At 45.2% G+C, this 922746-nt stretch carries 756 protein-coding genes, 4 tRNA genes and 1 riboswitch (1 of these 761 cut by a window edge); of the genes, 431 read left to right on the top strand and 329 right to left on the bottom strand.

The window, feature by feature from the left end:
- Positions 1 to 567, bottom strand: a complete 567-nt coding sequence (gene purN, locus AAHN97_RS23700) for a phosphoribosylglycinamide formyltransferase (protein ID WP_343304588.1) — start codon at positions 565 to 567, stop codon at positions 1 to 3.
- 538 nt (positions 568 to 1105) lie between these two features.
- Here purN and AAHN97_RS23695 point away from each other — a divergent pair.
- The 15 genes from AAHN97_RS23695 (at position 1106) to AAHN97_RS23625 (ending at position 17010) form a co-directional block, all read left to right on the top strand.
- On the top strand, positions 1106 to 2341 hold the full coding sequence (locus AAHN97_RS23695; protein WP_343304587.1) for a c-type cytochrome: 1236 nt from the start codon (positions 1106 to 1108) through the stop codon (positions 2339 to 2341).
- 81 nt (positions 2342 to 2422) lie between these two features.
- The gene (locus AAHN97_RS23690; RefSeq protein ID WP_343304586.1) at positions 2423 to 5524 is read left to right on the top strand and encodes a TAT-variant-translocated molybdopterin oxidoreductase; all 3102 of its coding nucleotides are present in this window, start codon (positions 2423 to 2425) and stop codon (positions 5522 to 5524) included.
- A gap of 121 nt (positions 5525 to 5645) precedes the next feature.
- Complete coding sequence (gene nrfD / locus AAHN97_RS23685; RefSeq protein ID WP_343304585.1) at positions 5646 to 7079, top strand: NrfD/PsrC family molybdoenzyme membrane anchor subunit; 1434 nt, start codon at positions 5646 to 5648, stop codon at positions 7077 to 7079.
- Positions 7080 to 7119: 40 nt separating this feature from the next.
- Positions 7120 to 7713, top strand: a complete 594-nt coding sequence (locus tag AAHN97_RS23680; protein ID WP_343304584.1) for a DUF3341 domain-containing protein — start codon at positions 7120 to 7122, stop codon at positions 7711 to 7713.
- Positions 7714 to 7748: 35 nt separating this feature from the next.
- The gene (locus AAHN97_RS23675) at positions 7749 to 8384 is read left to right on the top strand and encodes a c-type cytochrome (RefSeq protein WP_343304583.1); all 636 of its coding nucleotides are present in this window, start codon (positions 7749 to 7751) and stop codon (positions 8382 to 8384) included.
- Positions 8385 to 8430: 46 nt separating this feature from the next.
- Complete coding sequence (locus tag AAHN97_RS23670) at positions 8431 to 9630, top strand: quinol:cytochrome C oxidoreductase (protein ID WP_343304582.1); 1200 nt, start codon at positions 8431 to 8433, stop codon at positions 9628 to 9630.
- Positions 9631 to 9694: 64 nt separating this feature from the next.
- On the top strand, positions 9695 to 10741 hold the full coding sequence (locus AAHN97_RS23665) for a cytochrome c oxidase subunit II (RefSeq protein WP_343304581.1): 1047 nt from the start codon (positions 9695 to 9697) through the stop codon (positions 10739 to 10741).
- Between the two features lie 98 nt (positions 10742 to 10839).
- Positions 10840 to 12666: a cytochrome c oxidase subunit I gene (locus AAHN97_RS23660; protein ID WP_343304580.1), complete on the top strand. Its 1827-nt coding sequence runs from the start codon at positions 10840 to 10842 to the stop codon at positions 12664 to 12666.
- Positions 12667 to 12734: 68 nt separating this feature from the next.
- Positions 12735 to 13616, top strand: a complete 882-nt coding sequence (cyoE, locus tag AAHN97_RS23655; protein WP_343304579.1) for a heme o synthase — start codon at positions 12735 to 12737, stop codon at positions 13614 to 13616.
- 14 nt (positions 13617 to 13630) lie between these two features.
- Positions 13631 to 14185: a cytochrome c oxidase subunit 3 gene (locus AAHN97_RS23650; protein ID WP_343304578.1), complete on the top strand. Its 555-nt coding sequence runs from the start codon at positions 13631 to 13633 to the stop codon at positions 14183 to 14185.
- A gap of 42 nt (positions 14186 to 14227) precedes the next feature.
- Positions 14228 to 14905, top strand: a complete 678-nt coding sequence (locus AAHN97_RS23645) for a cytochrome c oxidase subunit 3 (protein WP_343304577.1) — start codon at positions 14228 to 14230, stop codon at positions 14903 to 14905.
- A 54-nt stretch (positions 14906 to 14959) separates the two neighbouring features.
- On the top strand, positions 14960 to 15352 hold the full coding sequence (locus tag AAHN97_RS23640) for a cytochrome C oxidase subunit IV family protein (RefSeq protein ID WP_343304576.1): 393 nt from the start codon (positions 14960 to 14962) through the stop codon (positions 15350 to 15352).
- 132 nt (positions 15353 to 15484) lie between these two features.
- On the top strand, positions 15485 to 16168 hold the full coding sequence (locus AAHN97_RS23635; protein ID WP_343304575.1) for an SCO family protein: 684 nt from the start codon (positions 15485 to 15487) through the stop codon (positions 16166 to 16168).
- 9 nt (positions 16169 to 16177) lie between these two features.
- Positions 16178 to 16750 (top strand): DUF420 domain-containing protein, encoded by a 573-nt coding sequence (locus tag AAHN97_RS23630; protein WP_343304574.1) that lies wholly within the window; start codon positions 16178 to 16180, stop codon positions 16748 to 16750.
- Between the two features lie 44 nt (positions 16751 to 16794).
- Complete coding sequence (locus AAHN97_RS23625) at positions 16795 to 17010, top strand: hypothetical protein (RefSeq protein ID WP_343304573.1); 216 nt, start codon at positions 16795 to 16797, stop codon at positions 17008 to 17010.
- Positions 17011 to 17056: 46 nt separating this feature from the next.
- On the opposite strand, the gene AAHN97_RS23620 is transcribed toward AAHN97_RS23625, so the two are convergent.
- A complete protein-coding gene (locus tag AAHN97_RS23620; protein WP_343304572.1) occupies positions 17057 to 17674 on the bottom strand; it encodes a MarR family winged helix-turn-helix transcriptional regulator in 618 nt (205 codons plus the stop codon).
- 284 nt (positions 17675 to 17958) lie between these two features.
- On the opposite strand from AAHN97_RS23620, the gene AAHN97_RS23615 reads away from it, so the two are divergent.
- Positions 17959 to 19158 (top strand): chloride channel protein, encoded by a 1200-nt coding sequence (locus AAHN97_RS23615; protein WP_343304571.1) that lies wholly within the window; start codon positions 17959 to 17961, stop codon positions 19156 to 19158.
- On the opposite strand, the gene meaB is transcribed toward AAHN97_RS23615, so the two are convergent.
- A complete protein-coding gene (gene meaB, locus AAHN97_RS23610) occupies positions 19159 to 20061 on the bottom strand; it encodes a methylmalonyl Co-A mutase-associated GTPase MeaB (protein ID WP_343304570.1) in 903 nt (300 codons plus the stop codon). It lies immediately after the preceding gene.
- A gap of 39 nt (positions 20062 to 20100) precedes the next feature.
- Between meaB and AAHN97_RS23605 the strand changes: the two genes are divergently transcribed.
- Complete coding sequence (locus AAHN97_RS23605) at positions 20101 to 20982, top strand: glycosyltransferase family 2 protein (protein ID WP_343304569.1); 882 nt, start codon at positions 20101 to 20103, stop codon at positions 20980 to 20982.
- Here the strand turns inward: AAHN97_RS23605 and AAHN97_RS23600 are convergent.
- From AAHN97_RS23600 to AAHN97_RS23590, 3 genes are read right to left on the bottom strand one after another with little or no spacing between them, the layout of a single operon-like run.
- Positions 20974 to 22017: a glycosyltransferase family 4 protein gene (locus AAHN97_RS23600; protein ID WP_343304568.1), complete on the bottom strand. Its 1044-nt coding sequence runs from the start codon at positions 22015 to 22017 to the stop codon at positions 20974 to 20976. The two genes, AAHN97_RS23605 and AAHN97_RS23600, sit on opposite strands and share 9 nt — an antisense overlap.
- The gene (locus AAHN97_RS23595) at positions 22018 to 22821 is read right to left on the bottom strand and encodes an FkbM family methyltransferase (RefSeq protein WP_343304567.1); all 804 of its coding nucleotides are present in this window, start codon (positions 22819 to 22821) and stop codon (positions 22018 to 22020) included. It lies immediately after the preceding gene.
- 3 nt (positions 22822 to 22824) lie between these two features.
- The gene (locus tag AAHN97_RS23590; RefSeq protein ID WP_343304566.1) at positions 22825 to 23565 is read right to left on the bottom strand and encodes a class I SAM-dependent methyltransferase; all 741 of its coding nucleotides are present in this window, start codon (positions 23563 to 23565) and stop codon (positions 22825 to 22827) included.
- Between the two features lie 85 nt (positions 23566 to 23650).
- Between AAHN97_RS23590 and AAHN97_RS23585 the strand changes: the two genes are divergently transcribed.
- The 6 genes from AAHN97_RS23585 (at position 23651) to AAHN97_RS23560 (ending at position 28647) form a co-directional block, all read left to right on the top strand.
- Entirely contained in the window at positions 23651 to 24286 is a 636-nt protein-coding gene (locus tag AAHN97_RS23585; protein ID WP_343304565.1) for an LON peptidase substrate-binding domain-containing protein, read from the top strand.
- A gap of 9 nt (positions 24287 to 24295) precedes the next feature.
- Positions 24296 to 25039, top strand: coding sequence for a type III pantothenate kinase (locus tag AAHN97_RS23580; RefSeq protein ID WP_343304564.1), 744 nt, complete (start codon positions 24296 to 24298; stop codon positions 25037 to 25039).
- Positions 25020 to 26327 carry a hypothetical protein gene (locus tag AAHN97_RS23575; RefSeq protein ID WP_343304563.1) on the top strand — a complete coding sequence of 436 codons (1308 nt, stop codon included), beginning with the start codon at positions 25020 to 25022 and terminating at the stop codon, positions 26325 to 26327. Before AAHN97_RS23580 ends, AAHN97_RS23575 begins: the two co-directional genes overlap by 20 nt.
- 9 nt (positions 26328 to 26336) lie before the next feature.
- Positions 26337 to 26888, top strand: coding sequence for an LPS export ABC transporter periplasmic protein LptC (gene lptC, locus AAHN97_RS23570; protein WP_343304562.1), 552 nt, complete (start codon positions 26337 to 26339; stop codon positions 26886 to 26888).
- Positions 26889 to 27068: 180 nt separating this feature from the next.
- Positions 27069 to 28058 carry a potassium channel beta subunit family protein gene (locus AAHN97_RS23565; RefSeq protein WP_343304561.1) on the top strand — a complete coding sequence of 330 codons (990 nt, stop codon included), beginning with the start codon at positions 27069 to 27071 and terminating at the stop codon, positions 28056 to 28058.
- A 250-nt stretch (positions 28059 to 28308) separates the two neighbouring features.
- Entirely contained in the window at positions 28309 to 28647 is a 339-nt protein-coding gene (locus tag AAHN97_RS23560; RefSeq protein WP_343304560.1) for a tRNA-binding protein, read from the top strand.
- 83 nt (positions 28648 to 28730) lie between these two features.
- On the opposite strand, the gene AAHN97_RS23555 is transcribed toward AAHN97_RS23560, so the two are convergent.
- The 4 genes from AAHN97_RS23555 to lysS form a co-directional block, all read right to left on the bottom strand.
- Entirely contained in the window at positions 28731 to 29117 is a 387-nt protein-coding gene (locus tag AAHN97_RS23555) for a hypothetical protein (protein WP_343304559.1), read from the bottom strand.
- A gap of 32 nt (positions 29118 to 29149) precedes the next feature.
- A complete protein-coding gene (locus tag AAHN97_RS23550) occupies positions 29150 to 31288 on the bottom strand; it encodes a S9 family peptidase (protein ID WP_343304558.1) in 2139 nt (712 codons plus the stop codon).
- A 269-nt stretch (positions 31289 to 31557) separates the two neighbouring features.
- Positions 31558 to 31932 (bottom strand): hypothetical protein, encoded by a 375-nt coding sequence (locus tag AAHN97_RS23545; RefSeq protein ID WP_343304557.1) that lies wholly within the window; start codon positions 31930 to 31932, stop codon positions 31558 to 31560.
- A 139-nt stretch (positions 31933 to 32071) separates the two neighbouring features.
- Positions 32072 to 33601, bottom strand: a complete 1530-nt coding sequence (lysS, locus tag AAHN97_RS23540) for a lysine--tRNA ligase (RefSeq protein ID WP_343304556.1) — start codon at positions 33599 to 33601, stop codon at positions 32072 to 32074.
- A gap of 200 nt (positions 33602 to 33801) precedes the next feature.
- Here lysS and AAHN97_RS23535 point away from each other — a divergent pair, with 200 nt between their 5' ends.
- Complete coding sequence (locus tag AAHN97_RS23535) at positions 33802 to 34629, top strand: universal stress protein (protein ID WP_343304555.1); 828 nt, start codon at positions 33802 to 33804, stop codon at positions 34627 to 34629.
- A gap of 10 nt (positions 34630 to 34639) precedes the next feature.
- Positions 34640 to 35383, top strand: a complete 744-nt coding sequence (locus AAHN97_RS23530) for a DUF4197 domain-containing protein (RefSeq protein ID WP_343304554.1) — start codon at positions 34640 to 34642, stop codon at positions 35381 to 35383.
- 130 nt (positions 35384 to 35513) lie between these two features.
- On the opposite strand, the gene AAHN97_RS23525 is transcribed toward AAHN97_RS23530, so the two are convergent.
- Entirely contained in the window at positions 35514 to 36395 is an 882-nt protein-coding gene (locus AAHN97_RS23525) for a flavin reductase family protein (RefSeq protein WP_343304553.1), read from the bottom strand.
- Complete coding sequence (locus tag AAHN97_RS23520; protein ID WP_343304552.1) at positions 36392 to 37408, bottom strand: fumarylacetoacetate hydrolase family protein; 1017 nt, start codon at positions 37406 to 37408, stop codon at positions 36392 to 36394. The genes AAHN97_RS23525 and AAHN97_RS23520 overlap by 4 nt, the downstream gene beginning before the upstream one ends.
- Before the next feature lie 45 nt (positions 37409 to 37453).
- On the opposite strand from AAHN97_RS23520, the gene AAHN97_RS23515 reads away from it, so the two are divergent.
- The 3 genes from AAHN97_RS23515 (at position 37454) to AAHN97_RS23505 (ending at position 41708) form a co-directional block, all read left to right on the top strand.
- Positions 37454 to 39391, top strand: coding sequence for a polysaccharide deacetylase family protein (locus AAHN97_RS23515; protein WP_343304551.1), 1938 nt, complete (start codon positions 37454 to 37456; stop codon positions 39389 to 39391).
- Between the two features lie 77 nt (positions 39392 to 39468).
- On the top strand, positions 39469 to 40128 hold the full coding sequence (locus AAHN97_RS23510) for a sterol desaturase family protein (RefSeq protein WP_343304550.1): 660 nt from the start codon (positions 39469 to 39471) through the stop codon (positions 40126 to 40128).
- Between the two features lie 131 nt (positions 40129 to 40259).
- Positions 40260 to 41708: a hypothetical protein gene (locus AAHN97_RS23505; protein WP_343304549.1), complete on the top strand. Its 1449-nt coding sequence runs from the start codon at positions 40260 to 40262 to the stop codon at positions 41706 to 41708.
- A 16-nt stretch (positions 41709 to 41724) separates the two neighbouring features.
- On the opposite strand, the gene AAHN97_RS23500 is transcribed toward AAHN97_RS23505, so the two are convergent.
- The 6 genes from AAHN97_RS23500 to AAHN97_RS23475 form a co-directional block, all read right to left on the bottom strand.
- Positions 41725 to 42060 carry a hypothetical protein gene (locus AAHN97_RS23500; RefSeq protein ID WP_343304548.1) on the bottom strand — a complete coding sequence of 112 codons (336 nt, stop codon included), beginning with the start codon at positions 42058 to 42060 and terminating at the stop codon, positions 41725 to 41727.
- The gene (locus AAHN97_RS23495; protein WP_343304547.1) at positions 42060 to 42998 is read right to left on the bottom strand and encodes a DUF6263 family protein; all 939 of its coding nucleotides are present in this window, start codon (positions 42996 to 42998) and stop codon (positions 42060 to 42062) included. The genes AAHN97_RS23500 and AAHN97_RS23495 overlap by 1 nt, the downstream gene beginning before the upstream one ends.
- A gap of 15 nt (positions 42999 to 43013) precedes the next feature.
- Entirely contained in the window at positions 43014 to 43787 is a 774-nt protein-coding gene (locus AAHN97_RS23490; RefSeq protein WP_343304546.1) for a TIGR02757 family protein, read from the bottom strand.
- 110 nt (positions 43788 to 43897) lie between these two features.
- The gene (locus AAHN97_RS23485) at positions 43898 to 45037 is read right to left on the bottom strand and encodes a cystathionine gamma-synthase (protein WP_343304545.1); all 1140 of its coding nucleotides are present in this window, start codon (positions 45035 to 45037) and stop codon (positions 43898 to 43900) included.
- 353 nt (positions 45038 to 45390) lie between these two features.
- Positions 45391 to 46005 carry a DUF2911 domain-containing protein gene (locus AAHN97_RS23480; RefSeq protein WP_343304544.1) on the bottom strand — a complete coding sequence of 205 codons (615 nt, stop codon included), beginning with the start codon at positions 46003 to 46005 and terminating at the stop codon, positions 45391 to 45393.
- Between the two features lie 115 nt (positions 46006 to 46120).
- Entirely contained in the window at positions 46121 to 46852 is a 732-nt protein-coding gene (locus AAHN97_RS23475) for an ACP phosphodiesterase (protein WP_343304543.1), read from the bottom strand.
- Positions 46853 to 47127: 275 nt separating this feature from the next.
- Between AAHN97_RS23475 and AAHN97_RS23470 the strand changes: the two genes are divergently transcribed.
- The 5 genes from AAHN97_RS23470 (at position 47128) to AAHN97_RS23450 (ending at position 51071) form a co-directional block, all read left to right on the top strand.
- Positions 47128 to 47574, top strand: coding sequence for a PepSY-like domain-containing protein (locus AAHN97_RS23470; protein ID WP_343304542.1), 447 nt, complete (start codon positions 47128 to 47130; stop codon positions 47572 to 47574).
- A 144-nt stretch (positions 47575 to 47718) separates the two neighbouring features.
- Positions 47719 to 48693 (top strand): deoxyhypusine synthase family protein, encoded by a 975-nt coding sequence (locus AAHN97_RS23465; protein WP_343304541.1) that lies wholly within the window; start codon positions 47719 to 47721, stop codon positions 48691 to 48693.
- A 525-nt stretch (positions 48694 to 49218) separates the two neighbouring features.
- Positions 49219 to 49827 carry a TetR/AcrR family transcriptional regulator gene (locus AAHN97_RS23460; protein ID WP_343304540.1) on the top strand — a complete coding sequence of 203 codons (609 nt, stop codon included), beginning with the start codon at positions 49219 to 49221 and terminating at the stop codon, positions 49825 to 49827.
- A gap of 123 nt (positions 49828 to 49950) precedes the next feature.
- Positions 49951 to 50565, top strand: a complete 615-nt coding sequence (locus tag AAHN97_RS23455; protein ID WP_343304539.1) for an outer membrane beta-barrel protein — start codon at positions 49951 to 49953, stop codon at positions 50563 to 50565.
- A gap of 272 nt (positions 50566 to 50837) precedes the next feature.
- The gene (locus tag AAHN97_RS23450) at positions 50838 to 51071 is read left to right on the top strand and encodes a hypothetical protein (protein WP_343304538.1); all 234 of its coding nucleotides are present in this window, start codon (positions 50838 to 50840) and stop codon (positions 51069 to 51071) included.
- 89 nt (positions 51072 to 51160) lie between these two features.
- Here the strand turns inward: AAHN97_RS23450 and rho are convergent, their stop codons facing one another.
- Positions 51161 to 52876, bottom strand: coding sequence for a transcription termination factor Rho (rho, locus tag AAHN97_RS23445; RefSeq protein ID WP_343308283.1), 1716 nt, complete (start codon positions 52874 to 52876; stop codon positions 51161 to 51163).
- A 467-nt stretch (positions 52877 to 53343) separates the two neighbouring features.
- Between rho and asnS the strand changes: the two genes are divergently transcribed.
- The 3 genes from asnS (at position 53344) to AAHN97_RS23430 (ending at position 56767) form a co-directional block, all read left to right on the top strand.
- Entirely contained in the window at positions 53344 to 54780 is a 1437-nt protein-coding gene (gene asnS, locus AAHN97_RS23440) for an asparagine--tRNA ligase (protein ID WP_343304537.1), read from the top strand.
- Positions 54781 to 55236: 456 nt separating this feature from the next.
- Positions 55237 to 55776 carry an ExbD/TolR family protein gene (locus AAHN97_RS23435; protein WP_343304536.1) on the top strand — a complete coding sequence of 180 codons (540 nt, stop codon included), beginning with the start codon at positions 55237 to 55239 and terminating at the stop codon, positions 55774 to 55776.
- Between the two features lie 34 nt (positions 55777 to 55810).
- The gene (locus AAHN97_RS23430) at positions 55811 to 56767 is read left to right on the top strand and encodes an isopenicillin N synthase family dioxygenase (RefSeq protein ID WP_343304535.1); all 957 of its coding nucleotides are present in this window, start codon (positions 55811 to 55813) and stop codon (positions 56765 to 56767) included.
- Here the strand turns inward: AAHN97_RS23430 and AAHN97_RS23425 are convergent.
- Complete coding sequence (locus AAHN97_RS23425; protein ID WP_343304534.1) at positions 56712 to 57782, bottom strand: alpha/beta hydrolase; 1071 nt, start codon at positions 57780 to 57782, stop codon at positions 56712 to 56714. The two genes, AAHN97_RS23430 and AAHN97_RS23425, sit on opposite strands and share 56 nt — an antisense overlap.
- A 197-nt stretch (positions 57783 to 57979) precedes the next feature.
- Between AAHN97_RS23425 and chrA the strand changes: the two genes are divergently transcribed.
- Positions 57980 to 59176 (top strand): chromate efflux transporter, encoded by a 1197-nt coding sequence (gene chrA / locus AAHN97_RS23420; RefSeq protein ID WP_343304533.1) that lies wholly within the window; start codon positions 57980 to 57982, stop codon positions 59174 to 59176.
- A 15-nt stretch (positions 59177 to 59191) separates the two neighbouring features.
- Here the strand turns inward: chrA and AAHN97_RS23415 are convergent, their stop codons facing one another.
- From AAHN97_RS23415 to trmB, 7 genes are all read right to left on the bottom strand, one after another.
- Positions 59192 to 59941 carry a LytR/AlgR family response regulator transcription factor gene (locus AAHN97_RS23415; RefSeq protein WP_343304532.1) on the bottom strand — a complete coding sequence of 250 codons (750 nt, stop codon included), beginning with the start codon at positions 59939 to 59941 and terminating at the stop codon, positions 59192 to 59194.
- Positions 59942 to 59967: 26 nt separating this feature from the next.
- Positions 59968 to 62043 carry a histidine kinase gene (locus AAHN97_RS23410; protein ID WP_343304531.1) on the bottom strand — a complete coding sequence of 692 codons (2076 nt, stop codon included), beginning with the start codon at positions 62041 to 62043 and terminating at the stop codon, positions 59968 to 59970.
- A 9-nt stretch (positions 62044 to 62052) separates the two neighbouring features.
- Positions 62053 to 62289, bottom strand: coding sequence for a 4a-hydroxytetrahydrobiopterin dehydratase (locus AAHN97_RS23405; RefSeq protein ID WP_343304530.1), 237 nt, complete (start codon positions 62287 to 62289; stop codon positions 62053 to 62055).
- Between the two features lie 74 nt (positions 62290 to 62363).
- Positions 62364 to 62807 (bottom strand): IPExxxVDY family protein, encoded by a 444-nt coding sequence (locus tag AAHN97_RS23400; protein WP_074241875.1) that lies wholly within the window; start codon positions 62805 to 62807, stop codon positions 62364 to 62366.
- Between the two features lie 31 nt (positions 62808 to 62838).
- On the bottom strand, positions 62839 to 63171 hold the full coding sequence (locus AAHN97_RS23395; protein ID WP_343304529.1) for an MGMT family protein: 333 nt from the start codon (positions 63169 to 63171) through the stop codon (positions 62839 to 62841).
- A gap of 25 nt (positions 63172 to 63196) precedes the next feature.
- Complete coding sequence (locus AAHN97_RS23390; protein ID WP_343304528.1) at positions 63197 to 63394, bottom strand: DUF5522 domain-containing protein; 198 nt, start codon at positions 63392 to 63394, stop codon at positions 63197 to 63199.
- Positions 63369 to 64076, bottom strand: a complete 708-nt coding sequence (gene trmB / locus AAHN97_RS23385) for a tRNA (guanosine(46)-N7)-methyltransferase TrmB (RefSeq protein WP_343304527.1) — start codon at positions 64074 to 64076, stop codon at positions 63369 to 63371. The genes AAHN97_RS23390 and trmB overlap by 26 nt, the downstream gene beginning before the upstream one ends.
- Positions 64077 to 64524: 448 nt before the next feature.
- Here trmB and AAHN97_RS23380 point away from each other — a divergent pair, with 448 nt between their 5' ends.
- Entirely contained in the window at positions 64525 to 64992 is a 468-nt protein-coding gene (locus tag AAHN97_RS23380; RefSeq protein ID WP_074241879.1) for an Lrp/AsnC ligand binding domain-containing protein, read from the top strand.
- A 42-nt stretch (positions 64993 to 65034) separates the two neighbouring features.
- Here AAHN97_RS23380 and AAHN97_RS23375 read toward each other — a convergent pair whose 3' ends face one another.
- Positions 65035 to 66078 (bottom strand): tryptophan 2,3-dioxygenase, encoded by a 1044-nt coding sequence (locus AAHN97_RS23375; protein WP_343304526.1) that lies wholly within the window; start codon positions 66076 to 66078, stop codon positions 65035 to 65037.
- 110 nt (positions 66079 to 66188) lie between these two features.
- Entirely contained in the window at positions 66189 to 66974 is a 786-nt protein-coding gene (locus AAHN97_RS23370) for an SDR family oxidoreductase (protein ID WP_343304525.1), read from the bottom strand.
- Between the two features lie 147 nt (positions 66975 to 67121).
- On the opposite strand from AAHN97_RS23370, the gene AAHN97_RS23365 reads away from it, so the two are divergent.
- The 11 genes from AAHN97_RS23365 (at position 67122) to AAHN97_RS23315 (ending at position 80254) form a co-directional block, all read left to right on the top strand.
- The gene (locus tag AAHN97_RS23365) at positions 67122 to 67856 is read left to right on the top strand and encodes a DUF4290 domain-containing protein (RefSeq protein ID WP_343304524.1); all 735 of its coding nucleotides are present in this window, start codon (positions 67122 to 67124) and stop codon (positions 67854 to 67856) included.
- A gap of 5 nt (positions 67857 to 67861) precedes the next feature.
- Positions 67862 to 69163 (top strand): UDP-N-acetylglucosamine 1-carboxyvinyltransferase, encoded by a 1302-nt coding sequence (gene murA, locus AAHN97_RS23360; protein WP_343304523.1) that lies wholly within the window; start codon positions 67862 to 67864, stop codon positions 69161 to 69163.
- Between the two features lie 3 nt (positions 69164 to 69166).
- Positions 69167 to 69736 carry a guanylate kinase gene (gmk, locus tag AAHN97_RS23355; protein ID WP_343304522.1) on the top strand — a complete coding sequence of 190 codons (570 nt, stop codon included), beginning with the start codon at positions 69167 to 69169 and terminating at the stop codon, positions 69734 to 69736.
- A gap of 55 nt (positions 69737 to 69791) precedes the next feature.
- Entirely contained in the window at positions 69792 to 71063 is a 1272-nt protein-coding gene (locus AAHN97_RS23350; protein ID WP_343304521.1) for a hemolysin family protein, read from the top strand.
- 615 nt (positions 71064 to 71678) lie between these two features.
- Positions 71679 to 72524 carry a twin-arginine translocase subunit TatC gene (gene tatC, locus AAHN97_RS23345; protein WP_343304520.1) on the top strand — a complete coding sequence of 282 codons (846 nt, stop codon included), beginning with the start codon at positions 71679 to 71681 and terminating at the stop codon, positions 72522 to 72524.
- 30 nt (positions 72525 to 72554) lie between these two features.
- Positions 72555 to 73010 (top strand): ribose 5-phosphate isomerase B, encoded by a 456-nt coding sequence (gene rpiB, locus AAHN97_RS23340; protein WP_343304519.1) that lies wholly within the window; start codon positions 72555 to 72557, stop codon positions 73008 to 73010.
- A gap of 138 nt (positions 73011 to 73148) precedes the next feature.
- Complete coding sequence (locus tag AAHN97_RS23335; RefSeq protein WP_343304518.1) at positions 73149 to 74690, top strand: M28 family peptidase; 1542 nt, start codon at positions 73149 to 73151, stop codon at positions 74688 to 74690.
- 204 nt (positions 74691 to 74894) lie between these two features.
- Positions 74895 to 77237 (top strand): ATP-dependent helicase, encoded by a 2343-nt coding sequence (locus AAHN97_RS23330; protein ID WP_343304517.1) that lies wholly within the window; start codon positions 74895 to 74897, stop codon positions 77235 to 77237.
- Positions 77227 to 77685 carry a regulatory protein RecX gene (locus AAHN97_RS23325; protein WP_343304516.1) on the top strand — a complete coding sequence of 153 codons (459 nt, stop codon included), beginning with the start codon at positions 77227 to 77229 and terminating at the stop codon, positions 77683 to 77685. Before AAHN97_RS23330 ends, AAHN97_RS23325 begins: the two co-directional genes overlap by 11 nt.
- Before the next feature lie 73 nt (positions 77686 to 77758).
- On the top strand, positions 77759 to 78550 hold the full coding sequence (locus AAHN97_RS23320; RefSeq protein ID WP_343304515.1) for an amidohydrolase: 792 nt from the start codon (positions 77759 to 77761) through the stop codon (positions 78548 to 78550).
- A 33-nt stretch (positions 78551 to 78583) separates the two neighbouring features.
- Positions 78584 to 80254, top strand: coding sequence for an ArnT family glycosyltransferase (locus AAHN97_RS23315; protein WP_343304514.1), 1671 nt, complete (start codon positions 78584 to 78586; stop codon positions 80252 to 80254).
- Between the two features lie 45 nt (positions 80255 to 80299).
- Here AAHN97_RS23315 and thiL read toward each other — a convergent pair whose 3' ends face one another.
- Together thiL and AAHN97_RS23305 are read right to left on the bottom strand one after the other, a co-directional pair.
- The gene (thiL, locus tag AAHN97_RS23310; protein ID WP_343304513.1) at positions 80300 to 81328 is read right to left on the bottom strand and encodes a thiamine-phosphate kinase; all 1029 of its coding nucleotides are present in this window, start codon (positions 81326 to 81328) and stop codon (positions 80300 to 80302) included.
- A 3-nt stretch (positions 81329 to 81331) separates the two neighbouring features.
- The gene (locus AAHN97_RS23305) at positions 81332 to 82105 is read right to left on the bottom strand and encodes an inositol monophosphatase family protein (RefSeq protein ID WP_343304512.1); all 774 of its coding nucleotides are present in this window, start codon (positions 82103 to 82105) and stop codon (positions 81332 to 81334) included.
- Between the two features lie 86 nt (positions 82106 to 82191).
- On the opposite strand from AAHN97_RS23305, the gene AAHN97_RS23300 reads away from it, so the two are divergent.
- Complete coding sequence (locus AAHN97_RS23300; RefSeq protein ID WP_074241895.1) at positions 82192 to 83733, top strand: GH3 family domain-containing protein; 1542 nt, start codon at positions 82192 to 82194, stop codon at positions 83731 to 83733.
- A gap of 14 nt (positions 83734 to 83747) precedes the next feature.
- Entirely contained in the window at positions 83748 to 84386 is a 639-nt protein-coding gene (locus AAHN97_RS23295) for a LysE family translocator (RefSeq protein ID WP_343304511.1), read from the top strand.
- Positions 84387 to 84507: 121 nt separating this feature from the next.
- Here the strand turns inward: AAHN97_RS23295 and AAHN97_RS23290 are convergent, their stop codons facing one another.
- The 4 genes from AAHN97_RS23290 to AAHN97_RS23275 form a co-directional block, all read right to left on the bottom strand.
- A complete protein-coding gene (locus AAHN97_RS23290; protein ID WP_343304510.1) occupies positions 84508 to 85551 on the bottom strand; it encodes a 2-oxoacid:ferredoxin oxidoreductase subunit beta in 1044 nt (347 codons plus the stop codon).
- Positions 85552 to 85579: 28 nt separating this feature from the next.
- The gene (locus tag AAHN97_RS23285; protein ID WP_074243154.1) at positions 85580 to 85924 is read right to left on the bottom strand and encodes a carboxymuconolactone decarboxylase family protein; all 345 of its coding nucleotides are present in this window, start codon (positions 85922 to 85924) and stop codon (positions 85580 to 85582) included.
- A gap of 62 nt (positions 85925 to 85986) precedes the next feature.
- On the bottom strand, positions 85987 to 87756 hold the full coding sequence (locus AAHN97_RS23280; RefSeq protein ID WP_343304509.1) for an N-acetylmuramoyl-L-alanine amidase: 1770 nt from the start codon (positions 87754 to 87756) through the stop codon (positions 85987 to 85989).
- A 125-nt stretch (positions 87757 to 87881) separates the two neighbouring features.
- Positions 87882 to 89675, bottom strand: coding sequence for an acyl-CoA dehydrogenase family protein (locus AAHN97_RS23275; protein ID WP_343304508.1), 1794 nt, complete (start codon positions 89673 to 89675; stop codon positions 87882 to 87884).
- A gap of 132 nt (positions 89676 to 89807) precedes the next feature.
- Between AAHN97_RS23275 and AAHN97_RS23270 the strand changes: the two genes are divergently transcribed.
- Positions 89808 to 90614: an alpha/beta fold hydrolase gene (locus AAHN97_RS23270; protein WP_343304507.1), complete on the top strand. Its 807-nt coding sequence runs from the start codon at positions 89808 to 89810 to the stop codon at positions 90612 to 90614.
- A gap of 56 nt (positions 90615 to 90670) precedes the next feature.
- On the top strand, positions 90671 to 91762 hold the full coding sequence (locus tag AAHN97_RS23265) for a glycosyltransferase (protein WP_343304506.1): 1092 nt from the start codon (positions 90671 to 90673) through the stop codon (positions 91760 to 91762).
- 14 nt (positions 91763 to 91776) lie between these two features.
- On the opposite strand, the gene AAHN97_RS23260 is transcribed toward AAHN97_RS23265, so the two are convergent.
- Positions 91777 to 92769: a terpene synthase family protein gene (locus tag AAHN97_RS23260; RefSeq protein ID WP_343304505.1), complete on the bottom strand. Its 993-nt coding sequence runs from the start codon at positions 92767 to 92769 to the stop codon at positions 91777 to 91779.
- Between the two features lie 286 nt (positions 92770 to 93055).
- On the opposite strand from AAHN97_RS23260, the gene AAHN97_RS23255 reads away from it, so the two are divergent.
- The 23 genes from AAHN97_RS23255 to AAHN97_RS23145 all read left to right on the top strand — a co-directional run bounded on the left by AAHN97_RS23255 (position 93056) and on the right by AAHN97_RS23145 (position 113358).
- Positions 93056 to 94186, top strand: coding sequence for an ABC transporter permease (locus AAHN97_RS23255; RefSeq protein WP_343304504.1), 1131 nt, complete (start codon positions 93056 to 93058; stop codon positions 94184 to 94186).
- A 78-nt stretch (positions 94187 to 94264) separates the two neighbouring features.
- On the top strand, positions 94265 to 94699 hold the full coding sequence (locus AAHN97_RS23250; RefSeq protein ID WP_343304503.1) for a hypothetical protein: 435 nt from the start codon (positions 94265 to 94267) through the stop codon (positions 94697 to 94699).
- A 116-nt stretch (positions 94700 to 94815) separates the two neighbouring features.
- Positions 94816 to 95886 (top strand): glycosyltransferase, encoded by a 1071-nt coding sequence (locus AAHN97_RS23245; RefSeq protein ID WP_343304502.1) that lies wholly within the window; start codon positions 94816 to 94818, stop codon positions 95884 to 95886.
- Positions 95887 to 95936: 50 nt separating this feature from the next.
- Entirely contained in the window at positions 95937 to 96284 is a 348-nt protein-coding gene (gene gldC / locus AAHN97_RS23240; RefSeq protein ID WP_074241907.1) for a gliding motility protein GldC, read from the top strand.
- 16 nt (positions 96285 to 96300) lie between these two features.
- Entirely contained in the window at positions 96301 to 96750 is a 450-nt protein-coding gene (locus AAHN97_RS23235) for a GatB/YqeY domain-containing protein (RefSeq protein WP_343304501.1), read from the top strand.
- A gap of 8 nt (positions 96751 to 96758) precedes the next feature.
- Entirely contained in the window at positions 96759 to 97301 is a 543-nt protein-coding gene (locus tag AAHN97_RS23230; protein WP_343304500.1) for a CvpA family protein, read from the top strand.
- Positions 97302 to 97369: 68 nt separating this feature from the next.
- The gene (locus AAHN97_RS23225) at positions 97370 to 98155 is read left to right on the top strand and encodes an alpha/beta fold hydrolase (protein ID WP_343304499.1); all 786 of its coding nucleotides are present in this window, start codon (positions 97370 to 97372) and stop codon (positions 98153 to 98155) included.
- A 112-nt stretch (positions 98156 to 98267) separates the two neighbouring features.
- Complete coding sequence (locus tag AAHN97_RS23220) at positions 98268 to 98930, top strand: CBS domain-containing protein (protein WP_343304498.1); 663 nt, start codon at positions 98268 to 98270, stop codon at positions 98928 to 98930.
- A gap of 38 nt (positions 98931 to 98968) precedes the next feature.
- Positions 98969 to 100450: a POTRA domain-containing protein gene (locus AAHN97_RS23215; protein WP_343304497.1), complete on the top strand. Its 1482-nt coding sequence runs from the start codon at positions 98969 to 98971 to the stop codon at positions 100448 to 100450.
- 21 nt (positions 100451 to 100471) lie between these two features.
- Positions 100472 to 101362 carry an NAD kinase gene (locus tag AAHN97_RS23210; RefSeq protein ID WP_343304496.1) on the top strand — a complete coding sequence of 297 codons (891 nt, stop codon included), beginning with the start codon at positions 100472 to 100474 and terminating at the stop codon, positions 101360 to 101362.
- Between the two features lie 60 nt (positions 101363 to 101422).
- Positions 101423 to 102286 (top strand): DUF6089 family protein, encoded by an 864-nt coding sequence (locus tag AAHN97_RS23205; RefSeq protein WP_343304495.1) that lies wholly within the window; start codon positions 101423 to 101425, stop codon positions 102284 to 102286.
- 133 nt (positions 102287 to 102419) lie between these two features.
- Entirely contained in the window at positions 102420 to 103181 is a 762-nt protein-coding gene (locus tag AAHN97_RS23200; protein WP_343304494.1) for an isoprenyl transferase, read from the top strand.
- On the top strand, positions 103162 to 105909 hold the full coding sequence (locus AAHN97_RS23195; protein WP_343304492.1) for a BamA/OMP85 family outer membrane protein: 2748 nt from the start codon (positions 103162 to 103164) through the stop codon (positions 105907 to 105909). The genes AAHN97_RS23200 and AAHN97_RS23195 overlap by 20 nt, the downstream gene beginning before the upstream one ends.
- A 77-nt stretch (positions 105910 to 105986) precedes the next feature.
- Positions 105987 to 106502: an OmpH family outer membrane protein gene (locus tag AAHN97_RS23190; protein WP_074241917.1), complete on the top strand. Its 516-nt coding sequence runs from the start codon at positions 105987 to 105989 to the stop codon at positions 106500 to 106502.
- Positions 106503 to 106562: 60 nt separating this feature from the next.
- Positions 106563 to 107099: an OmpH family outer membrane protein gene (locus AAHN97_RS23185; RefSeq protein WP_343304491.1), complete on the top strand. Its 537-nt coding sequence runs from the start codon at positions 106563 to 106565 to the stop codon at positions 107097 to 107099.
- Positions 107100 to 107418: 319 nt separating this feature from the next.
- Positions 107419 to 107574 (top strand): 50S ribosomal protein L34, encoded by a 156-nt coding sequence (rpmH, locus tag AAHN97_RS23180; protein WP_012788729.1) that lies wholly within the window; start codon positions 107419 to 107421, stop codon positions 107572 to 107574.
- Positions 107575 to 107590: 16 nt separating this feature from the next.
- The gene (locus AAHN97_RS23175; protein WP_343308282.1) at positions 107591 to 107980 is read left to right on the top strand and encodes a ribonuclease P protein component; all 390 of its coding nucleotides are present in this window, start codon (positions 107591 to 107593) and stop codon (positions 107978 to 107980) included.
- Positions 107981 to 107991: 11 nt separating this feature from the next.
- Entirely contained in the window at positions 107992 to 108222 is a 231-nt protein-coding gene (yidD, locus tag AAHN97_RS23170) for a membrane protein insertion efficiency factor YidD (RefSeq protein WP_200798352.1), read from the top strand.
- Between the two features lie 54 nt (positions 108223 to 108276).
- Positions 108277 to 109935 (top strand): S41 family peptidase, encoded by a 1659-nt coding sequence (locus AAHN97_RS23165; protein WP_343304489.1) that lies wholly within the window; start codon positions 108277 to 108279, stop codon positions 109933 to 109935.
- 1 nt (position 109936) lies between these two features.
- Entirely contained in the window at positions 109937 to 110200 is a 264-nt protein-coding gene (locus AAHN97_RS23160) for a hypothetical protein (protein WP_343304488.1), read from the top strand.
- A gap of 180 nt (positions 110201 to 110380) precedes the next feature.
- Positions 110381 to 111154: an endonuclease/exonuclease/phosphatase family protein gene (locus AAHN97_RS23155; RefSeq protein ID WP_343304487.1), complete on the top strand. Its 774-nt coding sequence runs from the start codon at positions 110381 to 110383 to the stop codon at positions 111152 to 111154.
- A gap of 38 nt (positions 111155 to 111192) precedes the next feature.
- Positions 111193 to 112578, top strand: coding sequence for a Gfo/Idh/MocA family protein (locus AAHN97_RS23150; RefSeq protein WP_343304486.1), 1386 nt, complete (start codon positions 111193 to 111195; stop codon positions 112576 to 112578).
- A 3-nt stretch (positions 112579 to 112581) separates the two neighbouring features.
- A complete protein-coding gene (locus AAHN97_RS23145; RefSeq protein WP_343304485.1) occupies positions 112582 to 113358 on the top strand; it encodes a 3-keto-disaccharide hydrolase in 777 nt (258 codons plus the stop codon).
- A gap of 167 nt (positions 113359 to 113525) precedes the next feature.
- On the opposite strand, the gene AAHN97_RS23140 is transcribed toward AAHN97_RS23145, so the two are convergent.
- Positions 113526 to 114119 carry a superoxide dismutase gene (locus AAHN97_RS23140; RefSeq protein WP_074241924.1) on the bottom strand — a complete coding sequence of 198 codons (594 nt, stop codon included), beginning with the start codon at positions 114117 to 114119 and terminating at the stop codon, positions 113526 to 113528.
- Positions 114120 to 114380: 261 nt separating this feature from the next.
- Between AAHN97_RS23140 and AAHN97_RS23135 the strand changes: the two genes are divergently transcribed.
- From AAHN97_RS23135 to AAHN97_RS23125, 3 genes are all read left to right on the top strand, one after another.
- Positions 114381 to 115073, top strand: coding sequence for a LuxR C-terminal-related transcriptional regulator (locus AAHN97_RS23135; protein ID WP_343304484.1), 693 nt, complete (start codon positions 114381 to 114383; stop codon positions 115071 to 115073).
- A 214-nt stretch (positions 115074 to 115287) separates the two neighbouring features.
- Positions 115288 to 115497 carry a hypothetical protein gene (locus tag AAHN97_RS23130; RefSeq protein ID WP_074241926.1) on the top strand — a complete coding sequence of 70 codons (210 nt, stop codon included), beginning with the start codon at positions 115288 to 115290 and terminating at the stop codon, positions 115495 to 115497.
- A gap of 191 nt (positions 115498 to 115688) precedes the next feature.
- Positions 115689 to 116639 (top strand): SPFH domain-containing protein, encoded by a 951-nt coding sequence (locus tag AAHN97_RS23125; protein WP_343304483.1) that lies wholly within the window; start codon positions 115689 to 115691, stop codon positions 116637 to 116639.
- Between the two features lie 353 nt (positions 116640 to 116992).
- On the opposite strand, the gene AAHN97_RS23120 is transcribed toward AAHN97_RS23125, so the two are convergent.
- Together AAHN97_RS23120 and ligA are read right to left on the bottom strand one after the other, a co-directional pair.
- Positions 116993 to 117433, bottom strand: a complete 441-nt coding sequence (locus tag AAHN97_RS23120) for a nucleoside deaminase (RefSeq protein ID WP_343304482.1) — start codon at positions 117431 to 117433, stop codon at positions 116993 to 116995.
- Entirely contained in the window at positions 117430 to 119523 is a 2094-nt protein-coding gene (gene ligA, locus AAHN97_RS23115) for an NAD-dependent DNA ligase LigA (protein ID WP_343304481.1), read from the bottom strand. Before ligA ends, AAHN97_RS23120 begins: the two co-directional genes overlap by 4 nt.
- A gap of 72 nt (positions 119524 to 119595) precedes the next feature.
- Here ligA and AAHN97_RS23110 point away from each other — a divergent pair, with 72 nt between their 5' ends.
- The 6 genes from AAHN97_RS23110 (at position 119596) to AAHN97_RS23085 (ending at position 130423) form a co-directional block, all read left to right on the top strand.
- Complete coding sequence (locus tag AAHN97_RS23110) at positions 119596 to 121230, top strand: amidohydrolase (protein WP_343304480.1); 1635 nt, start codon at positions 119596 to 119598, stop codon at positions 121228 to 121230.
- A gap of 36 nt (positions 121231 to 121266) precedes the next feature.
- The gene (locus AAHN97_RS23105; protein ID WP_343304479.1) at positions 121267 to 121971 is read left to right on the top strand and encodes an NrtR DNA-binding winged helix domain-containing protein; all 705 of its coding nucleotides are present in this window, start codon (positions 121267 to 121269) and stop codon (positions 121969 to 121971) included.
- A gap of 545 nt (positions 121972 to 122516) precedes the next feature.
- Entirely contained in the window at positions 122517 to 125852 is a 3336-nt protein-coding gene (locus AAHN97_RS23100) for a methylmalonyl-CoA mutase family protein (protein ID WP_343304478.1), read from the top strand.
- Positions 125853 to 126058: 206 nt separating this feature from the next.
- Positions 126059 to 127837 carry a MutS-related protein gene (locus AAHN97_RS23095; RefSeq protein ID WP_343304477.1) on the top strand — a complete coding sequence of 593 codons (1779 nt, stop codon included), beginning with the start codon at positions 126059 to 126061 and terminating at the stop codon, positions 127835 to 127837.
- A 49-nt stretch (positions 127838 to 127886) separates the two neighbouring features.
- Positions 127887 to 128969 (top strand): PA0069 family radical SAM protein, encoded by a 1083-nt coding sequence (locus tag AAHN97_RS23090; RefSeq protein WP_343304476.1) that lies wholly within the window; start codon positions 127887 to 127889, stop codon positions 128967 to 128969.
- A 113-nt stretch (positions 128970 to 129082) separates the two neighbouring features.
- Positions 129083 to 130423, top strand: coding sequence for an ATP-binding protein (locus AAHN97_RS23085; protein WP_343304475.1), 1341 nt, complete (start codon positions 129083 to 129085; stop codon positions 130421 to 130423).
- A gap of 155 nt (positions 130424 to 130578) precedes the next feature.
- Here AAHN97_RS23085 and AAHN97_RS23080 read toward each other — a convergent pair whose 3' ends face one another.
- On the bottom strand, positions 130579 to 131412 hold the full coding sequence (locus AAHN97_RS23080; RefSeq protein WP_343304474.1) for an ion transporter: 834 nt from the start codon (positions 131410 to 131412) through the stop codon (positions 130579 to 130581).
- A gap of 21 nt (positions 131413 to 131433) precedes the next feature.
- Positions 131434 to 133047 (bottom strand): WG repeat-containing protein, encoded by a 1614-nt coding sequence (locus AAHN97_RS23075; protein WP_343304473.1) that lies wholly within the window; start codon positions 133045 to 133047, stop codon positions 131434 to 131436.
- Positions 133048 to 133164: 117 nt separating this feature from the next.
- On the opposite strand from AAHN97_RS23075, the gene AAHN97_RS23070 reads away from it, so the two are divergent.
- The 10 genes from AAHN97_RS23070 to AAHN97_RS23025 all read left to right on the top strand — a co-directional run bounded on the left by AAHN97_RS23070 (position 133165) and on the right by AAHN97_RS23025 (position 147441).
- Positions 133165 to 133854, top strand: a complete 690-nt coding sequence (locus tag AAHN97_RS23070) for a DUF3575 domain-containing protein (RefSeq protein ID WP_343304472.1) — start codon at positions 133165 to 133167, stop codon at positions 133852 to 133854.
- Between the two features lie 118 nt (positions 133855 to 133972).
- Positions 133973 to 134542, top strand: coding sequence for an RNA polymerase sigma-70 factor (locus AAHN97_RS23065; protein ID WP_343304471.1), 570 nt, complete (start codon positions 133973 to 133975; stop codon positions 134540 to 134542).
- 60 nt (positions 134543 to 134602) lie between these two features.
- Complete coding sequence (locus tag AAHN97_RS23060; protein WP_343304470.1) at positions 134603 to 135682, top strand: FecR family protein; 1080 nt, start codon at positions 134603 to 134605, stop codon at positions 135680 to 135682.
- 200 nt (positions 135683 to 135882) lie between these two features.
- Complete coding sequence (locus AAHN97_RS23055) at positions 135883 to 139173, top strand: SusC/RagA family TonB-linked outer membrane protein (RefSeq protein ID WP_343304469.1); 3291 nt, start codon at positions 135883 to 135885, stop codon at positions 139171 to 139173.
- Between the two features lie 4 nt (positions 139174 to 139177).
- Positions 139178 to 140818 (top strand): RagB/SusD family nutrient uptake outer membrane protein, encoded by a 1641-nt coding sequence (locus AAHN97_RS23050; RefSeq protein ID WP_343304468.1) that lies wholly within the window; start codon positions 139178 to 139180, stop codon positions 140816 to 140818.
- Positions 140819 to 140865: 47 nt separating this feature from the next.
- The gene (locus AAHN97_RS23045) at positions 140866 to 142974 is read left to right on the top strand and encodes a WD40/YVTN/BNR-like repeat-containing protein (protein WP_343304467.1); all 2109 of its coding nucleotides are present in this window, start codon (positions 140866 to 140868) and stop codon (positions 142972 to 142974) included.
- Between the two features lie 8 nt (positions 142975 to 142982).
- Complete coding sequence (locus tag AAHN97_RS23040; protein ID WP_343304465.1) at positions 142983 to 144365, top strand: arylsulfatase; 1383 nt, start codon at positions 142983 to 142985, stop codon at positions 144363 to 144365.
- A 12-nt stretch (positions 144366 to 144377) separates the two neighbouring features.
- Positions 144378 to 145316, top strand: a complete 939-nt coding sequence (locus tag AAHN97_RS23035) for a glycerophosphodiester phosphodiesterase family protein (RefSeq protein WP_343304464.1) — start codon at positions 144378 to 144380, stop codon at positions 145314 to 145316.
- Positions 145313 to 146200 (top strand): sugar phosphate isomerase/epimerase family protein, encoded by an 888-nt coding sequence (locus AAHN97_RS23030; RefSeq protein ID WP_343304463.1) that lies wholly within the window; start codon positions 145313 to 145315, stop codon positions 146198 to 146200. The genes AAHN97_RS23035 and AAHN97_RS23030 overlap by 4 nt, the downstream gene beginning before the upstream one ends.
- Entirely contained in the window at positions 146197 to 147441 is a 1245-nt protein-coding gene (locus tag AAHN97_RS23025) for a Gfo/Idh/MocA family protein (protein ID WP_343304462.1), read from the top strand. The genes AAHN97_RS23030 and AAHN97_RS23025 overlap by 4 nt, the downstream gene beginning before the upstream one ends.
- Before the next feature lie 343 nt (positions 147442 to 147784).
- On the opposite strand, the gene AAHN97_RS23020 is transcribed toward AAHN97_RS23025, so the two are convergent.
- A complete protein-coding gene (locus AAHN97_RS23020) occupies positions 147785 to 148699 on the bottom strand; it encodes a WD40/YVTN/BNR-like repeat-containing protein (RefSeq protein WP_343304461.1) in 915 nt (304 codons plus the stop codon).
- 160 nt (positions 148700 to 148859) lie between these two features.
- On the opposite strand from AAHN97_RS23020, the gene AAHN97_RS23015 reads away from it, so the two are divergent.
- From AAHN97_RS23015 to AAHN97_RS22990, 6 genes are all read left to right on the top strand, one after another.
- Positions 148860 to 150737, top strand: coding sequence for a transglutaminase domain-containing protein (locus AAHN97_RS23015; RefSeq protein ID WP_343304460.1), 1878 nt, complete (start codon positions 148860 to 148862; stop codon positions 150735 to 150737).
- Between the two features lie 6 nt (positions 150738 to 150743).
- Positions 150744 to 152948, top strand: coding sequence for a DUF3857 domain-containing protein (locus AAHN97_RS23010; RefSeq protein WP_343304459.1), 2205 nt, complete (start codon positions 150744 to 150746; stop codon positions 152946 to 152948).
- 518 nt (positions 152949 to 153466) lie between these two features.
- Positions 153467 to 154033, top strand: coding sequence for a DinB family protein (locus AAHN97_RS23005; RefSeq protein WP_343304458.1), 567 nt, complete (start codon positions 153467 to 153469; stop codon positions 154031 to 154033).
- A gap of 97 nt (positions 154034 to 154130) precedes the next feature.
- A complete protein-coding gene (locus AAHN97_RS23000) occupies positions 154131 to 154310 on the top strand; it encodes a hypothetical protein (protein WP_343304457.1) in 180 nt (59 codons plus the stop codon).
- 96 nt (positions 154311 to 154406) lie between these two features.
- Positions 154407 to 155474 (top strand): AAA family ATPase, encoded by a 1068-nt coding sequence (locus tag AAHN97_RS22995; protein WP_343304456.1) that lies wholly within the window; start codon positions 154407 to 154409, stop codon positions 155472 to 155474.
- Between the two features lie 106 nt (positions 155475 to 155580).
- Positions 155581 to 156984, top strand: coding sequence for an RtcB family protein (locus tag AAHN97_RS22990; RefSeq protein ID WP_343304455.1), 1404 nt, complete (start codon positions 155581 to 155583; stop codon positions 156982 to 156984).
- Positions 156985 to 157259: 275 nt separating this feature from the next.
- Here AAHN97_RS22990 and AAHN97_RS22985 read toward each other — a convergent pair whose 3' ends face one another.
- The 3 genes from AAHN97_RS22985 to AAHN97_RS22975 form a co-directional block, all read right to left on the bottom strand.
- On the bottom strand, positions 157260 to 158381 hold the full coding sequence (locus AAHN97_RS22985; RefSeq protein ID WP_343304453.1) for an acyltransferase family protein: 1122 nt from the start codon (positions 158379 to 158381) through the stop codon (positions 157260 to 157262).
- Positions 158382 to 158653: 272 nt separating this feature from the next.
- Positions 158654 to 160543: an ABC-F family ATP-binding cassette domain-containing protein gene (locus AAHN97_RS22980; protein ID WP_343304452.1), complete on the bottom strand. Its 1890-nt coding sequence runs from the start codon at positions 160541 to 160543 to the stop codon at positions 158654 to 158656.
- 759 nt (positions 160544 to 161302) lie between these two features.
- Positions 161303 to 162892, bottom strand: coding sequence for a hypothetical protein (locus tag AAHN97_RS22975; protein WP_343304451.1), 1590 nt, complete (start codon positions 162890 to 162892; stop codon positions 161303 to 161305).
- 189 nt (positions 162893 to 163081) lie between these two features.
- On the opposite strand from AAHN97_RS22975, the gene AAHN97_RS22970 reads away from it, so the two are divergent.
- On the top strand, positions 163082 to 164047 hold the full coding sequence (locus tag AAHN97_RS22970) for a class I SAM-dependent methyltransferase (RefSeq protein ID WP_343304450.1): 966 nt from the start codon (positions 163082 to 163084) through the stop codon (positions 164045 to 164047).
- 57 nt (positions 164048 to 164104) lie between these two features.
- On the opposite strand, the gene AAHN97_RS22965 is transcribed toward AAHN97_RS22970, so the two are convergent.
- The 18 genes from AAHN97_RS22965 to AAHN97_RS22880 form a co-directional block, all read right to left on the bottom strand.
- Positions 164105 to 165400, bottom strand: coding sequence for a hypothetical protein (locus AAHN97_RS22965; protein WP_343304449.1), 1296 nt, complete (start codon positions 165398 to 165400; stop codon positions 164105 to 164107).
- 4 nt (positions 165401 to 165404) lie between these two features.
- Positions 165405 to 166229 (bottom strand): glycosyltransferase family 2 protein, encoded by an 825-nt coding sequence (locus AAHN97_RS22960; protein ID WP_343304448.1) that lies wholly within the window; start codon positions 166227 to 166229, stop codon positions 165405 to 165407.
- 42 nt (positions 166230 to 166271) lie between these two features.
- Positions 166272 to 167213 carry a GDP-L-fucose synthase gene (fcl, locus tag AAHN97_RS22955; RefSeq protein ID WP_343304447.1) on the bottom strand — a complete coding sequence of 314 codons (942 nt, stop codon included), beginning with the start codon at positions 167211 to 167213 and terminating at the stop codon, positions 166272 to 166274.
- A 2-nt stretch (positions 167214 to 167215) separates the two neighbouring features.
- A complete protein-coding gene (gene gmd, locus AAHN97_RS22950; RefSeq protein ID WP_343304446.1) occupies positions 167216 to 168328 on the bottom strand; it encodes a GDP-mannose 4,6-dehydratase in 1113 nt (370 codons plus the stop codon).
- A 132-nt stretch (positions 168329 to 168460) separates the two neighbouring features.
- Positions 168461 to 169390: a hypothetical protein gene (locus AAHN97_RS22945; protein WP_343304445.1), complete on the bottom strand. Its 930-nt coding sequence runs from the start codon at positions 169388 to 169390 to the stop codon at positions 168461 to 168463.
- A gap of 14 nt (positions 169391 to 169404) precedes the next feature.
- Positions 169405 to 170523 (bottom strand): hypothetical protein, encoded by a 1119-nt coding sequence (locus AAHN97_RS22940; RefSeq protein WP_343304444.1) that lies wholly within the window; start codon positions 170521 to 170523, stop codon positions 169405 to 169407.
- An 85-nt stretch (positions 170524 to 170608) separates the two neighbouring features.
- Complete coding sequence (locus tag AAHN97_RS22935) at positions 170609 to 171337, bottom strand: glycosyltransferase family 2 protein (RefSeq protein ID WP_343304443.1); 729 nt, start codon at positions 171335 to 171337, stop codon at positions 170609 to 170611.
- 41 nt (positions 171338 to 171378) lie between these two features.
- Positions 171379 to 172158 carry a glycosyltransferase family 2 protein gene (locus AAHN97_RS22930; protein WP_343304442.1) on the bottom strand — a complete coding sequence of 260 codons (780 nt, stop codon included), beginning with the start codon at positions 172156 to 172158 and terminating at the stop codon, positions 171379 to 171381.
- 7 nt (positions 172159 to 172165) lie between these two features.
- The gene (locus tag AAHN97_RS22925) at positions 172166 to 173023 is read right to left on the bottom strand and encodes a hypothetical protein (protein WP_343304441.1); all 858 of its coding nucleotides are present in this window, start codon (positions 173021 to 173023) and stop codon (positions 172166 to 172168) included.
- Positions 173020 to 173847, bottom strand: a complete 828-nt coding sequence (locus AAHN97_RS22920; protein WP_343304440.1) for a glycosyltransferase family 2 protein — start codon at positions 173845 to 173847, stop codon at positions 173020 to 173022. Before AAHN97_RS22920 ends, AAHN97_RS22925 begins: the two co-directional genes overlap by 4 nt.
- Before the next feature lie 35 nt (positions 173848 to 173882).
- Positions 173883 to 175202, bottom strand: coding sequence for a lipopolysaccharide biosynthesis protein RfbH (rfbH, locus tag AAHN97_RS22915; protein WP_343304439.1), 1320 nt, complete (start codon positions 175200 to 175202; stop codon positions 173883 to 173885).
- Between the two features lie 32 nt (positions 175203 to 175234).
- Complete coding sequence (locus AAHN97_RS22910; protein ID WP_343304437.1) at positions 175235 to 176965, bottom strand: thiamine pyrophosphate-binding protein; 1731 nt, start codon at positions 176963 to 176965, stop codon at positions 175235 to 175237.
- On the bottom strand, positions 176962 to 177885 hold the full coding sequence (locus AAHN97_RS22905; RefSeq protein ID WP_343304436.1) for an NAD-dependent epimerase/dehydratase family protein: 924 nt from the start codon (positions 177883 to 177885) through the stop codon (positions 176962 to 176964). The genes AAHN97_RS22910 and AAHN97_RS22905 overlap by 4 nt, the downstream gene beginning before the upstream one ends.
- Positions 177878 to 178960 (bottom strand): CDP-glucose 4,6-dehydratase, encoded by a 1083-nt coding sequence (gene rfbG, locus AAHN97_RS22900; protein ID WP_343304435.1) that lies wholly within the window; start codon positions 178958 to 178960, stop codon positions 177878 to 177880. The genes AAHN97_RS22905 and rfbG overlap by 8 nt, the downstream gene beginning before the upstream one ends.
- Before the next feature lies 1 nt (position 178961).
- The gene (gene rfbF / locus AAHN97_RS22895) at positions 178962 to 179729 is read right to left on the bottom strand and encodes a glucose-1-phosphate cytidylyltransferase (RefSeq protein WP_343304434.1); all 768 of its coding nucleotides are present in this window, start codon (positions 179727 to 179729) and stop codon (positions 178962 to 178964) included.
- Positions 179730 to 179743: 14 nt separating this feature from the next.
- A complete protein-coding gene (locus AAHN97_RS22890; protein ID WP_343304433.1) occupies positions 179744 to 181036 on the bottom strand; it encodes a nucleotide sugar dehydrogenase in 1293 nt (430 codons plus the stop codon).
- 17 nt (positions 181037 to 181053) lie between these two features.
- Positions 181054 to 182130, bottom strand: coding sequence for a lipopolysaccharide biosynthesis protein (locus AAHN97_RS22885; RefSeq protein ID WP_343304432.1), 1077 nt, complete (start codon positions 182128 to 182130; stop codon positions 181054 to 181056).
- A gap of 25 nt (positions 182131 to 182155) precedes the next feature.
- Positions 182156 to 184600 (bottom strand): SLBB domain-containing protein, encoded by a 2445-nt coding sequence (locus AAHN97_RS22880; RefSeq protein WP_343304431.1) that lies wholly within the window; start codon positions 184598 to 184600, stop codon positions 182156 to 182158.
- Between the two features lie 448 nt (positions 184601 to 185048).
- Between AAHN97_RS22880 and AAHN97_RS22875 the strand changes: the two genes are divergently transcribed.
- The 3 genes from AAHN97_RS22875 to AAHN97_RS22865 all read left to right on the top strand — a co-directional run bounded on the left by AAHN97_RS22875 (position 185049) and on the right by AAHN97_RS22865 (position 187524).
- On the top strand, positions 185049 to 185549 hold the full coding sequence (locus AAHN97_RS22875; RefSeq protein ID WP_343304430.1) for an RNA polymerase sigma factor: 501 nt from the start codon (positions 185049 to 185051) through the stop codon (positions 185547 to 185549).
- A 176-nt stretch (positions 185550 to 185725) separates the two neighbouring features.
- A complete protein-coding gene (idi, locus tag AAHN97_RS22870; RefSeq protein WP_343304429.1) occupies positions 185726 to 186262 on the top strand; it encodes an isopentenyl-diphosphate Delta-isomerase in 537 nt (178 codons plus the stop codon).
- 101 nt (positions 186263 to 186363) lie between these two features.
- Positions 186364 to 187524 carry an acyltransferase family protein gene (locus AAHN97_RS22865; protein WP_343304428.1) on the top strand — a complete coding sequence of 387 codons (1161 nt, stop codon included), beginning with the start codon at positions 186364 to 186366 and terminating at the stop codon, positions 187522 to 187524.
- Positions 187525 to 187570: 46 nt separating this feature from the next.
- Here the strand turns inward: AAHN97_RS22865 and AAHN97_RS22860 are convergent, their stop codons facing one another.
- The 4 genes from AAHN97_RS22860 to AAHN97_RS22845 all read right to left on the bottom strand — a co-directional run bounded on the left by AAHN97_RS22860 (position 187571) and on the right by AAHN97_RS22845 (position 191849).
- Entirely contained in the window at positions 187571 to 188263 is a 693-nt protein-coding gene (locus AAHN97_RS22860; RefSeq protein WP_343304427.1) for a carboxypeptidase-like regulatory domain-containing protein, read from the bottom strand.
- Positions 188264 to 188303: 40 nt separating this feature from the next.
- Complete coding sequence (locus AAHN97_RS22855; RefSeq protein ID WP_343304426.1) at positions 188304 to 188819, bottom strand: YdeI/OmpD-associated family protein; 516 nt, start codon at positions 188817 to 188819, stop codon at positions 188304 to 188306.
- 7 nt (positions 188820 to 188826) lie between these two features.
- Positions 188827 to 189315 carry a hypothetical protein gene (locus tag AAHN97_RS22850; protein ID WP_343304424.1) on the bottom strand — a complete coding sequence of 163 codons (489 nt, stop codon included), beginning with the start codon at positions 189313 to 189315 and terminating at the stop codon, positions 188827 to 188829.
- 965 nt (positions 189316 to 190280) lie between these two features.
- A complete protein-coding gene (locus tag AAHN97_RS22845; RefSeq protein ID WP_343304423.1) occupies positions 190281 to 191849 on the bottom strand; it encodes a glycoside hydrolase family 28 protein in 1569 nt (522 codons plus the stop codon).
- A gap of 143 nt (positions 191850 to 191992) precedes the next feature.
- Between AAHN97_RS22845 and AAHN97_RS22840 the strand changes: the two genes are divergently transcribed.
- Entirely contained in the window at positions 191993 to 194680 is a 2688-nt protein-coding gene (locus AAHN97_RS22840) for a GH116 family glycosyl-hydrolase (RefSeq protein WP_343304422.1), read from the top strand.
- Positions 194681 to 194794: 114 nt separating this feature from the next.
- Here the strand turns inward: AAHN97_RS22840 and AAHN97_RS22835 are convergent, their stop codons facing one another.
- A complete protein-coding gene (locus AAHN97_RS22835; protein WP_343304421.1) occupies positions 194795 to 195367 on the bottom strand; it encodes a hypothetical protein in 573 nt (190 codons plus the stop codon).
- Between the two features lie 382 nt (positions 195368 to 195749).
- Here AAHN97_RS22835 and AAHN97_RS22830 point away from each other — a divergent pair, with 382 nt between their 5' ends.
- The 11 genes from AAHN97_RS22830 (at position 195750) to AAHN97_RS22780 (ending at position 209317) form a co-directional block, all read left to right on the top strand.
- Positions 195750 to 196325 (top strand): DUF4468 domain-containing protein, encoded by a 576-nt coding sequence (locus AAHN97_RS22830; RefSeq protein WP_343304419.1) that lies wholly within the window; start codon positions 195750 to 195752, stop codon positions 196323 to 196325.
- Positions 196326 to 196380: 55 nt separating this feature from the next.
- The gene (locus AAHN97_RS22825) at positions 196381 to 196551 is read left to right on the top strand and encodes a hypothetical protein (protein WP_343304418.1); all 171 of its coding nucleotides are present in this window, start codon (positions 196381 to 196383) and stop codon (positions 196549 to 196551) included.
- A gap of 223 nt (positions 196552 to 196774) precedes the next feature.
- Complete coding sequence (locus AAHN97_RS22820) at positions 196775 to 197383, top strand: hypothetical protein (RefSeq protein WP_343304417.1); 609 nt, start codon at positions 196775 to 196777, stop codon at positions 197381 to 197383.
- 18 nt (positions 197384 to 197401) lie between these two features.
- On the top strand, positions 197402 to 198019 hold the full coding sequence (locus AAHN97_RS22815; RefSeq protein WP_343304416.1) for a Crp/Fnr family transcriptional regulator: 618 nt from the start codon (positions 197402 to 197404) through the stop codon (positions 198017 to 198019).
- A 17-nt stretch (positions 198020 to 198036) separates the two neighbouring features.
- On the top strand, positions 198037 to 198561 hold the full coding sequence (locus tag AAHN97_RS22810; RefSeq protein ID WP_343304415.1) for a Crp/Fnr family transcriptional regulator: 525 nt from the start codon (positions 198037 to 198039) through the stop codon (positions 198559 to 198561).
- 804 nt (positions 198562 to 199365) lie between these two features.
- Positions 199366 to 201540 carry an AAA family ATPase gene (locus tag AAHN97_RS22805; RefSeq protein WP_343304413.1) on the top strand — a complete coding sequence of 725 codons (2175 nt, stop codon included), beginning with the start codon at positions 199366 to 199368 and terminating at the stop codon, positions 201538 to 201540.
- Positions 201541 to 201940: 400 nt separating this feature from the next.
- On the top strand, positions 201941 to 202279 hold the full coding sequence (locus AAHN97_RS22800; protein WP_343304412.1) for a hypothetical protein: 339 nt from the start codon (positions 201941 to 201943) through the stop codon (positions 202277 to 202279).
- A gap of 105 nt (positions 202280 to 202384) precedes the next feature.
- Positions 202385 to 204784, top strand: coding sequence for a hypothetical protein (locus AAHN97_RS22795; protein ID WP_343304411.1), 2400 nt, complete (start codon positions 202385 to 202387; stop codon positions 204782 to 204784).
- 307 nt (positions 204785 to 205091) lie between these two features.
- Positions 205092 to 205649 (top strand): hypothetical protein, encoded by a 558-nt coding sequence (locus AAHN97_RS22790; RefSeq protein ID WP_343304410.1) that lies wholly within the window; start codon positions 205092 to 205094, stop codon positions 205647 to 205649.
- A gap of 2 nt (positions 205650 to 205651) precedes the next feature.
- Positions 205652 to 206839: a hypothetical protein gene (locus AAHN97_RS22785; RefSeq protein WP_343304409.1), complete on the top strand. Its 1188-nt coding sequence runs from the start codon at positions 205652 to 205654 to the stop codon at positions 206837 to 206839.
- A gap of 63 nt (positions 206840 to 206902) precedes the next feature.
- Complete coding sequence (locus tag AAHN97_RS22780) at positions 206903 to 209317, top strand: hypothetical protein (RefSeq protein WP_343304408.1); 2415 nt, start codon at positions 206903 to 206905, stop codon at positions 209315 to 209317.
- Positions 209318 to 209471: 154 nt separating this feature from the next.
- On the opposite strand, the gene AAHN97_RS22775 is transcribed toward AAHN97_RS22780, so the two are convergent.
- From AAHN97_RS22775 to AAHN97_RS22765, 3 genes are all read right to left on the bottom strand, one after another.
- Positions 209472 to 210542: a DUF6932 family protein gene (locus tag AAHN97_RS22775; RefSeq protein WP_343304407.1), complete on the bottom strand. Its 1071-nt coding sequence runs from the start codon at positions 210540 to 210542 to the stop codon at positions 209472 to 209474.
- An 89-nt stretch (positions 210543 to 210631) separates the two neighbouring features.
- Positions 210632 to 212131, bottom strand: coding sequence for a TlpA family protein disulfide reductase (locus AAHN97_RS22770; protein ID WP_343304406.1), 1500 nt, complete (start codon positions 212129 to 212131; stop codon positions 210632 to 210634).
- A 243-nt stretch (positions 212132 to 212374) separates the two neighbouring features.
- Complete coding sequence (locus AAHN97_RS22765; RefSeq protein ID WP_343304405.1) at positions 212375 to 213520, bottom strand: FecR family protein; 1146 nt, start codon at positions 213518 to 213520, stop codon at positions 212375 to 212377.
- 666 nt (positions 213521 to 214186) lie between these two features.
- On the opposite strand from AAHN97_RS22765, the gene AAHN97_RS22760 reads away from it, so the two are divergent.
- The 3 genes from AAHN97_RS22760 to AAHN97_RS22750 all read left to right on the top strand — a co-directional run bounded on the left by AAHN97_RS22760 (position 214187) and on the right by AAHN97_RS22750 (position 219931).
- On the top strand, positions 214187 to 214768 hold the full coding sequence (locus AAHN97_RS22760; RefSeq protein ID WP_343304404.1) for an RNA polymerase sigma factor: 582 nt from the start codon (positions 214187 to 214189) through the stop codon (positions 214766 to 214768).
- A gap of 198 nt (positions 214769 to 214966) precedes the next feature.
- Complete coding sequence (locus AAHN97_RS22755; RefSeq protein ID WP_343304403.1) at positions 214967 to 218467, top strand: SusC/RagA family TonB-linked outer membrane protein; 3501 nt, start codon at positions 214967 to 214969, stop codon at positions 218465 to 218467.
- 78 nt (positions 218468 to 218545) lie between these two features.
- Complete coding sequence (locus AAHN97_RS22750; protein ID WP_343304402.1) at positions 218546 to 219931, top strand: RagB/SusD family nutrient uptake outer membrane protein; 1386 nt, start codon at positions 218546 to 218548, stop codon at positions 219929 to 219931.
- Positions 219932 to 220015: 84 nt separating this feature from the next.
- On the opposite strand, the gene AAHN97_RS22745 is transcribed toward AAHN97_RS22750, so the two are convergent.
- The 7 genes from AAHN97_RS22745 to AAHN97_RS22715 all read right to left on the bottom strand — a co-directional run bounded on the left by AAHN97_RS22745 (position 220016) and on the right by AAHN97_RS22715 (position 225997).
- On the bottom strand, positions 220016 to 221083 hold the full coding sequence (locus AAHN97_RS22745) for a hypothetical protein (RefSeq protein WP_343304401.1): 1068 nt from the start codon (positions 221081 to 221083) through the stop codon (positions 220016 to 220018).
- A 65-nt stretch (positions 221084 to 221148) separates the two neighbouring features.
- Positions 221149 to 221460: a hypothetical protein gene (locus tag AAHN97_RS22740; protein ID WP_343304400.1), complete on the bottom strand. Its 312-nt coding sequence runs from the start codon at positions 221458 to 221460 to the stop codon at positions 221149 to 221151.
- Positions 221461 to 221557: 97 nt separating this feature from the next.
- A complete protein-coding gene (locus AAHN97_RS22735; protein ID WP_343304399.1) occupies positions 221558 to 222055 on the bottom strand; it encodes a MauE/DoxX family redox-associated membrane protein in 498 nt (165 codons plus the stop codon).
- 213 nt (positions 222056 to 222268) lie between these two features.
- Complete coding sequence (locus AAHN97_RS22730) at positions 222269 to 223240, bottom strand: helix-turn-helix domain-containing protein (RefSeq protein WP_343304398.1); 972 nt, start codon at positions 223238 to 223240, stop codon at positions 222269 to 222271.
- A gap of 38 nt (positions 223241 to 223278) precedes the next feature.
- Positions 223279 to 223749 (bottom strand): hypothetical protein, encoded by a 471-nt coding sequence (locus tag AAHN97_RS22725; protein WP_343304397.1) that lies wholly within the window; start codon positions 223747 to 223749, stop codon positions 223279 to 223281.
- 547 nt (positions 223750 to 224296) lie between these two features.
- On the bottom strand, positions 224297 to 225388 hold the full coding sequence (locus tag AAHN97_RS22720) for a FecR family protein (protein ID WP_343304396.1): 1092 nt from the start codon (positions 225386 to 225388) through the stop codon (positions 224297 to 224299).
- A 48-nt stretch (positions 225389 to 225436) separates the two neighbouring features.
- On the bottom strand, positions 225437 to 225997 hold the full coding sequence (locus tag AAHN97_RS22715) for an RNA polymerase sigma factor (RefSeq protein ID WP_343304395.1): 561 nt from the start codon (positions 225995 to 225997) through the stop codon (positions 225437 to 225439).
- 316 nt (positions 225998 to 226313) lie between these two features.
- On the opposite strand from AAHN97_RS22715, the gene AAHN97_RS22710 reads away from it, so the two are divergent.
- From AAHN97_RS22710 to AAHN97_RS22700, 3 genes are read left to right on the top strand one after another with little or no spacing between them, the layout of a single operon-like run.
- Entirely contained in the window at positions 226314 to 229835 is a 3522-nt protein-coding gene (locus tag AAHN97_RS22710) for a SusC/RagA family TonB-linked outer membrane protein (protein ID WP_343304394.1), read from the top strand.
- 18 nt (positions 229836 to 229853) lie between these two features.
- Positions 229854 to 231212, top strand: coding sequence for a RagB/SusD family nutrient uptake outer membrane protein (locus tag AAHN97_RS22705; protein ID WP_343304393.1), 1359 nt, complete (start codon positions 229854 to 229856; stop codon positions 231210 to 231212).
- Between the two features lie 28 nt (positions 231213 to 231240).
- Positions 231241 to 232506 (top strand): prenyltransferase/squalene oxidase repeat-containing protein, encoded by a 1266-nt coding sequence (locus AAHN97_RS22700; protein ID WP_343304392.1) that lies wholly within the window; start codon positions 231241 to 231243, stop codon positions 232504 to 232506.
- A 41-nt stretch (positions 232507 to 232547) separates the two neighbouring features.
- Here the strand turns inward: AAHN97_RS22700 and AAHN97_RS22695 are convergent, their stop codons facing one another.
- The 13 genes from AAHN97_RS22695 to AAHN97_RS22635 form a co-directional block, all read right to left on the bottom strand.
- Positions 232548 to 232895 (bottom strand): hypothetical protein, encoded by a 348-nt coding sequence (locus tag AAHN97_RS22695; protein WP_343304391.1) that lies wholly within the window; start codon positions 232893 to 232895, stop codon positions 232548 to 232550.
- A gap of 17 nt (positions 232896 to 232912) precedes the next feature.
- On the bottom strand, positions 232913 to 233332 hold the full coding sequence (locus AAHN97_RS22690) for a MauE/DoxX family redox-associated membrane protein (protein WP_343304390.1): 420 nt from the start codon (positions 233330 to 233332) through the stop codon (positions 232913 to 232915).
- Positions 233333 to 233348: 16 nt separating this feature from the next.
- Positions 233349 to 233516, bottom strand: coding sequence for a hypothetical protein (locus AAHN97_RS22685; protein ID WP_343304389.1), 168 nt, complete (start codon positions 233514 to 233516; stop codon positions 233349 to 233351).
- Between the two features lie 645 nt (positions 233517 to 234161).
- Positions 234162 to 234914, bottom strand: a complete 753-nt coding sequence (locus AAHN97_RS22680; RefSeq protein ID WP_343304388.1) for a hypothetical protein — start codon at positions 234912 to 234914, stop codon at positions 234162 to 234164.
- Positions 234915 to 235003: 89 nt separating this feature from the next.
- Positions 235004 to 235366 carry a DoxX family protein gene (locus AAHN97_RS22675; protein ID WP_343304387.1) on the bottom strand — a complete coding sequence of 121 codons (363 nt, stop codon included), beginning with the start codon at positions 235364 to 235366 and terminating at the stop codon, positions 235004 to 235006.
- 1 nt (position 235367) lies between these two features.
- Positions 235368 to 235820, bottom strand: coding sequence for a hypothetical protein (locus AAHN97_RS22670; protein ID WP_343304386.1), 453 nt, complete (start codon positions 235818 to 235820; stop codon positions 235368 to 235370).
- Between the two features lie 58 nt (positions 235821 to 235878).
- On the bottom strand, positions 235879 to 236766 hold the full coding sequence (locus tag AAHN97_RS22665) for a sigma-70 family RNA polymerase sigma factor (RefSeq protein WP_343304385.1): 888 nt from the start codon (positions 236764 to 236766) through the stop codon (positions 235879 to 235881).
- A gap of 44 nt (positions 236767 to 236810) precedes the next feature.
- Positions 236811 to 237542, bottom strand: a complete 732-nt coding sequence (locus AAHN97_RS22660) for a hypothetical protein (RefSeq protein ID WP_343304383.1) — start codon at positions 237540 to 237542, stop codon at positions 236811 to 236813.
- A 213-nt stretch (positions 237543 to 237755) separates the two neighbouring features.
- On the bottom strand, positions 237756 to 238289 hold the full coding sequence (locus AAHN97_RS22655; RefSeq protein ID WP_343304382.1) for a hypothetical protein: 534 nt from the start codon (positions 238287 to 238289) through the stop codon (positions 237756 to 237758).
- 479 nt (positions 238290 to 238768) lie between these two features.
- A complete protein-coding gene (locus AAHN97_RS22650) occupies positions 238769 to 240559 on the bottom strand; it encodes a hypothetical protein (RefSeq protein ID WP_343304381.1) in 1791 nt (596 codons plus the stop codon).
- A complete protein-coding gene (locus AAHN97_RS22645) occupies positions 240547 to 241920 on the bottom strand; it encodes an SMEK domain-containing protein (RefSeq protein ID WP_343304380.1) in 1374 nt (457 codons plus the stop codon). Before AAHN97_RS22645 ends, AAHN97_RS22650 begins: the two co-directional genes overlap by 13 nt.
- Positions 241921 to 242003: 83 nt before the next feature.
- A tRNA-Arg gene (locus AAHN97_RS22640) sits at positions 242004 to 242075 on the bottom strand.
- A gap of 43 nt (positions 242076 to 242118) precedes the next feature.
- On the bottom strand, positions 242119 to 242688 hold the full coding sequence (locus tag AAHN97_RS22635) for a MarC family protein (RefSeq protein WP_343304379.1): 570 nt from the start codon (positions 242686 to 242688) through the stop codon (positions 242119 to 242121).
- 111 nt (positions 242689 to 242799) lie between these two features.
- Here AAHN97_RS22635 and AAHN97_RS22630 point away from each other — a divergent pair, with 111 nt between their 5' ends.
- From AAHN97_RS22630 to phnY, 3 genes are all read left to right on the top strand, one after another.
- A complete protein-coding gene (locus AAHN97_RS22630; RefSeq protein ID WP_343304378.1) occupies positions 242800 to 243384 on the top strand; it encodes a helix-turn-helix domain-containing protein in 585 nt (194 codons plus the stop codon).
- A 119-nt stretch (positions 243385 to 243503) separates the two neighbouring features.
- Positions 243504 to 244748, top strand: a complete 1245-nt coding sequence (gene phnA, locus AAHN97_RS22625; RefSeq protein ID WP_343304377.1) for a phosphonoacetate hydrolase — start codon at positions 243504 to 243506, stop codon at positions 244746 to 244748.
- Positions 244749 to 244753: 5 nt separating this feature from the next.
- A complete protein-coding gene (gene phnY, locus AAHN97_RS22620) occupies positions 244754 to 246187 on the top strand; it encodes a phosphonoacetaldehyde dehydrogenase (RefSeq protein WP_343304376.1) in 1434 nt (477 codons plus the stop codon).
- 208 nt (positions 246188 to 246395) lie between these two features.
- Here phnY and AAHN97_RS22615 read toward each other — a convergent pair whose 3' ends face one another.
- From AAHN97_RS22615 to AAHN97_RS22605, 3 genes are all read right to left on the bottom strand, one after another.
- Complete coding sequence (locus tag AAHN97_RS22615; protein ID WP_343304374.1) at positions 246396 to 246530, bottom strand: hypothetical protein; 135 nt, start codon at positions 246528 to 246530, stop codon at positions 246396 to 246398.
- Between the two features lie 119 nt (positions 246531 to 246649).
- Entirely contained in the window at positions 246650 to 246964 is a 315-nt protein-coding gene (locus tag AAHN97_RS22610) for a hypothetical protein (protein WP_343304373.1), read from the bottom strand.
- Between the two features lie 5 nt (positions 246965 to 246969).
- Positions 246970 to 248307, bottom strand: a complete 1338-nt coding sequence (locus AAHN97_RS22605; RefSeq protein WP_343304372.1) for a DUF5690 family protein — start codon at positions 248305 to 248307, stop codon at positions 246970 to 246972.
- A 309-nt stretch (positions 248308 to 248616) separates the two neighbouring features.
- On the opposite strand from AAHN97_RS22605, the gene AAHN97_RS22600 reads away from it, so the two are divergent.
- A complete protein-coding gene (locus tag AAHN97_RS22600) occupies positions 248617 to 251820 on the top strand; it encodes a SusC/RagA family TonB-linked outer membrane protein (protein ID WP_343304371.1) in 3204 nt (1067 codons plus the stop codon).
- 11 nt (positions 251821 to 251831) lie between these two features.
- Positions 251832 to 253415: a SusD/RagB family nutrient-binding outer membrane lipoprotein gene (locus AAHN97_RS22595; protein WP_343304370.1), complete on the top strand. Its 1584-nt coding sequence runs from the start codon at positions 251832 to 251834 to the stop codon at positions 253413 to 253415.
- A 35-nt stretch (positions 253416 to 253450) separates the two neighbouring features.
- Here the strand turns inward: AAHN97_RS22595 and AAHN97_RS22590 are convergent, their stop codons facing one another.
- From AAHN97_RS22590 to AAHN97_RS22570, 5 genes are all read right to left on the bottom strand, one after another.
- On the bottom strand, positions 253451 to 254551 hold the full coding sequence (locus AAHN97_RS22590) for a Fic family protein (RefSeq protein WP_343304369.1): 1101 nt from the start codon (positions 254549 to 254551) through the stop codon (positions 253451 to 253453).
- An 84-nt stretch (positions 254552 to 254635) separates the two neighbouring features.
- The gene (gene cobC, locus AAHN97_RS22585) at positions 254636 to 255196 is read right to left on the bottom strand and encodes an alpha-ribazole phosphatase family protein (protein WP_343304368.1); all 561 of its coding nucleotides are present in this window, start codon (positions 255194 to 255196) and stop codon (positions 254636 to 254638) included.
- Between the two features lie 26 nt (positions 255197 to 255222).
- A complete protein-coding gene (locus tag AAHN97_RS22580) occupies positions 255223 to 256152 on the bottom strand; it encodes an ABC transporter substrate-binding protein (RefSeq protein WP_343304367.1) in 930 nt (309 codons plus the stop codon).
- Between the two features lie 51 nt (positions 256153 to 256203).
- The gene (locus AAHN97_RS22575) at positions 256204 to 256803 is read right to left on the bottom strand and encodes a DUF6580 family putative transport protein (RefSeq protein WP_343304365.1); all 600 of its coding nucleotides are present in this window, start codon (positions 256801 to 256803) and stop codon (positions 256204 to 256206) included.
- A gap of 21 nt (positions 256804 to 256824) precedes the next feature.
- On the bottom strand, positions 256825 to 258735 hold the full coding sequence (locus tag AAHN97_RS22570; RefSeq protein ID WP_343304364.1) for a TonB-dependent receptor plug domain-containing protein: 1911 nt from the start codon (positions 258733 to 258735) through the stop codon (positions 256825 to 256827).
- A 99-nt stretch (positions 258736 to 258834) separates the two neighbouring features.
- Positions 258835 to 259061, bottom strand: a riboswitch (cobalamin riboswitch).
- A 27-nt stretch (positions 259062 to 259088) separates the two neighbouring features.
- Between AAHN97_RS22570 and AAHN97_RS22565 the strand changes: the two genes are divergently transcribed.
- Entirely contained in the window at positions 259089 to 260420 is a 1332-nt protein-coding gene (locus AAHN97_RS22565; RefSeq protein WP_343304363.1) for an APC family permease, read from the top strand.
- A 53-nt stretch (positions 260421 to 260473) separates the two neighbouring features.
- Positions 260474 to 261634, top strand: coding sequence for a trans-sulfuration enzyme family protein (locus AAHN97_RS22560; protein WP_343304362.1), 1161 nt, complete (start codon positions 260474 to 260476; stop codon positions 261632 to 261634).
- Between the two features lie 88 nt (positions 261635 to 261722).
- Here AAHN97_RS22560 and AAHN97_RS22555 read toward each other — a convergent pair whose 3' ends face one another.
- The 5 genes from AAHN97_RS22555 to AAHN97_RS22535 form a co-directional block, all read right to left on the bottom strand.
- Positions 261723 to 262373, bottom strand: a complete 651-nt coding sequence (locus tag AAHN97_RS22555; RefSeq protein WP_343304361.1) for a tetratricopeptide repeat protein — start codon at positions 262371 to 262373, stop codon at positions 261723 to 261725.
- Between the two features lie 97 nt (positions 262374 to 262470).
- Entirely contained in the window at positions 262471 to 262971 is a 501-nt protein-coding gene (locus tag AAHN97_RS22550) for a hypothetical protein (RefSeq protein WP_343304360.1), read from the bottom strand.
- Between the two features lie 153 nt (positions 262972 to 263124).
- Positions 263125 to 263880: a hypothetical protein gene (locus AAHN97_RS22545; RefSeq protein WP_343304359.1), complete on the bottom strand. Its 756-nt coding sequence runs from the start codon at positions 263878 to 263880 to the stop codon at positions 263125 to 263127.
- A 169-nt stretch (positions 263881 to 264049) separates the two neighbouring features.
- Positions 264050 to 264682 carry a response regulator transcription factor gene (locus AAHN97_RS22540; protein WP_343304358.1) on the bottom strand — a complete coding sequence of 211 codons (633 nt, stop codon included), beginning with the start codon at positions 264680 to 264682 and terminating at the stop codon, positions 264050 to 264052.
- Between the two features lie 56 nt (positions 264683 to 264738).
- Positions 264739 to 267795, bottom strand: coding sequence for a sensor histidine kinase (locus AAHN97_RS22535; protein WP_343304357.1), 3057 nt, complete (start codon positions 267793 to 267795; stop codon positions 264739 to 264741).
- Between the two features lie 491 nt (positions 267796 to 268286).
- On the opposite strand from AAHN97_RS22535, the gene AAHN97_RS22530 reads away from it, so the two are divergent.
- The 4 genes from AAHN97_RS22530 (at position 268287) to AAHN97_RS22515 (ending at position 274996) form a co-directional block, all read left to right on the top strand.
- Positions 268287 to 268874 (top strand): RNA polymerase sigma factor, encoded by a 588-nt coding sequence (locus AAHN97_RS22530; RefSeq protein ID WP_343304356.1) that lies wholly within the window; start codon positions 268287 to 268289, stop codon positions 268872 to 268874.
- A gap of 62 nt (positions 268875 to 268936) precedes the next feature.
- Positions 268937 to 269812: a FecR family protein gene (locus AAHN97_RS22525; RefSeq protein WP_343304355.1), complete on the top strand. Its 876-nt coding sequence runs from the start codon at positions 268937 to 268939 to the stop codon at positions 269810 to 269812.
- Between the two features lie 115 nt (positions 269813 to 269927).
- On the top strand, positions 269928 to 273443 hold the full coding sequence (locus tag AAHN97_RS22520; RefSeq protein WP_343304354.1) for a SusC/RagA family TonB-linked outer membrane protein: 3516 nt from the start codon (positions 269928 to 269930) through the stop codon (positions 273441 to 273443).
- A gap of 17 nt (positions 273444 to 273460) precedes the next feature.
- Positions 273461 to 274996: a RagB/SusD family nutrient uptake outer membrane protein gene (locus AAHN97_RS22515; RefSeq protein WP_343304353.1), complete on the top strand. Its 1536-nt coding sequence runs from the start codon at positions 273461 to 273463 to the stop codon at positions 274994 to 274996.
- Positions 274997 to 275104: 108 nt separating this feature from the next.
- Here AAHN97_RS22515 and AAHN97_RS22510 read toward each other — a convergent pair whose 3' ends face one another.
- The gene (locus tag AAHN97_RS22510; RefSeq protein ID WP_343304352.1) at positions 275105 to 275503 is read right to left on the bottom strand and encodes a hypothetical protein; all 399 of its coding nucleotides are present in this window, start codon (positions 275501 to 275503) and stop codon (positions 275105 to 275107) included.
- 832 nt (positions 275504 to 276335) lie between these two features.
- Between AAHN97_RS22510 and AAHN97_RS22505 the strand changes: the two genes are divergently transcribed.
- From AAHN97_RS22505 to AAHN97_RS22490, 4 genes are read left to right on the top strand one after another with little or no spacing between them, the layout of a single operon-like run.
- Positions 276336 to 279044 (top strand): DUF1553 domain-containing protein, encoded by a 2709-nt coding sequence (locus tag AAHN97_RS22505; RefSeq protein WP_343304351.1) that lies wholly within the window; start codon positions 276336 to 276338, stop codon positions 279042 to 279044.
- A gap of 10 nt (positions 279045 to 279054) precedes the next feature.
- The gene (locus AAHN97_RS22500; RefSeq protein ID WP_343304350.1) at positions 279055 to 280554 is read left to right on the top strand and encodes a DUF1501 domain-containing protein; all 1500 of its coding nucleotides are present in this window, start codon (positions 279055 to 279057) and stop codon (positions 280552 to 280554) included.
- Between the two features lie 44 nt (positions 280555 to 280598).
- Positions 280599 to 281474 (top strand): sugar phosphate isomerase/epimerase family protein, encoded by an 876-nt coding sequence (locus AAHN97_RS22495; protein ID WP_343304349.1) that lies wholly within the window; start codon positions 280599 to 280601, stop codon positions 281472 to 281474.
- Positions 281471 to 282880, top strand: coding sequence for a c-type cytochrome domain-containing protein (locus tag AAHN97_RS22490; RefSeq protein ID WP_343304348.1), 1410 nt, complete (start codon positions 281471 to 281473; stop codon positions 282878 to 282880). Before AAHN97_RS22495 ends, AAHN97_RS22490 begins: the two co-directional genes overlap by 4 nt.
- A gap of 97 nt (positions 282881 to 282977) precedes the next feature.
- On the opposite strand, the gene AAHN97_RS22485 is transcribed toward AAHN97_RS22490, so the two are convergent.
- From AAHN97_RS22485 to AAHN97_RS22470, 4 genes are all read right to left on the bottom strand, one after another.
- Positions 282978 to 283745, bottom strand: a complete 768-nt coding sequence (locus AAHN97_RS22485) for a nucleotidyltransferase domain-containing protein (protein WP_343304347.1) — start codon at positions 283743 to 283745, stop codon at positions 282978 to 282980.
- 50 nt (positions 283746 to 283795) lie between these two features.
- Positions 283796 to 285073, bottom strand: a complete 1278-nt coding sequence (locus tag AAHN97_RS22480; RefSeq protein WP_343304346.1) for a DEAD/DEAH box helicase — start codon at positions 285071 to 285073, stop codon at positions 283796 to 283798.
- A 232-nt stretch (positions 285074 to 285305) separates the two neighbouring features.
- Positions 285306 to 286145: an SDR family oxidoreductase gene (locus AAHN97_RS22475; RefSeq protein WP_343304345.1), complete on the bottom strand. Its 840-nt coding sequence runs from the start codon at positions 286143 to 286145 to the stop codon at positions 285306 to 285308.
- A gap of 94 nt (positions 286146 to 286239) precedes the next feature.
- On the bottom strand, positions 286240 to 287142 hold the full coding sequence (locus AAHN97_RS22470; protein WP_343304344.1) for a helix-turn-helix domain-containing protein: 903 nt from the start codon (positions 287140 to 287142) through the stop codon (positions 286240 to 286242).
- 108 nt (positions 287143 to 287250) lie between these two features.
- On the opposite strand from AAHN97_RS22470, the gene AAHN97_RS22465 reads away from it, so the two are divergent.
- From AAHN97_RS22465 to AAHN97_RS22455, 3 genes are read left to right on the top strand one after another with little or no spacing between them, the layout of a single operon-like run.
- Positions 287251 to 287724, top strand: a complete 474-nt coding sequence (locus AAHN97_RS22465; RefSeq protein WP_343304343.1) for an RNA polymerase sigma factor — start codon at positions 287251 to 287253, stop codon at positions 287722 to 287724.
- Positions 287705 to 287947 carry a hypothetical protein gene (locus AAHN97_RS22460; RefSeq protein WP_343304342.1) on the top strand — a complete coding sequence of 81 codons (243 nt, stop codon included), beginning with the start codon at positions 287705 to 287707 and terminating at the stop codon, positions 287945 to 287947. Before AAHN97_RS22465 ends, AAHN97_RS22460 begins: the two co-directional genes overlap by 20 nt.
- A gap of 1 nt (position 287948) precedes the next feature.
- Positions 287949 to 288563, top strand: a complete 615-nt coding sequence (locus AAHN97_RS22455; protein WP_343304341.1) for a ClpP family protease — start codon at positions 287949 to 287951, stop codon at positions 288561 to 288563.
- A 96-nt stretch (positions 288564 to 288659) separates the two neighbouring features.
- Here the strand turns inward: AAHN97_RS22455 and AAHN97_RS22450 are convergent, their stop codons facing one another.
- The 3 genes from AAHN97_RS22450 to AAHN97_RS22440 are packed head-to-tail and all read right to left on the bottom strand — an operon-like array spanning position 288660 to position 291598.
- Positions 288660 to 289625 carry a YheT family hydrolase gene (locus tag AAHN97_RS22450; RefSeq protein WP_343304340.1) on the bottom strand — a complete coding sequence of 322 codons (966 nt, stop codon included), beginning with the start codon at positions 289623 to 289625 and terminating at the stop codon, positions 288660 to 288662.
- 33 nt (positions 289626 to 289658) lie between these two features.
- On the bottom strand, positions 289659 to 290882 hold the full coding sequence (locus AAHN97_RS22445) for an MFS transporter (RefSeq protein WP_343304339.1): 1224 nt from the start codon (positions 290880 to 290882) through the stop codon (positions 289659 to 289661).
- 41 nt (positions 290883 to 290923) lie between these two features.
- Positions 290924 to 291598 carry a FadR/GntR family transcriptional regulator gene (locus AAHN97_RS22440; RefSeq protein WP_343304338.1) on the bottom strand — a complete coding sequence of 225 codons (675 nt, stop codon included), beginning with the start codon at positions 291596 to 291598 and terminating at the stop codon, positions 290924 to 290926.
- A 133-nt stretch (positions 291599 to 291731) separates the two neighbouring features.
- Here AAHN97_RS22440 and AAHN97_RS22435 point away from each other — a divergent pair, with 133 nt between their 5' ends.
- Positions 291732 to 292013 (top strand): hypothetical protein, encoded by a 282-nt coding sequence (locus AAHN97_RS22435; RefSeq protein ID WP_343304337.1) that lies wholly within the window; start codon positions 291732 to 291734, stop codon positions 292011 to 292013.
- 42 nt (positions 292014 to 292055) lie between these two features.
- On the opposite strand, the gene AAHN97_RS22430 is transcribed toward AAHN97_RS22435, so the two are convergent.
- The 4 genes from AAHN97_RS22430 to AAHN97_RS22415 all read right to left on the bottom strand — a co-directional run bounded on the left by AAHN97_RS22430 (position 292056) and on the right by AAHN97_RS22415 (position 296536).
- Positions 292056 to 292937: an alpha/beta fold hydrolase gene (locus AAHN97_RS22430; protein WP_343304336.1), complete on the bottom strand. Its 882-nt coding sequence runs from the start codon at positions 292935 to 292937 to the stop codon at positions 292056 to 292058.
- 102 nt (positions 292938 to 293039) lie between these two features.
- Positions 293040 to 293570 (bottom strand): DUF6496 domain-containing protein, encoded by a 531-nt coding sequence (locus AAHN97_RS22425; RefSeq protein ID WP_343304335.1) that lies wholly within the window; start codon positions 293568 to 293570, stop codon positions 293040 to 293042.
- A 27-nt stretch (positions 293571 to 293597) separates the two neighbouring features.
- Positions 293598 to 294077 (bottom strand): CinA family protein, encoded by a 480-nt coding sequence (locus AAHN97_RS22420; protein WP_343304334.1) that lies wholly within the window; start codon positions 294075 to 294077, stop codon positions 293598 to 293600.
- Positions 294078 to 294265: 188 nt separating this feature from the next.
- A complete protein-coding gene (locus AAHN97_RS22415; protein WP_343304332.1) occupies positions 294266 to 296536 on the bottom strand; it encodes a TonB-dependent receptor plug domain-containing protein in 2271 nt (756 codons plus the stop codon).
- 29 nt (positions 296537 to 296565) lie between these two features.
- Between AAHN97_RS22415 and AAHN97_RS22410 the strand changes: the two genes are divergently transcribed.
- On the top strand, positions 296566 to 297537 hold the full coding sequence (locus AAHN97_RS22410; RefSeq protein WP_343304331.1) for a helix-turn-helix transcriptional regulator: 972 nt from the start codon (positions 296566 to 296568) through the stop codon (positions 297535 to 297537).
- A 152-nt stretch (positions 297538 to 297689) separates the two neighbouring features.
- Here the strand turns inward: AAHN97_RS22410 and AAHN97_RS22405 are convergent, their stop codons facing one another.
- Positions 297690 to 298019, bottom strand: coding sequence for an antibiotic biosynthesis monooxygenase family protein (locus AAHN97_RS22405; RefSeq protein WP_074242069.1), 330 nt, complete (start codon positions 298017 to 298019; stop codon positions 297690 to 297692).
- Positions 298020 to 298177: 158 nt separating this feature from the next.
- Between AAHN97_RS22405 and AAHN97_RS22400 the strand changes: the two genes are divergently transcribed.
- From AAHN97_RS22400 to AAHN97_RS22380, 5 genes are read left to right on the top strand one after another with little or no spacing between them, the layout of a single operon-like run.
- Positions 298178 to 298861, top strand: coding sequence for an HmuY family protein (locus AAHN97_RS22400; protein ID WP_343304330.1), 684 nt, complete (start codon positions 298178 to 298180; stop codon positions 298859 to 298861).
- An 11-nt stretch (positions 298862 to 298872) separates the two neighbouring features.
- Positions 298873 to 299622: an HmuY family protein gene (locus AAHN97_RS22395; protein WP_343304329.1), complete on the top strand. Its 750-nt coding sequence runs from the start codon at positions 298873 to 298875 to the stop codon at positions 299620 to 299622.
- Between the two features lies 1 nt (position 299623).
- The gene (locus AAHN97_RS22390) at positions 299624 to 300358 is read left to right on the top strand and encodes a hypothetical protein (RefSeq protein ID WP_343304328.1); all 735 of its coding nucleotides are present in this window, start codon (positions 299624 to 299626) and stop codon (positions 300356 to 300358) included.
- Between the two features lie 3 nt (positions 300359 to 300361).
- Positions 300362 to 301378, top strand: a complete 1017-nt coding sequence (locus AAHN97_RS22385; RefSeq protein WP_343304327.1) for a hypothetical protein — start codon at positions 300362 to 300364, stop codon at positions 301376 to 301378.
- Positions 301379 to 301432: 54 nt separating this feature from the next.
- On the top strand, positions 301433 to 302140 hold the full coding sequence (locus AAHN97_RS22380; RefSeq protein WP_343304326.1) for a hypothetical protein: 708 nt from the start codon (positions 301433 to 301435) through the stop codon (positions 302138 to 302140).
- Between the two features lie 62 nt (positions 302141 to 302202).
- Here the strand turns inward: AAHN97_RS22380 and ygiD are convergent, their stop codons facing one another.
- The 7 genes from ygiD to AAHN97_RS22345 form a co-directional block, all read right to left on the bottom strand.
- A complete protein-coding gene (gene ygiD / locus AAHN97_RS22375) occupies positions 302203 to 303069 on the bottom strand; it encodes a 4,5-DOPA dioxygenase extradiol (RefSeq protein WP_343304324.1) in 867 nt (288 codons plus the stop codon).
- Positions 303069 to 303890, bottom strand: a complete 822-nt coding sequence (locus AAHN97_RS22370) for an SDR family oxidoreductase (protein WP_343304323.1) — start codon at positions 303888 to 303890, stop codon at positions 303069 to 303071. The genes ygiD and AAHN97_RS22370 overlap by 1 nt, the downstream gene beginning before the upstream one ends.
- Positions 303887 to 304303, bottom strand: coding sequence for a hypothetical protein (locus AAHN97_RS22365; RefSeq protein WP_343304322.1), 417 nt, complete (start codon positions 304301 to 304303; stop codon positions 303887 to 303889). Before AAHN97_RS22365 ends, AAHN97_RS22370 begins: the two co-directional genes overlap by 4 nt.
- 56 nt (positions 304304 to 304359) lie before the next feature.
- Complete coding sequence (locus AAHN97_RS22360; protein WP_343304321.1) at positions 304360 to 304941, bottom strand: Crp/Fnr family transcriptional regulator; 582 nt, start codon at positions 304939 to 304941, stop codon at positions 304360 to 304362.
- 54 nt (positions 304942 to 304995) lie between these two features.
- Positions 304996 to 306690 (bottom strand): RagB/SusD family nutrient uptake outer membrane protein, encoded by a 1695-nt coding sequence (locus tag AAHN97_RS22355; RefSeq protein WP_343304320.1) that lies wholly within the window; start codon positions 306688 to 306690, stop codon positions 304996 to 304998.
- A gap of 18 nt (positions 306691 to 306708) precedes the next feature.
- Complete coding sequence (locus AAHN97_RS22350; protein ID WP_343304319.1) at positions 306709 to 309804, bottom strand: SusC/RagA family TonB-linked outer membrane protein; 3096 nt, start codon at positions 309802 to 309804, stop codon at positions 306709 to 306711.
- A gap of 307 nt (positions 309805 to 310111) precedes the next feature.
- On the bottom strand, positions 310112 to 310762 hold the full coding sequence (locus tag AAHN97_RS22345; RefSeq protein WP_343304318.1) for a DUF6766 family protein: 651 nt from the start codon (positions 310760 to 310762) through the stop codon (positions 310112 to 310114).
- A gap of 84 nt (positions 310763 to 310846) precedes the next feature.
- On the opposite strand from AAHN97_RS22345, the gene AAHN97_RS22340 reads away from it, so the two are divergent.
- A complete protein-coding gene (locus AAHN97_RS22340) occupies positions 310847 to 312355 on the top strand; it encodes an FAD-dependent oxidoreductase (protein ID WP_343304317.1) in 1509 nt (502 codons plus the stop codon).
- Between the two features lie 2 nt (positions 312356 to 312357).
- Positions 312358 to 312552 carry a KTSC domain-containing protein gene (locus AAHN97_RS22335; protein ID WP_343304316.1) on the top strand — a complete coding sequence of 65 codons (195 nt, stop codon included), beginning with the start codon at positions 312358 to 312360 and terminating at the stop codon, positions 312550 to 312552.
- Here the strand turns inward: AAHN97_RS22335 and AAHN97_RS22330 are convergent.
- The gene (locus tag AAHN97_RS22330; protein ID WP_343304315.1) at positions 312549 to 312911 is read right to left on the bottom strand and encodes a winged helix-turn-helix transcriptional regulator; all 363 of its coding nucleotides are present in this window, start codon (positions 312909 to 312911) and stop codon (positions 312549 to 312551) included. The two genes, AAHN97_RS22335 and AAHN97_RS22330, sit on opposite strands and share 4 nt — an antisense overlap.
- 127 nt (positions 312912 to 313038) lie before the next feature.
- Here AAHN97_RS22330 and AAHN97_RS22325 point away from each other — a divergent pair, with 127 nt between their 5' ends.
- The 4 genes from AAHN97_RS22325 to AAHN97_RS22310 all read left to right on the top strand — a co-directional run bounded on the left by AAHN97_RS22325 (position 313039) and on the right by AAHN97_RS22310 (position 318664).
- Complete coding sequence (locus AAHN97_RS22325; protein WP_343304314.1) at positions 313039 to 314025, top strand: alpha/beta hydrolase; 987 nt, start codon at positions 313039 to 313041, stop codon at positions 314023 to 314025.
- A 314-nt stretch (positions 314026 to 314339) separates the two neighbouring features.
- On the top strand, positions 314340 to 315581 hold the full coding sequence (locus tag AAHN97_RS22320) for a hypothetical protein (RefSeq protein WP_343304313.1): 1242 nt from the start codon (positions 314340 to 314342) through the stop codon (positions 315579 to 315581).
- 9 nt (positions 315582 to 315590) lie between these two features.
- A complete protein-coding gene (locus tag AAHN97_RS22315) occupies positions 315591 to 317078 on the top strand; it encodes a hypothetical protein (protein WP_343304312.1) in 1488 nt (495 codons plus the stop codon).
- A 23-nt stretch (positions 317079 to 317101) separates the two neighbouring features.
- A complete protein-coding gene (locus tag AAHN97_RS22310) occupies positions 317102 to 318664 on the top strand; it encodes a T9SS type A sorting domain-containing protein (protein WP_343304311.1) in 1563 nt (520 codons plus the stop codon).
- Positions 318665 to 318707: 43 nt separating this feature from the next.
- Here AAHN97_RS22310 and AAHN97_RS22305 read toward each other — a convergent pair whose 3' ends face one another.
- The 4 genes from AAHN97_RS22305 to AAHN97_RS22290 form a co-directional block, all read right to left on the bottom strand.
- The gene (locus AAHN97_RS22305; protein WP_343304310.1) at positions 318708 to 319331 is read right to left on the bottom strand and encodes a hypothetical protein; all 624 of its coding nucleotides are present in this window, start codon (positions 319329 to 319331) and stop codon (positions 318708 to 318710) included.
- A 9-nt stretch (positions 319332 to 319340) separates the two neighbouring features.
- Positions 319341 to 320204 carry a hypothetical protein gene (locus AAHN97_RS22300; protein ID WP_343304309.1) on the bottom strand — a complete coding sequence of 288 codons (864 nt, stop codon included), beginning with the start codon at positions 320202 to 320204 and terminating at the stop codon, positions 319341 to 319343.
- 70 nt (positions 320205 to 320274) lie between these two features.
- Positions 320275 to 320988, bottom strand: coding sequence for a DUF2589 domain-containing protein (locus AAHN97_RS22295; RefSeq protein WP_343304308.1), 714 nt, complete (start codon positions 320986 to 320988; stop codon positions 320275 to 320277).
- Between the two features lie 39 nt (positions 320989 to 321027).
- Complete coding sequence (locus AAHN97_RS22290) at positions 321028 to 321510, bottom strand: DUF2589 domain-containing protein (RefSeq protein ID WP_343304307.1); 483 nt, start codon at positions 321508 to 321510, stop codon at positions 321028 to 321030.
- A 362-nt stretch (positions 321511 to 321872) separates the two neighbouring features.
- Between AAHN97_RS22290 and AAHN97_RS22285 the strand changes: the two genes are divergently transcribed.
- Positions 321873 to 323159, top strand: a complete 1287-nt coding sequence (locus AAHN97_RS22285; protein WP_343304306.1) for an MFS transporter — start codon at positions 321873 to 321875, stop codon at positions 323157 to 323159.
- Position 323160: 1 nt separating this feature from the next.
- On the opposite strand, the gene AAHN97_RS22280 is transcribed toward AAHN97_RS22285, so the two are convergent.
- Complete coding sequence (locus tag AAHN97_RS22280; RefSeq protein WP_343304305.1) at positions 323161 to 325524, bottom strand: ABC transporter permease; 2364 nt, start codon at positions 325522 to 325524, stop codon at positions 323161 to 323163.
- A gap of 216 nt (positions 325525 to 325740) precedes the next feature.
- Here AAHN97_RS22280 and AAHN97_RS22275 point away from each other — a divergent pair, with 216 nt between their 5' ends.
- From AAHN97_RS22275 to AAHN97_RS22255, 5 genes are all read left to right on the top strand, one after another.
- Complete coding sequence (locus AAHN97_RS22275) at positions 325741 to 326241, top strand: DinB family protein (protein WP_343304304.1); 501 nt, start codon at positions 325741 to 325743, stop codon at positions 326239 to 326241.
- Between the two features lie 5 nt (positions 326242 to 326246).
- Positions 326247 to 326603 carry a DUF1801 domain-containing protein gene (locus AAHN97_RS22270; RefSeq protein ID WP_343304303.1) on the top strand — a complete coding sequence of 119 codons (357 nt, stop codon included), beginning with the start codon at positions 326247 to 326249 and terminating at the stop codon, positions 326601 to 326603.
- A 97-nt stretch (positions 326604 to 326700) separates the two neighbouring features.
- Entirely contained in the window at positions 326701 to 327183 is a 483-nt protein-coding gene (locus AAHN97_RS22265) for an RNA polymerase sigma factor (RefSeq protein ID WP_343304302.1), read from the top strand.
- A 47-nt stretch (positions 327184 to 327230) separates the two neighbouring features.
- On the top strand, positions 327231 to 327506 hold the full coding sequence (locus AAHN97_RS22260; RefSeq protein ID WP_343304301.1) for a hypothetical protein: 276 nt from the start codon (positions 327231 to 327233) through the stop codon (positions 327504 to 327506).
- Positions 327507 to 327615: 109 nt separating this feature from the next.
- Positions 327616 to 327990, top strand: coding sequence for a hypothetical protein (locus tag AAHN97_RS22255; protein ID WP_343304300.1), 375 nt, complete (start codon positions 327616 to 327618; stop codon positions 327988 to 327990).
- Positions 327991 to 328124: 134 nt separating this feature from the next.
- Here AAHN97_RS22255 and AAHN97_RS22250 read toward each other — a convergent pair whose 3' ends face one another.
- Positions 328125 to 328655 (bottom strand): DinB family protein, encoded by a 531-nt coding sequence (locus tag AAHN97_RS22250; protein ID WP_343304299.1) that lies wholly within the window; start codon positions 328653 to 328655, stop codon positions 328125 to 328127.
- Positions 328656 to 328781: 126 nt separating this feature from the next.
- Here AAHN97_RS22250 and AAHN97_RS22245 point away from each other — a divergent pair, with 126 nt between their 5' ends.
- The 7 genes from AAHN97_RS22245 to AAHN97_RS22215 all read left to right on the top strand — a co-directional run bounded on the left by AAHN97_RS22245 (position 328782) and on the right by AAHN97_RS22215 (position 337958).
- Positions 328782 to 329348 carry an RNA polymerase sigma factor gene (locus AAHN97_RS22245; protein ID WP_343304298.1) on the top strand — a complete coding sequence of 189 codons (567 nt, stop codon included), beginning with the start codon at positions 328782 to 328784 and terminating at the stop codon, positions 329346 to 329348.
- A gap of 55 nt (positions 329349 to 329403) precedes the next feature.
- Positions 329404 to 330537 carry a FecR family protein gene (locus AAHN97_RS22240; RefSeq protein WP_343304297.1) on the top strand — a complete coding sequence of 378 codons (1134 nt, stop codon included), beginning with the start codon at positions 329404 to 329406 and terminating at the stop codon, positions 330535 to 330537.
- A gap of 200 nt (positions 330538 to 330737) precedes the next feature.
- The gene (locus tag AAHN97_RS22235) at positions 330738 to 334007 is read left to right on the top strand and encodes a TonB-dependent receptor (RefSeq protein ID WP_343304296.1); all 3270 of its coding nucleotides are present in this window, start codon (positions 330738 to 330740) and stop codon (positions 334005 to 334007) included.
- A gap of 17 nt (positions 334008 to 334024) precedes the next feature.
- Complete coding sequence (locus AAHN97_RS22230) at positions 334025 to 335536, top strand: RagB/SusD family nutrient uptake outer membrane protein (protein WP_343304295.1); 1512 nt, start codon at positions 334025 to 334027, stop codon at positions 335534 to 335536.
- A gap of 25 nt (positions 335537 to 335561) precedes the next feature.
- On the top strand, positions 335562 to 336407 hold the full coding sequence (locus AAHN97_RS22225) for a PKD domain-containing protein (protein ID WP_343304294.1): 846 nt from the start codon (positions 335562 to 335564) through the stop codon (positions 336405 to 336407).
- 54 nt (positions 336408 to 336461) lie between these two features.
- Positions 336462 to 337559, top strand: coding sequence for an acyltransferase family protein (locus tag AAHN97_RS22220; RefSeq protein WP_343304293.1), 1098 nt, complete (start codon positions 336462 to 336464; stop codon positions 337557 to 337559).
- Positions 337560 to 337589: 30 nt separating this feature from the next.
- Positions 337590 to 337958, top strand: coding sequence for a RidA family protein (locus AAHN97_RS22215; protein WP_343304292.1), 369 nt, complete (start codon positions 337590 to 337592; stop codon positions 337956 to 337958).
- A 199-nt stretch (positions 337959 to 338157) separates the two neighbouring features.
- On the opposite strand, the gene AAHN97_RS22210 is transcribed toward AAHN97_RS22215, so the two are convergent.
- From AAHN97_RS22210 to AAHN97_RS22180, 7 genes are all read right to left on the bottom strand, one after another.
- Entirely contained in the window at positions 338158 to 339261 is a 1104-nt protein-coding gene (locus tag AAHN97_RS22210; protein WP_343304291.1) for a DNA alkylation repair protein, read from the bottom strand.
- 8 nt (positions 339262 to 339269) lie between these two features.
- On the bottom strand, positions 339270 to 341174 hold the full coding sequence (locus AAHN97_RS22205) for a glycoside hydrolase family 2 protein (protein ID WP_343304290.1): 1905 nt from the start codon (positions 341172 to 341174) through the stop codon (positions 339270 to 339272).
- 125 nt (positions 341175 to 341299) lie between these two features.
- Positions 341300 to 343864, bottom strand: a complete 2565-nt coding sequence (locus tag AAHN97_RS22200; RefSeq protein ID WP_343304289.1) for a glycoside hydrolase family 16 protein — start codon at positions 343862 to 343864, stop codon at positions 341300 to 341302.
- Between the two features lie 109 nt (positions 343865 to 343973).
- Positions 343974 to 345758: a histidine kinase gene (locus tag AAHN97_RS22195; protein ID WP_343304288.1), complete on the bottom strand. Its 1785-nt coding sequence runs from the start codon at positions 345756 to 345758 to the stop codon at positions 343974 to 343976.
- A gap of 95 nt (positions 345759 to 345853) precedes the next feature.
- Positions 345854 to 346657 (bottom strand): AraC family transcriptional regulator, encoded by an 804-nt coding sequence (locus AAHN97_RS22190; protein ID WP_343304287.1) that lies wholly within the window; start codon positions 346655 to 346657, stop codon positions 345854 to 345856.
- Between the two features lie 12 nt (positions 346658 to 346669).
- Positions 346670 to 347557, bottom strand: coding sequence for an oxidoreductase (locus tag AAHN97_RS22185; protein WP_343304286.1), 888 nt, complete (start codon positions 347555 to 347557; stop codon positions 346670 to 346672).
- 249 nt (positions 347558 to 347806) lie between these two features.
- A complete protein-coding gene (locus AAHN97_RS22180; RefSeq protein WP_343304285.1) occupies positions 347807 to 348199 on the bottom strand; it encodes a hypothetical protein in 393 nt (130 codons plus the stop codon).
- A gap of 168 nt (positions 348200 to 348367) precedes the next feature.
- On the opposite strand from AAHN97_RS22180, the gene AAHN97_RS22175 reads away from it, so the two are divergent.
- Positions 348368 to 350329: a tetratricopeptide repeat-containing sensor histidine kinase gene (locus tag AAHN97_RS22175; protein ID WP_343304284.1), complete on the top strand. Its 1962-nt coding sequence runs from the start codon at positions 348368 to 348370 to the stop codon at positions 350327 to 350329.
- Complete coding sequence (locus AAHN97_RS22170; RefSeq protein ID WP_343304283.1) at positions 350316 to 350948, top strand: response regulator transcription factor; 633 nt, start codon at positions 350316 to 350318, stop codon at positions 350946 to 350948. The genes AAHN97_RS22175 and AAHN97_RS22170 overlap by 14 nt, the downstream gene beginning before the upstream one ends.
- A gap of 3 nt (positions 350949 to 350951) precedes the next feature.
- Here the strand turns inward: AAHN97_RS22170 and AAHN97_RS22165 are convergent, their stop codons facing one another.
- Positions 350952 to 354665 (bottom strand): glycosyltransferase family 2 protein, encoded by a 3714-nt coding sequence (locus tag AAHN97_RS22165; RefSeq protein ID WP_343304282.1) that lies wholly within the window; start codon positions 354663 to 354665, stop codon positions 350952 to 350954.
- Entirely contained in the window at positions 354662 to 355783 is a 1122-nt protein-coding gene (locus AAHN97_RS22160) for a glycoside hydrolase family 2 TIM barrel-domain containing protein (protein ID WP_343304281.1), read from the bottom strand. Before AAHN97_RS22160 ends, AAHN97_RS22165 begins: the two co-directional genes overlap by 4 nt.
- Positions 355784 to 356135: 352 nt before the next feature.
- Here AAHN97_RS22160 and AAHN97_RS22155 point away from each other — a divergent pair, with 352 nt between their 5' ends.
- The 8 genes from AAHN97_RS22155 (at position 356136) to AAHN97_RS22120 (ending at position 363380) form a co-directional block, all read left to right on the top strand.
- Complete coding sequence (locus tag AAHN97_RS22155; RefSeq protein ID WP_343304280.1) at positions 356136 to 357206, top strand: WG repeat-containing protein; 1071 nt, start codon at positions 356136 to 356138, stop codon at positions 357204 to 357206.
- 6 nt (positions 357207 to 357212) lie between these two features.
- On the top strand, positions 357213 to 357383 hold the full coding sequence (locus tag AAHN97_RS22150; RefSeq protein ID WP_343304279.1) for a WG repeat-containing protein: 171 nt from the start codon (positions 357213 to 357215) through the stop codon (positions 357381 to 357383).
- Positions 357384 to 357623: 240 nt separating this feature from the next.
- Entirely contained in the window at positions 357624 to 358073 is a 450-nt protein-coding gene (locus AAHN97_RS22145; protein WP_343304278.1) for a hypothetical protein, read from the top strand.
- A 61-nt stretch (positions 358074 to 358134) separates the two neighbouring features.
- Positions 358135 to 358422, top strand: a complete 288-nt coding sequence (locus tag AAHN97_RS22140; RefSeq protein WP_343304277.1) for a hypothetical protein — start codon at positions 358135 to 358137, stop codon at positions 358420 to 358422.
- 10 nt (positions 358423 to 358432) lie between these two features.
- Positions 358433 to 359281: a hypothetical protein gene (locus tag AAHN97_RS22135; protein ID WP_343304276.1), complete on the top strand. Its 849-nt coding sequence runs from the start codon at positions 358433 to 358435 to the stop codon at positions 359279 to 359281.
- 4 nt (positions 359282 to 359285) lie between these two features.
- Positions 359286 to 359963 carry a response regulator transcription factor gene (locus tag AAHN97_RS22130; protein WP_343304275.1) on the top strand — a complete coding sequence of 226 codons (678 nt, stop codon included), beginning with the start codon at positions 359286 to 359288 and terminating at the stop codon, positions 359961 to 359963.
- Positions 359960 to 361306 carry a sensor histidine kinase gene (locus AAHN97_RS22125; protein ID WP_343304274.1) on the top strand — a complete coding sequence of 449 codons (1347 nt, stop codon included), beginning with the start codon at positions 359960 to 359962 and terminating at the stop codon, positions 361304 to 361306. Before AAHN97_RS22130 ends, AAHN97_RS22125 begins: the two co-directional genes overlap by 4 nt.
- Before the next feature lie 52 nt (positions 361307 to 361358).
- Positions 361359 to 363380 carry a family 10 glycosylhydrolase gene (locus AAHN97_RS22120; protein WP_343304273.1) on the top strand — a complete coding sequence of 674 codons (2022 nt, stop codon included), beginning with the start codon at positions 361359 to 361361 and terminating at the stop codon, positions 363378 to 363380.
- A gap of 64 nt (positions 363381 to 363444) precedes the next feature.
- Here AAHN97_RS22120 and AAHN97_RS22115 read toward each other — a convergent pair whose 3' ends face one another.
- Both AAHN97_RS22115 and AAHN97_RS22110 read right to left on the bottom strand, forming a co-directional pair.
- Positions 363445 to 364551 carry an AAA family ATPase gene (locus tag AAHN97_RS22115; protein ID WP_343304272.1) on the bottom strand — a complete coding sequence of 369 codons (1107 nt, stop codon included), beginning with the start codon at positions 364549 to 364551 and terminating at the stop codon, positions 363445 to 363447.
- Positions 364535 to 365245: an RNA ligase family protein gene (locus AAHN97_RS22110; RefSeq protein WP_343304271.1), complete on the bottom strand. Its 711-nt coding sequence runs from the start codon at positions 365243 to 365245 to the stop codon at positions 364535 to 364537. The genes AAHN97_RS22115 and AAHN97_RS22110 overlap by 17 nt, the downstream gene beginning before the upstream one ends.
- A gap of 158 nt (positions 365246 to 365403) precedes the next feature.
- On the opposite strand from AAHN97_RS22110, the gene AAHN97_RS22105 reads away from it, so the two are divergent.
- Entirely contained in the window at positions 365404 to 366183 is a 780-nt protein-coding gene (locus AAHN97_RS22105; protein WP_343304270.1) for a glycoside hydrolase family 16 protein, read from the top strand.
- A gap of 93 nt (positions 366184 to 366276) precedes the next feature.
- Here AAHN97_RS22105 and AAHN97_RS22100 read toward each other — a convergent pair whose 3' ends face one another.
- The 14 genes from AAHN97_RS22100 to AAHN97_RS22040 all read right to left on the bottom strand — a co-directional run bounded on the left by AAHN97_RS22100 (position 366277) and on the right by AAHN97_RS22040 (position 379535).
- Positions 366277 to 367146, bottom strand: coding sequence for a hypothetical protein (locus AAHN97_RS22100; protein ID WP_343304269.1), 870 nt, complete (start codon positions 367144 to 367146; stop codon positions 366277 to 366279).
- Between the two features lie 345 nt (positions 367147 to 367491).
- Positions 367492 to 368148, bottom strand: coding sequence for an alpha/beta hydrolase family protein (locus AAHN97_RS22095; protein ID WP_343304268.1), 657 nt, complete (start codon positions 368146 to 368148; stop codon positions 367492 to 367494).
- Complete coding sequence (locus AAHN97_RS28995; RefSeq protein ID WP_430516969.1) at positions 368145 to 368285, bottom strand: DUF6194 family protein; 141 nt, start codon at positions 368283 to 368285, stop codon at positions 368145 to 368147. The genes AAHN97_RS22095 and AAHN97_RS28995 overlap by 4 nt, the downstream gene beginning before the upstream one ends.
- Positions 368286 to 368376: 91 nt before the next feature.
- Positions 368377 to 369348: a hypothetical protein gene (locus AAHN97_RS22090; protein WP_343304267.1), complete on the bottom strand. Its 972-nt coding sequence runs from the start codon at positions 369346 to 369348 to the stop codon at positions 368377 to 368379.
- Positions 369349 to 369417: 69 nt separating this feature from the next.
- Positions 369418 to 369489: transfer RNA gene (locus AAHN97_RS22085), tRNA-Arg, on the bottom strand.
- Positions 369490 to 369544: 55 nt separating this feature from the next.
- A complete protein-coding gene (locus AAHN97_RS22080) occupies positions 369545 to 371326 on the bottom strand; it encodes an AMP-dependent synthetase/ligase (protein ID WP_343304266.1) in 1782 nt (593 codons plus the stop codon).
- Between the two features lie 18 nt (positions 371327 to 371344).
- A complete protein-coding gene (locus tag AAHN97_RS22075) occupies positions 371345 to 371623 on the bottom strand; it encodes a 2TM domain-containing protein (protein WP_343304265.1) in 279 nt (92 codons plus the stop codon).
- A gap of 65 nt (positions 371624 to 371688) precedes the next feature.
- Positions 371689 to 372351: a YceI family protein gene (locus AAHN97_RS22070; RefSeq protein ID WP_343304264.1), complete on the bottom strand. Its 663-nt coding sequence runs from the start codon at positions 372349 to 372351 to the stop codon at positions 371689 to 371691.
- 15 nt (positions 372352 to 372366) lie between these two features.
- A complete protein-coding gene (paaN, locus tag AAHN97_RS22065; RefSeq protein WP_343304263.1) occupies positions 372367 to 374022 on the bottom strand; it encodes a phenylacetic acid degradation protein PaaN in 1656 nt (551 codons plus the stop codon).
- A gap of 97 nt (positions 374023 to 374119) precedes the next feature.
- Positions 374120 to 375205, bottom strand: a complete 1086-nt coding sequence (locus tag AAHN97_RS22060; RefSeq protein ID WP_343304262.1) for a tetratricopeptide repeat protein — start codon at positions 375203 to 375205, stop codon at positions 374120 to 374122.
- A 78-nt stretch (positions 375206 to 375283) separates the two neighbouring features.
- Positions 375284 to 376519: a DUF1015 domain-containing protein gene (locus AAHN97_RS22055; RefSeq protein WP_343304261.1), complete on the bottom strand. Its 1236-nt coding sequence runs from the start codon at positions 376517 to 376519 to the stop codon at positions 375284 to 375286.
- Positions 376520 to 376640: 121 nt separating this feature from the next.
- On the bottom strand, positions 376641 to 377711 hold the full coding sequence (gene serC, locus AAHN97_RS22050) for a 3-phosphoserine/phosphohydroxythreonine transaminase (protein ID WP_343304260.1): 1071 nt from the start codon (positions 377709 to 377711) through the stop codon (positions 376641 to 376643).
- A 148-nt stretch (positions 377712 to 377859) separates the two neighbouring features.
- Positions 377860 to 378834, bottom strand: a complete 975-nt coding sequence (locus AAHN97_RS22045) for a zinc dependent phospholipase C family protein (protein WP_343304258.1) — start codon at positions 378832 to 378834, stop codon at positions 377860 to 377862.
- A gap of 56 nt (positions 378835 to 378890) precedes the next feature.
- Positions 378891 to 379535 (bottom strand): DUF502 domain-containing protein, encoded by a 645-nt coding sequence (locus AAHN97_RS22040; protein WP_343304257.1) that lies wholly within the window; start codon positions 379533 to 379535, stop codon positions 378891 to 378893.
- Positions 379536 to 379698: 163 nt separating this feature from the next.
- Between AAHN97_RS22040 and AAHN97_RS22035 the strand changes: the two genes are divergently transcribed.
- The 7 genes from AAHN97_RS22035 to AAHN97_RS22005 all read left to right on the top strand — a co-directional run bounded on the left by AAHN97_RS22035 (position 379699) and on the right by AAHN97_RS22005 (position 390577).
- Positions 379699 to 380313 carry a TetR/AcrR family transcriptional regulator gene (locus tag AAHN97_RS22035; protein WP_343304256.1) on the top strand — a complete coding sequence of 205 codons (615 nt, stop codon included), beginning with the start codon at positions 379699 to 379701 and terminating at the stop codon, positions 380311 to 380313.
- A 12-nt stretch (positions 380314 to 380325) separates the two neighbouring features.
- Entirely contained in the window at positions 380326 to 381690 is a 1365-nt protein-coding gene (locus tag AAHN97_RS22030; RefSeq protein ID WP_343304255.1) for a TolC family protein, read from the top strand.
- A 33-nt stretch (positions 381691 to 381723) separates the two neighbouring features.
- Positions 381724 to 382833 carry an efflux RND transporter periplasmic adaptor subunit gene (locus tag AAHN97_RS22025; protein ID WP_343304254.1) on the top strand — a complete coding sequence of 370 codons (1110 nt, stop codon included), beginning with the start codon at positions 381724 to 381726 and terminating at the stop codon, positions 382831 to 382833.
- Positions 382834 to 382868: 35 nt separating this feature from the next.
- Positions 382869 to 386423, top strand: a complete 3555-nt coding sequence (locus AAHN97_RS22020) for an efflux RND transporter permease subunit (protein ID WP_343304253.1) — start codon at positions 382869 to 382871, stop codon at positions 386421 to 386423.
- A gap of 123 nt (positions 386424 to 386546) precedes the next feature.
- Positions 386547 to 387638 carry an SGNH/GDSL hydrolase family protein gene (locus AAHN97_RS22015; protein WP_343304252.1) on the top strand — a complete coding sequence of 364 codons (1092 nt, stop codon included), beginning with the start codon at positions 386547 to 386549 and terminating at the stop codon, positions 387636 to 387638.
- A 41-nt stretch (positions 387639 to 387679) separates the two neighbouring features.
- The gene (locus AAHN97_RS22010; RefSeq protein WP_343304250.1) at positions 387680 to 388471 is read left to right on the top strand and encodes a TIGR00266 family protein; all 792 of its coding nucleotides are present in this window, start codon (positions 387680 to 387682) and stop codon (positions 388469 to 388471) included.
- Positions 388472 to 389203: 732 nt separating this feature from the next.
- Complete coding sequence (locus tag AAHN97_RS22005) at positions 389204 to 390577, top strand: 2'-5' RNA ligase family protein (RefSeq protein WP_343304249.1); 1374 nt, start codon at positions 389204 to 389206, stop codon at positions 390575 to 390577.
- Positions 390578 to 390672: 95 nt separating this feature from the next.
- On the opposite strand, the gene AAHN97_RS22000 is transcribed toward AAHN97_RS22005, so the two are convergent.
- The 5 genes from AAHN97_RS22000 to AAHN97_RS21980 form a co-directional block, all read right to left on the bottom strand.
- Positions 390673 to 393282, bottom strand: coding sequence for a carboxypeptidase-like regulatory domain-containing protein (locus AAHN97_RS22000; protein ID WP_343304248.1), 2610 nt, complete (start codon positions 393280 to 393282; stop codon positions 390673 to 390675).
- 21 nt (positions 393283 to 393303) lie between these two features.
- A complete protein-coding gene (locus AAHN97_RS21995; RefSeq protein ID WP_343304247.1) occupies positions 393304 to 394290 on the bottom strand; it encodes a FecR family protein in 987 nt (328 codons plus the stop codon).
- 66 nt (positions 394291 to 394356) lie between these two features.
- On the bottom strand, positions 394357 to 394977 hold the full coding sequence (locus AAHN97_RS21990; RefSeq protein WP_343304246.1) for an RNA polymerase sigma factor: 621 nt from the start codon (positions 394975 to 394977) through the stop codon (positions 394357 to 394359).
- Positions 394978 to 394992: 15 nt separating this feature from the next.
- Positions 394993 to 395754 carry a head GIN domain-containing protein gene (locus tag AAHN97_RS21985; protein WP_343304245.1) on the bottom strand — a complete coding sequence of 254 codons (762 nt, stop codon included), beginning with the start codon at positions 395752 to 395754 and terminating at the stop codon, positions 394993 to 394995.
- A 146-nt stretch (positions 395755 to 395900) separates the two neighbouring features.
- Entirely contained in the window at positions 395901 to 396218 is a 318-nt protein-coding gene (locus tag AAHN97_RS21980; protein WP_343304243.1) for a carboxypeptidase-like regulatory domain-containing protein, read from the bottom strand.
- A gap of 505 nt (positions 396219 to 396723) precedes the next feature.
- Between AAHN97_RS21980 and AAHN97_RS21975 the strand changes: the two genes are divergently transcribed.
- A complete protein-coding gene (locus AAHN97_RS21975) occupies positions 396724 to 398571 on the top strand; it encodes a 2-oxoacid:acceptor oxidoreductase subunit alpha (protein ID WP_343304242.1) in 1848 nt (615 codons plus the stop codon).
- A 97-nt stretch (positions 398572 to 398668) separates the two neighbouring features.
- Positions 398669 to 399289: a DUF6134 family protein gene (locus AAHN97_RS21970; protein ID WP_343304241.1), complete on the top strand. Its 621-nt coding sequence runs from the start codon at positions 398669 to 398671 to the stop codon at positions 399287 to 399289.
- A 61-nt stretch (positions 399290 to 399350) separates the two neighbouring features.
- On the opposite strand, the gene AAHN97_RS21965 is transcribed toward AAHN97_RS21970, so the two are convergent.
- The 7 genes from AAHN97_RS21965 to gldA all read right to left on the bottom strand — a co-directional run bounded on the left by AAHN97_RS21965 (position 399351) and on the right by gldA (position 405558).
- On the bottom strand, positions 399351 to 400541 hold the full coding sequence (locus AAHN97_RS21965) for a Gfo/Idh/MocA family protein (protein ID WP_343304240.1): 1191 nt from the start codon (positions 400539 to 400541) through the stop codon (positions 399351 to 399353).
- An 18-nt stretch (positions 400542 to 400559) separates the two neighbouring features.
- Positions 400560 to 401741, bottom strand: coding sequence for a nucleoside permease (locus AAHN97_RS21960; protein WP_343304239.1), 1182 nt, complete (start codon positions 401739 to 401741; stop codon positions 400560 to 400562).
- Between the two features lie 84 nt (positions 401742 to 401825).
- Positions 401826 to 402467, bottom strand: coding sequence for an endonuclease III (gene nth, locus AAHN97_RS21955; RefSeq protein WP_343304238.1), 642 nt, complete (start codon positions 402465 to 402467; stop codon positions 401826 to 401828).
- 18 nt (positions 402468 to 402485) lie between these two features.
- On the bottom strand, positions 402486 to 402698 hold the full coding sequence (locus AAHN97_RS21950) for a hypothetical protein (RefSeq protein ID WP_074242159.1): 213 nt from the start codon (positions 402696 to 402698) through the stop codon (positions 402486 to 402488).
- Between the two features lie 172 nt (positions 402699 to 402870).
- Entirely contained in the window at positions 402871 to 403191 is a 321-nt protein-coding gene (locus tag AAHN97_RS21945; RefSeq protein WP_343304237.1) for an FtsB family cell division protein, read from the bottom strand.
- A gap of 95 nt (positions 403192 to 403286) precedes the next feature.
- Complete coding sequence (gene eno, locus AAHN97_RS21940) at positions 403287 to 404579, bottom strand: phosphopyruvate hydratase (RefSeq protein WP_343304236.1); 1293 nt, start codon at positions 404577 to 404579, stop codon at positions 403287 to 403289.
- A gap of 76 nt (positions 404580 to 404655) precedes the next feature.
- A complete protein-coding gene (gldA, locus tag AAHN97_RS21935) occupies positions 404656 to 405558 on the bottom strand; it encodes a gliding motility-associated ABC transporter ATP-binding subunit GldA (RefSeq protein ID WP_343304235.1) in 903 nt (300 codons plus the stop codon).
- A gap of 340 nt (positions 405559 to 405898) precedes the next feature.
- On the opposite strand from gldA, the gene AAHN97_RS21930 reads away from it, so the two are divergent.
- From AAHN97_RS21930 to AAHN97_RS21910, 5 genes are all read left to right on the top strand, one after another.
- Positions 405899 to 406555, top strand: a complete 657-nt coding sequence (locus AAHN97_RS21930) for a hypothetical protein (RefSeq protein ID WP_343304234.1) — start codon at positions 405899 to 405901, stop codon at positions 406553 to 406555.
- Between the two features lie 2 nt (positions 406556 to 406557).
- The gene (locus AAHN97_RS21925) at positions 406558 to 407544 is read left to right on the top strand and encodes a hypothetical protein (RefSeq protein ID WP_343304233.1); all 987 of its coding nucleotides are present in this window, start codon (positions 406558 to 406560) and stop codon (positions 407542 to 407544) included.
- A gap of 100 nt (positions 407545 to 407644) precedes the next feature.
- Entirely contained in the window at positions 407645 to 409411 is a 1767-nt protein-coding gene (locus AAHN97_RS21920) for an OmpA family protein (protein ID WP_343304232.1), read from the top strand.
- Positions 409412 to 409469: 58 nt separating this feature from the next.
- Positions 409470 to 410252 (top strand): ABC transporter permease, encoded by a 783-nt coding sequence (locus tag AAHN97_RS21915; protein ID WP_343304231.1) that lies wholly within the window; start codon positions 409470 to 409472, stop codon positions 410250 to 410252.
- A complete protein-coding gene (locus AAHN97_RS21910; protein ID WP_343304230.1) occupies positions 410252 to 411055 on the top strand; it encodes an ABC transporter ATP-binding protein in 804 nt (267 codons plus the stop codon). The genes AAHN97_RS21915 and AAHN97_RS21910 overlap by 1 nt, the downstream gene beginning before the upstream one ends.
- A 788-nt stretch (positions 411056 to 411843) precedes the next feature.
- Here the strand turns inward: AAHN97_RS21910 and AAHN97_RS21905 are convergent.
- The gene (locus tag AAHN97_RS21905; RefSeq protein ID WP_343304229.1) at positions 411844 to 412251 is read right to left on the bottom strand and encodes a DUF4332 domain-containing protein; all 408 of its coding nucleotides are present in this window, start codon (positions 412249 to 412251) and stop codon (positions 411844 to 411846) included.
- Positions 412252 to 412379: 128 nt separating this feature from the next.
- On the opposite strand from AAHN97_RS21905, the gene AAHN97_RS21900 reads away from it, so the two are divergent.
- Together AAHN97_RS21900 and bcp are read left to right on the top strand one after the other, a co-directional pair.
- Positions 412380 to 414068: a peptidoglycan DD-metalloendopeptidase family protein gene (locus AAHN97_RS21900; protein ID WP_343304228.1), complete on the top strand. Its 1689-nt coding sequence runs from the start codon at positions 412380 to 412382 to the stop codon at positions 414066 to 414068.
- Between the two features lie 5 nt (positions 414069 to 414073).
- Positions 414074 to 415378 carry a thioredoxin-dependent thiol peroxidase gene (gene bcp, locus AAHN97_RS21895; protein ID WP_343304227.1) on the top strand — a complete coding sequence of 435 codons (1305 nt, stop codon included), beginning with the start codon at positions 414074 to 414076 and terminating at the stop codon, positions 415376 to 415378.
- 96 nt (positions 415379 to 415474) lie between these two features.
- Here the strand turns inward: bcp and AAHN97_RS21890 are convergent, their stop codons facing one another.
- Positions 415475 to 415654 carry a hypothetical protein gene (locus AAHN97_RS21890; protein WP_343304226.1) on the bottom strand — a complete coding sequence of 60 codons (180 nt, stop codon included), beginning with the start codon at positions 415652 to 415654 and terminating at the stop codon, positions 415475 to 415477.
- A 184-nt stretch (positions 415655 to 415838) separates the two neighbouring features.
- Here AAHN97_RS21890 and AAHN97_RS21885 point away from each other — a divergent pair, with 184 nt between their 5' ends.
- Positions 415839 to 416345 carry a hypothetical protein gene (locus AAHN97_RS21885; protein WP_343304225.1) on the top strand — a complete coding sequence of 169 codons (507 nt, stop codon included), beginning with the start codon at positions 415839 to 415841 and terminating at the stop codon, positions 416343 to 416345.
- A gap of 454 nt (positions 416346 to 416799) precedes the next feature.
- On the opposite strand, the gene AAHN97_RS21880 is transcribed toward AAHN97_RS21885, so the two are convergent.
- A complete protein-coding gene (locus AAHN97_RS21880) occupies positions 416800 to 418344 on the bottom strand; it encodes an SUMF1/EgtB/PvdO family nonheme iron enzyme (protein WP_343304224.1) in 1545 nt (514 codons plus the stop codon).
- Positions 418345 to 418548: 204 nt separating this feature from the next.
- On the opposite strand from AAHN97_RS21880, the gene porU reads away from it, so the two are divergent.
- The 7 genes from porU to AAHN97_RS21845 all read left to right on the top strand — a co-directional run bounded on the left by porU (position 418549) and on the right by AAHN97_RS21845 (position 428269).
- Entirely contained in the window at positions 418549 to 421875 is a 3327-nt protein-coding gene (porU, locus tag AAHN97_RS21875; protein ID WP_343304223.1) for a type IX secretion system sortase PorU, read from the top strand.
- Positions 421876 to 421993: 118 nt separating this feature from the next.
- A complete protein-coding gene (porV, locus tag AAHN97_RS21870) occupies positions 421994 to 423160 on the top strand; it encodes a type IX secretion system outer membrane channel protein PorV (protein ID WP_343304222.1) in 1167 nt (388 codons plus the stop codon).
- Positions 423161 to 423269: 109 nt separating this feature from the next.
- Positions 423270 to 423752 (top strand): 2-C-methyl-D-erythritol 2,4-cyclodiphosphate synthase, encoded by a 483-nt coding sequence (gene ispF / locus AAHN97_RS21865; RefSeq protein ID WP_074242174.1) that lies wholly within the window; start codon positions 423270 to 423272, stop codon positions 423750 to 423752.
- Between the two features lie 17 nt (positions 423753 to 423769).
- A complete protein-coding gene (gene dut, locus AAHN97_RS21860; protein ID WP_343304221.1) occupies positions 423770 to 424213 on the top strand; it encodes a dUTP diphosphatase in 444 nt (147 codons plus the stop codon).
- 2 nt (positions 424214 to 424215) lie between these two features.
- Positions 424216 to 425970 carry a tetratricopeptide repeat protein gene (locus AAHN97_RS21855; protein ID WP_343304220.1) on the top strand — a complete coding sequence of 585 codons (1755 nt, stop codon included), beginning with the start codon at positions 424216 to 424218 and terminating at the stop codon, positions 425968 to 425970.
- Between the two features lie 23 nt (positions 425971 to 425993).
- Positions 425994 to 426809: a DUF4292 domain-containing protein gene (locus AAHN97_RS21850; protein WP_343304219.1), complete on the top strand. Its 816-nt coding sequence runs from the start codon at positions 425994 to 425996 to the stop codon at positions 426807 to 426809.
- Positions 426810 to 426862: 53 nt separating this feature from the next.
- A complete protein-coding gene (locus AAHN97_RS21845) occupies positions 426863 to 428269 on the top strand; it encodes a murein hydrolase activator EnvC family protein (protein ID WP_343304217.1) in 1407 nt (468 codons plus the stop codon).
- A gap of 125 nt (positions 428270 to 428394) precedes the next feature.
- On the opposite strand, the gene AAHN97_RS21840 is transcribed toward AAHN97_RS21845, so the two are convergent.
- From AAHN97_RS21840 to bshA, 3 genes are all read right to left on the bottom strand, one after another.
- Entirely contained in the window at positions 428395 to 429246 is an 852-nt protein-coding gene (locus AAHN97_RS21840; RefSeq protein ID WP_343304216.1) for a nucleotidyl transferase AbiEii/AbiGii toxin family protein, read from the bottom strand.
- The gene (locus AAHN97_RS21835) at positions 429243 to 429884 is read right to left on the bottom strand and encodes a type IV toxin-antitoxin system AbiEi family antitoxin domain-containing protein (protein WP_343304215.1); all 642 of its coding nucleotides are present in this window, start codon (positions 429882 to 429884) and stop codon (positions 429243 to 429245) included. The genes AAHN97_RS21840 and AAHN97_RS21835 overlap by 4 nt, the downstream gene beginning before the upstream one ends.
- A gap of 144 nt (positions 429885 to 430028) precedes the next feature.
- Entirely contained in the window at positions 430029 to 431237 is a 1209-nt protein-coding gene (gene bshA, locus AAHN97_RS21830; RefSeq protein WP_343304213.1) for an N-acetyl-alpha-D-glucosaminyl L-malate synthase BshA, read from the bottom strand.
- A 62-nt stretch (positions 431238 to 431299) separates the two neighbouring features.
- On the opposite strand from bshA, the gene AAHN97_RS21825 reads away from it, so the two are divergent.
- Both AAHN97_RS21825 and AAHN97_RS21820 read left to right on the top strand, forming a co-directional pair.
- Positions 431300 to 432673 carry a M20/M25/M40 family metallo-hydrolase gene (locus AAHN97_RS21825; RefSeq protein ID WP_343304212.1) on the top strand — a complete coding sequence of 458 codons (1374 nt, stop codon included), beginning with the start codon at positions 431300 to 431302 and terminating at the stop codon, positions 432671 to 432673.
- An 8-nt stretch (positions 432674 to 432681) separates the two neighbouring features.
- Positions 432682 to 433077, top strand: a complete 396-nt coding sequence (locus AAHN97_RS21820; protein WP_074242183.1) for a hypothetical protein — start codon at positions 432682 to 432684, stop codon at positions 433075 to 433077.
- A gap of 37 nt (positions 433078 to 433114) precedes the next feature.
- On the opposite strand, the gene AAHN97_RS21815 is transcribed toward AAHN97_RS21820, so the two are convergent.
- Both AAHN97_RS21815 and AAHN97_RS21810 read right to left on the bottom strand, forming a co-directional pair.
- Positions 433115 to 433825, bottom strand: coding sequence for an SAM-dependent methyltransferase (locus AAHN97_RS21815; protein WP_343304211.1), 711 nt, complete (start codon positions 433823 to 433825; stop codon positions 433115 to 433117).
- Positions 433809 to 434588, bottom strand: a complete 780-nt coding sequence (locus AAHN97_RS21810) for an EI24 domain-containing protein (RefSeq protein ID WP_343304209.1) — start codon at positions 434586 to 434588, stop codon at positions 433809 to 433811. The genes AAHN97_RS21815 and AAHN97_RS21810 overlap by 17 nt, the downstream gene beginning before the upstream one ends.
- Before the next feature lie 91 nt (positions 434589 to 434679).
- Between AAHN97_RS21810 and AAHN97_RS21805 the strand changes: the two genes are divergently transcribed.
- Positions 434680 to 435291 (top strand): DNA-3-methyladenine glycosylase, encoded by a 612-nt coding sequence (locus AAHN97_RS21805; RefSeq protein ID WP_343304208.1) that lies wholly within the window; start codon positions 434680 to 434682, stop codon positions 435289 to 435291.
- A gap of 48 nt (positions 435292 to 435339) precedes the next feature.
- On the opposite strand, the gene AAHN97_RS21800 is transcribed toward AAHN97_RS21805, so the two are convergent.
- The 3 genes from AAHN97_RS21800 to AAHN97_RS21790 form a co-directional block, all read right to left on the bottom strand.
- Positions 435340 to 436356, bottom strand: coding sequence for a PorP/SprF family type IX secretion system membrane protein (locus AAHN97_RS21800; protein ID WP_343304207.1), 1017 nt, complete (start codon positions 436354 to 436356; stop codon positions 435340 to 435342).
- 229 nt (positions 436357 to 436585) lie between these two features.
- Positions 436586 to 437239: a uracil phosphoribosyltransferase gene (upp, locus tag AAHN97_RS21795; protein ID WP_343304206.1), complete on the bottom strand. Its 654-nt coding sequence runs from the start codon at positions 437237 to 437239 to the stop codon at positions 436586 to 436588.
- 163 nt (positions 437240 to 437402) lie between these two features.
- Entirely contained in the window at positions 437403 to 439223 is a 1821-nt protein-coding gene (locus AAHN97_RS21790) for a vWA domain-containing protein (RefSeq protein ID WP_343304205.1), read from the bottom strand.
- 81 nt (positions 439224 to 439304) lie between these two features.
- On the opposite strand from AAHN97_RS21790, the gene AAHN97_RS21785 reads away from it, so the two are divergent.
- A complete protein-coding gene (locus AAHN97_RS21785; RefSeq protein ID WP_343304204.1) occupies positions 439305 to 440396 on the top strand; it encodes an anhydro-N-acetylmuramic acid kinase in 1092 nt (363 codons plus the stop codon).
- On the opposite strand, the gene ade is transcribed toward AAHN97_RS21785, so the two are convergent.
- Positions 440393 to 442033, bottom strand: coding sequence for an adenine deaminase (gene ade, locus AAHN97_RS21780; RefSeq protein ID WP_343304203.1), 1641 nt, complete (start codon positions 442031 to 442033; stop codon positions 440393 to 440395). The two genes, AAHN97_RS21785 and ade, sit on opposite strands and share 4 nt — an antisense overlap.
- Positions 442034 to 442128: 95 nt before the next feature.
- Between ade and AAHN97_RS21775 the strand changes: the two genes are divergently transcribed.
- Positions 442129 to 442851, top strand: a complete 723-nt coding sequence (locus tag AAHN97_RS21775) for a hypothetical protein (RefSeq protein WP_343304202.1) — start codon at positions 442129 to 442131, stop codon at positions 442849 to 442851.
- Between the two features lie 47 nt (positions 442852 to 442898).
- Here the strand turns inward: AAHN97_RS21775 and AAHN97_RS21770 are convergent, their stop codons facing one another.
- The gene (locus AAHN97_RS21770; protein WP_074242191.1) at positions 442899 to 443903 is read right to left on the bottom strand and encodes a helix-turn-helix transcriptional regulator; all 1005 of its coding nucleotides are present in this window, start codon (positions 443901 to 443903) and stop codon (positions 442899 to 442901) included.
- Positions 443904 to 444014: 111 nt separating this feature from the next.
- Here AAHN97_RS21770 and AAHN97_RS21765 point away from each other — a divergent pair, with 111 nt between their 5' ends.
- Positions 444015 to 444605 carry a hypothetical protein gene (locus tag AAHN97_RS21765; protein ID WP_343304201.1) on the top strand — a complete coding sequence of 197 codons (591 nt, stop codon included), beginning with the start codon at positions 444015 to 444017 and terminating at the stop codon, positions 444603 to 444605.
- A 163-nt stretch (positions 444606 to 444768) separates the two neighbouring features.
- A complete protein-coding gene (locus AAHN97_RS21760) occupies positions 444769 to 445404 on the top strand; it encodes a peroxiredoxin (protein WP_343304200.1) in 636 nt (211 codons plus the stop codon).
- Between the two features lie 268 nt (positions 445405 to 445672).
- On the opposite strand, the gene AAHN97_RS21755 is transcribed toward AAHN97_RS21760, so the two are convergent.
- The 4 genes from AAHN97_RS21755 to rlmN form a co-directional block, all read right to left on the bottom strand.
- Positions 445673 to 447235 carry a S41 family peptidase gene (locus AAHN97_RS21755; protein ID WP_343304199.1) on the bottom strand — a complete coding sequence of 521 codons (1563 nt, stop codon included), beginning with the start codon at positions 447233 to 447235 and terminating at the stop codon, positions 445673 to 445675.
- A 216-nt stretch (positions 447236 to 447451) separates the two neighbouring features.
- Positions 447452 to 448174: an RluA family pseudouridine synthase gene (locus AAHN97_RS21750; RefSeq protein WP_343304198.1), complete on the bottom strand. Its 723-nt coding sequence runs from the start codon at positions 448172 to 448174 to the stop codon at positions 447452 to 447454.
- A gap of 48 nt (positions 448175 to 448222) precedes the next feature.
- Entirely contained in the window at positions 448223 to 449872 is a 1650-nt protein-coding gene (locus AAHN97_RS21745; RefSeq protein WP_343304197.1) for a pseudouridine synthase, read from the bottom strand.
- Positions 449873 to 449914: 42 nt separating this feature from the next.
- Positions 449915 to 450952, bottom strand: a complete 1038-nt coding sequence (gene rlmN, locus AAHN97_RS21740) for a 23S rRNA (adenine(2503)-C(2))-methyltransferase RlmN (RefSeq protein ID WP_343304196.1) — start codon at positions 450950 to 450952, stop codon at positions 449915 to 449917.
- 101 nt (positions 450953 to 451053) lie between these two features.
- On the opposite strand from rlmN, the gene AAHN97_RS21735 reads away from it, so the two are divergent.
- Together AAHN97_RS21735 and AAHN97_RS21730 are read left to right on the top strand one after the other, a co-directional pair.
- Positions 451054 to 452253 carry a thiolase family protein gene (locus tag AAHN97_RS21735; protein WP_343304195.1) on the top strand — a complete coding sequence of 400 codons (1200 nt, stop codon included), beginning with the start codon at positions 451054 to 451056 and terminating at the stop codon, positions 452251 to 452253.
- 1 nt (position 452254) lies between these two features.
- A complete protein-coding gene (locus tag AAHN97_RS21730) occupies positions 452255 to 453157 on the top strand; it encodes a DMT family transporter (RefSeq protein WP_343304194.1) in 903 nt (300 codons plus the stop codon).
- A 41-nt stretch (positions 453158 to 453198) separates the two neighbouring features.
- Here AAHN97_RS21730 and AAHN97_RS21725 read toward each other — a convergent pair whose 3' ends face one another.
- Positions 453199 to 453780, bottom strand: a complete 582-nt coding sequence (locus AAHN97_RS21725; protein WP_074243196.1) for an RNA polymerase sigma factor — start codon at positions 453778 to 453780, stop codon at positions 453199 to 453201.
- Positions 453781 to 454049: 269 nt separating this feature from the next.
- Here AAHN97_RS21725 and uvrA (AAHN97_RS21720) point away from each other — a divergent pair, with 269 nt between their 5' ends.
- The 4 genes from uvrA (AAHN97_RS21720) to AAHN97_RS21705 all read left to right on the top strand — a co-directional run bounded on the left by uvrA (AAHN97_RS21720) (position 454050) and on the right by AAHN97_RS21705 (position 465397).
- Positions 454050 to 456854, top strand: a complete 2805-nt coding sequence (gene uvrA / locus AAHN97_RS21720) for an excinuclease ABC subunit UvrA (RefSeq protein WP_343304193.1) — start codon at positions 454050 to 454052, stop codon at positions 456852 to 456854.
- Between the two features lie 141 nt (positions 456855 to 456995).
- Positions 456996 to 460499 carry a hypothetical protein gene (locus AAHN97_RS21715; protein ID WP_343304192.1) on the top strand — a complete coding sequence of 1168 codons (3504 nt, stop codon included), beginning with the start codon at positions 456996 to 456998 and terminating at the stop codon, positions 460497 to 460499.
- A gap of 5 nt (positions 460500 to 460504) precedes the next feature.
- The gene (locus AAHN97_RS21710; RefSeq protein ID WP_343304191.1) at positions 460505 to 464923 is read left to right on the top strand and encodes a DUF6443 domain-containing protein; all 4419 of its coding nucleotides are present in this window, start codon (positions 460505 to 460507) and stop codon (positions 464921 to 464923) included.
- Between the two features lie 6 nt (positions 464924 to 464929).
- Entirely contained in the window at positions 464930 to 465397 is a 468-nt protein-coding gene (locus AAHN97_RS21705; RefSeq protein WP_343304190.1) for a hypothetical protein, read from the top strand.
- 56 nt (positions 465398 to 465453) lie between these two features.
- Here AAHN97_RS21705 and AAHN97_RS21700 read toward each other — a convergent pair whose 3' ends face one another.
- Both AAHN97_RS21700 and AAHN97_RS21695 read right to left on the bottom strand, forming a co-directional pair.
- On the bottom strand, positions 465454 to 465588 hold the full coding sequence (locus AAHN97_RS21700; RefSeq protein WP_343304189.1) for a hypothetical protein: 135 nt from the start codon (positions 465586 to 465588) through the stop codon (positions 465454 to 465456).
- A 633-nt stretch (positions 465589 to 466221) separates the two neighbouring features.
- Entirely contained in the window at positions 466222 to 468027 is a 1806-nt protein-coding gene (locus tag AAHN97_RS21695) for a M20/M25/M40 family metallo-hydrolase (RefSeq protein WP_343304188.1), read from the bottom strand.
- A gap of 326 nt (positions 468028 to 468353) precedes the next feature.
- Here AAHN97_RS21695 and AAHN97_RS21690 point away from each other — a divergent pair, with 326 nt between their 5' ends.
- On the top strand, positions 468354 to 469226 hold the full coding sequence (locus AAHN97_RS21690; protein ID WP_343304187.1) for an aminoglycoside 6-adenylyltransferase: 873 nt from the start codon (positions 468354 to 468356) through the stop codon (positions 469224 to 469226).
- A 1-nt stretch (position 469227) separates the two neighbouring features.
- Positions 469228 to 469749, top strand: a complete 522-nt coding sequence (locus AAHN97_RS21685) for an AAA family ATPase (protein ID WP_343304186.1) — start codon at positions 469228 to 469230, stop codon at positions 469747 to 469749.
- Between the two features lie 319 nt (positions 469750 to 470068).
- Here AAHN97_RS21685 and AAHN97_RS21680 read toward each other — a convergent pair whose 3' ends face one another.
- The 3 genes from AAHN97_RS21680 to AAHN97_RS21670 form a co-directional block, all read right to left on the bottom strand.
- Complete coding sequence (locus tag AAHN97_RS21680; protein WP_343304185.1) at positions 470069 to 470845, bottom strand: hypothetical protein; 777 nt, start codon at positions 470843 to 470845, stop codon at positions 470069 to 470071.
- 30 nt (positions 470846 to 470875) lie between these two features.
- Entirely contained in the window at positions 470876 to 471655 is a 780-nt protein-coding gene (locus tag AAHN97_RS21675; protein ID WP_343304184.1) for a hypothetical protein, read from the bottom strand.
- Positions 471656 to 471882: 227 nt separating this feature from the next.
- Entirely contained in the window at positions 471883 to 472743 is an 861-nt protein-coding gene (locus tag AAHN97_RS21670) for an AraC family transcriptional regulator (protein ID WP_343304183.1), read from the bottom strand.
- Between the two features lie 271 nt (positions 472744 to 473014).
- Between AAHN97_RS21670 and AAHN97_RS21665 the strand changes: the two genes are divergently transcribed.
- Genes AAHN97_RS21665 through AAHN97_RS21610 form a run of 12 tightly spaced genes read left to right on the top strand, consistent with a single transcriptional unit; the run spans position 473015 to position 489442 of the window.
- Positions 473015 to 476110 (top strand): SusC/RagA family TonB-linked outer membrane protein, encoded by a 3096-nt coding sequence (locus AAHN97_RS21665; protein ID WP_343304182.1) that lies wholly within the window; start codon positions 473015 to 473017, stop codon positions 476108 to 476110.
- 19 nt (positions 476111 to 476129) lie between these two features.
- Positions 476130 to 477752, top strand: coding sequence for a RagB/SusD family nutrient uptake outer membrane protein (locus tag AAHN97_RS21660; protein WP_343304181.1), 1623 nt, complete (start codon positions 476130 to 476132; stop codon positions 477750 to 477752).
- 53 nt (positions 477753 to 477805) lie between these two features.
- Positions 477806 to 480541: a hypothetical protein gene (locus AAHN97_RS21655; protein WP_343304180.1), complete on the top strand. Its 2736-nt coding sequence runs from the start codon at positions 477806 to 477808 to the stop codon at positions 480539 to 480541.
- A gap of 9 nt (positions 480542 to 480550) precedes the next feature.
- Positions 480551 to 481930, top strand: a complete 1380-nt coding sequence (locus AAHN97_RS21650; RefSeq protein WP_343304179.1) for a GH39 family glycosyl hydrolase — start codon at positions 480551 to 480553, stop codon at positions 481928 to 481930.
- A 9-nt stretch (positions 481931 to 481939) separates the two neighbouring features.
- Entirely contained in the window at positions 481940 to 482794 is an 855-nt protein-coding gene (locus tag AAHN97_RS21645) for an amidohydrolase family protein (RefSeq protein ID WP_343304178.1), read from the top strand.
- Positions 482791 to 483777: a zinc-dependent alcohol dehydrogenase gene (locus AAHN97_RS21640; RefSeq protein WP_343304177.1), complete on the top strand. Its 987-nt coding sequence runs from the start codon at positions 482791 to 482793 to the stop codon at positions 483775 to 483777. The genes AAHN97_RS21645 and AAHN97_RS21640 overlap by 4 nt, the downstream gene beginning before the upstream one ends.
- A gap of 6 nt (positions 483778 to 483783) precedes the next feature.
- Positions 483784 to 484935, top strand: coding sequence for a mandelate racemase/muconate lactonizing enzyme family protein (locus AAHN97_RS21635; RefSeq protein WP_343304176.1), 1152 nt, complete (start codon positions 483784 to 483786; stop codon positions 484933 to 484935).
- Between the two features lie 9 nt (positions 484936 to 484944).
- On the top strand, positions 484945 to 485703 hold the full coding sequence (locus AAHN97_RS21630; RefSeq protein WP_343304175.1) for an MBL fold metallo-hydrolase: 759 nt from the start codon (positions 484945 to 484947) through the stop codon (positions 485701 to 485703).
- A 20-nt stretch (positions 485704 to 485723) separates the two neighbouring features.
- The gene (locus tag AAHN97_RS21625; RefSeq protein WP_343304174.1) at positions 485724 to 486392 is read left to right on the top strand and encodes an RraA family protein; all 669 of its coding nucleotides are present in this window, start codon (positions 485724 to 485726) and stop codon (positions 486390 to 486392) included.
- Entirely contained in the window at positions 486389 to 487099 is a 711-nt protein-coding gene (locus AAHN97_RS21620) for a PIG-L deacetylase family protein (RefSeq protein ID WP_343304173.1), read from the top strand. The genes AAHN97_RS21625 and AAHN97_RS21620 overlap by 4 nt, the downstream gene beginning before the upstream one ends.
- A complete protein-coding gene (locus AAHN97_RS21615; RefSeq protein ID WP_343304172.1) occupies positions 487096 to 487833 on the top strand; it encodes a hypothetical protein in 738 nt (245 codons plus the stop codon). The genes AAHN97_RS21620 and AAHN97_RS21615 overlap by 4 nt, the downstream gene beginning before the upstream one ends.
- A gap of 4 nt (positions 487834 to 487837) precedes the next feature.
- Positions 487838 to 489442 carry an SLC5 family protein gene (locus tag AAHN97_RS21610; RefSeq protein ID WP_343304171.1) on the top strand — a complete coding sequence of 535 codons (1605 nt, stop codon included), beginning with the start codon at positions 487838 to 487840 and terminating at the stop codon, positions 489440 to 489442.
- A gap of 4 nt (positions 489443 to 489446) precedes the next feature.
- Here AAHN97_RS21610 and AAHN97_RS21605 read toward each other — a convergent pair whose 3' ends face one another.
- Positions 489447 to 489896, bottom strand: a complete 450-nt coding sequence (locus tag AAHN97_RS21605) for a DUF4293 domain-containing protein (protein ID WP_074242214.1) — start codon at positions 489894 to 489896, stop codon at positions 489447 to 489449.
- Between the two features lie 115 nt (positions 489897 to 490011).
- On the opposite strand from AAHN97_RS21605, the gene AAHN97_RS21600 reads away from it, so the two are divergent.
- The 17 genes from AAHN97_RS21600 to AAHN97_RS21520 all read left to right on the top strand — a co-directional run bounded on the left by AAHN97_RS21600 (position 490012) and on the right by AAHN97_RS21520 (position 512356).
- Positions 490012 to 492324, top strand: coding sequence for an NADP-dependent malic enzyme (locus AAHN97_RS21600; protein WP_343304170.1), 2313 nt, complete (start codon positions 490012 to 490014; stop codon positions 492322 to 492324).
- A 48-nt stretch (positions 492325 to 492372) separates the two neighbouring features.
- The gene (locus AAHN97_RS21595; protein ID WP_343304169.1) at positions 492373 to 493404 is read left to right on the top strand and encodes a hypothetical protein; all 1032 of its coding nucleotides are present in this window, start codon (positions 492373 to 492375) and stop codon (positions 493402 to 493404) included.
- 30 nt (positions 493405 to 493434) lie between these two features.
- On the top strand, positions 493435 to 494178 hold the full coding sequence (locus tag AAHN97_RS21590) for an MlaE family ABC transporter permease (RefSeq protein WP_343304168.1): 744 nt from the start codon (positions 493435 to 493437) through the stop codon (positions 494176 to 494178).
- Positions 494179 to 494202: 24 nt separating this feature from the next.
- Positions 494203 to 495021 (top strand): ABC transporter ATP-binding protein, encoded by an 819-nt coding sequence (locus tag AAHN97_RS21585; protein ID WP_343304167.1) that lies wholly within the window; start codon positions 494203 to 494205, stop codon positions 495019 to 495021.
- Positions 495022 to 495105: 84 nt separating this feature from the next.
- Positions 495106 to 495978, top strand: coding sequence for a succinate--CoA ligase subunit alpha (gene sucD, locus AAHN97_RS21580; RefSeq protein WP_343304166.1), 873 nt, complete (start codon positions 495106 to 495108; stop codon positions 495976 to 495978).
- A gap of 72 nt (positions 495979 to 496050) precedes the next feature.
- Complete coding sequence (locus tag AAHN97_RS21575; RefSeq protein ID WP_343304165.1) at positions 496051 to 497031, top strand: NAD(P)/FAD-dependent oxidoreductase; 981 nt, start codon at positions 496051 to 496053, stop codon at positions 497029 to 497031.
- A gap of 54 nt (positions 497032 to 497085) precedes the next feature.
- Positions 497086 to 498834: an aspartate--tRNA ligase gene (gene aspS / locus AAHN97_RS21570; RefSeq protein WP_343304164.1), complete on the top strand. Its 1749-nt coding sequence runs from the start codon at positions 497086 to 497088 to the stop codon at positions 498832 to 498834.
- A gap of 181 nt (positions 498835 to 499015) precedes the next feature.
- Positions 499016 to 499519, top strand: coding sequence for a glucosaminidase domain-containing protein (locus AAHN97_RS21565; RefSeq protein WP_343304163.1), 504 nt, complete (start codon positions 499016 to 499018; stop codon positions 499517 to 499519).
- 48 nt (positions 499520 to 499567) lie between these two features.
- Complete coding sequence (locus AAHN97_RS21560; RefSeq protein WP_343304162.1) at positions 499568 to 500911, top strand: hypothetical protein; 1344 nt, start codon at positions 499568 to 499570, stop codon at positions 500909 to 500911.
- Entirely contained in the window at positions 500886 to 502022 is a 1137-nt protein-coding gene (locus tag AAHN97_RS21555; RefSeq protein WP_343304161.1) for a GDSL-type esterase/lipase family protein, read from the top strand. Before AAHN97_RS21560 ends, AAHN97_RS21555 begins: the two co-directional genes overlap by 26 nt.
- Positions 502023 to 502027: 5 nt before the next feature.
- Complete coding sequence (locus tag AAHN97_RS21550; protein ID WP_343304160.1) at positions 502028 to 503515, top strand: MBOAT family O-acyltransferase; 1488 nt, start codon at positions 502028 to 502030, stop codon at positions 503513 to 503515.
- A gap of 93 nt (positions 503516 to 503608) precedes the next feature.
- Positions 503609 to 504871: a beta-ketoacyl-ACP synthase II gene (gene fabF, locus AAHN97_RS21545; protein ID WP_343304159.1), complete on the top strand. Its 1263-nt coding sequence runs from the start codon at positions 503609 to 503611 to the stop codon at positions 504869 to 504871.
- 192 nt (positions 504872 to 505063) lie between these two features.
- Entirely contained in the window at positions 505064 to 506191 is a 1128-nt protein-coding gene (locus tag AAHN97_RS21540; RefSeq protein WP_343304158.1) for an ATP-binding protein, read from the top strand.
- Positions 506192 to 506388: 197 nt separating this feature from the next.
- The gene (gene uvrA, locus AAHN97_RS21535) at positions 506389 to 509268 is read left to right on the top strand and encodes an excinuclease ABC subunit UvrA (protein ID WP_430516952.1); all 2880 of its coding nucleotides are present in this window, start codon (positions 506389 to 506391) and stop codon (positions 509266 to 509268) included.
- Positions 509269 to 509328: 60 nt separating this feature from the next.
- Positions 509329 to 509808 (top strand): DUF6452 family protein, encoded by a 480-nt coding sequence (locus AAHN97_RS21530; RefSeq protein ID WP_343304157.1) that lies wholly within the window; start codon positions 509329 to 509331, stop codon positions 509806 to 509808.
- Positions 509780 to 510484 carry a DUF6048 family protein gene (locus tag AAHN97_RS21525; protein ID WP_343304156.1) on the top strand — a complete coding sequence of 235 codons (705 nt, stop codon included), beginning with the start codon at positions 509780 to 509782 and terminating at the stop codon, positions 510482 to 510484. The genes AAHN97_RS21530 and AAHN97_RS21525 overlap by 29 nt, the downstream gene beginning before the upstream one ends.
- A gap of 135 nt (positions 510485 to 510619) precedes the next feature.
- On the top strand, positions 510620 to 512356 hold the full coding sequence (locus AAHN97_RS21520) for a hybrid sensor histidine kinase/response regulator (RefSeq protein ID WP_343304155.1): 1737 nt from the start codon (positions 510620 to 510622) through the stop codon (positions 512354 to 512356).
- 126 nt (positions 512357 to 512482) lie between these two features.
- Here the strand turns inward: AAHN97_RS21520 and AAHN97_RS21515 are convergent, their stop codons facing one another.
- The 3 genes from AAHN97_RS21515 to AAHN97_RS21505 form a co-directional block, all read right to left on the bottom strand.
- The gene (locus AAHN97_RS21515; RefSeq protein ID WP_343304154.1) at positions 512483 to 513598 is read right to left on the bottom strand and encodes a terpene synthase family protein; all 1116 of its coding nucleotides are present in this window, start codon (positions 513596 to 513598) and stop codon (positions 512483 to 512485) included.
- A gap of 323 nt (positions 513599 to 513921) precedes the next feature.
- On the bottom strand, positions 513922 to 514992 hold the full coding sequence (locus AAHN97_RS21510) for an SMI1/KNR4 family protein (protein WP_343304153.1): 1071 nt from the start codon (positions 514990 to 514992) through the stop codon (positions 513922 to 513924).
- A gap of 13 nt (positions 514993 to 515005) precedes the next feature.
- A complete protein-coding gene (locus AAHN97_RS21505) occupies positions 515006 to 515458 on the bottom strand; it encodes a GNAT family N-acetyltransferase (RefSeq protein WP_343304152.1) in 453 nt (150 codons plus the stop codon).
- Positions 515459 to 515572: 114 nt separating this feature from the next.
- Between AAHN97_RS21505 and AAHN97_RS21500 the strand changes: the two genes are divergently transcribed.
- The 3 genes from AAHN97_RS21500 to pbpC are packed head-to-tail and all read left to right on the top strand — an operon-like array spanning position 515573 to position 525096.
- Positions 515573 to 517045 carry an ATP-binding cassette domain-containing protein gene (locus AAHN97_RS21500; protein ID WP_343304151.1) on the top strand — a complete coding sequence of 491 codons (1473 nt, stop codon included), beginning with the start codon at positions 515573 to 515575 and terminating at the stop codon, positions 517043 to 517045.
- 35 nt (positions 517046 to 517080) lie between these two features.
- Positions 517081 to 522651, top strand: a complete 5571-nt coding sequence (locus AAHN97_RS21495) for an alpha-2-macroglobulin family protein (RefSeq protein WP_343304150.1) — start codon at positions 517081 to 517083, stop codon at positions 522649 to 522651.
- Positions 522652 to 522657: 6 nt separating this feature from the next.
- Positions 522658 to 525096, top strand: coding sequence for a penicillin-binding protein 1C (pbpC, locus tag AAHN97_RS21490; protein ID WP_343304149.1), 2439 nt, complete (start codon positions 522658 to 522660; stop codon positions 525094 to 525096).
- A 253-nt stretch (positions 525097 to 525349) separates the two neighbouring features.
- Here pbpC and AAHN97_RS21485 read toward each other — a convergent pair whose 3' ends face one another.
- Positions 525350 to 526609 carry a replication-associated recombination protein A gene (locus AAHN97_RS21485; protein WP_343304148.1) on the bottom strand — a complete coding sequence of 420 codons (1260 nt, stop codon included), beginning with the start codon at positions 526607 to 526609 and terminating at the stop codon, positions 525350 to 525352.
- A 3-nt stretch (positions 526610 to 526612) separates the two neighbouring features.
- Positions 526613 to 527140 (bottom strand): hypothetical protein, encoded by a 528-nt coding sequence (locus AAHN97_RS21480; protein ID WP_343304147.1) that lies wholly within the window; start codon positions 527138 to 527140, stop codon positions 526613 to 526615.
- A gap of 100 nt (positions 527141 to 527240) precedes the next feature.
- Here AAHN97_RS21480 and AAHN97_RS21475 point away from each other — a divergent pair, with 100 nt between their 5' ends.
- Together AAHN97_RS21475 and AAHN97_RS21470 are read left to right on the top strand one after the other, a co-directional pair.
- Positions 527241 to 529295, top strand: a complete 2055-nt coding sequence (locus AAHN97_RS21475; protein WP_343304146.1) for a M13 family metallopeptidase — start codon at positions 527241 to 527243, stop codon at positions 529293 to 529295.
- Positions 529296 to 529436: 141 nt separating this feature from the next.
- Positions 529437 to 531248 (top strand): alpha-L-fucosidase, encoded by a 1812-nt coding sequence (locus AAHN97_RS21470; protein ID WP_343304145.1) that lies wholly within the window; start codon positions 529437 to 529439, stop codon positions 531246 to 531248.
- Here the strand turns inward: AAHN97_RS21470 and AAHN97_RS21465 are convergent, their stop codons facing one another.
- Positions 531249 to 531893: a LysE family translocator gene (locus AAHN97_RS21465; RefSeq protein ID WP_343304143.1), complete on the bottom strand. Its 645-nt coding sequence runs from the start codon at positions 531891 to 531893 to the stop codon at positions 531249 to 531251. It abuts the gene before it with no gap.
- Between the two features lie 149 nt (positions 531894 to 532042).
- On the opposite strand from AAHN97_RS21465, the gene AAHN97_RS21460 reads away from it, so the two are divergent.
- The 3 genes from AAHN97_RS21460 to AAHN97_RS21450 all read left to right on the top strand — a co-directional run bounded on the left by AAHN97_RS21460 (position 532043) and on the right by AAHN97_RS21450 (position 533633).
- A tRNA-Ser gene (locus AAHN97_RS21460) sits at positions 532043 to 532131 on the top strand.
- 42 nt (positions 532132 to 532173) lie between these two features.
- Positions 532174 to 532247: transfer RNA gene (locus AAHN97_RS21455), tRNA-Pro, on the top strand.
- Positions 532248 to 532724: 477 nt separating this feature from the next.
- Positions 532725 to 533633: an alpha/beta hydrolase gene (locus tag AAHN97_RS21450; RefSeq protein ID WP_343304141.1), complete on the top strand. Its 909-nt coding sequence runs from the start codon at positions 532725 to 532727 to the stop codon at positions 533631 to 533633.
- A 127-nt stretch (positions 533634 to 533760) separates the two neighbouring features.
- Here AAHN97_RS21450 and AAHN97_RS21445 read toward each other — a convergent pair whose 3' ends face one another.
- The 7 genes from AAHN97_RS21445 to AAHN97_RS21415 all read right to left on the bottom strand — a co-directional run bounded on the left by AAHN97_RS21445 (position 533761) and on the right by AAHN97_RS21415 (position 538455).
- Positions 533761 to 534207 carry a hypothetical protein gene (locus AAHN97_RS21445; protein WP_343304140.1) on the bottom strand — a complete coding sequence of 149 codons (447 nt, stop codon included), beginning with the start codon at positions 534205 to 534207 and terminating at the stop codon, positions 533761 to 533763.
- A gap of 72 nt (positions 534208 to 534279) precedes the next feature.
- The gene (locus tag AAHN97_RS21440) at positions 534280 to 535026 is read right to left on the bottom strand and encodes an alpha/beta fold hydrolase (protein ID WP_343304139.1); all 747 of its coding nucleotides are present in this window, start codon (positions 535024 to 535026) and stop codon (positions 534280 to 534282) included.
- Between the two features lie 14 nt (positions 535027 to 535040).
- Complete coding sequence (locus tag AAHN97_RS21435; RefSeq protein WP_343304138.1) at positions 535041 to 535934, bottom strand: helix-turn-helix domain-containing protein; 894 nt, start codon at positions 535932 to 535934, stop codon at positions 535041 to 535043.
- A gap of 43 nt (positions 535935 to 535977) precedes the next feature.
- On the bottom strand, positions 535978 to 536733 hold the full coding sequence (locus AAHN97_RS21430) for an SDR family NAD(P)-dependent oxidoreductase (protein ID WP_343304137.1): 756 nt from the start codon (positions 536731 to 536733) through the stop codon (positions 535978 to 535980).
- 87 nt (positions 536734 to 536820) lie between these two features.
- Positions 536821 to 537705, bottom strand: coding sequence for a YybH family protein (locus AAHN97_RS21425; RefSeq protein WP_343304135.1), 885 nt, complete (start codon positions 537703 to 537705; stop codon positions 536821 to 536823).
- Between the two features lie 144 nt (positions 537706 to 537849).
- Entirely contained in the window at positions 537850 to 538152 is a 303-nt protein-coding gene (locus tag AAHN97_RS21420) for a hypothetical protein (protein ID WP_343304134.1), read from the bottom strand.
- A gap of 6 nt (positions 538153 to 538158) precedes the next feature.
- Positions 538159 to 538455, bottom strand: a complete 297-nt coding sequence (locus AAHN97_RS21415) for a hypothetical protein (RefSeq protein ID WP_343304133.1) — start codon at positions 538453 to 538455, stop codon at positions 538159 to 538161.
- A 75-nt stretch (positions 538456 to 538530) separates the two neighbouring features.
- Between AAHN97_RS21415 and AAHN97_RS21410 the strand changes: the two genes are divergently transcribed.
- From AAHN97_RS21410 to AAHN97_RS21400, 3 genes are read left to right on the top strand one after another with little or no spacing between them, the layout of a single operon-like run.
- Positions 538531 to 538920 (top strand): hypothetical protein, encoded by a 390-nt coding sequence (locus AAHN97_RS21410; RefSeq protein ID WP_343304132.1) that lies wholly within the window; start codon positions 538531 to 538533, stop codon positions 538918 to 538920.
- A gap of 56 nt (positions 538921 to 538976) precedes the next feature.
- Positions 538977 to 539444, top strand: coding sequence for a DUF3347 domain-containing protein (locus AAHN97_RS21405; RefSeq protein ID WP_343304131.1), 468 nt, complete (start codon positions 538977 to 538979; stop codon positions 539442 to 539444).
- A gap of 55 nt (positions 539445 to 539499) precedes the next feature.
- The gene (locus AAHN97_RS21400; RefSeq protein ID WP_343304130.1) at positions 539500 to 541665 is read left to right on the top strand and encodes a multicopper oxidase family protein; all 2166 of its coding nucleotides are present in this window, start codon (positions 539500 to 539502) and stop codon (positions 541663 to 541665) included.
- Between the two features lie 52 nt (positions 541666 to 541717).
- On the opposite strand, the gene AAHN97_RS21395 is transcribed toward AAHN97_RS21400, so the two are convergent.
- The 4 genes from AAHN97_RS21395 to AAHN97_RS21380 all read right to left on the bottom strand — a co-directional run bounded on the left by AAHN97_RS21395 (position 541718) and on the right by AAHN97_RS21380 (position 544622).
- Positions 541718 to 542284 carry a dihydrofolate reductase family protein gene (locus AAHN97_RS21395; RefSeq protein ID WP_343304129.1) on the bottom strand — a complete coding sequence of 189 codons (567 nt, stop codon included), beginning with the start codon at positions 542282 to 542284 and terminating at the stop codon, positions 541718 to 541720.
- Between the two features lie 69 nt (positions 542285 to 542353).
- Positions 542354 to 543115: a LytR/AlgR family response regulator transcription factor gene (locus AAHN97_RS21390; RefSeq protein ID WP_343304127.1), complete on the bottom strand. Its 762-nt coding sequence runs from the start codon at positions 543113 to 543115 to the stop codon at positions 542354 to 542356.
- A complete protein-coding gene (locus AAHN97_RS21385) occupies positions 543096 to 544115 on the bottom strand; it encodes a sensor histidine kinase (RefSeq protein WP_343304126.1) in 1020 nt (339 codons plus the stop codon). The genes AAHN97_RS21390 and AAHN97_RS21385 overlap by 20 nt, the downstream gene beginning before the upstream one ends.
- A 75-nt stretch (positions 544116 to 544190) precedes the next feature.
- Positions 544191 to 544622, bottom strand: coding sequence for an organic hydroperoxide resistance protein (locus AAHN97_RS21380; RefSeq protein ID WP_343304125.1), 432 nt, complete (start codon positions 544620 to 544622; stop codon positions 544191 to 544193).
- A gap of 224 nt (positions 544623 to 544846) precedes the next feature.
- Between AAHN97_RS21380 and AAHN97_RS21375 the strand changes: the two genes are divergently transcribed.
- Positions 544847 to 545602 carry a DUF1223 domain-containing protein gene (locus AAHN97_RS21375; RefSeq protein ID WP_343304124.1) on the top strand — a complete coding sequence of 252 codons (756 nt, stop codon included), beginning with the start codon at positions 544847 to 544849 and terminating at the stop codon, positions 545600 to 545602.
- Between the two features lie 25 nt (positions 545603 to 545627).
- On the opposite strand, the gene AAHN97_RS21370 is transcribed toward AAHN97_RS21375, so the two are convergent.
- From AAHN97_RS21370 to AAHN97_RS21345, 6 genes are all read right to left on the bottom strand, one after another.
- Positions 545628 to 546377, bottom strand: coding sequence for a CHAP domain-containing protein (locus AAHN97_RS21370; RefSeq protein ID WP_343304123.1), 750 nt, complete (start codon positions 546375 to 546377; stop codon positions 545628 to 545630).
- Positions 546378 to 546499: 122 nt separating this feature from the next.
- A complete protein-coding gene (locus AAHN97_RS21365) occupies positions 546500 to 547180 on the bottom strand; it encodes a phosphodiester glycosidase family protein (protein WP_343304122.1) in 681 nt (226 codons plus the stop codon).
- A 52-nt stretch (positions 547181 to 547232) separates the two neighbouring features.
- A complete protein-coding gene (locus AAHN97_RS21360; RefSeq protein WP_343304121.1) occupies positions 547233 to 548165 on the bottom strand; it encodes a cytochrome-c peroxidase in 933 nt (310 codons plus the stop codon).
- 5 nt (positions 548166 to 548170) lie between these two features.
- Positions 548171 to 548518 carry a hypothetical protein gene (locus tag AAHN97_RS21355; RefSeq protein WP_343304120.1) on the bottom strand — a complete coding sequence of 116 codons (348 nt, stop codon included), beginning with the start codon at positions 548516 to 548518 and terminating at the stop codon, positions 548171 to 548173.
- 4 nt (positions 548519 to 548522) lie between these two features.
- A complete protein-coding gene (locus AAHN97_RS21350) occupies positions 548523 to 549002 on the bottom strand; it encodes a DUF1772 domain-containing protein (protein ID WP_343304119.1) in 480 nt (159 codons plus the stop codon).
- 12 nt (positions 549003 to 549014) lie between these two features.
- Complete coding sequence (locus AAHN97_RS21345) at positions 549015 to 549554, bottom strand: cupin domain-containing protein (RefSeq protein ID WP_343304118.1); 540 nt, start codon at positions 549552 to 549554, stop codon at positions 549015 to 549017.
- Positions 549555 to 549817: 263 nt separating this feature from the next.
- On the opposite strand from AAHN97_RS21345, the gene AAHN97_RS21340 reads away from it, so the two are divergent.
- Complete coding sequence (locus tag AAHN97_RS21340) at positions 549818 to 550597, top strand: helix-turn-helix transcriptional regulator (RefSeq protein WP_343304117.1); 780 nt, start codon at positions 549818 to 549820, stop codon at positions 550595 to 550597.
- Here the strand turns inward: AAHN97_RS21340 and AAHN97_RS21335 are convergent.
- From AAHN97_RS21335 to AAHN97_RS21325, 3 genes are read right to left on the bottom strand one after another with little or no spacing between them, the layout of a single operon-like run.
- The gene (locus AAHN97_RS21335) at positions 550566 to 552737 is read right to left on the bottom strand and encodes a prolyl oligopeptidase family serine peptidase (RefSeq protein ID WP_343304116.1); all 2172 of its coding nucleotides are present in this window, start codon (positions 552735 to 552737) and stop codon (positions 550566 to 550568) included. The two genes, AAHN97_RS21340 and AAHN97_RS21335, sit on opposite strands and share 32 nt — an antisense overlap.
- Before the next feature lie 50 nt (positions 552738 to 552787).
- Positions 552788 to 554593: an ABC transporter ATP-binding protein gene (locus AAHN97_RS21330; protein ID WP_343304115.1), complete on the bottom strand. Its 1806-nt coding sequence runs from the start codon at positions 554591 to 554593 to the stop codon at positions 552788 to 552790.
- The gene (locus AAHN97_RS21325) at positions 554535 to 556289 is read right to left on the bottom strand and encodes an ABC transporter ATP-binding protein (protein WP_343304114.1); all 1755 of its coding nucleotides are present in this window, start codon (positions 556287 to 556289) and stop codon (positions 554535 to 554537) included. Before AAHN97_RS21325 ends, AAHN97_RS21330 begins: the two co-directional genes overlap by 59 nt.
- Positions 556290 to 556427: 138 nt before the next feature.
- On the opposite strand from AAHN97_RS21325, the gene AAHN97_RS21320 reads away from it, so the two are divergent.
- The 3 genes from AAHN97_RS21320 to AAHN97_RS21310 all read left to right on the top strand — a co-directional run bounded on the left by AAHN97_RS21320 (position 556428) and on the right by AAHN97_RS21310 (position 559202).
- Positions 556428 to 557279 carry a helix-turn-helix domain-containing protein gene (locus AAHN97_RS21320; protein ID WP_343304113.1) on the top strand — a complete coding sequence of 284 codons (852 nt, stop codon included), beginning with the start codon at positions 556428 to 556430 and terminating at the stop codon, positions 557277 to 557279.
- A gap of 96 nt (positions 557280 to 557375) precedes the next feature.
- Positions 557376 to 558143 carry an alpha/beta hydrolase gene (locus AAHN97_RS21315; protein WP_343304112.1) on the top strand — a complete coding sequence of 256 codons (768 nt, stop codon included), beginning with the start codon at positions 557376 to 557378 and terminating at the stop codon, positions 558141 to 558143.
- Positions 558144 to 558227: 84 nt separating this feature from the next.
- Complete coding sequence (locus tag AAHN97_RS21310; RefSeq protein ID WP_343304111.1) at positions 558228 to 559202, top strand: 3-keto-disaccharide hydrolase; 975 nt, start codon at positions 558228 to 558230, stop codon at positions 559200 to 559202.
- A 43-nt stretch (positions 559203 to 559245) separates the two neighbouring features.
- Here the strand turns inward: AAHN97_RS21310 and AAHN97_RS21305 are convergent, their stop codons facing one another.
- A complete protein-coding gene (locus tag AAHN97_RS21305; RefSeq protein ID WP_343304110.1) occupies positions 559246 to 560064 on the bottom strand; it encodes an SDR family oxidoreductase in 819 nt (272 codons plus the stop codon).
- Positions 560065 to 560129: 65 nt separating this feature from the next.
- On the opposite strand from AAHN97_RS21305, the gene AAHN97_RS21300 reads away from it, so the two are divergent.
- Positions 560130 to 560468: a winged helix-turn-helix transcriptional regulator gene (locus AAHN97_RS21300; RefSeq protein ID WP_343304109.1), complete on the top strand. Its 339-nt coding sequence runs from the start codon at positions 560130 to 560132 to the stop codon at positions 560466 to 560468.
- A 5-nt stretch (positions 560469 to 560473) separates the two neighbouring features.
- On the opposite strand, the gene AAHN97_RS21295 is transcribed toward AAHN97_RS21300, so the two are convergent.
- A complete protein-coding gene (locus tag AAHN97_RS21295; RefSeq protein ID WP_343304108.1) occupies positions 560474 to 561457 on the bottom strand; it encodes an NAD-dependent epimerase/dehydratase family protein in 984 nt (327 codons plus the stop codon).
- A gap of 55 nt (positions 561458 to 561512) precedes the next feature.
- Here AAHN97_RS21295 and AAHN97_RS21290 point away from each other — a divergent pair, with 55 nt between their 5' ends.
- Entirely contained in the window at positions 561513 to 562058 is a 546-nt protein-coding gene (locus AAHN97_RS21290) for a Crp/Fnr family transcriptional regulator (protein WP_343304107.1), read from the top strand.
- Here the strand turns inward: AAHN97_RS21290 and AAHN97_RS21285 are convergent.
- Positions 562041 to 562397: a DUF488 domain-containing protein gene (locus AAHN97_RS21285; RefSeq protein ID WP_343304106.1), complete on the bottom strand. Its 357-nt coding sequence runs from the start codon at positions 562395 to 562397 to the stop codon at positions 562041 to 562043. The genes AAHN97_RS21290 and AAHN97_RS21285 overlap by 18 nt on opposite strands.
- Positions 562398 to 562452: 55 nt before the next feature.
- Here AAHN97_RS21285 and AAHN97_RS21280 point away from each other — a divergent pair, with 55 nt between their 5' ends.
- The 6 genes from AAHN97_RS21280 (at position 562453) to AAHN97_RS21255 (ending at position 571408) form a co-directional block, all read left to right on the top strand.
- On the top strand, positions 562453 to 563046 hold the full coding sequence (locus AAHN97_RS21280) for an RNA polymerase sigma factor (RefSeq protein WP_343304105.1): 594 nt from the start codon (positions 562453 to 562455) through the stop codon (positions 563044 to 563046).
- Between the two features lie 68 nt (positions 563047 to 563114).
- A complete protein-coding gene (locus AAHN97_RS21275) occupies positions 563115 to 564236 on the top strand; it encodes a FecR family protein (protein WP_343304104.1) in 1122 nt (373 codons plus the stop codon).
- Positions 564237 to 564475: 239 nt separating this feature from the next.
- The gene (locus tag AAHN97_RS21270) at positions 564476 to 567775 is read left to right on the top strand and encodes a SusC/RagA family TonB-linked outer membrane protein (RefSeq protein WP_343304103.1); all 3300 of its coding nucleotides are present in this window, start codon (positions 564476 to 564478) and stop codon (positions 567773 to 567775) included.
- Positions 567776 to 567793: 18 nt separating this feature from the next.
- The gene (locus AAHN97_RS21265; protein WP_343304102.1) at positions 567794 to 569185 is read left to right on the top strand and encodes a RagB/SusD family nutrient uptake outer membrane protein; all 1392 of its coding nucleotides are present in this window, start codon (positions 567794 to 567796) and stop codon (positions 569183 to 569185) included.
- A 15-nt stretch (positions 569186 to 569200) separates the two neighbouring features.
- Positions 569201 to 570319, top strand: coding sequence for a TlpA disulfide reductase family protein (locus AAHN97_RS21260; RefSeq protein WP_343304101.1), 1119 nt, complete (start codon positions 569201 to 569203; stop codon positions 570317 to 570319).
- Between the two features lie 114 nt (positions 570320 to 570433).
- The gene (locus AAHN97_RS21255) at positions 570434 to 571408 is read left to right on the top strand and encodes a pyocin knob domain-containing protein (RefSeq protein WP_343304100.1); all 975 of its coding nucleotides are present in this window, start codon (positions 570434 to 570436) and stop codon (positions 571406 to 571408) included.
- Positions 571409 to 571465: 57 nt separating this feature from the next.
- Here AAHN97_RS21255 and AAHN97_RS21250 read toward each other — a convergent pair whose 3' ends face one another.
- The 5 genes from AAHN97_RS21250 to AAHN97_RS21230 all read right to left on the bottom strand — a co-directional run bounded on the left by AAHN97_RS21250 (position 571466) and on the right by AAHN97_RS21230 (position 577523).
- Positions 571466 to 572017, bottom strand: coding sequence for a PhnA domain-containing protein (locus tag AAHN97_RS21250; RefSeq protein WP_343304099.1), 552 nt, complete (start codon positions 572015 to 572017; stop codon positions 571466 to 571468).
- 125 nt (positions 572018 to 572142) lie between these two features.
- The gene (locus tag AAHN97_RS21245; protein WP_343304098.1) at positions 572143 to 574503 is read right to left on the bottom strand and encodes an ABC transporter permease; all 2361 of its coding nucleotides are present in this window, start codon (positions 574501 to 574503) and stop codon (positions 572143 to 572145) included.
- A 193-nt stretch (positions 574504 to 574696) separates the two neighbouring features.
- Complete coding sequence (selD, locus tag AAHN97_RS21240; protein ID WP_343304097.1) at positions 574697 to 575734, bottom strand: selenide, water dikinase SelD; 1038 nt, start codon at positions 575732 to 575734, stop codon at positions 574697 to 574699.
- On the bottom strand, positions 575731 to 576768 hold the full coding sequence (gene mnmH / locus AAHN97_RS21235; RefSeq protein WP_343304096.1) for a tRNA 2-selenouridine(34) synthase MnmH: 1038 nt from the start codon (positions 576766 to 576768) through the stop codon (positions 575731 to 575733). The genes selD and mnmH overlap by 4 nt, the downstream gene beginning before the upstream one ends.
- Before the next feature lie 20 nt (positions 576769 to 576788).
- Positions 576789 to 577523, bottom strand: coding sequence for a GNAT family N-acetyltransferase (locus AAHN97_RS21230; protein ID WP_343304095.1), 735 nt, complete (start codon positions 577521 to 577523; stop codon positions 576789 to 576791).
- 35 nt (positions 577524 to 577558) lie between these two features.
- Between AAHN97_RS21230 and AAHN97_RS21225 the strand changes: the two genes are divergently transcribed.
- A complete protein-coding gene (locus AAHN97_RS21225) occupies positions 577559 to 577987 on the top strand; it encodes a nuclear transport factor 2 family protein (protein WP_343304094.1) in 429 nt (142 codons plus the stop codon).
- Positions 577988 to 578064: 77 nt separating this feature from the next.
- Here AAHN97_RS21225 and AAHN97_RS21220 read toward each other — a convergent pair whose 3' ends face one another.
- Complete coding sequence (locus AAHN97_RS21220; RefSeq protein ID WP_343304093.1) at positions 578065 to 578961, bottom strand: LysR family transcriptional regulator; 897 nt, start codon at positions 578959 to 578961, stop codon at positions 578065 to 578067.
- A 92-nt stretch (positions 578962 to 579053) separates the two neighbouring features.
- Here AAHN97_RS21220 and AAHN97_RS21215 point away from each other — a divergent pair, with 92 nt between their 5' ends.
- The 3 genes from AAHN97_RS21215 to AAHN97_RS21205 are packed head-to-tail and all read left to right on the top strand — an operon-like array spanning position 579054 to position 581440.
- Positions 579054 to 580268: an MFS transporter gene (locus AAHN97_RS21215; RefSeq protein WP_430516951.1), complete on the top strand. Its 1215-nt coding sequence runs from the start codon at positions 579054 to 579056 to the stop codon at positions 580266 to 580268.
- A gap of 13 nt (positions 580269 to 580281) precedes the next feature.
- Positions 580282 to 581079 carry a HipA family kinase gene (locus AAHN97_RS21210; protein ID WP_343304092.1) on the top strand — a complete coding sequence of 266 codons (798 nt, stop codon included), beginning with the start codon at positions 580282 to 580284 and terminating at the stop codon, positions 581077 to 581079.
- Positions 581057 to 581440 (top strand): DUF3037 domain-containing protein, encoded by a 384-nt coding sequence (locus tag AAHN97_RS21205; protein ID WP_343304091.1) that lies wholly within the window; start codon positions 581057 to 581059, stop codon positions 581438 to 581440. The genes AAHN97_RS21210 and AAHN97_RS21205 overlap by 23 nt, the downstream gene beginning before the upstream one ends.
- Here AAHN97_RS21205 and AAHN97_RS21200 read toward each other — a convergent pair.
- Positions 581425 to 583677, bottom strand: a complete 2253-nt coding sequence (locus tag AAHN97_RS21200; RefSeq protein ID WP_343304090.1) for an excinuclease ABC subunit UvrA — start codon at positions 583675 to 583677, stop codon at positions 581425 to 581427. The two genes, AAHN97_RS21205 and AAHN97_RS21200, sit on opposite strands and share 16 nt — an antisense overlap.
- A 75-nt stretch (positions 583678 to 583752) precedes the next feature.
- On the bottom strand, positions 583753 to 584619 hold the full coding sequence (locus AAHN97_RS21195) for an alpha/beta hydrolase (protein WP_343304089.1): 867 nt from the start codon (positions 584617 to 584619) through the stop codon (positions 583753 to 583755).
- 64 nt (positions 584620 to 584683) lie between these two features.
- Here AAHN97_RS21195 and AAHN97_RS21190 point away from each other — a divergent pair, with 64 nt between their 5' ends.
- From AAHN97_RS21190 to AAHN97_RS21170, 5 genes are all read left to right on the top strand, one after another.
- A complete protein-coding gene (locus AAHN97_RS21190; protein WP_343304088.1) occupies positions 584684 to 585481 on the top strand; it encodes a dienelactone hydrolase family protein in 798 nt (265 codons plus the stop codon).
- A 183-nt stretch (positions 585482 to 585664) separates the two neighbouring features.
- Positions 585665 to 587305, top strand: a complete 1641-nt coding sequence (locus AAHN97_RS21185) for a glycoside hydrolase family 28 protein (protein WP_343304087.1) — start codon at positions 585665 to 585667, stop codon at positions 587303 to 587305.
- Between the two features lie 11 nt (positions 587306 to 587316).
- Entirely contained in the window at positions 587317 to 587661 is a 345-nt protein-coding gene (locus AAHN97_RS21180) for a TfoX/Sxy family protein (RefSeq protein ID WP_343304086.1), read from the top strand.
- Between the two features lie 3 nt (positions 587662 to 587664).
- Entirely contained in the window at positions 587665 to 588354 is a 690-nt protein-coding gene (locus tag AAHN97_RS21175) for a hypothetical protein (RefSeq protein WP_343304085.1), read from the top strand.
- Positions 588348 to 589286 (top strand): alpha/beta hydrolase, encoded by a 939-nt coding sequence (locus AAHN97_RS21170; RefSeq protein WP_343304084.1) that lies wholly within the window; start codon positions 588348 to 588350, stop codon positions 589284 to 589286. Before AAHN97_RS21175 ends, AAHN97_RS21170 begins: the two co-directional genes overlap by 7 nt.
- 268 nt (positions 589287 to 589554) lie before the next feature.
- On the opposite strand, the gene AAHN97_RS21165 is transcribed toward AAHN97_RS21170, so the two are convergent.
- The 4 genes from AAHN97_RS21165 to AAHN97_RS21150 form a co-directional block, all read right to left on the bottom strand.
- Positions 589555 to 590586, bottom strand: a complete 1032-nt coding sequence (locus tag AAHN97_RS21165; protein WP_343304083.1) for a helix-turn-helix transcriptional regulator — start codon at positions 590584 to 590586, stop codon at positions 589555 to 589557.
- A 111-nt stretch (positions 590587 to 590697) separates the two neighbouring features.
- Complete coding sequence (locus AAHN97_RS21160) at positions 590698 to 591318, bottom strand: hypothetical protein (protein ID WP_343304082.1); 621 nt, start codon at positions 591316 to 591318, stop codon at positions 590698 to 590700.
- On the bottom strand, positions 591315 to 591962 hold the full coding sequence (locus AAHN97_RS21155; RefSeq protein WP_343304081.1) for a hypothetical protein: 648 nt from the start codon (positions 591960 to 591962) through the stop codon (positions 591315 to 591317). Before AAHN97_RS21155 ends, AAHN97_RS21160 begins: the two co-directional genes overlap by 4 nt.
- A gap of 11 nt (positions 591963 to 591973) precedes the next feature.
- Positions 591974 to 592468, bottom strand: coding sequence for an RNA polymerase sigma factor (locus AAHN97_RS21150; protein WP_343304080.1), 495 nt, complete (start codon positions 592466 to 592468; stop codon positions 591974 to 591976).
- A gap of 97 nt (positions 592469 to 592565) precedes the next feature.
- Here AAHN97_RS21150 and AAHN97_RS21145 point away from each other — a divergent pair, with 97 nt between their 5' ends.
- A complete protein-coding gene (locus AAHN97_RS21145; protein ID WP_343304079.1) occupies positions 592566 to 593141 on the top strand; it encodes a Crp/Fnr family transcriptional regulator in 576 nt (191 codons plus the stop codon).
- Between the two features lie 64 nt (positions 593142 to 593205).
- Entirely contained in the window at positions 593206 to 593643 is a 438-nt protein-coding gene (locus tag AAHN97_RS21140) for a carboxymuconolactone decarboxylase family protein (protein ID WP_343304078.1), read from the top strand.
- Between the two features lie 15 nt (positions 593644 to 593658).
- Here the strand turns inward: AAHN97_RS21140 and AAHN97_RS21135 are convergent, their stop codons facing one another.
- Positions 593659 to 594135, bottom strand: a complete 477-nt coding sequence (locus AAHN97_RS21135) for a hypothetical protein (RefSeq protein ID WP_343304077.1) — start codon at positions 594133 to 594135, stop codon at positions 593659 to 593661.
- A gap of 133 nt (positions 594136 to 594268) precedes the next feature.
- Between AAHN97_RS21135 and AAHN97_RS21130 the strand changes: the two genes are divergently transcribed.
- Genes AAHN97_RS21130 through AAHN97_RS21120 form a run of 3 tightly spaced genes read left to right on the top strand, consistent with a single transcriptional unit; the run spans position 594269 to position 596066 of the window.
- A complete protein-coding gene (locus tag AAHN97_RS21130; protein WP_343304076.1) occupies positions 594269 to 594868 on the top strand; it encodes a helix-turn-helix domain-containing protein in 600 nt (199 codons plus the stop codon).
- Complete coding sequence (locus AAHN97_RS21125) at positions 594855 to 595628, top strand: SRPBCC family protein (protein WP_343304075.1); 774 nt, start codon at positions 594855 to 594857, stop codon at positions 595626 to 595628. Before AAHN97_RS21130 ends, AAHN97_RS21125 begins: the two co-directional genes overlap by 14 nt.
- Positions 595629 to 595631: 3 nt before the next feature.
- Positions 595632 to 596066 carry an SRPBCC family protein gene (locus AAHN97_RS21120; RefSeq protein WP_343304074.1) on the top strand — a complete coding sequence of 145 codons (435 nt, stop codon included), beginning with the start codon at positions 595632 to 595634 and terminating at the stop codon, positions 596064 to 596066.
- Here AAHN97_RS21120 and AAHN97_RS21115 read toward each other — a convergent pair.
- Both AAHN97_RS21115 and dnaA read right to left on the bottom strand, forming a co-directional pair.
- The gene (locus tag AAHN97_RS21115) at positions 596053 to 597870 is read right to left on the bottom strand and encodes an alkaline phosphatase (protein ID WP_343304073.1); all 1818 of its coding nucleotides are present in this window, start codon (positions 597868 to 597870) and stop codon (positions 596053 to 596055) included. The genes AAHN97_RS21120 and AAHN97_RS21115 overlap by 14 nt on opposite strands.
- A gap of 141 nt (positions 597871 to 598011) precedes the next feature.
- On the bottom strand, positions 598012 to 599445 hold the full coding sequence (dnaA, locus tag AAHN97_RS21110) for a chromosomal replication initiator protein DnaA (RefSeq protein ID WP_074242301.1): 1434 nt from the start codon (positions 599443 to 599445) through the stop codon (positions 598012 to 598014).
- Positions 599446 to 599986: 541 nt separating this feature from the next.
- Between dnaA and AAHN97_RS21105 the strand changes: the two genes are divergently transcribed.
- From AAHN97_RS21105 to AAHN97_RS21090, 4 genes are all read left to right on the top strand, one after another.
- Positions 599987 to 600379 (top strand): DUF3127 domain-containing protein, encoded by a 393-nt coding sequence (locus AAHN97_RS21105; RefSeq protein ID WP_343304072.1) that lies wholly within the window; start codon positions 599987 to 599989, stop codon positions 600377 to 600379.
- A 105-nt stretch (positions 600380 to 600484) separates the two neighbouring features.
- A complete protein-coding gene (locus AAHN97_RS21100; RefSeq protein ID WP_343304071.1) occupies positions 600485 to 602041 on the top strand; it encodes an NAD(P)/FAD-dependent oxidoreductase in 1557 nt (518 codons plus the stop codon).
- Positions 602042 to 602156: 115 nt separating this feature from the next.
- Positions 602157 to 603071 (top strand): ABC transporter ATP-binding protein, encoded by a 915-nt coding sequence (locus tag AAHN97_RS21095; RefSeq protein ID WP_343304069.1) that lies wholly within the window; start codon positions 602157 to 602159, stop codon positions 603069 to 603071.
- Positions 603072 to 603084: 13 nt separating this feature from the next.
- A complete protein-coding gene (locus tag AAHN97_RS21090; RefSeq protein WP_343304068.1) occupies positions 603085 to 604386 on the top strand; it encodes an ABC transporter permease in 1302 nt (433 codons plus the stop codon).
- A gap of 386 nt (positions 604387 to 604772) precedes the next feature.
- Here AAHN97_RS21090 and AAHN97_RS21085 read toward each other — a convergent pair whose 3' ends face one another.
- Positions 604773 to 605717, bottom strand: a complete 945-nt coding sequence (locus tag AAHN97_RS21085; protein WP_343304067.1) for an NAD(P)H-dependent flavin oxidoreductase — start codon at positions 605715 to 605717, stop codon at positions 604773 to 604775.
- A 249-nt stretch (positions 605718 to 605966) separates the two neighbouring features.
- Positions 605967 to 606959, bottom strand: a complete 993-nt coding sequence (locus AAHN97_RS21080; RefSeq protein WP_074242307.1) for a sugar phosphate nucleotidyltransferase — start codon at positions 606957 to 606959, stop codon at positions 605967 to 605969.
- 219 nt (positions 606960 to 607178) lie between these two features.
- Here AAHN97_RS21080 and glyA point away from each other — a divergent pair, with 219 nt between their 5' ends.
- Positions 607179 to 608459, top strand: a complete 1281-nt coding sequence (glyA, locus tag AAHN97_RS21075) for a serine hydroxymethyltransferase (RefSeq protein WP_343304065.1) — start codon at positions 607179 to 607181, stop codon at positions 608457 to 608459.
- A gap of 191 nt (positions 608460 to 608650) precedes the next feature.
- Here glyA and AAHN97_RS21070 read toward each other — a convergent pair whose 3' ends face one another.
- A complete protein-coding gene (locus AAHN97_RS21070) occupies positions 608651 to 608998 on the bottom strand; it encodes a hypothetical protein (RefSeq protein ID WP_343304064.1) in 348 nt (115 codons plus the stop codon).
- 253 nt (positions 608999 to 609251) lie between these two features.
- On the opposite strand from AAHN97_RS21070, the gene AAHN97_RS21065 reads away from it, so the two are divergent.
- The gene (locus AAHN97_RS21065) at positions 609252 to 611174 is read left to right on the top strand and encodes a tetratricopeptide repeat-containing sensor histidine kinase (RefSeq protein ID WP_343304063.1); all 1923 of its coding nucleotides are present in this window, start codon (positions 609252 to 609254) and stop codon (positions 611172 to 611174) included.
- Positions 611161 to 611796, top strand: a complete 636-nt coding sequence (locus AAHN97_RS21060; RefSeq protein WP_343304062.1) for a response regulator transcription factor — start codon at positions 611161 to 611163, stop codon at positions 611794 to 611796. Before AAHN97_RS21065 ends, AAHN97_RS21060 begins: the two co-directional genes overlap by 14 nt.
- A 100-nt stretch (positions 611797 to 611896) precedes the next feature.
- Here AAHN97_RS21060 and AAHN97_RS21055 read toward each other — a convergent pair whose 3' ends face one another.
- The gene (locus AAHN97_RS21055; RefSeq protein ID WP_343304061.1) at positions 611897 to 614257 is read right to left on the bottom strand and encodes a PDZ domain-containing protein; all 2361 of its coding nucleotides are present in this window, start codon (positions 614255 to 614257) and stop codon (positions 611897 to 611899) included.
- A gap of 147 nt (positions 614258 to 614404) precedes the next feature.
- Between AAHN97_RS21055 and AAHN97_RS21050 the strand changes: the two genes are divergently transcribed.
- The 4 genes from AAHN97_RS21050 to AAHN97_RS21035 are packed head-to-tail and all read left to right on the top strand — an operon-like array spanning position 614405 to position 617290.
- The gene (locus tag AAHN97_RS21050; protein ID WP_343304060.1) at positions 614405 to 615241 is read left to right on the top strand and encodes an ABC transporter ATP-binding protein; all 837 of its coding nucleotides are present in this window, start codon (positions 614405 to 614407) and stop codon (positions 615239 to 615241) included.
- 43 nt (positions 615242 to 615284) lie between these two features.
- Positions 615285 to 616139: a hypothetical protein gene (locus AAHN97_RS21045; protein ID WP_343304059.1), complete on the top strand. Its 855-nt coding sequence runs from the start codon at positions 615285 to 615287 to the stop codon at positions 616137 to 616139.
- Between the two features lie 12 nt (positions 616140 to 616151).
- A complete protein-coding gene (locus AAHN97_RS21040) occupies positions 616152 to 616526 on the top strand; it encodes a GntR family transcriptional regulator (protein WP_153665370.1) in 375 nt (124 codons plus the stop codon).
- Between the two features lie 23 nt (positions 616527 to 616549).
- A complete protein-coding gene (locus tag AAHN97_RS21035) occupies positions 616550 to 617290 on the top strand; it encodes a hypothetical protein (RefSeq protein ID WP_343304058.1) in 741 nt (246 codons plus the stop codon).
- A gap of 58 nt (positions 617291 to 617348) precedes the next feature.
- Here the strand turns inward: AAHN97_RS21035 and AAHN97_RS21030 are convergent, their stop codons facing one another.
- From AAHN97_RS21030 to AAHN97_RS20975, 12 genes are all read right to left on the bottom strand, one after another.
- On the bottom strand, positions 617349 to 618524 hold the full coding sequence (locus AAHN97_RS21030) for a M20 metallopeptidase family protein (protein WP_343304057.1): 1176 nt from the start codon (positions 618522 to 618524) through the stop codon (positions 617349 to 617351).
- On the bottom strand, positions 618521 to 618943 hold the full coding sequence (locus tag AAHN97_RS21025) for an SPOR domain-containing protein (RefSeq protein WP_343304056.1): 423 nt from the start codon (positions 618941 to 618943) through the stop codon (positions 618521 to 618523). Before AAHN97_RS21025 ends, AAHN97_RS21030 begins: the two co-directional genes overlap by 4 nt.
- Before the next feature lie 26 nt (positions 618944 to 618969).
- On the bottom strand, positions 618970 to 619623 hold the full coding sequence (gene deoC / locus AAHN97_RS21020; protein WP_343304055.1) for a deoxyribose-phosphate aldolase: 654 nt from the start codon (positions 619621 to 619623) through the stop codon (positions 618970 to 618972).
- 96 nt (positions 619624 to 619719) lie between these two features.
- Complete coding sequence (gene secA / locus AAHN97_RS21015) at positions 619720 to 623040, bottom strand: preprotein translocase subunit SecA (protein ID WP_343304054.1); 3321 nt, start codon at positions 623038 to 623040, stop codon at positions 619720 to 619722.
- Positions 623041 to 623320: 280 nt separating this feature from the next.
- Positions 623321 to 623587, bottom strand: coding sequence for a carbohydrate-binding module family 14 protein (locus AAHN97_RS21010; RefSeq protein ID WP_343304053.1), 267 nt, complete (start codon positions 623585 to 623587; stop codon positions 623321 to 623323).
- Between the two features lie 30 nt (positions 623588 to 623617).
- Positions 623618 to 624688, bottom strand: a complete 1071-nt coding sequence (locus AAHN97_RS21005; protein ID WP_343304052.1) for a DUF1573 domain-containing protein — start codon at positions 624686 to 624688, stop codon at positions 623618 to 623620.
- 325 nt (positions 624689 to 625013) lie between these two features.
- The gene (locus tag AAHN97_RS21000) at positions 625014 to 626519 is read right to left on the bottom strand and encodes a PKD-like family lipoprotein (protein ID WP_343304051.1); all 1506 of its coding nucleotides are present in this window, start codon (positions 626517 to 626519) and stop codon (positions 625014 to 625016) included.
- 19 nt (positions 626520 to 626538) lie between these two features.
- Positions 626539 to 627291 carry a DUF4843 domain-containing protein gene (locus AAHN97_RS20995; protein WP_343304050.1) on the bottom strand — a complete coding sequence of 251 codons (753 nt, stop codon included), beginning with the start codon at positions 627289 to 627291 and terminating at the stop codon, positions 626539 to 626541.
- Positions 627292 to 627310: 19 nt separating this feature from the next.
- Positions 627311 to 628759, bottom strand: a complete 1449-nt coding sequence (locus AAHN97_RS20990; RefSeq protein ID WP_343304049.1) for a RagB/SusD family nutrient uptake outer membrane protein — start codon at positions 628757 to 628759, stop codon at positions 627311 to 627313.
- Between the two features lie 17 nt (positions 628760 to 628776).
- A complete protein-coding gene (locus AAHN97_RS20985; RefSeq protein ID WP_343304048.1) occupies positions 628777 to 632133 on the bottom strand; it encodes a SusC/RagA family TonB-linked outer membrane protein in 3357 nt (1118 codons plus the stop codon).
- A gap of 94 nt (positions 632134 to 632227) precedes the next feature.
- Positions 632228 to 633157, bottom strand: coding sequence for a FecR family protein (locus AAHN97_RS20980; RefSeq protein ID WP_343304047.1), 930 nt, complete (start codon positions 633155 to 633157; stop codon positions 632228 to 632230).
- Positions 633158 to 633279: 122 nt separating this feature from the next.
- Positions 633280 to 633873 (bottom strand): RNA polymerase sigma-70 factor, encoded by a 594-nt coding sequence (locus AAHN97_RS20975; RefSeq protein WP_343304046.1) that lies wholly within the window; start codon positions 633871 to 633873, stop codon positions 633280 to 633282.
- 157 nt (positions 633874 to 634030) lie between these two features.
- Here AAHN97_RS20975 and AAHN97_RS20970 point away from each other — a divergent pair, with 157 nt between their 5' ends.
- The 7 genes from AAHN97_RS20970 to AAHN97_RS20940 all read left to right on the top strand — a co-directional run bounded on the left by AAHN97_RS20970 (position 634031) and on the right by AAHN97_RS20940 (position 643084).
- Positions 634031 to 635314 carry an MFS transporter gene (locus tag AAHN97_RS20970; protein WP_343304045.1) on the top strand — a complete coding sequence of 428 codons (1284 nt, stop codon included), beginning with the start codon at positions 634031 to 634033 and terminating at the stop codon, positions 635312 to 635314.
- 14 nt (positions 635315 to 635328) lie between these two features.
- A complete protein-coding gene (locus tag AAHN97_RS20965) occupies positions 635329 to 636492 on the top strand; it encodes a Gfo/Idh/MocA family protein (protein WP_343304044.1) in 1164 nt (387 codons plus the stop codon).
- 97 nt (positions 636493 to 636589) lie between these two features.
- The gene (locus AAHN97_RS20960) at positions 636590 to 637642 is read left to right on the top strand and encodes a sugar phosphate isomerase/epimerase family protein (RefSeq protein WP_343304043.1); all 1053 of its coding nucleotides are present in this window, start codon (positions 636590 to 636592) and stop codon (positions 637640 to 637642) included.
- Between the two features lie 48 nt (positions 637643 to 637690).
- Positions 637691 to 638095, top strand: a complete 405-nt coding sequence (locus AAHN97_RS20955; protein WP_343304042.1) for a c-type cytochrome — start codon at positions 637691 to 637693, stop codon at positions 638093 to 638095.
- 34 nt (positions 638096 to 638129) lie between these two features.
- Positions 638130 to 638852, top strand: coding sequence for a 3-keto-disaccharide hydrolase (locus tag AAHN97_RS20950; protein ID WP_343304041.1), 723 nt, complete (start codon positions 638130 to 638132; stop codon positions 638850 to 638852).
- A 3-nt stretch (positions 638853 to 638855) separates the two neighbouring features.
- Entirely contained in the window at positions 638856 to 639584 is a 729-nt protein-coding gene (locus tag AAHN97_RS20945; RefSeq protein ID WP_343304040.1) for a ThuA domain-containing protein, read from the top strand.
- Positions 639585 to 639676: 92 nt separating this feature from the next.
- Positions 639677 to 643084, top strand: a complete 3408-nt coding sequence (locus AAHN97_RS20940) for a ThuA domain-containing protein (protein ID WP_343304039.1) — start codon at positions 639677 to 639679, stop codon at positions 643082 to 643084.
- 292 nt (positions 643085 to 643376) lie between these two features.
- Here the strand turns inward: AAHN97_RS20940 and AAHN97_RS20935 are convergent, their stop codons facing one another.
- A complete protein-coding gene (locus AAHN97_RS20935; RefSeq protein WP_074242334.1) occupies positions 643377 to 643784 on the bottom strand; it encodes a transmembrane 220 family protein in 408 nt (135 codons plus the stop codon).
- A gap of 563 nt (positions 643785 to 644347) precedes the next feature.
- Here AAHN97_RS20935 and AAHN97_RS20930 point away from each other — a divergent pair.
- From AAHN97_RS20930 to AAHN97_RS20905, 6 genes are all read left to right on the top strand, one after another.
- Positions 644348 to 645202, top strand: coding sequence for an EboA domain-containing protein (locus AAHN97_RS20930; RefSeq protein ID WP_343304037.1), 855 nt, complete (start codon positions 644348 to 644350; stop codon positions 645200 to 645202).
- A 63-nt stretch (positions 645203 to 645265) separates the two neighbouring features.
- Positions 645266 to 646252, top strand: coding sequence for a TatD family hydrolase (locus AAHN97_RS20925; RefSeq protein WP_074242336.1), 987 nt, complete (start codon positions 645266 to 645268; stop codon positions 646250 to 646252).
- 51 nt (positions 646253 to 646303) lie between these two features.
- The gene (eboC, locus tag AAHN97_RS20920; RefSeq protein ID WP_343304036.1) at positions 646304 to 647206 is read left to right on the top strand and encodes a UbiA-like protein EboC; all 903 of its coding nucleotides are present in this window, start codon (positions 646304 to 646306) and stop codon (positions 647204 to 647206) included.
- A gap of 92 nt (positions 647207 to 647298) precedes the next feature.
- A complete protein-coding gene (locus tag AAHN97_RS20915; RefSeq protein ID WP_343304035.1) occupies positions 647299 to 648450 on the top strand; it encodes a 3-dehydroquinate synthase in 1152 nt (383 codons plus the stop codon).
- Positions 648451 to 648488: 38 nt separating this feature from the next.
- Entirely contained in the window at positions 648489 to 649700 is a 1212-nt protein-coding gene (eboE, locus tag AAHN97_RS20910) for a metabolite traffic protein EboE (RefSeq protein WP_343304034.1), read from the top strand.
- 16 nt (positions 649701 to 649716) lie between these two features.
- Positions 649717 to 651084: an alkaline phosphatase family protein gene (locus AAHN97_RS20905; RefSeq protein ID WP_343304033.1), complete on the top strand. Its 1368-nt coding sequence runs from the start codon at positions 649717 to 649719 to the stop codon at positions 651082 to 651084.
- A 65-nt stretch (positions 651085 to 651149) separates the two neighbouring features.
- On the opposite strand, the gene AAHN97_RS20900 is transcribed toward AAHN97_RS20905, so the two are convergent.
- Complete coding sequence (locus AAHN97_RS20900; protein WP_343304032.1) at positions 651150 to 652511, bottom strand: 3-keto-disaccharide hydrolase; 1362 nt, start codon at positions 652509 to 652511, stop codon at positions 651150 to 651152.
- Positions 652512 to 652949: 438 nt separating this feature from the next.
- Between AAHN97_RS20900 and atpG the strand changes: the two genes are divergently transcribed.
- Positions 652950 to 653837, top strand: a complete 888-nt coding sequence (gene atpG, locus AAHN97_RS20895) for an ATP synthase F1 subunit gamma (protein ID WP_343304031.1) — start codon at positions 652950 to 652952, stop codon at positions 653835 to 653837.
- Between the two features lie 100 nt (positions 653838 to 653937).
- Positions 653938 to 655251, top strand: a complete 1314-nt coding sequence (gene scpB, locus AAHN97_RS20890) for an SMC-Scp complex subunit ScpB (RefSeq protein WP_343304030.1) — start codon at positions 653938 to 653940, stop codon at positions 655249 to 655251.
- A 138-nt stretch (positions 655252 to 655389) separates the two neighbouring features.
- On the opposite strand, the gene AAHN97_RS20885 is transcribed toward scpB, so the two are convergent.
- The 8 genes from AAHN97_RS20885 to AAHN97_RS20850 all read right to left on the bottom strand — a co-directional run bounded on the left by AAHN97_RS20885 (position 655390) and on the right by AAHN97_RS20850 (position 673721).
- Positions 655390 to 657666 (bottom strand): FAD-dependent oxidoreductase, encoded by a 2277-nt coding sequence (locus AAHN97_RS20885; RefSeq protein WP_343304029.1) that lies wholly within the window; start codon positions 657664 to 657666, stop codon positions 655390 to 655392.
- A 24-nt stretch (positions 657667 to 657690) separates the two neighbouring features.
- Positions 657691 to 660438 carry a hypothetical protein gene (locus AAHN97_RS20880; protein WP_343304028.1) on the bottom strand — a complete coding sequence of 916 codons (2748 nt, stop codon included), beginning with the start codon at positions 660436 to 660438 and terminating at the stop codon, positions 657691 to 657693.
- Positions 660439 to 660554: 116 nt separating this feature from the next.
- Positions 660555 to 663914 (bottom strand): hypothetical protein, encoded by a 3360-nt coding sequence (locus AAHN97_RS20875; protein ID WP_343304027.1) that lies wholly within the window; start codon positions 663912 to 663914, stop codon positions 660555 to 660557.
- Positions 663915 to 663918: 4 nt separating this feature from the next.
- The gene (locus AAHN97_RS20870) at positions 663919 to 666396 is read right to left on the bottom strand and encodes a glycerophosphoryl diester phosphodiesterase (protein WP_343304026.1); all 2478 of its coding nucleotides are present in this window, start codon (positions 666394 to 666396) and stop codon (positions 663919 to 663921) included.
- Complete coding sequence (locus AAHN97_RS20865) at positions 666393 to 668078, bottom strand: sodium:solute symporter family protein (RefSeq protein WP_343304025.1); 1686 nt, start codon at positions 668076 to 668078, stop codon at positions 666393 to 666395. The genes AAHN97_RS20870 and AAHN97_RS20865 overlap by 4 nt, the downstream gene beginning before the upstream one ends.
- On the bottom strand, positions 668075 to 668965 hold the full coding sequence (locus AAHN97_RS20860; protein ID WP_343304024.1) for a DUF5017 domain-containing protein: 891 nt from the start codon (positions 668963 to 668965) through the stop codon (positions 668075 to 668077). Before AAHN97_RS20860 ends, AAHN97_RS20865 begins: the two co-directional genes overlap by 4 nt.
- Before the next feature lie 4 nt (positions 668966 to 668969).
- Entirely contained in the window at positions 668970 to 670547 is a 1578-nt protein-coding gene (locus AAHN97_RS20855; protein WP_343304023.1) for a RagB/SusD family nutrient uptake outer membrane protein, read from the bottom strand.
- A gap of 18 nt (positions 670548 to 670565) precedes the next feature.
- On the bottom strand, positions 670566 to 673721 hold the full coding sequence (locus AAHN97_RS20850; protein WP_343304022.1) for a SusC/RagA family TonB-linked outer membrane protein: 3156 nt from the start codon (positions 673719 to 673721) through the stop codon (positions 670566 to 670568).
- 280 nt (positions 673722 to 674001) lie between these two features.
- Between AAHN97_RS20850 and AAHN97_RS20845 the strand changes: the two genes are divergently transcribed.
- The gene (locus AAHN97_RS20845; protein WP_343304021.1) at positions 674002 to 675015 is read left to right on the top strand and encodes a LacI family DNA-binding transcriptional regulator; all 1014 of its coding nucleotides are present in this window, start codon (positions 674002 to 674004) and stop codon (positions 675013 to 675015) included.
- Here AAHN97_RS20845 and AAHN97_RS20840 read toward each other — a convergent pair whose 3' ends face one another.
- From AAHN97_RS20840 to AAHN97_RS20805, 8 genes are all read right to left on the bottom strand, one after another.
- The gene (locus AAHN97_RS20840) at positions 675016 to 675825 is read right to left on the bottom strand and encodes a purine-nucleoside phosphorylase (RefSeq protein ID WP_343304020.1); all 810 of its coding nucleotides are present in this window, start codon (positions 675823 to 675825) and stop codon (positions 675016 to 675018) included.
- Positions 675826 to 675894: 69 nt separating this feature from the next.
- Entirely contained in the window at positions 675895 to 676974 is a 1080-nt protein-coding gene (locus AAHN97_RS20835) for a PKD domain-containing protein (protein WP_343304019.1), read from the bottom strand.
- 14 nt (positions 676975 to 676988) lie between these two features.
- Complete coding sequence (locus AAHN97_RS20830; protein WP_343304018.1) at positions 676989 to 677693, bottom strand: fasciclin domain-containing protein; 705 nt, start codon at positions 677691 to 677693, stop codon at positions 676989 to 676991.
- A 38-nt stretch (positions 677694 to 677731) separates the two neighbouring features.
- Positions 677732 to 679306, bottom strand: coding sequence for a RagB/SusD family nutrient uptake outer membrane protein (locus AAHN97_RS20825; RefSeq protein WP_343304017.1), 1575 nt, complete (start codon positions 679304 to 679306; stop codon positions 677732 to 677734).
- Positions 679307 to 679316: 10 nt separating this feature from the next.
- Positions 679317 to 682484 (bottom strand): SusC/RagA family TonB-linked outer membrane protein, encoded by a 3168-nt coding sequence (locus tag AAHN97_RS20820; RefSeq protein ID WP_343304016.1) that lies wholly within the window; start codon positions 682482 to 682484, stop codon positions 679317 to 679319.
- A gap of 718 nt (positions 682485 to 683202) precedes the next feature.
- Complete coding sequence (locus AAHN97_RS20815) at positions 683203 to 683808, bottom strand: 3-keto-disaccharide hydrolase (protein WP_343304015.1); 606 nt, start codon at positions 683806 to 683808, stop codon at positions 683203 to 683205.
- A gap of 90 nt (positions 683809 to 683898) precedes the next feature.
- Positions 683899 to 685458, bottom strand: a complete 1560-nt coding sequence (gene rny / locus AAHN97_RS20810) for a ribonuclease Y (RefSeq protein WP_343304014.1) — start codon at positions 685456 to 685458, stop codon at positions 683899 to 683901.
- A 159-nt stretch (positions 685459 to 685617) separates the two neighbouring features.
- Positions 685618 to 685911: a cell division protein ZapA gene (locus tag AAHN97_RS20805; protein WP_343304013.1), complete on the bottom strand. Its 294-nt coding sequence runs from the start codon at positions 685909 to 685911 to the stop codon at positions 685618 to 685620.
- A 151-nt stretch (positions 685912 to 686062) separates the two neighbouring features.
- Between AAHN97_RS20805 and parS the strand changes: the two genes are divergently transcribed.
- Positions 686063 to 686533, top strand: a complete 471-nt coding sequence (gene parS / locus AAHN97_RS20800; RefSeq protein WP_343304012.1) for a type II RES/Xre toxin-antitoxin system antitoxin — start codon at positions 686063 to 686065, stop codon at positions 686531 to 686533.
- Between the two features lie 18 nt (positions 686534 to 686551).
- On the top strand, positions 686552 to 686989 hold the full coding sequence (locus tag AAHN97_RS20795; protein WP_343304011.1) for an RES family NAD+ phosphorylase: 438 nt from the start codon (positions 686552 to 686554) through the stop codon (positions 686987 to 686989).
- On the opposite strand, the gene AAHN97_RS20790 is transcribed toward AAHN97_RS20795, so the two are convergent.
- Both AAHN97_RS20790 and pheT read right to left on the bottom strand, forming a co-directional pair.
- The gene (locus AAHN97_RS20790) at positions 686986 to 687291 is read right to left on the bottom strand and encodes a hypothetical protein (RefSeq protein WP_343304010.1); all 306 of its coding nucleotides are present in this window, start codon (positions 687289 to 687291) and stop codon (positions 686986 to 686988) included. The two genes, AAHN97_RS20795 and AAHN97_RS20790, sit on opposite strands and share 4 nt — an antisense overlap.
- Entirely contained in the window at positions 687291 to 689723 is a 2433-nt protein-coding gene (pheT, locus tag AAHN97_RS20785) for a phenylalanine--tRNA ligase subunit beta (protein ID WP_343304009.1), read from the bottom strand. Before pheT ends, AAHN97_RS20790 begins: the two co-directional genes overlap by 1 nt.
- A gap of 484 nt (positions 689724 to 690207) precedes the next feature.
- Between pheT and dnaB the strand changes: the two genes are divergently transcribed.
- The 3 genes from dnaB (at position 690208) to AAHN97_RS20770 (ending at position 693980) form a co-directional block, all read left to right on the top strand.
- Positions 690208 to 691785 (top strand): replicative DNA helicase, encoded by a 1578-nt coding sequence (dnaB, locus tag AAHN97_RS20780; protein ID WP_343304008.1) that lies wholly within the window; start codon positions 690208 to 690210, stop codon positions 691783 to 691785.
- 113 nt (positions 691786 to 691898) lie between these two features.
- On the top strand, positions 691899 to 693248 hold the full coding sequence (locus AAHN97_RS20775; RefSeq protein WP_343304007.1) for an MATE family efflux transporter: 1350 nt from the start codon (positions 691899 to 691901) through the stop codon (positions 693246 to 693248).
- Between the two features lie 9 nt (positions 693249 to 693257).
- The gene (locus AAHN97_RS20770; protein WP_343304006.1) at positions 693258 to 693980 is read left to right on the top strand and encodes an RsmE family RNA methyltransferase; all 723 of its coding nucleotides are present in this window, start codon (positions 693258 to 693260) and stop codon (positions 693978 to 693980) included.
- A 264-nt stretch (positions 693981 to 694244) separates the two neighbouring features.
- Here AAHN97_RS20770 and AAHN97_RS20765 read toward each other — a convergent pair whose 3' ends face one another.
- Both AAHN97_RS20765 and AAHN97_RS20760 read right to left on the bottom strand, forming a co-directional pair.
- A complete protein-coding gene (locus tag AAHN97_RS20765) occupies positions 694245 to 695021 on the bottom strand; it encodes a TerC family protein (protein WP_343304005.1) in 777 nt (258 codons plus the stop codon).
- Positions 695022 to 695030: 9 nt separating this feature from the next.
- Positions 695031 to 696059 carry a quinone-dependent dihydroorotate dehydrogenase gene (locus AAHN97_RS20760; protein WP_343304004.1) on the bottom strand — a complete coding sequence of 343 codons (1029 nt, stop codon included), beginning with the start codon at positions 696057 to 696059 and terminating at the stop codon, positions 695031 to 695033.
- 80 nt (positions 696060 to 696139) lie between these two features.
- Here AAHN97_RS20760 and AAHN97_RS20755 point away from each other — a divergent pair, with 80 nt between their 5' ends.
- The 11 genes from AAHN97_RS20755 to AAHN97_RS20705 all read left to right on the top strand — a co-directional run bounded on the left by AAHN97_RS20755 (position 696140) and on the right by AAHN97_RS20705 (position 709645).
- Complete coding sequence (locus AAHN97_RS20755; RefSeq protein ID WP_343304003.1) at positions 696140 to 696646, top strand: RNA polymerase sigma-70 factor; 507 nt, start codon at positions 696140 to 696142, stop codon at positions 696644 to 696646.
- 61 nt (positions 696647 to 696707) lie between these two features.
- Entirely contained in the window at positions 696708 to 697652 is a 945-nt protein-coding gene (locus AAHN97_RS20750) for a FecR domain-containing protein (protein WP_343304002.1), read from the top strand.
- 85 nt (positions 697653 to 697737) lie between these two features.
- Positions 697738 to 698037, top strand: coding sequence for an STN domain-containing protein (locus AAHN97_RS20745; protein ID WP_343304001.1), 300 nt, complete (start codon positions 697738 to 697740; stop codon positions 698035 to 698037).
- Between the two features lie 3 nt (positions 698038 to 698040).
- Entirely contained in the window at positions 698041 to 700326 is a 2286-nt protein-coding gene (locus AAHN97_RS20740; protein ID WP_343308279.1) for a TonB-dependent receptor, read from the top strand.
- Between the two features lies 1 nt (position 700327).
- Positions 700328 to 701170 (top strand): DUF4249 domain-containing protein, encoded by an 843-nt coding sequence (locus tag AAHN97_RS20735; RefSeq protein ID WP_343304000.1) that lies wholly within the window; start codon positions 700328 to 700330, stop codon positions 701168 to 701170.
- 86 nt (positions 701171 to 701256) lie between these two features.
- The gene (locus tag AAHN97_RS20730) at positions 701257 to 702435 is read left to right on the top strand and encodes a thiolase family protein (protein WP_343303999.1); all 1179 of its coding nucleotides are present in this window, start codon (positions 701257 to 701259) and stop codon (positions 702433 to 702435) included.
- Positions 702436 to 702925: 490 nt separating this feature from the next.
- Positions 702926 to 704569, top strand: a complete 1644-nt coding sequence (locus AAHN97_RS20725; protein WP_343303997.1) for a DUF1800 domain-containing protein — start codon at positions 702926 to 702928, stop codon at positions 704567 to 704569.
- A gap of 19 nt (positions 704570 to 704588) precedes the next feature.
- Positions 704589 to 706169 (top strand): DUF1501 domain-containing protein, encoded by a 1581-nt coding sequence (locus AAHN97_RS20720; protein WP_343303996.1) that lies wholly within the window; start codon positions 704589 to 704591, stop codon positions 706167 to 706169.
- Between the two features lie 91 nt (positions 706170 to 706260).
- The gene (locus AAHN97_RS20715; protein ID WP_343303995.1) at positions 706261 to 706596 is read left to right on the top strand and encodes a hypothetical protein; all 336 of its coding nucleotides are present in this window, start codon (positions 706261 to 706263) and stop codon (positions 706594 to 706596) included.
- Between the two features lie 80 nt (positions 706597 to 706676).
- Complete coding sequence (locus AAHN97_RS20710; RefSeq protein ID WP_343303994.1) at positions 706677 to 709028, top strand: TonB-dependent receptor; 2352 nt, start codon at positions 706677 to 706679, stop codon at positions 709026 to 709028.
- A gap of 32 nt (positions 709029 to 709060) precedes the next feature.
- Entirely contained in the window at positions 709061 to 709645 is a 585-nt protein-coding gene (locus tag AAHN97_RS20705; protein ID WP_343303993.1) for a hypothetical protein, read from the top strand.
- A gap of 328 nt (positions 709646 to 709973) precedes the next feature.
- Here the strand turns inward: AAHN97_RS20705 and AAHN97_RS20700 are convergent, their stop codons facing one another.
- The 3 genes from AAHN97_RS20700 to AAHN97_RS20690 form a co-directional block, all read right to left on the bottom strand.
- The gene (locus AAHN97_RS20700) at positions 709974 to 711179 is read right to left on the bottom strand and encodes a YncE family protein (RefSeq protein WP_343303991.1); all 1206 of its coding nucleotides are present in this window, start codon (positions 711177 to 711179) and stop codon (positions 709974 to 709976) included.
- 321 nt (positions 711180 to 711500) lie between these two features.
- A complete protein-coding gene (locus tag AAHN97_RS20695; RefSeq protein ID WP_343303990.1) occupies positions 711501 to 711968 on the bottom strand; it encodes a DUF983 domain-containing protein in 468 nt (155 codons plus the stop codon).
- An 18-nt stretch (positions 711969 to 711986) separates the two neighbouring features.
- Positions 711987 to 713759: an ABC transporter ATP-binding protein gene (locus tag AAHN97_RS20690; protein ID WP_343303989.1), complete on the bottom strand. Its 1773-nt coding sequence runs from the start codon at positions 713757 to 713759 to the stop codon at positions 711987 to 711989.
- A gap of 217 nt (positions 713760 to 713976) precedes the next feature.
- Between AAHN97_RS20690 and AAHN97_RS20685 the strand changes: the two genes are divergently transcribed.
- On the top strand, positions 713977 to 716115 hold the full coding sequence (locus tag AAHN97_RS20685) for an elongation factor G (RefSeq protein ID WP_343303988.1): 2139 nt from the start codon (positions 713977 to 713979) through the stop codon (positions 716113 to 716115).
- Positions 716116 to 716247: 132 nt separating this feature from the next.
- Here AAHN97_RS20685 and AAHN97_RS20680 read toward each other — a convergent pair whose 3' ends face one another.
- Positions 716248 to 717783: a YifB family Mg chelatase-like AAA ATPase gene (locus tag AAHN97_RS20680; RefSeq protein WP_343303987.1), complete on the bottom strand. Its 1536-nt coding sequence runs from the start codon at positions 717781 to 717783 to the stop codon at positions 716248 to 716250.
- Between the two features lie 153 nt (positions 717784 to 717936).
- Here AAHN97_RS20680 and AAHN97_RS20675 point away from each other — a divergent pair, with 153 nt between their 5' ends.
- The gene (locus AAHN97_RS20675; protein ID WP_343303986.1) at positions 717937 to 718146 is read left to right on the top strand and encodes a hypothetical protein; all 210 of its coding nucleotides are present in this window, start codon (positions 717937 to 717939) and stop codon (positions 718144 to 718146) included.
- A 3-nt stretch (positions 718147 to 718149) separates the two neighbouring features.
- Here AAHN97_RS20675 and AAHN97_RS20670 read toward each other — a convergent pair whose 3' ends face one another.
- From AAHN97_RS20670 to ubiE, 4 genes are all read right to left on the bottom strand, one after another.
- Positions 718150 to 719478: a MutS-related protein gene (locus tag AAHN97_RS20670; protein WP_343303985.1), complete on the bottom strand. Its 1329-nt coding sequence runs from the start codon at positions 719476 to 719478 to the stop codon at positions 718150 to 718152.
- A 162-nt stretch (positions 719479 to 719640) separates the two neighbouring features.
- Complete coding sequence (locus AAHN97_RS20665; protein WP_343303984.1) at positions 719641 to 720981, bottom strand: dihydroorotase; 1341 nt, start codon at positions 720979 to 720981, stop codon at positions 719641 to 719643.
- Between the two features lie 23 nt (positions 720982 to 721004).
- The gene (locus AAHN97_RS20660; RefSeq protein WP_343303983.1) at positions 721005 to 721709 is read right to left on the bottom strand and encodes an outer membrane beta-barrel protein; all 705 of its coding nucleotides are present in this window, start codon (positions 721707 to 721709) and stop codon (positions 721005 to 721007) included.
- Positions 721682 to 722425 carry a bifunctional demethylmenaquinone methyltransferase/2-methoxy-6-polyprenyl-1,4-benzoquinol methylase UbiE gene (gene ubiE / locus AAHN97_RS20655; protein ID WP_343303982.1) on the bottom strand — a complete coding sequence of 248 codons (744 nt, stop codon included), beginning with the start codon at positions 722423 to 722425 and terminating at the stop codon, positions 721682 to 721684. Before ubiE ends, AAHN97_RS20660 begins: the two co-directional genes overlap by 28 nt.
- Before the next feature lie 51 nt (positions 722426 to 722476).
- On the opposite strand from ubiE, the gene yihA reads away from it, so the two are divergent.
- The gene (yihA, locus tag AAHN97_RS20650) at positions 722477 to 723085 is read left to right on the top strand and encodes a ribosome biogenesis GTP-binding protein YihA/YsxC (protein ID WP_343303981.1); all 609 of its coding nucleotides are present in this window, start codon (positions 722477 to 722479) and stop codon (positions 723083 to 723085) included.
- 42 nt (positions 723086 to 723127) lie between these two features.
- Here the strand turns inward: yihA and AAHN97_RS20645 are convergent, their stop codons facing one another.
- Together AAHN97_RS20645 and AAHN97_RS20640 are read right to left on the bottom strand one after the other, a co-directional pair.
- Complete coding sequence (locus AAHN97_RS20645) at positions 723128 to 723601, bottom strand: ribonuclease H-like YkuK family protein (protein WP_074242395.1); 474 nt, start codon at positions 723599 to 723601, stop codon at positions 723128 to 723130.
- Between the two features lie 165 nt (positions 723602 to 723766).
- Complete coding sequence (locus AAHN97_RS20640) at positions 723767 to 724135, bottom strand: CoA-binding protein (protein WP_343303980.1); 369 nt, start codon at positions 724133 to 724135, stop codon at positions 723767 to 723769.
- Between the two features lie 38 nt (positions 724136 to 724173).
- Between AAHN97_RS20640 and AAHN97_RS20635 the strand changes: the two genes are divergently transcribed.
- Positions 724174 to 725076, top strand: coding sequence for a glycoside hydrolase family 43 protein (locus AAHN97_RS20635; RefSeq protein WP_343303979.1), 903 nt, complete (start codon positions 724174 to 724176; stop codon positions 725074 to 725076).
- Here AAHN97_RS20635 and AAHN97_RS20630 read toward each other — a convergent pair.
- The 6 genes from AAHN97_RS20630 to AAHN97_RS20605 form a co-directional block, all read right to left on the bottom strand.
- A complete protein-coding gene (locus AAHN97_RS20630; RefSeq protein WP_074242398.1) occupies positions 725059 to 725565 on the bottom strand; it encodes a GbsR/MarR family transcriptional regulator in 507 nt (168 codons plus the stop codon). The genes AAHN97_RS20635 and AAHN97_RS20630 overlap by 18 nt on opposite strands.
- Before the next feature lie 48 nt (positions 725566 to 725613).
- The gene (locus tag AAHN97_RS20625; protein WP_343303978.1) at positions 725614 to 726003 is read right to left on the bottom strand and encodes a VOC family protein; all 390 of its coding nucleotides are present in this window, start codon (positions 726001 to 726003) and stop codon (positions 725614 to 725616) included.
- Between the two features lie 445 nt (positions 726004 to 726448).
- Positions 726449 to 728107: a pyruvate dehydrogenase complex dihydrolipoamide acetyltransferase gene (locus AAHN97_RS20620; RefSeq protein WP_343303977.1), complete on the bottom strand. Its 1659-nt coding sequence runs from the start codon at positions 728105 to 728107 to the stop codon at positions 726449 to 726451.
- A gap of 108 nt (positions 728108 to 728215) precedes the next feature.
- Entirely contained in the window at positions 728216 to 730177 is a 1962-nt protein-coding gene (locus tag AAHN97_RS20615) for a DNA polymerase III subunit gamma/tau (protein ID WP_343303976.1), read from the bottom strand.
- A 93-nt stretch (positions 730178 to 730270) separates the two neighbouring features.
- Positions 730271 to 732406, bottom strand: a complete 2136-nt coding sequence (locus tag AAHN97_RS20610) for a M48 family metallopeptidase (RefSeq protein WP_343303975.1) — start codon at positions 732404 to 732406, stop codon at positions 730271 to 730273.
- Positions 732407 to 732647: 241 nt separating this feature from the next.
- Entirely contained in the window at positions 732648 to 733811 is a 1164-nt protein-coding gene (locus tag AAHN97_RS20605) for a hypothetical protein (RefSeq protein ID WP_343303974.1), read from the bottom strand.
- Positions 733812 to 734068: 257 nt separating this feature from the next.
- Here AAHN97_RS20605 and AAHN97_RS20600 point away from each other — a divergent pair, with 257 nt between their 5' ends.
- From AAHN97_RS20600 to AAHN97_RS20585, 4 genes are all read left to right on the top strand, one after another.
- Positions 734069 to 735331: an efflux RND transporter periplasmic adaptor subunit gene (locus AAHN97_RS20600; RefSeq protein ID WP_343303973.1), complete on the top strand. Its 1263-nt coding sequence runs from the start codon at positions 734069 to 734071 to the stop codon at positions 735329 to 735331.
- A 16-nt stretch (positions 735332 to 735347) separates the two neighbouring features.
- Entirely contained in the window at positions 735348 to 736703 is a 1356-nt protein-coding gene (locus AAHN97_RS20595; RefSeq protein ID WP_343303972.1) for an ABC transporter permease, read from the top strand.
- Positions 736696 to 738168, top strand: coding sequence for a TolC family protein (locus AAHN97_RS20590; RefSeq protein ID WP_343303971.1), 1473 nt, complete (start codon positions 736696 to 736698; stop codon positions 738166 to 738168). Before AAHN97_RS20595 ends, AAHN97_RS20590 begins: the two co-directional genes overlap by 8 nt.
- A gap of 68 nt (positions 738169 to 738236) precedes the next feature.
- Positions 738237 to 738842, top strand: a complete 606-nt coding sequence (locus AAHN97_RS20585) for a hypothetical protein (protein WP_343303970.1) — start codon at positions 738237 to 738239, stop codon at positions 738840 to 738842.
- A gap of 154 nt (positions 738843 to 738996) precedes the next feature.
- On the opposite strand, the gene AAHN97_RS20580 is transcribed toward AAHN97_RS20585, so the two are convergent.
- From AAHN97_RS20580 to AAHN97_RS20570, 3 genes are all read right to left on the bottom strand, one after another.
- Positions 738997 to 739605, bottom strand: coding sequence for a zeta toxin family protein (locus AAHN97_RS20580; RefSeq protein ID WP_343303969.1), 609 nt, complete (start codon positions 739603 to 739605; stop codon positions 738997 to 738999).
- 3 nt (positions 739606 to 739608) lie between these two features.
- Positions 739609 to 739848 carry a hypothetical protein gene (locus tag AAHN97_RS20575; RefSeq protein ID WP_343303968.1) on the bottom strand — a complete coding sequence of 80 codons (240 nt, stop codon included), beginning with the start codon at positions 739846 to 739848 and terminating at the stop codon, positions 739609 to 739611.
- A 117-nt stretch (positions 739849 to 739965) separates the two neighbouring features.
- On the bottom strand, positions 739966 to 741183 hold the full coding sequence (locus AAHN97_RS20570; protein WP_343303967.1) for a metallophosphoesterase family protein: 1218 nt from the start codon (positions 741181 to 741183) through the stop codon (positions 739966 to 739968).
- A 204-nt stretch (positions 741184 to 741387) separates the two neighbouring features.
- Between AAHN97_RS20570 and atpD the strand changes: the two genes are divergently transcribed.
- Complete coding sequence (gene atpD, locus AAHN97_RS20565; protein WP_074242410.1) at positions 741388 to 742890, top strand: F0F1 ATP synthase subunit beta; 1503 nt, start codon at positions 741388 to 741390, stop codon at positions 742888 to 742890.
- 22 nt (positions 742891 to 742912) lie between these two features.
- Positions 742913 to 743164 (top strand): ATP synthase F1 subunit epsilon, encoded by a 252-nt coding sequence (gene atpC, locus AAHN97_RS20560; protein ID WP_343303966.1) that lies wholly within the window; start codon positions 742913 to 742915, stop codon positions 743162 to 743164.
- 366 nt (positions 743165 to 743530) lie between these two features.
- Here the strand turns inward: atpC and AAHN97_RS20555 are convergent, their stop codons facing one another.
- The gene (locus AAHN97_RS20555) at positions 743531 to 744082 is read right to left on the bottom strand and encodes a YqgE/AlgH family protein (protein ID WP_343303965.1); all 552 of its coding nucleotides are present in this window, start codon (positions 744080 to 744082) and stop codon (positions 743531 to 743533) included.
- A gap of 348 nt (positions 744083 to 744430) precedes the next feature.
- Here AAHN97_RS20555 and AAHN97_RS20550 point away from each other — a divergent pair, with 348 nt between their 5' ends.
- From AAHN97_RS20550 to AAHN97_RS20535, 4 genes are read left to right on the top strand one after another with little or no spacing between them, the layout of a single operon-like run.
- Positions 744431 to 745861: a sensor histidine kinase gene (locus tag AAHN97_RS20550; protein WP_343303964.1), complete on the top strand. Its 1431-nt coding sequence runs from the start codon at positions 744431 to 744433 to the stop codon at positions 745859 to 745861.
- Between the two features lie 34 nt (positions 745862 to 745895).
- Positions 745896 to 746702, top strand: a complete 807-nt coding sequence (locus AAHN97_RS20545) for a HesA/MoeB/ThiF family protein (protein ID WP_343303963.1) — start codon at positions 745896 to 745898, stop codon at positions 746700 to 746702.
- A 2-nt stretch (positions 746703 to 746704) separates the two neighbouring features.
- Entirely contained in the window at positions 746705 to 747493 is a 789-nt protein-coding gene (locus AAHN97_RS20540; RefSeq protein ID WP_343303962.1) for an alpha/beta hydrolase, read from the top strand.
- Between the two features lie 11 nt (positions 747494 to 747504).
- Positions 747505 to 748323, top strand: a complete 819-nt coding sequence (locus AAHN97_RS20535) for an alpha/beta hydrolase (RefSeq protein ID WP_343303961.1) — start codon at positions 747505 to 747507, stop codon at positions 748321 to 748323.
- A gap of 93 nt (positions 748324 to 748416) precedes the next feature.
- Here the strand turns inward: AAHN97_RS20535 and AAHN97_RS20530 are convergent, their stop codons facing one another.
- Positions 748417 to 749328, bottom strand: coding sequence for a S66 peptidase family protein (locus tag AAHN97_RS20530; protein ID WP_343303959.1), 912 nt, complete (start codon positions 749326 to 749328; stop codon positions 748417 to 748419).
- 102 nt (positions 749329 to 749430) lie between these two features.
- On the opposite strand from AAHN97_RS20530, the gene metG reads away from it, so the two are divergent.
- The 7 genes from metG to lpxB all read left to right on the top strand — a co-directional run bounded on the left by metG (position 749431) and on the right by lpxB (position 757989).
- A complete protein-coding gene (gene metG / locus AAHN97_RS20525; RefSeq protein WP_430516950.1) occupies positions 749431 to 751518 on the top strand; it encodes a methionine--tRNA ligase in 2088 nt (695 codons plus the stop codon).
- Positions 751519 to 751673: 155 nt separating this feature from the next.
- Positions 751674 to 754046: a 3-hydroxyacyl-CoA dehydrogenase/enoyl-CoA hydratase family protein gene (locus AAHN97_RS20520; protein ID WP_430516968.1), complete on the top strand. Its 2373-nt coding sequence runs from the start codon at positions 751674 to 751676 to the stop codon at positions 754044 to 754046.
- A gap of 33 nt (positions 754047 to 754079) precedes the next feature.
- On the top strand, positions 754080 to 754976 hold the full coding sequence (locus AAHN97_RS20515) for an ABC transporter ATP-binding protein (RefSeq protein ID WP_343303956.1): 897 nt from the start codon (positions 754080 to 754082) through the stop codon (positions 754974 to 754976).
- A gap of 8 nt (positions 754977 to 754984) precedes the next feature.
- Entirely contained in the window at positions 754985 to 755767 is a 783-nt protein-coding gene (locus AAHN97_RS20510; protein ID WP_343303955.1) for an ABC transporter permease subunit, read from the top strand.
- 36 nt (positions 755768 to 755803) lie between these two features.
- Positions 755804 to 756574, top strand: a complete 771-nt coding sequence (gene surE, locus AAHN97_RS20505; protein WP_343303954.1) for a 5'/3'-nucleotidase SurE — start codon at positions 755804 to 755806, stop codon at positions 756572 to 756574.
- A gap of 18 nt (positions 756575 to 756592) precedes the next feature.
- Complete coding sequence (locus AAHN97_RS20500; RefSeq protein ID WP_143197578.1) at positions 756593 to 756889, top strand: hypothetical protein; 297 nt, start codon at positions 756593 to 756595, stop codon at positions 756887 to 756889.
- Complete coding sequence (gene lpxB / locus AAHN97_RS20495) at positions 756889 to 757989, top strand: lipid-A-disaccharide synthase (protein WP_343303953.1); 1101 nt, start codon at positions 756889 to 756891, stop codon at positions 757987 to 757989. Before AAHN97_RS20500 ends, lpxB begins: the two co-directional genes overlap by 1 nt.
- A gap of 60 nt (positions 757990 to 758049) precedes the next feature.
- On the opposite strand, the gene AAHN97_RS20490 is transcribed toward lpxB, so the two are convergent.
- The gene (locus AAHN97_RS20490) at positions 758050 to 758217 is read right to left on the bottom strand and encodes a DUF6728 family protein (RefSeq protein WP_343303952.1); all 168 of its coding nucleotides are present in this window, start codon (positions 758215 to 758217) and stop codon (positions 758050 to 758052) included.
- A gap of 28 nt (positions 758218 to 758245) precedes the next feature.
- Here AAHN97_RS20490 and AAHN97_RS20485 point away from each other — a divergent pair, with 28 nt between their 5' ends.
- Together AAHN97_RS20485 and AAHN97_RS20480 are read left to right on the top strand one after the other, a co-directional pair.
- Positions 758246 to 760777, top strand: coding sequence for a beta-mannosidase (locus AAHN97_RS20485; protein WP_343303951.1), 2532 nt, complete (start codon positions 758246 to 758248; stop codon positions 760775 to 760777).
- A gap of 11 nt (positions 760778 to 760788) precedes the next feature.
- Complete coding sequence (locus AAHN97_RS20480; RefSeq protein WP_343303950.1) at positions 760789 to 762195, top strand: alpha-L-fucosidase; 1407 nt, start codon at positions 760789 to 760791, stop codon at positions 762193 to 762195.
- Between the two features lie 120 nt (positions 762196 to 762315).
- Here AAHN97_RS20480 and AAHN97_RS20475 read toward each other — a convergent pair whose 3' ends face one another.
- Both AAHN97_RS20475 and AAHN97_RS20470 read right to left on the bottom strand, forming a co-directional pair.
- A complete protein-coding gene (locus AAHN97_RS20475) occupies positions 762316 to 763134 on the bottom strand; it encodes a hypothetical protein (RefSeq protein ID WP_343303949.1) in 819 nt (272 codons plus the stop codon).
- Between the two features lie 23 nt (positions 763135 to 763157).
- Positions 763158 to 764189, bottom strand: a complete 1032-nt coding sequence (locus tag AAHN97_RS20470) for a LacI family DNA-binding transcriptional regulator (protein WP_343303948.1) — start codon at positions 764187 to 764189, stop codon at positions 763158 to 763160.
- Positions 764190 to 764254: 65 nt separating this feature from the next.
- Here AAHN97_RS20470 and AAHN97_RS20465 point away from each other — a divergent pair, with 65 nt between their 5' ends.
- Positions 764255 to 764818 (top strand): HPP family protein, encoded by a 564-nt coding sequence (locus tag AAHN97_RS20465; RefSeq protein ID WP_343303946.1) that lies wholly within the window; start codon positions 764255 to 764257, stop codon positions 764816 to 764818.
- Positions 764819 to 765090: 272 nt separating this feature from the next.
- Here AAHN97_RS20465 and AAHN97_RS20460 read toward each other — a convergent pair whose 3' ends face one another.
- Positions 765091 to 767634 carry a zinc-dependent metalloprotease gene (locus tag AAHN97_RS20460; RefSeq protein WP_343303945.1) on the bottom strand — a complete coding sequence of 848 codons (2544 nt, stop codon included), beginning with the start codon at positions 767632 to 767634 and terminating at the stop codon, positions 765091 to 765093.
- 557 nt (positions 767635 to 768191) lie between these two features.
- Here AAHN97_RS20460 and AAHN97_RS20455 point away from each other — a divergent pair.
- The 7 genes from AAHN97_RS20455 (at position 768192) to AAHN97_RS20425 (ending at position 774121) form a co-directional block, all read left to right on the top strand.
- Positions 768192 to 769043, top strand: coding sequence for a MotA/TolQ/ExbB proton channel family protein (locus tag AAHN97_RS20455; RefSeq protein WP_074242428.1), 852 nt, complete (start codon positions 768192 to 768194; stop codon positions 769041 to 769043).
- Positions 769044 to 769112: 69 nt separating this feature from the next.
- Complete coding sequence (locus AAHN97_RS20450) at positions 769113 to 769781, top strand: ExbD/TolR family protein (RefSeq protein WP_343303944.1); 669 nt, start codon at positions 769113 to 769115, stop codon at positions 769779 to 769781.
- Positions 769782 to 769815: 34 nt separating this feature from the next.
- Positions 769816 to 770403 (top strand): ExbD/TolR family protein, encoded by a 588-nt coding sequence (locus AAHN97_RS20445; RefSeq protein ID WP_074242430.1) that lies wholly within the window; start codon positions 769816 to 769818, stop codon positions 770401 to 770403.
- A 46-nt stretch (positions 770404 to 770449) separates the two neighbouring features.
- Complete coding sequence (locus AAHN97_RS20440) at positions 770450 to 771289, top strand: energy transducer TonB (RefSeq protein WP_343303942.1); 840 nt, start codon at positions 770450 to 770452, stop codon at positions 771287 to 771289.
- A gap of 488 nt (positions 771290 to 771777) precedes the next feature.
- On the top strand, positions 771778 to 773154 hold the full coding sequence (mnmE, locus tag AAHN97_RS20435; protein WP_343303941.1) for a tRNA uridine-5-carboxymethylaminomethyl(34) synthesis GTPase MnmE: 1377 nt from the start codon (positions 771778 to 771780) through the stop codon (positions 773152 to 773154).
- Positions 773155 to 773402: 248 nt separating this feature from the next.
- Complete coding sequence (locus AAHN97_RS20430; protein WP_343303940.1) at positions 773403 to 773774, top strand: helix-turn-helix domain-containing protein; 372 nt, start codon at positions 773403 to 773405, stop codon at positions 773772 to 773774.
- Positions 773775 to 773827: 53 nt separating this feature from the next.
- On the top strand, positions 773828 to 774121 hold the full coding sequence (locus AAHN97_RS20425) for a hypothetical protein (protein ID WP_343303939.1): 294 nt from the start codon (positions 773828 to 773830) through the stop codon (positions 774119 to 774121).
- Between the two features lie 133 nt (positions 774122 to 774254).
- On the opposite strand, the gene AAHN97_RS20420 is transcribed toward AAHN97_RS20425, so the two are convergent.
- On the bottom strand, positions 774255 to 774986 hold the full coding sequence (locus AAHN97_RS20420; RefSeq protein ID WP_343303938.1) for a hypothetical protein: 732 nt from the start codon (positions 774984 to 774986) through the stop codon (positions 774255 to 774257).
- A gap of 969 nt (positions 774987 to 775955) precedes the next feature.
- Here AAHN97_RS20420 and AAHN97_RS20415 point away from each other — a divergent pair.
- From AAHN97_RS20415 to AAHN97_RS20380, 8 genes are all read left to right on the top strand, one after another.
- The gene (locus AAHN97_RS20415) at positions 775956 to 777104 is read left to right on the top strand and encodes a site-specific integrase (RefSeq protein ID WP_343303937.1); all 1149 of its coding nucleotides are present in this window, start codon (positions 775956 to 775958) and stop codon (positions 777102 to 777104) included.
- A gap of 661 nt (positions 777105 to 777765) precedes the next feature.
- Complete coding sequence (locus AAHN97_RS20410) at positions 777766 to 778191, top strand: hypothetical protein (RefSeq protein WP_343303936.1); 426 nt, start codon at positions 777766 to 777768, stop codon at positions 778189 to 778191.
- 279 nt (positions 778192 to 778470) lie between these two features.
- Entirely contained in the window at positions 778471 to 778839 is a 369-nt protein-coding gene (locus AAHN97_RS20405; RefSeq protein WP_343303935.1) for a helix-turn-helix domain-containing protein, read from the top strand.
- 4 nt (positions 778840 to 778843) lie between these two features.
- On the top strand, positions 778844 to 779095 hold the full coding sequence (locus AAHN97_RS20400; protein WP_343303934.1) for a hypothetical protein: 252 nt from the start codon (positions 778844 to 778846) through the stop codon (positions 779093 to 779095).
- A 3-nt stretch (positions 779096 to 779098) separates the two neighbouring features.
- Entirely contained in the window at positions 779099 to 779338 is a 240-nt protein-coding gene (locus tag AAHN97_RS20395) for a hypothetical protein (protein ID WP_343303933.1), read from the top strand.
- 114 nt (positions 779339 to 779452) lie between these two features.
- Positions 779453 to 779821, top strand: coding sequence for a hypothetical protein (locus tag AAHN97_RS20390; RefSeq protein WP_343303932.1), 369 nt, complete (start codon positions 779453 to 779455; stop codon positions 779819 to 779821).
- A gap of 170 nt (positions 779822 to 779991) precedes the next feature.
- Complete coding sequence (locus tag AAHN97_RS20385) at positions 779992 to 780816, top strand: DNA adenine methylase (RefSeq protein WP_343303931.1); 825 nt, start codon at positions 779992 to 779994, stop codon at positions 780814 to 780816.
- Entirely contained in the window at positions 780816 to 783092 is a 2277-nt protein-coding gene (locus AAHN97_RS20380) for a DGQHR domain-containing protein (protein ID WP_343303930.1), read from the top strand. The genes AAHN97_RS20385 and AAHN97_RS20380 overlap by 1 nt, the downstream gene beginning before the upstream one ends.
- Positions 783093 to 783465: 373 nt before the next feature.
- Here the strand turns inward: AAHN97_RS20380 and AAHN97_RS20375 are convergent, their stop codons facing one another.
- From AAHN97_RS20375 to AAHN97_RS20365, 3 genes are all read right to left on the bottom strand, one after another.
- Complete coding sequence (locus AAHN97_RS20375; RefSeq protein ID WP_343303929.1) at positions 783466 to 784272, bottom strand: NAD-dependent epimerase/dehydratase family protein; 807 nt, start codon at positions 784270 to 784272, stop codon at positions 783466 to 783468.
- A gap of 88 nt (positions 784273 to 784360) precedes the next feature.
- A complete protein-coding gene (locus tag AAHN97_RS20370) occupies positions 784361 to 785221 on the bottom strand; it encodes an AraC family transcriptional regulator (protein WP_343303928.1) in 861 nt (286 codons plus the stop codon).
- 97 nt (positions 785222 to 785318) lie between these two features.
- Positions 785319 to 786281 (bottom strand): MBL fold metallo-hydrolase, encoded by a 963-nt coding sequence (locus AAHN97_RS20365; RefSeq protein WP_343303927.1) that lies wholly within the window; start codon positions 786279 to 786281, stop codon positions 785319 to 785321.
- 610 nt (positions 786282 to 786891) lie between these two features.
- On the opposite strand from AAHN97_RS20365, the gene AAHN97_RS20360 reads away from it, so the two are divergent.
- From AAHN97_RS20360 to AAHN97_RS20295, 14 genes are all read left to right on the top strand, one after another.
- A complete protein-coding gene (locus tag AAHN97_RS20360) occupies positions 786892 to 788253 on the top strand; it encodes a MutS-related protein (RefSeq protein ID WP_343303926.1) in 1362 nt (453 codons plus the stop codon).
- Complete coding sequence (locus AAHN97_RS20355) at positions 788234 to 789547, top strand: MutS-related protein (protein WP_343303925.1); 1314 nt, start codon at positions 788234 to 788236, stop codon at positions 789545 to 789547. The genes AAHN97_RS20360 and AAHN97_RS20355 overlap by 20 nt, the downstream gene beginning before the upstream one ends.
- A gap of 108 nt (positions 789548 to 789655) precedes the next feature.
- Positions 789656 to 790243: an RNA polymerase sigma factor gene (locus AAHN97_RS20350; RefSeq protein WP_343303923.1), complete on the top strand. Its 588-nt coding sequence runs from the start codon at positions 789656 to 789658 to the stop codon at positions 790241 to 790243.
- 108 nt (positions 790244 to 790351) lie between these two features.
- Complete coding sequence (locus tag AAHN97_RS20345) at positions 790352 to 791572, top strand: FecR family protein (protein WP_343303922.1); 1221 nt, start codon at positions 790352 to 790354, stop codon at positions 791570 to 791572.
- A 53-nt stretch (positions 791573 to 791625) separates the two neighbouring features.
- On the top strand, positions 791626 to 795012 hold the full coding sequence (locus AAHN97_RS20340; protein ID WP_343303921.1) for a SusC/RagA family TonB-linked outer membrane protein: 3387 nt from the start codon (positions 791626 to 791628) through the stop codon (positions 795010 to 795012).
- A complete protein-coding gene (locus tag AAHN97_RS20335) occupies positions 795013 to 796431 on the top strand; it encodes a RagB/SusD family nutrient uptake outer membrane protein (protein ID WP_343303920.1) in 1419 nt (472 codons plus the stop codon).
- Between the two features lie 23 nt (positions 796432 to 796454).
- Entirely contained in the window at positions 796455 to 797159 is a 705-nt protein-coding gene (locus AAHN97_RS20330; RefSeq protein ID WP_343303919.1) for a DUF4843 domain-containing protein, read from the top strand.
- 4 nt (positions 797160 to 797163) lie between these two features.
- Complete coding sequence (locus AAHN97_RS20325) at positions 797164 to 798687, top strand: PKD-like family lipoprotein (protein WP_343303918.1); 1524 nt, start codon at positions 797164 to 797166, stop codon at positions 798685 to 798687.
- 7 nt (positions 798688 to 798694) lie between these two features.
- Positions 798695 to 799627 (top strand): ABC transporter ATP-binding protein, encoded by a 933-nt coding sequence (locus tag AAHN97_RS20320; RefSeq protein WP_343303917.1) that lies wholly within the window; start codon positions 798695 to 798697, stop codon positions 799625 to 799627.
- A 17-nt stretch (positions 799628 to 799644) separates the two neighbouring features.
- Complete coding sequence (locus AAHN97_RS20315; protein ID WP_343303916.1) at positions 799645 to 801963, top strand: Gldg family protein; 2319 nt, start codon at positions 799645 to 799647, stop codon at positions 801961 to 801963.
- 268 nt (positions 801964 to 802231) lie between these two features.
- A complete protein-coding gene (locus AAHN97_RS20310) occupies positions 802232 to 802783 on the top strand; it encodes an RNA polymerase sigma-70 factor (protein ID WP_343303915.1) in 552 nt (183 codons plus the stop codon).
- A 94-nt stretch (positions 802784 to 802877) separates the two neighbouring features.
- Positions 802878 to 804050, top strand: a complete 1173-nt coding sequence (locus AAHN97_RS20305; protein WP_343303914.1) for a FecR family protein — start codon at positions 802878 to 802880, stop codon at positions 804048 to 804050.
- 95 nt (positions 804051 to 804145) lie between these two features.
- Positions 804146 to 807676: a TonB-dependent receptor gene (locus AAHN97_RS20300; protein ID WP_343303913.1), complete on the top strand. Its 3531-nt coding sequence runs from the start codon at positions 804146 to 804148 to the stop codon at positions 807674 to 807676.
- Between the two features lie 10 nt (positions 807677 to 807686).
- The gene (locus AAHN97_RS20295) at positions 807687 to 809537 is read left to right on the top strand and encodes a RagB/SusD family nutrient uptake outer membrane protein (RefSeq protein ID WP_343303912.1); all 1851 of its coding nucleotides are present in this window, start codon (positions 807687 to 807689) and stop codon (positions 809535 to 809537) included.
- A 60-nt stretch (positions 809538 to 809597) separates the two neighbouring features.
- On the opposite strand, the gene AAHN97_RS20290 is transcribed toward AAHN97_RS20295, so the two are convergent.
- The gene (locus AAHN97_RS20290) at positions 809598 to 810785 is read right to left on the bottom strand and encodes a metallophosphoesterase (RefSeq protein WP_343303911.1); all 1188 of its coding nucleotides are present in this window, start codon (positions 810783 to 810785) and stop codon (positions 809598 to 809600) included.
- 569 nt (positions 810786 to 811354) lie between these two features.
- Here AAHN97_RS20290 and AAHN97_RS20285 point away from each other — a divergent pair.
- On the top strand, positions 811355 to 812134 hold the full coding sequence (locus AAHN97_RS20285; RefSeq protein ID WP_343303910.1) for an NIPSNAP family protein: 780 nt from the start codon (positions 811355 to 811357) through the stop codon (positions 812132 to 812134).
- Between the two features lie 11 nt (positions 812135 to 812145).
- Here AAHN97_RS20285 and AAHN97_RS20280 read toward each other — a convergent pair whose 3' ends face one another.
- From AAHN97_RS20280 to AAHN97_RS20260, 5 genes are read right to left on the bottom strand one after another with little or no spacing between them, the layout of a single operon-like run.
- Positions 812146 to 812925 carry a hypothetical protein gene (locus AAHN97_RS20280; RefSeq protein WP_343303909.1) on the bottom strand — a complete coding sequence of 260 codons (780 nt, stop codon included), beginning with the start codon at positions 812923 to 812925 and terminating at the stop codon, positions 812146 to 812148.
- Complete coding sequence (locus AAHN97_RS20275; protein ID WP_343303908.1) at positions 812922 to 813893, bottom strand: hypothetical protein; 972 nt, start codon at positions 813891 to 813893, stop codon at positions 812922 to 812924. Before AAHN97_RS20275 ends, AAHN97_RS20280 begins: the two co-directional genes overlap by 4 nt.
- 1 nt (position 813894) lies before the next feature.
- Complete coding sequence (locus AAHN97_RS20270; protein ID WP_343303907.1) at positions 813895 to 814401, bottom strand: hypothetical protein; 507 nt, start codon at positions 814399 to 814401, stop codon at positions 813895 to 813897.
- Between the two features lie 6 nt (positions 814402 to 814407).
- The gene (locus AAHN97_RS20265; protein WP_343303906.1) at positions 814408 to 814890 is read right to left on the bottom strand and encodes a hypothetical protein; all 483 of its coding nucleotides are present in this window, start codon (positions 814888 to 814890) and stop codon (positions 814408 to 814410) included.
- Entirely contained in the window at positions 814891 to 815370 is a 480-nt protein-coding gene (locus AAHN97_RS20260) for a hypothetical protein (protein WP_343303905.1), read from the bottom strand.
- A gap of 181 nt (positions 815371 to 815551) precedes the next feature.
- Between AAHN97_RS20260 and AAHN97_RS20255 the strand changes: the two genes are divergently transcribed.
- From AAHN97_RS20255 to AAHN97_RS20220, 8 genes are all read left to right on the top strand, one after another.
- The gene (locus tag AAHN97_RS20255; protein WP_343303904.1) at positions 815552 to 817300 is read left to right on the top strand and encodes a helix-turn-helix transcriptional regulator; all 1749 of its coding nucleotides are present in this window, start codon (positions 815552 to 815554) and stop codon (positions 817298 to 817300) included.
- A gap of 65 nt (positions 817301 to 817365) precedes the next feature.
- Positions 817366 to 817515 carry a hypothetical protein gene (locus AAHN97_RS20250; protein WP_343303903.1) on the top strand — a complete coding sequence of 50 codons (150 nt, stop codon included), beginning with the start codon at positions 817366 to 817368 and terminating at the stop codon, positions 817513 to 817515.
- A 44-nt stretch (positions 817516 to 817559) separates the two neighbouring features.
- Positions 817560 to 820667 (top strand): SusC/RagA family TonB-linked outer membrane protein, encoded by a 3108-nt coding sequence (locus tag AAHN97_RS20245; protein ID WP_343303901.1) that lies wholly within the window; start codon positions 817560 to 817562, stop codon positions 820665 to 820667.
- 17 nt (positions 820668 to 820684) lie between these two features.
- The gene (locus AAHN97_RS20240; protein WP_343303900.1) at positions 820685 to 822325 is read left to right on the top strand and encodes a RagB/SusD family nutrient uptake outer membrane protein; all 1641 of its coding nucleotides are present in this window, start codon (positions 820685 to 820687) and stop codon (positions 822323 to 822325) included.
- 47 nt (positions 822326 to 822372) lie between these two features.
- On the top strand, positions 822373 to 823794 hold the full coding sequence (locus AAHN97_RS20235; protein WP_343303899.1) for a hypothetical protein: 1422 nt from the start codon (positions 822373 to 822375) through the stop codon (positions 823792 to 823794).
- Positions 823795 to 823804: 10 nt separating this feature from the next.
- Positions 823805 to 824815, top strand: coding sequence for a GntR family transcriptional regulator (locus tag AAHN97_RS20230; protein WP_343303898.1), 1011 nt, complete (start codon positions 823805 to 823807; stop codon positions 824813 to 824815).
- Between the two features lie 10 nt (positions 824816 to 824825).
- The gene (locus tag AAHN97_RS20225) at positions 824826 to 826763 is read left to right on the top strand and encodes a hypothetical protein (RefSeq protein ID WP_343303897.1); all 1938 of its coding nucleotides are present in this window, start codon (positions 824826 to 824828) and stop codon (positions 826761 to 826763) included.
- Positions 826764 to 826780: 17 nt separating this feature from the next.
- Positions 826781 to 828352: a solute:sodium symporter family transporter gene (locus tag AAHN97_RS20220; RefSeq protein ID WP_343303896.1), complete on the top strand. Its 1572-nt coding sequence runs from the start codon at positions 826781 to 826783 to the stop codon at positions 828350 to 828352.
- Here the strand turns inward: AAHN97_RS20220 and AAHN97_RS20215 are convergent.
- Complete coding sequence (locus tag AAHN97_RS20215; RefSeq protein WP_343303895.1) at positions 828336 to 829706, bottom strand: Gfo/Idh/MocA family protein; 1371 nt, start codon at positions 829704 to 829706, stop codon at positions 828336 to 828338. The genes AAHN97_RS20220 and AAHN97_RS20215 overlap by 17 nt on opposite strands.
- A gap of 53 nt (positions 829707 to 829759) precedes the next feature.
- On the opposite strand from AAHN97_RS20215, the gene gloA2 reads away from it, so the two are divergent.
- From gloA2 to AAHN97_RS20195, 4 genes are all read left to right on the top strand, one after another.
- Positions 829760 to 830149 (top strand): SMU1112c/YaeR family gloxylase I-like metalloprotein, encoded by a 390-nt coding sequence (gene gloA2, locus AAHN97_RS20210; protein ID WP_343303894.1) that lies wholly within the window; start codon positions 829760 to 829762, stop codon positions 830147 to 830149.
- A 44-nt stretch (positions 830150 to 830193) separates the two neighbouring features.
- Positions 830194 to 832320 (top strand): PQQ-binding-like beta-propeller repeat protein, encoded by a 2127-nt coding sequence (locus AAHN97_RS20205; protein ID WP_343303893.1) that lies wholly within the window; start codon positions 830194 to 830196, stop codon positions 832318 to 832320.
- Between the two features lie 76 nt (positions 832321 to 832396).
- Positions 832397 to 833833 carry a hypothetical protein gene (locus tag AAHN97_RS20200; protein WP_343303892.1) on the top strand — a complete coding sequence of 479 codons (1437 nt, stop codon included), beginning with the start codon at positions 832397 to 832399 and terminating at the stop codon, positions 833831 to 833833.
- A 132-nt stretch (positions 833834 to 833965) separates the two neighbouring features.
- Positions 833966 to 837541 carry an Ig-like domain-containing protein gene (locus AAHN97_RS20195; protein ID WP_343303891.1) on the top strand — a complete coding sequence of 1192 codons (3576 nt, stop codon included), beginning with the start codon at positions 833966 to 833968 and terminating at the stop codon, positions 837539 to 837541.
- A 44-nt stretch (positions 837542 to 837585) separates the two neighbouring features.
- On the opposite strand, the gene AAHN97_RS20190 is transcribed toward AAHN97_RS20195, so the two are convergent.
- The 8 genes from AAHN97_RS20190 to AAHN97_RS20155 all read right to left on the bottom strand — a co-directional run bounded on the left by AAHN97_RS20190 (position 837586) and on the right by AAHN97_RS20155 (position 851751).
- A complete protein-coding gene (locus tag AAHN97_RS20190; RefSeq protein WP_343303890.1) occupies positions 837586 to 837921 on the bottom strand; it encodes a c-type cytochrome in 336 nt (111 codons plus the stop codon).
- A gap of 5 nt (positions 837922 to 837926) precedes the next feature.
- Complete coding sequence (locus tag AAHN97_RS20185; protein WP_343303889.1) at positions 837927 to 839360, bottom strand: PQQ-dependent sugar dehydrogenase; 1434 nt, start codon at positions 839358 to 839360, stop codon at positions 837927 to 837929.
- Between the two features lie 55 nt (positions 839361 to 839415).
- Complete coding sequence (locus tag AAHN97_RS20180; RefSeq protein ID WP_343303888.1) at positions 839416 to 840387, bottom strand: phosphotriesterase family protein; 972 nt, start codon at positions 840385 to 840387, stop codon at positions 839416 to 839418.
- Between the two features lie 72 nt (positions 840388 to 840459).
- Entirely contained in the window at positions 840460 to 841863 is a 1404-nt protein-coding gene (locus tag AAHN97_RS20175; RefSeq protein WP_343303886.1) for a RagB/SusD family nutrient uptake outer membrane protein, read from the bottom strand.
- Between the two features lie 28 nt (positions 841864 to 841891).
- Positions 841892 to 844975 (bottom strand): SusC/RagA family TonB-linked outer membrane protein, encoded by a 3084-nt coding sequence (locus AAHN97_RS20170; RefSeq protein ID WP_343303885.1) that lies wholly within the window; start codon positions 844973 to 844975, stop codon positions 841892 to 841894.
- Positions 844976 to 845222: 247 nt separating this feature from the next.
- On the bottom strand, positions 845223 to 848108 hold the full coding sequence (locus AAHN97_RS20165) for a ligand-binding sensor domain-containing protein (protein WP_343303884.1): 2886 nt from the start codon (positions 848106 to 848108) through the stop codon (positions 845223 to 845225).
- A gap of 118 nt (positions 848109 to 848226) precedes the next feature.
- Entirely contained in the window at positions 848227 to 849405 is a 1179-nt protein-coding gene (locus AAHN97_RS20160; protein ID WP_343303883.1) for a PepSY-associated TM helix domain-containing protein, read from the bottom strand.
- 3 nt (positions 849406 to 849408) lie between these two features.
- Positions 849409 to 851751 (bottom strand): TonB-dependent receptor, encoded by a 2343-nt coding sequence (locus AAHN97_RS20155; RefSeq protein WP_343303882.1) that lies wholly within the window; start codon positions 851749 to 851751, stop codon positions 849409 to 849411.
- A 169-nt stretch (positions 851752 to 851920) separates the two neighbouring features.
- Between AAHN97_RS20155 and AAHN97_RS20150 the strand changes: the two genes are divergently transcribed.
- The 9 genes from AAHN97_RS20150 (at position 851921) to AAHN97_RS20110 (ending at position 864737) form a co-directional block, all read left to right on the top strand.
- Entirely contained in the window at positions 851921 to 853768 is a 1848-nt protein-coding gene (locus tag AAHN97_RS20150) for a glycoside hydrolase family 127 protein (protein ID WP_343303881.1), read from the top strand.
- A gap of 169 nt (positions 853769 to 853937) precedes the next feature.
- Positions 853938 to 856283 carry a TonB-dependent receptor gene (locus tag AAHN97_RS20145; protein ID WP_343303880.1) on the top strand — a complete coding sequence of 782 codons (2346 nt, stop codon included), beginning with the start codon at positions 853938 to 853940 and terminating at the stop codon, positions 856281 to 856283.
- 220 nt (positions 856284 to 856503) lie between these two features.
- Positions 856504 to 857346, top strand: coding sequence for a hypothetical protein (locus AAHN97_RS20140; RefSeq protein WP_343303879.1), 843 nt, complete (start codon positions 856504 to 856506; stop codon positions 857344 to 857346).
- Between the two features lie 159 nt (positions 857347 to 857505).
- Positions 857506 to 857748, top strand: a complete 243-nt coding sequence (locus tag AAHN97_RS20135; RefSeq protein ID WP_343303878.1) for a hypothetical protein — start codon at positions 857506 to 857508, stop codon at positions 857746 to 857748.
- 300 nt (positions 857749 to 858048) lie between these two features.
- Positions 858049 to 859101 (top strand): sensor histidine kinase, encoded by a 1053-nt coding sequence (locus AAHN97_RS20130; RefSeq protein ID WP_343303877.1) that lies wholly within the window; start codon positions 858049 to 858051, stop codon positions 859099 to 859101.
- Positions 859098 to 860138 carry a sensor histidine kinase gene (locus tag AAHN97_RS20125; protein ID WP_343303876.1) on the top strand — a complete coding sequence of 347 codons (1041 nt, stop codon included), beginning with the start codon at positions 859098 to 859100 and terminating at the stop codon, positions 860136 to 860138. The genes AAHN97_RS20130 and AAHN97_RS20125 overlap by 4 nt, the downstream gene beginning before the upstream one ends.
- 17 nt (positions 860139 to 860155) lie before the next feature.
- Positions 860156 to 860935, top strand: a complete 780-nt coding sequence (locus AAHN97_RS20120) for a LytR/AlgR family response regulator transcription factor (RefSeq protein ID WP_343303875.1) — start codon at positions 860156 to 860158, stop codon at positions 860933 to 860935.
- Positions 860936 to 860990: 55 nt separating this feature from the next.
- Positions 860991 to 862460 carry a calcineurin-like phosphoesterase C-terminal domain-containing protein gene (locus tag AAHN97_RS20115; RefSeq protein WP_343303874.1) on the top strand — a complete coding sequence of 490 codons (1470 nt, stop codon included), beginning with the start codon at positions 860991 to 860993 and terminating at the stop codon, positions 862458 to 862460.
- A 102-nt stretch (positions 862461 to 862562) separates the two neighbouring features.
- Positions 862563 to 864737 carry a GH92 family glycosyl hydrolase gene (locus tag AAHN97_RS20110; RefSeq protein ID WP_343303873.1) on the top strand — a complete coding sequence of 725 codons (2175 nt, stop codon included), beginning with the start codon at positions 862563 to 862565 and terminating at the stop codon, positions 864735 to 864737.
- A gap of 94 nt (positions 864738 to 864831) precedes the next feature.
- Here AAHN97_RS20110 and AAHN97_RS20105 read toward each other — a convergent pair whose 3' ends face one another.
- The 5 genes from AAHN97_RS20105 to rhaT are packed head-to-tail and all read right to left on the bottom strand — an operon-like array spanning position 864832 to position 870990.
- Entirely contained in the window at positions 864832 to 866175 is a 1344-nt protein-coding gene (locus tag AAHN97_RS20105) for an FGGY-family carbohydrate kinase (RefSeq protein WP_343303872.1), read from the bottom strand.
- Between the two features lie 12 nt (positions 866176 to 866187).
- The gene (locus tag AAHN97_RS20100) at positions 866188 to 867447 is read right to left on the bottom strand and encodes a TIM barrel protein (RefSeq protein ID WP_343303871.1); all 1260 of its coding nucleotides are present in this window, start codon (positions 867445 to 867447) and stop codon (positions 866188 to 866190) included.
- A 12-nt stretch (positions 867448 to 867459) separates the two neighbouring features.
- Entirely contained in the window at positions 867460 to 867774 is a 315-nt protein-coding gene (gene rhaM / locus AAHN97_RS20095) for an L-rhamnose mutarotase (protein ID WP_343303870.1), read from the bottom strand.
- Between the two features lie 18 nt (positions 867775 to 867792).
- Positions 867793 to 869913: a bifunctional aldolase/short-chain dehydrogenase gene (locus tag AAHN97_RS20090; RefSeq protein ID WP_343303869.1), complete on the bottom strand. Its 2121-nt coding sequence runs from the start codon at positions 869911 to 869913 to the stop codon at positions 867793 to 867795.
- Between the two features lie 21 nt (positions 869914 to 869934).
- Positions 869935 to 870990: an L-rhamnose/proton symporter RhaT gene (gene rhaT, locus AAHN97_RS20085; RefSeq protein ID WP_343303868.1), complete on the bottom strand. Its 1056-nt coding sequence runs from the start codon at positions 870988 to 870990 to the stop codon at positions 869935 to 869937.
- Positions 870991 to 871329: 339 nt separating this feature from the next.
- Here rhaT and AAHN97_RS20080 point away from each other — a divergent pair, with 339 nt between their 5' ends.
- From AAHN97_RS20080 to AAHN97_RS19995, 18 genes are all read left to right on the top strand, one after another.
- The gene (locus AAHN97_RS20080; protein WP_343303867.1) at positions 871330 to 872361 is read left to right on the top strand and encodes a GntR family transcriptional regulator; all 1032 of its coding nucleotides are present in this window, start codon (positions 871330 to 871332) and stop codon (positions 872359 to 872361) included.
- Positions 872358 to 873677 (top strand): rhamnogalacturonan acetylesterase, encoded by a 1320-nt coding sequence (locus tag AAHN97_RS20075; RefSeq protein WP_343303866.1) that lies wholly within the window; start codon positions 872358 to 872360, stop codon positions 873675 to 873677. Before AAHN97_RS20080 ends, AAHN97_RS20075 begins: the two co-directional genes overlap by 4 nt.
- Positions 873678 to 873988: 311 nt before the next feature.
- The gene (locus tag AAHN97_RS20070) at positions 873989 to 876217 is read left to right on the top strand and encodes a fasciclin domain-containing protein (protein WP_343303865.1); all 2229 of its coding nucleotides are present in this window, start codon (positions 873989 to 873991) and stop codon (positions 876215 to 876217) included.
- Between the two features lie 11 nt (positions 876218 to 876228).
- Complete coding sequence (locus AAHN97_RS20065) at positions 876229 to 879498, top strand: SusC/RagA family TonB-linked outer membrane protein (RefSeq protein ID WP_343303864.1); 3270 nt, start codon at positions 876229 to 876231, stop codon at positions 879496 to 879498.
- 19 nt (positions 879499 to 879517) lie between these two features.
- Complete coding sequence (locus AAHN97_RS20060; RefSeq protein ID WP_343303863.1) at positions 879518 to 881020, top strand: RagB/SusD family nutrient uptake outer membrane protein; 1503 nt, start codon at positions 879518 to 879520, stop codon at positions 881018 to 881020.
- Between the two features lie 104 nt (positions 881021 to 881124).
- Positions 881125 to 882735 (top strand): fasciclin domain-containing protein, encoded by a 1611-nt coding sequence (locus AAHN97_RS20055; protein WP_343303862.1) that lies wholly within the window; start codon positions 881125 to 881127, stop codon positions 882733 to 882735.
- 17 nt (positions 882736 to 882752) lie between these two features.
- Positions 882753 to 884174, top strand: coding sequence for a fasciclin domain-containing protein (locus AAHN97_RS20050; RefSeq protein ID WP_343303861.1), 1422 nt, complete (start codon positions 882753 to 882755; stop codon positions 884172 to 884174).
- A gap of 17 nt (positions 884175 to 884191) precedes the next feature.
- Positions 884192 to 887302: a SusC/RagA family TonB-linked outer membrane protein gene (locus tag AAHN97_RS20045; RefSeq protein ID WP_343303860.1), complete on the top strand. Its 3111-nt coding sequence runs from the start codon at positions 884192 to 884194 to the stop codon at positions 887300 to 887302.
- A gap of 25 nt (positions 887303 to 887327) precedes the next feature.
- Positions 887328 to 889070, top strand: coding sequence for a RagB/SusD family nutrient uptake outer membrane protein (locus AAHN97_RS20040; RefSeq protein ID WP_343303859.1), 1743 nt, complete (start codon positions 887328 to 887330; stop codon positions 889068 to 889070).
- A 201-nt stretch (positions 889071 to 889271) separates the two neighbouring features.
- The gene (locus AAHN97_RS20035) at positions 889272 to 892031 is read left to right on the top strand and encodes a glycosyl hydrolase (protein WP_343303858.1); all 2760 of its coding nucleotides are present in this window, start codon (positions 889272 to 889274) and stop codon (positions 892029 to 892031) included.
- A complete protein-coding gene (locus tag AAHN97_RS20030; protein ID WP_343303857.1) occupies positions 892028 to 894097 on the top strand; it encodes a hypothetical protein in 2070 nt (689 codons plus the stop codon). The genes AAHN97_RS20035 and AAHN97_RS20030 overlap by 4 nt, the downstream gene beginning before the upstream one ends.
- A gap of 84 nt (positions 894098 to 894181) precedes the next feature.
- Positions 894182 to 895105 carry a glycoside hydrolase family 43 protein gene (locus tag AAHN97_RS20025; protein ID WP_343303856.1) on the top strand — a complete coding sequence of 308 codons (924 nt, stop codon included), beginning with the start codon at positions 894182 to 894184 and terminating at the stop codon, positions 895103 to 895105.
- Between the two features lies 1 nt (position 895106).
- Complete coding sequence (locus AAHN97_RS20020) at positions 895107 to 896603, top strand: sialate O-acetylesterase (RefSeq protein WP_343303855.1); 1497 nt, start codon at positions 895107 to 895109, stop codon at positions 896601 to 896603.
- Positions 896604 to 896605: 2 nt separating this feature from the next.
- Complete coding sequence (locus AAHN97_RS20015) at positions 896606 to 898015, top strand: glycoside hydrolase family 28 protein (protein WP_343303854.1); 1410 nt, start codon at positions 896606 to 896608, stop codon at positions 898013 to 898015.
- Entirely contained in the window at positions 898015 to 899853 is a 1839-nt protein-coding gene (locus AAHN97_RS20010) for a rhamnogalacturonan lyase (RefSeq protein ID WP_343303853.1), read from the top strand. Before AAHN97_RS20015 ends, AAHN97_RS20010 begins: the two co-directional genes overlap by 1 nt.
- 53 nt (positions 899854 to 899906) lie before the next feature.
- Positions 899907 to 900569, top strand: a complete 663-nt coding sequence (locus tag AAHN97_RS20005) for a rhamnogalacturonan acetylesterase (protein ID WP_343303852.1) — start codon at positions 899907 to 899909, stop codon at positions 900567 to 900569.
- Positions 900566 to 901663: a glycoside hydrolase family 88/105 protein gene (locus AAHN97_RS20000; protein ID WP_343303851.1), complete on the top strand. Its 1098-nt coding sequence runs from the start codon at positions 900566 to 900568 to the stop codon at positions 901661 to 901663. The genes AAHN97_RS20005 and AAHN97_RS20000 overlap by 4 nt, the downstream gene beginning before the upstream one ends.
- Before the next feature lie 95 nt (positions 901664 to 901758).
- Positions 901759 to 903276: a choice-of-anchor I family protein gene (locus AAHN97_RS19995; protein WP_343303850.1), complete on the top strand. Its 1518-nt coding sequence runs from the start codon at positions 901759 to 901761 to the stop codon at positions 903274 to 903276.
- A 141-nt stretch (positions 903277 to 903417) separates the two neighbouring features.
- Here the strand turns inward: AAHN97_RS19995 and AAHN97_RS19990 are convergent, their stop codons facing one another.
- Positions 903418 to 904278, bottom strand: coding sequence for an AraC family transcriptional regulator (locus AAHN97_RS19990; RefSeq protein WP_343303849.1), 861 nt, complete (start codon positions 904276 to 904278; stop codon positions 903418 to 903420).
- Between the two features lie 160 nt (positions 904279 to 904438).
- Between AAHN97_RS19990 and AAHN97_RS19985 the strand changes: the two genes are divergently transcribed.
- Entirely contained in the window at positions 904439 to 905398 is a 960-nt protein-coding gene (locus AAHN97_RS19985) for a zinc-binding alcohol dehydrogenase family protein (protein ID WP_343303848.1), read from the top strand.
- On the opposite strand, the gene AAHN97_RS19980 is transcribed toward AAHN97_RS19985, so the two are convergent.
- A complete protein-coding gene (locus AAHN97_RS19980; protein ID WP_343303847.1) occupies positions 905392 to 906486 on the bottom strand; it encodes a hypothetical protein in 1095 nt (364 codons plus the stop codon). The two genes, AAHN97_RS19985 and AAHN97_RS19980, sit on opposite strands and share 7 nt — an antisense overlap.
- A gap of 348 nt (positions 906487 to 906834) precedes the next feature.
- On the opposite strand from AAHN97_RS19980, the gene AAHN97_RS19975 reads away from it, so the two are divergent.
- On the top strand, positions 906835 to 907554 hold the full coding sequence (locus tag AAHN97_RS19975; RefSeq protein WP_343303846.1) for a DUF4198 domain-containing protein: 720 nt from the start codon (positions 906835 to 906837) through the stop codon (positions 907552 to 907554).
- Between the two features lie 301 nt (positions 907555 to 907855).
- On the opposite strand, the gene AAHN97_RS19970 is transcribed toward AAHN97_RS19975, so the two are convergent.
- Positions 907856 to 908992, bottom strand: a complete 1137-nt coding sequence (locus tag AAHN97_RS19970; protein WP_343303845.1) for a glycoside hydrolase family 88/105 protein — start codon at positions 908990 to 908992, stop codon at positions 907856 to 907858.
- 266 nt (positions 908993 to 909258) lie between these two features.
- On the opposite strand from AAHN97_RS19970, the gene AAHN97_RS19965 reads away from it, so the two are divergent.
- From AAHN97_RS19965 to AAHN97_RS19950, 4 genes are all read left to right on the top strand, one after another.
- Positions 909259 to 909846 carry a TetR/AcrR family transcriptional regulator gene (locus tag AAHN97_RS19965; protein ID WP_343303844.1) on the top strand — a complete coding sequence of 196 codons (588 nt, stop codon included), beginning with the start codon at positions 909259 to 909261 and terminating at the stop codon, positions 909844 to 909846.
- Positions 909847 to 909904: 58 nt separating this feature from the next.
- A complete protein-coding gene (locus AAHN97_RS19960; protein WP_343303843.1) occupies positions 909905 to 910756 on the top strand; it encodes an alpha/beta fold hydrolase in 852 nt (283 codons plus the stop codon).
- Between the two features lie 23 nt (positions 910757 to 910779).
- On the top strand, positions 910780 to 911274 hold the full coding sequence (locus AAHN97_RS19955) for a YybH family protein (RefSeq protein WP_343303842.1): 495 nt from the start codon (positions 910780 to 910782) through the stop codon (positions 911272 to 911274).
- Between the two features lie 81 nt (positions 911275 to 911355).
- Positions 911356 to 912711, top strand: coding sequence for an SGNH/GDSL hydrolase family protein (locus tag AAHN97_RS19950; RefSeq protein ID WP_343303841.1), 1356 nt, complete (start codon positions 911356 to 911358; stop codon positions 912709 to 912711).
- A gap of 230 nt (positions 912712 to 912941) precedes the next feature.
- Here the strand turns inward: AAHN97_RS19950 and AAHN97_RS19945 are convergent, their stop codons facing one another.
- Together AAHN97_RS19945 and AAHN97_RS19940 are read right to left on the bottom strand one after the other, a co-directional pair.
- A complete protein-coding gene (locus AAHN97_RS19945; protein ID WP_074242489.1) occupies positions 912942 to 913391 on the bottom strand; it encodes a VOC family protein in 450 nt (149 codons plus the stop codon).
- Positions 913392 to 913408: 17 nt separating this feature from the next.
- Positions 913409 to 913777, bottom strand: a complete 369-nt coding sequence (locus AAHN97_RS19940; protein ID WP_343303840.1) for a hypothetical protein — start codon at positions 913775 to 913777, stop codon at positions 913409 to 913411.
- A gap of 122 nt (positions 913778 to 913899) precedes the next feature.
- Here AAHN97_RS19940 and gndA point away from each other — a divergent pair, with 122 nt between their 5' ends.
- The 5 genes from gndA to AAHN97_RS19915 all read left to right on the top strand — a co-directional run bounded on the left by gndA (position 913900) and on the right by AAHN97_RS19915 (position 920129).
- Positions 913900 to 915315 carry an NADP-dependent phosphogluconate dehydrogenase gene (gene gndA, locus AAHN97_RS19935; RefSeq protein ID WP_343303839.1) on the top strand — a complete coding sequence of 472 codons (1416 nt, stop codon included), beginning with the start codon at positions 913900 to 913902 and terminating at the stop codon, positions 915313 to 915315.
- A 17-nt stretch (positions 915316 to 915332) separates the two neighbouring features.
- Entirely contained in the window at positions 915333 to 916844 is a 1512-nt protein-coding gene (gene zwf, locus AAHN97_RS19930; RefSeq protein ID WP_343303838.1) for a glucose-6-phosphate dehydrogenase, read from the top strand.
- A 5-nt stretch (positions 916845 to 916849) separates the two neighbouring features.
- Positions 916850 to 917575 carry a 6-phosphogluconolactonase gene (gene pgl / locus AAHN97_RS19925; RefSeq protein WP_343303837.1) on the top strand — a complete coding sequence of 242 codons (726 nt, stop codon included), beginning with the start codon at positions 916850 to 916852 and terminating at the stop codon, positions 917573 to 917575.
- A gap of 70 nt (positions 917576 to 917645) precedes the next feature.
- On the top strand, positions 917646 to 918251 hold the full coding sequence (locus tag AAHN97_RS19920; RefSeq protein ID WP_343303836.1) for an NAD(P)H-dependent oxidoreductase: 606 nt from the start codon (positions 917646 to 917648) through the stop codon (positions 918249 to 918251).
- Between the two features lie 12 nt (positions 918252 to 918263).
- A complete protein-coding gene (locus AAHN97_RS19915; RefSeq protein WP_343303835.1) occupies positions 918264 to 920129 on the top strand; it encodes a monovalent cation:proton antiporter-2 (CPA2) family protein in 1866 nt (621 codons plus the stop codon).
- A gap of 231 nt (positions 920130 to 920360) precedes the next feature.
- On the opposite strand, the gene AAHN97_RS19910 is transcribed toward AAHN97_RS19915, so the two are convergent.
- Positions 920361 to 922746: the 3' portion of an efflux RND transporter permease subunit gene (locus AAHN97_RS19910; protein WP_343303834.1), read on the bottom strand. The gene runs 809 nt beyond the window's last position; 2386 of the gene's 3195 nt are visible here — the last part of the coding sequence; its start codon lies beyond the right edge, outside the window; the stop codon is at positions 920361 to 920363.

Below are 922746 nucleotides of genomic sequence, written 5' to 3'. Positions count from 1 at the left end.
TTATTGTGTCAATAATCGTTCCACAATTAGGGGAAACCACTTGTGTTCCAGCACCTGTACTTTACGTGCAAGGCTTTCCGGGGTATCCTCTTCTGTAATGATACATTTTTCCTGGAGGATCACACCACCATCGTCATATTTTTCATTCACATAGTGGATGGTGATACCACTTTCTTTTTCTCCTGCGGCCAATACTGCTTCATGTACAAAATGACCATACATCCCTTTTCCTCCGAATTTGGGTAAGAGGGCGGGATGTATATTAATGATACGGTTGGGGAAAGCGGTTACCAGGTTAGCGGGTATCTTCCATAAAAAACCGGCCAATACCACGAGGTCTGTTTGGGCCTCCTCCAGTAACTTAATGTAAGTGTCTCCCCGGAAGAACTGTTCTTTATCTATTAATATAGCGGGGATCTGTTCCTTTTCCGCTATCTTAAAGATACCGGCTTCTGCCTTGTTAGACAGGATGAGCGTGACTTTAGCCAGGCTGGAACCCCTGAAATGGTCTATGATCTTTTGTGCATTACTGCCTGCCCCTGATGCGAATATGGCGATATTTTTCAAGCCCGGTTGTTTAATAAGCTGCAAAAATAGGCAGATAAGACTTTATGAATCAGGTCTTTTTTATTAAATTTAGGGAGTGTGGCCTCCAAATGATCGCAAGTTGATGATTATCATTTAATGGGAATGACTAAAATCATGCGATCACAACCTTTATTATTATAACTTGTTTAAGGGTTATAACGTGAGTAAGGCAATTATTCATTTCATGAGGCATTTCTCCTAATGCAAAAATAGTATCATAGTTACCACGTGGACCTCTTCATTTTGGAAATATGATTTTTATCAGGAATTTATAACGTGATGTGAGGGCAGGCAGGGTATGGTACTACTACAATCAGCTACAGCAAAGCATTTTCGCGGGCGAAGGTCTCGCGGATAATATATAAAAAGTGTTTTCAAAACAAGGGCAACTTTTTTTTAATTGTTGGTAAATTGTCAACATTCTGTCTTATTTTTGCGAGCACTTTTAAAGAAACCTTAGGTCAAATCTAAATAATAGGCTGTGTATCGTGTTTCCATTCGTTTGCGTAAGCAATTTGTGAGTGTTCTTATCCTATGCGTGGGACTTGTTAGTTCATTTTCCGCAGCTGGGGCAGCAGATCCTGGTGCAGGTAAGACGCTATTTCAGCAGAATTGTGCTTCTTGTCACGCCGTTCACAAGAAAGTAACTGGTCCTGCGCTGGCAGGGGTTGAAGATCGGTGGGCTGATAAAAAGCTCCTTCACAACTGGATCCGTAACTCTTCAGCAGTTATTGCCAGTGGCGACAAGTACGCCAATGATCTCTTCAATCAGTACAATAAACTTCCGATGACGCCATTCCCGGCGCTGAAGGATGAAGACATTGATAACATTCTCGCTTATATCAATTCAGTTCCTGTTCCTGGAAAAGGTAACAATAATGGAGGCCCTGAAACAGGCGCAGCTCCTAAAGAAGATGGCGGTAACAGCCTTCTTTTTGGCATTATTACCCTGATCCTTGCTATTGTTGCGGTGATATTGATGCAGATCAACAGCAACCTGAACAAACTGGCTTCAGAGAAAGAAGGTCATGAAAATCCTGAACCTGTTCCTTTCTATAAGAATAAAGCATACATCGCGCTTTGCATTGTATTGTTGTTCGTGGTCGGCGGTTACTTTACTATCCAGGGCGCTATCGGCCTGGGCCGTCAGCAGGACTACATGCCGGAACAACCTATCTTCTACTCCCACAAAGTACACGCAGGTATCAACCAGATCAACTGTTTGTACTGCCACTCTTCCGCAGAAAAGAGCAAACATGCGATGATTCCATCTGAGAATGTTTGTATGAACTGTCACAAGGCTATCAGTGAGTATACTGGTCCGGACCTGTTCACTGCAGAAGGAAAGAAAGTAAATGGTACAGCAGAAATTCAGAAATTATACGACCACGTTGGTTGGGATCCCGCTGCCGGCAAATACACCAAACCTGGCCAGCCTATCGAATGGACTAAGATCCACAACCTGCCTGACCACGTTTACTTCAACCACTCTCAACACGTAAAAGCCGGTCAGGTACAATGTCAGACCTGCCACGGTGAGATCCAGAACATGGACGAAGTACATCAGTTCGCTGATCTTTCCATGGGATGGTGCGTTAACTGTCACCGTACTACTAAGGTGCAGTTCGTGGAAAACAACTACTACAGCATTTTCGAAAAATTACATAACGATATCAGGGACAAGAAGCTGAGCGGTGATGATGTAACTGTAGAAATGCTGGGCGGTACAGAATGTCAAAAGTGCCACTATTAATATATAAGGAAGCTTATGGGGCTTGGCCCACTAGGCAAAGACGTAACTCAACTTTTTTAAATCGTAACTCGATATAATCACATGGAGCAAAAAAAGTATTGGAAAGGCTTGGAGGAGTTGCACAATACAGCTGGGCATCAGGAAACTGTGAAGAACGAATTCAGGGAAGACCTGCCGTTTGAAGAGAGTGAGAGCATGCTGAACGCTACTACCCCCCGCCGGGATTTCTTGAAATACCTCGGGTTTACCACGGCTGCTGCTACAATCGCGGCAAGTTGTGATATCCCTGTGAAGAAGGCCATCCCTTACGTGAATAAACCGCAGGATATTACGCCCGGTGTACCGAACTATTATGCTTCTGCCTATACTACTGACGGTGAATACGTTCCCTTAGTAGTTAAGACCCGCGAAGGCCGTCCGATCAAAATAGAAGGAAACGAAATGTCATCTGTAACCGGTGGTGCTTCCACTGCCAGAGTGCAGGGAACAGTACTGGGCCTGTATGATGTTGCCCGTCTCCGTTATCCCGGTATCAATAAAGGACCTAAAGTTGAGGAACTGGAGAAAAGGATTGCGGAGCTCACCTATGCTGAGCTGGACAAACAGGTGAGCGCAGCGATTGCCGGCAAACCAGTTGTTTTACTGTCTACCACTATCATCAGCCCTACTACTAAAAAACTGATCGGTGAGTTCCTGGCTAAATACCCCGGCTCCCGCCACGTTACCTACGATGCAGTTTCTTACTCCGGTATGTTGCAAGCCAATGAAGCTTCTTACGGAAAGAGAACACTGCCTTCTTACCATTTCGAAAATGCAAAAGTGATTGTAAGCCTGAATGCCGATTTCCTCGGTACCTGGCTGAATCCTTCTGAATACTCCCGTCAGTACGGTACTAACCGTAAGATCAATGCAAAGAATCCGGAAATGAGCAAACATTTCCATTTCGAAAGCATGATGAGCCTTACCGGTGCAAATGCTGATGAAAGGTTCACACACCGTCCTTCTGAAACAGGTGCTGTAGCATTAAACCTGCTAGCTGCATTGGGTGGAGCTGTTTCTGCTCCTGCACTGGCTGATGCTAAACTGAAAGACGGGATCGCCAAAGCTGCCAAAGCTATCCAGGCGAACCCCGGTAAATCCCTTGTGGTATCCGGTTCCAACGATGTGAATGTACAGCTCATTGTAAACGCTATCAATAACCTCGCAGGTTCTAACGGTACTACCATCGACTGGGCAGTGACCAGCAACTACCGCCAGGGTATTGACAGTGAGTTCACCCAACTGGTGAATGACATGAATGCAGGTAGTGTTGGCGCATTGCTGATCTACGGTGCAAACCCTGCTTACAGCTACTATGATGCAAAGAAATTTGCAGAAGGTTTGGCTAAAGTTCCGGTGTCTGTTTCCTTCAACGAACGTTACGACGAAACAACAGAACTCTGTAAATATATTGTTCCTGATCATCACTTCCTTGAAAGCTGGGGAGATGCAGAAGGCCGCACTGGTTACTATGGCTTTATTCAGCCAACCATTGCCCCGCTGTTCAAAACCCGCGCTTTCCAGTCATCTCTCCTGAACTGGAGTGGCAACACTACCGCATGGGAAGATTATCTGAAAACAGAGTGGATCGGTAAACTCGGTTCACAGGAAGCATGGGATAAAGCCCTGCAGGACGGTATCATTGAACCACAAGCTGGTGCTGCTTTAGCTGGCGCCACTTTTGCCGGTGATATTGCTGCTGCCGCTGCTAAGATCTCAAGTGCCAAGAAAGGCGGTAAGCTGGAACTGGTACTGTATGAAAAAGTAGCAATTGGTAACGGTAGGGAAGCCAACAACCCATGGTTGCAGGAAATGCCCGATCCGATCACCCGTTCTACCTGGGATAACTACGCTTGTGTTTCCAACACCCTTGCAAAAACATTCTCTACTGAACTGGGCGATGATTATGAGATCAACGCAGAGAAACAGGTATTGAAGATCAAAGCGAACGGCGTAGAAAAAGAATTGCCTTTGCTGATCGTTCCGGGTATCCATCCTGATGTGATTGCGATTGCAGTTGGTTACGGCCGTGGAAAGAAAGAATTCATTGGTAAAGCTGCCGGCGAAGTAGGCCAGAATGCTTATCCTTTCGTTTCTTCCAACGGACAAACTTTTGATTACTATTCCACAGAAGCAACAGCCGTTGCTGCTGGCAGAAAATATCCGATCGGTCTTACTCAAACGCATAACAGCTACGAAGGCCGTCCGATCGTTAAAGAAACTACCCTCGAAGAATTCATTAAGAATCCTAAAGAGGTGAACGAAGACCGCCACGAGCTGGATCATTATGGAAAAGACTTCCGTAAAGATGCTACGCTGTATCCTGAGCATAGTTATCCTGGTATCAAATGGGGTATGTCCATAGACCTGAACACCTGTTTTGGTTGCGGCGCCTGTGTGGTAGCTTGTACTGCTGAGAATAACGTGGGTGTGGTTGGTAAAGAACAAGTGGTACTGGCACACGAAATGCACTGGCTGCGTATCGACCGTTACTTCAGTGGTGATGAAAACAATCCTGAAGTAGTGTTCCAACCCATGCTTTGCCAACACTGTGATAACGCTCCATGTGAGAACGTTTGCCCGGTAGCTGCTACCAACCACAGTTCTGAAGGTATTAACCAAATGGCTTACAATCGTTGCATCGGTACCCGTTACTGCGCTAACAACTGTCCTTATAAAGTTCGCCGCTTCAACTGGAGAGACTGGAATGGTGCGGACAGCATGGAAGGCAACCTGCACGATACCGGCGATATGAATGATGCACTCACCCGTATGGTATTGAACCCGGATGTAGTTGTTCGTAGCCGTGGTACCATGGAAAAATGTTCTTTCTGCGTTCAGCGTTTACAGGATGCGAAACTGACTGCTAAGAAAGCAGGCCGTCCGATGAAAGATGGAGAAGCGCGTACTGCTTGTCAACAAGCCTGTGCTGCTGATGCGATTGTATTCGGTAACATTAACGATAAAGAAAGCCGTATCTATAAAGTTCGTAATGAAGAGCAGGCAGACCGTTTGTACTATGTTCTGGAAGAAACGCACGTACTGCCATCTATTAACTACCTCGCCAAGATCCGTAACAAGGATGCAGCACCGGTAGCTAAAGCAGGACATGCAGAACATAAAGAAGAAAAAGCTCATCATTAAGTAACAGTTCCGGTAACGGAGCTGAGGCGAAAAAATAGAATTGGTAAAGAATCAGTTTTAAGTTTTGAAACAACGTAGCTCCATCTGAAAGGGTGGGGTGAGCAAAGCTCAAAATACTACTATGCATTTGAAGTACGAATCCACACTGAGAGAACCTTTAGTAGATGGGGTTAAGGATTATCACCAGGTAACGGAGGATATTATCGGGCCTATTGAAGCCAAGCCTGGCAAGCTGTGGTATGTCGGTTTAACTATTTCCGTTTTGCTGCTGCTGTTTGGGGTTTTCTCTGTAACCTGGGAAGTATACTGGGGAACAGGGGTTTGGAACCTGAACAAAACAATTGGCTGGGGTTGGGATATCACCAACTTCGTTTGGTGGGTAGGTATCGGTCACGCCGGTACGCTGATCTCTGCGATCCTTTTGCTGTTCCGCCAGGGATGGCGTACAGGGGTTAACCGCGCAGCGGAAGCAATGACCATCTTTGCGGTAATGTGTGCGGGACAGTTCCCGATCTGGCACATGGGTCGTGTTTGGATGGCATTCTTTGTACTCCCTTACCCTAACACCCGTGGTCCTTTATGGGTGAACTTTAACTCACCACTCTTGTGGGACGTGTTTGCGATCTCTACGTACTTCACCGTTTCCCTGTTGTTCTGGTACTCAGGTCTTTTGCCGGACTTTGCAACTGTACGGGACAGAGCTAAAACTAAACTGCGTAAATATTTATATGGTATTGCTTCTTTTGGCTGGACGGGTTCCACCAAACACTGGCAACGCCACGAAGCATTATCACTGGTGTTAGCCGGTTTGTCCACTCCGCTGGTACTTTCCGTACACACCATTGTATCCTTCGACTTTGCTACTTCTGTAATTCCGGGATGGCACACCACCATCTTCCCTCCTTACTTCGTAGCGGGTGCGATCTTCTCAGGATTTGCGATGGTACAGACACTGCTGATCATCACACGTAAGATCCTGGGCCTGGAAGAATACATCACATTAGGCCACATTGAGGCGATGAACAAAGTGATTGTACTGACAGGTTCTATTGTGGGTGTTGCTTACCTCACAGAATTATTCATGGCCTGGTACTCAGGCAGCAGATATGAATTTGATACCTTCTACAAGTTCCGCGCCGCAGGTCCCCTGGGCTGGAGCTACTGGATCATGATGACCTGTAACGTACTGTCTCCGCAGGTGTTCTGGTTCAGGAAAATGAGAAGGAACATCATGGTTACCTTTATCATGTCTATCATTGTGAACATCGGTATGTGGTTTGAGCGTTTTGTGATCATTTGTACTTCACTGTACCGCGATTATCTTCCATCCAGCTGGGGCTACTATCGTCCGTCCTGGCCTGAGGTTGGTTTCTACCTTGGAACATTCGGCCTGTTCTTTACCTGTTACTTCCTCTTTGCTAAATACTTCCCGGTTATTGCAGTTGCTGAGATCAAGCACGTGCTGAAAACTTCCGGTCAGAACTACAAAGAGAAGATGGTGAAATACGAATTGGAAGACAATGATAAGTTTGCGCACGATCAGGCGCATCACTAATGAACTGAATTAGATTAACGGATTATAGAATATTATCCATATGGCTGTTAAAAAATTTGTTGTAGGCAGTTTTGATGATGAGGCGGTATTGTTTCCGGCGGTAAAGAAAGTTCGTTCTGCCGGGTACAAGATTCATGATGTATATACGCCGTTCCCGGTGCATGGCCTGGACCATGCCATGGGCCTGAGAGAAACAAGCCTGCATACTGCCGGTTTCATTTATGGTATTACCGGTACAACTACCGCGTTATCATTCATGAGTTGGGTATTCACAACAGATTGGCCGATGAACATCGGTGGTAAACCTCACTTTCCTTTACCCGCATTCATACCCATCACTTTTGAGTTAACGGTATTGTTTGCAGCGGTAGGTATGGTGATGACCTTTATGTATCTCTGCCAGCTGGCACCTTTTGTAAAGAAACATGTGTTCCATCCCCGTCAGAGCGATGACCTGTTTGTGATGGTGATAGAGCTGACAGAAAAAACACGTGCAGAGGAAGTGAAAGCTTACCTGGACAGTGTTGGTGCGAAAGAGATCAACGAGCAAGAAGTAGAAGCCGGCTGGTGGCTGGGCCGTTTCGATAAAGAAGACAAGTTATTCAGTCAGCGTACTACACCAGTGAACGCGTAATCAAAAAGAAAGATCAGTTAGAAATAAATATTTTGATGAAAAGGACTTCCAACATACTGATTGTAGCTGCCTTAGCCGGTGGAGCCTTACTGGCCGCCTGTAATAAGGGAGCACATAATAGAAAGCCCGGTAAGATCTATGTGCCAGATATGTACGAATCCCGTGCATACGAGTTTTACAATGGTCGCCTGACCAGTCTGAAACCCGTTGATGGTACTGTAAAGAGAGGGTCGCTGCTTCCTTATCACCTGAAAGCAGAGGATACGGCACAGGCGAACCTGGTTAAGAATCCGTTGGCGTTGGACGAAGCCGGTATCAAAGAAGGTAAACGCCTGTATGATATCTACTGCGGTGTTTGCCATGGTCAGAAACTGGATGGTAACGGACCACTTTACAAAGGTGGTGACGGTCCATACCCAGCAGCCCCTGCTAACATGCTTACCGGTAAAGTACTGGGTTACACAGAGGGACGTATCTTCCATGTGATCACTTTCGGTTACAATGTGATGGGTAGTTATGCCAGCCAGCTGGATATGGAGCAACGCTGGAAAGTGGTAGGTTATATCAAGCAGATGCAGAACGGTGGAAAAGCTCCGGCAGCAACACCTGCAGCAGCGCCTGCTGATTCAACAGCACCTGCAACTGCAGCAACCGTAGTGGCAGCGAAATAATTTGTTTTAAACGCATTTCAACTTAGTATTTTAATATACAACAGTAATGAAGGACCAATTTGTAGTACCAGCAAGATTAAAAACGACCAGCTTTGTGCTTTTGGGCATTGGCTTGCTGACTTTTTTGATCGGATTATTTGTGTTCAATGATGAACATGGAGCTACCCGCTTCTGGGCTGGCATTTTGCAGAACAGCACTTACTTTTTGCTGATCGCACTGGCCAGTACTTTCTTCATTGGCGTAACCACCCTGGCACATGGCGGCTGGCAGCTTGGTTTCAGGAGAGTTCCTGAAGCTATCTCTATGGCTGTTCCTGTATTAGGAGGTATCCTGCTTGTGGTGTTGGGTTTTCTGATCTTCGGTCACAAAGGTCATATCTACCATTGGCTGAACCCACATGGCGATAAGATCCTGGAGAATAAATCTCCTTTCCTGAACGCTTCTTTCGTATCCATTGCCTCCGTGATCACTATTGGTTTATGGTCTGCATTGACGATCAAGCTGCGTAAGATGTCTCTGGAAGAAGATACCTGGACGATGGATGCAGAAGCCGGTAAACGTCTTCTCTGGAGGAACACAGTTTGGTGTGCAGGTTTCATTGTTGTATTTGCATTGTCTGTTGGTTCTACCACCCCCTGGATCTGGTTAATGAGCATTGATGCGCATTGGTTCTCTACTATGTACAGCTGGTATACATTTGCCAGTACTTTTGTATCCGGTATGTCCCTGATCGCATTGTTCGTAATATATCTTAAGTCTAAAGGTCATCTGGTTTATGTAACAGATGAGCATTTACATGACCTGGGTAAATTCATGTTTGCGTTCAGCATTTTCTGGACTTACCTCTGGTTCTCTCAGTACATGCTGATCTGGTATGCGAACATGCCGGAGGAAACAGTATACTTCCAGCCACGCGTATGGGGTCCGTTCAGGCCTATTTTCTTCCTGAACCTGATCATCAACTTTATTGCACCGCTGCTGGTATTTATGAAGCGCTCTACAAAACGTAACAATACTACGGTAGCTTTCATGGCTGGTGTGATCATCTTTGGTCACTGGCTGGATTTCTTCCAGATGGTAATGCCAGGTACAGTACACGAACTTAATTTCCCTTGGTATGAATTGGGTCTTGGCCTTGGTTTTGTGGGCCTGATCATCTGGATCACCGGTAACCAGCTGGCTAAAGCACCACTGGCTCCCAAGAACCATCCTTACCTGAAAGAAAGTATCGTACACCACACCTGATGCGTGGCGTAGCACAAGAAGAATGAACGTATAGCATTAGATAACTTAATTATTATTCATAGCAATGTCAGGATTTTTAGCAGTTTTAGTAGTTGTTCTCATATTCGTCGTGATCTTCCAGATTGCGAAGGCTAGCGAATATGTGTCCATTCTGAAAGGTGAAAAGAAATCGCGCGAGCAATCCAACCGCATTAACGGTTTCCTGATGATCGTATTCCTGGTATTGGGATTGATTGGGGTGTGGTGGTGTCATGATCTTTTCGAAGGCAGGATGTTGGGTGAATCTGCTTCCGTTCAGGGAGATGGGATTGATAGCCTGATCAGGGTAACTTTCATCATCACCATGATCGTGTTTGTGATCACACAGATATTACTGTTCTGGTTCGCATTCAAATTCCAGGAGAAAGATGGCCGTAAAGCGTTCTATTTCCCGCATAATAATAAACTGGAATTGATCTGGACGGTGATCCCTGCGATTGTACTGACCATCCTGGTAGCTTTTGGTATCCGCCACTGGTTGCGCATCACTTCAGAAGCACCGAAAGATTCCATGATCGTGGAAGTAACCGGTAAACAGTTTAACTGGGTGGTTCGCTATCCTGGTAAAGACGGACAGTTGGGCCGCAGGAACTTCAAACTGATTGACAATGCAATAAACCCATTGGGTCAGGATTGGGCGGATAGCCTGAATACGGATGATGTGATTGCTCCGGACCTGCACGTAGTGGTAAATAAGAATGTAAAACTGATCATTGGTTCCCGTGATGTGGTGCATGACGTTGGTTTGCCTCACTTCCGTCTGAAAATGGACGCAGTACCCGGTATCCCAACCACACTCTGGTTAACGCCAAAGTATACTACTGCGGAAATGAGGAAGAAAACAGGGAATCCTGATTTCGTATATGAACTGTCCTGCGACCAGATGTGTGGTGCCGGTCACTATTCAATGAAGGCTAATATCATCGTGGAAACACAGGCAGAATATGATGCCTGGGTTGCATCGCAGCCTACACAGTTTGCACAGGCGCATCCGGCTCCGGCTGCTCCTGCCGCACCAGCTGGTACACCTGCGGTTGCAGATACAGCAAAAACGGTAGCACAGGCGCATTAATTTGTGAGGACTTTAGATTGATTTTTGAAGGAGTAAAAAATTAAAGAAATGGCCGGGAGCCTGCCCCGTTTACCGGCTGATCATAAACAGAACTTATTATGAGTAACGAAGCAACATTGCACAATCAGGATTTAATGCATCACGGTGTGGAGCATGGGCATGGTAATGGCCATGATGGTCACGACCATCATCATGAGGAAACATTCATCTCGAAGTATGTTTTCAGCATGGACCATAAGATGATTGCAAAGCAATTCCTCATTACGGGTATTATCTGGGCCATCATTGGTGCATTTTTCTCTGTATTGTTCCGTTTGCAACTGGGTTATCCTGATGCTACTTTCCCCTGGCTGGAAAGCATCCTGGGTCATTGGGCCGAAGGTGGCAGGATCACGCCTGAAGCGTATTATGCGCTGGTGACCATGCACGGTACCATTCTTGTATTCTTTGTATTAACAGCGGGCCTTAGCGGTACCTTCTCCAACCTGCTTATTCCTTTGCAGGTAGGTGCACGCGATATGGCTTCTCCGTTTATGAACATGCTCAGCTACTGGTTCTTCTTCCTGGCCAGCTGCCTGATGATGGCTTCTCTGTTTGTGCAAACAGGCCCTGCTTCCGGTGGATGGACATCTTATCCTCCATTGAGTGCATTGGGCGATGCTTCTATTGGTTCTAAAATTGGTATGGACCTCTGGCTGATGAGTATGGCGATCTTCGTTGTATCATCCCTGTTAGGTTCCCTTAACTATATTTCCACCATCCTGAACATGCGTACGAAAGGCATGAGCATGACCAAGATGCCGCTCACTATCTGGGCGTTCTTCTTCACAGCTGTGCTTGGTGTATTGTCTTTCCCCGTGTTGCTGAGTGGTTTCGTACTGTTGCTGTTCGACCGTCATGGTGGTACCAGCTTCTACCTGAGCGAGATCTTTATAGCGGGTAAAGTATTACCTAACGAAGGTGGTTCTGCTATCCTCTATCAGCACTTGTTCTGGTTCCTTGGTCACCCTGAGGTGTATATCATCATCCTCCCTGCGATGGGTATGGTATCTGAGATCCTGGCGGTGAACTCCCGGAAACCGATCTTCGGTTACCTGGCAATGGTGGGTTCTATCTTTGCGATCACTTTGCTGGCCTTCCTCGTATGGGCGCACCACATGTTCGTAACAGGATTGAATCCGTTCTTAGGAGCCTTCTTCGTACTCTTAACATTACTGATTGCGGTACCTTCCGCCATCAAGGTGTTCAACTGGATCACTACCATCTGGCGCGGAAATATCAGGTTCACACCTGCTTCCCTGTTCTCTATCGGTTTTGTGAGCACGTTCATCTCTGGTGGTTTAACAGGTATCTGGTTAGGTAACTCTGCAATAGATATTCACCTGCATGATACCATGTTTGTAATTGCACACTTCCACATTGTAATGGGTGTGTCTGCATTCTTCGGTATGTTTGCCGGTATCTACCACTGGTTCCCTAAAATGTACGGCCGCTATATGAACCAAACACTGGGCTTCATCCACTTCTGGATCACGCTCGTAGGTGCTTACCTCATCTTCTGGCCAATGCACTACATGGGTATGGCTGGTATGCCACGCCGTTACTTCGATTACTCTAACTGGACGTCTTTCAACATGTTCGGCGGGCTGAATGAATTCATCAGCTTTGTGGTGATCATTGTGTTTGCTACACAACTGTTATTCGTTTTCAACTTCTTCTATAGCATATTCAAAGGCCGTAAGCTCACCACACCAAATCCGTGGCAGGCTACTACCCTTGAGTGGACCACTCCGATCAATCCCGGTCACGGTAACTGGCCTGGTGAAATTCCGGAAGTACACCGTTGGGCTTATGATTACAGTAAGGATGGTAAGGACTTCATTCCTCAAACCGTTCCTGTATCGCCTGACGAATCCAAGCACTAGTTGAAGGAATTTGCGAAGGAGATAAGAAATTGTGAAGAAATAAAATGTTGCAAGAAAATTCCATAAAGTTGTCGGTATCATACGCCATTGCGAGTAGAGTAAGGGATTACTTCATGATGATGAAATTCACACTCACATTCATGGTGGTATTCTCCTGTGTGGTTGCGTATTTACTGGCACCCGGTGTGAAATTTGAATTGCTGAAAGTTCTTTTATTATTTGCGGGTGGTATACTGGTATCCGGTTCTGCCAACACTATCAACCAGATACTTGAAAAAGACACAGATAAGCTGATGGCCCGTACGGCCACAAGGCCTATTCCGGCCGGCAGATTGTCTGTATCAGAGGCAAGTATTGTGGCACTGGTAACAGGCCTGGCAGGAATTGCCATCCTGGGTTTTGGTTTTAACTGGCTCGCGGCAGGTGTTAGTCTTGCTTCCCTGGTGTTGTATGGTTTTGTATATACCCCCTGGAAGAAATGGAATTCACTGGCAGTGCTGGTAGGTGCTATCCCCGGAGCTTTACCTCCATTGATCGGCTGGGTGGCAGGTGCCAACAGTTTCTCTGAAGGAGGATGGGCTTTGTTTGCGATACAGTTCCTGTGGCAGTTTCCGCACTTCTGGGCAATAGCCTGGGTAGCGCATACTGACTATACAAGAGCTGGTTTCAAACTGATGCCAACAGACAGAGGGCCGGGTAAAGTGATTGCATTGCAATCCGCGATGTATGCCATGTTACTGATCCCTGCGGGTGTAGCACCTTACCTGTTGAAGATAACAGGGCCTATTTCCGCAATAGTAGCCATCCTGATCGGCGGTTTTTATTTATATCGCGCGATTGAGCTGTACCGGAAATGTGACGTGCCGTCTGCCCGCAAACTGATGTTTGGATCATACATTTACCTGGCAGTGATATTGCTGGGGTTGTTGTTTGATAAAGTAAATTTGTGAGGGAAATGATTACAATGAGCGCATCAAGAAATAAGATACATCCGCACAAGTATTCCATGTGGATCGCCATGGCCAGCATCACGATGATGTTCATAGGATTCACCAGCGCTTATGTTGTGAAACGGGCACAGGCTAACTGGCAGAGCTTTAGCCTGCCTACTATCTTCTGGGTATCTACCGCATTGATCCTCACCAGTAGTCTGACCATTCACTTAGCCCTGCGCCAGTTCAAAGCGCGTAACATGAGCAGTTATAAACAACTGATCACGTTAACGGCCTTACTGGGAATTGCATTTGCTGTTTGCCAGGTGATCGGTTTTTCAGACATGAAGAACCATGGCCTCACATTGGATAGTACGGTTTCCGCCTCTTTCATTTATGTGATCGTTGGCGCACACATCCTGCACGTACTGGGTGGTGTGATTGTACTGCTGATACTTTTTGCAAGGGCTTACAGAACAAGGATCAGAACTTACAGCGCTGTGCCGATTGAAGTAGCTTCTACCTATTGGCATTTTGTGGATGGCCTGTGGATCTATCTGTTGATCTTTTTCAGCCTTGCGAGATAATTAAGATACTGTTTAGAAAAATAAAATTCATAATTCGTACAAATGGATAACGCAGTAACAGCGAAGAAAAAATGGTGGAGCGGTGGGCATTCGCCCTTCAGTGTGAGCTATGGCAAGTTGATGATGTGGTATTTCCTGATCTCGGATGCCTTTACGTTCGGCGCATTGCTGATCGCATATGGTACCCAAAGATTCATGGCTCAAGCCTGGCCTGATCCGAACGAAGTGTTCAAATCGTTCCCTTTAATGGGGCATGCCAATTTGCCGCTGGTATTTGTGAGCTTGATGACCTTCATCCTGATCATGAGTTCCGTTACCATGGTATTAGCCGTACACGCAGGTCATCACATGGATAAGAAAGCCGTTGCAAGATGGCTGATCCTCACCATCATTGGAGGTATCATGTTCCTGAGCTGCCAGGCCTGGGAGTGGACGCACTTACATCATGAAGGTGCATGGTGGGGCAGGAATCCTTTCCTGAATCACGATGGTTCTGCAGCACTTTCCACTAACTTTACTGACTTCTTCTTTACCATTACCGGGTTCCACGGTTTGCACGTAACTTCCGGTGTGGTGCTGAATATCATTGTACTGATCAATGTATTGAAAGGTACTTATGAGCACCGCGGCCATTATGAAATGGTGGAGAAGGTAGGGCTGTACTGGCACTTTGTAGACCTGGTTTGGGTATTTGTATTCACCTGTTTCTACCTGCTGTAAGAACAGGGCTCGTAAAAAGAATTGAACTAATTAATATAAAAGAATTTACAGATCATGGCGCATACACATTCTGCAACCACAAACGGGAAAGATCCAGCCGTAAAGAAAATCTGGAAAGTGTTCTGGATCCTGTTAGTTATTACTTCTGTGGAAGTAGGTCTGGCATTTTTACACCTGGAAACAGGTTTTCCCAGTAAGCTGTGGCTGAACTCCATTTTCATTCTCCTGACGCTGCTGAAAGCATTCTATATCGTTGCGGAGTTCATGCACTTACGCCACGAAGTAAAGAACCTGATCATGACGATCCTGTTCCCTTTGCTGCTGTTCGTATGGTTCATTATTGCATTCCTGATGGACGGTGATTCCTGGAAGAAGATGAGAACAAACCTTTCTCCCGGTACACCGGCAGTAAAAGAAGCTCCGGCGCCTAAGCCAGCTCATCATTAACAAGAATAGTTCAAAATATCGCAAATGTAAAAGTGATTCCATCCACGTTGATAGAGCTCACTTTTACATTTTGCATTTATAAACCTTTTTAAATCTACCGTCATCTCAAAGAAAGCATTACTCGGTGTAGCGTTGGCCATTTTAGTGCCACTGGCAGGATACCTGATCGTAGATCATTATGGTAAGAATATCGTGCATGTTCCGCCTTTCCTGATCGCGGAGAGAGTGGATACCATTGTAAAGGATGGTAAAACCACTTATGATACGGTATATCACCAGATCAAGGATTTTACCCTTACCAACCAGTTGGGTGAACAGGTGCATATGAAAGACAGTGAAGGTAAGATCAGGATCGTGAGCTTCTTTTTTACGAGCTGCCCGCAGATCTGCCCTACCCTTACCACGCATCTGAAAATGGTACAGGAAGCTTTTAAGAAGAATGAGGAACTGGTGCAGATCCTTTCTTTAAGTGTGGACCCGGAAAGAGATACGGTGAAATCCCTGAAGAAGTATGCAGACAAGTATACCATCGATCCCAAGAACTGGTGGTTACTGACCGGGGATAAAAAAGAGATCTATGACCTAGCGCGGCATGAGTTTTTTGTGAATGCCTTAGAAGGGAATGGCGGGCCGGATGATTTTATCCATACAGAGAAATTTGTTGTGATAGACAAGGACCGCTATATCCGTGGATACTACAATGGGCTGGATACAAATGATGTGCGCCGGATGGTGAACGATATTGCTGTTTTACATATTGCTAAAGACAAGAAGAAGCCTGGCCTTATAAAGCGGCTTTTCTCCTCTGGCGATTAAATAAGGATTATGAGTTTAAAGAATAAGAACCTGAATATACCCATTGCGATCATATCCATTGTGATACCTCTGCTGGTAGCTATTTTGTTTATTATACCAAAGCCGGATATTGAGGCTGGTTTTGATGTGAAGCTGATGCCGTTCTTTCATGCCGTATTGAATTCCGGAACTGCGGTATTATTGGTGGCGAGCCTCGTTTTCATCAAGAACGGGCGGCGGAGAGCCCATAAGTGGACGAACCTTACAGCGGTGGGGCTTTCTGTTCTTTTCCTGCTGTCCTACGTTACTTATCACTTCCTCACGGAAAGCACAAAGTTTGGCGATGTTGATCATAATGGTATTGTGGATGCTGCTGAGCTGGGGATGATAGGAGGTATACGTTATCTATATTACTTCCTGCTGCTGACACATATCCTGCTGGCCGTGATCATTGTGCCACTAGTGCTTTTTACCCTGCTCCGCGCTTTCCAGGATGACAATGTACGTCACCGCAGGATTGCACGGATCACCTGGCCCATTTGGTTCTATGTGGCTGTTACAGGCGTGATCGTATACATTATGATCTCTCCTTACTATTCCTGACGGATATCAGTTCCTGTAGTAAGGAAATACCTTAATTTAGTATTGTGAAAAAGCTGTTATTCCTTATAATGATCATTGCCTTATTGCTGCCTTGCAGTGATCTGCTGGCGCAATGTTCCCTCTGCACCAAAACGGCGCAGCAATTGGGAGAAGGTCCTGCAAAGGGATTGAACAACGGCATCCTGATGCTGGCATTCACACCTTTGGCATTGATGGCCTTCCTGGGCTGGCGCTGGTGGCGTAGCCAAAGGGCAGACTGATGCAGCTTGCTCTGAATAGCAAACTGATACTTCCCATCGAAAGAACTTACTCTTCTTCTTTACTTTCAAATTCCTGGCAATCTAACCGGAGGTCTCCTGCTTTTAACGGAGCATGGATGAGGTGGCAATAGTGCTGTGTTTTGCCTTTCTGTTCATAGAACTGGCAATTAAAGCACATGCGTTGTGGTGTGATAATGAGTTGTTGGTTCAGGTCATGGATAAGGCCCATTAGTTGCTCAAGCAGCCCGGCTTGTTTTTCAGGAGGAATGGCATTCACTGATCCCTGCATGGGGTGTGCGAACTTTTCTACTTTCTTTGCAATCACCTTACCTGCTTTTGTTAATAGGAGCGTATGACTGCGATTATCATAAACGTCTGCTTTCCTTTTTAAGAGGTCCTTTGCTTCCAATGTTTTAATAGCATCACTGATCGTTGCCTTCGTCATGTTAAAATGCGATGCAAGGTGCGTAACTGTCTTAAGCTTTTCTGGATAATGCAGCAGGAAAGTTAATATCTGAACCTGTATGGGGCTGAGGCCATGTTGTTTAGCTTCAAGCCAGAGCAACACCCGAAAGGCTTCAGAAAGTCTTTCCAGTGCCGCTACTACCTTGCTCGCAGTATTGTCTGCCTGATGTTCAGGATTAAAGGTAGATTCCTTTGTCATGTTTTTTTTCCGTATCTTTTTTTATGGTTTCTGTCTTAAAAATTGGTGGGCTTTCGATGGAAGGGGTCGAAATTACGAAAGATTTATCCTGCCCTTTATAGCACATTCATGCTGTTTTCTTAACGATAATAAAACACACAAAATTGTTTGTGAGCTTGGAATTGCGGGGATTTTATCTAAGTTAAAATACGGCTAACAATCTGATCTTTGACTTGTTACCTATTATCAAGTATTATATTTACAGTATTTGAAAACCATTCTGCTTAACGGTAAAAACTCCGCAAATGAAATACTTTGCTTCTTTATTCCATCGAAAAGGCTTGCCTGTAGCGGATTGTACGCCACCCTTGCAGTACATGCATGTGCCTATAGAACGAGTGTTGTATATGGTGATGCGTGTATTTATTTTGGCTGTAAGCTGCAGTATTGTTGCAGTTGGCGGCTTGCTGCTTGTTCGTTTGATCAGTAATGTGTTGTATTTCAACGACTGGTCTGTTGCAGCGGTATCTCCCATCTATCATAATCTTGACATAACTGCGATAGTATTGCCGGTGGCGGGTGTTGCAATAGGTGTGCTGTTAATGCGTAAGTGGAAATTCCTTTCACCGTTAAGTGGTGTGTTGAACATTGGCACTGGTATTCCTTTAGGGCCGGAAGGTATTGCGATGAACTATAGTATGTATACCGGTGAGCATCATGAACTACTGTTGTCTGCAGGTGTTGCGGCAGGCTTTGCTGCGATGTTTGGAACACCATTGGCAGCTATCATATTAGTGAGTGAACTGTTGTATAGGAAATTTATTTCAAAGCGGATCGGTTATATAAGTCTTGCTGCATTTGTTGGCGCTGCTATCCATATGTTATGGTTTGGCCTGGAACCGTTCTTTATACTTCCTTCCTTCGCTATCCCATCTATAGCAGCTATTGGCTTGTATACACTGATAGGTGTAGTAACGGGATTACATTCAGCTATCCTTGTATTTGTTGTACAACAGATCAGGTCTTTTGCAAATGGTTGGGTATGGCCAATTATAAGTGCCGCAGCAGTGGGGTATGCAGGATATCATGCACCGGAGATATTAGGTAACGGTATAGAATACACTGCGATGATGTTGCAGGGTAAAGTAACACTCTCCCTGCTTATCTCGCTGAGTATGATCAAATTTTTACTGATCATCTTTGTATTGGGTACACGTACGTTTGGCGGAATTATATTACCACTGCTTTCTATCGGCAGTGCATTAGGAATATTAAGTGCATTACTATTACAAATGGCATTTCCGGGCACACCTTTGAATCCATCACTGGCGGCGTTTGTGGGCATGGCTGCATTGTTTGCAGGGGTGACGCGGGGATGGATAACTGCTATTGTTTTTGCACTGGAATGTACATGGCAGGGAGAAGGTATTATTCCGCTGCTGTTTGCCTGCACCATCTCCTGGTGCATCTCCGGATGGATGATGAAAAAGGCTGAAACAAAATGATCAGGTATATTGCTGCACTATCTTATATAGGTTAAACCCGGGTCCTTCCATGAGTTGCTGCACTTCTTTATAAAGCGCTTGTTTGTCTACATCCTGCATGCGGCGATGCTGGATCAACTGATATGCTTTTTCTGCCAGTAAGAGGGCTTTGCGTTGTTTATTTCCATGCACCTGCTCCCTGTGTTCATCCAGTGCTTTAATAAGCTCAGCAATCCCCTGCTGCTGGGTGGCAATAGTTTTGATCACGGGTGTTTCCCATTCATCTGTTCTTTTGGTATGGGCGAGGAGGCGGAGGTTTTTTACGAATTCATCTGCTTGGGGGCGGTCTGCTTTATTAACGGCAAAGATGTTCGCTATCTCCATGAGTCCGGCCTTCATGGTTTGTATCTCATCACCTGCTTCCGGTACTACCACTACTACGGTGGTATCTGCAATGCCGGCAATCTCTACTTCACTCTGCCCAACACCTACTGTTTCAATAAAGAGATAGTCGAAACCTGCCGCTTTCACGAGGTCGCTCACTTCCAGGATCTTTGGGCTAAGACCACCAAGGGCACCACGACTGGCCATAGAGCGGATAAATACATCCGGGCTGGAAAAGTGTTCACTCATCCTGATCCTGTCTCCCAGCAAGGCGCCGAAATTGAAGGGAGAAGAAGGGTCTACCGCAATAATGGCTATACGTTTTTGTTGTTGAAGCAGGGCTGTAATGAGGGCATTCACCAGGGTGCTTTTGCCGGCACCGGGAGGACCGGTAATGCCCACTACGCGTGTATGCCCTTCTGCAGGAAGTTCTTCCAGCAAACGGGCATATCCCGGCGCTTCATTCTCTACAAGTGAGATGCAGCGCGCCAATGTTTTGATATCGCCTTGTATGAGACGGCTGAGTAATTGCGCGTACATGAAACAAATGTATCGATGATTTTCCACATCTTTGCAACTATGAAAGTAACAGGTTTCACCTTTGTGAGGAATGCCATCAGGTACGATTATCCGGTAACAGAATCCATCCGCTCCATCCTGCCCCTATGTGATGAAGTGGTAGTAAGCGTGGGTAACTCCGACGATGGAACGCTGGAACTCATTCAGTCCATCGGCTCTCCCAAGATCCGCATCTTTCATTCTGTATGGGACGATAGTCTGAAAGAAGGCGGGCTCATTTTATCTGTAGAAACAAACAAGGCCCTGGACCATGTATCTCCTGATACAACCTGGGCTTTTTATATCCAGGCGGATGAGGTAGTGCATGAAGATGATTATCCTGCCATTCGCGCTGCTATGGAGCAATATAAAGATGATAAAAGAGTAGAGGGGCTGTTATTCAACTACCGCCATTTTTACGGTAGCTATGATTATGTAGGTGATTCCCGTACCTGGTATAACAAAGAGATCCGCATTATCCGCAACGATAAACGTATCCGTTCTTATAAAGATGCACAGGGCTTCCGGCTGGAAGGCCGCAAGCTGAATGTGAAACCGGTGAAGGCCTGGATGCATCACTATGGCTGGGTGAAGAATCCGGAAGAACAGATCGCAAAGATCACGAACTCGGCAGGGTATTATCATGGCAATAAACAGGAGCACATGGACAAAGTGAAGAAGATATTGTCCGAGTTTAATTACGCAGAAATGGTGGATTCCCTGGAACGTTTTGCCGGTAAACATCCTGCATTAATGGAAGAACGTATCCGGCAGCGGAACTGGCAGTTTGATCACGATATCAGCCAGAAGAATTTCAAGAATTTAAAAGGAAGGGTATTGTACTACGTGGAGAAGATCTTTGGTGTGCGTTTGTTTGATTATAAAAATTACAGGTCAATATAATTCCCGGTAGATCTTCATATAGGCTGCGGCTGCTGTATCCCAGGAAAACTGCGCCGCATGTTCGCGTACCGACTGCTCTTTTTGTGTGTTGGTGAAATGGGCCAGCCCTTCTTTCAACACTTCCTGCATATACCCCGGATCAAAATCATGGAAATAATAGGCCGCTTCACCGCCTACTTCCGGCAGGCTTGTTCTGTCCGACAGGAAAACCGGTTTGCCGAAATGCATGGCTTCTATGGCAGGTAGACCAAAACCTTCTGCCAGTGAGGGAAAAACAAAGGCAGTACAATTCTTCAGGTACCAGTATTTTTCTTCTGCTGTGATGGGCCCTATGATCTTCACTTTATCCAGCACCCGGTGTTGTTGTGCTTCCGCTAAGATCTTATCGCGATAGGCTTCATTGATATTACCAGCAATGATCAGTTCCATGTTCTGGTCTTTAACAAGACAGGGCAATACATGAAAGTTCTTTTTCGGCAATACGGTACCCATGGCAAATAAGAATTGCCTGGAAGGTCTTTCCCGGGGCGCATCAAAACCAGGGAATTCCTGTACGGTAGCTCCGTTATAGATCACGTGAAAGGGTTTGTTCCGGGTGTTCACGTGGCGCAGTGTTTCTGCCATGGCAAACTGGGAGATGGCCACCAACTGATCTGCTTCATCCACATTGCGTTGTACTGTGGCCAGGTATTTCTTTTCTTTCTCTTTGGATTTATGCTCGTGTAAAAAATTGAGGTCGTGGACCGTTAAGATACTAGGCGTTCCTTTTTTAGGTTTATAAGGAGAAGATTGATATGTGGTATGCCATACATTGATCTGCTCTTTATAGCGGAAATAGAATTTATGTAAAGACCGTTGCCAGATGTATCCTGCATTCGTTCCGAAGTGCTGACCCAGTTTGGGCGGCATGTAATACACCAGCCGTTCGTTGGGCTGTGCCTGCTGCAGGATAGCTGCTCCCAGTTCCCGGCAGAAAGTATACAGGCCCGTGTTCGGGTATTTCATTCTTTCGCAATCGAAGAGGATGTTTGGCATTTAGTTTTTCTTTTCAGCAAAGAGCATGAAACAGTCGTTCTCCAGTTTAAAGGAGCTAAAGGTAAAGCCGAAAGTAGAAAGGTATTGTTGCAGGTGATCCATATTACGCTGGTCCTTATCCAGGTTATGGATCTCCATAGCCATACGGTCTACCTGTTGCCAGATCTCTTTCGGTGTTTCGTAAATGATGGGGTATTCACTGCCTTCACAATCCACTTTGATCAGGTCTGCTTTTTTAAGCTGATTGGTATCAAAGATCTCTTTGAGTGAAATGCAGGGAACTTCTTCCGAGTAAGTATTCTCCTGTACAAAATCGTTGTATACGGAAGCCGTAACGGAGTTGCCGTGATCAGATTCCATGTACAAGGTAATATGTGATTGCGGCGTACCTGTTACTGCTCTGTGATGAGCCTGCACATTGGATTTGAGCGCGGGGTTCATTTCCAGGTGTTTGGCAAATAACTTTTGATTGGCAGACACGGCATCGTAAGCATAGATAGTGGCACCGGGTTTTTGTGATAAGAGGAAGAGGCTGAAATAACCAGCGTTACTGCCAATATCTATCACCACCGGTTTTTCCGGTAACTGGCTGGCCAGGCGGTCCATCACATATACATCATTGAGGAATATTTCTTTAAAAACGAGGTATAAAGATTTAGCGGGCGTGGTAAAAAGGATACTTCTCCTGCGGATGGTGAATTGCAGTTCTGCATATCCATTTTTGAATTTACGGAGGAAATAAAGCGGCCAGTTACGGATATATTTTACCAGGTTGCTATACCTGGCGAGAGAACTATTTGCCATTTATCAGGATTGTTTAATTGTAACGAGATAGCTGCGCATTACGGCAGGCACCATTTTTTTCTTTACGGGATCATCTTCCCGGTATTCCATCAACACGGAAACGCCGGGTAATGAAAAAGGCGGCTGATCTATAAACACACCGGAATTCATGCGCATGCGGATATGCGGCCCCGTTACTTTATCCAGGTTGTATTCTACATCTTCCGTAATGGGAAGGTGTTCTGTAATGACGGCGTATTTAAAATTGTCCAGCTTCTCTAAGATCTGGGAGATCTGGTTGTTTTTCAGATGTTGTAATACCTGGCGGATGATCAGGAGGTCTGCTTTTGGAAGCGGTTCGCTGATGGCATCTTTTACCAGGAATTGTGTTTTGGCATTGGCGTTCTTTTCCAGGTGGTGGGCAATCAGGTCCGGCACTACGTCCATACCAGTATATTGAACATCTACCTGCTGCAAAACCTGGCGCATAATGGAGAAGTCGCCACAGCCGATCTCTGCCACGGAGCGGATGTTATGGCTGTTGATGAACCCGGTCATCATATTGATGTATTCAGCCGTTTTAGGATTGGCGGTACCAGAACCGGAATAGAATGTACCTTTTTCCCCTCCCCATACGTTTTCTTTATAGATGGATGAAAATACTTCCTGTACGCTCATACCCCGGTAGCGTCTGAAATGCCGTTCCCGGTATTTGCGGTACAATTTTTTTAAGAAACTGCCGAGCTTACTTTTTTTGCGATCCATGCCGGCAAAGATATATTTTTTAAACCATCATACTATAGGGCTTATAGCAGTAAAGGATTTTAACCAAAAAATGTATTTTAGCATTATGACCAATTTTATTCCCATATTTCCATTAGGCATTGTAGTATACCCGGAAGAACAGTTGAACCTGCACATATTTGAACCCCGTTATAAGCAATTGATCAGGGAATGTATCGCAGAAAAAAAGCCCTTTGGCATTCCTGCGGTGATAGATAAGAAAGTAAGTGAATTTGGCACTTTGGTGGAGGTGATCAGTGTGGAGAAGGAATATAATAATGGAGAATTAGACATCAAAACCCAGGGGATCCGTGTTTTCCGCATCCTGGAAGTGATCCGGGAATTGCCCAATAAACTATATGCCGGGGCGATTGTGAACTATCCTGATAATGAGGAGCGTAGCAATGTCCTGCTCCGCAAACAGGTATTGCTGGCGGTGCGGGAATTGCACCAGATCCTGCAGGTGAACAAATCCTTTTCCCGTTCGGACGAACAATTGAGGGCTTATGACCTGGCGCATCATGCCGGGCTTTCTTTGCAGGAGGAGTATGAAGTGTTGCATCTTTTCAAGGAACTGCAAAGGCTGGAGTACCTGAAACGCCATCTGCTGAAGGTGATCCCTTTGATGACAGAGATGGAAAGACTGAAAGACCGCGTGAAACTGAACGGCCACTTCCGGGATTTATCCGTAGATAATTTCTAACTTGGCGCCATGAATGGATGCGTTTTTTGCCTGGACCTGGGTAATTCCCGCCTGAAATGTGGTGTGATGTTAAATGGGGAATTGCAGCAGGAACTCTTTTTTTCAGAAGCCAACCTGGTGCAGGATGTGCGGAAAGCACTGGACCAATATCATCCCAAAGCGGCCATACTTTCTTCCGTGGTAGACCATCCGGAGGAGCTGGAGACCCTGCTGGCGGGGCAAACTTTCTTTCTCAGACTGAGCCATTCCACCCCATTACCCATCAAACTGGTCTATGAAAAGCCGGAAACGCTGGGGGTAGACAGGATTGCACTGGCTTGTGGTGCATGGGTCCTTTTTCCGGGCCAGCATAACCTTATTATCGGCACAGGCTCTGCCATTACCTATAATTTTCTGAGCAGGTCAGGAGAGTTCCTGGGAGGGGGGATCAGCCCGGGAATAGACATGCGGTTCCGCGCCCTGCATACATTTACGGACAAATTGCCGCTCATTAAGGCCAGTACGCAATACGCTTTTGTGGGTTTTAACACCCGGCAAAGTATTTTAAGCGGAGTTCAAGAGGGTGCATTGGCCGAAGTGGCCGGTATGATTGCATCTTACGGGAACAGGTACCGGAACTTTAACGTGCTTTTAACAGGGGGTAATTTGGATTTTTTTGCTTCCCGCCTTAAAAAGAAGATATTTGCAAGCCCGTATTTAATGTATAAAGGTTTAAATTCAATCGTAGAACTCAATGTATTGGACAAAAGCTAGCTTCTTTTGCCTGTTTGGCGTATGTGTACTTTCCGCAAGGAATGCCGCCGCTCAGGATAATTCCCCCTACTCGCGCTTTGGTTTGGGAGAGCTTTCGCGCTCTCAAAATGCCGTCAATCTTGGTATGGGAGGTGTTGCGCAGGCTTATGCCGATGCCCAATCAGTCAACTTTCTCAATCCGGCCAGTTATGCCCATCTGCAGCTCGTTACATTTGATGTAGGGCTAAATGGTGGCGTACGCAGACTGAACAACGGAGAAAATAACTCCCGCGCCGGTTTTGGTACCCTGAGTTATCTTCAGTTGGGTTTACCGCTGGGTAAAAAATGGGGCATGAACATTGGACTACGTCCCATGAGCCGCGTGAGTTACAATATTGCAGAAGGAGAACAGAAGATATTTTTCCCTGATGCCACTCCTGACACGGTGAACGTTGTTCATCAATATGAAGGAAGTGGTGGCGTGTACCAGGCCTATATTGGTTCCGGTATTGGTTTCGGAGGTTTCAGCGTAGGGGTGAACTTTGGTTATCTCTTTGGGAATGTGAATAACAGCACCAAGGAATTGTACCCGGTCACTTCCACCATCCTGCCTTCAAGGCATAACCGCCGTACCAGCTATGGCAGCTTCTTTTATAGCCTGGGTGTGCAACAGACCATTGATCTGAGCAAAGACCTGGAGCTGTCCATCGGAGCCAGCGGAAGCTTTGAGCAAAAACTCACTGCCCGCCGCGAAACCATGAGGGAAACATTATTCTACGATCCATCTTCTGATGAATATGATACGCAGGATACCGTTGAGTACAAGAAAGGAGTGAATGGCGATATCATTTATCCGCAGCAGCTGGGTGGTGGTATCATGCTCACAAAAGCAGACAAATTTGCCATTGGTGCTGATTTCAACACTTCACAATGGAGCAAATACAGGAACTACGGCGCACCCGATTCTACCCAGAATAGCTGGAAACTGAGTGTAGGTGGCCAATTTATTCCCAATGCCCAGTCTTTTACCGGTTATTGGAATAAAGTAACTTACCGCCTGGGTGGATTCTATGGCAAGGATTATATCAAACTCGGTAATAAAAGCATGAGCGAGATGGGCTTTTCCGTTGGCGCAGGTTTCCCGATCAGAAGGATCATGCCGGCATTCAACCAGTTCTCCATGATCAACGCTGCTTTTGAAGTAGGTACCCGTGGAGATGTGAACGTAGCACTGAAAGAGACTTATTATAAACTTACGCTCGGCTTTACTTTGAGCGATCGTTGGTTTATTAAGACCAAATATGACTAATAGATAGACATGAAGCTGTTACTTTCCTACCTGGCTATTGTACTTGTTTTCTGCAGTTGTGAAAACGACATGAGTGCTGTTAGGGCATTCGACAAGAGCAAACTGGGTGTGGAGCAGGCTTATGATATTGAAACGATTATGAGCCAAACGGCCCATGTAAAGGGGATCCTTACTGCTCCCTACATGGAAAGGCATATGGCCACTCCTCCTTACACAGAGTTCCCGCAGGGCCTGAAAGTTGTATTTTACAGCGATTCCCTCACTATTACGAGTGTACTTACCTCCAAATACGGTAAACTGATGGACGGGGAGAATGATGTTTACCTGCGCGACAGTGTGGTATTCCTTGACCTGCAGAAATTCCAGCGCCTGGATTGCAAAGACCTGAGATGGGATTCCAAGAAGGCCAAATTTGTGACGGAAAGGTTTTGCCGGGTGTCTACTCCCCTGGATACTATTTACAGCATAGGGTTGGATGCAAACCAGGACATGTCCGAGATCAATTTCCATAATGTGAACGGGATCATCTCTCCAAGGGATAGCATGATGGGCTTAGAATAAATACCAGAACTTACTATAACAAAAGAACCCGGTCATTTGACCGGGTTCTTTTGCTTTAACCTATTTTTTTAACCTAAAATTTCCTGCCCAAAAGTTTCAACAACCATGCCAAAGTATTATTTTTCAGGGCTTCCAAATGGCTCAATGAATATTTATTTTTGATACCTACAAAAACACATCATGGAATATAGAAGACTTGGTAAATCCGGATTACAGCTCAGCGTATTGTCTTTTGGCAGCTGGGTAACCTTTCATGGGCAGGTAGATGATTCATTGTCTGACCAGCTGATGGGTGTTGCTTATGACAATGGGATCAACTTTTTTGACAATGCAGAGATCTATGCCCTTGGCGAGTCTGAAAAGATGATGGGCCGTGTGTTGAAGAAAAAGAACTGGGACCGTAGTTCCTATATCATTTCCAGCAAGGCTTATTTTGGCTGGAGGGGAGAAAAGAACAAACCCAATCAAACAGGCCTGAGCCGCAAGCACTTAGTAGAAGCCTGCCATGAAGCGCTGGAGCGTTTGCAACTGAGCTACCTGGATATTTTCTATTGCCACAGGCCGGACAGGAATGTGCCGATGGAAGAAGTGGTATGGACCATGAACATCCTGATCCAGCAGGGAAAGATCCTTTACTGGGGTACCTCAGAATGGGCTGCCTCCGAGATCATGGAAGCGCATATGATTGCTAAGCAAAACAACCTCATTGGGCCTGTTGTGGAGCAACCGGAGTATAATTTGTTCAGAAGGGAGAAAGTAGAGCTGGAATACGCCCGTATTTATGAAACCGTGGGTTTGGGTAATACCATTTTCAGTCCGCTGGCTTCCGGTATCCTCACCGGTAAGTATAATAATGGTATCCCTGAGGGTTCCCGTTTAGGTTTGCAAGGGTATGAGTGGTTGAAAAACAGGAACTTACTGGACGCTAACCTGGCCAGGGTGGCAAAATTGCAAAGCGTATCAGATAAACTGGGTACCAGCCTTGCTACACTTTCCATTGCCTGGGTCATTAAAAACCCGCATGTTACATCCGCTATCCTGGGAGCTACCAAAGAGGCGCAACTGACGGAAAACCTGAAAGCACTGGAGATTTATGCGCAATTGACACCGGAATTGATGAAGGAGATTGATGCTATTATGGGTACTGCCCCTAATGCACCAACCCACTAGAGTGAGCAGGGGGAATTGCACTGGTTAAATCTATGTTAACAGCACAATTTTCAAGACGTTTACGAGATAAAACCTGTCTTTTACGGAAAGCTATAACCGGATATGGAACGCCTGCCTATCTTTGTTCAGGTTTTTCATAGGATATGGTTAAAAATACTGAGGGCGGTTTTCTAACTGCCCTATTTTTTTGTCCTAAACCCCCGAATTCTCCCCCGTAAGTGCTATTTTCCCTTTATTAAACATTTATTGCATGGAAACAATTACATGGAACGACTTTGAAAAAGTGCGCATGCATGTAGGCACTATCGTAAAAGCGCAGGTATTTGAGAAAGCGCGCAACCCGGCTTATCAATTGGAAGTGGATTTTGGTGCAGAGATAGGCCTGAAGCGTTCTTCCGCGCAGATCACTAAATTATATCAGCCTGAGGAACTTATTGGCCGGCAGGTAGTTGCGGTGATCAACTTCCCTGTGAAGCAGATCGCCAACTTTTTCTCCGAATGCCTGGTATTGGGCGTGGTAGGGGATGAGAAAGAAATAGTGCTACTACAGCCGGATAGACCGGTTAAAAACGGCCATAGGATTGCGTAGGGAATAATAATTTAATTTAAAATTAATAATAATGTGTCTGCAAAAAGCCCTTTTTCCATGCTTCACGAACAATTATGCTACGTTCACGGAAACAGGGTTGCAAGGCATAAAAACCACCCTATCTTTGGTTCAGGTTTTTCATAGGATATGGTTAAAATTATTACAACGGCGGTATTCTTACCGCCGTTTTGCATTTCTACAACCCCATAAGTCTCCTCTACAAACTTATCTTGCGGCCCATTTTGGGGTAAATAATGACTTCTTACAGAATCGTTTAAGGGTGTTTTTGGAACGTTTACCAGATAAAATATAGCGTTCGCTAGTTTGTAGATTAGGGTTATCTCTAAATTATGGAAATTCGTAACAGGTTTTTCAATAAAGATATGGTTAAAATTTTTCGGGGCTGTATTCTTGCAGCCCTGTTTTTTTGCCCCTATATCATTGAATAAACGACAAAGGCCACCGATCATTCGGTGGCCTTTGTCGTTTTACGAAGCGTTTATCAGTTCGTTCCCTGGAATAAACGGGGTAATGGCTTACCTAACAGGTTCTCATATACGAAACGGTAGGATTCATTCCGTGAATGGGTTCCTTTGGCCCCTCCCCATCCATGACGTTCACCGGGATAAAGCATGAGTTCAAAGTGTTTGCCGAGGTCCTGGAACTTGTTTACCAGCTGAATGGTGTTCTGGAGGTGTACGTTGTCATCCATGGTGCCATGTACAATGCGCAGCAGTCCTTTATATTTGGCGGCATGGGTCATCACATTGGTGAGTTTGTAACCTTCCGGATTGTCTTTGGGCGTATCCATGAAACGTTCGGTATAATGACTATCGTACAGCGCCCAGTCAGTTACAGAGAAGTTGGCCATTCCATGGGTGAACACTTCTGCGCCATAGGTGAGTGCCATACAGGTCATATAACCACCATAACTGCCACCAGTCATGCAAACTTTTGAAGCATCCACGCCGGGTTGGCTGATGAGCCATTTAGTGGCATCCATGTAATCTTCTATCTCATATTTACCAAGCTGGCGGTGAATGTAGTTCATGCCTACTTTGCCCAAATGCCCTGCGGCACGGTTATCTATTGCCACCTGTATGATACCTTCTTTTGCATACCATTGTGATTGTGCGAGGTTAGGCCTCCAGGAATCATACACTGTTCCTGCATCCGGACCACCATAGATACTGATCAGCACAGGATATTTTTTACCGGATTCCATGTTCAGCGGCCAGATGATGGTGAGTGGTAACTCAAGGCCATCGCGGGTTTTGTAGGTTTTTAATTCCGGCATGGCCAGTTTGTAGGTATCATAAGCAGCGCCATGTGCATTGCCCAGTTCACGAACCACTTTTCCCTTATCGTTTAGTAAGGTCATTTTAGGCGGTGTGGTGAGGTTGCTGTAGGTGGTAATGAAATAGTCTCCGCCGTTTGGTGATAAACGCACATCGTGGGAGAATTCGCCGAAAGTGAGGCGTTGTGGTTCTCCTCCGTTGATACCTACTTTATAAAGATCAAAACGGGTGCTGGCTTCTTTGCGGGCAGTGAAGAAAACCGTTTGTTTTTTTTCATCTACCTGCAGCACATCTCTTACGCGCCAGTTGCCATTGGTGAGTTGTTTTTTAAAGCTGCCATCCATATTATGGAGATAGAGATGATCCCAGCCGGATTTGTCGCTTTTTACAATGAAACCTTTGTTGTTGGCCAGGAAATAGATATCCGTAAACCAATCTACCCAGGTCTTTTGTTTTTCTTCATACACTATTTTCTTGCTGCCATTCTGCGTGTCGATCGCATAAATGATCAGGTCGTTTTGCTCACGGGGCATCCATTGTGCCCATAATGCAGAACCGTCAGGTGACCAGAAGGGTGTGCCGAAATACTGATCGTCTTTTGCATTAAAATCAGCCCAGGTGATATTACCGCCGGTTACAGGAACGATGGCCAGTTTCACTTCAGGATTGGTATCTCCTGCTTTCGGATAACGGGTATTTTCCAGGAAACCGTGCTGGCCAACTTCGCTATAGATGGGGAATACGGGTACTTTGCTGTCATCAAAACGCATAAAAGCAATTTTGCGGCTATCCGGGCTCCACCAGAAAGCGCGGTAGCGGGAACTGCGGCCCAGGATCTCTTCATAATATACCCAGGAGGCCCAACCGTTATAGATCACATCGGAACCATCAGTGGTATACCGGATCTCTTTTTTAGTGGCTACTTCAATCGCAAAGAGGTTGTTATTACGGGTGAACGCTACATATTTTTCATCAGGGGAAAGGGTAGGGTTCTTTTCCAGCTCGTCATTGCTGGTGAGCCTGATCTCTTCTCCCCCGTTGGGTCTTTGTATATAGATATCGTTGTTCTTCACGCTTACCGTGTTACCGGTAGCGGGAGGTTGCACGTAAGGAGTTGTTTTGCCGGTTTTGGCATCTACTGAAAGCTGCTGCCCTGAGCGGGATTCGATATAATGATCTTTGTCTGCCCAGCCGCGGATGAAAGGAAGGGTTTCCGTAATGCTCACCGGACGGGTAAAGATCTGGTCGAAAGTGAGTTCTTTTTTTTCCTGTGCCAGCACTGGTTGTGCGGAAACTGTCAGTAAAGAAAGGCCGGTAAGCCATACCGGCAGCGATTTGTACATGCTTCTCATAATTTAAACAGGTTGATGAGGTACGGGGGATTTCGCCCCGGGGTGACGAAAATAAAGATCAAATATCAATTTGAGCAATGAAATGTACCAGCGGTAGGAAGGTTTGGGCTGAAACTACCGGCTATGGCGGCAAAACCTCCAGCTATGAACCCAAAGAAGGCAATCAGGAACTTCTGCGAACGCAGTCGCGCAAATCAAAGTAAATTCGAGTTGGTTTTTCATAGGATATGGTCCGAAAACGAATAGGGCAGCGAGTTTATCTACTGCCCTATTTGTTTGATATGATTGATCACATTGCCGATAACAATGGCTCCTGCCATTAACCCGATATCTTTTAACAGGTTGGCCGGGGCCATGGGACTGTTCTTCATCAGGCCGGGTACATGAATGGCGAAGATGAAGATCAGCAGCATAAGGGCCAGCAGGTAACAGGCCAGTTTTGCTTTCTTATTCAGAATAATGGCGATGCAGGCCAGCAACATTCCAACTCCGGTAATAAAAACCCAGAAAGCGCCACCAGGGATGGGAACCATGCCGGCCATGTCTTTTGCATGTACCATATGGTTGACGCCAAAATAAGCCCATATTAATGCGTAGAGAACAGTTGCCGCGCGGGTACGGATATGAAATTTCATACGGGAAGTTTTAAGGTTTCAGCAATAAAAAAACCGGATCCTGGTGAAGGACCCGGTTATTAATATAACGCATACAGGCGATTAAGGTTTACGGCTGAAACATCAGGGATTATTCTCCGGCCTGCGCCTGCGAGAGAAATCATGGATTGTTCTCAGGCCGCATTTGCGGGAAGAACAGTACATCCTGGATAGAAGGCTGATTCGTCATCAGCATCGTTAACCTGTCTATCCCAATCCCGATACCGGAAGTAGGCGGCATGCCATATTCCAGGGCGCGGAGGAAATCATAATCGATGTACATGGCTTCATCATCTCCTCTTTCCATCAATTGCACCTGCTCTTCAAAACGCTGACGCTGATCGATAGGATCATTCAGCTCAGAGTAGGCGTTGGCAATTTCCTTTCCGTTGCAGATCAGCTCAAAACGTTCCACCACGCCTGTTTTGCTGCGGTGTTTTTTGGTAAGCGGACTCATTTCAACAGGATAATCTATGATGAAAGTAGGTTGCACATAATGATGTTCACACTTCTCACCGAAGATCTCATCAATGAGTTTTCCTTTACCGGAACTGGCTTCTACCTGGATGTGCAATTGCTTGCAAACATCACGGAGTTGCGCTTCGTCCATATCCGTAATATCTATGCCGGTATGTTCTTTAATAGCATCGAACATGGTTACGCGGCGATAGGGCGCTTTGAAATCTATCTCCTTATCTCCTACTGTTACTTTGGAGCTGCCGTTCACATTGATGGCTACTTTTTCAAGCAGTGTTTCTGTGGTGCGCATCATCCATTCATAATCTTTGTAGGCGGCGTACATTTCCATTACCGTGAATTCCGGGTTGTGCGTACGGTCCATTCCTTCGTTGCGGAAATCTTTCGCAAACTCATACACCCCTTCAAATCCGCCAACGATCAGTCTTTTCAGGTATAGTTCATTTGCGATGCGGAGGTATAATGGAATATCCAGCGCATTATGATGGGTGATAAAAGGACGGGCGGTAGCACCACCGGGGATAGCCTGCAGGATAGGTGTTTCTACTTCCAGGTAGCCCATTTCATTGTAGAAATCGCGCATGGTTTGCACCAGGCGGGTACGTTTAATAAAGGCTTCCTTGATCTGGGGATTGATCACCAGGTCCGCATACCGCTGGCGGTATTTGAATTCAGGATCTGTTACACTGTCAAAGGACTCTCCTTCTTTTTCTTTTACCACCGGCAATGGGCGTAATGCTTTTGCCAGGATGGTGAGTTCTTTTACGTGAACGGAGGTTTCGCCGGTTTTGGTGATAAAGGCATATCCTTTCACGCCAATGAAATCTCCCAGGTCTGTGAGTTTCTTCCAAACCTGGTCGTAGAGGGATTTATCTTCACCGGGGCAGATATCGTCCCGTTTTATATATAATTGAATACGGCCTTTGCTATCCTGCAATACGGCAAAGTTTGCCTTTCCCATGTCGCGGGTGCTCATGATGCGGCCGGCGAGGCAAACATCCTGGTATTGCGCTTTGGTTTCTTCAGAATAACCGGCTTTGATGTCCACGGAATAAGCATTCACGGGATATTCCGGGGCCGGATAAGGGTCGATGCCCAAGTTTACAAGTTCCTGCAGCTTTTCGCGGCGAATGATCTCCTGTTCTGAAAGCTGTTGTTGGCTAATTACGCTCATTTTCGTGTGTGATACTGGTTTTTAACGGGTTGCTGACAGCTGCCCGCTCCGAAATGGAGAGCAAAAATAATTTATTTCAGTGGTTTTGTACGAATTGGGTTGGAAGCCTCTCTTCGGCCGCTATATTTTAACAATTTTCTTTTATATATAACTGGGTTGATTGGTGCGGTTATTGCTAACTTTATGTAAAACCACCCGGCATGAAAACGATTATTGTACCGACTGATTTTTCCGAAACAGCTTATAATGCTGCGCGATATGCGATTGGTTTAGCCCAGCAGCTTGGGGTTTCTAAGATTATCCTCTATCACGCATATGAATTGATCGTTCCTATTCCAGACCTCCCTACGGCGGTGCCTATGGTAAATATGGAAGATCTGAGGGATGCCAGCATAGAGGGATTGCATAAAATGAAAAATGAACTGGCAGGGGAATTACCAGCTTCCATCAGCCTGCTGGTAAGGGCAGATAATCATTTACTCGCGGCTAATATAGACCAGGTTTGTAAAGAAGAAGAGGTAGACCTTATTGTGATGGGTATCACAGGTGGCAGCCAGCTGGAAGAAATACTGGTGGGTTCCAATACGGTGGATGTGGTGAAAAATTCCAGTTACCCTGTTATTGTAGTACCTACTTCCGCATCCTTTTCTCCCGTCAGAAAGATCGTGTTTGCCTGTGATCTGCGCAAAGTAGCAAAGACCACCCGCAAGGAACCCCTGCATAAATTACTGGATGCCTTTACACCGGAATTGCTCGTACTGAACATACAGAAAGAAGGGAAGGAACATATGCATCCTGCAGAGAACCAGGAACTGGACAATATGCTGCACAACTATAATCCGCAGTATCATTTTGTGGATCATCCAAATGTGGCAGAAGGTATTACAGCGTTTGCCGAAAAACAATCGGCTGACCTGTTGCTGATCATTCCTAAAAAACATGGGTTGTTCGACAGCATCTTTAAACGCAGTAATACATCCCGTATCGCATTTCATACAAACGTCCCTTTACTATCCATACATGAATAATTTAAAATCTATGCTAAGAAAAACACTTTTATTACTGGCAGGTGTATTAGTCCTGCACACTGCAACACAGGCACAAATACTGAAGAAAGCATCGGGCCTTTTGAAATCAGGTGGTACTTCTACCGGTAGTACTGGTTCTGTTACGGAGAATGAGGCTGGAATGGGTATTAAGGAAGCTTTGGAGAAAGGCGTGCAGGCAGGTATTGCAGCCCTGAATAAGCAAAATGGTTTCTTTGGAAATGAAGCGTATAAAATTTTGTTACCGCCGGATGCATTGAAAGCGGAGAAAACGTTGCGTGGTATTGGTTTAGGTGGTGAAGTGGATAAAGCGATCCTGCAGATCAACCGTGCGGCTGAGCAGGCAGTGGGTTTTGCTTCTCCCATCTTTGTGAATGCTATCAAATCTATGACCATTACAGATGCGTTGAACCTGTTGAAAGGCGGGCAGCGTTCTGCTACTGATTTCTTCCAAAGCAAAACTACAGAGTCGCTGAAGTCTGCATTCTCTCCTGTTGTTGACAGTGCCTTGAACAATACGGCAGCTACGAGGTACTACAGCACATTGGTGACGAAGTATAATGGCTTGCCTACTACCTTCAATAAGATCAATCCTGATCTGAAAGGATATGTGACAGAGAAAGCGGTGAAAGCTTTGTTTGATCAGATTGCAAAGGAAGAGCTGGCGATCCGTCAGAATCCTGCAGCGAGGTCTACAGAGTTGTTGAAGAAGGTTTTTGGGAATGTGAAGATCTAAGGAGATTATTATAAAAGAAACGGGCGTTCCATTGGGACGCCCGTTTTTATTTGGAGGTAATGTGAAAGCTGTGTTTACAAGGTCGGTGTTTTTTTAAGCCAGGGAATTAAAAGAAGCCATAAAAACTCCCTCACCCTCCGGCCAGCAAAACCTGCCAGGCCTCATTCACTTTATTTTCAGCCAGCAATTGCTTAGCGTAAGTATGCAATTCCTTTTCCATTTCATCCGGATTGATACTATAATACTGGATAATATTCTTCAGATGATCATCATGGAAAGTAGCATCTATCACAGGGAATTCATGTACGTTCCCCAGCTGCCCAAGGTTATTGCCGGTAAGAATAGCACTGTTCCGGATGCCCCATGGCAATGCATCTACGCCAATACCTAATTTTAAATTTGGCTTGGCTACTTCAAATACAGCATTGCCGGAAGCACGGCAATAATAGTCTGCACCCATTCTTGCAACGAGGTCAATAAGCTGCGGATCTATTTTTCCATTTGCATCCAGCACATCATCATTGATATGGATCATGACCGGCTCACAGATCACGAGGTTGCCGGCGCCGCCATGGTTACCGGTTTCGATCACTTGTTTCACAACACATTCCAGTTGCACAGGACTTTCTTTCACACGGAAAGGCCTTATGATCTCTGAAGCGAGTGGGGTGAAACCTGCTTTCTCAAATTCGCTGGTACCTTTCGGATATTCACAACTGGAGAGCGAAGCTTGCTGAACCATGGCATAATTCACCACATTGATCACCACTTCTTTTGTAGCATAGATATTTTCCAGTGTATGTTTCACCGTGTTATCACGCACACGGCGGGAAGGCGAAAATATCAGCGTAGGAGGATTAGAGCCGAATACATTGAAGAAACTAAAGGGAGAAAGATTGGGCTGCCCTTCTTCATCAACCGTACTGGCAAAACAAATAGGCCGCGGGGCTATGGCACCCAGCAGATAAGCGTGCAGCTCACTGGTTTTTATCTCACCTGGTACTACTTTCATACATTCTTTTTCTGAGAGAGGATAGAGAAGTCGGACTCTTCTGCTACAATAGTATTTATAAGACGGCCTAATCCTTCAATTTCCATTTCCACTACATCTCCTGCCTGCAGCCATTGTTCCTTATAATTGGGATCGTTCAGTTTACCGGTGCCGTTGAGTTCTAAGAAACAACCTGTACCAACGGTACCGCTGCCGATAATATCTCCGGGCAGGATGTCTGCACCATAAGCACAACGTTCTACTATCTCTGCAAAGGTCCAGTCCATATCCCCCATATTGCCCTCACTAACCTGTACACCATTCACCCAGCATTTCATTTTGAGATTGTAGCTATTACCTACGTGGCCTTCTTTTGCAGGGACCAGGTAAGGTTCCAGTTCATCAGGTGTTACCAGCATGGGGCCTATCACAGTAGAAAAATCTTTGCCTTTGGCGGGGCCAAGGTTCAGTTTCATTTCTTCCATTTGCAGGAGGCGTGCGCTCATATCGTTCATGATCATATAGCCGCCGATGTATTCATCTGCTTCGGCAGCAGGGATATTGCGGCCGCGTTTACAGATCACGATGGCTGCTTCCAGCTCAAAGTCCAGGTTGCGGAAATGATCAGGCATGCAGAGGATATCTCCGGGGCCTTGTATGGCATTATGATTGGTGAAATAGAAGATCGGGTATTGATCAAACTCGGGGATCATATCTACTTTACGGTTGCGGCGGGCGGCAGCCACGTGCTGGCGGAAAGCATAACCATCTCTGCAGGAGGTTGGAAAGGGTACCGGGGCCAGCAATTGCGCGGATTCATAAGGAACGCCCCAGCTGGTGGCTCTTGGCATTTTGCCTGCTTTGAGCTGTGCATCCAGCTGAATAGCAAGGTCTATCACTTCTTCCCACATCTGCAGGAACATATGCATGGTGGTGGGCAGGTCGGGATGTAACTCCTGTACATTATATAATTGACCATTCACCAGCATGGCCAGCTGGTCTACTTCTTCCCGTAAATAGGTAACGAGTTTCATGTGTTGGTTTTGGTGTTTTAGTGCCCAAATATATAACTTTAAGGTATGCCTCGTTTACTATTCACGTTTATGCTGCTATTATGCGGCAGCGCGACAGATGCCCAGCCCCGTACAGATAAGTTCCTGGAGGACCTGTTGTTACAACATGCTTCGCCTGCTTTAAAGCATATCCTGCAACATCCGGATTCCTTCCGGGTACAATTGATCTATACAGAGATCAACCGGGATGCGCAGAACCGGCCCACGTTTAAACATTACTACTATCATGTGGATGCCGATACCTATTTCAATCCGGCTTCCACGGTTAAAATGCCATTGGCTTTCCTGGCGCTGGAAAAGCTGAACAGGCTGGGCATCAGCCGAAATACGCCCATGTTAACAGATAGTGTTTATGGCGGGCAGTCTGCCGTAAACAGCGATACCTCTGCTGAAAATGGCTTGCCTTCTATTGAACAGTATATAAAGAAGGTGTTCCTGGTCAGTGATAATGATGCGTATAACCGCTTGTATGAATTCATCGGGCAGCAGGCCATCAATGAGGGTTTGTGGGTAAAGGGATATCCCCGCATGCGCATCACAAGAAGGTTTGTGCCTATGACGGAAGAGGAGAACAGGCATACAAACCCGGTACATTTTATCAGGGATGGCAAACATATCTATGATCAACCGGAAGCAGTGAGTACGGTGCAGTTCGACTTCTCCAAACCTTTACTGATGGGGCGTGCGCATTATAATAAAGACGAAGAGCTGGTGAACCGGCCTATGGATTTTACGCGGCATAATAATGCGCCATTGGAGGACTTACAACAGATCCTGCAATCTGTATTATTCCCTTCTTCCGTACCCCCTTCTAAAAGGTTCAAGCTCACCGCGGATGATTATCGTTTCCTTTACCGGTATATGGGGGCTTTACCTTTTGAGTCAAAACACCCGGCCTATGATACGAGTGAATTCTTTGACAGCTATACAAAGTTTTTCCGCTTCAAAGCCAGCCAGGGCAAGATACCACCCTATATCCGGGTATTCAATAAAACAGGCTGGTCTTATGGTTTTTTAACGGATATCGCCTATTTCGCAGATTTTAAACACAAGACGGAATTCATGCTCAGTGGGAACATTTATGTGAACCGGGATGGTACATTGAACGATGATAAGTACGAATATAAAGAAGAAGGTTATCCTTTCTTCAAAGAAGTGGGAGATATCGTTTACAATTATGAGCTAAAACGTAAACGTGCCTACGCGCCTGACCTTCAAATATTTGAGGATGCTACGGCGGGGCTGGGAAAGCCAGCAGTGGCCATTACAAGGGGGGATACTACAAAACGGCGCATCGCCTTGGTTTTCACGGGACATGAATTTGCAGACGGGGGAAAACATATAGCAGATGTGTTGAAGAAACACAAAGTAAAAGCTTCTTTCTTCCTTACCGGCACGTTTTATGAGACTACTAAGTTTGGGCCGCTGATCCAACGGTTAAAGAAAGAGGGGCATTACCTGGGGCCTCATTCAGGGCGGCATCTTTTGTATTGCGACTGGGCCAAAAGGGACAGTTTGCTTGTAACCCGCCACCAGTTTGAGGAAGACCTGGCCCTGAATTACCGGGCCATGGAAAAACAGGGTATTCCGGCACCACATTATTTCCTGCCGCCATATGAATGGTATAATGATTCCATAGTGCAGTGGACGGGTAATATGGGCCTTCAATTGGTGAATTTTTCCCCGGGTACACGTAGTACGGCAGATTATACTTATCCAGAAATGGGCAAAAGTTACAGGGATAGTAAAACCATCCTTCAATCTGTGTTAGATTATGAGGATCAGCGCCCAGCGGGGCTTAACGGCTTCATTTTATTGCTTCATATAGGCACAGATCCACGCCGTATAGATAAATTTTATTTTCAATTGGATAAATTGATACGATATTTGCAGAGAAATGAGTACGAACTAGTTACCATATCCCGGTTGCTGTCGGACCAATAAAAATAATACCAACTTTTTGTTCCCTACTCCTGTTACTTATAATTAGATGCAATGGTTTAATTTAAAAATTGGGAGTCATGAAATTTGACAAGATTAAAAACAAAGGACAGGCAAGATTATTTGAGAGCCAATATCTGGAAATACTCACCAAAACACATCCTCTTTTTATTTGGGGCATGTATCTGCCTGTGCTCGGCTATATGCTTTATTATAGCTACAACACATTAGGTTACGGGGTCGGCAAAGTAACATTGATCTTTTTAGGCGCTTTATTTACCTGGTCTTTATTTGAATATGCGATACACCGTTACCTCTTTCATTATGTAACAGAGAATCCTAAGTGGAAAAGGATCGTGTATGTGTTGCATGGCAATCACCATGAGTATCCGAGAGATAAGCAGCGGTTGTTCATGCCACCGGTACCCAGCCTGATCATCGCTTCCATCCTCTTTTCTATTATGTACCTGGCGATGGGGGAAATGGTGTTTATGTTCTTCCCGGGTTTCCTGATCGGTTATCTCACTTATGGCAGCATGCACTATGCTATCCATGCATGGCATCCGCCGTTCAAGTTCCTGAAACCTTTATGGCGTAATCATCACCTGCACCATTATAAGAGTGATGATAAGGGCTTTGGCGTAAGTTCTTCTTTCTGGGACAGGGTGTTTGGTACTTACTTTGACGTGAGTGAGAAAGAAGATAAAGAAAAGGCAAGAGCTTTAATGTTCGATAAGTAGATCGATCTGATCATAAGAAAGAGGCTGTTCCGGAGAAGAACAGCCTCTTTATTTATAACCTGCTTGTCCGAAAAGTACAATTTTACAGCTGCAAGCTTTGGTTTCTTTGCATTGGTTTAAAACTAAGAGCAATGAAGTGCCGGCTTGTGTTCCTTTTCAGCATCCTGTTTTCCATATCTGCTTTTGCACAGCATGAGATCAGGGAAAAATTATATTCCCGTATTCTCCGGGATACGGTCTATTACCATGTTATGGTACCTGAAAACCGGGATACGGCAGAGCGGTTACCTGTGTTATATGCCATGAAATACGGAATGATAGATGGTCCCTACATAGCATCACAATTACGTTATTTCAGGAGTGCGGGATACCCGGTGCTGAATATGCTGGTAGTAACAGTGGTGGCTGATATGGACAGGATCGGGTTTGTGTACAACACAGGCTTGCTTACGGCCCCGGGATTGCAATTCCTGGACTGTCTGAAAAATGAGATTTTTGCAGATGTGCAACGGAAATACAATGCTTCTGATTTCAGGGCATATGTAGGGCATTCTTATGCCGCGAGTTATGCTAATTATATTTTCCAGCATGAACCCGATATGTTTAACGGGTACATTTTACTGGCTCCGGAAAAGGCGGGCATGGATGCCGCACTGGATGAAAAGGCTATCCGCAACAACCGTGAAACCTTTTACTATGCTGCTGTTGGTGAATTTGATATGGAAAGGCGCCATGCCTACGCGAAAGAGAATTGCAACAAGTTAACCGCATTTAATAAAGGCAGGTTCTTTATAAAATATGACAGTATCCCGCGTGGGGATCACAGCAATATTTTAACAATGGCTATTCAGCCGGGGCTGGAATTTATTTCACAGCGTTATGATCCCCACGCTGATATTGATCCGGGAAAAAATGCCTGGGAAGGGTTCCTGCGAGTAGCTGCCCGTGTGGAAACTGCCTATGGGATCAGGGTGGAAAAGAACTATAGATGGTATAGCAGGTTTGCACAATTAGCGATTCAACAGAAAGATTCTGTAAGCCTGGTAAAACTTCTTGACTATTTCAATTCAGATAAGCTGAAGGGGTACGACACCAGGAATTTTGGTGATTATTGCGTGCAACTGGGCCTGCTCAAAAGGGCAGAACAATATTACCGGTCAACGATACAAAAAACGCTGGCCATCAAGGAAAGAGAAGGCTGGGAAGCGTTTACGCTGATTGATTGTTACCGGGCGCTGGCGGTGAATATTGAAAAGAATGATCATGAAAAAGCATGGGAATACCTGCAAAAGGCTTTGCAATATGGGGGGAAGAACGTAGATATATATTTCCTTGTGGGAACTTATGCAGTGGATAATGCGTATAACGTGCAGAAGGGGGTTGAATATTTACTGCAATACCTCCGGCTAAGGAAAGATATCATTGATGATATTCACTGGAGCTATGAAAAGATCTATACCAAACTTGGCAAAGGATATTATTTATTAAAGGATGCTGTAAATGCAAGGCTTTACCTGCAAAAATCATTGGTGATCAATCCGGAAAACCGCGAGGCGAAAGAACTACTGGTTAAGTTGTAAGCGTGCGGCGCTGCCTTTACCATTTCTCTTCTTCATCCGTTAAACTCTCCGGCGGCTGTTTATAGAATTCCCTGCTCTTGATCTTTTCCATCTGCCGGTCTATGATCAGTCTTGCTACAGAGTGATATACATCTGGATAACCTTCGGATGCGAGAATGGCTTTTACTTTCTTTTCTGATACATCCACCTGGTAGAGCAGGAGTACAAACTGCTGAAAATCCTTTTCCACCAGTACTTCCAGTCTTTCTGAAAGCAACTGCTCCAGTTCTTCCATACTAACGGATTCCGGAACACGGATGCCGGTGTTTTCGCGGATCCATATGCCGGTTTCCTGTAAATAACGGTCTTCCATTATTTTACCTGCTTGATCTTATAAGATGCGTTGGTAATGATCCTCACCGGCACTTTCAGGTCTTTTTTAAGTTGTTTCTTACGATTGGCCATGTAGATGTATTCTCCTTTCATTTCTGTGTTCTGTACGCAGATGCTGGGGAGCCCGCTTTCGCGGTTGATGAGGTAATTGCTGGTTTGGGTGCCTTCAATGGCAGCGGTAGCCTGGATCCCTTCTTCTACCATAAAGCTTTCCAGCTTATCGGTTTTGATATTGCCGGTACCATTGATCTTGGCGGTCTGGCTATCGAAGTGGATCAGGTTCCAGTAGAGGTCTATGCGGCCTTTGAGACCAGTGCGCAGGGGCACACTTTCTTCCCATTGCGTACCGTTCTTGATACCGTGAACAGGGTATACTACCAGTAGCTGTTCCAGCCAGGAGCGGAAAGCATCTGTGCCGAACTGATCTTTCAAGAGCTTTTTATAGGCAGCCTGTTCATCTGATTTGAGTTTGGAAAAAGCGGCGGAGGCTTTGTCCAGCGCAGCATCCAAGTCTTCTACTTTATTGATGAAACCGGTGGATTGCAGCTCTACAGTGAAGGGCTGGTTGAGCATGAGTTTCAATGCACCTTGCAGGGGTTCTGCATCGTTGGCTACCTTGGCATCTACAAAGATGTTCTGGTTTTTGGCGTTGAAATTGAACTTGATATCTGTATAAGTGAAGCTGAGAATGAAAACACCGGGAGTGGCTTCCCTGATCACGAATTCCATTTTGTTATTGTAATCACGGGTAGTGCGCTGCACCACTTCGTTTACCGTAATATAGGTTTCACTGCGGCTTTGCTGCTCAAACGCAAAAGCATCTCCTTTTTTAAATTTGTAGTTCAGTTCCACATAGTCCTGCGCGGAGAGTGAAAATGCGTAGCATAACAGTGCTACCAGTCCGGTAAGTTTCTTCATTTCCAGTTAAATTGATCAAACATATTTTTCAACCACACCTAAACCGAACAGTGCAAAATCATACTTAACAGGATCTTCCGGGTCCAGCTCTCTAAGCCTTTCCGTTAGCTCGATAGCAGTGCTCCAGGAAGGATCTGCATTTCTGATCAAGCCCAGTCGGGTGGCCACCCTGCTCACATGTATGTCCATAGGGCATACGAGTTGTGATGGCGATATATGGTGCCACATCCCAAAATCCACGCCACTTGTATCTTTCCTTACCATCCAGCGTAAGTACATATTCAGCCTTTTGCAGGCGGAATTGCGTGCCGGAGTGGAAATGTGTTTGCGGGTGCGTTCAGGATGTTCCAGCGCAAAAAAGATCTTATGAAAACCCGCGATTGCTTTTTCAACGTCTGTGTCTGATTGGTCCAGATGGCCGCTGAAAGCAAATTCCAGGGAGGTTACGTTACTGTAATAATGTTGCAGGAACTCTACGAAATAGAGGAGGTCCAGCCCATTGAACGTGCGGTGTTTGAAGTTCATGAACCTCATACGGTCCCGCGCCTCGTGGTTGCGGATAAAATCATAAGGTGAATTATCAAAGAGCTCCATGAGTTCCGTGCACTTATTAATAATGGTAGTGCGGTTTCCCCATGCTAATATGGCGGCAAACAATCCGGAGATCTCTATGTCCTGCAGCTGGCTGTATCGGTGAGGAATACTGATAGGATCCTCTCCTATAAAGGCCGGCTGATTGTAATAAGCCGCTTTGGCGTCTAAATAATCTTTCAGTTGTTGGGACTTCATGGTTATGGTTATGGTATATGGACCCTCCCTTACCCAAGGGGGCGGGAGGCTATAGGTGTAATCCGCTAAAAATAAGGAGTTTATCCCAGCTTTTCTAATATCCGCGGTAATCAGCCGATGGCCTGCTTCAGATCTTCTATCAGATCCTCCACATCTTCAATGCCTACGCTCAGGCGGATCAGGGAATCAACCAGCCCATTTTTCACTCTTTCTTCCTTTGGAATAGAGGCATGTGTCATGCTGGCCGGATGGCCTATCAGTGATTCCACCCCTCCCAGCGATTCCGCCAGGGAAAAGAGTTTGGTGCCACTGAGCACTTTTAATGCCACTTCCATGCTATCATCTTTGAGGGTGAAGGAGATCATACCGCCAAAACCACGCATCTGCTTTTTAGCCACTGCATGATTGGGATGATCTTCAAACCCGCACCAGTACACTTTCCCTACTTTGGGATGCTGGCGCAAATATTTGGCTACCGCCTCCCCATTTTCACAATGCCTTTGCATACGGATATGCAGTGTTTTTAGTCCACGGAGCACCAGGAAGCAATCCTGTGGCCCGGGAACGGCTCCACAACTGTTCTGGATGAAAGCGAGTTGTTGTGCCAATGCATCGTCTTTTACGATCACGGCCCCATGTACCACATCACTGTGACCTCCCAGGTATTTAGTAGCAGAGTGTACTACAATATCCGCACCAAGGTCTAGCGGGTTCTGCAAATAAGGGGAAGCGAAGGTGTTGTCTACCGCCAAAAGTATCTTTCTTTCTTTGGCAATCACCGCACAAGCTGCAATATCTATAATATTTAATAAAGGATTGGTAGGCGTTTCAATCCATATCATTTTCGTTTGGCTGTTTACGATAGGCAGCAGGTTCGCAGCGTTCTGCATATCAATGAAATGGAACTTAATTCCATAGCGGGCAAAAACTTTAGTGAAAATGCGATAGGTACCGCCATACAGGTCGTTGGAAGCAATTACTTCATCTCCCGGGGTCAGTAGCTTTAAAACCGCGTCTGTGGCTGCAAGGCCGCTGCCAAAAGACAGTCCGTGTGTGCCGTTCTCTATGGCAGCCAATGCGTTCTGTAATGCGTTGCGGGTAGGGTTTTGGGTACGGGCATATTCATATCCCTTATGATCTCCCGGTGCTGCCTGCACGTAAGTGGAGGTTTGGAAGATGGGGGTCATAATGGCCCCGGTGGAAGGGTCCGGTTCAACTCCTGCATGTATAAGTTTGGTGCCTAACTTCATGGTTTGCTATATTTTATGAGCGTATCAAAGATAATGAATTTGGAAATGGGGCCGTTTTTGAAGGCTTGCGTAGTTATACTATAACACGTACGTAGTAGTACTACATCCGCTGTAACCCAAATTCTACGCGGGTTTCGGACGATACAGCTGTTATCTGTTCGTTCACGAGGAATTTCGATGCGTTCACCAGAAACGGATATTACCTTATTATTAATTCCCCTAATTTTACCGTAGGTTTTTCATAGGATATGGTTAAAAATTACTGAAGGCGGTATTCTTACCGCTTTTTTTATTTGGTTAAACTGAAAAGGCAACGATCACTCGTTGCCTTTTCTTTATAATAAGATATTTACTTATTTCTTTGCTATGGGTTTCTTTGCGGGTACCGTTGCAGCTTCCGTCCAGCGGATAGGTAAACTTACCTGTGTTTTATCCCAACCCATTAAGAGATTAGCACCATAGGCTGCTTTTTCGAATACCATGCTGAATGCCTCCAGTTCTTCATCAGCTGGAGCAACCGGCACGTCTGTACGAACAATGTCCAGACTGGGCTCATATTTATAAGAACCCCAGATATCTGTTTGTTTATTCAATATAACGGTCCACTTTGTTTCCGTGGGAATGGCATAAAGGGTATACCGGCCTTTAGGAATGAGTTTGCCGCCGATCGTTACAGGGCGGAAGAATTCAATCTCTGTGGCTTCGTTAGCACCTAAGCGCCATACTTTACCATATTCTACCAGGTTGCCGAAGATAGGGCGGCCTTTTTTCTGGGGACGGCTGAAAACAGTACGGGCCACCAGGGTGCCGGGTTCTCCTTTTACTTTACATACATAAGGAAACATAACGGGGTAGTAGGCCATGTCCATGGGGCTGGGATCTACCGGGGGCATTTTTTTCTCCTGTGCAAAGCCTAATTGGCTGAGAGCCAGGCATGCCACTACAACAGCTGCTTTTAACTTATTCATAAACTGCGGTTCTTTTATAGTTACTGATTGATCTGAATCTGAGAGCAAACCTACGCGATTTTGGGAAAATTCCCTTACTGAATGGACGCGTGGCAAAGGGGATCCCCCTATTATCCTATTGTAAACCAGGTAGTCTTTCTTTCATAAAAGCCAGGGCATCCGGGAAAAAGGCCTGGTAACATTCCTCCAGTATATTATAATTATCATCAAACACCCCAAAAGGCACAGCTACCGGCTGGTCGAAATACTTAGCCCTCCTCACGATCCCTGAAAAGCTCTGATAAATACCATCCCTTTGATGATATTGGTAGAGCCAGTTATGGTGGCGCATATGGGTAAATACCTGCTGGAAAAAGGGCGGTAATAAATAATTGTGGGCCTGCAGCACCTGGTAGGTGGATTCTGCAAAGGCGCCCAGGGTCAATAAATTAAAGTGCTGAGGGTCGTTGGCCAGGTAGTGATCGTAGACCACATCCATGAATACAGCACCATAGGGGCCGCAGGTAGGTTTAAAAATATCTTTGGCCCGGCGGGTGGCCTCATGTTTATCCGTAAACTCATCCAGCTCCCGGTGGGCACGGATACCATTTTGAATGTCCGCAGGGAAAGTGAGCACTTGTTTGCCCTTTACAAAATCGGCGATCATCTGGCCAACAGTAATGGCCGGATCATGAAAAGATAAGTAAGCGTGGGCAAGATAATTCATGGGCTGTTGAACGGTAATAGAAAACGAATGAACGGTAAAAACCTGATAAACAGGCGCTTTGAGCTCACCGAAGATAGGATAATTACTGATGGTGTTCGCTAATGAAACAAGGTGTCCGCTTTTGAAAAACGCGTTTTTCATCCTACCGATTGTCACCAGTATTCCGTTTTAACATACTCTTAACTCCTGCAAATGCAACATTTGCCTTTTCCGCTCAACACCTCTGTGGGATTGAATTTCAGACGAATGGAAATGTGTGTTTTGCGTATGCGTTATAACATGCATAACATTGGGTTAATCTAGTGCTGCCACTCTTAACTATTCCCTTGTCCGCCTATCAACCGCGTACTACTTTTACATCGTAATCAATTATTACAAATCACAATTAAACAAACCCAGATAAAAATTTTTCCGCCATGAAAAAAATTATCGCCATTCTAACCTTAGCCCTGGTAGTAACCAGCGCAACCTTTGCCAGAGATGGCAGAACCATCGACAACAAAAAAGTGATGGAATCATTTAACAATCAATTTGCCGGTGCGGCAGATGTTTCCTGGTACAGCACGCCTGATAAGTATGTGGCTAAATTTACCATGAAGTCTTCTAAAGTAACTGCGCATTTTGACAGAGAAGGAAACCTGCTGGCTACTTCCCGTTACATTACAGACACTGAGTTACCTTTAAAAGTGATCAGCCGTTTGATGAAGAAGTTCCCTGATCAAAAGATCCAGAACATTGTGGAGTATGATGCAGAAGGCAACACTACTTATGTGATCACGCTGGAAAGCGAAACACACTGGACCGTGTTGAAAGCTGAGCAATCAGGTAGCCTCACAACGCTTAAGAAACTTACCAAAGCATAGCGATTAATCGCAGCCCGATCTAGTTTTAGTTTTAGTGTTAATCAGTATGACCGTTCCGTATCCTACGGAACGGTTTTTTTATGGGGAAAACCCCGGCTCTTTGTCTTACATTTGCGGCCTGAACAGGTAAAAACAAATTTAGTTATGAATAAAGGGCCAATCTCTCAATTTATCCAGCATCACTACCGCCACTTCAATGCGGCGGCACTGGTAGATGCGGCCAAGGGATACGAAACGCATTTACTGGAAGGTGGTAAAATGATGGTGACCCTCGCAGGTGCCATGAGTACTGCTGAACTGGGTATTTCTTTCGCAGAAATGATCCGCGCAGGTAAGGTGGATATTATCTCCTGTACAGGTGCTAACCTGGAAGAGGATATCATGAACCTGGTAGCGCATACGCACTACAAACGCGTGCCTAATTACCGTGACCTGAGCCCCCAGGATGAATGGGAATTACTGGAAGGCGGTTTTAACCGTGTTACAGATACCTGTATCCCTGAGGAAGAGGCTTTCCGCCGTATCCAGCAGCACATTGTGAAGATCTGGAAAGATGCGGAAGCGAAAGGTGAACGTTATTTCCCACATGAGTTTATGTACAAACTGCTGTTGAGCGGCGTAATGAAAGAACATTACGAGATAGATCCTAAAAACAGCTGGATGATCGCGGCAGCGGAAATGAATATCCCTATTGTTGTGCCGGGTTGGGAAGACAGTACCATGGGTAACATCTTTGCTTCTTACTGCATCAAAGGAGAGCTGAAAGCATCTACTATGAAGAGCGGTATTGAGTACATGGTGGAACTGAGCGACTGGTACCGCAAGAATTCTTCCGGTAAGGGCGTTGGTTTCTTCCAGATCGGTGGGGGTATTGCGGGTGATTTTCCGATCTGCGTGGTGCCGATGATGTACCAGGACCTGGAATGGCATGATGTGCCTTTCTGGGGCTATTTCTGCCAGATCTCTGATTCTACAACCTCTTATGGTTCTTATTCCGGGGCTGTGCCTAATGAGAAGATCACCTGGGGTAAACTGGATATTAATACACCTAAATTCATCGTGGAGTCTGATGCGACTATTGTGGCGCCGCTGATCTTTGCGTATATCCTGGGCTGGTAAGCTGCGGGATGGATATATAACTGGCCGCTCCGGGTTTTCCGGGCGGCTTTTTTGTGGGGTGTAAAGATGATGGGGCCAGCATTTATCCGCTGACCCGGCCGCCGTTGTGTCACTCCCTTCGGCTTTTTCTTTTCTATTGGGCAGGTATAGGATTCCTATACACTGAGCCTATGTCGAGCCTATGTCAAGAGATGGAATACCCTATGTCAAGTATTGGAGTGTTATACATTGAGCTACCATTTCACCTTAAAAACCACTTAAAAAAGAGAAAAATTTCGGCCTTGGAAACATTAAATCAAGGTTAAATCTTCGAAAAACGGCTGCTATGCTCGTTTTAACAAATCTTTAGACGATTACATATTATTTAATTAAATATTTCTTTATATTTGCATTACCATTGATTTATGCATAACAATTAATGAAGTTCTTACAAAACCGGGCTTAAATTCTTTTGGCCATATCAAAAAACGATGTACATTTGACCCGCGAAGTCAAAAAGTCAAAGGCTTCTTTTGTAATTCAGAAATGGGCGAACAGGATCAGAAAAGGGAAGTGATACTGGAAGCTGCACTGAAGCGTTTCAAACGCTTTGGACTGGCTAAGACCACCATGGAAGAAATTGCGAAAGATCTGGAGATCTCTAAAGGTTCTTTGTATTATTATTTTCCTGACAAAGATAGCATCTATGTGGGAGTGGTGGAAAGAATTGTTTCACAATGTTTTACAGACGTAAGCGGTTTTTTGGAAACAGCCGTTTCGGTGCAGGAGGTGATGGAACGATATCTTTCAGTAAAGGAGAGAATATTACTGGATTATCATTTTCTGTTTGGCATTCATGAATGGGTGAGCGATAAACCCAGCAGCCTGATGCGTCAGGTTGGGGAATTGGTTCACCAGTCGGAAATGCGGTTCTTATCCGCCTGGATCCGGAAAGGGATCACAGATGGGGAGATAGCAGCAAAACATGATCCGGAAAGAACGGCTGATCTGTTAGTGCATGTGTTGTTTGGTTTGTGGGTTGTTTGGTGCAAGTGGCAGGCCGCAGGATACGAACTACAAAGTACTGATAATATCAAAGAATTTATGAGCCGTGAAGGTATGGTGCTTACCATCTTTTTCAACGGTTTAAAATAGCCCATAAATCACAAAAAATCTTCTTCCCCCCAATTGCTTAATGCATAACATGTATGTAGAAACATGATTTAGCGAAATCGATTATTGACATATTTTATTTTAAAACTAAAAATTGTACGACAGATGAAAAAAATGATCGTTGTGGCTGTATTGGGCCTTATCGGAACTCAGTTTGCGAATGCACAGGTTAAAAAAGGTAACATTCTTTTAGGTGGTAATGTAGCAGTTAGTACTTCTTCTGAAAAAGTAGATGGCGTTGATGGTAAAGAAACTTCAACCAGCTTCGGTATCAGCCCTAAGGTTGGTTATGCTGTTAGCGACAAATGGGTAGTGGGTGTTTTTGCAAACACTGAATTCACTACTGATAAAGACAGAGTAGGTGCTGTTGATGTGAAAACTAAAAACACAAGCATCGCTCCTGGTATCTTTGTGCGTAACTACCACAACATAGGTGAATCTAAATTTGCATTCTTCGGTGAAGCAAATGTTTCTTATGCTTTTGGTCAAACTAAAGTAGAAGATACTAAAACCAATAAATTCAACACTATTGATGCTAACATCGTTCCGGGTATCACTTACTTCGTAACTAAACGTTTCAATGTTGAAGGTGTATTTGGCGGTATCAATTTCAACAACAGAAAAGACACTGCTGAGCCATCAGGTGTTGAGACAACTAACACTTCTTTCGGCCTGCAATTCACTAAACAATTTGGTTTAGGTGTTAACTGGTTGTTCTAATCTTAGCAATAAGTAACGACTTTACAAGGGGCTGGCCGCGAGGCTGGCCCCTTTTTTGTTTAAGGAGCGGGGATTTATTAAGGGGCTAAAAGCGATGGTTTTTTATGAAGAAATGAAGCTTGTGCAGAATAAAAAAAGCGTTTCGCGGTAGCTTTTATATGATCTATGGAATTCTTTTTATTTGAAACAAGCAGAGGTATCAGGAATAAACCTAATGCTGTTGCGTTTTTGGCAAAGTTTTAGCATAACTAAGGTGAATTAAATAGTGTGTTATGAAACAAGCATGGAAAATAAGTGGTGTGATGGGAGCGATATTAATTGTTGCTGTTAGTTGTGCCGCGCCGCGGATGCCGCCACGCCCTCCAAAACCACCAACACCACCTAGGCCTCCTCATGGTCCTTCTGCGCTCATACCGCAGCAGCAGAAAACTTTTGCCACCTTGCCTTCAACTGCAAAACAACCGCAAGAGATCACGGATCTAAGCATTGCTTATCCGCAAAAATAGCATCCTGACCATAGCATAGAATAGTGAAAATGGAAAAGGGCAGTTACACCATCGCGTAACTGCCCTTTTGTATTCAAATCGTGGTATAATTACCTGCTCATGGAGATCAGGAACTCTTCGTTGTTCCTGGTGCCTCTCATATGTTGCAGCATAAAGTTCATGGTTTCTTCCGTGTTCATATCTGCCAGGTGATTGCGGAGGATGTAAATGCGTGACAGCATTTCTTTTTCCAGCAGCAGATCATCACGGCGGGTAGAAGATGCGGTAACATCAATAGCCGGGAAGATACGACGGTTAGCAAGCCTGCGATCCAGCGCCAATTCCATGTTACCGGTACCTTTAAACTCTTCAAAGATCACCTCGTCCATTTTAGAACCGGTATCGATCAAGGCAGTTGCCAGGATGGTAAGGGAACCACCGTTTTCAATTTTACGTGCAGCACCAAAGAATTGTTTTGGTTTCTGCATAGCGTTTGCTTCCACACCACCACTCAATACTTTACCGGAAGCAGGTGCTACGGTATTATGTGCACGGGCCAGACGGGTAATGGAATCCAGCAGTATCACCACATCGTGGCCGCATTCTACCAGTCGTTTTGCTTTTTGCAATGCGATAGCAGAAACTTTCACGTGTTTTTCAGCAGGTTCATCGAAAGTAGAAGCGATCACTTCAGCTTTCACGCTACGTTCCATATCTGTAACCTCTTCCGGGCGCTCATCGATGAGCACTACCATCAGATAAATATCAGGGTGGTTAGTAGCGATAGCGTTGGCCACTTCTTTCAGCAACATGGTTTTACCTACCTTGGGTTGCGCCACGATCAGGCCACGCTGGCCTTTACCGATGGGCGTAAACATATCCATGATACGGGTAGAATAGTTGTTGGAAGTTGTAGTGAGCGTGAGCTTTTCGAAAGGGAACAGCGGTGTGAGGTAATCGAAGGGAACGCGGTCGCGCACTTCTTCAGGAGATTTACCATTGATACTTTCCACTTTCAGCAGTGCAAAGTATTTCTCGCCTTCTTTCGGAGGACGAACTGCACCACGTACGGTATCGCCGGTTTTCAGACCAAACAATTTGATCTGGGAAGGAGATACGTAAATATCATCAGGAGAACTGAGGTAGTTATAATCAGAAGAACGAAGGAAACCATAACCATCGGGCATCATTTCCAATACACCTTCGCTGATGATCACACCATCGAATTCAATATTGAAAACTTCCTGTTTCTTAGGATACTTGTGACCACCGCCGCCACCGCTCTGTTGTTGTTTTGGAGCTGGCATGGTTGCTTCCTGTACGGTCACAAAATCATCTTCATTTTCTTCTTCCGGCAATACTATTTCTTCTTCCACTTCATCAGATAGAGCAGGCAACACGATATCATCATCATCATCAAATGTGAGTGAAGGTATATCCAAATCTAAATCGAGCTTACGCTTTGGTGGAGTTGTGGGCTGTTCTTCTGATTTGGAAACTTTTTTCGGGGCTGCTGCTGGAGCTGGTGCTGGTTCGGCGTTTTTGCGTCCTCTTTTTGCTGCGGGTTTTTCTTCTGAGGCTGCTGGTTCTGCGGGAGCTGGGGTCGATGCTGGTTCTTCTTTTTTCGATGCAGCAGCTTTTCGCTTTCGTCCCTTTTTCTCATCTCCGTTTCCCTGATCCTCTGATGCTATCACCGCCTGCTTATCAAGAATTTTATAAATTAATGACTGCTTGTCCAGTTTCTTCGAGTTCGGAATGTCCAGTTTTTCTGCAATATCAAGCAGCTCAGGAACGAGCATGTCGTTCAGTTGTAAGATGTCGTACATCATCTGCGTTTGTCAAATTTTAGAAGTGTCGAAAGGTGGGTACCACTGCATACCAACATACACCAATTAACAAATAATTGTTTTGAGTCAATAATAAAGTCTTGATCATTAAATTGATAGGGATCACTTGAGTTAAGGACTGCTGATGAAGATGGCAAAAACAGGACTTAATCAGACAGATTGTAAGTACAAGATTAAAACAAGTTTTACTATTATCCAAATAAATATTGATGACCGGCCTTTAATGTATAGCAATTTTCAAAATACTTGTATCGCTGTACCAACAACTGTTTACCCTGATCATATAGCAAATGTGAGACCAGATAAATGCCGGTGTTTTGTAGTCAGATGTCCACAATTTTTGCTGTCAGAAGCCCTGTTCTTTTGTTAATAGCACCCCGATTTGCCCCTCTGACGATCAGAATAAAACACTATTTTTGCAACTCATTTTAAAATTTGTTATTTATATGAGCCAACGCGTGAAGATCAAGCAGATCCTGCTTAGCGACAAAACAGACTATGAAGTAACGGTTAAAGGATGGGTACGTACCTTCCGTAATAACCAATTTATAGCTTTGAATGATGGCTCTACTAATAATAATCTCCAGATCGTAATTGAGCTGGACACAGATCCTGCTTTGCAAAGAAGACTCACTACCGGCGCTGCTATCAGCGTAACCGGACAAGTTGTGGCATCTTTGGGTAAAGGTCAGAAAGTGGAAGTGAAAGCACGTGAACTGGAGATCCTGGGAGATTGCGATGGTGAAAAGTATCCTTTGCAATTAAAGAACAGGCCCAGCCTGGAGTACTTAAGGGAGATTGCGCATTTGCGTTTCCGTACCAACACTTTCGGGGCTATTTTCCGTCTCCGTCATTCCCTGGCTTTTGCGGTGCATAAATTCTTCAATGAAAAAGGATTCGTTTATCTGCATACGCCTATTATCACTGCATCTGATGCAGAAGGTGCGGGTGAAATGTTCCGCGTAACCACGCTGGACCTGAAAAAGCCGCCACTAACCAGTGATGGGGACATTGACTTTAAAGAAGATTTCTTTGGCCGTTCTACTAACCTTACTGTATCCGGACAACTGGAAGGTGAGCTGGGTGCGATGGCTTTTGGTGATATCTATACTTTCGGGCCTACCTTCCGTGCGGAGAATTCCAACACTGCCCGCCACCTTGCTGAGTTCTGGATGATAGAGCCTGAGATGGCGTTCTATGATCTCAAAGATAACATGGACCTCGCAGAGGAGTTCATCAAATATGTGATCCGTTATGCTTTGGAGAACAACCGGGAAGATCTTGAATTCCTGGCTAGCCGCCTGGTGGAAGAAGAGAAATCCAAACCTCAGCAGGACCGTAGTGAAATGGGATTGATCGAAAAGCTGGAATTTGTGCTGAACAATGAATTCATGCGGATCACTTATACTGAAGCGATCGATATTCTGAAGAACAGCAAACCTAATAAGAATAAGAAATTCCAGTATCTCGTGGAGGAGTGGGGAACTGATCTGCAGAGTGAACATGAGCGTTACCTCGTTGAGAAACATTTTAAGAAACCAGTGATCCTTACTGATTATCCTGCCGCGATCAAATCGTTCTACATGAAACAGAATGAGGATGGGAAAACTGTTCGTGCGATGGATATCCTGTTCCCTGGGATTGGGGAGATTGTGGGTGGTTCTCAGCGTGAAGAGAATTATGATAAGCTGGTGAAGCGCATGGAGGAATTGCATATTCCTGTGGAAGAGCTGAGCTGGTACCTGGATACGCGCAGGTTTGGAACAGCGCCGCATGCTGGTTTTGGGCTTGGGTTTGAGCGATTGGTATTGTTTGTGAGCGGGATGACTAACATCCGGGATGTGATTCCTTTTCCGCGTACGCCGAAGAATGCTGAGTTTTAGTTTATTCTTTTTATAGTAAGAGAGAGGTTGTCTTTTTAAGGCAACCTCTTTTTTTATTCCGCCGCTCCCAATAAGCATAAAAAAAATTCGACCGAAAAAACTAGCCCAATGGTTATATGAGGCAATAGGGAACAGTTTTCGGACGAATTTTTTTTATGTTATTTCCGCTGGTGGTTTTTTTGAGGGGGGAGTTTTTTTGGAGTTGTTTTTAATAATAATTCTCCTGCCTGGTTATGTACAAATGATGAAGTGAGTGACACAACGGCGGCTGAGTAGAGAGCGGTATGCTGGCTACAAAATCATCTTTGTGCAAATTCCTTCATCTCTTTATGGAAACCTTTTCCTCCTGCATCTCTTCTTTGAGCAAAACACAAGTGTGTGTTTCTTATCTGATCCGGAGCGGCGGGTTTCGCTCCCGTTGCTGTTTTTATCCTATCAACGTTTAAAACTTTTGTTATGGCTGAAATGAACACTGGCAACGATCAAGGCCGCAACCATGGTGGCCATCGCAGCAAAAAATTATCTACCCGTGTGGATATGACGCCTATGGTAGATCTGGGGTTTCTTTTGATCACTTTCTTTATGTTAACTACTACAATGGCTAAACCTAAGGTGTTGAACCTTATTATGCCGGCGGACGGAGAGGGTGTGCCTGTTGGGGAAAGTAAGGCATTGACCTTGTTGGTGAGTGAAAACAATGTTATATCATGGTATGATGGGCAGGGGGATGATCCTTTGCATCCGCCGGTGATCCATCAAAGTAGTTTCTCTCCTGCCAACGGCATTGGGGAGGTGATCCGTGCCAAGCAGAAAAAGGTGGCGGCGGCATTCGGGGATCCGGATGACCTGGTGATCATGATCAAGGCTACTAAAGAGTCCAGCTATCGTAATATGGTAGACGCTTTGGATGAAATGAAGATCAATAGGGTGGCGCGTTATGCTTTGGTAGATATCACAGAGCAGGAAGTTAATATGTTGGATGCGCTGCATCCCTGATTTCCTTATCTTTATTGCTCCAAAACAATAAGATATGGCTACTGTTAATTCCATCCCTTCTGTTGATCTGTCTGACTTCACCTCCGGCGATCCTGCACGCAAAGCTGCGTTTGTTGAAAAACTCGGGAAAGCTTATGAAGAGGTAGGTTTTGTGGCGGTAAAGAACCACGGTATTTCCGATGCGTTGATCGCGGATCTGTACAAGTATGTACAGGAGTTCTTTAAACTTCCTTCCGAAACAAAACACAGTTACGAAATACCGCAACTGGCCGGCCAGCGCGGGTATACTTCTTTCGGAAAGGAACACGCCAAAGGGTTTGATGCACCGGACCTGAAAGAGTTCTTCCAGTTCGGGCAGTCTGTGGAAGACAATGATCCCATTGCTGCGGAGTATCCTGATAATGTACAGGTGAAAGAAGTACCTGCTTTCACACCTACTTTTTTCCAGGCCTACCGCGGTTTTGAAGGTTCGGGCAAAGCATTGTTACAGGCTATTGCGTTGTACCTTGGATTGGATGAACATTACTTTGACGACAAGATCCATAATGGTAATTCCATTCTCCGCGCCATACATTATCCGCCTATCACACAGGAGCCCAAATCTGCCATCCGTGCAGAACAACATGAGGACATTAACCTGATCACTTTGCTGGTGGGTGCTTCCGCAGATGGTTTGCAGATACTGGACAAACAGGGCAACTGGGTACCGGTAACTTCTTTGCCGGAACAGATTGTGGTGAATGTGGGTGATATGCTGCAAAGGTTAACCAACAACCGGCTTAAATCTACTACGCATCGTGTGGTGAACCCGCCACGTGAAATGTGGAACACTTCGCGTTTTTCCATTCCTTTCTTCCTGCATCCAAAATCCAATATGGACCTCAGCTGCCTGAGCAGTTGCGTGGATGCAGAACATCCCCTGGAGTATGAACCGATCACTGCCGGCGAATATCTTGATGAGCGCTTGCGGGAGATTGGTTTGAAGAAGTAGTGAACAGGCTCAGCGCTTCATTGGATGAAATGCCCTGCCCGTTGAATAAACGGGAGAAGTAATCCGTCATGGCTGGTGTGAGCCTGAACTTTACGTTATAAGGGAAGTTCATAAAATAGCTGTGCTGCCAGCCCACCATATCATGGAAGTTAATATAGATGGCATTATCTGCACGCTGGCGGCGGCTCGCTTTTTCTCCTAACTGTTTTTTCAAAGTGAGCACGTGTGCGCCTTTGAGCTGAAGGTCTGTTTGATTATAGTGTACATAGATCTGTTTCGCAAAACGGATCTGCTCCACCCATTCCGCATGGCCACGTTGGGGAACACAGGCAGCATTGATCACGAGGTTATCTACAAAGGGTGCTGAATTGATGCTGCTGATGTCGTGCTGCTGTACCATTTGTTCGAGGATAATATTTCCCATACTGTGGTAGAAGGTGGTCAGCTTTACGCCGCTGATCCAGGGCTGGTCTTCCTGCCTGGCCTTTTGGAATTGCTGCAGCATCTGCAAATACTGGCCGGCTGAAAGGCGTGCATTCAAACGTGCTATGCGAAAGTTCTTGGAGGGCTTGTAAGTAGTATTGATACTGGAATAATCGAACATCACTACGTTCACATCATACTGCCTGCTCATTAACTGTGCCCTGTACACGTTGCTGGTAAAGATCTTGCCCATCCCTTCCGCATACACTACAATGTCTTTTTTATGGGGCAGCAGTTCCATGGCTTCGTCCAGCGAGGGGGCCTGGTAAACTTTCCATTTACCTTCCAGCTTTTCCAGGAAGAAATATTTAAGGGAAGTGGTATCGAGGTATTCGTCTACAAAGCGGAGACTGTCCGGATGGATAAAGCGGTTGCTTACAAAGACCAGGCAGGTATCTCCTGTTATAACGGGTTTCATGGCGGATCGTTCCAGTACAAACTGCGACCAGTATTCAGTGGTATTGTAATTGGCCAATTGTGCCTGGGCTTTTACTTGCAGAAGGAGCAGGAGTGCTATTAAAAACCGCTTCATAAGCTTCAGATTATACTATTATCATTAACGCCTAAACGAAGGGCTTTGTTCTTCGTTTTTGTGGTTTCCTGTTGTACATATGCAAGTTCTGTGCCCCAAAAAACGTCAAATGGCTTGTAAATCAATTGAATTACCGATAACAGCTGAAAATTCCTTTATTTTACTTTAAATTCAGTTTTCCAATCATTGTACCTATAGTGTTTTTACGCCACATCTCTTTTCTGAAGGCTGTTTTGTTACACAGCGTCACTGCATTCGGGGGCCCGCAGGGTCACCTTGCTATGATGATGAAAACCTTTGTGCAACAGCGGAAGGATGTAACGGAGAAGGAACTGATGGAATACAATGCTTTCTGCCAGTTGCTGCCGGGAGCATCTTCTTCCCAGACGCTTACACTGATCGGTTATAAAAGAGGGGGTGTGCCGCTGGCGGTGCTCACTTTGCTGATCTGGATCACCCCGGCCTGTTTATTAATGGGCTCCCTCAGCTTCCTGCTGCAGTACATGGATAAAAGGGCGCTGGAGGTAGATATCTTTCAATACGTACAACCCATGGCGGTTGGATTTCTGGCGTATGGGAGTATCAAAGCTTACCAGATCAGTATTCGCAGCTGGGCTACGGTGGGGATCATGGTGGTGGCCATGCTCACGAGTTATTTCATTAAATCTCCCTGGACCTTTCCGGCCCTGATCATCCTGGGCGGGATCATTTCCAACTTCAGTGATAAACGTATCCCGGGTATCCCGGAGAAGCCTAAAAAGATCCAGTGGATGAACCTCTGGCTTTTTGCGCTGATCTTTTTGCTGGCGGGTTTCTTTTCAGAGCTGGCGCGGTCAGAGAACTGGATCACCAGGAGGCCCTTTAACCTTTTTGAGAACTTCTACCGGTTCGGCAGTCTCGTTTTCGGTGGCGGGGACATTCTCATTGCAATGATGCTGGAACAATATGTAACCCGTGCAAAGTCCAAATTCATGTCTGCCGAGGAGTTACTGACGGGAGCAGGCATTATGCGTGCCATGCCGGGGCCTACTTTTTCCGTATCTGCTTATGTGGGAGGAATGGCCATGCGGAGCCAGGGACCGTTTGCACAGTTCCTGGGTGCAACTTTAGCACCTATCGCTATTTTTCTGCCGAGTATGCTGTTGGTGCTTTTCTTTTTTCCTATTTGGAATAACCTGAAGAAACATGTGATGATCTACCGTGCGCTGGAAGGGATCAATGCAGTGGTGGTGGGTATTATGTGGGCGGCTACTTTTATACTTTTCTTTGCGGTGAACTTTACCTGGTATAATATCCTCATTATGCTGGGTACACTGAGCTTATTGTATTTCACCAGGTTCCCGGCGCCTATCATTGTACTGGTGTGTATACTGATGGGATGGTGGTTCTCTTAGCGCTTAAAGCTTAGCTCAGCGGCTCTTCCAGATAACGATCAATTCTTTTCTTCTGCGATCTGTTACTTCCAGTACCACTTTATTCCGCAGAACGATCTTGGTATCATCCGGGTCTACTTTCTGCAGATGAGATACTTGTACCATCTGGTGGTTATTGATCTGGTAGAAACGCATATTGGTGAACAGCTCTGTATAATAACGGAAAGAACGCGGGGAATTGAGCACGCGGCCATCTTCCAGGTAAAACACGGTTTTTTCGCTGAAACCTTCAAAGTAACTCACTTCTTCTACAGCGAGGGTGACTTCTTTTCCCTGGGAGCAGGGGATCACCATCTGGCGTACTTCGCCGGCAGATCTGTTGAAATTGGCCAGCAGCACTTCGTAGCGGGGATGCGGGTTTTGATTTTCGATGCGTTTGATAACGGTGCCTACCGCCTGCAGCAAACTTTCTTTATCGATGGGTTTTAAGATAAGTTCTACTTCGCTTAAGCGGATGGTGTGCAGGAAACGTTTTTCAAAAGCGGTAACAAAGATGGCTTCAAAGGAAGCATCGTAGGCGCCGGCCAGTACATCGAAGCCGGTGCCATCGGGCATTTCAAGATCAAGGAAAACCAGCTGGGGTTTGTGAAGCCTGATCTGTTCAATGCCTTCGCGGCAATTGGCGGCTGTACCCACAGCTTCTATCTGTGGGCAATACTTGCCCAGCATGAGGGAAATAATATCCCTGCTATTCCTTTCATCGTCTATTATTACGGCGCGGATCATATACTACTAAGTTGGCGCGGAAAAACCTATAACTGAGGGATCAGTATCCTGATAATGGTTCCGCTGTCATTGGCCTGTTTAAGTGATTTATCGATGATCTCTATCTGGATGCCGGTGTTGTACATTTTATTGAGTAACTCGGCCCTGTTAAGACTTATCTCCATACCGGAGGACTGGTGGTGTGAAGGCAGGGAACGTAATGCCCTGGAGCGTTCTATTCCTATTCCATTATCTTCTATTACACATTCCAACATGTCTGATGCTACCTGGTTAAAATGAATGGCGAGCAGGCCGGAGGCATGATCTTCATTGGTCATACCGTGTTTCACGGCATTTTCCACATAAGGTTGTAACAGCATGGCGGGCACTTCCAGTTCTGCGGTGGCGATCACGGGGTCTACCACAATCTCATAGCTCATCTTATTCTCAAACCGCATCTTTTCGAGACCAAGATAGGTATTTAAATAAGTTATTTCATCGGAGAGTGTGATAAAGTTCCGGCGGGAGAAGTCCAGTGTTTTGCGAATGAGGTAAGAGAAGTCCGACAGGTATTTCTGTGCATGTTCATAATCCCGCTGCATTACAAAAAGCTGAATGGAGTTGAGGCAGTTGAATATAAAGTGCGGGTTGATCTGTGCGCGGATGGCTTTCAGTTCTATTTCTGCGAGCTTTTTACTGTATTCTACTTCCAGTTGCAGTTTGCGCTGCTCTTCCAGTTCCAGTTTCTTTCTTAATATTTCTGTGGTCTGTTCTTTTACGAGTTCTTCCAGTTGCTCATTCAGTTTGCGTTGCAGCTCTTTATTCTTATTGAGCTGTTTGATGAGCATCTCCTGTGTTTTTGTTTTTTCCTGGTGTGCTAATTTGTTACGGTAGCTGAGGCCGGCTGCAAAAAAGAGGGCTTGTAACAATACGCCCAGCACCATGATGTTATAGGGAGATACTAACTCAGGAATAGGCGTGAAACCTACGGGTTGTGTATTGTTCACGTAAGCCCATACAGATAATACCAGCAGGCTGATGGAACCGAACAGGAAAAAACGGATCAATGGATGATGGCGTGTTCTGCGGGCCAGCGCTACAAAAGAAATAGCGATGGGGATGATGGTGATGAAATACAGCCAGGTATAGATGGTAGCAGAGGTCTGATAATCCCCGGAGGCAATGAGTGTAATGCATACGAGGATGAGAATGCCTGATGCGATGGCACCATAACGGTAACATTTCTCCATCAGCGGAAAACGTTCCCGCAGGCTGAGGAACATGTTGCCAAAGAGCATGTACATGAAATAGAAACAGAACAGCATGGCCGGAATGTCCCAGTAATATTTGAACATGGGGCAGAAGTAGAAGAAGGACAGCTGGTAGGGTTTCGATTCCAGGCGTAATGCAAAGAAGATGATGAGGCCGAGAATGTATCCTGCAAAGTAAAGCGAGGAACGGTCCGGCAACTGGGTGTAATTGATAACGGTTATGCAGAGGAACACTAACAACATACCCAGCAATACCTGTATCACCAGTACTTCGCTTTTATAACGATCTGCTTCCACATGCCGGAAACCTGCATAGTGAATGGGATCATAGATCACGGGCATGAAAGCATTTTCCCGGTAGAAGCGGTTGATGATATGGAAGTAATATGTTTTTGTTTCGCCGGCTCCAACATGCAGGGGGAAGGAGTAATGCCCCCACCTGTCCACATTCCCACGGTCTATCATCATGCCGGTATGCATGGCCAGTTGTTGCCTGCCTTCATGATCGGGTGCATACCATTCAATGTCGTCATGAAAACCGGTGAAGAAATAAACGAGGGAATCAATTTCGCTGATGTTCCTGATGGTGAGTTTCAGCCAGATATTATTGACCTTATGCAGTACTTTTTTATGGGGATGAAAAAGGGACGTATCTTTTTTGAATGTCATGTTCTGCAGGTCCTTCACTTTATACTTTCCTGCGGGATCGTGAAACACGGAGACATACGAACGCACATCCTGTCCATTTACAGGTGTGTTGAACTTAATGGCAAGGGTATCTTGTGCAACTGCGGGTTGGGAAGGGTGCAGGGAGCAACAAAACAACAGGCATGTTAATAGTATCCGATTCACAACTGTTGGTTAGGGTTTATATAAAGTGTCTATAAGCCGGGCCAGTTCACGGTCTTTATCAGTAACTATGTTTCCTGCACTGTGTGTGGACAGGAATATGTCCACTTTATTATACTCATTTATCCAATGCGGATGATGATCTAATTTCTCTGCAACAAGCGCTACTTTAGTCATGAAAGCAAATGCCTCTTTGAAATCGGAGAACTGAAATGAGCGATTGAGCCGGTTTTCTTTTTCCTGCCACATAGAATTCATTTAAATGGATCATAACAGGGTTTGTGTGTGTTCAGGGTTACGTCCACATGATTATTAATAAAAGATCAAAATATCAGGTTGATCTTATTTTTTATATCCTTCATATCCAGCAGCGACACCAGTTGCACGAGTTCCACCTTTCTGCATTCTTCTATCAGGTTCTTGACGTCTGCTGCCTGGTAGTAGTTTCCTTTGATAAGCCAGATGTAATCCACGTGTTTCAGTTCCGGCAGCAGGAATTCTGCTTTGCAGTGATTATTATAAAAATAATGCGCTGCTGATTTGGTGGGTTCTTCGTACTCCAGTACTGTAAAGTAATAGGCACGTTGCTGTTTATTGAGTTTGATCTCCAGGGAATTATTAACGCGGAAATCGTACCCGAGCTGTTGATTGATCTGCCAGCAAAGCTGATAGTCCCTTGCGGGGGACATGATCCCGGCCAGCCAGGTGTCCTCAAAAAAGTCCTCCACCAACTGTTCCTGGTCTAATTTGAGTTTTAGTACAGACATTCCTGTAAAGATATTTAAGTTTGCCCTGTTCTCAGGGTTTTTTCTTTTTCCTTTTAGGTTCACCCGCCGGGTCCCAGAAAACGGTCTTAAAGTCCTGGATCTGGTTATCCACTACTTTGATGCCTTCGTTTTCCAGTAATTCCTGCATGAGGGTGGGTGTGGCAAAATGGTGTGCGCCGGTGAGCAGTCCTTTACTATTCACTACGCGGTGAGCGGGAATAGGAGGGTTTGCACTATCTGCTGCATTCATGGCCCAGCCTACCATTCTTGCAGAGAGCCTGATGCCTGCCGATTCTGCGATAGCGCCATAACTGGTGGCGCGGCCGCGGGGGATCTTACGCACAATGGCATACACTGTATCCATGAAATTAGGCTCCTCCTTTGCTTTTTTAGCTTTCGTCGTTTTTTTGACGGCGGGCGGCAAGGAGATGGGCTTTTTTGTCATCGGGGACTTTTTCATAATCATACGGGCAATGCAGGCAACCGTTTCCGCAGCAATAACCACGCTCTCTGTGGTACTTTTCCGTGAATACGAAGTATCCCTGCTCGTTATAATAAAAATCAATGTTCTCCTGCAGCTGTTTCATCTTCCAGGTCCAGTTTTACCGCTTTCCATTCAATGGGAGCGGCGGGCAATACAAATTTAAGGAACCTGATAATTCTGCCGTCTGCCAGGTGCATTCCTTCATAAAAGGTCTGGATACGCAATAATGGTGATACTTCTTCCTGTGCGTAAACGTTTGGAATATCTTCCAGCAGGGTGCAGCCGGTGGCTTCAATCACCATGCGGGTGAAATGATATAACTCGGGAGAATCTGTTTTTAAGTTGATGGTGCCGCCTGGTTGGATGATCTGCTGGTAATGTGCCAGGAATCTTGGATGGGTCAGGCGGTGGCGGGCCCGGGATTTTCTGAGGAAGGGGTCCGGAAAGGTGATCCAGATCTCTTCTACTTCTCCGGGGAGGAAGTAATCTTCTATTTTATCTATTTGTGTGCGGAGGAAGGCTACATTGCCGAGTTGCTCTTCCAGGGCTATTTTGGCACCTTTCCAGATGCGGTTTCCTTTGAGGTCTACCCCCATGAAATTCCTTTCAGGGAATAAGCGGGCCAGGCCCAGTGTATAATCTCCTTTCCCACAAGCCAGTTCCAGCGTAAGGGGCTGGTTGTTTCCGAAATGGTCTTTCCATTTACCGGGCATTCCTTCCGGATAGATAAGCACATTCGGGAAAGTTTCTATCTCTGCGAATCGTTGAAGTTTCTTTTGTCCCATAGAAGGGGCAAAATTCGCTCATTTTTTCGCCTGATTCTAAAAAAATCCCCTTTTTTTAAAATTTATGCATAAAAAAAGCTCATAAGTGATTAACTTATGAGCTTATTAAGCTGTAGGGGTAGGAGTTGAACCTACACGAGGCGGTTAGCTATAGCACAAATAAGATTAGTGGTCAACCCATTACGCTACGTTTATCCCGTTATCCCCACCCTCGAGACGAGAGGGCATGTCTGCCAGTTCCATCACCCCACAAAGTTGAGTTCTCGGCTGTGGTGTACTTCTTTTAAGCAACTTCAGCTTATCAGGAACAGTAAAATGTTACTAATTATGATGCAAATCTAAAGAGAAGGGGTATTTTTTGCAAATATTTTAAATAAAATTTTGGAAATTTCGAGATTTTTTAAATATTTGCATGTAAGTTAAAAACATTCAAAAACAATTTGTCAAAATGAGCCACAATTTGAATATTGACAAACTGGATCTCCAGATCATCAGCGAGATGATGTCCAACGCTGAAATCTCCTACGCGGACCTGGGGAAGAAACTCTTCGTTTCAGGGGGTACTATTCACGTACGGATGAAGAAACTACAGGAGCTGGGTATAGTTAAAGGTACAAGATTACATGTAGATTTAAAAATGATCGGGTATGACGTGATCGCTTTCATCGGGATCTTCCTGGAAAAAAGCTCGCTTTATGACACGGTTGCCAAAGAACTCCGCAAAATGCCGGAGATTGTCCGCCTCAATTACACTACCGGCAGTTACAGCATGTTTGCTGAAATTATCTGCAAAGACATTACCAATCTTCGCCGTGTATTACATGACGAGCTTCAAAAGATCAAAGGGATCGAGCGCACCGAAACATTTATCTCATTAGAAGAAAGCTTTACCCGCACCATCAATGTGGTGGAATAAGAAATAAAAAAAGGATGGCGGAACCCCCGCCATCCTCTTATCCTATTTAAAGCCAAGTCTTTTCTCCATTTCAGTGCTCAAAGCCGGCAATTTTCTTCTTTCAATCAAAAAGCTGGTGAGCCGGGCAATATCCGCAAAGATGTAATGTTTGTCCAGTGCGCCTTTCAGGTAATCCCTGCCGGTGCTGCCACCTGTGCCGATCCGTGAACCGATCATGCGGTGCACCATACTCATATGCCTGTATCTCCAGGTGCTGAGTTGTTCATCTATTTCCAGCAAACTGTTCAACAACTGAAACGGTAATTGCAGGATGGGGTATCCTCTGTACAACATAATGAACAAGGCTGCCCTGCAGGCCCTGGGGGAAAGCTGGCGTACAGCTTCGGGGGTATCTTTTGTAAAGATGGTATTGAACTGATCGCGGTTACTTTGTTCTGCGGCCGCAAGGCTGTTAATATAGATCTGCTGGTAATCTTCCCAGAAAATGTGTTCCGTTGGATGGCTGATATCGTTCACCGGTTTGTAATTCGTCCAGTTATCTGCTTCTTCAAAGAAAGGCATCCTTTCCAGCCATTGGTTGAGCAGGTCGATAATGGACTGTTGATTTTCCGCCTGTTTGATCAGGTCTATCTGTGCCTGTTTTAACTGGGAGATGTAATATTCCTGTCCGAAGCGATGCTGGTATTTCAAGCCCAGCCTGGCTTCCAGCGCTTTGAACTGCCAGCTTTGAAAACCGGAAGCGGGGCGCAGCATATCACGGAAATCGAGGAAGTCCATGGGCGTCATGGTTTCCATGATATCGATCTGGTGCACCAGTAGTTTGAGAATGGTGACCATGCGGGAGGTTCTGTGAACAACGGTTTGCAGCTCCGGGGAGTTATCGTTCACCGGTTTTTGCATGATCGCTGCTACTGAATCCACTTCAAAAAGCAACTGTTTAAACCATAGTTCATAGGCCTGGTGGATGATGATGAACAACATCTCATCATGTGCGTGGAGTTGTTGTTTATCGCTTTCCAGTTCCTGGGCATTCAATATTTTTTCTAATTGCAAATAATCGCCGTAATGCACATCCGTTTTTGTCATGTGAAAATTAGTTGGGTGTAAATAATAAGTTGGTTTTCGCTGATGTAAAACGGCGATGGTCAGGTTGGGCTTTTGATGATGTTTTTCCAGATATTCATTGAGCAGGTAATTTATAAGCTGGGGATCCTGCCTCCATCAACAGGTAAGTTAATGCCGGTGATGTAAGCGGCTGCGGGAGAAGCGAGGAAAGCAACGGCGGCACCGAATTCTGCCGGATCGCCAAAACGCTGCATGGGAATTTCTGCTTTCCATTCATCCGCGATGGTTTGTACGGGAACGCCCCTGGATTCGGCGGTTGCTTTAAAAAGACTTTTCAGGCGGTCTGTTGTCATGGCGCCTGGTAATACATTATTGACAGTAATGCCAAAAGGAGCCAGTTCGCCGGCGAGGGTTTTAGCCCAATTGGCCACTGCGGCCCTGATGGTATTAGAAACGCCCAGGTTTTTAATGGGCGCTTTTACAGAAGTAGAGATGATCTGGATAATCCTTCCATATCCGCTGGCTTTCATGCCGGGCACTACAGCCTGGGCAAGGAGCTGGTTGCAGACCACGTGCATTTCAAAGGCTTTCATAAAAGCACCACCTTCCGCAGCAAGGATGGGGCCTCCGGAAGGGCCGCCACTGTTGTTAACGAGGATGTTCACGATCTGCGCATCCGTGATAGCCCGGATGGTGGCCTGCACATTTTCCGGGTTGGAGAAGTCCACCACGTAATAATTGTGCTGCTGGCCCTGGCTGACATCTAAGGATGCCACGGCTGCTGTGAGGGAAGTTTCATTTCGCGCGAGGAGGATGCAGGAAGCCCCGAGTAAGGCTAGTTCCTTTGCTGAGGCGAGTCCCAAACCCTGGGATCCGCCGCTGACCACTGCAATTTTTCCCGCTAACGAAAGTTTCATAGGGTAAAGGTAAGCAATCACCCGCTGACAGACGTTTTGTAAATATTTTTCATTAGGTTTGCAATAAGCTTGAAGCACACACGGGCTCTTCCGCACCCGGAACAGTTGGTAATCAAACACTTTACGGATCTTATTTAAACTACAGCAATGGAATATAATACCGCACGTAACCATCTGATCATGCGCGAGTATGGAAGGAATATCCAGCGGATGATCGAATACATACTCACTATCCCTGACCGGGAAGTTCGCCAGCAGCAAGTGTCTGCTGTGATAGAACTGATGGGAACGCTGCAACCTCACTTACGCAACGTGGAGGATTTCAGGCATAAGCTCTGGGACCATCTTTTCCTCGTTTCCGATTTTAAACTGGATGTTGACTCCCCCTACCCGATCCCTACGAGGGAAACTCTGCACCGCAAGCCGGACAGATTGCCTTATCCTAAAAAGTATCCGCGTAACCGTCACTTCGGCAAAAACCTGGAACTGGTGATGGATAAAGCATTGAAAACAACAGACCCTGAAATGAAAGAAGGGTTTACGCAGGTGATCGGCAATTACATGAAACTGGCTTACAGCAACTGGCACAAAGAAAGTGTGCATGACGATGCGATCAAGTCTGAACTCAGCAATATCACCGGTGGTGTATTACAATATCATCCCGGCGGAGCAGCTCCAAGCTCCAGCAGCAGCAACCTTGCAGGCGGCGGCGCCAACTACAATACACAGGCAGGAGAATATCGTGCCAGTGGTGGTTCCAGCAGCAAACGCAAACAATTCCAGCAGAATAAATTCAAAAGGAATGATGGCGGCGGTAACTCTGGCGGCGGAGGCGGAAAAAGTAACAAGCATAACAAATACAACAAAAATAGGAACAAGTGAGTAGCGTGTTCGAAGTACGAGGCGGAAACCGTCTGAAAGGAGATATTATACCGCAGGGAGCAAAAAACGAGGCATTACAGATCATTAGCGCGGTATTGTTAACAGCCGAAAAAGTAACCATCAACAACATTCCGGACATCCTGGATGTAAACCTACTGATAGAACTTTTAGGAGATATCGGGGTAAAGGTGAACCGCCTTACCCGCGCCAGCTGCGAATTCCAGGCAGACGACATTGATTTTGATTACCTGGAAAGTGCAGAGTTCAAAAAGAAATCCGGCCGCTTGCGCGGTTCCGTGATGATGGCGGGCCCTTTGCTGGCAAGGTTCGGCAAAGCTTACATTCCCAAGCCGGGAGGTGATAAGATCGGCCGTAGAAGGCTGGACACACATGTGATCGGCTTCGAAAAACTCGGTGCAAAATTCCATTACGATACGGACGATAATTACTTCCGCCTGGAAACATCCGGCGGATTGAAAGGTACCTATATGCTGCTGGATGAGCCTTCTGTTACAGGAACGGCCAATATTGTAATGGCAGCTGTACTGGCTCATGGTACTACTACTATTTACAACGCAGCATGTGAACCTTACCTGCAGCAACTCAGCAAAATGCTGAACAGCATGGGTGCAAAGATCAGTGGGGTTGGTTCCAACATGCTGGTGATAGAAGGTGTAACTGTACTGAAAGGATGCACACATGCCATGTTGCCTGATATGATCGAGATCGGCTCGTTCATTGGGCTTGCGGCGATGACGCAAAGTGAGATCACGATCAAAAATGCGGGGGTGCAGCATCTGGGGATCATCCCTGAAAAGTTCCGCCTGCTGGGTATCCAGATGGATATCAAAGGAGATGATATTTACATTCCGCAACAGGATAGCTACGAAATTCAAACTTTTATAGACGGTTCTATTTTAACTATCTCTGATCATCCATGGCCTGGTTTTACACCGGACCTGCTGAGCATTGTGCTGGTAGTTGCCACACAGGCTAAGGGCAGTGTGATGATCCACCAGAAGATGTTTGAGAGCCGTTTGTTCTTTGTAGACAAACTCATTGACATGGGTGCGCAGATCATTCTCTGTGATCCGCATCGTGCGGCAGTGATAGGTTTGGGCCGCCAGCATAAACTGAGAGGCATAACAATGAGCAGTCCTGATATACGTGCAGGTGTTGCATTGCTGATCGCAGCATTGAGTGCAGAGGGAAAAAGTACGATCCATAACATTGATCAGATAGATCGCGGATACCAGTATATTGATGAACGTCTGCGTAATTTGGGCGCGGATATCAAGCGCGTGTAAATCATGGGATCACACAAAATCATCATTGTTACGGCACCTTCCGGAGCTGGTAAAACAACTATTGTGAAAAAGCTGCTCAGCGAAATGCCGGAGCTGGCTTTTTCCATTTCTGCTGCTACCCGCGCGCCGCGTGGAGATGAAACCCATGGAAAAGACTATTATTTTTTAACGCAGGAAGATTTTCATCAGCGCATAGCCGATCATGCTTTTGCGGAATACGAAATGGTATATGCCGGCAAGTATTATGGTACGCTGAAAAGCGAGCTGGAAAGGATCTGGGGAGATGGAAAATATCCCCTGGTGGATATAGATGTAAAAGGCGCGCTTTCCATTCAGGAGAAATACCAGGGAACTGCCCTCACGATATTTATTCAACCCCCTTCCCTGGATGCACTGCGTGTTCGCCTCAGTGAAAGAGGAACCGAAACCCAGGCTTCTTTGGACGAACGCCTTGGAAAAGCCCGGTATGAGTTGTCCTTTGCGCATCAATTTGACCATATTGTGGTCAATGAGCACCTGGATAAGGCATACGGGGAGGTAAAAGTGCTGGTAGAGAACTTTTTGGCCGATTAACCCGTTATAAACCGGTGATGTTGCTCGGCTCACCTAATTTCATATCTTTGTTTAGATGGATATTTATACGATTGCTTTACTGGTTTTAGTGATCCTTGTTGCCGGGTTTTTCGCCGGCATGGAAACTGCTTTTGCCAATGTGAACAGGCTGAGTATAGAACTCAAGAGGAAACAGGGCCGTTCTACCGGGAAGATCCTTTCCGGGTTTAATGAACATCCTGCCCGTTTCCTGGCCACCAGCCTTATAGGGCTTACTATTGCTATTGTGATCTATAGCATGTTAGTAGCAGGCTGGCTGGATTCTTTGTGGGCTTTGGTATGGACGCAGAACGAAATGGCGCAGATGGTGGCACTTTCCCTGTTTGTGGAAATTACGGTAGCTACGCTGCTGGTGCTGTTCTTTGGGTTCTTTATCCCCCGCAGCATTTTCCGTTCCCGTCCGGAAGCTTTACTGGGCTTTTTTGCCCATCCCATTTCCGTATTGTCCAAACCACTGTATATAGTAGGGAATATGCTGGAGTCCATTTCCGAGTGGATCCTGAAATACCTTTTCAATGTGCGGATCACGGAGGGCAAGAGTTCTTTTGCGCGGGTGGACGTGGAATATTTTATCCGCCAGAGCCAGCAGCATACAGGCGGAGATAACCAGGAGCTGAATACGGAGCTTTTTGAAAATGCGCTGAGCCTTGTGCACGTAAAGATCCGCGGTTGCCTGATTCCCCGGAAAGAGATAGAGGCGCTGGACATCAGCAGTACCATAGAACAAGCCAGGCGCAAGTTTATGGATACCAAATTGTCCAAGGTGATCATCTACGAAAATAATATTGACAATATTCTCGGATATGTGCACCAGCTGGATATGTTTAAAAATCCTAAGGATATCCGTTCTGTGATCCATCCGATCCTGGCGGTGCCTGAAACCATGAGTGCAATAGACCTGCTTGGTAAGTTTAATAAAGAGCGCCGCAGCATTGCCTGGGTGGTAGATGAATTTGGCGGAACAGCAGGTATTGTTACAATAGAAGACGTGCTGGAAGAGATTTTCGGCGATATCAAGGATGAACATGACGTGGAAGAATTCGTGGAAAAACAGATCGCGGAAAAGGAGTACATCTTTTCAGGAAGGTTGGAACTGGATTACCTGAATGAGCAGTATGGCTTTGAGTTTCCGGAGGATGAAAGCGAAACGTTATCTGGTTATATCATCTCTCACTACGAAACTATACCAAGGCTGAAAGAGCGCATCATCATTGATGATTATGAGTTCGACATCCTGAATGTTACGGATACGCGGATTGAAATGGTGAAGATGAAAATCCTCAATTAGGCCATTCCGGCGCGAAAATTGCTATACATTTACTGGTCAGGTTGCCGCCTTCCCCCAAAAGGGTGGAAAGCGGCCAAAAACGTGAAAAAACGGTGTGATTTCTTTAGCAGTTGGAAAACAACTCTTTAAAAATATACCGGTGAAGAATTGTTTTTTTGTCTAATATATCGAGTGCTAAATCGTTTTTTATATGAGTAGTACTAATTGGCGCGAATTGAATTCTTTTACTACCTGATACGTAACACAATAATTTGATTTTTGTTAAAAGGTTGTAAAAAACTTTGTTGTAACATTGATAATACGATATTTCTTTCTATTTTTGTTTTAGAAATTTAAAAGCTCTGTATCGGTTATAACTTATATCTAATAGCTTGCCATTATGGATGAAGTTATTACTTAAGCAGTAGCGAAAAAGACATTCTCGAATTCAACTTTTTTGGGGTTAACAAACAATGGATGAAAGGCCGGCTCTTGATTCTTCTCGGGCTGGCTCTTTTTTTTGTCCCAACTCTTTCTTCTTTCCTCCCTCATTATTTTCTTTTACCTTACAGCGTTTTTACTGCGTACTATTCACTTGGCACATGTTATATTTGTGCTCCTGATCCATAATAGTGTATGTTAAAGAAGTTATTCTCGAGTAATGAGGACAAGGCAGAGATGTCGTTTTTTGATCACCTGGAAGAATTGCGCTGGCACCTGGTACGTTCAGCCTTCGCTATAGTGATCGTAAGTATCTTCGGTTTTATTTTTACGGACTGGATCCTCACGAATGTGATCTTCGGGCCTACACAACCTAACTTTCCCACTTACAGCTGGATGTGTAAACTGAGCCATGCTTTGAATATGGGAGATAAGTTGTGCCTGGTGCCACCGGAAATTAAATTCCAGAACACAAAGATGGCGGGTCAGATCACACTGCAATTCAAACTGGCATTTATACTGGGGCTGATAGGTGCATTCCCTTACATCATTTATGAGTTCTGGCGTTTTATCCGTCCCGCGCTGAAAGATAATGAGGCAAAGGGTTCCAAGGGCATCATCTTCTGGATCTCTCTACAGTTCCTCCTGGGTATTGCTTTCAGTTATTTCCTGATCGCTCCTTTCATGATCAACTTCCTGGCCAGCTATACTGTTTCATCTGTGATCAAAAATGACTTCTTCATTGATGATTATTTTGGGCTGATGAGCCAGATCATCCTGGGTATGGGCTGCCTGTTCGAGATGCCTATCCTTGTATTCTTCCTCACTAAACTTGGATTGCTCACACCTGATTTCATGCGTACTTACCGCCGTCATGCGATTGTGGTGATCCTCATACTGGCAGCGATCATTACCCCGCCGGATGTATTAGACCAATTACTGGTTTTCGTACCTTTGTATCTGCTGTATGAAATAAGTATTTTAATTTCAGCGAGAACCTACAAAGCGAAAGAAAAGAAAGAAGCAGAAGAGTGGTCTTAATTTATTTATCATTAACCGAAACTGATTGTTATGGAACTAACTTTTAATCTTGCATTACCGGTGGCTATTGGAGGAGATCATGCGGGCTTTGCATATAAGGAAGAGGTGATCTCCTATCTGGAAGGGAAAGGCGTGCAGGTAAAAGATTTCGGCACGGACTCTCCTGATTCTGTGGATTATCCTGATTTTGCCCATCCGGTTGCGAGTGCAGTAGAAAGTGGTGCCTATGCATATGGCATCCTCATTTGCGGCAGTGCCAACGGTGTAGCTATTACGGCCAATAAACACCAGGGCATCCGCGCAGCTATTTGCTGGGGAGATGAACTGGCGCGCCTGGCCCGCAGTCATAACAACGCAAATATCCTCTGCATCCCCGCAAAGTTTGTAGATACTGCAACCGCAGAAGAAATGGTGGACATTTTTGCAGAAACCGCTTTTGAAGGTGGCCGTCACGAGAACAGGGTGAATAAGATCGCCTGCGCATAAGCATAATAAAGATCCTCATATGAAAAGGGTAATAGTCACCACTATTACCCTTTTTTTTAGATGAGTGGTAAGGGTAACACCATCCACAAACCTTAATTTTAAAGGGCAAACCCCTTTTATGAAAATAAATCTCAATCGATGAAGAAGTTTACAATCATAGCCTGCCTGTTAGCTTCCGGAACTGCCGCCTGTGCACAGATGGCCAAACCTCCGGTGAAGCCGGTTGCTGCGACTCCTTTTGCAAAAGGGATCACGGCGGCTGATCTGAAAAAACACCTTTATATCGTTGCCGGCGATGAAATGGAAGGCCGCGAAACAGGTAAGCCGGGTCAATACAAAGCAGCGAAATACATCAGTGAACAATTCAAACGTGTTGGCCTGTTACCCGCCGGCGTGGATGGTTCCTGGGAGCAGCCTTTCAGTCTTTTCCAGGATACCCTCGTTACCGGAAAGATTGTTGCCAATGGCAGAACGCTTGAGTTTGGTAAGGATTTTTACACCGGCCTGCGGGAAAATAAAAACCAGACTTTGGCCCAGACAGGGGTTGTGTTTGCAGGATATGGCATCAGTAACGAGCAGATGAATAGTTATGATGGTTTGGATGTTACGGATAAGATTGTGTTGCTGGCAGAAGGGGAACCGGTAGATGCAGATGGGAAACCTTTGTTCCCGAAAGCGCAACTGAAAGATAAACTCCGCGCAGCTGGCGGCAAAGGTGCCAAGGCAGTGTTCATTGTTTCTTCCAATGTTTCACAGATCGGGCGCGCAGGTTCCCGGATTCGTAGAACTGGTCTTTATTTCAATGATGAAATAACTACGATGGAGTACATTCCCAACTCCTATTTCATTTCCAGCGATATGGCCACTACATTGCTCAGCACGCCTTATAAAGAGCTGCAGGAAAGTTTGAAGAAACCGAAACCTACTCCGGCCAGCGGCCAGATCACAGAACTGGTGTTTGAAAAAGCAGCAGTAGAAACCAAATCCAGCAATGTGCTGGGCATGCTGCCGGGTACAGATAAAAAGGATGAATACCTTTTCATTACAGCACACTATGATCACATTGGTGTGATCAATGGCAAGATCCATAACGGTGCGGATGATGATGGCTCCGGAACGGTATCTGTGATTGCTATGGCGGAGGCTTTCATGAAAGCTAAAAAAGCAGGTAAAGGCCCGCGCCGCACTATTGTATTCATGACGGTGGCAGGAGAAGAAAAAGGATTACTGGGTTCCCGTTATTATACAGATCATCCCATCTATCCATTAGGTAATACCGTAGCCGATCTGAACATCGACATGATCGGCCGTATTGATCCGGAGCATGCAAAGGATACCAATTACGTGTACATCATAGGGGATGATAAACTGAGCTCAGACCTCCGCCCGATCAGTGAAAAAGCGAATCTGCAAACAGGCCTGAAACTGGACTACAAATACAATGATCCCAATGATCCGAACCGTTTCTATTACCGTTCAGATCATTACATGTTTGCACAGAAAAAGATCCCGATCATTTTCTATTTCAACGGGGTGCATGCAGATTACCATGGTGCAGGGGATACGCCGGATAAGATCCATTATCCCATGCTGGCCAAAAGGGCACAACTGGTGTTCTATACTGCCTGGGAAGTAGCCAATCGTGCAGACCGGATCAAGGTAGACAGGAATGAAAAATAGTTTGAAAAACGCCGCTGTTACAGCGGCGTTTTTTTTTGCCTGCTTTATGGAAAACAGCCGTAATTTGAAGGTGATGGCTGTCGCCCTGGTTGCCAGCTTTTATAGAATTCCGCGCTGGATCCGATTTTCCCGGTTCCGGCATTTATAAGTTTCGCGATCCGCCCCTCAAATCGTATTTTTACGGCCGGCAAATTTTTGATTTTGATGAAGGCAAACTATTTAGACGATTTGAATGTACCCCAGCGGGAAGCGGTAACAACCATTAAAGGACCTTTAATGATCATCGCGGGAGCAGGTTCAGGCAAAACGAAAGTACTGACTACAAGGATCGCTCACCTGATGAACAATGGGGTGGACGCTTTTAATATATTGTCGCTCACCTTTACCAACAAGGCAGCGAAGGAAATGAAGGAAAGGGTGGAAAAGATCCTGGGCGGCAGTGAAGCCCGTAATCTTTACATCGGTACCTTCCACTCTGTTTTTGCGCGCCTTTTGCGAAGCGATGCGCCCAAACTGGGATACCCCAGCGACTTCACTATCTACGATTCAGATGATGCCAAAAGCGTGGTGAAAACCATCGTGAATGAGCTGAACCTGGACGATAAACATTACAAACCCAACATGGTATATAACCGGATCTCCGCTGCCAAGAACAGCCTGGTGAGCCCGGAAGAATACCAGCATGATTATGCGATACAGCAGGAAGACCAACGTTCCAGCCGTCCCCTGATCGGCAAGATCTACGATATGTATGCGAAACGCTGTTTCAAGAACGGCGCGATGGACTTTGATGATCTGTTGTATAAAATGTACGTGCTGCTGAAGGGCTTCCCGGAAGTACTTGCCAAATACCAGCATAAGTTCAAATACATCATGATCGATGAGTACCAGGATACCAACCCGGCTCAGTATGAGATCGTGAAATTACTGGGTGCCGTGCATGAAAATATCTGTGTGGTGGGAGATGATGCGCAAAGTATCTATTCCTTCCGCGGGGCTACCATTCAGAACATCCTGCAGTTTGAAAAGGATTATGATGATGTGAAAGTGGTGAAGCTGGAACAGAATTACCGCAGTACCAAATCTATCCTCAACGTTGCGAACGAAGTGATCGCAAAGAATAAAGGACAGATTGAAAAGAACCTCTGGACGGATAACCATGAAGGAGAAAAGATCAAACTGATCCGCACAAATACAGATAATGATGAAGGAAAGGTAGTAGCAGATACCATTTCTGAACAGAAACTCCGCAATCATTACGATAACAAAGATTTCTGTATCCTCTACCGTACCAATGCTCAGAGCCGTTCCTTTGAGGAAAACCTCCGCCGCAGTGCTATTCCTTACAGGATCTATGGAGGCCTCTCTTTCTACCAAAGAAAAGAGATCAAGGATTTCATCGCTTACCTGCGGGTGATCATGAACAGTCGTGATGAAGAAGCGATCAAACGGATCATCAACTATCCGGTACGTGGTATCGGTAAAACTACCATTGAGAAGGTGAGTGTTTATGCGAATGATCAGAACATGACCTTCTGGGAAGTGCTGGAACGTGCCAGGGAATTTGGTTTCAAAGGTGGTACACTGGAAGCGATAGACGGATTTGTGACCATGATCCAAAGCTTCCGGGTGATGCTGGAAAAACACAACGCTTACGAAGTAGCGGTACAGGTTGGTAAATCCACCAATATCGTAAAAGAACTCTTCAACGATAAAACAACAGAAGGACTTGCCCGTTACGAGAACATCCAGGAGTTGTTGAACTCTATCAAGGAATTCACGGAAACGCCTACGGAAGACGGGGAGTTGCTGGATGATAAAACACTCGGTATCTATCTGCAACAGATCACGCTGTTGACGGATGCAGATAATGGAAAAGATGAAGACAGCAACGTGGTGAAACTGATGACGATCCACGCGGCAAAAGGTCTGGAGTTCCCGATCGTGTTCACTGTAGGATTGGAAGAAAGCCTGTTCCCCAGCGGTATGTCCATCAACTCAAGGGAAGAACTGGAAGAAGAACGCCGTTTGTTCTATGTGGCGGTGACCCGTGCAAAAACACGTTTGTTCCTCACGTATGCTAATAGCCGTTACCGTTTTGGCCAGCTGCAGCAGAATGAGCCCAGCCGTTTCCTGGAAGAGATGCCGGAAGAATTCATTGACCGCAGTTATGCTGGTGGCGGAATGCGTAACACAGGTCCCATTGGTGGCGGTGGCGCTTCCTGGGGAAATATGTTCGATAAAAAGAAAGCACCTGCCGGGCCTGGTGCACCTGCATCTTCCGCTTCTTCTTCAGCAAGGCCAACACCAAGACCTGCTGCACCTGCAGGCTATCATGTGCCCAGTGCTAATTTCACGGCAGATGATCCTGCCACAATGGAAGCAGGTATGGATGTGGAACATCAGAAATTTGGTTTCGGTAAGATCCTCAGCCTGGAGGGTGCTATCAACAACCGCATAGCTACTGTGATGTTCCCGAAAGGCGGTGGTGAAAAGAAGATCATGCTGAACTACGCCAAGCTGATGATTATAAGGAATGGAGGCTGATATTCTGAAACTCCGCTACTACTGTGCTTACCAGGAGCGTTGTCATGTGGAAGTGAGAGAAAAATGCTGGGAACTGGGTTTGCGCGGTGAAGATATAGAGAACGCCATTGCACATCTTGTGGAAGATGGTTTCCTCAATGAAGAGCGATATGCCAAAGCATATGCCGGTGGAAAGTTCAGGATGCAGCAGTGGGGGCGTAAGAAGATCAGTATGATGCTGAAGCAGAAACAGGTCTCCGATTACTGCATCCGCAAAGGTTTAGCGGAGATTGATGAAGAAGAATATATGCAAACGCTGCAGCAACTCGCTGAAAAGAAATACCATCTATTACGATCTGAACAATATTTAAAGCGGCAATACAAAACGCTGCAATACCTCCTGCAAAGAGGTTTTGAACAGGAGCTGGCAAGGGCTGCCATTGAACAAATCGCAAAAAAAGGCGAATAAAGGGGGAATAATTTAAAACTTTCTAACCCTTACCGCCGTAATTTTGGAGTCGTTTTGTAGTAATTAATACTTTATGTCTGATTTAACGGTCTCTCTTATACAAGCTAATTTACACTGGGAAGATGTTGCTGCCAACCTGGCGATGTTTGACCAAAAGATCAATTCCATCCAGGAAAAAACGGAAGTGATCATTCTGCCGGAAATGTTCAGTACAGGTTTCAGTATGCAATCTGAAAGGCTGGCGCAAACAATGGATGGCAGTGCGGTACAGTGGATGAAGCAGAAAGCAAAAGAGAAGAACGTGATCATTACGGGCAGTCTTATTATTGAGGAAGGCGGTCAATATTTTAACCGGCTGATCTGGATGCTGCCCAATGGAACATTTGGTACTTACAACAAACGCCACCTTTTCGGTTTTGCCGGAGAGCATGATCATTACACCGCTGGCGACAAACGCCTGATCGCGCAGGTAAAGGGCTGGAAGCTCAACCTGTCTGTTTGTTACGATCTGCGTTTCCCGGTATGGGCCCGCAACTCCATTCTTGAGAACGGCGAGCCTGCTTACGATGTATTGATCAATGTGGCCAACTGGCCTGAAAGGCGTAATACTCCCTGGCGTGCTTTATTACAAGCCCGTGCTATTGAGAACCAATGTTATGTTATAGGTTTGAACCGGGTGGGCAATGATGGCAACGACATCTATCACAGCGGAGATTCCAGTATTATAGATCCTATCGGCGAGATCATTTACCATAAAGCGCATGATGAGGATGTATTTACCTATACGCTTTCCCGTAGCCATCTGAATGAGCTGCGTGCGCGCTTCCCTTTCCTGAAGGATGCAGACCGGTTTATTATCCCTTAATTTAACCGGGGAACTTAGCTAACTTTGCGGGCTATGATCCGCTTTTTCACCAAGAATCAGTACAAGAACAGCGTACTGGCCCTCTGGGCCCTTCTGGCTATTTTACAGGCCTGCTTTACAGAGTTGATGGACGATGAGGCGTATTATTGGGTGTACTCCAATCACCTGGCCTGGGGCTATTTTGATCATCCCCCCATGGTAGCCCTGCTCATCAAAGGCGGATATCTTTTATTCCATAATGAATTGGGTGTAAGGCTGGGCATGGTGCTTTTGAATCTGCTCACCCTGTTACTGATAGACAGGATGATGCCCCAGAAGAACAACATTGTTTTCTACCTGATCCTTGCCGGCATGGGCGCCATGCAGATCGGAGGGATACTGGCGGTGCCGGATATTCCGCTGATCTTCTTTGCCACTCTGTACTTTTATATCTACCGTAATTTCATAGAATCCCAGAGCTGGAAAAATACTTTCCTGCTGGGGCTGAGCATGGCATTGATGTTCTACAGCAAATACCATGGGGTATTGCTGGTGTTCTTCACCCTGCTTTCCAATCTTTCTTTGCTGAAAGTATACCGTTACTATATTGCCGTGTTCATTACCACGGTGCTTTTCTTCCCGCATATTTACTGGCAGTATTTACATGACTTCCCTTCGCTGCAATATCATCTTGTAGAAAGGAATGCCTCTTCCTACGACATCAGTTACACGCTTGATTATATCGTAGGGCAGATATTGATGTTCGGGCCGCTCGTAGGGTGGTTACTGTTATACAATGCTTTCCGCGCGCAGGTGCGCAATGGTTTTGAACGTGCGTTGAAATTCAGCCTGGTGGGGGTATTGGTGTTCTTTCTGCTGAGTACTTTGAAGGGGCGTGTGGAAGCAAACTGGACGGTGATGATCTTTGCGCCGCTGGTAATACTGACGCATCAGGCCACTGTGCGGCAGGGGCTTTCTTTGCGGATACTGAAGAGTACCTGGGTGATCTCTTTACTGATCGTGTTAGTGGCAAGGGTGTATATGGTCTGGGATTTTGTGCCCAATGTGGAGATCAGGCCGGAGATCCATCATAACAGGGAATGGACGAATGCGGTGGCTGCGAAAGCACAGGGGCGTCCGGTAGTTTTTCTGAACAGTTACCAGGAGCCTTCGAAATATATGTTCTACCAGGGCGGTGTGGCGTTTAGTCTTAATAGTGTGTATGCGCGCAGGAGCCAGTATAATTACTGGCATATGGAAGAGGAATTATGGGGGAAGAATGTATTGCTGGTGTCCAATCACCGACCTTATATTCCTGATCAGGATAGTATGGTGATTGCACAGCGAAAGTTGTATTGCAGAACGGATACGCCGTATTATTCTTATTCACTGATACAGTTTGTGCCCGCTGTTGCAGCCTTTAAGGTGCAGCCGGGAGAGGAGTTCACTTTGAAATTAGGCATGAAGAATGGATATGAGAACAAAGTTCCTTTTGATAAAGATTATACGCCGTTTGTGGGGTATGCGTTGAAGGGAGAAGAAGAATGGCGGGAAACGGTGCAGGGTACTTTGTTGTTGTCTGATGCCTTGCAGCAGGATAGTGTGGAAGTAGTGGTGAAGGCGCCGGATGTAAAGGGAAAGTATGTTTTAAAGATAGCCGTATCTGCCGTGCATGGTATGGATCCTACGCATAATAGCCAGGGGATTAAGCTGGCGGTAGAGTAAAAGATAAAGCCTTCCGGATCAGGAAGGCTTTATCTTTTAAAGGAACTATTTAAAAGCATTCCATCCCTGTGCAGCCAGTTTATGTTTATTCCCGCTGCGGGTAATGATATGCGGTTCTTCAGTCAATTCCGTCATATAACCGATCACGGCAATTTCTTCATTCAGTGTGATCTTGTCATAGTCTTCCTGCTTCATGGTGAACAGCAGTTCATAATCCTCTCCTCCGCTGAGTGCGCAGGCAGTTGGGTCCAGACCTAATTTCATGGCCAGTTCGCGGGCCTGGTCGTGTACCGGGATCTTTTCTTCATACAATACACAGCCCAGTTGGCTTTGTTTGCAGATATGCAGGATCTCAGAACTTAAACCATCGCTTACGTCCATCATGGCAGTAGGCATGATCTCTTTGCCGGCGAGGAAGGAAATGATATCATGGCGGGCTTCCGGTTTCAGCTGGCGGCCAATTACGTAAGTCTGGTCTTCAAGATCAGGCTGGATCTGTGGATTTTCCAGGAAGATCTTCTTTTCTCTTTCAAGTAAGGTAAGACCCAGATAAGCAGCGCCAAGATCTCCGGAAACGCAGAGCAGGTCTCCTTTTTGAGCAGTGGAGCGTTTCACGAACTTATCAGGAGCCACTTCGCCAATGGCGGTAACGCTGATCACAAAACCTTTTTGGGAGGAAGTGGTATCCCCTCCTATCAGGTCTACCCGGTATTTTTCGCAGGCGGCATATACCCCTTCGTAAAATTCGTTGAGGGCTTCCAGGGAGAAGCGGTTGGAAAAAGCCAGGCTCATGGTAATGTGCGTGGGCGTGGCATTCATGGCATAGATGTCTGACAGGTTCACGATCACGGACTTATACCCCAGGTGTTTGAGGGGGGTATACATCAGGTCAAAGTGAATGCCTTCCACCAGCATATCCGTACTGATCACGGTTTGTTTGCCGAACAGGTCAATTACGGCAGCATCGTCCCCTACACCCAGCACAGTACTGGCATTGTACAATTCAATATTGCGGGTCAGGTAATCGATCAGGCCGAATTCCCCGAGGTCTTCTATTTCAGTTCTCTCTTCCATGTGTTATTGAATGCTGTTAATTTCTTTCAACAGGTCTGTATGTATATGGCCATTAGTGGCAAGGATCTGTTTTTGATAAGGTGAATAGGCATTGCCTTTAAAATCCGTCACTTTTCCTCCGGCTTCCTGTACGATCAGGTAACCGGCTGCGGAATCCCAGGCATTGAGTGAATGTTCCCAGAAACCGTCAAAACGGCCACAAGCTACCCAGCAGAGGTCGATTGCGGCAGAACCGAGGCGGCGAACAGGTAAACCCAGCTTCACAAAGCGTTCCAGCACAGTCATGGGATTATTGGCCGAATTTTCCCATTCATAGGGGAAACCTGTCACCAGGCAGGCATTGGCCACGTTCTTTTTCTGGGAAACGTGAATGAGTTTATCGTTCAGCGTAGCCCCAAACCCTTTCTGGGCAAAGAACAATTCGTTCATGATAGGGTTATATACAGCACCAAGGATCATTTCGCCATCCTGTTCCACGCCAATGCTTACGCAGCAAAGGGGAATGCCATGGGCAAAGTTCACCGTCCCGTCTATGGGGTCTATGATCCATTTGATACTGGAGCCTTGTTTCAGCTCTCCGACTTCCTCACTGAGGATATGATGATCCGGGTAATCTTCGTGAATAGCAGCAATGATTGCCGCTTCTGCCTTTTTATCCGCTTCCGTTACGAGATTATTGATCGTATCTTTGTAGGAAATAGTGAAAGTACCGTTAAAATATTCTTTTAAAACTTTAGCACCTGCTTGTGTAGCTTTGAGTAACGTTGATTTTAACATGGCGCAAAGGTACGAAGCTCTGCCAACTTCCCGAGTTTTACATACGAATTAACTATTTTTGCATTTTAAAACTTGAATCGCGATTAATGGCCATTATTGGTAATCTAATTTCCAGATCCCTGCGTATCAGAAAGCAGTTTACGTTCAAACTAGGGACGCCACGTCAATACCAGTTGCAGGTGTTACGGAGGTTAGTGGAAAAAGCCAAACATACACAGTTCGGTGAACATTACGGTTATGAGCAGATCCTCAACAGCCCTAACTGGGTAAGCCAGTTCCGGCAGAAGGTACCTGTGCATAACTATAACAAGATGCATAGTGAGTGGTGGTACAAATGCCAGGAAGGGGTGGCCAACGTAAGCTGGCCTGAAAAGATCAAGTATTTTGCCCTGAGTTCCGGTACTTCTGAATCTGCCAGCAAGCACATCCCGGTTACAAAGGATATGCTGCGGACAGTGAAAAAGGTGGGCGTGAAGCAATTGTACTCCATGGTGAACTTCAATGTTCCCCCTAAATCCTTCGAAAAAGGGATACTGATGCTGGGCGGTACTACTTCCCTGTTTGAGAAAGGGGATTATTATGAAGGAGATATGAGTGGCATCCAGGCTAAAAATATTCCCAAATGGTTCCGCCGTTTCTATAAGCCTGGCGGGAACATTTCCAAAAAACCTAACTGGGAGCAACGGATAAAACTGATCGTACGCAAAGCCCCGCAGTGGGATGTTGGTACGGTTTGCGGAGTACCTGCCTGGGTACAGATTGTTCTGGAAGAGATCATCCGCTACCATAACGTTAAAAATATTCACGAAATATGGCCTAACCTGGCCATCTATATTCACGGTGGCGTGAGCTTTGAACCTTACCGGGAGAGTTTTCAGAAACTCCTGGGTAAACCTATCAACTTCATTGAGACCTATATGGCCTCTGAAGGTTCTTTCGGTTTCCAGGCCCGCCCGGGTGTTAAGGGAATTAAGCTGGTGCTCAATGCCGGTATTTTCTATGAATTCATTCCCTTTAACGAAGAGAATTTTGATGCGGACGGGGAAGTAAAACCCAATCCGAAATCTTATATGATCCATGAGGTGGTGGAAGACGTGGAATATGCTGTGATGTTATCTACCTGTGCAGGTGCATGGCGTTACCTGATCGGCGATGTGGTGAAATTCACTTCCGTAAAGGAACATGAGATCACCATTGTGGGCCGTACCAAACAGTTCCTCAGCCTGGCCGGAGAGCATATGAGTATCGACAATATGAACAAGGCGATCGATATTGTGCAAAAGAAACTGGGGATCAATATCCGTGAATTCACGGTGGCTGGTCTTCCTTATGAAAACCTCTTTGCACACCGCTGGTATATTGGAACGGATGCCGTAGATGTGGATGCCAATAAAGTGAGAGAGATCATAGACCAAACGATCTGCGAGGTGAATGATGACTATGCTGTGGAAAGGACCTCTGCACTGAAAGAAATATTCGTAGAAATATTACCCACCCAGGTATTTCTTGATTACCTGCGTTGTAAAGGAAAAGAAGGAGCCATGAATAAATTCCCAAGAGTGTTGAAAGGCGAGAAGCTAAAGGACTGGGAGCAATTCCTGACAACTAAAGTTGCTGTAAAAGCATAACCAAGAAAGTATACATGATCGCCTCTATCATTGCCGGATTAGGTTTGGGAATGTTTTTATCTGTATCGGTAGGGCCCGTTATTTTTGCTATCATCAAGTATAGCATCAGTAATGGATTCAGGGCTGGTATCAGTTTTGCGCTGGGCGTGTCCGGGAGTGATATCATGTTTGTACTGCTGGGTAATCTCGCTACTTCTTTCATCAGCAACCTGGGTACCTATACTAAAACCATTGGTGTAAGTGGTGGTATCCTGCTGATCATGATGGGGGTCTACGGATTGCTGTTTAAAAAAGTAAAGATCACTACAGGAGATGAACGGCCTGAAATGTTCAGTACACGTGATTATGCAAAGATCTGGCTGGGAGGTTTTCTGATGAACACCCTCAATCCCGGTGTGATCATTTTCTGGCTGGGGGTTTGTGTGGCGAATGCACCAACCACTGTAGGCCACCGTGTTACCATGTATGCTGTTTGCCTGGCTTTTGTGCTGGCGGCGGATATCCTTAAAGTGTTTGTGTCTGATAAGATCAGGCATAAACTAACCTTAACCAATGTGATCTGGCTGAACCGTTTGGCGGGCGTGTGTATGATCGTTTTTGGTTTGGTGCTGCTGTATAAAGTGCTGTTGGGCACAGGGCAGCTGGGACATTAAAATGCCAATTAGCCAGAACCGTATAATTAATGCAGAAAGAAAAGAGAAGGCGTAATGCCTTCTCTTTTTATTTTAAGACTTAATTAGGTCTCACTAAAATACTGATAGGTGTTGATATTTATTAAGCCTGGATGGTCCAGGTTTCATTACCAGCAATCAGTTTATCCAGGTTACCGGGGCCGCGTTTTGCGGTTGCTTCCTGTAATTGTTGGGCCATGATATCATCATACGTTGGTCTGAAGATCTGGTAGAACACTCCAAAGGGACGAGGTAAATGTCCTTCAATGCGGGGATCATCGAACATGCGTGTGAGGATCTGGGCTTTACCAAAATCATTCTCATCATGGATCCAGAGGTCTGAAGCACTGAATCCGCTTCCTTCTTCCAGGCTTACTACTTCAGGGCGATGACCATTCAGGCGGATACCTTTATTTTTCTGTGCACCGAAGATCAGTGGCTGGCCATGTTCCACGAAGATGGCTTCATCCTGTTTGCTGGATTTTTCCGTGAACACTTCAAAAGCGCCATCGTTAAAGATGTTACAGTTCTGATAGATCTCCAGGAAGGAAGCGCCTTTATGCGCATGACTGCGTTTCAGCATTTCCTGCAGATGTTTGGGATCACGGTCCATACTACGTGCAATAAAGGTGGCATCTGCTCCCATGGCCAGGGCCATTGGATTGAACGGATGGTCGATACTGCCAAAGGGGGTACTTTTGGTGACCTTATTGGTTTCTGAAGTAGGTGAGTATTGTCCTTTTGTAAGCCCGTAGATCTGGTTGTTGAACAGCATGATGTTCACATCAAAATTACGGCGCAGCAGGTGGATGGTGTGGTTACCACCAATGGAAAGACCATCTCCGTCTCCGGTAACGATCCACACGCTCAGTTCAGGGCGGGTAGCTTTCAAACCGGAAGCAATAGCAGTAGCACGGCCATGGATGGAGTGCATGCCATAGGTATTCATATAATAAGGGAAACGGGATGAACACCCGATACCTGAAACGATCACAATATTCTCACGAGGTATACCTAAACCGGGCATGATGGTTTGTACCTGTTTCAATATGGAGTAATCCCCACAACCCGGGCACCAGCGTACTTCCTGGTCCGTTGTAAAATCCTTGGCCGTTAGTGGTTGCGGAGGGATAGTAGTTGTTGACATCTTATTATGGAAATTTTATAATTCAAAGTTACGAATTCACAAGCTCTTCCCAATATTCTGCTGCGCGGCGTGTATGTGGAATAACGATGGTACCGCCAACGATATTGGCTACTGCAAAGATCTCATATATCTCTGTGGTAGAAATGCCCTGCTCATGACATTTCCCAAGGTGATATTTGATACAATCATCGCAACGGAGTACCATAGAGGCTACCAGGCCCAGCATTTCCTTGGTTTTGGTGCTGAGGGCGCCTTCCGCATAGGTATTGGTATCCAGGTTAAAGAGCCGGTTGATCACCAGGTTCTGCTTTCCCAGGATCACCTCATTCATTTTGGCCCTGTACTCGTCAAATTCCTTCACTAGCTCGCTCATAAGTGCATATTTATCAAAGGGTAGCGTTAAAGTTACAAAATAAATGGCTGCAAAGATAGGCATTAATCTACTGATGCAGTAGGATATTCGTTCTCTTGCCCTGCTGTGGCTACAAAATCCTTGATCCCCAGTACGATCTTATCGGCCATTCTTTGGCGGAAAGCGGGGTCCAGGATCATCATTTCGTCTTCCGGGTTGCTGAGGAACACTGTTTCCACGAGTACATTGGGATATTCTGTAGGGCTGTTCAGCGCAAAGTTGAAGCTGCCTACATTCCCGAATTCATTCAGGCCCAGTTCCAGCATGTGTTTATAGATGAACTGGCTGAGGGGGCGGAACCCGATGTGTTTATAATAAGTGCTGGTGCCTTTGATCCGGATCGGGTCTGCTGAAGAGTTCAGGTGGATGCTCACCAGGAGGTCCGGATCTTTATCCCGGTAAGAAAGGATGCGATAGTTGTTTTCCACGTAAGAATCGTTCAGCCTGGTCATGAGCACCCTGGCTCCTTCCGCCCTCAGGGATTGCTGCAAAGCATTGGCCACCGCCAGGGCTATTTCTTTTTCGTACACGCCTGTTGGCCCCTGGGCACCAAGATTGCTGCCGCCATGGCCTGCATCTACAGCAATAGTGAGGTTCCCCAGGCCGGGCTGCGCAGGTGGCCGTTTAACCTTTACCGTTAAGGTACTGCCGTTATAATAGATCTGGTAACCCCAGGATTGTTTGTGTTTCAATTCAATGGTCACGCGCAGGATATCATCTTCCACCTGTTCGTAATAAACATTCTTTATTTCCTTTGATGTTTCCAGCTGTGAGATCCAGTTGGTATTCACGGTGGCGCCAAAAACATCTACCACAATGCGGGAGGGATCTAATTGCTGACTGCTGCGATAAGGTAGTTTCTGTGTAAGGCCAACGGTTACATAATCAAACTTTTCATCTCCCCACACCCGCCAGGAATGGCTTAAAGAAGCAGGTGGGAAAGTACCGGCAGGCTGGAGTCTGACCATTTCCTGCGGTATATATGCAGAGAAGGTTTTGGATAATTTAACCCGGTAATCGCCATCCACTTTACCGGTGATATTGAGATAAATGGCGGTATCCAGGTAACCTACTTTGGCTCCGCCGAGGCGGTCTTCTCCCAATCCGTATTTCAGGAAAGGTGCGTCCCCAATGGTTTTCCCGATAAGGGGCTGCGTTTGCGGATCTATGAAATTAAAAACGTTGCCGGTACTGCGGCGCACTTCTGTTTCTGCTGTTTTTAGCGTAACAGGAATGCTGCGTCCGTTGATCAGGGGATCGTTACACTGTACAGTATAAGTGCCCTGGTAGATGCCGGGCATGGTATTGCCGATCAGTTCTGTCAGCAGAAAATTGTTGCCTACTGTTACTGTTCCGCCGGGTTGTGCTTTCACCTGGAATTTGATGAGATCGCCGGGAGCCACTGTGAGATTACCTTCCGGGTAGGTACGGATGTAAGCAATGTTGGCGGAAGTAACAGGTTGGGGGGCCTGTGGGATATTGTAAGAGAAGTAAACTTTTCTCAGGATGGAATCGCCATTGGGGCCAACAGATTTTATTTCAAATTCATTGCTTCCCTCTTCAAGTTCCACTTCAATGGCAAAGGCGCCGGTGGGGTACACCTTTTGCACTTCATCGTTTACATACACCCTGCATGTTTTACAGGTGCTGCCTACCAGGAACTGGCGTGTGGCGGTTACCGCGTTGTTTTGTTTGCCGGGCTGGGTAAGCCTGATAAAGCTTCTTTCCTGTGCCCATGCCTGTTGCATCAGCATCGTTGCCAATAACAGGCTTCCTCCTATCCGTTTCTTCATACAGTCTAAAATTAATTATTTCATTCGTCTTTTCCATTCTCAAAGCGGCAGAGGTTATTTAAAAGCAAACAGGGAACGAGGGCGAGGCCCCTGTTCCCTGTGGAATTTATGCGTTGTTGAACATCTTAAAAACTATACTTGTTATCGGCGATCAATTTGGCAGCAATCCTTCTGCGGGCTTCTTTGGTGTTGAAGGCTTCTGTTTTGGTGAAGCGTTTCAAGCCCAGCAGCATCATGCGTTGTTCATCTCCTTCTGCAAAACCGTTGATGGCATCTTTACCGGATTTGTTCACACGGTCTGCCGCATCTGTGAGATAAGTGCGTACCATATCTATTTGCAGGGCCACGGCTTCTTCTCCACGAAGTTCCGCGAGTTTGATCACACGGAGTAAGGCACTTTCGCTGATGAAGGTTTCAATGGCCATGTCTGCAATGTTCATGAGTATTTCCTGTTCGGTATCTATCTTCATCATGAGTTTTTGCACGGCGCCGCCGGCAGCCATGAGGATGGCTTTTTTCATGTTGAGGATGATCTTCTTTTCTTTTGCGAAGGCCCCTTCATCTTCATTGCCAAAGTCCGGAATGCTCATGAGTTCTTTCATTACATTCATGGCTGGCGTCATGAGGTCCAGTTTCCCTTTCATGGCACGTTTCAACGTCATGTCCAATGTAAGGAGGCGGTTGATCTCGTTGGTACCTTCAAAAATGCGGTTGATGCGGGAATCCCTGTAGGCTTTGGAGATCACGTATTCATCGCTGAATCCGTTACCGCCATGTACCTGTACGCCTTCATCCACAACATAATCCAGTACTTCGGAGCCGTTCACTTTGAGCATGGCACATTCTACGGCATATTCCTCTGCGGCACCCAGCAGGGCTTCATTGAAAGCTTTGCCTTCTGCCAGCAGTTCCTGTTCTTTCTGATCGATCAGTTGTGCGGTGCGGTAGAGTGCAGATTCACAAACCCACATACGGATGGCTGCTTCAGCGAGTTTATGTTTGATGGCACCAAAGTTTGCAATGGGTTGTTTGAACTGTTCGCGGGTATTGGCGTATTGAATGGTGATGTTCAAACTGCCTTTTGCACCTCCCAATGCAGCTGCGCAGAGTTTAAGGCGGCCAATATTCAAAATGTTGAAAGCGATCAGGTGGCCTTTCCCGATTTCGCCGAGTACATTTTCCACGGGCACCTGCGCGTCCTGGAAATAGATCTGGCGGGTAGAGGAGCCTTTGATGCCCATTTTATGTTCTTCCGCACCCAGTGTGAAACCGGGGGTATCTTTATCTACAATGAAGGCGGTGAATTTATCGCCGTCTATTTTTGCGAATACGGTGAAAACATCTGCAAAACCGGAATTGGTGATCCAGCATTTTTGCCCATTGATGAGATAGAACTTCCCGTCTGCACTCAGTTTAGCGGTTGTTTTGGCGCTTAGTGCATCAGAGCCGGAATTGGGTTCTGTGAGTGCGTAGGCACCTTTCATTTCGCCGGAGCCGAGTTTGGGAATGTATTTGTTCTTCTGGGCATCCGTACCAAAGTAAAGGATGGGTAAGGAACCGATGCCTGTATGTGCAGCCATGGCTACCGAGAAAGAGTGACCGGAACCCAGGGCTTCGTTGATGAGTGTAGCAGTGATGAAGTCTTTCCCTAAACCGCCATAGGATTCCGGGAAGGCGGCTCCAAGGAGACCCTGTTCTCCGGCTTTATCCAGCAGGGAAGGCATGAGGCCTTCTTCCAGTTTATCCAGCCTGTCCAGCACAGGCGTCACTTCTTTGGCCACAAATTGTTCGGCCATTTCCTTGATCATCAACTGTTCTTCAGAAAAATCTTCGGGAATAAAAACCTCGGAGGCCATTAACTCTTTAACGAGGAACTCTGCACCTTTCAGGGCTGCTTTACTGTTAACCACGGTATCCATCTTGCGTATTTTTAGTCTACTCGTAATTTACCGAGTTTATAGCAATTGGCAAATTCAATTACTTCAATTCCGAATTAACAATTACGAATTTCGAGTCGTAGATTTGTTAATTACCAAAAGAGCCATGCAGGATTGAAACTCTCCTTACCATATCTGCAAAGTACATTTTCCGGGATCGTTGCTGGTTCAGGGGAGGAACTCCTGATCTGTTTTCATGGCTTTGGGGAAAGCGCATCGCACTTTAGTTGTATAGAACCTGCGCTGGGCAATAACTTTACAATTGTGGCGTTAGATATGCCCTTCCATGGGAACACGGTGTGGCAGGAGAACAGGAGTTTTGAGAAAAACGACCTGGAGGCGCTGATCGGAAAAATATTGGAAAGGTTTGGCAAACAAAGGTTCTCCCTTCTGGGTTATAGTATGGGTGGCAGACTGGCTATGTGTGCTGTGGAAAGGATGGCTTCCCGGATCGGGCACCTGGTACTGGTGGCACCGGATGGTCTGAAAAATAATCCCTGGCATATGTTTGCCACGCAAACAAGGATAGGCAACCGTGTTTTTGCATACAATACCCGGAATCCGGCTCTCTTCTTCAGACTGCTTACCTTGTGGCGGCGTTGGGGCCTGCTGAATGAAAGTGTGTACAAGTTTGCTTTTTACAGTATGGATAAGCTGGACAAACGCCAGCTGGTATATGACGTTTGGACAAACATGCGGAGAATGATGCCCTCCAAACGAAAATGTAAACGGCTATTGGCACAATATAATATTGACACGGTTTTATTCTTCGGAAGGTTCGACCGTGTGATACCTCCGGCTTTCGGAGCACGTTTTGCAGACGGTTCTTTTCCCTGCAAACTGGTAGTACTTGAAAAGGGCCACCAGCTTTTATCAGAAGAACTGGGATTTATTATCAGTCAAAATATCAGGAGTAAGTAAGCATGAATGCTTTATTGATCGTCACCCTTGGTCTCGCTTTTTTATACGGAATCCTCATGCTGTCCTATTGTTACGGCTGGACCCGTCTGCACACATTTTATCCATCCAGGCATGCTTATACTTTTAACACAAAAGTAACCGTAGTTATTCCGGCACGGGATGAGGAGAACAACCTTCCGCCTTTACTGGAAGCCCTGCAGCAGCAAAGTTATCCGGCGAACCTGTTTGAAGTGATAGTAGTAGATGATTTTTCGGAAGATTCCACTGCAGATGTAGTGCGGTATTTTCCTGCGGAGAATGTACGGCTGGTACGCATGAGCGATCACCTGGATAAAACACAACGGCTCAACTCCTACAAGAAAAAAGCAATAGAACTGGCCATCAAAGAATCTACCGGCCACCTGATCGTAACAACCGATGCGGATTGTGTGATGGGGCCCAAGTGGCTGGAAACCATTGTGAAGTTCTATGAAACTTACCGTCCGCGTTTTATTGCTGCACCGGTGGCTTATCATGAAGATGATAACTTCTTCAAGCGTTTACAGTCGCTGGACTTTATGACCATGCAGGGCATTACCGGATCGGTGGCCTATCTGCAAACAGGTACCATGTGCAATGGCGCCAACCTTGCGTATGAGAAAAGCGCCTTTGAAGAAGTGGGTGGTTTTATGGGAATAGATATGATTGCTTCAGGAGATGATATGCTGCTGATGTACAAGATCTATCATGCCTATCCGGGTGGAGTGCGTTATCTGAAAAGCCGCGATGCCATTGTGCGTACGCTGCCTGTGGCAACCGTGAATGGCTTTATGAATCAGCGGATACGCTGGTCTTCCAAAGCAGATAAGTATGAGGATAAACGGATTACACGCACGCTGGTGCTGGTGTATATCTGGAATGTGATGCTGGTACTGATGGGCGTGGTAACCATTTTTAATCCTGAACTGCTGTATTGGTTTGTAGGTGTGCTGATCTATAAAGTAGTGATAGAAATGATTTTCCTGGTACCGGTGGCTGCTTTCTTTCAAAAGCTTTCCCTGCTGGCCTGGTTTATTCCCGGACAGCCATTTCATATTATCTACGTAGTAGTGGCAGGTTGGTTAGGTAAGTTCGGATCGTATGAATGGAAGGGGCGCCAGGTGAAGTAGCGCCCCTCCGAAAACTATAATCTTGAGATCACCCAGTTTCCGCTAGCCGTTTCCGTTATGTTCATCTTGTAACGGGCGGTATCCTGGAAGCTCCAGTCCAGATTTGCTCTCATCCAGGCTTTCAGCACGCCGATATAACGCCTGAGTTCATCATCCGTTTCTTCACCAAAGGATGGTACTGTTTCAGTTAGTGCAATAAAGCGGCGAACCTCTTCATCATGCATGCGGGCTGTTTCCATTACAGCTTCTTCGAGGTCCAATCCTCTTTCTTCTTTTAATACTACTACCAGGTTGTGCACATCACCCTGGCGGCGTTCCTTTTCAAAAGAGAACAGGTCGTTAGCCCAGCAAACCACATTGTTACAGGCAAGGGCCAGTTGCTGAACGGTGTCGTGTAAACGAACCTCATCCGGCAGATAGATGTTCTCCAGTACTTCTATCAGTTCAATGTCTGCAAAGAGTGCTCCGGTATAGGGTCTCTTTTCAATGTAATCCGCAACAGAGGGCGCGCGGTGCTGAATGCGGTTACCGACTTCCCACAAACATGCATCCAGGTAGTCGATCATACTTTTTACGAAACGTTTCTGCCAGGCGGCATTGCTGGTCCTGCGCATACGTTTCCACAGATCGGCAAAACTGTTAGCCAGCGGCATACCTTCCTCAGGAGCCACTACATGATTGTTTTGGAGGATCTGGGTAACGAATGAATGCACCATCTGGAGATAATCCATTTTCCCGAACATGGATTCATCGTTCTTGTCGTCCAGCAGGAAAAGCCAGGTGTTGAATTCAGAGGCAATGCAGAGTTCATAACGTCCTGCAGTGGGGAATGCCCTGGAAGACAACATGGCAAACCTGGCCCGGCGGAATTTTTCCCGGGCTTTTTCAGATTTTACTAATCCAAAGCGGCTAACCCATTCGGCCGTGTGTTTTTCGGCTTCAGTAGCGAAGGGATTGAGCATAGAAGGGAACGGGCAGTAGATCTGCGGAAATTGGAGCGTTGACATACTTAAATGTTTAATGGTTAATATAAAATGGTTACAATCAATGACTTCTATATCCTGGAATGATGTCTGTGTCTAACTAAAATTTAAGCTATTTTATGAGTATACCGCTATGCATAATGACCGCAGGAGTTGAATTTCGTGTGATATGAATGCATGATTTTCAATGATATATAGTAACGAAAGTGTTATGCATAAATTGCGGATATAAATGAAGGTTATGTTACATATATAACCTATTTAGAATAGGTGTAGGAAATAACCCGGGTTTCATTAACTTGTAGCCCTCATGGCCCGATCTGTTTCTTTTTCCCGCCAAGCATGGAAACGCCTTCAGCGTAACAAGGGTGCTATGGCCGGAATGGTCGTGATCATTCTCGCTTTGTTCACAGGCATTTTTGCTTATTTCCTTTCGCCGGACCATACGCCTTATGCGAATGGAATGGTGTTGGAGATCAGTGGGCAAAAGCCGGGGTTCAGTATTGAGATGTTGCATGTGCAGAAAACACAGCCTGTGGCCAAACGGAGCTGGTTGCATTACCTGGTATACGGGCAGGAATCCAGTGTTACGCTGATACCTGTGCGGAGCTGGCAGTTCAAAGAAGATTCCATCCGGGTGGAAAAATATGTGGATGAGGAAACCACTTTCCCTGAAACGTATTCGCTGCGCGAGGTATTGAATGCGCCGGTGCCATCTGTGCCTGCAGCACAGATCATGGTGGGCCGGCAACATTTGAAGCAGCATCATTACTGGCTGGGCACGGATAAATTCGGACGGGATATCCTCAGCCGTTTATTGGTGGGCACGCGTGTGAGTTTAAGTGTGGGTTGTATTGCAGTATTTATCTCTTTAACCATCGGTATTTTTTTAGGAGCCATTGCAGGATATTTCAGGGGAGCTGTAGATGAAGCCGTGATGTGGCTGATCAATGTGATCTGGAGTGTACCCACGCTGCTGTTGGTTTTTGCTATCTCGCTGGCATTAGGGAAAGGGTTCTGGCAGGTATTCATTGCAGTGGGTTTAACCATGTGGGTGAGTGTGGCGAGGATCATCAGGGGCCAGGTGTTGGGACTGAGGGAATTACAATTCGTAGAAGCTACGCGGGCATTGGGCTACGGGCATGTACGTACGATCGTGAAACATATCCTGCCTAATATTATGGGACCGGTGATGGTAGTGGCGGCCAGTAATTTTGCCACGGCTATTGTGATAGAGGCGGGATTGAGTTTCCTGGGAGTAGGGGTACAACCACCGCAACCTTCCTGGGGTTTAATGATCAAGGAAAACTATAATTTTATCATTACACACAACCCTTTGCTGGCCCTGGCGCCGGGCGTTGCCATTATGTTACTGGTATTGGCTTTCAACCTGTTAGGTAATGGATTACGGGATGCAATGGATGTAAAGGGAAAGATATAGATATAGTGTTAATTTTAAGGATATATTTGAAAAGCAATATTATTTATTTTAATTTTAATTCGTTTTAACCATACTACTATGCCTTACAAACCATATTTATTGATCCTTTGTGCGCTGGCCATCATGTCCGGCAGCTGCAAAAAGAAGAATGGCCCCGGCGGCACTGTTGTACCTCCACCAGTTCCAGAAGCTGAATTAGTAGTTTCCGTTCCCAACATTAATCTGAACAGTGATGTGAATGCTGCACAGGGACCTACCCTGACAGTAACCATGAAGATCACTTCTACGCCGATCCCTACACAAGGGGTGAATGTTGTAGTCACTGTGCTGGATCCTGCAGGGGTACCTATTCCGCAAACTGCGATAGCTACCATCACTGGCGATACGATCACTGTTACCATCATTGGCCTGCCTAGTCTGAAAGTAGCAGATGTTACGATCACGGTGACTTCCAAAGCAAAACCATCGAATACCAAAACGTATAAGTTTGGGGTGATGAACAAAACGCCTTAATTTATTCTTGAAATATTACAAGGGGCTTGTTATATGCAGGGAAAGCATAGTACAAGCCTCTTTTCTTTTCGGCATAATTCCACTAGGTTTGTGCAAGGTTCGAATTAGAAATAGCCATGCGTATAGCCGTTAATGCTGTCCCGATGCTCCAGGATACACCTGCAGATACAGGGAATGTGATCACTGAAATGTTGTACCGGTTGTGCCGCCTGCACCCGGATGTAGAATTCCTGCTAATTACAGACTGTCCCTGGCAACCGGTGGTGATCCTGCCTTCCAATGCACAGCACATTCTGCTGAAACCCTGGGTGGGAGGGCGTTTGGGCCAATATGCCTGGCGCAGATGGCAGTGGAAGAAAGCCATCAAAAAGTATAAGGCAGACAGGGTGTTGTGTATAGATGAAGTGCTTCCTGTACCTGCCAGTATTCCTGCTTATCTAATGCTCACCAGGCATACGGAAGTGCTGGACCGTGCTTCCACTTCTCAATACATCCGCCAGTATACCCGCATTTTACTCTTTTCTGCTTTTATGCGGGAACAGGTGAATAAGCGCTTTGGCGGCCTGGATACGAAGATTGAGGAATTGCAGCCCGGGGTTTCTGAAACCTATATTCCATTGAACTGGGAGGAGCGTGAAGAGGTGAAAAGGGAATATGCAGATGGGATGGAATATTATATTTCTGTTGCCAGTATACATCCGGATAATAATATCAGACCTTTACTGAAGGCTTTTTCCATGTTGAAGAAAAGGTTACGGACCAGTATGAAACTTGTGCTGGCGGGGCGTTTGACGCATGCGGGAGAAGAAATTGCGGAGTCGCTGCAAACCTATAAGTTCAGGGATGATGTGATCTGGGTAGAGGATGCGGAGGAAACAGAGCTGGCGCGATTGATAGCAGGAGCTTATGGATTGGTGCATACAGCAGGTGCGGATGGATTGGCAGTGCCCATTTACATGGCATTGCGGTGCCAGGTTCCGGCAGTTGCTTTATATGCAGGGGCTTCTCCGGAAGCTGGCGGGGATGCAGCATTGAATGCCGTACCCGACGATATTACAGATCTTTCCGAGAAACTGGGGGCTTTATATAAGGATGAGATGCTGCGCAGCAAGCTGCTGGCACATATTACAAGAACAGAGAGCTGGGATGAGGGGGCTTTGCAGCTGGGGAAGATCATTACTACCTGAGCGTCTAAAAAACAAAAGCTTACTTTTGCAATCTCTAATCAAGAAAAGGTATGACAAAAGAATCTACTATACAGATCAAGGTGGCATTGGATGAACAAAAGGTGCCGGAAAAAATAGAATGGACGGCCTCTGACAGTACAGCCGACCGTATGAATAAAGCGAAAGCCATGATGGTGGCTTTTTGGGATGGTGCAGATAAAACCGCTTTACGTATAGATCTCTGGACGAAAGAGATGATGGTGGATGAAATGGCGGACTTCTTTTTTCAGACCATGATGACGATGGCAGATACCTATCAACGTGCCACGCCATGGGCTGATCAGGCCAATGATCTCCGCGCTTTTGCGCATGAATTCTACAAGAAATTCGAGGAAAAGCTGAAAAATCAGAACCAGTAATCTTAAATAACAGAACATGTCATTAGAATTAGATATCAACGGCGCCATCAAAACCGCCATGCTGGCTAAGGCAGAAGCTGAATTGCGTGCCCTGCGTGCTATTAAGGCAGCTATTTTGGTAGCAAAAACAGCAGAAGGTGCCAACGAGCTCACTGAAGAAGATGAGCAGAAACTCCTGCAAAAACTCTCGAAACAACGTAAAGATTCCCTGGAAATATTCCGTCAGCAGAACCGTGAAGACCTGGCGAAGAAAGAAGAAGAAGAACTGGCTGTGATTGCCCGATACCTTCCGCAACAAATGGATGAAGCTGCGCTGCGTACTGCTTTGACTGAGATCATAGCAGCTGTGGGCGCCAGTTCACCGGCAGATATGGGTAAAGTGATGGGTGCTGCCACCAAACAACTGGCTGGCAAAGCTGAAGGCAAAATGATCTCTGCGCTTGTAAAAGAACTCCTGACCAAATAATCCCGCTTTTGGCCATAGACATACTTTTTGCCGTTATCCTGGCATTTGCCGTCTACAAAGGTTTTACCCGTGGCCTGATCGTTGCGGTGTTTTCCCTTGTGGCCTTTATATTGGGCCTGGCTGCTGCGCTTAAATTATCCGCCGTGCTGGCGGAATACCTGGCAGGGCATGGTATGCATGGCCGCTGGTGGCCGGTTTTGTGTTTTATTGGTATCTTTCTGGCAGTAGTGATCCTGGTGCGTATTGGGGCCGCGGCCCTGGAAAAAGTGGTACAATGGTCTATGCTGGGCTGGATCAACCGTTTGGGAGGGATCATTTTATATGTGATCGTGTATACTGTAATATATAGTGTACTATTGTGGCTGGCCAATCAATTGTACTGGTTAAGCCCGGAAATGAAGTTGCAATCAGTCGTATATCCTTATATAGAGCCGATCGGACCAAAGGTGATGGAACAAATGGGCAGGATTATCCCGGTTTTCAGGGATGTATTTGCCGAATTGCAGGGATTCTTTGAAAAAGCCGCTAAAGAAATACCTTCAAATAGATAGGCATTAGGAATTATATGAATTAAGAAAAAGGATTATTTTAGCGCAAATATTGACTTCAAGCATAGGTAATGAATTACGAAATCAAAACACAGGGCAAATTTAAATTCATCGAAGAAGGAGAAGGAGAACCATTGATATTGTTGCATGGATTATTTGGCGCCCTCAGTAATTTCAGCGGCCTCCTGGAGTACTTCAAGCAGTATAACAAGGTGGTGATCCCTTTATTGCCGCTGTTTGACCTGAATATCCTGGAAACCTCCGTTAGCGGGCTGGCTAAATACGTTCACAAGTTCATAGAAACCCGTAACTATACTGATTATCACCTGATGGGCAACTCCCTCGGAGGGCATGTTGCGCTGGTGTATATTCTGAAACACCCTGAAAGAGTGAAATCCCTCATCCTCACCGGCAGCTCCGGTCTTTTTGAGAACGGTATGGGCGAAACCTATCCCAAACGCGGGGATTATGAATATATCCGTAAAAAAACGGAGCTTACTTTCTATGATCCTGCCATGGCTACCAAAGAGCTGGTGGATGAAGTGTTTGAGATCACCAGCAACCGCCTGAAAGTGATCAAGATCATTACCCTGGCCAAATCCGCTATCCGGCATAACCTGGGCGAAGAGCTGACTACCATTACCACACCTACCCTCCTGATCTGGGGAAACAATGATACCGTTACACCACCTGTGGTGGGAGAAGAGTTTCATAAGCTCATCCCCAATTCAGAACTGCATTTTATAGATAAATGCGGCCATGCGCCCATGATGGAAGTGCCCGAAGAGTTTAATGTGATCATGCACGACTTCTTCAAAAGGCTTGCCAGTGGCGCTGTGAAAGTCAATGCCAGCTAACCGTTCATCCTTACTGCCATACCATTGCTCCGGGATTACTTAATTTTTAACAGGTAAGTTTCGCGGTATTGGAATATTCTTTGCTATTATTGTAGCTGAAACACGATCTATTATGTTGGCACAGGAACTAATATCCACCATAGTGCCGGTTTTGAATCCAATGGACACCGGGGCTAAAGCTTTACGCCTGATGAATGAATATCATCTGACGCAATTGCCTATGGTAGTGGATAACAAATACCTGCAGCTGGTGGAGGAAGAGGATATTATAGATTGGGAAGATCCGGACCAGTTGCTGGAAACCACGGAAGCCAACCCTTTCAAACCTGCCATCCCTGAAGGAACCCATTTTTACGAAGCGCTTAAGTTATTCTACGATCATAAATTGTCTGTTTTGCCGGTGATCTCCAAAGAACAGGAGTACCTGGGCAGTATAACAAAAGACAACCTGCTGGCCATCCTTGCCCAATACAATGGTGTAAAGGAACCCGGCGGCCTGCTGGTACTGGAAGTAGACCCCCGGAATTACAGCCTGAGTGAGATTGCCCGTATTGCAGAGAGCAATGAGGTGACCCTGCTCAGCGTTAATACCATCACCAATTCCAATACCGGTAAACTGGAAGTGTTGCTTAAAACCAACCGCCAGGAATTACAGGGTATCCTGGCCACTTTCGAGCGCTTTAACTATACCATCAAGTATATGTTCAGCGAAGAGCTGGAAGAAGACCTGCTCAAAAAGAACTACGACCTGCTCATGAATTACATCAGCATGTGATCATTTTCATTTAAAGGAGAACGAACCTACAAGCCTGCATGCGCACTGTTCTAAACATTTCCGCCACATGGCTATTACTTTTTTTTGCGTTGCCCGCAACAGGGCAGCAGCGGGATTCAAGTATTGTTAAAAGGCTGATCACAGAACCAGATTCAAGTGCACTCAAACCCGCTACCGCTACATTACAGCCGCTTTCGCAGGATACTAATTATATCATCGTTCGCAACATCCTTATTTCCGGCAATAAAAAAACACGTACTTCTATTGTATTGCGGGAGCTGAGCGTAAAACCCGGGGATACCGTGTATCTCAGTACCCTGGCGGAAAAGCTGGAAGCCAGCCGCAAACAATTGCTGAATACTTCCCTCTTCCTCAATGCCACCGCCAATGTAAAAAACTGGGAAGGCAGGAGTGCTGACCTTGCTTTTGAAGTATGGGAACGCTGGTACCTGTTTGCCTTTCCCATCTTTAAACTGGCAGACCGGAATTTTAACCAGTGGTGGGTAGAACAAAAACACAGCCTGAAAAGAGTGAACCTGGGCGTGAAAGCTTTCCAGGATAACCTTACAGGCAGGAACGATGATGTGTATGCAGATATAACGGTGGGGTATACACAGAAATTCCTGCTGGGGTATAACCTTCCTTACATCGATAATAAATTCCGCCATGGTATTGGTTTTGTAGTGTCCTACAGCCGCAACCGGGAGATCAATTATATTTCAGATGGCAACAAGCAGCAGTTCTTCCGGCAGGACGATTTCCTGCGGAAGCAGTTCCTGCTGGGGCTTACCTATACTTACAGAAAAGCTATCAGCACCCGCCACCAGCTGGTGTTGAACTATTATAATGAGTCCGTGAATGATTCCGTGGTACTTAGGAATCCGGACTACCTGGGCAATGGCAGAAAAGATATGAACTACCTGGAACTGGCTTACCGCCTGCATTACATTCAGGCAGACAGCTGGCAGTATCCTTTAAAGGGGTTGCTGGTGAGCGGGGAAGTATCTAAAGTGGGCATAGGGCCTTTGAGCGGGCTGGATTATCTCAAATTCCGTGTAAAAGCCACTAAATACTGGGAACTGGCACGTAAAACCTATGGTGCCCTGGGGATCCTCGGGCAGGCGAAATTCTCTTCAGACCAGCCTTATATTGGCATGCGGGCTATGGGATATAGCGATGATTATCTCCGCGGGCTGGAGTATTACGTGATAGACGGTACCAGTTATTTCATCTTCAAATCCACATTGCGCCGGGAAGTGCTCAACTGGAAAGTAAAACTCCCGATCGTACCTAAAAAATTCAGCAACCTGCCCATCCGCCTGCTCGTGAAAACATATGGGGATATGGGTTATGCATATGCCAGGCTCACGAAGAACGGTATATTGAATAACAAGATGTTATATACTGCCGGAGCGGGTTTGGACCTCGTGTCCTTCTACGATACCTGTATCCGCTTTGAATACAGCATTAACCAATTGGGCGAAAAAGGACTATTTTTACACGCTAAGCTGGATATGTAACCATTCTAATCGATACTTATAATGCATGTAGCCCTTTACAGTCGCGGATTCGTTAAAGAAGACCTGGAAGATATTCGTTTTCTGCTGGAGGAATTGAACCGTCAGGAGATCACACCTGTTATATTTGAACCTTTTTATAGAGAATTGAGGCCACATGTACAGTTCTATCCTGAAACAGAGGTTTTTTCCCAGGCGGAAGACCTAAATCAGCGGATAGAATTTTTGGTAAGCCTCGGCGGCGATGGCACTTTGCTGGACACGGTGAGCTTTATACGGGATAAGAACATACCCGTGATGGGGGTGAATTTCGGAAGGCTGGGTTTCCTGGCCAGTATTGGCAGGAACGAGATCCATGAAGTAGTAGATTCCCTGATCAGCCGCAATTACGTAGTAGATAAAAGGACGCTCATTCACCTGGATACCAGTATTCCCCTTTTCGGGAATGTACCTTATGCCCTGAATGAGTTCACCATACATAAGAAAGATACCTCCGCGATGGTAAAGATCCATACCTATCTGAACGGGGAATTTTTAAATACTTACTGGGCGGACGGGTTGATAGTGGCCACTCCAACCGGATCTACAGGTTATTCGCTGAGTTGTGGCGGCCCCATTGTTTTCCCGGAGGCTGCGAGTTTTGTGATCACCCCTGTGGCCCCCCACAATCTGAATGTGCGCCCTATTATTGTGCCGGACAATAACATCATTTCTTTTGAAGTGGAAGGCCGCAGTGATCAGTTCCTCTGTACCCTGGATTCCAGGATGGAAGTGATAGATAACCGGGTGCAGCTGGCGGTAAAGAAAGAAGATTTTTCTATCAGCCTGTTAAGACTGAACGAAGGAAACTTCCTGCACACCTTAAGGAACAAGCTGTTATGGGGTATTGATACCCGTAATGCCGGAAGAAAATAGCGCTTCATTACCCTTTTTTACCATACGAAAAACGTTTAATTTACGTTCTTACAGATATTTATGCTGCACACGCGTATTCACACAAGGGTTTTACTGGTAGCGGTCTTTATGACGGCTGCCGCTTTCATAAATGGGGCTAAGGCCCAGCAGGAAGAAAGTTATGTTGGGGAGCTGGGCTTCACGGCTGGGGGGGCGCATTATTTTGGCGACCTCAATACCAGGGCTGCCATCAAGGCCACGAAAGCTGCCGTGGGTATTTATTACCGCAAGTATTTCAATGATTATGTAGGCGCCCGCGTGCATTTCCGCGCTATGCAGCTGGGGTTTTCAGATGTGTATAATACCAATGAATTTGAACGCCGCCGGAACCTGAGCTTTAACACCAACGTGTATGAGCTGGCGGTACAGGGAGATTTTAACTTCTTCCGTTTTGAGCCGGGCAGTGATGAATACCGGTTTTCGCCCTACCTCACTTTGGGAGCTTCTGCCTTCCATTTCAATCCTTACGCTTATTACAATAATCAGAAATATTTCCTGCAACCCATGAAAACAGAGGGCCAGGGCAGTTCCCGTTTCCCTGACCGGAAACCTTACCAATTGTTTTCTTATGCCTACCTGATAGGCGGCGGGGTGAAATACAACCTCAATCGTAGGCTGAACCTGGGTTTGGAGGTGCTTTTCCGTTTTGCGCAAACAGATTATATAGACGATGTGAGCACTACTTATGCCGGGATAGATCTTTTTCCTACCAAACCAGATGGCAGCAGTACCCTGGCGGCAATTTTGCAGGACAGGTCAACAGCCACGGGTGCTCCGATCGGAGAAAGGGGGCGCCAGCGGGGTAACAGCCGGGACAAGGATCAGTTCGCTACCCTTGAATTAACATTAGGGATCCTCTTTACCAGTTACCGCTGTAAGTTCTAAAAGGCGCTACCAGCCAACATTCCCGTTAAAACTACGTTAAAACCGCCCCCTTCTCTTTGCAGGAAAGGGCATAAAGTTATTTTTGTATCTTTGCACACTTTTAGTAAAACTGTTTTAACACGCCTGAATAGTCATGAGCTTGAAGGATCAACTAGACCTGCAACGATTGCCGCGTCACATCGCCATCATTATGGATGGTAATGGGAGGTGGGCCAAAGAACGAGGGCAGGATCGACTTTACGGGCATCATCAGGGAGTGGAAAGTGTGCGGGATATTGTGGAGGGTTGTGCTGAATTAGGCATAGAATACCTTACCTTATACGCTTTTTCTACCGAAAACTGGGATCGGCCGGTGTATGAAGTGAACGGCATCATGGAGTTGCTCGTTACCACTATCCGTAAGGAGGTGGAAACACTTAATAAAAATAACATACGCCTGCACGTGATCGGTGATATGTCTATGCTGCCAGCTCACTGTCAAAGGGAGTTAAAGGAAGCTATGGACATCACTGCTCCGAACAGTGGATTGAACCTGGTGATGGCGTTGAGCTATAGCGCAAGGTGGGAGATCCTGCAGGCCGCACGTGCCATTGCGAAGGATGCACAGACGGGGAAGCTAAATCCTGACGAGCTTACCCCTGATGTTTGGGAAAAATACCTATGTACTGCTGGACTACCGGATCCTGAACTGATGATCCGAACCAGTGGCGAACACCGTATAAGCAATTTCTTATTGTATCAACTGGCCTACGCAGAACTGTATTTCACGAATACGCGCTGGCCCGATTTCCGCAAAGAGAATCTGTACGAAGCCATTTTAAATTATCAAACCAGAGAACGTCGATTCGGCAAAACAAGCGAACAAATACAGCAGAATGAAGAAATTGTTTCCTAAAAGCCTACTGGCCGTAGTTTTATGTTGCAGCGCGGGAATGTCTGTGCGCGCCCAGCAAAAGGATACCATCCCCGTACCGGCACAAAAACCAACGGAAGGATTAAATCCCTTTTCACTGGGTAACCCACAGCAATTTGAAATTGCCGACATTGCCGTAACCGGTACTGAATTCCTCGATAAGACCCTGCTGCTCTCTCTCTCCGGCCTTGCCGTTGGAGATAAAGTTGTGCTGCCAGGTGACCATTTTGCTAAAGCCATCCAGAGCCTCTGGGGGCAACGCCTGTTTTCTAACATTGCTATTTACATTACTAAAATAGAAGGCAATAAACTGTGGCTGGAAATAGCCCTGGTGGAAAAAGCCCGTATGTCCAACTTTCAGTTCAAAGGTGTAAAGAAAGGAGATGCTGATGAACTCACTACCAAAGCCGGCCTCCGTAAAGGAAGCGTGGTAACGGAAGCACTTCAGCAAAACACTGTGAATGTTATCCATCGCTTCTATGCGGAAAAAGGTTTCCGTAATGTAACCACCCGCATGGAAGAAAGAAAAGATCCGCCACCAGCCATCAACTCGGCTACGGTGATCTTTCATATCGATAAGGGTAAGAAAGTAAAAGTGAACGACATCAACCTTGTAGGTAACTACAGTTTTGCAGACGCTACACTGAAAAAGAAAATGAAAGGCACAAAGGAAACCAGCCGTTTCACTTTGTACCCTGATATGGCCAATCAATGGTCAGACAGTATGGTGAAGTCTTCCAACTACTGGAAAGAAATGGGTTTTCTTTCTGCTACCCGTTCCCTTGCACAACTGGACCCTTACTTCCGTTTCAAACTTTTCTCTTCTGCCAAGTTCAACGAAACGAAGTATGCAGACGACAAAGAAAAACTGATCGCTTTCTATAACTCCAAAGGTCACCGCGATGCGCAGATCCTCAGGGATACTACCTATCCTTCCCTGAAAGGCAACCTCAATATCGAAGTGGAACTGGAAGAAGGTAAAAAATATTATTTTGGTAACATCACCTGGAGAGGTAACACTGTTTACAGTGATACCGTGCTTTCCCGTGGTTTAGGGATCCGCAAAGGAGATGTGTACAACCTGGAACTGTTAGGTAAACGTTTGGGAAACCCTCCCGGTCCTGAAGGCGGAGACATCGGAAGTTTGTATATGGACGATGGTTACCTGTTCTTCCAGGCAGATCCGGTAGAGGTGGGTATCCGTGAGGACACTATCGATTACGAGATCCGTTTGCAGGAAGGCCCGCAGGCTACGATCAAAGACATCCGCATTGCAGGTAACGAAAAAACAAATGAGCACGTGGTACGCCGTGAATTGCGTACACTGCCCGGTGATAAATTCAGCCGCCAGAACCTGATCCGTTCTCAACGTGAAATTTCACAGCTCGGCTTCTTCAACCCTGAAACAATTGGTATCAACCCTGTTCCCAACATGCAGGAAGGTACAGTGGACATTGATTATAAAGTGGAAGAAAGAGCCAACGACCAGTTGGAACTTTCCGCGGGCTGGGGTGGTTACATCGGTTTGACCGGTACCCTGGGGGTAACGTTCAACAACTTCTCCTTACGTAACATTTTCAAGAAAGAAACATGGGACCCATTACCAAGTGGTGATGGCCAGAAACTGAGTGTGCGGATCTCTTCCAATGGTAAAGCATACCGTTCTTACAACTTCTCCTTTACAGAACCCTGGCTGGGCGGTAAAAAACGGAATCCATTCTCCGTGAGCTTCTACAGCACTTACCAGAACCCGAATGCCTTCGCAGAATATTACAATCAGCCGGTAAGCAATCCTGGTGCATATTTCAGGGTTGTGGGCGGATCCGTTTCTTTGGGTAAACAATTGAAATGGCCGGATGACTGGTTCTCCCTGATGTACTCTGTGAACTATCAGCGTTATAAACTGAAGGACTTTAACTATTTTGGCCTGGAAGGATTTGATAATGGTGTATCCAATAACTTAAGCTTCCGCCTCACTTTAGCGCGTTCTTCCGTGGATCAGCAGATCTTCCCGCGCAGTGGTTCCAGCTTCATGATCTTTGGCCAGTTCACACCGCCATATTCTTTGTTCAATCCTGATAAGGATTACACCAAAGAACCTATCAAGGACCAGTTCAAATTCATTGAATATCAGAAGTATCGTATGAATGCTGAATGGTATGTTCCATTGAGCCGTCCACGTGGTGCTGACAATAAATCACTGGTACTGAAAGTAGCCGCTAAATTCGGTTACCTGGGTAAGTATAATAACCGTACCACCTTATCTCCGTTCGGCCGCTTTGAGCTGGGTGGCGATGGTTTGAGCAACTTTGCGGTATACGACAGGGACATCATCTCCCAACGTGGTTACCCGGTTTATTATACCTCCAATCCTAAATTAAATCCGGAAAGTACTGCACCACCTGCTGGCTATTCAGGCTTTACCATGTTTAATAAATATGTAGTGGAATTGCGTTATCCCTTCAGTCTGAACCCAAGTTCCACCATTTTCGGTCTCATTTTCATGGAAGCGGCGAATGGTTACCGGGACTTCAAGGAATATGATCCTTTCCGCCTGAGACGCTCTGTGGGCGTGGGTGCAAGGTTCTATCTCCCCATGTTCGGATTGCTTGGATTTGACTATGGCATAGGTTTGGATAGATTAAGGCCCGGAGGCGGTATGAAGGATGCTGCTAAATTTACCTTCATGTTAGGCTTTGAACCGGAATAAAATATTTATTATATATTGCAAAACTTGTGCGTTGAACGTACGTTAGATAGCAATAAGACTAATAAACCTTTTTTCTCATGAAAAGATTATTCATCACTACGGCTTTAGTATTAGGAACTATATTTGGTGCCGCGGCGCAGAAATATTGTGTGATCGATACAAAATACATCCTGGAAAGTATTCCGGATTACAAGGAAGCACAGAAGAAACTGGATGGTGTAGCTGATCAGTGGCAGAAAGAAATAGATGCCAAATTCCAGGAAGTGGATAAGATGTATAAATCGTACCAGGCAGAACAGGTAATGCTTACAGAGGATTTAAAGCGTAAAAGAGAGGATGAGATCATAGCCCGGGAGAAAGATGCTAAAGACTTACAAAAGAAACGTTTCGGCTACGAAGGCGATCTGTTTAAGAAAAGAGAAGAACTCGTAAAACCAATTCAGGATAAGATCTACAATGCTGTACAAAAGCTGGCTGCCAGCAGGATGTACGACTTTGTGCTGGACAAATCAGGCGGTGTTACCGTTATATTTTCCGATCCTAAACTGGATAAAAGCGAGGAGATCCTTCGTGCACTGGGGGTGAAAAAATAATCCTTTACCATCTTTACCTATAACTTTTTAAATTTCTTTTAAACACAAGACAACAACATCATGAAGAAGTATGTAATTATTGCCTTTGTTGCATTCACCGGATTATTCAGTGTGAAGGCCAGCGCACAAGCCAAAATCGCGCATATCAACGCCCAAGCATTGATTGAGAGCATGCCAGAAACTAAAAAAGCACAAGCAGATATTGAAACATTTGCAGCCGGACTGGAGAAAGAAAGCGGTGGTTTGGTGGCTGAATACAATAAAAAAATGGCTGATTTCGACAAATCATCCGCTACCGATAGTGAAACAATGAAACAAGTGAAGGTAAAAGAGATCCAGGACGCACAAAAACGCATCCAGGAGTACGAAACCCTCGCTCGTGAGAAGATCGGCGCAAAACAGAACGAATTACTGAAACCAGTATATGACAAAGCCCGTAAAGCGATCGAAGATGTAGCTAAAGAAAAAGGTTACGCTTATGTAATTGACAGCTCCAGCGGTTCTTTGCTCGTTTCTCCTGCAGGAGACGATATCCTGGCTTCTGTGAAGACTAAACTGGGTGTTCCTAACACACCAGCTGCTCCAGCTGCTAAATAAGGCCGGATCTCAGGTTATTTTGGAAGGCTGACCCGTATGGGTTAGCCTTTCTTTTTATATTATTTTACCTTAGGCGTGCAAGCAAACCTTAGTAAAACACGTGGCGAACACGTGATAAAGGAATGATCAAGGTTTTAGGGTCAGGGTGCTGGTAAAATACTATCAGTAAGCATTTTTCAGAAATCTTGGCTTAGGCTTTTCATTTTAAATATTTTACCCTACCTTTGCCTTCCGTTTTAAACGGGGCTGATCACAGTCGCCCGCCTGAAAGACGGGATGGGTAACAAGTTTTAAGTATAAAGGAAAATTAAAAAACAAGATGAAACGTACTTTTCAACCGCACAACAGACGCAGAAAGAGCGTACACGGTTTCAGAAAGAGAATGGAAACTGCCAACGGCCGTAAAGTATTGGCATCCCGCAGAGCGAAGGGCAGAAAGAAGCTGACCGTTTCTGACGAGCGCAAGCTGAAATAATCCGACATCAACTCATATTGCCATAAAAACTTATTCTTTTAACAAGGAGGAGAAGTTAAAAAGCAGGAAAATGATTGAAACGCTTTTTCGCAAAGGAAAAGCGTTTTCTATTTTCCCCTATCGGGTCATTTTCATGCCGGCTACCCTCACTTCGGATAAATATCCTGTTCAGGCCGGTTTTAGTGTATCGTCCCGCAAATTCCCCCATGCCGTAGACCGTAACCGTATTAAACGGTTGGGCCGTGAATGTTACCGTCTCCAAAAGCAGGGACTCTATGATGCCCTTGCCGGTAAATCCACCCAAATGGCTGTTTTTTTTATTTATACAGACAAAAAAATAGCTGATTTCCCTACCCTTCGCGATAAATTTTCGGTAATTTTAGAGAGATTGAAGAAATCCATCTGAGGTGTTGGCTGATGAAGAAATTACTAATTATATTAAGTTTCCCATTTATATTACTGATCAAAATATACCAGTGGTGCATAAGTCCATTCTTAGGCGCCCGTTGCCGGTATACACCAAGTTGCTCCCATTATGGCCTGGAGGCCTTTAAGAAACATGGGATCTTCAAGGGGGGCTGGCTGACTATCAAACGTATCCTGAGTTGCCATCCCTGGGGAGGCCATGGTTATGATCCCGTGCCCTGAATTTGTTTCGGGTCGCAGCGCCTGTATTTTTAAAAACCTTTTCAAATTTTCCGTATGCGGATATCCAAAAAACTGATACTGTTCTCCTTACTGGGCCTCTGCCTTGTATTAGTAGCTTTCCGTACCAGCGATAAATACTTTCTCATTGCCAAGAACCTGGACATTTTTGCAGCGTTCTACCGTGAGCTGAATACGTACTATGTGGAAGACCTTCCACCTGAAAAGCTCATGCATAAAGGCATTGAAGCCATGCTGGAAGAAACAGACCCCTTCACGGATTTTGTGCCGGAAGAGGAACTGGATGAATTGCGTTTTATGGCTACCGGTAAATACGGCGGGGTGGGTACTTCCATTTATACAGAAGGAGAATGGACCTCCATTACGGATGTATATGAAGGAAGCCCTATGGCCAAAGCCGGCGTGAAAGCAGGAGACATCATTGTTTCCCTCAATGGCAAAAGCGCAAAGAACATGGAACAGGAGGATATCAGCCTCATGCTGAAAGGCAACCCCGGCACTTCTTTGGATATCGTACTCCGCCATCCGCTCACCGGAGTGGAAAAAGCTTATAAGATCATCCGTGATGATATCAATGTGAAACCTGTGAGTTATTCCGGCGTGATCCGTAACGACATTGGCTATATTAAAATGAGCCAGTTCACAGAGAACAGTGGCCTGCAGGTACAACAGGCATTTGAAAAACTGAAACAATCGCAACCACAACTGAAAGGACTGATATTGGACCTCCGCGGAAATCCCGGTGGTTTGCTGGAAGAAGCCGTGACCTTATCCAATATCTTCATCGATAAAAATCAACTGATCGTTAGCACCAAAGGAAAAGTGAAAAGCTGGGACAGGGAATATAAAACCTCCCAGGCTGCCGTGGATGCACAGGTTCCGTTGGTAGTACTGACCAGCCGTACATCTGCATCCGCCGCAGAAATTGTGGCAGGTGCCGTGCAGGACCTGGACCGTGGTGTAGTAGTAGGCCAGCGATCTTATGGAAAAGGACTGGTACAAACTACACGCCCGCTGCCTTATAATGCAAAACTGAAAGTGACCACTGCACGTTATTACACACCCAGTGGCCGTTGCATACAAGCCATCGATTATTCCCACAAAACAGAAGATGGCGAAGCTGTGTATGTAGCAGATTCCCTGCGCCGTTCCTTTGTAACAGCAGGTGGCAGGCCTGTTAAAGATGGCGGTGGAATTGAACCGGATGCAAAAGTAGAAAGCATGGTACTAAGCCAGGTGGCCATTACTTTACTGCGCAAACAGTTCATCTTCGATTATGCTACCCGTTATTATTATTCCCATCCACAGGTGAAACCGGCATCTCAGTTCTCACTCACAGATGCAGAGTTCAGCGATTTTGAAAAGTTCCTGGATGGGAAGGATTACAGCTATAAAACCCGCAGTGAGGAAGCATTAGAAAGTTTCCGCACTACTGCAGAACGCGAGAAATATTATGACGGCTTATCTAAAGAGTTTGATGCCCTGCAGCAGAAAATGAAGCACGATAAAAAGCAGGATATGCTGAAGAATAAAACAGAGATCCGCCAACTGCTGGAAGAAGAGATCATGAACCGTTACTATCCGCAGCTGGGCAGGATAGAAAAGGGTTTGAGCTGGGATAAGGATGTGGATGAGGCAGTGAGTTTGTTGCATGCTCCGGCAAAGTACCAGGCTTTGTTGCAGAAGAAGAATTAGGATGGATTACTTTGAATTAAAGGATAAACTATATTGGAATAATATCCCAGAATATTGGTACTCATTAGACGAGGGCTTAAAACCGGATGCCTGCATTTTATACAAGAACTATTCTAAGTGGGAATTTTTTTATTTGGATGAGAAGGGAGAAAGGCATGACTATAGAACCTTTGATTGTGATGCAGAAGCGTATGAATATTTATGGGGAAAAATGGAGTATCAATTGAAGTTTTATAATATAACCCCCAGGAAAAAGGACGAATAACTTTAACTTGTAGCCTTTAACACTTTTATATTTTTTGAATAAGTGTCAGTACTTATTCATGAATGCAACCCATTGCAGAAAAATATTAACAATTTAGCGGTGCTTACCATTGCACAGCTAAATTGTTTTTCGTTTTTTTAGGGTATGTATGAATTAAGCCGCTTCCATCTTGCATTATTGATGGTCATAATCCTGGGCGCCTGCTCCGCCGGGAAAACTGTAACCAGTGCTAAAACAAGCCCCATCAATGTTCTTTGCTACAACATCCATGTGGCCAATCCGCCTTCTGTAAAAGGCAAGAAAGATATTCCCGCTATTGCAAAGGTGATCAGCGATGTAAACCCGGATATTGTGCTGCTCCAGGAAGTAGATGTACATACAGCCCGTTCCGGTAAAGATATTCACCAGGCGGAAGAGCTGGCCAAAAGCAGTAAGATGGCTTACTTCTTTGCCAAAGGGATTGACCATGACGGAGGGGAATACGGCGTTGCCATCCTTACCCATTATCCCATTATTGAAAAAAAAAGATATCCTTTAACAACCATAGCAGGGACAAATGGTGAGCCGCGCGTATTAGCTACTGTGTTATTACAGCTTCCGGGAAATAAACGTTTACTCGTAGCCTGTACCCACCTGGATGCACAAAGAGGTGATACTAACCGGCTGGTGCAGATCAAAGAGGTAACAGCTATATTAAAAGATCAGCCTTACCCGGTTATTCTGGCAGGAGATTTGAACGCTCCGGAGGGCAGTCCTGTTATTGATATACTGGACCAGTATTTTACCCGTAGCTGTAAGGACTGCGGATTTACCATCCCGGTGGAGAACCCACGCCGGTGTATTGATTTCATATCCTTTACGCCAGGGAAATTTGAAGTGCAAAAACACCAGGTGATCCAGGAGAAATATGCATCGGATCATTTACCCGTGAACGCTGTTTTGCGTTTGAAATAGCCATCGTTTTATCTTTAAATACATAAATTATACTTAGCATGACGGAAAATTCTCAAGGTAACTCACGGCGCGGTTTTATTACCAAACTGGCTAAAACCGTAGTGGGAGCCTCTTTATTGCCAAACATCATTACAGCGGCAGACCGGAAGAGAAGTCTAGAACAACTCTCCCGTCAGAATGATAGATACAGTGCTAACGATCAGATCCAGATAGCATTGATCGGAGCGGGTGGAATGGGAACGGCAGATGCAAATACCGCCATACAAGTACCCGGTGTGAAACTGATTGCCGCCTGCGATCTGTATGATGGCCGCCTGACGGATGCTAAAAAGAAATGGGGCAATGATATTTACACCACGCGTGATTACAAAGAGATCCTGGAGCGTAAGGATATTGATGCTGTGATCATTGCTACGCCGGACAGCTGGCATAAAGATATTTCTGTTGCTGCCATGAATAAAGGCAAGAGTGTATACTGCGAAAAACCAATGGTACATGATGTTTCAGAGGGTGCAGCAGTAGTAGAAGCACAGAACCGCAACAAGGTGATCTATGAAGTAGGCAGCCAGGGCGTTAGCTCACTGGGTAATGAAAAAGCCCGCCAGTTGCTGAAAGATGGTGCTATCGGTCAACTGAACTATGCAGAGGGTTTCTGGGCGCGGATGTCTCCATTCGGCGCATGGCAATACCCTATCCCTGCAGATGCTTCTACGGCAACAGTAGGCTGGGATGCTTACCTTGCCAACAACACCAAACGCGCATTTGATCCATTACGTTTCTTCCGCTGGAGGAATTACCGTGATTACGGTACGGGTGTTTCCGGCGACCTTTTCGTTCACTTATTCTCCAGTCTCCACCTGGTAACGGGTTCCATAGGACCTGAAAAGATCATGGCTACTGGTGGTTTGCGTTACTGGAAAGATGGCAGGGAAGTACCCGATGTAATGCTGGGTATGTTCGATTATCCTGAAACAAAGATCCACCCTGCATTTAACCTGAGCCTCCGTGTGAACTTTGTGGACGGTACAGGCGGAACCAACTACCTCCGCATGGTGGGCAGCGAAGGTTCCATGACGGTTGAGTGGGATAAAGTAACCCTTTACAGGAACAAAGCATATGCTGCTTCTGACGATCCGTTGTTGCAAACAAAGAATCAGAAAGATAACGGCAAACAATATGTATACGAGCGTAAGGATATGCTGGCACCGGAAAAAATGGAATACGTAGCAGAAGAAGGATACAAAGGCGCACATTTTGATCACTTCTACAATCTGTTCAATGCTATGCGTACCAAGGGTAAAGTAAGTGAGGATGCGCTGTTCGGCTTCCGCGCTGCTGCACCTGCCCTGCTGTGTAACGACAGTTATTTCCAGAATAAGATCATGCACTGGAATCCTGAAACTTTGAAAACTGTAAATAAATAATTTATGAAAAGATTAGCGCTCCCTGCATTCTGCTTAGCTATGATAGGCTTTGCCTCTTGTGGAAATGCAGGAAAAACGGAAGAGAAAAAGGATTCACTGGCAATAGGCAGTGAAAATAAAACAGCAACAGAAGCACCTGCCAATGTTTTAACCGAAGCTGAAAAAGCAGAAGGCTGGAAACTCCTGTTCAACGGTACCAACCTGGATGGCTGGAGAATGTACAAGAACAAGGAGAACAAAACCTGGTCTGCCCAGGATGGTACTATTCACTGCACTGGCAGCACTACGGATAAAAGTGATATGCGTGCAGACCTGCTCAGCAATGAGGAGTTTGAGAACTTTGAACTAGTGGCTGACTGGAAAATAGCACCACAAGGGAACAGCGGTATCCTCTACCTGGTAACAGAAGAGTTTGACGCACCTTATATGAGCGGCCCTGAGTATCAACTGATAGACGATGAAAACTTTCCGGAGAAGTTGGAAGACTGGCAGAAATCAGGTGCTAACTACGCTATGAACCCTCCTTCCAAACTGGCTGCAAAACCAGTTGGCGAATGGAACCATACCCGCATTGTGTTAAACAAGGGGCACCTGGAACATTGGCTGAATGGAGAGAAAGTGGTAGATACAGAGATGTGGACGCCGGAGTGGACGAAGAATAAAACTACAGGTAAATGGAAAGACTACAAAGGATATGGCGTTGCTAAGAAAGGCCATATCTGCGTACAGGACCACGGTAGTGAGATCTGGTTTAAGAACGTGAAGATCAAGCAACTGTAGTAGTACAGGTAAAATAGTAAAGGGGCAGCAGGGTTTAGATCCTGCTGCCCCTTTTTTTGTATGCACTGAATAAAGTGAAATGCCGGGTGAATTGGCTTTGGGTAGTGCATAAAAGAAAAGGGGGAAAACTGTTGCTCTCCCCCTTTATAATGAAGTTCATTCACATCCTAGAAGCGTTTGCTCACTGCATCCCAGTTCACCACGTTCCAGAAAGCAGCGAGGTATTCCGCGCGGCGGTTCTGGTATTTGAGGTAGTAGGCATGCTCCCAAACGTCCACACCTAATATAGGCGTGCCCTTTACTTCTGCAACATCCATCAGGGGATTGTCCTGGTTAGGCGTGGAGGAGATCTCCAGTTTGCCATCTTTCACCAGCAGCCATGCCCAGCCGGATCCAAAGCGGGAAACACCGGCAGCATTGAATTTTTCCTTGAATGCATCAAAAGAACCGAAAGTACTGTTGATAGCATCTGCGAGTTTGCCACTGGGTGTACCACCTTTATTAGGTGCCAGGCTTTCCCAGAAAAAGCTGTGGTTCCAGTGACCACCACCGTTGTTGCGCACAGCAGGGCTGATAGCACCAGCTTTGGCAACCAGCTCTTCCAGCGATTTGTTCTCATTCTCTGTGCCGGCAACAGCTTTGTTCAGGTTGTCCACATAAGCCTGGTGGTGTTTGCCGTGATGTATTTCCATCGTTTGCTTGTCGAAATGCGGCTCCAGCGCGTCAGAAGCATACGGCAAAGCAGGAAGTGTAAAAGCCATAATTCAATTTTTTTATGGGTTAAAAAATTATTTTCCCTTGTTAGAAGAACCAAATTTAATGCCTAATACGGTAATTGTCAAACCCTTTCTGGGAAGCCCTGGAATGAAGGGTTGCAGCTTGTTAACGTCAGTTGGATATATGCCTTTTTCTTTTATATTTACATAAAGGTGTTATAACGGTTGTTTAGCATTTAATTATATTCGTATAGCATTCATCGTTAGTTTTCACTATTGTTTGTTTAAAACATAAATATGCAGGACATGGGCACAGAACCACGCGACTCTCTAGATGCGCTGATATCGGAGAATGCGCAATTGCGGAGCCGGCTACAACATTTGGAAAAGATCATAGACAACATGCCGGCTATGCTTTATACGTCCAACAACGCCAAAAAGGCCGTTAACTGGTGTAATAGTAATTTGACAGAAACCCTTGGTTATTCCCTGGAAGAGATCCTTTCCCTTGGTACCCAATTCTTTAAAGAGGTCACTCACCCTGATGATGCCAGCATTCTCACCATGTCACAACAGTCTTTCCAGGAAAAGAAAGGTATGTTCGGAGGGATCATGCGGGTGCGCAAACGTGGGAAAGGAGAATGGTTTTGGGTAGTAGGCCTGGGCATTCCTTTTACTTACGACAAGCTGGGAAATGTGGAAGACGTGATCTGCGTTTTCCTGGATTTCACCCATGCCATAGACACCGGCACCCAGATCAGTGAAGCTTTACGCGCTGTATTAAGACGTAGTAATGAAGACGTACTCAACAAATTGACCGCCCGGGAAAAAGACATTTTCATTTTAGCTGGCCGCGGACACAACAATAAAGAAATAGCCGAAAAGCTCAATTTGAGCAGATACACTGTTGAAACCCACCGGAAGAACATCCGGTTAAAATTAAAGGTTAAAAATACCCCTGAACTTGTTGCCCTTGCAAAACAGATAGGATTGCAATAATGCCACACAAATAAGTGTTTTTTAACATTGATAATCAATTTACATATTTCCAGATGTAATCTGTAATACCCTTCTACAACTGAAGTGTGATGCGGAAATGCGGTCAAAAAATACCCAAGCTTGGGTATTTTCAATCGTGTTAAACTCCACTAATTTAGTAGCCTGAATTATCACGGAGTTCATTTGGATAGTTTTTGAGGTAATACTTATCACTATGATAACCGAAGAAAATGCGTATGATATCCTGGCATTGGATCAAACTGCCACACCCGAAGAAATTGTTACCAGGTATCAAACATTAAAGGACAAGTACAAAAAAATTAAAGAAGAAGCCGATGATCTGAAAACCCAATTAGCCTATCAATTAAAGCAAATTGAGTTGGATGATGTATTTATCTACTTCAAGAAATGCCAAAAGATATAATAGATCTATTAGTATTTCATGCATTGTCGCGTGTTTAACCCACACGGATCATTCGTTGTTTGTTATACTCCAAAAAAATCCACGCAAACCGGCCTTTTAAATCCGCGTGTTTGGAAACCCTGCTTGCCGTTCAATAACGATTACCCATAGTGGAGGATTTTGATTACATTTAGGTTCAAATCCTTTACACTATGGATAACCTTTTTTTGTATATTCTTATTGGGCTGGTCGTTCTCATCCTGTTATCTTCCTTTGTGACTGTGCAACAGGGCACCATTGGTGTGACCACCATCTTTGGCAAGTACAACCGGATATTGATGCCGGGTCTTAACTTCAAAATACCTCTGATCGAAAAGGTATTTAAACGCATCTCTATTCAGAACCGTTCCGTGGAACTGGAATTCCAGGCTATTACGGTGGACCAGGCGAATGTTTATTTCAAAGCCATGTTGCTCTACTCCGTGCTGAACCAGGAGGAGGAGGTCATCAAAAATGTGGCCTTCAAGTTTATGGATGAACGTAGTTTCATGCAGGCGCTGATCCGTACCATCGAAGGTTCCATCCGTGGTTTTGTGGCCACTAAAAAACAGGCGGAAGTACTGGCCCTCCGGAAAGACATTACAGAACATGTAAAAGAACAGATAGACGTTACCCTGGAAACATGGGGATTCCATCTGCAGGATCTTCAATTGAACGATATCACTTTTGATGATGCCATCATGCGCTCTATGGCGCAGGTGGTTGCATCCAATAACCTGAAAGCTGCCGCTGAGAATGAAGGGCAGGCTTTACTGATCACCAAAACCAAAGCAGCAGAAGCAGATGGTAATGCCATTAAGATTGCTGCGGAAGCAGAAAGGCAGGCGGCACAGTTACGTGGCCGTGGTGTGGCGCTGTTCCGGGAAGAGGTGGCCAAAGGTATGAGCATGGCTGCAAAAGAAATGCAACAGGCCAACCTGGATACTTCTGTGATCCTGTTCTCCATGTGGGTGGAAGGGATCAAACATTTCTCTGAGAACTCCCGTGGTAACGTGATCTTCCTGGATGGTTCTTCAGAAGGCATGGATAAAACCATGAAGCAATTGATGAGTTTGAATCAGTTGATGGAAGTGAAAAATGAAACGGCTCCGGCTAAGAAATAATATTTTATGAAAATGGAAAGGCCCGTTCTGAAAAGAGCGGGCCTTTTTTTATGAGATAACATTGTTATGAATCAATTCCGAGATATGCTCTGGCAACACTTTCAGCCTTTGCTCTTGCGATCTCTCCACCTGGAATGATATTTCATAGTTATAAGAGGCATCAATTACATCCTCATCCTTTTTTTTGCATGTCATAAACAGCCCACCACCAGAAATCTTCATCCATCCATTCGGCCCTTAACATTAATCCGGCCCATTCAGCAGTACAATCATCTAAAAGATCTCCCTTCCAGATAATGGGTTCTTTAGCTAACTTTTTTCTTTTATCGTCAGGATTGTCTTAATCTTACCTGTTACTTCCTCCTCGCTGCAAAAAACGCTTTCACCATCTTCAAACTCTCTTCCCCATACAAGCCACTTTCCAGTTTTGTTTTGGGGTGAAAGGGAGAACGTTCTCCCGCTACTCTTCTGTATCCGTTCTTCTCATCTTCCGCACCATATACAATCCTGCCGATCTTGCTCCAGTAGAGGGCACCAGCACACATAAAGCAGGGTTCCAACGTTACATACAAAGTGGCATCCATGAGGTACTTACTGCCTAAATAATTAAACGCAGCGGTGAGTGCAATCATTTCTGCATGTGCCGTACAATCATTCAACATTTCCACCTGGTTGTACCCACGGCCGATAATCTGTTCATTCATCACTACTACTGCGCCAATGGGTACTTCTCCTTTCTCCTGTGCTTTCTGTGCTTCCTTCAAAGCCTGCTGCATGAAATATTCATCACTCATGAAATCATGTTTATAAATTCATCTTCGGAAAGTATTTTGATCGTGTTGATCTTCTTTGCCTTTTCCAGTTTACTTCCCGCATCTTCTCCCACAATGAGGTAATTCAGTTTGCTGCTTACGCCACTTAATAACTTTCCGCCATGTTCTTCTACCATGGCCTCTGCATCACTGCGTTTGAGTTTGCTGAGTGTTCCGGTGAAGAGGAAAGTCTGGCCGCTTAAAGTACCTTCTGCAGAAAGAGAACCTTTCGTACTATGCAGGTTCAGGCCCAGGCGTTCCAGTTCTTTCAATAGGTGGATGTTATCTTCATTGGCGAAGAATTGTTTTACAGAGCCTGCTACTTTGGGGCCAATGTCTTCCAGCGCGAGCAATTGTTCCTCTGTGAAGTTCACCAGGTCCATGAGATGATCTACTGCTTTCGCTAAAGTTTTGGCAGTGGTTTCTCCTACATAACGGATGCCCAGCCCAAAGATCAGGCGATGCAGTGGTTGTGAGCGGGAAGTATCTATAGCAGTTTGCAGGTTTGTGATGGACTTTGGCCCAAAACCATCCAGCTTGGCGATCTCTTCAAAGTTGAGGGTATAAATTCCCTGCACATCTTTTAAGAGGCCCAGTCCATAGAACTTGCGTACCTGGCTTTCTCCCAGGCTGCGGATGTCCATCGCATCTTTGCTTACAAAGTGGATCATACGTTCCACTACCTGTGCTTCACAGCTGAAGTTCACACAACGCCATACACTTTCACCTTCCGGTTTAAAGAGGGCATCATTACATACCGGGCAATTGGTGGGGAATATGATATCCTTTTCACTGCCATCCCGCAGGTCTGCCATGGATTTTACGATGTAGGGAATTACATCTCCTGCTCTTTCTACCAGTACGGTATCTCCTATCTTCAAGTCTTTTTCCCGGATCACATCTTCATTGAACAAACTCATGGAACCTACCATTACACCGCCAATGGGAACGGGATCTATTTTCCCTACAGGAGAAACAGAACCGGTGCGTCCTACCTGGAATTCCACACTGCGGAGTTTACTGGTAGCCTGGCGTGCTTTGAATTTGTAGGCAATGGCCCAGCGGGGGTGATGGGTGGTCATGCCCATTTTATCCTGCAAAGCATAGTCGTTCACTTTGATCACCATGCCGTCTATTTCATAAGGCAGATCATCCCGCTCGGTTTCAAATTTCAGGCAGTGATCTATCACGGCCTGTATGCCGCGTACTATTTTCTTTTCTTTGGCAGGACTGCGGAAACCCAACTGCCACAACATATCCAGCGTGTTGCTGTGTGTGCGTATAGCTTCCGGTTCTTCCTTATCATCCAACATGGTGTGATAGCTCATGTTGTATAAAAAGGCTTCCAGTCCGCGTTTGGCTACTTCATTCGGATCTACGATACGTAAAGAACCGGATGCGGCATTGCGTGGATTGGCCAGTGGCGGCAGGTTTTCTGCAATGCGCTGGTCATTCAGTTTCTTGAAAGTGGTTTTGTTGATCAGCACTTCTCCTCTCAGTTCAATCTGCTGGATACCATATTTAGAGAATCCGGCGGATAAAGGAATAGAGCGGATCTGGCGGATGTTCACGGTTATTTCATCTCCCTGTAATCCATCTCCACGGGTAGCACCACGTACAAGCAGATCATTTTCATAGATGAGTGAAATACTGGCGCCATCGAACTTGGGTTCGATGCAATATTCCAGTTCATCCAGTCCGCTGGCCTCACGGGCTTTGCGGTCCCAGTCGATCAGGTCATCTGCATCGTAGGAGTTCTCCAGGCTGAGCATGGGTACCAGGTGTTGCACGGTAGGGAATACTTTTGTAAGTCCCTGTGCCACACGCTGTGAGGGAGAATCCGGGGTTACCAGTTCAGGATGTGCGGCTTCCAGCTTTTTCAACTGGGAGAACAACTGATCATACTCCTGGTCGCTCAGCACGGGATCGTCCTGAATATAATAGCGCCAGTCGCTATGGCGGATAACATCCCGCAGGGCGGCAATGGTTTCTGTAACATCAGCACCGGGCGCCTGGCTCAGGAGCGTTTTGCCAAGGCGGGCTAATTTGATCTCTGTTTCCTTGTTATACATGATAAGTCAAAAGTCTGCCGTAAATTTAAACTTTAGTTCTATAGTGCGAACGGCCCATCTTAAAATTCTGGTATGAAACAAGTTATCTATACCGTAACCCTTTTCCTCTTTTTTACAGCCTGTGGCCAGCAGAAAGAAAAGGCAGACCTCATTATCCACCACGGCGTTATTTATACAGCAGATTCCCTTTTCAGCGTGGTAGAGGCCATGGCCATTAAAGGAGGAAAGATCCTCGCCCGCGGCAGCAATGAATTTATCCTTCAGCAATATGATACAGATTCCAGCATAGACATAAAAGGAGCAGCCGTGTACCCCGGCTTCAATGATGCCCATGCACATTTTGTGGGATATGGGCAATCACTCCGGCAGGTAGACCTTGTTGGCACAAAGAGCTGGGATGAAGTGATAGAAAGAGTGAGGGCTTTTGGATCGAAGAATGAAACAGCCTGGATAGAAGGAAGGGGCTGGGACCAGAACGACTGGGCTCTCAAAACCTTTCCCAACAAATCCCGGCTGGACAGTTTGTTTCCAACTACACCCGTATTACTGGAACGTATAGATGGCCATGCTGCCATTGCCAACCAGGCTGCATTAGATGCAGCAGGTGTAAAAGCAGGACAAACCCTGACCGGCGGAACCGTAGAAACCATCCAGGGAAAACTAACCGGCATCTTAATAGATAATGCGATCAAGCTGGTGGGTTCAAAAATACCCGCTGCTTCAAAAGAAGAATTCACCATACGCCTGATGGCTGCACAGGAAAAATGCATAGAAGCTGGCCTGACCAGTATTACGGATTGCGGGCTTTCTGTAGCCGATGTTGAAATGATCGGGAAGTTGTATGAAGAAGGTAAACTGCAACTGCGTTTGAATATCATGTTAAGTGACCAGGAAGATAATATCAACTGGCTGCTGAAAAAAGGCCCTTACATCCGGGAGCGCTACCAGGTGAGGAGCATCAAATTCTATGGGGATGGCGCATTAGGTTCCCGTGGCGCCTGCCTGCTGCATGATTATGCAGATAAACCGGGGTGGAAAGGATTTCTGTTGAAAGACGCGAAATACTTTGCAGACAGGGCAACACAACTGGTCAATACAGATATCCAGATGTGTACACATGCCATCGGCGATTCCGCTAACCGCGAGATCCTGAAGATCTATGCAGCAGTATTAAAAGGAAAGAATAACAAACGCTGGCGGATAGAACATGCGCAGGTATTGGATTCCGTGGACTTTCACTGGTTCGGGGACGACAACATTGTACCTTCCGTTCAACCCACACATGCCACTTCAGATATGTACTGGGCGGGAGACCGTTTGGGAGATAAACGGCTGCATTATGCGTATGCGTTTAAGGACCTGTTGAAACAGAATGGCTGGATACCATTGGGAACAGACTTTCCGGTAGAGGATATCAGCCCGCTGCGTACTTTCTATGCCGCCGTTGTACGGAAGGATAGTAAAGGGTTCCCGGCCGGCGGGTTTCAAAAGGAGAATGCACTTACAAGAGAAGAAGCCCTGAAAGGCATGACCATCTGGGCGGCGCGCGCTTCTTTTGAAGAACATCAAAAGGGCAGCCTGGAACCCGGTAAGGTGGCGGATTTTGTGATCACCAACCAGGACCTGATGAAAGTGCCCGAAGAAAAAATACTGAACACACAGATCATTGCCACATATATTTACGGCAAAGCGTTGCATCAGTTATAAATTTGCTATATTTAATACATTCCACGATTAAGTAGTATGTACACCAAAAACATTAACACCCATCTAACCGAGATCAAAGATTATTTTAAAGCAGCTATCTCCATCGATTGTGTAATATTCGGCTTTGACGAGGATGAACTGAAAGTACTGCTCATTGAATCCGATCTCAAAGAGTTCAAAGGAAAATGGTCATTGCTGGGAGACATCGTTCATCCTGATGAAGATCTGGAAACGGCTGCCTACCGGGTATTGCGTGAGCGTACAGGTTTGGAGGATGTGTATATGGAACAGGTGCAGGCTTTTGGTGGTCTTAATCGCCATCCTGCCGGAAGGGTGATCACCATTGCTTACTATTCACTGGTGAACATACAACACGTAGAATTAAAGACCCATTCCAACGAACTCCACTGGCATGCGGTAAAGGATATCAAACAGATGGCTTTTGACCATAAGGACATTCTGGCCACCTGTTACCAACGCCTGCAGCATAAAGTGATTGAGCAGCCCGTGGGCTTCAACCTGCTGCCCAAGAAGTTTTCCCTCCGTGAATTACAGAACCTCTATGAAGCTATCCTGGATGTGAAGCTGGACAGGCGCAACTTCCGCAAGAAATTCTTTGCCATGGATTACCTGATAGACCTGAATGAAGAAGAGCAGGAGGTAAGGCACCGCCCGGCCAAATTGTATGGCTTCAACCAGGATAAGTACAACCAGCAACACAAGAAAAGTCTTGGTTTTTGATAGGATTTTAACCTCTCGCTAAAATAATTTCAAGCATCAGAATGCTTTTCCCTGTGCGTTTTGGAGGGTGGTATGCCCCTGCCATGGCAGATTCCCTATTCCTGCATATTTCAAGGAATTGCCAGGGAAATTTGTTTTTTAACAAAATTTTAATTAAGATTGTGTAAGATATACACAGTGTGTATCCTTATTGATTTCACAGTAGCCAGACAACCAAAAATCTTAAAAAGACCAGAATCATTTTAAAATTCCAGCAAACCCGTTTTCGCTCGTCACAGTAGCCACTAAAGGTGGTTTCAAAAATATTATATATCGCGTTTTATCGATTCCACGTTATGACCTGGCAGAATTGATGCATGTACATTTTTTCTGCTGAAGAGGCTGTTTACGAAGGTTCGTTCCTTTCTATGCAGCCTCTTTCGTTTTTATCCATTCATAACCGATTGCGGTTAAACAATTTCCAAGGATTATCTCTTCTTATTCAATTGATACTAATTCTCTGCTGCAACGTGCTACAGCCGCTATTTTCGTAACTTGCATTCCTTATGTCATATACACCACAACACAAGGTTCGCATTGTTACAGCAGCCGCTCTTTTTGATGGACACGATGCTGCCATCAATATCATGCGCCGGATCATGCAAAGTACAGGAGCAGAAGTGATCCACCTGGGTCATAACCGTTCTGCTGCAGAAATTGTTGACTGTGCCATCCAGGAAGATGCACAGGGTATTGCCGTTACTTCTTACCAGGGAGGGCATATTGAGTTCTTCAAATACATGTACGACCTGTTGAAGGAAAAGAACTGTGGCCATATCCGCATTTTTGGTGGTGGCGGCGGTACTATCCTTCCTTCAGAAATTGAAGAGCTGCATGCTTATGGCATCACCCGGATCTATTCTCCGGATGATGGACGCAAGTTTGGTTTGGGCGGGATGATAGAAGATGTGGTGCGCCAGTGTGATTTTGAAACCGTGCAAAAGGGGGAATGGGACCTTGCTAAGGTAAAACTTACGCAAAACGATGCGCCGGAAATAGCGAAAGCCATTACCTACGCAGAGAACTTTGCGATGAATGGCCAACTGGCAGGACTGAAAGCCCTGGCAGGAAAAACACCTGTTGTGGGTATAACAGGTACCGGTGGTGCCGGTAAAAGCAGTGTAACGGATGAACTCGTCCGCCGCTTCTTACATGAATATGATAATAAAACCATCGCGGTTATTTCAGTAGACCCTTCCAAGAAAAAAACCGGAGGTGCCTTATTGGGAGACCGTATCCGGATGAACAGCATCCACCATCCCCGTGCATACATGCGTTCCCTTGCCACCCGCGAAAGTGATAAGGCTATTAGCCTGCACATCCAGGAAGCAATAGATATCTGTAAAGCGGCCGCCTTTGATTTTATTATCCTGGAAACTTCCGGTATCGGGCAAAGTGATACAGCGATCGTAGATTATTGTGATGTGGCTTTATATATTATGACACCGGAATATGGTGCCGCCTCTCAGTTGGAAAAGATCAACATGCTGGATTACGCTGATCTGATCGCCATTAATAAATTTGATAAAGCCGGCGCACTGGATGCCTTGCATGATGTGCGCAAACAATATAAACGTAACAACGGATTGTGGGATGCCAAAGATGAAGACCTGCCGGTAGTAGGTACCATTGCTTCCCAGTTCAATGATCCCGGTGTGAATCAGTTATTCAGCAGGCTCATGCATCGCATCGTGGAAAAAACGAGCGTGCATTTTGGAGAAGACAAACCGGATAAACCTGTTTATGAAACTTCCACCAAATCCCTCATCATTCCGCCATCGCGCGTACGTTACCTCGCAGAGATCGGGGAAAGTATTGCAGCATATAGTAGTTGGGTAAATGAACAATGTGCTATTGCCACACAATGGTACCAGGTAGAAGGGGTGTTAAAAGTACCGGGGCTTTCGCAGGTAGAAGAACTGGAAGAGATCAGCCGCCATTTGCAATCACAGCTGAATGCAGAATGTAAAGCCCTGATCACCGGCTGGCCTGCATTGCAGGAGAAATATACAGCAGATTATTATGCCTTCCAGGTGAGGGATAAAGAGATCAAACTGCCTTTGTATACAGAAAGCCTATCTCATTCCCGCATCCCTAAAATTTCTTTACCGCAGTATAAAGACTGGGGCGATATCCTCCGCTGGCAACTAATGGAAAACCTGCCGGGAGAATTTCCTTATGCAGCAGGTGTATTCCCGCTGAAACGGGAAGGAGAAGATCCAACAAGGATGTTTGCCGGAGAAGGTGGTCCTGAAAGAACAAACAAACGCTTCCACTATGTGTCTGTAGACCAGCCCGCCAAAAGGCTTTCCACGGCTTTTGACAGCGTAACATTATATGGAGAAGATCCGGCTTATCGTCCGGATATCTATGGAAAGATCGGTAACTCCGGTGTGAGCATTGCCACAGTGGATGATGCCAAGAAATTATACAGCGGTTTTGATCTCTGCGATCCCAAGACCTCTGTGTCCATGACCATCAATGGCCCCGCGCCTATCCTGCTGGCCTTCTTTATGAATGCCGCCATCGATCAGCAGTGTGAGAAATACATTGCGGAGAATGGATTGACGGATAAGGTGAATGCGATCATTAAAAAGAAATTCAAAGATCATCCTGTATATGCCGGTGAACTGCCACATGGCAATAATGGCCTGGGGCTTCAGCTGCTGGGGATTTCAGGGAGTGATGTACTGGAACCTGAAGTATATAAAAAACTGAAGGCATATGCATTGAGCACTGTGCGTGGTACTGTGCAGGCTGATATCCTGAAGGAAGACCAGGCGCAGAACACCTGTATCTTCTCTACGGAATTTGCGCTGAAACTGATGGGGGATGTGCAGGAATATTTCATCACCCGCAAAGTGCGTAATTTCTATTCTGTGAGTATCTCAGGATACCATATTGCAGAGGCAGGTGCTAATCCTATTACACAACTGGCATTTACGCTCGCTAACGGCTTTACGTATGTAGAATATTACCTGAGCCGTGGCATGAACATCGATGATTTTGCACCGAACCTTTCTTTCTTCTTCAGTAATGGCATGGACCCTGAATATGCAGTGATCGGCCGTGTTGCAAGGAGGATCTGGGCAAAAGCTATCAAGTATAAATACAAGGGGAATGACCGTTCACAGAAGCTGAAATATCATATCCAGACCTCAGGCCGTAGCTTGCATGCGCAGGAAATAGATTTCAATGATATCCGTACCACCTTGCAGGCATTGTATGCGATCTACGATAACTGTAACTCACTGCATACAAATGCTTATGATGAAGCCATCACCACACCAACAGAAGAAAGTGTGCGCCGCGCAATGGCTATTCAGCTGATCATCAACAGGGAGTTAGGTACAGCCAATAATGAAAACCCTAACCAGGGAAGTTTCTTTATTGAGGAACTGACGGACCTGGTGGAAGAAGCTGTGCTGGCTGAGTTTGAGCGTATCACAGAAAGAGGTGGTGTATTGGGTGCAATGGAAAGAATGTATCAGCGGAATAAGATACAGGAAGAAAGCCTGTATTATGAATCACTGAAACATACCGGGGAATTCCCGATCATTGGGGTGAATACTTTCCTGAATAAAAATGGTTCACCTACAGTGATCCCGATGGAAGTGATCCGTTCCACAACAGAAGAAAAAGAGTTCCAGATCAATACACTGCTGTCTTTTAAAGAAAGACATTCCTTTGATGCAGGGGAAAAGCTGAAACGCTTGCAGGAAGTAGCCGTACAGAACGGGAACCTTTTTGAGGAGTTGATGGAAACGGTGAAATATTGTTCGCTGGGAGAGATCACGAATGCCTTGTACGAAGTGGGTGGGCAGTATAGAAGGAATATGTAGGCTGTAGTGGGTGGTAAACAACTACCTGATCAAGTAAATAAGGCCGGTCATATAAGTGGCAGATACTTCTGTTCAACAAAGAACAAACCGTTGAAGTGAGTGACACAACGGCGGCTGAGTAAAGCGCAAAAGCAGACCACATCAACATTTATATTATAAAAAGCCCGGGTATTCCAACACCCGGGCTTTTATATTATCTTTCCGGTATGCAACCGGCATCAACTTATCAACAACGCATCGACTTATTTAAGAAACAACTGGCACAGACGGAAGGCCATCTGAAGAACCTGAGCGTGGCGCGCCTTGTATGTTTCATTGGTATATTATTTACAGGCTGGCAGTATTTTAGCACCAGTTTCGAACTGATCTGGATAATTTTTGTAGCCCTGCTGGTGACCGCTTTTATAGCCTCGCTTGTATTCTACCAGAAAGCAAAAGACCGCGAAGCCTTACTGAGAGGCCTGCTGCGGTTGAACCAGAAAGAATTGCGTGTAGTAACAGAACAGATCGCGGAGTTCGAAGACGGAGAAGAATTCATCAACGATCAACATGATTTTTCCGGCGACCTGGATGTTTTTGGGCCTTCTTCTCTTTTTCAATACCTGAACAGAACAGGTACCTATTCCGGAAAACAACACCTGGCTGCTACATTGCAAACGCCTTTAACGGAGCCTTCAAAGATAACAGCCGTGCAGGATGCTGTGAAGGTGTTATCTGCAGAAATAGATTTCCGCCAGCACTTTACGGCACACGCAGAATTAGCGGATGAAGGAAAAGATGATGTGCGCGGTATTCAACAATGGTTGGATGCACCGATGCAATTCATTCAAAAGAAAGCTTTGTACATTGCTAGTTGGGTGATGCCGGTATTGGTGTTGCTGGCCATTGTATACTACGCGGTGACAGGTAATTATGTTTATTTCATTTTGAGTTTGATGGTGAACTGGTGCATCCTGCTGCTGAATGTAGCAAAGGTTACCGCCATGCATAACCTGCTTTCCAATAAAGAAAAGGTACTGAAGAAACTGGCGATGCTGCTGCAAATGATCAAACAGGCAGACTGGAAAGGATCGTCCCTGTTGCAGGAACAGCAGCAAACTGCCGCAGAAGCGGATAAGGCCATGCATCAACTGGCAAAGATCAGTAATCAACTGGACCAGCGCCTCAACTTACTTGTGGGCGTAGTACTTAATTCCGTGATCCTCTATGATCTGCATTGCGCATTTAGATTAGAGCGCTGGAAAGAACGGTATAGAAATAAACTAAGTACATGGACGGGCGTGATCGCACAACTGGAAACGGCGAACAGCCTGGCTACTTTTGCTTACAATCATCCCAACTATACTTATCCGCAGGTCACTGCCACGCAAGGCGTGAAAGGCACTGCTATAGGCCATCCCCTGATCCCCACAGCAGAGAGTGTAACGAATGACTGCAGCATCGGGCATGGGGAACAGTTCTTAATTATCACAGGTTCCAACATGTCCGGCAAAAGTACTTTCCTGCGAAGCGTAGGCGTGAACTGGTTGCTGGCCATGACGGGTGCGCCGGTATGTGCAGCCAGTTTTTCCTGTAGCCCCCTGCGTATTATGACTTCCATGCGGATCAAAGATTCCATTGCGCGGCATACTTCTTACTTCCAGGCAGAATTGCTACGTCTGCAACATATTATTGAAGTATTAAAAACAGGGCAGCCCGTTTTCATCATCCTCGATGAAATACTCAAAGGCACCAACTCAGAAGATAAACTCTCCGGCTCGCAACAGCTGATCCGGCATTTCCTGCGTTACAGTTGTTTGGGTATGATTGCCACACATGACCTGGAACTGGGTGCCCTGGAAGCGGAAAATCCGCAGCATATCCGGAATTATTGTTTTGAAAGTTCCCTGGAAAACGGGCAGCTGCATTTCGATTACCGTATGCGGCCAGGTATTGCCAGGAATAAAAATGCCACCTTCCTCATGAAACAGATGGGAATTATTTAATTTGCCGTTGCTAATAAAATTAGTACATTTACTAAAATTATTAGTGTCTATGACGCTCCCATTTTCCGACACACCATTAGAAAATCCTTACTACAAAGGGAGAGGCGCCCAACTGAACCCTAAGAACAGGTTCCTGGCAGAGGAATACGCCAAAGAACATCCTGAAGCTATCGATGAATGGTGGCAGGCGGATGTGCCTACCCAGATCTTTGAGGAACATTCCAAAACGCTTGTCAATAAGGTGGATAGTCCTGATGTGGGCATGTGGTATTCCATGAACCCCTACCAAGGATGTGAGCACGGCTGTATCTATTGTTACGCCCGGAACTCACATCAATATTGGGGCTTTAGTGCAGGCCTTGATTTTGAAAGGAAGATCGTGGTGAAGAACAATGCCCCGGAACTATTACGTAAATTCCTGAACAACAAGAACTGGGTGCCTAAACCACTTTCGCTGTCCGGCAACACAGACTGTTACCAGCCTATAGAACGCAAAATGTTCATCACGCGGCAGTTGCTGGAAGTGGCTTTGGAATATAAACAGCCCATTGGCATCATCACCAAAAATTCCCTGGTACTGAGAGATAAATATATCCTGCAGCAAATGGCGGAGCAGAAGCTGGTGTGTGTATACATCTCCCTCACTTCTTTACAGGAAGATCTGCGGCAGAAGATGGAACCCCGCACAGCCACTGCGGCGCAGCGTTTGAAGGTGATCAGGGAGTTGTCTGAATTAGGTGTTCCGGTTGGGGTGATGACGGCACCGATCATTCCCGGGTTAACAGATCATGAGATCCCGCGTTTGCTGGAGCAGGCTTCTGCAAATGGAGCTAAGTATGCTGGGTATACGGTGGTGCGTTTGAACGATGCTGTGAAGATCATCTTCAATGATTGGTTGTATAAGAATTTCCCGGACAGGGCCGATAAAGTGTGGCACCTGATTGAAAGTATGCATGGCGGAAAAGTGAATGATAGTGATTTTGGAAGACGGATGCGTGGAGAAGGGAATATTGCAGAGTTGATCAAGCAGCAGTTTAAGGTGCACACAAAAAGGCTGGGGATGAACCAGGAACGGTTTGAGTTTAATACTTCATTGTTTCAAAGGCCTACGAGTCAGTTGAGTTTGTTTTGAGGGTATTATGAATTTCGATGCCTTCAGATTTAATTATCTGAAGGCTTTTTTGTGCATAAGTTTTTATACCTAACTATTCCCCCTGATAGCTTCTTTATCAACTCATACTATGTATGACAGAACAGCAAAACATAGAATATAAACAATCATGGAGGGATGAATATCTTAAATGGATATGTGGTTTTGCAAATGCGCAAGGAGGTAAGATATTTATTGGTGTGGATGATAAGGGTGTGATAACCGGAGTTGATGAATATAAAAAGATGATGGATGATATACCCAACAAAGTTGTTAACCATTTAGGGTTGGTTGTTGATGTTAACCTACATCAGAAGGAAGAGAAATACTATCTTGAAATTGATATTCCGGTAAGTAATGTACCAATATCTTATCATGGTGCTTACCATTATCGTAGTGGAAGCACTAAGCAGGAATTAAAAGGAATATCGCTACAGCATTTGCTATTGAATAAGATTGGAAAGAAATGGGAGGATATACCGGTGGAAAGTGCCTTTTTGAAGGATCTCAATAAAACCACAATTCAAGCATTCATTGTTAAAGCGATTGAGAAGGATCGAATACCTGCAGATACATCTAAAATTAGCACTGAACTTCTTGTAAAGAATCTTGGCCTTATGACAGAGCAAGGGCAGCTAACCAATGCGGCAATACTGCTTTTTGGAAATAATCCCTCAAAGGTTAATGTTACTGCAAGTTTCAAAATAGGGAGATTTGGAGAATCAAGCCACGATCTGTTGTTCCAGGATATCGTTGAGACAAATATTTTCGAAATGCCAGATAAGGTGATGGAGATTCTAAAAGCCAAATATCTCGTTCGTCCTATTTCATATGAAGGACTCGAAAGGATGGAGCCATTGGAATACCCGGAGCAGGCTTTGAGGGAAGCCATATTAAATGCGATTATTCATAAAGACTATTCGAGTACTTATACGTTTCTTCGGGTGTACGATGACCGCCTGCATATATGGAATCCAGGAAGTTTACCAGAAGAATTGAGTGTCGAACAGTTAAAAACGGACCATTCCTCTTATCCTCGCAACCGGAATATTGCGAATGTATTTTTTAAAGCTGGTTACATTGAATCCTGGGGTAGAGGGACAGTTAAAATAATCGATGCATGTTTCGAGGCAGGGTTACCAGAACTATTGATAAAAGAGGAGCAGGGTGGTTTTAGTATTACGTTCTTTAAGGAATTTACAGAGGAATTTTTAAGAAGGCAGAATCTGGAAGAGCGACAGATTGCAGCACTGCTATATATTAAAGAGCATGGGAAAATCAACAATGCTCAATACCAGGAGCTGGCCAATGTTTCTAAGCGAACCGCTTCACGAGATCTACAAGAACTCATTGAAAAAGGGGTTATAAAGAAATCAGGAACTACCGGAAAGGGAACTAATTATACTTTTCAACCAAGGAGAATGTGGGATTCCTAAAGGGGCCAAAAAATGGGTCAAAGGGGCCAAATAGGGGCCAAATGGGGGGTAAAGGGGCCATGGAAAATATTCATATTTATTTAAAATATTTAAAATCAATTAGTAATAAAATTGAGCGTTTGAATGATTATAACACCGACTTTTTGCCTTCTACTTCAAAGCTTCGCAGAACAATACTTACAAAACCTGGCATCATGATCATGCCCTTCCCGCCCACAGGAAGGACAAGCCTGGCTTTCCTGCTTTTGATTTTTAGCGGCAAGCGCCATCTCCGTAGTAACAATCCCGGTAGGTACTGCTATGATGCCATAACCCAGCAACATAATAAAACTGGCGATGATCTTACCAAGCGGAGTAACAGGTGCTATATCCCCATAACCTACCGTTGTAATAGTAACAATAGCCCAGTAAACAGATTGAGGGATGCTGGTGAATCCATTGGTGCGGCCTTCTACCAGGTATATCACAGAACCAAGGATAACAACAGTACTGAGCACAAACAAAATGAAAATGCTGATCTTCCGGACACTGTTTGTTACTGCTACGTATAAAAAGCGCATCTCTGATAAAAAATGCACCAGCCGGAATATCCGGAATACTCTTAATAAACGCAATGCCCGGAGCACCAGTAAAGATTGTGCGCCGATATATAGAAAACTCAGATAGCTGGGAATAATAGCCAGCAGATCTATAATACCCAATACACTGAACACATACCTGAAGGGCCTGCGGATGCAGAGCAGCCTTAGGATGTATTCTGCAGTAAAAGCCAAAGTGAAAAACCATTCCATGATAAAGAAGAACCTGCCATAAGTTTCATGTAGTTCTTCCACACTGTCCAGCATCACTATTATAATACTGATAATAATAAAAGCCAGCAGGGTGACATCGAATATTTTTCCGGCTTTGGTGTGAGATTCGTAAATGACTTCATGCAACCTGGATTGCCATGAGCGAACAGCTGTAGTATCTGGGCTTTCCTGTTTCATGATTGAATTTACTGAAAAATACTAATCCCTCAGATAAGGATATGAGAAGGCCTTCCATATTCCATCTATCCTCATCAAGCCTCCGAGGTTGATCTTTACTTCTTTGTCTCCGGATTTAAATGTTGTTGGCCCTACCACACTTTCCACGGAGAGTTGTTCATTTTGCAGGTAGGTTCTGCCGTTATCTATATACTGTAAATCGTTCAGCTTTGCGATGTGCCGTTTCAACCGCTCAAACCACATGTCCGGAATATTTTCAAGTGTATATGCTTTAGTGCGGAGGTCATATAAAAGCGGCGAATCTTTGAAGCCGCTTCGTTCTAAAAATGCTACGGTGTGTTGGTCTGCCGTTACATTTTTGCAGAATGCGCGGAGCGTGGAGTCATTCTTTGAATTGACGGCAGTTACAAATGCTTCAAGCAGGGTTTTCAGGTTTGAGTAACCTCCGCCATCCAATGGACTGAATCTACCGGGATCTCCCTGGGTATTGATGGTGCTCATTTCTTTTCCCTTAAAAACACTTGCTTCACCATCTACAAAAACGCCAATATGATCATAGGACGCTTTCGTGATCACACGGCCTTGTGCATCTATTGCTTTGCATTGACCATTGTTGCACACCTTGTAGAATCCTCCGGATAAACTTTGAATATCGTCATACTGAAAATCGGCCAGCTTCTTTTTTGACAGATCGATCAGGCCATATTTTCCCTTTAGCATAGCCAATAGGGGCTGTTTACTGTCTTTAAGAGACAAAAACTTCAACAGGTCATATTCGATAAGGAGAAGTGGATGGTTCTGTGTATTGATCACTCCATATTTATTATTGGATGTTACGATGAAGTTGCCATCGCAGGCATCTTCTATTTTGTCGTATGCAGGAGGTATACACAGTGTTTTTGCCTTTGCATCCCACAGGCCCTTTTTTGAATTATCTGTAACAATGTAGTACCGCAAAGGTTTGGAATCGCTATTCCTATAACGATCAATAGATGCGTACCGGTTTGCTAAGAGTACCTTTCCTTCTTTTGATATAATGCCTTTCAGACCTTTCTGTTTTACAACGTATGCATTGTCTATGCCTTCCATTTCTTCATACTGAAAAGGAACTTTTATTTCCCCCTGTAAATTGATGATCCCCCATTTCCCTCCCATGGAGGCCGGGAAGGGCTGGCCTTTTTCATAATAATTGAACTTGTCGTATTGAATAGCGAGCACTTGTTTATGCCGTATATCGATGAAACCGAATAATCCATTTTTCTTTACTTTAAATACAAAATCATTGGAGGAAAGCGCTTCCTCAAAATGATCTTTAGAAGAGATATTATAGAACTCCAGTTGCTGGTATTCGAAAGGGATGATCACTTTTCCCTGTGCATTCAGTACGCCGAAACCTCCCTGCTGTTTAGCAATTACATAGGGGAAAGCATCTGTGATCTTCTCTATCTGATCGTATTCGAATGGGATCAGGAGCTCTATAGTTCTTGTATTAAGCAAACCCATCTTTCCATTTTGTTGTGTAGGTTTTGCGTCTTTAAAGGGAAGCTTTTCCGGTTCTTTGTATATAGGAGTTTCTTCCTGGGAATAGGCAGTGCCGGAGATGAGGCAAAGCAGGATAAAATACAGCGGTTTCATAGCAAGGATATAGGTTTTCATTTCCAATTTACGGCTTTCTTCCTGTAACTTATTATTATTTATGCTCGTTTAAATGATAAGATTAGTGCCCTCGACCAAAATCTAAATAACACCTCCATGTTACGCTTCCTTTGCCTGTTCCTTTTCATAGCCAATTTAGCTATGGCGCAAGACAAAAAGTTCCGCTGGCCAAAACGCCCTAAGCCAAGACCAGCTCCTGTTGTGATCCCGCCGAAGCCCGGCCTGGTTATCAGTACCAATCTCTTTTCTTTGCATGAATTAGAGGGCGGGCCCAGCCTGGCTTTCGAATATCGCGCTTCCCTGCATTGGGCGGTGGTACTGGAAGGAACGGCTTTGTTATACACTTTAGAGGAAGAGGGCAATGGCAAGGGTTTTCGTATCCAGCCTGAATTAAGATATTATTTCCCCGGCAAACACAGGAGCTTTAGAGGATTTTTCAGCCTGCAGGGAACTTATAAGCAGACAACATTCCAGGACAGTACTTTTAGAGAGGTACTCAGTGGCAGCGGTCCTACCGGCATCGATTATGAACCGGTGTATTATGAGGCTAAGAAACAAGTGTTTGCGGGCGCTGCTAATATAGGTTTCCAGGCACGTTTTGGAAGAAAAGATCGCTTCATGGTAGAAATGTATGCAGGACTGGGTTTAAAGTTCAAGGACATTTTCGGGAAACCTGCCGGCACTGTAGAACCAATGGATAAGGTAATAGAGATCATCCCCAGATTCGAGGAGCCCGGAACCTATCTGCATATACCTATGGGCGTACGGATGGGATATTGTTTTTAATTGCATCGCATAAAAACAGTATTTTAGCTATACCGGATTCTTAACACAAAGAAAATGTCGATTTATTTAATAAGCGATATTGGTTCCGGATATTGCAGGACCATACCACGGGGTTCATATGATGGAGTCTGTTACTCAAATCTTTATTGATCTGATTGCTGAAAAGAAGGACGGGGATGCATACAAGTTTTTGTACAAGCAATACCAGCCTGTGCTTTTGCAATTTGCCACGGCTTATCTGAAGGCAAAAGAGCCTGCGGAGGAGATCGTGAACGATGTGCTGTACAAGGTTTGGCAGAAGAAAGAAAACATTGCAGGCATCAGTAATCTCCGGGCTTTTCTCTTTACCGCCGTGAGAAATGCCTGCCTAAACCTGATGGTAAAACTAAAAGAAGAACAGTCCTTTTTATCCGGTATACCTGTACAGGACCTCACTGCCATTGACCCCGAAAGCATTGTTATTTCCACCGAACTCAGCGACTGCATCAGAAATGCCATCCAGTCCCTCCCCCCAAGATGCCGGCAGATCTATGAAATGGTGCGCATAGAAGGACTGCGCAACAAAGATGTGGCCGAACAACTCGATCTTTCCGTTAATACCATTGATGTACAACTGGCCATTGCCCTCAAAAAACTGGTGCAGGCCGTGAGCACTTTCAACCGCCAGGGGCTTTCAAAAAAATATTGACCCGCACTTAGTAGAATCCCCCTTTTTTCTTGTCTTATCAGTAAAAGCAACCTAAATCAAATGAAAGATACCAACAGGATCTGGTTCTTGATGGGTAAAGAATTATCCCATTCCATCACATTAGAGGAGGAAGAAGAACTAAGAGCACTGCTGGCTTCTGAGCCTGAATTATGGTATTCCTACGAACTGATCCAGGCAGTTTACCAGATGGATGATGTTACACAGGAATATGTGCAGGAGATCAAATCATTGTTGGATAACAGGATAGAGCCGGAAAGACTGAACTTAATATTATTAACAAAACTGGAAGAAACAGACCGGCAGGTGCAGCCTGCGGCCCCTTCAAAATACAGGTACCTATACCGCTTTGCTGCTGTTTTTGCAGGTGTTGCAGTATTCTCACTGGCAGCATGGCTGATCTTTAAACCGGCCGTGGTAAAAGAAGCGGCAGTGGTGGCCATGCATGAGATTGTGGCACCTAAAGGAGCCAGGAAACATATTACACTGGCAGATGGTACAACGGTATGGCTGAATGCCGGCAGTAAACTGAGCTATCCCGCTAATTTTAGTCTTACTAAAAGGGAAGTATACCTGAGCGGGGAGGCTTATTTTAAAGTGGTCCATCACGATGAATACAACTTTATTGTTCATACCGCCGAAGCGGATATTAAAGACCTGGGCACCACCTTCAATGTAAAAGCCTATGAAGGAAGTTCGAGAACAGAAACCACATTAATAGAAGGCTCCCTGGAAGTGTCGCTCCGGAAAGACCCGGCAAAGAAAATGCTGATGGTACCCAGGGAAAAGCTGGTGTTGCAGCATAAAGAACCAACGCTATCAAAAGAAGTAAAGGTCTTTGAAGTGTCTACCATTGTACCATTCGAGAAAACAAACGATATCGTGGAAACAGCATGGGTAGAGAATAAACTCATTTTCAGGAATGAACGCTTTGAAAGCCTCGCCCTGATGATGGAAAGAAGATATAATGTTTCGATCATTATTAAAGACAAGGCCATTAAAGAATACCAGCTTACCGGCATCTTCAGGAATGAGAACCTGACGCAAGCGCTGAAACTCCTACAGGTTATCGCACCTTTTAAATTTAAAGTTAATAATGAACAGGTTGTTATTTATAAGTAGAAGTGATTCAGGATAATAACACAGGCCTATAAAAGAAAAAGAGGAATGCGCTAACATCCCTCCTTCTTTCTCCTGAATTTTTATTGGAAGCTACGGTCGAAGGCATCTTCCAAAAAACAGTAAAAACTAAAAGTATGAAAAAAAATCTACTTATCGGATGGTTGTGCCATCTGGTTAATGTTAAGCAAATTGAAAAGACCATGCGACTTACGCTCATTGCTGTTTTTCTATTTTGCATGCAGTTGTCCGCCAAAGTATACTCTCAGAAGGACGTTAAACTCTCATTAGAAGCGAAAGATATCAGATTTTCAAAGGCGCTTGATAAAATTGAGACTGCTACAGGATGCCGTTTTTTCTATAATTCAAAAGAGGTTTCTCTCAATAAGCTGGTGTCCATCAGCACCAACGGTACCCAGAAATTAACGGATGTATTATCCCTCCTGCTGGCTCCCATGAACCTGAACTACCGGTTATTGTCGGACAGTGTGATTGCCATCACAGCTTCCCCTGATACCCGTTTTGCGTTGCTGAAGGGAACAGTAAAAGACAGTAAAGGCGTTGCTTTACCTGGTGTAACGATCGTGGTAAAAGGCACCAATAAAGGAACTTCTACCAATACAGAAGGACAGTTTGCGTTGGATGTGCCAGACAATGCAGTACTGGTGATCACTTATATCGGTTTCCAGAACCAGGAACAAACAGTGAATGGAAGAACTTCAATAGATATTATTTTACAGGATGAGGCGAAGGGGCTGAATGAGATCATTGTAGTAGGTTATGGTACACAGAAAAAAGCATTCACCACGGCCGCGATTTCTACAGTGAAAAGTGAGGACATTGCCAGGAACCCTGTAGCCAATATGAATAACAGCATCGCAGGCCGGGTTTCCGGTGTGCTGGCTTTTCAGAATAGTGGTGAACCGGGAGAAGATGCATCCCTGATCAGGGTGAGAGGTGTTGGAACAACCGGTAGCCGCAATGGGCCATTAACGATTGTGGATGGTATCCCCCGTAATTTTTCCCAGATCTCTCCCAACGAAATTGAAACCATCACGGTATTGAAAGATGCAGCGGCGATTGCACCTTATGGTCTGGCTGGCGCGAATGGTGTGATACTGATCACCTCCAAAAGAGGTAAGCAGGGTAAAAGCCAGCTGAGCTTTGGTACCTGGTACGGGTTGCAAAGTCCTACCCAATACCCGCACTACCTGGATGCTTATGGTTTTGCTTCCACTTTGAATGTGGCAAATAAAAATGCAGGCCTTGCTCCCGCTTATACAGATGCACAGTTGCAGAAGTACAGGGACCATTCCGATCCTGATCATTATCCTGATGTTGACTGGATGAAGGAAGTGATAGACTTTGAAGCACCGATGAATCAACAGAACCTCACTTTTTCCGGTGGCTCTGAAAAGATGCGCTTTTATAGTTCACTGGCCCGCCTTTATCAGCAGGGCTCTGTGGATGTGATCAATTATACCCGGTATAACTTAGCCACTAACCTGGATGTGAACGCTACAAAATCCACCATTGTTTCCTTAGATATTAAAGGCACTTTTGAAGTAACCAAGAACCCCGGTTCACAAAGCGGAACAGGGATCTATACCTCCGTTACTAAAAACTCCCCTTTACTCGCTACCCCGCTGAAATTCTCCAATGGTCTGCCAGGTAATGGCCTGTTGCCTTCCATTTATGAAAGCGGTTATAACAGGAAGAAAGAAAACATTTTCTTCTCCCAACTTTCCATCGAACAATTTGTACCAGAAGTACCCGGCCTTTCATTCAAAGCTGTAGCAGCGTACGACAAGAATTACAACACCAACAAACAGTGGCAGCTTCCCTACACCATTTATTCTCTAAATGCGCAGGACCAGTTCATCCCCACCAAAGCTGGTGTGGTAGCTCCCAGTTTAAGCCAGGGATTTGATGAAGCGATCAATACCACTTTACAGGGTTATATCACTTACAAACGCAGTTTTGGTAAACATGGCCTTAATGCATTGGTGGTAGGTGAACTCCGCCAGGGTAATAACAACTCGTTTGATGCTTCCCGCCTGAACTACCAGGTAGCATTGGATGAACTGTCTCTCGGCAGCTCTTCCAAAAACGACCTTGACAACAGCGGCTCTTCTGCTTCTTATAAACAACTGGGATTTGTATACAGGTTAGGGTATGACTTTAACCAAAAGTATATCGCGGAGTTTTCTGGTCGTTATGACGGGCACTATTACTTTGCGCCCGGCAAAAGGTTCGCTTTCTTCCCGGCCGTTTCTTTGGGATGGAGATTGTCTGAAGAAAAATTCATCAAGGATAATTACAAATGGATCGATAACCTGAAACTTCGTGGTTCTTATGGCGTGTCCGGTAACCTGGCAGGTTCTCCCTTCCAATACCTCAGCAGCTACGGTTTGAACAGCAGCTACGGCTTCGGTGGCACCCAGTTCACACAGGTACAGGGTGTTTTTGAAAGAAGTGAACCCAATCCTAATATCACCTGGGAAACAGCGAAAAAATCAGACATTGGCCTGGAGGCTTTACTGTTCGGTGGTAAACTTGGATTTGAAGTAGACTTCTTTAAAGAAAGGCGTTCAGATATGCTGGTAACACCCAATGCCGTTGTGCCCGTAGAATATGGTATCGGTATTTCACAGGTGAACGCGGGTATCATGGATAACCAGGGTTTTGATTTCTCTATCAACTCTTCCAATACTTTCAAAAACGGGCTGATCCTGAATGCAGGTTTCAATTTCTCCTACGCCAAAAACAAACTGGTACAGACATTTGAAAACGCGTCTACCTTAAACGACCCGAACAGAAGACGTACGGGCAGACCATTGGATACGCAGTTTGGTTTGAAAGCAATTGGCCTTTTCCAATCACAGGCAGAGATCGATGCAGCACCTCCTCAGTTCGGCAAACTGATCCCCGGCGATATCAGGTATGCAGATATCAATGGTGATAAAAAGATTGATGATAATGACCAGGTGGTGATCGGTGATCCTGCATTCCCGCAATTGATCTTTGGCTTAACATACAATCTTGCCTGGAAAGGAATTGACCTGAGCATGATGTGGCAGGGTGCAGCGAAGAGCAGTTTTCAATTGACGAACGAAGCTTCACTGCCTTACTTCAACGGTGCCAAGATCTTTAAAGAACAACTGGATTACTGGACACCTGAGAACAGGGATGCCAAATATCCTGTGATCCTCCCTTCTCCCAATACCAACAGCCAGCAGGTTTCCTCTTTCTGGCAAAGGGATGGTGCTTACCTGAGATTGAAGAGTGCAGAACTGGGATACACTATTCCTGCTCATCTTACCAACAGGTTAAGGATGTCTTCCGTACGGATCTATACTGCGGGTCAGAACCTGCTCACTTTCTCTGCTGAAAAATACCTCGATCCTGAGATCGGTGTGAGCAGTGCCAGTAAAAGGGCGCGCTATTATTTCCAGCAAAAAGTGTTCTCTTTTGGTATCAACGTAAACTTCTAATCTGATGAAAAAATTATCCTTCTTATATATAGTAGCGGGCGCATTGTTGTTCACTGCCTGTGACGAATCGCTTGACATTGAGCCAACAGATCAGCTAACGGATGCTTCTGTTTGGAAAACACCAACCAATGCAGGTTTGTTCCTCAATGATATCTATAACAACCTGAACCCTGGCCCACAATCTACCGTGTTCACAAACGTGCCTTCAGAGATCAGTAACGATCCTTTGGATAACTTCTCCGATAACAGTATCAGTGGCCCTATTGCAGGGATCCCTTCTTATGTGAACTTTGCACAGGGTTCCTACGGACCGTCAACACCTATCTTTACGCCACACTGGAAGAACATGTACACCAATATCCGGAAGTGTAATGTGTTTATTCAGAATGTATCGGCATCCAGCTTTGATGATGCCACCAAGAAAAGCTTCCTGGCACAGGCAAAATTCTTAAGAGCATATTATTATAAATCCCTGATGGACCTGTATGGCGGTGTGCCCATTATTACCGTTCCGCTCAACAGGGAAGAGCAGGGCGATGCCATTTTTAATCCAAGAAATACTTACGAAGAATGTGTGGCTTTCATTCAGAAAGAGTGTGAAGAAGCTGCGGTAGATCTTCCTTTAACTGTTGCTGCAAAAGATGCCGGCCGTGCTACCAAAGGTGCTGCATGGGCATTGAAAGGTGAGCAGGAATTGTATGCAGGTAAATGGCCGGAAGCTGCTGCCACTAACCTGAAGATCATGCAGTCCGGTGCAGGGTACGATCTGTTTGGCGATTATGGCCAGTTGTTCTTACCTGCCAACGAGAATAACAAAGAAGTGATCTTTGATATTCAGTATGCTGCCAACATCAAAGGTGAGATCAAAGAAAAGTACTGGAATCCTGTAAAGGTTTCTGATGGTGGTGGATGGGGTGCTGTGAATCCTACGCAGGACCTGGTAGATGAATATGAATTCCTGGATGGTAAAACAGAAGCCGAGGGATCCACTTTATTCGATCCTGCCAATCCATACAAGAACAGGGATAAACGTTTTGAAGCAACCATCATTTATGATGGCGCTACCTGGAAGAATGGTATCATCTATACCCGCCTGGGTGTTCCTAATAACAGTAATGAGCTGGATGCTTCCGGTGCAGGTGGTAAAGGACGTACCGGTTATTTCCTGAAGAAGATGGTAGACCCTGCTATTGTTCCCGGTGTTAGTGCCGGCGCCAATTCTATCATATGGCGGTATGCAGAGGTATTGCTGAACTATGCGGAAGCACAGAATGAAGCAGTGGGCCCTGATCAATCTGTATACGATGCTATGAAGAAAGTACGTGTCAGAGCCGGCCTGCCTGAATTACCTGCGAACCTTACTCAGGCAGAAATGCGTATGAGGATCAGAAGGGAACGCAGGATAGAAATGGCTTTTGAAGGTAAACGTTTGTTTGATCTCTGGAGGTGGAGAACCGCAGAACAGATCTTCAGCAAATCATTACGTGCCATGAAAATAACTGTAACAGGTGGAAACCTGGTATATGAAAAGGTAAATGCAGGTGGTGGAAAGATCGCATTCGATGCATCCAAGAACTACCTGATGCCTATTCCACAAACAGTTATTGCACAGAACCCTAAAATATTGCAGAACCCTAAATACTAGCAATTATCAACAAACCCTCTTTTTAACCCGTTCAAAAAAACTGAATTATGAAAAATTCTATGACACTACTATTGTCTGTAGGTATTGCATTGTTTGCATGCAAGAAACCTGCTGAGCTTAAAAAGGAAACACTGGATGGTGAAAAATCTGTCGGAGCCTCTATACAATCCGTGCTTCCCTACAATTGGGGCAGTGTGGCGATTGGAGGAGGAGGTTATGTTACGGGAATTGTTATTCATCCTACACAGTCCAACAGAATGTACATCCGTACAGATGTTGGAGGTGCTTACAAATGGGATGGCACAAATCAGAAATGGGTCCAGATGCTGGATGGTCTGAGTACGATCAGGGTGGATGGTATGGCATTAGATGCCAATTCGCCTGACAGGGTTTACCTGGCATTGAATGATGGTGTGTATCGTTCAAATGACCTTGGTGTGAACTGGACGAAGTTATTTTCCACCACTTATGATGGTAATGGTGATCTTCGCTGGATAGGGGAATGCCTGGCAGTGGACCCTGTTACCAGCACCGTGGTGTATGCAGGTACCCGTACAGACGGGTTGTACCGCAGTACCAATACAGGAACCAGCTGGACGAAAATTACTACTGTACCCAATGGTACAAAAGGTGTGCGTACAGTTGTAGTAGACCCTGCTACCACAGTGAGTGGCAGATCTGCGAAAGTGTATGTAGGTATTCCGGGTACAGGTATTTATGTAAGTACAGATGGCGGTACTACTTTCGCAGCCATGGCAGGTGCGCCCACCTCTCCCAACCGCATGCAGGTAGTTGCCGGTAAAGTGTATGTCACCCATTCAACCGGTGTTACTGTTTGGAATGGAACAACGTGGACAGATATTACACCGGCAGGAGGTACGAATAAGAATTACTGTGGTTTGTCTATTGAAGCGTATGATCCGTTGAAAATAGCTGTTTGTCAGCGCTACGGTACTTTCAATAATCCATTGTACCGTTCTTCAGATGGAGGTACTACATGGCAACAGATGAACACCGCTTCCTTGCCTATCACTAAAACCATTGAAGCTCCATGGTGGCCTAACAGCTGGTTTTCCAGTGCTACATCCAGCATTGTATTTGATCCCTTACATCATGGTGATCTTTATTATGCGGATTGGTTTGGCGTATGGTTCACTTCCAATGCCTGGGCTGCGGGATCAGTGGCTTGGGAAACACGTATAAAAGGAGATGAAGAAACTGTGGTATTAACAGTTGCTGCTCCTCCCGGTGGTGTATCCTTGTATTCCGGTGTTGCGGATGTATTTGGTTTCCGCCATGATAACATCGCAACATACCCAACTGCCAGGTTGTACAATATCAACGAAGGATTCAGCATTGCTTATTGCGAATCATCTCCTGCAAATATTGCTATCCTTGGTTCTTCTGCCAATGATGGAACTGGTACCATACTGGCTACTTCTTCCAACAGTGGTACATCCTGGACAACACGTACGCTTCCTTCCGGTGTGAAGTTAGGACGTATTGCTATCTCATCTACAAACCCTGATAAGATGGTGTATATAGCCGGCGGTTCCGCAGGTGCTGTGTATTACAGCACAAACAGGGGAAGTTCCTGGACAGCTGCTACCGGTGCTCCTACCGGTTCGGTGAACGCTATTGATGTTTGGAGTAAGGATTTTTCCATCGCCGCTGATTGCGTGAACGGAGACGATTTTTATATCTATAAAACCGGCTACCTCTATGCATCAACAGATGGTGGCGCTACCTGGACGCAGAAGAACGCTACGGCTATTCCCAACAAAAATTCTTACCTGTTTGTAGCTGCAAGGCCGGGAACAGCTGGTGAAGTTTGGGTGAGCCTGGATGGTAACGGTTTGTACAAAACCACTAATGGCGGTACCACCTTCACGAAGGTGACTGCATTAAGTACTTCCACTGCATTTGCATTTGGTGCGCCTGCCTCTGGATCAAGTACACCTACTGTTTATAGTTATGGCACCTTATCTGGTGTAAAAGGTTTGTACCGCTCTACAGACCTGGGTGCAAACTGGGATCAGATCAATGGTTCACAGACATTCCCTGCCGGGGTAAAAGGACTTGCAGGAGACAGGAATGTGTTTGGACGGATTTATGTTGGTACCGGTGGTCGTGGTGTTTTATATGGACAACCTTAATTAAAAGAATGAAAATACAATCTATCCTGATCGCAACAGCTTTCCTGGGTTCCGCATGGGGCCCGGGAAAGCCCAGCGAAAAAGAGAAGCCGAATATCATCCTCATCATGGCAGATGATATGGGTTATGGTGATCTTGGCTGTTACGGGCAGAAGATGATACAAACGCCCAATATCGATGCATTGGCAAAAGGTGGTTTGCGTTTTACCACTTACTATGCCGGTAATACAGTGTGTGCGCCATCAAGAGAAGCTTTGCTTACAGGGATGCATACCGGGCATACTTCCATCCGGGGGAATTTCTTAACAGATGAAAAGGAAGACCCGGCCATGCCTTCGGAGAAAGTAACAGTTGCAGAACTCTTAAAAGGTGCAGGGTATCATACCGCATTGATCGGAAAATGGGGATTAGGTGGTGAAGGGCATAGCCCGGAAACACAGGGCTTCGATTACTCCTATGGTTACCTGGATCAGATACAGGCGCATAATTATTTTCCGCCTTTTTTATATGAGAACGGGAAGAAGGTGATGCTGGAGCAAAATGCAGATGGTAAAAAAGGAGCTTACAGTCATCATCTTTTTGTAGACAAAACATTGCGGTTTTTAGAAAACAGCGCAAAGGAACCTTTCTTCCTTTACCTGCCTTATACGATTCCACATGGGGAACATGTGATCCCTGATAATTCTGCTTACGCAGGAAAAGACTGGCCCGCACAGTTTAAGAACTATGCGGCTATGATCACGCAGCTGGACAGTGATATCGGGCGGATCATGCAAATGCTGAAAGAGAAAGGATTGGATAAGAATACGTTAGTATTATTTACAAGTGACAATGGTGCCAATCCCGGTTTTGCGAAGTTCTTCCGCAGCAATGGTGTTTTCAGGGGAAATAAAACCAACCTCTATGAAGGCGGTATTCGTGAACCCATGATCGCTTACTGGCCTGGTAAAATTAAAGCCGGCCAGGTAACAGGGCATGTTGCTGCAGGCTGGGATGTGCTGCCTACTATTTGCCAGGCTGCAGGTATCAAAGCACCTGCGGGAATCGATGGTGTTTCCTTTTATCCCGGTTTGCTGGGTACAGGGAAACAGGCTATCCATCCTTATCTCTACTGGGAATATTACACTTACAATTACAACTGGAATAAACCGGATGCTACCATGCCCAGGAACTGGCTGGATAGCAGGGCACTGCGTTTCGATCATTGGAAAGCAATAGTGAAAAGTACACCAACAGACCTGGCAGGGAAGATTGAATTATACGACCTGGCAAAAGATTCCACGGAAACAACAGACCTGGCTGCCACCCATCCTGAAGTAGTGAAACGTGCGAAGGGACTCTTGCAGGCAGCTACTAAAGCGAATGCTCCTTATTTTCCATATAAGCACTAAATAGAAAAAATTATGCAAACAAAATATCTGATTCCTGTATTGGCAGTATTGATGCTGACAGGTATCTACAGCGCAAACCCGGTTAAACTGCATAGCATTAAAACAGGTAATACAGCAGGTTTGAAAGACTTTATGCGGTATACACCAGACCGTCTTCCTTTCATCTGTGCACATCGTGGCGGCCCAAGGAAAGGTTACCCGGAGAACTGTATTGAAACTTTCGAGAATACACTGGCGCAAACGCCTGCCATGCTGGAAATAGATCCACACTATACCAAGGATGGTAAGATTGTGCTGATGCACGATGCAACATTGGATCGTACTTCTAACGGGCACGGAAAAGTAGTGGATTACACATTGGCTGAGCTTAAAAAACTGCGCCTGAAAGATACAGAAGGGAATCTTACTTCATTCCAAATTCCTACACTGGATGAAGCATTGCAATGGGCTAAGGGCAAAACCATCCTGGTGATAGATGCCAAGGATGTACCTATTGAAGTACGTGCGCAGAAAATAGTAGAGAACGGGGCGCAGGCAAATGCGATCGTTATTTCTTATTCCCCGGAGGACACCAAGAAGTGTTACAGCTATAACAAAGATATCCTGATGGAGATCATGATGGGCAAACCAGAGTTTATCACAACGCATGATAACAGCGGTGTGCCTTGGGCTAACGTAATAGGTTTTGTGAGCCATGAATTACCAGCGGATAAAAGCATCTTCGCAGAAGTGCATAAACGGGGTGCTTTGTGCATATTGGGCAGCTCCAGGAACATTGACCGTGAATTTACTTCCGGAAAGATCAATGCAGAGCAATTGAAAAATGGTTATTTAAGCCTGATCGGCCATGGTGCGGATGTAATAGAAGCAGACCTGAGTATTGAAGGAGGGGCTGCTTTGAAAGAACTGCAAACAGTGAAGTCTTCCAAATCAAAATACTTCTCTAAATGACAAGAAGGGAGTGGAGTAAATTAATGCTAACGGGCCTGGCTGGCTTTGCTATGCCTGCGGCGGGTTTTTCCCGTTCAGGGGTTGTGATAGGATTGCAGAGCTATAGCTTGCGGGACCGTTCGCTGGATGAAGCCATCAAGGCCATGGTACAGCTTAACATTAAAAGCTGTGAGCTTTGGGAAGGGCATGTGGAGCCATTGGAATTGCAATGGAAAAGGAATAGTACACCGGAAGAAACATCGCGTAAAAAAGAATTGCTGACTGAATGGCGCAATGGATTACAGATGTCGTATATTGATGGTATCCGGGAGAAATTGAAAAAAGGAGGTATTAAGATCCAGGCTTACAGCGCTACCATTAAAGACAATATCTCCGAACATGATCTTGAACTGGCATTCAGAATAGCGAAGGCTTTAGGCACGGATACCTTAACCACTTCCGGAACGGTGAGTGTGATGAAACGGGTAGATGTATATGCAAAACAATACAAGATCAACGTTGGCATGCATAATCACGCGCATGTTGACAAACCGAATGAGTTTGCCACACCGGATAGTTTTGAACGTGGTGCAAAGGGATTGTCGGAATACATAAAGATCAACCTGGATATCGGTCATTTTACCGCCGCTAACTTTGATGCGGTGGCGTTTATCCGGGAGCATCATGAACGCATTGTGTGTTTGCATCTGAAAGACCGGAAAAAAGACCAGGGAGCCAATTTACCGTTCGGATCAGGGGATACGCCTATCAAAGAGGTATTGCGCCTGATCAGGGATAATAACTGGCCTATCCCCGCGAATATTGAATATGAATATAATGGAGCAGATACCGTGAAAGAACTGGAGAAATGTATCGCTTACTGTCAGCAAATAATTTCAGCATGAAGAAAACTATCAGCCGCAGGAAATTTATCGGTAATGCCGCTACGCTCTCTGCCATTTTAATTCTGCCAAGGCATGTATTGGGAGGGAAAGGTTTTGTTGCCCCGAGTGATCAGATCAACCTGGGCTTTATCGGCACAGGCAGAAGAGGCCTTTCATTGAGAGATTCCTTCTTTCCGATTGAAGGGGTGAAGATCACGGCTGCCTGTGATGTGTATACATCCAAGCTGGATAACTTCTGTAAAAAGATCGGTACCTCCTGTGTGCCCTATCATAATTTTACGGAGCTGCTGCAACAGAAAAGTATTGATGCTGTTGTGATTGCCACACCTGATCACTGGCATGCTACCATGGCTGTGAAAGCTGCGGAGGCAGGGAAGGATATTTATTGTGAAAAACCACTTTCGCTTACAGTTGTAGAGGGAAGGAAAATGGCGGATGCAGCCGCTAAACATAAACGTGTTTTTCAAACAGGCAGTATGCAGCGTTCTGCTCCTGAATTCAGGCAGGCAGTGGAGCTGATCAGGAATGGATACATTGGTGAAGTGAAAACAGTGAAGGTAAGCATTGGCGGACCTCCGGTGCCATATAACCTGCCAGCGGAAACAGTTCCAACGGATCTTGACTGGAACCTGTGGTTAGGGCCCAATGAATTTGTGCATTATAATCATGAGTTAAACCCTGTGATCGGTGATCCTTTGTGGGGCAGATGGAGAAATTTTAAAGGACTGGGCGGCGGAGATATCACAGACTGGGGTGCACATATGTTTGATATTGTACAATGGGCATTAGATATGGACCATAGCGGCCCGGTAGAATTCATTCCTCCCGGTAATGATGTAAAACACCTGACCATGAAATATGCGAATGGTGTGATCATGACGCATGAAGATTTTGGTAAACCGCATGGCATCCAGTTTAATGGTACAGAAGGCACAATAGAGATACAACGTAAGAAACTGGTCACTACGCCTGAGGCATTAAAAGATAAAACAACTTTCGAAAAGCACGTATATCATAGTGATAATCATTACAAAGATTTTCTGAAAGCGATGAGGGATAGAAGTAAACCGGTATCTGATATTGAAGCAGGTCACAGGAGTGCTTCCGTGGGTAACCTGGCCAACATAACCTATGATCTGAAGGTGCCGTTGAAATGGGACCCTGTGAAGGAACGGTTCCTCAATAATAAAACGGCAGATAAACTGCTTTTCAGGAAGATGAAGAAAGAGTGGGCGGTATGATCCTTGAAAAGGAGGTGAGTAATGGTCAGTGAAGGAGAAAGAAATTTTGAACAGTTTGATCCGGACGTTAAAAGGAATAAACAATCTGATCCGGGAGGAAATTTATAAGGGAGCTTTACCGCCAGCATCATCGCTGGCGGTAATTTTTTTTGCTCCCAGGGGTTAACATGGGATAGGGATACGCTAATTCTCTTTGTATTCTGCGAATACAGCGTTTATTTTTATTGCAACAGGCAAAACGGACTGAATATAACAACCGGGGTTATTAGTATGGGTTAACAGCGGCGTCGAATACAAAGGAACTACATAACTGCGCTGTAGATTTGCGTAGTGGAATTAATGATTATGGGCGTGCTGTAATAACGCCAAAAGGGGTGATCAATAATTCTTTGAATGGTTTACCGGGAGATAACCCCTCACTGCTTTTCGTCCAGGTATTGGCGTTATTGTCAGACTTGTAAACACCATCCCATTGGCAGGCTAGCAGCCGCTGGCCAATTTTCTCTACCTGGAAAGTATATTTAGCAGGCAGGCCAGCATCTGATCTTAGCCAGGTGGCACCATCATCATTCGTCTTCAATATTTTGCCGGTCCCTTCATAAGACATGGCGAATACATACATTCCATTGCTGGATATATTATGTACCGAAGCTTTGTGATAGATGATCCGCCAATTTTCTCCCTGTTCTAATGAGAGGAATATACCATCAGCACCGGCTGCATAGATCCTGCCATTCATAGAGGTAATGCCATTGATCTGGCGCCGTTGAAAAATATTCCGCCAGGTTTTGCCTTTATCGGTTGAAACATAGATCCCGTTATTCGTTCCCGCGATGATCCTTGTTTCAAATGTATGAATACAGCGAACAGTGGAATCGGTGAGCCCTTTGTGGGTAGCACGCCAGCTCCTGCCATTATCTTCAGAGATGAACAGCCCGTGTTTGAAACTGCCTAAGAGGATCTTGTTTTCAAAGATCTCCAGGGCATCTACTTTGATATTTTTGGGGAGACCCTGATTGGATGCCTGCCAGGTATTCAGTTCATCACGGCTCACAAATACGCCGTGTGCCTGCGTACCTGCAATCACCACACCTTTCGTATAGGCAAGGTCGTTTACCACCGCTTCCTGCGGGAAGCCCTGGTCCATTCTTTTCCAGATGTTTCCTGAATCTTTGGATAGGAATATTCTACCGTCTTGTGCGCATGCAATGTTGCATATGAGGCTAAAGATGACGGCAACTAAAAGTACTCTCGGCATGCCTAAGCTACATTTTTTACGAAAATATAAACTGTATAGCAAATTAGGTTACCTAACGGGATTTTTTTGTTTCCACGAAGAAGCTGCATATCTATTATGGTAATGAGTCTATAAGATATAATATATTTTGTATCTTTATAACTCTTTATACCTGGAAAATATGCAAATCTCAGTTAAGTGCCTGTACCTCAGCGTACTATTATGCATCGGGCACCAAGTTACCCATGCAGAGGAGGATAAAAATATTGTGATCCGGGAACGGAAGGAGCGTTATGAGTTTGTGAAAGGAGATAACAGGAACCCCGTACTCGTGAAACAAAATTTCTCTACTACTTATCGTTGTGATGAATTCCGCGGAAGCATCCCCTACACTGAATTCTATGATGTGAACAGCACAGTAGGTGAAGTGAAGGTGTATGTGAATGGCGAACGGGTGAAATCCATCAAACCGGAACACCGCTATCATTCCATAGATGGCTTCTTTTTCTCTGATGCCAGGGTTTGCGGATTCATGCTGCCGCTGGAAAAGAAAGGCACGGAAAGCAGGGTGGAACTGGAAAAAACAATCCTCGATCCCCGCTACTTCACGAGTGTTTATTTCAATGAAGACTTCTTCATGGAAGGGAAAGAGGTTACACTCATCGTTCCCCGCTGGATGCACCTGGAGATCAAAGAGCTGAATTTTGATGGGGCAGGCATCATTAAAAACGTAACGTTTGATGAAAAGAGCCAGGCAGATGTGTATACCTATACAATGAAGAACATGCCGGCCGCGGCACATGAATCTTATGCTCCGGGCCCCAGTTATGTGTATCCGCATCTGCTGGTGTGCAGCCATTCTGCGGATGGGAATGATAGTAAGATCACTTATTTCGGTAGTGTGAAAGACCTCTATGCCTGGTATAGCAGCCTGGTGAAAGAGATCGGGAATGAAAAGGAACCGGTGAAAGCAAAGGCGCTGGACATTACAAAGGATGCAAAGGATAACCTGGCGAAGATCAAAGCAGTATATACCTGGATGCAGGAAAACATTCGTTACATCGCCTTTGAAGATGGCATTGCGGGCTTTCGTCCTGCTAAGGCACAGGAGGTTTTAGAAAAGAAGTACGGGGATTGTAAAGGCATGGCCAATCTCACCAAAGAGATGCTGGTGGCTTTAGGTATAGATGCACGTTTATGCTGGATCGGTACACGCCATATCGCGTATGATTATTCTACGCCCACCTTGTCTGTAGACAATCACATGATCTGTGCCGTGATGCTGGATGGTAAACAGTATTTCCTGGATGCCACGGAAACATACATCGGCTTTGACCAATATGCAGAACGGATCCAGGGCAGGCAGGTGCTGATAGAAAACGGAGAACAGTATTCACTCTCCAATATTCCCAAGCGCACGTATGATCAGAATAAGCAGATCGAAAAAAGGACTTTACGCATTGAGGGCAATAACCTGGTAGGCGTAGCCGGTCATCAGATCACAGGAGAAAGTACAGAAAGCATCCTGAGCGCAGCGCATAGCATCAAGAAAGAAAATATGAAGGAGGCGCTGCAGCAATATCTCACAGAAGATAACCGCCTGTATGGCATCTCCAACCTTAAAACTTCTGACCTGCATGACTGGAGCACAGACCTCACCATGAATTATGATGTACTGCATAAAGATGCCGTGAATAGTTTTGGGGATGATATTTATGTGGACCTTGAGTTCCGGAAAGAATTCGATGATTCAGATATTGATACCACCAAACGTAAGAACGACTTCTGGCTGAATTACAAACGGCAGGTGGTACAGGAAACCACACTGGCCATCCCCGCGGGGTTTAAAGTAAAATCATTACCTCCGGCGCTTTCCATCGACAATGCCAAATACACTTTTAAAGCCGGATATGTACAGAAGGCAGATCAGGTGGTTTACCGGAAGGAGATCACGATCAAGGATACGCACATCCGCCGCAGTGAATTCAGTAAATGGAATGACGATATCAAACAATTGAAACAGGCTTACCTGGAACAAATCACACTTACTAAAAAATAATTCCGCATGAAAAGCATGATGACCCTGTGTATGCTGTTATTCGTAACAGGTGTAATGGCACAGGATAATGCTCCCGCCGCATGGGATGCCAAAGGAGAAGTACGCTACAAACGGCGTATCCTTGAAATAAAGGACCAGGTATGGGGCTGGGACCTTCCCGCCTTTAAAAAACGTACGATACCGGATGAATATAAAAATGAATCTGCGGTGGTGCTGGCTAAGCATGTGGACCTCCGTACGTTTGATGATGACCATGAGATACACCGTACAGTGCGTGTGCTGCTGAAGATCAACGACAAGGCAGCATTGGAAGAATATTCCGAATTCACCTTTAACCAGTATGAACTGGAAAGCATGGGTCAGGTGCTGGACCCCTTTGATAAGTTCACAACAATGAACTATGTGGGCGTACGGATCTACAAACCGGATGGCAAAATGCGGGAGATCTATTCAGATGAAGCAGTAGTTACCGAAGTGGACAGGCGCAGCAAAAAAGAGCGGAAACTGGCCATTCCTGATCTGCAGGTGGGAGACCTGGTGGAGTACTTTCTCCGGAGTGAAAGATATGTGAACCATCAGAATGCTTATACGGAAGAGTTGTTTGTATTGGGAGATGAGGAGCCGGTGATGGAATACTCTGTACATGTGGAAGCATGGAAACGGGTATTTGCACTGGAATACCTGGCCATGAACGGAGCGCCTGATTTTAAAGAGAATATAGACGACCGGATGATGCGGCTGGACCTGCTGGTGAAGAACATCCCGCCGCAACCGGTTAAATTATGGATGAACCCCTTCCGCCAGATCCCCATGGTCCGTCTGCATCTTTGCATTGGCATCCGCCGTGAAATGCCAGGACGCCGTAAGGAAGGAACGATCTACAGGAATCCCAATTCCCTCAAGGTAAAAGGAGAAAGCCGGATAGAGCTGGGAAATGCGGTGAATATGGCAGGAAAGGCTACACTGCCTTACCTGGATGAAGTGAACCGGCAGATCAAAGACTACAAAAAAGAACATTCAAACGTATCAGACGATCAACTGGCGGCCTATATATATTACCTGATCCGTTATATAGGATTGTACAGGGTAAAACCGGGTGATCCGATCTTTGTGGACCAGCGCCGTAACTTTTCCCGCCTGAATGAACGGTACTTCCTGATCTATGTGAACTACCTGCTGGAGAAGAACAAGATCCAGGCAGACTTTATTATGGTAACACCCCGTTATGGCCCTTCACAGGAACAAACCTTTGATACAGACGATTATAGTGTGGTGCTGAAGACCAAGGGGAATAAGCCCATGTTCATGAGCGGAGAAGGTATTTTCTCTAACGCCTATTACGTTCCCAATCAATTTGAAGGACAGAAAGCGCCTGTTGTAAAATGGGGAGATGCTTTTGCAGAGGAAGAGATCCCCCTCAGCCCGGCATCGGCCAATAAACAATCAGAGCATTATAAGATCAGTTTTGGCAAGAGCGACCTCCAGCAACTGGAAATTGAACGCAGCAGTGCTGTGACGGGGCATTTTAAAACAGACATCCAGCGGAACCTGCTCTTGTTTGAGGATTATTATGATGAAGAGCGCAAAGCCCTGGGGATCAAAGAATCTTTCATGGAAGAGTTTGCGGACAGTAAAAAGAACCGCTCGCTGGCAGAGGAATATCGCAATGCTTTTGATAAAGCCCGGAAAGATGTGAAAGAGGCCTTCCTTTCTGAGGTAAAGGAACAGTTTGATAAAGCACCGGAATCACTTGATAATTATAAGGTGCTGAAAATGGGGCTGCGCCATACAGATCCTGAGGTAGCTTATATTACCAGCTTTAAAATGAACGGGTTCATGAAGAAGGCAGGTAATAATTATATCCTCGATGCGGGTAAACTGATCGGTTCGCAGATGAGTATCAAACCTTCCCAGCGGGAAAGGAAAGCAGATGTGCATATGCCTTTTGTCCGGATGTTTGAATATCAAATGGAGTTCAATATCCCGGCAGGATATACCGTAGAGGGGGCAGATAAGCTAACGAGGAACGTTGATAATGAATGGGGTAGTTTTATTGTGACCACGGATAGTAAGGATGGCAAACTGATCATCCAGGTGAAGAAGGTGTATAAGAGTGCCATTGTGCCTGCTGCAAAATGGCCGCTGCTGCTGCAAATGATCGACTCGGCTGAGGAATTTCAGCAGCAGAAGATCCTGTTAAAGAAGGCATAAACGAAATTTTTTGCAGAAAACAATTAATTAATAGAAAAAAAATTGTACAAGGAAAAAAATAATTTTATCTTTGTTTCATAAACAAACAAAAAACAGAATGTCCCGCAATTGTACATATCAAATTAAGGTCTCAAAACGCACGCTCAAGCAGGCGATGGGACTATTGCGGACTGGTTTATAACTGGAGTTAACAGATAAAAGTTATCAAAAAGATATAACAAGGGTCCTGCAGAAAAAGCTGGACCCTTTTTTTTGTGCTGATGGATAAAGATTTGAACAACAAGGTACTGTCAGGAGAGCGATGCGCGAAACGTGCATCAACAGGGGGGTGTATGCGATACAATCCCGGCGGAATAGGTATGTTATGATGTAAACGAAAAGTTTAACGTTATATTAAGGCCCGGTCCGCTGAAAAGCGCACCGGGCTTTTTGTTGTGGTATGGAAATTGACAAGAATGAACATCTATATATAAACATGGTAAGCGTCTGAAAAGGCGATTGCCCCAAAAACAAGAGGTATGAGAAACGTTGTACAATTCGTAAGAGAGGCCCTGATAAACAACTTTCGGGAACTGGACCAATGGTTCAAAGAGGACGCAGGTTTACTGCACTATAAACCCTCGGAAGAATCATGGAACATCCGCGAAGTATTGGAACACATTAGTCTTACCAACTATTTCCTGTTACTGACAATTAATAAAAGTACCCGGAGAGCGCTGGATAGGAAGCTTGACGGGCTCATTATAATGCCACCGCATGATTACGAGGAAAAATTCCGCCAAATTGAGATTGTGAGCAGCAAATCCTTTGGCTGGGTGAATCCCGCTCATCTGGAACCTACAGGTAATAAGGATCTGGATGAAGTGAGGGCCGTACTGAAGCAACAGTTTGCACAATGCATGTACAACCTGAGCCTGCTGAAGAACGGAGAAGGCAGACTGGTGAATACCATGATGACAGTAAACAATCTGGGTAAGCTGGATATCTATCAGTATATCTACTTCCTCACCAAACATATAGAAAGACATCAGGCACAAATGCGGGAATTGCGCGAACAATTTGAGGAAAGCGCCGTGATGATCTGAGATATAAATACGCAAAAAGGTAAGAGTCAACCCTTGGCCCTCGCTTTTAGCGAGGGCTTTTTGTTTGCATTCGGTTAAACATTTAAAACTTAAAACAATGAGGTCTAAACATAAAGACGAAAGACTGAGCCGCCTGGCGGCATTATCCCTGAACTACAACGTCAGGTTCGATGGTCAGTATGACGACCAGGGCAGCAGGTTACTGCTTGCGCTGCTGGCGAATACGAGGCCCGTAAGAAAAGACAAGATCAGGAAAAGGAAAAAAGATCAGACGTAGGAGAAATTTGGCAAGGATTCTGCATTTACAAAGATGCAGAAATTCCTTAGCCCGGCAAAACGGACCCTGCGTTTCAAATTTAAACGCATTCCACTAATGGAAAACAAACAATTACAAAATATACTTATCAACGCGAATCTAACGGATAGCTATTACTTTGATAGTAAAACATTCTATTACGATTGCTTTGGTACACTGCCCAATATCAGCGCCATCTACCAGGTAGATTACCTGAAAGCGGCCAACGAGATCAAAACGGCTTTTGCTGATAAGATAGATGAGATCTATACCCATCGCACCTATGACCGTTCCCATAAAAAGTATGAACACTACAGGGTGATCATTGTGATGAAAGAAACCGTTCTGGTTGAACTGGGTAGCGCTTATGCAGAAATACTGCATGGCCCGGACAATATGGAACTGGTGGAAGCACTTACGCAATTCATGCTGCAATTCAAACAAAGGCAGAAACGTAAAAGCCATGAGATCAACCTGGTGGTAAGAGCCGGGGGCGACCTGGCCCTGAAAAGCCTGGAGATCAAAAAGACGAAACTGGACCTGGAATTATTTTATGAGGATGAATTCCAGTATATCGACCAGCTGATCGTTAAACGGTTGAACAAACTCAAGGAAAAGGGATTGGTGTTGCTGCATGGTAAACCGGGAACAGGGAAAACAACCTATCTCCGGCACCTGATCTGCAAACTCCGGAAAAGAGTGATGTTCCTTTCACCTGCTGTGGCGGGTAACATCATGCAACCTGAATTCATTGAGCTGCTCATGGACCACCCGGATAGTGTCCTGGTGATTGAAGATGCAGAGAATGTGTTGATGGACCGGCGGCTTTCGAACAACTCTTCTGTATCCAACCTGCTGAACCTCTCTGATGGTTTGCTGGCGGATTGCCTGAATGTGCAGGTGATCTGTACTTTTAACAGTGCGCTCTCTGAAATAGATAATGCACTGCTACGGAAAGGAAGGTTAATTGCGCAGTATGAGTTCAAAGCGTTATCCGCTTATAAAGCTTCACTGCTTTCGCGGCACCTGGGATTTGATACGATCATCACAAGGCCGATGAGCCTGGCGGAGATCACACATCAACATGATCCCGCATTTGAAAAACAAACAGAACAGATCGGTTTTAGAACGACTGTTCAGGTATAAGAAAGATGAACGCCTCTGTTCAATTGAAAAACGAGCAAGGCGGATCATTATAAAAAACATCAGAGCAGACTGCATTTTAGCAGTCTGCTCATTGTAAGATAACAATATGGCTAAGTTAAAATTAACTGGGAAAGAGCTACGTAAAATAGGATACCCGGAAGGGCCGGTGATCAGTGTTGCGATCACTGTGATGGAACAATATTATAAACATCATTCTTCTGCTGATGCACTGGCATTGCTTTCAGAGATCCTGGAGGAACCGGCTGCATTCATTAATAATGAACAGCTTTCTAAGATTGCTGAGAAATTGATAGTTCCCGTTTCTGATGAGATTGCGCTTTTGCCTGCGCCGACGGATTATGCGGTGTATGGGAGCGAGTTCATTGAGGAAGGTGCGATCCGGCAGATGAATTATGCCATGCGATTGCCGGTTACAGCGGCAGGGGCTTTGATGCCGGATGCGCATCAGGGTTATGGATTGCCGATCGGAGGTGTGCTGGCTGTTCGTGATGCAGTGATCCCTTATGGGGTTGGTGTGGACATTGGATGCCGGATGTGTTTGAGTATCCTGGATATTCCTTCCGCGGAATTGGAGAAAAAGGCTTCTGTGTTTAAAAGGGAGTTAATAGATGGAACTGTGTTTGGCGCCGGAGGTTCGTGGAAACAGATGCTGGAAGATGAGGTGCTGGAAGACCCGGCGTTTTCTGAAATCGGGTTGTTGCGGCATTTGCATGCGAAGGCGGTGGCGCAGTTGAGTACTTCTGGTTCCGGTAACCACTTTGTGGAATGGGGGCTGGTGGATGTTACTGATCTTCCTGGTCTTTCGCCGGGGCGGTATTTGGGATTGTTGTCGCACTCCGGGTCAAGAGGGCTTGGGGCGCAGATTGCAGGGTATTATACTAAGCTGGCGCAGGAGATCTGTACTTTGCCACGGGAGGTGCAGCACCTTGCATGGTTGGGGTTAGATACTGAAGAGGGGCAGGAATACTGGATTGCGATGAACCTTGCGGGGGATTATGCTTCTGCTTGTCATCATCAGATCCATAAACGTTTGATCAAGGCGGTTGGAGGGTCGTTGCTTGCACGGGTGGAGAATCATCACAACTTTGCCTGGAAGGAGACCCATAACGGCGAGGAGTTGATTGTGCATCGGAAAGGAGCTACACCTGCGGGATCCGGGGTGCTGGGAGTTATTCCTGGATCCATGACTGCGCCTGGGTTTATTGTCCGGGGGCGTGGGGAGGCTGCTTCTTTGGATTCTGCTTCTCATGGAGCGGGGCGGCAGATGAGCCGGTCTAAGGCTACGCAGTCTTTTACTGCTTCCGGGTTGGCTAAGTTGCTTTCTGAGCAGAAGGTGAAATTGATTGGTGGAGGGTTGGATGAGGCGCCTGGGGCTTACAAAGATATCGCCCAGGTGATGAAGGCACAGGTTGACCTTGTGGATGTGGTGGGGAAGTTTTATCCTAAGATTGTGCGGATGGCGGATGGTTCCGGGCCTCGTGAAGACTAATCTCCCCTCCGCTGCAACAAACATGTAAAATTTTTAAGCGAAAAAACTGGGACAATAATTACAGGATGCTGTACGGGCAGTTTTCGCTTAAAAATTTTACATGCTTGTTTCCGCTCTGAGGATATAGGTTTTTTGGGGTTTTGGGTATAGTTTGCCTATACAAATAGCCTATCTTGAGCCTATGTCGAGCCTATGTGAGGTATGCTCTTTGTATACTTTGCTCCTATCGCTTTAATCCTTTTAAAAAGGCCTCAGTCAAAAACTGAGGCCTTTTTTTATACTCTGATGTATATTCTCTTTTTGTCCATCCATAGGCCTAAGAGCCAGAATAGCAAAACGTGGAAGATGGCGAAGGCTAGGGAGCCGCCATAATTTCCTAAGGTGGATTGGAAAACGTTGGTGTAGAGCCAGCCGTAGAAGTTCTGGTCGCCGATCCTGATCAGGCCGTAAATCCTTACGAGTACGCCGGACATTACATAAATGAACAAAGGATTTTTGCCGAAGACTTCGAAGAAGTAAGTGCCGCGTTTCCAGCCTTCTAATTCTATTAAATGGATCAATGCGGTGAGTATGATGGTAGCGATGCCTACTGTGTAAAGGGTGTAGGAGCTGGTCCAGATCTTTTTGTTGATGGGGAATACGGTACCCCATAACAGGCCGAGGCTTACTAAGATGACGCCTATGGCCAGGAGCTTGTAGAGCATTTCGTAGTTTTTGCCTTTTTGCTGGATGAAGCGGCCTATCAGGTAACCGAATACCACATTGCCGATGGCGGGGAGGGTGCTTAAGAGTCCTTCTGGTTCAAATGGTACACCTTCTCCTTTATACATATGGTCTTCGCCTATGATCAGTTTATCTATTTGTAATCCTATGTGATCGTTCAGGCTGTAAGGATCCGGGCCTCCGTAATACCACATGATCCACCAATAAAGCAATAATATGATGCTGGTGGCTATCAGGGCGCCTTTGGGTTTGAGGTAATGGATCAATAGTGCGGCTATGCCATAACATAAGGCGATCCTTTGCAGTACGCCAAAGATGCGGAGCTTTTCTATTGTTTTGAATACTACGTTGCCGTCTCCGTCATACCTGATAAAGGGGAACCAGCTGAGTAGTACGCCTATAATGAAGATGAGGAAGGTGCGTTTGAAGATCTTTCCCAGTACGGCTGCGTTGCTCATGGTTTCGAACTTCTTCATGGCAAAGCTCATGGCGTTGCCTACAGCGAAGAGGAAGAAAGGGAATACGAGGTCTGTTGGCGTGCAGCCATGCCACTGGGCATGCGCTAAAGGCGGTAAAACGTAACTCCAGCTGCCGGGATTATTCACCAGGATCATTCCGGCAACGGTGAGGCCGCGGAAGACATCCAGGGATAGGAAACGCTGATTTTGGTTCATATAGTAAGGTCGGGTTTATCTCTAAAGCTAATAAAATTTGAATTAGCTGTTAGGGATAAACCTGATTTACTTCTGTGTGAGGGGCTGTGGTTTTGCCGCGCAGCAGAGGGCGGTGTTTTTTTTCTTTTTGGAGGAAGGTGGCTGTTTTTGCCTTTTTCATCCAGTATGGTAGTGCTTTTTGTTGGAGGAAGAGGCTTTGCTTGCCTTTTCATCCAAGTAAGGCGGTGTTTTTTTTGGAGGAGAGGACTCTTTTTGGGAGTGTTCAATCCTTTCTACTCACTCAGCTCCAGCCAGCGCATGCCTTTTTCATCTAATAACCTGATCACTTCTCCTATACGCAGGGAGGCTTTTTCGATCTCGCTGTAAGGGATGCTGCCGTCTGCGAGTTTGGTATCCAGTTCGGCTTTCTCTTTTTCGAGGGCGGCGATCTCTTTATCTAAAGTTTCCAGTTCATGCTTTTCTTTGAAGGAGAGCTTACGGGCTGGTGCTGCTGTTGTTGCTGGTGGTGGTGGTGCAGCGGCAGCGGCTGGTTTGGGTGGCTCGATGGTTTTAATCTTTTCCTGGTCCCTTTCCCATTCGCGGTATTGGGAATAGTTGCCGGGGAAGTCCCGCACTACACCATCTCCCTCAAATACAAAGAGGTGATCTACGAGTTTGTCCATAAAGTACCTATCATGGCTCACGATGATGATACAGCCCTGGTAGTTTTGCAGGAAATCTTCCAGGATGTTCAGGGTCGGCAGGTCCAGATCGTTGGTGGGTTCATCCAATACCAGGAAGTTGGGATTGCGGAACAATATGGATAATAAATGCAGGCGGCGTTTTTCTCCACCGCTGAGCTTAGAGATATATGTGTATTGTTTTTCCGGGGGGAAGAGGAACAGTTCCAGGAATTTAGCGGCGCTTACTTTTGTGCCATCTGCCAGGGGGAAGTTTTCGGCGATGTTCTTTACGAACTCAATGATGCGCATGTCTTCCTTTATAAGGAGGCCGGACTGGTTGTAATTTCCAAATACAACTGTTTCTCCTACGTTGATCTTTCCGGAATCCGCTTGTTCTGTGCCCAGCAGCATATTCAGAAAGGTGGATTTGCCTACGCCATTCTTTCCTACCACGCCAATGCGTTCTCCTTTTTTGAAGGTATAATCGAAGCCTTTGAGGATCTGGAGATCGCCATAGGCTTTGTTCACTTTCTTGAGTTCTAATATTTTTCCGCCCAGGCGGGTCATTTTTACGTTGAGCTCCAGCTGTTGCTGTTCTATGCGTTTGGCGGCTCTTTCCTGTACTTCGTAAAAAGCGTCCTGGCGGGATTTGGATTTGGTGGTACGGGCTTTGGGCTGTTTGCGCATCCATTCCAGTTCCTTGCGGTAGGTGTTGCGTGCTTTTTCTGTACTGGCTTTGTCCATTTCCTCTCTGGCCGCCTTCTTTTCCAGGTAGTTGGCGTAGTCTCCTTTGTAAGTATAGAGGATGCTATTGTCCAGTTCCAGGATCTCATTACATACATTATCCAGGAAATAGCGGTCGTGCGTTACGAGGAGCAGGGTTACTTTTTCCTGGTCCAGGTAGTTTTCCAGCCATTCTATCATGCTAACATCCAGATGGTTGGTAGGCTCATCCATGATAAGGAGGGTGTGCTGGTGTTCAAATCCTATGTCTATCAGCACTTTGGCGAGAGATACCCTTTTTTGCTGGCCGCCGGAGAGTTTGCCTACGGGTTGTTCCAGGTGGTGGATATTCAGTTTGCCGAGGATCTGTTTCACTTTGGCATCAAAGTGCCAGGCGTTGAGATCGTCCATTTTGGCGATGGCGTCCGTGAGGGCGTCCATATCTGGTTCCGCATCATCGTCTGTAAGGAGCTCATATTCCTTGATAGCGTTGAGGATGGGATGTGAATGATCGAAGATATTTTCAATAATGGATTTGTCCAGGTTGAAGTTATGGGTCTGTTCCAGCATAACAACCGTAACGCCTTTATGGATCCATACTTTACCGTCATCATAGGTTTCTTTACCGGAAAGGATCCTGAGGAGCGTAGATTTGCCTGTGCCATTGAGGGCCACCAGGGCTATTTTATCACCTTCTTCAATATGAAAAGAAATATTCTCAAAAAGGGGGGTGATACCGTAAGATTTGGTCAACCCTTCCACCGTTACATAATGCATGGTGCGAAGTTAACCTGTTTTGTGAAAAATGGGTTTTTTCAATTATTTTTTCGTATATTCATAAAGGAAAATTATCAGAGGACCGTATACTATGAATACTGAAGGATTGAGCTACAAAGACGAACCTTATTTGAATATCCAAAAAATTCTTAATAGATATAAAAGCTGAAACGTAATGCAGATTGCGTGTATGCTTCCTGTGATATTGATAGGCCGGGAATTGGAAGGAGGATGCACTTCATTCCATGAATTTGCCCCCCTTTAGACACGGCCTTTATCCATGTATGGTATCCCCTTATTTCCTGAAGGATAAGACGCCTCCCCTGAGATTGGGAGGCGTTTGTTTTTTTGTATGGGAGGATATTTCTCTGTTTCTGAAAGGGAGATGTATTTGTTTGTATCATGTGCGTTAAGTGCAAAAATAAAACGCCCCTGGTCAGGAGGCGTTTGTTTTGGTTAATAAAGTGCAGCGCCTGGGCGCTTAAGATGGCATAGCGCGCATTGGCGCTAAATAATTAGATCAGTTCACGTTTTCAACTTTTCTCATAACCTTGGAAATAGCCAGACAGGTTACGATCAGAATGATCATGGATGCGAAATGTGGAATTAGCCCCGCCATAGTATATTAATTTAAAATTCCCTCGATGTTACTAATTTACGAAAAATTAGTGTAGGTGTTACACCATACATTCGTGGGATTTTTGGGCAGGGGATTACTGTTGTTTGTCTCCGCTTATGGACTATTTGTATGAGAAGTGATTAAAAATCATAATATAGTTGACGGAAAGAACTTCGGAATCCGAATGAAAAGATGAATTCTCTTTTTGTTTCGAGGCTGTTGCTTTCCTGGCGCCTGGCCGCGGATACTTCCAACCGCAAATTATATTTAGGATTGAGCACATAGGCAATGGATCCCTGGCCGTAGAAGAAATCAGTTTTCAGGCCCTGTCCTATTTTGTTATCATATTCTTTTGCGCGGGTTTCGTAGGATTTAAATATGTCCTGGCCATAATTCGTTTGATTATCCGGGTCCAGGCCGTATTGAGCAAAAGTCAGCTGCCCTCTTACAAACCAGCGTTTATAAGTATAGGATGCGATGCCTAATACTTCTTTGAAGTTGGAACCCATTGGATGTGCGAGTGATTGGTTATAGTGTGCATAATTACCTTGTGTATTCCGGAAGGAATAAGTATATGGCCTTACTATATTCAATTCTCCCTGGAGGTCCAGTTCAGGCACTTTAAATAGGTCGAACGTGCGGAATCCCAGTTGTGTAGACCATTTATTGGCCCACCATCCGTCACCCTTGAATATTTCTTTCAGCTTGAATTCATCCAGCATGAGCTGGCCATAGAGTGTTGTTTTGGGGAGAAGTTTGTATTTAATGTTCATTCCTACCATGGCATTATCTGAAGAACCTGCAGAATATTCAGCAGGGCGTAGGAAGATGATTGGATTCATGTATGTCCAGTCAAAACCTCTTTTACGGCCGGCGGAGTCGGAATCTGGCCAGATAACGGCATCAAATAATCCGATGGTTAATTTTTTAGATGCGTTCCAGTCCAGGAAATGGAATACGCCCCATTTTTTTGCATAACCTACTTCAGCCTGCGCCTGCACAAAGCTTTTACTGGAAAGGTCCATGAATTGCGCCCACATAGAGGTATACTGGAATTGCCCAAGGGTACCTGTTATTTTGAGATATGGATAACTAAATCCGATATCGGATAATAGGAGGGAGCGATATCCATCTCCAATAAAATTATTGTTACCGTAACCCAAAGTAAAGCTCAGATATTTGCTTGGCCTGTATGAAAGCAGTGCATTAACATAGGCGAAATCATAGCTTTTACCGAGCCTGTCACTATATTTTATTTCTCCCTGACCGGGTATTACCCTTCGTTTTGCTACAAAGCTATCGATGTATACAGGAAATACACCCTGGTTCTCATAGAAAGAAGTTTCAAAATAGAAATTCTTTCCAATGTTAGCCTGTACCCTTGCGCCACGGGTATTCAACCATAATGTTTTATCTCTGTTACTTCTGCCGATTTGGAAATCCGGCATAAAATCTACAAACACGTTAAAGTCCGGTTCACGGAATTCAAAAAGATGTTCCTTGAAGAGTTTGCGATGGAACCAGCTGCGTTTAGTTGTATCAGTGTTTGTGTACATGGCGCTGGTATCCTCGTGGAGGATGGTTTTGAAAGCGGTATGATGATTAACTGAATCGAGATATAATTCCCGTATATTCTGGGAATGATACGGAACAATCACTGGAGTTTTTTCCTGTGCAAGTGAGGGGATAGCGAGCAGCAGTGCTGCGGCCATCGGGATGAATTGCTTCATTCAATGGTAGTTTGGTCAATGGAATGGCAAAAATTGTGCCTTTAAGCGGAACAAATATAAGGGAATGAACGAGACAGGGGCTTATGTAGTTTTAAAACAACATATGTTTAATGACAAGATTTTTAGTTAACTTCTATTATTTTTTAAGAATGTTCGAGCACTTTCACCCCATTAAAATCTGTCGCACAAATGAAAAAAATCGCATTTTTCATTCTTCGTATCCTTGAAATATTGCTAGCTCCTTTTTTATGGTTATTTATTCTATGGTGTAAAGTGATCAGGCGTGTTGGTTCTAAACATGCACCGGTGAGTGAAAAACTGTTTATGAAGGAAGGGATCTTTCCTTTAACGGATCACTATTATGAACCACTGATCAATCCGGCCAAATATTTAAATCCGGCATTAAGAGAAAACCGTAACCTGACGGGTATTGATCTAAATGATCAGGGGCAGCTTAATCTGCTTCAGCGTTTCAATTACAATGAAGAATTGTTATCGTTTCCCGAAAAGAAAAGAAATGAGTTGGAATATGCCTATGATAATGATAGTTTCAAGAGTGGAGATGCTGAGTATTTATTTAGCATGGTAAGGCATTTTAAGCCAAACAGGATAATTGAGATCGGAAGTGGTAACTCTACATTGCTGGTTGCCGCTGCTATCAAGCGGAATAGCCAGGAGAGCGGGGATTATAAATGTGCTCATATCTGTATTGAACCTTATGAGCAACCCTGGTTGGAGAAACTGGATGCTGAGATTATAAGGAAGAGGGTGGAGGAAATTGATCTGGATTTTTTTGGCACTTTGAAGGAGAATGATATTTTATTCATTGATTCTTCTCACATCATCCGTCCGCAAGGGGATGTATTGTTTGAATATTTGACGTTATTACCTACTTTAAATAAGGGAGTGATCGTTCATGTGCATGACATCTTTACTCCTAATGATTACCTCCATGAATGGATCTTTACAAGGCATTTATTCTGGAATGAACAATACCTGCTGGAAGCATTCCTTTCTTTTAACAGCAAGTTTGAGGTGATTGGCGCAGTGAATTATCTGAGTCATCATTACAAGGAGGCGTTTTCCGAAAAATGTCCTGCATTTGCGAGAGAGCAAAACAGGGAGCCCGGATCATTCTGGATGCGAAGGGTTTAAACAGAAAGGCCTGTACTACGGGTAATAGTAGTACAGGCCTATTGAAAAATGCTGCAATTAGTAAGAGGAAGTAATAATATTGAATACTTCTTTCAGTTGAATTGGCGGAGCTGTGTTAATATCAACCGGGTTTTGAGTATCAATTAAATAACCAATGCCATCGTGCTCTCCATTTTTTATTGCCACGAAGGCCACATCATCTTTGAATCTTGTGATTTTTTGTCCATCGGTGGAGATAATATTTGTGCTTTCAGTAATTTCAGCCGGGTAAATCAATTCTACAAAAAGGCTATTTCCACGATTATCTATTTTAAATATTTCGTTACCATCCTGTTCTGCTTTGAATGAAGCGAGTTTCTTTTCCGCTATAGCTGCCTGTTCATTATTTTGAAACTGGATCAGAAAATCCCTGGACATCCGGGGTAAAACAGTCTCAAAGGAGATGTTTAACTTTTTAAGGAAGTTAGCATGTTCTTTTAGCCTCCAATAGAAAGTGAGGTGTTTATGTGGTTTTTGATGGAGCCCCGTAGCAATGATCAATCTTGCCTTTGTGGCCAGTAGCTCTCCGATTATATTATCATACTCCTTCAGTATTATTAACAAAGGATCCTGGTCCGCGGGGCAATACCAGTCTGGATTTTTAAACTCTCCATCATAGGAGGAGGAATTAAACATATAATGGTGTTGCAGGTGTGCGCCGGTATTTAAGAACAGGGAGGAAAAATCAGGTTGAGATGCTTTCCAGTTATGGATAAATACGTCTCCCAGCAGCTTATCGAGAATAACGGACTTCGCGCTTTTCAGGCTTTTAATTTTGCTTGCATAAGCGAAGTAGCTGCCATACTTGCTAAAAGGCACATATTTGATGAGACCCAGCGACATGTTAACCAAAGAACTGACAGTAAGTTTGGATTGCGCATTATCATTAACAGCCTGTGAAACCGCGAGGGATAATTTTTTTAGGAGGGAAGGGCCTTCTGCCTTTGTTTTAGTCCAGGGATCAGGAACAAAAAAGACGGCATTCTGTAGGCGGTTATCCGCATTGAAGGGAGAAACTGCTGCTACTTTAGCACCTTTTTTTTCTATTATTTCCCAGATCTGGGTAAGATCCTTTCTATCAACGATATCTCCTAATCTGAATACTTTATGCTCATCATAAGTTTTACCTGTATGAACAGTTACCCATTGTATCCATGGTTCAAGCAATTCATAAGTATTTTCAGACAGCGTTGAAGTATAGCCATACTTTGTGAAAAGTGTTTTGAAATTCCTGAGTTCTCCTTTACTGATATATGTTTGAATAAAATCGAAATTCAATTCATTAAGGCCAAGCAATATAATTTTACTTTTCATATTATTAGGTTCTTTTCTTGTACAGATATATTAAAAGTCCTTTAAATGCATGGATGATGTGGTTGATCTTGCTTTTGGTACCTCTGCCGTACGCGTGCCAGATCGTAACCTCTGGGAAATATACATTTTTGTGATGCACTAATAACCTGCGGGTTAATTCTGCATCTTCAAAGTAGAGGAAGATCCTATCATCAAATCCACCGGCAATGTTTACAGCATTTGTTCTTAAAAACATAAAACAGCCAGACAAAAACGGAATATTTTCCTGCAGGGTATTGTGGTCAAAATCAGGAGATTCATATTTGTTCAGTTTCTTCCTGAATAAGCCATGTAATCTGCCAGGCACTACTCTTTTGATCAGTATGGTACTTAAGGTAGGTGTTCCTCTGCAAAGTAGTTGGGGAGATCCATCAGGATATTCAACTTTGGGCATTAAATGCGCATATTGTTTATTCCTTTCCATGAAATCAAAAATCCTTTCCAGAACATTTTCACCGAAGTAAACATCAGCATTTAGAATCAGGTGATATTTACTTTTTCCTTCGAAGGCCTTAATACCCAGGTTATGGCCTGCCCCAAAACCGGTATTTTCCCTATTGTGAATATACCTAATTTTTTGATTATCTATATAATTCGGAGAATTAGGTATCTCTGAGTTATCTATTAATAATATTTCCATATCAAGCGTACATAAGGAGAGTGACGCAAGACATGCTTTAAGGGTTTCTTCGGGGGTATGATAAAGTACGATGGAGACAGAAAGGTCCAATAGCCGGCCTGTTATCCTTTGCGTATCGATATCTTTTGTATTTAAAGGTTGAAAACCCATTAGTTGTTTGATTTCCAGTAATTTAACAAAAATCCGACTATTTTATGCAGTTTCATACCAATTTTGAGCTGCGGCTTCTTTGTAGACTGCGCTTACCCCATCGGACAGCTCTACCTGGTGCTTCCAGCCGAATCCATGTAATTTAGAAACATCCATTAATTTCCTGGGTGTACCATCCGGTTTACTGCTGTCAAATACAATATCACCGGGGTATTCAGTAACTTTTTTGATAAGGTTGGCCAATTCCAGAATAGAAATATCGCTGCCCGTTCCAATATTGATCAAACCTGCTTCATTATAATGCTGCATTAGATAGAAGCAGGCATCCGCCATATCATTCACGTGCAAAAACTCCCGTTTAGGTGTTCCGGATCCCCAGATACTAACGGAAGGGTTGTTGTTTATTTTGGCATCGTGGAATTTGCGCAATAGTGCGGGAAGAACATGTGAATTTTGAAGATTGTAATTATCATTAGGCCCGTACAGATTAGTAGGCATTACTGAAATGTAATTACAATTATATTGAGCACGGTATGCGTCACAGAGTTTTATGCCTGCTATTTTGGCAATGGCATAGGGTTCGTTGGTTTCCTCGAGAAGTCCTGTAAGCAGATATTCTTCCTTCATGGGTTGTGGGGCCAATTTAGGATAGATACAGGAGGAGCCTAAAAACATTAATTTCTTAACGTTGTTCCTGTATGCCTGATGGATGACATTGTTCTGAATCATGAGGTTGTCGTACAGGAATTCGCCTCTATAGGTGTTGTTGGCTAAGATACCTCCTACTTTAGCTGCTGCGAGAAAAACAAAATCGGGTTTTTCCTGTTCAAAGAAAGCAGTTACGGCAGTTTGATCTCTTAAATCCAATTCCGAAGAGCTCCGGGTAACGATATGCTGAAATCCTTCTTTTTCCAGCCGTCTTTTAATAGCAGAGCCAACCATTCCACGATGACCTGCGATATATATTTTATCCTGATGTTGCATAATTATTCAAACTGATTTAAGACTTTGTACCCGGCATCTTTCAGCAATTTTTCTCTTTGAAACAGTTCCACATCCGCGGCTACCATTTCTTTTACCAAAGCCGGCAGATCATAGGAGGGTACCCATCCCAGTTTGGTTTTTGCTTTTGTGGGATCGCCGATGAGTAATTCCACTTCTGTAGGCCTGAAGTATCTTGGGTCAATGAGTACCACTTCCTCTCCTACTTTAAGAGGACAGCTTTCATTACTTACGCTTTTTACGATACCTTTTTCGTCTATTCCTGTTCCTGTATAAACTATTTCAACGCCTACTTCAGCAAAGGCCATTGTAATAAAGTCGCGAACGGTTGTAGTAACGCCAGTTGCGATAACAAAGTCTTCCGGTTTATCCTGCTGAAGGATCAGCCACATTGCCTCTACATAATCTTTTGCGTGCCCCCAATCCCTTTTTGCATCCAGATTGCCCATGTACAATTTGCTTTGCAGGCCAATTGACATTTTTGCAATTCCGCGGGTTATTTTACGGGTTACAAATGTTTCTCCTCTCAGCGGGCTTTCATGATTGAAAAGTATTCCATTACAAGCGAACATATTATAGGCTTCCCTGTAATTGACGGTGATCCAGTAAGCATACATTTTTGCTACTGCATAGGGAGAGCGGGGATAAAATGGTGTTTTTTCTGATTGGGGCACTTCCTGAACCAGCCCATATAATTCAGAAGTAGAGGCCTGGTAAATCCTTGTTTTCTGCGTTAATCCCAATAATCTCACCGCCTCGAGTAAACGGAGTGTTCCAACACCATCTACATCAGCGGTATATTCAGGTGCTTCAAAACTTACCTGAACATGGCTCATTGCACCAAGATTATAAATTTCATCCGGCTGAACTTCCTGTATGATGCGTATAAGATTGGTAGAGTCAGATAAATCGCCATAATGAAGTTTGAACTTCACGTTTATTTCATGAGGATCCTGGTATAAGTAATCAATCCTATCTGTGTTAAACAAGGAACTCCTCCTTTTTATACCGTGCACTTCATATCCTTTTTTCAATAATAATTCTGCAAGATATGCCCCATCCTGGCCAGTGACACCTGTAATTAAAGCTTTCTTCATTTCACCTCTTTTAGGGTAAGTATATATGTTACTATTTATATGTTTAAATGCGGACGGGTCTAATTTACCATTAATTCATCGGTTCCTAAACCAGTGCTTCATTTTCGGCTGTAAAACTATTTATTTTATTTGTTATATAGGCGGTAAAATTCCAAACATGGTAGTTACCCGGTATATCCGGAAGATAATTAAAACCAGGCCTAAAGAAATAAAAAAGAATAGGTTAAACATATGTAGAAAATTGTTTTTTGATAGAGGTTTTAGCTGCGCGTCAAAAGCGAGGAGCAGAAGCACTACGTAAGTAAAAGTTACGATCCGGGTAGATACCATGGCCATGGGAAGTGTAAGAAAGGCGGCAACCATGAAAATATAATAGACCTTTGTCCAGCTGCCTTTTGTAATCTGGTACACTTTCCGGAAGAAGTAATAGAATGCAGCAAGGGTGACTAATTCTGCGAGAATGCCCAGAAAGCTGAGATCGAAGTTCAGATAGCTATAGTATACCACCAATTTGGCGCTTGCTATTTTATAGAGCACCAATACACCTACAAGGCTGATGAGTATAACAATGTAAGTTGTGAATTTTCCAAACCTGTTTTTCCAGCCTAATAATATGGGGGTAAGCGAGCTATGGAAAAGCGGAAGGAAGAAGATGCCAATGCCCTGCCGGAAGAATGTGAAACATAAGAGGAGGAAAATTCCAAACCCTGTTCTTAAGTTAATGGCATGTGCAAAGGGTAATATGCCTATGGTAAAGAAGGCTAGCCAGAATATAGGCAGTTTGCATTTTTTTATAACGAACCATCCTTCTGTTATGGCTATCAGGAAGCAAAATAGGAATAACAATGTAAAGTGAAAGGAAACGGGGGTTAATCCTATTATAGAGAATATGAGCATGGAGCCGGGTTCGAAAGCATCTCCTTCCTTGATATCTCCATTTATTACGTTAAGATAGGCAACAATGTCTCCGTCTATTTCTATGGATTGCAGGAATAGCGTTCTTAGTAAAAAGAACGCTATCATTATGAAAAGCGCATAGAACAAATAGACGATGTTCCTCATGAGTTAATTTAATTCTAAAGAATAGCTGCTCTTACTTTCCTGGAAAAGAACCAGAATATCACATTCGTTAATAATAAACTGACGGCGGCAGCGATTGCAATGCCCAGAATACCCCAGAAGTGGTTTCCGGCAAAGATGAGCAGTACCATGGTAATAAAACCTATCAGGCTTCTTCTCATCGTAAAGAAACCTCCGTTCAAATAAGTATTGATCTGACCAAAAGCCATACCAACGGAATTTACAACGATTGTTATACCCAGAATAATGCCTTCAATCTTAAGGTTACTCAGGTCTCTTTTAAAGAGGATCTCTCCGATCAGTTCAAATGAAAAAATATAGATAAGATACAAGAGCATTCCTAAAGAACCTATGATGATCAAACATTTCCTTGCTTTCCGCCTGAATTCCTGTTTGGAAAGTGAGGCGGCATCGTGGAGCTGAAACAGGATCTTTTCTGCAAACAAGCTGCTGGGTACAATGAAGAGGGCAACAATGGAGGAGATCAGTGCATATTTACTGAAAATCTCCTTTCCAATGAGCACGGATACGGATAACTGATCAAACCTGGATATGAGAACGAGCAGAATGCCGTTAAAATATAAGCCGGATGAAATTTTACCGATCTTCACTGCTTTTCTGATATTATAAACGATCTGCTGCCATGTTATAGTAAATCCTTTAAAGTAGCGGATAGAAACTATGAGGGACAATACCAGCATTTCAATTATTTCTACAAAGATCTTGGGATAAATAGCTCCCCAAATGTATATAATTATTGATTTGATGATCAGGAAAAGCAGCATTGTATACACCATTACCCAATTACCTTTTGATTCATAGCTCAGGGAATGATGAATAAATTCCAGGGAAAGGACCTGAGTAATGACCATGGGTATGGCGCCACATAAAATAATGGTGATATCCCGGGTTGATGAGTGGCCGATCACCAGATAAAGGCACATGAAGAGGTATATTCCCAAGGTGATAAGGCATCTGAGGATGCTGACATTAAAATACAGGTTCCTCCCCAGGGTATAGTTCTTAAAGCCAAATTTCAGTAAGGCTGCGGGAGATGGAAATGCGATAATTGCACCGATGAGGGTTTGAATGATGGTGATCTGCTGAACGAGCATAAAATCATCATTCACAAAAAAGCGAGAACATAAGAACAGGCTTAGTAGTCCTCCTGCAATTCTAATCGTTCTATCAGCCAGAACACTACTTATACGCATTTCTTAGTTTTGTTTTGAGAACCCTTACGGGGAATTTTGTTATCTCGAACAGTGCAAAAACCGTCATTAATGGTGTTAATTTGGGTTTTTCCATAGAGATCAATGCGCAGGCCCTCAGGAAAGAGGAAGACATTTTAAAAAGTGATTTGGTTAGCCCTGCATGGCCTATTGCAAATTTAAATCCGTAAGAATAAGGAAGGTCAATTTTGACGATCTTAAACCCACCGGCAAGTGCTTCTATTGATAACTTAAAATCGTCGCAGCGCCTTAACCGTTCATCGAATTTGAGTGGCAAGTCCTTTTTCATTAAAAGGGTAACCGGCGAGAGGTTCTTTCTTAAAACATCGCGATAACTAATATGGAGAACCTGATCCGGATTTACGGAAGACGGAACTTCTCCGGGGAAGGATTCACTATATTCTGTATAAAGCAGATCGCATTGCAGGTCTTCTATCATTTTTACCTGTACGGCCAATTTGTTTTTCACCCATGCATCGTCCGCATCCAGGAAAGCTATATACTCATTTGCAGCAATGGACTTTCCCTGGTTCCTTGCGGAGGGAGCGCCTTTATTCATTCCCTGGTCAGCGATAATCACTTTAAATGGAAATTGAGCAGGGTTTATATGCAAAACTGCTTTTTTCAATGGTTCACTTCCATCGTCCACGATGATCACTTCTCCCGGCATATATGTTTGATCGGCAAGCGACTGCATAGCCTTAAGGATTGTATTGTCTGCATTATAATAAGGTATAATTACCGATACCGTATTTTTGCTATTTTCCATTTAAATAATTCAATTTGATGTGCTAAAGAAACCAATAGCTTATTGGAATGATTATTCTTTCTGATACTATTATTTTCAAGAAGAATAGCTTTATTGGAACTAGCTCCGCCCATATAAAAATCAATCATTACCTTATCGGAAAATATGCCGTTATATTTTTTAACGAGCCGCAGGATGAAATCATAATCAGCTGCGTACCGGTATTTTTCATTGAAGCCTCCCAGTTCATCAAACACCGTTTTTTTTACCATCAATCCGGGATGGGGGAGCGGCATTCTCCAAAAGAAGGTATTATGGGCGGGAATAATATTGAACGGGACCCAGTTGATGGTTTTATTGTTGTAGATCATTTTAACGCCACAGCTGAAATAATCTTTATCCTGAATGAGTGAGGTAAAAGTTTGCAGGTAATTCATTTTCATGGTATCATCTGCATTCAGAAAGGTGATATATTTTCCGGAGGCATAGGTGGCGCCTTTGTTCATAGCATTATAAATGCCTTTGTCTTTTTCACTGATCCAATAATCAACAACCTGTTCATATTGCCTGATGATCTTTACTGTATTATCACGGGAAGCGCCATCTACTATGATATATTCAATCTCCGGGGTTTTTTGTTCCGCGACACTTTTTATTGTTCTTTCTATGGAAGCTTCTCCGTTGAATACAACTGTTATAACTGTCACCAAAGGGTTTTTCTGATGCACAGCATTCATTCTTAATCCGCCCTCCAGTTTATTAAGATCCATTGTTTTATTATTTGTTATTTGATAAGCCTATTTTCTTCAGTAATAACCGTGTATTGCGGCGGATGAACCTTTTAGCCCGCAGGATTGTTCCGAATTTCATATCTCTTTTTACCCAGATAGGGAAGTCATTTAATTCTGCCCAATCTCCTGAGGTAAAATATTCATTTGAAAATAATTCAGATACACCAAACTTTTTGCAAAGGATGGAATAGATGCCCTGATCGTGCCGGTGATCAACAAAGCCCGGTAAATTAGGGACTTTGGAGGGGGCGTCACTGATCAGGTCAAAGTTTGTAGTAAAGGCATGGATCCAATCTTCAACAAATTTAACCGTTTCGGGGCTTTTTCTGATAAAAGTTATCCCTGCTTCATACTGAACGGAGTGTGTAAAATCTGGTTTATCCAGCACGTTAAAGTAATTGAATACGTCTCCCTTATTGTATTTGTATTCAAAGTTTTCGTAGAAGGTTTCGTTACCAATGGCAGTGTCTTTACTTTTTGATTTAAAGGCCAGGATGCCATTGGGGGAGTTATGAGCGATATTAAAATATTCTTCTAATCTTTTTTTTCCGTTTTTATTGAGGTGGCAACCGGTGTCTGTATATTGTACCACATCTCCGTCGTTTAATTTTCTTAAGGTCTGAAGTATCACCTGGGGTTTCCAGGACCAGAAGCCATAACCTCTTGAGCCGGGATATAGATGATCACGGAAGCGTTCCCTGAAAGCGGGGTCCAGCTGTGTTTCATCAAATATATTGATGATGTTGTACACTTCCATTTCCTCAGCCTGCTGTTTGATGCGGTTCAGGCTTTTTCGTAATCTGGAATCGCTAAAGGTGCAAAACGCTTTTTTATAATTGTTCATAGCTGTTTATTTTGCTCCCAATCATTTTTAATTTCCTCCCTGATGTTTTGATAGACCTGTGCGGCATTTCCCCGTTTTTTTTCCCATTTATAAACAAAGGACATCATTTGATAGGTAATAAATGCAAATGCCAGCATAATGCCATCCCATCCATACATAAAAGATCTTTTGATGAATGTTAACCTGAAGAATGCATTTAAAACCTGCTTAAACTGAACTTTCAGATCTTCCTTTTCGGCTCCGATGGCTTCTCCTCTCCAATACCTCAGATGCCGTTCCATCATGATATCTACATTCTCATGTGTGAGATGATACATGCAGTATTTGGTGCTTTCCGGCATGGTGTAAGAGCTTCCTTCGAATTTTAAAGCAGCGTGAACATCAGCTTTATCTACTCTCAACCTGGATTTACGGAATACCATTGGGCAAACTTTGCTAAACCAGGGAGATCCTTTTATGTCCAGCCCCAGTACAAACCTTCTATGAGGAATGTTGATGATATCATGCTTAAAATCCGGTTGCCGGATCAGCTTAAGGATATCTTCTGCCAAACCAGGGTGGAGTACATCGCTGGCGGTAAACCTGATCAGCCAATCCCCTTTGCATTGTTCCATCATAACATCCCATTCGCCCGGGTTATATGCGCTGGAATTATCCATGTAGAAGATCCTGACTTTGTCTCCGAATTGTTTAGCGATCTCAACAGTTCTATCGGAGCTTCTTTTATCAAGCAGTACTATTTCATCGCACCATTGCAACGATATGAGTGCATGTTCTATTCGTTTTTCCTCGTTAAAGACAGGAATGAAAGCAGAGATCAGCATAATGAGAATCAGATGTTTCAGGCAGCAACGACTTACTATTTAATACTGCTTAAATATTTTTCTATGATTTGAATGATATAGTCGTAATGAGCTTCATGCAAGCCAGGCCATACTCCTAACCAGAAAGACTGATTCATGATCGTGTCTGTATTGGTCAAAGTATTGTATACCCTGTGAGCCGTATTGCGGTAAGCTGGCTGTTTCAGGAGATTTCCTCCAAAAAGCAACCTTGTTCCGATCTTATTTTCTTCCAGGAATTGAACGAGTTCGTTCCTGTTGACAGGTGAACTGTCTTTGATCGTAATTAAAAAACCGAACCAGCTTGGATTGGAGTCCGGTGTTTTTTCCGGGAGAATGAAATGGTCTTTAAAGCGCTCTAATTTTTTATATAACAGGTCATGGTTTTCCCTTCTTCTCTGCACAAAATGGTCTGCTTTTTTCAACTGGCTTAAACCAATTGCGGCCTGCATGTCTGTAGCTTTCAGATTGAATCCGATATGTGAATAGGTGTATTTATGGTCATAGCCTTCCGGGAGATCACCCAATTGCTGACAAAACCTTTCACCACAGGTATTGTCTTTTCCGGGAGGGCACCAGCAATCTCTTCCCCAATCGCGGAAGCTTTCCACAATTTTTTTAAGTTTGGCATTGTTAACGAGAACGGCACCACCTTCGCCCATTGTTATATGGTGTGCGGGATAAAATGAGAGGGTGGCGAGATCTCCAAAGGTGCCTGTTTTTTTGCCCTGATAGGTTGCACCGAGGGAATCACAATCATCTTCGATCACCCACAGGTTATATTTTTTAGCGACACGCATTACTTCCTCCAGGTTAAATGGATTTCCGAGTGTGTGTGCTATCATGATGGCGGATGTTTTATCTGTGATAGCTCCTTCGATGTCCTCTGCTTTGATGTTGTATGTAGGGATATCAATATCAAGGAATACGGGTACGCATCCAAACTGGATTAATGGATTAACTGTTGTAGGAAAGCCAGCTGCCACGGTAATGATCTCGTCTCCTGGTTTTATGGCATCTTCACCCAGCTTAGGTGATGTTAAAGCATAAAAGGCGAGGAGATTGGCTGAAGAGCCGGAATTTACAAGGAATGAAAATCTGGCACCAAAATATCTTGCAAGCTCTCTTTCAAAACTATCAGCGAACCTGCCGGCTGTTAACCAGCCATCGAGCATGGAATCAACGCCTAGTAAAATATCTTCTTCATCCATTATTTTTCCTGTAACGGGGATGTAATGTTCCCCCGGAATAATTTCTCTTTTTACTTTTGCTCTTGCAATACTGGCGAGTGACTCTTTCAGTTGCGGATCAGAAATGTTTTGAAAATTAAATGACATGATTATTAATTAAATTCTATCTATTATATAAATCAGGTTCCTTCCATATCAATAGGCTTCGAAAACGGTTCCATTTCAGTAATGGGTTTGCCGAAAGCGAGTTTAGGATAAGTGTTGGTATGAGGATCTATCATAACCTGGAGTAATACTGGTTTCCCATTATTTTCTCCTTCCCATAACCACTTTACGGCATCGTTAATTTCGCTTTCTTCTGTTATTGTTTTTGCGCTTATGTTATAAGCCTCAGCCACTTTTGCAAAATCGGGCGCACTGTAGCCCCAGAATGTGGACTGGTATCTTGATTCAAAATAGGAATCCTGGAACTGCCTTATCATTCCAAGGTTCCTGTTATTCATTACAATAATTTTAACAGGTAGTTCATTTCTGAACAGCGTTTGCAGTTCCTGGATGTTGATCTGCAGGCTGCCGTCTCCTGAGATCAGGACAACTGGTGCTTTATTTGCGGCAAAGCTGGCTCCTATTGCTGCGGGCAAGCCAAAACCCATTGCGCCCATGCCTGCTGAGGTAAGGAATGATTGGCCTGCCGATAACTCAAGTGATTGTGCAGCCCACATCTGGTGGCAGCCCACATCTGTGAGGTAGGCGCTGGTTTCCTGTGATAAACCTGACAGAAGGTGCATGAACAGGTTAGGATTGATGCCAGGTGTAGTTACTTCTTTGGTATCAGGCCATTTTTGTTTTAATGCGGCAATATATCCGTTCCATTCAACGGGGGCCTGGAAGGAGGTTGTTTGATTGTGAGAAATGAAGGCGTTGAAGAATTGTTTAACGTCTGCGAGAATGGGTATACAACCTTTTACCCTGTTATTGATCTCTCCCTCTTCACAATCAATATGATATATTAACCTGTTCTCAAAGTATTTTGTATCTGCTCCTGTCTGTCGGATATCCAGCCTGCTACCAGCAACGATGAGCAGATCGCACTCGCCTAATGCAATATTTGCCCATCTGTTGCCATAACTTCCAATAAAACCCACCCTTGCCGGCAGGTTATATGGAACAGCGTCTAAAGCCAGCAAAGAGCTTACCACCGGCAGATTGGTTTTTTCAATGAATTTTAAAAGTTCAACATCTGCAAATGCAGCTTTTACGCCTCTTCCAACGAGTAAAAGCGGCCGTTTGGCTTTTTGAATATCCGCCGTAAGTTTTGAAAGCTGGTTTTTATCTACCGGTGGCAGTTTACCGGTAGACGGTGTTCCGTTTTCAAGGATGATTTCATCAGGAAGGGCAACGCGCTGAAGGTCCATGGGAATATCTATCAAAACGGGACCGGGTCTTCCTTCTGTTGCAATTTTAAATGCACTAATAAGTGTAGCAGGAATATCATCTCCGTTTTCAACTTTGAAGCATGCTTTGGTAATGGGTCTGGCCATTGCGATAATATCTGTTTCCTGGAAACCGAGCTGGCGTATATTCCTGTCGCCTTTTTGTTCATGGCGGTTCACCTGACCAGTAATAAATACGGCCGGAGAGGAATCGAAATAACAACTTCCAATGCCTGTTAAAAGATTTGTAGCACCAGGGCCACTGGTAGCCAGTGCAACTCCGGGAACGCCAGTAATCCTACCATAGGCATCAGCTGCGAAGGACGCAGATTGTTCATGGTGAACAGTGATGATCTTAATGGAGGTTTTCAGACTTATGGAATCCAGGATATGTGTGATCATTCCTCCTGACAGTTCAAAAACGTGTTTTACGTTTTTGGCTTCCAGATATTTTGCTATATAATCAGATGCCTTCATTTCATTTCCGTTTTATATTTCCTGCGATAGAAATCTATGGTTTGAATCAGGGCAGTTTCAAATGCCGTGATATTAAAGCTTCCTATTTTACTTTCGAATTTTTCAATATCTCCCTGTACATGCATTGGTTGCTGATCCCGATATGGAACTGCTCCAAAATTAAGGAGGCAGGGTAATCCCAATTGCATTTTTATTTTTTCAACAAGATCCCGCAACTTTATTGCGTTGTTGGAGGAAATGTTGTAGATCCCTGCATCTCCGTTGTGCTGCAAGATCTTTTCCACCACATTCACAAGGTCCTTTACATATAAATAGGCGTATGCCTGCATGCCTGGTGTAAGGTCTACTTTTCCTGTGGTGATTATTTTTTTAATTACTGATGGGATCAGCCAGTTTTCATTTTCACCTTCTCCGAAGAAAGAAAATAATCTGAGCCAATACCAGTTCACCTGGTGTTGGTTTCCAAATGTCTGCAGGATCTGAGAGCAGGCTGTTTTAACGGCTCCATAGGCTGTTGTGGGAATGGCCGGGTCATCTTCTTTCATGATTCCGGATATATTTCCATATTCTGCCTGTGAGCCTAATGCGATTATTTTTTTTACGTTACCTGCAACGGCCAGTTCCATGACCTCATAAAGGAAACCGATGTTCTGCAATTGTAATTTCCAATCATTCCGTTCTGCTGCTTCCACACCAATCCAGGCGGCATGGATAATAACATCCGGCTGAAAACGGGCTACTTCATTTTGCCAGTTTTCTGCCATGTTCACCCAGTGGACCCTCTGACGAATAGCAGCATTTATTCTGCTGAGATCAGATGTATGTCTTTTTAGTGCGCATATATCATGTTTTTGAGCGATTCCCTGCACAATTGTTGCTCCTAAAAAGCCGGTTGCTCCAGTTACAAAGATCCTACTCATCAAAAAAATCAGTTATTTGTTTAGCTGTCAGGCTGATCAATGCACCCGGATCTGTATAATATGTTTTGTACCAGTTTATTGTTTGGCTTACTGCTTTATGGGCATTCATTACTGGTTTCCATCCCAGTTCAGCGGCGGCTTTATTAATATCCAGTTTTAATAAACCTGCTTCATGTAGTGTGTGAGCAGGCGGTTCATCTAACTGAAAATCTCCATTGCCCCAGCAATCTATGGCAATTTTCACCATTTGCGCAACGGAGAGGGCATCATCTACATGGGGGCCCAGATTATAGGCTGTAGAAAAAAGTTCCGGCTGCTCCGTGAGTTTTTCGCCAATTTTCAAATAACCTGCCAGCGGTTCCAGCACATGCTGCCATGGCCTTACTGAATGAGGGTTTCGAATGATCACCTTTTGGTTATTTCCTAATGCCCTGGCAATGTCTGGCAACAATCGGTCTTTTGCCCAGTCGCCACCTCCGATCACATTTCCGGCTCTTCCTACGGCTATGCCTTTCTGGTGCTGACTATAATTTCTAATATTAAAGAAGGAGTTCCTGTAAGAGTCAATCACCAGTTCTGCGCATGCTTTGCTTGCACTATAGGGGTCATATCCTCCTAAACGGTCATTTTCCCTGTATGGATAGATCCATTCATTGTTATGATAAACTTTATCTGTAGTGATGAGGATTACCTGGCAGGGTTTATTCAATAATCTTACGGCATCCAATACGTTGGCAGTGCCGATGGCATTCACTTCAAAAGTTTCAGCGGGGATATCATAAGATAGCCGCACTAAGGGTTGTGCGGCGAGATGGAAAATAAAATCAGGTTGAAAATCAATAATACTTTGCGTTAATTCCTTTTTGTTACGCAGGTCATTAATTATTGAGTCGCACAATTGGGGACCATTCAATATATTGAATGCATCATTTTCATGAAGAGGGCTTAATGCATATCCTCTGATCTCAGCACCGGCCATGCTTAGTATTTTAAGCAGCCAGGCGCCTTTAAACCCAGTATGGCCTGTTATGAAAACTTTCTTATCCTTATATATACGGGCTATATTTTTCAGCATCTCACCATTTTTTCCATTGTGCTGTATTATTATTCCAGCTTTCTTCTAATTCTATTTTATCTCTGAGGGTATCCATTGGCTTCCAGAAACCATCATGTTTGAAAGCAGCCATTTTCCCTTCGTGCGCTATATTCTCTATGGGTTCTCTTTCCCATATGGTACTATCATCTTTAATGTAGTTAAAAATATCCTGCTCACAAACAAAAAAACCTCCGTTTACCCAGTGGCCATCCCCTTTAGGTTTTTCCATGAATGATATAACTTTATCATTATCAATGTTTAATGCGCCGAATTTTCCAGATGGTTGTACTGCTGTTACCGTCAGGGAAGGTTTGTTCTTTTGGTGGAAATCCACGAGCGCTTTGATATCAATATCTGCAACGCCGTCTCCATACGTTAACATAAATGGCTGGCCATCTGTATATTTTTGAATTCTTTTGACCCTTCCGCCTGTCATAGAATCTTTACCCGTTTCTACCAGGGTAATTTTCCAGGGTTCTGCCTGTGAGTCATGAATCTTTAATGAATTGTCGTTCAGGTCAATCGTAACGTCTGCCTGATGGAGGAAGTAGTTGGCAAAGTATTCTTTGATCACATATCCTTTATAACCCAGGCAGACTATGAAATCATTATACCCATAACTGGAGTATATTTTCATGATATGCCATAATATGGGCATACCGCCAATTTCAACCATTGGTTTTGGTTTAATTGAAGTTTCTTCGGATAAACGTGTTCCCAGACCTCCAGCAAGAATTACAACTTTCATATTTTTTAGTTTTTTTAAAGTCTGCTATCGACAATAGCTCTGTCTAAAATTCCTTTAGAATCAAATATAATGGCATTTTTATTAGCCTTTAACATGTCATAATCAAGGGTTTTGAATTCCTCGTGTGCCACTGCCAAGATAATAGCCTGATATTTTCGAATTAACCGGGGAATTAAATTAATCCCGTATTGAGATTCAATTTCACCGATGTGCGCGTGTGGATCATATACTTCTACATCCAGGCCAAATTGAATGAGTTCTTTATAAATATCAATGACCCTTGAATTGCGGACATCCGGGCAATTTTCTTTAAAGGTCATTCCCAGGATGAGGGCTTTTGCGCCATCAATTTTGTGCCCACTCCTGATCAATAGTTTTACTACTTTATTTGCAACGAACATCCCCATATTATCATTGACCCTTCTTCCGGAGAGGATCACTTGTGGATGGTAGCCCAGTGATTCTGCTTTGTGTGTTAAATAATATGGGTCTACTCCTATACAGTGGCCGCCTACAAGACCGGGTTTGAATTTAAGGAAGTTCCATTTTGTAGACGCTGCTTCTATTACATCATTGGTATCTATCCCCATACGGTCAAAGATAAGCGCGAGTTCATTCACAAAACTGATGTTAATGTCTCTTTGTGCATTTTCAATAGCTTTGGAGGCTTCTGCCACTTTGATATTTGGAGCTTTATGTGTACCGGCGGTTATGATGCTTTTATAGAGTTCATCTATACGATCTGCAATTTCCGGCGTTGATCCGGAAGTAACTTTTATTATTTTGGCGAGGGTATTGATCTTATCTCCGGGATTGATCCGTTCAGGGGAATAACCGCAGAAAAAATCGCTATTGTATTTTAGTCCTGAGTATTTTTCCAGTATGGGTACGCAATCTTCTTCTGTACATCCCGGATAAACGGTTGATTCATAGATCACGATATCTCCTTTTTTAAGGACTTTGCTTATTGTTTCTGATGCATGAAGCAAGGGTTGCAGGTTGGGAGCTTTGAATTGATCAATGGGTGTTGGAACGGTAACGATATAGACGTTATAATTTTTCAGTGTGGTAACATCATCGGAGAATTCCAGACCAATACTTGTATTTTCTTTGTTGGTTTTTTTTATTACATGCCTCATTTCCTTCAGATCCGCCTCTTTGGTATGGTCTTCTCCATTGCATAGCTCTTTTATCCGATCTTTGTTGATATCGAAGCCCAGAACGTCATATTTTTTCCCAAATTCAATGGCCAGGGGTAAGCCTACATAACCAAGGCCGATAATGGCTATTTTAATAGGAGATGGCATTTGTCGAACAAGTTATATTAGGTCATTATTTCTCTGTACAACTTGCGAACAAGCAGTACCAACACAATCAGGAACCCGGCTATAAATCCACCCAGTATCAATCCCTTTAATTTTCCTACCCTTTCTTTCCTTAATGGTAATATAGGCGTATCTACTATCTGTATGATGGGAGTTTCCTGGGACATTGCCATCCGGCTTAGCTCCAGGTTCTTAACTACTTCTGAATACATGGTTAGTAAAACCTGTTGATCTCTCGCGGCGAGCTGTGTACCTACCCTTGCTACATTTCTTGCCGGATTAAGATTTAAATCCTGGCTGGCGGCAACAGAATAAGTTTTTTGGTTGAGCAGCCGTTCAATGGAGTCTGCTTTGAGTTGCAGCAGGTCCACATTGATTTTGGATCTTTTTGTTTTTGTTTGCACATAAAAGTCAGTTGCTTCCCGCACTAATCTTTCAACGAATATTTTGGAGAATTTCTCGTCAGTAGAATTGCACTTAACGGCAATAAAGCTTAGCTTTTTGTCAGGTTTGGCAATACTGAGATTATTTTTGATGATATCCATATAGAGGATATTCAAAACACTGTCCTGCAGCAGTGAAAAGCTACTACGGTTTATGTTAGCGGGGAAGCTGATCTTTTTCAGTTCCGGGCTTTTTGCCCACTTTTCATTGTATTTATTCACCTGTAAATAATAGTCTGCCAGGCTGGTATTTTTTCCACCGATGCCAACAGGAGAAAGCAGGGTTTTTTCTACCATTAAGCGGGACCTGAGGAATTCGAGTATATTATCTCCGGTAAAAACGCCACTACCGGAACCGCCTCCGAGATCGATTCCAAACTGGCTGGCCAACCCTGCATAGCTACTTAACTGACCAGACTTGCTGTCTTCAAGTACAAAGGTCATTTCAGCCACATACTTAACCTTTTGGGTATAGGCATAAGCAAAGCCTAACCCGGCGCCCAGGAGGCCGGATAAGACAATTATTTTCCATTTTGAGAATAAGTAACCTCTCCAGTTTTGAAAAGTTAAGATCAGCCCTTTTAATGAAATTTCTTCATTTTGCTGGCCGGATTGATGTGGAGATGCGTTCATGAGTATGATTTAAGGGCATGCCCTTTTATTTAATTCTATCTAAAATTGTAATAATGATCAACGCGAGCGATGCGAAACCGGTAGTTATCCCAACAGCTTCCTGGCCGGTAAGGCGATGTCCGTCTTTCTTTGCAGGAACATATATTTCAGCTCCCGGCCGTACTTTAGGATAGCGGTTGAAGAACAAAACTTTACTGGTGCTTTTCACTTCGCCATTGGCGTATACGACATAACTTCTTCTTTTCAGGGCACTATTTGTAAATCCGCCGGCACCACGGATATAATCTCTAAATCCAATATTCCTGTCAAAACGGACTTTCTTCGGGAAATAGATCTCTCCAAATAATTGTACTGTTTGCAGTTTCTTAGGGATCTTGATCACATCGCCTTCTTCCAATAGCAGGTCGTATTTAGATCCGGGCTGATCCATGATCTTTTGCAGATTGATACCCAGGAGTTGTTCTTTCCGGGATACAACGTTATGCATTTTGTTTATATCCGTGCTATCTTCCAGTTTATTATAAAATACTTGCAATTTACTATCCAGTAAAGCGCTGTCTGATGCATTAACAAAGGTTTTGCGCAATAATACGGCACCTTCCGCATATGCTTCAGGGCGAAGGCCACCTGCACGTTTTAATACATCTGATATCTTTTCTCTTTTGGAATTGATGGTATAGGCACCGGGATATACTACTTCTCCATCTATTGATACTGAAGCCTGTTCTATATAAGTGGGAGATTTCCGCACTACTACTTCATCAAAGGGTTGTAAAGCATATCCTGCCATGGAGCTGAGATCTGTAGAAAGATCAAACTGTGCAACGATGGAGGTGGCACTATCTCCGGGGTTGTATGTTTTGCCGCGAATCCTGCGGGAAACTTCCACTCTCTGGAGGGAAGCCGCATCTTTAAGCCCGCCCGCCATGAGTATCAGGTCTTCCAGATGTAAGCTATCCACATAATTAAAATAACCTGGTGCATTCACCTGGCCGCTGATTTTTACTTTATAATCTTCCCGAAGGTCCAGTTTGGAATAGATCACTACGCTATCTTCCCGTTGTAAGGCCAGTGTTTGTTTGCCAGACAGTACGTCCTGCACATTAAAGCTGATCCCTGCGGGGGTAAAATCCTCCTTCAGCCTGAAGATGACAGCACGGGGTAATGAGGCTTCTTCTTTTACACCGTCTGCTTTTTTGATCAGATCAACTACTGTCATGTTGTTTTCCAATGCATATTCTCCCGGATGAAACACTGCACCGTTAATAGAAACACGGTTGGTGAAGCGGTTCAAAATAGCATCTATATGAAATTTATCTCCGGACCGTAATTTGAAAGATGGTACCTGGTCCGCAGCAATATTTACTACTTCTCTTTCTTTACTGTTTACACGACTGGCGCGAATTATATCTTTATAGGAATTATCTGTATATCCACCCGCGAAATTCAGGATATCCTGCAGGGTTTCATTGTCTTTTGCTTCGAAAATTGCCGGGCGTTTCACTTCTCCCTCCAATTCCACGCGGGTTTTATAGGGATTTACTTTCACGATATCCTGGTCCTGCAGTACTATATTATTGGTAAGATCTCCGTTGGTGAGAAAGTCATATAGGTCGAAGCGGGCAAGGGGGGCGCCATTGCGGATCACCTGGATATCGCGGAAAGAACCATTTGTATTAGGGCCACCTGATACATAGAGTGCGTTGGCTACAGTAGCCAGGGAAGGCAGGGTATAGGAGCCCGGTCTGTCTATCTCTCCTATTAATAATACCTTAATGCTACGGATGGTACCAAGGGTCATTTGCACGAAAGTGTTACCGGATTTAATGCCTCCATAGATAGTAGCCAGTTGTTTGGTGATACGGGTAGTGGCTTCTTCCATTGTAAGCCCGTTTACGTAAACAGGTCCTACGTAAGGAATGCGGATATATCCTTCGGGGCTCACCTTTAACTTGTGCTGTACTTCAGAGTATCCGTATACATCTATAATCAATTCATCTCCTGCGGCTAAACGATAATTGGGCGGGGTGGCCATCCTGAGATTGGGTTCAAAAGTAAGGTTCTTATTACTAAACAGTTCTGCGCCAAAGACCTTCATTCTGCGTTTATCCTCTACTGACATGGGTTGGATATCACGGGCTGAGAGCGTATTATCATCCACAGTACGTTCCGTATCCCCCTGTCTGGGTGTTTCGGCTGTATTAGCAGCAAATTCTTTTTCCAGATTAAGTGTACGTATTCTGTCTTTCAGTTTCAGTACCTGATCTGCCGGAATGCCTTTTTGCTGTGCATAAGAATCGATCTGATCCAGAGAAACCTTGTTCCGCTTCATTTCCGCCACAATCTGACGAACCTGTTCATCCGTAAGATCTTCTACCTTCATTTGCTGGGCCTTTTGTAAAGAAGGGACCTGGGCAAAGGAACACATACCAATCAACAGGAAAATCTGGAACAATAATATCTTCTTCATGAAAGTTTTAGCTTTTCTCGGAATGTTAGGCCACCATCATAACAAACTCCCTGCCACGCACGGGGTTTGCGTAAAATGATCGGCAAATTTATTAAAAATAACATATAAATGTTAGCGGATTGAAAATCAGGTGCATTATACGCAATAAACTTTTTTCCCAAAAAATAAATCCGGATGGGTGTTTTTCTCGTATATACCCCTACCGTCCAGAGCAAACATATCCGTGAACTAACATTTGTTTAAATTAATATACATTATTACTTAAACGTTATACGCCCCCGGTTAACCAGTTAATGCAAGCCAATAGAAAACTCCCTTTTTGATGCTAGTACCTGATTATGAAATTGTTAATCATGTATAATTTAGCTGTGCAACGAAAAATAATCGTTCAAATTGTTTGGAGTAACGTCTTTTTTTGTTTAAATTAGTATAACAAAACTTAAACAATATGTCATCCGCTGAATTTAACACCCTATTGCTCAGCAATGCTGACTTTCTGAAACCGTTTGCCATTACTTTAACCAAAGATCCCGAATCCGCGAAGGACCTTTACCAGGAAACCATGTTCAGAGCCTTATCCAACCAGGAGAAATACCTTGCCGGCACCAATATCCGGGCCTGGCTGTACACGATCATGCGGAATATCTTTATTAATAATTACCGGCGAAAATCAAAACAACACCTCTGTTTTGATAATTCTTCCAATGACTTTTTGTTGAACACCCAGCAGGTAATTATTGGTAACCAGGCAGAAAGTGGATTACGGGTGAAAGACATTCAGGCCTCCGTACACCATTTACCGGTTATATTTAAGAAACCGTTTGTGTTATACCTGGACGGATTTAAGTACTTTGAAATAGCAGATATCCTGGAAGAGCCATTAGGCACCATTAAAAGCCGTATCCACTTCGCCCGTAAAATGTTGAAGGCCCAAGTTTCCCGTTATTAAAAAATGTTATAAGAGAAATGTAACCCGATCTTCGTTTTAACCCATACTCTCCTTTCCACCATCCCTGACCAACATATGCCTTTTCCGGGTTTTCCGGCAAAAGGGGGAACTGTGTAATTTTTTGAGCGGAATTAAAAAAACGGCTTTACTTTTATGGCCTAACCATTCCTTCCAAAATGTTACCACCCGTTATTTTGGTGAACGAGCAGGACGAACCTGTTGGCACCATGGAGAAGCTTGAGGCGCATCAGAAAGGTTTATTACATCGTGCATTTTCTGTTTTTGTGGTGAACACAAAGGGCGAAATGCTGTTGCAGCAAAGGGCGCAGGATAAATATCATTCCGGCGGGCTTTGGACAAATACCTGTTGCAGTCATCCTTTGCCGGGGGAAGATGACCTGGCTGCTGCGCACAGAAGGTTGATGGAGGAGATGGGATTTGATTGTGCACTCAAAGAGATCTTCAGTTTCACTTACCGGGCAGAGTTTGATAACGGCCTTACCGAGCATGAGTTTGACCATGTGTTCTTTGGTGAATATAATGGGGCTGTATTACCTGATGCGGCAGAAGTACAGGCTACCCGGTATTTATCGCTGGATGTTATCCGGCAGTTACTGGAGGAGGAGCCGGATACTTTTACGCATTGGTTCCACCTGGCGTTTCCGAAGATTGCGGCGTTTATTGAAGAAGAGAAGGGAATTAATACCTTTTGAGGGGGATAGCGATCGTTGATCTGATCACCCTGGAAAACCCCTGCACGTTTTTTGCTATTGTTCCTGTGCCATAACCATATCTACCGATAACCATATTTACTATGTCAATTTCTACACAAAAGGCCGTTCACCTCTCCGGCCTGAACGGTTTCCGGGCCTTAGCGGCCACGGGTGTGGTGATCTCCCACATCATTATCAGCGCTATCACTGAATTTGGATTGAACCCTCACATACTTGGTACTGAACCTAACGGGGAGGCCAAGGGACTGCAATTAGCGGCTTATGGGGTAACTATCTTTTTTGTGCTGAGCGGGTTCCTCATTACTTTCCTGCTGCTGAAGGAAAAGGAACTGCAGCCGGTGAACATCAAACATTTTTATGTGCGGAGGATCCTGCGGATCTGGCCTTTATATTATTTATACCTGGTGATCTGCCTGATCGTGATGTTTGCATTGGCCATGCCCAGGGACTGGACTTCCCTATCGTTCTACATATTTATGGTAGCGAATGTTCCGCTGATCGTGAAAGGAATTAATATTCCCTTGCTGCTGGGGCATTACTGGAGCCTGGGGGTGGAAGAGCAGTTCTATGCTTTCTGGCCCTGGATCGCAAAACAGGAGAATTCCCGCTTGCTGAAATGGGCGGTGGGTTTAACCGTTGGGCTGATCATCCTGAAAATGGTGTTCTGGCAACTGTCTACCCGGCTGGGGATTGATACCCCTTATATTGCTTTGTCTATCACCCGGTTTCAATGTATGATGATCGGGGCGGTGGGGGCTATCTTCTTTTATATGAATAATGGCCGGCTGATCTCCCTGGCCACCAATTTGTTTACGCAGATCATTTGCTGGGGTGTGATCCTTTTTATTATTGCGAACAGGTTCCATATTGCTTCTGTACTGGACCATGAGATAGTGAGTGTGGTGACACTTTTTCTCATTATCGCACAGGTGACCCGTAAAAACAGGATCGTTAACCTGGATAACCCCTTATGTAATTTCCTGGGGAAGATCTCCTTTGGGATCTATGTGTACCATATGCTGGTGATCTTTGCGGTGACGAAGGTGTTGGAGCTGTTGCCGATTGAGAATAACTGGAAGTATGTGTTGCTGACGGTGCTGGTGATGGGCGGGAGTGTTCTGGTGGCGTATGTTTCCTATCAATTCTTTGAAAAACGGTTCCTGGTGCTGAAGCATAATTACAGTGCGGTGAATAGTTCCGATACGGCGGAAAAAACGCCGGAGGTGGTGGTAAGTAAGTGATGAGGGCGTTAAAAGAGAAAGCTTGAGTAATGGGAACGAGGGTTTGCTATCCTCCTTTCCGGAAAGTTGCAGCGGCCTGCTTGATGTAGAGTAGCAGATCATAAGTGGAGGCGTCTTTCATGAACTGGTAGCTGGGCGGGTGGTGCAGCATGAATTGTTTGAGACTGTCTCCTTCCAGACCGGAATACCTGTTCACCAGTTCCGGTGTAAAGAACTGGGTTACGTATTTTTCCTGTTCATATTCCTGTAAGCGCCGTTTGAAGGTCATTTGTTGTTTGTTGTGCTTCAACTTCAAGGCCCTGTAGAATTGATGGATGTTCAGGGCTATTCCCGGGAAGCCCAATATTACTACCTCCTGAAATTTAGGCCTGCGAAAATTAAAGTTCTTCCCGTAGTTCTCACGCAGGGCTATGGAATCTGCCCGGTGTGTTTTTTTTATAATCTCCACACCGGCGAGTTGTACGATCTCTCCGGGTAAATAAATGATGGCCGGCAGAGAGATGGCCCGGAAGGAAATGGGAATATGCCCCGGCGCTTTAAAGAACAGGGTATCCAGGGGGCTTGCGGAAATGCTAAAGTAGCCGTCCCCGTTAGATACGGTGTATATTTTGGATTGAATGTTCTGAATGAATACGCCTGCCAGGGGAAGGGAATCTTTGCCCATGATATTTCCCCGCACGGTTTGTGCGGAGGCGCTGAGCTGAAAGCAGCATAATATTATCAAGAGGAGCCTGTACATAGGGTATGTACAAGATATCCAGTTTAGTTCTAAGAAAAAGTTAATACTTGTCTTTCTCCGCTTTAAGCGCACGGATCATTTCAGAATAACCCATGTTTTTGAGCATGGCGTTGATGGTTTGGGCGATCCGTTTGGCTTTCGTTTCTTCTGTTTTGGCGCTGTCTATCCATTTGGAGAAATAACGCTGGTGCCCGGGAGCGAGGGTTTTGAAGAAAGCCATGGCTTTAGGGTCGTCTTCCATACAGGCCATGAAATCCGCGTTCATCACATAACCTACCTTATCTTCTTCCAACTGCACTTTTACAGATGCGCCCTGGCGTTTACCAATGCCTTTGCGCATGGTGGCGTTTACGGCGATGATAAAATCCCCTTCCCCCATGGGTACAAGTGCTACCTGTTCAATAGGGTAGCTATCCAGGAAACCTTTTACGCGGTAGGACTTCTTTGTGTTGGGTTTGATCTTGTTGGCGATGGCGAAAGGTACTTCGATGATCGTCCAGCCGGTCTTTTCCCCCTGTTGGCCCAGTTTCTTCAGTATGGCGGTGAATTTGATCATATTAACATTAACGGCGGTAATAAGTAGTGGTATCCTGGTGGTAGGCGTAACCTACTTTGCCTTTACGTTTGTCGAACACCCTGTATTCCACAAAACTATCACCTCTTTTGGTATAAATGAGCTGGCCGGCGAGATCTATGCTAAAATCTGAGCGGTTGATCTTTTGGGTATAGATGGGGGTATGGGCGAAGTCTATCACCAGGGAATCCAGGTAGAGGTAGGAGATGCTGAGGTTGGTAAAGCCGAGTTCGCGCATGCTTTGCATGGCGTTGCGGGTATAATCGCTATAATATTCAAATGATTGCATATCCTGGGGGAAGAACCCTCTTTCTTTCCGGTAGCGTTTAATGGCATCGGAAAAATTGATGCTGGGGTGTATTTTTTGCTTTTTCTTCTTTTTGTTGAGGGGCGGTACGGTGATGTAAGTTCCTTCTAATGAGCCACAAGCGCTAAAAAGCATGAGGGTGGCCAGGAGCAGTATGGGGAGCTTTTTCATGGGTACAAATTTAGGGGTTTTAAAACCCGGCGTGTTATTTTTTCGTTAACAAGGCCATTTTCCATACGTTTACCAGCTAAAAACCGCCATTCGCAAAGTTGTGTGTGCGGATGTGAGATGCGTTCCTATCTTTGCATCGGTTTTTCATAGGATATGGTTAAAAATACTTGAGGGCGCTTTTCTAAGCGCTCTTTTTTTATGCCTATACGTTGCCACATTACGCTTGTAAATTTTCAGTTAACATCATCGATATGCATACGTTTACCGGGAAAAAACGACCGTTTACAAAAAGGGTTCTGCAAATGTGATTTGCGCGCCTATCTTTGCATCAGGTTTTTCATAGGATATGGTTAAAAAATACTTGAGGGCGCTTTTCTAAGCGCTCTTTTTTTATGCCCATACATTACTACGCTTGTAAATTTTCAGTTAATAACATCAATACCTATACGTTTACGGAGTAAATCACATCGTTGGCGAAATGCCTTGTGGTATTATGGTTTACGTACCTATCTTTGCATCAGGTTTTTCATAGGATATGGTTAAAAATACTTGAGAGCGCTTTTCTAAGTGCTCTTTTTTTATGCCCATACTTCAGCGACACGTATATGTTAGGTATCCTTCTTACGCTTGTAATTTTTTAGTTAACATCATCGATATCCATACGTTTACCGGATAAAAACGACCGTTTACAAAAACGTTTTAGCAGATATGGTTGGCATGCCTATCTTTGCATCAGGTTTTTCATAGGATATGGTTAAAAATACTTGAGGGCGCTTTTCTAAGCGCTCTTTTTTTATGCCCATACATTAAGCACTTGTAAATTTTCAGTTAACATCATCGATATCCATACGTTTACCGGATAAAAACGATCGTTTACAAAAACGTTTTAGCAGATGTGGTTGGCATGCCTATCTTTGTATCAGGTTTTTCATAGGATATGGTTAAAAATACTTGAGGGCGCTTTTCTAAGCGCCCTTTTCTTTTGACAGATCTCCTCCTTCTACTTTTATATTGCGGCATTGATCTCCAATTGTTTGAAGGAATTTATTTGCAGGTGTTAGTAACCTGGCCGCCGTAATAAGAATGTCTTTAGAATTGATACACCTGATGGCTGCATCTGCTTCAGTACCCTGGATACTTAAACCATTAATGGCTGCATCTTCCACATTATCAAGTATTATGGCCGGCCTTGCTTCCGGCAATTCATGTTCAAAACGTACATTCTGCAAAGTGAGGCCTTTTACATTCCGGGCATATAAACCATAAGCAGGAGGGCCTCCGGGGAGCGGGTCCCAAACCCCGAAATATTCCGCGGCTATTTCCGGTACTACCTTTTTTGCCTGTTCTGCTGTGCCACCGCCGGCATATTTTACATGTACATCTGTAAAGGAGATGTTCTCTAAATAATGCGAACCCATGGCATTCAAGGTGATACAGGAATTCTTCTCTCCTTCTTTAAAGTTCAACTCAAAATGAATATCCGGATGCGGAACGGGTTGTGCTACTACTGTGGCGCGTATGTTGGAAAAAGTCACATTCCTGATAAAAGCCCCTTCCCCTCCGCTGAATCCAATACCAATGGGGCCGGTTACATTCCGCATGGTGATATTGGAGAAATTAAGGTTTTCTATACCTGCCTTTCCTGCGCCGATCTTAATGGCACAGCCATAGGTTTCATAGATCAGGCAGTTGGTGATGGTGATGTTCTGGCTCTGGCCTCCTCCGAAACGGAAAATGGCCCAGCGGGTACTGAAGGAACAATTGGTGATGGTCACAAATTTATTGCTGCCAAAAAGCGCGCAGGCATCATCCTGGCAGAGCACATCACAGTTGATCATGTGTACGTATTCACAACTGTTGAAATGGAAACCATCGTTGTTTTTGTTGACGCGGTTGTAAATGTAGATGCCGTCTATGTGTATATGTTTACACTGGAGTAACCTTACGCAGTGATAAGCACTGGCGAGTAGTTTTGTGTCTCTAAGTGTAAGATCTGTACACTGATAGAATACAGCGAGGTGCGGGCGATCGAAGTTTCCGCCGATGCCTCTTTGCCCAGGGCCGGTATTATCCCCTTTACCATTATAGAAGGCGAGGCCGTTTCCGTCTATGATACCTTTCCCTTCTATGGAAACATTGCTGGCGTTCACGGCATAGAGAAATACAATGTTACCATTGCCTGGCGGTACACCTTTACCTGCGGTGTAATCTTCGCGTTTGGGGCTTCCGAGCAATTTCCCTCCGGCAGTTACATGCAGTGTAACGTTGGATTTCAACTCCAGCGTGGAGCAGATAAACACACCTGCAGGAATAATAACTGTGCCGCCGTTTTGCTGGTGGCAGGCATCGATGGCTTTCTGGATGGCTTTGGTGTTCAGGGTTTTACCGTCCCCGATGGCACCATAATCTTTGATGTTAAAGGTGTCTGTTTTTGCTTTGTCAGCAGCGCTGGCGCTGGAAGTATTCAGTACACCTGCGCCTACGGCAGCAGTAGTGAATACGCCCAACCATTTGCGGCGGGAGATCTCTTTCATAATGTGGAATTGTGTTTACAATTACGCTAAAAGATGTTTCATAAGCCGATAGTATTTTGTCCATTACTTGTATGATCCTGTGCGATTTATGAACTACGGTCCGGAAATAGTATTTTAGGAAAGTTTGTATGTAAATTCTACTTATGGCTCTTCCACGCAGGCATTTTCTCCGGAACATGGGCATCATGGCATCCGGCTTTCTACTCAGTAAATTACCGGCTTCCGGTATCGGCGGTTTTCAATCTGCGCCGCATAATATTCCGGTTTCTAAAAACCTTGATCCCCGTTGGGTGCGTTCTTTGTATCAGCGAGGTAAAGCTACTACTTATACTAAAAGCCGCGATGAGTTAAAATACATCGGCATGCCGGTGGGCGGGATCGGTTGTGGTACTTTGTATCTTGGGGGAGATGGGCGTTTGTGGTTATGGGATATTTTCAATGAAAACCAGGAAGGGGTTGATCCCCGGCAGATCCCATGGCCGGATGCTTTGCATGAAGGGGCGAAAGTGCGTTCCAGGGATGGGGCGAATTATATTGCACCTACTGTGGCTTCTTCGAAATTTATTTTAGATCAGGGGTTTTCTGTGGAGGTATTGGTGAATGGTGTTGCTACTGTTAAACAATTACGTGCGGAAGATTGGAAGGAGGTTACATTTGAAGCTACTTATCCGGTGGCTACGGTTACTTATGCTGATCCTTCCTTTCCGGTGGCTGTGGAGATGAAGGCTTACTCTCCTTTTATTCCGCTGGATGCGGATAATTCAGGGTTGCCGGCTACGGTGTTTTCTTTTTCTGTGCGGAATGTCTCGGGAGCTGCGCTGGAAGTTAAGATACTCGGGTGGCTGGAGAACGGCGTGCGGAAGTTTACGGATAGCGGGGATTTTCGCCGGAATGAAATTGTGCGGAATAGTGTTTCTTCTGGCAATGGCTACCTGCAGCAAAAAGAGTGGGATACTGCTATTACGGCTATCCATTCTTCTTATACTGTTCCTTCTGCGGACAGAGATGCCGGTACAATGTGTTTTGCAGTACTGGATGCTGCTGCTGTTGCTGTTAATGATTTCAGGCATGCTTCTTCTACTGTTGCCTATTCCCATGAGACTGCTACAAGAGCTCAGCTTACGGGGGCATTGCATGTTTACCGGAATATTGCTCCGAAGGCTTCTGCTACTACGACTTTTATTATTGCCTGGCATTTCAAAAACGCCGGTACATTGGAAAAACTGGTAACCGATGCAACTTCCGGTAATTATTATGCTGCCACTTTCAAGGATGCTCTTTCTGTTGCTGAATATATCGCTAAACATTTCAATTACCTCTCTTCTAAAACGCTTGCCTGGCATCGTACCTGGTATGATAGTACACTGCCCTGGTGGTTCATGGAGCGGACGTTTGTGAATATCTCTTGTCTTGCTACTACAACTGCACACCGTTTTGCGACCGGGCGTTTCTGGGCATGGGAAGGTGTGGGAGCTTGTGAGGGTACCTGTACGCATGTTTGGCAATATGCACAAGCCATGGGGCGGATATTCCCTTCCATTGAGAAAGATCTGCGGGAGAGAGTAGATCTCGGGGTTGGCTTTGTTCCTGAAACCGGGATGATCTGGTTCCGGGCAGAGAATGCGAAACATCCTGCTATTGATGGACAGGCGGGTACCGTGCTTCGGTTTTACAGGGAGCATACGATGTCTGCAGACTCTTCTTTCTTAAAACGCAACTGGGCTTCTATTAAAAAAGCGATCACCTTCATTTTTAACCAGGATAAAAATGGGGATGGCATGGAGGATACACCTTTGGAGAATACCCTCGATGCTGTATGGGATGGGGAGATCGCATGGATTGTAGGATTGTGCATTGCTGCTGTACGTGCGGGTGAGGTGATGGCACTTGAAATGAACGATGCTGCATTTGCTGCTCTTTGTGCTAAGTATGTTGCTTTGGGCCGGGGGAATATGGAATCCAGGCTATTCAACGGGAAGTACTTTATTCATCGGCCGGATGCCGTTCTTGGCCGTCAGAAATTAGGTTCTTATAATACCAGTCATATTGATCAGGTATATGGGCAAGCCTGGGCTCACCAGGTTGGGTTGGGGAGAGTGCTGGATAAATCTCAAACTATTTCAGCATTAAAGGCACTCTGGAAGTATAATTTCACGCCGGATGTAGGGCCTTATATCAAAACACATAAAGGTGGCCGGCCTTATGCGCTTGCTGGTGAGGGAGGGATGATCATGAATACGAATCCGGCTAATGAGCCTAAGCCTTATGGGGAAAGTGTTACCTGGCAGCTGGGATACTTCCATGAATGCATGAGTGGCTTTGAGCATCAGGTGGCTGCGCATATGATGGCTGAGGGCATGATTCAGGAAGCATTGGTTCTTACGCGTGCTGTGCATGACAGATACCATGCAGCCAAGCGGAATCCCTTCAATGAGATTGAGTGCAGTGATCACTATGCTCGTGCCATGGCGAGTTATGGGACTTTTATTACGGCTTGTGGGTTTGAGTATCATGGGCCTTCTGGGTTTATCTCTTTTGCTCCGCGAATTTCTGCCTCAGACTTTAAAGCTCCGTTTACGGCTGCTGAGGGTTGGGGGACTTATTCGCAGAAGAGTTCTGCGGTTTCTTTAGCCTCGGAGCTTTCTGTTGGCTATGGGCATTTGGATCTTCAGCGGATTGCGTTAGCTGTTGGGTTTGCTGTGCGCAAGGTATCTGTGACTTTGGATGGGAAGGCGGTAGCCGCTGCTTTTTCGCAGAAGGATGGTAAGATAGATATCGTTTTTTCTGAGAGGTTGCGGGTTGAGGGGGTGTTGGGGGTGAAGGTTTCATAGGAGTATTTGTTGTTTTTGTTGCCATATCTGTTTGTATCATTCCTTTTCTGCTAGTCCCAGGAAGGATGAATCAATAGTTGCTGTGTGTTCGTTTATTGCTTAACGGTCGATTCTCTAAAGTTTGGTCTTAGTGAAATCTGGAAACTTCTGTGTTAATTTTTCATCGCTGGAGGGTGTAGTTATCTTTGTACCTCTGTCTATCAAATCAGCCATTATATTTAAAGAAAGTTTGAGTCTGGCCAATACTTCTGGGTCATTGTGAGAATAATGACTTGATTGAATGGTTTGTGCTTCAGCGGTCAGCATGTTTGATATTTGTTTTTTTTGTGCTTCTATTAGCATCAGCAAGGCGTTATTTTTCAGGTTCAATGTTTTTGCGTGATTTTCCAATATTTTAGCTTCCGCTCTCTTTTTTCTTATAACTGCAACAGTCCAGCTGATTGCGCCAATCAATTTTACCAAGGCAATGCAACTTAAGGATATAATTAGCCAGATAGAACTAGGTTGTGTGGAGGCTATTTGGGTATTTCCGTCAGATCCAAAATCATGAATGGGAATTCCTATGGTTTTTTCTAACTCGTTGGGAATTTTGGTTAACGCCTCAAAGGAAGGCATACCTAATAATCTTATATATCTTATATCATTGGGGCCATTTAGTTCCTTCTGTTTCCTTTTCTTGTTCCTCATAGGGATTTAAATTTGAGAGTAATAGATAAGAAAATTGTGCTACAGCGTTGCAGAGCAAGTGTGTAGCAAACATTTTGTCTGTAGTCATGAACAATCCACTATACAGATAAAATGCATTCGCTAGATGGCGATAAATCTTAGTTGGGATAAATGTTACTCTCGAACACAAAGGAAAAGACGATTGGCAATGTTATTCTATATTCGTTTTCTCTCAAAGGAAAAGCAATGGTATTTTTCTGTCATTAACAAATGGTTAAGAAATTGGAGCTCGCTGCTATAAAGTTAATAAGACAATTTAAACGCATATTTGTAAGCAACTAGTTTTGATAATGCATAAACATGTTTGTCGCCCTTTAATATTATAATATTGTAAATCCATACTATGAAGAATACCATTATTATTTTCTTTTTGGTGATGTCAACAAACTGTTTGTCACAATCAACTACTCAATACCTACTTGATGTTCTTCCGATAATTGAAGGAAGCGTAAAGTATATTGGCATTGAGAAATTAGATAGCCTAAATAGAAACATTATATATGATAGAGGGAAAAGGTGGGTCGTTGATAGTTATAAATCTGCAAATGATGTCATTCAGCTTGATGATAAAGAAAATGGAGAAATAGTACTAAAAGGATATTTCAAGGAAAATTGGGAAGCGACATTTATGACTATAATTGCAGTTGATATATACCAAACTGTTAAGCTTCAATTCAAAGATGGGCGCTATAGATATGAAATAGGAAATATTCGATTTAAGTATAGAACAAGTGGGACAACTATTGGAACAACTTATATTTCTGGAGGATCTTTCGATGTATCTCCTGAAGAGTTCGCTAAGGGGAGGAAAAAGAATGCCCAGAAATTTTTTGTAAAAATTAATAACCATTTGCTTTCTATAATTAACTCTATTACTAATCATATGAAAGAGGATATAAAAGTTAAACAAGATTGGTAACCCCATTTGAATTAATATTAATTTCATACTTTAATTTGTTTGATAACATTTATTTATGAGACAGAAGTTATTACAGGAAATAAATGCTTTGAAAGAGAAGGCAAAATCTAAAGGGAAGAAGGATTTAAAATTTAAAGTGGCTTCTGGAAATGCTTCTTCTTTAACCGAGGTAATCACTACAGAAGAACAGGCCAATACTTTCATGAAATTTCTGAAGGCTTTGTAATCTTGTTCACAAATTCAGCCTGTTCACTGTCAGTGAACAGGTTGAATTTGTGAACAGTGTCTATATAGACTGAAGGTTCTTTATACATACCCAACCGAGCTGAACTTTTTTGCTAAATATCCAATTTTCCCTACATTCGCTCCTTCAGCGAATTGAACCCCTAAGCCCCATAATTCGATACAAACATATTTGTATCCCTGATCTAGCAACCAAAATCCACCGGATGAAAAACTTTGACCCTGAGGATGCATATCCTACATTATTCAAAACCTTTCGTGAAATTCTCCCCGTACTCCTTATGCTTGTCCGGGACTTCATACAACGATCTGTTGCCATTGAATTCAAACAGCATGATGTGATCACTGACGGTGAACAGTTATCTGAATACAGCTATTTCATTATTAGCGGATTGGTGATGTGTTATACTTCGCATGAAAGCAGGAACCTGGTCAGATGGATAAGAGCTGAGAATGATTATGCTTATAGCATGGATATGTTCAGACTCAGGTTTGGCTATGATCCCAGGCTGATCGGTAATATCCTTGTTGCATTGGAGGATACGCTGGTTATCCGGATCAGGCATGAAGATATTAACTGGTTGCAGGATAATAGCGTAGAAATGGGACTCATTGTAAATACCCTTATGACAGCCCATTCGATATTGGATCAGGCGATCCCGCATATTCACATGCTTGCACCTTTGGATAGGTATAAGCAGATGCAAAAGCGGGTATCCTATGATTTAAGCAGGGTGCCTGATATTTATCTGGCGTCCTACCTGGACATTACATTATCTGAATTGAAGACAGTTCGAGAAAGTATACAACAATAATCTAAAAACCCACATTTTATGAAGAAAATCAACCCCGACGAGGCATATTTACAGTTACTTTTTGCGTTCCTGGAAATTGAAATGATACCGGAAGCTATTATGCTGGAGTTGGAGAGACGATCTGAAATTGACCAGTTTAAAAAGAATGAAGTGGTTCATGAAGCAGAGCAGGAGTCCACTCATGCTTATTTCATCGTTAGTGGAATAATGATGTGTTATGTGAAAAAAGAAGCAGGAAATGTTGTTAAATGGTTCAGAAGCACAGGTGACTATGCATATAGCATGGACATGTACAAAACATTTCTGGGTGCTGAATACAAACCGGCCGGTAATACACTGATTGCCCTGGAGGACCTTGTAGTTGTTAAGATCCTCCATGAGGATGTAAAATGGCTGGAGGATAATAGCCCTGCAATGAAATCTTTGCTGCATAAGCATTTAATACATTATAACCAGGTGGGGCTGGTGAGGCGGGCTTTTGAAGACATGGACCCTGATAACAGGTATCAGTTTATGCAACGTCATATGAAGCTAAGTCTTGACCGGATACCGGACGTTTATCTGAGCTCATTTCTGGACCTTACGCTTCCGGAGGTGAAAAAGGCGAAGGAATACTTCAATAACAATAGTAATTAACCCAATAGTATATCTGCATGAAACCTAAAGATATTTCAGACGAAATTTATAACAACCTGTTCGCAGGTATAGGGCGGGCCGGGTATGTATCTCCTAAAGCAAAGCGCATGATCCGGAGCAAAGCGGAAATTGTAAAGTTTCTCAGGAATCAGATCGTTCTTGAGAAAGGGGAAGTATGCCGGTATTGTTATTTTTTGATCAGTGGAGCATTGAGAGCTTATTTCGAAAAGAGAGGGAAAGATGTTACTGCCTGGTTTATGGTTACCGGGGATGTGGCAATTGGCGTTACCAGCTTTTATACGCAAAAGCCCAGCAAGGAATTTATCGTGGCGATGGAAGATACCATTTGTGTGCGGCTTTCTTATGAGGACCTGCAGTTGATCCCGGAGAGTAGCAGTGGCACGGAGAAAAGTTTACATTCCCCCTCAAAGAGACATGGCTCTTGGTTAATGGTTCCTTTTAGCCCAAAGAGGAAAGGAATATATGCGGCATTACCATCCAACACTCTAAATTTCAAATCCTGTTTAATCTGCAGCACATGATAAAGAACAGTGAAATGATCAAATGTTACCTGTTGTGTAAGAATAACTCCAAAATCTCCTTTTATAGTAGTAGCGGAAGCAACTGGTATTTCATATTCCTTCATAGACGGTATTACGCCTGGAAGAATAGAAACATTCAGTAGATCCGGATTTTCAATTAGCATGTTCATGGGCAGCACAATGTTAAAGTATGAACAATGGGGTTATATGATCTTTTGGGTTTGTAAAGGTTTATGGATATCCTATATCCGCCGTATGAGACATGGAATAGTGCATCTTGGCATATCCTTCCTGCACATGGGATCGAATAGCAACAGGACAGATCTGCTGGCTCAGATAAATTAACATGGGCGCATTCAATTTGATGTGAATAGTCAATTGCTGGTTATGGGTTGCCGTCTCCTTGGTAAAGGAGGGATTGTGTCTATAGCTATGCCGTTAATAGTTAGTACCAGTCAATGATTTACAACTAATGGAATAACATGTAAAAATTGCATAATGTAGTAATTAGACTTTCCTCGTTTCTAATTAGGTCTTTTTAACGATAAGGGTCATCGTAGATATTGTCTTAAGCTGTGTCTTCTGCAAAATGCGAAGATAGCAATGAAATGTGGCCGCAGTAGCGGATTTAAATTGTTAAATGTGGATTGGTCGGTGAAGATGAATGATTTCACAGAAGGCAGCATAAGTTAATGAAATGTTTAGAAATCGATTGCATAGTTAGGATAACTATTTTTTATTCACCCTTTTTTCCTTTAACCTACTCTTGTTTAGGTGAGGCTATTGGCCGGAATATTTGAAATTATGATAACAAAGCTAACCATACATAAAACGGCGAGTTATGCCAATCGGATTGAAATTAGTCCAGCTCCGATTAATTATTTTTACGGTAATAATGGAAGCGGGAAAACATCCCTGTCTAAGGTGATAGCAGATGCTGCTTCCTACAGGGATTGTGGTCTACAGTGGAAAGCATCTCCTCTTGAAACACTGGTCTACAACAGGGATTTTGTTAAAGCGAATTTTGGCCAGGGTACTACCTTAAAGGGGATTTTTACCCTTGGAAAGGATGCCACCGAAGCTCGAAAATTCATTGACGACAAAAGGACAGAGATAGAAGTGCTAAATACGGGTATTCTTGGACTAAGCGCTACTCTTGAGAGCAAGAAGGATGAAATGACTGCCAAAGACAAAGAAACTGCGGAAAAAGCCTGGGCTGTTAAAGTGAAGTATGAAGAGTTTTTTAAAGAAGCTTACAAGGGTTTCATGGGAAGTACCAGGGCATTTTTTGATAAATGTCTGGCGGAGGTCTCCAATACCACGAAGCTGTTAGATGAAGAACGCATAAAGGATAAATGTAAAAGGGTATATAGTACATCTTTGCAGGAGTATACCCCTATTAGGCCATTTGATTATTCCAGGTACAGCGCATTGGAGAATGCTGAAATCCTTTCCGCCAAGATAATCGGGAAGGAAGATGTTGAAATCGGGAGATTGATTAAGCAGCTGAATAATAGTGATTGGGTGAAGGAAGGGGTTGGATATATGGAGAAGTCAGAGGGCAAATGTCCGTTTTGCCAGCAGTATATAAGTTCTCAGCTGCAGGTGGAAATAGAGTCTTTTTTCGATGAAACATATAATAGAAAGATAAAAGAACTAAACCAGTTCAAAGGTGCCTATATATCGTACGTGGATGGTTTGATATCGTTTGTGAAGGAAATTGCCGGGAGGGAAATCGGAATAATTGATTTTGGGGATCTTCGTGAAAAGATCAGACTGCTGGAAGAGCAATATAGACACAATGTTAGTATTATAGACAGCAAGATCAAGAGCCCAAGTAACCCGGTGAAACTTGGTTCGCTGGAAGATGTTCTGAAAGACATACATGTACTTATAAACGGACATATTCAATCCATCGAAACCAATAATTCGATGGTGAAAAATATTGGTACGGAGAAAAATACCCTAAAAGCAGAGATCTGGAGATTTATTGTTGCTGAGCTGGAAGTGGATCTGACGCAGTACAGAGATGCAAAAGCCAATAATGTAAAAGCTCAGGAGAAAATATCTACCGGGATCAGGGACAGGTTAATTACTAAGAAAGCCTTCGAAACGGAGATCACAGAAAAGGAAAAACAGGTTACCAGCATTTCACATACTGTAAATGAAATAAACAAAATATTGTCATTATTTGGTTTTACGAACTTCAGGCTTGCAGAAGCTGATGTAAAGGGCTATTACAGGATAATCAGGGAGGACGGCTCTGAAGCAAAGGATACGTTAAGTGAGGGAGAATACACATTTATAACATTCCTTTATTTCTATCAGTTATTGAAAGGTAGTACAGACAGTTCGGGATCAACGAAAGAGAAAGTTGTAGTGATAGATGATCCTGTCTCCAGTCTGGACAGCAGTATTTTGTTTGTTGTAAGTAACCTGATTAAGAGTATTATCAGGTATGCTTCTGAAGGCATTGATGGAATAAAGCAATGCTTCATATTGACGCATAATGTATATTTTTTTAAAGAGGTTACTTTTAAGGGGAGCAGAGATAAGAAATTGAGCGAAGAGAAATACTGGCTAGTGCAAAAACTAAATAATCAGACCAGGATTATCTCGCATGAAAGTAATCCTATTCAGACAACTTATGAATTACTGTGGAGAGAGCTGGATGATCTCGGGAATGTAAACAGGGTTACCATATTTAATACCCTCCGGCGAATCCTGGAATATTACTTCAATATCCTTGGCGGTCTTAAATACGAAGACGTTATTAAAGAGTTTGAAGGAGAAGAACAGATAATCTGCAAATCACTTATTTCATGGATAAATGATGGCTCTCACTTTATTAACGATGATCTGGTAGTGTATACGGAGCCGGAAAGTATTGAAAAGTATTTGCGCGTTTTCCACCTGATCTTTGTTAAGATGAAGCAAGAGGAACACTATAATATGATGAGAAAAGTTCATAAGAATTGATAAGGAAAAGAGTGCATTGTAAGGCCTCTTTTCTTAATCAGATGTTAATGCAGTAATATTTCCCATGAAAATCTTCACCCTATGCTACAATTTATGCCGTCTTAAGAAAGTAGCAGTATAAATAGCGATCACTATTTATGATGAATACCAACCAAATCATCCGTTTCCTGATCTCCGGGAAACTTAACTATTCAAAGCAATGACATCATTACATGCTTATTTTGTTAATGTATTATTTGAATCTTCTTGTTGAGAAAGCTATCCCGTTACTAGTACTCTATGTTCCTATGGATACGCCTTTGCCAGTCAGCTTACCTGCTAACATGTACCCGCTATAGCTACAGTATAACATTCAACCACCCGATCCCTTTGAAATAGGGATTAAAAACTTACAACCCAAATGATCTTAATCCAATCTATGAATGCGCTCAATGAATACCTGAATGGCGTTATGAACAGAGCCAACCATCATGCGAAAAATGTAAATGAAGTAGCCCTAACTATTGCAGGTGCCATTGTTTGGCGTGGCACGGAAGACATCAAAGTCCGCGGAGAGAAAAGCCGCGGAGCTGGTAACAAGTTATGGTTCTATGTGAAGGACCGCAGGTATGTATTATCCTATAATCAGTATACGGAAACAATAGACCTGTTGGATGGATCTATAGATGGTGTAGTGCTTCATTCTTTTGATAACAGCTGGAGTGCGATTGATGTAAAGAACATCTTTGAGAAATTATAAACGAGGCTTAGAAACCATTCCGTATTTATCAGCTGCTTCCAGATCCCGGGTACCTTGAGGACCCTTAAGATTGATGGGAAGAACTGAAAAGTTAAAATTAGTTTAATGGAGGAATCAATTCTGGCACCGGCGATGCCCGAAACTAAACATGAAATAGCGGTTGAAATATTTTCGGAAATTGCAAAAGGGGTTGCTTTTAATCCGTCTGAGTGGTGTTATGGTAAAACTGGAAAAGAACCAAAAGAGGACGGAGTGTTTAATCATCTTCAGCTAAAGGACGAGCAATACTACCTAATATTACAGGAAACGCATTGTGTATCCCAGAACGAAACTGCTTTATTCCTGAATGAATTGAAAGGAATTCATTATAAGCCTGCATTTATTTTCACTGATTGTATCCTTCCTGGTATTTTTCTGACTAGATGTATTACAGATGACTGGATATTTATTCGTACGCTTGTGAATTGTGGTATGGTGGTTGATGATCAGAGCCAGGTTGGATACCTGAGGGCTGAGCAAGGTAGCCAGTGTGAATACTTACATATAAATAGAAGCAGTAAAAGTAAAGGCCTCCTAATAAGAGAAAATTGCCTGGTGAGTAATATTGGGGCTGATCATGAGAGCGAGTACGGCAGCATTCATATTGCCTCCAGCCAATGTGCGTTGATGAAGTTCGATAATAAGAGTAAATGTGGCGTTATTTCGGTTGAACAGAATTGTGAATTTGGGTATCTGGAGGTTTTTAATGAAGGACGGGTTGAAGATTTGATGATTACTGCTAACTGTAAGGTTAAAAATATCAAGGTGGATAGCAGTGGCCAATGTGGAAATGTTAGCATCTATGGAAAGAGCCGATGTGGAGATATAAGCGTTATGAATGGCCGGATAAAATCCATTTTAACAGAAGGAGAAAGCCAATGTGGGAGTATTAATGTGAGCCATAATAGCAGTTGTGAAACGATTAAAATTAGAAGTAATAGTGAGGCCGGGAATATCTGGATTTTTGACAAAAGCCGGGTGGAGGATATTTTAGTTTCTGAGAACAGTAAATGCGGAGATATAAGAATAAGTAATAATAGTCAGGGAGGGGATATTCGGGTGGAGAATGGCAGCGGAAGCGGGGCTATTATGCTGGAGGACGACAGTACTGCAATGTCCATAGGTATTTATCAGAATAGTTATTGCCAGTTAATAAGGCTCATAAGTAATGGTATAAGTAAGCGTATCGATGTTTTTGATAATAGCTTGGCTGAATATATTATGATTTTTTCAGGTAGCCATGTGCAAGACCTTTATATCTCTCATGACGCCCAATGCGGAAATATTCTGATCGATCAGGGGAAAGTCAATAGGATTAGAATTGACGACAATTGCTGCAGCTTTTTTTTCCGGAATGCCGATGTATCTTTTATGCATCTGTTTCGTTGTAACATTGACCGTCTGAGTTGGGAAGCTGGTGCAAAGGTTGAATTATACATAAACAGTTGTACTATTAATTGTTTTCAACTGATTAGCACGTCCTTGTTAAAGGATGCAGTAGTTTCAATTATTAATACTCAAATTTATATTATCCGATTACAAGGATTGATAGTACAGGGGCAGCTTATTTTTCGGAATATTGGGATAGCACAGAATGTTTTTATTTGGCAGCCACAGGTTAGATCCCATATTGAAAAGCATATACCCAATAGAAATGATAGTAAGATCATATGGGATATTTATATTGCCAAGGGGAAATTATTGCAGCGGCAAGAAGAAATATACAACACGCAAACTAAAGCACTTAGTAATGACCCCTCATTGAAAGATCATATCAAACCTCTTTTCAGAATTGTTAACTGTTCTTTAGGTGAAACGGAAATTACCGGCAGTGATCTGACTAAGTTTAATTTTGAGTATAGAGACAGTAAATTGCTGAAGGTGTTTTTTAGCGGAACACAATTGCCCAAGGAAAGGATAGACATATATAATGGAACACCTTTAGGGCGTTTGCCAGACAGAGTTTATTTTGAGCAGAAGATATCTGTATATAACCAGCTGAAACGGATTTTTGAGAACCAGGGTGATGTTGTGGAAGCCACCTGGTACCACGCTAAAGCCATGGCTAATCAGCAGCGTTTGTTGTCGTTGCAGTATCATGAGAAAGCTGATAAATGGTGGAGCGAAGAGGCTTTTGAACTGTTCAACTTCCGGCTCAATAAGATCTCCAATAACCATGGTGAAAGCTGGCGTATGGCACTATGTTTTTCATTTTCAGTACTTCTTGTAATCTATACCTTATACTTTACTGCTATTAATTTTGAAAAACCCTTTGCATTGGACGGAATCGATGATTTTATAGGAAACTTCTTTTCATTCCTGGATATTACCCATAAGATCGATTTTATGGTAGAGAAAGAAGTTTTAAATGGATGGGCGAAGTTCCTGGATTTTTTTGGACGTGTGGCTACTGGTTATTGTATTTATCAGTTTATTGCTGCTTTCAGGCGGCATGGGAAGAAATGAGGATTTTACAATCTTATCAAGCCTAATATAGTAAGGACACCTGTCAAAAAAAATATTGCAAATCAATTGTTAATTCATATTACGTTCTTCTCAATACGGAAACACGAGGAAACATGAATTTACAGTGGATGTATCAGGCCCCTCTTTATTCAGGAACGGACTGCTCATGCTTAAATTATAAATCAATTGTTAACCTAAATAATTCTTCATCTGCGGCATATTTTCTCAAATGGATTGTTCTTCACCCGTTATGCAAATAATTTAATCATATAAGCATTATCAGGAGATACAAATCATATTCTGAATTATGGATACACCAAAAAAATCAAGACGCACTGAGGAGTTAAATATGCTCCAGGAGATAAGATACAGGGCTAAAATAGAAGAGGCTATAGTGAATGACATCCCGGTTTCAGTATTGATCTGGGGGCCTTCTGCCTCAACCATCGATGCCATTTCCTCCTTACGGATAAAAATAAGAACTGTGTTAACGCAAAGGGGGCATCTCGCCAGGTTTAGTGAAGAATTGGTGGACGCAGAAAGCTCCGGTGATGCAGGATCGCAGCAACTAATGCACGGAGAGCTTTTTGATCTGATCGTTTCCCTGCCAAATACATATGCTTCAATTATAGCGATCAATAATTTTATGAGCGACAATAGGCTGAATAAAAAAATGATCATCTTCCTTGACGCAACAATCGACTATGGCCGGGATTTTCAGAATCTGCTGGAAAGCTCAACCCAGCGTACCTATGGTAGTGCCATTACCTATAAGGGCGAAGGTGAATTTGGTATAGTTGAAGCAACAGTATATGAGACTGTCAAAAGGATCGGTGAAATTAAATTCTTAAATGAAAGAATATAGCTATGAAGAATAAGATGCAATTTAACTTAAATGATTATCCTCACAGTGTTTTGGATGAGAATAGCATAGCTGTTCTTACCTGGGTTGAAAAATTGGGGCTGGCGACATGTGCAGAACTGAGTGTTGAGATGGGTATAGAGGAATTGGTGATAGGTAATGTCGTTAGCAAGCTACTGGAGAACCAACTGCTTCAGTTCTATAATGGATTTGTGCAACCTTCGGAGAAAGGGAAACATGTCATTGATAAGTTTGAAACATTTCATAAAATTATTGCACATACCTTTTTATTTGAGGAGATGTTGCCTGCTGAAAATGCGGCCATACGGGATATACTAAAACTTTACAGGCAGGATTACTATACCAATTATTTGTTCACATTAAATTCATTAAAGTTCTGGAGGCGAATGTGTGAAGAAAAGAATATGGTGCTGGATTGCGGGAACAACTGGAAGGAGTTTCTATTAGCAATATTTATCTATGATCTGAAAAGGATTTCCCAGGGAAAAGATGCGCTGAACGAAAAACCACTTTACTTCTCCTTATCGTATAATAGTAGTGCTTTGTCGGAAATGTCTTTAGTTAGTAAAGCCGTATTACATTTAAATTCGTTTAATGCGTTAATGTCATCCAGCGATTTCAGGAAATTTCCTGCTCCCGTGAAGGATTTCTATGAGTATCTCTATTGCAAAGATTATTTTTTTGCAGACAAGATTCAATCCAGGCTTATTGACGCATTGGGAGCACGAAAGAGTATAAATATCAGTCATATATTTTATAGTTATTTCAATATATGGAAGATAGATTTTTTAGGCGGGAGCAATAAGGATGATCGTTTAAACCAGATTACCACTTCTTCTTTACAGAAAGAAACTGATGAGAAGGATAGCATGATAATAGATTCCTCAAGGATGGTGATTAAATTAAATACTTCACTTTCAGAGGCTGAACTAGCGTTGATGGTACGTTTATATATTGATGCTGGGATTATCACTAATACTTCCTTAAAGGATGTGATGGAGTTTATAACGAAGTTCCTTAATACAAAGGATCCGGATTCGATTAACCCTCCTGGTTTTAAAGTCAAATACGATAGAATAGATGTGGCTACCATTGAAAAATGCAGATACTGGTTTAAAAAACTACTGGATAAATTGGAAAAACATAAAAGGGCTGCTGCGCCCCGGTTTTAATACCAACTTAGTGACCCTGCTTACTAGGTATTAAACTATTATATGGTGCCTTAACTCAATAAAATGGATAAGAATTCTGAATTTTTTACGCCTCCTGAGGCCAAATACGAGATTGCTGCCGAAGAAATTATTAAAGCTGCAAAGGGAGAACCATTTATGCAGACTGATTGGTTCTACCGGAAAAAGGGGATGGAAATTAAAGACAGGGTAGCTTTTGGTGATTATAAGCTGGAGAATGATCAGTTTTATATAGTAGTGACAGGGGTGCGTTGTTTGTCTGGCATGAGTGCTGCTTTATTGTTGGATGGATTAAGGGGCAGTAGCTACAGTCCTTCGTTTATTTTCATTAACTGTATACTTCCCGGCATAATTTTAAAAGGAAGTTATACGAATGACTGGATATTTATTTCTACGCATGTAAATGATGGCGTCATGGTTGATGATTCCCAACTGCGAAATATCAGGATTGAAAACAGCCGGTGTGGGTACATCCATATCGATAGAAGTGGCAGGAGCAACGGCGTTGTCATTAGAAAAAATAGCCGGGTAGGAAATCTTAAGATCAATAATAGCAGCGAATGTGGCGGTATCAGTATAAATGCATACAGCCAATGCGGGGATATTGAAATTTATTATAAGGGGGAATGCAAGTATATAGATGTTCATGATGATAGTGAAATGGGGGATCTTAAGATCGGTAACAAAGGGGTGGTTGGGAAAATTAGTATTGGGAAGAAATGCCAGGCTGGAGATCTAAAATTGTGTGATGAGGGAAGATGCGGTAACATTACGATTGTATCTAATGGTAGATGTAAAGACATTAGGGCGGAGATAAATGGGGAGATCGGGTCCATTTGGGTGCATGTCAATAGCCAATGTGGTTACATTAACATAGAGCGTAAGAGCAGGTGTCAGAATATATGGTTGGATAACAGAAGTCAAAGTGAGTACATCCGTATTTGCGAGGAAAGCGAATGCAAGCAAATATTAGTTGAGGAAAACAGCCGATGTGGATATATCCATATCGATCGGAAAAGCCAGAGTGGCCGTATTACTATTACGCAGAATAGCCGAAGCGATTCTATTCTAATAGAGAATAGTAGCGAGGCCAGTCATATTTGCATAAATGACAGCAGCCAGTGTGAATCGGTAACGTTAGACAATATTGGCAAGTGCAGATCAATTGAAATTGACAACCGCAGCTTGAGCGGGCCTGTTACTGTTTGCCGGAACAGTCATCTTGAATCGCTTGAAATTCAAGGCGAAAGCCAGAGCGGAGACATTGTAATTGATGAGGGAGATGTAAAGAAAGTGGATATAAGGGACAATTATTGTAATATCTTATTACGTAATGCTACAGCAAGTATTATGAAATTTTATAATTGTTGTTTGCATCAATTGAGCTGGCAGCCGGGTACAAAAGTTGAATTATACATTGATTCCTGTATGATCAATTATCTCAATCTGCATAAGACTTCTATATTGAAGGATGCGGTAATGTCCATCACCAATAGTAAGATCTATATTGCTCAATTACAGGAACTATTGGTGCAGGGCCAGATTATATTTAGGAACATAAGAACTTCCAGGGAACCTTTTATATGGCAGCCCTCTATCCTGGCATATGTGAATGAAAACATGCTCAAAAAGGAAGATTCTACTTCGGTAGCTGACATTAATGATTTCAAAAGGGAAATGTTGCAGAAGCAAGAAAGTGCATATGAAACGCAATTGGAAAAGATCAAAACTGACTGCATGTTGGCAGGGCATAAAAAACCACTTTTTAGAATTGTTAACAGTTCATTGGGTAGAACAGAAATTACAGGAGGTGATTTGACTGGTTTTAATTTTGAGTATAAGGATAGCAGGCTGCTGGAAGTATTTATCAATGGCGCTAAACTTCCTAAGGATAAAATAGGTATCTATAATAGTAAACCAGGAAATGATCTGCCGGACGAGATTTACTTCGAACAGAAGATCTCTGTTTATAACCAATTGAAAAGAATATTTTCAAATCAGGGAGATGTTGTTACGTCAACATGGTACCATTCAAAAGCCATGGCTAACCAGGAGCGCTTATTGTCTTTAAGAGATGCAGGAAGAACAGGCACGCCTTTTAGTAAATGGTGGAACGAAGATTTTTTCAATCTGCTCAATTTTCGCCTCAATAAAATGTCTAATAACCATGGGGAAAGCTGGAAGAGGGCGTTAGGCTTTTCTTTTTTCGTACTATTCTCTATTTATACCTTATATTTTATCAGTATTAATGCTGATAGACCTTTTTCATGGAGTGGGTTGGATTTTTTTGTGGGAAATTTCTTTTCATTCATCAATATATCGCATAAGATGGATTTTATAGCGGATGAAGAAAAGCTGAATAGCATTGCTATGTTCCTGGATTTCTTTGGCCGTGTTGCTACTGGTTATTGCATTTATCAGTTTGTTTCAGCTTTCAGGCGGCATGGAAGAATGGGGTGAAATGATCCGGACAGGGAACAAAGAAAGTCCTTAGACCTGCTTTGTTACTTTCCCGTATTTTCGTTCAAGAAAATCGCGGTTTTCTTTGCTGAAGGATGCACTGTTAGCATTTAGGAAAGGCATCCATTTCTGTTCAATCACATCTCTCTTAATACTAATTGGTATGATTTAGAATTTCATAATTTCTTTGTGTTAATATAGGAGTGTATTTAGTGAAGCCATTAATACCTGATTGCCCAAAATCGTTACTCATGCCGAGATATTTCTTCAAATTTGATGGCGGCATAAGTTTAACCCATTCATCTTTTGAAGCCATGGTATTATATACGCTCCCAACACTAAGCCCTCTATACTTTTCCCAATCAAAGTTTTCATTGAGAATAGAGCCTGTTAGAATGATGCTATTAAATGTTACAGGAGTGCCTTCCTCTTCAGTTGTAAATCCTTTTAGGTATGAACCAAGGAGAAATGTACCATAAGGGTAGGCGATGACTGAGATCTCTTCCTGATGTCTTTGTTTTAAATCATATATCCACATTCTAAAACGCTCCAGGGTTTCAGCCCTTTTTTCAGGCAGGATTAGTAGCCCAGGGGAATTAGTATCGTAGAAATAAGGGGCCACGATCCAATCCTGGCTACTGGCAATAAGCACAACGTCACTATTCCATTCAGCACGACTTAATAGTCCATGGATCGTTACCAGTATCCCCTTTTTTTCTTTTAGATCCACCACACTTCTATCATTATAGGATCTTTGAATGATTTCAAATTCCTTTGCATCTGGTACATATCTGGGTTCCCATACTTCATTTTGGGAATAGAGATCTACCTGAATGACACCAACATTCTGACCACCACGTTTGGAATTGGAAAACAATTTTATATATGAGTCAATTACCTCAGGGGCTTCTAGAGACGCAAATAAAATATCAAACTTCAATCCTTTTATTAGAAGTTTCTCCGTATTACGGGGGATGTATTTGTCTTCGCGGAAAACAATTATACAATCAAGGTCATCGGGGTTTTGATTATCAGTTATAAATGAGCCGCCGATGAATAATGCTGCCGCCTCTGCTCTTTTTGCATAGCTGAATATTTCATGAATCCGTGTTATGTATTTTTCGCGTGTTTCACCAATGCAAAATCTGGTGATGAACGCTTCGGTTGTACAGATGTGTAGCCCTTCAGGTAGTTTTCCTTCGGCTGTAAATGCTGGTATATCCATTATTATGTTAGTTGTGTCAGCTAAAATTAATAAAAAAGAGGGGCCTGAACCCCTCTTTTATTATGCTGTAAATAGAAATTAGTTCGCGATTAGTTTTCTTTTAATGTCAGGCTTCTGACCATTCTGAGATCTTCTTTAATCCCCAGTCCATACTTACTCAGGTCCTGATCTAGTTTTTCGATTGACCGGTCGCCTACCCCAAAGTCAACGTCTATGGGGCCTTCATATCCCGTCTCATTGATAATGGGATATTCTCCGGAATAAGCCAGGAAATAACCTTCAATTATGGCGGTTAATGTTGAAATTGAATAGTTTCTTATTCGGATAACATTTTTCTCGGTTTTTTCCTGGAGGGGCTCTCCTCCTTTTGCTTTGAAATTTTCCGTTTTATCTCTTCTGTATATAACAAGGCATTTTTCATTGGCATTTCGGATACTGGAGCTAATAGTAAAGTATCTCTCTAAATCCATTATTACCAGAGAGTCCTGAACTCTGGCTCTTTTTGAAGGAGGCAGCTTCATTATGGAAGGTTCAAACACCTTTTCATAACAATAAATATTTTCGTTTAACCAGGCATCGTAACCGGGAGAACTGCGTTTAGGATAAAAGTATTTTGCTCTTGCTTCCGGTGTTTTTGCAATTACAGTTACCTTGACCGGTACCTTATGGGCATATTGGGTGGCTACTTCTTCAATACCAGCATTTAAATAGTTATTTCCATATGCAGCTCTGAAAAGGTCCACAATGGAGAAGTTCAGAATTCTTTTGGAGGCAGTATCTATCAGCATCATAGATCCGGAGTTATAGAGATTGAGTTTTGTGAATAATGTATATGCCTGAATTTGTTGCATCTGATTATAATCAGTGCCTTTTAATTGATTCAGAAGTGAACCGTATTTAATTTCATGGCTGAAAATATCCTGCCGCTTAGTAAAATCAGCCTTACCCTCATTAATGTATTTCTGTATGGTACTTGAGTTTGTATTGTAGTCTGACAAAGTAGCTTTTACAAAGCCTTCTTTATCTATCCAAACGTGATAGGGAACTGCGGTGTGAGGAAACAATTTATTCAGGACCGTATCGGCAGTAATAATAGGTAGTTTGGTGTTCTTAATTATTTCCGAATTCTGAAAAAGGGACTGAAGTTGTTGATCCTTGTCGCTGGTGACCAACAGGATTTGAATATTATCCCCGAATTTGTTTTGTAGTTCTTCCATTTTCGGGAAGGCGGAAATACAGGGAATGCACCACTTATTCCAAAAGTCGATAATCAGGAGTTTTCCTTTGAAATCTGAGAGTTTTATTGTTTTGCCAGGATGATTTTTTACATGCATGAATGTTATATCGGGAACCTTGTCTCCAATATTTAATCTGACGAATGGAGAGGAAGTTTCCTTTGGCTGCTGCGCAATTCCCTTTTGTTCATTCAGATTTCCTGTAAAGGGCTTACCAGGTTCTATTTGTTCTCCATCTTTTGCATTTTCATATGGTTGCGATTTCTGACCAACACTCACGATAGAAGTGGTGGATAGAATTATTGAAACCACAAAAGTTGTCTTGAGAAAAAATAATGAACGTAGCCTTTCCATATTTAATTTATTAAATAATATAATATATTAATGTTTGCACACTCGAACTGCTATATTTTCGCAGTTGATAATCAGATTGAACCGAAGCCTTAGTAAACGATACTATATTATAAGAGCATATTTATGGCCCGAAGGGTTAACGGCATGATAATATTTTATTAATCAAGCTATTAAATGATTGATATTCAATAATATAGAAGTGAAAGAAAATATAAGAGACTATGAAAGAGCAGGTTGGACCTTTTATTTACAATGCAGTTGGCCATCTTTCCAATAAAATAGCACATCCCCGGTCAGATTCATTTGATCGATAAATGTCTGCAGTCCTTTGTAGCGGTATATTCTACCCCGGAATTGCCTTTGAGCAACTTTGGGATTATCAATAATTAATGGGGTATCAAACCAGCGTTCAAGCATTGTTGCTACTGCTGTAATTGGTGCATCATTGAAATAATGAAGCCCCTGTCGCCAGCTAAGTGTAATTGAAGGGTCGAATTTTTGGACGGAGATGTTTTGCTTTGCCTCAATTGTTGCTTCATATCCTGGCTCCAGCTCTTTTCTGTTAGCACCTTCTTTAACTGCTATTTTACCATTTACCAGTGATGCTACTACCTGCTCATTATTGTAGGCATTTATATTAAACTCCGTGCCCAATACCTGGATATCTCCCTGATTTGTATGTACAACAAAAGGTTGGTTGGGCTTAGGGGATATTTTGAAATAGGCTTCGCCGGATAATATAAATACCTCTCTGGTTTTACCCGAGAAGGAAAAGGGGAAACGGAATTTTGTAGTGCTATTTAACCAGACGGTACTGCCATCAGATAGTTCTATCTGATAGTCAAGCCGGGTAGGTACTGTTAATGTATTCCAGCCTTCCATGCCATCAGGCGGCAGGTCAAATTTTAACAGGCGGTTATTATTGTTTACGCTTGCATTGCCTGCCAGGATTTGCTGATACCCTGAATCGTTGAGGTTAATGGTTTGGCCATTTGATAAGGTTAAGGTTGCCTGACCTTTTCCAATGTTATGGGCAAGCTGATCATTCTTTGGCGCGCTGGTCTTGTGGGTCGGACTGATGTAATTAAAGATCGCCCAAAGAAGTGCTGCAGCTGCGGCGGAGGCAGTTATCCATTTTATCAACGGGTTAGACTTTCTGGCAACAAAATCACTTTCTTCTTCCAATACTTTCGTTAAGCCCGCTTCTACATCAAGATCATTTGCCAGACAGGCCAGTTCTTCTCTAGGAATGGCTTGGATCTCCTTCTGGATTTCCTGTGCTTCTTTGCTGCTGGCAAGAAATGCATCCAAAATAGACTTTTCTTCAGGAGTAATATTTCCTAAATGTTCTTTAATTGATAGAATTCGAATGTAGATGTTCTCTTGCATGGGTAATTGTCTATTAATCTATAAGATGCATATTGGTATGGGGCAGGGTTAAGTTATGCAAAAAAAATAATCCAGACTTTACTTTTATGGATGAGGGAAAAGAACGGATATTACGTAAGCATAATTTATAAGGGCGAGGAATGGATGCCCCATGATGGTATTATTCTCCTGTTTTACAAACATGTTTGCGCGTATTTTGATTGCGTTTCCTTCTTATTTAAATTTTTATACTGTATGTTAAGACATTTTTTCATTTTCTGCCACATAAATTTCGGTTTAAAACTCTTTTTTGCCAGATGTCCGAATTAACAAATAAGTGTTAATCATTTTCGGGTTATTTTTGAAAACTCCTTAAAATTCTCATAACAAAATATTGAATCCAAAATTAGCTGATATTATAGTATAACTCTTTACTGGCTTGGCTTGGAAAGATTTCATGAATTATGCGTCTTAACATATAAATAACGATTCTATTATGACAAATTAACAATTAATTTTGCACCTTTAAAGCATCAAGATGAGACCATTAGCACAATAGACAACCATTAAATATGTTTTTCATTGCCGTTTTTTCCTCACTTTTAGCTTCTCGCAATAATCACCTGCCATTATTTGAAAGTTAATTAGTAGTGTACATAAAACTGAGAATTATAGTTAGTAATTGAAATGGAAGAGAAGCAAATATTTAAAGAATTTAGAAAGGGAAATAAAGAGGCCTTCAAGGAATTTTACAGAAGGTACTCTTTAGAGATGACGCAATTTGCTTATTCGTTTCTGAAGGATAAAAAAGATTCGGAGGATGCGGTTCATGACGCCTTCCTTATTGTATTGAAGAATTACAATACCTGGTCTTCTATCAGCGATATACGATACTATACATTTAAAGTGATCCAGAATCTGTGTTTGGCCAAGATCAGGAAAAACGAAACGCTGGCAAAAAAGGAGAATGCATATACTTATTACCAAAAGTCAGCTAACAATGGGCTAAGTACTCCTCCGGATATCATACAGTCCATTAATCACCAGGAGATCAAAAGGAAAGTGGAATGGCTATTCTCTTTTCTCTCCCCTCAGCGGAAAAGAGCCATTGAGTTGGTATATATGGAAGGCAATTCCTACGATGAAGCTGCAAAGATTATGGGAATAGGTACTGAGAGCATAAGAACACACTTACGACTAGCACGAAATATTCTTAAAGATAATTTAGGTTCCTTTATCTACTTCATTGTACTTTATGTAATAAGGTAGCACCGGACTTATTAATACACCAGCACACATCTTATTGCGATTTTGTGAATGTTCTTCCTTTATTCTTAAGGGAATATTACAGGGATCAATTATTTTTTATCAGTTTGAAGCGAATGCATTCACCCATACAGGTGATGGGGTACAGTATTGTCTACTAGACAGAAAATTAAACAGTCTAACTCAAACAAACAATCGATTATGATCAAAATTTACTGCTCGGCGTCATGGCGGTTTAAATGGTTATTTCTTGCCGCTATATTTTTTTCTATTGATAGCAAGGCTTTTATGCAGGATAGTGCAACGATAACTATTCAGTCATCTAATACTTCTATTGAAATGGCGCTCCGGCAGATTGAAAAACAAACTGGATATGCATTTTTCTACTCAAAGGTTACGCTTGATGGAAGTGAGATCATACCTTCTATCAGTCTTTCCCAGGTACGTTTACCGGAAGCGCTTAATATCATTCTTAAAGGAAAGAATGTAGCATGGAGAATAAAAGACGGTGCAGTTATCATCTCTAAGAAATCATCAGGCAATGAAAAGGTAGATCCTGCGGAAGGAACTATAGACAGCATTCCGAAAATGAATGTCTCTGGTATAGTTACCGATAAATCGGGCAATCCAATATCAGGGGCAACAGTTTCTTTTCGCGGGCAATCCAGGGGGCAGGGGACGAATGAACTGGGCCGATTTAGCTTTGTGAATATTCCTGCCAATACAACAATTTTGGTTTCTTCCATAGGGTATAAAACAAAGCAGTTAAAATTATCAGGTCAATCTGAACTACGGATCTCTCTTGACTCACTTATTCAGGAAATACAGGCAGTAGAAATAGTTTCTACGGGATATCAGGACATCCCAAAGGAAAGGGTTACCGGATCTTTCGCTCATATAAATAATGAACTGTACAACAGGCAAATGGGGACTAATGTCCTGGAAAGGGTTTTAAATGTTACCAGTGGATTGAATTTTGAATCCAGAAATCAAAGCTTAGACAAAAGAAGCGCTATCACCATCCGTGGGATAAGTACTATAAATGCCAGTATGCAGCCGTTGATTGTGGTGGATAACTTCCCTTATGAAGGAAATATTAATAACCTTAACCCGAATGACATTGAGTCTGTAACAGTCTTAAAAGATGCATCGGCAGCGTCTATATGGGGTGTGAAAGCCGGCAATGGTGTTATAGTTATTACTACTAAGAGAGGGAAGTATAACCAACGATCAAACATGCAGTTTGTTTCAAATGTAACTATCTCCGAAAAACCGAGATTGTTTACCTCACCAATAATGTCTGTAGGTGAAGTGGTGGATTTTCAGAAAAAACTGTTTGCCTCTGGTTATTATAATGACTATGACGACTCCTATCCATCAAACAATGAATTCCCGGCTATTCCGGAAGTGGCTGAAATATTACTTGCCCAAAGACGGAACGAGATCACCCAACAGGAAGCAGATGCCAGAATTTCAGCTTTACAGGGGAATGATATACGCAGAGATATGAACAGGTATTTAAACCAGAATAGTATTAATCAACAATATGCAGTTAATTTCTCCGGAGGCAGCTCTATTTATAAATATTATGGATCTATTGGGTATGATAGGAATAGGAGCACAGCAGTAGGCGACAATTTTAAGCGCTTAACTGTACGTTTCGACAATACGTATATCCCGATCAGGAATTTGGAGGTAAATGGCTTTGTTGTGTACACCTCATCAATAAATGAGAATAATTCAGTTAGCTTAAATGGCCTTGCAGCTTCACCATATACTAAACTTGCTGATAAAGATGGTAATCATTTAACTGCGATCAGAACAATCAGGCAGGCTTTTATTGACACTGCAAGGTTTCCTGCCTTACTAAACTGGAACTATACGCCGCTGGATGAACTCGAGAATCAGGATAATACATTAAGGAGGCAGGAAGTGAGATTAGGGGCTGGATTGAAGTATACGATATTTTCAGGTTTGACAGTTGAAGCTAAATATCAGTATCAAAATGAAGCTTCTACTTTAAGGAATTTGAATAATTTGAATACCTACTTTACCCGGGACCTGATAAACAGATATATGTCGGGCTCAGCTGCGAATCCTTTTTATGCAATACCATTGGGGAGCATATTGGACTTGCAGAATGGAACGATTAAATCCTGGAATGTTCGCGGGCAGATCAATTATAATAAAAATTGGGAACGCGGTAACCTGGTTGCTTTAGCGGGTGTTGAAATGCGGGAATCAAATACTGATTTCAATCAAACAAGAAGATATGGTTTTGATGAACAAACAAATCAGATCTCAATTGTAGATTACAAAAACCAGTATCCCTATTTTTCGGGCAATGGATTTGGATCAGCCAATGTCCCTTACCTGGATAATATATCCGGCCGGATCAGCCGCTATCGGAGTGTTTATGTGAATGGAGCATATACTTATGACCGTAGGTATACCATTACAGCAAGTGGAAGGATTGATGGTTCAAATTTCTTTGGCGTTAAAGCAAACCAGCGGCAGGTGCCGTTATGGTCAAGCGGCTTGGGATGGAATATTTCAGAAGAGGCATTTTACAAGAGCCGGTGGTTGCCTTATCTGAACCTTAGGGCGACATATGGGTTTAATGGTAATACAAACAATAGCGCTGCTGCATATCCACTTGTTTCATATGCGATTCAGTCGTTAACGGGAGCAAAATCAGCTACGTTGATCAGCCCCCCGAATCCCAACTTAAAATGGGAAAGGGTTAAAATGATAAATTTTGGTGGAGATTTCAGGGCTTTGGATAACAGGCTTTGGGGATCAATAGAGTATTATATCAAGAATGGGGTAGATTTAATCAGCGATGTTCAGATTGATCCTACTACGGGATTTGTGAAATATACTGGTAATAATGCAAGGATAAAAGGGAATGGGATAGATGTGATCCTTAATTCTATGAATGTTCAAACTAATAATTTGAGCTGGCAGAGTAATTTGCTCTTTAGTTATAATAAGGACAGAGTAACAACTTTTAATGTAAAACCTACTACTGTAAGTCAATACTTTACGGAGGGAACCCCCATAGTCGGAGATCCCTTATTTAAGCTCTATAGTTATCGTTGGGCCGGATTAGACCCGGTTTCAGGAACTCCACGTGTATATACAGGCGATACTATCACTTCATACCAAACTGCTGCATCCAAAGCTAAGATAGAGGACCTTGTATATTCTGGACCTACGCTACCTGTATTTTATGGTTCACTTAGAAATACGGTAACTGTAAAGAGTATTTCTTTATCCTTTAATATAACCTATAAATTTGGTCATTACTTCAGAAGGAATTCAGTCAGCTACTATAATTTATATAATGGTCTGGGTGATCATGCTGATTATTCACAAAGATGGCAAAAGCCCGGAGATGAAGCCAGGACAAATATTCCAGCTATACCTAATGCGAATGATGCGAGCCTGACCTATAGCGTTTATTCACAATCAGATATTTTAGTACAAAAGGCAGATCATATAAGGTTTCAGGATATAAGACTGAGTTATGATTTCGGTAAGTATAGTACGAAAAATGTAATGATCAAGAATGCACAGGTATTTATTTATGCCACCAACTTGGGACTTATCTGGAAAGCAAATAAGTATAACATTGATCCGGAAAGTCAGTTTCAAAAGATTTCAAGGTCTATTGCTATTGGTTTAAATGCAAATTTTTAACTGCTCTTTTGGGTTGAAATCGGCTTAGTTCCCTGAGCGTTAGAAATAGCCGTGTTAATAATAAAAATTTTAAGATTTATGGCAAAAGGTATAACATATGTCGCACCAGTATATAAAGTGATTGTAGTATTATCCATGCTTTGTCTATCTACGTCCTGCGATAAAGATTGGCTAGATGAAAAGCCGGATAAGAACTTAACTGTCCCAGAGACATTGAATGATTTTGAAGCAATGTTGGATAATACTGCGATAAATGGAAGAAGCGCTTTAAGCATTGGGGAGGTAGCAAGTGATGGCCATTACGTATTGGAATCAAGATGGGCTTCAGGGTTTGACAATAACCTTGTTAATGCATATACGTGGACAAAAAACAGACCTAACATAGCAATCGTTGATTGGAATTCACCATATAATTTTATTATTGTATCTAATGTAATCCTGGAAGGGGCAGAGAAGATTGAATCAACAGCTAGTATCAGTGAACAGAGAAATAGGATAATAGGAGGAGCTTTATTTAACAGATCTAGGCAGCTCTTCGAATTGGCCCAGGTTTTCATCCCTCCATTTAATACAGCTACCGCCAGTTCCGATATTGGGTTGCCCATAAGGACAGAAGCGGATATTACAATTCCAACAGTGCGGTCAACGGTTAAAGAAACGTATGATAGAATTATAGCCGATCTGTTGATTGCAAAAGATCTATTGCCGACAACTCCCCGATATAAAACCAGGGCTTCAAAACCTGCTGTATTTGCTCAGTTGGCAAGAGTTTATTTGAGCATGAAAGATTATAGTAATGCAGGTAAATATGCAGACTCATGTCTTAAGATCTATAGCACTTTGTTGGATTATAGTAAAATTAACTTAAATGCCAATTTTATAGGAGTATTCAACGATGAAGTTATTTTTCACAGCCTGGGAAGTGCTTATAACATTCTTACATCCTCTGCCAAAATTGATAAATCCCTGTTTGATACCTATGCGGCTAACGATTTGAGAAAAAAGGCTTTCTTCAGGACGGAGAGCGCAGGGACAATTATATTCAAGGGTAATTATAGCAATAATAGTACCTCCTATTTCTTTGGGCTTGCAACTGATGAAGTTTATCTTATCCGCGCGGAAGCTTTAGCCCGATCTGGTGCAAAAGAAGATGCACTAAAGTATTTAAATTTACTTCTTAAAAGGAGATATGATATGACATTTGCGCCCGTAACTGCAGTGGATGCAAATGACGCTTTAGTGAAAATTCTTAAAGAACGAAAGAAGGAGTTATTTCTTAGAGGACAACGATGGACTGATTTAAGGCGCCTTAATACTGAACAACAGTTTTCTGAGATATTAACGAGAACGATCGGAGGAAATACTTATACACTTGAGCCTAATAGTTATAAATATACTTTCCCTATACCAGATGATGTAGTGCAGTTATCCGGTATTCAACAGAATTCTGGATGGGCGAAATGATAACACCTATATACTGACAAGAATTTATAGAAACAGGAATGTCCGGCTTAAACCGGACATTCCTGTTTCTTTTTTTTTAGTTTTTTATTTCAAGTCAGTATAATCTATTTTGTATTTGGATAAATTTCCTTTGCTTAGTGCAACTAAGTATGGGGGAGTGACAACAGCAGACAGTATTCTGCTTTTTCCCTCCCTGGGTAAGTGAAAGCTGCCAACATATTTCCCATTAATAGTTTTGTAAATATCTATGGTGTTATTGTTATTATATAGAGGTGGTGATTCATTATCAGCTTTAAGGTTTGACAACACATAAAACAGACCATTCTCTGAATCTACTATACAATTCCTATTAACTATAAGCCTGGATTCGGACGTGGTTATTTTCTCACTTCCAGCTTTGTTTAGTTTTGTATAGTTAGTATGATTGTACTTTATGGTGTCAATTGTTTTAGATTTATAAACCACATTTAAATTACTATCAAAGCAATAAACCTCATTCCTGTAATATTGAACGTATAAGAGCAGTTTATTTTTTGAATCATAGTTTAGCGTACCATCACTATCAAATCCCATAAAACTGTCATCGTCTTCAATAATTTTTGATTCTTTCAGAACTTCTCCTGTTCGGGTATTAACTTTTTTGAATTTTTGCCTTGTTTGATTTTCTGAAAGGGCTCTGACAATAATTTGTGAATCTGATAATTGAGAGAATCGGGTGTAAATGTCAGATTGGAATTTTGAGGAATCAAATTTATTTTCGGTAAAGGAGCTATATAAGGAAAGTGCTAAGTTTGGCAGGTATATCCTAATATCAGTTGAATCAACATTTAGTATATTAGGAGTATATGATCCGTTAATCTTTGGAAGGTTTAGAAAGATTGTATCCTGCGCTTTAAGGTCAAGTGAAAATGTAGTAATTACATCCGGCTTTAGCGTTGAAAGGAAAAATTTCGAGTTAGATATCCCGCTTATTCTTTGAAATGAAGTGTTGATTTCTTCCGTAGCATCAAGGGCAATAGCTTTGTCAAGCCATTTACGACTGAATCCATTATTCTGTGTATTGGGTAAACTCGCTGCATTTTTTAGATATACTAAAAAAAGAGTTATGAATACTAATATACTTATAATGGCAAAAGAATGTCTGGTGTTCATGGGCGGAAAAATGTATTAAAAAAATAAAAAGCACCAACTGAATTTCAGTTGATGCTTTTATATAATTACGGATTTTGACGATAGATCAATACAACGCCTGATCCAGAAGCTTTGGTAGCGCAGCAGAATTGTTCGGGAGTTCCGAGGCAATCTTCTGTGTCATAAGCAGCACCGCTAAGAACGGCATCAGTTCTACCTTGGTATTGGTTTACATCAGCAAAAGCAGCACCTTGACTGAAAACAACATCAGGGTTAGGATTAGTGATTGTAACAGTTTGAGAACAAGCTTCGAAAATGCTTCTTGCATTTGTAGACAGGGTTAAAGCTACGGCGCCAACAGCAACCAGAATTGCAAAACTCAATTTTAAATTTTTCATAAAAATGTGTTTTTTAATGTTAGAAATAAAGATTAACAAATATCCTGTTTTATGCAGGACAGGATCCTGCTTATTGATCAATAATATTTTTAGATAATTATATTCTAGCGATATCCTTTTGTGAAGGAATTACTTTTTCAAATTTTCGATTTGAAAATTTTGAACGGTTTACCTGTAGGAATATACCAGCTATTCCCAACACTGTAAACAGCGCATTGAAAATAAGATGATCTTCCCATGACAGTTTTTCTAATACTCCTCCGCAACTACATGGCAGATCATAGCTATAAGTAAGCATAATATATACATATCCCGTGAATAGCGCCATTAGTGAGAAGGATAAGTAAAGGCCTATCAGGCGGGTTTTCTTTATAATAAGCAGTATCGCTAATATTATTTCTCCGATAGGGAGGGCGATAGCAATGAATGATGTCCAATGTTGAATGAATGGAGATCTTCCTAATTGAACTTTGAAATTTGCAAAATCTATTATTTTGTTTAAACCCGTATAGATCCATAACAGAATAAATAGACCTATTATTATTTCAAAAGCTATGGTCAATAGTTTACTCCTTCGCAGAACAGGGTTGAACATAATTTGAGTTTTGATATTGAAGTATCGTGGTTCTTTTAAATTGATATCTGAGGATTGTTTGCGTATTAAAACGTTTTGCTAAATTGACTTTTGCTTAATATGGTTATGTTGGGTTTGTTTTTATAGAAATATTATATCTTATTTTCTTACCAGAATTCAAATATCAACAAACTCTTCAACACAATCCTAATCAAATCGGACAAAAAAAATCGATCAAATCGGCCGGGTTATTTTCTCTCTGTAGGTAGCCGGTGTCAGGCCGGTTTGATTCTTAAATACACGTGTAAAGTTTGTGGCCTCGGGGTATCCCACTTTTTCAGCCACCTCGGTTATAGTCTCTCCTTCTTCTAATAGCAACTTTGCCATTTCTATTTTTTTATCTATTATATAGGAGTGTATTGTTTTATCGAAAAGACGCCTGAAGTTCTCTTTAAGAGAGGTTTTCGCAATCCCGAACTGCTTTCCCAACCGTTCAATGGTTAGCTTCCCCTCGAGGTTATTGGTAATATATGACCGTACCGCTTCCAGCTTTTGTTTCTCCTTTAATGGAAGCAAAACTCCGTTTATTCGTTTCCGGGTAAGTTCTTCAATGGTGTAAAGGAGTATCTGCTTAACAGTAGCTTCCATGATCAGTTTTCCTGTCATTTCCTCTGCTTCATTTTTAAGCAGAGAATGAATACGCAACAAGGCCTTTACAGGTATAACCGCTCGATAATCGGACAGCATATTGCTTTTGACCTTTTGAATGTCCTCTTTGAGCTGGGGAAAGATGTCTGTTAACCCAGCAAGATACCCGGTTTTTATATCCACATGAAGGAACTCATATTCACCTGGTTCAATGATAGTTCCTTCGCAGGATTGAAAGGAAGCAATAATACACTGCCCTTCGCTGATATAGCACTTTTCTGCATTCAGCAATGAGGGGATAGACCCTTTTAGCGAAAAAACAAATGGAACTTCCGTATCATGCACATGTGCATAAACTTTCACGGGATTTTGAATATTGAATACGTAATGCCAGACAGTGAATTCATCAAACGCGATATGCTGTGAGAGGATCTGGCCAAAGTTCCCTTTAGTAGTTGTTGCTGCTGCGAGATTGATCTGCTGCAGCCGGAAAGTTTTATCTACACAATCCTGCACAACCACCTGTTCTGATTCCGGATTTTCAATTACTATTTTCATGGACTCCACAAGGTTAAAAAAATGGACAATTGAATTGTCTAGAAAGCGATATCATAATAATGTTCCCGTAACAAGGTTACTACATAGTCCCGGTTATTAAGAATGGATTTATGCTGTTCGTCCACTGTTACATGGAGGGATCTGTATATGCCTTCAGAAAATATACCATAGTGGCGGCAGGGCGCCAGTTCCAGGATGCGAAATTCCTGTGGCGCCACCTCAATTACTTTGTCGTAGCTGAGGAACCTGGCCATATTCTCCATGCTGTAATACAGGGAGTACGTAAGGTCGTCCGGCAGTACATCCAGTATCAGCGGCTTATGAATGAAGAAATTATTGACCCATAGGCTATAGCCATTCTCTTCTACGGATTGATGAATAAGGGTGCAGCAATTGGCGATGGTGACATCTGCAGTGTGATCCGATAGTTTGAGGTTTGCGTATTCCTCCGGGATAACGGACGTGTGGATAGCATCAGGGAAGTTCTGTTGACTTAAATGGAATAACATGTCTAAGTGCCTTTTAATGTAATGGCCTGAGGCCTGCTGAAATATATCTCTACTATTGAAAAAATGGCGTTCAGATGTCAATCTGTAGTGTGAGGGCTTATGTCTTAAGCTGCGCCTTATGCAATTGGTTCAATCTGTGAATTACGCCAAATGGTTTTCCTGGACTAATTAAAACTATAAGTAAATTAATTACATAACTGAATGTTTAAAATTTAGGTCAACATGGTAAATTTTCGGGATTAATTTAAATGTGTAAACGAAATTGAGAAATGCTACTGTAATATGTCCGCAGTTAAAAAATTACCATTGCTGTTCCTGGAATTTTAACATTTCATACGTTTTGGGATACCCGTTAGTTTCATACGTATATTCGATGACGTTTTAAATTTAGATGATTATACTGCATTATTATTGCAGTTGGTATCAATGGCGAGGAGGAATCCTAACGAATGTGAAAAGAGGTAGTTCTACTACTACAAATGGGTAGCTATTCAGGGGGATAAATGTTAACGAAAAATTCGTTTAGGTGATATTCTGCATTGAAATGTTAACGCGCAGGCTCCTCCAGCCGGATGATATGCACCAGGTCATTCTTTACTTCATAACCAATACCATAATACTTTAGCTGCTCCAGGTTCTCCTCCAGGGTCTTATTTCTGTCAAAGTCTCCCGTATAGAGGCCTTTATCTGCTTTCGGCTGATCAATAACGACCTTTCTCGCAAACCAGCGGGGGATCAACTTGCATAGATCTTCCAATGATGCGTCCCGGAATTTGAAAAGGCCTTGCTGCCAGCCAAGCAGGTCCTGTGCATTAAAGTTAGCGGTGTCTATTCCTTTGCCGTTATATGTTCCTGCCTGCCCTGGTCTCAATGCCTGCGATTTCTTTCCTGCATGAAAATTCACGCCTCCGGAAACTAATGCTACTACCGGATGTTTTTTGTCGTAGCTATTTACATTGAATGACGTTCCTACTACTTCCACTTTCGCGTTCTGCATCGAAACCGTAAATGGGCGGTTAGGATCCCTGGTTACCTCAAAATAAGCTTCTCCATGAAGGGTCACGTTTCTGGAAGTAGCACTGAAGGATAAGGGAAAGCTGATGCTACTGGCAGAGTTAAGGCGGACCTTTGTACCATCAGGTAGTGTGATGCTATAATCTTTACCATCCGGTACAGAAAGTGTTGCCTGTTCTGTGCTGGAGGAACTAAAGGTGAGGATGGTATCCTGGATATTTAAAGAAATGAGATCTCCCTCCTCTTTTCGTGCATTGCTCAGATCAAATACTTTTCCGCTTTCCAGTCTGAGTTCAATGGTAGGAGGCGGTAGGAAAACCGTTTCGGGAGTAGGGCGGCTAATAAGATAAGTGACAAAAATAGGTAATATTACAGCTGCTACGAGTAATACACGTTTATACCGTTTCATGACAGGTCTGTTGGAAACTACCGGCGGCATCATTTTCTGTTCGGCCCATTTCTGCACTTCGGCCCTGGTTAAAACGGCATGTTTTGCCTCCCAGAGTTCATTTACCTCGGGAAACACCGCTTTGGCTTCGTCTAATGCAGCCTGGTCCTCTGGGGTAATGATCCCGGCAAGCTCTTCGGCGATGAGCTGGTCGTAACGGGCTAATGATCGTAACATATCTTTTTAGCAATAATTGAGAAAAGGTAACAATAATGGAATGATTTTTTACCAGTACTTCTTGAGAAGTGGCCTGACTATCTTCAGTGCACGGCTGATCATCTGCCTGACATTAGAAGGATCCAGATTCATTAATTCGGCGATCTCTTTAGGCGATTTGTTGTGTATGAACTGCAGTTCAAAGGCTCTTTTGCTTTTGGGATTTGCGATATGTGCAATGGCATCAATGATCTGTTGACCTAGTTCTTTGTTTTCCATAATACCAGGATCGAACCCATGATCAATGTCTGTTTCTATCTCTTTCACATGGTTCATGACGTTTTTATGTGATTTCATACTTCTCTTCCTGCAAACACATTTGTTTTTCACGGACCTGAACAGGTATTGTTTAAATGAAAACTTTATATGGATGTCCAGGCGCATCATCCATACGTTGTAGAACACATCGTTTACCACCTCTTCAGCTAACTCAGTATCCCGAAGCCGGTAATAGGCCTCCAGTTTAAGGAAACGGCTGTATTTATGAAATAGTGCAGCAAAGGCCAGTTTATCGCCTTTTTTAATCTCCTGCAACAGCATGAGATCATTGTATTCCGAATAATCTGTCATTTGAATACTTATTGTTTTGGTGTTTTTTAATAGAATGGTCTTCATCAAAACTGATGAAATTCTTCCAGATAAAAATTGAAATATGGTTAATTGCGAGTTAAGATAAACACGCAAAAAAATAGTTGAAGAATATTGTCACTAAATGAAGTGAAATTCCGTCTTAAGAGTGTAGGATTTCCAATTTAGCCCGTAGATCAGCCAAATAGAATAGGACAAACTAGTTAGTGAGCCTAACATTAATCGATGTCAAATTAGACCCCAAAAGCCCCTTCTGACTATGTTAGGAAGGAAGGGGCCATTTTTAAACAAAAGAACAATGAAACAAATCTATCAATTTTTTATTTTTTCTGTAGTTTTTATTTTTCATGCAAGCGCTGTTGTAAGGGCGCAGGGAATAGTATCTGAAAAGCCGATGATGGAGCGGGAAATTACCATAGAGGCGAAAGGCATACCACTGCGTGTATTGTTCGATAGTATTACAAGCCAAACCGGTGTCCGCTTTTTCTACAAAAGCACTATTATTAATGATAAGAAGCTGATCACCGGAACTTTCCGCAATAAATCTATTGAGCAGGCCCTGCAATGGTTATTTGCCGGCGATACGGTTGGTTGGAAATGCACGGAAAAGAATAAAGTGCAGTTTATACCAAGCAAGGAAGTACAAGGCTGGGAGAATGTACCGGAAGTAGTTTCACCGAAAAAGCCTCCGGAGCCCATTCCGGAAATTACCATCAGGGGGCAGGTATTGGATAAGAAGGGGGAACCCATTGAAAAAGCAACGGTGGTGTTAAAAGACGGGATCCGTGGAGTGATTACGGATAAAGAAGGACGGTTTACCTTTCCCGGTATTTCCGGTAGTATCACTTTAATTGTTTCTTCTGTCAGCTATAGAACAAGAGAAAAAAAGATTGCCGCCGGGCAAACGGAAACCACGATCGTGCTGCAAAATATCATCCAGGAAATGACCGGTGTGGAGATAGTATCTAATGGATACCAGAAGATCAGGAAAGATAGTTCTGCCGGTTCTTTTAGCAGGATTGACCATAAACGGGCAAATGAGCAGGTAAGTACAGACATCTTATCCAGGCTTCCGTTTATTACAAGCGGGATGTCTTCCATACCCAAACATCTTGAACCAACTGGTACCGGCCTGATGATTCGTGGCCCCAGTACTTTTTCTGGAGATAAGGAACCGCTCATTATTCTGAATAACTTCCCCTTCCATGGCAGGCAGGAGAATATAAACCCCAATGATATAGAAAGTATCACCCTGTTAAAGGATGCCGCTGCGGCTTCTATCTGGGGTGTGAAAGCTGGTAATGGCGTAATAGTTATTACTACAAAGAAGGGTACATATGACACTCCCCTCTGTGTAACATTTAATGCAAACGTAACGATTGGCAGGAAACCAGACCTGTTCTCCATAAATACCATGTCCTCTGCTGACCTCATCAATGAGGAAATGAATTTGTTTAGAAAAGGGTACTATGATAGTAAACTACCTCATCTCGCCTATTATTCACCAACACCGGTGGGAAGTATACTTTTGAAAGAGCGGCAGGGCTTGCTCTCAACCCCGGAAACCAATGCGCAACTTGATAAGCTAAGGGCCTCGGATGTCCGAAATGAGTTCCAGCGATATCTCTTAGAAAACAAACTGAATCAGCAATATGCGGTTAGTTTGAATGGCGGCACGCGCAAACATGCATGGCTGTTTTCCCTGGGCTTGGACAGGAATAAAGGCACACTGGGTGAAAGATACGAACGCTATACCAGCCGGTTGTCACATGCTTTCAGGCCAACAAAAAAACTTGAATTCACCACCAATGCATTTTTTACCCATAGCAACAGCAGGAGCGGTAAACCCGCATACAAAGATTTCAAAGGACCGCAGTACACACAGCTCCTGGGTCAAAATGGAGAAGAAAATCCCCTATATACCTACAATAACTACCGCAAAGAATATATTGATACATTCGGTGGAGGACGGCTCCTGGACTGGCGGTACTATCCACTACAGGACTATAAGCATAGTATAGACAGAACAAATGTTCGCGGCCTGAATGTGGAGTGGAACCTTGATTATAAATTCAGCAGCAGCTTTTTTGTTTCATTGAAATATAACTACCAACATCAGAAAATGGAAAGACGTCTTGATCAGGATATGCAGAGCTACTTTACCCGGGACCTGATCAACAGTTTCTCACAGATTGACTATACAAAGGACACAGTAAGGAATTTTATACCGAAAGGCGGAATAAGAGACCGTTATGCGGATGACCAGACGGGACACGATGGTCGTGTACAATTGAATTTTGAACGGAAATACAATAAACATCAGATTGTAGCCATAGCCGGAGGGGCAGTGAGCAGCTTTGCCACAGATGTAAGGTCGTCCAGAACGTATGGAATAGGTAATGATGCCGCTAACATACAGGAGATGGACTTTGAAAAGTATTATCCCCATTTAGCCACTAAAGCACCAACGAAAATTCCGAATACTTCCATATTTGAGAAAAAAGAGATCCATTACATCTCTACCTATGGAAACGCCACTTATACATGGGACGGCAGGTATACATTTTACATTAGTGGAAAGCGTGATGCCACTAATTCGTTTGGGGAAAATACGAAGAACAGATGGAAGCCCCTGTTGGCTTCGGGCGCCGCATGGTTTATTTCAAAGGAACGTTTTTATCGTTCCAAATGGCTGTCCGATCTGAAGCTGAGGTTTTCCTATGGTGAGAGTGGAGGAGTTGACGCGGACAACATAGGAGAAACAACCATCCGGTACATGGGCATGAACGATCCGGCAAATTCAAGGTATGCCGTGATCGATAATAATAATAATCCGGACCTGAAGTGGGAGGTGATCAAAATGTTGAATGCAGGAATTGACTTTCGCATAAAGAACGGAAGGCTTTCAGGGAGTATTGAATTCTATAGCAAACGCATGCAGGACCTATATGGCGGAGGCCCTGTTGATATTACAGCAGGACTCGGGAGGAACACTGTTTTAAGGAATTTTGGGGAGATGAAAGGAAGAGGCATGGATATCGAACTCAATTCAGAGAATAAAATAGGTGCGTTTAACCTGAACTTCAATCTGGTCGCCAATTATTATTCCGACAGGGTTACCAGGCTTATGAGTAAAGATATGCTGGCCGCCCTGACAGCGGCAAGTGGAAAGCCAATGGGCCTGGAGGGATTTACACTGTATCCGTTGTTCTCTTTCCGGTCAGCAAAACTTGATCCTGCTACGGGAGATCCAAGAGGTTATCTGGACCAACAGATCAGTATGGACTATGACAAGATCCTGGGGGGTAGAGTAGAAGACCTTGATTTTGCCGGGAGCACACTGCCTAAATTATCAGGCTCATTTAGTACCGCTATCAAATTTGAAAACCTGACGATCACAACCTGTCTTATATACAAGCTGGGATATTATTTCAGAAGATCGTCCATCAATTATGATGACCTGGCCAATAAACAAACCAGCCATGGGGATTATTATCAGCGTTGGAAGAAAAAGGGAGATGAGCGTTTTACAACTGTTCCTTCTCTTATTATACCTAATGGAAGTAACAGAGGGCTTTTCTACGCCATGTCAAACGATCTGGTGACAAAGGGTGACCATGTAAGGGTCGGGTACGTGAATGTGAACTACGAATTTGTGCGGAAGAAGATCGCCGGAGCGCTCATTGATAACATTCAGATCTATGCTACGTTGACCAATCCGGGAATCATCTGGAAAAAAAATAAGCATGACATTGATCCGGATAGCCAACTAATGCGCGCAGATGCCAGCGTTTCATTTGGTGCCAGGTTTTTCTTCTAGATAAACTAATTCATTTTTATGAGGACTACGATCGCAATACTACTAGCCATGTTTCTTGTTCTTCAATATATGAGCTGCAAGAAATATTTGGACGCAACTACCGACCAGAAAAAGATAATACCTTCCAAAGTGGAGGACCTTCAGGCAATACTCAATAATGAGCAGGTACTTAATCAGAAAAGCCCCAAGGCGATGGACCTGAGTGCAGACGAGTTTTTTCTGACAGATAATGATTGGGCCGCGTTAGAAGAATGCAACAGAAGGATGTATGTATGGGAAAAGGGTCAGATGTTTGAAAAAGGAAGTAATAATGACTGGGGAAATATTTACACCAATGTATATATAGCAAACACTGTACTGGCCTATGCAAATGAAGTAGAGGGCCGGCCTGACGATATAAAGAACGTAAAAGGGCAAGCTTTATTCTTACGTGCGCAGGCGTTTCTTCAGGCAACTTTTATTTGGACCACCATGTATGCTGAACGCACTGCTGGTACAGATCCCGGTATCCCTTTGAGATTAACTCCGGATATGAATGAGAAGACGGTTCGCGCCACGCTCAAACAAACATATGAACGGATCATAGATGATCTGAAACTGGCAGCAGAATTATTGCCTATGCAGCCTGTGCCTTCTTTACGCCCTTCAAAACCTGCCGCCTATGCATTATTGGCCCGCTGTTACATGTCTATGGGTGATTACAGGAATATGGGCTCCTATGCTGATTTATGTTTACAGTTTAGAAATACATTAATCGATTACAATACATTAGACCAGAATCCTACCGTTCAACTTCCCTTTGCTCCCAGATTCAGTAATTCGGAGATTATTACCGGTTCAAGTGTAATGGCAACTCAGGCATTTAACATACATACTGCAAAAGTAAATCCTGAGTTGTATAATTCTTATAGCAATAATGATCTAAGGAAATGGATACTGTTTAAGGATAACCAGAATGGTACGTTTGGCTTTCGTGGAAATTATTCAGGGACCGTTAGTCTTTATAGTGGTATCGCCACAAATGAAGTTTACCTGATGCGTGCTGAATATTATGCCAGGGAAGGAATTACGCATGCTGCAATGGCAGACCTGAACAAGTTGCTTGAAAAACGTTTTGTGGCTGGCACCTTTGTTCAATTGACAGCACGCAATCCGGCAGAGGCATTGGACCTGATATTGAGGGAGCGAAAAAAGGAATTGGTACTGCGTGGGTTAAGATGGATAGATCTTAAGCGTTTAAACAAAGCTGGTGCGAACATTGAATTGAAAAGGTTGGTGAATGGACGTACCTATCTGCTACCTCCTAATGATCGGAGGTATGCATTGCAGATCCCGGAGGATGAAGTTAAAATGTCCGGCATGGTACAGAACCCATAATAATCAATATATTATTTAATAAGGAGACATGAAAAAAAGCATCATAAAATCAGATATCGATCATATCGTAAAAGAAGCGTTACAGAATTTTAAACTTCACTACCGTCAGATCAAAGGAAAAGCAGGCTGGCATCAATACCTGGGAGCAGATAAGATAGGAACTGTAGCCACTGCGCAGGTATTGCTGGCATTCAAATACTTCAAAGAGGACTTTAATGACAAACTAAAAATAGTAGACAGCTTACTGAAAAGCCAGATAAAGAGTGCGGATAGCACCAAAAATGGAGGATGGGAATATGTGACCAACTTCCCAGGTGTAGCTACCCTGGAAGCAACCTGCTGGGCATTGCTGGCTTTACATGAAGAATATGGAGATCATCCGGTTGTAGTGGCTGGTCTGAACTGGCTATTACGAAATGCCATTAAAGGCGAAGCAGATGAAGGATGGGGTATGATGCCCGGAGATATTTCCCGTGTGTATACAACCTGCCTGGCACTTAAAACATTAAAAGTATATGGCAAGGTGAACACCGAGCAATACGAAAGGGGGCTTAACTGGCTGATCAAGGCACAGAATACAGATAAAGGCTGGGGAAGCACTGTCGGCCATCCTTCCAGTATTGTTTATACTTCGCGGGTGATCATTACCCTGGCAGCAAACGGGCACGATATCATTGAGTTGAAATCAGGTACTCAGTGGTTGAGGCAACGTGCACAGAATTTACAATTGGCAAAGATTAATATTGAGTTGGAATACCATGAGACCATAGAGTTTGGGAGCAGGAAATTGAAATTTCATCATATGCCGCTGCAGCTTCTTCTGACAGCGCTGATACTTTCGGGGAATACAAAAAGTATCACGGTGTTTGATGGGGTAAATGACCTGATCACCAATAATAATAACTATTACTGGTGGCATCCCTCCTTTGAAGATGGCAAACGGAAGCCCCTGTGGGCCATCTTTGATACCCTCGTTGTGTGCAAAGCACTGCAGGAAAATACCTATAATTGGCAGTCCATCATCATGATCCAATATCAGGGGAAAGACCTGATCTTGAAGGAACGCTCCAATCCATTTAGCTGGAAGCGGTTTAAGGAGCGGTTCATCTTTGATATATGGGGGAAGGTGTTTATTGTCATCTGCTTATGTTTACTCCTGAACAGTATTATAGGCGCATTTCCGGAATTGGGAACGACTGCTTATTCTACAATGATCATCATTCCCTTACTGATTGAACTGTTGGGATATTATTTAACGGAAACAAGAAAGAGCAAGCGAAGGCTGGATGTTTGATAGAAAAGCGGTTGTATCTTTTGATACAACCGCTTTTGCCTTTAGGGCTTTGTGGAGTAGCTCAGATAAATGACCGCGTGTGTTGCACTGGTGTAGTCCCAGGACCCAAATCCCTGATCGGAAAGATAACCCGCGAGTTGCTGGGTTGGCGACCCTGAATAATAATAAAGTTTGTCTTCCGGTACCCGCAGGATACAACAATCAGTTCCCATATCATCGCATTCGTAGTGGGAAGTGGCCAGCTCCCAATGGGAAGCATTTTCGTAATAGAATTCAGCACCATTTGCCGGAATAAAATGAAAGCTGATCAATTCGGTTTTTGGAGCAGTGTAGGCGCTTAATGCAATGGCCGCTGCTAAGGCACATAGGCCCAGGAGATAATTTTTCATACATGTCTTTTTAAAAGTTAAGAGATGATCTGTTTATAAGGGGTTAGTAAAATAGCAGTTAATGCGAGCAGTGTAAATACCACATTAAAGAGCAGATGCTGTGTCCAGGTCATTTTTTCTATCACCCCGCCGCAGGTACATGGGAGCTGGGGGGTAAAAATGATCATATATCCTATGTATAATGTAAAAACAAACATCAGGACAAAAGTGCTATACAAGCCTGGTCGCCTGGTACGTGGGAGGAATAAAAGCAGCGATATCATTAATTCAATGATGGGAATAGCAATGGCAATATAGTCAGCTATGCCTCCTATTATCGGTGTTTCTTTTAATGTCTGTGCAAAAAGATGAAATGTAAATATTTTACTTAAAGCGGTATAGACAAATAGAAAAATAAATACTGCTGAGATGATCTCAGGTATGGTACTCCTCTTCATATGCAATTTTTAATGGCTACTGAGGCTGATAAGCGCTGGCAAAGTAGTGCTCCCTTAAAAGTGCTGCAATGTATTCCCGGTCCTTTAATATAGACTTGTTGTACTCGTCTACTGTAATATGTAATGATCTGTAAGTGCCTTTCTCAAATTTGCCATAATGAAAGCCGGGTGACAGTTCTAACATACAAAACTCCTTTGGCTCAATTTTCTTTATTTTATCTGCTGTTCCGAATTTTACAACGTTCTCAATACTATAATACAGGGAATACATTTTTTGCATGGATAATACATACAATGAAAGCGGTTTGTTGATGAAAAAATTATTTATCCAAAGACTGTACCCTTGCTCTTGGATGGTTTGATGAATAAGGGTACAGGCGTCATCAATCGTTACATTTCTTATGTGATCCGGCAGGGTAATGTCGGCATATTCACGGGGTATTTCAGTTGTTCGGATAGCGTTCGGAAAATGCTGTGTACTTAAATGGAATAACATAGCTAATGGTCTTTTTAGTTAATAACAAACGTGCGTGTAACATCCGGCATTACTGAAGGATCTCAGTAATGCCGGCTTTGTTGAATTGTATCAGCTTTTTTCAATTCGTGGAATGGCAATTTCTTCTGGTGGTTCGTTACATGCAGGGCATAAGAATCCCCTTCCTATTTTTCATATGGATAATGGCTAGTTGAATGCGTTAAATTGGGAGGGGTAAACGGTACTCTTGTTATTAAGACGCAAAAAAAAGGGGAGCAGGGTGTAATGGGATGGGTTTTTCTTTAAAGCGTATCGGTTTGAGGCTCCTTTACAAGCCCCAAACCGATGAATAACTTATTGATAGATAGGATCTCCCTGTTTCTCAGGGTCTCCCTTCATCTCTACTGCATTAAACTCCGGCAGTCCAAAATGGGCATCCACTTCTACAAACTTCGGCCTTCCCCAGAAAGCCCCCATTTTTATACTGCACTTCACGAAATACACCTTGCCAGGCTGTACATCTATGGTGAGCTCTTCTTTTGTTTCTGTCTTTGCCCAGATAGTAAACGGCCCGGGTTTAAGTATTTTTACGGAATACTTGCTGCCATTCCACATGCGGCAATCTGCAGAATCTCCTACATTCAGGTTGTAGTGTACCAGCATGCCGGTCCCTCCTTTCGGTCTGTAAACACATACTACGGCATAATCCGCATCAGGTGGCACGATGGCACTCAGCGATGAATCAAAAGCACTGCTGGAAACAGGTGTGTAACCTGTGATGTTTTCCGCATAATACACATCGCCTCTCAGGCGGTAACAGGTACTTTTGGAATCGGGGGCTTTGAGCTCTGTGATCAGAACGATGTTAGCCCCTTTCTTACGGGCTTTTTCTTTGGCCTGTTCAATGGTGCGGTCGTAACCACATTTGATCTTGAAACCACCATCCAGAACTTTGACATCCCCCATCGGTTTGGCATCTTCTGGCAATAGTTCGCCGGTTTTGAGGATCAGTACTTCGGCAGTATCATGGAGTGCCTGGGCAAAGGCAGTTGTGCAAAAGCTACATACGCACAATAAGGTAAAAAGCCCCTTAAGTGAGAATTGCATAGGTATTGATATTTACCTGCAATATAAGCGGTATCTGCGTTGCTGCAAAGCGGCCAGGGGAACTAGATAAAATGATGACATTCATTGTTTTAGGCTTTCTGGAGCTCCAGTTTATGCAGGTACGAGGCAAACCAGATCAGCAAAGCCAATACGGTGAGCGGTTCTATCACCCCGATCACAGGATACCCTGTATTCAACTTTGCCAGGAAAGCCGAGAACAAATTAATGCTGAAAGCCACATAGATCCACTCTTTTATCCTCACCGGCACCTGTGGGAAAAGCAATGCCACTGCGCCGATCACTTTGGCTGTGGTGAGTTCTATCCTGAAATAGTTCGGGAAACCCATGTTTGCGAATTCAGTGGCATGGGTGCCGGAATAATAAGCGCTGAACAGCATGAAGAAACTGATGGCACAGGTGAGTGACCAGTAGATAATTCTTTCTCTTTTCATGTTAGTTAAATTTGAAAGTGCTTAACAGGTAAATGATGGCGAAAAACACCAGCTGGGTAATGTGGAAGGTGTTCAGGTTTTTACGAATGCCGGAGAGGGATGGCGTTTCCTGTAACAGCAGCTTGTTAAGTTTTGCATTTTGCCGCCGGCCGAAGATAATAGCATTGAGGATCACCAGCAGTACTACTCCCATTTTGATCCTGAACCACAGGAAAGTATCAAAAACGCCGCGCGTGGCAATCATCATTCCTACGCCGGATAACAGGATGAGTGCAGTGCCGGCAATGATCAGCACTGGCAGCCGGTTGGTGATCCTTCTTACCAGGATCCCTTCCTGTGGGTTATGTGCATATAATGACCAGAATTTCCTGGTGAGTACAAAATCCGCTACCGTAACACCTGCCATCAGGCTGATGCCGATGATATGGAGCCATAAAGAAGTGTTGAAAAGCATGTGGCTGTGATTTATTTATACATAAGACAGGCCACCTGCTTTTTCTGTGACGGTGAGATCAGGTTTTTTTAAAATGCTTTAGTTTATCAGGGTTAATCTGGAGGTAAATGTTCCTGATATGATCTCCTTCCAGCTCAAAGGAAATAAGGCTGAAGGGCATTCCGCCGGAATAAGAGATAATGGAGGGCAATCCGTTAGCCACAATGATCTCCCTGTCCAGGCCATTGATGTAATCCAGTTTGGATACGGCGCTGAGCAATAGTTTGCTGACATTTTCCCTTCCATAGATCGGTTTGGGTGGAGCGGCGAGGCGCTGATTGTTGGTAGAGAACAATCGTCCTCCCCCATCAGCGAACAATACGATATCTTCTTTGAGAGTATGGATCAGTTCTTCCATACTGCCTTCTGAAATGGCCTGTAAAAATTTATGCAGGATCTTTTCATGCACTTTGAGATCTACCTCAAAACGCCGGGTATCTTTGCCCAGGTTATCTTTTGCCCGTTTCAGGATCTGGCGGCAGTTGTCTTCTGTTTTCTCAAACATCTCCGCCAGCTCGTAATAGTCATATGAGAACACCTCTTTTAACAGGAATATAGCTCTCTCCTGGGGAGTTAGCTTTTCCAGCAGGACGAGGAACCCGATAGACAGTGCATGATAAGATTCGATCTTAGGGTTTTCATAGTTCAGCAGAGGCTCCGGGAGCCATAGACCAATATATTCCTCCCTCCGCTGCCGGGCGCTGTGGAGGTAATTAATGGACTTATTGGTGACGATCTTTACCAGGTAGGCCTTTGTATGGCGTACATCGATGGCGTCAATTTCCATCCATTTCAGGTAAGCGTCCTGCACCATGTCTTCTGCCGCGTCTACATTGCCCAGCATGTTGTAGGCAATGGAGAAGAGCAGCGCTTTGTATTCCAGGAAGGTGGCGGTTTTGTCTGTCATATTGTATAAGACAAATTAGCCTTTTTATTTGTGACAGGATGGGACTAAAATATCTCAAATCCTGCTCCCAGCCCGATCCAGGGTTTACCTTTGAATGCCCAATGTTCCCCTTTGCTACTTAGCGGAAAGTCAAATCCGATAGCCGTAAAAAGGGTAAAGCTTTTATAGTGAAAGCCTGGAGAAATACCGGCACTTAATGAAGCAATACTTCCTTTAAATTTCTTACCTGCGTCTTTTGTATTCTTTTCATCAAGATCTAATTTATTCAGGCCAAGTAACACGTTCAATGAATAGGCTGTTTGATAAGTGGTGAATTCTTTCTCATTCGGCAACTTGATATATTGGGTCCTGCTCCATTTCTTACCTACATACAGCCCGGCGCTAACACCAGCCTGTACTGCACTCACAGAGTCCGGGCCACCAATATATATTTTGATGGGAAGGGTCATTGCACCTGCATGCAGGGAGGAGGAAGGAAATGATAGCGTTGTTCTGTCTTCCAGTGCAATAGAAAACATATGATCTTCAAAAAAGGCATTGTTTTGCACTATTTCAGTGGAGGGAGTACCGCTTGTGATGTAGGGCCAGAAGTAAATCAACAACCGGTCTTCATCGGGTTTGATATCCGCATATAAATAGCTTTTTTGGCTTAAGCTACCTGGTAATGTGAGACTGTCTTTATGAAAGGGTAAGGCCTTATTCCAGTTCAGTGTTTTGGTAAGCTGGTAATTTAGTAACTGACCATTGGGTGCAAATACTTCCATAGACCGTTTCATCAGGGTGTCCTTTTTGGGATCAATAAACCTCACCTGGTAAAGAGGATTAGCGGCAGCATTAACCTGTACTTTAAGTTTTTTCTTAAATTCAATTTTTTGTGCGAATACGTGGGTGGATAGCATTAAAAGCATCAAGGTAAAGGGGGAGCGCATAATAAAAGATTTAGGTTAGGGAACAGTATAAATATAGTATAACATTTTCTGATCAAATACTTAAATCCGCTTAAAGGCATCCTCAATGGTGTGGTTGGATCTTTCCTCTACGGTAGGGATACTGGTGATAGGGTACTCCAGGATGCGGCAGATCTCTAAGACAATATCTTCCATCTTTATCAGTACCTCCTCTATTTCACTGCGGCTAATGAAAACCTGGCAGGTTTCTTCATCATTGACGTAGTAGACTTTCCTGTCCCGTAGCAATTTGATCTTTTCAATGGTTTGGTAACTGGTAAGGAGAAGTTCCCGCCAGCGGATAATATCTGAGAGGGTGATCTTGTTCCTCCCGTATTTCCCTCTTTCCAGGCGGTTGAAAACCTGCCAGAAAGTGATCTTGATGTTCTTGGAGAGGCTAAGCATAGTATTCATGTCCACCAGCAACAGGCGGAAGTAGTCATTGGCAATGGTATCAAAATGAACAGAAAGTGTCGCATCCTTCACGTTAAAGAAAGTCCAGTTAGCATAATCCTGCTTGCACTTGGAAGTTACCTCCAGTAAAATCCCAAGGTCCAGGGTGATGGTTGCACTCATAGTGGAATGTTGTGGTGAATGATGGCCCTTTGTCTTAATCTGCACGATGTCCCGCATATTCTAAGACTTATTTTTGAGGTAGGAAGGGGTAATTGGAGGTGAAATTTAAGTAGTAATACGTGCAGCCCTTGCTGGTGGGTCATTTGAGGGGTAAAGGGCCTGTTGTATATGGAGATTTTTCTACCCTGCGGGCGGTTTTTTGGAAATCCTTTAAGGAGGTACGGGGAAATTTGGATGGGAGCTAATGGGTGCTGGGGAGTAGCCCAATTAATGGGTATTTTGCCGGTAGACAAAGTTATCGGAGGTCTGGCCCAGGGGCTTTGCCATCATATTGAAGTAGTTCTCAGTGGCGTTAACCCAGGTTATTTCCAGGATTTCTTTCTCTGAATAGAATTTTTTCAACTGTAAAAAAAACGTTCTCTGCTGGCCTCTTTGGTAAAATTCACTTCTTCCAGGTAGGTCAGATTTCCCTAATGGTATCATTGCGGGATATGAAACTTTAGCCTGATATTCATCCATTGGGAGCTTATCTGGTAGCCATGGGCTTCCATTTTAGAAAAATTGCCATTTACACCAAAAAAGAGAGTACACCATCGAACCGGCTGACTTTCTATCCCGACTGATATTCCCGGCTTCCATTCATTGTATGTGAACCTGTTCAAGGGAACTTCCGATTCCACAGTAAACAGGGTGTAACCTGCGCCAACGACAAGCGCCATTGAGTGATATTTTACCCATTTTTTAAAATACAAATGCCCCTGCAACGTTCTGGACATTGTAACCCTGCGGGGGGTATTTGCGGAAAAACCTACAGTTGCATCTGCCTCTAATGCTATACCTGTCTGTTCTGATCTGTACAGGCTTAAAGCAATACCAAATCGCGCTTCGTGAATAACGGCGTCTATGGTGTCTTCTATGCTTTTATTGAGAGCGCCGAATTCCAGATGGTTATAGTTCAGGATAAATGAATACATTGGATAGGCTCTATGTTCCACCGTTAGGTTCACAGAATTGCTGCTTACATTTAATTCCTGTTCTTCAATAAAATAATTTACATAAAAATCATGGTTGGCATCATTATCAAAATTGATATCATATCCATCTTCTGTTTTTTCCACTTTTAGGTTGATCTGGTCTTCCCGGGGCAACAGGGCCTCTTCCATGGATAAATTTATCCAATCCTTATAAGTGGACCTGCGCTTATACCTCTTCCCACTGTAATATTCCTTTTTTACATTAAAAGTATCTATCCTCCTGTCCCAAACGTATAGTTGCAATTTGCTGACATCACTTCGGGAAAGACTTGAGCTTAATATATGTGCATAAGCTTGTATGCGGTCCTTGCTTTTAAAAAGGGATCTATGGTAGTAGGTGGAAATAACAGTATCCACCAGGTATATTTCTGGTTTTGCTTTGATATGTATATCCACAGAATCAAAATTCGAATAATGTACGCCATCGAATACTTTCAGGAAGAAGCGGTTGTCGCTTAATCTGTCTGAGGGCAATTCCAGTGAAGGCTTTTCGCTTACCAGGATCTTATGGCCACCGGTATCAGGAGAAAGTATTTCGCGATACCAGTAATACTGTAGTTTCCGGGCAGATACTTCATGGTCATTCGATAGAACGGATCCGTCTAAACGAATGGTATCTTTTATACCTATAAATGTTTCCTGTGCTTTTTTTGATCCGCTGGAGATTACGGCTACTGGAGCTTGTTCTGTTTCGGGGAACATTTTGGCAACTTCGCGATCGATGCGCTCACTGTAATCCGGCGAAGAAACATCTATAAAGAAGCTGTTCAGATACCGTGGTTTTAAGAGGTTTTTAGTGGGCCAGTGCGCTGTTGAGTCTTGCTGTGTTTTTTCTTTGGTAGTTGTATCCGTACTATATAAATAGAACTGGTATTCCAGCAGCGCATTGACCTTATTAATATTGACACTCAGCAGGAGTTCATATTGAGAGACGGTTGTTGCCAGTTCTTTCAAGTTCTTTTCCTGTTCCGGGGTCAATTTAAAATTGATGTAAGGGCCACGATCAATAAGAGTTCTGACGATGGTGTCTATCATGGCGGTATTGTAGATCTGATTCAAGTTGGTTACATGTTCAAAACGAAGGGAATCGCCTACCCGTAAACGGCCCAACGATTTTTCGATCAGGGTCACCAACGTTCTGTCGCCATGCGTGTGGATCATGATCGTTCTTTTGGGCGCCTGTTGAGCGTCACCGATAAAAGGGATAAGGAGTAGTAGAAAACTTAATCGAAACATGAGGCAATAGTTTTCGCAATAGATGAGGTATTATTATCTATGATAGAATCAATATCACGCTGTATGTCTGCTTTTACACCTTCCATCCTGTTGCCTATCCTGAACGTTTCCCCGATCCGGAAAGGCAGTTCTTTTTCACAGTGATGTTCTTTTACCCGAACCAGCAGATGGCCACCCGGGTAATAATACAGGCTGCGAGTAACCGCAGGTAATATTTCGCCGGAATAAGTGATCTCTACCAGGCGCGGAGAAGATCTGCGGTATACCAGGTTTTTTGCTTTGCTGATGGCGGCAATTAAACCCTTGTGCTCGTAATTGATGTTAAAGGTTACAGGTTGAGCAGCAGTTACAGGGATCGGGTTTACACGATCTTCCTGTGTAAGATGCACTTCCCCGATATTGACACTGCATTGGGAGCTATCCCATTTAGATGCATTTAATTCAATCCGTTTCTTATACAGGATCTTCCCTTCCCGCTCTATCCTGAGCTGAATGGCAGGGTTATTCCTGCTCAGTTTAACATCCCTTATCAGGAATTCTCCATTCGTGATCATCTCTTCTTTAGTATAAGGGCTGATCTCCGGCAGCACAATGGTAACAGACCGCATTTTTGTTTCCGTACCATCTCTGTTTTCCAATATGATACCGGTTATGCTGTACGCGATGCAGGGTTCTTTATCTGTTGCTGCTTTAACGGAGTCATAGTCCTTGTAGATGTAAAGCGCCCCACCGGTAATGATCAGCATCAGGATCAGCACGGCGAAGAATGCCCTGGTTTTGTGGGGCAAATGTTTCAGTAAGTTATCTATAGTGTTGCCTGACATAACGGATTGCACTTTATCAGAAGGCACGAACCTGATCAGTTCACGCTCCAGGAGATGTTGAATTTTCCGGAACCTTGCCGGATCAGTATGATAGATGTTCTTTATTTCACGGAGAAGGTCTTCAGGATATAAAATATCCTTTTCTGCATGGAAAGAAGGGTGGATGTTAGCAGGATCGTTCTTTTTGCCGAAACTTATTTTGGTTTGCTGGTTGAGGATGAAGAATTTGACAGCGGAAGGAAAATCATCTTTTACCTTCTGTAAGGTTTCAATCACTTTGGCTGCATCAGTACGGGAAGTGATCTGAAAGGCCACTTTTGCTTTGTGGTCTGCAAGATCAAGCCCCGGGAAATTCCGCTTTGTGTAATTGAGGTCTTCCAGCTCATAATTGTAAACGAGGTTCAGCAACTGCATGCATACGCCTTCGGCAGACTTATTGATATCCTGGAAGTCAATAGCATTGTTCAACCGGATGTCAGCTATCCAACATGCAAGTAAGAAAGAAATATTTCCCAGTTTTTGGCGCTCGTTGGACATCGTTTGGTTGACTAAGATTAGGGTTAATAGAAAAAACCGGAACTGCTGAATGGTTTTTCAGAAATTCCGGTTTTATTTTTTCGTAGCCTCGCCAGGAATCGAACCTGGATCATCAGCTTCGGAGACTAATGTACTATCCATTGTACGACGAGGCCAAATCCTCAAAAGGTCTGCAAAGCTAAGTTAATTAATAGGAAATTACAAAGTCCCGATATTGCTTTTAAAGATCCGTACGGCAATGGCCAGCAGGATCACCCCGAAAAACTTCCGTATCACCATCAGTCCAGCTTTTCCCAGTATCCGCTCAATCCTGTTCAGGGACTTTAATACCACAAAAATGATCAGGAGGTTCACCAGGATGCCCGCCAGGATGTTATAATCCCCGAAATCAGCCTTGAGGGACATGATGGTGGTGAGCGTACCGGAACCTGCAATCAGCGGAAAGGCAATAGGAACAAGACTTCCCGTTTTGGTGTCATTATCACTTTTAAAGAATTCAATGCCCAGGATCATTTCCAGCCCGATGATGAAGATCACAATAGAACCCGCCACGGCAAAGGATTGAAGGTCTACACTCATGAGTTTCAGGAAGGCTTCTCCTATCAGCAGGAATGCTACCATCAGTATGCCGGAAGCCAGTGTGGCTTTCCAGGCGCTGATCTCCCCAAGTTTTTCTTTCAGGGAAAGCAGGATGGGAATGGAACCAAGGATATCTATCACAGCAAAGAGTGTGAAGCCTACGGTGATCATCTGGTCGATACTGAACATATCTTGAATTTTTGCAAAAGTAGGGTATTCTTTACCCGGGATGATGGTTAGCTAAGCTAAAATATCTAATTTGTTGCGGATTAGAACGGAACCTCCCAATAAATCAAAGGCATGCAAGAAGATATCATTATCCAGATCAGCACTAAGATCAAGGAAAAGCGCAAGGCCAAAGGCATTACCGTGCAGGAACTGGCAGACAAAGCGGAAGTGAGCAAGGGCCTCATCTCCCAGATAGAAAATAACCGCACCGTACCATCTCTGTTGGTACTGATCAATATTATCCGGGCACTCAACCTGGATATGAATGAGTTCTTTAACGACATCAATCAGCAGACGCAAACCGCCCGGGTATTGATCAAAAGGAAAGATGAATACCAATCCTTTGAAAAGGAGAATGCCAAAGGTTTCCTGTACAAACGGGTGCTTACCCGCAATATCAAGGGAGGCCCCACGGATTTTGTGCTGCTGGAGCTGAAGCAGGGCGCCAAACGTAACCAGATCGTGAAAACGGATGCTTATGAATATAAGTATGTGATCAAAGGCACGGTGGAATACCTCATCAATAATGAAAAGTACATCCTCGAAAGCGGGGATTCCATCTTTTTCGATGGCCGCCTGGGCCACAAACCGGCTAATGTAGGAGCAGATGATGCACTGCTGTTGGTGGTTTACTTCTTCCAGGACGCAGAGAAATAGCGGTTTTTTAGCCCGATCAACCAATTTTTTGCCCCAATTCATAAAAAATTAACAGCTCTGGAACTGAATATTTGTTTACTTTTACTACTCAATCTATTAGTATTTATAAACAAATATACATGTCAATATCCACCCAATCCTTTACTGTAAATGGCAAAACCTATACTCCGCCTGCCTCTCCAGTGGTGGTGATTTGCCTGGATGGCTCTGCCGATGAATATCTAGACGCTACAATGGCACACGACAGGATGCCGAACCTTAAAAAAATGACATTGGCCGGTTACCGGGGTATGGTGAGAGGGGCTTTGCCTTCCTTTACCAATGTAAACAACTCCTCTATTGTAACAGGTGTTACCCCGGCGGTGCATGGCATCTGCGGGAATTTCTTCTATGACACCAACCGCAAGGAAGAGGTGATGATGAACTCTTCAGAATACCTCCGTGCAGAAACGATCCTTGCCGCTGCAGCCAACGCAGGCCGCAAAGTAGCGGTAGTAACAGCGAAAGAAAAACTGCGGGATATCCTCAGCCATAAAATGACAGGCATCGCCTTCTCTGCGGAAAAGGCCAACCAGGCTCAGGAAGCCACGCATGGTATTGGCAATGTGGAAACAACATTGAACCTTAAAACCCCGGCTATATATAGTGCAGATGCCAGTCTTTTTGTATTACGTGCAGGCGTGGCATTGATAGAACAGGGGCTGGGAGATTTCCTGTATCTCTCCCTCACGGATTATATGCAACATACTTACGCTCCTGAAGATGAGCCGTCACTGGCATTCTACGAAGCTATTGATCATGAGCTGGGCCGCTTGCTGGCATTGGGTGCAGTGATCGGGGCTACTGCTGATCATGGTATGAATGCTAAACAGAAAGCAGATGGTTCTCCCAATGTGCTCTTTATAGAAACCATGCTTACAGAACAGTTTGGAAACGGTTTCCGGGTGATCTGCCCTATTACGGACCCATATGTAAAACACCATGGTGCACTGGGTTCTTATGTGGCGGTACATTTACCGGAAGGGGTGGATGAAACGGTTGTCAGCAATTGGTTACAGGGGCAGCCGGGTATTACGGAAGTACATAACAAAGCACGCGCTGTGCATTTGCTGGAACAACCGGAAGACCGTATCGGGGATCTGATCGTTCTCAGTGCAAGGGATGTAGTGGTGGGCCGTACGCCGGCACATCATGATCTCAGTGCATTGGATAGCGGGCTGCGTTCTCATGGCGGCCGTTATGAAGAAATGGTGCCACTGCTGATCTCACATCCGCTGACAGCTGCTTACAAAAGCAAAGCCCTGGGCGATCCGCGCAACTTTGATGTTTTTGATTTCACCGTGAATGGAACTCACCATAATTAGTCTTTATGCTTGTATTAGATGAGGTCACTTCTTTAACCGGCTATATTGCCGGAACACCATTACAATCTGGGGCATTGCTGGAAGTAAAAAGCCCTTACGATGGACGTTTAGTAGGCACCGTTACATTGGGTAATCGCAAAGATACTGAGGCGGCTATTGCAGCAGGTTTGAAAGGCGGCCCCCTATTAACCAGGTATGATCGTTTTGCTGTGCTGGATAAAGCACGCCAACTGCTGGAGGAGCGAAAAGAGGAATTTGCACAGCTGATCATGTCTGAATCGGGGCTTTGTCTCCGTGAAACCCGCTACGAGGTTGGGCGTGCAAGAGATGTATTACATTTTGCGGCTATTGAAGCCCTGAAGGATGACGGGCAGGTTTTTTCCTGTGATATTTCTCCGCAGGGTAAAGCGCGTAAGATCTTTACATTGCGGGAACCTTTGTCCCTTGCAGTGGCTATCACACCATTTAATCATCCGCTGAACCAGGTGGCGCATAAAATTGCACCTGCCATTGCTACCGGTACCCCGGTGATCTTAAAACCTTCAGAGAAAACTCCCCTTACGGCTATACGTTTAGTGGAACTGCTGTATGAAGCGGGACTGCCGCATCATATGCTGAGTGTGTTGTTAGGGCCTACTGCTGAAGTGGCGGAGGTATTGGTGCAGGATCCCCGGGTAGAGTTAGTGTCTTTTACAGGGAGTGTGGCAGTGGGGAAACATATTGCTAAACAGGCAGGGTATAAAAAAGTGATCCTGGAATTGGGGGGCAATGATCCTTTGATCATTCTCGAAGATGCGGATATGGACCTTGCGGTTACATTGGCTGCGGAAGGGGCTTACAGGAATTCCGGACAGCGTTGTACAGCAGTGAAACGGATCCTTGTACAGGAGAGCATCCACGATGAATTTGTAAAACGTTTTGTGGAGAAAACGAAAGAATATATCTGTGGAGATCCTGCAGATGCTGGTACCCGTGTGGGCACTGTTATTGATGAACCTGCTGCTGTTTACCTGGAAGATGTGGTGAAAAAGGCAGTTGCGCAAGGGGCTAAAGTATTGTATGGCGGCCATCGTAAAGGGGCATTGCTGGAACCTACGGTGATCGTGGATGTTCCAAGGGATGCGCAGATGGTGGTGCAGGAGTCTTTTGGGCCACTCGCGCCGATCATGAAAGTGAAGGACCTGGAAGATGCGATTGCATTGGCGAATGGAACGGCTTATGGGCTTTCTTCCGGTATTGTGACGAAGGATATGGAAAAGGCGGTCTATGCCGTGAAGCATTTGCGTATGGGCACAGTGAATATTAATGAAGTGCCTGGTTATAGGATTGAGAATTCTCCTTTTGGTGGTGTGAAGGATTCAGGGTTGGGGATTAAGGAAGGAGTGATTGAAGCGATGAAGTGTTTTACCTATGTGAAGACGTTTTCAATGCCCTGGTAGTTGGTACTCTTTATTGTATAATTACAGTGTGACCTCCCGTTGGAACGGGAGGTTTTTTTATTTTTCTGTGGGAGGGGTTATTTTTTCTTTGAAAAAATATAAAGAAGACTGTGGAGCGTTTTTTTTAAATAAAACAACGGTATTTTTTATCTTCCCTAAAACAAAAAGCTCCCGATAAATATCAGGGGCCTGTTGCTTCAAAGCTATGTTATATGGAAATATTTTCTTCCTGTAAGATCTCTCCGATCGCTTTCACAAGGGCTGTTACATCTTCCGGGAAGATCTGGCCTATGTTGCCTATACGGAAGGCATTGGTTTTGCTGAGCTTGCCGGGATAGATCACAAAATTCCTGTCACTCAGTTTGCGGTAGAATGTTTCGAAGTTGAATGAAGGATGCGCCGGGTATAAAAAGGAGGTGATGATATGGCCTTGTATCTCTGGCTTTAGGTATTGTTTAAAACCTAAGGTAACTTGTGGATCAGCGCCATTTTTACAATCCGTTCGCCATAAGCGCCATTACTCAGGATCAATAAATGATCATCAGGTCCAATGGTACTGCTGATCACACTCTCCACTCCAAAGGTACCGGAGCCTTGTACAATGACGGTTTCATAACCTTCTTCTTTGGTTACATGGCCCAGTTGTAATAATGCATTCCGGATGTATTGGATAGTGGCAATGAATGCTTCGTCCCGGGAGCCCATATCTTCTAAGGCTGCCTCCTTTACTGTGCGGGACGTGGATAATGGCCTGGGTGTAAATAATAATTTCTTCATGTATGCTATTGATGTAAAGTAATATTCTTCATATTCACAGGTGGTTCTGGTTCTGCACCTGGCGACTGAAACAATTTACTGATCCCGTATTTACGGTTGAAGAATATCACGGAGATCAGGAGCAATGTGAGGCAGACGAAACACATCACATAACTGAACTGCATCAACACCCTGCTCCAGCGAAGATCTTTCATGAAAAATTCCCGGTATAATAATAAACCCACGCTGCCCAGGTAACCGGTAGCATCGCAGCCGTATACAAAGAACCCTGCATTTGCCTTCATTTTAAACAAGCCTATCAGTCTTTCAAATAATGCGATCTGTATGGGGATGTAGGCTAAGAACAAACCGGTGCCTAATAATAACATCCACATAAAAGGGCTGATCAACTCCTGGTAAAATAAAAAAGTGCTCAGGCCTGACACGAGTATACCTGCGATGATCAAACCCTGTGTGGCCCAGAATCCGCGGATATTACTGCGGATAAGTGACAGTGGCGCCACACAGCAGACTACGATCAGGGTGCTGAGTAATTCTGTTTGCGAGAATACCGCTTTATTCCAATGTGTACCGGAAATATCGTTCCATATTTCCACGGCAAAGTTATCCCGGAAATCGCGCAGGGTGGTGAGCATGCAATAGCTCAGCAGGATGCACAGCAGGCCGGGGCCGTATTTCCGGAGAACCGTACGTTTGTCTTCAGTATTCATAGGCTGCCGTTCTGCCCTTAATAGTTTATCTGTATCGTTTGGTGCGGGTATTACGGAAAGCATCCATACAAAAAAGCAGAACAGGGGCAGGAATACGAGACCGATGGTGAAGGGCATCCAGAATTCAGAGATAAAAGGAAAGAGATCATGTACCTCCATGTAGGCAGTTTTCAATACTCCGGAAGCTGCTATCATACTGATGCTCAGCCCCATGCCCAATATTTCCGTGAACCGGCGGCCTTCCAGGAAACTGAAGATCACTCCCCAGACCATCCCTAAGGGCAGGCCATTCAGGAAAAGGAAGAAAAAGTTATAGGGATAAGGTACCAGGCCAAAACCCAGCAAGGAGATCTCAGCAAAAAGGATCAGGCCAATGATCAGCCGGATGCGCCGGGAAGGCTGCAATTCGGAGATCACTTTTATACCGATGAACTTGGACAGCATATATCCCATCACCTGTGCAATGATCAGTACGCTCTTGTAGCCAATACCAAATAATTCCAGGTTTGCATACAAACCCGTATTGAAAGGTTTACGGAATGCATACATACAGAAATAGGTGCCGAACGAAGCGAGCAGACACCAAACAATAAAGAAAATCCCGGAGGAATCCTGTAGCCGTTTCTTAAACATGACCGATTTTCAATGTTTAGTATTACAATAGCTGGCCAGTATATTTTGTTTAATATTTGTAAATTATGAAAATTCCTTAACTTACAAGGGATAAGCAGAAGTTTTTTCTTAAAAAATCCCTTAAACCCTTTATTATGGCCGATTTTAAATTCTCCAAACGAAGATCGACAGTTTAGAATTAGTAAAAAACCGCCCCATGTTAAGTTATTATTATTTTAATATTTCTATACTGTTAATTTAGTATTGCTTAACATTTAGGTCATATAGACTGAACAACTTTACATTGCTAAATCGCTTAATCCTACTACTATGCAACACAGTTTTCAACCTAACTTGCGGGCAGCATTCCTCATGCTGGCCCTGCTGCTCACGTGCACGGCTACGTGGGCACAACAAATCTCCGGCAAGATCCAGTCGGAAGATCTGCAACCGGTGCCTGGCGCCTCCGTGAAAGTAAAAGGTACTAATACTGGTACGGTTACAGACGGACAGGGTGCTTTTTCCATCAAAGCTGCCAATGGCGCAGTGCTCCAGGTTTCTTTCATTGGTTTCCTCAGCCAGGAGATCAAAGTGGACGGTCAATCTTCTATTATCATCACCCTGCAAACAGACAAAAAGAATTTAGGCGAAGTAGTAGTAACAGCACTCGGCATTAAAAAAGATAAAAAGGCCCTGGGTTATTCTGTGCAGGAAGTAAAGGGCGCTGACCTGATCAAAGCTCGCGAACCGAATCCTATCAATGGTTTGGTAGGTAAGGTAGCTGGTCTTACTGTAGGTGCTTCCCCTGAATTGCTCGCATCTCCGCAACTCCTGTTACGTGGTAGCAAGATCGGGTTGTTTGTAGTAGATGGTGTACCCATCAACTCAGATACCTGGAACATTTCTCCGGATGATATTGAAAGTTATACTATCCTGAAAGGTGCTACTGCTTCTGCTTTGTACGGTTCGCGCGGTTTGAACGGTGCTATCATGATCACTACTAAAAGAGGCTCTAAAGATAAAAGGGGCTTTTCTGTAGAGTTCAATTCCAGCACTATGTTCGACAAAGGTTTCCTGGCTATTCCTAAAACACAGAATGAGTATGGCCCCGGCGACCATGGTAAATATGCATTCAAAGATGGCCGCGGTGGCGGAACCAATGATGGTGACTATGATGTATGGGGCCCTAAGTTTGAAGGTCAGCCCATTCCGCAGTATGATAGTCCTGTTGACCCTGTTACAGGTGTTCGTACACCTACTCCCTGGCTGGCGCGCGGAAAGGATAACCTGAACCGATTCATGCAAACAGGTGTACTCAGTACCAACAACCTTTCTGTTTCTGCAAGAGGTGATAATTACGATCTGCGTTTCTCTCTCTCGCATTCAGAACAAAAAAGCATTATCCCCAACAACAAATTAAGCATCACCAATTTCAACATCTCTGCTGGTTACAACCTGTCTGACAGGTTACGTTTAGATGGTTACCTGAATTACAACCGCCAGTACACACCCAATTTCCCGGATGTGCAATATGGACCTAACAGTCTTATTTATAACATCACTATCTGGACGGGTGCAGACTGGGATGTGGATGCCATGCGCAATTACTGGCAGCCAGGTAAAGAAGGTATTCAATCCATCTTTGCAGAGTATCAGCGTTATACCAACCCATGGTTCCAGGTGATGGAGTGGAAACGTGGTCACTATAAAACAGATATCAACGGGTACATGAAGCTTTCTTACAAGATCTCTGACAACCTGGATATCCTGGCCCGTTCACAAGTGACTTCTTATGATATGTTGCGGAACGAAAAACTGCCTTATTCTGCACACCCTTATGGAAGAGAAGCCGGTTTGGGTGATTACAGGGAAGATAAACGTTCCATGTTTGAGAACAATACAGATGTGCTGCTCACTTATCATGACGAGATTGCCAAAAACATCAGCCTGAAAGCTTCAGTTGGTGCTAATGCGCGTTCTTTCACCTATAATTCCAGCTTTACCAGTACAGATTACCTGAACGTTCCGGGCTGGTATGCATTTGCAAATACATTAAACCCGCTGAAGGCCAGTAACTTCAAATCTGATATGCTGGTATTGAGCGGATATGGTTATGCAGACCTTTCTTTCTCCAAATACGCTACTTTATCTTTAACCGGCCGTTATGATAAATTATCTACGCTTCCTAAAGGCAATGATGTTTATTTCTATCCATCTGTTTCTCTTAGTACGGTGGTATCTGATTACGTGAAACTGCCCGAGGTGATAGATCTGTTGAAATTCAGAGGTTCTTATGCTAACGTAAAAGGTGGTTTGACCATGGCTACCATTGGTGCAACCCCTCAGGCTACATTCCCGGTTGGTTATGGAACAGAGTATCAATCTTCTTATGATGGCCCTTCTTTTGAAAACTCCGCCGGATACGATGTACGCCCTATATACGATTCCAAAGTAGGCGCTATCTATTCCAGGACTATTGCTAATCCTGATCTGAAACCTTTCTCCAGTACCGCTTATGAAACAGGTATGGACCTGCGTTTGTTCCGTAATCGTTTAGGTTTGGACGTTACTTATTTCGTTACAAAAGATGGCCCACGGATCTATAACTTCCCGATCACAGATGCAACCGGTGCAGAAAGATACCTGGTGAATGGTGTGGTAACCCGCAAGAAAGGCTGGGAAGTATCATTGACTGGTTCTCCGCTGCGCAGCACTACAGGTTTGAACTGGGATGTGATGTTTAACTGGTCTACTTTCAAAGAACGTTATGTGGATTTCTATCCTGGTGTAAATACACTCAATACTTTCTATAAAGCAGGTGACAGGGTAGATGGTATCTACGGTCAGGCTTTTGTGAGAACACCGGATGGTAAACTGATCAACGATGGAAGCGGCAGGCCTATCAAAGCTCCGGTAAATCAGTTCCTGGGTTATGCCAATCCTGATTGGGTATGGGCAGTGAACAATACCTTCCGTTACAAATCTATCTCCTTCAACTTCCAGTTCGATGGCCGTGTAGGTGGAAAGATGAACAACTACATCCAGCAACAGACTTTCCGCGGTGGCCGTCACATCAGTACAGTACAGGGTAAAATGGGAGAAGCCCGTTTCCAGGACTACAAAGGTGTGAAATCATGGGTAGGAGATGGTGTTGTGATCAACAACGGTGCAGCTATTCAGTATGATAACGATGGTAAGGTAACTAACTATAAAGACCTGCAATACGCGCCTAACACTACCAAAACCTTCCTGCAGGACTATATCAGCTTCTACTACAATACCATGGAGGCTAACATGATCAGCAAAACCTTCATGAAACTCAGGGAAGTGGTGATTGGTTATACAGTGCCACAAAGTATCCTCAGCCGGTCTTTCATCCGTCAGGCTAATATTTCCCTGGTGGGCAGGAACCTGTTGTATTTCGCGAAATATAAAGATGTGGATATTGATCAGTATGCCGGTGACCAAAGCGGTTCCGGTCTGCAATCTCCCAGCACCCGCCGTTATGGGGTGAATCTCAATATTACCTTCTAAATCTTACTATCATGAAAGCGATCAAAATATTAACCTTCGTTACAGTACTTGGCCTTGGCACTACAGGTTGCAGCAAGCAGTTCTCGGATTATGAAATGAATAACAACAAGCCGCTGCAAACGCCTCCCGGCCTTGTGTTAACAGGGATCCTCAGTAGCATCAATATCAATTCTCCCTGGAGTGATGTAATGCGCTGGAACCAGTTCGATGCCTGTAACTATAACTATTATGGTAACCAACGTTACGATTGGGGCGGTGCAAAATCCAACGATTACTACTCGCTGGCCAATGTGCTGAAAATGGAATCAGAGGCCAAACGTTTGGGTGGTGCTACGGTGAACCCTTATGCAGCATTGGGTAAATTCTTCAAAGCCTTCCTCTTTTACCGCATGACGGTAATGGTAGGTGATCTGCCGATGACAGAGGCTTTGAAAGGAAAAGATAACCTCTATCCTGTGTATGATGATCAGAAAGCGATCTTCCTCCAGATACTGAAATGGCTGGATGAAGCCAATACAGATCTTACACAGCTCATCGTGAACCCGGATAAAAGTAATACCAGCGTAGGCCAGATCTTATCCAACGATTTCTACTTTGGTAACAATCTTGAAAACTGGCAGCGTACGGTAAACACTTTGCGTTTGCGTGTGCTGATCAGCCTGAGTATGAAAACAGCAGATGCTGAATTGAAGGTAGGGCAGCAGTTTGCGGATGTAGTGAATAATCCTGCCAAGTATCCTTTGATGACGAGTGTGCAGCAGAACATGCAGTATACCTATAACAACATCAATAAATATCCCATCAACCCGGATAACCTGGGGAACGATGCAACCCGTTATAACATGTCTGCCACCTATCTGAACAAGCTGGTGAGCTTGAATGACCCACGTGCTTACATCACTGCGGAGCCTGCCACGCAACAATTGAAGAATGGTAAAACGCCTGCTGATATTACAGCGTATGTGGGTGCGCCTTCCGGTGAAAGCCTGGATGACATGTCCTCTAAAATGGCGGATGTGGTGAATGCGGCTTACTCTCTCAGAAGCAGGAGCCGTTATTATTCAGGGTATTCTCCAGAACCACAGGTGTATATCGGGTATGCTGAAATGTGTTTCAATATTGCCGAAGCGATCAACCGTAGCTGGATCACAGGTAATGCGGAAGACTGGTATAAAAAAGGTATCCGTGCTTCTCTTTCATTTTATGGTGTTCCTGTTGATGCACCGGGCAATGTCACCAAAGCGTATGCAGGTACCAATTATACCATTCCCTTCAATTTTGAAGGTGTGTATTATCAACAGCCGGATGTAAAGTATGCAGGAAATAATGCTACCGGTCTGGCACAGATATTAACGCAAAAGTACCTGGCGTTTTTCCAGGGTTCGGACTTTGAAGCTTACCTGAACTGGAGAAGAACGGGCGTGCCGGTCTTCAGTGTAGGTGCAGGGACTGGGAATAATGGAGTGATACCCATGCGGTTTAAATATCCTGATAGTCATCGTTCTTCTAATGAAAAGAATTGGAAGGATGCGGTGCAGAAACAGTTTGGTTCTGCGGTGGATGATATTAATGCGAAGATGTGGTTGATAAAGTAATGATCTTAAAAAGCCCCGATTGTATCGGGGCTTTTTTATGCTATTTCTTTTAAGGCGTAGTTGGTGCTTCTGCCGCCGGAGTCTTCTTTTTCGAGGATGCCTTTTGTTATGAGGTCCTGTATATCTCTGGTGGCGGTGTCCTGAGAGCATTTATTCATTTTAGCCCATTTGGAGGAAGTGAGCTTTCCTTCGAAATCATCCAATAGTTTACTAAGCATTTTTTTCTGTCGTTCATTGAGCGGCTCGGTTGCAAAATTGTCCCAGAATTTCTTTCTCTTCATTATCATTGCCAGTGTATTATCAGTAGCGGCGATAGAGCGGTCAAAACATTGAAGGAACCAGGCCAGCCATTCGGTGATATCCAGCTCGCTTCTTTGTGTTTCCTGCAGCATATGATAATAGGTATTCCTTTCAGCTCTGATCTGTGCAGACATACTGTAGAACCTGTATGGTGTTTCATCTGCACGAGCCATTGCCATATCTGCAATAGCACGGCCTATGCGGCCATTGCCGTCATCAAATGGATGAATGGTTACAAACCAAAGATGTGCCATGGCTGCTTTTATAACCGGGTCCAACATCGGATCGGTATCATTGAACCAGTCGAGGAACTTTTGCATTTCAGCATCCAGTTTATCTGAGTCCGGTGCCTGAAAGTGAACTTTCTCATAGCCTATGGGGCCTGATACTACTTGCATGGGGGCATCTTTTGCATTTGTCCGCCATGCGCCAATGGTCATTTTGTATTTGTTTGCAGGAAATAATGAGGTATGCCAGCGGAAGAGCCGTTCAGCCGTTAGTGGCTCTTTGTAGTGTTGTGTGGCATCTACCATCATATCCACGATGCCTTCCACGTCCCGGTCTGCCGGAACGAAGCCACCAATATCTATTCCTAATCTTCGTGCAATGGAAGAACGTACCTGTTCTGGGTTAAGGATCTCACCTTCTATTTCGCTGGATTTGATTACATCTAATGTAAGGTTCTGCAATCCGGCTTGTTTTTGCAGATTGAACCCAAGACTTTCCATTCGGCCTAACAGCTTACCCTGATTATGGCGAACGTCTACAAGAGCCCAGTAGGTTTTGGGGAAATCAAAATAGAAGTCAGGCCATTTTGGTAATTGGTGTAAGTACATACTCCGCATTTTATGCGGTAAATATACGGCTTATTCTCCGCAAATAGTGCGTAAAATAGATCATTTATTCTCCGCAAAGCTCCCTTACAAATTCAGTCCCTTCACCTCAAATCCTTCCTCATTTGCCCTCAAATGCGCCACCCGCCCATATTCCACCCTGATCCCATAAGAATCTTCCAGGGCTGTATTGGTTGCGTAGGCTAAAATGGAACGGATCACGCCGCCGTGGGTGACGATAACGGTATCTTCTTTGGTTTTTAGTATTTCCTGGAAAGCGGCTACGCTGCGTTCGTAGAGAGCGGCATAACTTTCGCCGTTGGGCATGGGGTTGTAGAGGTAATCTGCCATCCAGGTTTTGGGAGTGGTGATAGCAATGTCTGTCCAGGTTTGCATTTCCCAGTCGCCGAAATTCACTTCGCGTAAACGTTCATCGGTTACAAAGGGAGCGCCAAACAGGAACTCGGCCAGTTTGCTGCATCGTTGTAGGGGACTGGCGAAAACGGTAAAGTCTTTTGCCGGTAAGATGTTCTGCACGCGGGTAGCTTCTGTATGAAAAGTGCTGGCCAGGTCTAGGTCGGTAAATCCGTAGCAGGTGCCGTAAATTACATCAGGCGTAGTATGCCTTATTAAAAATATATCCCTCATTCCGGCGCAAAGATACTATAATTCTATTACGCAGGTTGAAGGTCCAGTGTTCTGAACTTGTGTTGCAGCTCAATGGGCGTGGGAAATATTTCTGGATGGAAAAGATGGGAAAGCACAGTGATACCATCTACCAATGTGCTGGCACTGGGTTGGGTGAAGAGATCGTAGTCAGCCAGAAATACATGGTTATTGCGTACAGCTTGTAATTGCTCCCAACCGGGCACGCGGGTTACGAGATGTAATTCCTGTGCGGAACGTTCTGTGAGAAAACCGCAGGGTGCAATTACTAATACTTCGGGGTCATAACGTAGTATCTTTTCCCAGGGGGTAACGATGGAATCGCCGGCGGGATTGGATAACATGTCTACCCCACCAGCATAAGCAACCTGGTAAGGGATCCAGTGACCGCAGTTATACACAGGGGCCATCCATTCCATGATCATCACACGGCGTAAGGGAGCACGGTGTGCACGTAGAGTATCTACAGTAAAGTCCAAACGTTCCTGTAAACGGGCGAGGTAACGGTAAGCGGCTTCTTCTTCTCCCAATGCTTTACCTATGGTGATAGCACAATTAAAAACATCCTGGAGGTTATTGGGGCTGAGGCTTACCAGCTCGGGGAGCTTTGGTAATTTATAAACGGCCTGTTGCGTGCAATGGGTATCTATCTGGCATACTTCGCAAACATCCTGTGTAAAGATCACATCCGGTGCAATGGCTCCCAGTACGGCATCATCCACATAATACAAACTCTTGCCCTGTGCTTTGGACGCAGAAAAGATGCGGTCTATTTCCTCACTGCTGTAAGTATTTCCTTCCAATACGTAGCGTACTACCCGTTGTTTTTCAGCAAGTGCAATGGGCGGGCATTCAAATGTAACGCCATGCAACAGGTGTTGCAGGCCCATATCGTAGATCATTTGTGTGGCAGCGGGGAGAAAGGAACAGGCGACCATGTTTGTATTTTTTATAAAGGGGCTGACCATGCAGCCAGCCCCTTTGTGATATTATCTTGGAATAGACAGTGCTGGTATTTTGTTCTGCATCCACTCGAATAAACCGAAGAAGATAGCACTGAACACTAGGTTACTCAGTATGGTATTCTTTACTAACGGCAACCCTTGTATGTAACATTTCACGAGACCTTGTGCATCTTTTGTGAAGGGAAGACCGGTTGTCATGTCAATATTATGTGTGGTGGTCCATGTACCGAAATCGGCCAGCAGCCAGAATACGATGGCAGCGATCATGCTGGCAGCCACCACATTGGTGATCCGCACTTTTTTGATGATGAGCTGTCCGGTTAATACCATAGCGGCAAAGCCCAGGTACGTCCAGATCCATCCTTCATACAGGATGCCGGTGGCATATGCTTTATAGATGGTTTGGCTCATGATCACATCACCGAGGAAAAGGGTGAGCAGCGGGAACACATAACTTTTCCATTTATCTGCAAAGTAAGCGCCGCCAAATAAGGCCATGGCTCCTACAGGAGAAAAATTGGAGAAGGGGGTGATCTCACCTGCTGCGGTGATCCGCAGTACACCTGCTACTACGATGAATAATAACAGCACTAAAAAGCGGGGCTGTAAGTTTTTAATTGACATGACGGGTATAGTATTTAGATATTACAAACTGAAAGATATTCCGGCCTGCATGTTAAAGCCTTGCACGGAGTATCCGTAAATTTCCCAATATTTTTTGTTATTGGTGATATTATTTGCATTAAAAAATAAACGGCCATTGTCAGAGAAGCGGTATTCTGCATACATATCCCAGATGGTGTAGGCTTTCAGCTCAACATTCTGAGAAGGATTTGGCCATGGCGGAAAGTACAGATCGTTCCTGGTACCTACCTGGCGGATATTGGTGCTTACTAATACTTTCGGTAATACCTGGTAAGCAATGTTCAAACCACCACTGTGGTTAGGACGGCGTACGAGGTTATTGTAGGTGGTATCTTTTGTACCGGCCCTGGTAGTTACCTGTCCTTCCACATAAGCGTAGAATACTTTCACATCCAGGCCTTTTGCAGGATGTACAGCCAGTTCCACTTCTATTCCTTTATCGTTCTGCTTGTTAAAGTTCATGTACTTGTTGCCGATGTAGGCGATCACATCTTTAATATCACGTTTGAATCCTACTACGCGGAGATCCAGTTTATCTTTTATGAGGAAGGTCTGGAAGCCGGCTTCGTAGCTGGTGGCTTTTTCTGCTTTCAGGTTCTCATCTCCGTAAGAAGCATAGAGCGCAGTTAAAGTAGGTGCCTTGAATCCGGAAGAGATGTTCACAAACAGTTTCAGCTTATCAGACACCAGGTAAGAAGGGTTGAGGCTGTAAGTGAAGTTGTTGCCGAACTTGGAATGCAGGGTATAACGGCCGCCAGCTTCAAAGCTGAAGCCATGCAGGTTTTTAATGAATACAGACACGTAAGGGCTGGTGTTGAATAGCGAGCGTGCACTGAATTTGTTGACAAGGAAATTAACTGTGTCTATCAGTTCCGCTTTACGATATTCCACTCCTGCCAGTACCTGGAACCAGTCATTGATGCTATAGTGACCATACACATCCGCGAAGTAAGAACGGCCGTCCAGGGGAAGTACTCCCCACTGGCTTTCATCCACGCGTGTTACTTTCTGGTAGCCGAAATTGGCGCGTATTTCTCCTTTACCGTTCAGGTCATAGATACCACGGATACCGGTATGGATGAGATCTGATTTGTTAGTGTTCTTCAGGGCATCCACAAATGGGCCGCCATCGTAAGAGCTTTTGTAATCAGAGTATACGAAGAAGGGTTGCAGTTTCAGCTGTTCTGTAGCCTGGATGCCGAGGTTTACCATCACGGCATTCTGTTTGTAACCATCCTTGTCGAATTGCGGATTGGTCACCGTATCATGCGGTGCGGCTTCAGAGATACCATCTGTTTCAAAGTGGGTGAAGCTCACGTTGTAGTCAACATTCTCCTGGTGGCCGCGCAGACCAACTGTTCCTTTCAGGCTGCGGTTGCTGCCCCAGGTAAGGTTGCCGAAACCACTGATGGGTTTTACGCCGCCTTTTTTAGTGATGATGTTGATCACACCGGCGATGGCATCTGCACCATACAATGTAGATTGTGTGCCGCGCAGGATCTCAATTCTTTCGATGAGGTCTACCGGCATAAAGCGGAGGTCGATGGCATTACCGGTAAGGCCGGTAGCATCTGCAGCGGGGATACCATCTAAGAGGATAGTGGTATATTGAGAAGTGGCACCGCGGAAATACAGTTCTTTGTTTTTACCGGGGTTGGAACCTACGCCATTGATCACGATGCCGGCTTGTTCATTCAGTACATCACTTACAGAGCGGCCGATGTTCCTTTCAATTTGTTCACGGCCAATAACGGTGAGCACCTTACCGGTTTCACTTTGTTTTTTGGCGAATTTGGTAGCAGTAACTACTACGGTGTTGAGTTGCGATACGCGCGAAGAATCCTGCGCGAAGCCAGCGTGGCCCATTGCCAGCATGGCAATTGCGATTGGTGTGTAGATGTTTTTTTTCATGTAATTGTTTTAATTACACGCAAGGGAGATACTGAAAAGTATAGAATGCCGTTTCGAACAGGCAATTACACCCTCCGCTTTTCACCCGAAAGCGCGGACTGATAAAATGGGTATACGGCAGGTCTTCTGGCTTTCCTGCTTTCCGGATTGACCTTCCCTCCCGTTATGAGAAGTGGTTGAAGCGTCCGAAAAACATTCCTTATGGAGAAAGATAAGGAAGCAGGATCACAGCTACGGGGATAGCTCCGGAATTGAACCGGATTCCCTATTAATGCCTGATAGAAGAAGGATATCTTCTAAGGGCAACCGTTTACCGGGGGCAAACCTACGATATTTTGTAATATCTTGTAGATATGAGTATTAAACCTAAGCTGGGGCCCTTTGACCTGACGATGATAGTGGTGGGATTAGTGATTGGTATGGGCATCTTCAAAACCCCTGTGAGCGTGGCCCGGGAAACCGGTACGCCAACATTGTTCTATGCTGTATGGGCATTGGCAGGACTTGTTTCCTTATGCGGGGCGCTTACTTATGCAGAGATCGGTTCCCGTTATCCTGTTGCAGGGGGCTTTTATAAAGTATGCTCCTATGGTTACCATCCTGCTTATTCTTTTATGATCAACTGGACGCTGGTGATCTCTAATGCGGCTTCCATTGCAGCTGTTTGTATTGTTGGGGCGGAATATATAGGGCCAGTGCTTTTACCCGAAACCGTTCAACATGAAGGAGGGCGGAAAGCCATTGCCATCGGGGCTGTGCTATTCCTGTATGTGATCAATATGATGGGCATCCGTATGAGTGCCAACTGGCAGAATATACTTACGGTGGTGAAGATAGGGATGGTATTACTGCTTTGTTTAACCGTATTCAGCAATCATGTGGCCCCGCCCAGTACAGCTACCACCACCAGCAGCCATGGCTGGTTTTATATTTTTGGTGCTGCCCTGGTACCGGTATTCTTTACCTATGGCGGTTATCAGCAGACCATCAACTTTGGAAGTGATGTACGGGAGCCGGCTAAAAATACACCCAGGGCTATTTTCATTGGCATCAGCATTATCCTTTTCTTATACCTGACGGTGAACTATGCTTATGTGAAAGTGATAGGTTTTGAGCAGCTGAAAACAACAGATGCCCTGGCAGCCCGTATGGCAGGCGTATTTTTTGGAGAGAACGGATTTAAGATCACCTCTATTTTATTGTTCTTATCCGTGCTGGGGTATTCTAACGTGAACCTCATTTCCAATCCCCGCATGTATTACGCCATGGCGGAAGACGGGGTATTACCTTCGGTCTTTAAAAGGGTGAACAGCAAAACGCAGGTGCAGGAAGTGGCCCTTACCACCTTTACTGTATTGATCATAGGGCTGCTGTATTTCCTGAGCAATTTTGACAAGATCATCCAGTACGTAATGCTGTTTGATTCCATCGGCCTGGCTTCTGCGGCGGCCACTATATTTATCCTGAGGAAGAAAACGGCGCACCTGGACAATACAGGTATCTATAAAATGCGTTTATACCCCTGGTTACCGGTATTTTTTATTGGAACTTATCTCTTTGTAACAGTCAATATCTTTATAAGTGACTGGCAGCAGGCCCTTAGTGGAATGTTCTGGTTCGTAGCGGGCCTGCCGATCTACTTTTTTATGAAAAGAGCCGTACGCCGGACCGTCACGGAGAAATGAAGTTTATGTACTTTGCGTCTTTTTTGGATAGTGCAAAGGGAATACAACTGACTATGGATCTATCGTTTATTATCAATGAATTGGGGGAAGACAGAGAGCAATATTTTAATGCCATTGCTCCTCCAATTATGCAAAGCAGCAATTTTGCGTTCGAGACAGTCGCAGCTATGAGAGACCTGCTGCTGGATGAGTACAAGGGTTTCCTGTACTCCCGGGGGCATAATCCAACCATTGACATCCTTCGGCAGAAGCTGGCCGCATTGGATGGAGCGGAGGATGCGCTTGTATTTGGAAGCGGCGCCGCAGCTATTTTTACGGGGGTACTTTCTGTTGTGCAACAGGGGGACCATGTGATCTGTGTACGCGACCCTTACAATTGGGCAAGACAACTATTTGAGATCATCCTGCCGAAATTCGGGGTGGAAACCACTTTTGTGGACGGAACGGACACCGCCAATTTTGAAAAGGCGATCCGGCCCAATACCCGTCTCATTTACCTGGAATCTCCCAACTCCTTTACGTTTGAGTTACAGGATATAAAGGCCGTAGCCCAATTAGGTCGCAGCCGGAATATCACCACCATGATCGATAACAGTTACTGTACACCTTTGTACCAGCAACCGCATCTGATGGGGATAGATCTCTGCCTGCAATCTGCTACCAAATTCATCAGTGGTCATAGTGATACCATGGCGGGTGTATTGACCGGTTCCCAGGAAAAGATCCGCCGGATCTTTGTATCTGAATACCTGAATATCGGCAGTGGTATTGCGCCTTTTAATGCATGGCTTTTACTGAGAGGGTTGCGTACCCTGGAGATCAGGCTGCAACGCAGTGCGGATAGTACCCGGCAGGTATTGGCATGGCTGAAAAAACATCCCCTGATCCATAAAGTATTCTTTCCGCTGGACCCGGATTTTCCGCAGTTTGAACTGGCTTCCAGCCAGATGAAGGGAGCAGCGGGGTTGCTGACCATTCAATTAAAAGTGGAACGCCGGGAGCAGGTGGAATTGTTCTGCAATTCCCTGAAACATTTTCTCATGGCTGTTTCCTGGGGTGGGCATGAGTCTTTGGCTTTCCCTGCCTGTGCTTCCCTGGAGGCGGATAGTTTTGATCCTAAGGAGCCGAAACATAAGATGGTGCGGTTGTATATAGGGCTGGAGGACCCGGGATATTTAATTAAAGACCTGGAGCAGGCTTTAAATAAGATCTAGATATAGGCGGCCGGAGTTCCGGCCTGCAAGCATAAAAAATCCCGGTAAGCATGGCCTACCGGGATTTCTTTTATAAAGGAATTTATCATCAACCAGGCATCCGGCTGATGTATTTGTCCATTTCTTTAATCTGACTTTTGATCTGCTCGGTAGTAGGCTTCTGCTCTTTTGCACGGCGGAAATACTCTTTGGCAGCTTTAAAATCCCGGCGACCCATAGAAATAGAGCAGAGCTGCAATAAAGCGGCGGCGGTATTTTCTTTGTCTGGCAGGCCCAGCTTGAGGGCTTTACGCAGGTTTTCGCTGGCTGTTTTGGTATCATTCTTCTGAGAAGCGATGATGCCCAGTTGGAAATACTGCATGCCTTCATGTTCCCTGGTAGGACTGCCGGATTTGATACTGGCCCTTACGGCAGATTCCGCTTTGTCCAGATCTTCATTCTGCATGGCCAGGTTACTTTGCATCAGGTAATACCCGGAACGGATGGGTTTGTACAGCAGTTTCGGGAACTGGATACTATTCAGGATGCGCATGGCTCCATCCACATCTCCAGCCTCCACAGCTTCCTGTACCAGGCGCATAGGCCCAAACAGGAAATGCGTAACGATACAAACAACGGCTATCAGCAATACAATAGCAGCTTCCCACCAGCCAAAAGCAAGGCCCAGCGCAATACCCCCTATCAAAAGCAGGATGCCCAGGGGTAAACGATATTTGATAAATAAATTAAATGCTTTCATAATTCTTTCAACGAGGGGCAAAGATACAATAACTAAAAAGGAAAAAGCAGGACAAAATTGCCCTGCTTTTCCCTTTTTTAAGCCGGTTTCCCGTTAATTATTTCCTTGTAAAAGAATATACGATATAAGCGGTTTTGCCATCATAAGTAACCGGTGCGCGCCATACCATGGAGGTATTGTTAACAGAAGTCAGTTCCACCCGGTACCCGTCTGAGATATTTTTGGCTTTCACCCCTTCCAGCAGTTCCTTGAACTGGATCATCACCACGCCGCCCTGGTTGAGGGTAGACCATACGATGTTCTGGGAAACGGGTGTACAGCCATTAGCAGAAGAAGTGGTAGCGAAACTGCCGTATTTATTGGATGGCAGGTTCCAGTCACTGCCCTCGAGGCATTTGGGTGGAATATTGGAAAAAACAGTGGTCACCTTGGCCGTGGAAGGCAAACCGTCATAACTTACATTGTTCAGCGTCCATTTTCCTTTTGCGTCTTTGCCCATACTGGCGGCAGTTGGGGTACCCTGCTGTGAAGCACAGGCACTCAGCAGCAGGGAGGCTGCTCCAAATACTGTAAAGAGGCGGATCAATTGCTTTGTCATTTTTTGGATGTTTTGATGCATAGGTAACAAAAAACCGGCCAAAAGTGTTGTAAAAAAATATGGGCACACGCGTGGTGTGCCCTTTTTGCTTTTTTGGGGCTACGAACAAATGTTTTTGGGGATAAACATTACAAGGAATAAATGTTTCCGGGGCTAATTAGCATATGAATAAAAAACAGTGTACCTGGCCAATACATTATTATCCGGGTTGCGGGAGATCGTTTCTCTTTTCAGGGGGTATCCTTTTGCATCATATTCATAAGTGTATTCCGTTGTCCATTCAATATTCCCCCATCCATCATAATGAATTTCTTTCTCTACACATCGGGGCAGCCCCTTTGTGTATTTTTGTTGTATGATACCCTCTAACGGATCCGGATGATCACTGTAACGGGCATATTCGATCGTTCCCTGAAGATCCGGCCCGAGGTATGTATCTATCTTATGAACATTTCCTTTTGCATCATAGTCGTACGTTCTTTTCTGCTGCGGTACCCATTGGCCATTTTCCCGGTGATATGTTTGTTCTTCATCCAGCTTGCCGTTCCGGTAGCTGTATGTTACATAGTTTGTTACCCCATCGTTGACATCGCTGATCTCCATTTTTTTCAGGGTATCTCCTGCATAGAAGTATTCAGAGAACTCTGCGTTGTAATGGATTATTTTATGCAGGCGGTTGTTCTTGTATGTATACTCCTGGTGAGCAGTGTCTCCATAACCACGGTAATAGAAAAACCTGATCACCTGGCCTTGCGCGTCATACTGGAATTTATCAACCTTGTTGTTATCCGCTGCTGCCACTCTCAGCAATAACCTATTGTTATTTGGCTGCAAGGGTTTGGGGTCCTTCCTGCAAGAAATGATCATGGCGATGCATAGCACTGCCACAAGGGGGGTGTTAAAAAGCATGTCATTAGGTTTCCGTTGCTGTAAAATTGCAACAGTTGGGGGTAGCATACAATCACATATCGATGTGGTTTACAACGAACGTGTGAGGATGAGTGGTTGTAACTAGATGGGAATGTGAAAACCAGATCGGTGTTTAAAAGCCTTGACTATGGTTTTTGAAGCATGTTGCTTACACCAGCTTGTCCCTGAAGGCCTTGGCTACAGCTTCCGATTTTGAGTTAACATGTAATTTCTCGTAGATCTTTTTAATATGTGAGCGTACGGTATCTATAGAAATGAAGATCTCTCCCGCGATCATTTTATAACTGTAACCATTTACCAGTAATTGCAGCACTTCTTTTTCCCGCTCTGAAAGATGATAGGTATCATTCTTGTCAGAAGGCTGGCGGGCAAAGAGATGTAATACCTGCCGGGCGATAGAAGAGGTCATGGGGGCACCGCCTTCATATACTTCGTGTATGTATTCCAGTAATTTTTCGGGGGATGTTTTTTTCAGGAGGTATCCATCTGCACCCGCTTTGATGGCATCAAAAACATGCTGGTTATCATCAAACACCGTGAGCATGAGAATGGGAAGATCGGGGTATTGTGAACGGATGATCCGTAGGCCCTGAATGCCATTGGTACCCGGCATATCGATGTCCATTAATATTACGTCAGGAAGCAGCTCTTGCGTTTGTTGCAGAATATGGTCGCAGTTCTTGAATGCGCCGCATACTATAAAGTCGTTTGCTCCATCGATCAGTAATGTTAAGTTCTCTCGCAGTTTGGTGTTATCCTCGTATAACACAATTCGAATCATGGTAATGGAATGTTCGGTAAAGGTAACATGCCTGACCGGTTCTGCCAACCACATGGTTATGTGGTTGGGAACATGAGCGTGATCACGGTGCCTTTTCCGGGTTGTGACTGAATATTAAGATGGCCTTTCATGCGGTGTGCCCTGCGTTGCATATTCATCAATCCATCTCCTTCATTTGCATCATTCACATCAAAGCCTACGCCGTTATCCTGTACACGTAGTACCAGTTTGCCTTTGCGTAACTGAATGCGGATGTCTACAAAAGTACATTGGGCATATTTGGCGATATTGGTGATGGTTTCTTTATAGATCATGAAGAAGTCGTGCCGGCTTTCCAGTTGCAGCCTGCGGTTGAAGATCTTATCATCGATGGAAAATGTGAATGCTATCTGCCGGCCTTCCAGTACACCTGTTGTGAATTCACGCATCCTGGCAATCACTCTTTGCAGGTTATCGTTCATGGGGTTGATGCTCCACACAATATCGTCCATGCTTTCCATCATGCGGGTGGTACTGTCGCCGATCTTCACCAGGAATTCCTGTGTTTTACTGAGGTCTGCCAGGGCTGCGTTCCTCCTGGCCATGGCACTCATGATATTAATGGAAGTGAGCGTGGAGCCCATATCATCATGTAAGTCCCGTGCAATGCGACGCCTTACTTTTTCGGTGGACATGATACGATTCACACGGATGCGGTGAATGAGATAAATGATGCCGGCGATGAGTAATATGATCAGCCCGTAAAACCATCCTTTCTGCCAGATAGGCGAAGCCAGTACAATACGGATGGAAGTGATGTGCTGGCTTTGCATGCCTTCTCCGTTCTCGCAATATACCTGGAAGGTATAAGTGCCGGGAGCAAGATTGGTGTAGGTCACATACCTGCGGTTGCCTGCTTTTACCCAGCCATTGTCTATTCCTTCTAAACGGTAAGAATAACTGAGATTATCCTGTTCGAGATAGGCGAGGGAAATATAACCGATGGTGAAATTGCAATCCTGGTACCGCAGGTTTATTTCGGGATCAGCATTCTCCATCATGGGCTGATAAGGCGTCACCAGGTCCCCGTCTGTTTTAAAATAATGGATGCGTACATCAGGAGGCGGAACAGGGTCCTGCAGGCTATCCGGTTCAAAGAAGATAATGTTTTTGGTACTGCCCAACACTACGCGGCCATCCCGCAGTTTGTAACTGGCGGGGGATTCAAAGGTTTCATCTGCAATCCCGTATTTCCTGCCGTAGTGCACTACTTTGCGTTTGGTGAGATTAGCTTTGCCTGCGCTGAAGTTTGTAGTGAACAGGATGTTCTGATCATTGAGGGGCTGCACATTGGTGATGGCGCCAACGGGCAATCCATCTTCCTGCGTAATAGTTGAAAGCACTTTATCCTTTTTCGTATCCAGCAGTACGATGCCGCCTGCTGCGATCAGGAGTTTGTGATCTCCCATGGGGAAGATGTTGCGGATATCGCTGGTGGGTAAGAGGTGAGCGCGTTCATCAGCTGCATAACGTTGCATTACATGGCCGGCGGTATCCATTTTCAACAGGCCATTGTACATGGTACCTACCCAGATGAAATTATCCTCGTCTGCATAAATATCCTGAATATGGTTCCAGAGATAACGGCCCTGCGTATAAAAACTATCTGTGAAAGTGCGGATGTTATTACGTTGGAGGTCCCATTTTGCTACGATACCTCTTTGTGTGCCCAGCCATACCTTCCCCTGTTTGTCCAGCGTCATGCAACGGATGGAGCGGTTATCCAGTTCTTTCAATACACGGTATTCCACTTTCCATGTTTTGGGATCTACGATCCATAGGTTAGCATGCTGTGCGCCGATCAGTACTTTTCCATCCGGCAGGGGCAACATGCAAAAGGCCATGTTGATGGTAGTATTGGAGGGGTGGAACAGGCGTTTTTTTAACCGGGTGATGGAACTGTCGAATACCAGTACCCCATATCCCCAGCTGCTCACCCATACGTCTCCATTAGGATGTTGCCAGATATCAGTGGCTTCCAGTAAAGGGGGCGAGTGTTTGTAACTCTCCGGCCAGTAGATCACTGTATGGAATTGCTGTTTGGCATAATTGAAGATGAACAGGCCATTGCTGGTACCTATCCAGAGGTTCTGCATATTGTCTTCTGCGAGGGCGAACATCTCTGAATAGTCCAGGCCATTGCGGGCGAACTGGTTACGTTCGAATATCTCCAGCTGGTGGCCATCCGGGGTGAATCGAAGTAAGCGGTCTCCTGCAGCCCAAATATTCCCGCGGCTATCTTCTATCAACTGGGACATATGGCCCTGGTCTTTATGCTGTTCTGTGAGCACCCCGGTTTGCAGATCATAATGATAGAAACGGGGCCTTTCTGCATTGCGAAGCCAGGTATTAATGAACAGGCCACGTTTGGAACTGCCGAATAAACGGGTAACGTTTACCTGTAGCTGCGGGGTATTCAGGAGCGGAATGTTACGGGGATTGTTCTGTGGCGTATAACAGATCTTCTGCGCATAGTCCAGCATACAGATCCCGATATTGGTACCCAGCCAGTAATTATGCGTAACAGGGTCCTCTGCTACATTGACGATATTGAAACCGGCGGGGGCGAAGAATTTAGAGAAGGGGATGAATGCCAGTGCTTTTTCTTCATACAAAAAAGTACCGTGGTCTGTAGTGCAGAGCCAGGTGTTACCACGACTGTCTATAAAGAACTGCGTGGCCTGGAAGTTCTTTTCAATATGCTGGTGCAGAACCAGTATTTTGCGTGCTTTGCCTGTTACATAATTATAGGTGACGATGCAGGAGTTATAAGCGATCCAGAGGGTATTGTTCTTTCCTTCCAGGATGCGCTGTACCTTTTCATGATAGATCTCCGGTATGCCCTCAAAGGGGAAGTATTCAAATTGTTTGCCATCGTAGCGTTGGAGCCCTCCTTCCGTACCTATCCACATAAAACCTTTGGTATCCTGGAAAATGGCCGTCACATAATTGCTGCGCAAACCGTCTTCCACATTGAGGCGGGAGAAGAGATAAGATTGGGATTGGGGCTTTGCAGCCAGTTGAAAAAGCAGGAACAACACAGAGAGTAGCAGCTGCTTTTCCTTGCGGATCATGTACATAGATTAATGCTCTCCTCAAAAATAATTGCTTAATTCCATTAATTCAGCAATTGAAGCATTAAAAAAGACATTTCACATCTTTATGTGGTTGGCTTTAGATCAAAGCCTTCTACCTTTGCTGCAAGGAAACTAATTGCGAAGTAAACGACCCCGGAGTAAGCCCCCAATTGCCTGATCCGATAAATAGCAATACCCGTGCATGCTGCCGCCAGCATGGTAATGGCGTACACGCTATGTTTACTGAGAACTGAGATCTTTTAGATTGACAAACCTCCCCGCTACACGCAAGCGGAGGTGCGGATGCAGGGCACTTTTTTTCCGTGTTCTGCTTCCCGCATCATTCAAAAACGCCTTATAGGAATATGCTGCTAATATAACGGGCGCAAGCTTCAGCTTGTGCCTTTTCCTTTTTATTTCGATGAGATTCGTTATTTTACATGAAGTGACAGCGATTCCACATTCCAATAAAAAACCCAAGCTCACCCATGCCGGATGCCTATGAACAGGGTGAAGACCTGACCAGTTCCTGGCAACTTGTGCTCCAGGGAGATGCAAGAGCGTATGCCGGCATTCACGGTCAATTACATCCGGTATTATACCGGTATGCACTCGCCATGCTTGGTAATGAAGATGTTGCGCAGGATGCGGTGCAGGAAGTGTTTATTCGTATATGGTATAAAAAAGAAAACATTGGCCTGCTACAGAATGTGCGGGCTTTTTTCTTCACGGCCCTCCGGCGGCAGGCACTCAACCAGTTACGCGGGTTACGTACCCTCCAGATCTTACCCCCCAGCGAACCCGATATCGCATTTTCGCCGGAGGACATTATTATAGAACAGGAGCAAACCACAGAACGGCAGTCCAGGATCAGCCAGTACCTCAATCAGTTACCCCGGCGGCAGAAAGAAGTGATCTATTTGCGCTTTTATGAAGAGCTTTCTTATACAGAAATAGCGGAGATCATGAAAGTGAATTACCAGTCCGTGATCAATTTAGCCCATAAGGCCCTCACCCAGCTCAGGGGAATGATGGGGCATATCCCTTTATGGTGGCTGTTCCTGCATTTATTTTAAAAAAAGTTCCCTGAAAAGGAGTATCCCGGTGCCTGTTTGCGTGTCTTCTAATAAAACACGCTATGGAAGATCCATCCGTACCGCAAGATCCAGGCAGTTCTCCTATCCGCTTCCGGCGTAAAGCAGTGCCGGAAGAAAAAACAAAAGAAAGCTGGCAGCAGATTGAAACGGCTATTTCCCGGAAAAAGTCCGGGATGGTAAGGCGTATTGTTGTAAGGGCCCTGGCAGCAGCCGTGTTGTTGCCATTACTGGGGTATGCAGCCTATAATATCTATTGTACGATTGTTTCCAATAGCACCAAGAGTTACCATACTGCCTATGGGGAGATCAAACAGGTGGTACTTCCGGACAGTTCGATCGTCTACCTTAATGCGAACTCCACATTGCGTATACCCATGGAGTGGGATCCTGCGGAAAGCCGTAGTGTTTGGCTGGATGGGGAGGCTTACTTTGAGATCACCAAAAAGCCCGGTGCGGGGAATGCACAGTTCATTGTACATACGGATGAAATTGACGTAGCGGTATTGGGTACAAAGTTCAATGTGAATATGTTAGGCGCGCGCACCACCGTTTCCCTGAAAGAGGGAAAGGTACAGCTGACAGCCAGTGATAAGGTGTTTATGATGAAACCGGGAGATGAAGTGCAGGTGGAAAAACATCAATCCAAACTCCGGGAAGCCGTGAATACAGAGTTAATAGCAGACTGGCGGAATCACCGGTATCATTTTGAAAATACTTCTATTGCAGAGATATCATCCATCATCTTAACAAAATTCGGCTATGAAGTGTTGGTCTTAGACGACGAGATCAACCACAAAAAGATCAGCGGGGATCTTTACGCAGAGGATATCACGCAGCTTTCGCGGGCATTGTCCATCACTATGAACATCCAAATTGAAGCAAAGGACGGCCAGCTGGTATTTAAGAATAAAGAATAACCTAACAATAATTTAAAAACAGCGCTAAATCGGGGTTTACTGACAGCTTGTAACAAGACTGAAGGCCCAAAGTGTATCTACCAAAATCGTTTACCCACAATTAACATTCCATATTATGAAAGCTAAACTATTGTTGCGAAGCGCCTTACTGGTTGCGGTATCAACAGCCACTTCGAGCTGGTCTGTAGCAGGCCCCTGGCAGGAACTGGCTGTTATCCGCCAACCAGAATTCTGGCAGCAACCCACGTCTGAAAAAGCCAGGGAGAAAACACTGGTACAGTTGCTAAAAGAGATCCACAAGGAGTACAAAATTGATCTGCTGTATGAAGCAAAAAAGTTACCCAATGTAAAAGTGAATTTTTCTACGGAAGGATTCAACAATGTAGAAGAGATGCTCAAAGCCCTGCTGACGCCGCATGGTTTGCAGGCCCAATCTGTTCAGCCCAATACCTGGGCCATCGTTCCGTTACCAGAAGATAAAGCTCCCCGCCCAAAGTCATCCGGCCCCGCAAAACAGGACACTAACGGCGATGAGTCTACGAACACTATGCCCATGATGAAACTCAATGGCGCTTCTGCCATGATGATCACAGGCGTAGCAGCAGACACGGTACGTAAAGTGAAAGTGACCGGCCGCATTACAGATGGAGAGAATGGAACACCATTACCCGGTGTATCCGTTCAGATCAAAGGGGAAACGCGGGGCGCCCAGGCTGATGGAGAAGGTAAATATTCGCTGGATGTTTCCACGGGTAAAACACTGGTATTTTCCCTGCTGGGGTACGAAGGGAAAGAAGTGGTTGTTGCCGGAGACCGTTCCATTGATGTAACCCTGGATGTAAGCAACCGCGCACTGAATGAAGTAGTGGTAGTGGGTTATGGTACACAACGCAAAAGCCTGGTGACCGGTGCCATTTCTTCTGTAAGAGCAGCAGATATTGCTTCTGTTTCTTCCAGCAGAATTGAACAGGCATTACAGGGACGTACAGCAGGTGTAACCGTATTACCGGTTTCCGGTTCTCCCGGAAGCGGCATGCGGGTACGGATCCGTGGTACAGGTTCCAATGGTTCTTCAGAACCCTTGTATATTATTGATGGTATGCGTGCCGGTGGCATTGAATACCTCGATCCTTCTGAAATAGCTTCCATGGAGGTTTTGAAGGACGCAGCTTCCGCAGCTATCTATGGAGCGGAAGGAGCAAACGGTGTAGTGATCATCACCACAAAATCAGGACCAAAAGACGGGTCCACCAGAGTTGATTACAGCATGCAGTACGGCCGGCAATCCATTAAGAACCCGATGAAGATGATGAATGCGGAGCAATACACCCAGTACGTAAAAGATGCCGGAACGCCCGGCACCATTCCTGATCCGGCAGCCTGGAAAGGGAAAACAGGTACAGAGTGGTTTGAAGAAATTGCACAAACAGCTCCATTACAAAGACATGCACTCACCATCAGCGGAGGTTCTGAAAAATCCTCTTACCTCATTGGCGGAACCTTGTTCCGGCAGGATGGTGTAATTGGTGGTGACCGTGCACGTTTTGATCGTTACACTGTAAGGATCAATACAGATCACAAAGTAAAACCCTGGTTAACAGTGGGCAATCGTCTTTCCTATGCTTACCATAAAAGAAATGGTGTAACGGAAGATGATGAATTTGGTTCGGTGATCAGTAATGCTATTCTGCTGGACCCCCTCATGCCTACTGTATTTACAGGGCCATTGAGCACAAGAGCGCAGAATGCATTGAACGCTGGTTTTAACCTGGTGAAAGATCCCAATGGCCGTTACTATGGTGTGTCTGATTACGTGTTTGGAGAAGCAGGTAACCCATTGGCACAAATGGCTATTACCAGGGACGGTACTGCGCAGCATAAGATAGTAGGTAGTTTGTATGCAGAAGCGGAACTCATGAAAGGATTAAAGCTTACTTCCCGCTTTGGATTGGATGCGGCATTCCTTCGCAACCATGGCTGGCATCCCACTTTCTGGTTCTCTGCTGAAAGAATGAATACAGTGCCCGGTTCTTTTGACAAGAATGAGAACTGGTACAATTGGCAGTGGGAAAACTACCTGACCTATAATAAAAAAGTTGGTCAGCATGATTTCACCGTGATGGCTGGTATGAGTTCCCTGAAGCGTGGTTACGATCGTTTGGAAGGTACTGCTTCCGGTATGTTCAAGGAAAGAGACAACTTCAGTTATCCTGATTTCATGCCGGATGACCAGGACCGTATTGCAGGTACACAAACATCTACTACCATGGTTTCTTACTATGGCCGTTTGCTGTATGATTATAAAGGCAAATATCTTTTCAATGCTACCCTTAGAAGGGATGGCTCTTCTCTTTTACCACCTGAGAATACATGGGGTACTTTCCCTTCCGTATCTGCAGGATGGATTGTTTCCAACGAAGCTTTCTTCCCCAATATCCCGCTGAACTATCTGAAGCTGAGAGCCAGCTGGGGCAGGAATGGTAGTATTGCCAATATCAATATTGGAGACTGGCAGGCATTGATCACTACACAGAATATCAGCTATCCGGATGTGAACGATAATTTCTTTGTAGGTGCAGAACCTGCCAACCTGGAGAACAGGCACCTGAAATGGGAAGCCAGTGAACAGTTTGATGTGGGAGCAGATATGGGCTTCTTCGATAACCGCCTGAGCTTTACTGTCGACTATTATAATAAGATCACAAGAGGTTTGCTTACCCCGGGCAGCGCACCTAACGTTGTAGGGAACGTACTCCGCATTGTGAATGGTGGTACAGTTTCTAACAAGGGTATTGAACTGGAACTAAGTTACCGCAACGATCAGAAAAATGCCTTCACATATGAGATCGGTGCTAACATGACCACGATTAAAAATGAGGTGACCAGCTCCAATGAGTTCGTGGACCGTATTGCAGGATCTGGTGTTGGTGTGGGTTGGACGGCTTCCTGGTTTGAAAAGGGATTACCGATCTGGTACTTCCGCGGGTATAAAACAGCCGGTATTTTCCAGAACCAGAAACAGGTGGATGATTATCTCGCAAAGACAACTATGACGGTGAACCCTAAACCCGGCGATCCTATTATTGTAGATACAGATGGTGACGGCGTGATCTCTAACAGTGATCATACCAATATTGGCAGCCCGCATCCGGATGTGATCTTTGGTGGCCGTGTAAATCTTGCCTTCAAAGGATTTGACCTGCTGGTATTTGTGCAGGGCCAGATCGGAAATGAAGTGCTGATGGGCTTCAACCGGGTAGACAGGCCAACCGGTAACCGTCCTGCTTTCTTCTATACGGACAGGTGGACAGGTGAGGGTAGTACCAATACATGGTTTGCTCCCAATACCAGCAGCGAGTTTGTATATAACAGCGACTTCATGTTATTCGATGGTTCGTATACCCGTATCCGTCAGTTACAGTTAGGGTATACTTTGCCGGCATCCTTACTGAAACGCGCAAAGATCCGCAATGCCAGGATCTATGCTTCGCTGGATAATTACTTCACATTCACCAAATACAAAGGAATGGACCCTGAAGCAGGTAGTGAAGATAATAACAGCTTAGGGATAGACAGAGGAGTATATCCTATTCCCCGTACCGCATTGGTGGGCCTTTCATTTAGTTTCTAACCAGCAAACCCAGTACAATGAAGCATTCAATTATCCGATATACATTCCTTAGCCTCACTGCCTTGTTCTTAGGCAGTGGATGTGCAAAAAGTTTCCTGGACCAGGAAATACCGGGCCGGTCTCCGGACCAGGAATTCTACGCAACAGATGCAGATGCCCAGGCTGCTACATTTGCCGCGTATGATTTCCTGCAAGCAGATTATAACTGGGGATGGGCCAGCATATTGCTGGTGAAAACTTTCCCTTCAGATGAAAGCAATGCCGGGGGCAGCGGTCCTGCTGACCAGCCTTCTTACCAGGCATTGGATAATTTCACCTTTGAATCACAGAACGAAGCTGTGTTATGGACATGGCGGGTTTGTTACTTTGGTGCTTACCGTTGCAACCAGGTGATCAACCGTGTGAAAGGGGAAACCGATCTGCAAAAACGCCTCATTGCAGAGAGTAAAGTGTTACGTGCACATTTCTATTTTGATCTCGTAGGCTTATGGGGAGATGTACCCTTAATCCTCAAGGACCTTACTTCTGCGGAATACAGCAAAATACCCCGTGCTAAAAAAGCAGAGGTGTACGCACAGATGGAAAAAGACCTGAAAGAAGCAATCCCTCTACTGCCAGTTAAATCTGCTTACCCTGCCAGTGAACGTTTCAGGGTGAGCAAAGGAGCTGCGCAGGCTTTATTGGGTAAGGTGTACCTCTATCAGCAAAAATGGCCGGAAGCTGCCGCTGCTTTTAATGATGTGATCACTTCTCATGAATACGACCTGGAAGCAGATTTTGCGAAAGTATTTTCCAATGCCGGAGAGTTTGGTATAGAAAGTGTTTTTGAAGTACCGTTCTCTTCCCGCAAAGGATTTGACTGGGGCAATTTCCCCTGGGCTACTTTCCGCCTGATAGAAAGCAATATCCATGTGCAACTGCAGGGACCCCGCAGTGATTTTTATACCAAAGCACCGAATGATTCCTTACAGGCAGGCTGGGGCTTTAATTTACCCAAACCCAAATTGTACAATGCTTACGTGGCAGCAGGAGATGTGAAAAGAAGGCAGAACACCGTAATGTCTGTTGGTGAACTTGTGGCTAACGGTGGTGCCTGGACGGCTCCAACGGCCTGGGATTATGAAGGGTTCTTCCAGCGTAAATATGGATCTTTTGAAGGGCAGACCAGTTCAGAGGGCGGTGCTGTACCTGATCTGAACTATGGGAATAATATCCGCCTGATCCGTTATGCGGATGTTTTACTCATGGCCGCCGAGGCTTATTACAGAGCTGGTAATGAAGGCCGTGCAAGGGAAGAACTGAAGAAGGTGAGGGTACGTGCAGGGCTGGGTGAGATCACTGCTACCGGCGATGCATTGTTCAATGCGATAGTCAATGAACGTTTCCTGGAACTGGCGTTTGAGGGTTTCCGTTATATGGACCTTGTGCGTTGGGGGAAAGCAGAAGCAGAACTGGGGGCTTTAGGTTATAAGGCTAATAAACATGAATTATTACCTATCCCCAATGAAGATGTGCGTATTGGGAATATTGAACAGAACAAAGGATATAATTAAGCATTTTTTGATAAAAGCGATATATCAAAAGTAGATGTTAGGAAAAAGGGCCGCCTGTTTAGGCAGCCCTTTTGTATTTTTTTTAAGGAAATCACAGTTGGTCTTTGATCAGATCGTATCTATTTCTTCCTGGCCTTTCAGGAGGAAAGCAGGAAAGGGCTGACGATGCACATATTCATCATCCGTATTAGCGGTTTGAAGGAAAAGTAATTGTGGATCATGCGTTTCCATTTTGGTAGCAGGCCTGTCTGTTTCCGGAATTGCAACCGGTTGCTGCAGGTTTCCGCACAGCATTTCACCATGACCGGTGATCAGCCATCGCAGATTCAGCTCTTCAAAATGTTTCCCGATATCTTCCAGTATATCCACACTGGGCTTTGCTCCCGGCACCCGGAACAAGCGGGCTACTTTTTCACAACTATTGTACTCAAGGGTCCTGGTGAAGGCAGTTGTAGTGAGTCCCTTGAACTGTAAAAAACTTTTTAGTCTCTTGGCGATTGGTTCCATAACTCTGTTTGTAGACTTACAAATTGAAGAGTCTAAATCCATCCGGAGAGGGTGAAGCGGAGTTCCATATTTTTTTTCTTTTTTGATTCACCCTTGGAAATCAGAAAAGCACTCTTATGTATATTATAAACATTTTCGCGCAGGCCGGCCTTTCATCGTCCAGCCCCAAAGCACCAAAATCACCTTGCAGCCTTCTATTGGGCCGCATTTGTTAATTTTTCTGAATCATTACTCCGGGAATCATAAATGGATTGTTTTAATTATTGGGTTGATATGTGTTGTAGTACCGGATCCAAATAAGTCTCATGTCTAATGTATGCATATACCGGAGGGTGAATTCTTTCACCCTCTTTTTTATGAAACATAGGCAAAGAGATATAACTCATTGAATACTATATACTTTTTGAGTAACCTAACCCCCGATCTAGAAAACTTGAGTAAACTGAAACCCGGGCCCTCTGATACCAGAGGGCTTTTTTGTGTATACAAGTGTAAAAGGAATAGCCTATGTCGACCCTATGTGAAGCCTATCTAAGATATACAAGTGTAAATAAAAAACCGTTCCAGAACGGATCTGAAACGGCCTCTTTTTATGGTTGATCAAAGGATCTGATTGTTATCTGTTAAATGTATAACAACAATAACAAACACAGACCAGGTGAAAGATATATTTGTTGGGATAAAGTATGAATATTCATTATGTAATTGAAAAGATGTTAAATGTGATGGATAATTTTATGATTTGATGGATGATCTTATCGTGGGGATTGTAAACGTATCGGCTTTTTTGTACTTTGAGAGAAGTATACGATAAGCACGTCTATTTTACTTTATGCATTACTCTACCACGTTCCGAATATTGTCCGGCATCTGTGTTGTGCTGGTTGCTGGAATATTGACCATTGGTTGCGGGAAACGCAAGCCCGTTGACTTTAGCACAGAGGTAAAACCCATCCTTAATAAACATTGTATCAGTTGCCATGGTGGTGTAAAGCAAAATGGTGGCTTTAGTGTGCTATTCCGGGAGGAAGCTTTGGGCAATACTAAAAGCGGGCATCCTGCCATTATCCCCGGCAGTGCCAAACGCAGTGAATTTATTCGCCGCCTGCACAGCAAGGATCCCAAAGAAAGAATGCCTTATAAATCGGCTCCCCTCAAAAAGGAAGAGATTGAGATCCTGACCCGCTGGGTAGAGGAAGGTGCGCAATGGGGAGAACATTGGGCCTATATTCCTCCTGAGAAGCCTAAGGATACTTCCGCGGATATCGACTTCTATATTAATACCAAACTGGAAGAAGAGGGCTTACAACCAGCTCCGCAGGCTGATAAACTCACCCTGTTACGCAGGGTTAGTCTTGATCTTACAGGTTTGCCTCCTACCGCTGCCATGCAGGCATCTTTTATGGCAGACAGCAGTGACAAGGGTTATGAAAAAGTAGTGGACAGTTTGCTGGCTTCTCCTCATTACGGAGAACGCTGGGCAGCCATGTGGCTGGACCTTGCCCGTTTTGCAGATTCCAAAGGATATGAAAAAGATGCACAACGCCAGATCTGGCGGTACAGGGATTGGGTGATCGATGCATTTAATAACGACATGCCTTATGATCAGTTCACGATAGAACAACTCGGGGGCGATCTTTTGCCGGATGCTACAGAATCACAGATAACGGCTACCGCCTTCCACCGTAACACCATGAATAATGATGAAGGCGGAACACAGGATGAAGAATTCCGTACAGCGGCTATTATTGACCGGGTGAATACTACGATGGAAGTTTTCCAGGGTACTACCATTGCCTGTGTGCAATGCCATAGCCATCCTTATGATCCATTCCGTTTTGAGGATTATTATAAACTGATGGCCTTCCTCAATAATACAAGAGATGAAGATACACCGGGAGAATATCCCACACTGCGGTTGTATGACAGTATAGGAAGGAAACAGGTGGACACGGTGATCGGCTGGATCAGCCGGCATGGCAACAAAGCGGAGGAAAAAGAAATGCATGATTTCCTGCGTACACTGGAACCTAAGATCCATGCGCATGATTGTGACGAGTTCATCAATGGTAACCTGGCAGATACCAAATATTTAGGTATCAGGAATGGTGGCAGCTGCCGTTTAAAGAATGTTCCTTTGAATGGCCGTACGCATTTATATATGTATTACTGGACCGGCAATAAAGGTAGTTCCATAGAGATACGGATAGATAGTTTGAACGGGCCTGTTATTGCCAGGCATCCTCTTCCGGACCCCAAAGGTGCCATGGTAGCAGATGTTCCTATTCCTGCTATTGAAGGAAGGCATCACCTGTATTTTATTTTTAAGAACAGTACTATCAAACCTGACCAGACAGTGTGCAGTGTGGAATGGATGGCTTTACGCGGAGACCTTCCGGGAAAAAGTGCTCCGGGTTATAAACAAATGGAAAATGCTTACTGGAGAGTAGTGAATAGTCATCCTGAAAGTGTGCCGGTGATGGTGGAAAATCCGAAAGAGATGTTCCGCGAAACCTATACTTTCGAAAGGGGTAACTGGTTAGTGAAAGGAGTGCTGGTACAACCTGATGTACCTAAAGTATTGAATCCTTTCCCTGCCAATGCACAACGCAACAGGCTGGGGCTGGGTCAGTGGATGGCCAGCAAACAGAATCCGCTTACTGCACGTGTAATGGTGAATCGTTTATGGGAACAATTGTTTGGAACAGGTATCGTGGAAACACAGGAGGATTTTGGCACGCAGGGTTTCCTGCCTTCGCATCCTGCTTTGTTGGATCATCTTGCTTACCAATTTATGAATAAACACCAATGGCGGATGAAGGCAGCTTTAAAAGAAATGGTGATGTCTGCCGCCTACCGCCGTGATTCCCGCAGCTCGCTTGAGTTGCAACAAAAAGATCCGGCCAACAGATGGCTGGCGCATGGCCCGCGTTTCCGTTTAACAGCTGAGCAGGTGCGTGACCAGGTATTGGCTGTAAGCGGATTACTGAGTGAAAAAATGCATGGCCCGAGTGTGATGCCTTATCAGCCGGAAGGGATCTGGCAGGCAGTATATAATGGGCAGCGTTGGAAACTCAGTGAGGATGGTGATCAATACAGGAGAGGTGTGTATACTTATATCCGGAGGACTAGTCCTTATCCTTCCGTTGTTACTTTTGATGGTTCCAGCAGAGAGGTATGTTTACAACGCAGGATCCGTACCAATACGCCATTGCAGGCATTGGTCACCTTAAATGATCCGGTGTTTGTAGAGGCGGCGCGTAATCTTGCGCTCTGGATGAGATCGTCTGGTGGCAAAGACCAGAAGGCATGGATCAGTGAGGGATACAAACTGGCGATGTATAAGGAGATCACACCTGCTAAACTCGCTATTCTATCTAAATTATATACACAGGCTTTCGATAAGTTTAAGGGTGATCCGGCGGCTGCAGCGTCTTTAGCAAATTGCAAAGATGATATGCCGGCGGTGGGAGAACTGGCTGCATTAACTGTAGTGGCCAATGCGATCATGAACCTGGATGAATTTTTATCAAAATCTTAATTGTCTCCATATGTCTGAGAAATTGATCAGGGAAGCAAATGAAAGAGCCGCGAAATATTTTTCACGCCGTCATTTTTTGCAGGACTTTGCTGCTGGTATTGGTGCTACGGCTCTGGGTTCTTTAATTGGAGGATGTAATATCTTTTCTTCTTCCGGGAGCCCTGCCGGTGCAGGCATGCCGCAAAGCCTGAATCCGCTGGCCCCTAAGGCTCCGCAGTTTCCTGCAAGGGCTAAGAATGTGATCTATCTGCATATGGCAGGAGCACCTTCGCAACTGGAAATGTTTGATTACAAACCAGACCTGCAAAAACTGCATAACCAGCTTTGCCCGCAATCTTTATTGCAGGGAAAGAAATTTGCGTTCATCCGTGGCGTACCTAAAATGCTGGGGCCGCAGGCGAAATTTCAGCAGTATGGAGAATCCCGCCAATGGGTATCTGATTACATGCCGCATTTTTCTACCATGGTGGATGAGGTGAGTTTTCTGAAAGGTGTACATACAGACCAGTTCAATCATGGCCCTGCGCAATTATTTATGCATACGGGCAGTGCACGTTTGGGAAGACCGAGTATCGGGGCCTGGGTAACATATGGTTTAGGGTCAGAGAACAGCAACCTGCCAGGTTTTGTGGTATTGACCTCTGGCGGCAAAACACCCGATGCCGGTAAAAGTGTTTGGGGCAGCGGTTTCCTTCCTTCTGTTTACCAGGGGGTACAATGCCGCTCCAAAGGAGATCCGGTATTATATATCACAGATCCGGAAGGGATGGACCGTGATATGCGTTACCAATCCATCCAGGCGATCAATGAAGTGAACAAACTGGAATATGAAACATTTGCGGATGCGGAAACATTGTCCCGCATTTCTCAATATGAATTGGCCTACAAGATGCAGATCTCTGTACCGGGCGTAATGGATATCAGCGATGAGCCGGAATACATTCAACAATTATATGGAACCAAACCTGGCCAGGAATCCTTTGCCAACAACTGTTTGCTGGCACGCAAACTGGTAGAGAAAGGGGTTCGTTTTGTGCAGTTGTTTGACTGGGGATGGGATGCACATGGTACAGGAGAAGATACGGCCATTGATCTGGGCATGCGTAATAAATGCACCGAGATCGACAAACCGATCACAGCTTTATTAATGGACCTGAAACAACGTGGGTTGTTAGATGAAACATTGGTAGTATGGGGTGGAGAATTTGGCCGTACGCCGATGCAGGAAAACCGTGAAGGTAAAGAAATGCCTTTCCTTGGCCGTGATCACCATGCGGAGGCATTTACGATGTGGATGGCAGGAGGTGGTATCCGTAAAGGATATACCTGGGGAGAAACAGATGAGATTGGTTTCAGTGTAGTGAAAGGAAAAGTAGCGGTGCATGATATCCATGCCACTATGCTGCAACAACTGGGGTTTGACCACGAAAAATTAATTTATAATTTCCAGGGCCGTCCATTCAGATTAACGGATGTAGAAGGGCACGTTATACATGAAATACTAGGTTGATCTATATGCATCTTGACAGAAGGAATTTTCTTAAACAATCCGCCATGCTTGGCACCGTTTCTCTTTTACCGGCATTTGCAAAAGCAGCGCATACGGCGCCTGGTTTCAAGTTGCTTATAATGGCTACCAACTGGGGTTTCCCCGGAACTATCGATGAATTCTGCAAAAAGTCAAAGGGTGCAGGATACGATGGTATTGAAGTGTGGTGGCCCAATGATGGGAAAGCGGCGGACGAACTTTTTGCAGCTCTGAAAAAGCATGAACTGGAAGTAGGTTTTTTATGTGGCGGTAACGGATCTGATTATACGAAACATGCCGAGCAGTTTGAAGCAGCTATTAATGCAGCTACCAGCCAGAAAATAAAACGCCCTGTGTATATCAATTGCCATTCCGGCAAGGATTACTTTTCTTTTGAACAGAACTGTAAACTGATAGACATGACCACACGTGTTTCACAGCTCTCCGGCATCCCGGTATACCATGAAACACATCGTTCGCGCATGTTGTTTGCAGCACATGTGGCACGCCGTTTTATAGAAGCCATGCCTGCGTTACGTTTAACGCTGGATATTTCCCACTGGTGTAATGTGCATGAGTCCCTTTTGCAGGACCAGGCAGAAACAGTGGCGATCGCTTTGTCCCGCGCAGGACATATCCATGCGCGCATAGGCCATCCGGAAGGGCCGCAGGTGAATGATCCGCGTGCGCCGGAATGGGAAGGTGTTGTAAAAGCACACTTTGCCTGGTGGGATGAGATTATAAAACATAAACAGGCTACCGGCGAAGTGCTCACTATACTTACTGAATTCGGTCCGCCGGACTACATGCCCACGTTGCCCTATACGCGTCAGCCGGTGGCTAATCAATGGGATATCAATGTGCATATGATGAAACTTTTAAAATCGCGATACGGCAAGTGATCAATTTATTACAGTCTGCTCCACAGGGGAGCTGGAGTTTATTTATAGGCCGCTTTCACCCGCTGCTGGTACATCTTCCAATAGGAATACTGATCGTAGCTTTTATCCTGGAATGGATGAGCCGCCATCGCCGCCTGGCTTTTGTGGGGGCTTCCGTATTACCGGTACTGATCTTTGGTGCAGCGTCTGCCATCGCAGCCTGTATTGCAGGTTACCTCTTATCGCTTTCCGGCGGATATGAAGAACGTGCATTAGACCTGCATATGTGGATGGGGATAGGCGTTGCCGTTATTTCCACTTTGCTTTGCGTTTTAAGAAGATATTCCATTTTCAGGAAAAGCTGGTTGTGGGTTTCCTCTGGTATGATCATCCTGCTTTCAATAGCAGGGCACCTTGGTGGCAATCTTACACATGGAGAAGATTATCTCTCTGCGGCTATGCCATTCGGTCAACGTGCTGCGGTTGCAACTGGTATTGCTAATATTGAAGAGGCGAAAGTATATGATGAACTGATCAAACCGATATTAGAACAGAAATGTATGAGCTGCCATAACGTTGGCAAGCTGAAAGGCGGGCTGCGGTTGGATAGCATGACGCATATCCTGAAAGGCGGAGAGAACGGGCCTGTGCTGAAAGACAGTATGCCGGAACTGAGTGAAATGTATAAGCGCCTGGTGCTTTCTGATAATGATGATAAACGGATGCCGCCGAAAGGCAAGCCACAACTGAGTCCTAACCAGGTAGAATTAATTTACTGGTGGATTGAGCAGGGGGCGTCTGCTACTGCGAAAGTAAAAGAGCTTCGTAAATCTCCGAGGATAGAACTGGTGCTGGAATCCATGCAACCTTCTTCAGGGCCGGGGAATCATCCTTTCCTCCCAAAAGAAGCCATCAGCAAAGCGGCTGCTTCCAAAGATGTAGATACCTTAGAGACCTTGGGCCTGAAAGTGATGCCTGTAGCGGCAGGGAATGGATTTGTGATGGTGAATGCAGTGAATGCATCCGGCTTTGATAATAAACAGGCAGCTTTGTTGCTGCCCCTGAAATCACAGATCGTATGGCTGAAATTATCCAATACGCAGGTGGGTGATTCTGCGATGAAGATCATTGCACAATTGCCTGAACTGACGCGTTTGCAATTGGAGAACACTGCGATTACAGATGCAGGTTTACAGGAACTGGCTAAATGTAAACAGTTGAAGTACCTGAACCTTGTAGGCACAAAGGTGAGTGATAAAGGACTGCTGGCTTTGCAGAAGAACAAAGGCTTGCAGGAATTATTTGTGTATAAGACGGCCGTAACAGCAGCAGTGTTTAAAGCATTCCCGGATACGAAAATAGATACGGGAGGTTATAAGATGCCGGTGTTGGAAACGGATACGATGGTGTTTAGGAAGAAGAAGTGATGTACTTCGGCTGTATGTGCATGAAAAGCCGGCGTCTGGTTTGGTGTTAAATAAACACAGGTATACATGATTCCGGAAAGCAGAGTTTGATACAGCATTAAATAACCACAGGCACATTAATATACTTCTGAAATAATCTGTCCAGCGGTTCGATGCTTTCCTGTGTGGAGGGTATCGCAGCCGCTTTTTCTTTGCAGAACGCAATCGTCTCTTTTAACCATGCATGCAGGAAAGGCACTACAGGAACAATTGTTTTTTCAGAAGCAGATTGTTTGATCTCCAGTAAACGTTCCACTTCATTCTGCCAAACCTGATCACCAACAAGTGTGCGCAGCAAGCGGAATTCCATGGGTGGCAATACTTCGTTCTCTATGATCCAAAGGCAGGCCAGGATGGACCGCAGGGCATAGAAATATCTTTTCAGTTTCACCTCGTTACCGCTGAGATCATTTTCAAAAGTACTGAGTGCTATATTCAGATAATGATGGCAACCCGGGCGGCTGGCAAAATAGACGGGCATCAGGTATTCCATTTCTTTCAGGAAAGCAGGGTCCGCTTTATAGCAGATGGGAGACTGGAGCCATTCGTATAAATGAGGATTGGATTTAAGGAAAAGCTGTAAAGCTTTGCGGATATCCCATCCGCTAACGTCCAGCACTTCATTTACAGGGAGTTCTATCACATCGCGGCGGTCGCGGATACTGAGGTAGTGCTGAATGGGGGCTGCGTAAATAAAACGCACATCATAGTCACTGTCCGTTCCGGGAAATCCCCAGGCCCGGCTGCCGGATTCGCAGGCGTATAAAATCTTTACGCCATGTTCCTGTTCAATCCGGTTTAATTGTTCTTTGATGATCTCTTCCATAGTGAAATTTATAACGCGCCCATACCTGTTACAGTATGAGCGCTATAAATTTAACTATATTGTTTGTTTTGCGGGCGATTATTCCACTTGCGGTTACTATTGTGGTGTTTCTTTTTCGCCTGTACCTGTTGGGAGGAAGACTGACGGAGGTTCACCCCTTGCGCTGATTTTACGGGAGCAGGGGACTGACTCATCGGGAATGGATGGTCTGTGACTACCGGAATGCTTTGTGCAATCAGTTTGGTGATATCCTTCAGGTAAGCCTTTTCCTCATCATCACAGAAAGAAATGGCAATACCACTGGCGCCGGCACGGCCTGTTCGTCCAATACGGTGAACATAAGTTTCCGGTACGTTGGGTATTTCAAAATTGAATACATACGCGAGGTTATCTACATCAATACCTCTTGCTGCAATATCAGTAGCAACGAGGATGCGGATCTTGCCTGCTTTAAAGTCTGTCAGTGCCCGCTGGCGGGAGTTCTGGGACTTATCACCATGAATGGCGTTGGCGGAGATATTCACTTTGTTCAGTTCTTTCGCCACTCTGTCTGCCCCGTGTTTTGTTCTGGTGAATACCAAAGCGCTGGTGATGTCCGGGTTTTTCAGCAGATGGATCAGTAAGGAACGTTTGGAGTTCTTATCTACAAAATACATGCGTTGCTCTACCTTTTCCGCTGTAGAAGAAACCGGCGTTACCGATACTTTTAAAGGGTTGGTGAGGATAGAATTGGCCAGGTGGGCAATTTCTTCCGGCATGGTAGCTGAGAAGAACAGGGTTTGGCGTTTCTCTGGTAATTTGGTGATCACTCTTTTTACATCATGAATAAAACCCATGTCCAGCATACGGTCTGCTTCATCCAGTACAAACTGGTGAATGTAACGGAGATTGATATGCCCCTGCTGCCAGAGGTCCAGTAAACGGCCTGGTGTAGCGATCAGGATGTCTGGTCCATTCCTCAGGGCTTGTACCTGTGGGCCGGCGGAAACACCACCAAAGATCACGAGGTGTTTAAGGCCGGTATGGGCACCATATTCCGAGAAGTTCTCAGCTATCTGGATAGCGAGTTCACGCGTAGGCGTTAAGATCAATGTTTTAATATGCCTGCTGGGCGTTTGCTCCGTTTGCTTTTGTTTGTATAACAATTGCAGAATGGGAATAGCAAATGCTGCGGTTTTACCGGTACCTGTTTGTGAACAGGCCAGGAGGTCTTTCTGCCCTAATACCACCGGAATGGCCTGGGACTGGATAGGCGTAGGCGTAGTATAGCCTTGTGTTTCAAGCGCACGCAAAATAGGTGCGATGAGACCTAAATTCTCGAATGACAATATGTTTTTAGTTTAAGTTTAAAATGATGCTAACAACCCTGACCTTATAAGAAGAGAAGGATGGCTAGATTGTATATCCACACATCATTTTAAGTGAACCAAATTGCGGAGGGAATTACCTTACTGCAAGGAGGGGATATAAAAATATGACGCAAAGGTACGCTTTATTGGTTAAACGAGCAAAACCCACCTTTTCTGGTGGGTTTTGTAACTGTTAAAGTATTTTAACAGATCAGTTGAAGTTGGTGGAAGTAGCCAGTTCCTGCCATGTGTTCATATCCTCTTCCAGTGCGCCTATCTTCAGTTTGGCAAACTCATAGGCATCAGGGCCGAGGAATAAATGCAGGGGAGGATTTTCCGCTTTGCTCACTTCTATCAGTACATCGATTCCTTTTTCCGGATCACCTGCCTGCTGGCCATTGATACCATTTTGGTGTTGTGCCTGTGATTCACGTACATCCTTATAGGCATCTATCGGATGAGCCGGTACTGCCAGGGAAGTGGATGTAAGGAAGTTCGTACGGAAATAACCAGGGCCAACGATCACCACTTTCACACCAAATGCTTTTACTTCTGCTGCCAGTGATTCCGTTAAACCATCCAATGCAAATTTGGTAGCGCAGTAACTGCCGAAGCCGGGGAAGTTACCAGTGAAACCCGCGATGGAAGAGATGTTGAAAATGAAACCACTGTTCTTTTCACGGAAGTGCGGCATCACGTGGCGGATCACATTCAATACACCAAATACATTCACATCAAAGTTGCTGCGCACTTCTTTGTCTGACAATTCTTCCAGGCTGCCGATGAGGCCATACCCGGCATTGTTCACTACCACATCTATACCACCTAATGTTTGGATCGTTTGCTGAATGGATTGCTGCACGCTGGCTTCATTAGCTACGTCAGACTGAATAGGCAGGAAGTTTTCATGCTCACCTACGGCACTTTTGAGGGCATCCAGTTTACGGGAAGTACCTGCTACTTTCTGACCGGCGGCGAGTAATTTTTTTACGAGTATCAGGCCAAAACCTTGTGAGGCGCCTGTAACATACCATACTTTTTGTTGTTCCATTGTAGTGTTTGTTTTGATAGAACAAAGCTACGCCGGGGAGGAACCATGGCTGTTAATGATATCAAATCAAAAATTGCAAAAATCAAACGCTGCATCAAACGCTGCGGAAAGAACGGGGGGTAAGCTGGGTTTTTTTCTTGAAAAAGTTGTTAAAGTGGGCTGGTTCCTGGAATCCCAGGCAGTAACCGATCTCGGATACATTCCAGTCTGTATGCATTAATAAAGCCTTGGCTTCCTGCACGATCCTCTCTGCAATGAGTTCTGAGGTGGATTTGCCGGTAGTGTCTTTCAGGGCCTTGTTTAAATGGTTCACGTGAACGGAGAGCTGGGATGCAAAGTCGGTTGCAGAGCGGAAATTTACCTGTTGCACAGGGGATTCTATCGGGAATTGCCTTTCCAGAAGGTCCGTGAACAGGGAAGAGATCCGGGTGGACGCATTGGAATGGGAAGGAGATACCTCTATCGGTTGCATTTTCAAACCCATGTGGATCAGCTCCATTACATAGTTCCGGCAGAGGTCCAGTTTATATTGGTAATCGGAAGCCATTTCGGCCAGCATCTTTTCAAAGATCTCTCTCACGGGGGCTACCTGTGCATCTGGTAAATACACAATGGGCTGGCCTCCGGGTTTGAAGATCGGGTACTCCTGTAATTTCAGGGTAGTGTACTGATGAAAGAAAGCCTCCGTAAAAATGCAGAATAAGCCGGACTGCTCTTCAGACAGGGGTTCGCATTGATAGGGTACCTGTGGGTTGGCAAAAAAGAGGCCGTGTGTTTCCACGTCCATGGTCTTATCTGCATAATAGTAACGGTTCCGGCCACTGACCAGGGCTATTTTGTAAAAGTCCTTACGGCTGTAAGGTAGCTGCCTGGCATGATGGCCCAGGAATTCTTCGGAATTGAACACATTGAAATGCCCATTCTCCCTTCCAAGATTAGCAGGCATCCTCAACTCCTTGGCACGGTAAAATTCTTCCAGTGACTGTATCTTTTCCATGTAACAAAATTAAGGATTGCCGGGTATTTTGACCTTTTTTCATTAATTTTTAACAGTAGGGGTGATATCCGGGCCGTTTTGGATACTATACTGTAAAACCCAAGTTCAATGGAAAACATTACAGCATTATACAGGGATACCTTTCCGGATGTTGCGCGGGTAATAAAGCAACTGGGAGGAGACCTGGAGATGGCCAAAGACCTGTTCCATGACGCCATGATCATTTACATGGAAAAAGCACCTGCGGAGATCAGGGTATCTGCCAAAGCTTACCTCATTGGCATTACACGGATACTATGGATGAAGCAGCAGAAGTTGCGCATGCGGGAACAAGTGTTTTTTTTTAAAGATTTTCATGTGCCTGAGGAAGAGCAGCCCCTGCTGGAATATTTGCGCACAGCCGGTGAAAAGTGCATGCAATTGTTACAGGCATTCTACTATGAGCAAATGGACCTCCAGGAAATGGCGGATACTTTTCATTACAGTAATGTTCGTTCGGTAACCGTGCAGAAACATAAGTGCCTGCAGAAAGTTCGTGCCACTGTTAAAAATGCAAAGCTTTATGAAGGAGCACTTAACTGAAACAGAAGCATACCTGCTGGGCAATATGCCGGAACCGGAGCGATTGCTTTTTGAAGCAAAGATGCTGGCGGACCCTGCATTACAGGAAGCCGTGCAACAGCAGCGCAGGGCCTTTCAAATGATCCGCTGGTACGGCCGCGATCTGCAAAGGAAAAGATTGTCTGCCATCTATGATGGGCTGGGCGAGGAATTCCATTTTACCATCACTTCCATATTCAAATAACATGACTATTATACCAACAGTAATTGACGGCGCCACGCGTGGTGCGTATGATATTTACAGCCTGCTCCTCAAAGAAAGGATCATTTTCCTGGGTACTGCTATTGATGAACATGTAGCCAATCTTATAGTGGCCCAACTGCTTTACCTGGACAGTGAAAATCATTATCCGATCCGGTTGTATATTAATTGTCCGGGTGGCGGTGTGTATGCCGGATTAGCCATTTACGATACCATGAAGATGTGTAAATCTCCTATCGCTACGGTTTCAGTTGGCTTTACCGGGAGTATGGGTACCTTTTTACTGAGCAGTGGTACAAAAGGACAACGGTATGCACTTTCACATACAACGGTACATATGCATCCTACAGGTGGTGGAGCAAGAGGGTATACGGAAGATGTGCGGATTGCTTACCAGGAGCAGGAGCGCTTGCAGAATCAGATCTTTTACCTCATGGGGCGTAGTTCCAATCATAAACGGGAGGAAATTGAAGAGATGTTCCGCAGGGATAAGTTTTTGAATGCGGTGGAGGCGAAGGAATATGGGTTAGTGGATGAGGTGCTGGGGGATGTGAGTGATCTGGTAACGGTAATGAGACCCTTGTTGCAGCAGGGATAACCTGTTGCTGATTTGCCGCGGTCATGAATGAATCGCGCTGCTATGAAACGATCATTAAGGATGGTTATAGATGATGACGCTGATAGAATATTCTTGCTACGGATGGTCATGTATAAACTGAAAAGCCCTTCTCTCAGACCAGTAATGTTTTCCCGTAAACGTTACAAACCCAACATGCCCGCCGGTTTCCGGTGTTTCCAGGTATAAGTAGGGATTGTTATCTGCTTCCTTGTATGGGAAACTGCCTTTGCCTAAAAAAGGATCGTCCAGTGCATTGATCAGCAAGGTGGGGATGCGGATATTTTCGAGGAATTGTTTGGAGCTGTTCCTTGCCCAGTATTCCTCAGCATCCTTGAATCCATGCATGGGAGCCGTGTACCGGTCATCGAACTGTTTAAAGTTTTTGATGATGCCGAAATTGTCCAGTGATATTTCGTTGGGATATTGTTTGGCTTTGGTTTCCAGTTTCAGGCCGAGCGAGCGGATGAAACGTTTCATGTAGATGAAGTTATGCCTTTTCTCCAGTTCAATGGAACTGTCTTTCAGATCGCAGGGAACGGAGATGGCCACGGCAGATCTTATGATAGCGGGAATAGCTGCGCCTCTTTCTCCCACATACTTGAGTGTTACATTTCCACCCAGGGAAAAGCCTACCAGGTGAATACGTTTGTAATGATGGGAGGCTTCCAGGTGTTCTATGACTGTTTGTAGATCGCCTGTTTCGCCACTGTGATAAAAGCGCAGGGCTTTGTTACTTTCTCCGCTGCAGCCTCTGAAGTTCATAGACACCGTATCATATCCTCCTTCATTAAAGATATGTACCATGCCGGTGATGTATTGCCGTTGGGAATTGCCTTCCAGGCCATGGAGGATCACTACCAGCTGATCGCTGCCTGTTTTGCTGAAATCAAGATCGAGAAAATCGTTATCCTGTGTGGAGATGCGGGTGCGGGTATAATTAGCCGGTTTGATCTTTCTGAAAAGGGAAGGAAAGATCGTTAGCAGATGGCGGTTCCTTAGGAGGATCGGCGCTTTATAATCTGGTGTTTTAATAACCGGCATATTGCAAAGGTAGCCAATATGCCGGTTATTGATTTACTGCTTCTTTCTTTCAATATTGGGCAGGAAACCTGTTAATAATCCTATTAAGGGAAGGTATGCACATACCTGGTATACATAATTAATGCTGGTACGGTCTGCCAGTTCTCCCAGCAGTGCAGATCCCACTCCGGCCATGCCAAAGGCAAATCCAAAGAACAGACCGGCAATCATGCCTACTTTCCCCGGCACCAGTTCCTGCGCATATACAAGGATGGCAGAGAACGCAGAAGAAAGGATCACACCAATGAACACACTCAGGATGGCCGTCCAGAAAAGATTGGCATGTGGCATCAGCAATGCAAAAGGTGCTACACCGAGGATGGAGATCCAGATCACATATTTTCTGCCGATACGGTCTCCCACAGGCCCTCCGATGAAAGTTCCAGCTGCAATGGCAAAGAGGAAGATGAAGAGGTATACCTGTGCACTTTGCACGGATACATTGAATTTATCGATCAGGTAGAAAGTATAATAGCTGGTAAGGCTTGCCATGTAGAAGTACTTGGAGAAGATCAGGATCATGAGGATGAACAGCGCAAAGATCACCCGGCCTCTCGATAATTTGATGGTTTCTACCTGTAGCTTTTGTTTTTTAGGTTTGATGCGATGGGTATTGCTGAGGTACCATTTGCTGATACGGAGCATTACCACAATGGCTATCAGCGCTACGATAGAAAACCAGGCGATGTGCGTTTGGCCCAAGGGCACAATGATAGCAGCAGCCAATAGCGGGCCGAGGGAACTTCCTGTATTACCTCCTACCTGGAATAAAGATTGCGCCATGCCATGCTGGCCGCCGGAAGCCATATAAGCCAGCCGGGATGCTTCAGGATGAAAAACCGCAGAGCCGATCCCGATCAATCCTACGGAAACCAATACCATGGGGAAGGTGTGTACGAAAGCCAGGCATAACAGGCCCATCAGTGTGAAAGACATACCAATGGCCAGTGAATAAGGCTGCGGCCTTTTGTCTGTATACATTCCAACCAGGGGCTGCAGAATAGATGCAGAGAGTTGGAAAGTTAAGGTGATCAATCCCACCTGCGAGAAGCTCAGGTGCAGGGAATCCTTCACCATCGGGTAGATGGCAGGAATGATAGATTGAATTGTGTCGTTCAGCAGGTGTGTAAAGCTGAGGGCCAGCAATACGGAGAATACGGTTTTTTCGGCCAGGTTCTGCGTCGCCTTTTTCTCTTCGCCTTCAAGTACAGTTTCCATTGTTGTCAGATCATCTGATGTTTAGAATTCAAAAAAATATCTCATTTCGCATGGGTGCTGATGCGGGTTGCCCACAGCAGCGCTTGTGCGGAGTCTTTATCTATAATGCTTTGCAGGAGCGACTTGTGCAGGTCCTGCGATTCCAGGAAAGGTTTGGTATCTGCGTACCTTTCACGGAAAGATTGTTTCAGGTGCGTGGCGATGGTTTTATAAAGATCTACCATGATCTCATTCTTGGATGCCATGGCTATGCTGGTATGGAAGTCGATGTCCGCCTGCATACAGGCGTCCACGTTCTGTGCTTTTGCATGTTCGCCTCTCTTTTTAAGGAAGGCCTTCATTTGTGTGATGTCGTCTTTTGTGCGGTGGAGGGCTGCTTTCTCTGCAATCTTAACTTCCAGTAACAGCCGTACTTCGTTGAGGTCCTGGAAGTGAGCGCGGTGAAAACGTTGGGCGAGGGGTTCTCCCATGGTCTGGTGAGAGATGATGAAAGTGCCCAGGCCCTGTTGCACTCTTACCAATCCTGCATTCACCAGCAGTCTTACTGCTTCACGGATAGTGGAGCGGCCTACACCAAACTGGGCCATGAGATCAGGTTCCGTGGGGAGTTGCTGGCCAATGGCATATTTGCCTGAACAGATCTGCTGCTGCAGGTGGCCGGCTACTTCGTCCGCCAGGTTTTTGCGTTTTACGTATGTTACGGGTGTAGTCATCATATCATCAGATGTTTGCAAAGCTACATTTTTTTCTGAAAGTTTATATGTGTTAATTAATTCGAAAAGGGGGGATATCTTAATCAGATATTGCATATTTTTGTAGTCCTTTAGTTATCAATTAAAATTTTGACCAATGGCATTACCTAAATTCATGATTGCAGATGATCCCGTTACAGATCCGGATAATGAATACATCTTCCATACGGAGAAACCGCGGTTCTTTGCCAAACGTGTAGAAGAAGACGAAGAGATGGCTTATATCGATATTGTGGAAGAAATTGATAACGTGGAAGAATACTTTCATGGAGAGCCGGAAAAAAAGCAGGAGTTATTAGACGAATTGGAAGACTGGTATTACTCTTACATGGAGTGGCTGGAAGAAGATGAGGATGATGATGACGATGATGAGGAATAACATTCCCTCTTGATACTTTGATTAAAATACCTGGTGAATGGATTAGTGTTCACCAGGTATTTTAGTGTTGAGGAAATTATCTATAAGCGTTAATACCTCATCGAAGTTTGTTTCCAATGCCCAGTGGCCACCATCGACCATATGGATCTCGGCATCGGGCAGGTCTCTCTTGTAACAGGGAGGTTCATTTATACTAAAGAAAACATCATACTTACCCCATATGATCAGGGCAGGTGGTTGGTGAGTACGGAAGTATTCCTGGAAGACCGGGAACATTTTAATATTATCCCTATAATCACAGTTCAACTCAAACTGCATTTCACGGTTACCGGGCCGTTTAATGAAAGCCCAGTCAAGCATCCACAATTCAGGACTCACGGTGGGTAATAATTCTTCAGGTAAGCCCCAGGTATATTGGCCCTTCACACCTTTTGCACTAATGAATTCGGAGAGTTTTTTCTTCTTTTCAGCTGTGGGGTTTTCCCAGTATTCTTTATACTCATCCCATTCCGGGCCAATCCCTTCCTCATATGCATTGCCGTTTTGGACAATGATCCGCTCTATCTTTTCCGGATGGTTCACGCACATTCGGAGGCCAATAACAGATCCGTAGTCATGGAGAAAGATAGTAAAGCGTTTCAGGTTGATGGCATCCGTGAATTTATCCATGTATGCTGCTATATTCCTGAAGGTATATTCAAAGAATTCCCTGTCCGGGAAGGCACTGAACCCAAATCCGGGGAAATCCGGCGCAACGAGATAAAACCTGTCCGATAGTGCTGTCATCAGATTTTTAAACATGATCGATGTAGTGGGGAATCCAGGGAGCAGTAGTAATGCCGGATTCTTTTTGTCTCCGGCTTCCCGGTAGAAAATATCAATGCCGTCAACTTTAACTGTTTTATTTAAAATTTGCCTTGACATATTTCCGTTATTTGTTGAGCTATATAGTTAGGTGAGATGGCGCAACCACCATTTTTCACAGCGGTTGCGCCCGGGTATTTTCAATTTTCAAGATGGATTTTCTTATTTCTTTTTGGCAGCCCGTTTAGCAGTTGCTCTTTTAGCGGTGGCTTTCTTTGCAGTTGCTTTCTTGCCGGTTGCTCTTTTAGCTGTAGCTTTCTTTGCAGTTGCCCTTTTAGCTGTAGCTCTTTTTCCTGTCGCTTTTTTAGCCGTAGCTTTTTTGCTTGTTGCTTTCTTCGCCGTTGCCTTTTTACCTGTTGCTTTTTTGCCAGTTGCTTTTTTTGCAGTGGCCTTTTTAGCCACCGCTTTTTTACCAGTAGCTTTCTTCGCTGCAGCTTTCTTTGGGACCTTGGCTCCTTCTTCTCTTGCTTCAGACAATCCGATTGCAATAGCCTGTTTACGGCTGGTTACTTTCGGGCCTTTCTTGCTACCACTCCTCAGTTTCCCTTCATGCATTTCGTGCATGGCCCTTTCCACCTTGTCTCCTGCTTTTTTTGAATACTTTGCCATGATACTTTTTTTAATGGGTTTATAAATAAAAACATTTAAAACATCCAGCAAATTATACTCCACTTCATTTTTCTTCGTTTTCATGGTTGTTACTGTTTAAGTGTAGAAATATTACCCCAATAGTTTGAGAAATGCCCCCAATACCGAATTCACATAATACAGCTGCACTTCCTTTGCCGTACCTTTTCCTTCCTGCATTTTTCCGGACGCGATCACTTTGTCTTTCTGCGCGATGGCATAATAGGCAAACAACTGATTGCCTGATTCCGGAACGGGCGTAGCATATCCGGTAATGCTGATACCCCAGTGGCTGGAGAATAATTGCGTAACATTTACGGCCATTTCAGCCGCTACTTTCCCATCTGCACAGTTACAGCGGGCAGCATGGATGGGTTCAATATGTAGTTGTCTTGCTTTCTGGCCAAGGTTATAGGCCGTGAGACCACCCTGGAAGAAATGAAGGGCATCGTCTGCGCTTGAGAGGGCAAACTGCAACAATCCAGAGGTAACACTTTCCGCTACAGCAACGGTTTGTTGATGCTGCAACAGGTAATCTTTGATCAGCCTGATCTTTTCTTCGTTAAATTCCATGGTGGGCACAATTCACCATATAAGGCTAAAATATTGTGCCAAAGGGTTTGCTTAGCCGCAATGGCCCAGCGCGAGATAGATAATAATGAAGACCACCACCGTACCAAGACAACCACCACCTAATTTCTTTGCGCCATATCCGGCAATCAATGCTCTGATAAATTTGTTCATGGGTTACAGTTTGTACCCTAATTTACTGAATTTTTGCGCAGGTTAAAAATAAACCCGCCCATCAGCATCCTGCCTGGTTGTGAAGGCATGAGGTAATCTGTATGATCGGTGATATTATCTACCGTGAAACGGAGGGTTAACATATCGCGGAACAATGTTTTCTGAATGGAGGCATTCAGGAGCGTATATCCGTTCACAAATACATCGTACCGATCGATGTATCCGTTATTGTCGATGTCCAGGAAACCATACTTACCTCTGTATCCGGCACGTACAGAAGCTGAGAGGCCCCAGGGTTTGTATGCGTAATATGCCTGTACATTGAACATGTGTTTACTTCTGTTGGGTAATCCAAAGTAATCACTGCTGCGGGCGGGGCGGATACCTTCAGGGCTTCTTACGGTGGTATGGCCAATGTTATCTTCCATCTCCCTGTTTTTAGCAATGAGGTATTGGTAACCTGCGCTCAGTACTAAATGTTTCAGCGGGCTGTATTTGATACCAGCTTCCACACCGCTGGTATAAATATCTTTCAGGTTGAAATAGGAAAAGATCTGTTGTCCGTTTTTACTGATCCCCACCTGTTCCGTATTTATGAGGTTATCGATCTTGTTGTAGAAACCGTTAACGTCCAGCTCCACTGTTTTAGCGAAAGAGAATTTAGCGCCCAAATTGAATGAGGTGGAAGTTTCCGGTTCCAGGTCACGGATGCCGGCAGCATTGGCCCATACCTGTTGTACGAGCCCTGCCTTTTGCAGTTCTGCTATTTTCTCTTCAAAATTATTGGCGCCGATCACCGTGTATCCCTGTGTGATATTGGTGAACACCTGGTACATCTGCGCATAGGTAGGAGATTTAAAACCTCTGCCCAAAGAAGTTTTGATCTTTACCCAGGCAGCAGGAGACCAGGTGGCACCAAGACTAGGATTCAACTTCCCGCCATATACATTATTCCCATCGTACCGTAATCCGGCAATGAAACTATAGGCGGGTTTGGGATTATAATTCAGTTGCGCATAACCGAAGTAGTTATACATGTTATAGATCATTTGCTGATGGTCTCCTCCCAGGCCCCCGGTGAAAGCGAGTTTCCCAGGGAGCAGGTCTTTTGCTGCCTGTATTTCCAGGCGGTTGATCACCTGCGAGAAAACATTCCGCTGTAGTTCCTTTCCGGTTTCCACAATATGTACCGCCTGTTCTGTTTTATAGTGGGTGATATAGTAACGGCTTAATAAACGCCAGCCGTTTTTTAAATTGGTGTTGAGTGAAAGGGCGGTATTGAAATCTTTTTCATCCAGCAGATCGGAAAAGGGCTGGGCACCATAGGAACGGTCCATTACAGAATGCCGGTCTGCCAGCCTGCTGCTGAGGTAGAGGGAACTTTTATCACTTAGTTTATAATGCGCACGCCCCTGCAGGTTAATGCTGTGATAGGGAGGAGATGTCTGCCCTTCTTTTAGGTATTGGGTGTTGACGTTGAAACCCTCTGTTTTATAATAATTACCGGAGATGTTCACGGAGCCGCGGGTAAAAGGAGCTTCTCCCTGCAGGGTGGCATCCAGTGTATTATAAGTACCATATAGCAGGCTGGCAGTAGCCTGCGGATCTGTAACCGTTTGTTTGGTGATAATATTGATCACGCCCCCCATGGCTTCACTTCCATATAAACTACTGGCGGCGCCTTTGATCACTTCTATCCTTTCAATATCCGATACACTGATGCGGGAGAGATCAAAGTTGCCATTGAAACGGCCTGTCATGGGCTGGCCATTAATGAGTATCAGGATGTATTCAGAACTGAACCCCTGCATTTGTATGCCCAGGCTGCGGTTCCCCGAACCGAGGTCATTTACCATAGCCATGCCCGTTTGTTCACGTAATACTTCATCCAGTCTGCGGCTGCCCATCATCCGGATGGTTTTTTTATCAATGATGGTAATGGGATTCGCTACCTTTTTTATATCGATCACATCATCCTGCTTTTTATATAATTGATGGGTGATGGTAACGGTTTGAAGGGACTTAATGTTGGTATCTTGCGCCTGAGCGGTAACAACAGGGAATAATAGTAGCAGGATGATCCTTTTCATAAAAAGCAAAGTTCCGCTTTCCGCTACACCTGCTACGGAGAAAAGCTTACCTGAGAAGGAGAAGCAAGCCCTCAGATGCGGAAAAGAATTTACCACATCCGGAAACATTTTATGCGCAAACATCCGATGGCAAAGGATTGTATATTCCTGCGCTTTCAATTGTAATCTGCGTGCAATATTTTCCAGCGGGAATGACATAATATTGCCGTATAGTAAAATCAAAGACCTTGTGTGCCCTTGTTTCCAATGATATAAAATGCGCTTTTGACATAAGCGGTTCCGGTAACCTGAGAGAGCGGCGAAAAGCGCTGACAGAGAACGGCCATTCCGGTTCTGTTTATGAAATGCTGAGTCCGGATGGTATTAACCTGGGATATTATAATATTAAGTCCAGCCAGGAAGGAGAAGTAGTGTTTAATAACATGCACCCTTTTCTGCAGATCAGTTATACGCTGAGCGGGAATAAAAGTTATACCACCGGCAGCGACCTTACTAAACTAGCTTCTTTTCAGAAACATCAATATAATTACCTTTTCCTCCCGGAGCAGGAGATCCATCTCAACTGGCAGGCAGATGAACAGCTGGAAATATTTGAATTGGGTGTAACACCGGAACTGGTATTTAATTTCCTGCCGGAAGAACATCCTTTGTTTCCTGTTCTTACAAAAAGCATTGCCAATAATACCCCTGCCAGGCTGAGCGAAGTGAATCTTCCCCTGGTCTCCAATATCAGCGCCATTCTGTACGATATGCTCAATTGTCCGCTGGACGGTCGTTACAAGCAGTTGTACCTCAAAGCCAAAACCACCGAACTGCTGGCCATCCAGTTATCCCAATATGAACAGATCAGCGGAATGGCTAAAAGTGATACGCGTGCATTGAAGAAAGAAGACATAGAGCGGATGCATATGGCGCGGGATATTATTATCAAGAACATCAACAGCCCCTGTACATTAATTGACCTGAGCCACCAGGTGGGTACAAACGATGCTTATCTGAAGAGTCATTTTAAACAGGTATTTGGCACTACCGTATACGGCTATCTGCAAAATATCAAGATGACGCATGCGCGGGAATTACTGTCGCAGGGAAAAGCCGTATCTGAGGTGGCTTATTTATCAGGCTACAAACATACTGCCCATTTCACGAGGGCTTTTAAGAAACATTTTGGTTTTTCTCCGGGTATCATGAAAAGGTAAAGTTGCCGGCCACTCTACCGTTTTCAATTATTTAGCCAACCAGTATATAAATACAAGCCAAAGCAATCCCTTTATTAAAAAGAAGAGAAATCCCCAGAAGCCGATGCGCTTCAGCCATTTCATTAACTTTTGCTTAGTGGTGGTTGTTTCCATTATTCACTAATTACCTGATAAATTTTAAAGTCGCTGGTCATAGGAGCCGGCCTGCCTTCCGCTTTTGCTTTGGCAATTTCTTCAAACCCACGTTTGTGCCCGCTGATAAATGCTTCTGATTTCATCCAGTCTTTAAACGATTGTTCCGTTTCCCAATAGCTCACGATCAGGTAAGCATCTCCCTCTTTGGCAGGACGCAGCACATGCATGTTGATAAAGCCTGGCATGGTGTCTATTGCATGCGCACGGGTAGCAAAAAGTTGTTCAAACCGCTCCTGGAAATCGGTGTTGCATTGGATGTAGTTAATGGCTACGAAATTCTTGTTCATAAAAAAATGTGATTTAATTATGACAAAAGTATGACTGTCACACCAATGTCATGCGCCTATCCGGGAATAACAATTACCTCAAACGGAATAATGGTGAAATTCCGCGGAAGGTTGCTATTTCTCCCAAAGTGGTGAACGCGCCTCTGCAATTTTGCAGCATGAAATACACGGTCGTATTAAGTGCTGTTATCCTTTTGATGACAGCCTGCAGCAAAGATAAGACTTCACCCAATGTCACTGATACCAGGAGTGTGACGGTGCTGGACATGCCGGGAGACCTTGGTGCTTCCATGGGAGATGATGTGGATGGTAAAGAAAAACGTCCTTTCTACAGCATCACTTTCCGCTTTTCCGATAAACAAACCCGCATGATCAAAACCACGGCGGACTCTCTGCAATACCTCAAAAATGCAGATTGGGACCTTGCTTTCACCAAAGAGTATAACTCCTATGTGGTTACCAATAACGGAACAATAGCCGGTACGCCGGGATATGGCGGGCCGGGTGTTGGCAGGATGATGATCATAGAAAAACCATATGACCAGGTATTTGAAGCGCCTTCGGATGCTGAGTTTGCACAGAAAGGTTTAGCCGGTGTTGGCTGGGACAGTGGTAATGGTTATGGCTGGTATTTTTATTCCCTCAGCAATCACATCTGTGTGCCCGTACGCAACAGAACATTTATTGTAAAAACAGCCAGTGGCAAATTCGCCAAACTGGCTTTATTAAATATCTACAAAGGCAATCCGCCTGTTGTAACAGACCTTTTCTGGCCAGCTCCCTACCTCACGTTCAAATACTTCGTGCAGGAAGATGGCAGCCGGAATTTGAGAACCAATTAATTCGCGCATATATGAACTTCAAAGTGTTACTCGTTACCTGCTTTGTATTTACCGCCTGCTCAAAAAGCAAAACGGAAGATAAACCGGATGAAGGTACTTCTTTACGTACAGGTGTTTACAGGATAGAGAACCTGGTAGCGGACACTACTGCCACCTCTGCCGGTAATGCCGTATCCATGTATTATAGTCTTGAAGAAAATAAAGTGATACCTGAATCCCAAAGGCAAACAGGCAGATGGGATATTGTATTCTATGGTATATATAACAGCAGTGTATACCCCAATAACGGGGCATCCATTGGTTCCCCTTCTTTTGGTGGCCCCGGTAATGCGAGGATCTATGTGGTGGTAGACAGAAAGTTTGACGCACAGTTCTACGATACCATCAGCTTTAAACCCAAAACGCTCCCAATCCCCCGCTCACTTTTCAATGCTGCTTTTGATGCAGTGAAAACGGCGGACGACAGTAAGTTAGGCATCCGTGATGTAGGACTGGACCATTTCCAGGGAGAAGCAGACGGCTGGGGGTATTATGATTTCTATGGTGCGCTCTTCCCGGGCAATGCCAAGAAATCGCATATCGTGTACACCATGCCGCGCGTGATGATCGTGAAAACGCATAAAGGGCATTACGCCAAAGTAATGATCGAAAATATTTATAAGGACAATCCTGAAGACCCTACGAGAGACAACAAGCCAGGATTCGTAACATTCAAATACGCTATCCAGATGGATGGCAGCAAAAACTTAGATATCAAGTAACATGAACAGAATTTTAAAGGTATTGATGCTCCTTGCCATAGCAGGGTGCACCAAAACGGATACTATTGCCCCACCGGCAGCATCCGATAGCAGGATCACGGAATACAAGATCGTGAATGTTCAGGGCGATCCCATCTATGGCACTGTGAATGATGCTGATTCCAGCATTACGGTTTACCTGCCTTTTTATAAACAACTGGTGGTACTGGAGCCGGAGATCAAAGTAAGCACCGGCGCTACTGTACAACCGGGTACAGGTACTTTGATAGAAAATCTTCTGGACGTTTTCCAGAAAGGGCGCGACATCAAATATGCCGTTACCGGTAAAAGCGGGAAGAAGAAAACCTATACCCTGAAGATTGTGGTACAACAGCCTCCATTAACCCTGAAGGAAGTAAGTACCAGCGCTACTGATATCAGATCCTTCGATATTAAAATGAGCGTTAATTTTTCTAGTATAAACATCAACCTGTTGGGGACAGGCTTTCATGAGAACCGCGAACTGATGAAAGTAGTACTGGTGGATGAAACCGGGAAAGAATATCCGCCATTCACGATGTCCATCACTAATACGAATGATCTGAATTCGGTGGGCATTTCACTGATTAACTACCAGCAGGATCCCAGTCCATTGCTGACGGCTTTGCCAGCCACAGGTTTATATAAGGTGCGTGTATATTCCTATGCCAAGGTTGTTACCACCACATTTCCCATCCGTATCAATAAACTGCCATAGATCATGTATAGAATTATATCCTGCATTTTAATACTGGCGGCATTTGTTTCCTGCAAAAAGGAAACGGAATATGCGCCTTATCCATATAACAGTATCGAATTACTAAGTGTTTCCACCGGAGGAGATGAAAAGATCAATGCTTCTTTTAATAACGACAGCATTATCATTTACTGGCCTTCTTATCTTCCCAAACCCGCTAAGATCAGCCCTCAGATCAAGGTGTCAGAGCATGCTACTATTACGCCGGCTTCCGGAACAGAAGTAACATTTGCCACCGGAACAAAGTTTACGGTGAAAGCCCAGAACGGTGCAGTGAAGGATTACTTCCTGAAAGTGGTTTACAATCAGCCGGATATCCAGGTGTTTGAAATGACCTATGCCACTACCAAAGGAGGAACGATCACCGTGAACAATGGCCGTGAGATCCGTTACCTGGCCCGCGATGTGAACCTCACCCGTTTTTATATTGTAGATAATGCCAATAAAGAAACACAGATCCCCATTGAGTTTGCCGATCAGGCAGACGGTACGCCCATTATGCGGATAAAGGTGCCTAATACGGATGATGTAAAGATCGGTGCTTACAAAGTAAAGATCGTCAGTGAAGAGCGTACGTTCATTTCTCCCAATGCCATCTTCGGTGTGTTGTACCCTGCGAGTGCAAAACCTGTTGTAAATGAAATCAAAGCACCGGTTACTGTAAAACAGGGTGAAACTATCACTTTCAATGGTACCGGCTTCTTTGATATGAAAGAAGCAAGGGTATATGCCTACGATGCCAACTGGAATGAGATAGAAGTGGCTACACTGGCACTGGTGAGTTCTACTGCTACTTCTGCCACTTACCGCATTCCAACTACGTTCAAAGCAGGTACTTATCAGCTGGGAGGATATGATGCGGACGGCATCGGCATTCAATTGCGGATAACAGACTTCATCGGATTCTGGAACTGGAACAAACAAACGAAAGTATATGTAAATGTGGACGGTGCTACATCGTTTACTGTTACACCATCATAAATGCATTACAGCACATCCCAAACCCTTATTGTTTATTATTAATCCAATATTACTATGACACAAATCAAAACCCTTTCGCGCCTTGCGCTGTTGTTAACCACTGCCAGCACTTTGTTCGTTGCTTCCTGCTCCAAGAACAAAGATGCGGAATCAATAACCCTTCGCGATCAGACATTGTCTGTAAGCATTACTGACGGCACCTGTCAAAGTATAACAGGGCCTGGTGTAACATCAGGAACAATCTGTCGTGCCGGTAGCTTGTATACCGTAACGAATTTCAAACAAGCTTATACAACTGGCCCCGGACAGCCAGCTGATGGTAATCTCTACTGGCGCTTTACTGTGAACGAAGCTGGTACCCCTGCTAACTTTAATATTAAGTTCACTGGCATTGCTACAGGAGATATTACCTCCAACGATTCCATCCGTTTCATCAATAAGGCGTTTGCTTCCGTGGTGTATGCAGACTGGGCAACGGCATCAAACCCAGCCAGCTCACCAGCAGGTTCTAACGTGATCGGTATGGACCAGGTAACAGGTACAGGAATTCCTCCAGCCGTTGCAGCGTATGCAAATGGAGCCGGCTGGTATATTTACAACTGGAGTGGCGGCCATACCGTTACCCCTGTTTCCGGCAGAGTGCTTTTCTGGAAGAGCGGTACTACCATCTACAAATTTGATATTCAGTCTATTTATCTCAATGGTGTGACCGGTGGTTCTTTCCCTTATTACAATTTCAGATACGAGGAGTTGATCCCGTAAACCATTAAAAGATGCTGCTGTAAAAGAGAACGGTTACTCTATGGAGTAACCGTTTTTCTATTTTATCCGAACCTTACTGAAGTCATCGTTAGCGATCCCGCCACGGCCTTATCATTAAAGATCTCCACATCGTCTTTTGTTCCTTTTAATCCAAGCGTATACATTAATGGATAATAATGGTCCGGGGTGGGGATGGCTAGTCTTATATCCTTACTGATGGTTTCATATTTGATCAGGGAAGCATGATCGCCGTTATAGATGAGTTGTTTGAATTTCGAATTGATGTCTAATGCCCAGTCATACCCATACTCTGGTTTATCCATCTTATCCCATGCTATCATGCCCAGGTTGTGTACCATGTTGCCGCTTCCGATGATCAAGATGCCTTTCCTGCGTAGTTCGTGTAATTCTTTTGCCAGGTTGTAGTGATACGCCGGGCCTTTGGAATAATCGATGCTTAATTGTAATACGGGAATGTTGGCTTTGGGGTACATGTGGCGTATGATCGTCCAGGTACCATGGTCCAATCCCCAATCGTGTGCCAGTTCCACTTTGGTGGAATGTATGAGTGATGCTGTTTCTTTTGCAATAGCAGGGCTTCCCGGTGCGGGATATTGTACAGCAAAAAGTTCCGGAGGAAACCCACCAAAGTCGTGGATAGTTTCCGGGAAATCCATGGCGGTGATCTTTGTTCCTTTGCTCAGCCAGTGGGCAGAAACAACCAGTACCGCTGCGGGTGTTGGAATGGTCTCTGCCATTTTTACCCAGTGTTGGGTGAAGCTGTTGTGTTCAATACCATTCATGGGAGAGCCGTGGCCGATGAATAACACCGGCATCAGCACACCATTGTCTGATAAATTAGCAGTGAACTTATTGAAGGCGGTGAGGCCGCTTAGTGCTATCATTTTAAGGAAATCTTTTCGTTCCATTATAATTGCTGGAGGAATGATTTGATGTTTACCGGTTTACGGCCGAGTAGTTTTTCCAGATCATCTCCCGCATAACTTAATGCACCGGTAGAGAAAGTAACCCCGATCCCTGCGATTACAACAATCTGTTCCTGTGGCAGTCCGGCTTTAGCCAGGATCTCTTTGAATTCTTGTACGGTAACGTCCTGGTATTTGATGTCCAGAATGTCTGCCATTTCCGTTAAGGTGAAAGATGGGGAAGAGGTGATCTCGTAGATCTGGTTACGATGTTTTTCCGGTGCGGATAAAACTTTCGCCAGTGCTTCTGCCATTTCACTGCGCAAAGCAAGATTTATTTTGGCACCATTGCTGGGATACGTCCAGGTACCCGTTTCTATTGCATTGCCCAGGAACCAGGGCATGTATTCCATGTAAAAAGTATTCCTGAAAATGGTATAATCTATACCGGACGTGATCAGCAGTTTTTCTGTTTCTGCGTGATCAGGTGCCAGCGGGCCTGGAGAACCTGCTGCCTGAACATGGCTGGTGTAGATAATATGTTGCACACCGGCAGCTTTGGCGGCATCGATCACATTGGCATGTTGTTCTACCCTGTTGCCGAAAGTACTGGTAGATACCAGGAGCAGTACCTCAATTCCTTTTAAGGCAGTTTGCAAAGCCGGTTTATCGTTGTAGTCGCCAATCCTTATTTCAACAGGAAGGTCTTTGCCTTTCTCTGCTGTTCTGACCAGGCCGGCTACTTTAGCCGCCGGGTTTTCTTTCAGTAAGGCATTAATGGTTAATTGCCCTAGATGTCCGTTTGCACCGGTAATAAGTATCATAGTCTATTTCTTTTAAGTTGAATGTCAGGAAAAAAGCCGACTGACCTGAGCAGTTCAGCGGTAGTGTAAAGTGCTTCTCCGTCATCACCGGAGATATTGATAACACGCTGCGCCGGGGAAAGGTTGGAGAACGCCACCACTTTGGAATGAGGCAGCAGGGTTTGCCATGTTTCCAGGGAGCCATTGCTGAGTACGATCTTTTGCACGGCCACTGCCCTGATCTTTTCTGCCATTTCTTCTGGCTGGGCGGCCAGTACAATAATGTCTGCCTCCCAGCTCGCTTCAATGGGGCAATCCATCAATTCCCCTTCTTTACATTCCCCGCCAAACAGCAGTATACGGTACCCGCCTTTGGACAGTGTTTGTGCAAGGGGTGTTTTGCCAATGATCGCTATGGTGGTTGTGGTGGTCATGCTTTGCAAAGGTACGCATGGCCCATGCCCCGATCCATTGATCTCAGATAAGAAATTTACTTTTTATGCAGCAGTTGTTTGCGGATCCGGCTCAGGGTTTCCGGGGTAAGGCCGATGTAAGTGGCAATAATATGCTGGGGTACGCGGTTAACAATATCCGGGTAGGCTTTGGTGAAGCGGGTATATTTTTCTTCCGTGGAATCGCTCAGTACGCCCGTGATCCTTCTTTGCAGGGCTACCAGGTTATTCTGCATGAGGATCCTTAAATAACGTTCCATCTTGGGCACTTTGCTCACCATTTCCTCAAAGGTGGCGTTGCTTAACATCAGGGCTTCCGTATCTTCCAGTGCAGTGATATTATATAGGGAGGGTTCGTTGGTGAGAAAGCTGTACATGTCTGAGATCCACCAGTTCTCCGGGGCAAATTGTACCGTATGTTCGCCACCGTTATCGTCTGTATAATGTGTGCGGAGTAACCCTTTTTCTACAAAGAGGATGTACTTGCATACCTCGCCGGCCTGTAGTACGTATTGTTTTTTGCGGATCTTTTTGGGGACGAAGCAGGTTTTGATCACTTCCTGTTCTTCAGCAGAGAGTGGTACCTTTCTGTTAATGTTATCCAGCAATACTTCGTACATAATTGCTAAGATAGGAATAATATGGCGGGCACCGTTTGATGCCCGCCATAGATTTTACCAGCCTTCGTTCTGAGGATATTTTGGTCCTGTAGTCACTGCATCTATCTGTGCTTGCGGGATCGGGCGTAACAGGTGTTTGGGACTGATGAAATTTGCACGGCTGTCCGGTGTATGCAAATTCAGCCTTTTCTGTAACTGGCCTGTTCTGATCAGGTCCAGCCACCTGGTGTTTTCACCTGCCAGTTCGCGGGAACGTTCATCCAGGATGAAATCGAGGTTCACATCAGCTACTGTAATAGTCATGGCTGCTTTGTTACCTGTAGGGAATGCTGCCCTTTCGCGTACGGCATTCAGGTAAGGTACTGCATCTGCGGGCCGGCCATCCATCAATGCAGCTTCTGCTGCTACCAGGTATGTTTCCGCTAAGCGGTAAGCGATCACTGGCCTGATGGAAGGCGCATTCATGTCCGAACGTTTGGTGTCCACATATTTCGTTAATGCAGGAGAGAGCCGCGGATTATATAAACGGGAAGGGATCAGTGTATAAGGCGCTGCTGCGATCTGGGCTGCTGTTCTGTTTCCCTGTGGCATGTAAATAGCGGTATCGCCCAGTTTGAATTTAGGGCCGTTGGGAACTGCACCAGCCGGAGCCCCGGGAGGTAAGGTAGCAGGCCATTTTGGAATACTCGCCGCGTTGTTGCAATACCAAACTGTTTGGAAGGATTTGTGGAACCGGGTATCATTCACCCTTTCTTTGAACACAGTATCTATCAGCCACAAAGTGGGGATGGTACGGATATAAGGTCGGCCATCACGAATATTACGGGCCATGCCATCTACTTTTTCATACAGGGGAGAAAAAAGATGCACGAGCATATTATCTGGCGTACGGCTATCCTGTTTCGGTGATCCGTTATAAGCCAGGCTGGCGGTATGTTGTACAGACCAGAGTACTTCTATGTTTGCTTCGTTGCCTTCTGCAAAAACATCTCCGAAATTAGGCAGCATAGCCAAACCTAATCCAGGCGCTGTGTTGATCAGGTCTACCGCAGTGGTGTAAGCATCCCTGTAATCAGTGGCTACTTTTGCTTTACCACCTGCACGGGCCAGGTATACTTTTGCCAGCACATGTTTGGCTGCGGCAGCATTGGCTCTTCCCGGGTCCAGTCCTTTTGTGGTGGGAGCAGGTTGCAGATCAGGAATAGCATCTTTCAGATCTTTGATAATAGCATTGAATACATCTGCCTGCGGATGCCTTGTGGCAGAGGTGATCGCTTTGTCCTGGAATTTATCCAGCAACGTTACATCTCCCCAGAATTGCACCAGTACAAAATTGTAGGTGGCGCGTAAAAATTTGGCTTCTGCAATGTAACGTTTCTTTGATTCAGCAGGGATGCCGGCTACTTCCGGTGCAAAGTCTATCACTGCATTGCAGGTATTGATATAGGTATAGCAGTTTTTCCATAACGCTTCCACTTTTCCATCATTGGTCTGATAAGTTGGTGCATAGAGGAAGAGGTTACTGTTGGCATCATTGCCTCTCATCCATTCATCCGTAGCAACGGTGGCCAAAGAAAAATAATCTTCACAACCCCAAACAGTGCGCATACCTGCGTAAGAGGCATCCAGCGCAGCATTAACACCCTGAACAGTTTTGTAGAAATCCGGCGTGAGCACGTAGTTTGGTTTCTCTTCCAGCATCTTGGCACAGCTGGAAAGGAGTAAACATAATATGATGATCTTTTTCATAACAAAGCAATTAAAAGATTATAAAGTAAGGTTAATACCGAATACCATAGACCATGTAGCCGGGGTGTCCGCATTGATATTTCCTGCGGATTCAGGATCTATGCCGTGGTATTTATTACGGTATTCAGAGAAAAGGATGAAAGGGTCCTGCGCGGTAGCATACACACGAACAGAACGGGCCCTCAGCTTTTGTACAAAAGAAGCAGGCAGATTGTAACCCAGGCTCATGCTCCTTATTTTCAGGAAGCTGCCGTCAATATATCCCAGTGTGGAATTGTATTGCGTTTGGGTGGAACTATTATTAGGTTTAGGGAAATAGGTCTCTCCGTTTGTGGGCGTCCAGTAGTTCACATTCAGGTTGTTGTAGTTACCCTGGAAGGTATTGGCAAAACCTCCGCCATATAATTTACTGTTCAGCATGCCGCCCATACGTGCAAATACTACTACGGTAAGGTCCACTCCTTTATAAGAAAAGCGGTTGGTCATACCACCTTCCCATTTAGGCTGGTTGGAACCAATGATCGTTCTGTCTGCTGTAGTGAAAGCCGTATCGCCATTGACATCCCTCACCCGGATGTTACCGATCACAGAAGTAGGGCCTGTTACTTTTTGTTTATGCGCCAATGCGGTAAGGGAATCTTGTTTTGTATTCTGCCAGATGCCGATGCGATCATAGTCGTAATAAACACCAATAGGCTGACCCACGAACCAACCGTTATTGATATCCTGTTTGATACCATCATACAGTTCCGTGATCTTTCCGCGGTTGATGTAGAAGTTCAAATTGGAAGTCCAGGTGAAATCATTGACGCCTTTACCCTGAATATTCACCGTAGATAATTGTACTTCAATACCCTTGTTTTCTGTTTTACCCACATTCACCAGTACATCACTGGGAATACCTGTGGTGAAAGGTAATTTCTGGGGCAGCAACAGGTTGTTGGTATATTGTTTATACACTTCCACGCTACCCGTGATGCGATTATTGAAGAAACCGAAGTCAAGCCCTGCGTTGATAGTAGAAGTATATTCCCAGGTAAGTTTGTTGTTGGATGCGGAGTTGAAATAAACGCCGGTAACGTTAGTTGATCCGTAGTTATAAGTGACCGGAGCCAATGAGCCCAATGTCTGATAAGGATTGATAGCGGTATTACCTACACGCCCGATACTTGCACGGAGTTTAAGGTTTGATACATTGGCAACAGACTTCAGGAAGTTCTCCCTGCTGATATTCCAGCCAACGGCAGCAGAAGGGAAGCCCTGGTATTTGTTACCAGGAGCAAGACGGGAACTACCATCTGTACGCATGGTTAAAGTGAGCAGGTAACGGTCATCGAAATTATAGTTCAACCGGCCCATATAAGAAATGATATTCCATTTACTTTCGGTACCACTACCTGCAAGGTTCAAACCATACTGGGCGTTGAAGTATTGCAGGTTATCAGATAAGAGAGAGTTGTTGTTGTACTTATTGGTCTGGTTGTTTGATTGCTGCACGCTGTACAATCCTGTAAGATTGAAACGGTGTTTACGGATGGTCTTATCATACGTGAGCAGGTGTTCCAGTGTAAAGTTGGAACTCAGCACATAATCATTATTACTGGTGTTCAGGTTGCCCTGGTTGTTGGTGGTTTTTGCGGAATAGAAACTACCATAGGTGTCGTTCTTGATCTCCGCGCCACCATTAAAGCGGTATTTCAGGCCAGGCAGGATGTTCACATCCAGGTAAACGGTTGTGAAGGTACCTGTACGTTTCCTTTTTTCTACTGATGCACCTGGAACAAAGTTGGCGAGTGGGTTCCAGATCTGTTTAGCGCTTCCTGCAACGAAGGCATTGAGGATAGCACCCGTGCTGTCGTAAGCTGCCGCCATAGGGCTGGCTCTTAAAGCCTGGCCCATGGGGTTGGCGCTTTCACCATTGGTAGTAGAGTAGTTGTTCAGAGAACTTACGCCTATTTTAAAGATCTTGTTGATCTCATGATCTACGCTGGCTTTCACGGTGAACCTTTCAAACGACTGGCCAAAGTAAACACCGGTTTCTTTAAAGTATCCGCCGGAGGCACTGAATTGTGTTCTTTCATTACCACCGGAAATGCCGATCTGGTGATTGGTCATCAGCCCGGTACGGTAGATGAGGTCCTGCCAGTCTGTATTTCTACCGGCGGCAAGGCCTGCTCTTTCTTCTGCATCAAAAGCATCCAGCATGATCTGTGGGTCTTCGGGGGTTGGGTATTTAACGTTATCACTATTATGATAAGCCCATTTTTTCAGGCCGGCATATTGCTGTGAATTCATCAGATCATATTTGGCAGAGGGTTTTACAAAACCGCCATAACCGCTGTAAGTGATCTGAGCTTGTCCGCTGCGGCCACGTTTAGTAGAAACAAGGATCACCCCGTTGGCGCCTCTTGATCCGTAAATGGCAGTGGCAGATGCATCTTTTAATACTTCCACGGAGGTAACATCATCCGGGTTCAGGTCATTGATATCACCATTATAGGGAATGCCATCTACTACAAAAAGCGGATCGTTAGTAGCTCTGAGCGATCTGCTGCCACGGATAAGGATAACAGGTTTTGCACCGGGTTTACTATTGCCGCCATTCTTTTGAATGTCGATACCTGCGCCTTGTCCTTTTAAGGCAGAACTCAGGTTGGAAGAAGGTACATCCCTTAAGGCCTGTGAGTTGATGGAAGCAATGGAGCCCGTTACATCCGATCTTTTCTGGGAACCATATCCTACCACCACTACTTCATTCAGTTCCCCTTTATTTGTGGCCAGCAGTATTGTTACATTATTCATGTCTGAAGCGGCCACGTTTAATTCGCGAGTGATAAAACCCGTGTAAGTGATCCTGAGTGTACCATTGGCCGGCGCTTTCAGTTGGAAATTACCATTGGCATCAGTGGCAGTGCCGCTGGTGGTTCCTTTGATGCCAATGTTGGCACCGGGTAAGGGATCGCCGGTTTGTGAAGCTACTTTTCCTTTTACCGTCACCAGTTTCTCCTGCGCAAATACTGCAGTGGAAGAAAACAGCAGGCATAACACAGTTAGTTTAAATAGTAATCTGCCAGGTGGAACGGCCGGCATAACTGAAATGATCCAGTTTCTCATAACGTTGATTTTAATAATGAAGGAGGGAATGTGAATAATGGAGTGGGTTTGCTCAGTACTACCCATGCAGAGTAGCATAAGCAGACAATAGCTTATGTTTTCATAAAAGTGGAATTGAATTAACTGTTTTGTCTTGATGCAAACGTTTGCAAAAACCAGGTTAAAAATGAGTGCCTTCGCACTCTGGTAATTGTAAACGGGCCACCACCGGTATTTATACCCGATGGAAAACTTATTTAAAGTTGCTCATTTTTATTATACCAGAATGGACTGATTTTAACAGATACAGGTGTTTTTTTAACACTTCTTACTTTCCTGTTTCCGCATGAGGTGCATCTACAGGTTTGGATTCAGGCGAGCCCCATTGCCGGAGATAAATGGATAGGAATACAATAGCGGCAACGGAGAGGAACTCGCTTTGCCAGTTCTGAAAGGATTCAAACCAGAACTTTGAATTACCCAGATATTCACTCACCGATGCCAGTGGTTTATGGAGAGCGGTTTGTTCTATATTATAATGTGCCCTGCTGCCTATAAAATGCAATACAAAGGAGAAGAGGAATAAGAGGAAAAAAGCGATCGAGAGGGAATTGCGGTAGATCTTCAGCCACCATCCACCTTTGTTAACAGCCCAGGGAGCGTCCGGCCCTGGTTTTGGTTCCCTGTCCACCTCTTCTTTTTTATCCAGGGCTTTTGATTCAGAGGAGCCTTTTTGTCTTAGCCAGACTGTTAATAAAACATACATGCCCATTTGCAGGAATTCGCTTTCCCAGTTTTCGAAAGTAGCTTCCATGAAATGCGGACTAATGAGGTAAGCAGCGAAGCTTAGGGTTGCCATGCCCTTTTCTTCCAGTTCCGCATTGAATTGCCGGTGCCCGGTAAATGCCTGTGCTCCCCATGTAATAAGCAGCATGGTTACGAAGGCGATGGTTAGCCCGTTTCGATATAAGAATTTCATTTTAAATGAGGTATAAAAACAATGCCATCTTCTACCGCTGTTTAAAAGGCATATGTTTTGACGGGGTATGATTAAAACGGAACTATGATAAAGCGAGACGGACATCTTACCAGCCTTTGGCAGGACACAAAACAGCCATATACAACACAGCCGTTTCCCGAAAGGGATGAATGGGACGTGATTGTTGTTGGCGGAGGTATAACAGGTATCAGCACAGCTTTACGTTTACAGGAAGCCGGAAAGCGCTGCCTTGTTATAGAAGCGGAGAACCTTTGCTTTGGTACAACCGGTGGAACCACGGCACATATCAATACATTGCTGGATACACCGTATACAACCATTGCACAGAATTTTGGGGATGATAATGCCCGATTGGTGGCGAATGCTGCAAAGGAAGCAGTGGAAAGTATCAGCACTAACATCCGTAAATACAACATAAGTTGTGGATTTTCCGAAGCGGATGCGTATTTATTTGCGCAGGATGATTCCCAGGAAAAGGAATTGGAAGAAATCCTGACAGCCACCAAGGCAGCAGGGCTATCTGCTGCATTTACAGAGAATATTCCCGTTCCTATCTCATTTACAAAAGCCATCAGGGTGAAAGCACAGGCTAAATTCCAGCCGCTGGATTATGTAATAGGACTGGCAGAAGCGTATGAAAAATTGGGAGGTGCCATCATGCAGCATTGCAGGGTAACCGGTGTGGAGAATAATGAATTGGTAGAAGTAGAAACCGCACAAGGTATTTTTAAAGCACGCGATCTGATCTATGCTACGCATATCCCTCCCGGCGTGAACCTTGTACATCTCCGTTGTCTTCCTTATCGCAGTTATGCGATGGCTGTTCTGCTGGATGATGGAAAATATCCGGAAGACCTGAGTTACGATATGTACGACCCTTATCATTATTACCGCACACAGGTGGTGGATGGGCAACCTTACCTGATTGCAGGTGGTAAGGATCATAGAACAGGGGATGCGGAGAATACGGAGCAATGTCTTCTGCAACTGGAAGCCACTATCCGCAAACATTTTGCAGTAGCGGAGGTTAAGTATAAATGGTCTTCCCAGTATTATGAATCTTCAGACGGGCTGCCATATATTGGTTCCCTGCCGGGGCAGGCTGAGCATATTTATGTGGCTACAGGTTTTGGTGGTAATGGTATGACCTATAGTCATGTGGCGGCAGCCATCCTGGAGAAACTGATCCTCAATGAAGGCTCTCCTTATATTCCATTATTCGATCCTAATCGTTTGAAACCGGTAGCAGGATTTAAGAATTTCATGAAGCATAATCTTACGGTGGTGAAGGACCTGGTATCAGGACTGTTCCCTGCTGATAAGTTGGAATCTTTATCTGGCATGGCCCACGGAGAAGGGCGCATTGTGGATTATGAAGATGATAAAGTGGCGATCTATAAAGATGAAGAGGGAAATATTCATGCGTTACATTCCCTGTGTACCCACCTGAAGTGTGAAGTGCAATGGAATGGCGCAGAGCGTTCATGGGATTGCCCCTGCCATGGCGCGCGGTATGATATTGATGGGAATGTATTGAATGGGCCGGCAGACAAGGGGCTTGAAAAACGTTGATCATGCCATCTACTGTTATCAAAAATTTTTCCTATGATAACAAAAAATCCAGGCTGTATGTAACCTTCCTGTCGGGCAAGGTGTATGCATACCTCAATGTGCCGGAGCATGTATATGAAGAAATGAAAATGGCGCTTTCTAAAGGGAAGTATTTAAATGAATATATTAAGGGGAAGTATGCATTTAAAGCCGTTTAGGCAACGCCCTGTAATTCTTCGTCAATGCGGGTGATCAGTTCCCGTCTTTCCTCTCCCCATGCATCCATGGCATCAATAATAGGCAGGATGCTCTGGCCCAGGTCCGTGAGATAGTATTCTACTTTAAGTGGTATTTCATCATACACCTTTTTGGAAACCATGCAATATTCTTCCAGTTCCCGCAGCTGCATATTGAGCACACGGGGGCTGGCATGGCTGATATACCTGTGCATTTCACTGGGTCTCCTGTACCCGCGGTTGATGGCATCTAAAATGCAGGGTTTCCATTTGCCACCTAATACCTTGATGGCTATTTCAATACCACATTCCGGGTTCTCCGGGATTTTTTTCACGTACATAATGGAAAGGTTTAGAAGATAAAGGTAAAGATCATCGTTTTATTAACCATATGGCAGGATAGGGAATTATTTGTCCCTACCTTCTGGCATTGATGTTGTGGCAATTAGTTGCAATAAATCTTGTCTTATGAGTAATACAAATCAACCCAAACCCCAGGACTATTTATCCGACCCCCATCTTAGCCCTGCCGTAAAAGAATTCCTAAAACCCTTGAATGCCGGAGGCCCTCCTGTAGAAAGCCTGCCGGTACCGGATGCGCGGAAAGTGCTGGTGGATGCACAGGCAGCTGTGAAAGTGGATGTTTCCGGGATTGATGTGTCCGAAAAGACCATTACGACAGACGGGTTTACCATCAAGCTGCACATTGTGCGGCCGGAAGGAGTTTCTGAAAAGCTGCCGGTGTTTATTTTTATTCACGGTGGCGGATGGGTACTTGGGGATTTTCCTACCCACAAAAGACTGGTGCGTGACCTGGTAGTGGCATCTGGTTATGCTTCCGTATTTGTTAATTATACCCCCTCGCCGGATGCCAAATATCCGCAGGCCGTGAATGAGATCTTTGCGGTTACGAAGTGGGTAGCAGAAAATGGGGACGAAATAAATGTAGATGGTAAGAACCTGGCCGTAGTAGGAAATAGTGTAGGCGGAAATATGACAGCCGTTACCACGCTGAAAGCAAAAGAGCATGGCGGGCCTGCTATCAAATTACAAATACTGTTATGGCCTATCGTAGATGCGGGTTTCGATACAGAATCTTACCGCCTCTTTGGTGAACAGCGTTTTCTGACCACTTCCCTGATGAAATGGCTGTATGATCAGTATACAAAAGATCCAAAGCAGCGGAAGGAAATATATGCCTCTCCGTTACAGGCTACTGTTGAACAATTAAAGGGATTACCACCGGCATTGATACAGGTAGCAGAAAATGATATTTTGCGGGACGAAGGCGAAGCCTATGGCCGTAAACTGGATGAAGCCGGCGTAACGGTAACCACTATCCGTTATAACGGTGTGATCCATGACTGGGGAATGTTGAACGGCATGGCTGAAATTCCCGGTACGCGTTCTTTAATACTACATGCGGCAGCAGAACTAAAGAAGTATTTAGGATAGCAGGTATTTGCGGGACTTTCTACGTTCCGCAAATATTTTTTGCACAAATGTGTTTGCAAGCTATATAGCAGTTTGTTTTTTGCCATATTCGCTAAAATCCGTATTTTCAGGACACTATTTGAATATTACGTAACCATAAATCCGAATTACACAACTGTAACACATTATTTGAACCCCGCCTAAGCAGCAAATTTTAATAACTAAACCAGTGACTTACAAGTAAGCGGATGTGCTATGTAGGCATGTTTAGAAAAGATTATCTCACAATTTGACAGGCTGCTTTTTCCAAACTTGAAATATTCAAATCTAATACCATGAAGAACATTGCATTTGCAGTGCTATTGCTGTTATTCAGCAGTATTGCCTCTGCACAGCTAAAGGTTGGCTCTAACCCGAGCCAGATCAACAAATCATCCATTCTTGAACTTGAATCTGACAGGCAGGGTCTGTTGCTTCCCAGGATACCCGGAGCAAATCTTACCACCTCACCCCTCAACACAGCCCCGGATGGGATGATCATTTATGTAACAGATTCCACCAGTCTGTTTGTCAGAAAGAATAATTTATGGCAGCGCATGTCTGCAGACAGTGTTGGCAATAGTAGTAACTGGAATACAAAAGGCAATGCCGGTCTGGACTCTGCCATTAATTTCCTGGGTACACTCAATCAGCAACCCCTCATCTTCAAAACCAATAATGCAGAACGTTTACGCGTAACCGGTAGTGGTAGTTTAACGGTAGCACCGGGTACTATTGGTACCGGTACTGACCAGGTACAGGTATTGGTGATAGATCCTGCTACAGGTACTTTATTACAAAGGACCATGGCTGCATCTGCTTTCAGCAATGCCATTGTGTCTCTCAACGGGCTGCGGGATTCTGTGCAGACTTTTAGGATAGACAGTGCCGTTACGACAGACGTTGCGATTAACTCAGCAGCGGGTGTACATACTTTTAATGTACCTACACAGAATGGAAACGGTACCACTTCCCGTGGTTTGCTATCGCTGAGTGACTGGACGCGTTTTGATTCTGCTGCACGTTTCCGGATATTGAAAACAGGTTTTGCCACACTCACCAATGCAAATGGTATCAGCATCGCCAGTGATTCCATTAAACTCCATCCTGCCGATGCTACCAATCCCGGCGGCGTATCTGTTGTAACACAAACATTCGGCGGAGCCAAGAATTTCCGGGACTCACTGACGGTAGGGCTTGCTCAGGGAACTGCTGCGAACTCTACTTTCCAGGTGAATGGTTCCATGGCCACCAATATTACCAACACTGCAGCTAACTATACGGCTACAGCAGGAGACAATACCATCCTGGCAAATGCTTCCACCGGCGCCATTACCATTACACTGCCCAGCCCCAGCGGATTGAACGGAAGAATGTATACGATCAAAAAGATCGGTACCGGCGGCATTGATAATGCGGTTACTATCAGTCCTACTTCCGGTAGCATCGATGGCGGAACAAATTATATTATCTATAACGACTGGACCTTTGTAACCCTGCAAACAGACGGCACGAACTGGTATGTGATAAAGAAATAAGTAATGACCATGAATAAAGCACGCTACCTGTTTTTCATGTGGATGCTGCTGTTACTGGCACCAGTTGCGCAAGCCCAATTGAAATTAGGTTCTAACCCTGCTATCATCAATAAATCTTCTGTACTTGAACTGGAAAGCAATGTACAGGGATTGTTGTTGCCCCGTATCCCGGATACGGCTGCTGCCACACTTACCACTGCTCCTAATGGCATGATCATTTTCTTTACACCGGATAATAGTTTGATGGTGCGTAAAAATGGTTTCTGGCGAAGGGTGGCAGATTCCGCCAACTTCACCGGTTTACTGGCAGCCAGTGGTTGGGCTTTAGGCGGAAATTCCGTTTCCAGCATACGGAATTTTGGCACTACCAGCAATTTTGACCTGCCTGTGATCACCAATAACCTTGAAAGGATGCGTGTTACCAATGCAGGAAATGTAGGTATAGGTAATACCGCGCCTTCTACTAAGCTGCATGTGCAGGGAGCAAATCCATTGACACTTACAGGAGTGCAAAATGGCACAAGTACGACTGCGGACAGCTTGTTAACGCTCACCAGCGGCCTGGTGAGAAAGATACCGATGTCTACATTTGCAACCGGCACAGGAATATGGAACACTTCAGGAAACAGCGGATTGAACAGCGGCGTTAATTTCCTGGGAACTACAGATAATGTGAGCCTGCGGTTCCGCACCAATAATGTACAGCGGATGTATATTGATAGTGCACGTGGGCTTGTAGGTATTGGCTCAAGTACTTTTGATGCTACAAATCCGGAGAAAGTATTGATCGATGCAGGAACTACTACTTCTGTGAATGCATTGTATCTCAAAGGGAGCATTGATAGCTACTTCCAGGTGAACATCAGGAACCTGGGCACCGGCAGCCAATCCAGCTCAGATTTTGTAGCTACGGCAGATAATGGTACGGAGACCACCAATTTTATGAACGTGGGGATCAATGGGTCACAATATGTTTACCAGGCTGGTAATCCTATCGAAACAGGTAAGGCGAATGACTGCTATATTATTGGTTCAGGCAATGATCTTTACATGGTGAATAATAATGCGGCAAAAGATATCATCTTCCTGGTAGGGGGAACAGCATCCACTAATGAAGCCATGAGAATGACCCCATCAGAAAGGGTAGGCATTGCCACCACAACTCCTCAGGCCAAATTGGATGTAGGCGGGAATTTTAAAATGGGCGCAACGGGCACCGTGCTGACAGCGATCACTAAAACAAGTTTTAGCCTGACAGATAATACCAATATTACTTATTCGTCCAGTCTCACAAGAACAGTGACCATATCAGGGCTGACCCCAAACTCTTCTGTGATTGTTAATCCAAGGACCAGCCTGGCGAATGGGGTTGCTATTGCCTATGCATATGTAAGCAGTGCAAATACGCTGACCATCAATTTCACAAATTCCGGTGCTGGCTTTTTAGGTAATCAAACATTGGGCACAGTCACGTTCGATCTCACTATTATTAAATGAGACTATTTCTTTTACATATCATTATGCTATTCTTTGCTGTGAATGAATGTTATGCCCAAACCGGTGTGTCCATTCCAGCCAACGCAGATATCATGGCCCATAAAACAGATACCATCGCTATCTTCAGCGATGTACAAAATCACGGCCGCTTCGGTTCTATGAAAGGCGCTGTAGTGATGTTCTTCGGGCAAAAATGGAAGAATGATGAAACAGCACTTTTAACAGATGAGCATGATTATAATGATACGGTAGCCGGTTATGGCGGGATTTTCCGTTTCATGCAGCAGGGTACAACCCCGCAATACATTTATGGTGCCTACAATGCCAGCACCCGCAATGGCCCGAGTTTTCCGAATGTTAGTATCAACAATCCCTTTGGTGTATACCTTGATGATCTCAGCGATCTGAAGATCCGAAATACCTTGAATTTCGAAAACGGGCACCTTCACCTGAATGGCTGGAACCTTGTAGTGGGCAACCTTTCACCGGGTATCATTTCAGGATATTCGGATAAACGTTTTATTGTAACAGGGCAGAATGTGGGCGGCGGCTTTTTATACCGGGAACATATTACCCCGCAGGATAAACAGGTGGTATTCCCGATAGGTACTAAAGAAGGTAGTTACAGCCCGCTTGCATTACAGAACCTGGAATTCGCCTCTGAAAATTTCAGGGCACGTGTGTTCGACAATGTATACAGGAATGCCACATCGGGTAGTATCCTTTCCGGCAACAATGTATTAAAAACATGGAACCTCGCACATGGCGGGAACAGCAGCAATGTATTCGTATGGCTGCAACATGAAGCAAAAGATGAAGGCCCTGCATTTACCCTGCTCCGGGAATTCAGTTATATTTCCCTGTACAGAAACCCCGGCGGCTGGGATACCATTCCTCCCGGCACAGTAGAAAATCCGGGCAGGTTAACCGCTGGTCCGCTTAACTTAAGTTCCTATACCAACACAAGAACTTTCCCCGGCGGCCTGGGGAACAATGTGTACTTTACCAAATCCGCGCTTTTTGTTCCCAGGGCTATCAGCAGCCTTGGCTTTAATGCATTTCGTGTAAGCCTGCGTATGGTGGAAACCAACTGGGCAGCATCCAGGGAAGTGAACATCCTGCAATATGAAGTGCAACGCAGAAAGGAAAATGAAGATAGTTTCTACACCGTAAAGGTACTTCCTCCTAAAACTCCCCGGGGCATAGTGAACACGAGCGTACAATATTACACGGTGCCGGATGATAATTTCTATGATAACTGGACCTATTACCGCCTGAAGGTCCTGGGACTGGATGGCCTGATCACTTATTCGGAGATCAGAAAAGTGCCCTGGTTCTATGAGATCAAAGTATCGCCCAATCCCAACAACGGTCTTTTCTACGTAAGCTTATACGGTTTGCACAAAGCGGTGAGGATGGAAATGTATGATATTGCCGGCAGGCTGCACAATACACGGATATTAACGGAAAGCAATACACGTATACAAATGAGCAGACTCCCGGCAGGTAGTTATGTTTTGGTGTTCTATGATATGGAAGACAGAAGCAAACTGCTGGACAGGAAACAGATCATCATCCTGAAATAGTAAAAAGTATCCATTCTTTCAAACGTAACAGCAACACATTGCCTTACCCCTTCAATTGCAACACCGAAGGTTTTGGTTTCTTCAAGCCCGCTTTCAACATGCCGCCGATCAGTTCTTCCAGCAAGAGCAATGCATCATAAATGCTGACACTCATCAGCACCCGCCTTTGCGCGAGTGCCAGGTTACCATCAGTAGACAATAACTTCCATAACTTTTGCAGTTCTGATTCCGTGTTGGTGGAATCCAGTAAATTATCTGTAAGCAGGCCACCCTGCAAACCTGCCAGTAAGATCTGGGAGATCATATCGCGGGCTTCCTGTAATTTATCCGTACAATAAGTATAATCATTCCGGAGCAACTGCTCCAGTGATTGCAGTACTTTCAGGCATATGCTCGTCCTCATTTCCCCTTTGCGTACCAGCACCTTTTCGTAGGTGAGGGGGTGAATGTTTTTTTCTACAGAGGTCAGTTCCGCCCTCAATACCTGCAACTGGCTTTCCTTATCAGAGAACCCGCCATCCTTGTATATTTTGATGGCATTATCCAGCAACTGCCTCAACGCTTTATCTGTATCGTAATCCTTTTTACTGAATTTTTCAGACACATTGTTGAAGGATACCAGGAGTTGGGCGAACTGTTGTTTATCATTAAAATAAAATCGCTGCATAACGCTGGTTTATTCAAATTCCACCAATAATTCCTCTTTGCCGGTTTCTTCATTTTTCACCGTTTTTACAAAAAGCCCTTCTTCCATGATCTTGGCTTTAATGGTAAATACCGTGGTGTCACTACTGCCGCTCTTCACGAGATTGGTTTCCGGGTTAACGAGTAAGTTTTCCATTTTACTTGCAGAAACCATGGTGTTTTCCTTGATCTTCTGGATCACCTCGGTGAGCATCGTCTGGAACAATTCATTGTTGGGGTAGTGTGATCTGTAAGCACTCTGAAGGCCATATTCATTTATCTTGGCATTGAAGATCTCTGCCAGTGCCAGCAGTGCAATGTTGTCCGGTTTGGCGGGGTCCTGGTTGGAGACCAGTTGCTGATAGAACCTGGGCAGTGCCGGATGGTCCATTACATTTATGGCAGTGGGTTGCGGGGAGCCGCCCGGTAGCCGGGCTACTTTTTTGTTTTTGGAAAGCCTGGAGGTTTGCTGCGGTGGTGTAGACAAAGCTGTTTCGTAATAAACGGGTTTGGTGAAAACTTCATTATTGATTCCGGTATAGTCGGTTTCAACATTGTTGCTTTTGATCAGGAGGGTTTGGATAGCGGCGTTCACTTTACCGGCTACATACTTTTTGAATTCTTCCTCCTGCATGTTGAATAACATAGTGGTGGAGAATTTAGCAGAAGAGATGAGCACGGGAATGGTGAGTTCCATTTCTGGTATTTTGAAACGTGGAACAGCAAAATGCTTCAGCACTTCATCTTTCGAGTAAGCGATGGCGAGGTCTTTGGATACTTTGTCTGCATGGTCTCTTGCCCTTGTGATCTCAGAGAAGATAAAGCCTACATAATCTGCCAGTGTAATATTAGACATATCGGTGATTGTTACAGGAATAATAAAATGGTATCTGAATGCTCCTCAGCATCCAGATACCAGTATGTACTTATGCGGAAAGCATCCCAAGGATCTTTTCCAGTCCGGCAGGCATTTCATCCTGCACAGCTTTTACATTTACGTTGAGTGCAAACTCTTTTTTCACTTCAACGCCGGTAACGGACTTACGTTGATAGGAGGCCGATGCTTTAAAGCTTACAGGGCCCCAGCCAACTGCTAATTCCGCTTTGATGCCCAGCTCGTCAGATACGCTGGAAGTTTCAACGGAGTTCAGTTTTGCGTTGAAATCGATCACTACGTGTTCGATGCGCAGGCTTGGGATAGGCAGCATGGCCAGCAGGGGAACTTTTAAATAGGTCTTCTTGTTGATGGGAGAGCCATCATCTTTTACATCTACCCTTTCATGTGTGAAATCCACCATAACCAGCTCTTTCTTACCCATGTCGCTTGTTACAAAACCAACGGAATTGATGAAGTTAATGGTAGCCAGGGAGCTTTGTACCTGTGCATCCACACAAGCCTGCAAGGGTGCACCGATCATTTTTTTGAAATCGATGTTGTTCAGTTCTGAAACGAGGCCTGCAGGGTTTGGACCAGCTTTGGATACCATCCCTCTGCCTGCGGTTACAGCTTTGGATAATTTTTGGGCTGTGCTGGCTGCAAGTTCTGTAGCAGCTTCAACACTTGGAACGGGAGAAGCAACAGTAGTTCTCCGCGCTACTTTTGGCCGTGGGGTGCGGCTTTTAGGATTAATCTTTGCCATTGTTTGGACATTTAAGTATGAGAAAAAAAAGATAGGTTTTTATGGATTGGGGATCTTGAGTTGTTGTATTAATTCCGGGGGAAGTTCGTCCTGCACTGCTTTCATCTCTAAGGTAAAATGGAAGGATGCCCTGGTTTTTTCTTTGCCGGACTGACGTTGATAGCCTGCGGACATTTTCATGCTGGAACCTGTGGACCTTGCATTGGGGGCGGTTTTTTCAATACCCGTCAGCTTAACATTGAAATTGATATTTACTTCTGCTATGCGTAAACAACTAACAGGCACTAAGGATACCAGCGGCACTTTGAGTTCTATCTTTTTTCCTTCCCGGTAATGAGAAAAGTCTACCGTAGCCACCTGTGCATCACCGGTGAAACTTAACTTTTTAACAAGCTCCACAGCAGCCAGTGCAGAGGCGGTTTGTGCATCCATCATCGCCTGCAGGGGACCTGCTATCATGCGTTGAAGGCTCATCTGGTCCAGCGAAGGCTGTGACACTGATGCTTCTTTCTTTTGGGGCATACATACAAGTTTACTTGCCTAAATGGGAGGCCATTTATGCATGTTGAATCTAATAAGTCTTTTAGGAGTGTGCTGCTATTATATGGTAACGGGGCATCGGGGTATTAAACAGTTCAAAGCAAATTACAATAATATATCGATGCTTTATAAATTGAAAAACAATATTATAAAACAATTGGGAATCAGGCAAATAAATTTTCCGTGTCACAATTCCCCCGAAGATTGCCTTTTTAGCCCCCCATGATTTGAATGGATCAATGTAAGTTTGAATCACGGTAGTCATCGTCCAATACTATACGTCAAACGGTGGCACAGGCTAAACCATATTTTACACTATTTTGCACAGGTCAAGATACACGCTTATGAAGGTCTTTTATGCTGTATTAGCGAACTCGCTCGTTGCTTCCGTTACCAATACATTCGTCTGGTTTGCCGTTACTTTCTGGGTTTTTCTGCAAACGAAATCTGTATTGGCCACTTCCGTGATGGCGGGCATTTATTTTGGAACAGTAGCCCTTTCCGGTTTTTTTCTCGGATCACTGGTAGACAGGTACCGGAAGAAAACAGCCATGCTCATTTCCAGCATCGGCTCACTCTCTTTGTACACCATTGCTTTTATATTATATCTCCTGGCACCGGAGGATGCTTTTACCAAAGATGCCAGTGTATTGTTATGGGTATTTGTTTTGCTGACGTTATTCGGGGCTATCATCGGAAACATCCGGTCGATAGCCCTTTCTACTGCTGTAACGTTCCTCATTCCGGAAGATAGCCGTGATAAAGCAAACGGCCTGGTAGGCAGTACTACGGGTACGGCCTTTCTCATCTCTTCCATCATGAGCGGTATGGCTATTGGTTTCCTGGGCATGTTCTGGACACTTGTAGTAGCTGTAGTGTTAATGTTCCTGGCCATCCTGCATTTATGGACCATTCCCATGAAGGAGAATGAGATTGTTCACACCGTACATGAAGAACCTAAAACAGTAGACGTTAAAGGAACCATCAAAGTTATTAAACTCATTCCCGGTCTTTTCGGACTTATATTTTTCAACTGCTTTAATAATTTCCTCGGTGGCGTATTCATGTCATTGATGGATGCATACGGCCTCTCCATGGTATCCGTGCAGGTATGGGGAGTGCTCTGGGGTGTACTGAGTTTAGGTTTCATTATCGGTGGCCTGGTAGTAGCGAAAAGAGGTTTGGGAAAATCACCCCTGAAAGTACTTTTCCAATGTAACATGCTGATGTGGTTTATCTGCATCTTCTTCACTATTCAGGCCTCCATTGTTCTGCTCTCTGTAGGCATGTTTATATACCTCTGCCTGATCCCCGTAGTGGAGGCAGCAGAGCAAACCATCATTCAAAAGGCCATTCCACCGGAGCGGCAGGGCCGGGTGTTTGGTTTTGCACAAAGTATTGAACAGGCCGCATCTCCTGTAACCGCTTTTATGATAGGCCCCATTGCGCAATACGTTTTCATTCCGTTTATGACTACGGGCGCAGGAGCTGACCTTATCGGGGATTGGTTCGGTACCGGTATGGCCAGAGGGCTTGCACTGCTGTTTACTGTTACAGGATTAATAGGTTTCATTGTCACCATCCTGGCTAAACAAACGCGTTCTTACAAAGAGCTGCTGGCTTTGAAATAAATTATTCTGCTTTTAAACTATGAACAGGATTAGCTACTACTGCCCTGATAGTTTGGTAACTGATCGTGAGCAAAGTGATCAGCAGGGTTATAATACCCGCCGCGAGAAATATGCCTGGCCCTACCGGAGTACGGTAGGCAAAGCCCTGTAACCAATGGCTTATAGCCCACCAGGATACAGGTAACGCTATCACAATAGCAATGAATACCAGTTTCAGGAAATCTTTCGATAACATCAGGTAGAGATTGTTGGCAGTGGCGCCTACTACTTTCCGGATGCCTATTTCCTTCTGTCTTCTGTGTGCTGTAAAAGCCGCCAGCCCAAAAAGCCCGAGGCAGGAAATGAGAATGGCCAGCCCTGCAAAATACCGGGAGAGGATAGATACTCTTTTTTCTGAAGTATACATCCGCTGGAAGGTATCATCCATGAAGGTGTAGTTGAAAGTGAAATCAGGATTGAACTGCTTGTATATTTTTTCGATCCCTGCAATGGCTTCTTTTTCTTTTCCTGTTGTTATCCTCGCAACTATTCTTTTGGAACTTGTGTTCAACCGCAGGAATACTGGCTTAAGGGGCTCATGCAGTGATTCATAATGGAAGTCTTTCACTACACCAATGATCGTTCTGTCCTCTCCCCAGAGTTTTACTTTTTTGCCCAGCGGGTCTTTCATGCCCATGAACTTTATAGCAGTTTCATTAAAGATTATGGCATTACTGTCCGAACCGAATTCCGGGGAATAACTTCGTCCTTCTTTCATCTCAAATCCAAGCGTTTCTATCATATCATAATTCGCACCTACATTTTCAAATTCTGTCCTATCCTCAGGGTCTTTGCCTGTCCAGACCACACCGGAAGTACCACCATCATGACCAGTTAAAGTATGCCCTATGCTGGAAGCCTTCACTACTCCCGGTACTTTCCTGACTTCATCAAGAAAGCTCTGGAGCTGGTCGCTGTTATTCAGCTTCCCTTCCTTATTAAAACTGAGCACGTTCTCTTTATTATATCCCAGTGGCCTGGATTGTACATAAGCGATCTGTTTATACACTACCAATACAGATACGATCAGGATAACAGATAAGGAGAACTGGAATACTACTAATCCTTTCCGCACCAATACTTCTCCCATGGAATTCCGGAGTTTTCCTTTCAGGATAACGGCAGGATTAAAACCCGAAAGATAAAAAGCCGGATAACTGCCTGCAATGAGCCCTGTAAGTAAAGTAATACCTAAACAGGAGAGGATAAGCCTCGCATTGGGAACGAGTGTTAATTGTTTATCTGTAATAGTATTAAAAGATGGCAGGAAAATGAGCACGAGTGCAAAAGCCAGGAGGAACGCCAGAAAGGTCATCAGCATGGACTGCCCCAGGTACTGTATGATCAGTGATCTCCTGTTGGCGCCCATCACTTTTTTAACGCCAACTTCTTTTAACCGCTGGGCTGCTTTAGCTGTTGAAAGGTTCATGAAATTGATACAGGCGATGATGAGGATAAAAATAGCAATCAGAGAAAACATCCGCACATAATCTATCCGTCCGCCTTTTAATACACCGTTTTCATATTCACCATATAAATAGAGCTCTGAGTATCTTTTGAGGAAGGGGGTTCTGTGTTTAGCTTCATTATTGGTTTTGGACATAATGAACGCAGGGAGTTTCTGATCAACACGGGCCGGGTCTGTTCCCGGCTTTAATAATACATAGGTGCGCGGGCCGGTGTTGAACCAGCTGTTATTAGAACTGTTCTGCTCCTTCAGAATATCCGTGGAGAGCACACAATCAAACTGTTCTGATGCATTTACAGGAGGCCTTCTGAAAACAGCAGAGACAGTGTATTTTTTGTCATGCTGGTAGATAAGTGTTTTCCCGATCACACCTTCTGTGGTGTTAAAAAGTTTAAGGGCCAGCTCATCAGAGATGGCGATTGCATTTTTGTCCGGCAATACCTGTTGCGGGTTCCCCTGTAAAATTTCGTAGCTGAACACATGGAAAAAATCCTTGCTCACGTACCTTCGTGCGCTTTGTATTTCGCTGGTCCCATCCACGGAAAGAGAGATGTCATCTGCTTCGCTCGTAGCGGTAGCATATTCTACTTCAGGCATTTCTGCAACCAGTGCTTCAGCAGTAGGCAGGGATGAGCTGTGAGCCGTCCAGATCCCATCTGCTTTTTTGCGATGCTCCATGTATTTATATAACCTGCTGTCATTCTTGTTGAATTTGTCAACACTCAATTCATCACTTACCCACAGGTAGATAAAGAGTACACAGGCTAAACCGGTAGAAAGGCCTACAAGGTTCAGCAAGGTAAACTGGCGGTCCTTCTTTAAACTGCGCCAGGCGATCTTGATGTTGTTTTTCAGCATAAGGGGAAATTAGTGCAAAAGCAACTGCCAATTCAATACCATACTATCGAAGCATTGATAACCAATGTATAATGTTTGCGCGTTATCACCAAATTGTCCGTTTTTGATACATGATGCGTTCGTATGCGAACATGACGCATACGCCCCTTTTTTTGGCGGGATAAGCCCCTGCATGAGCCGGTGAATTGAAGTAAATTGCCTGTAAATAATTTTACCATGGGAACAACAACAACAGAAAGCACCAGGATGATCGGCATATTAGCCATGTATGATCTGCAGACACCTTTCCTGAACAGCGTGCTGGAAGGTATTTCAGATGAAGATGCACACAAGCGTTTGCATCCAAAAGCAAATCACGTTGCGTGGCTGGCCGGCACGCTTGTGCAGCAACGTTACGACATGGCAGGGTTATTAGGAGGCAGTGAACACCGCCAGGCAGCTCATGATCTTTTTAAGGATAACCAGGGCATAAAGGATGGCGTTACCTATCCTTCGCTGGAATCTTTCAAAAAGGACTGGGCATTTATCACACCTATCAGCAGGGAAGTGCTCACAAAGGTTACAGATGAAAAGCTGAACAGTATGTTTGAAGTGCCGGGTATGAGTTTTCCTTTCTTTGACCTGATCACTTTTACCAGCTACAGGGAAGCAAACTGTATCGGACAGATCGCATTACTACGCAGATTGCTGGGTTACGAAGCAATGAAATACATGTAAGCATTATGGATGTGAATGAATTCATGCAAAAGCTGGAGCATCCGCTCAAAGCAGAAGTAGAAGCGCTCCGCAGCATTATCAGAGAAGCAGACCCCAGAATTGCAGAACGGGTTAAATGGAACGCACCCAGTTATTATTATAAATTAGACATGGCGGCCTTTAATCTGCGCCAGACTAAGTTCGTGCAACTCATCCTTATCTTCCCGAAGGGCTTGATCAAAGATGCATCCGGACTCCTTTTAGGAGATTGGAAAGACAGAAGGGAAGCGCGTTTCACCAATATGGAAGAAGTGCGCGCAAAAACACCTGCATTACAGAAGGTAGTACGGGAATGGATAAAACTGGTAGAAAAAGATCAATAGGAGTCCTTATGTAATATATACAACAAAAACCTCTTTTTGTGGGTTGACCCCAGCTTTGACTGCGCCTAACTTTGTAGACATAATAAAACAGTATCCAATGTCTACCGCAGAATTCGACACATTGTTAGTAAACAGTAGTGACTTCCTGTATCCATATGCGCTCAAGCTTACACGGAATCACGATGAAGGAAAAGACCTCTACCAGGAAACTATCTGCAAAGCATTATCCAACCGGGATAAGTACAAGGCTGGTACCAATATCAAAGCCTGGTTGTACATCATCATGCGCAATACCTTCATTAACGGCTATCGCCGGAAGTATAAAATGATGCTGCATATTGAATACGGCCTTGATCATGTGGACCATCATCCCACAGAAAAAGATGTAAGCCTGTTCGTAAAAGATATCCAGCAAGCCATCGGGCAATTACCGATAACACTGAGAAGGCCTTTCATGTTATATTATGAAGGATACAAGTACCAGGAAATAGTTAAGATACTGGCAGAGCCATTGGGCACTATTAAGAGTAAGATCTTCGGAGCGAGGAGAATGCTGAAGGCAAGTGTGAAGCGGTATTAATTATTTTTTTATTCATTCCTGCACCTGGCTCATATAACTATCTCCAATTGGCAGTTCAATATCCGCAAGGGGAGGGTTTGCTGGAAGCTGGGCAGGTGCAATTGCTGAAAGGCGCGGCGGTTATCAGCAATCCCTATGAGCACGAACTGGCGAATTACCTGCAACTCATATTCAGTGATACTAATGAAGAACCGGCATTATATTCCTTCCATCTGCAAAATAAACTCACAGACCTTTTTGTTGCCAGTATGCAGCATGGATTATTGTTTGCATCCATCGGGAAGTTCAAAGGAAGGGAAAAGCTGGTGGAGTTGCCTGCATAAAGGAATATTGTTTGGCGCGAAATGGTAACCCTTTGTCGTAAGATGATAATAATGGCGCAGGGCCATGGGTCTACCTTTACATCATCATCAAACAATAAACCTTAAAAATATGATACAGTTAACAACCACTATGCAGATCAACGCTATTACTTCAGGCGCCACCGGAATAGGCCTTATTGCAGCAGCTTCTCCCATTGCCGGTTTATTCGGCGTAACGCAAACGATGCCTTTTATTGCTACCGGTATCTTCCTGGTTTTATTTGCGATCTATGTTTTTGCTGTAAGTAAGGGGAAGCCCATCAATGCGGCCGGGGTTCGTTTTGTGATAATCATGGATGTTTTGTGGGTATTGGCCAGCGTGATTGCTATTATCGCGCTCTTTCCCCTGATCTCAGGAATTGGCAGTTTTGCCATTGGAGCCGTGGCCGTTTGGGTAGCCGGAATGGCTTACCTGCAATCCGCGGGCCTTAAAGTGATGGCTTAACTACTCGCAGGGGTGTATCCAAAGGGTACACCCCTGTTTAGTCTTTCTAAAATCTCTCCCGTTCTTCACATAGGGTGATCCTCTAAGATTACCGTAAGGATCCTCTAGCCATCCCGGCTTTAGTCCCCCTAAACTCACTTGCCATGGATATTAAAGAAATTATAATCTGTCATGGGGGCATCGGTAAATCCAAGGTTACGGCCTATTGTGGTGATCTGCCCCCTGTGGTAGGTGCCATGGTTCACAACATGCATGATATATTCAAAATTGGCGAAGTCTGATTGGAACCAGGGGCTCACTACCATTGTTTTTTCATCGATCTGGTCTGCGGTCATACTGTCCAGGAAAGCTACAAATTCTTCTGATTGCGCCACGATAGCGGAAAACACTTCTTCCAGGGTTTTGCTTTCTTCCCAATTGATATTTGGGGTTTCGTCCCTTCTGATAATGGATAACCAGTATTGCTGCGCCTGCAGGATATGGAAAAGGGTTTTTCGCACACTGGGAAAGCTGGAAGCTACTTCTTGTTCCAATACGCTTTCCTCTTTGGTCCTGAGCCAGTTAACCAGGGTTGTATTAGCCCAGGCGTTATACCGGATGTAGTTCTTAGCTAAATAAACGATAGATGTTTCAGTTGCTTGGGTGACAGTTGCAGTGTGTTCCATAATGTTGTAGTTTTTAATTGTAATACAAAGTAAATGGGGGTTAGTGACAAGAGTATGTCAGTAGCTTTTAAAGAAATTCAGATTTTTTTTCAGATCGGGGAATAATTTAACTAAAATTGTTCCGGGATGCCGCTGATAACTGACAAACACCTGTTAATAAAACTGAAGGAGGGCGATGAGCAAGCTTTCCGGGAATTATATGTGCGGCATCACCGGCAGGTATTGGCTTTTGCGATCCATTTAACCCATTCCGCCGTAGATGCGGAAGACATTCTGCAGGACACTTTCCTCCGGATCTGGACCAACCGCTCCCAGTTACCTGACATTGAGCGCTTCGACAGCTACATTTTCATGATAGCCCGGAACCGCACCCTGGACCATTTACGCAAAGTGGCCCTCCAGCAAAGACTGATAGACCAGGTTTGGGCCAATATCTCTGATACTTCAGAAGAAAACCCGGCCGTAGAACTGGATGCCCGGGAAAGTAAACACCTCATCCACCAGGCCCTGGAGGCGCTGTCTCCTCAAAAACAGACGGTTTTCCAGCTCAGCCGGCAACAGGGGCTGAGCCATGAAGAGATTGCCCAACAGCTGGGCCTTTCCAAAAGCAGGGTAAAGAACCTGCTGGTGGAAACCCTCAAACATCTGCGAGTATTTTTGGCCAGGCATTCCAGCCTCCTGATATTTTTCTAAAAATTCCGGTCCTTCCCTTCCTCCCGTACGTCTTTATTTAAACACACCCTCCCATATGCCGTACGATCCGTCAAGAATTACATACCTGCTTCAACGCTATACAGCTAAATCCTGTACAAAGGAAGAGCTGGAAGAATTGTTTGCTGTGATCGCGGCGGCAGAAAACGATGATACCCTGCACCAGTTCATGGAAGCTGAATTTCACCGGTTTAACGGGGAGGAGGCATTCCCGCAGATAGATACGGAAAGCGTTTACGCCAGCATCGTTAAAAAGGAACCCAGGCGGATATTTACACTACCAAGAGTGGCAGCGGCGGCTGCGGTTTTATTATTGGCCACATGGTGGTTTACCCAGCAGCCCAAGAAATCAGCCCCTCAAATAGTAGAACAACAAAAACGCCCCATCCTCCCCGGCAGCAACAAAGCCACCCTCACTTTAGCAGATGGTTCCACCGTAACGCTGGACAGTACCGGCAACCAGGTGATCAGCCGCGGCGATACAAAGATCTCCCAGCAGAACGGACAGTTATTATATAGTAGTGCAGGAAAAACAGCAGAAGGTTACAATAAATTATCTACTCCCCGTGGTGGCCAGTTCCGTGTGGTATTGCCGGACGGTACCAAAGTATGGCTGAATTCCGCCTCCTCTCTCCGCTACCCTATGGCCTTTACAGGAAAAGAAAGGATCGTGGAGCTGGAGGGGCAGGGATATTTTGAGGTGGCGCAGAACGCAGAACAGCCCTTTAAAGTAAAAGCGCACGAGATGGAAGTACAGGTACTCGGCACCCATTTCGATATCATGGCCTATGCAGATGAAAACACCGTGAACACCACTTTGCTGGAAGGCGCCGTACAGGTGAAAGAAGGAAATACCGCCCGTTTGCTGAAACCCGGTCAGCAGGCCATTTTAAAAAGCCATGCTTTCACCGTACAGGAAGCGGACGTAAAAAGAGTGATCGCCTGGAAGAACGGGCTGTTTGTGTTTAACGACATGGCCCTGCCGGCTATCTTAAGAGAAGTGGCCCGCTGGTATGATGTAGAGATCGTTTATGAAACAACACCAGGAACAGAACTCTATGGCGGGGGGCTTGCCCGGAACCTGCATTTATCCAATGTGCTCACCCTGCTGGAAGGGAGCGGATTCAACCATTTCAGGGTAGAAGGAAGAAAAGTGATCGTATTACCATAAAACTAAAAACACACGTTATCGTCAACCAAAAATAAAAAACCGGATTCCGATTGCAGTCGGGACCCGGTGTACATCTGGCATTTTAATAAATCTCTGTAGGATCAATCAAAATTATTACCAAACACCACAAAAGTATGCAATTCAGTTGTAATGCAATGGCCCGCCATTCATGCGGGCTGTCAACCAAAATGTTAAGGGTTATGAAACTAACCACATTCCTGATGCTTATTACCTGCCTGCACGTCTCGGCCGCCGGTTACTCCCAAAAAGTAACCATGACGGTGAAAGACATGCCACTACGGAAGGTTTTCGCAGAAGTGATCACGCAAACCGGCGTTTCCATTGTGTATTCGGAAAAAGTATTGTCCAACACCCGCCCGGTTTCCCTCCATGTAAAGGACGTAACCGTTCAACAGTTGCTGGAGCTTTGCCTGAAAGACCAACAGGTGATGTACGCACTGGAAGGCAACAGTTTCGTGATCAAAAAAATACCGGATGCGGGCATTGAAACAACCGCACCGAAAGCAGCAGATACTACCATTACACAAACCGGGAAAATTACGGCTTCAGACAATTCCCCACTCCCAGGTGCTACTATTTTAATAAAAGGAACAGCAAGAGGTACCCAATCAAATGAGCAAGGCCTCTTTATGTTAAAAGATGTCCGTCCCGGTGCAATCCTCACCATCAGCAGTATTGGTTTTGTTACAAGAGAAGTGAGCGCCACGGGCCAGCCACTGAGCCTGGTGTTGCAGGAAGACACCAAGAATTTCAATGAGATCGTAGTGGTTGGCTACAGTGACAAAAGGAAGAGCGAACTCACCAGTTCTGTAACCACCGTTTCTTCAGAAAAACTGAAAGATGTAACCACGAATGATGTGGGTTCCATGTTACAGGGAAAGGTAGCCGGTTTACAGGTAGTAAATAGTTCCGGTGTACCCGGCAGCGTTTCCGAAATAAGACTGAGAGGTGTTTCTTCTGTGAATGCATCTCAAACACCCCTCTATGTGGTAGATGGTATCATCGGCGGCAATTTCGATCCCAATGATGTGGAAAGTATTTCTGTATTGAAGGATGCCGGTGCTACAGCCATGTATGGTTCACAGGCTAACGCCGGTGTGATCATTGTTACCACTAAAAAAGGTCGTGGTGATAAAGTAAGGTTCGAAGCGAGGGCTGTAACAGGTTTCCGCCAACCGGATTTTGGTAAGATAGATATGATGAATGGCGCGCAGTTATACGAACGCCACAAAGAGTTATACCGCGATTACATTCCCGGTACTGCCAATAGCTCGCACAAGATCGACCTGCTCAAATTCTACAGCGAACGCCCAAGGGAACTGAGGAACCAGCATTACAACTGGCTCACTACCATGTTCCCCACAGCACCTGTGCAGAATTACTTCATTTCCGCCAGCGGCGCCAATGAAAAGAATGAATACTATACCAGTATCTCCTATTATAATGAAAAAGGTACTTTCCTGAATACCAATTTCCAGCGGATCAATCTTCGCGGTAATTCCACGCATCACTTCTCTAAAAAGGTAAGCGTTACCAATAACATCAACCTCAGTGCAGCCAGCGGTAAGAGCTTCAATTATGAAGATGTGTTCTATGCTTACCTGAATATGCCCTGGGATAATCCCTATGATGCAAACGGCCAGCCGGTTTATGTAGATGGTAATACTACTGCCAAATGGTGGTCCAGGGATAAAACGAACCCGGTGCATACGATCCGGAATTCCAATCATCCTTATAAGAGCTTCAACGCTAACTATGATCTGAACCTGAACATCCAGATCACAGACTGGCTCTCCTTCTCCAGTACCAACCGCGGCGCTGTGAATTATAACAAGTCAACAGATTTCTATTCTCCTGTGGTAGCGGGTTTATATCACGGCACCGGTTTCCTGAATGAACTGGGTACATTGAATTATGGCGTGATCTCCACAGACCTCCTGAAATTCAATTTCCGCAAAGGAGATCATTCAATCAGCGGTCTTGCAGGTGTGGCTATTGAGAACAGCAAAACAGAGATCGTAGGGGCATCCGGTAAAGGATTACCCACTGGCCTCTCTGTTTTGAATGTAGTATCCAATAATCAATTGGTTACCGGCCGTAACGATCAGGGCATTTTGCAATCCCTTATCTCACAGGTGAACTACGGTTTCCGTGATAAATATTTCCTCACGGCTTCTTACCGCATAGATGGTTCTTCTGCTTTCCCTTCCAGTAAAAGATATGGTTCCTTCCCGGCAGTGTCAGCAGCCTGGATGATGAGCAAGGAATCTTTCCTGCAAGGCGTGGAATGGCTGGATGAATTAAAACTCCGCGGCAGCTATGGCGTAACGGGTACACAGGATATCGGTTCTTCCCGTTACCTGGGATTGTACTCCTTGAGCAGCCAGTATAATGGTGGTACAGCGGCAGTTCCCTTACAATTGCCCAGCCCTGATCTTACCTGGGAAAGTAAACACCAGCTGAATGCCGGTATCGATGTGGGATTATTCAAACGCGTGAACTTTACAGTAGATGTATATAATAACGTAACGAAGAACCTCCTGTTACAGGTATCCCAGCCACTCTCCGTTGGTTTTGAACAACGTTGGGAGAATGCAGGCGAGATCGTAAACAATGGTGTTGAATTCGGCATCAGCAGTGTGAATATTAAAACGAAGGATTTTGAGTGGAGCACAGATTTCAACATCAACTTCAATTCCAATAAATTACAGAAACTGCCCAGCGACATCATCCGCACACAACCTACCTGGAGTATTTCACAGATCTACCGCAACGGTGGTAACCTCTATGAATTCTACATGCCTAAATGGTTAGGTGTAGATAAAGAAACAGGTGCGCCACAATGGGAAGTGCTGGAGAAAGATGCAGACGGAAAAGTAGTGTCCCGCGAAGTAACGAACGATTATGCTGCCGCTACTTACCAGGAAGTGGGATCTGCATTGCCTAAGTTCCAGGGCGGTATCACTTCTCAATGGAAGTATAAAAACTTTACCCTGAGTGTAAATGGTTACTTTATTTCCGGTAACAAGGTATTCTCCAACTCGCTGCGTTTTGTGATGAATGATGGTATGGAACCATACTACAACCAGATCGTATTGCCTTCCGGTTATAAAACCTGGACGAAACCAGGAGACATTGCCACAGAGCCCAGCCCGCAGAATGCGGCCAATGCTACGGAAACATCCACGCGTTACCTGAAGGATGGCAGCTTCTTATCTATCAGAAATATTTCACTGTCCTATACTTTGCCAAAAACATGGATCAGCCCGCTCCGTTTGGATGGGGTTACACTTTCATTAACGGCGGATAATGTTTACACGTTCACGAAATTCCTGGGGCAAGACCCTGCCACCACGATCTCTTCCGGCAGTTATGTGATGCCTGGTCTGTCCGACTTCAAGTATCCCAATAATCGCCAGTACCTGTTTAACGTTAACATCCGGTTTTAGGAAAAAATTATAAGATCATGAAGACAAAATTCATTTTACAACTATTAATTATACCGCTGTTAATGACCGGCTGCCTGAAAGATGTGGATCCCAGCGATTCCATCACCACCGGCACTTTAACAGGAACCAAAGAAGGATTGCAACAGGGATTGAATGGTGCCTACGCTTTGTTCAAAGACCATGTGTCTTTCAATGGAACGGTAGACGGGAACAACATGTACCTGCGCCAGTATTTCCAGATGAGTGATTTTGCAGGAGATGATATCGTATGTGGCCAAACCACTACGGACCCGCTGTTTTATAGTTTCTCCGGCGATCATACTGCTACACAAACTAACAGCCGCTATTTCTGGTATATCTCTTATAAGATCATTAATGATGTGAACACGGTATTGGAGTCCGCAGAGAAGATCGCGAACCCGGATGAAAGCATCAAACAACTGATCGGCGAATGTTATTTCTTAAGGGCCTTCTGTCATTTTAACCTCGTAAGGTTATATGCCAAACCCTATACACACGACCCCGCTGCTGCGGGTATCATCTTACGTACTTCTGTAAGTGACCCCGGACAGAAAGGAAGGGCCACCGTAGCGGAAGTATACAATGCTGTTGTAGCCGATGCAGAAAAAGGTGCCAGCCTGATGGCGCAACCCCGTGGTGTACAGTTTGCTTCCAAAGAAGCTGCATGGGCTTTGCTCTCCAGGGCGTACCTCTATAAAGATGTGAACGACAGTACCATTTATTATGCAGACAAAGTGATCAGCTCCGGCCGTTTTACACTGGAAACCGCTGCCAGTTTTCCTACCCTGTTTGCCAATGCGCTCACCGGAAAAGAAACCATCTTCTGTGTAGCATTCACCGCCGCGGATGATTACGGAAAGGCCGGTTCCATTGCTTCTATGTTGTATTCAGATGGTAACTCCGGATGGGGAGAAGAATATGCTTCCCAATCTTTACGTGATACCATGTCTGCCCATATGGAAGATGTAAGATGGTCTTACATCAAACCCCTGAAAGTGGGTAATGTGATCCAAAAGAAAAATGGCATCGATATCTACTATATCAGCAAATTCTCTTTCCAGGGAGGAAGCCCTACGCTGAGTTCTCCCATTATGTTCCGCCTTGCGGAAATGTACCTTAACAAAGCGGAGGCCATGGCTAAATCCAATAATACTGCCGGCGCGCTGGCGGCTGTGGATATGGTCCGCCAGAACCGTGGTTTGGAAAATTCATTGTACAATGGTGTAGTGCCTGCCGGTAAAACAGTACTGCAAACCGTACTGAAGGAAAGACGGATAGAACTGGCTTTTGAAGGTCACCGTAATTATGATGTATACCGCAATAAACAGGACCTGAATAGAACATACTGGGGTTATCATTTGCCGGGGTTGAAGGAGTCAGATATCAATCTGTCCGTAAATCCTGCCAATTACGCCAATATGATCACGAAATGGGATAATAACCGCATCATCTATTACATTCCGATAGATGAGATACAGACCAATAAACTCTGTGGACAGAATCCCTGATTGCTAACTTTAATGCCGCATTATCATGAAGATCATTAAATATATTCTCCTGCTGCCACTGATAGCCGGTTGTAAAAAGGACGAGGTAAAACCGGAAGCAGATATTTTTTATACTGTGAACATAGAAGATAAAACGGTGACCTTCACCAACGAAACCAGTGGTGCCGTTTCCTACCGCTGGGAATTTGGGGATGGGGCTACTTCCACGGAACAAAGTCCTGTGCACACGTACCCTGAAAAAGGTAAGTACGTGCCCACCTTATATGCCACTACCAAAGATGGCCGTGTATCTGAAGGTTCCACGGTGATCTACATCGCCAAAACATCACCCGTGAAGCTGAATGATAATTCACTGGCAGACTGGGATAACGTATCACAATACGTACTTACTTCCGGCGCCGGAGAAAAATTCTTCCGCAAAGCGAAGTTCGATTACGATGCATCCTATGTATATGTATATATAGAAGTGAACAGCACAGAAGCCAACGGAGATATCTACGACTTTTACCTGGATACAGATAACGATGCCACTACAGGTTTGCTCACCGGTAGTGTTCCAGGTGGCGGATACGATGTGCTGCTGGAAGGAAATATTTTGGGTGACTGGCTGGATGCCTTCAATCATAAAGGTGCACAGAATGCTTTCTCATTTGATCCCAGCGGTGCCACAGAACATTACCAGGTAGGCGCCAAAGTACAAAGCGGCGGCGTACTGAAGTTTGAAATGCGCATCGTTCGTTCCAAGATCAAAAACTTAGCTGCCACCACGGCCTTCCGTGTAGGGATCGTGGCTACAAAAAGCGACTGGTCTGCCGGATTAGGTCAGATACCTGATGCGGGGCAATCTTCTCTACTGATCAACTTTGAGTAATACAAAAACCGGGGCGCTATTGCCCCGGTTATTTTTTTGCTATTTTGTATGGATATGACCACTACCTTAAAACCGGAAGGAAGATTATTATCCCTGGACGTTATGCGGGGCATGATCATGATATTCCTCGCTGCTGAAAGTGCTAATCTCTACCACGCTATAGAAGACTTGCAACCGGGTGTACTGATAGACCAGTTCTTTCACCATCCCTGGCATGGCCTGCGTTTCTGGGACCTCATACAACCAGCCTTTATGTTCATGGCCGGCACCGCGATGTACATTGCCGTAGAACGTAAAAGAAACAAAGGTGTATCCGAACGGGATAATTTTAAACACATTGCCATACGGAGTTTGAAGTTATTTCTGCTGGGTACCGGTTTACATTGCATTTATGCGGGGAAGCTGGTATGGGAACTTTGGAATGTGCTTACCCAATTATCCTTTACCACATTGGTAGCTTATTTCCTGATCAGGAGATCTTTTACCGTACAAATAAGTGCCGCACTGTTCATGATCATCCTCAACGATGTGTTGTACAGAACGATCCTGATGCCGGGTTTTGATCAGCCATTTATACAGGGTCATAACTTCGGTGCCTATATGGATACCCTGTTCATGGGTAAGATCAATAACGGAGGATGGGTAACCATCAACTGCATCCCCACCGCAGCGCATACCATTTTAGGGGTATCCGCAGGAAAACTATTAATGAGTTCCCGGTCTTCCGCCTTTAAAATCAAAACCCTCATTATATCCGGGCTGATTGCTTTGGCGCTGGGTTATGCGGTTGACCTGGGTGGTATTTCTCCTATTATCAAACGCATCAGTACCGGCGGATTTGTATTAACCTCCCTGGGTTATGTAACCCTCATCCTCGCAGCCCTGTACTGGTGGATAGATATAAAAGACCATCAAAAATATACCTGGATCGCTGTGGTAGTGGGCATGAACTCTATCTTCATTTATATCTTCTTTGAAACCGTAGGGTATCAATGGGTAAATGGGGCAGTGGGCATCTTTGTGAAAGGAGGTTTGGGCTTTTTAAGTGTATCCGAAAACTGGCAGGCCCTGGTTTCCGCAGTGGCCGTATTGCTGTTAGAATGGTACGTTTGTTACTGGCTGTATCAGAAAAAGATCTTTTTTAAGTTGTAACTTTACAGGGTAACCAATATCCCTATATTCATGACCTATCAGCCAATAGAGCCAACTGGCGCTGCCTACTCACAGGCTTACGCCGTAAGCGGTCCAAAACGATTTGTATTTGTAAGCGGCCAGGTGCCGGAAGATGAACGGGGCTACATACCCGATACTTTCCGGGAGCAGTGTTTCCTTACCTGGCAGAACATTGAAACCCGCCTGAAAAATGCCGGCATGACGTTGAGGAACATCGTCAAGATCACTATTTTCCTGGCCGGCCGCCAATACAGAAATGAGAATTTTGATGTAAGGAATGAAGTGCTGGGCAATCACCAGCCTGCTATGACCATTGTAATTGCAGGGATCTATGATGATCAGTGGTTGCTGGAGATTGAGGTGGTTGCCGCGGATTGATGCTGCGGCTGCGAAAATAACCCGTGCCTGCTGCGGCTGCGAAAATAACCCGTGCCTGCTGTGGTTGCGAAAATAACCTGCGGCTGCTGCGGTTGCGAAAATAACCCATGCCTGCTGTGTTTTCGAAAATAACCCATGCCTGCTGTGTCCGCAGAAACAGCCTGTAGCTGGGATGAGCCCGCTCCGCGAATAACTGCACCTATTCCACTAATAAAAACTCCCCTGTTATTTTCTCCTGCCCGTTGATGATAACAGACATCTCATGTTTACCCTTATAGAACGTTCGTGTAGTGATCAGGATAAATTTCTGCTTCCTGAGTATTTCCGCCTGCTCACCGGGCCCATACGGTTTCTCGCTGATCTTAAATACTTTTTTAGATAGCTGCCCATTGGCCTTCCTGTAATAGATGGCATATTCCAGCCGCACAGTCTGTGTGGTCGTATTATTATTACGGATCGAAAATGAGAACGCGAGTGCATCACCTATTTTCACTTTCGGCGTGAGGATCTTAAAGTTGCTGAGTTGCATATTACCCCCATCCAGTCCGTAGTACTGCAATATCTCCGCATGCCCTTGTTTCAGTAAAGTACGGCTGCCGTGTTTGATGATCGCATCCGTTTCCTTCCCGATCCCCTTCCACTTTTTAGCAATGTCCAGCACCAGGTGGGGATGATCTTTCGAAATATCATTCAGGTTATTGGCCACACTGCGCCTTACCCATTCTGAAGGATCGTTCTTCAGGTTTTCCAATAAGGCCAATACCGGCAGCGGATCTTTCTTTAATGCAGGCACTGCCATGGCCCAGGGTAATTTCGGCCGCATACCTTCACTGCTTAAGCGCCTTACTTTATGATTCTTGTGTAAAGACCATTTCGTCATCTGCTGCATCATCTTCTCTCCATATTGTAAGAGGAAGGGCCTTACCGCAAATTCACAACTTACAAACTGCGTCACCTGTTCCAGTGCTTTTACGGAATGCTGATAATGTTCCAGGCCATATACCTCTATATAATCCGGCAGGATCATAAATGCCAGGCTGTCTTCCCCGAAATCGTTTTCCCGCAGGGAGCTGATGATCTTTCCTAAAAGCTGGGTGGTAGCAGCATAATCTTCCGGAAAGAAAGAATGAAGCACCGTAGTAGTGTGCCTCATTCTTTCTTTTAATTCCTTTGACTCAAAATCTTTCGTGAAAATGCGTTTCAGAAATTCCTTTTTGGAAAAGGAAGGAATATGTTGTGTGAGTATAGTTGAAAACCCTTCGTAGAATTCTTTGGAGTAAATATCTTTCAGTAAACTGGCCATACGCAAATTTATAACTTCTGCCGCAGGATCACAAAATCACCCGGTTTGATCAACTCCACCGGATCATTTTCTGCATTAAAAGTTAACGTCTGCGTATCACCTGGTTGCATAACCGGAAGGTCCGATGTCTGCCCACCATGTTTCACTTTATATCCCTTTAGGGTATAAGCGGGGAAATCTGCTCTCGATTTAATTTTTACGGTTAGTTTACCTCCCTGATTGCTGACTATTTCTATCAATGCCGGAGAGAATTCTTTCTGTATGATGTAATAGGATTCCCGTGGTTGCCTGTCTGGCGTTACTATTCCCCATGACCTGTATCCATCCGGGTTGGTCTGCGGGTACCGGCTGAGATAATCGTTGAAGGTCCAGATGGAAGCGCCTACCACATAATCTGCTTTGCGGAAAACGGCAATGGCATCCTGCAGATATTTGATCCTGTCCTGTTCCGTTTTATTGCTGGTGGCCATGATGCCAAATTCACTGATGTATACCGGTTTAGAAGGATATAGTTCATGAATGCGCGCCACCCATTCCGCATGTTTGGCATATACATTCGCACTCACGAAATCAACATATTGAGAGGCCTCGTCTTCCGGTTTTTTGATGTAATCCCTGAAAACAATATTGCTCGCAAAGGTGATCAGGCGGGTAGGGTCCAGTTCCCTGGTGAACTGTGCCATATCTTTCACCCATGCCTGTCCCTCTGCACGCTGGGAGTAGAATTCATTCCCTAATGAATACGCGACCACGGAAGGATGATTCCAATCCCTTTCCACCATTTCTTTCATTTGTGATCTGAACTTTTCCCGGATCAGGGGATCTGCCATTTGTTTCGGAGAAAGTTGCCAGTTACCGGCTTCTGTGATGATGAGCATGCCGTGTTTATCTGCCCAGTCCAGCAGGTCTTTGGAAACGGCATGGTGTGCAATGCGCGAAAGTTCCATGCCGGAAGATTTGATCAATGTAAGGTCTTGCTGTAATACATTGTTGGGGTCAAGTGATCCCTGGCCAGGGTAATCAGCTGGCCTGTTGCAACCTCCCATTTTTATGGGCTGCCCGTTCAAGAGCAACTGCGCATTCTTTACTTCAATTTTCCGGATACCGAAATTGCTTCTTACCGTATCTTCTCCGTTTATTACTTCTGCTGTGTACAGGTAGGGATTGTCGTGGCTCCACAGCTGTACATCTTTTGCAGGAAGGATAGTTTGCCATCCTCCGTTTGCCGGTTTAAAACTGGCAGGCAATTTTTTGCCTCCGCTGTAGAGGTTTACCAAAACGCCATCTGTACGAATAAAGATCCGTGCAGTACCTTTTTTCAGATCGGGCTCCGCTTCTATTTTCAGATGATGAATATAGGTGGAAGGCCTTATCTGTAATGCCACTGGTTTAGTGATCCCGCCGTAATTGATCCAGGGATATAACTGTGCACTAATGGCATTATAGTTGGAATCCCTTGTTTTAGAACCGGGGATAGTAGTGCTATCCCATGAATTATCTACTTTAATGGATAAGGTGTTCTTTTGCTGAAGATGTTGTGTTACATCAATAGCGAAAGGAGTATACCCTCCTTCATGACTACCTACTTTATGGCCATTGAGCCAGATATCACATTTATAAAACACCGCATCAAAATTGATGAAGGCTTTATAGCTTGGTTTCAGCGGCTGTGCATCAAACTTCCTGAAATACCATGCATTGCCGGTATAGAAAAAGAACCTTTTATCAACGGAGTAAGAATGGGGTACGGTTACTTTGTCCAGCTTGTTATCCGGAAATGTTGGTGTCGTCCATCCATCCTGTTCTCCTATTTTGAGCGGGTCCAGGGCAAAGGACCAGTCGCCGTTTAACGACTGGGCATAAGTAGAAACAGTCAGCATGAGCACCGTCACCAAAAGAACAATTCTCTTCATTATCATTGCTTAAAGACTTAAATCTTACCGTTAATTCAGTTATCTTCTTAGAAACGTTATTGCTTAAGAAACTTATCATCCAATTTCTCCGCCCCCGTTTGATACGAGGTAATTTCTTAGAAACGTTATTGCTTAAAAAACTTATCATCCAATTTCTCCGCACCCGTTTGATACGAGGCAATGTACAACCCCGCTGTGCGGTCTTTAATTCTTACTGTATAATTAGATCTCCCCTTCTCCGCAGTGATCGCCTGCACATACACAATCTTTCCGCTCCCAATATTAACGATCTGCAGGAAACCCTGCATCTTTTCTTTTGCCTGAATGATCACCTGTAAAGTTTGCCGGTCACCCTGCGGGATTACTTGTAAAGAGGAAGAAGGAGCTGTTCTAACCGGAGCCATAACAGCCAACCCGCTACCCATTAAAACAATACTTGTATCCGGTGCTAACGCAATCCCCCTGATAAGTGTATTAGTAGCCGTAGTAGCTAACAAGGTAACCGGCATACCTGCAAAACTGGTATTATACCCCGTAGTATCTAAAACAGCAACTATCTCACTATTCTTGCGGGTTGCATATAATACAACATCCCCACCGGATTGTTCGCCTGTAAGCCCTCTGTAAGTATCCGCAATACTACCGATCTTTCCATTCAATACCCAACTGCCTGATACCAATGAGTATTTAGATAATGCATTCGTCCCTTCCTCCGCTACATACATTACATCCAAACCCGCCACGGAAGTACTAAGGTCTGCAAAGTAAATGCCATAAGGGCTCCCCGAAGCAGTCGCAAAGCCCGGCAGGTTCGTTAGTGTCTGCCCTGCTGTTTTCGGAAGCCCAGTTCCTATTTTTGCGATGCGGTAATTGGTGGCAGTAGTAGAAGCATATAACTGATTATCGAAGATCTGCAGGCAACGGCCTGTTTGAGCCGCCAGTGCAACAGAAGCAGAGGAACCAAGCGTAGTATATCTGATGCCATTATTTCCGCCGGTTGTCCAGATATCCGTACCATCGCTGGTTACAGCAGACCGGACCACCACACCGCTGAAAGTATTCAAACTGGTGGTAGTGTTAATTGTGCCTGCGGCATTGACAATGCCAATAACCCTGTTCAGTGTGGAAGTGCTTACGCTGGCTAATCCCGGAGCTGCATCATATCCTGCCAGTGCAAGGAAACGGCCATCCGGGGAACGGCTGAGATAGCCTTCTGTATGATCTGTTGTGGATACTGATAAGGTAAGTTTTTTGTTCAGGCCGATAGCCGTAACCGGCATGGGGATACTTCTTACCAACACACCCGCAGGTGTATATTCATCCAGGAAAACAGGATGCGCATTCCCTGTCACTAAAGCCGCTGCACCATCTCCGATCCTTGTTACCACTATGTTACCCGCAGTGAAAGGAGGGAAATCCAGCAAAGGTTCCACATGCAGCACATTGGAATTGCCGCCACTGCCAACAGGTACAAAAGCAGTATCTGTGGTCAGCAATAATTTATCGCAGCGGGCAAAGTTCTGTGAGCTGTCAAATATTTTGATCGTTACATTGCCTTTGGGGAGATAGAAGGTGCCACCGTTCTGCCAGGCATAACCATTGATGCCATGTGTACCAAATTCTCCTGCCACCAATTGTCCGTTTACAAACACTTTGAATTTCCGGGTACCGGGGCCGGTGGTAAAATCTCTTGCTCTTACCCATAACTTATAAGTACCTGCGGAATCTATGCGGATAGTGGTAGTGGCAGTAAGCTCACTGCTATCCCTTCCCACCACGCGGGATGTGAAACCCTTCAGTACGGTGGCATTTTCATCGAACTCTTTTGTCCAGTTCTTTGGATCTTTAAAATCTTCTGCTTCAATCCAGAGATCATGGCCCGCAGATTGTATCGGGAGTTTCAGAGAATCCAGGTAAGCAATGAAAGCAGTTTTGCGGGTGTTGTAATTGGCAGGAGATATTTCATAACAGCGGAGGTAATCAAAGAACACCGCACCGGAATCTGCAGCATTGGTTTTGGTGGCAATGCCAGATAACCATAGATAGAGATCATGTGTGGGTAAAGTTCTCGTGTCTATCGTTTTTACCAGTGTGCCGTTATAAAAGTAATTGAGATAGTCCGGTGTATATTCAAAACCGAAGGTATTGTAGGAGGTGGTAAGATTTTCCGCAACCGTTCTGTAATCCCTGTTGGCATTACCTTGTATGGGATACCACTGAATAGTGCCATAGGTGTAATAATTACCGGCATAATCAGGGTAGTGCTCAAAGCAGTCTATTTCTATCCTGTTCATCGTCTGGCTGCTGCCGGCATTGGGGTCATCGAAACCACTCAGCCAGGAAGTCCAGAAGGCCTCATGCCATCCATAACTGGCATCTAATTTTACACGTACTTCGTAGTACCCATATCGCCGGGGTGTTTTTGTGATGATGCCGCCTCCGGTGAGTTCCTTCCCCATAAAAGGTTCTCTTTTCAGATCGATCCTGATCTTTCCACTATCCGGCACTACATTCTCAGATCGCTGATAACTGGTGCCACTGGACCCGATGCGGTATTTCCACATGGTAGTGTCAAGCGTGGAGGTATTGAATTCATCTGACCAGGTGAGTGTATAACCTGAAGGAGCCTGCGCCTGGCTTTGCAATGCAAAAAGCAGCAACAGCGCGATTGCGTGTACAGTTTTTCTCATGGAAGTTCATAATGTGGTTAATTAAATTTGAACATTTAATTCCTTTAAATACCACATATGCCCACTGAAATGGCCATGGGAGCATTCCCATTCTGTGGGAACATTCCCATTATACAATGTGCAGCGCTTCTTCCGGAGCTTTGGAGATAGCATGCTCCAGTGCAAAACGGATCAGCACCTGGGTGCCATCCACTTCGCCGTTTGTAAGTATATCTTCTTTGGATACGGAGATACTGCCGGGCACATCTTCATTCATGATATGTACCCTTTCTGTTGTGAGGTCGCTATGCGGCGTTGGGCTAACACCTGCTTTCTGGTCCATGATCCGTTTGGCAGCTGTTCTGCCGATACCATTATCCCGGATGCTGCAGATCAGTTGGGTAGCCGTGCAGGAGAATTGAATATGGATCTCTCCATGCCGATCGCTGTTCATGATGCCATGATACAATGAGTTCTCTACGTAATGATATAACAATAAAGGGGGAATCCTGATCTCATTAACGGGCACATCTTCAGCTACCTGGAGATCGTAACTGAACTTACCCGTAAACCGTATCTGTTCCATGCCCAGGTACTGTTCCAGCATCAGTACTTCCTCCGCAACACTCACCGTGCTTACGTTGGCCTGTTGAATGATCAGCCGCATAAAGCGGGAGAACCTTGACACGTATTTCAACGCAATGGATTTGTCTCCCTGGTTGATGTAGTACTGCATGTGATTGAGGGAATTGAAAATGAAGTGCGGGTTCATTTGTGCCTGCAATACTTTCATTTGCAGTTTCCGGTTCATCAGTGCAATTTCTTCATGTTGCCGGGTGATGATACTGTTGCGCTGGATCAGCTGATCGCTCAGCCTTTTCTTTGTTCTGTAACGGTTGTATAACAGGATGGCGATGATCACAATCACCAACGCGCCACCGATGGAAATGTTACGCATCATTTTCTGATGTTCCACCTGTAAAGCCGTTTCAATTAAGCGCTGGGATACGAGCTCCCTTTCCTTTGTTAACAGTTCTATATCTGCGCTCTGCTGTTCTGTTTCATTCGTACCCGGTCCATCCATAATGATCCGGCCTATTTCAGTCCCCAGGTATTTGGCCAGCAGCGAATCCGTTTTCCGCTTACAGGCAAAACTCTGGAAGTATTCATTCACAACGGGTCCCCAGTCGCTGTTCTTAGAAAAGATCCCTGCAAAACCGGGCCGCTCTGTTACCAGGATGTGCTGGCGTTTTACTTTGATCCCCTTCTGCAAAGCCACTACATAAATAGTGAGTGGAATATATCCGAAACCATTCTGCCTGCCGGCTATCTTCCGCAATACTTCATAATCATCATACTCGCTGTAGATGGTAAAATTCCTGCGGGCCTGTAGTTTTTTGAGATCATCTTCCATGGTGGTATGTGCCATGGTATAACCCTGTAACATCTGGAGATGATCAAAAAAAGGCTGGGGAGTAGTGTAGAGCGGTAATTCATTACTGGTAACAAGGATGTTGAGGTCTGGCATGTAAGGAGGGGTGAAATTCACTTCATGCCTGCGTTCCGGGGTAATGGAGAAAAAAGACCAGCCAAACACACCAGGTGCTGTATGGTCTTTTACTTTGCGGTAAATGCTCTCGAAGCTACCTGCATTTTCCCATTGGATACGGAGATCGTAATTGTATTTCTGTTTTACATACTGCACAAAGGACTGCATCAGCTCAAATTCCACGCCCTGTAACTGTCCTTTATTGCCTGTGTAAATGAATGGGTCTATATCATACCAGTAAGCTGTGATAGTACCTTTACCGGCTTTTTGCACCTGCGCCCAACTATCAGCTCCGTTAGTGCTATCCGCAAAAACCGGGGAGCAGGTAAAGAGCAGGATAATTATTGTACGCAGCAGCCTCATCATATACAGTAAAAGTACTGAATAGCAGGAGATTTAGCCTACCCGGTTTAATGTTTTTGGCCCCCGGATTAATGAAATAGGCTTCCGGCTTAACGGATTCAGGCCCTTTTGTCCAGCCTGGAGGGAGCAATCCCATAGGCTTTTTTGAAGGCGAAGGAGAAATGGGAGAGGTCTTTGAACCCTACTTCCAGGTATACATCAGAGGAGCGCCAGCCTTTTTCCTTGATCAGGTGGTAGGCATCGTCCAGCCTTTTTTGCTGTAACCAGCGGTTGGGGGAAGTATGGAAGATCTTCTCAAAATCCCTTTTGAAAGAAGCCAGGCTTCTGCCGGTGAGGTAGGCAAAACGACTGATATCCACATTGAACTTATAGTGTTCGTTCATATAAGCTTCCAGGTCAATTTTGCCGGGAGCACTGAAATCAAACAGTACATCCTGCAATACCGGGTTGGTTTCCAGGAGGATCATGATCGCCTCTTTGACCTTTAAACCCATAAGGATGGGACTACCTTCCATATAAGGTTTGAGAGAATCGATGAAGTTTTTAAAGAGCGGGTTTGGTTTCAGCAGGAGGGCATTTTCTCCTGTGTATGTTTTTTTCATTTTCAGGCCATGTTCTTCGCTGATGGCATGCAGGGTTTCCTGGTCCATGTATACGGAAATAGACCTGAACTCTTCGCCCGGAGGAGGTTTCTTCAGGAACCGCGCCAATTGGTTCTTTCTGAAAAAGAAGTAATCTCCCGGGTTGATATTGTATGTTTTGCCGCTCACCGTTATTTCCAGCGTGCCGGACAATTGGTACCCGAACACATGTCCGGGTACAAACTGTTCGCCTTCCCTGTTCTTCTCTGTATAACAGGAGTATAGAATAGGTGGTCTGTTATCTTTTTCCTGCGTAGGCATATGCCTTCAAAGTTAATTGTTTTTGTTGTTGGTGAGTGTTTTGCCCATCTCTGTTTCCAGGAAGTTAACAGCTTCATCATGGTCTGTAGAAAGGCTCACCGGCAACCAGTTTTCCATTTCTGCGTCCCTGTCTGCATTCGCTTTTTTAAGCAGGCCGATAGCCTCACTGCCCAAAACCAGGTGTACCGGCGGAGCAGGATTATCTGCCAGGTTGATCATGGCTTTTGCTGCTTTTACCGGATCGCCCATTGGCACAAAACCTCCTTTCCTGACGTATTCAATTACCCAGTCCACCGTGGTTTCATATCCTTCTACTTTTTCAGCATAGGTCATGGAATCGCCGGCCCAGTCTGTTCTGAATCCACCGGGTTCTACAGAAGTAACGTAAATACCTAATGGTGCTACTTCTTTTGCCAGTGCTTCGGAAAATCCGCTTACACCGAATTTTGCTGCCTGGTAAATAGAAATTCCCGGATTACCAACACGTCCGCCAATGGAGCTGATCTGTAAAATGCGTCCGGAACGTTGTTTGCGCATGTAAGGTAAAACCGCGCGGGTCACTTCAATGGGAGCGTAGAGATTTGTTTCGAGCTGACTGCGTACCTGCTCATCCGTAAAAGCTTCTGTAGCGCCTGTGATGCCAAAACCTGCATTGTTCACCAGCACATCTATCTTCCCGAAATGGGCAACGGTATCTGCCACTGCCTGGTGTACTTGTTTTTGCTGGGTCACATCCAGTTGGAGCGTGAGGAGTTGTGTAGGATATTTTTCTTTTAAATCGTTTAATTGCTCAGGTTTTCTGGCAGTTGCGGCTACCATGTCGCCTTTTGCCAGTACTGCTTCTGTGAGGCTGCGTCCCAGCCCTCTTGAACTACCTGTGATAAACCAGATCTTTGCCATGTTTTTATGTTTTTATAACACAAAGGTCGGGCGATTATCGGCAGGGGATTTTGCTGTAGAGCTCAGATTTGTTTGTTGAGGGGCTCAGGGTTGTACTGTTTTACCAAAACCCATCGGGGTCATTTGTTCATCATAGGTTCGCCACGTGTTTTACCAGGGTTCACCCGGCCTACAGGCTAAAATAATATCGGCTCCCTTAACTTATAAGTAAAGGGAGCCGAAGAGGGGCTATTAAGTTGTAGGGTAACCTTAGAAATAGAAAGTAGCACTGGCACCAAATGAAGTACCGCCCGTAGCGGTGCTTTCTTTTTTCACCACACCATCCACAATGATCTGCACTTTCATAGTAGCAGATGTATTGGCAGATGTGCCAACTACAGCAAGGGAAACAGCACCTGTACTTGCAGGAAGATTAAACTCCTGGCTTTCCCAGGTGCCTACGTTCAGGTTAGAAAGGGTTGTGTTTTCTCCACTCGCAGCTATATATATTACAGTGTGAATAGTGGAGCCGGAAGAAACCTCTGCTCTGTATTTGATCTTGTGACTGGTTGGTTTAGGATTATCTCCTTTACCTGAACATCCTGCAAATGCCAGCATGCATAACAATGCGGGGAATAACAAAAGTCTCAATGATAATTTCATGATCGATGATTTACGTTAAATGGTGATTCAGTTTAAATCTCTGCGATGTAAAGGTACTCCCACTTATGGCTGCCGGTCAATCCTGATATCAGGGATTTATTTCTACTGGTTTTTCGGTATATTTTTACTTTATTCGCGTAATTATCAATTGTTAAGTACCTTGTTTCCATGACCCGTTTCCTACTGATTATTTGTTTCTTCGTTTGCCTGGCGACGTTATGCTCCGCCCAGCTGCCTTTATTAAAGAAAGGATATGTAGATAGTATTGAACAGGTACTGCAAAAGGAGAAGAACGACAGCCTCAAATCCAAGCTCCACTTTATACTGGTTTACAGCTATCTCGCCAAAGGCGATACCGTCAAAGTATTACACCACCTTATGGAAGGCCGGAAGTTTGGCCGGAAGTACCCGCTCATGTTTGCACAATCCTACGCACATGAAGGATACTATTATATTAATAAAGACATTCCCAGGAGCCAGGCTGCTTACATGAAAGCAGATTCGATCCTCATCGGGCAAACATCAAAAGACGCCTACCGCGTCCGTTCAAATGCATGGCAGAACTACGCCGTAATGCAACAGATCCAGGATGATGATGCAGGGTATGTGGAAATTGTTCTGAACAAAGCTATACCGCTGGCCAAACTGTCGGAAGACAGTTCGCTGCTGGGCTCTGAATACGGAAACGTGGCCGTGGCATTCACCAATACGGAGCAGTATGAGAAAGCAGAAGAATATTTCAACGAAGCCCTCGCTATATTGAAACCATCTGCCAAAGAGCCTACCCGCTTGTTGATGGTATATTACAGAGCAGGAGAGAACTATATCAACTTAGGCAAATACGCCGAAGCCAAAAAAGTACTGGGTGAAATGAAGGTGCTGCTCGAGCCTTACCCGGAACTTGAGCTGAATGCAGGTTATTACCTGGTAGAGGGCCTTTACCGTCACAAGATGAAACAGTATGATTCCGCACTGGTGAGCTATGATAAAGGGATTGCCTCAGCAGGTGGCGTGAATGGAAAATACAGGATAGATGAACTGGAGATCCTTAAAACAGAAACACTCGTAGCACAAAAAAGTTTCGCAAAAGCAAGGGATCTGTTGCTGCGCTTATCGAAAGATGAAGACCTGATGTCAACAGACCTCAACCGCTTGAAGGTCTACGAAGGGCTGGCTGCTTCCTACGAAGGATTGGGCAACTACTCCCAGGCGCATAGTTTATTAAAACAATACAGCGAGCTAAATGATAGCCTGCACAAAGTAAGGATGGCGAGGGATATCAATGCATTGGAAGTAAAATACAAAAACGCAGAAAGCCAGAAAGAGATCATATCACTGAAAGCAAAGAATGAGCAAACTGCGCTCTCTTCCAAAAACGCCTGGCTCCTCACTACTTTGCTGGCTTCTATAAGTATCTTTCTGCTGGTAGTGATCATATTCGCCCTGTTATATTACCGGAGCCAGAAAAAACTGGCCGCCAGGAAACTACAGGAGATCGAGCAACAAAAGGAACTGGAAATAGCCAAAGCCATGCTGGACGGGGAAGAAAGCGAACGCCGCAGATTGGCACGTGACCTGCATGATGGATTAGGCGGCATGCTGGCCGGTGTGAAAATGAACCTCTCTGGTACAGCCAATATCACGCAGGACGAAAAGTTATTCCAGGTCATTCACCAGTTAGATAACTCCGTAAGTGAACTGAGAAGGATCGCCCGTAACATGATGCCGGAATCCCTGCTGAACTTCGGATTGGAAACTGCGCTGAAAGACATGTGTGAACTGAACTTTGCACCCGGGTTAGAAATACATTTTGAATCATTAGGGGTGCAGCCAGACCTGCCGGAAAAAACACAGATCATCATCTATCGCATCGCACAGGAACTGTTAGCCAATGCCATCAAACACTCCGGCGCTAACAGGATCATGCTGCAATGCAGCCAGAATGAAAATATGTTTTACCTCTCTATTGAAGATAACGGAAAAGGTTTCGATCCAAAAGCAGACAGGCGAAAAGGACTGGGCTGGGAAAATATCAGGAACCGCATTGAATTCCTGAAAGGCAAAATTGAAATAGACTCCGTAATAGGAGAAGGCACCACCATTAATATCGAGTTAAATGTCAGCGAATAGACTAGTTATTGTAGATGATCATCCTATTGTGATACAGGGATTATCCGCCTTATTACAGGCGGAAGAAGATCTGCATATCGCAGGAACCTTCACCACCGGCAATGCTTTCCTTACTTTCCTGAAAGAAGCGGAACGGGTGGATATTGTATTACTCGATATCACATTACCGGACATAAACGGCGTAGAGGTATGCAAAGAAATAAAGAAGATCTCACCGGAAACAAAAGTACTGATCATCAGCAACCACAGTGAACGCAGCATTATTATGCAAATGCTGCAACAGGGCGCCAGTGGTTACCTGCTGAAAAACGCCTCATCAGAAGAACTCGTGCGATGTGTGTATGATGTACTCGCCGGAAAGATTGCCCTCAGTGCAGAAGTAACTGCTATCATGACACGCCCTTTGCAGAATGAATTAAAAGACATCCCCCACTTAACCAAAAGAGAGATCCAGGTATTAGGCATGATCGCTGAAGGAAGAACATCCGCCAGTATTGCGGAAGAACTTTGTGTAAGCCAGTTCACGGTAGAAACCCACCGCCGCAATCTGATGCAGAAGTTCGATGCGAGTAATACAGCAGCGCTTATCAAGATGGCAGCAGCGCAAAAGCTTTTGTAATTTTTATAATGGCGTGTTAAGCGGTGATTGTGCTCCTGTTACACTATTGCCCTTTACAGCCTGAAGGTATAACCTGTACAGGGCTGGATCTTCAGGAATGCTTACAGTAACATCAGGCCCGGTCCCCAGGCTTTTTAAGAAAACGAAGCGCCCTTTGCCATCGCCTTTCACGAGATGCCATTCAAATTTCAGGCTGTCCCTTGCATTTGCAAGCACCCATTCATTTTGACGGTAAACAAGTGCGTGATAAGTTAAACGATCGTTTACAAAAGTAGTTTTGGCAGGCCTTAAGATCTTAATCCGGGGGAATTCAGCTGTGGGAGCACCACCACCTAATTCATAAAAAGCAGGTTTAAATCGTCCCCAATGATCTTTAAGGCCATCAAAGGTCACATAATCCCTGCTTTCCTGGTCCTGCCAGTTAGTGATAAAAACAGGCCGCCCGGTATATTGTTCCTTTGCATATTGAGCAGCTGATAACTGGTTGAAAAAATAAGGTTGAGGAAGATCGTGTAGCTGTAGCGAGTCATCATTTGCAATGATACCAAATGCATCGACCCCGGGCAGGGACCTATGGAGGAAGCTCAAAGTAGCTGCAGTATTTTCTGTGAGTCGTACATCTATCGTTAGCGGTTTTCCGGGATCAATCTGTTTGATCGCAGCCACAAGGCCCTGTAGCCATTTGACATAGGCATCCTGTTGGTATAACAGAGCGGGTTTGTAATAACGCTGCGCCAGCTGCTGTAAATTGGAATTTCCTATATTCCAGGCTATTATGTCAGGGTTGTTTTTCAGTTCTCTAATCCTTTGTAGAATACTAACTTCCAACCTTGCCAGTTTTTTACGATCGCGGTTCATATCTGTTATATCAGGTACCCAGAACCCGTATTGTATATGCATGTGCTTTTTTCGCGCAGTGGCCAGGATATTACGGTCATATACACCAGGTCCGTAACGGAGAATAGTATTGATCCCCAGGGATTTCATCTCATCAAAGTCCCTGTTGATCTCCCGCCTGGTAAGCGTATGCAGGTTCCGGAACCATTGTTCTCCTTTATGATAACCAACACCCCTTATAGTATCAGGCATTTTCAGGGAAGAGGAAGAAGCCACTTGTTTTACATCGGGGAGCAATGCATACTGTTCCTCATCTCCCTTCCAATCGGATAATATCTGCGGCTGTTGGATCTTCCAGTTCAATAATGTGTCAATATCGGGCCTGAGAACGTTTTTATCATAACTGCTGTTGAATAATATGGCAGCATGAATTTCCCGGAATTCCTGCCGGATAGTGCTGAAAGCATCCTGCAACCACTGGCCCTGACGGCTGGCATTGGTGAGTGAACCCATCTCGGACACCATAACAGGCAAACCTGATTGGAAGATGGATAATTGATGAAAAGGTGTATACAAGGATTTAAAGGAAAGCCATCTGGTATCTTTTCTTTGTGGACCATAATTGAGCACGTTTACGCTTAACCAGTCAACATACGCATAACCGGGAAAGTAAGCTGCTGCTGCTGAAGGGCTCCAGGGGTTCCATACCCATATAACATTGTTCACATCATTTTTTGCGAAGAATTGATGCACATACTTCCAGGCAGCTTTAAATTCTTCCGGGGTATTGTTCCCTACTGGGGACCATGGGTACGCAGGATTATCAGCCTCATGCGCAAACCGCAGGAATACGGGCCTGTGTAATGCCTTAACCTGGTTAGCAAATTGAAGGAGATATTCATCAAACACCCCTGCACTTATTTGTGAAAAGACCTTCTGTTCCTTTTGTTGTGCAGGCGCTTTGAACAAAGAGGTCCATGGCTCCCAGGTGATCATTGGCAGGGAGCCGTTCTTATAAATGTCCTTTATTAAAACATCCGGCAAATAACAATGCGCGGCATTTCCCCAGGGAATGTATAACGATACGATGCTGAAATGCGCATTGTATTGCTGCTGGTAATGTTTTACATCCCGCATGGAAGTGAGTCCATTGCTGGTATCCGGACTAAATATTCCATTATAGAATACCTGTTTCCCGTTAACCTGATCAGATGCCGGGGAGGAAGGTTCCGTATCTGTGTTCAGAAGGAACAAAGTAAGGCATCCGACAGCGATGAGCAAAGGCAGGCCAAGTTTACGGAAGCCGGCGTAAAGATGAAGATGCCTGAAGAGCCAGAATTTCTTCTTTAATAACAAGGGGTATACAAGTACCACTTTTATCCAGTTGTGCCGTTGCAACCTGCCCGGCTTGTAGCTGGCGATGATATTAAAGAGCATGATCCCGCAATTGATCGCTGCAATGCCCGCCATTATCAGGGTGTAAGGGTTCCAGTCATAATAAAGCCCATATACGATCGCTGAAAGGGATGCGAGCAGTACAAGGATATTTGGGATGTTCAGCTTCCAGTTATCTGGTACTGAATCATCTTTAGGTGTTGGGATATAAGGTACTTTTTTGCGGATGATCGTATAATAGAGGGCCAGGATATAGACCCACCAGGTTCCTATAAATAACAGGCCGCCTACAACATGGAAACCCCTTTCTTCCTCTTCCATTACCCATCGCTGCACGAAATGCCGGATCAGCACAATAGACGTAACTACCGGCAAACCCAATAATGCAAAGTCCAGGATATCCAATTGGAAAGGGATAACACCAAGGAACAAACAGAGGATGGGGATCAGGAAATTAATGAGAAAAATAACACCGGAAAAGTAGTGAAAAGGAATTGTACCGTAATGTAAACGTTGCCGCCATGTAAAGTGCCGAAAGAGCGTGGGATAAGCAGTGACCAGCAATTCAAACGTACCCCTGGCCCATTTCAATTGTTGCGCATAATAAGCAGACATACTGGTTGGAACAAGGCCGCGTGCCAGCACTGCGGGTACATAAACAGACTGCCACTTTTTAGCATGCAACTGCATGGCGGTATGCATATCTTCTGCCAGGCCATTTGCGTGCCCTCCGATAGAATCCAGGGCTGCTCTGCGGAAAGTACAGTTGGCACCTATTGCCATAACAGTACCATAACTATTCATAGTAGCCATGATAGGCCCATAGAACTGAAAGGTCTGTTGCGCTGCACCTTTGGCCACCAGGCTTGCCCCCAGGTTGCTGTATGATTGTACGATCTGTACAAAACCTACAGCAGGATCATTGAAATGAGATATAATAGGATCCAGGAAATCAGGGGAGGGAACATGGTCCGGGTCTAATATTACACAAAGCTCACCGGTAGCATATTGTAAGGCATTATTGATATTGCCTGCCTTGGCATCTTTCCTGTTATCACGTGTAACATGCCGGACACCGAGCCGTTTGCAGACTTCTATAAGATAAGGATCGTTGGCCTCATCACACAGATAGGATGTATGCGGATACCTGATGGCCTGTATAGCTGTAAGGGTCTCCACGATCATGTCATAGGGTTCCCCGGGGCAGAATGTGGTGAAGATATCTACGGTAAAAGGATGTTGCTGTTTTGGAACAGAAGGAATAGCAATGGAAAAGTAATGATACCATTCATGAAGTATGCGTAAACAGGTGAATGTGATGCCGGCCATTAATATCCAGTAGAAGGGCGCATATCCTATCTGCGAACGATTGAACAAACAATAAAGCATATAACCCATGCTGGCAGTGCCAAGCAGGATCATCAGCCGCAATGTAAGCTGCTCTGACAATGATGGTGGAGAAACTGGATCTAATGGTTTCTTCATTGTTCAATTACATAAAAAGGGATGTTAGCGGAAGCAAAATATCCCCTGGTATCAGAAAAAGTGGCAAATATCCTATACGGGCCTTCTTTTTCCGGTGTACGGAAAAACGCTTTGTGTCCTTGTAAACGAACCAACAGGCTATCATGCCCCGAGGGCTTTTTTGTGTTGGGCTCATACCAGTTCCTGGCATACCAGTCTTCTTTCAGTATTTCCCAACGTACACTGGTGGTATCAGCAGGAGTATGCTGCAGGAATACTTCCGCAGTATGCACGGTTTTCGAATTCAGTATGATGTTATCCTTCGCCGCCTTCCCGTCCAGTAAGATATTTTTAATCTGGGGTGCTTTGTGCGCAGGCCATTTGCCCGTCCAGATATATTGCATCACATTCACTGTTTCTGAAGCATCACCGTTGGCGCTGAAGAGATTGAACCATGTGTGCGTCACTTCTTGTTTATAACCCCACAGGAAAACAAAAGCTCCCAGGAAACGCGGGTCTTTTACCGGCATTGAATGTTCATAGAGATGAAGATGTTGTGCGGCCTTTACCGTACTGTTAGATTCTATCGGTGCCCACCATGCTGTGGCATCTGATTCCCATGGCCCTTTCACTCCCCATTCTGTTATCAGGAAAGGGCCATCCCAGAACCAGGAGAATTGGTCGAGGTCCTTTTGCAGGGTATGTAAAGAACCGAAGGTATTGATCGAGATCAGGTCCAGCTCTGGTATCTTCATTCGGATATTATAAATACACCTCCGTTCAAAATTTATCAATGCGGTAGTTACAGGATGATCAGGATCTTCTTCATGGATCATTTTCAGCAGGTTCCTGTAAACCTGGTAAAAATGGGTAAACCTGGGGCTATAAGGAAAATCCACTTCGTTACCCAGGCACCACATCAATAACGCCGGATGCGTACTATACCTTTTTACAATGGAACGAAAGCCATTTAGCTGAGCGCTCACCTTCGACCTGTCATTATAAAAAGAAAATATACCGCTGACAGGCATTGGCAGGCCGGCAATCACTGCAATGTTATTAGCATAGGCCTCATCCAGCACCTGTTTTAAGTTGGAAGTATCCCAGACACGGATCGTATTGCCGCCGGAAAGCTGCAAGCGGTGCAGATTTTCGGAGCCTGCTGCTCCTTTAATTAAATAGGGTTTACTATTACGGTATAGCACATATTTCCCTCCTTCATGACTGATAAAAACTTTTCTGTTATGGCTGTGTTTGTTGTGAGACCGGCAATTTGTAAAAGTACAGGAGGCAGCAATAGCCATTATCCAGATAACATATCTGAAAAGAGTAGATAGTGCCGGATATGGCATGATAAGTTTTTCCCGGGATATGAGCATAGCATTCTATCGGATGGCTAAATATAATCAATTATAGTTTGAATTGTTCTGGTGATGGCGCATCATATTTCCCGGATATGTATCTTTGTTATACAGACCATAAACTACACCTATGAAACAACGTTATATATTCCTATGCCTCCTGCTATTGCTGGCATCCGGAGTTTACGCCCAACCCGCACTTATTCCCTACAGGTTATATACAAAATGGGGTTTTGCTGATATGACGGGGAAACTCGTAATTCCTGCTAAGTATGACCAGGCCACCGAATACCATGGCAATTGTGCGATTGCAAAGCTGAATGGAAAATATGGGCTGATAGACAGTACCGGCAAACAAGTCCTGCCGTTTATCTATAGCGGGATTGAGCATGAGAAATGGAATAACAAAATATGGTTTACCCTGGAAGCCGGTAAAAAAAGCGGCCTGGCAGATCAAACCGGCAAACTGCTCCTTCCTGCAAAATATGATGAACTGAGGCTGATAAGCGAAGGCCCTTATGCTGCTGCATTTACAGGAGGTACTTATGTAAAAGTAAAGCCGGATGGCACAGTGGAGAAAGCTATCCTGGCTGATTGGCAGAAACTGGAAAGTTTGGGTGAAAGAAAGATATCCGTAGAACCTTATACAGCTTTTGCCGGCCCCTACACCCTGAACGGCAAAAAGGGATACCTGGTGAAAAGGTTAAGACCGGGATATGATTCTATACCTGCTATATATGATGCTACGGATGAGATCAATGTTTATGACAATATAATGTGGGTTAAAAAAGACAGCCTCTGGGGAGTGATAGGCCCGAAGAATAATATTATATTTCCCTTGCTGTATGAAGAATTGGGTTCAGTCAGCGTTAAATACAATTTGTATTCAGGTAAGAAGAATGGGAAATTTGGCATACTGAAACCCAATGGAGATGTATTGGTCCCTTTTGAGTGGGATAGATTGTACTTTCCCCTTGACCAATTCTGGTGTATAGCAACCAAAGGCGATAAAGACGGAATTATTATATTGGATGGTAATGAGCCTGTATTTATTCCGGCCAGATATAAAGATGTGTCGCCTTATCCGGTAACAGTGATTGAGCATGAGGGTCGGAAGATCCGGTTCTTTGCTGTGGAAACCCCCAAGGGATATGGATATGTGCGTGAAGATGGCATGGAATATTTTAAAGATGCTAAATAAAAAATCATGCCTGTGAAGAAACATCATTTACTCGCATGCCTCCTGCTGTTACTCACATCCGCGTTCTATGCCCAACCCGCACTTGTGCCCTATAGGTTAAATACAAAATGGGGTTTTGCTGATATGACGGGTAAACTTGTAATTCCTGCTAAGTACCCGCCAGGTACAAAACAGTAGCGGACAATCATGCACTTGTTGTTGAGTATAAAGGCCGGCAGGTGAGATTCTTTAGCGTGGAAACCGAACAGGAAGCCGGATATGTGCGGGAGGATGGCATGGAATATTTTAAGGATGCCAAATAAAGGAAATGGTGCTCAAAAGGCGCCATTTTTTATTTTATGAGCAATTTTCATCTTCGCTTCATCTTCGGGGTCTAGCTTTGTGATGTAATTATTGATAAACCTTAAAATCGAGATTATGAAAACAAGAGGATTAATGCTCATCGCCTTTTTATGCTCTGGTACTGTATTTGCTCAGAAGGCTACTGTGAAAACAGAACAAACCACTAGTGTAACAACCACTAAAGGAAATGCCACGGTGAAATCTGATATTGCCGCAGACCATCAGGATGGAACAGACGCAAATGCAAACAGCCAAAGCGCAATCACACTGGAAAAAGATCTCTCCGGTACTACTTCGGAAGTAAAAGGTACAGCTTCAGAAGTAAAAGGTATAGCAGATGAACACATCAACACTGCTATTGAAGCAGGTAAACAATCAACAGTACAGGTGACACAGGGCATAAAAAATACCCTGAACACCTCAGCCGGGATTGGCGGAAGTTTATTGAAAACAACGAACCTGAAGATCGCACCTGTAAGGATCAATTCTCAAATAATCAGCAGAACAGGGCTGTTTATCAGGTAATTTTAATAGGAATAACCGATTTTTGTGCTGGAAAGCACAAAGATCGGTTACCATTATAACAATGCTGAAACTACTCGCAATATTCTTTACATTGGTTCTGGTAAAGCCACTGGCTGGCCTTGCAAGAGAGCACGTACCTACAGATACAGTACCTGCAGTGAAAAAACCTGTTACAGAGCCGCCGGACGTAAAGAAACCCCTTGAAGAGCTTCCGGATGTAAAAAAGCTTGATCTGATTAAAGAAGTACCAAAGTCGCGCCGGAAAATGAAACCTATTGCTGTTCCTGCGCCGGTACCCATTCAACCGATCAGGATCATCAAACCGAAGATCATCCGGAAGGTAATTTAAAAGCTTCGATATGAGATATGTATTGCTCTTATCCATCACATGGTTATGCAGCCTGCCTGCGTTCGCACAAACGGACAGCACGCAGGATAATGATAAAAGAACAACGCTCACCCTGGGCGCCATGTATGCTAATAACGCTAATTATTACGGACAAAAGGCAGAAGAAAAAATGCCTTATGTTGCTGCCAGCGCTACCTTGAAATTACGCAGCGGCATCTACTTCTCCGGAACAGGCTATAAATTACTGAACGATTCCGGTTCTATTGTTTCTGCCGGCAGTGCGGGGGCAGGCATAGCCTTTAACATGGGCAAAAAATGGACGGCAGATCTGGGTTACAGCCATACCTTCTTTCCTGATAATTCCCCTTTTTTACAGGCAGCCAATCCTGATAACATAAGCGCCTCCCTGAATTATGCATATTGGATGACCACAGGCGTGAATGTAGATTATGCCTTTGGTCAGCAACAGGATGTATTTGTTACGCTAAGCACGGAAAAACTCATTAGCCTGGGTTCCATTTTCAAAGGGAAAGACCTGGTCACCCTAACACCATCAATAGAAGTAACAGGAGGTACGCAACGGTTTTATGAAACGTATATCACAGCCAAGAATCTGAGGGATAGCTTGCTGGGCATACTATTGCCGCCACTGGGGAATGATCCGGAACCCGCTTCCACTACCACAACTACTACGAGTTTCGATCTCCTGTCCTATAACCTGAGAGTTCCGCTGGCTTACAATAGGGCCCACTATATGATAGAAGTGGCTTACCAGCTTTCCATACTGGGTAAAAAGGCCGCATCCGGTGCAGGAACATCCAATTCATTTCTTAATTTTAGTATCTACTACCAGTTCTGATAATATGAAAGTATTGATCGTAGAAGATGAAAGGTCCATGGCTGCTGAAATGGAGAGCTTCCTGAAAAAAGCCTACCTGTGCGACCTTGCTTATACGGCAAAACAGGGACTAGAAAAAATGGAAGAGAACCAGTATGACTTTATCCTGCTGGACCTGGGATTGCCTGATAAAGACGGCTTGCACCTGTTGCAGGAAGCAAAAAAGAATTGCCCGGATGCCTCTTACATCATACTGACCGCCAGGGGGCATTTGGAAGACAGGATCAAAGGGCTGGACCTTGGAGCAGATGATTATCTCCCTAAGCCGTTCTCCCTTCTGGAATTGCAATCCAGGATGCAGGCTATTGCAAGAAGGAAATTTGGATTCAACGATGCCACTGTAGCCATAGGGGACTTCAAAGTAGATCTTAATAAAAGGACAGTAGCTTTCGAAAAAGAAGAAGTTGAATTATCCCGGAAAGAGTTTGACCTGCTGAGTTACCTGTTATTACATAAGAACAGGCCGCTTACCAGGATGCAGCTGAGCGAACACATCTGGGGTAATTTTTCGGATGATGATTATGACTCTAATTACATCGATGTACATATCAAAAACATCCGGAAGAAATTATCTGCCTATTCTTCCGTAGAATGGCTCCAGACGATCAGGAGCGTAGGTTATAAAATAAAAACGGACGGGTGAAGCTATTTACCAAACTAACGTTATTCATCACACTTTCAAAAACGGCGATCGTTTTACTGTTTGTTATGCTGTTACCTTTTCTGGTAGACCGCATTGCTTATCAATACAACGACTATTACCTGAAAGAACAAAAGAAAAAAGTGCTGAACGTTATCAGGAAAAATGGTGTGGAAGCTTATTTCCAGGGAGAAGAGAACTATGGAAGTTATACGATGCTGAAGGAAGAATACATTTCCCTGGAGCCCGCAGGTAAGATCATTCTGCCTGATACGATAGCCACTGTTCGCCGTGTGGTAGAAGAAGATACACTTACTTACCGGGTACTAAGCCACGTTTTCTTGTATGACAGCAGCAGGTACATACTTGAAATTGGAAAAACCACCGCCAGCATCGGGCAGTATAATCGCCCACTGCAAAAAGTGGCGTTGTATGTGCTGGCCGGATTGATCATCGTCACCATATTAATAGACCTTGTATTTACCCGTTTGATCCTCCGTCCGCTGGGAGTGATCATTAAAACAAAGCTGGTAGACAGGAAGTTTCCCTTTAAAGAAGATATTCCACCTATTCAAACATCCACTTCCGATTTTAAATACCTGGACGATTCTCTTATCGAACTGACCGGCCGGGTCAAGGATGCTTTTGAAAAGGAAAGGGAATTCACGTCCAATGCATCTCATGAGTTGATGACCCCGATCAGTATCCTTCAGAATAAAATGGAGAACCTGATGATGGAGCCCGGGATGGATGAAGAATTACATCATAAGATCGCTGGTATGATGAAAACCCTGAACCGGCTTAAAAAGATCGTTAACTCCCTGTTGTTTATTTCACGGATAGAGAATGATCAATTTGCAAAATCGGATGTTTTCTCTATTCACACCATCATAACAGAAATTATGGAGGAGCTGGGGCATCGTTTGGAAGATAAACAGCTTTCTTTCAGCAGCCAGCTTTCAGAAAATATAGAATTGCAGGGACTGAACCATGATCTGATCTTTCAACTCTTCTATAATCTGCTGAATAATGCGATCAGGTATAACAGGCCGGAAGGGCAGATCACTATCACAGAGCAATTAACAACAGGTGATGTTTATAAAGTGATCATCAGGGATACGGGAATAGGCATACCTCCCCAGGAGATCGGCACTATCTTCAACCGCTTTAAGAAAGTGGTCAGAACGGAGAATGAGGGATATGGATTGGGGCTTTCCATTGTAAAAACAATTGCGGATTATCATGATATACAATTAGAAGTACATTCTGAGCTGGGTAAGGGAACAGCCTTTGTTGTGATTTTTTCACCTGCAGTACGTATCAGGGGGCCGCAACACCATAACTAGTTGGGAAAAGTTTCCTTTATAGTGTAAATTCAGGCAGCAATTAATAAATGATATGTTCAATAAATCATCACTGATAGCTGCCCTTTGTGGTATCATCCTCTGTTCCTGTTCCTCAACAAAACCAGTTACCAAACAGCTGGACCCAGCTCCTGCGCTGAAAGCCTCCGCTGAATTCAGAGCTGCCTGGGTAGCCACCGTAGCAAATATCAACTGGCCTAGCAAACCCGGTCTCAGTATTGCAGAACAGCAGGCTGAAGCCATCCGCCTGATAGATTCCCTGAAAGATCTTCATTTCAATGCCATTGTTTTTCAGGTACGCCCGCAGGCAGATGCTTTATACAAAAGCGACCTGGAGCCCTGGTCCTATTATCTCACCGGTACGCAGGGAAAAGCTCCCGAACCTTTCTACGACCCGCTGGATTTCTGGATCACTGCAGCCCATGACCGAGGTCTTGAATTACATGTATGGCTGAATCCATACCGCGCACATCACATAACAGGAGGCCCGGTTACAGAAAGTTCCGTAGTAAAGAAAATGCCTAACCTGGTGATGAAACTAAAAGAAGGTTATTGGTGGATGGATCCTGCACAGAAAGGAACACAGGATCATGGCGTAGCTGTAGTAATGGACCTCGTAAAAAGATATGATATAGACGGCGTGCACTTTGATGATTACTTCTACCCATATCCTTCTTACAACGGCAATGCAGACTTCCCCGACAGCACCAGCTGGAAAGAATATCAACAAAAAGGCGGAACCCTCTCCCGTGGCGATTGGCGCAGAGAAGCCGTGAACGTTTTCATAGAACGTTTATACAAAGAAATTAAAGCGGTAAAACCTTATGTGAAATTCGGCCTCAGTCCCTTTGGCATGTACCGTCCCGGTCATCCTGTGCCCATTCCCACAGGTTTTGATCAGTACGCAGAATTATATGCTGATGCAAAACTATGGTTGAATAAAGGATGGATAGATTACTTCTCCCCGCAATTATACTGGACGATCAGGTCTGCCTACAGCTATCCAGTATTATTAGGCTGGTGGGAACAAGAAAACACCTTACACCGCCATCTTTGGCCCGGCATCAGTTTAGGAACAGATACCAGTGCCAGGAACACAGATGAAACCCTGAACAAGATCATGATATCGCGGGGTATGTTACCACAAAGCCCCGGCGTGGTACATTGGCACATCTCTTCTATTACCCGCAGTCCGAATATGGCCAAAGCATTGATCACCGGCCCTTATAAACAGGATGCACTGGTACCTGCCAGTCCCTGGCTGGATAAAACCCCACCCATTTTGCCCGATGTGCAAACCGCAGTGGAAGCAGACAGTTTGATCCGGATCACCTGGTCGCACACCAATGCAGCAGATGTTTTCAGGTGGGTAGTATATTACCAGCATGGCAACCAGTGGAATTACCAGATCTTCAATCGCCATGATCGTTTTGCAATATTGAAATTGAAGGAAAACGGAAGGAGCCTGAGCCATGTTGCTGTCACTGCAGTAGATCGTACCGGCAATGAAAGTTTACGCAAAGAATTACCGGTACAGCTTACCACTGCAGGTATCGTTCCCCGCTCCGGCTGGAATGCTGTGGAAGCAAAAGCCTACAAGCCACATAAACCCGTAAAGATCACCATCCACCACGAAGGCTCCCGTGCTAACATAAATGATGATGCCGCAAAACATCTCAGGAATGTACAGATCTGGGGCATGGGAAAAGACAGGAACTGGAGTGATATTCCCTATCATTTTCTGATAGCACTGGATGGAACAATCTATGAAGGAAGGAATGTATCCACTGCCGGTGAAACGGCCACGGAGTATGATCCTTCCGGGCATTTGCTGATCTGCTGCATTGGGAACTTTCAGGAACAGGAGGTGCCGCCTGCACAGCTGGATGCCCTGGTTCGCCTGATCGCTTACGTGAGCAAAAAATACCAGATCCCTTATGAAACCATCGCTTCACACAGGGACCATTCCAAACAAACCACCTGCCCCGGTAAAAACTTATATGCCTACCTGGAGAATGGATATATTAAGGAGCAGGTGAAGGCATTGTTGCTTTGATGAAAAAGCCCCGTGAATGAACTCCACGGGGCAATGATAACTGATCTCACATGTTTATATCTGTTTAGCTGACATGGTATACCACCTCATGCGCTTCCCATAATGCAGGCACCTCCATTTTACGTACCAGCTTTTCCAGAGCTGATGCAGGTATCGCCGCTTCCCTGCTTTTATTCTGAGGATGTAGCTTCGCATATGAAACCTCAACATATACGATCTGTACTTCCGCTTTATAGGTAAGGAAGAGATCGATCAACTGACTCCGCATCTGACGGGTGATGTTCGTAGCATTCCACACAAAGCTTTTTTTGTTACGCAGATACTCCTTTGCTTTTTCTTTGGCAGCCTGTATAGCATGCCCGTTCCCGGTTTTGTCTGTCGCTGCCGTTCCCTGTTTCTGCCTGATATCATCCAGTGAGATCACTGGCAGGTCTGAAAAATGCTTTCTGATATAGGTATCCTTGCCGGCACCTGGTAATCCGCTCATCAGTACCACTTTGGGTTCCGGATGATCAAAAGGTACATAGTCCGGATAGGCATCCTCCTTTTGCAGATAATGCAGGCGTGCGTGCCCGGAAGCAAAAGACCGGGGAGTACCCCAGCAGCCATGCTCCTTGCAGAATTCTACAAAGCAGTCTATGCGATAAAGCAAGTCTGCCTTATCATGACAGGTCCTGCCCAGCACATCAGCCCTTGCAAGTAACGCCAGCCATTCCGTATTCACTTCCAGGCTAGCTGTGATAATTGTTTTCAACGGATCACGTTTTTCCAGTAACCACAACGGCAAACTATGATGTTTAACGAGTCCGAAGATCTGTTCCCGGATAGAAAAAGGGGTGGGGATATCACGATAGAGGATCACCCTGGCCGTCTGCGCACCTTTACGTGCATGCCCTTTGGAAGTGATCCTGCCATCTTCTTCCGTAACAGTTGTACTACGCTTCTCTACATCATGCAATAAAGCTGATGCCCAGAGGATCTCTTTATCCTGTGGGGAGAGATGCTGGTAAACTACATCACCTTCCAGCGCTGCCAGTACCATACGCGTATGCACATCTACATTACCTTCCGCATGATGGATACTATCCTGCGGGATTTCCTTCATCACCCGTACCCAATCGAACTGCTCCTCCAGGTAATCCCATGATTTATTATTACTTATGGTCCACATGATCACCTCCTTCGTAATTTAAACGTGCCCGCTTCCAGTTGCGCGTCCAATGCGCATCTGTTTGCACGTGTCCTTTTCTTACATATTTGAATACATTCAGCGCAAAGTCTTCCTGCGCGTAACCATTTGTGTTACGGGTAACAATACCTTCTCTGATAGTAGGCTGCCCGCTTCCTGCGTTATAAGGATCGAAATTACCCCGTTCTGCCGCGATCGCTTTCACTTCTTTTTCAAACAGCCCCTTTTCTGCCGGTGGGCTGAAAACACTGATCTCAGGTACTGCCGGTAACTCAAGCATTGCAGCATAGAATTTAGTTTCCTCCCAGCTTAGCCATCTGCCATTCTCCCTTATACCGAACACAAAAAAGTGATGGTGCAGCTGACGATATTCGATGGAATGAATGGCGTACAAATTCTCCAGGAAAACTTCCATTTCGCCCAGGTCGTTTTTGATACTTTGCCAGAACCGCCGGAGACTTTCCGTCCATGGTGAAACAGTAGGCGCTGCATGAGAACGTGCAAACACACCGTACCTGGACAAACAATTGTTTTCTCCGTCTAGTTTTTCCGTATGCACCAGCTGCGGGATCTTTTTAAGATGATCCCAATAATCATGCTGGATCCGGTCATCACTGGTTGTGCCCGGTGAGAAAGGGTAATGATATGTACGGCCGTATTTTTGAGAAATAGCCATGTAAATAATTATTTAATCAACAATAAGTTTCCACACAGCGGCATGAGATGCCGCTGCAATAAACAGTTTTAATATGTTGATCCGATTACATGACCCAAAGGATTGCAGTTTTTGCGAATTGATGCAAAGGTAAATAATTTATTCACTTATATTGTTGTATGAATAAGCTGCGCTACTTTTTATTAATACTTCCGTTTTTAGCAGAAAGTAGGGGAGACAGTAAGCCCCAAAACTGGAAACTGATCTGGGAAGATCAGTTCAATGGCCCTGAACTGGATACCACCAAATGGACGAAGATCCCGCCCAATAAAGCTGATTGGGGCCGTCATATGTCATCAGACCCGGCCTGTTTCGCATTAAAGAATGGGCATCTGTACCTGAGGGGTATCAATAATCCTGACACCCTCAAAGACCCACGTCCTTTCCTGACAGGAGGGGTTTACACCAAAGGAAAATTCGCTTTTCAATACGGCAGGATCGAGATCCGCGCGAAACTTGAATGTGCCCAGGGAGCCTGGCCTGCCATGTGGATGCTTGCGGAGCATGATAAATACGGAAAGTATCCCCGGAACGGAGAGATAGACATCATGGAACATCTTAACTACGATAGTATCATTTATCAAACCACACATTCCTGGTATACATTGGAGCTCAAGCAAAAGGAGAATCCACCGCATCACGGAACTGCAGCATTGAACATTAAAGACTTCAATACCTTCGGCCTGGAATGGTACCCGGATAAACTCGTGTTCACAGTCAACGGCAAAGAAACCTTTCGCTATCCGCGTGTTAAAAATGTAGACCCATCACAGTGGCCTTATGATCAGCCTTTTTATGTCCTGATAGATCAGCAGCTGGGCGGTAACTGGGTTGGTAAAGTAGATCCCGCACAATTACCCGTTCAGATGATTGTAGATTGGGTGAGGGTGTATCAGTAAGAGCATTTAAGAAGCCCTATACATCACATCACTGCGCAAGGCATATTTATTCCCTGCAATCAATATCTTCCCTTCATGCCGCAGCGGATGCGCTTAGTTTTTCCGCATTTCAGCATTTACAAGCTGTAATAATTGTTCCAGCCGGCCTTTAATGATGAAGGTTTTTAATGCAAGGGTTTTTGTTTGACCGGGTTTAAGATCAACAGCGGGATCTGCGTGTTGGCAGCTACGTTCAGGGTTAGTCCATAAGTTGCCTGTTTCCTTCGTATAGGTAGCTGCGATCCATTGCTTATCATGCGAGAGGGTTGCAATGAATGGCTTATCCGCTTTGCGGGATTTATAATATCGTTGAATGCCATCTTCAACACGATTGGAAGAAATGGGCCAGGTATAGGAAACTAAATACCGGCAAGGTATCCATTTTAATAACGGCATTTTGAGCCGTTGAGGCGTTTCCGAAGCCAGTAGATCAAAACCGTTCGAATGATGAACATATGTTCGCTGTAACAAAGTGTCTGAGAAAAGAGAATATAGTTTAACACAGGTCACGGCCTGCAGGTTCTGATAAGAAAGGTTGGAGTGATTAGAGAGCGTATACGTATACCGCAGTCCATCTGCTTCAAGATGCGCTGTTGCAGTCATCTTTATCTTGTTGTCTAATTCTGTTTCGTAGATAAGTGAATTGTTTTCAACACGCCAGGCTGGCAATGTTCTTTTATTCCTGTTGCCGTTGGTTACAAGATAGAGGTGCTCAATTTTATTGTTTGCTTTATTTAACCCGGTCACATGTTCAGGAAATTCGATCTCAATTCCGCGATCATTAGTTGATTGGCCGGGTAAGAGCATCTTTAACAAGGGGTAGTCTTTCTGAACAACCATTACTTTTAAACCTGTTGGCAGTGTAACAGACTGCGCAGTAGCTGTAAGACTTGTCATCAGGAACAGTATTGTAAAGCACTTCATAGAACAATATTAAATTGATTATCCCTGTATTGCACTTTTGTAATTCCTGTCTTGCTTGTTATATCCCAGTTGTGAAGTAATGAAAATTCGATCACCTTTCTGATGAATCCCGGAGTTATTATGCTGAGTTTCTGCTTAGGTTGTACGTCTGACTTATCATTAATACTTAGCCAGGGATCAAACCATCCAAAATCTACTAATAATTTGTTGTCCTTGCAAGAGGCTGGGCATATTTCTATTTGCGAACTGAGCCGCCAGTTAAACGTTTCCCCATTAACGATTATTTCCCTGAATCCTCTTTTCTTTTTCGGGAGTGACATAGGTAGCGTTTGGATGTAAGATGATCTACTTAATAATTTTCTCCACCCAACTCTTTGTTTCTGCTACTAACAACGACATTACATCTTTTTTACCTGCCTTAAAAGAGTGATCTGCTCCTTCAAATTTCACCAGTGTAGCTTTCTTCAAAGAGCTGCTTACTGCTTCAATCAGTTCCCAGGTGGCCAGGGTATCTTTACTTCCCTGAAGGAAAAGCATAGGTATCTTCAGTTCTTTTAGATGATCTGCACGTTCTATGGACGGCTTGCCGGAAGGATGAAGTGGAAACCCGTAGAAAACTAAACCTTTTGCCGGATTCTCCGGATGTGCCGCCAGGTATTGCGAACTCATTCTCCCGCCAAAAGATTTGCCTGAAGCAAATAACGGCAGTTTGGGATGTAGTTCCTGTGCTTTTGCAATAGCCGCTTCTATTGTCGCATGAGCAACCGCCGGGCTATCAGGCCTGCCTTTTTTGTTTTCAGCAAAGGGGAAATTAAACCGAAGCGTAGCTATGCCCACTTTCGCCAGCGAATCAGCGAGTGTTTCCATAAACACATGGTCCATGCCGGCCCCTGCACCATGCGCCAGCGTAAAGATACACACCGGTTTATCTGGCGTGATATATTTTGCAGAAACTTTACCTATCGAAGGTGAAATGTTTAGTTTGAGGGATTTTGTACTCATGAGATTTTATTATAGGCTATATGCAAATATTCATTCAACGATTCAAAGGTTTTCTCAGATGGCCTCACAACACATATCCAGTACATGGAGCCATATGGAGGATGAGGTAATAATACATCTTCCTGTGTAAAGTGGATCCCCAGGTTCAGATGCGCTTCAATTGAAGAAAGTACAGCTTTAACTAATTGTATTAACCAACCTTAGTAATTGTGCTGATGCTGAAAGCCTTTATTCTCTTCTCTCTGCATTCACTTTTATATGCCGCAATACTCTGCCGTGAATTTCATGTATAATATAATTACTCCACGGCCTCCAATAAATAGCCGGACGAATATTATGATAGTACCATGTTGTACCCTCGAGCAATGTATGTCCATTAGGCAATGCAGTCAATTTGAACTGCCCGCTTTTAGAAACAAAATAATCATGTAAATGTGGTGCATCAATATCCCAAAAGCTAAGTTCTTTCATAGGAACCGGCTGCTCCAGCACATCAAATTTAAGTAACCGGGGAGCATCCCATACCGTAATAGGTTCAACAAAGCTGCCCGTAGTGAAGTTGCAGTGCCTGATGGCGCCTATACCTGACCCTTCTATTTTTGCATTGATGGGATAGGCAATACCTGTTTTGAAAAGTAACTCCGTGGGCTCATTGAGTTGAGGGAACTCAACCACATTCTTCCATACCGTTTGAGGATCAGCATTGATTTCGATGGAGGTTACCACTGCATTCAATTCAGGCGGTGAGTCTTTTTCTATAAATGAAATTAGCGGAATACTACCTATCAGTATTACCATAATAGTGGGAGCTTTACCTGGCAGCCTGGTTACCACCCAATAGCCGAACAAACTTCCGGTTAACGACAACGCGATTCCTATTGGGGCCGACATTAAAACGCATAGTAACCCCTCTACGGCAAAAAGGAGAAGCCCTGTTGTGTAAATTAAAAGTGTTAATAGACCCAGCTTAAGGAAATAACCAAAGCTTATGCTTTTCTTGCTTCCATAACCATATAGTGTTGTTGTGCCGAAACCGATAAAAAGAGGTAGGAAAATAAACAATGCAATGCCATAATCCTGTAACTGGTAAAACACTAATATTGTTAATAACCAGGAAATTACAGTGGTTACACCAACAGCTATCCATTTGCGTTGCCGATGGTTTATAGGTGGGATATTTTCTTCAGGTAACTGTTCCATAAATTAAATATACACAAATCAAACAGCGAAGGCGCCGGTATAACCAGCGCCTTCGCGAAAAATTCTTCGTAGCCCGGACAAGAATCGAACTTGTATCTAAAGTTTAGGAAACTTCTATTCTATCCATTGAACTACCGGGCCAAATCCCCTTCCGGGGAGCGCAAAAATAAGCGTTTTTACCAAATTTCCTTAAATATTATGCATAGATCCGCTCAATCTCGTTCCGGTACTTCTCCTGTATCACTTTCCGCTTTAATTTCAGGGTAGGCGTCATTTCCCCTCCATCCACCGTCCATTCATGCGGCATCAGCTCAAATTTCTTTACCTGTTCAATATGGTTGAAGAACTGGTTATACCGCTCCACCGCCTGCTTAAAAAGCTCCCGGACCTGCGGATTCTTCAACCCTTCTTCATGGCTCGGGAAAGGTATTTTCTGCTTCCTGGCCCAGTCCTCCAGGTTATGGAAATTAGGAACTATCAAAGCCCCCGTGAATTTACGATCAGCGCCCACTACCATGATCTGCTCAATAAATGGGCTTTCCTTGAACTTATTCTCAATAGGCTGGGGGGCCACAAATTTACCCCCTGAGGTCTTGAACAGCTCTTTTTTCCGGTCAGTGATCTTCAGGAATTTGTTCTGCACCAGCACCCCGATATCCCCTGTATGGAACCATCCATCCTGTATGGCATCAGCCGTCAGGTCCGGCCGTTTGTAATACCCGATGGTTACATTGGGTCCTTTGCATAGGATCTCCCCGTCATCCGCCATTTTCACTTCCACATTGCTGATAACAGGTCCCACGGTTCCGAACATCCGGTCTTCCACATTAGCACGGTTCACACTGATCACCGGAGAGGTTTCAGTAAGCCCGTAACCTTCCAGTATGGCTATTTGTGCGGCCGTGAATATTTTAAGCAGGCGTACCTGGCAAGCCGCGGCTCCTGTAACGATACATTTTACATTACCGCCCAGGGCCTCCCGCCATTTGCTGAAAATGAGTTTGTTGGCGATGGAAAGTTTGAAATTATACCAGGCCCCCAGGTTCTTATTGATCTCGTATTGTTTTCCAAGGTCCACCGCCCAGAAGAAAAGCGCACGTTTAATACCTGTCAGTTCCAGCCCTTTGGCCATGATCTTTTCATACACCTTTTCCAACAAACGCGGTACCGTAGTGAAAATACTGGGTTTTACTTCTTTTAAATTATCCGAAATAGCCTCCATGCTTTCTGCATAATATACAGATACCCCCGCCTGCAGGTAGAGATAGGTAACCATCCTTTCAAAGATGTGATTTAAGGGAAGGAAGCTGAGAGCGCGGGCCTGTTCGTTGACCGGCAGGTATGGCATACAGGCACTTACATTGCTCATGATGTTCTCATGGCTGAGCATACAGCCCTTAGGAGTACCTGTGGTGCCGGAAGTATAAATAATGGTAGTGAGGTTTTGCGGAGTGATACTGTCCATGATGGAAGAGATGCGGGCATCGTCTTCCGGTTTGGCCAGGGCTACAATGTCCGTCCAGTGTTTTACACCATGGATGCGGTCAAAAGAAAAGATCTCCCGGAGGGAAGGAAGTTTATCACGAATGGCTTGTACTTTCTCATACATATCCGCATCCTGCACAAAGAGTACCCGCGTTTCCGCATCATTCAGAATATATTCCAGTTCGGGGATGCTGATGGTAGGGTAGATGGGGACCAGCACTGCGCCGATCTGCTGACAAGCCAGGTCCGTAAGGATCCATTCCGGCCGGTTGGCGCTGATGATGGAGATCTTATCCTGTTTTTCCACGGTAAGCTCCTTATCGCCAATACCCAGTTGTAAAAGACCGGAACTGAAACGGCGTGCCGTGTCCGCAACTTCGGAAGTGCTGTATTTTTTCCACTCACCGTTTACTTTTGCGGCGAGCATATCCTGCTTGGAATAATGCTGCATTTGATGTGCCACGACATCAAATAATCGGGTAGGTTGGTGCATGATTGAAGTGTTGAAGTACTAGCCTTTCTGCTGTTTCTGCTGTAATTTTTCGTATTCACTTGTGGCATCGCCCAAAGTGTCTTTATGGAAGGCATTGTAATAAGCGAATGCGAGCCCCAGACCCCAGCCTACCATTGGCCATACCGGCCAGGGAAGTCCATTATGATCGTCCGTGATCAGCCAGATAACCCAGAGGAAACCGTTGATGATCAAATAGGTCATCAGGTGGGTACGGAACCCCGCCCTGGCTTTTGCTATGCGCCAAAGGCGTTGATCTCTTTGTTCGTTTGTTTCCATATGAAGAAAGTTGTTATTAAATATAACCAAAAATCAGGGCAGATGCAAATCCGCCCTGATCCTTCTTACTTAGTAACAATCTCAAAATGGATATTGACTATAGAATTGATAAGTTTATCCTGGAGGGATTTATCGGCCCGGTAGGTCATGCCCCACTGGGTACGGTCTATATTGAAATTAGCTTCCGCTTTTACTTGTCCCTTCTGCATAACAATTTTGGCAGGGAAAGTAATGTTTTTGGTCACATTTTTCATGGTGAGGTTACCCTTGATCATGTGGGTAGCATCTTTCAACAGTACCTCTTTATCATCTTTAGAGGGATGATAAGTACTCACCTCCGTGATCTCAAATTTTGCTGTGGGGAAATTAGCAGCATCAAAGAAGTTCTCCCCTCTCAGTTCATCTTCCAGTTTTCGTTTATTGTCCGGCGTAGCGGCAAGGTCCAGGTTAGCCAGACTGTTGATATTGATGGTGAACTGCCCGCCGGTTAATACACTGTCTTTGGTAAATAACTGCCCTTCCGTAAAACGGAAAGAGCCTTTATGTTCACCGGTAGGTTTGGTGCCTACCCAGTACAATATGCTGGCAGCAGTATCCAGGTGACGGCCATGGCCATCTTCCGGTTTCACGGACTGGGCTTCCGTAACCTCCGCTTTATCTGCTTTCGGTACCTGCTGGCAGGCTCCGAGGATCAATGAAAGAAAAAGAAGACGAGCATTGATGTGCATATTATTGCGATTTGTTTAGTCCACATAAGTTCTGTTCCCTACCCATACAAATCTCTTCACAATGAATTCCGGATTCGTGAAACTGGCGTTCCCTGCGGGGTTTCCTCCTGTTACATGAAAATCTGAGAAAGCAGCATGCTGGTTCACCCAGATGAATCCCGTAAAGTTGAAAGATACCGGTGTGAACGCACTGTTCATGGCATCGGCGATCTTTTCTTTTACTGTATCGTCTGTTGTATAAGCACCGCAGGTAATGGCACCATGAGAAATAGCCATCTGGCGGGCCAGTTGTATGGAATGGTCTGTATCTTTTGTTTTCACCAGTAATACTACCGGGCCAAATAATTCTTTCTCAAAAATACCGGTATCAGCAGAACTTACTTCCAATACGGTAGGTGAGAAAGTTCTGGCACCGGTATATTCTTCATTGGCAACCGGAGCACCACTGAGTAATACTTTACCACCAATGTGTTGTGCATCTTTCACCCTTTGTACGGTGGCATCATTCTGAACCGCGCCCAGTGTGCCCGCGCCCATTTTAGGATTGTTCACCAGGGCTACGATAGCATCTTTGAATTTGGTGGCTACTTCATTAAAGCTCAGTTTCCCGTTAGGTGTATTCACACCGGATTCAGGAATGAAGAAATTCTGCGGGGCTGTACACATCTGGCCGGAGTAAAGGCTCACAGAGAAGGCCAGGTTGTTCAGCACGGCGTCTATATCTTTTACAGAATCCAGGATCACGGAGTTCACACCTGCTTTTTCTGTAAATACAGTTTTGTTCTTCAATGATTCCACATAATTACCAAAGCTGCTGCCACCGGTATAATCGATCAGTGCAATTTCCGGATGTTCACACAGTTCTTTGGTGATCAGGTGTTCACTGCTGTCTGCCGCAAGCTGGCAGGTATAAGGGTCTTGCCCGTTTTCTTCCAGCACCTGCTGTATCGCCGCTACCACAATAGCAATTGGCAATACTGCTTTAGGATGTGGTTTAACGATAACAGCATTACCTGTGATAAGGTCTGCATACATACCGGGCAGGGAATTCCAAACCGGGAAAGTACTGCAGCCGATCACCAGCCCCAGCCCCCTTGGAATAGCTTTGAAGGTTTTCTCCAGTTTGATGCTGATCTTGCCCATGGGTTTTTCCCAGGTCTGTTGTTCCGGGAAATGCTGCAACTGCTGATATCCCATGGCAATTGCTTCCAGTGCACGATCGTTGGCATGCGGGCCACTGGCCTGGAAGCTCATCATAAAGCTCTGGCCTGTAGTATGCATGGTAGCATGTGCAATAGAAAAGAAATGGTCCTTGATCTTTTCCAGCGTTTCGGTGAGGATGCTGGCCCTGTCTGCCACAGACAATTGTGCCCAGCGGGAGCCGGCACGTTTACCTGCTTTTACCAGTTCATCAACAGCAATAACAGGATAAGTGATACCAAGTGGTTCCCTGGTATAAGGAGAAACTTCTTCACCTGCCCATCCTTCTGTTACTTTTTGTTTTAAAAGGGAAAAGGGTTTGTTGAGCATATCTTTAAATGCGGCTTCTCCTTGTGGAGGAGCTTCTTCTCCGTATGCTTTGGGGTGTTCAGGATACTGTGCGTAAAAAGTGCGTTCGTGGTTCGCTTTTACGGCATTGTCAATAATGTTTTGGTGTTTTGCGATCAGCATAATCCTATAGTTTAGATTCGTGTTGTTGTATTGAAACGGCACACTATGCTGGTTCTCCCGGTATAATCGGGGGCTGGTTTACAGGATGGTCATCTGTTTACTTGATGGTAGCCAGTCTGCCGGTATTGTAAAATTCTTCGTTTCTCAGCTTCAATGGATGATTCCGCTGAAAAGCAGAAAAGGAATCATATTCTGCTTTATGGAGATTGGTCCATGCTTTATATTCTGCCTGGTTGGAAACGGGGCCGAAAAGCCATTGATTATACGCCTCGAACATACCCTCCTTTAATAACTTGCGTTGAAAATCAAACAGGGCGTATGGATATCTTACGCCGTAAAAATTATACCAATCCAATAAAAATCTTGTGCGCAACATGATCAGCGATTCCGGCTCAATACCTGTTGCAATCACACTCACCTGTTTTGCCATCACACTTTTAAAGCTATCCATGAAACCGGTCTCTGCTTCCTTGCTGCCTTTTTTACCTTTCTTTTCCGATGTTTCTACCGGTACGCTGTTGAAGATAGCCGGGTCATCGAATAATTTTTTATAACACTCCAGCACAATCTCTCTTACTTCTGCTGTACGGGTAGTGAAGCTTTCCAGGTTGATGAAAGTTTCCCCGTAGAGAATGGCCCAGATGGGTTCTTTCGTCCACAGGTAACTACGGGCGGCATGGTAGTAATTACCGGGGAAGTTAGGATCTGTTTCGATGCCCTTCACCCATTGACGGAGCGCACCGTCAAAATTCTTCATGTTCTGCAGCAGGTCGCCATAGTCATTATACAGTTCTCCGCTTTTGGGGAATTTCTTCAATCCCCTTACATATAATTTCTCTGCACCTTTCCAGTCCTGCTTAGCCTGGTAAATATTACCGGCTATCTGAAAGAGGTGGATGTCTGCATCTTTCTTATCTACCAGGGGAGACACTACGGTATATGCCCTGTTGTAATCACCCTTGAGGTAATAGGCAAAAGCGAGGTCCTGTTTCAGTTGAATATCGTCCGGCGCAGACTGGATTGCCTGGTTAAGTACCAGGATAGCATTGGCATAATCGCCGCTCCGCAGGAAATTGCGGGCAGTGGTTTGCAGTTCACTATTGTCCTGTGCGGTTGCCCACTGAAAGGTAAGCATCCCCGCCAGCACAAGGGTCCATCTTTTAGCAGCCTTTTGCCATTCCATCATTCAACGTGTTTTATGTAAATGTAAGAAAAAAGCGTTGACCCCGGAGCAAGGCGGGGTCAACGTTTCAGATCATTATCAGATCAAATGTGTTAACAGTCCGTCCCGCAGCTTTGGTTCAAACCAGGTGGATTTGGGGGGCATTACATTACCACTGTCTGCAATATCAAAAAGTTGCTGAATGGTTACCGGGTAAAGGGCAAAAGCTACCTGCATCTCGCCACTGTCCACTCTTTTCACCAGTTCACCCAGTCCGCGGATACCGCCTACAAAGTCAATCCTTTTGTCTGTACGGGGATCACGGATACCCAGGTGTTTGTCCAGGATATTGTTCTGGAGGATGGTTACATCCAGGATGCCGATGGGGTCAGCTGAGTAGGTTCCTTCTCTTGCTACGAGATGGTACCAGGTATGGTCCAGGTACATGGTGATCTCATGCAGCATAGCCGGTTTTTGCTCATGGTGGCCAACGGCTTCCACGGTAAAATCATATTCCAGGCGGGAGAGGAAGTCCTCTTTGCTATGCCCGTTCAGGTCTTTCACCAGGCGGTTATAATCCAGGATGGCTAATTCGCTGGCCGGGAAGATAGTGGTCAGGAAATAATTCAGGTTAGCATCGCTGTTAATGTCTTCGCCGGAGGCTTTTTGTACCAATGCGGCTGAAGCTGCACGGTGATGGCCATCTGCGATATAAGTAGCGGGTACTTTTTCTGCAAAAAGACGGGTGATCTCATCTCCCACGGAAGCCTCATTCACTATCCAGATGGTGTGGCTGATGCCATCTTCTGCCGTGAAATCATATACCGGGCGCTGGTTTTGCTGCCAGTGGCTGATCAGGCTGTTCAGTTCCGGAACATCATTATAGGCCAGGAATACATTTCCTGTCTGGGCACGGGTGGTGGTGATATGATTGATACGGTCCAGTTCTTTATCCGGACGGGTAAATTCATGCTTTTTAATGATGCCTTTATTATAATCATCAATAGAGGAAACACATACCAGCCCTGTTTGAGAGCGTCCGTCCATCACCAGTTTATAGATATAGTAACATGGCTGTTCTTCATGGAATAAAGTGCCGGACGTTTGCAGTTTCTGAAGATTTTCAGCTGCTTTGGCATATACCGCCTCACTGTGAATGTCCGTTCCTTCCGGTAGATCTATTTCAGATTTGGAAACATGGTAGAAGGAATTGGGATTTCCTGCTGCTGCTTCCGCTGCTTCTTTAGAATTTAATACATCATAAGGCCTTGCGGCTACCTCTTTTGCCAACGCCGGTTGCGGACGTAATGCCCGGAAAGGTTTGATAATTGCCATGATCTTGAGTTTTCTGTTAAGAGCGGTAAAAATAAGAAAAGCAGGGTAGGAATCAGAGAACGGTATAAAAAAAGGACCGACTTTTAGGTCGGTCCTTCATATATAATATTTTCTTATGCGGTTATGCCTTCTTTAAGGAGAAGAATTTCATGGCTTCCACCATGGCTTCAACACTTTCAAGGGGCAGTGCATTGTAAAGGGATGCGCGGAAACCGCCTGACAGGCGATGACCTTTGATGCCAACGATATCTTCTTTCTTGGCGAATTTGAGGAATTCCTCTTCAAGCTCTGGTTTGTCGATGGTGAAGGTCACATTCATTTTGCTGCGGTCTTCTTTGGCAACATTACCACGGAACAGCGGATTGTGATCTATTTCATCATATAATAATGCGGCCTTTTTGTTATTGATCTTCTCAATAGCAGCCACACCACCCTGGCCTTTCAGCCATCTGAGCGTAAGCATGGAGATATATACGGCAAACACCGGAGGGGTGTTGAGCATAGAGCCGTTTTCAATATGCAATTTATAATCCATGATACTGGGAACCTTGCGTGTGATCTTGCCCAGTATGCTTTTGCGGACAGCTACCATGGTGGCACCTGCTGCACCCATGTTCTTCTGCACGCCGGCATAGATCAATGCATAGCGGTTAAAGTCCATCTGGCGGCTGAGGATATCACTGCTCATATCAGCTATCAGTGGCACATCCGTTTCCGGAGTGGTATGCCATTGCGTACCATAAATGGTATTGTTGGTAGTGATATGCAGGTATTTGGCCTGTGATGGAACCGTATACTGCTTGGGGATGTGATTATAATTACTGTCTTTGGAGCTGGCGATGACATCTACATAACCAAACTGTTTAGCTTCTTTGATGGCTTTATTAGACCATACGCCGGTGTCAATGTAAGCAGCTGTTTCCCCGCTCTCCAGCAAGTTCATCGGAACCTGCAGGAACTGGGTAGTAGCCCCTCCGTGTAAGAACAGCACCTCATAGTCGTCCTCCAGCTGCATAAGCTCTTTGGCAAGACTGCGCGCCTCTTCCATCACGGCTACAAATGGCTCCGTGCGATGTCCTATTTCAAGGATTGACATCCCGCTACCGTCAAAGTCGATCAGCGCTTTGCTGGCTTTGTACAGCACTTCGTTTGGTAATACAGAAGGACCTGCATTAAAATTGTGCACCTTCATGTTGCGATCTAAATTGTATACGTTTTCTTGTTCCACTTGTCTATGGTTTTTCGAAGGAATTGGCAAAAAATCGCGGTTGAAATCAAAACCGGAGGATGGGTAGGAAAAGGTTAAAAAAGATAGAGGCTCAAAGATAATATTTCTTTTGTTAATCTTGATGTTCCCTGTTAAATATTTTACCATGCCGCCAGAGACTGTCCAGCTGATGTATGGCGGCTTTGTCCGGCAATAATATTGTTAATGAATGAAGAGGAGGCTGGCCTGCATCCACCCATGCTGTATACCAGCAGGCAGCAACTGTTGCCACAGCAGCCCGCATTCTGCGTTCCACCATATCTCCCAGTAAACGGTGATAGGCTTTCGTATAGGCGGTTGAGTAATTGCGTACCAATAGCCCTTTCCGTGACTCATAAGCATATCGCTGGTCTGCCGGGAAACGTAAACTCAGCTTTTTTTCCAGCCGCAATACTGTATCTGCTGCCAGTGCACTGGCAGTGATCACCTGCCATATGAGTTCCCGTGGGTCCTTTATATAAGCCGCAGGCCCCGTCCAGAGATCAAAGGACTGGTCCGCCAGCAATTCCGGAATGCGGGATTCCCACAATCCATGGATCCCGTGCTGGCCGGTGAATTGCCCGTTATGATTGGAGCAGGCATGTAATGGTACATGGGCATCTCCCATATAATGCCCCAGTTCCGCTGCCAGCTTAAGTATCCGGCTGCCGTCCCTGGCCTGGAAAGCCGTTGTTAACTGTGCCATCATTTTCTCAAGATGCCAGGGCAGAACACCATACCGCTGCAATGTATCCGCAGTGAATTTTGCCTGGGCCTCCGGCCAGGAGCGGGGAACAGCAGAAAAAGGAGCTTGCCCGTAATGGTCTGCATCCAGGTAATGACGGGGACCTTCTGCCGCCAGCAGATACCTGCGTTTATCAGGAGCCGTGGATTGCTGAACGATGTATTCAATATGTGGCTTGAAAAACACCATCATTTCCGGCGGAAGGGAAAAAACGGCGAGGCGGTTGATGCGCTCATGTGCAAAGAAACCCCATGCCTTAGCAGGATGGGCGGGAACTAACAAACAAGCCACCAGCAAAAGGATGGCGCGGAACAATGGATACATGGGATGAAGATCCGAAGAAAAATGCAGGCAAAGAAAGAACTGAGATATTGTTAGTTCTACTTCACTTCACTTTGCCTGTGACTAACAATTTCCGTAATATGTGTCACCCCTCCCGAAACGGCAAACTTCATGGCCTCACCTGCTGAGATATTCGTCAGGGGCCGTACTTTCTCCTCCTTTACAATAAATACCTTACCTGTAATAGCATAAGCATGGGGTACATATACTGCCATATAACCCTCCAAACCAAGACTGTTCACATTCTCCTGGGTGATGAACCCCATTTCCCACACATCCTCTCCATACACATTCACCAGCACAGGATGGTCAAATTTCTTCTTCTCTCCCACAAAGGCATCAAAAACATCCTTCACGGAAGAATAGATATACTTAATAAATGGAGTACGCTCCAGGATATGGTCAAACATATCTATCAGCCTGCCCACAATGAAGGAAGAACTGATATAACCCACAAAAACAACCATGATCAACACAATGGCAAATCCTACTCCTTTGTATTTCAATATGTTAAGCGGATGGTCCAGTGGAAGCAGGTCACGCGGTAATATATTATCTATGGTTACAAAACCCCAGTATAACGTAAAAGCCGTGACTCCGATAGGCGCCAATATGAGCAAACCCTGGAAAAAATAGCGCAATATCCGGGACAATAACAACCTGAACCTCAATTTTGGAGACATGTGATATGGTGTTGAAAGAGCAAAGGTACAGCATCCGACCCTCAAAAGACCCAAAAAACGCCGAAAAGCTCAAAGGTGAAAAATAACTGATGGAAACTTTGGTAGTTTAAAAAGTTTCCATAGTTTTGTGCGTGTATTTAAGAAATTCAGGGTTTTAACAACAATGGAAGTACAAGAGAGAATATTAGATACTGCATTCAACCTTTTCAGGCAATACGGAACCCGTTCCATTACCATGGACGAAATTGCCCAGAAAATGGGGATCTCCAAGAAAACGCTGTATGCGCACTTTGCGGATAAGAGCGATCTGGTGGTGAATGTAATGAGCCGGCACCTGAAATTGATGGAAGAACAATGCCTGGCCGGTAAGGAACAATCCAAAGATGCCATCGAGGAACTGTTCCTGGTGATGAAAATGCTGGAGGATAAATTACGCAATATGAACCCGGTAGCCATGATGGACCTTCAGAAATTCCATGCAAAAGCCTACCAGATCTTTGAACAGCATAAAGATGTATTCATGTTGCAGATGGTCCGCCAGAACCTGGAAAGAGGTATCCGCGAAGAGCTGTACCGCCCGGACCTTGATCTGGAGATCCTCAGCCGCTTCCGCACAGCTTCAGCCATGTTCTGCTTTCAGCCGGATATGTTTGCAATGAGCGGTTTCGACATGACGCGTGTGCAAAGAGTGCTGCTGGAAAATTTCCTGTTTGGGGTAGTCACGCTCAAAGGGTATAAGCAGATAGAAGAATATAAATCCAAAGATTACCCGAAATAAACACACAGAACTATGCAGTTTAAATGGAAGCTCATCGCTTTAACAGGTATGATGATGCAATTATTAACCTACGCTAATGCCCAGCAACCTGCCGTTATACCGGAAGGAAATGTGAGGTTTACTGTAAAAGAAGCAGTGGACTACGCGCTGGTGAATCAATACGCGGTTCGGAATGCCAAATTGGATGAATTGCGCCAGCTTGCCGTGAACAAAGAAGTCAGTGGCCTCGCATTGCCACAGGTTTCAGGTACCGGTACTTTTCAGGACAATCCGATCATTCAGAAACAATTGATCGATGCATCCAACTTTGACCCCTCTGTACCTAAAGGTACGCTGGTTCCTTTCGCTTTTGGTCTTAAATACAATGCTGTAGGCAATGTAGATCTGAACCAGGTATTATTTGATCCAAGTGTGCTCGTTGCCCTTCAGGCCCGCAAAACATTGGAAGACCTGGCAAGGAAAGGCGTTAAAAAATCAGAGATCGATGTAAAAACAGAGGTCTATAAGGCTTACTATAACGTACTGGCCGCAGACAAAGCGCAGAAGATCCTGGAAGAAAGTGTACTCCGCATGGAAAAAACACTGAACGAAACGAGAGAAACCTATAAGAACGGTCTCGTGGAAAAACTGGATGTGGACAGGCTGGTAGTACAATACAATAACCTTAAGTCTGAAGTGGTTCGTATCCGTAATGTCCGCGAAGTAGGTCTCGCTGCGTTGAAATTCCAGATGGGCATGCCTATGAAACAACAACTGGAATTAACGGATACGCTCAGCACTGAAGCACTTACAGCCGGTATCGATGATCAGCAGGGATTCACTTATAATAGCAGGATCGAATACCAGCTGGCTGAAGTACAAAAGAAAGCCAACGAATATAACCTGAAGAGATATCGCCTGGAAGGGTTACCTTCTTTGAATGCGTTTGGACAGGCAGGTGTTTCCCGCGCCAGCAATACTTTTAACTACTTCCAGCAACAACTCTGGTATGGTTATGTAGCATGGGGGCTCAACCTCAGGATCCCAATCTTTAGCGGATTGCAAAGAAAACGGAAGGTGGACCAGGCCTTTATTGAGGTAAAGCGTTCAGATCTTCAGCTCGAAAATACCCGCCATGCTATAGATCTGGAGCAGACTTCATCTTCTACGAACCTGCGGAACAATATCACCACACTGGAAAACCAGGAGGAGAATATGGCACTGGCTAACGAAGTATATAAAACAACAAACATCAAGTATAAAGAAGGAGTAGGCTCAAGCCTTGAAATGATCACTGCAGAAACAGCTTTGCTCGAATCACAGAACAACTACTTTACGGCATTGTTCAATGTGATCATCTCCAGGGTCGATTACCTGAAAGCATACGGAAAACTCTAATCAAACTACAATCTGCCTAAAATCTATAATACCATGACTAAAAGATATTTTGTACTCCCCCTGATCACAGTGATCCTGGCTGCTTGCGGTGGCGGTGGCGGTAACAAAACTGAAGAGCTGCAAAAGCTGAAGCAAGAGAAGGCTACACTGGACGCAAAGATCTCTGCCCTTGAAAAAGAACTGAAAACAGGCGATTCATCTGTTAAGATGAAAACCGTTACCGTTGCAGCTATTGAGAATACTACTTTTGAACACTATATAGATCTCCAGGGTAGTGTGGACGCTAAAGAAAATGTGGACGCTACAGCCCAGATGCCCGGTATTGTAAAAGCTATTTATGTGAAAGAAGGCCAGGCCGTTTCAAAAGGTCAGGCACTTGCACAGATAGATGATCAGGTACTTCGTTCAAGTCTGGCTGAATTGCAAACCCGGCTGGACCTCGCTAATGTACTGTTCGAAAAACAAGCTAACCTTTGGAAACAACAGATCGGTTCCGAAGTACAATACCTTACTGCTAAGAACCAGAAAGAAGCACTGGAAAGGAATCTGGCTGTAATGAAAGATCAACTCGCACAGTCACGCATCGTTGCTCCTATCAGTGGTACTGTAGATCAGGTGATCGCTAAAGTGGGTGATAACGCCGCACCAGGTGTACCTGCCTTCCGTATTGTGAATAGCAACAACCTGAGGGTAATAGCCAACGTAGCAGAATCATTTGCCGGTAAAGTGAAAACAGGAGCAGAAGTACTGCTTACTTTCCCTGATATCAACAAAGAACAACGCACCCGCATCGGTTTTGCAAGCAAAACAATTGATCCCGTAAGCCGTACCATCAGGGTGGAAGTTCCTTTAAAAAGTACTGCTGATCTGAATCCTAACATGATCGCACAACTGCGCATTATTGATTACAAAGCAGGTAATGCTATTGTTGTGCCCGTGAGCGTGATCCAGTATTCTTTGGGTAAACCTTATGTGCTGACCGTAAAAGGCAGTGGGAATAAATTACAGGCAGTACGTAATAATGTAGAGATAGGCCGTACTTATAACGACAAAGCAGAGATCAAATCTGGTCTGCAGGCTGGAGACAGGATCATTACTTCCGGCTTCCAGGGCGTGAACGATAATGACTTCGTGAAACTGTAATTGTGTAGTGCTATCCACCTAAAAAAAATTACCCGATGAAGGACTTAGAAAAAGAATTTAAACCCACCAGTTGGGCCATTGATAATAAGGTGAGCATTTATGTGGCCACCATTATTATCGCGCTGGCGGGTATATTATCCTATAACGCACTACCAAAGGAACAATTTCCCGAAGTAGTATTCCCGCAGTTCTATATCAGCACCACTTATCCAGGTACTTCTCCGGAGGATATGGAAACGCTCGTGACCAAACCACTTGAGAAAAAGCTGAAAGCGATATCCGGTGTAAAGAAGATCTCAAGCTCTTCTGTACAGGATTACTCTGCCATCAATATTGAATTTGATGCGGGAGAAGATATTGAAGCTGCTCGTCAGGAAGTGAGAGAAAAGGTAGATGAAGCTAAGCCGGACCTGCCTACCGATCTTTCCACAGTTGGGCAGGAGCCGCAGATCATCAAAATAGATGTGAGCCAGATCCCCATCATGAACGTAAACATGAGTGGTGACTTTGATCTGCAGACCCTTAAAAAGTATGCAGATGAAATGCAGGACCGGATCGAATCTCTCAATGAGATCACCCGTGTGGATATTGTGGGGGCATTGGAAAGGGAGATCCAGATCAACCTGGATAAATTTAAAATGGACGCCGCCAGAGTGAACTTTGACGATGTGATGTTTGCAGTGAATGCTGAAAATAAAACAATGTCAGGCGGTGTAGTTTCAATGGACGGTCAAAAACGTTCATTGAGTGTGAAAGGGGAGTATAAAGATCCTACCAAGATCAGAGACATTATTATCCGTAGCCAGTCGGGATCAGTGGTGTATCTCCGCGATATCGCAGAAGTAAAGGATGGATTTGAGGAACAGGAAAGTTATGCGCGTTTGGATGGCAAAAGCGTAATCACGCTGAACGTTATTAAAAGAAGTGGGCAGAACCTGATCAATGCTTCCGATAAGATCTCTGCTATCGTAAAAGATATGGAGGCCAACTACCTGCCGAAAGGGCTGGAAGTAACCATCACGGCAGACCAGTCTGAATCCACCCGTGTAACTTTGCACGATCTGATCAACACCATTATCATTGGTTTTATACTGGTAACGGTTGTACTCATGTTCTTCATGGGGGCAGTGAACGCGCTCTTCGTGGCATTGTCTGTTCCGATCTCCATGTTCATCGCCTTTATCATCATGCCTTCAATGGGCTTTACGCTCAACATGATGGTGCTTTTCTCCTTCCTGCTGGCACTGGGTATTGTGGTAGATGACGCCATTGTGGTGATCGAGAACGTGCACAGGATCTTCTATGAACGAAAGGACCTTGGTATTGTGCACGCCGCTAAAATAGCGGCAGGTGAAGTGTTCCTCCCTGTATTCTCAGGTACGCTCACAGTACTTGCACCATTCTTCCCGCTGTTATTCTGGCCTGGTATCATTGGTAAGTTCATGTTCTTCCTGCCGGTTACCCTCATCGTAACACTGATCGCGTCCCTGGTAGTGGCTTATATCATCAACCCGGTATTTGCGGTGGACTTCATGGATCGTCACGAAGGAGAGAATCATCCTAAACCAACTTTCAATAAGAAGTTCCTTATCCTCTCCATTTCATTTGGTGTGGCCGCATTATTGGGCTATTCCGGAAGCATGGGTGCAGGTAACCTGATCGTTTTCCTTTACTTACTGATTGTGATTGAACGTTTCTGGTTGGGTGGTGTGGCACGCAAATTCCAGACCAGGCTCTGGCCACGTGTGCAGAACAGTTACAAACGTTTATTACAATGGTGTATTATCGGATGGCGCCCTGTATGGATATTGGTAGCCACTTTTGGTCTGCTGGTGTTCAGTATCATCGTCACCGGTATCCGTAACCCTAAAGTTGTGTTCTTCCCGCAATCAGACCCTAACTTTATTTTTGCTTATATAGAGTTACCGATCGGTACTGACCAGATCGTAACGGATTCTATTACTAATATTGTTGAGCAACGCATTACAAAAGTTGTAGGAGCTGAAAACCCACTGGTGAAGTCCATTATCTCCAACGTAGCAGTAGGAGCCGGAGACCCAAGCCAAATGGATCTCTCAATAAGTCCTAATAAGGGTAAGGTAACAGTAGCCTTCGTGGAGTTCGCTAAACGTAACGGCCTCTCTACTGTAGACTATCTGGATAAGATCCGCGGTGCTGTGAAAGGTATTCCCGGAGCAGATATTACTGTTGAACAGGAACAAGGCGGCCCCCCAACAGGTAAGCCTATCAACATCGAGATCACTGGTGATGAGTTCGAACTGCTGGCAAATACCTCAGACCGTTTGAAACGTTATCTGGATAGCTTGCAGATTGGTGGTGTGGAAGAGCTGAAAAGCGATTTCCAGAGCAATAAGCCGGAGATCATTGTTTCTATTGATCGTGAAAGAGCAAACAGGGAAGGGATCTCTACTAAACAGATTGGTGACGCATTGCGTATCGCTCTCTTTGGTCAGGAGGTTTCAAAATTCCGTGATCCGGAAGATGATTATCCCATTACGATACGTCTTAAAGAAGATCAGCGTAACAATATTAATACACTGATGAACCTGAACCTCACTTACCGTGATATGAACATGGGCGGTCAGATACGTCAGGTTCCTTTGAGTGCCGTTGCTAATATCCGTTATTCCAATACATATGCCGGTATCAAACATATCGACGAGAAAAGGGTGGTGACGCTGTATTCCAACATTCTAACCGGTTTCAATGCCAATGAAGTGGTAGCTGCGATCAATAGCGCGGTGCTGGATTTCAGCCCGCCGGATGGCATCACCGTTAAAATGACCGGTGAGCAGGAAGATCAGCTTGAAACCATGAACTTCCTTATGTTGGCTATGTTAGGTGCCTTCGGCCTGATCCTTATGATCATGGTAACACAGTTCAATTCTGTGGGCCGCCCATTGGTCATCCTCTCCGAGATTGTATTCAGTATCATCGGTGTGTTCTTAGGTTTTGCGGTGTTCGGTATGGATATCTCCATCGTAATGACTGGTGTAGGTATCATGGCACTGGCTGGTATCGTGGTACGGAATGGTATCGTACTGGTTGAGTTCATCGACCTCCTGGTACAACAAGGTGTACCGGTTCCTGAAGCTGTAGTAGAAGGTGGTAAAACACGGATGACCCCCGTTATCCTTACTGCCATCGCTGCGATCTTAGGTCTGATCCCTCTGGCAGTTGGTCTGAACATCGACTTCTGGACCCTCTTCGATGAAGGTAAAGCACACCTGTTCTTTGGAGGTGATAACGTTGCCTTCTGGGGCCCGCTGGCCTGGACAATGGTGTTCGGCCTCATCTTCGCCACCTTCCTTACATTGATCCTCGTGCCTGTAATGTATTTCATGAACAAGCGCAGTATCGATATACTGGATCATTACGGATGGCCACGTGGTCTGAAATACGTACCATTCCTGGTGCTGATCCTGAAAATGCTTTCCAAAAAGGAAACTATCAGGAAGATGCACAACCTGGAGTACCAATCTCCACGTCCTTACAATTTCTTCAACGGCCATGCCGATGAAAAAGATAAAGAGCAAGCTAGATCCGCCAAAGGAGTAGTAATGCATTAAGAGACTGTTTTTCTAATAGTAATAATCAGAGCAAACAGTGTAACAGTTGTAGGTTAACAAATGCCGTCCCGATTCATCGGGACGGTTTTCTTTTTAGGATTATTTCTATTAAATTTCGAAATGATGAAAAAGACACTCCTCCCACTCGCCCTTTCATTTTGCGCTATCAGCGCAACGTATGCACAGGACACTACTTATACGAATGCCACCAGCTTTATGCTCATTGGTAAAGGCCTGCCCACCAACAAACCTTATGTGAGGCTGGACAGTATTCAAACCCGTGAACTCACGCCAGCTGTGAAATACCTCAGCACCAACAGTGCCGGTATTGCCGTTCTGTTTGAAACCAATTCCAAATTCATTAAAGTGAAATGGAATGTGAACCGCGTGGCGTATCATTCCAATATGACACCTATTGTACATAGCGGTCTGGACCTCTACGGAAAGAAAGATGGCAAATGGGTATGGGCTGGGGTAGGCCGCCCGGTGAACAGAGTAGATGCGGAATCTGTGATCGTTAATAACATGGATTCCACTACCAAGCAATTCATGCTCTACGCACCCACTTATAACGAACTTACCTCCCTGGAAATAGGAGTAGCATCAGGAGCAACGATACGCGTACCTTCCAAACCGGGTATCGATACCACAAAAAGAGTGGTGATGTACGGCTCCAGCATTATGCAGGGTGCATCTGCTTCCAGGCCGGGGATGGCATATCCTGCCATCATTGCACGCCACAGTGGTTGGGATGTAGTGAACCTGGGTTTCAGCGGAGCAGGCAAAATGGAATTCCCCGTAGCGGAAATACTCGTTACCATGAAAGCATCCGTTTTTGTGCTGGACTGTATGCCTAATCCTTCATTGGATGAAATAAAGGAACGGGGTTACCCCTTCATCAAACACCTGTTGACCAAACGTCCGGAAGTGCCCGTGCTGCTGGTGGAATCTGCTATTTATGAAAGCGGCAACTTTGATCAGCGCATAGCAGAAGTAGTGAGGAAAAAGAATGCATTGCTCACAGAGATCTATACCAAATTAAAGCAGGAAGGATTCAAACAGTTGCATTATTTATCTGCTAAAGGCCTCATTGGTGAAGATCATGAAGGGGCTACAGATGGCGTGCATCTCAACGACATCGGTTTTCAGCGCCAGGCAGAAAAAGTATGGCCGGTTGTACAGCAACTGGTGAAAAAATCCAGCGGAACCAAGTGAGCAATTTCGTAACTTGCTCATTATAAAAAGCACAATAACCTATGCTTAAAAATCATGAGATCGACTACCGCATTCACGGCGAAGAAATGCAGATAGTAGAAATAGAACTGGACCCTCAGGAAAGCTGTGTAGCAGAAAGCGGCAGCTTTATGATGATGAACCAGGAGATAAAAATGGAAACATTGTTTGGCGATGGCTCCGGCCAGCAGCAAGGCTTTCTGGGTAAACTGATGTCTGCCGGCAAACGCCTCATCACCGGTGAAAGCCTGTTCATCACTGCTTTTACCAATATGGGACAGGGCAAAAAAAGCGTGAGCTTTGCCGCTCCATATCCAGGTAAGATCATCCCCATGAACCTAAGCCTGCTCGGCGGAAAGGTGATCTGCCAGAAAGATGCGTTCCTCTGCGCAGCCCGCGGCGTGAATGTAGGCATCGAATTCCAACGCAGACTGGGTACCGGTATCTTTGGCGGAGAAGGTTTCATTATGCAGAAACTGGAAGGAGATGGTTTGGCGTTTGTACACGCAGGTGGTCTTGTGATCGAGCGGGAATTGCAACCAGGTGAAGTGTTGAAAGTGGACACAGGTTGTGTAGTAGCTTACACACAACAAGTAGATTTTGATATAGAATTTATTCGTGGTATTAGAAATATGGTGTTCGGCGGAGAAGGTTTATTCTTTGCCGTACTGAGAGGTCCGGGTAAAGTATGGCTGCAAAGTTTGCCGATCAGCCGGTTGGCAAGCAGGGTTTTGGCCTATGGAACCGGGGCAAGGAAGGAAGAAGGCAGTATCCTGGGCGGATTAGGCAACCTGCTCGATGGAGATGGTCGTTAATTAAAAGGTATTGATAACCAATAATTTATTAAAGAGCCGCGGAGGATATACATTGTTCTCCGCGGTTTGTTTTTTGAGTGGTCTGAACAATTTTATAAAAAAAGCGCTCCATTTATCCTTTTTTTGCAAATTATTAACGAACAGAATGGTAGTATTGTCTTAATATTGCGCGGAGGCTTAACCAATACACCAGATTTTTAGTATATTAGAGTTCTAAACGGCGGCTGGCACTGTGTGGGTGCTACAACAGTATAAAACTGGCGCATGTTTTGATCGATTATCCTGGTGCTATGAATATGAAGTATGAATAAGAAGAGTTACTTACTCATGTAAAGTTCAGGTGAATCCAAAGCAAGTTTAAACTTTTTCCCAGGTCTAATTAACGGTAGCCCTGAAAGCATTCCACAAACGAGTTGTGAATGGTTAACCAAACTACCTAAAATTCCTGTCGAGATGGCTGAAAGGAATAATTTTGAAAAATCCCGCTAAAAAATTGTAATGCAAGCGGCACTCAATTATCTTTGCTATTCCGAGAAATGTAATTAGAGTAACAACACAGTATTAAAACGGAAGCCGGTATTTATTGAAAAAGGAAGACAAACCCGACGTTATGTAATGCGGGAACAAAAACCACCGGCACCTTGTAATAGTAATAAAAAACCTAAACAAGTAGGTGAATTTCATTTTTATGAAATCATTGAAAATTGCTTCAAACACGCTTAATTAAGTAAGATGAATTTTGAGAGAAACGAACGCCCCCGAAAGTATTCTCCTGGCTACAACAGAGATCCACAAGAACCCAACCAAGACCAGGAAGGCGGTGATTCCAAAAAACCCGAATTTGGCAAAGACGGAGACAGACCTTATACTCCTCGTAGTGAAGGCGGTTACACACCTCGTGAAGGTGGCTACACTCCCCGAAGGGAAGGTGGTTACACTCCTCGCGGAGAAGGTGGATACACCCCTCGTCCTCCAGCCGGTGATGGCGCCAACTTTAACCGTGAAGGAACATTTAACCGTGAAGGCGGCGGCAGCTACGGACCTCGTAATGAAGGTGGTGGCTATCGTGATCGCGATGGTGGCGGCTATAATCGCGACCAGGGTGGTGGAGGCTACAACCGTGATGGTGGTGGCGGATACGACCGTGGTGGTGGATATGATCGTGGTGGTGGTGGTGGTTACGACCGCGGTGGCGGTGGTGGCTATGATCGCGGCGGCGGTGGCGGAGGCTACAACCGTGGCGGTGGCGGCGGAGGTTATGATCGCGGTGGTGGCGGCGGTTATGATCGTGGCGGTGGTGGCGGTGGCTACAATCGCGGCGGTGGCGGCGGAGGTTATGATCGCGGCGGCGGTGGCGGAGGCTACAACCGTGGCGGTGGTGGTGGAGGCTATGATCGCGGCGGTGGCGGCGGTGGTTACAATCGCGGCGGTGGCGGCGGTGGTTACAACCGTGGCGGTGGCGGCGGTGGTTTCAACCGTGGCGGTGGTGGCGGTGGCTACCAGGGCCGTAGCTCAGGAGGTCCAAGGAACTTCAACAAACCCCCTCGTCCAGATAATAAAATATACTTTATCGCACTCCTGCCAACAGCTGAAGTAGGTAAAGAAATTATAAAGATCAAACAGGACTATGCTGAACAGTATGGACCAATGTATGCACTGAAAGTATTACCGCACATCACACTGCAGGTGCCTTTCACAGCAGATCCAAGCCTGGAAAGATCTTTCTGCGAAGAACTTACGGAATTTGCCAAAACACAAGCGCCTTTTGAAGTAACGCTCAACGGCTTTGGTACCTTCCCTAACAAACAAAACCGCGTACTCTTCATCAACGTTGAGAAAAGCGAAACCATGAGCGCCATGCATCGTCAACTGATCAACTTCCTGCGTAAGGAATTTGGTTTCAGTACCATGCTTGCACGCACAGGCTTCACTCCTCATGTAACAGTTGCCTTCAAAGACCTGGAAGACGCACAGTTCGAAAAGTCATGGCCTGAGTACGAAAACAAAGAATACAAAGCTTCCTTTAAAGTAAATAACCTTTACTTCCTGCGCCACAACGGCAAATCATGGGAAGTACTGCAGAAATGCAAGCTCGGAGGAGCATAAGAAGGAACCAGTAAAATATAAGATTCCGGATCGCTGCAAAGTGGTCCGGAATTTTTTTTAATAGGAACGTATAAGCCCCATAAATACTGCAATAGTTAAAACTCAATCTTATACCCCGCATAAGGAAATCTCCCCAACTGATACATCGTGTTCACCCGTTGCTCATAATAGTAATAATCCTTACTCAGCACATTCTTTCTGTTCAACACGTTATCCACCGCAACAAAGAATGAATGGGTAGACCGTAGCCGGTTCAGGCGGTAACTTACCTTCATATCAACACGACTATAATCTTTCAACTGCTCTTCATAATAACCGTCAGATGCTATCACCACCTTCCCGTTCTTACGGGAAGCTTCCTCATCCACAGGTAACACTCTTTTATTTCCGGCTTGTATGATCCGCCCATCCACCGCAAGAACATTTTCCTTTTTACCTACACGGAATTCCGTGCCCACAGCCAGGTTCACAATGTAGTTACCATTGAAGGTAGTGTTGTACCATTTACCATTGGATGCCTTGTATTTGGAATCATACAATGTTGTAGTGAGCAGGAAATAATAGTTTTTATGAAGGAATCTTTCCAATGTTAACTCCACACCATAATTGCGACCCCTGCCTTTACTTACCAAAGTATCCGGCACAAAATCATTATAGGATAACCCCTGATTTAACCCTGAATAAAAATCAGGACTGATCGGGATCGGCGCATGAAAGATAGACTGATAATACGTTTCAGCTTTGAAGCGGAACCAGGAGGAGAAATTGTTTTCATATCCCGCTACATAATGATGACTGCCTGTAAAAGCAATGTGTTTATTTGCGGGTGTATATGTTTGAGAACTGCGGTTGTAGTTACGGTTGATGTACATGTTCACCGGCTGCATTTGATGATGCAATCCATAACCCGCCGTGATGCGTTGTTTGGGCGCCAAACGCCATTCCACTGAAAGCCTTGGCTCCAGGGCCTGCTGACTGTTATAGAACAGGTGCTGATAATGCAGGCCAGTATGGAAAGTTAAGGATGGTACAGGGCTGAACTGCCAATGCGCAAAGCCCTGCAACAGGTTCATGGGTACATGATCATCCAGTCTGAGAACGTGTATCCTTGAAGTATCATTCCATAATATTTGCAGGAAATAGTGGTATTGCCGGGAGCTAAAGTTGATGCCGGTTTTTAAGAGATGTTTTGTGTTGAACTTATGTGTGAGATGATAGCCGAGAGAAACACCTTTCTCCTTAAACCTGCCATCTGAATCTTTCACAATGCTTTTGTCTTCAAAGTGAATATTCCTGTCTGAAACAATATGACTGCCGGAAATAGCACTCAGTAGCTGCCCGAATGTTTTTGTGGAATAGTAATGATCATACCGCATGCCCAGTACCCCCACGTCTGAACCGAAATAACTGCTTCCACTTATAACATGGTTAGCGATCTGCCGGTTATCTGTAAAAGCATCCCGGAAGCGGATCTTGCTTTTACCACCAAGGCCAAAGAACACAAATGCACCATTGTTCCCATCCGGAACATTTACTTTAAAAGTAAGGTCCTGGAATTGTGGTATACCATCTATAGTGATGTCCAACCCAAGTTTTTGCAGGAAGTTGAAACTCAGGAAACGGTAACCTGCTATGTAAGTAGCGCCTTTTTTTTTATCCAGTGGGCCTTCTGCATTGAACTCCAGTCCGCTTAAACCCAGTTGTGCATTGAACTCATTTTTTTCACTGTTCCCTTTGCGCAGGCGGATGTCAAATACCGAAGCATTTTTGTTGCCATACTCTGCGGGGAAGGCGCTGGTCATAAAATCAGAGTTGGCCAGCAAGTTATTATTCAATACACTGAAAATGCCTCCGGAAGTATTGATGTACGTGTAGTGGTTCGGGTTAGGTATATCGATACCTTCCAGCCGCCATAACACACCGAAAGGATTATTACCTCTTACAATGACATCGTTGTTCTGATCGCTGAGGTTCACCACGCCGGCATAATTTGCAGCCATACGGCTAGGATCTGTACGTGTACCGGCAAAGCGGTTTGCTTCTTCTACAGATAAGATGCGGGTGCTTACTACCGCCAGAGGATTAATACTTCTTGTTTTATCCGTTTTGCGTGATGCGGTTACCTGCACCTCTTTGGATTCATAGATGTTTTCTTCCAGTAATACAGGCAATACCGTTTGCCGCCCTGAAATAACCAGCACCTGGTTGATGCGTACAGGTTTGTAACCGATGGAACTCGCTACCAGGTCATATCTGCCGAGTGGCACCTGTGGTATCAGAAAGCGGCCCTGTTCATCTGTTACACTGCCTTTGCCGGATAAGTTGGAGAGTTGAACTGTAACACCAGGCACTGGTGTGCGGATGTTTTTATCCAGTACCACACCATGCACCGTTTGCGTGAGTGCGTGATCAGCCGTGCTTAAAACAATCTGGGAGGAGATCTCTTTGTAATCCATACCGCTTCCCAGCAGGGCTTCATCCAGCACCACGGAAAGCGGTTGTTCTGTTATATTTATGCTGAGTGTGGCAGTAGGGAGGTATTGCCGTACATAAGAGAACGGCACCTGGTAACGTTGATGCAGCTGCACCAGGATCTCTTCGATGGTAACATTATGCTCCTGGATGCTCACGCGCTTTTTTAACCATTGCGCGTGTCCGCAAAAAGGAATGATCAGCAGCAGGATGAAACAAAGCCTTTGCAGCATGGGGTTGCTGGTATATAGATTTTATCGGCTGACCTTATACACGCCTTTCGATTCTTCTTTGATAGTGATATGCATTGTTTCAGACAGTACTTCCAGCACACGGGGCAGGGAAGGATTATCATTTCCGGTCAAAGAGTATTTGATGTTCAGCAGGCTGGAATCCGTTACGATGAACTTCACATCAAAATATTCTTCCAGCGTACTGAGTGTTTGAAACAGGGGTACATTATCGAAAACCAGCCGGTTCTCTTTCCAGGCCATAAAATTAGGATCGGAATTCTGTATCTGTTTAGGTTCTTTGTTAGACTGCAAAATAGCGGTATGGCCTGCTGTGAGCACCAATGCTTCCTGAGTGCTTTGTTTGCCGGAGAAGGCAACTTTACCGGTTACCACATTCAGCTGAATGGTTTTGTTCTCGTAAGCTTTTATCACGAAGGAAGTTCCCAGCACCTGTGTTTGCGAAGCGCCTGCTGTAACAATGAAAGGGTTGGAGGCATCCGGTTTTACATCAAAGAAGGCTTCCCCTTCCAGTTCCACAAGGCGGTGATTAGCTGCAAATCCTTTTTTATAGCTGATCTGGCTGTTGCGGTTCAGGAATACTTTACTGCCATCCGGAAGTGTAACTTCTTTTTTACCGGCCTCCGCAGTGATAACAGTAGTACTACCCTGGTTCACCATGGTGAAAACAAGGCTGGCGGCAGCTACGATAATAATGGCTGCTGCGGCTAGTTTCCACCAGTTATTTTGTTTGGAGGATCTCACCACTTTAAGCGGAGCAGGGGCATCCATCTGGTGGCTGAACCTTTGCCAGTTAGATTCAAGATCTGGTTCCGGGGCATCGTCAAATGCATCGGCTGTGAGGTCCCAGGTTTGCTTCATGGCGGTATAGTATTCCCGGTTGGCAACATCTTCCTGTAACCAGGCCTGTAGCTCTGCCTGCTCCTTTGTGGAGATGTCGCCGGCTATTTCACGGGCAATCAGTGCGTCTATGTGATCGTTGTTGATCATGCTGATATTCAATTACGAATTTCGAATGTTGTTTGCTGCTCTGTTGGTTGATAAAAAAAGGCGTAATCATTCCAGGTATTCCTTCAATGAAACGCGCAGCTTTTTCAATGCCGTCATCATCTGGTTCTCCACCGTTTTGACGGAGATCTGCAATGTTTCGGCAATTTCTCTATAGCTCATTTCTTCATAGCGGCTCAGCACAAATATCTCCCTGCACTTTTCAGGTAACAGATCGATCGCCTGCTGTATCCGCAGTTTTGTTTCTTTCAGATGTATCACCGGCGCCTGCACTTGTGCTTCTTCATGAGTTGGACTGATCTCCTGGTGAGCACCGCCGCGCCGTTTGTTCTTATCTATGTGATCAAGTGCCATATTCACCGCTGCACGATGCAGGTACGCTTTAAAATAAACATCCTTCAACTGTTCCCGGCGATTCCATATTTTGATAAATACTTCCTGCGCCAGATCTTCCGCCGTAGCCATATCAGGCACTAAGCGGTATATTGCTTTGCAGACCAATGGAAAATAGGTCTTGAAGAGCGCCTCCATGAACTGGCGCTCGTCTTCCTGCAAAAGGTTTTGTAACCGGGCATTTTCGGGCATGGTGCAAAAATAACCATTACTCTGATTTACAGCGTGGCCATTCATGCCTAATGCAACGGGTGACAGTATTCCAATAGCTTCCATGTAAAAATGTTATTCCTATAACTTGCTAACCCTTCCTGATCCTGAAACCTTTACGTTAAAATCTGCCGGTGATCCTTTGTATTTTACATTCCCGCTGCCTCTGATATGGCCCCATAATTTATCTACTGCCCAGATCCGCTGCTCGCCGGAGCCATTGGTTTCCACATTGGCGCTGTTGGCTTTCAGTAATTCAGCCCTCACATCTCCACTACCATTGATCTCCGAATAATAATCCCTGGACAGGCCCTCCAGGTCAATATTCCCGGAGCCGTTCACTAATACCCTCACCTCATTGGCATCCACTTTCAGGTGTGCATCATTGCTACCGTTCACTTCATAGAGGAATTGGGGAGTTCTGATAGTGTCTGTTCCTGTAAGAGAACCGGAGCCGGAAAAGATGATCCTGCGGTATTTTTCACTTTGCACATATATATGGATCGGTCTGAAACTCTTCAGGTTCACGCCGTTACGGATCCTCACGCGAAGATTGGTGCCGCTTACGGAAGTTTCAATCACCCGCATTACATTATCTTCTGCTTCAATGCGGAGCGGTAAGGGACTGCCTTGTTTTACATGTATTTCAAGCGGCCCGTCAACGGTCAGGTCTTCAAACCTGTCCACCGGCCTTTCTTCTGTGATCACGCGGCCGGAGCCATGAACATTTTCACGGGCACAGCCGGAAAGGATCAATCCAAAAATTGCCAGGAGGCAGAGTAAAAGGCTCACACTGAGCCCGCTGTAAGTGATCAGGTATTCCTGTTTGCCTGTCATTTTCATATTGGTATTCATTTTAGGGGGATAAGTCACAATGATGACTTCCTTAATATAACGGCCAATGGAAACCCTACCCCTAGAATACCTGCAAAAAAATAAGCCGGCCTTACTTAAGTAAGACCGGCTTGTTTAACCCCTATGAAAACCAATTATTGTGCTAATTTGATTTCGCCGAGATCGGTAGCTTTACCATCTTCCACTTTCACATCTGTAATAGTTGCGTCCTTAAATGGTTCTTTTGCGTCAACAACTACAGTGTAAGTACCGGCTTTTGCACTCGTAAAGGAGAATGCACCCTGTGCTACAGCTGTTTTCAAAGTATCTGTTCCGGAAATAGCCCATGCTTCAGTAGCTCCTTCAGCTGGAACAACTTTACCGGAAATAGAACCGCCTTCAAATGAAGTAAAGGCGAATGCGCCGAATGTTACGGCCGCAAGTGCTAACAGGCTTAATTTAGTCCTTTTCATAGCATACAATTTTTAAAAGGTTTAAATAATAAAGAAATGGTTCAAGTAAAGGTTGTTCTCGATAGTATTCTCTTTTTAGATGAATGATTGTATGTGAATCGGTTTCGTGTGAAATTTTGCAATTACCATGCCATAACCCTCAAATTCCTTTCTTTAACATTTCTTTAAAGAACCTTTAACATCGAGGGTTTGCGGGCATTACTCATTTAAGTAATTTCGTGTGTGCATTCCTGTTACTATGCTCAAATGCAGGCTGGTAAAGCTTGGCGACCGCAGGACTTTTTCCTGCGAAGCATTACTGTACACAAATATTTTGCCAAACATAACAGCAGTAAGGCTTTGAGACCCCTCAAAGCTACAAGGGGCAAAGCTTTCAGGATATTTTATTAAAAGTCTACAGGGTTTGTGTACTTTTGTGGCAGGGATAGAACTCTAAAGTTAGCAGCCGATTCCCTAAATTTACGGTCTTATAGACTCATATATATCTAATATAAAGAATACGTCAATGTCCAATAAAGCGATTCAACAGGTTGAAGATGTAGTGATCAAGTTTGCTGGTGATAGTGGAGACGGGATGCAACTAACTGGTACTCAGTTCTCTAACAATACCGCCCTTATCGGGAACGATCTTAGTACTTTCCCGGATTTCCCGGCGGAAATACGTGCTCCGCAAGGTACCCTGCCTGGTGTGAGTGGTTTCCAACTTCACTTTTCCTCTAACCGTATATTTACTCCCGGAGATACCTGCGATGTACTGGTGGCCATGAACGCCGCCGCATTGAAAGCCAATCTCAAAGGGCTCAAAAAAGGCGGTATCATTATCGCCAATACAGATGGTTTCGACTCTAAGAACCTCCGCCTGGCTAACTTCCCGGATGGTGTGAACCCATTGGAAGATGGCTCCCTCGTGAATTACCAGTTACATACCATGGATGTTACCAAAATGACCCGCGAGGCATTGAAGGACATCAACATGGGTATGAAGGAAAAAGACCGCGCCAAGAACATGTTCGTGCTCGGATTCCTTTACTGGCTCTATGATCGCGATATGCAAAGCACCGTCAACTTCCTCACAGAGAAGTTTGGTAAAAAGCCCGAGATCCTCGAAAGTAACATCCGCTCCCTGCAAGCCGGATACAACTTCGCCGATACTGTGGAAGCCTTCTCCACCCGCTATAAAGTGGAAAAAGCCAGGATGGACCCCGGTACCTACAGGAGCATTACAGGAAATACTGCTTTGTCTTACGGACTGATCGCAGCTTCCCAGAAAGCGAACCTGCCTATTTTCCTGGGTACTTATCCTATTACACCAGCCTCAGACATCCTGCATGAACTGAGCCGTTATAAGAATTTCGGTATCCGTACTTTCCAGGCGGAAGATGAAATTGCCGGTATCTCTTCTGCTATTGGTGCATCCTATGGTGGCCATATGGGCGTAACTACTACTTCAGGCCCCGGCATGGCATTAAAAGGAGAGGCCATGGGGCTTGCCGTAATGCTTGAAATTCCGTTGCTGATCATTGATATTCAACGTGGAGGCCCTTCTACCGGTCTGCCTACCAAAACAGAACAATCAGATCTGCTGCAGGCTTATTATGGTCGTAATGGCGAATGCCCCATGCCCATCATTTCCGCATCCACACCCTCAGATTGCTTTGATGGTATCTACGAAGCCTTCCGCATTGCGGTAAATCATATGACGCCTGTGATCTTCCTCAGCGATGGGTATATTGCCAACGGCGCAGAGCCTTGGAAATTCCCGAAGAGTGATGATCTGCAGCCCATTACCGTGAAATACAAGAAAGGCCTGGAAGAAGGAGAAGACCAATTCTTCCCCTACCAGCGGGATGAAAACCTCGTACGCCCCTGGGCTGTTCCCGGAACCCCTGGTCTGGAACACCGGATCGGTGGATTGGAAAAGCAGAATATCACCGGTAACGTGAGTTATGATCCTGAAAATCACCAGCTCATGGTGAAGATCCGTCAGGAGAAAGTAGATAAGATCGCAGACCACATTCCATTACAGAAAATAGAAGTAGGGCCTGAAAAAGGAAAAGTACTGGTGCTCGGATGGGGTTCTACTTTTGGTACTATCAAGAGTGCCGTGTTGGAATTACTGGCAGAAGGCCATCAGGTGGCACATGCGCACCTCCGCCACATGCGTCCTTTCCCAAAAAATCTCGAAGAAATACTGCATAGCTATGATCATGTATTGATCCCTGAGATCAATAATGGCCAGCTTATAAAGATCATCCGCGATCAATTCCTGATCCCTGCCCAGGGTTATAATAAGATAATGGGCGTTCCCATCACAAAAGGTGAGCTGGTAACAAGGATCCGCGAAATGCTCTAGCATTCACAATGAATCAGTTACGAAACGCGTTATAGATATAATGCGTTTCGTAATAGATTTTCGTATATTGCTATACGTATTATACTGATCCAAGGCCATGTACAAGACCCTCAAGCAATACAGGCTAAAAAGGATTTTCCTTGTATTGATATGCGGGATAATTCCTTACCTGGCAGCCCTCAAGGCAGCAGGACAATCCCATACTTACGAGATAAGGTATGCCAATAACACGATCGGCCTCCTCGATGTGAAACAGGAAACCAACGGCCCCACCCGCAAGATCCATATCAAAAGCCGCATTCAAATGAAGCTCTTATCGCGGATGGAAACAGACATTACCGCTGAATATCACAATAATATACTGATCAGGGCCAAAGCCTCCCGCGTAAGCAAAGGGGCAGACAGCAAAGAAACTTCCACGGAAAAAACGGAGAAAGGATATAATGTGGTCCGCAAAGGACAGCCCGCTACCATTAACAGGGAGATCACCTATTCCGTGAGTGAATTATATTTTTCAGAACCGAAAGAGCTCAAGGAAGTATACTCAGAAACACATGGAGCGTTCCTCCCGATCAAACAACTGGCTGATAAACGGTATGAAGTAGTGATGCCTGATGATAAGCGTATTTATTATCGCTATGAGAAAGGGAAGTTAATGGAGGTGGAAGTGAATCATCAGTTTGGCAAGGCGTACTTCCGTTTATTACAGGGAAAATAAAACCGGCGCAGGCAAAATACTCACGCCGGCAAAAAGCTCAGCCTGCAAAACGCCTCCAGGCCTATATCACCTTCTCAATGATCTGCCCCGTTTTCTTATCCTTCAGTATCAGCTTCGCCGTCCCAAAGTGCGTCATCTCTTCCTTGATCAGGTAATATTGCTCATTATAATCTGTCAGTGTTTTCTCTTTCTCCAAACCTTCCTTCCCGCGCCATACATCCAGCTTCACCGGTTCCCATAATTTGGATTTTGCAGACCTGTAAGCAGCATCCAGCACTGCATTCACCACATACCCGTCATAGAAAGTTTCGCGTGGTGCTTTCCCGGCTTCTACTGCATTGAACATATCTGCGAACATATGATTATACCCCAGTTCATTCAGTTCATCACCTACAGGGAACAACCAGCCTGTATTGCTTTCTGCTTTTTCTGCAACGTAATCAGCTCCCTTGCCGGTAGTGAACATATCAAACCCTGTACGTAAAAAGCTATTCAGCCATATTGTACCTTCAGAGCCCATTACTTCATCACGGAGATCAAGCCCGCCGCGGAAGGTCCAGCTCACTTCAAACTGACCGATAGCACCGTTCTCATATTTCACAAGGCCGATCGCATGATCTTCTGCATCAATTGGTTTCACCTGTGTATCCGCCCAGCACATCACTTCAACGGGTTTAATGTCCTTCCCGATGAAGTTGCGTGCAATCTCAACGCAATGGCAACCCAGGTCCAGGATACAACCGCCGCCTGCCTGCTCTTTATCCCAGAACCATTCGCTGTGCGGGCCAGGATGTGTTTCGCGGGATTTAGCCCAGAGTATTCTGCCCAGTGCTCCTTCCTGTACACTCTTTAAAGCCTTCAGGAATTTGGGGGTATAACAGAGGTCTTCCAGGTAACCGTTGAAGATGCCTGCTTTTTCTACCGCTTCCATCATACGTTTTGCTTCTTCCGCATTACGTCCTAATGGCTTGGTACACATCACCGCTTTTTTTGCTTTGCAGCAAGCCATTACAGCAGCTTCGTGGAGATTGTTGGGCAGGGAGATGCAAACCATATCCACATCAGGATGATTGATTGCTTCTTCCATGTTGGTGGTCCAGTGGGTACAGTTATAGTCCACTGCAAATTTCTTAGCGCTTTCTTCGCGGCGGGAGTAGATGCTCACGATCGTATCCCTGCTTCTTTGTCCAATTAAAGAATCCGCATAGAATCTCCCGATGAATCCGGACCCAAGCATTGCAATTTTCGCCATAATTAATTTTTATATAAGTTAAACTGGTTTTTTATCGTGGAATGCCAACGCAAAATAGATGATCACGGCTGCTGCGATATATACAGGCACCATCCAGATGCTCTGCCATTCGCGTACGCCGTTCGCTACATAATAATCTGCCACGATCCCTGAGAACCAGGTACCGATCACCATACCAAGACCATAAGTAGCAAAAGTGAATAACCCCTGTGCCGCACTTTTGATCTTTTCGCCTGCCCTGTTATCTGTATACATATAACCGGTCACAAAGAAGAAATCATAACAAACGCCGTGTAAGATAATGCCGGTGTATAACATCCATAAGTTCGAACCACTGTTGCCATAAGCAAAGAGGATATAACGAAGCACCCAGGCGGCCATACCTACCAGCAACATTTTCTTCACGCCAAGCCGGCGGAGTAATAAAGGAATGGCAAGGATGAAGATAGCTTCGGAAGCCTGGCCATAGATCATTTTCCCGGCAGCATTTTCCATGCCTGCCTCATGCAGGTAGAGATTGGTAAATCCGTAGTAGAAGCTTAAAGGAATGCAGATCAGGATAGCGGAGATAAAGAATACGAGGTAAGACCTGTTTTTGAACAACACAAAAGCCTCTGTTCCCAATACCTGCGAAGCAGAAACATCTCCTTTAGCTTTAGGTGGAACATTGGGCAGTGTAAAGCTGAAAAGTCCCAGTAGCAAAGAAGCCCCGGCCGCTATATAAAACGTGTTCATGGTTTTTTCGATAGCCATATAGCCGATTAGTAAGCCGGCACAGATCCATCCGATAGTACCGAACATCCTTACGGCAGGGAATTCTTTCCCCGGATCCTTCATCTGGCTAAAGGCCACACTGTTGCTGAGTGCAATGGTGGGCATGTACAACAGGGAATAGAATAATACAACGCCAATAAAAACATAAGTATTAGTAGTAAGCGTCATGGAGTATAACGCCAGCGCACCAACGATATGCAGTACACCCATGATCTTTTGTGCAGCAAAATACCGGTCTGCCACCATTCCTACCAAAAAAGGAGAAACCATGGTGGCAATAGCCAATGCTGTATAAGCATAACTGGCCTCGCTGCCACTGGCCTGAAGATTGGCTACCATGTAAGTAGCCATGGTTACATACCATGCTCCCCAAATAAAGTATTCGAGGAACATCATGAAGGATAGCTGTATTTTTGTATTATTCACGTGGGAGGGTTTTAGCTCTCTCCAAGATAATAAAAAACCCAGCAAAACTATACTCGCAAAAACACTGCGGGCAAAGTCACCTGGCTAGGAAACTAACTGTTTGTAATACTTACAGATAGGCCGCAACCCACACTCCCCGCATTTCGGGCTCCTCGCCAAACAAATATACCGCCCATGCAGGATCAGCCAGTGATGCGCAATATGCACCTTCTCCCGGGGTATATACTGAAGAAGTTGCTGCTCTGTTTGTAAAGGAGTTTTAGCATTGGTCGTCAACCCCAACCTTGCGGATACACGAAATACATGGGTATCCACTGCCATATTGGGTTGATGATGCACAACGCTGGTGATCACATTCGCCGTTTTACGGCCAACGCCGGGTAATTTAACCAGTTCAGGCACCGTTTCCGGTATCTCACCGTTAAAATCATCCATCACCATATTGGCCATGCCAATGAGGTGTTTCGTTTTATTGTTGGGATAGCTGATACTTTTGATCAGTGGGAACAGATCATCAAAAGTAGCTTTGCTGAGGGAAGGAATATCCGGGTACTGCTCAAAGATAGCAGGGGTGGTCATATTCACCCGCTTATCTGTACATTGGGCAGACAGGATAACCGCTACCAGTAATTGGTAGGTATTGTCGTACAGCAGTTCAGTTTCTGCATCCGGGGCATGTTTCTCAAAATAGTCGATTACAAACTGGAATCGTTCTTTCTTCGTCATGCCTGCAAAATACAAAAACTATACCTCGCGTTTTTGTGCGTGGTCAAAAATTGCGATGAGGGTAGACTGACGAGGGGCGAGCTTCACAGTATTCAACGCCTGTAAGGTCAAAAGATGCAATTTCTTTTCTTCACGTAATAATTCTTGATTCACTTGCATAGGTGCAGTTTGCCCTTCCGGGTCGGTTACAACATAGTTAGGAGTAGAAAAAGGGAGTGTAAAATTGCTCATGCGATAGATTGTTATTTTAAATAGAATACTATCAATACAGAAGGCTGTATAAGATATAACAGTTACATAACGGATAATGACGGGTTAGTATTGTTAATTTAGCCCATTTTTTTAGAAAATGCAAGTTTTTAACAAAGCCTTAAGAGGATAATGGGGCTTGGGAACCAATAAATTAGTCGATTTTGGGCTTTGGCTCGGGGATAATGAACAGATCCTCATCTTCTTTTTTCATCCGGTACTGCTCCCGGGCAAATTTCTCCAGTTTTTCGGGGCTGGACAGTAATTCGAACTGGTCCTGGCGTGCTCTGTCTATTTCCTGCTTGTAAAACGCCTTCTGACCCTCCAGTTTGTTCTCTTCTGAACTCAGGGTGAATTGGGTGAAAACGTTGTTCCGGTCCACAAAAAGTAACCAGACCACAAAAAGCACCCCGCCTACAATATACTTGTTACGCAGGATGGCAGGTACTTTTTTAAAACGCTTCAACAGGTCCATATTCACAAAGGCTGATTTGGTATCCGGGTACTGGAAGACCAGTACCCGGAAAAATTTGTATTGACCACTAATTAATAACGTAGTGATACTAAAAATTACTTCTTACCAAATTTAATTGAATTTTTCGGATAATAAGCGCTGGTATCCAGCAGTTCTTCAATCCTCAAAAGTTGGTTGTACTTAGCCATACGGTCTGTACGGCTGGCAGAACCGGTTTTGATCTGACCGCAGTTCAGGGCTACTGCCAGGTCTGCGATAGTAGTATCTTCAGTTTCTCCTGAACGGTGGCTCATGATGGAAGTATAACCAGCTTTTTGTGCCATGGAAACCGCATTGATGGTTTCTGTGATGGTACCGATCTGGTTAACTTTTACCAGGATGCTGTTCGCAATGTTCTGGTCAATACCTTGTTTCAGGCGTTTTACATTGGTTACGAACAGATCGTCACCCACCAGCTGTACATTAGCACCGATAGATTCAGTCAGTTTTTTCCAGCCGTTCCAGTCATCTTCAGCCATACCATCTTCAATGGAAACGATGGGGTATTTTTTAGACCACTCTGTCCAGTAAGCTACCAGTTCATCACTGCTGATGATCTTCTGGGTGCTCTTATAGAACTTGTAAGTGTTGTCTTTATCGTTATACATCTCGCTGCTCGCAGCATCCAGGGCGATGCCGATCTGGGAACCTGGTTTGTAACCAGCTGCTTCAATAGCCTGCAGTACAGTTTCGATCGCTTCTTCGTTGCTTTGGATCTCAGGTGCAAAACCTCCTTCATCCCCAACGTTAGTGCTGTAACCTTTCTTTTTCAGTACAGATTTCAGGTGGTGGAAAATTTCCACGCCCCAGCGGAGGCCTTCAGAGAAAGTTTCTGCGCCCACCGGAACGATCATGAATTCCTGGAAGTCGATCTTGTTATCAGCATGCGCACCGCCATTCACGATGTTCATTAAAGGCAAAGGTAAAGTGGTAGCGTTTACGCCACCCAGGTAACGGTACAGGGGTAAGCTAAATGCTTCTGCTGCTGCTTTCGCAACGGCCATACTAACCGCCAAAGTTGCGTTGGCACCCAGTTTGGCTTTATTTTCAGTCCCATCCAGATCAATCAGCACTTTGTCAACACCAGCCTGGTCGCTGATATCCCAGCCGATCAGTTCATCAGCGATCACTTCATTAACATTCGTAACAGCTTTGATCACACCTTTACCTAAGTAGAAGCCTTTATCGTTATCGCGGAGTTCAACAGCTTCGTGTTTGCCGGTAGAAGCTCCGGATGGAACGGCGGCCCTTCCTACATGGCCATCTTCTGTAGTTACATCAACCTCAACCGTTGGATTTCCACGGCTATCTAAAATCTGTCTGGCGTGGATCTCTGAAATGATACTCATGGGTAAAATTTTTATGTTTTATTCTTAAAAAATACCAACTCACGGCAAATGGCGTCTCCCCATTCACACGGCACCACTAATTTGTCAACTCCTTAAACACATCTTCCAGGCTTTGCGAATTGCTCTGCAAAGAAAGGATGTTCCGGTTATTAATCAAAGAGAATTGAAGCAGGTTTTTGCGGACGGTTTCTGCATCTGTCGTGTATAATCGCCAGATATGACCCTCAGCAGCCACTGCGCGGGATACGCCGGGTAATTGTTCCAGCTCTTCCAACGCAACAGCTTCCCCAAAAGTAACCTGAATATAACCCTGCGAACCCTGCTGAAGGGAACTCAGCGGCCCGTCTGCTATAATATTGCCCTTATTGATAATGATCACCCTGCTGCACATCGCCTCCACTTCCTGCATAATATGGGTGGATAACATCACCGTTTTATTTTCTCCCAGGTTCCTGATCAGGTTCCGGATCTCCGCTAACTGATTGGGATCCAGCCCGGAAGTAGGTTCATCCAGGATCAGTATTTCCGGATCATGCAAAAGCGCCTGCGCCAGGCCCACACGTTGTTTGTAGCCTTTACTAAGGGCTCCTATCTTTTTATGCTTTTCCGGTGTAAGTCCCGTCAGGCCTATCATTTCTGTGATGCGGGTACCAGAGATCTTCCCCAGTTGATGCATACCCGCCATGAATTCCAGGAACTCCCGTATATACATATCCGGGTAAAGGGGATTGGCTTCCGGGAGGTAACCCACGCGCTTCCTCACTTCCATCGGCTCCTTCACCACATCAAAACCGCAAACGCTTACCTGTCCCGCACTGGGAGGGAGGTAGCCGGTAATGATCTTCATGGTAGTGGATTTGCCGGCGCCATTAGGACCTAAAAAGCCTGCAATCTCACCTTTCTGCAGCCCGAAAGAGATGCCGTCCACTGCTTTTTGCTGGCCATACAGCTTACTAAGTTCTGTTACAAGGATGGACATGGATAGTTTTTGCGTTGGCTAAAGTAAGCGAAAAAAAATAGTTAACCGTTAATTCCAGTGCCCCCGGAATGCAAATTTTCGAACACGCAGGCTTGCGGAATAATGGATATATGACTAAAAGCCACTGTAGTTAACGGATTTCAATTTAAACGCAGCCCCCACGCAGCCCCAAAAATTGCCATATGTGGAAAAATGTGTAATTTTACGTCTTCAATCAATACCGCAATGTAGTACACACATATTCATTTCTTTTTACTCTGGTTGTTTCACAAACAACTGCACGAGTTCTTAGTGTGCTTCTTTTTTCCAACAATCAATTTACCCTTTACACACACAAGCAATGACAAACTTTCTTAGGAAAGCGTTGGGCATTTTCGTTGAATTTGACCCCGATGCTTCACAGACTGGCAAGCCCGGAGGGGATTCCCTTGCCCAAAAATTTCCGCTGAGCGGCCCAAAAACCGCCACCGCGAATATCACGGCTGAAGAACTCGACAAGTTCGAGCAACACTTCTCCCGGTTATTTGAAAGCAGTAATCTGCCCGGACCCGATTATTTCGAGTTCTGGAAGATGATGGAAACACTGGAAACGCACGTGCCAGACGACAAAGCACGTATAGGGGCAGTTTTTGCCACCCTCAGTATCCAGGGCCTCACAAAGGATAAACTGCTGGAAACCGCTACCCTGTATAAAAGCATGGTGGAAAAAGACCGGGATGAATTCGACAAAGCCGCTGATGATAAAGCGAAACAGGAGATCCAGGGAAGAGTACAGCAAATTGCTGACCTGGAAAAAACCATCGCTGAACATTCGCAGAAGATCCAACAGCTCACACAGGAAATTACCAGTGCCCAAACCAGTATGAAAGAACTGAAAGGCCAGGTATCCGAACAGGAGCAAAAGATTGCCAGCAGCCGGCAGGGGTATGATGTAGCCTGCCAGGCCATGATCACTAAAATTCAGTCAGACATTCAATTCATTCAAACAACCCTTTAATTATGGACACTCAATTCTTCCCTGCAGAATCAGGCCAGAAACTGAAATCCTACTGGAACCGCCCTGGTGGCAAATTCGGTATCGTTATCGGACTCGGTTTATTGGTGCTGATCGGTTACTATGTGATCCCCATCCTCACAAATGTGGTATGGAACACACTCAACTTCGGCATCGCATTGGTATGCCTTGGTTTATTCCTCTATACAGTAACACACCGCAAACTGCGCCTGAGCTTATTCTACCTGTATGAATGGCTCATGAAAAAACTCGTAGGTGTGGTGATCGAACTGGACCCCTTCCTCATTGCCGAAGATTATATCGGCGATATGGAAGAACAACGCGAAAAACTCTACAAGCAATCCATCGAAGTGGATGCCCAGAAAGAGAAGATCGACCTGAAGATCGATGAAAAGGAAAAAGACATGGCACAACTGATGAGCCGCGCAAAAGCCGCACAGAGCAATAACATGCTGCCTGAGCTGGGAAATGCTACGCGCCACATTGCCCGGATCAAAGAATACATCATGCAACTCACACCCATCCGCGATAACCTTGCCCGTATCGGTGACTACCTCACCAAAGTACACAAGAACAGCGGATACATGATTGAAGACGCACGTAATGAACTGGAACTGAAAAAAGATCTCTACAAATCTGTTTCTTCCGGTAACAAAGCCCTCAGCTCTGCATTGAAGATCTTTAACGGTGATCCCGAAAAGAAACTGATGGTGGAACAATCTATGGAGTTCCTCAAAGAAGATATTGCCACCAAGTTGAGCAGTATGAAAAAAGCCATCAGCTACTCTACAGACTTCATGCGCTCTATCGACCTCGATAACGCAACTTATGAGCTGCAAGGACTCACTATGCTGGAATCCTTCAATCCCGATACGGAATTCAAACTGGACGTGAAAAAGTGGGAACCCAATACCACACCACGTAAGCCCGGACAATTACCAAAAGATAATTATAACGATCTCCTGAGCTGATAACCATCAACATAAATGCATGGATAGCCATACGTATGCACCGTATACTAACGTGTATGAATAAACGAAGTGTATTCTTAAACCTATAAATATTTATAACATGGCAATTAAAGTAAAACCAGGGGGTAAAGTCCTGGGTATCGTTCTCCTCCTCGGAGCAATCTATGCTGGTAAAGTATTATGGTGGGACAAGCGCCCCCAGGAAGCAAAAGCGGCTGCCGAAATCGGTAAAGTTGCACTGCCGGATGCGCCCGAAGCATCTTTAAGCAGCAATGCTGCAAAACTGCCACTCCCCGGCGCAGAAGAATCTGCAAACGGCGGAACCAGGATCAGCTGGAAGATCATGGCCTGGAACTCCCAGTTTCCATTGATGTATGCCAATGGTGGCCCGAAAACTACCAAAGGCTCCCTGGTCGATAAAGCGAACCTGGAGATCGAAATAGTTCGCCAGGACGATTGTAACAAATCCATTGCAGACGTGGTGAAGTTTGCACAGGACTATAAATCAAATCCCAACACCCCCGGCGTGTTCGCTTCCTTCATGGGAGATGGTATGCCCATGTTCTTTGCCGCACTGGCAAAAGAACTGGAGCCACTGGGCCCTGAATACCAGCCCGTTGCTTTTTACACCATGGGTAAAAGTTATGGTGAAGACAAACTGATGGGCCCCGCAGAATGGAAAGTAGATCCTAAAAACGCACTGGGTAAAACAGTATCCTGCGTAATGAGGGACGGTGACATGAACATCCTCGTGAAATGGGCTGGCGACAATGGCCTGCGCGTAAACCCGGATGAAACCACTTACGATCGTAACGCCATCAACCTGATCGCTGCGAACGACTTCCTGGATGCCGCCAATAAATACATTGCCGGTTACACAGAAGGCCGCAAGCTCGTAGTAAATGGTAAGAAGATTGCAAAAGACACCACTGTTGGTGTAGACGGTGTTGCCACCTGGACGCCGGGTGACGTAAACATCGCCCAGAAAAAAGGTGGTCTGATCAACATCGCCACTACAAGAGAGTACGCATCCCAGATGCCGAACATCTCTATCACCATCAGGAAGTTCGCCAATGACCACCGCACGGACATTGAGAACCTGATCATGGCACTCGCACAAGCCGGAGATCAGGTACGTTCTTTCACAGATGCCAAGCAATTTGCGGCAGACATTTCCGCCAAAGTATACAACGAACAGAACGGTGCATACTGGCTGAAATATTACAACGGTGTGGAAGAAAAAGACGCGCAGGGCATCAACCTGGCATTGGGCGGTTCCATGGCCTTCAACTTAGCAGACGCTGCTAACATGTTCGGCCTCGGAGATGATAAACTGGACCGTTACAAGATCGTATACGGCACCTTCGGCGACATCCTCGTAAAGATGTATCCTGAACTGGTACCCACATACCCTGTGTACAACAAGGTAGTAGATAAATCCTTCCTGGCTTCCGTAGTGAGCAATCACCCGGAACTACTCACTGGTACTGCTATCAAAGAGCAGTACGCTGCAGAGATCACCAAAGAAGTGTCTTCCAGATCTGTACAGGTACAGTTTGAAACCGGCAGCGCCGTGATCAGACCTGAATCTTACAGCACACTGGACGATATCCTGAAAAGCGCCGTGGTGGCAGAAGGGCTGAAACTTGGTATCTATGGTCACACAGACAATGTTGGTAACGAAACCGCCAACCTCAAACTCTCCAACGACCGTGCAGAGTCTGTAAAAGCTTACCTCTTAAGCAAAGGTTTAGCTGCTGCAAGGCTGGAATCCAAAGGTTTTGGTGCAGCCAAACCAATAGCAGAAAATGCAACTGCGGAAGGCCGTGCACAAAACCGCCGCGTACAGATCGTATTGGGTAACTAATGTTCATATCAAAGGTCAGCGCTTGCAAAAGTGCTGGCCTTTGCAATCACCAAATGGCATGGATAAAATAAAAGCATTTTTTGAACCGCTCCGTATACTGGATAAACGAGCCATGATGCTGCTCGTGATCGCAGAAGTGATCATGGCAGTATTGCTCTGGCAGTTGAGTGGAGGAGGCCTGATACCAACGCCTGCAAAGGTGTTTTCAGCTATCGGCACCATTTTCAGCTATCCGGATTTTATAGATAACCTCTTTGCAAGTTTAACGCTCACCATCAAAGGAATGTTCTTTTCGATAGTGATCGCCCTGTTCATCAGTTATCTGTCCATCGTGCCCGTGTTTCAGCCTATAGCACGTTTTATCGTAAAGTGCCGGTATCTCACATTAACCGGTCTCATCTTCCTGTTCACACTACTCACCAGCAACGGTCATCAATTAAAGCTGAGCCTGCTGATCTTTGGTATTGTGCCCTTCTTTGTTACCTCCCTGCTGTCTGTGATAGAGAACATCAACAAACAGGAGTTTGAATTATGTACCACTTTAAGGATGAACAAATGGCAGCAATTATGGGAGGTGATCATCATCGGCCGTCTCGACCAGGTGTTTGAGGTAATGCGCCAGAACTTTGCTATCGCATGGCTGATGATCACATCTGTAGAAGGTTTGAGCATGAGCGAAGGTGGGTTGGGCGTAATGCTCATCAAAGCAAACAAATACGTGCAATTGGATATCGTATTCGCCACACTCCTGATCATCTTTGCATTGGGGATCTTTTTTGATTTCATACTGGGCCTCTTCCGGCACTGGTTATTTCCTTACACTAAACTGGAAACCCGCTGATGAACAACTATTCAAAGAACAAAGTATTGCTGAGTGCCGAGAACATTCATCTGCAATACGGAGAGAAAAAGATCCTCCGCGATATCAATTTCAGCATCAAGGATATTCACCGCGAAGGCCTGGAACAAGGCCAGGTAGTGGCTTTGATCGGAAGGAGTGGTATTGGTAAAACACAGCTGTTTAAAACCCTGTCGGGTCTGATCAAACCAACCGAAGGAATAGTAAGGATCGGCGAAGACCAGCATCCCGTAAAAGCAGGCGAGGTAGGTATCGTGCCGCAGAATTACATTCTTTTCAATCACCGCACCATATATCAGAACCTCAGGATAGGCCTGGACAATGGAGAAGTGAAACTCACCGAAGATGAAAAACGCCGGATCATAGAAGATTACGCAAATACCTTTGAACTCACGGAGCATCTGAAAAAATACCCCGCACAGCTCAGTGGTGGCCAGCGCCAGCGCGTAAGTATTATCCAGCAGGTACTCACCGGCAACAAGTTCATTTTATTGGATGAACCCTTCTCCGGTCTGGACATCCTGATGGTGGACCGTGTGATCAGACTGCTGTTGAAAGTGTCTACGCTGAGTGAGCATAATACCCTTATCATTGTGAGCCACGATATAGAAAACGCTACAGCTGTTGCAGACACCGTTTGGGTACTGGGTAATGAGGAAGGCAAACCCGGGGCTACCATTAAAAAAGAATACGACCTGTGCGAGATGGCTCTGGCCTGGAAGCCGGAGATCCGCACAGATCGTAAGTTTGTCGAACTGATCGACGAAATTAAGGAACAGTTGTAGGTCAAAAAAAACTTGAAGAATGGCCACAGGTGACCTATTTAGCCTGTGGTCATTTTATCTTTAAGGAAATAAATGCAATTTGGTAACCAGCTCTTGTTCAATGCTCAGCCGCCGTTGTGTCACTCACTTCAGCGTTTGGTTCTTTGATCGTAGCCGTTGTGTGATTGAAATTTGAAAGCAAATCACAACTGGGCAGCGCCTTTTTTTCTCAACATTCTACGGTATAGGATCCTAAAATTAATGCGTTTAATACAAAAGACTTCATTACTAGCTTTTCCTGCGGCATGGGATTCATTCATTCTTCTTACACGATCAAAACCCTGCTTCTTCTAACCGCAAAATGCCTTTTTATTTTCTTATTACAAAAAAACTCTTTCTTGTGGAAATCCCCCGGCAGCCATCTCTTTAAAAACAAACATCCTCCATAAACATCCTTAAAAAAGCACCTCTCCCTTAAAAAGAAAACCCTCATCCTAAAATAAAAACACCCTCCTCCTCAAAAAGAAAAAACCTCCGCCTTCTGCTGCGCGGCAAGGTCTCCGCAAAAACTCTTCTCCTAAAACAAAAACACCCACCAACCTCACGCTCCTCAAAACCCAAAATAAAAACACCCTCCTCCTCAAAAAGAAAAAACCTCCGCCCTCTGCTGCGCGGCAAGATCTCCGCAAAAACTCTTCTCCTAAAACAAAAACACCCACCAACCTCACGCTCCTCAAAACTCAAAATAAAAACACCCGCCTCCTCAAAAAGAAAAAACCTCCGCCCTCTGCTGCGCGGCAAGGTCTCTGCTAGTGCGTCACAACCGGCTCAAGATCCTTCGCCTGTTCAATCATCTGCGTCAACTCGTTCAAAGTAGGCACCCTGCCACTCAAATTCTTCAAAGCATTCACCTCCGTCACCTTCGCATGCAAATTCTCCGGCACCCTTGTCCTCAACTCCTTCACTGTATCAACTCCAGCTGCCTCCAGCAACTCAGCAAACTGATCCCCGATCCCATTGATCCGCATCAGATCAGCATGATTCACCCAGGTAAGTATCAAAGATTCAGGAATCCCCGTTGTCTCCGTCAGTTTCAACCTGCCGGTACGGGTAGCCCCATCTTCTAATAATTTCTCCACGGTATTAATACCAACACCTAACAGCTTACTCGCATAATTAGGCCCAATGCCCTGGATCTCATGTATCGGATAACTCATCGTTGTTTCAGTTTGTTTGAAGATCGGAAATTAAGGAAAACCCGGAACCTTTGGTTTAAAAATATGTTAATTCACTGATTGACATCGTATTTTTAACGCTGAAGACACATAACTATTACATTTGTAGGATGAAAAGAACGATCGCATTCTTGCTCTTGCTGCCCCAACTCCTGCAGGCACAAGGGTTAGCGGAAAAGCATTATCCCAAAGGATATTTCAGGAATCCGCTGAACGTACCAATAGAACTGGCCGGTAATTTCGGGGAACTCCGACCCAACCACTTCCACTCCGGATTAGACCTCAAAACACAACAACGGGAAAACCTCCCCGTACACGCAGCCGCAGATGGCTACGTAAGCAGAGTAGGCGTATCCCATCTTGGCTTCGGGAATGTATTATACATCACTCACCCCAATGGCTACACTACCGTCTACGCACATCTTAACAGATTTTACCCCCTGGTGGAAGAATACGTAAAAAGAAAGCAATATGAACAGGAAAGCTGGGCATCAGACATTGTGCTGCCACCGGGCCTTTTCCCCGTTAAAAAAGGCGAATTCGTAGCCTGGAGCGGAAACACAGGAGGCTCTGCCGGTCCGCACCTGCACTTTGAGATCCGCGATACTCAAACCGAAAAACCCCTCAACCCCATGCTTTTCGGGTTCAGCATTCCGGATACCCGTGCCCCCGAGATCCAAAGGATAGTGATATATGATCGTAACAAAAGCCTCTACGAACAATCCCCCATAGTTGTTCCCGTAAAGAACACAAAAGCAGGATACGTTGCCACCCGCCCCCTCGTGAAAGTAGCCACAGACAAAGTAGGGCTGGGCCTCAGTGCGCTGGACAGGCAAAGCAATTCCGCCAATCCCAACGGCATCTACGAAGCCATGATCATTCAGAATGGCCAGGTAGACTGCGGTTTCCAACTCGATAATATTGGCTACGATGAAACCCGCTACCTCAATGCCCATATTGATTATAAGATGAAAAAAGGCGGCGGCCCCTACGTACAGCTGTTGTTTGCACTCCCCGGAAATGATCTCGATATTTACCAGGATGTGTCCGGTAATGGTATCATTAATCTGTCCGATAAACAACCCCATCCCTTAACCATCCGTGTAACAGACGCTTACGGAAATACCAGTAATGTGCAGATCACTTTACAGCAGGAGGGGAATGGCGCTGCAGAATCCGTTTGTGCCAATAAGATGTACGCAGATTCAAGGAATATATTTGAAAATAATCAGGTAGAATTTTATCTTGAGGAAGGATCTTTATATGATGAAATTTGTTTCCGGTATCTCGAAATCCCTAACGCCACAGCCTATTCCAGCACTTACCGCCTGCACACGGCACTGGTGCCCGTTCACTATAGCTTTGGACTAAGGATCAAACCAAACCGCCCGGTTTCCGCAGCGTTGCAAAATAAAATGATAATCGTGCGTAAAGGTTTGGGAGAAAGCGTTTCAGCTACTACCTTTGAGGACGGATGGTATAAAGGAACGTTCCGCGATCTCGGAGATTTTTATCTGACCACAGACACGGACGCACCAAGGATCGCAGTCCTCGGCGGTATCAAACAGGGCGCGAACCTATCCAAAGCCGGCAGGATTGCGTTCTCCATGAACGATGCCAGCGGCATTAAATCCTACCGCGCAGAATTAGATGGCAAGTGGATAATGTTTTCCCGCCGCAGCAATGTTTTATCGTATACCTTTGATGAACATTGCCAGCCCGGAAATCATACTTTGACCCTGACGGTAACGGATATCGCCAACAACGAATCGACTTACACATTGACCTTTAAACGATAATTAAAATGACACATCTTAAAGAAGGGGATATAGCACCTTCATTCACAGCCATTGATCAGCACGGTCAAAGCGTATCGCTTGCTGATTTTAAAGGAAAGAAAGTGATCCTGTACTTCTATCCGCACGATATGACCCCAGGCTGCACTACCCAGGCCTGTAATCTGCGGGATCACCACAGCCGTCTACTGAGCAAAGGCTATGTAGTTCTGGGCGTGAGCGAAGATGACGAAAAAAGCCACAGGAAATTCGCAGACGAATACAATCTGCCTTTCTCATTGTTAGTGGACGAAAGCCACGCCATCCTCAACGATTATGGCGTGTGGGGCGAAAAAGAATTCATGGGCCGCACCTTTGACGGTACCCACCGCACCACTTTCCTCATCGATGAAGAAGGAGTGATCGCACACATCATCCACAAACCAAACAACGGCGACCACGCCGCAGAAATAATCGAACTCTGGGAAGGCGATGGCGCTGAATTCAAAACAGAACCCGCTGAAGAAGAAGCTGACGCCCCTGCCGAAGCTGCAGACCAGATGTCTCCCATAGAAAAAGCCGTTCGCGCCTTTACGCCCAAACCACACCCGGTTCCGAAAGTAGAAGAGGAAGCCGCAGAACCAACTGCAGAAGCAGCTCCGGCACCAAAGCCCAAAGCTAAACGTGTGGCCAAACCTAAAGTCAAACCAGCTGCTCCTGCTAAAGTAGAAGAAGCAAAACCAGCCGCTGCCCCTAAAGCAAAAGCGAAAGCCAAACCAGCAGCAAAACCCGCTGCCCAAAAAGCCGCCGCAAAATCTGCAGCCAAAAAGGCCACTGCCAAACCAGCTGCTAAGAAAGCTGCTGCAAAACCTGCAGCAAAGAAAGCCGCCGCTAAAACTGCTCCCAAAGCAAAAGCTAAAACAGCCGCTAAAAAAGCAGCCCCTAAAGCAAAAGCGAAAGCAGCACCAAAGAAAGCCGCTCCTAAAAAAGCAGTAGCTAAAAAAGCCGCACCAAAAGCAAAAGCTAAAGTAGCGCCAAAGAAAGCAGCCCCTAAAAAGGCAGTAGCTAAAAAAGCTGCACCTAAAAAAGCAGTTGCCAAAAAAGCAGCCCCTAAAGCAAAAGCCAAAGCAGCTCCAAAAAAAGCCGCTCCAAAAAAGGCAGTAGCTAAAAAAGCTGCACCTAAAAAAGCAGTTGCCAAAAAAGCAGCCCCTAAAGCAAAAGCGAAAGCAGCACCAAAGAAAGCCGCTCCTAAAAAAGCAGCAGCTAAAAAGGCCGCACCAAAAGCAAAAGCAGCTCCAAAAAAAGCCGCCGCTAAAAAAGGGAAAAAGAGATAATCCTGACCCTTCTTAATATTAAAAGGCCGTATCACCCGATACGGCCTTTTTCATGCCATTTAAGGCCCAGGATCAACAAATGGAATAGCTAAATCATCACTGCTGCCTAATAAGCTGCTTAAGGCACAAAACATCCCCCTCATATCTCTCTGCAGCAATGGCCATGACAAATAACTGCTCCAACTCTTCCGGAGTCAGATCCTCTTTAGTCATCAGCTTAACAATAGCAGCCCTTATTTCATCATAATCAGCAGAAGAACTAATCTCATATTCCATATACGTGCCGTTTAGTTAACCCGCTGCTAATTAATGACTTTAACAGCCACCCCTCCGTTAAAACCTTGTTATCCCCAGGAAGGATATACCGGCTCTTTCCTATAAGTATCCCATATCTTAGATTCGCTTGACATAGGCTTAAGATACGTATTGCTATGTGCAATCTTTGTCTTATCTTAGCGATATGGCAGTATCTGAACATAACGTCATCACAAAAGGCGCCACCGGCACCTTCGGCAAACAGATCGTCTTCCGCCAGCGGAACGGCAAAACCGTGATGTGCAAACCTCCCTGCAAGTATCCTCCCAAAACCGCCACCCAGGTAGCCAACCAGGAGCGCTTCAAAAGGGCCAATGATTTCGCGAAAGCAGCCATCAAAGACCCCGAAAAGAAGGCCTATTATCAATCCATCGCCAAGCCCACCCAAACAGCCTTCAACGCAGCTTTCCAGGATGCTTATAATAAACCTGAAGTAGAAGTAAGTGTAGAAAAAGAAACAGTGATCGTAAAAACAAAAGCTAAACATCGCATTGAAAAAGTAAAGATCATTACCCCAAAAGCAACAGGGTTTGCAGTTTTTAAAAACAACCGCTGGGAATATAAACCTGTAGAACTCCCCTTTACAGTGATCGTATATGACATCGCAGGTAATATCTGCACACAGGAAATAAGTCAGGAAATAAGACCATAGCCCCCATCAGTAATAAATTCCCTTCTGCGTAAATCTAATTCCTGATCATTAAGATCAGCGATAAGGATTCCCTGTACCTTGTGCATACTATTCACACCACATGTGAATTCCCCTTAAGCATCGGCATAAAAGCCAACAACCCCGGCAACAAACAATACCGGGATGGGATGGCTACCCCGGAGTCCAAAAACCGCGCAACCTGATGTTTAAATTCCAATAAAAAAGAGCGCCTCTGATAACAGCAGCGCTCTTCCCATATTATGCCCGGCAAACCCCTACACCAGCGGAAATAAGCATAAAAAAAATTCGTCCGAAAACTGTTCCCTATTGCCTCTTATAACCAATGGGCTAGTTTTTTCGGTCGAATTTTTTTTATGCTTATTGGGAGCGGCGGAATAAAAAAAAGGCCGCCTCAAAACGAGACGGCCAATAAGTAAGTATGGAGAGAATGTAATTATCTCTTCTGACGTTGCTTCTTGAAAGTATTACCAGTCTTGAACTTATTACCCTCAGGAGACCCCACACGGTCCATCGCACAACGGAAACCAACAGTATTAGTCGCCATATCCTCCTGCATAAACCTACGCGAACCAGGAGACAACCAATAAGCCCTGTCATTCCAGCTACCCCCCTTGACCACCCGGGATTTATCATTCACCAGCGAAGTAATACCATAACCATATTCAACAAGAGAAAGAGAGTCACCATCCAGGTAGTTGATCACATCCCCTTTCTGATAGTTCAACCGGCTTGCACTTTCCTCATCAGTAACATCCCGCATCTTCAGCATACCCAGGCTATCCTTCTCAAACTCCTTCTCAGCATTTTGATAAACAGTCTGGAATTTGTTACCCCGGAAGTAGTTGAAGTCATCACCATCAATGGTAGTCAATGGTCTGTAAACGTCATTCACCCACTCACTCACGTTACCGGACATATTGTAGATACCAAAAGTATTAGGGAAGTAAGAAAGAACAGGAGCAGGAATCGAGGCTTTATCGTTCAGCCCGCCAGCCATACCCATGTTATCACCGGAACCGCGTTTGAAGTTCGCCAGGAACTGACCTTGCCAGTTACCGCGGCGGATATCCCTCAAACCACTGTTATTAGTACCCCAGGAATAGATCTGTTTGTTCATGATCAGCTCTTCCCCACGTTTTCCTTCTTTCTTGGAGGGATTCGGGTTCTGACCAATATAGCCAAGCGCTGCATATTCCCACTCAGCTTCTGTTGGGAGCCGGTAGTTAGGCAACATGATACCATCTTCGAATTGAGCACCACGTGGAGAACCATCCGGATTAGCAAATTGCTTCTTAGCGGATTTGGTCATTTTACCGGGCGTACCTTCATACAGACCAGCCATGTAAGCCTTACTGTCGAATGTATTGTCATCTGCCTGGTTCATGATATCTGCTTTGGAGAGGAGACCTGCATCCATCAGCAGTTTTTCATTCACACGGTTGGAGCGCCATTTGGCATAGTCAGTAGCTTGTTTCCAGCTAACACCTACAACCGGGTAGTTATTATAAGCAGGGTGGCGGAAATAGTACTCCACCAGCGGCTCATTATAGGCCAACTCGCTACGCCATACCAGGGTATCCGGTAAAGCATTGCGGTAAACGTCAGGGAAGGATTCGTAGTACATGCGGTTTAACCAATACAGGTACTCACGATAGTTGATGTTGGAAACTTCATTCTCATCAATATAGAAGGAAGAAACCGTGATACGGCGGGGAATGTTGTTCCAGTCACCCATTACGTCCTGCTCAGTAGCGCCCATGGCGAATGTACCGCCCTGAACAAACACTAAACCAGGGCCAGTGAACTGGTCCTTTGCTTTAGCAACGGAAAAACCACCCATTTTTGGGTCGTTATAAGCCCAGCCGGTGGCGGAAGATGATTCTTTTTTCTTACCAAAAAGACCACCATTCTTACAGGCCGACATCGACATTAATACGCCGGTGCCGAGGATCAAGGATAAGGAGGTTAATCTGCGCATGCAAAAACAGCTTTTATTAATTCAATTTAGGTATTCAAATATAGTAAACGCAAATGTAATCTTTTTTATTTTATGGCAAAAAAAATTAATCTATAACATTATGCGTTTAATAGCTATCCGGGGAACCTCGCCATAATCTGCTGGTTGTGAAATATCCCGGGATAATATTAGGTTTGTGATAAATATAAAACCCTGCCATATTTTATGTTCTTCCGCCGCTCCGTTCTTTGTGCTTTTATTTGCCTGCTTTGCTGGCAGGGCAAGGTTTTCAGCCAAAGGACCTATGCTTCCCGCTCCGTTCTGGCAGATGGCAACTGGTATAAATTAGCGGTAAAAGAACCCGGCGTTTATAAAATAGACATCCCGCTGCTCAATACCATGGGCATTTCCACCACTAATCTCGCTTCCTCCCAGATCCGGTTATTTGGCAACGGTGGCCGGATGCTTCCGGAAGATAATGCCCAACCCCGGCCTGACGATCTCCTCCAGAATGCGCTTGCCGTAATAGATGGGGGTGACGGTTTATTAAACGGTAGCGACTACGTTTTATTTTACGCGCCCGGCCCGCATTCCTGGCAAAATAACCAGCATGTACAGAATCTGTACGCGGATTCTGCCTGTTATTTCCTGAACATCGCACCTGGCGGGCTTCGCATGACAACAGATAATGCCAGCCCCGTCCCAAATATGCAAATTAATTCTTTTGATTTTCGGGCTTTTTATGAAAAAGACCTGGTGAACCTGCTCTCCAGCGGAAAAAACTGGCTGGGCGAAGAGTTTAACAACGTTACACCGGAAAGGAATTTCACTATTCCATTGCCCGCCAGTGGTTTAACGGATATAAATGTACATTTTCGCGGCGCCGCCAGAACTACCAGTGGTTCCCGCTTTGAAATATCGATGAATAGTGCGCAGCTCGGCAGTCTTTCTGTTACCCCGGTTTCAGGAAATATCTTCGACACCTATGCTACTATTGCCGATGGTACCTTCAATGCCAACGGCCCCGCTAATTTTAATATCAAATACGTTGGCAATGCCGGTGCAAAAGGCTGGTTGGATTATATAGAGATCTTTGGAAGAACTGCACTCAGCTTACCAACTGAAGGCCTGCTCCATTTCCGCGATTCCCGCAGCCTGGGAAGGATAGGAGAGTTCCTGATCAGCCAGGCCAACGCACAAACACAGGTATGGGATATCACAGATCCCATCAAACCCATCTCCATCGCAACTACTTTGAATGGCAGCACTTTACGTTTCACAAGAGATGCTGCAACACTGAAAGAATACATCGCATTTTCCACCACCGCCAAACCAGTTTATGTTGGTCCGGTACCCAATCAAAACCTCCACGGCGGCGGCCCCACAGAAATGCTGATCATTACCGCCGGCAGTTTGCGTTCGGAAGCTGTACGTTTAGCTGCTTATCACCAGGCCAGGGTGGTGAATGTGGAAGAGATCTATAACGAATTCAGTTCCGGTATCGCAGATCCCACTGCCATCAGGGATTTCGTGAAGATGCAGTATGACCGTCATGGTATAAAGTACCTGTTGCTTTTTGGCCGTGCCTCTTTTGATTACAAGAACCGTATGGCTAATAATACCAATATCGTACCCACCTGGCAAAGCCTGGCCTCCTTTCACGGCATCAATTCCTACATGTCAGACGATTACTTCGGTTTCCTTGACAATACAGACGATATTGCCGGAAACCCCTTGCTGGACGTAGCGATCGGCCGATTGCCGGTTAAGAATATCACCGAAGCAGCCAATGTAGTGGATAAGATCTTAGGGTATCATTCTCCCAAAGGTTTCGGCGCATGGCGTAATGAAATGACCTTTGTGGCAGATGATGAAGATGATAACCTCCACCTGGAAGACGCAGAAAAAGTAAGCAATATCATTGCGCAGGAACAACCGCAATACAACATCAGCAAGATCTACCTGGATGCCTTTCCGCAAGTTGCTGATGCTGGCGGAAGCCGCTACCCTGCTGCAAATGAAGCCGTCAATAATAAAATGTTCAACGGCACCCTCGTTTGGAATTACACCGGTCACGGAAGTTTTTCCCGCCTCGCGGAAGAAGCCATTCTCGAAGAATCTTCTCCCAACAACTGGAACAATGCCAACCGCCTGCCCCTGATGGTCACTGCCACCTGCGATTTCGCCTCCTTCGACAATCCCAATTTCAATTCATTGGGAGAGCAATTATTGAACAGGAAAGAAGGAGGTGCCATTGCCCTGATGACCACCACCCGCGCAGTGTTTGCATTCTCCAACCTGGTGATGAACTCCAATTATTTCCGCCTGGCATTTCAACCCGGTGCTGGTAATAAAATGCCCACACTGGGAGAAGGCGCTATGCTGGCCAAAAATGAAACCTACGCCAACTTCGGCGATATCATTAATAACAGGAAGTTCCAGCTGCTGGGCGATCCTGCACTCAGCCTCGCTTTCCCTAAATGGAAAGTATACACGGATTCCATTAATGCACAACCCGTTAGCAGTACAGATACCCTCAAAGCACTGGGGAGATATACTATAAAAGGAAGTGTAAGAGATGCCGCAGGCCTTATCAGAACAGGATATAACGGCAGCATTGTGATCACCGTTTTTGATAAACCCGCCGGTAGAAGTACCAGGGGCAACGACCCTACCAGTCGTGCTGTAGTATATGAGCAGCGGGACCGGATCCTCTATAAAGGCACCCAGCAAGTCAGCAATGGCAGGTTCAGCTTCACTTTCGTTGTACCTAAAGATATTGCACAAACCGGCGGGGATGGAAAGATCAGCTATTACACCTCCAACGAAACCGAAGATGGTAGCGGATTTTACAGTGGTATAGCCGTAAACGGTACCGCCACGGAAATACCCCCAGATAATAAAGGCCCTGTGATCAAAGCCTGGATGGACAGTGAAGCTTTCAGAGATGGAGGTATCACCAGCGAAAATCCTCTGCTACTCCTGCATTTACAGGATGAAAACGGTATCAATGCCACAGGGAATGGCATCGGCCATGATATCATTGCCATTTTAGACGACAGCACCCGTTATTACGTGATGAACGACTTTTATGAAGCCATCCCGGGAGATTTCAGGGAAGGGAAAGTGCGTTTTCCGCTGGCAGGACTATCTCCCGGAAAACATACCCTCACCATCCGTGCCTGGGATACATATAATAATTCTTCTACCATTAACATCCATTTTACGGTTGTGCCCAAAGCCACGTTGGCAGTGGAAAATGTAAGTAATTACCCCAATCCTTTCCGCCAGCAGACCCGGTTTGTGTTTTCCCATAATCAACAAGAGGCTGATCTTGATGTGGTTATCCGTATATTTGCTGCCACTGGCCAAATCGTACGCACAATCAGGAGCACAATAAATGGACAAACTGCCCGTTATGATGGCGTTCCATGGAACGGAACCACGGATTCTGGAGTAAAAGTAACCCCTGGCATCTACTTTTATCAAATCGCAGTGAAGAACAGATCGGGTAATGAAAAAGTGTTTGGTGGAAAGCTAATATTGTTATAATTTACACATTATTAAAACAGTATATTTGATGTGTAGATATAATGCGTTGCGCTCCCTTTACTTGAATATTATAAATTAGACATTATTTTTACATTTAGCTAACTAAACTAAGTATTGCATGTTTTCTAGGATAACAACTGCTGTGGTTTGCATTTCTTCCCTATTCCTTGTTCAGAGCGCCTCCGCTCAGATCAATACTGACGACAGGGATGGGAGAGTAAATGCCATCAATACGGCCGTTCCTTTTTTACGCATTTCCCCCGATGCAAGAAGTGGTGCAATGGGTGATGTGGGGATTGCCCTCTCACCAGACGCCAATTCAGTATACTGGAATCTTTCCAAACTTCCCTTCGCTCCTAAAAAGGCCGCTGTGGCCGTTACATATACCCCCTGGCTGAAAGAGCTGGTTAGTGATGTTTTCCTCGCCCATCTGAGTGGTTACACCCAGGTAGACGAATTCTCTTCCATTGGAGGTTCCTTACGTTATTTCTCTCTTGGTGATATTGAATTCAGAGACCTGGCCGGTACCAACCAGGGAAATTTCCGTCCAAGGGAATTTGCAATAGACGCAGGGTATGCCCGCCGTTTAAGCAATCATTTCTCTTTGGCTGTAGCACTCCGCTATATCCATTCCAGCCTGGCTTCCGGCCTTACGCCTGAAAACCAGCCCATCCGTCCGGGACGTGCAGTAGCTGCTGACCTTTCAGGATTCTACACTAAGGATTTTGAGAAAGACGATGGTCTTAAGAATACTTTCAATTTTGGTTTTGCCCTCACTAATATCGGTACCAAGATCTCCTACACACAATCTGCACAGAAAGATTTCCTCCCCACTAACCTGGGCCTCGGTACTTCTTATACCTGGGGATTGGATGAATACAACAAGATCAGCCTGGCATTGGATATCAACAAACTCATGGTGCCCAGTCCAAAAACAGACAGTACCTATCCTAACAAAGGAGTACTGGAAGGAATGTTCTCCTCTTTTGGCGATGCCCCCGGCGGTTTTAAAGAAGAACTGCATGAGCTGATGTATTCCCTGGGTGCGGAATACTGGTATAACAACCAGTTTGCCGTAAGAGCAGGATACTACAATGAACATAAAACCAAAGGCAACCGCAAATACTTTACGGCCGGCCTCGGTGTGAAATATGATATTTTCGGGCTTAATTTCTCCTACCTCGTACCCTCTGGTACCGGCATACAGAGAAATCCGCTGTCTAACACCCTTCGCTTCACCCTCACGTTCGACCTGTCGCGCGATGATCGGGATGATGCGAATTAGATCAGTATCTTTGCCATAACAGAATATAGATCTTAATAAATCCTCCGTTGCTAAGGAGGATTTATTATTTTAGCCTGTTCCCGCTGAGAAGGGAGCATAAATTAACATTATGACCAAATTAAGGATTGGATTAGGGGTGGATTTTCACCAATTGGTACCGGACCGTGATTTCTGGCTGGGAGGCATCTTAGTGCCGCACCATAAAGGAGCGCTGGGCCACAGCGATGCCGATGTTTTATTACATGCTATCTGCGATGCCCTGCTGGGTGCAGCCAGCCTTGGAGATATCGGCGTACATTTTCCCGATACGGATCAGGCTTATAAGAACATAGACAGTAAAATACTGCTGAGCCGCTGCCGCGAACTGATCGCAGAAAAAGGATATTTTGTGGTGAATGTAGATGCTTCATTATGTTTACAGGCTCCCAAGATCAAACCCTACGTTCCGCAAATGCAGGAAGTGATCGCACAGCTGTTGGGCGTTACCACAGAAGAAATATCCATCAAAGCTACTACCACGGAGAAATTAGGATTCGTAGGAAGGGAAGAAGGTGTGGTGGCTTATGCAACCGTACTGCTGGAAAAACAATAACCGTTAACTTTGTTCAAATGCATAGTATTCAAGTAAAGATCATCAATCGTTCGGAGAATCCGCTTCCTGCATATGCTACGGCTGATGCAGCAGGAATGGACCTGCGCGCAAACCTGGAAGCCCCCATCACCATGCAGCCGCTGGAACGTACACTTGTTCCCACCGGCCTGTACATGGAGCTGCCTTCAGGATATGAAGCACAGATCCGTCCACGCAGCGGCCTCGCCATCAAACAAGGCCTCACACTGCTGAACACTCCCGGCACGATTGATGCAGACTATAGAGGAGAGATCAAGATCATTATGATCAATCTCTCCAATGAACCACAGACCATCCAGCATGGAGACCGTATCGCACAAATGGTAGTAGCACCCTTTTTGCAGGCTAAGCTGGAAGAAGTGAAAGAATTAACCGATACTGAGAGAGGAACGGGTGGTTTCGGCCACACCGGTAAATCCTGATAATGCGCATAGGTGTAATCGCTATAACAGTTGCAGCCGGCCTTTTAGCCGCAGCATGTGGAAGTCAGAAAAAAGTGACGATCACAGTGAATAGTGCTGTGCAACAACAACTGCAACAGGAAGTACTGGCGCAACGGGCAGACAGTCTGTTCTTTGCCGCACAACGCTCTAAAATGCTCGGCGATTATAAAACAGCCATTACGCAGTATTCCGACTACATCCGCTACAACCGCAACAACGCCACCGTATATTATGAGCTCAGCCGCCTCTTTACGGAAGTACGCAATCCCTCCTATGCATTAGGTTTTGCACGCCGTGCCGCAGCCATGGACACTACCAATAAATGGTTCCAGATGTCCCTCGCAGATGCATTCACCATGAATGAGATGTTCGACAGTGCTGCATATATCTACGACCGCCTGGTACGCCAAAGCCCGCTGGACGATGATCTGCTTTACAACAAAGGCATGTCCCTTTCCAAAGCCAAACGTTACTCGGAAGCATTGCAGGTGTTCGATAGCCTGGAAAGCAGAGTAGGTGTAGTGGAAGAACTCGCCTATCAGAAACAACGCATTTTCCTAAGGCTGGATATGGTAGATAATGCCACCAATGAGATCCGCAAACTTATTCATCAGCAACCCGCCGAACTACGTTATTGGGTAATGCTCGCAGATACTTACGAAGCCAGCGAACGCATCCCCGAAGCCAAAGCCGTGTATGATACCATCCTCAAACAGGATCCCTATCATCCCCGCGCATTGATTGCCATGGCTAATTATGAGAAGAAGAACGGTAATGAACCAAAATACCGCGCGCATCTTATCAAAGCATTCAGCAATCCGGATTATAGTATAGACGAAAAAGTATCCTTCGTATATCCTTACCTGCAAATGCTGGAAACAGATACCACCAAAAGAGAAGAAGGTATACTGCTCACACGCCTCATTGTGGAATCACATCCCAATGATCCCAAAGCATATGCCCTCAGGGCAGATATGTTCTCCCAGGCAGACCAGCCGGATAGTGCATTGGTGAACTATAACAGATCCATCCAGCTGGACTCTACCCGATTCAGCGTATGGTACCAGCTGATGTGGTTATATTCCCGCCAGGACCGCTCTGATTCATTGCTGCGTGTAAGCCGCCACGTTATAGAACAGTTCCCGAAAGAATTCATGGGATATTACTTTAACGGCCTGGCCAACTATTTCAAACAACGTTACGATGCTTCTATCACCTCCCTCAATACCGCACTGACTATTGGCGGAGAGAAGCGGTTTGTGGCAGATGTATATGCCCTGCTGGGAGATGCTTATCATGCTATGGGCCTGCATACGCGCAGCGACAGTAGTTATGATGTTGTACTCACCATGCGGCCCAGAGACCATATCGTTATGAATAACTACAGCTTTTACCTCTCTATTCGCGGAGAAAAGCTGGATAAAGCAGAACAGCTCAGCCGCCGTTCCCTGGAACTGAAGCCGGATAGTCCTACTTACATGGACACCTATGCCTGGATCTTATTCAGGCTCGGTAAATACCAGCTGGCAAAAGAATGGATCGAGAAAGCCCTGCAAAATCCGGACGCACAGCAGGATCCGGATGTATTGGAGCATTATGGAGATATCCTTTTCAACCTGAACGAAAAAGATAAAGCCGTACAATACTGGCAGCTGGCCAAAGCAAAAGGTGCTAATTCAATCGGCCTCGCCAGGAAAATTGCAGAAAAGCGTTACATCAAGAGTGTTGATCGTTGAGATCGAAAAAATTATACACGTAAATGAAGCAGAAAGCAGTACTACAGATTGTTGCATGTTTGGTCAGCCTGGCATTGTTCTCCTGCCGATCTACCAAAATAACGCGCGCCACTTTCCCGTCAGACACAACGGCCAGAAGTACTGATTCCCTCACTAAGGAAAAAGAACTGGCACTGGCAAAAACGATCCTGGACAAGATTAAAGCCAACCGCATCCAATACAGATCATTTTCAGCCGAACTGAAAATGGACTATGAAGATGACAAAGGCAAGAAAATGAATAACCTGGGTGTGAACATCCGTATGCAGTACGACAGTGTGATCTGGGTCCGCGTGGCCGGTCCGCTCAATGTAGAAGGCGCCCGCATCCTCATTACGAAAGACAGCATCAAGATCGTCAACAAACTGGAAGGCACCGTTACTTTACGCAGTGCCGCCGAAGGCCAGGAACTCCTCAAACTTAAAATGGATTTCTCCACCCTGCAGGACCTGATCATCGGCAATGCCGTTTTTCTCTCTGATTCCATTTCCAACATTGTTACTACACAATCTGTGATATCATTTGCCTCCTCGCAACCCGGCCTCACCAGTCTCTTCAACATTTTTGCAGACGACTACATCCTGCAGCAATGTAAGATCACCGAACCGGATGCAGGCCGTACAGGCGAACTCACTTATGGTGATTATAAAGTAGTGGATGGCCGGAAGATAGCCTTCCAGCGTAAGATCTATGTGGAAGATAAGAATGTGGTGAAGGTAGCGCTGGACTTTAAGAAGATGGTGTTTGATCAGCAGGAAAGTTTTCCTTTCCCTATCTCACCCCGATATACCCGGCAGTAAACAATTTCGTAGTATATTTATCGTTATAATCACTAATCATCAAAATGGTGCAATTGAAAAAGTTTATCCCTGTTTTATTGTTGGCTTTGGCCCTCATGCCGGCTGTGCTGAAAGCGCAAAGCAACCAACCTACGCGGGAAGAACTGGAGCGGCGGAAAAGGGAGTTGCAGAAAGAGATGGACGATGCCCAAAAATTGCTGAGCGAAACCAAAAAGACCAGCAAGGAAAGTTTGGCGCAATTACGTGCATTACGTAATAAGATAGATGTGCGTACCCGTATGATCCGTAATATCAATGAAGAGATCAACTTCATCAACGGAGATATCAACTCTGCACTGCGTGATGTGAAAACGCTGGAGAAAGACCTGGACACCCTCAAACAACAATACGCCCAGCTGATCGTTGCCGCCTACAAGAACCGCAGCTCCTATGCCATGCTCAACTTCGTTTTCTCGGCAGACAGCTTTAACGAAGCCATTAAAAGATATCAATACCTCAAACAATACCGCGATTTCCGCAGACGCCAGGCAGATAACATCCTGGTAACGCAGGAGCAACTGAAAACAAAAGTGAAGAACCTGGAAGATCAGCGCGTAAAACGTTCCTCCACCCTCAAAACAGAAGAAGAGCAACGGCTCACCCTGGAAAAGGACAGGAAAGAAAAGGATGAGGTGGTATCCAAACTCAAAGGCCGTGAAAAAGAATTGCTGCAGGATATTAATGAAAGGAAGAAAGCCCAGAAAAAAGTACAGGACGCTATCCGCCTGGTGATCCGGAAAGAAATTGAAGATGCCCGCCGTAAAGCAGAAGCAGAAGAACTGGCCCGTAAAAGGGCTGCCGATGCAGAAAGGAAACGCAGGGAAGATGAACGTAAACGTGCTATTGCAGCTGCCAATGAAGCCGCTAAAAATAACGCTGCCAATAATAATCCAACAGTAGCTACGCCACCACCTCCGCCACCTGCAGAAAAACCGGTAGTAGCAGAAAATAAACCATCCCGTGTATTGAATGTGCTGGAAGCTTCTCCGGAAGCTGCCGCGCTATCAGACAACTTCGCCGCCAACAGGGGGAAACTCCCCTGGCCCGTAGAGTCCGGTCTCATTATCGGCTATTTCGGCAAACAGAAAAATGCGGATATGGAACGGATCACGGAAGAAAATGATGGCATGATCTTCGGCACCCGGAAAGGAGGTGCCGTAAAAGCGGTATTTGATGGCGAAGTAAGAAAAGTATTCTCCATTCCCGGCGCCGGCTTTGTAGTAATGATCCTGCACGGTCAGTATTATACCAATTACGTAGGACTGCAAACGCCCGCCGTAAAAATGGGCCAGAAAGTAAGAACTGGCCAATCCATCGGCACTGCGCGTAACAATGAAGATGATTCAATGGGAGTGATAGAAGTGCAGGTGTTCAAAGGCGGGGCCTTACAAAATGCGAATCAGTGGTTTAAACCAAGATAAAATCAAAAAGGGGGTGTCTCAAAAGTAATTTGATGAGCTTGAGAAGCGCGTAAACGAAAATCCTCTCCATCAGGTACCCGAGTAAAATCGAGTTAAAATTACTTTTGAGACACCCTCTTTTTGCTTTATATAATTTTAAGTTTTTTGACGAGTTCGTGGAAGTAAGCGGCGCTCCAGATATCCAGTACTTTGGGGTCAGGAATGAAACGCCGGATATCAGCTTTCACCATATCGAAATTAACTGCATCAATTTTCGTCTTTAATAATTCCCTGAACTCATCTTTCGTAATGGTTTCCTTTTCCCAGCTTCCGCTGTCTTTTGCTCTTAATAGAAAATGCTGAAGATTTAGCGGCTCTCCTTTCTTAATATACCACTCCATATCAAACCAGTCACGCCCCTTTACATTGTTTTTCCATTTGCGGAATAATAAAGCATGCATTTTTCCGGCAAAGAGGTCAGGTATAGTAAAGCATTTTACAAAAAATGAAAAAGGCTTTGTTAGAAGCTTTTCTTCAGTTTGAAAACCCAACGGAGGTTGTGTGTCTACTTCAATCTTAATGATAATATTGGCTTTTTGCCCGAGTTCTATTGGCCCTATAACGTTTTCCAGCACCAATTCTTTCCAGATGGTTTCCGATTTTAAAAATGCAGATTCAATATTATTGGGATTCACTTTTTGTTTTTCTCTCACAGATACTATCATACCTGCTGCTTCAAACTCAATAAGTATAGCCTGTAAGTATTTTTCCAGTGAAAAGTCCGGATCAACTTTCAGGAGTGAAAAATCCAGGTCTTCAGAATAACGGTTGAGATCATAAAGTATCCGTAAGGCCGTGCCACCATAGAAAGCGGCTTTCTCAAAGAATCCGGCACGCTGCAGCCCGGCAAGAGCAATTTCCTGCATGATCTCGCGTAAAGCAGATAATGCTTCGGCCTTATTTGCAGGCTTATAACTATCTAACCATTCCTTTATCATAAGTTGTGAATTGTTCTAATAATGTATGCAAGGCTTTCCTCTTTGGGTGAATCTTTAATCCATTCATCCATCATCGTGAGGTTCATCTCTTTTAAACCAAATTCATTCATTCGCAGGTCATCGAACAGATAATGCATAGCATCTCTTTTGCTTCTTATTTGCAATTTCTTTGTAGTAACAATTTTATCGAATAATGCCTTTTCCGGACAAGCCATCAATACACGTTGATTCGTTGATACTTCAACCTGCCGGATACCAAAACTGTAATAAGGGAATGGTAAGTGGGCATAACTGAACCTGCCAATTAGCGTAAGGAATTCCCGCGAGGTTTTGAGTGTTACAGAAGTTATTTCATATACACGCTCTGGTATCAATTCATAATAGGATAGTGCACTGTCTATTGAAACATAACTGGGGCCTAGTAAATGATTAGCCAATAAGAATGGTTCAGGATTTTTACGGATACCCAATGCACTACCTGTTACATATAATCCCTTCTTTACGGGCGTAAGCACACCCTCTTCCACAAGAGAGTTGATTTTATCATTAGGCCGCTTATATTCCTTTAATATAGACACTAACAATTGGTGTGTTAAAGGCTGATCTGCATATGATCTGATGGCATGCAAAATATCCATATCATACTGTATTTTTATGAATGGATAATCGGAAATAATCGATTATCTCATCACAAAATTACAATTTTATCTTCAGAATTGTATAAAAAAAGCCAGATAATCGGTTATTTCCGATTATCTGGCTGTAAAATTACAGATTTGCGTCTACTTCGTCACCAGCGACTGCTGCAACACATCCTCATACAAGGCCTCATACTGCGGAATGATATTATCTATATGAAACCGCGAAGCCTGTTTAAGGGCACCAGCCCTCAAATGTGCCAGTAACGCCGGGTCTTTTAAAATATTGATAGCATGTGCAGCCATGGTATTTACATCGCCCACCGCACTGCTATATCCTGTTTCCCCTTCAATATTGATCTCCGGTAAACCACCCGCATTGGAAGACAATACCGGCACCTGTGATGCCATCGCCTCCAGCGCAGCCAGACCAAAACTTTCATATTCAGAAGGAAGGATGAACAGGTCACTGATAGACATCACGTCTTCCAGCTGTTCCTGCTTACCAACAAAACGAACATCATCGCAGATCCCGAGCTCGCGGCACATGCATTCGATCATGGGCCTGTCCGGTCCATCACCTACCAGCAATAGTTTAGCAGGCATCACATCCCTCACCTGTTTAAAGACCTTCACTACATCCGGTACCCGCTTCACTTTACGGAAGTTGGAAACATGGAGTAAGATCTTTTCACCGTTAGGGGCAATGGCCTGGCGGAAATGTGGTAATTCCTTACGGGCAAAACGGGCAATATCCACGAAGTTGTAGATCACTGAAATATCCTTTTCAATAGGAAAGAACTTAAAGGTTTCGTCCCGCAGGTTATTGGATACTGCCGTGATGGCATTGGATTCGTTGATAGAGAAGGTCACTACCGGAGCATAGGTTTTATCCTTGCCCACCAGGGTAATGTCCGTACCATGCAAAGTGGTGATGAATGGTATATGGATGCCTTGTTTTGCTACGATCTGCTGCGCCATATACGCAGTAGAGGCGTGTGGAATTGCGTAATGTACATGTAACAGGTCCAGCTTCTGATTCAGGATAACATCCACCATCGTACTGCTTAAAGCACTTTCATAAGGTGGGAAATCAAAAAGCGGATAAGTAGGAACCTGTACTTCGTGGTAATAGATATTGGCATGAAACCCATTCAATCGCACGGGCTGCTGGTAAGTAATAAAATGTACCATGTGCCCTTTGTCTGCGAGTGCTTTTCCTAATTCGGTTGCCAACACACCGCTACCCCCATAAGTAGGGTAGCAAACGATTCCTATGCGCATCCCTGATGTGGATTTTGTGAGTTGCAAAGGTAAGTAAATATAAATTCCCGGCAGAATGAGCTCTGTCATGCCAGCTTCATTTGGGGTTGAGTGGTGAATTAGTTAGTTTTATCGGAAATCTGGATCGCTATATGAAAAAGCCAATTTTAGCCTTATTAACCTGCTGCATAGCGCAGCTTTCCTGGGCACAGCAGGAGGACTCCCTTACCATCCGCCGTTTCGCAGACGAGGTGCTCACAAATGGCACCGCCTACGAAAACCTGCGCGTTTTAACCAAAACCATCGGCGGAAGGCTGGCCGGTTCACCACAGATGGTGAAAGCGGAAAAATGGGGCGAAGCCGCGCTGAAGGCTGCCGGAGCAGATAAGGTCTACTTCCAGGAATGCAAAGTACCACATTGGGTAAGAGGAGAAAAAGAGCAGGCCCGGATCATTAGCATGCGCCGCGATTTTGTTCCGCCACTGAATATCCTGGCCCTGGGTAACTCTGTAGGGACTGGTACAAAAGGGGTTACAGCTCCTGTTATTGAGGTAAGATCATTTGAAGAACTGGAGCAGAAAAAAGACCAGATCAAAGGAAAGATCGTCTTCTATAACTATCCATTTAACAAAAAATTCATCAAAACTTTTTATGCCTATGGCGATGCCGTACGTTTCCGGGGCCAGGGTCCCAGCCGTGCATCCAAATATGGTGCACTGGCAGTGATCGTACGTTCCATGAGCCACAGCACGGATAATAACCCTCATACAGGCAGTACCCGTTATAATGATTCTTTCCCCAAAATAGCAGCAGTAGCAATTGGTCTCAAAGATGCAGAAGTGCTCAGCAAAAGGATCGCCAACGATCCCGGCATGAAAGTCTTTTTACGCACCACCTGCCAGATGCTGCCTGACACCATTGGCCATAACGTAATAGGAGAGCTGCGCGGCAGTGAATTCCCGAATGAATTCATCACCGTAGGCGGCCACCTGGATTCATGGGATGTTTGCGAAGGCGCGCATGATGATGGTACGGGATGTGTACAGTCCATTGAATTATTAAGATCATTCAAAGCAACGGGCATCCGCCCTAAACGTACCATCAGGGTAGTGCTGTTTGCCAATGAAGAGAACGGTTTACGCGGTGGCGCCAAATATGCAGAAGAAGCAAAAGCAAAGAACGAAAAACACATCTTTGCCCTCGAAAGTGATGCCGGTGGCTTTACGCCAAGGGGTTTCACTACTTCCATGGAACCTGAAAAACTCCGTAAGATCCAGGGCTGGTCTGGTTTATTCCTTCCTTATGGCATTTATGATTTTTCAGAACCAGGCGGCGGGGCAGACATTACGCCCATCCATAATCAACTGGGCACGCCCATGGCTGAACTTTCTCCCGACTCCCAACGTTATTTTGATATTCATCACGCCGTTTCTGATAACTTTGAGGCAGTGAATAAAAGAGAATTAGACCTGGGAGCAATAGGAATGGGCGCATTGGTATACCTCATTGATAAATACGGTTTATAAGAATCATTATGAAAAGATTTGTATTCATTACAGTAACGATCATCCTGGTCATCCTGGCCGCTATCTTCTTCTATCGCTACTACTTTGTTTTTGGCCGCGGTACCAAGTCCGGAGAGCTGAACTTTTTTGTACAGAAAGGATATATCTGGAAAACATACGAGGGCAAACTCATTCAGACCGGCTTCAAACCACAGAACCTGGGTGGTGTACAATCCAACGAATTCCAGTTTTCCGTGGCGAATGAAAAAGTAGCACAGCAGCTGATGAGCGCAAGCGGTAAATTGCTGGAACTGCATTACAAAGAATACCTGGGCGCATTACCCTGGAGAGGATACAGTGCGTTTATTGTAGATAGTGTGATCTCTGTTACAGATCCAAACACCATGAAGAAAGTACCCTTCTGATAAAAAAAAAGAGCGTCCCGGTGGGGACGCTCTTTTTTTACTGCGCATACAGCAGAAATATCGCGGGCCGCTTATGGAAATCAACTCCTTCCTGTTTCTTCCACTGCCCTATACTTTGTGTGCGGATATATTCCGTAGGTCCTGTAAGGTCCACCGCCACACAAAAAAGTGTTTCGTTCTTACAGTTTGCCAGCACATCCTTAATGATAGGATTATTCCGGTAGGGCGCTTCTATAAATAATTGTGTCTGTTTATCCCGCGCAGAAACAGCTTCCAGTTCCTTAATAGCTGCTGCACGCTCCGGAGGTTTTACCGGGAGATAACCCACAAACCGGAAGTTCTGCCCATTCATGCCGGAAGCCATCAGGGCCAGCAGCATGGAATTGGGCCCTACCAGGGGAATTACGGCAGCGCCTACACTATGCGCCACCTGTACGATCAGTTGACCGGGATCAGCAATGGCAGGACAACCCGCTTCACTGATCACACCAATGGAATGCCCTTCCTGCAATAATTTCCGGGCAAGCGTAAGATCAGGCGCCTGGTTTTCATTCATCAGGTGCAGTTGCAAAGCATCAATATCTATCGTTCTGTCCAGCGCTTTCATGAACCGGCGGGCAGTACGTTCATTCTCCACAAAGAAGATTTTCAATTGCTGAATAGTGCTGGTGATGTAGGCGGGTAGCGTAAAAAGTGCATCCGCACTCAGTACGGTTGGAATAAGATATACTTTACCGGGTTGGGGCATTAGGTAGTTTTTGTTGTTGTAAATGAATAGTAGCGGCAATCACAGCATAACAGGGTGCTAATACCCAGCCAAGGATGGGGATGAACATCATCAGGTAAAATACCACACCGTTTCCAATGGCCATGCCTTTGTGCTGGCCAATATAGTGGATACTCTGCCCCATTGTCCATTGGCGGCGCTCAAAGCTATAATCCATCATCGAGAAACCGAAATAATAACATTCCACAAATAGTGCGATCAATGGCGTTAACCATCCCAGGATAGGAATGAAAGCCAGTATAGCAATAACAAGCATAAAAACCGTCTGGTACAACAGGTTCCTGAAAGATAAACGGATACCGCGCACAACGTCTTTTAGCAATTGAGGAAAGCTGAAAGGGAAATCCTTCTTTTGGATGATCGACTCTGTTTTTTCAGAGAGGTATGCAAAGATGGGGGATCCAACAATCAGGAAAAGATATTTGAAGAAGGAAAAATACATGAGCAGAAAAACCATCCGCACCGCAAAGCCCACCAGCAGGAACAGGAAGTTCACCCATCCGTTCTGCAATTCTTCTATCCAGGTTTTAAGTGTCAGCAGGTTTAATACATAATCAATGAACACGCCGGAATAATCCCACACGAAATAAATGCCCGTTACAAACAGGATGCAATAGATAATGCCTGGAATGATGATCCACTTCCATAAACGGTGCTGTGTAATAAACTGATGCGCTTTGCCGTATGATTGCACTGCGCCTAGTACTTCTCTTAATGAAAACAACGGTCAGGTTTTAGTATGACAGTAATAAGGTACGCAGGAGTAAACTTGGAACAACGAATGTAACGCATCTAAATTAATAATATTTTGCAGCATGGTTAAACTGAATGCTTCATTTTATGAAGACAATAACGTTTTGAGGGTAGCAAAACGTTTACTGGGAAAGTTGCTGGTAACAGAAATTGATGGTGTGCGCACCTCCGGCAGGATCGTTGAAACCGAAGCCTATGCAGGAGCTACGGACAGAGCCTCCCATGCCTGGAACAACCGCCGCACTGCCAGAACGGAGGTAGCATATGCCCCCGGAGGAGTAGCATATGTTTATTTATGTTATGGGATCCATCACCTGTTCAATGTGGTCACTAATTTGAAGGATGTGCCGCATGTGGTACTGGTACGTGCCCTGGAACCCATTGAAGGAATTGATCATATGCTGGCACGCTGTGGCAAAATAAAACTGGATACCACCCTTACCGCAGGGCCCGGAAGCTTATCCAAAGCATTGGGTATCACCACTGCACTTACAGGAGAAAGTTTGCTGGGTAATAAATTGTGGATAGAAGACGCGCCCGATCTGCCAAAATCCGCTATTGAAGCCGGTACGCGTGTGGGAGTGGCCTATGCTATGGAAGATGCCTACCTGCCCTACAGGTATTTCGTTAAGGGGAATAAATGGGTGAGCAAAGGAAAGGGCCTGAAAAGATAATGGCCGGAATTGCTTCCGGCCACCCATAATCATGTATACACCAGGTTATTAAAACTTGGGACAAAGTGTTCCGTTCTTTTTGTTGTCGTTTTTAGTGCGCACATAGATAACGGAAATCTCTGTACCACCACGATAATTAGAGGCCGGTTTCAAAGTAGAAACGTTCAGGTCATAGCTCAGCCCCACTTTGAAGCTGTTAAATTCCAGCCCGATGTAAGGATTGATCGCATCTTTCAGGCGGAACCAGGCACCGAGGTAAAAAATAGTAGGAGCATCTTCCATATCATTCAGCATAAAGCCGTAAGCTGCTCCCATAGTGGTTTCCACAGCCTGGTTCTGACGCATGTAATGCGCGCTGAAGTGTACACGGTTACTGCCATTCACCGGAAAAGATCCACCACCATGTAAAGTATAACGATAGCTGAGGCGGTTATTATCCTGGTCCAGGAATGTTTCAGTAGGTTGTGTAAAATGGTAATAAGATGCGCCGAGATAAATATTGGAGGACTCTCCTACAAGACCACTGTACAACAAACCAACATTGTAATCCATGTAAGAGATAGAAGGATTGGTGATGGTTTCTCCGCTGGGCAGAGAAGGATCATAACCATTATCATTGATCTGTTGCTCGAAAATTAATTTGCTCTGGTCTACTCTCTTCTGAGAGAAAGCAGCCTGAAGACCAATACCCAGCGTGTGATTCCCTTCCACATCCAAGCCTTTGTGATAAGCAGTGCTCACGGCCACATAGTTGGAATTCAATGCACCGGCACCTGTTTTATCATAAAGTGCAAGGATGCCCACACCCCATGTATCTGTATAAGAGATCGTATTTTTTAAAATCCCGAAATCCGCTGCCAGGGTACCTGTAATGTATGGAGAGGCAATGCTGCGCCATTGTGAACGATAGTTACCTGAGAGACGAAGATCACCTGAAAAGTAGCCGGTGAATGCTGGGTTCAATGTAAGCGGAGACGCGAAAAATTGCGTAAAATGCGGGTCCTGCGCTTTAGCAGAACTGACGGCATAAAAAGCTATGGTTAATAGGAGTACAAATTTCTTCATTTCGCCAACGGTTAAAATATATAGGGACACTATACGATGTGAAGGTAAAGAACATATTTCATATTTCAAATTAAATCTATATAACATAAATTCTTCGTCATAATAGATTTAAAATGAATGCTTAAGGGAAAATGCCGGTCTGCGCTGATTCGGTCGATTATGATATAACGTAGCAGGGCGAATATTATTGGCACTGCTGTTAATTAAAACGTTAGAACGACCCTGTTTGTTACTGTTGCAGCTTGGTTCCGAAAGCAAGGTCCCCTGCATCGCCGAGTCCGGGAACAATGTACCCTTTTGCAGTGAGTTCATCGTCAATGTCTCCCGCCCAGATGCTGATATTGGCATCTGCATTACGTTGCACGTATTCAATTCCAATAGTGCAGGCAATGGCGGTAACAATATGAATGTGACTGGGTTTTCCAAAACTCATCAGGTGATCGATGGTTTTAACGAGAGAGGCCCCTGTTGCCAGCATAGGATCTGAGAGGATGAGTACTTTATCATCCAGGGGAGGGCAGGATACGTATTCCAGGCTGATCTCAAAAGAGCCGTCCCGGTTATGTTTACGGTAAGCGGAAATATAGGCGTGGTCTGCTTTATCGAAATAATTCACCAATCCCTGGTGCATGGCCAGTCCTGCTCGCAGGATGGTGCCCAGTACAGGCTGATGTTTGATAATACCGCAGTTGGCTGTACCCAGCGGAGTTTCTACCTCCTTATCTGTGTACAAGAGTGTTTTGCTGATCTCGTAGGCAGCTACTTCTCCAAGCCTTTCCAGGTTGCGGCGGAAGCGCATCCGGTCTGCCTGTACTACTTCATCCCTGATCTCACTCATCCAGTCGCCTACCAGCGAATTGGTATCACTCAGATTTATTATCATATACCAGCCCTTTTTTACCGGGCCAAAATAGCACTTTTTCGTTTACGATGCTTGAATTAGATAAGTTTCTGGCTGCCGGACGGGCAAGAGATCAGCAGGATTTCTAACCAGTCTGGCAGCCAGTACTTTGGGCATTGCTAAAGTACCCTGTTGCAGCAACAAACTACCTGGTAGCCACAGACTCCTGGAGCAACTGCGCCTTTTTCAGCAGCTGGATATATTCCGCCCTATATCCCTCAGGATCTGTACCCCTCGCACCATTCGCCAGTTTCAATGCGGACTCGTAAGTGGAAGCGCCTTTATAAGGGCTGCTCCTCAATAACATCCCAAATTGCGCCACAGATGCTGCAAGCCTGAAATCCTCCGGCGCATTGTCTATACTCTTAGCACCCGGCAGCAACACTTTCTCCAGTAATTTACTCTTCTCACCATCCGGTTCTTTGTACCGCATTTTAACCGTCAGCAACTCATTACTGGATGATTTATACGTCACAGGAACAGGGTTCTGGTATTTCAGCGGGTCCACGGAACCTTCCCTGGCTCCTACCGGCACTAATTCATACAAGGCAGTCACCGTATGCCCTGAACCCATATCGCCTGCATCTTTTTTGTCATCATTAAAATCCTCATCATTCAGCAAACGGTTCTCATATCCCACTAAACGGTACGACTGCACGAATTTGGGGTTGAATTCTACCTGCAGTTTCACATCCTTCGCAATCGTGAAGAGTGTGCCGCCGAACTCCGTAACAAATGTCCGGCGGGCCTCTTCAAAATTGTCTATATAAGCATAGTTTCCGTTTCCTTTATCTGCAAGGGTTTCAAGGCGGTTGTCTTTATAGTTGCCCATGCCAAACCCAAGCACGGACAATGAAATACCTTTTTCTCTTTCTCTCTCTATCAGGTCCTGCAGATCTTCTTCACTGGAGAGCCCCACATTGAAATCCCCGTCAGTAGCCAGGATCACCCGGTTATTTCCTTTTTTAATGAAATGATCTGCAGCTGTTCTGTAGGCAAGTTTAATACCTGCGCCACCTGCTGTGGATCCTCCTGCGGAAAGATTTTCCAGCGCATCAATGATCTTCGTCTTTTCTTTTCCGGAAGTAGAAGGCAGTACCAGTCCTGCTGCGCCTGCGTATACCACAATCGCTACGCGGTCTTCATCCCTTAACTGCTGCACCAATGCTTTAAACGCTTGTTTCACCAATGGCAGCCTGTTGGGAGGGGACATGGAACCGGAAACATCCAGCAGGAATACCAGGTTGGAAGGAGGTAATTTATCAGTAGGGATCTTCTTCCCCTGTAAGCCAATGCGCGCCAGCTGATGCTCCTTATTCCAGGGGCAGATAGCAAGGTCCGCATATATGGCTACAGGATCAGTATTCACAGGTGCAGGGTAATTATAGTCGAAATAATTGATCAGTTCTTCAATGCGTACAGCATTGGGTTTGAGCAGTTGGCCGCCATTGAGATTGGTTCTCACAAGAGAATAACTGGCCCGGTCTACATCTGCAGAAAACGTGCTCAGCGGGCTTTTGGTCGTATTCAGGAAGCCATTCTCACGGATGCCTTTGAATTCGTTGGTGTTTTCATAATCCATGGTGGGGGCATAGCCATAATTAGCAACAGCTCCGGTTACGGATTTTTTATGCACCGTACCATACCCGGTCACGACTACCTCCTGCAATGCCTGCTGGCTTGGGCTCAGGAATATCACACATGTAGAATCTTTGGCCGTGAATTGCTTCTCAACGAACTGATAACCCACAAATTGCACCATAAGGGTGAAAGGCCCTTTGGGGCGGGCAATAGTAAAACGCCCGTCAGAAGCGGTGGTAGTACCAGTTCTGGTTCCTTTTATAAATACGCTAACACCCGGTATCGGTTGGCTATTTGCTTTGTCCATTACAACCCCTTTAAAGGTTTGCCCAATGGCAGCAACGGAAATAATGGTGCACAGGATCAGAAAACAATACTTTTTCATAATTATGAGGTTTGATTCCGGGATTATGATGCAGAGAGGGGTGGGTATTCCATAAATTTTATCTTTGCAAAAATTTTAAGCATGGTTTATAGCGTTATAGGGTTAATGTCAGGCAGTTCGCTGGACGGGTTGGATATAGCTTTTGTGGAACTGAGCGAGGTTCGCGGCCAATGGTCGTATACCATCCATGTGGCAGAATGCCTGGCTTACAGCCCCCAATGGGTAGCTGACCTGAAAGGAGCCGTAACGTTAAATGCCCGGGATTATCAACTGCTGCACAGCGCCTATGGCCATTATACCGGCCAGCAGGTAAAAGATTTCATTTTCAGGAACAACCTGGAACACAGGGTCCATTTTATAGCCTCTCACGGGCACACCACTTTCCATATGCCGGAACAACGCATGACGGCTCAATTGGGAGATGGCGCAGCCATTGCAGCAGTGACCGGTTTGCCGGTGATCAGCGATCTCAGGGCTATGGACGTAGCTTTGGGAGGCCAAGGCGCTCCCATTGTTCCGATCGGCGAAAAATTATTATTCCCCGGGTACGATTATTGGCTTAACCTGGGCGGCATTGCCAACCTCTCCGCAAAAAATGGCGAAACATTCCATGCCTTTGATGTTTGTCCCGCCAACCGGGTACTGGATGCACTGGCAGCTGCATTGGGTAAAATGTATGATGAAAATGGAACCCTCGCATCCGGCGGGGTGATAGATAAAACATTACTGGATGCATTAAACAGCCAGTCTTATTACAGCCAGGCCTTCCCTAAATCCCTCGCCAATGATTTTGGTACGGATCTACTGTTGCCTTTGATCCATAAACATACTTTATCCGTTCAGGGTAAACTCCGCACCTATGTAGCCCATATTGCCACGCAGATCAGGCAATCGCTGGAAGCTGTTTCCCGGGAGGGCACAAATGATAAGAAATTACTCGTAACAGGTGGTGGTGCTTTTAACCAGTTCCTGATCAGTTGCATCCAGGAAGAATTAACACCACTTGGTGTTGCCGTAATGGTGCCGGATGCACAGACAGCTGCATTCAAAGAAGCATTGGTGATGGCATTGATCGGCGCTTTGCGCTGGCAGCAAAAGACCAATGTGCTCAGCTCTGTTACAGGGGCTTCGCGGGATAGTGTGAATGGTACTTTATGGTTAGGAGAAGGTTAAGCCATCACTTCCGTAAAGGAAAAAGTGTCGCCGTTAAATAATCCTTTATCACTGAGTTTTAAATGAGGGATCACCAGCAGGGCCATGAAAGATAAGGTCATGAAAGGTGCATCCAGTGTACTGCCCAGCTTTTTGGCGGCTGCATCCAGTTCGCTGTAACGTTGGGCGGTACGGTATCCGTCTTCTGCACTCATCAACCCTGCTACAGGCAAAGCCAATACTTCCGTGGTTCCATCAGTAGTTACGCAAACCCCGCCTTCACAACGGATCAGTTCATTCACTGCGGTTGCAATGCTTTGATCATCCACGCCCACTACAATGATATTATGACTGTCGTGCGCCACGGTAGAAGCAATGGCGCCTTTCTTTAATCCGAAGTTTTTGATGAAACCCTTTGCCACGGGTGCATCATAATAGCGGTTGATCACGGCTATTTTCAACACATCCTGCCCTGTATCACTTACCAGTAAACCGTTCTGCGGTGCCAGCACTGCATGAATGCAATTGGTGATCAATTGTCCTTCCAGTGCTTCTATTACCTGCACCCGGGTTTCATTGTTTGCAGGTATATGAAAGTCTGCTGCCGTTTTAGGCTGGCAGCTGAATTGATTCACGCGTGCGATAGGAACTGCAGGGATAAGGGTTTTGCCTTGCTGCGCTACAGCCACACCATCGATATATGTTTCCAGTATATTAAACAGCTGCAGGTTATCCACGATAATAAAATCCGCCGGATCACTGATCTGCAGCAGGCCTACAGGCATGTTATAATGTTTTACAGGATTGATGCAGGCAGCCTGAAGAATGTTATACAGGTCGTAACCCTTTGCGAGTGAACGTTTCACCAGTTCATTGATATGCCCGTCCACCAGGTTGTCCGGATGTTTATCATCACTGCAGAACATGATATTTTGCGGATGGGATTGTATCAGGGAGGAGAGTGCTTCGTAATTCCTGGCGGCACTGCCTTCCCGGATGAGGATGTGCATGCCGTACTGCAGTTTGTCCAATGCTTCTTCCAGCGTAAAACATTCATGGTCTGTGCTGATGCCTGCAGCAATATACTTTGCTGCTTCCTCTCCCCGGAGGCCCGGAGCATGGCCATCTACCGGTTTTCCATGTTTTTGGGCCGCGGCTATTTTTGCCATCACCTCCGGGTCTTTATACAACACACCGGGGTAATTCATCATTTCAGAGAGGTAATAGATATCCGGGCGTTGCAGCAACTGGTCTACATCTTCCGCATTCACAGCCGCACCGGCAGTTTCAAAGATCGTGGCAGGAACACAGGAAGGCGCTCCGAAGCAGAATTTGAAACGTACCTGTTTTGCATTGTCCAGCATATATTCTACGCCTTTTACACCCAATACATTTGCAATCTCATGTGGGTCTGAAATAGTGGCCACCGTACCATGGGGAACCGCCAGCCGCGCAAATTCAGAGGGAACAAGCATGGAACTTTCCACATGTACATGCGCATCAATAAAGCCGGGTAATATATACTGTTGGGGTATAGCCGTATCGGTAGGAGCAATACTATGGATGATACCATCCTCTATAGTAACGATCGCTGGAAAGGTCCTTCTGCCGGGGATATCCACCAAATGGCCGGCTACCTGCATTTGTTTCATGGGCATAAAACTCGGAAAAACCGTTAAATTATCCTTAAAAGCTTTTTGCTATGTTCATTTAAGAATACATTTGTAAGCAATAAATCTAAAACTCCTCTATTATGAAACAGTTCCGGATGTTGACCCTGTCTATGCTTCTGGTAGGTGCTGCCGTTGGCGCAAAAGCACAGACACTGGATGAAGTGGTGAACAAACATATTACCGCCATGGGTGGCGAAGCCAAACTAAAAGCCCTCAATTCACAGATCGCAGAAGGAAGCCTGTCTATCCAGGGAATGGACTTTCCGCTGAAAGTGATCAACCTGAATCAAAAAGCCATGCGTATCGAATTCGAAGCAATGGGTACTAAAAACATACAGGTGATCACACCAAAAAGCGGATGGACGTTCATGCCCGTTCAGCAACAGCAGGCCCCTGTAGATTCAGATCCTGCAGACCTCGCAGATGCACAGCGCGATCTGGACCTTACCGGTGAACTGGTGGATTACAAAGCAAAGGGCCATACCGCAGAACTGATCGGTAAAGAAACAATTGACGGGAAGGAATTATTCAAGATCAAACTCACCCGCAAAGATGCTTCCATCTCCAATTATTTTGTAGATCCAAGCAACTGGTACGTGACTAAAAGAACGACCAATAAATCTATACAAGGGCAGGAAATTGAAATCATTGAAAACTTCTCTGACTTCAAAAAATCCGGCGATGGTTATGTATATGCCGCTGCAGTAGAGCAATTACCAATGGGCATGAAGATCAACTATACGAAAGTAGAGATCAATACCCCGGTCGATGAAAAGGTATTTGAAAAACCAGCTGCCCAATAAGCTGCTGTGCAGATATTAAAAAGCCGCCTCGTAAGAAGCGGCTTTTTTTATTGGTATCGTTCCAGCATTTTCTTTGCTTCCGCTTTTAAAGCATCCGCCAGGTGTTTGGGCTCCAGCACTTTTACTCTTGCCCCGTTACTCAGCAGCAGTATCATCAGCTCCTGGTTCACCACCAGTTTTAAACCTACGCGGCATTCCTTTTCGTCATCTTTGAGGATCGTCTGGGAAGGATGGATGGGTTGTGTTTTCACATATTTACCCTGGTGCGGGGTGTAGGATAGTACAATGTCTTCCGGTTCTCCCTCTGTAACAGTGATACCTATCGCATGCTGGAAGTAACTCGCATCATCAAAGTTCTTTTCATCAAAATGTTTATCAGTAGGCCAGAACTTCACAATGCGGTCGAGGGAAAAGGTGAGCACCGTGCCCCCTTTGGCCTTCTGGCTTTTGCCGATCAGGTAAAAGCGGTGGTTGTATTCCCTTAAGTGATAAGGTTCTACCCAGTGTTCTTTAGGTTCTGTACGGTCAAAACTCTGGTAAGCAATGCGGATCACTTCCAGGTTTTTGATGGCATCTACAATCTCAGGAATATGTTCTGCGCCCTGATACTGGCTGCCACGGCTGAATTTGATCAGGCCCCTGTTTTCCAGTTGCTGCCGGTTCATTTTCAGGCTCGCCGCAATCTTCAGGATCGCATCTTCAAAACGCTGTATCACCGGCAGGCTGCGGAATTGCTCCAGTATACCTATCGCAACTTCCAGCCCCTGCAGATCTGCTTCATCAATAGGGCTATTGCTGATAGAGAAATTTTCATCTTCATATTGATAGACCCTTGAACTGCGGTTGTAGATGATCGGCGCAAAATAATTAAGCTCCGCATCATTGCGCATATCCTCTATATCCTTTTGAATAGTACGCACGGCAATGGACTTATCCATCTTGTCAGACACAAAAGTAACGAGGTCGTCCAGGCTGGGTTTAGGCAGGCGCTTATTGCGTAAACGTTCATCTATCCATCGATAACGGGAAAGGGCATCTTTATTCTTAGGCATGCATTCCGGGTTTTTTCGGAGGTAAAAGTATAACAATTTCGGTACGCACATCCCTTGCGCACAGCCCTAATATTTTTGTATCGTTATTAAACCAGTCAAAAACGATCAATCATGAAAAAGCTATCCTTACATACTACACAGGTCCAGGAAGCAACGGCCATAAAAGTAGGCCAGATCATCCTTGACGACTCTCATTACCTCACCTGCTGGGGTTACCTGGAAACCGAAACCGGCTGGCGCAAATGCGATTTTGTGACCAGCTACGATGTCCTGAATACCATGATCAGGGCTATTGAAGACAAAAGCGAAGCCGTTCAGATGGCCATTGTACAAAAGCTGGAAACCATGCAGCAGGTACCGGAGATCATTGATTTTGAAGCCCAGCTGGGAGAACCCGTATTATTCGACAACCTGCTCTTTCACCTGGCCCGCCCTGAATTTGTACAGGAAGAGGAATGGATGGAATACGCCAATAACAGCTGTTATTTTATCCGCAAAGCAGAACACTGCTCCAAAACGGAAGCCTATAACCGAAGTGTGGACAAATGCATACATGCCCTTGTAAAGAACTACGAGCTCTACCTGGGGTACCTGGAGCTGGAATTTGATGAGCCCAGCGCCCGCCAACAGGCTGATCTTGAGGACGATATGAAGTATAGCCTGGCCTATTATGCCTGGAAACAGGGTGGAAATGCCCATTAAGGTTTTATAGCCCCAAACCGGCCGCATCCATTAAACAATTGTTAACTTATTCTGAATTCCACCCCTTTAGAACCCAACACCACAAAGATTCTAAGAAAAAAATCCTTAAAGTCTATAATATTTGTAGGAAATCAGTATTTTTGAATCTATTAAAAGGTGTATTATGAGTTTAAGGCTAGGGGACATTGCTCCCAATTTTAAGGCGAAATCGACAGTAGGAGAGATAGATCTGTACGAATACCTGGGTGACAGCTGGGGCGTGTTATTTTCACATCCTGCTGATTTTACACCCGTTTGTACAACAGAACTTGGCAAAACAGCCTTATTGAACGGCGAATTTGCCAAACGTAACGTAAAAGTGCTGGCCCTCAGCGTGGATCCACTGGATAAACACAAGAACTGGATCAGCGATATCAACGAAACACAAGGTTGCGAGGTGGCTTTCCCCATCATCGCTGATGAAGATAGAACCGTTTCCAACCTGTATGACATGATCCACCCGAATGCCTCAGAAACATTCACCGTGCGTTCACTGTTCATCATTGGTCCGGATAAGAAAGTGAAACTCATGATCACCTACCCTGCTTCTACCGGAAGAAATTTCACAGAAGTATTACGCGTGATCGATTCGCTGCAGCTGACTGCTAACTACAGTGTGGCTACACCGGCAGACTGGAAAGAAGGAGAAGATGTGATTGTTGTACCCGCCGTGAAAACGGAAGATATTCCGGCCAAATTCCCGAAAGGTCACAAGATCATCAAGCCTTATCTCAGAACAACGCCACAGCCTAACAAGTAAGGAACGTTTGTTTATGAAAAAGCTGGTTCGCATCATATTACAATGGTTACAACCTTCTGCAAAGAAGGTCAACATATTAAAGGAAGAAAAAGACCGGCAACACAAGTGGTTGCAGGGATATTATTCCTGATCGTTTTTTTTAATGGTTGGTTTTTGATTTTACGAAACGGGGATTTTTCCCCGTTTTTATTTTTTATACCAACGTGTAAAAAAAAATGCCGCAAACCCAAGGGCCTGCAGCATTGCATATAGGTTAGATGTAAGGATCTTATTTCAGATTGATGCGTTCTTCCACCATCCCGTTAAACCCGCCATCACCCACATTTTGTATAGTCAATGAACTGGCATTTGTTACTCTTCCATTGATGGTCATCAAGCGGTCGTCTGTTGTGCGGCCACCCGCACCGGTATTGATAAAGGCCAGCGCTTTGAATAACCCGTTTTCTTCTACATCTCCAAAGTCACGCAGCACATCATCTGTAGAAGAGATGTCCACAGGGAAACCTGCATAGTATTCGCCCTCGTCTTTTGCATTCACACTGGTGAACTGGCTCATATATACAGTGAACTTATCAATGCCAATACCAAAGAAGCCAACGGGTTTACCATAAGTAGTGGCGGATCCCACTATTTTCACCGTCATCTGATTTGGATAGGCTTTCAGGCTATTGATCGTTAATTCACTGGCAGAGGCTGTATTGCCACTTACAATGAATACTACGTTCTTGATGGTGCCAAGGTTTCCTTTTTTGCTGAACTTGTAAGTATTGCCGGCAGTGGAATAATCCACGTCTGCATACGTGAGCAATCTGCCGCCGCTGCCTGTTCTTTGTTTGCCATCAGCACCCAGTAAAGGAATGGAAGCCAGTATGGGGGCTTTATTGGTTTGCAGCAGGGTGTTGAATGTTTCTTTATACATCACCTGACCGGTAAGACTGGCAGGTGCGATCAGGTTAGCCAGGTATTCAAAAGTAGCCACATAACCACCTCCGTTATACCGGAGGTCTATCACCAGGTTGTTTACGCCCGCTGCTGAAAAATCCTGGAATGCTTTATCCAGTCCGGGTTGTACGTTCGATAACTGGGAAAAGCGCGCCAGGTTTAAATAGCCGGTAATGTTAGTGCCATTGGCTGGTAATACTTTATAGATAACAGGATCGTTCGTATAAGTGCCTTTGGTAAGGTTGGCAGTGAAAGTGCCAACTGCCGGGGCTGCCCTTTGTAGCGTGAGGCTCATATTGCCTCCTGCATCCAGGGTACTGTTGAGTGTAGAAGCATTTGTGCTTACAGGGGCACCATTCATGGTAATGATCCTGCATCCTCTTGTTATACCGGCTGTTGCTGCAGAAGAACCTTTTTCCACATAACGTACATATACATACCTAAGACTGGTACTGGCGTCTGTAACAATTACCAGCCCTAATCCAAAATCGTTCCCCTGGCCATCCAGGTCTACAGTTCCTTTGATGCCCTGCGCCGCATTACCTTTTTCAATAAAAGAGTATTTTGGACGATTGCTGCCTGTGTACTCGTAAGGCTTTGAGGTCTTAGGATTGACCTTATACTGGGAGATCTGGTACAACTCTGCTTCCAGGCTGCTCTGATCATCTGTACCGGCAAAACCGCGGGGATTGAAGGTATTGTAATCCGGCAGTGCGTCATACCAGAGATACGTTTCCTTTGCGTATAAATATAAAGAATCAAGACTCAATTGAAGACGTGTACCCGTAGGTGGATTGGGAGTAGGGGTATCTTTCTTAGAATCCTTTTTACAGGCTGATGAAGCAGCCGCTACCATCACACAGAGGGCGGCAATCCGGAGCTTTCTCATATATTTTAAACGGTTTACTTTGAAAAGTTACGTTAAATCAATCAAAATTATCATGAAGTCTGGACGAGTGCCTTAAAAGAAACGATGAACCGGCTATAGTATTGTTAGACCGCCTTCGTTTTCAATAGTTTAACACCGGTAATATTTACGTAAAATCAACCGGGGCGGTTGCTTTTGAGGATAATAGTGCGCTGCAGGTCTGCAGCGCCGGGGGTATTATTTCTTATGTTTCCGCAATTGTTGTAAAACTGCGTGCATATCTTTTGGTAATGGGGCTTCCAGGGCTATTAACTCCCCTTTCTCATCCGTGAATTTCAACTGAAAGGCATGTAAAGCAAGCCGGCTCAGCAATGGTCTTTCTTCTTCTGTATTTTTGCCCAGTTTGAACTTCTTCTTAATGTCTGAGAGCAGTACCGGTTTTTTAATGCCATACAGTTCATCAACAACAATAGGATGCCCAAGGTGCTTCATGTGTACCCTGATCTGATGGGTACGGCCGGTATGGATGCGCATCTTCACCAGGCTGAACAATCCGAATGCTTCCTGTACTTCATAATCTGTTAAGGAAGGTCTGCCTTTGGCATTGGTCACCATCTTTCCCTTTTGTACAGGGTGATCCATGATAGGTGCATTCACACTGCCTTTAGGTTCTGGCAGCTCCCCATTCACCAGCCCCAGGTAATACTTCTCCACATCCCTTGATTCAAAAAGTTTAGAGAGGTATTTATGAGCGGCTTCATGTTTGGCAAAAAGGATCAGCCCGCTGGTATCCCTGTCCAGCCGGTGCACGGTAAATATCTGGCCGTAATGTTTTTTGAGAAGGGTAGAAACGGCTTCGAGCTCATTATCATGCCTGTCCGGAATACTTAACAGGCCGGAGGGTTTATTGATCGCTACAATATCCTCATTCTCGAATATAACCAGGGAATCTATGCGCATGAGAGAAAGATCATGAACGGGGAACGCATGCTCCCCGTTCAATATTTTTTATTTAAAGTGTTTGAGTAAGATCACTTCTTTTTCAGACAGGAAGCGCCATTTGCCACGGTTCACATTCTTCTTGGTCAAACCGGCATACATTACTCTGTCCAGCTTTTCCACCTGGTAGCCCAGGTGTTCAAAGATACGGCGCACGATACGGTTTTTACCGCTGTGGATCTCAATGCCGATCTGCTTTTTATCCTTGGTGTCCACAAATGCGAGGGCATCAACAAGCGCCAGCCCATCTTCCAGCGTAACGCCTGCAATGATCTGATCAAAGTCTGCCCGGGTCAGTGGCTTATCCAGTTCTACGTGGTAGATCTTTTTGATGTTGTGTTTGGGATGCGCCAGTTTTTGTGCCAGTTCACCATCATTCGTCAGTAATAAAAGACCAGAAGTATTACGGTCCAGGCGGCCTACGGGGAACAATCTTTCTTCTGCAGCATCTGTTACCAGTTCCATAACAGTCTGACGGCCTTCCGGATCATCTGTAGTGGTGATGTAACCTTTCGGTTTGTTCAGCAACACGTACACGAGGTTCTTTTGAATGAAGATGCGTTTGTCCTTCAGGGTTACCACATCTTTGGCGGTTACCTTGAATGCAGGTTCTTCTATCTTCTGGCCGTTTACGGTTACGAGGCCTTCTTTGATAAAATCAACGGCTTTGCGACGGCTGCAGATACCGCAGTGGGAGATGTATTTGTTCAGGGGCATTTCATTGCCGCCTTCTTCATCTGCCGTATTATTTTCTAAGGCAACACGTTTGCGGGTGCTTTTTTCTTTTTCAGGAGCAGCTGTGCGGGGAGCTCTTTTAGGACTGCTTTCTCCATCGCCTGAATTCCTTTTCGGACGGGATTCACCGTCTTCTTTGGAAAAGCTTCTTTTGGGCCTGTCTTCGTCTTTGTCGAAACTTCTTTTCGGTCGGTCTTCATTATCGCCAAAGCTCCTTTTCGGCCTGTCATCATCTTTGCTGAAACGTCCTTTTGGTTTATCGTCACCAAAGCTCCTTTTCGGTCTGTCGTCATCCTTGCTGAAACGTCCTTTTGGTTTATCGTCACCAAAACTTCTCTTCGGCCTGTCGTCATCTTTGCTGAAACGTCCTTTTGGTTTATCATCACCAAAACTTCTCTTTGGCCTGTCGTCATCTTTGCTGAAACGCCCTTTTGGTTTATCATCACCAAAACTTCTCTTCGGCCTGTCATCATCTTTGCTGAAACGTCCTTTTGGTTTATCGTCACCAAAGCTTCTCTTCGGCCTGTCATCATCTTTGCTGAAACGCCCTTTAGGTTTATCGTCACCGAAACTTCTTTTCGGTCTGTCATCGTCTTTGCTGAAACGTGGTTTATCTCCGAAACTCCTTTTCGGTTTATCATCATCTTTGCTGAAACGTCCTTTGGGTCTGTCGTTGTCAAACCTGTCAGTTCCGCCTGTTCTCTTCGGAGCGTCACTGTCTTTACGGAAACGTCCCTGATCACCATCTCCAAAACTTCTCTTCGGCTTTTCGCTCCTGTCGTTCTCACGGTAGCTTTTAAAGGAACCTTTCTCCTCTCCATCGCGCTTTGGGCGGCGATCTGAAGATGGCCTGTCTGTAGGTTTGCTGCGTGAATTTTCTTTGAAAGGTGTGAACCCTTTTTTAGCGGGTCTGCTTTTTTTCATGCTGTATAATTATAGTTGCTGCATTCCTGCAGTAAAATGTTTCTATGCTTTATTAGCCAGTTGTCCGCATGCCGCATCAATATCTTTCCCGCGGCTCCTGCGCAAACGAGCGTTCACTTTATGTTTGCCGAGATACTCCATAAACGCTTCCGTAGCTTCCTCTGAAGGTTTCTGGAACCTGGCTCCATCGATCGGATTGTATTCAATAATGTTGATCAGGTCCACCGGCACCTGGCGGTAGATCTTGATCAGTTCTTCTGCATCTTTCACGGTATCATTGAAATCCTTGAAAAGGATGTATTCAAAGGAGATCTCGTTCCCTGTGGCTTTATAGAAGTAGTTCAACTCCTCTACCAACACCTTCAGGTTATTGGTTTCATTGATCGGCATGATCTGCGTACGTTTCTGATCATTCGCTGCGTGGAGCGATAATGCCAGGTTAAAACGCACTTTATCTTCCCCTAACTGATGGATCATTTTGGCCACACCTGCCGTGGAAACCGTGATCCGTTTAGGGCTCATAGCCAGGCCTTCCGGAGAAGTGATCCTTTCAATGGAATGGAGCACATTTTTGTAATTCAGCAAAGGCTCGCCCATGCCCATGAACACGATATTGGTCAGCTTTTTACCGGAAGTTTCAATGGCTTGTTTGTTGATCAGGGCCACCTGGTCGAATATTTCATCAAAATCCAGGTTCCTTTTGCGGTCCATAAACCCTGTGGCGCAGAATTTACAGCTAAGACTGCAACCCACCTGGGAAGATACACAGGCAGTCTGCCGGGTAGAGGTAGGGATCAGCACTCCTTCCACAAAATGGCCATCATGCAGTTTGAACCTGCTTTTGATGGTACCGTCCGAGCTATGCTGGGTGGCATCCACCTTGATGGCCGGGAAAGTGAAGTTTTCTTCCAGAGAGGCGCGCAGCGGCTTGCTCAGGTTGGACATTGATTCAAAGTCCCGGGCCTGTTTAAGCCACAGCCATTCGTACACTTGTTTGGCCCGAAAGGGCTTTTCGCCCATGTTCGCAAATACCTCTTGTATCTGTGGCAGGCTCAAATGCCTAATGTTCTGCTTCCTCATCATCCCGCAAAGGTACGTCCATATTTCGGATTTGGGATTGCTGGGTTGAAGGTAATCCCGATTAGTTGCGATAAATTCGCAACTTTAACACTAACCATTACATGCAAGCAGCTTATATAGTAGATGCCGTAAGAACTCCCATAGCCCGCTATGGTGGCGCATTGAGCACTATCCGTCCTGACGATATGCTGGCCCTGATGCTCCGTTCCCTCATGACCCGGAACCCTTCTGTGGACCCTTCTTCCGTAGAAGACGTAATTGCCGGAGCCGCCAACCAGGCCGGAGAGGATAACCGTGATGTGGCCCGTATGGCTGTATTGTTGTCCGGCTTACCCATATCTGTGGCTGGAAACACCGTAAACAGGCTCTGTGCCTCAGGCCTGCAGGCCATTATGGATGCTTCCCGTGCTATAATGTGCGGTGAGGGCGAGGTTTACCTGGCCGGAGGAGTGGAAAGCATGACCCGCGCACCTTTGGTGATGCCTAAACCGGATGCTGCCTTTAGCCGCAAAACGGAAATGTATGATTCCACCATCGGCTGGCGCTTTACCAATAAGAAACTGGCGGACCTCTATTATCCCTTTTCCATGGGCGAAACGGCAGAAAATGTAGCCCGGGAATGGAAGATCAGCCGGGAAGACCAGGACCTGTTTGCCTTTGAAAGCCAGCGGAAATACAAAGAAGCCCACCTGGCGGGCCGCTGGAACGATGAGATCATCCCCGTGGAGATCACGCCCAACAAAGAAGACAAGGTGATCTTCTCCAAAGATGAGCCTCCACGTGAAACATATCTGGAAAAACTGGCCGCCCTGCGCCCTGCTTTTATGAAAGACGGAACCGTTACGGCCGGTAACTCTGCCGGCATTAACGATGGTGCTTCTGCCGTAATGATTGTTTCGGAAAGTGCCCTCAAACGGTTCAATCTGCAACCTATTGCCATGATCAAATCCATGGCCGTTGCCGGAGTAGACCCTGCTTTTATGGGTATCGGCCCTGTGCCTTCTTCCCAAAAAGCCCTCCAGCGTGCTGGGTTAAAAGCCAGCGACCTGGATATCATTGAATTAAACGAAGCCTTTGCTTCCCAGTCATTAGCCTGTATCCGTGACCTTGGTCTGGACCCTCAGAAGATCAACTTCAATGGCGGATCCATTGCCATTGGCCATCCGCTGGGTTGTAGCGGAGCGCGCATCACTACTACGCTCATGCATGAAATGAAACGCCGTTCCGGAGTGAAATACGGATTGGCCACCATGTGTGTGGGTGTTGGCCAGGGAGCCGCGATCGTTTTTGAAAAAATGTAAATTGAAAAAGTCCAACTACATTATAGGCTTCACCCTGGCCATTGCAGGAGCTTTCCTGTTTTCCGCCAAGGCCATATACGTGAAGCTTGTTTACCGTACGGAAGCCATAGACGCCATCTCCATGCTGGCGCTCAGGATGTTATTCTCCATCCCTTTTTACATTATCACGGCATGGGTACTGTCCCGCCGGGAGGGAAATGTAAAACTCACGCCACGCCAGTGGGGCTTTATTGCCTTGCTGGGATTCCTGGGTTATTACATCAGCAGTTTATTGGATTTCATGGGGCTGGCCTACATTTCAGCCGGCCTGGAAAGACTGATCCTTTTCCTTTATCCCACTTTTGCCTTGCTCATCGGGGCAACAGCATTCAGGCAGAAAGTTAGCCGCACACAATGGATGGCGCTGCTATTGGCTTATCTGGGGATGATGGTGGCCTTTGTTGCAGACATACAATTACAAGCAGGGAATGATGTGATCATTGGGAGTCTGCTGATCCTGGGTTGTGCTGTTACCTATGCTTTTTATATTGTAGGCGGGGGGCAGATCATTCCCAAGGTAGGATCCATGAAGTTCACGGCGTATGCCCTGATTTTTGCAACGCTGGGCATTTTTGCCCAATATCTGGTAACACATGGCACAGAAGTGCGGCATTTTTCCAGCCATACTTACTGGCTTTGTTTCCAGATGGCAATCGTTTCCACCGTATTACCCACCTTCATGATGAGTGAAGGTATCCGCAGGATCGGTTCCGGGAATACTGCTATCATTACCAGCATCGGACCGGTATCTACAATTTTGCTCGCTTATATTTTTCTGGATGAACCGGTTACCTGGCTGCAATTGGCAGGTACGGCATTGGTATTGGCAGGAGTGCTGATGATCAGCAAAAAAAACGAGCGGTAGACATTACATCCCACCGCCCGTTCATGGCAAGCAAAAAAAGGTTACAAACAAATCTGCTTCTCCGTCATCATCTTCCGGAGATTGATCAGGCCATAACGCATACGGCCCAATGCAGTATTGATGCTCACTTGCGTGAGGTCAGCAATCTCTTTAAAACTCAGTTCCGCATAGTGGCGAAGGATGATCACTTCCCTTTGCTCTTCCGGTAACAGGTCCAGCATACGCCGAACGCTGTCATGGCTTTGACGGGTCATCATCACTTCTTCCGCACTGGGCTCACTAAATCCAAGTACATTAAAAATGTCCTTGTCGTCACTGGTTTTTATCAGCGGTGTTCGTTTGATTTTTCTGAAGTGGTCCACACACAGGTTATGCGCGATGCGCATGGCCCATGGTAAGAATTTACCTTTCTCCGTATAACGATCGCCGCGAATAGTGTCGATAATTTTTATGAAGGTATCCTGGAAGATATCCTCAGCTAAAAATGCATCTTTAACGAGCAATACGATGGAGGTGTAAAGTTTGTCTTTATGACGGTATACCAGTTCTTCCAGGGCTGTAGAATGCCCTTTCTTAAACAGTGTGATCAGTTGTTCGTCATTCAATTTGTACATTACTTGCATAAACATCTACCAATAGCGGTTAGTAAATAATACGGACTTTTAAGCCAGTAGGTTGTTTGATAGAGTAGAGTTTATGCGATAATGTGCTGTTTTTAGTTATGAATGCTGGCCGGGCGGTTAGGTATAAGTATACCGGTTATTGCAAATATAAAGGAATAGTTCAATAAAACAACCCGCCAGAAAAAATTGGTATTAAAGATGTACGTAAGACGGCCCCTTCCGGATTTGGGTGTCCGTTTCAGCTTCCGAATCCTTAAATTTGTAACCTTATGTGCGCAAAAGTAAAAACGAAGGAAGTAACCGTTGAACGTGAACCAGTTAGCTCTCCGGACCATATCTTTATCAAAGGGGCCCGGGTGCATAATCTTAAGAATGTCAGCGTTTCAATACCCAGAAATAAATTGGTAGTGGTAACCGGGGTCAGCGGCTCCGGAAAATCCAGCCTTACCATGGATACCCTGTATGCCGAGGGCCAAAGAAGGTATGCGGAAAGCCTCAGCGCCTACGCCCGCCAGTTCCTCATGCGGATGAACAAACCGGATGTGGATTACATCAAAGGGATCTGCCCGGCCATCGCCATTGAACAAAAGGTGATCACCAGAACCCCCCGCTCCACAGTAGGTTCCATGACAGAACTGTACGACTACCTCCGCCTGCTCTTTTCCCGTGCAGGCAAAACCTATTCCCCCGTTTCCGGGGAACTGGTGAAAAAACACGAGGTGGCGGACGTGGTGGACTATATCTCCAAACTCAAAACCGGCAGTAAAGTCCAGATCCTGGTCCCCTTCCGCCAGCACGCCAACCGTAAAGTGCCGGAAGAACTGAACATTCTCATGCAGAAAGGTTTTTCCCGCCTGTATACTAATGGGGAGCTGGTACGTATCGAAGAACTCCAGGAGCAGAAAAACCCTAAGATCCCCGCTTCCGCCTACGTGTTGATAGACCGTATTGTGGTAAAGGATTTTGAGGAAGATGATAAACACAGAATCGCGGATTCCATCCAAACCGCTTTCTACGAAGGTGAAGGAGATTGCCACCTGGAAGTGGATGGAAAAATAAAACAACATTTCTCCAACCGCTTTGAGCTGGATGGTATCCAGTTCGAAGAACCCGTTCCGAACTTATTCTCTTTTAATAATCCATTCGGCGCATGCCCCAGCTGTGAAGGCTTTGGGCAGGTGTTAGGAATTGATGCAGACCTGGTAATGCCCGATAAACGTCTCAGTGTTTTTGAAGGTGCCATTGCTCCCTGGCGTGGAGAAAAAATGGGTGAATACAAGGATGCCCTTGTGAAAGCCGCCCGTAAGTTCAGCTTCCCCATACACAAACCTATTTCAGACCTCACGGATGAACAGGTTCAATTGCTGTGGGATGGTAATGAACACTTCTCCGGTATCCATGAGTTCTTCAAAATGGTAGAGCAGAACCTCTACAAAGTGCAATACCGCGTAATGCAGGCCCGTTACCGTGGCCGCACAGTTTGCCCTACCTGCAAAGGTGCCCGCTTACGCAAAGAAGCATTGTACGTAAAAGTAGGAGAAGCCAGCATTGCAGACCTGGTAGATATGCCGGTTGAAAAACTGAAAGTATGGTTTGATAAACTGGAACTGAATGAATACCAGCAACAGGTGTCCAAACGGATCATGATAGAAGTGAACCACCGCCTGAAAACCCTGCTGGATGTTGGGCTTGGTTACCTCACCCTCAACCGTGTGGCCAACACACTGAGTGGTGGAGAAAGCCAGCGTATACAACTCACCCGCACCTTAGGTAGTAACCTCACCAACTCCTTATACATCCTGGATGAACCCAGTATTGGCTTGCATGCCAGGGATACACACCGCCTCATCAAAGTATTACACGAACTCCGCGATCTTGGTAACACGGTTGTGGTTGTGGAACATGATGAGCAACTGATGGAACAGGCGGATTACATTATAGACATGGGCCCGCTGGCCAGCCATCTTGGGGGTGAAGTGATCTTTGAAGGCACTTATCCTGAAATATTAAAAGACGGCAAAAGCCTTACCGGCAAATACCTCAGCGGTCACTACAGGATTGAACCGCCAGCCAATATCCGTAAATGGAAACGTTCCATTACACTGGAAGGATGCCGCCAGCACAACCTCAAAAACATCGATGTGCAATTTCCGTTGGGGATACTGTGTGTTGTAACCGGCGTATCCGGTTCCGGAAAAACCACGCTGGTAAAACAGATACTCTATCCTGCGCTGATGAAACTGAAAGGTGAATTCACAGACCGTGTGGGCAATCACCGGCTGATGAAAGGAGACCTGGAAGCAGTTACGCAGATAGAAATGATCGATCAGAATCCGATCGGTAAATCATCCCGCTCCAACCCTGTTACTTATATCAAAGCATATGATGAGATCCGTGATCTCTTTGCAAAGCAACCGCTGAGCAAGATGCGCGGCTTCCAGCCTAAACATTTTTCTTTCAACGTAGATGGTGGCAGATGTGATACCTGTAAAGGAGAAGGCGAAGTGATCGTGGAAATGCAGTTCCTGGCAGATGTACACCTTACCTGTGAAACCTGCGGAGGCAAACGTTTCAAAGACGAAGTGCTGGAAGTACAATACAAGGGCAAGAGCATTTATGATATCCTGGAACTGGGGGTAGACGAAGCACTGGAATTCTTCAAAGAGGAGAAAGATGTAGTGAACAGGATCCGTCCCTTAAGTGATGTAGGATTAGGTTATGTAAAACTGGGCCAGTCTTCAGACACATTGAGCGGCGGAGAAGCCCAACGGGTAAAACTGGCTTCTTTCCTCGGCAAAGGAAAAGCACAGGGGCATATCCTCTTCATCTTCGATGAGCCCACTACGGGCCTTCATTTCCATGATATCAAAAAATTGCTGAACTCTTTCAATGCGTTGATTGATCAGGGGCATTCTGTATTAGTGATAGAACACAACCTGGATGTGATCCGCTCTGCGGACTGGGCGATAGACCTTGGACCGGAAGGTGGTGAAGGTGGAGGAAGTTTGTTGTATGCTGGGGTACCGGAGGGGTTGAAGAAAGTGAAAGAGAGTTATACCGGGAAGTTTTTATAAAATATATACATATTAGTTAGAAGCCCGCAATTTGTACAAATTGCGGGCTTTTTATTTTATCCTGATTTAACGTACACTATCTTATTAAAAATGATATATTTAACGTCAATTAATAACCCGGTAACCCGTTAATTAATACCTATGATCATGCGTTTTGCCGTTTCTTTGAAGCGATTGTTTTTATCCATGCTGAGCCTGATGGCATTTAATACAGGAATAGCCCAGCAAACCAACACGATTATTCCGCCATCTCCCGATGCCGCAGCTTTAGGTGTATATGGTAGTATTCCAGTCAGCACTTATACAGGGATTCCCAATATCAGTATCCCACTCTATAACCTCGCGTTTAGAGATGTTCAAATACCCATTGCATTGAATTACCATGGAGGTGGTGTAACTGTTGAACAGGATGCTAGTTGGGTAGGTCTTGGCTGGTCTCTCAATATTGGAGGGGTTATTACCCGAACCGTGAAAGGCGGCGATGATATGCAATTCGCCAATGATGGGTTTTCAAATTTAGGAGCTGGCACCATGGGTGGGTATACAGGATATCCTTATGATAATCAGAATGAGACACAAAGTAACTTTTTGGATAGGATCTGCCGACAGGATATTGATGCGGAACCGGATGTGTTTTACTTCAATTTTATGGGTAAGAGTGGAAGTTTTGTGTTGGAAAGCGGTCAGAATAGTGCACTCAATTTTGTTGTAGGCACCCCTTTAAAAGCAGAAAAAATAGATATCAGATATGATAAAGCAAATCGTAGGTGGCAGATAAAAACAGCAGATGGGTTTACTTTTTATTTTGGAACAATAGAAGCTACTGAAACCCTTCATGGGAATGGAGAGTATGGAGCTGGTCCGGAAGAGGTGGAGTTCAGCAACACAAGCTTTGGTTTTTTTTCGTGGGATGATATAGTGGTTTCTTCCTGGTATCTGGATAAGATGGTTACACCACTGGGGGAAGAAGTTACTTATATATATGATACAGTCGATGAAATGGTAAATGGTACACCCAGCGGAAAAAAATTTTCCCAGTACCAATCTGCACGGATGTCTTTAATGGATGTAAAACGGACGTCAGTTGTTCCTGGTTCAGAGATTCAATGTTTTAGCCCATCTCTTCGAAACGCGGCCTTAAAGATCTTTACCAATCATATTTATCTGAAAGAAGTCAGGCATTCATTGGGTAAGATCGTCCTTAATAAATCATTAAGGGAAGACATGATGCTTGCAACAACAAATTCATCTGCCACTCAATATCTATGGCGTACCGCAACCTATTTGACCTGGAGCTTATATGGGCCACAGAAACTGGATAATATAGTGGTATTGGATAATGCAGGTATAACGGTGAAAAAAATTGAACTGGAGTATAATTATTTTAATGCAGGAGCAACAGGAGAGAGCAGGTATAATTTTAAACGATTGAAACTTGAAAAAGTAAGGGAATGCGGTGGCTCCACAGCGTGTAATCCATATTATCAACTATTTTACAACGAAACGTATCCCCTGCCTTCCAAATATTCTAATGCGCAGGATTTTTGGGGATATTACAATGGAGCATATTATAATCCTTCCCGTATCCCATTTGGTACGGCTTACGATCATACCGGAAGTGGTGCTAAGTATTATTCATTAGGTGATGCAAACCGGCAACCTGATGGTATTTATATGACGGCAGGTACTTTAAATAAGATCGTTTACCCTACAGGTGGATCCAGTGAATTTGAATTTGAACCAAATGATTATGATGAGCTGGGAGTCGATGCATTTGCCTTAACGGATTTTGTGAATAATGGTCCTATTGGCCTTGCTTCAATAGTAACTGCTGAGTATGATCCAAATGCATACCAAACTGTGAGCTTTTCCATAACAGGTTTGTATAATCAGGAAGTGACCATTGATGGGACCATGACTTACTATCCATCTGCTACAACATCAGATCCCTGTAATGTTGTTGATCCAGGCACCATCTATGTAGGAAATGAACTTTGGTATAGTTTACAGAATACGTCAACATCTACTTTTGTTATAACACATGGTATGTCTGATTTCCTCACCTTCTTTACAAATAACCACAATAATAATTGTCCCAATAACCCGGGTAATATAGATCCTATATTCAGGAACCAGCAGAAGTTTATGCTGCCTCCTGGAGATTACGAACTTAAAGTTTATAGAAGGCAAAAATTTAATTTAGAAGTGAACGCTGTGAAATATGGTATGCCTTCCAGACAAATCCCGATAAATGGTAATGGAATTGCTGCAAAAACGGGAGGAGGACTAAGGATTAAGAAAATAATTTCAAAAGATAACCTGACCAGTATTCAGCAAGTGAAAGAGTACGATTACACCGTTATGCAAAATGGCCAGAAATCTTCTACTGGCCGGCTACTACTATATCCTGGTTACCATGTTCCATTTTATTGCCAGAATACACTTGAATTTCCATTGGTTGCTTATATGGGGCGTTCCTGGAGTAATTCGCCATTGGGAGCATCGGGTTCTGGAAATATTGTAGGATATGATCAGGTAACAGAATATAGTACTGGAAATGGAAAGACTGAATATCACTATGTTAATCAGGAGGAAGAACAATTGGCAGGGCAAAAGTTGATAGAAGGATTTCCTACTGTAAAAAGAACTAATAATGGTCTGGCAACAGATGTGAAACATTATAATGAAACAGGGAGTTTGGTAAAAACAGAAAACTATGACTATGCTCATCAACTGGTAAAAGATATCAAGGGTATAGCGACCAAACAGTTGACACCACAGGATGAAAGAAATAATTCGCCGATCGTTACCTGTTATGATAGAAACATAGTTCACCAGTCTTACACTGTTATCTCAGACAGATGGGTGACAGCTCAAAAAACGGAACGACTTTATGCGCAAGGATCAACAGACTATGTTCAAACGGTTATTGATTATGATCATGATTCGCAAACACACCTGCAGCTTAAATCAGAACAGACCACTTCCAGTAATGGAGACCTGATTAAAACAGTTTACTCGTATCCTCCTGATGCATCCTGGGTACCCACAGCTATGTGGCAGGATAAATACATATATGGTAAGGTTGTCAAAAAGGAAACATTCAGGAATTTAGATCTTATTAATGCTTACAAAGCCTATTACAGTGCCCAGGCGAATACCTTTTTGTTAGATAAAGAAGAAACTAGTATTGGTGTGGGCCCGCTTGAAGAAATAAATGTTTATACTTATTCTTCAAAAGGCAATATCCTGGAAGTGACCAGCAGAGATGGTGTTAAACAGGTATATCTATGGGGATACAATAATAGCTACCCGATCGCACAAATAAAGCATGCTACGTTGCCTCAGGTATTAGCTGCTTTAGGTAGCATTGGTGAAACAACTTTAAACGCTTTTGCAGCTGAAACCAGTCCTTCCGGTGATTATCTTAGCAGAATAAGTAACCTCAGGGCTAATCTGCCGGATGCTAAAGTAAATACATTTACCTATAAGCCCTTAATTGGCACTGCTTCTCAGGCAGACGAAAATTGCAGGAATATTTATTATGAGTATGACAGCTTTGGCCGCCTTAAGTTAATACGTGATCAGGATAGTAACATTTTGAAGCAGTTTGATTATCAATATCAAAGCCCCTTAACCCAATAATACCTATGAAGATGCAATATTCATTGTTCATAAAACGCAGTGGTTTAATCCTGCTTTATTTTGCGGTGATTAGTATAGATTTGATGGCGCAAAAACCGGGAGGAGCTTCCCGCCCCTCCAAGGTGCCGGATGCTGCCCCAGGGACATATTTGAATAGTACAGTCAACTATATTCGCAGCTGGGAACCGAGTATGCGTACAACGGATCCTTTGGCAGTAACTAACAGTAGTAATACAAACAAAGAAGTAAAGCAAACAACAAAATATGTGGATGGTTTAGGCCGTCCGTTACAAATTGTCTCCAAAGGCACCGGAGGCATGGGGGACAACTATAATGCCTCCACGGGCTACGATATCATTACTCCCATAGTTTATGATGTTTATGGTCGCGAGGTGTATAAATATCTTCCTTATGTATCAAGTGCACAGAATGGTAAATTTAGGACGAACCCTTTTGCGGAACAATACAACATGCTACAAAACCAATATGCAGAGGAGAATGAAAATATATTTTATAGTAAAATAAATTATGAGGCCTCGCCTTTGGAGCGGGTAAGCAAAGCAATGCCACAAGGGAATGGCTGGGCTGGAAGTAATAAAGGGGTCAGTAAAGAATATCTGAGGAATGAAATGGCGGACGGAGTACGTATCTGGGCTATCGGTTCTACCGCAGGAAGTTTTCCTGCCTCGTCTGGATATTATGCTGCCGGGGAATTGACCAAAAATGTCAGTGCAAATGAGTCCGGCAATAAAGTAATTGAATACACAGATAAAGAGGGGCATGTGATCTTAAAGAAAGTACAGATCGCAGATATTCCTGGTGCAGATCATACCGGCTGGTTATGTACATATTATGTGTATGATGGGCTCGGTAACCTTCGTTTTGTATTGCCGCCGAAAGCTGTTGAAAGATTTCCAGGTAATGGGTGGAGCTTAGCCGATACCTCTTTCCGGAATGAACTTTGCTTCAGTTATGAATATGATCACCGCCGTAGGATGATCTATAAAAGAGTACCTGGCGCGCAACCTGTAGAAATGGTATATGATGTGAGAGATCGGTTGGTTTTCATGCAAGACGGTAATATGCGTCCTATACCTGGACTTCCTGGCAAATGGCTTACGACCTTTTATGATGAACAGAATCGTCCGACTATGACAGCTTTCTATACAACAAATCTTCTTCGTAGTCAATTAGAAAGCGGACTATCAGGAGCCACCACTTCTCAGACAATCACGCACAACATTCCAATCACCTCTAACCTGGTAGTGGCAACCCATGATGGCAGACTTATTTACAAAGCCCGTACAAGTATTGAGTTTTTAGCAGGCTTTGATAGCGGAACAGGAGAAACCGAAACAGAGATTAATGAGGAGGAGATTTTGACCACTGAAACCATATATGCCAATAATCCCTTGCCGTCACTTGATGCTAACATGTTGGAACCACTCACGTATAATTATTACGATAAATATACTTATCCTGGTAAAAAGGACCCTTATACTGATGACTTTGTTAAACCGCAAAAAGGAAATAATCCGTATGAAGAACCAGTTTCCGTCAGTCAATTAACAAAAGGATTGTTGACTGGTACAAAGATGCGGCTATTGGGAACAGATGAATGGTTAACTAATTCTACTTACTATGATAAGAAGGGGCGTGTAATACAGGTTCTGGCAGATAATGCCATAGGTGGTGTGGATATTACCACCAATCTGTATGATTTCAATAATAAATTGCTGAGCAGCTATCAGCGCCATCGTAATCCCCGTAGTGAACAAACGCCCGAAACACGCGTACTAGCAATGATCTTGTATGATCATGCAGGAAGGGTGCTTAAGATTACCAAACAACTGAATGATGATATTAATCTTCAACGGGATATTGCCACTAATCAGTACAATGCATTGGGACAGCTTAAAAAGAAATTATTGGAGAAGGCTACAAGGAACCCTTCAGATCCATTGGAAATCCTGAACTATGACTATAATGTAAGAGGATGGCTGAGAGCAATCAATAAAGAATATCTCAGTAGTGCAGCCACTCATTACTTCGGACAGGAATTGAGTTATGATAATGGGTTTCTCAACCAGGAGCTTAGTGGTAATATTGCAGGGATTAAATGGAAAGGGTTCAATGATCCCGTTGCGAGAGCTTACAGCTTCCGTTACGACCCGGCAGATCGTTTATTGAGAGCGGACTTTACGCAGGCTGCAGGGAATAATTGGGACCAGAGTGCGAATGTTATTTATGACTTTAAAATGGGGGACGGTATTACTCCTGCACAAGCTTACGATGCGAATGGAAATATCAAGCGGATGCAGCAGTGGGGATTAAAATCAGGAGGCAGTGTGCAGATTGACGATCTCACCTATACACTGGAAAAATCAGGAACCGCATATACCAATAAGTTATACAAAATTAACGATGCTCTTAATGACCCGGCTTCTACCCTAGGAGATTTTAAAGATCAGCATCCTGATTACTCCATAGACTATGATTATGATCTAAATGGTAATCTGACTATCGACCATAATAAAAATATTTCTGCTATTCACTATAATCACCTGAATCTTCCAATAAAGATAATTATCACAGGCAAAGGTAGGATTGAATATATATATGATGCAGATGGAAATAAGCGAAAGAAGATTGTTACGGATCAAGCCGTCAGCCCTGAAAAGATCACGACCACTGATTATGTTAACGGTTATGTCTATGAGAACAATCAACTTCAATACGTTAGTCATGAAGAAGGAAGGGTCAGGGCCATTTACAAAACCGGTCAGCCGGTGGCATTTGTATATGATTACTTTTTGAAAGACCATCTGGGTAACATACGCACTGTGTTAACGGATGAAACTTTGCAACATACTTATGCGGCTACCCTGGAAACAGCAAAAACTGCTGTAGAGAATGCTCTATTTAATAATATAGATAATACCCGTAAACCTAAACCTTCCGGGTATCCTTCAGACCCCACTACGGATCCTAATGATTTCGTTTCAAAACTGGATGGTGTTAACCAGAAAACTGGTCCCTCACTGGCATTAAGGGTAATGGCTGGAGATAAGATCCAGATTGGGGCTAAGGCGTTCTATCAATCCACTGGAACGCATACCTCTGGTACTCCTGTTAACAGTATGATAAACGCCTTGGTAAGTGCCTTTATAGGTGACGCGTTGCCTGGAGGATCGAAAGGTGTTTCTGTTGATGCTGCTTCCCCGTTTTCAAACAACTTTACCCCGGCAGATTATCAGCGATTAAGAGAACAGGATCCATCTCAAAACCAATCTAATAAGCCACGCGCGTACTTAAATTTTGTGCTTTTTGATGATCAGTTTAAATTAGTGGACGAAAATAGTGGAGCAAGGCAGGTACAAGGAAGTCCGGATCAGTTGCAAACACTTGCTACCAGTGAGATGACAATGACAAAAGCGGGTTATTTGTATGTGTATACAAATAATGAATCGCTTGAAAATGTGTATTTTGACAATGTGGTAGTGCTTCATACGCCCGGTCCGGTACTGGAGGAAACACATTATTATCCGTTTGGGCTCACCATGAGTGGGATCAGTTCCAAAGCAGTTGGTCCCCTGGAAAATCGTTATAAGTATAACGGTATAGAGTTAAACAGTGATCTTGAGTTATACTCTTATGAAGCCCAGTTTAGGAATCTTGATCCCCAGATTGGTAGATGGTGGCAGGTAGATCCGAAGATAGAAAGTATGGAAATGTGGAGTCCTTATGCATCTAATTACAATAACCCAATTAGGTATAATGATCCTCTAGGAGATGTTCCAGGTGACTATTATAATGAAAAGGGTGAACATATAGGTAATGATGGGAAGGATGACAAGAAAGTATACGTTATAAGAACCGCGAAGACGACCACAGATCTATACGGCAAAGAAAATTATGCGGAGAAAGGTAAATCTCTACCTATTACAAGTGAAGCTGCGGAGAAAACAGAGAATGAAATCAAGGCTGGGAATTTTCAGGGAGATCACATGAAGAATGTCGTGCAAATACAATCAGAGAGCAACATGGAGAAGATGGTAAATATAGTGTCTAAAGATGATGGGACAGGAGGCGAAAAACCTGCTAATAATAGAGAATATGGCGGGACACTAAATAATAATGTTGTGAAGGAAGTTTCACCAGGTAAAGTTGCGGACCCTACGAAAACAGGTCAAGTTGCATCGATTACTGGTGCCGATGGTTTTCATAGTCATCCGAGTGGGTATAAGAAATTTAAAATAAATGGTGCGGGCTATACAGCCTCATATGTTCAACCTCCTTCTTTGCAGGACATGAAAACAACAAAAGGTGTTAGTTATGTATTTGGTATGAAAGGAGGTCTTATTTATGTGCATACCAAACAAGGCGTTATTGCAACTATACCTATTAATACATTTAAAAAATAACTTATTATGTTAGTATGTATATTGAGTGCAGTGTTGATGGCATTGACGCAGAGCCCACAGTTTAAGTTACAAGATACCTCAAAGCTTTATTCTTTAGCTTTAAATGAACACTTATCTAGGATAGAGCGTGGTATTAAAGGAGGTACAGAGAGAAGGAAGTTTATAAGCGGGCCTATTTATATTGCGTGTGATGATAGTTCTGCGATATTTAATTTTAGCGGGAAGTATAAAGTTATTTATTGGGATGATAGTCTTAAAGGGGCTCTTCCCAAAAACGAATTGCAACACTTGGTGAAAATAGAGTCTAAAAGTATTAGGGGGAAATTTATAATTGTGCCCGTAATGGATTATATTTTTGAGAATAAAGGTGGCCAACTTGATTTTACCTATGGTGGTGGGCGTCTTTATTTTTATACGATAAAACAGCCAGAAGGTAAAATTACATTAGAGAAAAGTGAAGTAGTATCTTATTGACGAAGTATGTTCTCATAAAACAGCAAAGCCCCCGCGACTGCGGGGCTTTGCTGTTATTACTGGTTATGCACTTTTTTTACTTTAAAGTCCCTGAGTGCCATATCGAGGAGGTTGAGAATAAACTTTCTATTCTCCTCCGGTAGTTGGGATATATCTTCCAGGCGCTTAAGCGCCTGTTTATCCAGTTCCATTTAGTTTTACCGATGAGGTAATCGATAGATACTTCGAGGGCATCGGCTATTTTAGATACGACCTTAATAAAAAATCTATATGATATCGAAGAACACATTTTTGATACTGATACTTATTCTTATTTCATTGTTCCTCTTTTCAATAAGTTATCATAAATATAATTTACGTAGAAATACAATTCGTAAGGAGAATTTAATTTCAGTTACAATAACTCAAGTTGATTGTAATAAATCAAAGAGAAGAAGTTCGTTAGTCTTCATGCATCATGAAGAGGTTCATCATGTGAATTTGACTTATAGTCAACGTGTGAAATACAAGATAGGAGATCAAATCGAATTGTATTATAATCAGAATGATGATTGGTATGCAATGGAAGGTACAGGGAAGGAGGGGGATGATTTTTGGGGGATGATAGGTTCCGCTTTCATGTTCATTGTTGTACTATTATATTGGTTGCGAAATCTGTACTTGAAACAGTGAGCTCCCGGCCGAGCCGCCGGGGTACAAATTCTAGTTCTGGATAAGTATTAAGGGGTACTTTGCTGTACGCAGGAGTACCGGAAGGGTTGAAGAAAGTGAAAGAGAGTTATACAGGGAAATTTTTATAAAAATAAGGCTCGCAATTGCGGGCCTTATTTTACAATTAACTCATTTAGCCCCGTATGGCCCTTGCCGTCTTTCAACAATTTTTCAACGGGTGTTAAAGGATCTGCTGTCCAGCTCCCATCAACAATGTATTTGTATAAATATCTTCCAGGTGGAAGATCCAGTTTACAAGTCCATCCGCCTGCAACTTTAGCCAGAGGGGTACCGAACATATTCCAGTTATTAAAGTCGCTGGCCATGGAAACAGCCCTGGCGTTATCAAATCCTTTCAGGAAAAAAGTAGTGTTCCCTTTCATACTGGGCAGGATGCTGATGAAATCCCTCCGTGGCAGCAGATCTTCCCGCATGGCTACTTTGTAGATCAGGTAAGCTACGATCACCGCATTTTCTTTTAATGCAGTTTGATCAACATATTCCATTACATCCATCGATGTATGGTGAACGGCAGAGATGTAATTTAAAGGGTCCTGGATGAATTGAAATGCCGGGATATTCAACGCATCAAATAATTCGTGATCTGTTTGATTCGCATTTTGCAGTGTAACTGTTGAAGAAAAAGGAGAAAGGTATTCTTCGAATATGGCCTTGACCTTGCTATTCCCTTGTGCATAAATACCACGGATCTTTCCTGTGCCATTATCGAGGTTAAAATAAGCAGATATGGTTGAAAAATCTTTTTGCGGTTGCCCATTATCAAGGTCACCAACATGCTGTGCAATATAAGATCTTGAACCTGCAAAGATTTGCTCTTCACCACCCCATAAACAGATCTTTATACTTCGCTTTGGCTTTATGCCTGCCGCTTTCAAAAGCCTGATGGCTTCCATCATTACGGCGCAGCCGGCGGCATTGTCTACCGCCCCTGTTCCACCATGCCATGAATCCATGTGCGCACCAATGATCACCTGTTGTTGTGATTGACCATTTAATACGCCTATTACATTTACATTGAACGCCGGATCATAGTTGAAGGTAGTGTTAAGATGAAGTCTGATAACAGGTTGGATACCTGTTTTTATTAATCTCGCCAACCTGCCAAAATGCTCATTGGCCATAACAAAGGATGCGATAGGTTGTATGTCGCTTTGTTTTGTATAAGAGGGAATATGGTGATTACCATCTGCATGCAGGATGCCGTAGGGATAATCGCTTGGCTCTACCAGAGCGGCTACTCCCTCAGACGCACAGAATTGAAAGAATGCTGCCAGTGTTGTTCTTCTTAATTCCTGGCTCCGAATAGCCTGACTGGTGGAGCGCCTGCTATGATAACCAATGAGCAGATCATTTGGATCCGGATTATCCGCAGCTTGTTGTAATAATTCCTCCGATATCTTTGTTGTACGGATTTCCTGTGATGATCTTACAGGGATGAAATCCTGCCCCAGTAAAAGTATCTTACCCCTGAGTTTCCCCCGGAAGTATTGTAAGCTGTCTATATTTTCCACATACATTACACCCGCTTCAATTGTTCCCGGTGTACTTTTAGTATAAGCCAGCGGATAAGCAATAATGTGCATGTAGCCGGGGGAGATCATTTCCATATTGAACGATTGAACATTCCAGCCCCGGTACTGCTGATCGAAAGACTCAAAGTAGGCAGTATCTGCTCCGGATAGTTTTATTTGTTCTTTGGCCCATTTGGCAGCATGGTAATAATTTGAGGTACCCAGAAGCCTAGGCCCGTAAACATCGGAAAGTTGTGTTAAAATAGCCGGTATCGATGAGTGTTTGCCTGCCGTATTGATCTTCTCTAAAACTATGCTGTCAGGATGTTGTTGCCCCATGGCCATTGCCGGAAGAAGCAGAAGTAAGAAAAAGGGTTTTGCAGACATAAGATGTTGGAATTAGGGACCAGTTTAAATTAATCGATTTAATCGACACTACAAATTTTCAACATAACTTACCTTTATGGAACGATACAAGGAAAATGAAGCAATAAAAGAGCCTAGTAATGAGCCAGTTGGATAATAATGATAAAGTTGAATAGAATAAGAAAAACAGCATGCTTTATAGCCATATTAGCCCTGTCTGGTTGCGCAGGTGGTATGCAAAAGAGTAGTGAAGGTACTTTGGGTGCAGATCCTGCTGTTCAGTCGCAACATATACCCAGCGGCTTATTTTTTCAGCAGGGGTGTAACTTTTAATTTATAGGCGAAACATGAGAACGGAAACACAGATATTACAAGAAGTAACCACCTGGGCCCAAAACACCCCCGCCATCCGCGTCATCCTCCTCACCAGCTCCCGCGCGAATGGTGTCGCAGACCTCTTATCAGACTATGATATAGAATTCGTAGTGAGTGACCTGCCTGAATTCCTCAAAGATGATACCTGGTTGAAAACTTTCGGCCATCCCGTATCCGTAGTTGTTGAGAACGAAGAAGCCTTTGATGGAGAAAACGCCATGCGCATGGTCTTCTATGACGATTACATAAAGATAGATTTCAAACTCTACGCCATAGATAAATTCATGGAACAGGTCAATAAGCCAGACCTGCAGGAAGATTGGGACGTAGGATACAAAATACTGCTGGATAAAGACGGCCTCACCAAAGGAATGAAACAACCAACCGGCAAATCCGTCACCATCGCAAAACCAACAGAGCAGGAATTCCAGTATTTCATAAATGATGCCTGGTTCTGCATGCCCTATATCGCCAAATGCCTCTGGCGGGATCAACTGTTCTATGCCAAATATGTAGGGGATAGCATTATGCGCTTTGAAGATTTTCAGAAGATCATTGAATGGTACATTGGTATGCAGCACAACTGGCAGCTCAATCCCAACAAGTATGGCCGGCTGTTCAAGCAATACCTCGAACCGGATCTCTGGAAAAGGATAGAAGCTACCTTTACGGGAGCAGATATAGAAGATAACTGGAGGGCTTTGTTTGCTTATGCGGAAGTAGTAAGGGAATTAGGCACAGCCATCGCGGCAGAGCTAAATTATACTTACCCGAAGGAACTGGATGAAACGATAACAGCTTATCTACATAAAATCAAACACCTCGATAAAAACGCACGGATATAGCATGAAAATACTCATCTTCGGCGCATCAGGTGTAGGTTCTACCACACAAGGCAAAGACCTCTCCGCTGCGCTGAACATCTCCTATTTTGATACAGACGATTACTTCTGGGAAACGCCCTTTACAATTAAGCGCCTCCCTGAAAGAAGGAACAACATGCTAAAGGCAGATATAGACAAACTCGAAAATTTCATCATAGGCGGTTCCCTTGTAAGCTGGGGAGAAGAATGGACAACCATTTTCGATTACGCTGTTTTTCTGTATCTCCCTCCGGAGATCAGACTGGAGAGATTAAGAAAGAGAGAATTCGAAAGATATGGAGATGTTATTTACACAAATCCTGAAAGAAAAAAGGAATACGAAGAGTTCATGGACTGGGCAGCCAGTTATGATACGGATACGCCGAGAAGAAGTCTTGCCGTACATGAAGCATGGATGAAGGAACTAACCTGCCCTGTACTTACCATTAAAGAAGATCTCTCTGTAGAAAGCAGGAGAGAAAGGATTCAGGTATTTATACGCTAGCCCCGTCCTCAACTCACGATAATATTCCTCGCCCTCATGGCGGCTGCCTGCCTAGGCAGAAACCCCAAGAGGAAGCACGAGACAGCAGGATCGAAAACAGCAAAGACCTACACCCGCTGGATTACGAAAAGCAATCCTTCAAAACATACGCCCGCTAGTAAAAGGATCTAAAGCTATCTTCCCGCATGTGAAAGATCAGCAGATACGGATCAACCCCAAAGAATTATTAACAACTGAACCAAAGGATACATTGCTACGGAAAGGTAATGATGAATAAAAAAATACCCCGGTGCCCGGAAAGGATACCGGGGTATTCATTTTAATTCACCATATGTAAACTTGCCCAGCTTGGAACTACTACATAGAAAATTACCCTGGTTTTTCCAAGTAGTATAGCGGTATCATAGCCATCAGTGTAATAAATGAGCCTGCGTGATACTGCACTGCCAAAAGACCATAGCAGGTACTGGGTATCAACATTTTGAGCAGCAACATAAAAATAGTAACCGTCGAAGCGATATTCATAATCACAGTCAGTACTTCCGGTAGTACCCATATCCCAGATACCATAGTAGTTTTGGCCACTATATGCTCTGAATGCAGCGGTAGATGGATAGCTGGCAGTGGGGCATGAAGCAATTGTGAAGTCAGATTTCTTTTCCAAAGAATTGAACAGTTCGTTTGTTTCTTCCTGAGACAATTTGTTAAATGGCTTATTGAACTTACTGAGAGAAGCTGCATACACACCTGCGCGAATGTCTTTTGCTCTTCTGAGATCAGCACTGATCTGTGTTTCCTGGGAAGCGCTGATCCGGCCATTGGAGGCCTCTGCTGCTTTCCGTGTTAAAGAAACTGAATCGTTCTTCAGGCGTATCTCTTCGAATTTTTGCAGCTCTTCTGCATTTAGCGACGCATAAGCTGCTTGAAAGGCAGCAAAGTCTGCAGGGTTGTTTGGAGCAGACAGCTTTTGCACCAGTTCCGTTAAAGAAACCTTTTCTTTAGGTGTTTCAACAGCTGCACCTGTTTTTTCTTTCTGGCATGCAGTGGCCAGGACCATCAGCGCTACGCCGGTGGTTAGTTTCAACAAAGTTTTCATAATTGTTTTTTAATTAAACAGTAATATTTTTTAGTTCAATGCGTCTAAATAGACTTGCGCCGGTCCTCCTGCAATAAGAAGTGTTGCCCAGTAACCAAGTAAATACCCGGTATCATAACCATCACTAAAGTAAATGACCCTGCGTGATATTACGCCGCCATAGTTGTCCAACACCGCACGCGCACTCGCGTTCGCTCCATACACATACCAGTAATAACCATCGAATCTGAATTCCCAGTCGCAGTCCGGACCAGGGCTGTTCCCGATAGAATAGTAACCGTATGCTCTTTTCCCGGTTGCCCACTTAACGGAGGTTGTTCCGGGGAAGGATACGAGAGGGCATGACATGGCACTAACATCACCTTCCTTCGCCTGATGCAATGCGATGATCTCCTTGATCTCCGCTTTAGACAACTGATTTATTTGTTTGTTGAACTTGGTAGCTGCTTCTTCCCGCAGCACGGACAGGCCTTCTTTTGTTTTCCGGAGCTGTAAACCAATGTTCACTTCCTGAGCCGCACTCACCCGTCCATTATTGTCAGCAGCTATTTTCTTTGCTAATTGCAAAGAATCCTTTTGCAGGCGGATAGCATTAAATTCTTCCAGCTCTTTCGCAGTCAATGATGCATAAAGGGCAAAAGTAGCAGCATCTCCGGATGGGCTGCTGGGCAGATACATTCTTTCCCAGAGCTCCGTTAAAGAAACCTTTTCTTTAGGGGTTTCAATAGCTGTACCTGCCTTTTCTTTCTGGCATGCAGCGGCCAGGACCACCAGCGCTATGCCGGTTGTTAATTTCAACAAAGTTTTCATAATTGTTTTTTAATAAACTTGAGTAAAAGACATGATCCTGTACTAAGCCTTGCAGGAATGGCTTTGGACAGTCCCCCCACCGGGAGGATACGGCAAATAGCCTCCTGTCCGCGTGTTAGCAGAGATGATTAATAGATAAAAAGGGTTTAAAGGGTTATTGGATTATGGTTTACTGATGCGCATCATTTTTTGCATGTAGGGCTTTGAGTTAGGTTAATAAATTGTGATCAGAATGAGATCTTTTGATAATCCTGCCTGTAATTCTTGGGCTGACAGTTCTTGAACTTTTTAAATTGCCGGTAAAAGAAAGGAAGGCTTTCAAACCCCGAAGCATAACATACCTCACTTACCTGCTTATCTGTTTCGATCAATAACTTACAAGCCCTGTTGATCTTATATTCATTTAGAAATTCAAAGAAGGGTTTCTTCATTGTTTTACTGAAGAAACGCGAAAAGTATTCCTCCGTCATGTTCAGCTTGGACGCAATGTCCGCTAACGATATCTGTTGCTTATAGTTCGTTTGAATATATTTATACACCGCGTTAATGCGTTCCTTATCGTTAAAATTAAGGTCAACCATAAATTCCTGCTCGCAGAGATAACGGAACTCCGTATTGAGAGACAACTCTTGTAATATCTGCAGGAGTATCATCAACCTTTCAAAAGATGAGGCATTCAGCAGATCAATAAACTTTGGCTTTAGCCTGCTGGCAACCTGTGTATCTATCTTAATCCCTTTTCGCATCGCTTCCAATAACTTGCGCACCGTTTCAAACTCAATGCTCTGCATCCAGGTTTTATCAATGAATTCCTCTTTCAGATAAATAACAATTGCAATCACCTGCTGTGATGGATCTGCTGTATGATTCCATGCATGTGGCAGGTTAGAACCCAGCAGTACAAGATCGTCTTCATAGAAGTTCTCTATCGTATTCCCCACATACCGTACCCCCTTCCCATTCAGTATATAAGTGATCTCCAGTTCCGGATGATAATGCCATGGATAGTCGAACACTTCACTCGTATTCTGGAACTCCACTTTGAACAGGTTGGATTCAGATGGAATTGGCTTGTAACGCGGTTTCATGACCTGAATATATACAAAACCGTTCGGATTTTTAATCATACAATGCCGATATCCACGGAATCGGGTACTAATTAGTGCAAATAGGATAGTAGATGCCGTAAGTGGCAAAAAACTCCAAAATAGGATACACATTCAACAAGATGGTACAATCATCCGCAAACACTAACGAATATTTTTGTACAGCAACCAAGGTTTAGCATACGCAATTTTTTCCTCCGGTTTTGGCCCACCCATTTGACTGTAAGTAACTATATCAATCAAAATTATTTTTATGAATTTACGCGCAATTAAATTCGTTATGACCGTCAGATCATTGCTGCTGCCGCTTTTGCTCCTCTTGTTTTCGGCAGGAGGTTTCGCACAAACAAAGCTCACAGTTACGGGAAAGATCACCAGCGGCGGAACTCCCTTACCCAATGTGTCCATATCCATTCAGGGCACAAATCAAGGTACTACCACCAATGAACAGGGCGCATTTTCCCTGAGTGCCCAGATCGGCCAGACACTTGAGATCTCACACATGGGATTTGGCCGGAAAACAGTAAAGATCACCAGCCAGGAGCCATTGAACATTACCCTGGAAGCCTCCTCCCAGGATATCCTGAACGATGTGGTAGTGGTGGGGTATGGCACAAAAAAGAAGACATCTGTTACCGCAGCTATATCTACCCTGAAGGGCTCGGAAATATCTTCCCTGCCTATCTCCAACCTCAGCAATGGTTTAGGTGGAAGAGTAGCTGGTGTTATTGTTAAACAGGGATCGGGAGAGCCTGGGAGAGATGGTTCAAGTATCTTTATCAGGGGCATTTCCTCTACCGGCTCCACGCAGCCACTCGTTATTGTAGATGGTATTCCCCGCAGCTTTCAGCAATTAGACCCTAACTCCATTGAAACCTTTTCCGTACTGAAAGATGCTGCAGCCGTGGCCCCCTATGGAGTGGCCGGAGCAAACGGAGTGATCCTCGTAACCACCAAAAAAGGTAAAACGGGCATCCCCACACTTACCTATAACGGATACGTAGGGTTCCAGAATCCCGTAGTATTACCCGATTATGTCAATTCTTATGAATATGCCACTTTAAGGAACGCCGCAGCTGTCAACGAAGGTTTGCCTAAGCCATATTCTGATGCCGAACTGAAAAAGTTCCAGGATGGCTCAGATCCGGATGCCTATCCTACTTTTAAGAATATCTGGAAAGACCTCACCAACAGAGATGCGATACTCACCAACCACAATATTGAAATATCCGGTGGTGCAGAAAGAGTGAAGTATTATGCGGCCCTCGGATACCAGTTCCAGGAAGGGATGTGGCCGGCTACTAATAACCGCAGGTTTAACATGACGCTTAACCTGGATGCAAAAGTGACCAATACCACCAATGTTTCCTTTAACCTCAATGGCCGCTATCAGAAAGATCAGTATCCTTCCATCGGCACTGGCCGTATATTTGAACTGATCGGTTACCTACACCCCCTGTATGGACCACTTCGGTTCAGCAATGGCATGGCGGGTACTTTTGTTACCGCCAGCCTCTTCAACAGCGGTTATCAAAAGATCAATACCACCGCTATATACTCTCAACTGTCTGTTGAGCAACAATTGCCTTTCATTCCCGGTTTAAAAGCAAAAGGAACAATTGCATATGATCCCACACATGTAATGAATAAAATATGGGCCCTGCCCATACAAAGGGCCAGCCTGGATAGATCACAAACACCTTATGTGATCAAGGATGGTGTTTTTGGTCCAACAAAACCTTCCCTCACACAGAGTTATGTAAACGACTATCAGCTCACCTACCAGTTTGGCCTGAACTACGACAGAACATTCGGCAAACATGGCGTTAGCGTATTAGGATTGTTTGAAGCCAAAAGTAACGACTACATGAGCTTAGGTGCCTCCCGGAGGAATTACAACCTGTCTGTTGATGAGATCAACCTTGGAAGCTCCAGCCAGGCAGATATGAGTACTTCAGGTACTTCCAGTTACGCCAGGCAGATGGGATTGGTATATCGCATAGCATACGATTATAACAGGAAATACCTGCTGGAAGCAAGTGGCAGGTACGATGGAAGTTATTACTTCTCTCCGGAGAACAGGTACGGATTTTTCCCCGCATTCTCAGTAGGCTGGCGTTTGTCTGAAGAGAAATTTATTAAAGATAACTACAACTGGATAGACAATCTGAAGATCAGGGCATCCTATGGTGAAGTAGGTGCACTGGCAGGAAGCCCCTTCCAGTTCATGAGCACTTATAGTGTGCTGGGAACAAATTATGTGCTGGGGAATAACGCCGTGCAGGGTATCCGTGAAAGAGCAGAATCAAACCCTAACATTACCTGGGAACGTGCCAGGAAAACAGATGTTGGGTTGGAAGTGAACCTCTGGAAAGGCCTGCTGAATTTTGAGGTGGATTACTTCTATGAAAAAAGATCTAACATGCTGGTGAACCCGGATGTAAAGGTGCCTGCTGAATATGGTATTGGCCTAAGCCAGGTAAATGCAGGGGTAATGGAGAACCGTGGTTTTGATCTTTCTGCAAGTTCCGTATACGATGTGTCCAGGGACTTACATCTTTCACTCGGAGCTAATTTTACCTATGCTAAGAACAAGGTGTTGCAGGTGTTTGAAACGGCCACCACTTTTAATAATCCTAACCGCCGGATAACAGGCAGACCATTAGGTACGCAGTTTGGTTTCCGTTCACTGGGCTATTTCCAGCAAAGTGATTTCGATGGTTCCGGTGCACTGAAAGCAGGCATTGCCACACAACCATGGGGTGCCGTAAAACCAGGAGACATCAGGTATGAGGATATTAATAATGATGGTAAGATCAATGATAATGACCTTACCGTGATCGGGGATCCCGTTGCAGCACCAAGGATCATATATGGCATCTCTCCCGGCGTGAGGTTTAAAACCTTCTCTCTTGATCTGTTGTTCCAGGGAGCAGCCAAAGTCAACTGGTACTATCATGGATCTTCGATCATGGCATTCTGGGAAACCATGCTGCCTTATAAACATAACTTCGACTACTGGACACCAGAGAACCCCAATGCCTCCAATCCAAGGCTCACCTCTGCTCCTACTGTGAACAATTCACAAAGGTCATCTTTCTGGATGGGCAATGCTGCCTACCTGCGCCTGAAAAATGCCACCCTTTCCTATAACCTGCCTGCTAAAGTATTACAGAGAATAAAAATGCAAAACGTCAGACTTTACTTATCCGGGCAGAACATCCTTACCTGGACGAAGCTGAAAAATTATGATCCGGAAATTGGCAGGAACGATTCCGGGCATCCGGACAGTGCCTGGGGATATCCCAATCAAAAAACTTTTTCTGTAGGCGCAAACATTACTTTTTAATCAAACGAAAAAAGCTGGTATGAAACATCAACTTTTAAGCATAGTATTTATTGCACTCACCTTTTTCTCCTGCGGTAAATTTCTCGGTGTGTCTCCAAAGGACCAGGTGGCAGATGGTACGCTTTGGGCAAGTACGGCAAATGCAGATCTTTTCCTGAATGATGTCTATGCATCTGTACCCAGTATTGATTTCGGAGATCCATGGGAAAACTATTCGGACAATTCTATGAATGGCCAGGCAGGAAGGGTAAGTACCAATATCTACGGTCCTTCTATTTATACACCCAGCAATGCACCCAGCAGATGGGGGCAATACACCAATATCAGAAAAGCAAATCTGTTTATAGCCAAAGCCTCCGCTTCTGCATTACCGGAAGCCTGGAAAAAGTCCAGGATCGCTGAAGCAAGATTCCTGCGTGCATATTTCTATTCTCTTCTGTGGACTTACCATGGCGGAGTACCCATTATCAAAGAGGTGCTGAACCTGAAAGAACAGGGGGATGAAGTTTTCAGGGCACGTAATACAGCTGCAGAAACATTTGCTTTCATTACAAAAGAACTGGAAGAAGCCGCAGCGGATCTGGACATCACGGCAGAAACAGGAAGGGCTACCAGGGGCGCGGCGCTCACCTTAAAAGGTTCCTGCGAATTATTTTACGCAGGCGCATTGCATAACCCCACCAATGATAAAGCCAGGTGGGAATTGGCCGCTGCTACCTTCAAAAAGGTAATAGACCTGAACACCTATAAACTCTTCCCTGATTACAACACCCTCTTTTTCGAAGAGAACAATAACAATGTGGAAGTGATCTTCAGCAGGCAGCATCTGGGTGGTACGGATTTAGCTAATTTAAGGGATGGCAATATCGGCCCCCGTTTTGTGGGTGGCGCATTAACAGGTTATGGGCACTTAAATCCTACACAGGATATCGTGGATGAATATGCTATGGCCAACGGTTTGCCCATTACAGACCCCGCATCCGGGTATAATCCTCAGAAGCCTTACGAGAACAGGGAAAAAAGGTTTTATCAGTCTATCGTATATGATGGTTCCACCTGGTTGGGAGATGTAATGATCATGAAACAGGGTGTTGGAAGTATGAATGCCACAGACCTGAATAACAGCAGCATTTCTACCAGAACAGGTTATTATATCCGTAAAGGTATCAATCCTAAATATGCAAGTGCCAGGAGTAATCTCAATAGTGCCAACTGGATCATCTTCCGCTATGCAGAAGTATTGCTTAGTTACGCAGAAGCCAGGAATGAAGCTACGGGACCTGATCAGTCTGTATACGATGCCATCAATGCCATCAGGAAAAGATCAGAGCTGGCAGACCTTACGCCCGGTATGAATCAAAGCCAGCTGCGCACAGCCATTTACAGAGAAAGAAGGGTAGAGCTGGCCTTTGAGGATAAACGCCTGCCAGACCTCCTGCGTTTAAAACTGGCGGAAGTGATCCTCAACCAGCCGGTACATGCTATCAAAATAGACCTGGTGAATAACGTGCCGGTATACACGATAGTACCTGCTGGCGGAGGAAATAGGAAATTCTACCCTAACAAGAATTATTTCCTGCCCATCCCGCAATCGGCGATGGATAAAAATGCCAAACTTGTACAGAACCCGAATTATTTATAAAGTGTGCGGGCGTGTTTTCTTATATTTAAGAAGCCGGCCCGAAACCATTCAATATGCATAGTAGAAAACATTGGACGAGAATAGCGATGGTAGCAGTCATCATACTGATGGCTGCTGCTAAGCAGAGCCATGGGTTGCAGCGAACGAAATTAAAAATAACTTTTGGGTTGAAAGGTCAAAAGCCCCGGCTGTTCACGGTGCAATTACTGAGTAATTCAGAGGGACTGCAAATAGCAAAAACAGCAGGCAGCCGTATTGAAAAAAATGACCGCATTGCGGCCATCTCACAACTTTTTTGCGGTGCAGGGGATACAGATGAACTGATCACAGAAATAAGCTGGCCGGAGCCTACAGCCCCTTTACGAAAGCTGGCATACTTCAACGACCCGCATTCGATAAAAGGGGATGCAATGTGGGGCTACCTGATGGAACATGGTTCTCCGGGTCAGTCCGCAAGATTGCGAAAAGATCCCTGGTATCATCCTGATGCTCCTTTGCTTACTGTACAATTGAATAAGGAAGGCACAGCCGGCTTTACGATAGGTTTGTTGCAATTGTTGGAGCAGGGCGCTATGTGGCTGCCGGAACAGGATATTTTTATCTCGCTGGCAGAGAACCCGGTTAGTTTTGAAGAACACCTCGCCTCCTTAAAGGGCCGGCGGATCTTGGACCGTGTAAAGGAATCACCGGATGCCAGCCTTTCACAATTTAAAGCACTATGGGAGGATATCGGAGATCCTGTTGCCTGGAATATATCCTGGGCAACAACATGGTTAGGCATAAAGGGGCATCTCACCGTAACTGCTCCCTCACATGGCTCCGTCTATAAATTTGCCGTGGATAGATTTGGTAACGTACGACCGGACTTTGCCTCACCCCATAAATTCCGCTTAGACCTCTCCTATGGGAACAGTACATGGAAAAGTCAGCAGATAGAAAATGGTCTTCCCCTGATCATTACCCGCTTGGAAAAAGACGGGCAGTTATGTGAAATGGAACAGTTCGCAGCACCCTTCGGAAATAAAGAAGCCGTGATGTTCACCAAAGTGCGCATCTCCGGGAAAGCAGGCCCCATAAACTTTGGCATTCGCCTGAAAAGCCAACCGGACAGTGTACAGTTTCAGGTTATAAACAATACAGTCATCGATAAACAAACAGGTAACACCTGGTTAATGCTGGAACCAGGTAAGGGATTAAGCATATCAGGGAACGAAGAAGGCATATCAGTAACAGGTGAACTAACAGCAGGTGCAACAAAAGAGTTAATACTGAAATTGCCATCACCTGCTGCGAATACAACAGGAACATTGGCAGCACTAACCTATACTACTGCCCGTAAAGAAACAGTACAATATTGGGAAGATTGGATGAACAAAGGTGCTTCCTTTAAAGTACCGGAAGAAGCCGTGAATAATTTATACCGTGCTAATTTATGGCATGCACTTTCTCTCCCGCGCCATACAGTGGATAGTACAGGAACTCTGCATATGGACCTCCCTTATACCAATATCGGCTATGGGCAGAAGAATGCCATGTGGCCCATCAACCAGGCGGTGTATGTGGATTACATGATCTATGGTTTACGCGGATATGAAAAAGTAGCGCAGGACGAGATCGCCGCGATGTATAAAACACAACAGCAGCCGGATGGGCGGATGGCCGGGAATGCTAATTGGGGCGTTTATTCTCCCGGTCACCTATATGCGGTGGCACAAAACTATTTACTTACAAGAGACCGGAAAAGTTTTGAAAGCCTGCTGCCACAATCTCTCAAAACATTGGATTGGTGTTTGGCGCAGGTAGCAAAAGCAAATAAATCGGGTCTGATAGCGCAGCCGCTCAATGACCTTACCACCGCAAAAAGAGAATGGGCATTTATACAAGCCTATTTTGGGGGAGGGCTGGAAACCTTTGGGAAAGCGTTAGCCACTTACGGCCATCGGCGCGCAACAGTGGTACAGGCCACTGCGGCAAAAATGAAGAAAGATGTAACACGGGAATTTGCCCGCAGCAGTGTGAAGTCACCTGTTGTGCAACTGGAAGATGGTACCTGGATCAATTACGTACCCACAGATGCTTTAACGCCCCGGCGCATCATGGAAGAATGGTATCCTACAGATGTGGATTGCGGGGCTCTGCATATGTCAAGACTGGGTGTAATAGATCCGCATGGCTGGCTTACCACAGCATTGCTGCATGACCAGGAAGATAATTTGTTGTTTAAGAACCAGGGTGCAGCGAATGAACCGGTATACGTTCAGCAGGGCAATACCTATCTGCTGAGAGATGAACCCAAAGCAGTCATCCGTTCTTTCTATAGTCTGATGGCCTGCGGTTTTTCACATGGTCAATTCACCCCGCTGGAACACAGATGGGCCTGGGGGCAATATTATGGCCCGCCCAGTACAGACGGGGCATGGTTTGAGATCTACAGGAAAATGTTATTGAATGAATTAGGAGGAGATACCCTGATCATCGGCCAGGCTGTTCCAAGAGAATGGTTGCAAAAGGGGAAACAGATCGAAGTGAGAAATGCACCCTCCTACTTCGGCCCCGTTTCATTCACCATGGAAGGAGAGAATGACCTGCATCAGCTCACAGCTACCGTGCAACTGGCAAAGCGTAATCCGCCAAAAGAACTATTGGTAAGGTTCAGGCATCCTGGAGATAAACAGATCCGCAGTGTAACCGTAAATGGAAAAGCCTGGAAGGATTATGATGTAAAAAAGGAACATATAAAGATACCGCTACCGCAAGGTGATAAATTCATCGTTACAGCTACCTACTAAATGACTAAAATGAGTGTAAGGAACCTGATATTTTTTATAACCTGCATCATCAGTGGAACGGCCTTTTCGCAAACAACCGTGCAGGTGAACTTTGCGAAAGAACTGGGTCCCATGAAAATGAACCAGATGGCTTTGGGCCAGGGTGGCCTTTCTGAAGAGCCGATGTTAAGTAAACGTACTACGGAGATCAGGGCACTACATCCCGCAGTTATCCGGCTTTTTGTAAGTGAGTATTATAATGTATTGCCGGAAAAAGGCAAGTATTATTTCACCACACTGGATAGTATGGTAAATAATATCTTGCAAACCGGTGCCAAACCTTTCATGAGCTTTTGCTTAAAACCAAAGGTATTTTTCCCTGTAGTAGATCATGATATTGTTGAACCTAATGATTACAAAGGCTGGGAGCAATTTGTATATGACGTGGTACGGCATTATGTAGATAAAGGAACAGGAATAGAATATTGGGAAGTAGGTAACGAAGTGGATATTGGAGAAGATGGTGGTACACCCTACCGTTTTAAACCGGAAAGTTATGCGCGTTACTACAAACATACAGTAGCCGCCATATTAAGGGCAGACCCAAAAGCAAAGGTAGGCGGCCCGGCATTGGCGAATTATAAATCCCCCATCCTGCCTGAATTGCTCCGTGCCTGCTCAGCAGAGAAAATACCTTTGCACTTTGTATCCTGGCATAATTATGACAACAGCCCCACCTTCATCCGCAGCCAGATCGACTATGTAAAGGAAATGCTGAAAGGTTATCCTGATCTTCATCCGGAAACCATCATGAATGAATGGAACATCCATTTGTTCAACCCTCCTTTGGATCCCCGTTTTCAGCCTTGTTTTGTTACTGAAACCATCTGGCAGATGAAAGATGCGGGATTGGACTGGTCCTGTTATTACCAGATTAAAGACTGGTATGTGAACTATGATACCTTCGCAAAAATATTCTCCGCGCACGGCACCGCTTTTATGAGCCGCTGGTGGAACCGCCAGGCACAATTCAGCGGCCTGATAGACTACCAGGATCATATACGCCCTGCGTATTTTTCCTTCAAGTTATTGTCCCGCATGGCAGGCCAGAAACTGGAACTTAACACAGACAGTAAAACCGTACATGGTTTCGCTACACACGATACCCAGCTGCAAATGCATAACATGCTGTTGTGGAATTTCTCCGCAGACTCCGTAAAAGTAAAAGTGCATTTGAAAACCTTACCAAAAGATATGCAGGTACGCCACATTGTACTGGATGCAGAAGGTGGTAGCAGTGATGAGAATCACCGCCTGCGGCCTGATCCGTTTATAAAAATTAAAAAGGGAGATCAGCTGGTAGAAGTAACGTTAAAACCATGGGCAGTACATTACTGGTCATTTGAATAGATAGAAGATATGATCGTAGACATTCACACGCATGTTTTTCGTCCTGATACAGATTTCGGCCCAAAGTTACTGGCTGATATGAAACGGTGTAAAATAGACCCCACCATCTGGCGGGACCTCGGCGAAAAACATCTGGAAAGTACAAAAGCTGCAGATGTGGCCATTGTATTTGGCCTGCAGGCATCTGCAACAGATTGGAACATCCCGAACGATATGGTAGCAGCACATGTAGCCCTGGCGCCATCCCGTTTGTTATACTTTGCTTCCATAGACCCCGCTTTGCCTGATTTCATGGAGGAACTGGAAAAGTGCCACCAGCAGGATGGTGCGGTAGGTGTAAAGATGTCTCCATTATACCAGGATGTACATCCCGGCGATCCAAGATGTTACCAGATCTACCGGTACTGTGAAAAGCATGGTTTGCCTATACTCTTTCACGCAGGTACTTCATTTGTAAGCGGTACGCCTTTGGATTATTCCCGCCCGGTGCATTTTGATAAAGTAGCGGTGGACTTTCCCGAACTGAGAATGGTACTGGCGCATCTGGGGCATCCATGGGAAGGTGAAACAATAGCCGTTATCCGCAGGCATGCAAATGTATATGCAGATCTGTCTGCATTGTATTACAGGCCCTGGCAGTTTTATAATTCCATGCAGTTGCTGGTGGAATACCGCACGCATGAAAAAGTATTGTTTGGTTCTGACTTTCCATTTACGACCACCGCAGATTCAATAGCCGGTGTGCGTAATATCAATCATATACTGGCAAACAGCGGCCTTCCATCCATCCCCCAAGAAGTAACCGAAGGGATCATACACCGGAACACCCTGGAGTTGCTGGGTTTACCTGATCCTGGAAAATGAAACAGATTATGCAGGCATTGCAAATGCGAGGACTAAATACTCTGGTGAAAACAGAAGTGCCCATCCCGGTTCCGGGTGCCGGAGATGTATTGATACAAACACTGGCCGCAACCATCTGTACTTCAGATCTGCACGATCTGAAAAGCAATCCTTTTGGCATTACTTACCCAAGGATCCTGGGGCATGAAGCTGCCGGAATAGTGGTGGCCACCGGGAGAGAAGTAAGAGGGCTGGCACTCGGCACCCGCGTGGCTGTACATCCTGTTGTGCCATGTGGTAAATGCGAAGAATGCAAACGCGGCCTCGCACATATCTGTTCCGATATGGGGCACCTGGGATACGACAGGGATGGAAGTTTTGCGGAATACTTTACGCAAAGGGCAGACAGGGTTATTCCACTGCCGGAAAATATCTCAAACGCCACCGGTGCATTACTGGAGCCGGTAGCAGTTTGTTTGCAGGCGGTAGCCCGCGCCGGTGATGTGAAAGGCCGTACAGTACTGGTAGCAGGAGATGGCCCTTTTGGAAACATCATCGCCCGTTTGGCAAAAAGAGCAGGAGCTGCACGTGTGATCGTAACAGGCAAAATCCCCTTCCGTTTGCAAAGTATCCCGGATGTTGAAATACCGGATGCAGATCCGGTAAGATGTGCGGACGTGGCCATACTGGCGGTTAGCTCACAGGATGCGCTCTCCACTTGCATAAAAGCACTTCGCCCACGTGGCAGACTGGTTGTTTTCAGTGCCCTGAAAGAACCTGCCCCACTCGATCTCTTTGCACTTCATTTATCTGAATTGGAGATCGTAGGGGCCTGTAATGATGAAGATCGGATGGAAGAAGCATTGGAATGCCTGCAAGACAAAGTATTGAACTTAGCAGAGATCATCACGCACCAGGTGCACTTTGAGAATTGGGAAGAAGCATTTTCACTGGTGCGCTATCAACAGGGTAAAGCATTAAAAGTAGCGATCACTTTCAGCTGATAAAATATGAAAATAACAAACGTAGAAGCATTTATACTGCAATCGCCATTTGAGATCCGCTCTCCGGAAGGCAGTGATGAAGCAAGAGGTGTAAAACATTGCCTGCTGCTGAAAGTAAGTACGGATGAAGGGATCATAGGATGGTCTGATGTGGAAACATCCCCGCATGTGGGAGAAGCAGTTGTGAATGCACCGGAAAGCGGAGCAGGGGTATTTGAAGGATTGCGCTCACTGGTGATAGGAGAAGATCCTTTCGATGTAGAGAGACTATGGGATAAGATCTATCGCGGCACCATTTATTTTGGCAGAAGAGGAGTGGCCATGCAGGTATTGTCCGGCTTTGATATTGCCTGTCATGATATTATCGGGAAAGCAATTGGTCAGCCCATTCATAAGATACTCGGTGGGGCAAGACGGGATCGCGTGAGAGCATATGCCTCCACGCTTTTCCGCCCAACGGTGGAAGCTATTAAAGACGCCTGCGCATTTTACCTGCAACGTGGTTTTACTGCCGTGAAGTTTGGCTGGGGTGTTTTTGGGCAGGACCGTAAACAGGACATTAAACTGGTAGCAGCAGCAAGGGAAGCCCTCGGTCCCGATGTGGAACTGATGGTGGATGCAGGCTGGATGGTGAACCGCAGTGCATACGATGCCATAGAACTTTGCCGTGCATTGGAACCCTATAATATCTTCTGGCTGGAGGATTTCCTGCACCCGGAATGTTATGAAGGATATGCAAAAACAAAAGCGGCAGGCGTAAGAACAAGATTAGCCGCAGGTGAACAGGAAGCTACGGCCTGGGGTTTCAGGGAACTCATTACCAAAGGAGGTATAGATGTGATCCAGCCAGACCTCACGCGCTGTGGTGGTTTCACACAGGCCAGGAAGATCATCTGGGAAGCAGAATATGCAGGCATTGATGTGTGCCCGCATGCATGGCTCACAGACCTGCTCACTGCAGGAAGTCTTCATTTAAATGCAGTGCTTCCAAGATCACTTTTCCTGGAATACAACGTCAGTGAAAATCCCATGCTCACAGAGATCATCAGGAACCCTGTGCAAATGGACAAGGATGGATACATCGCAGTGCCCAATGGGCCTGGTTTGGGAATAGATATAGATGAGAAAGCAGTTAAACGCTTTTGTGTAAACCTCTAAACAGCTAACATGAGATCAATTCTGGAACATACGCTCTCTCCCGCTGAAGCTGCCATATGGTGGCTGGGCCAGGCAGGTTATATCATCCGGTCGCTGGATCTTACCGTTGTGATAGACCCCTATCTCTCGGACTCCGCAGCAAATGGCGCGCAGGAGTTCTCGCGATTATATCCTGCTCCCATCCAACCTGAAGATCTCATGGCCGATATTTACATCATCACACACGATCATCTCGATCATCTTGATCCCGGTACGCTTTCGGAGTATCAATATAAACAGGATACCTGGTTTGTAGCGCCATCGCAGGCAGCAAAAAAACTAATACCCCTTGGTATTCCTGAAAGCAGGATAGTGATCATCAGTGTGGGAGAAAGTAAAACCATCGAGGGTCTTGAGATCAACGGCATCTTTACACTCCCTACCGGCCCGGATGTGTTGGATACCACCGGTTATCACATCAGGTTTGCCAACGGCCGGAATATATATCACACCAGCGATACACAGTTTCATCCGCTTTTAGTGGCCGCTGCGCCTCAGAAACCGGAAGTGATGATGGTACCCGTGAATGGCAAATGGGGAAACCCCGGCCCTGAACAGGCCGCTGAATTATCATACGCCCTGCAGCCAAAATTTGTGATGCCGAACCACTATGATATGATGGCACTCAATGCAGAAAATCCGGAAGTGTTCAAATGGTTCTGCGCCCGGAAAAACATGCAGGAACAATGCATCATTCCTGAACGTATGCAGCCTTTTATATGGAGTTAAAGCAAATAAAAAATATAAAGATGAAGTTACTGAACGATGAAGAAAAATTTGCATGGATAAGAGAGCACCTGTATGTTCCCCTTGTATGTGATGTGCTGGATAGCCTTGGGTACAGGAACCAGGCCATGCACCAGCGTTTAAGGCCCCTGGATGTAAATAACTGCACCATCATCGGAAGGGCCAGGACCCTGCGCTGGATGGAAACAGATTATGTGGAAGACGATGCCTACTCTACGGAAATAGAAGCCGTGGATTCCCTCAGTAAAGGAGATGTAGTAGTACATTCAACGGATTTTGGTTCTACCAATGCACCGTGGGGTGAGTTAATGAGCACGATCGCTAAACGCAACGGCGCAGTGGGTTGTATCTGTGATAGTATGATCAGGGATTGCCGTAAGATCATGGACATGCACTTTCCTGTATTCTATGGTGGCATCCGCCCGCTGGACAGTTTGGGAAGAGGACGGGTAATGGCATATGATGTTCCTGTACGTTGTGGTGATGTGGTAGTACATCCCGGGGAGTTGATCTTCTCAGACTTTGATGGCATTGTAGTGATACCGCGCGAAGTAGAAGATAAAGTACTGGAACTTGCTTTTGAAAAAGGTTCTAAAGAAGATCAATCAAGAAGGGACCTGTTAAACGGAGATTCCTTAAGAACAGTATATAACAGATACGGTGTACTATGATGAATATACTCTGTGTAGCCGCACACCCTGATGATATAGAGATCCTCTGCGCCGGAACATTGATCCGTTACGCCAGGGAAGGTCATAAAGTAACCTTCGCTATTTTCACCAGTGGAAATATGGGCGATACTTCCATACAACCGGAAGAACTCGGAAGAATAAGAGAAAAAGAAGCCCGCGATGCTGCAGCTATCATTGGTGCAAACGTAATATGGGGCGGCGTGATGGACGAACATGTTTTTCCCAACGAAGAACAAAGGCGCCTCATGATAGACATCCTCAGAGAAACTGATCCGGATGTGATCTTTACGCATTCTCCCAATGACTATCATCCCGACCATCGCTATGTAAGCCAGCTGGTATTTGATGCCTATTTTCAAAAGGGTCTGCCATTTATCCCCGGCCAGTCAAAACCTGCCTGCCGTTTCGGCCATGCACAATTGTATTACATGGATAACCTCGGCGGCATTGGATTCCTGCCATCGGAGTATGTGAACATAAGCGATGTAATGGATGTAAAACTGCAAATGCTCGCCTGTCATAAAAGCCAGGTAGAAGCAATGAAAGCACTCGCAGCTACTGATCTGGCAGACATGGTATCCGTACAGGCCCGCTTTAGAGGCTTTGCTGCAGGATGCCAATATGCAGAAGGTTTCACAAGATTGGATGCCTACCAGAGAGGATTAACCAGCAGGATTTTGCCATGACCGATACCATAAAGTATCATGCAGGAGACACCGAAATGATCATTGGTATTTCCGCTGGCCCACGCATCCTTTCACTCCGTCACAATGGAGGAGAGAACCTGCTCTACATAGATCATACGGATTTCAAAGTAGGAGAATGGAAGATGTACGGAGGCCACCGTTTCACCATTGCACCTGAAACAGCAGCCAGTTATTATCCGGACAATACACCCTGCGAAGTAGTGACAACTGCAACAGGTGTATGCATAAAAGCACCACAAAGACCGGACGGGATCAGGCTTTCCTTAATGATCACAGCAGCTGAAACAGATGGGTTTAATATACAGCACATCCTGGAAAACAATGGAACGGAAAACTGGAATGGCGCATTATGGGGCATTACCTGTGTTCCGCGCACAGCTGATATACTGGCTTCCTGTATTACGCCAAAAGTTAATTACTGGCCAGGTACAGATCCTGAAAACTGGGGGCTCACTGCTGATCACATAAGTCCCGCGCCCGGAGATCACAGGAGCAAAGTTGGCTGGTATGAAGAGAGGGGATGGCTTGCCGCGATACAGCCTGCAGGGAAACTGATCATCCGCAACAAAGATCATAGCATAGAAAAGCACAACAACAACCTGGAAATATTCGTCTGCAAAGATTACGCAGAATTGGAAACACTCGGCCCGCAGCAGACAATAACACCAGGCAGCAGTACAGAACATTTACAACACTGGCACATATTCATATAACAGCATGGAAAAATTTCATCTCTCATTAATAGATATTTTGATCATCACCGCGGAAACATTGCTGGTAGTGATCATTGGTTTGCTGGCTGCCAGAAAAGTAAAACGTACCACGCAGGGATATTTCCTTGCATCGGGTAACATGCCCTGGTACCTGATTGGTGCTGCATTTGTATCTACCAGTGTTTCCAGTGAACAGATCGTAGGAACAATAGGGGCTGCCTACAAAGGTGGTATGGGCATTGCCAACTGGGAATGGTGGAGCCTGCCTACTTATTTATTGATGATGATATTTTTTATCCCACTCTATCTGCGCAATAAGATCATGACGGTGCCGGAATTACTGAACCGCAGATTTGGCCCGGCCTGCGGAGGGATCTACAGCATTGTGATCCTCATAGGATATATCTTTGTTTTCCTGCCACCAGTGATCTACGGCGGCAGTATCACCCTCAGTGAATTAACCGGCTGGCCGCAGCATTATGTAATGGCAGGCATTATATTGGTTACTGCCAGTTACACCCTGGCAGGAGGTTTAAGTTCTGTGATGTGGACGGATGCTATTCAATGTGTAATGCTCATTGGCGGCGGGGTGATCTTTTATTTTGTAGCATTAGATAAAATACCCGGTGGCTGGGATGCCATGGTCGCAGCTGCTCCGGACAGGTTTCATCTTTATCAGCCACCATCTGACCCGGAGGCACCTTTTTTAAGTTTGATCCTCGCTTCTTTTGGTGTATTCCTGTTCTATCAATCTTCCAACCAGGTAATGATCCAACGTATACTTTCAGCCCGCAGTAAATGGGATGGAATGATGGGCCTTATTTTTTCCGGGTTTATCAATATCGTACGGCCACTGGTAACCTGTTTGTTGGGATTGATCGTTTACCACTGGCTGGATATCATGCATCAGGGGCCCTCTCTGCTGCCGGATGATCAGGACCGTGCATTCCCGGTTGCATTACAGCTCTTTGCTCCATCAGGACTGAGAGGAATTATATTAGGTGGTTTTTTTGCAGCCGTGATGGCCAGTGTCAGTGCACTTTCAAATAGCGTAGCCACTATTTTTTCATTGGATGTATATCGCCGTTTCTGGAGAAAAAATGCGGGAGACAGAGAGTTGATCATTACAGGTCAGCTCTCAGGAGGTGCTGCTTTATTGATCTCTTGCCTGGTAGCACCATTGGTAGGTACCGTTGGGCTCTTCAAATATTTTCAGACCGGCGTTACCTATATCGCTACACCTTTCATTGCCGTATTGCTGATGGGCATCTTCTGGAAAAGGGCCAGTTATGGTGGCGCCGTTGCCGGATTGGTAGGAGGTGTGATCATTCAGATCTTACTTGCCATCCTCTTATTTGCCATGAACATCAACCTGCACTGGCTGTATGCAGGTGCTATTGCACAGGTACTTACTATGGCGCTGATAGCCATAGTATCTGTTTATACTACTGCCCCGCTGCCGGAACAGGTGAAACCATTTATCTGGAATATAAACTGGCTGCGTACCCTGGGAGACGGAGAAATTAAACGCCCATGGTATCAAAGCCTGAAGCTCTGGCTGGCATTGTATGCACTGGCCTGGTGTTATATCTATTGGAGGTTCTGGTAAAATATTATCTCAGCCTGTCCAGGGACTTGATCAGCTTCTCATCTTTATAGATGCCTCTTGCAGCAAGGAACAGCGCCACCAGCGTAACCACAGGTAAAAATGCTGCCGGTAGGTAAGTGGCAGAAATAATGGTAGAACCATCATTCATCAGCTTGTCCGCCAATTGGCCCACTTTTACATATTGCAGTATGATAGCCCCTATTGCCAGCAGGATATTGATCACGGTCAGGCGGAATTGCAGTTTCCTGTTCTTATACAGGAAAATAGTGATCAGGGAAAGCAGGATGCTCACCATCACAATAATAAATATCAGATAGCTGGAGAGCGCATTGAAATATTCTTCACTGGCGGTAACACCTTTCATCAATTTGGCTTTCCACAGGTTAAAATAACCCATACCTGCGCTTGAAAGAGCGGCGAGTAATAAAAAAAGGCTCTGGATGCGTTGTATCATGATATTTGTGATATGTTAACAGCGTAAAAGTAAATAATTATTGCGAACCTACACGAACGTAATAGAAACCGTTCTTCTTATAGTTCGTATATTGCAGCCCCAACAACAATCTTAAATGGCTAGAAAACTGAATAAGCAGGATGCCCTGGATTATCATGCTATGGGCCGCCCCGGTAAGATAGAAGTCATACCTACGAAGGACACAAAAACCCAATGGGACCTTTCTCTGGCTTACTCCCCCGGAGTGGCGGAGCCATGTAAGGAAATTGCCCGTGATGTGGAGAATGTATATAAGTATACTGCAAAAGGTAACCTCGTGGCCGTGATCAGCAATGGTACGGCTGTTCTGGGTTTAGGCAATATCGGCCCCGAAGCCGGAAAACCAGTGATGGAAGGAAAAGGCGTACTCTTCAAGATCTTTGCAGACATCGATGTATTTGATATTGAATTAAATACAACGGATGTGGATGAATTTGTGCGGGTGGTAAAAGCCATGGAACCTACTTTCGGCGGCATCAACCTGGAGGATATCAAAAGCCCGGAATGTTTTGCTATCGAAGAAAGGCTCCGTAAGGAACTGAAGATCCCCATCATGCATGATGACCAGCATGGTACCGCCATCATTTCCAGCGCCGCATTGCTGAATGCCCTGGAGCTGGTTAAAAAGAAAATAGAGAAAGTAAAGTTCGTGATCAACGGTGCGGGCGCAGCTGCCATGGCCTGTGTGCGTTTATATGTTTCTCTTGGTGCAAAACCGGAGAACTTCATCATGTTTGATAAAGATGGCGTGCTGAACAAACAACGTACAGACCTGGACGAGATGAAACTGGTCTTCGCCACCAGCTCAAAGGCCACCAACCTTACGGAAGCCCTCAAAGGAGCAGATGTTTTTGTGGGCCTGTCTGTAGGTAATGTGGTAACACCTGAAATGGTGAAAAGCATGGCCAAACACCCCATCGTTTTTGCGATGGCAAATCCCGATCCTGAAATCACCTGGGATGCGGCAATTTCTGCCCGTAACGATGTGATCATGGCCACCGGCCGTTCAGATTATCCTAACCAGGTGAACAACGTATTGGGCTTCCCCTATATCTTCCGCGGTGCGCTGGATGTAAGGGCCACCCAGATCAACGAGGAGATGAAACTGGCCGCTGTACATGCTTTGGCCGATCTCGCCAAATCACCCGTACCGGATATTGTGAACATGGCATACAACGAACGGAACCTCGTTTTCGGTCCTAACTATATTATTCCCAAACCACTGGATCCGCGTTTGCTCAGTACCGTAGCGCCCGCAGTAGCAAAAGCTGCAATGGACAGCGGTGTGGCACATGCGCATATTACAGATTGGGATGCTTACAGAGAAGTATTGAATGGCCGCCTTGGCCTGGATAATCAGCTGTTCCGCGTGATCGGGTCCAAAGCCCGTAAAGATCCACGCCGTGTGGTATTTGCAGAAGCAGATAATATCAAGATCCTCAAAGCTGCTCAGGTGGTGAATGACGAAGACATCGCCATTCCCATCCTGCTCGGAAATGAAAAGAAGATCCGCAGCCTGATGCACGAGAACAGCATTGAAATTGATGACGTGGTGATCATTGATCCGAAGAGTGAAGAAATGGCAGATAAACGCCATCACTTTGGAGAACTTTTCTTCGAAAAACGCAAACGCAAAGGCTTTAACCTCTACGAAGCCAAAAAGATCATGCGCGAGCGTAACTACTTTGGTTGCATGATGGTGGAAACAGGAGAAGCCGATGCGCTGATCTCCGGTCTAACACGTAAATACCCTGATACCATTAAACCAGCACTGCAGGTGATTGGTATGGAAGAAGGCGCAAAACGTGTAGCCGGCATGTATATCATCAACACTAAACGCGGCCCGCTTTTCCTTGCGGATACAACCGTAAACCTCAATCCCACAGTGGAAGAACTGGCAGATATCACCTTGCTGGTAGCAAAAGAAGTACGCCAGTTCAATATCACGCCCCGTATAGCCATGGTCTCTTATTCCAACTTCGGTTCCAGCGCCACGCCGGAAGCCCAGTTAATGAGCCAGGCCCGTGAACTCGTGAAAAAGAAAGATCCTGCTTTAATAGTAGATGGCGAGATCCAGGCTGCTATGGCTTTCAACAAAGAGATCTTAAAAGATAACTATCCTTTCTCCGAACTGATAGACCAGGATGTGAACGTACTCATCTTCCCCAACCTGGCCGCAGGTAACGTTGCGTACAACCTATTACAGGAAGTAGCTGGCTTCGATGCTATCGGACCTATCCTGCTGGGAATGAAAAAGCCCGTGCATATCCTGCAGCTGGGTTCCACTGTAAGGCAGATCGTGAATGTAGTGCTGATAGCCGTAGTGGATGCACAAACGAAATGCTGCAAGGCAGAGGAAGAAGGAAAGAACGGAAAGAAAAAGAAATAAATGATAGAAGCCGGTCTGTAAGACCGGCTTTTCTTAACTTCGGGGATCATGCAATCCATCTCCCGCAAAAAAATATTCTTCCCGCTCAACCCGGCTTTCAGGAAATACCTGAGGTTATATGAACGCGAAGTGCCATTGCCCATTTCTTACGAGGAGCTGAAATACTATGATAACGGCATCCCCGTATACGATAAACAGGGCAAGGATACCCTCTGGGAGTCTGTGTTCTATCCACAGAGCATGACGCCTTCCATCCATGCAGGCCTTAAACGTATCTACTCCATCCTCAAAGCAGGAGGGGACCAGACGGCGGAAGAACACCTGCACATCGAAAGGATCGACTATTGCACTTTTGGTAACTCCCACCCTTTCCGCATCAAGATCGTCAACAACTTTAACGAGGTGTACGATTATTTTTATATTAAAATTGCGGATGCCTCCCGTATTTATGGTCTGGAACTGGAACATATCTTGTCCCCTTTCTGGATGAACTTCCTTGTAGATGGCAATACACTGGTGGAAGAACACATCGCCGGTGTACCCGGGGATCAGTTTGCAAAAGATTACATGAACCGCCCGGAATTCAATCCCAAAAGGATCGCCAAGGAATTTGTGAAGTTCAACGAACGTTGTTTTGTGCGGTTACTGGGTGATATGCGTTCCTATAATTTCATCTTCGATATTACGCCAGACTTTGATGATGTGCAGTTCCGCATACGGGCTATCGACTTCGATCAGCAATTCTATGAAGGAAAGAAAACCCTCTATATGCCACAGTTCTTCAAGGAGAACAGGGTGTTTGTAGAGCTGGCCATGAAACACCTCAATGCAGAAGTGGTGAAACAATACCAGCAGGAAGAACGTTCCCTCATTGCCCGCCGTATTAAAGTACAGCGCCACCGGATCAAAGATCTCAGGGATGTGATCATGACAGACAGGGTATCTTTCCCTGAAAAGATCACCCGCCTGGGAGAAGAACTGGCGCAACATTATCATGATCCCGTATTTGCCAAAAGCAAAACCATGGGAGAGATCATAGAAAGAAGCCTGAAACGTTTGCTGGTAGATAGCCTGCGTTAGATATGTTAAATCCGTTATCTTTGAAAAGTTATGGAGTTTAAATTGTTTTACCATTTTGGCAGGTTCCTGCTGATGCTCAAAGGAATGTTCACCCGGCCGGAGAACATGCGGATGTACTGGAAAGAATTGATGCATCAATGTGTAGAGATCGGCGTAGGGTCGGTAGGGATAGTATTTATTATCTCTCTCTTCCTGGGTGCTGTAACCACCGTGCAAACGGCTTACCAGCTGACCAGCGGACTTATTCCCAAATCCACTATTGCACAGATCGTACGGGATACCATGATCATAGAACTGGCCCCCACCATGGTTTGTATTGTATTGGGCGGGGTTGTGGGTTCCAAGATTGCCTCTGAACTGGGAAATATGCGCATCTCTGAACAGATAGATGCACAGGAGATCATGGGCATCAACACAAAGGCCTATTTGATCTTCCCCAAGATCCTGGCATCCCTTATTACCATTCCTGCCCTGGTGATCATTGCAGCCTTTCTGGGTATCTGGGGGGGAATGCAGGCTGGTAAACTCAGCGGTATTATCTCTCATGAAGAATTTATGCAGGGCCTTCGCGCCTCGTTCGATGGATACAATGTGTTCTTTGCCCTGAGTAAATCTTATACCTATGCCTTCATTATATCCAGTATCCCGGCTTATTACGGATATAATGTTACCGGTGGTGCATTGGAAATAGGCCGCGCCAGTACCACATCCGTAGTAGTAAGCTGTATCCTGATCCTGTTCGCCGATTACATCCTGGCAGCTATCCTGCTTTAAAAATTCAAAAGAGAAGACCGAGATATGATAGAAGTGATCAATATTCGCAAAAGCTTCGGAGATAAAACAATCCTTCAGGACGTTTCTGTTAATATGGAACCGGGTAAAACCAACCTGATCATTGGCGCCAGTGGTAGCGGAAAAACAGTATTGATGAAATGTATGGTGGGCCTCATACAGGTGGACAGTGGGAAGATCAAGTATGATGGGCAGGACTTTACCGCCATGGACGACAAAGAAAAGAAACCCATCCGCCAGGAAATAGGCATGCTGTTCCAGGGCTCGGCCCTTTTTGACAGTATGACCGTGGAACAGAATATCATGTTCCCACTGGATATGTTCTCCAAAGAAAAATACAAGGTCAGAAAAAAAAGGGCGCAGGAATGCCTGGACAGGGTAAACCTGAAAGATGCCAATAAAAAGTTCCCCGCCGAAATAAGCGGCGGGATGAAAAAACGCGTAGGGATTGCCCGCGCTATTGTACTGAACCCCAAATACCTCTTTGTGGATGAGCCCAATTCCGGCCTCGACCCCCAGACTTCCCTCGTAATCGACAAGCTCATCAAGGATATTACCGTAGAATACAACATTACCACCGTGGTGAATACCCATGATATGAACACCGTAATGGAAAGCGGTGACCATATTGTATATATGCACGAGGGCCTCAAACAGTGGGAAGGTAGCAATGAAGATATTATCTTCGCGGACGATCAGAAACTGAACGATTTCATATTCGCCTCCGAATTCTTCCAGGATATTAAGGAGATGCGCAAAACAGAAATGTTCAGGGACAAGGGCTGGAGGACTAAAAAGGATGGGGAAAGCCCCTCCCGGACTTAATCCTTTTGTTTTTAACCTTTATCCGTTATTTTTGCCCCACCTTAAATCAAAGGATCAATAACACAATTAAATAAATCAAGCGCGATGAGTGTTTTAGTTAATAAGGATAGTAAAGTGATTGTGCAGGGATTTACCGGTACTGAAGGTACTTTCCATGCCACTCAAATGATTGAGTACGGTACCAATGTAGTAGGTGGCGTAACGCCCGGTAAAGCTGGCAAAAGCCATCTGGACCGCCCTGTATTCAATACAGTGGCCGATGCCGTAAAAGAAACCGGAGCAAATGTATCCATCATTTTCGTTCCTCCGGCATTTGCCGCAGATGCTATCATGGAGGCTGCTGATGCAGGAGTTGCACTGGTAATTTGCATTACCGAAGGCATTCCCGTACAGGACATGGTGAAAGCTAAAAATTACCTCGTAAACCATAATACCCGCCTGATCGGGCCAAACTGCCCTGGTGTGATCACTGCGGATGAAGCAAAAGTGGGTATCATGCCCGGCTTTATCTTCAAAAAAGGCCGTGTAGGTATCGTATCCAAATCCGGTACCCTCACTTACGAAGCTGCTGACCAGGTGGTGAAAGCCGGTCTGGGTGTTTCTACAGCTATCGGTATCGGCGGAGATCCCATCATTGGTACCCCTACCAAAGAAGCCGTGGAACTGCTGATGAACGATCCTGAAACAGATGCCATCATCATGATCGGTGAGATCGGTGGTAGCATGGAAGCAGAAGCTGCTTACTGGATCAAGGAAAACCCCCGCAAACCTGTTGTAGGTTTCATTGCTGGCCAAACTGCTCCTCCGGGCCGCCGTATGGGTCACGCTGGTGCTATCGTTGGTGGTGCTGACGATACTGCTGCCGCAAAAATGAAGATCATGCGCGAATGTGGCGTTCACGTGGTGGACAGTCCTGCGGATATCGGAAAGAAAATGGCAGAAGTACTGAAAAAATAAGGTACTCCTGATAAAATAACGATCCCCGTTACCATTGGTGACGGGGATTTTTTATAGACTACTTTTGTGCCGGTGAATTACGATTATATAATAATAGGACAAGGGATTGCAGGTACCATGCTCAGCTGGTTCCTCCAAAAAGCAGGGCAGCAGGTACTGGTCTATGATGATGCCCTGCCCAACAGTGCTTCCCGTGTAGCCGCAGGGATCATCAATCCCGTTTCCGGCAGAAAATTTGAAACCGCCTGGCTGTACGATACTATCTTCCCCTTTGCTGAAAACACCTACCATGAGATGGAGGCTGCACTGGGCATCACCTGTTTTCATGAACGGCTGATCCAGAATATCTGGCCCTCGGAGCAGATGGAACGGGCATTTAAGGAAGCCATGAAAAACAACCCCTACCTGTTAGAACCAACATTCGTAAAAGGCGCTAACATTCAATTAAATACACTGCTCCCCGCATGGCGTAAAAAAATCAACATAAAAGAAGAGCGCTTCAATGCCACAGAGGTAAACATCAGCACAACAGGCATTGAATATCAAGGCGTCAAAGCCAAAGCTGTTATTTTCTGCGAAGGCGCGCAAAGTCCCGCTAACCCTTATTGGAAAAAGCTCAAATTCCTTCCCAATAAAGGAGAAGCACTGATTATTAGTGCTCCGGAACTCAAAACCAGCCACATTATAAAGAGAGGAAACCTCACTATAGTGCCCATGGGAGAAGATCTTTACTGGGCCGGCGCTACTTTTTCCTGGGATTATACAGATGTTTTGCCCAGTGAAACAGCAAAAGCCACCTTGGAAGCAGGCCTCAAAACCATCCCTCACAAAGTCATAGACCACATTGCAGCCATCCGTCCATCCGGACCAGACAGGCGGCCACTGGTTGGAATACATCCCCATCAGCCACACATTGGTATTTTCAATGGAATGGGCTCCAAAGGTTGCTCCCTGGCTCCCTGGGCTGCCGGTCAATTTGTAAAACACCTCCTGGAAGCTGCCCCATTACAGCAGGAAATAGATATTAAACGGTATTTTAATGCTTTACGGTAGATTTTCAGGCGTTCATATCTTATCTTTGACCTCCTTATTAAATAGAATAGTATAATGTACAGATCGCACACATGTGGTGAATTGCGCATAGAACATGTAAGCCAGCCGGTTAAGCTGGCTGGATGGGTGCAAACCGTTCGCAAGTTTGGAAGTATTACATTCGTAGACTTACGTGACCGTTATGGTATCACGCAATTATTATTCCCTGAAGCACTGAACCCTCAGTTGCAAAACCAACCCCTGGGCCGTGAATTCGTGCTACAGGTAAGTGGCGCTGTTACTGAACGTTCCAGCAAAAATAAAAATATCCCCACCGGCGATATCGAGATCACTGTGTCGGATTTTCAAATACTCAACGGTTCCAAAACCCCGCCCTTCACCATTCAGGATGATACGGACGGAGGTGACGAACTGCGTATGAAATACCGCTACCTGGACCTCAGAAGGAACCTGGTGAAACAAAACCTGACCCTCCGCTACCGCGTAAACCGTTCCGTACGGAACTTCCTGGACAGCCGTGGGTTCATGGATATAGAAACACCTTACCTCATTAAATCCACCCCGGAAGGTGCGCGTGATTTTGTGGTGCCCAGCCGTATGAACGATAACCAGTTCTACGCTTTGCCCCAATCCCCGCAAACTTTCAAACAACTGCTGATGGTGAGCGGTTACGATCGTTACTACCAGATCGTTAAATGTTTCCGGGATGAAGATCTGCGCGCAGACCGCCAGCCGGAGTTCACACAGATCGACTGTGAAATGAGCTTCGTTGACCAGGAGGATATCCTGCAGAACTTCGAGGAAATGACCAAACACGTTTTCCAGGAGATCAAAGGGATCACTTTTAATGAACCCTTCCCCCGCATGACCTGGGACGATGCCATGAAATATTACGGCAACGATAAACCGGATATCCGTTTCGAAATGAAACTGGTAGACCTCGGTGAAACCGCCCGTGGCAATGGTTTCAAGGTGTTTGACGAAGCTGAACTGGTAGTAGGGATCAATGCAGGCGGTTGCAGCGAATACACCCGCAAACAACTGGATGAACTGACGGATTGGGTAAAACGTCCGCAGATAGGCATGACGGGCCTTATCTATATAAGGTATAATACAGATGGTACGCTGAAAAGCTCCGTAGATAAATTCTTTAACGAACAGGCCCTGCAACTGTTTGCAGATCAGTGCCAGGCTAAACCCGGCGACCTGATCCTCATCCTGGCTGGTAAAGAAGAACGCACCCGCAAAGCCATGAGCGAACTTCGCCTGGAAATGGGCGAGCGCCTTGGTTTCCGTGATAAGGATGTGTACAAACCTCTCTGGGTAATAGACTTCCCGCTGTTTGAATATGCAGAAGAAGATAACCGCTGGGTTGCCCGTCACCATCCATTCACAGCTCCGAAACCGGAACACATTCACCTGATGGATGACCTGAGCCAATATGCAAAGATCAAAGCCAACGCTTATGATATTGTATTGAATGGTACGGAGATCGGCGGAGGTTCCATCCGGATCTTCCAGCGGGACCTGCAGGAAAAAATGTTTGCCGCATTAGGCATGACCAAAGAAGAAGCCAGCCATAAATTTGGTTTCCTGCTGGGCGCTTTTGAATATGGTGCACCGCCACATGGTGGTATCGCCTTTGGATTTGACCGTTTCTGCTCTCTCTTAGGTGGCAGCGAAACCATCCGCGACTTCATCGCCTTCCCGAAAAACAACTCCGGAAGGGACGTTATGCTGGATGCACCAAGTGAGATTGACCAGGTGCAACTGGATGAGCTGAAGCTCTCCCTCCTGAAATAATCAGATGATTATCAAATATTTAAGCGCTGTGATGAAGGATCATCACAGCGCTTTTTCATTAAGATCGGTGTTAAATTATGACGGATTAACATATCAAAAACAACCCATGTATGCGAAATGACTTAATTTTACACCGTGTTAGTGAAATCCCTGTGCCGATTGGTCCACTTAAAGAAACAGCATGCTTTTAAGACAAGTGATGCTTTCCGGTCTCCTCGCTTCCAGCCTGGTATCGGTAGCACAAAAAGCCCCCAAAAAGTACCTGAAGCAGTATGAACCCGTGGCAGTTAACCTGATGAAAGAAACCGGTATACCGGCAAGTGTAATTTTAGGCGTTGCCATGCTGGAGTCCGGCGCGGGCACCAGCAGAAACGCCAAACTCCTGCGCAACCATTTTGGGATCGTAGGAAGGAACAACCTCGCAAAACGGGGAGAAACGTATCGTTCAAAATATCGTGAATATCAGACAGACACCGCCTCTTACCGGCATTTTGTGAAACTGATCCAGAAGCGTAAATGGTATCCCGGCATGAAAGGCAATGAAGATTATAACGTTTGGATCGCCAAATTAAATGCCTCCGGTTATTCCACCGCAGAGCATGTTTGGGTAAACCGGGTAACGGCTATGATTAAACGTTATAAATTATATGAGCTGGATGATGAATTAAATCTTGCAAAACAATAGCTTTGCAAAGTTTTACGTACGAGAACGTATACACGCAGCTGTTAAAATATGTCATCCGGAAATAAACATCCCTATCCTTTCGTGATCGTCCTGGGCACTCTATGTTGCTTGGGGGTATTATCATTGATCAATAACTCTTTTTCTTTTGGCCATCATACTACCCGCCCGCTGGACATCCTGGCGGATCTGAAAAAGGAGGAGGAAACCCAGGAACCGGAAACAGCAACCATCCCGGCTGCTGCACAAAAAGATTCAACAACCATCGCCGCTACCATGGCACCACCAATAGACTATGCCACCTATCCCGGTATCATAGAATACGGTGACCGGAACTCCGGCATGCGTTCTTTCGTGAATGCCCTCAAAGCCCTCAGGGCCGGGCAGCGCAAGAAGGTACGCATCGCCTATTTCGGGGATTCCATGATAGAAGGCGACCTCATCACGCAAGACCTGAGAGACAGCCTCCAGCACTATTTCGGAGGAGAGGGTGTTGGTTTTGTACCGGCAACTTCTGTGGTATCAGGCTTCCGTACCTCCATCCGCCACAGCTTTTCCGGTAACTGGATGGATTATCATTTTAAGAACATCCCCCCAAAAGGTACAGAACTGGGTATCTCTGGTCACGTGTTTTTACCCGCTGCACAAAGTTGGGTAAAGTACCAGCCGGCTAACAAGGAAACATTTGAAGAAGTAAGTTTATTATATGGTTCAGGAGGAGGAGAGGTGATGATCAACAATAAACCCCTTCGCCTGGATGGTAAGAACAGCCTCAACGCAAAATCATTTATTTCAGACTCCACCCAAAACTCCCTCACCCTGCAATTCAAAACCAGCACGCTGTTTTATGGTGCCTGTTTTGAAAGTCCCGCCGGCGTGTTCCTCGATAATTATTCCTTCCGCGGCATCAGTGGTATTGAACTCGGAAAGCTGAGCAAAAACATGTGGATGCAGATGCAGTCTGTTCGCCCATATGATCTCATTGTACTGCATTACGGCGCCAATGTGTTATTCCTCCCGGAGAATACAAAATTCGACTGGTACGAAAGGCCCATGGTGAAAGTAGTGGATTCCCTCCGCCAGTTATTTCCCAACACTTCCTTCCTCATCGTAGGTACAGCAGATAAAGCCTACAAAAAGAAAGGTAAGTACGTAACCGCTCCCGGCGTAAAAGCATTGATGAAGATCCAGCATAACTTTGCAGAATCAAGAGGTATGGCCTATTGGAACCTTTTCTCTGCGATGGGTGGAGAAGGGGCCATGGCTCGCTGGGTAGAAGGAGATACCACCTACGCCAATAAAGATTATACCCACTTCAACTTCCGCGGAGCGTCCAAAATAGGCGGTCTGTTATATAAAGCGATCATGGATGAATATAAACAGGAGCAGCTGTAAACTTTTACTAAGCATTATCATAATAATAACCAGCAGTGCAAAAGCACAGCAGAAATTCCTGTATAACGATACATGCCTGTACCCCTTCTTTGAACATCTGAAAAGTAATGAAGCTGCTAAGATCCTGCACTTAGGAGATTCTCATGTGCAGGCAGGTTTCCTCCCCAACGCAGTAGCAAACAAACTGAAGCAAAAATTCGGGGATGCTGGAACAGGCTGGGTTTTCCCTTATAACCTGGCAGGTACCAACGGTCCGGATGGTTACAAATGGAGCAGTAATATGAGATGGAGTGCTGACAGGATCGTAGACCGTAATATCTCAAACTGGCCCGGTCCCGGAGGAATCGTCATCACAGGAAGCGGAACCCTCACTTACACCGGAAAGGATATCTCCGAAGCTGAAGTATTTTTTAGCGAAGGAACAGCAGAAGTAAGCGATGGAGAATTCATACAGGAGATCACCGATTTCGGGCAGCAGGCTACAATCAGATTTCACAACCCGCAACCCACCTTCAGTATAAAATTGCCGGCCCCAAACGTACAATTCTACGGAGCCATCATCTACAGCAGTAATCCCGGAATTTTATACAGCAGCATTGGCATCAATGGTGCACAGTTTATGCATTACAACCAGGATGCACAAACCATCCCTACACAGATGGAGATCCTGAAACCACAGCTGGTAATTATTTCCCTCGGTACTAATGAAGCCTTTGGCGGAATAACTGCATCTCAATTGAGGCAGGAAATGAATAAAACAGTATGGGCCATCAAAGAAGCCGCACCTGAAGCAACTATCCTCTTCACCACCCCGCCATCAGGTATGATGAAGAAAAGACAGGTGCCTTATAAGAAGAAAGGAAAAACACGGTACCGCATATCATACGCCAGGAATCCACAGGTAGCAGTGATCAGGGCAGAGATGATCCAGTTCTGTAAAGACAATGGCATTGCGTATTGGGATTTTCATGAAGTGATGAAAGCAGATAAGAATTTTGTCCGCGGCTGGAGCCAGGACCATGTACATTTTAACGCATTCGGATATACCCGGCAAGGCAACTTATTGTATGATGCCATCATAGCCAGCTGGGAGAAATGGCAGCAAAAATAGAACCTATGTCCTTTTTTGAGAACCTGAAAGCCCAGGTACTTTACAACCCGGAAGAACCCATTCTGTTCAACAGCGCATTCTTCCTCTTTTTCTTCGCCGCTTTCCTATGCTGCTATCAGCTGGTAAGGAAGAACGAAAGGGGCAGGGTATGGGTGTTCACCTTATTCTCTTTATACTTCTTCTATAAAGCCTGCGGCGCATACGTAGGCCTGGTAATACTTTCCGCTATTGTAGACTTCTATCTCAGCAACCGCATTCACGCTGAAAAAGAAGAACGTACCCGCAGGATCTTACTCTGGTTAAGCATCCTTATCAACATCGGTATGCTGTTCTATTTTAAGTACACGGACTTCTTCATCAATATTATTAATGGTGTCAGCAACGGCCACATCAGCCCGCTGAACCTTTTACTCCCCATCGGCATTTCTTTTTACACCTTCGAAAATCTCAGCTACACCATAGATGTATACAGAAAGGAGATAAAACCCGTGGATAATTTCATGGACTATCTCTTCTTCCTGTCCTTCTTCCCCAAACTGATGATGGGCCCCATTGTACGGGCGGCAGATTTCATTCCCCAGATCAAACAGCCTTATAATATTAACCAGGAAGATGTGGGCAAAGGTATGTTTCTCATACTGGGAGGGCTCTTTAAGAAAGTAGTGATCTCGGACCTTATTTACCAGAATTACGTACAATATATCTTTGATGACCCTACCCGCTATACGGGCATAGAATGTTTGTTTGGTGTGTATGCCTATGCATTGGTGATCTATTGTGATTTCTCCGGGTATTCAGATATGGCCATTGGTATCGCCCGCTGGATGGGATTCAAAATTCCGCCTAACTTTGATAAACCTTATAAAAGCAGTTCCATCACTGAATTCTGGCGGCGCTGGCATATCTCTTTGTCTTCCTGGCTGCGGGATTACATCTATATACCCTTAGGTGGTAATCGCAAAGGAAAGGTCCGCCAGTATGTAAACCTGATGCTCACCATGCTGATAGGCGGTTTCTGGCATGGCGCCAGCTGGAACTTTATTTTCTGGGGAGGTGTACATGGTGGCGCATTGGGATTAGACAAACTCTGGGGGCAATGGAACAAAAAGATTGCCTGGTTCAAAGCTACTCCTGCAAGGGCCAGGCTTTGGAAAATAGGCGGTGTGCTGTTCACTTTCCATTTAGTTTGTTTCTGCTGGATCTTCTTTAAAGCAGCCACCTTTGGTAGTGCCTGGGACCTTATCCACCAGGTAACTTTTAACTTCCAGGGACATTTATTCTTCCAGCTGATAGGCGCATATCCACAGGTATTTCTGCTGATGGCCATAGGTTATATACTCCATTTCCTGCCGGATGTGGCAGAGCAAAAACTGGAATTCCGCCTTGGAAAACTGCCAGTATGGGGGAGTGTAGCCGTATTGGTACTCTTTATCTGGTTCCTTGCACAAGTGAAATCCCTGGAGCCCATGATCCCCATCTATTTGCAATTTTAATGTGCATAATAATTTATTATCATGCGTATGCGTAATCCTGATAATAAGTAACTAACTTTGCGTCCTTAACTTTTGTCATTCAAAGTAAATCTTATGCGTACTGTTACACTGAGGAGAGTCGTGATCACCGGAATGGGAGCTATCACACCGATCGGTAATGATGTAAATACGTTCTGGAATAACATGAAAGCCGGAATGAGTGGCTCGGGCCCTATCACAAAGTTCGACCCCACAGAATTCAAGACTAAATTTGCCAATGAGTTAAAGGGACTGGATATTGATGCCTTCATTGAAAAGAAGGAAGCGCGTAAGATGGACACCTTTACACAATACGCTATGGTTGTTGCAAAGGAAGCGATTGAAAATTCAGGAGTAGACCTCAACACAGTAGACCGCACTAAGTTTGGTGTGATCTGGGCTTCCGGTAACGGTGGTATGCAAACCTTCGAGGACCAGATCATTGAGTTTGCGCAAGCCAACTTCGTTCCTAAGTTCAACCCCTTCTTTATTCCCCGCCTTATTTCTGATATCGCTGCAGGGCAGATCGCTATTAAATATGGCCTGATGGGTATTAACTATTGTACCGTATCTGCCTGCGCCTCTTCAAACAGCGCCCTGGTAGATGCCTTCAATTATATTCGTCTTGGTAAAGCCAACATGATCGTTGCCGGAGGTTCCGAAGGACCGATCACCCGTGCAGGCATTGCAGGTTTCAATGCCCTCAAAGCATTGTCTACCCGTAATGAAGATCCCATGCATGCTTCCCGTCCTTTTGACGCAGAGCGTGATGGATTTGTAATGGGCGAAGGCGCAGGAGCATTGATCCTTGAAGATTATGAGCATGCCATGAAACGTGGTGCTACTATCTATGGAGAAATGGTAGGTGGTGCCATGAGCTGTGATGCTTATCACCTCACTGCCACACATCCTGAAGGTTTAGGTGCACAATTGGGAATGAAAGAAGCCCTGGATGATGCAGGTCTTTCTATCACAGATGTAGATTACATCAATGCCCACGCAACTTCCACACCACTGGGTGATGTAAGCGAATTGAAAGCCATCAAAGCTTTATTTGGCGACCATGCAAAGAACATCAATATCAGTGCAACTAAATCCATGACAGGTCACCTGTTGGGAGCAGCTGGTGCTATTGAAGCCATTGCCTGTGTAAAAGCCATCCAGGACGATGTCGTTCCGCCAACAATTAATACCACAACACTAGGAGAAGGTATCCCTGAAGATCTGAACCTCACACTCGGCCAAGCGCAAAAACGCGTGATCAATGTAGCGCTCAGCAATACTTTCGGTTTCGGTGGCCACAACGCCATTGCCGCTTTTGCGAAGTTTAAAGGATAGTTTTTTTGTAGATATTTTAGGCCGGGCTGGAGTTTTTCAGCCCGGTTTTTATTTTTTGTTGATAGTCAACATGTTACGTTTTTATTTTCAAAAAAAAACATAATTATATGGGATTGTAATCCCAGAATATTATTATAATTAGGGATCGTAATCCCATAATATTATGTAATTTTGGGATTGTAATCCAGGAACATGATAAAGCGAACCTTTCAAACCAGCATTCAAAAACGATTATTTAAGGGCAAAGCCGTTCTATTGTTTGGCCCTCGCCAGGCTGGAAAATCTACACTAATAGAAAAGTTACTGGAAGCACAAGATGAAGAATGGCTTTACATGAATGGAGATGATGCAGATGTGCGAGAGGTATTGACCAATACTTCAGCAGCAAAACTCAGAGCTATTATTGGAAATAAAAAGATTGTTTTTATAGACGAAGCACAGCGCGTTCCAAACATAGGACTTACACTCAAACTGATCACTGATCAAATAAAGGATGTTCAGGTAATTGCTACCGGATCATCAGCTTTTGAATTATCCAGCCAGGTAAATGAACCACTGACTGGCCGGAAATATGAGTTCATGCTGTATCCTCTCAGTTTTTCCGAAATGGTGCAACACCACGGTCTGCTGGAGGAAAAAAGATTAATCGAACATCGCATGGTCTATGGTTATTATCCAGAGATTGTTACGAAGCAGGGGGAGGAGGAAGAATTGTTGAAACTCCTTGCAAGTAGTTATTTGTATAAAGACTTACTGATGTTGGAGCAGATCAAGAAACCACTTTTGCTGGAAAAACTACTCAAAGCCCTGGCGCTACAAATTGGGAGTGAAATCAGTTACCAGGAAATTGCTCAGACAATAGGAAGTGATCATAAAACAGTTGATAAATACATTGACCTTTTAGAAAAGACATTTGTTCTTTTCCGTCTTCCAGCGCTTAACCGAAACGTCCGCAACGAAATAAAGAAAGGGAAGAAGGTCTACTTCTATGATTGCGGCATCCGTAATGCAATTATCAACAATTTCAAACCCATGAACGCGCGAACAGATGTAGGTGCCCTGTGGGAAAATTTTCTGATTGCAGAACGGGTGAAGTATCTGCGCTATCATGGAATTGATGCTGATCAGTATTTCTGGCGTACAACGCAGCAGCAGGAAATTGACCTGGTGGAAGAGTATGATGAAAAGTTGACAGCATACGAGTTTAAATGGAGCAAAACGGAAAAGGTACGTTTTCCGCAAACCTTTACCACAAACTACCCTGATGCAACAACACAGGTTATTTCTCCTGAAAATATGGAGGATTTCATAGGTATTTAATAATTTATGTAGCCGGCATCAGCTCTTTATTCAGCCGCCGTTGTGTCACTCCCTTCAACGGCCGTTTTTCAAATGAGCAGGTAACAGATCCCTAACCCCCTGATCCTCAATACCCTCCTTTCATTCCTCCTTCTTTATTTTTCATTCATTCCTGAATTGCGTAGTTTAGTATTTTGAATTTCGTGTTCGGGAACTATATGGCAAAGCAAAAGCAAAAAACGGCAGAAAAACCCGCTCCAGTGGCTAATAACGAGGAAATGATCGAAGTGTACGGCGCAAGGGAGCATAATCTTAAGAACCTGGATATCCAGATCCCCAAGAACAGTCTGGTGGTGATCACGGGTATCAGCGGCAGTGGTAAGTCTTCCCTCGCATTTGATACAATTTATGCAGAAGGACAACGCCGCTACATGGAAAGCTTCTCTGCATATGCCCGCCAGTTCATTGGTGATATGGAGAGGCCGGATGTGGACAAGATCACAGGACTCTCTCCCGTTATTTCTATCGAGCAGAAAACAACAAACAAAAATCCCCGCTCCACAGTAGGGACCATCACAGAGATCTACGATTTCCTCCGCTTGCTCTACGCGCGCGCAGGAGAAGCATTTTCCTATAATACCGGCAAACGCATGACGCGTTTCTCCGAAGAAGAGATCATGGCACACATTTTCTCTAACTTCCCCAAAAAGAAACTCGTGATCCTGGCCCCCATTATCCGCGGCCGTAAAGGGCATTACCGGGAATTGTTTGAGCAGCTCCGCAAACAGGGCTATCTCAAAGTACGGGTAGACGGAGAAATACTGGAACTGAAAGAACGCATGCAGGTGGACCGTTACAAGATCCACGACATAGAACTCGTAGTAGACCGCATACAGGTACAGGACGATGCCCGCGTACGTATCAGCCAGAGCGTGCAAAAAGCACTCACCTTAGGCAAAGGTCTCATGTTCATTATGGAGCATGATTCCAATAAAGTAAAGCAATACAGCCGGCAACTGATGTGTGAGGAAACAGGGATCTCTTACGAAGAACCTTCTCCCAACACCTTTTCCTTCAATTCTCCATACGGCGCATGCCCCCGCTGTAAAGGTCTCGGTACTATTTACCAGATCAATATGGAAGAAGTGCTGCCCGATCGCAGTAAATCCATCAACGATGGTGCACTTGCCCCATTGGGAGAAGCAAGGGATACTTTTACTTTCAAACAGGTACAGCAACTCGCTAAAAAATATAAGTTCGCTTTAACCACACCCATCGAAAAGATCCCCGAAAAAGCATTGAACGTATTGCTCTTCGGAGATGAAAACGGTAAACTGGAAGTGGATGTGGATTTTGATGAGAACGGCAACGGCACAGAAACACTGTCCACCGAATTTGAAGGTGTGGTGAATATGGTGCGCCGTTATTTCAATGATACTTCCTCTGATGCTATACGCAACTGGGCAGAAGGTTTCATGCAACTCAGTACTTGTCCTGAATGCGAAGGCACCCGCCTGAAAAAGGAAAGCCTCATGTTCAAGGTAGATGGTAAGAACATTGCAGAACTGGGCGCCCTCAACCTCAGCCATCTGGCAGAATGGTTTGCCACACTGGAAAAACGCCTCAGCAATAAGCAGAACGTAATTGCAAAAGACGTATTGAAAGAAATCCGTGAACGCCTGGGATTTTTGCTGGATGTGGGTTTAACTTATCTCACACTCAGCCGTCCCACCCGTTCTTTGAGTGGGGGAGAATCTCAGCGTATCCGCCTTGCCACGCAGATCGGTTCCCAACTGATGGGTATCACTTATATCCTGGATGAACCCAGTATCGGTTTGCACCAGAGAGATAACATGCGCCTGATAGATGCCATGCGCAATCTGAAAGCCATGGGCAACACTGTGATAGTGGTAGAACATGATAAAGATATTATGCTGCATGCAGATCACCTGGTGGATATTGGCCCCGGCGCTGGTATTCATGGAGGTCAGATTGTAGCACAGGGCACACCGGCCGAGATCCTGAAACTGGATACCGCCACGGCAGGATACCTGAATGGGATCCGTGAAATCCCTGTTCCCAAAGAGCGCCGCAAAGGAAATGGAAAATTCCTGGAGCTGAAAGGTGCTACCGGCAATAATCTTAAGAACGTCAGCATTAAATTACCCCTGGGTACATTCATTTGTGTAACGGGTGTTTCCGGTAGCGGAAAATCCACCCTCATCAATGAAACATTATATCCCATCCTGTCAAAACATGCCTACGATTCCAAAATGGTACCGATGCCCTACAAAAGCATCAAAGGCCTGGAGGAACTGGATAAAGTGATAGAGATAGATCAAAGCCCTATCGGCCGCACGCCCAGAAGCAACCCGGCTACCTATTGCGGCTTCTTTACAGAGATCCGTCAGTTATTCACCGCCATCCCGGAAGCAAAGATCAGGGGTTACAATGCCGGCCGTTTTTCCTTCAACGTAAAAGGAGGCCGCTGCGATGTTTGTGAAGGAGCAGGTGTAAGGGTGATAGAAATGAACTTCCTGCCGGATGTATATGTACATTGCGAAAAATGTAATGGCCGCCGGTATAACAGGGAAACCCTCGAGATCAGGTACAAAGGCAAATCCATTTCCGATGTATTGGATATGACGGTAGAAGAAGCAGTAGACTTCTTCCAGGCAGTGCCCTATCTTTACCGCAGAATTAAAACCCTGCAGGACGTAGGTTTGGGATATATAACCCTTGGCCAGTCTGCTGTAACCCTCTCCGGTGGTGAGGCGCAACGGGTAAAAGTGGCCACCGAACTGTCTAAGAAAGATACCGGCAAAACCATTTATATACTGGACGAACCCACCACAGGATTACACTTCCAGGATATCCAGCTGCTGCTGAATGTGCTGAATAAACTGGTAGACAGGGGGAATACTGTACTGGTCATAGAGCATAACCTGGATGTAGTGAAAGTAGCGGATTATGTGATAGACCTTGGTCCGGAAGGAGGAGAAGGCGGTGGTACCATCCTGGCTTCAGGAACACCCGAAGAAGTAAGTAAATGCAAAGAAAGCCACACGGCTATATTCTTGAAAAAAGAATTGAAATAAGCCACAGGCGGCCGGATTTTTGCTTAAAAAAATAAATAGGCATAGCCATCAAAGGGATTTATGAAGTATATTTTGCTGACAGCCTGCATCCTCACCCTCCTCATCGCCTGTACCGATGATACCAAACTATGCGATGTGGATACACGCACAGAAGTGCGGGTGCGCTTCCGGACCAAACGTCCCGGATTTGTGGAAAAAGATACCACCGCAACAAATCTTATCCTCTTGGCTGTAGGTAAGGATAAGATTTACGATAGTGCAAAAACCCTCCGTGGTATGCAGTTCTCCCTGGACCGTTTGTCAGACCAGGCCAGTTTTTACTTCCAGCCGGATGCAGATTCAGTAGGCAAAGCAGCTACTATCACCTTCTATTATAAACGTCAACCCAAATTTATCTCCGCAGGATGCGGGGTTATTATGACCTATGCCATTGATTCTGTGAAATATATCAATGATACCAGAGCGGCAATCAAGGTATTGATAGTTAATCAACACATTGTAACAACGGGAAATGAAACGAATATTAGTATCACTCTTTAGTATCATCCTGCTGGCTGCCAGTGCAGTGGCTCAATCCAAAAAGAAGGATTCGCTGCCCGTTGTAACAGTTCCTGTACCTGCCGGTATTCGCGTTGGAGTGGATATTTCCCGTTTTGCCCTGAAATATTTCCAACCCTACCGTACAGATGTAACGGTAAACCTGGACGCGAGGTATAACGACAGGCTCTATATCGCTTCAGACCTTAGCTTTAACAGTGTATACCATCTGGACCAGAATTATAAATATATCAGCAACGGCATGTCCGGTACCATTGGTATCAATTATAACCTCCTGAAAAAGACCATCCCTAAAGAGAACTTCATCGTTTATGGAGGTATACGCTACGGATTGGCAGTATTTACTTACAAGATCCCGGAATACCGTATCTATAATGTCTATTGGGGAAATATCCGGGGCAGCGTGCCCGAAACCACAAAGATGGCCCACTGGGTAGAATTGACCGTAGGTATGAAGGTAGAAGTGCTGAAAAATTTATATCTTGGCTGGAGCCTGCATGAACGTATCCTCGTGAACGGCGCTTTGGCAAAACAGGACTTTCCGCCACTCGTGATACCCGGCTTTGGAAAAGGATACAAAAAAAGTGCATTTGATTTCCAATACAGCATTGCATACCTGGTCCCTATATGGAAGGTGAAACAGGCCGTAAAACTGTAAAGGCTTTATATATTTAATTAGCTTAAGACACACACTTTCCAGGAACCGGCAAATTCCGGAAAGCGATTGATTACCTACAACTGAGCCCCCTGACGTTTGGCTATGAACCTTATCGCTCCAATATCCATGAAGCTTATGGACCTGTTTCCGCGCAGGCTAAAATACCTTTTTTCATTTCTGCAAAACGCCGGTACAGACGGTGTAACGGATGAAGATGAAAAACGGCGCATCATCCTGGTGAATACCATCAGTATGGCTATCTGTGCATTACTGATCATTATCACACCTGTGTTCTACACCTTGTCTGATAAACCGGATATCATCATCTATCCCGTTATATTGGATTTCCTTGTCACCTTTTCCGTAATACTCTTAAATCTTAAGAAGAAATACCTGGCTGCCAGTTTCACCGTGTATGTGATCCAATGTGCCTCCATCATGTACTTTGGTATATTACTGAGTAACGTAGTGGCATTGGAAGCCATGATCATTTTCCTGATCACTATTATTTACCTGATCTTCAAAGAAGAAAAATACCGGCGGGTCTGCCTCGCTATTGCCATTGGCACCCTGGCGATGATGGAGACCAGTTACTACTTTAATCTCTTTCCTCCCATCCCCTTAAGCTACAATACCACTTTCATCATGCATGCCCTGGTGATCAGCGGTATCCTTGTACTGATCATTATCGTCAGCAAACCTTATATAAAAAGCAACGATACCAATAAGGCCCTGAAACTGGCCAACCATTTTAAGAAAGTATTTGTACACCAGGTTACACATGAAATAAGAACACCTTTAAATGCTATCTACGGAGTGGCCCAGTTACTAAAGCGGCAGATCATGCTGAACGATCAGTTCAAAGGCCTGGAAACCCTGGTAGACCAGCAACTGGATGCGATCAATAACACCCGGAGCATCATCAACAACGTGTTGGATATGGCGCAGATAGAATCCGGCGTGATCAGTAAATCAGAGAAAGAACACTTCCTGCTTAAGCCCTTCTTTTATAAAATTGCCGAAGTGAATAAAGTGATGGGAAGAACCAGGAATATCCGTATCAAACTCAGCATAGAACAAATGCCCGATGTATTGTACGATGATATCCTCAACCTTCACCAGATCACCACCAATCTTTTAGCGAATGCATTGAAGTATGCAGACAAAAACTCTGTGGTAGAACTGAAGATCTCCGGTATGAGCAGCAAGTGGAGCCTGCAGGTAATTAACCAGGGCCCTGTGATCACACCGGAAAAACAAGAACTGATCTTTAATCCCTTCGTTACCGATAAAAGCAAATACATAGAAGGTACCGGCCTTGGCTTATACATCGTAAGCGGTAAAGTAAGATCCATGGGTGGGAACATTTCCCTGAGCAGTGATGCCGCAGGAACAATATTCACCGTATCACTGCCGCTTATAGAAGGGAATATGGAACTGATCAAAGAAGAAAAAGAAGAAGAAGAAATGTGGGACGATCTGGGTCATATCAATGTAGTGCTGGCGGAAGATAATGAACTAAGCGCGCAACTCTTATCCCGGATGCTCACACAGATCGGCTGTAACACCACCTGGGTGAAGAACGGACTGGAATTGATCCAGCAGGTGGGAAAACATATTCCTGATATCATCATCATGGATTATCATATGGAGGTGATGGATGGAGAACAAACTTTGTATCACCTTAAACAGGTGCCGGCGTATAAAGATATTCCAGTAATTATCTCCACCGGTGATGCTTATGCAGAAACACGCGATGTATTTTTAAAAGCAGGTGCGGATGCCTTTATTGAAAAGCCTATCAACTATAGCTCCTTAATAAAAGTCCTGAAAATGCATCTGCATCATAACAGTCAAGAGTTACTGGAATAAAGGATGTGTGTCTTTAGCTTACTTTCTCTGCATGATCTTGAATCAGCATGATTGCTTTCACGGCATAGTCACGGATAAACACTGTTGGCATTCTCTGCATGATCGTGAATCAACATGGCAGGACAATTAGCTTACTTTCTCCGCAGTTTGCAGTTGTGTTTCTTCCCAGATAGAATCCATCCGTTTAAAACGTTTGGTGTACACCTGCCACATCCAGCTGGCCTGCACACTCCTATCGAGATCAGATAAGTGGATGCGCAGTTTACTCACCTTCACCGGATCACTGGCAGAAAGCTGCTCACATTTCTTTTCTATCTGCGCAGCCACGTCCATGAACTCCATCAGCAGGTCACGTACGATCGCCGCTGAATTGTAAATAATGTCCTGCAAACTCATGTCAGGATTATTCAGCGCGAAAGACATCAGCAGGTTAGAATCCGAATCGTTGTCAATCACTTCCTTTTCAAAAGAGAACAGGTCATTCATCAAACATCCGATCAGGGCCGCTGCTTTGTGCAATCTTTTCATCCGTTGTACCACTTTGATCCTGGCCAGCCATTGCCAGTCGAGGAACACCCCGGTGCTGTATTCCACCAGCATCACAATATGCGGCATACCGGAGGTATGGTTCCGCATTTCAATGTACTTGTCTACTGTAGGAATAAAACCTAAACCTTCCACATTGCAATCCTTATGTGTTACTGCAATGTGATAGGAGTACAGCTTCAGGAACTGGGAGAACCATTCCGGCGGAGCGGTTTGCTGGATGTCTTTCAGGATCTCCGCATTGGCCAGTTCCAGCGGATGCGCATTGTCTACCGTTTCCAGTGTTTCATCAATACAGGCCATCCGGTAGATGAGGTGTTTGGCATTGAGTTGTTGCCGGGATGTTAAGTTGCGGAAGATCTCACGGCCCATGGTGTCGTTCAGGTAATAGTCAATGGCATTGTTCTTCACCATGGCTGCCATTCTTTCAAAAGTAGCCGTGGGAAAAACATACAATACGCAGCTGATGTAATGTTTGGCATTTTCCATCCAGATGCCGTAGTGTTCCCCGAACTGCCTGGCCTGCTGGGTGAGCTCAGCGCTCTGGGGATGCGGATTGAACTTTTTGCAGTAGGTGTCCAGCCGGAAGTCTCCATAATTGAAAAGGTCCTGGAGAGAGAAAGACGTGGTTTTGAGCAATTGTGCGTACTCGTTCTGCACCCTTGCCAAGGTTGTTTTCACATGATGATTGAACATAACTTTTAATTTGAAATGAGGAAATTGAAGGTTAACGGCTTGTTAACCGCTTAAAAGTTACGTATTGGGTATCAATGTTTAAGCCACTATGAGCAAAGATTATAAGGAGAAGTTTAGATAAGTGTTAGTTTAAATATAAAAGTAGTTTCGTATAGGCGAGTTACAAATAACGCCGGAATTCAGTGGGGATAACTGCTATAGGACTTGTAGTACATTCCTATACCCGACATAGGCTTGACATAGGCTCAGAGAATACCTGACATAGGCTCAAAAAAAAGGGATGCATCCGCTGATACACCCCTATAATTTAAATAGAATTCTTCTTAATAACGGCTGCCGCCACGTTCTTCTCCACCACCGCGGTCAAAACCACCGCCACTGCTTCCACCACGATCGTAACCACCTCCGCCGCTGCTTCCGCGGTCATAACCACCACCTCCGCCGCCACGTTCTCCACCGCGATCATAACCTCCGCCGCCACTGCCGCCACGGTCATAACCACCACCTCCGCCGCCGCGATCTCCACCACGATCATATCCTCCGCCGCTGCCGCCACGATCTCCTCCACGGAAACCGCCACCGCCACCGCCGCCACGGAATCCACCTCCGCCTCCGCCACCGCGGAAACCACCTCCGCCTCCGCCGCCACGGAAACCACCTCCGCCACCACGGCCGCCACCAAATCCACCAGGACGAGGTGCTTTCTTCTCAATTCCCCACAGGTAACCATCGCGGGACCTGATCACACTCCGCACGTTCGGTCCAAACTTACCCCAGGCAAAACCTGAGCCAATTGGCTTATTGCGAAGATCGCCGATGTAATAATTATATGGAAGTTGCGCTGCAAACGCTGCCAACTCTTCGTCATTGGAATATTTGGCCTCATCACGGGTGATCAGCCCATCATCCCTGTTCCAGATATCATTCACTACAATCTCGTGTACCACATCTATACTGGATTTCCGCATATCCGTTCCATATTCATGGAGGTGTTGCAGGAACTCAGCCAGGTTCTCGGATTGTTTTACAATCACGGCAGGGTCTGTACATACATAGAATACACTACCCCAGTTACCGTCTTTATCAACATCCAGTACCCAGTAATTACCATACCCGTCTCCCGCTACACGAACAGGGTTAGGGATCAGGTTCAACATTTCAAAGTCTTTCGTTCCATCAAAAGTGATGGCGTCCAGTCCATAGAACAGGAAGCCACTGCTGAATTGCAGCAATTCCCTCACATCATCTGGTATATGCCTCGTACGGAGGTGTTTTGCAATGGTATCGATCTCTTTATCAGATAATCCCGGCATTAATTCTACACTATACTCTTCTTTCTTATAGGTGTGATACTTTACGTCCAGCATTAATTTTAGCTGTTCAAGTGGCGTCATGTTGACTGGTATTTTATTGTTGTGATCTAACCATTTCTATATGAGGAATATTATCCTCGAGATACATTTCACTAAATTGGGAAAACCCAAGTGACTCGTAAAATTTTTGTAAATATAGTTGTGCCCCGATTTTAATGGGCACCTTCCCCCAATTCTCTTCCACTGCTTTAATGGATTTTTCCATCAGTAACCTCCCGCTGCCGGTACCACGTGCAAATGGCGCTGTCACCACCCTGCCTATGGAAGCCATGTCAAACTTGATCCCTGGCTCAAATAACCTTGTATAGGCAGCCAGCCCCTCGTCCGTAAAGCCCAGCAAATGTAACGCTTTCTGATCCGCATTGTCCATATCCTGGTATGGACAATTTTGTTCCACGATAAAAACCTCGTTCCGCAGCCGCAATATCTGGTATAATTCTTCCAGACTGAGCGCATTAAAGGCTTTAAGATACCACCTGATCTCCATGTCTGTGCTATTTTTATAACAGTCCCTGGAAACTTTATCAAAAATTTACAGGGCGCCTCGTTTGATTTGTGAAAGATGATCCCGACATTGTTCCCCGGAAACCAATTTAAGAGCATGCTTCCTTTTCTGTCACTGGAGCACATTACCGTGCGAAACCTGGACAAAACACTTTTCCGGGACCTTACCTGGCACATCCATACCGGTGAGCAATGGGCTATTACCGGAAATAGCGGTTCAGGGAAAACCAGTCTCTTGCACACAATTCTGGGCAAAAATAACGTCCTGAACGGCACTATTCGTCATTATTTTTACGAAAAGTACCGTGAAACGCATGAAGTGAGTGACCCTTACTTCAATTTTCGCCGCTTAATAGCCATGGTAGGGCATCACCACAACTTCCGCAATTTATCGCATACCACAGATTTTTATTACCAGCAGCGTTTTAACAGCATGGACTCCTCAGATGCCCCCACCGTAGCGGAATACCTGGAAGGAGGGGCTGAAGATCCGTTACTGGAGCCACTGAACATCAAAGGCTTACTAAACAAAGAACTGATTAAACTCTCCAATGGAGAAACCCGCAGGGTAATGATTGCACATGCCCTGCTTCAGAAACCGGCCCTGCTCCTGCTGGACAATCCCTTTATAGGACTCGATGTGCAATCCCGCCAGGCCTTCCACGGGATCGTAGACCATGTGGTGGCCTCCGGAACAACCGTAGTGCTCGTTACCACACCCACTGAAATTCCTGAAAGCATCACACACGTAATGCACCTGGAAGAGGGGCGTATAGCCGGTACGTTTAGTCGGGAAGCGTATTTGGCCCAGCGTAACAGTGTACTGGAAACCCCGGTGCTGAAGATTGATCCTCAATTGTTGGCTAAGCTCACCATGGATGCATTACCCGCATCATTCCAACATATAGTTCAGATGGAAAACGTCCATGTAAAATACGGAGAAAACACGATTCTTGACGGAATAAACTGGACGATCCGCCCAAATGAGAAATGGGCTCTGCTCGGACCCAACGGTTCCGGCAAATCTACCCTGCTCAGTCTCATTAATGCAGACAACCCCCAATCATACGCAAACAAGATTGTACTGTTCGACCGGAAAAGGGGTAGCGGGGAAAGTATCTGGGATATTAAAAGGAAGATCGGTTTTGTGTCCCCCGAGCTGCATCAGTATTTTCTATCGGATGCCACCTGCCTGCAGGTGACCGGCTCCGGTTTTTTTGATACCATTGGCTACCTTCGCTCCTGCACACCGGAACAATTAGAGAAAGCAAAAGGCTGGATGCAGGTACTGGAAATAGACCAGTATGCCGGCAGCTCCTTTAAACAGGTACCGGAAAGTGTGCAGCGCTTAGTATTACTGTCACGTGCATTGGTCAAAAATCCCCCGCTCCTCATCTTTGATGAACCCTGCCAGGGATTGGATGCACATCAGAAAGAACATTTTAAGAAAGTGATAGAGGCGCTTTGTGAGCACATCCCCGTAACCATGATCTACGTGACGCATTACGAGGAAGAGTTACCCGAAAGTGTGAATTGTTTTTTGAGAATACGCAATGGCAAAATGATTTAATTCCGATACCTTTAATCCATTCAAAAACCTACACTATGTACCCGAACACCCGGCATTTAACCCTTGCCTGCCTTTTGTTGTGTGCCGCCATGGCAGCTACCATAACGGCTTGCAGCACCAAAGCAAAAGAAATGAACCCCGCGTTTGCCAAATACATTGAAGCATTCACCACGGGCATTATTTCAAAACAAAGTGCCATCCGCATTCAACTGGCGGGAGATGTAAATGTAACGCATACACAAAATGAACCCCTGGAAGAAGAGATCTTTTCTTTCTCTCCCTCCATTAAAGGAAAGGCATACTGGGTAGATGCTACCACCGTGGAGTTCAGGCCGGACCAGAACCTCACACCGGGTAAAACCTACAAAGGCACTTTCAAACTGGGCAAGGTAATGACCGTTCCCGGTGAGCTGAAAACCTTTGAATTTGATTTCCAGGTGATCAAACCTTCTTTTGATGTGGAAATGTTCGGATTAAGATCTGCCAATAACAGCGCGGAGAAAATGACCTTCTCGGGCGTAGTGCGCACAGCAGACCTGGAAGATGTACAGGCAATCGAAAAACTCATCTCTGTAAAATATGATGGCCCCGGCACCAATATCGCCTGGCAGCATGATGTAGCTAACCGCACTTACAAGTTCACGATCGGAAACATCGTACGCAAGTCTGTTGCCGCCAAAATGGAGATCAGCTGGAATGGTAAACCCATCAACTCAGATGTGGCAGACAGCAAGAGCATTGAAATACCCGCCATCGGGGACTTTAAAGTACTGGACATAAAACCCATGTACGATCCGGAAGAATATGTGTTGGTACAGTTCTCCAGCCCCATTAATATGGGCCAGAGCCTGGATGGCCTTATCGGTATCGGCGGAGTAAGTGATCTGCGCTATACCGTAGAAGGCAGTGAGGTGAAAGTATTTGCGCCGGACAGGCTGGAAGGTAATTATACCGTAGTAGTGAATGAAGGGATCCTCAGCACATTCGATGAAAAATTAAATAAAGGATTCACCGGCAACGTGAACTTCGAAAACCGCCTGCCCTCTGTTTCCATCCCCGGTAAAGGAGTGATCATGCCACAGAGCGGCAAACTGGTAATGCCTTTTGACGCGGTTGGTTTAAAAGCCGTGGACGTGGTAGTGATCAGGATCTACGAAAACAATATCCCGCAATACCTGCAAAGGAACAGCCTGGACGGTGAGCAGGAATTACGGCGTGTAGCCCGCCCCGTTGCAGAGAAAACCATTTACCTCGATCAGGATAAATCCATCAACCTGCACAAACGCACCCGCTTCAACCTCGACCTGGAACAACTGATCAAAACAGAACCGGGAGCTATTTACCGTGTAACCATAGGGTTCAGGAAAGAGTATGCACTGTACTCCTGTAAAGGAATGGAGAAAAAGGATTCGGAAGAAGACGAGGAAAGCGAAGAGGATTATGAATACTATGGCGAACAGCTGGATGAAGACGATTCCTTCTGGCGCCGGTATGAAAGTTATTATCCCTATGGATACAGGTGGTCTGAAAGAGAAAACCCCTGTCACAACTCCTACTACAACAAAGAAAAATGGGCCTCCCGCAATATCATTTCTTCCAACATCGGCCTGATCGCCAAAAGGGGAAATGATAACAGCATGGTAGTAGCCGTAACTAATATCATAGATGCCAAACCATTGTCCGGCGTAGAGCTGGAATTGCTCGATTACCAGCAACAGGTGATCTTCAGCACCAAAAGTGATGGAGACGGTTTCGCGAAATTTGATCTGAAACGTAAACCTTATCTCCTGGTAGCCAAACGTGATAATGAACGCGGTTACCTGAAACTGGATGATGGTAGTTCCTTACCCCTGGGCCGTTTTGATGTGAAAGGAGAAGAAGTACAACAGGGCATAAAAGGTTTCCTCTATGGAGAACGTGGCGTTTGGCGCCCCGGCGATTCCATCTTCCTCACCTTTATGCTGGAAGATAAAGAAGGTAAACTGCCTCCCAATCACCCCGTGATCCTGGAATTGTACAACCCGAAAGGTCAGCTGTACAAACGCATCAATCAACATGAATCCCTCAATGGCTTCTATAATTTCCATACACTCACTGATCCTGAAGCGCCAACAGGCAGCTGGCAGGCAAAAGTGAAAGTGGGTGGTGCTGTGTTCAGCAGGAGCGTACGGATAGAAACGGTAAAACCCAACCGCCTCAAAGTGAAACTGGACTTCGGTCCTAAGCAGGCACTGATCAAAGATGAAAGCCCGAAAGGAACACTCTCCGCAGCATGGCTCTTTGGTGCCACAGCACAAAGTCTGAAAGCGAAAGTAGATGTATCCCTCAGTTCATCTTCCACCGCCTTCCCCAAATTCGAAGATTATCATTTTGATGATCCTACAGAGAAATTCAGTGCAGAGAGTAAAACCATTTTTGATGGGGCTTTAAATGAAGACGGTGTAGCCACTGTGGCAGCAAATATTCCGGTTGGCGAACGCGCACCCGGTGTATTGAAAGCAAATTTCGAAATAAAAGTATTTGAACCGGGAGGCGATTTCAGTATCGATCACTTCTCCATGCCTTACCATGTGTTTGATTCTTATGTGGGTGTAAGCGCACCACAGGGAGATCGGCTTACCGGCATGCTGGTAACAGATAAATCTCACCAGGTGAATATTGTGAATGTTGATGCAAATGGCGCACTCATTAAAGGTACCCGCCAGGTAGAAGTAAAAATGTATAAGATCAGGTGGCGTTGGTGGTGGGATGAAAATTCCAATGAGATCAGCAACTTCACGGAAGATAATTATAATGTGCTTTTACAGGAAAAAACGATCAGCATCGTGAATGGTAAAGGTACCTGGCCTTTCATGGTCCGTTATCCTGAATGGGGCCGTTACCTCATCCGTGTGAAAGACCTGGAAAGCGGCCACATTACCGGGCAGGCTGTTTACGTGGACTGGCCTAACTATGCGGAACGCCTGCAAAAGGAAAATCCCTCTGAAGCAGCGATGCTGGTATTCACTTCCAACAAAACAAAATATACTGTTGGAGAAGATGTAGTGCTCACCATCCCCAGCAGCGAAGGCGGCAGAGGATTGATCAGTATTGAGTCCGGCAGCAAAGTGATTAAAACAGACTGGATAGGAACAGAGAAAGGGCAGACCGTTTACAAATTCAAAGCCGAAAAAGAAATGGCGCCGAACATATACGTGAACGTTAGTCTCCTGCAACCGCATGCCCAAACAGCCAACGACCTTCCCATCAGGATGTACGGTACCGTGCCCATCCTGGTAGAAGATCCCAATACCATCCTCAAACCGGTAATTAATATACCCGCCACTTTACGTCCTGAAGCAGATGCATCTATTACGGTGTCTGAAGCCAGCGGTAAAGCCATGACGTATACCATCGCCATTGTAGATGAAGGATTGCTGGACCTCACCCGTTTCAAAACACCTGATCCACACAGTGCATTTTATGCACGGGAGGCATTGGGTGTAAAAACATGGGACCTGTTCGATTATGTGATAGGAGCCTGGGGTGCTGATCTGGAACGTATCCTGAGCATTGGTGGTGACGAAGGATTGAATAAGGGAGCCAGCGCCGCCAAAGCCAACCGCTTTAAACCGGTGGTGAAATTTATGGGACCGTTCTCTATCGGGAAAGGAGATAAACAAACACATAAATTCAAATTACCACCTTACATAGGATCTGTAAAAGCCATGGTAGTAGCAGGACAGGAAGGTGCTTACGGTTTTGCTGACAAAGCCGTAGCCGTGAAGAAACCATTGATGCTCCTGGCCACAGTGCCCAGGGTATTGGGTCCCGGAGAAACCATCCAGTTGCCGGTAACGGTATTTGGCCTGGAACCGCATGTCCGGCAGGCCAATGTTACACTTGCATCGAATGCTTATTTTGAAGTAGTAGGAGAAACTACCAAACAGGTAAGCTTTCCTAAACCAGGTGAGCAGTTGGTGTATTTTGATGTGAAGATCCGTTCACAGGTAGGCATTGGTAAATTCAAGATCATAGCCACCAGTGGAAAAGAAAGGGCAGAGGAGAATGTAGAACTGGATGTACGTAATCCAAATCCTTACATGACCAATGTGCTGGAACAACAGATAGAACCTGGTGCTTCCTGGAATACGGCTTTCTCTCCTGTAGGGATGGCTGGTACCAATACAGGTGTGCTGGAAGTATCTACCATTCCTGCCATGAACCTCGGCAAACGCCTGGATTACCTGATCCAGTATCCGCACGGATGTGTGGAGCAAACCACCTCTTCTATTTTCCCGCAGCTTTCTTTGGCACAGGTAATGGATGTAAGCGGGCAGCAGGCAGCTGCACTGGACAGGAATATCAAACATGGCATCAACCGCCTGAAAGGATTTCAGGCAACAGACGGTGGATTGAGCTACTGGCCCGGAGGTAATACTTCTGACGAATGGGGTACCAATTACGCCGGTCACTTTATGCTGGAAGCACAGGAGAAAGGATATGCACTGCCGCCGGGTTTCCTGGATCAGTGGAAGAAATACCAACGCAATAAAGCAGTGAGCTGGGCCCCCAGCAGTTATAATTTCTATGGTGGAGATATTGTTCAGGCCTATCGTTTATACTTACTGGCGCTGGCTAAAACACCAGAACTGGGAGCCATGAACAGGCTGAAGGAATTCCAGTATTTATCTATTCCTGCCAAATGGAGGCTGGCCGCCGCATACAAACTGGCCGGACAGGCGGAAGCTGCTGCCGCATTGATAAAAGGACTGAGCACCAATGTACAGCCATACACACAAATGGGCGGAACATTTGGCTCCGATCTGCGCGATAAAGCCATGATCCTGGAAACACTAACGCTCATGGGCCAACGTGCACAGGCCACTGACCTGATGCGCCAGGTAGCGCAACAATTAGGTAAAGAAACATGGTATAGCACGCAAACCACCGCCTATGCATTGATCGCCATATCCAAATATTGTGGCGTGAATAAAGCCGGTGGCAAAATGACCTACAGCTATCGCCTGAATGCTGCGAGCGGTAATATCAGCAGTCCTTCTTATGTTTCACAGGTACCAGTTGCATTCAATGTTGCCAACGGAAATGTGAGCCTGCAGAATAAAGGTTCGAATGTATTGTACGCGCGCCTCATTTTAAGAGGTCAGCCGGAAGCCGGTTCGAACCCTTATGCAGAGAACAATCCGGAAGTACTGAACATGAAAGTGCTTTACACCAACCGCAGTGGTCAGCAACTGAACCCTGATAACCTGAAACAGGGTACTGACTTTGTAGCCACCGTTTCCATGACCAACCCCGGCAAACGTGGTTACTATGAGCAGATGGCATTAACACAGGTATTCCCTTCCGGCTGGGAGATCATCAACACCCGCCTGATGGGTAACGACAGCACCATGCGTTCTTCTCCTTTCACTTATCGTGATGTGCGGGACGACAGGGTATATACTTACTTCAACCTGGAAGAAAACAAAACCGTTACTTACCAGGTATTGCTGAATGCAGCTTACCTCGGAAGATATTATCTCCCGGCTACCGCTGTGGAAGCAATGTATGACAATACCATTCATGCATTTGCACCAGGCAAATGGGTAGAGGTAACAAAATAAAATATCATGGGCGGCAGCGTACATCGCTGCCGCCTTTCTCTCATTACTATGTGGCAACGGATCAAACACTGGGCGGTTAAAAGAAAACTGAGGCTGAGCATCATCGCGGTGTTGTTGGTGTGGTATTATTTCCTTCTTCCTAAAAAACTCTTTACTGCACCTACTTCATTTGTGATCGAAGACAGTAAAGGAGAACTGATGAACGCCGCCATCGCTACAGATGGCCAGTGGCGTTTCCCCGCAGATAAACTGGTGCCGGATAAATTTGCAAAATGCATCGTGGCCTATGAGGATAAACGTTTCTATTATCACTGGGGCCTTGACCCTGTAGCCATGAGCCGCGCTATCAAACAGAACCTCACAGGTGGTAAAGTAGTGAGCGGTGCCAGTACTATCACCATGCAGGTGATCCGTTTGTCCCGCAACAAACCCCGCACTTTCTGGCAGAAATTAGTAGAAACCGTTCTCGCTACCCGTCTTGAATTTGCTTATTCTAAAAAAGAAATACTGGGCCTTTATGCAGGCAATGCCCCTTACGGCGGAAACGTGGTAGGACTGGAAGCAGCGTCCTGGCGTTATTTTGGCCGTAAGCCGGATCAGTTATCCTGGGGAGAAACCGCTACCCTGGCTGTTTTGCCGAACAGCCCTGCATTGATCCATCCCGGCCGCAACCGCCAGGTACTGATGGATAAACGTAACGCCTTGCTGGCAAAACTCTGGCGCAACGGCACGATCGATAGCGCCACCTGTGCATTGTCTTCCATGGAACCTTTACCGGATAAGCCACACACGCTGCCGCAACTAGCGCCGCATTTATTAGACCGCTTCAGATTGGATTACACACGGCAGCACCTAACTGGCACCACCCGTGTGAAAACTTCCCTGGATGGTGATCTGCAAAGGAATGTAAACGAGATCCTCTATCGTCATCATATACAGCTCAAAGCAAATGGCATCAACAATGCGGCCGCATTGGTGCTCGATGTGGAAACAGGCCATGCACTTTCATACGTGGGCAATGTATACAACCCTGATAATCCGGAACTGGAAAGTTATGTGGATATCATCCATGCGCCCCGGAGCCCCGGCAGTACACTGAAACCATTGCTCTATACAGGATTGTTAAGTGATGGATTGCTGTTGCCTAATACCTTATTGCCGGATGTGCCCACACAGATTGCGGGATACACCCCCATGAATTTTGATAGGGAATATGATGGTGCCGTTCCTGCTTCAAAAGCACTGGCACGTTCACTCAATATTCCTGCTGTACGCATGTTACAGCAATACCGTGCAGAACGTTTCCTGGTATTGTTGAAGAACCTGGGTATTTCCACCATGAACAAACCCGCGGGGCATTATGGTCTTTCTATGATCCTGGGTGGAGGTGAAACTACGCTCTGGGAACTGAGTGGCGTATATGCCAGCATGGCACGCACCCTGTTGCACATGGAGCAGTACAATGGAAAATATGATGCGGATGATTATCATGCACCCGGTTACCGTATAGATGAAACCATCAAATCAAAACATACACCTGCCAAACATGGTGTACTGGATGCCGGAGCTATCTGGTATGCATTCCAGGCAATGGAAGAAGTGATGCGTCCCGGGGAAGAATTTATCTGGGAACATTTTTCCTCCTCTAAAAGAATAGCCTGGAAGACCGGTACCAGCTTTGGTTTCAGAGATGGTTGGGCAATTGGTGTTACGCCGCAGCATGTAGTGGCAGTTTGGGTAGGTAATGCTGATGGAGAAGGAAGACCGGGATTAACAGGCGTATCTACAGCGGCACCTATCATGTTCGATATATTCCGTGTACTCACTACCCTGAGCTCCTTTGATGCACCCGCAGGTAAATTGCAAAAGATCGTTGTTTGCCACCTGAGTGGCCACAGGGCAGGAGAGTTCTGCACAGAGAAAGATACATTGGCTGTTCCGGCTGCAGGGCTTCGTTCTGCTGTTTGTCCTTATCATCAGCTGATACATCTTGATGTTACAGGGCAATACCGGGTAACGGCAGATTGTGAATCACCACAGTTGATGCAGCATAAGCCGTGGTTTGTATTACCGCCTGCCATGGAACATTTTTATAAAAGCAGTCATAGTTACATCCCGCTGCCTCCTTATAAACCCGGATGTAATATGGCAGAGCAGGGAAAGTCTATGGAGTTGATCTATCCCCGGCCACAGGCCAGGATCTTTGTTCCCGTAGAAATTGACGGAACATTGGGGCAGGCCATTTTTAAAGCTACGCATCGTAACCAGTCGGCACATATCTTCTGGCATATCGATAATGAGTTTGTAGGAACAACCAGTGATTTTCACCAGATGCAGCTGAGGCCAAAGCCGGGAAAACATACACTTACACTGGTAGATGATGAGGGAGAGCAGATCCAGCAGGAATTTGAGATCTTAGATAAGGAGCGGAAAGAAATAAAGTAATAGATACTTCTGCGCAGGTAATAATTCAGAAAAAATCTTCTTTCTTTTTCCTTTACATACTAGTATCCATATTTCTCCCTCCACAAAGCTTTCAGGTATTTCCGCAATTCATCTTCCCTGGCATTTTTTCCGGGGTCATAGAACTTCATATACATACTAGTATCCATATTTCTCCTTCCACAAAGCTTTCAGGTATTTCCGCAATTCATCTTCCCTTGCATTTTTTCCGGGGTCATAGAACTTCATATACATACTAGTATCCATATTTCTCCTTCCACAAAGCTTTCAGGTATTTCCGCAATTCATCTTCCCTGGCATTTTTTCCGGGGTCATAGAACTTCATACCACTTAAGAGGTCCGGCAGGTATTCCTGTTGAGAGAAGTTGTTCTCGTAACTATGCGAATACTGATATCCTTTTCCGTATCCCTGTTGCTTCATGAGTTTTGTAGGTGCATTCCTTATATGCAATGGAACAGGCAGATCCCCTGTTTGCGAAACAGCAGCCTGTGCCGCACCAATGGCTGCATAAGAAGCATTGCTTTTGGGAGAAGAAGCCAGGTAGGTGGCACATTGGGAAAGGATGATCCTTCCTTCCGGATTACCGATCAGGTTCACAGCCGTAAAACAACTGGTGGCTAATAACAATGCATTCGGATTGGCATTGCCGATATCTTCAGATGCCAGTATCACCATCCTGCGTGCAATGAATTTTACATCCTCCCCACCTTCCAGCATACGTGCCAGCCAATACACAGCAGCATTGGGATCGCTACCGCGGATGGATTTGATGAATGCGGAAATGATGTCGTAATGCTGCTCACCTGCTTTATCATAAATGGCTACCCGTTGCTGGGCAATGTCCATTACTTTTTCATTCGTGATCACAATCGGATGTTCATCCTGCAAAGTATCCACCACCAGTTCAAAGAGGTTCAGCAGTTTCCTGGCATCCCCGCCGGCAATGTTATAGAGCGCTTCCGATTCCTTTATCTCAATGGTTTTGGAAGCCAGCCATTCATCTTTCTGCATGGCCTGCGCCAGTAACTGTTTCAGTTCCGGTTCTCCCAAAGGTTTTAATACATATACCTGGCATCGGGAGAGCAAAGCCGCATTCACTTCAAAGGAAGGATTTTCCGTGGTAGCGCCGATCAGGGTGATGATCCCTTTTTCTACCGCACCCAGCAAAGCATCCTGCTGTGATTTATTGAAACGGTGGATCTCATCAATGAACAGTACCGCATGTTGATGTTTAGCCAGGTCTATCACTTCCCGGATATCTTTTACCCCGGAAGAAATAGCGCTGAGCGTATAAAAAGGTACCTGCAGGGTATGTGCAATAATGTTGGCGATGGTGGTTTTACCAACGCCCGGAGGCCCCCAAAGGATCATGGAAGGTACTTTGCCTTGTGCTATGGCCTTTTGAAGGATGCTGCCTTTCCCGGTAAGATGCTCCTGGCCTACCAGGTCGTCCAGCGATGCAGGCCTCAATCGTTCTGCCAGTGGTGCTCGCATGGTTTATAGATCTAATGTTGTTTCTTCTTCTTCTCTAGCCGCTTGTTCCTTCTTCCATTTTCTGAGGAAAATAAGGGACAACACAGCATTTCCTGCAATTGCCAGGCCATGAATGCCTATCAGTCCGAATACAACTTTACGGATAGCAGATATCATACCCGGAGGTGGTTTTTCTGCTCCCTGCATGCTGTTGGCATCCACCATTTTGATGAAATCCGCCTCAGAAACAGCCATCATAGCACTTACACTGAAAAAGATATAAATGCTGTAAAGGATACTGAGTACGCTCAGTATAATAATAAAGGTGTAAAAGTTACTGCTGATCGTCACCTCCGGGTCCTTCACCGCCTTTTGCAAATGAAGGCAAAGGATGTTATGGATGAATACAATACCAATCGTGAACATGGTAGCCACCATAGCGGACATATTACCTACAACCAGCAACGCCATCAAAGCCATCAGTACAAAAAAGCCCACCACAAACAGGTTGCCATAGGTGAGAAAACGGAAAAAGCCGAATGAAAAGGACATAACAACAAACATTTTATCTCTGCAAACCTACGAATTATCTCCCCTATGATCCGTAAATGCTAAATCTTCAATAAATTTAAGCCTCTAAACCTGATCTTTTATGCATACAAACCATTCCACCGGGAATTGGATGATAGCTGGCATGATAGTGGCCGCCTGTGTCACAGGCTGTAACACAGCGCCAAAATCAACCACCGCTGCTAAAATTCCCGCATTTGATACCGCTTCCCTAGACCTTAGCGTGAAACCCTGCGATGACTTCGATGGTTTCTCTAACGGCAACTGGAAGAAAACCAATGTAATACCCGGCACCGAAAGCCGCTGGGGCGCTTTTAATATCCTTGATAAGGAGAATAAAGAAGTGAGGATCAAGGGGATCATTGCAGATATTTCCAGCCGTACAGGTCTGGCTAAAGGTACCGAAGAGCAGCAGATAGCAGATTATTATGCCTCTTTTATGGATACCGTTACCATTGAAAAAAGAGGTATCAGTCCCCTGAAACCTTACCTTGATAAGATTGAGGGGGTGAAGACCCTGGCAGATTATGCGAAAGTTACCGGGGACCTGCAACAGATTGGCGTAACCACCTGGACCGGTTTTGGAGTAGATGCAGATGCAAGGAACAGTAAAGTGAATGTAGTATATGGTGGCCAGGACGGATTGAGCCTGGGAGAAAGGAGTTATTATGAAAGAAATGACTCCAGCACCAAAAATGTACGTGATGAGTTTGTCGGGCACATCAACAAGATGTTCTCATTAGCCGGCTTCACAGATAAAGACCCGGGTACAACCATCCTGGCTTTCGAAACCGCACTGGCCAAACTGCAACTCACCAATGTGGAATTACGCGATCCCGTTAAAACATATAACAAAGTAGGTTATAACGAACTCGCCAAACTGGCTCCGGATTTCGACTGGGATGCCTTCACAAAGGAGCAGGGCATTACTACCGATTCCGTTGTACTGCAAAACAAGGAATACATCACCAACGGCAACAAACTGCTGAAGGCCACCCCGATTGAAACACTGAAAACTTATAGCCGTTTCCATCTGCTCAGCGCTTTCGCCGGTTTCTTACCGAAAAGTTTTGACGATGAGGACTTCCGTTTTTTCGCTACTGTAATGACAGGCCGTAAAACACAACGCTCTCGTTTGGACAGAGCGAATCGTTCTACAGATAACACACTGGGCATGCCTTTGGGTAAGTTGTTCGTGAAACAATACTTCCCTGAAACCAGCAAGCAGAAAGTATCTGAAATGATCGAGAACGTACGTAAAGTATATGGCGAAAGAATAGATAAACTCACCTGGATGAGCCCTGCCACCAAAGAAATGGCACATAAAAAGCTCGCCGCCTTTACTTATAAGATCGGTTATCCTGATACCTGGAAGGATTATTCTTCCATTGATATCCAAAAAGATAAACTGCTGGAAAACACCGTAAGCGCAGCCTTATACCGCACAGCAGAACGCAATAAAAAGATCGGCAAACCGGTGGACAGAACTGAATGGCTCATGACCCCGCAAACCGTGAATGCTTACTACAATCCGCTGAACAACGAAGTAGTATTCCCCGCAGGTATCCTGCAACCCCCGTTCTTCAATCCTGATGCAGATGATGCTATCAACTACGGTGGTATCATTGCCGTGATCGGCCACGAGTTCACCCATGGTTTCGATGACCAGGGTTCTCAGTTTGATGCAGAAGGGAACCTGAAAAACTGGTGGACTGATGCAGACCGCAAAAACTTCGATTCTTTATCAAAGAAATACATCGATTATTTCAGCACTCTCGAAGCCCTGCCAGGTTTCAATGTAAATGGCGCCTTAACGATCGGAGAGAACATTGCAGACCTGGGTGGATTAACACTTGCCTATTATGCATTGGTGAAATCCCTCGAAGGCAAACCAGAGCCTGCACCAATAGATGGTTATAGCTGGAAACAACGTTTCTTCCTGGGCTGGGCACAGGTTTGGCATGCTAACATCACAGATGCCGCATTGCGCAACCAGATCCAGACAGATCCGCACAGTCCTGCTCATTTCAGGATCAACGGACCTTTACCACATCTGGCGGAATTCTCCGGCGCATGGAGTTGTGGCCCGGATAGTAAAATGGCACTGCCTGCCGATAAGCGGGTAGTGATCTGGTAAATAGATCTTTCAAAACCGGCGCAGATAATCATCTGCGCCGGTTTTTTTATGGGGTATCCCAATCAAATAGTATTAACAACCGGCAATTAACAGGTAATCCGTGTCAGCAGCTTTTGTGATCTTGTACAAAAATTCCACAGTATGAACCTTCCACATTATCGAAAGGCCGCGTTCCTGGCCTGTAGCCTGTTCATCAGCAGTTTGGCCGTACACGCGCAGCAACCAGATCAGCTTTGGGGAAAGAATGCCGAAGCAGGGAAAAGTGAAAAAGCAAAATGGTTCACCGAAGCAAAGTTCGGCATGTTCCTGCACTGGGGGCCTTATGCACATTTTGCAGGAGACATCAGGGGAAAGCGCTACTATGGTATCACAGAATGGATCATGCATCGTGATAAAACCCCCGCTGCCGAATACGCCAAACTCGCCGCCGGTTTCAATCCCACCCAATTCGATGCAGAAGAGTGGGTGGATATTGCAAAAGCATCCGGCGTAAAATACATCGTACTCACTTCCAAACACCACGATGGCTTTGCCATGTTCGATTCCAAAGTGTCGGATTTTGATATCGTGGATGCCACACCATATAAGAAAGATCCTATTAAAGCTTTAGCGGCCGCATGTAAAAAAGCAGGCATCAAACTCGGCTTCTATTATTCACAGTTCCAGGACTGGCACGAACCCAATGGAGGTGGCAATAGCTGGGATTTTGATCCGAAAACAAAAGACTACAGCTCCTACTATAAAAATAAATCCCTGCCGCAGATCACAGAACTGCTCAGCAATTACGGAGAGCTGGGCATCATCTGGTTTGATACACCCGGTAATATGAGCAAAGAAGAATCTTCCGCCTTCCTGGAAAAAGTACATCAGCTGCAACCCAATTGTTTGGTGAGCAGTCGTGTTGGAAATGGCCTGGGTGATTTTAAAGATTTTGGGGATGGAGAAGTACCTGCCGGTATTGTAAAAGGTGCATGGGAAGCTATTTTTACGCACAACGACAGCTGGGGATATTCCGCTTTTGACCAGAACTTCAAAACACCGAAAGAGATGATCCGCTTACTGGCGGAAGTAGCATCCAAAGGAGGGAACCTGATGATGAATGTTGGCCCCATGGGCAATGGAAAACTCCCTGCCATGTCCGAACAATATTTCCGTGCCACAGGTGCATGGTTAAAACGGAATGGCGAAGGCATCTACCAAACCTCTTATGCCCCCATCCCCGCACAGCCCTGGGGTGTGATGACACACAAACCCGGTAAATTATACCTGCATGTATTTGCCCGCCCGCACAATGGAAAGCTCCTGGTGCCCGGTTTTACAGGCACAGCAAAGAAAGCTACTATGCTGGCAAACGGCCAGACAGTGAGCTTGCAACAGAAAGGAAAAGATGTATGGCTGAATTTACCCGCCACCTTACCGGACGAACGTAACACCGTAGTTGCCATTGACTATACAGGTAAACTGGAAGAACAAACAACCGCACCCTTGACTGTAAGCGCCCAATTTGAACGCACGGAATTATTAGCTTCCGGAGCAACCTTAAAAGGCAACGCGCAAACAAAAAGCCTCACACATAGTTATTATTTCGGGGACTGGAAACACGCCAATTGTATTGTGAACCAGAAAGACCCTGCTGATGCAGCCAGCTACCAATTGCGGATCACCGATCCCGGCGATTACAAAGTAGTGTTGCAATACGCGGCAGATACAGCCAGTGAACGCCGCGAAGGAGCACTGGAATTAACACCTGCCGGAAAAACCGGGCAAACCTATCCCTTCCAGGTATTATTCACAGGAAAACATGATACCCATAAACCGCTTTTATTCATCGATCAGGCAGTAGCCGTGATCAATGTACCGGAGCCGGGTGAATGGACTTTGCAGGTACAGCCCGTGAAAGCAGGCAATGAATTATTCCGCCTGCAGAAGATCATTATTGAACCTGTGAATTAATTACTTTTTACTGTGAGAAGGTTGCATCATCAATGTGAGCAGGCCCAGGAAAATGTAAATGATACCCGAGATGTACGCTTCCAGTTTGAGATAATAAGAATTGCCTTTAAGGTATTTACCCATGCGGCCAGCCAGCAGTGCATAGAAGCCGTCCGTCATAAATGCCAGTAAAGTAAACAAGAGGCCAAAGAACAATACCTGCCCCGTCACATTCCCTGTGGCGGGGTTTATAAATTGTGGGAGGAAGGCGAAGAAGAAAAGCGCACATTTCGGATTCAGTACATTCACCACCATACCCTGCCAGAAAATGGCCTTCATGCTTTGTTGTACTTTCAGCTGTTTTTGCTTCTCTGTTTGTTGTTTGCCGAAGATCTTTTTCAGGCCCAGGTAAATAAGGTATCCTGCCCCGGCATATTTCAGCAGGGCAAAAGCCATGGCAGAGGCCATCAGGATGGCGGAAACACCCAGGGAAGCTGCAAAAGCATGTACCAAAGTACCGGCCTGGATACCGCAAACGGAGATCAGTCCTGCTTTGGTACCTTGTTCCGTACTGCGGGTGATGATATAAAGAACAGCAGGTCCCGGAATGATCAGGAGGATCAGGGCGGCTGTGATGAAAGCAAGGATAGTGGAGGCTTCAGGCATATAGCGGTATTTCTTTAAATTTAACGAAAATTGCTGTTTTAGAGAGATATATTGATTTCTGACCATCTCTGTTACGAGAGCGTTATCTTTTTTTAACTTCCTTTTGGTAAATTGTAAATAATTCCTATTTTTGCAACCCCGCAATAGAGGGAGAGATGCCTGAGTGGCCGAAAGGAACGGTTTGCTAAACCGTCGTACGGGTTAAACTGTACCGAGGGTTCGAATCCCTCTCTCTCCGCAGAAACGGGAATAGTTTTATCGGCTATGAACGTTAAAAGTTCGGGAAGTGGCGCAGGCCGGTAGCGCACCTGGTTTGGGACCAGGGGGTCGCAGGTTCGAATCCTGTCTTCCCGACATAAAGAAAGCAACTCGTGAGAGTTGCTTTCTTGTTTTTAGGAAATGCGCTAATCACGTTTTTGCCTGGTAGCGCATCCCGACTTTGGTCGGGAGGGTCGCAGGTTCGAATCCTGTCTTCCCGACATAAAGAAAGCAACTCTCATGAGTTGCTTTCTTGTTTTTAGGAAATGCGCTAATCACGTTATTATCTGGTAGCGCATCCCGACTTTGGTCGGGAGGGTCGCAGGTTCGAATCCTGTCTTCCCGACATAAAGAAGCCACAAAGCATTGCTTACCGTCCGAACTAATTACTTGGTTAATAGATTTACTGTTTTTATCTTATTCAATATAAAAAGGACTAATTAGCCGGGAATGGATGTATCGGGTGGCGTTGCAACATTTTAACCCCTGATCTGCAACAAATGGGTACCTTTTTTATCCCAGGCTCAAAGTAGATTGGCGACTTAATTTTATCAAAGATAAACTGCTGTCAAAATGAAACATTTCTTGATTTCGTTAGTATTTATTATCGCCAATCATATCTGCCTCGCGCAGACAGATTCAGCTTTTTTAAAAGCGGAAACCGTGCCTGCGTTCCCCGATCCTCCAGCCGGATTTGACATTCAGCGTAACGATATACCTAAAGGGAAGTTGACAGTTGTTCAGTATCGTTCAAAAACTCTTGGAGAACTTCGGGAAATGAGCGTATATACGCCTCCTGGATATTCTTCCCATACGAAATATCCTGTGTTGTACCTGTTGCACGGTTTAGGGGCAGACTTTCGCCAGTGGATCGAATGGTGCCAGGCCGATAACATTATAGATAACCTGATTGCAGATGGTATAATTCAGCCTGTAATTATGGTTTTCCCGAACTGCGATTCAAGGCTGACAGTAACAGATACGTCAAAAGCAAACCGTTCAGGGAGAGCAGATGGTTTTGCGGGTTACGGGAAGCCATTTGAAGAGGATTTATTGAAAGATATAATTCCTTATATCGATTCACATTACTCCACACATCGTGATTCTGAGCATCGCGCTATTGCAGGTTTATCTATGGGAGGGGGGCAATCATTAAATATAGGTTTGTATAATCTGGAAACTTTTGCCTACATAGGAGGATTTTCTTCGGCGCCTAATACAAACAAGGCCGGCGGCATGTATACAAATGTGGAATTGGTTCCCGATATTAAAGCTGCCCGGGAAAAGCTGAAACTGCTTTGGATAGCATGCGGTAATAAAGACGGGCTTTTATGGGTTAGTCAAAAAGCACATCAGTTTCTCACAGAAAAAGGTATTCCTCACATTTGGAACGTGGATAACCATGCGCATGACAACATTGAGTGGAATAATAACTTGTATTGGTTTTCCCAGCATATTTTTAAACCCTATAAAAACAAATAGCGATCAACAGACGCTGTTTTTCCGAAATAAAACCTTCACTTGTCCCTAAAAACAAGAAAGCAACTCGTAAGAGTTGCTTGATAAAGCCTAGGTTCGAATCCCATCACCGGGTAACCTAACGACAACTTTATTCATCAAATGTATCCAGTTTCCAATCTTTGTTCCCCCTAACCTTTTTCCATTCCCAATACATTTCAAAAAAGCCATCGTGTAGTGTATCTGCAAATGGTTCTGCATCAGTATCTGGATCTTCATCAATCAATTTAACCCCTGTCCAGTTCTCATAATGAAGTTTGGGTGAACCAGTTCCGTCCAGCAGATTAAGTATGTTAAAAATTATGCCTGCCGCATTGTCTGCCAGAATTTTTCTCAATGCATTTTTTAAATGCTCATTATTATCAAGTTTTTCTAATTCGGATTTTTCTAAGGCCGACAATCCGTTGTTTGGTGGATAATTTAAGTCATAGTCTCTATCCTCAATGATTTTTTGTATGGTTAATGCTGCATATTCTTCAATATCCTGATTAATATCAAGGAGTAAGGCAACGGCATTTTTGTTTGATAGCTTTTCCATGGGTTAATATTTTAAATATTGAATGTATTCCTCAAATTAATACATCCAATTCACTAGTTCTGCAAATTGTTTTTATTTCCCCTTTGCCCCCAAAACTATCAACTCCGCCGTTTCTCTCGGATGGCTCATAAACACACAATGGCTCGCACCTTCCACCTCCACCGTTTTAATGCTCTTAGCCCTTTTAGCATACATCCTCTCTAAATCTGGATTTATAATTTTGTCCGCTTTAGCTACCATATACCAAACAGGCTTCGTTTTCCACGCCGGTTCCTGAATAATAGCATGAAAAGCACTATCCGCAGTAGGTGTTTGCGAAACTGCCATAAATCTGGCCTTTCCTTTCGGAACACCTCCCGCAAAATCAGCTGGGAATTTTTCCGGATCAATATAATCAAATCCATCTTTCCCTTTTATCAGAGACTTATAAACCGGTGGATATATTTTCCCGTTATCAGCTTCTGATTCTCCTGCATCCGGTGCATGGGCCGCAATGTAAACCAGGCCCACAACTTTAGGATTATTCCCTGCAACAGTGATCACTGCCCCACCATAACTATGAGCTACCAGGATACAGGGGCCATCCTGTTGATCAATTATTCTAGTCACCGCAGCCACATCCCCATTAAAGGACAGTAGTGTATGTTGCGTTACAGATACCTTATATCCCTGTTTGGTTAAAATATTATAAACCCCCTCCCACCCGGAGCCATCCACAAATGCTCCGTGTACCAATACAACATTTTTAACTGCCTGCCCATCAGAATGAACGGGCAGAACAAATACTGAAATGATCAGCAGCCATTGAAAGATCTTCATAATGTTTAAATTTTTCAATTAGAATTTCTGTATTCCTTTGGTGAAAAACCCGTTTTAGCTTTGAACAACTTTGAAAAATGAGAGGGATGTTCAAATCCCAGATGATAAGCTATTTCAGTAATGGAGTTCTCAGTACTCCACAACAGGGATTTCGCTTTGTCAATTAACTTCAGATGAATATGCTCCTGCGTTGACTTACCGGTATATTTGCTTAACAGATCGGAAAGATAATTGGCAGAGAGGTTAAGCCGTGAAGCAAGATATTTTACATCCGGTAAACCCGACTCTATTAATGAATCCTGCGCGAAGTAATCGTTCAACACTTTATCGAATTTCGAAACAATATCATTGCTTGCCTTTACCCTCGTAAGAAACTGACGGTCGTAAAATCTTGAACAATAAGACAACATCAATTCAAGATTAGTCAGGATGAGGTTGTGTGAATGGGTATCCAGGTTCATGGAGATTTCCCTTTTGATATTTTGAAGGCATTCTTCCAGTACATTCTTTTCCGCATCTGAAATATGTAGGCACTCGTTGGTATCATAGCCAAAGAAGGAATAATCGGTTAGCTTTTGCCCTCTGCTATCTGCATGTAGGAAATCAGGATGGATATAAACAGCCCAGCCTTCTACCTTATTTTCAATTCCGGGAGATAAAACCTGGTAGGGAGCTGTAAACATCAATGACCCTTCTGAAAAATCATAGGACGTGCGCCCATACTTAAATGAACCTTCTATTTTCTTACAGGCAATGGAGTATAAATTCAACCGGTATGCAACTTCCGGCTTTCTGTGTGACCGGTCAACTTTGGCCAGATCAATAACAGTGATTAACGGATGCAGTGGTTTTTCATAATGAAAAAAATCGTGCAGTTCTGAAATGGATTTGATATCTAGATATTCCATTGTAGCAGGTTGAATGACACTAAAACAAATTTACGGAAAAGCTTTAGATGAAAATACCACCACTTACTTCAATGCGTTGGGCATTCACAAAGCGGCTGTCTTCTGAAAGGAGAGAGGCTACAAATTCTCCCACGTCATCAGCTTCCCCGAGGCGGCCAAGTGCAGTAATATTGGCAATTTGCTGACGGTGACTTTCATCTCCTTTTCCTCCACCAAACTCAGTATCGATTGCTCCGGGAGCTACACTGTTTACGCGGATCTTTCTGTCAGCATACTCTTTAGCGAAATACCTTGTCAATCCCTCTGTCGCAGCTTTAAGTGCACCATACACAGCAACACCAGGGAAAGCAAAACGGGCCAGGCCAGATGAGATATTAATAACCTGACCGCCATCAACGATCAACGGCATCAGTTTTTGTGTAAGGAAAAACATCCCTTTGAAATTCACATTTACCAATTGGTCGAATATTTCTTCGGTAGTGTCTTTAATGAGGGTACGTTGGGCTATACCTGCATTATTCACCAGGTAGTCGAAGTTTTTCCGGTTCCATTCTGTCTTAAGTACCTGAGAGACCTCGATGGCAAAATCGCTGAAGGAACTAATATTGGAAGCCTCCATTTTTAAAGCAACTGCTTTACCGCCATTACTATTTATAGTGTGGACAACCGCTAATGCCTGTTCATGATTACTGTTGTAGGTGAGGATTACACCAATGTTGCGTTTAGCTGCATTTAATGCAATACTTTTCCCTATACCTCTGCTACCGCCGGTTACTAAGAGAATTTTTGTTGTGTTCATAATTGTAAGTTTTATAACACAAAGTTCCCTCAGCCTGAAAGCATTCACTTGAACATTTAACGGTAAGACTTATACATTTCCCTGAATTTAATCATGATTGGTCATTTGCCAGTACAGGCGGAGTTTGCCATCGGGCTCCTTTTTCCAGATATTAATGCTCTTCCCGGTAACTAACCCGGAATTCCCCCCTGCCCGCCAGTTCACACGATAATAACCATTGACCAGAATATAGTCCCCGGCCGGGAGCATCCGGGAGATCTTGATTTGTACCGTGTCAATACCTACGTTGGGGTCTTCATGCACTACGTAATATTGATGAATGCTATTCTTTCCAGTCACCATCGGCATATAATAAGGCATGTAAATGGCATCATCTGTATAATACTCCGAAAAGGCTGCACCATTTCGATCTTTGACTAATTGAGCGATTGCTGCGTTATTATTATTGATGATCCTGGCCAGAGCACTATCTACAGGTTTTATTGGGGTGATCTGTAAAGGAGTAGAAGGTGGTAATTGGGGAAGTGCTGCATGATCAAAACCCGCCGCTGCCCCCCAGATCTCTGAAACGAGCGTTAACTCCTGCTTTTTGCCGATCTGCCAGATATGCACATACTTACCGCTGTATCGGAAGGGTTGTTTACCGGGGTGCGTAAAATCGTGGGTGTAGGTACCAGCTTCCAGCAGATACCCATCAGCAGCCTTAATAGCATAGATAGTTCGCTGGTACCGGTTACCGCTGGTTGCCTTTTGCCATTGTTGGTAATATTGGGTAATAGCTGCCCGATTAAAGAGCGTGGGATGATGTTCCGGCATGCTTACAGCGTCAACAGCATAATAGCGCATCATAGCTGGTACATTTCCTTTTTCCAATGCTGTAGCAAATTGCCGGTTGAGTGTTTCTATCTGTTCCTGCAAACTATCTTTACCGGGAACGAGCAAGATAAGGAACAGCCATTTGAGTAGATACATAGGGAAATCAATAAGGGTTTACAGGCTTAAGGGTCTTATATTCTTCAGTCTGGCTGAAAATACTACATTTCTTTTAAATCTCGGACCGGGAGGTTATTCTTTTTTAACAGTGGTTTTATTAAGCCTTTTGAATAAGTTCATATTCTATCCGATAAGATTTTGTTTAAATGTTTTCATATTAAAAAGCCCTAGCTTTTGACCTCCATACAGATCATAAACTTCGCAGCCAAACTTTATCCTTAATATCTTTAAAACGGGCTTTAATTGTTCCCATGTTGACTCATTGGCATTATTCATTGGAATACATATACCCATTGCATCACCTTTATTAATCCCTAACCCGGGCATAGGTACCAGGTCAAAATTGAGATCGGGGCTGTGAATAGCTGCATGCACTTCTGTATAATTCAGGCTTCGGGTGGTCTCTGCTATTATGTTAAAGGACATGGTAGGTTATTTGATGATTGTTATGAACAGGGCTTCTGGTCTGGAATACTTAGCCTTGATTTCCTGCTCAATCCTCTGATCAGTTGAATCGTCAATTTGTTGACCTCTAGCGTCTATCTTTATTATGTGTATTGGATCCGGTGGTAAGTGAAGGTCATAATGCAGGAGCCTGCCTGTTATAAAACGTATAGTCCTGTCAACTTTTTCTGTTGAAGAAAGGTCGTGATTATAAACGTGGATAAATTCGTTTTTTTTCAGGTTGGCGCCTTCCGGTGTTACAGGACCCCAGTCTAATCTTTCCATTGTCCTAAATTATATAAATTTTCCCCATAATTATATAACGGCATTCCCCCATCCCAAACTACTTTTGGGATAAGAATGAAAACAAGCAGAACCATACAGCTAAAAGCAGTTTTCCTGCTGGCAGTGTTCACCCTGAATACAATGCTCGGTTTTGCCTGTGCGGTTGGCCTGGATATGGGCTTTAATTCAAAGCACCATCATCATAAGGAAGGCACAACCCTTCATCATCACCAGGAAAATGAAAACTGCTGCAATGATGAAGCCATCCAATTCTCGCAATTAGATAAACTACTTGCGCAAGCTGTTAATACAGGGATCGAAACTCCGGTGGTACTGATTCATTTCTTATACCAGCCAGCGATATCTCTTCTCACACAGCCCGGAGAACCGCTAAACCCCTCTAAAAAACCATATGTATCCACCGCTCTTGGGATACGTGTGTCCATTCAGTCCTTCCAGATTTGATTTTTGTTATCAGCTCCTTGCAATTTTATTGATCACAAAAATTAAATCTTATTACAATGAAAACATTCCTTCTCGCCGCACTGTTATTTTCAACAAAAGCAGACGCACAGTTATCCAATCTGCTCACTTCCTATTACAACATCAAAAATGCTTTGGTTAGCAGCAATGGCAACACCGCTGCTGCCCAGGCTGATGAATTTGTAAAGGCCCTCAAGGCAATAGATAAAAAATCCCTCTCAGAAGCGGACAGGAAAGCTTTTGAACCCTTACAGGAGAAACTGACCTTTGATGCGGAACATATCGCTGAAACAAAAGACATCAGTCATCAAAGAGATCATTTTCAATCCTTTTCAGAAAACTTCTATAAACTGGCGAAAGCGGTGAAACTCTCTGATAAGCCCATTTATCAAAGCTATTGCCCCATGAAAAAGGCATATTGGCTGAGCAGTGAAGCCGCTATCAAGAACCCCTATTATGGTAGCCAGATGTTGACCTGTGGCAAAGTAAGTGATACCATAAAGTAATAGAACAGCAGCTATACAGGAAACTGTATAGCTGCTCCCATCAATCCGCTCATCAATGAAGAATGTTATAATTACTGCTATGCTCATTTTAGTAACGAGCATAGTTACCGCGCAGCAAACTGTACGATACGACCTGTACGTGGCAGATACAACCGTGAACTTTTCCGGCAAACCGAAACGCGCCATTGCAGTGAATGGCCAGATCCCCATGCCCACACTTACTTTCACAGAAGGAGATACCGCAGAGATCTATGTGCATAATAACCTGGATGAAGAAACATCCCTGCACTGGCACGGCCTGTTCCTTCCCAACAGGATGGATGGTGTACCAAACCTTACCCAGATGGGCATCAAACCTCATACAACCTATCTCTACAAATTCCCGATCGTGCAAACAGGTACCCATTGGTACCATAGCCATTCAGGTCTCCAGGAGCAAATAGGTATGTATGGCGCTTTTATCATGAAGAAAAAGAAAGAATGGGATATCCCTTCCGTACCTGTTGTACTTAGCGAATGGACGGACATGAAACCGCATGAGGTGCAACGCAGCCTGCATGCAGCTACAGACTGGTTCGCTATAAAGAAGGGAACTACCCAGAGTTATACAGAAGCCATAAGAGAAGGGCACTTTAAAACAAAAGTGACCAACGAGTGGAAACGCATGAACGCCATGGACGTAAGCGATGTGTATTATAATAAGTTCCTGATCAACGGAGAAAACCAACATGAACATGCCCAATTCAAAGCAGGGGATAAAGTAAGACTGCGTATTGCCAATGGAGGAGCGTCTTCTTATTTCTGGCTTACATACGCCGGTGGCAAAATAACGGTAGTAGCTACAGATGGTAATGATGTGGAACCAGTGGAAGTAGACCGGCTGATCATAGCCGTATCAGAAACCTATGATGTAATAGTGACCATTCCGGAGAACAAAAGTTATGAATTCCTGGTAACCCCGGAAGACAGGACCGGATCAGCTTCCCTATGGCTGGGCAGCGGAGAAAAAGTACCCGCAAAGAAACTGCCGAAACTGAAATACTTCGCAGGCATGAAGATGATGAATGATATGATGGACATGAAGGGAGACCTGGTATCTATGGAAGGCATGGAAATGCACAACCAGATCATGGACATGAACACAGTGATGTATCCTGAAATAGCAGAAACACCGGATATCGTAACACTCAACTATACCATGCTGCGCGATCCAAAGAAAACCACCCTGCCTCCGGGACCCGTAAAGGAACTACGCTTCACGCTCACCGGGAACATGAACCGTTATGTTTGGAGCCTCGATAATAAAGTGGTATCTGAAACCGACAGGATCCTCATCAAAAAAGGAGAGAACATCCGCCTGATCTTATACAACAACAGCATGATGCGCCACCCCATGCACTTACATGGTCACGATTTCAGGGTAATAAACGGACAAGGCGATTATGCCCCCATGAAAAACGTGCTGGACATGATGCCCATGGAAAGGGATACCATTGAGTTCGCAGCCACAGAACCGGGAGGCGACTGGTTCTTCCATTGCCATATATTATACCATATGATGAGTGGCATGGGCAGAATTTTCAGGTATGACAACAACCTGCCCAATCCCGAAATCCCTAATCCAAAACTAGCACAGCGAAAACTATTTGCAGACGACCGGATGGTCCATATCATGGGCAGGGTGGGTATAGAAAGCAACGGAAGTGATGGAGAGATCATGCTGGCTAATACCAGGTACCGCCTGCAAACTGAATGGCGTGTAGGTTTCCAGAAACATCACGGTTATGAAAGCGAAAGCCATTTCGGACGGTACTTCGGGAAAATGCAATGGCTATTCCCTTACGTTGGCTGGGATTTCCGCAATCGCACCATAGAAGATCCATTTGAGAAAAATCTCTTCGGGCAGCTATTGACGCCAAAGAAGAACTTATTCGGACAAACGAATACCAAGAACTTCCGCCAGGTAGTACATGCCGGTATTGAATTTACCCTTCCTATGTTAGTGATACTGGACGGCTCTGTTGATAGCGAAGGAAAACTGCGGTTTCAATTGAGAAGGGAGGATATACCCGTCTCCAAACGCCTGCGTTTCAATTTCTCTGCCAATACGGATAAGGAGTATATGTTCGGTTTCCGGTATATCATCAGCAAATACTTCAACCTCTCTACCCACTTTGATAGTGATATGGGGCTGGGAGCTGGCATAACATTAGTGTATTAAAACCAGCCAGGGATATTGGCCGGTGCTGAAAAGTACTGCCAATATCCCATTATTATTTCGGCGTATAGGTCAGTAACACTATACCACTGGGAAATGGAATGCATCTTTCCAGCTTCAGTTGCTGAAACCCTTCCAGGCTGTTGAAAGGAGACGCTCCCTGCCCAATGGCAACAGGGTTCACGAACAGGTGTATTTCATCTATTAATTGCTCCTTGAGCAAAGCTGCTACAAATGAAACACCTCCATACACCACCATATCTTTGCCGGGTTGGCTTTTTAGTTGTTTAATCTCCTCTACCAGGTCTCCTGTCGCTATCTCTGTATTATCCCATTGAGACTTCCTCAGCGTTTTAGTAAATACGATCTTTTTAGAGGTGACAATTTTTACCGCGAACTCATGCATGGGATCATCCGGGTTTTTAAATGTTTCCTGCCAATAGGGGATGTAGTCCATCGCTAATTTTCTACCGATAAGGATGGTATCAGCGGACTCGAATATTCCTGTCACGTACGAATAAATTTCCTCCAGTGCCCAGGTCACCCATTTTTGGTCATCGTTAGGCCCGGCGGAGGCAAAACCGTCCAAAGATACCTGCATTTGCAGCTTCAGCTTTCTCATATGTTAGCGTTTGCTTACAAATATATATGTAAGCATTCACTTTCGCAACTTTTTCTTTAAAAAACAACACTACCTGCTCTCCAGCCAGTTTAAAAACCCACTAGTCTTTTCCTTGCCGATCAATAACTTCTCAGGGCTGGGGATCACCAGCTTCACGAGTAACTTCCGCGCAAAATAATGTTCCACTTCCTTGATCGCTGCAAAGTTGATCAGGTATTGCCTGTTGAGCCGGAAGAATTGTTTGGCAGATAACTGCGCCTGCACCTGGTCCAGTGACTGCACCAGCGGAAACTCCTCCTGCTGAAAGGTCATAATAGTAGGAGCGTCGTATTTGATATGAATGAAGGCAATCTGTTCTGTTTGTACCGTAACGTATTTATTGTTCTTAAACACCAGGAAACTTTTCTTCCCTTCATCCAAACCAATCTTTTTTAACAAGCCATCCAGATCGGGCTGAGTATGCTGCTGGAAGAAGTTCCTGAAGTTTTCCACCTTTTCAAAAGCATCCTGCAGGTCTTCTTTGGAGAATGGCTTCAGCAAATAATCGATCCCATTGGCCTTAATGGCATCCATTGCATACTCTCCATACGCTGTACAGAAAACTACGGGGCAATTTATTTTAACTGACTTGAAGATCTCGAAGCTCAACCCATCAGAAAGCTGAATATCCATGAAGATCAGGTCCGGCGTTTCATTTTGTGAAAGATAACTGATGGCACTTTCAATACTCTGCAGATAGGTCAGCACCTTTGCATCGGGCCTTACTTTAGAGATAAGGGCTGCCAGTGATTTTGCTGCTTTGATCTCGTCTTCAACGATGATGATGTTCATAGATGAGGGGGAGTTTTATCATGAATAATGTTTCACTGGCGTGAATTTCTATCTTTTTGTCTAAAAGATGGATGTACCGCTGGTTGATGTTTTCAAGGCCCATACCCATTGAAGCTTCCGGTGTTCGCTTCAGTTGCAGTTTGTTCTCCACTACAATGAAATCCTTTTCTGAATATACACGGATATGCAGGGGATGTTCCAACGATACGATGTTATGTTTGATGCAGTTCTCCACCAGCAACTGCAAAGTGAACGGAGGCAGCAATGATGGATGATGTGCTTCGTCAATATCAATGGAAAGATCAATGCCCTCTTCAAAACGGGCCTTTAGCAGGAATACATAAGCGTTCAGTATTTCCAGCTCTTCCGAAAGTTTGATGAGGTCCTGCTTGCGGCTTTCCAGTGTGAAGCGGTAAAAGTCAGACAGCTTCAGGATAAATTCTACCGTATGTGCATCTCCGCTTTCCACCATATACTTTAGTGTATTCAGGCTATTAAACAGAAAGTGTGGATTCACCTGCTGTTTAAGCAATTCATATTGCGCACCCAGGTTATCTGCTTTAGTACGTTCCAGTTCTATGCCTACCTGCTGGTTCTGATAACTCTGATACAAAAGATGCAGGAACATATAGAACGTAAGGTTCATCAGTATACCCCTGATCTCTATCATGAGCATAGTTGGTCCAAAACTCAGATGTGACAACAGGAATTGCTGCACACAAGCCAGTATGAACATCACAACAATACCCACTGCCAGGCTTTTGATCAAACGTGTGATGGAAAACCCACTGGCAACATCCTTTGAAGAATAAGCCGGAACGGTAATGATATTGTAGTACCATATAAAGATGGCAAACGCAGAGGTAACAACAGCATTCACAATTGCCTCATAAGGATTGAAATGATGCTCGGCAATTTTCGGGACGGAAGTCAGCGCTCCCAGCAAGATCGAGCTCAGCCATATTATCTTATTGGAGACCTTGAATGGTTTCTTATTCATATGAGCGCTAAATTATTGCATTACAACAACATCTGTGCTGCGGGGTTAAAAACAGGCAGCACAGATAATTGAAACTTAAACGAGCTTAATGGCTACATTGATATTGCCCCTGGTTGCTTTGGAATAAGGGCAGGTTTGATGTGCAGCATCTACCAGCGACTGTGCTACCTCAGGGTCCAAACCGGGAAGACTTACATTCAAACGGGCTTGCAGAAAGTAACCGCCACCTGCACTACCCAGGTCTACTTCTGTATCAACAGCATGATCTACAGGTAATTCCACTCTTGCTTTAGCCGCTGCAATCTTCAGGGCACCAATGAAACAGGCAGACCAACCGGCTGCAAACAACTGCTCAGGATTAGTACCTGTACCACCTGTTCCCGGAGTAGATAATTTAATATCCAGTATACCATCAGAACTACGGGATGATCCATCGCGGCCACCTGTTGTATGTGTCTTAGCGGTATAAATTACTTTTTCGATCTGTGTGATGTTATTGTTTTCCATTTTTATTAGTTTTTTGATTTGTTTACTCAAAAGTATTGCTATCCGGGAGGGCCACCAACCACTAAGTACCCCAAGTGGACAAAGTCACCCCCGAACCAGGCATTTCCAGCCCCGGGGGATTTATGATAAAAATGCCGGACTCAGCCCTCATTTTGCCGGTCTCAGCTGAAAGTCCTTTCCAGGGAAGTTGGCCACCGGTACTTTTATGAAAAAAAGCAATGTATATGAAATCACTAATGCTTGCCGGTAGCCTGATCGGCGTGCTCGTTATAATGGCCGCTTTCAAAAATTTACAGGATAAACAAGCCATGAAAAAAATACAAACAACAGAAAACAGTAAAGGTTTTGCGGTGGTAGAACTCTTTACTTCAGAAGGATGCTCAAGCTGCCCGCCCGCAGATGAACTGGTTGAAAAGATCCAGCAGGATAACAAAAACCGGCAGATCTATATCCTGGCCTTCCATGTTGATTACTGGGATCACCAGGGCTGGAGGGATAAGTTCAGCGACCATCAGTTTTCTGAAAGACAACGTCAGTATGCCAGCTGGTTAGGGCTTCGCACCATCTACACACCACAGATAGTGATCAATGGTACAAGCGAACACGTGGGTTCAGACCAGGGGCCTATTCTGAGAACTATTTCCAGGGAGCTGGATCAGCCTGCAGCAGACACCTTAACCCTGCAAGCCAAAGTAGAAGCCGGTAAACTGAAGGTGCTATACAAAGGAGTGGGAGAAGAACTGGTATTGGCACTCGTACAAAGATCCGCGCATAGTAATGTGAGGGCCGGCGAAAATTCAGGCAGAAGTTTATCGCATGTGCAGATCGTACGCGGATTGCAGCGTGTGAATATGAGCAGCCGGAAAAACATTAGCATGGATCTGCCGAAGGACTTTAATGAAAATGGCTGGGAACTGATCGGTTTTGTGCAGCAAAGAAAAGATGGTCGCATTACAGCGGCCACCAGGGTTGATCTTTAATAAGAAGAGGGCAAGGCCCTCTTTCTTAATATATGATGAATCCTTTTTCGATCGAATTGATCTTCCTGAATTTTAAACGGAACACGCCGATCCCGTTGCTGCTGCCGGCAGGGTTACTATTCCCTTCGATTGTTTCAATGAAACCATCACTCACGGCTGTTACAATGCCGGTATGGCCCAGTCCGCCACCATGGTCTTTAATGAAGATGCTGCCCGGTTTAATTAATGAAGGAGTGCTAAGGGCTTGAGCCTTGGTAACCTTTCTCCCCGGTGTTTTGTTCCAATGTGCCAGGCAACCTGCCGTTTTAAAAACGGGATTGGCTATACCCAGTTGATTGGCTGCCTCTCTGAAACACCAGTACACAAATGCGGCACACCAGAAACTACCCATGGGGGTATTGGTACTTTGCAGGTAGGCATCTACTTCTCTGCCTCTGTTGCTGCCCGGTGGAGTTTCCATTACACCTATCTGGCTTGCTGCTACTTCAATAGCTTTTGCAAGCAGATCGCTGGGAGCCGTTTCCTGTACAGGCGCTACATTGTCAAACAGGATCTCCCAGGTGATAGATCCTATTTTGCCATCTGTTACCAGTGGGTTGCCGAACCTGTCGCGATGTAAGGCCTGGAACTGTTTTACGGCAGCTGTGGTTTTGGGGCCAAATGTGCCGGTGGCTTCAAAATTACCGATACCTAATGCCAGTAAACGTTGCTGAATAGCTTTTACGAGGGCGCGGTCTGTTTCGCCGGCTTTAATAATCCTTTGGGGGAATTCCATAAATGTTTGATTTCGGGGTTGGAAAATATATCAGGTTTGGGACTTAACTTCCTTCCAAAGATAATCATAATTTACATTCATGGATATTGTAAAAGGGGGTGTTCATTGCCGCAAAAAGCATCTCATTTAATAATTCCTATCATCACCCCGAAATCACCATCTGTCTGCATCCAGTTCTTTTCCGGCAGGTATGTTCTGGAAACAACACCATCCAGGTATAAGGCATTTAAGCAACCCATGCTTTTGAAGTATTCCGCAAAATCATAGAAATTAACGGGCTCTTTTGACATAGCAAAGAGTAGTTTGTTACCGGGCAGAATGCCCACGCCATTGCGTACATTCAGGTTAACAGAGCCTTTTTTGAATGCAGGGTGAATAGCGCCATTGATCAATAACATCGGTCCCGATTGTGTAGCAAATTTGATCTGATCGTTATGTTGATAATCGCTTGTTGGGCAGATCACCGCTTTGTTAGCAGTTGTGATATAGAATACGCCGTTAGGCATAAGATAGAAATTACCCCTGCCGGATGAAGTATCCAGGGGAGATACAACCTTCTGATCCTGGATAAAAAGCCCCACCGGCGAATGATCCATTTTATACATGCCGCCGTTTGTGGCGAATATGAGTTTTTGCTGCTTGTGGTCCAGGTGATCTTTGAGGCGTTGAATGCTTCCCAGCACCTGTCCCTTTTTATCTTTCCAATAAAGCCGGATCTCCTGTGTGGCGGGATCTGCGGTATAGCTGATGATATTATCATTCGTAAACCAACAGGCAAGCAGGGTAAATAGAATATGTTTCATTGTTGAACTGTTTTCAGCAACGATGCCGTACGCATCCATTCCCTAAATTACATCAATTAAACCTTTTATCTGTCAATGAACGAAGGAATGCCAGCAGGTCATTTTTCTCCTCCTCGCTTAAGCCCATTGGTTTAGCCAGTATAGTGTCCCGGTCTATTGCCTTCTCCACGAATTTATCCGGCTCATTATAAAAATCAATTACTTCGCGTAATGTTTTAAACATCCCGTTATGCATATAGGGCGCAGTGATCGCAACATTGCGAAGCCCGGGTGTTTTGAATTTCCCGGTTTCAGTTTTATCACCTGATATAACAGCCCGGCCGCTATCATTTAATTCTTTGCCATTGAACAGGCCAATATTCCTGAATTCATTCGCCGTAAAATCTGCTCCAAAATGACATTTAACGCATTGCGCTTTACCATTGAAAAGCAGGAACCCTCTCTTGGCTGCATCGCTTACTGCCATTGAATCATCCGAGAACTTCCAGTTATCAAAAGGGCTATTGCTCGTTTCCAATGTACGCTCAAAAGCTGCGATGGCGATGGCCAGGTTAGTACTGTTGGGGGGAGCATTAAATATATTCCTGAAATATTGCTGGTATGCAGCGTTTTCATTCAGCCTTTGTACTGCTTCTGCAATGGACAGGTCCATTTCATCTGGATTCTCAATGGGAGCCAGCGCCTGTTCTTCCAGGCTTTTAGCCCTTCCATCCCAAAAGAAAGTGCGTTGAGAAGATATGTTCATGGCAGTAGGCGTGTTCCTTATACCGCGTTTGTTTTTTACGCCCAAACTAACCGCAGCGGTATCTGCAAAAGCAAATGCCGGTTTATGGCAACTGGCGCAGCTGATGGTCCTGTCCCTTGAAAGAATGGGGTCTGAAAATAACATTTCACCCAGCGCTGCTTTGTTAGCAGGTTCCTTACTATTAAAAGAAACCTGCGTAACAAAAAGCACTGTGATAATAAAGATGATGGTTGTTTTCATTAGAATTATTTTACCCTTCCCATAACCAGCCTGCTCATGCCTGCTTTTCTTCTGCTGCAGGTATCATCCACAGGCTGGAACCGCAGGGAATCAGTTCCGCTGAAGAAGTTGAGTTTATATACTCCCTTCGCACCATTACAGCCATTATCCGTAAAAGTGAGTACGTCACCTTCCAGCGTATATTTGCCGGTAACGAAAGGTTTCTTGTTGATATAACCTTCAAAAGAGTTGTCTGTTTTAAAGACCACACCGGTTACATTTCCATTTGGAGCGGGAACAGATTCCCATCTTCCTGTTAAATTGTTTTCCCCTATGAACAATAGGGTTACGAGCGCAATCAGTACTGTTTTCATATGTTTATTTTTTTCTTGACCATACAGATAATACCACCAGCACAAAAGTGCCTATCATCAGCAGAAGCCTGATGTTAAAAGCCTGGATCACTTTCATCTTTATCTGCTGCACATTAGCGGGCAGGTTATTCAGATCCCAGCTTTGTATAAGCCTGTTAAGTGGATGATTTACATTGAGGGTGAATACGATGTCTGCTATGGCAACAAAACAGGCAGACAGCATCAGCCAGAAGGAAGGAGAGCGCCATTCCTTAAACAGCAGGATGGTGCTGATCATAAGGGAACTTAAAAGGAGCGGGCCGAATACAGGCATCCTTGCGCCCATGAAATTGTCTATCTGTTGCCAGTATTCCACAAAGCTGCGGGCGCTTAGTTTCACCATAGCCGGATTACCTCCCATGGCCGTAAAAAATCCAATACCGCCGGAAAGACCGGATAAAAAGATGGTGATGCTGAGGCTTAACTCAATCCATTTACTATTCATTATTTGGGGGTTTTATTTACAGTATTTAAGGATCAATGCTTTGTCAACCCCTTTCTGCTTTGCTTTTTTTGCCAGAAAGGAAAGCAGGGGCCTTAGTACAGAAAAGAAACCGGTAGGATAAGAGTTGCCCATATCCATGATCAAAGCAGCTGCTATCAGGCTTTTGGGCATGCCCTTTTTGTCGGTCAGGCCATCTGTTGCCAATCCATAAGCAATGCGTAATGCATGCTCCATTCCTTCATGCCCGGGTGTGAACTTTACATGAAAAGTGATCTCCTCAGTGCCCGGATTAAAAAAGTTGTGTACTTCTCCAATGGGCACCGTGTATTCTTCTCCCGGCTTCAGGTAGATCTCTTCATGGCGCAGGCGCAATCCCAGGATGCCTTTTACGGCAGTGAACGTTTCTGTAAATGCCGAATGATAATGTGGCGGATTGCCACCTCCGGGCAATAGTGTCAGTTCTCCCAGTGAGAATTTATGGCCGGTTTCTGCAGATGTTTTAAGGAACGTGACGGTGTCCTTATAAATGGGGTTAATGATCGTTCGTTGCATAGTTTTCGTTTATTTTTTGGGGTGAACCAAACCCGCGGGCAGACAGCGCCCTGTTAAACCTTTACGCCGTCTGCCGTGCAGGAATGGTTTTCTATACCTAACCTTCCATGCACAAAATTACCAGTGGAACAAGCCCCGGGCAATGGTATATTTATACCATCCCCATATCCCCAGGTTTGGGGATTGCGGGGGAAAAACAATGGGAATAGCTTTGTTTTTACCGGAAAGGACCTACTTGTTTATAAATTTCAACCGCGAACCCCATGCACACCCCCATTTCTCTCGCAAGGAGAACAAACAACATTATTGCATACGTAACAAGCCCTGCCCGTTTGGAGCAGGAAGATATTCATGAAGAGATCATGCATACCCTTCAGAATCTACAGAAGATCTTTCCCAGCTGGGTGATCTGTACCTGCAGATTTATGCACCAGGGCTTTTTCTATGTAAGTGATAATGCCAGCGAACTGCTTGGCGTTGACACCGCATCGCTGGCAAACGCTTTGCAGGTAGAGGCTTATTTCGGCCGCATGCACCACGCAGATATCGAAGATTATAGCAAAGGACTCCAGGTGGTAAGTGAAATATACCAGGAGGAAGACCCGGAAGAACGCCATAAACTTCGTTTCGTATTTAACTACCGGATGCGGCACACGGATGGCAGATATATCCATCTGCACGATGAAAAAGCCATGCTTCGCATCAGGGATAATTTGAACCTTTATTATATGCTGCTCCGTGATATCAGCCATGAAACACCTTTTACAGGCGTTAAAATGACCTGTTATAAAGAAGGAAAAAGGATGAGCGGATACAGTGCATCTGCAGAAGCAACCAGCCAGCTTTCTCCAAGAGAGCATGAACTGTTGCCGCTGATGAAACAGGGATTTTCTACCAAAGAGATCGCAGGTATACTGGGCATCAGCCACAACACCGTGCGCAATATGCGGCAGAAACTGTTTCAGAAATTCCAGGTGAACAATGCCATTGAGCTCCTCAACAGATCTGCTGTTATGGATGCCCAGGGCTTCCCTTCAACTTGAAATCCGGATGCCCGCATTGCCACAAGGCAAATGCAATGACATCCGTATATCTTTCCGCAGCAATCACTTTATCATCCGTACGATGTCCGGCTCTGTAATTAACAGACAGCAACACTGGTTTACCGGATGTGGATGATTGTTGCAACGCTGCAGCAAACTTAGCCGTTTCCCAGGCTGCCACCCGTGGATCATTCATACCCACTGTAGTAAGGATAGCTGGATAAGCTACTCCTTTTTTTACATGATGGTAGCTGTCCATCTCCAGGAGCCCCAGGTATTCCGTACTGTCTTTAACGGTGCCAAATTCCCGTGCATTGTTAGGTCCATTGGGAGCCAGTTCCGCACGCAACATATTATTCAATCCTACTTCACTGATACCAGCTGCAAAAAGGTCCGGCCGCTCTGTAATTGCACGCCCGACTGTAATGCCGCCGGCACTTGCCCCATGTGCAGCCATTCTTTTGGGAGACGTATATTTATTGGTAACAAGATATTCTGCGCAGGAAATAAGGTCTTTCCAGGTATTGGGTTTGGTCTTTTTATATCCTCCCTGCCGCCAGGCATTCCCTTTTTCTCCGCCACCCCGCACATGCGCGATCGCTACAACCATACCTTTATTTACCATGGCCACAAAACCGGGATGAAAGAAAGGATGTGTGCTGATGCCATAACTTCCATATCCGCTGATCAGGCAGGGAGCCCTACCATCTTTCTTTACATCCTTCCTGTAAAATATGGAGAGTGGTATCATCACGCCATCATGCCCTTTAGCGTTTACTTCTTCCACTATAATATCTTCACTGCCGGGAATAACAGCACCTGTTTCAAAACGGCTCCTGCTCAAATGGCCCGATGCATCCATGTCAAATTTGGTGGGAGGCATAACCCAGGAAGATATCTCTATGATACCATCGTTCTTAAATGAATTGGTCAATGTTACATTGATGGTGCCTTTTAAAGGAAGTGGGATAGCGGATAGTTTTCCACTGGATATATCATATCGCTGTAAAGTATTGCTTACACCATCCGAATAAGTGAGCAGCAGATGATCTTTACTCATACTTACCCTTTCCAGCAGTTGCGTACTTTCCGGTATGATCACTTTTGCATGATGCACGTCAGGTGCTGTAACACTTGTTTGTAATACCCTGAAATTACCTGCGTTCTGATGAGATAGGAAAAAGATCTGATCTCCTTTGAGGTGAATACTTTTAATGCCGTCTTCAATTTTTGTAACAGGTTTCCATGGGATCCGGGATGTAAACATCTCGGATACAGGTGCAATGAATGATTTGAATTCATTCAGCACAGAGGCTGCGTAAGCGATCATATATTTGTTGTCATCCGAGATATCTACCCATAATATATCCCGTGGCTCAAGGTCTATACCCGGAGCTGTGGTTTTTGAGAAGATCTCCCGGTCCCTGCTTTCATCTGTTCCTACTGTATGATAGAACACTTTTGTGTGGAGCAGCATATTACTGTCATTCACATTGTCGTTCATATTCCTGGTGTAGAGGAACCCCTTATTATCATCCGTCCAGCGGGATATGCCGAACCAGGATGGATACAGTACTTCGGGAAAGAGTTGTTGCGTTTCCACTTCAATGATGCGGATCGCGGATAGCTCTTTTCCATTCTCACATAAACCGAAGGCCAGTTTCTTACCATCATCCGATGGAAGGAAAAACGTCACCTCTATACTTTTACCCATAGAGAAGGTGCTCGGATTAACCAGGAGTTTTTCAGTTCCATTTCGTCCCTCGCGATAGCAGATCACAGGTACGGGTGACTCCGGACTTTCCTTTTTGTAAAAGAAGCGGTTGCCCCTTTCATAGATCTCTACATTGCTGCTTAACCTGCCGGGTCTGGACAGGTTGTACAATTGCAGTATCTCTTCCCGCAGCGCAGCTCTTCCTGTTATACTGTCCAGCCATTGATGCGTGAGCGCACCTTGTGCTTTAAACCATTGCTGTGTTTCCGCATGGTCCATGTCTTCTATCCAGCGATAAGGATCTGCGATCTTTGTACCGAAATAATTATCAGTTACTGCTACCTGTTTGGTAGGGGGGTATTTGTATTGGGCACTAACAACAATGCAGGGAAGTACCCAGGCTATTACAATAAAAAACTTTTTCATACCCAAAACTACTATGGGTACAAAGCGTGATCAATAGTAGATTAGTACCATCAGCTTTCCCGCTTTTCATGCAGCAGCATATTCACGGCATGATCAAGAGACCCTGCCCGTTGTACTTCACCGGCATTCACAAAATAGATCTCATCTGCATTTTCGATTGTATTTAACCGGTGAGCAATGATCACACGGGTAGTTTCGGCAGGCAGGTTCTTTAGGATGCTTTCCAGTAGTTGTTCCGTTACGGTATCAATATTGGCAGTGGCTTCGTCCAGTATCAGTAACTCTGGTTTCCGTAAGATGGCACGGATAAAAACAATCAGTTGTTTCTGCCCAAGACTGATGGCATCGCCACTGGCCAGTACAGGTGTTTCCAGTCCATTTTCAAAACGGGACAACAGGCTGTCCAGGTTGGCTTCTCCTAATACAGCAATCAATTGTTCATTGGAATGATCTTTATACTGTTCATTACCATAAAGGATATTATCGCGGATGGTGCCACTGAAGAGAAAAGGCTCCTGCAGAATGAAACCTATTTTGGCGCTTCGTTCTGAAGGTTCATAGGTACGGAGGTCTTTCCCATGAAGTAATACAGTGCCCTTTGTTGGATCATATAACCTGGCCATTAAGGAGGCTGTAGTAGTTTTACCACCACCGGTAGGCCCTACGAATGCATAAGTTTTACCGCGTTCCAGTTGAAGATTTACATGATGCAGTACGGCCTTCCCATCCGGGTAAGCAAAATATACATCCTGGAAAGTTAGTACAGCACCGTTGCCGGAAATGCTCTTCGAAGCAGGCAGTGTTTCCAGGTTGGATTCCATAGAGAGTATTTCTGCTATCCTGTCCCAGCCCGCTAATGCTACCTGGAAGTTTGCCCATAAAGCCGCCAGCTGCCGGATAGGGTTGTAGAAATTGGTCACGTAAGCGAGGAAGCTGATCAGTAAACCCACGGTGAAATCACCTGCTGATATCATATAAATACCATAGCCCAGTACCGTCATTTGCGCGATATGGGCAGACAAGCCAAACACCGGCATAAAGATATTGTTAGCCAAACCTGCACCGATGGCTGTCTTATAGTTCTTAGTATTCGCTTCCTCAAATCGTTTCCTGAAATAATCCCGGCGGTTGAAAGCAATGATCACTTTAAAGTTATTCAGGCTTTCCTGGATCTCGGAACTCAGGCCGCCGGTGCTTTTCATGTTATCCGCGTTCCTGCGTCTTACCCAGGGAGAGATCAGCCGGGTAAAAACCAACAGCAGCAATGCCGGCACTAAAGAGGCCGCACCTAAACGGAAGTTGATGGTCAACAGGAAGATACCTGCACCTACCATCATAAAAATGCTGCTGGAAAACTGGATCAATGACTGTGAGAAGAATTGGTTCACTTTTTCCGTGTCGTTATTGATGCGGGAAATGAGATCACCTGTTTTATTCTGGTTAAAGAAAGCCACCGGTAATTCCTGTAATTTCCCAAAAACGGCATTGCGCAGGTTGTATAACATACGCTGACCAATACTACCCATCAACCTCCCTTGCAGATAATTGGCACCAAACGCGATGAGATACATTACCAGTAAAATGCCACAGATCATCAATACCCCGGAGTATTGTTTGTGCTGAATGTAATGGTCTATCGTATAACCTGCCAGTATTGGCCCCGCAAGGTTTAGGGCGGTACTCAGCATCACAGCCAGGAATGCACGCAACAGGTTTTTCTGCTCCGCACCCAGGAACTGGTAAAGTTTTTTCAACGCTGCCCAGGACTTGGTTTTCTTCGAAGGGTCGTTCCCCGGTTTATTCAGGTTGTAATTCATAATGGCTTGTACTGCGTTGTGATTGATAGATCTGCACATATTCAGGGCAGGTTTGCATCAGTTCGGGATGTGTGCCTTTAGCCACCAGCTCTCCTTCCATCAGTAATATGATCTGATCATATTGCTCTACATCCGCGATCTTTTGTGTAACAGAGAGCAGCGTGATCCCCGGATAATTACGTGTTACGTTTTCCAGGATCTGCTGTTCTGTGTTTTTATCTACCCTGGCCGTGAAATCGTCCAGCAATAATATTTTCGGTTGGATGGCCAGTGCACGTGCCAGCATAATACGTTGCTTCTGTCCACCGGAAAGACTCGTGCCCCGTTCAGAAACAATTGCGTTCAATTGTTCCGGAAGGGATAACACAAAGTTTTTCAGTGCAGCTGTTTCAATGGCCTTATCCATCGCTTCTTCCGTAACGTTTTCATTAAACGCGATATTCTCCCGCAGGCTGATATTGAAAATGATGCTGTCCTGGAACACCAGTCCTACCTGCTGATGTAATGTTTCTTTCTGGTATTCGTTGATATCCCTGCCATCATAAGTGATCCTGCCGGAACCGGGTTTCACCAGGTTGGTGAGCAGGTAGAGCAATTGCGTTTTACCGGCAGCGGTAGGACCAATGATCGCTGTCCTGGATCCGGCCTTGATGGAAAAGGAAACATCTTTCAGTACAAACTTTTGCCCATATTGAAGAGAAATGTTCTCCAGTGCAATATCTCCTTTGAGTGTATCTGTAAGTGTACCCGGTTCAACAGGGTCTGGTGTAGATAGTATACTTTGTATGCGTTGATAAGAAGCACCGGCCTGCGCAATCACATTGCTCATGAAACCAATTAAGATGATCGGGAAAATGAGCATGGATAAATAACCATTAAATGCAGCCAGGTCACCCAGGCTCATAGTGCCCGTGATCACAAAATGACCACCCAGCGCCAGGATGGACAGCGTAGCCATACTCGCCGAAAACCAGATCACCGGTATTAGCAGAGAAAACAGGCGCATAATGGAAAGCCCTATGTTTCGGGCATCCTTGCTTGCTACCATGAATTTGTCGTATTCCGGCTGTTGCGCATTCAGCACTCTTATAAGTGCTGCACCCAGTATACTTTCTGTGATCACCTTGTTCAGCCAGTCTATTGCTTCGCGGCCTTTCATATACAGGCCCCTTACTTTTTTCAGGATCAGGTAAAAAGCCGTGCCGATCATGGGAATGATCATCAGTACAACCAATGCCAGTGGCCAGTCTATTGTAAACAGCAATATAGCGGCACCAATGATAATGAACAAGGAAGAAGCGATGGACACAATGGCCATCGATACAAACATCTTGATGGAATCTATATCTGCCGTGAAGTTCGTGAGCAAACGGGAAGGATTGGTTTCCTGTATGTAGGCATAACTCTGACGGGAGATCCGTTCACTCAGTCTCGCACGCAGATCCCTGGCCACCTTCTCTGAAGCATAGGTTTGCACCAGGCTTTGCAGCCAGGCAAAGATGAAAACGGAGATCCCCGTCAGGGAGAATTGAATGATGATCGTTTTCAGCGTGAGCTGCCCTTTTTCTATGGCATCTATACCATGAGAAATGATCTTTGGGATCACGAGGTTCAAACCATTGCTGAGGATGGCCAATACAATAAGGAGGGTGATCAGCTTTTTATATGGCTTCACAAGCCCCATCAGCCCGGGAGGCTTTTTGCGGGCATGGTCTTTTCCGTTAGCTTTTTTCATTTGATTGGACGGTTGCATGGACGAAGGGGAGAAAAAATGGGTCTAAAGTTCGTGAATTTTTACGGAAAAAGGCGGCAAAATGACGTACAGGACTGGTCATTTTACCAGTCCCGTTAGTAATTCTTATCTTTAACCCCCATGAAACTAGCCATTACTGACCCAAAAACCGGTGGTGACCTCCTGTTGCTGACAGATGAACAGGATTTTGACCGCCTTTTTTATACGCGCGACCGGCCGAAGAAGTATTTCACCATAGCCTGGAATTGCGGCGAAAAACAAACCGTTACCATCGATGGGGAAGCACACGATTTTAGGTCCCACACCATCATGCCGCTGATGTTCGATCAGTCGTTTTACTTTGAACGGGCGGCAGATGTTGTAGCCTGGCAGTTTAACCGCGAATTCTATTGCATCGTTGACCATGACGCAGAGGTCAGCTGCGTAGGGTTTTTATTCGGCATGGCCAATCCGCTGTTTATACACCTGGATGAAGAGGCGCAGTATAAAATGCAGTTGTTGCTGGATATTTTCAAAGAAGAATTAAGAACGAAAGATAATATACAGGGTGAAATGCTGATGGTGCTGCTAAAAAGACTGATCATCATGATCACCAAATGGGCAAGATCAGAACATATCCCGGACCCCAGGTTACATGACGAGCGGCTGGACCTGTTCCGGAAGTTTAACTTACTGGTGGAGGGGAGTTTCCGTTCAGAACACTCCGTGAATTACTACGCCCAATGTTTGAATAAGTCTCCCAAAACATTAGCTAATGTTTTTGCCCTGTACAATCAGCAGACCCCCTTGCAGGTGATCCAGGGCAGGATCATCATAGAAGCTAAACGCTTATTATACTATACCAAAAAATCCGTGAAGCAGATCACCTACGAGCTGGGATTTGAAGATCCGGCCTATTTCAGCAACTTTTTCAGGAAACATACTTCTTTATCCCCCCTTGAATTCAGGAATAAAGACGGGGACGGGAAATAATTACAATACTCCGGGAAGTATCCACATTTTTCGGGACCCTTTCCCGATGCACCTTTGTACTGTTGATGCAGCATAAAAACATCAGCTACCAAAGAAATGAAAAAGTTAAAAAACGGCATCTTCGCCACCCTGGCTATCTTATTCTCTATTCTTGCTTCTGCAACTATCACTAAAGCACAAGCCGTAAAAAATGTAGTATTGGTTCATGGAGCCTTTGCAGACGGCTCCGGTTGGAAACCCCTCTATAACATACTCACCAAAAAAGGGTACAACGTAACCATCGTACAGAATCCATTGAGTTCCCTCGAAGATGATGTGGCCGCAACACACCTGGCCTTGGATAAGCAGGACGGACCTGCAATCCTGGTTGGCCATTCATGGGGCGGTACGGTAATTACCCAGGCCGGCAACCATCCAAAAGTAGCAGCCCTTGTTTACGTAGCCGCTGTTCAACCTGATAGTGGAGAAACAACCGTACAATGGTTGCAGACAGCTCCACCCGCTCCTGAAAATGGTGTACTGCCTCCGGATGATAAAGGCATCGTTTACTACGACAAAGCTAAATACCATGCAGGTTTTTGTGCAGACATTCCTAAAGCAGACGCTGATTTTATGTATGCCTCCCAGGGTGCTTTTCATGCAAAAGGTTTTATCACCCCTGTTACCAAAGCTGCCTGGAAAGACAAACCCAGCTATGGTATAGTGGCTACAGAAGATAAAAGCATCGTCCCTGAGATCCAGCGGAACATGTACAAAAGGTCCAATACAAAAATAACAGAGGTAAAGGGCAGCCATGTGGTATTCCTCTCCCAACCAGCCGCAGTGGCGAAAGTAGTGATAGAAGCCGCCACCAATAGCAAGTAAATTCATTGCCACATTCTTCCCGCAAAAATATTATCTTGTTGCTCCTTGCCAAAGGGGCAACATTGATAATTAAATAGAGTTCATATGCGTAAAGAAATCCTTGTATTGAGCATGAGTTGCTTCACCCTCCTGGGTTCAGCAGCGTCAGTACTGGCAGAGGGCAGATCGGTATCTGTTACAGCACAAAACCCGGCAGATTCCAAAGACCTCATCGGACGTTGGGATATTACAATTGATCAGGATGGAAAACCAGCTCCCTCCTGGCTGGAAGTAAAACTTTCCGGCAACCGTACCCTGGTGGGTTATTTTGTAGGCGTTTCCGGAAGTGCCCGTCCGGTAGCGAAAGTGAATTTTGATAATGGTAAGTTCAGTTTCTCCATCCCGCCACAATGGGAAGGCGGTAACCAGGATTTTGTGATCGAAGGCGCATTGACCGGCGCAGGCATCGAAGGTACCCTTACTACCAGCGAAGGAAAGAAATACAACTGGAAAGGCGTGAAGGCACCCTATCTGAAAAGAACGGCCGCACCGGTTTGGGGCAAAGCCATCAACTTATTCAATGGAAAAGACCTCGCAGGCTGGAAGGCATTAGGTAAGAATCAGTGGGAAGTAAAGAACGGTGTGCTGACCAGTCCTCGTTCAGGCGCTAACCTGATCTCTGAGCAAACCTTTACCGACTTTAAATTGCATGTGGAGTTCAGGTATCAGAAGGGAAGCAACAGTGGTGTTTATTTAAGAGGTCGTTACGAGGTGCAGATAGAAGACAGTCCTGCTGATGCACATCCTGCCAGCGTATTGTTCAGTGGCGTATACGGTTTCCTGGCACCCAGTGAAATTGCAGCACTTGGTCCTGACAAATGGCAAAGTTATGATATCACCCTCATTGGCCGGATGGTAACGATTGTGGTGAATGGCAAAACCGTTATCAGCAACCAGGAGATCCCCGGTATTACAGGTGGAGCATTGGATAGCAACGAAGGAGAACCAGGCCCGATCTACATACAGGGGGACCATGGCCCTATTGAATTCAGAAAGATAGTGATCACACCTGCTAAATAATTATAGCAAAAGGGCATTCAGCATACTGAATGCCCTTTTTGTTTTAACCCCAGTTGACCGCCATCTTCTCAAGATATGCTTCAATGGGCAGGGAATTCCGCAAAGCCATTAGTCCATTACCCGTAGCACCTATCACCGTTCTGAACTGATCACTTTCCCGGTTAGCCAAACCCGCGATCACTTTTACAATGTCCAGCGTGTTATCTTTCAAACTGTCATCCGCGTGGGCAAACAGGTCTTTTAGTTTCGCCGTCTGCTGATCATAAACAGTTATATCCGGGTTAGTATTCCATCTCACACTATCTCCGAAATTAGTTTCCGTCATACCACCCTGTTCAATCAGCCGGAGGTCAATGTTTAAGGGCTTCAGTTCATAGTACAACCCTTCCGTTAAGCCTTCCAGTGCAAATTTGGACATATTATACAATGAGCCTAAGGGAACTGCGGTAGTGATGCCCATAAATGAACTTACGTTGATGAACATGCCGCCGCCGTTATTACGGAAGTGAGGTAAGAAAGAACGGATGATATTTATTGGGCCGCGGGTATTCACAGCAAATTGCCAGTCGATATCCTCCTCCCTGGCCAGTTCCAATGCACCATAAGTTCCCATGCCTGCATTGTTCAATACCACATCGATCCGCCCAAACGCTGCAATGGCCTGTTCTGTAGCTGTTTTTACCTGTGCCAGGTCTGTAACGTCCAGCTTGAAGATCCTGATATTGGCGTATTGGGTGAGTGCTGTTTCTTTTTCCGGTGTGCGCATAGTGGCTGCCACATTCCAGCCTGCTTCAGCAAAGTATTTTGCGCTCGCTTTCCCCAGCCCGGAGCTGGTTCCTGTGATAAAAATTGTCTTATTCATGCAGCAAAGTTATGAGCGGAATGGTATAACTTTGTTACCGGTATAACAGAGTATACCAGGTTATTATGAAGAGAGATCAGCAGGAAGAAGTGCAGGCATTGCAGGACACCATGCATGTATTAGGTGGCAAATGGAGATTGCTTATCATCAATTCCATCTGCAATGGTAATCATCGTTTCAGGGAAATTGAAAGGAGCATTCCGGGCATCAGTACCCGTATGTTATCCCGTGAGCTGAAAGAAATGGAGTTGAATAATCTCGTGAAGCGTACGGAAGACAGGGATGCGGATATCCCCGTAAAGTATGAATCCACCGATTATTGCCGCTCATTCGGGTCCATCATCCTCGAAATGATCAGCTGGGGAAAGCAACACAGGAAACATATTATGGCCAGGGGGAAATAATATTGCTATCGCACTGGATAAGGCCCCTCGGAAAACCCTTCCGCATGGTATCCTTTTGCCCCGATGATCTTTGCCAGGGGGCTTCTTACTCCTTCACCTGCTTTTAACTGTTCCAGTATTTGCCTGAAATCATACTTCGGCTGCCAGCCCAGTTCATTCCTCGCTTTGTCATTCACATATACCCTGTCGATTCCCGGGAAAAACTTCCAGCCATATTGAGCATATACTGCTGCATAATCAGGGAACAAACGGGCCAATACTTCCGGGGCATCTGTTCGTAATGCTGCCAGGTGTTCCGGTAAAAAAGGTGTTGTGGCACTGATGATATATTTTCCGAAACCGATCTGCTGCGCACATTCTGCTGCCACCAGGTGTGCACTCACTGCATCTTCAACATCCACACGGCGGGAGAGGTATTCATTGGCTTTGAGGTTTTCATCCGCGTAAGTATCCCGTGCATCTTTATGATCATCTTCTTCCGGAAAGAACCGCGATGTTCTCAGCACAATACAGGCCAGCCCCTGGTTCCTGTGGAATAACTGGCAAAGGTCTTCTGCCGCTGCTTTCGTTACACCATAGATATTTTTGGGAACAGGTGTAACCGCTTCCGTTATCCATGCTGCAGGATCTCCGGCAGGAGGCACAAGTGCATCACCAAAAACGCTGGTGGTGCTGGTAAAGATAAAACGTTGTACGCCTGCTGTAACGGATGCTTCCAGCAGGTTGAGTGTACCTGTTATATTCGTATCGATGAAATCCTGTCTGCTATGGGTACCAACATGGGGTTTATGTAAAGTAGCTGCATGAAATACGGTTTGTACACCTTTCATGCAATGTTTTACAAAAGCAGGATCAACAATGGAACCAACATGTGTGGTGAATGGAGAAGGCAATATATCCATACTCACTACTTCGTATTGCAGATCTCTTAATGTGCGGACGAGGGCTTCGCCCAAATGTCCCGCACTTCCGGTGACTAAAACTTTCATAGGGCAAAATTAACCACGTTTCAGGGGAATTTTAGGACATTTGTCCCATTTACGTATGATCAGGAAAAATCTGCAGCTACTTCAGCTAACAGAAGCGATGGAAGGTAAAACCACCTTGCGTAATATCAATGCGGGGCAGCGGTTCATTCACCAGGATGAACAGTTAACCCAGGTGTACATCATCAGGACAGGCATCGCCAAATGCTTTATTACAGAGGAGAACGATAAAGATTATATCCTTGAATTTTTAGGTGAAGGAGAAGTACTGGGTGAAATAGAAGCCATCAGAAAGCAGAAAACCATCTGTTCAGTAGAAGCCGTTACACCACTCACTGTTCATATCATGAGCCATGCGGAGTTCATGCATTGTATTCAAAGCATGCCTGATTTTAACAAAGCTATACTGGAACTCCTGGCCACCCGCGTAGCCAATTCATCTATTAAGAGTGCGCGGCAGCAATTGTATGCTTTGTCTGAAATACTCCCTCAGTTATTGGCTATGCTGGATGCACAAAAGATCACTTTCACAAAACAGGACCTGGCGGGGTATATGGGCATTTCGGTTAGAAGTCTGAACAGGTTGTTAAAAGAGCCCGGTTAAATACTGCTGCAAAACCAGGGCATGGTTATGTTCAAGATCCTTCGTGGCAAAGATCAAAGTGATCTTCTTTTTATCCTTATGCCGTTCGAGGAAATCCCCCACTACTGTATTCTGCTTCAACTCCGCCAGGTACTTTTTCTCAAAATCCGTCCAGGAGCCGGCACTGTGATGGAACCATGTTCTTAAAGGGTTAGAAGGTGCGAGGTCTTTTGCCCATTCGTCTATAGCCGCTTTTTCTTTTGTAAAACCGCGGGGCCATAGCCTGTCCACCAATATCCTGAAGCCATCTGTTTTTGACGGTTCTTCATAGATGCGTTTTATTTTAATGTCTGGCTGCATAAGTACTGTTTAAGTTACGATATTTAGTTATTACTTTTAGCCCCGGGTACCAAGCATGCATGAACAAACGGACATAGAGCGGGAATGGCTGATAAAACTCTCCAGGGGTGATGGATCAGTTTTTCGTGAGCTGTTTGACCATTATCACCCATTCGTGTACTCCTTCGCATTACGCATGACCGAATCAGATTCCATTGCCAAAGATGTGGTACAGGATGTATTTGTAAAGATCTGGGTCAACCGGGAATCCCTTCACGCTATAGAAAACCTCCCTGCTTACCTCAACCGCATGACCCGCAACCTCGTATTGAACGGCATGAAACGCAAAGCCCATGAGGAAAGCCTGCTCCGTGATCTGTTCCCCGCCGGCAACGAACGCAATTCTACGGAAGAAGCTGCTCTGGCGAAAGAGTTGGAAATCTTGCTGCATCGTGCCATTGACCATCTCCCCGGCCAGCAGCAAAAGGTTTACAGGCTGGGCCGCATGAAAGGTCTTAAACATGAGGATATCGCTGAACAGCTGCAGATCTCCAGGGAAACCGTGAAAAAACACATGATGGCAGCCGTTCGCGGTGTAAAAGACTATTTACAGGAACATGGCGGCCCTATCGGCTTGCTGGCCATTTGCCTCCTGAAATTTTACCGCTGAATTTTTTTCTTCCCCACTACCCCTTCTTTCCTTTCCGTTTGTCAATACAGTAAACAGGCCTGAATAATATGCAAAACGAAAGATGGGATTATCTGCTCGGACGTTTTTATGATAAAACCTGCACGCCGCAAGAGCGGGAGGAATTAATGGAGGCCCTAAGGAACGCCATTCCCGGCGAACCAAATGATACCCTGCTGGATGACCTGATGGCCAAACATACTGTGGACGTTACACTGGAGCCGGCAGACGCAGAAGAGATCTATCAACAGATCAAACCAACTGTTCCCGTTAAAAGATTTATGCGCTGGTGGACTGCCGCCGCTGCTATTTTGCTGATAGCCGGCAGTGCTGTGTATTTCCTGTTACCCGAAAAACAGCAACCTGTGCAAACGGCAAAGATGGATGTGGCACCGGGCACCAATAAAGCCATCCTTACATTGGCCGATGGTTCCCAGGTAGCGCTGGATAGTACAGGCAGCCAGGTACTGCTACAGGGAAAAACCGCTATCAGCCAACAGGGAGGGGAGTTGGTATACAATGCAAAAGAAGAACTGGAACCAATATACAATACACTCTCCACACCAAAAGGAGGGCAGTTTAAGATCACACTGCCGGATAATTCTGTTGTATGGCTGAATGCCGCTTCTTCCATCCGTTTCCCCACTGTTTTTACAGGAAACGAAAGAAGCGTGGAAGTAACCGGCGAGGCCTATTTCGAAGTGAGTAAAGATGCCGCTAAACCTTTTAAGGTAAGGCTCTACAACAATACAGAAGTGAAAGTACTGGGCACACACTTCAATGTGAATGCCTACCAGGATGAGGAATATATCCAAACCAGCCTGCTGGAGGGTAAAGTGGAAGTAACGCAGGGCATGGAAAAAGTAATACTGAAGCCAGGTCAGCAGGCAAGCGGTATCACCGTGAGAGACCTCAGCACAATGGAAAGAACACAGGTGATCGCCTGGAAGAACGGGGTTTTCCATTTTGAAGGGAAAGACCTGGCGGAAGTAATGCGCCAGCTTTCGCGCTGGTACAATGTAGACGTAGTATATAAAGGAGCCATACCACGCAGGATCTTTGGAGGGGAGCTGTCACGCAGCCTATACCTCTCTGATATCGTGGAAGTAATGCAGGTAATGAAAGTAAACGTGAAGATTGAAGAAGGAAACAAGCTGGTCGTAATGCGATAACAACCAAAGGAATTTACCAGAAAAAGAACCGCCCCGGGTGCAACCGGAGCGGCAGGTCGTCTGGTCAATAGAATAGAAAAAGTCTGGGTAAGACTGTTTATTAATCAACCATTCAACAGTACGAAAGTATGCAAATTAATGTGCTTTGTAAAGGCCATCCTATGCCGCGGCGTGTAGGACCAAAATCAACCATGGAAACGAGTGATAGCCATAGTTTCCTGATTAAAACACTGCGAATAATGCGTTTGACCGCTTTCTTCCTTATCGTTTTCTGCCTGCAGGTGTCTGCTAATAAAGGCACAGCGCAGACCATTACTTTGTCTGGCCAGGACCTGCCGCTGGCGCAGGTTTTCTCAGAAATAAAAAGACAAACAGGTTACCTGGTGTTTTACGATATGGAAGCTGTGAAAGCAGTAGCACCAATTTCCGTATCTGCTAAGAACCTTCCCCTGAAGCTCTTCCTGATAGAGGCACTTAAGAACAGTAAACTCGCATGGTCCATCAAAAACGGAAATGTGATCATCAGCGAGTTGGACCAACCTGCAGTAAAAGAAGTAGCTCCTGCTCCGGTAGAAGTGACAGGGATTGTGATGGGTACAGATGGGATCTACCTGCCGGGAGCCTTTATTAAAGTAAAAGGAACAAATAACGGAACTGCCAGTGATGGCAGTGGAAAATTCACGATCACAGCCAATGTAGGAGAAACTCTCGTGATCACTTTCATCGGATTTCAATCGAAAGAAGTGATTGTTCCAACCTCCAGAACGCTGCGGATCGTGCTGGAAAAATACGTTAGCAAATTGGATGAAGCTGTGGTACAGGCTTATGGTACTACCTCCAAAAGATTGAACACAGGTAATATTGATAAAGTATCTGGTAAAGACCTGAATGAAGCACCTGTGTCTGATCCGCTGGCTGCATTGGCAGGACGGGTACCAGGTCTGGTGATCACACAAAACACCGGTGTGGCAGGTTCTGCTTTCAAAGTACAGATCCGTGGCCGTACGCAGATTGATCAAAACAATGGTGCTTCGGATGAACCATTGTTTATTATTGATGGTGTGCCTATGGCCACTGGTAATAATAAAATAAGCCTGTTGAGCTCAGCCATTAATGGCAGCAGCGCCACTGTAGGTCTCAGTCCTTTTTATAGCATAAACATGGCTGACATAGAAAGTATTGAAGTGCTGAAAGATGCAGACGCTACCGCGATCTATGGCAGCCGTGGTGCAAATGGAGTGATCATGATCACCACCAGGAGGGCCAAAGCAGGGGCTACCCGTTTTAATCTCAGAGCAGAAACAGGTGGCAGCCGTGTGAAATTGCCGGACCTGCTGAGTACAAAAGATTATGTAGCTATGCGGAAAGAAGCCTTCAGGAATGATAACAAGGCCATGACCACTGCTAATGCATATGATCTGTTGCTCTGGGATACCACGCGTGATAATAACCTGGCGAAACAATTGATCGGCGGCACGGCAACCATGACAAATATCCAGGGAACATTATCCGGAGGGAATAATCTTGTTCAATTCCTAGTGGGTGGAGGATATTTCAGGGAAACAGATGTCTATCCCGGAACATTCCCCAATTCCAGGGCCTCCGCTAATTTCAATATCACCTCCCGCTCTGCAGATCAGAAATTCACAGCTGTTGTCAGTGGTAATTTCACGTCTGCACTTAATACTTCTACTTCTACAGACTTGGCAAGCAAACTGGTGCTTCCGCCGAATTTTCAGATCTATGATTCACTGGGTGGTTTGATGTGGAATGAAAAAGGTGTTGCCTCAGATAACCCGCTTGCCTATATGTTATCAAAATACACAGCGAAAACAGATAACCTGAATGCCAACGTCAACCTGTCCTATAATATCCTGAAAGGATTGTACATCCGAAGTAACATTGGTTATAACCAGGTAAAAGTGGATGAACTGGCTATCACGCCTAAGACGGCGATAAATCCTAATTCGGCGGACTTGGGCAGGGCCAGGTTCGGTAACAATAATTTTAAAAGCTGGATCGTAGAACCGCAGATCGATTATAATACATACATCGGTAAAGGTTCATTGAATGTATTGGGTGGTGCAACTTTTCAAAGCCAGCGTAATAATGGATACAGCTTCGGGATCAACGGATATACAAGCGATGAATTCCTGGGCTCATTGATAGGGATCCCTGCTACGGCGTTTGTCAATCCAAGCAGTGTGCTGAATGAATATAAATACCAGGCATTCTTTGGACGGCTTACGTATAATTACAGTAATAAGTACTTAGTGAATTTTTCCGGAAGAAGAGATGGTTCCAGTCGTTTTGGACCGGATTTCCGTTTCTCTAACTTTGGTGCAGTAGGGGCCGCATGGCTCTTTAGTAATGAAGATTTCATGAAAACATTTCCTGCGATCAGCTATGGTAAATTGAGAGGTAGTTATGGCATAACAGGGAATGACAAGATCGGCGAATATAAATACATCGATTCTTATACCGCTAATGCATTCTATCCTACTTACAAGGATTCTGCCGCCTTTACGCCTACCAGCCTGTTTAAACCGGACCTTCACTGGGAAAAGAACCTGAAGCTGGAATTTGCACTGGAATTGGGTTTCCTGCAAGATCGTATCTTATTCACAGGAGCATGGTACCGTAACCATTCCAGTGATCCGTTGGTAGATTATCCTTTGCCCCTCACTACTGGTTTTACCAGCATCACCGCTAACCTTGCAGGTGTGTTACTGGAAAACAAGGGATGGGAGTTTTCACTGAATACTACCAACATTCGCAGCAAAGATTTCAACTGGACCACCAACTTTAATTTCTCTGTTCCTAAGAATAAATTACTGCGTTTCCCTAACCTGAGCCAAACCAGTTATGCCTCCAAATATATTATAGGGCAACCACTAAACCTGGTTTTTGTTAGCAAGAACCTTGGCGTAGATCCCCAAACAGGGTTGTATGTGGTGGAAGACCTGAATAAAAACGGTACCTACCAGGTATCGGCGGTAGGTGGTGATCTGCAACCACTCTTTAATACAGATCCGAAGTTTTACGGCGGCATGCAGAATAATTTCAGCTATAAAGGTTTTCAACTGGGTGTTTTCCTGCAATTCAGCAGCCAGAAGGGCAGGAACTGGCTGGCTTCTCTTGCTTCATCCGGCTTCATTCCTATACCGGTCGGTGGTTTACAAAATGTGCCCTATATCGCACTGAACCGCTGGCAGAAACCTGGTGATATAACACCTTACCAGAAGTTTACAACAAACGTTACAACCCCTACGAATGGATTGACGGGATCGACTGCTGTCAGTACCTCCGATGCTACCTATTCGGATGCTTCCTATCTGAGATTAAAGACATTATCCCTATCCTATGATCTTCCCGGCAGTTGGTTGAAGAAGATCAAAATGAACAGCGTGCGGGTATATGTACATGCACAGAACCTGTTCACTTTCACCAGGAACAAGGACAGCGATCCGGAAACGGCCTTCATGTTCAAGCTGCCGCCATTACGTACCATCACGGCAGGTATACAAGTGAATATTTAAACTGATCAATTGAAAAAAATGAAACGATATAAAATATTAATGGCAGGAGCGCTTATGCTAACCGCTGCTGCTGCCTGCAACAAATTTGTGGAGGTACCTTTACCCATCACCCAACTGAACACATCTGCAGTGTTTGCAGATGATGGGAAAGCAAACTCAGCTATACGGGGTATCTATGCCAGCACGCAGGACGGTTGGGCAACAGGGCCTTTTTCAGGAGGGTTGGCTACTAATCTTGGGGTGGCATCTGATGAATTTGTCCGGCTTACGTATTCCGTGGAGCAACAGCAATTCTTTGAATTCAAACTGACCAACACTAACAGCACTGTAAGTGGTTCATTCTGGGGGCCGTTATACAACATGATCTACCAGTCAAATATTTTGTTGGAAAATGTTGCAAAGTCATCCGGCGTTACACCAAAAACAAAGGATCAGTTATTGGGTGAAGGCCGTTTCCTCAGAGCATTGAGCTATTTCTACCTCGTAAATTGTTTTGACTCAGTTCCCTTGTTGCTTACATCAGATTACCGTACCAATGCATTGGCATCAAGATCGGCCCCGGAAAAAGTATGGGCGCAGATAGCAGAAGATCTTTTATTTGCACAGGAAAAAACCGGGGAAGCCTATACTAAGGAGGGTGTTAGGATCCGCGCCAATAAATGGACGGCAACCGCATTGCTGGCAAGGATGTATCTGTACAGAAAGAACTGGGCAGAAGCAGAAAAACAAGCCAGCGCAGTGATCTCTGCTGGTCCGTATAAACTGGATTCCCTGAATGGCATTTCTTTGCTCACTTCTCCGGAAGCGATCTTCCAGTTTGCTGGTGGCGGTGCAAACATCTATACGGTAGAGGCAGGTAGGTTATCCAGTAATATTAATCCCACTACCAATGCTCCGTTTCGTTTAAGTACATGGTTGCTGGCTTCTTTTGAACCGGGTGATCAGCGGAGGATAAAGTGGACAAGGACAGGTCCTGATGGGTTCCCCGGATTTCTTAAATATAAGGTATTTAGCAATATACAGGCAGGTGCAAAAGCAGAAGGTACCATCATGTTCCGCCTCGCAGAACAGTATCTCATTCGCGCAGAAGCAAGAGCACAACAGAACAAACTCGCAGATGCCATTGCAGATATTGATTCAATCCGTTTCCGCGCAGGTTTGCCATTGATCAAAAATACCAATCCTGATATCAGCCAGGTAGATCTGCTGCAAGCCATCTACAAAGAGCGATTTACAGAATTATTCGGTGAACTCGGCCATCGCTGGTTTGATATCAAACGTACCGGCCAGGCAGATGCTATTTATAATGCGCATAAAACAGGCTGGAATACCACCAATCTGAACCTGCCCATTCCGTTTGCAGAAAGACAAAAGAATCCAAATCTCAGTCAAAATCCCGGCTACGAATAAGCAAAAAATAAAATAATGAAACAACTCATCATCATCATATCTCTCCTGACGCCATTCACGAGTTTCGGACAACAAAAGGAATACCGCCTGAAAGGCCATATCAGTAACTGGAAAGGCCAGGATTCCATCGCCCTGATCTATACAAAAGATAATCAGATTGCGATCGACACGATCATTGTAACAGATGGCCGTTTTGAGATCAAAAAGGATTTCAAAGAGCCAACGTTGATCGGCCTCCGTTCCATGCGCCCGATGAAAAAGAACGAGATCGCTGATAACAAGCGGTTCTATTTAGAACCGGGTTTAATTTTGCTGGAAGGAACAGACTCTGTTAAAACCAGCGTGCTTAAAGCTCATCAGGTGAATGCAGATAATCAGGAACTGGAAAACGCTACTTCACCGATCCTGAAAAGACTGGGCGTATTGAGAACAACCGCTATAGCCACTCCAAAAGAGAAACGAGAGGAACCAGCGTTCAAAGAACTGGAAAAAGAATACGCCGCCTTGCAGGATTCTTTTAAACAGGTAAACATCCGTTTCGTAAAAGAACATCCGAAGTCGTTCATTTCCCTGGTAGCTATTAATCAACTCGCAGGCGCAACAATGAATTATCCGGTAACCGCACCTTTGTTCGAAAAACTGGATGCATCCCTGAAACAATTGCCTACAGGAAAAGAATTGGGAGGAAGACTGGAAGTAGCAAAGAAAACAAAAATAGGCACCATAATGCCTTCCTTTACCTCACTGGATACAGCCCGGAATGAACTTCATTTGAATGATGTAGTTAGCAAAGGAAAAGTAACACTGGTAGATTTCTGGGCCAGCTGGTGTGCTCCCTGCCGTGCAGAAAATCCCAATGTGGTGAAAGCCTTCAACTCCTTTCATGGAAAAGGTTTTGAGATCATCAGTGTATCACTGGATGACAATGCACAACGCTGGAAAGATGCGATCGTGAAAGATGGCATGCCCTGGTACCATGTGTCCGGATTAAAGAAATGGGAGGAACCGGTAGCTGTATTTTTTGGAATCAATGCAGTGCCGGATAATTTCCTGCTGGATGCAAAAGGAAGGGTAGTGGCTCGTGGCCTCAAAGGAGAAGCCCTGTATAAAAAGATAGAAGAGATGACCCGCTAAGCAATAATATCCGAATGGAAACCGCTGGTTCTAAGGGGCCGGCGGTTTTTTTATAGTAGAAAGTTATTTATATTGGGATTATATCTCTTAACCCATTCCCTTAATTAAATAACTATGAAAGCAATTAAAAAAGCATGTTTCGCAATAGGCGCATTGTTTGTTGGACTTCAAGCCTATGGCCAAGTAACTGAAGCTGAAGTTACAAAAGCCGGTACATATTCAGATAGTGAAGGTGATTTTAATACAGCAGGATTAATGAGCCGGTCCTTCTTAGGAACGCTGGGTAGGAGTGCAGGAGTGTTTAATGCCCCCTTGACCACTGACTGGTGGAGTGTAATTAATGTCAGGCATCGGAATGGAGGAGGCGATGGAAATATCTGGGGCTCTCAAATAGCGATCGGTATGAGTGCATTTACGGACCGGATGTTTTTCAGAGGACAGTATAATGGTAACTGGAGCGGTTGGAGGGAAGCATTTACCGCTGCGAGTCCTGTCGTTTTAATTAATAATGCAGTGCATGACGGTACCTCTGCTCTTCAGGTGAACGGTACGATCAGGACTAATGCAGCGGTCGCCATAGCCAAAGAAGGCTCTTCAGGAATAAGTTCCCAGCTTTATTTAATGAATAATACCGGTTCCAGGGCATTCAACATGCAATTAACAGAAGGGGATTACCCTGGTCTTGGTATGTGGCGTTTTTCTGATGGTTATTGGTATGAAGCAATGAGAATAGGCGCTAATGGAAATGTGGCCATCGGTACTACTGATCCAAAAGGACATAAACTGGCAGTAGCTGGCAGCATTATTGCAGAAAAAGTGAAAGTAAAGATGTTAGCCAATTGGCCTGACTTTGTATTTGATGCAAATTATAAACTTCCATCTTTGCAACAACTGGAAGCATTTATTATAACTAATAAACATTTGCCTGAAATTCCGTCTGCAAAAGAAATGGAAGAAAATGGACATGATCTGGGGGAAATGAATAAAAAGCTTTTGCAGAAGGTGGAAGAGCTAACCTTATACCTGATCGACCTGCAAAAGCAGGTTAACAGCCAAAAAGAGGAGATTAAGTTGTTGAAAAAACAATAATAATAAAGGAGCCGCCTCTGCAACAAGAGGAGGCTCCTTTATTTATAATTCTTTCGCCTAACTCTGTTTTCTCACATACTTCGTAAGGATCACAATCACCTGCCCTTCTATCTTACCTTCGATCTGTTCCGTATTATCTTCTACCAGTTTAATATTCTTCACCACTGTACCCATCTTCGCATTCAGCGTACTACCTTTCACATCCAGTGATTTAGTTAAAATGACAGTATCACCTGTTTGCAGTTGATTACCATTCGCATCTTTATGAAGATCCACTGTGCCATCATTATCATGATCTCCGGTAGCTTTAGCCCAGGTTAGTGTTTCATCAGTGAGATACATCATGTCCAGGTTCTCCATGGCCCAGCTTTCCTGTTTTAAACGGTTCAGCATCCGCCAGGATACTACCTGTACAGCTGGCACCTCGCTCCACATGGCTTCTGATAGCACACGCCAGTGATTGCTATCTAATTCCTCTTTCTTCTCAATCTGTGCCAGGCATTTCGCACAAATCAGGATGCTGTTATCCCGATTGCTGCTGGTCTCGGGTGGTACCTCATATGTTTTAAGGTTAGCTTCGCTCTGGCAAAGCTGGCATTTGTTACTCATCATATTACTTTAAAAATGTGCGCTAAGGTAAGGATATCATTCCAATACCTCACATAGGCTTGACATAGGCTCAAGATAGGCTATTTGTGTGCAATTGATACCCTTAAGGGGTGTTTTACGACAGGTTAATCAGCAGTCAGGCTTTTAGCCGGATTGGCCAGCGCAGCTTTAATAGAAAGGAAACTGATGGTAAGTATAGCAATAGACACAGCTATTAACCCGGAAACCAGGAAAACCATCCAGCTGATAGTAGTCCTGTAAGCAAAGTCATCCAGCCATTTGCTCATGGCATACCATGAAACCGGAACAGCGATCAGGATAGCAATCAGCACCAGGAGGATAAAGTCTTTTGTAAGCAGACTGATGATACTGCTTACACTGGCTCCTAAAACTTTTCGTACACCTATTTCACGTGTACGCACCTGGGCAGTATAGGCCGTAAGCCCCAGTAATCCCAGGCAGGATATTAGAATAGCAATGGCCGCAAATGAATTGAAGAGCATACTTCTTCCCTGTTCTGCCTTGTAAATATCATTGAACACTTTGTCCATAAAAGAATACTGAAAATCTACACCAGGATTCTGCTGGTCCCATATGGCTTTGGCAGCAGCTATCGCTTTTTCTGCGTCTTTACCGGTTGTTCTCACAAACACGGTATTGTTCTGCTGAGGTTTGGAATAAAATACCGCCGGTTGGATCTCTTTTTTTAAGGAGGCAAAATGAAAGTCTTTCACCACACCAATAATAGTTCCTTCCACTTCCCATAATTTAAACCGTTTCCCCAAAGGATCTTTGATCCCCGTTTGTTTCACTGCTGTTTCATTCAGGATGTAGTGATTGGAATCAGCCAGGGTACCAGAGAAATTGCGGCCCTCCAGTAATTGCACTTTGAAGAAAGGAATAAATTCTTTATCAACGCTTAAAGGATACATCATTAAGGTCTGATCTGCGCCTTTCCCATCCCAGGAGTTGTTACCACTTTGGGCACCTAGCATAGCAATATATCCGTTTGCCTGTGTTACACCTGATACCCCAGGTGCATTCATTAATTGGTTCCTGATGGCTTCCGCATGTTCATTGGCATCGCGGAGCCAGAAGGAGAATACATGGGTTTTATCATAACCCAGATCTTTTGTCTGGATATATTTTAACTGCTGACGGATAATGATAGTACCGGTGATCAATCCTACAGAAATGGTGAATTGGCTTACCACCAGTACCTTTCGGAAGGTAACACCCTTAATACCGGAAGATACTTTCCCTTTCAAGGCCCTGATAGGATCAAAAGATGACAATAGCATAGCAGGATAAATACTGGATGCAGCCAATGTTCCCAGCCCCGCTAATAATATCACCATCCAGATATGATAATCTGCAAAATTGATGACCATTTCCTTTCCTGATATTTTGTTGAACAAGGGCAGTGCTACATAGATCAATACCAGGCTCAGCAATAAGGAAAAGAGGAAGAGGATCGTTGTTTCTATAATGAACTGGAAGAATAACTGGATGCGCATAGCTCCAAAGATCTTTCGCATGCTCACTTCCTTGAAGCGAAGCATAGACCGGGAGGTAGAGAGGTTCACATAATTAATGCAGGCAATGATCAGGATCAGCAATGCAATAATTGTGAAAGTACGTACCGTGCTGATACCGCCATTAGTACCATCTGCCTGGTACAAATGCATATCCCCTATCTTCTGTAACAGGTATTTGATGTCTGTATCCTTTGGCCGGTTGGTAAGATGTATGGAACGGAGCTTATCTGAAAGCGTATTGGTATTTGTGCCGGGCTCCAGAAGCAGATAGGTGAAGAAATTATATTCATCCCAATTTTCATTGATACTCCCTTTCCTGGTGGCATATTTCACTTTGTTCATCAGTTCCATGGGAAAGAACATATCTCCCTGGATGCTGGAGTTCAGTGGAAAATCTTTGATAACGCCACTTACAGTGAAGCTCTCTTTATTATCCCCCAGGATCACTTTGCCGATGGGATCTGCATCGCCAAAATAACGTTTGGCCGTTTTTTGTGTGAGCACTACTGTGTGCTCATCTGTAAAAGGATGTTTGTTATCTCCGGCAATCAGTTTAAAATCAAATATTGAAAAGAAGGAGGGATCAACCAGGAAAGTATTTTCTTCAATGAACACTTTATCTCCCGCCCTGTAATTGGCATGGAAATAATTATTCGTGATGCGTGCGAATGCTTTCACTTCCGGCAACTGTGTTTTGCCGGATGGAGCAATGGGGGCATTGGTTACCGTCCAGATCTGTACACTGCTGCCGGTACCCACGCGGTTTTGCAAACGGTAGAGCTGATCAGACTGCTGATGGAATTTATCAAAACTCAGTTCGTCCTGCACCCATAACAGGATCATAATACCAATAGCTAAACCGGCTGTTAATCCGGTAATATTAACCAGCGAGTAGAATTTATTCTTCAGCAGATTGCGCCAGGCTGTTTTAAAGTAATTTGCGAACATACCTTTCCCGTTGAGTGATGAAGGTACCGAACAAGAAAAGGGCCAGTAAATAAATGATTGATTATCAGTATGGAGTGATTCAGGGATGTTCGGTTTTGATACACGCAGCGTCCGCTTCTGTACTTCTCTGTTTTCTGTTCAGGGTAAAGCTGAATTCTTCCGTACCAACTAATAGGTTCCTTGAGGAATTGCTTCAGACCACATTGATCAATGGACCTCCATCATGTGCTTTAAGTGTTCCAAACGGGCTGACCGGTAATCCCTGTGCTCTCAGGAGATCTTCAAATTCTGCAATGCCTTCCGGTGCAACCGCCACCAATAATCCACCACTTGTCTGCGGATCGGCAAGCACATATTTTTGGGTATCAGAGAGCGGCCCTATTTTCTGGCCATAGCTGATCCAGTTACGTTGTGTGCCACCAGGAAAACAGTTTTTTTCCAGGTAATAAGGCAGTGAAGAGATCATTGGTACCTTATCAAATTCAATAGTGGCAGACAAATTGCTCCCCTCGCACATTTCAGCCAGGTGCCCCAGTAAACCAAAACCAGTAACATCTGTCATCGCTTTTACGCTGTTCAATTCTGCAAATGCGGCTCCTGCTTTATTGAGAGTGGTCATACTTTTTACTGCCAGCACTGCATCTTCAGGAAGCAGCAGCCCTCTTTTTTGTGCTGTGGAAAGTATACCCACACCCAATGCTTTTGTAAGATAGAGTTGGCACCCCGTAGTAGCTGTTGAATTCTGTTTCAGTTGAGGAATGTTCACAAGACCATTTACTGCCAAACCAAACACAGGTTCCGGGCAATCAATACTATGCCCTCCCGCAAGCGTGATACCCGCTTCTGCACAAATAGCCCTGGCTCCTTCCAGCACCTTTTGTGCAGTTTCGGGTGGAAGTTTTTCAATAGGCCAGCCCAGGATAGCTATGGCCAGTACTGGTTTCCCTCCCATTGCATATACATCGCTGATCGCATTCGCGGAAGCAATCCTGCCAAAGTCAAAAGGATCATCTACGATGGGCATAAAAAAGTCTGTAGTGGAAATAAGTGCAGCGCCATTGCCCAGGTCTAACACTGCAGCATCGTCCCTTTTGTCATTACCTACCAGTAAACGGGGATCGGAAGGCATGGCTGTTGTGCTATGAAGTATTTTATCGAGAATGGCAGGACTGATCTTGCAACCGCAGCCTGCCCCATGAGAGTATTGGGTGAGTTTGATGTCTTCCTTCATATGGTTGTTGCTTCTGAATGTGCAAAATCCAGAATTTTTATGGCATTTTGCATGAGATCATTATTTACGAGTTCTATTGGAAATACCTGGCTGGTATGCCTTCTGGATAATCCGGTACGGTATGTCTTATCATAATAAACGAGTACAAGCTGTATGAATTCGCTCATACGCCCTTCACGGATAGCAGCTACCGCTTTTTTTGTTTGCTCAGGTCCCAGGCGTTTATGGATCCGTTCTGTACATTCTACCAGGAAATCTTTATCCAATACACCATATTCCTGCACAAGGGTTTGTACCCTACGCTCATCCGGAACCTTGATATCGATCAGTATTGCAGCTTCCATCTGGTTCCAGAATGGTTTTGGGATAAAGCGTTTTCCTATGGTAAGGCTTTCGTCTTCTATCCATATTTTTCGTTGCTTATCCAGTTTTGCTAACTGGTCTGCAAGATTATTTTCAAACTGTTCCTGTGTAGGTTGTACCAGTTTATTCATTGTGCCGTAAGAGGAGCCCTGGTGCTGTGCAATCTCTTCCAGGTCTATCATCTGTTCTCCTAAAACCAGCATCTGGTGAAGGATCTTTGTTTTGCCTGAACCAGTTTTTCCACCTAATACAAGGAGTGGATACTTTTCTTCAAATTGTTCCAATACCCATCTGCGATAGCTTTTATAACCACCTTTTACCAGGTATACTTCAAAGCCATAAAGATCTAATGCCCAAGCCATGGCGCCACTACGCATTCCGCCACGCCAGCAATGCAATGCTATTTTTTTGGCGGGAGCCATTTTCAGGGCCTCTCTTACAAAACCTGACCATTTATTGCCTGTGAGATCAAACCCTAATAAGATAGCCGCTTCTTTTCCCTGCTGTTTATAGGTAGTGCCCACTTCTACCCGTTCTTCATTGCTGAATATGGGAAGATTAAATGCGCCGGGCATGTGACCATGCTCAAATTCCGCAGGTGTACGTACATCTGCCAGCGGAACATTTCCCTGTAATGCAATAAGATCTTTGATGGTAACCGCACGTATCATGCGTGCATATTAATTAAAAATTATTGAATTGTTCCTTTCAGCCGGTACCCGCAAACTTTAAATCCTGCTTTCAGTAAAGTGGCCTTTGAACGATGATTGCTGATATTACATCTGGCAGCGGGTACTCTTTTCAAAAGGTAGGCCTCTTTCTTCAACTCCTGTACGATCAGGCTGCCGAGGCCCTGTTGGCGGAAAGCTTCTTTTACCTGCATGTAGATATCTATGTATGGCATATTGTAACTCCAGACAAAACCTCCGCTGGCTACTATTTCACCATTCCTTTCCAGAATATAGGTGCTGTCATCATCTCCCATCACATCCGTTTCTTCCCTTTTACGAAAAGTAACACCGGGTATAGCAAGTGTACTGGTATAATCTTCATCAAACAAGATCGCTTCTGCTTGTATATTGGAGGTAAAACCATATAACAGGGACGTTAACAGGGGATCATTTGTCTGGCATTCAATTAAGGTAGCGCCACATGCTGCATGGAATAAAGGAAAGATCAGGTGTGCAGATCTTCTGTAGGGAGGAAGCAGGTAGAACTCAAAGATGGTATCCCTGTCTTCTCTTTTGTTTGTTCCCCAAACAGAGCCATAACCGATCTCTACCCCTTCTGTTGTAAAGAGGTAAGTATCTGCCCAGCCAAAATCATGACATTTGTTACAAACGAATTGAAAATTGCTTTCGTGCAGGAACAACGCCCGGAGTGGTTGAATGGTTTCGAGGCCGCATTTAGATACCTTTATTTCCATATTCATCAAGTTAAGCATTTTATTATATTAGCAGTATGGAACAGCTGATCATATCTGCAGTAACCGCCATCTTCAATGGTGCTGATGAACGTAACTGGCCCAAGGTGCAACAGGCTATGGCTGAAAATGTATACCTGGACTATTCCTCCCTTTCCGGGAATCCTGCCGCATCCATTCCTGCGGAACAGATTATAAATGCCTGGAAAAGTGTACTGCCTGGTTTTGATCGTACACATCACCAGTTGTCCGGCTTTGCTGTTACAATAGAAGGAGACACCGCTACCATTCATTTCAATGGAAAAGCTGATCACTTTATTGATCAGAATAGCTGGACGGTGGAAGGGACTTATGATGCAACAGCTGTAAAAGAGAATGATCAATGGCATGTGAGTGCCTTGAAACTTAACCTGCTCAAACAAAGCGGAGATCTGAGCCTTCCGGGAGAAGCGATGAAAAGGGTTTAAGCTTCTTTTTCAATGTTCTCTTCCGCAAGACTTCTGTTCCAAACAGGCTCTCTTCCGCAAGAAGCATAGAAAGAGATCTACGCTTCCTTTTCAAACAAACTCTCAATCAGTTTGATCTCTTCCGTATACATCGTTTTCTTCCGCTTCCCGAAATACAGCGTGTTCTCCATTACATTATTGCCCTGCCATACCTCTTTCACTTTCCCTGCTTTCAATTCATTGCGGCATAAAAAATCCGGGATGATGGCAAATCCTTTCCCTTCACTCAGGCAACGCACAATAGAACATTTGTTAGGTACAATATAATTAGGCTTGAAATCAGGATGCGTGGAAAAGTTCATATGCCAGAACTTCCGGAGGTTCTCTACATCTCCCGCAGAACTATACCAGATCTGTTGTTTTAACCATTGCTCTGCTTCCGCGAATTTCTTTGCTTTGATCAGCTTATCAAATGCTGCACTGTCTTGCTTCGCGCCGCCCACCAAAATGATCCTTTCCTTGGAAAAAGCTTTGTATTCCAGGTTCTGTTGATTACCTTTTTGCGGAGTAATGATGAGGTCCAGCAAACCTTTATCCAGGTCTTCCTGCATTTCTGTGTATTCTCCGAATTTGATGATGACATTGAAAGGCAGTGTGGAAATGTATTGCTCCAGTGTGAACTGAAATGTTTCCAGGCACATGCCCACACTGATCGTTGATTTATTGGTTTCTGAACTCTTATGGAAATGCTCTTCCGCCAGCTCCAGTTTGTTCACTGCCTCCAGGATATAGTTATATAATACCTTCGCACGCTCTGTAGGCACCATTTTACGGGCCGCCCTGTCGAACAGTTTATATCCCACATAAGATTCCAGTGAGTTCAAATGCAGGCTCACACCGGGTTGAGAGATATATAACGCTCTCGCGGAAACCGTAAGGGAGCCTGTTTCATAAATGGTTTTAAAGGTTCTGAACCACTCAAGACTAATCTGCATATCATCAGTTTTATGATACAAAGGTACTATTTTACTTATTATGATAATAATTGAAGAGGGTCTAGTTTTGCAGATGTAAAATCAAAAACATCATGCAACAAGGAAATATGGCAGCGGTGCTTCCAGCTCCGGCGCCAGCCAAAAAAGGCCTGCCCCCTGCGCTGTGGGCCTTAACGATCAGTGCTTTTGCTATCGGAACAACAGAGTTTGTAGCTGTGGGTATACTACCTACCATTGCGCAGAGCCTCCGGGTGAGTGTATCTTCTGCCGGGTTTTTGGTAAGCATTTATGCTTTGGGAGTAGCCATCGGAGGGCCTATCCTTACCGCCTTCACCAGCAATTTACCCAAGAAACCTTTACTGGTTTCCCTGATGGGTTTATTTGTATTAGGACATATCCTTTCAGCCATAGCCCCCACTTTCACTTTCTTACTCATCGCCCGTTTCATTTCTGGTTTTGCACATGCCGTATTCTTTGGCGTGGGAGCTACCATAGCCGCTACACTGGTTGCGCCGGATAGAAAAGCTACTGCTATTGCCATCATGTTTGCCGGCTTAACGATTGCCATTATTGTAGGAGTTCCCCTGGGAACCTTTATAGGACAGCATTTCGGATGGCGTTCCACTTTCATTGGTGTAGCTATCCTGGGAATCATCGGCTGCCTGGCCACCATGTTACTATTACCCAACAACCTCAAAAACGGACAGCCATTAAAACTGAAAGATCAGCTGAAAGTACTAGGGAACGGACACATCATTTTGGTATTAGCGATCACTGCATTTGGCTATGGCGGTACTTTTGTGGCCTTCACTTACCTGGCTCCGTTATTGGAAAAGGTTACGGGATTTTCAGCATCTGCTGTCAGCCTGTTATTATTGGTGTATGGTGTAGCCATTGCCTTAGGGAACGTGGTCGGCGGAAAATTATCCAACACTAATCCCGCAAAAGCGTTGATAAAGATGTTCGCTTTACAGGTGATCGTATTATTGATCTTTTCTTTCACCGCCTGGTTCAAAATAGCCGCAGTAATTACTTTATTCTTTATGGGAGGATTATCATTCTCCACCGTGCCGGGATTACAATTATACATTGTGCAACTCGCAGAAAAGTATTTACCCGGAACAGAAGACGTAGCATCTTCCTTAAATATATCCGCATTCAACCTGGGTGTTGCTTTAGGTGCTTACGTAGGAGGAATTGTAGTGGATGCGGCAGGACTTGGATTGCAGGCTACACCATGGGTAGGGGCATTGATTGTTTTATTGGGAGGAGTGCTCACAGTGGTGAGTTATAAAAAATTAGCCTAATTTCAATCCCCAAATGACCCATTCACCAGATACGATCAGAACCGTTAACGTGACCCGCTACGTCACACCACTTCGCGAAGGAGGTTCACTGCCTGCTATCGCAGAAGCAGACGATGGTTTTTTATACGTGCTCAAATTCCGTGGCGCAGGCCAGGGGATCAAAGCCCTCATTGCTGAATTGATCGGAGGAGAAACAGCCAGAGCGCTGGGCCTCAAAGTACCGGAACTCGTTTTCGCTAACCTGGATGCTGCATTTGGCCGTACGGAGCCGGATGAAGAGATCCAGGACCTGAACAAAGCCAGCGTAGGACTTAACCTGGCTTTACATTATCTCTCCGGTGCCATCACATTTGATCCCACAGCATCTACTGTAGATCCTGCACTGGCTTCAAAAATTGTATGGCTGGATTGTTTTCTCACAAACGTGGACCGCACACCCAGGAATACTAATATGCTCATGTGGAACAGGGAACTGTGGTTGATAGATCATGGAGCTGCACTGTATTTTCATCATTCCTGGTCTAACTGGGAAGAACAATCCAAACGGCCCTTTGTGCAGGTAAAAGACCATGTGTTATTGCCATGGGCAACTGAACTGGATGTTGCAGATGCAGCATGCAGGGCTATTCTGACAAAAGAACGCATTCACGCAATCGTATCAATGATCCCGGACGAATGGCTATTGGCTAATGAGCAGGTAACTTCTGCGGAAGAAGGCAGGAAGGTATACGAACAGTTCCTGGAATCCCGTATCGCATCCTCTGAAATATTTGTAAAAGAAGCACAACATGCAAGAGCAGCACTTATTTGAGTACGCCGTTATAAGGATCGTGCCAAGAGTGGAACGGGAAGAATTCCTCAATGTTGGTGTGATCCTCTACTGCAAGAAGTTAAACTTCTTACAGGCCATGTTTGCTTTGAATGAAGAAAAGCTGCGCGCTTTTTGTAGCGACATAGACCTTGCCGAAGTGAAAACATATATTCAGTCCTTTGAAAATATCAGCAAAGGCGGAAAGGAAGCCGGGCCTATTGGTAAATTAGACCCTGCCTCCCGTTTCCGCTGGCTCACTGCCACACGCAGTACTATTCTTCAATCTTCAAAAATTCATCCCGGCTTCTGTAAGGACCCGCTGGAAACACTTACACGTTTACATACTCAGTTGGTATTGTGAGCCAACCGCAGGTATTTCCCTGTGAGTGATCCTTCTGCCTGCAAAATATCCCGCGGTGTTCCTTCGAAAATGATCTGACCGCCTTTGTGGCCTCCTTCCGGCCCAATGTCTATGATCCAGTCTGCATTGCGGATCACATCCAGGTTGTGTTCTATTACTATCACCGTGTTGCCGCTATCTACCAGCCGGTTCATGATGAGCAACAGATGTTCAATGTCAGACATATGCAGCCCGGTAGTAGGTTCATCCATTACATACAAACTTCCTTTCTTATGCAATTCACTGGCCAGTTTCAGCCGCTGACATTCTCCGCCGGATAAAGTACTGAGGGGTTGCCCGAGGGAGAGATAATCAAGCCCCACATCATGAATGGCCTGCAACTTTGTCTGGAGCTCTTTCTTCTGGAAATAAGTAAGCGTCTCCGCTATGGTCATTTCCAGCACATCGCTGATGGACTTTCCATTCAGTTTATATTGTAATACTTCTTCCTGAAAACGTTTTCCACCGCATACTTCACAAGGCGTGGTAATGGTTTCCATAAAAGCAAGGTCCGTTACGATCACTCCTAATCCGTTACAATTTTTGCAGGCTCCTTTTGAATTGTAACTGAACATGGAAGGGCTCACTTTATTCGCCGTGCCAAACAGTTGACGGATGGTATCCATGATCCCGGTGTAAGTACCTGCATTGGAACGTACATTCGCACCCACCGCAGATTGATCTATCACAATGGCTTCCGGATGTTGCTGAAGAAAGAGTTCATTGATCAGGGTACTTTTGCCGGATCCCGCTACACCTGTTACAACGGTAAGCACACCTTCTGGAATATCCACGGATACATCTTTCAGATTATGCAACGAGCTCTTTGCAATATGGATCTTTCCTTTCGCGGAACGGAAAGAAGACTTGATAGGCAAAGCATGTTTAAGGTATCGCCCGGTTAAAGTATCTGCCTGCAAAAGCCCTTCATAACTTCCTTCATATACAATATGCCCTCCATGGGAACCAGCCTCTGGCCCTACATCCACAATATGGTCCGCAATTTTGATCACGTCCGGATCATGCTCTACCACAATCACTGTATTACCTTTGTCCCGCAACTGCTGCAAAAGATCATTGAGCCGGTGTACATCCCGGGGATGTAATCCTACACTGGGTTCATCGAAGATGTATAGCATATCGGTAAGACTGCTGCTCAGGTGCCGCACCATTTTAACCCTTTGGGACTCTCCGCCGGAGAGGGTAGTGGTTTCCCTGTCCAGGCTCACATAATCCAGCCCTATATCCACAAGGGCCTGTAACCTTTCCTGCAATCCTGTAACAATAGGTGTAACACTGGGGTCGTTGATGGTGGAGATCACTTTGATCAGTTCATCTACCTGCATGGCCGTCATATCTGCCATATTGTATCCATCGATCATGCAGGCCAGGATGGTTGGATTGTAACGTGCGCCATCACAGGCAGTGCAGGTTACCGTGGTCATGTAAGGTTCTACTCTCTTGCGGGTGGAATCTGCCATGGCACCATCTTTTTTGATATAGAGCCGGTCGAATTTATCGATCAGTCCTTCATAGGTTAGTGATAGTTCACCACCGATATCTACTTTCGCAGGCTCGCCGTAGAGCAGCTTTTGCCATTCTTCCGGGCTGTAGTCATTCAGCTTTTTGTCGTTATCAAAGTACCCGGAGAGCGCATACACTTTCCAGTACCAGGTACCCACAGCAAAAGCAGGGAAAGTGATAGCTCCTTCGTTGAGGGATTTTGTTTTGTCCAGGAACAGTTTGAGGTTCAGGCCTACTTTTCTGCCAATGCCCTGGCATTCCGGACACATGCCGCCGGGATCATTAAAAGAGAAAATGTGTGCCGGGCCTGTAGCAGGCTGCCCTACCCTGGAGAACAGCACACGCAGTAAGGGATTGATGTCTGTAATAGTTCCCAGTGTGGAACGGGAGTTGCCACCCAATCGTTTTTGATCCACTACAATGGCCGTAGAAAGATGTTTGATATCATCTACTGCGGGCCGGCTGTATTTGGGCAGGAAATTACGGATGAAGGCAGTAAAGGTTTCATAGAGTTGCCGCTGCGCTTCATTGGCAATGGTATCAAAAACGATCGAGGATTTACCGGAGCCTGAAACGCCGGTGAAAATAGTGATCTGTTGCTTTGGAATGCGCAGAGATACATTTTTCAGGTTGTTTTCCCTGGCTCCTTCAATGATGATGTGGTTTGAATGCATGGCCCAAAGTTGCAGAAAGATGCAAACGGCCCGGCTATCCGAAACGGATTTTAAACCATGCGAAAAGGATTAAAGCTAACGGCTGTAGGTTTCCACCCAGTTCCTGAATTCGCCTTCAACCAATACGAGATTGGCCGGTACAGCGAGTCCCAGGTCATGCCCTGCACCAGCAATAGTTACCAGTTTGTGGGTGTAGCCGAGCTGTGTTAAATGGTTCTTCAGCAATTCTGCCTGGCTGTAAGGAACGGTCATATCTACTGTTCCATGCATTAACAGGCTGGGAATATTTTTAGCCTGTTTCAAGGGACTGGCCGCTGCAAATTTTGGATCCAGCGGCTGGCCTGGAACATAAGTAGCGCCGGCCAGGGCATTTATTACTCCGCCAAGACCAATACTGGCAGCATAATTCAGCATGGGGAGGTCCGTAAGGTCTGTTGGCCCTGCCAAGGAAATGATGCCGCTGATCCTGTTATCTGTATCATATTTATAGCCGTAAAGTAAAGCCATATGTCCTCCTGCACTGGCGCCACTGATGATGATCTTAGTGCTGCGGGTATTCCATTCCCCTGATTTGGACGCGCAATAAGTAACTGCTTTGTGCACATCCTCCATTAACTGCTCATAATGCACCGTGGCATTCACAAAGCGGTAGCTCATGGACATACTGGCGAAACCCCTTGTCAGCAGCAGGTCCTGGAACCCGTGCATATCTTCTTTATTACCTGCTGTCCATGCCCCACCATGAATAAGGATCACAAAAGGCGTGGCGGCAGTTCTGTTCTTTGGAAGATAAACATCCATTTTGTTGCGGGCATCTGCACCATAGGAGATGTTCAGCATTTTGGCTTCTTCCGTTGAAGCAGGAGGCGCCGGGGTTTCATTTTTTGTGCAGGCGGAGGATACAAACAACCATCCTGCCAGGATGAGGGTAATGTACTTCATAGACATAAATGTAGAAAAATCATGCCAACTGTCGTAAATTTAAAGTACTGAAAAATCCATCATCATGAAACACCTGCTCTTTCTACTGCTGATCGCTACTGCAGCATGTAACAATGCCGCTAAACAACCCGAAAAAGAAGAAACGAAACTAAAGGAAGAAAATATCACCTACACGGGAGATGGTGTGCAAATGAATGGCTTCCTGGTGTATGAGGATAAAGACTCCATCCGCCCTGCTGTACTGGTTGTGCACGAATGGGATGGCCTCAATGATTATGCAAGATACAGGGCTAGGGAACTGGCCAAACTGGGTTATGTAGCCCTGGCAGTGGATATTTATGGAAATGGTAAAACCGCTCCCAATCAGGACAGTGCCTTATCCTATTCATTACCTTTCTACGAAAACCCGCCCATGGCACAGCGGCGTATAGATGCAGCCATTGCCAAAGTGAAAACATACCCGCAGGTGGATACCAATAATATTGCTGCGGTGGGATATTGTTTTGGTGGCGGTATGCTACTGAATAGTGTTCGCCTGGGCACTCCGTTGAAAGCGATCGTGAGTTTTCATGGAACTTTGGTAGGCACACCTGCTAATAAAGATCTTTTAAAAGCAGACATACTGGTTTGCCAGGGAGGAGATGATCCTTTCGTAACGCCGGAAGAAGTAGCGAAGTTCAGGAAACAAATGGATTCCATCGGCGCGCGCTATACTTTTAAAGTATACGATAGTGCAAGGCATGGGTTTACAAACCCGGCGCATACTAATCATGAAGAGCCTGTGTTGTACAATGCAAAAGCAGACAGCGCTTCCTGGAAGGATATGATCAGTTTCTTTCAACAGACGATAACGAATAAATAACAGCCATGTGAAGATTATTTCGCAACTTTTGCTTCAGTCGTTTAGGCTTACTGAAAATATCTGATTGGCTTACAAAATCTTTACTGGATTGTGATAGTCCAGGATGTCAATACCTTCTCTCATTTGGGAGAAGGTATTTTTTGTTTTAGTATATTAGCATAATTCCCGTTTAAAATGAAAACTATGACGAGTAGCAATAACATGCTGTCCCGCCGTAACTGGCTGGGCTTTATCACTACTGCATCCATCTTTGCCACAGGCACTAAAGTATTCGGCACTCCTGCTCCTGAAGCAGCCCCTACTTCCGGTATTTATAATGTGCGGGATTTTGGTGCACAGGGTGATGGTGTAACCCTGGATACCAAAGCCATCCAGTCTGCCATCAACACCTGTGCACAGGCCCAGGGAGGAATGGTCCTTATTCCACCAGGCACATTTGTTACCGGTACCCTTGAATTAAAAAGTAACGTTACCCTGCACATTGCTGCACAAGGGAAGATATTGGGCACGGGAGATGGTAAACAATATTATGCTGCCGAAGCGATACCCACAAAAGGAGAATGGACGATGGGAGATGGTAACGTGGGGCTCATCTTTGCCGCCAATGCAGAGAATGTAAGCATTGAAGGCAAAGGCACTATTGACGGGCAGGGGGTGTTATTTAAAAGCGCCATAAAAGGAGAAACCCCGCCTGCAGGCATCAGTGGCAATAAACGTCCGCATCATCTCCTTTTCTATAAATGCAAAAACCTCTCGGTTAAAGACATCTTTCTTACCAATAGTGCATATCATTCCGTGCGTGTTTGTGTTTGCAAAGAGGTGAAACTGGATGGCGTACGCATCCACAGCCGGGTGATCCATAATAATGATGGGTTCCACTTTATCAGTAGTGAACATGTGCACGTCAGTAACTGTGATGTAAAGTGCCAGGATGATGCCTGTGCGCTTTTTGGCAGTAATAAATATGTGACCATCACCAATTGTACCTTCAGTACAAGATGGTCTGTTTTCCGCTTTGGTGGAGGATATTCAGAAAATATAACGGTATCCAACTGTCTCATCTATGAAACATATGGCTGCCCCATTAAAATGAGATGTGATCATTTATCTCATTTCGAAAACATCTCCTTCTCCAATATCGTTATGCAGGGAGTTACGGGTCCTATCTCCATTGGCCTTGGTCCGCAACGCCCCCAACCGGGAGAAGTTTTGCCGAAGCCGGGTATTGTGAAGAATATTTCCTTTTCCCACGTCCGTGCAACAGTTGTGAAACCTTTGCCCCTGACAGAATCACTGCAGGATAGTAAATACAACCCCGGAGAAATGTTATCCTGCATTATCCTCAACGGCATGGATGAGGGATTCCTGGAGAATATCTCTTTTGATGATGTGCATATCACTTTCCCCGGTGGCGGTACTGCAGAACAAGCTGCGGTTAGAGATGTACCCAAAGTCGCCAGCGAATATTATGTGATAGGGGTACCACCGGCCCATGGTATTTTTGCCCGCAACGTCAAAGGACTGACCCTGAACAATGTAAGGCTGCAGACGCAAACACCCGATCTTCGTCCCGCTATGATACTGGACCATGTAAAGGATGCTACATTGAATGGTTGTGGTGTAACAGGGATTAATGAGGTGGTAAGGTGCATAGATGTACAGGATGTATTATTCCAAAGCCCCCGCGTATTAAACCCTTCAAAAATATTCTTACAGGTGGAAGGAACGGCTAACAGGAATATAAAAATAGACGGAGGTGACCTGTCCAAAGTAAACACTCCTTTGGCGGGCGCATGGAAGGAAATTGTTAAATTGAGGGACTAAAACCATTCCTCATGGCTTTCAATGAAAAAATGGCCGACCGGGTACGCGAAATGATTGCTGCTGTAGAAGGAAATGTGGAAGAAAAGCGAATGTTCAGCGGCCTCTGTTTTATGGTGAACGATAAAATGTGCGTGGCTGTCAGGGAAAGCAGCATCATGGTAAGAATAGATCCTGTGATGTTTGAAGAGATAGTGGGAAAAGAAGGTGTAGGGCCCATGGTACATAACGGACGGGAGATGAAAGGGTATTTCTTTGTGGATGAAGAAGTGTTAAAAACTAAAAAACAATTGGCCTACTGGGTGAATTTAGCCCTGGAGTTTAATAAGTTTGCAAAGTCTTCGAAAAAGAAGAAATGACCTATGAAATATTTGATGATCCTGGCGGGCTTTTGTTTGGCTGCCTGTAACAATTCACCTGCTCCTGCCATCGTAAAAGACAGTACTGTTATCCTTGCTGATGATACAGTGATTAAAACTTTAACAAATCAGGTCGAAATTATAGCTGCAGACACAGCAACAAGGATCAATTTCCCGGAATTTAAAATTGTGCTGGCTCCTTTAGCGGCCAGTTCGGAGGGTGAGATCGAGAATGATACCGTTTATTGTGTAGCTGCGCCTGGTGAAGCCATAGAAGAAGCCAGGATCTATATAACATCAAGCCAGTTGACGGACATCAAAGTAGAAGAACAGGCGCAGACCCGGCTGTCCATTTCCTGGGAAGAAAGCTATTATGAATTCTCCGAATGGAAATATGGTTATACAGGATGGGAGGAATTGTTGATGAATGAAGATAGTGCTTATGTAACCAGATCATACAGCCTGGAAGAACTCAGTGTTTTTCCTGAGGTGACAATGGAAGAGGTAAAAGCGGCAATAGACGGTGCTGAAAAGGATGCATGGCTGGAAATCATCAAAAACGCAAAAACAATAAGAGACGAGCCGTTTGAAATATTTGGAGATACTTTTCTTCTGCGTGTTTCCGGCAAACGTAAAGATGACGGTAGAACCGTTACTAAAATAATAATAATTCAGTTAGCATCAGGATGTTAAAAAAGGTATTAAAACGAATAGGATGGGCGTTACTCACGCTGTTTCTGCTGGTGAATATCTTCGCCGCTTTTCACGCGTATAAGTTTACCCATTTTACAGATACCAAAGCCCCTAAAACAGATCCCCGCAAACTATCATTTGCCGGCAAAATGAAAACGATCTGTTTTGGTGTAGATAACCCACGCCCTGTTAATAAAAGAACACCTGCACAACCCTTTGAAACAATTCAGCTGCAAAGCCATGAACGGATAGAATGCTGGTATATTAAAACCCCTCAGCCCAAGGGTACCGTGATCATCTTTCATGGTTACAGCGGGCAGAAGTCTTCCATGCTGGATAAGTCGGATGAATTCCTGGGCATGGGTTACAACACGCTGCTGGTGGATTTTATGGGCTCGGGAGGTTCCGGAGGAGATCAAACCACTATTGGTTATAAAGAAGCAAGAGATGTAAAGGCGGCATATGATCACCTGCAGACTATAGGAGAGAAAAACATTTACCTCTTCGGCACTTCACAAGGGGCAGCGGCTATCTTAAAAGCCATGCATGATTACCCCATCAGTCCTAAAGCAATTATCATTGAATGTCCTTTCGCCACATTGTACCAGGCTGCAGCTGCTCGTTTCAGAGCAGTAGGCGTACCTGTTTTTCCACTCACCAGTTTCCTCGTGTTCTGGGGTGGCGTGGAAAACGGCTTCTGGGGTTTTGCGCACAAGCCAGTAGAATATGCCCGCTCTGTTAAAGTGCCCACGCTCTTATTCTACGGAGAAAAAGATGAACGTGTGGCCAGGCAGGAAATAGACGATGTGTTCAAAAACCTCAGAGGCAAAAAACAACTGGTGACCTTCAAAGAAGCAGGGCATACAAATTACTTAAAGCGATACCGCAATGAATGGCATACAGCCACCAGTCAGTTTTTAATGACCAACTAAATTGGAGCGCAGGGATTTGTCTTTCACTACAAAGGATAGAAACCGAGAAAACGACGAACATCTATAATCGAAAATTCGGTTTTGCGCCTAGGGGGCAGCAAAACCGATTTCTTGTAAGAAGCTAAATTGGAGAGTGCTTACTAATTACTAGTTAAAATGGAGGTAAGAGTTAAATTGGAATAATATCTTCTTGTAACCGCGAATATCACCGCTTTTTAACACGGAGTCCGGTCAAATTCAAAATTTTTTTGAGAGAAAGCGAAATTTTTTATGCTGTTTTGGGATAACCGGGGAGGCTCATGCGGAATTTAGCCGGGGTAATATGATATCTTTTCTTGAACATTTTGCTCAGGTGTTCTCCATCTGCAAAGCCCGTCATATGCGCAATCTGGTTCACAGACAGCCTGGGATCTTTCAATGCTTCTTCCACATGCAGGAACTTCTGGTCCAGGATATACTCAGCAGGACTGCGTTTCATGATATCCTTGAACCATATACGGAACGTGGTTTCATTTACAAACACCAGCCGGGCAATTTCCGGAACAGATTTAGGGTTACTATAGGCCGTGTCAATATACTGCACGGCAATAGAGATGGCCTCATGGTATTGCCGGGTTTTGGTAACCGGCAGCTTTTCCCTTTCGCTGAGCCGCAGGTAATACCCTATCAGCAACAGGTTTGTATAGGCCTCATATAATTTTTTCAGCGCTTCCCCCTGTAATGTAGAGGTCCGGAGCAGTTCAATGATATGATAGTCGTTGGCATTCAGGTCTATGGGTTCTATCCGTTGCCCCTGCATTTCGCTATCCCGTTTTTTATCATAAACAGCCTGGAACTGAGGGTGTTCCGCCTTAAATTTATCCAGGTAGGCATTGGAAAAGGAGAAGTAAACAGCTTTGTAATGTTTCGGGGCAAAGGTGGCCTCGTTCTTTATATCCGGCGGTACAAAATAAACGCCGAGTTTGCCTTCTTCCAATACCAGGGGAATAGGTTCTATCCCTTGCAGGATACAGGGAATAGTGTTTTCCAGCCCGGCATACAAAGCTATCAGGGGTAATTTGGTAACAGGATAAAGGAAGGTTTGTTTAGTGATCACAAAGTCCAGCCAGCCTGCTACCCAGTTTAATTCTGTGGATTGCCCGGCTATTTTATCTGCAATTTCCTGGGTCACATAGTACCCAAACTCTCCGCTGGTCACTTCCACAGCCGCTTCTTTCACTTCATGCTCCGGTGTTCTTAATTCCTCCGGCAGGGTATGCGAAATGGTGAATTTCGCCCCCGGGGGAGTGGCAAATTTCATGATGGCTGCGCTTTCTGGGGATTGGCCAGGTTCAAATTGTTGGTCCATTAGCTAGGTAGAGCGTGATTTTTGTAAAAGGCTGCTGATAACGTCACGTAATTTAATGATTTTTTAGCTACCGGATACTGATGGGTTAAAACCCAGCAGCTCCGGTAAATACTTCCGTCCCGCCCTGTTCACTAAGCCCGCTACCCATTTGATATGGAGGTTGGTATACTTTACCTTATAAAACAGCCAGATGCCCACTGGTAGCAGTATGGCAGCCATGCTGACCAGGAGTTCCGTAGCTAAATTCCAACTTGCAAAAGCAAGCCCGATCATTACATACACACTGTAAAGCGGCAGGGCCAGTAACCGGATCCTGAGTACCCTGATCATCCACGACTGCAATAATACCGCAGTTTGCAGTAGTCCGGTCCTCTTTTGTGATCCCTGGAGGTTTTCCCAATGTTCCTGTTGCTGCAGGACCTGCAATTGCCAGATGGTACCTGCCATTCCCATCGCATTGAACAATACCAGTAAGCCGGCCATGATCACCAACGGCAGATTGGAAAGATGCCCCAGTGTAAAATGTATGGTTACGATATTGGAAAAGATCAGTACCAGTAATTGTTTCACCCGGGAACGGCGTAAGGCGTTTAATACTTTTCTTGCCTGATCGTATTCAATAGCATCCAGGCAGCGTTGCTGTACCTGCAATAATTTATCAAACCGGAGTAATGTGTTCCTCATAAAACTTCTTTTTTGAAATCTTCAATTTCCTGCATGAATTTGTTTGCTTTCGCGATCGATTTCCCCCCATCTTCCCAGATCAATGCTTTCACCCATTTAGACCCTGCATTTTTCACGGTGATATTCCTGTATAACCAAATGGTAATAAGAATGAAAAAGAGGGTGACCAGTGATTGAATGATCCAGTAAGACCAGCCGGCACCTGCGAGCATGGGTATTTTGATATAAAAGACCGTCCATAGAGGCAGTTGCAGGAAAATGATCCTGAATGTGCGGATGGCGGAAATATGCAGCCAGGTCAGCTGCTCCTGTGTTACGGAAATGGCGTTACTGAAATTGATGCGTTTGATCACCCGTATCTGCTTTGTATATTCCACCATTGCGTAAGTGTTGATGATCACCAGCAACACATCTGAAATGGCAAAAAACGGTTCCCACCACATATGATACAAAAGGAATAACAGGAAAGCGTTCCAGGGAATGCCCAGTATAATCGCGAAGAGTTTGAACCGTATCAATGCATTGAATGAACGGTGTACTTTCTGCCCTTCTATTTTCTCCAGCACTTTTATATTCAGCTCAAGGGATTGCGCTAATTTTTCATCATATGCCTGCCAGATATCTTCCAGTTCATCTGCTTTCATAATAGCAAGGATTAGTGATTTGAAAATCTTTGACGCAGTTTTTCTTTCATCCGGCTGATCTTTGTTCCTACATTGGATTCAGATATACCCAGGATCTCTGCGATCTCTTTATGATTCTTTTTTTCTAAATAGAGGAGTATTAAAGCCCTGTCCAGCTCATTGAAGTCATTGATGAATTGTTGCATCTGCCGGATGTTCTCTTCCAGTTCACCGCCTTCTTCTTTCATGGCTAATACCTGCTCAGAAAGCTCCACGGTTTTGCCTGCACTTTGTTCTTTCCGGTAAAAAGAGATCGCCGTATTCAATGCTATCCGGTACATCCAGGTGGAGAACTTATGATCTGCCTGGAAGCTTTCACCGGAACGCCAGAGCTGATAAATGATCTCCTGCGCAAGATCCTCCCGGTCGTATTGATTACGACAGTAAGAATTGCATATCTTGTATATGATTCGCTTATTCTCCTGGATCAAGGCTAAGAAGGCAGTTTTATCCGGCTGTTTCTTCATAAATCGGTGATAAAGCTTTCATCTATTATTCGCGGAGATAGCAGAAAAATCACAATCCTGAAAAAATAATTATGTTTGCATTGAAAATCAATGAAATATGATTTCGGCTTTAGTAGATCATATCCGCAGATACGTATCCCTGGATGAACAGGAAGTGGCTTTATTGGCAGAATATATAGAAGTACTGGAAGTAAAGAAAAAGGGCTTCCTGCTGAAAGAAGGAGAGGTCTGCAAGGCGAATTATTTCGTGATCAAAGGCTGCTGCCGTTCTTATTTCATCACAGAAAAAGATACAGAACACGTACACCTGTTTGCCATTGAGAACTGGTGGATCACAGATTACAGCAGCCTGGAAAGAAAGGTGCCTTCCATGTTTTATATCCAGGCGCTGGAACCCTCTATACTTGGAGTGCTAAAGAGAGATAAACAGGATGCGTTATTTGCTGCCATCCCACAACTGGAGCATTATTTCAGAAGTATCCTGGAAATTGCCCTCGCCGCAGCGCATATGCGCATCAAATATATTTACTCCCAATCGGGCTATGAACGTTACCATCACTTTAGTACGTCCTTCCCGGAATTTGTGCAGCGCATCCCTCAATATATGCTGGCTTCCTATCTGGGCTTCACACCTGAATTCCTGAGTAAGATCAGGGCCGGTAAAATTTCTTAAACTAGTTCAATTGTTTGCGTGATGAAGATGTTGGAGCTTTGTGCTAAAATAAAAAACAAAGCAAATGTCTAAAAGAATTCGCATTAAAGAAGTTGAACCGGCTATCTATAAAGCTATGATGGCGCTGGAGAATTATATGGCTACCACAAAGATCGAAAAACTGCATAAAGACCTGATCAAGGTCCGCGCTTCCCAGATCAACGGCTGCACTTATTGCATGGATATCCATTCCCGCGAAGCTCGTCAGCACGGCGAAACGGAACAGCGCCTTTACGTGCTCACCAACTGGAGGGAAACTGATCTGTTTTCAGAAGAAGAACAGGCCATCCTTGCCATGACGGAAGAAGTCACCTTGCTCCCACAAGGCGTGTCTGACGAAACATATGAACGTGCTGCGAAGTTATTTGATGAACAATACCTCGCACAGTTGATCATGGCCATCATTACGATTAATGCATGGAACAGGATCGGGGTGAGCACGCATATGATCCCCAATGAATAAAATTTGCTGAAGCAATCAGGGCTTGCGGTACCAGTAATGTGTGATCAGTACAATTGGAATGCCCACGCAAAGCATATGGATACCCCAGCCCATTGCTGCGCCTTCCCAGCTGAACTTCAGCTTAGGTACCAGCGTAAAACGAAGTACTACCAGGTTCATCATGAGCCATACAAAAAGCCCGTAAGCACAACCCACCAGCCATTTGTTCTGTTGTAATAATCTCACACGCGGATAGGCTGTAAAGAAGATCAGGCCCCAGATGTATGCCACTGCAAAATGCAGGAGCACCCCCAGCGCAACTATCTCTCCACCACCACTATAAGCGGCTTTGCCAAGCACGGCACTCGAAATGTATTTGAATACTTTGTCCGGCGTAACGCCGGACCTTGCAAATGAACTGATCACCGCGGCTGCGCCATCCAGCAGACCTACGGTTAATCCGATGAATACAGTTGCCGGTAATGGCCGCTGTACTTTCAAAACAGGGATCATAAATAAGGTGTTTGTTAGCTAAAGTTGCTGTGGATGACATATACAATATAACTAATCCCGCTAATATTACAATCTCTTATCTAGAAAAGAAATATTTCCTTGAAAAATTAATTTTTCGGTGTAGCTTTATCTTATGAAAGCGCAATCTTCTTCCAATCTTATCCAGGATACACAGGTAGCAGCGGCCATGATGAACCCTTTGCGTATCCGCATACTGGAACATCTCCGGGAGCCAAATTCTGCAGCCGGCCTGGCCCGTATACTGGATATGCCCCGGCAGCAGCTGAATTATCACCTCCGCGAACTGGAAAAGAACGAACTGGTTGAACTCGTGGAAGAAAGAAGGAAAGGGAATATGACGGAACGCGTGGTAAGGGCCACTTCCAAATCCTATATGGTGGTGTTGAATACCGCGAAGATCAATCCGGAAGAAGTACAGGATAAATTTTCTGCCGCTTACCTCTTATCTGCTGCCACACAACTGATACAGGAAGTGGCCATTTTACAGACCGGTGCGCAGAAAGCAAAAAAGAAACTACCCACTTTTACATTGCAAACAGCTGTTAAGTTTACCAGTCCTGAACAATTGCACGCGTTCACGGAAGAGCTGGCTAAAGCAGTGGCCAAACTGGCGGTGAAGTATCAGAACGAAGAAGATCCTAATGGACGGTCTTATCAGTTCCATATATTTTCTCATCCAACACTTAAAAAGCAAACACATGAAAAAAGGTAGGAGCACAGAAATGAGCCGTGAAATATCGGCGCCGGTTGAAGCTGTCTGGAAAGCATTAACACAGCCGGAAGAATTGCAGCGCTGGTTTCCATTGGAAGCGGTGGTATCTCCTGAAGAGGTTAAGCTCACATGGGGTGGCGGAATAGACTGGAATATGGAAATAGAAGAACAAAAGGAAAATGAATACCTGCGTTGGGGATATGATAAAGAACATCATCATCTTGTTGGTCAGCAGGAAAGACGCCTGGCAGTAGAGTTTTTCCTGGAAGCAAAGAAAGGTAATACCCTATTGCGCATTGTACATTCCGGTTTCGGTGAAGAAAAAAGCTGGGATGATCTCTATGATGGTGTAAGGCGTGGATGGCAAACAGAATCACTGAGCCTGAAACATTACCTGGAAAACCATGCCGGGAAAAACAGGGTGGTAGCATTAGCTGAGATCACGTCAAAAAAAACTGAACAGGCGTTGTGGGATATCCTCATGGCAGGAGGCCTTGCTGTAAAGGATGATCATTATACTTATAATACCCCTCTTGGGGATACTTATCACGGCAGGCTGTTATACGATAATCCTCCGCAGGACCTCTGCGGCACATTGCAACATTTGAACAATGCCATGCTGCGCATTAGCATTGAAAGGTTTTATCCGGGAGCAGATAATACTATCTGGGTATGGATCGGTGCATATGGCGTACCGGAGAAAGAGATAAAGGAAGTGCAGCAGCAATGGCAGGAAAAATTACATCAACTAATACGATAAACCATGGCAAACATTGAACACATGCAATACATCAAAGTACCTGCGGCAACAGTATATGAAGTTATTACCACGGAAAAAGGCCTGGGTGCTACATGGACTACCCAACTGATCGTACAGCCTGAAGTAGGGTTCATCAATCAATTTGATTTCAATGATAACTATGCTACTAAAATGAAAGTGGTGGAACTGGTGGAGAATGAAAAAGTAGTGTGGGAATGCATTGCAGCAGATTCTGAACCTGCATGGACAGGTACTTCCGTTTCATTTGAACTGACAGAAAAAAATGGCAGAACAGCTGTGCTATTCCGCCATCTCAATTGGAAAGAAGTATCTGAATGTTTTCGCTTTTGCAATTATAACTGGGCCATGTTCTTATTCAGCCTGAAGAACTATTGTGAAACAGGGACCGGAACACCTTATCAGCTCAGGGTTTTTTAGCAGGATGATATAATTTGATCACCCGCATGATCTTATCAAAGATGGCTGTATTCTCATACACTCCTCTGAAATCCATCGAATGCGGGCCATAGGCAAATACGGGAACCATGATGCCACTGTGATCTCCTGTGCTGAATGCACCATCCACATATCCTTTCTTAATATCACCATCCAGTAAACTGAGGCCGCCGGTTTCATGGTCCGCTGTAACAATCACCAGCGTTTCACCATTGGTATCAGCAAACTGAAGGGCTTCGCCGATTGCTTTATCAAAGTCCAGCATTTCGCTGGTGAGGTAAGGAACGGAGTTGTTGTGTCCACCAAGGTCTATTTGTGCGCCTTCTTCCATAATAAAGAAATTGGTGGATAAGGTACGCATGGATTTACGCAGTGAACGGCTGAGAAAATTGCCACGTCCCTGGTAAATGCTCCGTTTTGCACTATCGCTTAGCACAATGAATTGTTGGCTGGTAATGGTTTCCAGGGCACTCAGATCGGTGTGGTAACTATAGCCCCTGTTTTTCAGTTGCCCGCTGATGCCCGTAAAGTGTTGAGCACCTGCGCCGATCAGGATGTTAACCGGACTTTTCAGCATGCCCAACGCAATGCTGTCCATCTGGTAACGTTCTTTGTTGTGGCCAAAGAATGCGCCTGGTGTAGCATCTGTGATATCACCGGAACTGATGATGGCACTTTTCATACCTAATGGAGCAATGAGGTCCGGGATAGTTGGTAAACTGGTGCCGGTAGCATCTACTCCTACGTGGCGGTTATTGGTTTTCTTTCCGGAAGCCATGGCGGTAGCGCCTGCCGCGGAATCCGTGATATAGCTGTCTTCAGAAGTAGTTTTGGAGAAACCGATATTCAGCAGCTGCAATAAGTTCAGCTGTCCGAAGTTGCCCGTATATCCTGCATAGATCTGCGCAAGCCCCATACCATCTCCTATCAGCAGTATTACATTCTTTACCTGCGATCTTTTATCATTGTTGCGATAAGTGGGTGTATACAGCTGATAAGCTTCCGTGCCTTTGTATTGTGCGTTGGTACGTTTCTCCAGGTAATCTGCAAGAGAATCCACTTTGTCTGTATTCAGATAATCCACACCCAGGTTGATCATGGTCTTCCAGGTATTGATATTATCCGGCGTAGCCCAGAAGCGGAACTTCTTTCCCATGGCATGTACCTTTTTGATCACTTCCTGGATCGGTTGCTTCTCTTCTTTTACGATGGCGCCTTTGCCGTTCCATTGGGTGTAGTTCCTGAAGTTGTCGCTGATCATCCATACCCTGCGGAGTTGTGCGGGCGTATAATTGGCAGTGGGTATTCCATCGAATAAAATATAGGGAGGATATTGTTCCCATAAGGCTGGATCAGGACGGCTTCCGCTGATAACTATTTTTACCTGCGGGTTGGCTGTGATCTCCGGGAATGCACTTAATACCTGGATCAATGTGCGCATGGTAGGTTCTCCTGCTGTTTTGAAATCTATGAGCAGTTGAAGCTGGCGGGGAGGAGTTGCAAAAATGCCTTTGTTTGCGCGGATCATATTTTGCAGTGGTTGCAGGTACAATACCTGCAGGGTACGGCTGCTGTCTATGTCTTTCTGGTTATGTGCCACATACAACCGGCCGTTCCGTTCAAAAACATCTGCTTCCATGGAGCCGAAGTTCCGTGCGAATGCATTGCTAAACGGTTTAGCCTGCTCATAGTCGTTATGAGAATGGGCATTGGAAGTAGTGTATTGTGCCAGGGCGGGAGAGCATAGGCCCAGAAGGCAAACGAGTGTATAGATATAACGATGCATGGTTTAAAAGTAAAAAACTCCTGGTAAAGGGTGGGAGTTCCCTGTGAGATATTTTGGTTAAGGATTGCCATTGGCCCATAAAAAAAGATACCGGGCATTATGCCCGGTATCTTTTAAGAACTTTGCATTTAGTTGCAGGGGTTACATGGCGGCGAGTTGCACTTTCTGTTGCAATTCGATCACGCTATCACGGAAGCTGTTATCTGTATCCATCAGGTCTTTTACGGTTTGGCAGGAATGGATCACTGTGGTGTGATCGCGGCCGCCAAAATGTTCACCGATGGTTTTTAATGAATTTTTGGTAAAACTTTTAGCCAGGTACATAGTGATCTGGCGGGCCTGTACGATTTCGCGCTTGCGGGTTTTTTGCAGGAGCTTATCATAAGGAACATCGAAGTACTCGCAGACCATTTTCTGGATGCTTTCGATGGTGATCTCTTTGGAAGAGGTTTTCACGAAAGACTTCAATACGCGTTTGGCCAGTTCCAGGTCTATATCTTTCCTGTTCAGGGAAGATTGTGCCAGGAGGGAGATCAGCGCACCTTCCAGTTCCCGTACATTGCTTTGAATATTATAGGCAACGTACTTCACTACTTCTTTCGGCATTTCCAGTCCATCGTTCCGCATCTTCATCTCCAGGATCTCCATTCTTGTTTCAAAGTCTGGTATTTGCATATCTGCACTCAGGCCCCAGCGGAAACGGCTCAGCAATCTTTCCTGTAAGCCATCCAGGTCTTTGGGTGGTTTATCAGAGGTAAGGATCAGTTGTTTACCGCTTTGGTGAATATGATTGAAGATAGCAAAAAAGGCATCCTGTGATTTTTCTGCGCGGGCAAAGAACTGGATATCATCCACGATCAATACATCTATCAGCTGATAGAAATGGATAAAGTCGTTAATGATATTATTCTTGGAATGATCAATGAACTGGTTGATAAACTTTTCTGCACTCACATACAGAACAGCTTTATTGGGGCTTTGCCTTTTTACTTCATTACCGATGGCCTGGGCAAGATGGGTTTTTCCCAAACCAACGCCGCCGTAAATAACAAGTGGATTAAAGGAAGTGCCACCGGGTTTATCAGATACCGTTTTACCGGCTCTGCGTGCCACGCGGTTACAGTCTCCTTCAATGAAGGACTCAAAGGTATAATTATGATTTAACTGGGAGTCTATCTGCACACGTTTGATACCCGGGATAACAAAGGGGTTCTTCACCGGATTTTGTATCGTCAACGGGAAATCAACTTCGCTGTCTTTCTGATGTTTGGTAAACTGCGTAGGCATATTCACCGTTTTAGGATGTTGGTGTGGTGTACCGTTTTCTACTACAATCCTATACTCCAGCCTTGCTTCCTTGCCAAGTTCCCGTTTGATGGTTTTGCCCAGCAAACCTACGTAGTGCTCTTCCAGGTATTCATAAAAGAACTGGCTGGGAACCTGTATGGTTAAAACGTTGTTCTCGAGTTGTACGGCTTTGATTGGTTCAAACCATGTTTTGAATGGTTGCCATTCCACGATATCCCTGATTATATTCAGACACTTCTCCCAAACTTGTTCGCAAGTTTTGTTCATTTAGATAAAAAAAATTAATCGTGTTTATAATTTGGGTGTTTCTCGAATATAAACTCTTCAATACGGGCAGTTGAAGAATTTTTGACAGGATGACGAATATCTGTAGAAAATGTTGAAAAAAAAAATAAATCTGCCCTTGTTTTATTTATAACAATTACAGAATGTTCGCCTCTGTTTATTCGAATATTTTTTGGCTAAAACACCCATTTAGCCTACTATTCCGCTACTAAGAAAAGAGTTAAACCGTACAAGCATGATTAACAAGTAATTTGTAAATCTGTTTGCTGGATTGTATAAAAACACCAGCATAACAGGTAAAATAACATTGCTTACGTCCAGTGCTAAGAGTGTAATCCCAGTGGGTACTTTGTAGCGGTGGTGGATCTTACTTTTTTGGTAACAGCATCTAGTGTATTCTCAAATTCTATGCAAATTTAAGATATGGGTCGCAAAGATATAGAATAACTTGTGTAAAAGTAATTCAGTGCCGCTATATTGAAAAACTTATCTTTGGCGCAATTGACATTTTAAATTTGTTTTTATGAGTTTTGAAATAACCGGAAAGCTGGTTGTGAAGTACAATACCGTACAGCGCAGTGAATCATTCAAGACAAGGGAGTTCGTGATTGAGAAATCTGATGACATTAATGGGAGGGTGATCACCAATTATATCAAGTTTCAGTCTGTGCAGGATCGTACCAGCATCATAGACCGTCACAATGAAGGTGAAATGGTTAAAGTTTATTTTAATATAAAAGGCACGCGCTGGGAGAAAGACGGTAAAGTGAATTATATCACTAACCTGGATGCATGGCGCATGGAAAGTATGATGCAGGCACAACCGGGTGCTGACAATCAGCCTAATTACAACACCAGCCAGGAAGCTCCTTCCGGTGCAGGTGGTGCTGACAGTGGAGATGATCTGCCGTTCTAGTCAACGGTACATATAATATTATAAGGGCTTCCGGTTCAGTACCGGGGCCCTTTATTATTTATAGCCTATCTTTGCCCTGTTTTAGGATAAATACCTAACCGCAGTATGGTACAACAACTTTCGCTGAAGCTCCTCCCGCAGGATGCAGGTAATACACGTACGGTAGCTAAACAAGCTGCTAATGCCCTTGGCCTCAAACCTGGCGCCATCACTGGCTATAATCTTCTCAAGCGTTCCATAGATGCCCGCTCCAAACAAGTATATTATGTACTTACACTGGAGGTATATATAAATGAACCTTTCCATCAGCGAACTTCTCCTGTGTTCAATTATGACAACCTTTCGCCCGATGCCAAACGGGTGATCGTGATCGGAGCAGGGCCGGCAGGTTTGTTCGCTGCATTACGATTAATAGAGCTGGGACTGAAACCCGTTGTGCTGGAAAGAGGCAAAGATGTACGCGCCCGCAGAAGGGACCTTGCTGCTTTGAATAAAACGGGGATCATAAACCCTGAATCCAACTATTGCTTCGGAGAAGGCGGCGCCGGTACTTACTCTGATGGTAAGTTATATACCCGTTCCAACAAAAGGGGCAATATTAACAGGATACTGCACATCTTTCAACAATTCGGTGCACAGGAGGATATCCTTACAGATGCACATCCTCACATCGGCACCAACAAACTCCCGCATATTATTACTGCCATGCGGGAACAGATCATAACCAGCGGCGGCGAAGTACATTTTGAACAAAAGGTGACAGACCTGCAGATCCGGGATGGTGCCATTACAGGTGTTAAAACATCGGATGGGGAAACATGGAATGCTGCGCATGTGATACTGGCTACAGGGCACTCTGCCCGTGATATATTTGAGATACTTTATAAGCAGAAAATTTTAATAGAGGCGAAACCCTTTGCCCTGGGAGTTCGCGTGGAACATCCCCAAACACTTATTGACAGTGCGCAGTATCATTGTCCCCTTCGCGGCGATTTTCTGCCACCTGCCAGTTACAGTCTTGTTGAACAAGTGGCAGGCCGTGGCGTATTTTCTTTCTGCATGTGCCCTGGTGGCATAATTGCCCCCGCTGCTACATCTCCGGAAGAACTGGTGGTGAACGGATGGTCACCTTCCAAACGTAATAACCCTTATGCCAACTCAGGCATGGTGGTAACAGTCGATGAATCGGACTTTGCACCCTTTGCCGCAAATGGTCCCCTCGCTGCCATGTATTACCAGCAGTCTGTAGAACAGGATGCCTATAAAGCAGGCGGTGGAAAGTTTGTAGCCCCCGCACAACGCATGACGGATTTTGTAAAAGGTAAAGTCTCTGCCACCCTGCCGGAAAACTCTTACATTCCGGGTGTGAAGAGTGTGGACCTCAGAGATGTATTACCTGCAGCAGTACATACCCGGTTGGGTGAAGCTTTCAAAGCCTTCGGCAAAAAGATCAGAGGCTATTATACGGAAGATGCCATACTGGTAGCTACAGAATCCCGTACTTCTTCTCCTGTGCGGATTCCAAGAGATGCCACATCATTGATGCATCCACAGATAACAGGATTATACCCTTGCGGCGAAGGAGCCGGTTATGCTGGCGGGATTGTTTCTGCGGCTATGGACGGAGAACGGGTAGCAGAGGCAATAGCCCTTCAGTCCTGAATTGCGGTTTTGTCCATCTAATCATCCCGTTGGTGTATTATTAGGAAAATCTTATATAAATTCTTTGGCACCCATCTGCTTATGATGTAATTTCAACAACGTTAATTACTCCCTTATGAACTTATTGGAAATCGAGCATCTAAAGAAGTACTACGCCACCCACAAAGCGGTAGACGATATCAGCTTCTCTATACCCAAAGGCAGCATCTTTGGATTGTTAGGCCCGAACGGAGCTGGCAAAACCACACTGTTACGCATGATCACCGGGATCTTTTATCCGGATGCAGGAAAGATCACTTTCGATGGCAAACCCTTTGACCCTAACAAGGATGTGATGCATATAGGGTATATGCCGGAAGAAAGAGGCCTGTATAAAAAGATGAAAGTAGGAGAGCAGGTGTTATACCTTGCGCAGCTAAAAGGACTGAGCAAAAAAGAAGCAACAGAGAAGATCGGGTACTGGTTTGAGAAATTCCAGATCTCCACCTGGTATAATAAAAAGGTAGAAGAGCTCAGTAAAGGTATGCAGCAAAAGGTACAGTTCATCTCTACCATCATGCATCATCCCAAACTGCTTATCCTGGACGAACCTTTCTCCGGCCTCGATCCCATTAACTCCAAACTCATACAGGACGAAATATTCGAGATGGCGAGAAATGGTACCACCATCATATTTTCCACGCACAGGATGGAACAGGTGGAAGAGATCTGTAACCATATTGTATTGGTGAACAAAGGGCATAAAATACTGGATGGCACTGTAGCGCAGATCAAACAGGATTTCAAGGAACATCTCTTCCATATTGGATTAGCGCAGCAACCCAATCCCGCCCAGATGGCTACCCATCACTTCACGATCATTAAGCAGCATGATAAGGCCTATACTGTAAAGCTGAATGAATACAGCAAAACAAATGATATCCTGGCCCACTTCATTCATCACGACATCCAGGTGAATTCATTTGAAGAACTCCTGCCCAGCATCAATGAAGTATTTATCTCCCAAGTAAAGCACACAGAAGCGAATTAAATAATCCTCCTATATGAACAAAATCTGGATCATAATAAAAAGAGAATATCTCACAAGGGTGCGTAAAAAATCCTTTGTGATCACTACCATCCTGGTACCTTTCCTGTTCCTGGGCATGATCCTTCTTCCTGTTATCATGATGCAGGCAGATGATAATGAACGGGTGGCTGTGGTAGACGATAGTAAGTTCTTTAATGGAAAAATAGCGGACGATGGCGGTGTGCATTATAAGTTTGTAGACGCAAAGATCGATACGCTCAAGAATAATTATGCGGACTATGGTTATACCGGTGTACTGCATATCCCTGCTATGGACATTAGCCGCCCGGGTAATATCAATTATTACAGTAAAGGGCAGATGAATGTGATGATGAAGAGTAGTATGGAGCGTAAGCTGAAAAACGTGATAGAGGACATTCGGATGGAAAGGGCCGGCATTGATAAAACAAAACTGGAGGATATCCGGGCCCAGGTAGATATTGTGAACCTTACGGGTAAAGATGAAAAGAAAGGAAGTGCAGGCCTGGCTTTAGCTGTAGGGTATGGATCTGGTTTCCTGATCTATATGATCCTGCTGATCTTTGGTATGGGCGTGATGCGTGGTGTGATGGAAGAAAAAACAACGCGTGTGGCGGAAGTAATGATCTCCAGTGTGAAGCCTTTTCAGCTTATGATGGGTAAAATAGTGGGGATTGCCGGTGTAGGGCTTACCCAGTTCCTGATCTGGATAGCCCTGATCATAGGGCTTTACTTGCTGGTGCCTTTCTTTGTGAGCCCTGAAACCTTGCAGGCTGCTTCCCAGGGAGGATCTATGGGAGGTCAATCTAATGCTGCCGCAGTGGAAATGATAGAGAAAATGAATTTTGTGAGGGACAATGTGAACTGGTTTATGGTGATCTTCTGTTTCCTCTTTTATTTCCTGGGAGGTTATCTCTTCTATGCTGCTTTGTTTGCAGCAGTGGGCAGTCTTGTGAACGAAGATCCGAATGATGCACAATCACTTGTCTTCCCTGTTACTTTACCAGTGATCATTTCCATCTTTATGATGTTTGCGGCGGTACGTAAACCTAATGGGCTGATCGCGACCTGGGGAAGTATCATACCATTTACTTCTCCTGTAGTAATGATGGCGCGGGTGCCTTATGGTGTGCCGGGGACTGTACCTTACTGGCAGTTGGCGTTATCCATGCTGTTGTTGATCGGAGGGATCATTGGTACTACCTGGCTCGCGGCCAAGATCTACCGCACAGGTATTCTGTTGTATGGTAAAAAGGTAACGATGAAAGAAGTAGGGAAATGGCTGGTGCGAAAATAATTTGATATCAGAAGCCGGGGCGTATTGCTCCGGCTTTTTTTATGATGTGATGATGTGATGGAATGTTTATGTGGCCGGCTGTTGTTTTACTATGGGGCCTCCGTTGTGTTACTCACTTGTACGGCATGTTCGCTATTGGTCAGGATTGTTTATTAGGTTGAATACTGCTTATTTACTCTGCTATTGGCTAGGGGGTGTTTTTTTGCGAGGTTGAGCCTCGCATATTCATTCCACTATGAGTCAGGTTGTTTTTGTTAGGTTGAACGCTGCTTATTTCTTCTGCTATTGGCCAGGTTGTGTTTTGCGAGGTTGAGCCTCGCATATTCATTCTACTATGAGTATGAGTCAGATTGTTTTGTTAGGTTGAACTTTGCTTATTCATTCTGCTATTCGCCCATCCGCTTCCTTACAAGATTAAACTCCTCCCATATTTCATGGAGTACATCTGCGGCGGGTTTAATATCCTTTATCAAGGCAGCTACCTGGCCTATTTCCAGTTCTCCTTCTTCCAGCAGGCCTTCAAACATTCCTTTCTTTGCTCTGCCGCGGCCCAGTAATAAGGTGAGCTCTTCTGCGGAGGCGCCTTCCATTTCAGCTTTGCGGACTGCTTCAAAGAAGGCATTCTTCAAGAGGCGTACAGGGGCTAGTTTTTTCAGTGATAACAGGGTGTCGCCTTCGCCGGATCTTATTATTGCTTCCTTGAAATGAAGGTGGGAAGAGGCTTCCGGCGTGGCAACAAACCTGCTGCCTACCTGTACACCAGATGCTCCTAATGCAAAAGCTGCGGCCATGGCTCTTCCTGAGCTGATGCCGCCTGCTGCTATTACCGGAATGCTTACAGCATCTGCTACTGCAGGGATCAGTACCAGGGAAGTAGTTTCTTCACGGCCATTGTGCCCTCCGGCTTCAAAACCTTCCGCTACAACTGCGTCCACGCCAGCTTCCTGGCTCTTCAGTGCAAATTTGGAACTGGATACTACATGTACTACCTGGATGCCATGTTCTTTGAGCGTGGAGGTCCAGGTTTTAGGATTACCGGCGGACGTGAAAACAATCTTCACGCCTTCTTCTATAATGATCTGAATATGTTTATCGATGTCCGGGTAAAGGAGGGGTACGTTTACGCCGAAAGGTTGTTGGGTAGCCTGTTTGCACTTTTGAATGTGTTCTCTCAGTACATCCGGGTACATGCTTCCGGAACCTATAAGGCCAAGCCCTCCGGCATTGGAAACCGCACTGGCTAAACGCCAGCCGCTGGCCCATATCATGCCGGCCTGGATGATGGGGTATTGTATATTGAAGAGCCTGGTAATGCTATTACTGAATGCCATGCGGCAATTTAAGATAAATGGAGGAACCGGGGAACATTCTGCATACAGGCAGGTGCTGAAAACAAGCCTGTCGTTGAAGTGAGTGACACAACGGGGGCTGGGCGATGGAAAAAAGCTGACCCCTTTATAAATTATACGGAATGCAATTGCCTACCATCAGTAGAGGCACTAACCCCATTACAATTCACCAGGAATGTAATCGTCTGCCATCAATAGATGCACTTACACAATTATAATTTATCTGAAATATTATCCCAGATCTATCTCTGTATTATCCCCGATATTGAGGCTTTGGCTCAGCCCGCGGATATTGGCATCGCTGCCTATCAGGGAGGATTTCAATACTACCTCATACAAATTACTGAAGGAGCCGATGATAGAATCTTTTACGATGGAATAGCTGACTACCGTGTTGTCTCCAATAGCCACATTAGGCCCGATGATACTGTTTTTGATATTACAGCCTTCGCCAATGCTTACAGGAGGAATAATGATAGTATTCTCATAAGGCAATACCGGGTTGGTGGCCAGTTTGTATTTCTTGAGCAGGATGGCATTGGTTTCCAGCAGGGTTTCTTTTCGTCCGCAGTCGAACCAGTTGTTCACTTTGAATGCATTGAACTGAACACCATGCTGGATCATACATTCCAGGGCATCGGTGAGTTGAAATTCATCGTGAGAGCGCAGTTGCTTTTGCACATTGTCTTCCAGGCACTGGTACATCTGTTCCGTTTCACGGATCTTGTACATCCCTACCAGGGCGAGATTGGATTTAGGGATCTGGGGTTTCTCTATCACCCTGCTGATGGTGCCGGACTCATGGAGTTCTGCCACGCCAAAGTTACGGGGATCGTCTACCTTTTTTACACCCAGCAGGGAATGCGGAGCATTGATCACTTCCTTAAAATCACATTCCACAATGGTATCTCCCAGTACGATCAGTACCTCATCGTTCTTTACTACTTCACGGGTGAGAAGAATAGCATGGCCGGTACCTTCGCGGGAGTTCTGCTGCACAAAATGCATGGTAAGGTCCGGGTATTTCTTCTCTACATAATGCTGGATCTTTTCCCCGAGATAGCCTACTACAAACACAAATTCACGGATACCTGCTTCTACCAGCTGATCTACGATAATGCTCAGGATGGTTCTGCCGGCCAAAGGGATCAATGCCTTGGGCTGAGTATATGTATGTGGTCGCAGCTTGGTGCCTGCACCTGCTACTGGAATGATTGCCTTCATGTATTGGGTTTAGAAATGGTTCACTGCGCGAATAAACCGTATTCACATTACTATTCGCGGGCAAATTACGTAATCAATTATTAATAATGAATTAGGTTTTACGATTATCCTACCTGTATTAAAAATAAAATAAATATATCCAGAGGCTTCTTTTCTTTAATTCCTAATTCTTATTTAATAAGAAGATGTTTAATTTTGCGTCTTAAATTTTCCTTCACCATGCAAAGAGACCAGCAGATATTTGATATCATTGGCCAGGAACTGGAAAGGCAGCGCCATGGCATTGAACTGATAGCTTCGGAGAACTTTACCAGCTTGCAGGTTATGCAGGCCATGGGTAATGTTATGACCAATAAATACGCGGAAGGTTACCCCGGACGCCGTTATTACGGTGGCTGCGAGATAGTGGACCTTAGCGAACAACTGGCCATTGACCGGGCTAAGCAGATCTTTGGCGTTGAATATGTGAATGTTCAGCCGCACTCCGGTGCACAGGCCAATGCAGCTGTATTGCTGGCTATTCTCCAGGCGGGTGACAAGATCCTGGGTCTTGATCTGAGCATGGGCGGGCACCTTACCCACGGTTCCGCCGTAAACTTCTCCGGTAAATTGTATCAGCCCTTCTTTTATGGCGTGAACAAAGAAACCGGACTGGTGGAGTACGATAAAATGGAAGAGGTGGCTTTACAGGAAAAGCCAAAGGTGATCATTTGTGGTGCTTCTGCATACAGCCGCGATTGGGATTATGCCCGTATCCGTGCTATCGCTGATAAAGTTGGCGCTTTTGTAATGGCGGATATCGCACATCCTGCCGGTATGATCGCTAAAGGATTGCTGAACTCTCCGTTTGCACATTGCCATTTTGTAACTACTACTACCCATAAGACACTCCGTGGTCCACGTGGTGGTATGATCATGATGGGCAAGGATTTTGAAAATCCATTTGGCCTGAAAACACCAAAAGGTGAAGTGCGCCTGATGAGCAACCTGCTGGATATGGCTGTTTTCCCCGGTATCCAGGGTGGTCCGCTGGAACATGTGATTGCAGCAAAAGCAGTTTCCTTCTTCGAGATCCTGTCTGACGATTATGATGTATATGCCCGCCAGATGGTCCGTAACGCACAGGCTTTATCCCGTGCTTACCTTGAGAAAGGTTACCAGATCGTTTCCGGTGGTACAGATAACCACTTGTTACTGATAGATCTGCGCAACAAGAACATTTCCGGTAAAAAAGCAGAACAGGTATTGGTGCAGGCTGATCTTACCGTGAACAAGAACATGGTGCCTTTCGATGATAAATCACCTTTCGTTACTTCCGGTATCCGTGTAGGTGTACCTGCTGTTACCACCCGTGGTTTGAAAGAAGAGCATATGCCATTGATCGTTGATTGGATGGATAAGCTGCTGATGGATGCAGATAACGAAGGTACTATTAAGAAGGTGCGTGGAGAAGTGAATGAGTTTATGAAACAATTCCCGCTGTATCCTGAAATGGGTTAAGCGTGTGATAACATATAAAAGGCGAAGGCTGCTCTTAAAAAGGGCAGCCTTCTTTTATTTAGTAATACTAAAGAATCAGGGCTGGTGCTTACCTATACCTCTGGCGAAGGAATCTTATACACTGACCCTATGTCAAGGGTTTACAAATACTAAATAGAAAGGCGGGGTCCTGAGGTTCAAAAAATGAATTATCAATTGAACGTAAAGGTTTCAGCGTAAGCGGTGTTAGTAACCGTTTTATTCACCACGGTCTGGGCTGCATTATTGATCACCGGCTCCAGTTTAAAGCTGAAGGTACGGCCGGTAGTGCCGCAGGATCCACCAGCTGAGATGGAAACGGTGTACAATGGCACGGTTTCTACCACTATCTGCCCGGCCATTAACTGTGCTTTGGAAATAACGATGGCTCTTTGATTATTTTGTAATACGCCATTCACTTTAAATAAGGTATTGGCAGTACCTGTAATATCGCTTCCGGAAAATGTGAGGCTGAAATCATCTGCCGCCTGAAGACCTGTAGTGGTCAATGTAAATTTCATAGTTTTGTTCCCGGAGCCGCCGGGCCCAGGGTCCGGATTATCCTTACTTTTGGAACAACTGAACAGCACAACAGTTAGTGAGAGGGTTAAACCTATTAACAAATAGCTCCTTAATGATCTCATAAAATTCTAGTTTTAACTGCAAAGCTAGATCAGCCCGATATCTGCGACAATGACCGTAACCCGTCATTTTGGATATAGCTGTTTTCAGCTATTTTTAAGCGCCGGTTTTTATTGTAAACTTGACATGCGAATGAGAGAGATTTTGTACTTATACTGCCTGATCTTATTGCTGCCATTGTTGGGAAAGGCACAACAGAATACCACTTTAGGTTATCGGGACAGCCTGGCCTACATTTTAACCCAGCCTGCAACAGATAGCACTAAAGCGCGGATAAGTTTCCTTTTATCTGATGAGTGGTCCTACACTGATACCATTAAAGCAAAACAGTTCCTGGAACAAGGCAGGGCACTGGCCCATGGGAACAGGTACCTGCTGGCCCTGTATGATTTTTACCTGGCGCAGCTTCTTTATGAAACAGATAAACTGCAGGCTGAAAGAATGTATCTCCGGTCAGATTCCGCATTGAGCGTTTTTAAAATAGCAGAAGCTTATTATTTCAGGGCAAGGGCATGGCATAATTACGGAGCCTTGCGCCAGTCCGACAATGATACAGAAACAATGCTGGCTGTTATGATCGATAAAACCATTCCCCTTTCCATACAATCCGGCGACAAAAATTACCTGGCACGGAACTATTCGGATGTGGGAATGATCTTTATGAACCAATGGCAATATGATAAGGCAGCTCCCTATTTTGATAAAGCCATCAGCATTTTAGATCAGGCGGCACAAAACAAACCTAACGATGTTGATATTTATATCAATGCCATCAGGAACCTGGTGTTTATGGACAGTTTGGCTGACGCGAAAAAACTGATCGATATAACGAAGCCCAGGATAACACCCGGATCTGAAGCTGAAATAGAATTCCTGATCAATGAAGGGATGTATTATAAGCACATGAAGCAATATCAACAGTCGCTCAATAGCCTGAACCGCGCAGTAATTGTTTCAGAAGAACTGAAGAGGCCGTATCTGAAGGAAAGTGTAATGTTTCAGCAATACAAGACTTTTTCGGATATGGGTAAATATGAACAGGCTAAAGACATACTGTTACGGATTGTAAATACAGGGAATTTTAATTCCAGCCAAAACAGGCTAATGCATTCCTATGAACTGGCAGGCACCTATGCCAAACTTGGCGATATGGAAGCCGCCTATAAATGGCAAAAAGAATATAGTACTTTGCTGGATAGCATCAGCAAAAGCCAGAATGCGGAAAGTATAAATGCGCTGGAAGCAAAATTCAGGAATGCGGAAAATGAGAAAAAGATAGTGGAATTGAATGCCATCAATGAAAAAGCAAACTTCTCCGCAAAAAGTAATCGGTTAACGAGCCTCTTATTAGGAACAGCCAGTTTGTTCTTATTGATCGTGCTGGTGCTGGGGTATTTCTTTTATCGCAATAATAAAAGATCATTTGCGCAGCAGGAGCAGATAAAAATTACGCAGGCTATGCTGGATGGACAGGAAACAGAACGTACAAGAGTAGCGCGCGATCTGCATGATGGGTTAGGAGGAATGCTGGCTGCTGTAAAGATCAACTTATCAGATGTTGCCAGGGAAAAGGAGCATAAGGAACTGGATGATATCATTCATCAGTTAGACAGATCGGTAAGTGAACTACGCCGTATAGCGCATAATATGATGCCTGAAATGTTATTGCGGTTAGGGCTGGAAGCTTCACTGAAAGACCTGTGTGAGTCACTGATGTCTGAAAACCTGGTGATCAACTTCCAGTATCTTGGTATAGATAAAGCTATCCCGGCACAGGAACAAATTACCATTTACCGCATTGTGCAGGAGTTACTGGCCAACGTGGTTAAACATGCTCATGCTAAAAATGTGTTGCTGCAATGTTCACAACTGGAAGAGGTGTTTTTTATTACTATTGAAGATGATGGGAAAGGCATAGACATCACTGAAAAACAGGGAATAGGATTAAGTAATATTCAAAGCCGCGTTGCCTATTTGAACGGGAAAATGGAAATATTGCCCAAAGGACATCAGCAAGGTACCTCCATAAATATCGAACTCCATGTTACAGCATAGATCCACACTTGCCATCGTTGACGACCATCCGGTAGTGATAGAGGGTTTAACTAAACTTTTATCAAAGAAGAATGCTTTTGAGATAGTGGGTAGTTTTACAAACGGGCATGAATTCATGGCCTTTTTTAAAAAGACACCCTGCAGGATCGTATTGCTGGATATCATTCTTCCGGATATGAATGGTATAGACCTGTGCAGGGAAATAAAAAGAGTGTCTCCGGATACGGTGGTATTGGCCCTGAGCAATCATGAAGAGCGGGGTGCCATTCTGAAAATGCTGGAGAACGGGGCCAGCGGATACCTGCTAAAAAATGCGTCTATTGAGGAACTGCAGGCCTGCATTCATGAAGCATTGAACGGGCAAATTGCATTCAGCAAAGCAGTAAAAGAAATTATTGCAAGGCCTCAGTTGCATGCAGAAAAGATCCCTGTAAAATTGACGGTGCGGGAAAAGGAGATATTGGCATTGATCGCTTCCGGGATCACTACACCCCGTATTGCAGAGATGCTTTTCCTGAGTAAGTTCACAGTGGAGAATCACCGGAAAAACCTGTTACATAAGCTCAATGCCAAAAATGTGGCAGAGTTGATCAATTCAGCTACGCGGCAGGGGTTGATCTAATGGGCTGGGGTGATACAGGGAAAGCTGGCGAGCGATTCTTTGATAAGGCATCAAAACCAGGCGGCGGCAAAAAGCCATATAAATTTGCCGCCGCCTGTTTTTATTTCTTTATGATCAATTCCACCGGCTGCTGATTGCGGAATACTTCTACTTTTACCTCCTGCTTCCAGGCATGCTCCTGGTAGAAAGAAATAAAATCTTTCACGTTCCGGACCTTGACATTTTCTATTTTCAGTACCACATCGCCGGTCCTGAATCCATTCTTAGCAGCTTCACTTGCTGATGGAACTTTAATAAAATAAGCACCCAGTTCATCCGGTAATCCTGTAGCAGAGCGTTCTCCCAGTCCATCGATATTTTTCACGGTGGCGCCTCTCCAGGTGAGGGTAGTATTGGTCCCGGATCTTTGTGAATAGAGTTCTTTAGGTAATGGTACCGGCGCTGCTTTAGCCTGTAACCTTTTGATGCGCACACCAAATTCATTCATCGGGAAATTCTTAAACCCTACTGCTAATGCTTTGCTGCCGGGCTTTACACGATAATCTCCTTTCGCAAAATCAATGAATTGAGGATTGCCCGCAATGGAATGTGCATCTGTTCCATTTGCCTGTGCAGCGGCTAATGCAGCGGCATCCGGGAAAAGATTGTAATCTACTTCCTTGCCCCATATATCTATTCTTATAGGTTTGTAAGAAGTGGTAACGATGTTGTGTGTGAATACATCCCCGCTGTTCTTAAACCATACATGCGGATGGAAGGAATTATTGATCATGATATTGTTCTCCACGATCCGGAAGAAACCTTCCCGCAGTTTGAGTCCGCCATTCAGGCAAACGTTATTATAGAGGCGGTAATTGGATGAACCATCATCCAGGTCAATATCCCAGCCATGATCACAACGGAAACGGTTATGGCGGATAACCGTCTGGGTCATGGCATCGAGGGTTACCAGGCCAATATTCGCAGTGGTGGCACTATCCATCACACGGCGGTCGGGATGCCAGAAGCGGTCCCGGCCCCAGGAGTTGAAAGCCCCATGGTCGCCTGTTTCCAATACGGTGTTGTATACATCGTTGTGTTCAATGATGTGGCCGCCCCAGGTACCTTCGTTCACATTGATACCGGCACGTGGTACATCGTGGATGGTGTTCCAGGCTACTTTGATATTCATGGCCATGGAAATGTGTACGCCGGCAGATTGTTTTTCTACTTCGCCAATGTATTGGATCAGGTTATCTTTTGCGTCACATTGTTTGGGATAATTATCGTTCAGCGGACCCTGTTCAAAATCCATTTTAGTGAAAGGCACAAAGGTATTGTACTCAAAAGCCGGAGAGCGAACGGCATCGGGGCTGCCAACAAAGGCAATACCACTGGCTCCTGCTTTATAGATATGACAGCTGTCTATGTTTACATGCCGGTTGTAATTGTTCACGAAAACGGCGTTACCGCCTACTTCATTGAAAACACAATTGCTCACATAACAGAATTCAGCACCTTCTATCAGTAATGCACCACCACGGTAAATGGCCCAGTCGCTGCGCAGAAGTGGTTCTTTAGTTTCCATAAAAGTTCTGGCATTACCGGCGAATTGCAGGTTGTTCAGGATGATCTGTTTCACGGGAGCTTTAGCAGTTCCTTTGATGGCGATCAGATCTTTTAGTACGGCATATTGTACAGATGCAGGTAATTTGCCTGCCTCCGGCATATAATATAAGTAATGCTCTTTTGCATCAAAGTACCATTCACGGGCAGTGTCCAGCTCTTCCAGTACGTTTTCCACGAAACGGTTTTTGGGATGTAAGCCCAACTGCCGGTTATTTTGCCAGCCACCTTCTAAAACAGCTTCTCCTTTATTATCCACGCCTGTTATCTTATAATGATACCCTCCCCATTCATGACGATGTAATGCATGTACAGTAGCACCAACGGGTTGTTTCCAGGTTTTGATCCTTTCCGGGGAAATGGCATCTTCTGCAACACCATGATAGAAACGGGCAGTAGGATTGTAATTGGGATAACGGGCCAATACCTGCTGCTGGCCGTTGATAAATAAGCGGTCCATGGTGGTAACGGAAGCAGGAACAGGACTTCTGTAGATCCCTTTCTGCCAGTTCTGCCATGTTGTTTTTAAAGGCTGAGCACCACTGATCACAGCCGTTTCACCAGGATAACCCATAATAAAAAGCACACCCTGCATAGAGGCATTGTCTTCCGGTGTAAGTACCAATGTGCTGTCAAGATAATAGGTGCCTCCACGCAGGATCACCTGTATACTGGCATCTTTATTTTGAGCGCGAAGTGCCCGCCAGCGTTCCTGGGCGCGGTGCAGGCTGGCTACAGGCTTCTCTTTGGTTCCGGGATTTTCATTGCTCCCGGAGGGGGATACATAGATACGTTGTGTTTGACTGAAGGCTGGTGAGGCGATCATCATACTGTAGAGTAGGATCCATTTAAACATAATTCTAAGTTAACGGCTTATTTATCAATCAGATGATAGTAAATGAACTATTTCTTGCTGAAAAATATCCGGCCAATATTTGGTGAATTGAAAAATACCTGTACATTTACAGTGTACTAGTTAAGTAGTACACTAAAACATGAAGCAATGATATCCCTACAACAACTTCATTTTCATTACCGAAAGACGCAGCCTGTGCTGAAGAATGTTAACCTGACCCTACAGCCAGGCCGGATCTATGGTTTGCTGGGAAAGAACGGTGCGGGCAAGAGCAGTTTACTGTATCAGCTCTGTGGTCTTTTATTCCCCATTTCAGGGGAATGCAGGGTAATGGGCTACGAGCCGGCCAAAAGGCAACCTGCTTTTTTGCAGCAGGTATATATGTTACCGGAATCTTTCCATCTGCCGGACATGAACATTACGCAGTATCTCCGGCTCTTTGCTCCTTTTTATCCCTCCTTTGACCATGAGGCATTTAAACGGCACCTGGTTGCTTTTGAGATCCCGGAAGGGCAAAGCCTCCAGGCGCTTAGTCATGGTGAGCAGAAGAAAGTACTCATCAGTTTTGCAATAGCCACCCGCGCCAAAGTATTGTTAATGGATGAACCTACCAATGGTTTGGACATTCCCTCCAAACGCCAGTTCAGGAAAGTGATTGCGGGTTGCCTGGAGCCGGATCAGTGTATGATCATCAGCACGCACCAGGTAAAAGATCTGGACAGCCTGATAGATGAAGTACTGATCCTGGAAGATCACAGCATCCTGTTGCAGGAATCTGTTACCCGCATTACCGAAAAACTCTCCTTCCGCCAGGTAATGAGTTTGGAGGAATCAGAAGCGCCTATTTATAGTGAGGGTTCTTTGAAAGGTTATGTGGTGGTAGCAGTGAACCGCCAGGCAGAACATTCGCGGCTGGATATGGAAATGTTCTTCAATGCGGTGATGGTGGAAAAAGAAAAGATCGTATCCCTGTTCCAGGAATAGGATGGTTTTTTTGTACAGATAAACTAACAGTAAAAATATTTTTATGCAATTCTCTTTTGCTCGTTTTTCGTACTTATTCAAATTGCAGTTTGCTGTCAACCGTAAGCTGTATCTATTGGGCTTGTCGGCTATGGGTGGTATCATGCTCTGTTTTATGTTCGTTAGCGTGTTTACTTCCAAAGTAGGGTTTCAGTATCAATCGCAAATTGATTTTGTAACAGCGGCACTGATCCTGGCAGGAACTTTTTTTACCTCTCTTATCTTTAAACAGTATGGGGATAAAGACAAACGGATCCAGTCTATCCTCCTGCCGGTTTCTAATACTGAGCGGCTGGCAGTTGCAGTGCTGTTCACTTTCTTTCTTTTTCCACTTGCTTTTTTAGCGGTCTACTTTATCTGCATGGCAATAGCTAACGGCATAGATGTACATGTATTGGGTAATACGAACGAGGTATATATGTTGGACGGAATAGAGGGCCAGTATTTATTCCTGACTTTTTTTTTAGTGCAATCACTTGCCTTGCTGGGCGCTATCTGGTTTCGGCAGTTGGCGTTTGTAAAAGTGATAGTATTGGTTTGTTTATCAGCCATTTTTTTTGCAAGTGCCAATGAAGTGATCAATCAGATAGTGGTGAAGGATGCCAGTGCAAAAGTGGCTGGCTACAATGCTGCAAGGAATAAATTACCATTTCCCCTCCAGTATGAAATAGTTAGCTCATCTCCTTACCGAAGCATGCGTTTCTCTGGGAAGAACGAGTTTGGAACTTATTTAGAAGGAGGCTCTTATTGGCTTTCATTACCGGATCAGCAGATGTTATTTTTTCTCATTTTCCTGGCGCTTGTTCCGCTTTTCTTTTTTTACGTGACACTGGTAAAACTCCGGGAGCAGCAACTCTAAAACAGATCGATCATGGAATTTAATAATACACAGGCCATCTACCTGCAAATTGCTGATTACGTTTGCGATCAGGTACAGTTGCAGCATTGGCCACCTGAAGGAAAAGTGCCCTCTGTGAGAGAGCTGGCAGTGAACCTCGAGGTAAATCCCAATACCATTATGCGGTCTTACGAGTACCTGCAACAGCAGGGGATCATCTATACCCGCCGCGGATTAGGATATTATGTAAGTGAGGATGCACTCCGCAAAGTAATTGCATTACGCAAAGAACAGTTCTTACAGGAAGAGTTACCGCAATTTTTCCGGAAGATGTTCCTGCTGGGCGTTGAGCTGGATGAGTTAAAGGCACGCTTTGAGAAATTCAAAACCCGCCAGGCGAAAGCTTAAACATTTATTTAAAAGAACTTAGCATGAAAACAAGTAATAAACTCCTTATTGTTCTGGTCTTCTTTGTCATTATTACCCTGCTGCTCTTTAATGTATTGCTTAACATACAATTGAAGGCCGGTAACCTTACAAGTGATTTGAAGCAGGTAAGCCGTTTAACCGTAGACCTGAAACAGTTCCGGCATGTTGTATATGACGGGCGGATGTACCTGCATCAATCCCGTACCAGCAGAAGCTGGATAGACCGGACCATTCATCTCAGTGTGGGTGAAAGAAGTAAATATGAACTGGAAATGCCTTCAAACGTTAAACCGCTTTTGACATACCATTACCAGGGAGATACTTTGTTTATCCGCTTTGATAAAGCGTTGGTGCGTGGTGATTTTGTTCCGGAAGGCAATATTCAGTTGCACCTCTTTGCACCTGCCTTATCTTCTGTTTCCTCCTTTGGTGGAATGAATATCAACAGGGTCCTTCAGAAAGACTCATTAGCATTGCATCTGATGGGTTCAGATAAGTTCATGCTGTTAGGGCTGGATATACCTGTACTGCAATTAAAGACGGATTCCAATGCGCAGGTGATGTTCATTGACAACAGTCATATTGATACACTGGCACTTACGATGGGTGAAAGAACCGGTATCACTTTCGTAACACCTAATAATATCAAAACCGTACTTCCTGTGCAATTGGATACTTCAGCGAGGATCAGGATGGATGGAAGGGCGATGGATATGAAAACGTACTTGCTAAAATCGCAATAATTCTAGTCTCTCTAAAGATGCATACCGTTCCGATCTTCATCGGAACGGTTTTTTATTTTCAGAATTGGGTAGCGAGGTAAGCCATTGTACCGCTTCCTATCTCCAATGCATTTTCATCAATATCAAATATGGGAGTATGCACACCGGCTGTGATGCCACGTGCTTTATTGCCGGTGCCTAACCTGAAGAAACAGGCAGGGATCACCTGGGAATAGTAGGAGAAATCTTCCGCACCCATCCGCAGCTCTGTATCCAGTACATTTTCCACACCCATATATTCTTCTGCCAGTGTACGTGCAGTGGCCGTAACGGCTTCGTTGTTATAGAGTGTGGGATATCCTACGAGGATGTCTATATCTATTTCAGCACCCATAGCATGTACCAGTTCCGTAGCCTGTTTGCGGATCAGTTCATGGGCTTTGAAGCGCCATGTTTCATCCATTGCCCGGAAAGTACCCATCAGTTTAACTTCGCTGGGGATCACATTAGTGGTGAATCCGCCATTGAAAGCACAGATAGATAATACAGAGGGAGAGAAGGGATCATTATTTCTGCTGATGATCTGTTGCAGGCTCACCACCAGGTTGGAAGCAATGAGGATGGTATCTGCTGTGAGCTGTGGTGCAGCCGCGTGGCCGCCTTTCCCTTTCACCGTGATATAGATCTCATCTGCACTGGCCATGTATTTTCCTGCGCGGAATCCCAGTTTGCCGGTTTCCATGGCAGGGAGTACATGTAAACCCAGGATAGCCTGTGGCTTGGGGTTTTCGAGTGCTCCTTCTTTGATCATCAGGCTGGCGCCGCCAGGATGTTTTTCTTCCCCTGGCTGGAATAATATTTTCACGGTACCTTCAAATTCATCTTTCACCTGCTGGAGTATACGTGCAGCACCCAGTACAACTGTTGTATGTACATCGTGGCCACAGGCATGCATTACACCGGGATTTTTTGATTTGTAGGGTACATCATTTGCTTCTTCAATGGGCAGTGCATCTATATCTCCTCGTAAAGCAATGATCTTTTTGGAAGGGTTCTTTCCTTCAATCAGGGCAACCACACCTGTTCCTGCTACGCCTGCTGTGTAAGGGATGCCGTATTCATCCAGTTTTGCCTGGATGAACTTAGATGTTTCATATTCCTGGAAAGATAATTCGGGATGGGAGTGCAGATGATGCCTGCAGGCTATCAGGTCAGGCGCATATTGCCTGGCCAGCGATTGTATCCGATTCTTCATTCTATTTCTTTTTCCGGTGACACGTTGATAATAGCCGGCACTACAAATACGCCTCCTGAAAACTGGGTGGATAATTTATCTCTTAGCTCGGATGCTTCGTCACGGGATTTGAAATCCCCTATGCGTACTTTAAAATAAGGTGCCTGGAAGTCCAGGTAAGTACGGTATTCGGGGAACAATTGCATCACTTTGGCTTTGGCCTCATTGGCATCGTTCCTTTTGTTGCTGGAAAATACCTGTACGCGGAACCCGGGTTGGTTGCGGATGGCGAGGGTATTAATATAGATCTGTTTTTTGATCAGCACGTCTATCCGGCTGTCCTTTGATACTTTAATGCTTCCCGCATTGGCGCTATCCTGTGCCCGTACGGTAACCGCAGCGAGCATCAAAAGAAATAAACAGCCTGTTCTATAGAGCATATATAAATCGTTTGTTTTTCCGTCTGTTAAAGTGCCTGTTTCATGATCTCTACACTGGCGCTGGCCCCGATACGGGTAGCGCCGGCAGTTATCAGTTCCTGCGCAAAGGCAAAGGTACGAATCCCTCCCGAAGCCTTTATTTGAATATTCGCAGGTAAATGTTTACGCATTAATGCCACAGCTTCCACACTGGCCCCTTTTTCAGCATACCCGGTGGACGTTTTAACGAAGTCCACCCCGTATTTTGCATATAATTCGCAGCATTTAATGATCTCTTCCTCCAATAATATGCCACTTTCAATAATTACCTTGATCACCTTCTGCTTATTCCGGATCAGGGGCATAATAGTGCCGATCTCTTTTTCCACGTAACCCCAGTCCCCATTGCGGATAGCCAGGATATTGGCCACCATGTCCAGTTCATCTGCCTCGTCAATAATAGACAATACGCTTTCCGCCACTTTTGCTTCAATAGCGGAATAACCGAAAGGGAAACCTATAACGGTGGCCACTTTGGTGCTGGTATTACCTACAAATGTTTTAGCGAGTTTAACGAAAGGAGGGGGAACGCAAACGGCTGCAAAATCATATTCTACAGCTTCCATGCAGAGTTTTTTAAGATCCTCCAGGGTGGTAGTGGGTTTCAATACCGTATGGTCTATGTAGCGGTTTAATTTCATAGCGGGTTTTTCTTAAAACATAACGGAGTTACACAGTTGTAACTGGGTAACTCCGTATGCAATTATTGAAATATCGTGCAATTATTGCATGGTACATTAAGCGTCTTTGCCGTGGCAGGCTTTGTACTTTTTACCGCTACCACATGGGCAAGGATCATTACGGCCCACTTTAGGTCCAACACGTACCGGTTCAGGGCGGTGTTGTTCTTCTGCAGGTGCATATTCCTGCTGGCGCTGCTGTTGTTGTGCGCCGCCGCCATTTTCAAACTCCTGATGTGAAGCGCGCATGCGGCTCATATCGGTTTTTTGTTCATGGCCTTCGGTGATCTCATCTTCTCCCTGGCTGCCGGGGATACCCGCTTTACAGAGGAAGGCTACGATCTCTTTACTGTTTTCCGCGCTCATTTGTTTGAACAACTGGAAGGCTTCGAACTTGTAGATCAGCAATGGATCTTTTTGTTCGTATACGGCACTTTGTACAGATTGCTTCAGATCGTCCATTGCACGGAGGTGTTCTTTCCAGGCGTCATCGATCAGGGCAAGTGTAATGCTGCGTTCCAGGGCTGCTACGGTTTCGCGGCCTTGTGTTTCCACTACTTTCTTCAGTGGCGCCAGCACGTTAATGCCTTTTTTGCCGTCTGTGAATGGAATGGAGATATTTTCGATATGCTGGCCTTGTTCCTCGTAGATCTTTTTGATCACGGGGAGGGTACCATGCATCACTTCTGTAGTTCTGCGGTGATAATTGTTAGTCGCTTCTGAATAGAGTTTCTCTGCAATTTCCTGGATGTTGCCTTTAGCCAGTTCATCCTGTGTTATAGCAGTATCTACGGCAAAGTTCAGGATCACATCCAGCTTGAATGTTTCATGGTCGCCGGTTTCACGATGGGTGTTCACCAGGTTCTCTGCAACTTCATAGAAAGCGTTATCAATGTCGATGGACAGCCTTTCTCCTAAGAGGGCGTGGTTACGTTTGGAATAGATCACGGTACGTTGCTTGTTCATCACGTCATCATATTCCAGGAGGCGTTTCCGGATGCCGAAGTTATTTTCTTCTACTTTCTTCTGTGCTCTTTCAATGGAACGGGTGATCATGCTGTGCTGGATCACTTCTCCTTCTTTATAACCCATTCTGTCCATCAGTGAAGCGATACGGTCTGAACCGAACATACGCATCAGGTCATCTTCCAGTGATACAAAGAATTGAGAAGTACCAGGATCTCCCTGGCGGCCTGCGCGACCACGCAACTGACGGTCCACACGGCGGCTTTCGTGACGTTCTGTACCAATGATGGCCAAACCGCCGGCTTCTTTTACACCAGGCCCGAGTTTAATGTCCGTACCACGGCCTGCCATGTTGGTAGCGATGGTCACAGCTCCGGCCAGACCGGCTTCTGCAACGATCTGTGCTTCCCTTGCGTGCTGTTTGGCGTTCAATACATTGTGAGGGATCTTTTCGAAGGTGAGCATTTTACCCAGTAACTCAGATACTTCGACAGAGGTGGTACCTACCAGTACAGGGCGTCCTGCATTCTGTAAACCTTTGATCTCTTCTATAACAGCTTTGTACTTGTCTCTTTTGGTTTTATACACCAGGTCTTCCGCATCTTTACGGGTGATAGGGAGGTTGGTGGGGATGGTCACTACATCCAGTTTGTAGATCTCCCAGAACTCACCGGCTTCTGTAGTAGCCGTACCGGTCATGCCGGCCAGCTTGTGATACATCCGGAAGTAGTTCTGCAGGGTGATGGTAGCGAAGGTTTGTGTAGCGGCTTCTACCTTTACATTTTCCTTGGCTTCTATCGCCTGATGCAAACCGTCTGAATAACGGCGGCCATCCAGGATACGGCCTGTCTGTTCATCTACGATCTTCACTTTCCCGTCCATTACCACATACTCTACGTCTTTATCAAATAAAGTGTAGGCTTTCAGTAATTGTTGTACGGAGTGGATGCGTTCAGATTTAATGGCGAAGTCCTGCAACAGCTGGTCTTTCCTTTGCAGTCTTTCTTCTGCGGAGAGTTCCAGCTTTTCCAGTTCTGCTATTTCAGAGCCAACATCCGGCATGAGGAAGAAGTTTGGATCTTCTCCGGCGCCGGTGATGAGGGCAATCCCTTTTTCGGTAAGGTCTACACTGTTGTTCTTTTCTTCAATGTGGAAGTACAGCCCTTCGTCCACTTTGGGCATTTCCCTTTGCTGATCCGCGATATAATAGTTCTCTGCTTTTTGTTGCAGTACTTTGATACCGGGCTCGCTTAAATATTTAATGGTGGCGCTGTTCTTGGGAAGACCGCGCCATGCACGCATCAGGGCAAGACCACCGGTTTTGGGATCGTCTTTACCTTCCGCGATGAGTTTCTTGGCTTCTATCAGGCTGGCGTTCACCACTTTCCTTTGTTCTTCCACCAGTCGCTGGATGCGTGGTTTCAAAGCATGGAATTCCTGTTCATCACCACGGGGGATAGGGCCGGAAATGATCAATGGGGTACGCGCATCGTCAATTAATACGCTATCCACCTCATCCACCATAGCAAAATGGTGTTTGCGTTGCACCATTTCTTCCGGGCTGTGTACCATGTTATCACGGAGGTAGTCAAAACCAAATTCGTTATTGGTACCATAGGTGATGTCTGCCTGGTAAGCCATGCGGCGTTCAGCAGAATGTGGCTGGTGTTTATCTATACAATCAACGGTAATACCGAGGAATTCAAAGAGGGGGCCATTCCATTCAGAGTCACGGCGGGCGAGGTAATCGTTCACGGTAACAATGTGAACACCTTCACCGGCGAGAGCATTCAGGTAGGCGGGGAGGGTAGAAACCAGGGTTTTACCTTCACCTGTGGCCATTTCGGCAATTTTACCGGAGTGCAGTACATTACCACCTATCAGCTGTACATCATAGTGCACCATGTTCCAGGTCACTTCTGTTCCACCGGCGATCCAGGAGTTTTTCCAGGTCACTTTGTCACCTTCAATGGTCACATAGTCCTTTTTTACAGCCAGCTGGCGGTCAAGATCAGTGGCTTTGGCAGTGATGGCACCATTGGCCTCTTTGAGGCGGCGGGCAGTTTCTTTCACCACAGCAAACGCTTCAGGAAGGATCTGTTTGAGGACCTCTTCGATCTTTTTATCTCTTTCCTTGATCAGTTTATCTATTTCACTATAGGTGATATCTTTTGTATTTACATCCTCCTCACTTTCAGCAGCAGCTTTTTTAGCGGCAATCTCTTTATCCGTTTCAGCCAGGTGAGCTTTAATACGGGCGCGGAAATCCTGCGTTTTTGCACGCAGTTCATCAATGTTAAGTTGGGAAAGTTTTTCGTATTCCTCGCCGATCTGCTTTACTACGGGGAGGATCAGTTTGATATCCCGATCAGACTTGTTTCCACCAAAAAGCTTTGTTAAAAAACCTAGCATGTTAAAAATTTCGATTTCGTATAAAAAAATGTAACCTCACACAGGCAGGCCTGTATAGGGAAAATATAGACAAATATTAAGCCCGGACAAAGGGTTGTGCCAAGGTGGCAGTAATATATTCCCTTTTTCTGAGGCTCGTAAAATTAGGGATTTTTGGGGGATGGGGGCATAAAATATTGACATTTTAGGGCTCATGCGGTGATTTTGCAGGGGTAAAGCTGTTTTGAGGAGGCTGGCCCTGAAGCATAGCTTTTACTCCGGACCAAGCCTCCTGCTCATTTTACAGGCTTATTCCTTCTCCGCAAGGGTCACCAGGCTTGCCTGGGAAGTCGCATTGCTGCAATGCCGGATAGAATACAGTGCCTGGAGGGCATTGACCATAATAGGGAAGATCTCCCACACATACAATAAAGCCGGTACAATCATCAGGATCAGGGAAAATGTATCCCGGAGGGGTTTCAGGATCGTCGCAAGGCCATTCCGCTCTTGAGTTTCCGGCACCCAATGCAAAGAGTGCAAAAATGAAAACAGCTAGTAGTTTTTTCATGTTTGTTGAATTTAAGATGAATAATTATGACTAGTTGACGCGTCCTTTGATGGTAAGCAGTTCGGCACTGTTGACTGCATTTGAGATCACATAGGCATATTGATTAAAACTGCCTGCTTTACTGATGTTATAGGTGGCTTTTATTTCACCTGAGCTTCCAGGCGGGATATTTTTCCTTGGCCACTCTACGGAAAGGCAGGAACAGGAAACGATCACATCTTTCAGCCGGAGGGGTTTATGACCGGTGTTTTTTAAAGTGAACACGATCTCTTTTTTTTGCTGAACAGGAAAAGCGCCCAGGTCCAGGTGATTATGAGCGAAGGTGATATGGGGTTCTTTAGTGGCATCATAGTCCGGATGCAGGAGGGTTTTCATCTCATTTCTCAGAGACTGGTACAACATTAGCTCCGGCGGACTGTTGTGGGCCAGTGCTTTTTCTGCGAACAGCCTGGCTTTGACTGAATCTCCCTGTAAAGCATAACGTTTGCTGAGCTGATAAGCATTGTAGAAATAAGGGTATTGTGCATGCGCCTGTTCCAGTGCTGCTGTGAATGAAGTGTCTTTCTCATATTGCTGCGCCTGGTAACTTTTGCGGACTACACTGATAAGTGCTGCGCCTTCAATGTCAGCACGTGTTCTGCTGCCAGAATACATAGCACCTGTATCCTTGCTGATCACAGCTTCCAGTACTTTAGGGAAGATGTCTTTCCTGGCACCGCTGATGATCGTTTCCAGTTCTCCCTTCGGAGAAAAAATAATGGCGGTGGGACTGGCAGTGATGTAAAAACACTGATTGAGCCAGTTGGATGACGATCCTTCTTCAAAAAGATAAAAGAGATAATCATTCGCATAACGGCGTATGGCGAAATCTTTTTTCACGTATTCCTGCAATATCTCACAAGGCGGACAATCTTTTTTACTGAGGATGGTTACCAGGTGTTTGGATGATGCGCCGGCTTCTTTCAGGGCTTTTTCAAATGTGCCGGTATGGACGATTAATGAATCGGGGATAGGCTTTGATGTGTTGGCATCCTGTGTGGCGGAATTGCAGCCGAATGCGCACAGAAAGGCCAGAAAGAGCACTTGTCTTTTTAGATACATAGGGTTATTGTTTTAAACGCAGGTAATGCAATCTATTATCATACAACGGGTAACAATTCAAAAGCGAGGAGATTGCGCAACCATAAACGGGTTAGGTACTAATTCAATGTCTTAAGTTTGGGTTCAGAAAAATTGGGTTATACACATGTTAGTGAGTATATCCAAATATATTTAATAAACGCTGAATTATCAAGCCTTTTGCCTGATTTTTTAAAAGGGAGCTGCTTGTTAAGCAACTCCCCATAGGGTTTTCATCTAATCTAAATCGTAAATGGTTGGTTCGGGATCTTACAAAAAGAGTAGCATCTATATATATATTATATTATCACCTTGTGCGATATTCCATGTCTATTACTTTTCCAAAGCCGGTGTATAATTTATACAATTGGAAGGGCTCATTGCGTGGCGGCATTTTGTATACCCGCAGTTTCCCATTTTTACCTGAAGGGCCTGCGGGATCATAAGAACCTACGAGCAGGCCATTTGTATATTCTTTGTATTCCGGTTTGGAAGTTCCCACGTTGATCACTTTCAGGCGGCTGATCACTTCCGTTCCAAGGTCTGCCATCAGGTGATGGGTATTATAATTGATATCATATTCATAGATCTTACTACCCACTGCATATAATACATAACCCAGTTCATGACCCACTGCAAAGTGTTGTGCATGGGCAATATCGCCGGTACTTTGATCGATCTTAGTGAACTGGTTCTGGCGGAATACGCTGGGGTATCCGTCAACAGCCATGCGGAACAGGTAATATATGGGCTGGCCGGGATCCTTAAGAATGGTGAAAATGTCGTTCAGGTTAAAAGCAGCGTTCTGCATGTATACCAGGTCTTTGCCTGTTTTATAGCTGAGCAGTGCATTGGCAGGAGTGGGGATAGAATCCACACCTGCATCTCTTGAGCCATCCAGCCTTACGAACCATCTTCTTTCCACATCGTAGAACACCACCCAGTTGGAGATCGAGGAATTGGCCTTACCGATGAAAGGAGCGAGTTTAACAGGCGTGCTTACACCCGCCATTTTATTTTGCGGAACGCCATACCCCAACCCTGAAACGGGATATTGTATATACAACTGATCATCTGACATCATGCAATACATACCATAAGCAACATCCATTAGTCTTGGTGCAAAACCAGCGGGTGGCGGGCCCAGCATTTCATAACGAATAGCACCGGTGGTTTGCCAGGTGAAATCATCCGCGCTTAATTTATTGGCACCATCATCTGTTAAAAAATAAAGGGCGGTTTTGGATTTGAAAGCATCATTCATCAGTTTGATAGCACGGGGCCCCTTTTGTGGTGCAAGGCCGGAGTTGGTAAATGTGAGCAGGTCTGTGATCATGGTTTCTCCGATGGGTGGCGGTAATACACTCACCATGTCTATCCGTGCCATTCCATTTACATCACTTAATACCAGCCAGCCTTCATAGACTTTGGATTGTATGGTCAGTCTGAATTCACTTTTGTATTGCACACCGGTAGAATTATCCTTCACGCGTAACCATGCTTTGTATTTCCCTACTTTGGCAGTGACCTCATATTCGAGGTCCCTGGTAGTTGCGATCAGCTTATTATTATTTTCACCAACATCGTCCAGGAAAAAGATGATCCATTCGTATGCATACCTGCCGGTATCTGCTTTGTCCAGCAGGAAGTCCAGCTTTGGTTTGATACGCAGTGTATCCTTGAACATCATGGTGTATTGAGGAGCTATATTGCTGATGGCAATATCGTTGATCTCTTTATAGGAATAATTCCCGAGGTCTTTATAACAGCCTGTTATCAGCGCGGCTGCCAGAACGAAAAGTATTTTCTTCATAATTAGTTTTTAAGAATGATCAAAGCCCGTCTCCCATTTTCATCACGGAACCATCATCTTCATACACGATCCTGCCTGCTGCGGCTTCGTCTGCCAGCCAGGTTTTCATGAAATTGCCGTAGTATTTTACGGTACCTACAGAGATGGTATTGTTCAATGTAGTTACGGGAATATCCAGCAGTTGGCAGAGGAGTACATACTTTTTGCGGGAGTATGGGCCCAGGTAACCATCCAGCCAGTATTTGGGTCTTGCCAGCGCATCATCTACAAGAACAGTGTGCACAGTGGCGCTGATATATTTTTTTGTATCCGGAACATACAATTGCGGCAGGTCTGTTTTGAAATTTTCATTTTCCAGTAACTGAACGCAGAGGGCAAATGTTTTCACCTGCATATCCGGATGTTTCAGGAATTTTATGGGTAACACCATCAGTGCTTTTCCGGCAGGTACAACTGCGGTTGTGGGAAATGCTTCATAATGAATGCCTGGCTTTGCAGCATTGGCGGCAGTATCGATCACTTTGATGCGGAACTGCCTGTCTGTTGAAACCGTATCTCCTTTCACCTTGATGACGAGGGTGAAAATGCTGTCCGTTTTATCTGGATGATAAGCAAAGGTCAGAACGGAAGAATCTACACGTAAATAAATGCCTGGTGTTGGTTCTTTGTATATTTCAAAATAAATGCCGGCAGTACCACTGTAAAATGGTATTTCAGACCTTTGACAGGAAGCTGTTAAAAGGAGGATGAGGTAAAGAATATTTTTTTTCATACCTGTTGGTTTTGGTTGATTAATCTCTGTATCGGATCTCATCGTCTGGTAATGGCGGGCAGTATTTACCCACCGTCATGGCAACATTCGCAGTGCTGCTATTGCCGGATGGAATGGAAGTTGTGTTCAGGCGTTTGTAGTAAAAGAAGAGCTGCCCTTCTCCATAAAACTCCCGTTTGTATTCATTCCTTATTTCTGTAGCGATCGTTGCGGTGAGCGGTACATCTAACAATCCGCGGTTCTTGCGAACGGTGTTCAGGTATCCGAAAGCCAGTGTTTTATCTGTTTCTGTTTCTGCGGCGATGTAATACATTTCACTGATGCGGATCAATGGAATGATATTGCGGTAGAGGGAGTCTTTATGTTCTATATCCGAGAACTTAAAGAAGCAGCGGTAGTCTTTGATACCATTGCCGGGAATAGCCCATATGGCCACATTATTCCGGTAATCTGCCGTGTTGTTATTTTCGTAAGTGGCAGCTAATCTTGCCGGGAGTGGCGCCAGTATACTCCTGGCTTCCAGAACGGGATCGAAGTAGTTCTTTTGTTTATCAGCGAGTTTAATATCATGCAGGCCAAAGAGCATTTCTGTGTGGAAGATGCGGTTGGGATTGATCTTATTGGTGAGGATGTAATCCTTGTTGATCCAGGGGAACCTTCCTTCCTGTGCGGCAATCACTGTTTTGGCACTTTCAAGTGCGGCTGTTTTATTCCTGCGGTACAAGTGTACCCTGGCTTTCATGGCAATGGCAGCATAGTAGTTCATGCGCAGGGTGCGGAAGCGCCAGAACTGGGAGCCGCCATCCGGGTTACCGGAGAACATGGGGCCACTGGCAATGATGGGATCTTTACGCAGGTACATTTCAGCAGAATCGAGGTCTTTCAGCACTTTGTCTATGGCTGCATTGGCTGGTATTAGTTCCTGGAACTTAGAAGTGAAATCATCCACATAGGGAATGCTTTGTTTAAGTGAATCCACTGCGTAAACAGGACCAAAGAGGCGTAACATATCGAAATGGAGGAAAGCACGGAGGGCAAAGGATTCTCCTTTTACATGGCTGTAGTTGTCCCCATTGCTGAAGATATGTTTACGTTCATCGATCACAGCCAGGATCTTATTCACATTAGCGATCCTTGTATAGTTGCCGCGCCATACCATAGCGATCCTGGCTTTGGCAGAGTCGTGAGCAAAGTTGTAGTTGTTGATGGCCTGGAGCCTGTGGTCTGTTAGGATGTTGTATTGCTGCCCCATCACCTCTATCATTTCCATGCTCATCTGGCCGCCATAGGTATCCTTAAGGTTCATATCCAGGTAAACGGAATTCAGGGCATTGTAGAAACCCTGTTCGGTATCAAACAGTTTTTGTTCGGATACCTTATCCCGCGGTTGTACACTCAGCCATTTTTTGCAGGATGTGGCAGAGAACAATGCCGCCAGCATAAGGGTATAAAGAAAATGTTTTTTCATGTTTTTCAGATTGATGATTAGAACCCTACTGATAAGGAGAGAGACAGCATATTCGCGAATGGGTAATCAATACCTCTTTCCCGTTTGATGGAGGAAATGCGGAAGATGTCGTTCATGTAACCAGTGATCTTTACATAGGAGAGGCGCCATTTTTGTACAAGACGGTTGGGAAATTCATAACCCAGGTTGATGGATTCCCCTGCAAAGGTGTTTTCTTCCTGTACAAAACGGGAGCTGATGTTCGTCTGGTCCTGCAGGCCGATACTTTTGAAGCGGGACCTGTCTCCTGCTTTTTTCCAGCGGTCATATAAAGCACGTTTATCCTGGTTGATCTTCAATCCTTCCATATTGATATTCTCTACTTTATTATATAAGGCGGTATTGAATTCGTCTCCACCCATCCGGTAACGGATATAACCGCCCAGGTTAAATCCTTTGTAATACAGCGTTGTACCTAACACGCCATCCAGGTCCGGACGGGAATCTCCTACTACCACTTCGTCTGCATAATCATATTGAAAGGTGAGGGTACCATCTTTTTTTACAAACACTTCCCTTCCGCTGCCGGGATCGATGCCCTGTGATCTCACTGCCCACAAAGCAGTAGGGCTGCCCATATCATAATAGCGGTCCAGGTTTTTGGATTGATTTAATTTGTTCATCACATCCAGTTTGTTGCCGATGTTTTCATAGTGTGCTCTTTCCTGTTTACCGCTTACGCTGATGCTCCAGTTAATGCCCTGTTTGGGTAAATAGATAGGAGAGAAGGACACGATGAAGTTGAAACCTTTGCTGGTTTGTGCACCGATGTTAGTGGTATAGACGGAAGAACCTACAGATGCAGGAAGACTGATCACCGCTACCAGCGGGTCAGCATTCTGTAATACATAATCGAAGTTGAAACGTAAACGTTCTTTCACCACACCGTCTATACCAATGGTTTTCTTGATCGTTTTTTGCCAGTCCAGATCAGGGTTTCCGAAGGAAGCAATATTAGCCCCTATCCCGAAGTAGTTCTGATTGGCGGTATTATAATTAAAGGTGGTGAAAGACTGGTAGGCGATGCCGTTTTCATTACCCGGGTTACCGATACTGGCCCGGATCTTCAGCAGGTTGAAAATGTCTTTGCGAAAGAAGGCCTCTTCATGTAAGTTCCAGGCGGCACCTAATGACCAGGTATTGGTGAAGAGTTTATTCACGCCGTAATTGGAAGCTCCATCTATCCGGTAACTGTAATCCACTAAAAAGCGATTATCATAGCTGTAACCACCTTGCAGGAAGAAACTGGTGCTGCGTGCAGTGGCTTCATTGGAAACGGGTTTGCTGTTGGGTGCATAGGAAGCAGCGAATGCGGGAGAGGTGATATAATCCGGGAAACCCACAGCAGAATAACCTTTCCCTGTTCTTTGATCATCACTGAAAGACCATCCTGCCACAGCGTTCACCATATGTTTTTCTGCGAAGACGCGGCCAAAAGTGAAACTGACATCCCCATCCAAACGGAGGTTCTCTTTACTGTTGTTGTTATAAGCCCCTCTTTCCAGTAAGGGAGTCTGGATGTATCTGGAATGCAGGGCGGAAGTGAATTCTTCACGTTCCTCTGTAGTACGGTTCACGCCAAACCTTGCCCGGAAGCGAAGATCATAGCGGATGGCCCATTCTGCCTGGAAGTTATTGATCACATTGAAGTTCTTCGTTACATCACTATTGGGTAGCATCGCATCCCATAAAGGGTTGTTCACGATGTAATTGAGGGTGCCTGTTCTGGTATAGGCTGTTTCCAGGATCCTTGGAATACTGCCATCCGGATTTCTTTTGCGGTAGTAAGGGTTTGCGCGGGAGAAATTAGAGAAATTGCCGTAAGGAGATTCGTTTGCTGTAAAGAAGTTGAGCGAAAGATTATTCTGGAAAGAGAGTTTTCCTTTGCGGTAGATCAGTTTGATATTACCGCCTCCCACATCACGGGAAGAACCTTTCATGACCCCATTGATCTTTTTATAGTTGACACCAACACCATAACGCATCTGGTTGTCGCCGCCTTCCAGGTAGAGAGAATGGCTGTTGCTGAAACCTTTTCTCAATGGTTCATTCATCCAGTAGGTGTCCACCCCGCGTTTTACTTCTGCCAGTTTTTCGTTGTAGAGGTTATCGAGCGCTATCTGCGCATCATAAAAATAACGGAATGCATATTCCAATGTATATCTTCCGGAGAGCCTTTCAAATTCCAGCTTTTCAGCGGCATTCATCAGGTTATAATCGCGGAGATCGGGTACGGAAAATTGATTGTCGTTTGTATAGGTAACTCTTAATTCACCGGCTTTCGGTTTTTTGGTTTCGATAACTATCACACCATTGGCAGCACGGGAACCATAGATGGCGGTGGAGGCGGCATCCTTTAATAAGGTGAGATTCTCCACGCGGTTGATGTCCAGGTCCATAATGGTTTGCAGGGGAACGGGGAAACCATCCAATATGAATAAGGGAAGGTTGAGATCTGCACCCAGCTGTTCTTTCAGGCCCAGGATATTTGTTCTGCCCTGTATTTCCATATCCGGCATTACGTTGGGATTGGAGCCGAAGCGGTTGTTCTCAAACACACTGAAAGCGGGGTCCAGGCTGCGCAGGCTTTGGATCACATTCTGGTTACCTACTGTTTTCAGTTGCTGGCCGGAATAGGTGGCGGCAGAACCTGTGAAGCTTTCTTTCGGGCGTTCAAAGATGCCGGTCACTACTACTTCCTGGATCTTGGAGATATCTTCTTCCAGTGTTATTTTCATACTGCTGCGGCCATTGATGCTTACTTCTTTTTGCTTGTAACCTATGAAGCTGAATACCAGGGTGCCATTTTCAGGTGCAGTGATCTCAAACTGTCCGGCAGTATTGGTAACGGTTCCTGCGGCCTGTCCTTTTACCCGAACGTTCACCCCCTGCATCATTTGTAGGTCTCCTTTGTTATCGCGCAGCACTACATTTCCTGCAATGCGGATGTTTTTCTGTTGCACTACAACAGGGACTGCTGTGGGAAGGGGACCTTTTTTTACCACGAGCTGGTTACCCACTACGCGGTACTCGGAACCTTTTGGGAAGAGTGCATTCAATACATCTTTAAGCGATCTGTTGTCTGCATTGAGTGTGATGGTAGATGAACGGTCCAGTTGTGCGCCATCGTACACAAAGTTGAGATTGGTTTGTTTTTCGAGATCTTCCAGTACATGGGAGATCGGTGTTTTTTTTGCATGAACAGATACTTTCCGGTTCAGCGCAAAAGTATCCTGTGCATGCACTGGCACTGTTCCCAAAGTGAGGGCCAGCAACAGTTGACAGGAAACTCTCCGCCACCGGTGGTTGGTTGATTTGTAGATTTGTGATGTCATAGCAAACGATAGTTTTGAAAATAAGTAGCAAATAGATCCTGTGCAGGTATAGTAGTCTAACCCGTTAACCTCTCTTTAGATTCAGTATATATGTCTAGCGGATGAAAATAGTATCTCCCCTTTTTTCGTAATGATAATCATACAAAGCGCTCAGCGTTTGCAACACTTCATCCAGTGTGCGTTTGCTGAAGTTGGCATTCAGGTTCAACTGTGCACGGTTCTTATTTTCCATGATCACTTTTACCTGGTAATGTTCGGAGAGTATTTCGCATACTTCATCCATTGGTGTATCTATGAAACGCAGTTCACCTGTGCGCCATGATACTTCGTTATAGTCTGTCCTGTCTTTTAGTTGTACGGCAGTGTCGCCGGTTACATAAGTGGCCCCTTTGCCGGCAGTTACCAGTTTAGGTGAATTGGAACCTGCTGTACCAAAGTTTACGGCGCCTGTTAGCACAAATAATTTTACATTCTCCTGCAAAATGGCCAGGTTGAAAGAGGTGCCCAGTACTTTTACTTCCGCACCGCCGGTATAGGCTACAAAAGGTTCGGAAGGATCTGATACCACATCAAAAAAGGCTTCCCCATATTCCAGTTGTACTTTACGGTGGTTGTATTTGATCCGGGAATGTTTATTTAATACGATCCTGCTGCCATCTTCCAGCATCACGGAATCAATGGTGATGGTGGTGGTTTTGGCAAGATATTGGGTAGACGGGCGTTGGGCCATCCAGTACCATGTGCCGGTTACAGCTGTAATGATAGCTGCTGCAGCTGCAATCCTCAGCCAACGGATCTTTGTTTGCGGGAGCCGTGCTTTGAACCTTGCGGTGGCCGCTTTTACATCTACTTCCGTAAAAACAGCGGCTTCGGGAGATAAGTCCCAGATCTGACGGTATTGATCAAAATAGGTTCTGTTCTGCGGGGCCTTTTCCAGCCAGGCATTCAATTCAGCCAGCGCAGCAGCGTCTTCCGGCGACTGCAGGTGATTGATGATAAGCTGTTCTACATTGATCGGTTCCATGCGATTTTGATTGTGCGCTATACTCTGAAGACAAACGAATAAAGAGATACCCCCAAAAAGGAGGCAAAGATTATAATTTTTCCGGCGGAGATACTACCAGTGTTCAAAAAAGCACAATTATATTACCCAAGTACAAAAAGCAACATTTTGTTCCGGGCGGCGGCGGAGAAGGAAGTTTGCGGGTCCATTAAGGTTTCCCGTAATTGCCGCAGGGCAATGGTCATCTGGTTTTCCACGGTTTTTACGGAAATGCCCAGCTGTTCGGCGATGGCGCCATTCTTCAGGCCTTCATACCGGCTGAGTTTGAAGATCTGCTTGCATTTGGGGGGAAGTTGTTCAATGGCTTCGTAGATACGGAACCGAAGTTCCTGTTCTTCCACGAAAGTGGATACATAACTTTCTTCCGTGCTGAGGAGGATCTGTTCATGATGGCGGCGGAGCATTTGTTCCCGCTGGAGGTGATTGAGGCAACGGTTGGCTACAGCTTTGCAGAGATAATTCTTCAGGGCGGCGGGATGTTCCAGTTCCAGTTTATTTTCCCAGATATGGAGGAAAACGTCCTGGATGATCTCTTCGGCGATGGTCTTTTCCTGCAGGTATTTACGCGCAGTGCTGTACAGGAGCGGGAAGAAGGCCTGGTAAACTTCAGCAAATGTTTTAGCATTCCGGGCCTGGAGGGCACGGAGGACCTCTTCTGTATGTAGATGGCCGTTCATCAAAAAAAACCGCTAATTTACCGGGTCTTAGCTGCCGGATCAGTGAAATGTTAAGTTAACAGGCCGTTACCCGTCACAAAAAGATAAAAATATGTAAATACTTTTTATAAATTTAAAGGTTTTAAGCGAGCCATTGAATTTTAGCAAAATCACGTCTATGAAACAGATACAGCCTAGGAGTCTTTTTGTTGCCAGTTGCCTGGCCCTGCTGGTCACGTCCCTTTCCTTTGGGATCCGTGCCGGTATACTGGGCACACTTGGCAAGGAATTTCATTTAGATGGCCAGGAATTGGCGATTATTACCGGTACTGCTTTCTGGGGTTTCCCACTGGCAGTTATTATCGGCGGGTTTATTGTGGATGCCATAGGAATGAAGAACCTCCTGGTGGCAGCATTTGTTTTACACCTGCTGGGGATCATCCTCACGGTGAGCACACCTTATTTTTCTTCCGGTTTCTGGCCGCTTTTCATTTCCACTTTATTTATCGGAATGGCGAATGGTACAGTAGAAGCAGCCTGTAACCCACTGGTTGCCACTATCTTTCCGGAAAACAAAACTACAAAGCTCAATCACTTTCATCTCTGGTTCCCCGGAGGTATTGTTATCGGCACCTTGCTGGTAACACTTTTTAACCAGATAGGCCTTAACTGGCAATGGCAGGTGGTGAGCATGATCATCCCTACACTGTTCTACGGTTATTTGTTCCTGCGTTTGGACTTCCCTGTTACAGAACGTGTAGCAGCGGGTGTTTCCAACAGCCAGATGTATCGTTCGGTGGCCAGCCCTTTATTCATCTTTATGCTGATCTGCATGTTTGGTACAGCTATTACAGAACTGTTCACTAACCAATGGATCGAGATATTGTTAAAGAATGTAACGGAACATGGCATCCTCATCCTGGCATTAACTGCAGGGGTGCAGGTTTTTGGCCGTGCAGTGGCCGGGCCTGTTGTACATAAGATCTCTCCCACGGGTGTATTGCTGGTGTCTGCTATCCTTTCCGCCATCGGATTATTCCTGATGGGCAGCGTTTCCGGTTACATGCTGATCGTGGCTGCTGTTATTTTCGGAATGGGTATTACTTATTTCTGGCCTACCATGCTTGGTTTTGTATCTGAGAACATTCCTGAATCAGGTGCATTGGGTATGAACCTGATGGGCGGAGCAGGTATGTTTGCCGTATCTATCTATACTTATTTTATGGGTGGTTTTTACGATAATATTATTAGTAAGAACTTGCCAGCCGGCGGTACATTAGATACTTTCCGTTCTGCAGTTGCAGGTACACCTGAAGCTGCAGCATTTACCCAGGCCCAGGCTGTAGCCGGTCCGGAGATCATCAATGTTACATTGATCATCCCTGTTATACTGGTGGTAGCATTCGGCGGGCTTTTCTTTTATATGAAAGGAAGGAATAAACAAACTTTACAAACAGCCTAATAAATCATATTATAATGAACAGGAAACTCAGAATGGGCATGATCGGAGGCGGAAAAGACGCCTTCATTGGAGCTATCCACCGCCTCGCGGCTAATATGGACGGACTGATTGAGCTGAAAGCGGGAGCATTGAGCATTAACCCTGAAATAGCACAGGACTCAGGGCGTTCCCTCTTCCTTGAAGAAGACCGCATCTATACTGACTTTAAAACAATGCTGGAAAAAGAAGCGGCACAGCCTGCAGATAAAAGGCTGGACTTCATTACCATCGTTACCCCCAACTTTGCACACTTTGAACCTGCTATGATGGCGTTGGACAAAGGTTTCCACGTAGTGGTAGAAAAACCTATCACCTTTACGCTGGATGAGGCAAAACAACTGAAAGCCAAAGTGGAGCAAACTGGTCTCACCCTGTTACTTACACATACTTATACAGGCTACCCAATGGTTAAACAGGCCCGTGCCATGGTGAAAAATGGTGCGCTGGGCAAGATCCGCAAAGTATGGGTGGAATATCCACAGGGCTGGCTGAGCAAACTCAGCGAAAGGGAAGGTAATGCACAGGCGGCCTGGCGTACAGATCCCAAACGTTCCGGTAAAAGCGGTTGTTTTGGCGATATCGGTACCCATGCGGCTAACCTGGCAGAGTACATTTCCGGCCAAAAAATCGATAAATTGTGTGCCGATCTGAACATTATGGTAGAAGGCCGTATGCTGGATGATGACGGTGCAGTGCTGTTACGTTTTGATGGAGGCGCAGCGGGTGTGCTGATGGCTTCACAGGTAGCAGCAGGAGAAGAGAATGCATTGAAGATCCGCGTGTATGGCGAAAAAGGCGGCCTGGAATGGGCACAGCATGAACCCAATACTTTATTGGTGAAGTGGCTGGACAAACCTACTGAGATCTATCGTGCAGGAGCGGGTAACCCTCACCTGGACAGTTTTGCCACACATAACTGCCGTACGCCGGGTGGGCATCCGGAAGGATACCTGGAAGCATTTGCGAACCTTTACCGCAACTTCTCCTTAACCCTGCAGGCTAAAATAGATGGCGTTCCGCCAACCATGGGTGCACTGGATTTCCCCAGTGTGGATGATGGTATCCGCGGTATGGCATTTATTGATATGGTGGTGAAATCATCAGCCAGCCAGGAGAAATGGACGAAGTTCGAGATCTAGGAATTGAGCAAAGTCATGTTCCTATCCGGCAAGGATCAGTTCCTTGCAGGGTATAAAAAAGGAACTTGAATTTTTTAAATCAGATAAGGAAGAGTTTATGAGAACGATCAAAGGGCCAGGCATATTTCTGGCGCAGTTCCTGGACGATAAAGCTCCCTTCAATTCGTTGGAGAGCATTTGCAAATGGTCTGCCGGCCTTGGTTTTAAAGGGGTGCAGATCCCAACCTGGGATAGCCGGGTGATTGATCTGCAAAAGGCTGCTGAAAGCAAAACGTATGCAGATGAAATAAAAGGCATCGTTCAGGCTGCAGGTATGGAGATCACAGAACTGTCCACTCACCTGCAAGGTCAGCTGGTGGCGGTACATCCTGCTTATAATGAATTGTTTGACGGTTTTGCACCGGAAGCTTTAAGGGGTAATCCCAAGGCACGTACAGAATGGGCCGTTAATCAATTGAAATATGCTGCAAAAGCCAGCCGTAATTTAGGACTGGATGCGCATGCCACTTTCAGCGGCGCATTATTGTGGCATACAGTATATCCCTGGCCACAACGCCCTGCGGGTTTAGTGGAAACAGGGTTTAAGGAACTGGCCAACCGCTGGTTGCCTATTTTGAATGAGATGGATGCCCATGGTGTAGACCTTTGTTATGAAGTACATCCCGGAGAAGACCTCCATGATGGGGCCAGTTATGAACAATTCCTGGCGGCTACCGGCAATCATCAGCGTGCTTGCCTGTTATATGATCCAAGCCATTTTGTACTGCAATGCCTCGATTATCTGTCTTATATAGATATCTACCACGAGAAAATAAAAATGTTCCATGTGAAGGATGCGGAATTTAATCCTACAGGCCGTTCCGGTGTTTACGGAGGTTACCAGGGTTGGATAGACCGTCCGGGCAGGTTCCGTTCCCTGGGAGATGGACAGGTGGATTTCAAGGCAGTGTTCAGTAAACTGACACAATACAATTATTCAGGATGGGCTGTGATGGAATGGGAATGTTGCATGAAACATCCTGAAGATGGAGCCCGTGAAGGGGCACCTTTTATTAAAGATCACATCATCCGCGTAACGGAAAAAGCGTTTGACGATTTTGCCGGAACGGGAGCAGATGAGAATTTAAACAGAAGGGTATTAGGTCTTTAAAATATATTGAGCTAAAACGATTAATAAAAACAATAAACAAGCAAAACGATGAAAAAACTCATATGGGCGCCAGCTATGATCTGCGCAGTGATGTTTGCACTGGCTGCATGTGGTGGCGGCGGTGAAGAAAAGAAAACCGAAGAGAAAAAAGAAGAAGCAACTGCACCTGCTGCAGATAATTCCATGGTAGCAAGTGTTGCCGGGAAAGGTAAAGAATTGATCGCTGGCCAGGATTGCGCTACCTGCCACAAAGAAACTGAAAAAGTGATCGGGCCTTCTTTCAAAGAAATAGCTGCAAAATATCCTGCCACAGATGCTAACATTGCTACCCTGGCAGACAAGATCATCAAAGGTGGTTCCGGCAACTGGGGCGAAATTCCAATGGCTCCCCACGCTGGTGTTCCAAAAGCAGATGCGGTGGAAATGGTGAAGTATATCCTTTCCGTTAAATAACCAGTTTACAAAAGACATTAAACCCGTTCGTTTTATGAAACGTTTTATCTCTTCCGCATTAATATTAGGTGTGCTGGCAGCTTCAACAAGCGCTCATGCACAAAGCACACCTTCGCTGAGCAAAAAAGAAAAGAAGGAAGGCTGGGTATTGCTGTTCGATGGCAAAACCACTGCAGGCTGGAAAGGCTTTAAAAAAGATGAAGCCCCCACTTCCTGGAAAATAGAAGATGGCGCGCTCTTCCTGGATACCGATGCTAAAAAAGCAGGTGCTACAGGCGGCGATATCATCACTGCCGGTGAGTACGAAAATTATGAACTGCAGATCGACTGGAAGATCTCCGAAGGAGGTAACAGCGGTATCATCTTTGGCGTACAGGACGATGCTAAATATGGTGCTACTTATTCTACCGGCCCTGAAATGCAGGTACTGGATGATGATAAACATTCGGATGGTAAGATCCATAAACACAACTCGGGTGATCTGTACGACCTGATCGCTGCTCCTGCCCGTTACACTAAACCGGTTGGACAATGGAACACAGCTAAGATCATTAAAAAAGACGGCAAGCTTACCCTGATCCTGAATGGTAAAGTAACTGCTGAAACTACCATGGGTACTGAAGAGTGGGCGAAACTGATCGCAGGCAGCAAATTCAAGACCTGGGATGGTTTCGGTAAATTCTCCAAAGGCCACATTGCGCTGCAGGACCATGGTAACAAAGTTTGGTACAAAAACATCAAGCTCCGCCAACTTTAATATATGCTGAAAAAATATTTGCTGCTATTACTGGCCCTGTTTACAATGAGTGCAGGTTATGCTTTTAAGAAAGCAAAACCACGCTTACTGGTATTCTCCAAAACAGCCGGCTTCAGACATGATGCCATTCCTGTTGGTAAACTCGCTATGCTCCAATTAGGCGCGGAGAACGGTTTTGATGTGGATACTACGGAAGATGCTTCCGTGTTCACTGCAAAGAATCTGAAAAGATACAAAGCCATTGTTTTCCTGAGCACCACAGGTAACATCCTGAATGAAGAACAGCAGGCAGCGATGGAATCCTATATCAAAAAAGGTGGCGGGTTTGTAGGTATTCATGCTGCTACGGATACGGAATACGACTGGCCATGGTACAACCAGCTGGTTGGCGCGTATTTCCTCAGTCATCCTAATCAGCAAACGGCTACTTTGAAAGTAGTGGACCGTACGCATCCTGCTACCAGACACCTGGATTCCAACTGGATCCGCAGGGATGAATGGTATAATTTCAAAAGCATTGTACCAGGCTTACATGTGCTGATCAAAATTGATGAAACTTCTTACACGGGCGGCAAAAATGGAGATGATCATCCCATGAGCTGGTACCGTGAATTTGATGGTGGCCGTACGTTTTACACGGAACTGGGGCATACCAAAGAATCCTATAAAGAAGAAGCATTTCTGAAACATGTGTTGGGTGGAATTGAGTATGTGACCGGGAAGAAGAAATGAAGATCATGATACTATATAGCTTAATAGAGACGCAATATTGCGTCTCTATTAAGTTTTAAGAATCCACGTTTACTTTACAAACGCTATAAATAATGAGACATTTTTTTATCATTTTAATCCTCGCCGTAATGGGCATTGGTGCTGTGAGTTGCAGCAAAACCCGCCCGGGTGTTCCCAAGGTGCTGGTGTTCACAAAAACAACCGGCTTCCGCCATGCCTCTATACCTGCCGGTATTAAAGCTATTCAGCAATTAGGCAAGGAGAATGGTTTTGAAGTGGATACAACGGAAAATGCAGAGCGCTTTACGGAAGACTCTCTGCAGCAATATGCAGCCGTGATCTTTCTGAATACAACAGGAGATGTGCTCAACTCCCGCCAGGAGGCTGATTTTGAAAGGTACATCCAGGCCGGTGGCGGTTATGTGGGCATCCACGCTGCTACAGATACTGAATACGACTGGCCATGGTATGGTAAACTGGCAGGCGCTTATTTTGAAAGCCATCCTCCGGGAACTGCCAAAGCCAAACTGATCATCAAGGATAAAAGTCATGCAGCTACCAAACATCTGCAGGATACCTGGGAGCATACGGACGAGTGGTATAATTTTAAAAATGTCAATAAGGAAACCAAAGTGCTGATAGCCGTGGATGAGAAATCATACACTGGTGGTAAAATGGGAGAAGATCATCCGATCAGCTGGTATCATAATTATGATGGCGGCCGCGCTTTCTATACGGAGTTAGGCCATACAGAAGAATCTTATACAGAATCTGCTTACCTGCAACACATCCTGGGCGGTATCCAGTATGCGATGGGTAAAAACCAGGTGCTGGATTATGCCAAGGCCACTACGCAACGTTTACCTGATGAAGACCGTTTCACCAAACAGGTGCTGAACAGTGGTAACTTCTTTGAACCTACAGAAATGGCCATCCTGCCTAACCTGGATATATTGGTGGTACAACGCCGTGGTGAAATATTGTTCTATAACAATACCACCAAAGCATTGTCCCAGGTAGGTTTCCTGAACGTATATCACAAAACAGATGTGCCCAAAGTAAATGCAGAAGAAGGTTTGATGGGTATTGCGGCAGATCCTGAATTTGCGAAGAACAATTACATCTATCTTTTCTATTCACCGGTAGATACTTCAGTGAACAGGCTGAGCCGTTTTGTTTTCAAGGATAATAAAGTAGTTCCTGAAAGTGAAAAAGTGATCCTGCAATTCTACTCCCAACGCAATATCTGCTGCCATACCGGTGGTTCCATTACTTTTGGCCCCGATGGTTTGCTGTACCTGTCTACAGGAGATAACACCACACCATTCGATGAACCGGACCAACCTTATGTAAGCAAAGGTTTTGGTCCGCAGGATGACAGACCCGGCCACTTACAATACGATGGCCGCAGAACTTCTTCCAACACCAACGATCTGCGCGGAAAGATCCTGCGGATCCGTTTGAAGGAAGATGGTTCTTATGAAATTCCGGAAGGCAACCTCTTCAAAGCCAGTGATAAAACAAAAGCAGAGATCTATACAATGGGTACACGTAACCCTTACCGTATCTCTGTAGACCGTAAAACCGGTTACCTGTACTGGGGTGAAGTTGGGCCTGATGCAAGTAAAGATGATTCCACCCGCGGCCCGCAAGGTTATGATGAGGTGAATCAGGCTAAGAAAGCCGGTTACTATGGATATCCTTTATTCATTGCAGACAACAAACCATACCGTGCGTTTGATTATGAAACCGGCGTATCAGGAGCTTACTTCAATCCTGAAAAACCGATCAATAATTCCCGCAACAATACAGGTTTACAGGAACTGCCTCCTGCACAGAAAGCATTCATCTGGTATCCTTACGGCAAATCTGAAGAATTCCCGCTGGTAGGAACAGGTGGCCGTAATGCAGAAGCAGGGCCGGTTTATTACTCAGAATTCTATCCAAAGGAAACACGTTTCCCGGATTACTATAATGGCAAACTCTTTATTTACGACTGGATCCGTGGTTGGATCATGGCAGTTACCATGGACAAAGATGGTAATTATGTGAAGATGGAAAGGTTCATGCCAAGTACAAAATTCAATGCGCCGATAGATATGGAAATGGGCCCTGATGGCCGTTTATATGTTTTGGAATATGGTAACGGCTGGTTCAGCAAAAATGCTGATGCTGCTTTATCCCGCATTGATTTCAATGGTGGTAACCGTGCTCCAAAAACCGGGTTATCTGTAAGTAAACTCACCGGTGGTTTACCATTCAAAGTGAAGATCACGGCAGATGGTGCAACAGACCCTGACGGCGATGAGATCTCCTTCTTATGGAATTTCGGCAACGGCAACAAGAAAGAAACAAAGGAACCGTTTGTTGAGCAAACATTCACTACAGCAGGAGAGTACCCAGTGTTTGTAGATGTAACAGACAGCAAAGGCGCTACTACCCGCAGTAAAATGATCAGTGTGTATGCCGGTAACGAAACACCGGAAGTGAATATTGATATCACGGGTAACAAGATGTTCTACTTCCCCGGCAAACCTGTACGTTATACCGTGAATGTAACAGATAAAGAAGATGGCAGTACCGCAGCCGGTAACCTGGATGCAGCCAACCTTTATGTGAAGGCATTGTACATGGAAGGACGTGATAAAGCAGGTATGCCGCAGGGGCACCAGATAGTTTCAGGTGCTATTGCAGGTAAGAACATCATGGAAACTTCTGATTGTAAAACCTGCCATAAACCGAATGAGAAATCTATCGGCCCAAGCTTTATGGAAGTGGCAGCGAAATATAAAGACGATCCTGCATCACCTGAATATCTTGCAGAGAAGATCATCAAAGGTGGCAGCGGTGTTTGGGGTGAAACAGCGATGGCTGCCCACCCTGGTATTTCCACAGGTGAGGCCAAACAGATCGTGGAGTACATTTTCTCCCTGGCTGGCGGTAACAAACAGGAACCCTCTTTACCTGCAACGGGTAGCGTATCCGCCACTGTGGGTGCTGAGCTGAAAGACCGTGGTATCTTTTACCTGATAGCCAGCTATACAGATAAAGGCGGTGCGGGCATCAGGCCTATTACTGGTACTGCAAATGTAGAACTACGCAATCCCAAGATCCAGGCAGAAAACTACAAACAGGCAGATGGTGCAGCTACTGTTGAGTTCGGTGGTATAAAAGTGCTGATCCCAACAGTGAGTTCCTGGGCTGCTTATAAAGACCTGGATCTGGCAGAGGTGAATGGCATTGAGCTGACCTATTTTGTGCAGGAAACACCACAGCATGGTTATGTGGTGGCTGCGCACCTGGATAGCCCAACCGGCCAAAAGTTAGGAGAGGTAACTATCGGGCCTGGTGCGGTGAAAGAAACTGCTACCACTGCTACGATCACTTTCCCTACCTGGACGGGCAATCAGAAACATACCCTGTACCTGGTGTTCAAAGCAGTGGATGCTGCGGAAAAAACACCGGTGGGTATAGATTTCCTCCGTTTGATAGCCAGGTAAAGCTGAGCTTATAAACAAAAAAAGGCTGCCCTGAGAGGGGCGGCCTTTTTTTGTTTATAAAAGGCTCAATATCAGCATAATAGTTGTGTTCTCCTATATCGCTCCTATAACACTGCTATAGCATTGTAGGCACATAGGTATATCGAAACGATATAGGAATGCTATAAGAGTGCTATAGGAATGCGCCTTCAGCGATATAGGGATATACAACTATAGAGCCGCTGTAAACGAAAAAAGGGCTAACAGATAAGTATATCCGTTAGCCCTTTGATAAGCTATAATAAAGTTTGGGTTACCCGATCTTCATCATCTTTTTCCTCATTTTCTTGGCTTTTTTCTGGCTGGCATGTACAAAATTCACCAGCAATACGATGATCAGGATAAAAAGACCAAAAAATTCCCGGGTATCTTCAATCCAGGGAGTGGAGGCCTTCATGGCGCCGGCAATATTTTCCGCATGGTGTTCTGTTGCCCAGTCCAGCACCCCGTCTTTCGTGAAAAAGAGGTAGATAGCGTAACCCAGGTAGGCCAGGATACCGAAGAGGTACCAGCCTTTATAATAGCTGCCGGTGGCGGCTAAACCACAGAAAACAGCCCCGTAGAGATAGATGGGCATCCAGATGTAAGGGTCCGGGTCGTTCCACTGAAGCGCGGCGAATAAGATGAACAGCACACAAAAAACAACATTGAATATTTTCATGATTGGACGAGTGAAAATTAATCAGGTAAATTGATTAAACTTACGGAAAATCCGCAATACATCCATCAGGATAGGCTTGTAAAAGTTTTTTCTGAAAAAGTCGCATTTAAGTTTGTGGTTGTTAAATTAATGTTATAATTTACAATCAATAACAGCGACAAAATCACATTCGAACCTTTGCACAGAGTAACTACACAACGGTGAATACCAGGTTATTTTTGTCTTTATAAATTCCACCATATGAATAGGGCACATGCAGAGGGCATGTGCCAATTTTAGGGTAAAATTGGAAGCCGTCTGTTTTAAACTTCTCATGCAAAATCGTTTTTCCAAAGGGAATGTTAAAATTTTGACACTTAGGGGTGAGCGATGAACGATTTTTAATCCTTATATTGCATAAAGATTCAGTTTGAAACTAACCCTTTAACAAAGATATTGGGCATTTGCCCTGAAGAATATCCTGGTTACTAATCAGGTTTTAGAATGGCGGAAGGAGAGGCACTAGTTGCCTCTCTTTTATTTTAAGCCAGGCCCCATCCCCCGAAAATTATTATTTTAGCCTCATGGGATACGCATATGAGCAGCATAAAGTCTCCTCGGACCTATATCAGACCATTCTTAACCATGCATCAGAAAAAGGGAAAAAGTGGCTGGAGGAGCGTTTGGGAGCCTGGAAAGAGCAGGGGACCCTGCAACAGTTCAATCTCGCCTTTACGGCGGCCCCCCGTTTTTTAGGACGGGATGAGATAAATACCACAGATCCAAGGCTGGAAGGATATACACTGGACCGTTTGTTCCGTTCCTGGTGGTTATTGCAGCTGCCTGTTACGGATCAGCAGCAATACGTGCAGACGATAGAGAACCTGTTCAATTCTGCTGAAATGAATGAGCAGGTGGCTTTGTACGGAGCCCTGCCTTTACTGGCATTTCCGGAAGCCTGGAAGCTGCGTACGGCAGAAGGGATCAGATCCAATATAGGTGTGGTTTTAGAAGCTATTATGCTCCATAACCCTTACCCAGCAAAGTACCTGGACGAAGCTGCCTGGAACCAGCTGGTGCTCAAGGCTTTTTTTACAGAAAAACCGGTGCATAAGATAGAAGGTCTGGATGAACGGGCAAACCCAACACTGGCAAGGATCCTGTGTGATTATGCACATGAAAGGAGAGCTGCCGGAAGAGCAGTGCATCCCATGTTATGGCGGCTGGTAGGGCCTTTCATCAATGAAACCAATTTCCCTGATATTGAAAGGACCTGGTATTCAGAACATCATGCAGAGCGGGAAGCCGCTGCCCTGGCCTGTTCTATGAGTACATACGGTCCTGCGCAGACACTGCTGGACAGTCGTTCCGATGTAAAAGCAGATATTGCAGCCGGAAAGCTGAGCTGGGAAACCGTTGCCGGTCGTGTAAATGGCTAATTAATGCTATATGCATGAGCGCTTTTTTTATTAATTTAACAACAATTGTAATTTGTAAATCATATGTGTTGTAGTGCTGAACTGACGGAAAAAGACCTGGTTCCCCAATCTATAAATCCTGCCTACCTGGAAGCCATAAAAGGCATGCGTTTTTTTGATCCGCATGTGCATATGACTTCCCGTACAACGGATGATTATCAGGCCATGGCGGATGCAGGGGTAGTTGCTTTGATAGAACCCGCATTCTGGTTAGGCCAGCCGAGGACCGGCGTGGATACTTTCCGGGATTATTATAGCAGCCTTGTTGGCTGGGAGCGTTTCCGCTCTTCGCAATTCGGGATCAAACATTATTGCACCATCGGATTGAACTCCAAAGAAGCGAATAATGAAAAACTGAGTGAGCAGGTGATGGAGATCTTACCGCTCTTCATTTATAAAGAAGGTGTGGTAGGTATCGGGGAGATAGGTTTCGATGATCAGACCGCGCTGGAAGAAAAATATTACCGTGCACAACTGCAACTGGCAAAGGATGCAGGGCTGCCGGTACAGATCCATACACCACACAGGGATAAAAAACAAGGTACACAACGCAGTATGGATATTGCGATTGAAATGGGCCTTGATCCTTACATGGTGATCGTAGATCATAATAATGAAGAAACGGTAAAAGAAGTACTGGACAGGGGTTTCTGGGCAGCCTTCACCATTTACCCTTTTACAAAAATGGGAAATGAAAGGATGGTAGAGATCGTGAAGCAATATGGAACAGAACGTATCATGGTAAATTCTGCTGCAGACTGGGGTATCAGCGATCCGCTGGCAGTGCCTAAAACAGCGGCATTGATGCTGGAACGCGGAATAGATAAAGCAGCGATAGAATTAGTCACTTACCGTAATGCCATCACGGCATTTGCACAAAGCGGCCAGATCAACGAAGCTGATTTTGAAAATGTTATTCCTGTTGACCAGAGCCTGAAATATAATGGCAGCACTGTTCTTCGGGGAGGCCAGCAACCAAGGCCCAATAAACAATCTACCATTATCCGGTAGCGCAGCCTATTGAATTACCATTGTTTTTATGAATAAACCTATCTGAAAAACGTGAACTATATCTTCAGCAAACTGATCGGCTATTTGCGACTGATGCGACCCGCGAACATACTAACAGCTATAACAGATATACTGGCAGGGATTGCTATTTCAGGATTTTTGGCAACAGGTTTAGGGGATGTGCAAGCCATCCTGCAGGTTACCTGTATGGCCATTGCTACCATTGGCCTTTATGGTGGTGGCGTAGTTTTTAACGATGTTTTTGATGCAGCGCTGGACAGGGTGGAACGTCCTGAAAGGCCCATTCCCAGCGGAATTATCTCCCGTACAGAAGCGGTGGTTTTAGGGAGTTATTTGTTATTACTGGGTGTACTGGCTGCTTTCACTGTAGGGGAATTATCCGGCTTCCTGGCTATAGGCATTGCTGTGGCGGCTTTGGTATATAATAAATGGGGCAAACATCATAACCTGCTGGGACCTGTGAACATGGGGCTTTGCAGAGGATTGAACCTGTTGCTGGGCATGAGCATTATTCCGCAGGCCCTTGAAAAGTATGGCTGGCTGGCAGCGCTGCCGGTATTGTACATTGCTGCCATTACCATGATCAGCAGGGATGAAGTACATGGCGGAAAAAAACGAACATTGATGTATGCCGCACTGGGATACGGCATTGTATATACGACCATTTTTGTGCTGGGAGGATTGAATCACAAATTCTTTGAAGTGATCCCCTTCCTGCTGGTATTTATCTGGATGATCATGCGGCCTTTACTGGCTGCCATGAAAGAACCTACCGGGCCAAATATCGGAAAGGCAGTGCGGGGCGGCATTATTGGATTAATTGCCATGAATGCTGCATGGGTGGCTGCTTTTGCTCCTTTCCCCTATGCTTTGGCCGTATTGGTGTTCCTTCCGCTCTCCTTTTTGCTCTCCAAAGCCTTTGCGGTTACCTGACCGTTAATAATAAATCTGCAAAGGATATTTGCCCTTTTTTGTACATTTAATGGTTAAAAATATTACCAGGAAAAGGAAGGGAAAGAATAGCTATGTCGTACATTCAGCAGTCATTTAGTGTTCAGTTTGAATACAAGGTCTTCTTCACTGAAAAGATCTTTGATACCGCAAATACAGATTTTGCAAACTTCCTGGAATCACGTGCAGAGAAAGGCATCCGGAAGAAGTTATTATTTATTGTAGACGATGGTGTAACCAAACATCACGATTACCTGCAGGATCAGATCACCGCTTATTTTGAAAATATAGATGGTTTTGAACTGATCCAGGATATTATAGTAGTGCCTGGTGGAGAAGCCTCCAAAAATGATCTGCAATTATTTTACTGGCTGGTGAATACACTGGACCAGCATGCTATAGACCGTCATTCCTACGTAGTGGGTATTGGCGGAGGGTCTGTACTGGACCTGGTGGGTTATGTGGCAGCCGTGAGCCATCGCGGGGTTAAACATATCCGTATCCCTACCACTGTTCTTTCCCAGAATGATTCCGGTGTAGGTGTGAAGAATGGGATCAATTATCACGGTAAGAAAAACTTCCTCGGAACATTTGCACCGCCTGCTGCCGTATTTAATGATGCGGCTTTTCTTTCCACGCTGGATGAAAGGGATTGGCGTTCAGGCATGGTAGAAGCAGTTAAAGTAGCGTTGATAAAAGATGCGGGATTTTTTGACTGGATGGAATCACATGCAGCTTTACTAACGCAGGCAGATCCTGCCAGTTTGCAATACCTGATCCGCCGTTGTGCGGAATTACATATGGCACATATCGGAGGTGCGGGCGATCCGTTTGAAAGTGGATCTTCCCGTCCTTTGGATTTTGGCCACTGGAGTGCGCACAAACTGGAACAACTCACTGATTTTGAATTGCGCCATGGGGAAGCGGTTTCTATCGGCATAGCACTCGATAGTGTGTATTCCTGGTTAACAGGAATGCTGGATGCGGATTCGCTGGACCGTATCATCAAATTACTAAAAGAGTTGCGGCTCCCTTTATACCATCCGTTGCTGGAAATTGAAGATGATCAATCTGCGATTGTTGCCGGGCTGGAAGAGTTCAGAGAACATCTTGGCGGCCAATTGACCATCTCGCTGCTTCGTGCTATCGGCAAAGGGCAGGAAGTGCATTCGATCGACCTGGCGATTTTACGCAAGGCGGTAAATATGCTGCGCGATAAATGGTGATATCCCTTATCTTAGTTTGAAGGAAAATATATAAGATCATGCAAACTCCATACGGACACCTCACGTATTGTACTAACATTCATGCAGGTGAAAACTGGGGAGAACATTTTTCTCAATTAAAAACACACATCCCTGCCGTAAAGGCCAAGGTGTCTCCTGATGCTCCATTCGGAATAGGCCTGCGGTTGAGTAACCTGGCTAGTCTTGAACTGTCCAAAGAACCAGCACTGAAAGAATTCCAGGAATGGCTGAAAGCGGAAGACTGTTACGTATTTACAATGAACGGTTTCCCTTACGGCGGATTTCATCATGAAGTGGTAAAAGACCAGGTGCATACACCGGATTGGACAACAGCGGAACGTGTGGCTTATACGATCCGGCTGTTCCGCATTCTCGCATCATTGTTGCCGGCAGGAATGGAAGGCGGTATCTCTACTTCTCCTTTATCTTACAAATACTGGCTGCGTTGCCAGGAAGAACATCAGTCGGTGATGGAAAGCGCTACACTGAACATGCTGCTGGTGGTAGAACAACTCATTAAAACACATCGCGGCGGCGGACCTTTGATGCACCTGGATGTAGAACCGGAGCCGGATGGCATGCTGGAGAATTCAAAAGAATATATCGATTGGTATTTCCAGCATCTGTTACCTGCCGGTGTGATCATGTTCAGCGATAAGTTTGGCATGACGGAGGAAGAAGCGATTGCGGCGATCAAACAACATGTGCAGCTGTGCTATGATGTTTGCCACTTTGCCGTGTCTTATGAAGATCCGCTGGTGGTATTGGAGCGTTTGCATTATTTCGGGTTGAAAACCGGGAAAGTACAGATCAGTGCGGCTTTGAAAGGTATCTTAGGAAAAGATGGCGGCAGGCAGGCTACCATTGCAGCATTTTCAGAGTTCAACGAACCGGTTTATTTACACCAGGTAATTGCCCGTACCACTGATAATAAAAAGATCCATTATCCGGATATGCCGCAGGCACTGGCAGATGCAGAGAATCCTGCAGTAGAAGAATGGCGCGCGCATTATCATGTGCCGGTGTTTGTGCAGGACTTTGGCGTGCTAACTTCCACCCGTGATGATATCAGCCGTGTTTTAGCACGGCAGGCAGCTAAACCTTTCAGTTTTCACCTGGAAGTGGAAACCTATACCTGGGAAGTACTGCCGGCTGGCTTAAAACAGGAAATGGGCACGTCTATTGCAAGAGAAATGAAGTGGGTTTTACAACAGTTAGAATTATCCTGAACCGGAGAATATTGTTATGAAAAAAACGGTGGTTATTGATGTAGTTGGATTGTCTTCTTCATTAATTGGAGCACATACACCATTTCTGGCAGCATATGCCAAAAAACATCATCATACTTCTATTTTCCCCATGTTGCCTGCAGTGACCACTGCTGTTCAATCTACTTACGTAACCGGTGAATGGCCCAGTGAGCATGGAATTGTAGGGAATGGCTGGTACGACAGGGAAGATTCAGAGGTGAAATTCTGGAAACAATCCAATAAACTGGTACATGGTGAAAAGGTCTGGGAGCGTGCAAGACAATTACATCCTGGTTTTACCTGTTCCAAAATGTTCTGGTGGTACAACATGTATTCCAGTGCAGACTTCTCCGTAACACCCCGTCCGCAATATTTATCAGATGGCCGTAAGATGCCGGATTGTTATTCGCATCCTGCTTCACTGCGCGATGAGCTGCAAAAGGAACTGGGGCAGTTTCCGCTTTTCCAGTTCTGGGGGCCGGGAGCGAATATCCGCTCTACACAATGGATCGCAGATGCATCCATACTCACAGATAAATGGCATGATCCAAATCTTACGCTGATCTATTTACCGCATCTTGATTATTGTTTACAGAAATACGGGCATAACTACACGAAGATAACACCTGAACTACAGGCTATAGATAAAGTATGCCAGCAACTGGTGACCTATTATGAAAGCAAAGGTTGCGAGATCATCCTTTTATCAGAATATGGTATCACGGATGTAGACCATCCTATTCACCTGAACCGTCTTTTCAGGGAACATGGTTTACTGGCTATCCGGGAAGAAAGAGGGCTGGAACTGCTGGATGCAGGGGCGTCCAAAGCATTTGTGGTAGCAGATCATCAGATAGCACATGTATATGTGAACGATCCTTCCTGTTATAAAAAAGTACGGGAACTGGTAGAGAACGTACCGGGTGTTGAACTGGTGTTGGACAGGGAGGGAAAACGTAAATATCATCTGCATCATGAACGTAGCGGAGAATTTGTGCTGGTGGCAGATGCTAAAAGCTGGTTCACTTATTATTACTGGCAGGATGATGCGAAAGCACCTGATTTTGCCCGTATTGTAGATATACACCGTAAGCCGGGATACGATCCCGTGGAAATGTTCCTGAACCCTGCTGATCCTTTTGTGAAGATGAAAGTGATCGGGAAAGTATTAAGGAAGAAATTAGGATTCCGTTACCTGATGAATGTGATCCCGCTGGATGCCACGCTCATCAAAGGTTCCCATGGAAGAATAACGGCGGATGCAAAAGACCATCCGGTACTGATCAGTACACAGCCCGTTAAAGCAGGTGTGATAGCCACTGATGTTCACGATATTATTTTGCAGCATTTGGGATTGCTGTAAAATAAGGACATCCCGAAGAGTCGGGATGTCGGTTGAAAAACAGTGAACAATGAAATAGTCGCTGACTATTTCAGAATCTTTATCTTAACACTGCGGTAGCTCACGTTGTTACCGTGATCCTGCAGGAGGATATGTCCTTTTGGTGCTACCCCGAAGTCGGGGTATTTTTCATACTTGCTGCGGGCAACAAGTGCTTTGTAAATATTATCTCCTCTCACGTAGCTGACTACTTTATGGCCATTCAGCCAATGTTCCACGCGGTTATCAGGATACACTACCACACGGCCATGATTCCATTCGCCGATCTTTTTGTGGGAATTACCAAATTTGTAAGCCGGGATCAGGTCATATAAAGAACCTAATTTACGATTGCCGGCAGCGCCCAGTTTAGCATCCGGATGTTTGTCGTCATCCAGCACCTGGTATTCCAGGCCTATTGCAGAACCGGCGTTCTTTTCTGATTCCGTTACAAAATATTTCACACCGCTGTTAGCACCTTCTGTGAGTTTGAAATCAAACTCCAGGTCAAAAGCAGCAAATTCTTCATCCGTAACAATATCTCCGCCATTGGTAGATTCCTTTCCATCTGAAGACAATACGCTCAGGGTACCATCTTTTATTTCCCAGCCTTTTGCAGGGAAAGCAGGTTTGTAAGCGCCTCTCCAGCCTTTGGTGGTAGAACCGTCCCACAGTAAACGGATGCCCTGGCGTTTCTCCTGTTCTGAAAGAGTGTTCGGAATATTATTCACCACATACACATCGTCATAGGGAGAATATTGAGAGGCTGCAGGGTTTTCGATAATGCGGATGTTCTTCCAGCGGATCGTTTTACCTACATCTTCCTGTTTTTTGCCGATACCGTGTACCTGTAGAGCAATGAAGCCTGAAGGTAATTCCGGATCAATTACGTGTGCGGCAGGAACACCATTGATAAAGGTGCGTATTTCAGAACCGCGGCATTCGATACGGTATTTATTCCAGGTGTTTGCTTTATAGGCTTTTTGTGCAACCGGGTTGAGATCCAGGGGATATAACCAGCCACGGCGGCCTTCTTCATATACTCCACCACTCCAACGGCGTTCAGAAGGATCAACTTCCATCTGGTATCCAAAAACCCGGCCATTCTGATAATCAGATTTACTCTGACTGCGGAACTGGATGCCGGAATTAAAATCCTTATCCAGTTTATATTCCACTTCAAAAATAAAATCACCATAATCCTTTTCTGTTGCCAGGAATGAATTTGGTTCAGCGATCACGGTGGTGCCGATGATCTCTCCGTTTTTAACTTCATAAGTAGCTTTGCCATTCAGCTGTTTCCAGCCTTTCAGGTCTTTGCCGTTAAAGAGGTTCTGCCATTTGCCATTCTGCGCGAAAGAGGCTGACATCCATAGTAATCCGCAACCTAACAGGATATACTTTTTCATGGAATTTTTTGTTTGTATCAGAAAAGCTGCCGAATGCAATCCGGGCCTTTGCATTGACGCTTTTAGTTATTTAATCTGACCGATTTGCGCACGGTACCCGAAACGTGGCTCCAAAGACATAAGAAGAAGCCCTGGACAGCGGCCAAGATAGAAAATTCCCAACAATATTTGCAATCGAATGCAAGAATCTTATTTTCGGGCAGTTTCGTCAAAAAAGTGTCAGTACCGGCGAATGTTCATCTAAAATTCATTGGTATAAGCGCTCTTTGCATGATTTCCGGCACCAAGATAATAGAAATCTTATTATTTACACCTTAAAATACTGACCAGAATCAGGAGAAATATCTCCGGCGGAATTTCTGATTTATACCCTCATTACTTACCTTTGCAGCCGAAAATGGGGGGATATTGTTCTCCTATATAAATCTTTTAAAATATATGTCTGGACAGCTTAAAGAAGTTCGTAACCGTATTAAATCCATCCAGTCTACCCAGCAGATCACTAAAGCCATGAAAATGGTGAGTGCTGCCAAGTTGCGCCGCGCGCAGGATGCCATTCTTCAAATGCGTCCTTATGCCGTAAAGCTGCAGGAAATGCTCCAGAACATTGTGAGCAGTTCTGAAGGGGATATTGATCTGGCACTGGCGGCTAACCGCCAGGTAGAAAAAGTACTGCTGGTGGCTATTACATCAGACAGGGGATTGTGCGGGGCTTACAACTCCAACGTTATTAAGCTGACCAAACAGGCTATCCGTGAAAAATATGCCACCCAGTATGCCAAAGGCCAGGTAGAGATCCTGCCGATCGGTAAAAAGGCCTGGGAGCATTTTACCAAGAATGGCTATAAAGTGAACGATAAGTACTGGCAATTGTTCTCCCACCTCACTTTTGAGAATGTGAAAGCAGCTGCGGCCGTAGCGATGGAAGGTTTCATCAGCGGAGAGTACGATGCGGTGGACATTATTTACAGCGAATTCAAGAATGCCGCTACCCAGCGGTTCAAAATAGAGCAGTTCCTGCCTATCGCCAAAGTGGAAACAGTGGAAGGCGCCAGCACCCAGAAAGCGGATTATATCTTTGAACCTGAGAAAGATACACTGATCGCTGAGCTGATGCCAAAGATCCTGAACACCCAGTTCTTTAAAGCGGTACTGGATGGTCACGCTTCTGAACATGGTGCCCGGATGACGGCCATGGATAAAGCCACTGAAAATGCCGGCGAACTCTTACGGAGCCTGAAGATTGAATACAACCGTGCCCGCCAGGCAGCCATTACCACAGAGCTGACAGAGATTGTGAGTGGTGCAGCCGCTTTGATGGGTTGATCTTATACACAAGTAATCAACAGCATAATATTTATATTTCTGAAAAAATGTCAAAGGTCTTATTTTCGGCCTTTGACATTTTTGTTTCAATTATACAGCCATGGAAATTTCTCAGCTCATTCCGCATGTAGAAGCATTGATCTTTGCCGCAGACAGGCCTTTACCGGCCGCAGACATCCTGGAGCTGCTTAACAATGCCCTGGCGTTTCTGGAAGACCGCGCCACGCAGGAACAGGTAGATGGGGCTATTGAGGCCATCCAGGAGAAATACAACTCTGAATTCTATGCATTCTGTGTACGGGAGAGTGGTGGCGGGTTTCAGTTCCTGACAAAGAAAGATTATTACCAGACGGTAGCGCAGCTGAACGGGGAGAAATTCCTCAAACGTTTGTCTACTGCCGCCCTGGAGACACTGGCGATCATTGCCTATAAACAACCTATCTCCAAAGGGGAGATTGAACATATCCGCGGGGTGAGTACGGATTATTCCATCACTAAATTGCTGGAGAAAGAACTGATCGTGATCTCCGGGCGTAGTGAGGATCTACCCGGGAAACCACTGTTGTATTCTACTTCCAAGGCGTTCATGGATTATTTCGGCCTGAATTCCCCGAAGGACCTGCCGCAGCTGAAGGAGTTGTTCGAAGAAGATTTTGTGGCGCCTACGCAGCTGAGCATTGAAGGTGGTGAGGAATTGACGGTGGATGAAGAGGAACTGCTGGATGAAAATGGACAGTTGATCGTTTTAGAGAATGGAGAGTTGACGGAGACTACTACGGTGATGATGGAAGATGATTTTACCGGGGAAGTTTCGGAAGAAGGTGCTGCTGATGAACTGGATCGTTCTTCTGTGATAGAAGGGGAAGTGGAAACGGAGGAAGAGGAATTTGGTGCTGAGGTGGTTGCTTCAGAAGAGGCTTCGGGTGAAGAGGAGGAAAGCGAAGAAGAGGAAACTGAAGAGAAAGAAAGTGAAGAAGAAAAAGATAATGAGGATACTCCTGTGATGGAGGCATCTTCTAACGAGGAAGAAGGAGAAGAGGTTGAGTCTGAGGAAGAGGCTGATGATGAAGAAAGTGAGGACGAGGAAGAGGAAAGTGATGAGGAAGAAGAGGAGGATGAAGACGAAGAAGACGATGAGGAAGATGATGATGAGGAGGAGGAAGAAGATGAAGACGAGGACGATGAAGACGAAGACGAAGAAGATGATGAAGATGGTGATGATGAAGACGAGGATGAGGATGAGGAAGATGACGAGGACGATGACGATGAGGATGACGATGAGGATGACGAAGATGATGATGACGAAGACGATGAGGAAAAAGAAGATGACGAAGAAGCAGAGATCGAAGGCGCAGATGACAGATTGAATAACGAGGAAGATAATGAAGAACCTGGCGAGGATGATAAAAAGTAAACTTTATTTTCCACGGGGTATCTGGGTCACTTTATATCTGGAATTAGCATTGTCACTGGAAGAGGCTTACGATCTAAAGCATAAAAAAAGGGTCCTGATGCAATATCAGGACCCTTTGTACTTTTACCCAATAAACACTTAATAACATCTCACTGCAAAAACAGCAGCAGGCACATTCTCTGAAGGATGTTGCACTTCAATTACCAACTTCCCGGTAGTAACAGGCTGTGCCAGTTTTATCTTATTATAAGTCTGATAATTATTTGTTTGCTCCGCTAATACATTCCCCGCTTCATCTCTGATCTTATATTTCTGCACACAGAAAGGCATGGCCGACTCAGGGTGAGACATCAACACAGATTCCATCGGATGATCATAATCCGTATCAAAGAAGAGATCTATTTCGCTGATGGTCTTAGCTTCGTTCCAACTGATCGTTAACTGAGGCTGCGCATCATTCCAGTCCGCCACCCAGGCATTGGGCTGTGTAGTAGGCCTATCCACTCCATTACGGATATTAGCTGCCTGGAACACACTCAGGCCTTCAGGATATTGCAGATCAATATTATGCCCTTCCGGCCTGCGTTGCGGGCACCAGAACTCAAAGGCATCCATCCCGATATCTTCCGGCGGTGTTTGTTTGCCGTAATTGGATACTGCTTTGTTGATGGTGTTGAATACAGAAAGGATACCGGATACCCTTTTTTCAGAGAAGTGTAATTCAACCAGTGGATTTTTAAGGAAGGTAATGAATGCATAGGCGTTCTCTTCCATCACTGCATCAAATTGCAGTTGCATGCAATTCCTGCCGGGTTGTACAGCTAAAGTTTGTGAAGCCACTGTTACATCCGGCGTATGATTACCTGCTTTGCTACTCACGCGCAGCTCTACAGTTAACTCCGTTGCTTCATTAGCATCCGCATGAAAAACGAAAGGCGCAATCTTTCCTTTTTGCAGGGGCAGCATTTGCGCAGAAGAGATGGTCAGCGCTTTACGAACAGGCGTGCCGGGGAATTTGCTGAACACCAATTCGCTGGAAGCTTTAATGCTGGCTGATTGTACAAGGTCTTCTTTATCTGCGAGCTGTAAACCCGGAACGTATTGTCCTGTTTTTAAGAGGCGTTGTTGTAATGCCGGGATATGTCCTTTAGTGAAGATCTCCGCTGGTAAAATGTGCTGCTCTTTGCAAAGCGCTGCAGCAACAGCAACGGCTTGTGTAACATATGCCGCAGTGGCCATCACACGGGTGGAGCCAAAAGCTACGTGAGAGGCACTGATAATGCGGCCGCCCAGGAACAGGTTGGTAATGTTTTTACTATAGAGGCAGCGGTAAGGGACCTGGTAAATACCTTTACTATGCCACTGATTACAGCCTGGTTTCTCACTGAACACGCCATCTGCAGGATGGAGGTCAATAGACCATCCGCCGAAGGCTACAGCATCTTCATGTACACGTTGTTCTACTATATCCTGCTGGCGCATCATGTAATCACCTTCAAAACGGCGGCTTTCCCTTTTGCCGGGGATCATGCCTACCCATTCCAAGGTGAGGTTTTCTGCTTCAGGGAAGTTACCGGAGTTTTTAATGTAGTTCCATACGCCGTACACTACTTTCCACAATTCCCATTTGATGTTTTCTGTATCATGTACGGTATCCAACCTGCCGCCATATTCTATCCACCAGAGTTTGCAGCCAAATTCCTTAGCATTAAAAGATTTGAACTTAGGGATCTGTGTAATATCTGTTAAGGCAAATGCAGGCGGAACGTAGGTAACGGGTTTGCCCGTGTCTTTACTGTAGAAATACAGGCTATGACCTAACAGTTCGCCATATTCTTTGGTAGGTGCGAATTTCTCTCCAAATTCCTCCGTGGTTTCAGCACCCATACGAAAAGCGGCACCGGATAAGAAGCCAACTATACCATCACCGGAGGCATCACAGAACAGAGGAGCAGATAAAATGTATTCTGTCTGGTTCTGGCTGCAGAATGCTTTTACGGAGCTGATGGTGTTGGCATCTTTTTTATCCACTTCATACACGGTGGTGTTCAGTAAGAGGGTGATGTTCTGTTCACGGGTCACTTTATCCAGCAACACGGAATCAAAGATCACGGGGTTACCTTCCGGATTGCGCCAGGTGTTCTCTACCAGCAGTTCATCCACAATACCTCCTTCTCTTGCCCAGCGGTTATTGTTACCCATGTGTGAGGTAGCACCCAGGATCCATAACCTTACTTCGCTGCTGGAGTTTCCTCCAAGCACAGGCCTGTCCTGCACGAGCACAACTTTTAATCCCTGCCTTGCGGCTGTAATGGCACCACAAACACCAGAAAGCCCGCCGCCTATGATCACCAGGTCAACATTTATTTTTTTTCCGGGGAAGGACCGCTTATCGGTTGCTTCAGACTGTATCATTCTATTTAGTTAAAAAGGGTTTGCTTATTTATTACCTAATGTTACTTTTTCTGTTTTCTGTACCTGTCCTTCTTTATCGTACAACGACAAATAGAACGTCACGGCTTCTTTTACCGGTACCGTGAATTCGAACGGGTATGTTGTATCATTTACAGTTGTATTGTTGTAATGCAGACTTATTTTGCTCCATTTCGTATCATCATCTTCGAGGTAGATGTATAATCGTTTGTCGTAACTGCCGAGTTTGAATAACATGGCGTGAGTATGGCCCTTTTCCAGCTTAGCGTAGTCTCTGCTTTTGTCGTTCGTAACCGCTAAGATCTTTTGCTGGAAGGTATTGGGCACTGGTGTATCCGGAATAACGATGGTATTGATACCATTCGCAGGAACAGTAATGGAGAAAGTATTCTTTTGCACATTCACCAGGTCCTTGTTGATGGTTACTTTAGCTGTAACAGGCTGATTGGACTGATTCGTAAATGCGAGTAATAATTTGTTGTTTGTTCTGCCGGCGATGTAATTCAATTCTGTGTTATCAATTTGCAAGAGCTGGGCGGGCATCCACAACTGCACATCTTTTTCTTCATTAAACGTTCCTTTCTTTACACCGTACATCTTGCTTTGCAGGTAAGCATACCCTTCAATGTATTCCGCCGGGAAGCTGATCTTTCCTTTACTGCGTACGAATACATCTGTTACCAGGTAATCCAGTAACATAGAGGCCATGGGGAGGATGTGGTTGTAATGGAAAGAATTTACGCTTTGCTCTTTATGTTTATGCAGCGGGAAATCTACTTTCTCGTATGCGGTGGTTCTTTCTGTATTGATGTGGTATCCGGGGAAATTCCTGTACCGGCCAATTACGGCAGCTTTGGCTACATTGATCAGGAAAGTATCTTTTGCATAATACCCAAGGCGTAACATCCAGGGGGCATAGTTGGCCATGAAGATGGCACGGTGCCCTGTGGAAGTACCGGAAGATTCAGGCGTTAAACCTGTTTCCGAAAGCCGCCATGCGGGGGCTTGTTCTTCCGGGTAATACATCTGCTGGTGACCTTTGGATCTGAGGTACCAGTATATGGGTGCTTTGCCTCCTTTGTTCACGGTGATCATGCTATCCGGTATGGCTGGCACCATCCAGGTGAACATGGTATAATTGCGTGCACCTTCCACGGCGGCGTTTAAATAAGCCGTATCGTTGGTGATTTCATATAACTGGGATAATTCTATCCACCTGTCTGTGAAAGTAGGCCAGAAGAAAAAGCTGCCGGAGAAAGGATCGTTAAAGGATGTCTGTTGCTGATGCGCTCTTTGTTGCAGGTACTCGTTGGCCTTTGTTACCGCTGTATGCAGATAGTCTTTGTCGCCCGTGGCTTTGTAGAGATGCATGGCATTGATCCAGTTATCGCCTTTTTCTTTTACATCCAGGTTGCGTACGCGGTCATTTTTGAATTCCTTTTGCATCATCTGCAGGTAGAAAGCATTTTCTCTGCCGAATACATTATAGAGTGCAGTTAATTCAGATAGGGGCGCAACAGGGCCTTTCAGTTTGCGGGAAGGGCTTTGGATCTTTTGCGTACTGTCCAAACTGAAAAGGAATTTCTCTCTTGATAACATGAATTCCATTAAAGGATAAGCACGTTTCTCAAACATCGTTTTATCATCCCTTACCAATGCCAGTTCCAGGGGATTGAGGCTGGAAACGTTCTTCACTGCGCCTGGTACGTCTGTAGAATACGCGCAACCTTTCAGGCTGTCTATAAACCATGCATAATCCGTCATGGCATAGGCTACCATATTATCCAGTGCCGTGTTCAGGGAAGCAATATCATTGCTGCGATAGTCTTTAAAACCAAAGGTGGTTTGTGCTATTTGCTGGTAGGCATGATTAATGGAAAGTGGTGTTACTACCAGTTGCAAAGAGAAAGAGAATTTGTCTCCCTCTTTCATGGATGATAAATAACCACCCGGGATGGGAGCATACACACTGGGTTGCAGGGCTTTTGCTTCATTCACCAGCGATATGCCGAACTGGCTGTTAGGCAGCATAGGCAAAGGCTGGAAAGGAATGTGTTCCGGTGATGCCATTACGCCGATGGTATTGTTGCCATCGTACACCATTGTTGTAGGTAAGGTAGCCATGAAAGCCGGTGTGAGATATGCAGCATCAGGGATTCTTTTCTCCTGCCAGATAAGCGGTTGCCAGATGGCAGTTGCTTTTTCAGGAGAAAATGCGGGAGCACCGGTATAGCCAATACTGTAATAACCGGCTTTCAGTGGTGAAAAGGTATAGCGTAAAACAGGGAAGGGTTTAATATTGGTGAGCAGGTATGCTTTCAGCTCAAAGTCTGCATTAGCCGGGAAACGGAAGAAAAGAGTATCGCCTTTTTGTTCCAGGCTGTTGGCTTTAATGGTTGTTGATTGGCCTGCCTGAAAGATATTGGCCGTGCGCCATTCGCTTTTGCTGCGTAATATCTTATCGTCAAAACCATCACCGGCCATTGATGCGTTGATCTTCTTTTGCCGGAAGTCTGCTTTGGTACTGTCTGTTACCTTCCAGGTAAGTACATTGTATTCTACCTTCTTTATGCCCGCAGGTTTTAATGCCATGGCAGGATCAACGGCATTATATAATATGGTGAAAGTAGGTGTAAAGGAATAATTTTTTATTTCAATGCGCTGTTTGTCTGCAGACAAGTGTACTTGTGCCTGCGCGCTCGTTCCAATAAAGCTGAAAAAGAGAAGTGGTAATGAATAAATTCCGTTCTTCATAAAGTGTTTTCAAATTTAAGACCCTACCTGTTCCGCGCTTACGATCCGCTTGCTTAAATCAGGTGGGAACATTCCCAAATTGCGGGAACATTCCCATCAACTGTTGCAGCTTCCGTTTATAAATTGAGCACGCCTTCCTTTACACTTCCATCCGGTGTTTTTACATGCACCTTTATTTCCACTTTCTCTTTTGATGTAAGTGGGTGATGGCTCCATTCGTAAGGCGTGGTGTTCTTAATTTCTTCCAGGTTGTTGATCAATACGGTAACCACTGTACCGGCACCGGGGTTATTTTCCAGGAAGCCATATACGGAATCCCATCCAAAGGGAGACCTGATCCTGAAAGCATAGAATTTTCCCAACGGTGCACCCAGATCATATACCTGCATGCCCTCTTTCAGCGGCACTGCTTTTTGTATAGCCTGTTTGGCTGCCAGCGGAAAAGAAAGAGCCGTAAAGCCGGTCGCATGCAGCTTTACATTCAGTGCCCTTCCCTCCATTTTTGCTATGGCAGGCGCAGCATCAGGCTGTGCGTAATAAGTGGCATCGGTATGATCTTTTACGGGTACTTCTTTACTGAGATCTATTTTGCAGGATAATTCCTGGTGTGCTTCATTTAGGAGTATGATCCAGAAACGGTCGTCAGAGATACCGGTGATGTAATTCACTTCCGGTTTATCTACCTGTACCAGGTCTTTCTTCATCCAGAGGCTGACTGCTTTATCGTCCAGTATACTGCCTTTACCGCCGCCGAAGATCCTGTTGTTGAACCATACAAAACCATCCTGTTTGCCATAAGGGAAACTCACTTTCCCGTTTGAGCGCTGCATGGCTTCCGTGACCAGGAAATCCAGTGTGAAGGCCAGGTGTGGTGGTATGTGGTGGTAATAGATAGAACTTACATCGGGGCCTTTATAAGGGAAATCCGGCTGCATGGGAATGTCTGTGAAACCGGTGGCGTAATAGCCGGGATAGTTTGTGAATCTTCCTATCACGGCATTACGGGCATAGGTCTCAAATATTTTTCTTTTGTCCGGACCAAATAAACGTAAGAGATGTGGCGCCCAGCTGCTCATGTATACATGGCGCACCAGCGTACCCGGATTGAAGAAAGTATAAGGTTGTTCAAATCCAAGGCCAACGGGAGATACGAGTGCCTGCGGTACTTTTTTCTCCGGGGCATCATTGGTCTGCCGGGGGAAACCGAGGCGGTATTTTTCTCCTCCTTTCCACCACATGGTGGTGTTTCCTTCATAAGTATTTCCGGGGTGGATGGTTTGTAACTCATCTTCTACAGCAGGATAAGTGCGTACGCCGATCAGGGTTTGAAAGGCTGCTGCAGCGGCTGCGTTTAAGAAGGTGGTGTCACGGGTAACATCGTAAAGATCTGTGAGGTCCCACCAATTGGCGTAAAAGGAGGTATTGTAAAAAGGCTGTTTTGTGAGTGGAACAGTTTTGGTGCCGTATACTTCATCCCTGAGGAAAGCAGTGGCTTTTTCTTTGGCAGATTGCAACCACTTTGTGTCTTTTGTTAGACGATATGCTGCAAGGTCTTGTGAGAAATCCGGTACTATTACGGAGTAACCTTTGGCGGGCCTGATCTTATTATCCGGCAGCGCTATTTTTTTCAGCCAGGGATTGGCGTTGCCTAGTAACTGATCCAGTCCTTCGTAATAAGCAGTGGTGAACTGTGAGTTATAAGGGCTCAGTACCGTTTTCTTGTTCTTAGGATCATTGTTTGATCTGAAACCGCTGCGGGATAAGGTGTATTCAATAGCAGGTAATGCGCGTTTGATGTAGAGGTCTTCATCCCTGCCAAGTATAGCAGCAGAGATCACTGCCAGCGGAGAAGATTGTACAACTGTAGGTGCTCCCTTTGGTTCGGCTTCTATATCATAAAATCCTTTCAGCGTGGCATCCCAACCGGCAGCATTATCATTTTTGATCAGATCGATGATATTGAATGCAGTATTCGTGAGAGAAGTGTTAGCCTGACTGCGGTAATCTTTTACTTTAAAAATGCTGTCTGAGATATATTCCAGTGCGTCATTCCAGTTAGCTGTTACGGCGCCCATAATGAAAGTGCGCTTTATTGTTTGGGCAGCAGCTATTTTAGAATCGTCCAATCCTAACATGGGGGAGAGGGCAACAGGCTGTACTTCGTTCCTTTCATTCTTAATACTGAAACCGATCTTTGAACGGTTTGATACTCCCCAGTCCAATGGATAATCAGTAGCGGCACGGGTAATAAAAGTGGTAAGTATGCCCTGTTCGTTTTTCATCTCCATCATGGCCAATGGTTGTGGCATGAGGGCGGAAGGCAGCATTACCGGTTGTTCCGGAATACGCTGGTATTGGAACATTGGCGGAAGCTGGATCTGTGTTACTTTATCTTTGGATACTCCCTGGAAAGCAGCAACAACCAGGCTGTAATAGGCACTCTGTTTTGGTGTGTATTGCAGTGTGAGGGTAAGATGGTGTGCGGCTAATTGCCAGGTACCCTGCATGGTTTGGCCATCTTCTGCGCGATAACTTACTTCCAGTGTATGATCATTGATCTTTTTTACGGAGGAAGGAATAAATGCGGTGAGCTTTCCTGCGAGGAAAGGATTCTTCAGGTTCTCCGGTTCAAGGATAGTGTACGATTTTCCTTTGCTGGTGAAACTACTGAAACCAATAGAACCATTCCAGGAAGGGAAGAAATTACCAAAGCCGATCTGCGGAGCCTCTGCACTGATCAATAATATCCTGTTCTCTTCATTGGCTGCATTGATGCTGTTCCATTTGCCATGCTGTTTTAGATCTGTGCGCGATGCGATCCGTTCATTGTCTGCTTTGAAAAATTGAAACCGCATATACTCATTACTGATGGCAGCCAGCACAGGGGCATCGCTCTTTATCGTTGCGGGAGGGATGGTAACAGGAAGGCTTGCAGGATTGGCTTTTACCGCTATCTGTACTGTTTTGAACTTCTGCAGGCGGGTTAATTCCTGTTCATTGGGATTGAAGGCTTCTGTTGTCAACAGTACCGCATCACATCTGCCGAAGTTTCCTCTTGAATCCTGTAAACGGATCACATTCTCACCGGTATCCATTTTGGCGGATCCTGCATTTTCCCAGTAATAACTATCTTTTCCATGTTTGCCGGATTCTTCCAGGGCCTGTTCATTCACGGCTACGCGAAATAAACGAGTGCCGGGATTGTTGGCAGGATAATCTATGGAGCGTACCCACACCGTATAATTACCCGCTGTTTTTACACGGATCACTGCAATAGCATCTGCTGCTTTCACCTTTCCGCCCAATACGCGCAGGATGTTGTTGTTGGAAATGTTCACACCGCCTACTGGCTTTTCAGCCATCCAACCTCCTTTGAAATTGAAATCCTCAGCTTCTATAAAGTAACTCTGTTGCGCATGAAGCGCAGACGCACTGAATAAACAGGCTGTTAAGAACAGGTAATGATGTTTGCTCATGCGTTTACTTGTAATTTATCTCCAGTACCTTGATGCCGTATGGTGCTATTTTCAATGCAACACCGGAATCAGCTTTTGCTGGTATTTGAATAGTTGTTTCCAGTTGCTCATCATCATTATTCAACAGGATGAAGAATAATTTCTTTTGCTGCCGGTTAATGGCGCAGTAGTAATCGAGATAAGGACTGGTGGTTTTAAGCATACCTTCTTCCAGTATAAGGTCTGCAGTTACGCCGTTTACTTTTCCGGGTGCAAAACCATAAGATTGATGCGGCCCTACTTTAGGTGTGATAAAACCTCTTGGGAATTTTACCTGTCCGCCGGAACGCATTTCCGCTTCTGCCAGCAGGTAATCCGTGATCCATCCTATCTGCCACCAGGCATGGTGAGGATAAGGGCCTGCACCTTTATTCATCACATCCCAGTAATAGGAAGCCACGCTGGTTTCTTTATCCACAAAAGCATCCCTGCCTAATGCCGCCGCACGGGCCATTTGCAGGAAAAGGGAATCCCGGGTGATGGTGAACATCCTTACAAACATGCCGGCATGGCTGGCTAAGAGGATAGGGCCACGGTGATTCGCAGAACCTAATGTGCCGCCATGTTCAAAACTTAAACCTGCCTGGCTTATTTCCCAATCCTGGCGTTTTACGCCATTCACTATTTTTTCCTGTGTAGTAGGAATAGGATGGGTGTAAATGGAAGTGGTATATAAGCGGGCAGTTTGGATGGCTGCCTGCAGGTATTGCTTTTCTTTTGTTACATCGTAGAGTTCCAGTAATGCCTGTGCACTTTGTGCGGTGGCAAAATCAGGCACAAAACGCGTGTCGCCGCATACGCCCAGGAAGCGGCCTTTTTCAACGGCATTTTTTATATACCAGTCAGCGCCTTTTTTTGCAGCATTGAGGTATTTTTTGTTGTGGAGTATTTTGTATGCAATGAGCAGGCCGTAGAACGTAGGGCGAAGGTCTTCCACTTCTTTGAACATGGGTGCCTGTGTGGCATGATCATATGCTACCTGCCATTGGCCGTTATTGTCCATCCATCCTAACAGCTTATCTGCTGCCAGTTGTAAAGTGTGTTTTAATGCGCTGTCCTTTGGCTGGAATAACAGTACATTTCCTGCATCCATTAATACATAGTAGGTTGTTCCGATGGGCTCTACATAAGGGCCCCATTCTTCCGTGAACCGTTTGCTTTTGGAGAGGTAGTATTGGCCTGCTGCTGCGCCGTAAAAGAAACCCGGTGTAAGGTCCTGTTGCTGCAATTTGAAATTCCTTGCATAAGGGAGGCGGTCTTTCTTTAATGCTGGATCATTGGTGATGTTCGCCAGCATCCACATGGCGCCGTAATCGGAATTTTTCATGGCGTCTTTCTCAGAGCCGTATACACCACCCAGGTAAGCTTGTGCGCCAATGGTGAGTCCTTTGTATTCTTCTGTTCTCCAGAGAGAGGTTTTGGCGTCCACCAGGTATTTGTGCATGGACAAGATGCGGCTGGTGAGTGACTGGGATGTTTTTTTCAGTGCGAGGAAATCAGCAAAACGATACACATCATTTACAGCATGTTTGTAAACGGTGTACCAATCTGCATATTGAATAGTGTATCTGAAAGAGAAAGAAACGGTATCACCTTTTTGCATCAGGGAACCTTTCTCTCCTAATACGGGATGATAGGCGGTAGGCGTGAGCAGGGCTTTCCTGTTCATTAAGGAAAGGCCTAACTGCCAGGTGGATTGTGTTTTGGCATTCTTCTCCCAGGGATCTCTTCCTATGCCGGGATCAGGGATCACGGCGAGGGTGATGTTATTTTTTGCAGAGATGAAAGGCGATAATGTGGCGGCCGTTCTTTCTCTTACGATCACCGGTTTATCCGGGATACCCTGCATGTAAACATTCGCTTTGATGAAGTCATGTTCCAGTGCATTGCTTTGGAAGTATCCGGGAATGCCGGCCCATGCCAGTTCTTTTTCCATGATAGTGGCCACGGTAGGTGTGGCAAGTGAAAAGTAACCGGTCTGTTTGGCTGTTAAGGTGATCTTTACCCGGATATCAGATGGGTAGTTGGGATCTATCTGCCATACGGCTGAAATGTCTGCCTGCTGAGAATGGTTCTTGAAGACAATGCCGTTGCCGGACTTTGTTGCATCTGAGGGGTAGAAATGTACAGCCTGCCCTGCGGTGTTCATGGGCACAGGTTGTATCAAAGCATTCCACAGCGGAATGATGTAATGGTATTGCCGTTCCGGGAAGTTATTGTTGAATGTGGAATCAGGTAACTTCTCCGTATACAGCAAAGTATATTCACCACTTGGGGCAGGCAATGTTACCCAGGTGCTTTTATTTTTAACAGCCAGCTGGTTAATTTTCCAGCCGTCCGTGTTTTTCGTCCATTGTAATTGCAAGGCATTACTTTTCAGGGACACCTGCGCCGAAGCAGAGGTTCCCATCAACAGACCTGCGAAGAGCAAACATCTTATCATAATTTCACTTTTCCTGCTGCCCGTAAAGGGATCAGGGAAGTTAAGAGTATAACAGTGGCAATACCGGCAACCAGTGATGCACTTCCTGCAGAGAAAAAGCACAGGATGTATAACAGTATTGCAATGAAACAAAGGGAGAAAGCAATCACCTTCAACCCGAACTTATTCTGCTTCTTTATCTCAAAAGCTTCTTCCACGCTAACCTCTACAGGTGATGCTTTACGCTGGGCTTTCAAGGCTTTCAGATGAAGGTATTCCGCACTGGCATGCTGGCCTTTGTAATAAGCATAGATCTCATACAGGGCCAGTATAAGGAATGGCAGGCCAACACCCAGCAGCATTTCATTTGCACGGCTCAGTTTATAATCTGCGAGGAAAGGCAGGAGCATTTTAAATACGAGGTTAGCAGCCAGGCTGATACCGGTTACATATAATGTTACCTTTCCGGTAAGGCGTTTGGAGAATAAAGCCCAAAGCGGTGGAGCGAGCAATGGCCCGCCAGTGATGGCGCCAATGCTCAAGGTGAATTCAACGATCCCTCCGATGTAGGGAACGATCAAAGCCACTACGATCATCCCCAATCCAAAGAACCAGGAGGAGATGCGGGCTACACTCATCAGTTTTTTATCAGAAGCTTTCGGGTTGATGGAACCTTTGTAGATGTCGTTCGTGAATACAGCAGATACTACATTCAGAGCGGTATTGGCAGATGCGGAAGTAGAGAAATACATTCCTGTTAAGATCAGCCCCATCAGCCCTGCGGGCAATACATGCTGGCAGATCATGAGGTAAGCATTCTCTGTATCCAGACCCTGCAAACCGGGGTTGATGGTTTTGTATACCATCGGTGGTAACATCCACAACACAGGACTGATAATATAAAGACCGGCAAAAAGATATGCCACTTTGGAAGCCGACTTTGGCGTATCCACACTGGTGTAACGTTGCACGAAAGTCCAGTTACCACCGATATAGAAGATGTGATATAAAGCAAACGCCAGTATAAAACCCCAGGTATATTCACCATTCACCACATCAAAGAAACCCTGTGGGGAGAATTTAATGAAATGTTCCACACCACCTGCTGCATCAAATGCCAATGGAATGATGATGAGGATGGCGGCTGTGAGGATCACAAACTGCAGGATGTCTGTTACCATCACTGCCCATAACCCACCCACAGCGGTGTAGGCGATCATGAATAATCCCAATACCACGGTGCTGGGCATCAGTGGAAATCCAAGGGATGAACTGACGAGCCGCGCAACGGAGTACAATACTGATCCTTTGATCAGCAGTGATACGATCATGAAAATGTAGATGTAACTTTTTTGTACCGCTTCTCCCAAACGTTCCCGGATAAATTCAGCGGCTGTGAGGTTTCCGGTGGCTTTCCATTTGGGTGCCAGGTATAAACCTGTTACCAATCCGCCGATACACATGGTCCATTGAATGGTGATGGCTACCCAGCCATATTTATAGGCAATGGAACCCCAGGCTACAAAGGTGCCGGCGGAGAAGAAGCTCATGAATAAAGATAATCCCCCGATAAACCAGGGCACGGCTTCTCCTGCGGCAAAAAAAGATTTCAAATTGCGGCCGGTCCTCGAAAACGAGAAACCGACCAGCATGATAAAGATGGAAAATACTACAATAACAGATGTATCAATCACTGCATTCATGGCGTAATAGTTAATGTCACTTCTCTCGTTGTCCTTTGTTCGCCATTATAACGTACGGAGGATCCTTCAAATACAACTTTATAGGTACCGGGTTGTGTAAACACATACCCATATTCTGGTAAAACGGTGCTGATGTTCTTGAGTGCTGTACCTACATCCTGTTTAATATAGGTAGGATCAAATCCTTTGCTGATGGCCCAGTCTTCATTATCATCTGCGGTAGCTGCGCTGCTTGGCATGAGCAATTGTGCGGCGGAGAGGCTCCAGACGAAAGCGGTGTTTTTGAAGTTCACCTGCTGCCAGCCTCCGGTGGACATTACCGCCATAGGGGTTACCGTTCCATCCGGTGCAATGTTGTTGGCGCTGAAAGTGCGGATCACCCATCTGTTCTGTCCCTGTGCTTTTTTGTAATCCGTATATCTGAATGCCACATAGATCAGTGAGGAAGGCTTTTGTGCGTTGACATAAGGCTTCAGGCTGATAAGGCCGGATGATACACTGTCTTTTCCGGCAGAGAATGTTGCTTTGCTGCTAATGTCCGTCCAGGTGGCGGCTTTTACAGAAGGGGTGTCCGCCTTGCCGTTAAAGTCGTTGGACACCAGCACCTGCAGGTTCTGATAGATGAGACCAAATTGTACCAGGCTTTTGAATTCTATCTGCAGATCATTGTCTGCACTATCCCGTTTCCGGAATTCATATTTATGTCCCTGTTCACCGGAATAGAACATGAGGTTATCCGGGTTGCCGCTGATCTTGAATTTTACAGAATCGCCTGCTTTATAGGTAAGTGAGGTTGTGGATACTTCAAAGTTCGGTGCGCCTACTTTTTCTTTTGCACAAGCGGCGAAGATGCCAATTGATACCAGGCTATATATAATCTTACGCATGTTGTTACCAGTTTGGATTTTGAGTGACCAGATGATTAACGGTGATCTCTGTATTAGGGATAGGGAATACTAAATTCCTGGCAGTGATGTTTTTGGCAGCGTTAGCACCATATCTGAATCCAGAGGGGGCATTGGTGGAGATATCCACGGCCAGCGACTGCATTTTGGAGAGATAAAGTCCCCAGCGGATCAGATCATGTTTACGCAAACCTTCGAATGCCAGTTCCCTTGCACGTTCGTCCTGCAGGAAGGTAAGGAAATCTGCCTTACCTAAGCCGGCTGGTGCGTCAACAGTAGCATCAGGTGTGTTAATCGGTTTGCCATAACCTCTCCGGCGTACTTTGTTGATGGCATCGTAAGCTGCTGCGGTGGGCGCTCCACTCACCTGCGTTTCTGCTTCCGCCTTCATCAGCAATACATCTGAATACCGGAGTACAGGGAAATTGGTAGAGTTGTAGTTCCTGTTTTTGGGTGTTATTGTTTCATATTCCCTGCGCCATTTACCAACAGTGCGGTCATAGATCTGTGCGGCAGTGTAAGGCGTTTTAGTGGTAACACCGGTAGTGGCGTTGGTTACATATTTGTAGGGTGCAATGGCCCAATCCCTTCTGAGGTCAGTAGCTGCATAGAGGCCAAACATACGGGCAGTTATTTTCAAAGGCCCGGTGGAATACCCTATTTTATCATCGGTACATTCTACGCCGTTTTCTATCCCTACCGCTCCGGCTAGTTGTGTATTACCCAGCTGATTGCCATACATGCCTATTTCCCAGATACACTCCTGCAGGTCATATTTGTTTTCAGAATGATTGATGAAGATGCGGCTGTAATCACTAGTGAGAGAATGTTTACCTGAGTTGATCACTTTGTCTGCATAGATCAGGGCATCGTTGTATTTAGCAACATCTTTCAAAGGTTCGCCGGCCATGGTGAGGTATACTCTTGCCAGTACCCCTTCTACGGCAGTTTTTGTTACTCTTTCATTATAGGCGTAACTGCTGATATCACTTACCAGTGTGTCAGCCGCTTTCATGTCGTTCACAATAGAGGCATACACATCAGCTACGGAAGCACGGGGCAGGTATTTTTCCAGAGGGTTTTTGGTAGATACCAGCTTTAAGGGAACACCGCCAAAGTTATCTACGAGTACGAAGTAAAAATAAGCCCTGAGGAATAATGCTTCTCCTTTAATGGCTTTCCTTCTTGTTTCGTCCATTTTTGGTTTGTCTACATTCTCCAGCAGGATGTTGGCCCTGTCAATACCCTGGTAGGCTACTTCCCAGAGTTTACCTACATCCAGCTGGCCGGCATCAAAGTCCATTACTTTGAGGTTGGTGATGGTGATGTTCTTATAGAAGAATTCATCGCTGATGGAAAGGAAGCTAAACAGGCCACGGGAATACATCCGCCCGAAATTATCTACCAATCTGTTGTATACACCATTCAAGGCCCTGTCCAGGTCTGCTTCCGTATTGTAATAATTATCCGGTGTTACAAAGTCTTCCGGTTTTGTTTCGAGGAACTTGTTACAGGCGCTCAGCATAGAACCGGCCAATACAAATAATATGAGGATGCGTTTCATAATAAACAGCATTTAAAATTAAAAAGTGAGATCAAGACCAAACGTAATAGTTCTGGTGTTTGGATAAGCGGACCAGTCGAAACCTGGTGTTAAAGCACTGGGCCTTACAGATACTTCCGGATCGGGACCGGAGTAGTTGGTCCAGGTCAGCAGGTTCTGTGCAGAGGCATATAACCGCAGGGCTTTAATGTGTGCCCTTGATACTAATTTGGATGGCATGTTATAACCCAGCGCTACTGTTTTTAAACGCAGGTAAGAACCATCTTCAATTGTACGGGAAGAATACACCAATGGGCCCTGACCACCTATTTTATACAGCTCGTTCGTTTGGTTCTCCGGTGTCCAGCGTTTTTCTACAGATTTGAACATGTTCAGGTAAGACCTCACTACATCACCGCCTTCAAATTCAATACGGTTTGCATTTAAGATATCGTTACCATAACTCCATTGGAAGAACACATTCAGATCAAAAGCACCGTAGGTGAAGTTGTTAGAGAAACCGCCGATGTGGATAGGATTAGGATTGCCGATAATGGTGAGGTCACTGTTATCTACCTGTCCATCCTGGTTGATATCCCTGAACTTGATGTAACCGGGTTGAACGGTTGTTCTTGGCTGTCCGTTGTTTGGTATCCCCTCTTTCAACACATAAGTGCCATTTGCCTGTTGGTTGAAATCGCTGTACTGGTACACACCATCAAACAGGAAACCGTAGAACAGTGCGATCGGATGACCGGGGATAGCTATGTAAGGATAAGCGTTGTTAAAGTTACCCCAGGTGATCCTGCTGGCTAAGCTGGGTTCGCCTTCATTTAGTTGCAATACTTTGTTGCGGTTGAAGGAGATGTTGAAGTTGGTATTCCAGCTAAATTTCTTTGTTTGAATATTCACAGTGTTGAGCGTGAATTCAACACCTTCATTCGATACTCTGCCTACATTACGATAACCGTTGGCATAACCTGTAGTAGGAGCAAGGGTGGCTAAGAGTAAGAGATCACGTGTGTTCTTTTTGTAATAATCAGTGGAGAGGGTGATGCGGTTATTTAAGAAACCGAGATCCAGCCCTATATCCGCTTGTTCGGTGGTTTCCCATTTCAGGTCTTTATTACCCAGGTTATTGGGGATAATGCCCTGTACGGGAGAATCACCGAATGCATAACCGGAGTAGGGATAGAGTTGCTGGGAAGATAGATAAGCAAAGTCAGTTACCCTGTTATTACCCGTTAAGCCATAACCTATACGCAGCTTGGCGTCAGAGAGCCAGGAAATGTTCTTTATGAAAGATTCATCTACGATCCGCCATGCAAATGCACCTGAGGGGAAATAGGCCCACCTGTTTTCGGAAGAGAATTTAGAAGAACCGTCTGCACGGAAACTTACAGTGAACAGATAACGGGATTTATAATCATAATTGATACGGCCCAGGAAAGACATCAGCGCATTGGAGGATTTCTCTGTTGGTGATGTGCTCACAATTCCTTCATCCAGCCCGCTCATACCCAGTGATTCATTGGGCACCATATTGGAAGTGAAGCCATAGTTATAATAATTCACTTTTTGCATGGTGATACCACCCAGTACATTCAGGTTGTGTTCCTTGTTGAACCTGCGTGAGTAGGTGAGCGTGTTTTCATTCAGTATATTGGTCATTTCCTCATTCCTGACAGAACCGTTCACACCAAGCGTGCTGCTCTTTGGACTGCCCAGGCGGGTATTAGAGTTATTAAACACTTCTCTCCTGATGGCACTTTTGATCAAACCACCAGAGATCTTTAACAGGAAATATTTTGCCGGTTTGATCTCTATATCAGCATTGGAAGAAAAGGTATTGTTGAAAACGGGATTGTATTCGTTCTTCGTAGACAGGATGGGATTGATGCGGTATTCTGCCAGGGGATCCACATTCGGATCAAAAGGCAGGTCCAGTAAATTCTCATCATTGGTAGAATCCCCGGTAACAGGCCTGTAGCCCCATACGCTGTACATTAAACTGGTAGTAGGGCCGGAAGGGGAACCGGTGGTGCTGGTGGAATTAGAGATAGTACCGTTTGTTTTAGTGGAGGAATAATTCACATTTAATCGCGCTCTTACGTTATCCGATACTATCTGGTCCAGCGATACTCTTCCCTGGTAACGTCTGAAGGCGCTGTTGATAATGATACCATCCTGCCCGAGTACGTTTCCGGAAAAGGAATATTTCGTTTTATCGGTACCGCCTCTTACAGAGAGGCTATGGTTTTGGATGAAAGCATCCCGGAAAACATGGTCCTGCCAATCTATACCCTTTATGTTCTTGTAATCTTCCAGTTTCCTGCCATTGGAGAGGTAAACAGGTGTATAAACACCGGAGTTCTGCTCAATGGAATATTTTACAAACTCATAAGGGCTGAGCATTTCCTGTTTTTTCAGGTTCTGGGATACGCCCATCCAGGTCTGATATTTTACAACAGGTGCGCCGACCTTTCCTTTTTTGGTAGTGATGAGGAACACTCCGTTTGCACCTCTTGCGCCATAAATGGCAGTAGCGGATGCATCCCTTAATACCTGGATGTCTTCGATCTCTTCCGGATTGAGCACATTGTTCACGGGATTTTCTATCGGGAAACCATCTATCACATAGAGGGGAGAGTTATCCTGAGTTACAGAGTTATTACCGCGGATAACGATCTGCAGCGGAGATCCGGGTTGTCCATCGAAAGAAGAAACCTGTACACCAGCTATCCGTCCGGCGAGGGCCTGGTCAAAAGAAGGTACGGGCGCTTTTTCCAGATCGCTCATCTTTACAGCTCCTACAGAACCGGTGAGGTCTTTTCTTTTCACGGTACCGTAACCAATTACCACTACGTCATTAAGACCTTTGATAGAGGTTTCCATTTTGGTATTGTACACAGAGGCGGAGGCGGAGATCTTTACTTCTTTAGTTGTAAAACCTACATAAGAGAATACAAGAATGGCGCCGGTGGCATTTTCCACCCTGATGTTATAAACGCCTTCTGCATTGGTGAGTGCTTTGGCGGTGGCACCTTTTACCAGAACGGTTACACCTTCCAGGGGCTGCCCTTCGGTGTCAGTTATTTTACCTGTGATCAGTTTTGTTGCTGCGGGCGTTTGGGCCGTGGCGCCCATTGCCAATAGTAAAAAGCAAAGCAACAGTTTCAAACGTGTAATATTCATACAACCAACGTGTTTAAAGATTTTGATAAATCAAGTAGTAAAGGGACAGAGAGGGATTGGGGGAAAACGACGAATGAGCATGGTTGGGTACAAAAATAGACGGAATAGGCAAAGGAAAGCCAATTGTGAGCAACAGCTTTTTCATACGTGTGAATTTGTTGTTACCAAAGATTATAAAAACAGGTATCCAAGGCGCAAGAAAACAACTATTTCTTGATTGGGAACATTCCCATTTTATGGGAATGTTCCCAAGATGAAGATTATTTCGTTCCTTTACCACATGAAAAGACATCAGGTAACCATCATAGATATTGCGCGGGAACTGAACCTTTCAAAATCTACTGTTTCCAGAGCGCTCACAGGACATCCCAGTGTGAATGCAGCAACGCGGCAGGCGGTGTTGGAATTTGCGGAGAAAATGGATTATCAGCGGAATATGCTGGCCATTAGTCTTATCACTAAAAAAACGAACACCATTGGTATTATCGTGCCGGAGTTCCATAGTTCGTATTTTCCCAAAGCCATCATTGGCGCGCAGGAAGTAGCCAGCAAAGCAGGATATAATACCGTGATCTGTCAATCCAACGAAACCTATGAAACGGAGGTGGCCAATACGAAAGTGATGCTGGCCAACCAGGTGGATGGCATCCTTGTGTCGATCACCAAGGAAACGCGGAATTTCGATCACCTGAAGATCTTTCAGCGCAAGGGTATTCCCATTGTATTTTTTAACAGGGTATGTGATGAAATGGATGTGCCCAAGGTGATCGTAGATGATTACGATGGCGCTTTCCGTGCCGTGAATCACCTGATAGAAAGAGGGCGTAAACGTATTGCGCACCTGGCAGGCCCCTCTTCCCTGAAGATCAGTGAAAAAAGGCTGAACGGGTATACGGCAGCATTACGTAAAAACAATATAGAATTTGATGAAGAGCTGGTGATTTCCTACGACCTGAATGTAGATAAGGTAAAGATCTATGTGAATCACCTGCTGAATATGGAGAATCCGCCGGATGCCATTTTTGCGGTGAATGATCCTACGGCTATTGAAGCCATCCAGGTGATCAGGAAGAGGGGGCTGAATGTTCCAAAGGATATTGCGGTGGTGGGTTTCAGTAATGATTTTGCATCCGGACTGATAGAACCTGCATTGACCACTGTTTCCCAACCTGTGAAAGAGATCGGGCAAACAGCGGCGCAGTTATTAATTGATCAGATCAACCGGGACGTGGCGGATTGGAAAACTATTATCCGGGTATTGAAAACGGAGTTGATCATTCGAAAGTCCAGTTAATTATAAGCCAGCTATCACTTCGGCAAAGATGCCACTCAGCACTTTGTCCGCTTTACCGGCTACAGCCAATATCTCCGCAAGGGATACCGGTACTAAGTTATCCGGATCACATTCATCCGTTACAACGGATACGCATGCGCAGGGTAAACCTATCTGGTTGGCCACGATCACTTCGGGCACTGTGCTCATGCCTACCACATCTCCTCCTATCATTTTCAGGAAACGATATTCTGCGCGGGTTTCCAGGTTAGGGCCGGTTACGGCTACGTATACACCTTTATGCATTTTATTACCCGAGGCAGCCTGTAATTTTTCGCTTAAAGCTATATCATAGGGTCTGCTCATATCAGGAAAGCGGGGGCCGAAGTCGGGAGCGTTCAGGCCTCTTAAAGGATTTTCCGGTTGCAGGTTGATATGGTCGTTCAGCAGCACGAGATCTCCTTTTTTGAAAGCGGGGTTCATACCTCCTGCGGCATTGCTCAGGAGGAGTTTTTCCACGCCGAGGGCTTTCATGATGCGGATGGGAAAAGTGATCTGCTGCATGTTGTAACCTTCGTAATAATGGAAACGGCCCTGCATGGCAATTACAGCGGTTTTACCAATGTATCCGAAGATCAGGTGGCCTTTATGTGATTCTACGGTAGACTCCGGGAAATGGGGGATCTGGCCGTAGGGAATGCTTTTATGGATGTCTATTTTGGCAATGAGTTCTCCCAGGCCGGTGCCTAAAACAATGCCTGCCTTTGCTGCGCCAAAACCCTGTTGCCGGAGGTAGGCGGTGGTTTCTGAAAGTTGTTGCTGTAATGTCATGCTGCAAATTAGCATAAAAACAAACGGCGCCAAAGATGGCGCCGTCCGGTAAATGTTTATAAGGTATCCTTATTTCAGGATGGTACCATCATTATTGATAAATACGCTGTTCACGAATAAGGTGGAACCTGTTTCGTTGTTATTGGCTTTTGCAGGGAAAGCGATCCTGAATTCTTTTACTACAGGATCAGGGAAACCCGGGTTTGCAGCTTTAACAAAATCTAACCAGTCTTTGAAGCCGTTGCTCTGGAACCACAGTACGCCATCTATGTAAGCATGCATCACGTTGGCTGCGTCTATAGAGATGCTGATGTTCTTTTCACCGCCATTAGCGATGGCCAGTTCCGCTTTCCTTCCTTTTACAGGAGAGACCAGTGGTAGTGGCGATGGCAGTACAGCACCTGCTGCACTGAATTTTGAAGAGCCGGAATTGTTAGGGGTAAAGGTTTCATACCTGATCTGGTAGTTATCCGTAGTAGCCGGATTTACAGTTGGCCAGATCTCCCATCTGATCTCCCGCATATAGGGAATGGTAGGGTTAGCGGCGGGCTGTACAAAGAACACGCTGATGGTGATTGCCTGGCCGGCCCTGAAGAATGTTTTCCATCCGAATTTTGCATTGATGGAGAAAGGGATCTTCAGTTCAGCGAGGTCCAGTGTGCGGCGGATATTCGGGCCACTGGTAGCATTGGCTGTAAGTTCCACCCTGGCCTTGTTCACATCGCTGTCTGTAATATTTACCTGGGTGGTATTACTTTGCGCCCATCCATTACCATTAAAAGTGTATGCGCTCTGAAATTCATCAAAAAAGTAACGGGTCACTTTCATAGTGGTACTGCGGGAGGCGGATGCCTTACCATCTTTTGCAGTAGCTGTTACCGTGTATTCCCCTGCTTTAGTGGGCGCTATCCACAGGTTCTCAAAAAGGTCCTGCGTTCTCCATCCATCAAAGGTACCGCCGGTGGCTGTCCATGAATAGCTCAGGTTTTTCAGGTCACCTCTTGTGCCTGCCCATACGGGGACTTTTTCCCCGAAATAAAATTCTTCTCCTGCTTTGCTTAATGTTTCGATCTCTACCTTGTCCTTTTTACAGGAGAGGGCGAAGAGGGAAAGTGAAAACATAAGAACTGCACCAAATATCTTTCTCATAACAATAGCATTAGTTATTTATTATTCTCAATTATTTGTCTTGTAGGCTGACGGAGCCACCTGTTCATGATATGAATGACACCATTCGTTGCCAGTAAGTTTGGCGTACGGGGCCTCAGTTCGGCCCATCCGGAGGGCGCGCCTATGTAATTATTGAGGAACAGATATCCTTCACGTGTTGCCTGCAGATAAATATGCACCTTGGCAGAATCGTTTGTTGCACTGATGGCAAAAGTATTCACCCAATGCGGTGTAGAGTTCAGGTTGGCATATTCATGACGCCCTTTCATTACGTGGTAGCGTAAAAGATCAGCTACCACCTGTACGGGGTACTGCGTAAAATCAGTACCTCTTACCTGTTTGCCGAAGTCAGGGCTGGAGGGATCTGTTACTGTTACCAGGTTCAGTACAAAGAAGCTGTTTCCATCTTCCAGGTTTGAAAGCGCAGTGTTGGTGAGCAACAGGAAAGTATTGCCTGTACTGGTATACAGCGGCTTTACGTCTTTGAAGTTCGGGTCCTTATCTACATAGTCAATTGCGCTGAGCATGCTGGAAAACAATTCTGGTTTTGACTTCATGAAGTCGTACACGTTCGAATTCACTTTGGTATCGTAAATGGACGCGTTATAATCATATCCGTCCTGCAGTTTGTCGCAGGAAGCGAATGTGAGGCAGCCCAGCACTGCCAATGGTAATATATATTGCTTAATACTTTTCATAATGATCATTTAATGTTCGTTCACAATGGCTGTTTGTCTTATTCGTCATATGGAGGATTCTGATCACCTCTTAATTTAGAATTAGCATTAAATGCATCGGAGTTGATTGGGTATAAGATCCTGCCCATACCATTCGGAACAGATGCTGTGTTATCAAAAGGAGTAGCGCCAACACGTGCAGAGAGGATGGGATTCATTGTCTCCCGCAGATAGGCGTATCCGTTGTTGCTAAAGTCATACATCTTATCAATACGGCAGAGGTCGAACCACCTTTTACCTTCACCGAGGAACTCATATTGCCTTTCTTTCAGTATCGCGCGTTCTATGCCTTTCATCACATCTCCTGTAAAGTCTGCCAGCTGCGCTTTAACGGGATAACCGCAACGGCTCCTTACCTGGTTCAGGATATCGAGCGCGGGCTGGTATTGGCCTTTGTGCGTGAGGGCTTCAGCTTTCAGCAATTGTATATCTGCGAAACGGTAAACAGGGATCTTTGCTTTGCAGGAGTTGTTGGCCTCAAATACAAAAGGCCCGGCCTGGCCACTGGCCCAGGGGTAAAATTTGCCGAACTCTGCAACAGACAGGCTGTAAACAGTAACGCTAAAAAACTTGATCGTGTCAAAGTTTGTCCAGAAACGGCCATCGATAGGAATGCCGTTTACATCCGTTCTTTCCCTCAATTCCTGGAAGATCTTTGGTGTGATCATGTATTGGTTGGTGTTGGAACCAGATCCCAGTTTTTGGCAGATACCAACTCCTCCGCCTCTTTCCACATCATTCCAATAAATATTGAAAATAGTTTCGGTAGAAGTTTCAGGACTTAAGAAGATGTTTTTCCATTGCAGCGGAGTAGTTACCCAGGTACATTTACTTTCTGTAATAGCTTTTTCAGCTGCGATCAGGGCATTATCATAATCCTGGAACCACATGTAAACATCTGTTTGTAATGCATATACAGCTGCTTTTTGCATGTAATACCTGGAAGGTCCGCTGGTATTGCTGCCGATGGTTTCCAACGCTTTGGCAATATCATCCAGGATCTGTTTTTTAACGGCAGCGATGTCTGATCTCGGGAACTCTGTTTGCTGCGTTAATGATTCGATGGGCTCTGTAATGATGGGTACACGGCCCCATACGCGTAAACCGTAGAAGTACATCAGTGCACGCAAACCATAACATTGCCCCAGGTTATCTTTATAGCGGGTAACACCCTGATCAAGGTTTTTCTCGATCATGCCGGGGAAATATTTGATACCATAATTGCAAAGGGAAATGGTGGTATACAAGGCCGTCCACCTGGTAACATTATTGATATCCGCATCGTTGGCTGATAATATATTATTCAGCAGTTTGGTCTGCGCATTTCCCGTACCGGCGGTTTTAACGTTATCTGAACGAACTTCACCCCAATCGAACCAGTTAGTATTTAAAGTGGATTGCAGTTGATTATAGATACCTGCCATCCAGGCTTTTGCATCATTCTGATCTCTCCAGAAAGTTTCCGGAGTAATGGACGACACTGGCTCCTCATCTAAGTACTTATTACACTTCAAATTTGTGAGGGCTATCGCCAACCCCGCAAATAACAGCACTGATATTTTAATTCTTTTCATGATCGTTTAATTAAAAAGTAACATTAACACCCATACCTAATTCACGTTTGCGTGGGAACTTTCCGGGATCTTCTCCTGGTTTAAGAACGCTACGCTGACTTACTTCGGGATCGAAGCCGGTATAATCCGTCCAGGTCAACAGGCCGTTTCCGTATACGAATATGTTCGCATACTGCAGGTGTGCTCTTCTGATAATGTGTTTAGGCAGTTCATAACCCAGTCTTACAGTTTGCAAGCGCACAAAGGAACCATCTTCCAGGAACTGGCTGTTTCCTCTGCGGAAGTTATCAGCGGTTTTGTCTCCACCTAAATAAGAATCTGTGATCTGACCGGGATATTTCCACATGTTGCGGATAAAGTGAGGTTCCGGAGTGGTATTACTGTTAGAGAAGGATGCGAGGTTCCTTCTGTTTTCATTATAAATGCTTCCACCAAAGTTTCCATATATATTCATGGAGAGGGAAATGCCTTTATATCTGAATGTATTGCTCCAGCCTAAGCTCCACCTTGGTTGACCATAACCGATGATCTTCCTGTCTTCATTCCCGATATTTCCGTTCAGCTGGCCTTTATCATCCGGCAGGTTTTCCCAGATCACATCACCGCCTTTGGACACGAAACCGTTAGTGGTTAATTGTTTCACATCACCAGAATAGGCCTTGCCATCAGGTGTTTGATATCCTGTGAGGATAGGCTTCATGTTTTTCTGAATGATCACGTTACCATGCGCATCTTTCTGGAACTGAGGGATCAGGCGGGTCCTGTAATCAGGTGTGTAAGCATTTGATTCATCATACTGATAGATACCGAGGTATTCATATCCGTAGAAGTTACCCGCTTCCATACCTTGTCCTACATACCAGATACCATCTACATAGTCACCACCGGGAAGGCTGGTGATCTTGTTCCTGATCTGTGTATAGTTGATGGAGGTCATCCAGCTAAAGTTCTTTGTGCTGATGGGATATGCAGTTAAAGATAATTCTATACCCCTGTTTTCGATAGTACCGGCGTTGGTCCTGGCTTTACCGGGAAAACCAACTTCCAGTGGCAGTGGTGCGTCATAAAGCAGGTCAGATGTTTTCTTCACAAAATAGTCTGCTACGAAAACGAGGCGGCCATTGAAGAAAGTGAGGTCAATACCAATATCTGATTGTGCGGTTTCTTCCCATTGCAGGAGGCTGTTACCTAACCTGTCGTTTGTACGAACACCGCTTGTATCATAATAAAAGTACTGGCCGAATACGAATTGTTGTACTGCGTCAAAATCCCCGATCGCCTGATTACCTGTGATCCCCCAGCTGGCGCGGATCTTACCATCTGTTAAAGCACCACCTTTAAAGCGGCTCATGAAATTCTCATCACTGAACCTCCATCCTACAGAAACAGAGGGGAAATTACCCCATCTCATATCAGTACCGAACCTGGAAGAACCATCTCTTCTCATGGTAGCGGCGAGCAGGTATTTGCCTTTATAATCATAGGAAAGCCTTCCATAAACACCCAGTAAAGAGTTTAATGTACCGTTTGAGTAGATATCCGTTAGTGTAAACTGACCAGCTGCGTTCAGAGTTTCCACAGACTCCGTTACGAAAAAGCGACCGGCAAGGTTTACTTCTTCCTGGTTATTTTTTTCAACGTTGGTACCTACCATGGCGGCAAGGTTATGGACCTTGTTGAAGCTTTTCTGGTAGCTAAGGTAAAGGTTACCTTGTGTTCTTACAGGCAGCGCAGTATTGTCACTACCTGAGCTGGCCTGCGGGTTACCGGTATCCAGCAGTTTAGAGTTAAAGGTAGTTCTGCGGGTGAGTTCCACATCGGCAGATACATCTGCGTGAAGTTTCAGCGGTGTGGCTAATTGGAAATCAAAACCCTGATACAGTACGCCTTTGTAGATCTTAGACAGGTCTTTGCGCAAGTATGCTTCAGCGATCGGGTTCCGGCGTCCGCCATTGTTATAAATGAAGCTGCCGTCCGGTAAGTATAATGCCATGCCGGGAGGGCGTTGCAGGGCTTGCCTGATCACGTTACCTTCATTGATATTGTTTTTGTCCATGAAACTAAAGTTCAGGCGGGTGGACATATTGAACCACTTGCTTGGCTTGTAGTCTATATTATTACGGAGGGTGAGGCGTTTGGCATAACTTCTCAGTACAATCCCCTGATCATCCAGGTATTGAAGACTGCTGAAGAAGTTCAGGTTTTTGTTGCCACCACTGATGCCGAGATCTATCTGGTTCCTTACTGCGGTTTGTGTGATCAGTTTTTGGTAATCGTTATCCGCATTCCTGGCAAAAGAAGTGGAATCATCTGGTTTAGGGTCCAGGCCAATATTACTTCTGCGGTCGAACATTTGTCTTTCCAGGCGGTTCGCCTGTGGCACCCTGTTAGAGAGTTTGCTGTAACTTCTCAGGTAGTTCAGATCTATCTTAGGTTTACCGTCATCACCGCGTTTAGTGGTGATAATGATAACACCGTTAGCAGAACGGGAACCGTAGATGGCAGCAGAAGCGGCATCTTTCAGGATCTCGATAGATTGAATGTCGTTTGGATTGATGGCATTGATGTTATCCATGGTTACACCATCCACAATGTAAAGTGGTCTGACGCCACCGTCAGACAATGTGGAGAGGCCGCGCACAGTGATATCCTGATCTTCACCTGGTGCACCGGAATTACTCATTACACGCACACCTGGTGCTGCACCCTGTATCGCATCGAAAATAGATACGGGTTGTTTTTCTTCAATTGCTTTGGCGGAGATGGAACTGATAGCACCGGTTACATCTCTTTTCTTTTGCGTACCATACCCTACTACCACCACGTCGTTGAGGGTGGATACGTTTTCCAGTAGTGTTACATCAATGGTTGTACGCGGACCAACAATTTCTTCCTTTGCGGTAAAACCGGTAAAGGAAAAAACGAGTACATCTGTTTTTTCCGCTTGAAGGGAAAAACGCCCCAGGTCGCTGGTGGCTACTCCTTTTTTGGTGCCTTTGACCATTACGGTCACTCCCGGAAGGAAATTACCTGTTGCGTCTTTTACCGTTCCTTCCACTTTCACCGCTTGTGCAAACGTTACCATACTACACAATAAAAAAAGGAGGAAGAGGGAGAAGGGTAAAAGCCATTTCCTGGCGTGGGAAATGCAGGCTGATACGCTTGTTTGTTGTTTCATAATGGGAATCATTTAAAAATTTAATATGCACCCGGAACCTGGGTGTGCATATACAGAGAATTGACGATCGCGTTTGATTGATTTCCGTATATCCGTTGCTGGATATGTATAGAGACCCTTAAAATTCTGATTGCTACTTAAATTCTGATGGCTACAGGAGAAGTACTAACAGTTGTTTTTTTGTTGAATAAATGTGTTGGCCGTGGAAAGTAATAAATCATTCATGACGTGTTTTTTTAAGTAAAATAAATAGCCGGCCGGCCTGCTATTGCCGGAAGAATACCATTTGCATACTATAACCTTGACAAATGATGCAAACGATTGCATTGATGTTTAAAAAAAAGGATTCGTTAGCGTCCTAAAAAAGGATCAACACACTTGGAAAAAAATAAATTTTTGGATTGTTTGAATCTCAATTGACCTAGTTTAATTCAAGTAAAAGTCAGTTTCATAACATGCTATAGGACTTATAAACGGTTCTTAGTTCGCATCTTATTTCATGATTGTGGAAACTTGCCTATTCAATTATAAATTTCACGTTTTTAGGCAAGATTAACTAGTTTCATTTTCCCTATTCCTTATACTTTTTTGACCTAAAAACGCGCATTTGCCGCATTAGCAGGGGATTGCGTACAATTCACACAGTACTACCGTCAATAAAATAGCCCGTTGTGCATGGTGTGCGCAACGGGCTTTATTTTAAGAAGATTGGTGCTGCTTATTTTATTTCTTTGATCTTGATGTTTTTCCAGCGCACTTTGATGCCACCGCCGGAGTGGATCTGTAATGCAACCTGCCCTTCTTTGGCACCGATCTTTTCATCATCGAGTGTGATCATTTCCACACCATTGAGATAAGTGGTTACGTTGTTACCTTTCACCACCACCTTCATGGTATTCCATTCTCCCATTTTCAGGTTCTTATCTTTTTCCGCTGTGGGTTTGATCAACCAGCCACGGCCATAAGATTCATAGATACCACCGGTGTTGGAACCGGGAGGTGCTACTTCAGCCTGCCATCCGGATATTTTGGTGCCTTCCAGTGAAGAGTGGAAGAATACGCCGCTGTTGCCATTGGCTTCCTGTTTAAAATCAACGGTGAGTTCAAAATCCTTGAATGTTTTATCTGTGGCGAGGTAGCCGTATTCTTTATCCGGACCGCTTTCGCAGATCAGTTCACCTTTTTCAACATACCATTTTTCTGTTCCGTGGATCTTCCAACCATCGAGGTTTTTACCGTTGAACAGTTTTTGCTGCTTTTGTGCAAAGGCAGTGCTGACAGATAATAAGGTCAGCACAGCGAGTGTCATGATTCTTCTTTTCATACAACTGTAGCGTTTTTTAGTGGCTTGTAAGATAAATAAAAACGCCGCAATTTTTTGGTTGCGGCGTTTGAAAATATGTGTTCGAAATAATTATCTCGCAACGTTCACGGCTCTGCGTTCACGGATCACCGTTACTTTGATCTGGCCGGGATATTGCATTTCGTTCTGGATCTTATTGGCAATTTCAAAACTGAGGCGGTCTGCATCTCCATCTGTTACTTTTTCACTTTCCACAATCACGCGCAGTTCACGGCCTGCCTGGATAGCGTATGCTTTTTCAACACCATCATATGCCATGGCCAGGTTTTCGAGGTCTTTGATACGTTGCAGGTAACTTTGCATGATCTCACGGCGTGCACCAGGGCGGGCACCGCTGATAGCATCACAAGCCTGAACGATAGGAGAGATCACATAGGCCATTTCCATTTCATCGTGGTGTGCGCCGATAGCGTTTACGATGGCAGGATGTTCACCATATTTCTCTGCAAGTTTGGCACCTAATAATGCGTGGCTCAATTCAGTTTCTTCATCAGGCACTTTACCAATATCGTGCAGAAGACCTGCGCGTTTTGCCAGTTTGGGGTTGAGGCCCAGCTCTGCTGCCATCACGGCGCAGAGGTTAGCAGTTTCTTTGGAGTGCATCAGCAGGTTCTGGCCATAAGAAGAACGGAAGCGCATTTTACCTACCATGCGTACGAGTTCTTTATGTAAACCGTGAATACCAAGTTCAATTACAGTACGTTCACCGATCTCCATTACCTGCTCTTCCAGCTGACGTTTGGTTTTTTCCACTACTTCCTCAATACGGGCAGGGTGGATACGGCCATCCTGAACGAGGCGTTGCAGGCTGAGGCGTGCAATTTCACGGCGGAGTGGGTCGAAAGAAGAGAGTACGATGGCTTCAGGGGTATCGTCCACAATGAGGTCAACTCCGGTAGCAGCTTCAATGGCACGGATGTTACGGCCTTCCCTTCCGATGATCTGACCTTTTATTTCATCACTTTCCAGGTTGAATACGGTAATGGCATTCTCAATGGTCTGTTCTGCGGCGGTACGCTGAATAGATTGTATGATGATCTTTTTGGCTTCTTTGTTGGCTTTTGTTTTAGCGTCTTCGATGATCTCCTGGATGTGGCTGAGTGCCTGAGAGCGGGCTTCTTCCTTGAGGCTTTCCACCAGTTGGTGTTTGGCTTCTTCAGCAGTGAGCGCGGCTACTTTTTCGAGGCGGCGGATATGCTCTTCCTGGTGTTTTTCCAGTTCGGAGCGTTTGATGTTCACGAGTTCGATCTGACGGCCTAAATTTTCCTTAATTACTTCGTTTTCAGCAACTTGCTTTGCTATTTGCTCGTTTTTAAGGTTGAGGCTCAGTTCTTTTTGTTTAATGCGGTTTTCAGATTCTGCGATCTTCTGGGTACGCTGCATGGCTTCTTTGTCATGCTCCGACTTCATTTGCAGGTATTTCTCCTTGGCTTCCAGCAATTTATCTTTCTTAAGATTTTCGGCGGTGAGTTGTCCTTCTGAAATGATCCTCCTGGCCTGTTCTTCAGCTTCCTGGACTTTCTTCTGGGTATTTTTAGCAAAGATCACTTTCCCAAGCAGTATACCTATAACCAGAGCGGCGGCGCCCACTATTATAGCGATTGTCTCCATATTTCAATTAGATTTAAAAGTATTTATAATTAACGTCCCTGGCCCATTTCAGCGAATTGGGCGAAAGCCGACCCGCGAAAATAACAAAAAAAAGGCAGGAAAGTACCAGAGAGGTTGTGATAATGAATTATTTAGGAATTAAAGATGCACTGGTAACAGCTATTTCAGGTGCTCATCCAATAGATTGTCAAGGTGTTGCAGCTTTTCCCGGAGGAAAGGGGCTACTTCTGCCTGGGCTTTTCCGCCAATGGTGGCAGGGTGGGTGGCGTACATGATGAGGGCCATGGCAATATAATCCTGGATATCTTTTCCGGCGTAGGCGGCTTTGAACTCAATGATCTTGTCGTTCACTTCTTTCATGACCCTTCTTACGGCTTCTTCTTCTTCCGTGCGGATCTTGATGCGGTAAGTGCGGTCGGCTACAACTATATTAACGGGTATGAGTGTTTCCATTGTTAGTGACGTGTTGGTGTACTTTACAAATGTAATAAAAGCAAACGGTGTGGAAAGATTGATAGCAGGATTTTCATATTGATAAAGGCCCGCGCAAATATGTGCATATATTTACGTGCTAAAAAATTATTACTTACTAAACCAGATATTTGTGACGCGATCGGGAAATAACCGCAGGGCGAAGAAAGTTGTGCCAACTTCCAGCGCCAGTAATCTGTTTGATGATTACGAACAGGTAGCCAATTTACATGCTGTTTTGTTTACAGTAAAAGAAGATTTTGTAAAGGCGGGCATTACAAAGGCCCAGTTAACCCGTTTAAAGAATGTGCTGGGTGTTGACTACTTTACCTTAAGTGGGATGCTGGCTATTACGGAACGTACCATTCACATGAAAAAGGATGAAGAAACTTTCAGCCATATTATCAGCGACCGGCTGATGGCCATTGCCGAGCTGTATAGTTATGGTTATAAAGTCTTTGGCGAGCGGGAACGTTTCAACACTTGGATGAAATTGCCGAACAGGTATTTCCATGGCAGAACCCCGATTGAGTTAATGGATACACAAGGGGGAGCCAAAGAGGTAAAAGATGAAATTCGCCGTTTTGAGGTAGGCACATTCTGAAAATAACTATATTCAAGTATGCTTTTATATAGACTTAGCACAAAAGAATGGCAGGATGACCTCAACGGCGAAAGCGGCAGGCTGGTTGACAACTTTTGGACGAGCGCAGGGAATCCCTGCATATATGTACATAGTTCTGTGGCAAATTGCCTGATGGAAAACCGGATGTATTATACCACGGGAGAATTAAACCCCGATATGGTGATGATAGAATATGAGGTGCCGGAGGATAGCTTGCAGGTATTTGAAGAGGAGCAATTGCCGGAAGACTGGCGGAACGACAGGAAGCCGTCTATCGCCAGGAACTTTGGAACGCTGCGGCTGCAGGCCAGGGAAACATTGCTGTTGGCTTTCCCTTCAGTGATCATGACGGGCCAGCTGGTTTATCTCATTAACCCCATGCATCCCCTGATGAAAGAGGTGAGGATCACCCGCATCTTTAAACCCTTACATTAAGAATTCAACAGGGCAATACAGCGGTCAATTTCCTTAATATAATCATTGATCTTTCCCCGGACTTCTTTGCGGAAGGCGTCTTCGTCTTCTGATAAGTTGGCGCCCTGGGTAACAGTAGCTATCCGGTTGAGTTTTAATTTCTCATCCAGGGAGGCAATGTTTTCCTGTTGCCGGTTCAGTTCATTTTGCTGTTGGACAAGCTGCTCGCGCAGCATAACATTATCTGCCTGCGATTGCTGGAGTTTTTTCAACAGCTGTTGCAGCTTGTCTTCTATCCTTTGTATGTACTGTTCCAGTTCCATTATTTGCGGATCTCCGCCTGTAATTGGGTTTCGAAAGCTTTGATGAGTTTATTCATGAGGGCATCCGTTTCCTGGTCAGTCAGTGTTTTCTGTTTGTCCTGGAACGTGAAGCTCACGGCATATGATTTTTTACCTGCACCGAGTTTTTCACTTTCAAAAACGTCGAACAGGTTGATATGTTGCAACAGGGTGGTTTTCACCGAGCGTGCAGTAGTTTCCACGGCAGCAAAGTTCACCTGTTTATCCAGCACCAAAGCCAGGTCCCTGCGAACGGTAGGGAATTTGGTGATCTCTTCGTAGAAAGTATCTTTTGTTTGCAGCTGTTGCAGAATGGTACCCCAGTAGAAATCTGCATACCATACTGCCTGTTTGATATCAAATTCTTTCAGTTTCTGCGCATTTACACCACCTAAAACGGCTACCACTTTCCCATTCACGGTGATTTCAAATGCCGGCTCCAGGCCATGGACAGTGGCTGTTGCCATTTCCGCACCCTGTAATCCCAGTACCTGCAATATGTTCTGCACATACCCTTTAAGATAGTAGAAATCTACGGGCTGTGCTTTATGCATCCAGGTTTCCGGTAATTTCTGACCGGTGAGGTAGAGGCTCAGGTGCTCTGTTTCAGGATAATCGCCTACTGCCTCTTTACGGTATGTTTTACCGAATTCAAAGAACAGCAGATCATCGTTCCGCCTGTTCAGATTGTAAGCGATCCGCTCCAGGCCTGTTTCCAGCATGGATGGGCGCATCGTGTCCAGGTCCGCACTGAGGCTATTGATCATCTTCACCAGGCTATCCTGATCAAGGTGTTTATAATATTGACTGTTGGTGATGGAATTGGTGAAGATCTCTGAGAATCCGTTGCCGGCCAGGTATTCCGCCAGTTTTTCCTTCACACGCTCTTTGTCTGGCTGACTCTGGCGGGAAGGCACCATGTTAATGAATTCGGGGATGGGAATATTGTCCAGCCCGTCTATCCGCATCACTTCTTCCACGATATCAGCGGGAATGGTGATATCCGGTTTATGCAGGGGAACGGATACACGCAGATGGGCATCCGTTTCTGATTGTATGGTAAAACCAAGACTGCAGAGGATGTTTTTTACCTTTTCAGGTGCGTAAGTATGACCGCTGAGTTTGTTAATGTACTGGTAAGTAACATCGATGCTGGCCTGTTCAGAAGGAACGGGGTAAACATCTGCAACTTCAGATGCCGGGGCGCCGTGTGCGAGTTCGCCGATGAGGGCTACTGCACGTTCCAGGGCAAATGGTGCAAGGCCAATATCCACACCTTTTTCGAAACGAACGGCTGCGTCTGTACGAAGTCCGTGGCGTACGGATGTTTTGCGGATGCCGGTTGCGCTGAAATGGGCACTTTCCAGGAAAATGCTGCCGGTGCTGTCTTTCACGCCGGAATTGATGCCACCAAAAACACCAGCTATACAAAGCGGGGTGTTTTCCCCATCGCAGATCATGAGATCTCCTTCATCCAGTTTACGTTCTTTCCCGTCTAAACTCAGGAAAGGCGTGCCGGTAGGGAGGTTTTGTATCACCACTTTACCGCCTTTTATCTCAGCTGCATCAAATGCATGGAGGGGCTGGCCGGTTTCGTGGAGCACGTAGTTAGTGATGTCTACTATATTATTAATAGGGCGAACGCCGATAGCCTGTAATCTGTGTTGCATCCAGGCTGGGGACGGGCCTACTTTTACGCCGGTAATGGTTTGGCCGCAATAACGGGGACAGGCATCGTTGTTTTTCACTTCAACGCCTATCTGTAAAGCAGTAGCTGCTTTGGTGGCTGCGCTGATCCCTGGGCGGCGAACATGGTAGATCTGTGTATTTTCCTGGTTGTTGAGGAATGCACAAACGTCCCTGGCTACACCGATATGGCTCATGGCGTCCATATGGTTAGGGGTCAGGCCTATTTCGAAAACCCAGTCCTGCGCGGGCTGGAAGAGTTCACGGGCTGTTAAACCGGCCTGCAGGGAAGGATCCAGAACCAGGATGCCGTCATGACCTGTACCAAGGCCAATTTCATCTTCTGCGCAGATCATTCCGTTGCTTTCTTCTCCCCGGATCTTGGCCTTTTTCATGGTCATGGGTTCTCCGGAGGAGGGGTAAATGGTAGTGCCAATGGGCGCTACGATCACTTTTTGCCCTACAGCCACATTGGGTGCTCCGCAGACAATGCTGAGGGGTTCCCCGTTACCTATGTTAACTTTGGTGAGGCGTAATTTATCTGCATTGGGATGTTTTTCCACACTGAGCACTTCGCCTACAACGAGGCCCTCAAGGCTGCCTTTCACACTTTCAAAGCGCTCAAGGCTCTCTACTTCGAGACCTACAGCTGTGAGGATCACAGAAAGTTCATCCGGTGTGGGTTTTACCGGTAAATAATCACATAACCAATTGTACGAAATTGTCATTTGCTAGTCCTTGCCGGTACCCATAGTACCGTTTTAATTTTGTGAAAATCAATTATTTCCATCACATTTGCAGCCCCCAAGCGGTTGCAAATGTGCCGCGTAAAGTTAACAACTTCTGTTGTACGATCAGGGGGAAATTTACCAAATAAAATGGTGGAAATCTTTTTACACAAAATGTGTGAATAAGGCAGACCTTTACTATGGATTTTCTGCTGTTTCGGTGGATAACCAGGTACGAAAAGGTGGATAACTACCGTTTTGTTGTTGTATAACGTGTGCATTGTGCACGCATAAATTTTGTTCCGGAAGAAAAAGGTTTTGATGGAAAAGTCGGTTACCTTAGTTTTTCCGGCTTGAAAAAATTTACAATTTGTTAAAGATGGGTGAATGGGATCAGATGCAAAATAGTTGTAAATGTATAAAGGCACAGGGCCATCCAGTAACCATGATTTATTTCTTAACCTTATTAACGCACTAAATATAAATGGATCTCAATCTCAAGAAGGACCGAAATACACGTCGCAAGCCGGGTATTGACATTTCCACGATGGTCTATGGCAAAATCCCTCCCCAGGCCAAAGAATTAGAAGAAGCTGTATTGGGCGCGCTCATGTTAGAGAAGGGCGCATTTGATACGGTGATCGAGATCCTGAAACCGGAATGTTTTTATGTAGATGCCCACCAGAAGATCTTTGCGTGTATGCAAAGGCTGGCGGCGAAGTCTGTGCCTGTGGATATCCTCACGGTGGTGGAAGAGCTGAAATCTTCTGCAGACCTGGAGGCAGTGGGTGGCCCTTTCTTTGTTACCCGGCTGACCAATATGGTGGTATCTTCGGCTAATATTGAGGCGCATGCGCGTATCGTATTGCAGAAATTCATTCAGCGGGAGCTGATCCGCATTTCCGGAGAGATCATCAGCGAATCCTATGAGGATACGGCTGATGTGTTCGATCTGCTGGACCAGGCAGAATCCAAATTGTTTGAAATCACTAATAATCACCTCCGTAAGAACTATGATTCCATCGACCGCGTGTTGGTGAATACCCTCAAGCGTATTGAGGACCTGCGGAATAAAGGGGATGATATCACAGGGGTGCCTTCAGGTTTCCCCACATTGGATAAGATCACCTATGGCTTCCAGCCTTCTGACCTTATCATCATAGCGGCCCGTCCATCTGTGGGTAAAACGGCATTCGCGCTGAACCTTGCCAGGAATGCGGCTTTGCATCCCAAGTTCCCGAAAGGGGCTGTGGTGTTTTCGCTTGAGATGTCCAGCGGGCAGCTTGTTCAAAGGATCCTGGCTGCTGAGTCAGAGATCAAACTGGAAAAGATCACCCGGGGTAAACTGGAGGAGCATGAAATGCGGAAACTGATGACCCATGGTATTGAAAGACTGGCTAAAGCGCCCATCTTTATAGATGATACCCCTGGTCTGAACATCTTTGAATTAAGGGCCAAATGCCGCAGACTGGTACATAACCACGGAGTGGGCATCATCATCATCGACTACCTTCAATTGATGAGTGGTGGCGGTGCGGAAGGTAAAAACTCCAACCGGGAACAGGAGATCAGTAAGATCTCCCGAGACCTGAAAGGCCTCGCGAAAGAGTTGATGGTACCGGTAATTGCACTTTCCCAGTTGAGCCGGGATGTGGAGAAACGGAAAGATGGTAACAAAATGCCACAGTTGAGTGACCTTCGTGAATCTGGTGCGATCGAGCAGGATGCGGACATGGTAATGTTCCTTTACCGCCCTGAGTATTATGAGATCACCACCAATGAAATGGGAGAATCCAACAAAGGGGAAACACACGTAAGGATCGCGAAACACAGGAATGGTCAGTTGGATACCGTGAAGCTCAGAGCAGTACTGGAATACCAGCGTTTTGAAGATGACGGTCCTGTTGACGGCCCACCAAGTACAGGCGGCAATTCCTTTGCAGGCATGAAGAACCGCGGTGCAGGCGGAGAACATGACGAGGCTAAGATCTTCATTCAGAAAGGATCGAAGATGAATGATATGGATTTTGATGATGACGCATTCGGAGATGCTCCGTTCTAAACGGAACATTTTTTAAATAACGAAAGCCGGCATCATAACGATGACCGGCTTTTTTATGACCCAATTTTTGTGGTCCGGTTTTTAGACCCAAACCCAAAGCAATTACGGAAAACATGAAAAAGCTGTATACAAAATACAAACCCCATTATAAGGACAATTTTCATTTAGCCTACCCCGTGGTGATCTCGCAGTTAGGGCATACACTGGTAGGATTGAGCGATAGTATCATTATCGGCCATACAGGTAAAGTACCTCTGGCTGCGGTAGCATTGGGAACAAGCCTGTTCACCATTTTTATGGTAACAGGTATTGGCATCTCTTATGGTCTTACACCCTTGATCGCACAGGAGAATGGACGTGGCAACCGCAGTATCTGCGGGCGTTTGCTGGCACATAGTTTTGTGATCAATATGATCACGGGCATTGTGTTGTTTGGTTTGATCCTGCTTACAGCGCATAACCTCTTCCGGATGGACCAGTCGCCAGACGTGGCTGCGCAGGCGAAAGTATTTTTACAGTACCTCGCGTACTCTTTTATTCCGCTGATGGTGTTCCTTACTTTCAAGCAATTCGCGGAAGGGTTGGGCTTTACAAAGCAAGCCATGAATATCAGTATACTTGGGAATGTCCTCAATATAGTATTGGGCATCACATTGGTATACGGTTTTGACATGGGGATTGTGGGAGTAGGTATTGCCACTTTCACAGACCGTTTGCTGATGGGTATCACCATGGCCTGGTATGTTTTGCGTTCCCAGCGATTTAAAGAATACCTGCAAACCTTTAACCTGCGGGAGATCCAGGCGGCTACGCTGAAGAAGATAGCAGGCATGGGTGTTCCCGTGGCTTTGCAATATGTTTTTGAAGTGAGTGCTTTCAGCGGGGCAGCGATCATGGTGGGCTGGATAGGCCCTGCGGAACTAGCTGCACATCAGATTGCGCTGAGCCTGGCAGCCATGACTTATATGATGGCGAGTGGGATTTCAGCCGCAGCGGGCATCCGCAGTGGTAATAATTTAGGCCGGGGCAATTTTATGGAGCTACGCAGATCTGCCATTGCCAGTTACCATATGGTATTGGTGCTGATGGGTTGTGCTGCTGTATTCTTCATGGTGTTCAAACAAATACTGCCTTCTTTTTATATACAGGATCCCACTGTGATACATATTGCATCTGGCTTGCTGGTGATCGCTGCTTTCTTCCAGTTATTTGATGGTACCCAGGTAGTGGGATTGGGGGTGTTAAGAGGTTTGGGAGATGTAAAAGCACCCACCATTATTACCATGCTGGCCTACTGGGGATTGGGTATTCCGGTAGGTTATGTATTAGGCATCAAACTGAATTACGGGGTGTATGGGGTTTGGTGGGGATTGCTGCTGGGTTTGCTGGTAGCTTCCGTTTTACTCTTCTTCCGTTTTCAATCTATTACCCGCAGATTGGAACAACAACAGGAAAAGGTATAATTTTACAGGATGGAGTTACCGGTATTTTACGCAAAAGATCTTTCCTCCGGCCAGGGGTTTTATACCATGGATGAACCAACATCCAAGTATTGCATCCAGGTATTGCGCAATGAAAAAGGAGATAAAGTGTTGCTGGCAGATGGCAAAGGCACCCGTTATGAAGCAGTGATCACAGACGATCACCGGAAAAAATGCGTGGTACAGATCAGTGGGGAAACTGCTATGCCGGTGCCGGTACCGCATTTGCGTATAGCCATTGCTTTTACAAAGAATACTTCCCGTATGGAATGGTTCCTGGAAAAAGCCGTTGAGATCGGTATCGGCGGGATCATTCCTTTACTCACACAACGAACAGAAAAAGAAAAGTTCAAGGCAGAGCGCCTGGAAAATATACTGGTATCCGCCATGCTGCAATCCAAACAATGGTATTTACCCGTATTGACGGAACCAATGCCTTTTGACAAAGCATTAGCTGCTGCCGGACAAAAGCTGATCGCGCATTGCCTGCCGGATGAAAAGCAACATTTGCTGGACACCATGCTCCCCGGCAAGGATACTTTATTGCTGATAGGCCCCGAAGGTGATTTTACCCCCGAAGAGGTAACAAAAGCATTGGAAAAGGGATGTTTGCCTGTATCATTAGGGGATACCCGTTTAAGAACAGAAACGGCCGGGGTGGTGGGTGGTACTTTGATGGCGGCGGTCAATAGGGCAGATACTAAATTATCATAAGGGCCAGGTATAGGCTGGGCGAACACGTAACAAACCTGTCTTATAGGATGGCCCTTTCTTTATATTGATAAAATACTACCAGGCCTACTGACATCTGCTGACACTTTTTTCAAAATTTATCCGCTATAACTCAATGCTATCGGGCATCTAACGCTAATCCTTCGATGATCCTCCGAAGGTGTTCAATACCCGCAAGGGTTTGAGGGTGTTTCATCGAAGGATCAGCGAAGGATCACAGAAGGATGGTCGAAAGAATGCCCTTTTTTATTTCTTTTCTACCTGATCTAATTTTGGCTCCCTCAGTTCCACAGGCGGCAGTGTTTTCTTCCTCATCCTCATATTCAGCAATTCTACTGCAAAAGAGAAGGCCATGGCAAAGTATACATAGTTCTTCAGGTGAAGGTCATGTACCGCTTTGGGATTCCATCCTTCTATGAGCAGAATACCGCCCACCATGATCAGGAAAGACAGGGCCAGCATTTTAAGGGTAGGATGTTTGTGAATGAAATTGCTGATCCTGGGTGCAAAGGAGAACATAACGAACATCGCAATTACCACTGCTACTATCATGATCTCAATATGTTTGGCCAGCCCTACGGCTGTGATGATGCTGTCGAACGAAAACACCAGGTCTATGATGATGATCTGGCCTACCACATTGGCAAGGGTGGCTGTACCTCCTTTGGCTTTGGGGCCGGTTTCATCTTCTCCTTCCAGTTTATGGTGTATTTCCAGGGTGGTTTTAACCAGCAGGAATAAACCTCCGGCCAGCATAATGAGGTCGCGCAGGCTGATACCTTTTGCCCCGATATAGAATAAAGGGTTTACGGCTCTTACGATGTAACCTATAAATAAAAGGAGTATCACGCGAACGGCTATACCCGTGAACATCCAGATGCGCCTGGCCTGATTCCTTTTGTGTTCAGGCAAGCGGTTCATAACGATGGAAACAAAAATAACGTTGTCTATCCCCAGCACTATTTCCATTAAGGTTAAAGTGAAGAGGCTGATAAGGGCATCAGCGGTTAATAGTTCCTGCATGCTATATGTTTATGATTGAGTTAAACCCTGGCAGATCTTTTTCACGATGGAAGGGCCTTCATAGATAAAACCGGTATATACCTGTACCAGAGAAGCTCCTGCATCCAGTTTTTCCTGCGCATCTGCTGCGGTGAAAATACCTCCTACGGCAATAATAGGGATTTTTCCGCCGGAATGCTGATGAATATAACGGATCACCTCCGTGGCCTTTTGTTTTACGGGTAAACCGCTGAGGCCACCGGCACCGATCTTTTGCAGTGTGGCATCATCTGTTTGCAGGTCCTCACGGCTGATGGTGGTATTGGTGGCAACAATGCCTGCCAGGCCGGTTTCCTGCACTATTTCTATGATATCATCCAATTGCTCCGTAGTAAGGTCCGGCGCAATTTTGAGGAGGATGGGTTTGGGCTTTTTCTTTTGCGCATTGAGTGTTTGCAGGTGATGCAACAGTTGCTTGAGTGGTTCTTTCTCCTGCAATGCCCTCAGGCCCGGAGTATTGGGAGAACTTACATTCACCACAAAATAATCCACCCCATCAAAGAGCGCATGGAAACATTTTTCGTAATCGCTTACGGCTTCTTCGTTGGGCGTTAATTTATTCTTACCAATGTTACCACCTATGATAATATTGGAGCGGCGTTTTAATAATCTCCTGGCGGCAGAGGGCGCTCCTTCATTATTAAAGCCCATGCGGTTGATCAGCGCTTTGTCTTCCGGCAGGCGGAATAACCTTGGCTGATCGTTGCCGGGTTGCGGGAGTGGGGTAACGGTACCTATTTCCACAAAACCGAAGCCAAGATGTGCCAGTTCGTCGATGAACCGGGCATCCTTATCGAATCCTGCGGCAAGGCCTACAGGGTTTTTAAAGGTCAATCCCCAAAGGGTGCGTTCCAGCCCGCTGTTTTTGGGCTGGCAGAATGCGTCCAGCACATTTTTGCCAAAGGGCAGTGCATTGATCACTTTAAGTCCCCGCATTACTCCGTAGTGTATACTTTCCGGGGGAAAATTGAAAAGTATTTTTCTAATAAAGCCGTACATGTGGGGCAAAGATATAAAATCGGAGAGAATCGCTATTTGGTTAATCAGCGGTAGCCACATATTTTTGCCCACGTTATAATATGTTGGAGCTCCATACTTTCGAAAGAATTTTTAAAGAGCACCATACTCATTGCCTGGCATTCGCCACCCATTATATTGGTGATCCCTATGAGGCAGAAGAGGTAGTGCAGCTTGTTTTTTCCCAGCTTTGGGAAAAGCGGGCAAGCATTGCCATACAGGGTTCCGAGCGTTCTTATCTCTTTTCTGCTATCCGGAATACGGCTATCAGCCAATGGCGAAAGCAGAATGTACGGTCCGAAAGGGAAAATTCCTTTGGCCAGATGCAGGAAACGGAGGTGCATCTTTCCCTGCAGGCGCGGGAGTTGGAAAATAAACTGGAGGCGGCACTCGAAAAGTTGCCGGAACGTTGCCGGGAAGTTTTTGTGCTCAGCCGGAAACAGCAGTTAAAATATGCCGAGATAGCCAGTGTGATGAATATTTCCGTTAAAACTGTTGAAAATCAAATGGGTAAGGCCCTCAAGATCCTCCACCAGGAGCTGAAGGAGTACCTGAATCTTTTTTTATAATGGGGGTAAGACGATATTAGATGCGTCCTCTTCCCGAAACTGATTAACATTACAACTGTTCATGGGCATTTTGCAACCTGATGAGGCTATATATTCCTTGCTGTGCAAGTATCTGCTGAATGAAGCGGATGCTGTAGAGCGCCAATGGGTGGAAACCTGGCGGAAGGAAGATCCTGCGAATGAAGAAATTCTTTCTTCCATACGCAGGATGCTGGATGCATTGCGCCCCGTGGGGAATATCCCCGGGCTGGATACAGAATCCAGCTGGCAACGGTTGAAAACTACTATCGGGGTTGAAGAACCACGGGTGCGTAAAATGCATTGGATGCTGAAAGTGGCAGCGGTGCTGGTATTGGCGCTTGGCGTTGGGCTGTTTTTTCTAAAGCCGGCAAAAGAGCAGGTTTTTGCTGGTGCACAACAAGCGGAATTGAAAGATGGCAGCCGGGTAAGCATGGAAAGTAATGCAGAGATGCACCTTGCAAAAGGGTTCGGGAAAGTGGAACGCCGGGTACATTTTACCGGTAAAGCCCATTTTGATATTGCGCAGAATGCAGAACATCCTTTTGTAATTGTATTGGGCCATACGGAAATAAAAGTACTGGGTACCCGTTTTATGGTTGACTTCAAACCGCAGGACAGTTCCCTGGTGGTACTGGTGAACAGCGGAAAGATCATGGTAACGGACCTGGATAAAAAGGATAGTGTGATATTGACCCCGGGAATGATCTTACGCCGCGATCAGCAAAAGGAGCCTTTTGCCGTGGCAGAAAATGTGCAGGACCTCAACCGGCGGCAACTGGTGTTTAGTAACGTACCTTTGGAGAAAGTGATAAAGACCATTGAGGTGGTGTATGGGGTGGAAGTGGAAATAACGGATGCAACCCTCCTGGAAAAAGCGGTGACGGCAAACTTTGAAAACGAGCCTATCGATAATGTTCTGGCAACCATTGCTTTCATCACTAACACAGCGGTTGAGAAAACCGTACAGGGCTATTCCATCAAATAAACCTAACTAAAAAAACTACTATAACATGTCATTGGCCAGGAAAATCCTGCTGGGATTCCTATTTGTCGTTATCCCTATGCAGGTTTTGGCGTGGAATTGGCGCACAAAAATTTCTTTAAGGCTCAATAACCAACCCCTGTCTGCCGCATGTGAGATCATAGAAAAGGAATATGGCATTCACTTTTCGTACAGCCGGGATGTTGTTAAAATGAACCGGCTTGTATCACTCAACGCAAAGGAGATGACACTCCGCCGTGTGTTAGATCTTCTCTTTACAGAAAACGGCATTCAATATAAACGTATCGGAGATCAGCTGGTACTCACCGTAAAACAAAGCAATACCCGCACCATCAGTGGTTTTGTGGAAGATGCACGCACGGGATAAAAACTGATCGGTGCTACTGTGTACTTCCCCAAATTACAGGTAGGTACTACTACCAATCAATACGGATTTTACAGTCTTACCACAGCAAAGGATACCATGAGCTTAATGGTCACCTATGTTAGTTATTCGCCCATGAGCATTCCGTTGAAAGATGATGTGAATAAACAGATGAACATCAAACTTTCTCCCATTAATACTTTGCAGGAAGTGGAAATTACGGACCAGCATCTTCCTCCCTTACAGGAACAAACGCAGATGAGTAAAGTAGGGATGCCGGTTGCGCAGGTAAAAGCCATGCCACGCATGTTGGGAGAAACAGATGTGCTCCGTACCATACAGGCCATGCCGGGAGTGGGAGGAGGTATGGAAGGAACCAGTGGTATTCATGTACGCGGGGGCAGTCCTGATCAGAACCTGATCTTATTGGATGGTACACCGGTATACAATTCCACGCATCTCTTCGGTTTGTTTTCCGTATTTAATCCTGATATCATTAAGAACGTAGACCTCTACAAAGGTGCATTCCCTGCTCGTTACGGCGGCAGGTTATCTTCTGTGGTGGATATTTCCATGAAAGATGGTGACATGCATGGTTATCATGGGGAGTTTTCACTTGGATTAATTGCTTCCCGTATAATGATAGAAGGCCCCATCATCAAAGGCAAAACTTCTTTTATTATAACAGGCCGCCGTACCTATGCAGATCTGCTGGCACAGGATGCAGCCATAGAAGGACTGAAATTAGGAGATAGTGGTGAATTCTGGGCTTATTTTTTTGATGCCAATGCCAAGATCAATCATATCTTTTCTCCCAAAGACCGGCTCTTTTTAAGCGCTTATGGCGGAAGGGACAATATGCGGGTGAAGCGGGACAGAGGATTTGATTCCCTGAACGGTGCCGCCAAACGTTATCATGAAAGAATGAACTTTGCGCTGGGATGGGGCAACCAGGCTTATTCCCTTCGCTGGAACCATATTTATAATCCCAAGTTGTTTTCCAACGTTACCATAAATTATTCGCAGTTCCTGTTTGATACAGAATATGAGTATAGATATGAAGCACAGAATGCGATCACGGAATCGGACAGTATGTATGGGCGTTACTTTTCCAAAGTACAGAACGCAGGTGCTAAAATAGATTTTGAGTTCCGGCCCAATCCTATACACACATTGCGTTTTGGGGCACAAGCCACCTGGCATATTTTTCAGCCCGGTATTACCCGGTTCATGAATATTTCAGATTCAACGCGGCTCACGGACACTGCTTATAATAACACGACCAACAAAGGAGTGGAGCTTTCTTTGTATTGGGAAGATGATTTTAAAATAGCAGATTCCATGTACCTCAACCTGGGTACACATGCATCTTCTTTCCTCGTTTCCGGCAGGTCATATATTTCCGTACAACCCAGGCTGGGCTTCCGTTACCTGCTGCCGCGCAAGTGGGCTTTCAAGTTGTCCTACACCAGCATGACGCAATATATTCACCTGCTCACCAATAATGCCACCTTTCTGCCAACCGATCTTTGGGTGGCGACTACTAAAAAAGTACCGCCCATGTTTTCCAACCAGTTCGCCATTGGTTTAGCGAAAACATCCAACAATAATATGTTTGAAATGTCGATGGAGTTATACGCGAAAACGATGCAGAACGTGATAGAATACCAGGAAACGGCGGACAACTTTCAATCTGCCACCAATAGCTGGGAAGACAATGTGGTGGTGGGCCGTGGCTGGAGTTATGGTTCAGAGTTCCTGCTACAGAAAAAGAGAGGAAAGTTAAAAGGATGGATCGGTTACACGCTGGCATGGTCTGAACGTGCATTCCCCAATGTGAATAATGGTGCCGTGTTCCCTTATAAATATGATCGCCGGCATGATATAGAAGTAGTGCTCACACAGCAACTGGGAAAAAGATGGGAGCTTTCTGCTCAATGGGAATTTGCAACGGGTGCTCCTTTAACCTTACCCTCCGGCAGTTATGAAAGGATCATGGACCCATCGCCGCATCTGCCGCCTACTACAGTAGATCCAAGGGATGTAGACCTGATCGGGAACCGCAACACATTACGCATGGAAAACACACACCGGCTGGATATCGGTGCTACGCATACCAAGGAGCGGAAAGGTGTTCGTTACATCCTGAATATTAGTCTTTATAACGTATACAACCAGAAGAATCCTTTCTTCTATACTTATAAAAGGAATGAAGAAACACTTAAGCGGGAGCTGACGAAGTTTAGCATTTTGCCCATTTTGCCCAGTATTTCTTACGCCATAAAGTTTTGATATGAAAAGATGGATGTTGTTATTGATGGTAGCTGCAACGGCCTGTGAAAAGGTAGTAGAGATGGATGTTCCTTATGATGGGGACAGGATTGTGGTGAATTCGTTTATTCAGCCGGACAGTGCTGTGTATATCCGTGTTACGCGTTCGCAACCTCCCGGAGGGGCCGTGTTCCCCGAAATCCCAAATGCGGATGTAAGCCTGATGGCAGGTAGTACAAAACTTCCTTTGCAATGGCAGGTGATCAACGGGAAAGGATATTTTGTATCGCAAACACCTGCACCGAAAAATGTGGAATACAATATTAAAGTGACCGCGGCAGGGCTGGATACTGTTACTGCCAAAGATACTTTGCCCCGGCAACCGCAGATCAGTGAGCCCTTTGGGCAGGCAGGCGGTAACCGGGTAAAGTTTGTGCTGAAAGATCTGCCGGGATGGGATGCTTATCAGTTCCGTTTATACAGAGGCGTTATGTCGCCCGCCAACCAGGTAGTATTGAGTGAACGTTTGCTGTACCGTTTCGATCCTTCCTACAATAATAACTTTACAGACCTGATCGCAGAGAATTATCGGGAAGTGAATTTCATTGCAGATCAACGTTTTGATGGCAGTGAAATTACAGTGGTGATGCAAACGAAGAATGTGAATGTAAAAGGGGAAATTCTCATCCTGGAAGTAACCGGGCTTACGCAGGATGCCTTTAAATATTATAAAACACTGGAACTGCAAACCACCAATGACGGTAATCCGCTGGTAGATCTGAACCGTGTGCATAGCAATGTGAACAAGGGGTATGGGATCCTGGCAGGGGTAAATGCAGCCCGTTTGCAGCTGGAGATCAAATAATCCGGTTGATACAACTTCTTTGCTATGCTCTCCGTTCAGATAAGGCTCAAATTCCTTAAATTTGGAAAGAGCAAAACCCGATAACCATGCAGGAAGCATATATAGTGGCAGGATTCAGGACCGCCGTAACGAAGTCAAAGAGAGGAGGTTTCCGTTTCTACAGACCGGATGATCTGGCTGTGGATGTGATCAAAGGCTTACTGGCCACCATTCCGCAACTGGACCCTAAGCGGGTGGACGATCTGATCGTAGGAAACGCTGTTCCGGAAGCGGAACAGGGTTTGCAGATCGGCAGAATGATCTCCGTACGCGCATTGGGAATTGAAGTGCCGGGCATGACAGTGAACCGTTATTGTGCATCAGGACTGGAAACCATTGCTATCGCTACCGCCAAGATCCAAACAGGGCAGGCAGAATGTATCGTAGCAGGTGGTACGGAAAGTATGAGCCTGGTACCCACCGTAGGCTGGAAAACCGTTCCGGCTTACAGCGTAACCAGCACCACACCGGATTATTATCTCAGTATGGGCCTTACCGCAGAGGCTGTATCGAAAGAATTCAACGTGAGCCGGGAAGACCAGGATCAGTTCTCTTATCAATCTCACCAGCGTGCCATTAACGCTATCAAGAACGGATATTTCAAACCAGGCATTTTGCCCATCAATGTGGAAGAAGTATTTGTGAATGAAAAGGGCAAAAAACAAAGCAAAACTTATACGGTGGATACAGATGAGGGTCCTCGTGCAGATACTTCGCCGGAGGCACTTGCCAAGTTAAAACCTGTTTTTGCCGCGGGGGGATCCGTTACAGCAGGTAACTCTTCCCAAACCAGCGATGGTGCGGCATTTGTAATAGTGATGAGTGAAAGGATGGTGAAGGAGCTGAATCTTCAACCCATTGGCCGCCTTGTTGCCTGTGCCTCTGCAGGGGTGCATCCCAGGATTATGGGAATAGGACCTGTTGCCGCAGTGCCCAAGGCCCTGAAATTAGCAGGCAAAACGTTGAACGACATAGACCTGGTAGAATTAAACGAAGCCTTTGCTTCCCAGTCCCTGGCCGTGATCCGGGAATTGGGTATGGACCCTGAAAAGGTGAATATTAATGGAGGGGCCATTGCCCTGGGGCATCCTTTGGGATGTACAGGAGCTAAGCTCAGCATCCAGATCATGAACGATATGCAGCGCCTCAAAAAGAAATACGGGATCGTTACAGCCTGTGTGGGAGGTGGCCAGGGGATTGCGGGGGTGATTGAAAACCTGGTGTAGGCAGGTGGTTGTCAACCTATCAGGGAGATCAAACCTCTTATAATCAGATAGGTATCAGGTGATCAGGGTGATCGAAAACCTTGTATAATCAGGTAGTTATCAGATGATCAGGGTGGTTGAAAACCTTGTATAATCAGGTGGTTATCAGATGATCAGGGTAGTTGAAACCTCATATAATCAGGTAGTTATCACCTGGCAGGCATCAAAAGCCTCCTATAATTCAGTTAGTTACCAACTTTATATCTTTCATCAGCCGCCGTTGTGTCACTCACTTCAGCGGCTTTTTCTTTGGCGGGCTTTTGCTTCAGGATCAATTGAGTAAAATAGTTTATTCGTTAAATCATATAAAATAATATGATTGAATTAAACTTTTTGTTAATTTGCTTTCTGAAAAACCGTAGATGCCTAACTATGCCCGGAAAATTGCGTGAATCAATCTGATAAGGCAACGGCTCACAATTTAACTGATCATCGTATAACCGTATCCCAAATGGACCGTAGAGATTTCTTAACACTTGCCCCTTCCCGCAAAAAAACTGCGACAGTTAGCGGATCGAGAACCGATACCGGACTCACTGCTTATTCAGGAGCATGGGGAACCGCACAGGTTGTGCATTTGCTGAAAAGGGCCATGTTTGGCGCTGCACCACTGGATGTAAGACATTTTGAAGGCATGTCTATGGACGCAGCCGTGGATGCTTTACTTACCACCAATACCATTCCACTTACACCTCCTGTAAATAATTATAACACCGGCGGCTATACGGATCCTACCGGAGTAGTCCCTGGAGCACCATGGGTAACAGCTCCTGATGGAGACGAAGATCTGAACCGCAAACGCCATGGTTCCTACAAGGCCTGGTGGACAGGGCAGATGCTCAACCAGGAAAGGAACATCCATGAGAAGATGGTACTCTTCTGGCATAATCACTTTGCTACAGAAACAAACACCATCGGCGATGCGCGTTTTAGTTATGGTTACAATGTTGCTTTGCGCACTCATGCGTTAGGCAATTTCAAGAACCTCACGAAAGCAATTACGCTGGACCCCGGCATGCTGGTATATCTGAACGGTTATCTCAATGAGAAAACAGCTGCGGATGAAAACTATGCACGGGAACTGCTGGAACTTTTCACTTGTGGTAAAGGGCCGGATTCATTGTACCAGGAAGAAGATGTACGCGCTGCAGCACACGTGCTCACAGGTTATAAAGTAGATAAAGTGACCTGCACTTCTTATTTCGATCCTACTAAACATGATATCACCAATAAACAATTCTCCAGCTGGTTCTCCAATAAAGTGATCTCAGGTAAAACCGGCACGGCAGGTACAACGGAGCTGGATGATATGCTGGGTATTATTTTCCTCCAGCAGGAAGTTGCGAAGTTCATCTGCCGCAAATTCTACCAGTTCTTTATTTATTATGAAATAGATGCGGGTGCAGAAACAAATGTGATAGAACCACTGGCTAATATTTTCCGTGCAGCCAACTATGAAATAAAACCATTGCTGTCTGCCTTATTCAAGAGCGAACATTTTTATGATCCTTTAAATATGAGCTGCCTCATCAAAAGCCCGGTAGATTTTACCGTAGGGCTTTGCAGGGAATTTGGCGTGAAGTTCGCGCCTGCAGCCAATTATGCGCAGGCCTATCAGCAATGGGCAGCTTTACAGGGCGCAGCCAGTACACAACAACAGAATATCGGAGATCCTCCGGGCGTTTCAGGCTGGGAAGCGTATTACCTGGCGCCGCAGTTCCATGAATTGTGGATCAACACAGATACACTGCCTAAGCGTAATATGATGGTGGATGCTTTGATCACTACAGGATATAACGGTCTTGCCATTGATCCCATCGTATTTGCAGACCAGATGCCTAATCCCTCAGATCCTGTTGCCTTAGTAAAAGATTCGCTGGACGTATTATACCGAATGGGTGTTTCTGACAAAACAAAGAGTTTCCTGAAGAACAGTTTCCTGCTGCTGGGCCAGGACCAGGATTATTACTGGACGCAGGCCTGGACTGCTTACAAAGCGGACCCCTCCAATACAATGAATAAGAATACTGTGCTGAAGCATTTGAATGAATTGTACAAATACATCATGAACCTGTCTGAATATCATTTAGCCTGATCACGTTGAAAACCTATTTATGAAACGTAGAGATTTCCTCAAATATACCGCTCCTGCTGCCATTCTGCCATCGTTTATCAACGGGTTTTCCGTTCAGGCATTCGGCGCATCCCCTTTACTGTCTGCCCTGGAAGGTGCTGCTACCAACAATGATCACGTACTGGTAATGATCCAGTTAAACGGAGGTAATGATGGTTTGAACATGGTGATCCCATTGGACCAATATGGAAAATACCAGGCTGCCCGTGCTAACATCGCTATCCCGGAAGGCAGGGTACTGAAACTGGCCGGCCAGACCAAAACAGGTATCCATCCTGCCATGACGGGGATTCAGCAAATGTATAATGATGGACACGTAAGTATCCTGCATAGCGTAGGATATCCTTCCCCCAACTTCTCTCACTTCCGTGCTACAGATATCTGGCTCACCGGATCTGATGCAAATACCGTATTGCCAACAGGCTGGGGTGGGCGATACCTGCAAACAGAATATCCTGACTATCCGGTAGGTTATCCCAATGCAGATATGCCGGACCCGCTGGCCATCCAGATAGGTTCTGTAGTGTCTCCTGCATTCCAGGGACCTTCCGTGAACATGGGTATGGCTATTACCAGCGCCACAGACTTCTACGGCCTGCTGGATGATGAACCAGATCCTATCCCTAATACAAGGGCCGGTAAGGAATTGAAATACATCCGCCTCATACAGGAACACAGTAATAAATTTGCCACCTCTATTAAAGCGGCAGCAGCAAAGGTTACGCAACAAGGGCCTTATCCTGCCAACAATCATCTTGCGGCGCAATTGAAGATTGTTGCACGCCTGGTGGCTGGAGGCTTAAAGACCCGTCTCTACATGGTGAGTATCGGCGGTTTTGATACACACGCCAATCAAACCAATGCAGGAGATACCACTACCGGTAGCCATGCTAACCTGTTAGGCCAGATCTCTTCAGCCGTTAAAGCCTTTACAGATGACCTGAAGGGCCTGAAAAAATCACAACGGGTAGTAGGCATGACCTTCTCTGAATTCGGCCGCCGTGTGAAATCCAACGGCAGTATGGGTACAGACCATGGTGCTTCTGCTCCCATGATCGTATTCGGCGACTATGTGAACCAACAGGTGCTGGGTAATACACCCACCATGCCGGATGCAGCTTCTGCGATAGATAATATTCCCATGCAGTACGATTTCCGTTCTGTATATGCTTCTATCCTGGAACAATGGTTCTGCGTAAAACCGGCAGACCTCAATCAGATCATGTTGCAGAACTACCAAAGCCTTCCACTGGTAAACGGACTGGCTTGCGGAGTAGTAACAGGCGTACCTGATGTAGATGAGAATAAGACCCTGATCTCCAACTATCCCAATCCTTTCAGTACTAAAACAGTTATTTCCTACACAACTGCCGGTGGGCATACCATGGTGCAGATCTTTGATACTATGGGCCGCCTGGTCCGTAAGCTGGTGGACAGTGTACATGCGGCAGGGGATTATACCATCACTTTCAATGGGGAAGGCCTCCCGAATGGTATGTACTATGCCCGTTTCCAGAATGGGAGGGTACAACAGGTGAGGACCATGGCCAAAGTGAGGTAAGGTTGTTTTTTTAAGCAATTCAGGCCCATAAAAGCCCCATTGCTGCTGCAACAACGTTGCAATCTGGCGTTTTTATGTATCTTTGTCACCAATGGTGAAAAAGCTGGCATATAAAATTGGAGCCATTTTCCTGCTGGGGGTGTTCTGTTTATACACTACCCCCAGGGATTTTGTGCATCAGTTTGCCGGCCACGAGGATACGATAGATGAACAATGCAGCCCCCTGCAAACGGATGGGCTGATGTTTTCCGTACAACACCAGCACTGCGAATGGTTACACTGGGCTGTGGAGGCTTACATGGAGCCACACGCCACCTGCCTGCCATCTGTTTCCCATCAATTTGAAGTCCTGTTAGAAGCCCTGCCTGCTAACAGTTTCACATATCCCCCTTATTATTTCTCCCTTCGCGCGCCACCACAGGCTTAACGCGGCCCCACATTTTACATCATTCTGTTTTTTACAGGTGGCTCTATAGGAGCTGCCATGATCTTTTCGCATACATGAAAATGATAAGGAAATTCGCGCTGACAGGGGCGTTGCTGCAATTATTATTTATTGCCGGCGCCAGTGCTCAATGTACCATCCGCCTGAGTGGTACAATTACGGATAGTGAAACCAAACTGGCACTATCCGGCGCCACCATAGTGGTAAAAGAAACCGGGCTTTCTGTAAGAAGTAACGATAAAGGATTTTATTCGCTGGATGGTTTATGCCCCGGCATTTATAATATCCGAATTAGTCATATCGGCTGCGCGCCGGTAGATATTGAATGGAATGTAAGTGCTGATCAACGCAGGAATATTACCCTCCCGCATAGCATCACGCAATTGCAGGAAGTAGCTGTAACCGGCCATGCTGCAAAAGAAGTGACTACCGCGCCGGTGGAATCACTCAGTGGAAAAGAGCTGGATAAAACCCGCGGGCTTACACTGGGAGAGGCTTTGAAAAAAGTGAACGGTGTTACCAGCATGACCACCGGCCCCAATGTTTCCAAACCGGTGATCAATGGTTTGCATAGTAACCGCGTGCTGGTACTGAATAATGGCATTCGCCAGGAAGGCCAGCAATGGGGTACAGAGCATGCGCCGGAAGTTGATCCTTTCCTCGCTAATAAAATAGTGGTGATCAAAGGTGCAAGTGCATTGCGTTATGGCGGAGATGCCATTGGTGGTGTGGTATTGGTGGAACCTAAACCTTTACCGGTAACACCCGGCATGAAGGGAGAAGTAGACCTCGTTGGTTTTTCCAATAACAGGCTGGGCGCAGTTTCTGCCACACTGGAACAACAGGTGCCCAAAGTACCCGGTCTCAGCTGGCGTTTACAGGGAACCCTGCGTAAAGGGGGGAATACCCGTACACCTGATTACTGGCTGGATAACACAGGTGTGGAAGAATATAATTTCTCTGCCGCACTGGGTTGGAAAAAACAGAACTATGGAGCAGAGATCTTCTATAGTCAGTTTAATACCAACCTGGGTGTGTTTGAAGGTTCGCACATCGGCAACCGTACAGACCTGGAAGAAGTGATCAAACAGCAAAGACCTTTCCCGGAATTTACAGAAGGCTTCAGTTATGATATCAACAGGCCTTATCAACATGTAGAGCATGAGTTGTTCAAGGTGAAAGCATACCTGAATACCGGTAAAGCCGGAAAACTCAACCTGGTAGTGGCACGCCAGTTTAACTTCAGGAACGAGCTGGACAGGAGTTCAGCATTGTCTGTAAACCAGATGAACCTGAACCTGACGACTTACACGGGAGAACTGGTATGGGACCATAACAGCTGGAAAGGTTTGCGCGGTACTATCGGAACTTCTGCTATGTACCAGGAGAACAGTTACAAAAGCAGGCTCTTCATTCCCAACTATCAAAGCATGCAATGGGGTGCTTTCTGGATGGAGAAATGGGAGAGCAGTAATAACAAATGGTTGCTGGAAGGCGGCGTACGCTACGATCATAAAGACTATTATAACATAGACGATAATGCGAAAGAGATCAATTATCCGGAACAGGAGTATGGCAGTTTCTCCGGATCGTTGGGCGCGCAATACCGCCTGAATGATCATTTGCATATTTCCGTGAATGCAGCCCGTGCATGGCGTGCAGCAGGTGTGAATGAATTGTATGCATCCGGTTTACATCACGGCGCAGCGGTGATAGAACAGGGAGATCCTTTCCTGAAAGGAGAAAGCGCCAGCAAATTCAATGCTACCCTGCATTACGACTTGGGTGAAAAACTGGAAGCAGATGTGAATTTCTATTACAACTACATCCACAATTTCATTTTCCAGCAGCCAACGGATAGCGTAGTGGTAACTATACGCGGCGCATTTCCATACACTTATTACCGTCAGGCAGATGCCAGCATGAAAGGAATGGACGCACAACTCAGGTGGCAATTTCTTCCTAAATGGCAGATCCTCACTAAAGCTTCGCTGCTGCGTGCTTACAACGAATCTGCCAATGACTGGATGATAGGCATGCCCAGTGACCGTTTCGAACATGAGCTTACTTTCTTCCCCGGCAACCTAAAACGCCTGAAGGATAATTATGTGTCTGTGACCATGAACAATGTGCTGAAACAAACACGCATACCAGCTAATCTGAAAGACCCAGGTGATCCACGCGGGCAGGACCTGATGGCACCTCCGGGCGCATACAACCTGTTTGGCCTGGAAGCGGGATCTACCGTGCATTTTGGCAGGCAGCCCATCTCTGTGATCATAGGAGCAGCTAATGTGCTGAATACCCGTTACAGGGAATATCTGAACTTCTTCCGGTATTTCGCAGATGAACCCGGAACAAATATTTATCTGAAACTAAAGGTGCCACTCAACTTCGGAAAGAAAGCATCGTAACAACATTTTAAAATCACACAACATTCAATAGTATGAAAAAGAATTTCGCCAGACTGTTCCTGTTTGCTGCTTTGTTTACACTGGCATTTGCAGCCTGCAAAAAGGAGAAGAATGATACACCTACAGAAAATGCCAACGAAGAGATCACCACACTGAAACTTACTTTCACCAATGCAGCGAATGCAGCGGATGTAGTGACCGCTACCTGGAAAGACCTGGATGGTATTGCCGGTAATGCACCTGTAATTGATAAGATCAACCTGAAAGCAAATACTACTTACACTGTAGCTACTGAACTCTTTGATGAGCGCAAGAATCCTCCGGATAATGTAACAGCTGAAATTGAAGAAGAAGGGGATGAGCACAGGGTGTTCCATCTTTTCTATGCTTCTGCAACTGCGGCTGTGAAAGATTCTATTACTACCGTAGCAACAGTAACACCATTGGATAAAGACAGTAAGAACCTGCCGATAGGCCTGGAAATATCTATGGCTACCAAAGCAGCGTTCACCGGATTTTTAAATGTTGTAGTGCGTCATCAGCCGGGAGCGAAGAATGGTACTTATGCACCAGGTAGTACAGATGTGTTAACGATATTCCCCGTAGAAATTAAATAAGACAGGCTTAAGACTGATAGATTGGAAAGGAAAGAAGAAAGCCGTCCCTCATTTGCGGGGACGGCTTCTTTGTTTTCAGGTTTTACAGGTGTAATTATTTGCAGTACGGGTTTTACCGGGTTTAGTCATTTGCAGGAACTGCTGTCTTTTGATTTTACGCGGTTTAATCATTGCAGTGGCTGTTCCTTGCTTTACCTGTATTAATCATTTGCAATGACTACTTCTTGCTTTTGATTTTACACGGTTTAATCATTTGCAGTGACTACTTCTTGCTTTTGATTTTACACGGTTTAATCATTTGCAGGAACTGCTTTCTTTCTTTTACTACTTAATCATTTATCACTTCCAGCCCTTCCTGATCTCCTACTACTAACACTTTAAACGGCTTATTCCCTACAGGAATGCTGCTTATTTCTTTCAGATCATGTAAGGAGAACATTTTCACAGCACCTGCAGCCTGATCAGTTATATACACGCATTTGCGGGATACTGCGAAGTAAGGCTTCAGAGCTGGTGCAGCAGTAGCGGCAAAAGCAGTAGTTATCTTTCCTTCTTTTTTCAATTGTGCCGTTACAGCATCAAAGATCTTTAAGGTGCCGTCTATAAGTAATACATACAGGTTCTTACCATCTGTATCCAGCATGTATTGATGGATATTACTGTTTTCGCTTTTCAGCACCAGTGTTATCTTTTTCGTAGCGGGATCAATTTTATACAATCCTAATGCTGCCGTATACCCAAAGAAATGGGGCAGGGCTTTGCTGCCTAAAACCGTACCTAACCAGGCAGCACCAAAATCTGCAGGATAAGGGATGAGGGATTGAGTGCCATTCTGTTGAACCGTCAATATGCCGTCAGGGCAACCAAAGGCAGCCAGCTTGCCATTCCCGGCATCTCCATGAATTCCTTTCGTGGCAATTGTTCCTTCATGTAAAGTAGTGCCAAAGCGATCTATGATCTTTACTTTTTCAGGAAGTGTACCACTCACAGAACCATCTTTCTGTGTAACAGCCAGGGTGTGATCATCAAAGATTACCATCGCACCATGATGTGGTGTAGCTACTGGTAATACACGGCCATTGCCGGCTTCCAGCTCACTGTCTTTAAAAATACTGAGGCTGCCTGTGCCATCGTTAAAAATAGCATTCAGCCCATCGTGTGCATAATAATGCGTAGGACCTGCTTCCGTGAATTTTTGCGCGGCCATTTCTGTAAGATGCACGTGCAGGTGGCCCGCATGTTTTTCAATACCGGAGTTAAGGAACTCAACCGTATTGGCTGTTCTGCTGATCACCGTTGCAAACTGGCCGGTGCTGGTAGCATACAGTGTAGGTTGTGCCGCTTTGATAGGAAACACGGTTGTCTTTTTTGTAAGTGGTTCCAGTATAGTGATCTGTGCTTTGTCCACATCAGAAACCACCAGGCGGAGGTAAGCCGCTTCTGCCTGTTCCGGTTTAGGAGCAGGCTTGTCATCTTTCTTACAACTGGCAACAAAAAGGCCCACCAGTAGAGCCGGGAGAAGGATCTTCTTCATATAGTTTTAGGTTTATTAAACGTGCAACGATGTTGCAAATATAGTATAATGCAACTTTGTTGCAAATGAATATTCTGAATAATTTTGGTATTACCGTTCATAATTTAAATGGCTTGTAAAGGGGTTTCCGGGTTATTGATTACAAAAAAATGTGGTAAATTATCCCAGTGGAAAAGATATATTTGTCGGTTGTTGGTATTCATTCCCGTCAGCGGGATCAAGATATTTAAGATAATCTGGCATACTGCTCAGATTTTGGATGAAAAGCAAAAAAGGGCCGTTTTCACGGCCCTTAGCTGATCGAGGGTAAATATCTTAATATTAATGTGAATGCTCTGTCGGATGATGACCAGAGCGCTTATTATGCTTGTGATCAACATCCGGCAGGGCCGCCGTATCTTCATCGTAATAAACGAAGAAGTAGAGATACACCGCACGGGAGATGCGCATCAGCCAGGGCTGGATCAATACCAGCAAAACTCCGTTAATCCCCAGCCAGTAGAAGATACTGTCATCCCACCAGGACATCCCAAAGATCACGGCATACAGAATAAGTGTAAATACAGAAAAAGCCACACCGAGTGCATAACTCACGTACCCCGTACCAAACCAGAAACCGGTTTCCAGTTCATAATGCTGACCGCATACGGGGCAGTTATCGTACATGTTAAAGATCTTCGAAAGCCGCCAGTGGAAGGGGTTCTTTGTTTTGAACATATCACCTCTCCTGCAATGGGGGCATTTCATTTTTAACAGGCTCAGTATATAACCGGGTCGTTTTTTCGTCATGCCGCAAATTTACACAAATCAGGCGGGTTGCGCCGGTTCGAGTGTTTTTCTTTCCCCGATCTGCTGACGCCACATTGCATAATACAATCCTTTCTCTGACAGCAGATCATGATGCGTACCGGTTTCCACGATCCTGCCTTTTTCCAGTACGTAGATACGGTCTGCATGCATGATAGTGGACAAACGGTGAGCGATCATCACGGTAATATGTTCCCGGCTGGAAGTTACATTCCTTACGGTTTGGGTGATCTCTTCTTCCGTAATAGAATCCAGTGCGGAGGTAGCTTCGTCAAATACCAGCAAACGCGGGTGTCTTAATAAAGCACGGGCAATAGACAAACGTTGTTTTTCTCCGCCGGATATTTTAATACCCCCTTCACCGATCACGGTATCTATGCCGTTTTCTGCTCTTGCCAGCAGGCTGTAACAGGCAGCACGTTGCAGGGCACTCATCAATTCTTCTTCTGTTGCACGCGGGTTCACAAAGAGCAGGTTCTCGCGGATGGTGCCGGAGAACAGTTGCGTATCCTGTGTTACAAAACCTATCTGGTGACGCAGTTCTTCAATATCAATACTGGAAGCATCGAGCCCGTTGTAAAGGATCCTGCCTTCTCCCGGATGATACAGGCCTACGAGTAATTTCACCAGTGTGGTTTTGCCACTTCCTGAAGGACCTACAAAAGCAATGGTTTCACCCAGTTTCACAGAGAAATTGATATCGTCCAGCGCTTTGTTGAGCGCAGTGAGGTGTTTGAAACCAGCATGTTCGAAAGTGAGTTCGCGGATATCAGATAATTTCTTTGGATTGGAAGGGGTGCTTTCTACAGGGCTGTTCAGAATACGTTCAAAATTCCCGAGGGAAACTTCCGCTTCGCGATAGGCGAGAATGATATTCCCTAACTCCTGCAATGGGCCAAAGAGGAAGAAAGAATAGAGCTGTAAGGTGAAGATCTGTCCAACAGTTGCTGTATCGCGGTAAGCGAGGTACAGCAGGATGAAGAGGATAGACGAACGCAGCAGGTTCACAAAAGTACCCTGTACAAAAGAAATACTGCGGATGCTGCGCACTTTTTTCAGTTCCAGCAGCAGGATCTTCATGGTGTTGGAATTCAGCCGGCGGATCTCCTGGTGGGTAAGGCCAAGGCTCTTCACCAGTTCAATGTTCCGGAGGGATTCCGTGGTGGCACCTGCCAGTACGGTTGTTTCTTTTACAATGTTCTTCTGGATACCCTTGATCTTTTTACTGAGGATGTTCATGAGCCAGCCCAGGATCACGGAACCACCCAGGTACACAAACACCAGTGACCAGTGAACACTGTAAGCAAAGATCATTACAAACACCACGCCTATGAGGGTGGTGAACAGGATATTGATGAACTGGGAAATGAACTTCTCACTGTCTAACCGCACTTTTTGCAGCACAGCAAGGGTTTCACCGGAACGTTGGTCTTCAAAGTCCTGGTAGGGAAGCCGCATGGAGTGCTTCAACCCGTCCGTATACATCTGGGCGCCCAGTTTCTGGGTCACCACACTTACAAAGTAGTCCTGGAAGGCCTTGGCGATCCTGGAAACCATGGCTACCCCAATGGAGGCCAGCAACAGTAACAGTACGCCTATGAGGTATTCATTCAGGGAACGCCCGCCCTCGTGGGGGATATTCGCAAACCTGTCTATGATCTTTCCGAAGATCCAGGGGTCCATCAGGGAGAAGACCTGGTTTACGGTAGCTAACAGTAATGCAAATACTATCAGCCATTTAAAGCCTTTCAGATATTTGAGCAACAATTTCATGGTGGCAAAGTTAGGGTAAAAAGCCGCTGCAATAGTGTTTAAACATCAATTTTAAACTGTACTTATCACGGTATTTACATCAAAAAACCGTAATTTAATAGTAGCAGCCGGATGGTAATTTTTCCGCATGTTATGAGCCTTAAAAATTGATACTTCCTTCCCGATCGGCAATACGGACGCAACCCGGTGTACCACTAACACCCTAAACTTCTGCCGTATGAAAATGTATGATGAAAAACACATTAAGAACATTGTGCTCATTGGCGCTGCCAAGAGCGGAAAAACCACGCTGGCTGAGGACATGTTGTTCGAAGCCGGCATTATCAGTAAAAGGGGTACTGTTGAAGAAAGGAACACCGTGTCCGACTACCACGAAGTGGAGCATGAAAGGGGAAACTCTGTGTATGCTACCCTGGCCCATACGGAGTGGCGGGATTACAAGATCAATATCATAGACACGCCGGGGTCTGAGGATTTTGTGGGGGAGGTCATCTCTTCCATCCGGGTTTGCGATACAGCGGTTTTGCTGCTGCATGCGTATAACGGGGTGGAAGTTGGAACAGAACTGATCTGGGATTATATCGACCAATACAATAAACCTACTATCCTCGCTATCAATCACCTGGACCATGAAAACGCTAACTATACCCAAACGCTGGAACAGGCGCGGGCATTTTTTGGTCCGGCCGTAACGGTGATGCAATACCCGATCAACCAGGGGCCGGGTTTCAATGCCATCATCGATCTGTTGAAAATGACGATGTACCGCTTTCCGGCAGGAGGTGGTAAACCGGAGAAATTACCTATTCCGCCGGAAGAACAGGAACAGGCGGATAAATTGCATAATGAACTGGTAGAGAAAGCCGCTGAAAATGATGATGCCCTTATGGAACTGTTCTTCGAGAAAGGGAGTCTTGATGAAGATGAACTGCGGCAGGGATTGAAAATAGGCATGATGAAACACCAGGTATTCCCGGTGTTCTGTCTTTGTGCACGCAGTAATATGGGCAGCGGCCGCATGATGGGGTTCATAGACAATGTTGCCCCTTCCGCCGTGGAAATGCCGCCTGAACAAACAGAAGAAGGAAAAGAAATTCCCTGCGATCCTGCAGGCCCTACCTGTTTGTTCATTTTCAAAACTTTACTGGAGCCGCATATCGGTAAACTTTCCTTCTTCAAAGTAATGAGCGGGGAACTGAAAGCCGGGCAGGAGTTGTACAATGAAAAAGGCAATGTATCTGAAAGACTGAACCAGTTGTTCATTGCAGATGGAAAGAACCGCCAGCCCGTTGAACGCCTGCGTTCCGGAGATATCGGCTGCACACTCAAACTGAAAAATACTTTCACCAATCATACACTCAATGATAAGAACTACAATGCGCAGGTGGACCCTATTCACTTCCCTGCTCCCAAAGTACGGGTGGCCATTGTAGCAAAAAATAAAGGCGATGATGAAAAACTCAGTGAAGTGCTGAGTGAGATACACATGGAAGATCCCACACTTGAAATTGAATACAATCGTGAATTGAACCAGGTGATCCTCCATGGCCAGGGCGATCTGCATCTGCTGGTCACTAAATGGCGGCTGGAGAATATCTATAACATGCCCGTGGATTATCTGCCTGCGCGGATCCCTTATCGGGAAACCATTCAGAAACCGGCGATGAGTTCTTACCGGCATAAGAAACAATCCGGTGGTGCAGGGCAGTTTGGAGAAGTGTTTATGAAGATAGAACCTTACTATGAAGGCATGCCGGCATTCAAGGAATATACAGTCCGTGAAACGGAAGAGATTGCATTGAACTGGGGAGGAAAACTGGTGTTCAACAATTGTATTGTAGGTGGGGCTATTGATACGCGTTTTCTCCCGTCTATCCTGAAAGGAGTGATGGAGAAGATGCAGGAAGGACCACTTACCGGTTCTTATGTCCGGGATATACGGGTGAGTGTATACGATGGTAAAATGCATCCGGTAGATAGCAATGATATCTCTTTCAAGATAGCAGGCATGATGGCATTCCGGGAAGCTTTCCACCAGGCGGCGCCGCAGTTGCTGGAGCCGGTATATGACCTGGAAGCTTCTGCTCCCGGAGCGATGATGGGAGATATTATGAGTGAACTGCAAAGCCACCGGAGTATTATTACAGGCATGGATAGTGGTAACGCCAGCCAGGTGATCAAAGCACGGACGCCGCAGGCTGAGCTGGATAAATTGTATTCTTCCTTACGGAATGTTACGCAGGGGAAGGCTAAAGTGAAAGCGGTTTTTGCGGAGTATGCGCCCGTGCCGGCAGATGTGCAGAAGAAACTGAGTGAGGATTATAAGAAAACGGAGGCGCAGAATGGGCAGCATTGAGAGGGGGCGAACTATAATCCTCTGAAGCCAAAGGCGGTATTTGCTGTTGATCCTCCGCTTGACTGGGAACGTTTTTTCAATTCATTCATGGAGCATTGCAGATCCTGAGCAATTGATGAAATGGTTACTGTCTCAGCACTGATACTGCCCCCAGGTTTCCCTATCCAGTTTCCTGAACTCTATTGCTTCTGCAATATGTGGCGAATCTATCTCTTCTGCTCCTGCAAGGTCTGCTATCGTACGGCTGACCTTTAAGATACGATTGTACGCGCGGGCAGAAAGATGCAGGTGTTTCATGGCTCTGTCCAAAAGTGTTCGTGCTTGTGGGAGTAGTCTGCAATAAAGATGCATTTGTTTATTATTCATTTGGGCATTGCAGAAAATGACATGCCGTTCATTTTTAAATCGCTGTGCCTGAATGCCGCGTGCTGTGATAACACGTTCCCTTATAGTAGCGCTTGATTCATTTAGTACATCATCTTCAATCATGAGGGAAGGAGGAACCGGCGTTACTTCAATATGCAGATCGATACGGTCTAATAAAGGGCCGGATATTTTATTGAGGTATTTTTGTACAGCACCCGGTGGGCAGCAACAATGTTTGAGCGGATGATTGAAATATCCACAGGGACAGGGATTCATAGATGCCACCAACATAAAGCTGCTGGGGAAGTCAACAGTGAAGCTGATACGTGAGATCGTTACCTTTCTTTCTTCCATAGGTTGCCGCAATACTTCTAAGGCGGTGCTTTTAAACTCAGGTATTTCATCTAAAAAGAGTACGCCATTCTGCGCTAAGGAAATTTCTCCGGGCTGTGGTGTTGAACCTCCTCCTACTAAAGCTACATCACTGATCGTATGATGAGGGGAACGGAAAGGCCTGCTTGTGATCACCTGACCTGCTTTTCCTACAACAGAATGGATTTTTGTTGTTTCCAATGCTTCCTGTAAGGTCAATGGTGGAAGTATAGTAGGGAGCCGCTGCGCGATCATTGTTTTACCCACTCCTGGTGCACCAACCATCAGGATATTATGCCCGCCTGCCGCTGCTATTTCCATTCCGCGTTTTACGAAATACTGGCCTTTTACTTCTGAGAAGTCTAAATCAAAAGTGTGCTGGGGTGTATAGTCTATGGGAGGTGTTGGAGAAATTGATATTTCACCTTTCAGGAAGGAAATTATTTCATTAATGTGGCGAATGCCGTAAACATCCAATCCATTCACCATCGCAGCTTCTGCAGCATTCTGTGCCGGAAGGATAATGCCTTTGAAGCCTTCTTTCTTTGCCTGTAACGCCATTGGCAACGCGCCACGAATTGGCCTTAATGTTCCATCCAGCGACAACTCTCCCATGATGATAAATTGCGTGGTATCATGCACCGGCGTGAGTTGTTTGGAAGCCGCCAGTATACCCACAGCAATAGGCAGATCATAAGCGGCACCGACTTTTCGGATGTCTGCAGGCGCCATGTTCACGATCGTGCGGAGGCGTGGCATTTTGTAGCCGATATTTTTGATAACGGTTTCAATGCGGTATTCACTTTCTTTTACCGCATTATCTGGCAGGCCCACAAGATAGAACTGTGTACCCTGGCCAACATTCACTTCTATGGTGATGGTAATGGCTTCCACGCCCTGAACGGCGCTGCCGAATATTTTAATTAACATGGGACAAACAATGGTTATCTTCCGAAGATAAAGTATTTACTATAATTTATGAAAACGACTTTATCCGCTTTGCTCCTCATTAGCCTACTCTCACTAACAGCTTGTTCTGATAGAACAATTGTTATCAATGATCTGTCAAAACCAATGGAACGGATGGTAATATCAGAAAAGAAAGATCCTTTTAACTATCGATTATGGCTCAAGGGAGAAGCAGATGGCAGTTATAAGGTAAACAGGATAGATCTTCCAAAAGGTAAAGTGGATACCAGTTTTCTGGTAGACTGGTATGCAGATACACTTGTGATTAAATATGAACCTGGCACCGCTAAGAAGGGGCGCTTAACGATCAGGTATAGTTTTTAATCGCTATTTCATATTCGCCAGTAACTCAATCACTTTTTCTCTTTTCAATATGAGGTACCCGATCTTCTCCTTTGCGATACCATCTTTCAACTCATAAGTGAAACGCAGATCATCGTCCACTACATCAGACTGGAAGTATTTGAAGATGATCTGGTCTTCTGTTCTTAGTTCTTCTGCAATCTCATACAGGTGAGTGGAGAGAATGAAGAGGCAGTTATGATTCTGCAACAGGCCATTGATCACGGCAAGGGAGCAGTTCTTCGCATCTTCCACATTCGTGCCTTTGAACATTTCGTCTATCAAAATGAGCCAGTTCTTTTTGTCACTGATCTTGATGATGGTGTTCTTTATGCGTTGTACTTCATTGAAGAAATAACTTTCTCCTTTGAAGATGTTGTCCTTCACATCGATGTTGCTGAGGATCCCGTGGAAGAAAGTGAGCTGCATCTGCTCTGCCGGAACACCCATACCCAGGTGTGCCAGGAAAACTGCGATACCTACTGCTTTAATGAAAGTTGTTTTGCCGGCCATGTTTGCACCTGTAAGGAAAATAAAGTGACGGTGCGGATCCATGGCTACATCATAAGCAACGGGCTGCGGCAGGATGAGGTGGTATAATTTTTTGATCTCAATATGCGGCTTTGGTTCTTCCTGGAATTTAGGGAAGGTGAGTTTGAAGTTACGGATAGCTACGGCCATACTGTGATAAGCATCCAGGCGGGTGTAGAGTTCCGTGAGTTCCCATAATACTTTTTTATGCCTGCGGCGGATCAACCGGTCGTGGCGGAGGATCTCCACGTAGTTTAACCTGTTATTATTGTGCAGGGCAACGATATCATCGAATTCTTTGTGGCTGAGGAGTACGCGGGCTCTTTCTAATATCAGGCGCAGGGTAGTGGGTGCTGCGGCTGCATCAAATGTATCTACCAGCATTCTGAAGCCATTGATGAGATTCAGTAACTGATCGAAGGAGAATTTAATGAACCCGAAATCAGGCGCGTAAATGGTTTTTGTGATGAAGGCGTTGAGGTATAAAGAAACACCGTCTGAACTGGAGATAGGTTCTATTTCTGCGTTCAGGTAATTCTCCACTACTACAATGGTACCGTTGCTGATCATTGGTGGCCAGGCGGTTTCATTGTCCAGCAGGAACTGTAACATCTGCTGGCGGTCGTGAATAGCTTTCAGGTCTTTCAGTGGTGTGCTGAACAGGGTGCGCAGATATTCCCGGCCTCCGGACGTGGTGGTGAAATCCATTTTATGGAACAGGGAGTATTCATCTTCCCGGTTAAAGATCGATAGGTCGAGGTAGGTTGTTTTATCCAGCTCCATTCGCAGAATTTTTAGTGAATTTACAGTGAAACATGTTAACGAGGTAGATGCAGGAATGATAAATTTCCATAAAGTGTGAAAGGCCGCAGCCATGGAGGGCTGCGGCCTTACTGTTGATATTTTGAGCAACTGCAGCTTCCCAGGCTGAGGGTGCTGGTTTCCTTACGCGTTGAACAATAACCTTTGCCCCGGCTGGTTCTCATTGAACTGCCCGTTTTCGTAAGCAAGGTGCCCGCTCACAATGGTATGGGTAACCGCCGCAGGGAAAGTATGCCCTTCAAAGGGGCTCCAGCCGCATTTATAGTAGATATTCTCTTTTGTAACGGTAGTGGATTGATGAAGGTCCACGATCACGCAATCCGCATGATATCCTTCGCGGATGTAACCTCTTTCTTTGATGCGAAAGCAAATGGCCGGTGCATGGCTCATCTTTTCCACCATCTTTTCGATCGTGAAGCGGCCGGCTTTCACTTGTTCAAGCATCATCAGCAGGCTGTGTTGTACCAGGGGTACACCGGAAGGGGCTTGCAGATAGGCCTGCTGCTTTTCGTCCCAGGTGTGGGGTGCATGGTCTGTGGCAATGATATCCAGTTTGTTGTCCAGCATGCCCTGCCAGAGCGCTTCGCGGTGATGCGGGGCTTTGATGGCGGGGTTGCATTTGATCAGGTTACCGTATTTCGTGTAGTCATCTGCGGTAAACCAGAGATGGTGTACGCAAACCTCTGCGGTGATGCGTTTTTCTGACAGGGGAAGCATATTGCCGAAGAGCTGTAATTCCTTTTCTGTAGAGATATGCAGGATGTGCAGTCTTGAATTGTGTTTCTGTGCAAACTGGATGGCAACCAGGGAGGATTCAAAACAGGCTTCTTCGTTGCGGATCAGGGGATGATCTGCTGCGGAAAGGCGATCGCCTTTTTCCTGTTTGTATTTCTCCATATTGGTACGGATGATCTTTTCATCTTCGCAATGTGTGGCAATGAGCAGTTCAGTTTCAGAGAAGATCTTTTCCAGGGTGAGGTAATTATCCACGAGCATATTGCCGGTGGAGGAACCCATGAATATTTTTATACCGCAGACCCTGTCTTTCTTTGCATTGGCTTTCAGTACTTCTTCTGCATTGTCGTTTGCAACACCCATAAAAAAGGAGTAGTTGGCCAGCGATCCTTTAGCGGCAATATTGTATTTATCTTCCAGTAGTTCCTGTGTAAGGGCTGCAGGTTTTGTGTTGGGCATTTCCATGAAGCTGGTGGTGCCGCCTGCTACGGCTGCGCGGGCTTCCGTCTGTATTGTTGCCTTTTCGGTAAGGCCTGGTTCGCGGAAATGTACCTGATCGTCTATTACCCCGGGCAGCAGGTGTTTTCCTTCTCCATTGATCTCTTTGCCTTCAGCACCACTTATCTGCGGCGCTATCTTCTCAATGCGGCCATTACGGATCAGTACATCCTGAACCGTTGTGCTACCTTCATTGACAACTGATATATTTCTGATGATGATATTTTGCATGGGGCAAAGTTATCCAAAACGGACTAGCCCTGCAAATGAATGGAGAACACGATCATGCGTGAGTTCAACTGGTCTATCACATTGGAGTAGCGCAGGTTTTTGTCCAGCACGTGTACATTGTTAAGGCCATTGCTGATCTTGAACTCGGGGGTGAAGATGAAGCTTTCAAAGTAGAATTCGAATCCTGCGCCCAATTCAAAGCCATAAGTGGTCTTATTGATCTTAACGAGGTCTTCTGCACGGCGGGTGGCTTTATTGGAGGCCAGGTCCTGGTCTATTTTTAAACCGGCTATCGTGTAGACGCGCATGTTATTGATGCGGTCTGATTTGAATTTGAGTTGTATGGGGAAACTTACTACGATAGATTCTACTTTTTTCTCGGTTTCCCTGAGCGGGTAGTTCTCTTTGTAGTATAAGTTCTTATTGGCGAAAAGGAGCTGAGGGTTCACGCGCAGGTCGAAACGGTGATTGAGCCTGAGATTGGCCAGCAGGCCCAGGTTGAACCCTACTGTTTTCAGGGGTTCTGCCACCATAATAGAATCCTGTTTCAGGAACAGGTCCGAATGGGTGAGCCGGAAGTTGGATTGATTGGCGGCTAACGTAATCCCGAAATAATAAGGTTTACGGTCATGTTCCTCCATATTCAAATTCTGTTGTGCTTTTGCCGGCATGGCACTCAACAAGAGCAGAAAAGCACCCGCTATCGGGTAGCGCAATAAATGGAACATATGCCGAATGTTAGCGTTTTGCATGTAACAGCCTGAAACCCAATTTTCTGTAAAATGTCAACCATCACCTGGCCTTGTGGAAATGCTTTCACGGAACTGGGCAGATACGAGTAAGCTGCTTTATTCCGGGCGATCCATTTCCCGATCGTAGGTGTAATATAACGAAAATAAAAGTTATATAATTGCTTAATAGGTGTTTTAGTAGGGTTTGAGAACTCCAGAATGACCATTTTACCGCCGGGCTTCAGTACCCGGTACATTTCAGCCAGTCCTTTTTCCAGGTTCTCAAAGTTCCGCACGCCAAAAGCGGCGGTTATGGCATCAAACGTTGTATCGGGGAAACTTATTGTTTCACTGTCTCCGGCCTGGAGGGTGATCTTATCACTTAAGCCGGCTTTGGCCACTTTTTCCCGGCCAAAGGCGAGCATGCCTTCGGAGATATCTATGCCTATCACTTTATCAGGTTGGAGCATGCGTTGTGCCATGATGGCAACGTCTCCTGTGCCGGTGGCTACATCCAGTATCATTTTGGGCTGAAGGGGAACGAGGAGTTTCAGTGCTTTTTTACGCCATCCCACGTCAACTCCCAGGCTCATGAAGTGGTTCATGAAGTCGTACCTCCCGGCAATATCATTGAACATGTGGGCTATCTGCTCCTTCTTGCTTAAATTTGAGCCTTCAAAAGGAACCGTTTTCTGTAGATCTTTGCTCGCCATAGGGCGCAAAGTTAAGAGAATTATAGTTGAGGGGCCGCAAATGGAAAAATTATGGTGATCAAATCAGCAGAATATCTTATCAGTAGTCCGGACTATGAAAAATGTCCGGCAGGGGATAAGCCGGAGTATGCCTTTATCGGGCGTTCGAATGTGGGGAAGTCCAGTTTGATCAATATGCTGATGAATCAGCAGAAACTGGCCAAAACTTCCGGCACACCGGGCAAAACGCAGCTGATCAACCATTTTCTGATCAATAAAGCCTGGTATATAGTGGATCTTCCGGGGTATGGTTTTGCGAAAGTTTCGCAGAGTCAGCGCCGGAACTGGGAACAGATGATAGAGAATTATTTACGCAAACGCCCTAACCTGGTGAATGTATTTGTGTTGATAGACAGCCGGCATACACCGCAGAAATTAGACCTTGATTTTGTGAATCAGCTGGGGAAGTGGGAGATACCTTTTCAATTGGTGTTCACTAAGGCAGATAAAACCACGCAGCTGGAAACCAGCCGGAATGTGAAGGCATTTTTGAACAAGATGCGGGAAACCTGGCAGTTTTTACCGGCGCATCATGTAACGTCCACCGTCAAAAAAATGGGCCGGGATAATATCCTGGCGTTTATAGATGAGATGAACGCGCGGTTCCAGGGAATCGCATAAAACAATAAGGCGCAAAAGGCTGGGGCCCTTTTTACGCGGTGGTCAGTTCACGATCTTATTCGCGCAACTGCTGCTGGCAAAGGCTTCTGGTTTGGCTTTGAAGGCAAAGCCCATACCCAGGATGTAGCCCATTGCTTCGCGGAGCGCCAGATTGCTTTTGAACTGTGGGTTGGTGTTGATGTCTGCATGTACTTCCATGTCAACATCATACTCCGTAAACAGATCGCAGAGTTCATAAGCAATTTCAATACTTTTCGCTACTTCTACCAGCATCCTTTCTTTGATGGAATAGACATCTTTTGTTCTTTCGTTGTGAATGAACATAAAGCCACCGTGTCCCTCGCGCAGGAATACAATAACAGTAGCGAATTCCGTGTCGGCGCCCTTTACCTGGGAATCGGTGCCTATGCACACCTTTAAGCGGTAGGAATTGCCCGTCTCCCGGACAATTGCCTGACGCACCTCCTCCTTGATAGGTAAATGAATAGGATCGCCATTGAACCTTCTCCATTTCATGGGTTGAGTGTTTAGAAAATGAATACTATCCGGAATGCCTGTCTGTTGAGTCTTGGGCCGGTATGGGGTAACAGGATGTATTATGTATTAACCGAATATACGAAAAATAACTGCAGTGAGGATTAAGGCAGTTTTAAGTTTTGAGGTTTGGGGAAATTGTGTGGATTAGTATTGACCGGTGCTGAGCAATACAAGTGTGCAGGCTTCCTGGGCTTTTACACCGTGTTCTGCGGCTAACTTGATCAGTTCTGTATTCTCTGTACCGGGATTGAAGATGATGCGTTTAGGCTGCAGGCTGAAGATGTAATCATAGTATTCCTGCTGCAAAGTAGGATTGAGGTATAACGTTACCGTATCAACGTCCGTTACGTTGGGATGTTCTGTAATGATGGGTGTATCACCAATCTGCCCTGCCCGTTTTCCGATAGCGATCACAGGATGCCCGTTTGCGCGGAGGCGCGAAACAGCCAGGAAGCTATACCGTTGTGGATTTTCCGAAGCGCCGATCACTACTGTCAGTTTTGGTGTACTCATACTGTAAAAATACGGAATGCTTTTATATATTTAGCGCTATGAAATTCTTACTGCTGCTATTATTAGCCGGTTCTCCGAAGAAGGATAGTATTCCATTGCTGTTGGCGGACCCTACTATCTTCACCTGGAAAGGAACGCATTATGCATTTGGCACCAATGCCAATAATGGTTTTCATGCATTTGTGTCGAAGGACCTTGTGCATTGGGCGGATAGCGGTATGGCCTTAACGAAGGGGGAAAGCTTTGGGGATAAAGGATTCTGGGCGCCGCAGGTGTTCCAGCACAACAATAAATTCTATATGGCTTATACGGCTAACGAAGAGATCGCGATAGCAGAGAGTGATCATCCGGCAGGACCCTATAAACAGAAAGATCTTCGTTCCATACCTGCAGATAAAAGGCAGATAGATCCTTTTGTGTTTTTTGATGAAGGGAAGATCTATATGTACCATGTACGGCTGGATAGTGGTAACCGCATTTTTGTAGGAGAGTTGAATAAAGACCTGAGTGGCTTTATTCCTGGTACAGTCAGAAAATGCATGCAGGCAGGGGAGGGATGGGAGAACACTGCGAATGCTCCCTGGCCTGTAATGGAAGGACCTACAGTGATCAAAAAAGATAAGCAGTATTACATGTTCTACTCCTGTAATGATTTCAGGAATATTGATTACGCGGTGGGTGTTGCAGTGAGTAATTCACCAGTGGGGCCATGGAAAAGATATGAAGGTAATCCCATCATCAGCAGAAAGAATACAGGCCAGAATGGTTCCGGGCATGGAGATGTATTGCGTGTTGGTAACAAGTGGTATTATGTTTTCCATGTTCATAATAATGAACAGCGTACCGGGCCACGTAAGACTTATATCGTAGAACTGAAGTGGGGTAAAGGTTTTCCGGCGATGATACCTGCTTCTCAGCGTGCTTTATTTAATAACCTTTAGCAGCGTGCTGTAAAACCAGTTCTCTTCCGATTTAATAAATGCATTGAGGGCAGCATCTGTCTGATGCGCGAACTTCTGGATGTTCTGCATGGTTTCGCGGAAGGCTTTCACGTGTTTATCTTTCGGATCGCCTTCTACTTTATTCAATTGGAGTAATACTTTGAGCACGGGGTCCAGTTCCCGTTTTTTTCTTTCACGCGCAATGGCGGTGCCTACTCTCCAGATATCTTTTTCTGCAATGAAGAATTCCTTACGTTCACCGGGTACCAGCACTTTTTCCACGATGCCCCAGTTCATCAATTCACGCACATTCATATTCGCATTCCCGCGGGAGATATCTAATCCCTCCATGATCTCTTCAGCACTGAGTGGTTCCGGCGCAATGAGCAGCAGGGCATGGATCTGTGCCATGGTGCGGTTAACACCCCATTGCGCACCCAATAATCCCCAGGATTGTATGAATTGTGCTTTTGCTTCTGACAACTTCATATCCCAAATCTAAAATAAGTTTCCGAACTTTCAAAAGTTAGTGAAATGTTAGGAGGGAGAGTGGAGGCCTATGCGGTTGCCTTCGGAATCTTTGAAAATAGCAATAAAGCCATGGTCTGATTCTTCGGATACGGGATGTTTTTCTTTTTCAATACATCCGCCGGCTGCAGGTACGCGGGCCAGTACTTCTGCCAGGTCGTTTCCACAATAGAGATATACCAGGCAGCCCCGCTGGCTGGGAATATGATCAGGGCCCTGAACAATGGCGCCACCTATTCCGCCGGATTCAGCATCATAAGGGAGCAGGCCAAGACGGTCCGATCCGAAGTTCATTTCAGTGATTTCTGAATTTAGAATATGGCTGTAGAAGCTCCTCGCCCGGTCGAAATTGCTAACGGGTATCTCAAACCAGTTGATTGCATTCTTTGGAAATTGCATTGCGATTCATATTGGGGACAATATTTAAATTTAATGAAATAAGAGGACATTTTTTGCGATTTTTCTAATAATTAGGGAATGTAGTACTCCGTTGACAGGAACAATGGAGCGTTTTTGTGCAGATTTTATCTGAAATTAGCTTAATGGTTGTGTAATCCTTGCTTTATCCTAGCTTCATTCTTGTGCAAACCTGCTCCGGATAAGGAGATGAAGCAAGGATAAAGCAACAATGAAGCAAGGATAAAGCAAGGATAAAGCAACAATGAAGCAAGGATAAGGCAAGGATAAAGCAGCAATGAAGCAAGGATAAGGCAAGGATAAAGCAGCAATGAAGCAAGGATAAAGCCACAATGGAGCAACCATTAAGCAAGGATAAAGCCCAGGATAAAGCATAAAAAAAGGCTGCCTCTTTACGGAGACAGCCTTTTAAAGATATAATGATGGTTTACACCAGCATGGTAACAGGATTTTCCATCAAAGTTTTGAAGGTTACGAGGAAACGTGCTCCCACAGCTCCATCTACAGTGCGGTGGTCACAGCTCATGGTCACTTTCATTACATTGGTGGCTTTGAACTGGCCATTTTCCACGATCACGGTTTCCTTGATAGCACCTACCGCGAGGATAGCAGAATCAGGAGGATTGATGATGGCGGTGAAATGCTCGATACCCATCATACCCAGGTTAGATACCGTGAAGGTATTGCCGGAGTAATCGTTGGGTTGCAGTTTCTTATTCTTGGCCTTGTCGTTCAGTGTTTTAGTTTCAGCAGCGATCTGGGAGAAGCTCTTCTGATCTGCGAAGCGGATCACAGGAACGATCAGCCCTTCATCCACGGCAACGGCAGAACCGATGTGGATGTGGTGGTTATGGCGGATGGTGTCGCCTAACCAGCTGCTGTTCACGTCAGGATGTTGACGTAAAGCCATGGCAGCGGCTTTGATGACCATATCGTTGAACGATACTTTCACCGGAGATATTTTATTGATGGCTTCGCGGGACTTCATCGCCTCGTCCATGTTGATTTCCATGGTGAGGTAGAAGTGCGGGGCCTGGAACTTGCTTTCTGCGAGGCGGCGGGCGATAGCCTTCCGCATTTGTGATACAGGAGTATCTGTATGGCTTTCCTGGCCAACAGGTGCAAAGGCAGCAACCTGGGCTGGTGCAGCAGCAGCGGCAGTACTGGAAGGTGCTGCGGCAGGAGCTGTTTTAGATGGAACGAAATTGTCCACATCTTTCTTGATGATCCTTCCGCCATCTCCGGAACCGGTTACCTTGCTGATATCGATGCCTTTATCTTCTGCCAGTCTTTTAGCCAGCGGGGATGCTTTTACGCGGCCATCCGTGGAGCCGTTTGAAGCAGCAGGGGCTTCAGCCTGGGCAGGAGCGGTTGTTCCGGCAGCAGCTTCAGCAGGAGCAGCAGCTTTTGGAGCGGCGCCGCCTGATTTTTCTGCAGCCAGGATGGGAGATATATCAGTTCCTTTTTTTCCTACGATAGCGATGATACCATTCACTTTGGCTACTTGTCCTTCCGGAACACCAATGTGGAGCAGGGTACCGTCAGCATAACCGATCACTTCCATGGTGGCCTTATCGGTTTCCACTTCTGCGAGTACGTCATCGCTTTTTACGGCATCACCTTCTTTTTTGTTCCAGGCAACGATCTTGCCTTCTGTCATGGTATCGCTGAGCAGCGGCATCCGGATCACGGTAGCATTTTTCAATGCAGCTTCTACGGCGCCATTGTCTACTGCGGGTGCAGCTGCAGCGGGAGCTGCTTCTGCTTTGGGAGCAGGGGCTGCGGCATCTGCTTTAGGGGCAGCGGCTTTAGCGTCTCCGCCTTCCAGCAGTGGTTTGTAATCTTCACCGGCTTTACCAACAATGGCGATGATACCATTTACTTTGGCGGCCTGCCCTTTCTCTACACCAATATATAATAATGTGCCATCAGCGTAAGCCATCACTTCCATGGTAGCCTTATCGGTTTCCACTTCTGCGATCACATCGTCTGACTTTACGGTATCTCCTACCTTCTTATGCCATTCCGCAATCACCCCTTCTGTCATCGTATCACTTAAAAGGGGCATTCTGATAACTTCTGCCATAGTCTTTCTTCGAAATTTTGCCCAAACCTACAAGTTTTTGCGCAGAAACGCAAAGCCTGTAAGCGCAGGGAGTTTAAAAAATATTCATTTCCCTTGCGGGATAACGGTTTAAAAATCAAGTTCCATGTTCAGCCTGTCCTTCAACTCTTTCACCAGCGGGTATTTTTCGATCATCCGGGCAAACTGTTCCCGGCTGGAAAGTGCCACGGGGCCAGTGTCTTCATTCTGCTGCTGGCTCTCATCCAACTGTAACGTAAGAATGAGGTTATTGTTTTTGAACTTCTTCTTGAAGAATTCTGATATTTCCAGTTTTTCTTCTTCCATGAAGCGGAACTGTACGATGTTCCTGCTCACGATGCCAATTTCCTGCTGATTGATCAGGATCACCTGTGCCAGCTGGAGATTGCTCACTACCGTCATTTTGTTAGCCTGGCGGAAGCGGTCTATGAATTCCTCCCAATATACAACCAGTGCGCCTGCCGTCAAAGGGATGGCCATATTTTCCAAGCTATCCTGTTGTTGTTTGGCTGCCAGGGCTTCTCTCATGGCGGAAAGGCCGGTGAGTTTTGTCTGGGGGGTAGTTGGTTTTGGGGGAGTGGGAGCGGGCGTAGCGGGTCTGGCAGTGTTGCCTGTGTTAGATGGCGTAGTGCCGGAATAGGCAGCCGGAGCTGTGCCTGTATTACCTGATGCGGGGTTACCGGTATAGGCCGTGCCCGCATTGTTTGCCGGTATTGTGCCGGAATAGGCTGTGGCTGCATTGTTTGCAGGCGCAGTGCCGGAATTAGCTGTATTCGCAGCTGCTGGTTTCTCCACTTCTATCGTTAAGCGCGGTGCTTCAGGCGTGATCGTCTTTGTAGTAGCGGGTTTACCGTAAATCGGCTGCGGCAGCGGGGCTCTCAGTCTTTGCGGCGCTCCTTCAGGAATCAGGTTTTTTTTTACCACCTCCCCGGTCTGATCATTGCTTACCAGGGTCACTGCCTGTTGCAGGTAACATAACCTGATAAGGGCCATTTCCACATGTAACCTTTTATTCCGCGCCATGCGGTAACCGATCTCTGTTTCGTTGAGCAGGTGTAAGGCCGTTACGATATAAGCAGCACTGATGCGGCCGCTCATTTGTTTATAACGGTCTTTCAGATTGGTGCTTACTTCCATGAGGTGCAGCACTTTATCGTCTTTACACACCAGCAGGTTCCGGAGGAATTCTGCCCAGCCGCCGAGGAAGTTATCCCCTTCAAATCCTTTCTGGAGGATCTCATCAAAAATGAGCAGGGCGCCGGCTATATCCTGTACCAGCACACACTCCATCACTTTAAAGAAGTAATCGTAATCGAGTATGTTGAGGTGTTCAAGGGTATTCTGATAGGTGAGCTGCCCGCCTGTGAAACTCACGATCTTGTCCAGCGTACTGAGGGAATCCCTCATACAACCATCTGTTTTCTGGGCAATGAGGTGCAGGGCATCTCCTTCTGCAGTCATGTGCTCTTTCTGCACAATTTCCTGCAGGTGGTTCACCGTATCCTGGATGGTGATCCGTTTAAAATCAAAGATCTGGCACCGGCTCAGGATGGTAGGCAGGATCTTGTGCTTTTCCGTGGTGGCCAGGATGAATATGGCATAGGAAGGCGGTTCTTCCAGTGTTTTCAGAAATGCGTTGAAGGCGGATGAGCTGAGCATGTGTACCTCATCTATGATATAGATCTTGTACTTGCCCGCCTGTGGCGCAAAACGCACCTGGTCCACCAGGGTACGGATATCGTCTACCGAGTTATTGGAGGCGGCATCCAGCTCATGGATATTAAAAGAACTGCCTTCGTTGAAAGTCCGGCAGGAGTCGCAGGTATCACAGGCTTCTCCTTCAGCGGTGAGGTTTTCACAGTTGATGGTTTTAGCCAGGATACGGGCACAGGTGGTTTTACCTACTCCCCGCGGTCCGCAAAACAGGAAGGCATGCGCCAGCTGATTATTGCGGATGGCATTTTTAAGTGTTGTTGTTATATGGGCTTGCCCAACTACCGTAGAGAAGTTCTGCGGACGGTATTTACGGGCGGATACTATAAAATTTTCCATGATGGGATTCGCTCCTTTCCAGGGATCGAAAGTAAAGTAAAAAATAAAAAGTAAAAAGTGAAAAGAATCAAACCCGCTCTGGTGGCTGTTTCTTTAGTTTCTGGCCAGCAGTGCTGCCGTGAATTCAAGGTAGTCTTTTTTACGCAGTTCAGTAACATCCGTGTAATTACTCACAGCACGATGGGTAAGGCGGTACAGGCGTACGATCTCTTCCTGGTGGATAGCGTTTTCCTGCAGGTAGGTATAATTGGTTTCCAGGAAGCGGCGGGTGTCTTCCACAAAGGTATTGTCCAGTTCAGCCGGGATGTCCGCCGTTTCCAGCATATTCTCCAGCATGGGCTTCAGTACCTTTTCTTCTTTTTTAACCGCCTTTAGCTGGTCCAGCAGGGCATGCAGGTGCTGGTCTTCCATATTATACAGGATCTGCACCTGTCGGATCACCATGGTGGCCTGGGATTCCATCTCCCGGGTTTTGCGCTGATGGAGGAGCACATTATCATATAAACCCCTGAAGGTTTGAGCAGCTTCCAGGCTTTTTTGCTCTGCCATGTACAAATGGTACTGGTAAAGGTCTTTCTCGTATTGCTGCAGCCAGGCGCTTTGTTCTTCAATTTCCTTTTCCAGGGAAATGGCCAGTGTGCGGGCGGCGCTCCTTTCATATTTCCGGTTGTCGAACTCAAAGTGCCGGGTATCGATGTGTTTATCTGCGATGGCTACCAGCAGGGCATGATCGATCTTGTTCTGGAAGAACCGTTTGATCCTGGTGGTGATGGCAGTATTATAAAGGTCTTTGGTTTCTCCTTTGAAGGGCAAACCTGCTGTGAGTCCTTTGATATCGCGGAAGGGCCTGTTCTTATAAAAGCCTGCAAAGATCTCCGGAAAGCGGTAGCGGGTATGCAGCAGGGAAATGTCTTTGATGAACCCGGATGCAGACTCTGTGTATCTGGCAGGCGGCCTTCCCGGGAAACGTTCTGCATAGAGGTTTTGGGTGATGTTTTCCTGTAATTCAGATGCATCGTTGAACAATACCCAGGGGCTGGTGGTGTCCATTTCCACTTTTACATTGGCGGCCAGGATGCGTGCTTCCCTTTCTGCATCAGAAGGGTGGGAGGCCCACTGGTCTTTATACTGCACGCGGCTGCTGATAGTCCGGGCCAGGTATTCATCAGATATTTCCGGCAGCCCATCTACAATACGGAGCTGATGATGGTTTGAAATATAGTGCAGCAGGGCTGTTTGTGCTGAGTAGATGTTCTCAAAACAGGCATCCCTTTCTGCTGCTTCAGAGAGGTGTTTGCTGCAATAGGCATAACAGTGATTGCTCAAAGCGAGCCTGCGGATGGAATTGATAGCCGGCTGGCTGCCGGCCACAGCTACAGAAACAGCATCTGCATGAAACTCCATTTCCCGGGAAAGGCCCATATACAGCCGGTGGATCTGCTGGTATAACATACCCAGTACAGTTTGAATGAATTGCATCAGCAGGAGTGTAACATGCGGGATCACGTTATAGATATTGATGGTATGGGCAATGTCCGCCCATCTCTCCAGTAGTTTACCTCCTCCGGAATGGCGCTGGTAGAGCATTTTGTAAATGCTTTTGTGGATGGCATATACATAACTTCCCAGTTTGGTGCTGCGTTGGGAGAAGTGCCCGAGTTCATGGGCAATCACCATTTTAAATTCACTCAGGTGTACCGTATTTACCAGGCCCAGGCCTATTTCCAGGTTTTTGCGTACAGGCCAGAACATGCTCAGGAAGCTGGAATTATAGAACACAGCAGCGTTTACCTCCGGGTTGATGTACACCTTTTTGGGCATGGAGGTTTGCATGTCTTTTGTTAGCTGGCGGATAAAGGCAAAAAGGCGGGGATGTTCTTCTTCGTGTATTTGTACCCGGTAGTGCGCTTCGTCTTTATATGGAGTGAAGATAAATTTAACAAGAAAGAAAAGGAGCAGGCCTCCCCATAAGATGATGATGGCTGCGATAAAGTAAAAGAAAAAGGAGTAAACACCATGGCCCTTCATTATATGGATCAGGCTGATGCCGCCCCAGATGAAGGTTCCGGCGAGTGCAAGCGTGCTCAGCATTAAAAGCAGGTACACCAGGAAAAATGCAAAAAGGCCAGCGATCACTTTGATGACCTGCGTGGTATAGCCTCTGGTTGGTTGGGTTAGCGTAACAGGTATTTCCGCCGGATTCGGCGGGTAATGTAAAAGTTTGCTCATAGGCTGGGACATTCTGAATAACGAGCACCCAATATACATTAATCCACTTTCCGGGATATACCCCGTACATGCTATGTTTCAAAGAGATATAAAAAAACGGTTGACCAAAAAGTAAAATGAGGGCCTTGAGAATTGCATAAACGCATGTGAGTCTTCATCAGGTACCCGAATAAAAAGGGGCTGACCAGTACTTTTTGGTCGGCCCCAGGTATTTTAAGCCGGAGCAGGTATTGCCTTCCGCTTAATTCAGTATCGGATGCCTTTTGAAAGGTTGCTCCCGGTTGAACAGGTAACGGTAAGTAATGAGTCTCCGGCTTACACCGGCACCCAGGCTTTCCGCGATATTGATCATCTTAGGGTTGAAATCCCCTATCCACTGCATTTCATATTCCTCATAACCTAGTTTGTACTGGATGATCTTTGCACCTTCCATGATCATAAAAGCGTCTACCCCTTTCCCCTGGAACTCCGGCACCACGCCAAATACCAGGCCTGTGAATTTCTTACAGGCACCTATCATGCGGAGCCACACAAACTGCAATTTTTGCAGAAGGCCGAATTTGCCGTTCATGTGTTTGAAGTATTGGTTCAGGTCCGGGAGGTTGAGCCAGCAGGCAATTGGTTCATCCTTATAATAGGCAAACCACACGATCTTTTCATCCATGGCAGGTTTCATGGTTTTAAAGATGAGGTAGGCCTGCTCTTTGGTGATGTCTTTTCCTCCGCCATGGCTGGCCCAGGCTTTATTGTAAATGATGCTGAAATCAGTGGCAAACTTTTGCAGCTGGTCTTTTCTGATATGCCGGGCGGAGTAGTTGGGATCTTTAGCCAGCCTGTCGTGCCGCTCATAAAACTTCTCCTGCACCTGGTCTTTCACTTTCATGGCAAAGCAGGATTGGTTAAAGAACAGCTGGAAGCCATAGGCTTCAAATAATTGCCGGTAGTAGGGCGGGTTATAGTTCATGCCATAGGGCGGGTTCACAAATCCTTCCACCTGTAAACCCCACCAGCGGTCGCGGTCTCCGAAATTGATAGGGCCATCCATTGCTCCCATACCTTTCTCTGCAAGCCAGTTTTTTGCAGTATCAAACAGAAGATTGGCTGCCTCCTGGTTATTGATGCAGTCAAAAAAACCGATACCGCCTACAGGTTGTTCGTCTCCTTTCGTTTTATATTTCTTATTCACAAAAGCCGCGATACGCCCAATGAGCTGGCCTTTGCTGTCTTTTAGTATCCACCTGACGGCTTCACCAAAACGGAATGCTTTGTTGGTAGCAGGATCAAACACGGCATTGATATCCTTATCAAGTGGCCTGATCCAGCCTGCATGCGATCTGTTCAATACAACGTGTACATCCAGGAACTGCCGGGCTGTTTGTTCGTTATTTACAAGAATTAATTCCATCTGGTGCATTTGTGCAAAAATAAAAGTTAATATGAGACCGTTATAAGTGTCTAAAAAAATTGATCGTGAGCTTAATACAGATTTATCCCTTTAAAATTATCTCTCATCACAATTAACATTTTGTTACGAAATCCTCGTATAATTTTATGGAAAAGAGGATGAATTGCATCCAGTAGGGCAGCCAGTTAGTATACCAGAGAATTGTTAATCGTATTACGCAATTTCACACTTGTTCTATATCACACACTCATTGACCTATGTTTAGAAAAAAATGGTGGCTACTCGCCGCGCTGCTCGTTGTTTGCCTTGTAGTGGTTTACTACGTATTTGCCAATAAACCCGCTGGCATAGACATTACTGCAGAGGTAAAGAAAGGTAATTTCAAGGATATTGTTGTGAGCCCTGGAGAACTAATGGCCGAAAATACCGTCTACATTCAAGCCCCCAGCGGATTACAGTCTAATCAGATCTATGAAGAGATCAAGATCCAGGACATGGCCGCAGAAGGCATCACGGTAAAAGAAGGAGATTACATCGCGACCCTGGACCCCGCCATTGTCAATAAAAAGATCGGGGATGTGCAGCTGGAGCTGGACAGGGCCATTACTACGCTCTCCCAGACTTCCCTTGATACTACCCTTCAGATGCGGGAATCAAGAGATGCCATCACCAACCTCAAATTCCAGATGGACCAGAAAAGACTGGCGCTGGAACTGAGTAAATATGAACCGCCAGCCACCATCAAACAGGCGGAACTGGACCTGGAGAAAGCGCAGCGGGACCTTAACCAGCTGGGTGAAAAATACAAGATCCAGCAACGCCAGGCCTCTGCTAAAATGGACCAGGCCGGCCGGGAAGTAAAACGTAAACAGGAGCAGGTAGCCAACCTGGTAGAGCTGCGTGATAAATTCAGGATCACCGCACCCAAAAACGGACTGCTGGTTTATATCATAGATTATAGTGCAGGTGGAAAGAAAAAAGCAGGTTCTGCCATCCGTTCCTGGGACCCCCGCCTGGCCATGTTGCCAGACCTTTCCAGTATGATGTCTAAAACCTATATCAATGAGGTAGACATCAGTAAGATCAAAAAAGAACAAAAAGTTACCATGGGGCTGGATGCCTTCCCGGCTGTAAAACTGAGCGGTATTGTTACTTCTGTGGCCAATATTGGTGAAAACCGCCCTGGTTCCAACGCCAAAGTATTTGAAGTATTGATCAAACTGGAAAAAGTGGATTCCATCCTCAAACCCGGGATGACCACTTCCAATAATATCCTCATCAACGAAGTGCCCAATAAGATCATCATTCCACTGGAAGCGGTGTTCAGCGAAAAGGTGGGGGACAAAACACACAGTTTTGTTTACCAGCGGAGAGGTAATAGCATTGAAAAAAGAGAAGTGAAACTGGGCAAAAGCAATGATGAAGAAGTGATCGTGGAAAAAGGCCTGGAAGCAGGAGATAAAGTGTTGATGGCCGAACCTGCCTCTGCAAAAGATAGTAAAATCGTTCTCCTTAAATAACCCGAAAACCAGTCACATGCAAAAATTATGGGGAGCCCGTAATATGAACAATCTCACCATTGCGCTGGATTCGCTCGTGGCCAACAGGCTGCGGTCCTTTCTCACCGCATTGGGCATCATCTTTGGCGTAGGCGCTGTGATAGCCATGCTGGCCATCGGAAGAGGAGCCAAAGAAGAGATCATGAACCAGATGAAACTGGTAGGGGTAAATAACATTGTGATCAAACCTGCGGAGATAAAAAAGGAAGAGGATGAAGGAGGGCAGAAACCGAAAGCACAGGAGAGTGATGATAAAACCAAATTCTCAAAAGGCCTCAGCCTGCAGGATGCACACAGTATTCAAAGGATGCTGAGCACGGTAGATGCCATCAGCCCGGAGATGTTCATTGAACACGATGTTATCTACAACGGAAAAAGTAAACGTTTGAAAATGGTAGGTGTGGAGCCTGCATTTTTTTCACTGAATAACATTGGTCTTTCCCAGGGAAAGATGTTTAATGAAACACAGCTGACAGGAGGGGAAGGCGTATGTATCATCGGCGCAGGTGTGAAAAGAAAATTCTTTATCTCTGAAGATCCCATTGGCAAGTCACTGAAATGCGGTGCGCAATGGCTGAAGGTGATCGCTGTAACAGATGAAAAGCTGATCAGCAGTGCTACAAAGGAAAACCTGGGGATCCGTGATTACAACATGGATATTTATGTACCTATTCAAACCACGCTGGTAAGATATAAGAATCCTGCCATCCGCATTGAACACCGCAGCTGGTTTGAAGATGATGGAGGAAATAATAACAACGATGGTGGAAGTTCAAATGCCACGCATCAACTGGATCAGCTGATCGTGAAAGTACATCAGCCTGAACAGCTCACAGAATCTGCGGGGATCATCAGCCGCATGCTGAAACGCAGGCATAGTGATGTAATGGATTTTGAAGTGACCATTCCGGAACAATTACTGAAGCAGCAGCAGAAAACAAAAGATGTATTTAATATCGTACTCAGTGCCATTGCCGGGATCTCCCTGCTGGTAGGCGGTATTGGTATCATGAACATTATGCTGGCTTCTGTACTGGAACGTACAAAAGAGATAGGGATCCGCATGGCATTAGGTGCGCAGAAGAGAGACATTGTGATGCAGTTCCTGTTTGAAGCAGTGCTGATCAGTCTTTGCGGAGGTGTGATCGGTATCCTGCTGGGCGTGCTCGGCGCTTACATTGTAGATAAAGTGGCCGATATCAAAACCATCATTTCCGCTATTTCCATCTTATTATCTTTTGTACTGGCCTCTTCTGTAGGATTGATCTTTGGGATCTCTCCGGCACGGAAAGCGGCTAACCAGAACCCAATTGAATGTTTACGCCATGCTTAGATTAAAGTTTTTATCAGCCTGCATCCTGTGCAGTGCTTCTATTTCTATATGTTCTGCGCAGCAATCCCTTGTACTGAATGATGTGATAGGCATTGCGCAGAAAAGTTCCCCTTCCTATTACCGTGCTCAAAGCAGGGCTTTGAATTCGATGTATGCCTACCGTTATTTCAGATCAGGCCAGATGCCGCAACTGGTATTGGGTATAGATAATTACAGCAGCTTTTTGGGTGAAACAGTAGAAGTACAACAACCTAACGGCCCCAGCGAATTCCGCCGCCGTTCTACTTCTGTTACTTCACTGGGCCTGGGTTTGCGTCAACAGGTACCCTGGACGGGCGGTACGTTTTCTTTTCGTTCTGATCTTACCCGGAACGATCAGTTCTCCCCGGAAAGCAAGAAGTCATTCCTGGCCACCCCTTTCTCTATCAGGTATGATCAGCCTTCGATCATGTACAATGCTTACCGCTGGGCACAAAAGATCTCTCCTGTATTGTATGAAGAAAGTAAACGCCAGTACATTGAAGACCTGGAAAGGGTAGCGCTGGATGCTTCTGATTATTTCTTCAGGGCATTGGGCGCACAGGTGCAGGTGAAGATCCTGCAACTGAATGTGGAGAATACGGATACGCTGTATAAAATTTCCAAAGGCCGTTACGACCTTGGTAAAATTGCAGAGAACGAATTGCTGCAGATTGAGCTGAGCTTACTCAATGCACGCAATAACCTTGATCAGGCGATCATATCAAAAGAGGTGGCTTACCAGGAGCTGAAACGTTTTTTGAACATGCCGAAAGATGCAGAAATAGCCCTGGTGGCGCCAAATACTATTCCTTTGTTTGATGTGCCGCTGGATAAAGCATCGGCAGAAGCCAGTACTAACCGCCAGGCCGTATTGAGTTTCAGAAGAAGAAGGCTGGAAGCGGAACAAAGTGTGGCACAGGCAAGAGGAAGTAACGGATATGAGTTTAACCTGGGTGCAACACTGGGCCGTTCCAACAACGATATATTACTGAAGAATGCTTATTCAGGTGGTGATGTACAACAAAATCTGTCTGTAGGCGTTTCTATTCCTATCATGGATTGGGGCCGTGCCCGTAACAGGGTCCGTCAGGCTAAGGCCAACCGCGATCTTGCAGAGATTGATATCCAGCAGGATGAAAGGATCTTTGAACAGGAGATCTACCTGCAAACGCAACAGTTCAATATCCAGAAAAGATTAGTGGCGAGTGCTGCCAAAGCAGATACCATTGCGCAACTGCGGTATGAGATCACCAAACAGCGTTATCTCATTGGCAAGATCTCTATTACAGACCTGAACCTTGCACAGCAGGAGAAGGACCAGAACAGCCGCGGATACATCAGTGCGCTGCTTTCTTTCTGGAATGCCTACTACACGGTACGCAGGTTAACACTGTATGATTTTGAAAAGAATGAAAAGATAAAGTACGAGTATAACGAAAAGTAATTTTCTCCAGGTGTGATCAGTGCCGGGTTTCGCAGGAAATCCGGCATTATTTTTTCTATACAGAGTGTATGAGTCAAAGATGGATCATCCCTGTTATGTGCGGCTTTATGGTCATAATCCTCGCGGTCAGCGCTTACAGGGATCGCAGGGCAGTATCTAAAGTACTTCGGGAAAACGAGCGCCTTATCAATGAGAACAGGGACCTGCAGAACAGGTTAACCCTGAGCAGCCGCACTGCACAGCAGATTGCGGACCGGAAAGATATGCAGCACCAGGTGGAAGGGAAGTTTGTGGACAGGCGGGAGTATTTCCGCAAAAACTGGAAACAGTATATCTCTGTGAATACGGGCGATTATAAGACAGGATTCCTGGGAGGCATTAAGGACCTCCAGATCACGGTGCGGAATCAAACGGAATATCCTTTGGACAATGCAGTGGTGAAAGTGGAGTATCTCCGGGGTAACGGGAATGTGTTCAAAACAGAGAATTATACCGTGCATAATATCCCGGAGAAGGGGGCACAGTCTGTTCAGGCTTCCAATAGCCGGAAGGGAGTGAAGGTGAATATCAAACTGGTGAGTGTAACCAGCCAGCCCTTGAATTTCTGCTGGTCTGTGGATAAGAAAGCGGCGGTGAATGATCCGGATCCCTGGGCTTGTGTGCCAACGAAGTGATGGCCGTTTTGGCCGGAATTGCCGGATTTGACCGGAAATCCTGAGGCATCTATGGCTCAACCATGAGACAACCCCGGGTTTACTACGGGGCAACAGGCTTTTTAGGGGGTAATTAAGATGGCAGAGCGCTGTTTTTTGACAGGTACCCGGGTTGCTATTTGGAAATTTTTGTTGCCTTGATAAATTTTTGCACCCAAAGGGGAAGGCGTTTAGCAGTAAATATGATCTCCCCTTTTTCCCAATAAAAAACCTTCTCTGGAATACGCATTGTATTATCCCCGGGAATGGCATTATCATATAAGGTTACGGAATCAAATTCCTTAAAATATCTGCATAGGTTAGCATGTCCAGCCTTAAAATTATAGATGATAGCATCTTCAGGTACTTTATGACCACCGGCCTTTACTCTTATTGATACCCGCTGAATACATTCTTCTATGGAATTAATACCTATGAATACCAAATTTATCCGGTATCCTGCAGCTTTAAATGCTCTCATGGAATATAAAGGGTCTTCAGAGCTGAAGTTTGTTTCAAAAGCAAAATTTCCATTTGCGGCTATAGCTTTCTCCTTAGCTGATTTGAAAATATCCTCATTAACAAAATTGTCCAGCACATCACTGCCTGTTTCAGGAAACTTTGCTTTGAGTGCAGCCATATGCTTATCTCCATCAAATACCTCAAAATCAGTGGTCGTCAATTCAGCTGAAAAAAGGCTTTTCCCTGCCCCATTAGGACCTGCTACGATGAACAATTGGGGCATAAACTATTTTAACTGGCGTAAAACAGTCTCATTGGAGGTGTTACGGCTTTGACGAATGAGGAATGTTCTGCCATCAGGATATTCATGAATGAACTCGTTGGGACGTTTACATCTCTGATCTTTGTATACAACCGGAATATCCTTGCGGGCATGGCTTCGCAATGTTCTTTTCAACACTGATTTGAGTCGTGCTTCAAGACTAGGGGTTGGGGCAGCTGCTGTATGAATTGCTTTCCTGGCCATAACTGATATCTTAGACTATTGCAAAAGTAACAATTATTCCGCAAAACTACTTCTGCCTCTACTCTCGCTTTGGCTGTCGCTTTGTAAATTGGAATGATGTTACTTTGCAATCTTCCTTTACCGTTTACTTTTCAATTCTACTTTCCCTACCTCAGACCCATCATCCTTCAACATTACCAGTTTCAGGTCTTTCTGCGTAGCATGCACTTTGATCAGGGTGCGGTTACCATCTTTTGGCCCTCCGCCGATCACAATCGGGTAGGAGTGTTGCCCTGGAACAGGCTGATGGATCCCAAACCTGTGTGTGTGCCCTGCCAGGAACAGGTCTATCTTATTAGCTTCAAAGATAGGCCCGAAGTGTTTCCTGCATTCCATCGGCCCATGCCAGTCCCCGGAATAATAATGGGGAATATGCATCATCACCACCCGGAACTTCGCCTTTTTGAAGGCTGGGGTTTTCACAATCTCCTTTAAGCGCTCAGCCTGTTCTATCCGGTATTGGTCGAAATTCACGATACCGGCATATACGGGATGGGTGTCTTCTTTATCTTCCCCGGTATCCAGCACTGTAAAATGTACCGGTCCCCAGGTTTGCGCAAAGGCATAGTTCCCATCGAAGTAGTTTCCCAGCTCCCGGCGGAATTTACCGCGGGTTTCATGGTTGCCCCTGGTGAAAATGAAGGGTTTAACGGAGGCGAAGGAATCCCCTGCAGGGATCAGCAGGTGATCAATGATCTGCTGCTCATCTTCCTGGTAATCAAATATATCGCCATTAAAGAACACAAAGTCGTAAGGGTCTTTGTTCAGCCCCATCAGGTGCGGAATGCTTTTCGGGCGGTCGTGAATATCGTTCATCACCAGCCAGGAAACCTCTTTGGGATTGGCTTCCGGGGTTTTGAAACTGAAGGTATCGGAACTGATGGTTTCCCCGTAAGTGAGTTTATACGGCTGAAACTCCGTGATCTCTTTGGATTTGATCTGGTAGTAATAGGTGGTATTGGGCTTGAGTTTCTCCAGCCGGATGCGGTGGATCCGGTCGTAAGCATCTACCAGCCCTTCTTTGGAATTGTTGGCGGTGGTGCCTAAAGCAGCTGTTTCCCCGAATTCCACCCAGCTGTAGCATTGTTTATTGCTCAGCCACATAATGGTCATGCCGGTGGGGGCAGGGTTTTGCAGGTAAGGAGGGCAGAGGAATTTGTGCTCTCCTGCCAGCGGTGCTTCTACAAAACTGGCAGCAGCTTTGGCAACAGGGGCCAGGCCAACGGCACTCAGGATCCCTGCTTTTGTGATGGAGCCGAGAAAGTCCCGGCGGTCTAATGCTTGCTTATCATTCATGCTAAAGAGTTTGGAGGACGCTAAATTAATCAGCGGGACTTACATATTATAACTAATTGATCAGGCTTAACAATTTGGCCAAAACTGACGAAAATCACCCCAAAACCTGCCGGCATAATTTTGGGTTTTAGGCATCAATGATTACCTTTGCGCGAATTTTGCGTAAGCACACAATTACTTGCATTCTATAAACTTCTAAGAAATATGCCTAACACAGGTAAGATCAAACAAATCATCGGTCCCGTTGTGGACGTGCATTTTGAAGGAACATTGCCAGAAATTTATAACGCCCTTGAACTGACTCGGGACAATGGCCAGAAAGTGGTGCTGGAGGTTCAGCAACACCTGGGAGAGGACAGTGTTCGTACAGTAGCGATGGACTCTACAGATGGTCTGGTTCGCGGTATGGCCGTAACTGACAAAGGTTTCCCTATCAAAATGCCTACTGGTGACGCCATTAAAGGCCGTTTGTTCAATGTGGTAGGTGAAGCGATTGATGGTCTGGGTCAGCTGGACACTACCAATGGTGCTCCTATCCACCGTCAGCCTCCCCGTTTTGAGGACCTGGCTACCGATACAGAAGTACTGTTCACCGGTATCAAGGTAATTGACCTGATCGAGCCTTATGCAAAAGGTGGTAAGATCGGTTTGTTTGGTGGTGCGGGTGTAGGTAAAACCGTATTGATCCAGGAGCTGATCAACAACATCGCGAAAGGTCACGATGGTTTGTCTGTATTTGCCGGCGTGGGTGAGCGTACACGTGAAGGTAATGACCTGATGCGTGAGATGATCGAGGCAGGTATTGTGAAATATGGCGAAAAATTCAAAGAATCCATGGAGCATGGCGGATGGGATCTGGCATCAGTTGATATGAATGAACTGAAGAACTCCCAATCCACCTTTATCTTTGGTCAGATGAACGAACCTCCGGGTGCACGTGCGCGTGTTGCCTTGTCAGGTTTGACCATGGCTGAATACTTCCGGGATGGTGATGGCACTGCCGGCGGCGGTAAGGACATCCTGTTCTTCGTAGATAATATCTTCCGTTTCACACAAGCTGGTTCTGAAGTATCCGCGCTGTTAGGCCGTATGCCTTCAGCGGTAGGTTACCAACCAACCCTGGCTACTGAGATGGGTCTGATGCAAGAGCGTATCACTTCTACCAAAAACGGTTCAATTACCTCCGTACAGGCGGTATATGTACCTGCGGATGACTTGACTGACCCGGCTCCTGCAACTACCTTCTCCCACCTTGACGCTACTACCGTACTTTCCCGTAAGATCTCCGATAAAGGTATCTATCCGGCTGTGGATCCACTGGATTCTACCAGCCGTATCCTGAGCCCTTCTATCGTTGGGGAATCTCACTATAACTGCGCACAAAGGGTTAAAATGATCCTGCAACGCTATAAAGAACTGCAGGATATTATTGCTATCCTTGGTATGGACGAGTTGAGCGATGAGGATAAACTGACGGTATCACGCGCACGCCGTGTGGAACGTTTCCTGAGCCAGCCTTTCCACGTGGCAGAGCAGTTCACCGGTCTGAAAGGTGTACTGGTTCCGATCGAAGAAACCATCCGTGGTTTTAACATGATCATGGACGGTGAAGTGGATGAATATCCTGAAGCAGCTTTCAACCTGGTAGGATCTATCGATGATGCTATCGAAAAAGGTAAGAAACTGCTGGCAGCGGCTACCAAGTAAGGTTCACTCAAAAACTAGAAACATGTTATTGGAAATATTAACACCGGAAAAAAAGCTGTACACAGGTGAAGTATATGGCATCCAGCTGCCGGGAGTAGATGGTTCTTTTGAGGTATTGGACCGTCACGCTCCTTTGATCGCTGCCCTGGGTAAGGGTAAGATGAAGGTGCTGAAAGATAAGAGCCAGGCTTCGCATTACACGATAGACGGCGGCTTTGTAGAGGTGTTGAACAATAAGGCTACTGTGCTGGTTGAAGGCGCTGTTGCGTTTTAAAACGCTGTTTAAGAAGCATATTATATTGGAACGTCCTCCGGGTGATCGGAGGACGTTTTTTTTAGGCAATGCCCTGCGGGGGGCTTTTTTGAAATAAGAAAACCGCCTGCGGCTGGCTTTGAAAAGCTATCCTGGCATTGAACTAGTTTTAAAAAGCTGCCCGTAGGGCAGCTTTAAAGGGAAAACACGGCAGGTTAAAAACGCCCCAGCTTTGACATGTCTTAAAATATAAAAAGGCCACCCACAGGGCAGCTTTAAAAGAAAAACACCCCCGCATCCTGCAGGTTAAAACGCCCCAGCTTGACATGTCTTAAAATAAAAAAGCCACCCCGCAGGGCAGCTTTGGTATATGTATTCACAGCTTTCTCAGTTCAATGTTGGATCTATCGGGAAATTAGCCATCATGGCAAAATTGTTCCCCATTCGCCGCAAAGCCTGCCGCCAGATCTCCTGATCATTCTCCAGGAACAGGATAGGCGTATTCACAGAGGATAAGATCCAGCTCTTTTCGTTCATCTCACCTTCCAGCTGCCCACTGCTCCAGCCGGAATACCCTACAAAGAATTTGATCTTCTGAAGGTCCAGCTGCTGGGAATTCACCAGGTTCACCACCGCATCAAAATCACCTCCCCAGAAAATACCGGGAAATACTTCAAAGCCTCCCTCTATGAGATCAGGCATCTGGTGAATAAAGTGAATAGTATCCATTTGAACGGGGCCGCCGAGATAAACGGGGATGTTGGGGACAAAGACATTGGAGATAAGATCGTCCAGCTTCTGGTCAAACTGCTTGTTCACCACAAAGCCGAAACTCCCTTCTTCCTGATGTTCGCAGAGCAGGATCACTGTTCTGGCGAAATTCGGATCTTTCAGAAAGGGGTCCGCGATCAACAATATGCCTGGCGCAAGTGTATCCATACCTATTTCCTTAAGCTCTAACCAAATTTAACCAACAAAATGCAAACCGGGCGTTATTTTTTAGGTAAGAAAGGGGTAAAAAAGTAAAAGGGACCTAGACAGATCCCTTACCATTTTATCAACCAAAATCTAAATCGCTTATGGAACGAATCCACATCGATGTATGTAGAAAGTTTATTAGCTTGTTTATATGTTATCTTACGTATCAAATTTGGTACCAGATAACGATGCAAAGTTATGGAAACTGACAGCAATTACAGTAATAATTCCCCGTTAAAATTACGTTAAAGTAATGTTTTTTATCAGGTGTTAGGCCGGATAAGGCTTTCAGGGGTTTAATTTTGTATCATGGTTGCTATAGCAATTAGTTTGAAAGGGGTGGATTTTGCCTATATTTATCGTTTATTTGAAGCTAACATGTTGCCACTTAGAAAGATATTTCCTGTTATAATTGCACTCATCACGCTGTCCCTGTTGGGGATTATCTACATTCAGTACAGTTGGATCAACAGTGCCGCCCACATCAAGAAAGAAGAAAAGGAACAGAAAATGTCCGAAGCAGTGGACCAGGTGGCCAAAGAAATGATGGAACGCCTCTCTGTTCCTATCAATCACAGCCGCATTCAATTACAGCGCTTTAAACAGGAAGGCTCTTCCAGTGGCCTGGGCCTGCCTCCGATTAATAACAACGACCGGCTTTTCCGTACTAACGAACCGGTAAGCGTGCTCTTTGACCCCAAGGAAGTAACGGACATGCTGAAGAACGCCATGAAGGACAGGAAGCTGGATACCGTGTTTGAATTCGGTATCGTGGAGAATGGGTACTACCAACTGGTATCTCCCGGTTTCACGGAACGCCTGGCCAAAAGCAGTGAAGACTCTGCGTTGTATCATCAGTTCATTGCCTCACTCGCTTACAACGCTATTCCTATTACCCCGGAATCGGGACAGCTATATGTTTTTGTTCCTTCCTCCAGTTTCAAAGTGTTTAAATACATGGGCTGGATGATCTCCGGCGGGATCTTGTTCACGGCCATCATTGTTACTGCCTTCGCCTTAACTATCCGTACCATGCTGGGCCAGAAAAAACTTTCCGAGATCAAAGGGGATTTCATCAACAACATGACGCATGAGCTGAAAACCCCGCTGGCAACCATTTCCCTGGCTATCGATGCTATCGGGAATGAAAAAGTAATGGATAACAAGGACAAGATCCGCTACTTCTCCGGCATCATCAAAGAAGAGAATAAACGCATGAACAAACAGGTTGAATCCATCCTGCAATCTGCTTTACTCGAGAAAGATGAACTGTCGCTCAACCTGCAACCCATAGATGTACATCAGCTGATTTCCAGTACGGTAGAGAACCTGCAGTTACAACTGGATGGCAAGAATGGTAAAGTGCATCTGCAACTGAATGCACATCAGCCTATTATCAAAGCAGATGAAGTACACTTTTCCAACCTCATCTTCAACCTTTTAGATAACGCTATCAAATACTCGAAAGACAACCTGGAAGTGAGGATATCTACTACCAATACACGAAAGAACCTGGTGATCTCCATCGCGGATAATGGTATTGGTATGAGCAGGGATACTGTGAACAGGATTTTCGAGAAGTTCTACCGCGCACATACAGGCAATGTACATAACGTAAAAGGCTTCGGGCTTGGACTGAGTTATGTGAAGGCGATCGTGGATGCACACAAGGGAAAGATCAGGGTAGAAAGTATACTGGGAAAGGGCAGCCGCTTTACATTGGAGTTTCCACAGGACTAAAAAACCTTCTATCTTTGTAAGAGTAAAAGAAACAATGCTGTCAGAAAAAGAATTGTCAAGATATAAGCATCCCATTGCCGTACCTGGTATGGGAATCAATATGCAGGAGAAATTAAAAACTGCCCGTATCCTGGTGATCGGCGCAGGAGGGCTGGGCAGCCCTGTGATACAATACCTCAGCGCAGCAGGCGTTGGCGTGATCGGTATCGCGGACTATGGTGTGATACTGGAAGAAGACCTGCACCGCCAGCCTTTGTATAATATGCAGGACCTTCGCAAACACAAAGCGAAGATGGCGGCCAGCAGATTGTTCTCCCTCAATCCCTGGAACAAACATTACCCTTTCCTCTTACAGGTAAAACCTGAAAACGCGAAACAGATCTTTGAAGGTTTCGACCTGATCATCGATTGTTCGCAACACCGCGCTACACACCAGATTGTGAATGATGCCTGCCTGCAAATGGATAAACCTTTTGTGGTGGCGGAAGTGCATAACTGGATCGCCTGGTGGGGAGGTTTCAATATGATGCAGGATAGCGGAGAGCGTTCTGCTTCTTACCGTTGCGGTGAAATGCTGGTAGATGATTTCAGGAATTTTGATGCCGGTGCATTGGGTTCAACGCATGGCGCCACGGCATTACTGATCGTGAATGAGATCATCAAATACCTGGCAGGTGTTCCCGGTCTTGCTGCCAGGATCCAGACCTTCAATTACCTGCATCAGAAATTTGAACTGAATGACCTGTATCCGGACCGTGCAGCTGTTGCAGCAGTGAAAGAGAGAGGTTTGCTCACAGCAGACGAGTATGGGCTCGAAATTGTGCCGGATGTGGAAGATTAAGCATGTCTCCTACCATCATATACATCATTGCGGGTTACATCCTGTTAATGATACTGGCTTACCTCATACAGGAGCGGTTTATTTTTAAACCGGAAAAGCTGCGGCCTGATTTTGAGTTCAGGTATGATCAGCCTTTTGAGGAATTGTTCTTTGAAGTGGCGCCCGGTGTACGTATCAATGGATTACATTTTAAAGTGGGAAAACCTAAAGGTATTCTCCTGTACTTCCACGGTAATTCCCGCAGTATTAAAGGCTGGGGGAAATATGCGAAAGACTTTACGCGTTACGGATATGATGTACTGATGGTAGACTACCGGGGTTTTGGAAAAAGTACCGGCAAACGAACAGAATCAGATCTGCTGAACGATTCACAGTTTGTATACGATACACTCCGTGCCCGGCATCCTGAAGATCATATTCTTGTATATGGCCGCAGCATCGGAAGCGGTTTTGCTACCAGGCTGGCCAGTGATAATACACCACGGTACCTGATCCTGGATGCGCCGTATTACAGTTTTGCCCGGGTAGTGAAAAGGTTTTTACCCATCCTGCCATTACGCTGGGTTTTAAGGTATCACCTGAGAACTGATCTTTGGATCAAAAAAGTAAAATGCCACACATACATTATACATGGCACCAAAGACATGCTGATCCCTATCCGCCACAGCGAACACTTGCAAAAGCTGAACCCGCGCAGGATCACACTCATCAGAATAGAAGGCGGGCGGCATAACAACCTGCCATCATTCCCTGAATATCACGCATTTATCAGGGACATCCTGCAGGAATAAAGAAAAGGTTTATGGATAAACTGAGCATGAAGAAGTACTTTAAGAAATTCGCGATATGGGCCATTGGTCTGTATCTGGTGGGAGGTATTGCTCTGTATTTCGTGCAGGATAAACTGCTCTTTCATCCTGAAGTACTGCCGGCGAATTATCAGTATAAATTTGATATCCCTTTCCAGGAAATACTTATTCCCGTTAATAAGAAAGTGAAACTCAGCGCGGTGCTGTTCAAAACTTCCGGCCGTGCCAGGGGCATGGTGCTGTACTTTCATGGCAATGCGAAAAATATCAACCGGTATGCGCCTTTGATGCCCAATTTTACCCGTAATGGCTATGATGTGCTGATATTGGATTACCGGGAGTTCGGGAAAAGTACGGGAGAATTAACGGAAGCAGCTTTGTATGAGGATGCTTTGCTGATGTACCGGGTGGCCCGTGCCCGTTTTGCACCCTGGCAGATTGTGTTGTACGGGAGATCTATTGGAACGGGGATTGCCGCACAACTGGCTTCCGTAAGGGATTGTAAACGGCTGATACTGGAAACACCCTATTATAACCTGGAAGATGTGGCTTTTTCTTCCGCACCCATTTACCCAGTGGGGATGATGCTGGATTATAAATTGCCTACCAATGAATTCCTTCCCAAGGTCACCGCGCCTATTACCATTTTTCATGGTACCAAGGATAACACGGTGCCCTATGAGTCCGGGAAAAAACTGGAGGAGTTTTTCAAAAAAGGAGATGAATTTGTTACCATCAGGGGCGGGCAGCATAATAACCTGAATGACTATCCGCTGTTCCATACCAAGCTGGATTCTGTGTTAAAGCAGTAGAGGCGGCAATGCTCATTCTGTGGCAGGGCATTTTCTTTTACCTGCCTGCGGTGGGCTTTTCAAAATGCGTTCTGCCGCAAAGCCTTAGCTAACTCACTCCGCCGACTTCAGTTTCACTTCTTTTTCTCCCACTTTCAATTCATGCTCTACCCCTAATTTCAGGGCAAAGTTCTGCTCCTGGTGGCCCAGGGGGAAATTAAAGCAAACCGGGTAATCAAATTCCTTCACCAGGTTATTGATGATCTCGTATTCCGTTTGGCCGAAGGGAGTCTCCATTTCACGGGCATCCGTGAAAGAACCGATCACCAGCCCGGCGAGTTTATCCAGCCAGCCGGCCCTTTTAAGGTTATACATCATACGGTCCACGTTATAGCGGTATTCGCCGATATCTTCCAGCACCAGGATCTTTCCTTTTGTGTCTACCTGGCTTTTGGAGCCGGATATATTGGCCAGCAGGGAAAGATTGCCACCTACCAGGGGGCCTTTTGCCTTCCCTTCCCGGTTCATTGCGTGAGGACTGCAGGAATATTGACTACGTTTGCCCATGAGCGTTTCCCGGAGGCTGTTCACATAAATATTGTCGCGGGTGGAAAGTGTGATGCCGCTGCACATGGTGGAATGGATGCTGGCAATGTTGTAACGCTGGTACAGGTGTGCATGCAGCGCAGTGATATCACTGTAACCACAAAGCCATTTAGGGTGTTTGCGGAAACGGGAAAAATTCAGGCGGTCCAGGATACAGATCATACCATATCCGCCACGTCCGAATATGATGGCTTTCATCTCTTTATCGTCCATCATATCCTGTAATTCTTCCAGCCGTAATTCATCCGGCGCGGAGAAATTGTGGAAGCTGGTACCTACGGTAATACCCAGGTGTACCCTGAATCCCCAGGATTCAATAACACTGGCGGCATACTCGGCGGCGAAGAGTTCCATTTTACTACTGGGGCATGTGATACCTATCAGGTCGCCTTTTTTCAGATAAGGGGGAATTTTGATCATTCTAATGCGCTTTAGTTTACCTTTGCTGATTCAGGAAGGTTGTATAGATTTAACATACTACCCGGTCAAAGTAAAGATAATTTCCGGAAGGATATAAGCAATATGAAACATTTTAACAGATACCTGGTTACAGCCGCCTTACCATACGCAAATGGTCCCGTTCATATCGGGCACCTGGCAGGATGTTATCTCCCGGCTGACATTTACGTCCGGTATTTAAGGGCAAAGAAAACAGACGTGAAATTCGTTTGCGGTACGGATGAACATGGCGTTCCCATTACCATCAAGGCCATGCAGGAGAATGTAAATCCACAGGACATTGTAGACAAATACCACGCAGTTATCAAGGAAAGTTTTGATGCCATGGGCATCTCTTTCGATATATTTTCCCGTACCTCCAACCAGGTACATCACCAGACCGCCGCTGATTTCTTTTCAAAAATGTATAATGACGGCCTTTTTGAAGAAAAGGAATCCGAACAATACTTTGATGAAATAAAACAGGTGTTCCTGGCAGACCGCTATATTATCGGCACCTGCCCTAATTGCGGTAACGACAGGGCATATGGCGACCAGTGCGAACGCTGCGGTACTTCCCTCAGCCCGGAAGAACTCATTAACCCACGTTCCGCACTCAGCGATGCCGTACCCGTGAAAAAGAAAACCAAACACTGGTACATGCCCCTTCAAAATTATGAACCCTGGCTGAAAGAATACATCATTGAAGGGCACCAGGAATGGAAGAATAACGTATATGGCCAATGTAAAAGCTGGCTGGATAGCGGCCTGCATAGCAGAGCCATGACGCGCGACAGTAACTGGGGTATCAAAGTGCCATTGAAAGATGCAGAAGGAAAAGTGCTGTACGTATGGTTTGATGCGCCTATCGGTTACATCTCTGCCACCAAAGAATTGACGGATCAATGGGCAGACTACTGGTGTAAAGAAGATACCCGCCTGGTCCATTTCATTGGTAAGGATAACATTGTGTTCCACTGTATCATTTTCCCCGCAATGCTCAAAGCACATGGCGGATTTGTGTTGCCGGACAATGTGCCTGCCAACGAGTTCCTGAACATTGAAGGAGAAAAAGTATCCACTTCCCGCAACTGGGCTGTATGGGTACATGACTATATCAAGGACTTCCCTGATCAGCAGGATATTCTGCGTTATGTGCTCTGCACTACTGCGCCTGAAACAAAGGATAATGACTTTACCTGGAAAGATTTCCAGGACCGCAATAACAATGAGCTGGTAGCTAACTTCGGCAACTTTGTGAATCGCACCATGGTGCTGATGCACAAACTTTGCGGCGGAAAAGTACCGGCTATGCATGCCGGCGTAAAAGATGCGGCAGACGATGCCATCTTTGCCATGCTGCAGGAAGCAAAAGCTAAGATCTCCGATTCCATCGAGAACTACCGTTTCCGCGATGCACTGAATGAAGTGATGAATGTGGCGCGGGAAGGGAACCGCTATTTGCAGGAAAAACAACCCTGGATCCTGGCAAAAACGCCGGAACTACAGGCAGAAAACCAGGAAAAGATCGATAACTGCCTGCACGTTTGCCTGCAGTTAACGGCTAACCTGGCAATCTTCATCAATCCTTTCCTGCCCTTCACCGCACAGAAGATCTGCCATATGCTGAAAGTGGTGGACAGGATACTGGAATGGGAAAACGCCGGCAGTATGAAACTGGTGAGTGTGGGATATTCCCTGCGTGCACCTGAATTGCTGTTTAAGAAAGTAGAAGATGACCAGGTGAAAGCCCAGGTGGATAAACTGCATGCAGGATTAAAGCAGTCTGCTGCTGCACAGACGCAGCAAACACCAACACCCGCTGTTCCTGTAAAAGAAGCAAAACCTGAAATTCAATACGATGATTTTGCGAAGCTGGAATTGAAAGTAGGAACGATCATCGCGGCGGAAAAAGTAGCGAAAGCTGATAAATTACTGAAACTCACCATAGACCTGGGTACAGAGCAGCGTACCGTGGTTTCCGGTATTGCCATGCATTATGCGCCGGAAGCGATAGTAGGCACACAGGTAACGCTGGTGGCCAACCTGGCCCCCCGGAAAATGAAAGGTATTGAAAGCCAGGGGATGATACTCATGGCAGAAGATAAAGACGGGCGTTTGGTATTTGTGAACCCTGCGGATGCTGTGGCTCCTGGGAGTGGCGTGAGTTGATCTTAATTTATTTGAAAATATAGAGCGCGCTGTTTTGTACCAGCGCGCTTTTTTTATGTATAAACCTGCATTCCTTCCACCGTACCTACGCAAAAAATGCTAAATTCAAGGATCAAAAGCTGGAAAACATGCAAAGAAGGATCAATAAAATAGCTGTGCTCGGTTCCGGTGTGATGGGCTCCCGGATTGCCTGTCATTTTGCCGGAATAGGTGTAAAAGTATTGTTGCTGGATATAGCGCCGAAAGAACCCAACGACGCTGAAAAGGCTAAAGGATTAACGGTAGAGCACCCGGCCGTAAAGAACCGGATTGTGAATGATGCGTTGCAGGCAGCCATCAAATCCAATCCCTCCCCGCTTTTTACTAAATCTGCTGCTCACCTCATCACCACCGGTAACTTTACCGATAACATGAAAGGCATTGCCGATTGTGACTGGGTGATAGAAGTTGTGGTAGAGAACCTGGACATCAAAAAGAAAGTATTCGAACAGGTGGAACAATTCCGGAAACCCGGTACCCTGATCACTTCCAATACATCCGGCATTCCCATTCACCTGATGGCAGAAGGCCGTAGCGAAGATTTTAAGAAACACTTCTGCGGTACACACTTCTTCAACCCGCCACGTTACCTGCGTTTGCTGGAGATCATACCCACTCCCCATACAGATCCCGCCATCGTGGATTTTCTGTTACATTACGGCGATCTGTATCTCGGAAAAACCACTGTACTCTGTAAAGACACGCCGGCTTTCATTGCCAACCGTGTTGGCGTATTCTCCATCATGGCCATCTTCCACATCATGCAGGAAATGGGATTGGGAATAGATGAAGTGGATGCACTGACAGGGCCGGTGATAGGAAGACCTAAATCTGCTACTTTCCGCACAGCGGATGTGGTAGGCATAGATACCCTCGTAAAGGTAGCCAAAGGAGTTGCGGATAACTGTCCGAATGACGAAGCGCGCAAGATCATGGAGATCCCGCCATTCCTGCAAAAGGTGGTGGAGAACAACTGGCTGGGCGATAAAACCGGGCAGGGCTTCTACAAAAAAACAAAAGGAGAAGGCGGCAAGGAGATCCTTACGCTGAACCTCCAGACCATGGAATACGGTCCCAAGCAAAAACCGAAGTTTGCCAGCATAGAAGCGGCCAAACCTATTGAGGACCTGAAACAAAGGATCAAAGCACTTGCAGCTGCATCAGATAAAGCAGGGCAATTCTACCAGCTTTTTCATGCACACCTGTTTTCCTATATCTCTAACCGCGTTCCTGAAATAGCAGACGATCTCTACAAAGTGGATGATGCCATGAAAGCAGGTTTCGGCTGGGAAATAGGCGCTTTTGAAACCTGGGACCTGCTGGGTATAGAAGCAGGCGCTAAAACGGTAACAGATAAAGGACTAACAGTAGCACCCTGGGTAGGAGAGATGCTGGCAGCCGGTGTGAAGCAATTCTACAAAATAGAGAATGGTAAAAAATATTATTACGACCTGGCCTCCAAAGGCTACAAGCAAATTCCCGGTTCGGATAGTTTCATCATCCTTGAAAACTATGCGGGTAATGTTGTATGGAAGAACAGCGCCTGCAATCTCTATGACCTGGGCGATGGTATCCTGAACATTGAATGGAAAACGAAAATGAATTCCATTGGCGGGGAAGTACTGGAAGGTTTACATAAAGCCATTGACCGCGCGGAGAAAGACTTCCGCGGACTGGTGATCGGTAATGACGGTACCAATTTCTCCGCAGGAGCCAATGTGGGCATGATCTTCATGCTGGCGGCTGAGCAGGAATATGATGAGCTGGATATGGCCATCCGCCTTTTCCAGAAAAGCACCATGCGCATCCGCTATTCTTCCATTCCCGTAGTGGTGGCTCCACACGGCCTTACTTTAGGGGGTGGTTGTGAAATGAGCATGCACGCAGATAAAGTACAGGCAGCTGCCGAAACCTATATTGGCCTGGTGGAATTGGGCGTAGGCCTGATCCCCGGTGGCGGCGGTACTAAGGAAATGACCCTCCGGGCTTCAGATGAATACAAAGAGGGATTGGTGGAGAACGTTGTGTTACAGGATAAGTTCCTGCTGATAGGTCAGGCAAAAGTGGCCACTTCTGCACAGGAAGCCATAGAGCTGGGTATTTTAAGACAGGGGATTGATAGCGTGAGCCTGAACCTGAGCCGTGTTATTGCAGATGCCAAGGAAAAAGCGATAGAACTGGCAGATGCAGGATATACCCGCCCTGTTGAAAGAACAGACATCAAAGTATTGGGCCGTTCTGCCCTGGGCGCTATGTTCGCTGGTATCAACGGTATGAAAACCGGCAACTACATCTCCGATTACGATGTTAAAATTGCCCAGAAACTGGCTTATGTGATGTGCGGCGGAGATTTAACAGAAGCTTCACTTGTGAGCGAACAATACTTGCTGGACCTGGAAAGAGAGGCTTTCCTGAGCCTTTGCGGAGAGCGCAAAACCCTTGAAAGATTACAAAGTATGCTCAAAACAGGCAAACCACTCAGGAATTAATTATATATTGCATTAATTATAATATAAACCAAATTGGAAAATACGCAAATCCTGTCCCTGCACCAGATCTACAAGAACTATGGCCCTATTCAGGCATTAAAAGGAGTTTCCTTTGATGTGCCTGCAGGAAGTGTTTTTGGCATCCTGGGTCCTAATGGCAGTGGCAAAACCACTTTATTAGGTATCATCATGGATGTTCTGAAAGCCAACTCCGGCACCTACAGCTGGTTTGGCCAGTCTACCCATCACGATCAGCGCAAGCGGATCGGTACTTTGCTGGAGACCCCTAACTTCTACCACTATTATTCAGCAGTACGTAATCTTCAGATCACGGCAGCAATTAAAGGCCGTGGTGCAGATGATATTGAACGTGTGCTGAAGATCGCCAACCTCTGGGAAAGAAAAGACTCCAAATTCAGCACCTTCTCTTTGGGTATGAAGCAGCGGCTTGCAATAGCCAATGCCATACTGGGAAAACCGGAAGTACTGTTACTGGATGAACCTACAAATGGACTGGATCCTGCAGGTATTGCAGAGATCAGGGATCTGATCCGCCAGTTGGGAGAAACCGGTACTACGGTGATCATGGCCAGTCATATGCTGGATGAAGTGGAGAAAGTATGTAACCACGTAGCGATCTTAAAGAAAGGTGAATTAATTACCACAGGGCATGTGGATGAAGTATTGTCTGATGAAGACATGGTGGAAATTTCCGCTGCAGACCTTGCCAGACTGGAAAGTGTGTTGAACGCACTGCCTGGTGTTAAATCCATCCGGCGCCACAACGGCAGTTTCCAGGTGATGTTTACAGAGAGCAAAACGGCTGAGCAGATCAACAGGCATTGCTTTGAACAGGGCGTTACGCTGAACTACCTTACCACTAAACGGAAGAGCCTGGAAGCGCGCTTCATGGAATTAACCAATAACTGATCACAATCATGATACAACTGTTGAATATAGAGTGGATGAAGGTAAAAGCTTATCGCACCTTCTGGATACTCACCATCTTATTTTTCGTTGCAGTACCCTTGTTAAATATTGCGATTGAAAGCTTCGTATCTCAAACAAAGGAAGTGAGCTTATTGCTCGGTTCTCCTTTTGCTTTTCCAAGAGTATGGGATACTGCTGCATGGGTAGCCAGTATGGTAACACCTGTAATGGGCATCATGCTGATCATCTTCCTGACCAATGAGAACAACTTCCGTACGGTTCGCCAGAACATCATTGATGGCTGGAGCCGGGATCAATACATTACTGCAAAATTTGGCGTGCTGATCACCACTACACTGTTTATTACATTGCTGATAACAGTAACGGCATTTATCTTCGGCTTAAAGAACGGTACAGGAGATGCTTCTGAAAATATCATTTATATTTTCTACGCGCTCATACAAAGCCTGGCTTACCTCTCGCTGGCCTTCTTCCTGGGCGTATATATGAAAAGGGCCGGTATTGCTATTGCCATTTATATCATGTATGCGTATGTAGGAGAATTTGTGATTGCCGGTATCCTGGATTATAAAGTATTGCGCCACCTGGGATCATTTCTTCCCCTGGAAAGTACAGACAGGCTGATACCGGGATTGTCCAGTTTTCCGCGTAAGCTGGCTCAGCAAGGCCATACGCCGCCATCGAATACCCAATACGTACTTGTTGCCTTGTTCTATATCGCGCTGTTCAACTTCCTTTCCTGGAGGAAAATTAAGAAAGCAGATCTCTAGAGAAGGAATTGTAAATTTGCTGATAAAAGTAAAAAGGTGAAGAAGGAGAAGCTTATACTGGTCACTAATGATGATGGCATAACGTCACCGGGCATACGTACATTGATAGAAGCCGTGCAGCCGCTTGGTAAAATAGTAGTGGTAGCGCCGGACAGCCCGCAATCGGGCAAAGGGCACGCTATTACACTGGGATTTCCTTTACGCCTCAGTGAAGTGAAGATCTTTGAGGGGATTGAAGCATGGACCTGTTCCGGTACACCGGTAGATTGTGTGAAACTGGCAAGGGACAAGATCCTGGACCGTACGCCGGACCTCTGTGTGAGCGGGATCAACCATGGTGCTAATCATTCTATCAATATCATTTATTCCGGTACCATGTCTGCAGCAATGGAAGCAGCCATAGAAGGTATTCCCTCTGTAGGGTTTTCTTTCCTGAATTATTCTTACGATGCTGATATGAGCACCTGCAAACAGGTGGCAGAAATAGTAACGAAGAAGATGCTGGAAACAGAGCTGCCTCCGCATACCCTGTTCAATGTGAATATCCCGGATGTGGACGCAAATCAATACAAGGGCATCCGCATGAGCCGCCAGGCAAATGCCAAATGGGTAGAAGAGTTTGATGAACGCCGTGATCCTACCGGTAAAAAGTATTACTGGCTCACCGGTGAATTCAAGAACCAGGATACAGGAGAAGATACAGATGTATGGGCATTGGAAAACGGTTACACGTCTATTGTACCGGTGCAGTTTGATCTCACTGATTACCGACTCAAGAAAAAACTGGAAGCTGAATGGAGCTTCTGATCCAATAATCCTATGAACATGTTAAAACAAGACAAACTATCACTGGGCATTCTGTTGGGTTTACTGACCCCGGCGGTAGCTTTTTTTATATACTATTTAGCGGTCTTCCTGCCCCGGGACCTCGGAATAGGTGAGTTCCTCGTTATGCTGAAGAACAACAAACACCTGATCCCAAAGGTGATCAGCATCTGCCTGCTGGCCAATGGTATCGTCTTCTACCTGTATACCCGCGTACGCCTTGACCTCACAGCAAGGGGCATTTTCCTGATCACATTGTTATACGCAATCGTTATCTTGCTGCTTAAAATAATTTAGTGAAGTACTACATCATAGCTGGCGAAGCCTCCGGAGACCTGCATGGAAGCAACCTTATCAAACAGATCAAACAGTTGGATACAACTGCTGATATCCGTTGCTGGGGAGGTGATATGATGGAACAGGCAGGCGCTACTGTAGTAAAACATTACCGCGACCTGGCTTTCATGGGCTTCATTGAAGTGGTGATGAACCTGCGCACTATCTTTAAGAACCTGGACATCTGTAAGAAAGATATCCTGGCTTATCAGCCGGATGTACTGGTATTAATAGATTATCCCGGTTTTAACCTCCGCATTGCCGAATGGGCAAAACAACAGGGCCTCAAAGTGGTATATTACATCAGTCCGCAGGTATGGGCCTGGAAAGAAGGGCGTGTGAAAAAGATCAAGACCATCGTGGACAAAATGCTGGTGATCCTGCCATTTGAAAAAGATTTCTACCGTAAATGGGATTTTGAAGTGGAATATGTAGGGCATCCCTTGATAGAAGTGGTGAAAGCCGCAAAGGAGGCTCCCCCTGCACATCCTTTCTCAGATAAACCCGTGATTGCTTTATTGCCCGGCAGCCGTAAACAGGAAGTAAAAGAAAAGCTGCCTGTGATGCTGTCTATGGCGCGGTATTTTCCGGAATACCAGTTTATCATGGCACAGGCCCCCAGCCTGGAAGATAGCTTCATCAAAGAATTTACCAGCGCCTACCCCAATGTATCTGTGGTAAAAGGGCAAACCTATCCGCTTTTATTGCAAGCTTCTGCTGCATTGGTTACATCCGGTACGGCTACTTTGGAAACTGCTTTATTCGGCGTGCCGGAAGTGGTTTGTTATAAAGGCAGCCCGGTATCTTATTTCTTCGCCAAATACCTGATCAAAGTAAAATATATCTCCCTCGTGAACCTGATCATGGATAAGCCTGTTGTGAAGGAGCTGATCCAGCATGACCTCACGGAAGAAAATCTCCTGAAAGAATTAACGCTTCTGTTAAAAGACGAAGCCCGCCAACAGCAAATGAAAGCGGATTATTCCGTGCTGTGGACCCTCCTGGGTGATGGCACTGCTTCCCGCAAGGCTGCGGAAGCAATTGTGGATTTTGTACGGTAACAACTACTTCCTGCCGTTTACCGTGTAAGCGATTGTAGATTTTATAACTGCTTCCTGCCCTTATCGCCTGATCAATTTAATAATAATGATAATTATCGCGATCAGGAACATGATGATCGAGATCCTGTTCATGCCATGCATGAGTTTGGTGTTGGTGTTCACCGGCTGGGACTTGTCCCGCTTGCGGATGTAGAGATATTCCAATATCTGGCGCCAGATGCTTTTCATTACTGCAAAGATCGTTAAATTTAAGTTTATGGGGAGATTACTATGGAGCCTGTTACTGGCGGTCCTGCCAATAACGGCATTTGCGCAAAAGAAGATAGAACTGAACACCGGATGGGAATTCCGGCGTTTGGATGAGAATGTTTGGAGAACAGCCAAAGTGCCGGGAACGGTGCATACAGACCTGCTTTCCCATCAACTTATTCCTGACCCATTTCAAGGTGCCAATGAAAAAGGTGTACAATGGATAGACAAAAAGGATTGGGAATACCGATGCAATTTCTCCGTGCCCGCCGCTGATATGGCCTCACTTGAATTTACAGGGCTGGACACTTACGCAGACATCTACCTGAATAATGTGCTGATCGGAAAAGCCATGAATATGTTCGTGGGAAAGGAATTGCCGTTAAAGAAATATTTAAAACCCGGCAACAACCAGCTACGCATTTTATTTCACAGTCCCATTGCGCATGACATGCCGAAGTTCCTGCAGGACAGGCTGGTCTATCCCGCAGGCAATGATGCCAGTGATATTCCCTTGAGTGTGCATGCCCGTAAAGCACCTTATCATTATGGATGGGACTGGGGGCCGCGCCTCGTGACCAGTGGCATCTGGCGACCCATCTATCTCAAAACCTGGAGCAAAGTAAACCTCCGGGATAGCTGGATCCGCCAGCAGCAACTCACAGATGAACAGGCAACATTGGATGCCACACTTACACTGGACGTGCAGCAGGCGGGGATCTATACACTGCTGGTGAAAGGAGATTTTGAAACGAAGCAGATCAGCAAAAAACTGGCAGCCGGCAAACAACAGGTAAACATCCCTTTTGTGATCAGCAAACCGCAACGCTGGTGGCCTAACGGATTAGGTGCACAGAAACTATATCCAGTGGAAGTGGCTGTAATGAGTGGAAAGGATACACTGCAAACCAAACAACAACGCATTGGTTTACGTACGATAGAAGTAGTGAACGAAGCAGATAACATGGGCACAAGTTTCTTCGTGAAAGTGAACGGGCATCCTGTTTTCATGAAGGGCGCCAATTATATCCCCGCTGATAATTTCCTGCCAAGAGTAACACCAGGGCGGTATGTTCAGCTCTTTAAGGATATGAAGGAAGCCAACTTTAACATGGTACGTGTATGGGGCGGGGGGATCTATGAAAACGATCAGTTCTATGACCTGGCAGATGAACAGGGCATACTGGTATGGCAGGATTTTATGTTTGCCTGTACCTTCTATCCTTCTGATAAAAACTTCCTGCAACAGGTAAAAGAAGAAACACAGTATAACATCACCCGTTTACGTAATCATCCTTCGCTGGCGCTCTGGTGTGGCAATAATGAAATTGCCGTGGCCATTAAGAACTGGGGCTGGAAAGATGGTTATGCTTACTCCGATGCACAATGGATGGAATTACTGAAAGGCTATGATACCTTATTTGTAAAACTCTTACGGGATGAAGTAAAAAAACTGGACCCGGGGCGGTTTTATTTTCCATCCTCACCCATCAGCAACTGGGGTAAAGCCGAAGATTTCCGCCATGGGGATAATCACTACTGGGGTGTATGGCATGGGATGGAATGGTTTGAAGCATTTAATACACATGTGCCGCGGTTTATGAGTGAATATGGTTTTCAGTCTTTCCCGGATATCCATACCGTGCGGAAATATGCAGATCCTTCACAATGGGATATCAATTCCTTTGTGATGCAATCGCATCAGAAAAGCTTCACACGTGGCAATGCAGCCATTAAAACTTACATGGACCACTATTATAAAGAGCCGAAAGATTTCCCTTCCTTCCTTTATCTCAGCCAGGTATTACAGGCAGAAGGGATGAAAATAGGCATGGAAGCACATCGCAGGGCTATGCCTTTCTGCATGGGTTCTTTATACTGGCAGCTCAATGATTGCTGGCCCGGTGCTTCCTGGAGCGGGATCGATTATTACGGACGCTGGAAGGCCATGCATTATTTTGTGAAGAAAGCTTATGAACCGGTACTGATCAGTACAGTGAAAGAAGAAGGAAAGATCAAAACCTATGTGGTAAATGATGGGCTGGAAGAAACCTCCCTGCAGCTGGAATTACAACTGATGGATGTGGAAGGTAAAGTCATCTGGCAGAAAAGCAGTCCGGTTAAAGTAAAAGCTAACTCCAGCGCTGTGGAACACAGCATTGATATCGCAGACATCCTGAAGGGAGCAGACAGTACAAGGGTAATATTGTATTCTAAACTGTTAACTAACCACAAGTTCCTTACAGAGAATGTGTTTTACTTTGTTCCGGCTAAACAAATGCCCTTACCAAAAGCGGTGATCACTACCGATGTTACTGAAAAGGATGGGTTGATCAGTATAAGGTTGAACACTACCGGCCAACTGGCAAGAAATGTTTGCCTGATGCTGGAAAAGGATGATACCGCGCATTTCTCAGACAATTATTTTGATCTGTTACCAATAGGCGAAAAGACGATCCAGGTAAGAACAAAACTAACGGCGGCTACAGTAAGAGAACAATTACGCATTATGCACCTGGGCAATGCGTGTAAAGAATAAACAGTGAAACAATGAAGAAAACTTTCTTAACAGGCTGCCTTCTCATGGCAGGCCTTATTTCCCAGGCTCAGCATGAGCCCTATGTAAAAGAAACAGATCCCGCTGTTCTGGAAAAACTGGACCAGTGGCAGGACTGGAAGTTCGGGTTGATGATGCACTGGGGTACTTATTCCCAATGGGGCATCGTGGAATCCTGGAGCCTTTGTCCAGAAGACGAAGGCTGGACGCAACGCAAACCTGCCGGTATTCCTTACTATGAATACAAGCAAAAGTATGAGGCCTTGCCCAACACTTTCAACCCGGTGAGCTTTGATCCCGCCAAATGGGCTGCTGCAGCAAAAAGAGCGGGTATGAAGTACATGGTGTTCACCACTAAACACCATGATGGTTTCAACATGTTTGATACCAAACAATCAGATTACAAGATCACTGCACCCAATGTTCCTTTCAGCAAAGATCCCCGCGCAGATGTAACGAAGGAAACATTTAATGCATTCCGTAAAGAAGGCATTCACATCGGCGCTTATTTTTCCAAGCCGGACTGGCATGTGAATTCCTACTGGTGGTCTTACTTCCCGCCTAAAGACCGTAACCCCAGTTATGAGATCAGCAAGTACCCGGAGCTTTGGAAACAGTTCAGCGATTTCACCTACAAACAGATCGAAGAACTGATGACGGGTTATGGCAAAGTTGATATCCTTTGGCTGGATGGTGGCTGGGTCAGGCCATTGAGCATGCAAACAAAAGAATCCCTCTCCTGGAGCAAAACACCTCCGCAGGACCAGGACATCAATATGCCGGCAATTGCTAGTATGGCACGTAAACACCAGCCTGGTCTTATTGTAGTAGACCGCAGTGTGCATGGGCCTTATGAGAATTATCGTACGCCGGAACAATCTATCCCTGAAAAGCCGCTGGATTATCCCTGGGAAACATGTATGACCATGGGCGGTTCCTGGTCTTATGTTCCCAATGATCAATACAAAAGCGTGAATGTACTCATTCATAACCTGGTGGATATTGTAGCAAAGGGAGGTAACTACCTGCTGAATATTGGCCCTGGCCCCGATGGTAAATGGCATGATGAAGCTTACCGGAAACTGGATAGTATCGGCCAGTGGATGAATGTGAATGGCGATGCTATTTATGGTACCCGTTCCGTAGCTCCTTATAAAGACGGGAAAGTATGTTTCACCCAAAAGAAAGATGGTACGCTGTATGCGATCTATTTACTGGATAAAAACGAGAGCCTGCCTGCTGTAGTTCGTTTTGGTGGTATTACTTTGAAGAAAGGCACTAAGATGGAACTGCTGGGTGGAAAAGGAAAACTCAGCTGGAAGGAAGCAGATGGAATGATAGAGGTGAAAATGCCTTCAGTACCGTTGAAACATGCGGTAGCTATTAAGATAAAAGCATAAAAAAAGGGGGCGTCTCAAAAGTAATTTGATGAGTTTGAGAATCGCGTAAACGAAGATTCTCTCCATCAGGTACCCGGGTAAAATCAAGTTAAAATTACTTTTGAGACACCCCCTTTTTGTTTATCTCTTTCCTGATTTCTTAACCCAATCTCCGAAGTTCAATGAAACCCCGGTTTGGAAAGATACCGGCTGGAAGTAATCATTTACATCGTAACCGCTATAGGTTTCATCATTCATCGGCACTGAGAACATCAGCTGTGCATGGAATTTAACATAGCGGTATCCTACGCGTACTGTAAAGGCAGGCTCAAAGAAAGGCACTGCATTATCTCCAAGGCGCAGAAAATTATCGCGGCGTTGTGTGTCGTTTTCGAAAGCTTTTACCCCCATTGTTTGATTATAGAACTTAACAATGGAAAAGCGTGGTGTGAAAGCTGCTTCCACTACTTTGTGCGATAAGCCAAAGCTGGGTTGTACAAAGAACTTGTGGAACTGTGTGCGCAACTGGTAATCAAGTTTGGTAGTACCGGCGGGAGCTGAGCTGTAAGCGCCTTCCAGCGTTTTGAAAGCACCATTTCCGTAACCTGCATACACATCAAATACAGCACGCTGCTTAGTGTCAAGGGCTTTGAAGAAACCCACGCCTCCTTCAAGAAGCCCACCGCGTGTGTTTTTATCCACAAACAGATCATCATCATCGCTATCACTGTCATTATTGTCGAACCAGAAAGCACGTGAAACATATTGCCCATTCACCATGATCGCAATGTTGTCAGAAACAGCATAAGCTGCCTGCCAGTTGGAAAGGGACAAATTGGCTTTGAATTCGTTTTTTTCTTTCAGTAGTGGTGCATTCACCTGGTTGGGGACATAAATATCCCTGTTACATGAAATAAAGGCCAGCATAGGAAGGGCCAGTAAAAGGTGTTTACTTTTCATAAAGTTGTAGGTTTTTTAGATAGTCAAATCATAGAGGATTCCCGTTGTATCAACTCAACCTCGAACACGAAATTTTTTGTGACTTTGATCTTTTCGTCATAGTTAATTAACTGCACCAGTGTTTCTACGGCTTTTTCTCCCATTTTATACCCTGATTGCTCAATAGTAGTGAGCGAGGGACTGATAATGCGGGAAGAAAGGTCGTTGGAGTAACCCACTACTTTTACCTGTTCCGGTACTTTGATCCCCACTTTACGTGCTTCCTGGATGAAGGCTACGGCGGAAGTATCGTTGGCAGAGAACATGCCGTCCGGGATATTTCCGCTGGCAAAGATCTGCCGGGCTGCTTCACCTGCTGCATCCAGTGTGAGGTTATGCACATGGATGAGCGATTCATCGTAAGGGATCTTGTATTTGGCAAGCGCAGCTTTATAGCCTGCCAGCCGCTGTTGGTAAAGGTTGCAGGTCAGAACCCCGGAGAAATGAGCGATGCGTTTGCATCCTTGTTTGATCAGGTGTTCGGTGGCCAGGAAACCTCCTTTAAAATCGTCACCGGTAATGCTGTACCCTGGGAAATCCGTAGGTACGCGGTCATAGAATACCAGTGGAATATTGTTTTTGATAAATGGAGAAAAATGGTCAAAGTTGATGGTGAACATAGAAGATACTGCCAGCAAGCCATCCACCCGGAGGGAGAAGAAGGTATGCACCAGTTCTTTTTCCATGGCCACTGTTTCATCTGACTGCCCGATCACAATGCTGAAACCATATTTATGGGCTTCGTGCTGGATGCCGCTGATAGCTGTGCTTTGAAAGTACATGCTGGTGCGCGGAACGATCAGGCCTATAATGTTAGAGCGTTTTTTACGAAGACTGGAGGCTATCCAATTGGGCACATATCCCATTTCCGCAGCCATTCCCTGCACTTTAGACCTGGTTTCCTCATTGATCAGCGGGTTATTCTGTAATGCTCTCGAAACAGTGGAGGCGCTCAGGTTAAGGGCCTGGGCTATGTCGTAGATGGTAATTTTATTTGTATTCTGACGATCTTTCAATTTTGGCCGTGGATTTAGGGACGATATTAAGAAATTTTATTCATAGGCGCTACTTTTGCAGGCAAATGAAACATCGTATCAAGAGAACTTACCGGATTGCCCGGTATGTGATCTACCGGGAAACGCTGGTGGATAAAAAGGATATCGCGTGGTCTTTTCTGGGGGCTTTCCTGGGTGTAGGGCTGATCGGCTTTTTGAATCAATACTACCTGCCGGTAAGGGATAATCTCTTTGTATTGGGGTCTTTTGGGGCATCTGCCGTGCTGATCTACGGGCATACCCAAAGTCCGCTGGCCCAACCCCGGAACCTGATAGGAGGGCATCTATTGAGTGCCATTACAGGGGTAAGTGTTTGTATGCTGATACCCTGGCCGGAATACGAGTGGCTGGCAGGGGCTTTGGCAGTTGCCTGTTCCATTGTGGTAATGCAGGTGACCAAAACAGTACATCCTCCCGGAGGGGCTACGGCTTTGCTGGCAGTAGCCGGGAGTGCCAAGATCCGGGCTTTGGGCTTTCTGTATGTGCTGAGTCCTGTAGCATCGGGGGTGTTTATCCTGCTATTGATCGCTTTTATTGTTAATAACATTCCGGGGCACAGGAGTTACCCGGCCAATGGGAAATGGTTCTGATCTGAGCCTATGTGAGGAGAACACTGAGCCTATGTGAAGCCTATGTCAGGCATTCCTTACTATAACCTTACTATAACAAAGAAGAAAGGCCGTAGAATGGCGGATTAAGGCCGGTTAGAGGCCGTTGCAAGGCCGTACGAGGCCGGCTAGAGGCCGTGCAAGGCCGTTACAAGGCCAATACAAGGCCGAACGAGGCCATTAAGGAAATTAAAAGGGGCTGTCTCAAAAGAAAGATTGAGACAGCCCCTTTGCTTTTATTTGGTGTTTGATGGTTATTTAGGATCCAGGGCTACGCTGATACGTTCAGCAAGGTCCTGCAGGTGATAACGGCTCAGATTGTCTGCTGCGCCGGCAGCTGCGTTACGGATCTCCGTACGTAATGGTACGAGGGTTGCGCGGGCAACGCTGGTAACGTCTGTTTTAGTTGGATTCGGGAACATAGATGCAAAGGCAGCAGGCAGGCCAGCGGGAACTTCCGGAGCTTTCAGGAGGTTGGTGAGGCTGGTGATGTATGCTTTTTGCAGGTTCCTTCTATAGATGTCTATTGGTTTACGGGTATAGATCTCGCTGAAAATACCTTTTTTCAGGTCGTTCATGTATTCCGTAACGGTATAGGTGTTGCTTTCTACCGCTTCCGCATTCAGCATTTTCTGGAGCGTGTTGGTGCTCAGTAAACGGCCGAGGGCAGATTCCTGCATAGACTGGATAGTGGTAACAGGGCTGGCCTTGATACGGCTGTAGATATCCTTGTTCACCAGCCATGTTGGAGTGGTGAAGAGGTTAGTCTGTAAGAACTGTACGGCTTCTTTTTGTTTGGCTTTAGGCACGATTTCATAGATAGCACCACTTTGTTCTACGGTTTTAGGTGTTTCGTAGATACCGCCGATGTTTTTGGCAACATGGCCTATGTAGCGGAAATACTGACCGTATACTTCTTTGTACAATTCATCCAGGTTATTATATCCTTCTCCTTCCTGGCGGGTCCAGGCCATGAGGTTAGGAACAATGCGTTGCAGGTTTTTGATACCATAAGCGCTGGCTTTCATCGCATCATCGCCAAGGTCTTCGTTCTGGGAACGGGGATCATCCGGATTGGTTTCTGTACCGAACCAGAATTTCTTGTCCTGCAGGCGGTTGATGGTCCACTGGTTCAGGGTTTTCTTTTCTGAATCAGCATCTGTACCGGGGATCAGTTTGTAACCCCATTCGATGGCCCATTTATCGTAGAAATTGATCCGGGGATAAAGGTCTGCTCCTGTGATACCGTCACCAGGTTGTGCGATATAGTTGAAACGTGCATAGTCCATGATAGAAGCAGCGTGGCCGTTCTTCTTCACCCATTCTTTATCACGCAGTTTTTCAACCGGGTAGGCGGAGCTGGAGCCGAAGTTGTGACGGAGACCTAAAGTATGACCTACTTCGTGAGAAGATACAAAGCGGATCAGTTCGCCCATCAGTTCATCATCAAACTGCATTTTACGTGCGCGGTCATCGTTAGGAGAAGCCTGGATGAAATACCAGTTACGCAGCAGGCGCATTACGTTATGGTACCAGTTGATGTGGCTTTCCAGGATTTCGCCGGAGCGGGGATCATGTACATGAGGGCCGCTGGCGTTAGGAACTTCAGAAGGTTTGTATACGATAGCAGAATAACGGGCATCTTCCAGGCTCCAGGTAGAATCTTCCTGGGGAGTGGGGGCCATTTTAGCTACGATCGCGTTTTTGAAACCAGCCTGCTCGAAAGCACCCTGCCAGTCGTTCACACCCTGGATCAGGTATTTACGCCATTTAGCGGGGGTAGCGGGATCAATGTAGAATACGATCTGTTTCTTTGGTTCTACCAGTTCGCCTTTGCGGAATTTCTCCATGTCTTCCGCTTTAGGTTCAAGGCGCCAGCGGGTGATCATAGAGAGTCTTTTTACACCTTGTGGATCTGCATCAAAGTCAGTAAGGCTGGTAGCGAAGAAACCAACACGGGGATCAAAATAACGGGGCTGCATGGGAACAGCAGGTAACATTACCAGGGAACTGTTCAGTTCCAGGGTTGCGTTGCCACCTGGGGAAGGAGGCATGCCAGGACCTGCGGGGCCGCCACTTTTGGAATAGGTTTTAACCGTTTTGATCTCCAGGTTCTCAGGATAGGAGCGTACATCCTGGATGTAGGATTTATCAGACTGCGGCATACCCAGTTTCAGCGCGGATTTCAGGCTACCATCAAAATAGAGGATGTCGTTATCGCTATTGATGTAATCTGTGAAATCAAGTACAGAGCCGTTGTTGTCTTTGGAAAATGCTTTGATGTCAAAAGAAGCGGCAATGGGCTGGATGTTGGAATTCATCACAGAATTGAACATCGGCTGGGTGGAATCCTTAGATCTTTCAGAGAAAGAGATATTTTTAAGGAAGATGCGGTTGTTGGGGCCTTTTTCGAAGCGGATCACATTTTCATTGATCTGGTCTCCGCCGAAGCCCATCATGCCTACACGTGTGTCTGCGGCTGATTTGGAAATGCGGTTCACTACCAGGATGTCTCTGCCGAGCAGTCTGTCAGGTATTTCTACGAAGAACTTGTCGTCCAGTTTATAGACATTGAACATGCCGGAATCAGCTTTGGCCTTTGGCGTGATCACTTCGGAGAACTTTTTAGGTCCTGGTTTAGGTCCGCCGGGTCCCATCATGGGCGGGCGGGCTGTAGTGTCTTTTGCGGGAGTGGCAGCAGGTACGGGAGTGCTCTCTTTTTTCTTACGCTGCGCCTCTGCCGGGGCGGTTGTGAGCAAACAGGTTGCGCACATCATACCTGCCAGGACAGCGGTCATTCTGGGTTGTAAATGCATTTGAGATGTTGGTTTTTTTTGATTTGAACAGATTATAGATGGGGGCAAAGAAAAGGATAACCGTCTATATAAAAGAACAAAATCCATAAAAGAGAGAAAAGCAGTAAGAACGGAAAGAAAAAGGGGTAAATTGCCGGGGGAGACCGTGCTGTTAATGAAGCTGATAGCGGAAAAGTGAAGTTTTAAAATTTCTGTTGGAACATTTGAATTTTTTCTTAAATTGTGCGTCCAACTTTGAAAAATATCAATCGATTCCGTTTTTAAGCGGCAAAGGGGGGTAGGACAGTAAGAACAACATTATCTTTTTTGTTTATTTAAAGTGTTTGCTCAAAAAATGTGTAGATTGGAAAGGCTCTACGGATAGGGCTTTTGTGTAGATAGTTAAATTTTTGAGTGGCACTTGTTTTTTTGAGTAAGGCTTATAACTTTGTGAATCACTGATTATTAGCCGCTTATTGTGATGTTTTTGAAAATAATGATCTAAATCTTAATTACTAACAAACAAACAGTTTAATCTTTAACACTAAAATTCAATCAACATGGCTGAGACTAAAACAACTGTGACTGCAGCTGCTGCCAAAACTTCTCATCAAGCGACCAAGTCGTCTAACTTATTCGCTATTCTCGCTGTACCTATTTGTATCGCAATTGGGTACATCTTCTACATTTTCGTGTTAGGAAACAGCGCAAACTTTCAAGGCGGTAATCCGGACAATCACCCAGTTGAAGCAGGTATCGGCAAATGGTTTGGTACTGTACACAAAGGTGGTGTTATTGTGCCTATCCTGATCTCTACCTTGTTGATCTGTCTGACTTTCGTAATTGAGCGTTTCCTGTACCTGGCGAAAGCTAAAGGCAAATTCAGTGGTTCTGAGCTGGTACGTAAAGTACAATACCACCTGGCTAACAAGAATGTTGACGCGGCTCTGGCTGAGTGCGACAAACAAAAAGGTTCAGTTGGTAACGTTCTGAAAGCTGGTCTGAAGAAGTACAAGGAAATGATCAGCAATACCGAGCTGGATACTGATCAAAAGATCCTGACCATTAAGAATGAAATTGAGGAAACTACCGCATTGGAACTGCCAATGATGGAGAAAAACCTGGTGTTCCTGTCAACTATCGCTTCTGTAGCTACCCTGTTGGGTCTGTTCGGTACGGTATTGGGGATGATCAAGGCGTTCGCCTCTATGTCCAACACTGGTGCTCCGGATTCTGCACAGCTGGCACTTGGTATCTCTGAAGCATTGATTAACACGGCTTTAGGTATCGGTACTTCCGCTGTAGCGATCATCATGTACAACTACTTTACTACCAATATCGATAGCATCACTTACGCTATTGACGAATCTGGCTTTACTTTGACACAATCATTCGCTGCTAACCACAAATAATTCGTAAATTATATTGTGGAATTAGCGCAGGATTGAATCTAATTAAGTGAACCAAAAAAAGGAGTAAAGATGCCAAAGATAAAAATGCCCAGGAAAAGCACACTCATCGACATGACTGCGATGTGTGATGTGGCCTTCCTGTTGCTGACTTTCTTCATGCTGGCGACCAAGTTCAAACCGGACGAACCGGTGGCTGTGGTTACTCCGTCTTCTATCAACACACAATTACTGCCGGATTCCGATGTGATACTTTTAACAGTGGACAAGGATGGCAGAGTGTTTTTCAGTATGGACGGCCAGCCTAAAAGAAAGCAGCTTATAGAAGACCTGAATACAAATTTCAAGTTGGGCCTGGAGGATAAAGAAATCCGGAACTTCATGGTAGGTTCAAGCGTTGGTACAGACTTCAAGAACCTGAAAAAGGTACTGGATATGACGGCTGACGAAAGGAAGAATTCAAAAGTGGAAACAGGTATTCCCATGGATTCTACCAATAATGAACTCGCTATCTGGATCGATTATGCACGTTCAGCGCAGGTTGCCACTGTAGGTAATGCCAACAAACTGAAATACTGTATAAAGGCAGATAATGATACGCCTTATCCGGTTATCAAGAAGATCCTGGATACCTTCAAAGAGAAGAAGATCCAGAAACTGAATCTGGTAACCAACCTTGAGGCTAAACCGGCTGGTTCTGCTGCTGCCATATTTGAGCAACAGGAACAGGACAAGCAGTAGTAAAAAATATTCAAAACACTAAAAATTTGCTACCATGGCCGAAATGGATACCAGTAGTAAGGGTGGTGGGAAACATGACAAAGGGACGAAATCGAAGAAACTTTCGACTCGTGTTGACATGACTCCGATGGTGGATCTGGGGTTTCTCCTGATCACTTTCTTCATGTTGACGACTACGATGTCTAAGCCCAAGACCATGGATCTGATCATGCCTAAGGAAACGGAGAAGGAGGAAGAGCAGAACAAAGTGAAAGAGAGCACTGCCCTCACGATCCTCTTAGGTAAGAAAGACCAGGTTTACTACTACGAGGGATTGGCGCAAGACCCCAATGCCTCCAGCAACCCGGACTTCTTTAAAGCAACTACGTTTTCAAATACCAGTGGCATCCGTGATGTGATCATCAAAAAACGCGATGAAGTGGCAAGATTACGTAACTATAAAGGAGAACCTGAAGATGTGGTTGTCATTATCAAAGCAGATGATGGCTCTACATATAAGAACTTTGTAGATTTATTGGATGAAATGGCTATCAACCGTATCCAACGTTATGCAACGGTGGATATCAGCGACCAGGACAAGCAATGGATCAAGTCTACTGAAACCTCTAACGGGATCCAGTAGATTTATGGAAAAACTAATTTTTTGCATCCATCAATAAACATGTATCATGGATTCAGCTAAAATCCTTAAGGCCGATTTTCTTGACATCCTGTTCGAAGACAGGAACAAGAACTACGGTGCTTATGAGCTTCGCAAGAAGTACGACAAGCGCGTGCGGAATTCCATCTTAGGTACAGCTGCTCTGGCATTATTGATCGTTGGTTCTTACCTGGTTTATATTAACCTGAGTGCTAAGGACGGCGATAAAAACCTGAAGCCTGTAGTTGAAGATATTAAATTGGAGGACGTGAAGTTACCGGACGATCCGAAAACGCCACCTCCCCCTCCACCGCCACCTGCTCCACCGCCGCCAGTGAAGCCATCAGTGCAATTCACGCCGCCGGTGATCAAGAAAGATGAAGAAGTAAAAGCGGAAGAAGAATTGGTTAAACTGGACGAGATCAAGGATAAAGCCGTATCTACTAAAACAGTAGAAGGTGACCCGAACGGTATCGACCCAGGATTGATCAATGACAGTAAAGGTACCGGTGTGGTAGAAGCACCACCTCCGCCGCCGAAGGAAGAGATCTTCACATTTGTGGAGCAACCTCCAACCTTCCCTGGTGGTGACGATGCGCTCAACAAGTACCTGAGCAATAACATCCGTTATCCGCATCTGGCAACAGAGAACGGTATCTTCGGTACCATTTTCGTATCCTTTGTGGTTGACTCAGAAGGTCAGATCAAGGATGTGAAAACCGTAGGTGCACCCAAAGGTGGTGGTCTTGAAGAAGAAGCCATCCGCGTGGTGAAGAAAATGCCGAAGTGGAAACCAGGTAAGCAGAACGGACGCCAGGTATCTGTGCAGTTCAACCTGCCGATCAGGTTCACTTTGCAAGATCAGTAATTATTAGTCTCACGCTAGTAGAAATATATTCCCTGCCAGTTAGCTGGCGGGGAATTTTTTTTGGGGGGGCTGACCGTGGTGGTTATTTGGTTTTACGTTAGGCAACCGGTGGGGAGTTCTTTTTGTTTGGGGGCACTGGATGTTTGGTTTGGTACGGGGAGGTTTGATTACAGCCATAGTAGCAGAGATATTCTTTACCAGGCAGCTCTGCTGGTAGAGGATTTTTTGTTTAGGGGGGCTCTGGTGCTGTGGAGAGTTGAGATTGCCAAAACTACTGATTAAGAGTCTGTAGCTCCATTAGGGTGCTGTTGGTAGGGAATGTGGTTAGGTTTTATTTGAGGAAACACAGACCGAGTTACTTTGTTTACTGAAAGGGAGTGAGGCTGGTGTGGCTTAAGCAATGTAGTTTTTGTCTTTAGGGTTGGTAGTTATTGGTTATCGTGCTGGTCGAATATATGCCGGTGGGGAATTTTATTTAATTTCGATGCATGATTGGAAAGTTAGGAGGTCATGATGATACGATAGTTGCGATTGCGACTGCGCCAGGGATTGGGGCTATTGCAGTGATCCGTTTGAGCGGGACTGCTGCTATCGCTATTACGGATAAGCTATTTCCTTCTAAGGATTTAGCTGCGCAGCCCGGGCATACCCTGCATTTTGGGGGATTGCACTTTGAAGGGAAGGTTATTGATGAGGTGGTGGTTAGTTTGTATCACGCTCCCCGCTCCTATACGGGGGAAGAGGTAGTGGAGATTTCGTGCCATGGCTCACCTTATATACAGGCGCAGATTGTTGAGGCGTGTGTAGCATCTGGGGCTCGAATGGCTAAGCCGGGGGAATTTACGCAAAGGGCATTTCTCAATGGCAAACTGGATCTTACACAGGCGGAGTCTGTGGCAGACCTGATTGCCAGTAATACAGCTGCATCTCATCAGACGGCTATACAGCAAATGCGGGGAGGTTTTTCCCGTGAGCTGCAGGCATTGCGGGAACAGTTGATCAGGTTCTCTGCTCTCATTGAACTGGAATTGGATTTCAGCCAGGAGGATGTGGAGTTTGCGGACCGTTCTGCATTGTATCAATTGGTTGAAGCTGCGTTGGTGGAGGTTTCTCAACTGGTTAGATCCTTTAAAGCAGGAAACGTGATCAAGAATGGTGTGAATACCGCTATCATCGGACGGCCTAATGCGGGCAAGTCTACTTTGCTGAATACATTACTGAATGAGAACCGTGCTATTGTGAGTGATATTGCCGGTACTACCCGCGATACGATTGAGGAGGTATTGAATATAGGAGGTATACTTTTTCGGTTGATAGATACTGCAGGGATACGCGAAAGTTCTGATCTGATTGAGAGTATAGGAGTGGCGAAGTCTTTGGAGAAGATGCGGGAAGCAGGGATTGTGGTGTATTTGTTTGACGTGGCGGAGTTGTCTGTTGCTGATGTTCTTGCACAGGTGGCTTCATTTGAGGCGGAGGGAATTTCTTACCTGCTTGTGGGAAATAAAGTGGATCTACTTGCGGATGCTGCCGCGAAGTTTGCATCTATTCCGGGGATACTCTTTATCTCAGCGAAAGAGCATTCTCTCGTTGATGCTTTGAAGGAGCGATTGGTGGCTGCGGTGATGGGAGGTTCTATCAACACAGAGAATACGATCATTACTAACGTGCGCCATTATACGGCTTTGCAGGAAGTGTTTTCTTCTTTGCAGGATGTGAAACGAGGGATGGATGAGGGATTGCCGGGGGATTTGTTAGCACTGGATATCAGGAGATGTTTGTTTTACTTGGCGGATATTGCTGGTGAGGTGACGAATGAGGATCGGTTGGATTATATATTTTCGAAGTTTTGCATCGGGAAGTAATATCGTTTTCTTTAGTTGTTGTTTTGTTGTCTTTAGTGCGGTGGTAGCGGGTTTCAGTTGTTCATAGTATGGGTTTGTTTGCCTTTGTTTACGTTTTTCTTGTCACTCGTTTGTTACGAAAATAAAAGTTCGGGAATTCGTGTTACGAAAAGGGGAGATTATGGTACGGTATGATACTCAATGATAAGGTATGATACGCAATGATACCTTTTTCTTCCTTTTCGATTTGTAACCAAACCCGGGGATTTATGGCAAGTAGTATCAGGGTCAATAAAACGTGTGAGTACTGTAAGCAGGAGTTTATAGCGAAGACAATACATACCCGGTATTGTTCGCATCGATGCAATCAGAAGGGATATAAGCGGAAGGAGCGTAATTCAAAGGTCGAATTAGCCGTTAAGGCGGCGGAAACACCCGATTTTCGGTTAAAGCATCAGAAGGTGGATTGGCACCGGTTTGAGGGGAAGCCTTACCTTACGTTGAAGGAAGCGGCTTTGCTTTTGAATATTACACCGGTTACGCTCCGCCGGTGGGTGAAAGAGGGCGTTATTTCAAGCAGCAAGGCAGGGAAGAAGCATTTGTTTGAACGCAAGATGCTGGATGAGAAAATATCGCATTAACATACGAATCACAACACATTTCCTCGCCACAATGTAAATTAGTGGGAAAAAGTATGCACAACGATATCTTAACTTTTCATTGGGATGGTTATGATCATCCTTTTGAAGTAGAAATGACAAAAGTAGATGGAAAATATAGATTTGATGTTTCCTTCGTGAGAGCAACGGGTAATCTTCATGAGGTAATTAATTTACCGGTTTATTTCATATTTGAAACCCAGAATCAGACTTGGGAATCATCTGGATGGATTGAAGAGCGCGGCGAGGATATTATGAAGAATATTTGGAATGCAATCAGTGATAAGTACGTGAGTATTAAGAATGGGAGTATTCTTGATGACAAGTGAGATAGAAAGATGCGTTTATTTACCGTTGTAAACATCGGTTTTTTCGCTTCAAATCATTTCCCGGGGTAAATGGCCGTGCTGAATTTAAGAATCGAAAATTCCCGTGATGGAAAGGTGATTCCGAATACAGGATTTAAAAGGGTTTAAGTTGAGGCTTCACAGTTTTTAGAAAGCTGTCTAGGCTTTCAATACGTTGTATCTTGTCGATTCTTGAAAAGCCGCAATTATTTATGCTGATTCTCAAATAATTAATGAACGTTGTATTCCGTTCCTCAAACAGGAGTTTGGAATCAACGGAAGGATATGGATTGATTGCAATGGAATATGCTTGTCCCCCACTGACATTGTCTTTATGGTAAAAGTCGGCGGAGAGCTCAACATATGGTACCATGTCAGTAGTCTCTGCCTTTAATTCCTCTATATACTCTGCCCAGTCACCATCGGAAACATATTCAGATAATTCCTGTATCCCAGATATCTGCAAGGGATCGGAGTATTCCCAGATTGGTGAGCTGGCGTATGCGTTCCACGTAAAATCACAGCTTCCTACGATTTCATAGAAATATTTTAACGACTCCGGAATATGGCCGAATGAGCTTACAGCCTCTTGAATCTTTGTAAGTCTAGCACCAGTATTGCTATCTGGTGCCACAAGAGGGTGATCGGAGGCAAAATGATAGCCGATATCGGTCAAGGCTTTGTAGATAATTTGAAGGTTATAGGCAACCCTGGAAAACGTCTCCCGCAATACGGCTCGTATATCATCTGCGTGAATCATGTCAAGATGCTGAATATCAGTGTTTTCGATTTCCTTCCACACTTTATCGTACTCTCCTGACATATATCGTGTAATGAGCTTATTCATTGATGCCTATCGGTATTTTTTTAATCTTTAGAGATTCAAGATATGAATAAACGTAGTTTTAACTGTCGTAAACATCGATTTTTTCGTTTCAAATCGTTTTCTGGATGTAATACACAAGATTGAAGTGAAAATCGAAAATTCGCGTTATGCAAAGGTGAATTTTAATAACACCTGACCTCCGGTTAACTTCAAAAGAAGGATAAAGCACGGGAGAGTTTAAATTTTTTTTGAATGTTGCATAAGAATAAAATACTCACACTTCGTGTTCGTACTTTATTCTTTCTTCTCTTATACTATTATATAATAAAGAATATAAAAAGAAGATAGAGAAATGAGTGGAGCGTTAGCTACGCTTATTTCTCTTAAAGGAATAATTAAGAATACCTTCGTATTCTTAATTATGATTCTTATTATATATATTCTCTAAATAAAAAAAAACGAAATTTTTCTGAAAAAAACAAGAGAGTGAAGTAGTTATTTCACGCGTTTTCTGTTGATCTCAATATGAAAATCATCCTTTTGAACCCAAACGTGATTCTTACGTATAGAAACCTCACTTTTTTCAATGATCTCCCGTTAAGTAGGTGAATGTATCGGAAAATATGTTTAAGCGAAAAAAATGCATTTGGCAAGGGTAAAAACGAGCATGCGTATTTTCAGGTTTGCCCGCATCAATTGCATAATGAAGCAAGAATAATCAATTGTGAGATAATGATGAATCTCGCAAAATTTTATCTGCCTTCAACGAAATATCAGTTTGAAAGAATTCTGAGTATATCTCCCCAGGTTGTTGCATAAAAGGGAAAATTTCCGTAAAGCCACCATCAAAATCCGAATACTTTCTGATAGGGAAAGTGCCTAGATTATTAATTGCCTTTTGAAACCCGCTATTATCGTGGTAACTGTTGCTTGATCGAAAAAGTCAGCGGAAAGTCGCATAACAATTCGTAACCAAAAAAGCGATTTTCCATGAAGATTTACCTTTTAAAGAGAAAAAGCAAGTTATCCGAGGCCAGCGAGAAAAACGGGAGGGTTCGTAAAATTACCCTGTTTCTTGCATATTACTACGGTGCGGAGCGTCCACGGGAGTATGAATCTCTGAATCTTTTCTTGTATGAGAAGCCTAAGAATCAGCTTCAGCGTGATCATAACAAGGAAACGCTTGCGCTGGCAGAGGCGATTAAGGCGAAGAAGATACTTGCGGCACAAAGCAGTCAGCACGGTTTTGTAAGTAATGTAATGGGAAAAGTGAGCTTCCTTGAGTATTTTAAGCAGCTCACTGAGAAAAAGCACGAGTCGGAGGGTAATTACGGAAACTGGCTCAGCACATATCGGCACCTTGTAACCTTTTGTAGCGGGAAAGATCTCACCATGAACCAGGTTGATGATCTGTTTCTTGAGCGATTTAAGGAATACCTCTTGACTTGTAAGGCAAGGCGGGGAAATAAAGAGCGCGCTTTGGCCCAGAACACTGCCCTCTCATACTTTAACAAGGTCCGTACTGCCATAAAGGAAGCCTTTAACAGCAGGCTGTTAAAAGAAAATCCGGTTGCCCGTGTAAAAGGGATAAAAGCCGGCGATACTCATCGTCAATACCTAACCTTTGAGGAGTTGCAGCTTTTAGTGAATACGCAATGTGAAATTCCTATCCTGAAGAACGCTTTTCTGTTCAGCGCCTTAACTGGCTTGCGATTCTCCGATGTGAAATCATTAACATGGCAGCAACTGAAATTCAGTGAAGGAGAGGGGTGGCATATACAGTTTATCCAGCAGAAGACAAAAGGGGCGGAAATATTGCCAATTACAGATCAGGCGGTAAAGTTTACGGGAGAGCGGGGTATGCCGGAATCTTTAATTTTTGAAGGATTGATGTACAGCGCATGGCATAATATCCGGTTGAGAGAGTGGGTGATGGCTGCCGGCATCACGAAGAAAATAACCTTTCACTGCGCACGCCATTCCTTTGCAACCCTTCAGTTAAGTATGAACACAGATATATACACGGTATCAAAGCTGCTGGGGCATAAACATTTGAAGACTACAGAGATATATGCAAAGGTCATTGATAAAAAGAAGATTGAGGCGGCCGGTAGAATTCCCGAGCTGTTCGCGCATTGAATATAAAATCATTAAATTCTGAAATCGTAAAAAGATCGCATATAACGTATGAAAAATTGGAAAACACAATACTTGAAGAGCTTCGGGAAATTAAAAAGGCATTGCTTCTGAATAAGAAAGTGCTTACACTGGAAGAATTTTGTCAATATGCAGGCATTAGTAAAAATTATGCTTACCAGTTGACATCAGGAGGAAAGATCAGATTTTACAGCCGTTCGGGAAGATGATTTATTTCGATTTAGATGATGTAGTAGATTTTTTAAAGCGAAATCCTGCCCGGGATAACGCAGAAATTGAGAAAAATGCCACGGCTCTCATGCGATAAGCGATTAAAGAGCGGCTTCAGGCCAGAAGTCACGAGGCGAACAGTTGAATAATTTTGCTAATTCGTTGAGGTGGAGAGTGTTATATTTTGCCCTGAACTTCGGGCTTTCGATGTGACCGATGAAACCAATGGAGAGATTGAGGTGATATGCTATCTCGGTTTGAGTAATACCCTTCTGTAGCCGGATTTCCCGGACTTTATTTACGATATACAGGTCAATATCACTTTTCTTGTTTTCAGCCATGAGAATCTGGCATGCAAGAAATGAAATGCTGTAAATCATTCTCCTATACAGGTATAGGAATAATTCATATATTCATTAAAACTTTTACCTCTATGACAAACAAAAAGATTGTTTTATTATCAATTGTAACGAATCTGGGACTTTTAAGCGTGTTCATGCCATGGGCATCATTACCTATGAATGATTCACTATCGGGGATAAGTGTGTTATATGGGAAGATCTGTGCCTTGATTTTCGGGATTTCAATCATTCTCTTGCTTATGCCCCTTGATGAGAATGCGAAGCTATGGGGGGCCATGCTTGCCGGATTTATCAATCTGTGCGTGCTTATCTACTACATAAATGATGTGCGCACATTTTTGCGTCAGGTTGCCGCCAATTCGGTTTTCGGTAGCGTGGTGGGAGGTTTACATGAATTGAGCTTCGGAGTGTATTTCACTGCATTTATAAGCCTGTCTTTATTCGTGACGGCTCTTATAATGCGACTGACAGATAGGCCGGAGGAAGAAGAAGTTTAACAATCAAAGATCGACCTAGTTTTCGCCGGGGGAGGAATTCTACCCGGCTTTTTTATTTCCCGGAATAATTTTCCGTAAATGTTGTTCATTATAAATGCATGTAGGAAGGTTACATATGCCTTTCATCTAAGGTAACCCAGGAGGTTTATGCTGTATTTTGTTTGCATTGTTCTTTTGAGACGGTTTTCCTCCTTCATAAACAAAAACCCCTGAAAATGAACATTGACAGCTAATAGTGGGCCCATGTATTAGCATTGAGTTTGACTTCAATGTTTCACTATGAAAAAGAACCGAGACTTCAACGAGAAGTTAGCCAGCCTGATTCGGACAATCAGGCTCGTGAGCAACTTCACCCAGTCATATGTCGCAGCTAAAATGAGAATCAGTAACACTGCATATCATGATTTGGAAACCGGAAAGACATTGTTGACCCCAAAACGGATTGAACAGGTGGCAGAGGTTTTTGAAATACCGTTTGAGGCGTTAATTCGATTTAACACAACGTTTATTATTAACTCAATACTGCAGCGCCAGGGAATTGGGGATAAAAACGATTATGAAACGAGAATTGCGCGGCTGGAGGAAAGAAACCAAGAGCTTGTGAGTATTTTGAAGATAGCAGTGCAAAGCGGCCCCCTTAATGAGTAAAGACATGGAAAAGCACCTGAAAACAATAAAGCGGTTTATTGATTGCTATGAAAACCCGGAATCCGTTAAGGCCATGTTGTGGGAACTCCTGAACGGAGCTATGGAAAGTGATATTGCAGATTCGTGGGACGGAGCTAAAAGAGCTGATATGCTTTTCTTTTATGAATCTGCGTCAGAGTTGATGCATGCTTTATTCCAGTTATCGCCTTCATTATTCCCTACTGATGGAAATCCTAATACTCACTATAGAATTTAGTTTATGTTGATTAAAGATCAAGATGCTTGTATTCCGGAGAAGCAGGAAATAGAGCAGATATTGAAAGAATGTCTTTGCCAAATAAGTGCTCTAGGCGCAGAAGTAAGGGCGGTTAATTTCACTATTCACTGCCGCTTGCGTCCTTCCCCCTATGATAAACTAGAAAAGGTGAAGAAACTTACTTATGACGATTCTGAATTAGAGGCACCAATCGCAAATACAGTAACATTTATCATTAGATAATAAAATAGTATTTATTTATTATTGATAATATATTAATATACAATAATATCTTCATCAATTTTCACACGGCTCCACTAATATATCTACCACTTCTTAGATTTGTCCCAAAAAGAGATGGCAAATCAAGAAAGAAAGCAATTTATGTACGAGTGTTTGGTTGAATGTGCCAAAAAGAAGGAGACCATTACTTATAAAGAACTTGCTCGTAATGCGGGGTATGCATACAATCGTGAAAAAAGGAAGTATGAACCTGCCTATTTAAAAGAACTCACTGATATCGGCGAGGAAGAATTTGAGGCAGGGCGACCCCTATTAAATGTATTGGTTAAAGTCGGCGATTTTCCTGGGCCGGGCTTTGCGCGATGGTATGTAAAGAAATTTTCTTTCTTAACTTTTGAAGTCATTCACTCAAATACAACGTTATACGAGCGCTTATGTAAGGAATGCTTTGCATTTTGGGAGAGAACTGCTCCCTCCGTCTAAAACTACTTCATAATAATTATTCTCACCATTATTTTCTAGGACGTAAAAGATAACTGGCAAATACCACGCATAACGTGTTGAATTACTAGCACGTTTGAAGAAAAAATTTGCGCGAATTTGTAAAACGGTTTATATTACGTGAATGTTAACGTATACCTATATTTCACCATATGATTTCTTCCAGTAGCGATTTGTTAGCAAAACCCTTTTTACGATGGGCCGGAGGGAAAACTTGGCTTATTAAGCATTTGATAAAAGTAAAGGAAAGTAGCTTTAATAATTATTTTGAACCATTTTTAGGTGGTGCAGCCACTTATTTTTATTTGCAACCTAACGGTCATGCATACTTATCCGATTTAAACAGCGACCTCATTGAAACATATCAAGCAGTCAAGAAAGATGCACGTGCTGTAATTCGTGTTTTGGAAACGTTTGCTAATACAGAAGAGGATTATTATAAGATTCGTGAAAGGGAATATAAATCTTCCGTAAAAAGAGCAGCCAAATTCATATACTTAAATCAAACATCTTTTAATGGTATTTATAGGGTTAACCTCAAAGGAGTTTATAATGTGCCTTACGGGTTTAGGAAAAAAGGTTTTCTTGATAGAGAGAACTTATTAAATGTTCAAAGCTCCCTAAAAAACGCCTCAATTGAAACGAGTGACTTTTTCAACATTTCAAAGCAGATAAAACGTTGTGATTTAGTATTTCTTGACCCCCCGTACACTGTGTCCCATAACAATAATGGATTTATTAAATACAATGAAAAAATTTTTTCGCTTGATGATCAAATTCGTTTAAGCCAATTGATTGACATAATAAAGCGAAAAGGCGCCTATTATATTCTCACTAATGCTGCGCATGCAACCATTGATAATATTTTTGAAAAAGGTGATAAGAAGTTAATTCTGAATAGAGCCAGTTTAATCGGAGGCGTTAATTCAAAAAGAGGTCAAACGAATGAATTTGTTTTCACTAATACCGTTCTATAATGACTGAAGAGTTGCAAATTAAATTAATGAGTAGGCTTTTGTCGGGGAATGATATTGGGAAGGAGTTAAAATTAAGGAGATCGGATTTTTATAATGAAAGTCACCCCAATAACTCTACAGTACTAGAGGAGAAAATTTTAGCTGGATGGCATATTAAGGCTGAATTAAAAACTGTGACCAAAATATACAAACCTAAGCCATCTGATATAGCTTTTGAGGATAAGGTTTGGTCGCTTTTTGCGATGCTAGGCTTTAATCTGATGAATAAAGACAGGCATTTTCATCTTCCATACGATAAAAAGAATACCTCTTTAACGCAACAAATCGATGTCTTTGCTAAAGACGATGAAACCGTTTTGATAGTTGAATGTAGATCCTCAAACAAAGATAAGATAGGTGACTTCAAGAAGGAACTAGAAGCAATGAAAAGTAAGAAGCAGGGTTTAATTAATACTATTTGTGCATTGTTTCCTGCAAAGAAACCAAAGTTTAAGTATGTTCTTGCGACCAGCAGATTGGGACTCTCTGAAATTGATGAATCTAGGTTGAAGAATATTGACGGTGTACATTTTTCAGAAGAGGTTATCGACTACTACTACGATTTACACTCTCAGATTGGGATTGCAGCAAGGTATCAGTTGCTCGGAACGTTATTCTCAGGGCAAGAGATTCCTGATATGGACAATAGGATTCCTGCAATTGAAGGGAAAATGGGAGGGCATACATATTACTCCTTTTCAATTGAGCCAGATAAGCTTTTGAAGATCGGATTTGTGTTGCATAGAAATAAAGCGAACGAGAATATGATGCCAACATACCAACGACTAATTAAGAAAGGAAGGCTCAAAGAAATTCATTCATTTATAGAAGATAAAAAAGGGTATTTCCCCAATTCGATTATTATTAATATAGTAACTGAGAAGAATAAGAGATTAGTTTTTCAGCCTAGTAATACTCAAGTTGAGAACGCAATATCAAGAGTCGGTATTTTGTACTTGCCGAAGAAATATAAAACCGCATTTATCATTGATGGACAACATCGCCTTTACGGATATGCTAACTCTCAATATAAGTTTACGAATTCTATTCCAGTTGTAGCGTTAGTCAATATTGACAGGTCAGAGCAGGTTAGGTTGTTTATGCAGATAAACGAAAACCAAAAGGCAGTGTCAAAGGATCTTAGAAACACACTAGACGCAGATTTACTTTGGGATTCTGACAGCTATCTTGAGCAAATGAAGGCTCTGAAATCAAAGATTGCTATTAATCTTGGAGAAAATCGGGCTTCTCCCTTTTTTGGAAAGATTTCAATAGGGGAAGATAAACGAATTATCACGACTGAGCACATCAATTTGGCATTGAATAGATCAGATTTTCTAGGGAAAGTAAAGAAAAATGAAATTGAAACGCTTGGTACTTTTTATACCGGTGATATCGAGAAGACGTATAAAAACTTGTCTGATTTTCTTATTCGATGTTTCGGTTATATAAAGGCTAGTTTGGAAGACTTATGGGAACAAGAGGGAAATATCATAGTTATCAATAAAGGGTTTTATGGCATTACATTATTGTTAAATGATTTAGTGAATCACTTGCAGAAACAAGGAAGACTGGAAGAGCTAAGATCGCCCAAAAGTATTTTTGAGGAGTTAACAACATATTTAGATACATTAATTCATTTCTTTAAAGATCTTGATGAACAAAAATCGACTGAGCTCAAAACCTCCTATGGTACTCCCGGAGATGCAAAGTATTGGCGAACGTTACAAGTTGCTATGAGAACGGATCATCCGGATATTGAATATAAGGGGTTGGATGAATACCTCATGAAAGAGGAGAAGGAGAATAATGAGGCAGCGTTTCGGCTAATAAGAGAGATTGAAAGCGAATTTTTAAAAAACAGGATTCGCGAAAAACTTGAAGCTGAATTTGGTAAGCTTTGGTTCAAAAAGGGGCTTCCCGAAAAAGTGTATTCAGATGCCATCAGTATAGCAGCAAAGAAGAATCTGGAAATTGAGGATGATGAGGATGAAAAGGAGCCTTGGGATCAACTGCATTTGATCAATTATCGTGAAATAATCCTAAAGAACTGGCAGAGACTTTTTGATGGAATGTATGCGAAACCAGGTGTAGGAGGTAATAAGGATGCAAAAACTTCATGGTTGGTGCAGTTAAATAGAATACGTAATGAAAATTCACATACGTATTATGTTACTAATGATGAACTTTCTTTTATTGAGGAAATACATGATTGGTTGTCAAAGCCGGTTACGTGAGAACAGAGCGATGAATTTATTATCCCTGATTTCTCCCAGCCTGTTTCCTGTTTGTTACGCGGTGGAATAGAATTCATGCTCCGCGCATGTTTTTACTTTCTGTATTGGCAAGTAAGGACTTTCTTTATTTGCATGTACTTTTCTTTGTTTACTAACGTAATGCCTATCAGGCATCACTTCCAGAGGATTCTCTAATTTTTCCCCTGATTTATTTTTTACCTCCCCAGGTTGGCCGCCGCCGCATATATAGCAGAATTCGGTTCACAAAGCAATTTTACAAAGAGCTTTATCAAAAAGTATGGCCTCAGCCCCAACCGGAAGATGCCGCCCCATGAATAGAGCGGCATCTTCCGGTTTTCATTTTCCGATGACATTAGAGCAGATGCTCTTGTGCGGCCTGATAAACGGTTCTGATCACTGGTTGAAAGCCCAGGCTTCTGGCAAGTGAACTATCGGAATGGAGATACCAGGGGTTAACCAAAGGTTCTGACGATGACTCCATTGTGTTGCCCGTAAGCCGCAATAACTCGTAGAGCGATGTAGGGGCTTCATCGGCTATGTTCACAGTGCGGCTGTCCATAACGCCATTCAACGCCATGCTGATAGCGCTGTAGATATCGCGGTGGTGAATGGTGCTCATTCTCATGGCGGGGTGAAACTTTGCAGCGGCCACATGCTGAGGTAATGCTTCAAGATGCCCGTCGCCATCTCCGTACACAAATGGGAACCGGAGAATTGACCAGTTAAGCCCGCTCCCCCGCAGTTCATTTTCTGCCGCAACCTTACTGGCCGGATAGGCATGCTGGGGGGTAACTTCATCTTCCTCACGGCCGGGATGCGGATTATTTACGCTATAGACATGACTGGTACTGGCAAAAATGAAACGTGCATCAGGTGCATGTGTTTTCGCTGCGGCTATCAGGTTACGGGTTCCCTCCAGGTTACTCTTCCAGATCAGATCTGTATCGGGTGACCGGAATACGGCTGCTAAATGAATGATCGCTGAAACACCCTTCGCTGCCTGGGCTAGTGAGACAGGGGCGAACAGATCGCCTTCCACAACCATTGTTCCGGCCGGGGCTTCTTTTTTGCCACGCATCAGTGCGCGGCAATCAAAACCAGCATTGATAAGTCGTGGCAACAGGCGCGTGCCAACCAGGCCGGTCCCGCCGGTTACCAATATTGCTCCTTTTTGTTCTTTCATTTTTTTGAATTTTATCTTGAACAAAAGTCGGAGCTGCCCTTTTAAACAAGCCGGATAAATAGCATTAGTTCCCTGACAAATCCTTAGAAAATTGGGCAATTGTTTGCCCCGTGATTTTTTTAAAAAGGCGGGAAAAGTATTCCGGATCGTTAAAACCTAACCCGTAAGCCAGTTCTTTGATCGATGTTCTTTCGGCATAGCTGATACGTCGCCTTGCTTCCAGGATCAGCCGCTTGTTGATGAACTCTTTTGGTGAAAGCCCGGAATAGTGTTTGACGATCTGATATAACCCATTGGTATTAACACCCAATTGCCGGGCGATCCTGCTGATACTGTAATGGTTCGTCAGGTGATGTTCTACGAATGCCTTAAAGGCCATAAACTTAGAAAGTTTACCGTCCGGGGGATTTTGGTGAGCCATGAAATAAGCCATATTGATCTCAGTAAGCAAGCTGTTCAGATGCGCGAGGATCAGATCAGGTTCAGTATGCCAATATTTTAACAGATCAAGCAGGATAGCGAAAATGGCTTTCACCCTTAGTGCTGCAGATGGTTCAAAATTCACTTTCTGATTATTTAGCGGATCGATCAGAAAAGGATATTGCTTTGGTAACAGGGATAAACAGCTTTCATCAAAGCCGATTTTCAAAAAATTGGCGCCTTGCTCCATTACTGGCTGATCATGGACCTGGTGTGGCATCACAAATATCAACTCGTTGTCGCCTGCTTCATACTGCTGCAAATCTATGTTGTGCCCACTACGTCCAACCAGCATAAACAGGAAAAGGTAGTACGGCGTGTGCCGCGGAGCATCGTAGTCAGCTGCCTCCAATGGTGACAGGTGGCCGAACTCAGGAGAAACGATCCGGATCGGAAGTTTGTCGTTTTGCCTGAGTTTGTAAAGAAAGGAGGTACTGTTCCGCATATTCAGCAAATTTAAAGGATATATTGTTAAGCACGCAGGGACTTTTGTATCGGGAAGTAACGGCTACCAGTAAACGAAAACCTGACCATGGATTTATTTAGAAATTAAATTGCTGCAGGTCCTTTCCAACAATAATAACCCCCGTAAAAGTATTGCGCACTGCATCAATCCAAACCTGGCTGTTTAGCGATTTGTCATCAGGAGGAACAAAGTGATTTAGAATAAGCGTTTTTACATTCGCTGCTTTAGCTATACGGCCAGCATCTTCTGCTGATGTATGATGCGATTTGATGCTCGCAATTAATTTAGTAGCATTGGGGCGTCTCTTGGCCATTTCATCAACAGCAGGACCATACATCACTTCATGAATAAGATAGTCGGCCCCGGAAGCAAAAGTTGCTAACGCCGGATGATAGGCTGTATCTCCCGAAAAAACAATGATCTTTTTGCCGAGTTTAAATTTGAATGCATAACTGGCATCAATAGGAGGGTGTATGTTTTTTATAGCACTGATTTCAAAATCCGGGTGTGCTATCTGTATGCCTTCTGCAATCTCATGGGCTATTACAAGATTTCTTATGTCTGGCCGTCCTTCGTCTTTAATTCTTGCGTCAATATCAAAGCGGTTCGATTCCCAATAAGCGTTCAGCAAAGGACGTATACCAGCAGGTGCGTAAACATTTATTGGTTCGGCTAACCCTGCTATCCAGGCATTGTATAATAACGGGCCAAGGTCAAGATAGTGGTCGGAATGGAGATGTGTAATGAAAATATATTTCAACGTTGACAAATTGATACTGGCTTCTTTCAGTTTAAATGTTGTGCCATACCCAGTATCAATGACAAAGGGGATGTTTTTATATACAGTAAGGTTAGCGGAAGGGGTTTGCATATAAGAGCGAATGAAAGGGCCGCCGTGAGTGCCCAATAGAACCAGCCGGTCACCCTCTGCATTGGACAATCTTTTCTCGTTTAACTCCGATGGCAATGGTATATTGAACCCTGCCGCTCCGGCGAGCAGAAATGAATTGCGAATAAATTCTTTGCGGCTTGTAGACATATAGAAGATTTTTTTATGAGGCAGACAAAGCAATTCTAAATCCAACACATTCCGAATCCAATAATTGCTATTCAATTTGTCCAGACTCTTGTTTTTGGATGTATATCGTCACAGGGGAAATTCGACAATCTAAATTAGTCATAAATGTAGAAATACTTTGGGTTTAAAGCGGGAGCAAGTTCCCCTGTTTTTGCTCCAGTTCTTGTGAGCACAGCTGTGGTGGATAACTGTACCAACAGCGTAATGGACGGATTGGCGATTGAGGGCCACAGTGGTATTATTAGAGGCCAGGTGTCTCCAATGTATTTTTTTGAATGTAGGTATTTGAAAGCAATGATTTCCACTTTCTATATAGGGGAGTAATATCGCTTCCCCTTAACTGTTTTTTTGTTATCTTTAGCCCTATGGTAGCGGGTTTCACTCGTTCATAGTATGAGTTTGTTTACCCCTCCACCCGGCGCTTATCTGCACCTGTGTCCTGTCAGTTTACTCCCGCAGCATTACCCGTTTCCTCACTATTTCAGGGATCAACAGTAACCGAAAATATTATGACCGGCTAACCATTTCCGAAAATATGTCAGATATTAGCTACTATATTCAAAAAAAGCACATGTTATTTACTACAGATAAACAAACACTGGAAGATCTGAATATCTTCGGTAAACATGGCGGAGATTCCATTTTCAACATTTTCAATCGCTGCTCTACAAGAGGGGGCACGGCGATTTTGGAAGAAATGTTCCGGTATCCGCTTTCCGATAGTGAGGCTATTAACAAACGCAGTGGTATTATCCAGTCATTTGCGGCTTTGAATATCCCGTTCCCTTTTAATAGCGCAGACTTTGATCTGATTACCCCATATCTTGCCAACACCGATGAACGCTCCAAACTGTCAATGCAGGAAAATTCACTGGCGCGGAAGCTGACGAATATGGTGGCTATGAACGTTGATACACACCTGATCTATAAGGGTGTGGAAGCTCTGGTGGATCTGATGAGGAATGCACGGGAATTTATAAAGGAACTGGGTACGAGCAGTTTTTATAAAACGGAAAAGGAAGAAATGCTCGTAATTCTTGACAATCCTGCCTTCACTGTAATTCATCAGAGCACAGGAAAGCTGTCGCACGCACAGATCGCAGAGTTTGATGTAATCCTGCGTTTTAGACACAGGACCCTGGTTGAAAAGCTGTTGAGACTTATTTTTTATCTGGATGTATACCTGTCGATTGCAAAAGTGGCGAATGAGCGGAATTTTGTTTTTCCAAAAGCCTTGCCCGGAGGCCAGCAAGATCTGCTGAAACTGGAAGGAGTGTACCATCCCCAGGTAAAAAACGCGGTGCCAAACACGATCAATATCACCACAGATAGTAATGTAATCTTTCTTACCGGCGCTAACATGGCGGGTAAATCCACTTTCATGAAATCACTCAGCATTGCCATGTTTCTGGCGCATGCGGGGTTCCCTGTAGCGGCAAAGAAGATGGAATTTACCGTACTTGATGGTGTTTACACGACCATCAATCTGCCGGACAATCTGGGTATGGGAGCCAGCCACTTCTATGCGGAAGTATTACGGGTAAAAAAGATGGCCCATGAGCTGAGTACGAAGAAAGATCTGTTTATTGTTTTTGATGAACTGTTTCGCGGAACGAATGTAAAGGATGCATATGAGGCCACGATTGCTATTACAACTGCCTTCGCAAAAAAGAAGAAGAGTATTTTCGTTATCTCAACGCATATTATTGAGGCTGGTGAAGTGCTGAAAGAAAAATGCCCTAACATCAATTTTGTTTACCTGCCTACCCGAATGGTCGGCCATCATCCCGAATATACCTATACATTGGAACAAGGTATTACCGGCGACAGACATGGAATGGTGATCATCAACAACGAAGGAATATTGGATATTTTGAAAAAGGGGAAAAAGAAACTACAAAAAACTGCAGCACATGAGTTTCATAACGGATAAGCAAACATTGGACGATCTGAATATAACAGGAAAGTTTAGCCATCAATCGTTATTCAGCCTCTTTAATGGTACGCAAACAAGGGGCGGGGAAAAGCTGTTGGATACGATGTTTAATCATCCACTATCTGATCCTGCTGCTATTAACAGCCGTAGCCAGGTGTTTCAATATTTTCACGAGAGAAAACTATTGTTTCCGTTTAACAAACCGGTATTTCAGGTAGCAGAAGCATACCTGGCCGGAGGAACCGGAAGTTCGTTTCTGATGGTTGCCGGGGAGCTTTTGAGAAAGAAGGCACTGCATATGGCGGTGAAGGATGAACAGTATGGCCTTTTGGAGAACGGACTCCTCGCAACTATTGAGATATTAAACACCTTACAGGATTTTCTGCAAAAAACAAATGACTATCCTTTAACAGGGCAATTTGAGGCCATCAGGAGCATCTTCAGTGATCCCCGGATGAAATGGCTGCGGGAGGCGCGGAACAATCAGCAATATGGCCTGTTCCAGCTGGCGCGGTATGATCACCTCATCCGCCATGTACTTCGGGAGGAAATGGAAAACATACTTGATTTCATTTATCACCTGGACGTTTATATAGCGGTAAGTAATGTAGCCCGTGCCCGGAACTTCTCTTATGCACAGGCCCTTCCAAAGGAGAAGAATATTTTCCGGACCACTGCATTAAGCCATCCGGCTCTGGAAAAAGCGGTGACTAATCCGCTTAGCTTGCAGGAAGATCAGAACGTTCTTTTTCTGACAGGTGCGAATATGGCCGGTAAATCCACTTTTATGAAGTCGCTGGGTATAGCCGTTTACCTTGCCCATATGGGATTTCCCGTAGCTGCAAAGGACATGTTGTTTTCCGTAAGGGACGGGCTCTATACATCGATCAATGTACCGGACAATCTAAACCTCGGTTACAGCCATTTTTATGCAGAAGTGCTGCGGGTAAAGAAAGTAGCAGAGGAAGTAGCTAAAGGTAATGACCTGGTGGTCATTTTTGACGAGCTTTTTAAAGGCACCAACGTAAAAGATGCTTATGATGCAACGCTGGCAGTTACTAAAGAATTTTCTACATATCGTAACAGTTTTTTTGTTATTTCAACCCATATTATTGAAGTTGGCGACAGCCTGAAGGAAGATTGCGACAACCTGCAGTTTTCTTACCTCCCAACAATAATGGAGGGAAGCGTGCCACGGTATCCATATACACTCACGGCGGGGATTACCAACGACCGTCATGGCATGGTGATCATTGAGAATGAAAAGATATTGGAAATGATAGAAGAATAAGGCTTTTTTCGGGAATTCAATATAATGCAGCCGTAACTATGTATATTTCAAGGCAAAAGAGCGATTTTTGCATCTTGATAAGTTAGGGCTAATATCAACAACGGTTTTATGTCAATTATTGAACTTGACAATGACACCATATTAAATTTTAAAAGTGGGGATGAATCGGCTTTTACCGTCGTTTACAATCATTTTTACAATAATATTTTCTCATTCTGCAAGTATCTCCTGCCTACTATCGAGGATGCAAGGGACATGACAGCACAGCTTTTTATCCTGTTGTGGGAAAAAAAAGAAACGCTGGATTCCTACAAAAATCTTCGCGCCTTCCTCTTTTTAAATGCGCGGAACAAGTGCTTTAATTTTTTGCGGGACCAAAAGGCCCGGTCCGCAATTGATCAGCAGATCAGCGATTTTACCGCCTCTGAACAAACGTCCATCCTCTTTTCTGAAATTGAATCTGAATTAATCACCCGGATCCGGGAAGAAGTAGAAAAGCTGCCGGACTATTATAAGAATATTCTAAACCTATCTTATTACCAGGGATATAATAACCAGGAAATCGCCGACATGCTCCAAATAAGTGAAAAAACAGTCCGCAACGCCAAGTCCATTGCAATAAAGTCGGTCAGAATGATTTTCCTGAGCAGGACCACACCAATGGGCTTTACCTTAAGCCTCTATTATTTTTTTTAACCGTTCGGGACAAACAGGACCCTTTGCGGGTTATATATACGCAAGGGGGAATTAAAGCCAACTAATTCAGTCCACTGTCCTGTTTTACACTTTTCAACTATTGGTTTTATGAACGAAATATCGAAAGTTATTTCCGATCTGATTGCCAAGCATCTTAATGATGAATTGAACGATCAGGAAAAACAGGAATTGGACAAATGGGTTCAGCAATCTGAAGACCACCAGCGTTTCTTCCGGCAATTTACGGACGAAAAGGCCCTGGCTTCAACATTAACGGAATATGAGACAAGTAAGGAGATCGTTTATAGTAAAATAAAAGAAGCGGTTTCGTTTAACGGGCAGGCCAATAAAAAAATTATAAACATCAGGTGGTTTAACCTGCGAAGATTTACCGCTGTTGCTGCTTCATTGTTAATACTGGTGGGAGCGTTTGTCTGGTGGAATATACATGAAAAGAGTAGCAGGATCGCTGAAACTACAGTGACGCAAACAATACGCAGCAGCCAACCGGCATCTCAGGGTGCTGTATTAAAGCTTGCTGACGGAAAGGAAATTGTCCTGGACGATACTATGGATGGCGCTGTGGCAAAACAGGGAAACACCCGGATAACAAAGCAGGGAGGACTGCTTTCCTATGCCGGTAATAATGCTGCAGATAGCGTTCTTTACAATACTTTATCAACACCCAAAGGTAAGATCTATCAGCTTTTATTACCCGATAGTTCAAAGGCCTGGTTGAATGCGGCAAGTTCTATCCGCTTCCCTACGGCATTTAACGGGCCGAAGCGGAGTGTTGAAGTAACCGGAGAAGTGTATTTCGAGGTAAAGAAAGATGCGGAAATGCCCTTTCATGTAACAGTCAGCCAACGCGCTACAATAGATGTACTGGGTACGAGTTTTAATATCAATGCCTATGCTAACGAGAAAATACTTCGCACAACATTGTTGACAGGAAGCGTCAGGATACAGATACCGGAACAGGAGGGGCATGGAAATGGTGTAGTACTGAAACCCGGCCAGCAGGCGCAAATAAAGCAGGTACACGTTGTACAATCCATCACAGTTGTTCATAATGCCAATATCAAAAACGTGATGGGGTGGAAAGACGGTTATTTCAACCTTGACGATCTCACACTGGAGGAATTAATGCGTGAGGTAGAACGTTGGTATGATGTAGAAGTCGTTTTCGAAAAAGGAATTCCTGTCAAGACTTTTTTTGGAAAAGTGAGCAGGAACCTCTCGTTACTTGATTTTATGGATGGTTTGAAAGATTGGGGAGTTCGTTTCAAACTGGAAGGAAGAAATCTAACTATTACAGGAGTTCAATAAGCATTTCAACAGGCTTTTTATAAGCCGCAACCAAAAATCAAAACAGTGCTGACATGAGATTAACAGCGTTATTAATTGCTGTTCTTCTCCTGGTTCACCTATCTGCTATGTCCCAGACTATCACGTTCTCGGGTAAGGACATTGCCATGAAAGAAGTGTTCCAGGTGATCGAAGAACAGACAGGTCATGTGATCTCCGGCGACAGGAGCATCCTCACTTCTTCAAAGCCGGTTTCCCTATCCGTTGAGAAGCTTCCGGTAGAACAGTTCCTCAACCTTGTATTTAAGGACCAGGGTATTACTTATCGCCTCCGCGGAAAAAATATCTTTCTTTCGCGTAAGGCACTGCCGCCCAGTCAAACGGCCGTGGCGGCTGTTGTTCAGCCGGCGATTGTTACGGGCACAGTCCGTTCCCGTTCAGGTGAATTGCTGGCGGGTGTATCAATCCGGGTGAAAGGAACGCAATCAGGCACTACCACTGATGCACAAGGATCCTTTCGGCTCAGCATCGAACGGAGTACCATCCTGCAAATTTCCAGCATCGGTTATGAAACCCTTGAAGTAGGCGTACGTGAAACGGCGAACGGTTACGTGGTCTCTGCCGTTAAAGCAGAGATGAATGATAACGTAAAAGCAGGTTCTGGTAAAGTGATCAATATTGAGCTTGTGCTGGAAACGAGCAACAGCCAGATGAACCAGGTGATCGTTAATGGTTATTCCAATATCAATAAGAACAATTTTACCGGTTCAGCTGTCACGATCAAACGGGAAGAGCTCTTGAAAGTAGCGCCGAATAACATACTGCGAAGTCTTCAGATCTTTGATCCTTCTTTCAAAGTACTGGATAATAACAGCCTGGGTTCTGATCCCAACAACATCAACCCGGTTTATATTCGCGGCCGTTCCGGCATTGGCGATGTTACACTTCCGGATGATGGCGCAGCCCTTTCTCCCACTCAGTTACGCAACGATCCTAACCTGCCCACCTTTATCCTGGATGGCTACGAGGTACCAGTGCAAAGGATCTTTGATCTGGACCCCACCCGCGTGGAAACCATCACCATTCTCAAGGATGCGGCTTCAACAGCCATCTATGGATCGCGGGCGGCCAATGGTGTGGTAGTGATAGAAACCGTAAAACCGGTGAGCGGGAAATTGCGGGTGAACTACTCATTGAACGGAAGCATTACAGCACCTGACCTTTCAGGTTATCACCTGCTGAACGCAAGGGAAAAGCTGGAATTGGAAAGGATCGCAGGTTTATTTGAACGCCGCGATAATGAAAACCCTGACCAGGCGATGAGACGTGAGCAAAACTACTACGGTAAACTTGCAGAGATCAACCGCGGCGTGGAAACAGACTGGCTATCGCAACCTTTGCGCACCGGCCTGAATCAACGGCATAATCTCCTGATAGAAGGCGGCTCCAAAGAGTTTGTCTTCGGTGCAGACATGAATTTCGCCCGTACACAGGGCGTAATGAAGGGTTCTGAACGGAACAACAATTCCATTGGCTTCTCCATTTCCTACAGGAAGAACAACCTGATGTTCAGGAATTACATCCAGTGGAATAATATTCAGTCCCAGGAATCTCCGTTCGGTTCCTTTTCAACATATGCAGAACAGAATCCCTACGAAGTTTTCCGGGACGAGGAAGGCAACTACAAAAAGCTGTTGACGGACTGGGGGCATCCGGGTAGCATTGGGAATCCACTATATGATGCGCATCTTAAAAGCTATAACCGGAAGAAGCACAACGATTTTTCCAACAACTTCAATCTCCGGTGGACGATAGCGGACGGTTTGCGGCTGGATACCCGGCTTTCCGTAATGCTGCAGAACAGCCAACAGCAGGATTTTAAAGATCCGGCATCTTCACAGTTTGACAGAATGGAATTCACAAAAAGGGGAACGAAAAGCATACTGGATGATGAGATGCTTACCTGGGATTTCAATGCCCTGCTTTTGTATGGCAAGGGCTATGGCAAACACTACCTCAACACAACCCTGGGTGCCAATGCCAACCAGAAGGATATGACACGGTCTGGTTATGCCGTTCAGGGATTTCTCACTGGCAACACAGACGATATTAATTTCGCTGCCGAAATCCTGAACAAGCCAACGGGTGATAATGAGAAATCCCGGCTGCTCGGCTTCCTGGCCTCAGCTAACTATAGCTATGACAATATCTATCTGCTTGATTTTTCTGGTCGCTATGACGGCGCTTCGCAATTTGGCGCTAATGCGCGTTTTGCACCTTTTTGGTCCCTGGGCGCTGGTATCAACATTCATAACTATAAGAGCATACAGAAAAAATATCCCTGGCTGACCAACTTTAAAGTGCGTTCCAACTATGGACAGGTTGGCAAAGCCGGATTTTCACAAAGTGTATCCAAAAGTACTTACAGCTATAATTTTGAAGACTGGTATGCTTTCGGTATTGGTGCTAATATAATTACACTCGCTAATCCGAACCTGGAATGGGAAAAGACTACGATGTTCGATGCCGGTTTTGATCTCACTATTTTTAGCAAGCTGAGCGTAACATTGAATTATTACCATAAGAAAACAGTAGACCTGATCGGGGATATTACATTGCCTTTTTCCACAGGTTTCAAGTCGTATAAAAGCAACCTGGGCGAAATACTGAATGAGGGCTACGAGATCAGCGCGCGGTACCAGGTGCTGACCACCAAAAACATTAGCCTGAACGTGTATGCTACCACAGCGCACAACAGTAATAAATTTCTAAAGATCGGGGATGCGTTGAAAGACTATAACAAACGCGTGGAAGAATACTATAGAGGGCACACTGTGGTGAACAAACCCCTGAATAAATACTATGAAGGTGCATCTCAAACCGCTATCTACGCCATGCAGTCGCTGGGTATCAATCCGGCGGATGGGAGGGAGGTATTCCTGGATCAGAATGGAGAAGTAACCTATACCTGGAACCAGAGCCAGCATATGGTTGTAGGTGATTCTGAACCGGATTGGAGAGGGGCGTTCGGGTTTAACTTAAGTTATAGATCATTCTTCATTTTTACCGGGTTCCTGTATGAATATGGGGGTGACATGTACAACAATACGCTCGTAAGCAAAGTGGAAAATGCCAATATTTATAAGAATGTAGACAGTCGTGTATTTACAGATCGCTGGCAGAAACCCGGAGATATCACGCTTTTAAAAGATGTGCGCTTATGGAACAATGCTACACAGGTAACGTCACGTTTTGTGCAACGCAATAATTATATGGAAATCAATTCCGTGACGATTGGCTACGATCTTCCCAGGCATATCCTCAACAGGTGGAAGGTAAATACCTGCAGAGTGCAGGTGACCAGTAATGAACTGGGACGTATATCAAGCATCGATACGGAGCGGGGAACTGAATTTCCCTACGCAAGAACCATCAACCTCACTTTAAACCTGGGTTTTTAAATGAAAAAGTTCTTAATGACACAAAAGAGCCGCCTGGTAGTATTGGCTGGCATCATGATCCTGTTCTCCGGTTGTGTGAAGAACTGGCTTGAGCTGGAACCAAAGTCCGAGGTATCTGCCGATGTGCTTTTCGAAACACCTGAAGGCTTTTCAATAGCGCTCAATGGTATCTATACCAATCTATCTTCCGGTACTTTATATGGTGGCGAGCTTACACATGGTTTCGTGGATGTATTAGCCCGTTGCTACGACCTGAAGAACACCCTATACGACCAGTTGAAAAATTACGACTATGTATCTGCAGGTATGGACCAACGCATCAATTCCATCTGGGCGCTTGCATATAGCACTATCGCCAATTGCAACGGGTTGCTCAACGAGATGAATAAAAAGGGGCCGCAGTTTTTTAAAGCGCATGAGCGGGCCAGGCTGGAGGGAGAAATACTTTCTATCCGTGCAATGTTGCACTTCGACCTGCTTCGTCTATATGCGCCTGCACCTGTAGTGCAGGATGCTGCTGCCATTCCCTATTATACAACACTCACCCATGTGCCTATGCCGGAAAAGCGCACCAGTGAAATATTGCAGCTGATCATTGCTGATCTTACACGCAGCAAAGAGCTGCAAAAACCTTTTGATTCCCGTGTGGCTGCCAAAGAAGATTTTCATAGGTACCGCTACCGGTTTGGCGAAGATCAAACATTTTTTGGTACAGGAAAACGGGGCTTCCGCATGGGGTATTATGCTACTGCTGCACTCCTGGCACGTGTTGCTATATATGTAGGCAATAATCAGCTTGCTTACGCTAATGCCATGGAAGTGATCAATGATAAAAGGGAGAACAATGAATCGACCATTTTATTTACACCAGCTACCATCATTGACGTAGGTGAGTACGACCGGCTCCTGTCTGATGATATTCTTTTTTCGCTGTACCGGATAAAGTTTGAAGAAGGCTTCAACAAAGTCACCTTTTTATTGCCTAATACTTCCCAGATCTTCGGCAGCGACCTGAACTCCGATTATAGAAAAAAATGTTACCTCACTACTAACGGAAGGCAGCTGTTGAAGTTTGACATGGAGCAGGAGCGGGAAGGTGAAATTACTTCCGCAATTCCTATGATCAGGCTTAGTGAATTATATCATATTGCCGCCGAAACGTTGTACGATACTGATCCTGACGGCGCCCTGGCGCTGTTAAATACCCTCCGTGCGAAGCGGGGTTGTACTGTCCCGCTTTCTTCTATTGCTTCCAAATCAGCGTTCGAGGATGTAATTATCAACGATGCCCGCAGGGAGTTCGTGGGGGAAGGTAAATTGTTTTTCCTCTATAAACGGCTGAACAAAACCGTATTGGACGAAACGGGAGGTAACCAAACACTGACGGGCAAATTTGTATTGCCGGTAACTGAAAGATAGCTGTTAATAAAAAACAACGATACATGAAACGTTTATATGCCGTAATCATATTATGCTACTGGTTAATGAGCTGCAGCAAGGATGCGGTAGACGAATATGGTGAGATGAGTTATGTTTATCTGGCCAACGACAGTGCAAGCATCAACGAGGTGCACCCCATTGAATATTCCTTTGCCTTCCATCCGGGAGTAGACAAGGATACTGTGGCGGTGCTGGTAAAGCTGATAGGCAAACTGAGTGATCAGGACAGGCCGGTCACCCTTACGATAGATGCAACGCAAACTACAGCCTTAACGAGCGACTACCAATTGCCTGCTCCGATGATATTGCGTGCAGGGCGTGCCCTGGATACCATTGCCCTGGTGCTTCACAAGTCTGATCGCCTGAAGGCGGAGAAATTCAAGATCAGGCTCATGCTTCATTCAAATGAGCATTTCCGGCTCGGACCTCCCGCCAACCGGTATATCGACATTACTTTTTCTGACATGATCGCCCGTCCGGGATGGTGGAACAATGTTATTGAAACTAATTTCCTGGGCCGGTATTCCAACGCCAAATATCGTCTTTTCATTGAGGCTACGGGCATCGCGGATATGACTGGCCTGTCTGAAACCGAGCAAAGAGCCTATGCGATCATCTTCCGTGATTTTCTCGCCCGCGGCCGTGAAAACGGAGAAATATATGAAGATGAAAATGGTATGATCAATGTTTCGCCTAATTTATTCTGACACCATGAAACAAGCAAAACTATATAGCCTCATTGCCCTGCTGTTCTTACTGGCTTCCTGTTATAAGGACAAGGGCAACTATACTTATGATGAGCTCAACAAAGTAACGATCGTAATTGAAGGCGGTGGCTTTTTAAGTCCCAGGGCCAGCGATACGTTGCACATCCGGCCACAGCTCATTTATCGTGGAGACACGGTGCTGGCCAGCGCGCTTACGGAAACTTTTTCGTATACCTGGTATTGTAACAACGAGCAGATAAGCACAGGGCCGGTGCTGGATTATCCCGTACGCAACCTGACCGGCCTGCGGCCCTATGTTAAGCTGAAAGTAGTCAACAAAAAAGATGAATCTACTTTCCTGGAAGGATTTTACGTAGATGCTATTCCGGCATACCTCACAGGCTGGGTTGTATTAACAAAAAAAAATAACCGCGGTATCATATCTTTTATTGACCCGGTCACTTTTGAAGTGACGGCCGACTTTTATACAACGATCTCCGGAAAGGAGCTCGGTCCTGATGTGGTGGAAGTTAAAGAACATTGGATGGCTGGTTCCGGACTGAGCAATCCGGGAAATATCCTCATTGTAAGAAACGATGCTGCGGGTAATATAGAACTGAACGGCATCAATCTGGGACCTCTTTATAACACCAATAATTTCTTTCTTGGAAATACACTGCCTCCCGATTTTCGCCCCCGGTCAGAGTTTTATATGTGGGATTACAGCATGATGCTTGACGATAACGGGAACATATATACGCGGAAGCATGCGAACAGTGCGTTTTCCCAATCCGGTGTATATCCCAATAAACCAATGTTCATACCGGGTGGTGTGAAATTCGACAAAGGCTGGACCGGTACTTATTTAAGCGGGCAGACCATCCTGTACGACAAAACAAAAGGCCAGCTTTTCCTGGGCTCGGACCGGGGGCTTGTACTACCGGTTAACTATATGCCCGGACCTCCTATACCTCCAGGCACTACCCTCATCAACGCTATGGATAAAGAAATGGTGTACGTGGGAAAATTACAGCAGGGGCGGTTCACATCTTCTTACTACCTGGTGTTCTTTGATGGCAACAAACACTTTGTGCAAAAGATCATGGTGATGGATAACTTTTATACGATTCAGGCGCTGTTCTTTTCCGAGAGGGCCTTCGGTGAAGGCACTGCCAACGCGAAAAGTGTTTTCTGCCAGTTACCCCGTATTGACAATTATCTCTTTTATTCAGGAGGTAGCGGAGATAAAACCCTTTACCTGTATGAACAAGGGCCGGCAAGAAGCTCGGAGTATTTCTCCTTTGATTCTCCCATAAAAACCATTACTGCCAGCCAGAATCAGGTGCTGGGTGTCAACACCCATGATCAACTGATGGTAGGGCTGGAAAACGGTGATGTGTATATTCTTGGGATATTGTCTGATCAGATTGCCAACCCTTCCCGCCGCTTAATAAAAAAGATCATGCTGGGCCAGGGAGTGCCTGTAAGCAGCATGTACAAAATGGGATTTGGCTATACTCAAATGTAAACGAAATATGAAACAACCAATTATAAAAGCTGAACAGCTCTCGCATCGTTATACCGCTCAATGGGCTATCCGTGATATCGATTTTGAAATACCTGTTAAAGGTATCTACGGGTTGTTAGGGTCCAACGGATCAGGCAAGTCTACCATGATGAACATTTTATGTGGTGTGCTGAAACCCACTAAAGGAGATGTTTTTATCAATGGGGTCAATATTCGTACAGATGCAATTACTGCCAAAAGTTTAATGGGATTCCTTCCTCAAAAACCTCCTCTGCATATAGACCTCACTGTTGACGAATATCTCGCACACTGTGCGGGACTAAGATTGATACCACGCAAAGAGCAGGCGCATGCAGTGAACAAGGTACTTGACCAATGTGGTATCACCCATTTCAGGAAAAGACTGATACGAAATTTATCGGGAGGTTATCAGCAGCGGGTAGGTATTGCACAGGCTATTATTCATAATCCTGAACTGGTTGTATTGGATGAGCCCACCAATGGCCTTGATCCCAACCAGATCGTTGAGATCCGGAACCTTATTAAAGAAATAGCGCAGGAAAGAACGGTGATCCTGTCCACTCACATGCTTTCCGAAGTACAGGCAGCCTGCAATTACATCCTGATGCTGGCGGAAGGTCGCGTGGTTTTCTCCGGCAGTGTGGAAGAGTTTGATCGTTATGCAGCGCCCGGTACTATTGTGCTCACCATGCTCGAGCCAAGGGGAGCGGAGGAATTAAAACGGCTGTCTAATGTGGTGGATGTAGAATCACTTGGTGTGGCCCGGTACCGGGTGAAAGTAGACAGCGTGGATGATATGCTGGAAACGATCATCGGCCAGAGCGTTCAGCATGGCTGGCGCCTCAAGGAGATCAACGCAGAGAAAAATTCAATGGATACCATTTTTGCTGAATTGTCTAAAAAACAGTCCCGGTCCTGAACATAGAAAATAAAATAATGAAACAAATTATAAGAATCGCCCGTACTGAACTGCAGCTGCTTTTTTATTCGCCCATCGCGTGGCTTATCCTTATTGTGTTCACCATCCAGGCCAGCCTCGTTTTCTGCGGTGTCCTGGGAGGTTTCGTCAATTTTAAGGAAATGGGATACAACTTAAATGCGGTTACGCTTAACTTATATACCGATCCCCAGCAAGGATTTTATGCAAGGTTGCTCGGATACCTCTACTTCTATATACCGTTGCTTACCATGGGCATGATGAGCCGTGAGCTGAGCAGCGGCTCCATCAAGCTGCTTTATTCTTCGCCGATCAGCGATGCCCAGATCATTTTCGGAAAATTTATGTCCATTGCAGTCTATGCGCTGCTGATGACCGGTATTGTGTTCCTGTTTACTCTATACGGAGCCTTTGTGGTGGACCAATTCGACTTCCCTGCTACCTTAACCGGCCTGTTAGGTATTTTTCTGCTGATCTGTGCTTATGGTGCTGTGGGACTTTTTATGTCCAGTCTCACCTCATATCAGGTGGTTGCCGCCATGGGGACTTTTGCCGTCTTTGCTGTGTTGAATTACACCAGCCAGTTATGGCAGGATGTACCCTTTGTTCGTGATATTATGTTCTGGTTGTCCATCAGCGGCAGAACAAATGAATTCATTGGGGGCATCATTAGTAGTGAAGATCTGATTTATTTCATCGCGGTTATCGGCCTGTTCCTGGGACTGTGCATTTTCCGGTTCCGTGCTGTACGCCAGAAAACCAGGCAGTCTGTTTCCCTGGGTCGTTACTTGTTAGTGATCGGGAGTGCGGTAGTGATTGGCTACCTGAGCTCGCGCCCCGCATTGATGTATTTTTATGATGCTACCAGAACAAAATTGCGCACACTTACCAAGGCTAGCCAGGATATTGTCAGTAAAGCAGAGGGTGGTTTGACGATCACCACTTATGCGAATGCGTTAGACGAAGACCGTTGGCTATGGATGGGTATGCCCAGGGCAGAACTGGATGATATGCGCCGGTTCAGAGAGTATTTCCGGTTCAAACCGGAGATTAAAATGAACTACGTGCACTATTATGCCAAAGGCAAAAATGAAAAGTCATTGGATCAGCGATATCCCACATTAAATGACGGAGCGCGGATGGGAAAGGTTGCCCAGGCCTATGGTGTGGATTCGGCATTGTTTTTACCGGTGAACGAAATCGGAAGCATAAAGGAAACATTGGCCGGCGAGGAGTTCAGGTATGTAAAGGTACTGAAGCGTGATAACGGACAGCAATCCGTATTGCGTGTTTTTAATGATGCCATGGGCTTTCCTTCTGAAGCAGAAATAAGCGCCGCTATTAAACGACTGGTTACTACTTTGCCAAAAGTAGCGTTTGTGGAAGGGCATGGTGAGCGTGACTGCATCAAAGAAGGAGATCGCGACTATAACAAATTTGCCAGAGAGAATACTTTCCGGCACTCCCTCATCAACCAGGGCTTCGACTTCGAGCAACTCTCTCTTGATAAAGAAGTGCCGGCGCATATAAGTATCATGGTGATTGCGGATGTGAAAACAGCCATGCCGGAATCCCATCTGCAGCACCTGAAACAATATGTTGCCAGGGGAGGGAACCTGCTTATAGCGGCTGAACCCAAACGGCAAGGCACCATGAACGTTATCACAGAACTTTTTGGCGTACGATTGATGGAAGGCAGGCTGGTAAAACCCAGCAGAGACTACCAGGCTGACCTGATATTAACCCGTCCAACAAAAGAGGCGGGTGATCTCTCTGGTGCTTTTGGCTCCGTTCACCGCAACAAGCAGGTTGTGGTGATGCCATCAGTAGTTGGCCTCCGGTACAATGAGGCCGCTGCTAAGGGATATAAGGTTACACCTTTGTTCGTAACTGACTCTGCAGGTGCCTGGAATGAACTGGAAACGGTTGATTTTGTAGATGACAGTGTGGCCTTCAACCTGGAGGCCGGCGAAACAGCTGCCGCTGATTTGGCCACTGCTATTGCACTCAGCCGCAAGGTTAACGGAAAGGAACAAAAAGTGATCATCCTGGGTGATGCGGATTGTATTAGCAATGGTGAGCTCGGCCATACGCGCAAGGATATTATGTCAGCCAATTTCATGCTGATCGCAGGATCCTTCAACTGGCTATCCAACTACGAGGCTCCTGTGGATGTAAGCCGTCCGCCATTTACTGATAATAACATTCATATAGGGAAAACAGGTTTCAAGATCTCTAAAATAGCTTTCACAGGTGTTTTACCTACGCTGATGGTGCTTGGTTACCTGCTAATATGGTTTAGGCGAAGAAGACAATAAACTCAAGCCATTAATAAAGGAAACGAAGGGCTAACGATTACTGGCCATAAAGCAGGGAGAATTCCCTGCTTTATGCTTTTTTATAATACGATAATTTCTCAGATCACAAAGCTTCAGGGGTTAATTGATTAAAACAGGCAATACCACTTCAGGGAAACTTAACTTGATAATTATAATTTTATTTCTTTATCTTGTACTCAAACCATTTAACCATTACAATCAAAATTTCTTGCCGGGAAATTCCTCTACTAATGAAAAGGCGCTACTGATGCGTGTTGCAGAAGGCAATGAAAATGCCTTTGCAGTTTTGTTTAATAACTACTACAACCAGCTTGGAGATTTCATTATTCGTATAGCAGAATCCGAAGACATTGCCCAGGAGATCGTTCAGGATGTATTCCTGAAAATATGGATCAACCGCCAGGCATTGGCCCAGGTTGATAGTTTCAAAGCCTATCTCTTCACAGTGGCCAGAAACCATGCATTTAACTGCCTCAAACAAACTGCCCGGCTAAGGAACCGCCAGAAAGCCTACGAATATTATGAACTTCAGACTACATCCCATTATGAAGAGCCGGCATCAGCCGATGTGCTCCAGCTTGTTGAAAAGGCGGTGGAACTACTCCCTCCCAGGCAAAGAAGCGTTTTCCTGTTAAGCCGGAAAGAAGGTATATCTCACGAGCTCATTGCCAGAAAGCTCAATATCTCCCACGAAACCGTCAAAAAGCATATGGTATTGGCGCTGAGGTTCTTAAGAGATCATCTCCGTACCAATCTCCGCTCTTTGATCCTTATTATTTCTTTGTTATTCCGCAATTAGAAAAATTTTTTCGAATTTCATTACCTCTTTTGCATAATCCTGTTGTCTTACGGTCAACAGGAGCAATCATTCTTTTCTTCACTGAATAATATATATGCATAAAGCTAGACTGGCTTATCTGTTGAGTATTTATTTTAATAAAACTGCTACAACCGCGGAAGTAGATGAATTGATGGAAGCGGTTGAGGACAGCAGGCATGATGAGGCTCTTAAAAGCCTGCTAGCCGAATTATGGGAGCAGCACCAGGGTGATCATCAGCCGATCAGTGAAGAAAAGGGAAAGGAAACGTTAATAGCTATTCTGCAACAAGGGAGGGTCCTAAAGCCAGCACGCGGAAATAGGCGTTGGTGGCCTGCAGCCGCTGCCGCAGCAGTGTTTGCGTTATTCGTCGGAAGTTATTATTGGATGAGTGATCAGATGCCGGTGAATGAGGATGTCGAAGAACAGTCTGCTTCCTATGTGATCAAGCCCGGCGGGAATAAAGCCATATTAACACTGGCGGACGGTTCCCATATTGAACTGGACTCCTCACGGGAGGGCAAACTGACAACTCAGGGAGGTGCGCTGGTCGTCAACAATCGTTCATCCATACTGGCATATGGTGCCAATAAAAACGGCACAGGTGAGTTGGTATATAATACATTGTCCACACCACGGGGCGGACAATATTGCCTGGTACTGTCTGACGGCACCAGGGTATGGCTCAATGCCAATTCCAGCATCCGCTTCCCGGCCACTTTTAATGGCGATACAAGAAGCGTAAGCATTACAGGCGAAGCATATTTTGAGGTAGCAAAAAATAAAACAAAACCATTTCTCGTAACTGCAAAAGAAGCAACGATTTCAGTATTGGGTACCCATTTCAATATCATGGCCTATGAAGATGAAAACATGATGACCACTACCTTGCTTGAGGGAGCGGTAAAGGTATCCAAAGGAGACAGATTTAAAATATTGAAGCCTGGGGTACAGGCACAGATCTTTCATGACGAAACAATAAAAACCCAAATTGTTGATGTGGATGAGGAAATGGCCTGGAAGAACGGCTGGTTTAACTTCAATTCATGGGACATTCAGCGCATTATGCGGCAGATATCCCGATGGTACGATATAGACGTAGTATATGAAGGGAAGGTGCCAACAGGGCATTATTCCGGGATTGTAAGCCGGGAAAACAATATCTCTCAGGTATTGCAGATCATGAAGGCTGGTGGTGTTGACTTTAAGATAGAGGACCGCAAGATCATAGTGTCCGAAGGCCATTAGTAAAGTTTAGTTCAAAGGGGACGATCCCCTTTAATATATGAACGCTGTTCCCAAAACAGTCGTAACAGATTTGCTATTAATCTAATTACCACTTTATGAACAAGAGACTATTCTTATTGGCGAGTAAGCCAGATTGGTTGGTTGTAACCAGGCTAATGCGGGTCGTGAAACTGACCACATTTTTGCTCATCGTGGCAAATTTTTGTGCAAATGCCAAGACCTTTGCCCAGATCACCATGTCGCAACGAAATGTATCGTTGGAAAAAGTATTTAAAGAGATCCACCGGAAAACAGGCTACCAGTTCTTTTACAAGGATGAGCTGCTGAAAGAGGCGAAGAAGGTGGATATTGATGTAAAAGATGCCAGCATTGAGGAAGTGCTGGACATCTGTTTCAAGGATCAGCCCTTTGGCTTCACCATCACACAGAAGACTATCACTGTTGTCAGGAAGAATGCAGTAAAAGTAGTGACTGGTCATCCATCACCGCCTGTTGTGATCAAAGGAAAGGTGACGGATTTTAACGGTGTCGGGCTTGCCGGCGTATCGGTTTCTGTAATCGGTTCCACTACCGGTGTGTTTACCGATATAGATGGTAATTTTACCATTACGGTTCCCGATAACAGCGTATTGAGTTTTACATTTATCGGATTTAAAACGGAGAACCTTCGTGTAGGCAAAGAGAATGCTACTATAGCTGTGATGCTTACCCAACAAGTATCTTCATTGAACGATGTAGTTGTGGTGGGCTACGGAACACAGAAGAAGGTATCTGTGGTAGGCGCTGTAACGTCTATCGGAACCAACGAACTGCGCCAAAGCCCTACTACCAACCTCTCTAATGCACTTGCAGGAAGGCTGCCTGGTTTGCTGGTGAACCAGTTTGTGGGTGGTGAGCCCGGTGTAGACCAGAGTGATGTGTTTATTCGCGGGATGGCTACTTACAATACAGGAAACAACTCTCAAAAGCCCATCGTGATCGTAGATGGTATCGAGCGCGACTTCCAGTATCTGAACCCGGAGGAAGTAGAAACCTTTTCCTTATTAAAGGATGCGTCCGCCACAGCGGTTTTTGGTGTAAGAGGTGCTAATGGTGTTATCCTGGTTACCACGCGCAGAGGTAAGTTGATGGACAAACCCAATGTTACCTTCAAAGCTGCCGGTGGTGTTTCCGCACCAATAAAATTCCCGGAGTACCTGGGCTCTGCAGATTATGCCATGTTATATAATGAGGCGCAGGACAATGATAAAAGTACCCGTACAAGATTTACTGCAGAGGCTATTGAGAATTTCAAGAAAGCAAAAGGTGATAACTCAGATGGTCTGGGCTATAACATAGATCTGTTCGATTATGCTTTCAAACCCAGTATGCAGCAGGATTACAGCCTGAACATCCAGGGTGGTAACAAGACCGTGAAATACTTTGTAATGGCTGGTTATATGAACCAGGATGGTAACTACAAGCATACCAAACTGAGCCCTTATAATACCAACGCGGTTTTTAAACGTTATAACTTCCGCTCCAATATCGACATCAATATCACGGATAATTTTTATGCGCGTTTGAACCTTGGTGGCCGCATCCAGAACAGGATCGCACCGGGTACTACCGCTGCGCGTGTGGTGAATATCGCCAATACGCAACCTTCTATCTATCCGATCATATTGGAGAATAACGAAAACCCGGCTAACAAGTCCCACATCTACAAACATCCGGAAGGTTTGTTGTTCGGTACTCAGTTGTATCGTTATAATATCCTTGGTGAGATAGCCTACTCAGGGTTTATCAATGAATACAAAACGTTCATGGATGGAAGTTTTGCACTCGGCCACAAATTGGATTTCATTACCAAGGGCCTGACCTTCGAAGTACAATATTCTTATGATGTACAGAGTGGTAATACCGTTAACAGAACAATCCCGCATGAGTCTGAAGGTTACCGCGAGTATGGAGGGTACGCTACTTTCTATCCGCAGGCCGGCGTTGATATATTCATGAATCCCACCGGCGGCCATTATGAGGGTGCATATATTACGCCGAAACGTTCGGATAATGCTACTATGAACAACGGTTATGATGGCAACACCCCGGGTGCACAACGCAAAAACCATTTGCAGGTGACATTGAACTATGCCCGCTCCTTCGGCAAACATAGTGTGAGCGGGATGTTGCTGGGACTCCGCCAACGCCGGACCCTGACCAATGAGGTTCCTTTTGGTAACCAGGGGCTGGCTTTCAGGGCCACTTACAACTACAACGATCGTTACCTGTTTGAGTTCAATGCCGGTTACAATGGATCGGAGAACTTTCCCAAAGGTGCCCGTTATGGTTTCTTCCCTGCCGTTGCCGCAGGATGGGTGATCAGCAACGAGAATTTCATGGAAAACTCCGTCATCAATTACCTGAAGGTGAGAGGTTCTTACGGATTGGTAGGTAGCGATCTGCTGCCAGGCATCCGTTTTGGTTACCTGCAGTTTTTTGAAGTAAATGGTGATACATACAATTTTGGTATTGGTCAGAATAACGGCGCACCGGCTAACGTATACGAAGCGCCATTGGCCAACCGGGCACTGACCTGGGAGAAAGCGAAGAAAGCCAATATTGGTGTTGAAGCAAGAACATTGAATAATCGCCTGAGCCTTACGGTAGATGTTTTCAAAGAGCATCGTTACGACATCCTTACCAATATCCCTAATGACTATGGAACCAGGAACGTATCTGCCGTTGTTGGTCAGAATGCGCCACAACTTAATCTGGGTGTGGTAGACAATAAAGGATTTGACCTGGAGGTCGGCTGGTCAGATAATATCGGCAAGAGTTTCAGCTATTACATTCGTCCGAATGTATCCTTTGCGAGGAACAAGATCATTTACATCAACGAAATAGAACGTATCGCTGCTAATGGCAAGAATGTAGACTATGCACGCCGTACCGGAAAGCGTATCGGTGAGCAGTTTGTATTTGAGTTCAGCCATTTTGTAAAAGACCAGGCGGAAGCGGACGCTTTGAATGCTTCCAACTATCAGAAATGGGGTGCGTTGATACCAGGGGATGTAGTGTATAAAGACCAGAATGGTGACGGACAGATCACAGATCAGGAAGATCGGATCGCGATGGGCAATCCCCGCAATCCTGAGATCCAGTTCGGTATTCCTATGGGGGTATCTTACAAAAGTTTTGATGTCAGCATCTTGTTCCAGGGTGCCACCAATACCAGTGTACAGTTGATCAATGCCGCAGCCTGGGATTTCCCGACTTACGGACAGGACATCATCGGTCGTGTGAAGAAATTCCACCTTGCCCGCTGGACACCGGCAACAGCAGCTACTGCTACCTATCCGGCATTGCACTACGGAACACATCTGAATAACAAAAACCCGAATAGCTCATTATTTCTCGCAGACGCTTCATACATGCGTTTGAAAAGCCTTGAAATTGGATATTCCCTCTCTCCCAAGTTCCTGAAGAGATTGGGGCTTGCGAAAACAAGGTTCTATGCTCAAGGCCTGAACCTGGCTACCTGGGACAAATTATCCACTTTCGACGTGGATCCCGAAACCAATACCGGCGGTGACTGGTATCCTATTCAGAAAGTATATAATCTGGGTGTTTACGTAACCTTCTAAAGCAGCAATCATGAAACAAAGAAAATATACCCTCTTAATAGCAATCAGCGCAATGATCAGCGCCAGCTCCTGCGAAAAATTCCTCGACAGGCAACCTGATAGCAAACTCAACGAACAACAGGTATTCACTAACTGGGACCGCGTAAACGGTGAAGCGAACAAATTGTATCGTGACATGCGGGACCGGGACAGAGGGATTGTTACCCTGCAGGATTTCTCCATTGCCGGTATAACCGATGAATGTAAAGGAACCAAGGTAGAAACAGGTACTCCTGACCTGTTCAACTTCGGAAGTTTTGGGCCATCCATCGGGATGCCTTCCAAAGCCAATGGTATTTACTGGCCGGATTATTATAACTCCATCCGCAAAGCGAATGTATTCCTGGAAGGGGTGAAAAAATATAATTCTCCGGACAACCCGCTTCGCGAAGGCGATCTGAAGAATCGTGTAGCCGAAGCAACTTTTCTGCGTGCATATTTTCACTGGCTGGCAGCCCGCTTCTATGGTGACATTGTTTATATGGATTATGTGGCCAGTGCCTCTGGTGGCGAGCAATTCGCCCGCCAGCCATGGCCTGAATTTGTGACGAAGATCGTCAAAGACCTCGACTTTGCCATTGCTGAGTTACCTGTACGGCATGATGATGGTGAATTCGGACGGGCGGACAAAGGTGCTGCGATGGCTTTAAAAGCGATTGTCCTTTATATGAACGCAAGCCCTATGTACAATGGAGGAAAATTGCCCGGCAGCGATACCCGTGCTGGCCGTACCCAATATGCTGCTTACGACAAGAGTAAATGGAAACTGGCCGCTGATGCTGCAAAAGCGGTGTTAGACCTGAAAAATGGTTCAACACCACGTTACAGTTTATATGCAGGGAAAGGGACTGACTGGCAGCCGGAAAGCAACAACAAGGTATATGCGAGAATAAAGCAGATCTATATCGATCAGCAGGCTATTATCAATGAGTGGGTATTTTACATTTCGAATAACAAGGCAGAATCATGGCAAGGTGACTATATTCCACCCTCTTATGGTGGTGGCGCCCGTTTGCAACCGATCCAGGAACAGGTGGATGAATATGAATTTGTAGGAAATGATGGTTACGGGTATGCTACTTACGATCCGCAGGCTGCAGCCAAAGGCTGGAACGTGAACGATCCATATGCTAAACGCGATCCCCGTTTTTATTCTGATATTATGTATCATGGCTGTACTTACCAGAACAAGGTGATCAATACAGCCAGCGGTGCAGATAAGATAGGGGCCAGTAATGCAACCTTCACAGGCTACTACCTGCGCAAGTTCTATCATGAAGATTGGAAACGCAGCGGCAGCTGGCCTTTACACTTTCCTGTTATCCGCCTGCCGGAAATGATGCTGATCTATGCTGAGGCAATGAACCGGTTCAGTGGTCCGGGTGCAGAAGTGTATGACATGTTGAACACCCTGCGCGCCCGCTCATTTATGGCGCCTGTGCCTCCCGGATTGGATGAAGAAGCAATGCACAAATACATTCAGCGTGAGAGGCGGGTTGAACTTTTCTATGAAAACAAGCGCTACTTCTATGCCCGCTGGAACCTGGAACCGGATTCTCCGGCAGAGCTGGCACAGCAAAACAGCTATGAAGGAGCTCCTAATCCCGCAGCAGTATGGCCTTATCCAAGAACGCAGCGCCTGGCGCATGGCATGCGTCCTGTTGAAGACCCCGCCGGTGCTATTGTAATTGGTGGAATTAAATACAGGATGGAGCGGTTTAAGTTGGAAGACAGGATCTTTACTTCGAAGAACTATTTCTGGCCGTTGATGCAAAGTGAGCTGGCCAATGCCCCCACCTTGATACAGAGCCCGAACTGGTAATAACTATTCTTTTATATCCAAAAGGCTGCCGGAACGCTGGCAGCCTTTTTTGACTTCTGACTATCCGGGATTCCCCCGCTTTAGCGTAAGCACAGTGATCTCAGGCCATATACCCACCCTTCCTTTTAATCCGTGATAACCGAAGCCCCTGTTCACATACAGGTACTTTCCATCCTGTTGATATAATCCTGCCCACTGTTTGTAGACGTACTTTACAGGGCTCCATTTAAACCCGAAAAGTTCAATGCCAAACTGCATCCCATGCGTATGCCCGGCCAGTGTAAGATGAACATGCTGATCATGGTCTACCGTCACTTCATCCCAATGTGAAGGATCATGCGACATTAATATTTTAAAAGCATTATCCGGTACTTCAGCAGTTGCTCTTTTCAGATCACCGTATTTGTGAAAGCCGCCTTTCCCCCAGTTCTCTACACCAATAAGCGCAATGCTCTGTCCCTGTTTGCTGATGGTTACCGATTCGTTCAGTAACAGTCTGAAGCCAATTTCAGCATGGATCTCTTTCAGGTGATTAAGATTGGCATCCTTGGCTGTAGCACTTTCCCATCTGATATAGTCCCCATAATCATGATTCCCTAAAACCGAGTATTTACCATAGGGCGCTTTAAGCTTTGCAAACAAAGGTATCCAGGGCATCATTTCCGAAGCCATGTTGTTCACAAGATCGCCTGTGAATAACAGCAGATCACTGTTTTGCGCATCTGCCATGTCAAGGCCTTTTTGTACACCTTTAACATCACTGAGACTACCGGAATGCACATCGGATAACTGTGTGATCGTGAAGCCGTCAAATGCTTCGGGCAGGTCGGGGAAGTACAAGGTTTCTCTTTTTATTTTATAAAAGTGCCTGCCGCGTGTTAAACCAAACAGGATGATCAGGAAAAATATCCCGGCGAGTACAGCCGCTGCTTCACTTACATAAATACTTCTCGGAGGAAACCCTTCAAACACCCGCACGATATCTTCCGCCAGCAAAACCAGTGAAGAAAATACTTTGGGAATGAACATCAGCAACATGGCTGATATCAGTATTGCAATAAAACGTTGTGCATTATTGCCCGTTCTGCGGGCAAATATGATAAACAGGATCCCTGCAAACAATGTAATGTCAATCAACCAATAACCTAAATGGACCAGCGGATTCCCTGTGAGGGTAGAGATCGCCTGATAGAAATAAATATCGCTCACCACAAAGATAAACAACATTAGTAAAAGCCGTCTTGCCATATAACGAATACGTTTATATAGATGACGAACAGCAGGCGGGAATATTTTATGATCGAACGATTTTGGGGTATTTTACCCTAAAAACCACTATATAACGCGTTACTATTCAGATCGTAACGTTTTTACCGGATTCGAAATGGCTCCCCTAGCCGCAATGAACAAAATATCTCTATAAATGTAAAAAGGCTTCCGGGCAGTATGTAGCACCCGGAAGGCTATTTATGATAAAAATATACTTTATCGCTTTGTACCCATAATGAATTGTACGATCAATATTGCACCGCAAACCAGGAGTAATACAAAGCCCAAAATTCCGAAGTTCAGTAAAGTGCTTGCATTATTCCAATGATTAACCTTGGCGAACATGCCTGTGATAACTAAAATCAATCCTATTAAAGCCCCGGACAAAATAATATTTTTCATAAGGATATCTTTTACGTTATAAATTGGTATGAATTAGATATAATTGAATAAAATGAGACCAGATTGAAAAAAGTGGGCCAGGTTCGCATGTAAATTAATGTTTTATTTTAAATTGTTTAACTTGGTTATTAGTTAAACACATCTATATGCAACGCAGAAAATTCCTTCAATCTTCACTTACTGTCACTGCAGGTATGATAACCCTCAGTCCTGCAATGGCTGGAGATAAGCAGCCCCCACAAAAAGAAATATACGAATGGCGTGAATATGAAATGCGCTTTGGTTCGGACCATATGCAATTGGAGAATTATTTTAAGACAGCACTTATTCCTGCGTTGAATAAATATGGTGTAAAAACAGTTGGTGTCTTCAAGGAATGGAGTCCATCGGAACCAGCTAAAATTTATTTACTGGTACCTTATTCTTCTCTTGACAACTATATTTTGATAAACGCCAAAGTAAAGGCGGATGCAGATTATATTAAAAATAGCGCCGCATACAACAGCATTCCAGCCGATAAGCCGGTATATAACCGCTTTGCTTCTTCTTTGATGATTGCTTTTGACGGCTGGCCTGCAATAGTTGTCCCGTCTGCTGGATCCCGCGTATTTGAATTAAGGACCTATGAGGGCTATAGTGAAGATGCTGTAAGAAGAAAAATTAAAATGTTTAATGATGGAGAGTATCCCATTTTTACCAGGGCGAAATTGAATCCCGTATTCTTTGGTGAAGTGATCGCTGGCGACAAGCAACCCCGGCTCACTTATATGATCACATGCCCCAGCATGGAAGAACGCAACAAAGGATGGTCTGTTTTCGTAGCTGACCCTGCGTGGAAAAAATTAGTGTCGGACCCTCAGTATGCAAATACTATTTCTATTATCAGGAATACTTTTTTGGTGCCGACATCCTATTCGCAGGTGTGAAATTTATTTGATCACTCCCGCTCAAACCTCCTCAGCCCGCCATCTACATCAAATTCTATAGACCATTTTTCCCTGCTGCCATTGATGGTCCCCGGATACCAGCGTACCCGGTTATCCCAGATGGAGATGTAAACACTCGTCAATGGCTTCGCGCCTTCGATCCCGGCAGCTTTCTCATTATAGGTCGAAGCAACTTTGGCTGCAGTGGAGAAATGGATCTTGTCAAGTGAAACCAGCCTGCTGGCAATACGGTCTTTTATGGATACCTGTTCGGGTCTGGGAGCAGACCAAACTCCGTTTTGATAGACATAGTTATCAATGTATTCAGGGTTCTCCGGGTGTTGCAGCATGGTGCGGATACTGCCATCACCGTAAAAATGAACAGAGGAGTAAATGAAGATCTCTTTACCCGCATATTGTGGCAGGCTTCTTAGTGCCTTTTCTGCTTTAAGCAAATGGGATTCTCCCAAAGAGGAGGAAGAACGTGGTTTAGTAGTGACGGATAAAGTAGAATCTATACGCCGTTGAATTGTTGAAGGAAGAACAGCATCTGTTTCTATCGTAACAGAAAAACTGGAATCTTTCCTTTTCTCTATATGCTGTGTGATCGCTTCTGTTTTAATAGTAATGGAAAAACTTGTATCACTGGACCAGGAGGTCGAAGAGGACGAAGGGGTATCAACCGGCTTTTTAACCGGCTCCGCAACAGGATGAAATGTTTCCTCAACAGTTTTTACCACCTGCTTACAGGACAACAACAAACAACAAGCGAAAAGAAATCGTTTCATCATGCATAACTTATTTCATCCAGATCGCGGGCAAATGCAATCTGCTGAGGATTTTCCTTAAGGTAGAAGATCTCTATTGCCTCCTGCCGCGTAACATTCAGATCAAGAAGGTCAACCAGTTTCTTTATACTGGCTTTATGCTTCTTGTAATGTTCATCCATAAATTCCAATTCAAAACGCACCATTGGCTGTTCATTGATATATGTTCCGGTTTGACTGGCACTTAGCAATTTGGCACTTGTGCGAATACCTTTGAACTTAATGATCATTGATTCATCCACATTACCCGAGAAAACAGAAATGAACTTACCGAACAACCTGTAACCCAGCATTACAATAGGGCAAACAAACAATGGATGATAGAAGCCGATAAAGCGCCACCCCATCCCGTTACTTTCCAATTCATATGAAAATACATAATAGCCGATGATGAGAGCTGTGAGCGCCAGCCAGCCAAGCACGGTCCACGTCATTATCATTTTCCTGATCCCCGCTTCGGAAGTAGCAAACATGAAATAGGGATAGGAAGCCATATCCTTATCGATCAGGATATCTATTTTCTTACCAACCTCAAAGCGGTGTTCCTCGGGTTTTCCATCATTTATACTTGTTTTTTGAGTGATCTCGGTATTCACCAGGTTCTTAAAAGATAATGTGAGTTCAAAGGTATCCGGATCTTTAGGATCGCTCTCCGCAGATAAGATCACAGCAGTGCGGGGAATACCATTTTCTTTTAACCGCTCAAAATTTCGCTTCGCAATGAAATTGGACAATATCCATTTGTGAAAATATCCCCACAACAGCATTCCCCATAGTATTAATGATGCCAACAGGATACCAAGTGCCATCCAGGGACTTGAGTAATCAATATCGGTGGATTCACTTTTGATGTTATAATACAGGAGCATCGGAAAGGGAACCGCAAAGAAAAGCATGTAAAGACTCCAGAATATACCCCAGGTGCGCGTCATGTTACCGGTTGAATTTTGGCGTTTCCACTAATTTGATATCATGATCCCTGGCATATTGGGTTCCGATATTGTAGAGCTTATCATACTTCACAAGGAATGTCTCGTATGATTTCTTATCGAGAGCTTCCATGGCTTTGGCGACCTCTTCTTCCGGTGCTTTTCGATCTATCATTTTGGCGATAGGTAAATGATCATTACGATAGCTATCCAGCGTGAACTGGAAGAGATCTTTAGAAGCATCCAGCATGGCTTTGGTATCTTTAGTGGGCAGAAGCTTGTTCACATTTTCCAGATTACCCTCTACCCGCAGGATCGCATATTTTATCTGTTCTTCATAATTAAATTGGCTGCTGCCCCTTTTGCTATACCCAAGTGCCGTAATAAAATAGTCGCTGCCGAAGTGGGAAACCGAATTAGCATTGAGTGCTGCCGCATCAAAGTACTTTTCTGGCGATGCAGGGAGTTTGCAGGCAGTCAGAAGAAGTAGCAGGATCAAAATTTTTCTCATAAGTTATTATTTTACGAATTCCAGAATAGGGTTTAGTATTTGTTCGATGTACTCCTTTTCCCGGGCCTGATGTTTTTTACTGGTGCCAAATGCAGCGCTGATCGTATAGTTCTTTACGAACTGATTCTTCTTCCGGCCCATTATATAGGTGATGTCGCCGTATTCTGAATTAGTAAGAATGGTCATTTCATCGAAAGCCATTAATCTCTTTTTGAAAAGGTTGACCCTGTATATGGAACGGGTGCTTTTGTCGAACAGGAACCGCACGTTCACATGGAAGAGGTAATCATAAATGATGTAGAATAGCAGGATTACGCCCGTAGCAATAACTATCCTTACGATATCCGCATCCAACAGGTTATGGAAAAATATCAGCGAACTAAATACCAGCACGAACAGGATCACAAACAGCCTGATCTTAGGCATGTAGGCGAAATAGGGCCGGATGCTTAATTCGTAAGGCGTTATTTTTAACTGGTACTTGTTCATTCAGGCTAATTCAATTCCCATAATCTCACTGAGCTCATTTACGGCATTTTGTGCCGGACGGGCACTGAAAAGTCCCACAACCACCGGCACTCTTTTTTCCCTTCCATTCTGGTCGAAGATGAGGAAGGCGGTGCTGTCCATCGTAATGGCTTTAAAGAGGTAGCTGCTGGTGAGCACATAGAACTGCACGAACTCATCAAAGCGGTAGGTGACCTCGGGGCTCAAAACATTATTTTTGTGCACAATGGTTTGGGCCGCCGTGTCGATCGTGAGCTTTTTGGTGGATCGCAGCAGGTTGATCAGGCCAAATAGGATAAAGAACCCGGCTCCGATAGCACCGATCTTTTTCTCTGGCGGAAGGAGAAAGTATAAACCTGCGGCTATCCCCAGGCAGATGAGCGAACGGAGCAAAGCTGTAGAGAATTTGCTCTTCAGGTGGAATTTGCTTCCTTCTTGTATGAAATAATTGTACCGGGTCATAGTGTTACAAATCTCCATCAAACCCCGGCCTGTTTCCAAATCCCGGTATCCTACAGGTCATCTACCTCTTGGAAAAAGGGCATCTACAATACGTCTACAACTCAGCTATAAGCATTGATTATCAATAAAATGTATAAACGCCCGTATCTGAATCTTAGCGATTTATTGTAATTTTGACGGCATGAAATACTGCCTATATATAATAGTTATGCTGATGCCCTTTGGCAGTATCGCGCAAACAGCGGAATTGTACCAGCAGGCAGAAGTATTCCGGATCAATAAGAATTATAAGGAAGCGGAAGCCAGGGCAAGACAAAGTGCTGCCCTTGCATTGCAACATGGTAACTATACGGATGCCACAAAGGCTTACACCCTCCTTACAGACATTAAGATCAATAGCCAACAGCTGACGAACCTGAAACAGGTCAGTGATTCTGCCCTGCTCTTAGCACAATTGGCCAAAAATCCTGGTGCCATGGCTTATGGATATTATTCCCAGGTGTTATTGTACAAGATGCTGGACAACGGGGAGGATGTAGTGAGATTCTGCAATAAGGGGCTGAAGGAGTTGGAGCAGGTAGATGATCCTTACATCGCTGCCAAGATCTATTACCGGTTGTATGTGGTTTATTCCGACTGGAACAATGAAGCCCGGGTGAATACCTATGCCCGGAAAGCCACAGAAAATGCGCTGCGTACAAAAGATTATAATCTCATGAGCAATTGCTATATGGCATTGTCCGTAGCACATGAGTATAATTATAATAGTACCAAAAGCCGGTCGCAACTGGATAGTACCCTGTTCTATCTGAACAGGGTGGAAGCGCTGTATCAGCAATACCCCGGGCAGGTGGCTAAGTTTACTTATGCCATTGCCTGTATTAACCTGGCCAATTGTTACCTCAGGTATTTTCCGGAAACAACAACGGAAGGTATTCATTACGCCAGCACGGCCCGGGCCGTCTTAAAAGATTTACCGAATACAGAAGAAGTAGTGGCGAGCAGTTTAGGTATCTTAAGTGAATATGCGGGCAAGGCAGGAAATAAAGCGCAGACGGAAAGTTATCTGCTGGAGGCTTATAGTGTAATTAAATCCCAGCAACCTCCTTATTATTATACACTCATTAATGTGGTACAGGCGCTGTCCATATTTTACGAACAGCAGGGAGATCAGAAAAAGGCCCTGGAATTTCAGAAGGAAGTAACGGAATACAATAACAAGAACTTCAACCAGAAGCAGGCACTGAATGCCCAAAAGCTGGAAATTCAGTATGAAACGGAAAAGAAGAATAACGAGGTACAGATACTGAAAGAACAGGAGCGGAACCGCAGGTTGCAGAGCTATTTATATGGGGCCATTGCACTGGTTGCGGTATTAGGTTTGATAATTATGTACCGTGCCAACCGTTTCAGAATGCGTTATGCGCTGCAGCGGGAAAGGCAGCTGCAACTAAAAGTAAAACTGGAGAAAGAAGAGCAGGCCAGGCTGAAGGCAGAACAGCAACTCCTGGAAACACAGCAGCAGCAATTGAAGAAAGAGGTGATGGCGAATGTGTTGCAGCTGGAACATAAGAATCAGACCTTATTGAATATAAAGGATAAACTCGCGGAAGGAGATAAGGTGAATATGCAAAAGATCCTTAAAGAAGAAATGATACTCGACAGCAATTTTGAACATGCAAAATTGCAGATCCAACAAGTGCACCCGGACTTTTTCTACCTGATCAATGAAAAGGCACAACGAAAACTCACCCTGCTTGACCTCAAGCTTTGCGCCTACCTATACCTCAAAATGGATACCCGCCAGATTGCCCATCTGATGAATATTGAAGCCAAAAGCGTAAGAATGAGCCGCTACCGTATCAAGCAGAAGCTAGGCCTGGATAAGGAAGAAGACCTGAATAGTTTCCTCCAGGGGCTTGGCGCTTAAGTATACAATCCTGCAACCACAACTACCCCTTCCCCCTTTTATTTTCAGAACAAAAGTTTTGAAATATGAAAAACCTGCTTATCTTTATACTGTCAGACCAGACCAGAACAGACCAGTGGGCATATCAACCAGGTAAATTCCAGAAGACTATTATTCACTTTCCAAAACACCGTTATGAAAAAGGTAACCTAGATGCCTTAACCATTTACTATTAACGCTTCCACGGCTCATACTTTCCACAAACCAAACAAATGCTGTTATGAAAAGAACAAAGCATAATGGGCATCCTATTGCCTTTGCCTTCCAGACGGAATACCCGCTTAAGGCGTTTATCCTCCTATTCCTTTTACTGTGCAGTGCTGTTTTATCCTCTGCACAGAACAATGCCCGCGTGATCAGCGGAAAAATAAAGAATGATAATGGTGAGTTCATTCCAGGCGCCACCATTATGGAAAAGAACAGTAAAACAGGTGCCATCTCTGATAACAATGGAAATTACTCTATCAGGGTTTCCGGCAACAATGCCATATTGGTGATCTCTGCAACAGGCTTCACTGCCACAGAAATTCCTGTTGGCGAAAGGAGCAGCATAGATATTACCCTTCAGAATGAAAACAAAGAGTTGAATGAAATAGTGGTGATCGGTTATGGTGCCAGGAAAAAAACAAATCTTACAGGAGCAGTTTCTGCTGTTACCGGTAAAGAACTGCAAAAATCCCCCGCCGTAAATATCACTAATTCCCTTGCTGGCCAGGTTCCCGGCCTGATAGCAAATACCAGGAGCGGTGAGCCGGGGAATGATAATGCGGAGATCTTTGTACGTGGTAAAGCTACATTGGGAAGCACCGGCGCACTGGTTGTAATAGATGGTGTTCCAGACAGGTCTGGTGGTTTTGCCAGGCTCAACCCTGCAGATATTGAATCGATCTCTGTTATTAAAGATGCCACAGCGGCTATTTACGGTGCCCGTTCTGCAAATGGTGTTATCCTCGTTACCACAAGAAGGGGGCGCTCCGGTACGCCTGTATTATCTTTTAGCACCAACTGGGGTTTCACACAACCTACAAGGGTACCGAAGATGTTGAATTCTTATGAATATGCTGTGGCTACAAACGAGTATGATGTATTGCGCGGGCAGCAGAAAACCTGGCCGGATGCAGATATTCAGCTGTTCAAAGATGGCTCCGATCCCCTCGGCCATCCTAACAGTAATTGGTGGAATGCCATTATGAAAACATGGGCCATGCAGCAGAATCATGTTGTTTCGCTCAGCGGTGGTACGGAGAAAGTAAAGTATTATCTCTCCGGTCAGTACCAGCATCAGGATGGTATTTACAAACAAAGCGCCGCTTATTATAAACAGGCGCAGGCAAGGGCTAACATAGATGTAACCGTAACAAACAGTTTGAAAGTAGGGATAGATGTATTATACCGTAATGAGTTCCGCAATGCAGCCAAGCCAGGTTACGATGCTGGTGGTATATTCAGGGAATTGTGGCTGGCTTATCCTTACCTGGTGCCGAAATACCCTAATGGGAATGTAGGGCCGGGCATCGGTGGCGGGCCTGATAACAGCATGATCTATATCACAAACGGAGATGCCGGTTACCAGCGTTTTACCAATGATTACCTGCAAACAAAAGCTTCTTTCAACTGGGACCTTTCCAAAATTACAGACGGGCTTTCCCTGGATGGTTATTATGCTTACGATCTTACACTGAACAGAACAAAACAATTTGTACAAACACCACCACCTGCATACAGGTATAATCCTTCCACGAAAGACTATACAAGGATAGTATCCTCCATCACCCCCAATCTCAATGAATTAAGGGGTTCTGTACGGCAGAAACTCCTGAACCTGCGGATGAATTACAGCAGGAAGTTTAATGATCATGCACTGGATGCTTTTGTTGCCTTTGAAAGGTTCCAGGGCCAGGCTGATAACATTACCGCTTACAGGTCTAACTTCCTCAGCAATTCCCTGGATGAGTTGTTTGCGGGCAGCCTCATCGGGCAGCAGAATAATTCCTCCGCAGCAGAATCAGGCCGTATCAATTACATCAGCCGTATATCCTATAATTTCAGGAATAAGTATCTCCTGGATTACAATATGCGTTATGATGGATCGCAGAATTTCCCCGAAGGTAAACGTTATGGTTTCTTTCCCGGTGTGTCTGCTGCATGGCGTATTTCACAGGAATCTTTCTTCCGCTCATCTTTCGTCAGTGATCTTAAGCTGAGAGCATCCTGGGGTAAAACCGGTAACGATGCTGTGAGTGCTTTCAACTATATTCAAACGTACCTGTTTGGTACAGGCTTCGGTTATTCACTGGGCCCCAATGCATCACAGGTAAGTTCGCTGAACCTCGGGCCTACACCCAACAGGGACATCACCTGGGAGGTGGCCAACACTACAGATCTGGCAATAGAATCTCAATTCCTGAATGGGAAGATCGGCCTGAGCCTTGATTACTTCCGGTCTATGCGCACGGGCATCCTGATTGCACGCAGTGAATCTGTTCCCGGTTATACAGGCCTTACCTTACCATTAGAGAACCTGGGCCGTGTGCTGAACAGGGGGATTGAGCTGGAAGCATCTTACAATAACAGAACAGGAAAAGACTTCTCTTATGCTGTAAGAGGGAACATGACGTTCGCACGGAACAAAGTGATCTATATGGATGAAGCGAAAAATATTCCTTCCTACCAGCAAAAAACAAACCTCCCGATCGATGCCTGGTTCCTTTATCAATCAGATGGTATTTACCAGAACCAACGGGAAATAGATAACAGCCCGCATCCTGCAGGAACTGCTCCCGGCGATATCCGTTACAAGGACCTCAACAATGATAAACAGATCAATGGACTGGATATGGTAAGGATGCCATTGGTGAGAACACCTGAGATCATCTTTGGTACTGCATTCAATTGTACCTGGAAAAATATTGATGTTTCTGTTTTCTTCCAGGGGCAGGCAAGGGCCAAATCTTATCTCGCACCGGCAGGACTTAACCTGGCCAGGGAATTTTTCACGGACCGCTGGCAGAAAGAAGGTGATAATACTTATCCCCGCAATTTCAGCGGGCCCACCGGCAGAACATTCGGTGTAAATACAATGGCTTCCGACTTCTGGTTACGCAATGCTGCCTTTGTACGATTGAAGAATGTGGAGATCGGTTATAACCTGCCATCTTCCTGGCTGGGCAGAGCAAAGATACAGGGCGCCAGGATCTATGTGAACGGAAACAACCTGTTCTCTATCGATAAGTTCGGGCCATCTTATGATCCTGAAATACCAAACGATAATGGCTACTATTATCCGCAACAGCGGATCGTTAACATCGGTGCGAATCTCAGTTTCTAACGATAACAAATAGAAAAATGAAAACATTATATATGTACATGTTTGCCGTAGCCATGTTGCTCAGCGCATGTAACGACACACTGGACCTTAAGCCGAAAAATGCTTATTCTGAAGATGATGTATGGGGTGATCCCAAACTTACGGAAGTTTTCGTGAATGGCATCTACGACAGGGCTGTGCTGGCATATAAGGATGCCGGCTATGGATGGGCAGCGCAAACAGATGAGCTATATGGAAATTTTAACTGGACCAATGAGAATGTATATGTGCGGGGAGAAGCTACGCCGGATAATCAGACCAGTGGTTCGCTGAACAACTGGAATAGCTTGTACACCGCGATCCGTTATTGCAATACCTTCTTCCTAAACATTAACAAAGTTGATTCTGTAGGGAATGAAAGTCTTATCCGCCGTATGAAAGGAGAAGTATACTTCCTCCGGGCAATGGCTTACTTTGAATTGCTGAAACGTTTTGGAGGTGTACTGCTGATCACCAAGGTCTATGATGTGACAGATAAAACCTTTACGGAAAAAAGAGCTACCTGGCAGGAAACAAAAGATTTTATCCTGGCAGACATAGCACAGGCAGTGCAACTGTTGCCTGCATCTCAAAGTAGCGATATGAATAAGGGCAGGGCTACCGCAGGGGCTGCCCTCGCACTGAAATCCCGTTTGCTGTTGTATGCGGCAAGTCCTTATTTCAACAAAACCAATGATCAGCAATTATGGCGTGATGCAAGGGATGCCGCTAAAGCGGTGATTGATTACAATGGCAAAATGTTTAGCTTGTATGGTAACGCCGGCACTGGTACTTATAATAAGACCTTCCTTGATTTCTTCAATACTGAAGTGATCTTTGGAAGGGTGTACAGTGGCCTGGTGAAGGCAGATAGGTATAATACGGTGAGCAGGGACCTTAGTCCTAATGGATACGATGGCTACAGTGCATACAATGTGATCCAGCAAATGGTAGATGAGTTTGAAATGGCAGATGGTACCGCCTTTAGCTGGAATAATCCAACCCATGCACAAAATCCTTATGCTAACAGGGAGTCCCGTTTCTATGCGGATATACTGGCCAACAACCAACAGTTTAAAGGAAGGCTTACGCAGTTCTATGAAGGTGGAGACGATTCTCCGCAAAGCCCCTATTCTCCCTGGAATGCATCTAAAACACGGTATTGCATGCGGAAAATGGTGGATGAAGCGGTAGACTGGAAAAAGCAGGATTTTGCAGCAACGCAATGGGTAGTGTTCCGTTTGTCAGAAATGTATCTTAACTATGCGGAAGCTTGTGCTGCATTGGGGCAATACGGAGAAGCCCGCACTTATCTGAATGATCTGAGACAACTGAAAGCAGGATTGCCTGCTGTAACTGCTCCTGATGCGGGATTGATGGACAGGATAAAACATGAGCGGAGAATTGAACTTTGCTTTGAAGGGCATCGTTATTTTGATATCAGAAGATGGGGTATTGCTGAAGTGGGTTCGGAAGATGCTAAAGGTGTGGTGATCACCAAACAGCCAAATGGCACCTTTACTTATCAGCAGATCACGGTGGAAGAAAGAACATGGGTACCCAGCTTTTATTTCTACCCGATACCACGTACAGAAATACAGAAGAACCCGGGCATCACACAGAATCCAAGTTATAATTAATACAATAAGCAGGGCTGAATGGCCCTGCTTATAAGAAATACTTTTCCATGTTTATCAGGTCCTTATTATTGTTACTGATTTGTTTAAAGGGAAATGCACAACAGATTGTATTTCATTCTTCCAATGCTAAACTGGAAGCCGCTTTCAGCTGGGCGCAGCAAACAGCTTTATCTTACAAGGGGCACAAGGATGATCCTGTTGGCCCCTGGTATGAATCAGCCTTGCCACCAAGGTCTGCGTTCTGCATGCGGGATGTGGCTCATCAATGTATTGGTGGGGAAATACTGGGGCTGGCTGCAGAGAACCGGAATATGCTAACGCTGTTTGCTAAAAATATTTCGAAAGGAAAAGACTGGTGTTCCTATTGGGAAATGAACAAACATGGTCTGCCTGCCCCTGAAGATTACCGGAACGATAAAGAGTTCTGGTATAACCTGAATGCGAATTTTGATATCATGAATGCCAACTGGCGGATGTATCTGTGGACGGGGAATAAGCTTTTTATCAATGATCCAGTCTTTCGCAACTTTCATGACAGATCTGTTGATGAATATATCAGCACCTGGATCTTACAGGCAGATTCGCTGCTGGTAAGACCAGCTTATCCGAATACACCCATTCCTTTCAATGAAAACGATGCTTTTCATCGTTGCCGGGGACTGCCTTCTTATTCAGAAGGTGTGCCGCATCTGAAAATGGGTGTTGATCTGATCGCAGCTTTGTACAGAGGATTGGAAACATATGCCGCTATACTGGAAACCGGTGGGCAACGTGCTAAAGCTGCAGGATACCGGCTTAAGGCTGAGCAGTATCGCCGCCATATAGAAAATACCTGGTGGGATGCCCAGGCACAGCAATATCAGACGCATGTTACCAATGACGGGGCCTTTGGAAAAGGAGAGGGTGAAACCTTCCTGCTTTGGTTTGATGCACTGAAAGATAGTACCCGCGCCAGGAGAACAATAGAGCATCTGGTATCGAATGACTGGAATGTGGAGAATCTGTCTTATTTTCCGGTAGTGCTGAGCAGGTATGGTTATTACGATCAGGCATTGCGGTATATACTTCATCTGGCTGATCCTGGTACAAAGAGAAGGGAATATCCGGAGGTGTCTTTTGGTGTAGTGGAAGGGATCATCCAGGGTTTGATGGGAGTTGATGCCGATGCACGGTATAACAGGATAAGCACCCTGTTCAACGGGAAGCAGGAGGATACGCTCTCTGCGGAAAACATTCCGGTACTTTCAGGGCATATTACTGTAACTGAATATAGGAAAGGAACTACGCTGCAATACCAGGGAAATACTGCTATTGTATGGCGGGCGAAATTCTCCGGGCGGCACGCTTTTGTTAAAACAGGGAACAGGAAGATAAAAGCATTGCAGGAATTGGATAAACGGGGTAATTTTATCTCTTATGCAGATGTGAAGCTGCAGCCGGGAAAGGCGATGACAGTAACTGTCGACTAAAATATCATGGATGCGAAATGTATTTGAAAAAATAAGAGAACTGGAAGAAGTAGCAGCTTACTCTAAGCGGGACCGCCTGGTGCAGGGGATCATTAATGCCATCAATGAAAAGGTGTTGCAGATGGATGATCCGCTCCCTTCCGTGAACACACTGATCAGGGAGTTGAAGTTTTCACGGGAAACGATTGTGAAAGGGTACCAGGAGCTTGTAAGCAGAGGGATCATTGAATCAAAGTACCGGCTTGGATATTTTGTAGCGCATGGGAATACAGAGCAGGTGATGAAGGTAGCACTGCTGATGTACAACCTCGATACTTTTGAAGAGCAGTTCTACAGGAATTTCAGGCATCAGCTGGGTAAGGGTGTGGAGCTGAATATTTTCTTTCATCACGGTAATATAGAGATCTTCGAAACGATACTGTTACAGATCAGGAGTAAATATGGGATGTATGTGGTTGCACCTATCCCTCACCCGAGGTCAAAGGAGTTGCTGGATACCATTCCCCGCAACAAGTTCCTGATGTTTGACAGGTATGAACCATTGGAAGGAGAGTTCAATTACATCACCCAGGAGTTCAAACAATCGTCCTACAACGCATTTAAACAACTGGCAAAAGAGATCAAACAATTTGATGAAATGATCTTCCTGCATTCCCCGGAATCGCTGGACCCCAAGGAGATCGTTTCTGCCTTCAAAAAATTCCTGAAGGACTTTAAGATGAAAGGCAGCATTGTAAATGAGTTCACCCCGGGCATGGTAGAAAAAGGGAAGGTATACTTTACCCTGGACAACTTTGCCATGTGGGAAATACTGCGGGAGTGCGAAAAAAAGAAATTTAAACCCGGTAAAGATGTAGGCCTGTTATCCCATAACGATGAGCCTGCAAAGGAGTTCGTAGGGATCACTACGTATTCCACAGACTTTGCCCTGATGGGCAAAATGGCCGGCCAGGCCGTTATTAACAGGGAAAAGATCCAACAGATCATCCCCACAGCACTGGCAAAGAGAAAAACACTTTAAAAAGATCCAGATGAGATATGTACTTGCGTGGCTATTATTAGCCTCATCCCCTTTGTGTGCCCAATTGAAATGGCAAATGCAGCCGGATGGCGGAATTATATGGAAGGTAAAAAAGAATGATATCCATGCTGACCATATAGAAATGAGTGGAAAGAAGATTTCGGCTATTATCTATTATGGAAAGGACAGTGCAGGCGGTTTACTGCTGAAACAGAAACTTGTTTTTCCAATGCTTCGTACTATCCCCAATGATACAAGAGGAAGCCTGATCCGGACCTTTAATCAGCATATCATGGATTCTGTAAAGGTAAATGGCGTTTATGTACGGGAGATACCGCAGTCCTTTTATATTAAAGGATACCTGCAATCTGAAAGCACCACGAAGAGTGACCTGTTCATCAAAAGACAAATGTTTCCTTCAACAGAAAAAGCTGCATACATAGAAAAATATACTTTATCCAATACAGGGAAAAAACCACTATCCCTAAACATTCCTATGCAGGATAAGAACATTGTAACGGATGCTGCAACTGGTGTTGATGGGGCTTATACCATAAACTACCGGGTGTATAATGGAGGCGATCTTGTATTACAACCGGGAGAAAAATGGACGTTTGCTGTTGTAATATCTGCAGCCGGTTTTATTTCAGCAGATTATGAATTTGAAAAGCGGAAAGCGCTGGTAACGCAGCTGGGAGAATCCCTTGTGCTGGAAACCCCTAATGATACCATTAACAGGATGTTCAGCTTTGCCAAAATACGCGCGGCAGAAAGTATTTTCGATACAAAACAGGGCCTGATGCATGCTCCCGGTGGTGGTGAATACTATGCTGCTATCTGGGCCAACGATCAGGCGGAATATGTGAACCCTTTTTTCCCCTTCCTGGGAAATGCAGAAGGAAATGAATCTGCCAGGAATAGTTTCCGGCTCTTTGCCCGGTATATGAATGATGACTACAAACCTATTCCCAGTTCCATTGTTGCAGAAGGTGCTGATTTCTGGAATGGCGCAGGAGACAGGGGAGATCAGGCGATGATCGCTTATGGCGCTTCTCTCTTTGCTTTATATTCAGCTGATACGGTTAATGCAAAACGCCTCTGGCCATTGATCTCCTGGTGTAATGAATACCTGCGCCGCCATAAAACAAAGGAAGGGGTGATCACCTCGGATTCTGATGAACTGGAAGGCAGATTTAAAGCGGGCCGTATCAACCTGTCCACCAATGTGCTGGCCTATGGGGCATTTGTATATGCATCCAGGCTGGCTGCATCTCTTGGTTTACGGCAGGATGTGAGCAGGCTGCAACAGGAAGCCTCACAGTTAAGAAAGGATATTGAGAGCTATTTCGGTGCTACGGTGGAAGGATATAAAACTTACCGTTATTATGAAGATAATAAGGTATTACGTTCCTGGATCTGCATACCACTGGTGATGGATATTTTTGACCGCAAAGAGGGAACTGTTCATGCCTTGCTTTCTCCAAGGCTTTGGACAAAGAACGGGATCCTCACAGAAGCTGGTTCTGCCACTTTCTGGGACAGGTCTACCTTGTATGCTTTTCGTGGCATGCTGCGGGCAGGGGTAGTAGATACTACGCTTCCCTATCTTAAATATTATTCTTCACAGCGCCTGCTGGGTAACCATGTACCCTATGCCATAGAAGCATGGCCTGAAGGAGATCAGCGGCACCTCTCTGCAGAAAGCGGGCTTTATTGCAGGGTTATAACGGAAGGGCTGTTTGGCTTTGATCCCCTGGGCTTTTCTCAATTTACCATCTGCCCGCGTTTGCCGAAAGAATGGAACAGTATGAAGCTGCGGAATATCAGGGCTTTCAACAGGAACTTTGATATTGAAGTGAGCAGGCATAAGATCAATGTTGTGTCGGAAGGTAAAATGATAAAAAGCATTAATTGGGATGGCCATAGCCCGGTTAATTTGACTTTTTGAATTAACTTCCCTGTTGTATGAATGCAACAATATTCCTGACCTTCCTACTGATAACGGTTTCAATCGGCGTTATTTCCTGGTATAAAACGAGGCGGGAAAAGGCGAATACCATTACCGGCTTTTTCCTGGCTAACCGCAACCTGGGATTCATCACGGTAGGAAGCAGCCTGTTGTTTGCTAATATTAATACAGTGCTTTTTGTTGGGGAGAATGAATTGGTGTACACCAATAACATGAGCGTAATAGCCTGGGGGATGACATCCGTTATAGCGATGCTGGTTGTTTCGGAATTCATTATGCCTATTTACCTGCGTACAGGTATTGCCACCACGCCGGACTATCTTGAGAAAAGATATGACAGCAACACCAAAAAAATAGTCTCCCTCATATTCCTTGTTAACTATATCGTGAATTTATTACCTTCTGTATTATACGGTGGTGCTGTAGCATTTAATGGCCTGTTCCATTTCTCTGATCACTATGGCATTGATTACTGGACCAGCATCTGGGTGCTGGTATGGATAATGGGTAGCATCGGCGGATTGTATTGTATCCTGGGAGGTTTAAAGGCCATTGCTATTTCAGATGTACTGCTAGGTGCTGCTATGTTCACAGGCGGTATATTGTTACCCTGGTTTGGATTGCGTTACCTGGGGAATGGTAATATCTCAGAAGGTTTAGCCGTGATCTTATCTTCCAAAACAGAACACATGAAAGTGATCGGCGCTGCCGGAGATGCTGTTCCTTTCTCTACGATCTTCACGGGTATGTTGCTGGTAAACCTCTACTACTGGGGTACGGAGCAATATACTGTGCAGCAGGTACTGGGTTCCCGCAACCTGGCGGTTTGCCAGAAAGGTATTGCACTGGCAGCTTTTGGAAAGGTGCTTTCTCCGTTGCTCATTAATATCCCGGGGCTTATTGCTGTGCATATGTATACCAGTATGCAGAATACGGCAGAAGTATTTCCAAGGATGGTAAGTGATGTGTCGCCATCGCTTTTTGTGGGTTATATGGCGGCTATTTTATTTGGTGCCACCTTTACTACATTTAATGCAGGACTTAATAGTGCCAGTACACTTTTCATCCTTAATGTGTACAAAGCCGGACAGAAAAGCGAAAAGCAATTACTGCATATTGCAAAACGGTTTGAGATCGCTATCTGTTTGCTGGCTATGTGCATTGCACCATTTATCATCTTTGCAAAAGGCGGCTTTTATAATTACCTGCAAACAGTTGGGGGATTATTCAGTGTGCCTATTTTTACTATTATACTCGTGGGTTTCCTCACCCGTAAAGTGCCGCCCATTGCAGCTAAAATTGGGCTTGCTTTTTTTATTGTTGCCTATGGCGCCACTCAGGTGATATTTGATACGGGTATACATTTCTTACATATACTGGCTATGTTATTTATTATTACCTGCATACTGATGCTGATCATAGGAAGGATGTATCCTATGAAGGTGCCCTATGTACGGGAAATGAGCAATGTGGTGAATGTGGAGCCCTGGAAAGGACGGCACATTTATTCCGCACTGTTGGTGATGGCAGTGATAGCGGTGTATGTATTGTTTACGATCTTAAGTTAGCGCCCGGATGTTCCCATGGTTTTCTGTAGGGGCGCAGTAATAATCCCGTAGCTTCCCGATCTCCCACAATGATGCGTTTCTCCGGATCATATACCAGTGGTCTGCCTGTTTTCATGGAAAGGTTGGCGAGGATGCAGCTGGCAGTGGAAATATGCCCTTCTTCAATATCTGCTACCGGCCGGCCGCCTGTTTCAATTGCCTTAATGAAATCCAGCATATGCAAACGGGTAGCAGGTGCTGCGTTCAATTCAATAGCCGGTTCGGTTACATCTTCAGGATATTTCTCTTTTTCGTATACCACATCTTTATGAATGGATTCGCCTTTTCCCTGTGGAATAAAATCGTAGGACATGGTGCTGGCTTTCAGTGTGCCCTTTTCACCATATAAGGTAAATGCCCATGGATACTTGGGATCAGCTGGTGTACCCCAGGTTCTGTGCTGCCATACGCAATTCAGATTGTCGTATTCAAAAATGGCAGTTTGGGTATCCGCGATATTGGATTTGCCTTCTTTCTGTACATAAATGCCGCCGGTAGAACTGATGCGTTTAGGCCAGCCCAGTTGCAGCATCCAGCGTACGGTATCGAGCATATGCACACACATATCTCCCATAATGCCATTGCCATATTCAGTAAAAGTACGCCACCAGCGTTGATGGGGGAGGCCATCATAAGGACGCATGGGCGCAGGGCCTGTCCACATTTCATAGTCAAAGAAATCAGGCACAGCCTGTACCGGTGGATTGCCATTATTGCGCATGTGATAATAACAGCACATTTCCACATGGGATATTTTACCGAGCAGGCCGGCATCTACAATGTTCTTTTTTGCATCGATAAGGTGCGGAGTGCTTTTACGTTGTGTACCTACCTGCACCACACGGTTGTACTTACGGGCGGCGGATAACATGGCTTCACCTTCCAGTACATCTACACTGATGGGCTTTTGCACGTATACATGCGCGCCGGCTTTCACAGCATCGATCATATTGAGGGCATGCCAATGATCTGGTGTGCCGATCAGCACAATGTCCAGTTTATTTTCCGCCAGCATTTTCCGGTAATCTGTATAGAGCTTGGGTCTGGCACCGGATTTTTGTCTTTTGCTCACCATGTCCGCTGCACCTGCCAGCATGTTCTTGTCAACATCACAAAGCGCTACAACATTCACAGGTGATACCTGGATCAGCCTGAACAGGTCGCTTTTGCCATACCAGCCCGCACCGATCAGTGCTGCACGGTAGGTTTTGGTGGGATCCATAAGATCAAGTGCTTTTGCGCCGAATGTGGAGAGCAGCAGGGATGCCGTAGCTCCTTTCAGGAAATGACGTCTGTTGATGTGGAAGGGTTGCATAGTGGAATATTTGATAAACGCTCTTTAAGATACAATATTATTAGTTTTGTGGTATGCTTACATTGAATAAAGTACATCATATTGCTATTATCTGTTCCGATTATGAGCGGTCCAAACGTTTCTATACGGAGGTTTTGGGATTTGAGATCGTACAGGAAACTTTCCGTGCCGCACGCCAGTCCTGGAAGCTGGACCTTGCCCTGGGCGGTACTTATATCATAGAGCTGTTTTCTTTCCCCGATCCACCGGAACGGCCTTCCCGGCCTGAGGCCCAGGGTTTGCGGCATCTTGCTTTTGAGGTGGATGATGTGGAGGCGGCTGTGAAAGCCTTACTGGATAAGCAGGTGATCACAGAACCCATCAGGGTGGATGAATTAACCGGGAAGCGGTTCACTTTCTTTGCGGATCCGGATGGTTTGCCGCTGGAACTCTATGAGCGTTAAAAAAAAGCGATTATATTTATTCTCATAACATCCGCGTCTACGTTATGAGAATTATTCCTTTCCTGTTTATCATCCTGTTCTTTTCCTGTAAGAACGACACTTATGAGCATTGGAACACCTATAACGGAACCAAAGCCGGGTTAAAATATTCTTCTCTCAAACAGATTGATACTTCCAACGTACAGCAGTTGACGATAGCATGGGAATACCATACCGGAGATGTGGATACCGCGAATCACTCACAGATCCAATGTAATCCCATTATGGTGAACGATGTGTTGTACGTTATCTCTCCACAACTGAAACTGGCAGCACTGGATGCCGCTACCGGACAACAAAAATGGGTATTCGATCCATGGGCAGCGGGAAAGAAAGAAAAGAACCTCAATAACCTGCGCGGCCTTACTTACTGGGAAGATGAAAAGGATAAACGGCTCTTTTATACTGCCGGCCCTCATTTGTATGCCGTGGATGCTTTGAGCGGAAGATCAGCCATTACTTTTGGTGACAGCGGGAGGATAGACCTGCACAACGATCTGGGAGAAGCTGCAAAAGATATGTACGTGATCACTACTTCACCCGGTATGATCTACAAGGATCAGATCATCATTGGTTCCCGTGTGTCTGAACGCAGTGATGCAGCGCCGGGGCATATCCGCAGTTATGATGTACATACAGGAAAACTACGCTGGATCTTTCATACCATCCCTCGGCCGGGTGAAGAAGAATATGATAAATGGGATAATCCGGAAGTATATAAACACTTAGGTGGCGCTAATTCCTGGTCAGGGTTCAGCCTGGATGAAGAAAGAGGGATCCTCTTTGCCCCTACGGGTTCTGTATCCTTTGATTTTTATGGTGGCATGCGGCAGGGAGCTAACCTGTTTGCCAATAGCCTGCTGGCATTAGATGCCAATACGGGGAAACGCATCTGGCATTTCCAGCACATTCATCATGATGTATGGGACCGTGATCTGCCGGCACCACCGGTATTGGTTACAGTAACGCATAATGGTAAAAAGGTGGATGCGGCGGCACAGATCACCAAGTCTGGTTACGTACTGCTTTTTGACAGAGTAAATGGTACGCCGCTTTTCCCCATAGAAGAACGGGCGGTGCCAACAAAGAGTGAATTAACGGGAGAGAAATTATGGCCTACACAGCCTTATCCTGTATCACCTGCACCATTCACGCGTCAATTGATGAAGGAGTCTGATCTCAATTTCCTGTTACCTGATTCATCTTTCAAAGATGTAAAGGAACGCTGGACACATTATAAGAAGGATCACATGTATGAACCACCTTCCAAACAGGGGACAGTTGTTTTTCCAGGATTAGATGGTGGTGCGGAATGGGGTGGTCCGGCAGTTGATCCGGAAACGGGCATCCTATACGTGAATGCGAATGAAATGCCCTGGGTAGTAGAGATCGTAGACCTGCGCGAAAAACCGGTTGCAAAGGAAACGAACCTGCAGGCCGGGAAAAGACTTTACCGTAATCATTGTATGAGTTGCCATGGCCCTGAAAGAGAAGGCGGTGGCAATTATCCTGCGTTGCTGAATGTTCAGTCCAAATACAATACAGAGCAGTTCATACAACTGGTTAATACCGGCCGCCGTATGATGCCGGGTTTTAAGCGTTTACAGGAAGAAGAGAAACAAGCCATCGCCGCTTTTATTCTTGATCTTAAACCTATGCAAACCCTTGCTTACAAAGGGCCACAACAGCCGGTGGATAGTTTCCGGAACCTTCCTTATGCTATGACGGGGTATAATAAATTCCTCAGTAAAGAAGGCCATCCTGCTATCAGCCCTCCCTGGGGAACATTGAGTGCTATTGATCTCAATACCGGTAAATACGTGTGGAGGGATACTTTGGGAGAAGATCCTGCATTTAAGGGCAGAGGGATTAAAACGGGAACGGAGAATTATGGCGCGCCTGTGGTTACGGCAGGAGGTTTGCTATTCATTGCGGCTACCAAGGATGGAAAGATGCGTGCATTCAATAAGAGAACGGGACAGTTATTATGGGAAACAACATTGCCGGCAGCTGGGTTTGCAACACCGGCTATTTATATGGTGAATGGCAAACAGTATGTAGTGATAGCCTGTGGAGGGGGGAAATTAGATACGCCATCGGGGGATAGTTATGTAGCGTTTGCTTTAAAATAATATCGTACATTACAATACCAACCACCCTGCGAAAAGCCTACGCATATTCCATTTAATTAAACAAAAACACCCCATCATGAAAAAGCAAATGTTTGTTTGGCTTTCTGCATTGGCTATTGTGTTCAGTTCCTGTGAACGCATCCCCGGAAACCAACTCCCCAAAGAAATTGACATCACTATTACAGACATCGTTGGAAAACCTGTTGAATCCATATACGCAGGTATGACCATCAAACTGGTTTCACCGGAATTTAAAAAGTTAGCCATAAGGCAGGAAGGAAAGTTTTTCATTGATAAGCAGGAAGCTGAGATCAAAGAAGCAAAGGGAGATTATGTGCTCCTTACTTTACCCATGTTAAATTATGTTGAGCTTACAGGGGTTGATATATCACTCCTGATCAGGAACACCAGGTGGCAATTATGCCGTGCCTGTGTATTGTACAGACCTACTGTGAGAGGGGTTGTGCTGGCAGGCGCCAAAGAAGGAACATTTAACCTTCCCGCAGAAATGGCACTGGATGAAGCGGGTAATATTTATGTGATAGACCAGCGCACTGGCCACGACCTGATCAAAAAAGTAACACCCGCCGGTATTACCACTGATTTTGCGGGTATGGCAAATGAATTTGGCAGACTGGTGGGAATTGCGATCGACAATACCCGTGGGTTAATGTATGTATCTGATGCCACCAGCCAACAGGTGAAAGCCATCAGCATGGCCAGCCCTGCTACTATCAGTGTATTGGCAGGAAGTGGAACACCCGGTAATACAGATGGAACGGGTACAGCTGCATCTTTCCGATTTGGCAGTAACCTGGTGAGTGATTTCGGCGCATCTGAAATTGGCCAGGGAATGACCATAGATGGGGCTGGTAATTTATACGTAGGTGAGTTGTATACAGCAACCATTTCTTTAGCATCACAACTCCGGAAGATCACACCGGCTGGTGTGGTAACTGTAGTGCCGGGCAGCCGCATAGAACCAATGAGCCAGGCAGAGGTAGCCATGCCTTCCGGGATAAGTATTGATGCCGGGAATAACATTCACTATGTAAGTGGCAGCTCCGGTTTTTTCCAGGGGATCACAAAGATCACTTCGGGAGGTGTTGCTTCCAGGCTGGCCGGTAAAACTTCTTTTGAAGGGTTGAATGATGGAACGGGTAATGTGGCGCAGTTCTCTTATCCTAAAGCAATCACCTCTCTGAGTACTTACTTCTATGTGGCAGACGGAACAAATGGAGCACTCCGCCGGGTGAGCAATACCGGAGCGGTTATTACCCTGGCAGGTGTAGGGCATTTTGAAACGGCTGCTTATTGTGCCTGTCCTTTTGTAGGGCCAAGGGATAGCAGTTATGTGATGCCTCCTATTTTGGTAGTACCTGCGGATGCTTATGAAACATTGGCCAAAGCCATCCGGATGAACCAGGCAGGAGGTGTGGCCGTGAGGAACACCGGGCTTATTTATGTGGCGGATTATGGGTACAGATGTATCTGGAAGATCACGATCGGGTGAATATCAGGCCTTTGTAAAAACCGACCTTTTATAGAATGATACTTTTAACGGGTAATTAAGTACGTTTTGACCGGTATCTGTCAGAACGTAAAGGGGTAGTTTTATTTCATAGTAAACCCAATCAAAATCTATATGAAGAAAACCACTACCCTTAACACGTTATTCGTATTGTTGTTATTTGCACTGTCGGCTTTTAAAGAAGGCCCCGTTATGGTCTCCCGAACGGTATGGGAATTAACGCAGATACCGAATATTGCCACAGAAACCGGCCGGATCAAAACCTCCCTGCAAGTGGCGGATTTTGAACCGGTAGGATTGAGAGCTACTGCCAATACTCCCCTGGTATTGCATGTGGAGCAAGTGAGCGGTTCGGGCCTGCCCAAGTTAATTGTTGGTACGTACGACCGGCAAACGGTCACTACCTATGACCTGGTGGCCGGGGTGAATACCATCACCAATGTTAATGGAGGAGATCTGTATCTGCAGTATTCTTCCGCCACCCCTTCGAACAATAACAAGATAAGGGTCACTTTTCAAAGCGGGTATCAGCAGATGCCGCTGTACATAAAGGGGGCAACCACGCATCAGGACTGGCTGGATATGCTGGCTGCTGATACGGCATCCCCCAATGTTACGCTGATTGCAGACAGGGTATTCATTGTGGTATCGCAGGTGAAGGCCGAGCAGTACCAAAATGAAAACCAGGATACCCTGCTTACCCTGATGGACAGAGTAATGCAGGCAGAAGGTGATATCAGCGGGCTTGATAACAGTGCTCCTGTGCATGCTCCTTTTTCCCGCAACAAAATAATGATGCTGGAAAAAGCCAGCGGCAATCCGGATGCCACATCTTTAGGCCGCGTAAGGATACCGACGGTGAACATCAACTGGATCTTATCTCCTTCCTATATCCTGCAGGATGGCGGCTGGGGTGTTTTCCACGAGTTGGGGCATCACCATCAGCATTCTGCCTGGACCTGGAGTACCTGTATTGAAGTATGCGTGAATATTTATTCCCTGGCTGCGAAGAGAGCTATTCATCCCGGGCAGCAGGGCATGAGCACAAGTGACTGGAATAGTATCATGAACTATTTAGCGCAGCCGCAGGCTTCAAAAAACTTTAATGCCAGCAGCGTATCCCTTTTTATGCGCCTGGGTATGTTCCATCAGTTATGGTTAGCATATGGGGATGCGTTCTATCATACCTTACATAAACGCGTTCGGGAAGAAGCGCCTTCATCCGGTACGGACGAAGTGGAAATGCGGACGTTCATGTTGTATGCCTGCCAGATCAGTGGAAAGAACCTCGGGCAGTTCTTCAGGAACTGGGGATTGAATGTGAACCAGTCTGTGTATGAGGAGATCAATGCATTGGGATACCCGGCACCGGCAACAGACCCTTCTACTTTGCGGGAAGACCTGACGGCTGCGATCACTGCTCCTGCAGCGAATGCCGTTTTTCCTGCAGGTTCCGATATCAATATTTCCGCTACCGCTAATGGTCCTGAAGGTATCCGTAAAGTGGAATTCTTCCAGGGCGCTGTGAAACTGGGAGAGGATAGCACGGCTCCTTATAGCTATGCCTGGAATGGTGTTAGTCCTGGTAACTATGCCCTGACTGCAAAGGTCACCAGTTTAGGTGATGCCGTGGCGACTTCGGCTGTGACGAATGTAACAATGGATGCAGTATCTATTACTTCTCCTGTAGAGAACACTTCTTTCCCCTCCGGCACTGCTATTGTTATCAATGCCAATGCCGCTGCTACCGGCAGCCCTATTACGAAGATGGCATTCTATGCAGATAGTATTAAGATAGGAGAGTCTTCCACAGCACCTTATAGTTTCTCCTGGCAGAATGCAACGCAGGGTAGTTACACGCTGAGAGCGAAAGCGATCTATCAGAATGGTGATACGGCTACATCATCCAATGTTAATGTCGTTACCGGCGGATTGTTCCCGGTAGCAGATGCCTATGTGCGTGATGGTGGAACAGCCACCACCAATTATGGTACTGCAACAGGATTGGTGGTAAAGAAAGATGGCAATAGCGGATTCAGCAGGATCACTTACCTCAAATTCGATCTGCATGGTTATACGGATCCGGGCACTGCAAAACTTCGTTTGCAGTTATCAGGTGCCGGTACTGCCATCGCCGGTACGCAATGGCAGGTATGGAAAAGTACAGATGACAGCTGGACGGAAACAGGTATTAACTGGAATAACAAACCGGCTAATGCTGTACTGCTGGCAACATTGCAGGGGAAAAGAACAGGTACCGCAGAATGGGATATCAGCAACCAGGTGATAGAAGAAATAAATGGTGATAAGGTGTTGTCGCTCGTGATTGTTTCTACCGTGTCCGGGCAAACCAATGATGCGAGTTTCCATTCAAAAGAAGTAGCAGATGCTAAACTGAAACCGGTATTGCTGATCAATACTTATCCAAAGATCACTTTAACGCAGCCTTCCAATAACGACACATTGATTGAGCACAGCACTGTAACTATACAGGCCAATGCCAGTGATGATCAGCAGGTGGATAGTGTGCAGTTCTATGTGAATGGAGAAGAGAAAGCTACTGTTACCTCATCTCCTTATCAATGGAATTGGGAAGATGTTGCGCCGGGCACTTATGGCATAAAAGCGAAAGTGAAAGACAGTACACAACTGAGTACCTGGTCTGATTCCATAACGGTTGTGGTGATAGCGGATACTATTGCCCCGGTGATTTTGGCGCCACCAGCTATCACAGCCAGCACCGCATCATCTCCTGCGGTAGTGAATATTGGCACCCCGGTAGTGACGGATAACGGTGGTGTTGCGAGTATCACCAACAATGCACCTGCCTCTTTCCCAATAGGTAATACCACTGTTACATGGACAGCAACAGACCGCAGTGGTAATAGCGCAACTGCTACACAGGCAGTGATGGTGGAATATCTGAAAAGCTCCTTTGGTGCCATCACTATTTTTGCAGGCACTACCAACAACAGCAGTCATGGACGACAAGTTGATATACAGGCGCAGTTGTATTTAAATGGTGCGCTGGTTGGCGCTGGTACGCTGACAGATCAGACTATTTCAGGGAAAGACCTGGGCAGCAGCAGAAAAATCGTTATACCTATCAGTGCTGATAGTATTGTTTACACACCTGCCGATGTATTAGAGGTAAAACTGCTGGCACGCCGTCATGATGCGCATGGAAGTTTTGGAATAAAACTCTGGTACAATGCAGATTCTACTACTGCCTTTTCAAAGGGGTATAGCAGGATGGATAAATTCACACCGGTGAGCCCTGATGGGAATTTCTTTTACCTGCGGGAGCAATATGCGCTTCAATCATCTGCAGGGAGTTCAGTGAGCAGTAAAACAATCCCTGCTACAGGCAGCTACCAGGAGATCGGTACCTGGTCAACTATCCAGGTTGCGCCGCAATTCATAAGCAGTTTGGGCAAAGTGATCGATACGGAAGTGGGGATCAAGGCATTCCCTAATCCCAGTAGTAATGAGTTTACGCTCACTTTGCAAAGTGATGGTGAGAAATTAGTACAGATCAGGATAATGGATGTTGCGGGGAGGTTGGTGAAACAAATATCCACGCCGGCCGGCCAGCTGATAAGGTTTGGTGCAGAGCTTAAACCGGGTGTTTATTTTGTGGAAGTGAAGCAGCATGAAAAACGAACAGTATTGAAACTGGTAAAACAATAATTTTACGAAGGGGGTGAAGTATATGCTTCATCCCCTTTTTACTTTTATACCGGAAGTTTTTCGCTCTTCTTCATTGATCTCATATAACGCATAATGCCATTCAGATCATTCCGGCTGATCACATCCTGTTTAAAAGCCGGCATAGCACCTAATCCATGTCTTACCTGAAAACGCTTGATGAAACCAGGCGCCGGAAGATTATTTAAAGCAGGGCCAAGGCCTGTTTCTCCCATAGGGTGACATTTCTGGCAGTACTGCATGTATTTATCCCGTCCATGCGCCAGTTGAGCGCTTTCAGTTCTGTTTTCACTTGTAACCGGCATGCGGCGTGCTGTGCAGGCCATACATATCATCGCGCATAAAAAGATGATCGTTCTCATGATGTTTACCTTTTAGTTATTTTCCAAACCACACCACTGTTCTCCACAGGAACCGACTGCCCTTCAGGGGTTGTTCGCAGTATTCCAAAATCCACGATGTATAATGCTTTGCCGGAGGGATCGAATTTTACAGAAACAGGCCGTTCCAATCCTCCTGTTCTGAGACGGCTGGCCGGTCCATTCTTCTTCCCTTTGTTTACGGCAAAATCTTTTACTTCTCCGGTAGCTACATCTACCCATACTACTTTAAACCCAACGGGTGATAATACTTTCCCTACATTGGGCGCCATATCCCCAAATTGGGCAATAAATGCATTGCCTTTATAGCCAAAACTTTCATTGTTTGAAAAATCTATTCCGTTGGAGGAAGAATGTACAGCCAGTACGGCAACAGGTTTGGGAACATTGCCGGGTTTGTTTTTCAATAATGTCTGAACAGCTGTTCCGCCGGGAGTTTTAAAAAGTTTAACCGGCTTGCCTTCAGAATAATCAGGCCATCCGTACCAGGTGCCATCCTTTACTTCCCAAAGCACATCACCCACTCCCCATAATGGACGGCTGCCTCTTTCATCTGCGGCATTTTCTGTTACGTATAATTTGCCCTGAGGTGAAACGGCTAATCCATAAGGATTACGAAGGCCCCAGGCTACCAGTTGGATTTTACCACCGCCAACCGGTATACGAAGTACGGAGCCTGTACACGGCAGTTTGCCTTTAATAACCTGGCCATCTTTAGCTGCGGTATTAAATGGGAGGTAAGCACCTGTCACTGCTTTATCTTTTCCATCCGCAGTTAAGGGATTATCTGTTTCAAAGTTTACCCCATTCAGTGTAATGTCGTCACAGGGAATGTCGTGCAGTTCAGGATGCCGTTTTAACCAACCGAAATCAGCATTGTCCGGCCCTACTACACCGGCATTAGTTGCGGAACCTATGGCAAAATATATGTGATCATTCATCACAACGGGGCCATTGGTATGATGGTCTGCCATGCCCGGCAGATCTTTTACCAAAGCAGTTATCTTTCCATCTGCTGTTACTTTTAATATTTTTCCGCCCTCACCCTGGCCACCTTCGGCTATATAGAAATTATCTTTGTAGAAGGTGATCCCCGTCCAGGGGCCGTTCTTTTCTCCTGTTGCTACTACGGTAGTTTTACCATTGGCCACCTTCAGCAGTTTAGGATTCGTAAATATTTCTCCATAAGAATACCCGGCTTCTATCACATAAGGAGTGCCCTGTTCATCAAAAGCCATAGCAGTGGGGAAGTTAAGACCTGTGGTCAATACTTCTGCGGTATATCCTTCCGGTAAAACCAGGTCAGCTGTATTAGGTGTGCGTGGAGCTGGAGAAGATATCTCGCCGCCACCTTTTGAAGTACGTGTGCCATAACAGCTATAGAGGCCTGTTAGTAAGCATAATAGTGCAAGATATTTCATGAGCTGTTTTTGCTGAAGAGGAATCAAAATCTGTTCCTAATCAACAGCAATAACGCTATATCTTCAATGCCTCAGCAGGGTTTTTAACAAGTAACAGTTCAATATCTTTTTCTGAAAATCCTTTTTCTTTCAACTGTGGGACCAGTAGCTTAAAAATCTCTGTATATCCCCTGAAATCCCCGCCATCCGGTTCTCCGGGACGATAATATCCTGCATCATGAGAGAGTAATACACGGTGTAATAATCCGGCTTCTTTTAAGCCAGTCAGTGCTTCCAGGTAATATTCATTATTTACGCCTACATTATCAAGGCTCACCCATGCTCCCATTTTTGCTGCACGGATATGCATCGTTTTATCTTTCTCTGCCTGTGCATGTACCCATACAAATGCATCCGGTTTCACCTTCATCTCTTTTAATATATCCAGTTGCTCAAATGCAGCTCTGGCAGGCCCTGTATGGGAAAAAATAATAAGCCCTGTTTTCAGGTGTGTGATAGCAGCGGCACGAACGAGCTTTTTATGAATGTCCGTGAGTCCATTCGTTGGGCCATCTACACTGATCTTAATAAATCCCGGTTTGATGCCCGTGCCGTCTATTCCATGCTCAAACTCCTCAATCCACCTGGCAGCCAGTTGTTCTGCAGTTTCAGTAAATGCCCAGGAGGGAAGGTGTTTATTGGAGCGGGCGCCATAATACCCGGTGTTGGTAATGAACTGTATGCCTGTTTTATCGGAGAGCATTTTTAACAGCCGTACATCTCTTCCTAAGAACGCAGGTGTGCATTCAACAACAGCCTGCACCCCGGCTTGTTTTGCTTCCATGAAATAAGGAACTACTTTATTGAGTACAGTTGTTTTATCCCACCTGCTTTCATTTGTTTTGTCTGCGCCGATAAAATCTACCAGTACATGTTCATGCGCAAGGGTGACCCCCAGGCTGTTGGCATCGATAGGACCATTCACGGTTATGATCTGCTTTGCAGGGAAGAACGCAGTAGCCAGGGTTATTAGCATCAGGATATTCATGTAATAAATTTAATAAAAAAAGGGCTGATTGAATAGATCAATCAGCCCTTTAGAATTAAACGCCAGCTCAGCTTATTGCGGGTAACCCGTGTTCTGAGGTTTCAAGTTTGGATTCAAATCGATTTCAAACTGTGGTACAGGGAATAGGACGTGGAAATCTTTAACGTTAGCGGAACCTTTTGCCAACATGGTACTCACCAGCCTGTCTGTACGTACCAGGTCAAACCAGCGATGTCCTTCAAAGCAGAGTTCCAGTCTTCTTTCGTTGAGGATGGAATCACGCAGCTGTGCCTGTGTTAAATTGGCCAGGTTAGGCAACCCTGATCTTTTACGGATGAGGTTGATGGCTTTATACGCGTCATTGTCGTTAACAGGTACGTTCACTTCGTTATATGCTTCCGCAAAGGTTAATACTACTTCTGCATAACGCATCAAGGGGTAGTTGTTGTCAGACTGGTTCTCTGTTTTGGCATCTGCATCAATCCATTTGTTGCAGTACCATTTATTGTCTGTTCCCCTGGTGAAGAAAACAGTACGGCGGATGTCGTTTGCATTGAAGCTGTTGTAGAGTTCTACTGTAGGCTGGAAGGAACCGAATCCTCTGCCACCCACGGTGTTGTTTTCCTGCGCAAAGAAGGCGATCAGGTTACCACCTTGTCCTGAAGGGCCGCTTAAGAATTGTGCATCAAAGATGGCTTCCTTACCGAATTCATTTTTGATATCGTATACATCTATATAACTATCCCAGAGTCCATAACCCAGTGCAGGGTTGTTCATGATCTCTGCTGCTTTACCTGCTGCCAGCTGATATTGTTTCTGTGTTAAGTAAACGCTGGCCAGGAATGCCTGGGCGGCTCCTTTTGTAGCGCGGCCCTGATCAGCACCGGTGTAATTATTGGGCAGTATAGCTTCTGCGTCTTTCAGGTCCTTAATGATCTGTACATACACATCGGCTTTAGGCGCACGTTTAGGATAGGTCAGTTTATCCAGGGAAGCCAGCGCTGTAGTCATCAGCGGAAGGTCTCCGAACAAACGTACAAGGTGATAGTAATAGAATGCACGCAGGAATTTTGCTTCACCTACTAACCTGTCTCTCAATGCAACGTCCATATCAATGTTTGGAACGTAGTCGATCACGAAGTTGGTGTAGGAAATACCCTGGTAGAAGTTCTGCCAGGTTTCGCGCAGGATACCGTTTGTGGGGGTGTGTACAAAGTTATCCAACTGTACACGGTCGTTGTTGTTTGGCAGTGGGAACATGTTATCCGTAGTGATCTCTCCGAGGATAGCATAGTTACGGGTAACGAAACCATTGTTCCGAACGGGTGCATACGCTGCACTTACAGCAGCGATGGCATCATTACGGGTTTTGTAGAAATTTTCCGGTGAAATAAATGACTGTGGGCTTTCATCCAGTTTTTGACAGGAAGATACACCTATAACCACCAGTCCGAATATATAGAGGATACGTTTCATGATCATCATTTTTAATTGATTCTTTTAATTACAAACCGATATTAACACCCACCAGGAATATTTTAGAGGAAGGGTAGCTACCATAGTCTGTTCCCTGGCTGAGATTTTCCTGTCCGAAACGGCTTACTTCAGGATCGAATCCGGAGTAATCTGTGAAGGTGAGCAGGTTTTGTGCGCTTACATAGATCTTCGCATTGGTTAAACCGGCACGTTTGAGCAGGCTGGAAGGGAAGTTGTAACCCAACTGAATGTTGCGGAGGCGGATGTAAGAACCATCTTCTACCTGGCGGCTGGTAACCTGGTAAGGCTGGCCGTTAGCGCTGGCGCGTGGAATAGTTTGACTTGGATTGGTAGGCGTCCAGCGGTCTTTTACAGAAGCCAGCTGGTTACTTACACCTGTTTGGGATTCCAGTTCAAAACGGTTCAGGTTGAAGATGCTGTTACCTTCTACTCCCTGGAAGAAAACGCTCAGGTCAAATCCTTTAAAAGAAAAATTATTAGTGAAGCCGAATGTATAATCAGGTTGTGCATGACCAAGGATCACACGGTCTGAAGAGTTGATCACACCATCGGGGTTAATGTCCTTGTACCTGCGGTCTCCCGGTTTGGCGGATTTCTGTGCAGACTTTGCAATCTCTTCCGCATTCTGGAAAATACCATCTGTTACCAGGCCAAAGAAAACACCAATTGGCTGGCCTACACGCAGGATACCGGAGTTACCTAATTGAAGGTGTCCGCTGGCACCACCGGAAGGAATATCACCTGTTACAGCACCCAGGTCAAGGATCTCATTTTTATTGTAGGAGATATTGAAGCTGGTGTTCCATTGGAATTCGCCGGTAAGGTTGGTAGAGTTAATCGCTAACTCCGTTCCCTGGTTCTTTACTTTTCCGATGTTCTGGAGGGAAGTGAAGTAACCGGAGGTGATGGGGAGTGATACGTTATACAGCAGGTCTTTGGTTTTCTTCTGATACCAATCTGCAGTAACCTGGATGCGGTTGTTGAATAAAGCGAAGTCTAAGCCGATATCCACCTGTGTGGTGGTTTCCCATTTCAGTTTAGGGTTACCGATCCGGTTAGGGGCATATCCAACAGTGAGTACATTCCCGAAGTTGTAGTTCTGTGTTTGAAGGCCTCCCAGTGATTGATACTGACCAATTTCCTGATTACCTGTTAAACCATAGCTGGCACGGATCTTCAGGTCACTCACGGCTTTTACATTATGCATGAACGATTCGTTGGAGATACGCCATGCTACAGAACCTGAAGGGAAGAAAGCGCTCTTGTTACCTTCTCCGAAACGGGAAGAACCATCTATCCGGCCGGTGAGGGTTAAGAGATATTTTTCTTTCAGGTCGTAGTTGATACGCCCGATGTAAGAGCGCAGCGCCCAATCGTTTTTATTGGAAGAACCCGTGTTGGTCTGTTGCGCGGTACCGAGATTATTATAAATAAGAATGTCGTTGGAGAAGTTTTGTGCGCTGGCACGTACATCTTCAAAGTTGGCCATTTGGAAAGTATAACCTGCCAGTACATTCAGCTTATGGATCTTGTTAAATGTTTTCCTGTAGGAGAGGGTATTTTCACTCAGCCATTCACCATATTGAGAAGAATAAATATTGGCGCTACCGTTATTGGCAAGACCTGAATAAACAGTCCTTGGCAGGTAGAAGTTTGTTTTATTATAGTTGAGGTTGGCTCCGAGCAAAGCTTTGAACACCAGGCCTTCAATTATTTTATATTCTCCGGCAATGTTACCCAGCAAACGGGTACCGGTGGCATTGTTCCTGGTTTCGTTGGCCATGGCAACAGGGTTGCTGATCAGGATACCGCCGGGGCGGTTGTTCACCGTGTAGGTTTTGCCATCTGCCTGGAAGATAGGAACAGTGGGAGAGAAGTTGAGTGCGCCATATACAACACCAGCGCCTGCGCCACCATCACCATCTGTATTTACAGATTTTCCTTTGCTGCGGGTAACCGTTAAACTGGTGCTCAGTTTAAAGCGGCTGTTGATCTCCTGGTCCAGGTTCATGCGAACAGATCCACGGCCGTAACCGGAATTGATCACAATACCCTGCTGATCGAAGTAGTTACCGGAAACGGCGTATTGTGTTTTATCGTTGCCTCCGGAGAAGGTGAGTTGGTAGTTTTGAATGGGCGCATCCTGGAAAATAGCATCCTGCCAGTCGGTTCCTTCACCTAAAGCAGCAATCTGTGCATCTGTGAAAGGAAGTGCTCTTGGCGGAGCGGTTGGGTTATCTGCGTTTACATTCTTTACACCTTCGTTTACGAGGGTGGCCAGTTCTGTAGCATTCAGGAGGTCCAGCTTTTTGCGTACGGTTTGCATGCCGTAGTAACTTTCGAACTGGATGTTATTCCTTCCTGACCTTCCTCTTTTTGTTTGAATGATGATAACGCCGTTCGCACCTCTTGATCCATAGATAGCGGTGGCGGATGCATCTTTGAGGATCTCCATGGATTCTATATCGTTAGGATTGATGGCCGGGCCGCTTTCATTATATAATGGATAACCATCCACTACATACAATGGCTCATTACCTCCCTGGATAGAGTTGCCTCCGCGGATACGGATGGTCATTCCTCCGCCGGGTGCATTGGAAGCCTGGGATACTTTTACCCCGGCTGCCCTTCCTTCCAGTGCCTGTGAAAGAGAAGCTGCGGGAACTGCTTTTATTTCTTTGGAACTTACAGAGGAAATGGATCCAGTGATGTCGCTTTTACGGATAGAACCATAACCCACTACTACCACCTGCTCCAGTGATTTTTCGCTGGAAGCAAGGGTAACATCTACACTACTTCTGCCGCCAACTACTACTTCCTGGGTAGCATATCCTATAAAGGAAAAAATAAGTGTGGCATTATCAATGCCGGTATTGATGGAATATTTACCACCTGTACCAGAGGTGGTGCCTGTAGAAGTTCCTTTAACCCGGACAACTACACCTGGCAAAAGTTCCCCTTTTTCGTCTTTCACAATACCTGATACGGTAATGGCCTGAGCATGGAGACCGGTGGGAAACATAAATGCTGCCAGAAGGAGACAGGCAGAAGTCAGCAGCCTGATGCGCTGAATTGTAATGTTTTTAATCATGGAATTAAGACTTGTTCGTTAGGAATTTTACGTGGATCAATAGATTTTTTACGTCAGTGTGGGAATAAAAAAGAATTGCAATTGATCAGATTCTTACCTGGAAATTAAAAATAGAGAGAACGGGAGAATGAATGTTTTATACAGGGCCCTACTTGAACCCTACAAAAGAAAAATTAATTGGGCACTACGGATTTTGAGCCCTACAATGCCCCTACAGCAGTAGGTTAATTATATGATAAACAATGACTTATGCGCTTACAGGACTTTTGGGGAGCTGGGTCAGGAAGTCTACCAGGTTGGTGTCCGGGAGGAGGAGTAATTTCTTTCTAAGGCGGTAACGGGCAATTTCCACTGCCTTGAGCGTGATGTTGAGGAGCTGGGCAATTTCCTTGGAGGAGAGGTTCATCCGGAGGTATGCACATAATTTCAGGTCGTTTGCCGTGAGGTCCGGGTAAGCCTGTTTGAGTGTATTGAAGAAGTCGATATTGACATTATTGAAGTGGATGGCAAACTGGTCCCAATCCTCATTACTCTTTTCCACTTCCCGGATCAGCTTTAATAAATTACGGAAAGCAGGGGAACTATCGTCCGAGGTATCTTTTTTCATGAGGGAGGAAATGATCTCCTTGATCTTGGTGAGCACTTCACCTCTTTGTACGAGGTTGATGGTCATGGTGAGGAGTTCCCTGTTTTTGAAATTGATGTCTGTTTCCAGTTTTTCGTTCTTCAGTTTAATGATCTCTTTTTCGTTCCTGTCCAGTACCAGCTGATGTAAATAATTGAGGTGTTGCTGTTCTGCCTGGTGTTTCTTCTGCTGCCACCTGAACACGAGGTAGATGATCCCTGCCAGCAGGCATACGTATAATCCATAGATCCAGAAGCTGTTGTACCAGGCGCGGTGCACTTCAAATGTCCAGGTAACGGGGGCAGATTCATTGCCCAGGTTGTTCCGGGCCTTTACATAAAAGGTATATTTCCCGGGAGGCAGGTTGGTGTAATCCTTTTCACTTTTGGTACTCCAGGCAGACCATGCTTCATCGAAACCCGCCAGCTGGTAGCTGAATTCAATGTTCCGCAACTGCTCAAACATGGTGGAGGAGTATTCAAAGTGAAGGGAGTTGAGCTTGCTGCCCAGGTGTACGGTAGCCTGCTGTTTGGTGTAACCACCATACAGGAGGCTATCCTTTTCAGAAAGCCTTACCTGCCCCAGGAATACATCTGGGCGGGAGATCTGGGCGCTGTATTTTTTATAGTTCACATGAATGATGCCTTTGTTGGCGGCGATGAAGATGTTCTCATCGTTCCAGGAGTAGATGGATTCATATCCGCCGAGCACAATGCCATTGAGTTCCGGGAAATACACCACGGAGTAATTTTTGCCGTTGGCGGGTTTGTGAAAATCCACCACACCTGCTTTTTTGTGGGTGATGAACCAGATGTTCCCGTCTTTATCTTCATGGAGGTACTGCAGGTCCAGGTCTTTAAAGATCGGGTGGAGGGTGGAAGACAGTTCAAAACGGTTGGCAGAGGAATTGAATTCATATACCCCGCTCAGGGCTGTTACTACTATCCTGTTTTTGATACGGTATATATAATTACCATTATTACCGGGCAGGCCGGATTTGCTATCGTATAATTTGGTCCGCACGATCCTGCTCAGGTCCGGCGAAAGTTCTATCCGGAAAATACCACGGTTGGGGTGGGAAGCCCATACCGTGGAGGTATTACTGTCGAAAGAGAGGAACCGGAGGGATTCGTGAATGCCATCCAGGCGGCCGAGGTCTTTGAAGGTCTGCTGGTCAAACTTTATCACGCGCAGGCCGGTGTAAGTACCTACAATAATATGAGAAGCGGGGAAAACCTGGGAGCTGGGTTTGAACAACCAGGAGCCTGCTGCGGCATAGAGTTTTATGGCATTACTGCCGTTAACGGTAAATCCTCCATCTTCATGCCCTACCAGCAAATGATCGTTGATCTCATCCAGACTCCATACCTGGCCGGTGGAATTATTCACTTCCGCAAAATTGCTTTCAGATAAGCTGAGGTCTTGCTGGGAAAGATCAAGCGGGGAAGAATAGAGTCCGTTGGATGTGCCGATATATAACCTGTCCCGGAAAACCCGGGTGGCGTAACCGGTTACCTGTTTCTTTTTGTCAGGGTAGATATATTTAATAGCACTGTTGATGGCTACCTGGTCTATACCATCGTCCAGGCCTATCCAGAGGTTTTTGTTCCTGTCTAAGAGTAAGCTCCTGATATTATTTTTCTGCAGGCCTTCCGTGTAGGAGTAGGTTTGAATGAGTTTTCCTTTTCTGTCTACAATGAAGATGCCGGATGAGTTGGTGCCAAATGCAAACCATTCTTCATTCACTTTTACCGTACAATAGAGGCGGTCGTTAGTGAAGATATTGTCTATACTGGTGGTTTTGGGTGTGAGTATATTATTATGCAGGAAGTACACCCCTTTTTTAAGTGTGGATACCATCAGGGTGTCTTTGCCATATTCCAGGATGGCAGTTACGGGTGTTTCATCCAGGATGGGGTTATTGCAGTAAGGTTTCCATACGCCGTTGTCATATACCACAAGGCCTTTATTATATTCCTGTGCAAAGAGCTGGTTATTGGCTTCTCCGAGGAAGTCCCATCTTGTTTCAGGTTTATATACACTTATTACACCATCTTTCAGGTGGAAGATCTGGTTCCTAGAGCGGAAGAAAACCTGTTCCTTATAAATAGCGATGTTCCAGATGTCAGAGAAATGGCCTTCTGCTGAGGGAAGTAGTTTTTTCAGGGAATGATATTCCAGCCGGCCCTGGTTGTCAGGGAAAAAATAACCGATCTCGTCCTGACCGCCTACATAGATCTTTCCATCGGCGGCTATTTTTACAGAGCGAACAATGGTTTGATTGGGTAGCTGGTAGCGTCTCCAGAATTTACCATCGAAGGAGAGGAGTCCTTCGCTGTTGCCAAAATACAATAATCCGTTAGCGTCTTGTTCAATGGCCCAGTTTTGCACACCGGCTTTGTAATCGTAGCTATGATAGTTAACGATCTGTGGTAATGCTGTTTGATTTTGACCCTGGGCACAAAAGCATATAATCAGGATGTTTATCGTGGATATAAACTTCTTCACGCAATTTAGATTAGTGGAGATGACCTTTATCAACGAATATACATAACTCAGCGTATATTTCGTGATTGGGGCGTTCCAGATCTGTTTGTACGGGAAGAAAGGGGAGCTTTCCCTGCGCTCAGTTAGGACTCGGCGCTTCCATGAAATCTTTCGTCACCATCACCGGTTTAGTGATCCTGCGTTTTACAGGAGCCGGTATCTTTTTCTTATGCCTTCTGCCCCACCAGACAATGAATCCTGTAATGGGCAATGAAGCGGCAATTAAAGCTACAATGAAGTAAACGATCTTGCTGCCTATGCCCAAAGCCCTGATCCTGCCTGTATGAAAATCGAAGTTACTCCTGGCTACAGCAGCGTAACCGGTATAGTTTTTATACAATTCTGAAAATACAAGTTTACCTGAGTTAGCGTTGTAGTAAAGCGTGTTCTGCTTACGTATAATGCTGTAGGGGTACCGCATGATGATGCGGATGTTGGCATCTTTATCGTTAAATGGTGTGATGAAAGTTTCTTTAGCTCCCGGGAAATCCCTTGTGGCAGCATCATAGGCATCCTGCAAAGTGAAATGCCCTATTGTTTCCGGTTTGATGGGTGTTCTTTTAGTATTATACTCAGTTGTGCCACCGGCTATTGCCGCTGCTATTTCTTTTACGGTATCAAAAACCCAGAACATACCGGTGAGGGAAATCACGAACAGGACGATGAGTGCATAGAACCCCAGCACACTGTGCAGGTCCCAGTTGAGGCGTTTGTAGTTTTTTGTTTTAAAGTTGATGCGTGTGGCCTGTTTGAGGAACCTTAATTGTTTCGGGAACCATAAGATGAGCCCGCTCACACACATCAGGAAAAATATCAACACATTCCAGCGGATGATCTCTTTACCTACTTCGCCCAGGTAAAGTTCCATGTGAACCTTCAGCACTACCGTAAAGAAATCTGCATTTTTGTTCCGCACGCCAATGATCTGTGCGGTGGTAGGATCAACAGATACAAAGCGTTTTTCCATGAAGAAGATAAAGGCTGCATCTTTTGTTTCCTGGAAACGGATACTGGTGATCTTCTCTCCGGGATAACGTGCAGCAACGGTTGCCTGCATCTGATCTACGGGCAACCTGGGATGACCGGCATTACTTTCCGGGATGTGGTAGTACCGGTGCTGGAACATAGCCCTTCCTTCCTCTTCAAATATGTACAGGGCACCAGTGATGGCCACTATAAAAACCACTAGCCCGGATGATAATCCGAGCCATAGGTGAATCTTTCGTACAATATTTTTAAATCGTTGTTTCTTCTTCATCTTCTAAAATCTGAAAGTAGCATTTGCCGTAACCCTGGTTGGCATTTGCGGTGCCAGGCGGGGTGACCAGTATTTTTCATTTGTAAGGTTATCCACTTTTACACCAAAACGGAACGTAGGTCTGTCGTAATATATTGTTGCATCCAGTAAGGTGTAGGAGGGAATATTAAATACAAATGCTTTGGTGTTTGTCTGGAAAGAAGCGCTACCGTAGTTGCCACCTATACCAAAACCTAATCCTTTTGCGGGACCGGTCATCAGGCGGTAGCTCATCCAGAAGTTAACCAGGTGCTCAGGACCGGCGCTGGCTGGTCTTAAACCTTGTATGGTTGAATCTGCAAAAGTGTATTTGCTGTCGTTATAAGTATACCCTGCTACAATGTTGAATCCGGAGAAAGGATTGGCGATCACTTCTGCTTCCAGCCCTTTGCTCACCTGTGTGCCGTTCTGGATGCTGAAATTAGGATGTTCCAGGTCCACGCGGGTCATATTGCTTACATCAATATTATAATAGCTGATGGTGCTGCTGAGTTTGTGATTGAACACATCCAGCTTAAAACCCAGTTCCCACTGGTTGGCTTGCTGTGGTTTAAAGTTTGCGCCGGTGTAATCCTGCCCGGTAACATTATTAAACCCATTCATGTAGTTACCGAACAGCGATATTTTTTCTTTCAACACTTCATATACGATGCCCAGTTTGGGAGATAATGCATTCTGGGAAAATGCGCCGCTGGCTGTATCAAATGCGGGGCGGTAAGTTCCTTCATCCACATAACGGTCTGCACGCAGACTTAACATCACATTCAGTTTAGGGGTGATGTTAATGACGTTAGATACATAAGCGCTGTAGGTATATAAATTGGTCCTGTACATGTCGTACGGCACAGTGGCTGCAATAGAGTCCACCCTGTCTGAATTGTAGAGTGTATAAGCAGTGCCCGGTTTTTTGAAATTGATAACAGGGAGGTTAATGGTAGGGGTGGTCCTGTCGCTGCGTTGGTTAAAGAAGTCAACACCTATCACAATGCGGTTGCGCAGTTTGCCGATCTTGAAATCACCGATCAGGTTCTGCTGGATCTCTGTACCATTATAGGGGAAGTTTTCTTTTTGTACGCTGAGTTGTAAAGTGCTGTCCGTTATTCCTCTTAACTGGCTGACGTAACCAACGGTGGTAGAAAAGGTACGGGTAACATTGGTTTGCAATTTCCACCCGCTGTTGATCTGGTAGTTGATCTGACCGAAAACATTGAACTGTTTTGTTACGTAGTCCAGTGTATTATTGGTGAATGAACGTTTATAGTCCATACCCAGGTCTTTAATATTGTTGACCTTTCCTTTTACCGCAGGTGCATAACGGATGGGGGAGGTAGCATTAAAAGTAGAGGCTTCTATATCCAGCAGGAAAGAAAGTTTGTCATCTGCTTTATAAATAAAACTGGGAGCGAGCATCAGGCTGCGGGTAAAACCTGCGTCCTGGAAACTTTGTTCTGTGTGCAGGGCACCATTCACGCGCATCAGCACTGTTTTATCTTCATTGACCGGTGTGTTGACGTCAAAAGTGAGGCGGTTCAGGTTATAGCTGCCGGCTGAATAACTGATCTCTCCTTTTTTGGCTTCGTTTGGTTTTTTGGTAACACGGTTGAACAATCCGCCGAAAGAGATCTGGCTGCTGTTGAAGAGTGTACCGGATGGGCCTTTGATAGCTTCCAGTACTTCCAGGTTGGCGGGGTCAATATTGGTATAAACAAAACCGGAGATACTGTTGCGGATGAGGTTAGCAGTAACAAAACCCCTGGTGAGCAATGCACTTCTGCCCTGGTTGTATACAATGGGTATACCGGCGCCGGGTATGTTTTTGAAGATGCTGTTATAATCCGTGGCCAGTTGCTCTTTGATGATCTCTTTGGTAACGATGGTGTAAACTTGCGGATTTTCAATGTTCTTTAAAGGCAGGCGGGCAATATCGTCTGTTTCTTTTTTATTGAATTTGTTATATCCGGAGGTGATGGTTACCTCGTTCAGTTGCTGGTGTGTTACTTCTAATTGAACGGTTACGTTAGTGACCTGGTCCTTTTTTACTTCCACTTCCAGGGTGGCTGGAGCGTATCCTATCAATAAAACCCTTAATGTATGGGTGCCGGTCCTGATCTGTTGTACGGTAAAAACACCATCTTCTGCAGAAACAAATTCCCCCTGGATGCCTTTTATCTGGATGCTGGCCCCGTCTACCGGTTTGCCGTCTGTGGTGAGTACTTTTCCTTTAATTGTTCCCTTATCCGCTGATTCTCTGGCGATTGATATATTATAAGTAAATATAAGTAATAGAAAATATAGACCTCTTCTCATGTGTTAAGCAGCATTTGCGGATGCAAATTTCCCCCGGGTTTTCCAAATTGGAATGTCGGATCGGGAAAATTTCTTACGCAAAGCGGAAATGAGGGTTCATTAACAAATCCGGAAGGTGCAGGATGCCGCGTTAGTTGCTTTTTATTAGATTTAGCCCATAACGTTATGAATGATGAAATTATTCCTGTTACTAGCCTCGGCTTTTGTATTACGAACCGGTACTGTTGATGATCAGTTAAAACCAGCTTCTTCCGCGCGCATCGCTGGTTTTACCGGTGAAAGATTAGACGCTTCCTATAATAACCGCATTCTTGCGCAGGATGTGGACAGATTAATTGAGACATTTAAAACACGTACAGAAACCCGTTGCTGGCAAACGGAGTTCTGGGGGAAGTGGTTTACGTCTGCTGTGCTGGCGTATCGTTATAAACCGGAACCCAAGCTGAAAGCTGTGCTGGATCATGCAGTAACAGGTATTATCAGTACGCAAACGGAAGATGGTTATATCGGGAATTATGCTGAGGATAAGCGATTGCAGGCATGGGATATCTGGGGGAGGAAATATGTGATGCTGGGTTTGCTGGATTATTATGATCTGACGGGAGATAAAAAAAGCCTGACCGCCGCAGGAAAAGTAGCAGACCATTTGATGATGGAATTGGGCAAAAAGAATGTGCTGATCGTTAAGATGGGGAATCACAGGGGCATGGCAGCTACTTCCGTGCTGGAACCTGTCTGCCGTTTATATGCCCGCACGAAGAATAAAAAGTACCTGGCATTTGCGGATGAGATCGTGAAAGAATGGGAAACACCACAGGGGCCGCAGCTGATCAGTAAATCAGAGATTGATGTGGCCAAACGTTTTCCGAAAGCGCTGAATAATTGGTATGGATGGGATCAGGGGCAGAAGGCTTATGAGATGATGTCCTGCTACGAAGGGTTGCTGGAATATTATCGTTTAACGGGAGAAGAGAAATATAAACAGGCGGTGGAGAGAACCTGGGAGAATATCAGGAATACAGAGATCAATGTGGCCGGTTCCGGTTCTGCTTTGGAATGCTGGTTTGGTGGTGCGCATTTACAAACGGCGCCGATACATCATTACCAGGAAACCTGTGTTACGGCTACCTGGATCAAGTTAAGCCAGCAGTTGTTGCGCTTAACGGGAGAAGCGAAATATGCAGATGCTATTGAGCAGACTTACTACAATGCATTATTAGGTTCCATGAGTACAGATGGTGCTGCATGGGCAAAGTATACGCCTTTATATGGGCAACGGCTCAAAGGGAGTGAACAATGTGGCATGGGGTTGAACTGCTGTGAGGCCAGCGGGCCGAGGGGTTTGTTCACTTTGCCTTTAACGGTGGCAATGTCTGGCAAAGATGGTTTGTCTGTTAACTTCTTTACGGAAGGGGAGTTTGTGTTAAGATCACCTTCCGGCCAGCAGGTGGTTTTGCAGCAACATACCGATTACCCGGTAACGGGGAAAATAGCGATAGGTGTACAATTGGCTAAAGCGGAAGAAATGACCTTACGCGTACGTATCCCTGCATGGAGTGAAACGTCTACATTAACCGTGAATGGAGAGGCTGTAGCTAATGTAACACCAGGTACCTATGCAGCGATCAAACGTAAATGGGCAAAGGGAGATACATTGGCATTGGAGCTGGACATGAGGGGCCGTATTGAAACATCAGGATCTGAGCCGAAGTATGTGGCTATTCTGCGTGGGCCGGTATTGCTGGCCAGGGATGCAAGATTGCCGGGGCCTGACTTTGGGGCTATTGTAAAACCTGTTGCAGATAAAAGCAAACATATTGCGCTTACATTAAAGGACGTAAATAAAGATGGTATCTGGATGCAGTTTACTGCAATGTGTATACCGGAATCTTATGCAGAAGGAGGAACGAAAGCTGTTCCCCTTTCGTTGTGTGATTATGCATCTGCAGGGAATGCAGCATCCCTGCCCATGTTCAGGGTGTGGATGCCGCAGTTGCTGGATCCTAAGGAACTATAATTTTTTTGGTCTGGAAGCATAGTGCTTCCAGGCCATGTTATAAACGCAAACCCCAAAGTCAACCCCTACCAGATTATTCCCAATCCCGTAAATCATTTTCCCGAATGCATAAACTCCTCGCGGAAGGGGTATGTAGCTTTGCGGCGATCCATAACTATAAAACAATACCATGAGAGCAATCATTATTGCCCTGGGCCTTGTATGCCTTATACTGGTCCCGCAATCAACCATTTTCGCACAATCTTCCACCGGTATTATTAAAGGACAGGTAGCTACTGCTGAAGGGGAACCGGCAGCATCAGTGGGTGTGCGGTTGAAAGATACCCGCAGGCAAGCCCTGAGCGATGAAACAGGCAGCTTTATTTTCCGCAACCTGAAACCAGGTACTTATGAACTGGAAGTATTCTTATTTGATCATGATAAATACACGCAGTCCGTTACCGTGAAAGCCGGTGAAACCACTACCGTGGATGTGAAGATGACCCTCTCCCAGAAAACACTGCGGGAAGTGGTGATCGCGGGTGACAGGAACAGGTTTGCCCGTAAGGAAAGTGAATCTGCTGTTCGCATGCCTTTAAAGAACATTGAGAACCCACAGGTGTATACCGTGGTGCCGGCAGAATTAATGAAGGAGCAGATCATCCTGGATTATAAAGATGCGATTAAAAATGTGGCGGGTGTGAATTCTACGGAAACAGTGAGCAATGGCCGTACCTCTGCTATTATCCGTGGTTTCAGAACAGGGAGTTTTGTGCGCAACGGATTAGTGGCTAATCAGCTGATCACGGTAGACCCTGCTAACCTGGAAAGGATTGAAGTGATCAAAGGCCCTTCAGGCACACTGTTCGGTTCCGGTGCTGTGTCTTACGGCGGCCTTGTGAACAGGGTGACCAAAAAGCCGTTTGAAACCTTTAAGACGGAACTGGCGCTCACAGCCGGCAGCTTTGGCCTGAACCGCATCACGGCTGATATCAATGCTCCGCTGAATGAGGATAAAACCACCCTGCTGAGAGTGAATATCGGCCGCCATGCATCGCAGAGCTTCCAGGATGCAGGTTTCAAACAGAACTATTTCCTGGCTACAGCTTTAACGTATAAAGCAAACGAAAAGCTCTCCTTCCTTTTTGACCTGGAACTGTTCCGTAATTATGGTACTTCCGCCGTGGCTTACCTGAACCCGGATGCCAGCATCAAAAATTATAAGGAGATGGAGCAATACTATTATAAAACGTTCTATTCAAACGATCTGACCTCTACCTTCCCGGGTTATAACGTATACGCACAAATGAATTATAAGTTCAACAGCAAGTGGAATACCACTACGCTGTTCTCCACAGGAGGTGTGAATGCGCGCAATCAGTTACAGTTCTCCGGCACGCTGTACGGCAGGGCCAGTGATTCCCTGACAAGGAAGATACAGAAGTACAGCCACAATTACCAAAGCATCAACGTACAGCAGAATATCAACGGGGAATTCAATACAGGGAGTATACGTCACCGTGTGCTGATCGGTGCAGATTACCTGGCGGATATTACACAACCTACTTTCCTGATGAACTTTATGTATGATACCATCAACATAAAGAATGGCAGCTCACCTATTATGCTGGCAGAGAAAATAGAACGCCGCCTGTCTGAAACACCATTGGCTTCTCACTACCAAAGCCAGATAGACCGTTATGGTATCTACGGCGCAGATGTGATAAACTTCACAGACCGCTTATTGTTGATGATGAGCCTTCGCTGGGACAAAGTGGATAACAAAGGCACTTACTCTTTTGTAAATGGTAAAACTACCGGCAACTATAGTAAAACATCCCTGTCTCCTAAATTCGGCGTAGTGTACCAGGTGTTAAAAGAACAACTCTCTGTTTTCGCTAACTATATGAATGGGTTCTCTTATACCGGTACTTTGGACAGGAACGGGAATATCTTCAAACCTGAACAGGCTAATCAGTGGGAAGGTGGTGTGAAAGCGGAGATGTTCAGTGGTAAACTAAATGCAACACTGAGTTTCTATGATATCACGGTATCGGATAAACTGAGAACTGATCCGGTGGATAATGCTTTCCAGGTACAGGATGGTAAGCAAAAAAGCAAGGGTGTGGAAGTGGAGCTGATCACCAATCCTGTTCCGGGATTGAACATTATGGCAGGATATGGTTTTAATGAAAGTGAGATTGTGAGAGCCAGCAATTTCGAGGGCAAACGCCCGGCACGTTCCGGTGGTAAACACATGGGGAATGCATGGATCAGTTACCGGATGCCCAAAGGTAAGGTACAAGGCCTGGGCATTGCCGGTGGTGTTTTCTACAACAGTGAAACACCATTCAATGATGCGAACACTTTATTCTTCCCGGCATATGCGCTGGTGAACGGAACTATTTTCTATGACCGTCCCGGATACCGCATTGGCGTGAAGCTGGATAATATCACCAATACAAAATACTGGGGGCCCTGGGGAGAACCACAGCCTCCGCGTAATTACGCTGTTAACCTCATCCTTAAATTCTGATTATTGTAAGGCTCCGGGAATTCCCGGGGCCTTTTTTATAGTATTTTCTCATGGGCCCCGTAGGAAGGCTAAGCGAACACGTAACAAACCTGTCTTATACAAGTGACGAACCTGAGCTTTGTTAAAATAGCATCAATCTGAATAAAGTTCTCCGGCAGGCAACCCGGAAAACTTCCTCCCCGTATTAGCGGATAGTTTATAATCTTAACCGTTAATCATTATGCTGAACACAAAAGCACACATCACTGTGATTGCCCTCGCATGCCTGTCAGTGGCTTGTACAAGAGATCAGGCGCCCCCTGTTCCTCCACCCCCGGTTGACAATGTTGTACTGAAAGAAATTGCCCCACTGGGTCAGGTACTGACGGACAGTGCCGGCCGTACGCTCTATTATTACACAAGGGATACCACGGGTAATTCTGTCTGCACCGGCGGATGCAGGGATGCCTGGCCTATCTTTTATACCACTACACTCCGCCTGGGAGCAGGTTTAGCTGCGGCGGATTTTGGGACCATTACCCGTCCGGATGGCGCAAAGCAAAATACCTATAAAGGCTGGCCTTTGTATTACTACAAAACAGATGCGGCTGCGGGTGAAGCAAAAGGAGAGAACGTAGGTAAAGTATGGTTTGTGGCAAAACCGGATTATACCATTATGCTCATGAATGGCCCGTTGATCGGGAACAATGGTAAACAGTATACCAGCGCTTATGTGGAAGGTGTAGAGATTGTGCAATATTTTACAGATGCGAATGGCCGTACGCTGTATGGTTTTAAGAACGACAGGAACAATGTAAATAAATATACCAAGGAAGATTTCAGCAATAATGCCACCTGGCCGATCTACGAGGTAGCGGAACTGAAAAAGGTACCTACCGGTGTGGCTGCTACGGATTTTGCGGTGATCAATGTGTTCACCAAAAAACAGCTTACCTATAAAGGCTGGCCTTTGTACTATTTCGGTGCAGATGCAGGGCTGCGTGGGAAAACAAAAGGTGTAAGTGTTCCAACGCCGGGTGTTTGGCCGATTGTGAACCAACAAACAGTTGTCGCTCCCCAATAACTATTAAACCAGAGGCCCGCAGCAGTTTGTTGCGGGTTTTTCTGATCCCTGAACTCCAATTCAGGCATCCTTCTCTGCAATTCACGCATTTCAGTGTTGTGTGCCTTTCCCTGCCGCTTTAATTTTGTCATCATATTTATAACCCCAAAAAATGTTGACATGAAGATTGTTATCTCCGGGCTCATGGTATGTTTGAGCATGGCTGCCTGTAACATCAGGGAGTCAAAGGAAACAGGCGGCAGGTATGCCACGGATCCGGCACAGTTAGTTGCAAAAGGCAAAGAGCTGGCTGATAATTACGGGAATTGCCTGCACTGGCAGGCCCTGGAAGAAATGAACGAGGAAGACCTCAAAGCCTGGCAGGCTTATCTGAAGGCTACGGAGCCTGTGGTGCAGCGGTAAACTGAAAAACTTCAGGTTCTGTGATCCAGCGGTAAACTGAAAGCTACAGGTTCTGTGATCCAGCGGTAAATTGAAAGCTACAGGTTCTGTGATCCAGTGGTAACCTGAAAGCTACAGCTCCCCACAGCATAGCAGTAATCTAAGTCTGCGGCACAGCGGTAATCAGCCTAACCATTTCATCCGAAGGCAGCCCCATCCGGAGATAACAATTCATCCATGGTTTACTACATTTCATCCTTGTTTCCCTCAATTCATGACCATGTTATACGCAATACACCCGGATTTTAATACATTTATAACATGGCCTTTGTAAGATATAGCAAGAAAGAACCACTGGTCTTTGGATGGGTGATGATCCCCTATATCCTTGTGATGAACCTGCTGGTATTCGGGAGCTGTATCTTAGGTAGCGCACTGGAATTTGGGAAAAGTTTTCTTGGGAGCGGTTTATACTTCCTGGTCATCTATTTCATCTTTGGCCTGGTAGCTGTATTCATCCGTAACAGGTTCCCTTCCGCCGGTGACCTGTTCAAACGCATCGCAATAATGCTGCCCATCTTCTACCTGATGAATATTGGCAGTATGACGGCGCTGTACCTGTCTTACAATCATGTGCCTATCCTGGAATGCCAGGCAAAACCGCATATGTTCTGGTGGGCAGTATTATGCGGCTGTATCCTGAGTACGGTGATCACTTTTATCAATGAAGCGATCGCCAACTGGGAAAACTGGAAGGCTTCCCTGGCGGAGACAGAAAAGCTGAAGAACGCCTATCAGCGAAGCCGGTTGCTGGGTTTGAAAGGCCAGATCAACCCGCACTTTCTTTTTAATTGTTTTAACACCCTCTCCGGCCTTATCCCGGATGAAGAAGAAAAAGCAGAAAGGTTCCTGGATGAAATGAGTAGGGTACACCGGTACCTGTTACGCAGCGATGATGAATTCCTGATACCGGTAGCAGATGAGATCAAATTTGCAGAATCTTACCTGTACTTAACAGAACAACGGTTTGGCGCTGCTATTAAAGCCACTATCAGGGTAGATAAGGATACCCTGCGTAAGAACCTGCCCCCTCTGAGCATGCAGGTGATCCTGGAGAATATTATCTATACCAATGCCATCAGCAAAAAGAACCCGCTGAAGATATTGATTGAGAGCAACGATAACAATGAGATCACGATCACGCATTCGGTATATGAAAAAACAGTGTTGCAGAATTTTAACATAGAAGAGGGGCTGGACAACCTGCTGAATAAATACCAGCTGCTGAATGCCCCGCCTATCACGATCAGTGAGAGCAGCAACATCAGGATCATCAATTTACCCTTGTTCGGGGGAAGGGAGGTAGTCGTATGAAATTTGTAAAACCTAACAGGATACAAACACTGGGCTTTTTATATTCCATGCCTTTTATCATACTGGCATGGGCATATATCCTTTATGATGAGCGGATCTTCAGCGACTGGCGGATATGGGCGGTTTCTTATCCGCTGTTGTATGGAATAGGCGTAGTGAGCTGGTTCCTGCATTACCAGTATGATCATTATGTGATCAGTAAGTTTCCTTCGCTGGAGCAAACGGCACAAAGGATCAGGTGGAAAAGCCTGGTGAACCTGGTGGTGATGACGCCCTCCAGTTTTTTTATTCTGTTGGTGTACGACTGGTTCCACATCCTGGGGTATCAGCTGGAGAACGTTGATTTTCTGTACGCCTACCTGCTGGGCCTGGCGGTGAACATTATGTTTGAGACACTCTGGGAGGTATTGTATATCATTGATAAGTACAAGGAGAGTGCCACAGAACAGGAAATGATGGAGAAGCTGCACCTGGAGCAGGAATTTGATAATCTGAAGCAGAAAGTGAACCCGCACTTCCTTTTCAATTGCTTCAACACTTTGTCTTCTTTAATCTCGGAAGATAAGAAGCTGGCAGAAGAATTCCTGGACGAACTGAGTAAAGTATACCGCTACCTGCTGCGCAACAATGAAAGCGGCATGAGTACGGTGGAGCAGGAAGTGAACTTTATACAGTCCTATTACCAGTTGCTGAAAACCAGGCATGGGGAGAGTTTTCAGATGCATGTGAAGATAGACAACGGGTTTATGCTGTATGAATTACCGGCCCTGAGTTTACAGTTGCTGGTGGAAAACGCGGTGAAGCATAATGTGGTCAGCAAACAGGAACCGATCACCCTTACCATTACTTCCACAGAAGATGGTTACCTGGTGATAGAGAATAACCTGGTGAAGAAGCTAAACAAACCGGAATCCATGGGTATAGGCTTACTCAATATCCGGGAGAAGTACAGGTTGTTACGCCGGTATGATGTGCGGATCAATGAATTGGAGAACCGGTTTGTAGTGGTGTTGCCGCTGATCCCGGGCCTGAGTTAAGTAGTAAATTTCTTTTTATGAATATTTTTATAATTGAAGACGAAGATCTGGCTGTAAAGAAATTACAGAAAACATTGCAAGCGGTAGACCCGGCTTCTATCGTAGTGGGTACGGCAGACAGTATTTCTTCCGCGGTGGAGTGGTTACAGTCCAATCCAAAACCAGACCTGATCCTGATGGATATAGAGCTGGCGGATGGGCAGAGTTTTGAGATCTTCAATCTCACCGAAGTAAAAAGCCCGGTGGTATTTACTACCAGCTACGATGAATATGCCCTGAAGGCTTTTAAGGTGAATAGTATCGACTACCTGCTGAAACCTGTACAGAAAGATGAATTACAGGCAGCCCTCAATAAATACAAGGAACTGAAGAAAGGATTTACAACCGGCGCAACGGATGATACCATGAATATGGACCATCTGCTGAAGGAACTTCGCCAGAAACTACAGCCCCCTGCTTACCGGAAACGGTTCCTCGTAAAGCACGGGCGGAAGCTGGTTTCAATTGATATCAGTGAGATCGCTTACTTCTTCTGTGATGGAAGATTAAACTTCTTTAAAACATATGATAACCAGAAGTTTGTTATTGATTATACGATGGATGAACTGGACGAAATGCTGGACCCGGAACAATATTTCCGCATCAGTCGTTCTTTTTTTGTTGCTGTGCGCAGCATCGATAAGATTGATGATTATTTTGGTAACCGCCTTATTCTTGGATTAAAACCCTCAGAAAGTAAAGAAGCGCTGGTGAGCCGGGAAAGGGTAACGGAGTTTAAGAAATGGATGGGCAAGTGATCCTTAATAATTAAGTAACATTGGATGCTTTTCTTTGCGGCTTACAACAGCCCATATGAAAAGAAGGAATTTTCTGAAAAGTTTTGGCGTATTCTCCGCCGCTGCCGCATTACCTGCGGTAGATGTATTAGGAAGGGAAAAGAGCCAGGTTAAAAAGGTACAAGGTAAAGTAACTTCTGCCGGTAAGGGTATCGCCAATGTGGTGATCAGTGATGGCTACAATGTGGTGAAAACAGGCAGTGACGGCAGCTTTGGCTTTGAGCCGCATGTGAATGCCGAGTTCGTTTTCCTCTCTGTTCCCTCCGGTTACGCCATCCCGCACAAAAAGGGCGTAGCTGATTTTTATGTTAAGATAGACAAAAATGCCCCGCAGCAGAACATCCAGTTCCCCCTGGATGCCATCAAAGGCGGTGATGATAAACATGCCTTCATTGTATGGGGCGATACACAGATCCTCACTAAAGAAGATGCGGAGTTACTGAAAACCATTTCCGCTCCGGATACTAAAGCGCTGGTTGCCTCTCTTGGCCAGATACCGATCCATGGTATTGGCGCAGGTGACCTGGTGTTTGATAAATTTGAATTATACGCTGATTACAAAGAAGCGGTAGGTACTACCGGTGCACCTTTCTTCCAGGTGATCGGTAATCATGATATTGATTATTCTGCCCGTACGGATGACCGGTCACAGGCTACCTACAAAGAAAACTTCGGCCCTACCTATTATTCTTTCAACAGGGGTAAGGTGCATTACGTAACCTTGGATAATGTATTCTTCATTGGCACCGGCCACCGTTATATCGGGTACTTTACGGAAAACCAGCTGAGCTGGCTGGAGAAGGACCTGCAGCATGTGCCTGCCGGCAGTACAGTAGTGGTATCTCTGCATATCCCTTCGGATAATGGTGCTAAGAGAAGGAGTGGGGCAAAGGAAGAAGAACTGGGTGGCGTTACCAGTAACCGTGCTGCGTTGTATGCCATGCTGAAACCTTACAATGTACATATCATGAGCGGCCATACCCATTTCAACGAGAACTGGGAAAAGGACAATATCATGGAACATAACCATGGCACTGTTTGTGGCGCCTGGTGGACGGGCCCTATTTGTTCAGATGGAACGCCCAGTGGATATGGAGTATACGAAGTAGATGGCAACGATATCAAATGGTATTATAAGTCTGTTGGTTTTGATAAAACGCACCAGATCAGCATCCATAAAAAAGGCCGTATGGCGGAACATGCAGATGCTGTGGTAGCCAATGTATGGAACTGGGACCCTAAGTGGAAAGTGGAATGGCTGGAAGATGGCGTGGCCAAAGGTAATATGGAACAGATCATAGGCTTTGATCCTGAAGCTGTGGAGCTGTATAAAGGGCCTTCCATGCCCACAAAACATACCTGGGTAGAGCCCAGCTTAACGGAGCACCTGTTTACGGCCAAACCTTCTGCGAATGCAAAGATGATCACCGTGAAGGCCACAGACCGTTTTGGAAATGTATACACGAAAGAAGTAAACTTAGGATAGCTGTAGAATGGGCATTGGTAATGTCTGTGCAGAAAAAGTAACTTTAAGATAGCTGTAGAATAGCAGGAATATTTGTAAATATTCCTGCTATATTTACTATCCATGAGAACGTTGTTATTATTGCTGCTCAATAGCTGTGCATATGCGCAGCATGTTAAATATGTGAACCCGCTGATGGGCACTGCTGCTTCCACTACCATCAGCGCAGAGAAACATGGCGCCGGTACAGAAATGCTGGCGAATGTGATCCCCGCTGTGGGGCTGCCTTTCGGTATGACCCAACTTACTCCCCAAACCCGCAGCACGGAAAAGAAATGCCTGGCTCCTTATTACTATAAAGACGAAACCTCCAGCGGCTACAGGCTCACGCATTGGCTGAGCGGTTCCTGCACGCAGGATTATGGCAGTGTGACCATTATGCCGGTGAACAGTGGCGGTAATGCTTTGGACCATACAAAAGAGATCAGCCAGCCGCATTATTATAAGAACGAATTAGGAAATGTGCAAACGGAGATGATGGCTACACTGCGTTGCGGCATGCTGCAGTTCACCATGCTGAAAGATGATAGTTTACATATTGTGGTTACGCCTAACAGTGATAAGCAAAAAGGCGGTATTACAATTGATCCTGTAAAGAAAGAGATCACAGGGTATAACCCTGTGTACAGGATCTACCAGGGCAGCGGGCAACCCGCAGGCTTTAGTGGCTGGTTTGTGATACAGTATGATGTGGATGCTGCGAAAGCAGGAAGTGTTGTAAAGAAGGGAGGAGCAAAGAATGATGCATTGGAAGTGATGGCTACCTCCATGGGTATTGCGCTACATGCAAAGAAAGGCACTGTGATCCGGTTGCGCGTAGGTACTTCTTTCACAGGGCTTGAAGGCGCAAGGAGGAACTTACAGGCAGAGATGAACACCTGGGATTTCTCTGCTTTGCGCAAAAAGGCAGAAGCTGCCTGGAATAAAGCGCTGGGGCAGATTGAGGTGAGTACAGGGGATGAGCAGGCTAAACGGATCTTTTATACTTCCATGTATCACAGTATGCAGCATCCCCGCCTGATGAGTGATGTGGATGGATTGTATCCAAGGTTTGCAGGAGATTATCAGAATGAACAACTGAAGCAAGGCGGGTATTACGATGATTTTTCCATGTGGGATATCTATCGTGCGCAGCTTCCTTTGTTTGAAATATTACAACCTGCATTGATCAATGATTTCGTACAATCCCTGATCCTTAAAGGGCAGCAGGGTGGATGGCTGCCTATCTTTCCCTGCTGGAATAGCTATACAGCAGCTATGATAGGAGATCATAGTACCGCGTTCATTGCTTCGGCTTATAATAAAAATATCCGCAACTACGATACTGAAGCAGCTTATGCACTCATGCGGAAGAATGCTTTTGAGATACCGGATATTAAAGATTATAAAAATGGCAAGGGGCGCAGGGCCATCACTTCTTATCTCCTGTATGGCTACATACCCCTGGAAGATAGCGTGATGGATGCTTTCCATAAAAGGGAGCAGGTATCCCGTACATTAGAGTATGCCTATGATGATTATGCATTGGCTACAGTTGCGCGGAGCCTTAACAAAAAAGAAGATTTCGAAAAACTCCAAAAACGCGCCGCCAATTACCGGAATGTTTTTGATAAGAAAGTAGGACTGATGAATGGCAGGTACGCTGATGGCAGTTTCTACAAAGATTTTAACCCGGATAAGAAATTGTTTTTTATCACAGAAGGCACGCCCCGGCAATATACTTTTTATGTACCGCAGGATGTGAAAGGGCTGGCTTCATTACTGAACCTGGAAGCCGCACTGGATAGCTTATTTGAAAAAAACGAATACTGGCATGGTAATGAACCGGGGCATCATATCCCGTTCCTGTACAACTATACAGCCGCTCCCTGGAAAACACAGGAGAAGGTAGCGCGCATTTTAAAAGAAGAATACAGTGATGGTATTGGCGGATTGAGTGGAAATGATGATGCGGGGCAAATGAGTGCCTGGTACGTATTCGCAGCCATGGGACTTTATCCTGTAGACCCGGTGGGAGGAGAATATATGCTCTGTACACCTATCTTCGACAGTATTTCGATCCACCTCCCAAATGGAAAGAAAACAGTTATAAAAACAGGCAGTAAAGGCGCATATATTCAATCCATCACCATTAACGGAAAACCGTTTTCCGGATATAGTCTCCCCCATTCCATGTTAGCTGAGGGAGCGCAGATCTTTATTAAAAGGGGGGATACCCCAGTTTCGCGATTGCAATAGGTATTATCAGAAAGTAAATGCCCATTTATCAAAAAGGGGGATACCCCAGTTTCGCGATTGCAATAGGTATTATCAGAAAGTAAATACCCATTCATCAAAAGGGCAGATGCTCCTGTTTTACCGCGTAATATTTCAGTTCAATAAGGTCATTGGGCAGGCTCTTTTTATTCCAGGTAGGGTGAATAGCCAGCGCTGCACCCATTGCAGTAGCCTGTGCCATGGAAGCCGCATAGATCTCTATCTCCGGGAATAACATAGCCAGCATGTTCATATAGATCACATTCTTGCTGAACCCTCCATCCACAAAGATCCGCCGCACTTTTGTGCCTTTCACCACCAGGCTGGTTGAATGCTGTTGCTGTATGGCAATATCAAACATCAGCTGATGATAAGCCGCTACATCATCCGGGAAATCCGCCAGGTGTCTGTCCGCAAAATTACCTGCCGGTTTCAGGGAAATGGTTGGATCGTAATCCAGGCTCCTGTAACGCAGTGCAGGCTGTTTAAAATGATCAGAGATACGTTTTACCTGCTGTTCATGTTCATAACCTGCAAAAAGCCTTGATGCTTTGATCGGTTTTCCCTGGAAGGTCATATAACAGAGGCAATCCTGTTCCAGCTCTTCCGCCGTAAGCGGACTTTCATTGAAAGGATTAAAACTGATACACCAGGTGCCGGTGGAAATTAATATGAACGGTTCGTGGAAACTCACCAGGTAAGGGATCAGTGCTGCCGAGCTATCATGAAGGCCTGTGCCGATATGGTAGTTGTTGCCGGGAAATACGGCAGGCATCACTTCGTTGGAAGGCATCAGGGGTGCCAGTTTTTCCAGGATCCCTTCTTCCTTCACCCAACGATGATAACTATTAGTGGTGAAATCCCAGAGATTGGTATGGCAGCCTATGCTGGTAATATCAGAACAGGCTGTGCCGGACAGGAGGTAACTCATGTATTGCGGCAGATGCAGGGCATACTTCATGGAGGCAAACACATCGGGCCTTTCCTGTTTCAGGCGGTAAAGCTGCATGCCGGAGTTGAGGCTTCCCAATACAGGAGAAGCGCTTTGCACACTGAATGTTGCTTCGCCACCATACTTTTTATAGAACTGTTGCTTTAACGCTTCCGGGTATGTTTTCAGGTAATTATACAAAGGTGTGAGCGGATTCCCCTCTTCATTGATGTACACCAGGCTGGCTCCGTAAGTGGAGAAGTTGATGGCCTTTACTTCAATGTCCTTCATTTTAAAAACTTCCCTGAGCGAATCAAATACAGAGAGGCGGAGGCTTTCCAGGTTTTCACAGGGATCGCCGTCTTCATCTGTTGTTTCCGTAAAACGGGCAGTTCTTTCAAATATGATCCTGTATTGTTCATCAAACAGGAACAATTTCTTGTTGGTTTTACCAACATCAAATATCACTATAACGGGAACTCTTGCCATTCATTCAATTTATTACAGACCGGTTGCCACAGTTTTGAGGCCTCTCTTCTTAATTAATTGCTCTCTCACTTTTGCTGCGCGGAAATAACCCAAAGGGTTCAGGGAGCCGCCTGCTCTTAAGCGGGCTTCTGCTACCAATGCGCGAACATCTGTGCGGAAAGCCTGTTGTAATATTTCCTGGGCGGTTACCACATCGTTATTCAATTGTGCTTCGGCGAGTTTCTTCCTGTCTACCAGCAAGGCCTGTGCATAGGTGAGCATGATCGCTTCCACGGATTGCAGCAGATCTTCCAAAGGATCTTTTACATTGTGAGAAGCATCTATCATCCAGCCCAGGTCTTTTGCATGGTTCATGCCACGTGCGTCCATCCCTTCTACCAGTTCATTGAAAATAAGGAATAACTGGTAGGGTTTGATGCTGCCTACGGTGAGGTCATCATCGCCATATTTGGAATCGTTGAAGTGGAAACCACCGAGTTTTCCTTCCATTAGCAGGAGGGCAACGATCTGTTCAATGTTCGCGTTGGGTAAATGGTGACCAAGGTCTACCAGTGTGTACGCTTTAGGGCCGAGTTTGCTGGCGTAGAGTAAAGACTGGCCCCAGTCGCCCACCGTAGTGGAATAGAAGTTAGGCTCAAATGCTTTGTATTCTACAAACACTTTCCAGTTATCCGGTAATGCTTTGTAGATCTCCTGTAAACCTTCCAGAGTGTTCTGGAATGCCTGGCGGAAATTCAGCTGGCCGGGGAAACAGGAACCATCAGATAACCATACGGTGAGTGAATCAGAACCCAGTTCAATACCGTGTTTGATCACTTCTATGTTATGGTCGATGGCTTGTTGGCGGATGGCTTTATTTACATGTTGCAGGGAACCGAACTTATAGCTCAATGCCTGGCCCGGCTGGTCCTGGAAGGTATTGGAGTTCATGGCATCGAAACGAATGCCATGTTCTGCTGCCAGTGCCCTGATGTGTGCAGGGTTCGAAGGAATATCCCAGGGGATGTGCAAAGAAATGGCGCCACTGGACTGGTTCAGTTTATGCAGCAGGCCAATGTCTTCAATTTTCTCTTCGAGGTTGCGGGGCTCGCCACCTGCAGGGAAACGGCCAAAACGTGTACCACCTGTTCCCAGCGCCCAGCTGGGGATAGCTACCTGGAAGGCCGCCAGTTTATTGAGTATGGCATCCGTTTGATCAGTTTCTGCGGCGATATAATTAAAGGCGCGTTGATGTGCAGCCAGTAACGATTCATTGTATTGTGCAATTTCCATAGCATGGATTTATTAAGCCATATAAAATACTTCTTTTAAAGGAAAAGTTACAGGGGAATTATCCGGATAGCTATCCATGATATCCTTCATGTAATTCCACCAGCGCTGCATCACTGCCTGTGATGGCAAACGGTCCAGCGCGGTGGCATCTTTCACTTTCAAACAAGCAAAGAGAATATTTGTTTCTTCATCCAGGTAAATGGCATAATCGCTGATGCCACTTTCCTTCAGTAATATTTCCAACTCCGGCCACAACGCACTATGCCGTCTTTTGTATTCTTCTGCATATCCTTCTTTAAGGATCATTTTAACGGCAATGCGTTGCATGGGGTTTGGGTTTTAGCTTTAGCGTACAAATGCCATGGCTACTCCTCCATCTATATTCAGCACATTTCCCGTAGCCTTGTTCAGTAATCCGCCAACAAACGCAAAGCAGGCATTGGCGATATCTTCCGGCAGAATGATCTCATTGAGTAAAGTGCGTTTGGCATAGAAGGCCGGTAATTCTGCAACGGTAACACCGTATGCTTTTGCTCTTCCTTCTGCCCATGCGCCTTCCCAGATCTTGCTGTCAGAGATAACGGCATCCGGGTTCACGGTGTTCACACGGATATGGTCTTTTCCTAACTCAGCTGCGTTCAACCTGCTCAGGTGTAATTGTGCTGCTTTGGCAGAGCCGTAACCTGCGTTATTAGGCCCGGATACAAGTGCGTTTTTGCTCACAATGTTCAATACATCACCACCCATATTTTGTTTACGCATGACTTCAATACCTGCCTGTGTAACCAGGAACTGGCCTTTTACCAGTACGTCATACAGGATGTCCCAGTCGGCTTCCGTATGTTCTTCTATGGGTTTGGAAATAGAAAGACCGGCGCAGTTCACTACAATGTCCACACCACCAAAGGCGAGGGCCGCTGTATTAAACGTTTTGCGGATAGTATCTATTTTGGTAACGTCCAGTACATCTGCTGCAAATCCATCTGCACCAAATTGCTGGCTGAAGGAAGCTTTAGCCGTTTCCAGACGTTGTGCATCGTTATCATTGATCACCACTACAGCGCCTTCCTGTGCAAACTTTTGTGCAATAGCTTTACCGATACCGCCGGCGCTGCCTGTTACCAGGGCTATTCTGCCGGTGAGGGGTTTCGGTTTGGGCATGCGTTGCAGTTTGGCTTCTTCCAGTAACCAATATTCAATGTTGAATGCTTCCTGCCTTGGCAGGGAGATGTAAGAAGAGATCGCTTCCGCGCCTTTCATTACATTGATGGCATTGATATAGAACTCTGCGGCTACGCGTGCAGTTTGTTTATCTTTTGCAAAAGTGAACATGCCGATGCCGGGATATAAGATCACTACAGGATTGGTATCCCGTATAGCCGGACTATTAGGATGTTTGCAGGCATTGTAATAATCCGTGTACATCTGGCGATAGGCATCGAACATTGGGCCGAGCTTTTCTTTGATCACACTGATCTCTTCTGTTACAGAAAAGTCCAGTACAAGCGGGCTGATCTTTGTGCGCAGGAAGTGATCAGGGCAACTTGTGCCCAACGGGGCCAGTCTGTCCAGATCATGGGAGTTGATGAATTCCAATACCCTGTCGTCATCTGTAAAATGACCGATCATTTTGGTTTTGGAAGAACAGTACCCGCGCAGCACAGGAGCCAGGGCAGCGGCTCTTGCCAACCTGTCTGCCTTGGGCAAAGATTCCATGCGCTGACCGCCAAACACCGGTCTTTTTTTACCGATGTTTTCCTGTAAGTATTCCGCACAGCGTTCAATCACTTCCAGCGTGTTCATATAACTTTCGTAAGCGGTATCACCCCAGGTGAATAAACCATGGGAACCTAACATGATACCCCTGATGCCGGGATTTTCATCGAGGCACTGGCGCAGTTTCAGGCCCAGGTCGAATCCTGGTTTCTGCCACTCTACCCAGCCGATGGTACCATTGAATAATTCCTGTGTGATCTTTTTACCGTCTTTGGAAGCGGCAATAGCGATCGCTGCATCAGGATGCAGATGGTCTATGTGCGCGAAGGGCAGAAAGCCGTGCAGTGTGGTATCAATAGATGGTGCTTTGGATTGCAGATCATAGATGCAATGGTTCAGCAGTTCCACCATTTCATCTTCCTGGTCTAATCCTTTGTAGATATTTTTCAGGCGATGCATCCTGTCCACATACAAAGCGGCGAGGCCACTTCGCTTCAGTGTGCCAAGGTCTCCACCGGAACCTTTTACCCACATCACTTCTGTGCTTTCTCCGGTGAGGGGGTCTGTGGCCATAGCCTTGCAGGAGGTATTTCCTCCGCCATAATTTGTTAAACGCAGATCGGCGCCCAGCAGGTTAGAGCGATAGATCAGCAGGGCTACTTCATCACCTGCCATGGATGCTGCTTTTGCTTCATCCCACAGATAGCTTACATGCTTGAATTTGGTGATGGTACTGTTATTTGTCGACATATTACTTAGTTTATCACGAGATCAATTTTCAAGAGAATTGCCATATCCTACCAGTACTACGGAAAGTATGATCGTAGTGATACCGATGAGGATAGTAGCGTATGTTTTTTTGCTGACGCCTTTCCATTCTTTCAATGCAAATCCCCACATGCTGGAGATAAGGATGATGAATGCCATGTGTAAGATCCAGGAGCTGGCGCCATTGCCCAGTTTGCTTTCTCCCATACCGTAAAAGAAAAATTGTAAGAACCAGGTGGTGCCTGCAATAGCAGAGAAAAAGTAATTGGCAGCCAGCGGGGTCTTTTTATTCGTATAATCACCGAATGATTTATTCCGTATGTTGAGGATAACACACCATATCAGATTAGTGGTGAGCCCTCCTAACATGATCACTACAAAGATCACATTATTCTTAAATAAAGGATTCGCATTATTTTCTACGGCTGCATGGCCCATAGGCTCTCCTGCTGAAATGGCAAAGCTCATACAGGCGCTGAGGATACCGGATACAATAGCCACGATCAAACCTTTTTTCAGGTCGAATTCTTTAATGCTTTCCTGTTGTTTTTCAGGAGAGAGGTCCTTTTCCTTATACATACCCGCTTTACCGCTGATGGCGATACCCACGAGGCAAACGATCACACCTAATAATACAAAGATGCCCCTGTTGTTCTGCAGCATGGATGTGAAGGTATCCGGACTGTCAGTAAAAAACTCCTTATACAAAGGTGGGATCAGAGCACCAAATGCAGAACAGAATCCTAATGCTACAGCCATGCCAAGAGACATGCCGAGGTAGCGCATGGAAAGTCCGAAAGTTAATCCGCCAATGCCCCAGAGTACACCCAGGATGTAAGTCCAGAACAAAGTAGAAAAGGGTGTGTTGGCGATGATGTCCATAAAGCCGGGAACAGTTAACCAGGCAGCAATAAAAGGAACGATCAGCCAGGAGAAAACGCCTCCGGTGATCCAGTAGCTTTCCCAGCTCCAACCTTTTACTTTTTTGTAAGGGATATAAAAACTACCACTGGCAAATCCGCCAATGAAATGAAAGATGATTCCTAAAAGTGCTTGCATGGTGGAATATTAAAGGCTTAATCGTTTAAAATTAAAGCATGAGTGAGCTATAACCGTCATGGACTGTCATGCTTTTAGTGTTTACCCTAAATTAAGATAGTATTGGGCGTTAGTGAAATCAGCAAGTGGTTTTTGATGTTTTTTGCGGGAATAGAGGGCTTTTGATGTTTTTTGCGGTGACATTTCTGCTGAAACGAGGCTGTTTTTTTGACAGGTACCCCACCTTAATACGGGATGGATACGGGAATGATACGGGATTGCTACGGGAATGTACGGGAATGGTACCTGATTGCCCTGTTTTTTTACTATCTTGTCTGCCGGATAAATTCCACTGTGCGTATGAAGCAACATCCGATCTTTAAGTATTTATTCATTGACGATTTCTCCGCTACACCTAAATACTATCAGCTGGCCAACTCTATTATCAAGGCCATTGCAGATGAAAAGGTGCAGATGGATGATGTGCTGCCTTCCATTAATGAAGTGAGTTATGTTTTTGAGATCTCCCGGGATACCGCGGAAAAAGCATACAAATACTTAAAAGGGCTGGGTGTACTGGGTTCTGTACCCGGCAAAGGATACTACGTGAAAAATGTTGACCTGGGCCGCCAGTTCAAGATATTACTCCTGTTCAATAAATTAAGCGAACACAAAAAGATCATCTACGATTCTTTTGCCAGCAAACTGGGAGAGCAGGCCAGCATCGACTTCTACATCTATAACAGCGATTTCGGGCTATTCAGGAAACTGCTCACGCAAAAACTGGAAGAATATACGCATGTGGTGATCCTCCCGCACTTCCGGGAAAGATGGGATAATGTGGATGAAGTGATCAATGCTATCCCAAAAGAAAAACTGATCCTGCTGGATAAGAAACTGAAAGGTGTAACAGGGGAATATGGCGCGGTATATGAGAACTTTCAGAAAGACATCTACGAAGCACTGGAGCAGGCGCGGGATAAGCTGCAAAAGTACCAGACCGTTAAGATCATTTTCCCTGAATATTCCTATTACCCGGAGGAGATCTTCCTGGGCTTCCAGCAGTTCTGCCAGAACTATGCATTCAGCGGCAAGGTGGTGAGGGATATTGCCACGGAAAACATCCAACCCGGCGATGTATATATCAACCTGCGGGAGAACGACCTGGTAGTATTGATAGAAAAGATCATTTCCCTGGGCCTGGTGATCGGTAAGGATGTAGGTATTATCTCCTATAATGAAACACCCCTCAAAAAACTGATCCTCAACGGGCTGACCACTATTTCCACAGATTTCAGGATCATGGGGGAAATGGCAGCAAAACTGATCCTGGAGAACTCCAAGGAACAAATAGAAGTTCCATTTTATATCACGATGAGAGAATCCTTATGATGTTATTGTACCCGCTGCTGGCTTTGCTCACTTTCGCACAGCCTCCTGCCAGCTATAAGTTCGACTTTGGTACCGGCCCTGCCGCCAAAGGTTATACCGCTGTATCCCCTTCCATGGTATACAATGCACAAACCGGTTTCGGCTGGGAACCCAATGCCGTTGTTACCGGCGTAAAGAGAGCCGGGAAGGATGAACTGAAGAACGATTTTGTGGAAGGCACTACCCCTTTCTCTTTTTCTGTAAACCTGCCGGAAGGTAATTATAATGTGAAAGTGATCCTTGGAGATGCGGAAGGTACTTCTTCCTCCGTGATCCGTGCAGAATGCAGAAGGTGGATGGTAGAAAAAGCGGAGACAAAAAAAGGGCGCTTTTTTGACGTGTATTTTACTATACATGTCAAAGATACACTTATTAGAAATGATAAAAATGAAGTAGTTGACAGGGTGCGGATCAAAGAAAGGGAACGCGGTTATTTACATTGGGATAACCGGTTAACGATAGAATTCAATGGAGCGCATCCCAAGGTCTGTGGCGTAGAGATCACCCCCAATACCAGTGCTACCAGTATTTTCCTGGCAGGCAATTCCACTGTGGTGGATCAGGACAGAGAGCCATGGGCCGCATGGGGCCAGATGATCCCCCGGTTTTTTGTGCCGGATAAAGTGGTGGTAGCCAACTACGCCGAGAGTGGAGAAGCGCTGTATTCCTTCATAGGTTCAAAGCGGCTGCAAAAGGTGCTGAGTATGATGAAACGGGGTGATTACCTGTTCATTGAGTTTGGCCATAATGATCAGAAACAGAAAGGTGGTGGGGCCTTTACTACTTATAAAAAGAACCTGGAATTCTTTATCAGTGAGGCGCGCAAGAAAGGCGGCATTCCTGTATTAGTTACTTCCATGCACCGCCGCAGCTTTGATTCCAGCGGCCATATCATCAATACTTTATTGGATTATCCTGCGGCAGTGCGTGCTACTGCAAAGGAACAGCAGGTTGCATTGATAGACCTGAACGAGATGAGTAAAACCCTCTATGAAGCCTGGGGTGTGGAAAACTCCCTGAAAGCATTTGTACACTATCCCGCCAATTCCTTTCCCAATCAGCCTGAAGCGCTGAAAGACAATACCCACTTCAGTACCTATGGTGCTTCACAGATCGCTAAATGTATATTGAAAGGTATACAGGATGCAAAACTGGATATCGCACAGTACATCACGAAAGATTTTCTCCACTTTGATCCTGCTCAGCCGGACCTTTTTGAGAAATGGTACTGGCCTTTGAGCACTGCCAACGCGTCAGGTAAACCGGATGGTAATTAGTCCGGGAACGATTGCATAATTTCCGGGAACGATTGCGTAAATGCTTTTAAATGTCAGCATGACATTTATGTTGACTGCAGGATAGATCAGGACAGTTATGCTGCTTATATTCAATAGTTTTAGTGAAGTTTGATGTAATTGTTTGAAGAACTGATTACGTAAAAAATAGCAATCGACTCACAAAGAAACAACCAAAATTCACCTCCTAATTGACCTATGTTAAGTTCATGGAAGGGGAGACGTTATGACAAAAATGCACGTTTCAGACGGCATCGCTAACTTTTTATTATCCTAAACATTTTTGATCCACGATGAAAATCTTGCTTTCACGATCCATAGTGCTTGCCTGTATCGTTTTGACCTTCAGCTGTAAGAAAAAAGCCTGGGATGAATATTATGGCCGTCCGGATAACCTGGAGCCACCTATTTACCAGGTGCTGGAAAGTAAAGGGAATTTTAAGACCCTGCTGGCCGCTATTGATAAAGCCGGGTATAAAAGATCTCTTGGCGCTGCGGGCTACTGGACGCTTTTTGCGCCGCACGATTCTGCTTTTTCCGTATACTTCAGGGATAAGGGCATCAGCGGGATAGAGCAGCTGGACAGCCTGGCCTGCCAGAAGATTATTACTTATTGCCTGGTGTATAATGCTTTCAAAAGAGAACGCATAGGAGATTACCAAAGCGCTGTGGGATGGGTACCTAATATTGCTTTCAAACGGCGTACCGCCAATTACACCGGGGTGTACGATGGGCAGGATGGAAATGGTAATCCTATCAAAGTGGTGGGCAGTAACCGCAACAGTGCCACTCTACCTTATGTGGACGGTGATAATAACAATAAGTACATCCCTTACTTCGTGAATAATTTTATGGCAGCCAAAAGTCTTTCTGCGGCCGATTATAATTACTTCTACCCCAATACGGTGTATACAGGTTTTAATGTGGTGGATGCTGTGGTTACACAGGCAGATATTCCTGCAGAGAACGGGGTGGTGCATGTGATCAATAAGGTGATCACTACTTTACCCGGGCTGGATGAATACATTTCTTCCAATCCCCAATACAGTGAATTCAAAAAACTGTTCGATAAGTTCCTGGTAGCCTATGTGGTGAACCAGGTGGTAACAAAGAAATACCAGACGGTTACAGGCAGGAATGAACAGGTGTATACCAAAGTATATCCTACGCTGATAGCCTTCTCCCCCAATAACGAAAATTACTTTAAGCAGCAGGATAATGATGCACAGGCAGATGGTTACAGCATGTTTGTTCCTACCAATACGGCATTGCTGGAATATGTGAACAGGGTATTGCTGGAACATTATACCAGTCTTGAACAGATGCCGGTGAACATCATTTATGACTTTATCAATGCACATCTCTGGAGTTCTACGGTATGGCCCAGCAAGTTTGCCAGTACTTTCAATGTGCTGGGAGAAGAAGCCCGTTTTGATCCGCAGGCAGATGTGGTAGACAGGAAGATCCTGAGCAATGGCATCTTTTATGGTACCAATAAAGTGCAGGAAGCAAATGTGTTCAGCAGTGTGTTCGGTAAAGCCTATTTAGATCCGAAGTTTTCGATGATGACGAGCCTGCTGAACCAGGAGTTAAAGTTCCAGGTATCCAATATCAAACAGAAGTATTCCATTTTCATGATCAGTAATGATGTGCTGAATGCGTCCGGTTATTTTGTGGACCCTACGGTAGACATCAATCCCAATAACCAATGGCGTTATACGCCACCCGGAGGAGGGACACAACTGGTTGGGCCTAATGCGGTGGGGCGTTTGATGCGGGTACTGCAATTACACATTATTCCGCAGGTGGATGTAAAAGATATTTCCGGTACCGGAGTAGTACTCAGCTATGGCGGAGAGTATGTAAGGTTTGAGAACAATACGGTGTTTGCTGCAGGTAACCTGGATGCTGGGAATGTGGGTGTAGGCACGGGTAGTAAAACAGCTAAGAATGGTACCGTGCAATATATAGACCGGGTGATGGAATTCAGCACGGCGATAGTTGGCAAACATGTGGAAAAGCTGGGCACGCCCACTACTTCAGACTTTAATTATTTCTGGCAATACCTTCGGAACTCCTCTATCTATACTATCAGCAGTGGTGAAATAGCCAATGTAGCCGGCGGTACTTTTTATACTTTCCTGATCCCTGATAAGAATGCGATCCTCGCAGCGGTGAATGCAGGTTTACTGCCTGGCACCGGTGTGGCTCCCAATAAATTACCGCTCTTCAATCCCACTCTGGCAACAGATAAAGAACTCGTGAACAAGTTCATTTATAGCCATATTCTGAATAAAAGATCAGTGGCAACGGATGGCTCAGACGGCGGAGCTGTGGAAACCCTTTACCGCGATAGCCAGGGTGACCCCGGATCTGTGTTCGTGGACAACAGTGTGATCAATGCCATGAAATTGAGGGATGTGGAAAACAGAACGGCAGATGTGATCTATGCCAAAAGCAACTTCCTGAGCAACCGCTGCGTGATCCATCTCATCAACAATTATTTGAAATACAAAGAATAATACTGGCCGGTATGATAAATTTTACGAAAACAGTTATTTGCCTTTTTACCTGTATAGGCATGTTTGTTTCCGGCGCAACTGCGCAGGGAGATGCTACTACGATCGTGAAGGGAAAGGTGACGGACAAGAAAACAAAAGAGATCCTGATCGGGGTATCGGTGATGGAGGTCGATGGAGAAGGCAGGATCATTAAAGGGACCACTTCAGACATTGAGGGGAATTACATCCTTAAGGTCACCAACCTGAAGAACAGGATCAGCGCTTCCTTCATCGGGTATAAAACAATTGTGGCCAATATCAGCGGAAAAACGCTGATCAATATTCCTTTGGAAAGCGGTTCTACGGACCTCAATGAATTTACCATAACAGCCAAGAGCACTGCCAGTAATGGTATGTCCCGCTTCGATGAAAGAAAGACCACTACGGCCATTGCACGTATCAATGCAGCGGAAATGGAGGAGATGTCGTCCACCAGTATCGATCAGGCTTTACAGGGCAGGCTGAGTGGCGTGGATATTACTGCTACCAGCGGAGATCCCGGCGCGGCCATGAATATCCGCATTCGCGGTATTTCTTCCATCAGCGGCAGTGGTAATCCTTTGATAGTGGTAGATGGTATGCCCATACAAACAGAGATCCCCAGTGATTTTAATTTTGGTTCTGCGGATGAACAGGGCTATGCGCAACTGCTGAATATCTCACCGGCAGATATCAAAGAGATCACGGCGTTGAAAGATGCCTCCGCTACTGCCATCTGGGGTTCCAGGGCTGCAAACGGGGTATTGGTGATCACCACCAAAAGAGGGGGTAAAGGTGCACCGGCTATTACTTACACGGCTAAAACCACAGCATCCATTATGCCTAAAGCCATTCCGCTGCTGAATGGTGATCAGTATTCCACGCTGATCCCGGAAGCTTTCATCAACCGAAATGGTTCTGCTTTGAATACCACCAACGTCAGGGAATTCAATTATGATCCCAATGATCCCTACTGGTACAATAACTATAGTAATAACACCAACTGGGTGGAAGAAGTGACACGGACGGGTATTATGCATGATCATAATTTAAGTATGACGGGTGGAGGTGATAAGGCGCGTTATTTTGCTTCCGTAGGATATAATAATCAAACCGGCACTTCCATCGGCACAGGACTGAAACGGATCAGCAGCCGCATCAACCTGGACTACTTCATTTCCAGCCGTATCAAGATCTTCACCAGTATTGCCTATACACACTCCGATCAGGACCGTAATTACATGAGTTCAAAAGAGGGGGCTATCCGTGCAGTGGCTTATACGAAGATGCCGAACATGAGTGTGTTTGAATATGATGAACAAGGCAATATTACCCCTACTTATTTTTCTCCTGCTTTCAATGTGCAGGGGCAATATTCCCGTATCTATAACCCGGTGGCGATGGCTAAGGAAGCAAAGTATTCCGTGCTGGGAGAAAGAGTGATCCCCCGTTTTCAGATAGATTACAGCATTGTGCCGGACGTATTGCGGGCCATGTTTGATGTACAGTTTGATATCAATAATACCAAAAACAAAAGTTTTCTGCCGCAGATCGCTACGGGGCGTCCGAATACAGAAACAGTAGTGAACAGGGCCTATGACGGGGACATTGATGTATTTGGTGTGAATACAAAACTTACACTGGAATATTTACCCCGCTTAAAGAACCAAAAGCATGTGGTGGGTGCTTTATTCATTGTGAATACGGAGGATGTGAAAGCGGTGAACCAGGAGATCATCACCTCCAATACAGCATCTTCTCTTTTACAGGACCCCTCTATTCCTTCCCGTACGCAGAACCAGGAACTGATGGTGTACTCCGGTATTTCACAAACACGGAATATTGGCGCCACCTTATCTGCGAAGTATGAATACAACGATAAATATTTTGTGGAGGCATTACTTCGCGGCGATGGCAGCTCACGTTTCGGGCCTAATTACCGTTATGGACTGTTCCCCTCTGTAGGGGTGAGATGGCGGGTGTCCGGTGAAAAATTCTTCAGCAGGTTCAAGAACATGGAGGACCTGAGTTTCCGTGCCAGTTATGGACAAAGCGGGGATGCTCCGGACAGGGACTATACTTTCTTCAACCGTTATAATACTTATAGCTGGAGTTACCAGGGGCAGAGTGGTGTATACCCTGCCACAATGGGCTTAAGCAATCTGCGCTGGCAAACCAACCATGGAACTAATATTGGTTTTAACGTATCCTTTTTTAGCGGCCGCCTTCGTGCAGATGGTAATATTTACAGGAACCGCACCAAGGATATGTTCCTGAAGGACCTGCGGTTAGGCACGCATACCGGTTATGGCAGTACTTCTATGAACATCGGCACATTGGATAACCAGGGCTGGGAGTTCGCGCTTTTTACCATGCCTTTGAAAAAGAAAGACTTTACTCTGCAGTTTGACCTGAACATTGCGGCGAATGAGAACATCATCCGCGAGATCTCTGAATTCTATCCCAGCTCAAAAGGAGATGTGACCATATTAGGGCAGTACATGGCTTTGCTACAGGTGAATAATCCTTTCGGTTCCTTCTATGGCTACAGGTATAAAGGGGTGTACAAAGATAAGGAAGCTACGATCGCAAAAGGAAGTAATGGCAAACCCATCACCAATCCTAACGGGCAGAACGTTTACATGCGCTTTAACTACCCTTCCATTGATTATACGTTCCAGCCGGGAGATGCTATTTATGAAGACATCAACAACGATGGGAATATCAACTACATGGACGTAGTATACCTGGGCAACAGCAACCCTAAGCTCATGGGCGGGTTCGGGCCTAAGTTCACCTGGAAGGGAAAAATACAGATCTCCGCTTATTTCAACTTCCGCCTGGGTTATGATATCGTGAACGGCGCCAAGATGAACACCAGCAATATGTACTACTTCGATAACCAAAGCACCGCAACACTCCGCCGCTGGCGTAAAGAAGGAGATGTAACAGATATACCGAGAGCAGTGATAGGAGGTGGTTACAACTGGCTGGGCAGCGACCGGTATGTGGAGGATGCTTCTTTCCTGCGCTTCCGTACTATTACGGCCCGTTACATCGTAGATCAGAAAACATTGAAAAAGCTGAAAATGAAAAAGCTGGATTTCTATGTTACTGCGGAAGGCCTGTACACTTTCACTAAATACACGGGGCAGGACCCGGAAGTAACCGCCATTGGTTCTGATCCATTCAGGGTTGCATTTGATTACAGCATGACACCTCCTTCCCGGGCTTTTACCTTAGGCATCGTAGCAGGATTCTAAATTCAAAACGTTTGTGAAAATGAAACACATTATTACATATACCTTATTGCTGGCATTGTGCCTTGGCCTGGCTTCCTGCAATAAGTGGCTGGACCTTAAACCGCAGGACGGCATTGTGCGGGAGAATTTCTGGAAAACCAAAGAACAGGTAGAAGCTGCCGTAGTAGGTATTTATGCTTCCATGCTGGGCAGCCACAGTAACACTAATGATCTGCCACTGACGGAATATTTCTTTATATGGGGAGAAGCCAGAACAGATATGGTGACGCCCAGCTTCAGAACTTTTGCAGATGAGTTCGATATCATTAACATCAATATTCAGCCCACTAACCGGTTTAGCAGCTGGCGCAGCGTTTACCAGACTATCAATTATTGCAATACCGTGCTGGAGCTGGCGCCGGATGTTTTGAACCAGGATAATACCTTTAAACAGGAACAGCTGGACAGGTCCATCGGAGAAGCACTGGTTATCCGTTCCCTGATGTATTTCTATCTCGTAAGGGTTTTCAGGGATGTGCCGCTGAAATTAAACGCTACCATCAGTGATGAAAATATTACCGCGCTGCCCAAAACCGGCGGGGATTCTATTCTGAATCAGCTGGTGGCAGATCTGAAAAAGGCAGCGCCCTTGCTGCCGCTTACTTACGGAAACATAGATAAGGATAAGGGACGGGCTACCCGCTATACTGTGAATGCTTTGCTGGCAGATGTGTATCTCTGGATGGAGAAATACACGGAATGCGCTGCGGAATGCGATAAAGTGATTAATTCCGGCAACTTTGGCCTGATAGGAGGCGATCTTTCTCTCTTCAATGAAGTATACTTCAAGGGCAATTCTGCTGAGAGCATTTTTGAATTACAGTTTGATGCACAGAAGATCAATTCCTTCCATAACCTGCATTTTCTCAATACCCGGCGTTGGAGTGCCGCACCGCAGATCATGGAAGAAGTGTTTGGTGTGGATGTGGTGAATGCTGTTCCCTTCAAAGATAAAAGGGGGGAATTCACTTCCCTTCGCCCTTCTGATCAAACCATCTGGAAATACATTGGTGCAAATGAAACCGGCACTTCGCTTCGCGCACCGGACCAATCTTATGCGCATTGGATCTTTTACCGGTATGCGGATATACTGCTCATGAAAGCAGAAGCCATCAATCAGCTGGACCAGCCACTGGAAGCTTCCCGTTTGGTGAAAACCATCCGCCAGCGTGCGGAAGCATTTGATTTTGGCGCGCCGATGGACTCCACCAGCAAAGAAAGCATGGAAGCATATATCATCGATGAGCGGCAGCGGGAATTTGCTTTTGAAGGAAAGCGCTGGTTTGATGTGTTACGCAATTCGAAAAGGAATAATTACAGAAACCTTAGTTATATGATCACGATGACGGCGGTGAGCATTCCGGCAGAGCGGCAACAGGCTGCTTTTACCAAACTCAGGGACCCTAACAGCCATTATATGCCTATTGCCTTGTATGAGCTGCAATCGAACAAGCTCCTGGTACAAAATCCATTTTATAAATAATTCAATCGCACGTTATGCACAGGAAAAATATATGCTTCCTTTTAGTGCTGGTTTTCATAACCACGGGTTTAACCTTGCCCGCCTGCAAGAAAACGGAGATAAAAATGTCCACTACGGACGATGTGAATATTGTAGGTTACCTGGATAATCATAAAGATTCATTTTCCCTCTTCCGGGAGATCCTGGAACGTACAGAAAATGCTGCATTCCTGAATGCGTATGGCGCCTATACCTGTTTTGCTCCTACCAATAGCGGGGTAAAAGCATGGCTGGCGGCCAATAATGCAGCCAATGTTGCCGCGGCAAATATTGATCTGCTCAAGGATATGGTGAAGTTCCACATCCTCACAGATACGATCACTACCAGTGCTTTTAAAGATGGTAAGTTACCTGTTCCCACTATGTATGGGCAATACCTGGTAACAGGTGTGCATTATGAAAATGGCAGCGCCGGTTATATTATTAACCGCCAGGCATTGGTGACCACTTCCAATATTAAAGTAGGGAATGGGAACCTGCATGTGATCAACAAGGTATTGGTACCGGCGAAATTATCACTGGTGGCGCAACTCGAAGCTAATCCCAACTATTCCATCTTTGTGCAGGCCATCAAAGAAACAGGGTTATATGATAAACTGAACACAGTAGACCCTGATACCAGTAAACGCTGGATGACCCTGATGGCAGAAAGTAATAAAGCACTGGCGGACAGCGGCATCACCAGTTATGCTGCATTGAAAGCAAAGTACTCTAAAACAGGCAATCCCGCCGATCCCAATGATAGCCTGCGGATGTATATAGCCTATCATATCCTGGATGGGGTGAAATTCCTTGGAGATATTATTTCTTCTCCTTCTCACCAAACCTTCCAGCCACAGGAGGTAATTAGTATACAACTGATCAACCAGCAGGTGGTGGTGAATGAAGATGAATTCAATGGCGTGATGGAAAAAGGCGTAACACTTACCCGTGCCAGCAGTGATAATGCCGCCACCAATGGCGTATGGCATGATGCGGGTGCACATTACAGTGTGAAGTACCGCAAACCAACTGCGATCTTTTGGGAACTCTCCGCTTTCCCTGAAATACTGAAGATGCCGGCGTATTATCAGAAACAAGGTTATACCTGGACGCGGCTCACGGAATCAGAAAACCTCTTCCGGGATTTTACCTGGGGATGGGGCAAACTGGCTTCCACCAATATCTTCACTTATAGCTATAGTAAAACCTCGAGTATTTCACGCTATGCGGTTAATAATGATATCAACCAACTGCCATTAGGTTTGCCGAACCGGCCTACCTGGTGGGAAATGAAAACACCGCCGGTGATCAAAGGGAAATACAAGATCTGGATCTGTTACTCCCGGCACGCGAATGCCAACCCCATGCTTTGCCAGATCACGGTGAACGGGGAAATGATGCCGAGAACATTAGACTTCAATGCTGTTCGTCCAAAGGGCACAGATGCGGAACTGGAAGCGATCGGCTGGAAGCAGTATACAGAACCAAGGGCTTACAATACAGACTCCAACTATGCCGCAAAACTGGCAGGGATCTTTGAATTCAAAACCACTGAAAGGCAAACGATCCGGCTCACAGCCATCGGTACACAAACCCAGAACACAAACTACCTGGATATGATCCACATTATTCCTGTGGATGAAAACCAGATATGGCCCAAGTTCAGGATGGACGGATCAAAAGTATATCAGTAAAAATTTTAACGATGCGTATGCAAAGATTGCTTGTAGTTATATTATGCGGCATAGTGCTCAGCGGCTGTAAGAAGTGGGAAGACCATAATGCCATCACAGATGATGCGCTGACCAAAAACCTCTTCCAGCAGATCAGTGCGGAAACAACACTCAGTAAGTTCACGGAGTTGCTGAAGAGATCCGGCTACGATACGGTGATCGCTTCTTCCCGGGTATTCACGGTTTTTGCACCTACCAACGATGCACTGGCCACACTGGATGCGAGCATTGTAAATGATGCGGCAAAGCTGAAAGCCTTTGTGGGGAGCCATATTGCCACACAGCATTATTTCACTACTTCCGCCACCGCTGTTACCAAAATACCCATGCTGAACGGTAAGCATCACAGCATGTTGAACAAAACAGTAGATGATGCCCAGATCAGTACGGCTGACAAATATGCAAAGAATGGCGTATTACAGGTGATCAACAAAATGCTCCCCGCCCTGAACAATTGCTGGGAAGCATTGGAGTATGATGTTACCCTGCCTGCCAAACAAAAGAACTATATGCTCTCCCTGTTCCGTAATGTGTTTGACCTCACGCATGCAGAACAGATAGGAGTGAACCCTGTTACCGGTGAGCCCATTTACAAACCCGGTACTGACTCCATCCGCACGAACCTCTTCTGGCGGAATGTGTACGACCTGCGGGACGAATCAAAAGAATTCACCCTCTTTCTGCTGGAAGATGCCGCATGGGAGGGAGAGGTGAATAAGTTCAAAGTACTGTGTGCGGCTAATACGGCAGATAGCACTACGGACTTTTCCAGCCTGGAAACCCTGAAAGACCTGGCTACAGACACGCTCTGGCAGCCTGCTGCTGTAAGGGATACTGTTTATTCCAAATTCGGGGTGAAGATACCGGTTACAAAAACGGAGATCGTACGGACGGTGAAAACCAGCAACGGTATCATTTACATCATGCGGAAAGTGGATATAACGTTTGCGAATAAATTGCAGGAGATCATCATACAGGGAGAGAATTACAGGACTACACTGGTAGACCGGAGAAGCAATACTTATTTCAGGGACCGTATAAACACACTCACTGGCAAGGACTATAAAGATGTGATGGTATTTAATCATGGAGTGGCTAATTTCTACCTGAACTACCGCCTGCGCAATATGTACAGCGTGAAATACAAAGCTTACTGGGTAGCAGTGAATGATTTCCAGGCGGCTGCATTTTCACAGAAACTGGCTATCAATGACCCTGCTACTTTATTGTTGCCATATACGGTGGTGAACGCAAATACTTTCAGTGAAGTGTACCTGGGTGAATTTCCACTGACCACCTACCAGACGGTACTGGACCTTTATTTAACAGCGGCCAATAGTACTACGGCGGCAGTGAATCCACTGGTTTGTGATTACATCAGGCTGGTACCTTCCTTATAACTAATAAATATTTTCGGATGAAAGCGATCCTGTTTTCTGTTCTTATATTATGTTCAATAGCAGCAAAGTGCCAGGAAATAACCGTTAAGGGAAGGGTAACAGCTGCTGCTACTAAAAAACCTGCCGCAGGCGTGCGGGTGGAAGTGGAGCAATTTTCCGCTGCCATTACGGATAGTGTGGGAGGATATGTAGTGAGGGTACCTTCTTATGATGCCATGATCACGGTAAGTGGTGAAGGATATGATACACGGCGTATTCCGCTTGCAGGAAGGAAGCAGTTGAACATTTCTTTGCTGGATGCTTCCTTTGAATCTTTCCACGAGCCGGTGACCTTACCCCTCACCGTTAAAACAAAAAGAGAAATAACGGCTTCCGCCGGGCAATACAATGTAAAGGGCTGGCAGCAATCCACGGAAACACCGGATGCTATTCTGCAAGGCAGGATCCCCGGTTTGAATGTGATACGCCGCTCTGGTGTGCAGGGCACAGGTGCCAATCTTTTCCTGCGGGGATATAATTCGCTGTATGCTACCAATAAGCCATTGATCGTAGTGGATAATATGCTGTACGATGCCAATGATTACGGTCAGAGCATCATTGCCAATAATTATACCAACCCGCTTGCACTGATAGATGTAAGGGATATAGATAACATCACCGTGCTGCGGGATGCCTCTTCCATTTATGGCGCAAAGGGAGCGAATGGTGCGATTGTAGTGACAACTTCCCGCAGTGCAGAGCAAGCTACTAAAATTGATTTCGGTGCCTTTACGGGTTTTAATATGGCCCCTAAGAACCTCCCTGTTATGAATGCAGCAGATTACCGCATTTACCTGGGTGAAATACTGCAAAGCAAAGGTATGAGCAGTGGAGAGATAGCTGCCCTGCCTTATATGATAGATGATCCGGCACATCCGCAATACGCTGCTAACCATTATAATACCAATTGGCAGAAGCGTGTGATGGAGAACAGTATGAACAATAGTTACTTCCTGAAAGTAACAGGCGGTGATAATATTGCTACTTATGGCCTGAGCATGGGGTATACCAAAAATGAGGGCATTGTTAAAACAACAGATTTCTCCAGGTATAGTACCCGTTTCAATGCGGAATTTAATTTCTCACAACGCTTTAAAGGGTATGCGAACCTGGCCTTTACCTACAATGAGCAGAACATGAAGGACCAGGGCATTGCACCTAAAACGGCCCCTGTATATCTTTCCCTCACCAAAGCGCCTTTCCTGCATGATCATGAAGTGAACAGCGAAGGGGTGGAAAGTCCTAACCTTTCCGATGTGGATGCATTGGGGGTGAGTAACCCCTCTGCCACCATCGAAAAAATGCAGGCATTTAATAAATACTATCGTTTCTATGGTTCTTTCGGATTTAAGTATGATATCAACAGTCATTTGAATGCCAGTACCCTGATAGGTGTGGTGTACGATAAGGTGCGGGAGAACTTTTTTGTGCCGAGTGTAGGTGTCACAAAGGATACACTGGATAATAATATCGCCAATAACAGGCTGGGTACACAGGTGAAACGTTTATTCTCTGTTTACAATGATACCCGTTTGGAGTACAGTAATACTTTCAACCGTAAACATCACCTGGCTGCGAGGATCGGTATCCGTTACCAGAATAATGATACGGAAGAAGATTACGCACTGGGTTTCAATTCCGCTACGGATGAACTGATCAGTGTGCAGAATGGTTTGGCGGAACTGCGCCAGGTAGGTGGTGGTATCGGGGAATGGGTATGGCTGAATACTTACCTGAACGCGGATTATAATTTACATAACAAGTATTTCCTTTCCCTGAATGTTGCGATGGATGGTTCTTCCCGTTTCGGCAAACAGGCCACGAACGGGATAACCATCAGCGGCAGTAAATTTCCGGTGATGCCTTCGCTGGGTGCTGCATGGTTAGTGTCCGCTGAATCCTTCATGGCTAATAGTGCTATTGATCTGTTCAAACTCAGGGCTACTTACAGCATTACCGGGAATGATGATATTGGTAATTATACCAGCCGCCAGACCTATGGGTATCAGAACCTGCTGGGCATGCAGGGGCTGGTAAGGAATGGTATTGCCAATCCTGCCCTGCAATGGGAAACTACCCGCAAAATGAACCTGGGGCTGGACCTTGCTTTCTGGAATGAGCGCCTTGGCATTACACTGGAAGGTTATTCCAATCAAACAGACAATATGCTGGTGTATGAATCACTGGCCGATTTCACAGGCTTTAAAACCATCCTCACCAATAACGGTAAAATGAAAAATACCGGCTGGGAAGTAACATTGAACACCAGGGTACTGGATGCGCCCAAAGTGAAATGGGACCTTGGGTTTAATGTAAGTCAGTATAAGAATGAAGTACTGGCCGTGCCCAACGGTTCTTTCACTACCAACTTTGCAGGGGCTACTTTGCTCACTGCGAACGGAAAACCGGCGAACCAGTTTTACGGATATACCACCAACGGTGTGTACGCAACAGATGCAGAAGCAGTTGCAGCCGGCTTGAAGATCGTGAACCCAGATGGTTCCGAAGCTGCGTTTAAAGGAGGCGATATCAAATTCACAGACAGGAATAATGATAAGATCGTCGATGAACAGGATAGGTCTGTGATCGGTGATCCTAATCCTGCTTTAACAGGTGGTATCACCAGCAGGGTACAATGGAACCGTTTTGAACTGAACCTGCTGTTCACATTCAGCCAGGGAAATGATGTGTTCAATTATGTGCGCTATAAACTGGAATCAGCAAGCGGTGTAGAGAACCAGCTGGAAAGTGTGAACAACCGCTGGCGTCACCAGGGGCAGTTAACCAACAGCCCTAAAGCTACCTGGAATGATGTAATGGGCAATAACCGTTTCAGCGACCGCTGGATAGAAGATGGTTCCTATTTGCGCCTGCGTTCCGTTGCAGTGCAATATCATATTCCCATCCGCAAAGGGGTGATCAAAGGCGTAACAGCATATGCTACGGGTAATAACCTGCTGACCTTTACGAAGTATAAAGGATATGATCCTGAATTCAGCCTGGGTACAAGTTTGTTTGCACAGGGTATTGATACAGGGCTGGACCCCATTTTCAAAAGCGTAACACTGGGTGTACGCATAGGCTTATAATGTTTAATAAGAAACTGATACGAATATGAAGAAGCTTTTAATTGCAATTTTGGTCGTGACGGGCTTTGTTTCGTGCAAAAAGATGCTGGATGTAAAACCCAAAGATGAGTTGGACATCAGCCAGATGTACCGTAACGTATATGATGCGGATGCTGCTGTGGTGGGGATCTATGGAAAGTTCGCCGGTCTTGCTGAAAGGTATGTACTGCTGAATGAACTGAGAGGGGACCAGTTGGAGTATACGGACAATGCGGATACCTGGTTACGCCAGCTGAGCACACACACGGTTACTGCAGATAATCCATATGCCAGTCCGCGCCCGTTTTATGAGCTGATCATTAACTGCAATGATGTGCTGAAGAACTTTAACATCATGAAACAGGCTAACAAGCTGAAGGAATCAGAATATGAACAACGGTATGCTGATATACTCTGCCTGAGGGCATTTTTATACCTGCAACTGGGCATCCATTATGGATCAGTACCTTATGTAACCGATGCACTGGAAACCCTGGATGCATTAAAGGATGAAAAGAATTTTCCAAAGCTGCCTTTTACAGTATTGCTGGATAGTTTGATCAATGAAACGGAAAGGCTGACTTTTAAAAGTGAATATCCTACAGGTGCTACGCTGAACATTACAGTGGATGGATATCCTACCACCAAATGGTTTATCAATAAAAAATGCCTGTTAGGTGATCTGCATTTATGGAAAGGCAACTATACACAGGCGGCAACTTATTACCGGCAGGTAATGGAGTTTGCTACCACGGGTACTCCCGGTGGTGCTTATTATTCTATGTATAAAGTAGGCTGGGATAACGTGGATACGGACCATTACATCAACTATGGCCGCCCCGGTGATGCCACTACTTTAAATACTACGGCTTACTGGCGTATGATGTTTGAAAAAGCTATGAACACGCAGGCCTTCATCAGGGAATGGGTATGGGCCATCCCCTTTGACAGCAAGTTCAAACCGGTGAATCCTTTTGTGAAACTCTTTTCTCCTATCGGCGGCGAATACCTGGTGAAACCTTCCAAAGCTGCGATGAACTATTGGGAAAGCCAGCAGCAAAGAGCTATATCGGCTACCGGTATTAATATGCCGGGCCTGCCTTATGATGCAAGAGGGTTGCTTACCTGGAAAGAAATTGGTGGGCAACCGGTGGTGATGAAGTACCTGTACAATTATATCAACAACAGTACGAACCTGCCTTTTAATGTTTTCCAGAAAAGCGGTAAATGGTTCCTTTACCGCCAGACGCATTTGCATATGCGTTTTGCGGAGGCGGCTAACCGTACGGGCCGTCACCGGCTTGCCTGGGGTTTATTTAATGGCGGTTTTGAAGCTGCTTTCAGGGCTCCTGCGAGTAATGTTACAGACTATCAGAACACGCTCTATGATTCCTACCCCTATAATTTCGATGCCAGGAACAGCGGTTCTTCTGGGATCCCTTATTACCGTGGGGACTGGTACCGCAATGTGGGCATCAGGAGAAGGGCGAATGTGCAAGACATTGTAGTGCCTGCGGCAGATAGCCTTTTACAGATAGAGAATGACCTGATCATGGAAACAGCATTGGAGAATGCTTATGAAGGTACCCGCTGGCCGGACCTGTTAAGGATAGCCCTCCGCCGCAATGAACCTGCATTCCTGGCAGATAAGATCTTTGATAAACTAACGAGGGATGGTATAGCCGGGGCTGCTGAAGCAAGAGGGCGTTTGATGAATCCTGCAAACTGGTATTTACCATTTAAACTATAATTATTATGAAACCACTATTGTTTTTATTAGTTTCCTTACTGTGTTTGCAGAATGTTTCCGCACAGGATTATCTGAAATCAAATTTCAGTACATTCCAGGAGAAGGTGACGATCCCTTTTATGTAAGCGCACTCGGGGGGTAATGTTACAATAGCTATTGAACCTTTTATAGAGAATAATTAGAAAAAAATTCCTGAACATAGTGAAACGGACCCATCTTATTTTACTGACCTTATTTTTATTTGAAACCGCTACGGCCCAGGTAAAGTGGCCGGTGATCACCCAATCCGCCAAACCCTGGACCAGGTGGTGGTGGGAAGGCAGTGCTGTAGAGAAGTCTGGCTTAACTGCCGCCATGACCCAATATGAAAAAGCCGGTTTAGGCGGATTGGAGATCACACCTATTTATGGGATAAAAGGCAAAGAGCAACAGTTCATTCCTTTCCTTACACCTAAGTGGGTGGAGATGCTGCGGTTCACATTGCAGGAAGCAAAACGGCTGAACCTGGGGATAGACATGGCTACCGGGACCGGCTGGCCTTTTGGCGGGCCCTGGGTAACAGATACCGATGCCAGCAAGTATGTTGCTTTTAAAAAGTATGTGTTGTCATCCGGTGAACAGTTAACAGAAAACATCGTTTACATCCAGGAGCCAATCATCAGGAGCGCCAATCTCAAACCGCTGCCGAAAGACATTGTATTGGTTGAACCGGTGGCAGCCAATAAAGACTTACAGGGATTGGCTTTGGACCAGGTACGTTATGCCAAACCATTACCCCTTATCTCCCTGATCGCTTATAATGAAAAGGGGCAGTTCACTGATATCACCAACAAGGTAGATGCGGAGGGAAAACTAAACTGGACAGCACCATTCAATGCCACCATTTATGCCCTCTTCCAGGGATGGCATGGAAAAATGGTAGAACGCGCTGCACCCGGCGGTGAAGGATTGGCGATTGATCACTTTTCCTCTCCGGCCATAGATCATTATCTTGGATATTTTGATAAAGCATTTGCAGGGCATGATCTTACTGTATTGCGAAGTTTTTTCAATGACTCTTATGAAGTGGATGATGCACGCGGCCAGGCTAACTGGACGCCGGATCTTTTTGATGCCTTCTTTAAGAAACGCGGGTATGATCTCCGGAAGGAATTGCCTGCTTTGTTTGCAAAGGATAGTTCTGCCAAACATCTCAGGGTACTGTATGATTACCGCATGACCATCTCTGATCTGTTACTGGAGCAATTCACCAGGCCCTGGCATCAATGGGCCAATGCCAAAGGAAAACTGATCCGTAATCAGAGCCATGGTTCTCCTTCCAACATCCTCGATCTCTACGATGCTATTGATATTCCTGAAACAGAAGGAACGGATATCCTCCGTTTCAAATTTGCCACCTCTGCTGCGAATGTGAGTGGGAAACCGCTGGCATCTGCAGAAGCAGCAACCTGGTTAAATGAACATTTTCAATCTTCCCTGGCTGATGTGAAACTGGCGATTGATAAATACTTTGTGGGAGGGGTGAATCATATTTTCTATCACGGCACTAACTACTCTCCGCAGGAGGAAGTATGGCCGGGATGGTTGTTTTATGCCGCAGTACACTTTACACCGGCGAATCCTTTCTGGAAGGATTTTGGCGCGCTGAACAGTTATGTGGCAAGGTGCCAGTCGTTTTTACAATCAGGTAAAAGTGATAACGATGTGTTGTTATATTTCCCGTTCCATGACCGTAACAGTCAGCCGGGGCGTGAGCTGCTGCATCACTTTGATGGCATGGAAGGGTTTCATGGCAGTAAGTTTGAAGAAGCCGGGCAGGAGTTGCTGGAAGAAGGCTACACCTTCGACCTGATCTCTGACCTGCAATTACAAAAAGCCAAAGTAGTGAATGGAAAGATCCAGACAGCTGGCGGACAACTGTTTCAGACCATTCTGCTGGCGGATGTAAAATACCTGCCGCTGGAAACGTTGGATAAACTGGTGGAACTGGTGAAAGCAGGCGCTGCTGTAGTGATGTATGAAAACCTGCCACAGGATGTGCCGGGTTATTTTCAGCTGGAAGAAAGAAAAGCGGCATTTAAAAAGAAACTGCAGGAACTCTCTGCTTCTAAAAACACTTTCCTCAACAATCATTTATCTGAACTGATGAAAGCGGCGCATGTACGGCAGGAAACATTTAAACACCTGCAGTTTGTACGCCGCGCTTATAACAACGGGCATTATTATTTTATCAGCAATACAGGTAAAGATCCTGTTGCGGATTATATCACCTTAAGTTCCAAAGCAAAGGGTGCTGCATTGTTTGATCCTATGCTGGAACGGAAGGGTGTAGCGGGTGTTAAAACGGCTGGCGATGGAAGATTGCAGGTATATGTGGTTTTAGAACCGGGAGAGAGTTGCATTATTCAAACGGGGAGTTTTACGGGGGAGGGTTTTCCTTATACCGCACCTGCCGGGAAGGCAGAACTTATTACGGGCAAGTGGAGCCTGAAAGGCCCTGTATCTGCTAATATGGATGAGCTGGTTTCATGGACTACTCTCCCTGAAGCACAATATTTTTCCGGCACCGGAGAATACATTATCCGTTTTAAAAAGCCTGTAGGTAAAGCAACTGGCTGGGAATTAAATTTAGGCAGGGTAGAAGAAAGTGCGGAAGTATTCCTCAACGGAAAACGGTTGGCTACACTTCTTGGCCCTGTGTATAAACTGACCATTCCTGCTACGGAAATTAAAACAGACAATGAGTTACGGATAGCGGTTACAAACAGTATGGCTAACCGTATCATTGACCTGGATAAACGCCGGGTGGAATGGAAGAAATTCTATAATATCAATATGCCTGCCCGCCTGCCTGCCAATCGTGGTGCGGATGGATTGTTCACTGCTGCAGGCTGGACGCCGAAGGTATCCGGTTTGTTGGGCCCTGTTACTTTAACGCCGGTTAATTATATTAAGAGATGAAGAAATTGATAATCCTTTTTCTGGTGTTCCATACAAATGCAATAGCACAGATCAACCGAAAGGAGGTTGTACAGCGTCATACCGTGCATATCAGTAAGGCAGATCCCTTGTCTTCCCTTTCCGTAGGTAATGGAAATTTTGCTTTTACGGTAGATGTTACGGGCCTGCAAAGCTTTCCGGAATATTATGCCGCCGGCGTGCCATTAGGTACGCAATCCGTGTGGGGCTGGGAAACTAAGCCCGGAAATTACCGCTTTGAGGAAACATTGAAGGATTATGATCTTGCGGGAAGGAAAGTTTCCTATTCCGTACAAACAAAATCACCTGCCGTGGAATATTTCCGCGCTAATCCGCATCGTTTGCAATTAGGGAATGTGGCGATGGAGATCACTAAAAAAAATGGGTCCCTCGCTGTGTTGCAGGATATTCAGAACATCGATCAGCAGCTGGATGTATGGACAGGGGAGATCAGCAGCCGGTTCACGGTGGAAGGAGATACGGTGAAAGTGATCACTGTAGGGGACCAGTTGGAGGATGGCGTAGCTTTTAGTATTACCTCTTCCTTGTTGCAGCAGGGGCGTTTGAAAATACGTTTACGCGTACCGGAACCTACGGGGCAATGGAAAGATATGGGGGTGAACTGGGGAAAGGAAGATAAAGAGAAACCTGTGGAATCTGTTTTGTATGCAGCCCCCATGACTATTGGCAACGCAAAACATTTCATACAGGTTTCCGCTGCCGGACGTATGCGGCGTACAAAACAAACTGTGTGGATCATTCCGAAGAAACAGAAGGTATTTGACCTGGTGCTGCGCTTTTCTTCGCAGCCATTAGCTGCTGCCCTCAATACATTTTCATCCATTCGATCATATAACAGCACAGCCTGGGCCAGATTCTGGAACAGTGGTGGTGCTGTGGATCTTGCAGGGAGTACAGACCCAAGGGCGCATGAGTTGGAAAGGAGGGTTGTGTTATCACAGTACCTTACTAAGATACAATGCTCTGGTGGTTTCCCGCCACAGGAAACAGGGCTTACCTACAACAGCTGGTATGGCAAACCACATCTTGAAATGCATTGGTGGCACGCGGTGCATTTTGCACAATGGGGCCGGCCGGAATTGATGGAGAGAAGTCTTGACTGGTATTTTAAAGTAGCAGAGAAAGCAAAGCTGCTGGCAAAACGCCAGGGCTATGAAGGCTTACGCTGGCAGAAAATGACAGACCACGAAGGCAATGAATCCCCTTCTTCCGTTGGCGCTTTCCTGATCTGGCAGCAACCGCACTTTATCTATATGGCGGAAATGCTGTACCGCCAGGATAAAAAAGCTTTGCAGAAGTACAAAGATCTGCTGTTTGCTACGGCAGATTTCATGGCATCTTACCCTACGTTCGATCCGCAAACAAAAAAATACAACCTGGGAAAAGGATTAATTCCTGCACAGGAATGTTTTGATCCGCTTACCACGTTTAATCCAACATATGAACTGGCTTACTGGCATTGGGCTTTGAATATGGCGCAGCAATGGCGCAGAAGGCTGGGCTTGCCAAGAGACCCCAAGTGGCAGCAGGTAATAGACAGCCTGGCTCCCTTGCCGCAAAAAGACAAGGTATACCTGGCTACAGAAAGTACACCGGATTGTTATACCAATGAACGTTATCTGGCAGACCATCCTGCCGTACTGGCGGCCTTTGCCACCATCCCTGCTGCGAATAAGTTGGATACTATTATCATGAAGAACACTTTGAAAATGGTATGGGACAAATGGAAATGGAACAATACCTGGGGATGGGATTTTCCTTTGGTAGCCATGACGGCTGCAAGGCTACACTGGCCGGAAAAAGCCCTGGATGCATTGATGATGCCCATCCGCACCAATACTTATCTCTTAAACGGACATAACTACCAGGATGAAAGATTAACGATCTACCTCCCCGGAAATGGCGGATTGCTCAGTGCTGTGGCAATGATGTGTACAGGAACGGATGCTGACCGGCGGGGTAATATTGGTTTTCCTCCAAATGGTAAATGGAAAATAAAATGGGAAGGCTTGCAAAGAATGTTTTAGTGCTTCTGCTCTTTGCCCTTGCAGCATGATAAAGTATTATATTCATTGTTGATACACACAATTAACGGCTTTAACCTTAGCAAGATGAAAAAGATCTGTTGCGCACTTTTTTTATTACTGATGATGCAGGCTGCTACTGCTCAGGATTCAGTATATCTCTTTTCCTATTTCAAAGACAATGGGCAGGATGGTTTGCATCTCGCTTATAGCATGGATGGCTATACATGGAAAGCTCTTAAGAACGACCGGTCTTTCCTTACGCCAACAGCCGGAAAGGATAAGCTCATGCGCGACCCCTGCATCATCCGTGGCGCAGATGGTAAATTCCATATGGTATGGACGGTGAGCTGGAATGAGCAAAGCATTGGTTATGCTTCCTCCGATGACCTGATCCATTGGTCTGCACAGCAGGATATTCCCGTAATGGCAAAGGAGCCAGATACACGGAATTGCTGGGCGCCTGAAATAACTTACGATGCAAAGAACAAAACATACATGATCTACTGGGCCACTACTATCCCGGGGAGGTTCAAAGCAGGAGAAGGAACTGGTGACGATCAGTATAATCACCGGATGTACTATGTGACTACCAGGGATTTTAAGCAGTTCAGTCCTGCAAAACTTTTATACGATCATGGCTTCAATGTAATTGATGCCACTATTGTTCCTAATGGCAAAGAATACATCATGTTCCTGAAAGATGAAACAAGAACGCCGCCGCAGAAGAACATCCGTATCTCCACCAGTAAGCAGTTGGCAGGCCCTTACAGCAAACCCTCTGCGCCCATTACCGGGAATTACTGGGCAGAGGGCCCTACGGTTCTGAAGATGAAAGGAAAGTGGCTGGTATATTTTGATAAGTACAGAGATCATAAGTATGGTGCCATTGAATCCACTGGCGGGAAAAACTGGACAGATGTAACAGATAAGATCTCTCTGCCAAAAGGCCTGAGACATGGAAGCATATTCGTGGTAACAAAAGATGAGTTTAATAAATTAAATCAGTAGCATGTACAGGTTGATATTTTTTTTATTGCTGGGCCTTCCGGCAATGGCACAGGTGAAACTTCCCGCGATCATCAGTGATAATATGGTACTGCAGCAGCAAAGCACCGTTACACTATGGGGATGGGCTAAACCCGGGGAAGCCGTGAAAGTAGAAGCAAACTGGTCAAAAGGGGCTCAAAGCACAAAAGCAGACGCAGCAGGTAAATGGGCAGTGCGGATGAAAACAGGTAAAGCAGGCGGGCCTTATACGTTACGCTTCAATGATGTAGAAATAAAGAATGTATTACTGGGAGAAGTATGGCTGGCATCCGGACAATCCAACATGGAATTTGTGGTAGTACGGCAGAATAATAATTACACAGGTGTATTGAACTACGAGCAGGAGATCGCGGGTGCCAATTACCCCAACATTCGTATGATAGATGTTGGGAATAAAGTGGCCAATGAACCGCAGGAGGATTTTTCCGGTAAGTGGAAAGTATGTTCCCCGCAAACAGTAGATACCTTTTCCGCCGTGGCTTATTATTTCGCGAAAGAGATCTTGAGAGAAACAGGTTATCCCGTTGGTATCATCAATTCCACCTGGGGCGGCACACCGGCGGAATCCTGGACAAAACAGGAAGTATTAGAGAACGATAAAGATTTCAAAGTGATCATGGACCGCTTCCGTCAGCAGTTGACAGAATACCCGGAAGCGATTGCCAAACATAAACTGGTAATGGAAAAGTGGCGGGCAGATACCAGCAGCAAAAAAGGTGCAGCACCCAGGGAACCCATGGGGCCTAACAACAGTAAAGGACCCTACAAATTATACAATGGTATGATCGCGCCGATCGTGAACTATACTTTGAAAGGTGTGATCTGGTACCAGGGAGAATCCAATTCGGACCGTGCTTATCAATACCGCCGGCTTTTTCCGGCTATGATAGACAGCTGGCGGAAAGACTGGAAGAACGAAAACCTGCCTTTCTACTTTGTGCAGATCTCTCCGCATCGTGGTCAGAGCCCTGAGATCAGAGACGCACAGTTCTATACTCACAGGACCGTGAAACATACCGGCATGGTGGTAACCACAGATAACGGCGATTCACTGGATATCCATCCGCGCAATAAAAAGCTGGTGGGAGAAAGACTTTCCCGCTGGGCTTTGAAGTATGAATATGGGAAGAAGGTGGTTGTTTCCGGGCCTTTGTATGCCGCTTCCAAAATAGAAGGTAATAAGATACGTATCTCTTTTGACCATGCAGATGGTTTGCAGGCAAAAGATGGTCCCTTACAGGAATTTATGATCGCGGGAAATGATCAGCAGTTTGTTCCCGCAATGGCAAAGATAGAAGGGAATACGATCTTGGTATGGCATGATGGGGTACAGCAGCCTGCCGCAGTACGTTTCGCCTGGAGGAACTTCCCGCATCCGAATCTTTTTAATAAAGAAGGCCTTCCGGCATCGCCCTTCAAAACGGATAACTGGAAGCAAACCACAGAAGGAAAGAACTAAACATGAAAATACTCTTCACGATCCTGATCACCTGCGCAACGCAGTTACTGCATGCGCAAAACCTGGCCTGGGCAGATAAAGTGGGGGCGGTTAGCTTCCCTTCCTCCAAAAAGGTCTTTACCGCGAATGACTACGGCGTGGTAAGTGATACTGTTACCATCAATACAAAAGCCATTCAGAAAGCAATTGATGATTGTGCCGCAAAAGGTGGGGGTATTGTAGTTTTTAAACCGGGTGCTTATGTTACGGGTTCCATCTTCATCAAAAGTAACGTACACCTGCGTCTTGATAAAGGCGTGACCTTGCTGGGTTCACAGGATTTTGCAGATTATCCTGACCTGGATACCCGTATTGCCGGTATTGAAATGAGATGGCCTGCGGCGATGATCAATATCCTCAATGCAAAGAATGCAGCCTTAACCGGCAGCGGCGTGATCAATGCAAGAGGCAAGTTCTGCTGGGATAAATACTGGCGGATGCGTAAGGAAGAGTACGAGCCTCAGGGCCTGCGTTGGATCGTAGATTATGATGCTAAACGGGTGCGTACCATCCTGGTGCAAAATTCCGCAGATGTAACGCTGAAAGAAGTGACCGTGAAAAATGCCGGTTTCTGGACAGTGCAATTGTTATATTCCACCCGCATTACGGCAGATGGATTGATCATCCGGAATAATGAGGATGGGAAAGGGCCCAGCACAGATGGTATTGATGTGGATTCTTCTTCCTGGGTATTGATCCAGAACTGTGATATTGACTGTAATGATGATGACTTCTGCCTGAAAGCTGGAAGGGATTGGGACGGACTTCGTGTGAACCGCCCTACAGAATATGTTGTGATCAGGAAGTGTATTGCCCGTAAAGGCGGCGGCCTTTTAACACTGGGCAGTGAAACCTCTGGCTGCATCCGTCATGTATTGGCTACAGACCTTATTGCCAAAGGAACGGGCAACGGATTTCATATTAAATCTGCCACCACCCGTGGTGGTATTGTAGAAGATATCTATTTCCGCAACATTACGCTGGATAGTGTAGGTAATGCTTTCCATTTCACTATGAACTGGAACCCTACGTACAGCTACTCCACGCTGCCGGAAAAGTTTCATCCAGACTCTATTCCCGCACATTGGAAAACCATGCTGCAAAAGGTAGACCCTGCAAAGGGCATCCCGCATTTCAGGAATATTTATGTGAGCAATATTAAAGCAGTAGGTGTAAAACGCATCATCAGTGCGGCTGGTCTCAATGCCTCCTTGCTGGAGAATTTCCAGTTCGATAAAATAGAGATCGAAGCCAATACTATGGGCACAATAGATTTTGCACAAGGCTGGAAGATCACTAATTCAAAACTAAAAGCAACGGATAACAAACCCATCAGCGTTACGAATTCCCTATCCATTCAAACCGGAGAATAATGAAAAGTACTTTCATCCTGTTATACCTGTTTGTTAGCCTCAGCGCATCTGCCCAACGGCAAATGGAGTGCCTGGACCGTGGGGTGGTAGCTATTTCCATGCCTAATGGCAGTAATTTCATCAGTTGGCGCTCCCTTGTATCCGATGAAGAAAGAATAGCCTTTTCCGTTTACCGGGACGGTGAAAAGATAAATGCAAAACCCATTACCGATGTAACATCATTTGAGGATATGACTGCTGATACTGCAAAGGCCTACAACTATGAGATCAGGGCAGAGAAAGAACGCAGTAAAATATTTAAGAAGAAAGCAGGCGGGCAGCCTTACATATCTGTCCCGCTGCAATTACCTCCGGGTTATCATGCCAACGATGCATCTGTAGGAGATGTGGATGGCGATGGAGAATACGAGATCATCCTGCATGTTGCCGGCAGAGGTAAAGATAATTCACAGGCAGGTATTACAGACCCTCCTGTATTTCAGGCATACAAACTGGATGGTACATTACTGTGGACGATCCGGCTTGGCAGGAATATCCGCGAAGGGGCACACTATACACAGTTCATGGTGTATGACCTGGATGGGGATGGTAAAGCGGAAGTGGCGATGAAAACAGCAGATGGTACGATGGATGGTGTGGGGAAAGTAATTGGTGATTCCTCTAAAGACTGGCGGAATGAAAGAGGATACATCTTAGCCGGTCCTGAATTCCTCACGGTCTTCAGTGGACTAACAGGGGCAGCTTTGGCAACGGTGAATTACATTCCGTCACGGCATACCTCATTACAACCTATGGGTAGTGAACTAAAAGAGGTATGGGGCGATGGAAATGGTAACCGCGTAGATCGTTTCCTTGCCTGTGTTGCTTACCTGGATGGTAAACAGCCCAGTCTGATCATGTCCCGCGGATATTATACCCGTACCGTGCTCAGTGCATGGAATTTCCGCAACGGGCAACTTACGCCACTCTGGACTTTTGACAGTGATGAACCCGGAGGTGCGAACCGTGCTTACAGGGGGCAGGGAAATCATAATCTCTCTGTAGCCGATGTGGATGCAGATGGGAAAGATGAGATCATATTCGGTGCCATGACCATTGATGATAACGGAAAGGGATTGTATTCTACGGGGCTCGGACATGGCGATGCCTTACATGTAACAGACCTTGATCCTGCGCGTCCGGGGCTGGAGGTATTTGATATACAGGAACGCTTCGGGGATGCCGGTGCGAGTTTCAGAGATGCGCGTACCGGAGAAGTGATCTGGAAAAAAGCTTCCGTGAAAGCAGGGGATGATGGGGAAGGCCCCGGCCGTGGATTGGCATTGGATATTGATCCCCGGTATCCGGGTTACGAATGTTGGGTAGCAGGTGCCGGTATCATGGGGCTTTTTGATGCAAAAGGGAATAAGATAGCAGAACGCACACCGGCCTGTAACATGGGCATCTATTGGGATGGAGATGTGCTCAGTGAAATACTTAACGGCACTTCCGTAGAGAAATGGATGTATGAAACCAGTACAACCACCAAACTGCTGGAGGCCAGTCGATATAACTGTGTACGCAATAACGGCACTAAATCCAATCCTGTATTGTCTGCTGATATTTTGGGCGACTGGCGCGAAGAAGTGATCTACCGCACAACAGACAGTAAGGAGCTGCGCATCTTTTCAACTACCATCCCCACCAATAAAAAATTCTATACGCTCATGCAGGATCCGCAATACCGATTAAGTATAGCCTGGCAGAATGTGGCATACAATCAGCCTCCGCATACCGGTTTTCATATGGGAGAAGGGATGAAGCAGCCACCCAAACCAAATATTCAGTTATGCAGATAAAAATTTGGATGCTATACCTAGTAGCATCTTTTGTTCAAGTAAAAGAAAGACCGGTGCTCTTTATCATCGGTGATTCTACTGTGAAAAATGGCAGTGCACAACAATGGGGCTGGGGCAGTTTCCTCGCTGATCATTTTGATTCCACACAGATCAAAATAGAAAACCATGCCATCGGCGGAAGAAGCAGCCGCACTTTTATCACAGAAGGAAGATGGGAACGTATCCTGGCAGTACTGAAGCCCGGCGATTATGTACTCATTCAGTTCGGGCATAATGACGGCGGTGCGCTGGACGATACTTCCAGGGCCAGGGGCTCTATCAAAGGCATCGGGGATGAAAGCAAAGAGATCTACAACCCCATCCGCAAACAGCAGGAGGTGGTATACACCTATGGTGCGTATTTGCGGAAGTATGTGACAGATGCCAAAGCAAAAGGCGCTATTCCCATTATCTGCTCTCCTGTTCCAAGGGATAACTGGAAAGAAGGAAAAGTGAACCGCGCTAATAATGATTATGGTAAATGGGCGAAAGAAGTAGCTGTTGCCACGGGCACTTTTTTTATCGACCTCAATAATAACATCGCAGATAAGTATGATGCCATGGGGGCTGAAAAGGTGAAACCACTTTTTATCGGGGACCATACCCATACCAGTAAAGAAGGTGCTAAGTTGAATGCCACTACAGTGGCGGAAAGTTTAAAACAGATAATTATATGAAATACGTACTCCTGGTATTATGCCTGCTCAGCCAGCTGGCTTCTGCTCAAAATAAAAAGGAAGTGCTGAAAGCCATGCGCATCACCAATCAATACTTCATGCAAAAATGGCCTGATCCCGGTAAACCTACTTTCACCAATAAAGAACGTCCCTCCAATCTCTGGACACGCGCGGTATATTATGAAGGGCTGATGGCTTTGTACAGCATCGATAAGCAAAAGTCTTATTATGATTACGCAGTAGCCTGGGGCGAAGCACATAAATGGGGCCTGTGGGGAGGGCCGCAGGTAAGGAATGCGGATAACCAATGCTGCGGGCAAACTTACATCGATCTTTACCTGCTGGACAAAAAAGAAGAACGTATCCGTGATATCAAAGTATCCATGGATAATATGAAAGCCTCTGCTAAAATTGATGACTGGTGGTGGATAGACGCATTGCAAATGGCCATGCCGGTATTTGCACGGCTGGGTGTGATCTATAAAGACACGAGCTATTTTAACCGCATGTACGATATGTATGTCAATACAAAGAAAGGTTTGTATAACACCGCAGATCATTTGTGGTGGAGAGATAAAGATTTTATTCCTCCCTATAAAGAACCGAACGGAGAAGATTGTTATTGGAGCAGAGGTAACGGCTGGGTGGTGGCAGCCCTGGTGCGGACACTTTCCTTAGTCCCTGCTTCTGACCCGCATTATGCAGAATATTTACAGGATTACCGGGATATGCTGCAGGCGCTGCTTCCCATTCAACGTACAGATGGTTTCTGGAATGCCAGTTTGCATGATGCCAATAACTACGGCGGCAAAGAATTAACAGGTACAGCCTTGTTTGTATATGGTATGGCCTGGGGCATCAATCATAAAATAATAGACCGAAAAGCCTATCTGCCGGTACTGCTCAAGGCCTGGGATGCTATGGTAAAGGATTGCATTCATGAGGACGGGAAGCTGGGATACATGCAAAGTACAGGCAAAGAGCCTAAAGATGGGCAGCCTGTTACCTATGATAAGATCCCGGATTTTGAGGACTATGGCCTGGGTTGTTTCCTGCTGGCAGGCAGCGAAGTGTATAAGCTCAAAAACCGGTAAGCACTGCTTGCCGGTTTTTGTTAACTATTTAATAATCATTTCTTCACATTGCGGTTAACCAGGTGCAGTATCATTGGCGAATAAACAAATCGCTTATGCACGTTAAAAATTTACTTTCTCTTTTAGTAATTGCCACATTATTCGCTTGTAACGGAGACAAAGATGCCCCCTTCTTTGTTGACGAAGACCCCGCTACTTTTGCTTTAGTTAGTACAATAGACATCGGTGTAAAACCAACTAAACCCGGTGCCGCAGAGATCTCTGCCTACGACCCCATCACCAAACGTCTCTTCACGGTATCCAATATTGAAGGCGATAATAAGATCGTAGTGATCGATTTTAAAGATCCTGCTAATATGAGTGTGATCAAGACCATTGATGTGAAAACTTATGGCGCTGTGAACAGCGTATCTGTTTATAATGGTAAAATAGCTGCGGCTATTGAAGCCATCAACAAACAGGAGAACGGAAAAGTAGTAGTATTCAATACCAGCGACTACAGTGTAGTGAAAGTAATACCTGTAGGTGCATTGCCGGACATGGTGACTTACAGCCCGGATGGTGCTTACATCCTCACAGCTAATGAAGGTGAACCCAATGCAGATTATACCAATGACCCTACCGGTTCCGTGTCTATCATTTCTGTAAATGATAACTACAGCGTGGTGAACCTGGATTTCTCCGGTTTTGCTACCCAGCAGGCTGCACTGGCCCTGAAAGGTTTGAGGATCGGTGGTTTGAACACCACTTTCGCAAAAGATATGGAACCTGAGTATGTAACAGTTTCCCCTGATTCTAAAACAGCCTGGGTTACTTTGCAGGAGAACAATGCGATTGCTAAGATCAATATCTCTACTAAAACCATCACGGATGTTTTCCCGCTTGGTTTTAAAGATTACAATACGGATGCCAATGCCATGGACCTGAGTGATAAGGACGGCGGCTTCCTGCCAAAGAAATATAAAGTGAAAGGTACTTACATGCCTGATGCTATTGCCGTATTGATGAGCGGTGGTACGCCTCACCTCTTTACTGTTAACGAAGGTGATGCGCGTGAATATACTGCTTACACAGATGTGAAAAGACTTTCCAGTCAAAACCTGGACCCTGTTGCCTTCCCTGATGCAGTTGCCCTGAAAACAGAAGCGCAATTAGGCCGTTTGAATATCTCTTACAGATATGGGGATACAAACGGAGATGGATTGCTGGATGAAATATACTCATTAGGTGCCCGTTCCTTCAGTGTTTGGAATGGTAACACCGGCGCACAGATCTACGACAGCAAAAACGAGTTGGATGCAAAAGCCAATGCAGCCGGTATTTATGATGATGGCCGCAGTGATGATAAAAGCATTGAGCCGGAAGGTATCACCATCGGTGTAGTGGGAAAAAAAACTGTTGCTTTCGTAGGTCTGGAAAGAGTAGATGCAGTAGCGATCTACGATGTATCTAATCCTGCAGCACCTGTTTTCTTACAAATGGTGAAAGCTGGCGATGCACCTGAAGGTGTATTGTTTATTGCTGCAAAGGATAGTCCTATTAAGAAGAGCTTACTGGTAGTGAGCAGTGAAGATGATGGACTGATAAAAGTTTACAAACCGAATTCGCTGTAAATAATATCTCATGCTTACAATCAGGGCCTGGTGTTTACCAGGCCTTTTTTATTGGAAGTGTTGATGATTAATGGCTGGTGTTTATCGGGTTATTTTTGTTTGTGCGTTTTCCATTGATGTCCTGATATTAGCATTTCTGTACTAATGATTCTTCTGCAGATAGTCCTTTTTATATTCCAGTGGTTTCTTTCCAGTGATGGTCTTGAACTGGTGATTGAAATGGGATATATTGTTATAGCCGCATTCATAGCCTATTTCCGCCACATTCTTTTCATCCTCCACCAATAACTTACAGGCATAACCAATACGCACTTCCATGAGGAACTGCACATAGGTTTTCTTTGTTTTGTTCTTGAAGAAACGGCAGAAGGAAGGGCGTGTCATGTGCAGCAATGTAGCTACTTTATCTAAAGAGATCTTCTGATGATAATTTTTGAGTGTGTATTCAAAGATAAGTTTGATCCTTTCCTCATCCGGGTTTCCGGGAGATTGAATGAAACCTTTGGAAGATAAGGGTACCGTTTCTTTACTGTCCGCCACTTCCTGTAACAGCCATAACAGGTGCACGAGTTTTTTGCCGGGAGAATCTTCCAGCATCTCTTCGATCATGGCAGCGGCAAGTTCTTTTGTTTTGCCTTCCAGCTTCAGTCCTGTGTTAGATTTGGCGATAATGTGCTGGATGGACTTTGCCTCCGGTAATTCGAGGAAGTGATGGCCCATCATGGCAGGCAGGAATTTTACGCAGATGGTTTCCCCTGATTCCATAGCTCCTGCTTCATGCCGGAAACAATGTGGCAGATTAGGGCCCAGCATCACTACATCTCCATTCTGAAAATGCCCGATGTGATCTCCCACCAGCCAGGTGCCGGTGCTTTTGCGGATGTAAAGGAATTCAATTTCGGCATGATAATGCCAATTGTTCAACATGCTCTCCCCCGAGTCTTTACGAACAACAAAAGAGTTGTCCGGCGTGGCCGTCATCTGACGCAATACTGGTTTCATAACGATGTTAATATAGCGCAATTAATTGACCTGAAAGCGCGTCCAAAATTGGTTAGGTTTCAATAAGTTTGTATCCGTAGTCAATACTACACTAAATTTCAGAATATTCATACTTGTTAGCGGGAAAATTCAATTTTCTCCATTTTTGTAATATACTCACATGAGAGCATTGATCTGCAGCGCACCGGGACTCCTGGAATACCAGGATATTGAAGGCCCGGAAATGAAGAAGGACCATGTTATTATCCGCATCCGCAGAACGGGTATTTGCGGAACAGATTTTCATGCTTTCAAAGGAAATCAGCCCTATTTCAGCTATCCACGGATCCTGGGCCATGAGCTGGCAGGGGAACTAACGGAAGATGTGGAAGGTTTCGTAAAAGGGGAGATGGTCACCTTCATCCCTTATTTTCATTGCGGCCAATGTAATGCCTGCCTTCGAGGAAAAACAAACTGCTGTGTACAGATGAAAGTTTGCGGTGTGCATGTGGATGGTGGCATGGTAGATTATCTTTCCGTTCCAACTGCCTCTCTTATAAAAAGCAATGGCCTGAGCGCAGATGAACTGGCGCTTGCAGAGCCACTTGCCATAGGTGCGCATGGTATAAGACGTGCAGCTATCGAACCCGGGGAATCCGTATTAGTGATGGGAGCAGGGCCGATAGGTTTAGGATTAGTAGCCTTCGCAAAAATGGCCGGTGCAGCCGTAACTGTTTTTGATCTGAATAAAGAACGACTGGCCTTTTGTGCAGAGCATTTAGGTGTAAATGTTACCAGCGATCCGCAGGGGATAGTAGCAGACGCAGTGATAGATGCTACCGGAAACCTGGCAGCCATCAATAGTGGATTGCAGTACCTGGCACATGGCGGGCGTTATGTATTGGTAGGTTTGCAGAAAGAGGTGCTTTCTTTTTCCCATCCTGAACTGCATAAACGGGAAGGCACTATTATGAGCAGCAGGAATGCTACCCGCGAAGATTTTGAACAGGTCACCCAGGCAATAAGGAACAAAACAATAAACCCGGTGCGCTTTATTACACACCGGGTTCATTTTTCTGAACTGAAAACTTTGATGGAAAATTTTCCTTCAGACAGTATTAAAGTAATGGTAGATTATTGATAAGTAGTGAACACTACTTTCTCTACGATCACACCTAATCTTTTTAAACCTGAATTATCTGAGCTGAATTTCTTTTCCCCGGTGAACTGATCATATAATTTAGGATCGCCGGTGTTCACAGCACGGAAAAGGATTTCTACCCCTTTTTTATCCAGTGCGCCACCCTGCCAGCTATCAGCAATACCGCCATTGGTCCATTCGAAACCATTTACTTTAAAGGGGCGGGTGTTCACCTTCGTTACTTTTTCAATGGGGTCCCCGGGTTTGATGCCGAAGGGAGGTTTCCATTTAGAGCGTTCTTTGCCGAACATAATGGTTTTGGAGGAATCGCCATTGAAGATCACTTCCATTTCATCGTCTGTATCCGGATAGATCACCCAGGCTTTGCCGGCTGAGTTGCCGTCCAGGTCATTTACTTCCCTGAGTTCCATATTCTCTTTGCCATAGATCTGCTGTAACTGGTCCGGTGTGGTGATCTGGAAGATCACGCGTACATCCCAGTTGCGGGTATCAGCAGGTCCGGCTGCCGGGTTTCCGCTAAGGGCGGCCTGTGGCTGATCTGTAACAGGAGCGGCGGCAGGTACTGTACTGCCCGGAGGGAGATTTACCGTAGCTGTGGTTACTGCCTGCTGATTGGCAGGAGGAGCCACCATTACGGAGATCACTTTCGGAATAGCACCTATCTTGATCAGTTCTGCTTTTTCTTCCACCAGGGCTTTGGTTTCACCTTTGTATTTATTCACCACATATGTAGCTACGGGGAACACGTTCCCGGATTGCAGGTTCATGGCCCTTAAATTTGCGATGAGGGTCTGGCGGTTACAGTCACTGAACTGGAACAGGTATTTGAGGGCCGCATCCAGGGCGGCGGGATCTTTCTTTAATTCCTGCATGGTTTTGTCGATCTCCAGGCCACCGGAACCGCTTCTGTTCATTTGCTCGGTTACAAATACCAGGGCGGGGTCGTTGAGCTTCAGGAACTGGGTGGCCATTTTGGTGGAAATATCTTCAACAGCCGATTCTGTGAGTTTCTGGGCATTTGAGACCAGCGGTAAGATCGTAGCAAGGAATAATAAAAACCGTTTCATGTATGATTATTTCTAAATGTTAGAGAGTTACCAATGGATATTAACGTACAGGATCACTAAATTATGCAATATTTACCTTTTTAGGGGGCAGTTTGACCCCTTCAGCAGTATTATCTGCAATTCTCATGCCCTTTCGGGGCTGATAGCATATTAACTTTTGAGGTAGCTTAGAGGATAGATACGGTAATGATACGGTGATCTTATAGGATTGATTTTTGGACGGGCAGGTAATATAATACCAGACAGGCCTGATTTTTCCGTATTGCGTAAATGGAATTTCCGAATTGATTAGTGGCCGCCCTCCGGTAGGATTACTTTTGCGGTGAATTGAACTAAAACACTGGTTATATGAATGTACGACTTTTCTCAATGATCACCTTGTTTACCCTGGCCTGCTCCCAGGTATTTGGCCACGCCCTTTGGATTGAAACAAGCCCTACCGGTAAAAAAGGACAGCCACAGGAAGTACGTGTTTTCTGGGGTGAGTATGCAGACAAAGATATTTCTCCTGTGGATAAATGGTGGTCAGACACCAAATCCTATACGCTTACGCTGATCACGCCAGATAAAAAAGAGATCAAACTGACCTCTGCACCAGGTTCCGATCACTATAAAGCAGTTTTTACGCCTGAAAGTGATGGTGTATACACTGTGCTGTTGCAACACTCTGTGAAAGATGTGTATAATGGCAGCAGGCTGGATTATCATTCCAGTGCAGCTGTAGTGGTAGGTAAAAGTAATACAGGCGGTGATGCTACTGCGAACAAAAATCCCATCAGCATTTATTCTATTGCAAAAGGCACTTATAAAGTGAATGAAAGCATCACCCTGCAAGCGCTGTTGGATAAGTCACCTGCCGGTGATAAAGAAGTGGAAGTGTTTGCACCAAATGGCTGGGGTAAGAAATTATGGACAGACAGTACCGGTTCTGCTAAATTTACACCCATCTGGCCTGGCCGCTATTTTGTAGAAGTAGCTGTAACAGATGAGAAAGCCGGTGAACATCATGGTAAGGCTTTTCAGAAAGTTTGGCGTTGTGCTACTTACTGCATTGAAGTAACGAAATAACCAACTAAAGCAATAGACCCCATTATCCCTCGTTGATGTGAATCGGCGGGGGATCTTTTGTTTTGAGGCGGAGTTTTTGCCGCGCAGCAGAGGGCGGAGGTTTTTTATTTTGAGGAAAGGCTGGCCTGCGGGATCTTTTCTTTGAAGAAGAAAGCAGATCGGCGGCGGCATTTTTTTATCAGGAGGAAAGCCCGCTTTCATTTTTTTATTTCTGCAAAAGAAAAAGGCCTCCCGGTTACTGTAGTGCCCCCAAAAGTGTCTAAACTTTTGGGGGCACCATATACCAGGAGGCCTTTTAAAACTATTTCCGCAACAATGCCGTTGCACACCAAAGAACGGGTGCCTGGCCGTGCATATCACCCACCAGGCGTTTCCTGTCCAGGTAATATTGATGATCATTTTTCATGTTGGTACCTTCGCACACTTCACTGATATCAGCATTCGCATCGATGTAAGTGATCAGTTTCAGCCATGCTTTACGTGCAGCGGGGCCATATGTTTTCTTATCCAGCCATCCTTCTTTCACACCTGTGATCATGGCAAAAGTGAACATACCTGTGCAGGATGTTTCCGGCCAGGAGGTAGGATCATCAATCAATTGCCGCCACATGCCATCTTCCGCCTGGTACTTCAGCAGAGAAGCCATCATGTTTTTATAAGCCGCCATAATACGCGGGCGGTTTGGATTGTCTTTCGGAACAGAACGTAATAATTCACTCATCCCTGCAGCCATCCATCCATTACCACGGCCCCAGAAGAAAGGAGCATTGGGAGCATGATAGAAAAGCCCGTTCGGTTTTTGCAGGGAATCCAGGTAAAGGATCATTTCATTCGCTGCTTTATCAATATAAGAACGATCTCCCGTAGCGCGGGTTGCCTGCGACTGTACTGTAGTGATCATGAACATATCATCAATCCACAGCCTGGTCTGCCAGGTATACCCTCTTTTATAGAATTCGTGGGAAGCAGGTATTACCCTTTTACCTTCCGGCGGCCCCCACTGTTTATCCGCAATGCCTTTGCCCAGTTTAAGATAACGGGCATCTTTTGTTTGCTGGTAAAGTTCCAGGGGAACGGCACCAAAAACGGTATAATCCACATGGTCCGGAACAGGGATCAATGTATCCTGCGCACCGAACAAAGGTTCAAAGCGATCAGCCAGTTGTTTGGCCATGGTTTTATCGCCAGTCACTTTTGCGAAAGTAAGCGCACCATACCAGGCACATGTTTCAGGATAGGTGATCACTTTGGGCGGAACCGGTCTGCCGAAGTTGGGATGTGGTGAGGCAATAAAACGGTCTGCCACCCTTTTGCCAATCTCCTGCGGTGTAGCCCCTTTAGGAAAGTTGGTCAGGTCTCCATCTTTTTGTGCCATGCCGGCTGTGCTGATCAATAAGCTGGACGCTGCCAGCCAGAAAGAGAAAGTTGCTGTTTTCATATCGTGAATTAAGAGGCTTCTAAATTATGCAAACGATTGCGCAAAACCTAGATTTTTCATGCGTAAAACTACGTGAAATGCAAGATCAGGGGTAATACGTGGTATTTTACCAAAGCGTGATATTATCTTTACATCGCTAGTCAAAAAATAACTGTTTGTTTGTTGATTCCAATCCCCCTTAAGTAAATGCGTACTTCCCCCGAGTGCGCATTTCTTTTTAAAAGAATATTTGACCGATTGGTATAAAATGCTACCTTTGACTTATTATGTCAGGTAGAAATAAAGAATTTGATGAAAGATCGGCCCTTGCGGATGCAACAGAAGTGTTCTGGGTGAAGGGCTATGAATCTGCTTCCACGGAAGATCTCCTGCAGGCCATGGGTATTAATAAAGGCAGCATGTACAATACTTTTGGCAACAAACGGGAATTGTTCCGCCAGGTGTTTGATGAGTTCTCCAAAAAAAGCGCTGTCCGTATCAAAGCTACTTTCGACAAACATAAAAACCCCGTTGATGCAGTGAAGGAAATGTACCGGGATGTAACACGCCCTGCAGATCCTATGGAACATCAGAAGGGTTGTTTCTTTATAAAGATACTGAGCGAGATGAGCGGCATGGATGAAGAAATGGCTGCAATAGCCCGTCAGAAGATGCTGGAGGTGGAAGCCATCTATCTGGTTTATATGAAGAAGGGTATAAAGGAAGGTTATCTCAAAGGAAATATCCCACCGGAAACTTTAGCCAAATACCTGATGAATATGTGGAACGGTATCAGTATCTCCCGCAGGATCTATGGGAAAAAAGACCTGGAGAAAATGGTGGAACTGAACCTCGAAATTTTCAAAGGAGCATGATCTCCTTTTTTTAGCACTAATATTTGACCGATCGGTATAAAATTAAAATCGCAACAGTATGACACAGTACAAAAACATTACAGTAAACGGATTGAACATCTTTTACCGCGAAGCCGGTGATCCAAAGAACCCTGCTATCCTGCTATTGCATGGGTTTCCCACTTCCTCCCATATGTTCCGCAACCTGATTGCGAACCTGGAGGGCAAGTATTATCTCGTGGCGCCGGACTTTCCCGGCTTTGGTTACAGCAGCATGCCCAGGGTAGAGGAATTTGACTACAGCTTTGACAATCTCTCTGTGGTCACGGAGAATTTCGTCAATGCCATTGGCCTGAAAAAGTTCAGCATGTATGTGATGGATTACGGGGCGCCTATTGGCTACCGTATCGCCGAAAGGAATCCTGAAAAGATACAGGCATTGCTGGTACAAAATGGCAATGCTTATGAAGAAGGCTTGACGGACTTCTGGATACCTATCTTTAAATACTGGAAGAACCCTAAAGACAGGGAGGAAGTGGCTACGATGCTGTTGCCTGAATCCACCCGCTGGCAGTATGTAAATGGCGTACAGGATGAAACAAAGATCAGTCCTGATAACTGGCAGCATGACCAGTCTTTGTTAGACAGGCCCGGTAACCGTGAGATCCAGCTGCAACTGTTTTTATCCTACGGAACCAATCCTCCGCTGTATCCAAAATGGCAGGCTTATTTCCGCAAATACCAGCCGCCCACCCTTATTACCTGGGGAGCTAATGATGCGATCTTTCCTCCATCCGGTGCACATCCTTACAAACGTGATCTGCAGAATGTAGAACTTCATCTTTTGGATACAGGGCACTTTGCACTGGAAGATCATCATAAAGAGATCAGCTCATTGATAGACGACTTCCTGCAGAAGAACCTGCATTAGAAATATCTTACGATATTTGGGGTATGCAACGTATCCTTTTATTCATCAGTCTGACCCTGCTATTTGCCCTCCCGCTGAAAGCTCAGAAGGACAGTATCCAACGTGTTATTAATAAGGAAGTGTGGATACCTTTTATCAAAGCATTCAATGAAGGGGACACGGAGGCTTTCCTTGCGGTGCACAGCAAGGATGTTTCCCGTGTAGTGGAGAATGCTATCTGGGATTACAAGGAGTATGCAAAATATACCCGGGAAGGCAATGCAGCCATGAAAGAGCGTAAGCATGCGCAAAAGCTGGAACTCCGTTTTACCCGCAGGGTGGCGAAAGGGGACAGAGCCTACGATGTGGGTTATTATAAAGGTACGGCTACAGATGCGGATGGTACATCGCGCAGTTACTATGGCAAATTCACGGTATTGTTAAGGAAAGAGAAAGGGCAATGGAAGATCCTGATGGACCAGGATTCCCCGGAAGATGCCAGCGAGGCTACTTTCCAGAAGGCTTCGCCGATGGAGTAAACCATTATGTCCCTCAAAAAGACATCTTCTTTTACTTTCTCACAAAAATGAGTACTTTTCGGTCTTACATCCAATAATACCATGCGCTCATTATTATTTCTCTCTATTATCCTCAGCCTCCAGCTGTCCACCTCAGCACAGCAATTCAAAAAGGGGGACAGGGTTTGTTTCGTTGGAAACAGCATTACCCACAACGGAGATTTCTGGCATAACGTGCAACTCTACTACAACACGCGCTATCCGCAACTGGGCGTGGAGTTCTTCAATTGCGGCATTTCAGGAGATGTAACAGCAGGGATCCTTCGCCGGATGGATGCTGACATCTTTATCCATAATCCTACCTGGGCCGTGATCATGATAGGGATGAACGATGTGAACAGGCCACTCTACGATGCCAAAAGAAGAGATGAACCCGGCATAAAAGAAAAACAGCAGGAAGCCCTGGTGGTCTACAAAAGGAACCTGGACAGCATTATCAATATCTTCCTGGCCAAAGGGGTGAAAGTGATCATGCAAACACCTTCTATTTACGACCAGACTTCCAAAATGGCGTCCAATAATCTTTTTGGCGTAAACGACGCTTTGAAGACCTGTGCCGGTTACATCAAAGAATTTGCTGCTAAATATAAACTACAGGTGGTAGATTACTGGACCATGCTTTCTACACTGAGCGCGCAGGTGCAGCAAACAGATTCCATGGCCACATTGATCAGCCAGGACAGGGTACATCCTGCCGGAGTGGGTCATTTGCTGATGGGCTGGGAATTCCTGAAAACCATCAAAGCACCGGCAGTAGTTGCTAACATTGTGATAGACCAGGATACGAAAATGAGCCAGGGTAAAAGCGCCAACTGCGTGATCACTGACCTGAAACGCGATAAATCCACCATCTCTTTTACTGTATTGGAAAAGGCCCTGCCTTTCCCGGTGCGGGAAGATCAGCAGAAAGCATTGGAGCTTGTGCCATTTACGGATAACCTGAACAGGGATATGATACAGTTCAATTACCTGGACCCGGGCAATTATGTGTTGCAGATTGATGATGTGGAAATAGGGAAGTACTTTTCCGGAGAACTGCAAAGAGGGCTGAACCTTGCGCTGGTACCTAATTCCCCGCAATACCAGCAGGCCCTGAAAGTACAGGCCTTGTACCAGAAACGCTGGAAGCTGGAAAGCCAGATGCGCTTGCTTCGCCTGATGGAATACCGCCATCTCAATGTGGTAAAGGGTAAGGAGAAACTGGAAAACGTGCAGAACTACTTTGATACGGCATTGGTGAAAAAACCGGATACGGATGGTATGAAGAAGAATTTCATCCAGTACCTGAAAGACAAACCCAGGGAGGCGGAGATCATGCAGGCGCTGAAGGGCTCACTGGATTCTCTGCCGTTGCTGAATAAAACAGTAGCACATAAGTTCGTTTTGAGGAAGCAGTAAACAGGCTCCTGCTGAATAAAACAGTAGTGCAGAACTTCATAGAGAAGGCCTGTAAAACAAACAGCCGTTGCTATAAAATATTTCGGCCTGGTATCTATTAGATACCAGGCCGATTGTCTTTATTTAAGGCCTTGCAGATTCAGGCCGATTCTTTTTATTTAAGGGTCTGCAAATTCATGCTAACCCTTTTTTATTTAGGGCCTTGCAAATTCAGGCCGTTCTATTTTAATTTATTTAGTCGCATCATTCACTTCTACCCAATACCCATCCGGGTCCTGCAGATAGATCTGTTTCACCCCATCTACCCTTACCGTCAGTTTCTTCTTTTCCCCGGCCCAGTTAATATATTCCATCCCTGCTTTTTCCAGCCGTTCAATAAATGCTTCTACAGAAGGCACGCTGAAACAGATATGTGTATTCCGGTCGCCCTGCTGTTTGGCTTTTGCGCCTGCGATCAGGTGTAAATGACTGGCAGGCCCAACGGCGAACCAGGTATGTTTGCCATCATGAAAGGGTTCGGGGATGGTATCCAGCCCCAGCAGGTCCCGGTAAAATACCGTGGCTTTCTGCAGGTCCTGCACATACAGGGCAATATGGTTCAACACGGGACGTGTTCTGCTTTGCGCAGCAACAGTGAGTGCGGCGCAGGAGAAAAGACCAAGAAGAAGGATTTTTTTCATAACGGGAGACAAGATACTTATCTCCTGTTATATAAAGGAACTCTTTTAGGAAGATTTAACGGAACGATCAGGAGGACAGACATGAGGAGGGTAACTACTATAAAGAATCCGCCTACCAGTACCAGTTGGGTGGAATCCTTACCCGCGGAAACCACATCATTGGCTTCATCCGCCAGCGCCAGTGAAAAGTAAATAGCCGCAAAAAGTACAATACCGCCTACGATCGTTCTGGCCACTTCTGATTTAAAGAACAGGAGCGTACCGAAAATTAACACCAGGATAAGCGAGAGGAAATTGATAGCCGCACCGCCAATTTGGATGGCAACGGCGAGCGCAATAAAATAGATACAGGGGAGGTAATGTCTTAAAAGTGTCGATTTTTTCATTTGCATTGGGATTATTATGGGATTAGTAGCAGTAAGGTAGCCAAGTTCTTCCTGTTTTCCTATAACATTTTTGTGCCTATTTTTGGCTAATTTCGCCCCACTATACAACAGTAAATTTCTATATGGCAAATAGCTTGTATGAATTTGGAATGATCGGTTTGGGCGTGATGGGGCGTAATCTCCTGCTCAATATGGCGGATCACGGGTTCGCCGTGATCGGCTTCGATAAAGACGCTGAAAAGGGCAAGGCCCTGGAATCGTCTGCCACAGCGGGCACCCGCGTAAAAGGAGTGGTAACGCTGGAAGACATGATCAACCAGTTACAAAGTCCCCGGAAGATCATGATGCTCGTTCCGGCCGGTAAACCGGTTGACGATGTGCTGGAAGCCCTGAAGCCTTTGCTTTCTCCGGGAGACATTATTATAGATGGGGGAAATTCCCATTATACAGATACCCTCCGCAGGGTGGTCTCTGTGAAAGCTGCCGGATTCCATTTCATGGGAGTGGGCGTTTCCGGAGGAGAACAGGGAGCCAGAACGGGGCCCAGTATTATGCCAGGAGGCGACCAGGAGGCTTACGCACATGTAAAACCCTTACTGGAAGCCATTGCCGCCAAAGTGAACAATGAACCCTGCGTGGCCTACCTCGGAAAAGGTGCCGCCGGTCATTATGTGAAAATGGTGCACAATGGTATTGAATATGCCATTATGCAACTGATCAGCGAAAGCTATGAGCTGCTGAAGAAAGCAGGCCTGAATAACGACCAGCTTCATGAAGTATATAAAGAATGGAACAGTGGCCCCATGCAGTCCTACCTGCTGGAGATCACGGCAGACATCTTCTTACAGAATGATGATAAGTCCGGTCAACGGATGATAGATGTGATCCTGGATAAAGCAGGGTCTAAAGGAACAGGTAAATGGACTTCGCAGGATGCGATGGACCTGGCCGTTCCGGCTACTATCATTGATACGGCTGTATCCATGCGTACCATTTCTGCCTATAAAGAGGAAAGGGTAGCAGCTTCCAGGATCTACAAAGAACCTAATATTCCCATTTCTACCGAAACCAGTCTTTTCATCTCCCAGGTGAAAGACGCGCTGCAGTTTGCCACCATTATGTGTTACGCACAGGGGATGGCCATGCTGCACAGTGCATCTTCCGCATTGGAAATGGATATTCCTTTACCGGAAGCGCTGAAAGTATGGAGAGGTGGTTGTATCATCCGTTCTGCCCTGTTGAGTGTTTTCTATGATGCGCTGAAACAGGCTCCGGAATTACCGAACCTTTTACTGAATACCGCAGTAGCGGAAGAGGTGAAGAGCAAAGAGCATAACATGCGTGCCGTACTGGTACAGGCTACGCAAACCGGTTCTCCGGCTGCAGGGTTTATGGCGGCTCTCTCTTATTTCGATGCTTACCGCAGCGAAAAACTCCCTACTAACCTGGTGCAGGCGCAGCGTGATTATTTCGGCGCCCACACTTATCAACGTATAGATATGCCTGGTAGTTTCCATACCACCTGGCTGCATCATTAATCATTTTTACTTTTTTTATGCAACAACATAAACGTCCGCCCGCTTCCATCCTTTTCATTTTCGGCGGCAGCGGCGACCTGAACTACCGGAAACTAACACCTGCGTTGTACAACCTGTTCCTCGATGAGTGGATGCCTGATCAATTTGCTATTGTGGGAATTGGCCGTACAGAATACAGCGCTGAAGATTACCGCAGTCATTTAACAGAAGGGATCGCCAAGTTCTCCCGCCGTAAGGAAGAACAGAATGGCCATTACAAGCAATTCTTTGAGCATGTGAATTACCTGCAATTAGATGCGGGGGATGTTAAATCCTACCAGCGCATTGCAGATTATGTACAACAGAAAGAACAGGAGTGGGGTGTACATCCTAACGTAATATTCTACCTGGCTGTGGCACCACAACTGGTTCCATCCATTGCACAGGAACTGGGTACGCTCAATCTCTGCAAGGATAAAAGCACTACCCGCATTGTAATAGAAAAACCTTTCGGGCACGACCTGGAATCTGCTCATGAACTGAATGCGCTGCTTGCCGGCCTGTTTGCAGAAGAGCAGATCTTCCGTATAGACCACTACCTCGGAAAAGAAACCGTACAGAACATCCTGGCCCTGCGTTTTGCCAATGCATTGTTTGAGCCGGTATGGAACCGTCACTATATAGATCATATCCAGATCACCGCAGCAGAAAGTGTGGGGCTGGAAGACCGTGCAGGTTATTATGAGAATTCAGGAGCACTGAGGGATATGGTGCAAAACCACATCCTGCAACTGATGTGTATGGTGGCTATGGAAGCGCCGGTATCTTTTGATGCGAACGAGATCCGTAATAAAAAGGTAGATGTGCTGAATGCCATCCGCCCTATTAAAAAGGAAGACGTGCATGAAAATGCCGTACGTGGCCAGTACGGCGCCGGATGGATGAAAGGAAAACAGGCGATCGGGTATCGTGAAGAAAAGAACGTGAAGCCGGGTTCCAATACAGAAACTTATGCTGCTGTGAAGTTCTTTGTAGATAACTGGCGTTGGGAAGGGGTGCCTTTCTACGTGCGCACAGGTAAATACCTGCACCAGAAATCCACACATGTTACCATACAATTCAAGGAAGCGCCTACTTATGCATTCCCTTCGGAAGCAGCAGAATCCTGGCGTTCCAACAGGCTTACCATCAGCATTCAACCTGAAATGGATGTTCGCATCCGCTTCCAGGCTAAACGCCCTGGTCAGACAATGACGCTGGACCCTGTGAACATGACCTTCACATATGAAGGATCTGATGATCACACACCGGAAGCATACGAAACCCTGTTGCTGGATGTAATGGAAGGAGACGCTACCCTCTTCATGCGTGCAGACCAGGTAGAGGCTGCCTGGAAAGTGGTAATGCCTATCCTGGATACATGGGAAACACGCATTCCGCAAGACTTCCCGAACTATGCACCAGATTCATGGGGTCCTGAAGATGCAGATGCCATGATTGCCCGTGACGGACATTCATGGATCAATCTCCCTCCTGAAAAAGCAAAATAAGCAACATGGAATTACACATCGCCAAAGATATACAGCAGCTGAGTGAGAACCTGGCTGCTTTCATCAGCCAGAAGATCCAGGATGTATTGCAGCAACAGGAGATCTTTACGTTCGTATTGTCTGGCGGCAGTACGCCTAAAAGCCTGTATGCTTTACTGGCCAAAGAACCTTATATCAATATGATCCCCTGGGCCAGGGTACATTTTTTCTGGGGAGATGAAAGGGCCGTACCTTTTGAAGATGCACGCAACAATGCCCGTATGGCGTTTGATGTGTTGCTGGACAAAACGGATACACCTCCTGAAAACATTCATGTGATGCGCACGGATATTGAACCGGAAGCTGCAGCAGCGGAATACGAAAAGATCCTCCACCGTTATTTTGACGGGAAAACCAATACATTTGACCTGGTACTATTAGGCATGGGAGATGATGGGCATACATTATCCCTCTTCCCCGGATTGCCTATTGTGCATGAAAAGAAAGCCTGGGTGAAAGCGTTCTTCCTGAAAGCGCAGGACATGTATCGCATCACACTCACTGCTCCGGTTACCAACCTCGCTTCCAGTGTAGTGTTTATGGCAACAGGTGCAGGAAAGGCACTCACTTTACAAGGTGTCATCAATGGCGCGCCTGATCCCGACCGTTATCCTTCTCAACTGATCCGTCCCGAAAATGGGGAACTGCATTGGTTTGTAGATGAAGCGGCGGCTGAAGCGCTGCAAGTATAAAACTGTACGAATTATCAATTGCGCAGCAATTATCATTCGTATGTGTAATTGATAATTCGTAACGTTTAACATGGCCAAAGTCCTTCTCCTCTTTGCACACCCTGCGTTTGAACGCTCCCGCATACATGCTGCACTGCTGAAAGCCGCAGCTGGTTTGCCGGATGTTACCCTGCACGATCTCTACGAAGTATATCCTGATTTTGATGTGGTGCCCGGGATAGAACAAAAACTCCTGACGGAACATGACATCATTATCTTTCAACATCCTTTCTACTGGTATAGCGGCCCTGCATTGCTGAAACAATGGGTAGACCTGGTATTGCAGCATGGCTGGGCTTATGGCCATGAAGGTGTTGCATTGAAAGGGAAATATCTCATGAATGTTATTTCGGCTGGCGGAAAGGAACAGTCGTATTCCCCGGAAGGGCATCATGGCTATCCGCTAAAACAGTTCATGTTACCTTATGAGCAAACCGCTACGCTCTGCAATATGCAGTACCTGCCGCCTTTTGTGGTGCATGATAGTAATAACCTCACTGCACAGCAGCTGAGTACATATGCAGCAGCTTATGTTGAATTACTAAAAGGTCTGCAGTCCGGCAAAATAGATCTGCCGCAGGCACAGCAGCAATACTATATCAATGCACTAGTAGGAGCACCTGATCATTCATCCTAACAGAGAGTCTACATGTCTAACGAATCCTTTTTCTACCAGGCTTTAGTTTATCTCGCCACCATGGTGGTATTTGTACCTCTTGCCAAAAAGCTCAACCTGGGTTCCGTATTGGGATACCTGATAGGTGGTATTATCATTGGCCCTGCTTTGCTGGGATTGATAGGCCAGGGAGGACAGGATCTGATGCACTTTGCAGAATTCGGTGTAGTGATGATGTTGTTCCTGATTGGATTGGAACTGGAGCCATCTTTACTCTGGAAACTCCGTGCGCCTATCCTTGGAATGGGCGGATTGCAGGTAACCGTTACGGCTATCTTAATAGCAGGATTATCTTTTTCATTAGGCATGCCTTTCAATGAGTCATTGATCCTGGGCATGATCCTTTCTCTTTCTTCTACGGCTATTGTACTACAGATACTAACAGAAAAAGGACAGATGGGTTCCGCTGCCGGCCAGAGTACCTTTTCTGTATTACTGTTCCAGGATATTGCAGTGATCCCCATGCTGGCTATTTTCCCCTTACTCGCACCAGCGGGTACTGATGCGGTGCATGCAGAAAGCACCTCTCTCATTGCCAATCAACCGGCCTGGGCAAAAACATTGATCGTATTAGGTGCAGTATCTGCTCTTGGCATTGGCGGGCGTTTTGTGGTGAAGCCCATCTTACATATTGTTGCGCGCACAAGGCTGCGTGAACTATTTACGGCCTCTGCATTATTACTGGTAGTGGGAATTGCAGTGCTGATGACTTTAGTAGGGTTGAGTCCTGCACTGGGGGCTTTCCTTGGAGGTGTTGTGTTAGCCAACAGTGAATATCGTCATGAATTGGAAAGTGATATTGAACCCTTCAAGGGATTGTTGCTTGGATTGTTCTTTATAGGTGTAGGTGCCTCCATCGATTTCAAACTGGTGCTTGCAGAACCCTTGTTGATATTGGGGCTTGTGCTCGGTATTATGCTGGTGAAGTTTGGTGTGTTACTGGGATTAGGCAGGTTGTTCCGCCTGAGTGGAGAACAGAACCTGTTGTTTGCTTTCGCGCTGCCCCAGGTAGGAGAGTTTGCCTTTGTGTTATTTTCCTTCGCCCTGCAATCTGCATTATTACCACAACGGATAGTGGGCCTTATGATGGCAGTGGTGGCTATTAGTATGGCCCTCACACCTTTGGTGTTACTGGCGCATGAAAAATGGATTGTGCCCAACTTTGGTTGTGGTGCTAAAAATGTCGAAAGAGAACCTGATAAAATAGACGAAAAGAACCCTGTGATCATTGCCGGCTTTGATCATTTCGGTACTATCGTTGGCCGTTTCCTGCGTGCCAGTGGCGTTCGTTCTACAGTGCTGGACCTGGATTCCGACAGGGTAGACCTGTTAAGGAGAATGGGACTGAAGGTGTATTACGGAGACGCAGCCCGTATGGATATGCTGCAATCTGCAGGTGCCATGCAAGCCAAACTGATTGTTATTGCCATGGAAACACCTGAGAAGAATCTGGAGGTAGTAGATGCCGTTAAAAAACATTTCCCGCATTTGCAGATGCTGGTGAGAGCTACTGAAAATGCGGATGCTTTTGATCTTATGAATTCAGGTGTGTTACATATCTACAGGGAAACGGTGGATACTTCTCTCCGTATGGCATCCGATGCACTTGAAATGCTGGGCCACCGTGCTTATCAATCGCAACGTGCTGCCCGTATGTTCCGCAAGTTTGATGAACAATCCTTAAAAGGAATGGCAGCTTACCGGGATGATAAACAATATGTAAATGTGATGAAGGAACGGATAGATGAACTGCAGAAACTTATTCAGGCAGATAGCTACACGAACTTAATGGTCCGCGATGCAGGATGGAATAAAAATGATGCAGAAGAAAGGAATTAATAGTGCATAGAGCCTGCCGCGCAGCAGCGGGCGGAGGTTTTTTATTTTTTGAGAGGTACTTGCCACGCAACAGAGGGCGGAAGTTTTTTATTTTTTGAGGTACTTGCCGCGCAGCAGAGGGCGGAGGTTTTTTATTTTTTGAGAGGTGCTTGCCACGCAACCGAGGGCAGCGGTTTTTATTTCTTGAAAAGTGTTTTTGGATTTTTCTTGAGAAGTGTTTTTGGCGAATGATCAATGCCCTGCCCCATGTCCGCCATGCCCGCCGTTTTCAGCTTCCCAGCGTTTGCCTTCTTCTTCCATCTGTGCCAGCTTCTTCTTACCATAAGCGATCCTTGTGATCAGCACATACAGTACAGGTACCGTAAAGATGGCCAGCAGTGTGGCCGCCAGCATACCTCCAATTACCGTGAAACCAATGTTCAGTCTTGACGCAGCACCTGCTCCTTCTGAGAGTACGAGTGGTGTAACACCAAGGATGAAAGCGAAGGAAGTCATGAGGATGGGCCTGAAACGCAGGCTCACTGCTTCCAGCGTTGCCTGTATCAAAGGCATGCCCCTGTCCACCCGCTCTTTACAGAATTCCACAATGAGGATGGCGTTTTTCGCAGATAGCCCGATCAGGGTGATCAGGCCAATCTGCGAGTAAACGCTATTGGCTTGTCCGGTTAGCCACAAAGCAAGGATAGATCCAAACAGGGCTACCGGAACTGCCAATAGTACGGAGAAAGGGACAGACCAACTTTCATATAGCGCGGTTAATAGTAGAAATACGAAAAGGATAGAGAGGCCGAAGATCATCATGCTACTGTTGCCGGCTTCAATTTCCTGCCGGGAAATATTCGTCCACTCATAACCAAAGTTAGCAGGGAGTACCTGTGCGGAAACTTCTTCCATGGCCTTGATAGCATCACCACTACTGAATCCCGGTTTAGCGGTACCACTGATCTCTACGGACCTGTACAGGTTGAAGTGATTGATCACCGGTGCACCTGCTCCCAGTTTTGAACGGATCAGTGTACTGAGCGGTACCATTTCTCCTCTTACATTACGAACGAAATAAGATTTGAGTGCATCGATATCTTTACGGTATGCGGTATCTGCCTGTAATACCACACGGAGGCTGCGTCCGAATTTGGTGAAGTCGTTCACATACGCGCCACCCAGGAAGGTCTGCAAAGCGCCGAACACATCTGTAACGGCTACGCCCATTTGTTTACAGCGGTCGCGGTCCACTTCAATATTGTACTCCGGTGTTTTAGCACTGAAGAATGCATATGCCATCGCAATTTCAGGACGTTGGTTCGCTGCCATCAACACCTGGCCGAGTACTCTGTTGAATTCTGCAAGGTCTGTGCCGCTTTTTTGTTCCAGTACATAAGAGAAGCCACTGGAGGTACCCAATCCACGCAGGGTGGGAGAGGGTAGCGCGAGTACAGAGGCTTCTGTTATCTGAGCAAGTTTTCCCTGTATACGGCCTACTACTTTATTAATATTATCCCCTTTTGGGTAACGAACGCCCCATGGTTTCAGGTTTACAAACCAGGTAGCCGAGTTGGGTTTGATAGCATTTGCAATGAAGTTGATACCTGTCACACCCATGTAGTGATTCACGGCAGAATCTTCCGACAGGATCTGGTTTACACGGGTCGCTATCTCCCTGGTCCTTTGAGAGGAAGCTGCATCCGGTAATTCAAGGGAAAGGAACATGGCGCCCATATCTTCCTGCGGTACAAACGTAGTAGGTACTTTTTTAAAGAGGATAAAAGCTGCGCCGAACAGGATACCCAGCAGTATCAGCACCAATACCGTTTGTTTGATCGCTCGGCGAACACCATGTGTATAACGGTCTGTAAAACGGGTGAACCATTTGTTGAACTTGTAATGCAGTTTATTGATGCCCCTTGATTTTTCATTCAGGTTGGAAGGGCGCAGCATAATAGCGCAAAGTGCGGGTGTTAAGGTCAATGCCAGGAAGGCAGAAAGTATCACAGAGAATGCAATGGTCAATGCAAATTGCTGATATAACCTTCCGCTCACACCCGGTATAAAAGCAACGGGTACAAACACTGCAGCTAATATCAAACCAATAGCAATAACCGGTGCCTGTACTTCGGACATGGCTTTATATGTAGCATTCAGCGGCGTCATGCCATTTACATCTATATGATGCTGAACGGCTTCCACCACCACAATCGCATCATCCACCACAATCCCGATGGCCAATACAAATCCAAACAGCGTAAGTGTATTAATGGAGAAGCCCAGTAAGGTGAAAAAGATGAAGGTGCCAATGATGGAAACGGGAATTACCAATACAGGTACCAGTGTGGCACGCCAGCTTTGCAGGAAGAGATATACCACTAATATTACAAGCAGCAGTGCTTCAACAAAGGTTTCAATCACTTCATCGATAGAGATCTTAACGAAAGAAACGGTTTCAAAAGGTACCAGCCATTGCACATCCGGCGGGAATGTTTTGGCGAGTTCTGCAAATCTTTTTTCTACGCGTTCTGCCACATCCAGGGCATTAGCCCCGGGAGAAAGGTAAATGGCCATACCTGTACCAGGTTTGCCATCTGCCTTTACTTCCACTGCATAGGAAAAGGACCCCAGCTGT

It is taken from the genome of Chitinophaga niabensis (assembly GCF_039545795.1).
Classification (GTDB): Bacteria; Bacteroidota; Bacteroidia; order Chitinophagales; family Chitinophagaceae; genus Chitinophaga; species Chitinophaga niabensis_B.
Note: the sequence above shows the minus strand (reverse complement) of the source record. Positions and strands in the feature narration are given on the sequence as shown.

Excerpts from the sequence above, each read along its gene's own strand:
- AAHN97_RS21615 (WP_343304172.1), top strand. The coding sequence starts at position 487,096 with ATGACCGATACCATAAAGTATCATGCAGGAGACACCGAAATGATCATT.
- eno (WP_343304236.1), bottom strand. The coding sequence starts at position 404,579 with ATGAGTATCATTTCAGAGATCCACGCCAGACAGATTTTAGATAGCCGT.
- AAHN97_RS22465 (WP_343304343.1), top strand. The coding sequence starts at position 287,251 with ATGGAAAACATTACAGCATTATACAGGGATACCTTTCCGGATGTTGCG.
- AAHN97_RS20975 (WP_343304046.1), bottom strand. The coding sequence starts at position 633,873 with ATGAACGGCCATCTACATACAGAAGAGGTCCTCCGTGCCCTCCAGGCC.
- AAHN97_RS19920 (WP_343303836.1), top strand. The coding sequence starts at position 917,646 with ATGGCCAAAGTCCTTCTCCTCTTTGCACACCCTGCGTTTGAACGCTCC.
- AAHN97_RS23185 (WP_343304491.1), top strand. The coding sequence starts at position 106,563 with ATGAAGAAGTATGTAATTATTGCCTTTGTTGCATTCACCGGATTATTC.
- AAHN97_RS22150 (WP_343304279.1), top strand. The coding sequence starts at position 357,213 with ATGCCTGTGAAGAAACATCATTTACTCGCATGCCTCCTGCTGTTACTC.
- AAHN97_RS22990 (WP_343304455.1), top strand. The coding sequence starts at position 155,581 with ATGGCTAAGTTAAAATTAACTGGGAAAGAGCTACGTAAAATAGGATAC.
- AAHN97_RS23350 (WP_343304521.1), top strand. The coding sequence starts at position 69,792 with ATGGATATTTATACGATTGCTTTACTGGTTTTAGTGATCCTTGTTGCC.
- AAHN97_RS23150 (WP_343304486.1), top strand. The coding sequence starts at position 111,193 with ATGACGGAAAATTCTCAAGGTAACTCACGGCGCGGTTTTATTACCAAA.
- AAHN97_RS19970 (WP_343303845.1), bottom strand. The coding sequence starts at position 908,992 with ATGAAAACAGCAACTTTCTCTTTCTGGCTGGCAGCGTCCAGCTTATTG.
- AAHN97_RS20080 (WP_343303867.1), top strand. The coding sequence starts at position 871,330 with ATGAAGCAACATCCGATCTTTAAGTATTTATTCATTGACGATTTCTCC.
- nrfD (WP_343304585.1), top strand. The coding sequence starts at position 5,646 with ATGCATTTGAAGTACGAATCCACACTGAGAGAACCTTTAGTAGATGGG.
- AAHN97_RS23605 (WP_343304569.1), top strand. The coding sequence starts at position 20,101 with ATGAAAGTAACAGGTTTCACCTTTGTGAGGAATGCCATCAGGTACGAT.
- AAHN97_RS21985 (WP_343304245.1), bottom strand. The coding sequence starts at position 395,754 with ATGAAAATGACAGGCAAACAGGAATACCTGATCACTTACAGCGGGCTC.
- AAHN97_RS23555 (WP_343304559.1), bottom strand. The coding sequence starts at position 29,117 with ATGATCGGTGGCCTTTGTCGTTTATTCAATGATATAGGGGCAAAAAAA.
- AAHN97_RS21190 (WP_343304088.1), top strand. The coding sequence starts at position 584,684 with ATGAAACACCTGCTCTTTCTACTGCTGATCGCTACTGCAGCATGTAAC.
- AAHN97_RS20705 (WP_343303993.1), top strand. The coding sequence starts at position 709,061 with ATGAAAAAGAATTTCGCCAGACTGTTCCTGTTTGCTGCTTTGTTTACA.
- AAHN97_RS22510 (WP_343304352.1), bottom strand. The coding sequence starts at position 275,503 with ATGGAACCAATCGCCAAGAGACTAAAAAGTTTTTTACAGTTCAAGGGA.
- AAHN97_RS21045 (WP_343304059.1), top strand. The coding sequence starts at position 615,285 with ATGCAATTCTCTTTTGCTCGTTTTTCGTACTTATTCAAATTGCAGTTT.
- AAHN97_RS23460 (WP_343304540.1), top strand. The coding sequence starts at position 49,219 with ATGGGCGAACAGGATCAGAAAAGGGAAGTGATACTGGAAGCTGCACTG.
- AAHN97_RS22960 (WP_343304448.1), bottom strand. The coding sequence starts at position 166,229 with ATGGGTTTTCAACCTTTAAATACAAAAGATATCGATACGCAAAGGATA.
- AAHN97_RS22935 (WP_343304443.1), bottom strand. The coding sequence starts at position 171,337 with ATGCAGTCGCTTGCCGATCAAACATATATGCCGGGAGAAGTGATCATC.
- AAHN97_RS22600 (WP_343304371.1), top strand. The coding sequence starts at position 248,617 with ATGCAACACAGTTTTCAACCTAACTTGCGGGCAGCATTCCTCATGCTG.
- AAHN97_RS22840 (WP_343304422.1), top strand. The coding sequence starts at position 191,993 with ATGGCTCTTCCACGCAGGCATTTTCTCCGGAACATGGGCATCATGGCA.
- AAHN97_RS22420 (WP_343304334.1), bottom strand. The coding sequence starts at position 294,077 with ATGGAATTTAACGAAGAAAAGATCAGGCTGATCAAAGATTACCTGTTG.
- AAHN97_RS22860 (WP_343304427.1), bottom strand. The coding sequence starts at position 188,263 with ATGTACAGGCTCCTCTTGATAATATTATGCTGCTTTCAGCTCAGCGCC.
- AAHN97_RS23120 (WP_343304482.1), bottom strand. The coding sequence starts at position 117,433 with ATGAGTGATGAATATTTCATGCAGCAGGCTTTGAAGGAAGCACAGAAA.
- AAHN97_RS22310 (WP_343304311.1), top strand. The coding sequence starts at position 317,102 with ATGCTATTCTTTGCTGTGAATGAATGTTATGCCCAAACCGGTGTGTCC.
- AAHN97_RS21695 (WP_343304188.1), bottom strand. The coding sequence starts at position 468,027 with ATGTCTGCAAAACCCTTTTTCTTACTTCTGCTTCTTCCGGCAATGGCC.
- AAHN97_RS23085 (WP_343304475.1), top strand. The coding sequence starts at position 129,083 with ATGACAGAACAGCAAAACATAGAATATAAACAATCATGGAGGGATGAA.
- AAHN97_RS20325 (WP_343303918.1), top strand. The coding sequence starts at position 797,164 with ATGAAACAAGCAAAACTATATAGCCTCATTGCCCTGCTGTTCTTACTG.
- AAHN97_RS21330 (WP_343304115.1), bottom strand. The coding sequence starts at position 554,593 with ATGTGCAGATCTATCAATCACAACGCAGTACAAGCCATTATGAATTAC.
- AAHN97_RS21215 (WP_430516951.1), top strand. The coding sequence starts at position 579,054 with ATGCAACAAGGAAATATGGCAGCGGTGCTTCCAGCTCCGGCGCCAGCC.
- AAHN97_RS20460 (WP_343303945.1), bottom strand. The coding sequence starts at position 767,634 with ATGACCGCTGTCCTGGCAGGTATGATGTGCGCAACCTGTTTGCTCACA.
- lptC (WP_343304562.1), top strand. The coding sequence starts at position 26,337 with ATGAAGCTGTTACTTTCCTACCTGGCTATTGTACTTGTTTTCTGCAGT.
- AAHN97_RS21880 (WP_343304224.1), bottom strand. The coding sequence starts at position 418,344 with ATGCGCAGATTAACCTCCTTATCCTTGATCCTCGGCACCGGCGTATTA.
- AAHN97_RS23645 (WP_343304577.1), top strand. The coding sequence starts at position 14,228 with ATGGATAACGCAGTAACAGCGAAGAAAAAATGGTGGAGCGGTGGGCAT.
- gmk (WP_343304522.1), top strand. The coding sequence starts at position 69,167 with ATGGGATCACACAAAATCATCATTGTTACGGCACCTTCCGGAGCTGGT.
- AAHN97_RS23090 (WP_343304476.1), top strand. The coding sequence starts at position 127,887 with ATGACGCTCCCATTTTCCGACACACCATTAGAAAATCCTTACTACAAA.
- AAHN97_RS21690 (WP_343304187.1), top strand. The coding sequence starts at position 468,354 with ATGAGAACGGAAACACAGATATTACAAGAAGTAACCACCTGGGCCCAA.
- AAHN97_RS22805 (WP_343304413.1), top strand. The coding sequence starts at position 199,366 with ATGATAACAAAGCTAACCATACATAAAACGGCGAGTTATGCCAATCGG.
- AAHN97_RS21480 (WP_343304147.1), bottom strand. The coding sequence starts at position 527,140 with ATGTCCTTTTCATTCGGCTTTTTCCGTTTTCTCACCTATGGCAACCTG.
- AAHN97_RS23100 (WP_343304478.1), top strand. The coding sequence starts at position 122,517 with ATGTCATATACACCACAACACAAGGTTCGCATTGTTACAGCAGCCGCT.
- AAHN97_RS21250 (WP_343304099.1), bottom strand. The coding sequence starts at position 572,017 with ATGAGTAACAAATGCCAGCTTTGCCAGAGCGAAGCTAACCTTAAAACA.
- AAHN97_RS22670 (WP_343304386.1), bottom strand. The coding sequence starts at position 235,820 with ATGCTTTTCAACACTTCTTTATGGCTCCATATCATCGGCATCAGCCTG.
- glyA (WP_343304065.1), top strand. The coding sequence starts at position 607,179 with ATGCAAAGAGACCAGCAGATATTTGATATCATTGGCCAGGAACTGGAA.
- AAHN97_RS22115 (WP_343304272.1), bottom strand. The coding sequence starts at position 364,551 with ATGTGGACCATAAGTAATAATAAATCATGGGATTACCTGGAGGAGCAG.
- AAHN97_RS22330 (WP_343304315.1), bottom strand. The coding sequence starts at position 312,911 with ATGTACGTGAAAAAAATCCCGGAGAACCCGGAATGTGGTATTGAAATA.
- AAHN97_RS21820 (WP_074242183.1), top strand. The coding sequence starts at position 432,682 with ATGAAAAGATTTGTATTCATTACAGTAACGATCATCCTGGTCATCCTG.
- AAHN97_RS19975 (WP_343303846.1), top strand. The coding sequence starts at position 906,835 with ATGAATGTACGACTTTTCTCAATGATCACCTTGTTTACCCTGGCCTGC.
- AAHN97_RS20370 (WP_343303928.1), bottom strand. The coding sequence starts at position 785,221 with ATGCGGAACAGTACCTCCTTTCTTTACAAACTCAGGCAAAACGACAAA.
- serC (WP_343304260.1), bottom strand. The coding sequence starts at position 377,711 with ATGAAGGTGCACAATTTTAATGCAGGTCCTTCTGTATTACCAAACGAA.
- AAHN97_RS22405 (WP_074242069.1), bottom strand. The coding sequence starts at position 298,019 with ATGAACAAGAATTTCGTAGCCATTAACTACATCCAATGCAACACCGAT.
- AAHN97_RS23535 (WP_343304555.1), top strand. The coding sequence starts at position 33,802 with ATGAAAACGATTATTGTACCGACTGATTTTTCCGAAACAGCTTATAAT.
- AAHN97_RS22845 (WP_343304423.1), bottom strand. The coding sequence starts at position 191,849 with ATGAAAGAGATCTCCCGCCGCAAATGGTTGGGCGTATTCACTACTGCT.
- AAHN97_RS22545 (WP_343304359.1), bottom strand. The coding sequence starts at position 263,880 with ATGCTTTTTAACACCCCCCTTGTGGCAGTGCTATGCATCGCCATGATC.
- AAHN97_RS20775 (WP_343304007.1), top strand. The coding sequence starts at position 691,899 with ATGAAAAAGCTGTATACAAAATACAAACCCCATTATAAGGACAATTTT.
- AAHN97_RS20345 (WP_343303922.1), top strand. The coding sequence starts at position 790,352 with ATGAACGAAATATCGAAAGTTATTTCCGATCTGATTGCCAAGCATCTT.
- AAHN97_RS22970 (WP_343304450.1), top strand. The coding sequence starts at position 163,082 with ATGAAAAAAATCGCATTTTTCATTCTTCGTATCCTTGAAATATTGCTA.
- AAHN97_RS20970 (WP_343304045.1), top strand. The coding sequence starts at position 634,031 with ATGAAACAGATACAGCCTAGGAGTCTTTTTGTTGCCAGTTGCCTGGCC.
- AAHN97_RS21265 (WP_343304102.1), top strand. The coding sequence starts at position 567,794 with ATGAAACGATATAAAATATTAATGGCAGGAGCGCTTATGCTAACCGCT.
- AAHN97_RS21225 (WP_343304094.1), top strand. The coding sequence starts at position 577,559 with ATGGAACAGCTGATCATATCTGCAGTAACCGCCATCTTCAATGGTGCT.
- AAHN97_RS22550 (WP_343304360.1), bottom strand. The coding sequence starts at position 262,971 with ATGACAAAGCAATTGATCCGCCTCTTTACAGTATTTGGAGCAGCCTCC.
- paaN (WP_343304263.1), bottom strand. The coding sequence starts at position 374,022 with ATGCTGATCGCAAAACACCAAAACATTATTGACAATGCCGTAAAAGCG.
- gloA2 (WP_343303894.1), top strand. The coding sequence starts at position 829,760 with ATGCTTACATTGAATAAAGTACATCATATTGCTATTATCTGTTCCGAT.
- AAHN97_RS22155 (WP_343304280.1), top strand. The coding sequence starts at position 356,136 with ATGAAACAACGTTATATATTCCTATGCCTCCTGCTATTGCTGGCATCC.
- AAHN97_RS21775 (WP_343304202.1), top strand. The coding sequence starts at position 442,129 with ATGAAACAGTTCCGGATGTTGACCCTGTCTATGCTTCTGGTAGGTGCT.
- AAHN97_RS22835 (WP_343304421.1), bottom strand. The coding sequence starts at position 195,367 with ATGAGGAACAAGAAAAGGAAACAGAAGGAACTAAATGGCCCCAATGAT.
- AAHN97_RS23215 (WP_343304497.1), top strand. The coding sequence starts at position 98,969 with ATGCGCACTGTTCTAAACATTTCCGCCACATGGCTATTACTTTTTTTT.
- AAHN97_RS21180 (WP_343304086.1), top strand. The coding sequence starts at position 587,317 with ATGGCTTTCAATGAAAAAATGGCCGACCGGGTACGCGAAATGATTGCT.
- rho (WP_343308283.1), bottom strand. The coding sequence starts at position 52,876 with ATGTACGACATCTTACAACTGAACGACATGCTCGTTCCTGAGCTGCTT.
- AAHN97_RS20805 (WP_343304013.1), bottom strand. The coding sequence starts at position 685,911 with ATGGAAACACTCATACCCGTTAATATAGTTGTAGCCGACCGCACTTAC.
- AAHN97_RS20980 (WP_343304047.1), bottom strand. The coding sequence starts at position 633,157 with ATGGAACCGATCAATGTAGAACAGCTTATCATCAATCACCTGCAGTCG.
- secA (WP_343304054.1), bottom strand. The coding sequence starts at position 623,040 with ATGCTAGGTTTTTTAACAAAGCTTTTTGGTGGAAACAAGTCTGATCGG.
- AAHN97_RS23690 (WP_343304586.1), top strand. The coding sequence starts at position 2,423 with ATGGAGCAAAAAAAGTATTGGAAAGGCTTGGAGGAGTTGCACAATACA.
- AAHN97_RS21295 (WP_343304108.1), bottom strand. The coding sequence starts at position 561,457 with ATGAAAGTTTTAGTCACCGGAAGTGCGGGACATTTGGGCGAAGCCCTC.
- AAHN97_RS23585 (WP_343304565.1), top strand. The coding sequence starts at position 23,651 with ATGACCAATTTTATTCCCATATTTCCATTAGGCATTGTAGTATACCCG.
- AAHN97_RS23015 (WP_343304460.1), top strand. The coding sequence starts at position 148,860 with ATGCAAATCTCAGTTAAGTGCCTGTACCTCAGCGTACTATTATGCATC.
- AAHN97_RS20570 (WP_343303967.1), bottom strand. The coding sequence starts at position 741,183 with ATGAATGATAAGCAAGCATTAGACCGCCGGGACTTTCTCGGCTCCATC.
- AAHN97_RS20530 (WP_343303959.1), bottom strand. The coding sequence starts at position 749,328 with ATGATCAAAATTCCCCCTTATCTGAAAAAAGGCGACCTGATAGGTATC.
- AAHN97_RS22825 (WP_343304418.1), top strand. The coding sequence starts at position 196,381 with ATGAGACAGAAGTTATTACAGGAAATAAATGCTTTGAAAGAGAAGGCA.
- AAHN97_RS23225 (WP_343304499.1), top strand. The coding sequence starts at position 97,370 with ATGAATTACGAAATCAAAACACAGGGCAAATTTAAATTCATCGAAGAA.
- AAHN97_RS22555 (WP_343304361.1), bottom strand. The coding sequence starts at position 262,373 with ATGAAAGCATTTAATTTATTTATCAAATATCGTTTACCCCTGGGCATC.
- AAHN97_RS22780 (WP_343304408.1), top strand. The coding sequence starts at position 206,903 with ATGGATAAGAATTCTGAATTTTTTACGCCTCCTGAGGCCAAATACGAG.
- AAHN97_RS20710 (WP_343303994.1), top strand. The coding sequence starts at position 706,677 with ATGATAAGGAAATTCGCGCTGACAGGGGCGTTGCTGCAATTATTATTT.
- AAHN97_RS21710 (WP_343304191.1), top strand. The coding sequence starts at position 460,505 with ATGAAGATGCAATATTCATTGTTCATAAAACGCAGTGGTTTAATCCTG.
- AAHN97_RS22495 (WP_343304349.1), top strand. The coding sequence starts at position 280,599 with ATGCTTGGCACCGTTTCTCTTTTACCGGCATTTGCAAAAGCAGCGCAT.
- AAHN97_RS22200 (WP_343304289.1), bottom strand. The coding sequence starts at position 343,864 with ATGAGAAAAACTGTACACGCAATCGCGCTGTTGCTGCTTTTTGCATTG.
- AAHN97_RS21705 (WP_343304190.1), top strand. The coding sequence starts at position 464,930 with ATGTTAGTATGTATATTGAGTGCAGTGTTGATGGCATTGACGCAGAGC.
- AAHN97_RS20485 (WP_343303951.1), top strand. The coding sequence starts at position 758,246 with ATGGGGAGATTACTATGGAGCCTGTTACTGGCGGTCCTGCCAATAACG.
- AAHN97_RS21275 (WP_343304104.1), top strand. The coding sequence starts at position 563,115 with ATGCAAAACGAAAGATGGGATTATCTGCTCGGACGTTTTTATGATAAA.
- ubiE (WP_343303982.1), bottom strand. The coding sequence starts at position 722,425 with ATGGCGAGCAAAGATCTACAGAAAACGGTTCCTTTTGAAGGCTCAAAT.
- AAHN97_RS21625 (WP_343304174.1), top strand. The coding sequence starts at position 485,724 with ATGAAGTTACTGAACGATGAAGAAAAATTTGCATGGATAAGAGAGCAC.
- AAHN97_RS22750 (WP_343304402.1), top strand. The coding sequence starts at position 218,546 with ATGGCAAAAGGTATAACATATGTCGCACCAGTATATAAAGTGATTGTA.
- AAHN97_RS21145 (WP_343304079.1), top strand. The coding sequence starts at position 592,566 with ATGATTTCGGCTTTAGTAGATCATATCCGCAGATACGTATCCCTGGAT.
- AAHN97_RS21585 (WP_343304167.1), top strand. The coding sequence starts at position 494,203 with ATGATAGAAGTGATCAATATTCGCAAAAGCTTCGGAGATAAAACAATC.
- AAHN97_RS21825 (WP_343304212.1), top strand. The coding sequence starts at position 431,300 with ATGAAAAAGCCAATTTTAGCCTTATTAACCTGCTGCATAGCGCAGCTT.
- AAHN97_RS21175 (WP_343304085.1), top strand. The coding sequence starts at position 587,665 with ATGAAATATTTGATGATCCTGGCGGGCTTTTGTTTGGCTGCCTGTAAC.
- AAHN97_RS23300 (WP_074241895.1), top strand. The coding sequence starts at position 82,192 with ATGGCCATTATTGGTAATCTAATTTCCAGATCCCTGCGTATCAGAAAG.
- AAHN97_RS22645 (WP_343304380.1), bottom strand. The coding sequence starts at position 241,920 with ATGTCCAACGAGCGCCAAAAACTGGGAAATATTTCTTTCTTACTTGCA.
- AAHN97_RS22830 (WP_343304419.1), top strand. The coding sequence starts at position 195,750 with ATGAAGAATACCATTATTATTTTCTTTTTGGTGATGTCAACAAACTGT.
- AAHN97_RS20090 (WP_343303869.1), bottom strand. The coding sequence starts at position 869,913 with ATGTCGACAAATAACAGTACCATCACCAAATTCAAGCATGTAAGCTAT.
- AAHN97_RS20700 (WP_343303991.1), bottom strand. The coding sequence starts at position 711,179 with ATGAAGAAGATCCTTCTCCCGGCTCTACTGGTGGGCCTTTTTGTTGCC.
- AAHN97_RS21140 (WP_343304078.1), top strand. The coding sequence starts at position 593,206 with ATGTCTAAAAGAATTCGCATTAAAGAAGTTGAACCGGCTATCTATAAA.
- AAHN97_RS21390 (WP_343304127.1), bottom strand. The coding sequence starts at position 543,115 with ATGAACATCATCATCGTTGAAGACGAGATCAAAGCAGCAAAATCACTG.
- AAHN97_RS22760 (WP_343304404.1), top strand. The coding sequence starts at position 214,187 with ATGGAAGAGAAGCAAATATTTAAAGAATTTAGAAAGGGAAATAAAGAG.
- AAHN97_RS20300 (WP_343303913.1), top strand. The coding sequence starts at position 804,146 with ATGAACAAGAGACTATTCTTATTGGCGAGTAAGCCAGATTGGTTGGTT.
- AAHN97_RS23405 (WP_343304530.1), bottom strand. The coding sequence starts at position 62,289 with ATGTGGCAGGAAAAAGAAAACCGGCTCAATCGCTCATTTCAGTTCTCC.
- AAHN97_RS22535 (WP_343304357.1), bottom strand. The coding sequence starts at position 267,795 with ATGATCCGCAAGGAAAAGCAGCTGCTACTCTCTGTGTTGTTCCTGCTT.
- rpmH (WP_012788729.1), top strand. The coding sequence starts at position 107,419 with ATGAAACGTACTTTTCAACCGCACAACAGACGCAGAAAGAGCGTACAC.
- phnY (WP_343304376.1), top strand. The coding sequence starts at position 244,754 with ATGCTTGTATTAGATGAGGTCACTTCTTTAACCGGCTATATTGCCGGA.
- metG (WP_430516950.1), top strand. The coding sequence starts at position 749,431 with ATGAAACATTTTAACAGATACCTGGTTACAGCCGCCTTACCATACGCA.
- AAHN97_RS20535 (WP_343303961.1), top strand. The coding sequence starts at position 747,505 with ATGGATAAACTGAGCATGAAGAAGTACTTTAAGAAATTCGCGATATGG.
- AAHN97_RS23205 (WP_343304495.1), top strand. The coding sequence starts at position 101,423 with ATGCTGCACACGCGTATTCACACAAGGGTTTTACTGGTAGCGGTCTTT.
- AAHN97_RS21590 (WP_343304168.1), top strand. The coding sequence starts at position 493,435 with ATGGAGTTTAAATTGTTTTACCATTTTGGCAGGTTCCTGCTGATGCTC.
- AAHN97_RS23045 (WP_343304467.1), top strand. The coding sequence starts at position 140,866 with ATGAAAAATTCTATGACACTACTATTGTCTGTAGGTATTGCATTGTTT.
- AAHN97_RS19965 (WP_343303844.1), top strand. The coding sequence starts at position 909,259 with ATGTCAGGTAGAAATAAAGAATTTGATGAAAGATCGGCCCTTGCGGAT.
- nth (WP_343304238.1), bottom strand. The coding sequence starts at position 402,467 with ATGACGAAGAAAGAACGATTCCAGTTTGTAATCGACTATTTTGAGAAA.
- AAHN97_RS21890 (WP_343304226.1), bottom strand. The coding sequence starts at position 415,654 with ATGGAATATGAGATTAGTTCTTCTGCTGATTATGATGAAATAAGGGCT.
- AAHN97_RS22095 (WP_343304268.1), bottom strand. The coding sequence starts at position 368,148 with ATGAGTACAAAATCCCTCAAACTAAACATTTCACCTTCGATAGGTAAA.
- AAHN97_RS22485 (WP_343304347.1), bottom strand. The coding sequence starts at position 283,745 with ATGGAAGAGATCATCAAAGAACAATTAAACCGGATTGAACAGGAACAT.
- AAHN97_RS22445 (WP_343304339.1), bottom strand. The coding sequence starts at position 290,882 with ATGGAAACTGTACTTGAAGGCGAAGAGAAAAAGGCGACGCAGAACCTG.
- AAHN97_RS22500 (WP_343304350.1), top strand. The coding sequence starts at position 279,055 with ATGTCTGAGAAATTGATCAGGGAAGCAAATGAAAGAGCCGCGAAATAT.
- AAHN97_RS21135 (WP_343304077.1), bottom strand. The coding sequence starts at position 594,135 with ATGATCCCTGTTTTGAAAGTACAGCGGCCATTACCGGCAACTGTATTC.
- AAHN97_RS21800 (WP_343304207.1), bottom strand. The coding sequence starts at position 436,356 with ATGAAGAAATTTGTACTCCTATTAACCATAGCTTTTTATGCCGTCAGT.
- AAHN97_RS20455 (WP_074242428.1), top strand. The coding sequence starts at position 768,192 with ATGGCTGAGACTAAAACAACTGTGACTGCAGCTGCTGCCAAAACTTCT.
- AAHN97_RS22740 (WP_343304400.1), bottom strand. The coding sequence starts at position 221,460 with ATGAAAAATTTAAAATTGAGTTTTGCAATTCTGGTTGCTGTTGGCGCC.
- AAHN97_RS20075 (WP_343303866.1), top strand. The coding sequence starts at position 872,358 with ATGATGTTATTGTACCCGCTGCTGGCTTTGCTCACTTTCGCACAGCCT.
- AAHN97_RS22665 (WP_343304385.1), bottom strand. The coding sequence starts at position 236,766 with ATGACAGACAAAACCGCCACCTTCCTGGAATACAAAGCGCTGCTCTTC.
- AAHN97_RS20670 (WP_343303985.1), bottom strand. The coding sequence starts at position 719,478 with ATGGAGCTGGATAAAACAACCTACCTCGACCTATCGATCTTTAACCGG.
- AAHN97_RS23670 (WP_343304582.1), top strand. The coding sequence starts at position 8,431 with ATGAAGGACCAATTTGTAGTACCAGCAAGATTAAAAACGACCAGCTTT.
- AAHN97_RS22185 (WP_343304286.1), bottom strand. The coding sequence starts at position 347,557 with ATGGCAAAGATCTGGTTTATCACAGGTAGTTCAAGAGGGCTGGGACGC.
- AAHN97_RS23070 (WP_343304472.1), top strand. The coding sequence starts at position 133,165 with ATGTTACGCTTCCTTTGCCTGTTCCTTTTCATAGCCAATTTAGCTATG.
- AAHN97_RS22975 (WP_343304451.1), bottom strand. The coding sequence starts at position 162,892 with ATGAAGCAATTCATCCCGATGGCCGCAGCACTGCTGCTCGCTATCCCC.
- AAHN97_RS22690 (WP_343304390.1), bottom strand. The coding sequence starts at position 233,332 with ATGAAGAGGAGTACCATACCTGAGATCATCTCAGCAGTATTTATTTTT.
- AAHN97_RS22675 (WP_343304387.1), bottom strand. The coding sequence starts at position 235,366 with ATGAAAAGAGAAAGAATTATCTACTGGTCACTCACCTGTGCCATCAGT.
- AAHN97_RS20715 (WP_343303995.1), top strand. The coding sequence starts at position 706,261 with ATGGTGAAAAAGCTGGCATATAAAATTGGAGCCATTTTCCTGCTGGGG.
- AAHN97_RS20605 (WP_343303974.1), bottom strand. The coding sequence starts at position 733,811 with ATGGAATTAATTCTTGTAAATAACGAACAAACAGCCCGGCAGTTCCTG.
- fcl (WP_343304447.1), bottom strand. The coding sequence starts at position 167,213 with ATGCAACATCAGGATAAAATATATATCGCAGGTCATCGTGGAATGGTT.
- AAHN97_RS20055 (WP_343303862.1), top strand. The coding sequence starts at position 881,125 with ATGTCCACTACGGACGATGTGAATATTGTAGGTTACCTGGATAATCAT.
- AAHN97_RS22215 (WP_343304292.1), top strand. The coding sequence starts at position 337,590 with ATGACCTATCAGCCAATAGAGCCAACTGGCGCTGCCTACTCACAGGCT.
- AAHN97_RS21515 (WP_343304154.1), bottom strand. The coding sequence starts at position 513,598 with ATGTTCAATCATCATGTGAAAACAACCTTGGCAAGGGTGCAGAACGAG.
- AAHN97_RS23675 (WP_343304583.1), top strand. The coding sequence starts at position 7,749 with ATGAAAAGGACTTCCAACATACTGATTGTAGCTGCCTTAGCCGGTGGA.
- AAHN97_RS22005 (WP_343304249.1), top strand. The coding sequence starts at position 389,204 with ATGAATTTTGAGAGAAACGAACGCCCCCGAAAGTATTCTCCTGGCTAC.
- AAHN97_RS20330 (WP_343303919.1), top strand. The coding sequence starts at position 796,455 with ATGAAACGTTTATATGCCGTAATCATATTATGCTACTGGTTAATGAGC.
- AAHN97_RS20155 (WP_343303882.1), bottom strand. The coding sequence starts at position 851,751 with ATGAGAAGAGGTCTATATTTTCTATTACTTATATTTACTTATAATATA.
- AAHN97_RS20875 (WP_343304027.1), bottom strand. The coding sequence starts at position 663,914 with ATGAGCAAACATCATTACCTGTTCTTAACAGCCTGTTTATTCAGTGCG.
- AAHN97_RS20000 (WP_343303851.1), top strand. The coding sequence starts at position 900,566 with ATGAAATACGTACTCCTGGTATTATGCCTGCTCAGCCAGCTGGCTTCT.
- AAHN97_RS20765 (WP_343304005.1), bottom strand. The coding sequence starts at position 695,021 with ATGCAGGAACTATTAACCGCTGATGCCCTTATCAGCCTCTTCACTTTA.
- AAHN97_RS21290 (WP_343304107.1), top strand. The coding sequence starts at position 561,513 with ATGATCAGGAAAAATCTGCAGCTACTTCAGCTAACAGAAGCGATGGAA.
- AAHN97_RS22090 (WP_343304267.1), bottom strand. The coding sequence starts at position 369,348 with ATGGAACAGTTACCTGAAGAAAATATCCCACCTATAAACCATCGGCAA.
- AAHN97_RS20030 (WP_343303857.1), top strand. The coding sequence starts at position 892,028 with ATGAAGAAATTGATAATCCTTTTTCTGGTGTTCCATACAAATGCAATA.
- AAHN97_RS21685 (WP_343304186.1), top strand. The coding sequence starts at position 469,228 with ATGAAAATACTCATCTTCGGCGCATCAGGTGTAGGTTCTACCACACAA.
- atpD (WP_074242410.1), top strand. The coding sequence starts at position 741,388 with ATGCCTAACACAGGTAAGATCAAACAAATCATCGGTCCCGTTGTGGAC.
- AAHN97_RS20885 (WP_343304029.1), bottom strand. The coding sequence starts at position 657,666 with ATGATACAGTCTGAAGCAACCGATAAGCGGTCCTTCCCCGGAAAAAAA.
- deoC (WP_343304055.1), bottom strand. The coding sequence starts at position 619,623 with ATGAAATTAAACCGCTACATAGACCATACGGTATTGAAACCCACTACC.
- AAHN97_RS22365 (WP_343304322.1), bottom strand. The coding sequence starts at position 304,303 with ATGACCACCACAACCACCATAGCGATCATTGGCAAAACACCCCTTGCA.
- AAHN97_RS21065 (WP_343304063.1), top strand. The coding sequence starts at position 609,252 with ATGAGAGAGATTTTGTACTTATACTGCCTGATCTTATTGCTGCCATTG.
- porV (WP_343304222.1), top strand. The coding sequence starts at position 421,994 with ATGTTTTCTAGGATAACAACTGCTGTGGTTTGCATTTCTTCCCTATTC.
- AAHN97_RS22110 (WP_343304271.1), bottom strand. The coding sequence starts at position 365,245 with ATGGCTATTTCTCAAAAATACGGCCGTACATATCATTACCCTTTCTCA.
- AAHN97_RS21300 (WP_343304109.1), top strand. The coding sequence starts at position 560,130 with ATGAAGAGAGATCAGCAGGAAGAAGTGCAGGCATTGCAGGACACCATG.
- AAHN97_RS20145 (WP_343303880.1), top strand. The coding sequence starts at position 853,938 with ATGAGAGCAATCATTATTGCCCTGGGCCTTGTATGCCTTATACTGGTC.
- AAHN97_RS20865 (WP_343304025.1), bottom strand. The coding sequence starts at position 668,078 with ATGAATGCAGTGATTGATACATCTGTTATTGTAGTATTTTCCATCTTT.
- ispF (WP_074242174.1), top strand. The coding sequence starts at position 423,270 with ATGACCAAATTAAGGATTGGATTAGGGGTGGATTTTCACCAATTGGTA.
- yidD (WP_200798352.1), top strand. The coding sequence starts at position 107,992 with ATGAAGAAATTACTAATTATATTAAGTTTCCCATTTATATTACTGATC.
- AAHN97_RS21380 (WP_343304125.1), bottom strand. The coding sequence starts at position 544,622 with ATGGAAAACAATAACATCACACAGATCGAAAAAGTAATTTATACCGCT.
- AAHN97_RS20955 (WP_343304042.1), top strand. The coding sequence starts at position 637,691 with ATGAAAAAACTCATATGGGCGCCAGCTATGATCTGCGCAGTGATGTTT.
- AAHN97_RS21555 (WP_343304161.1), top strand. The coding sequence starts at position 500,886 with ATGAATATAAACAGGAGCAGCTGTAAACTTTTACTAAGCATTATCATA.
- AAHN97_RS20820 (WP_343304016.1), bottom strand. The coding sequence starts at position 682,484 with ATGAAACAACAAACAAGCGTATCAGCCTGCATTTCCCACGCCAGGAAA.
- AAHN97_RS23630 (WP_343304574.1), top strand. The coding sequence starts at position 16,178 with ATGAGTTTAAAGAATAAGAACCTGAATATACCCATTGCGATCATATCC.
- AAHN97_RS22515 (WP_343304353.1), top strand. The coding sequence starts at position 273,461 with ATGAAGCATTCAATTATCCGATATACATTCCTTAGCCTCACTGCCTTG.
- AAHN97_RS22820 (WP_343304417.1), top strand. The coding sequence starts at position 196,775 with ATGAAAAACTTTGACCCTGAGGATGCATATCCTACATTATTCAAAACC.
- AAHN97_RS23200 (WP_343304494.1), top strand. The coding sequence starts at position 102,420 with ATGAGCTTGAAGGATCAACTAGACCTGCAACGATTGCCGCGTCACATC.
- AAHN97_RS20550 (WP_343303964.1), top strand. The coding sequence starts at position 744,431 with ATGGTTGCTATAGCAATTAGTTTGAAAGGGGTGGATTTTGCCTATATT.
- cobC (WP_343304368.1), bottom strand. The coding sequence starts at position 255,196 with ATGAGGGATATATTTTTAATAAGGCATACTACGCCTGATGTAATTTAC.
- AAHN97_RS22440 (WP_343304338.1), bottom strand. The coding sequence starts at position 291,598 with ATGATGACTACACCCGTAACATACGTAAAACGCAAAAACCTGGCGGAC.
- AAHN97_RS21725 (WP_074243196.1), bottom strand. The coding sequence starts at position 453,780 with ATGCAAGTAATGTACAAATTGAATGACGAACAACTGATCACACTGTTT.
- phnA (WP_343304377.1), top strand. The coding sequence starts at position 243,504 with ATGTCAATATCCACCCAATCCTTTACTGTAAATGGCAAAACCTATACT.
- AAHN97_RS20320 (WP_343303917.1), top strand. The coding sequence starts at position 798,695 with ATGAAACAACCAATTATAAAAGCTGAACAGCTCTCGCATCGTTATACC.
- AAHN97_RS21805 (WP_343304208.1), top strand. The coding sequence starts at position 434,680 with ATGGTTAAACTGAATGCTTCATTTTATGAAGACAATAACGTTTTGAGG.
- AAHN97_RS20355 (WP_343303925.1), top strand. The coding sequence starts at position 788,234 with ATGAGTTTCATAACGGATAAGCAAACATTGGACGATCTGAATATAACA.
- AAHN97_RS23050 (WP_343304468.1), top strand. The coding sequence starts at position 139,178 with ATGAAAAAATTATCCTTCTTATATATAGTAGCGGGCGCATTGTTGTTC.
- AAHN97_RS21335 (WP_343304116.1), bottom strand. The coding sequence starts at position 552,737 with ATGAAAAAGTTTTTTATTGTAATAGCCTGGGTACTTCCCTGCATTGTT.
- AAHN97_RS22475 (WP_343304345.1), bottom strand. The coding sequence starts at position 286,145 with ATGGAACAACAAAAAGTATGGTATGTTACAGGCGCCTCACAAGGTTTT.
- AAHN97_RS21425 (WP_343304135.1), bottom strand. The coding sequence starts at position 537,705 with ATGTATCTACTCAAATGGCTGTTCCTTATCTTGCTCGTTCCCGGTAAA.
- AAHN97_RS20750 (WP_343304002.1), top strand. The coding sequence starts at position 696,708 with ATGGGCATTTTGCAACCTGATGAGGCTATATATTCCTTGCTGTGCAAG.
- AAHN97_RS20120 (WP_343303875.1), top strand. The coding sequence starts at position 860,156 with ATGAATATTTTTATAATTGAAGACGAAGATCTGGCTGTAAAGAAATTA.
- AAHN97_RS20415 (WP_343303937.1), top strand. The coding sequence starts at position 775,956 with ATGAAGATTTACCTTTTAAAGAGAAAAAGCAAGTTATCCGAGGCCAGC.
- AAHN97_RS23395 (WP_343304529.1), bottom strand. The coding sequence starts at position 63,171 with ATGGATACAGTGTATGCCATTGTGCGTAAGATCCCCCGCGGCCGCGCC.
- AAHN97_RS20195 (WP_343303891.1), top strand. The coding sequence starts at position 833,966 with ATGAAGAAAACCACTACCCTTAACACGTTATTCGTATTGTTGTTATTT.
- AAHN97_RS23140 (WP_074241924.1), bottom strand. The coding sequence starts at position 114,119 with ATGGCTTTTACACTTCCTGCTTTGCCGTATGCTTCTGACGCGCTGGAG.
- AAHN97_RS21530 (WP_343304157.1), top strand. The coding sequence starts at position 509,329 with ATGAAGTATATTTTGCTGACAGCCTGCATCCTCACCCTCCTCATCGCC.
- AAHN97_RS23220 (WP_343304498.1), top strand. The coding sequence starts at position 98,268 with ATGTTGGCACAGGAACTAATATCCACCATAGTGCCGGTTTTGAATCCA.
- AAHN97_RS19985 (WP_343303848.1), top strand. The coding sequence starts at position 904,439 with ATGAGAGCATTGATCTGCAGCGCACCGGGACTCCTGGAATACCAGGAT.
- AAHN97_RS21835 (WP_343304215.1), bottom strand. The coding sequence starts at position 429,884 with ATGGATATTTTGCATGCCATCAGATCATATGCAGATCAGCCTTTAACA.
- AAHN97_RS22705 (WP_343304393.1), top strand. The coding sequence starts at position 229,854 with ATGAGGACTACGATCGCAATACTACTAGCCATGTTTCTTGTTCTTCAA.
- AAHN97_RS23000 (WP_343304457.1), top strand. The coding sequence starts at position 154,131 with ATGAGGTCTAAACATAAAGACGAAAGACTGAGCCGCCTGGCGGCATTA.
- AAHN97_RS22710 (WP_343304394.1), top strand. The coding sequence starts at position 226,314 with ATGAAACAAATCTATCAATTTTTTATTTTTTCTGTAGTTTTTATTTTT.
- AAHN97_RS23640 (WP_343304576.1), top strand. The coding sequence starts at position 14,960 with ATGGCGCATACACATTCTGCAACCACAAACGGGAAAGATCCAGCCGTA.
- AAHN97_RS22415 (WP_343304332.1), bottom strand. The coding sequence starts at position 296,536 with ATGTCATTCCCGCTGGAAAATATTGCACGCAGATTACAATTGAAAGCG.
- eboE (WP_343304034.1), top strand. The coding sequence starts at position 648,489 with ATGCAAACTCCATACGGACACCTCACGTATTGTACTAACATTCATGCA.
- AAHN97_RS22980 (WP_343304452.1), bottom strand. The coding sequence starts at position 160,543 with ATGCATTATGTAACGGTGGAAGGGTTGACCAAATCTTACGGTATCACC.
- AAHN97_RS20815 (WP_343304015.1), bottom strand. The coding sequence starts at position 683,808 with ATGAAAAGAAGAATCATGACACTCGCTGTGCTGACCTTATTATCTGTC.
- AAHN97_RS22195 (WP_343304288.1), bottom strand. The coding sequence starts at position 345,758 with ATGATGAGGCTGCTGCGTACAATAATTATCCTGCTCTTTACCTGCTCC.
- AAHN97_RS20405 (WP_343303935.1), top strand. The coding sequence starts at position 778,471 with ATGAAAAAGAACCGAGACTTCAACGAGAAGTTAGCCAGCCTGATTCGG.
- AAHN97_RS21210 (WP_343304092.1), top strand. The coding sequence starts at position 580,282 with ATGACCCATTCACCAGATACGATCAGAACCGTTAACGTGACCCGCTAC.
- AAHN97_RS22080 (WP_343304266.1), bottom strand. The coding sequence starts at position 371,326 with ATGCACCAACCTACCCGATTATTTGATGTCGTGGCACATCAAATGCAG.
- AAHN97_RS20490 (WP_343303952.1), bottom strand. The coding sequence starts at position 758,217 with ATGAAAAGCATCTGGCGCCAGATATTGGAATATCTCTACATCCGCAAG.
- AAHN97_RS21525 (WP_343304156.1), top strand. The coding sequence starts at position 509,780 with ATGAAACGAATATTAGTATCACTCTTTAGTATCATCCTGCTGGCTGCC.
- AAHN97_RS20915 (WP_343304035.1), top strand. The coding sequence starts at position 647,299 with ATGTCGTACATTCAGCAGTCATTTAGTGTTCAGTTTGAATACAAGGTC.
- AAHN97_RS20050 (WP_343303861.1), top strand. The coding sequence starts at position 882,753 with ATGCAAAGATTGCTTGTAGTTATATTATGCGGCATAGTGCTCAGCGGC.
- AAHN97_RS19940 (WP_343303840.1), bottom strand. The coding sequence starts at position 913,777 with ATGAAAAAATCGACACTTTTAAGACATTACCTCCCCTGTATCTATTTT.
- AAHN97_RS23155 (WP_343304487.1), top strand. The coding sequence starts at position 110,381 with ATGGTCATAATCCTGGGCGCCTGCTCCGCCGGGAAAACTGTAACCAGT.
- AAHN97_RS20960 (WP_343304043.1), top strand. The coding sequence starts at position 636,590 with ATGAGAACGATCAAAGGGCCAGGCATATTTCTGGCGCAGTTCCTGGAC.
- AAHN97_RS23525 (WP_343304553.1), bottom strand. The coding sequence starts at position 36,395 with ATGAAAGTAGTACCAGGTGAGATAAAAACCAGTGAGCTGCACGCTTAT.
- AAHN97_RS22695 (WP_343304391.1), bottom strand. The coding sequence starts at position 232,895 with ATGAAAAATTATCTCCTGGGCCTATGTGCCTTAGCAGCGGCCATTGCA.
- AAHN97_RS22390 (WP_343304328.1), top strand. The coding sequence starts at position 299,624 with ATGAACAGAATTTTAAAGGTATTGATGCTCCTTGCCATAGCAGGGTGC.
- AAHN97_RS22030 (WP_343304255.1), top strand. The coding sequence starts at position 380,326 with ATGCAGTTTAAATGGAAGCTCATCGCTTTAACAGGTATGATGATGCAA.
- AAHN97_RS21970 (WP_343304241.1), top strand. The coding sequence starts at position 398,669 with ATGTACAAGACCCTCAAGCAATACAGGCTAAAAAGGATTTTCCTTGTA.
- selD (WP_343304097.1), bottom strand. The coding sequence starts at position 575,734 with ATGAAGGAAGACATCAAACTCACCCAATACTCTCATGGGGCAGGCTGC.
- AAHN97_RS22715 (WP_343304395.1), bottom strand. The coding sequence starts at position 225,997 with ATGACAGATTATTCGGAATACAATGATCTCATGCTGTTGCAGGAGATT.
- bcp (WP_343304227.1), top strand. The coding sequence starts at position 414,074 with ATGACACATCTTAAAGAAGGGGATATAGCACCTTCATTCACAGCCATT.
- AAHN97_RS21055 (WP_343304061.1), bottom strand. The coding sequence starts at position 614,257 with ATGTTTAAATGGATCCTACTCTACAGTATGATGATCGCCTCACCAGCC.
- AAHN97_RS21405 (WP_343304131.1), top strand. The coding sequence starts at position 538,977 with ATGAAAACATTCCTTCTCGCCGCACTGTTATTTTCAACAAAAGCAGAC.
- AAHN97_RS23475 (WP_343304543.1), bottom strand. The coding sequence starts at position 46,852 with ATGAAAAACGCGTTTTTCAAAAGCGGACACCTTGTTTCATTAGCGAAC.
- AAHN97_RS23075 (WP_343304473.1), bottom strand. The coding sequence starts at position 133,047 with ATGAAACCGCTGTATTTTATCCTGCTTTGCCTCATCTCCGGCACTGCC.
- AAHN97_RS21655 (WP_343304180.1), top strand. The coding sequence starts at position 477,806 with ATGCATAGTAGAAAACATTGGACGAGAATAGCGATGGTAGCAGTCATC.
- AAHN97_RS20420 (WP_343303938.1), bottom strand. The coding sequence starts at position 774,986 with ATGAATAAGCTCATTACACGATATATGTCAGGAGAGTACGATAAAGTG.
- AAHN97_RS22655 (WP_343304382.1), bottom strand. The coding sequence starts at position 238,289 with ATGAGTGCAACCATCACCCTGGACCTTGGGATTTTACTGGAGGTAACT.
- asnS (WP_343304537.1), top strand. The coding sequence starts at position 53,344 with ATGAGCCAACGCGTGAAGATCAAGCAGATCCTGCTTAGCGACAAAACA.
- AAHN97_RS23145 (WP_343304485.1), top strand. The coding sequence starts at position 112,582 with ATGAAAAGATTAGCGCTCCCTGCATTCTGCTTAGCTATGATAGGCTTT.
- AAHN97_RS21735 (WP_343304195.1), top strand. The coding sequence starts at position 451,054 with ATGCAAGCAGCTTATATAGTAGATGCCGTAAGAACTCCCATAGCCCGC.
- AAHN97_RS20860 (WP_343304024.1), bottom strand. The coding sequence starts at position 668,965 with ATGCGTAAGATTATATATAGCCTGGTATCAATTGGCATCTTCGCCGCT.
- AAHN97_RS20720 (WP_343303996.1), top strand. The coding sequence starts at position 704,589 with ATGAAACGTAGAGATTTCCTCAAATATACCGCTCCTGCTGCCATTCTG.
- AAHN97_RS20990 (WP_343304049.1), bottom strand. The coding sequence starts at position 628,759 with ATGAAAAAACATTTTCTTTATACCCTTATGCTGGCGGCATTGTTCTCT.
- AAHN97_RS21355 (WP_343304120.1), bottom strand. The coding sequence starts at position 548,518 with ATGAAAACAGTACTGATTGCGCTCGTAACCCTATTGTTCATAGGGGAA.
- AAHN97_RS20585 (WP_343303970.1), top strand. The coding sequence starts at position 738,237 with ATGAGTCAAAGATGGATCATCCCTGTTATGTGCGGCTTTATGGTCATA.
- AAHN97_RS22875 (WP_343304430.1), top strand. The coding sequence starts at position 185,049 with ATGTCATCCGCTGAATTTAACACCCTATTGCTCAGCAATGCTGACTTT.
- gldC (WP_074241907.1), top strand. The coding sequence starts at position 95,937 with ATGACAAAAGAATCTACTATACAGATCAAGGTGGCATTGGATGAACAA.
- AAHN97_RS21675 (WP_343304184.1), bottom strand. The coding sequence starts at position 471,655 with ATGAAAACTTTGTTGAAATTAACAACCGGCATAGCGCTGGTGGTCCTG.
- AAHN97_RS22995 (WP_343304456.1), top strand. The coding sequence starts at position 154,407 with ATGGAAAACAAACAATTACAAAATATACTTATCAACGCGAATCTAACG.
- AAHN97_RS20060 (WP_343303863.1), top strand. The coding sequence starts at position 879,518 with ATGAAACACATTATTACATATACCTTATTGCTGGCATTGTGCCTTGGC.
- AAHN97_RS21915 (WP_343304231.1), top strand. The coding sequence starts at position 409,470 with ATGGATAAAATAAAAGCATTTTTTGAACCGCTCCGTATACTGGATAAA.
- rny (WP_343304014.1), bottom strand. The coding sequence starts at position 685,458 with ATGGAGACAATCGCTATAATAGTGGGCGCCGCCGCTCTGGTTATAGGT.
- AAHN97_RS21850 (WP_343304219.1), top strand. The coding sequence starts at position 425,994 with ATGAAGCAGAAAGCAGTACTACAGATTGTTGCATGTTTGGTCAGCCTG.
- AAHN97_RS22400 (WP_343304330.1), top strand. The coding sequence starts at position 298,178 with ATGAAATACACGGTCGTATTAAGTGCTGTTATCCTTTTGATGACAGCC.
- AAHN97_RS22280 (WP_343304305.1), bottom strand. The coding sequence starts at position 325,524 with ATGCTGAAAAACAACATCAAGATCGCCTGGCGCAGTTTAAAGAAGGAC.
- AAHN97_RS23490 (WP_343304546.1), bottom strand. The coding sequence starts at position 43,787 with ATGAAGTCCCAACAACTGAAAGATTATTTAGACGCCAAAGCGGCTTAT.
- AAHN97_RS22775 (WP_343304407.1), bottom strand. The coding sequence starts at position 210,542 with ATGGATATACCAGCATTTACAGCCGAAGGAAAACTACCTGAAGGGCTA.
- AAHN97_RS20600 (WP_343303973.1), top strand. The coding sequence starts at position 734,069 with ATGTTTAGAAAAAAATGGTGGCTACTCGCCGCGCTGCTCGTTGTTTGC.
- rfbG (WP_343304435.1), bottom strand. The coding sequence starts at position 178,960 with ATGCTGAAAAATATAGCCCGTATATATAAGGATAAGAAAGTTTTCATA.
- AAHN97_RS21100 (WP_343304071.1), top strand. The coding sequence starts at position 600,485 with ATGGTACAACAACTTTCGCTGAAGCTCCTCCCGCAGGATGCAGGTAAT.
- dnaB (WP_343304008.1), top strand. The coding sequence starts at position 690,208 with ATGGATCTCAATCTCAAGAAGGACCGAAATACACGTCGCAAGCCGGGT.
- AAHN97_RS20175 (WP_343303886.1), bottom strand. The coding sequence starts at position 841,863 with ATGAAACGTATCCTCTATATATTCGGACTGGTGGTTATAGGTGTATCT.
- AAHN97_RS22965 (WP_343304449.1), bottom strand. The coding sequence starts at position 165,400 with ATGAAAAGTAAAATTATATTGCTTGGCCTTAATGAATTGAATTTCGAT.
- AAHN97_RS20400 (WP_343303934.1), top strand. The coding sequence starts at position 778,844 with ATGGAAAAGCACCTGAAAACAATAAAGCGGTTTATTGATTGCTATGAA.
- AAHN97_RS20170 (WP_343303885.1), bottom strand. The coding sequence starts at position 844,975 with ATGATTAAAAACATTACAATTCAGCGCATCAGGCTGCTGACTTCTGCC.
- AAHN97_RS23380 (WP_074241879.1), top strand. The coding sequence starts at position 64,525 with ATGAGCCACAATTTGAATATTGACAAACTGGATCTCCAGATCATCAGC.
- AAHN97_RS20905 (WP_343304033.1), top strand. The coding sequence starts at position 649,717 with ATGAAAAAAACGGTGGTTATTGATGTAGTTGGATTGTCTTCTTCATTA.
- AAHN97_RS22460 (WP_343304342.1), top strand. The coding sequence starts at position 287,705 with ATGAAGGAGCACTTAACTGAAACAGAAGCATACCTGCTGGGCAATATG.
- AAHN97_RS22850 (WP_343304424.1), bottom strand. The coding sequence starts at position 189,315 with ATGAAAAAGCTCCCCATACTGCTCCTGGCCACCCTCATGCTTTTTAGC.
- AAHN97_RS23665 (WP_343304581.1), top strand. The coding sequence starts at position 9,695 with ATGTCAGGATTTTTAGCAGTTTTAGTAGTTGTTCTCATATTCGTCGTG.
- AAHN97_RS23110 (WP_343304480.1), top strand. The coding sequence starts at position 119,596 with ATGAAACAAGTTATCTATACCGTAACCCTTTTCCTCTTTTTTACAGCC.
- AAHN97_RS22220 (WP_343304293.1), top strand. The coding sequence starts at position 336,462 with ATGACCACTACCTTAAAACCGGAAGGAAGATTATTATCCCTGGACGTT.
- AAHN97_RS21630 (WP_343304175.1), top strand. The coding sequence starts at position 484,945 with ATGAGATCAATTCTGGAACATACGCTCTCTCCCGCTGAAGCTGCCATA.
- fabF (WP_343304159.1), top strand. The coding sequence starts at position 503,609 with ATGCGTACTGTTACACTGAGGAGAGTCGTGATCACCGGAATGGGAGCT.
- AAHN97_RS21025 (WP_343304056.1), bottom strand. The coding sequence starts at position 618,943 with ATGCTCTATAGAACAGGCTGTTTATTTCTTTTGATGCTCGCTGCGGTT.
- AAHN97_RS22880 (WP_343304431.1), bottom strand. The coding sequence starts at position 184,600 with ATGAAGAAGATATTATTGTTCCAGATTTTCCTGTTGATTGGTATGTGT.
- AAHN97_RS23370 (WP_343304525.1), bottom strand. The coding sequence starts at position 66,974 with ATGAAACTTTCGTTAGCGGGAAAAATTGCAGTGGTCAGCGGCGGATCC.
- AAHN97_RS21030 (WP_343304057.1), bottom strand. The coding sequence starts at position 618,524 with ATGAAGAATCGGATACAATCGCTGGCCAGGCAATATGCGCCTGACCTG.
- AAHN97_RS23495 (WP_343304547.1), bottom strand. The coding sequence starts at position 42,998 with ATGAAGAAACTTACCGGACTGGTAGCACTGTTATGCTACGCATTTTCA.
- AAHN97_RS21125 (WP_343304075.1), top strand. The coding sequence starts at position 594,855 with ATGAAAAAAGGTAGGAGCACAGAAATGAGCCGTGAAATATCGGCGCCG.
- AAHN97_RS21370 (WP_343304123.1), bottom strand. The coding sequence starts at position 546,377 with ATGGAATTCCCCCAAAGGATTATTAAAGCCGGCGAAACAGACCGCGCC.
- AAHN97_RS23285 (WP_074243154.1), bottom strand. The coding sequence starts at position 85,924 with ATGAGCGAGCTAGTGAAGGAATTTGACGAGTACAGGGCCAAAATGAAT.
- AAHN97_RS20575 (WP_343303968.1), bottom strand. The coding sequence starts at position 739,848 with ATGGCCAGGAAAGCAATTCATACAGCAGCTGCCCCAACCCCTAGTCTT.
- AAHN97_RS20130 (WP_343303877.1), top strand. The coding sequence starts at position 858,049 with ATGGCCTTTGTAAGATATAGCAAGAAAGAACCACTGGTCTTTGGATGG.
- AAHN97_RS20205 (WP_343303893.1), top strand. The coding sequence starts at position 830,194 with ATGAGAATTATTCCTTTCCTGTTTATCATCCTGTTCTTTTCCTGTAAG.
- AAHN97_RS21415 (WP_343304133.1), bottom strand. The coding sequence starts at position 538,455 with ATGGAAAGATTAGACTGGGGTCCTGTAACACCGGAAGGCGCCAACCTG.
- AAHN97_RS21715 (WP_343304192.1), top strand. The coding sequence starts at position 456,996 with ATGATCATGCGTTTTGCCGTTTCTTTGAAGCGATTGTTTTTATCCATG.
- AAHN97_RS20425 (WP_343303939.1), top strand. The coding sequence starts at position 773,828 with ATGCACAACGATATCTTAACTTTTCATTGGGATGGTTATGATCATCCT.
- AAHN97_RS23280 (WP_343304509.1), bottom strand. The coding sequence starts at position 87,756 with ATGAAGAAACGGATAGGAGGAAGCCTGTTATTGGCAACGATGCTGATG.
- AAHN97_RS22910 (WP_343304437.1), bottom strand. The coding sequence starts at position 176,965 with ATGAAGGCATCTGATTATATAGCAAAATATCTGGAAGCCAAAAACGTA.
- AAHN97_RS20440 (WP_343303942.1), top strand. The coding sequence starts at position 770,450 with ATGGATTCAGCTAAAATCCTTAAGGCCGATTTTCTTGACATCCTGTTC.
- rfbH (WP_343304439.1), bottom strand. The coding sequence starts at position 175,202 with ATGTCATTTAATTTTCAAAACATTTCTGATCCGCAACTGAAAGAGTCA.
- AAHN97_RS21325 (WP_343304114.1), bottom strand. The coding sequence starts at position 556,289 with ATGAAAAAAGCTAACGGAAAAGACCATGCCCGCAAAAAGCCTCCCGGG.
- AAHN97_RS21770 (WP_074242191.1), bottom strand. The coding sequence starts at position 443,903 with ATGCCTAAGAATAAAGATGCCCTTTCCCGTTATCGATGGATAGATGAA.
- gldA (WP_343304235.1), bottom strand. The coding sequence starts at position 405,558 with ATGTCCATCCTTGTAACAGAACTTAGTAAGCTGTATGGCCAGCAAAAA.
- AAHN97_RS21090 (WP_343304068.1), top strand. The coding sequence starts at position 603,085 with ATGAACAAAATCTGGATCATAATAAAAAGAGAATATCTCACAAGGGTG.
- AAHN97_RS23040 (WP_343304465.1), top strand. The coding sequence starts at position 142,983 with ATGAAAATACAATCTATCCTGATCGCAACAGCTTTCCTGGGTTCCGCA.
- AAHN97_RS23400 (WP_074241875.1), bottom strand. The coding sequence starts at position 62,807 with ATGTCTGTACTAAAACTCAAATTAGACCAGGAACAGTTGGTGGAGGAC.
- AAHN97_RS20830 (WP_343304018.1), bottom strand. The coding sequence starts at position 677,693 with ATGAAAAGTATTAAGCAATATATATTACCATTGGCAGTGCTGGGCTGC.
- AAHN97_RS22685 (WP_343304389.1), bottom strand. The coding sequence starts at position 233,516 with ATGTTAGAACTGTCACCCGGCTTTCATTATGGCAAATTTGAGAAAGGC.
- AAHN97_RS20725 (WP_343303997.1), top strand. The coding sequence starts at position 702,926 with ATGGACCGTAGAGATTTCTTAACACTTGCCCCTTCCCGCAAAAAAACT.
- AAHN97_RS23455 (WP_343304539.1), top strand. The coding sequence starts at position 49,951 with ATGAAAAAAATGATCGTTGTGGCTGTATTGGGCCTTATCGGAACTCAG.
- AAHN97_RS20040 (WP_343303859.1), top strand. The coding sequence starts at position 887,328 with ATGAAGAAGCTTTTAATTGCAATTTTGGTCGTGACGGGCTTTGTTTCG.
- AAHN97_RS21920 (WP_343304232.1), top strand. The coding sequence starts at position 407,645 with ATGGCAATTAAAGTAAAACCAGGGGGTAAAGTCCTGGGTATCGTTCTC.
- AAHN97_RS23450 (WP_343304538.1), top strand. The coding sequence starts at position 50,838 with ATGAAACAAGCATGGAAAATAAGTGGTGTGATGGGAGCGATATTAATT.
- AAHN97_RS22130 (WP_343304275.1), top strand. The coding sequence starts at position 359,286 with ATGAAAGTATTGATCGTAGAAGATGAAAGGTCCATGGCTGCTGAAATG.
- AAHN97_RS20660 (WP_343303983.1), bottom strand. The coding sequence starts at position 721,709 with ATGTTCCATTTATTGCGCTACCCGATAGCGGGTGCTTTTCTGCTCTTG.
- AAHN97_RS22385 (WP_343304327.1), top strand. The coding sequence starts at position 300,362 with ATGTATAGAATTATATCCTGCATTTTAATACTGGCGGCATTTGTTTCC.
- AAHN97_RS21260 (WP_343304101.1), top strand. The coding sequence starts at position 569,201 with ATGAAACAACTCATCATCATCATATCTCTCCTGACGCCATTCACGAGT.
- AAHN97_RS20295 (WP_343303912.1), top strand. The coding sequence starts at position 807,687 with ATGAAACAAAGAAAATATACCCTCTTAATAGCAATCAGCGCAATGATC.
- AAHN97_RS20845 (WP_343304021.1), top strand. The coding sequence starts at position 674,002 with ATGAAAAGACATCAGGTAACCATCATAGATATTGCGCGGGAACTGAAC.
- AAHN97_RS20855 (WP_343304023.1), bottom strand. The coding sequence starts at position 670,547 with ATGAAACGCATCCTCATATTATTTGTATTGGCCGGTTCTATGCTGAGC.
- AAHN97_RS21305 (WP_343304110.1), bottom strand. The coding sequence starts at position 560,064 with ATGAATAAGACAATTTTTATCACAGGAACCAGCTCCGGGCTGGGGAAA.
- AAHN97_RS21005 (WP_343304052.1), bottom strand. The coding sequence starts at position 624,688 with ATGTATCTAAAAAGACAAGTGCTCTTTCTGGCCTTTCTGTGCGCATTC.
- AAHN97_RS21375 (WP_343304124.1), top strand. The coding sequence starts at position 544,847 with ATGAAATCACTAATGCTTGCCGGTAGCCTGATCGGCGTGCTCGTTATA.
- AAHN97_RS22810 (WP_343304415.1), top strand. The coding sequence starts at position 198,037 with ATGAAACCTAAAGATATTTCAGACGAAATTTATAACAACCTGTTCGCA.
- AAHN97_RS21885 (WP_343304225.1), top strand. The coding sequence starts at position 415,839 with ATGGCAGTATCTGAACATAACGTCATCACAAAAGGCGCCACCGGCACC.
- AAHN97_RS22100 (WP_343304269.1), bottom strand. The coding sequence starts at position 367,146 with ATGAAGTGCTTTACAATACTGTTCCTGATGACAAGTCTTACAGCTACT.
- AAHN97_RS23195 (WP_343304492.1), top strand. The coding sequence starts at position 103,162 with ATGAAGAAATTGTTTCCTAAAAGCCTACTGGCCGTAGTTTTATGTTGC.
- AAHN97_RS21840 (WP_343304216.1), bottom strand. The coding sequence starts at position 429,246 with ATGATAAAGGAATGGTTAGATAGTTATAAGCCTGCAAATAAGGCCGAA.
- AAHN97_RS22350 (WP_343304319.1), bottom strand. The coding sequence starts at position 309,804 with ATGAGAAACTGGATCATTTCAGTTATGCCGGCCGTTCCACCTGGCAGA.
- AAHN97_RS22190 (WP_343304287.1), bottom strand. The coding sequence starts at position 346,657 with ATGCCTACGCAGGAAAAAGATAACAGACCACCTATTCTATACTCCTGT.
- AAHN97_RS22605 (WP_343304372.1), bottom strand. The coding sequence starts at position 248,307 with ATGTTTAAGAAACGGCTACAGGATTCCTCCGGGATTTTCTTTATTGTT.
- AAHN97_RS23250 (WP_343304503.1), top strand. The coding sequence starts at position 94,265 with ATGCCTTACAAACCATATTTATTGATCCTTTGTGCGCTGGCCATCATG.
- AAHN97_RS21220 (WP_343304093.1), bottom strand. The coding sequence starts at position 578,961 with ATGCAGATTAGTCTTGAGTGGTTCAGAACCTTTAAAACCATTTATGAA.
- AAHN97_RS19955 (WP_343303842.1), top strand. The coding sequence starts at position 910,780 with ATGCAACGTATCCTTTTATTCATCAGTCTGACCCTGCTATTTGCCCTC.
- AAHN97_RS21755 (WP_343304199.1), bottom strand. The coding sequence starts at position 447,235 with ATGAGAAAGCTCCGGATTGCCGCCCTCTGTGTGATGGTAGCGGCTGCT.
- AAHN97_RS20635 (WP_343303979.1), top strand. The coding sequence starts at position 724,174 with ATGAAATTCTTACTGCTGCTATTATTAGCCGGTTCTCCGAAGAAGGAT.
- AAHN97_RS22855 (WP_343304426.1), bottom strand. The coding sequence starts at position 188,819 with ATGATCAAATTCACCGCCATACTGAAGAAACTGGGCCAACAGGGGGAA.
- AAHN97_RS20900 (WP_343304032.1), bottom strand. The coding sequence starts at position 652,511 with ATGAAAAAGTATATCCTGTTAGGTTGCGGATTACTATGGATGTCAGCC.
- AAHN97_RS23580 (WP_343304564.1), top strand. The coding sequence starts at position 24,296 with ATGAATGGATGCGTTTTTTGCCTGGACCTGGGTAATTCCCGCCTGAAA.
- AAHN97_RS23330 (WP_343304517.1), top strand. The coding sequence starts at position 74,895 with ATGAAGGCAAACTATTTAGACGATTTGAATGTACCCCAGCGGGAAGCG.
- AAHN97_RS20450 (WP_343303944.1), top strand. The coding sequence starts at position 769,113 with ATGCCAAAGATAAAAATGCCCAGGAAAAGCACACTCATCGACATGACT.
- AAHN97_RS22770 (WP_343304406.1), bottom strand. The coding sequence starts at position 212,131 with ATGGAAAGGCTACGTTCATTATTTTTTCTCAAGACAACTTTTGTGGTT.
- AAHN97_RS23165 (WP_343304489.1), top strand. The coding sequence starts at position 108,277 with ATGCGGATATCCAAAAAACTGATACTGTTCTCCTTACTGGGCCTCTGC.
- AAHN97_RS23245 (WP_343304502.1), top strand. The coding sequence starts at position 94,816 with ATGCGTATAGCCGTTAATGCTGTCCCGATGCTCCAGGATACACCTGCA.
- AAHN97_RS20115 (WP_343303874.1), top strand. The coding sequence starts at position 860,991 with ATGAAAAGAAGGAATTTTCTGAAAAGTTTTGGCGTATTCTCCGCCGCT.
- AAHN97_RS21475 (WP_343304146.1), top strand. The coding sequence starts at position 527,241 with ATGCATACAAACCATTCCACCGGGAATTGGATGATAGCTGGCATGATA.
- AAHN97_RS19950 (WP_343303841.1), top strand. The coding sequence starts at position 911,356 with ATGCGCTCATTATTATTTCTCTCTATTATCCTCAGCCTCCAGCTGTCC.
- AAHN97_RS20770 (WP_343304006.1), top strand. The coding sequence starts at position 693,258 with ATGGAGTTACCGGTATTTTACGCAAAAGATCTTTCCTCCGGCCAGGGG.
- AAHN97_RS22245 (WP_343304298.1), top strand. The coding sequence starts at position 328,782 with ATGCCGCTGATAACTGACAAACACCTGTTAATAAAACTGAAGGAGGGC.
- AAHN97_RS20395 (WP_343303933.1), top strand. The coding sequence starts at position 779,099 with ATGTTGATTAAAGATCAAGATGCTTGTATTCCGGAGAAGCAGGAAATA.
- AAHN97_RS20045 (WP_343303860.1), top strand. The coding sequence starts at position 884,192 with ATGAAAGCGATCCTGTTTTCTGTTCTTATATTATGTTCAATAGCAGCA.
- AAHN97_RS21200 (WP_343304090.1), bottom strand. The coding sequence starts at position 583,677 with ATGCATTCAAACCACATCATCATTGAAGGAGCCAGGGAAAACAACCTG.
- AAHN97_RS20280 (WP_343303909.1), bottom strand. The coding sequence starts at position 812,925 with ATGATGAAACGATTTCTTTTCGCTTGTTGTTTGTTGTTGTCCTGTAAG.
- AAHN97_RS22060 (WP_343304262.1), bottom strand. The coding sequence starts at position 375,205 with ATGGAATGGCAAAAGGCTGCTAAAAGATGGACCCTTGTGCTGGCGGGG.
- AAHN97_RS22270 (WP_343304303.1), top strand. The coding sequence starts at position 326,247 with ATGGATGTGAATGAATTCATGCAAAAGCTGGAGCATCCGCTCAAAGCA.
- AAHN97_RS19990 (WP_343303849.1), bottom strand. The coding sequence starts at position 904,278 with ATGAAACCAGTATTGCGTCAGATGACGGCCACGCCGGACAACTCTTTT.
- AAHN97_RS20545 (WP_343303963.1), top strand. The coding sequence starts at position 745,896 with ATGCTGTCAGAAAAAGAATTGTCAAGATATAAGCATCCCATTGCCGTA.
- AAHN97_RS23210 (WP_343304496.1), top strand. The coding sequence starts at position 100,472 with ATGCATGTAGCCCTTTACAGTCGCGGATTCGTTAAAGAAGACCTGGAA.
- AAHN97_RS23545 (WP_343304557.1), bottom strand. The coding sequence starts at position 31,932 with ATGAAATTTCATATCCGTACCCGCGCGGCAACTGTTCTCTACGCATTA.
- AAHN97_RS22145 (WP_343304278.1), top strand. The coding sequence starts at position 357,624 with ATGAAAACAAGAGGATTAATGCTCATCGCCTTTTTATGCTCTGGTACT.
- AAHN97_RS22015 (WP_343304252.1), top strand. The coding sequence starts at position 386,547 with ATGAAAAAGACACTCCTCCCACTCGCCCTTTCATTTTGCGCTATCAGC.
- AAHN97_RS21645 (WP_343304178.1), top strand. The coding sequence starts at position 481,940 with ATGATCGTAGACATTCACACGCATGTTTTTCGTCCTGATACAGATTTC.
- AAHN97_RS19915 (WP_343303835.1), top strand. The coding sequence starts at position 918,264 with ATGTCTAACGAATCCTTTTTCTACCAGGCTTTAGTTTATCTCGCCACC.
- AAHN97_RS20730 (WP_343303999.1), top strand. The coding sequence starts at position 701,257 with ATGCAGGAAGCATATATAGTGGCAGGATTCAGGACCGCCGTAACGAAG.
- AAHN97_RS21315 (WP_343304112.1), top strand. The coding sequence starts at position 557,376 with ATGAAAAAGTTAAAAAACGGCATCTTCGCCACCCTGGCTATCTTATTC.
- AAHN97_RS19980 (WP_343303847.1), bottom strand. The coding sequence starts at position 906,486 with ATGAAACGGTTTTTATTATTCCTTGCTACGATCTTACCGCTGGTCTCA.
- AAHN97_RS23650 (WP_343304578.1), top strand. The coding sequence starts at position 13,631 with ATGAGCGCATCAAGAAATAAGATACATCCGCACAAGTATTCCATGTGG.
- AAHN97_RS22745 (WP_343304401.1), bottom strand. The coding sequence starts at position 221,083 with ATGAACACCAGACATTCTTTTGCCATTATAAGTATATTAGTATTCATA.
- AAHN97_RS22235 (WP_343304296.1), top strand. The coding sequence starts at position 330,738 with ATGAAACTAACCACATTCCTGATGCTTATTACCTGCCTGCACGTCTCG.
- AAHN97_RS23435 (WP_343304536.1), top strand. The coding sequence starts at position 55,237 with ATGGCTGAAATGAACACTGGCAACGATCAAGGCCGCAACCATGGTGGC.
- AAHN97_RS21205 (WP_343304091.1), top strand. The coding sequence starts at position 581,057 with ATGCAAGAGCAGCACTTATTTGAGTACGCCGTTATAAGGATCGTGCCA.
- AAHN97_RS20870 (WP_343304026.1), bottom strand. The coding sequence starts at position 666,396 with ATGATAAGATGTTTGCTCTTCGCAGGTCTGTTGATGGGAACCTCTGCT.
- AAHN97_RS22170 (WP_343304283.1), top strand. The coding sequence starts at position 350,316 with ATGTCAGCGAATAGACTAGTTATTGTAGATGATCATCCTATTGTGATA.
- AAHN97_RS21395 (WP_343304129.1), bottom strand. The coding sequence starts at position 542,284 with ATGAGAAAGCTGAAGCTGCAAATGCAGGTATCTTTGGACGGTTTTGCC.
- pbpC (WP_343304149.1), top strand. The coding sequence starts at position 522,658 with ATGGGCGGCAGCGTACATCGCTGCCGCCTTTCTCTCATTACTATGTGG.
- AAHN97_RS22530 (WP_343304356.1), top strand. The coding sequence starts at position 268,287 with ATGCCGGATGCCTATGAACAGGGTGAAGACCTGACCAGTTCCTGGCAA.
- AAHN97_RS21120 (WP_343304074.1), top strand. The coding sequence starts at position 595,632 with ATGGCAAACATTGAACACATGCAATACATCAAAGTACCTGCGGCAACA.
- AAHN97_RS23160 (WP_343304488.1), top strand. The coding sequence starts at position 109,937 with ATGGATTACTTTGAATTAAAGGATAAACTATATTGGAATAATATCCCA.
- AAHN97_RS23320 (WP_343304515.1), top strand. The coding sequence starts at position 77,759 with ATGTCTGATTTAACGGTCTCTCTTATACAAGCTAATTTACACTGGGAA.
- AAHN97_RS23030 (WP_343304463.1), top strand. The coding sequence starts at position 145,313 with ATGACAAGAAGGGAGTGGAGTAAATTAATGCTAACGGGCCTGGCTGGC.
- AAHN97_RS23590 (WP_343304566.1), bottom strand. The coding sequence starts at position 23,565 with ATGGATCGCAAAAAAAGTAAGCTCGGCAGTTTCTTAAAAAAATTGTAC.
- AAHN97_RS20310 (WP_343303915.1), top strand. The coding sequence starts at position 802,232 with ATGCGTGTTGCAGAAGGCAATGAAAATGCCTTTGCAGTTTTGTTTAAT.
- AAHN97_RS22660 (WP_343304383.1), bottom strand. The coding sequence starts at position 237,542 with ATGAAACGGTCTATGGAAGTATTTGCACCCAATGGTCAGTTACTAAAT.
- porU (WP_343304223.1), top strand. The coding sequence starts at position 418,549 with ATGTTCTTCCGCCGCTCCGTTCTTTGTGCTTTTATTTGCCTGCTTTGC.
- AAHN97_RS23020 (WP_343304461.1), bottom strand. The coding sequence starts at position 148,699 with ATGCCGAGAGTACTTTTAGTTGCCGTCATCTTTAGCCTCATATGCAAC.
- AAHN97_RS20335 (WP_343303920.1), top strand. The coding sequence starts at position 795,013 with ATGAAAAAGTTCTTAATGACACAAAAGAGCCGCCTGGTAGTATTGGCT.
- AAHN97_RS22380 (WP_343304326.1), top strand. The coding sequence starts at position 301,433 with ATGACACAAATCAAAACCCTTTCGCGCCTTGCGCTGTTGTTAACCACT.
- AAHN97_RS21640 (WP_343304177.1), top strand. The coding sequence starts at position 482,791 with ATGAAACAGATTATGCAGGCATTGCAAATGCGAGGACTAAATACTCTG.
- AAHN97_RS23365 (WP_343304524.1), top strand. The coding sequence starts at position 67,122 with ATGGAATATAATACCGCACGTAACCATCTGATCATGCGCGAGTATGGA.
- AAHN97_RS21435 (WP_343304138.1), bottom strand. The coding sequence starts at position 535,934 with ATGGAATATCTAGATATCAAATCCATTTCAGAACTGCACGATTTTTTT.
- AAHN97_RS22425 (WP_343304335.1), bottom strand. The coding sequence starts at position 293,570 with ATGAAAACGAAGAAAAATGAAGTGGAGTATAATTTGCTGGATGTTTTA.
- AAHN97_RS23315 (WP_343304514.1), top strand. The coding sequence starts at position 78,584 with ATGATCCGCTTTTTCACCAAGAATCAGTACAAGAACAGCGTACTGGCC.
- AAHN97_RS23595 (WP_343304567.1), bottom strand. The coding sequence starts at position 22,821 with ATGGCAAATAGTTCTCTCGCCAGGTATAGCAACCTGGTAAAATATATC.
- AAHN97_RS23620 (WP_343304572.1), bottom strand. The coding sequence starts at position 17,674 with ATGACAAAGGAATCTACCTTTAATCCTGAACATCAGGCAGACAATACT.
- AAHN97_RS22265 (WP_343304302.1), top strand. The coding sequence starts at position 326,701 with ATGTCTACCGCAGAATTCGACACATTGTTAGTAAACAGTAGTGACTTC.
- AAHN97_RS22055 (WP_343304261.1), bottom strand. The coding sequence starts at position 376,519 with ATGGCAATTATCAAACCTTTCCGGGCATTACGTCCGCAACCGGCGTTG.
- AAHN97_RS20595 (WP_343303972.1), top strand. The coding sequence starts at position 735,348 with ATGCAAAAATTATGGGGAGCCCGTAATATGAACAATCTCACCATTGCG.
- AAHN97_RS20675 (WP_343303986.1), top strand. The coding sequence starts at position 717,937 with ATGGTAATATCAGAAAAGAAAGATCCTTTTAACTATCGATTATGGCTC.
- AAHN97_RS20950 (WP_343304041.1), top strand. The coding sequence starts at position 638,130 with ATGAAACGTTTTATCTCTTCCGCATTAATATTAGGTGTGCTGGCAGCT.
- AAHN97_RS21280 (WP_343304105.1), top strand. The coding sequence starts at position 562,453 with ATGCATGAACAAACGGACATAGAGCGGGAATGGCTGATAAAACTCTCC.
- AAHN97_RS21665 (WP_343304182.1), top strand. The coding sequence starts at position 473,015 with ATGAATTTACGCGCAATTAAATTCGTTATGACCGTCAGATCATTGCTG.
- dnaA (WP_074242301.1), bottom strand. The coding sequence starts at position 599,445 with ATGAACAAAACTTGCGAACAAGTTTGGGAGAAGTGTCTGAATATAATC.
- AAHN97_RS21980 (WP_343304243.1), bottom strand. The coding sequence starts at position 396,218 with ATGAAAAGGACTAAATTAAGCCTGTTAGCACTTGCGGCCGTAACATTC.
- AAHN97_RS21785 (WP_343304204.1), top strand. The coding sequence starts at position 439,305 with ATGGTTTATAGCGTTATAGGGTTAATGTCAGGCAGTTCGCTGGACGGG.
- AAHN97_RS20480 (WP_343303950.1), top strand. The coding sequence starts at position 760,789 with ATGAAGAAAACTTTCTTAACAGGCTGCCTTCTCATGGCAGGCCTTATT.
- AAHN97_RS21855 (WP_343304220.1), top strand. The coding sequence starts at position 424,216 with ATGCGCATAGGTGTAATCGCTATAACAGTTGCAGCCGGCCTTTTAGCC.
- AAHN97_RS23375 (WP_343304526.1), bottom strand. The coding sequence starts at position 66,078 with ATGACAAAAACGGATGTGCATTACGGCGATTATTTGCAATTAGAAAAA.
- AAHN97_RS21155 (WP_343304081.1), bottom strand. The coding sequence starts at position 591,962 with ATGAAAGCAGATGAACTGGAAGATATCTGGCAGGCATATGATGAAAAA.
- AAHN97_RS20930 (WP_343304037.1), top strand. The coding sequence starts at position 644,348 with ATGGGATACGCATATGAGCAGCATAAAGTCTCCTCGGACCTATATCAG.
- AAHN97_RS21080 (WP_074242307.1), bottom strand. The coding sequence starts at position 606,959 with ATGAAGGCAATCATTCCAGTAGCAGGTGCAGGCACCAAGCTGCGACCA.
- AAHN97_RS22435 (WP_343304337.1), top strand. The coding sequence starts at position 291,732 with ATGGCATTACCTAAATTCATGATTGCAGATGATCCCGTTACAGATCCG.
- AAHN97_RS20025 (WP_343303856.1), top strand. The coding sequence starts at position 894,182 with ATGAAAAAGATCTGTTGCGCACTTTTTTTATTACTGATGATGCAGGCT.
- AAHN97_RS20100 (WP_343303871.1), bottom strand. The coding sequence starts at position 867,447 with ATGGAAATTGCACAATACAATGAATCGTTACTGGCTGCACATCAACGC.
- AAHN97_RS21060 (WP_343304062.1), top strand. The coding sequence starts at position 611,161 with ATGTTACAGCATAGATCCACACTTGCCATCGTTGACGACCATCCGGTA.
- AAHN97_RS20105 (WP_343303872.1), bottom strand. The coding sequence starts at position 866,175 with ATGGCAAGAGTTCCCGTTATAGTGATATTTGATGTTGGTAAAACCAAC.
- AAHN97_RS20410 (WP_343303936.1), top strand. The coding sequence starts at position 777,766 with ATGACAAACAAAAAGATTGTTTTATTATCAATTGTAACGAATCTGGGA.
- AAHN97_RS23135 (WP_343304484.1), top strand. The coding sequence starts at position 114,381 with ATGGGCACAGAACCACGCGACTCTCTAGATGCGCTGATATCGGAGAAT.
- AAHN97_RS20510 (WP_343303955.1), top strand. The coding sequence starts at position 754,985 with ATGATACAACTGTTGAATATAGAGTGGATGAAGGTAAAAGCTTATCGC.
- AAHN97_RS20125 (WP_343303876.1), top strand. The coding sequence starts at position 859,098 with ATGAAATTTGTAAAACCTAACAGGATACAAACACTGGGCTTTTTATAT.
- AAHN97_RS21255 (WP_343304100.1), top strand. The coding sequence starts at position 570,434 with ATGAAAGCAATTAAAAAAGCATGTTTCGCAATAGGCGCATTGTTTGTT.
- AAHN97_RS21700 (WP_343304189.1), bottom strand. The coding sequence starts at position 465,588 with ATGGAACTGGATAAACAGGCGCTTAAGCGCCTGGAAGATATATCCCAA.
- AAHN97_RS23565 (WP_343304561.1), top strand. The coding sequence starts at position 27,069 with ATGGAATATAGAAGACTTGGTAAATCCGGATTACAGCTCAGCGTATTG.
- AAHN97_RS21610 (WP_343304171.1), top strand. The coding sequence starts at position 487,838 with ATGGAAAAATTTCATCTCTCATTAATAGATATTTTGATCATCACCGCG.
- AAHN97_RS22285 (WP_343304306.1), top strand. The coding sequence starts at position 321,873 with ATGAAGGTCTTTTATGCTGTATTAGCGAACTCGCTCGTTGCTTCCGTT.
- thiL (WP_343304513.1), bottom strand. The coding sequence starts at position 81,328 with ATGGAAGAGAGAACTGAAATAGAAGACCTCGGGGAATTCGGCCTGATC.
- AAHN97_RS20580 (WP_343303969.1), bottom strand. The coding sequence starts at position 739,605 with ATGCCCCAATTGTTCATCGTAGCAGGTCCTAATGGGGCAGGGAAAAGC.
- AAHN97_RS20695 (WP_343303990.1), bottom strand. The coding sequence starts at position 711,968 with ATGACGAAAAAACGACCCGGTTATATACTGAGCCTGTTAAAAATGAAA.
- zwf (WP_343303838.1), top strand. The coding sequence starts at position 915,333 with ATGCAACAACATAAACGTCCGCCCGCTTCCATCCTTTTCATTTTCGGC.
- AAHN97_RS21510 (WP_343304153.1), bottom strand. The coding sequence starts at position 514,992 with ATGACGCCACTTGAACAGCTAAAATTAATGCTGGACGTAAAGTATCAC.
- AAHN97_RS20230 (WP_343303898.1), top strand. The coding sequence starts at position 823,805 with ATGCGAAATGTATTTGAAAAAATAAGAGAACTGGAAGAAGTAGCAGCT.
- AAHN97_RS22020 (WP_343304253.1), top strand. The coding sequence starts at position 382,869 with ATGAAGGACTTAGAAAAAGAATTTAAACCCACCAGTTGGGCCATTGAT.
- AAHN97_RS20825 (WP_343304017.1), bottom strand. The coding sequence starts at position 679,306 with ATGAAAAGAATTAAAATATCAGTGCTGTTATTTGCGGGGTTGGCGATA.
- AAHN97_RS21635 (WP_343304176.1), top strand. The coding sequence starts at position 483,784 with ATGAAAATAACAAACGTAGAAGCATTTATACTGCAATCGCCATTTGAG.
- AAHN97_RS22565 (WP_343304363.1), top strand. The coding sequence starts at position 259,089 with ATGAGTATTAAACCTAAGCTGGGGCCCTTTGACCTGACGATGATAGTG.
- AAHN97_RS22395 (WP_343304329.1), top strand. The coding sequence starts at position 298,873 with ATGAACTTCAAAGTGTTACTCGTTACCTGCTTTGTATTTACCGCCTGC.
- AAHN97_RS23065 (WP_343304471.1), top strand. The coding sequence starts at position 133,973 with ATGATGGAGTCTGTTACTCAAATCTTTATTGATCTGATTGCTGAAAAG.
- AAHN97_RS20255 (WP_343303904.1), top strand. The coding sequence starts at position 815,552 with ATGAAATACTGCCTATATATAATAGTTATGCTGATGCCCTTTGGCAGT.
- AAHN97_RS22315 (WP_343304312.1), top strand. The coding sequence starts at position 315,591 with ATGAATAAAGCACGCTACCTGTTTTTCATGTGGATGCTGCTGTTACTG.
- AAHN97_RS22305 (WP_343304310.1), bottom strand. The coding sequence starts at position 319,331 with ATGCAGCGATTTTATTTTAATGATAAACAACAGTTCGCCCAACTCCTG.
- AAHN97_RS20010 (WP_343303853.1), top strand. The coding sequence starts at position 898,015 with ATGAAAAGTACTTTCATCCTGTTATACCTGTTTGTTAGCCTCAGCGCA.
- AAHN97_RS20925 (WP_074242336.1), top strand. The coding sequence starts at position 645,266 with ATGTGTTGTAGTGCTGAACTGACGGAAAAAGACCTGGTTCCCCAATCT.
- AAHN97_RS20235 (WP_343303899.1), top strand. The coding sequence starts at position 822,373 with ATGTTTATCAGGTCCTTATTATTGTTACTGATTTGTTTAAAGGGAAAT.
- AAHN97_RS21450 (WP_343304141.1), top strand. The coding sequence starts at position 532,725 with ATGAAACATTTCTTGATTTCGTTAGTATTTATTATCGCCAATCATATC.
- AAHN97_RS22630 (WP_343304378.1), top strand. The coding sequence starts at position 242,800 with ATGCAAGAAGATATCATTATCCAGATCAGCACTAAGATCAAGGAAAAG.
- AAHN97_RS23485 (WP_343304545.1), bottom strand. The coding sequence starts at position 45,037 with ATGAAGTTAGGCACCAAACTTATACATGCAGGAGTTGAACCGGACCCT.
- AAHN97_RS20755 (WP_343304003.1), top strand. The coding sequence starts at position 696,140 with ATGTTGGAGCTCCATACTTTCGAAAGAATTTTTAAAGAGCACCATACT.
- AAHN97_RS21540 (WP_343304158.1), top strand. The coding sequence starts at position 505,064 with ATGATAAAGCGAACCTTTCAAACCAGCATTCAAAAACGATTATTTAAG.
- gndA (WP_343303839.1), top strand. The coding sequence starts at position 913,900 with ATGGCAAATAGCTTGTATGAATTTGGAATGATCGGTTTGGGCGTGATG.
- AAHN97_RS20985 (WP_343304048.1), bottom strand. The coding sequence starts at position 632,133 with ATGACATCACAAATCTACAAATCAACCAACCACCGGTGGCGGAGAGTT.
- AAHN97_RS19945 (WP_074242489.1), bottom strand. The coding sequence starts at position 913,391 with ATGAAAAAAATCCTTCTTCTTGGTCTTTTCTCCTGCGCCGCACTCACT.
- AAHN97_RS19995 (WP_343303850.1), top strand. The coding sequence starts at position 901,759 with ATGCACGTTAAAAATTTACTTTCTCTTTTAGTAATTGCCACATTATTC.
- AAHN97_RS21650 (WP_343304179.1), top strand. The coding sequence starts at position 480,551 with ATGAGTGTAAGGAACCTGATATTTTTTATAACCTGCATCATCAGTGGA.
- AAHN97_RS21745 (WP_343304197.1), bottom strand. The coding sequence starts at position 449,872 with ATGAAAAAAAGCAGACCCGCTAAAAAAGGGTTCACACCTTTCAAAGAA.
- AAHN97_RS20365 (WP_343303927.1), bottom strand. The coding sequence starts at position 786,281 with ATGTCTACAAGCCGCAAAGAATTTATTCGCAATTCATTTCTGCTCGCC.
- AAHN97_RS22570 (WP_343304364.1), bottom strand. The coding sequence starts at position 258,735 with ATGAAAAAAAACATCTACACACCAATCGCAATTGCCATGCTGGCAATG.
- AAHN97_RS22165 (WP_343304282.1), bottom strand. The coding sequence starts at position 354,665 with ATGAAGAAACCATTAGATCCAGTTTCTCCACCATCATTGTCAGAGCAG.
- pgl (WP_343303837.1), top strand. The coding sequence starts at position 916,850 with ATGGAATTACACATCGCCAAAGATATACAGCAGCTGAGTGAGAACCTG.
- AAHN97_RS20630 (WP_074242398.1), bottom strand. The coding sequence starts at position 725,565 with ATGAAGTTGTCAGAAGCAAAAGCACAATTCATACAATCCTGGGGATTA.
- AAHN97_RS22885 (WP_343304432.1), bottom strand. The coding sequence starts at position 182,130 with ATGAACGCATCTCCACATCAATCCGGCCAGCAAAATGAAGAAATTTCA.
- AAHN97_RS21400 (WP_343304130.1), top strand. The coding sequence starts at position 539,500 with ATGAAGAATGTTATAATTACTGCTATGCTCATTTTAGTAACGAGCATA.
- AAHN97_RS22430 (WP_343304336.1), bottom strand. The coding sequence starts at position 292,937 with ATGTCAAGGCAAATTTTAAATAAAACAGTTAAAGTTGACGGCATTGAT.
- atpG (WP_343304031.1), top strand. The coding sequence starts at position 652,950 with ATGTCTGGACAGCTTAAAGAAGTTCGTAACCGTATTAAATCCATCCAG.
- AAHN97_RS21520 (WP_343304155.1), top strand. The coding sequence starts at position 510,620 with ATGGACCTGTTTCCGCGCAGGCTAAAATACCTTTTTTCATTTCTGCAA.
- meaB (WP_343304570.1), bottom strand. The coding sequence starts at position 20,061 with ATGTACGCGCAATTACTCAGCCGTCTCATACAAGGCGATATCAAAACA.
- AAHN97_RS21070 (WP_343304064.1), bottom strand. The coding sequence starts at position 608,998 with ATGAAATTTACATTGACCACTACAGGTCTTCAGGCGGCAGATGATTTC.
- AAHN97_RS23560 (WP_343304560.1), top strand. The coding sequence starts at position 28,309 with ATGGAAACAATTACATGGAACGACTTTGAAAAAGTGCGCATGCATGTA.
- AAHN97_RS23025 (WP_343304462.1), top strand. The coding sequence starts at position 146,197 with ATGAAGAAAACTATCAGCCGCAGGAAATTTATCGGTAATGCCGCTACG.
- AAHN97_RS21975 (WP_343304242.1), top strand. The coding sequence starts at position 396,724 with ATGTCCAATAAAGCGATTCAACAGGTTGAAGATGTAGTGATCAAGTTT.
- AAHN97_RS22790 (WP_343304410.1), top strand. The coding sequence starts at position 205,092 with ATGGATACACCAAAAAAATCAAGACGCACTGAGGAGTTAAATATGCTC.
- AAHN97_RS22725 (WP_343304397.1), bottom strand. The coding sequence starts at position 223,749 with ATGTTATTCCATTTAAGTCAACAGAACTTCCCTGATGCTATCCACACG.
- AAHN97_RS21790 (WP_343304205.1), bottom strand. The coding sequence starts at position 439,223 with ATGAAAAAGTATTGTTTTCTGATCCTGTGCACCATTATTTCCGTTGCT.
- AAHN97_RS22320 (WP_343304313.1), top strand. The coding sequence starts at position 314,340 with ATGAAGAACATTGCATTTGCAGTGCTATTGCTGTTATTCAGCAGTATT.
- AAHN97_RS21660 (WP_343304181.1), top strand. The coding sequence starts at position 476,130 with ATGAAACATCAACTTTTAAGCATAGTATTTATTGCACTCACCTTTTTC.
- AAHN97_RS22175 (WP_343304284.1), top strand. The coding sequence starts at position 348,368 with ATGACCCGTTTCCTACTGATTATTTGTTTCTTCGTTTGCCTGGCGACG.
- tatC (WP_343304520.1), top strand. The coding sequence starts at position 71,679 with ATGTTAAAGAAGTTATTCTCGAGTAATGAGGACAAGGCAGAGATGTCG.
- rhaT (WP_343303868.1), bottom strand. The coding sequence starts at position 870,990 with ATGCAAGCACTTTTAGGAATCATCTTTCATTTCATTGGCGGATTTGCC.
- AAHN97_RS21950 (WP_074242159.1), bottom strand. The coding sequence starts at position 402,698 with ATGAGCAATTTTACACTCCCTTTTTCTACTCCTAACTATGTTGTAACC.
- AAHN97_RS21095 (WP_343304069.1), top strand. The coding sequence starts at position 602,157 with ATGAACTTATTGGAAATCGAGCATCTAAAGAAGTACTACGCCACCCAC.
- AAHN97_RS23425 (WP_343304534.1), bottom strand. The coding sequence starts at position 57,782 with ATGAAGCGGTTTTTAATAGCACTCCTGCTCCTTCTGCAAGTAAAAGCC.
- AAHN97_RS20735 (WP_343304000.1), top strand. The coding sequence starts at position 700,328 with ATGAAAAGATGGATGTTGTTATTGATGGTAGCTGCAACGGCCTGTGAA.
- AAHN97_RS20555 (WP_343303965.1), bottom strand. The coding sequence starts at position 744,082 with ATGGATACACTTGCGCCAGGCATATTGTTGATCGCGGACCCCTTTCTG.
- AAHN97_RS21115 (WP_343304073.1), bottom strand. The coding sequence starts at position 597,870 with ATGCATCGTTATATCTATACACTCGTTTGCCTTCTGGGCCTATGCTCT.
- AAHN97_RS20640 (WP_343303980.1), bottom strand. The coding sequence starts at position 724,135 with ATGAGTACACCAAAACTGACAGTAGTGATCGGCGCTTCGGAAAATCCA.
- AAHN97_RS23510 (WP_343304550.1), top strand. The coding sequence starts at position 39,469 with ATGAAATTTGACAAGATTAAAAACAAAGGACAGGCAAGATTATTTGAG.
- AAHN97_RS22300 (WP_343304309.1), bottom strand. The coding sequence starts at position 320,204 with ATGTCTAATATTACACTGGCAGATTATGTAGGCTTTATCTTCTCTGAG.
- AAHN97_RS21345 (WP_343304118.1), bottom strand. The coding sequence starts at position 549,554 with ATGCAACGAACGATCATTAACCCCATTTATAAGGACACCGTCACGTTC.
- AAHN97_RS23305 (WP_343304512.1), bottom strand. The coding sequence starts at position 82,105 with ATGTTAAAATCAACGTTACTCAAAGCTACACAAGCAGGTGCTAAAGTT.
- AAHN97_RS20305 (WP_343303914.1), top strand. The coding sequence starts at position 802,878 with ATGCATAAAGCTAGACTGGCTTATCTGTTGAGTATTTATTTTAATAAA.
- AAHN97_RS23430 (WP_343304535.1), top strand. The coding sequence starts at position 55,811 with ATGGCTACTGTTAATTCCATCCCTTCTGTTGATCTGTCTGACTTCACC.
- AAHN97_RS21750 (WP_343304198.1), bottom strand. The coding sequence starts at position 448,174 with ATGCGCATAGATTCCCTGGTTATATTCGAGAATGAGGATATTGTAGCG.
- AAHN97_RS23190 (WP_074241917.1), top strand. The coding sequence starts at position 105,987 with ATGAAAAGATTATTCATCACTACGGCTTTAGTATTAGGAACTATATTT.
- AAHN97_RS20690 (WP_343303989.1), bottom strand. The coding sequence starts at position 713,759 with ATGAAATTGTTGCTCAAATATCTGAAAGGCTTTAAATGGCTGATAGTA.
- AAHN97_RS20015 (WP_343303854.1), top strand. The coding sequence starts at position 896,606 with ATGAAAATACTCTTCACGATCCTGATCACCTGCGCAACGCAGTTACTG.
- AAHN97_RS20240 (WP_343303900.1), top strand. The coding sequence starts at position 820,685 with ATGAAAACATTATATATGTACATGTTTGCCGTAGCCATGTTGCTCAGC.
- AAHN97_RS21560 (WP_343304162.1), top strand. The coding sequence starts at position 499,568 with ATGTCATCCGGAAATAAACATCCCTATCCTTTCGTGATCGTCCTGGGC.
- AAHN97_RS21620 (WP_343304173.1), top strand. The coding sequence starts at position 486,389 with ATGATGAATATACTCTGTGTAGCCGCACACCCTGATGATATAGAGATC.
- AAHN97_RS21385 (WP_343304126.1), bottom strand. The coding sequence starts at position 544,115 with ATGAATAAGAAACCATTCAAGGTCTCCAATAAGATAATATGGCTGAGC.
- AAHN97_RS20685 (WP_343303988.1), top strand. The coding sequence starts at position 713,977 with ATGAAAATGTATGATGAAAAACACATTAAGAACATTGTGCTCATTGGC.
- AAHN97_RS21605 (WP_074242214.1), bottom strand. The coding sequence starts at position 489,896 with ATGATACAACGCATCCAGAGCCTTTTTTTATTACTCGCCGCTCTTTCA.
- AAHN97_RS22865 (WP_343304428.1), top strand. The coding sequence starts at position 186,364 with ATGTCAATTTCTACACAAAAGGCCGTTCACCTCTCCGGCCTGAACGGT.
- AAHN97_RS21815 (WP_343304211.1), bottom strand. The coding sequence starts at position 433,825 with ATGCCCCAACCCGGTAAAGTATATCTTATTCCAACCGTACTGAGTGCG.
- AAHN97_RS21505 (WP_343304152.1), bottom strand. The coding sequence starts at position 515,458 with ATGGAGATCAGGTGGTATCTTAAAGCCTTTAATGCGCTCAGTCTGGAA.
- AAHN97_RS21905 (WP_343304229.1), bottom strand. The coding sequence starts at position 412,251 with ATGAGTTATCCGATACATGAGATCCAGGGCATTGGGCCTAATTATGCG.
- AAHN97_RS21035 (WP_343304058.1), top strand. The coding sequence starts at position 616,550 with ATGAAAACAAGTAATAAACTCCTTATTGTTCTGGTCTTCTTTGTCATT.
- AAHN97_RS21465 (WP_343304143.1), bottom strand. The coding sequence starts at position 531,893 with ATGCCTGAAGCCTCCACTATCCTTGCTTTCATCACAGCCGCCCTGATC.
- AAHN97_RS21365 (WP_343304122.1), bottom strand. The coding sequence starts at position 547,180 with ATGAAACATATTCTATTTACCCTGCTTGCCTGTTGGTTTACGAATGAT.
- AAHN97_RS20160 (WP_343303883.1), bottom strand. The coding sequence starts at position 849,405 with ATGAAGAAGAAACAACGATTTAAAAATATTGTACGAAAGATTCACCTA.
- AAHN97_RS20620 (WP_343303977.1), bottom strand. The coding sequence starts at position 728,107 with ATGGCAGAAGTTATCAGAATGCCCCTTTTAAGTGATACGATGACAGAA.
- AAHN97_RS20275 (WP_343303908.1), bottom strand. The coding sequence starts at position 813,893 with ATGACGCGCACCTGGGGTATATTCTGGAGTCTTTACATGCTTTTCTTT.
- ligA (WP_343304481.1), bottom strand. The coding sequence starts at position 119,523 with ATGTATAACAAGGAAACAGAGATCAAATTAGCCCGCCTTGGCAAAACG.
- AAHN97_RS23105 (WP_343304479.1), top strand. The coding sequence starts at position 121,267 with ATGTACACCAAAAACATTAACACCCATCTAACCGAGATCAAAGATTAT.
- AAHN97_RS20590 (WP_343303971.1), top strand. The coding sequence starts at position 736,696 with ATGCTTAGATTAAAGTTTTTATCAGCCTGCATCCTGTGCAGTGCTTCT.
- AAHN97_RS20110 (WP_343303873.1), top strand. The coding sequence starts at position 862,563 with ATGAGAACGTTGTTATTATTGCTGCTCAATAGCTGTGCATATGCGCAG.
- AAHN97_RS23615 (WP_343304571.1), top strand. The coding sequence starts at position 17,959 with ATGAAATACTTTGCTTCTTTATTCCATCGAAAAGGCTTGCCTGTAGCG.
- AAHN97_RS22890 (WP_343304433.1), bottom strand. The coding sequence starts at position 181,036 with ATGCCATCTCCTATTAAAATAGCCATTATCGGCCTTGGTTATGTAGGC.
- AAHN97_RS21930 (WP_343304234.1), top strand. The coding sequence starts at position 405,899 with ATGACAAACTTTCTTAGGAAAGCGTTGGGCATTTTCGTTGAATTTGAC.
- AAHN97_RS23530 (WP_343304554.1), top strand. The coding sequence starts at position 34,640 with ATGCTAAGAAAAACACTTTTATTACTGGCAGGTGTATTAGTCCTGCAC.
- atpC (WP_343303966.1), top strand. The coding sequence starts at position 742,913 with ATGTTATTGGAAATATTAACACCGGAAAAAAAGCTGTACACAGGTGAA.
- AAHN97_RS21995 (WP_343304247.1), bottom strand. The coding sequence starts at position 394,290 with ATGATCAACAACGATCACATAGACGCACTGATTGCCCGTGAAATAGCC.
- AAHN97_RS20220 (WP_343303896.1), top strand. The coding sequence starts at position 826,781 with ATGAATGCAACAATATTCCTGACCTTCCTACTGATAACGGTTTCAATC.
- AAHN97_RS23060 (WP_343304470.1), top strand. The coding sequence starts at position 134,603 with ATGAAAGATACCAACAGGATCTGGTTCTTGATGGGTAAAGAATTATCC.
- AAHN97_RS22540 (WP_343304358.1), bottom strand. The coding sequence starts at position 264,682 with ATGATTCGAATTGTGTTATACGAGGATAACACCAAACTGCGAGAGAAC.
- AAHN97_RS22720 (WP_343304396.1), bottom strand. The coding sequence starts at position 225,388 with ATGTTACGATCATTAGCCCGTTACGACCAGCTCATCGCCGAAGAGCTT.
- AAHN97_RS23130 (WP_074241926.1), top strand. The coding sequence starts at position 115,288 with ATGATAACCGAAGAAAATGCGTATGATATCCTGGCATTGGATCAAACT.
- AAHN97_RS20835 (WP_343304019.1), bottom strand. The coding sequence starts at position 676,974 with ATGAGAAAGATATTTGGTGCAGTTCTTATGTTTTCACTTTCCCTCTTC.
- AAHN97_RS22025 (WP_343304254.1), top strand. The coding sequence starts at position 381,724 with ATGACTAAAAGATATTTTGTACTCCCCCTGATCACAGTGATCCTGGCT.
- AAHN97_RS23260 (WP_343304505.1), bottom strand. The coding sequence starts at position 92,769 with ATGTCAACGCTCCAATTTCCGCAGATCTACTGCCCGTTCCCTTCTATG.
- AAHN97_RS20500 (WP_143197578.1), top strand. The coding sequence starts at position 756,593 with ATGTTAAAACAAGACAAACTATCACTGGGCATTCTGTTGGGTTTACTG.
- dut (WP_343304221.1), top strand. The coding sequence starts at position 423,770 with ATGCATAGTATTCAAGTAAAGATCATCAATCGTTCGGAGAATCCGCTT.
- AAHN97_RS22140 (WP_343304277.1), top strand. The coding sequence starts at position 358,135 with ATGCTGAAACTACTCGCAATATTCTTTACATTGGTTCTGGTAAAGCCA.
- rfbF (WP_343304434.1), bottom strand. The coding sequence starts at position 179,729 with ATGAAAGTTGTAATTCTTGCTGGAGGTCTGGGAACACGTTTATCCGAA.
- AAHN97_RS23575 (WP_343304563.1), top strand. The coding sequence starts at position 25,020 with ATGTATTGGACAAAAGCTAGCTTCTTTTGCCTGTTTGGCGTATGTGTA.
- AAHN97_RS22985 (WP_343304453.1), bottom strand. The coding sequence starts at position 158,381 with ATGAACCAAAATCAGCGTTTCCTATCCCTGGATGTCTTCCGCGGCCTC.
- AAHN97_RS21195 (WP_343304089.1), bottom strand. The coding sequence starts at position 584,619 with ATGAAGTACATTACCCTCATCCTGGCAGGATGGTTGTTTGTATCCTCC.
- sucD (WP_343304166.1), top strand. The coding sequence starts at position 495,106 with ATGAGTGTTTTAGTTAATAAGGATAGTAAAGTGATTGTGCAGGGATTT.
- AAHN97_RS23275 (WP_343304508.1), bottom strand. The coding sequence starts at position 89,675 with ATGGATACCGTGGTTAACAGTAAAGCAGCCCTGAAAGGTGCAGAGTTC.
- AAHN97_RS21550 (WP_343304160.1), top strand. The coding sequence starts at position 502,028 with ATGTCCTTTTTTGAGAACCTGAAAGCCCAGGTACTTTACAACCCGGAA.
- AAHN97_RS23505 (WP_343304549.1), top strand. The coding sequence starts at position 40,260 with ATGAAGTGCCGGCTTGTGTTCCTTTTCAGCATCCTGTTTTCCATATCT.
- AAHN97_RS22370 (WP_343304323.1), bottom strand. The coding sequence starts at position 303,890 with ATGATACTTATTACCGGTGCAAACGGACATCTAGGGCAATTAACCATT.
- AAHN97_RS20935 (WP_074242334.1), bottom strand. The coding sequence starts at position 643,784 with ATGAAAATATTCAATGTTGTTTTTTGTGTGCTGTTCATCTTATTCGCC.
- pheT (WP_343304009.1), bottom strand. The coding sequence starts at position 689,723 with ATGACAATTTCGTACAATTGGTTATGTGATTATTTACCGGTAAAACCC.
- AAHN97_RS22905 (WP_343304436.1), bottom strand. The coding sequence starts at position 177,885 with ATGAGTAGGATCTTTGTAACTGGAGCAACCGGCTTTTTAGGAGCAACA.
- AAHN97_RS22070 (WP_343304264.1), bottom strand. The coding sequence starts at position 372,351 with ATGCACATCAATGCTCGTCTTCTTTTTCTTTCATTGATCCTCGGAGCC.
- AAHN97_RS20265 (WP_343303906.1), bottom strand. The coding sequence starts at position 814,890 with ATGAACAAGTACCAGTTAAAAATAACGCCTTACGAATTAAGCATCCGG.
- AAHN97_RS21565 (WP_343304163.1), top strand. The coding sequence starts at position 499,016 with ATGCTTTTAAGACAAGTGATGCTTTCCGGTCTCCTCGCTTCCAGCCTG.
- AAHN97_RS20795 (WP_343304011.1), top strand. The coding sequence starts at position 686,552 with ATGCTTTTATATAGACTTAGCACAAAAGAATGGCAGGATGACCTCAAC.
- AAHN97_RS20270 (WP_343303907.1), bottom strand. The coding sequence starts at position 814,401 with ATGAGAAAAATTTTGATCCTGCTACTTCTTCTGACTGCCTGCAAACTC.
- AAHN97_RS21445 (WP_343304140.1), bottom strand. The coding sequence starts at position 534,207 with ATGGAAAAGCTATCAAACAAAAATGCCGTTGCCTTACTCCTTGATATT.
- uvrA (WP_430516952.1), top strand. The coding sequence starts at position 506,389 with ATGGCAAAGCAAAAGCAAAAAACGGCAGAAAAACCCGCTCCAGTGGCT.
- AAHN97_RS22470 (WP_343304344.1), bottom strand. The coding sequence starts at position 287,142 with ATGGAAAAGATACAGTCACTGGAAGAATTTTACCGTGCCAAGGAGTTG.
- AAHN97_RS22590 (WP_343304369.1), bottom strand. The coding sequence starts at position 254,551 with ATGTACTTACACCAATTACCAAAATGGCCTGACTTCTATTTTGATTTC.
- AAHN97_RS21105 (WP_343304072.1), top strand. The coding sequence starts at position 599,987 with ATGAGTTTTGAAATAACCGGAAAGCTGGTTGTGAAGTACAATACCGTA.
- idi (WP_343304429.1), top strand. The coding sequence starts at position 185,726 with ATGTTACCACCCGTTATTTTGGTGAACGAGCAGGACGAACCTGTTGGC.
- AAHN97_RS20150 (WP_343303881.1), top strand. The coding sequence starts at position 851,921 with ATGATGAAATTATTCCTGTTACTAGCCTCGGCTTTTGTATTACGAACC.
- AAHN97_RS22800 (WP_343304412.1), top strand. The coding sequence starts at position 201,941 with ATGATCTTAATCCAATCTATGAATGCGCTCAATGAATACCTGAATGGC.
- AAHN97_RS20250 (WP_343303903.1), top strand. The coding sequence starts at position 817,366 with ATGAAAAACCTGCTTATCTTTATACTGTCAGACCAGACCAGAACAGAC.
- AAHN97_RS20140 (WP_343303879.1), top strand. The coding sequence starts at position 856,504 with ATGCTGAACACAAAAGCACACATCACTGTGATTGCCCTCGCATGCCTG.
- AAHN97_RS20445 (WP_074242430.1), top strand. The coding sequence starts at position 769,816 with ATGGCCGAAATGGATACCAGTAGTAAGGGTGGTGGGAAACATGACAAA.
- scpB (WP_343304030.1), top strand. The coding sequence starts at position 653,938 with ATGGAAATTTCTCAGCTCATTCCGCATGTAGAAGCATTGATCTTTGCC.
- AAHN97_RS20665 (WP_343303984.1), bottom strand. The coding sequence starts at position 720,981 with ATGCAAAATATCATCATCAGAAATATATCAGTTGTCAATGAAGGTAGC.
- AAHN97_RS22595 (WP_343304370.1), top strand. The coding sequence starts at position 251,832 with ATGAAAGCGATCAAAATATTAACCTTCGTTACAGTACTTGGCCTTGGC.
- AAHN97_RS21420 (WP_343304134.1), bottom strand. The coding sequence starts at position 538,152 with ATGTCCTTTAACATAATAGCAGAGACCACCCGAAGCCTGAATTATACA.
- AAHN97_RS21165 (WP_343304083.1), bottom strand. The coding sequence starts at position 590,586 with ATGAAATTTGCCACTCCCCCGGGGGCGAAATTCACCATTTCGCATACC.
- AAHN97_RS20360 (WP_343303926.1), top strand. The coding sequence starts at position 786,892 with ATGTTATTTACTACAGATAAACAAACACTGGAAGATCTGAATATCTTC.
- AAHN97_RS20995 (WP_343304050.1), bottom strand. The coding sequence starts at position 627,291 with ATGAAAAAAAATATTCTTTACCTCATCCTCCTTTTAACAGCTTCCTGT.
- AAHN97_RS22785 (WP_343304409.1), top strand. The coding sequence starts at position 205,652 with ATGAAGAATAAGATGCAATTTAACTTAAATGATTATCCTCACAGTGTT.
- AAHN97_RS20610 (WP_343303975.1), bottom strand. The coding sequence starts at position 732,406 with ATGAGCAAACTTTTACATTACCCGCCGAATCCGGCGGAAATACCTGTT.
- AAHN97_RS22290 (WP_343304307.1), bottom strand. The coding sequence starts at position 321,510 with ATGCCCCAAAAGAAAGAAGCATCAGTGTCACAGCCTTCGCTGGACCAG.
- AAHN97_RS22275 (WP_343304304.1), top strand. The coding sequence starts at position 325,741 with ATGGGAACAACAACAACAGAAAGCACCAGGATGATCGGCATATTAGCC.
- AAHN97_RS22135 (WP_343304276.1), top strand. The coding sequence starts at position 358,433 with ATGAGATATGTATTGCTCTTATCCATCACATGGTTATGCAGCCTGCCT.
- AAHN97_RS23390 (WP_343304528.1), bottom strand. The coding sequence starts at position 63,394 with ATGAAACAGCTGCAGGAGAACATTGATTTTTATTATAACGAGCAGGGA.
- mnmE (WP_343303941.1), top strand. The coding sequence starts at position 771,778 with ATGATTGGAAAGTTAGGAGGTCATGATGATACGATAGTTGCGATTGCG.
- AAHN97_RS23295 (WP_343304511.1), top strand. The coding sequence starts at position 83,748 with ATGATCGCCTCTATCATTGCCGGATTAGGTTTGGGAATGTTTTTATCT.
- AAHN97_RS20180 (WP_343303888.1), bottom strand. The coding sequence starts at position 840,387 with ATGAATATCCTGATGCTAATAACCCTGGCTACTGCGTTCTTCCCTGCA.
- AAHN97_RS20645 (WP_074242395.1), bottom strand. The coding sequence starts at position 723,601 with ATGAAATGGAGAAGGTTCAATGGCGATCCTATTCATTTACCTATCAAG.
- ygiD (WP_343304324.1), bottom strand. The coding sequence starts at position 303,069 with ATGGAACGAAAAGATTTCCTTAAAATGATAGCACTAAGCGGCCTCACC.
- AAHN97_RS21595 (WP_343304169.1), top strand. The coding sequence starts at position 492,373 with ATGCAATCCATCTCCCGCAAAAAAATATTCTTCCCGCTCAACCCGGCT.
- AAHN97_RS23005 (WP_343304458.1), top strand. The coding sequence starts at position 153,467 with ATGAGAAACGTTGTACAATTCGTAAGAGAGGCCCTGATAAACAACTTT.
- AAHN97_RS22040 (WP_343304257.1), bottom strand. The coding sequence starts at position 379,535 with ATGTCTCCAAAATTGAGGTTCAGGTTGTTATTGTCCCGGATATTGCGC.
- AAHN97_RS23255 (WP_343304504.1), top strand. The coding sequence starts at position 93,056 with ATGGCCCGATCTGTTTCTTTTTCCCGCCAAGCATGGAAACGCCTTCAG.
- AAHN97_RS21040 (WP_153665370.1), top strand. The coding sequence starts at position 616,152 with ATGGAATTTAATAATACACAGGCCATCTACCTGCAAATTGCTGATTAC.
- AAHN97_RS22180 (WP_343304285.1), bottom strand. The coding sequence starts at position 348,199 with ATGAAATTATCATTGAGACTTTTGTTATTCCCCGCATTGTTATGCATG.
- AAHN97_RS21150 (WP_343304080.1), bottom strand. The coding sequence starts at position 592,468 with ATGAAGAAACAGCCGGATAAAACTGCCTTCTTAGCCTTGATCCAGGAG.
- AAHN97_RS20475 (WP_343303949.1), bottom strand. The coding sequence starts at position 763,134 with ATGAAAAGTAAACACCTTTTACTGGCCCTTCCTATGCTGGCCTTTATT.
- AAHN97_RS22455 (WP_343304341.1), top strand. The coding sequence starts at position 287,949 with ATGACTATTATACCAACAGTAATTGACGGCGCCACGCGTGGTGCGTAT.
- AAHN97_RS20540 (WP_343303962.1), top strand. The coding sequence starts at position 746,705 with ATGTCTCCTACCATCATATACATCATTGCGGGTTACATCCTGTTAATG.
- AAHN97_RS21245 (WP_343304098.1), bottom strand. The coding sequence starts at position 574,503 with ATGTTCGCAAATTACTTTAAAACAGCCTGGCGCAATCTGCTGAAGAAT.
- AAHN97_RS20215 (WP_343303895.1), bottom strand. The coding sequence starts at position 829,706 with ATGCAACCCTTCCACATCAACAGACGTCATTTCCTGAAAGGAGCTACG.
- AAHN97_RS22765 (WP_343304405.1), bottom strand. The coding sequence starts at position 213,520 with ATGCAAGAGAACATCTACATTCGAATTCTATCAATTAAAGAACATTTA.
- AAHN97_RS20225 (WP_343303897.1), top strand. The coding sequence starts at position 824,826 with ATGAGATATGTACTTGCGTGGCTATTATTAGCCTCATCCCCTTTGTGT.
- AAHN97_RS22700 (WP_343304392.1), top strand. The coding sequence starts at position 231,241 with ATGAAAAAAAGCATCATAAAATCAGATATCGATCATATCGTAAAAGAA.
- AAHN97_RS23470 (WP_343304542.1), top strand. The coding sequence starts at position 47,128 with ATGAAAAAAATTATCGCCATTCTAACCTTAGCCCTGGTAGTAACCAGC.
- AAHN97_RS19960 (WP_343303843.1), top strand. The coding sequence starts at position 909,905 with ATGACACAGTACAAAAACATTACAGTAAACGGATTGAACATCTTTTAC.
- AAHN97_RS20965 (WP_343304044.1), top strand. The coding sequence starts at position 635,329 with ATGAACAGGAAACTCAGAATGGGCATGATCGGAGGCGGAAAAGACGCC.
- AAHN97_RS20790 (WP_343304010.1), bottom strand. The coding sequence starts at position 687,291 with ATGGAACTGGAACAGTACATACAAAGGATAGAAGACAAGCTGCAACAG.
- AAHN97_RS20290 (WP_343303911.1), bottom strand. The coding sequence starts at position 810,785 with ATGGCAAGACGGCTTTTACTAATGTTGTTTATCTTTGTGGTGAGCGAT.
- AAHN97_RS20625 (WP_343303978.1), bottom strand. The coding sequence starts at position 726,003 with ATGCAATTTCCAAAGAATGCAATCAACTGGTTTGAGATACCCGTTAGC.
- AAHN97_RS21350 (WP_343304119.1), bottom strand. The coding sequence starts at position 549,002 with ATGAATAGTAAATGGATTGAGTTAAGCCTCAGCATCACCATCTTTTTA.
- AAHN97_RS22930 (WP_343304442.1), bottom strand. The coding sequence starts at position 172,158 with ATGGATCTTAATAAACTGGAGGGCGGATTAAGAATGAATGCTGTGCAT.
- AAHN97_RS20380 (WP_343303930.1), top strand. The coding sequence starts at position 780,816 with ATGACTGAAGAGTTGCAAATTAAATTAATGAGTAGGCTTTTGTCGGGG.
- AAHN97_RS21010 (WP_343304053.1), bottom strand. The coding sequence starts at position 623,587 with ATGAAAAAACTACTAGCTGTTTTCATTTTTGCACTCTTTGCATTGGGT.
- AAHN97_RS23520 (WP_343304552.1), bottom strand. The coding sequence starts at position 37,408 with ATGAAACTCGTTACCTATTTACGGGAAGAAGTAGACCAGCTGGCCATG.
- AAHN97_RS22250 (WP_343304299.1), bottom strand. The coding sequence starts at position 328,655 with ATGGAACACACTGCAACTGTCACCCAAGCAACTGAAACATCTATCGTT.
- trmB (WP_343304527.1), bottom strand. The coding sequence starts at position 64,076 with ATGGGACAAAAGAAACTTCAACGATTCGCAGAGATAGAAACTTTCCCG.
- AAHN97_RS21965 (WP_343304240.1), bottom strand. The coding sequence starts at position 400,541 with ATGGCGAAAATTGCAATGCTTGGGTCCGGATTCATCGGGAGATTCTAT.
- AAHN97_RS23325 (WP_343304516.1), top strand. The coding sequence starts at position 77,227 with ATGGAGGCTGATATTCTGAAACTCCGCTACTACTGTGCTTACCAGGAG.
- AAHN97_RS21085 (WP_343304067.1), bottom strand. The coding sequence starts at position 605,717 with ATGGCATTCAGTAATAGCATTACCAGGCTCTTCAATATACAATACCCC.
- AAHN97_RS22920 (WP_343304440.1), bottom strand. The coding sequence starts at position 173,847 with ATGCTGATCTCTGCTTTCATTCCTGTCTTTAACGAGGAAAAACGAATA.
- AAHN97_RS20020 (WP_343303855.1), top strand. The coding sequence starts at position 895,107 with ATGTACAGGTTGATATTTTTTTTATTGCTGGGCCTTCCGGCAATGGCA.
- AAHN97_RS21440 (WP_343304139.1), bottom strand. The coding sequence starts at position 535,026 with ATGAAGATCTTTCAATGGCTGCTGATCATTTCAGTATTTGTTCTGCCC.
- upp (WP_343304206.1), bottom strand. The coding sequence starts at position 437,239 with ATGATAATAAATCTGAGTGATACCAATTCGCTGGTAGGCGACTGGATG.
- AAHN97_RS23600 (WP_343304568.1), bottom strand. The coding sequence starts at position 22,017 with ATGCCAAACATCCTCTTCGATTGCGAAAGAATGAAATACCCGAACACG.
- AAHN97_RS22505 (WP_343304351.1), top strand. The coding sequence starts at position 276,336 with ATGCATTACTCTACCACGTTCCGAATATTGTCCGGCATCTGTGTTGTG.
- AAHN97_RS20070 (WP_343303865.1), top strand. The coding sequence starts at position 873,989 with ATGAAAATCTTGCTTTCACGATCCATAGTGCTTGCCTGTATCGTTTTG.
- AAHN97_RS23035 (WP_343304464.1), top strand. The coding sequence starts at position 144,378 with ATGCAAACAAAATATCTGATTCCTGTATTGGCAGTATTGATGCTGACA.
- rhaM (WP_343303870.1), bottom strand. The coding sequence starts at position 867,774 with ATGCAACGCATTGCCGTTAAAATGATCCTTAAAGAAGGATATGCAGAA.
- AAHN97_RS22945 (WP_343304445.1), bottom strand. The coding sequence starts at position 169,390 with ATGAGGAACATCGTCTATTTGTTCTATGCGCTTTTCATAATGATAGCG.
- AAHN97_RS23055 (WP_343304469.1), top strand. The coding sequence starts at position 135,883 with ATGCGACTTACGCTCATTGCTGTTTTTCTATTTTGCATGCAGTTGTCC.
- AAHN97_RS23080 (WP_343304474.1), bottom strand. The coding sequence starts at position 131,412 with ATGAAACAGGAAAGCCCAGATACTACAGCTGTTCGCTCATGGCAATCC.
- AAHN97_RS22735 (WP_343304399.1), bottom strand. The coding sequence starts at position 222,055 with ATGTTCAACCCTGTTCTGCGAAGGAGTAAACTATTGACCATAGCTTTT.
- lysS (WP_343304556.1), bottom strand. The coding sequence starts at position 33,601 with ATGAGCGTAATTAGCCAACAACAGCTTTCAGAACAGGAGATCATTCGC.
- AAHN97_RS21130 (WP_343304076.1), top strand. The coding sequence starts at position 594,269 with ATGAAAGCGCAATCTTCTTCCAATCTTATCCAGGATACACAGGTAGCA.
- AAHN97_RS21680 (WP_343304185.1), bottom strand. The coding sequence starts at position 470,845 with ATGAAAACTTTGTTGAAACTAACCACCGGCGTAGCGCTGATGGTCCTG.
- AAHN97_RS21945 (WP_343304237.1), bottom strand. The coding sequence starts at position 403,191 with ATGGACCTGTTGAAGCGTTTTAAAAAAGTACCTGCCATCCTGCGTAAC.
- AAHN97_RS22650 (WP_343304381.1), bottom strand. The coding sequence starts at position 240,559 with ATGTTTCGATTAAGTTTTCTACTACTCCTTATCCCTTTTATCGGTGAC.
- AAHN97_RS22325 (WP_343304314.1), top strand. The coding sequence starts at position 313,039 with ATGAGTAATACAAATCAACCCAAACCCCAGGACTATTTATCCGACCCC.
- AAHN97_RS21000 (WP_343304051.1), bottom strand. The coding sequence starts at position 626,519 with ATGAAGAAAATACTTTTCGTTCTGGCAGCCGCGCTGATAACAGGCTGT.
- AAHN97_RS21600 (WP_343304170.1), top strand. The coding sequence starts at position 490,012 with ATGGCTAGAAAACTGAATAAGCAGGATGCCCTGGATTATCATGCTATG.
- AAHN97_RS22560 (WP_343304362.1), top strand. The coding sequence starts at position 260,474 with ATGGATCTATCGTTTATTATCAATGAATTGGGGGAAGACAGAGAGCAA.
- AAHN97_RS20390 (WP_343303932.1), top strand. The coding sequence starts at position 779,453 with ATGGCAAATCAAGAAAGAAAGCAATTTATGTACGAGTGTTTGGTTGAA.
- AAHN97_RS22580 (WP_343304367.1), bottom strand. The coding sequence starts at position 256,152 with ATGGTCGCCTGTTCCTTTCTCCCCGCTGCCACACAAATGATCTACGAT.
- AAHN97_RS22520 (WP_343304354.1), top strand. The coding sequence starts at position 269,928 with ATGAAAGCTAAACTATTGTTGCGAAGCGCCTTACTGGTTGCGGTATCA.
- AAHN97_RS22575 (WP_343304365.1), bottom strand. The coding sequence starts at position 256,803 with ATGTCAATTAAAAACTTACAGCCCCGCTTTTTAGTGCTGTTATTATTC.
- AAHN97_RS21765 (WP_343304201.1), top strand. The coding sequence starts at position 444,015 with ATGAAAAAGCTATCCTTACATACTACACAGGTCCAGGAAGCAACGGCC.
- AAHN97_RS21320 (WP_343304113.1), top strand. The coding sequence starts at position 556,428 with ATGAAACTAGCCATTACTGACCCAAAAACCGGTGGTGACCTCCTGTTG.
- AAHN97_RS20285 (WP_343303910.1), top strand. The coding sequence starts at position 811,355 with ATGCAACGCAGAAAATTCCTTCAATCTTCACTTACTGTCACTGCAGGT.
- AAHN97_RS21410 (WP_343304132.1), top strand. The coding sequence starts at position 538,531 with ATGAAAACAAGCAGAACCATACAGCTAAAAGCAGTTTTCCTGCTGGCA.
- AAHN97_RS22610 (WP_343304373.1), bottom strand. The coding sequence starts at position 246,964 with ATGAAGAAATTATTATTTACACCCAGGCCATTATCCACGTCCCGCACA.
- AAHN97_RS21230 (WP_343304095.1), bottom strand. The coding sequence starts at position 577,523 with ATGGAAATAAAGGTATCTAAATGCGGCCTCGAAACCATTCAACCACTC.
- AAHN97_RS22815 (WP_343304416.1), top strand. The coding sequence starts at position 197,402 with ATGAAGAAAATCAACCCCGACGAGGCATATTTACAGTTACTTTTTGCG.
- AAHN97_RS22730 (WP_343304398.1), bottom strand. The coding sequence starts at position 223,240 with ATGAAAATAGTAATTGAAAATCCGGAATCAGAACAGGTGGTTGTGCAG.
- AAHN97_RS22045 (WP_343304258.1), bottom strand. The coding sequence starts at position 378,834 with ATGTATCCATTGTTCCGCGCCATCCTTTTGCTGGTGGCTTGTTTGTTA.
- AAHN97_RS23660 (WP_343304580.1), top strand. The coding sequence starts at position 10,840 with ATGAGTAACGAAGCAACATTGCACAATCAGGATTTAATGCATCACGGT.
- AAHN97_RS22205 (WP_343304290.1), bottom strand. The coding sequence starts at position 341,174 with ATGAAGAGAATTGTTCTTTTGGTGACGGTGCTCATGCTGACTGTTTCT.
- AAHN97_RS20340 (WP_343303921.1), top strand. The coding sequence starts at position 791,626 with ATGAGATTAACAGCGTTATTAATTGCTGTTCTTCTCCTGGTTCACCTA.
- AAHN97_RS22120 (WP_343304273.1), top strand. The coding sequence starts at position 361,359 with ATGTTCAATAAATCATCACTGATAGCTGCCCTTTGTGGTATCATCCTC.
- AAHN97_RS20315 (WP_343303916.1), top strand. The coding sequence starts at position 799,645 with ATGAAACAAATTATAAGAATCGCCCGTACTGAACTGCAGCTGCTTTTT.
- AAHN97_RS22335 (WP_343304316.1), top strand. The coding sequence starts at position 312,358 with ATGCCATCTACTGTTATCAAAAATTTTTCCTATGATAACAAAAAATCC.
- AAHN97_RS22355 (WP_343304320.1), bottom strand. The coding sequence starts at position 306,690 with ATGAAAAAGATCATCATATTATGTTTACTCCTTTCCAGCTGTGCCAAG.
- bshA (WP_343304213.1), bottom strand. The coding sequence starts at position 431,237 with ATGACAGAGCTCATTCTGCCGGGAATTTATATTTACTTACCTTTGCAA.
- AAHN97_RS20840 (WP_343304020.1), bottom strand. The coding sequence starts at position 675,825 with ATGACATTACAGCAACAACTTTCAGAAACCACCGCCTACCTCCGGCAA.
- AAHN97_RS23095 (WP_343304477.1), top strand. The coding sequence starts at position 126,059 with ATGCAACCGGCATCAACTTATCAACAACGCATCGACTTATTTAAGAAA.
- AAHN97_RS21495 (WP_343304150.1), top strand. The coding sequence starts at position 517,081 with ATGTACCCGAACACCCGGCATTTAACCCTTGCCTGCCTTTTGTTGTGT.
- AAHN97_RS23335 (WP_343304518.1), top strand. The coding sequence starts at position 73,149 with ATGAAGAAGTTTACAATCATAGCCTGCCTGTTAGCTTCCGGAACTGCC.
- AAHN97_RS21360 (WP_343304121.1), bottom strand. The coding sequence starts at position 548,165 with ATGAAAACAACCATCATCTTTATTATCACAGTGCTTTTTGTTACGCAG.
- ade (WP_343304203.1), bottom strand. The coding sequence starts at position 442,033 with ATGCCCATGAAACAAATGCAGGTAGCCGGCCATTTGGTGGATATCCCC.
- AAHN97_RS21900 (WP_343304228.1), top strand. The coding sequence starts at position 412,380 with ATGAAAAGAACGATCGCATTCTTGCTCTTGCTGCCCCAACTCCTGCAG.
- AAHN97_RS23010 (WP_343304459.1), top strand. The coding sequence starts at position 150,744 with ATGAAAAGCATGATGACCCTGTGTATGCTGTTATTCGTAACAGGTGTA.
- AAHN97_RS22255 (WP_343304300.1), top strand. The coding sequence starts at position 327,616 with ATGATACAGTTAACAACCACTATGCAGATCAACGCTATTACTTCAGGC.
- AAHN97_RS22105 (WP_343304270.1), top strand. The coding sequence starts at position 365,404 with ATGAATAAGCTGCGCTACTTTTTATTAATACTTCCGTTTTTAGCAGAA.
- AAHN97_RS21925 (WP_343304233.1), top strand. The coding sequence starts at position 406,558 with ATGGACACTCAATTCTTCCCTGCAGAATCAGGCCAGAAACTGAAATCC.
- AAHN97_RS21430 (WP_343304137.1), bottom strand. The coding sequence starts at position 536,733 with ATGAACACAACAAAAATTCTCTTAGTAACCGGCGGTAGCAGAGGTATA.
- AAHN97_RS22230 (WP_343304295.1), top strand. The coding sequence starts at position 334,025 with ATGAAGACAAAATTCATTTTACAACTATTAATTATACCGCTGTTAATG.
- AAHN97_RS21310 (WP_343304111.1), top strand. The coding sequence starts at position 558,228 with ATGCGTAAAGAAATCCTTGTATTGAGCATGAGTTGCTTCACCCTCCTG.
- AAHN97_RS20135 (WP_343303878.1), top strand. The coding sequence starts at position 857,506 with ATGAAGATTGTTATCTCCGGGCTCATGGTATGTTTGAGCATGGCTGCC.
- AAHN97_RS20385 (WP_343303931.1), top strand. The coding sequence starts at position 779,992 with ATGATTTCTTCCAGTAGCGATTTGTTAGCAAAACCCTTTTTACGATGG.
- AAHN97_RS20945 (WP_343304040.1), top strand. The coding sequence starts at position 638,856 with ATGCTGAAAAAATATTTGCTGCTATTACTGGCCCTGTTTACAATGAGT.
- AAHN97_RS20260 (WP_343303905.1), bottom strand. The coding sequence starts at position 815,370 with ATGACCCGGTACAATTATTTCATACAAGAAGGAAGCAAATTCCACCTG.
- AAHN97_RS21485 (WP_343304148.1), bottom strand. The coding sequence starts at position 526,609 with ATGCGAGCACCACTGGCAGAACGATTGAGGCCTGCATCGCTGGACGAC.
- AAHN97_RS22035 (WP_343304256.1), top strand. The coding sequence starts at position 379,699 with ATGGAAGTACAAGAGAGAATATTAGATACTGCATTCAACCTTTTCAGG.
- rlmN (WP_343304196.1), bottom strand. The coding sequence starts at position 450,952 with ATGAGGAAGCAGAACATTAGGCATTTGAGCCTGCCACAGATACAAGAG.
- AAHN97_RS23550 (WP_343304558.1), bottom strand. The coding sequence starts at position 31,288 with ATGTACAAATCGCTGCCGGTATGGCTTACCGGCCTTTCTTTACTGACA.
- AAHN97_RS21910 (WP_343304230.1), top strand. The coding sequence starts at position 410,252 with ATGAACAACTATTCAAAGAACAAAGTATTGCTGAGTGCCGAGAACATT.
- AAHN97_RS23125 (WP_343304483.1), top strand. The coding sequence starts at position 115,689 with ATGGATAACCTTTTTTTGTATATTCTTATTGGGCTGGTCGTTCTCATC.
- AAHN97_RS21270 (WP_343304103.1), top strand. The coding sequence starts at position 564,476 with ATGCGTTTGACCGCTTTCTTCCTTATCGTTTTCTGCCTGCAGGTGTCT.
- AAHN97_RS20245 (WP_343303901.1), top strand. The coding sequence starts at position 817,560 with ATGAAAAGAACAAAGCATAATGGGCATCCTATTGCCTTTGCCTTCCAG.
- AAHN97_RS20615 (WP_343303976.1), bottom strand. The coding sequence starts at position 730,177 with ATGGAAAATTTTATAGTATCCGCCCGTAAATACCGTCCGCAGAACTTC.
- AAHN97_RS23235 (WP_343304501.1), top strand. The coding sequence starts at position 96,301 with ATGTCATTAGAATTAGATATCAACGGCGCCATCAAAACCGCCATGCTG.
- AAHN97_RS20940 (WP_343304039.1), top strand. The coding sequence starts at position 639,677 with ATGAGACATTTTTTTATCATTTTAATCCTCGCCGTAATGGGCATTGGT.
- AAHN97_RS23415 (WP_343304532.1), bottom strand. The coding sequence starts at position 59,941 with ATGATCCGCGCCGTAATAATAGACGATGAAAGGAATAGCAGGGATATT.
- AAHN97_RS22795 (WP_343304411.1), top strand. The coding sequence starts at position 202,385 with ATGGAGGAATCAATTCTGGCACCGGCGATGCCCGAAACTAAACATGAA.
- AAHN97_RS23480 (WP_343304544.1), bottom strand. The coding sequence starts at position 46,005 with ATGAATAAGTTAAAAGCAGCTGTTGTAGTGGCATGCCTGGCTCTCAGC.
- AAHN97_RS22755 (WP_343304403.1), top strand. The coding sequence starts at position 214,967 with ATGATCAAAATTTACTGCTCGGCGTCATGGCGGTTTAAATGGTTATTT.
- AAHN97_RS22210 (WP_343304291.1), bottom strand. The coding sequence starts at position 339,261 with ATGGCCAGTTTACTGAAAGATATTTACTCCAAAGAATTCTACGAAGGG.
- AAHN97_RS22940 (WP_343304444.1), bottom strand. The coding sequence starts at position 170,523 with ATGCTCGTTCAGCAGATCACCATCATTCAAACCCTCATCGGTGCAATT.
- AAHN97_RS23680 (WP_343304584.1), top strand. The coding sequence starts at position 7,120 with ATGGCTGTTAAAAAATTTGTTGTAGGCAGTTTTGATGATGAGGCGGTA.
- gmd (WP_343304446.1), bottom strand. The coding sequence starts at position 168,328 with ATGAAGAAAGCTTTAATTACAGGTGTCACTGGCCAGGATGGGGCATAT.
- AAHN97_RS20350 (WP_343303923.1), top strand. The coding sequence starts at position 789,656 with ATGTCAATTATTGAACTTGACAATGACACCATATTAAATTTTAAAAGT.
- AAHN97_RS22450 (WP_343304340.1), bottom strand. The coding sequence starts at position 289,625 with ATGCCGGTTATTAAAACACCAGATTATAAAGCGCCGATCCTCCTAAGG.
- AAHN97_RS21470 (WP_343304145.1), top strand. The coding sequence starts at position 529,437 with ATGAACCTTCCACATTATCGAAAGGCCGCGTTCCTGGCCTGTAGCCTG.
- AAHN97_RS22525 (WP_343304355.1), top strand. The coding sequence starts at position 268,937 with ATGGAAGATCCATCCGTACCGCAAGATCCAGGCAGTTCTCCTATCCGC.
- AAHN97_RS20430 (WP_343303940.1), top strand. The coding sequence starts at position 773,403 with ATGGCAAGTAGTATCAGGGTCAATAAAACGTGTGAGTACTGTAAGCAG.
- AAHN97_RS20465 (WP_343303946.1), top strand. The coding sequence starts at position 764,255 with ATGAAACATCGTATCAAGAGAACTTACCGGATTGCCCGGTATGTGATC.
- AAHN97_RS21160 (WP_343304082.1), bottom strand. The coding sequence starts at position 591,318 with ATGAGGAACACATTACTCCGGTTTGATAAATTATTGCAGGTACAGCAA.
- AAHN97_RS20760 (WP_343304004.1), bottom strand. The coding sequence starts at position 696,059 with ATGTACGGCTTTATTAGAAAAATACTTTTCAATTTTCCCCCGGAAAGT.
- AAHN97_RS21050 (WP_343304060.1), top strand. The coding sequence starts at position 614,405 with ATGATATCCCTACAACAACTTCATTTTCATTACCGAAAGACGCAGCCT.
- AAHN97_RS21340 (WP_343304117.1), top strand. The coding sequence starts at position 549,818 with ATGCACACCCCCATTTCTCTCGCAAGGAGAACAAACAACATTATTGCA.
- mnmH (WP_343304096.1), bottom strand. The coding sequence starts at position 576,768 with ATGATACGTGCGGTTACCATCAAAGATCTTATTGCATTACAGGGAAAT.
- AAHN97_RS22075 (WP_343304265.1), bottom strand. The coding sequence starts at position 371,623 with ATGGAAACAAACGAACAAAGAGATCAACGCCTTTGGCGCATAGCAAAA.
- AAHN97_RS22295 (WP_343304308.1), bottom strand. The coding sequence starts at position 320,988 with ATGGCAAAGATTAATCCTAAAAGCCGCACCCCACGGCCAAAAGTAGCG.
- AAHN97_RS23515 (WP_343304551.1), top strand. The coding sequence starts at position 37,454 with ATGCCTCGTTTACTATTCACGTTTATGCTGCTATTATGCGGCAGCGCG.
- AAHN97_RS20190 (WP_343303890.1), bottom strand. The coding sequence starts at position 837,921 with ATGAGAACGATCATCTTTTTATGCGCGATGATATGTATGGCCTGCACA.
- AAHN97_RS20185 (WP_343303889.1), bottom strand. The coding sequence starts at position 839,360 with ATGAAATATCTTGCACTATTATGCTTACTAACAGGCCTCTATAGCTGT.
- AAHN97_RS20065 (WP_343303864.1), top strand. The coding sequence starts at position 876,229 with ATGATAAATTTTACGAAAACAGTTATTTGCCTTTTTACCTGTATAGGC.
- AAHN97_RS22240 (WP_343304297.1), top strand. The coding sequence starts at position 329,404 with ATGCCGTACGATCCGTCAAGAATTACATACCTGCTTCAACGCTATACA.
- uvrA (WP_343304193.1), top strand. The coding sequence starts at position 454,050 with ATGTGCGCAAAAGTAAAAACGAAGGAAGTAACCGTTGAACGTGAACCA.
- AAHN97_RS22340 (WP_343304317.1), top strand. The coding sequence starts at position 310,847 with ATGATAAAGCGAGACGGACATCTTACCAGCCTTTGGCAGGACACAAAA.
- AAHN97_RS22360 (WP_343304321.1), bottom strand. The coding sequence starts at position 304,941 with ATGTACGAAGTATTGCTGGATAACATTAACAGAAAGGTACCACTCTCT.
- AAHN97_RS22345 (WP_343304318.1), bottom strand. The coding sequence starts at position 310,762 with ATGAAATTCTTATATCGAAACGGGCTAACCATCGCCTTCGTAACCATG.
- AAHN97_RS21185 (WP_343304087.1), top strand. The coding sequence starts at position 585,665 with ATGACGAGTAGCAATAACATGCTGTCCCGCCGTAACTGGCTGGGCTTT.
- AAHN97_RS20200 (WP_343303892.1), top strand. The coding sequence starts at position 832,397 with ATGAAAAAGCAAATGTTTGTTTGGCTTTCTGCATTGGCTATTGTGTTC.
- AAHN97_RS21285 (WP_343304106.1), bottom strand. The coding sequence starts at position 562,397 with ATGCAGCCAGACATTAAAATAAAACGCATCTATGAAGAACCGTCAAAA.
- AAHN97_RS22000 (WP_343304248.1), bottom strand. The coding sequence starts at position 393,282 with ATGCTGCAAAGGCTTTGTTTCATCCTGCTGCTGATCATTCCTTTTTGC.
- AAHN97_RS22680 (WP_343304388.1), bottom strand. The coding sequence starts at position 234,914 with ATGCAATTCTCACTTAAGGGGCTTTTTACCTTATTGTGCGTATGTAGC.
- AAHN97_RS22225 (WP_343304294.1), top strand. The coding sequence starts at position 335,562 with ATGAAGATCATTAAATATATTCTCCTGCTGCCACTGATAGCCGGTTGT.
- AAHN97_RS20850 (WP_343304022.1), bottom strand. The coding sequence starts at position 673,721 with ATGAATATTACACGTTTGAAACTGTTGCTTTGCTTTTTACTATTGGCA.
- yihA (WP_343303981.1), top strand. The coding sequence starts at position 722,477 with ATGGTGATCAAATCAGCAGAATATCTTATCAGTAGTCCGGACTATGAA.
- AAHN97_RS21500 (WP_343304151.1), top strand. The coding sequence starts at position 515,573 with ATGCTTCCTTTTCTGTCACTGGAGCACATTACCGTGCGAAACCTGGAC.
- AAHN97_RS22010 (WP_343304250.1), top strand. The coding sequence starts at position 387,680 with ATGCTTAAAAATCATGAGATCGACTACCGCATTCACGGCGAAGAAATG.
- AAHN97_RS23265 (WP_343304506.1), top strand. The coding sequence starts at position 90,671 with ATGCTGTCCTATTGTTACGGCTGGACCCGTCTGCACACATTTTATCCA.
- AAHN97_RS21760 (WP_343304200.1), top strand. The coding sequence starts at position 444,769 with ATGAGTTTAAGGCTAGGGGACATTGCTCCCAATTTTAAGGCGAAATCG.
- AAHN97_RS23465 (WP_343304541.1), top strand. The coding sequence starts at position 47,719 with ATGAATAAAGGGCCAATCTCTCAATTTATCCAGCATCACTACCGCCAC.
- rpiB (WP_343304519.1), top strand. The coding sequence starts at position 72,555 with ATGGAACTAACTTTTAATCTTGCATTACCGGTGGCTATTGGAGGAGAT.
- aspS (WP_343304164.1), top strand. The coding sequence starts at position 497,086 with ATGTACAGATCGCACACATGTGGTGAATTGCGCATAGAACATGTAAGC.
- AAHN97_RS21670 (WP_343304183.1), bottom strand. The coding sequence starts at position 472,743 with ATGAAACCGCGTTACAAGCCAATTCCATCTGAATCCAACCTGTTCAAA.
- AAHN97_RS21170 (WP_343304084.1), top strand. The coding sequence starts at position 588,348 with ATGTTAAAAAAGGTATTAAAACGAATAGGATGGGCGTTACTCACGCTG.
- AAHN97_RS22635 (WP_343304379.1), bottom strand. The coding sequence starts at position 242,688 with ATGTTCAGTATCGACCAGATGATCACCGTAGGCTTCACACTCTTTGCT.
- AAHN97_RS20880 (WP_343304028.1), bottom strand. The coding sequence starts at position 660,438 with ATGAAGAACGGAATTTATTCATTACCACTTCTCTTTTTCAGCTTTATT.
- AAHN97_RS22925 (WP_343304441.1), bottom strand. The coding sequence starts at position 173,023 with ATGAACAATTATAAAAAAGCGTTTTGCACCTTTAGCGATTCCAGATTA.
- AAHN97_RS21990 (WP_343304246.1), bottom strand. The coding sequence starts at position 394,977 with ATGGAAGCTATTGGAATACTGTCACCCGTTGCATTAGGCATGAATGGC.
- AAHN97_RS20680 (WP_343303987.1), bottom strand. The coding sequence starts at position 717,783 with ATGTTAATTAAAATATTCGGCAGCGCCGTTCAGGGCGTGGAAGCCATT.
- AAHN97_RS23290 (WP_343304510.1), bottom strand. The coding sequence starts at position 85,551 with ATGTCAACAACTACTATCCCTCCGCAACCACTAACGGCCAAGGATTTT.
- AAHN97_RS23500 (WP_343304548.1), bottom strand. The coding sequence starts at position 42,060 with ATGGAAGACCGTTATTTACAGGAAACCGGCATATGGATCCGCGAAAAC.